822 protein-coding genes, 7 tRNA genes, 52 pseudogenes and 7 riboswitches (2 of these 888 cut by a window edge) are annotated in these 922,746 nt (G+C 67.0%); of the genes and pseudogenes, 375 read left to right on the top strand and 506 right to left on the bottom strand.

Translation table 11 applies throughout. The annotated features are described in order from the left end of the window. The 4 genes from hemQ to yczR all read right to left on the bottom strand — a co-directional run. Positions 1-82 carry the 5' end (the start) of a hydrogen peroxide-dependent heme synthase gene (hemQ, locus tag ACFQDH_RS14725; protein ID WP_382403134.1) on the bottom strand. Its footprint begins 701 nt before the window's first position, so only the first 82 of its 783 coding nucleotides appear in the window; it begins with the start codon at positions 80-82; its stop codon lies beyond the left edge, outside the window. Between the two features lie 22 nt (positions 83-104). Continuing rightward, a complete protein-coding gene (gene hemG / locus ACFQDH_RS14720; RefSeq protein ID WP_382403133.1) occupies positions 105-1,490 on the bottom strand; it encodes a protoporphyrinogen oxidase in 1,386 nt (461 codons plus the stop codon). A 64-nt stretch (positions 1,491-1,554) separates the two neighbouring features. After that, entirely contained in the window at positions 1,555-2,016 is a 462-nt protein-coding gene (locus ACFQDH_RS14715) for a VOC family protein (protein ID WP_382403132.1), read from the bottom strand. Positions 2,017-2,291: 275 nt separating this feature from the next. Then, entirely contained in the window at positions 2,292-3,722 is a 1,431-nt protein-coding gene (gene yczR / locus ACFQDH_RS14710; RefSeq protein ID WP_382403131.1) for a MocR-like transcription factor YczR, read from the bottom strand. A 124-nt stretch (positions 3,723-3,846) separates the two neighbouring features. Between yczR and yczE the strand changes: the two genes are divergently transcribed. Then, positions 3,847-4,569 carry a membrane protein YczE gene (yczE, locus tag ACFQDH_RS14705; protein WP_382403130.1) on the top strand — a complete coding sequence of 241 codons (723 nt, stop codon included), beginning with the start codon at positions 3,847-3,849 and terminating at the stop codon, positions 4,567-4,569. On the opposite strand, the pseudogene hemE reads toward yczE, so the two are convergent. Both hemE and ACFQDH_RS14695 read right to left on the bottom strand, forming a co-directional pair. Continuing rightward, positions 4,484-5,534 (bottom strand): annotated as a pseudogene (gene hemE / locus ACFQDH_RS14700) (uroporphyrinogen decarboxylase). The gene yczE and the pseudogene hemE overlap by 86 nt on opposite strands. 13 nt (positions 5,535-5,547) lie before the next feature. Further along, the gene (locus ACFQDH_RS14695; RefSeq protein ID WP_382403129.1) at positions 5,548-6,390 is read right to left on the bottom strand and encodes an EamA family transporter; all 843 of its coding nucleotides are present in this window, start codon (positions 6,388-6,390) and stop codon (positions 5,548-5,550) included. Positions 6,391-6,505: 115 nt separating this feature from the next. Here ACFQDH_RS14695 and ACFQDH_RS14690 point away from each other — a divergent pair, with 115 nt between their 5' ends. The 6 genes from ACFQDH_RS14690 to ACFQDH_RS14665 all read left to right on the top strand — a co-directional run bounded on the left by ACFQDH_RS14690 (position 6,506) and on the right by ACFQDH_RS14665 (position 14,546). Continuing rightward, positions 6,506-7,093, top strand: coding sequence for a DUF3000 domain-containing protein (locus ACFQDH_RS14690; RefSeq protein WP_382403128.1), 588 nt, complete (start codon positions 6,506-6,508; stop codon positions 7,091-7,093). After that, positions 7,090-8,376, top strand: coding sequence for an HRDC domain-containing protein (locus ACFQDH_RS14685; RefSeq protein WP_382403127.1), 1,287 nt, complete (start codon positions 7,090-7,092; stop codon positions 8,374-8,376). The genes ACFQDH_RS14690 and ACFQDH_RS14685 overlap by 4 nt, the downstream gene beginning before the upstream one ends. A gap of 51 nt (positions 8,377-8,427) precedes the next feature. Beyond that, the gene (locus ACFQDH_RS14680; protein ID WP_382403126.1) at positions 8,428-9,666 is read left to right on the top strand and encodes a thiolase family protein; all 1,239 of its coding nucleotides are present in this window, start codon (positions 8,428-8,430) and stop codon (positions 9,664-9,666) included. Further along, the gene (locus ACFQDH_RS14675; protein WP_382403125.1) at positions 9,666-11,777 is read left to right on the top strand and encodes a 3-hydroxyacyl-CoA dehydrogenase NAD-binding domain-containing protein; all 2,112 of its coding nucleotides are present in this window, start codon (positions 9,666-9,668) and stop codon (positions 11,775-11,777) included. The genes ACFQDH_RS14680 and ACFQDH_RS14675 overlap by 1 nt, the downstream gene beginning before the upstream one ends. 164 nt (positions 11,778-11,941) lie before the next feature. Continuing rightward, positions 11,942-13,474, top strand: a complete 1,533-nt coding sequence (locus ACFQDH_RS14670; RefSeq protein ID WP_382403124.1) for a helix-turn-helix domain-containing protein — start codon at positions 11,942-11,944, stop codon at positions 13,472-13,474. Between the two features lie 283 nt (positions 13,475-13,757). Next, positions 13,758-14,546, top strand: coding sequence for a glycerophosphodiester phosphodiesterase (locus ACFQDH_RS14665; protein WP_382403123.1), 789 nt, complete (start codon positions 13,758-13,760; stop codon positions 14,544-14,546). A 97-nt stretch (positions 14,547-14,643) separates the two neighbouring features. Here ACFQDH_RS14665 and ACFQDH_RS14660 read toward each other — a convergent pair whose 3' ends face one another. Then, positions 14,644-16,122, bottom strand: coding sequence for a DEAD/DEAH box helicase (locus tag ACFQDH_RS14660; protein WP_382403122.1), 1,479 nt, complete (start codon positions 16,120-16,122; stop codon positions 14,644-14,646). A 277-nt stretch (positions 16,123-16,399) separates the two neighbouring features. Between ACFQDH_RS14660 and ACFQDH_RS14655 the strand changes: the two genes are divergently transcribed. Continuing rightward, a complete protein-coding gene (locus tag ACFQDH_RS14655) occupies positions 16,400-17,668 on the top strand; it encodes an ROK family transcriptional regulator (RefSeq protein ID WP_382403121.1) in 1,269 nt (422 codons plus the stop codon). Between the two features lie 26 nt (positions 17,669-17,694). Continuing rightward, the gene (locus tag ACFQDH_RS14650) at positions 17,695-22,212 is read left to right on the top strand and encodes an endo-alpha-N-acetylgalactosaminidase family protein (protein WP_382403120.1); all 4,518 of its coding nucleotides are present in this window, start codon (positions 17,695-17,697) and stop codon (positions 22,210-22,212) included. A gap of 51 nt (positions 22,213-22,263) precedes the next feature. Here the strand turns inward: ACFQDH_RS14650 and ACFQDH_RS14645 are convergent, their stop codons facing one another. From ACFQDH_RS14645 to dxs, 3 genes are all read right to left on the bottom strand, one after another. Further along, on the bottom strand, positions 22,264-22,857 hold the full coding sequence (locus ACFQDH_RS14645; protein WP_382403119.1) for a hypothetical protein: 594 nt from the start codon (positions 22,855-22,857) through the stop codon (positions 22,264-22,266). 173 nt (positions 22,858-23,030) lie between these two features. Beyond that, positions 23,031-24,047 carry an aminoglycoside phosphotransferase family protein gene (locus ACFQDH_RS14640; RefSeq protein WP_382403118.1) on the bottom strand — a complete coding sequence of 339 codons (1,017 nt, stop codon included), beginning with the start codon at positions 24,045-24,047 and terminating at the stop codon, positions 23,031-23,033. Continuing rightward, entirely contained in the window at positions 24,044-25,918 is a 1,875-nt protein-coding gene (dxs, locus tag ACFQDH_RS14635; RefSeq protein ID WP_382404871.1) for a 1-deoxy-D-xylulose-5-phosphate synthase, read from the bottom strand. The genes ACFQDH_RS14640 and dxs overlap by 4 nt, the downstream gene beginning before the upstream one ends. A 130-nt stretch (positions 25,919-26,048) precedes the next feature. Then, a riboswitch (TPP riboswitch) is annotated at positions 26,049-26,152 on the top strand. Here dxs and ACFQDH_RS14630 point away from each other — a divergent pair. From ACFQDH_RS14630 to ACFQDH_RS14620, 3 genes are all read left to right on the top strand, one after another. Continuing rightward, the gene (locus ACFQDH_RS14630) at positions 26,143-26,772 is read left to right on the top strand and encodes an ECF transporter S component (RefSeq protein WP_382403117.1); all 630 of its coding nucleotides are present in this window, start codon (positions 26,143-26,145) and stop codon (positions 26,770-26,772) included. It overlaps the preceding riboswitch by 10 nt. Continuing rightward, on the top strand, positions 26,769-28,193 hold the full coding sequence (locus ACFQDH_RS14625; RefSeq protein ID WP_382403116.1) for an ABC transporter ATP-binding protein: 1,425 nt from the start codon (positions 26,769-26,771) through the stop codon (positions 28,191-28,193). Before ACFQDH_RS14630 ends, ACFQDH_RS14625 begins: the two co-directional genes overlap by 4 nt. Continuing rightward, complete coding sequence (locus ACFQDH_RS14620) at positions 28,190-28,888, top strand: energy-coupling factor transporter transmembrane component T family protein (protein ID WP_382403115.1); 699 nt, start codon at positions 28,190-28,192, stop codon at positions 28,886-28,888. Before ACFQDH_RS14625 ends, ACFQDH_RS14620 begins: the two co-directional genes overlap by 4 nt. 17 nt (positions 28,889-28,905) lie before the next feature. Here ACFQDH_RS14620 and ACFQDH_RS14615 read toward each other — a convergent pair whose 3' ends face one another. The 8 genes and pseudogenes from ACFQDH_RS14615 to ACFQDH_RS14580 all read right to left on the bottom strand — a co-directional run bounded on the left by ACFQDH_RS14615 (position 28,906) and on the right by ACFQDH_RS14580 (position 38,203). Next, positions 28,906-30,258, bottom strand: coding sequence for a peptidase C39 family protein (locus ACFQDH_RS14615; protein WP_382403114.1), 1,353 nt, complete (start codon positions 30,256-30,258; stop codon positions 28,906-28,908). 156 nt (positions 30,259-30,414) lie between these two features. Next, a pseudogene (locus tag ACFQDH_RS14610) lies at positions 30,415-30,990 on the bottom strand (TMEM175 family protein); the annotation flags it as partial. Between the two features lie 182 nt (positions 30,991-31,172). Then, on the bottom strand, positions 31,173-33,857 hold the full coding sequence (gene acnA / locus ACFQDH_RS14605; RefSeq protein WP_382403113.1) for an aconitate hydratase AcnA: 2,685 nt from the start codon (positions 33,855-33,857) through the stop codon (positions 31,173-31,175). A gap of 132 nt (positions 33,858-33,989) precedes the next feature. Further along, positions 33,990-34,802, bottom strand: a complete 813-nt coding sequence (locus ACFQDH_RS14600) for an LLM class flavin-dependent oxidoreductase (protein ID WP_382403112.1) — start codon at positions 34,800-34,802, stop codon at positions 33,990-33,992. 81 nt (positions 34,803-34,883) lie between these two features. After that, a complete protein-coding gene (locus ACFQDH_RS14595) occupies positions 34,884-35,111 on the bottom strand; it encodes a hypothetical protein (protein WP_382403111.1) in 228 nt (75 codons plus the stop codon). Between the two features lie 2 nt (positions 35,112-35,113). Beyond that, positions 35,114-36,019, bottom strand: coding sequence for a class I SAM-dependent RNA methyltransferase (locus ACFQDH_RS14590; RefSeq protein ID WP_382403110.1), 906 nt, complete (start codon positions 36,017-36,019; stop codon positions 35,114-35,116). Continuing rightward, the gene (locus ACFQDH_RS14585; RefSeq protein ID WP_382403109.1) at positions 36,016-36,180 is read right to left on the bottom strand and encodes a hypothetical protein; all 165 of its coding nucleotides are present in this window, start codon (positions 36,178-36,180) and stop codon (positions 36,016-36,018) included. Before ACFQDH_RS14585 ends, ACFQDH_RS14590 begins: the two co-directional genes overlap by 4 nt. A 19-nt stretch (positions 36,181-36,199) precedes the next feature. Further along, a complete protein-coding gene (locus ACFQDH_RS14580) occupies positions 36,200-38,203 on the bottom strand; it encodes an APC family permease (protein ID WP_382403108.1) in 2,004 nt (667 codons plus the stop codon). 134 nt (positions 38,204-38,337) lie between these two features. Here ACFQDH_RS14580 and ACFQDH_RS14575 point away from each other — a divergent pair, with 134 nt between their 5' ends. After that, positions 38,338-39,000: a potassium channel family protein gene (locus ACFQDH_RS14575; protein WP_382404869.1), complete on the top strand. Its 663-nt coding sequence runs from the start codon at positions 38,338-38,340 to the stop codon at positions 38,998-39,000. 37 nt (positions 39,001-39,037) lie between these two features. Then, positions 39,038-39,736 carry a potassium channel family protein gene (locus tag ACFQDH_RS14570; RefSeq protein ID WP_382403107.1) on the top strand — a complete coding sequence of 233 codons (699 nt, stop codon included), beginning with the start codon at positions 39,038-39,040 and terminating at the stop codon, positions 39,734-39,736. Positions 39,737-39,740: 4 nt separating this feature from the next. Here ACFQDH_RS14570 and ACFQDH_RS14565 read toward each other — a convergent pair whose 3' ends face one another. The 7 genes from ACFQDH_RS14565 to ACFQDH_RS14535 all read right to left on the bottom strand — a co-directional run bounded on the left by ACFQDH_RS14565 (position 39,741) and on the right by ACFQDH_RS14535 (position 44,064). After that, entirely contained in the window at positions 39,741-40,112 is a 372-nt protein-coding gene (locus ACFQDH_RS14565; RefSeq protein ID WP_382403106.1) for an OB-fold nucleic acid binding domain-containing protein, read from the bottom strand. Position 40,113: 1 nt separating this feature from the next. Continuing rightward, positions 40,114-41,019 carry a DUF3710 domain-containing protein gene (locus ACFQDH_RS14560; protein ID WP_382403105.1) on the bottom strand — a complete coding sequence of 302 codons (906 nt, stop codon included), beginning with the start codon at positions 41,017-41,019 and terminating at the stop codon, positions 40,114-40,116. Between the two features lie 56 nt (positions 41,020-41,075). Next, positions 41,076-41,528, bottom strand: coding sequence for a dUTP diphosphatase (gene dut, locus ACFQDH_RS14555; protein WP_382403104.1), 453 nt, complete (start codon positions 41,526-41,528; stop codon positions 41,076-41,078). 3 nt (positions 41,529-41,531) lie between these two features. Beyond that, a complete protein-coding gene (locus tag ACFQDH_RS14550) occupies positions 41,532-41,831 on the bottom strand; it encodes a DUF4193 domain-containing protein (RefSeq protein ID WP_382403103.1) in 300 nt (99 codons plus the stop codon). A gap of 174 nt (positions 41,832-42,005) precedes the next feature. Next, a complete protein-coding gene (locus ACFQDH_RS14545) occupies positions 42,006-42,842 on the bottom strand; it encodes an inositol monophosphatase family protein (protein WP_382403102.1) in 837 nt (278 codons plus the stop codon). Positions 42,843-42,847: 5 nt separating this feature from the next. Then, positions 42,848-43,873 (bottom strand): ferrochelatase, encoded by a 1,026-nt coding sequence (locus tag ACFQDH_RS14540; protein ID WP_382403101.1) that lies wholly within the window; start codon positions 43,871-43,873, stop codon positions 42,848-42,850. Continuing rightward, a complete protein-coding gene (locus ACFQDH_RS14535) occupies positions 43,852-44,064 on the bottom strand; it encodes a hypothetical protein (RefSeq protein ID WP_382403100.1) in 213 nt (70 codons plus the stop codon). The genes ACFQDH_RS14540 and ACFQDH_RS14535 overlap by 22 nt, the downstream gene beginning before the upstream one ends. Positions 44,065-44,277: 213 nt before the next feature. On the opposite strand from ACFQDH_RS14535, the gene sepH reads away from it, so the two are divergent. Next, complete coding sequence (gene sepH, locus ACFQDH_RS14530) at positions 44,278-45,645, top strand: septation protein SepH (RefSeq protein WP_382403099.1); 1,368 nt, start codon at positions 44,278-44,280, stop codon at positions 45,643-45,645. Between the two features lie 17 nt (positions 45,646-45,662). Here sepH and ACFQDH_RS14525 read toward each other — a convergent pair whose 3' ends face one another. The 7 genes from ACFQDH_RS14525 to ACFQDH_RS14495 form a co-directional block, all read right to left on the bottom strand. Then, complete coding sequence (locus tag ACFQDH_RS14525; RefSeq protein WP_382403098.1) at positions 45,663-47,519, bottom strand: MFS transporter; 1,857 nt, start codon at positions 47,517-47,519, stop codon at positions 45,663-45,665. Beyond that, positions 47,516-48,244 (bottom strand): thymidine kinase, encoded by a 729-nt coding sequence (locus ACFQDH_RS14520; protein ID WP_382403097.1) that lies wholly within the window; start codon positions 48,242-48,244, stop codon positions 47,516-47,518. Before ACFQDH_RS14520 ends, ACFQDH_RS14525 begins: the two co-directional genes overlap by 4 nt. Before the next feature lie 36 nt (positions 48,245-48,280). Further along, positions 48,281-49,432: an alkaline phosphatase family protein gene (locus ACFQDH_RS14515; protein ID WP_382403096.1), complete on the bottom strand. Its 1,152-nt coding sequence runs from the start codon at positions 49,430-49,432 to the stop codon at positions 48,281-48,283. Continuing rightward, entirely contained in the window at positions 49,429-50,037 is a 609-nt protein-coding gene (locus ACFQDH_RS14510; protein ID WP_382403095.1) for a DUF5998 family protein, read from the bottom strand. Before ACFQDH_RS14510 ends, ACFQDH_RS14515 begins: the two co-directional genes overlap by 4 nt. 80 nt (positions 50,038-50,117) lie before the next feature. Further along, positions 50,118-52,823, bottom strand: coding sequence for a bifunctional acetate--CoA ligase family protein/GNAT family N-acetyltransferase (locus ACFQDH_RS14505; protein ID WP_382403094.1), 2,706 nt, complete (start codon positions 52,821-52,823; stop codon positions 50,118-50,120). Positions 52,824-52,913: 90 nt separating this feature from the next. Beyond that, on the bottom strand, positions 52,914-54,374 hold the full coding sequence (locus ACFQDH_RS14500; RefSeq protein ID WP_382403093.1) for a WD40/YVTN/BNR-like repeat-containing protein: 1,461 nt from the start codon (positions 54,372-54,374) through the stop codon (positions 52,914-52,916). After that, positions 54,371-54,877: an RNA polymerase sigma factor gene (locus ACFQDH_RS14495; protein WP_382403092.1), complete on the bottom strand. Its 507-nt coding sequence runs from the start codon at positions 54,875-54,877 to the stop codon at positions 54,371-54,373. Before ACFQDH_RS14495 ends, ACFQDH_RS14500 begins: the two co-directional genes overlap by 4 nt. Positions 54,878-55,064: 187 nt before the next feature. Between ACFQDH_RS14495 and ACFQDH_RS14490 the strand changes: the two genes are divergently transcribed. Further along, positions 55,065-55,676, top strand: a complete 612-nt coding sequence (locus ACFQDH_RS14490; RefSeq protein WP_382403091.1) for a nitroreductase family protein — start codon at positions 55,065-55,067, stop codon at positions 55,674-55,676. A gap of 3 nt (positions 55,677-55,679) precedes the next feature. Here the strand turns inward: ACFQDH_RS14490 and ACFQDH_RS14485 are convergent. Continuing rightward, positions 55,680-56,770 (bottom strand): annotated as a pseudogene (locus ACFQDH_RS14485) (alpha-hydroxy acid oxidase). Between ACFQDH_RS14485 and ACFQDH_RS14480 the strand changes: the two are divergent. Continuing rightward, positions 56,769-57,575, top strand: a complete 807-nt coding sequence (locus ACFQDH_RS14480) for an LLM class F420-dependent oxidoreductase (RefSeq protein WP_382403090.1) — start codon at positions 56,769-56,771, stop codon at positions 57,573-57,575. The pseudogene ACFQDH_RS14485 and the gene ACFQDH_RS14480 overlap by 2 nt on opposite strands. Before the next feature lie 15 nt (positions 57,576-57,590). Here ACFQDH_RS14480 and ACFQDH_RS14475 read toward each other — a convergent pair whose 3' ends face one another. Beyond that, complete coding sequence (locus tag ACFQDH_RS14475) at positions 57,591-58,106, bottom strand: DUF1990 family protein (RefSeq protein WP_382403089.1); 516 nt, start codon at positions 58,104-58,106, stop codon at positions 57,591-57,593. A 102-nt stretch (positions 58,107-58,208) separates the two neighbouring features. Between ACFQDH_RS14475 and ACFQDH_RS14470 the strand changes: the two genes are divergently transcribed. Together ACFQDH_RS14470 and ACFQDH_RS14465 are read left to right on the top strand one after the other, a co-directional pair. Continuing rightward, positions 58,209-60,683, top strand: a complete 2,475-nt coding sequence (locus ACFQDH_RS14470) for a DNA gyrase/topoisomerase IV subunit A (protein ID WP_382403088.1) — start codon at positions 58,209-58,211, stop codon at positions 60,681-60,683. 155 nt (positions 60,684-60,838) lie between these two features. Further along, on the top strand, positions 60,839-61,789 hold the full coding sequence (locus ACFQDH_RS14465) for a sucrase ferredoxin (RefSeq protein WP_382403087.1): 951 nt from the start codon (positions 60,839-60,841) through the stop codon (positions 61,787-61,789). Here the strand turns inward: ACFQDH_RS14465 and ACFQDH_RS14460 are convergent, their stop codons facing one another. Next, a complete protein-coding gene (locus ACFQDH_RS14460) occupies positions 61,790-62,281 on the bottom strand; it encodes a GNAT family N-acetyltransferase (RefSeq protein ID WP_382403086.1) in 492 nt (163 codons plus the stop codon). It lies immediately after the preceding gene. Next, positions 62,278-62,841: a DinB family protein gene (locus ACFQDH_RS14455; protein WP_382403085.1), complete on the bottom strand. Its 564-nt coding sequence runs from the start codon at positions 62,839-62,841 to the stop codon at positions 62,278-62,280. The genes ACFQDH_RS14460 and ACFQDH_RS14455 overlap by 4 nt, the downstream gene beginning before the upstream one ends. 73 nt (positions 62,842-62,914) lie before the next feature. On the opposite strand from ACFQDH_RS14455, the gene ACFQDH_RS14450 reads away from it, so the two are divergent. Genes ACFQDH_RS14450 through ACFQDH_RS14435 form a run of 4 tightly spaced genes read left to right on the top strand, consistent with a single transcriptional unit; the run spans position 62,915 to position 64,768 of the window. Continuing rightward, the gene (locus ACFQDH_RS14450; protein ID WP_382403084.1) at positions 62,915-63,493 is read left to right on the top strand and encodes an HhH-GPD-type base excision DNA repair protein; all 579 of its coding nucleotides are present in this window, start codon (positions 62,915-62,917) and stop codon (positions 63,491-63,493) included. Next, complete coding sequence (locus ACFQDH_RS14445; RefSeq protein WP_382403083.1) at positions 63,490-64,101, top strand: DJ-1/PfpI family protein; 612 nt, start codon at positions 63,490-63,492, stop codon at positions 64,099-64,101. The genes ACFQDH_RS14450 and ACFQDH_RS14445 overlap by 4 nt, the downstream gene beginning before the upstream one ends. 51 nt (positions 64,102-64,152) lie before the next feature. Further along, positions 64,153-64,395, top strand: a complete 243-nt coding sequence (locus ACFQDH_RS14440) for a thiamine-binding protein (protein ID WP_382403082.1) — start codon at positions 64,153-64,155, stop codon at positions 64,393-64,395. After that, entirely contained in the window at positions 64,388-64,768 is a 381-nt protein-coding gene (locus ACFQDH_RS14435; RefSeq protein WP_382403081.1) for a helix-turn-helix domain-containing protein, read from the top strand. Before ACFQDH_RS14440 ends, ACFQDH_RS14435 begins: the two co-directional genes overlap by 8 nt. Before the next feature lie 336 nt (positions 64,769-65,104). On the opposite strand, the gene ACFQDH_RS14430 is transcribed toward ACFQDH_RS14435, so the two are convergent. Beyond that, positions 65,105-65,254, bottom strand: coding sequence for a hypothetical protein (locus ACFQDH_RS14430; protein WP_382403080.1), 150 nt, complete (start codon positions 65,252-65,254; stop codon positions 65,105-65,107). On the opposite strand from ACFQDH_RS14430, the gene uraD reads away from it, so the two are divergent. The 6 genes from uraD (at position 65,198) to ACFQDH_RS14400 (ending at position 74,656) form a co-directional block, all read left to right on the top strand. Further along, the gene (gene uraD / locus ACFQDH_RS14425) at positions 65,198-67,057 is read left to right on the top strand and encodes a 2-oxo-4-hydroxy-4-carboxy-5-ureidoimidazoline decarboxylase (RefSeq protein ID WP_382404867.1); all 1,860 of its coding nucleotides are present in this window, start codon (positions 65,198-65,200) and stop codon (positions 67,055-67,057) included. The genes ACFQDH_RS14430 and uraD overlap by 57 nt on opposite strands. Then, on the top strand, positions 67,054-68,418 hold the full coding sequence (locus ACFQDH_RS14420; RefSeq protein WP_382403079.1) for an 8-oxoguanine deaminase: 1,365 nt from the start codon (positions 67,054-67,056) through the stop codon (positions 68,416-68,418). The genes uraD and ACFQDH_RS14420 overlap by 4 nt, the downstream gene beginning before the upstream one ends. A 224-nt stretch (positions 68,419-68,642) precedes the next feature. After that, positions 68,643-70,100 (top strand): xanthine dehydrogenase small subunit, encoded by a 1,458-nt coding sequence (locus ACFQDH_RS14415; RefSeq protein ID WP_382403078.1) that lies wholly within the window; start codon positions 68,643-68,645, stop codon positions 70,098-70,100. Beyond that, a complete protein-coding gene (gene xdhB, locus ACFQDH_RS14410; protein ID WP_382403077.1) occupies positions 70,097-72,544 on the top strand; it encodes a xanthine dehydrogenase molybdopterin binding subunit in 2,448 nt (815 codons plus the stop codon). Before ACFQDH_RS14415 ends, xdhB begins: the two co-directional genes overlap by 4 nt. Before the next feature lies 1 nt (position 72,545). Next, positions 72,546-73,367, top strand: coding sequence for a xanthine dehydrogenase accessory protein XdhC (xdhC, locus tag ACFQDH_RS14405; RefSeq protein ID WP_382403076.1), 822 nt, complete (start codon positions 72,546-72,548; stop codon positions 73,365-73,367). Then, entirely contained in the window at positions 73,364-74,656 is a 1,293-nt protein-coding gene (locus tag ACFQDH_RS14400) for a guanine deaminase (RefSeq protein ID WP_382403075.1), read from the top strand. Before xdhC ends, ACFQDH_RS14400 begins: the two co-directional genes overlap by 4 nt. A gap of 2 nt (positions 74,657-74,658) precedes the next feature. On the opposite strand, the gene ACFQDH_RS14395 is transcribed toward ACFQDH_RS14400, so the two are convergent. The 3 genes from ACFQDH_RS14395 to ACFQDH_RS14385 are packed head-to-tail and all read right to left on the bottom strand — an operon-like array spanning position 74,659 to position 78,487. Beyond that, positions 74,659-75,057: an MmcQ/YjbR family DNA-binding protein gene (locus ACFQDH_RS14395; RefSeq protein ID WP_382403074.1), complete on the bottom strand. Its 399-nt coding sequence runs from the start codon at positions 75,055-75,057 to the stop codon at positions 74,659-74,661. A gap of 33 nt (positions 75,058-75,090) precedes the next feature. Then, positions 75,091-76,371, bottom strand: coding sequence for a hydroxyacid-oxoacid transhydrogenase (locus tag ACFQDH_RS14390; protein ID WP_382403073.1), 1,281 nt, complete (start codon positions 76,369-76,371; stop codon positions 75,091-75,093). Beyond that, the gene (locus ACFQDH_RS14385; RefSeq protein WP_382403072.1) at positions 76,364-78,487 is read right to left on the bottom strand and encodes a DNA gyrase/topoisomerase IV subunit B; all 2,124 of its coding nucleotides are present in this window, start codon (positions 78,485-78,487) and stop codon (positions 76,364-76,366) included. Before ACFQDH_RS14385 ends, ACFQDH_RS14390 begins: the two co-directional genes overlap by 8 nt. Positions 78,488-78,746: 259 nt before the next feature. Between ACFQDH_RS14385 and ACFQDH_RS14380 the strand changes: the two genes are divergently transcribed. The 3 genes from ACFQDH_RS14380 to ACFQDH_RS14370 all read left to right on the top strand — a co-directional run bounded on the left by ACFQDH_RS14380 (position 78,747) and on the right by ACFQDH_RS14370 (position 80,961). Then, the gene (locus ACFQDH_RS14380; protein ID WP_382403071.1) at positions 78,747-79,979 is read left to right on the top strand and encodes an MFS transporter; all 1,233 of its coding nucleotides are present in this window, start codon (positions 78,747-78,749) and stop codon (positions 79,977-79,979) included. 200 nt (positions 79,980-80,179) lie between these two features. Then, positions 80,180-80,404, top strand: coding sequence for a DUF7455 domain-containing protein (locus ACFQDH_RS14375; protein ID WP_382403070.1), 225 nt, complete (start codon positions 80,180-80,182; stop codon positions 80,402-80,404). Positions 80,405-80,481: 77 nt separating this feature from the next. After that, positions 80,482-80,961, top strand: a complete 480-nt coding sequence (locus ACFQDH_RS14370) for a DUF456 domain-containing protein (RefSeq protein WP_382403069.1) — start codon at positions 80,482-80,484, stop codon at positions 80,959-80,961. A 17-nt stretch (positions 80,962-80,978) separates the two neighbouring features. Here ACFQDH_RS14370 and ACFQDH_RS14365 read toward each other — a convergent pair whose 3' ends face one another. From ACFQDH_RS14365 to ACFQDH_RS14355, 3 genes are all read right to left on the bottom strand, one after another. Further along, positions 80,979-81,374 (bottom strand): DUF3040 domain-containing protein, encoded by a 396-nt coding sequence (locus tag ACFQDH_RS14365; RefSeq protein WP_382403068.1) that lies wholly within the window; start codon positions 81,372-81,374, stop codon positions 80,979-80,981. Between the two features lie 262 nt (positions 81,375-81,636). After that, positions 81,637-82,080, bottom strand: coding sequence for an SAV_6107 family HEPN domain-containing protein (locus tag ACFQDH_RS14360; protein ID WP_382403067.1), 444 nt, complete (start codon positions 82,078-82,080; stop codon positions 81,637-81,639). Positions 82,081-82,274: 194 nt separating this feature from the next. After that, entirely contained in the window at positions 82,275-83,180 is a 906-nt protein-coding gene (locus tag ACFQDH_RS14355; protein ID WP_382403066.1) for a methylenetetrahydrofolate reductase, read from the bottom strand. 67 nt (positions 83,181-83,247) lie between these two features. Here ACFQDH_RS14355 and ACFQDH_RS14350 point away from each other — a divergent pair, with 67 nt between their 5' ends. The 3 genes from ACFQDH_RS14350 to ACFQDH_RS14340 are packed head-to-tail and all read left to right on the top strand — an operon-like array spanning position 83,248 to position 86,703. After that, positions 83,248-84,327 carry a polyprenyl synthetase family protein gene (locus tag ACFQDH_RS14350; protein ID WP_382403065.1) on the top strand — a complete coding sequence of 360 codons (1,080 nt, stop codon included), beginning with the start codon at positions 83,248-83,250 and terminating at the stop codon, positions 84,325-84,327. After that, positions 84,324-85,814 carry a phytoene desaturase family protein gene (locus ACFQDH_RS14345; RefSeq protein ID WP_382403064.1) on the top strand — a complete coding sequence of 497 codons (1,491 nt, stop codon included), beginning with the start codon at positions 84,324-84,326 and terminating at the stop codon, positions 85,812-85,814. The genes ACFQDH_RS14350 and ACFQDH_RS14345 overlap by 4 nt, the downstream gene beginning before the upstream one ends. Next, positions 85,807-86,703 carry a phytoene/squalene synthase family protein gene (locus ACFQDH_RS14340; protein ID WP_382403063.1) on the top strand — a complete coding sequence of 299 codons (897 nt, stop codon included), beginning with the start codon at positions 85,807-85,809 and terminating at the stop codon, positions 86,701-86,703. The genes ACFQDH_RS14345 and ACFQDH_RS14340 overlap by 8 nt, the downstream gene beginning before the upstream one ends. On the opposite strand, the gene ACFQDH_RS14335 is transcribed toward ACFQDH_RS14340, so the two are convergent. Genes ACFQDH_RS14335 through ACFQDH_RS14325 form a run of 3 tightly spaced genes read right to left on the bottom strand, consistent with a single transcriptional unit; the run spans position 86,642 to position 87,675 of the window. Then, positions 86,642-86,983, bottom strand: a complete 342-nt coding sequence (locus ACFQDH_RS14335; RefSeq protein ID WP_382403062.1) for a lycopene cyclase domain-containing protein — start codon at positions 86,981-86,983, stop codon at positions 86,642-86,644. The genes ACFQDH_RS14340 and ACFQDH_RS14335 overlap by 62 nt on opposite strands. Continuing rightward, positions 86,980-87,300 (bottom strand): lycopene cyclase domain-containing protein, encoded by a 321-nt coding sequence (locus ACFQDH_RS14330; protein ID WP_382402414.1) that lies wholly within the window; start codon positions 87,298-87,300, stop codon positions 86,980-86,982. The genes ACFQDH_RS14335 and ACFQDH_RS14330 overlap by 4 nt, the downstream gene beginning before the upstream one ends. A gap of 3 nt (positions 87,301-87,303) precedes the next feature. Further along, the gene (locus tag ACFQDH_RS14325) at positions 87,304-87,675 is read right to left on the bottom strand and encodes an Rv2175c family DNA-binding protein (protein ID WP_382402412.1); all 372 of its coding nucleotides are present in this window, start codon (positions 87,673-87,675) and stop codon (positions 87,304-87,306) included. A gap of 209 nt (positions 87,676-87,884) precedes the next feature. Between ACFQDH_RS14325 and ACFQDH_RS14320 the strand changes: the two genes are divergently transcribed. From ACFQDH_RS14320 to ACFQDH_RS14305, 4 genes are all read left to right on the top strand, one after another. Beyond that, the gene (locus tag ACFQDH_RS14320) at positions 87,885-88,730 is read left to right on the top strand and encodes a lytic transglycosylase (protein WP_382402410.1); all 846 of its coding nucleotides are present in this window, start codon (positions 87,885-87,887) and stop codon (positions 88,728-88,730) included. Between the two features lie 161 nt (positions 88,731-88,891). After that, entirely contained in the window at positions 88,892-89,716 is an 825-nt protein-coding gene (locus ACFQDH_RS14315) for a protein kinase domain-containing protein (protein ID WP_382402408.1), read from the top strand. Beyond that, positions 89,695-90,756: a Stk1 family PASTA domain-containing Ser/Thr kinase gene (locus ACFQDH_RS14310; RefSeq protein ID WP_382402406.1), complete on the top strand. Its 1,062-nt coding sequence runs from the start codon at positions 89,695-89,697 to the stop codon at positions 90,754-90,756. The genes ACFQDH_RS14315 and ACFQDH_RS14310 overlap by 22 nt, the downstream gene beginning before the upstream one ends. Positions 90,757-90,864: 108 nt before the next feature. After that, positions 90,865-93,246: an FUSC family protein gene (locus ACFQDH_RS14305; RefSeq protein WP_382402404.1), complete on the top strand. Its 2,382-nt coding sequence runs from the start codon at positions 90,865-90,867 to the stop codon at positions 93,244-93,246. 15 nt (positions 93,247-93,261) lie between these two features. Here ACFQDH_RS14305 and ACFQDH_RS14300 read toward each other — a convergent pair whose 3' ends face one another. Together ACFQDH_RS14300 and ACFQDH_RS14295 are read right to left on the bottom strand one after the other, a co-directional pair. Further along, positions 93,262-94,596: a class II 3-deoxy-7-phosphoheptulonate synthase gene (locus tag ACFQDH_RS14300; RefSeq protein WP_382404865.1), complete on the bottom strand. Its 1,335-nt coding sequence runs from the start codon at positions 94,594-94,596 to the stop codon at positions 93,262-93,264. A gap of 86 nt (positions 94,597-94,682) precedes the next feature. Next, positions 94,683-95,555, bottom strand: a complete 873-nt coding sequence (locus ACFQDH_RS14295; protein ID WP_382402402.1) for a lysophospholipid acyltransferase family protein — start codon at positions 95,553-95,555, stop codon at positions 94,683-94,685. Between the two features lie 162 nt (positions 95,556-95,717). On the opposite strand from ACFQDH_RS14295, the gene ACFQDH_RS14290 reads away from it, so the two are divergent. From ACFQDH_RS14290 to ACFQDH_RS14280, 3 genes are read left to right on the top strand one after another with little or no spacing between them, the layout of a single operon-like run. Beyond that, positions 95,718-96,374 (top strand): alpha/beta hydrolase, encoded by a 657-nt coding sequence (locus ACFQDH_RS14290; RefSeq protein ID WP_382402400.1) that lies wholly within the window; start codon positions 95,718-95,720, stop codon positions 96,372-96,374. After that, a complete protein-coding gene (locus tag ACFQDH_RS14285; RefSeq protein ID WP_382402397.1) occupies positions 96,341-96,469 on the top strand; it encodes a hypothetical protein in 129 nt (42 codons plus the stop codon). The genes ACFQDH_RS14290 and ACFQDH_RS14285 overlap by 34 nt, the downstream gene beginning before the upstream one ends. Positions 96,470-96,479: 10 nt before the next feature. Continuing rightward, the gene (locus tag ACFQDH_RS14280; RefSeq protein ID WP_382402395.1) at positions 96,480-96,998 is read left to right on the top strand and encodes a hypothetical protein; all 519 of its coding nucleotides are present in this window, start codon (positions 96,480-96,482) and stop codon (positions 96,996-96,998) included. On the opposite strand, the gene ACFQDH_RS14275 is transcribed toward ACFQDH_RS14280, so the two are convergent. From ACFQDH_RS14275 to ACFQDH_RS14235, 9 genes are read right to left on the bottom strand one after another with little or no spacing between them, the layout of a single operon-like run. Then, positions 96,995-97,717, bottom strand: a complete 723-nt coding sequence (locus ACFQDH_RS14275) for an endonuclease/exonuclease/phosphatase family protein (RefSeq protein WP_382402393.1) — start codon at positions 97,715-97,717, stop codon at positions 96,995-96,997. The two genes, ACFQDH_RS14280 and ACFQDH_RS14275, sit on opposite strands and share 4 nt — an antisense overlap. Then, positions 97,714-98,724, bottom strand: a complete 1,011-nt coding sequence (locus ACFQDH_RS14270; protein WP_382402391.1) for an ROK family glucokinase — start codon at positions 98,722-98,724, stop codon at positions 97,714-97,716. Before ACFQDH_RS14270 ends, ACFQDH_RS14275 begins: the two co-directional genes overlap by 4 nt. A 33-nt stretch (positions 98,725-98,757) precedes the next feature. Beyond that, entirely contained in the window at positions 98,758-99,243 is a 486-nt protein-coding gene (locus ACFQDH_RS14265; RefSeq protein WP_382402389.1) for a hypothetical protein, read from the bottom strand. A 1-nt stretch (position 99,244) separates the two neighbouring features. Continuing rightward, the gene (locus ACFQDH_RS14260; protein WP_382402388.1) at positions 99,245-99,583 is read right to left on the bottom strand and encodes a hypothetical protein; all 339 of its coding nucleotides are present in this window, start codon (positions 99,581-99,583) and stop codon (positions 99,245-99,247) included. Next, positions 99,580-100,218: a hypothetical protein gene (locus ACFQDH_RS14255; RefSeq protein ID WP_382402387.1), complete on the bottom strand. Its 639-nt coding sequence runs from the start codon at positions 100,216-100,218 to the stop codon at positions 99,580-99,582. Before ACFQDH_RS14255 ends, ACFQDH_RS14260 begins: the two co-directional genes overlap by 4 nt. A 34-nt stretch (positions 100,219-100,252) precedes the next feature. Next, entirely contained in the window at positions 100,253-100,696 is a 444-nt protein-coding gene (locus ACFQDH_RS14250; protein WP_382402386.1) for an SRPBCC family protein, read from the bottom strand. A gap of 49 nt (positions 100,697-100,745) precedes the next feature. Further along, positions 100,746-101,576 (bottom strand): hypothetical protein, encoded by an 831-nt coding sequence (locus ACFQDH_RS14245; protein WP_382402384.1) that lies wholly within the window; start codon positions 101,574-101,576, stop codon positions 100,746-100,748. After that, positions 101,573-101,791, bottom strand: a complete 219-nt coding sequence (locus tag ACFQDH_RS14240) for a hypothetical protein (protein WP_382402382.1) — start codon at positions 101,789-101,791, stop codon at positions 101,573-101,575. The genes ACFQDH_RS14245 and ACFQDH_RS14240 overlap by 4 nt, the downstream gene beginning before the upstream one ends. A 30-nt stretch (positions 101,792-101,821) precedes the next feature. Then, entirely contained in the window at positions 101,822-102,721 is a 900-nt protein-coding gene (locus ACFQDH_RS14235) for a LysR family transcriptional regulator ArgP (RefSeq protein WP_382402380.1), read from the bottom strand. Between the two features lie 165 nt (positions 102,722-102,886). Here ACFQDH_RS14235 and ACFQDH_RS14230 point away from each other — a divergent pair, with 165 nt between their 5' ends. From ACFQDH_RS14230 to ACFQDH_RS14220, 3 genes are all read left to right on the top strand, one after another. Then, on the top strand, positions 102,887-103,483 hold the full coding sequence (locus ACFQDH_RS14230; protein ID WP_382402378.1) for a LysE/ArgO family amino acid transporter: 597 nt from the start codon (positions 102,887-102,889) through the stop codon (positions 103,481-103,483). Positions 103,484-103,564: 81 nt separating this feature from the next. Further along, positions 103,565-105,325, top strand: coding sequence for a DEDD exonuclease domain-containing protein (locus ACFQDH_RS14225; RefSeq protein WP_382402376.1), 1,761 nt, complete (start codon positions 103,565-103,567; stop codon positions 105,323-105,325). Between the two features lie 44 nt (positions 105,326-105,369). After that, the gene (locus ACFQDH_RS14220; RefSeq protein ID WP_382402374.1) at positions 105,370-105,651 is read left to right on the top strand and encodes an Lrp/AsnC family transcriptional regulator; all 282 of its coding nucleotides are present in this window, start codon (positions 105,370-105,372) and stop codon (positions 105,649-105,651) included. 12 nt (positions 105,652-105,663) lie between these two features. Here the strand turns inward: ACFQDH_RS14220 and trpD are convergent, their stop codons facing one another. Both trpD and ACFQDH_RS14210 read right to left on the bottom strand, forming a co-directional pair. Then, positions 105,664-106,731: an anthranilate phosphoribosyltransferase gene (trpD, locus tag ACFQDH_RS14215; protein WP_382402372.1), complete on the bottom strand. Its 1,068-nt coding sequence runs from the start codon at positions 106,729-106,731 to the stop codon at positions 105,664-105,666. Positions 106,732-106,745: 14 nt separating this feature from the next. Continuing rightward, complete coding sequence (locus ACFQDH_RS14210) at positions 106,746-107,186, bottom strand: response regulator transcription factor (RefSeq protein ID WP_382402370.1); 441 nt, start codon at positions 107,184-107,186, stop codon at positions 106,746-106,748. Between the two features lie 214 nt (positions 107,187-107,400). Between ACFQDH_RS14210 and ctaE the strand changes: the two genes are divergently transcribed. The 5 genes and pseudogenes from ctaE to ACFQDH_RS14185 all read left to right on the top strand — a co-directional run bounded on the left by ctaE (position 107,401) and on the right by ACFQDH_RS14185 (position 112,324). Beyond that, a complete protein-coding gene (ctaE, locus tag ACFQDH_RS14205; protein WP_382402368.1) occupies positions 107,401-108,063 on the top strand; it encodes an aa3-type cytochrome oxidase subunit III in 663 nt (220 codons plus the stop codon). Between the two features lie 55 nt (positions 108,064-108,118). Next, complete coding sequence (gene qcrC / locus ACFQDH_RS14200; RefSeq protein WP_382402366.1) at positions 108,119-108,898, top strand: cytochrome bc1 complex diheme cytochrome c subunit; 780 nt, start codon at positions 108,119-108,121, stop codon at positions 108,896-108,898. Continuing rightward, positions 108,898-110,040, top strand: coding sequence for a cytochrome bc1 complex Rieske iron-sulfur subunit (gene qcrA, locus ACFQDH_RS14195; protein ID WP_382402364.1), 1,143 nt, complete (start codon positions 108,898-108,900; stop codon positions 110,038-110,040). Before qcrC ends, qcrA begins: the two co-directional genes overlap by 1 nt. Beyond that, positions 110,040-111,829, top strand: a pseudogene (gene qcrB, locus ACFQDH_RS14190) (cytochrome bc1 complex cytochrome b subunit). Before qcrA ends, qcrB begins: the two are co-directional and overlap by 1 nt. A 135-nt stretch (positions 111,830-111,964) precedes the next feature. Beyond that, positions 111,965-112,324: a metallopeptidase family protein gene (locus ACFQDH_RS14185; protein ID WP_382402362.1), complete on the top strand. Its 360-nt coding sequence runs from the start codon at positions 111,965-111,967 to the stop codon at positions 112,322-112,324. A 149-nt stretch (positions 112,325-112,473) separates the two neighbouring features. Here the strand turns inward: ACFQDH_RS14185 and ACFQDH_RS14180 are convergent, their stop codons facing one another. The 5 genes from ACFQDH_RS14180 to ACFQDH_RS14160 form a co-directional block, all read right to left on the bottom strand. Beyond that, positions 112,474-112,875, bottom strand: a complete 402-nt coding sequence (locus ACFQDH_RS14180; protein ID WP_382402360.1) for a cytochrome c oxidase subunit 4 — start codon at positions 112,873-112,875, stop codon at positions 112,474-112,476. A gap of 8 nt (positions 112,876-112,883) precedes the next feature. Continuing rightward, the gene (gene ctaD, locus ACFQDH_RS14175) at positions 112,884-114,659 is read right to left on the bottom strand and encodes an aa3-type cytochrome oxidase subunit I (RefSeq protein WP_382402358.1); all 1,776 of its coding nucleotides are present in this window, start codon (positions 114,657-114,659) and stop codon (positions 112,884-112,886) included. Further along, complete coding sequence (gene ctaC, locus ACFQDH_RS14170; protein ID WP_382402356.1) at positions 114,659-115,612, bottom strand: aa3-type cytochrome oxidase subunit II; 954 nt, start codon at positions 115,610-115,612, stop codon at positions 114,659-114,661. Before ctaC ends, ctaD begins: the two co-directional genes overlap by 1 nt. A 174-nt stretch (positions 115,613-115,786) precedes the next feature. Further along, positions 115,787-116,485 (bottom strand): leucyl/phenylalanyl-tRNA--protein transferase, encoded by a 699-nt coding sequence (gene aat / locus ACFQDH_RS14165; RefSeq protein ID WP_382402354.1) that lies wholly within the window; start codon positions 116,483-116,485, stop codon positions 115,787-115,789. Positions 116,486-116,501: 16 nt separating this feature from the next. Then, positions 116,502-117,488, bottom strand: coding sequence for a carbohydrate kinase family protein (locus ACFQDH_RS14160; RefSeq protein ID WP_382402353.1), 987 nt, complete (start codon positions 117,486-117,488; stop codon positions 116,502-116,504). Between the two features lie 93 nt (positions 117,489-117,581). Here ACFQDH_RS14160 and ACFQDH_RS14155 point away from each other — a divergent pair, with 93 nt between their 5' ends. After that, on the top strand, positions 117,582-118,883 hold the full coding sequence (locus ACFQDH_RS14155; protein WP_382402351.1) for a M20/M25/M40 family metallo-hydrolase: 1,302 nt from the start codon (positions 117,582-117,584) through the stop codon (positions 118,881-118,883). 218 nt (positions 118,884-119,101) lie between these two features. Here the strand turns inward: ACFQDH_RS14155 and erpA are convergent. The 4 genes and pseudogenes from erpA to ACFQDH_RS14135 all read right to left on the bottom strand — a co-directional run bounded on the left by erpA (position 119,102) and on the right by ACFQDH_RS14135 (position 122,321). Continuing rightward, positions 119,102-119,463, bottom strand: a pseudogene (gene erpA, locus ACFQDH_RS14150) (iron-sulfur cluster insertion protein ErpA). Between the two features lie 98 nt (positions 119,464-119,561). Further along, positions 119,562-120,585: pseudogene (locus tag ACFQDH_RS14145) on the bottom strand (glycerate kinase). Between the two features lie 38 nt (positions 120,586-120,623). Next, positions 120,624-121,145: a M50 family metallopeptidase gene (locus tag ACFQDH_RS14140; RefSeq protein WP_382402349.1), complete on the bottom strand. Its 522-nt coding sequence runs from the start codon at positions 121,143-121,145 to the stop codon at positions 120,624-120,626. A 216-nt stretch (positions 121,146-121,361) separates the two neighbouring features. Further along, the gene (locus ACFQDH_RS14135) at positions 121,362-122,321 is read right to left on the bottom strand and encodes a nucleoside hydrolase (RefSeq protein WP_382402347.1); all 960 of its coding nucleotides are present in this window, start codon (positions 122,319-122,321) and stop codon (positions 121,362-121,364) included. Between the two features lie 106 nt (positions 122,322-122,427). Between ACFQDH_RS14135 and ACFQDH_RS14130 the strand changes: the two genes are divergently transcribed. Next, positions 122,428-123,501: a DUF2330 domain-containing protein gene (locus tag ACFQDH_RS14130; RefSeq protein WP_382402345.1), complete on the top strand. Its 1,074-nt coding sequence runs from the start codon at positions 122,428-122,430 to the stop codon at positions 123,499-123,501. Here the strand turns inward: ACFQDH_RS14130 and ACFQDH_RS14125 are convergent. From ACFQDH_RS14125 to ACFQDH_RS14110, 4 genes and pseudogenes are all read right to left on the bottom strand, one after another. After that, entirely contained in the window at positions 123,486-124,520 is a 1,035-nt protein-coding gene (locus tag ACFQDH_RS14125; RefSeq protein WP_382402343.1) for a glutathione S-transferase family protein, read from the bottom strand. The two genes, ACFQDH_RS14130 and ACFQDH_RS14125, sit on opposite strands and share 16 nt — an antisense overlap. 9 nt (positions 124,521-124,529) lie before the next feature. Continuing rightward, positions 124,530-125,000, bottom strand: a complete 471-nt coding sequence (locus tag ACFQDH_RS14120; RefSeq protein ID WP_382404945.1) for a hypothetical protein — start codon at positions 124,998-125,000, stop codon at positions 124,530-124,532. 185 nt (positions 125,001-125,185) lie between these two features. Then, positions 125,186-125,308, bottom strand: a pseudogene (locus ACFQDH_RS14115) (nucleotidyltransferase domain-containing protein); the annotation flags it as partial. 56 nt (positions 125,309-125,364) lie between these two features. Then, complete coding sequence (locus ACFQDH_RS14110; protein WP_382402341.1) at positions 125,365-126,726, bottom strand: dipeptidase; 1,362 nt, start codon at positions 126,724-126,726, stop codon at positions 125,365-125,367. A gap of 159 nt (positions 126,727-126,885) precedes the next feature. On the opposite strand from ACFQDH_RS14110, the gene ACFQDH_RS14105 reads away from it, so the two are divergent. After that, complete coding sequence (locus ACFQDH_RS14105) at positions 126,886-127,491, top strand: DUF3043 domain-containing protein (protein ID WP_382402339.1); 606 nt, start codon at positions 126,886-126,888, stop codon at positions 127,489-127,491. Between the two features lie 8 nt (positions 127,492-127,499). Here the strand turns inward: ACFQDH_RS14105 and ACFQDH_RS14100 are convergent, their stop codons facing one another. From ACFQDH_RS14100 to ACFQDH_RS14090, 3 genes are all read right to left on the bottom strand, one after another. After that, positions 127,500-127,715, bottom strand: coding sequence for a hypothetical protein (locus ACFQDH_RS14100; protein ID WP_382402337.1), 216 nt, complete (start codon positions 127,713-127,715; stop codon positions 127,500-127,502). Between the two features lie 116 nt (positions 127,716-127,831). After that, complete coding sequence (locus ACFQDH_RS14095) at positions 127,832-128,641, bottom strand: ABC-2 transporter permease (RefSeq protein ID WP_382402335.1); 810 nt, start codon at positions 128,639-128,641, stop codon at positions 127,832-127,834. Then, on the bottom strand, positions 128,638-129,537 hold the full coding sequence (locus ACFQDH_RS14090; RefSeq protein WP_382402333.1) for an ABC transporter ATP-binding protein: 900 nt from the start codon (positions 129,535-129,537) through the stop codon (positions 128,638-128,640). The genes ACFQDH_RS14095 and ACFQDH_RS14090 overlap by 4 nt, the downstream gene beginning before the upstream one ends. A gap of 133 nt (positions 129,538-129,670) precedes the next feature. Between ACFQDH_RS14090 and ACFQDH_RS14085 the strand changes: the two genes are divergently transcribed. Beyond that, positions 129,671-130,870 (top strand): sensor histidine kinase, encoded by a 1,200-nt coding sequence (locus tag ACFQDH_RS14085; RefSeq protein ID WP_382402331.1) that lies wholly within the window; start codon positions 129,671-129,673, stop codon positions 130,868-130,870. Further along, on the top strand, positions 130,857-131,528 hold the full coding sequence (locus tag ACFQDH_RS14080; protein ID WP_382402329.1) for a response regulator: 672 nt from the start codon (positions 130,857-130,859) through the stop codon (positions 131,526-131,528). The genes ACFQDH_RS14085 and ACFQDH_RS14080 overlap by 14 nt, the downstream gene beginning before the upstream one ends. A gap of 16 nt (positions 131,529-131,544) precedes the next feature. On the opposite strand, the gene gcvT is transcribed toward ACFQDH_RS14080, so the two are convergent. Further along, positions 131,545-132,648, bottom strand: a complete 1,104-nt coding sequence (gene gcvT / locus ACFQDH_RS14075; RefSeq protein ID WP_382402327.1) for a glycine cleavage system aminomethyltransferase GcvT — start codon at positions 132,646-132,648, stop codon at positions 131,545-131,547. A gap of 115 nt (positions 132,649-132,763) precedes the next feature. Here gcvT and ACFQDH_RS14070 point away from each other — a divergent pair, with 115 nt between their 5' ends. Next, the gene (locus ACFQDH_RS14070) at positions 132,764-134,266 is read left to right on the top strand and encodes a leucyl aminopeptidase (protein ID WP_382402325.1); all 1,503 of its coding nucleotides are present in this window, start codon (positions 132,764-132,766) and stop codon (positions 134,264-134,266) included. Between the two features lie 79 nt (positions 134,267-134,345). Here ACFQDH_RS14070 and ACFQDH_RS14065 read toward each other — a convergent pair whose 3' ends face one another. Beyond that, entirely contained in the window at positions 134,346-134,525 is a 180-nt protein-coding gene (locus tag ACFQDH_RS14065; protein ID WP_382402323.1) for a DUF5302 domain-containing protein, read from the bottom strand. A gap of 293 nt (positions 134,526-134,818) precedes the next feature. On the opposite strand from ACFQDH_RS14065, the gene lpdA reads away from it, so the two are divergent. The 3 genes from lpdA (at position 134,819) to ACFQDH_RS14050 (ending at position 138,759) form a co-directional block, all read left to right on the top strand. Further along, entirely contained in the window at positions 134,819-136,201 is a 1,383-nt protein-coding gene (gene lpdA / locus ACFQDH_RS14060; protein WP_382402321.1) for a dihydrolipoyl dehydrogenase, read from the top strand. Between the two features lie 135 nt (positions 136,202-136,336). Further along, a complete protein-coding gene (gene sucB, locus ACFQDH_RS14055; RefSeq protein ID WP_382402319.1) occupies positions 136,337-138,160 on the top strand; it encodes a 2-oxoglutarate dehydrogenase, E2 component, dihydrolipoamide succinyltransferase in 1,824 nt (607 codons plus the stop codon). A gap of 191 nt (positions 138,161-138,351) precedes the next feature. Then, positions 138,352-138,759 (top strand): VOC family protein, encoded by a 408-nt coding sequence (locus ACFQDH_RS14050; protein ID WP_382402317.1) that lies wholly within the window; start codon positions 138,352-138,354, stop codon positions 138,757-138,759. A 10-nt stretch (positions 138,760-138,769) separates the two neighbouring features. Here ACFQDH_RS14050 and ACFQDH_RS14045 read toward each other — a convergent pair whose 3' ends face one another. Beyond that, positions 138,770-139,471, bottom strand: coding sequence for a DUF6597 domain-containing transcriptional factor (locus tag ACFQDH_RS14045; RefSeq protein WP_382402315.1), 702 nt, complete (start codon positions 139,469-139,471; stop codon positions 138,770-138,772). A 69-nt stretch (positions 139,472-139,540) separates the two neighbouring features. Between ACFQDH_RS14045 and ACFQDH_RS14040 the strand changes: the two genes are divergently transcribed. Both ACFQDH_RS14040 and ACFQDH_RS14035 read left to right on the top strand, forming a co-directional pair. Beyond that, on the top strand, positions 139,541-140,485 hold the full coding sequence (locus ACFQDH_RS14040) for a TIGR01777 family oxidoreductase (protein ID WP_382402313.1): 945 nt from the start codon (positions 139,541-139,543) through the stop codon (positions 140,483-140,485). Between the two features lie 19 nt (positions 140,486-140,504). Beyond that, on the top strand, positions 140,505-140,939 hold the full coding sequence (locus tag ACFQDH_RS14035; RefSeq protein ID WP_382402311.1) for a VOC family protein: 435 nt from the start codon (positions 140,505-140,507) through the stop codon (positions 140,937-140,939). A gap of 14 nt (positions 140,940-140,953) precedes the next feature. Here ACFQDH_RS14035 and ACFQDH_RS14030 read toward each other — a convergent pair whose 3' ends face one another. Both ACFQDH_RS14030 and ACFQDH_RS14025 read right to left on the bottom strand, forming a co-directional pair. Further along, entirely contained in the window at positions 140,954-141,967 is a 1,014-nt protein-coding gene (locus tag ACFQDH_RS14030; protein WP_382402309.1) for an acetamidase/formamidase family protein, read from the bottom strand. 54 nt (positions 141,968-142,021) lie between these two features. Next, positions 142,022-143,521: a serine/threonine-protein kinase gene (locus tag ACFQDH_RS14025; RefSeq protein WP_382402307.1), complete on the bottom strand. Its 1,500-nt coding sequence runs from the start codon at positions 143,519-143,521 to the stop codon at positions 142,022-142,024. 149 nt (positions 143,522-143,670) lie between these two features. Between ACFQDH_RS14025 and ACFQDH_RS14020 the strand changes: the two genes are divergently transcribed. Together ACFQDH_RS14020 and ACFQDH_RS14015 are read left to right on the top strand one after the other, a co-directional pair. Beyond that, positions 143,671-144,585, top strand: coding sequence for an MBL fold metallo-hydrolase (locus ACFQDH_RS14020; RefSeq protein WP_382402305.1), 915 nt, complete (start codon positions 143,671-143,673; stop codon positions 144,583-144,585). A gap of 27 nt (positions 144,586-144,612) precedes the next feature. After that, a complete protein-coding gene (locus tag ACFQDH_RS14015; RefSeq protein ID WP_382402303.1) occupies positions 144,613-145,773 on the top strand; it encodes a citrate synthase in 1,161 nt (386 codons plus the stop codon). Here ACFQDH_RS14015 and ACFQDH_RS14010 read toward each other — a convergent pair. The 3 genes from ACFQDH_RS14010 to lipB form a co-directional block, all read right to left on the bottom strand. Further along, on the bottom strand, positions 145,731-146,894 hold the full coding sequence (locus ACFQDH_RS14010; RefSeq protein WP_382402301.1) for a citrate/2-methylcitrate synthase: 1,164 nt from the start codon (positions 146,892-146,894) through the stop codon (positions 145,731-145,733). The genes ACFQDH_RS14015 and ACFQDH_RS14010 overlap by 43 nt on opposite strands. A 292-nt stretch (positions 146,895-147,186) precedes the next feature. Then, on the bottom strand, positions 147,187-149,556 hold the full coding sequence (locus tag ACFQDH_RS14005) for a GNAT family N-acetyltransferase (RefSeq protein WP_382402299.1): 2,370 nt from the start codon (positions 149,554-149,556) through the stop codon (positions 147,187-147,189). Between the two features lie 88 nt (positions 149,557-149,644). Further along, positions 149,645-150,274 (bottom strand): lipoyl(octanoyl) transferase LipB, encoded by a 630-nt coding sequence (gene lipB / locus ACFQDH_RS14000; RefSeq protein ID WP_382402297.1) that lies wholly within the window; start codon positions 150,272-150,274, stop codon positions 149,645-149,647. Positions 150,275-150,348: 74 nt separating this feature from the next. Next, positions 150,349-150,420, top strand: a riboswitch (Fluoride riboswitch). A 49-nt stretch (positions 150,421-150,469) separates the two neighbouring features. On the opposite strand from lipB, the gene ACFQDH_RS13995 reads away from it, so the two are divergent. The 3 genes from ACFQDH_RS13995 to ACFQDH_RS13985 are packed head-to-tail and all read left to right on the top strand — an operon-like array spanning position 150,470 to position 151,820. Next, positions 150,470-151,009: a universal stress protein gene (locus tag ACFQDH_RS13995; RefSeq protein WP_382402295.1), complete on the top strand. Its 540-nt coding sequence runs from the start codon at positions 150,470-150,472 to the stop codon at positions 151,007-151,009. Then, complete coding sequence (locus ACFQDH_RS13990; protein WP_382402293.1) at positions 151,000-151,446, top strand: fluoride efflux transporter FluC; 447 nt, start codon at positions 151,000-151,002, stop codon at positions 151,444-151,446. The genes ACFQDH_RS13995 and ACFQDH_RS13990 overlap by 10 nt, the downstream gene beginning before the upstream one ends. After that, entirely contained in the window at positions 151,443-151,820 is a 378-nt protein-coding gene (locus ACFQDH_RS13985; RefSeq protein ID WP_382402291.1) for a fluoride efflux transporter FluC, read from the top strand. The genes ACFQDH_RS13990 and ACFQDH_RS13985 overlap by 4 nt, the downstream gene beginning before the upstream one ends. Before the next feature lie 164 nt (positions 151,821-151,984). Here ACFQDH_RS13985 and ACFQDH_RS13980 read toward each other — a convergent pair whose 3' ends face one another. Continuing rightward, positions 151,985-153,433 carry a gamma-aminobutyraldehyde dehydrogenase gene (locus ACFQDH_RS13980; protein ID WP_382402289.1) on the bottom strand — a complete coding sequence of 483 codons (1,449 nt, stop codon included), beginning with the start codon at positions 153,431-153,433 and terminating at the stop codon, positions 151,985-151,987. A gap of 177 nt (positions 153,434-153,610) precedes the next feature. Next, positions 153,611-154,983: pseudogene (locus ACFQDH_RS13975) on the bottom strand (L-serine ammonia-lyase). 88 nt (positions 154,984-155,071) lie between these two features. On the opposite strand from ACFQDH_RS13975, the gene ACFQDH_RS13970 reads away from it, so the two are divergent. The 5 genes from ACFQDH_RS13970 to ACFQDH_RS13950 are packed head-to-tail and all read left to right on the top strand — an operon-like array spanning position 155,072 to position 160,326. Further along, a complete protein-coding gene (locus ACFQDH_RS13970; RefSeq protein ID WP_382402287.1) occupies positions 155,072-155,548 on the top strand; it encodes an Lrp/AsnC family transcriptional regulator in 477 nt (158 codons plus the stop codon). Then, on the top strand, positions 155,545-156,969 hold the full coding sequence (locus ACFQDH_RS13965) for an aspartate aminotransferase family protein (RefSeq protein ID WP_382402285.1): 1,425 nt from the start codon (positions 155,545-155,547) through the stop codon (positions 156,967-156,969). Before ACFQDH_RS13970 ends, ACFQDH_RS13965 begins: the two co-directional genes overlap by 4 nt. 52 nt (positions 156,970-157,021) lie before the next feature. Next, the gene (locus tag ACFQDH_RS13960; RefSeq protein ID WP_382402283.1) at positions 157,022-157,921 is read left to right on the top strand and encodes a hypothetical protein; all 900 of its coding nucleotides are present in this window, start codon (positions 157,022-157,024) and stop codon (positions 157,919-157,921) included. Positions 157,922-157,952: 31 nt separating this feature from the next. Beyond that, positions 157,953-159,188: a saccharopine dehydrogenase family protein gene (locus ACFQDH_RS13955; protein ID WP_382402281.1), complete on the top strand. Its 1,236-nt coding sequence runs from the start codon at positions 157,953-157,955 to the stop codon at positions 159,186-159,188. A gap of 40 nt (positions 159,189-159,228) precedes the next feature. Continuing rightward, positions 159,229-160,326, top strand: a complete 1,098-nt coding sequence (locus ACFQDH_RS13950) for a winged helix DNA-binding domain-containing protein (protein WP_382402279.1) — start codon at positions 159,229-159,231, stop codon at positions 160,324-160,326. On the opposite strand, the gene ACFQDH_RS13945 is transcribed toward ACFQDH_RS13950, so the two are convergent. The 4 genes from ACFQDH_RS13945 to ACFQDH_RS13930 form a co-directional block, all read right to left on the bottom strand. Then, positions 160,308-161,042 carry an alpha/beta fold hydrolase gene (locus ACFQDH_RS13945; protein WP_382402277.1) on the bottom strand — a complete coding sequence of 245 codons (735 nt, stop codon included), beginning with the start codon at positions 161,040-161,042 and terminating at the stop codon, positions 160,308-160,310. The two genes, ACFQDH_RS13950 and ACFQDH_RS13945, sit on opposite strands and share 19 nt — an antisense overlap. Positions 161,043-161,061: 19 nt before the next feature. Then, the gene (locus tag ACFQDH_RS13940) at positions 161,062-161,694 is read right to left on the bottom strand and encodes an SIMPL domain-containing protein (RefSeq protein WP_382402275.1); all 633 of its coding nucleotides are present in this window, start codon (positions 161,692-161,694) and stop codon (positions 161,062-161,064) included. A gap of 28 nt (positions 161,695-161,722) precedes the next feature. Next, complete coding sequence (locus ACFQDH_RS13935) at positions 161,723-162,883, bottom strand: AAA family ATPase (protein ID WP_382402273.1); 1,161 nt, start codon at positions 162,881-162,883, stop codon at positions 161,723-161,725. 592 nt (positions 162,884-163,475) lie between these two features. After that, positions 163,476-163,922: a hypothetical protein gene (locus ACFQDH_RS13930; RefSeq protein ID WP_382402271.1), complete on the bottom strand. Its 447-nt coding sequence runs from the start codon at positions 163,920-163,922 to the stop codon at positions 163,476-163,478. Positions 163,923-164,090: 168 nt separating this feature from the next. On the opposite strand from ACFQDH_RS13930, the gene ACFQDH_RS13925 reads away from it, so the two are divergent. Together ACFQDH_RS13925 and ACFQDH_RS13920 are read left to right on the top strand one after the other, a co-directional pair. Next, a complete protein-coding gene (locus ACFQDH_RS13925) occupies positions 164,091-165,236 on the top strand; it encodes an LOG family protein (protein ID WP_382402269.1) in 1,146 nt (381 codons plus the stop codon). Next, a complete protein-coding gene (locus ACFQDH_RS13920) occupies positions 165,233-166,240 on the top strand; it encodes a LuxR C-terminal-related transcriptional regulator (RefSeq protein ID WP_382402267.1) in 1,008 nt (335 codons plus the stop codon). The genes ACFQDH_RS13925 and ACFQDH_RS13920 overlap by 4 nt, the downstream gene beginning before the upstream one ends. Here the strand turns inward: ACFQDH_RS13920 and ACFQDH_RS13915 are convergent. The 5 genes and pseudogenes from ACFQDH_RS13915 to pyrH all read right to left on the bottom strand — a co-directional run bounded on the left by ACFQDH_RS13915 (position 166,227) and on the right by pyrH (position 170,479). Further along, positions 166,227-167,060, bottom strand: a complete 834-nt coding sequence (locus ACFQDH_RS13915; protein WP_382402265.1) for a phosphatase PAP2 family protein — start codon at positions 167,058-167,060, stop codon at positions 166,227-166,229. The two genes, ACFQDH_RS13920 and ACFQDH_RS13915, sit on opposite strands and share 14 nt — an antisense overlap. Positions 167,061-167,078: 18 nt before the next feature. Continuing rightward, positions 167,079-168,241, bottom strand: a pseudogene (gene rlmN, locus ACFQDH_RS13910) (dual-specificity RNA methyltransferase RlmN). Between the two features lie 3 nt (positions 168,242-168,244). Further along, the gene (locus tag ACFQDH_RS13905) at positions 168,245-169,144 is read right to left on the bottom strand and encodes a phosphatidate cytidylyltransferase (RefSeq protein ID WP_382402263.1); all 900 of its coding nucleotides are present in this window, start codon (positions 169,142-169,144) and stop codon (positions 168,245-168,247) included. Positions 169,145-169,166: 22 nt separating this feature from the next. Further along, positions 169,167-169,733, bottom strand: coding sequence for a ribosome recycling factor (gene frr / locus ACFQDH_RS13900; RefSeq protein WP_382402261.1), 567 nt, complete (start codon positions 169,731-169,733; stop codon positions 169,167-169,169). Positions 169,734-169,789: 56 nt separating this feature from the next. Beyond that, complete coding sequence (gene pyrH, locus ACFQDH_RS13895; RefSeq protein WP_382402259.1) at positions 169,790-170,479, bottom strand: UMP kinase; 690 nt, start codon at positions 170,477-170,479, stop codon at positions 169,790-169,792. A 269-nt stretch (positions 170,480-170,748) separates the two neighbouring features. Here pyrH and ACFQDH_RS13890 point away from each other — a divergent pair. Beyond that, positions 170,749-173,759 (top strand): annotated as a pseudogene (locus ACFQDH_RS13890) (alpha-mannosidase). A gap of 143 nt (positions 173,760-173,902) precedes the next feature. Here ACFQDH_RS13890 and acs read toward each other — a convergent pair. The 7 genes and pseudogenes from acs to ACFQDH_RS13855 form a co-directional block, all read right to left on the bottom strand. After that, on the bottom strand, positions 173,903-175,882 hold the full coding sequence (gene acs / locus ACFQDH_RS13885; RefSeq protein WP_382402257.1) for an acetate--CoA ligase: 1,980 nt from the start codon (positions 175,880-175,882) through the stop codon (positions 173,903-173,905). Positions 175,883-176,015: 133 nt separating this feature from the next. Next, positions 176,016-176,618 (bottom strand): acetate uptake transporter, encoded by a 603-nt coding sequence (locus tag ACFQDH_RS13880; protein ID WP_382402255.1) that lies wholly within the window; start codon positions 176,616-176,618, stop codon positions 176,016-176,018. Positions 176,619-176,745: 127 nt separating this feature from the next. Beyond that, the gene (locus tag ACFQDH_RS13875) at positions 176,746-178,308 is read right to left on the bottom strand and encodes a sodium/solute symporter (RefSeq protein WP_382402253.1); all 1,563 of its coding nucleotides are present in this window, start codon (positions 178,306-178,308) and stop codon (positions 176,746-176,748) included. Then, positions 178,305-178,697, bottom strand: a complete 393-nt coding sequence (locus tag ACFQDH_RS13870) for a hypothetical protein (RefSeq protein ID WP_382402251.1) — start codon at positions 178,695-178,697, stop codon at positions 178,305-178,307. Before ACFQDH_RS13870 ends, ACFQDH_RS13875 begins: the two co-directional genes overlap by 4 nt. Then, entirely contained in the window at positions 178,694-178,990 is a 297-nt protein-coding gene (locus tag ACFQDH_RS13865) for a LytR/AlgR family response regulator transcription factor (protein WP_382402249.1), read from the bottom strand. The genes ACFQDH_RS13870 and ACFQDH_RS13865 overlap by 4 nt, the downstream gene beginning before the upstream one ends. A gap of 143 nt (positions 178,991-179,133) precedes the next feature. Further along, positions 179,134-179,358, bottom strand: a pseudogene (locus ACFQDH_RS13860) (LytR/AlgR family response regulator transcription factor); the annotation flags it as partial. A 66-nt stretch (positions 179,359-179,424) separates the two neighbouring features. Further along, the gene (locus ACFQDH_RS13855; RefSeq protein WP_382402247.1) at positions 179,425-180,621 is read right to left on the bottom strand and encodes a sensor histidine kinase; all 1,197 of its coding nucleotides are present in this window, start codon (positions 180,619-180,621) and stop codon (positions 179,425-179,427) included. A gap of 56 nt (positions 180,622-180,677) precedes the next feature. Here ACFQDH_RS13855 and ACFQDH_RS13850 point away from each other — a divergent pair, with 56 nt between their 5' ends. After that, positions 180,678-181,913, top strand: coding sequence for a glycoside hydrolase 5 family protein (locus ACFQDH_RS13850; protein ID WP_382402245.1), 1,236 nt, complete (start codon positions 180,678-180,680; stop codon positions 181,911-181,913). A 70-nt stretch (positions 181,914-181,983) separates the two neighbouring features. On the opposite strand, the gene tsf is transcribed toward ACFQDH_RS13850, so the two are convergent. Beyond that, positions 181,984-182,811 (bottom strand): translation elongation factor Ts, encoded by an 828-nt coding sequence (gene tsf / locus ACFQDH_RS13845; protein WP_382402243.1) that lies wholly within the window; start codon positions 182,809-182,811, stop codon positions 181,984-181,986. A 123-nt stretch (positions 182,812-182,934) separates the two neighbouring features. Then, positions 182,935-183,861, bottom strand: a complete 927-nt coding sequence (gene rpsB / locus ACFQDH_RS13840; RefSeq protein ID WP_382402241.1) for a 30S ribosomal protein S2 — start codon at positions 183,859-183,861, stop codon at positions 182,935-182,937. 278 nt (positions 183,862-184,139) lie between these two features. On the opposite strand from rpsB, the gene ACFQDH_RS13835 reads away from it, so the two are divergent. Then, positions 184,140-185,330, top strand: coding sequence for a pyridoxal phosphate-dependent aminotransferase (locus ACFQDH_RS13835; protein ID WP_382402239.1), 1,191 nt, complete (start codon positions 184,140-184,142; stop codon positions 185,328-185,330). 87 nt (positions 185,331-185,417) lie between these two features. Next, complete coding sequence (locus tag ACFQDH_RS13830) at positions 185,418-185,912, top strand: M23 family metallopeptidase (RefSeq protein WP_382402237.1); 495 nt, start codon at positions 185,418-185,420, stop codon at positions 185,910-185,912. Between the two features lie 33 nt (positions 185,913-185,945). On the opposite strand, the gene ACFQDH_RS13825 is transcribed toward ACFQDH_RS13830, so the two are convergent. The 5 genes and pseudogenes from ACFQDH_RS13825 to ACFQDH_RS13805 form a co-directional block, all read right to left on the bottom strand. Beyond that, positions 185,946-186,815 carry a DUF3152 domain-containing protein gene (locus ACFQDH_RS13825; RefSeq protein WP_382402235.1) on the bottom strand — a complete coding sequence of 290 codons (870 nt, stop codon included), beginning with the start codon at positions 186,813-186,815 and terminating at the stop codon, positions 185,946-185,948. A 115-nt stretch (positions 186,816-186,930) separates the two neighbouring features. Further along, positions 186,931-187,863 (bottom strand): tyrosine recombinase XerC, encoded by a 933-nt coding sequence (locus ACFQDH_RS13820; RefSeq protein ID WP_382402233.1) that lies wholly within the window; start codon positions 187,861-187,863, stop codon positions 186,931-186,933. 66 nt (positions 187,864-187,929) lie between these two features. Further along, the gene (dprA, locus tag ACFQDH_RS13815) at positions 187,930-189,102 is read right to left on the bottom strand and encodes a DNA-processing protein DprA (RefSeq protein WP_382402231.1); all 1,173 of its coding nucleotides are present in this window, start codon (positions 189,100-189,102) and stop codon (positions 187,930-187,932) included. Then, positions 189,099-190,630: pseudogene (locus ACFQDH_RS13810) on the bottom strand (YifB family Mg chelatase-like AAA ATPase). Before ACFQDH_RS13810 ends, dprA begins: the two are co-directional and overlap by 4 nt. Beyond that, positions 190,627-191,040, bottom strand: coding sequence for a YraN family protein (locus ACFQDH_RS13805; protein ID WP_382402229.1), 414 nt, complete (start codon positions 191,038-191,040; stop codon positions 190,627-190,629). Before ACFQDH_RS13805 ends, ACFQDH_RS13810 begins: the two are co-directional and overlap by 4 nt. Before the next feature lie 621 nt (positions 191,041-191,661). Here ACFQDH_RS13805 and ACFQDH_RS13800 point away from each other — a divergent pair. Beyond that, a pseudogene (locus tag ACFQDH_RS13800) lies at positions 191,662-192,854 on the top strand (IS4 family transposase); the annotation flags it as partial. A gap of 1,038 nt (positions 192,855-193,892) precedes the next feature. Here the strand turns inward: ACFQDH_RS13800 and ACFQDH_RS13795 are convergent. Beyond that, positions 193,893-194,345, bottom strand: coding sequence for a transposase (locus ACFQDH_RS13795; RefSeq protein WP_382402228.1), 453 nt, complete (start codon positions 194,343-194,345; stop codon positions 193,893-193,895). 256 nt (positions 194,346-194,601) lie between these two features. Between ACFQDH_RS13795 and ACFQDH_RS13790 the strand changes: the two genes are divergently transcribed. The 6 genes and pseudogenes from ACFQDH_RS13790 (at position 194,602) to ACFQDH_RS13770 (ending at position 201,878) form a co-directional block, all read left to right on the top strand. Next, positions 194,602-195,402 (top strand): hypothetical protein, encoded by an 801-nt coding sequence (locus ACFQDH_RS13790; RefSeq protein WP_382402226.1) that lies wholly within the window; start codon positions 194,602-194,604, stop codon positions 195,400-195,402. A gap of 940 nt (positions 195,403-196,342) precedes the next feature. After that, positions 196,343-197,827 (top strand): WD40 repeat domain-containing protein, encoded by a 1,485-nt coding sequence (locus tag ACFQDH_RS13785; protein ID WP_382402224.1) that lies wholly within the window; start codon positions 196,343-196,345, stop codon positions 197,825-197,827. Between the two features lie 26 nt (positions 197,828-197,853). Next, positions 197,854-197,970: pseudogene (locus tag ACFQDH_RS23935) on the top strand (hypothetical protein); the annotation flags it as partial. 1,029 nt (positions 197,971-198,999) lie between these two features. After that, complete coding sequence (locus tag ACFQDH_RS23930; RefSeq protein WP_465253895.1) at positions 199,000-199,989, top strand: outer membrane protein assembly factor BamB family protein; 990 nt, start codon at positions 199,000-199,002, stop codon at positions 199,987-199,989. Beyond that, on the top strand, positions 199,986-200,822 hold the full coding sequence (locus ACFQDH_RS13775) for a hypothetical protein (protein ID WP_382402220.1): 837 nt from the start codon (positions 199,986-199,988) through the stop codon (positions 200,820-200,822). The genes ACFQDH_RS23930 and ACFQDH_RS13775 overlap by 4 nt, the downstream gene beginning before the upstream one ends. 225 nt (positions 200,823-201,047) lie before the next feature. Then, positions 201,048-201,878, top strand: a complete 831-nt coding sequence (locus ACFQDH_RS13770; RefSeq protein WP_382402218.1) for a hypothetical protein — start codon at positions 201,048-201,050, stop codon at positions 201,876-201,878. Positions 201,879-201,953: 75 nt separating this feature from the next. On the opposite strand, the gene ACFQDH_RS13765 is transcribed toward ACFQDH_RS13770, so the two are convergent. The 13 genes from ACFQDH_RS13765 to ngcE form a co-directional block, all read right to left on the bottom strand. Then, positions 201,954-204,767 (bottom strand): NACHT domain-containing protein, encoded by a 2,814-nt coding sequence (locus ACFQDH_RS13765; RefSeq protein WP_382402216.1) that lies wholly within the window; start codon positions 204,765-204,767, stop codon positions 201,954-201,956. Positions 204,768-204,860: 93 nt separating this feature from the next. After that, positions 204,861-205,400: an ATP-binding protein gene (locus ACFQDH_RS13760; RefSeq protein WP_382402214.1), complete on the bottom strand. Its 540-nt coding sequence runs from the start codon at positions 205,398-205,400 to the stop codon at positions 204,861-204,863. 133 nt (positions 205,401-205,533) lie between these two features. Next, a complete protein-coding gene (locus ACFQDH_RS13755) occupies positions 205,534-205,839 on the bottom strand; it encodes a DUF2469 domain-containing protein (protein ID WP_188835547.1) in 306 nt (101 codons plus the stop codon). Then, the gene (locus ACFQDH_RS13750) at positions 205,829-206,602 is read right to left on the bottom strand and encodes a ribonuclease HII (RefSeq protein ID WP_382402211.1); all 774 of its coding nucleotides are present in this window, start codon (positions 206,600-206,602) and stop codon (positions 205,829-205,831) included. The genes ACFQDH_RS13755 and ACFQDH_RS13750 overlap by 11 nt, the downstream gene beginning before the upstream one ends. Beyond that, on the bottom strand, positions 206,599-207,426 hold the full coding sequence (lepB, locus tag ACFQDH_RS13745) for a signal peptidase I (protein ID WP_382402209.1): 828 nt from the start codon (positions 207,424-207,426) through the stop codon (positions 206,599-206,601). Before lepB (ACFQDH_RS13745) ends, ACFQDH_RS13750 begins: the two co-directional genes overlap by 4 nt. Further along, a complete protein-coding gene (gene lepB / locus ACFQDH_RS13740) occupies positions 207,423-208,076 on the bottom strand; it encodes a signal peptidase I (protein ID WP_382404864.1) in 654 nt (217 codons plus the stop codon). The genes lepB (ACFQDH_RS13745) and lepB (ACFQDH_RS13740) overlap by 4 nt, the downstream gene beginning before the upstream one ends. Further along, positions 208,067-208,348: a hypothetical protein gene (locus ACFQDH_RS13735; protein ID WP_382402208.1), complete on the bottom strand. Its 282-nt coding sequence runs from the start codon at positions 208,346-208,348 to the stop codon at positions 208,067-208,069. The genes lepB (ACFQDH_RS13740) and ACFQDH_RS13735 overlap by 10 nt, the downstream gene beginning before the upstream one ends. Next, entirely contained in the window at positions 208,345-208,923 is a 579-nt protein-coding gene (lepB, locus tag ACFQDH_RS13730; RefSeq protein WP_382402206.1) for a signal peptidase I, read from the bottom strand. Before lepB (ACFQDH_RS13730) ends, ACFQDH_RS13735 begins: the two co-directional genes overlap by 4 nt. A gap of 121 nt (positions 208,924-209,044) precedes the next feature. Then, complete coding sequence (gene rplS / locus ACFQDH_RS13725; protein WP_382402204.1) at positions 209,045-209,407, bottom strand: 50S ribosomal protein L19; 363 nt, start codon at positions 209,405-209,407, stop codon at positions 209,045-209,047. Between the two features lie 200 nt (positions 209,408-209,607). Beyond that, positions 209,608-210,468, bottom strand: a complete 861-nt coding sequence (locus tag ACFQDH_RS13720) for a carbohydrate ABC transporter permease (protein WP_382404863.1) — start codon at positions 210,466-210,468, stop codon at positions 209,608-209,610. A gap of 77 nt (positions 210,469-210,545) precedes the next feature. Further along, complete coding sequence (locus tag ACFQDH_RS13715) at positions 210,546-211,271, bottom strand: carbohydrate ABC transporter permease (protein WP_382402202.1); 726 nt, start codon at positions 211,269-211,271, stop codon at positions 210,546-210,548. A gap of 2 nt (positions 211,272-211,273) precedes the next feature. Next, positions 211,274-211,525, bottom strand: coding sequence for a hypothetical protein (locus tag ACFQDH_RS13710; RefSeq protein ID WP_382402200.1), 252 nt, complete (start codon positions 211,523-211,525; stop codon positions 211,274-211,276). Further along, positions 211,522-212,943, bottom strand: coding sequence for an N-acetylglucosamine/diacetylchitobiose ABC transporter substrate-binding protein (gene ngcE, locus ACFQDH_RS13705; RefSeq protein ID WP_382402198.1), 1,422 nt, complete (start codon positions 212,941-212,943; stop codon positions 211,522-211,524). Before ngcE ends, ACFQDH_RS13710 begins: the two co-directional genes overlap by 4 nt. A 209-nt stretch (positions 212,944-213,152) precedes the next feature. Here ngcE and ACFQDH_RS13700 point away from each other — a divergent pair, with 209 nt between their 5' ends. Further along, positions 213,153-215,069 carry a DUF5107 domain-containing protein gene (locus ACFQDH_RS13700; protein WP_382402196.1) on the top strand — a complete coding sequence of 639 codons (1,917 nt, stop codon included), beginning with the start codon at positions 213,153-213,155 and terminating at the stop codon, positions 215,067-215,069. Here the strand turns inward: ACFQDH_RS13700 and ACFQDH_RS13695 are convergent. The 5 genes and pseudogenes from ACFQDH_RS13695 to nagA form a co-directional block, all read right to left on the bottom strand. Then, entirely contained in the window at positions 215,035-215,328 is a 294-nt protein-coding gene (locus ACFQDH_RS13695; protein WP_382404862.1) for a GNAT family N-acetyltransferase, read from the bottom strand. The genes ACFQDH_RS13700 and ACFQDH_RS13695 overlap by 35 nt on opposite strands. A gap of 207 nt (positions 215,329-215,535) precedes the next feature. Beyond that, positions 215,536-216,221 (bottom strand): annotated as a pseudogene (gene trmD, locus ACFQDH_RS13690) (tRNA (guanosine(37)-N1)-methyltransferase TrmD); the annotation flags it as partial. Positions 216,222-216,223: 2 nt separating this feature from the next. Then, positions 216,224-216,514 carry a ribosome maturation factor RimM gene (gene rimM / locus ACFQDH_RS13685; protein ID WP_382402194.1) on the bottom strand — a complete coding sequence of 97 codons (291 nt, stop codon included), beginning with the start codon at positions 216,512-216,514 and terminating at the stop codon, positions 216,224-216,226. Next, positions 216,430-216,738, bottom strand: a complete 309-nt coding sequence (locus tag ACFQDH_RS13680) for a ribosome maturation factor RimM (protein ID WP_382402192.1) — start codon at positions 216,736-216,738, stop codon at positions 216,430-216,432. The genes rimM and ACFQDH_RS13680 overlap by 85 nt, the downstream gene beginning before the upstream one ends. Before the next feature lie 5 nt (positions 216,739-216,743). After that, on the bottom strand, positions 216,744-217,859 hold the full coding sequence (nagA, locus tag ACFQDH_RS13675; protein ID WP_382402190.1) for an N-acetylglucosamine-6-phosphate deacetylase: 1,116 nt from the start codon (positions 217,857-217,859) through the stop codon (positions 216,744-216,746). Positions 217,860-218,126: 267 nt separating this feature from the next. Between nagA and ACFQDH_RS13670 the strand changes: the two genes are divergently transcribed. From ACFQDH_RS13670 to ACFQDH_RS13655, 4 genes are read left to right on the top strand one after another with little or no spacing between them, the layout of a single operon-like run. Continuing rightward, positions 218,127-219,011: an SIS domain-containing protein gene (locus ACFQDH_RS13670; RefSeq protein WP_382402188.1), complete on the top strand. Its 885-nt coding sequence runs from the start codon at positions 218,127-218,129 to the stop codon at positions 219,009-219,011. Further along, complete coding sequence (locus ACFQDH_RS13665; RefSeq protein ID WP_382402186.1) at positions 219,008-219,931, top strand: ROK family protein; 924 nt, start codon at positions 219,008-219,010, stop codon at positions 219,929-219,931. The genes ACFQDH_RS13670 and ACFQDH_RS13665 overlap by 4 nt, the downstream gene beginning before the upstream one ends. Beyond that, the gene (locus ACFQDH_RS13660) at positions 219,928-220,857 is read left to right on the top strand and encodes a 1-phosphofructokinase family hexose kinase (RefSeq protein WP_382402184.1); all 930 of its coding nucleotides are present in this window, start codon (positions 219,928-219,930) and stop codon (positions 220,855-220,857) included. Before ACFQDH_RS13665 ends, ACFQDH_RS13660 begins: the two co-directional genes overlap by 4 nt. Then, positions 220,854-221,690, top strand: coding sequence for a class II fructose-bisphosphate aldolase (locus ACFQDH_RS13655; protein WP_382402182.1), 837 nt, complete (start codon positions 220,854-220,856; stop codon positions 221,688-221,690). Before ACFQDH_RS13660 ends, ACFQDH_RS13655 begins: the two co-directional genes overlap by 4 nt. A 5-nt stretch (positions 221,691-221,695) precedes the next feature. On the opposite strand, the gene ACFQDH_RS13650 is transcribed toward ACFQDH_RS13655, so the two are convergent. The 5 genes and pseudogenes from ACFQDH_RS13650 to rpsP form a co-directional block, all read right to left on the bottom strand. Then, positions 221,696-222,109 (bottom strand): DeoR/GlpR family DNA-binding transcription regulator, encoded by a 414-nt coding sequence (locus ACFQDH_RS13650; RefSeq protein ID WP_382402180.1) that lies wholly within the window; start codon positions 222,107-222,109, stop codon positions 221,696-221,698. After that, positions 222,106-222,486 carry a DeoR/GlpR family DNA-binding transcription regulator gene (locus ACFQDH_RS13645; protein WP_382402179.1) on the bottom strand — a complete coding sequence of 127 codons (381 nt, stop codon included), beginning with the start codon at positions 222,484-222,486 and terminating at the stop codon, positions 222,106-222,108. Before ACFQDH_RS13645 ends, ACFQDH_RS13650 begins: the two co-directional genes overlap by 4 nt. A 276-nt stretch (positions 222,487-222,762) precedes the next feature. Further along, complete coding sequence (locus tag ACFQDH_RS13640; protein ID WP_382402177.1) at positions 222,763-222,999, bottom strand: RNA-binding protein; 237 nt, start codon at positions 222,997-222,999, stop codon at positions 222,763-222,765. Positions 223,000-223,003: 4 nt separating this feature from the next. Next, positions 223,004-223,156 (bottom strand): sunset domain-containing protein, encoded by a 153-nt coding sequence (locus ACFQDH_RS23925; RefSeq protein ID WP_465253894.1) that lies wholly within the window; start codon positions 223,154-223,156, stop codon positions 223,004-223,006. Between the two features lie 84 nt (positions 223,157-223,240). Then, positions 223,241-223,717: pseudogene (rpsP, locus tag ACFQDH_RS13635) on the bottom strand (30S ribosomal protein S16); the annotation flags it as partial. 323 nt (positions 223,718-224,040) lie between these two features. On the opposite strand from rpsP, the gene ACFQDH_RS13630 reads away from it, so the two are divergent. Then, positions 224,041-225,117: a hypothetical protein gene (locus ACFQDH_RS13630; RefSeq protein WP_382402173.1), complete on the top strand. Its 1,077-nt coding sequence runs from the start codon at positions 224,041-224,043 to the stop codon at positions 225,115-225,117. A gap of 129 nt (positions 225,118-225,246) precedes the next feature. Here ACFQDH_RS13630 and ACFQDH_RS13625 read toward each other — a convergent pair whose 3' ends face one another. Then, a complete protein-coding gene (locus ACFQDH_RS13625; protein ID WP_382402171.1) occupies positions 225,247-226,422 on the bottom strand; it encodes a serpin family protein in 1,176 nt (391 codons plus the stop codon). Between the two features lie 367 nt (positions 226,423-226,789). On the opposite strand from ACFQDH_RS13625, the gene ACFQDH_RS13620 reads away from it, so the two are divergent. The 4 genes from ACFQDH_RS13620 (at position 226,790) to ACFQDH_RS13605 (ending at position 233,686) form a co-directional block, all read left to right on the top strand. Further along, complete coding sequence (locus tag ACFQDH_RS13620; RefSeq protein WP_382402169.1) at positions 226,790-228,058, top strand: quaternary amine ABC transporter ATP-binding protein; 1,269 nt, start codon at positions 226,790-226,792, stop codon at positions 228,056-228,058. A 79-nt stretch (positions 228,059-228,137) separates the two neighbouring features. Further along, positions 228,138-229,037, top strand: a complete 900-nt coding sequence (locus ACFQDH_RS13615; protein WP_382402167.1) for an ABC transporter permease — start codon at positions 228,138-228,140, stop codon at positions 229,035-229,037. A gap of 55 nt (positions 229,038-229,092) precedes the next feature. Next, positions 229,093-230,031, top strand: a complete 939-nt coding sequence (locus tag ACFQDH_RS13610; protein WP_382402165.1) for a glycine betaine ABC transporter substrate-binding protein — start codon at positions 229,093-229,095, stop codon at positions 230,029-230,031. A 133-nt stretch (positions 230,032-230,164) separates the two neighbouring features. Further along, the gene (locus ACFQDH_RS13605; RefSeq protein WP_382402163.1) at positions 230,165-233,686 is read left to right on the top strand and encodes an ATP-binding cassette domain-containing protein; all 3,522 of its coding nucleotides are present in this window, start codon (positions 230,165-230,167) and stop codon (positions 233,684-233,686) included. 79 nt (positions 233,687-233,765) lie between these two features. On the opposite strand, the pseudogene ACFQDH_RS13600 reads toward ACFQDH_RS13605, so the two are convergent. Continuing rightward, positions 233,766-235,336: pseudogene (locus tag ACFQDH_RS13600) on the bottom strand (helix-turn-helix domain-containing protein). Positions 235,337-235,457: 121 nt separating this feature from the next. Between ACFQDH_RS13600 and aceA the strand changes: the two are divergent. The 3 genes from aceA to ACFQDH_RS13585 all read left to right on the top strand — a co-directional run bounded on the left by aceA (position 235,458) and on the right by ACFQDH_RS13585 (position 239,870). Beyond that, entirely contained in the window at positions 235,458-236,753 is a 1,296-nt protein-coding gene (gene aceA, locus ACFQDH_RS13595; protein WP_382402161.1) for an isocitrate lyase, read from the top strand. Between the two features lie 161 nt (positions 236,754-236,914). Continuing rightward, complete coding sequence (gene aceB, locus ACFQDH_RS13590; protein ID WP_382402159.1) at positions 236,915-238,612, top strand: malate synthase A; 1,698 nt, start codon at positions 236,915-236,917, stop codon at positions 238,610-238,612. Between the two features lie 235 nt (positions 238,613-238,847). Continuing rightward, the gene (locus ACFQDH_RS13585; RefSeq protein ID WP_382402157.1) at positions 238,848-239,870 is read left to right on the top strand and encodes an agmatine deiminase family protein; all 1,023 of its coding nucleotides are present in this window, start codon (positions 238,848-238,850) and stop codon (positions 239,868-239,870) included. A 186-nt stretch (positions 239,871-240,056) separates the two neighbouring features. Here the strand turns inward: ACFQDH_RS13585 and ACFQDH_RS13580 are convergent, their stop codons facing one another. The 3 genes and pseudogenes from ACFQDH_RS13580 to ACFQDH_RS13570 form a co-directional block, all read right to left on the bottom strand. Then, entirely contained in the window at positions 240,057-241,178 is a 1,122-nt protein-coding gene (locus tag ACFQDH_RS13580) for a GNAT family N-acetyltransferase (RefSeq protein WP_382402155.1), read from the bottom strand. 56 nt (positions 241,179-241,234) lie between these two features. Beyond that, positions 241,235-242,325, bottom strand: a pseudogene (locus ACFQDH_RS13575) (metal-dependent hydrolase family protein). A gap of 56 nt (positions 242,326-242,381) precedes the next feature. Beyond that, positions 242,382-242,951, bottom strand: coding sequence for an NlpC/P60 family protein (locus tag ACFQDH_RS13570; RefSeq protein ID WP_382402153.1), 570 nt, complete (start codon positions 242,949-242,951; stop codon positions 242,382-242,384). 190 nt (positions 242,952-243,141) lie between these two features. Between ACFQDH_RS13570 and ACFQDH_RS13565 the strand changes: the two genes are divergently transcribed. The 4 genes from ACFQDH_RS13565 (at position 243,142) to ACFQDH_RS13550 (ending at position 248,336) form a co-directional block, all read left to right on the top strand. Continuing rightward, on the top strand, positions 243,142-243,342 hold the full coding sequence (locus tag ACFQDH_RS13565) for a hypothetical protein (RefSeq protein WP_382402151.1): 201 nt from the start codon (positions 243,142-243,144) through the stop codon (positions 243,340-243,342). Positions 243,343-243,795: 453 nt separating this feature from the next. Beyond that, a complete protein-coding gene (locus tag ACFQDH_RS13560; RefSeq protein ID WP_382402149.1) occupies positions 243,796-245,262 on the top strand; it encodes a hypothetical protein in 1,467 nt (488 codons plus the stop codon). A gap of 37 nt (positions 245,263-245,299) precedes the next feature. After that, a complete protein-coding gene (locus ACFQDH_RS13555; RefSeq protein WP_382402147.1) occupies positions 245,300-246,787 on the top strand; it encodes an RNA polymerase sigma factor in 1,488 nt (495 codons plus the stop codon). 61 nt (positions 246,788-246,848) lie between these two features. Beyond that, a complete protein-coding gene (locus tag ACFQDH_RS13550; protein WP_382402145.1) occupies positions 246,849-248,336 on the top strand; it encodes a sigma-70 RNA polymerase sigma factor region 4 domain-containing protein in 1,488 nt (495 codons plus the stop codon). 5 nt (positions 248,337-248,341) lie between these two features. Here the strand turns inward: ACFQDH_RS13550 and ffh are convergent, their stop codons facing one another. From ffh to ACFQDH_RS13530, 4 genes are all read right to left on the bottom strand, one after another. Beyond that, a complete protein-coding gene (ffh, locus tag ACFQDH_RS13545) occupies positions 248,342-249,943 on the bottom strand; it encodes a signal recognition particle protein (protein WP_382402144.1) in 1,602 nt (533 codons plus the stop codon). 10 nt (positions 249,944-249,953) lie between these two features. Beyond that, positions 249,954-252,269 (bottom strand): [protein-PII] uridylyltransferase, encoded by a 2,316-nt coding sequence (locus ACFQDH_RS13540; RefSeq protein ID WP_382402142.1) that lies wholly within the window; start codon positions 252,267-252,269, stop codon positions 249,954-249,956. A 144-nt stretch (positions 252,270-252,413) separates the two neighbouring features. Beyond that, on the bottom strand, positions 252,414-252,752 hold the full coding sequence (locus tag ACFQDH_RS13535; protein WP_382402140.1) for a P-II family nitrogen regulator: 339 nt from the start codon (positions 252,750-252,752) through the stop codon (positions 252,414-252,416). Next, positions 252,749-254,131, bottom strand: a complete 1,383-nt coding sequence (locus ACFQDH_RS13530; protein ID WP_382402138.1) for an ammonium transporter — start codon at positions 254,129-254,131, stop codon at positions 252,749-252,751. Before ACFQDH_RS13530 ends, ACFQDH_RS13535 begins: the two co-directional genes overlap by 4 nt. Positions 254,132-254,307: 176 nt before the next feature. Between ACFQDH_RS13530 and ACFQDH_RS13525 the strand changes: the two genes are divergently transcribed. Then, entirely contained in the window at positions 254,308-255,234 is a 927-nt protein-coding gene (locus ACFQDH_RS13525) for an oxygenase MpaB family protein (RefSeq protein WP_382402129.1), read from the top strand. A gap of 140 nt (positions 255,235-255,374) precedes the next feature. Here ACFQDH_RS13525 and ftsY read toward each other — a convergent pair whose 3' ends face one another. Next, positions 255,375-256,748, bottom strand: a complete 1,374-nt coding sequence (gene ftsY / locus ACFQDH_RS13520; protein ID WP_382402127.1) for a signal recognition particle-docking protein FtsY — start codon at positions 256,746-256,748, stop codon at positions 255,375-255,377. A gap of 90 nt (positions 256,749-256,838) precedes the next feature. Continuing rightward, positions 256,839-257,021, bottom strand: coding sequence for a hypothetical protein (locus ACFQDH_RS13515; protein WP_382402125.1), 183 nt, complete (start codon positions 257,019-257,021; stop codon positions 256,839-256,841). 234 nt (positions 257,022-257,255) lie between these two features. Here ACFQDH_RS13515 and ACFQDH_RS13510 point away from each other — a divergent pair, with 234 nt between their 5' ends. Then, positions 257,256-257,762 carry a DUF4190 domain-containing protein gene (locus tag ACFQDH_RS13510; RefSeq protein ID WP_382402123.1) on the top strand — a complete coding sequence of 169 codons (507 nt, stop codon included), beginning with the start codon at positions 257,256-257,258 and terminating at the stop codon, positions 257,760-257,762. Positions 257,763-257,819: 57 nt separating this feature from the next. Here ACFQDH_RS13510 and ACFQDH_RS13505 read toward each other — a convergent pair whose 3' ends face one another. From ACFQDH_RS13505 to ACFQDH_RS13475, 7 genes are all read right to left on the bottom strand, one after another. Next, a complete protein-coding gene (locus ACFQDH_RS13505; protein WP_382402121.1) occupies positions 257,820-258,266 on the bottom strand; it encodes a DUF2752 domain-containing protein in 447 nt (148 codons plus the stop codon). Positions 258,267-258,290: 24 nt separating this feature from the next. Beyond that, positions 258,291-258,950 (bottom strand): CE1759 family FMN reductase, encoded by a 660-nt coding sequence (locus ACFQDH_RS13500; RefSeq protein ID WP_382402119.1) that lies wholly within the window; start codon positions 258,948-258,950, stop codon positions 258,291-258,293. Next, positions 258,947-260,092 (bottom strand): LLM class flavin-dependent oxidoreductase, encoded by a 1,146-nt coding sequence (locus ACFQDH_RS13495; protein WP_382402117.1) that lies wholly within the window; start codon positions 260,090-260,092, stop codon positions 258,947-258,949. The genes ACFQDH_RS13500 and ACFQDH_RS13495 overlap by 4 nt, the downstream gene beginning before the upstream one ends. Before the next feature lie 559 nt (positions 260,093-260,651). Then, the gene (locus ACFQDH_RS13490) at positions 260,652-262,115 is read right to left on the bottom strand and encodes a GntT/GntP/DsdX family permease (protein ID WP_382402115.1); all 1,464 of its coding nucleotides are present in this window, start codon (positions 262,113-262,115) and stop codon (positions 260,652-260,654) included. A 30-nt stretch (positions 262,116-262,145) separates the two neighbouring features. Next, on the bottom strand, positions 262,146-262,787 hold the full coding sequence (locus ACFQDH_RS13485) for a bifunctional 4-hydroxy-2-oxoglutarate aldolase/2-dehydro-3-deoxy-phosphogluconate aldolase (RefSeq protein WP_382402113.1): 642 nt from the start codon (positions 262,785-262,787) through the stop codon (positions 262,146-262,148). A gap of 5 nt (positions 262,788-262,792) precedes the next feature. Then, entirely contained in the window at positions 262,793-264,376 is a 1,584-nt protein-coding gene (locus ACFQDH_RS13480) for an N-acyl-D-amino-acid deacylase family protein (protein ID WP_382402111.1), read from the bottom strand. A gap of 43 nt (positions 264,377-264,419) precedes the next feature. After that, positions 264,420-265,733, bottom strand: coding sequence for a type III PLP-dependent enzyme domain-containing protein (locus ACFQDH_RS13475; RefSeq protein ID WP_382402110.1), 1,314 nt, complete (start codon positions 265,731-265,733; stop codon positions 264,420-264,422). 111 nt (positions 265,734-265,844) lie between these two features. Here ACFQDH_RS13475 and ACFQDH_RS13470 point away from each other — a divergent pair, with 111 nt between their 5' ends. The 4 genes and pseudogenes from ACFQDH_RS13470 (at position 265,845) to ACFQDH_RS13450 (ending at position 269,309) form a co-directional block, all read left to right on the top strand. Beyond that, positions 265,845-266,873 (top strand): sugar kinase, encoded by a 1,029-nt coding sequence (locus ACFQDH_RS13470; protein WP_382402108.1) that lies wholly within the window; start codon positions 265,845-265,847, stop codon positions 266,871-266,873. Continuing rightward, positions 266,870-267,624: pseudogene (locus tag ACFQDH_RS23920) on the top strand (IclR family transcriptional regulator). Before ACFQDH_RS13470 ends, ACFQDH_RS23920 begins: the two are co-directional and overlap by 4 nt. Position 267,625: 1 nt before the next feature. Continuing rightward, a complete protein-coding gene (locus ACFQDH_RS13455) occupies positions 267,626-268,024 on the top strand; it encodes a RidA family protein (protein ID WP_382402101.1) in 399 nt (132 codons plus the stop codon). 241 nt (positions 268,025-268,265) lie between these two features. Next, a complete protein-coding gene (locus tag ACFQDH_RS13450) occupies positions 268,266-269,309 on the top strand; it encodes a hypothetical protein (RefSeq protein ID WP_382402099.1) in 1,044 nt (347 codons plus the stop codon). A 216-nt stretch (positions 269,310-269,525) separates the two neighbouring features. On the opposite strand, the gene smc is transcribed toward ACFQDH_RS13450, so the two are convergent. The 3 genes from smc to map all read right to left on the bottom strand — a co-directional run bounded on the left by smc (position 269,526) and on the right by map (position 274,523). After that, positions 269,526-273,173, bottom strand: coding sequence for a chromosome segregation protein SMC (gene smc / locus ACFQDH_RS13445; protein WP_382402097.1), 3,648 nt, complete (start codon positions 273,171-273,173; stop codon positions 269,526-269,528). A gap of 94 nt (positions 273,174-273,267) precedes the next feature. Next, positions 273,268-273,753 carry a GNAT family N-acetyltransferase gene (locus ACFQDH_RS13440; RefSeq protein ID WP_382402095.1) on the bottom strand — a complete coding sequence of 162 codons (486 nt, stop codon included), beginning with the start codon at positions 273,751-273,753 and terminating at the stop codon, positions 273,268-273,270. Beyond that, complete coding sequence (map, locus tag ACFQDH_RS13435) at positions 273,750-274,523, bottom strand: type I methionyl aminopeptidase (RefSeq protein ID WP_382402093.1); 774 nt, start codon at positions 274,521-274,523, stop codon at positions 273,750-273,752. Before map ends, ACFQDH_RS13440 begins: the two co-directional genes overlap by 4 nt. A gap of 11 nt (positions 274,524-274,534) precedes the next feature. Here map and ACFQDH_RS13430 point away from each other — a divergent pair, with 11 nt between their 5' ends. From ACFQDH_RS13430 to lipA, 4 genes are all read left to right on the top strand, one after another. Next, positions 274,535-275,164 carry an NfeD family protein gene (locus tag ACFQDH_RS13430; RefSeq protein ID WP_382402091.1) on the top strand — a complete coding sequence of 210 codons (630 nt, stop codon included), beginning with the start codon at positions 274,535-274,537 and terminating at the stop codon, positions 275,162-275,164. Continuing rightward, complete coding sequence (locus ACFQDH_RS13425) at positions 275,137-276,063, top strand: slipin family protein (protein ID WP_382402089.1); 927 nt, start codon at positions 275,137-275,139, stop codon at positions 276,061-276,063. The genes ACFQDH_RS13430 and ACFQDH_RS13425 overlap by 28 nt, the downstream gene beginning before the upstream one ends. Before the next feature lie 294 nt (positions 276,064-276,357). Beyond that, positions 276,358-276,960 carry a flavin reductase family protein gene (locus ACFQDH_RS13420; RefSeq protein ID WP_382402087.1) on the top strand — a complete coding sequence of 201 codons (603 nt, stop codon included), beginning with the start codon at positions 276,358-276,360 and terminating at the stop codon, positions 276,958-276,960. Between the two features lie 67 nt (positions 276,961-277,027). Further along, entirely contained in the window at positions 277,028-278,053 is a 1,026-nt protein-coding gene (gene lipA / locus ACFQDH_RS13415) for a lipoyl synthase (RefSeq protein ID WP_382402084.1), read from the top strand. 12 nt (positions 278,054-278,065) lie between these two features. Here the strand turns inward: lipA and ACFQDH_RS13410 are convergent, their stop codons facing one another. Genes ACFQDH_RS13410 through ACFQDH_RS13400 form a run of 3 tightly spaced genes read right to left on the bottom strand, consistent with a single transcriptional unit; the run spans position 278,066 to position 281,365 of the window. Continuing rightward, positions 278,066-278,692: a response regulator gene (locus tag ACFQDH_RS13410; RefSeq protein WP_382402082.1), complete on the bottom strand. Its 627-nt coding sequence runs from the start codon at positions 278,690-278,692 to the stop codon at positions 278,066-278,068. Next, positions 278,689-280,689 carry a sensor histidine kinase gene (locus ACFQDH_RS13405; RefSeq protein ID WP_382402080.1) on the bottom strand — a complete coding sequence of 667 codons (2,001 nt, stop codon included), beginning with the start codon at positions 280,687-280,689 and terminating at the stop codon, positions 278,689-278,691. The genes ACFQDH_RS13410 and ACFQDH_RS13405 overlap by 4 nt, the downstream gene beginning before the upstream one ends. Before the next feature lies 1 nt (position 280,690). After that, complete coding sequence (locus tag ACFQDH_RS13400; RefSeq protein WP_382402078.1) at positions 280,691-281,365, bottom strand: hypothetical protein; 675 nt, start codon at positions 281,363-281,365, stop codon at positions 280,691-280,693. Positions 281,366-281,538: 173 nt separating this feature from the next. Here ACFQDH_RS13400 and ACFQDH_RS13395 point away from each other — a divergent pair, with 173 nt between their 5' ends. After that, positions 281,539-282,300 carry a DUF4191 domain-containing protein gene (locus ACFQDH_RS13395; RefSeq protein WP_382402076.1) on the top strand — a complete coding sequence of 254 codons (762 nt, stop codon included), beginning with the start codon at positions 281,539-281,541 and terminating at the stop codon, positions 282,298-282,300. A 163-nt stretch (positions 282,301-282,463) separates the two neighbouring features. Here ACFQDH_RS13395 and ACFQDH_RS13390 read toward each other — a convergent pair whose 3' ends face one another. Continuing rightward, positions 282,464-282,898 carry an RDD family protein gene (locus tag ACFQDH_RS13390; protein WP_382402074.1) on the bottom strand — a complete coding sequence of 145 codons (435 nt, stop codon included), beginning with the start codon at positions 282,896-282,898 and terminating at the stop codon, positions 282,464-282,466. Positions 282,899-283,185: 287 nt separating this feature from the next. On the opposite strand from ACFQDH_RS13390, the pseudogene glnA reads away from it, so the two are divergent. Further along, positions 283,186-284,609 (top strand): annotated as a pseudogene (gene glnA / locus ACFQDH_RS13385) (type I glutamate--ammonia ligase). 170 nt (positions 284,610-284,779) lie between these two features. Here the strand turns inward: glnA and ACFQDH_RS13380 are convergent. Then, the gene (locus tag ACFQDH_RS13380; RefSeq protein WP_382402072.1) at positions 284,780-284,998 is read right to left on the bottom strand and encodes a hypothetical protein; all 219 of its coding nucleotides are present in this window, start codon (positions 284,996-284,998) and stop codon (positions 284,780-284,782) included. Between the two features lie 136 nt (positions 284,999-285,134). Here ACFQDH_RS13380 and ACFQDH_RS13375 point away from each other — a divergent pair, with 136 nt between their 5' ends. The 3 genes from ACFQDH_RS13375 (at position 285,135) to ACFQDH_RS13365 (ending at position 286,546) form a co-directional block, all read left to right on the top strand. After that, positions 285,135-285,899: an MBL fold metallo-hydrolase gene (locus ACFQDH_RS13375; protein WP_382402070.1), complete on the top strand. Its 765-nt coding sequence runs from the start codon at positions 285,135-285,137 to the stop codon at positions 285,897-285,899. A gap of 216 nt (positions 285,900-286,115) precedes the next feature. Beyond that, positions 286,116-286,238: a type II toxin-antitoxin system RelE/ParE family toxin gene (locus ACFQDH_RS13370; RefSeq protein WP_382402068.1), complete on the top strand. Its 123-nt coding sequence runs from the start codon at positions 286,116-286,118 to the stop codon at positions 286,236-286,238. An 11-nt stretch (positions 286,239-286,249) separates the two neighbouring features. After that, complete coding sequence (locus ACFQDH_RS13365; RefSeq protein WP_382402066.1) at positions 286,250-286,546, top strand: HigA family addiction module antitoxin; 297 nt, start codon at positions 286,250-286,252, stop codon at positions 286,544-286,546. A gap of 113 nt (positions 286,547-286,659) precedes the next feature. Here ACFQDH_RS13365 and ACFQDH_RS13360 read toward each other — a convergent pair whose 3' ends face one another. The 4 genes from ACFQDH_RS13360 to ACFQDH_RS13345 form a co-directional block, all read right to left on the bottom strand. After that, positions 286,660-287,370 (bottom strand): uracil-DNA glycosylase, encoded by a 711-nt coding sequence (locus tag ACFQDH_RS13360; RefSeq protein WP_382402064.1) that lies wholly within the window; start codon positions 287,368-287,370, stop codon positions 286,660-286,662. Further along, a complete protein-coding gene (locus ACFQDH_RS13355) occupies positions 287,363-287,995 on the bottom strand; it encodes a hypothetical protein (RefSeq protein WP_382402062.1) in 633 nt (210 codons plus the stop codon). The genes ACFQDH_RS13360 and ACFQDH_RS13355 overlap by 8 nt, the downstream gene beginning before the upstream one ends. Continuing rightward, the gene (locus ACFQDH_RS13350; protein ID WP_382402060.1) at positions 287,968-288,504 is read right to left on the bottom strand and encodes a hypothetical protein; all 537 of its coding nucleotides are present in this window, start codon (positions 288,502-288,504) and stop codon (positions 287,968-287,970) included. The genes ACFQDH_RS13355 and ACFQDH_RS13350 overlap by 28 nt, the downstream gene beginning before the upstream one ends. A 68-nt stretch (positions 288,505-288,572) precedes the next feature. Beyond that, positions 288,573-289,154: a TetR/AcrR family transcriptional regulator gene (locus tag ACFQDH_RS13345; protein WP_382402058.1), complete on the bottom strand. Its 582-nt coding sequence runs from the start codon at positions 289,152-289,154 to the stop codon at positions 288,573-288,575. Between the two features lie 54 nt (positions 289,155-289,208). On the opposite strand from ACFQDH_RS13345, the gene ACFQDH_RS13340 reads away from it, so the two are divergent. Further along, the gene (locus tag ACFQDH_RS13340; protein WP_382402056.1) at positions 289,209-289,634 is read left to right on the top strand and encodes a PaaI family thioesterase; all 426 of its coding nucleotides are present in this window, start codon (positions 289,209-289,211) and stop codon (positions 289,632-289,634) included. A gap of 13 nt (positions 289,635-289,647) precedes the next feature. Here ACFQDH_RS13340 and ACFQDH_RS13335 read toward each other — a convergent pair whose 3' ends face one another. From ACFQDH_RS13335 to ACFQDH_RS13315, 5 genes are all read right to left on the bottom strand, one after another. Further along, the gene (locus ACFQDH_RS13335; protein WP_382402054.1) at positions 289,648-290,871 is read right to left on the bottom strand and encodes a L,D-transpeptidase; all 1,224 of its coding nucleotides are present in this window, start codon (positions 290,869-290,871) and stop codon (positions 289,648-289,650) included. Between the two features lie 129 nt (positions 290,872-291,000). Continuing rightward, on the bottom strand, positions 291,001-291,360 hold the full coding sequence (locus tag ACFQDH_RS13330; protein ID WP_382402052.1) for a hypothetical protein: 360 nt from the start codon (positions 291,358-291,360) through the stop codon (positions 291,001-291,003). A 12-nt stretch (positions 291,361-291,372) separates the two neighbouring features. Next, positions 291,373-292,458 (bottom strand): fatty acid desaturase family protein, encoded by a 1,086-nt coding sequence (locus tag ACFQDH_RS13325; protein WP_382402050.1) that lies wholly within the window; start codon positions 292,456-292,458, stop codon positions 291,373-291,375. Continuing rightward, positions 292,451-292,915: a DUF5994 family protein gene (locus ACFQDH_RS13320; protein ID WP_382402048.1), complete on the bottom strand. Its 465-nt coding sequence runs from the start codon at positions 292,913-292,915 to the stop codon at positions 292,451-292,453. Before ACFQDH_RS13320 ends, ACFQDH_RS13325 begins: the two co-directional genes overlap by 8 nt. A 358-nt stretch (positions 292,916-293,273) precedes the next feature. Then, on the bottom strand, positions 293,274-293,972 hold the full coding sequence (locus tag ACFQDH_RS13315) for a dienelactone hydrolase family protein (protein WP_382402046.1): 699 nt from the start codon (positions 293,970-293,972) through the stop codon (positions 293,274-293,276). Positions 293,973-294,117: 145 nt separating this feature from the next. Here ACFQDH_RS13315 and ACFQDH_RS13310 point away from each other — a divergent pair, with 145 nt between their 5' ends. Both ACFQDH_RS13310 and ACFQDH_RS13305 read left to right on the top strand, forming a co-directional pair. Beyond that, positions 294,118-295,659 (top strand): HD domain-containing phosphohydrolase, encoded by a 1,542-nt coding sequence (locus tag ACFQDH_RS13310; protein ID WP_382402044.1) that lies wholly within the window; start codon positions 294,118-294,120, stop codon positions 295,657-295,659. A 71-nt stretch (positions 295,660-295,730) separates the two neighbouring features. Continuing rightward, positions 295,731-296,138, top strand: coding sequence for a hypothetical protein (locus ACFQDH_RS13305; protein ID WP_382402042.1), 408 nt, complete (start codon positions 295,731-295,733; stop codon positions 296,136-296,138). Between the two features lie 156 nt (positions 296,139-296,294). On the opposite strand, the gene ACFQDH_RS13300 is transcribed toward ACFQDH_RS13305, so the two are convergent. The 3 genes from ACFQDH_RS13300 to ACFQDH_RS13290 all read right to left on the bottom strand — a co-directional run bounded on the left by ACFQDH_RS13300 (position 296,295) and on the right by ACFQDH_RS13290 (position 300,324). Continuing rightward, a complete protein-coding gene (locus ACFQDH_RS13300) occupies positions 296,295-298,658 on the bottom strand; it encodes a xanthine dehydrogenase family protein molybdopterin-binding subunit (RefSeq protein WP_382402040.1) in 2,364 nt (787 codons plus the stop codon). Positions 298,659-298,832: 174 nt separating this feature from the next. Further along, the gene (locus ACFQDH_RS13295; RefSeq protein ID WP_382402038.1) at positions 298,833-299,132 is read right to left on the bottom strand and encodes a GIY-YIG nuclease family protein; all 300 of its coding nucleotides are present in this window, start codon (positions 299,130-299,132) and stop codon (positions 298,833-298,835) included. A gap of 376 nt (positions 299,133-299,508) precedes the next feature. After that, positions 299,509-300,324 (bottom strand): HNH endonuclease family protein, encoded by an 816-nt coding sequence (locus ACFQDH_RS13290; RefSeq protein ID WP_382402036.1) that lies wholly within the window; start codon positions 300,322-300,324, stop codon positions 299,509-299,511. A 93-nt stretch (positions 300,325-300,417) separates the two neighbouring features. On the opposite strand from ACFQDH_RS13290, the gene ACFQDH_RS13285 reads away from it, so the two are divergent. Beyond that, complete coding sequence (locus ACFQDH_RS13285) at positions 300,418-300,876, top strand: DUF6328 family protein (RefSeq protein WP_382402034.1); 459 nt, start codon at positions 300,418-300,420, stop codon at positions 300,874-300,876. A gap of 47 nt (positions 300,877-300,923) precedes the next feature. Here ACFQDH_RS13285 and ACFQDH_RS13280 read toward each other — a convergent pair whose 3' ends face one another. Then, a complete protein-coding gene (locus tag ACFQDH_RS13280) occupies positions 300,924-301,256 on the bottom strand; it encodes a cupin domain-containing protein (protein ID WP_382402032.1) in 333 nt (110 codons plus the stop codon). Positions 301,257-301,410: 154 nt separating this feature from the next. Here ACFQDH_RS13280 and ACFQDH_RS13275 point away from each other — a divergent pair, with 154 nt between their 5' ends. Beyond that, positions 301,411-302,103, top strand: coding sequence for an alpha/beta fold hydrolase (locus ACFQDH_RS13275; RefSeq protein ID WP_382402030.1), 693 nt, complete (start codon positions 301,411-301,413; stop codon positions 302,101-302,103). A gap of 144 nt (positions 302,104-302,247) precedes the next feature. Then, positions 302,248-302,439, top strand: coding sequence for a hypothetical protein (locus tag ACFQDH_RS13270; RefSeq protein ID WP_382402028.1), 192 nt, complete (start codon positions 302,248-302,250; stop codon positions 302,437-302,439). A gap of 61 nt (positions 302,440-302,500) precedes the next feature. On the opposite strand, the gene ACFQDH_RS13265 is transcribed toward ACFQDH_RS13270, so the two are convergent. After that, positions 302,501-302,977 (bottom strand): hypothetical protein, encoded by a 477-nt coding sequence (locus ACFQDH_RS13265; protein WP_382402026.1) that lies wholly within the window; start codon positions 302,975-302,977, stop codon positions 302,501-302,503. A 73-nt stretch (positions 302,978-303,050) separates the two neighbouring features. Next, on the bottom strand, positions 303,051-304,475 hold the full coding sequence (locus tag ACFQDH_RS13260; protein ID WP_382402024.1) for an amino acid permease: 1,425 nt from the start codon (positions 304,473-304,475) through the stop codon (positions 303,051-303,053). Positions 304,476-305,222: 747 nt separating this feature from the next. Here ACFQDH_RS13260 and ACFQDH_RS13255 point away from each other — a divergent pair. The 7 genes from ACFQDH_RS13255 (at position 305,223) to ACFQDH_RS13225 (ending at position 311,967) form a co-directional block, all read left to right on the top strand. Then, a complete protein-coding gene (locus ACFQDH_RS13255) occupies positions 305,223-305,780 on the top strand; it encodes a hypothetical protein (protein WP_382402022.1) in 558 nt (185 codons plus the stop codon). Then, complete coding sequence (locus ACFQDH_RS13250; RefSeq protein ID WP_382402020.1) at positions 305,777-306,037, top strand: hypothetical protein; 261 nt, start codon at positions 305,777-305,779, stop codon at positions 306,035-306,037. The genes ACFQDH_RS13255 and ACFQDH_RS13250 overlap by 4 nt, the downstream gene beginning before the upstream one ends. Positions 306,038-306,214: 177 nt before the next feature. Then, the gene (locus tag ACFQDH_RS13245) at positions 306,215-307,258 is read left to right on the top strand and encodes a cupredoxin domain-containing protein (protein ID WP_382402018.1); all 1,044 of its coding nucleotides are present in this window, start codon (positions 306,215-306,217) and stop codon (positions 307,256-307,258) included. Positions 307,259-307,327: 69 nt separating this feature from the next. Next, positions 307,328-308,866 carry a hypothetical protein gene (locus ACFQDH_RS13240; RefSeq protein WP_382402016.1) on the top strand — a complete coding sequence of 513 codons (1,539 nt, stop codon included), beginning with the start codon at positions 307,328-307,330 and terminating at the stop codon, positions 308,864-308,866. Continuing rightward, positions 308,755-309,360: a sensor histidine kinase gene (locus ACFQDH_RS13235; protein WP_382402014.1), complete on the top strand. Its 606-nt coding sequence runs from the start codon at positions 308,755-308,757 to the stop codon at positions 309,358-309,360. The genes ACFQDH_RS13240 and ACFQDH_RS13235 overlap by 112 nt, the downstream gene beginning before the upstream one ends. Beyond that, entirely contained in the window at positions 309,357-310,013 is a 657-nt protein-coding gene (locus ACFQDH_RS13230) for a response regulator (protein ID WP_382402012.1), read from the top strand. Before ACFQDH_RS13235 ends, ACFQDH_RS13230 begins: the two co-directional genes overlap by 4 nt. Before the next feature lie 433 nt (positions 310,014-310,446). Further along, a complete protein-coding gene (locus ACFQDH_RS13225; RefSeq protein ID WP_382402010.1) occupies positions 310,447-311,967 on the top strand; it encodes a carboxylesterase/lipase family protein in 1,521 nt (506 codons plus the stop codon). Positions 311,968-312,104: 137 nt separating this feature from the next. Here the strand turns inward: ACFQDH_RS13225 and ACFQDH_RS13220 are convergent, their stop codons facing one another. Next, positions 312,105-313,319 carry an alpha-hydroxy acid oxidase gene (locus ACFQDH_RS13220; protein ID WP_382402008.1) on the bottom strand — a complete coding sequence of 405 codons (1,215 nt, stop codon included), beginning with the start codon at positions 313,317-313,319 and terminating at the stop codon, positions 312,105-312,107. Between the two features lie 105 nt (positions 313,320-313,424). Next, on the bottom strand, positions 313,425-315,158 hold the full coding sequence (locus ACFQDH_RS13215) for an L-lactate permease (protein WP_382402006.1): 1,734 nt from the start codon (positions 315,156-315,158) through the stop codon (positions 313,425-313,427). 169 nt (positions 315,159-315,327) lie between these two features. Here ACFQDH_RS13215 and ACFQDH_RS13210 point away from each other — a divergent pair, with 169 nt between their 5' ends. The 4 genes from ACFQDH_RS13210 (at position 315,328) to ACFQDH_RS13195 (ending at position 324,042) form a co-directional block, all read left to right on the top strand. Next, a complete protein-coding gene (locus ACFQDH_RS13210; protein ID WP_382402004.1) occupies positions 315,328-316,068 on the top strand; it encodes a hypothetical protein in 741 nt (246 codons plus the stop codon). Between the two features lie 234 nt (positions 316,069-316,302). Next, positions 316,303-321,138, top strand: coding sequence for a DEAD/DEAH box helicase (locus ACFQDH_RS13205; RefSeq protein WP_382402002.1), 4,836 nt, complete (start codon positions 316,303-316,305; stop codon positions 321,136-321,138). After that, a complete protein-coding gene (locus ACFQDH_RS13200) occupies positions 321,135-323,195 on the top strand; it encodes a DUF262 domain-containing protein (protein ID WP_382402000.1) in 2,061 nt (686 codons plus the stop codon). Before ACFQDH_RS13205 ends, ACFQDH_RS13200 begins: the two co-directional genes overlap by 4 nt. A 184-nt stretch (positions 323,196-323,379) precedes the next feature. Further along, the gene (locus tag ACFQDH_RS13195) at positions 323,380-324,042 is read left to right on the top strand and encodes a nuclease-related domain-containing protein (RefSeq protein ID WP_382401998.1); all 663 of its coding nucleotides are present in this window, start codon (positions 323,380-323,382) and stop codon (positions 324,040-324,042) included. Positions 324,043-324,053: 11 nt separating this feature from the next. Here the strand turns inward: ACFQDH_RS13195 and ACFQDH_RS13190 are convergent, their stop codons facing one another. Both ACFQDH_RS13190 and ACFQDH_RS13185 read right to left on the bottom strand, forming a co-directional pair. Continuing rightward, entirely contained in the window at positions 324,054-324,701 is a 648-nt protein-coding gene (locus ACFQDH_RS13190) for a response regulator (RefSeq protein ID WP_382401997.1), read from the bottom strand. Then, entirely contained in the window at positions 324,698-325,150 is a 453-nt protein-coding gene (locus tag ACFQDH_RS13185; RefSeq protein ID WP_382401995.1) for a sensor histidine kinase, read from the bottom strand. The genes ACFQDH_RS13190 and ACFQDH_RS13185 overlap by 4 nt, the downstream gene beginning before the upstream one ends. A gap of 47 nt (positions 325,151-325,197) precedes the next feature. On the opposite strand from ACFQDH_RS13185, the gene ACFQDH_RS13180 reads away from it, so the two are divergent. From ACFQDH_RS13180 to ACFQDH_RS13160, 5 genes and pseudogenes are all read left to right on the top strand, one after another. Continuing rightward, entirely contained in the window at positions 325,198-325,488 is a 291-nt protein-coding gene (locus tag ACFQDH_RS13180) for a type II toxin-antitoxin system TacA family antitoxin (RefSeq protein ID WP_382401993.1), read from the top strand. Next, entirely contained in the window at positions 325,485-326,003 is a 519-nt protein-coding gene (locus ACFQDH_RS13175) for a GNAT family N-acetyltransferase (protein WP_382401990.1), read from the top strand. The genes ACFQDH_RS13180 and ACFQDH_RS13175 overlap by 4 nt, the downstream gene beginning before the upstream one ends. Positions 326,004-326,033: 30 nt before the next feature. Further along, positions 326,034-326,222, top strand: coding sequence for a hypothetical protein (locus ACFQDH_RS13170; RefSeq protein WP_382401988.1), 189 nt, complete (start codon positions 326,034-326,036; stop codon positions 326,220-326,222). 59 nt (positions 326,223-326,281) lie between these two features. After that, complete coding sequence (locus ACFQDH_RS13165; RefSeq protein ID WP_382401986.1) at positions 326,282-327,103, top strand: T3SS (YopN, CesT) and YbjN peptide-binding chaperone 1; 822 nt, start codon at positions 326,282-326,284, stop codon at positions 327,101-327,103. An 81-nt stretch (positions 327,104-327,184) separates the two neighbouring features. Next, a pseudogene (locus ACFQDH_RS13160) lies at positions 327,185-327,415 on the top strand (helix-turn-helix domain-containing protein); the annotation flags it as partial. Positions 327,416-327,451: 36 nt separating this feature from the next. Here the strand turns inward: ACFQDH_RS13160 and ACFQDH_RS13155 are convergent. After that, positions 327,452-327,778: a hypothetical protein gene (locus ACFQDH_RS13155; protein ID WP_382404944.1), complete on the bottom strand. Its 327-nt coding sequence runs from the start codon at positions 327,776-327,778 to the stop codon at positions 327,452-327,454. Positions 327,779-327,914: 136 nt separating this feature from the next. Here ACFQDH_RS13155 and ACFQDH_RS13150 point away from each other — a divergent pair, with 136 nt between their 5' ends. Beyond that, positions 327,915-328,316, top strand: a complete 402-nt coding sequence (locus tag ACFQDH_RS13150) for a PIN-like domain-containing protein (protein ID WP_382401984.1) — start codon at positions 327,915-327,917, stop codon at positions 328,314-328,316. A gap of 245 nt (positions 328,317-328,561) precedes the next feature. On the opposite strand, the gene ACFQDH_RS13145 is transcribed toward ACFQDH_RS13150, so the two are convergent. After that, positions 328,562-331,312 carry a WD40/YVTN/BNR-like repeat-containing protein gene (locus ACFQDH_RS13145; RefSeq protein WP_382401982.1) on the bottom strand — a complete coding sequence of 917 codons (2,751 nt, stop codon included), beginning with the start codon at positions 331,310-331,312 and terminating at the stop codon, positions 328,562-328,564. A 448-nt stretch (positions 331,313-331,760) separates the two neighbouring features. Between ACFQDH_RS13145 and ACFQDH_RS13140 the strand changes: the two genes are divergently transcribed. Next, entirely contained in the window at positions 331,761-333,131 is a 1,371-nt protein-coding gene (locus ACFQDH_RS13140) for a glutamate decarboxylase (RefSeq protein WP_382401980.1), read from the top strand. Here ACFQDH_RS13140 and ACFQDH_RS13135 read toward each other — a convergent pair. The 5 genes from ACFQDH_RS13135 to ACFQDH_RS13115 form a co-directional block, all read right to left on the bottom strand. Then, positions 333,105-333,401, bottom strand: a complete 297-nt coding sequence (locus ACFQDH_RS13135; RefSeq protein ID WP_382401978.1) for a hypothetical protein — start codon at positions 333,399-333,401, stop codon at positions 333,105-333,107. The genes ACFQDH_RS13140 and ACFQDH_RS13135 overlap by 27 nt on opposite strands. Before the next feature lie 239 nt (positions 333,402-333,640). Then, the gene (locus ACFQDH_RS13130) at positions 333,641-334,573 is read right to left on the bottom strand and encodes a glycine betaine ABC transporter substrate-binding protein (protein ID WP_382401976.1); all 933 of its coding nucleotides are present in this window, start codon (positions 334,571-334,573) and stop codon (positions 333,641-333,643) included. 83 nt (positions 334,574-334,656) lie between these two features. After that, positions 334,657-335,466: an ABC transporter permease gene (locus ACFQDH_RS13125; RefSeq protein ID WP_382401973.1), complete on the bottom strand. Its 810-nt coding sequence runs from the start codon at positions 335,464-335,466 to the stop codon at positions 334,657-334,659. After that, positions 335,463-336,725, bottom strand: coding sequence for an ATP-binding cassette domain-containing protein (locus ACFQDH_RS13120; RefSeq protein WP_382401971.1), 1,263 nt, complete (start codon positions 336,723-336,725; stop codon positions 335,463-335,465). Before ACFQDH_RS13120 ends, ACFQDH_RS13125 begins: the two co-directional genes overlap by 4 nt. Further along, positions 336,725-337,366, bottom strand: a complete 642-nt coding sequence (locus ACFQDH_RS13115) for an ABC transporter permease (RefSeq protein WP_382401969.1) — start codon at positions 337,364-337,366, stop codon at positions 336,725-336,727. Before ACFQDH_RS13115 ends, ACFQDH_RS13120 begins: the two co-directional genes overlap by 1 nt. Before the next feature lie 479 nt (positions 337,367-337,845). Here ACFQDH_RS13115 and ACFQDH_RS13110 point away from each other — a divergent pair, with 479 nt between their 5' ends. Continuing rightward, complete coding sequence (locus tag ACFQDH_RS13110) at positions 337,846-338,826, top strand: NYN domain-containing protein (RefSeq protein ID WP_382401966.1); 981 nt, start codon at positions 337,846-337,848, stop codon at positions 338,824-338,826. A gap of 143 nt (positions 338,827-338,969) precedes the next feature. On the opposite strand, the gene ACFQDH_RS13105 is transcribed toward ACFQDH_RS13110, so the two are convergent. After that, positions 338,970-342,743, bottom strand: coding sequence for a S8 family serine peptidase (locus tag ACFQDH_RS13105; protein WP_382401962.1), 3,774 nt, complete (start codon positions 342,741-342,743; stop codon positions 338,970-338,972). A gap of 217 nt (positions 342,744-342,960) precedes the next feature. On the opposite strand from ACFQDH_RS13105, the gene ACFQDH_RS13100 reads away from it, so the two are divergent. The 4 genes from ACFQDH_RS13100 to ACFQDH_RS13085 all read left to right on the top strand — a co-directional run bounded on the left by ACFQDH_RS13100 (position 342,961) and on the right by ACFQDH_RS13085 (position 347,100). Beyond that, complete coding sequence (locus ACFQDH_RS13100) at positions 342,961-343,992, top strand: helix-turn-helix transcriptional regulator (RefSeq protein ID WP_382401960.1); 1,032 nt, start codon at positions 342,961-342,963, stop codon at positions 343,990-343,992. A gap of 115 nt (positions 343,993-344,107) precedes the next feature. Beyond that, positions 344,108-344,815, top strand: a complete 708-nt coding sequence (locus ACFQDH_RS13095; RefSeq protein ID WP_382401958.1) for a helix-turn-helix domain-containing protein — start codon at positions 344,108-344,110, stop codon at positions 344,813-344,815. Then, positions 344,812-345,891, top strand: coding sequence for a hypothetical protein (locus ACFQDH_RS13090; RefSeq protein WP_382401956.1), 1,080 nt, complete (start codon positions 344,812-344,814; stop codon positions 345,889-345,891). The genes ACFQDH_RS13095 and ACFQDH_RS13090 overlap by 4 nt, the downstream gene beginning before the upstream one ends. Before the next feature lie 6 nt (positions 345,892-345,897). Next, positions 345,898-347,100 carry a DUF4236 domain-containing protein gene (locus tag ACFQDH_RS13085; RefSeq protein WP_382401954.1) on the top strand — a complete coding sequence of 401 codons (1,203 nt, stop codon included), beginning with the start codon at positions 345,898-345,900 and terminating at the stop codon, positions 347,098-347,100. Positions 347,101-347,155: 55 nt separating this feature from the next. Here ACFQDH_RS13085 and ppc read toward each other — a convergent pair whose 3' ends face one another. Then, a complete protein-coding gene (ppc, locus tag ACFQDH_RS13080) occupies positions 347,156-349,939 on the bottom strand; it encodes a phosphoenolpyruvate carboxylase (protein ID WP_382401952.1) in 2,784 nt (927 codons plus the stop codon). A 111-nt stretch (positions 349,940-350,050) separates the two neighbouring features. Here ppc and ACFQDH_RS13075 point away from each other — a divergent pair, with 111 nt between their 5' ends. The 6 genes from ACFQDH_RS13075 (at position 350,051) to ACFQDH_RS13050 (ending at position 352,983) form a co-directional block, all read left to right on the top strand. Continuing rightward, entirely contained in the window at positions 350,051-350,440 is a 390-nt protein-coding gene (locus ACFQDH_RS13075; protein ID WP_382401950.1) for a hypothetical protein, read from the top strand. Further along, positions 350,437-350,757 (top strand): hypothetical protein, encoded by a 321-nt coding sequence (locus tag ACFQDH_RS13070; protein ID WP_382401948.1) that lies wholly within the window; start codon positions 350,437-350,439, stop codon positions 350,755-350,757. The genes ACFQDH_RS13075 and ACFQDH_RS13070 overlap by 4 nt, the downstream gene beginning before the upstream one ends. After that, positions 350,754-351,026, top strand: coding sequence for a DUF4031 domain-containing protein (locus ACFQDH_RS13065; RefSeq protein ID WP_382401946.1), 273 nt, complete (start codon positions 350,754-350,756; stop codon positions 351,024-351,026). The genes ACFQDH_RS13070 and ACFQDH_RS13065 overlap by 4 nt, the downstream gene beginning before the upstream one ends. Before the next feature lie 48 nt (positions 351,027-351,074). After that, complete coding sequence (locus ACFQDH_RS13060) at positions 351,075-351,539, top strand: SRPBCC family protein (protein ID WP_382401944.1); 465 nt, start codon at positions 351,075-351,077, stop codon at positions 351,537-351,539. A gap of 17 nt (positions 351,540-351,556) precedes the next feature. After that, positions 351,557-351,970: an HIT family protein gene (locus ACFQDH_RS13055; RefSeq protein ID WP_382401942.1), complete on the top strand. Its 414-nt coding sequence runs from the start codon at positions 351,557-351,559 to the stop codon at positions 351,968-351,970. 152 nt (positions 351,971-352,122) lie between these two features. Continuing rightward, positions 352,123-352,983, top strand: a complete 861-nt coding sequence (locus ACFQDH_RS13050; RefSeq protein WP_382401940.1) for a universal stress protein — start codon at positions 352,123-352,125, stop codon at positions 352,981-352,983. Positions 352,984-353,105: 122 nt separating this feature from the next. Here ACFQDH_RS13050 and ACFQDH_RS13045 read toward each other — a convergent pair whose 3' ends face one another. The 12 genes and pseudogenes from ACFQDH_RS13045 to ftsZ all read right to left on the bottom strand — a co-directional run bounded on the left by ACFQDH_RS13045 (position 353,106) and on the right by ftsZ (position 367,642). After that, the gene (locus ACFQDH_RS13045; protein ID WP_382401938.1) at positions 353,106-355,244 is read right to left on the bottom strand and encodes a S9 family peptidase; all 2,139 of its coding nucleotides are present in this window, start codon (positions 355,242-355,244) and stop codon (positions 353,106-353,108) included. A gap of 178 nt (positions 355,245-355,422) precedes the next feature. Continuing rightward, positions 355,423-356,073, bottom strand: coding sequence for an alpha/beta hydrolase (locus ACFQDH_RS13040; RefSeq protein ID WP_382401936.1), 651 nt, complete (start codon positions 356,071-356,073; stop codon positions 355,423-355,425). Positions 356,074-356,086: 13 nt separating this feature from the next. After that, positions 356,087-359,653: a DNA polymerase III subunit alpha gene (gene dnaE / locus ACFQDH_RS13035; RefSeq protein ID WP_382401934.1), complete on the bottom strand. Its 3,567-nt coding sequence runs from the start codon at positions 359,651-359,653 to the stop codon at positions 356,087-356,089. A gap of 165 nt (positions 359,654-359,818) precedes the next feature. Continuing rightward, positions 359,819-360,750: pseudogene (locus ACFQDH_RS13030) on the bottom strand (RluA family pseudouridine synthase). After that, positions 360,747-361,367, bottom strand: a complete 621-nt coding sequence (gene lspA, locus ACFQDH_RS13025) for a signal peptidase II (protein ID WP_382401932.1) — start codon at positions 361,365-361,367, stop codon at positions 360,747-360,749. Before lspA ends, ACFQDH_RS13030 begins: the two are co-directional and overlap by 4 nt. Beyond that, on the bottom strand, positions 361,331-362,248 hold the full coding sequence (locus ACFQDH_RS13020) for a TraR/DksA family transcriptional regulator (protein WP_382401930.1): 918 nt from the start codon (positions 362,246-362,248) through the stop codon (positions 361,331-361,333). Before ACFQDH_RS13020 ends, lspA begins: the two co-directional genes overlap by 37 nt. 295 nt (positions 362,249-362,543) lie before the next feature. Beyond that, complete coding sequence (locus tag ACFQDH_RS13015; protein ID WP_382401926.1) at positions 362,544-363,713, bottom strand: DivIVA domain-containing protein; 1,170 nt, start codon at positions 363,711-363,713, stop codon at positions 362,544-362,546. 91 nt (positions 363,714-363,804) lie between these two features. Continuing rightward, a complete protein-coding gene (locus ACFQDH_RS13010) occupies positions 363,805-364,083 on the bottom strand; it encodes a YggT family protein (RefSeq protein WP_382401924.1) in 279 nt (92 codons plus the stop codon). Between the two features lie 71 nt (positions 364,084-364,154). Continuing rightward, entirely contained in the window at positions 364,155-364,658 is a 504-nt protein-coding gene (locus ACFQDH_RS13005; protein ID WP_382401922.1) for a cell division protein SepF, read from the bottom strand. Between the two features lie 65 nt (positions 364,659-364,723). Then, complete coding sequence (locus tag ACFQDH_RS13000; RefSeq protein ID WP_382401920.1) at positions 364,724-365,443, bottom strand: YggS family pyridoxal phosphate-dependent enzyme; 720 nt, start codon at positions 365,441-365,443, stop codon at positions 364,724-364,726. An 84-nt stretch (positions 365,444-365,527) separates the two neighbouring features. After that, positions 365,528-366,271 carry a peptidoglycan editing factor PgeF gene (pgeF, locus tag ACFQDH_RS12995; protein WP_382401918.1) on the bottom strand — a complete coding sequence of 248 codons (744 nt, stop codon included), beginning with the start codon at positions 366,269-366,271 and terminating at the stop codon, positions 365,528-365,530. A gap of 42 nt (positions 366,272-366,313) precedes the next feature. Beyond that, on the bottom strand, positions 366,314-367,642 hold the full coding sequence (gene ftsZ, locus ACFQDH_RS12990) for a cell division protein FtsZ (RefSeq protein WP_382401917.1): 1,329 nt from the start codon (positions 367,640-367,642) through the stop codon (positions 366,314-366,316). 329 nt (positions 367,643-367,971) lie between these two features. Here ftsZ and ACFQDH_RS12985 point away from each other — a divergent pair, with 329 nt between their 5' ends. Next, a complete protein-coding gene (locus tag ACFQDH_RS12985; RefSeq protein WP_382401916.1) occupies positions 367,972-368,325 on the top strand; it encodes a MauE/DoxX family redox-associated membrane protein in 354 nt (117 codons plus the stop codon). On the opposite strand, the gene murC is transcribed toward ACFQDH_RS12985, so the two are convergent. From murC to mraZ, 11 genes and pseudogenes are all read right to left on the bottom strand, one after another. Continuing rightward, positions 368,282-369,727, bottom strand: coding sequence for a UDP-N-acetylmuramate--L-alanine ligase (gene murC / locus ACFQDH_RS12980; RefSeq protein ID WP_382401915.1), 1,446 nt, complete (start codon positions 369,725-369,727; stop codon positions 368,282-368,284). The two genes, ACFQDH_RS12985 and murC, sit on opposite strands and share 44 nt — an antisense overlap. Positions 369,728-369,932: 205 nt before the next feature. Continuing rightward, positions 369,933-371,045, bottom strand: a complete 1,113-nt coding sequence (locus ACFQDH_RS12975; protein WP_382401914.1) for a UDP-N-acetylglucosamine--N-acetylmuramyl-(pentapeptide) pyrophosphoryl-undecaprenol N-acetylglucosamine transferase — start codon at positions 371,043-371,045, stop codon at positions 369,933-369,935. A gap of 22 nt (positions 371,046-371,067) precedes the next feature. After that, positions 371,068-372,309 carry a putative lipid II flippase FtsW gene (gene ftsW, locus ACFQDH_RS12970; RefSeq protein ID WP_382401912.1) on the bottom strand — a complete coding sequence of 414 codons (1,242 nt, stop codon included), beginning with the start codon at positions 372,307-372,309 and terminating at the stop codon, positions 371,068-371,070. Then, positions 372,306-373,700, bottom strand: a complete 1,395-nt coding sequence (murD, locus tag ACFQDH_RS12965) for a UDP-N-acetylmuramoyl-L-alanine--D-glutamate ligase (RefSeq protein WP_382401910.1) — start codon at positions 373,698-373,700, stop codon at positions 372,306-372,308. Before murD ends, ftsW begins: the two co-directional genes overlap by 4 nt. 151 nt (positions 373,701-373,851) lie before the next feature. Beyond that, on the bottom strand, positions 373,852-374,931 hold the full coding sequence (mraY, locus tag ACFQDH_RS12960; RefSeq protein ID WP_382401908.1) for a phospho-N-acetylmuramoyl-pentapeptide-transferase: 1,080 nt from the start codon (positions 374,929-374,931) through the stop codon (positions 373,852-373,854). 54 nt (positions 374,932-374,985) lie between these two features. Further along, positions 374,986-375,258, bottom strand: coding sequence for a glutamate ligase domain-containing protein (locus tag ACFQDH_RS12955; protein WP_382404861.1), 273 nt, complete (start codon positions 375,256-375,258; stop codon positions 374,986-374,988). Positions 375,259-375,335: 77 nt separating this feature from the next. Continuing rightward, a pseudogene (locus ACFQDH_RS12950) lies at positions 375,336-376,394 on the bottom strand (UDP-N-acetylmuramoyl-tripeptide--D-alanyl-D-alanine ligase); the annotation flags it as partial. 7 nt (positions 376,395-376,401) lie between these two features. Next, a complete protein-coding gene (locus ACFQDH_RS12945) occupies positions 376,402-378,432 on the bottom strand; it encodes a peptidoglycan D,D-transpeptidase FtsI family protein (RefSeq protein WP_382401906.1) in 2,031 nt (676 codons plus the stop codon). A gap of 21 nt (positions 378,433-378,453) precedes the next feature. Then, complete coding sequence (gene ftsL, locus ACFQDH_RS12940) at positions 378,454-379,140, bottom strand: cell division protein FtsL (protein ID WP_382401904.1); 687 nt, start codon at positions 379,138-379,140, stop codon at positions 378,454-378,456. Further along, positions 379,140-380,144, bottom strand: coding sequence for a 16S rRNA (cytosine(1402)-N(4))-methyltransferase RsmH (gene rsmH, locus ACFQDH_RS12935; protein WP_382404859.1), 1,005 nt, complete (start codon positions 380,142-380,144; stop codon positions 379,140-379,142). The genes ftsL and rsmH overlap by 1 nt, the downstream gene beginning before the upstream one ends. A 170-nt stretch (positions 380,145-380,314) precedes the next feature. Next, the gene (gene mraZ / locus ACFQDH_RS12930; protein ID WP_382401902.1) at positions 380,315-380,749 is read right to left on the bottom strand and encodes a division/cell wall cluster transcriptional repressor MraZ; all 435 of its coding nucleotides are present in this window, start codon (positions 380,747-380,749) and stop codon (positions 380,315-380,317) included. Between the two features lie 379 nt (positions 380,750-381,128). Between mraZ and ACFQDH_RS12925 the strand changes: the two genes are divergently transcribed. The 3 genes from ACFQDH_RS12925 (at position 381,129) to ACFQDH_RS12915 (ending at position 385,703) form a co-directional block, all read left to right on the top strand. Beyond that, positions 381,129-382,142, top strand: coding sequence for an AAA family ATPase (locus tag ACFQDH_RS12925; protein WP_382401900.1), 1,014 nt, complete (start codon positions 381,129-381,131; stop codon positions 382,140-382,142). Between the two features lie 61 nt (positions 382,143-382,203). Beyond that, positions 382,204-383,409, top strand: a complete 1,206-nt coding sequence (locus ACFQDH_RS12920; RefSeq protein WP_382401898.1) for a DUF58 domain-containing protein — start codon at positions 382,204-382,206, stop codon at positions 383,407-383,409. Continuing rightward, a complete protein-coding gene (locus ACFQDH_RS12915) occupies positions 383,406-385,703 on the top strand; it encodes a transglutaminase TgpA family protein (RefSeq protein WP_382401896.1) in 2,298 nt (765 codons plus the stop codon). Before ACFQDH_RS12920 ends, ACFQDH_RS12915 begins: the two co-directional genes overlap by 4 nt. Here ACFQDH_RS12915 and ACFQDH_RS12910 read toward each other — a convergent pair. The 7 genes and pseudogenes from ACFQDH_RS12910 to ACFQDH_RS12875 form a co-directional block, all read right to left on the bottom strand. Then, positions 385,643-386,395, bottom strand: coding sequence for a class I SAM-dependent methyltransferase (locus ACFQDH_RS12910; protein WP_382401894.1), 753 nt, complete (start codon positions 386,393-386,395; stop codon positions 385,643-385,645). The genes ACFQDH_RS12915 and ACFQDH_RS12910 overlap by 61 nt on opposite strands. A 354-nt stretch (positions 386,396-386,749) precedes the next feature. After that, positions 386,750-388,246 (bottom strand): RNA polymerase sigma factor, encoded by a 1,497-nt coding sequence (locus ACFQDH_RS12905; RefSeq protein WP_382401892.1) that lies wholly within the window; start codon positions 388,244-388,246, stop codon positions 386,750-386,752. Positions 388,247-388,535: 289 nt separating this feature from the next. Beyond that, positions 388,536-388,915, bottom strand: a pseudogene (locus ACFQDH_RS23905) (universal stress protein). A gap of 88 nt (positions 388,916-389,003) precedes the next feature. Continuing rightward, on the bottom strand, positions 389,004-390,170 hold the full coding sequence (gene metX, locus ACFQDH_RS12890) for a homoserine O-acetyltransferase MetX (protein ID WP_382401886.1): 1,167 nt from the start codon (positions 390,168-390,170) through the stop codon (positions 389,004-389,006). A gap of 35 nt (positions 390,171-390,205) precedes the next feature. Continuing rightward, positions 390,206-390,365: riboswitch (SAM riboswitch) on the bottom strand. An 83-nt stretch (positions 390,366-390,448) separates the two neighbouring features. Beyond that, entirely contained in the window at positions 390,449-391,495 is a 1,047-nt protein-coding gene (locus ACFQDH_RS12885) for a DUF4192 domain-containing protein (RefSeq protein WP_382401884.1), read from the bottom strand. 89 nt (positions 391,496-391,584) lie between these two features. Then, the gene (locus ACFQDH_RS12880) at positions 391,585-391,953 is read right to left on the bottom strand and encodes a YkvA family protein (protein WP_382401882.1); all 369 of its coding nucleotides are present in this window, start codon (positions 391,951-391,953) and stop codon (positions 391,585-391,587) included. A gap of 2 nt (positions 391,954-391,955) precedes the next feature. After that, the gene (locus tag ACFQDH_RS12875) at positions 391,956-392,651 is read right to left on the bottom strand and encodes an EcsC family protein (protein ID WP_382401880.1); all 696 of its coding nucleotides are present in this window, start codon (positions 392,649-392,651) and stop codon (positions 391,956-391,958) included. 74 nt (positions 392,652-392,725) lie between these two features. Between ACFQDH_RS12875 and ACFQDH_RS12870 the strand changes: the two genes are divergently transcribed. The 4 genes from ACFQDH_RS12870 (at position 392,726) to ACFQDH_RS12855 (ending at position 397,562) form a co-directional block, all read left to right on the top strand. Beyond that, positions 392,726-393,634, top strand: coding sequence for a sulfurtransferase (locus ACFQDH_RS12870; RefSeq protein WP_382401878.1), 909 nt, complete (start codon positions 392,726-392,728; stop codon positions 393,632-393,634). A gap of 50 nt (positions 393,635-393,684) precedes the next feature. Continuing rightward, positions 393,685-394,116 carry a SufE family protein gene (locus tag ACFQDH_RS12865; RefSeq protein WP_382401876.1) on the top strand — a complete coding sequence of 144 codons (432 nt, stop codon included), beginning with the start codon at positions 393,685-393,687 and terminating at the stop codon, positions 394,114-394,116. Between the two features lie 54 nt (positions 394,117-394,170). Beyond that, entirely contained in the window at positions 394,171-395,793 is a 1,623-nt protein-coding gene (locus ACFQDH_RS12860) for a hypothetical protein (RefSeq protein WP_382401874.1), read from the top strand. Between the two features lie 113 nt (positions 395,794-395,906). After that, complete coding sequence (locus ACFQDH_RS12855) at positions 395,907-397,562, top strand: DNA polymerase (protein ID WP_382401872.1); 1,656 nt, start codon at positions 395,907-395,909, stop codon at positions 397,560-397,562. A 147-nt stretch (positions 397,563-397,709) separates the two neighbouring features. On the opposite strand, the gene ACFQDH_RS12850 is transcribed toward ACFQDH_RS12855, so the two are convergent. After that, positions 397,710-398,651 carry a PAC2 family protein gene (locus ACFQDH_RS12850; protein ID WP_382401870.1) on the bottom strand — a complete coding sequence of 314 codons (942 nt, stop codon included), beginning with the start codon at positions 398,649-398,651 and terminating at the stop codon, positions 397,710-397,712. Between the two features lie 75 nt (positions 398,652-398,726). Further along, positions 398,727-402,469, bottom strand: a pseudogene (gene hrpA, locus ACFQDH_RS12845) (ATP-dependent RNA helicase HrpA). Here hrpA and ACFQDH_RS12840 point away from each other — a divergent pair. Beyond that, a complete protein-coding gene (locus ACFQDH_RS12840; RefSeq protein WP_382401868.1) occupies positions 402,401-402,688 on the top strand; it encodes a hypothetical protein in 288 nt (95 codons plus the stop codon). The pseudogene hrpA and the gene ACFQDH_RS12840 overlap by 69 nt on opposite strands. Positions 402,689-402,698: 10 nt before the next feature. Here the strand turns inward: ACFQDH_RS12840 and ACFQDH_RS12835 are convergent, their stop codons facing one another. Both ACFQDH_RS12835 and ACFQDH_RS12830 read right to left on the bottom strand, forming a co-directional pair. Beyond that, positions 402,699-403,556, bottom strand: a complete 858-nt coding sequence (locus tag ACFQDH_RS12835) for a serine protein kinase RIO (RefSeq protein ID WP_382401866.1) — start codon at positions 403,554-403,556, stop codon at positions 402,699-402,701. Between the two features lie 302 nt (positions 403,557-403,858). Further along, entirely contained in the window at positions 403,859-405,181 is a 1,323-nt protein-coding gene (locus tag ACFQDH_RS12830) for a bifunctional o-acetylhomoserine/o-acetylserine sulfhydrylase (RefSeq protein WP_382401864.1), read from the bottom strand. 70 nt (positions 405,182-405,251) lie between these two features. Beyond that, a riboswitch (SAM riboswitch) is annotated at positions 405,252-405,368 on the bottom strand. 63 nt (positions 405,369-405,431) lie between these two features. Between ACFQDH_RS12830 and ACFQDH_RS12825 the strand changes: the two genes are divergently transcribed. From ACFQDH_RS12825 to ACFQDH_RS12815, 3 genes are read left to right on the top strand one after another with little or no spacing between them, the layout of a single operon-like run. Further along, a complete protein-coding gene (locus tag ACFQDH_RS12825; RefSeq protein ID WP_382401862.1) occupies positions 405,432-405,833 on the top strand; it encodes a GNAT family N-acetyltransferase in 402 nt (133 codons plus the stop codon). 46 nt (positions 405,834-405,879) lie between these two features. Then, positions 405,880-406,044, top strand: a complete 165-nt coding sequence (locus ACFQDH_RS12820) for a ribbon-helix-helix domain-containing protein (protein WP_382401860.1) — start codon at positions 405,880-405,882, stop codon at positions 406,042-406,044. Beyond that, a complete protein-coding gene (locus tag ACFQDH_RS12815; protein ID WP_382401858.1) occupies positions 406,041-406,805 on the top strand; it encodes a hypothetical protein in 765 nt (254 codons plus the stop codon). Before ACFQDH_RS12820 ends, ACFQDH_RS12815 begins: the two co-directional genes overlap by 4 nt. Here the strand turns inward: ACFQDH_RS12815 and ACFQDH_RS12810 are convergent. After that, positions 406,756-407,343, bottom strand: a complete 588-nt coding sequence (locus ACFQDH_RS12810) for a GNAT family N-acetyltransferase (protein WP_382401856.1) — start codon at positions 407,341-407,343, stop codon at positions 406,756-406,758. The genes ACFQDH_RS12815 and ACFQDH_RS12810 overlap by 50 nt on opposite strands. A gap of 90 nt (positions 407,344-407,433) precedes the next feature. Here ACFQDH_RS12810 and ACFQDH_RS12805 point away from each other — a divergent pair, with 90 nt between their 5' ends. Then, positions 407,434-408,942, top strand: a complete 1,509-nt coding sequence (locus tag ACFQDH_RS12805) for an HNH endonuclease signature motif containing protein (RefSeq protein ID WP_382401854.1) — start codon at positions 407,434-407,436, stop codon at positions 408,940-408,942. Positions 408,943-409,018: 76 nt separating this feature from the next. Here the strand turns inward: ACFQDH_RS12805 and ACFQDH_RS12800 are convergent. The 5 genes and pseudogenes from ACFQDH_RS12800 to ACFQDH_RS12780 all read right to left on the bottom strand — a co-directional run bounded on the left by ACFQDH_RS12800 (position 409,019) and on the right by ACFQDH_RS12780 (position 416,046). Further along, a pseudogene (locus tag ACFQDH_RS12800) lies at positions 409,019-410,099 on the bottom strand (DUF445 domain-containing protein). A 164-nt stretch (positions 410,100-410,263) separates the two neighbouring features. Next, complete coding sequence (locus tag ACFQDH_RS12795) at positions 410,264-411,016, bottom strand: DUF4352 domain-containing protein (protein ID WP_382401852.1); 753 nt, start codon at positions 411,014-411,016, stop codon at positions 410,264-410,266. Positions 411,017-411,076: 60 nt separating this feature from the next. Continuing rightward, the gene (locus ACFQDH_RS12790) at positions 411,077-411,613 is read right to left on the bottom strand and encodes a hypothetical protein (RefSeq protein WP_382401850.1); all 537 of its coding nucleotides are present in this window, start codon (positions 411,611-411,613) and stop codon (positions 411,077-411,079) included. A gap of 129 nt (positions 411,614-411,742) precedes the next feature. Continuing rightward, a complete protein-coding gene (locus ACFQDH_RS12785) occupies positions 411,743-412,945 on the bottom strand; it encodes an McrC family protein (RefSeq protein WP_382401848.1) in 1,203 nt (400 codons plus the stop codon). After that, positions 412,942-416,046, bottom strand: a complete 3,105-nt coding sequence (locus ACFQDH_RS12780) for an McrB family protein (RefSeq protein WP_382401846.1) — start codon at positions 416,044-416,046, stop codon at positions 412,942-412,944. Before ACFQDH_RS12780 ends, ACFQDH_RS12785 begins: the two co-directional genes overlap by 4 nt. A gap of 136 nt (positions 416,047-416,182) precedes the next feature. Here ACFQDH_RS12780 and ACFQDH_RS12775 point away from each other — a divergent pair, with 136 nt between their 5' ends. From ACFQDH_RS12775 to ACFQDH_RS12765, 3 genes are read left to right on the top strand one after another with little or no spacing between them, the layout of a single operon-like run. Beyond that, positions 416,183-416,824 (top strand): DUF6891 domain-containing protein, encoded by a 642-nt coding sequence (locus ACFQDH_RS12775; RefSeq protein ID WP_382401844.1) that lies wholly within the window; start codon positions 416,183-416,185, stop codon positions 416,822-416,824. Positions 416,825-416,834: 10 nt separating this feature from the next. Next, entirely contained in the window at positions 416,835-417,533 is a 699-nt protein-coding gene (locus ACFQDH_RS12770; RefSeq protein WP_382401842.1) for an aminotransferase class I/II-fold pyridoxal phosphate-dependent enzyme, read from the top strand. Positions 417,534-417,538: 5 nt separating this feature from the next. Further along, positions 417,539-417,994 carry an aminotransferase class I/II-fold pyridoxal phosphate-dependent enzyme gene (locus ACFQDH_RS12765; RefSeq protein WP_382401840.1) on the top strand — a complete coding sequence of 152 codons (456 nt, stop codon included), beginning with the start codon at positions 417,539-417,541 and terminating at the stop codon, positions 417,992-417,994. 75 nt (positions 417,995-418,069) lie between these two features. Here ACFQDH_RS12765 and serA read toward each other — a convergent pair whose 3' ends face one another. The 5 genes from serA to ACFQDH_RS12740 all read right to left on the bottom strand — a co-directional run bounded on the left by serA (position 418,070) and on the right by ACFQDH_RS12740 (position 424,553). Beyond that, entirely contained in the window at positions 418,070-419,266 is a 1,197-nt protein-coding gene (gene serA, locus ACFQDH_RS12760) for a phosphoglycerate dehydrogenase (protein ID WP_382401838.1), read from the bottom strand. Between the two features lie 125 nt (positions 419,267-419,391). Continuing rightward, positions 419,392-420,354 carry a polysaccharide deacetylase family protein gene (locus ACFQDH_RS12755; protein WP_382401836.1) on the bottom strand — a complete coding sequence of 321 codons (963 nt, stop codon included), beginning with the start codon at positions 420,352-420,354 and terminating at the stop codon, positions 419,392-419,394. 57 nt (positions 420,355-420,411) lie between these two features. Next, positions 420,412-423,324, bottom strand: coding sequence for a vitamin B12-dependent ribonucleotide reductase (locus ACFQDH_RS12750; RefSeq protein ID WP_382401834.1), 2,913 nt, complete (start codon positions 423,322-423,324; stop codon positions 420,412-420,414). An 82-nt stretch (positions 423,325-423,406) separates the two neighbouring features. Next, positions 423,407-423,895 carry a transcriptional regulator NrdR gene (nrdR, locus tag ACFQDH_RS12745; protein WP_382401832.1) on the bottom strand — a complete coding sequence of 163 codons (489 nt, stop codon included), beginning with the start codon at positions 423,893-423,895 and terminating at the stop codon, positions 423,407-423,409. Between the two features lie 256 nt (positions 423,896-424,151). Continuing rightward, positions 424,152-424,553: a hypothetical protein gene (locus ACFQDH_RS12740; protein WP_382401830.1), complete on the bottom strand. Its 402-nt coding sequence runs from the start codon at positions 424,551-424,553 to the stop codon at positions 424,152-424,154. 283 nt (positions 424,554-424,836) lie between these two features. Between ACFQDH_RS12740 and lexA the strand changes: the two genes are divergently transcribed. After that, on the top strand, positions 424,837-425,553 hold the full coding sequence (lexA, locus tag ACFQDH_RS12735) for a transcriptional repressor LexA (RefSeq protein ID WP_382401828.1): 717 nt from the start codon (positions 424,837-424,839) through the stop codon (positions 425,551-425,553). A 15-nt stretch (positions 425,554-425,568) separates the two neighbouring features. Here lexA and ACFQDH_RS12730 read toward each other — a convergent pair whose 3' ends face one another. Next, complete coding sequence (locus tag ACFQDH_RS12730) at positions 425,569-426,414, bottom strand: NAD-dependent protein deacetylase (protein WP_382401826.1); 846 nt, start codon at positions 426,412-426,414, stop codon at positions 425,569-425,571. Between the two features lie 123 nt (positions 426,415-426,537). Here ACFQDH_RS12730 and ACFQDH_RS12725 point away from each other — a divergent pair, with 123 nt between their 5' ends. Continuing rightward, the gene (locus ACFQDH_RS12725; protein WP_382401824.1) at positions 426,538-427,458 is read left to right on the top strand and encodes a LysR family transcriptional regulator; all 921 of its coding nucleotides are present in this window, start codon (positions 426,538-426,540) and stop codon (positions 427,456-427,458) included. 23 nt (positions 427,459-427,481) lie between these two features. Here the strand turns inward: ACFQDH_RS12725 and ACFQDH_RS12720 are convergent, their stop codons facing one another. The 6 genes and pseudogenes from ACFQDH_RS12720 to holA form a co-directional block, all read right to left on the bottom strand. Then, entirely contained in the window at positions 427,482-429,935 is a 2,454-nt protein-coding gene (locus tag ACFQDH_RS12720) for a ComEC/Rec2 family competence protein (RefSeq protein ID WP_382401822.1), read from the bottom strand. A gap of 6 nt (positions 429,936-429,941) precedes the next feature. Continuing rightward, entirely contained in the window at positions 429,942-430,913 is a 972-nt protein-coding gene (locus tag ACFQDH_RS12715; protein ID WP_382401820.1) for a helix-hairpin-helix domain-containing protein, read from the bottom strand. 152 nt (positions 430,914-431,065) lie between these two features. Then, a complete protein-coding gene (locus tag ACFQDH_RS12710) occupies positions 431,066-431,962 on the bottom strand; it encodes a DegV family protein (RefSeq protein ID WP_382401818.1) in 897 nt (298 codons plus the stop codon). Positions 431,963-431,967: 5 nt separating this feature from the next. Next, positions 431,968-434,825, bottom strand: a pseudogene (gene leuS, locus ACFQDH_RS12705) (leucine--tRNA ligase). 233 nt (positions 434,826-435,058) lie between these two features. Continuing rightward, positions 435,059-435,325, bottom strand: a complete 267-nt coding sequence (gene rpsT / locus ACFQDH_RS12700) for a 30S ribosomal protein S20 (protein WP_382401816.1) — start codon at positions 435,323-435,325, stop codon at positions 435,059-435,061. A gap of 193 nt (positions 435,326-435,518) precedes the next feature. Next, on the bottom strand, positions 435,519-436,475 hold the full coding sequence (gene holA, locus ACFQDH_RS12695) for a DNA polymerase III subunit delta (RefSeq protein WP_382401814.1): 957 nt from the start codon (positions 436,473-436,475) through the stop codon (positions 435,519-435,521). Between the two features lie 68 nt (positions 436,476-436,543). On the opposite strand from holA, the pseudogene ACFQDH_RS12690 reads away from it, so the two are divergent. Then, positions 436,544-437,218: pseudogene (locus ACFQDH_RS12690) on the top strand (formyltetrahydrofolate deformylase); the annotation flags it as partial. 172 nt (positions 437,219-437,390) lie between these two features. Here the strand turns inward: ACFQDH_RS12690 and ACFQDH_RS12685 are convergent. From ACFQDH_RS12685 to ACFQDH_RS12675, 3 genes are read right to left on the bottom strand one after another with little or no spacing between them, the layout of a single operon-like run. Continuing rightward, on the bottom strand, positions 437,391-438,224 hold the full coding sequence (locus tag ACFQDH_RS12685; RefSeq protein ID WP_382401812.1) for an ABC transporter ATP-binding protein: 834 nt from the start codon (positions 438,222-438,224) through the stop codon (positions 437,391-437,393). After that, positions 438,221-439,300: a FecCD family ABC transporter permease gene (locus tag ACFQDH_RS12680; protein WP_382401810.1), complete on the bottom strand. Its 1,080-nt coding sequence runs from the start codon at positions 439,298-439,300 to the stop codon at positions 438,221-438,223. The genes ACFQDH_RS12685 and ACFQDH_RS12680 overlap by 4 nt, the downstream gene beginning before the upstream one ends. Beyond that, positions 439,297-440,352, bottom strand: a complete 1,056-nt coding sequence (locus tag ACFQDH_RS12675) for a FecCD family ABC transporter permease (RefSeq protein ID WP_382401808.1) — start codon at positions 440,350-440,352, stop codon at positions 439,297-439,299. The genes ACFQDH_RS12680 and ACFQDH_RS12675 overlap by 4 nt, the downstream gene beginning before the upstream one ends. A gap of 178 nt (positions 440,353-440,530) precedes the next feature. Between ACFQDH_RS12675 and ACFQDH_RS12670 the strand changes: the two genes are divergently transcribed. After that, positions 440,531-441,592, top strand: a complete 1,062-nt coding sequence (locus ACFQDH_RS12670) for an iron-siderophore ABC transporter substrate-binding protein (RefSeq protein WP_382401806.1) — start codon at positions 440,531-440,533, stop codon at positions 441,590-441,592. A 94-nt stretch (positions 441,593-441,686) separates the two neighbouring features. On the opposite strand, the pseudogene ACFQDH_RS12665 reads toward ACFQDH_RS12670, so the two are convergent. The 3 genes and pseudogenes from ACFQDH_RS12665 to hflX form a co-directional block, all read right to left on the bottom strand. Next, a pseudogene (locus ACFQDH_RS12665) lies at positions 441,687-443,908 on the bottom strand (ATP-dependent DNA helicase). 148 nt (positions 443,909-444,056) lie between these two features. Next, the gene (locus ACFQDH_RS12660; protein WP_382401804.1) at positions 444,057-446,720 is read right to left on the bottom strand and encodes an MGH1-like glycoside hydrolase domain-containing protein; all 2,664 of its coding nucleotides are present in this window, start codon (positions 446,718-446,720) and stop codon (positions 444,057-444,059) included. Between the two features lie 59 nt (positions 446,721-446,779). Further along, positions 446,780-448,249 (bottom strand): GTPase HflX, encoded by a 1,470-nt coding sequence (gene hflX, locus ACFQDH_RS12655; RefSeq protein WP_382401802.1) that lies wholly within the window; start codon positions 448,247-448,249, stop codon positions 446,780-446,782. 147 nt (positions 448,250-448,396) lie between these two features. On the opposite strand from hflX, the gene ACFQDH_RS12650 reads away from it, so the two are divergent. Continuing rightward, complete coding sequence (locus ACFQDH_RS12650) at positions 448,397-449,026, top strand: class I SAM-dependent methyltransferase (RefSeq protein ID WP_382401800.1); 630 nt, start codon at positions 448,397-448,399, stop codon at positions 449,024-449,026. Between the two features lie 13 nt (positions 449,027-449,039). Here ACFQDH_RS12650 and dapF read toward each other — a convergent pair whose 3' ends face one another. Continuing rightward, complete coding sequence (gene dapF, locus ACFQDH_RS12645; RefSeq protein WP_382401798.1) at positions 449,040-449,903, bottom strand: diaminopimelate epimerase; 864 nt, start codon at positions 449,901-449,903, stop codon at positions 449,040-449,042. Positions 449,904-449,946: 43 nt separating this feature from the next. Then, complete coding sequence (gene miaA / locus ACFQDH_RS12640) at positions 449,947-450,876, bottom strand: tRNA (adenosine(37)-N6)-dimethylallyltransferase MiaA (RefSeq protein WP_382401796.1); 930 nt, start codon at positions 450,874-450,876, stop codon at positions 449,947-449,949. 38 nt (positions 450,877-450,914) lie between these two features. Between miaA and ACFQDH_RS12635 the strand changes: the two genes are divergently transcribed. From ACFQDH_RS12635 to ACFQDH_RS12610, 6 genes are all read left to right on the top strand, one after another. After that, on the top strand, positions 450,915-451,859 hold the full coding sequence (locus tag ACFQDH_RS12635; RefSeq protein WP_382401794.1) for an acyltransferase domain-containing protein: 945 nt from the start codon (positions 450,915-450,917) through the stop codon (positions 451,857-451,859). A 39-nt stretch (positions 451,860-451,898) separates the two neighbouring features. After that, positions 451,899-452,027 carry a hypothetical protein gene (locus ACFQDH_RS12630; RefSeq protein WP_382401793.1) on the top strand — a complete coding sequence of 43 codons (129 nt, stop codon included), beginning with the start codon at positions 451,899-451,901 and terminating at the stop codon, positions 452,025-452,027. A 182-nt stretch (positions 452,028-452,209) separates the two neighbouring features. Continuing rightward, the gene (locus ACFQDH_RS12625) at positions 452,210-454,225 is read left to right on the top strand and encodes a S53 family peptidase (protein ID WP_382401791.1); all 2,016 of its coding nucleotides are present in this window, start codon (positions 452,210-452,212) and stop codon (positions 454,223-454,225) included. A 181-nt stretch (positions 454,226-454,406) separates the two neighbouring features. Then, on the top strand, positions 454,407-454,694 hold the full coding sequence (locus ACFQDH_RS12620; protein WP_382401789.1) for a hypothetical protein: 288 nt from the start codon (positions 454,407-454,409) through the stop codon (positions 454,692-454,694). Positions 454,695-454,746: 52 nt separating this feature from the next. Beyond that, positions 454,747-455,559: a class I SAM-dependent methyltransferase gene (locus ACFQDH_RS12615; RefSeq protein WP_382401787.1), complete on the top strand. Its 813-nt coding sequence runs from the start codon at positions 454,747-454,749 to the stop codon at positions 455,557-455,559. Positions 455,560-455,631: 72 nt separating this feature from the next. Beyond that, positions 455,632-456,801 carry an RtcB family protein gene (locus ACFQDH_RS12610; protein WP_382401785.1) on the top strand — a complete coding sequence of 390 codons (1,170 nt, stop codon included), beginning with the start codon at positions 455,632-455,634 and terminating at the stop codon, positions 456,799-456,801. Positions 456,802-456,878: 77 nt separating this feature from the next. Here ACFQDH_RS12610 and trpS read toward each other — a convergent pair whose 3' ends face one another. Both trpS and ACFQDH_RS12600 read right to left on the bottom strand, forming a co-directional pair. Continuing rightward, positions 456,879-457,976, bottom strand: a complete 1,098-nt coding sequence (trpS, locus tag ACFQDH_RS12605) for a tryptophan--tRNA ligase (protein WP_382401783.1) — start codon at positions 457,974-457,976, stop codon at positions 456,879-456,881. Positions 457,977-458,130: 154 nt separating this feature from the next. Continuing rightward, positions 458,131-459,351 (bottom strand): MFS transporter, encoded by a 1,221-nt coding sequence (locus ACFQDH_RS12600; protein ID WP_382401781.1) that lies wholly within the window; start codon positions 459,349-459,351, stop codon positions 458,131-458,133. An 83-nt stretch (positions 459,352-459,434) separates the two neighbouring features. Between ACFQDH_RS12600 and ACFQDH_RS12595 the strand changes: the two genes are divergently transcribed. Continuing rightward, positions 459,435-460,304, top strand: coding sequence for a LysR family transcriptional regulator (locus tag ACFQDH_RS12595; RefSeq protein ID WP_382401779.1), 870 nt, complete (start codon positions 459,435-459,437; stop codon positions 460,302-460,304). Positions 460,305-460,307: 3 nt separating this feature from the next. On the opposite strand, the pseudogene miaB reads toward ACFQDH_RS12595, so the two are convergent. From miaB to ACFQDH_RS12565, 6 genes and pseudogenes are all read right to left on the bottom strand, one after another. Beyond that, positions 460,308-461,835 (bottom strand): annotated as a pseudogene (gene miaB, locus ACFQDH_RS12590) (tRNA (N6-isopentenyl adenosine(37)-C2)-methylthiotransferase MiaB). Positions 461,836-461,892: 57 nt separating this feature from the next. Further along, positions 461,893-462,474: a hypothetical protein gene (locus tag ACFQDH_RS12585; protein WP_382401777.1), complete on the bottom strand. Its 582-nt coding sequence runs from the start codon at positions 462,472-462,474 to the stop codon at positions 461,893-461,895. Positions 462,475-462,549: 75 nt separating this feature from the next. After that, a pseudogene (locus tag ACFQDH_RS12580) lies at positions 462,550-463,205 on the bottom strand (FAD-binding oxidoreductase). Positions 463,206-463,288: 83 nt separating this feature from the next. Beyond that, positions 463,289-463,915: an FAD-binding oxidoreductase gene (locus ACFQDH_RS12575; RefSeq protein ID WP_382401775.1), complete on the bottom strand. Its 627-nt coding sequence runs from the start codon at positions 463,913-463,915 to the stop codon at positions 463,289-463,291. A gap of 34 nt (positions 463,916-463,949) precedes the next feature. Next, positions 463,950-464,555, bottom strand: coding sequence for a LysE family translocator (locus tag ACFQDH_RS12570; RefSeq protein ID WP_382401773.1), 606 nt, complete (start codon positions 464,553-464,555; stop codon positions 463,950-463,952). A 5-nt stretch (positions 464,556-464,560) separates the two neighbouring features. After that, a complete protein-coding gene (locus tag ACFQDH_RS12565) occupies positions 464,561-465,112 on the bottom strand; it encodes a helix-turn-helix domain-containing protein (RefSeq protein WP_382401771.1) in 552 nt (183 codons plus the stop codon). Between the two features lie 120 nt (positions 465,113-465,232). Between ACFQDH_RS12565 and ACFQDH_RS12560 the strand changes: the two genes are divergently transcribed. Beyond that, positions 465,233-466,783, top strand: a complete 1,551-nt coding sequence (locus ACFQDH_RS12560; protein ID WP_382401769.1) for an MFS transporter — start codon at positions 465,233-465,235, stop codon at positions 466,781-466,783. Further along, complete coding sequence (locus ACFQDH_RS12555; protein WP_382401767.1) at positions 466,780-467,772, top strand: sigma-70 family RNA polymerase sigma factor; 993 nt, start codon at positions 466,780-466,782, stop codon at positions 467,770-467,772. Before ACFQDH_RS12560 ends, ACFQDH_RS12555 begins: the two co-directional genes overlap by 4 nt. Positions 467,773-467,784: 12 nt before the next feature. Here ACFQDH_RS12555 and ACFQDH_RS12550 read toward each other — a convergent pair whose 3' ends face one another. The 6 genes from ACFQDH_RS12550 to ACFQDH_RS12525 all read right to left on the bottom strand — a co-directional run bounded on the left by ACFQDH_RS12550 (position 467,785) and on the right by ACFQDH_RS12525 (position 472,050). Next, a complete protein-coding gene (locus ACFQDH_RS12550; RefSeq protein WP_382401765.1) occupies positions 467,785-468,501 on the bottom strand; it encodes a regulatory protein RecX in 717 nt (238 codons plus the stop codon). Positions 468,502-468,609: 108 nt separating this feature from the next. After that, positions 468,610-469,692, bottom strand: coding sequence for a recombinase RecA (gene recA / locus ACFQDH_RS12545; RefSeq protein ID WP_382401763.1), 1,083 nt, complete (start codon positions 469,690-469,692; stop codon positions 468,610-468,612). Positions 469,693-469,954: 262 nt separating this feature from the next. After that, positions 469,955-470,410: a DUF2000 family protein gene (locus ACFQDH_RS12540; RefSeq protein ID WP_382401761.1), complete on the bottom strand. Its 456-nt coding sequence runs from the start codon at positions 470,408-470,410 to the stop codon at positions 469,955-469,957. Positions 470,411-470,562: 152 nt separating this feature from the next. Next, the gene (locus ACFQDH_RS12535) at positions 470,563-470,913 is read right to left on the bottom strand and encodes a hypothetical protein (protein ID WP_382401760.1); all 351 of its coding nucleotides are present in this window, start codon (positions 470,911-470,913) and stop codon (positions 470,563-470,565) included. A gap of 34 nt (positions 470,914-470,947) precedes the next feature. Continuing rightward, a complete protein-coding gene (locus ACFQDH_RS12530; RefSeq protein ID WP_382401758.1) occupies positions 470,948-471,757 on the bottom strand; it encodes an AraC family transcriptional regulator in 810 nt (269 codons plus the stop codon). A 59-nt stretch (positions 471,758-471,816) separates the two neighbouring features. After that, the gene (locus ACFQDH_RS12525; protein WP_382401756.1) at positions 471,817-472,050 is read right to left on the bottom strand and encodes a DUF3046 domain-containing protein; all 234 of its coding nucleotides are present in this window, start codon (positions 472,048-472,050) and stop codon (positions 471,817-471,819) included. Positions 472,051-472,182: 132 nt separating this feature from the next. Between ACFQDH_RS12525 and ACFQDH_RS12520 the strand changes: the two genes are divergently transcribed. From ACFQDH_RS12520 to ACFQDH_RS12510, 3 genes are all read left to right on the top strand, one after another. Continuing rightward, a complete protein-coding gene (locus tag ACFQDH_RS12520) occupies positions 472,183-473,046 on the top strand; it encodes an SDR family NAD(P)-dependent oxidoreductase (protein WP_382401754.1) in 864 nt (287 codons plus the stop codon). Next, positions 473,043-473,582: a carboxymuconolactone decarboxylase family protein gene (locus ACFQDH_RS12515; RefSeq protein ID WP_382401753.1), complete on the top strand. Its 540-nt coding sequence runs from the start codon at positions 473,043-473,045 to the stop codon at positions 473,580-473,582. The genes ACFQDH_RS12520 and ACFQDH_RS12515 overlap by 4 nt, the downstream gene beginning before the upstream one ends. Before the next feature lie 287 nt (positions 473,583-473,869). Continuing rightward, the gene (locus ACFQDH_RS12510) at positions 473,870-478,627 is read left to right on the top strand and encodes an ATP-dependent helicase (protein ID WP_382401751.1); all 4,758 of its coding nucleotides are present in this window, start codon (positions 473,870-473,872) and stop codon (positions 478,625-478,627) included. On the opposite strand, the gene ACFQDH_RS12505 is transcribed toward ACFQDH_RS12510, so the two are convergent. The 4 genes from ACFQDH_RS12505 to ACFQDH_RS12490 all read right to left on the bottom strand — a co-directional run bounded on the left by ACFQDH_RS12505 (position 478,628) and on the right by ACFQDH_RS12490 (position 482,352). Then, positions 478,628-479,380 (bottom strand): hypothetical protein, encoded by a 753-nt coding sequence (locus ACFQDH_RS12505; RefSeq protein ID WP_382401749.1) that lies wholly within the window; start codon positions 479,378-479,380, stop codon positions 478,628-478,630. Between the two features lie 106 nt (positions 479,381-479,486). Next, on the bottom strand, positions 479,487-480,425 hold the full coding sequence (locus ACFQDH_RS12500) for an ABC transporter ATP-binding protein (RefSeq protein WP_382401747.1): 939 nt from the start codon (positions 480,423-480,425) through the stop codon (positions 479,487-479,489). A 75-nt stretch (positions 480,426-480,500) separates the two neighbouring features. Continuing rightward, positions 480,501-481,217 carry a response regulator transcription factor gene (locus ACFQDH_RS12495; protein WP_382401745.1) on the bottom strand — a complete coding sequence of 239 codons (717 nt, stop codon included), beginning with the start codon at positions 481,215-481,217 and terminating at the stop codon, positions 480,501-480,503. 97 nt (positions 481,218-481,314) lie between these two features. Then, positions 481,315-482,352, bottom strand: coding sequence for a sensor histidine kinase (locus ACFQDH_RS12490; protein ID WP_382401743.1), 1,038 nt, complete (start codon positions 482,350-482,352; stop codon positions 481,315-481,317). Positions 482,353-482,428: 76 nt separating this feature from the next. On the opposite strand from ACFQDH_RS12490, the gene ACFQDH_RS12485 reads away from it, so the two are divergent. Then, complete coding sequence (locus ACFQDH_RS12485; RefSeq protein ID WP_382401741.1) at positions 482,429-483,202, top strand: Fpg/Nei family DNA glycosylase; 774 nt, start codon at positions 482,429-482,431, stop codon at positions 483,200-483,202. A gap of 1 nt (position 483,203) precedes the next feature. On the opposite strand, the gene ACFQDH_RS12480 is transcribed toward ACFQDH_RS12485, so the two are convergent. The 4 genes from ACFQDH_RS12480 to rimO all read right to left on the bottom strand — a co-directional run bounded on the left by ACFQDH_RS12480 (position 483,204) and on the right by rimO (position 486,339). After that, a complete protein-coding gene (locus tag ACFQDH_RS12480; RefSeq protein ID WP_382401740.1) occupies positions 483,204-483,503 on the bottom strand; it encodes a helix-turn-helix domain-containing protein in 300 nt (99 codons plus the stop codon). A gap of 120 nt (positions 483,504-483,623) precedes the next feature. Next, positions 483,624-484,115, bottom strand: a complete 492-nt coding sequence (locus ACFQDH_RS12475) for a CinA family protein (RefSeq protein WP_382401739.1) — start codon at positions 484,113-484,115, stop codon at positions 483,624-483,626. A gap of 5 nt (positions 484,116-484,120) precedes the next feature. Continuing rightward, entirely contained in the window at positions 484,121-484,894 is a 774-nt protein-coding gene (gene pgsA, locus ACFQDH_RS12470) for a CDP-diacylglycerol--glycerol-3-phosphate 3-phosphatidyltransferase (RefSeq protein ID WP_382401737.1), read from the bottom strand. Next, on the bottom strand, positions 484,891-486,339 hold the full coding sequence (gene rimO / locus ACFQDH_RS12465; RefSeq protein ID WP_382401735.1) for a 30S ribosomal protein S12 methylthiotransferase RimO: 1,449 nt from the start codon (positions 486,337-486,339) through the stop codon (positions 484,891-484,893). Before rimO ends, pgsA begins: the two co-directional genes overlap by 4 nt. 236 nt (positions 486,340-486,575) lie before the next feature. Here rimO and ACFQDH_RS12460 point away from each other — a divergent pair, with 236 nt between their 5' ends. Beyond that, positions 486,576-487,595 carry a dipeptidase gene (locus ACFQDH_RS12460; protein ID WP_382401733.1) on the top strand — a complete coding sequence of 340 codons (1,020 nt, stop codon included), beginning with the start codon at positions 486,576-486,578 and terminating at the stop codon, positions 487,593-487,595. A 76-nt stretch (positions 487,596-487,671) separates the two neighbouring features. Here ACFQDH_RS12460 and ACFQDH_RS12455 read toward each other — a convergent pair whose 3' ends face one another. Further along, positions 487,672-488,631, bottom strand: coding sequence for a hypothetical protein (locus ACFQDH_RS12455; protein ID WP_382401731.1), 960 nt, complete (start codon positions 488,629-488,631; stop codon positions 487,672-487,674). A gap of 203 nt (positions 488,632-488,834) precedes the next feature. On the opposite strand from ACFQDH_RS12455, the gene kdpF reads away from it, so the two are divergent. The 6 genes from kdpF to ACFQDH_RS12425 are packed head-to-tail and all read left to right on the top strand — an operon-like array spanning position 488,835 to position 496,450. Then, positions 488,835-488,921 (top strand): K(+)-transporting ATPase subunit F, encoded by an 87-nt coding sequence (gene kdpF, locus ACFQDH_RS12450; protein ID WP_382404858.1) that lies wholly within the window; start codon positions 488,835-488,837, stop codon positions 488,919-488,921. Continuing rightward, complete coding sequence (kdpA, locus tag ACFQDH_RS12445) at positions 488,921-490,567, top strand: potassium-transporting ATPase subunit KdpA (RefSeq protein ID WP_382401729.1); 1,647 nt, start codon at positions 488,921-488,923, stop codon at positions 490,565-490,567. Before kdpF ends, kdpA begins: the two co-directional genes overlap by 1 nt. Next, complete coding sequence (gene kdpB / locus ACFQDH_RS12440; protein ID WP_382401727.1) at positions 490,564-492,627, top strand: potassium-transporting ATPase subunit KdpB; 2,064 nt, start codon at positions 490,564-490,566, stop codon at positions 492,625-492,627. The genes kdpA and kdpB overlap by 4 nt, the downstream gene beginning before the upstream one ends. 5 nt (positions 492,628-492,632) lie before the next feature. After that, complete coding sequence (kdpC, locus tag ACFQDH_RS12435; protein WP_382401725.1) at positions 492,633-493,214, top strand: potassium-transporting ATPase subunit KdpC; 582 nt, start codon at positions 492,633-492,635, stop codon at positions 493,212-493,214. A gap of 54 nt (positions 493,215-493,268) precedes the next feature. Then, positions 493,269-495,776 carry an ATP-binding protein gene (locus ACFQDH_RS12430; protein WP_382401723.1) on the top strand — a complete coding sequence of 836 codons (2,508 nt, stop codon included), beginning with the start codon at positions 493,269-493,271 and terminating at the stop codon, positions 495,774-495,776. Next, positions 495,773-496,450 (top strand): response regulator transcription factor, encoded by a 678-nt coding sequence (locus ACFQDH_RS12425; RefSeq protein ID WP_382401721.1) that lies wholly within the window; start codon positions 495,773-495,775, stop codon positions 496,448-496,450. Before ACFQDH_RS12430 ends, ACFQDH_RS12425 begins: the two co-directional genes overlap by 4 nt. Here ACFQDH_RS12425 and ACFQDH_RS12420 read toward each other — a convergent pair. Both ACFQDH_RS12420 and ACFQDH_RS12415 read right to left on the bottom strand, forming a co-directional pair. Further along, a complete protein-coding gene (locus ACFQDH_RS12420) occupies positions 496,440-497,153 on the bottom strand; it encodes a hypothetical protein (RefSeq protein WP_382401719.1) in 714 nt (237 codons plus the stop codon). The two genes, ACFQDH_RS12425 and ACFQDH_RS12420, sit on opposite strands and share 11 nt — an antisense overlap. A 25-nt stretch (positions 497,154-497,178) precedes the next feature. Continuing rightward, positions 497,179-499,715, bottom strand: a pseudogene (locus ACFQDH_RS12415) (FtsK/SpoIIIE family DNA translocase). A 348-nt stretch (positions 499,716-500,063) separates the two neighbouring features. Continuing rightward, positions 500,064-500,176: riboswitch (SAM riboswitch) on the top strand. Between the two features lie 48 nt (positions 500,177-500,224). On the opposite strand from ACFQDH_RS12415, the gene ACFQDH_RS12410 reads away from it, so the two are divergent. Next, positions 500,225-501,613 carry an aminotransferase class V-fold PLP-dependent enzyme gene (locus ACFQDH_RS12410; protein WP_382401717.1) on the top strand — a complete coding sequence of 463 codons (1,389 nt, stop codon included), beginning with the start codon at positions 500,225-500,227 and terminating at the stop codon, positions 501,611-501,613. Here ACFQDH_RS12410 and ACFQDH_RS12405 read toward each other — a convergent pair. Further along, positions 501,591-502,592 carry an endonuclease/exonuclease/phosphatase family protein gene (locus ACFQDH_RS12405; RefSeq protein WP_382401715.1) on the bottom strand — a complete coding sequence of 334 codons (1,002 nt, stop codon included), beginning with the start codon at positions 502,590-502,592 and terminating at the stop codon, positions 501,591-501,593. The genes ACFQDH_RS12410 and ACFQDH_RS12405 overlap by 23 nt on opposite strands. A gap of 296 nt (positions 502,593-502,888) precedes the next feature. After that, positions 502,889-503,030, top strand: a riboswitch (cyclic di-AMP (ydaO/yuaA leader). A gap of 4 nt (positions 503,031-503,034) precedes the next feature. On the opposite strand from ACFQDH_RS12405, the gene ACFQDH_RS12400 reads away from it, so the two are divergent. Further along, positions 503,035-503,742 (top strand): transglycosylase family protein, encoded by a 708-nt coding sequence (locus ACFQDH_RS12400; protein WP_382401713.1) that lies wholly within the window; start codon positions 503,035-503,037, stop codon positions 503,740-503,742. 230 nt (positions 503,743-503,972) lie between these two features. Here ACFQDH_RS12400 and ACFQDH_RS12395 read toward each other — a convergent pair whose 3' ends face one another. Both ACFQDH_RS12395 and dapA read right to left on the bottom strand, forming a co-directional pair. Further along, on the bottom strand, positions 503,973-505,658 hold the full coding sequence (locus ACFQDH_RS12395) for a ribonuclease J (RefSeq protein WP_382401711.1): 1,686 nt from the start codon (positions 505,656-505,658) through the stop codon (positions 503,973-503,975). After that, positions 505,655-506,551 carry a 4-hydroxy-tetrahydrodipicolinate synthase gene (gene dapA, locus ACFQDH_RS12390; protein ID WP_382401709.1) on the bottom strand — a complete coding sequence of 299 codons (897 nt, stop codon included), beginning with the start codon at positions 506,549-506,551 and terminating at the stop codon, positions 505,655-505,657. The genes ACFQDH_RS12395 and dapA overlap by 4 nt, the downstream gene beginning before the upstream one ends. Before the next feature lie 312 nt (positions 506,552-506,863). Here dapA and ACFQDH_RS12385 point away from each other — a divergent pair, with 312 nt between their 5' ends. After that, positions 506,864-507,676, top strand: a complete 813-nt coding sequence (locus ACFQDH_RS12385; RefSeq protein ID WP_382401707.1) for a thymidylate synthase — start codon at positions 506,864-506,866, stop codon at positions 507,674-507,676. Continuing rightward, a complete protein-coding gene (locus ACFQDH_RS12380; protein WP_382401705.1) occupies positions 507,673-508,623 on the top strand; it encodes a dihydrofolate reductase in 951 nt (316 codons plus the stop codon). The genes ACFQDH_RS12385 and ACFQDH_RS12380 overlap by 4 nt, the downstream gene beginning before the upstream one ends. Before the next feature lie 90 nt (positions 508,624-508,713). Here ACFQDH_RS12380 and ACFQDH_RS12375 read toward each other — a convergent pair whose 3' ends face one another. Next, positions 508,714-509,511 (bottom strand): FAD-binding oxidoreductase, encoded by a 798-nt coding sequence (locus ACFQDH_RS12375; protein ID WP_382401703.1) that lies wholly within the window; start codon positions 509,509-509,511, stop codon positions 508,714-508,716. A gap of 96 nt (positions 509,512-509,607) precedes the next feature. Here ACFQDH_RS12375 and ACFQDH_RS12370 point away from each other — a divergent pair, with 96 nt between their 5' ends. The 4 genes from ACFQDH_RS12370 to ACFQDH_RS12355 are packed head-to-tail and all read left to right on the top strand — an operon-like array spanning position 509,608 to position 512,050. Next, positions 509,608-510,201: a GNAT family N-acetyltransferase gene (locus ACFQDH_RS12370; protein ID WP_382401701.1), complete on the top strand. Its 594-nt coding sequence runs from the start codon at positions 509,608-509,610 to the stop codon at positions 510,199-510,201. Next, the gene (locus ACFQDH_RS12365; RefSeq protein WP_382401699.1) at positions 510,198-510,929 is read left to right on the top strand and encodes an AzlC family ABC transporter permease; all 732 of its coding nucleotides are present in this window, start codon (positions 510,198-510,200) and stop codon (positions 510,927-510,929) included. The genes ACFQDH_RS12370 and ACFQDH_RS12365 overlap by 4 nt, the downstream gene beginning before the upstream one ends. Beyond that, positions 510,926-511,240: an AzlD domain-containing protein gene (locus ACFQDH_RS12360; protein ID WP_382401697.1), complete on the top strand. Its 315-nt coding sequence runs from the start codon at positions 510,926-510,928 to the stop codon at positions 511,238-511,240. Before ACFQDH_RS12365 ends, ACFQDH_RS12360 begins: the two co-directional genes overlap by 4 nt. A gap of 9 nt (positions 511,241-511,249) precedes the next feature. Then, complete coding sequence (locus tag ACFQDH_RS12355) at positions 511,250-512,050, top strand: tyrosine-protein phosphatase (protein ID WP_382401695.1); 801 nt, start codon at positions 511,250-511,252, stop codon at positions 512,048-512,050. 16 nt (positions 512,051-512,066) lie between these two features. Here the strand turns inward: ACFQDH_RS12355 and ACFQDH_RS12350 are convergent, their stop codons facing one another. Then, a complete protein-coding gene (locus ACFQDH_RS12350; protein ID WP_382401693.1) occupies positions 512,067-512,807 on the bottom strand; it encodes a type 1 glutamine amidotransferase in 741 nt (246 codons plus the stop codon). A 3-nt stretch (positions 512,808-512,810) separates the two neighbouring features. After that, positions 512,811-513,560 carry a 4-hydroxy-tetrahydrodipicolinate reductase gene (gene dapB, locus ACFQDH_RS12345; protein ID WP_382401691.1) on the bottom strand — a complete coding sequence of 250 codons (750 nt, stop codon included), beginning with the start codon at positions 513,558-513,560 and terminating at the stop codon, positions 512,811-512,813. A gap of 169 nt (positions 513,561-513,729) precedes the next feature. On the opposite strand from dapB, the gene ACFQDH_RS12340 reads away from it, so the two are divergent. The 3 genes from ACFQDH_RS12340 to ACFQDH_RS12330 are packed head-to-tail and all read left to right on the top strand — an operon-like array spanning position 513,730 to position 517,195. Continuing rightward, complete coding sequence (locus tag ACFQDH_RS12340) at positions 513,730-515,514, top strand: MFS transporter (RefSeq protein ID WP_382401689.1); 1,785 nt, start codon at positions 513,730-513,732, stop codon at positions 515,512-515,514. Positions 515,515-515,521: 7 nt separating this feature from the next. Continuing rightward, positions 515,522-516,526 carry a cytochrome c oxidase assembly protein gene (locus ACFQDH_RS12335; protein WP_382401687.1) on the top strand — a complete coding sequence of 335 codons (1,005 nt, stop codon included), beginning with the start codon at positions 515,522-515,524 and terminating at the stop codon, positions 516,524-516,526. Positions 516,527-516,529: 3 nt separating this feature from the next. After that, the gene (locus tag ACFQDH_RS12330; RefSeq protein WP_382401685.1) at positions 516,530-517,195 is read left to right on the top strand and encodes an HD domain-containing protein; all 666 of its coding nucleotides are present in this window, start codon (positions 516,530-516,532) and stop codon (positions 517,193-517,195) included. Here ACFQDH_RS12330 and ACFQDH_RS12325 read toward each other — a convergent pair. From ACFQDH_RS12325 to ACFQDH_RS12315, 3 genes are all read right to left on the bottom strand, one after another. Next, the gene (locus ACFQDH_RS12325; protein WP_382401683.1) at positions 517,178-518,215 is read right to left on the bottom strand and encodes a hypothetical protein; all 1,038 of its coding nucleotides are present in this window, start codon (positions 518,213-518,215) and stop codon (positions 517,178-517,180) included. The two genes, ACFQDH_RS12330 and ACFQDH_RS12325, sit on opposite strands and share 18 nt — an antisense overlap. A 181-nt stretch (positions 518,216-518,396) precedes the next feature. Next, positions 518,397-518,744 (bottom strand): hypothetical protein, encoded by a 348-nt coding sequence (locus tag ACFQDH_RS12320; protein WP_382401681.1) that lies wholly within the window; start codon positions 518,742-518,744, stop codon positions 518,397-518,399. 437 nt (positions 518,745-519,181) lie between these two features. Beyond that, positions 519,182-519,580 carry a hypothetical protein gene (locus tag ACFQDH_RS12315; protein WP_382401679.1) on the bottom strand — a complete coding sequence of 133 codons (399 nt, stop codon included), beginning with the start codon at positions 519,578-519,580 and terminating at the stop codon, positions 519,182-519,184. Positions 519,581-520,053: 473 nt separating this feature from the next. On the opposite strand from ACFQDH_RS12315, the gene ACFQDH_RS12310 reads away from it, so the two are divergent. Beyond that, complete coding sequence (locus ACFQDH_RS12310; protein ID WP_382401677.1) at positions 520,054-520,437, top strand: hypothetical protein; 384 nt, start codon at positions 520,054-520,056, stop codon at positions 520,435-520,437. Positions 520,438-520,561: 124 nt separating this feature from the next. Here ACFQDH_RS12310 and ACFQDH_RS12305 read toward each other — a convergent pair whose 3' ends face one another. The 5 genes from ACFQDH_RS12305 to ACFQDH_RS12285 all read right to left on the bottom strand — a co-directional run bounded on the left by ACFQDH_RS12305 (position 520,562) and on the right by ACFQDH_RS12285 (position 525,936). Beyond that, the gene (locus ACFQDH_RS12305) at positions 520,562-520,891 is read right to left on the bottom strand and encodes a hypothetical protein (protein ID WP_382401675.1); all 330 of its coding nucleotides are present in this window, start codon (positions 520,889-520,891) and stop codon (positions 520,562-520,564) included. A 143-nt stretch (positions 520,892-521,034) separates the two neighbouring features. Further along, the gene (locus ACFQDH_RS12300) at positions 521,035-521,586 is read right to left on the bottom strand and encodes a hypothetical protein (RefSeq protein WP_382401673.1); all 552 of its coding nucleotides are present in this window, start codon (positions 521,584-521,586) and stop codon (positions 521,035-521,037) included. A 122-nt stretch (positions 521,587-521,708) separates the two neighbouring features. Then, positions 521,709-523,085 (bottom strand): NAD(P)/FAD-dependent oxidoreductase, encoded by a 1,377-nt coding sequence (locus ACFQDH_RS12295; RefSeq protein WP_382401671.1) that lies wholly within the window; start codon positions 523,083-523,085, stop codon positions 521,709-521,711. Between the two features lie 3 nt (positions 523,086-523,088). Then, entirely contained in the window at positions 523,089-524,444 is a 1,356-nt protein-coding gene (locus ACFQDH_RS12290; protein WP_382401669.1) for an aspartate aminotransferase family protein, read from the bottom strand. A gap of 1 nt (position 524,445) precedes the next feature. After that, a complete protein-coding gene (locus ACFQDH_RS12285) occupies positions 524,446-525,936 on the bottom strand; it encodes a CoA-acylating methylmalonate-semialdehyde dehydrogenase (RefSeq protein ID WP_382401667.1) in 1,491 nt (496 codons plus the stop codon). Positions 525,937-526,271: 335 nt separating this feature from the next. Between ACFQDH_RS12285 and ACFQDH_RS12280 the strand changes: the two genes are divergently transcribed. Together ACFQDH_RS12280 and ACFQDH_RS12275 are read left to right on the top strand one after the other, a co-directional pair. Then, positions 526,272-527,336: an aminotransferase class I/II-fold pyridoxal phosphate-dependent enzyme gene (locus ACFQDH_RS12280; protein WP_382401665.1), complete on the top strand. Its 1,065-nt coding sequence runs from the start codon at positions 526,272-526,274 to the stop codon at positions 527,334-527,336. Between the two features lie 86 nt (positions 527,337-527,422). Next, positions 527,423-528,892 carry a gamma-aminobutyraldehyde dehydrogenase gene (locus ACFQDH_RS12275; RefSeq protein ID WP_382401663.1) on the top strand — a complete coding sequence of 490 codons (1,470 nt, stop codon included), beginning with the start codon at positions 527,423-527,425 and terminating at the stop codon, positions 528,890-528,892. 5 nt (positions 528,893-528,897) lie between these two features. Here ACFQDH_RS12275 and ACFQDH_RS12270 read toward each other — a convergent pair whose 3' ends face one another. The 3 genes from ACFQDH_RS12270 to gdhA form a co-directional block, all read right to left on the bottom strand. Next, the gene (locus ACFQDH_RS12270) at positions 528,898-529,755 is read right to left on the bottom strand and encodes an ABC transporter permease (protein WP_382401661.1); all 858 of its coding nucleotides are present in this window, start codon (positions 529,753-529,755) and stop codon (positions 528,898-528,900) included. After that, positions 529,752-530,549: an ATP-binding cassette domain-containing protein gene (locus ACFQDH_RS12265; protein WP_382404857.1), complete on the bottom strand. Its 798-nt coding sequence runs from the start codon at positions 530,547-530,549 to the stop codon at positions 529,752-529,754. Before ACFQDH_RS12265 ends, ACFQDH_RS12270 begins: the two co-directional genes overlap by 4 nt. 300 nt (positions 530,550-530,849) lie before the next feature. Beyond that, positions 530,850-532,169, bottom strand: a complete 1,320-nt coding sequence (gene gdhA / locus ACFQDH_RS12260) for an NADP-specific glutamate dehydrogenase (protein WP_382404856.1) — start codon at positions 532,167-532,169, stop codon at positions 530,850-530,852. A 135-nt stretch (positions 532,170-532,304) separates the two neighbouring features. Between gdhA and ACFQDH_RS12255 the strand changes: the two genes are divergently transcribed. The 3 genes from ACFQDH_RS12255 to ACFQDH_RS12245 are packed head-to-tail and all read left to right on the top strand — an operon-like array spanning position 532,305 to position 535,341. Beyond that, positions 532,305-533,498 (top strand): sensor histidine kinase, encoded by a 1,194-nt coding sequence (locus tag ACFQDH_RS12255; protein WP_382401659.1) that lies wholly within the window; start codon positions 532,305-532,307, stop codon positions 533,496-533,498. Next, on the top strand, positions 533,495-534,157 hold the full coding sequence (locus tag ACFQDH_RS12250; protein WP_382401657.1) for a response regulator: 663 nt from the start codon (positions 533,495-533,497) through the stop codon (positions 534,155-534,157). The genes ACFQDH_RS12255 and ACFQDH_RS12250 overlap by 4 nt, the downstream gene beginning before the upstream one ends. Beyond that, positions 534,154-535,341: a lanthionine synthetase LanC family protein gene (locus tag ACFQDH_RS12245; RefSeq protein ID WP_382401655.1), complete on the top strand. Its 1,188-nt coding sequence runs from the start codon at positions 534,154-534,156 to the stop codon at positions 535,339-535,341. The genes ACFQDH_RS12250 and ACFQDH_RS12245 overlap by 4 nt, the downstream gene beginning before the upstream one ends. Here the strand turns inward: ACFQDH_RS12245 and ACFQDH_RS12240 are convergent. The 5 genes from ACFQDH_RS12240 to rpsO form a co-directional block, all read right to left on the bottom strand. Further along, the gene (locus ACFQDH_RS12240; protein WP_382401653.1) at positions 535,320-536,102 is read right to left on the bottom strand and encodes a class I SAM-dependent methyltransferase; all 783 of its coding nucleotides are present in this window, start codon (positions 536,100-536,102) and stop codon (positions 535,320-535,322) included. The genes ACFQDH_RS12245 and ACFQDH_RS12240 overlap by 22 nt on opposite strands. A 156-nt stretch (positions 536,103-536,258) precedes the next feature. Further along, a complete protein-coding gene (locus ACFQDH_RS12235; protein WP_382401651.1) occupies positions 536,259-537,203 on the bottom strand; it encodes an aminoglycoside phosphotransferase family protein in 945 nt (314 codons plus the stop codon). Then, entirely contained in the window at positions 537,200-538,150 is a 951-nt protein-coding gene (locus ACFQDH_RS12230) for a TRM11 family SAM-dependent methyltransferase (RefSeq protein ID WP_382401649.1), read from the bottom strand. Before ACFQDH_RS12230 ends, ACFQDH_RS12235 begins: the two co-directional genes overlap by 4 nt. A 131-nt stretch (positions 538,151-538,281) precedes the next feature. Then, positions 538,282-540,732 (bottom strand): polyribonucleotide nucleotidyltransferase, encoded by a 2,451-nt coding sequence (locus ACFQDH_RS12225; protein WP_382401647.1) that lies wholly within the window; start codon positions 540,730-540,732, stop codon positions 538,282-538,284. Positions 540,733-540,907: 175 nt separating this feature from the next. Next, the gene (gene rpsO / locus ACFQDH_RS12220; RefSeq protein WP_382401645.1) at positions 540,908-541,177 is read right to left on the bottom strand and encodes a 30S ribosomal protein S15; all 270 of its coding nucleotides are present in this window, start codon (positions 541,175-541,177) and stop codon (positions 540,908-540,910) included. A gap of 190 nt (positions 541,178-541,367) precedes the next feature. Between rpsO and ACFQDH_RS12215 the strand changes: the two genes are divergently transcribed. Next, the gene (locus ACFQDH_RS12215; RefSeq protein ID WP_382401643.1) at positions 541,368-541,949 is read left to right on the top strand and encodes a MarR family winged helix-turn-helix transcriptional regulator; all 582 of its coding nucleotides are present in this window, start codon (positions 541,368-541,370) and stop codon (positions 541,947-541,949) included. 119 nt (positions 541,950-542,068) lie between these two features. Here ACFQDH_RS12215 and ACFQDH_RS12210 read toward each other — a convergent pair whose 3' ends face one another. From ACFQDH_RS12210 to ileS, 7 genes and pseudogenes are all read right to left on the bottom strand, one after another. Then, complete coding sequence (locus ACFQDH_RS12210; protein WP_382401641.1) at positions 542,069-543,337, bottom strand: prenyltransferase/squalene oxidase repeat-containing protein; 1,269 nt, start codon at positions 543,335-543,337, stop codon at positions 542,069-542,071. 72 nt (positions 543,338-543,409) lie between these two features. Continuing rightward, positions 543,410-543,541: riboswitch (cobalamin riboswitch) on the bottom strand. 43 nt (positions 543,542-543,584) lie between these two features. After that, positions 543,585-544,001 (bottom strand): nucleoside-diphosphate kinase, encoded by a 417-nt coding sequence (gene ndk / locus ACFQDH_RS12205; RefSeq protein ID WP_382401639.1) that lies wholly within the window; start codon positions 543,999-544,001, stop codon positions 543,585-543,587. 49 nt (positions 544,002-544,050) lie between these two features. Then, positions 544,051-544,890, bottom strand: coding sequence for an undecaprenyl-diphosphate phosphatase (locus ACFQDH_RS12200; RefSeq protein WP_382401637.1), 840 nt, complete (start codon positions 544,888-544,890; stop codon positions 544,051-544,053). Continuing rightward, on the bottom strand, positions 544,887-545,297 hold the full coding sequence (locus ACFQDH_RS12195) for a DUF4233 domain-containing protein (protein WP_382401635.1): 411 nt from the start codon (positions 545,295-545,297) through the stop codon (positions 544,887-544,889). Before ACFQDH_RS12195 ends, ACFQDH_RS12200 begins: the two co-directional genes overlap by 4 nt. Further along, positions 545,294-546,684: pseudogene (locus ACFQDH_RS12190) on the bottom strand (bifunctional folylpolyglutamate synthase/dihydrofolate synthase). The gene ACFQDH_RS12195 and the pseudogene ACFQDH_RS12190 overlap by 4 nt, the downstream one beginning before the upstream one ends. Further along, positions 546,677-547,210 (bottom strand): GNAT family N-acetyltransferase, encoded by a 534-nt coding sequence (locus tag ACFQDH_RS12185; RefSeq protein ID WP_382401633.1) that lies wholly within the window; start codon positions 547,208-547,210, stop codon positions 546,677-546,679. The pseudogene ACFQDH_RS12190 and the gene ACFQDH_RS12185 overlap by 8 nt, the downstream one beginning before the upstream one ends. A gap of 2 nt (positions 547,211-547,212) precedes the next feature. After that, positions 547,213-550,584 carry an isoleucine--tRNA ligase gene (gene ileS, locus ACFQDH_RS12180; protein ID WP_382401631.1) on the bottom strand — a complete coding sequence of 1,124 codons (3,372 nt, stop codon included), beginning with the start codon at positions 550,582-550,584 and terminating at the stop codon, positions 547,213-547,215. A 394-nt stretch (positions 550,585-550,978) separates the two neighbouring features. Between ileS and ACFQDH_RS12175 the strand changes: the two genes are divergently transcribed. Next, positions 550,979-551,821, top strand: coding sequence for a nitrilase-related carbon-nitrogen hydrolase (locus ACFQDH_RS12175; RefSeq protein ID WP_188835215.1), 843 nt, complete (start codon positions 550,979-550,981; stop codon positions 551,819-551,821). Between the two features lie 165 nt (positions 551,822-551,986). Here ACFQDH_RS12175 and ACFQDH_RS12170 read toward each other — a convergent pair whose 3' ends face one another. Beyond that, a complete protein-coding gene (locus ACFQDH_RS12170; RefSeq protein WP_382401628.1) occupies positions 551,987-553,561 on the bottom strand; it encodes a PucR family transcriptional regulator in 1,575 nt (524 codons plus the stop codon). Between the two features lie 219 nt (positions 553,562-553,780). Here ACFQDH_RS12170 and ACFQDH_RS12165 point away from each other — a divergent pair, with 219 nt between their 5' ends. The 4 genes and pseudogenes from ACFQDH_RS12165 to ACFQDH_RS12150 all read left to right on the top strand — a co-directional run bounded on the left by ACFQDH_RS12165 (position 553,781) and on the right by ACFQDH_RS12150 (position 557,798). Continuing rightward, a complete protein-coding gene (locus tag ACFQDH_RS12165) occupies positions 553,781-555,376 on the top strand; it encodes an NCS1 family nucleobase:cation symporter-1 (RefSeq protein ID WP_382401626.1) in 1,596 nt (531 codons plus the stop codon). Continuing rightward, positions 555,373-556,413, top strand: coding sequence for an amidohydrolase family protein (locus ACFQDH_RS12160; protein ID WP_382401624.1), 1,041 nt, complete (start codon positions 555,373-555,375; stop codon positions 556,411-556,413). Before ACFQDH_RS12165 ends, ACFQDH_RS12160 begins: the two co-directional genes overlap by 4 nt. After that, positions 556,295-556,771, top strand: a complete 477-nt coding sequence (locus ACFQDH_RS12155; protein WP_382404855.1) for an amidohydrolase family protein — start codon at positions 556,295-556,297, stop codon at positions 556,769-556,771. Before ACFQDH_RS12160 ends, ACFQDH_RS12155 begins: the two co-directional genes overlap by 119 nt. Then, a pseudogene (locus tag ACFQDH_RS12150) lies at positions 556,771-557,798 on the top strand (TIGR03842 family LLM class F420-dependent oxidoreductase). Before ACFQDH_RS12155 ends, ACFQDH_RS12150 begins: the two are co-directional and overlap by 1 nt. Here ACFQDH_RS12150 and ACFQDH_RS12145 read toward each other — a convergent pair. Together ACFQDH_RS12145 and ACFQDH_RS12140 are read right to left on the bottom strand one after the other, a co-directional pair. Continuing rightward, on the bottom strand, positions 557,799-557,936 hold the full coding sequence (locus ACFQDH_RS12145) for a hypothetical protein (RefSeq protein ID WP_382401622.1): 138 nt from the start codon (positions 557,934-557,936) through the stop codon (positions 557,799-557,801). It lies immediately after the preceding pseudogene. 2 nt (positions 557,937-557,938) lie between these two features. Then, positions 557,939-558,982, bottom strand: a complete 1,044-nt coding sequence (locus tag ACFQDH_RS12140; RefSeq protein ID WP_382401620.1) for a sigma-54-dependent transcriptional regulator family protein — start codon at positions 558,980-558,982, stop codon at positions 557,939-557,941. Positions 558,983-559,094: 112 nt separating this feature from the next. Here ACFQDH_RS12140 and ACFQDH_RS12135 point away from each other — a divergent pair, with 112 nt between their 5' ends. After that, a complete protein-coding gene (locus tag ACFQDH_RS12135; protein WP_382401618.1) occupies positions 559,095-560,942 on the top strand; it encodes an NAD(P)-binding domain-containing protein in 1,848 nt (615 codons plus the stop codon). A 129-nt stretch (positions 560,943-561,071) separates the two neighbouring features. Here the strand turns inward: ACFQDH_RS12135 and ACFQDH_RS12130 are convergent, their stop codons facing one another. After that, a complete protein-coding gene (locus tag ACFQDH_RS12130) occupies positions 561,072-561,659 on the bottom strand; it encodes a T6SS immunity protein Tdi1 domain-containing protein (RefSeq protein ID WP_382401616.1) in 588 nt (195 codons plus the stop codon). 417 nt (positions 561,660-562,076) lie between these two features. On the opposite strand from ACFQDH_RS12130, the gene ACFQDH_RS12125 reads away from it, so the two are divergent. The 11 genes from ACFQDH_RS12125 (at position 562,077) to ACFQDH_RS12075 (ending at position 575,083) form a co-directional block, all read left to right on the top strand. Then, positions 562,077-562,658, top strand: a complete 582-nt coding sequence (locus ACFQDH_RS12125; RefSeq protein ID WP_382401614.1) for a GNAT family N-acetyltransferase — start codon at positions 562,077-562,079, stop codon at positions 562,656-562,658. Between the two features lie 108 nt (positions 562,659-562,766). After that, positions 562,767-564,647 (top strand): lysophospholipid acyltransferase, encoded by a 1,881-nt coding sequence (locus tag ACFQDH_RS12120; protein WP_382401612.1) that lies wholly within the window; start codon positions 562,767-562,769, stop codon positions 564,645-564,647. Then, the gene (locus ACFQDH_RS12115; protein WP_382401610.1) at positions 564,644-566,140 is read left to right on the top strand and encodes an HAD-IB family hydrolase; all 1,497 of its coding nucleotides are present in this window, start codon (positions 564,644-564,646) and stop codon (positions 566,138-566,140) included. The genes ACFQDH_RS12120 and ACFQDH_RS12115 overlap by 4 nt, the downstream gene beginning before the upstream one ends. Then, positions 566,140-567,576 (top strand): wax ester/triacylglycerol synthase domain-containing protein, encoded by a 1,437-nt coding sequence (locus ACFQDH_RS12110; RefSeq protein ID WP_382401608.1) that lies wholly within the window; start codon positions 566,140-566,142, stop codon positions 567,574-567,576. The genes ACFQDH_RS12115 and ACFQDH_RS12110 overlap by 1 nt, the downstream gene beginning before the upstream one ends. A gap of 59 nt (positions 567,577-567,635) precedes the next feature. Then, positions 567,636-570,275, top strand: coding sequence for a valine--tRNA ligase (gene valS, locus ACFQDH_RS12105; protein ID WP_382401606.1), 2,640 nt, complete (start codon positions 567,636-567,638; stop codon positions 570,273-570,275). 116 nt (positions 570,276-570,391) lie between these two features. Continuing rightward, positions 570,392-571,069 carry a DUF4129 domain-containing protein gene (locus ACFQDH_RS12100; RefSeq protein ID WP_382404854.1) on the top strand — a complete coding sequence of 226 codons (678 nt, stop codon included), beginning with the start codon at positions 570,392-570,394 and terminating at the stop codon, positions 571,067-571,069. Beyond that, on the top strand, positions 571,066-571,608 hold the full coding sequence (locus ACFQDH_RS12095; protein ID WP_382401604.1) for a hypothetical protein: 543 nt from the start codon (positions 571,066-571,068) through the stop codon (positions 571,606-571,608). Before ACFQDH_RS12100 ends, ACFQDH_RS12095 begins: the two co-directional genes overlap by 4 nt. Beyond that, positions 571,605-572,585 (top strand): AAA family ATPase, encoded by a 981-nt coding sequence (locus tag ACFQDH_RS12090; RefSeq protein ID WP_382401602.1) that lies wholly within the window; start codon positions 571,605-571,607, stop codon positions 572,583-572,585. The genes ACFQDH_RS12095 and ACFQDH_RS12090 overlap by 4 nt, the downstream gene beginning before the upstream one ends. A 6-nt stretch (positions 572,586-572,591) precedes the next feature. Continuing rightward, the gene (locus tag ACFQDH_RS12085) at positions 572,592-573,902 is read left to right on the top strand and encodes a DUF58 domain-containing protein (protein WP_382401600.1); all 1,311 of its coding nucleotides are present in this window, start codon (positions 572,592-572,594) and stop codon (positions 573,900-573,902) included. Then, positions 573,899-574,456, top strand: coding sequence for a hypothetical protein (locus tag ACFQDH_RS12080; protein WP_382401598.1), 558 nt, complete (start codon positions 573,899-573,901; stop codon positions 574,454-574,456). The genes ACFQDH_RS12085 and ACFQDH_RS12080 overlap by 4 nt, the downstream gene beginning before the upstream one ends. Before the next feature lie 216 nt (positions 574,457-574,672). Next, positions 574,673-575,083: a ribonuclease FAU-1 family protein gene (locus tag ACFQDH_RS12075; RefSeq protein ID WP_382404853.1), complete on the top strand. Its 411-nt coding sequence runs from the start codon at positions 574,673-574,675 to the stop codon at positions 575,081-575,083. Between the two features lie 36 nt (positions 575,084-575,119). Here ACFQDH_RS12075 and clpX read toward each other — a convergent pair. From clpX to ACFQDH_RS12050, 5 genes and pseudogenes are all read right to left on the bottom strand, one after another. Then, positions 575,120-576,408, bottom strand: a pseudogene (gene clpX, locus ACFQDH_RS12070) (ATP-dependent Clp protease ATP-binding subunit ClpX). A 278-nt stretch (positions 576,409-576,686) separates the two neighbouring features. Beyond that, a complete protein-coding gene (locus tag ACFQDH_RS12065) occupies positions 576,687-577,355 on the bottom strand; it encodes an ATP-dependent Clp protease proteolytic subunit (RefSeq protein ID WP_382401596.1) in 669 nt (222 codons plus the stop codon). Next, complete coding sequence (locus ACFQDH_RS12060; protein ID WP_382404852.1) at positions 577,352-577,975, bottom strand: ATP-dependent Clp protease proteolytic subunit; 624 nt, start codon at positions 577,973-577,975, stop codon at positions 577,352-577,354. Before ACFQDH_RS12060 ends, ACFQDH_RS12065 begins: the two co-directional genes overlap by 4 nt. Positions 577,976-578,155: 180 nt before the next feature. Next, positions 578,156-579,523, bottom strand: a complete 1,368-nt coding sequence (gene tig, locus ACFQDH_RS12055; RefSeq protein WP_382401594.1) for a trigger factor — start codon at positions 579,521-579,523, stop codon at positions 578,156-578,158. Positions 579,524-579,617: 94 nt separating this feature from the next. Beyond that, a tRNA-Pro gene (locus tag ACFQDH_RS12050) sits at positions 579,618-579,691 on the bottom strand. A gap of 100 nt (positions 579,692-579,791) precedes the next feature. On the opposite strand from ACFQDH_RS12050, the gene ACFQDH_RS12045 reads away from it, so the two are divergent. Both ACFQDH_RS12045 and ACFQDH_RS12040 read left to right on the top strand, forming a co-directional pair. After that, positions 579,792-579,862, top strand: a tRNA-Gly gene (locus ACFQDH_RS12045). A 321-nt stretch (positions 579,863-580,183) separates the two neighbouring features. Next, a complete protein-coding gene (locus ACFQDH_RS12040) occupies positions 580,184-580,363 on the top strand; it encodes an antitoxin (RefSeq protein ID WP_382401591.1) in 180 nt (59 codons plus the stop codon). A gap of 87 nt (positions 580,364-580,450) precedes the next feature. Here the strand turns inward: ACFQDH_RS12040 and ACFQDH_RS12035 are convergent, their stop codons facing one another. The 3 genes from ACFQDH_RS12035 to ACFQDH_RS12025 all read right to left on the bottom strand — a co-directional run bounded on the left by ACFQDH_RS12035 (position 580,451) and on the right by ACFQDH_RS12025 (position 582,721). Then, positions 580,451-581,539: a PP2C family protein-serine/threonine phosphatase gene (locus ACFQDH_RS12035; protein WP_382401589.1), complete on the bottom strand. Its 1,089-nt coding sequence runs from the start codon at positions 581,537-581,539 to the stop codon at positions 580,451-580,453. A 92-nt stretch (positions 581,540-581,631) separates the two neighbouring features. Continuing rightward, positions 581,632-582,099, bottom strand: coding sequence for a ribose-5-phosphate isomerase (locus ACFQDH_RS12030; RefSeq protein ID WP_382401587.1), 468 nt, complete (start codon positions 582,097-582,099; stop codon positions 581,632-581,634). Positions 582,100-582,112: 13 nt separating this feature from the next. Beyond that, complete coding sequence (locus ACFQDH_RS12025; RefSeq protein ID WP_382404851.1) at positions 582,113-582,721, bottom strand: mycothiol-dependent nitroreductase Rv2466c family protein; 609 nt, start codon at positions 582,719-582,721, stop codon at positions 582,113-582,115. A gap of 115 nt (positions 582,722-582,836) precedes the next feature. On the opposite strand from ACFQDH_RS12025, the gene pepN reads away from it, so the two are divergent. Further along, positions 582,837-585,443, top strand: coding sequence for an aminopeptidase N (gene pepN, locus ACFQDH_RS12020; protein WP_382401585.1), 2,607 nt, complete (start codon positions 582,837-582,839; stop codon positions 585,441-585,443). 42 nt (positions 585,444-585,485) lie between these two features. Here pepN and ACFQDH_RS12015 read toward each other — a convergent pair whose 3' ends face one another. Together ACFQDH_RS12015 and malQ are read right to left on the bottom strand one after the other, a co-directional pair. Continuing rightward, entirely contained in the window at positions 585,486-585,716 is a 231-nt protein-coding gene (locus ACFQDH_RS12015; protein WP_382401583.1) for a hypothetical protein, read from the bottom strand. 106 nt (positions 585,717-585,822) lie between these two features. Continuing rightward, a complete protein-coding gene (gene malQ / locus ACFQDH_RS12010; protein WP_382401581.1) occupies positions 585,823-587,949 on the bottom strand; it encodes a 4-alpha-glucanotransferase in 2,127 nt (708 codons plus the stop codon). Between the two features lie 60 nt (positions 587,950-588,009). Between malQ and ACFQDH_RS12005 the strand changes: the two genes are divergently transcribed. The 5 genes and pseudogenes from ACFQDH_RS12005 to ACFQDH_RS11985 all read left to right on the top strand — a co-directional run bounded on the left by ACFQDH_RS12005 (position 588,010) and on the right by ACFQDH_RS11985 (position 592,684). Then, positions 588,010-588,930, top strand: a complete 921-nt coding sequence (locus tag ACFQDH_RS12005) for a mechanosensitive ion channel family protein (protein ID WP_382401579.1) — start codon at positions 588,010-588,012, stop codon at positions 588,928-588,930. Beyond that, positions 588,927-589,301, top strand: a complete 375-nt coding sequence (locus ACFQDH_RS12000) for a globin (protein ID WP_382401577.1) — start codon at positions 588,927-588,929, stop codon at positions 589,299-589,301. Before ACFQDH_RS12005 ends, ACFQDH_RS12000 begins: the two co-directional genes overlap by 4 nt. 49 nt (positions 589,302-589,350) lie before the next feature. Beyond that, positions 589,351-589,860, top strand: a complete 510-nt coding sequence (locus ACFQDH_RS11995) for a SigE family RNA polymerase sigma factor (RefSeq protein WP_382401575.1) — start codon at positions 589,351-589,353, stop codon at positions 589,858-589,860. After that, a complete protein-coding gene (locus tag ACFQDH_RS11990) occupies positions 589,857-590,924 on the top strand; it encodes a hypothetical protein (RefSeq protein WP_382401573.1) in 1,068 nt (355 codons plus the stop codon). Before ACFQDH_RS11995 ends, ACFQDH_RS11990 begins: the two co-directional genes overlap by 4 nt. A 60-nt stretch (positions 590,925-590,984) precedes the next feature. Further along, positions 590,985-592,684 (top strand): annotated as a pseudogene (locus tag ACFQDH_RS11985) (glycoside hydrolase family 13 protein). Here ACFQDH_RS11985 and ACFQDH_RS11980 read toward each other — a convergent pair. Together ACFQDH_RS11980 and ACFQDH_RS11975 are read right to left on the bottom strand one after the other, a co-directional pair. Further along, complete coding sequence (locus ACFQDH_RS11980; protein WP_382401571.1) at positions 592,681-593,313, bottom strand: DUF8185 domain-containing protein; 633 nt, start codon at positions 593,311-593,313, stop codon at positions 592,681-592,683. The pseudogene ACFQDH_RS11985 and the gene ACFQDH_RS11980 overlap by 4 nt on opposite strands. Then, on the bottom strand, positions 593,310-593,780 hold the full coding sequence (locus tag ACFQDH_RS11975; protein WP_382401569.1) for an acyl-CoA thioesterase: 471 nt from the start codon (positions 593,778-593,780) through the stop codon (positions 593,310-593,312). Before ACFQDH_RS11975 ends, ACFQDH_RS11980 begins: the two co-directional genes overlap by 4 nt. A 37-nt stretch (positions 593,781-593,817) precedes the next feature. Between ACFQDH_RS11975 and ACFQDH_RS11970 the strand changes: the two genes are divergently transcribed. From ACFQDH_RS11970 to ACFQDH_RS11960, 3 genes are read left to right on the top strand one after another with little or no spacing between them, the layout of a single operon-like run. Then, the gene (locus ACFQDH_RS11970; RefSeq protein ID WP_382401567.1) at positions 593,818-594,774 is read left to right on the top strand and encodes an acyl-CoA thioesterase; all 957 of its coding nucleotides are present in this window, start codon (positions 593,818-593,820) and stop codon (positions 594,772-594,774) included. A 4-nt stretch (positions 594,775-594,778) separates the two neighbouring features. Next, positions 594,779-595,318 carry a class I SAM-dependent methyltransferase gene (locus tag ACFQDH_RS11965; RefSeq protein ID WP_382401565.1) on the top strand — a complete coding sequence of 180 codons (540 nt, stop codon included), beginning with the start codon at positions 594,779-594,781 and terminating at the stop codon, positions 595,316-595,318. Beyond that, on the top strand, positions 595,267-595,560 hold the full coding sequence (locus tag ACFQDH_RS11960; RefSeq protein WP_382401563.1) for a hypothetical protein: 294 nt from the start codon (positions 595,267-595,269) through the stop codon (positions 595,558-595,560). Before ACFQDH_RS11965 ends, ACFQDH_RS11960 begins: the two co-directional genes overlap by 52 nt. Before the next feature lie 6 nt (positions 595,561-595,566). Here the strand turns inward: ACFQDH_RS11960 and ACFQDH_RS11955 are convergent, their stop codons facing one another. Beyond that, the gene (locus ACFQDH_RS11955; protein ID WP_382401561.1) at positions 595,567-596,496 is read right to left on the bottom strand and encodes an NADP-dependent oxidoreductase; all 930 of its coding nucleotides are present in this window, start codon (positions 596,494-596,496) and stop codon (positions 595,567-595,569) included. Between the two features lie 268 nt (positions 596,497-596,764). On the opposite strand from ACFQDH_RS11955, the gene ACFQDH_RS11950 reads away from it, so the two are divergent. The 3 genes from ACFQDH_RS11950 to ACFQDH_RS11940 all read left to right on the top strand — a co-directional run bounded on the left by ACFQDH_RS11950 (position 596,765) and on the right by ACFQDH_RS11940 (position 599,209). Then, positions 596,765-598,039, top strand: a complete 1,275-nt coding sequence (locus tag ACFQDH_RS11950; RefSeq protein WP_382401559.1) for a YncE family protein — start codon at positions 596,765-596,767, stop codon at positions 598,037-598,039. A gap of 26 nt (positions 598,040-598,065) precedes the next feature. Then, complete coding sequence (locus ACFQDH_RS11945; RefSeq protein ID WP_382401557.1) at positions 598,066-598,665, top strand: GNAT family N-acetyltransferase; 600 nt, start codon at positions 598,066-598,068, stop codon at positions 598,663-598,665. Positions 598,666-598,813: 148 nt separating this feature from the next. Then, positions 598,814-599,209 (top strand): VOC family protein, encoded by a 396-nt coding sequence (locus ACFQDH_RS11940; RefSeq protein WP_382401555.1) that lies wholly within the window; start codon positions 598,814-598,816, stop codon positions 599,207-599,209. Positions 599,210-599,329: 120 nt separating this feature from the next. Here ACFQDH_RS11940 and ACFQDH_RS11935 read toward each other — a convergent pair whose 3' ends face one another. The 6 genes from ACFQDH_RS11935 to ACFQDH_RS11910 all read right to left on the bottom strand — a co-directional run bounded on the left by ACFQDH_RS11935 (position 599,330) and on the right by ACFQDH_RS11910 (position 606,727). Then, positions 599,330-600,196 carry a hypothetical protein gene (locus ACFQDH_RS11935; protein WP_382401553.1) on the bottom strand — a complete coding sequence of 289 codons (867 nt, stop codon included), beginning with the start codon at positions 600,194-600,196 and terminating at the stop codon, positions 599,330-599,332. Between the two features lie 317 nt (positions 600,197-600,513). After that, positions 600,514-602,196 carry an energy-dependent translational throttle protein EttA gene (gene ettA, locus ACFQDH_RS11930; protein WP_382401551.1) on the bottom strand — a complete coding sequence of 561 codons (1,683 nt, stop codon included), beginning with the start codon at positions 602,194-602,196 and terminating at the stop codon, positions 600,514-600,516. A 57-nt stretch (positions 602,197-602,253) separates the two neighbouring features. Then, positions 602,254-602,811, bottom strand: coding sequence for a single-stranded DNA-binding protein (locus tag ACFQDH_RS11925; protein WP_382401549.1), 558 nt, complete (start codon positions 602,809-602,811; stop codon positions 602,254-602,256). A 148-nt stretch (positions 602,812-602,959) separates the two neighbouring features. Further along, positions 602,960-604,579, bottom strand: coding sequence for a YfjP family GTPase (locus tag ACFQDH_RS11920; protein ID WP_382401547.1), 1,620 nt, complete (start codon positions 604,577-604,579; stop codon positions 602,960-602,962). Then, positions 604,576-606,321, bottom strand: coding sequence for a GTPase family protein (locus tag ACFQDH_RS11915; protein ID WP_382401545.1), 1,746 nt, complete (start codon positions 606,319-606,321; stop codon positions 604,576-604,578). The genes ACFQDH_RS11920 and ACFQDH_RS11915 overlap by 4 nt, the downstream gene beginning before the upstream one ends. Positions 606,322-606,653: 332 nt before the next feature. Further along, positions 606,654-606,727: transfer RNA gene (locus tag ACFQDH_RS11910), tRNA-Arg, on the bottom strand. A gap of 69 nt (positions 606,728-606,796) precedes the next feature. On the opposite strand from ACFQDH_RS11910, the pseudogene ACFQDH_RS11905 reads away from it, so the two are divergent. Then, positions 606,797-607,159, top strand: a pseudogene (locus ACFQDH_RS11905) (group I intron-associated PD-(D/E)XK endonuclease); the annotation flags it as partial. Between the two features lie 143 nt (positions 607,160-607,302). On the opposite strand, the gene ACFQDH_RS11900 reads toward ACFQDH_RS11905, so the two are convergent. Beyond that, entirely contained in the window at positions 607,303-607,971 is a 669-nt protein-coding gene (locus ACFQDH_RS11900) for a phosphoribosyltransferase (protein ID WP_382401544.1), read from the bottom strand. Between the two features lie 23 nt (positions 607,972-607,994). After that, positions 607,995-609,149: a PrsW family intramembrane metalloprotease gene (locus ACFQDH_RS11895; RefSeq protein WP_382401542.1), complete on the bottom strand. Its 1,155-nt coding sequence runs from the start codon at positions 609,147-609,149 to the stop codon at positions 607,995-607,997. Between the two features lie 82 nt (positions 609,150-609,231). Between ACFQDH_RS11895 and orn the strand changes: the two genes are divergently transcribed. Next, positions 609,232-609,849 (top strand): oligoribonuclease, encoded by a 618-nt coding sequence (gene orn, locus ACFQDH_RS11890; protein ID WP_382401540.1) that lies wholly within the window; start codon positions 609,232-609,234, stop codon positions 609,847-609,849. A gap of 214 nt (positions 609,850-610,063) precedes the next feature. Continuing rightward, positions 610,064-610,139: transfer RNA gene (locus ACFQDH_RS11885), tRNA-His, on the top strand. Positions 610,140-610,179: 40 nt separating this feature from the next. Here the strand turns inward: ACFQDH_RS11885 and ACFQDH_RS11880 are convergent. From ACFQDH_RS11880 to ACFQDH_RS11865, 4 genes are all read right to left on the bottom strand, one after another. Continuing rightward, positions 610,180-611,076 (bottom strand): sucrase ferredoxin, encoded by an 897-nt coding sequence (locus ACFQDH_RS11880; RefSeq protein ID WP_382401538.1) that lies wholly within the window; start codon positions 611,074-611,076, stop codon positions 610,180-610,182. After that, positions 611,073-612,278 carry a cupin domain-containing protein gene (locus tag ACFQDH_RS11875; RefSeq protein ID WP_382401536.1) on the bottom strand — a complete coding sequence of 402 codons (1,206 nt, stop codon included), beginning with the start codon at positions 612,276-612,278 and terminating at the stop codon, positions 611,073-611,075. Before ACFQDH_RS11875 ends, ACFQDH_RS11880 begins: the two co-directional genes overlap by 4 nt. Next, complete coding sequence (locus ACFQDH_RS11870) at positions 612,275-612,616, bottom strand: hypothetical protein (protein ID WP_382401534.1); 342 nt, start codon at positions 612,614-612,616, stop codon at positions 612,275-612,277. Before ACFQDH_RS11870 ends, ACFQDH_RS11875 begins: the two co-directional genes overlap by 4 nt. Before the next feature lie 135 nt (positions 612,617-612,751). Next, complete coding sequence (locus ACFQDH_RS11865; RefSeq protein ID WP_382401532.1) at positions 612,752-614,464, bottom strand: YhjD/YihY/BrkB family envelope integrity protein; 1,713 nt, start codon at positions 614,462-614,464, stop codon at positions 612,752-612,754. Positions 614,465-614,581: 117 nt separating this feature from the next. Here ACFQDH_RS11865 and ACFQDH_RS11860 point away from each other — a divergent pair. The 3 genes and pseudogenes from ACFQDH_RS11860 to ACFQDH_RS11850 all read left to right on the top strand — a co-directional run bounded on the left by ACFQDH_RS11860 (position 614,582) and on the right by ACFQDH_RS11850 (position 616,997). Next, positions 614,582-614,657 (top strand) — tRNA-Lys (locus ACFQDH_RS11860). A gap of 94 nt (positions 614,658-614,751) precedes the next feature. After that, positions 614,752-615,787 (top strand): annotated as a pseudogene (gene tdh, locus ACFQDH_RS11855) (L-threonine 3-dehydrogenase). A gap of 7 nt (positions 615,788-615,794) precedes the next feature. Beyond that, complete coding sequence (locus ACFQDH_RS11850; protein ID WP_382401530.1) at positions 615,795-616,997, top strand: glycine C-acetyltransferase; 1,203 nt, start codon at positions 615,795-615,797, stop codon at positions 616,995-616,997. 42 nt (positions 616,998-617,039) lie between these two features. Here the strand turns inward: ACFQDH_RS11850 and ACFQDH_RS11845 are convergent, their stop codons facing one another. After that, positions 617,040-617,336 (bottom strand): GroES family chaperonin, encoded by a 297-nt coding sequence (locus ACFQDH_RS11845; protein WP_382404850.1) that lies wholly within the window; start codon positions 617,334-617,336, stop codon positions 617,040-617,042. 46 nt (positions 617,337-617,382) lie between these two features. After that, a complete protein-coding gene (locus ACFQDH_RS11840) occupies positions 617,383-617,667 on the bottom strand; it encodes a DUF3618 domain-containing protein (RefSeq protein WP_382401528.1) in 285 nt (94 codons plus the stop codon). A 155-nt stretch (positions 617,668-617,822) separates the two neighbouring features. Between ACFQDH_RS11840 and bcp the strand changes: the two genes are divergently transcribed. The 3 genes from bcp (at position 617,823) to ACFQDH_RS11825 (ending at position 619,023) form a co-directional block, all read left to right on the top strand. Next, positions 617,823-618,290 carry a thioredoxin-dependent thiol peroxidase gene (gene bcp, locus ACFQDH_RS11835; protein ID WP_382401526.1) on the top strand — a complete coding sequence of 156 codons (468 nt, stop codon included), beginning with the start codon at positions 617,823-617,825 and terminating at the stop codon, positions 618,288-618,290. 8 nt (positions 618,291-618,298) lie between these two features. Then, positions 618,299-618,907, top strand: a complete 609-nt coding sequence (locus ACFQDH_RS11830) for a class I SAM-dependent DNA methyltransferase (protein ID WP_382401524.1) — start codon at positions 618,299-618,301, stop codon at positions 618,905-618,907. A gap of 34 nt (positions 618,908-618,941) precedes the next feature. Next, positions 618,942-619,023, top strand: a tRNA-Leu gene (locus ACFQDH_RS11825). Between the two features lie 23 nt (positions 619,024-619,046). Here ACFQDH_RS11825 and ACFQDH_RS11820 read toward each other — a convergent pair. Continuing rightward, a complete protein-coding gene (locus tag ACFQDH_RS11820; RefSeq protein ID WP_382401522.1) occupies positions 619,047-619,916 on the bottom strand; it encodes an alpha/beta fold hydrolase in 870 nt (289 codons plus the stop codon). 63 nt (positions 619,917-619,979) lie between these two features. Between ACFQDH_RS11820 and ACFQDH_RS11815 the strand changes: the two genes are divergently transcribed. Continuing rightward, positions 619,980-620,312: an antibiotic biosynthesis monooxygenase family protein gene (locus ACFQDH_RS11815; protein ID WP_382401520.1), complete on the top strand. Its 333-nt coding sequence runs from the start codon at positions 619,980-619,982 to the stop codon at positions 620,310-620,312. Between the two features lie 138 nt (positions 620,313-620,450). Here ACFQDH_RS11815 and ACFQDH_RS11810 read toward each other — a convergent pair whose 3' ends face one another. Further along, a complete protein-coding gene (locus tag ACFQDH_RS11810; protein WP_382401518.1) occupies positions 620,451-620,753 on the bottom strand; it encodes a hypothetical protein in 303 nt (100 codons plus the stop codon). Positions 620,754-620,775: 22 nt separating this feature from the next. On the opposite strand from ACFQDH_RS11810, the gene ACFQDH_RS11805 reads away from it, so the two are divergent. Beyond that, entirely contained in the window at positions 620,776-621,258 is a 483-nt protein-coding gene (locus ACFQDH_RS11805; RefSeq protein WP_382401516.1) for a MarR family winged helix-turn-helix transcriptional regulator, read from the top strand. A gap of 90 nt (positions 621,259-621,348) precedes the next feature. On the opposite strand, the gene ACFQDH_RS11800 is transcribed toward ACFQDH_RS11805, so the two are convergent. The 6 genes and pseudogenes from ACFQDH_RS11800 to ACFQDH_RS11775 all read right to left on the bottom strand — a co-directional run bounded on the left by ACFQDH_RS11800 (position 621,349) and on the right by ACFQDH_RS11775 (position 625,887). After that, a complete protein-coding gene (locus ACFQDH_RS11800; RefSeq protein WP_382401514.1) occupies positions 621,349-621,741 on the bottom strand; it encodes a VOC family protein in 393 nt (130 codons plus the stop codon). 68 nt (positions 621,742-621,809) lie between these two features. Beyond that, positions 621,810-622,001 (bottom strand): annotated as a pseudogene (locus ACFQDH_RS11795) (VOC family protein); the annotation flags it as partial. Between the two features lie 137 nt (positions 622,002-622,138). Beyond that, entirely contained in the window at positions 622,139-623,713 is a 1,575-nt protein-coding gene (locus ACFQDH_RS11790; RefSeq protein ID WP_382401512.1) for a molybdopterin-dependent oxidoreductase, read from the bottom strand. A 32-nt stretch (positions 623,714-623,745) separates the two neighbouring features. Continuing rightward, positions 623,746-624,304: pseudogene (rdgB, locus tag ACFQDH_RS11785) on the bottom strand (RdgB/HAM1 family non-canonical purine NTP pyrophosphatase). A gap of 179 nt (positions 624,305-624,483) precedes the next feature. Next, entirely contained in the window at positions 624,484-625,242 is a 759-nt protein-coding gene (gene rph, locus ACFQDH_RS11780; RefSeq protein WP_382401510.1) for a ribonuclease PH, read from the bottom strand. Between the two features lie 135 nt (positions 625,243-625,377). Beyond that, entirely contained in the window at positions 625,378-625,887 is a 510-nt protein-coding gene (locus ACFQDH_RS11775) for a MarR family winged helix-turn-helix transcriptional regulator (RefSeq protein WP_382401508.1), read from the bottom strand. A gap of 69 nt (positions 625,888-625,956) precedes the next feature. On the opposite strand from ACFQDH_RS11775, the pseudogene ACFQDH_RS11770 reads away from it, so the two are divergent. The 4 genes and pseudogenes from ACFQDH_RS11770 (at position 625,957) to ACFQDH_RS11755 (ending at position 629,981) form a co-directional block, all read left to right on the top strand. After that, positions 625,957-627,230: pseudogene (locus ACFQDH_RS11770) on the top strand (MFS transporter). 9 nt (positions 627,231-627,239) lie between these two features. After that, positions 627,240-628,409, top strand: coding sequence for an SPFH domain-containing protein (locus ACFQDH_RS11765; RefSeq protein ID WP_382401506.1), 1,170 nt, complete (start codon positions 627,240-627,242; stop codon positions 628,407-628,409). A 4-nt stretch (positions 628,410-628,413) separates the two neighbouring features. Beyond that, a complete protein-coding gene (locus ACFQDH_RS11760; RefSeq protein WP_382401504.1) occupies positions 628,414-629,631 on the top strand; it encodes a hypothetical protein in 1,218 nt (405 codons plus the stop codon). Beyond that, on the top strand, positions 629,628-629,981 hold the full coding sequence (locus ACFQDH_RS11755) for a GatB/YqeY domain-containing protein (RefSeq protein WP_382401502.1): 354 nt from the start codon (positions 629,628-629,630) through the stop codon (positions 629,979-629,981). Before ACFQDH_RS11760 ends, ACFQDH_RS11755 begins: the two co-directional genes overlap by 4 nt. On the opposite strand, the gene ACFQDH_RS11750 is transcribed toward ACFQDH_RS11755, so the two are convergent. The 4 genes from ACFQDH_RS11750 to ACFQDH_RS11735 all read right to left on the bottom strand — a co-directional run bounded on the left by ACFQDH_RS11750 (position 629,967) and on the right by ACFQDH_RS11735 (position 633,525). Beyond that, entirely contained in the window at positions 629,967-630,749 is a 783-nt protein-coding gene (locus ACFQDH_RS11750; protein WP_382401500.1) for an MBL fold metallo-hydrolase, read from the bottom strand. The genes ACFQDH_RS11755 and ACFQDH_RS11750 overlap by 15 nt on opposite strands. Then, positions 630,746-631,582 (bottom strand): glutamate racemase, encoded by an 837-nt coding sequence (murI, locus tag ACFQDH_RS11745; RefSeq protein WP_382401498.1) that lies wholly within the window; start codon positions 631,580-631,582, stop codon positions 630,746-630,748. The genes ACFQDH_RS11750 and murI overlap by 4 nt, the downstream gene beginning before the upstream one ends. A 75-nt stretch (positions 631,583-631,657) precedes the next feature. Further along, a complete protein-coding gene (locus ACFQDH_RS11740) occupies positions 631,658-632,440 on the bottom strand; it encodes a fumarylacetoacetate hydrolase family protein (RefSeq protein WP_382401496.1) in 783 nt (260 codons plus the stop codon). A 203-nt stretch (positions 632,441-632,643) separates the two neighbouring features. Then, positions 632,644-633,525 carry an SGNH/GDSL hydrolase family protein gene (locus tag ACFQDH_RS11735; protein ID WP_382401494.1) on the bottom strand — a complete coding sequence of 294 codons (882 nt, stop codon included), beginning with the start codon at positions 633,523-633,525 and terminating at the stop codon, positions 632,644-632,646. 95 nt (positions 633,526-633,620) lie between these two features. On the opposite strand from ACFQDH_RS11735, the gene ACFQDH_RS11730 reads away from it, so the two are divergent. Next, entirely contained in the window at positions 633,621-634,481 is an 861-nt protein-coding gene (locus tag ACFQDH_RS11730) for a 3-methyladenine DNA glycosylase (protein ID WP_382401492.1), read from the top strand. A 96-nt stretch (positions 634,482-634,577) separates the two neighbouring features. Here ACFQDH_RS11730 and cimA read toward each other — a convergent pair whose 3' ends face one another. Beyond that, entirely contained in the window at positions 634,578-636,164 is a 1,587-nt protein-coding gene (gene cimA, locus ACFQDH_RS11725) for a citramalate synthase (protein ID WP_382401490.1), read from the bottom strand. A 294-nt stretch (positions 636,165-636,458) separates the two neighbouring features. On the opposite strand from cimA, the gene ACFQDH_RS11720 reads away from it, so the two are divergent. Both ACFQDH_RS11720 and ACFQDH_RS11715 read left to right on the top strand, forming a co-directional pair. After that, positions 636,459-636,665 (top strand): ribbon-helix-helix domain-containing protein, encoded by a 207-nt coding sequence (locus ACFQDH_RS11720; RefSeq protein ID WP_382401488.1) that lies wholly within the window; start codon positions 636,459-636,461, stop codon positions 636,663-636,665. Then, positions 636,665-637,027: a type II toxin-antitoxin system death-on-curing family toxin gene (locus tag ACFQDH_RS11715; RefSeq protein WP_382401486.1), complete on the top strand. Its 363-nt coding sequence runs from the start codon at positions 636,665-636,667 to the stop codon at positions 637,025-637,027. The genes ACFQDH_RS11720 and ACFQDH_RS11715 overlap by 1 nt, the downstream gene beginning before the upstream one ends. 19 nt (positions 637,028-637,046) lie before the next feature. On the opposite strand, the gene ACFQDH_RS11710 is transcribed toward ACFQDH_RS11715, so the two are convergent. Further along, entirely contained in the window at positions 637,047-638,450 is a 1,404-nt protein-coding gene (locus ACFQDH_RS11710; RefSeq protein ID WP_382401484.1) for an RNA polymerase sigma factor, read from the bottom strand. 182 nt (positions 638,451-638,632) lie between these two features. On the opposite strand from ACFQDH_RS11710, the gene ACFQDH_RS11705 reads away from it, so the two are divergent. Continuing rightward, the gene (locus ACFQDH_RS11705) at positions 638,633-638,893 is read left to right on the top strand and encodes a hypothetical protein (protein WP_382401482.1); all 261 of its coding nucleotides are present in this window, start codon (positions 638,633-638,635) and stop codon (positions 638,891-638,893) included. Between the two features lie 9 nt (positions 638,894-638,902). Here the strand turns inward: ACFQDH_RS11705 and ACFQDH_RS11700 are convergent, their stop codons facing one another. The 3 genes from ACFQDH_RS11700 to ACFQDH_RS11690 all read right to left on the bottom strand — a co-directional run bounded on the left by ACFQDH_RS11700 (position 638,903) and on the right by ACFQDH_RS11690 (position 641,988). Further along, a complete protein-coding gene (locus ACFQDH_RS11700) occupies positions 638,903-639,724 on the bottom strand; it encodes an HAD family hydrolase (RefSeq protein ID WP_382401480.1) in 822 nt (273 codons plus the stop codon). After that, entirely contained in the window at positions 639,717-640,817 is a 1,101-nt protein-coding gene (locus tag ACFQDH_RS11695; RefSeq protein ID WP_382401478.1) for a branched-chain amino acid aminotransferase, read from the bottom strand. Before ACFQDH_RS11695 ends, ACFQDH_RS11700 begins: the two co-directional genes overlap by 8 nt. A gap of 115 nt (positions 640,818-640,932) precedes the next feature. Beyond that, entirely contained in the window at positions 640,933-641,988 is a 1,056-nt protein-coding gene (locus ACFQDH_RS11690) for a 3-isopropylmalate dehydrogenase (protein ID WP_382401476.1), read from the bottom strand. A gap of 675 nt (positions 641,989-642,663) precedes the next feature. On the opposite strand from ACFQDH_RS11690, the gene ACFQDH_RS11685 reads away from it, so the two are divergent. After that, positions 642,664-645,834 carry a BTAD domain-containing putative transcriptional regulator gene (locus ACFQDH_RS11685; RefSeq protein ID WP_382401474.1) on the top strand — a complete coding sequence of 1,057 codons (3,171 nt, stop codon included), beginning with the start codon at positions 642,664-642,666 and terminating at the stop codon, positions 645,832-645,834. A gap of 90 nt (positions 645,835-645,924) precedes the next feature. On the opposite strand, the gene ACFQDH_RS11680 is transcribed toward ACFQDH_RS11685, so the two are convergent. The 11 genes from ACFQDH_RS11680 to ACFQDH_RS11630 all read right to left on the bottom strand — a co-directional run bounded on the left by ACFQDH_RS11680 (position 645,925) and on the right by ACFQDH_RS11630 (position 655,016). After that, complete coding sequence (locus ACFQDH_RS11680) at positions 645,925-646,512, bottom strand: ABC transporter permease (RefSeq protein ID WP_382401472.1); 588 nt, start codon at positions 646,510-646,512, stop codon at positions 645,925-645,927. After that, a complete protein-coding gene (locus ACFQDH_RS11675) occupies positions 646,506-646,742 on the bottom strand; it encodes a hypothetical protein (RefSeq protein ID WP_382401470.1) in 237 nt (78 codons plus the stop codon). Before ACFQDH_RS11675 ends, ACFQDH_RS11680 begins: the two co-directional genes overlap by 7 nt. Next, positions 646,739-647,635: an ATP-binding cassette domain-containing protein gene (locus tag ACFQDH_RS11670; RefSeq protein WP_382401468.1), complete on the bottom strand. Its 897-nt coding sequence runs from the start codon at positions 647,633-647,635 to the stop codon at positions 646,739-646,741. Before ACFQDH_RS11670 ends, ACFQDH_RS11675 begins: the two co-directional genes overlap by 4 nt. Further along, the gene (locus ACFQDH_RS11665) at positions 647,596-647,751 is read right to left on the bottom strand and encodes a hypothetical protein (protein ID WP_382401466.1); all 156 of its coding nucleotides are present in this window, start codon (positions 647,749-647,751) and stop codon (positions 647,596-647,598) included. Before ACFQDH_RS11665 ends, ACFQDH_RS11670 begins: the two co-directional genes overlap by 40 nt. A gap of 297 nt (positions 647,752-648,048) precedes the next feature. After that, entirely contained in the window at positions 648,049-649,083 is a 1,035-nt protein-coding gene (gene ilvC / locus ACFQDH_RS11660; RefSeq protein ID WP_382401464.1) for a ketol-acid reductoisomerase, read from the bottom strand. 59 nt (positions 649,084-649,142) lie between these two features. Next, on the bottom strand, positions 649,143-649,655 hold the full coding sequence (gene ilvN / locus ACFQDH_RS11655) for an acetolactate synthase small subunit (protein ID WP_382401462.1): 513 nt from the start codon (positions 649,653-649,655) through the stop codon (positions 649,143-649,145). Continuing rightward, positions 649,655-651,523: an acetolactate synthase large subunit gene (locus ACFQDH_RS11650; protein ID WP_382401460.1), complete on the bottom strand. Its 1,869-nt coding sequence runs from the start codon at positions 651,521-651,523 to the stop codon at positions 649,655-649,657. The genes ilvN and ACFQDH_RS11650 overlap by 1 nt, the downstream gene beginning before the upstream one ends. 295 nt (positions 651,524-651,818) lie before the next feature. Next, the gene (ehuA, locus tag ACFQDH_RS11645; RefSeq protein ID WP_382404849.1) at positions 651,819-652,619 is read right to left on the bottom strand and encodes an ectoine/hydroxyectoine ABC transporter ATP-binding protein EhuA; all 801 of its coding nucleotides are present in this window, start codon (positions 652,617-652,619) and stop codon (positions 651,819-651,821) included. Positions 652,620-652,647: 28 nt separating this feature from the next. Continuing rightward, the gene (locus tag ACFQDH_RS11640) at positions 652,648-653,346 is read right to left on the bottom strand and encodes an amino acid ABC transporter permease (RefSeq protein ID WP_382401458.1); all 699 of its coding nucleotides are present in this window, start codon (positions 653,344-653,346) and stop codon (positions 652,648-652,650) included. After that, positions 653,346-654,083 carry an amino acid ABC transporter permease gene (locus ACFQDH_RS11635; RefSeq protein ID WP_382401456.1) on the bottom strand — a complete coding sequence of 246 codons (738 nt, stop codon included), beginning with the start codon at positions 654,081-654,083 and terminating at the stop codon, positions 653,346-653,348. Before ACFQDH_RS11635 ends, ACFQDH_RS11640 begins: the two co-directional genes overlap by 1 nt. Before the next feature lie 27 nt (positions 654,084-654,110). Then, positions 654,111-655,016, bottom strand: coding sequence for a transporter substrate-binding domain-containing protein (locus tag ACFQDH_RS11630; protein WP_382401454.1), 906 nt, complete (start codon positions 655,014-655,016; stop codon positions 654,111-654,113). Positions 655,017-655,330: 314 nt separating this feature from the next. On the opposite strand from ACFQDH_RS11630, the gene ACFQDH_RS11625 reads away from it, so the two are divergent. From ACFQDH_RS11625 to ACFQDH_RS11615, 3 genes are read left to right on the top strand one after another with little or no spacing between them, the layout of a single operon-like run. Continuing rightward, a complete protein-coding gene (locus ACFQDH_RS11625; RefSeq protein ID WP_382401452.1) occupies positions 655,331-655,513 on the top strand; it encodes a hypothetical protein in 183 nt (60 codons plus the stop codon). Next, a complete protein-coding gene (locus ACFQDH_RS11620) occupies positions 655,510-655,791 on the top strand; it encodes a GNAT family N-acetyltransferase (RefSeq protein WP_382401450.1) in 282 nt (93 codons plus the stop codon). The genes ACFQDH_RS11625 and ACFQDH_RS11620 overlap by 4 nt, the downstream gene beginning before the upstream one ends. A gap of 45 nt (positions 655,792-655,836) precedes the next feature. Continuing rightward, complete coding sequence (locus ACFQDH_RS11615; RefSeq protein ID WP_382401448.1) at positions 655,837-656,610, top strand: SDR family NAD(P)-dependent oxidoreductase; 774 nt, start codon at positions 655,837-655,839, stop codon at positions 656,608-656,610. A gap of 18 nt (positions 656,611-656,628) precedes the next feature. Here ACFQDH_RS11615 and ilvD read toward each other — a convergent pair whose 3' ends face one another. The 7 genes and pseudogenes from ilvD to gatC form a co-directional block, all read right to left on the bottom strand. After that, positions 656,629-658,479 carry a dihydroxy-acid dehydratase gene (gene ilvD / locus ACFQDH_RS11610; RefSeq protein WP_382401446.1) on the bottom strand — a complete coding sequence of 617 codons (1,851 nt, stop codon included), beginning with the start codon at positions 658,477-658,479 and terminating at the stop codon, positions 656,629-656,631. Between the two features lie 46 nt (positions 658,480-658,525). Continuing rightward, on the bottom strand, positions 658,526-659,050 hold the full coding sequence (locus tag ACFQDH_RS11605) for a SixA phosphatase family protein (RefSeq protein WP_382401444.1): 525 nt from the start codon (positions 659,048-659,050) through the stop codon (positions 658,526-658,528). Between the two features lie 12 nt (positions 659,051-659,062). Continuing rightward, on the bottom strand, positions 659,063-659,992 hold the full coding sequence (locus ACFQDH_RS11600; protein ID WP_382401442.1) for a 2-hydroxyacid dehydrogenase: 930 nt from the start codon (positions 659,990-659,992) through the stop codon (positions 659,063-659,065). Between the two features lie 57 nt (positions 659,993-660,049). Then, positions 660,050-660,640: a GNAT family N-acetyltransferase gene (locus ACFQDH_RS11595; RefSeq protein WP_382401440.1), complete on the bottom strand. Its 591-nt coding sequence runs from the start codon at positions 660,638-660,640 to the stop codon at positions 660,050-660,052. 331 nt (positions 660,641-660,971) lie between these two features. Then, positions 660,972-662,493: pseudogene (gene gatB, locus ACFQDH_RS11590) on the bottom strand (Asp-tRNA(Asn)/Glu-tRNA(Gln) amidotransferase subunit GatB). Continuing rightward, positions 662,493-664,010 (bottom strand): Asp-tRNA(Asn)/Glu-tRNA(Gln) amidotransferase subunit GatA, encoded by a 1,518-nt coding sequence (gene gatA, locus ACFQDH_RS11585; protein ID WP_382401438.1) that lies wholly within the window; start codon positions 664,008-664,010, stop codon positions 662,493-662,495. The pseudogene gatB and the gene gatA overlap by 1 nt, the downstream one beginning before the upstream one ends. 11 nt (positions 664,011-664,021) lie before the next feature. After that, positions 664,022-664,318 (bottom strand): Asp-tRNA(Asn)/Glu-tRNA(Gln) amidotransferase subunit GatC, encoded by a 297-nt coding sequence (gatC, locus tag ACFQDH_RS11580; RefSeq protein ID WP_382401436.1) that lies wholly within the window; start codon positions 664,316-664,318, stop codon positions 664,022-664,024. A 148-nt stretch (positions 664,319-664,466) separates the two neighbouring features. Here gatC and ACFQDH_RS11575 point away from each other — a divergent pair. The 5 genes and pseudogenes from ACFQDH_RS11575 to ACFQDH_RS11560 all read left to right on the top strand — a co-directional run. Next, a pseudogene (locus ACFQDH_RS11575) lies at positions 664,467-664,868 on the top strand (cytidylate kinase family protein); the annotation flags it as partial. Then, the gene (locus ACFQDH_RS23915; RefSeq protein ID WP_465253893.1) at positions 664,760-665,137 is read left to right on the top strand and encodes a cytidylate kinase family protein; all 378 of its coding nucleotides are present in this window, start codon (positions 664,760-664,762) and stop codon (positions 665,135-665,137) included. The pseudogene ACFQDH_RS11575 and the gene ACFQDH_RS23915, both read left to right, overlap by 109 nt. A 4-nt stretch (positions 665,138-665,141) precedes the next feature. Beyond that, positions 665,142-665,912, top strand: a complete 771-nt coding sequence (locus ACFQDH_RS11570) for a class I SAM-dependent methyltransferase (protein WP_382401432.1) — start codon at positions 665,142-665,144, stop codon at positions 665,910-665,912. A gap of 277 nt (positions 665,913-666,189) precedes the next feature. Beyond that, positions 666,190-666,738: a YdeI/OmpD-associated family protein gene (locus ACFQDH_RS11565; protein ID WP_382401430.1), complete on the top strand. Its 549-nt coding sequence runs from the start codon at positions 666,190-666,192 to the stop codon at positions 666,736-666,738. A 37-nt stretch (positions 666,739-666,775) separates the two neighbouring features. After that, the gene (locus ACFQDH_RS11560; RefSeq protein ID WP_382401428.1) at positions 666,776-667,072 is read left to right on the top strand and encodes a hypothetical protein; all 297 of its coding nucleotides are present in this window, start codon (positions 666,776-666,778) and stop codon (positions 667,070-667,072) included. A gap of 49 nt (positions 667,073-667,121) precedes the next feature. Here ACFQDH_RS11560 and ACFQDH_RS11555 read toward each other — a convergent pair whose 3' ends face one another. The 5 genes from ACFQDH_RS11555 to ACFQDH_RS11535 form a co-directional block, all read right to left on the bottom strand. After that, positions 667,122-667,598: a hypothetical protein gene (locus ACFQDH_RS11555; RefSeq protein WP_382401426.1), complete on the bottom strand. Its 477-nt coding sequence runs from the start codon at positions 667,596-667,598 to the stop codon at positions 667,122-667,124. A 138-nt stretch (positions 667,599-667,736) separates the two neighbouring features. Beyond that, positions 667,737-668,207, bottom strand: a complete 471-nt coding sequence (locus ACFQDH_RS11550; protein ID WP_382401424.1) for a mycothiol transferase — start codon at positions 668,205-668,207, stop codon at positions 667,737-667,739. A gap of 425 nt (positions 668,208-668,632) precedes the next feature. Continuing rightward, entirely contained in the window at positions 668,633-670,735 is a 2,103-nt protein-coding gene (gene ligA / locus ACFQDH_RS11545; protein ID WP_382401422.1) for an NAD-dependent DNA ligase LigA, read from the bottom strand. 181 nt (positions 670,736-670,916) lie between these two features. Then, positions 670,917-671,903: a uroporphyrinogen decarboxylase/cobalamine-independent methonine synthase family protein gene (locus ACFQDH_RS11540; RefSeq protein WP_382401420.1), complete on the bottom strand. Its 987-nt coding sequence runs from the start codon at positions 671,901-671,903 to the stop codon at positions 670,917-670,919. Positions 671,904-671,914: 11 nt separating this feature from the next. Beyond that, positions 671,915-672,610 carry a septum formation family protein gene (locus ACFQDH_RS11535; protein ID WP_382401418.1) on the bottom strand — a complete coding sequence of 232 codons (696 nt, stop codon included), beginning with the start codon at positions 672,608-672,610 and terminating at the stop codon, positions 671,915-671,917. Between the two features lies 1 nt (position 672,611). On the opposite strand from ACFQDH_RS11535, the gene ACFQDH_RS11530 reads away from it, so the two are divergent. Continuing rightward, positions 672,612-672,770: a hypothetical protein gene (locus tag ACFQDH_RS11530; protein ID WP_382401416.1), complete on the top strand. Its 159-nt coding sequence runs from the start codon at positions 672,612-672,614 to the stop codon at positions 672,768-672,770. Positions 672,771-672,977: 207 nt separating this feature from the next. Here ACFQDH_RS11530 and mnmA read toward each other — a convergent pair whose 3' ends face one another. The 3 genes from mnmA to ACFQDH_RS11515 form a co-directional block, all read right to left on the bottom strand. Further along, positions 672,978-674,054, bottom strand: coding sequence for a tRNA 2-thiouridine(34) synthase MnmA (mnmA, locus tag ACFQDH_RS11525; protein WP_382401414.1), 1,077 nt, complete (start codon positions 674,052-674,054; stop codon positions 672,978-672,980). After that, positions 674,054-675,256, bottom strand: a complete 1,203-nt coding sequence (locus tag ACFQDH_RS11520) for a cysteine desulfurase family protein (RefSeq protein WP_382401412.1) — start codon at positions 675,254-675,256, stop codon at positions 674,054-674,056. The genes mnmA and ACFQDH_RS11520 overlap by 1 nt, the downstream gene beginning before the upstream one ends. A gap of 137 nt (positions 675,257-675,393) precedes the next feature. Then, the gene (locus ACFQDH_RS11515; protein WP_382401410.1) at positions 675,394-675,597 is read right to left on the bottom strand and encodes a hypothetical protein; all 204 of its coding nucleotides are present in this window, start codon (positions 675,595-675,597) and stop codon (positions 675,394-675,396) included. Between ACFQDH_RS11515 and ACFQDH_RS11510 the strand changes: the two genes are divergently transcribed. After that, complete coding sequence (locus ACFQDH_RS11510; RefSeq protein WP_382401408.1) at positions 675,584-676,450, top strand: hypothetical protein; 867 nt, start codon at positions 675,584-675,586, stop codon at positions 676,448-676,450. The genes ACFQDH_RS11515 and ACFQDH_RS11510 overlap by 14 nt on opposite strands. Before the next feature lie 142 nt (positions 676,451-676,592). On the opposite strand, the gene ACFQDH_RS11505 is transcribed toward ACFQDH_RS11510, so the two are convergent. From ACFQDH_RS11505 to ACFQDH_RS11490, 4 genes are all read right to left on the bottom strand, one after another. Beyond that, positions 676,593-677,549 carry an electron transfer flavoprotein subunit alpha/FixB family protein gene (locus ACFQDH_RS11505; protein WP_382401406.1) on the bottom strand — a complete coding sequence of 319 codons (957 nt, stop codon included), beginning with the start codon at positions 677,547-677,549 and terminating at the stop codon, positions 676,593-676,595. Positions 677,550-677,585: 36 nt separating this feature from the next. Further along, a complete protein-coding gene (locus ACFQDH_RS11500) occupies positions 677,586-678,371 on the bottom strand; it encodes an electron transfer flavoprotein subunit beta/FixA family protein (RefSeq protein WP_382401404.1) in 786 nt (261 codons plus the stop codon). Between the two features lie 187 nt (positions 678,372-678,558). Beyond that, positions 678,559-678,927: a hypothetical protein gene (locus tag ACFQDH_RS11495; RefSeq protein ID WP_382401402.1), complete on the bottom strand. Its 369-nt coding sequence runs from the start codon at positions 678,925-678,927 to the stop codon at positions 678,559-678,561. 87 nt (positions 678,928-679,014) lie between these two features. Then, positions 679,015-679,563, bottom strand: coding sequence for a hypothetical protein (locus ACFQDH_RS11490; protein ID WP_382401400.1), 549 nt, complete (start codon positions 679,561-679,563; stop codon positions 679,015-679,017). Between the two features lie 119 nt (positions 679,564-679,682). Between ACFQDH_RS11490 and glgX the strand changes: the two genes are divergently transcribed. Then, on the top strand, positions 679,683-681,824 hold the full coding sequence (glgX, locus tag ACFQDH_RS11485; RefSeq protein ID WP_382401398.1) for a glycogen debranching protein GlgX: 2,142 nt from the start codon (positions 679,683-679,685) through the stop codon (positions 681,822-681,824). 90 nt (positions 681,825-681,914) lie between these two features. Here the strand turns inward: glgX and ACFQDH_RS11480 are convergent, their stop codons facing one another. The 9 genes from ACFQDH_RS11480 to ACFQDH_RS11440 form a co-directional block, all read right to left on the bottom strand. After that, the gene (locus ACFQDH_RS11480) at positions 681,915-683,288 is read right to left on the bottom strand and encodes a GH1 family beta-glucosidase (protein ID WP_382401396.1); all 1,374 of its coding nucleotides are present in this window, start codon (positions 683,286-683,288) and stop codon (positions 681,915-681,917) included. Further along, positions 683,285-685,258 carry a glycoside hydrolase 5 family protein gene (locus ACFQDH_RS11475; RefSeq protein WP_382401394.1) on the bottom strand — a complete coding sequence of 658 codons (1,974 nt, stop codon included), beginning with the start codon at positions 685,256-685,258 and terminating at the stop codon, positions 683,285-683,287. The genes ACFQDH_RS11480 and ACFQDH_RS11475 overlap by 4 nt, the downstream gene beginning before the upstream one ends. Beyond that, positions 685,255-686,097 (bottom strand): carbohydrate ABC transporter permease, encoded by an 843-nt coding sequence (locus ACFQDH_RS11470; RefSeq protein ID WP_382401392.1) that lies wholly within the window; start codon positions 686,095-686,097, stop codon positions 685,255-685,257. The genes ACFQDH_RS11475 and ACFQDH_RS11470 overlap by 4 nt, the downstream gene beginning before the upstream one ends. Then, positions 686,090-687,079, bottom strand: coding sequence for a carbohydrate ABC transporter permease (locus ACFQDH_RS11465; RefSeq protein WP_382401390.1), 990 nt, complete (start codon positions 687,077-687,079; stop codon positions 686,090-686,092). Before ACFQDH_RS11465 ends, ACFQDH_RS11470 begins: the two co-directional genes overlap by 8 nt. Continuing rightward, entirely contained in the window at positions 687,079-688,401 is a 1,323-nt protein-coding gene (locus tag ACFQDH_RS11460) for an ABC transporter substrate-binding protein (protein ID WP_382401388.1), read from the bottom strand. The genes ACFQDH_RS11465 and ACFQDH_RS11460 overlap by 1 nt, the downstream gene beginning before the upstream one ends. Before the next feature lie 114 nt (positions 688,402-688,515). Next, complete coding sequence (locus ACFQDH_RS11455; RefSeq protein ID WP_382404848.1) at positions 688,516-689,112, bottom strand: LacI family DNA-binding transcriptional regulator; 597 nt, start codon at positions 689,110-689,112, stop codon at positions 688,516-688,518. Beyond that, positions 689,013-689,537 (bottom strand): LacI family DNA-binding transcriptional regulator, encoded by a 525-nt coding sequence (locus ACFQDH_RS11450; RefSeq protein WP_382401386.1) that lies wholly within the window; start codon positions 689,535-689,537, stop codon positions 689,013-689,015. Before ACFQDH_RS11450 ends, ACFQDH_RS11455 begins: the two co-directional genes overlap by 100 nt. 49 nt (positions 689,538-689,586) lie before the next feature. Further along, positions 689,587-690,042 (bottom strand): hypothetical protein, encoded by a 456-nt coding sequence (locus ACFQDH_RS11445; RefSeq protein WP_382401384.1) that lies wholly within the window; start codon positions 690,040-690,042, stop codon positions 689,587-689,589. Beyond that, positions 690,039-690,401, bottom strand: a complete 363-nt coding sequence (locus ACFQDH_RS11440) for a hypothetical protein (protein WP_382401382.1) — start codon at positions 690,399-690,401, stop codon at positions 690,039-690,041. Before ACFQDH_RS11440 ends, ACFQDH_RS11445 begins: the two co-directional genes overlap by 4 nt. A 105-nt stretch (positions 690,402-690,506) precedes the next feature. Here ACFQDH_RS11440 and ACFQDH_RS11435 point away from each other — a divergent pair, with 105 nt between their 5' ends. The 3 genes from ACFQDH_RS11435 to ACFQDH_RS11425 are packed head-to-tail and all read left to right on the top strand — an operon-like array spanning position 690,507 to position 693,777. Continuing rightward, positions 690,507-692,063 (top strand): FMN-binding glutamate synthase family protein, encoded by a 1,557-nt coding sequence (locus ACFQDH_RS11435; RefSeq protein ID WP_382401380.1) that lies wholly within the window; start codon positions 690,507-690,509, stop codon positions 692,061-692,063. Further along, positions 692,060-692,647 carry a thiamine pyrophosphate-binding protein gene (locus ACFQDH_RS11430; protein WP_382401378.1) on the top strand — a complete coding sequence of 196 codons (588 nt, stop codon included), beginning with the start codon at positions 692,060-692,062 and terminating at the stop codon, positions 692,645-692,647. Before ACFQDH_RS11435 ends, ACFQDH_RS11430 begins: the two co-directional genes overlap by 4 nt. Then, positions 692,530-693,777 carry a thiamine pyrophosphate-dependent enzyme gene (locus tag ACFQDH_RS11425; protein WP_382404847.1) on the top strand — a complete coding sequence of 416 codons (1,248 nt, stop codon included), beginning with the start codon at positions 692,530-692,532 and terminating at the stop codon, positions 693,775-693,777. The genes ACFQDH_RS11430 and ACFQDH_RS11425 overlap by 118 nt, the downstream gene beginning before the upstream one ends. A gap of 68 nt (positions 693,778-693,845) precedes the next feature. Here ACFQDH_RS11425 and ACFQDH_RS11420 read toward each other — a convergent pair whose 3' ends face one another. Both ACFQDH_RS11420 and glgP read right to left on the bottom strand, forming a co-directional pair. After that, entirely contained in the window at positions 693,846-694,076 is a 231-nt protein-coding gene (locus ACFQDH_RS11420) for a hypothetical protein (protein WP_382401376.1), read from the bottom strand. Positions 694,077-694,206: 130 nt separating this feature from the next. Continuing rightward, positions 694,207-696,801, bottom strand: a complete 2,595-nt coding sequence (gene glgP, locus ACFQDH_RS11415; protein ID WP_382401374.1) for an alpha-glucan family phosphorylase — start codon at positions 696,799-696,801, stop codon at positions 694,207-694,209. 122 nt (positions 696,802-696,923) lie between these two features. Here glgP and ACFQDH_RS11410 point away from each other — a divergent pair, with 122 nt between their 5' ends. From ACFQDH_RS11410 to glgB, 4 genes are read left to right on the top strand one after another with little or no spacing between them, the layout of a single operon-like run. Beyond that, entirely contained in the window at positions 696,924-698,975 is a 2,052-nt protein-coding gene (locus tag ACFQDH_RS11410; RefSeq protein ID WP_382401372.1) for an alpha-1,4-glucan--maltose-1-phosphate maltosyltransferase, read from the top strand. A gap of 6 nt (positions 698,976-698,981) precedes the next feature. Next, positions 698,982-700,703, top strand: coding sequence for a maltose alpha-D-glucosyltransferase (gene treS, locus ACFQDH_RS11405; protein WP_382401370.1), 1,722 nt, complete (start codon positions 698,982-698,984; stop codon positions 700,701-700,703). Between the two features lie 3 nt (positions 700,704-700,706). Then, entirely contained in the window at positions 700,707-701,060 is a 354-nt protein-coding gene (locus ACFQDH_RS11400) for a maltokinase N-terminal cap-like domain-containing protein (RefSeq protein WP_382401369.1), read from the top strand. Then, positions 700,976-704,386, top strand: a complete 3,411-nt coding sequence (gene glgB, locus ACFQDH_RS11395) for a 1,4-alpha-glucan branching protein GlgB (protein WP_382401367.1) — start codon at positions 700,976-700,978, stop codon at positions 704,384-704,386. Before ACFQDH_RS11400 ends, glgB begins: the two co-directional genes overlap by 85 nt. Before the next feature lie 255 nt (positions 704,387-704,641). Here glgB and ACFQDH_RS11390 read toward each other — a convergent pair whose 3' ends face one another. Beyond that, on the bottom strand, positions 704,642-706,573 hold the full coding sequence (locus ACFQDH_RS11390; protein WP_382401365.1) for a S53 family peptidase: 1,932 nt from the start codon (positions 706,571-706,573) through the stop codon (positions 704,642-704,644). Positions 706,574-706,724: 151 nt separating this feature from the next. Between ACFQDH_RS11390 and pgm the strand changes: the two genes are divergently transcribed. Then, entirely contained in the window at positions 706,725-708,365 is a 1,641-nt protein-coding gene (gene pgm / locus ACFQDH_RS11385) for a phosphoglucomutase (alpha-D-glucose-1,6-bisphosphate-dependent) (protein WP_382401363.1), read from the top strand. A gap of 40 nt (positions 708,366-708,405) precedes the next feature. Here pgm and ACFQDH_RS11380 read toward each other — a convergent pair whose 3' ends face one another. Both ACFQDH_RS11380 and ACFQDH_RS11375 read right to left on the bottom strand, forming a co-directional pair. After that, positions 708,406-708,798 carry a type II toxin-antitoxin system VapC family toxin gene (locus ACFQDH_RS11380; protein WP_382401361.1) on the bottom strand — a complete coding sequence of 131 codons (393 nt, stop codon included), beginning with the start codon at positions 708,796-708,798 and terminating at the stop codon, positions 708,406-708,408. Then, positions 708,795-709,049 carry a type II toxin-antitoxin system Phd/YefM family antitoxin gene (locus ACFQDH_RS11375; RefSeq protein WP_382401359.1) on the bottom strand — a complete coding sequence of 85 codons (255 nt, stop codon included), beginning with the start codon at positions 709,047-709,049 and terminating at the stop codon, positions 708,795-708,797. Before ACFQDH_RS11375 ends, ACFQDH_RS11380 begins: the two co-directional genes overlap by 4 nt. A gap of 86 nt (positions 709,050-709,135) precedes the next feature. Between ACFQDH_RS11375 and ACFQDH_RS11370 the strand changes: the two genes are divergently transcribed. Both ACFQDH_RS11370 and ACFQDH_RS11365 read left to right on the top strand, forming a co-directional pair. Continuing rightward, positions 709,136-709,732, top strand: a complete 597-nt coding sequence (locus ACFQDH_RS11370) for a nucleoside/nucleotide kinase family protein (protein WP_382401357.1) — start codon at positions 709,136-709,138, stop codon at positions 709,730-709,732. Continuing rightward, positions 709,729-710,337 carry a P-loop NTPase family protein gene (locus ACFQDH_RS11365; protein ID WP_382401355.1) on the top strand — a complete coding sequence of 203 codons (609 nt, stop codon included), beginning with the start codon at positions 709,729-709,731 and terminating at the stop codon, positions 710,335-710,337. Before ACFQDH_RS11370 ends, ACFQDH_RS11365 begins: the two co-directional genes overlap by 4 nt. Positions 710,338-710,340: 3 nt before the next feature. Here the strand turns inward: ACFQDH_RS11365 and ACFQDH_RS11360 are convergent, their stop codons facing one another. The 8 genes from ACFQDH_RS11360 to ACFQDH_RS11325 form a co-directional block, all read right to left on the bottom strand. Then, the gene (locus tag ACFQDH_RS11360; RefSeq protein WP_382401353.1) at positions 710,341-711,579 is read right to left on the bottom strand and encodes an ATP-grasp domain-containing protein; all 1,239 of its coding nucleotides are present in this window, start codon (positions 711,577-711,579) and stop codon (positions 710,341-710,343) included. A gap of 28 nt (positions 711,580-711,607) precedes the next feature. Beyond that, positions 711,608-712,351 (bottom strand): esterase family protein, encoded by a 744-nt coding sequence (locus tag ACFQDH_RS11355; protein ID WP_382401351.1) that lies wholly within the window; start codon positions 712,349-712,351, stop codon positions 711,608-711,610. A 75-nt stretch (positions 712,352-712,426) separates the two neighbouring features. Further along, entirely contained in the window at positions 712,427-712,633 is a 207-nt protein-coding gene (locus ACFQDH_RS11350; protein ID WP_382401349.1) for a ferredoxin, read from the bottom strand. Continuing rightward, entirely contained in the window at positions 712,623-713,345 is a 723-nt protein-coding gene (locus ACFQDH_RS11345) for an NADH-ubiquinone oxidoreductase-F iron-sulfur binding region domain-containing protein (protein WP_382401347.1), read from the bottom strand. Before ACFQDH_RS11345 ends, ACFQDH_RS11350 begins: the two co-directional genes overlap by 11 nt. Continuing rightward, on the bottom strand, positions 713,342-713,713 hold the full coding sequence (locus ACFQDH_RS11340; protein WP_382401345.1) for a hypothetical protein: 372 nt from the start codon (positions 713,711-713,713) through the stop codon (positions 713,342-713,344). The genes ACFQDH_RS11345 and ACFQDH_RS11340 overlap by 4 nt, the downstream gene beginning before the upstream one ends. Continuing rightward, positions 713,710-713,907 carry a hypothetical protein gene (locus ACFQDH_RS11335; protein ID WP_382401343.1) on the bottom strand — a complete coding sequence of 66 codons (198 nt, stop codon included), beginning with the start codon at positions 713,905-713,907 and terminating at the stop codon, positions 713,710-713,712. Before ACFQDH_RS11335 ends, ACFQDH_RS11340 begins: the two co-directional genes overlap by 4 nt. Positions 713,908-714,264: 357 nt before the next feature. Further along, positions 714,265-715,185, bottom strand: a complete 921-nt coding sequence (locus ACFQDH_RS11330) for an FAD:protein FMN transferase (RefSeq protein ID WP_382401341.1) — start codon at positions 715,183-715,185, stop codon at positions 714,265-714,267. A 1-nt stretch (position 715,186) separates the two neighbouring features. Further along, complete coding sequence (locus ACFQDH_RS11325) at positions 715,187-715,486, bottom strand: hypothetical protein (RefSeq protein WP_382401339.1); 300 nt, start codon at positions 715,484-715,486, stop codon at positions 715,187-715,189. A gap of 145 nt (positions 715,487-715,631) precedes the next feature. Here ACFQDH_RS11325 and ACFQDH_RS11320 point away from each other — a divergent pair, with 145 nt between their 5' ends. Continuing rightward, positions 715,632-716,576 (top strand): aldo/keto reductase, encoded by a 945-nt coding sequence (locus tag ACFQDH_RS11320; protein WP_382404846.1) that lies wholly within the window; start codon positions 715,632-715,634, stop codon positions 716,574-716,576. A 138-nt stretch (positions 716,577-716,714) separates the two neighbouring features. On the opposite strand, the gene ACFQDH_RS11315 is transcribed toward ACFQDH_RS11320, so the two are convergent. The 8 genes from ACFQDH_RS11315 to ACFQDH_RS11280 all read right to left on the bottom strand — a co-directional run bounded on the left by ACFQDH_RS11315 (position 716,715) and on the right by ACFQDH_RS11280 (position 724,923). Next, positions 716,715-717,656, bottom strand: a complete 942-nt coding sequence (locus ACFQDH_RS11315) for a co-chaperone YbbN (protein WP_382401337.1) — start codon at positions 717,654-717,656, stop codon at positions 716,715-716,717. Between the two features lie 65 nt (positions 717,657-717,721). Further along, a complete protein-coding gene (locus tag ACFQDH_RS11310) occupies positions 717,722-718,258 on the bottom strand; it encodes a GNAT family N-acetyltransferase (protein WP_382401335.1) in 537 nt (178 codons plus the stop codon). After that, a complete protein-coding gene (locus ACFQDH_RS11305) occupies positions 718,255-718,563 on the bottom strand; it encodes a thiamine-binding protein (RefSeq protein ID WP_382401333.1) in 309 nt (102 codons plus the stop codon). Before ACFQDH_RS11305 ends, ACFQDH_RS11310 begins: the two co-directional genes overlap by 4 nt. Before the next feature lie 47 nt (positions 718,564-718,610). After that, a complete protein-coding gene (locus ACFQDH_RS11300) occupies positions 718,611-719,759 on the bottom strand; it encodes a Fic family protein (protein ID WP_382401331.1) in 1,149 nt (382 codons plus the stop codon). 50 nt (positions 719,760-719,809) lie between these two features. After that, positions 719,810-721,498: an NAD(P)/FAD-dependent oxidoreductase gene (locus tag ACFQDH_RS11295; protein ID WP_382401329.1), complete on the bottom strand. Its 1,689-nt coding sequence runs from the start codon at positions 721,496-721,498 to the stop codon at positions 719,810-719,812. A gap of 163 nt (positions 721,499-721,661) precedes the next feature. Next, a complete protein-coding gene (locus ACFQDH_RS11290; RefSeq protein ID WP_382401327.1) occupies positions 721,662-722,891 on the bottom strand; it encodes an acetyl-CoA C-acetyltransferase in 1,230 nt (409 codons plus the stop codon). 45 nt (positions 722,892-722,936) lie between these two features. Next, positions 722,937-723,191, bottom strand: a complete 255-nt coding sequence (locus ACFQDH_RS11285) for a hypothetical protein (RefSeq protein ID WP_382401325.1) — start codon at positions 723,189-723,191, stop codon at positions 722,937-722,939. Between the two features lie 67 nt (positions 723,192-723,258). Beyond that, complete coding sequence (locus tag ACFQDH_RS11280; protein WP_382401323.1) at positions 723,259-724,923, bottom strand: 3-hydroxybutyryl-CoA dehydrogenase; 1,665 nt, start codon at positions 724,921-724,923, stop codon at positions 723,259-723,261. A gap of 91 nt (positions 724,924-725,014) precedes the next feature. Here ACFQDH_RS11280 and nucS point away from each other — a divergent pair, with 91 nt between their 5' ends. Beyond that, entirely contained in the window at positions 725,015-725,710 is a 696-nt protein-coding gene (nucS, locus tag ACFQDH_RS11275) for an endonuclease NucS (protein ID WP_382401321.1), read from the top strand. 13 nt (positions 725,711-725,723) lie between these two features. After that, positions 725,724-727,265, top strand: a complete 1,542-nt coding sequence (locus ACFQDH_RS11270) for a gamma-glutamyltransferase (protein WP_382401319.1) — start codon at positions 725,724-725,726, stop codon at positions 727,263-727,265. A gap of 3 nt (positions 727,266-727,268) precedes the next feature. Here ACFQDH_RS11270 and ACFQDH_RS11265 read toward each other — a convergent pair whose 3' ends face one another. Then, positions 727,269-727,625 carry an STAS domain-containing protein gene (locus tag ACFQDH_RS11265; RefSeq protein ID WP_382401317.1) on the bottom strand — a complete coding sequence of 119 codons (357 nt, stop codon included), beginning with the start codon at positions 727,623-727,625 and terminating at the stop codon, positions 727,269-727,271. A 204-nt stretch (positions 727,626-727,829) separates the two neighbouring features. On the opposite strand from ACFQDH_RS11265, the gene ACFQDH_RS11260 reads away from it, so the two are divergent. Both ACFQDH_RS11260 and ACFQDH_RS11255 read left to right on the top strand, forming a co-directional pair. Continuing rightward, complete coding sequence (locus ACFQDH_RS11260) at positions 727,830-728,471, top strand: cob(I)yrinic acid a,c-diamide adenosyltransferase (RefSeq protein ID WP_382401315.1); 642 nt, start codon at positions 727,830-727,832, stop codon at positions 728,469-728,471. Between the two features lie 108 nt (positions 728,472-728,579). After that, positions 728,580-729,542, top strand: a complete 963-nt coding sequence (locus ACFQDH_RS11255; protein ID WP_382401313.1) for a hypothetical protein — start codon at positions 728,580-728,582, stop codon at positions 729,540-729,542. Positions 729,543-729,607: 65 nt separating this feature from the next. Here ACFQDH_RS11255 and ACFQDH_RS11250 read toward each other — a convergent pair whose 3' ends face one another. The 4 genes from ACFQDH_RS11250 to poxB all read right to left on the bottom strand — a co-directional run bounded on the left by ACFQDH_RS11250 (position 729,608) and on the right by poxB (position 734,983). Next, positions 729,608-730,036, bottom strand: coding sequence for a DUF2550 family protein (locus ACFQDH_RS11250; protein WP_382401311.1), 429 nt, complete (start codon positions 730,034-730,036; stop codon positions 729,608-729,610). Positions 730,037-730,046: 10 nt separating this feature from the next. Then, positions 730,047-730,316 carry a F0F1 ATP synthase subunit epsilon gene (locus tag ACFQDH_RS11245; protein WP_382401309.1) on the bottom strand — a complete coding sequence of 90 codons (270 nt, stop codon included), beginning with the start codon at positions 730,314-730,316 and terminating at the stop codon, positions 730,047-730,049. Between the two features lie 142 nt (positions 730,317-730,458). After that, entirely contained in the window at positions 730,459-733,104 is a 2,646-nt protein-coding gene (gene asnB, locus ACFQDH_RS11240; RefSeq protein ID WP_382401307.1) for an asparagine synthase (glutamine-hydrolyzing), read from the bottom strand. Positions 733,105-733,258: 154 nt separating this feature from the next. After that, positions 733,259-734,983, bottom strand: coding sequence for a ubiquinone-dependent pyruvate dehydrogenase (gene poxB / locus ACFQDH_RS11235; protein WP_382401305.1), 1,725 nt, complete (start codon positions 734,981-734,983; stop codon positions 733,259-733,261). Positions 734,984-735,182: 199 nt separating this feature from the next. Between poxB and ACFQDH_RS11230 the strand changes: the two genes are divergently transcribed. After that, entirely contained in the window at positions 735,183-736,007 is an 825-nt protein-coding gene (locus tag ACFQDH_RS11230; protein WP_382401303.1) for a hypothetical protein, read from the top strand. Between the two features lie 31 nt (positions 736,008-736,038). Here ACFQDH_RS11230 and ACFQDH_RS11225 read toward each other — a convergent pair whose 3' ends face one another. The 15 genes and pseudogenes from ACFQDH_RS11225 to ACFQDH_RS11155 all read right to left on the bottom strand — a co-directional run bounded on the left by ACFQDH_RS11225 (position 736,039) and on the right by ACFQDH_RS11155 (position 749,850). Beyond that, entirely contained in the window at positions 736,039-736,710 is a 672-nt protein-coding gene (locus tag ACFQDH_RS11225; RefSeq protein ID WP_382401301.1) for a YdeI/OmpD-associated family protein, read from the bottom strand. 213 nt (positions 736,711-736,923) lie between these two features. After that, on the bottom strand, positions 736,924-738,405 hold the full coding sequence (gene atpD / locus ACFQDH_RS11220) for a F0F1 ATP synthase subunit beta (RefSeq protein WP_382401299.1): 1,482 nt from the start codon (positions 738,403-738,405) through the stop codon (positions 736,924-736,926). 26 nt (positions 738,406-738,431) lie between these two features. Beyond that, positions 738,432-739,345 (bottom strand): annotated as a pseudogene (locus ACFQDH_RS11215) (F0F1 ATP synthase subunit gamma). 43 nt (positions 739,346-739,388) lie between these two features. Further along, complete coding sequence (atpA, locus tag ACFQDH_RS11210) at positions 739,389-741,026, bottom strand: F0F1 ATP synthase subunit alpha (RefSeq protein WP_382401297.1); 1,638 nt, start codon at positions 741,024-741,026, stop codon at positions 739,389-739,391. A 176-nt stretch (positions 741,027-741,202) separates the two neighbouring features. Then, a complete protein-coding gene (locus ACFQDH_RS11205) occupies positions 741,203-742,015 on the bottom strand; it encodes a F0F1 ATP synthase subunit delta (protein WP_382401295.1) in 813 nt (270 codons plus the stop codon). Continuing rightward, positions 742,015-742,611 (bottom strand): F0F1 ATP synthase subunit B, encoded by a 597-nt coding sequence (locus ACFQDH_RS11200; protein WP_382401293.1) that lies wholly within the window; start codon positions 742,609-742,611, stop codon positions 742,015-742,017. Before ACFQDH_RS11200 ends, ACFQDH_RS11205 begins: the two co-directional genes overlap by 1 nt. A 48-nt stretch (positions 742,612-742,659) precedes the next feature. Then, complete coding sequence (gene atpE / locus ACFQDH_RS11195) at positions 742,660-742,869, bottom strand: ATP synthase F0 subunit C (protein ID WP_382401291.1); 210 nt, start codon at positions 742,867-742,869, stop codon at positions 742,660-742,662. Positions 742,870-742,985: 116 nt separating this feature from the next. After that, on the bottom strand, positions 742,986-743,780 hold the full coding sequence (gene atpB / locus ACFQDH_RS11190) for a F0F1 ATP synthase subunit A (RefSeq protein WP_382401289.1): 795 nt from the start codon (positions 743,778-743,780) through the stop codon (positions 742,986-742,988). Between the two features lie 113 nt (positions 743,781-743,893). Further along, positions 743,894-744,187: a hypothetical protein gene (locus ACFQDH_RS11185; RefSeq protein WP_382401287.1), complete on the bottom strand. Its 294-nt coding sequence runs from the start codon at positions 744,185-744,187 to the stop codon at positions 743,894-743,896. 11 nt (positions 744,188-744,198) lie between these two features. After that, complete coding sequence (locus ACFQDH_RS11180; RefSeq protein ID WP_382401285.1) at positions 744,199-744,666, bottom strand: hypothetical protein; 468 nt, start codon at positions 744,664-744,666, stop codon at positions 744,199-744,201. 220 nt (positions 744,667-744,886) lie between these two features. Then, positions 744,887-745,909, bottom strand: coding sequence for a glycosyltransferase family 4 protein (locus ACFQDH_RS11175; RefSeq protein WP_382401283.1), 1,023 nt, complete (start codon positions 745,907-745,909; stop codon positions 744,887-744,889). Positions 745,910-746,089: 180 nt separating this feature from the next. Continuing rightward, a complete protein-coding gene (locus ACFQDH_RS11170) occupies positions 746,090-747,364 on the bottom strand; it encodes a serine hydroxymethyltransferase (protein WP_382401281.1) in 1,275 nt (424 codons plus the stop codon). Between the two features lie 10 nt (positions 747,365-747,374). Continuing rightward, positions 747,375-748,322, bottom strand: coding sequence for an L-threonylcarbamoyladenylate synthase (locus ACFQDH_RS11165; RefSeq protein ID WP_382401279.1), 948 nt, complete (start codon positions 748,320-748,322; stop codon positions 747,375-747,377). A gap of 139 nt (positions 748,323-748,461) precedes the next feature. Then, the gene (locus tag ACFQDH_RS11160; RefSeq protein ID WP_382401277.1) at positions 748,462-748,824 is read right to left on the bottom strand and encodes a VOC family protein; all 363 of its coding nucleotides are present in this window, start codon (positions 748,822-748,824) and stop codon (positions 748,462-748,464) included. A gap of 9 nt (positions 748,825-748,833) precedes the next feature. Next, the gene (locus ACFQDH_RS11155) at positions 748,834-749,850 is read right to left on the bottom strand and encodes a GNAT family N-acetyltransferase (RefSeq protein ID WP_382401275.1); all 1,017 of its coding nucleotides are present in this window, start codon (positions 749,848-749,850) and stop codon (positions 748,834-748,836) included. A 194-nt stretch (positions 749,851-750,044) separates the two neighbouring features. Here ACFQDH_RS11155 and ACFQDH_RS11150 point away from each other — a divergent pair, with 194 nt between their 5' ends. Next, positions 750,045-750,611: a pentapeptide repeat-containing protein gene (locus ACFQDH_RS11150; RefSeq protein ID WP_382401273.1), complete on the top strand. Its 567-nt coding sequence runs from the start codon at positions 750,045-750,047 to the stop codon at positions 750,609-750,611. Positions 750,612-750,677: 66 nt separating this feature from the next. On the opposite strand, the gene prmC is transcribed toward ACFQDH_RS11150, so the two are convergent. The 3 genes and pseudogenes from prmC to rpmE all read right to left on the bottom strand — a co-directional run bounded on the left by prmC (position 750,678) and on the right by rpmE (position 752,951). After that, positions 750,678-751,550, bottom strand: coding sequence for a peptide chain release factor N(5)-glutamine methyltransferase (gene prmC / locus ACFQDH_RS11145; RefSeq protein WP_382401271.1), 873 nt, complete (start codon positions 751,548-751,550; stop codon positions 750,678-750,680). Beyond that, a pseudogene (gene prfA / locus ACFQDH_RS11140) lies at positions 751,547-752,643 on the bottom strand (peptide chain release factor 1). Before prfA ends, prmC begins: the two are co-directional and overlap by 4 nt. 89 nt (positions 752,644-752,732) lie before the next feature. Next, positions 752,733-752,951: a 50S ribosomal protein L31 gene (gene rpmE, locus ACFQDH_RS11135; RefSeq protein WP_382401269.1), complete on the bottom strand. Its 219-nt coding sequence runs from the start codon at positions 752,949-752,951 to the stop codon at positions 752,733-752,735. 256 nt (positions 752,952-753,207) lie between these two features. On the opposite strand from rpmE, the gene ACFQDH_RS11130 reads away from it, so the two are divergent. Next, positions 753,208-755,118 (top strand): N-acetylmuramoyl-L-alanine amidase, encoded by a 1,911-nt coding sequence (locus tag ACFQDH_RS11130; protein ID WP_382401267.1) that lies wholly within the window; start codon positions 753,208-753,210, stop codon positions 755,116-755,118. A gap of 110 nt (positions 755,119-755,228) precedes the next feature. Here ACFQDH_RS11130 and rho read toward each other — a convergent pair whose 3' ends face one another. The 5 genes and pseudogenes from rho to lysA all read right to left on the bottom strand — a co-directional run bounded on the left by rho (position 755,229) and on the right by lysA (position 762,283). After that, a complete protein-coding gene (gene rho, locus ACFQDH_RS11125) occupies positions 755,229-757,220 on the bottom strand; it encodes a transcription termination factor Rho (protein WP_417398436.1) in 1,992 nt (663 codons plus the stop codon). A gap of 365 nt (positions 757,221-757,585) precedes the next feature. Beyond that, positions 757,586-758,527 (bottom strand): homoserine kinase, encoded by a 942-nt coding sequence (thrB, locus tag ACFQDH_RS11120; protein ID WP_382401263.1) that lies wholly within the window; start codon positions 758,525-758,527, stop codon positions 757,586-757,588. 15 nt (positions 758,528-758,542) lie between these two features. Continuing rightward, positions 758,543-759,630 (bottom strand): annotated as a pseudogene (thrC, locus tag ACFQDH_RS11115) (threonine synthase). Next, positions 759,630-760,916 (bottom strand): annotated as a pseudogene (locus tag ACFQDH_RS11110) (homoserine dehydrogenase). The pseudogenes thrC and ACFQDH_RS11110 overlap by 1 nt, the downstream one beginning before the upstream one ends. An 8-nt stretch (positions 760,917-760,924) precedes the next feature. Continuing rightward, entirely contained in the window at positions 760,925-762,283 is a 1,359-nt protein-coding gene (gene lysA / locus ACFQDH_RS11105; RefSeq protein ID WP_382401261.1) for a diaminopimelate decarboxylase, read from the bottom strand. Between the two features lie 203 nt (positions 762,284-762,486). On the opposite strand from lysA, the gene ACFQDH_RS11100 reads away from it, so the two are divergent. After that, a tRNA-Arg gene (locus ACFQDH_RS11100) sits at positions 762,487-762,558 on the top strand. A 57-nt stretch (positions 762,559-762,615) separates the two neighbouring features. On the opposite strand, the gene ACFQDH_RS11095 is transcribed toward ACFQDH_RS11100, so the two are convergent. After that, the gene (locus ACFQDH_RS11095) at positions 762,616-763,830 is read right to left on the bottom strand and encodes an IS481 family transposase (protein WP_382401259.1); all 1,215 of its coding nucleotides are present in this window, start codon (positions 763,828-763,830) and stop codon (positions 762,616-762,618) included. Between the two features lie 507 nt (positions 763,831-764,337). Here ACFQDH_RS11095 and ACFQDH_RS11090 point away from each other — a divergent pair. The 25 genes from ACFQDH_RS11090 to ACFQDH_RS10970 all read left to right on the top strand — a co-directional run bounded on the left by ACFQDH_RS11090 (position 764,338) and on the right by ACFQDH_RS10970 (position 794,652). Then, positions 764,338-765,093 (top strand): AfsR/SARP family transcriptional regulator, encoded by a 756-nt coding sequence (locus tag ACFQDH_RS11090; RefSeq protein WP_382401257.1) that lies wholly within the window; start codon positions 764,338-764,340, stop codon positions 765,091-765,093. Positions 765,094-765,340: 247 nt separating this feature from the next. Further along, a complete protein-coding gene (locus tag ACFQDH_RS11085; RefSeq protein WP_382401255.1) occupies positions 765,341-765,943 on the top strand; it encodes a Pvc16 family protein in 603 nt (200 codons plus the stop codon). Between the two features lie 6 nt (positions 765,944-765,949). Beyond that, positions 765,950-766,693: a hypothetical protein gene (locus ACFQDH_RS11080; RefSeq protein WP_382401253.1), complete on the top strand. Its 744-nt coding sequence runs from the start codon at positions 765,950-765,952 to the stop codon at positions 766,691-766,693. After that, entirely contained in the window at positions 766,651-767,121 is a 471-nt protein-coding gene (locus ACFQDH_RS11075) for a hypothetical protein (protein WP_382401251.1), read from the top strand. The genes ACFQDH_RS11080 and ACFQDH_RS11075 overlap by 43 nt, the downstream gene beginning before the upstream one ends. Positions 767,122-767,155: 34 nt before the next feature. Then, on the top strand, positions 767,156-770,497 hold the full coding sequence (locus tag ACFQDH_RS11070; RefSeq protein WP_382401249.1) for a phage tail sheath C-terminal domain-containing protein: 3,342 nt from the start codon (positions 767,156-767,158) through the stop codon (positions 770,495-770,497). 11 nt (positions 770,498-770,508) lie between these two features. Then, positions 770,509-770,952, top strand: a complete 444-nt coding sequence (locus tag ACFQDH_RS11065; protein ID WP_382401247.1) for a phage tail protein — start codon at positions 770,509-770,511, stop codon at positions 770,950-770,952. A 2-nt stretch (positions 770,953-770,954) separates the two neighbouring features. Beyond that, a complete protein-coding gene (locus ACFQDH_RS11060) occupies positions 770,955-772,943 on the top strand; it encodes a phage tail sheath family protein (RefSeq protein WP_382401245.1) in 1,989 nt (662 codons plus the stop codon). Then, a complete protein-coding gene (locus ACFQDH_RS11055; RefSeq protein ID WP_382401243.1) occupies positions 772,940-773,281 on the top strand; it encodes a phage tail protein in 342 nt (113 codons plus the stop codon). Before ACFQDH_RS11060 ends, ACFQDH_RS11055 begins: the two co-directional genes overlap by 4 nt. Continuing rightward, the gene (locus ACFQDH_RS11050) at positions 773,221-773,496 is read left to right on the top strand and encodes a phage tail protein (RefSeq protein ID WP_382401241.1); all 276 of its coding nucleotides are present in this window, start codon (positions 773,221-773,223) and stop codon (positions 773,494-773,496) included. The genes ACFQDH_RS11055 and ACFQDH_RS11050 overlap by 61 nt, the downstream gene beginning before the upstream one ends. Beyond that, positions 773,496-773,699, top strand: a complete 204-nt coding sequence (locus tag ACFQDH_RS11045; protein WP_382401239.1) for a hypothetical protein — start codon at positions 773,496-773,498, stop codon at positions 773,697-773,699. The genes ACFQDH_RS11050 and ACFQDH_RS11045 overlap by 1 nt, the downstream gene beginning before the upstream one ends. A gap of 6 nt (positions 773,700-773,705) precedes the next feature. Next, entirely contained in the window at positions 773,706-774,410 is a 705-nt protein-coding gene (locus tag ACFQDH_RS11040; RefSeq protein WP_382401237.1) for a CIS tube protein, read from the top strand. Then, positions 774,410-775,651 (top strand): phage late control D family protein, encoded by a 1,242-nt coding sequence (locus ACFQDH_RS11035; RefSeq protein ID WP_382401235.1) that lies wholly within the window; start codon positions 774,410-774,412, stop codon positions 775,649-775,651. The genes ACFQDH_RS11040 and ACFQDH_RS11035 overlap by 1 nt, the downstream gene beginning before the upstream one ends. After that, the gene (locus ACFQDH_RS11030) at positions 775,648-776,451 is read left to right on the top strand and encodes a phage baseplate assembly protein V (RefSeq protein WP_382401233.1); all 804 of its coding nucleotides are present in this window, start codon (positions 775,648-775,650) and stop codon (positions 776,449-776,451) included. The genes ACFQDH_RS11035 and ACFQDH_RS11030 overlap by 4 nt, the downstream gene beginning before the upstream one ends. Next, entirely contained in the window at positions 776,448-777,215 is a 768-nt protein-coding gene (locus tag ACFQDH_RS11025; RefSeq protein ID WP_382401231.1) for a hypothetical protein, read from the top strand. The genes ACFQDH_RS11030 and ACFQDH_RS11025 overlap by 4 nt, the downstream gene beginning before the upstream one ends. 64 nt (positions 777,216-777,279) lie before the next feature. Further along, the gene (locus tag ACFQDH_RS11020; protein ID WP_382401229.1) at positions 777,280-777,687 is read left to right on the top strand and encodes a GPW/gp25 family protein; all 408 of its coding nucleotides are present in this window, start codon (positions 777,280-777,282) and stop codon (positions 777,685-777,687) included. Beyond that, complete coding sequence (locus ACFQDH_RS11015; protein ID WP_382401227.1) at positions 777,684-779,654, top strand: putative baseplate assembly protein; 1,971 nt, start codon at positions 777,684-777,686, stop codon at positions 779,652-779,654. Before ACFQDH_RS11020 ends, ACFQDH_RS11015 begins: the two co-directional genes overlap by 4 nt. Continuing rightward, positions 779,651-781,762, top strand: a complete 2,112-nt coding sequence (locus ACFQDH_RS11010; RefSeq protein WP_382401225.1) for a phage tail protein — start codon at positions 779,651-779,653, stop codon at positions 781,760-781,762. Before ACFQDH_RS11015 ends, ACFQDH_RS11010 begins: the two co-directional genes overlap by 4 nt. Positions 781,763-781,781: 19 nt before the next feature. Beyond that, on the top strand, positions 781,782-782,153 hold the full coding sequence (locus ACFQDH_RS11005) for a hypothetical protein (protein WP_382401223.1): 372 nt from the start codon (positions 781,782-781,784) through the stop codon (positions 782,151-782,153). Further along, entirely contained in the window at positions 782,069-784,294 is a 2,226-nt protein-coding gene (locus tag ACFQDH_RS11000) for a hypothetical protein (RefSeq protein WP_382401221.1), read from the top strand. The genes ACFQDH_RS11005 and ACFQDH_RS11000 overlap by 85 nt, the downstream gene beginning before the upstream one ends. A gap of 8 nt (positions 784,295-784,302) precedes the next feature. Further along, on the top strand, positions 784,303-786,132 hold the full coding sequence (locus tag ACFQDH_RS10995) for a hypothetical protein (RefSeq protein WP_382401219.1): 1,830 nt from the start codon (positions 784,303-784,305) through the stop codon (positions 786,130-786,132). Further along, the gene (locus ACFQDH_RS10990; protein WP_382401217.1) at positions 786,129-788,114 is read left to right on the top strand and encodes a hypothetical protein; all 1,986 of its coding nucleotides are present in this window, start codon (positions 786,129-786,131) and stop codon (positions 788,112-788,114) included. The genes ACFQDH_RS10995 and ACFQDH_RS10990 overlap by 4 nt, the downstream gene beginning before the upstream one ends. Then, positions 788,111-789,253 carry a hypothetical protein gene (locus ACFQDH_RS10985; RefSeq protein WP_382401216.1) on the top strand — a complete coding sequence of 381 codons (1,143 nt, stop codon included), beginning with the start codon at positions 788,111-788,113 and terminating at the stop codon, positions 789,251-789,253. Before ACFQDH_RS10990 ends, ACFQDH_RS10985 begins: the two co-directional genes overlap by 4 nt. Then, entirely contained in the window at positions 789,250-789,642 is a 393-nt protein-coding gene (locus ACFQDH_RS10980; RefSeq protein WP_382401214.1) for a hypothetical protein, read from the top strand. Before ACFQDH_RS10985 ends, ACFQDH_RS10980 begins: the two co-directional genes overlap by 4 nt. A 43-nt stretch (positions 789,643-789,685) precedes the next feature. Then, positions 789,686-791,605 (top strand): ATP-binding protein, encoded by a 1,920-nt coding sequence (locus ACFQDH_RS10975; RefSeq protein WP_382401212.1) that lies wholly within the window; start codon positions 789,686-789,688, stop codon positions 791,603-791,605. 5 nt (positions 791,606-791,610) lie between these two features. Beyond that, positions 791,611-794,652, top strand: a complete 3,042-nt coding sequence (locus ACFQDH_RS10970; protein ID WP_382401210.1) for a hypothetical protein — start codon at positions 791,611-791,613, stop codon at positions 794,650-794,652. Positions 794,653-794,655: 3 nt separating this feature from the next. On the opposite strand, the gene ACFQDH_RS10965 is transcribed toward ACFQDH_RS10970, so the two are convergent. Next, complete coding sequence (locus tag ACFQDH_RS10965; protein ID WP_382401208.1) at positions 794,656-795,255, bottom strand: helix-turn-helix domain-containing protein; 600 nt, start codon at positions 795,253-795,255, stop codon at positions 794,656-794,658. A gap of 67 nt (positions 795,256-795,322) precedes the next feature. Between ACFQDH_RS10965 and ACFQDH_RS10960 the strand changes: the two genes are divergently transcribed. Continuing rightward, entirely contained in the window at positions 795,323-796,288 is a 966-nt protein-coding gene (locus ACFQDH_RS10960; RefSeq protein WP_382401206.1) for an NAD(P)/FAD-dependent oxidoreductase, read from the top strand. A gap of 34 nt (positions 796,289-796,322) precedes the next feature. Further along, positions 796,323-797,126, top strand: coding sequence for a sugar phosphate isomerase/epimerase family protein (locus ACFQDH_RS10955; protein WP_382401204.1), 804 nt, complete (start codon positions 796,323-796,325; stop codon positions 797,124-797,126). Positions 797,127-797,167: 41 nt separating this feature from the next. Here ACFQDH_RS10955 and ACFQDH_RS10950 read toward each other — a convergent pair whose 3' ends face one another. The 5 genes from ACFQDH_RS10950 to ACFQDH_RS10930 all read right to left on the bottom strand — a co-directional run bounded on the left by ACFQDH_RS10950 (position 797,168) and on the right by ACFQDH_RS10930 (position 801,942). Continuing rightward, positions 797,168-797,341, bottom strand: a complete 174-nt coding sequence (locus ACFQDH_RS10950) for a VOC family protein (protein WP_382401202.1) — start codon at positions 797,339-797,341, stop codon at positions 797,168-797,170. 504 nt (positions 797,342-797,845) lie between these two features. Beyond that, the gene (locus ACFQDH_RS10945; protein ID WP_382404845.1) at positions 797,846-798,844 is read right to left on the bottom strand and encodes a hemolysin family protein; all 999 of its coding nucleotides are present in this window, start codon (positions 798,842-798,844) and stop codon (positions 797,846-797,848) included. After that, positions 798,735-800,180 (bottom strand): hemolysin family protein, encoded by a 1,446-nt coding sequence (locus tag ACFQDH_RS10940; RefSeq protein WP_382404844.1) that lies wholly within the window; start codon positions 800,178-800,180, stop codon positions 798,735-798,737. The genes ACFQDH_RS10945 and ACFQDH_RS10940 overlap by 110 nt, the downstream gene beginning before the upstream one ends. A 338-nt stretch (positions 800,181-800,518) precedes the next feature. Continuing rightward, positions 800,519-801,097: a PadR family transcriptional regulator gene (locus tag ACFQDH_RS10935; protein ID WP_382401200.1), complete on the bottom strand. Its 579-nt coding sequence runs from the start codon at positions 801,095-801,097 to the stop codon at positions 800,519-800,521. Next, on the bottom strand, positions 801,094-801,942 hold the full coding sequence (locus ACFQDH_RS10930; protein ID WP_382401198.1) for a DUF4097 family beta strand repeat-containing protein: 849 nt from the start codon (positions 801,940-801,942) through the stop codon (positions 801,094-801,096). Before ACFQDH_RS10930 ends, ACFQDH_RS10935 begins: the two co-directional genes overlap by 4 nt. Before the next feature lie 290 nt (positions 801,943-802,232). On the opposite strand from ACFQDH_RS10930, the pseudogene ACFQDH_RS10925 reads away from it, so the two are divergent. Together ACFQDH_RS10925 and ACFQDH_RS10920 are read left to right on the top strand one after the other, a co-directional pair. Then, positions 802,233-802,322: pseudogene (locus ACFQDH_RS10925) on the top strand (hypothetical protein); the annotation flags it as partial. Further along, a complete protein-coding gene (locus tag ACFQDH_RS10920) occupies positions 802,280-806,074 on the top strand; it encodes a multifunctional oxoglutarate decarboxylase/oxoglutarate dehydrogenase thiamine pyrophosphate-binding subunit/dihydrolipoyllysine-residue succinyltransferase subunit (RefSeq protein ID WP_382401196.1) in 3,795 nt (1,264 codons plus the stop codon). The pseudogene ACFQDH_RS10925 and the gene ACFQDH_RS10920, both read left to right, overlap by 43 nt. A gap of 164 nt (positions 806,075-806,238) precedes the next feature. Here ACFQDH_RS10920 and ACFQDH_RS10915 read toward each other — a convergent pair whose 3' ends face one another. From ACFQDH_RS10915 to ACFQDH_RS10880, 8 genes are all read right to left on the bottom strand, one after another. After that, positions 806,239-806,379, bottom strand: a complete 141-nt coding sequence (locus ACFQDH_RS10915; RefSeq protein WP_382401194.1) for a PIN domain-containing protein — start codon at positions 806,377-806,379, stop codon at positions 806,239-806,241. A 337-nt stretch (positions 806,380-806,716) separates the two neighbouring features. Next, complete coding sequence (locus ACFQDH_RS10910) at positions 806,717-807,529, bottom strand: ABC transporter permease (RefSeq protein ID WP_382401192.1); 813 nt, start codon at positions 807,527-807,529, stop codon at positions 806,717-806,719. Continuing rightward, positions 807,526-807,735 (bottom strand): hypothetical protein, encoded by a 210-nt coding sequence (locus ACFQDH_RS10905; protein ID WP_382401190.1) that lies wholly within the window; start codon positions 807,733-807,735, stop codon positions 807,526-807,528. Before ACFQDH_RS10905 ends, ACFQDH_RS10910 begins: the two co-directional genes overlap by 4 nt. Then, complete coding sequence (locus ACFQDH_RS10900) at positions 807,735-808,370, bottom strand: ABC transporter permease (protein WP_382401188.1); 636 nt, start codon at positions 808,368-808,370, stop codon at positions 807,735-807,737. Before ACFQDH_RS10900 ends, ACFQDH_RS10905 begins: the two co-directional genes overlap by 1 nt. Continuing rightward, positions 808,370-808,636 carry a TOBE domain-containing protein gene (locus ACFQDH_RS10895; protein WP_382401186.1) on the bottom strand — a complete coding sequence of 89 codons (267 nt, stop codon included), beginning with the start codon at positions 808,634-808,636 and terminating at the stop codon, positions 808,370-808,372. The genes ACFQDH_RS10900 and ACFQDH_RS10895 overlap by 1 nt, the downstream gene beginning before the upstream one ends. Next, entirely contained in the window at positions 808,630-809,502 is an 873-nt protein-coding gene (locus tag ACFQDH_RS10890) for an ABC transporter ATP-binding protein (protein ID WP_382401184.1), read from the bottom strand. The genes ACFQDH_RS10895 and ACFQDH_RS10890 overlap by 7 nt, the downstream gene beginning before the upstream one ends. Further along, the gene (locus ACFQDH_RS10885) at positions 809,483-810,670 is read right to left on the bottom strand and encodes an ABC transporter substrate-binding protein (RefSeq protein ID WP_382401182.1); all 1,188 of its coding nucleotides are present in this window, start codon (positions 810,668-810,670) and stop codon (positions 809,483-809,485) included. Before ACFQDH_RS10885 ends, ACFQDH_RS10890 begins: the two co-directional genes overlap by 20 nt. Before the next feature lie 464 nt (positions 810,671-811,134). Next, positions 811,135-812,490 (bottom strand): flavin monoamine oxidase family protein, encoded by a 1,356-nt coding sequence (locus tag ACFQDH_RS10880; RefSeq protein ID WP_382401180.1) that lies wholly within the window; start codon positions 812,488-812,490, stop codon positions 811,135-811,137. Positions 812,491-812,672: 182 nt separating this feature from the next. Between ACFQDH_RS10880 and ACFQDH_RS10875 the strand changes: the two genes are divergently transcribed. Continuing rightward, on the top strand, positions 812,673-812,849 hold the full coding sequence (locus ACFQDH_RS10875) for a DUF6104 family protein (RefSeq protein WP_382401178.1): 177 nt from the start codon (positions 812,673-812,675) through the stop codon (positions 812,847-812,849). A gap of 11 nt (positions 812,850-812,860) precedes the next feature. After that, the gene (locus ACFQDH_RS10870) at positions 812,861-813,517 is read left to right on the top strand and encodes a GDSL-type esterase/lipase family protein (protein ID WP_382401176.1); all 657 of its coding nucleotides are present in this window, start codon (positions 812,861-812,863) and stop codon (positions 813,515-813,517) included. 6 nt (positions 813,518-813,523) lie between these two features. Here ACFQDH_RS10870 and ACFQDH_RS10865 read toward each other — a convergent pair whose 3' ends face one another. Beyond that, complete coding sequence (locus tag ACFQDH_RS10865) at positions 813,524-814,429, bottom strand: hypothetical protein (protein WP_382401174.1); 906 nt, start codon at positions 814,427-814,429, stop codon at positions 813,524-813,526. Between the two features lie 220 nt (positions 814,430-814,649). On the opposite strand from ACFQDH_RS10865, the gene ACFQDH_RS10860 reads away from it, so the two are divergent. From ACFQDH_RS10860 to ACFQDH_RS10850, 3 genes are all read left to right on the top strand, one after another. Then, positions 814,650-816,101 carry a tyrosine-protein kinase domain-containing protein gene (locus ACFQDH_RS10860; protein ID WP_382401172.1) on the top strand — a complete coding sequence of 484 codons (1,452 nt, stop codon included), beginning with the start codon at positions 814,650-814,652 and terminating at the stop codon, positions 816,099-816,101. Then, positions 816,079-817,944, top strand: coding sequence for a polysaccharide biosynthesis protein (locus tag ACFQDH_RS10855; RefSeq protein ID WP_382401170.1), 1,866 nt, complete (start codon positions 816,079-816,081; stop codon positions 817,942-817,944). The genes ACFQDH_RS10860 and ACFQDH_RS10855 overlap by 23 nt, the downstream gene beginning before the upstream one ends. An 88-nt stretch (positions 817,945-818,032) precedes the next feature. After that, entirely contained in the window at positions 818,033-819,067 is a 1,035-nt protein-coding gene (locus ACFQDH_RS10850) for a polysaccharide biosynthesis protein (protein ID WP_382401168.1), read from the top strand. Positions 819,068-819,113: 46 nt separating this feature from the next. Here ACFQDH_RS10850 and ACFQDH_RS10845 read toward each other — a convergent pair whose 3' ends face one another. From ACFQDH_RS10845 to ACFQDH_RS10835, 3 genes are read right to left on the bottom strand one after another with little or no spacing between them, the layout of a single operon-like run. Next, positions 819,114-819,353: a sugar transferase gene (locus tag ACFQDH_RS10845; RefSeq protein WP_382401166.1), complete on the bottom strand. Its 240-nt coding sequence runs from the start codon at positions 819,351-819,353 to the stop codon at positions 819,114-819,116. Beyond that, positions 819,329-819,787 (bottom strand): sugar transferase, encoded by a 459-nt coding sequence (locus tag ACFQDH_RS10840; RefSeq protein WP_382401164.1) that lies wholly within the window; start codon positions 819,785-819,787, stop codon positions 819,329-819,331. Before ACFQDH_RS10840 ends, ACFQDH_RS10845 begins: the two co-directional genes overlap by 25 nt. Continuing rightward, complete coding sequence (locus ACFQDH_RS10835) at positions 819,703-820,860, bottom strand: DegT/DnrJ/EryC1/StrS family aminotransferase (RefSeq protein ID WP_382401162.1); 1,158 nt, start codon at positions 820,858-820,860, stop codon at positions 819,703-819,705. The genes ACFQDH_RS10840 and ACFQDH_RS10835 overlap by 85 nt, the downstream gene beginning before the upstream one ends. Before the next feature lie 100 nt (positions 820,861-820,960). Here ACFQDH_RS10835 and ACFQDH_RS10830 point away from each other — a divergent pair, with 100 nt between their 5' ends. From ACFQDH_RS10830 to ACFQDH_RS10805, 6 genes are all read left to right on the top strand, one after another. Next, positions 820,961-822,202, top strand: a complete 1,242-nt coding sequence (locus ACFQDH_RS10830) for a glycosyltransferase family 4 protein (protein WP_382401160.1) — start codon at positions 820,961-820,963, stop codon at positions 822,200-822,202. Then, positions 822,199-823,305, top strand: coding sequence for a polysaccharide biosynthesis C-terminal domain-containing protein (locus ACFQDH_RS10825; RefSeq protein WP_382401158.1), 1,107 nt, complete (start codon positions 822,199-822,201; stop codon positions 823,303-823,305). The genes ACFQDH_RS10830 and ACFQDH_RS10825 overlap by 4 nt, the downstream gene beginning before the upstream one ends. After that, entirely contained in the window at positions 823,302-823,919 is a 618-nt protein-coding gene (locus ACFQDH_RS10820; RefSeq protein ID WP_382401156.1) for a GNAT family N-acetyltransferase, read from the top strand. Before ACFQDH_RS10825 ends, ACFQDH_RS10820 begins: the two co-directional genes overlap by 4 nt. After that, the gene (wecB, locus tag ACFQDH_RS10815) at positions 823,913-825,043 is read left to right on the top strand and encodes a non-hydrolyzing UDP-N-acetylglucosamine 2-epimerase (protein WP_382401154.1); all 1,131 of its coding nucleotides are present in this window, start codon (positions 823,913-823,915) and stop codon (positions 825,041-825,043) included. Before ACFQDH_RS10820 ends, wecB begins: the two co-directional genes overlap by 7 nt. 107 nt (positions 825,044-825,150) lie before the next feature. Then, entirely contained in the window at positions 825,151-825,606 is a 456-nt protein-coding gene (locus tag ACFQDH_RS10810; RefSeq protein WP_382401152.1) for an acyltransferase, read from the top strand. Further along, a complete protein-coding gene (locus tag ACFQDH_RS10805; RefSeq protein WP_382401150.1) occupies positions 825,603-826,826 on the top strand; it encodes a glycosyltransferase in 1,224 nt (407 codons plus the stop codon). The genes ACFQDH_RS10810 and ACFQDH_RS10805 overlap by 4 nt, the downstream gene beginning before the upstream one ends. A gap of 20 nt (positions 826,827-826,846) precedes the next feature. Here the strand turns inward: ACFQDH_RS10805 and ACFQDH_RS10800 are convergent, their stop codons facing one another. Further along, positions 826,847-828,091, bottom strand: a complete 1,245-nt coding sequence (locus ACFQDH_RS10800; protein ID WP_382401149.1) for an O-antigen ligase family protein — start codon at positions 828,089-828,091, stop codon at positions 826,847-826,849. Between the two features lie 974 nt (positions 828,092-829,065). Between ACFQDH_RS10800 and ACFQDH_RS10795 the strand changes: the two genes are divergently transcribed. Then, the gene (locus tag ACFQDH_RS10795; RefSeq protein ID WP_382401147.1) at positions 829,066-829,230 is read left to right on the top strand and encodes a hypothetical protein; all 165 of its coding nucleotides are present in this window, start codon (positions 829,066-829,068) and stop codon (positions 829,228-829,230) included. Between the two features lie 493 nt (positions 829,231-829,723). Here ACFQDH_RS10795 and ACFQDH_RS10790 read toward each other — a convergent pair whose 3' ends face one another. The 9 genes and pseudogenes from ACFQDH_RS10790 to ACFQDH_RS10750 all read right to left on the bottom strand — a co-directional run bounded on the left by ACFQDH_RS10790 (position 829,724) and on the right by ACFQDH_RS10750 (position 837,981). Beyond that, positions 829,724-830,992, bottom strand: coding sequence for a lipopolysaccharide biosynthesis protein (locus tag ACFQDH_RS10790; protein ID WP_382401145.1), 1,269 nt, complete (start codon positions 830,990-830,992; stop codon positions 829,724-829,726). Positions 830,993-831,050: 58 nt separating this feature from the next. Then, a pseudogene (locus tag ACFQDH_RS10785) lies at positions 831,051-832,048 on the bottom strand (Gfo/Idh/MocA family protein). Positions 832,049-832,050: 2 nt separating this feature from the next. Next, entirely contained in the window at positions 832,051-833,139 is a 1,089-nt protein-coding gene (locus tag ACFQDH_RS10780; RefSeq protein WP_382401143.1) for a DegT/DnrJ/EryC1/StrS family aminotransferase, read from the bottom strand. Further along, on the bottom strand, positions 833,136-833,735 hold the full coding sequence (locus ACFQDH_RS10775; protein ID WP_382401141.1) for an acyltransferase: 600 nt from the start codon (positions 833,733-833,735) through the stop codon (positions 833,136-833,138). Before ACFQDH_RS10775 ends, ACFQDH_RS10780 begins: the two co-directional genes overlap by 4 nt. Continuing rightward, on the bottom strand, positions 833,732-835,042 hold the full coding sequence (locus tag ACFQDH_RS10770) for a nucleotide sugar dehydrogenase (protein ID WP_382401139.1): 1,311 nt from the start codon (positions 835,040-835,042) through the stop codon (positions 833,732-833,734). Before ACFQDH_RS10770 ends, ACFQDH_RS10775 begins: the two co-directional genes overlap by 4 nt. Positions 835,043-835,138: 96 nt before the next feature. Further along, a complete protein-coding gene (locus ACFQDH_RS10765) occupies positions 835,139-835,723 on the bottom strand; it encodes an arsenate reductase/protein-tyrosine-phosphatase family protein (protein ID WP_382401137.1) in 585 nt (194 codons plus the stop codon). Positions 835,724-835,827: 104 nt separating this feature from the next. Further along, a complete protein-coding gene (locus ACFQDH_RS10760) occupies positions 835,828-836,430 on the bottom strand; it encodes an arsenate reductase/protein-tyrosine-phosphatase family protein (protein ID WP_382401135.1) in 603 nt (200 codons plus the stop codon). 87 nt (positions 836,431-836,517) lie between these two features. Beyond that, the gene (locus ACFQDH_RS10755; protein ID WP_382401133.1) at positions 836,518-837,093 is read right to left on the bottom strand and encodes an arsenate reductase/protein-tyrosine-phosphatase family protein; all 576 of its coding nucleotides are present in this window, start codon (positions 837,091-837,093) and stop codon (positions 836,518-836,520) included. A gap of 300 nt (positions 837,094-837,393) precedes the next feature. After that, the gene (locus ACFQDH_RS10750; RefSeq protein WP_382401130.1) at positions 837,394-837,981 is read right to left on the bottom strand and encodes an arsenate reductase/protein-tyrosine-phosphatase family protein; all 588 of its coding nucleotides are present in this window, start codon (positions 837,979-837,981) and stop codon (positions 837,394-837,396) included. A gap of 172 nt (positions 837,982-838,153) precedes the next feature. Between ACFQDH_RS10750 and ACFQDH_RS10745 the strand changes: the two genes are divergently transcribed. Further along, positions 838,154-838,618: a holo-ACP synthase gene (locus ACFQDH_RS10745; protein WP_382401128.1), complete on the top strand. Its 465-nt coding sequence runs from the start codon at positions 838,154-838,156 to the stop codon at positions 838,616-838,618. Between the two features lie 18 nt (positions 838,619-838,636). Here the strand turns inward: ACFQDH_RS10745 and rfbD are convergent, their stop codons facing one another. The 4 genes from rfbD to ACFQDH_RS10725 all read right to left on the bottom strand — a co-directional run bounded on the left by rfbD (position 838,637) and on the right by ACFQDH_RS10725 (position 843,115). Beyond that, positions 838,637-839,467, bottom strand: coding sequence for a dTDP-4-dehydrorhamnose reductase (rfbD, locus tag ACFQDH_RS10740; protein ID WP_382401126.1), 831 nt, complete (start codon positions 839,465-839,467; stop codon positions 838,637-838,639). Beyond that, complete coding sequence (rfbB, locus tag ACFQDH_RS10735) at positions 839,467-840,468, bottom strand: dTDP-glucose 4,6-dehydratase (protein WP_382401124.1); 1,002 nt, start codon at positions 840,466-840,468, stop codon at positions 839,467-839,469. Before rfbB ends, rfbD begins: the two co-directional genes overlap by 1 nt. An 80-nt stretch (positions 840,469-840,548) precedes the next feature. Next, positions 840,549-842,096 (bottom strand): hypothetical protein, encoded by a 1,548-nt coding sequence (locus ACFQDH_RS10730; protein ID WP_382401122.1) that lies wholly within the window; start codon positions 842,094-842,096, stop codon positions 840,549-840,551. Next, entirely contained in the window at positions 842,093-843,115 is a 1,023-nt protein-coding gene (locus ACFQDH_RS10725) for an NAD-dependent epimerase/dehydratase family protein (RefSeq protein ID WP_382401120.1), read from the bottom strand. The genes ACFQDH_RS10730 and ACFQDH_RS10725 overlap by 4 nt, the downstream gene beginning before the upstream one ends. A 498-nt stretch (positions 843,116-843,613) precedes the next feature. On the opposite strand from ACFQDH_RS10725, the gene ACFQDH_RS10720 reads away from it, so the two are divergent. The 9 genes from ACFQDH_RS10720 to ACFQDH_RS10680 all read left to right on the top strand — a co-directional run bounded on the left by ACFQDH_RS10720 (position 843,614) and on the right by ACFQDH_RS10680 (position 854,245). Further along, positions 843,614-844,627: a nucleoside-diphosphate sugar epimerase/dehydratase gene (locus ACFQDH_RS10720; RefSeq protein ID WP_382401118.1), complete on the top strand. Its 1,014-nt coding sequence runs from the start codon at positions 843,614-843,616 to the stop codon at positions 844,625-844,627. Between the two features lie 88 nt (positions 844,628-844,715). Continuing rightward, complete coding sequence (locus tag ACFQDH_RS10715; protein WP_465253876.1) at positions 844,716-845,174, top strand: sugar transferase; 459 nt, start codon at positions 844,716-844,718, stop codon at positions 845,172-845,174. Further along, entirely contained in the window at positions 845,174-845,650 is a 477-nt protein-coding gene (locus tag ACFQDH_RS10710) for a holo-ACP synthase (RefSeq protein WP_382401114.1), read from the top strand. Before ACFQDH_RS10715 ends, ACFQDH_RS10710 begins: the two co-directional genes overlap by 1 nt. A gap of 137 nt (positions 845,651-845,787) precedes the next feature. Then, a complete protein-coding gene (locus ACFQDH_RS10705) occupies positions 845,788-848,244 on the top strand; it encodes a glycosyl hydrolase 2 galactose-binding domain-containing protein (RefSeq protein ID WP_382401112.1) in 2,457 nt (818 codons plus the stop codon). A 216-nt stretch (positions 848,245-848,460) separates the two neighbouring features. Beyond that, positions 848,461-850,044: an amino acid adenylation domain-containing protein gene (locus ACFQDH_RS10700; protein ID WP_382401110.1), complete on the top strand. Its 1,584-nt coding sequence runs from the start codon at positions 848,461-848,463 to the stop codon at positions 850,042-850,044. After that, positions 850,041-850,451, top strand: coding sequence for a homoserine O-acetyltransferase/O-succinyltransferase family protein (locus tag ACFQDH_RS10695; RefSeq protein ID WP_382401108.1), 411 nt, complete (start codon positions 850,041-850,043; stop codon positions 850,449-850,451). Before ACFQDH_RS10700 ends, ACFQDH_RS10695 begins: the two co-directional genes overlap by 4 nt. Next, positions 850,427-851,083: a homoserine O-acetyltransferase/O-succinyltransferase family protein gene (locus ACFQDH_RS10690; RefSeq protein ID WP_382401106.1), complete on the top strand. Its 657-nt coding sequence runs from the start codon at positions 850,427-850,429 to the stop codon at positions 851,081-851,083. The genes ACFQDH_RS10695 and ACFQDH_RS10690 overlap by 25 nt, the downstream gene beginning before the upstream one ends. After that, a complete protein-coding gene (locus ACFQDH_RS10685; RefSeq protein ID WP_382401104.1) occupies positions 851,073-852,374 on the top strand; it encodes an O-acetylhomoserine aminocarboxypropyltransferase/cysteine synthase family protein in 1,302 nt (433 codons plus the stop codon). The genes ACFQDH_RS10690 and ACFQDH_RS10685 overlap by 11 nt, the downstream gene beginning before the upstream one ends. A 41-nt stretch (positions 852,375-852,415) precedes the next feature. Then, positions 852,416-854,245, top strand: coding sequence for an FAD/NAD(P)-binding protein (locus tag ACFQDH_RS10680; protein ID WP_382401102.1), 1,830 nt, complete (start codon positions 852,416-852,418; stop codon positions 854,243-854,245). Between the two features lie 19 nt (positions 854,246-854,264). Here ACFQDH_RS10680 and ACFQDH_RS10675 read toward each other — a convergent pair whose 3' ends face one another. Both ACFQDH_RS10675 and ACFQDH_RS10670 read right to left on the bottom strand, forming a co-directional pair. Further along, positions 854,265-855,038 carry a GNAT family N-acetyltransferase gene (locus tag ACFQDH_RS10675; protein ID WP_382401100.1) on the bottom strand — a complete coding sequence of 258 codons (774 nt, stop codon included), beginning with the start codon at positions 855,036-855,038 and terminating at the stop codon, positions 854,265-854,267. A gap of 10 nt (positions 855,039-855,048) precedes the next feature. Continuing rightward, complete coding sequence (locus ACFQDH_RS10670) at positions 855,049-856,410, bottom strand: phenylacetate--CoA ligase family protein (RefSeq protein WP_382401098.1); 1,362 nt, start codon at positions 856,408-856,410, stop codon at positions 855,049-855,051. Positions 856,411-856,855: 445 nt separating this feature from the next. Here ACFQDH_RS10670 and ACFQDH_RS10665 point away from each other — a divergent pair, with 445 nt between their 5' ends. Both ACFQDH_RS10665 and ACFQDH_RS10660 read left to right on the top strand, forming a co-directional pair. Then, on the top strand, positions 856,856-857,107 hold the full coding sequence (locus tag ACFQDH_RS10665; protein WP_382401096.1) for an acyl carrier protein: 252 nt from the start codon (positions 856,856-856,858) through the stop codon (positions 857,105-857,107). 134 nt (positions 857,108-857,241) lie between these two features. After that, positions 857,242-858,999 (top strand): hypothetical protein, encoded by a 1,758-nt coding sequence (locus ACFQDH_RS10660; protein WP_382401094.1) that lies wholly within the window; start codon positions 857,242-857,244, stop codon positions 858,997-858,999. 165 nt (positions 859,000-859,164) lie between these two features. On the opposite strand, the gene ACFQDH_RS10655 is transcribed toward ACFQDH_RS10660, so the two are convergent. Genes ACFQDH_RS10655 through ACFQDH_RS10640 form a run of 4 tightly spaced genes read right to left on the bottom strand, consistent with a single transcriptional unit; the run spans position 859,165 to position 862,312 of the window. After that, positions 859,165-860,151, bottom strand: a complete 987-nt coding sequence (locus ACFQDH_RS10655) for a glycosyltransferase (RefSeq protein WP_382401092.1) — start codon at positions 860,149-860,151, stop codon at positions 859,165-859,167. Between the two features lie 37 nt (positions 860,152-860,188). Further along, the gene (locus ACFQDH_RS10650) at positions 860,189-861,217 is read right to left on the bottom strand and encodes an O-antigen ligase family protein (RefSeq protein ID WP_382401090.1); all 1,029 of its coding nucleotides are present in this window, start codon (positions 861,215-861,217) and stop codon (positions 860,189-860,191) included. Beyond that, positions 861,190-861,612, bottom strand: a complete 423-nt coding sequence (locus tag ACFQDH_RS10645; RefSeq protein ID WP_382401088.1) for a hypothetical protein — start codon at positions 861,610-861,612, stop codon at positions 861,190-861,192. Before ACFQDH_RS10645 ends, ACFQDH_RS10650 begins: the two co-directional genes overlap by 28 nt. Positions 861,613-861,640: 28 nt before the next feature. After that, complete coding sequence (locus ACFQDH_RS10640; protein ID WP_382401086.1) at positions 861,641-862,312, bottom strand: hypothetical protein; 672 nt, start codon at positions 862,310-862,312, stop codon at positions 861,641-861,643. Between the two features lie 423 nt (positions 862,313-862,735). On the opposite strand from ACFQDH_RS10640, the gene ACFQDH_RS10635 reads away from it, so the two are divergent. Both ACFQDH_RS10635 and ACFQDH_RS10630 read left to right on the top strand, forming a co-directional pair. Continuing rightward, the gene (locus ACFQDH_RS10635) at positions 862,736-863,143 is read left to right on the top strand and encodes a hypothetical protein (RefSeq protein WP_382401084.1); all 408 of its coding nucleotides are present in this window, start codon (positions 862,736-862,738) and stop codon (positions 863,141-863,143) included. An 87-nt stretch (positions 863,144-863,230) separates the two neighbouring features. Continuing rightward, positions 863,231-864,988: an asparagine synthetase B family protein gene (locus tag ACFQDH_RS10630; RefSeq protein WP_382401082.1), complete on the top strand. Its 1,758-nt coding sequence runs from the start codon at positions 863,231-863,233 to the stop codon at positions 864,986-864,988. A 6-nt stretch (positions 864,989-864,994) separates the two neighbouring features. Here the strand turns inward: ACFQDH_RS10630 and ACFQDH_RS10625 are convergent, their stop codons facing one another. The 4 genes from ACFQDH_RS10625 to ACFQDH_RS10610 form a co-directional block, all read right to left on the bottom strand. Continuing rightward, complete coding sequence (locus ACFQDH_RS10625; protein WP_382401080.1) at positions 864,995-866,509, bottom strand: oligosaccharide flippase family protein; 1,515 nt, start codon at positions 866,507-866,509, stop codon at positions 864,995-864,997. A 183-nt stretch (positions 866,510-866,692) separates the two neighbouring features. Next, positions 866,693-867,607 carry an FkbM family methyltransferase gene (locus ACFQDH_RS10620; RefSeq protein WP_382401078.1) on the bottom strand — a complete coding sequence of 305 codons (915 nt, stop codon included), beginning with the start codon at positions 867,605-867,607 and terminating at the stop codon, positions 866,693-866,695. 42 nt (positions 867,608-867,649) lie between these two features. After that, positions 867,650-868,588, bottom strand: a complete 939-nt coding sequence (locus ACFQDH_RS10615; protein WP_382401076.1) for a DUF6492 family protein — start codon at positions 868,586-868,588, stop codon at positions 867,650-867,652. Between the two features lie 306 nt (positions 868,589-868,894). Then, complete coding sequence (locus ACFQDH_RS10610) at positions 868,895-869,041, bottom strand: hypothetical protein (RefSeq protein ID WP_382401074.1); 147 nt, start codon at positions 869,039-869,041, stop codon at positions 868,895-868,897. Between the two features lie 24 nt (positions 869,042-869,065). Between ACFQDH_RS10610 and ACFQDH_RS10605 the strand changes: the two genes are divergently transcribed. Next, a complete protein-coding gene (locus ACFQDH_RS10605; protein WP_382401072.1) occupies positions 869,066-869,911 on the top strand; it encodes an endonuclease/exonuclease/phosphatase family protein in 846 nt (281 codons plus the stop codon). Here the strand turns inward: ACFQDH_RS10605 and ACFQDH_RS10600 are convergent. The 11 genes and pseudogenes from ACFQDH_RS10600 to ACFQDH_RS10550 form a co-directional block, all read right to left on the bottom strand. Further along, entirely contained in the window at positions 869,869-870,957 is a 1,089-nt protein-coding gene (locus ACFQDH_RS10600; RefSeq protein ID WP_382401070.1) for a hypothetical protein, read from the bottom strand. The genes ACFQDH_RS10605 and ACFQDH_RS10600 overlap by 43 nt on opposite strands. 321 nt (positions 870,958-871,278) lie before the next feature. After that, positions 871,279-871,971, bottom strand: coding sequence for a polysaccharide deacetylase family protein (locus ACFQDH_RS10595; protein ID WP_382404843.1), 693 nt, complete (start codon positions 871,969-871,971; stop codon positions 871,279-871,281). Next, the gene (locus tag ACFQDH_RS10590) at positions 871,968-872,810 is read right to left on the bottom strand and encodes a glycosyltransferase family 2 protein (protein WP_382404842.1); all 843 of its coding nucleotides are present in this window, start codon (positions 872,808-872,810) and stop codon (positions 871,968-871,970) included. Before ACFQDH_RS10590 ends, ACFQDH_RS10595 begins: the two co-directional genes overlap by 4 nt. 73 nt (positions 872,811-872,883) lie before the next feature. Further along, positions 872,884-873,966: pseudogene (locus ACFQDH_RS10585) on the bottom strand (glycosyltransferase family 4 protein); the annotation flags it as partial. Between the two features lie 47 nt (positions 873,967-874,013). Beyond that, positions 874,014-875,336 carry a nucleotide sugar dehydrogenase gene (locus tag ACFQDH_RS10580; RefSeq protein WP_382401068.1) on the bottom strand — a complete coding sequence of 441 codons (1,323 nt, stop codon included), beginning with the start codon at positions 875,334-875,336 and terminating at the stop codon, positions 874,014-874,016. Between the two features lie 187 nt (positions 875,337-875,523). After that, a complete protein-coding gene (locus tag ACFQDH_RS10575) occupies positions 875,524-876,363 on the bottom strand; it encodes a hypothetical protein (RefSeq protein WP_382401066.1) in 840 nt (279 codons plus the stop codon). Positions 876,364-876,398: 35 nt separating this feature from the next. Continuing rightward, entirely contained in the window at positions 876,399-877,217 is an 819-nt protein-coding gene (locus ACFQDH_RS10570; RefSeq protein WP_382401064.1) for a hypothetical protein, read from the bottom strand. 67 nt (positions 877,218-877,284) lie between these two features. Then, positions 877,285-877,551 carry an acyl carrier protein gene (locus tag ACFQDH_RS10565; RefSeq protein WP_382401062.1) on the bottom strand — a complete coding sequence of 89 codons (267 nt, stop codon included), beginning with the start codon at positions 877,549-877,551 and terminating at the stop codon, positions 877,285-877,287. Beyond that, positions 877,544-878,827, bottom strand: a complete 1,284-nt coding sequence (locus ACFQDH_RS10560) for a pyridoxal-dependent decarboxylase, exosortase A system-associated (protein WP_382401060.1) — start codon at positions 878,825-878,827, stop codon at positions 877,544-877,546. Before ACFQDH_RS10560 ends, ACFQDH_RS10565 begins: the two co-directional genes overlap by 8 nt. Then, on the bottom strand, positions 878,824-880,425 hold the full coding sequence (locus ACFQDH_RS10555; RefSeq protein ID WP_382401058.1) for an acyl-CoA ligase (AMP-forming), exosortase A system-associated: 1,602 nt from the start codon (positions 880,423-880,425) through the stop codon (positions 878,824-878,826). The genes ACFQDH_RS10560 and ACFQDH_RS10555 overlap by 4 nt, the downstream gene beginning before the upstream one ends. Further along, on the bottom strand, positions 880,410-881,255 hold the full coding sequence (locus tag ACFQDH_RS10550) for a hypothetical protein (RefSeq protein ID WP_382401056.1): 846 nt from the start codon (positions 881,253-881,255) through the stop codon (positions 880,410-880,412). The genes ACFQDH_RS10555 and ACFQDH_RS10550 overlap by 16 nt, the downstream gene beginning before the upstream one ends. Before the next feature lie 134 nt (positions 881,256-881,389). On the opposite strand from ACFQDH_RS10550, the gene rfbA reads away from it, so the two are divergent. The 3 genes from rfbA to ACFQDH_RS10535 are packed head-to-tail and all read left to right on the top strand — an operon-like array spanning position 881,390 to position 884,214. Continuing rightward, on the top strand, positions 881,390-882,262 hold the full coding sequence (gene rfbA / locus ACFQDH_RS10545) for a glucose-1-phosphate thymidylyltransferase RfbA (RefSeq protein ID WP_382401054.1): 873 nt from the start codon (positions 881,390-881,392) through the stop codon (positions 882,260-882,262). Continuing rightward, positions 882,262-882,864: a dTDP-4-dehydrorhamnose 3,5-epimerase family protein gene (locus ACFQDH_RS10540; RefSeq protein ID WP_382401052.1), complete on the top strand. Its 603-nt coding sequence runs from the start codon at positions 882,262-882,264 to the stop codon at positions 882,862-882,864. The genes rfbA and ACFQDH_RS10540 overlap by 1 nt, the downstream gene beginning before the upstream one ends. 30 nt (positions 882,865-882,894) lie before the next feature. Next, positions 882,895-884,214, top strand: a complete 1,320-nt coding sequence (locus ACFQDH_RS10535; protein WP_382404841.1) for an acyltransferase family protein — start codon at positions 882,895-882,897, stop codon at positions 884,212-884,214. A 121-nt stretch (positions 884,215-884,335) separates the two neighbouring features. On the opposite strand, the gene ACFQDH_RS10530 is transcribed toward ACFQDH_RS10535, so the two are convergent. Beyond that, positions 884,336-884,782 carry a MarR family winged helix-turn-helix transcriptional regulator gene (locus tag ACFQDH_RS10530; protein ID WP_382401050.1) on the bottom strand — a complete coding sequence of 149 codons (447 nt, stop codon included), beginning with the start codon at positions 884,780-884,782 and terminating at the stop codon, positions 884,336-884,338. Between the two features lie 216 nt (positions 884,783-884,998). Here ACFQDH_RS10530 and ACFQDH_RS10525 point away from each other — a divergent pair, with 216 nt between their 5' ends. From ACFQDH_RS10525 to sodN, 10 genes and pseudogenes are all read left to right on the top strand, one after another. Beyond that, positions 884,999-885,610, top strand: a complete 612-nt coding sequence (locus tag ACFQDH_RS10525; protein WP_382401048.1) for a hypothetical protein — start codon at positions 884,999-885,001, stop codon at positions 885,608-885,610. Positions 885,611-885,690: 80 nt separating this feature from the next. Further along, positions 885,691-887,136, top strand: coding sequence for a signal peptidase I (locus ACFQDH_RS10520; protein WP_382401046.1), 1,446 nt, complete (start codon positions 885,691-885,693; stop codon positions 887,134-887,136). A gap of 184 nt (positions 887,137-887,320) precedes the next feature. Next, positions 887,321-888,237 (top strand): annotated as a pseudogene (locus ACFQDH_RS10515) (ABC transporter ATP-binding protein). Continuing rightward, the gene (locus ACFQDH_RS10510) at positions 888,234-889,067 is read left to right on the top strand and encodes an ABC transporter permease (RefSeq protein ID WP_382401044.1); all 834 of its coding nucleotides are present in this window, start codon (positions 888,234-888,236) and stop codon (positions 889,065-889,067) included. Before ACFQDH_RS10515 ends, ACFQDH_RS10510 begins: the two are co-directional and overlap by 4 nt. A 332-nt stretch (positions 889,068-889,399) precedes the next feature. Next, a complete protein-coding gene (locus ACFQDH_RS10505) occupies positions 889,400-890,281 on the top strand; it encodes an ABC transporter substrate-binding protein (protein ID WP_382401042.1) in 882 nt (293 codons plus the stop codon). Next, positions 890,274-891,227, top strand: coding sequence for an amino acid ABC transporter permease (locus ACFQDH_RS10500; RefSeq protein WP_382401040.1), 954 nt, complete (start codon positions 890,274-890,276; stop codon positions 891,225-891,227). Before ACFQDH_RS10505 ends, ACFQDH_RS10500 begins: the two co-directional genes overlap by 8 nt. Further along, entirely contained in the window at positions 891,224-892,039 is an 816-nt protein-coding gene (locus ACFQDH_RS10495) for an amino acid ABC transporter ATP-binding protein (RefSeq protein WP_382401038.1), read from the top strand. Before ACFQDH_RS10500 ends, ACFQDH_RS10495 begins: the two co-directional genes overlap by 4 nt. Further along, the gene (locus tag ACFQDH_RS10490; RefSeq protein ID WP_382401036.1) at positions 892,036-892,344 is read left to right on the top strand and encodes a S24 family peptidase; all 309 of its coding nucleotides are present in this window, start codon (positions 892,036-892,038) and stop codon (positions 892,342-892,344) included. The genes ACFQDH_RS10495 and ACFQDH_RS10490 overlap by 4 nt, the downstream gene beginning before the upstream one ends. 73 nt (positions 892,345-892,417) lie before the next feature. Next, positions 892,418-892,846, top strand: coding sequence for a VOC family protein (locus ACFQDH_RS10485; protein ID WP_382401034.1), 429 nt, complete (start codon positions 892,418-892,420; stop codon positions 892,844-892,846). Between the two features lie 226 nt (positions 892,847-893,072). Beyond that, positions 893,073-893,477 (top strand): superoxide dismutase, Ni, encoded by a 405-nt coding sequence (gene sodN, locus ACFQDH_RS10480; RefSeq protein ID WP_382401032.1) that lies wholly within the window; start codon positions 893,073-893,075, stop codon positions 893,475-893,477. Between the two features lie 106 nt (positions 893,478-893,583). Here sodN and ACFQDH_RS10475 read toward each other — a convergent pair whose 3' ends face one another. From ACFQDH_RS10475 to ACFQDH_RS10450, 6 genes are all read right to left on the bottom strand, one after another. Next, positions 893,584-894,267, bottom strand: a complete 684-nt coding sequence (locus tag ACFQDH_RS10475; protein ID WP_382401030.1) for an anti-sigma factor family protein — start codon at positions 894,265-894,267, stop codon at positions 893,584-893,586. Continuing rightward, positions 894,264-894,773 (bottom strand): sigma-70 family RNA polymerase sigma factor, encoded by a 510-nt coding sequence (locus tag ACFQDH_RS10470; protein ID WP_382401028.1) that lies wholly within the window; start codon positions 894,771-894,773, stop codon positions 894,264-894,266. Before ACFQDH_RS10470 ends, ACFQDH_RS10475 begins: the two co-directional genes overlap by 4 nt. Before the next feature lie 405 nt (positions 894,774-895,178). Continuing rightward, entirely contained in the window at positions 895,179-898,013 is a 2,835-nt protein-coding gene (locus ACFQDH_RS10465; RefSeq protein WP_382401026.1) for an FAD-binding and (Fe-S)-binding domain-containing protein, read from the bottom strand. Positions 898,014-898,018: 5 nt separating this feature from the next. Beyond that, positions 898,019-899,602: a GMC family oxidoreductase gene (locus tag ACFQDH_RS10460; protein WP_382401024.1), complete on the bottom strand. Its 1,584-nt coding sequence runs from the start codon at positions 899,600-899,602 to the stop codon at positions 898,019-898,021. A gap of 3 nt (positions 899,603-899,605) precedes the next feature. Further along, a complete protein-coding gene (locus ACFQDH_RS10455; RefSeq protein ID WP_382401022.1) occupies positions 899,606-900,103 on the bottom strand; it encodes a hypothetical protein in 498 nt (165 codons plus the stop codon). Positions 900,104-900,280: 177 nt separating this feature from the next. Next, complete coding sequence (locus tag ACFQDH_RS10450; RefSeq protein ID WP_382401020.1) at positions 900,281-901,066, bottom strand: IclR family transcriptional regulator; 786 nt, start codon at positions 901,064-901,066, stop codon at positions 900,281-900,283. Between the two features lie 181 nt (positions 901,067-901,247). Here ACFQDH_RS10450 and ACFQDH_RS10445 point away from each other — a divergent pair, with 181 nt between their 5' ends. Continuing rightward, positions 901,248-901,565: a putative quinol monooxygenase gene (locus ACFQDH_RS10445; RefSeq protein ID WP_382401018.1), complete on the top strand. Its 318-nt coding sequence runs from the start codon at positions 901,248-901,250 to the stop codon at positions 901,563-901,565. Between the two features lie 91 nt (positions 901,566-901,656). On the opposite strand, the gene ACFQDH_RS10440 is transcribed toward ACFQDH_RS10445, so the two are convergent. Beyond that, on the bottom strand, positions 901,657-902,760 hold the full coding sequence (locus ACFQDH_RS10440) for an IS110 family RNA-guided transposase (RefSeq protein ID WP_382401014.1): 1,104 nt from the start codon (positions 902,758-902,760) through the stop codon (positions 901,657-901,659). Between the two features lie 320 nt (positions 902,761-903,080). On the opposite strand from ACFQDH_RS10440, the gene ACFQDH_RS10435 reads away from it, so the two are divergent. The 4 genes from ACFQDH_RS10435 to mctP all read left to right on the top strand — a co-directional run bounded on the left by ACFQDH_RS10435 (position 903,081) and on the right by mctP (position 906,991). Beyond that, on the top strand, positions 903,081-903,374 hold the full coding sequence (locus tag ACFQDH_RS10435; RefSeq protein ID WP_382401016.1) for a GIY-YIG nuclease family protein: 294 nt from the start codon (positions 903,081-903,083) through the stop codon (positions 903,372-903,374). Positions 903,375-903,673: 299 nt separating this feature from the next. Next, on the top strand, positions 903,674-904,777 hold the full coding sequence (locus ACFQDH_RS10430; RefSeq protein WP_382401014.1) for an IS110 family RNA-guided transposase: 1,104 nt from the start codon (positions 903,674-903,676) through the stop codon (positions 904,775-904,777). A 217-nt stretch (positions 904,778-904,994) separates the two neighbouring features. Beyond that, on the top strand, positions 904,995-905,282 hold the full coding sequence (locus ACFQDH_RS10425) for a DUF3311 domain-containing protein (RefSeq protein ID WP_382401012.1): 288 nt from the start codon (positions 904,995-904,997) through the stop codon (positions 905,280-905,282). Continuing rightward, positions 905,279-906,991, top strand: coding sequence for a monocarboxylate uptake permease MctP (gene mctP / locus ACFQDH_RS10420; protein ID WP_382401010.1), 1,713 nt, complete (start codon positions 905,279-905,281; stop codon positions 906,989-906,991). Before ACFQDH_RS10425 ends, mctP begins: the two co-directional genes overlap by 4 nt. 302 nt (positions 906,992-907,293) lie before the next feature. Here mctP and ACFQDH_RS10415 read toward each other — a convergent pair whose 3' ends face one another. The 3 genes from ACFQDH_RS10415 to ACFQDH_RS10405 all read right to left on the bottom strand — a co-directional run bounded on the left by ACFQDH_RS10415 (position 907,294) and on the right by ACFQDH_RS10405 (position 910,048). Continuing rightward, complete coding sequence (locus tag ACFQDH_RS10415; protein ID WP_382401008.1) at positions 907,294-907,422, bottom strand: hypothetical protein; 129 nt, start codon at positions 907,420-907,422, stop codon at positions 907,294-907,296. A gap of 74 nt (positions 907,423-907,496) precedes the next feature. Then, complete coding sequence (locus tag ACFQDH_RS10410) at positions 907,497-908,771, bottom strand: HD-GYP domain-containing protein (RefSeq protein WP_382401006.1); 1,275 nt, start codon at positions 908,769-908,771, stop codon at positions 907,497-907,499. A gap of 17 nt (positions 908,772-908,788) precedes the next feature. Next, positions 908,789-910,048, bottom strand: a complete 1,260-nt coding sequence (locus ACFQDH_RS10405; protein ID WP_382401004.1) for an HD-GYP domain-containing protein — start codon at positions 910,046-910,048, stop codon at positions 908,789-908,791. A gap of 494 nt (positions 910,049-910,542) precedes the next feature. Between ACFQDH_RS10405 and ACFQDH_RS10400 the strand changes: the two genes are divergently transcribed. After that, complete coding sequence (locus ACFQDH_RS10400) at positions 910,543-910,617, top strand: 50S ribosomal protein bL37 (protein WP_370670776.1); 75 nt, start codon at positions 910,543-910,545, stop codon at positions 910,615-910,617. A gap of 155 nt (positions 910,618-910,772) precedes the next feature. Here ACFQDH_RS10400 and rsrA read toward each other — a convergent pair whose 3' ends face one another. Both rsrA and ACFQDH_RS10390 read right to left on the bottom strand, forming a co-directional pair. Next, entirely contained in the window at positions 910,773-911,033 is a 261-nt protein-coding gene (rsrA, locus tag ACFQDH_RS10395) for a mycothiol system anti-sigma-R factor (protein WP_382401002.1), read from the bottom strand. Then, the gene (locus ACFQDH_RS10390) at positions 911,033-911,770 is read right to left on the bottom strand and encodes a sigma-70 family RNA polymerase sigma factor (protein WP_382404840.1); all 738 of its coding nucleotides are present in this window, start codon (positions 911,768-911,770) and stop codon (positions 911,033-911,035) included. The genes rsrA and ACFQDH_RS10390 overlap by 1 nt, the downstream gene beginning before the upstream one ends. 248 nt (positions 911,771-912,018) lie before the next feature. Between ACFQDH_RS10390 and ACFQDH_RS10385 the strand changes: the two genes are divergently transcribed. Then, positions 912,019-912,216 carry a hypothetical protein gene (locus tag ACFQDH_RS10385; RefSeq protein WP_382401000.1) on the top strand — a complete coding sequence of 66 codons (198 nt, stop codon included), beginning with the start codon at positions 912,019-912,021 and terminating at the stop codon, positions 912,214-912,216. Positions 912,217-912,237: 21 nt separating this feature from the next. Here ACFQDH_RS10385 and fgd read toward each other — a convergent pair whose 3' ends face one another. The 3 genes from fgd to ACFQDH_RS10370 all read right to left on the bottom strand — a co-directional run bounded on the left by fgd (position 912,238) and on the right by ACFQDH_RS10370 (position 915,195). Continuing rightward, positions 912,238-913,242: a glucose-6-phosphate dehydrogenase (coenzyme-F420) gene (fgd, locus tag ACFQDH_RS10380; RefSeq protein WP_382400998.1), complete on the bottom strand. Its 1,005-nt coding sequence runs from the start codon at positions 913,240-913,242 to the stop codon at positions 912,238-912,240. Positions 913,243-913,664: 422 nt separating this feature from the next. After that, positions 913,665-914,288, bottom strand: a complete 624-nt coding sequence (locus ACFQDH_RS10375) for an alpha/beta hydrolase family protein (protein WP_382400996.1) — start codon at positions 914,286-914,288, stop codon at positions 913,665-913,667. 76 nt (positions 914,289-914,364) lie between these two features. Continuing rightward, positions 914,365-915,195: an SOS response-associated peptidase gene (locus ACFQDH_RS10370; RefSeq protein ID WP_382400994.1), complete on the bottom strand. Its 831-nt coding sequence runs from the start codon at positions 915,193-915,195 to the stop codon at positions 914,365-914,367. Positions 915,196-915,427: 232 nt separating this feature from the next. Between ACFQDH_RS10370 and aroA the strand changes: the two genes are divergently transcribed. From aroA to gabT, 8 genes and pseudogenes are all read left to right on the top strand, one after another. Then, entirely contained in the window at positions 915,428-916,735 is a 1,308-nt protein-coding gene (gene aroA / locus ACFQDH_RS10365) for a 3-phosphoshikimate 1-carboxyvinyltransferase (protein WP_382400992.1), read from the top strand. A gap of 3 nt (positions 916,736-916,738) precedes the next feature. Continuing rightward, positions 916,739-917,795, top strand: a pseudogene (gene rsgA / locus ACFQDH_RS10360) (ribosome small subunit-dependent GTPase A). A 3-nt stretch (positions 917,796-917,798) separates the two neighbouring features. Continuing rightward, on the top strand, positions 917,799-919,538 hold the full coding sequence (locus ACFQDH_RS10355; RefSeq protein WP_382400990.1) for an FUSC family protein: 1,740 nt from the start codon (positions 917,799-917,801) through the stop codon (positions 919,536-919,538). Positions 919,539-919,604: 66 nt separating this feature from the next. Beyond that, the gene (locus ACFQDH_RS10350; RefSeq protein WP_382400988.1) at positions 919,605-920,831 is read left to right on the top strand and encodes an inorganic phosphate transporter; all 1,227 of its coding nucleotides are present in this window, start codon (positions 919,605-919,607) and stop codon (positions 920,829-920,831) included. 29 nt (positions 920,832-920,860) lie between these two features. After that, positions 920,861-921,142 carry a hypothetical protein gene (locus ACFQDH_RS10345; RefSeq protein ID WP_382400986.1) on the top strand — a complete coding sequence of 94 codons (282 nt, stop codon included), beginning with the start codon at positions 920,861-920,863 and terminating at the stop codon, positions 921,140-921,142. Then, positions 921,142-921,780, top strand: a complete 639-nt coding sequence (locus tag ACFQDH_RS10340) for a DUF3349 domain-containing protein (protein ID WP_382400984.1) — start codon at positions 921,142-921,144, stop codon at positions 921,778-921,780. Before ACFQDH_RS10345 ends, ACFQDH_RS10340 begins: the two co-directional genes overlap by 1 nt. 45 nt (positions 921,781-921,825) lie before the next feature. Continuing rightward, the gene (locus ACFQDH_RS10335; protein WP_382400982.1) at positions 921,826-922,623 is read left to right on the top strand and encodes an inositol monophosphatase family protein; all 798 of its coding nucleotides are present in this window, start codon (positions 921,826-921,828) and stop codon (positions 922,621-922,623) included. Between the two features lie 76 nt (positions 922,624-922,699). Further along, positions 922,700-922,746, top strand: partial view of a 4-aminobutyrate--2-oxoglutarate transaminase gene (gene gabT / locus ACFQDH_RS10330; RefSeq protein WP_382400980.1) — the beginning only. It continues 1,294 nt past the right edge of the window; the window shows 47 of its 1,341 coding nt (coding positions 1-47); the start codon lies at positions 922,700-922,702; its stop codon lies off the right edge, out of view.

The raw sequence follows: 922,746 nt of genomic DNA, 5'->3' as shown, positions 1-922,746 counted from the left end.
GTTCCCCACGAAGTTCTCCCCCGCTTCGCTCCTCCGATACTTCGCGGGGGCCCCGCCCGTCGTCCGTCTGTTCCTCGGTCATGGGGCCATTGTCTCGCGGGCACTCAGTGACCGGCGAGGTGGGTGAGCACCGCCCCGGCCGCCTTCCGGCCGGTTCCGATGCACGCCGGTATGCCGACTCCCTCGTATGCCGCGCCGGCCACTTCGAGACCCGGCAGAGCAGCCAGGTCAGCGCGCACACTCGCGATGCGGTCCAGGTGTCCGACGGCATACTGCGGAAGGGCTCCGCCCCAGCGCTGGACATGTGCGGCGACCGGACGGGGCAGGCCATCACCGAGAGCCGCGCGCAGGTCCGCCATACCGGCCGCCGCGAGCTCGGCGTCGCTCTTCTGCAGGTCGGCTTCCTCCCCGTGACGCCCGATCGATACCCGCGCGAACGTCACCTCCGGCGCCACTTCGGCCAACCATGGCCACTTACTGGAGCTGAAGGTGGATGCCTTGATTCGGCGACCGTCGACCGGAGGCACCAGAAACCCGGAACTGCCTGCAAACGCTGCAGATTCGGTGCTGCGGAACGCATACGTGACAATCGCCATCGACGCGTAGTCGATGTCGGCGAGCGCTGTCGCCGCGTCCGGCACAACTTCCGTGAGCAGACGCGCGGTCGCTCTCGCCGGTGTCGCGATGATGATTGCGTCGGCGTCAATGACCTCTGGTGAGCGAGTCTCCCCGAGTGTCACCCGCCAGCTCCGCCCGGCCCGCTCGATATCCCGCGCCGTCGCCCCGGTGCGTACCGTGACGCCGCGATCGAGCAGCACCCGGACCAGGAGTTTGGGCAGTGACCCGACACCACCCCGAACGCCGGCGAACACCGGCTGAGCTGCGCCGTCGACCGCCCCGGACTTGGCTGCCGCAGAACGCGCGGCATCAGTCAGCAGTCGCTGGTGCTGCGCCGCCGCGAGCAGCGCCGGCGCTGTTGCCGCAGCCGACAATTTGCGCGCGTGCCCGGCATACACGCCGCCCAGCAGTGGTTCGACGAGACGGTCGACGACGGCCGGCCCGAGCGCGGACTCGACCAGCTCGCCGATCGACAGGTCGCCCGACACGTCCACCAGTCGCTCGTCACGTGCCCGGTCGAGCTCGGCATGGGTCAGCAGCGATGCCATCGACGAGGCATCGGCAGGCACCCCGAGCAGAGTCCCCTTCGGCATCGGCCGCAGCGCATCCCGGGTCCAGATCGAAGCGGAGATCGACGCCGGGTGCACCGGGTCGACGTCCAGATCAGCTAGCAACTCGAGCGCCTCCGGCCGACGAGCCAGCATCGACTCGGCGCCGACATCGACCTGGTGGCCGGCGATCGTGGCGAGACGGAGCTTGCCACCGATCTGCGGAGATCCTTCGAGCAGGACGATCTCGTGCGGCGAAGCGGACGCTTCGAACGCCGCGGTCAGACCACTTATCCCTGCGCCGAGGATGACGATACGAGCCATGGCTCCACCTTCTCACCAGCGCGAGCCGGCGAACCACCAGCGTCCTGAAGGCGGTGGAAGCGCCTCAGTCCAAACAGAATTCGTTGCCCTCGGGGTCCGCCATGACGATGAAGCCGAGCGACATCGGTGGTGCGGGTTCGAAGCGCTGCACCCGCTGCGCACCCAGCGCCAGCAGCCGATCGCACTCGGCTTCCAGGGCAGCCATCCGCTCATCGCCCTCCAGCCCCGGCGCGGCCCGCACGTCCAGGTGCACCCGGTTCTTCGCGCTCTTGGCTTCGGGCACCCGCTGGAAGAAGATGCGAGGTCGCACCTCGTCGGGGTCGACGAGCGCCGACGCGGAGTTGCGCTGGTCCTCCGGCACGCCTGCCGTTTCGAGGAACTCGTCCCAGGCGGCCAGCGGGTCGGCGCCGTCAGCAAGGTCGACCCCGGGTGGCCCAGGATGGACATAGCCGAGCGCATCTCGCCAGAACGTCGACAAGGCGAGCGGGTCGAGTGCGTCGAACGTCACTTGGAAGTCACTGGTCATGGCCCCAACCTGCCACTTCCACCGGACACATGCTGTCCGCAAATCCATTTCGCCGAGAGGCTCACCAAAGCCTCGAGAGGCTCAGATAATCGGCCTTTTGAACCCTACGTTGCTGAGCCTTTCGAGGTGTTTCTGAGCCTGTCGGCGAGGAGGAGCTGGTGATCGATCACTTCGGCGGGATGAGTGACGCGAGCTGGTCGAAGGTCAGCCAATATTGAGAGTGCCCTCAGGCTGGCGGCACAATGCACCACGCGAACAGTGCTTTGGACAATTCTTTACGCCGAATTGGCTCGCGCGCTTCGAGTGGCCGGCGCCCCGACATCGCCCCACGCGGCCGCGATCGCGTCTGCGGCACGGTGCAAGGTCAGGTCGTCCAGTGCGTATGGCGTCCTGATCCACCGCTCCAAGCCACGACCGTCGACGGCGAAGAGCGACCCGGGCGCGAGCAGCACACCGCGCCGTTCGGCAGCAGTCACCAACGCGGTCGAGCTCTCGGTGGGCAGGTGCCACCACAGGCTCAGGCCGCCTGTCGGCACCTCGACCCGCCATCCCGGACACCGCTCGGCCAGCCCGAGCATCACCTGCCGCGATGCCTTGATGCGCTCCCGCGACTCGTCGCTGAGCGCGCCCTGACTCTGCAGGAGCTGCCCAACCACGAGTTGCTCCAGCACCGGCGCCCCGAGGTCCATCGTCAGGCGTGCTCTCGCGATCGCACCGACGAGCGCGTGCGGCGCACGGATCCAACCGATGCGCAGCCCGCCCCAGAAGGTCTTGGACGCGCTGCCCACCGTCACGCAACCAGGCGCGTGCGCCGCCATCGGCCGGGCATCGATCGGGTGGTCGAGCCAGGTGTCGGACATCGTCTCGTCGACCACCCCGGTGACCCCGGTCGACCGCCACTTCCGAGCGACGTGCGCACGCTCGTCGTCGGACCACACCTGCCCCGTCGGATTGTGAAAGTCGGGCATTGCCAACATCATTCGCGCATTCGACCGGCGTATGACGCCCGCGACGTCATCGACACTGTCGGAAACGAGCGGCGCACCGACGACACGGGCTCCGGCATGTTCGAGAGCACGCACGGAGTTGGGATAGCTCGGGCTTTCGACAACCACCGGGTCCGCGCGATTCAGACCGGCCCGGAAGACCGCGGCCAGTCCGGCGAGAGCACCGGTGGTCACGATGATCTGATCAGGGTCGGTCGCCACACCGCGATCAGTGAACCGCTGGGCGAGGGCCTCCCGCAGCTCCGGCACTCCGAGCGGGAAGTAACCCGCGGCGGCGATGAACGATGGCATCCGCTCCACCGCCGCCTCGTAGGCGCGGTTCAGCCCGGGAGTCGCCGCGGGCGCCGCGCAGGTCAGGTCGATCACATCGTCCCTGGTCGGTTGCAACGAGGAAAGCTCCAGCGGCTCGCCACCCCCGGCAACCGGGCCGCCCGGGACTTGCACGACGGTGCCAGATCCGCGCAGGGCCGACGCGTAGCCGCGGTCGCGCAGCACGCCATACGCGCGAGTGACGGTGGTGCGACTGACGCCCAGCTGGGTGAGCAGCTCGCGTTCGCTCGGCAACCGGGTCCCGTGCAACAGACGCCCGTCGGCGACCAGCTGGCGAATGCCGTCGGCCAGCCAGCCGTACGCCGGCACCCCGACCGAGCGAGGTCCGAGCAGCTCCGAGAGGCGACGGGCGGAGACGCGAGTTTCCATTTCCCAATCCTGGCGGTAGTGGCCTCTTCGGACAAGGCCAACTACCCAACCGAGGAGCCAAAACGCGCCACTCGTCCCGAAGTGGCTATTTTTCGAAAGGCCATCGGCGCGTCATGCTGGGCAGGTGAAGCCGACTCTCGCCTCCCTCACCCCTCGCGAGCAACTGCGTGCCGGGAAGCTGCCGACCAGACTGGTCCGCCTGTTCGTCGGCCTGAGCCTCTACGGGTTGGCGATGGCGCTCTTCGTGCGCGCAGGGCTCGGCCTCGACCCGTGGGACGTCTTCCACTACGGCGTCGCGAAACACCTCGGACTCGACCTCGGGACGACCGTCATCCTGGTCAGCATTCCGGTCCTGCTGTTGTGGATCCCGCTGCGTCAGTGGCCAGGTTTCGGCACGATCTCCAACGCCATCTGGATCGGGATCGCGACCAACATCGCACTCGCCGTCATACCCACCCCGCATTCACTGACGGTGCGCATCGTGATGTTGCCAACTGCGTTGGTGATTAACGCAATCGGCGGCGCGCTCTATATCGGCAGCCAGCTGGGTCCCGGTCCGCGGGACGGTTTGATGACCGGCCTGCACCTGCGCACCGGCCTCAGCCTCCGCCTCGTGCGGACGTCACTCGAGATCACTGTGCTCGCCGTCGGCTGGCTGCTCGGCGGAGTCGTCGGCATCGGCACCGTGCTCTACGCCGTGTCGATCGGCCCGCTGGTGCAGTTCTTCCTGCGCTTCCTGGTCGTCCCGCTGGACGAGCCGGTCAGGACGACGCCGAGTGAACCAGCTCCGCAACCCGAGTCAGCGCATCAGGATCCGTGTTCGGCAACACTCCGTGCCCGAGGTTGAAGATGTGTCCGCGGGCGGCCTTCCCGGCTGTCAGGATCTCCCGAACCTTGGCCTCCAGCGGTTCCCACGGCGCGAAGAGCAACGCCGGGTCGAGGTTGCCCTGCACGCTGTATGACGGGCCGAGCCGCCGCGCCGCTTCGTCCAGCGGCACCCGGTAGTCGACGCCGACGACATCCGCGCCCGCCTCGCCCATCGCGGCCAGCAGCTCACCGGTGCCGACGCCGAAATGGATACGCGGCACGTCGAGGTCGGCAACCGCGGCAAGCGCTGCAGTCGAGTGCGGCAACACCAACCGTCGATAGTCGGCGAGGGACAGCGCACCGACCCACGAGTCGAAGAGTTGTATGGCGCTCGCCCCCGCCTCCGCCTGCACCCGCAGGAACGTGCCGGAAATGCGAGCAAGCTTGGCGCACAAGGCATTCCACACGTCGGGAGCGCCATACATGAGCGCCTTGGTGTGCTCGTGGTTCTTGGACGGGCCACCCTCGACGAGGTAGCTGGCGAGCGTGAACGGTGCCCCCGCGAAACCGATCAGGGGTGCCGCCGAGCTCGGCGGTCAGCAGTCGCACCGACTGCGCGATGTCCTCGATCTGCGTGGCGTCCAACTCCGGCAGTGCGTCGACGTCCGCAGCGGTGCGCACCGGATGCGCGACGACCGGTCCGACACCGGGGTGTATGTCGACGTCGATGCCGGCGGCCGCGAGCGGCACCACGATGTCACTGAAGAAGATCGCCGCGTCGACACCGTGCCGGCGCACCGGCTGCATGGTGATCTCGCAGACCAGCTCGGGCGTGCGGCACGCCCGCAACATCGGCACGTCGGCACGCACCTGTTTGTATTCGGGCAGCGATCGGCCGGCCTGGCGCATGAACCACACCGGCGTGTGGCTCGTCGGCAGGCCGCGCGCGGCTCGCACCAGGGCGCTGTCACGGGGGTCGGAGGCTTGGCTGGTCACGCGACAGATCCTCGCACCCCGGCTAGCTGACGACGAGGACGACCCCGAGCAGCGCGACCAGAACACCGACGCCCTGGATCAACCGCATCCGCTCGTGCAGCACGAACCGTGCAAGCAGCAGAGTGGCGATCGGATACAACGAGGCGAGCACGCTGATCAGGCTGACTTCGCCACCACCCCTGGATGCGAGACCGAAGAGTGCGTTGGCGCTCAAGTCTCCGCAGCCGACGAGAAACAACAGAGGCAGATCCCGCCGGCGCGACTTCCCCACGGACGCCGCGCCCGGCCAGCAGCGCCAGACCAGCGCGAGCTCGACCACGCTGACAACCCGCATCACCCACAACGCCGGTATGACGCCGCCCTCCGACGCGGCGTGGACGAAGTAAAGAGAGGCGCCGAAACCCACGGCCGCACACACGGCGAGCAGCACCGGGAGCCTGGAGACGCCGCCGGTGAACTCGGGGCCGGCCGCGAGCACCGCACCGGCGGTCGCCAGAGCCAGACCGATGCCGACCACGAGGCCCAACGTGTCGCCGGTCAACAACCCGATGGTCACCGGCACGATCGCGCCCAGCGACGCGATCGGCGACACCACACCCATCGTCCCGGCGGACAGCCCGGCATACAGGCAGCACAGCGCGAGTGCATTGGCCGCACCGGCCGCAGCGCCTAAGAGCCAGACCGCCCCCGCCGGCCAACCGGAGACGGCGAGTTGCACCGCGAAAGCCACAGACATGACCACCAAAGCACCGAACTGGGAGATCGCGACGACCCGGATCGCGGCGATCCGCTTGCTGAAGATGCCTCCGCCGAAGTCGGCCGTCCCCCATACGACACTGGAGAGGATCGCGAGCAAGGCACTCATAGCGGCTTGCTCATGGACTTCATGGCCGCCCATTCTGCGCCGAAACCGGCGCCGGCGGCGACCCGCCGTCCCAACATCCAGCAATCGAAGGCTTGTACGACTTAGGCTCGCAGTTGTGGGAAACCAAGACTTCGGCGGCACAGCGGCACTGGACTTCCAGGCGGCGGTACGCGATCTGCAGAGTGTGCGGTTGCGACCGGAGATCAGCCTGACCGAAGTGCCTGCTCCGGGGCGCATCGCGCCCTACTCGCTGGCAATGACCGCCGACGTACGCAGCTCGGTCGACACCGACGACACGGAGCTGGCGACCGGTCGTCTCGTCGTGCTGCATGACCCGGATTTCCCTGAGCCCTGGGAAGGTTCGTGGCGCCTGGTCAGCTACGCCCGCGCCGAGTTGGAGGCCGAGACCGGCGCCGACCCGCTGCTGGGCCAAGTCGGCTGGAGCTGGCTGATGGACTCATTGCGCGACGCCGGCGCTGACTTCCGCGCCGAAGCCGGCACCGTCACCCGGGTCCTGTCCGAGGGCTTCGGCTCGCTCGCCGAGGACGGCGGCAACGTCGAGATCGAGATCCGGGCGTCCTGGACTCCCACCGGCGTCGACCTCGGCACCCACCTCGCAGCCTGGACCAACCTGTTGTCGACCGTCGCCGGCCTGCCACCGCTGCCCGAGGGCGTGGTCGCCCTGCCCGGTCAGCGGCGATGAGCGAGAACGAGAACACTTCCGACAGCACGGAGGAGCCACCGGCATACCCGGTGCTGGCGGCGCCGGCCGACGGCGTACCCGATGTCATCGTTGACGAGCGTGGTCTGCAACGTGCGGCGGACGCAATTGCTGCGGCCGATGGACCGGTCGCGCTCGACGCCGAGCGAGCCGCCGGTTTCCGCTACGGCAACCGTGCCTATCTCGTGCAGCTGCGGCGCGAGGGCGCCGGCACCTTCCTGATCGACCCGATCGCACTGCCTGACCTGACCCCGATCCAGGACGCGATCGGTGACGCCGAGTGGGTCCTGCACGCCGCAACCCAGGATCTGCCGTGCCTCGCCGAGGTCGGCATGCATCCGCATTTGCTGTTCGACACCGAGCTGGGCTCGCGCCTGGCCGGCCTGCCTCGGGTCGGCCTGGCTGCGGTCATCGAGCACTATCTCGGCATTTCACTCGCAAAGGAACACTCTGCGGCCGACTGGTCCACCCGACCGCTGCCGGATCCGTGGCTGACCTACGCGGCGCTCGATGTCGAGGTGCTGATTGAGGTCCGCAACCGCTTACGCGACGACCTGTCGAAACAGGACAAGCTTGACTGGGCGCAGCAGGACTTCGCGGCACTCACCTCTTTCACCGGGCCACCGCAGCGGACCGAACCATGGCGACGCACCTCCGGCATGCACCGGATCAAGGACAAGCGGGCCATCGCCCGAGTGCGCGAGTTGTGGCTGACCCGGGACGCGATCGCGCAGGAGCGCGACACTGCGCCCGGCCGGATCCTGCCCGACGCGATGATCGTCGAGCTGGCCAATGTCGGGCCACGCACGACCGAGGCGCTGCAACAAGCCGGGTCCGCCCTGCAGGGAACCTCGCGGAGCCGGGCCCGGCTCGCCGGCCGCGGCACCAGCCGGTATGCGAGCCGCTGGCTAGAAGCCATCGAGCGCGTAGCCGCCATGAAGGAAGCCGACCTGCCCCCGGCCACCGTGCGCAACGATGCCCCGCCGCCGCAGCGCACCTGGGCCGACCGCAACCCACAGGCCGCCATCCGGCTCTCGTTCGTCCGCGCGGCCCTCACCGAATTCGCCGAACGCCGCAACGTGCCGATCGAGAATCTCATCACCCCCGACACCTTGCGTCGCGTCCTGTGGACTCCCCCGAAACCGTATGACGACAACGCGATTCGCGAAAGGCTGGCCGAGCTCGGGGCACGTCCTTGGCAGATCGACCTCGTTGCGCCATACATCCTGGAAGCGCCGGACGAGCCCCCTGCTACTGACGAGTAACAACCGGGTTAGAGTCGACTTCGTCAACTCGTCCCACTCTCGGGAGGCATCGTGCCCCGCACGCTCTCTGAGGTTGTCTTCGTCGACGGCGTTCGCACGCCGTTCGGCAAGGCCGGGGAAAAGGGCATGTATGCCCAGACCCGCGCCGACGACCTGGTCATCAAATGCATTCGTGAACTTCTCCACCGCCAGCCCGACCTCGACCCGGCAAAGGTCGAAGAGGTCGCCCTCGCGGCAACCACCCAGATCGGCGACCAGGGGCTGACCCTGGGTCGGGTGGCCGGCCTGCTTGCCGGCCTGCCCAAGACCACCCCGGGCTACTCGATCGACCGTATGTGCGCGGGCGCCATGACGGCGGTGACCAATACTGCGTCGAGCATCGCCTTCGGTTCGTATGACATCGGCATCGCCGGTGGCGTCGAGCACATGGGTCGCCATCCCATGGGTGAAGGCGTCGACCCCAACCCGCGGATCATCTCCGAGAAGCTGGTCGATCCGTCCGCACTGGTCATGGGTGAGACCGCCGAGAACCTGCACGACCGTTTCCCGGAGATCACCAAGGAACGCTGCGACGCGTTCGCTGTGGGCAGCCAGAACAAGCTGGCCAAGGCGTATGCCGAGAACAAGATCCAGCCCGACCTGGTGCCCGTCGCGACCCGTCACGCCGAGAAGGGTTGGGGCCTCGCCACGGTCGACGAGCCGCCGCGCCCCGGCACCACCGTCGAGGACCTGGCGAAGCTGAAGACGCCGTTCCGCCCGCACGGCAACGTCACCGCTGGCAATGCCGCCGGTCTCAACGACGGCGCGACCGCGTGTCTGCTCGCCTCCGAGCGGGCGGCCACCGAGCTCGGTCTGCCGATCGGCATGCGGCTGGTCAACTACGCCTTCGTCGGCGTGGAGCCCGAGGTGATGGGCATCGGCCCGGTCCCCGCGACCGAGAAGGCACTGGACCACGCCGGCCTGGACATCAGCGACATCGGCCTCTTCGAGCTCAACGAGGCGTTCGCGGTGCAAGTGCTTTCTTTCCTGGATCACTTCGGCATCGCCGACGACGACGCGCGCGTCAACCTGTATGGCGGCGCGATCGCCACCGGTCATCCGCTGGCTTCGTCGGGCGTGCGCCTGATGACGCAGCTGTCCCGCCAGTTCGCCGAGCACCCGGAGGTCCGTTACGGCCTCACCGCGATGTGCATCGGCATCGGCATGGGCGGCGCGGTCATCTGGGAGAACCCGCACCACAAGGACTACGTCAGCAGCGTCGACAGGACCAACTCAGAAGGAGCCGCGTGATGACCGACGCACAGACATTGCCGCAGCGCGACGAGGTCGTGACCCACGCGCGTGTCCAGGACGTCGAACTTCCCGGTGGCGCAGGCACTTTCGCGCTCATCACCCTGGACAACGGCTTCGACCACACCAAGCCCAACTCGTTCGGACCGGCCGGCCTGACCGAGCTGAGCGACGTGCTCGACACGCTCGCCGAGCGTGCGACGAAGGGTGAGATCGTCGGCGCCGGCATCACCGGCAAGCCGTTCATCTTCGCCGTCGGCGCGGACATCACCGGCATCCCGTCGATCACCAATCGCGACCAGGCACTGCAGATCGCGCGCACCGGTCACGACGCCTTCAGCAAGATCACTGCACTGCCGGTGCCGACCTTCGCGTTCATCAACGGTGCGTCGATGGGTGGCGGCGTCGAGGTCGCCCTGTATGCCGACTACCGCACCATCTCCTCCGACGTGCCCGCCTATGCGACGCCGGAGTGCTTCCTCGGCCTCGTGCCGGGCTGGGGCGGCACCTACTTGGTGCCGCAGCTGATCGGCACCGAGAAGGCGGCGACGCTGATCATCAGCAACCCGCTGTCGCAGAACCGCATGATCAAGGGCAAGAACGCCTTTGAGCTCGGTCTGGCCGACCGCCTGCTGGAACCGGTCACCTTCCTGGAGGACTCGCTGGCCTTCGCCGCGCGGGTCATCAAGGGCGAGGAGAAGGTCGAACGCATCCCGGTCGACACCTCGGAAGAAGCCTGGAACGCCCCGCTCGACAAGGCGCGGGCCGAGGCCGACGCCAAGACCGGGAAGGCCGCCCCTGCGCCATACAGGGCGATCGAACTGATGCGTTCGGCACGCACGGCGACGCGTGAGGAGGCGTTCGAGGCCGAGAACCAGGCCCTGGCCGACCTGATCATGACCGACGAACTGCGCGCCGGGCTCTACGCGTTCAACCTGGTCCAGAATCGTGCCAAGCGTCCGGCGGGTGCGCCGGACAAGTCGCTGGCCCGCAAGGTCACCAAGGTCGGCATCGTCGGTGCCGGCCTGATGGCCAGCCAGATGGCGCTGCTGTTCGCCCGCAAGCTGAAGGTGCCGGTCCTGCTCACCGACCTCGATCAGGAGCGCGTCGACAAGGGTGTCGCCTACACCCACGCCGAGATCGACAAGCTGCTGGCGAAGGGACGGCTGAGTTCCGACGGCGCGAACCGGCTGAAGGCACTGGTCTCCGGGTCGACCAGCAAGGACGGCTTCGCCGACGCCGACTTCGTGATCGAGGCGGTCTTCGAGGAGATGTCGGTCAAGAAGAAGGTCTTCGCCGAGGTGGAGGCCGTGGTGACGCCGGAGTGTGTGCTGGCGACGAACACCTCGTCGTTGGACATCACCGACATGGCGTCCGAGCTGTCGCACCCGGAGCGGGTCGTCGGATTCCACTTCTTCAACCCGGTCGCCGTCATGCCGTTGCTGGAGATCATCCGCGGCGAAAAGACCGACGACGCGACGCTGGCGACGGCGTTCGCGACCTCGCGGGGGCTGGGCAAGAGCAGCATCCTGGTCAAGAACTCGCCGTCGTTCGTGGTCAACCGGCTGCTCGGCCGGTTCATGGGCGACGCGGGTCGGGTCGTCGACGAAGGCACTCCGATCGAGGTCGTTGAGCAGGCGTTTGCCGGACTGACCCCGATGCCGCCCTTCATGCTGATCAGCCTGGTCGGGCCGGCGATCGCGCTGCACAACAGCGAGACGCTGACGAAGGCATTCCCGGACCGGTTCTACGTCTCCCCCAACCTGGCCAAGATCGTCGAGGCGAAGATCCCGAGCTTCTACGGCAGCGACGGTGCCATCGATCCCAAGGTGCTCGAGCTCTTCGAGGCGCCCAGCTCCCCCGTGGAGCTGTCCGCCGCGCAGGTGCGTGAGCGCGCCCTGGAGTCGCTGGCCGACGAGGTCCGCCGGATGCTGGACGAGGGCGTCGTGCAGGCGCCCGAGGACATCGACCTGGCGATGATCACCGGCGCCGGCTTCCCGTTCTGGAACGGCGGCGTCACCCCGCTGCTGGACCGCACCGGGATCAGCGAGAAGGTCACCGGCAAGCGATTCCTCGCTCCGGGCGTCGCCTCGGTGGCAGCCCCAAGCTGATCGAGTAGCGACGAGGATCCGGGAGCTTGCGACCGGATCCTCGTCGCGTATCGAGATCCTCGACATACCATGGCGTAACAATTTTGGGACCGAAACGGGCCTTGTGACGCGGATCGCGTGTCGCAGGGCCCGTTTCCATCTCATATGTGAGCTACACTCGCCGCATGACCGATGACTACCTCTCCCGCGTCGGCACGCTCATCCGCGACGCGCGTCGGCACAAGAAGCTCACTCAGAACGAGCTGGCCGAGGCGCTGCAAACATCGCAGAGTGCGGTCGCCCGTATCGAGCAAGGCAAGCAGAACCTCAGTCTGGAAACGCTGGCCCGCATCAGCGAGGCCCTCGACACCGAGGTCGTGGCCGTTGCTTCCTCGACTCCCCTCAACCTGCGGATCAAGGGCGGTCGCAAACTGTCCGGTGAGATCGACGTCCGCACCTCCAAGAACGCCGCTGTCGCGTGCTTGTGCGCGACCCTGCTCAACAAGGGCAAGACCACCCTGCGCAACCTCGCCCGCATCGAGGAGGTCAACCGCATCACCGAGGTGCTGACTTCAATCGGTGTCAAGACCCGTTGGCTGCCCGACAGCAGCGACCTCGAGATCATTCCGCCCGCGCGGTTCGATCTCGGCGCGATGGACGAGACTGCGGCGCGCCGCACCCGGACCATCCTGATGTTCCTCGGCCCGCTGCTGCATCAGTTCGACGAGTTCCAGCTGCCCAACGCCGGCGGTTGCGACCTCGGCTCGCGCACTGTCGAGCCGCACCTCTACGCACTGCGGGCATTCGGCCTCGACGTCGTCGCCACGCACGGTTACTACCACGCGAAGGTCGACCCGTCGGTCCACCCGACCAAGCCGATCATCCTCACCGAGCGCGGCGACACCGTCACCGAAAACGCTTTGTTCGCAGCGGCTTTGCATGAGGGTGAGACCGTCATCCACAACGCCAGCCCCAACTACATGGTCCAGGACCTGTGCTTCATGCTGGAGAAGTTCGGCGTGCGGATCGAGGGTGTCGGCACCACCACGCTGCGGGTGCACGGCGTCAAGGAGATCAACCAGGACGTCGAGTACCACCCGTCGGAGGACCCGATCGAGGCAATGACCCTCGTCGCGGCCGCGGTCGTGACCGAGTCCGAGATCACCATCCGGCGCGTCCCGATCGAGTTCATGGAGATCGAGCTGACACTGCTCGAGGGCATGGGCATGAAGTACGAGATCGAGGGTGAGGAATACACCTCGGCCAACGGCAAGACCCGGCTGGTCGACATCACCACCAAGCCCGGTCCGCTGACGGCACCCAAGGACAAGATCCACCCGATGCCGTTCCCCGGGCTCAATATCGACAACCTGCCGTTCTTCGCGGTCATCGCTGCTTATGCGCAGGGCACCACGACCCTGCACGACTGGGTCTACGAGAACCGCGCGATCTACCTGACCGAGCTCAACTCGCTGGGCGCGAAGGTGCACCTGATGGACCCGCACCGGGTGATGATCGAGGGCAACACCAGGTGGCGTGCTGCCGAGGTCATGTCACCGCCGGCGCTGCGGCCAGCTGTCGTCATACTGCTGGCGATGCTTGCGGCTCCGGGCGTTTCGGTGCTGCGCAACATCTACGTGATCGACCGCGGTTACGAGGAGCTCGACACCCGGCTCAACAAGCTCGGTGCCGATATCCAAACGTTCCGCGACATCTGAGCCTGATCGCTCGCTTCCGCGCGTCGGGCCAGGCTTGCTGCGCTGCGCCTGCCCCGGCTGTCAGCTTCGCGCGCCTGATTGCTCGCTTCCGCGTGTCGGCTTCGCGCGCCTGATCGCTCGCTGCCGCGCGTCGGGCCAGGCTTGCTGCGCTGCGCCTGCCCCGGCTGCCAGCTTCGCGGATCGAGAGCTGCACAACGCACAGACGCGTTGGTATGACGGGCGAGTTGCCCGTCATACCAACGCGTCTCGCGTTTTCTGGATCCTGTCTGCCTAGACTCCAGGGGTGACGCGCACCGCATTCTTCGACCATCCCGGCGTCATCGCGATGGCGCACCGTGGTTTCACCGAAGGCAGCGGCTCCCCCGAGAACTCGCTGCCGGCGTTCGCTGCGGCGGTCAATCTCGGCTTCCGGTATGTCGAGACCGATGTGCATGCGACCTCCGACGGGACTCTTGTCGCCTTTCATGACCACCGGCTCGACCGGGTCACCGATGGTTCGGGTGTCGTCGCCGAGCTGCCGTGGAGCGCGGTGCGCGCGGCGAAGATCGCCGGAACGGCCGACATCCCGACACTGGACTCGGTGTTGGAATCGTGGCCGCAACTGCGCGTGAACATCGACTGCAAGGCGGCCGGTGCCGTGGAACCGCTGGTCGAGGTCATCGAGCGACACAGAGCCCATGACCGGGTGTGCGTGGCGTCGTTCTCGGATGCGCGACGGCGGGCAGTGCTCCAGCGCCTCTCACGACCGGTGGCGACCTCCGGTGGGAAATCGGTGATCAGTCGCTTCGTGGTAAGCGGCGCCATCCCAACCTGGGCACGGATTCCGTTGGGTCAGAACGCTCTTCGCGACGTCGACTGCCTGCAAGTGCCCCGGGCAGCGGGGCGCATCCGTGTTGTCACAGAGGCCTCGCTGCGCCGGGCACACGATGCAGACGTGCAGGTGCACGTGTGGACGATCGACGACTCAGCGCAGATGCATCAATTGCTGGATCTCGGCGTCGACGGCATCATGACCGACCGAGCCGACCTACTGCGCGATGTGCTGATCGCGCGCGGTCAGTGGGTCGGCTGACCCTTCCGAACGTGTCCAGCGACCGTCGCCGGTTAGTTACGCGCTCGGGTGGATTCCCCGTACACAGCCAGCGACCGTTGCCGGTTATGTACGCGCCTCAGCGGCGCCCGGTGCTGAACGACGCCGCGGAGTGACCGCCGCCATTGCTCGGACGGCCCGAGCCGCCACCGCTCGGCCCACGACGGCGGGACGAACCACCGTTGCCGCCACCGTTTGCCTTGCCGTTCGCCGAACCGCCTCCGCCGCCCTGGCGCCTGCCGTTAGCTGACCCGCCACCGTTGCCGTTGCGGGCGCCGCGGTTGCGACCACCCTGCTGGCCGCCGCGTTGTCCGTTGCGCGAAGAACTGCCGGGCTTCCCCTGCTGCTGAGCCGGAGCCGGCGCGGCAAGGTAGCCACCGTCGACGAGTACCCTCTCGCCGGGTGCGAGTTCGCGAAGCACCGGGTTGTCGATGCCGGCGACCCTGGTGGTCGTTGGCTTGATGCCGGCCGCCTTCGTCAGACTCCGGACGTCGTTGCGCTGGTCGTCGGTCATCAAGGTGATGACCGTGCCCTCGGCACCCGCACGTGCGGTGCGGCCGGAGCGGTGCAAGTAGGCCTTGTGCTCGGCCGGCGGGTCGGCGTGCACGACCAGGGCAACATCATCGACGTGTATGCCGCGCGCCGCGACGTCGGTGGCGACCAGAGTGTTCGCGGCTCCGGAGTGGAACGCGGCCAGGTTGCGGGTTCGGGCGTTCTGCCCAAGGTTCCCGTGCAGGTCGACAGCGGGCACGCCGCGCTTGTTGAGCTGGCGGGCGAGCGCCTTGGCGCCATACTTCGTGCGGGTGAAGACGACCGTCCGACCGGGCGCGGACGCGAGGTCGGCCAGCACCGGCACACGCAGCTCGCGGTCGGAGATGTGCAGCACGTGGTGGCTCATCTGCGAGACCGGCGACTGCGCCGAGTCCGCCTCGTGTGTCACCGGCTTGCGCAGGAACTCACGGACCAGGACGTCGATCGCCTTGTCGAGCGTGGCGGAGAAGAGCAGCCGCTGACCGGAGGTCGGGGTCTGCTTCAGCAGTCGGCGCACACCGGGCAGGAAGCCGAGGTCGGCCATGTGGTCGGCCTCGTCCAGCACGGTGATCTCAACGGCCGCGAGGGAGCAGTGGCCCTGGCTGATCAGGTCTTCGAGCCGGCCGGGGCAGGCAATGAGAATGTCTACGCCGGAACGCAATCCGCGCACCTGGGGGTTCTGGCCGACGCCACCGATCACGGTCAGCGTGTTGAGCTGCGCGGCGTCGGCAAGCGGCTTGATCGCTTCCTGGATCTGCGCTACCAGCTCCCGGGTGGGAGCAAGGATGAGCGCGCGGGGCCGGCCCGGAATGCGCTTGGCGTTGCTCTGCTGCAGTCGGGCAACAAGCGGCAATGCGAACGCATAGGTCTTGCCGCTGCCGGTGCGGCCACGGCCAAGGACGTCGCGTCCGGCCAGCGAGTCGGGCAAGGTTGCCGCTTGGATCGGGGTGGGTGTCGAAATGTCCTGTGCAGCAAGGATCTCGACGAGGCGTGCGGGCACGCCAAGGGCATCAAACGATGAAGTCACGAAAGCTACGTTCTCTTCGGGTGCCTCGCCTGACCAGCCGGTTCCTGATTTCAGGGGCTGCACATGGAGCGGTGCTCAACATGCGGATCAACTCGTGGCGAGAACTGTGACGAGCAGATGTTGCAAGCCTAACGGAGCACCCCCAAAGTTCCGAATCGACGGACTCTCACCAAGATCACATTAGTTCGGCTACTGTCCTTATTAATCTCATCGATCCAGCGTTGGAGTTCGGAACGTGTCAGCAGTCGGTCGCTCAACGACAGGCGTCTTCCAGCCCGTGGAACGGATCGATCACGGCTCGGTGCGCAGTAGCAATCTCGGCCTGATCCTGCGCCACCTGCGCATGCAAGGTGGGCGGTCCCGCGCCAGGATTGCCGGCGGCACCGGTTTGTCGAAGGCGACCGCCTCCACCCTCATTGCAGATCTGCTCGCGCGCGGCTTGGTCACGGAGGGTGAGCCGGCACGGGACGGCGCAGTCGGCAGGCCGGGCCTCACCGTCGCTCTGGACCGTGATCGGGTCCGCGGGGTCGGAATCGAGATCAACGCCGACTATCTCGCGCTCGTCGTCGTCGACCTGCTGGGCGACGTGGTCATGGAGACTACGCACGCCATCGACATACCCACCAGGAACGCTGACGAGGCATTGGACGAGGTCGCCGATCTGGTGCGGCCGACTCTTCGAGCAATCTCCGCGGAGGGCCGCAGTGTTGTTGGACTCTGTGTCGCGGCGCCGGGCACCATCGAGGCCGAGTCCGGACAAGTGCGTTTCGCCACCAACCTCGGCTGGCGGGACGTCGCCGTCCGAGCAGGTCTCTGCGACCGGCTCGACCTGCGACCCGAAATGATCGTCGTCGAGAACGACGCGAAACTGGGCTCGCTCGCCGCGTATGCCGAGATCGCGCGCGACGGCATACACGATCTGATCTATGTCACAGGGGACGTCGGAGTCGGGGCCGGCATCATCGCTGACGGCGTGCTCCTGCAGGGACACGACGGGTATGCCGGGGAGATCGGACACCTGCCGCTCGCGCCGGGGGAAGGTCAGTGCCCGTGCGGACGCACCGGATGCTGGGAGTTGTCTGTCGGCCTGCCGCCGTTCCTGCGGCGAGCCGCGGCGACGGATGACCCGGTACGTGACTCCAGTCGACCGCTCGAGGAGCGGCTCGGCGAACTTCGCGAACGCGCGCTGGCCGACGACCCACGCACGCTCGATGCGCTGGCCGTGACCGGCGCCGCGCTCGGGTACGGCTTGTCGCTCGTCGTCGACGTGGTGAATCCGCGAGCGCTGGTGCTCGGGGGCTACTTCCCGTGGTTCGAGGAGTGGTTCACCAGGAGCGTCGACGACGTCCTGCAAGCCCGCATGATCGGCCACACCGCCACACCGGTGCAGGTCAGTGTTTCCCGTCTCGGTCTGTCCGCCGCGGCACGCGGCGGCGCCCTTCTGGCGCTCGAGACGGTTTTCGAGGATCCGACGGCCGTCGGTCCCCTCGCTTCCCCGTCGACGTCGGTCATCGACGGCCCAGCCCCGCCGAGAGGAACACCGTGAACAGATCAACCCGTCGCACACTGGCCATGGCCACGTCTGTGGTCACCCTGACGTCGCTGTCGCTCACCGCGCTCACCGCGCCCCATGCCACGGCCACGCCGGACCCGTCAGGCGCGCCGATCACCCCGAGCCAGTACTCGGTCGTGAACTTCGACTCGCAGTCACCGGCCTATCCCGCTCCCCCGTCGCTGGACGGGACCGCTGCGGGAGCGATCGACGACGACTACGGCACCGAGTGGACGTCGGCGTTCTCGAACGGTCAGTCGGCACCCGGCTCGCACTGGATCACGCTGGACGTCGGCGGTTCGTTCACCCTGACCGGTCTGGACTATTCGGTCAAGAACCAGACCAACGGCCCGATCAAGGACTTCAAGGTCTTCGCCACTGACGATCCGTCGGTGGCGAGCGGACCGGCGAGCGGCTTCGGCAATCCGGTCGCAACCGGGACGTTCACCGAACCCACCAGCAACACGCAGGTTCAGACCGCTCTGTTCGACAGCCCGGTGAAGGCGCGCTACGTACGGCTCGAGTCCGAGTCCACCTACAACGCGGGCAACATCGTGGCCGCCTCGGAGATCCGGGTTCGCGCGACCGGCGACACGACACCTCAACCGCCACCGGGAGCAGCGCAGGCGACGCCGGTCGCGTTGACCAACGGCAAGGGCCTCACCGTGGAGGTGGGCAAGGAGTTCCCGCAGGTCATCTCCTACAGCCTCGATGGGAAGACGATGGCGGGGCAGTCCGACCTGCTCAGCGAGTTCTCCATCAACGGGAAAACGCACACGGCGACCACGACCATGACCGACACCGCGGACACGGCGACCTACGTGTCCACCTTCGCCGATCTGCCCGATCTGACCATCACCTCGACGCTGACAGTCACCGACAAGAACACCCTCAAGTTCGCCGTCACCAAGATCGACGGCTCGTATGCCGATAGCGTCGACATGCTCGCGATCCCCCATCAGTCGCTGGTCTCGGTGGCTTCGACCGACCCGCACGCGCAGCTCGCACGCACCAAGATCTCGACCGACTCGACAACCACGGCCGACCGGTTCGTGCCGATCACCGATACAACCGCCGCCGACTCCGGCCCGGTCGGTACGCCGTACGGCTTCGTGACCAACTCGCAGCTGAGTGCCGGGATCATCACCGACGCCACGGACGACTCGGCCCAGGACAACAACGACAACTGGAACACCCGGCTCCAAACGCAGATCGTCCCGGTCTCCGGTGGCCGGCGGGCGGAGCTGTCGGTGGGCAACTACACCTACGCGCCGAAGGGAGCAACCGCCGATGAGGTCAAGCACTACTCTCTGCCGTCCGCAACCGTCGTGCTCGCGGGCGACGTCAACGGCGACGGCGCAGTCAGCTGGGAGGACGGTGCAATCGCGTTCCGCGACAACATGACTCGGCCACTCGGCGCCGACCGGGTTGCGGAGCGCGTTGCGCAGCACATCCCGTTCAACTTCGCCAGCCAGGCGACGAACCCGTTCCTGAAGACGCTCGACAACGTCAAGCGCATCTCCATGAACACCGACGACTTGGGCCAGTGGGTGCTCGAGAAGGGTTATGCGAACGAGGGCCACGACTCCGGTCACCCCGACTACGGCGGCGACTACAACGCGCGCGCCGGCGGGCTCGCCGACCTCAACAAGCTGGCGTCCGGCGGGTCGAAGTACAACGCCGATCTGGCCGTCCACGTGAACGTCACGGAGGCCTACCCGCAGGCGAAGTCGTTCTCCGACGTGCTCGTGCAGGGTCAGGTCAATGGCTGGGACTGGCTCAACCAGAGCTATCACATCGACCAGCGTCACGACCTCGGCACTGCCGCGGTGCTGGACCGCTTCCGCGAGCTGCGACGTGAGGCACCCGGCATCAAAACCGTCTACATCGACGCTTATTACTCCAGCGGCTGGATCGCCGACGGGCTCGCCAAGGGCCTGCGCGCCATGGGCTTCGAGGTCGCGACCGAGTGGGCGTACAAGTTCGAGGGCAACTCCATCTGGTCCCACTGGGCCAACGACAAGGGGTATGGCGGGGCCACCAACAAGGGCATCAACTCGAACATCATCCGCTTCATCGCCAACACCGACCGCGATGTCTGGAATACCGACCCGCTGCTGGGCGGTGAACAACTTTCGGAGTTCGAGGGTTGGACCGGTCACGACGACTACAACGCGTTCCTGCAGAACATCTGGACCAACAACCTCCCCACCAAGTTCCTGCAGCACTTCCCGCTGCAGACCTGGGACCCGGGTAAGACGGCGACGTTCACCGGCGGTGTGCAGGCAGCGATGGTCGACGGGAAGCGTCAGGTCAGCATGGGCGGCGCCACCGTGCTCGACGGCACGAGCTACCTGCTCCCTTGGGGTGACGATAGTGACAACACCAAGACCAGTTCACCCGGTCATGCGTCGAAGATGTACTTCTACAGCGCGGCCGGAGGCACGTCGACCTGGACGCTCACGCATCAGTTCGCCGGTACGTCGTCGTTCACGCTCTACAAGCTGACCGACGCGGGCCGGGTCAAGGTCGCCGACGTGACACCAGCGAACGGCAAGGTCACGCTGACCGGTGACAAGGCCACGCCGTACGTCTTGGTTCCCGCCGGCGGTGCAGCGCCCACGCCCGGCCCGGCATACGGTGCCGGCGGACCGGTCAAGGACCCCGGCTTCAACGGTCCGATCGCGACCTGGTCGCCGACCGGTGGCGCCCACATCACCCGCAGCGCCAACGGTGACAACGTGCTGACGCTCGGCTCCGACAAGTCGGACGTCTCCCAGGGAGTCCAAGGACTGACACCGGGCAAGCGCTACGTGCTCAGCACCAATGTCGAGATCCAGGCGGGCCAGCGGCGCACCGTCAGCCTGCGGGTGAGCGGCAAGGGCGGCACCCTCGGGCTGAACAGCTTCGACATCACGCCGGCCCAGAACCGGGTGGCTGCCGACTCCAAGGGCGACACCTATTCCCAACGAGCGTCGGTGTCCTTCGTCGCACCGAGTAACGGCAACATCGCCTTCGCGTTGAGCGCGGTGGCGGGCGATGCCACGGTGACGATCGACGACGTGCGGATCCTCGCCGTCTCGGTCGCGACGCCGGTCACCGGTTCATCGGCCGTGCCGTCGGTGCCGACCGGGAAGCAATTGGTGAACGAGAACTTCGAGGGCAACCAACCCGGTTGGGGGCCGTTCGTCAAGGGCGACGCCGGTGGGACCACAGATCCGCGCACGAGCATCAGCGACCTGCACACGCCATACAGCCAGCAGGCGTGGAAGAACACCTACAGTCCCTACACCTCGGGGTCACTGGCCGGTAAGGCGGTCGATGACGTGATCGACGGCAACCACTCGCTGAAGTCACACGAGGAGAACACCGGCCTCGTCTACCGCACGGTGCCGGCTACGGCGAAGTTCGTGCCGGGACACTCCTACCGGGTCTCGTTCAAGTACCAGAGCAATTACGCTGCCGGCTGGCAATGGGCGACCGGCACCGACGTGGTCTCCGGCGACAAGGTCACCAGCCGCGACCTGAAGGACGAGACGCTACCCGTGGCCCTGGACACGACGGCCTACAACCGGACGTTCACGGCCGGGTGCGGCGACGACTGGGTCGGCCTGCGCCGGACCGGCGGCGGCGGCGCAACCGATTTCGTCATCGATGACTTCACGATCACCGACCTCGGGCAGGCGACCACCGGTGCCGCCTGCGCGTCGATCAGCACACCGTCGACGACCGACCTCAACCCGGGTGGTACGACGACCGTGGTCACCTCGTTCACCAACAACGAGGACACCGACGCGACCAATGTCGGTATGACGCTGGGCACCCTCCCGACCGGGTGGAACGCCCAGGTCACGACGAAGGACGGCAACCTGTTCACCGACGTGAAGCCCGGACAGACGGTTCAGACGAGCTGGCTGGTCACAGTTCCGAAGGATGCCGCGGGCACGAGCGCACCGATCACGCCATCCGCCACGTACTTCAACAACTGCGCCACGAAGACCGCCGACACCACCGCGACTCTCACGGTGGCGACGCAGTCGACCATCCCGACCTCCGCGATGACGGCCACTGCCGACTCGGAGAACCTCACCTCGGGCGCGGCGGAAGGTCCGGTCGGCAACGTGCTGGACGGCGACCCGAACACGATCTGGCACACGGAGTACGACCCCGACATCACGAGCTACCCGCACTGGGTGCAGCTCGCACTGGACAAGAGTTACACGGTGTCCGGCGTCGGCTACCAGGACCGGCAGTCCGGCGGCCCGAACGGACGTGTGAAGGATTACCAGATCTTCGTCTCGGACGACGGCGTTACGTGGACCAAGGTTGCGGGTGGGTCGTTCGTCGACCAACCGGCGATGCAGGCGGTGCCGTTCGCTCCGACGTCGGCGAAGTACGTCAAGTTCGAGTTCGACAATGCCCTGAACGCGCAGCCGTTCGCCGCGGCGGCCGAACTGCGCGTCTTCGGCGAGTCGTCGGCGGTGACCGGCTTCGACCCGGCGCCGCGTCCTGCCGACACGGGATGCAGCACGAAGTAGTCCGCTTGGTTGAACGACCGCTCGCGACCAGATCTCGTCGCGAGCGGTCGTTCAGCTCGAGAGCTTCTTCGCGAAGGCCCGCACCCGATCCACGACGTCCATGTGGACGTCGTTGCTCTCGCGCACTCCCCCACGATGCATTCCGTGGTCGGCGCCGTTGACATGCAGCACCTCGCCCGAGGGCTGTGGCGCGTCGGCCGGCCACAACGAGTCTGCCGATCCGCCGACGACCAGTTGTGGTGCCGGGTATGCCGAAAGCGCCTGCGCCACAGCCGTGTCCGACAGCACCGGCGTCAACCAGACAGCGGGCAAGCCGAGCTCGGCCGCTGCCGGTGCGGCAAGAGTGCCCAGTGATTTGGCCACGAACAAGGTCTGATCCGCGGCCGGGGCCTCACGCAAGGCCAGTTCGAACGCCCCGCGTACGAAACCGGCGTGCATCGGTGGGTCTTGCCATCGCACGGCTTGCACGAACCAGCCGTCCTCAACCAGGCTGAACCCCGTCCAGAAGAGAAGGGGCGCGTCGACCGGATAGCCACCGCCGGGCAGGACGATCACCCGCTTGGCAACATGGTCAGCGGGTTCCGTGCGTGGTGGCCAGGCTTCAGTCGCGAGATGGGGAGTCGATGATGCCTCAGTCGGAGTCATGCGTTCCTGGATACTGCCCGTTGCTTGACGACCGCAACCGAGATCAACGAATCGTCCGTGTGTGCACTGGCTCGAAATTTCCCCGTCATACGCCGAGTGACGCCCGAAACCGCGGTTGACGCCCCTGCTGCGCCGTCAGCCGCGGTCTCGAGGGTCAACGGCCGTTTGGGCCGTCAATCACCGTTTGGACCGTCAGCGGGCGCATCCGCGGCGGCGGGCAACTGCACGCCGGTCGCGGCGAGGACCTGCTCAACGGCCGGTTCGAGGATGAGCGGCATCCATTCCGCGCGTTCAGCGTCGGTCGCGTGAGTCAGTGCCCGCTCGTTCGCCCGGATACGCGCCAACTGCGCGATCAGCAGAGCGTCCGGGAGCAACTGCTTGAGTCGCGCACTCGGGACCAGGTCGGCCCAGGCCGAGACGTAGGAGCGGGTCAGGCGCGCGTCGCGCTCCGGGTCCACGGGCAGCCCGAAATGGTATGACGGACCGGCAAGCGCAATCATCAAGGAGCACAACGGGTTTCCGACGTAGGCATCTCCCCAGTCGAAGAACCGTGAGTCGTGTATGGCGGCGGCCGAGCCGTCTACGCAGAAGACGTTTCCGGCGTGCAGGTCGTTGTGCTGAACGGTGTCCGGCAGACCCGAATCGGCCAGGCGGCTAGCGGCCGCACGCAGCGGACGCTCCGTCTCCGGCGCCAAAGCGCCCCGACCGTCCAGCCAGAAAGTCACCAACTCCTGGGGCTCCCAGCGCGGCACCCCGGCCGCGACCAAGCCGTCCACGACTTCAAGGGAGGCCCGCTGCAGCCGCGCATACCGGCGCAGCACCCCGGACCACAGACCGACGATGCTGTCGGCGTCGGCGACCTCGCGCAGCTGCGGTCCCTGATCGGGCATCAGCAACCAGCCGCGTTCCTCGTCCGACGCCCACACCTCCGGTAGCCGATCGGGCGCGACCTTGGTGAGCAGGCGATAGATCGCCGGTTCGGGCGACGTGCTCGGCGAGCACGCCTTGAACCACGCTCGCCCGGCGGAGGTGTCGACAACAAGCTGTGTCGACCAGGCGCGGACCCGAGGCTGGCGTGGAGTCACCGGAACGCGTGTCAGTCCTCGGCGTTCGAGGGAGTCGTCGATCCAGCGCGTTGCCTCCTGACGCCATGAATCGGTCTGCCAGAGCTGGGAGGTGGCGGCGCTCACTCGTGCGAGGTCAGGCGCGCGATCAGCTGCGTGCCGATGACGTCGGGGGTCAGGCCGATCGCTTCGAGCACCTGCCCGCGAGAGGCGTGCTCGAGATACGCCTTCGGTATGCCGAAGGTGTGCACGCGGGACAGTACGTCCGCCGCGCTGAGCGCGTACGCCGTCGCGACACCGACGCCGGACGTCACGAGGTTGTCCTCGATGACCACGACGTGCTGCACCGAGCGCGCCATACGTATCACGTCGTCGGACACCGGGAGCACCCAACGCGGATCGACCACGAGAGCCGAATGCCCTTGGGCCTCAAGCTTTTCGGCGACCTGCAACGCGGTCGGACACATCGAGCCCACGCCGATGATCAGCACCTGCGGGTCATCGGCGTCGTGCAGCACGTCAACCGCGCCGTCGGAGCGCAGTGCCTCCAGCGGCTCAGCCACGTCACCCTTGGGGAAGCGGATCACCGTCGGTGCATCGTCGACCGAAACCGCCTCGCGCAGTTGGGCCTTGACCTGCTCGCCGTCGCGTGGTGCGGCGAGTCGCAGGCCCGGCACGATCGAGCAGATCGACATGTCCCACATGCCGTTGTGCGACGCACCGTCCGAACCTGTGACACCAGCTCGGTCGAGCACGAAAGTGACTCCGGCATGGTGCAATCCGGCGTCCATCAGCATCTGGTCGAACGCTCGGTTGAGGAACGTCGCGTAGACCGCAACAACGGGATGCATGCCGCCATACGCGAGGCCGGAGGCCATGGTGACCGCGTGCTGCTCGGCGATGCCGACGTCGATCACGCGCTGCGGGTAGACCTCGGCGAACTTGTCGAGACCGACCGGGATCATCATCGCCGCAGTGATCGCGACCAGGTCCGGCCGCTCCTCACCCAGCCGCACCATCTCGTCGCTGAACTCGTCGGTCCAGATCCGTCCGGCAACCTCGAACGGCAGCCCGGTCTCCGGGTTGATCTTGCCGATGCCGTGCATGTGATCGGCCTGGTCATCCAGGGCCGGCTGGTAACCGCGGCCCTTCTCGGTGATGACGTGCACGATGCACGGTGCGTCGAACGCGCGCGCTCGACGCAGCGCCTGCTCGACCGCGGCCTCGTCATGGCCGTCGACCGGCCCGACATACTTGATGCCGAGGTTCTCGAACATCCCCTGCTGCGGATAGACCATGTCCTTGATGCCGCGCTTGACGCCGTGCAGCGTCTCGTAGACCAGGTCGCCGACGACCGGCGTCCCTTTGAGGGTCGTCTTGCCCCAGTCGAGCATTCGCTCGTAATTGCGCGTGGTGCGCAGCGCGGCCAGGTGGTCCGCGAGCCCGCCGATCGTCGGCGCGTAGCTGCGCTCGTTGTCGTTGACGACGATGACCAGCGGCAGATCCCGCTCCACCGCGATGTTGTTGATGGCCTCCCATGCCATACCGCCGGTGAGCGCGCCATCACCGATGACCGCGACGGTATGGCGATGACGCTCACCGCTGAGCACGCGTGCCTTGGCGATGCCCTCTGCCCATGACAGCGACGATGACGCGTGCGAGCTCTCGACGATGTCGTGCTCGGACTCCGCTCGCGACGGGTAGCCGGACAACCCGCCCTGCTTCTTCAGCTTCGAGAAGTCGTGCCGACCGGTCAGCAGCTTGTGCACATACGACTGGTGCCCGGTGTCGAAAACGATGGAGTCCGAGGGCGACTCGAACACCCGATGTATGGCGATCGTCAGCTCGACTACACCGAGGTTGGGACCCAGATGCCCACCGGTGCGAGAGACCGAATCGACCAGGAACTCCCGGATCTCGGCGGCGAGATCGTCCAGGCGATCTGCGGGAAGCCGCCGCAGGTCCTCGGGTGAGGAGATCGTGTCGAGCAGTCCCACGTCTTTCATGCCTTTCGTCTTCCGGTCTTGCGTCGATCGAGTCTACGCGTCGGTAGACGCGCACCCTGTCAGGACGCTCCAAGCCACCCGTCGGTTGCAAGGCGCCGGCGCTGGTACCGTGGAATCACACATCCACCGACAGGGGAGCGCTTCGGCGCTGAGAGTGCGGCCAGCCCGCAGACCCTTGAACCTGCTCCGGTTAGCACCGGCGAAGGGAGTCACGCATGGCTACTGTCAGCGCGCCCAGTGAACGTCCGACGATCAGCGCCCTGCTTGCCTATCGCACCATCGACCTGGTCACCGTCGCCACGCTCGGCGTCGCCTGCGGCGTCGTGTTCTGGGCCTGGTCCCAGGCATGGAACGGCATCAGCACCCTTGCCCTGTTCACCGCGCCACCACTGCTCGGCCTGCTCGCCGGCCCCTGGCTGATCGCCGGAGTGCTCGGCGGCCTGGTCGTGCGCAGGCCCGGCGCGGCACTCGCTGCCGAACTCATCGGTGCTGCCGTCGAGATGCTGATCGGCAACCAGTGGGGCACCAGCACGCTGATGTCCGGACTGCTGCAGGGACTCGGTGTCGAGGTCGTCCTCGCCCTGGTGCTCTACAAGCGGTTCGGCGTCATCGTCGCGGCGCTCGGCGGTGCACTTGCTGGTGCGTTCGAGATCTTCTACGAGTGGCACGCCTACTACGCGGCCTGGACCTGGAACTACAAACTCCTGTACCTCGGCTGCACGATGCTCTCCGGTGCGATCCTCGCCGGCGTCGTCGGCTGGCTACTGGTCCGTGCACTGGCCGCCACCGGTGTGCTTGACGCGTTCGGTGCGGGCCGTGAGCATCACGCCCGCAACGCGGTGTGAGCGGGGCACACGCCTCTTTCCGCGGCTTCGGCTGGCGTCCGTTGGGACGTCGCGAAGAGGTCATCAGCGGGCTCGACCTGAGCTTCTCCCCCGGCGAGATCGTGCTGCTCGCCGGCGGCAGCGGGGCCGGTAAGTCGACGGTGCTGCGGGCACTGGCAGGGCTGCTCGGCGAAGCTGTCCCCGGCGACCAGACCGGCACTGTGGAGGTCAGCGCCGCGTGCGGGTTGCTGCTGCAGAACCCGGCGGACTCGCTGGTCGCCTCGACGATCGGGCGCGAGGTGGCCTTCGGCCCCGAAAACCTCGCACTCCCCCACGACGAGATCTGGCGCCGGGCGCACGAGTGCCTCGCCCAGGTGGGTCTGACGTATGACGTGAGGCGCTCCACCTCCGCACTGTCCGGCGGCGAACTGCAACGCCTTGCGTTGGCGGGCGTGCTCGCCATACGACCTGGGTTGCTGCTGTTGGACGAGCCGACCTCGATGCTCGACGACGACACTGCCGACCACGTGCGTCGGCGCGTGTTGGAGGCGGCGCGCGCAACCGGCGCGACAACCATCGTCGTGGAGCACCGCATCGGACCGTGGCTCCCATACTGCGATCGCGTCGTGGTGCTCGAGCGTGGGCAAGTTGTCGCCGACACCACTCCGTCCGCGTTCACCGCCGAGCACACGGCGCGCATGCTCGACGCCGGCGTCTGGATGCCGGGTGTGCCGGACCCGACTCCGGTCCACGTCGACGCCAGTTGGGTGACTCCGGACCGGCCCGGTCATGAACTGCAGGCCGAGGAACTTCAGGTCGATCTGACGGTGCGGTCCCTGCAGGGCAGGGTGACCCATCGTGCGTTGGACGGAGTGACGACCGTCCTGCACGCCGGTGAGTTGACCGCGCTGGTCGGTCCCTCGGGAGCCGGAAAGTCCACCCTGCTGGCCGCATTCGCCGGCATGCTGCGGCCGACCGCCGGCACCCTCGCCGGAGCCGAGCCACCCTTCGCCCGGCGCCGTTCCAAGGAGCTGGCGATGGCCGTCGGGTTCGTCCCGCAGAACCCGGAGCACGGCTTCCTGCGCACGACAGTGCGGGACGAAGTCGCTTGCACCGCAACACAACTCGGCCGCTCCGTCGACGTCGACAGCCTGCTCGCGCTGATGAGACTGGACCACCTGGCCGGCGCCAACCCGTTCCAGTTGTCCGGCGGCGAGCAACGCCGACTGGCCGTGCTGGCGGCCCTTGCGCATCGGCCCGCAGTGGTGCTGCTGGACGAGCCGACGGTCGGCCAGGACCGGCACACGTGGGCCGCGGTGGCCGGGTGGTCGCTCGCCGCGCGAGATGCCGGCGCAACGGTCGCCGTTGCGACCCATGATCACGCTCTGGTCGAGCTGTCGGACACCGTCATACAGCTCAAGAACGGGCAGGCCGTCGGATGAAACACGTGATGCCGCAAGCGAATCCGCTCGCCCTGTTGACCTTCGGCTTTACCGCTGTGCTTGGGTCGTTCCTGATCGACCGGCCGATCACCGCCCTGGTCGTCGTCGCCGTGTATGCCGTGCTGGCGCTGCTCTGTGTGCCGACCTGGCGGCCGCTAGGTTGGCGCCTGGTCGCGGTCGGCTTCGCCGCCGTGTCGCTCGGGTGGTCGTCGTGGCTCCTCGGCGGCCGCGACGTGTCGATCGCCACCACCGCAGCCGGCCGCATCCTGGTGCTCGCGCTGCCAGGCGTCATCGTCGCTGCGTTCATCGACCCGATGCGGTTCGGTGACGCATTGGCCCAAAACCTCCGTCTGCCAGCGCGTTTCGTCGGTGCTTTCACCGCATCGCTCACTCGCTTCGACCGTCTCGGCGAGACCTTCGACCAGTTGCAACGCACCCGCCGGATCCGCGGTTTCGGGCCGTCGCGCAACCCGCTCTCGCGGGTCGCTGTGACCGGACCGCTCACCTTCGGGCTGCTCGTCTCGGCGATGCGCGGCGCGACCCAGCTGTCGCTCGCCATGGACGCACGCGGCTTTGCGACAGCGCACCGACGCACCTTCGCCGAACCGTCTCCGTGGCAGCGGCGCGACACGGTGGTGGTGGTCATCGCGATGCTGGTGACGATCGCCCTGCCGGCCGCCATACGCCTGGCCTGATCATCGCGAGTGACGACTCACCAGTTGGCTTCGGTCGGCGCTTGCGGCAGACGCAGACCCGCCGGGTGATTGATGTAGACCGTGCCGCCGCTGTGCGGGACCCAGACGTTCTCGAACTGCTCGCGCTTGTAGGTGACGCGGACTTCCTTGTTGTCGGCGATCAGGTGCGAGGCGGGGTCGTTCATGACCGGGTCGCCATCCGCGGTGAAGCCGACCAGCACCATCAGGTGGCCGTTGGTGGAGTAGCCCGCGCCGTCCAGCTCAGAGCTCTTGAAGGAGACCGACGTGATCACCGGCATGCCGGCCGCGATGAACGGCTCGGCCTCGGCGAGACTGCGCAGCCGGGTCACGAAGCCCTCCAGCCCGCGGCTGCTGGTGTATGCCGTGTTGAACGGCCAGTTGCCGCAGCCCTCATAGACGTAGTCGTAGGTGTTGCGGGCGGCATAGTCGACCTGCGGGTCCTCGTATGACGGGTCGACCCACGACAGCTCGGCAGCGCTCGGCCCTCGCTTCCAGTAGGCCAGCACCATCGATGACGAGGTCGGCGAGCACCATGCCTCTCCCCCGTTGTCCCACTGCGGGTACTCGCCGGCGTGCTTCTCCTGGGAGAAGGTCGGCACGTCCAGGATGTGCTCGCGACCGAGCGTGAACGCACTCACCGGCACCGTCGGGTCGTCGGGGAGTGCGGACGAGACCGCGCCCAGGAAGCGCACCGTCGGTGTCAACGCCGTGCCGTGTGGACGCAGCAACTGCACTCGTAGCTGGATGTCGGACAGCGTGTGGGCGTCATACATATGCAGGGTGTCGGTCCACACGGTCGCGTAGTCCGTGCCCTGTCCATCCAGCGACTGCCGTTGTATGGCGCCACCCTGTGCGGGGTCGCTGCTGCACCAGCGGCCCATCACGAACCAGTCGGTGAGTGTGCCGTCCTCGGCATGGCCTCGAGCGTTGACCTCGATCCAGGTGCCGTTCGGAGTGTCGGCGTTCCAGGAGCTGATTAGCTCGGTCAGGCCGAAGCCGTTGGTCCGCCACGGGGACGTCCAGGTGCTGACGTCATACAGCTTCGTGGGAGCGTTTTCGACTGTGGGGTCAGCGAATTCACGAGTTCCGGACGGACGAGAGATCGTCAGGTTTTGCTGGTCGAAGTGCACGCCGGAGCCGGCGCCGTGCGCCCATGCCTGCGCCCCGGAGAAGCGGTGGTAGCGGATGTGCCGAACACCCGGCGCCGCGGCCGCGGTGTGCGTCGCAGCGGACGCGACCGGCGCACCGAAGAGCAACGCACCTCCGGCCGCCATACTGCCGAGCACCACCTGGCGGCGAGTCGCGGAGGGCAGGTGCACTGTGGGGAGCAGCACGGAACGATCGGACATGATCCAGACTCCTTGAGCCGTAACGGAGAGGGTGATCCGCCCAGTCTTGCGTAAAGGAAGCCCGCCAACGGCAGATCCGCGCAAATAGTTTCCGCATACCGTAGCTGCTATCCAGCGCCAGCCACGATGTCGCGGATGGCGCCGGAGAACGCGCTGCTAGTGCTCGGTATCGGCGTCCGGCGCTGCGACATCATGCGCGTCGTGACGACTCCACAGGGCAGCATCGGGTTGCAAGTGCAGGACGAGCGCGAGGCAGATGAAGCCGAACCCCGCCCAGGGTTCGAGGATGGCAAGGCCGACTCCGATGGCGAAGAGACCCAACGCGATTAGTGATCGCCGCCGCACCTTTCGGTATTCGTCCGGCGTGAATCGAGCCCAGGTCCGCAGGATCTCGCGCTCGAAGAGGTTGTAGACACCATCGGTGAGCACGAACAGGGCTGCGTAGACAATCACCGGAACCGACGCGAGCTCTGACTGCGCGATCCATGCCGTCGCAAAGGGCAGCAGGGAGACGAAGAACAGATGGCCGAAGTTCAGCCACACCAGGCGGAGAGTCGGCGTCTGCACGTAGCCCATCAGGTAGTGATGGTTGATCCAGATGATCGCAATGAACACGTAACTGACCAGGTACGTGACGATCGTCGGCCATAAATCCAGCAGGGCGGGGAAGGTCGGCGACTGCGGCGGGCGCAGCTCCAGGACCATGATCGTGATGATCACGGCGAACACTGCATCCGTGTAACCGGAAAAGCCTCGAGCCGGTGCTGGGCATCAATCTCGCCACCACGACCTCCCTTCCCGGACTCGTCCGAGCTCAGTTCTCGCTCGAACGCTCCGATGGCCAGATTATCGACAACGGCCCCGCACGCTCGATGAGCGTGCAGGGCCGTTCGGTTCCTTGGACGGGCGTCGAATCAGTCCACCAGGGACCGCAGGACGTACTGCAGGATGCCGCCGTTGCGGTAGTAGTCGGCCTCACCGGGTGTGTCGATGCGGACGACCGCATCGAACTCGGTCTTCGTGCCGTCTTCCTTCGTGGCGGTCACGTGAACCGTCGGCGGAATGTCCTTGCCCTCGTTGAGCGCAGTGACCCCGCTGATGTCGAAGGTTTCGGTGCCGGACAGACCGAGCGAATCGATGTTCTGACCCTCGGGGTACTGCAGCGGCAGGACGCCCATGCCGATCAGGTTCGAACGGTGGATCCGCTCGAACGACTCGGCGATCACGGCGCGCACACCGAGCAGCACGGTGCCCTTGGCCGCCCAGTCGCGCGAGCTGCCGGTGCCGTATTCCTTGCCGGCGAGGACGACCAGCGGGATGCCGGCCTTCTGGTAGTTCTCCGCGGCGTCGAAGATCGTGGCCTGCTCGCCACCGGCGGTGAAGTCGCGGGTGAAACCACCCTCGACGTCGTCCAGCAGCTGGTTGCGCAGCCGGATGTTGGCGAACGTGCCGCGCACCATGACCTCGTGGTTGCCGCGCCGCGAGCCGTATGAGTTGAAGTCCTTGCGCTCGATCCCGTGCTCGGTGAGGTACTTACCGGCCGGGCTGTCGCCCTTGATCGAACCCGCAGGGCTGATGTGGTCGGTGGTGACCGAGTCACCCAGCTTGGCGAGCACCCGGGCGCCCGCGATGTCCTGCACCGGCGACGGGTCCTTCGCCATACCTTCGAAGTACGGGGGCTTGCGAACGTATGTCGACTCGGCGTCCCACTCGAAGATGTCACCCTCGGGCGTCGGGAGCGACTGCCAGCGCTCGTCGCCGGCGAAGACGTCGGCATAGTCCTTGATGAACATGTCGCGGTCCATCGAGGCAGCGATCGTCGACTCGACGTCGGCCGGGTTCGGCCACAGGTCCTTCAGGAACACGTCGTTGCCCTGCTGGTCCTGGCCCAACGGGTCGGACTCGAAGTCGAAGTTCATCGTGCCCGCGAGCGCGTAGGCGATGACCAGCGGCGGCGAGGCCAGGTAGTTCATCTTCACGTCGGGGTTGATGCGGCCCTCGAAGTTGCGGTTGCCCGACAGCACGGACACGGCCGTGAGGTCGTTGTCCTGGATCGCCTGGCTGATCTCGTCGGCCAGGGGGCCGGAGTTGCCGATGCAGGTCGTGCAGCCGTAACCGACCAGGTAGAAGCCGAGCTTCTCCAGGTAGGGCCACATGCCGGCCTTGTCGTAGTAGCCGGTCACGACCTGCGAGCCCGGCGCCATCGACGTCTTGACCCACGGCGGGACGGTGAGGCCCTTCTCGACGGCGTTCTTGGCCAGCAGCGCGGCCGCCATCATCACCGACGGGTTCGAGGTGTTGGTGCAGCTGGTGATCGAGGCGATCACGACTGCGCCGTCCTTCAGGCCGTATGCCGCGCCTGCGGCGGGCTTGACCTCGACCTCGCGGTAGTCGCCCTCGACGCCGTAGTTCTTGATGTCCAGGTTGAACTGCTGCTTGGCGTCGGTGACCACGATGCGGTCCTGCGGACGCTTCGGGCCGGCGATCGACGGCACGACGGTGGACAGGTCCAGCTCGAGTCGCTCGGAGAAGCGCGGCTCGACGCTCGGGTCGTGCCAGAGGCCTTGCTCCTTGGCGTAGGCCTCGACGAGTGCGACCTGGTCATCCGGGCGGCCGGTGAGGCGCAGGTAGTCCAGCGTCACGTCGTCGATCGGGAAGATCGCACAGGTGGACCCGAACTCGGGGCTCATGTTGCCGATCGTGGCGCGGTTGGCAAGCGGCACCGAGGCCACGCCATCGCCATAGAACTCCACGAACTTGCCGACGACACCGTGCTCGCGCAGCTGCTGGGTGATGGTCAGCACGACGTCGGTTGCCGTTGCACCGGAAGGGATTTCGCCGGTCAGCTTGAAGCCGACGACACGCGGGATGAGCATCGACACCGGCTGGCCGAGCATCGCGGCCTCGGCCTCGATGCCGCCGACGCCCCAGCCGAGCACGCCCAGGCCGTTGACCATGGTGGTGTGGCTGTCGGTGCCGACGCAGCTGTCCGGGTAGGCCTGCAGAGCGCCGTCGGCGGACTCGCGCGTCATGATGCCGCGGGCCAGGTGCTCGATGTTGACCTGGTGCACGATGCCGGTGCCCGGGGGCACGACCTTGAAGTCGTCGAATGCGGTCTGGCCCCAGCGCAGGAACTGGTAGCGCTCCCGGTTGCGGCCGTATTCGATCTCGACGTTCTTCTGGAACGCGTCGCGCGTGCCGGCGACGTCGATGATGACGGAGTGGTCGATGACCATCTCGGCGGGCGCGAGCGGGTTGATCTTCTTGGCGTCGCCGCCGAGCTCCTTGACGGCCTCACGCATGGTGGCCAGGTCAACGACACACGGCACACCGGTGAAGTCCTGCATGATCACGCGGGCCGGCGTGAACTGGATCTCGGTGCTGGGGTTCGCGGTCTCGTCCCATTGGCCCACGGCATTGATGTGGTCCTTGGTGATGTTGGCGCCGTCCTCGGTGCGCAGCAGGCACTCGAGCAGGACCTTCAGGCTGAACGGCAGGTTCTTGCTGCCCTCGACCTTGTCCAAGCGGTAGATCTCATAGGACTTCTCGCCTACGGCGAGCGTGTCCTTCGCTGCGAAACTATTGGTGCTGGTGCTCACGCCGACTCCTTCGTCTCTGGCACTCGTGGACGACTTTATCTTGACGTCAAGATAAGTTAATCACAACGGTCGAGGCGCGATCAGCGAAGGTCTGCCTAAGTCCCGCCGGCCGTTGGCCACGCCCCGATCTTCTCACCGATCGAGGGACAGCACCTCGGCAAGTTCGTCGCCGATCTCCTCCGAAACCACGATGCGAGCGATGCCGAAGTCGGCGCGCCACGACGCGAGTGTGGTCGCGATGTCCTCGGTGCGCTCCGGCAACAGTGCGAAGGCCCCTGCCGTCCGCAGCTCGGCGACGGACGGACCGTTGTTGTGCAAGCCGACCAGGCGCTCACCGACACCGATCGGGTTGACGACGAAGGTGATCCGTCGATCGTGTTCCAGGGCAACGCTGTTCGCGGCCTGCACCAGATGAGTCACGTCATCCGTTGTCGCTGTCGGGCGTATGGCGAGCGCGACTTCGTCGGCCACCTCGGCAGCGACGGCCAACGACTTTGGCCCGCCTGCTGCGACCGTGATTGACACCGGGGCCGGCAGCTCCGTTGACCGGACCGCCTGCGCCGAAGCCGCAATCCAGCTGCGAGACGCTCGGCCGTCCATCGACGGGCGGCCGGCGCGCTGCGCGAACTCATGGATCATCGGCAGGCCGGTTCCGAGGCCGAGTCCGAACCGGCTCCCACTCAACGCGGCGAGCGACCTGGTCTGATCAGCGACCTCGGCGGGATCACGCAACGGAGCCGCGAGGACGTGCGTTCCCACGTGCAGCGAGGTGGTCACCGACGCAGCGATCGCCATGAGCTGGAAAGGGTCGGCCGACCAAGGGTTGTCCGGGCAGACCACACCGTGGAAACCGGCGGCCTCGAGTTCGCGCGGCAGGGTGCGCCACGCGTGCAGGTCGGGCTGCGGGTTGACGATGACGTCGATGTCGGGAAGTTGTTTCGTCATACAACCAGCTTCGGGCCGTATGACGAGCTGCGCATCAGCCCAGTGTTGAGATCGCCGTGGAGCTGCACAGAATTCGGAGCCTCAGTCCGTTGCGGGCTCCAGGATCGCCACGCACTCGATGTGGTGGGTCATCGGGAAGGCGTCGAACGCACGCACCGACACGACGCGGTAGCCCGACTCGGCGGCGTACGCCAGGTCACGGGCCAGCGCGGCCGGGTCACACGCGATGTATGCCGCCCGACGCGGCCCTCGCTCCAGGACGTCGCGGATCACGGCACGTCCGGCTCCGGACCGCGGCGGGTCCAGCACGACTATGTCAACCGATTCGAGCGCATCGTCGACGACTGCGTCCCACCCGTCACGACCGATGTCGGCACGCTGCAGCGACGCGTGGCCGAGGCCGGTGAGGTTCGGCCCGGCGTCGCGAACCGCACGGGAGTCACCTTCAAGACCCAGCACGCGCCCTCCCGGCCCGACCGCATCGGCCAGGAACGCCGTGAAGACTCCGACACCGGCATACAGGTCCAGCGCGCGCTCCCCGGCCGCGGCTGCAACCCGTCCAGTGCTGCCGCGACGAAGGTCGCCGCAGCCCCGGGGTGCACCTGCCAGAAACCGCGGGACGAGACCCGAAAGCCTCGTGCCGCAACACCGTTCGGTGCGACGCGCTCGACGACGTTGGGAACACCGGAGTCACGCACCGGCAGGTCGACGGCCACGACCTCGCGGTCCGCGGCCACGGCCACGTCGACTCCCGTCACGTCCGGTTCGACCGACTCCGCGAGCAATCCTGTGGCGGCCACTTCGGGCACCGCGATCAGGCAATCGTCGACCGGGACCACGTCATGCGAACGATGCTTGCGCAGCCCGAGCCGCCGGTCCGGCGACACCGAGAATTCGACACGGGTCCGCCAACGCAGGCCCTCGACGTCGCCGGGGACCTGCTCGACGACGCCGTCCCAGTCGATCCCGGCCAGTCGGCGCAGCTGCTCACGCACGACGCGGGTCTTCAGCTCCCGACCGAAGGCGGCCGACGTGTGCTGCCAGTCGCAACCGCCGCAACCGCCGGGACCGGCGAACGCACACGGAGCGTCGCGGCGCTCCGGCGACGCATCCAGGACCTGCACGGCGTCCGCGCGCAGGAACCGCGACGCCGTGCCACCGTCAGTGACTCGTGCGACGACGCGTTCGCCGGGCAGCGCATGCCGCAGAAAGATCACCCGACCGTCGTGGCGGGCGACGCAGTGTCCCCGTGCGCGACGTCGCCGACCTCGACCTCGACCTCGGTGCCGACGAGCGAGTCACCTTGCGGTGCAACGCGTTTGTTACCGCGCCGCTGGTTGCCACGTCCCTTGGACGCCGGCCGTTTGCGCTGGCTCATCGATTCATCCTCATCGTCGTCATCGTCCCCGGCGGACAGAGCCCGGACGTGGTCCGTCGTAGTCCTGCTCGTGACCCTGGCTGGAACGCAGCTGCCACGGCACGCTGGCAACCAGGACTCCCGGGGTGAAGAGCAGCCGCGACTTCAACCGCAGCGCAGACTGGTTGTGCAGCAGCTGTTCATACCAATGGCCGACCACATACTCCGGGATGTAGACCATCACGACATCACGCGGGCTGTCCCGGCGAATCGTCTTGACGTACTTGATGATCGGGCGAGTGATCTCCCGGTATGGCGAGGCGATGATCTTCAACGTCACCGGGATCTCACGGCGCTCCCACTCCTCCTGCAGCGCTTGAGTCTCTTCGGGCTCGACGTCGACGGTGACCGCCTCGAGCACCGAGGGCCGGGTCGCCCGGGCGTAGGCGAGGGCGCGCATCGCCGGCTTGTGCAACTTGGAAACCAGCACGATCGCGTGCACGCGGGACGGCAGCAGCTGGTCGTCGGCCGACTCGGCGAGCTGCAACTCCTCACTGACGCGGGTGTAGTGCCGCCGGATCTGGACCATCAACGCGAAGAGCACCACCATCGCGGCGACCGCGTAGCCCGCGCCGTGGGTGAACTTGGTCAGCAGCACGACTGCCAGCACCGTGCCGGACATCACTGCTCCGACGGCGTTGATGACGCGTGCACGCTTCATCCGGGCCGGTGAGATGGGCGGGTTCTCCGCGCGCAGGTTGCGATTCCAGTGCCGGATCATGCCGATCTGACTGGTGGTGAACGACACGAACACACCGACGATGTAGAGCTGGATCAGCCGAGTCGGTTCGGCGCCATACACGATCACCAGCAGCATCGCCATGCCGGCGAGGATCAGGATGCCGTTGGAGTAGGCGAGCCGGTCGCCGCGGGTGTGCAGCTGGCGCGGCAGCCACCCGTCGCGGGCGAGGATCGAGGCGAGCACCGGGAAGCCGTTGAAGGCCGTGTTCGCGGCCAGCACGAGGATGACACCGGTCACGATGGCGAGGAAGATGACGCCGGGCGGGAAGCCGTGGAACACCGCGTGCGACAGCTGCCCGAGCACCGTGTCCTCGTTGTAGTGCGCCACCGGCTTGCCGTTCAGGAGCAGGTTGCCCGGGTGGTCAGGGTCCTGGATGTGTATGCCGGTCCAGTTGGCCAGAGTCACGATCGACACCAACATCACGACCGAGAGAGAACCCATCAGCAGCAGCGTCGTGGCGGCGTTCTTGCTCTTCGGCTTCTTGAACGCGGGCACCCCGTTGGAGATCGCCTCAACACCCGTCAGGGCCGCACAACCGCTGGAGAACGCGCGTAGCAACAGGAAGACCAGCGCGACCTGGCCCAGTGTGTCCATGTGCGGCTGCGGCGCCAGCGTGAACTTCGCGCTCTCGGCGAGCGGCAGGTCGCCGGTGAGCTTGCGGATGGTGCCGACGATCGCCAGCGCGATCACCCCGAGCATGAACAAATACACGGGTATGGCGAAGAAGCTGCCCGACTCGCGCACCCCACGCAGGTTCATCGCGGTCAACCCGATGATCAGGAACACGGCGACGATCACCTCGTGGCCGTGGATCGCGGGCAGCGCCGACGCGGCGTTCTGCACACCCGATGAGATCGACACCGCAACGGTGAGGGTGTAATCGACCAGCAGTGCCGAGGCGACTGTCAGCCCGGCCTTCGGGCCGAGGTTGGTCGTGGCCACCTCGTAGTCACCGCCACCGGACGGGTAGGCGTGGACGTTCTGCCGGTATGACGCCACGACCACAGCCATCACGCAGACCACGCCGAGCGTGATCTGCCAGGAGTGGGTGAACGCGAACGACCCGCCGGCCAGGCCGAGGGTCAACAGGATCTCGTCCGGCGCATAGGCGACAGACGACAACGCGTCACTGGCGAAGATCGGCAACGCGAGCTTCTTCGGCAACAGAGTGTCGCCGAGTTTGTCGCTGCGCATCGCGCGACCCACGACGAGGCGCTTCAGCGCGCGACCGGTCCCAGACACAACGCGTGAGTGTAGGACTGTTCGCGGGTGAACCGGACATCCTCCACCTGCTGGGCATCGGCGAGATTGATCACAGCGGGCCGTCCCGGCCCGTGGTGACGGCGCTCCGCCGGCGCTCAGGTAGCGTTCACTTCGTGTACTTCGTGATCATGGGTTGTGGTCGTGTCGGCTCCATGCTGGCGCTCAGTTTGGAGAAGCACGGGCACGAGGTGGCAGTCATCGACCGCGACGAAGCGGCGTTCCGGCGGCTCGGCCCGAGCTTCGAGGGGCTGCGTGTCCCAGGCATTGGCTTCGACCGCGAGACCCTGCTGCGGTCCGGCATCAAGAACGCCGACGCGTTCGCCGCCGTCAGCAGCGGTGACAACTCCAACATCCTGGCAGCGCGGGTGGCCCGCGAGACCTTCGGCGTGCAGAACGTGGTTGCGCGCATCTACGACCCGGGTCGCGCGGAGGTCTACGAACGGCTCGGCATACCCACCGTCGCGACCGTGCGCTGGACGAGCGACCAGATCGTCCGCAAGATCCTGCCGTTGGGCGCCCTGCCGTTGCACACCGACGCCAGTGGCAAAGTGATGATCGCCGAGATCCCGCCGCACCCGTCGTGGGTCGGCACTCGGCTGCAGCAGATAGAGGAGGCGACCGGCGCCCGCGTCGCCTATCTGACCCGACTCGGCGACGGCATGGTGCCCGACACCGACTCGGTCTTCCAGGAGGGCGACCTGCTGAACCTCAGCCTCCCGAGCGGACGCGTCCAAGAGATCGAAGACCTGCTCAAATCCGTCAAGCCGGTCGACTGACCCACGAAACAGCTGCAATCCCAAGGAGATTCATCAGATGCGAGTTGTTGTCGTCGGAGCCGGAAGCGTGGGGCGGTCGATCGCCCGCGAGTTGATCCTGCGTCACCATCAAGTGCTGATCATCGACAAGTACGCCGATGACGACCGCTCCAGTGCGGTCCCCGAAGCTTCGTGGCTGCTCGCCGACGCCTGCGAGATCTCCACCCTGCGGGAGGCTAACCTCGAGTCCTGCGAGGTCGTCGTCTGCGCGACCGGTGACGACAAGGTCAACCTCGTTGTCTCGCTGCTGGCCAAGACGGAATTCGGCATCAACCGCACCGTGGCCCGGGTCAACAACCCGAAGAACGAGTGGATGTTCGACGAGGCCTGGGGTGTGGACGTCGCTGTGTCGACACCGCGTCTGATGACCGCACTGGTCGAGGAAGCCGTCAGCGTCGGCGACCTGGTCCGGCTGTTCCAGTTCCAGCAGGGCAAGGCCACGATGGTCGAGATCACCGTGCCCGCCGACAGTCCCAACATCGGAGTGGCGGTCGGTCAGCTGCAGCTACCACCGGACTGTGTCCTCGTCGGCATCATCCGCGACAACGTGCCGATGGCGCCCGACCAGTACGACGCGATCGAAGGACAGGACGAGTTGTTGCTGCTGGCGACGCCCGAGGCCAAGCAGTCGCTGGGCGCCGTGCTCACCGGCCGACCCGCGGACCAGATCCGCACGCACTCGCCTGCCGGAGACTGACTCCCTATCGAGACTTGATCTCGTAGGACGGGTTGAAGATCGTCGGGGTGCCCTTGATGTAGGCGACGCGTCCGGTCACCTTCAGGTAGGTGCCGGGCTCGATGCCGGCGATCTTGCGGCGGCCGAGCCACACGAGGTTCATGGTGCGGCTGCCGTCGTCCAGGTCGACGACCATCGCGGGCACCGCGTCGGCCCTCGGGCGCAGGCTCACGCTGCGCACGGTGCCGCAACAACACGCGATCGAGCGGTCCGCCGCGTCGCAGATCGGGGTCGCACCGAGTTTGCGGGTCGTGGCCTGCAGGTCGTCGCTCTCCAGCAGTTCGTCCGACTTGGTCAGCCGGTCGGTGACCTTGCCCAGGGAGGTTTTCCAACTCATCTCAACGAACCTCGGTGATCTCCGGACCGCGCTCGAACGGCTTGAAGTCGTCCGTCGTGTGCGACTTGTCGCCGGTCTGGTCCGGCTTGGCGTCCGGGTTCTGCTCCAAGGCAGCGGCCTCGGCGTCGGCCTGTGTCTGCACGTCCTCGGGGATCTGCATCGGCAGCATCTCGCGCGGCGCACGGGGTTCACCGCCACGAGTGACGACCGAGCGACGCAGGAAGTCGACCAGCTGATTTCCGGTGGCTTCGTCCAGCGCCGCGTTGCCGGACAGCACGGCGCGCAGGAACCATCGCGGCCCGTCGACACCGACGAATCGGGCCGGGGCGTATGTCGTGCGACCGTCCGGGCCTTGCGTGGGCATCCGGGTATGCAACTCGATGCCGAGCGGCCCGAGCTTCTCCTCGGCAGTGCCGCCACCGCCGAGCAGGTTGTCGGCGATCTCGTCGCGGATGTCGTCCCAGACGCCCTTGCTCTTGGGTGCCGCGAAGGCCTGCACCTGACATGCCGCCCCGTCGATGACGGCCGTGATGCCGGTGATCTCCTGCCCGGCGTCATCGACGTCCAGGCGCAACTCCATGCCGGGCTCGGGGACGATCGCGACCGCACCGAAGTCCAAGTGGCCGTCCAGGTCGTCGACCTCCGAGCGGTCGAACGGGCCGCTCGAACGGTCCAGCTCGTAAGGGCGAGGCAGACGCGCGCGCTCGGCATCATCCGAGTCGGAATCGCTGTCGGCTGCGTTGTCGTCCGACACGTCGGCCTCGTCGAGTTCTGCAGCGGTGCCGGTGTCCGAGGCGTCGGTGTCCGACTCCTCGACCTGCTCGACGTCGGTGTCCTGCTCGGCCTCGGTCGCGACGTCAACCGTCTCGCCCTCTGTGTCCTTGGCCTTGCGCCGGAAGATTGCCACTGCGCTCGTGCCCCTTAACTGGTTGTCGGGTGGTTCGGTCGTGAAATGCGGGGTGATCAGCGGCCGCCGAAGCCGCCACTGTCCCCATGTCCAGTGTCGCCCCTGGCGGACTGCGGAAGCGAATCGACCGCTGCCCACTGGACGGCGACAACTTCCTGGACGACGAGCTGTGCGATGCGATCTCCGCGGTGCACCGTGAACGGTTCCCGCGGGTCGTGATTGATCAGGTTGACCTTGATCTCGCCGCGATACCCGGCGTCGACCGTGCCGGGGCCGTTGAGGGTGGTGATGCCGTGCCGGGCGGCGAGGCCCGAGCGCGGGTGAACGAAGGCGGCATACCCCTCCGGCAGTGCGATCGCGACTCCCGTTGCGATCATTGCGTGTTCGCCGGGAGCGATGGTCACATCGTCCCGAGCATGCAGGTCCGCGCCCGCGTCACCCGGCCGGGCGTATGACGGCAACGGCAGCTCGGGGTCGAGCTGCCGCACCGCCACCTGCAGTTGCTGCATCCGTCAGGCCGCGCACTCGGTGCAGACCGGCAGCCCGCCGACTTCCTTGGCCAGCTGGCTGCGGTGATGCACCAAGAAGCACTTGGAGCAGGTGAACTCGTCGCTCTGACGAGGAATCACCTGAACCGAGAGTTCCTCGCCGGACAAGTCCGCGCCCGGCAGCTCGAAGCCTTCGGCCTGCTCGGTCTCGTCGACATCGACGTTGGAAGTGCTCTTGTCGTTGCGTCGTGCCTTCAACTCCTCGATCGAGTCATTCTCGAGGTCGTCGTCGTTCTTTCGTGGGGCGTCGTAATCTGTTGCCATCGCGTGCCTTTCCCGTCTCGTCATCGCCCTGTCTGCACGACGGGGCGGAAGTTTTTCATGGTCTTCGGCCGCAATAACGCTGGACGCTCGCGTTTTGTGCCCGGACCGCGGGGATTTTGCCCCATCGGCGCGCACGAACATCACGCGGGGTCCGATGTTTGCCCCGCGCGGACCTCAGCGGTCGACCAGCGGAGCCAGTTTCGCGACCTGCTCAGCGCTGCCGGCGACGACCAGATCGGTGGCCGGAGCACCGCCCGATCGACCCTGCACGAGGCCTCCCGCCTCGGTCACGATGAGCCAGCCGGCCGCCAGGTCCCACGGATGTAGTCCGGACTCGAAATAGCCGTCCAGCCGGCCCGCGGCGACCGAGCACAGGTCGAGGGCGGCGCTGCCCGCACGCCGGATGTCGCGAACCTGCGGAATCAGCTCGGCCGCGAGCGCCGCCTGCTGCTTGCGCTTGTCGACGTCGTAGCCGAAACCGGTCGCCACCAGGCTCATCGCCAGGTCACCCTGCACCGTCACCTGTATGGCGGACGAACGACCGGCGTAGTCCAGGAACGACCCAGTGCCGAGCCCGGCGTGGAAGAGCTCGTCGGTGATCGGGTTGAGTACAGCGCCGGCCACCGGGCGCCACGCACCCGGGGTGTTGACGTCGCCGACGCAGGCGGCGACGGACACGGCATACGCAGGGAGCTGATAGAGGTAGTTGACCGTGCCGTCGATGGGATCGACGACCCAGGTGATGCCGGTCTCCGAGCGCCGCGAGGCGCCCTCCTCCCCCAGCAGCCCGTCACCCGGACGGGCGGCTTCGAGACGAGTGCGCAGCAACTCCTCGCTGCGCCTGTCCATGATCGTGACCACGTCGGTCGCGGTGGTCTTGGTCGCGGCGACGCCGAGGTGTTCGGGCCGCTCGTCGACGATCAGGTCGCCGGCCTCCCGGGCGACGGTGCAGGCAATGGTCTCCAGATCGGCGATCTCGTCGGCCGACAGTTGGATGTCGTTGTGGGTCATGGTGATCAGTCCTGTCCGCAGGCCGCCGGTTTGGCAATTCGAAGATTTGGGCAGCATCCGGCCGCGCAGACCGACGGCATCGCCTCACCCGGCCAGGCGATGGCATCCACCCGCTCACCGCGTGCTTGGGCGGCACGCTCCTCGACCAGGTCGATCAAGCCCATCACGAACTCCGCATCGGTGCCGACGGTCGGCACTCGCGTCATACGCAGGCCGACCTCGGCCGCGGTCTCGGCGGCTTCGGTGTCGAGGTCGTGCACGACCTCCATGTGGTCGGACACGAACCCGATCGGCGCAACCACCACGTCGGTGACGCCGCTGCCGGCGAGCTGCCGCAGGTGGTCGTTGATGTCCGGCTCGAGCCACGGTTGCTCAGGTCGGCCGGATCGGGAGCAGAACACCAGCGCGCCGCTCAGGTCACGGTCGAGGGTGATTCCCGCCTCGTCGAGGATGACGTGCGCAATCTCGTCGTGCTGGTGCTCGTAGAGGTTGCCCTCGCCGTCGCCCGGACCGGAGGTGTCGTCCATCGCGGTCGGGATCGAGTGGGTGACGAAGACGACGCGCAGCTTGTCGTCGTCGTCCTGGCCGCTGGCGCGAACCGCGTCGGTGACCAGTCGCGCGTTCACCCGGGCGAAGCTGGGATGCGTGGCGTACTGCCGGATCTTGTCCACCTGCAGGCTGCGGCCCTCGTCGGCGAGTTGCTCGAGCGCCTCGGCGATGTCCTCGCGGTACTGCCGGCACGAGCTGTATGACGCATAGGCGCTCGTCGTGACCACGAGCAGCCGCTGGGCGCCGGAGTCCTGAGCGCCGCGCAACACGTCAGGCAGGAACGGCTCGCTGTTGCGATTGGCGATCAGCACCGGTGTGGAGAATCCGCGGCGACGCAACTCGGCACGGATCGCCTGCTGCAGGGCACGGGTCTGCCCGTTGATGGGACTGCGACCGCCACGGGCGTAGTAGTGCTCGGCGACCTCCGCCAGCCGCTCGTCGGGTATGCCGCGCCCACCGGTCACCCGGCGCAGGAACGGCATGACTTCGTCCTCCCCTCGGGGCCGCCGAAGGACAGGACGAGCACTGCGTCATACGGCTCGAGCGCGAGCGACTCCGCCGCCGGCTCCCCTGCAGGTTCGGGCGACCGTTCGGGGGCGGGCAACGGCGGGGCCGCCTGCTGTTCGATGGGTCGCGCGGTCGGATCTGGCGGCTCGGCGATCGGCGAGGACATGGGGTGGTCTCCTGGCGAGGGACGTGAGAGGCCGTCCTGGAGTGGTCGGCACGGCCAGCGTACGACTCTCGACAGGTCGCGTTTCGGCGCGCCCTGCGGGGTCCACACCGCGCGCCGTGGCATGGTTGGCTGCGGCTGATTGCAGCGGCGCTGCAGCAGCCGACGGATCCGAGCTGGACTCGGTGCACCACCGGCTACCTGGGAGAGACGCACATGCGGGAGTTGCGACTGATCGGTGTCCACGACGACGGCGAGCACCTGCTTCTTACCGAAGACGGAGACGACCGTTTCACGGTGCCGATCGATGACGCGCTGCGGTCGTCACTGCGACACGCCCGGCCGGTCCCGTCGGTCGATGTCGACTCGGTGCCGGTGCCCGAAGAGCTGCGACCCCGCGACGTCCAGGCGTTGCTGCGCGCCGGAGCGTCCGTGTCGGACGTCGCCGAGCGGGCCGGCTGGACTGTCGAGAAGGTTCGGCGTTACGAAGGCCCGATCCGCGCCGAGCGCGATCACGTCGCACGACTCGCCCGCGCGATCGTTGTCAGTGGCGGCGCCGCGGGCCAGGCCGACAGCACCTTCGGTGAGCGTGCCGAGCGGCGGCTGGACGGCCGTGGCGTCGACCCCGACGCGGTCATCTGGGACTCCTGGCGCGGGCGCGACGGCGACTGGACGGTCCTGTGCAGCTTCCCCGCCGGTGGCCGGCCGCGGCGCGCGACCTGGCACTTCGACGTGCGCAGCCGCACCCTCGAGCCGACCGACGACGAGGCGCGCTGGCTCGGCGAGGACGAGAGCACGCCCGGACCGCTGGCCTCCGCCCGGGAGACGTCGGTCTATGACGTCGAGGCCGAAGGCGGCCTGAACGCCGCCTACGCCCCTCAGGTGCGACGGGTGCGCGGTGGCCGGACCTCCGCGACAGCGGTGCCCCAGCAGCCCGCTCCGGCGGCCAAGAAGAAGACGGCTTCCAGCTCCGCCGACAAGGACAGGACCGAGGCCGGCGAGCGCCCCGTCGACCTCGTCGCCGCGATGCGCGAACGCTCCAAGAACCGCCGTCGCAAGGGTCGGGCAGCGGCGCACCAGGACTTTCCCGAAGATGCCGCTCCGCGCGAGCAGCTCGACACCACCGGAGACGGACCGCCGGTCGGGTCACACCCTCGCGAAGACGACCCCACCGACGCCGAAGACGTGACCGGCAAGTCGGGCGACAAGGACGCCGGCCAGTCGGGCGACAAGCCGTCCGTCGAGCAACTGGGTCACGACCCCGTGACCGGCACCGCGGATCTGTTCGCAGACCTGTCAGTCGACGAGACCACGGCGAAGGCCGCCGAGCAGGAGAGGGAACCTGCCGAGCCCGCTCCCGACGACGTTGACGAGTCCGCCGCCGACAACGTCGACGAGTCGGAGGAGCCGGCGGCGGAGACCGACGACAACGACGCGAAACAGCCGAAATCCGCACGGCCACAAGCGGTTCCGCGGGAAACCGGCACCGTTGTCCCCGACCGGCCGAGCTCGGCGCGCAAGGGTCGGCCGAGCGTTCCCAGCTGGGACGACATCATGTTCGGTCGGCGCCCCGGTCGCGACTGACCTCGACTGCGCGAGACCTACCGCCAGCCGCCGGGACGCTGCTGGCCGTCCCTGCCGGTTCCGTCCGGCCGATGCTTGGACACCTCACTGCGGCGAACACCGATCGTCTCGGCCTGGTCAGGCGGCCGCCGTTCAGCGGGCATTTGCTCGGCGTCAGGCTGCTGATCGCCATACGTCCCGGGGGTCTTGTAGGTCTCCGGCCCGGCGTTCTGCTGCGGTCGGCCGACCGGTCGACGACGAACCGGACGCGCTGCGGCCTCACGGACCCGCCCCGGGACGGGCAGCGAGCGCCCACTGTTCCAGATCAGCACGACGGTCGCCCACGCCACCAGGACCACCGCGGCGATGATCATGCCCAGCGTGGCGTTCGTCGGGATCGCGACGGCGACGATGCCGCCGATGACCCAGGCCAGCTGCAGCAACGTCTCGGAGCGCCCGAAGACGCTGGTGCGCATGTGCTCGGGGACGGTGTCCTGGATCTGGGAGTCCAGTGCCAGCTTGCCCAGCTGCTGACCGGTGCCGGCCACGAAGCCGACGGCTACCGCGGTCCAAATAGTGAAGTGCGCGGCGGCGATCACCACCATCAGTGCATCGGCGATGAGCGTCCCGAGCACGATCGTTTTGGGTGAGGCGATCTTCAGAGCCGCACCCGCGACCGTGCCGACCGCGTTGCCCGCACCGGCGGCGCCGAGCACGAGAGCGAGCAGCAGCGTCTCCTTGCCCTCCCAGCCCGGGAACGGGTGGCTGCGCACCAGGAACGCGAGAAAGATCGTCAGGAAGCCGGACAACCAGCGCAAGCCGGTGTTGGCGCGCAGCGCGGTGACGACGGCCGGACCGATGCCGTGGCTGGTCGCCTTGCCGGTCGTCAGCCCTGCAGGGGCGGGCTCCTCACCGACACTCGAGTCGACTCGAGGCGGCAACAGGATCGCCATCACGGTGCCGATCGCGAAGAGCAGCGCGCCGACCCGCAGCGACCACGCGGCGCCACCGAGTTTCGCGGCACCTCCGGCCAGAGCCCCGGCCACTCCGGCGCCGATCACACCGGCCAGCGACAACCGGCCGTTCGCCTTCACCTGGGTGAGTTGTCGTGGGAGCACCCGAGGAACCGCCGCCGAACGCGTGACGAGGTAGGCCCTGGACGCCACCAGTACGCACAACGCCACCGGGAAGAGCCAGACAGAATTGTCATCGATGGTCTCGGCGAGCACCCAGCACAGAAAGGCGCGGATGGCCAGGGTGAAGCCGATCGCCCAGCGGCGGCCGTGGCGGAAGCGATCCAGCAGCGGGCCGAGTAGAGGAGCCACGACGGCGAACGGCAGCATCGTCAGGAGTAGGAAGAGCAGCACCTGGCTCTTGGCCTGCGCCGACGAGACCGAGAAGAACACGGTGCCGGCCAGCCCGATCGTCACGGTCGCGTCGCCGGCCGAGTTGAAGGCGTGGACCTGGATCATCCGGGCGAGACCGCTCTCCCCCGCACCTTGTGCCTCGCTCGCCTTGCGGGCGGCATACACGGTCTTCTTGCTGGCGTTCGCGGTCAGGCGCGCCATCGCTCCGGCGCCGCGCACGACTCCCCGACCGGCTGCGCGCGCGGTGTCACGTCCGCCGTGCTGGGCATCGTCCGAAGGTCCCGCAGTCGGCTCGCGGTCCTCATTCGGGTATGTCGCATGTTCTTGCGTCCGGTCCGCTCGCGGCGCCGGCGCAGGCCGTCGCTGTCCCGGCTGTCGCCCGGCCCAGGGGTCGGTGGGCGACGTGCCCGGAGGCGTGCGGCGCGGCGGCATCGGCCGGGTACGCGGTGTTTGCTGCACGGGCTCGGTGAAGGCTCTGTCACGGTCGTCGCGCCGGCGTTGCCTGCCGGAACGCCCGTCACGTGTCATGTGCCCATCATGCCAAGAGGCCGATCAACACCAAAGGAAGCGCGGCGCGGCTGGGAGCCGGGCAGCGGGCACAGGTCGAGATCGAAGGGCAGCACTTGGGCCGATATGGACTGCGCCCGCGCGGCGTGTGACGTCATACGACGCATGTAGTGACGGCGGCAGAGGACTTCATACTCCACGACCGCCGACCTGCCGTGCGCGGTGTCGCCGACGACGACCTGCTCGCCTTCGACAACCATGTCGCCGTCGACGACGCGTGCGTTGTGCGTGGCCCGTTTGCCGCACCAGCACAGCGCTTCGACCTGCGGAACCTGGGTGCGATCGGCCAACTCGATCAGCCGGCGGGACCCGGGAAAGAGCTGGGCGCGGAAGTCGGCGGTGATGCCGAAGGTGAAGACGTCGATGTTCATCTCGTCGACGAGGCGGGCCAGTTGCTCCACCTGCGCGGGCGTGTAGAACTGCGCTTCGTCACAGATGAGGTAGTCGATGACCCGGCCACCCGTGGCCTGTTCGACGACGGCCTCCCAGAAGTCGAGGGAGTCCTCTACCTCGATCGCCTCGTGCGACAAGCCCAGCCGGGAGGACAGCACCGCGACACCGGCCCGGTCGAGCTTGGTGAACACCAGCCCGTGACGCCCGCGACTGCGGTGGTTGTGATCCATCTGCAGGGCCAGGGTGGACTTGCCGCAGTCCATGGTGCCGGAGAAGAAGACGAGTTCAGCCACGATCGAACAGCCTACGAGGCGGGCTCGGTTGAGCGCTCACCGTGCCGGGAGATGGATGAACGGAACCAGCTGTTCGGCGTCGGTCAGCGAGCCGTGCTGACCGATCAGGCTGACGATGCGCGCATTCATCACGCGTGTGTCGACGAAGCCGATCGGTGCCTGGACAGCGACGATCACATCACCGAACCGCGGCAACACGTCCGGTGACACCGGGCCGAAAAGCCCCGCTGCGATGGCCTCCTCGCGGGTCATCACCCAGCCGTCGTCGCCGACCCGAGCCGACCAGGTGGCAGCCACATCCGCGGCTGCCCCTTCTCGGCAGTAGAGCTGCACGCCACGGGGTTCGCCCCCCACCAACGCGACTCCGGCACGCAGTTCGCGGTCACGCGCGATGTCGGTCTTGGCGGAGTCCGGCACATCGACCATGCCGTGATCGGCGGTCACGGTGAGTGACGTGTCATCCGGCAGCAGGGTCCGCAACCGACGCAACTCACTGTCCAGCAGCTCCACGGCCTCACCCCATTGCCATGACTCGCAGCCGTGCTGGTGGCCGGTGCGGTCGACCTCACCCCAATAGAGGTAGACCAGGGCGCGCGGGGTCGCCCGAGCGGCACGAACCGCCGCGTCGACCGAGGACGGCAGGTCGCGCGTGCCCGCGAACCGGGCACCGCGCAATGCTGAGATCGTCAGACCCGACCCGTCGAACTTGGCCGGTCCGACCATGGTCACCGCGATGCCGGCCGCAGCGGTCTGCTCGAAAACCGTCGGGTGGGGTTGCCACTGCATCGGGTCAGGGCCGCCGATCCAGTCCAGTTCGTTGAAGAGCCGGTCGCTGCCGGGCACCCGCACCTGGTATCCCGCCAGGCCGTGTGTGCCCGGTGGCAGGCCGGTGCCGAAGGTGCCCATGCTGGTGGCCGTCGTCGATGGGAACCCCGCCGTCAGCACTCCGGGTATGGCGGCACCCTGACCGGCGGCCGAGACGCGCAGGAACGGCGCATGACCGGAGCGTCGGCGCAGCAGGTCGGCGCCCAGCCCGTCGGCAAGGACGACGACGGCACGTTTCGCGGTCGGAAGCCGGGCCGCGGTTGCGGCCGGGGACAGCAGCGGGCCGTCCAGCGAGGCCACCACGCGCGGCAGCACTCCGGCCAGTCCTCCCCCGTCGTATGACGGGGTCGCAGCCCAGGTCACCGGCCGATGGCGGCGGACAGCGCCGTCGAAAACACCTGAGCCTGCTGCAGATTGTCGTCGCCATCCGCGTCGGCGCTGACCCGGACCGTCACGTCGTCACCGGTGATGGTCCCCTCGTAGCCGTGGTCCGCGTCGCAGGTCGGATCGGCGCAGTTGGCCGGCAGCAGGTCGACGCGCGACACCGCGCCCCAGGAGATCGTCAGCGTCACCTCGCGGCCGAAGGAGCCCTCGACATACTTCTCCGGGTCGGGTACGACCCGCCCGAGCATGACACCGCGGACGCAGGACAACGGCACGGTCTCACTGGTGGCCGTCGCGACCATCCCGAGGTGCTGCACCGGCGAGTCCGGCGTGGGCGCATGGTCGTCGGCGTGAGCCAGGATCAACCGGCTGCCGGTCAGGACGAAGACCGTGACGTGGCGCCGGACCGTCTCGCTGTCGATCGTCGTCTCCGCGTGCACCAGATGCGAGGTGATGCTCTCGGTGCCGACCGCGGCGGCCACGACGTCGGCCACCAGCAGCGGGAAGTAGCCCGCTTGCTCAATGTCGGCGAGGAGCACGGCCGGCAACGCCGACGCGGTGATCTGCTTACTGGACGAAGACATGTCGGTCATTGTCGCAGGTTGGTGGTCCGGCCGAAGGACGGCTATGAACGCCAGCGATGACGGCCGGGTGAGGAACGAATCTAGGTGTCAGTTTTCGGAAGTGAGCGGCGTCCGGAGTCGGTGCGGAGCACCGGGGGCGCGACCATCACCGCGGCACCGAGGACTTCCAAACCACCCGCATGGGTGTTGACCGGGTTCAGCTCCAACGACGCGACGTCGGGCAGGTGCTCGGCCAGCACGGAGATCCGCGCCACGACATCCTCCAAGGCCGCCTGGTCGACGGCCAGCCCGCCACCGCGACCGTGCAGCAACGGTGCCGCACGCACCGAGTTGATCAGGTCACGCACGTCGACCTCGGTCAACGGCGGGATCCGGTAGGCGAGATCGCCCATCACCTCGGTCGGCGCACCGGCCAGGCTGAAACGCACCACCGGCCCGAAGAGCGGGTCCTCACCGGTCGCCACCACGCACGGGATGCCGGGGACCGCCATACGTTGCACGACAAGGCGATTGGCGTGCAACGGCGCCAAGCGTTCGTCGAGGGTGCGGTAGGCGTCGCGGACGGCGTCGGCGTTCGTCAGGTCCACCCGGACCGCCGTGACCGGCTGGGTGCGCACCAGTGGCGACACCGACTTCACGACGACCGGGTAGCCGAGTTGATCGGCGACCCGCACCGCTTCGTCGGCGGACCGCACGGGGGTGTAGGGCCACACCTCGATGCCGTATGCCGCAAGGAGGTCGCGTGTTTCCGGCGGCGTCAGCGGACGACCGTCGGGTGACGCCTCGAGCACCCGATCGACCAGTTGCTCGGCGGCGGCCTTGTCGATGCCCTCCGGCAGCACGGGAGCGCCCCGGTCGGTCGCGCGCCATTCGCCATAGCGGGTGGCAGCCGCAAGTGCTCGGACGCCGTCCTCGGGCACGGCATACGACGGCACGAATCGCTCGACCTGCGTCTGCGGATCGGGCGCCGCCAGCGCCTCGCTCACGCCGCTGATGCCGAGAAATGTTGTCAGAGACGGCTTTTCGTGGCGAGCCGAGACCTTCGCCAGCGTGGTCGCCAGACCGATGCCCTCGATGATGATGGGTTGCATCAGCGACGTGACGACACTGTCGACATCGGGGTCCGCGAAGGCGGCCTCGAGGGCGACCTCCAACTGCGCCGGGGTGCACTCGGCCGGCAGGTTGACCGGGCCGTGTGCGATCTGCAACCCCCAGCTGATCGCGTTATCGGCAGCGAGTGCCCCGAGCGCGTCGGAGTTGCCGACGATCGCGACCCGCGGGCCGCGCGGGATCGGCTGATTGACCACCAGCTGGGCCACGTCGAACATTTGGTGCAGGTTCTCCACGCGTATGACGCCCGCCTGCCGCAGCATCGATTTGAACGCATCCGGCGAGGTGTGCGTCGGACGCACCCGGTGGCCCGGTGGCACGCCATACGAGGAGACACCGGACTTGACCACGATGACCGGCTTCTGCAGCGACAACCGGCGCGCGATCCGCGAGAACTTGCGCGGGTTGCCCATCGACTCCAGGTAGAGGCCGACGGCCTCGGTGCTGGGGTCGTCCATCCACCCCTGCATGACGTCGTTGCCCGAGACGTCGGCGCGGTTGCCGGTCGACACGAAGTCGGTCAGGCCGAGCCCCCGGCGGTCGGCGAAATCGAGCACCGCGATGCCGAGCGCCCCGCTCTGCGCGAAGAGGCCGAAGCTGCCGTTGCCGGGCATCTCGGGGGCGAGTGTCGCGTTCATCCGCACGTCGTCGCGGGTGTTGATCAACCCGAACGAGTTGGGGCCGGCCACCCGCATGCCGTGACGTCGAGCGGTGCGCACCAGCTCGTCCTGCAGCTGCGCACCCTCCGGTCCGGCCTCGGCGAACCCGGCCGAGATCACCACAAGTGCCTTCACGTCGTGCTCCGCACAGTCGTGCACGACCTGCATGACTTCGGCCGCGGGCACCGCGATGACGACCAACTCGACAGGACCCGGCAGCTCCTTGACGCTGGGATGCACTGTCGCGTCACGGAGTTCGTGGTGGACGTTGCGGTTGACGGCATACAGGGCACCGGTGAATCCGCCGGCCTGCAGATGCTCGAAAACGCCGCGACCCACCCCGGTCGGCCTGGCGCCGACACCGACAACCGCGATCGATGACGGTGCCAGCAAGGAACGCATGCTGCGTGCCTCCGCCCGCTGCTCGCGGGCGGCACGGACAGCCTGTGACTGCTCGGTCGGCTCGATCCGGAAGGACAGCGCCATGACCCCGTCGTCGAACCGGCGCTGCACGGCGAAGCCGGCGTCGGTGAAGACCGACATCATCTTGTGGTTCTGCGGCAACACGTCGGCGACGAATTCCTCGACCCCTGCCTCAGCACCGATAGCGGCGAGGTGCTCCAGCAGCACCGAGCCGACCCCGCGGCCCTGGAAGTCGTCGGCGATGTTGAAGGCGACCTCGGCCCGCGGCCCATCCGGGCCGGCCAGTCGGTCGTAGCGGGCGACGCCGACCATCCGGCCGCCTGCCTCGACGATGAGGGCGACCCGCTCGACGTAGTCGACGTTGGCGAAGCGCGTCGCCTCACGGTCGGACAGGTGCTTCAGCGGCGCGAAGAAGCGCAGGTAGATCGACTCGTCCGATTGGCGCTCGTGGAACTCCTTCAACAGGTCCACGTCGTCGGGACGGATGGGGCGCACCTGAGCCACCGATCCGTCCCGCAGCACCACGTCGGCCTCCCAATCACGGGGATAACCCGGTGGCAGCTCGCCCGCGGACGTGTCGTCGGTCGGGCTCATTCGGGGCCCCCGCGAAGTATTCGGAGGAGCAGCGCGGGGGAGAAACTTCGTGGGGTGTTTCTCATGGCTTGAGCATGCCAGGTCCGGGCGTCAGTTCCCCTGGTGCCGCGGGTCGACAAGTGTCCAGGTCTTGCCGTAGTCGGTCGTTGTCCAGAATCCAGGTGTGGCTGTGGCTCGCGGCACGGCGTAGAAGATGCCGCCGCCGGCACTGGCGGTCCAGTCGAAGCCGGTGGCCGGTACCTTCGCGCCCTTGGGGGTGGTCGCCGGCCCGAAACCTTGACCGTTGGTCGAGAACATCAGGCTGCCGTCGCCGTTCGGCGCGGGAACGCCGGCGATCTCCCGCGGTCCACCGGCCGACGCGACCAGATGCTTGGCATCCGCGGCTGCGAGCCACACCTGACCGAGACGTGGCAGGGTCAGTGCGCCGGACGACACGCTCTTCCAGGATTTCCCGGCGTCGTCGCTGCTCACGATGGTGTACGACGTGTGGCTGGTGCCTGAATTGGTCGGCTTGCACAGGGCGAAGAGCTGCACCTGTGTGCTGTTGTTGGTGGCCGGGGTGACCGACTGCAGCGCGGTGCCGCCGCAGTCACTGGGGCCGGACATGGCGGTCAACTTCGAACCGTCCAACCGCAACGGCGCGACGGGCTTCGCTCCGTCCACCGCCGTCAGCTGCACGAAAGCCTGACCGTTCTGCACCACAACGTTGCCGGCTCGGATCGGGCTACTCGGTGTCATCTCGACTCCGGAGTCGGAGATGCTGCCCTTTGCCGGGTCGAACCGGGTGACGTGGATCGGACCATTGCACTCACCTTGCCCACAGTTGTCTGCGCTGAGCAGGACGGCCTGACCCTGGTTGATCTCGACATCCAGGACGGTGGTCCCGGGGTGGCTCATCTTGGTGAAGCTGGCGCCGCTGTCGCGTGTCACCCACAGGTCACCGCCGAAGACGTAGCCGGTGCTCGGGGTGGCAAAGCGCGTCTGGCTCAGCGCTCGCTGCGGCTGAATCTGTGGGACCGCGTTACCGGTCGCAGCAGACACGTCGGTACCGGTGAACTTGTGCACCGCCGCCCAGCTTCGGCCGTTGGTGCCCGACTTCAGCAGCACCGGGCAGGTGTCGCCACCGCAGGCCTGCGAGCCCAACGCGTAAAGGACGCTCTGGCCGGCATAGCTGACCGACCAGGTGCGGAAGCTGTCGGGCACGCTGGTGGGCTGCTGCTGAGGGGACACGGATGACGGACTGGACGTCGGCTCTCCGGACTGAGCCTTGTCGGTGGCGCCCACGATGGCTTCACCGCGCTGCACACCTCCGCCGATACCGTTCTGCTGCCACAGGAAGACCGCGAAGATCGCAATGATGGCAACGGCGGCGCTGGACAGCATGGCGAGACGGTTGCGTCGACGACTCGAGCGACGAGAACCGCTGAGGATGCGCTGCCAGTCCAGGTCGGTCGCACGCTCGTCGCGCACTTGCCCCCGGGCAGCGGCGAAGAACTCGGCGACCGCATCGTGCTCGGCCCCCGTCTCCGCATCGTGCCGCTCCTCGTTCATGCCGTCACCTCCAGACGTTGCGCCAACAGCTTCCGGGCGTCATGCAGATCACGCTTCACCGTGCCCTCGCTCTTGCCGGTCTGCAGGGCGACCTGCGCCACCGAGAGGTCGGCGAAATAGTGCAGCAGCACCACCAGCCGGAAGCGCTCGGGCAGCGACTCGACCGCATCGCGGACGGTGAGCCGGGTGGCGGCGTCGAGCCCGGGTGCGGCCACGTCGACGGCTCGCCCGCTGCCGCCCATGAACTTCTCGTATGCCGACGCCTCCCGGCCGCGCTTGCGCCAGTGATCGCGCACCTGGTTGGCGGCAGCCGTGTAGAGCCAGGCACGCGGGTCCTGCACCGAGTGCCAGTGCGTCATCAGCTTCACGAAGGCCTCCGTGGCCACGTCATGGGCCAGGTCTCGGTCGCCGATCAACTGCGTGGTCCAGCCGACGAGACGTCCGAAGTGTGCGTCGTACACCTCGCGGACGGCACTTTCGACGGCTGCTTCCCCCGAAGCCACCCATCGCCACCTTTCCCGTGGGACGCGGACAGCAGCGCGCTGGCCGGTGATCGTCGCCGTCATACCTGTGCAGACGCCGCAACGGCCCGCACGGTTGGTTGCCCGCCACATGTGCGTAGTTGTCCGGCCGGAATCAACGACCGGCCAGCCGAAATCGTAACCCGCCGCACTGCATAGGCTTCGAACCATGGAGTTGCGTGACGCTGTGCTGCAGCGGCGGATGGTGCGCCGGTTCGATCCCGAGCAGGATGTCCCTCCCGAGACCGTCCTGCGGCTGCTCGAACTGGCCGTGCGGGCGCCGAGCGCCGGATTCAGCCAGGGCTGGGACTTCGTCGTGCTGCGCGGCGACGAACGTGAGGCGTTCTGGGCGGCGACGACCGATGACGGCATACCCGACTCGTGGCTGCGCGGCGTCAGTGCCGCACCTGTGCTGATCGTGTGCTGCTCGGACAAGAACTCCTACCTGCGCCGTTATGCACGCGATGACAAGCCGTGGAAGGACGAGTCCGAGGAGCACTGGCCGGTGCCTTACTGGGACGTCGACACCGGTATGGCGGCGATGCTGATGCTGCTGGGCGCCGTTGACGAGGACCTGGGTGGGCTCTTCTTCGGCGTGCCGGTCGAGCGTCTCGATGCGGTGCGGGAAGCGTTCGACATACCGGCCGATCGCGGGATCGTCGGCGTGGTGGCGATCGGTCACCCCGCCGAGTCGAAGCCGTCCGGTAGCACCCGGGCAGTGCGCCGGCGCGACTTCGGCGAGGTCACGCACTACGGCCGGTTCGGAAGCGCCACGCACTGAGCGTCAGTGAGCGGTGACCATGGAGGGGTCGAGAGCCGCCAGGTTCGCCGCGCCGGCCAGACCCATTGCGTGACCGAATTCGGCGGTGAGCTCCGCCAACATGGCGGCCACAGCGTCTCTGCCGCCGGCGGCCAGCGCCCACATGACGGGGCGACCCAGCATCACCGCGCGTGCTCCGAGTGCGAGTGCCGTCAGTGCGTCGAAGCCGTCGCGCACTCCCCGTCGACGATGACCGGCACCGAATCACCAACTGCGGCAACGATTTCGGGCAACGCCGCCGCAGTCGGGACAACGCGATCCAGCTGTCGTCCCCCGTGATTGCTCACCCAAACGCCGGCTGCGCCGGCATCGACACACGCTGTGGCGTCGTCCGCGCGCAGGACACCCTTGACGATGACCGGCAGGTGCGAGGCCTCGGCCACCCATGTGATGTCAGCGAGCGCGAGATCGGCCCGCTGGTCGATCAGTTGCCAGATGTCTGCGACGTCGGCCGGCAGGTGGTCTCGCATGTTCGTCAGCGCCTGCTCGTCGGTCAGCGGCAGCGGGCGGCTCAGCGCCGCACTACGGGCCCGATGCCCGACGTATGGCGTGTCCACCGTCAGCACCATCGCCGTCGCACCGGCCGCCGAGGCGCGCTGGATCAACGCCTCGGTGATGGTGCGCTCGCGCATCAGATAGACCTGGAACCACCACGGCCCACCGACTGCTGCAGCGATGTCCTCGATGCGCCGCGTCGCCCGGCTGGACACGACCATGGGTCCACCGACCGCAGCAGCGGCGGCGGCGGTCGCCACCTCACCCTCGGGGTGTAACAGGGCGTGAAAAGCGGTGGGGGCAATACCGATCGGCGTCCTCCAGCTCCCGAAGAGGTCGAGTCCCGTGGACACCTCGGAGACGTCACGCAACACGCGCGGTCGCAGCCGGTAGCGGTCCCAGGCATCGTGAGCCTCATGAAGAGTGCGCTCGTCCCCGGAGCCGCGATTGAGATAGCTCCAGGTGTCCGCCGACACGGCCTGCTCGGCTCGGTCGCGTAGTTCTTCCAGCTGCTCGTGCACGCACTCGCCTTCCTGGTGCTCACCTACTGTTGCTGACATGACTTCTCGCCCGGTGCGTATCGCCGTCCAGATCCAGCCCCAGCATGCGTCATACGACCAGATCCGAGACGCCCTCCGCCGAGCCGAGGACCTCGGCGTGGACGTGGCGTTCAACTGGGACCATTTCTACCCCCTCAACGGTGACCCGGACGGCCAGCACTTCGAGTGCTGGACGATGCTCGCGGCCTGGGCGGAGCAGACCTCCCGGATCCAGCTCGGCGCGCTGGTGACCTGCAACAGCTACCGCAACCCTGACCTGCTCGCCGACATGGCGCGCACCGTCGACCACATCTCGAACGGCCGCCTCATCCTCGGCATCGGCTCCGGCTGGTTCGAAAGAGACTACGAACAATACGGATTCGACTTCAAGACTGCCGGTCGACGGCTCGATGACCTCGCGGCCGCGCTCCCGCGGATCGAGTCCCGGCTGGCCGCCCTGCATCCGACGCCGGTCGGCCCGATGCCGATGCTGATCGGTGGTGGTGGCGAGAAGAAGACCCTGCGCCTGGTCGCACAGCACGCGAACATCTGGCACACGTTCGCCGGCGCGGAGGTCCTCGCGCACAAGCTCGACGTGCTTCGCGGTCACTGCGACGCGATCGGCCGGTCGGTCGAGGAGATCGAGGTCTCGGTCGGCGTCGGTGGCCGCGGTCGGGACGGCGGTGTCCCCGGTGCGCCCGAGGTCGAGGGCGAGCCGTTGCTCAAGCTGGGAGCCAGGCTCTTCACCATCCCTACCGCAGGCCCGGAGTTCGACTTCGCGACCCTGCAGGACTGGGTCGTATGGCGGGACCGCATCAACGCCTGACGGCAGGCCCGGGCCTCATCCGGAAGCCGAGTCCCGGGCGTGCCGTTCAGCAGCCTGCAGGTATGCCGCGGTAGCGCGGCTCTGGGCCAATCTCGCGAGCGGCCCGGCGAGTTGCGTGAACCAGCGCGCCGGCCGTGACCAGTGCTCGATCTCCAGCTGCACAGTGCCGTCGGCCCGACGTTCGACCACGAAACGTTCTTCGCCTGCTTCGGGATGGCCCTGCAGGGTGCCGTAGGTGAAGCCGAACCGGTCGCCGTCCTCAAGGACTTCGACGACTCTGGCAGGTGCGTGGAGCCGAAATCGGCCGATGCCAGGCGCCATACGCACCTCGACACCGACCTGCGCGCTCGGACCGGACGACCACACGTCCCGCCATACCGCGCGCTGGAGGCCGAAAGTCATCACGAACTCAGCGAGTTCCGGGAACGAACCGGCGATGTCGCGTTCGACCTTGGCTTGTCGGTAGCCGTGCCCGGACGAGAGATCCGTGCGCCGGTAGTTTGGACGCATCGTGCCGACCTCGTCCGTCATACCGCCATCCAATCAGGGTGTCGCTCCGCGTTGCGGTCGCCGTGTGAGAGAAGATGATCGGCGCAGACCCCGCGAGAGCAGCAGGACACCTGAAGGGCAGTAATGGCGCGCAAGAAGACGAGTGACACCGAGTACATCGACGATGCGCAGCAGAACATCATCGACATCGATGTCGATGATGAGATGCAGTCGGCATACCTCGAATACGCCTACTCGGTCATCTACTCCCGCGCCATCCCGGACGCGCGCGACGGCCTGAAGCCGGTGCAACGCCGCATCCTCTACGCGATGGACGAGATGCGGCTCTACCCCGACCGCAACCACGTCAAGTCCTCGCGTGTCGTCGGTGAGGTCATGGGTAAATACCATCCGCACGGTGACACCGCGATCTACGACGCGATCGTCCGGCAGGCGCAGGACTTCACTATGCGGCTGCCGCTCGTCGACGGCCACGGCAACTTCGGCTCGCTCGACAACGGCCCGGCTGCGTCGCGTTACACCGAGGTCCGGCTCGCCGGCGCGGCACTGGAGCTGACCCGATCGCTGGGCGAGGCCACCGTCGACTTCGTTCCGAACTACGACGAGAGCGAGCAGCAGCCGGATGTTCTGCCGGCCGCTTTCCCGAACCTGCTCGTCAACGGCGCCAGCGGCATCGCGGTCGGTATGGCGACCAACATGGCGCCGCACAACCTGGGCGAGGTCGTTGCCGCCGCGCGCCACTTGATCACACATCCGGACTGCTCTCTGGACGACCTGATGAAGTTCGTGCCGGGCCCAGACCTGCCGTGCGGCGGGCGCATCGTGGGCCTCGAGGGCATTCGGGACGCCTACCTGACCGGTCGTGGTTCATTCCGGACGCGAGCCACCGCGACCATCGAAAACCTCACGCCACGAAGGAAATCCATCGTGGTCACCGAGCTTCCTTACATGGTCGGCGCGGAGAAGGTCATCGAGCGGATGAAGGATCTGGTCCAGGCCAAGAAGCTGCAGGGCATCTCCGACGTCAACGACCTGTCCGACATGAAGGGCATGCGGCTGGTCATCGACGTCAAGAACGGCTTCAACCCCGAGGCCGTGCTGGAGGCGCTCTACAAGCACACTCCGATGGAGGAGTCCTTCGGCATCAACAACGTCGCGCTCGTCGAAGGGCGGCCACGCACGCTCGGGCTCAAGGAACTGCTGACCGTCTACGTCGATTTCCGCATCGACGTCGTGCGGCGACGCACTGCGTTCCGACTGAAGAAGGCGACCGATCGGCTGCACCTGGTCGACGGACTGCTCATCGCGATCCTGGACATCGACGAGGTCATCCAGGTCATCCGTACATCGGACAACGCCGCCGAGGCGCGTGGGCGACTCATGCAGGTCTTCGATCTGTCCGAGCCGCAGGCGGAGTACATCCTGGAGTTGCAGCTGCGCCGGCTGACAAAGTTCAGCCGGATCGAGCTGGAGAAGGAACAGGCCGAGCTGCGCGATTTGATCACCTCGCTGCAGGCGATCCTGGATGACGAAAAGCTGTTGCACAAAACGGTTTCCGACGAACTCTCAGCCGTTGTGAAAGCACACGGGACGCCACGTCGCACTGTGTTGCTGGAGGGCAACGGCACGAAGGCAGCTGCGACCGCAGCTCCGCTCGAAGTCTCCGACGACCCGTGCTGGGTGCTGCTGTCCTCGAGCGGCCTCCTTGCGCGCACCACTGATGCCACGCCACTGTCCAGCGACGGATCGCGCCGCAAGCACGACGTCGTCACGTCACGAGTGCTGACGACCGCCCGTGGCGACTTCGGTGTGGTGACTTCGGACGGGCGGATGGTGCGCCTCAACGCGATCGATCTGCCGACGCTGCCCCCGACCAATGACGCCCCAGTGCTGGCCGGCGGAGCGCCTCTTGCGGCATACATCGACCTCGCCAAGGGTGAGCAGCCGCTCGCGCTGGTGTCGCTGTCGGCCGAGTCGAGGGGCCTGGCGATCGGGACCTCTCAGGGCGTCGTCAAGCGCGTCAACCCGGACTATCCGAGCAAGGACTCGTTCGAGGTGATCTCCCTGAAGGACGGCGACCAGGTCGTCGGCGCGGTCGAGGTCGTCACCGGCGAGGAAGACCTGGTCTTCATCACCTCCGATGCTCACCTGCTGCGCTACAGCGCGAATCTTGTTCGACCGCAGGGGCGTTCGGGCGGCGGTATGGCGGGCGTCAAACTCGGATCAGCAGCTCGCGCCCTCTGGTTCGGCATCGTCGACTCATCGGCACCGGCGGTGGTCGTGACCGGCGCAGGTGCGTCCGGCGCATTGCCGGGCACCGGACCCGAGTCGGTCAAGGTCAGCTCGTATGACGAGTTCCCGACCAAGGGTCGCGCCACCGGCGGCGTGCGCTGCCACCGCTTCCTGCGCGGCGAGGACGAGTTGGTCATCGCCTGGGCCGGCACCGCGCCTGCCCGGGCCGCAAGCCCGACCGGTGCCGCCGTCGAACTGCCCGCTGCGGACGGCAAGCGGGACGGCAGCGGCGTGCCGCCGGCCGGTCAGCTTGCGGTCATCGGCGGCTCGTTCTCGACCCCACTCGCAACCGACCGAGAGGAGTAGCGCGGCACCGAGAGGAGTACGGAATCAGACCGATTCCGCACTCCTCTCGGTCCATCGGTGCTCCTCTCGGTCATTGATCACCGCACGCGGACGGACGGCTCCGTAACCTTGCAACCAACAAGGCATCCCGAGAGCCAGACAGGAACTTCAGCACTATGACCACACACGCCGACCCGCAACCGCCGTCCGCCTGCTCGGTGCAATGGGATGACGCGGCAATGCCGGCGTGGGGCACGGCGTCATACGCGCGCTTCTGGGTTTGCCTGGAGCAGAACGGTCCGTGGGGACACAGCGCGATAACCCAGTCGCACCTCGATCCGGAGATCGGACGAGCCCTGGAGCGTGCCTGCGCGGACCACGGTGGCCGGATGCTGCTGATCCGCCGGCCGGGACCGCACGCGGACGAGCCGCACGAAGGAGCACACCGAGTGCTGATCGCGGGCTGCCTGGACCGCGACCCTTGGTTGTTGACGGGTGAGGTCGACGATCCGGCCCAATTGCTGGGGTTGCCATGGGAATTGCTACTCGAGGATGACCCCGACGCAGCCACCGAGCACTTGCCGGAGTTGGAGGAGACCCGCGATCCGGCGATGCTGATCTGCACCAACGGCAAGCGCGACGTGTGTTGCGCGGTTCGGGGACGGCCGATCGCCCTCGGCCTGGCCCAGACGCACCCCGGGCTCGTTTGGGAGTGCTCGCACACCGGCGGGCATCGCTTCTCCCCCACCGGCATCGCGCTTCCCTCCGGGCAGACCTATGCGCGGCTGACACCCGAGCTGGCCGAGGTCGCCCTGGCGGCCGAACGCCGGCACGAAGTGCCAACGGAGTTGGCAACTCCCGTCCACGATCGTGGCCGCAGTTGCTTCCGCGCCCCTCTGCAGGTCGCCGAATCCTTTGTGCGACAACAGATTTCGGAGTCGGTACTGACTGCACTGTCTGCGACAGGCGCAGCGGCGTCCGACGGTTCCTGGGAGTGCGACGTCACCCACACCGATGGCCGCACCTGGTCCGTGCGGGTCACCGGTGAGGAAGGCCGCGAGCTGAAGGCGTCGTGCGCCAAGACCGCGGTCCCGAGCAATGTATGGCGCGCACTGCTCGTGGATTAGCTACAGCCTGAGGTACATCACGTGCAACCCGACCAGACCGTCCCGCGGATGCCGGAAAGCCTCCGGCACAGTGCCGATCACGTTGAAGCCCAACGATTTCCATAACACGACAGCCGCTGCGTTGGTCTCCACCACAGCGTTGAACTGGATCGAGTGGTAGCCCTCGTCACGGTGCCACTGCACGACATACTCGCCGAGCAATCGGCCGACGCCACGGCCACGTGCTGCCGGCGCGACCATGAAGCTTGCCGTCCCGACGTGCGATCCCGGACCTGGCCGATTGGGTCCCATTTTCGCCGAGCCGAGCACCGCGCCACTCTCGTCGACGGCGACGACGACCTGGCCCGGCGGCGGCTCCATCCAGATTGAGCGGCCGTCGTCTTCGGGAAGGTCCGGCAACAGCGAATACGTCTCACCCGCCTCCGCGACCTCCTGCACGATCGGCCAGATCGCCGACCAGTCAGCATCAGTTGCCCTGCGAATGCTGATCATTCGCCTGACAACCCGTCGATCGACTGCCGGATCAGGTCGGCGTGCCCGTTGTGCCGGGCGTACTCCTCGATCATGTGAGTCATGATCCACCGCAGCGTGAACGGGTCCCCGCTGCGGCCGTCCGGCTTCACCGACAAGGTGTCGAAGCCGTCGGCCGCAAGCGCCCGTTCGATGCCGGCATCGGCGATGCGCACCGACTCCTCGTAGAGCGCCGCGATCTCCGAGGGCGTGTCCTGGTCGGCCGAGTGCCAGTCCCAGTCCGCGTCGTCATCCCAGTCGACCGACGCCCACGGCTCGGGCTCGTCTGCTCCGTGGAGCACCTGGTGGAACCACCACACCTCGACGAGCGCGAGGTGCTTGACCATCCCGCCCAGTGTCATGTCGGATGGCGGCAGCGTCGCGCCAAGCTGCTCGGTGGTCAGGCCACCGGTCTTCCACCGGAACGTGTCGCGGTGGTAACGCAGGAAGCCCAGCAAGGTGTCGGCCTCATTCGCGTGCGGTGGTGGATCCACGCGAGCTGCCGGATCTCGTTCGGGTGTGGTCGCGGCTTCGGAAGTCATGGACGCCACGCTAGGAGCAATGAGTGACACCGCGCCATCGAGTTCTTCCCCCGGATCGTTCTAGGCTGCTGTCATGGTGAGCATCCGGATTGCACAGGACGAAACGGCCGATCAGCTTCTCTCCACTGACCCCTTCGCCCTCCTGATCGGCATGTTGCTGGATCAGCAGTACGGCATGGAGCACGCCTTCCGCGGCCCCGCGAAGATCGTCGACAAGCTCGGCACGCTCGACCCCGGCACCATCACAGCGCAGGACCCGGAGAAGTTCGCCGACCTGTGCTCGACGCCACCCGCCATACACAGGTATGCACGCTCGATGGCCGGACGCGTCCAACAGTTGGCGCAGGTCGTGCTGGATGAGTATGACGGCGACGCGTCCCGCATCTGGACGACTGCCGACAGCAGCGCAGAGCTCCTCAAACGACTCAAGGCACTGCCCGGCTACGGCGACCAGAAGGCGCGCATCTTCGCGGCGCTGCTCGGCAAACAACTCGATGTCACGCCCGACGGCTGGCGTGAGGTGATCGGCCCGTATGCCGAGCCCGGCTCGTTCCGCTCGGTCGCTGACGTCGTCGACGACGTGTCGTTGCAGAAGGTCCGCGAATTCAAGAAGAGCGCGAAGGCCGCAGCGAAGGCTAAGGCGACGAAGTGACCGATCGCCACGTCGCCGTCATCCTGTTCGACGGATTCGAGCTTCTCGACGTCTTCGGACCAGTCGAATTGCTCTACGTGACACCGGGATTCACCATCGGCTACTACGGGCCGCAGCGTGGCCCGATCGCCAGCTCGCAAGGCGGCCAGGTCGTCGCCGAGCACTCGTATGACGAGCTGATGGACCCCGACATCATCCTGGTGCCCGGCGGCGTGGGCACGCGACGACTCGTCGAGGACGACGCGTTCCTGAAGCAACTGAAAGCGATCGGCACGTCCGCCGACCTCGTCACGTCGGTCTGCACCGGCTCGGCGTTGCTCGCGGCTGCCGGCCTGTTGGAGGGCTACCGGGCGACCAGCAACAAGCTGGCTTTCGGTTGGGCGTCGTCGTTCGGCACGACCGTGGAATGGGTGACCACAGCACGCTGGGTGCACGACCGCGACCGATGGACGTCGTCGGGCGTCGCTGCCGGGATGGACATGGCGGCAGCCCTCATCGCTGACTTGTGCGGCACCGAGGTTGCGCGAGATGCGACGGTCGTCACCGAGCTCGAGGTCCACACCGACAGCGCCTGGGATCCGTTCGCAGCGGTCCACGGCCTGGCGTGAGGCGCTTCGCGCATCATGACGTCGAGGGATCCGGTCGCTATCGTGGCCGACATGTTGGTGCGGGCAGAGGTGACGACTGAACCCTTCGAGGGCGAAGGCGAGCTACCCGGTCATGTCCGGGCAGCCGCGGACGCCATGGTGGCCAGCGGCCTCGAGCCCGATCTCGGTCCACTGGGCACCGCCGTCCACGGTGACGCCGAGGTCGTCACGGCCGCCATACGCGATGCCGCCCGCGCGGCCCTGAGCGCCGGCGCGACGCGAGTGAGCGTGCAGGTTGAGCGGATCGATGACTGACCAGGCCTCCCCGGCGGAGGAACTCACCGCCGCGCTCCGACCCCTGCTGCGCCGCGTCGGCGCAGTCGTCGTCGATGGCACTCCGCAGGCCGATGACGTACCAATAACGCTGCACGGCAACACAATTCACGTCCGCGTGCTCGATGAACGCGATCTGTCCGATGGCCTGGCACGGCTGATCCAGACGGTCGAGCACGAACTCGGCGGCAACCTGTCGGAGCTACCCCGCGCGAAGAAGCAGCATGCCGTCCGCCTGCTGGAGGAGCGCGGCGCGTTCGAGATGCGACATTCGGCGGAGACCGTCGCCGAAGCGATGGGCATGTCGCGCTTCACGATCTACAACTACCTCAACCGCGTCCGGGTCGGCGGCTGAAAGGAACAAGCCGCGCGAGGAGTGCGGCCAAGAAAACTTCAACAACTCGTTGACTTGGATGTGACCTACGGCATACGCTCATCCACGCGATTAAATTTCATATGTCGAAATTTGTATTCCGTATAAGCGAACCAACGATGCCAGCGGCGACTACTCGCCCCACGCATCGAGGCACCGGTCCTTGCTTGACACCGGGCGCCTCGCGTGACCAGCGGAAACTCTGTGGCCAGGCCCCGCACCGTGCGAAAGTGCCTCTGCCACAACATCATTGATGTCCACCTGACCTCCGGAAGGACCGCTCGCAATGTCTGCTGCCACTGCTGAAAAAGCGCGCCCTCAAGCAAAACACCCCGTCGACGAAGTGCTCCCCCACAGCAACTCGCCGTCTACGGGCTCCAGCACGTCCTGGCGTTCTACGCCGGCGCCGTCATCGTCCCGATCCTGCTCGCCGGCGCGATCGGCCTGACCCAAGATCAGCTGATCCACCTGATCAACGCCGACCTGTTCACCTGCGGCATCGCCTCGCTGCTGCAGACCATCGGCTTCTGGAAGGTCGGTGTCCGGCTGCCGCTGCTGCAGGGCGTGACCTTCACCGCGGTGTCGCCGATGATCATCATCGGCGTCAACGCCGGTGGCGGTGTCAACGGCCTGCTCACCATCTACGGCGCGGTGCTCGTCTCCGGTGTGGTGACGTTCCTGCTCGCGCCATACTTCGGCAAGATCGTGCGATTCTTCCCGCCGGTCGTCACCGGCACGGTCATCACCGTCATCGGCTTCTCGTTGCTGCCGGTCGCCGCCGGCGACGCGCTGCTGCGCTGGGACCCCAAGACGCACTCCTACAGCGCCTCTGTCCTGAGCACCGACGCCCACGGCAACTGGCACCTGGCTGCGGGCGGCTGGCGGACGCTTTGCCTCGCGCTGGGGACCATCCTCATCATCGTCATCATCCAGCGCCTGTTCCGTGGCTTCATCCAGACCATCGCTGTGCTGCTCGGCCTGGTCATCGGCACCCTCGTCGCGTGGATGATCGGCGACGCGCACTTCGACTCGGTCAGCAGCTCCGGCTGGGTCGGTGTCACGACACCCTTCCACTTCGGTATGCCGAAATTCGCTCTCGCAGCGATCATTTCGATGGTGTTGGTCATGCTCGTGACCATGGTCGAGACCTGCGGTGACGTCTTCGCAACCGGCGAGATCGTCGGCAAGCGGGTGGACGGCGAGGACGTCTCCCGGGCGCTGCGCGCCGACGGCCTGGCCACCTTCATCGGCGGCGTCTTCAACTCCTTCCCCTACACCTGTTTCGCCGAGAACGTGGGCTTGGTCCGGCTCACCAAGATCAAGAGCCGGTATGTCGTGGCCACCGCCGCGGTCTTCATGATCATCCTCGGCCTGTTGCCCAAGGCCGGCGCGCTCGTCGCCGGCATACCGTCCAGCGTGCTCGGTGGGGCCGGACTCGCAATGTTCTCAACGGTCGCCGTGGTCGGCATCCAGACCCTCGGAAAGGTCGACTTCAACGACCATCGCAACGGCATCATCGTAGCGACCTCTCTCGGGCTCGCGATGCTGGTGACCGCGGAGCCGGGCGTGGCGACCCTATTGCCGAAGGACTACCAGGTTTTCCTCGGCTCGGGCATCACCATCGGCTCGATCGCGGCCTTCGCGCTCTACATGGTCTTCTTCCACGTGGGCACCAGCCGGGGTGCCGGAGTCGCCACGACCTCGTCCGGCGCCGTGATCGGCCTGACACAGGTCAACGCGATGCCCAAGGACGACTTCGTGCGCACCTTCGGACCGCTCTTCCAGGGCAACTCGTGGATCATCGAGGACGCCTACGTACAGCGCCCGTTCAAGGACACACCCGACCTGCGAGCCTCCTTCCAAGAGGCGTTGTTCTCCGCATCGGACGAGAAACAGCGCTCGCTCATCGCCGGCTATCCCGACCTCGGCAGTGTCGAGGTCGCGGACGGCGAAATCGGCGAGGCCTCCACCCGGGACCGGGCCGCCATCATGCTCAGTCAACTGCGCGACGACGAGCGCGAAGAGCTGTCGACGCTAACCGCGGCATACCGTGAGAAGTTCGGTTTCCCTCTGGTGACCTGTGTCCGCGATACGAGTTCCGTCGAGCAACTGGTCGAGCAGGGCCGCATCCGGCTGAACAACTCCCGGCAACAGGAACTGGTGACCGCGCTGCTCGAGAGTGCCAAGATCGCCGGGCACCGCTTCGACGATCTGGTCGCGGACGCCGAGCCGCTCAACGACGCACGCAGCAGGGTGGGGACGACGTCGTGAGTGTCACCGTTCTTGACGGCTGCACCGTCGTCACGGTTGACGCCGAGCGGCACGAGTATGCCGTCGGCCACGTGGTGATCGACGGCACGCGGATCCGGTCGGTTGGCCCGGGACGCTTCGTGCCGACCGGCGAGGACGCCGACGTCATCGACGGCTCCGGTTGCGTGCTCACACCGGGCCTGGTCAACACCCACCACCACCTCTATCAGTGGGCGACCCGCGGGTATGCCGTGGACGCAACGCTTTTCGAGTGGCTGACGGCGCTCTACCCGGTATGGGGCAACATCAACGAGCAGGTCGTCGGCCAGGCATCGGCGGCAGGCATCGGACACCTCGCACTGTCGGGCTGCACCACTGTGATGGACCACCACTACGTCTTCCCGCGTGATGGTGGCGACGTTCTCGGTGCCGAGATCGCGGCTGCCGGTGACGTCGGCGTGCGGTTCTTCGCCACCCGCGGCTCGATGGATCTCGGACGCAGCGACGGCGGTCTACCGCCGGACCACGTGGTGGAGTCGATCGACGAGATCCTGCGTGCCACCTCCGCTGCGGTAGAGACGCACCACGATGCGTCCCCCGACGCCATGGTCCGGGTCGGCGTCGCGCCGTGCTCACCCTTCTCGGTGACGACCGACCTGCTGCGCGAGGCCGCAACGCTGGCGCGTGACCGCGGGGTTCGGCTGCACACGCACCTGGCCGAGACGCTCGACGAGGAGGACTTTTGTCGCGAGCGCTTCGGGCAGACCCCGATCGACTACATGGAGTCGCTCGGCTGGCTCGGTGGCGACGTGTGGTTCGCACACGGAATCCACTTCGACGACAAGGCGATTCAGACGCTTGCACGCACCGGCACCGGTGTCGCGCACTGCCCGTCGTCCAATGCACGTCTCGGCGCGGGTGTATGCCGCACCCGGGATCTGCTGGATGCCGGAGTGCCCGTCGGGCTCGGAGTGGACGGTGCCGCTTCCAACGAAGCGACCTCGCTGCTGGAGGAAGCCCGGCACGCGCTGCTCTTCGCCCGATCCCTCGGCGGTCCGACGGCACTCGGCGTCCGGCAGGCACTCGAGGCCGCCACGATGGGCGGCGCCCGATTGCTCGGCTGGGACGACCAGATCGGCTCGATCGAGCCGGGCAAGCAGGCCGACCTGTGCCTGTGGCGGATGGACACGCTGGCCCACGCCGGCATCGCCGACCCGGTCGCCGGACTCGTCCTCGGCACGCCGCCACCGCTCGACCTCGCGCTGATCGCAGGTCGGCCGGTCGTCCGCGACGGTCATCTCACCCGTGTCGACGAGGCCGAATTGGCGGCCGGCGCTGTCGCGGCGTCCGAGCAGGTTCGAGCACCGGTGTTGACCGGCTGAGCGATCCCTGGGTGCGGCCCAACGACAGGCCCGACACCCGCACCGAATCCACCCGAAATCCTTGTTCAACAAATTGTTGAGCCGTACAGTTGAAGTAGCCCAAGGGTCCGGTCGTTCTGCATGGATAACCGGTCGGACTCTCCGACCGTCGTGCGGCATACGCCACACGAACCATGCGACCACCTGACCGGGATCTTCCGCTCCCGGCTCGAAAGGAGTCGCTGATGACCGAAGCCGCCACAGCGCTGGACGTGACCGTCAACGGGCAAGCACGTGAGTTCACCGATGCCGCCCACACCAATCTGCTGGACTGGCTGCGCTCCGAGGGGCTGACCGGCGCCAAGGAAGGCTGCGCCGAGGGCGAGTGCGGCGCGTGTTCGGTGCTCGTCGCACGGCCCGACAGTGACGGGGACACCACTCGCTGGACCGCGCTCAACGCGTGTCTGGTGCCCGCCGCCGCTTTTGCCGGCCAGGAGATCATCACCGCGGAAGGCCTGGGCAGCCCCGAGGCGCTGCACCCGGTGCAGCAGGAGATGGCTGTCCGCGGCGGCTCCCAGTGCGGCTACTGCACACCAGGATTCGTCTGCAGTATGGCGGCCGAGTACTACCGGCCGGGGCGGACGGCGTGCGGTCCCGAGGCTGTCGATGAACCGGAGCATGGAGCCAACGGCTTCGACCTGCATTCGCTCTCAGGCAACCTGTGCCGGTGCACCGGATACCGCCCGATCCGCGATGCGGCATACGCCCTCGGTGACGTCCCCGACGACGACCCGCTCGGCGCCCGCTGCAACGGCCCGGCCCCGGCCGCGTCGCCCACGTCATACGAGGCGGACGGACGTCGCTTCGTGCGGCCGGCGACGCTGACCGAGGCGCTGACCGTGCTGCGCGACAACCCCGACGCCGTGCCCGTGGCCGGTTGCACCGACTGGGGCGTCGACGTCAACATCAAGTCGGCACGCGCGGACCTGGTCATCGGGCTCGATCGGCTGCCGGAGTTGCGCGGTATCGAGGAGACCGAGACGTATGTCGAGCTCGGCGCTGCGCTCACCCTCAGCGAGATCGAGCAACGGTTGGACGGTCGCATTCCGTTGCTGGACCAGCTCTTTCCGCAGTTCGCGTCCCGGTTGATCCGCAACGGCGCCACGATCGGCGGCAACCTCGGCACCGGCTCCCCCATCGGTGACACACCACCGGCGCTGCTCGCCCTCGACGCCGAGTTGGTGCTCGTCGGACTCGACGGCACGCGGGTCGTGCCGCTCGCCGACTACTTCACCGGCTACCGGCAGACCGTCCGTGCTCCGGGGGAGCTGATCCAGTCAGTGCGGATCCCGCTGCCGCTCGCCGGGATCACCGCGTTCCACAAGATCGCCAAACGGCGTTTCGACGACATCTCCAGCGTCGCGATCGGTTACGCGTTCGATGTCGCCGATGGTGTCGTCCGCAAGGCCCGCATCGGTCTCGGCGGCGTCGCGGCAACGCCATTGCGTGCCACCGCGGTCGAAGCCGCACTCGAGGGCAAACCGTGGACCGCTGACACCGTTCGCGCTGCCGCTGCGCTGCTGCAGGAAGAAGGCACCCCGATGGACGACCACCGTGCCAGTAGCAAATACCGCCGGGCGATGCTCGGCACCTCGCTGCGAAAGATCTACGCCGAGTCGACCGCGAAGGAAGGTGTCGCATGAGCTATTTGTCCGAACGCCCCACGAAACCCGTTGTCGGAGAGACGATTCCGCACGAGTCCTCCGCTCTGCACGTCACCGGCAAGGCGCTCTACACCGACGATCTGGTCGGCCGTACCAAGGACGTTCTGCATGCCTATCCCGTGCGCGTCGACCAGGCGCACGCGAAGGTCACCCGTCTCGACACATCCCAGGCTCTCACCGTGCCGGGGGTTGTTCGAGTCCTCACCGGCGACGACGTGCCGGGGGTCAACGACGCCGGTGTGCACCACGACGAGCCGCTCTTCCCGACCGAGGTCATGTACTTCGGTCACGCGGTTGCGTGGGTGCTCGGCGAGACCCTCGAAGCGGCCCGGCTCGGCTCGGCAGCCGTGAAGGTGGACTTCGAGCCACTCCCCTCGCTCGTGCGAGTCACCGAGGCCATCGAAGCCGGCAGCTATCAGGGCGCGCAACCGACCGTGGCCCGCGGCAACGTCGACGAGGGACTCGACCGGTCCGAGCACGTCTTCACCGGCACGTTCGAGTTCGCCGGTCAGGAGCACTTCTATCTGGAGACCCAGGCGGCACTCGCGCAGGTCGACGAGAACGGCCAGATCTTCATCCAGTCCAGCACCCAACACCCGACGGAGACCCAGGACATCGTCTCGCACGTGCTCGGTCTGCCGGCGCACTGCGTGACGGTGCAGTGCCTGCGGATGGGTGGCGGATTCGGCGGCAAGGAGATGCAACCGCACGGGTATGCCGCCATCGCGGCCCTCGGTGCCACGCTCACCGGGCGCCCGGTCCGGCTGCGCCTCAACCGCACCCAGGACCTCACGATGTGCGGCAAGCGACACGGCTTCCACGCGGAATGGCGGGTCGGCTTCTCCTCCGACGGCTACCTCGAGGCTCTCGACGCGACGCTGACCGCCGACGGCGGCTGGAGCATCGACCTGTCCGAGCCGGTCCTGGCGCGCGCGCTCTGTCACATCGACAACGCCTACTGGATCCCCGACGTCCGCGTGCACGGCCGCATCGCGAAGACCAACAAGACGTCGCAGACCGCGTTCCGCGGATTCGGCGGGCCGCAGGGCATGCTCGTGCTCGAAGACATCCTCGGCCGCTGTGCACCACTGCTCGGCATCGATCCGGCCGAGCTGCGCCGCCGCAACTTCTACACCGAAGGTCAGGAGACGCCATACGGCATGCCGGTGCGTCACCCGGACCGGCTGGAAACAGCCTGGTCCCAGGTACTTTCATCGGGCGACATCTCCCGGCGACAGGCTGACATCTCCGCTTTCAACGCTGCGCACGAGGACACCAAGCGTGCCATTGCGATCACGCCGGTGAAGTTCGGCATCTCCTTCAACCTGACCGCGTTCAACCAGGGCGGCGCGCTCGTGCTGGTCTACAAGGACGGTTCGGTGTTGATCAACCACGGCGGTACCGAGATGGGCCAGGGTCTACACACCAAGATGATGCAGGTCGCCGCGACCACGCTCGGGGTGCCGCTGTCGACCGTCCGTCTAGCGCCCACACGGACCGACAAAGTGCCCAATGCCTCTGCCACTGCTGCCAGTTCGGGCACCGACCTCAACGGCGGCGCCGTGAAGAACGCCTGCGACCAGATCCGTGAGCGACTGACCGTCGTCGCCGCCGGCCGACTCGGTGTGCCGGCACACGACGTGCGCTTCGAGCAGGGCAACGTCATCGGACTCGGCACCGACGAGCAGATGACGTGGGAAGAGCTCATCAACATCGCCTATTTCCAACGGATCCAGCTGTCCGCCTCCGGCTTCTACCGGACTGAGGGGCTGCACTGGGACGCCACCACGATGAAGGGCACGCCCTTCAAGTACTTCGCGTATGGCGTCGCGGCGACAGAGGTCGAAGTGGACGGCTTCACCGGTGCCTACCGGACCCGTCGCGTCGACATCGTCCACGACGTCGGCGACTCGCTGTCCCCACTGATCGACCTCGGACAGATCGAGGGCGGCTTCGTGCAGGGCGCCGGCTGGCTCACGTTGGAGGACCTGCGCTGGGACGACCGGGACGGCCCCACCCGCGGCCGGCTCTCGACGCAGGCAGCGAGCACCTACAAGCTGCCGAGCTTCTCCGAGATGCCCGAGGTCTTCAACGTCGAGCTGCTCGACAAGGCCCACGAGGAAGGTGCTGTCTACGGTTCCAAGGCGGTCGGCGAACCGCCGCTGATGCTGGCCTTCTCCGTGCGCGAAGCACTCCGCCAGGCAGCCGCTGCGTTCGGGCCGGAAGGGACCAGCATCGACCTGGCCTCACCTGCCACCCCGGAAGCGGTCTACTGGGCGATCGAGCAGGCGCGCGACGCCCGGGCCGACGGTCACCTGACACAGGGGTTCCCGGGCGAAGTGCCCGCACAGCCCGGACCCGACGCGCGGCCGATGCTGGCCAACGCGGAGCGCGGCCAGTACGGCGTGCCGTCAGGAGTATGACGTGAACTGGTATGACGCAATCGGTCTGCTCCGAACGCAACGACGAGCCGCCGTCCTGGTGACCCTCGTCGACGTGCGGGGGCATGCCCCGCGGGCGGCCGGCGCGAAGATGATCGTCACCGCTGACGAGGTCTTCGACACGATCGGCGGCGGCAACCTCGAGGAGACCGCCGTTTCGAAGGCCCGCGCACTGCTCGCGGCGGAGGACGACCGGGAGCCGCAGGAGATGACGGTCGCACTCAGCGACAAGGCGCCGGCGACGCACGGTGTGCAGTGCTGTGGCGGGGAGGTGCGGGTCCTGTTGGAACCATTGCCGATTCGACCGTCGATCGCGATCTTCGGGGTCGGCCATGTCGGCCTCGAGCTTGCTCGCATCCTCAGCCGCCATGAGGTCGAGCTGCACCTCGTCGACTCCCGTCCAGCGCACCTGTCCCCCGAGCGGCTCGCCGTGCTGAACGACGCGATCGCGTCCGTCATACCGCATCCCGCACCGGTGCCCGAGGTCGTTCTGGGTGAAGTGCCGGCCGGTAGCCACGTGCTGGTGATGACCCATGACCATGCCGAAGACATCGCGATCTGCGACTCCGCGCTCCGCTGCGGGCACCTGGCCAGCATCGGTCTGATCGGGTCGTCGGCGAAGTGGGCCCGCTTCCGTCGCCGGCTGCTCGAGGAGGGCCACGACGAAGCCGCGCTGGCGCGGATCACGACACCGATCGGCCTGCCGGATCTGCCGGGCAAGGCACCGGCGACCATCGCACTCAGTGTGGCTGCCGACCTGGTGCGTCGTTTCGCCGACCTGTCGACCCCGGCGGTGACCCGATGACCATCTATCGAGCCACCGTGCTGGACACCCCGCTCGATCCGTTCACCGGTGGTGTGTTGCGGGCCGAGTCCGATATCGCCCTGGCCGTGAGCGACGGCACGATCACGGCGCGCGGGCCATTCGCCACAGTGCGTGCGGAAGCGCCCGACGACGACGTGATCGACCTGCGCGACGGCATCCTGCTGCCCGGTTTCGTCGACACCCACGTGCACTACCCGCAGATTCGCGCGATCGGCGGACTGGGCAAGCCACTGCTCGACTGGCTGGAGCACTCCGCCCTTCCCGAGGAGGCCAAGCTGCACGACGAGACGTATGCCGCACAGGTCGCCGACGAGTTCGTGCACGGCATGACCCAGGCCGGCACGACCTCGGCGCTGGTCTTCGGATCACACTTCGCGACCGCGGTCGACGCGCTCTTCCGCAGCGCGGAGCGCAGCGGAATGCGGGTGACGTCCGGCCTCGTGGTGTCGGACCGACTGTTGCGGGCGGACCTGCTGACCACGCCGGAACGGGCGTATGACGAGTCGGTCTCTCTCGCCGCCCGCTGGCAGGGCCACGAGCGCCTTCGGTATGCCGTGACGCCACGCTTCTCCTACTCGTGCAGCGCTGACCTGCTCGAAGCGTGTGGCGCGGCATACAAGGACATCGACAACGCCTGGTGCACCTCGCACGTCAACGAGAATGTCACCGAAGTCGCAGAAGTGGCAAGGCTTTTCGACGGCTCGAGCTACGTCGGCACCTACCAGGACCACGGCCTGCTCGATGCGCACACAGTGCTCGCCCACAACGTGCACCCCACCGATGCCGAGCTGGACATACTGTCCGCCAGCCGCGCGGCGGTGGCGCACTGCCCCACCAGCAACGCCTCGCTCGGCAGCGGCATGTTCCCGCTCGCGGGGCATCTGAAGCACGGCGTGCGGGTCGCGATGGGCACTGATGTGGGTGGCGGCACCGGCTTCTCGTTGCTGAAGGAAGGCCTGCAGGCCTACTTCATCCAGAGCCTGCTCAGGGCGCAGGGAGTCTCGCTCACCCCGGCGCACCTGCTGCACCTGATCACCGCCGCCGGTGCCGACGCACTCGGGTTGCGGGACCAGGCCGGTGACCTCAGCGTCGGCAAGCAGTTCGACGCGGTCTTCGTTGCGCCCGAAAGGAATTCGCCGCTCGGCGTGGGCATCCGCCACGCTGCCGACCCAGAGGACGCACTGGCAAAGATCTTCGCCATGGGCACCCCGGCCGACCTCGCACGGGTCTGGATCAACGGCGACCTCGTCAAGCAGGACGTCGTCTGACGTCACCGCTCGATCGGGTGCTCCTCGAGGTATGCCGCGGCGAGCTTCTTGGGTGCCCGGTCCAGCCATGCCTCGGTGACGACTTCGGTCAGCTCGTCGACGTCGATCTCGTCCAGCCGCACGAGCACCGCGGGGTAGCCGTCGAAGTGCGGGATGGTGAAGTAGATGCTCGGATCGTCAGCAATGAAAGCCTGTTTCACGCCTTCGTCCGGCACGCGAACACCGAGGATCTCACCGTCCGGCGCGGCATCGCCGAGATCGGCACGGTCCTTCTTGCCCAGCGGTCGCTCCCAGACGAAGCCCTTGCCCTTGACCCGCCACATGAGGTGGCCCCACGACACCTTCGTGTCCACCTCGGGCAGGTCAGCCACGATCCGACGGACGTCGTCCCAGGTCGCCATACTCGACGACTTTACGCGTATACCGCGGTCACGTCACCAGTTCTGGATCGACCTGGTCAGGATGCCCGCGATGTCATCCTCGGTCGGGGTCTTCGGGCAGGTGCTGAGTAGGCGTTGTTGCTTCATCACACCCGGCACCAGGTCAGGCACGTCGGACTCCGAGAAGCCAACAGCACCAATGCCATTGGGTATGCCGATGTCGCGCATCAGGCCGGTCAGAACGGCGGGCAGTTGCTCACGCGGGTTCGACTGCTCCGGCACCTCCGGACCCAGCAACGAAGCCACCCGGAGGTGTCGCTCCGGCGCCGCGTCGAACGAGAACCGGAACGCCTCCGGCGCAGTGAGCGACACGGCCATGCCGTGCGGCACCATCGGCTCGTCACCGGGATATCCCTTCGGTCGAAACTCCTTGACCTGACCGGCGATCGGATAAGCGTTCGCGTGCGGGATGTGCACCCCGGCGTTGCCGAAGCCCATGCCGGCGAAGGTCGCCGCCTGCATCATGTCCACTCGCGCCTGCTGGTCCTCCGCACCGTGCGAAACCGCTCGCCGGAACGCTCCGGCGAGCAGGATCAGTGCCCGCTCACACCACAGATCGGACACCGGGTTGGACCCACAGTAAGTGACCCGCTCCTCCGGCTGCTTCCTGCTATATGACGAAAACGGTTTCGCCGTAAAGGATTCGGCCGCATGGCAGACGATGTCCATGCCCGCAGCGGCGGTCACCTCCGGTGGAAGGGACATGGTCAGCGCCGGATCGACCACTGCCATCGTAGGTCGCAGCCGCCAGTGGCTGATGCCGGTCTTCACCCGCATCGACAGCACGTCCAGCACGCACATGGCGGTGCTCTCCGAGCCTGTCCCCGCGGTGGTCGGCACCGCGATCAGCGGCTTCAACTCCCCCGGCGGCACCTGCGCTCGACCGATCGGCGCGTTGAGGTAGTCGGCGAGCTCACCCGGGAAGGTTGTCAGTAGGTTCACCGCCTTGGCGGTGTCGATCGATGAGCCTCCACCGACTGCGACGAAGCCGTCCCACGGGCCTTGCGCGGCGGCATACTCGATCGCCTTGTTCATCGAGTCGTCGGTCGGCTCGACGTGGACTCCATCGAACAACTCGGCGGTGATGTCGTAGCGGCGCAACGCGTCCACAATGCGGTGCGCGACACCGCTCGCGGCGACGCCGGGATCGGTGATCACCAGAACTCGCGAAACGCCGTATTGCTTGAGGTCGTACCCGATTTCGTCACTCGCGCCGATGCCGAACTTCAGCGGCGGCGCACCCCAGGTGAAGATGGTCTCCGGCGAGTTAGGCATCGATGCGCTCTCGATCGAGCTCACGTGCCGAGTCGACGATGAAGTCCTTGCGTGGTGCGACGTCGCTGCCCATCAGCAACTCGAAGACCCGCTCGGAGTTCTCGGCGTCCTTCAGGGTCACCCGCCGCAGCGTGCGATGGCGCGGGTCCATGGTCGTCTCGGCGAGCTGCGAGGCATCCATCTCACCCAGGCCCTTGTAGCGCTGCGGCTGCTTGACCGTGCGGCCCTTCTTCTGGAACTGGCCGATCACCTGGCGCATCTGCTGCTCGGAGTAGGTGTAGATGACCTCGCCCTTTGCCCGCCCGTGCGCAGCGGTCTCGATCCGGTGCAACGGCGGCACGGCAGCGAAGACCCGCCCGGCTTCGACCAGCGGTCGCATGTAGCGGAAGAAGAGCGTCAGCAGCAACGTCCGGATGTGCGCGCCGTCGACGTCGGCGTCCGTCATCAGGATGATCTTGCCGTAGCGCGCCATCTCCAGGTCGAAGGTGCGACCTGAGCCGGCGCCGACCACCTGGATGATGGCAGCGCACTCGGCGTTCTTGAGCATGTCGCCCACGGAGGCCTTCTGGACGTTGAGGATCTTGCCGCGGATGGGCAGCAGGGCTTGGAATTCGGAGTTCCGAGCCGCCATACCGGTGCCGAGCGCGCTATCACCCTCGACGATGAACAGCTCGCTGCGTTCGGTGTCGTTCGACCGGCAGTCCTTCAACTTTCCCGGCAAGGACGAGGACTCCAGTGCGCTCTTACGGCGCAGCGTCTCCTTCTGGACGCGCGCGTGGATGCGCGCCTTCATCTCCGAGACGATCTTCTCCTGCAGCAGGGTCGACTGCGTCTTCAGGTCACGCTTGCTCGCCGTCAGCAACGAGGTCAGCTCGCGCTCGACGATCTTGCTGACGATCTGGCGGACCGCCGAGGTCCCGAGAACCTCTTTGGTCTGCCCCTCGAACTGCGGCTCCGACAGCCGGACAGTGATCACGGCGGTCATCCCCGCCATGATGTCGTCCTTCTCGACCTTGTCGTTGCCGACCTTCAACCGCCGGGCGTTGGTCTCCAGCAGTTTGCGGAAGACCTTCAGCAGCGCCTGCTCGAAGCCGGAGACGTGCGTGCCGCCCTTGGGGGTGTCGATCACATTGACGAAGGACCTCATCCGCTGGTCGTAACCGGTGCCCCAGCGCAGCGCGATGTCGACGCCGCAGTTGCGCTCAACCTCGGTCGGCGCCATATGACCCTGCGCGTCGAGCACCGGCACGGTCTCGGTGAACGTCGACTCGCCCTGCAAACGCCAGATGTCCGTCACTGCGGGGTCGGGCGCGAGGAACTCGGTGAACTCCGCGATGCCGCCCTCATGCAGGAACTTCTCCTCGACGGGACCGTCCGCTCCGGGTGTGCCCTCGAGGCCACGCTCGTCGCGCACGACGATCTCCAGCCCCGGCACCAGGAACGATGTCTGGCGGGCTCGACCGATCAGCCGGTCGAAATCGAACGTCGCGTCTCGCAGGAAGATCTGTGGGTCGGCCCAGTAGCGGATGCGACTGCCGGTCACGCCTCGCTTGACCTTGCCGACGACGCGCAACTCACTGCCTGCGGTGAACGGCGAGAATGGCGAGTCAGGGCTCGGACCCGTCTTCGGGTCGTCGAAGATGCCGGGCTCGCCGCGCCGGAAGCTCATCGCGTAGGTCTTACCGTCGCGGTCGACCTCGACGTCGAGCCTGGCGGAGACCGCGTTGACCACGGATGCGCCGACACCGTGCAGGCCACCGGAAGCGGCATAGGAGCCGCCGCCGAATTTGCCGCCGGCGTGCAATTTGGTGAACACGACCTCGACGCCCGACAGTCCGGTGCGCGGCTCGATGTCGACCGGGATGCCCGCGCCACGGTCGGCGACGGAAACCGAGCCGTCGGCGTACAGCGTGACCAGCACGTGCTCGCCGCGATCGGACAGCGCCTCGTCGACCGCGTTGTCGATGATCTCCCAGACGCAGTGCATGAGGCCCCGGCCGTCCGTGGAGCCGATGTACATGCCGGGTCGCTTGCGGACGGCCTCCAGGCCCTCGAGCACCTGAAGATGCCGAGCGGTGTATTCGCTCTTGGACGTGGTGGACGGGCTTGCGGTCACGAGTAGCGCTCTCCTGGCTGGTCTGCCGCCCGATCTCCCGAACGGCCTTGCTCGCTCGCAGGTTAACGCCCGGCCCTGACGATGCCGCGCAGGCACACGGCAGTCGACGCAGATGCCGGCGCGACAGGGCTGCTCCTATTCAGTTGACAGCACCGCCGGCCATCGAGTTAGGTATCTTGATGTCAAGATAGTTTCAACCGGGGGCACAGTGCGCAAACTGCTCGATCGAGTCCTGTCCGATGACCCGCTCATCCGGGCCATGTCCTATCAATCGGTGCTGTCCGCCTTCGGCGAAGGCGCATTTCTGACCGGCTCGGCGGTCTTCTTCACCCAGATCGTCGGCCTCAGCGCCAGCCAGGTCGGGCTCGGACTCACCATCGCGGGCATCGCGACCTTCCTGGCCGCGGTGCCGCTGGGCAAGCTGGCCGACACGGTCGGCACCCGCCGCACCTGGATCCTGGGCGCACTGGCTCAGGCGCTGCTCTTCGCCGCTTGGCTGCTGATCGGCAACTTCGCCGGGTATGTCGCAGTGACCATCGTCCTGGAACTGGCCCAGGCGTGGATGCGGGCCGGCCGCAACGCCTACCGCTTCGACGTCTTCCCACGCGACGCGAGGGTCCGCTCGCTGGCCTATATGCGCGCCTCCCGCAATGTCGGCTACACGCTGGGTGCACTGGCCAGTGGCCTGGCACTGGCCGCCGACAACGACACGCTCGTGCGAGTGGTGCCGCTGCTGACCGCGGCCGTGCTGCTGGTCAACACGGTCCTGGTCACGCGGCTTCCACCGGTCACGCCGTCATCCGCTGCCCGCAGCGGCGCCGAGCCCGCCATCCAGGAGGTGGTGAAAGGACCCGGCAAGCGCAGTGCCCTGCACAATCGAGGCTTCCTGCTGGCGAGTGTCTTCGACGGCGTCCTCGGCACGCACGGCGTCCTGCTCAACACAGTGATCCCGCTGTGGCTCGTCGAACGCACCGACGCACCGCGGGTCCTGCTCGCCTGGTTGTTCGGCACCAACACGCTGATGGCGGTGTTCCTGCAGGTGTCTGCTGCGCGTGGGGTGGACGACACCACCAGCTCGCTGCGTGCGGAACGGCGCGGTGCCGCTTGCTTCGTGCTCTCCTGCATCGTCGTGGCCGTCACGCACGACACGGTCGGTTGGCTGACGATCGCGCTGGTCTGGCTGGGACACGTGACCGTCACCGGCACCGAGCTCTTCCAATCGGCCGGCCAATGGGGCCTGCAGGCGGAGCTGTCCGATCCGGCCCGTCGCGGCGAGTACCAAGGGGTGGCGCAACTCGGCTACACGCTCGGCACCGTGTGGGCACCGGCCGCCTACACCTTCTGGGCGATGAACTGGGGCCCGTGCGGCTGGCTGGTCATCGCCGTGATTGTGGTGGTGGCCGCGGTCGCCATACACCCGGCGGCGCGCAGTGCGGAGCGCTATCTGGCCGAGCACGTCGAAGGCGCCGAGCCCGCTCAGGCCCCGGCCTGAGGCATGAACGACAGCGCCGGCCCGGAACTCAGAACGCCCGCCGATCGTCGAAATGGTCAAGATCGCCCAAAGGTCACAAAAGTGTGAAGCACGACACACGCCGGGGATATGTTTCGACGGGAATCCCTTCGCGTGATTGACTGTTGACTACTTCGACGACGGAAACCCCCGGGCGACCGGGAGGAACCCGCAACGAGAGGATGATTACCGTGACTACAGCAGTTGCCCCCACCACCCTGACCGCATCCGATCGCTGCGACCGCTGCGGCGCCCAGGCCTTCATCCGGGCTCGCCTCAGCTCCGACCAGGATCTGCTCTTCTGCGCGCACCACGGCCGTGAGCACCTGGACAAGCTGCGCGAGATCGCTGACGAAGTGATTGACGAGACCGATCGCCTGCACAGCGAGTCCACGATCGAAGTGTGATCCCGACCTACTACCACCCGAAGACGGCGCACCGAATGGTGCGCCGTCTTCGTCTGCCCGGGCGCTAGGTTCATGTCGTGGACGCTGTGACCGTCGTGGCCGGGGCGATGATCACCCTCGGGATCCTGGGGCTGATCGTCCCCGTGCTGCCCGGACTTCTCTTGTGCCTCGCAGGCGTCCTGTTGTGGGCGTGGAACGTCAATACCGGCACGTCGTGGACGGTCTTCGGCTGCTGCGTCGTGGTCGCCGCGGTCGGCTGGGTGGTGCAGTTCCTGGTGCCGAACCGACGCCTCAAGGCGGCCGGAGTGCCCGGCTTCGCCAAGCTGGCGGGACTCATCGGCGCGGTCGTCGGTTTCTTCGTCATCCCGTATGTCGGGATGTTCATCGGGTTTCCGGTCGGCGTCTTCCTGGCCGAGGAAGTTCGCCTACGAGACTCTCAGCGCGCCTGGGCAGCCACCAAAGCCGCGGTCCGTGCGATCTTGACCAGCATCGGCATCGAACTCGCGGCCGCGGTACTGGTGTCGTGGATCTGGGTGGCCGGAGTCCTGCTCACCTGACCGATTCCGGTGCGGGCCTACCAGCCCTGGCCGCGCCGCCGGTCCCAGCGCTCTTCAAGACGCTGCATGAAGCTGCCATTGGTCCGGGTCTGCCGCCTGGGATGCGCGGCAGTGACCGATCCATCGTCCTGCACGGTTCCGAGCTCGCGCTGGTGACCCGGTTTGAAGGCGTAGGCGCCGGCCGCGACCATCACCGCGAATCCGACCACGCCGAGCCATATTTGGGCCATCGTCATACCGACGATGACCAGTGCAAGTCCCACCACGACGCCACAGACGCCGATCGCAATACGTCGCCGAAGGCGACTGCGGCCCGGATGGGCGACCATGTGAGACGCAAACTTGGGGTCCTCCACCTTGAGCGCCTGCTCCATTTGGTCAAGCAGGCGCTGCTCGTGCTCTGAAAGTGGCACGTTGACCTCCCAATGTCCTTCGGTCGTCACCACGCGACTACCGATACCGCCGGCTGATCCCCGACTGATCTCTCCTCCAGGATAGTTCGTCGCGCTACCTAGTGGTAGGTGCCTACCGTCCCAGTGACCGAAACCGGTCGATCGAAACGGTTGGCCCACGGCCCCGGACGGACAGATCAGCACTGCGGACCCGTTGTCTTCGCGCCAGCCTAAACAAGTCGGGCGCGCCACGGTGCGGGAGTTGCCAACTATTACCGGACCGTCACCCACCACCGGTCGGAGCGACGCACGCGGTGAACGAGTCACCCATCGGCAACCCGAGATGCACCAGCACCAACTCGAGGAAAGTCTCCACCTGGCGCACCAGGTCGTCAGCTTCACGCGTCGAGACCGCGACTGCGCCGCGGTCCAGCTGACTGCGCCGGCGCGCCGTGCCCTCGAAGAACTGCGCCCACTCGGCCAGCTCCGGTGCGACCGACGGCAGCACGGTCCAGACGTTCCGCGGGCCGGACCCCGGCGAACGGCGCGCATCCGCGGCCAACACGGCGGCCGCGGCGCGCAGTGCGGCCAGGTGTGCGAGCTGGTAGCGCTCATCCGCCGTCTCGGCGTGGCAGGCCTGCAGCAGGCCGATCCGGGTGCGGTCGACCAGGTCCAGCACAGTGCCGGCTACCGGGGTCGGGAACTTGGACTGAACTGGTGAGCGCATGCGGCCTCCTCGCGACGAAACATCGAACCTTTGTTCGATGTGAACGAGGTTAACCCCAGCCACCGACAATGAAGTTCTGGACAGGCACAGGAAGCTTGAGATGCGTTGGCGTTGCAGGGAGCTTGCGACTCGCAACGCCAACGCAGAACAAGCCTCAAGGCACCCGTTCGAGCGACGTCGGCCGGCAACTGGCCTCAGACGAGGCTGCTCTGCCGCAGGTTGGCGAAGACCTCCAGGGTCGCGGTCGACTTGTTCATCGTCATGAAGTGCAGCCCCGGAGCGCCTTCGCGGAGCAACCGCGCCGAGTGCTCGGTACAGATGGCGATGCCGGTCCGTCGGACGGCCTCAAGGTCGTCGCCGGCAGCCTCGATCCGGGAGACCACGTCGGTGGCGAGCGGCTGCCCGTTGAGCTCGGTCAAGCGCTGCAGTTGCCCGACCGCAGTCACCGGCAACAAGCCCGGGATGACCGGCATGACGCAGCCGCGCGCATCGACCAGGTCGCGCAGTCGCAAGTAGGCGTCGACGTCAGTGATCATCTGGGTGATCGCGAATGCCGCGCCCGCGTCAGCCTTGCGGGCCAGTGCGTCCGCTTCGTCGTCCAGGGACGCCGACTCCGGATGCTTGTCGGGAAACGCCGCGACGCCGACGGTGAAGTCTCCGAGCGAGCGGACGAGGGACACCAGCTTGTCGGCATGATCCAGCCCCTCCGGATGCGCGATCCAGGGGGCAGCAGGTCCTCCCGGAGGGTCACCACGCAGCGCGAGGATGTTGCCGATTCCGACGGAGGCGTACTCCCCCACCACGCGGCGCAACTCAGCGACCGACGACCCCACGCAGGTGAGGTGCGCCATCGTGCGCAGCGTCGTCTCCTGCTCGATCCGCCCGGTGATCCGCACGGTCCGGTCACGGGTGGAGCCGCCGGCGCCATACGTCACTGACACGAACGTCGGGTGCAGCTGTTCCAAGCGCCGCACGGAGTTCCAGAGCACCGCTTCGGCCCGCTCGCTGCGGGGCGGCATGAACTCGAAACTGAAGCTCGGGCCGTCCTCCGCCAGCAGCTCGGGAATCGGGCGCCCGGACTTGTCGGTCCGCATCGTCATGCCGCCCAGCCTACGGACCGACTCGGCGACTACGCTCAACTCGATCACCATTCGGAAGGACAGTCTCTTGCCCACCGCCGACCTCGACGACCTGCGAGCCCGCGTCCAGCACGCGCTCGATGAGGAGCGCCGGACCCAAGCAGGGATCCTGGCACCACTCGGGCCGGACATGGCCGACCTGCTGGACGCCGTCTTCGCGCTGCTGAGCGGCGGAAAGCGGCTGCGCGCGGGCTTCTTCTACTGGGGTTACCGGGCGGCCGGTGGCCCGGAAAGCGCCGCACTGGTGCGCGCAGCGATGTCCCTCGAGGTCTTTCAGGCCGCGGCATTACTGCACGACGACGTCATGGACGACTCCGACGTGCGGCGCGGTATGCCGTCGGCACACCGCCGCCTTGCCGACATACACAGCGAGCGCGGACTTGCCGGCGATCCAGGGCGCTTCGGCGAGGCCGGTGCGATCCTGGCCGGCGACCTGTGCCTCAACTGGACTGACGAGATCTACTCGACCAGTGGGCTACCCGCCGAGGGGTTGGCACGAGGGCGACGAGTCCTGAACACCATGCGCACGCAGCTGATGGGCGGGCAGTACCTCGACGTCATCGAGGCCGCACAGACCTGGGACAACGTGCCGACGGAGGAGCGAATCAGCCGGGCTCGCAAGGTGATTCGCTTCAAGAGTGCGAAATACACGATCGAGCACCCAGTGTTGATCGGAGCGACCTGCGCGGGGGCGGACGACGCCACGCTGTCCGCGTTGTCCGATTACGGTCTCGCGCTCGGGGAGGCGTTCCAGCTGCGCGACGACCTCCTGGGCGTCTTCGGCGATCCCGAGCAGACCGGCAAGCCGGCCGGTGACGACCTGCGCGAGGGCAAGCGGACAGTGCTCATCGCCTATGCGCTGCAGGGCATGAATCCGATGGATCTTGGGCGTTTCCGGGCTGTCTTCGGCGACCCGCAGATCGCCCCCGATGACGTGGTGTGGTTGCGCGAGAAGTGTGTGCGGACCGGAGCCGTCGACCAGACCGAGAAGCTCATCGCCGCCCAGGCAGATGCTGCCCGGACCGCCCTGGACACCGCCCAGCTGACTGACGAGGGCCGAGACGCGCTGCTCGACCTGATCGACATCTCCACGGCACGCTCCTCGTGATTCCGGGGCCCGGCGAACCGCGAACCGCGGTCGTGGTCGGCGCCGGTCTTGCCGGGCTCTCGACAGCGTTGCACCTGCGTGGCGCGGGGGTCGAGGTCACCGTCCTGGAGGCCGAATCAACTGCCGGCGGACGCTGCCCCGATGTGACGGTCGACGGCTACCGTCTCGACCTCGGGCCGACTGTCCTCACCGAAACCGACCAACTGGCAAGGGCATTCGCCGCCGTCGGTGAGACGCTCGAGGACCACCTGACGCTCGTCGACCTCGACCCGGCATACGTCGCACATTTTGCGGACGGCAGCAGCCTGTCGATGCACACCGATCCGCAGCGCATGCACGACGCCATACGGGAGCTGGCCGGCGAGCGGGACGCCGCGGGTTACGACAGGTTCGTCCGACACGTCCAGCGGTTGTATGACGTGGAGCTCCCTCATTTCATCGATCGCAACCTGGACGGTGTGCATTCGCTGATCCGCCCTGCCCTGCCGCGTCTCGCCGCGCTGCGAGGGTTCGGACGCATGGACCGGCTGATCGCCTCGTTCTTCCACGACGAGCGGCTCCGGCAGGCGTTCAGCTTCCAAGCGTTGTATGTCGGAGTGCCACCACACCGAGCTCGCGGCATGTTCGCCGTCGTCAGCGCGATGGACCTGGTGCACGGCGTCACCTATCCGGTCGGGGGCATGCATGCGATCGTCCGTGCGATGGTCGACGTCGCCCGAGCACACGATGTCGAGTTCCGGTTCGGCGAGCCGGTCGACGCCGTCCGGGCGGCCGGAGACGGTTATGAGATCCACACCGACCAGGCGGCGTATGACGCCGACGCAGTCGTGCTGACCTGCGAACCAGGCCGTGCCGCAACGCTGTTGGCCGACCCGGACGTCCTCCGCCCGGACACGACCCCCGCACCCAGCTGCGTGCTGCTCGCTGCAGGAGTGCCTGCCGGCCTGTCCGGCGCGGGGCACCATCATCTGCATTTTGGGACATCACTGCGCGGTGCGATGGACGACATCACCAGCGGCCGACCGATGCGCGACCCCAGCTTCCTGGTGTCAGTGCCGACCCGGACCGACCCGACGCTCGCCCCGGCCGGGTCCGACGTCCTCTACGCGCTCTTCCCCGCACCGGCGCGTCACGGCAGCGGCGCTGACGTGGACTGGCACGACCTGCGCGGCGCTTACCGGGCCCACATGCTGCGCTCCCTGACCGTGGCCGGCTACCCGGTCAACGACCTCGTCGGGGAACACCTGATCACGCCGCAGGACTGGGAGGATCGCGGAATGCCTTGGGGCACACCATTTTCCAGCGCGCATACCTTCCGGCAGAGCGGGCCGTTCCGCCAGCCCAACGTGATCGGTCCGCGGCTCGTGCTCGCCGGATCCGGCACGACGCCAGGTGTCGGCGTGCCGATGGTGCTGATCAGTGGTCGACTGGCCGCCGAGCGGGTGCTGGCCGGTCTTGGGCAGAGGCGCTTCACCAGGCATGGATGAGCTGAGCGCCGCCTATCGGACGTGCCGCGACATCAACGCTCTGCACGGCCGGTCGTTCTACCGCGCGACGAGCCTCCTGCCACCAGGTCGTCGCCCCCACGTCTGGGCCCTGTATGCCGTGGCCCGGCGCAGCGACGACCTGGTGGATGCTCCGGCGGTCGGCACTGATCCGTCAAATGCGTTGCGCGAGTGGGAATCCGAGGTGGCGACCGCCATATCTGGAGATTGCGAGTCGTCCGATCCCGTGCTGCGCGCGCTGCGCCATACAGTGCGGGAGTTCGCGATACCGGGCCGGCTCTTCGAGGAGTTCTTCGAGTCGATGCGCCGTGATCTGACGACGACCCGTTATGCCACCTGGGATGACCTGCGCAGTTACATGCGCGGCAGTGCCGCCGCGATCGGCGAGATGACCGCGCCGATCCTCGGCAGTGGTGCGGCCGGCCTGCCCTACGCTGCGGCTCTCGGCGAAGCATTCCAGCTGACCAACTTCATCCGCGATATTGCCGAGGACTGGCAACGCGGTCGGATCTACCTGCCGTTGCAGGACTTTCGCGCCGTCGGGTGCACCGAGGACGAGCTCGGCGCGTGCATCGCGACCGGCACGAGCAGCCCGGCACTGCGCCATTTGGTGCAGCTCGAGATCTCCCGCGCCCGCACCCTGTATGACGCCGCACAGCCCGGCCTCGCTGAGGTCGACCCGGTCGTCCGGCCTTGCCTACGAGCCGCTTTCGGCCTCTACAGCGAGATCCTGCGAGAGATCGAGCGACGCGACTTCGAGGTATGTCGAGGCCGCACGATCGTCCCAGCGGCACGGCGTGCCACCGTCCTCAGTCGTTCGCTGGCAGGTGGGCGCCCCTGGAGCTCCACCAGCGCCACGACACGATGGTGAGCAGCACCAGCGCGAACCCGAAGCCGATGTCTTCGATCGGCGCGTAGCAGATCCGCCAATCCCCCACGAAACGTTCGTGATTCGAGCCGAGGATGGCCGATCCGTCATACGTTACGATGCGCCGGCCGGTGAGCCAGCCGTTCACCGCCAGCTGCCCCACCAGCGTGATCGCGTAGGCGATCCACCACTGCAGTGTCAGCACGACGCGGGTGCGCACGACCAGCAGGTCGACGGCGAGCGCCACGGGCACCGCGATGAGTGCCAGCACGGTGTAGGTCATCGACCGCGCCGCCGTTGCAACAAGCTGCCGACGGCCTCATAACTCGCGATTCCGGCGAAGGGTATGACGACGAAGAACGCCCACTCCTCCAACGGCAACCCGAACAGCCGAACGCCCAGTACCTGCCCACCGTCGAAGTGCCATTGCCCGGCATGCGTGGCCCACAGGTCCCAGATCACGAATGGTGTTGCAGCGCAGGTGATCGTGGCGAACAGCACAGGCAACCGGCGCATCCGGGTCAGGCCGAACACAGGCACCAACGGCACCGTCGCCGCCAAGCAGACGACCAGCACCGCGGCATACGCCAGGTGCCGCATGGATCAGAACGCGAGTTCCGAGGCGCGCTTGCGCACCTCGGCCTTCCGGTGCGCCTGCAGCATCGTGATCGGCGAACCCTCGACCGGCAGGGTGGGGTCGACCGTGAACAACCACTCCAGGGCCTCGACCTGCGACAACCGAGCATCCAACAGCACGGTGATGGTGCCCTCGAGGGCAGTCAGCAGGTGGTCCTCCTCGACGAAGGCCGCCGGCACGCACAGCGCCTTGTTGGGGCCGACCCGGTGTGCGATGACAACCTTGTCGTCGACGAGCCGGCGCGCCTGGCGCTGGGTCAGGCCCAGCGCCTCGCCGAATTCGGGGATCGACAGCCAGTCTCCGACCAGTGTCTCCAGGTCGCTCGTCGCATCAGTCACGAGAGCAGAGTCTAGGCAACGCCCCAGCACGTATCGAAAGGGGCGCTTCGCACCCGGCGAACCGTAGTAACCACGGTCGGGAGTCTCGACACGCTTGCGGCGTGGGTCGGACATCTGACGTAGGTGAGCCGCTAGTTTGACAACGAGTCACATCTGTCCCAACTGCCACATCCGGACTGCCAGAACGTCCGCTCGGGCTAAGGAGACCCATGCCACCGCTCACCACCGGCGCACCCCCGGCTGCCGTACACGCCATCCACGCGAAGGCCGACACCCACGCCAAGAAGGCGTCCCAGCACGCGAAGCGGGCGAAGTCGAAATCACCGAAGCTGCATCCACGGCGTAGCACCGCCGTCGCCAAGAAGGCCACTCGGATCGCTTCGCCATACCGCGTGCAACGAGGCGACAACTTGACAAGGATCGCCGCACGCCACCATGTCTCCGTCGCGGCACTGATCAAGGCCAACGGCATCGGCGACCCGAACCGCATACTCAGCGGATCGGTGCTGCGCATCCCGCTATACGCGGTACCGCACAAGGCCGCGGCGCCGACGAAGGCCAACCCCAAGAGGACGGCGCACAAGACCGCGAAGAAGACTTCGAAAGCGACCCGTGGATCGGCCAGGGTCAGGGCGACCAGGGACGCTCTGGCAAAGCGCTCCGTGCCGAGCCGCACCCAGACCAAGTCGATGATCGAACACACCGCTCGCAGGTATGGCGTCAATCCCCGGCTCGCACTCGGCATCAGCTGGCAGGAGTCCGGCTGGAACCAGCGCGTGGTCTCACCGGTCAACGCGATCGGCACGATGCAGGTCCTGCCCCAGTCCGGTGAGTGGGCCTCGGGAATGGTCGGTCGCCACCTGGACCTGATTGACACACAGGACAACATCACTGCCGGAGTCGCGATCCTGCGCTACCTGACCAGCAACGCCGCGAACCTGGATCAGGCGATCGGTGGCTACTACCAGGGTCTCGCCGGTGTGAAGCAGCACGGGCCGTATGCCGACACCCGGCAGTACGTACGGAACGTCAAGGCCCTCATGGAGCGTCTCTGAGAGAGTCATCCCAGCGAAGCTTATTTTCATCAGGCACAGGAAGCTTGAGATGCGTTGGCGTTGCAGGGAGCTTGCGACTCGCAGCGCAAACGCAGAATAAGCCTCCAGGCGCGCCAGGTCACCTGACCGGCGCAGGAGCACGAGGTTCGTAGACTTTGAGTGTGTCAATTTCCGCACCATCGCTCGTCGGTCGCACGATCGACGAGCGATACGTCGTCCGCGAACACCTCGCCGACGGCGGAATGGGTTCGGTCTACGTCGCACTCGACGAGCGGCTTGACCGGGAGGTCGCGCTCAAGATCATGCGGCCCGATCTGGCCCGCGACGCCGACTTCGTGCAGCGCTTCCGCCGCGAGGCCCGCTCGGCAGCCCGGCTGACGCACCCCAATGTCGTCGCGGTGACCGACCAGGGCTCGGACCACGACTACGTCTTCCTGGCCATGGAGCTGGTCCGCGGGCAGACCCTGCGGCAGCTGATCCGGCGCGATGCACCGCTGCCGGTGCGGCAGGCGCTGGACTTCACCGAAGGCATCCTGCGTGCCCTCGACGCGGCACACCAGGCCGGGCTGGTCCACCGCGATGTCAAACCGGAGAACGTCCTGCTCGGCGCGCACGGCGTCAAGGTCGCCGACTTCGGGCTGGCCCGCGCGGTCACCACGGACACCCTCACAGGCGACAGCGACGTGCTGCTGGGCACCGCCGCCTATCTGTCGCCGGAGCAGGTCGAGAGCGGCCGGGCCGACGAGCGAAGCGACGTCTACGCCACCGGCCTGTTGCTCTTCGAGATGCTCACCGGTGAGAAGGCGTTCCCGGGCGACTCCCCCATCCACGTTGCCTACCAGCACGTCCACGGCACGATGCCGCTCCCGTCCGACGCGGTGCCGACGGTGCCTCGGGCGGTCGACGATCTCGTGATGCGAGCGACCGCGAAAACCCTGGCGACCGACCTGCCAACGCCGGCGCGATGCTGCACGAGTTGCACCTGACCCGCGACAGGCTCGGTTCGGCCGCACTCGACCAAGCTCCGCGCACCCAGCCGCTGGACCGTCCCGACGACCATGCGACCGGCCCGCTGGATGCCGACTCCACACAGCACATCGGTCGCGGCGGTCCGCCGCCGATCGGCCGCACCCGCCGTCGGCGCTGGCCCTGGGTCGCCGGGATCCTGCTCGTCGTTCTGCTGATCGCGGGCGGGCTCGGCGCGTGGGCCTTCACCGCCGGACCGTTGGGCACGGTCTCGGTCCCGACCGTCGCAGGCAAGAAGCAGGGGCGCGCCGTCGACGCCATACAACATGCGGGGCTGCACGTCCGCGTCACCCAGGTCTTCTCCGAGAAGGTCGCCCGCGGGGTGGTCGTCTCGGCGACCCCCGGTGCCGGCGACGACGCCCGGAAGAACTCCACGGTGACACTGACCGTCTCCAAGGGCGCCGAGCGCTACACCGTTCCGTCGGTGGTCGGGCAGACCGAAGCCGCCGCCCGCACCGCGATCACGAGCGCGCACTTGAAGGTCGGCAAGGTCACCCACGCATATGACGAGACGACCGCCAGCGGCAAGGTTGCTCAAGTCGCCCCGGATGGCGGCAGCACCCAGAAGCCCGGGACCAAGGTCGACCTGGTGATCAGCAAGGGCAAGCAGCCCATCGACATCGCCGATGTGACCGGTCGGCCCAAGGCGGACGCGGAGCAGACCCTCACCGACGCCGGCTTCACGGTGACGTTCGGTGCGGCGCAGCACAGCGACACCGTTGCCAGCGGCGACGTGATCAGCCAGAACCCGCCGAACGGCGTCGGCCACCGAGGCGACAAGATCCAGCTGGTCGTGTCCGAGGGGCCGGTCATGGTTAGCGTCCCCGAGGTTGTCGGCATGAGTGCCGGCGCCGCGAAGACCAAGCTCGAGGACCTCGGCTTCCAGGTCAAAACCAACTACCCACTGCTGGTGCCGGTCCTCTTCCAGGTGCAGGGACAGTCGGTCAAGGCCGACACCCAGGCACCGAAGGGCAGCACCATCACCATCGACGTCGTCTGATCGCTCCCTGTCCCCTGTCTGCGAGGTCACACGGAGCAGGTCCGGAAACGGAGGCCTCGTCCGATAGGATGCCTAAGTGATCACCCGGACTCTTTCCCTGCGCGCGGTATGACGGGAATCATCTCTCAGCCAGCCATCTCGGACGAGACACCCACGTCCGGCAACCCGAAGACTCCCACCCGACAGTTCGCGCCGCGCCGCACCCCGGCCGAATGGTTCGACCGGTTCCTCGCCGCCGACCCCGGACTCAACCGGCTGCGGATGGCAATGCAGGTGGTCGTCAGCATCGGGGCAGCGCTCTTGGCCGAGCGGATGTTCGTGAACGTCACCGGCGCCCTGCAACAACCGCTGACCGGATTGCCGACCGAGCTGGCCGCCAAGGCTGCGGCCGGCAATCACGCCATGCTGGTGATGAGCATGATGGTCGGCGCGATGATCTGCCTGATGGCGACCTTCTTCGGGCCGATGCTTCCGTCGGTCGGCCGCCTCTACCTCACCATCCTGCTGATGCCGATTCCGATGATCGCCGGCCTGGCCATCGGACTGGCGACCGGCAAGGACCGCCCGCTGGCGCTGACCCTGCTCGCGGTGATCCTCGCCGGCGGCGCCTACCTCCGACGTTTCGGTCCATGGGGTTTCCTCGTCGGCCAGTTGCTCTTCATGGGGCACTTCATGGGGTTCTTCCTGGGCGCCCAGGTGCCCTTCTCCAGTCTCGAGTGGCTCGCTCCGGAGGTCGGAATCGGCGCCCTCGTCGCGGCGGTTGCGCAACTGGTGTTGTTCCACCCCAGCCGGCGGCGAGCTTTGCGCCGGGTCCGGCGGACCTTCGCGAGTCGAGCACGGGCCCTCGTCGACAGCGCCCTGGAAGTCTTGGACGACCCCACCGACCGCCGGGCCGCGGCACGGCTGCGCCGGCGAACGGTCAACCTCAACGAGACCGCCCTGATGGTGGACGCAGCGCTGACCGCCCCCACCGCGCTCCCGGAGGGAACGTCGGCACGTCATCTTCACCAAGTCGTCTTCGACGCCGAGCAAGCGCTCAGCAACATGGCGAGGTTCGCCGCGACATTGGGGCAGTCCGGCATCAGCCGGGGCTACCGCGCGTCGGTCCGCACCTCCCTGATGGCGGTCGGGCATCACGACCCGGAGACGGCACGTCATACCGCCAGCAGGATGTTGGAGCAGCTGCGTGAGTATGCCGCTCGACCGCCCGCCGGCGACGAGGAGCGAAACCGGCGGGTGATCCTGCACCGATTCGCGACCAGCGTGCTCGACTGGGCCGACATCGCCGAGCGAACCTTCGACACGCAAGAAGTCGACGACCACACCGACTTCACGTCCTCCGTCCAACTGTTCGGCGGCTGGCTGCCAGGCTCGACGATGGTCAGTGCCGATGCGTCGACGGAGCGTGGGCCCCATGCGATCGACAGGGTCCGGTTGGCTTCTAATGTGCGAGTCGCCATACAGCTCGGGGTCGCGGTCACGGGTGCGATCCTGGTCGGCAGCGTCCTGTCCGACCGTCGTTTCTACTGGGCGGTCATCGCCGCGTTCGTGACGTTCATGGGTGCCAACAACGCCGGCGAACAGGTCCGGAAGGGTCTGCTGCGCGTCGTGGGCACCGTCGTCGGTGTCTTCGTGGGTTCACTGCTCGCCCATGCCATCGGTCACCACACCGATCTCGCTGTGCTCACGGTGCTCGTCGCCGTCGGCCTCGGCATCTATCTGATGCGGATCAGCTACGCCTTCATGGTCATCGGCATCACGGTGATGGTCTCGCAGCTCTATGTCCAACTCGGTGAATACTCCGATTCGCTCCTGCGACTGCGTCTGGAGGAGACGGCCATCGGAGCCGCGATCGCGATTCTCACGGTCATCCTCGTGCTGCCCATCCGGTCGTGGCAGGTTGTGCGCATCGCCGCCAGGGCGCACGTCCAAGCCGTTGCAGCCCTTGCGGACGGCGCGCTGCGGCGGGCGACCGGAGGATGCACCGACTCCGAGTTGCGTTCTGCTGCAAGAGATCTCGACGCGGCACATCAGACGCTGGTCGCCTCGCTGAAGCCCTTGCGCGGCGTGCCGGGGCCGAACAGCGACATACACCGCCGGTTGCGTTCGTCGGCCGATGCGTCCGTGCACCGCGCCCGGATGCTGTTGAAGGAAAGCGGCCGCCTGCATGCCGCGACGACCGAGTGGACGGGCACCGACCTGAGCGGCGACGTCGCGGCCCTCGACGACGCACGCAATCACTTCACCGCATCGATAGGGGCCATCGCCGAAGGTCTCACCGAGGATCGTCGTACGAGCGACTACGTCTACACCCGCTCGGCATCTCTCTTCGACACGATCGCGACACAACGCTCGGACGCCGACCTGATCACCCCCGCACAGCTGCTGCTACGCGACGCCCGCCTGCTGGACGAGTCGATGGCTGCCTTCGCCGCCGCCGCGGACCTGCAGGTCCGCGCCCTCGACACCGTCGCCCTCCATGCCGAATGACGGCTTGGCGGTGGATCAGCGGTGGGAGAGCATCTCTGCGACGAGGAATGCCAGCTCCAGGCTCTGCTGGTGGTTCAGGCGCGGGTCGCAGGCGGTTTCGTAACGCTTCTCGAGGTCGGCGTCCAGGATCTTCTCGCTGCCACCGAGGCACTCGGTCACGTCGTTGCCGGTGAGCTCCACGTGCAGCCCGCCAGGCACCGTGCCGAGGTCGCGGTGGACCTCGAAGAAGCCACGAACCTCGTCGATGATGTCGTCGAACTCGCGGGTCTTGTAGCCGGTGGACGACTCGAAGGTGTTGCCGTGCATCGGGTCGCAGATCCAGACGACCTTCGCACCTGTCTCGGTGACGCGGCGGACGATCGCCGGCAGCTTGTCGCGGACGTTGCCCGCGCCCATTCGGGTGATGAACGTCAACCGGCCGGGTTCGTGCTGCGGGTCCAGGTGCTCGATCAGCGACACGACCTCGTCCGGGTCGGCCGACGGGCCGAGCTTCACACCGATCGGGTTGTGGATGCGCGCCGCGAAATCGATGTGGGCGTTGTCCAGCTGACGAGTCCGCTCCCCGACCCACACGAAGTGTCCCGACACCGCGTATGGGTTGCCGGTGCGGGAGTCGATGCGCGTCAGCGGCTGCTCGTAGTCCAGCAGCAGCGCTTCGTGACTGGCGAAGAACTCCACGCCGGACAGCGGTGTCGACTCGAAGTCGACACCGCACGCGAGCATGAACTTCATCGCCTGGTCGATCTCACGGGCGATCGACTCGTACCGCGAGTAGGCCGTGTTGGCGATGAAGCCGCGGTTCCACTCGTGGACCTGCCGCAGGTCGGCGAAACCGCCTGTGGTGAAAGCGCGTACGAGGTTCAGCGTCGACGCCGCCGTGTGGTAGGCGCGCAGTAGCCGCTGCGGATCGGGCGTGCGTGACTCCGTGTTGAAGTCGAAGTCGTTGATGATGTCGCCGCGGAAGGCCGGCAGCGTCACGTCGCCGCGGGTCTCGGTGTCCTTGCTGCGCGGCTTGGCGTACTGACCGGCCAACCGGCCGATCTTGACGACGGGGGTGCTGGCGCCATACGTCAGCACGGCCGCCATCTGCAGGATCGTCTTGACGCGGTCCCGGATGTTGTCCGCGGTGGCCTCCGAGAAGCGCTCGGCGCAGTCGCCACCCTGCAGCACGAAGGCGTTGCCGAGCGCTGCAGCGGCAAGCCGCGAGCGCAACACGTCGCACTCACCGGCGAAGACGAGCGGCGGCGCGGCGGCGAGTTCGGCACGGACGCGATAGACCTCGGCAGAGTCCGGCCACTGCGGCTGCTGCAGTGCGGGCAGAGCCGGCCACTCGATCTGCTCGGTCAGCAGCCGGGGCGTGGAAAAGGCGTCTGGGGTCGTCGTGCTCACCGGTCAAGGGTACGGGCGCGATATGGGTATGCCGCGCCCGGTATTGCCTAGTGGTCCGAATCAGAAGTAGAGGTGGTGCGATTCTCGTCGCCGCCGTCCTCAGGCACGGCCTGCGCCTCGGTCTCGTCGGGCTCGTCGACCGGTGCGCCATCGGTGGTCTTCTCGTCCTTGTGATGCTGCAGTCGATCCTTGGCTTGAGTCGCGAGCGCGGCCGCGCCACCACCGATCTCTTTCGCCTTCTGCGTCAGGCCGCCCTTCTTCAGCGACGCGGCATAGACGTCGACATACTCCTGGCCGGTGAGCAGCATGATTTCGTACATCACCTCGTCGGTGATCGACCGGAGCACGAAACGGTCGTCCTCCATGCCCTCGTAACGGGAGAAATCGATCGGCTCACCGAAGCGGACGTGCGGTCGGACGATCCGACCGAAGAGCTTGCCCTGTGGTGCGATGACGTCGGTGCCGATGACACCGACCGGGATCACCGGTGCGCCGGACTCCAACGCTATCCGCGCAAGGCCGGTCTTGCCCTTGAAGAGCCGACCGTCAGGCGACCGGGTCCCTTCGGGGTAGATGCCGAAGATGTCGCCCTCACGCAGGATCCGCAGGCCGGTCTCGAGTGCGCCCGCGGCAGCCGTGCCGCTGCTCCGGTCGATCGGCACCTGGCCGGCTCCGGAGAAGAACGCCTTCTGCAGGCGACCCTTGATGCCCGGCGTGTTGAAGTACTCGGCTTTGGCCACGAAGGTCACGCGGCGCGGGATCACCAGCGGCATGAAGAGCCAGTCCGCGATCGAGAGGTGGTTGCTCGCCAGGATGACCGGTCCCCGCTCAGGGACGTGCTGGGCACCCTCGACCGTCGGGCGGAAGACGCCCTTGAGCAATGGGCCCAGCAGCACCCACTTCAGCAACCAATAGAACACTGCATCTCCTTCTCACCGGGGCTGGTTCCCATCGCTCGCACCTGCAACCGAATGGAGTCACCGGGTTCGCGTGCAGGATACGGCAGGCGTCACGCGCCACGACTGAGGTGAAAGGATGTTGCCGGACGATCACCTCGAAACGGACTCAGCAAAGGAATCACCATGGACCTCCTTCCTGGAGCCGAGCCCTTTGCTCACGACGGTTCGGACGTCGGTGTGCTGGTCTGCCACGGCTTCACCGGAACCCCGCAGAGCATGCTGCCGATCGCCCGCCGGTGCGCCGATGAGGGATACACCGTGCGCCTGCCCCGCCTGCCCGGTCACGGTACGACGTGGAAGGAGCTCAACACCAAGCGCTGGACCGACTGGTGGTCCGAGATCGATGCTGCGTATGACGAGTTGCGGCAGCGCTGCGATCGCATCGTCGCGGTCGGCCTCTCGATGGGCGGCACGCTCGCGACGCTCGCGGCGCAGAGCCACCCCCACGGCATACACGGCCTGGCGCTGATCAACCCGGCCTACACGATGCGCGACATCCGACTCAAGGCGCTGCCGGCGCTGCAGCACGTGGTGCCGTCGATCGCATCGATCGCCAACGACATCAAGAAGCCCGGAGCCCGAGAGGTCGCCTACGACCGCACCCCGCTGCGCGCATTGCAGTCGCAGCGCGAGATGTGGGCGCAGGTGACACGCGACCTGCCGCAGGTGACCCAGCCAGTCCTCCTGCTGCACTCCCCGACGATCACGTCGTGCCACCGGAGTGCTCGGCGCTGTTGCTGGCCCGAGTGTCCAGCACGGACAAGACCGAGATCCTGCTGACCGACAGCTATCACGTGGCCACCCTCGACAACGATGCCGCTCTGATCGAGGATGAAATCATGCAGTTCATCCAGCGGGTGACTTCGCGGCCATGATCGAGCCTGTATGAGCCTCGAGGGCCGCGAGGAGCCGGAGGAGCAGACCGACATCGATCGCCGGTTTGCCGAGATCGTCGCGCAATTGGAGCCCCAGGAGGCGGACTGGGACGAGGCCGTGACGCCCGCCCCTTCGACCGATACCGATACCGATACCGATGCCGGTGCCGATGAGGACGACGACGTCGAGAGCGCGACGCCGGAGCCCACGCCACTCGCGGGCCTACCCAGTCAATGGCGTATGCCGCCGAGTGGATCCGCGTCGATGCTGGACGATGACGAGGCTGACGTCTTCGTGCCGGCGCCGCCGCAACCCCTGCCGAGCGGTGACGACATGGGTTTCTGGGCGATGGTCGGCTGTTTGGTCGGCGGACCGGCCTGGCTGCTCTATCTTTTCTTCTTCGACCGCTACGCACCCTCGCTGTGGTGGGTACTGGCGTGCGCGCTGTTCGTCGCCGGAGTCGTCCAACTGTTCATGCGGTCACCGAAGAACCGAGACGACGATGACGACGACGGCGCAGTCCTCTAGTCCGACACCGCCAGAGCACTGACGTCGAGGTCGACGACCACCGGCAGGTGATCGGTCGCCGCGGCCAGCCGCGGCTCGGCCAGGCCCAACTCCGGTGTGCTGCCTGCTAATCCGGCCGATGCGAAGATGCCGTCGATGCGCTTGTGCGGCTGCTGCGCGGAGTAGGTCGGCCGGTCCGCGGACACTTCGCGCAGCTCGTGAGCCAGGTACCGCCACGCATCCCCGGATGGCTCCTCGTTGAGGTCGCCGCCGACCACGATCGGCGAATCCGCCACGCTCGCCGCGGCGAGCAAAGCCTTGGCCTCGGGCAATCGATCGGTACCTCGCAACGACAGGTGTGCGCTGGCAGCCACCAGCGGCCGATGCCCCGGCAACCGAAGCGTCGCCATACCGAAACCGCGCGGCTCGTCGAACCTGCGCACGGGCAACCGGCCGTGCCACGCATCGAGCACGTCCAGGCGCAGGCTCGTCATCAGCGTGGTGCTCATCCGAAAACGCTTCCCGCCGAACCATGTCAGCCCGACCTCGTCGGCGAACGTCGCGATGCGATGACCAGAGACCGGATGCCTCGGCGCCTCCTGCACCAGCAGCACGTCCGGTGCGATGGTGCGGATCACCTCAACCAGCGCCGCACGATCGTCCTTCAGCGCACGCACGTTGTATGACGCCACCCGGATCACGTGTGGATCGCGAGGCGCACCAGGGGCGACCTGGCTCATTCTGACTCCTCCTCGACCGTGCCGGCCCGTTCGGCGACGGCGGTGCGGGCCAGGTCCGCGGCTCCCACGAACCCCGACTCGTTGCCGAGCGCGGCCTGCACGATGCGTGCCTCCGGCCGATAACCGCGGCCGGCGAGATGCCGACGGAACGAGTCACGTGCCGGGTCCAGCAGCATGCTCCCGGCGGCACTCACGCCGCCGCCGATCACGAAGGCTCCGGGGTCGAACGCGTTGGCCAGGTTGGCGAGGCCCGTCCCCAGCCAGGTACCGATCTCGGCAAGCAACTCGGCGGCCGTCGGATCGCCCGCGCGTGCAGCCTCGGTCACCATCGGACCGGTCAGCTCACGCGGGTCACCACCGACGCTCGCCGCGAGGTCGTGCGCCAGTGGCGATCCGGCCATGACCAGCGAACGGGCCTCTCGCACCAACGCATTGCCGCTGGCGTACTGCTCCCAGCAGCCTCGGTTACCACACTCGCAGCGGTGCCCACCGGGCATGACCTGCATGTGACCGAACTCCCCGGCGATACCGAACCGGCCGCGCTGGATACGGCCGTTGACGACGATCGCGCCGCCGATGCCGGTGCCGAGGTTGACCATCACGACATGGGATTCACCCTGGACATTGCCGAAGCGGTATTCGGCCCAGCAGGCCGCGTTGGCATCGTTGTCCACGAAAACCGGCATATCGAGGCGTTGCAGCAGGGCATCGCGCAACGGCTCGTGGCGCCACGACAGGTGCGGTGCGAAGACGACCGTCGCGCGGTCAGCCGCCACGAACCCCGCGGCGCCAATGCCGACCGCGACCACGTCGCTCGCAGCGCGGGCCAGCAGGTCCTGCACGACCTCGACGATGAGATCCTCGACGACCTTCGGCTCGGTCGTGCGATGCGGAGTGTTCCGGCGGACCTGATCGAGCACGGCCCCCGAGGCGTCCACCAGGCCGCCGGCAACCTTGGTGCCGCCGATGTCGATGCCGATCGCGAGAGAGGTCTTGGGATCCGTCACCGCGCCAACTCCCTTGCTCGTTCCCGGCCCATCTCAGTCGTCGTCCCCACCGGTCACCGGGACGTCCATCCCGCGGTCCGGGTGTTGCCCCGACGAGCCGGGGTCGCCGGTTCCGGTGTCGGACGTACGACGCTGCTCCGCCGCGGAGTGCAGACCTCCGGCCACCAGGCCAAGGAGGTCGGCCACCCGGTCCAGTAGGTCCGGCTGGACGGCCTGCACCAGGCCCGCCATACGGCAGACAGGGCACATCCGACAGACGGCTTCCACCGCGGCACCGTGTGCGCAATCGCAGCTGGGGGCTGCGGTGCCGTCCCTCGGCGGCGCACTCGGCGCGTCCGCGGATTCCGTGCCACTGGTGGCTGCTTGGTCAGCCGGCGCGTCGTGCATCGCGACGTCGGCCGCAAGCTTGCCGTTCTGCGCCCAGACCGCGAACGCCTCGGCCAACCGCATCGCTTCGTCGGCGACGTTGGACGCACCGGACTGTTTGTCGTCAGGGTCGGAGGGCTCGTCGGGTGTCACGTCAGGCTCCTGCTCGGTTCGGGCGGAATGCAACGTCAAGCATGCCGTCTCGCAGCTGGGCACCCGACGGGTGGCATCGCTGCAATGCCGACGGCAGCTCCAGCAGTGACTGGTAGCCACATGCCGAAAGGGTGAGGCTGTGCCCGGACCAATGGAGCTTGAGATCCCGAAAATCATTGAGCGGCAACGGCATCCGCATGTGGTAGCCCTCCGTCGCATCGTCGGGCTGGATCCGCAACGGGAGTTCGGTGTCCCGCTGAAGTTCGGCGAGCAAGTCCTTCGGTGCAAGACGCGGCACACCGGGCAACAACTCGCTGAAGCGACCATCCAGGCCGGTCACACCACGCACCCGCACCCCGCTGAGCCCGACACCGACGCCGAGTCGCGCTGTCTTTCCTCCTCGCCGGCGACCAGCAACGCACCGCCGGACGCACCGCACAGTGCATTGCGTATGCCGCGCGCCCGCTGCGCGGCCGACTGCAGGTGCGCCAGCATCGCCGGCCCTGAGCGTCGGCCGCCGATCGCCGCGAGCAGCGGCCTGCTGGTGCGCAACCAGCCGGTGCCGAGACGCGACATCCGCAACAGGGTGCCGGGCAGTGTCCTGGCCAGTCGCGCCAGCTCCGGAGCGTTCGCACCAGAGTCGATGACAACCAGGTGATCGGCAGGCAGGTCGACCGGGATCGACCACAGGAGTTTCAGGGACGCAGCAGTCGTCGTATGCCGCAACGGTTCGAGCAATTCGGCGGAGCCGCCGAGCATTTCAAGCACGGGGTGGCCGCCATCACCGTCGGTGCCCTCTGGGGCCACCCGGAGCACAGACGCTTCACGACATCGCGTGCCGGCCCCGTCATACGGGTCGTCGTCCAGGACGGTGACCCCGCGGCCTGTCGCGGCAATCTGGTCGGCGACGTGCGCGGCCGCGGTCGACGCTCCCGCTCCACCGGGTCCCGCTACCAGCAGAACGTGTGGAGCCATCAGGCACGTTGTTCTTGTTCAGAAATAACTTCCATCAGCCCTCGACGCGCTTCTTCAAGCCCTTCAAGGCGGTTTCGATGATTGTCTTCTCCGCCTTGCGGCGGATCATGCCGATTACCGGGATGCTCAGGTCGACGGTGAGTTCATAGGTGACGTTTGTCGTTTCGCCGTCACTGGTCAGCCGATAGATGCCGTCGAGCGATTTCAGGATGCTGGATTTCACCAGCTCCCAGGACACGACTCCGGTGCCGTCCTCGGCGACGTCCCACGTGTAGGCCAGCACGTAGGTGTCTTTGATGACACCGGCATCCAACGTCAACTGGACCTGCAGCGGCCAGCCCTGCTCATCTTCGCTGAGCACCTCTGCGCTCTTGATCTGGCCGGTCCACTCCGGGTAACCATCGAAGTCTGCGATCACATCGAGCACTTCGGCAGGTGCGGCTTTGATCGAAACGGAGGACTTGGTGCTGTCGGCCATGCCGGGGAGCCTACCTGCAGGCGAAGAGCAAAGGTCGGCCCGTGACGATTCAGCCGCCGGTAGCGCTCGACGTGCTGTCGGCGGCGACCTGGGTCCGCAGGAATTGCTGGAACGGCGGGCGCAGCGACCTCATCGACGACCCGAACGCGGCCGCGAACTCAGCCAGCTGACCGGTGTGCACCGATCGCACGAAGCCGGTGAATCGGGTAGTCCCGAACCGGTCGACGAGGAACGCGCACCACGCGTAGGCCTCCTGGTATGCCGCCTGTGGGGCGGACCGGAACCGAGCGTCCGACGGCGGCCCGATCGGCACGTGTCCGGCACGTACCGCGGCGGCGAGTTGGGGTGCCAGCCGCGGTAGCGTGAGGCCGGTGGGCCGATAGGCGGTGAACTCGGCTGCGCCCTCGACCACCCACCGGGCGATGTCGGAGTCACCGGCTTGATGCAGCGCCACGTGCGTCAGCTCGTGGGTGAGCACGACCACCACGCCCTGGCCGGTGACCTGGCTGAACAGGGCCGGCGCCAGCACGACGCGGCCCGCCGCCGTCGTCGTCGCCGCGATCTGGGCGCCTGGTTCGGCCGAACCGCCCGCGGCTCGGAACCCGGCGTCGTCGGCCGGCACCTCGATGTGCACCGGCTCGGTCAGCACCGAACTCCCCCACAACTTCCGGACCCGGTCCACTGCGGTGCGAGCGTCGCGGACGACGGTTCGCAACCGCGCCTCGGGTGCGCTGCCGGTGACGACGAGCTGTCCGTCGCGCACGGTGTGCGATGCACCGGTGGCCGACGAGGAACAACCGGCAACGACCCCACCGACCAGCACCCAGCCGACGCAGCACGCCATACGACGCGTGATCGCCTGCCGGGTTGACGTCTTCACCCGGTCGACCGTAATGGCTTCCAGGGTTCGATCCGCGCGGTGGCCGACACCGCTTCCTGTGCCGAGATCAGCCCGGCCGACGCGAGAGTGTCGACCGCGCGTCGCTCGTCGCCGTCCAGGCGTTGCTCCAGCGGTGCGAGCTGCAGCAGCGCCGTCACCATGCAGTCGGCGCATTGCCGGTCGCGCACTGGGCAGGTGTCGCAATCGATCCGCATGTCATCACCTCTTCGTTCGTGGTCGATGGATCAACCTTCGACTCGAACGCTAGGGCGGACGTGTGACAAGGCTCTGCGCGATGCCTGGGCCACGGCATCGGACAGTCGCTGCAGGGATTCGGTCCGCAGCCGCCAGGCCTGCCAGTAGAGGGGCACGTCGGCGACGTGCTCCCGCACAACCCGCACGAGCTCTCCCTCGTCGATCCGGCGGCGCGCCTGCGCCACCGGCAGCATGCCCCATCCGAGCCCGGCGGCCACCGCGGCCGCGAACGACTCCGAGGAAGGAACCTCGTGCAGGGCGCCGGTCGCGTGCATGTCGCGCACACGCAACAGCTCGTCCTGCAAGTCGTCACGCTCGTTGAACCGCACCATCGGCATCGAGCCGAGATCGACCTTGCGACCACGGCGGTGCCGCTCACGCAGCTGCGGGGTGCACAGCGGCAGGTACCGCATCGTCCCCAGCTGTATGACGGAACACCCTTGCACCGCAACCGGATCGGAGGTGATCGCGGCGACCACCGACCCCGCACGGAGCAGGGAGCTGCTGTGGGCCTGGTCCTCGACGCGCAGACGCAGTGCGACGTCCTGCCACTCTGCCGCCACGCGCAGGACCTCCTCGAACCAGGTGGCCAGGGAATCGGCGTTGACGGCAATCGCGAGGTCGTCGACACCGCCCTCGCGCAGGCCGAGCTCCGCGAGCGCCTCGTCCTCCAGCGCCATCCGCTGCCTGCCGAGGCGGAGCAGGACTTGTCCCGCTTCGGTCGGCCGAACCGGCGAACTACGTTGCACGACAACGGCGCCCACTGAAATCTCCAGTGCGCGAATCCGCTGGCTGACCGCCGACGGGGTGATCATGAGCCGCCGCGCCGCAGCCTCGAAAGTGCCTTCGTCGGCGACCGCGACCAACGTGCGGAGCTGTTCGTCCTGCATGGAGGCTTATTCTGCGCTGGCGTTGCGAGTCGCGAGCTCCCTGCAACGCCAACGCATCTCAAGCTTCCTGTGCCTGTCCAGAATGAAATTCATGAAGCAATGCTAATGGTTCATCAGAAACATTCGCTGTTCTGAAGAGCGTTCCGGTCGTAGGTTTGGCCCGCCATGTTCAGCGCACTCCTCACCGGTCTCTTCACCGGTCTGTCCCTCATCGTCGCCATCGGTGCACAGAACGCCTTCGTGCTGCGCCAGGGCCTGTCCCGCGAGCACATCGGCACGGTGATCCTGATCTGCATCGCCGGCGACATCCTGTTGATCACGGCAGGGGTCGCCGGTGTGGGAGCGCTCGTCCAGAGCCATCCCACCGCGCTGACCGTGTGTCGCTGGCTCGGCGCGGCATACCTCGTGTGGTTCGGGATCCGGTCGCTGCTTGCGGCGCGGCACCCGTCCTCGCTCGGCGCCGGCGCCCCGACGGCACGCGGGTCGGTGGCGGCTGTGGCGCTCACCATCACGTTCCTCAACCCGCACGTCTACCTCGACACCGTGCTGATGCTCGGCAACATCGCCAACCAGCACGGCACGACTGGTCGGTGGTGGTTCGCCCTGGGCGCTTGCATCGGCAGCATCCTCTGGTTCACCGTCATCGGGTATGGCGCCCGCTACGCCGCACGCTGGATGAGTCGTCCCGGCACCTGGCGGGTGCTGGACGTCCTCGTCGGCCTCACCATGCTGACCGTGGCCGTTCTGCTCGTTGTGCACTGAGTCCGCGGCGAGCCGTAGCTCGCTTGTCACACCTGCCGCATACGTTCGTCGCATGGAAGTTCAGCCAGCAGCGGTCGGCTCATGACCGTTCCCGCCGCGATCCAGTCGACGTTCGACGACCTGGGCACACCGCTCGCCGATGTCACCTTCGTCGTGCTCGACCTGGAGACCACCGGCGGCAGCGCGACCGAGTGCCAGATCACCGAGGTCGGCGCCGTCAAGGTTCGCGGCGGCCAACAGCTCGGCGAGTTCCAGACGCTGGTCAATCCCGGTGAGCCGATCCCGGCATTCATCTCGGTGCTGACCGGCATCACCAACCCGATGGTCGCCACTGCTCCGCACATCGGCTCAGTAATGCCGGCGTTCCTCGAATTCATCGGCGACGCAGTGCTGGTCGCGCACAACGCCCGCTTCGACATCACCTTCCTGAAGGTCAATTGCGAGCGGCTGCAACTGCCCTGGCCGGGCAACGTCGTGCTCGACACCGTCCACCTCGCCCGGCAATTGGTGACCCGCGACGAGGCCCCCAACCACAAGCTCTCCTCGCTGGCTCGCGTCTTCAGCACCCGGGTGACGCCTGACCACCGGGCACTGCACGACGCACAGGCCACCGTCGATGTGCTGCACGGACTGATCGAGCGCGTCGGCAACCTCGGCGTGCACACGCTGGAGGAGCTGCGGTCCTACACCTCACGGATCACGCCCGACCAGCGGCGCAAGCGTTTCCTCGCCGATTCGTTGCCGTCGGCGCCGGGCGTCTACGTCTTCAAGGACGAGCACGGCGAGCCGCTCTACATCGGCACCTCCATCGACATCAAACGCCGAGTTCGCAACTACTTCACCGCCAGCGAGCAACGCACCCGGATGGCCGAGATGGTCCGGCTGGCCACGTCGGTCACCCCGATCGTGTGCCACACGACGCTGGAGGCCCAGGTCCGCGAGCTGCGACTGATCGCCGAGCACAAGCCGCGCTACAACCGCCGCTCGCGTCATCCCGAGCGGGCGATGTGGCTCAAGCTGACGGCCGAGGTGTTTCCCCGCCTGTCGATCGTGCGCACCGTGCGCGACGACGGCGCCACCTATGCCGGCCCCTTCACCTCCCGCTCGGTCGCCGAGCAGGCAGTTGCCGCGGTCCACGAGGTGGTGCCGCTGCGGCAGTGCACCGGCCGGCTGTCGAGCAAGGGCACCGGTTCCGCGTGCGTGCTCGCCGAGATGGGTCGCTGCGGTGCTCCGTGCGACGGGCGGCAGTCCCCCGACGACTACGCCGAGATCGCCCGCCGGGTCGCACGCGCACTGGACGGTGACGGCCACCAGGTGATCGACGCACTGGGCGACCGGCTGCGCGCCCTGGCAGCCGACCAGCGTTTCGAGGACGCGGCCGTGGTCCGCGACCGCATGCTCGCGCTGGTGCGAGCTGCCGCACGCGCACAACGTCTGACGCCACTGGCCACCAGCCCGGAGATCATCGCCGCAGCGCGCACACCTGCCGGGGGCTGGGAGTTCACCTGTGTCCGCTACGGCCGCTTCGCCGGTGCCACGGTGTGTCCACCACGATCCGACCCGCGGGGCTTCATCGCCGCGCTGCGCGAAAGCGCCGAACACGTCGAGCGCCCGGAGGCTCCCGTCCCTGCGGCCACCCACGAGGAGACCGAGAAGATCTTGCGCTGGATGGAGCAGCCCGGGGTCCGCATCGTCGACATCGACGGAGTGTGGGTCTGCCCGGTCGGCGGTGCCGCCGGAGCCCAGGAGTCACTCGACGACACGATGACCGACCGCGGCGACGCTGTCGACTTCGACGACTCGACAATCTCACGACGACGACCGGGCCTGCGGGCGATCTGATCTCGACCGATAGCCCGGCCGCCGGGTGGCACTACGATTGCGCCATGATTTCTGCGATCGTGATGATCAAGGCCGACGTACACCGCATTCCTGAGGTGGCACAGGAGATTTCCGAGATCGACGGCATCGCCGAGGTCTACAGCGTGACCGGCGACGTCGACCTGATCGCGGTCGCGAGGGTGTCCCAACACGAAGATTTCGCGGACGTCATCGCCGACCGTCTCAACAAGGTTGAGGGAGTGCGCGACTCGCAGACGCACATCGCGTTCCGCACCTACTCCAGCAAGGACCTGGGCGCGGCATTCGCGATCGGCCTGGACGACTAGCGTCCCCGACGACTAGCGACGCGCAGCTTCGGTCGCGGCGGCCCACCGGTCGACGACCGCCGTCGCGGCGCCGGAGTCGATCGCTTCTCGTGCTCGGGCGAGCCCGGCATCGAGGGCGGCGTCCAGATCGTCATACGCACCGAACCGACCGGAATCGTCGCCGCCGGCGACGACAGCCAGCGCGAGTCCGGCGTTGAGCAAGACCGCATCTCGTACCGCGCCGGGTGCCCCGGAGAACAACTGACGGGCAACCGCGGCATTGTGCTGAGCGTCGCCACCTCGCAGGGCTTCGATGCCGACGAGTTGTATGTCGTGGTCACGCGGGTCGAGTGTGTGCGTGCTGACCTCACCGTCGGCGACCCAGTGCACCGTCGACGTGGTGGTCACCGTGACCTCGTCCAGCCCGTCGTCACCACGCGAGACCGCGGCGTTGCGACCGCGCTCGGCGAATACACCGGCCATCAAGGGCAGGATCGACGCGTCCGCGACACCGATCGAGGCGAACTGCGGCGCCGCCGGGTTGGTCAATGGGCCCAGCACGTTGAACGCCGTGCGGATGCCGAGCTCACTGCGCGTGGGCGCGGTGAACCGGAACGACGGGTGGAAGGTCTGGGCGAAGCAGAACGTGATGCCGGCAGCCTCCGCAACCGATGCGACCTGGTCGGCGGTCAGGTCGAGGCGGATCCCGAGTGCCTCCAGCACGTCGGCCGCGCCGGACTTCGAGGACGCCGCCCGGTTGCCGTGCTTCACCAGGGTCACACCGGCCCCGGCACAGACGATCGCGGACATCGTGGAAATGTTGACCGTGTGCGCGCCGTCGCCGCCGGTGCCGACGATGTCCAGAATGGTGCCGGGGACTCGGATCGGCACCGCGTGCCGAATCATCTCGTCGGCCAGGCCGCGCAGTTCATCGACCGTCTCACCCTTGGCGCGCAAGGCGACGAGGAAGCCGGCGATCTGGGATCCGGTGGCTTCACCGGACATGATGCGGTCCATCGCCCACCCCGCCTCAGGTGCGCTCAGGTCGCCACCGTCGAGCAACGTGTTGAGCAGGACCGGCCAACTGGTCTCCGCTGCCATCTCGGTGCGATCGCTCAGGACGCGGCGCCGCGACGCACCAGGTCGGCGATCGCCGACCCGATAGTCAGCGGGTCGATCGGGTGCGGGACGGCAGCGTCGCACTGCGACCACACCGCGAGCCAGCCATCGGACGGGCGACCGGTGAGCACCAGGACCGGCGGGCAGTCGAAGACTTCGTTCTTCAGCTGCCGGCACAGGCCGAGTCCGCCGAGCTTCGCGGCCTCGCCGTCCAGGACGAGCAGGTCGTACTTCTCCTTCTCGACGGCCTCCACGACCGCCGCGGGCGTCGCGCACTCGCGCCAGCTGGCGATCTCGATGTCCTTCGCCGGGCGGCGACCCACGCCGAGACGCACGGCGTCGCGCGTCGCGATGTCGTCGCTGTAGAGCAGGACGTTCAACTGGTGCACGGCACCCGTGACGCCCTCTGCCGGGACCACTGCGGAAGGGGAGCTCATAACGCTGAATGCTACTGGTCACTCCGGGCACGATCGACAGCAGCCGGGCGTTCAAGAGCAAGGGACCGGTCGTATGGCGGCACCATTCTCGAGTCGCCCCGACCGTCATACCTGCGGTTTGAGCAGAACCACTGGCACGAAAAGGAACTCGTCCGGAAGTCCGTTCAGCATGCCTCGGGGGTCGCTCGTGCGGGCCTGCCCCAATGGGGCCATAATGGCGGACGTGGCGACCGCAACGACGGCTCATACGAGCGATTCCCGGATCCCGGCAGGGCATGGACCTGTCAGCCGACCCAACCTGACGGCAGTCGGCACCATGGTGTGGCTGGCCAGCGAGTTGATGTTCTTCGCGGGGCTTTTCGCGATGTACTTCACGATTCGCTCCGTCGCCGGTCCCTTGTGGACCGAGCGCACCAGTCACCTCGAGGTCGGTTTTGCCTTCGGCAACACCTTGATCCTGGTGATCTCCTCGATCTGGTGCCAGTTCGGTGTCTTCAAGGCCGAGGCCGGCAAGGCAGAGCGCGACGGCAAGCTGTGGCAGGTCAGCTCGTGGGGCATGCGCGAGTGGTATGTCCTCGCGTTCCTGTTCGGTGCAATCTTCGTCTCCGGCCAGGTCCTGGAGTACTCCAACATGTTCGGCGAGGGCATCTCCCTGAACTCCGATGCCTACGGCTCGATGTTCTACCTGACGACCGGATTCCACGCACTGCACGTCACCGGCGGACTGATGGCGTTCCTGATGATCATCGGACGCACCTTCACCGCGAAGAAGTTCACGCATCACCAGGTCACCGGCGCGATCGTCGTGTCCTACTACTGGCACTTCGTCGACGTCGTCTGGATCGCCCTGTTCACCACGATCTACCTGCTCCAGTGACCGTCGACGCCCCTTTCCGGCCCACCCATCCCTTCAACGACGACAGGACGACTTCGTGAGTTCACTCGTTGCCCGCCGCCGGCATCCGGCAGCGATAGCGATCGTGTTGCTTCTCGGCCTCATCATCACCGGTGGTCTCTACGCCGCGTTCGCGCCCAAGAATGCCGACGCCGCAAGCAGCAGCACCCAAGCCGCGGCGGCCGGCCACAAGCTCTTCTTGTCCAACTGCGCGACCTGCCACGGCCTGGCCGCCGCCGGCGGCGACGGTGGCCCGTCGCTGATCGGCGTGGGCGCCGCCGCCGTCGATTTCCAGGTCGGCACCGGACGTATGCCGCTGGCGAGCCCCGGCATCCAGGCCGAGCGCGGCACACCGCAGTTCGATAGCAAGGAAACCTCCCAGCTCGCGGCATACGTCGCCTCGCTCGGCGAAGGCCCCGCGATCCCCGCCTCGAGCCTGACCAGTGGTGGCGGCGACATTGCCAAGGGTGGCGAGCTGTTCCGCGTCAACTGCGCCATGTGTCACAACTTCGCCGGCTCCGGTGGTGCGTTGACCCGCGGCAAGTTCGCCCCGAACCTGATGGACGTGTCCGGCAGGCACATGTACGAAGCCATGGAGACCGGTCCGCAGTCGATGCCGGTCTTCAACAACTCCAACCTGACGCCGCAGGACAAGAAGGACATCATCTCCTTCCTGTCGAACGTCAAGGCCGAGGCCAGCCCGGGCGGTTGGAGCATGGGCAACCTCGGTCCGGTGCCGGAGGGTTTGTTCGCGTGGACCATCGGCATCGGCATGTTGATCCTGATCGCTGTCTGGCTCGGTAAGAAGGCCGCCTGATGACTGACGACAACGAAAATTCGCTCTCCCCGGAGACCGCGGTGAGCCGCGACGAGTCCGGCCACACGGTCGCGACCCGTGAGGACCACGCCCACCCGGCGGTGTTCGAGAACCCCGGACTACCGGCGCACGTACACCGCCAGGGCGACCACGACGAAGCTGCGGCACGCCGCAGCGAGCAACAGGTCGCCTCGTTGTTCGGCCTGTCGATGCTCGCGACGGTCCTGTTCGTGGTCGCATACGCCGTGATCGGCAAGGACGACAACGTCACCCTCCCGATCCTCGGCAAGGTGCACGCGCTGCACGTCGCCCTCGGCGTGACGCTCGCGGTGTCGCTGCTCGGGATCGGCCTCGGCGCGGTCCACTGGGCCAAGACGCTGATGTCCGACGAGGAGGTCGTCGAAGAGCGCCATACCCTGCGCTCGGACGACGAGTCGCGAGCCGGCTTCATCGAGGTCATGTCGGATGGTGCCGAGTCCTCGCAGATCAACCGCCGTCCACTGATCAAGTACAGCCTCGGTGGCGCTCTCGGCCTGTTCGCCATACCGCTCGGCCTGCAGCTGGTCGGTGGCCTCGGGCCTTTCAAGGGCGACGTCGAGGACCTGCGTACCACGCTGTGGGACACCCAGGTTCCGGTCGTAGGAGCCAACGGCAAGCCGGAGATGAAGAACGGCAAGCCCGTCACCCGTCCTCGCCGCTTGATGCGCGACCCCGACGGGACCGCGATCCGCTTGTCGGACGTCACGCTCGGCTCGGTCTTCCACGTTCTGCCCGAGGGCATCAATGACACGGAGAACCCGAGCAACGAGAAGGTCAAGGCAGCGGTCATCCTGATCTCGCTGCAGGAAGAGCTGATCAAGAGCACCCGCGAGAAGGACTGGGGCCAGGGCGGCGTCGTGGCGTTCTCCAAGATCTGCACGCACGTCGGCTGCTCGGTCGGCCTCTATGAGCAGACGACACACCATCTGCTGTGTCCCTGCCACCAGTCGACGTTCGATGTGACCGAGGACTGCAAGGTCATCTTCGGCCCGGCGAAACGTCCTTTGCCGCAGCTGAAGATCTCTGTCGACGACAACGGGTACCTCTATGCACCGCACGGCTTCGACGAGCCGGTCGGACCGAGCTTCTGGGAGCGTGGCTGATGAGCGCCGAGAACGTGACCGCCCGCAGCACCGCTGACGCGTTGCGCGCGGACGACAAGAAGGACGCCCCCGCCGGAGGCGGTGGCCCCGTTGGCGCCGTCGCCAATTGGATGGACGAGCGTACCGGCTCCGCCAAGGGCATCAGTTACCTGATGAAGAAGGTCTTCCCGGACCACTGGTCGTTCATGCTCGGTGAGATCGCGATGTACTCGCTGGTCATCCTGCTGATCAGCGGCACCTTCCTGACCTTCTGGTTCGTGCCCAGCATGGGCGAGACGACATACACCGGCTCTTATGTCCCCCTCAAGGGCGTGCAGATGAGCCAGGCGTTCGCGTCCACCGTGAACATCTCGATGGACGTCAAGGGTGGCCTGCTGATCCGGCAGATCCATCACTGGTCGGCGCTGATCTTCGTGGTGGCGATCGCGTTGCACATGTTCCGGGTGTTCTTCACCGGTGCCTTCCGCAAGCCGCGTGAGATCAACTGGATCATCGGTCTGCTGCTGGCGATGCTGGCCATGGTCGAGGGCTTCATCGGCTACTCGCTGCCGGACGACCTGTTGTCCGGCACCGGCATCCGCGCGATGCAGGGCTTCATCCTGTCGATACCGGTGGTCGGCACCTACATCAGCTACATCCTTTTCGGCGGCGGATTCCCGGGGAGGACATCATCCCTCGGTTCTTCACCATCCACGTGCTGCTGCTGCCGGCGATTCTGGTGGGCTTGTTCACCGCGCACATCATCCTGGTGATGGTGCACAAGCACACCCAGTACCCCGGCCCCGGTCGCACCAACAAGAACGTCGTCGGCTTCCCGATGATGCCGGTCTACGCGGCCAAGGCCGGTGGCTTCTTCTTCATCGTCTTCGGCGTCACCGCGCTGATCTCGGGTCTGGTCTCGATCAACCCGATCTGGATGTACGGCCCCTACGAACCCACGATGATCACCGCCGGCTCCCAGCCGGACTGGTACATGGGCTTCGCCGACGGCGCGCTACGACTGTTGCCCGGCTTCCTGGAGTTCAACCTCTTCGGAAAGACCTGGAGCTTCAACATCATGATCGGCGCGATCCTGATGATCCCGATCCTGTGGACCATCATGGGCCTCTACCCGTTCATCGAGAAGTGGGTCACCGGCGACAATGAGGAGCACCACCTCCTCGACCGGCCGCGCAACCGGCCGACGCGCACCGGTCTCGGTATGGCGGCAATCACCTTCTACGGCATCCTGTTCGCCGCTTGCGGCAATGACATCATCGCCATCAAGTTCCATCTGTCGATCGACGACATCACCCGAAGCTTCCAGATCGGGTTGATCATCATGCCGATCATCGTCTTCTGGGTGGTCAAGCGAATGTGTTTGTCGTTGCAGCGTTATGACCGTGACCTGGTGCTGCACGGCCGCGAGAGCGGCCGCCTGGTTCGGACCAACAAGGGTCGCTTCTTCGAGGCCCACGAGGATCTCAGCGATTACGAGCGTTGGCCCCTGGTCGCTTTCGAATCCCCCGCCCCGGTGGAGTTGACGTCGGAGACCGACAGCAACGGTGTGCACCGCAAGAGCGCCCGTAAGGACCGCATGCGGGCCCGCCTGTCGCACTACTACTTCAAGGACCGGGTCGAGCCCGTCACCCCGATGGAGTTGGCGTCGGCGCACCACGACGGCCAGGCCGGCGAAGAGATCGAGTCGCACCCCGATGAGGCCGAGTTCGGCCACATGCACGGTGGCGCCGAGGAGATCGGGGCGGCACACGCCTACGGTCACCCGTCACCGCACGACAAGCAGGACTGAGCAGGAGACACCTCCCCACCGGAGGCCGCACCTCAACCCTGAGAGGCCCACTCGCACACGTTGTGCGGGTGGGCCTCTCGGCATGCTCGAAGCACCGCTCTAAGCTGTTGCTCCACCACCGAACGGAGTCGCCAGATGCCCGTCGCCATGAGCCGCGAAGAGTTTGAGGACGCGGCCGCGGATGCCATGGACACCATTCCGCAGGACCTGCTTGACCGGCTGGACAACGTGGCCATCACCGTCGAGGACGAGCCGGAGCCGGGCAGCGTCCCGGGCCTACTCGGCTTGTACGTCGGAGTGCCCCTCACCGAACGTGATTCGGGCTACGGTCTCGGAAACCTTCCCGACCGGATCTACATCTACCGCGGGCCGCTCACCCGCTACTGTCACACCCGCGACCAGCTGCTGCAACAGATCCGGGTGACGGTTCTGCACGAGATCGGCCACCACTTCGGCATCAGCGACGAGCGTCTGCACGAGCTCGGCTGGGGCTGAAGCCGGGCTGGACACACGCGAAAGCGGCCCGCCATACATCAGGTGTATGGCGGGCCGCTTCTCGTGGATCGGAGAGCGTTTCTCAGGGAAGTCGGGGTCCCCGCGAAGTATTCGGAGGAGCGCAGCGGGGGAGAAACTTCGTGGGGTGACTAGATGGAGTGCTCTCCGTTGAAGTACTCGAAGACCCAGCCGATCGCGGCCAGTGCGACGAACGGCACCGCGAGCATCACCAGCCACCAGCCCACGGCCAGGCCCAGGGCAACGATCGCCAGTGAGGCGCCCAGGAAGAGCGGCCACCAGGAGTGCGGGCTGAAGAAGCCGTAGTCACCCTCGACGTCGGCCTGCTCACCCATCGGGTCGTCGTCCGGGCGCAGGTCGATCTTGCGGCCGGTCCACCACAGGAAGCCGGCGATGAGGGCACAGAGGGCACCCGTCAGGTAGAGCCCGACCGCACCGACCGGCTCATCCCAGTACGTGAAGATGCCATAGATCGTCCCCACGACCACGCTGAACACGAACAGGAGCCCGAAGAGCTTGAATTCGACCTTCATGGCAAGCCTCACTCGCCCTTTCCGGGCTTGTCACCCATGAACGACTGGTCGCCCCGGTCTGTCGGGCTGGTCAGTTGGGCCAGCGTGTCCTCAGACGCCTTCACGGTCCAGGAGGCGGCCTCCGGGTGGTGCAGGTCGAACGCTGGTCGCTCGGAGCGGATCCGCGGGATCGAGTCGAAGTTGTGTCGCGGCGGCGGACAGGACGTCGCCCACTCCAGCGAGGCACCGTAACCCCACGGGTCGTCGACCTCGACCATCGGCGCGGTGCGCCAGGTCTTCCACACGTTGTACATGAACGGCAGCATCGAGATGCCCAGGATCAGGGCACCGACCGAGGAAATGTCGTTCATCCACTGGAAGTCGTCGGCCGGCAGGTAGTCGGCATACCGGCGCGGCATACCCTTCACGCCGAGCCAGTGCTGAATCAAGAAGGTCGTGTGGAAGCCGATGAACAGCAGCCAGAAGTGGATCTTGCCCAGTCGCTCGTCGAGCATCCGGCCGGTGAGCTTGGGCCACCAGAAATACCAGCCCGCGAACATCGCGAACACGACGGTGCCGAACACCACGTAGTGGAAGTGCGCCACCACGAAGTAGGAGTCGGTGAGGTTGAAGTCCAGTGCCGGGCTGGCCAGGATGACGCCGGTCAGACCACCGAACAGGAAGGTCACCAGGAAGCCGATCGCCCAGAGCATGGGCGTCTCGAACGTCAGGGACCCGCCATACATCGTCCCGACCCAGTTGACGAACTTCACGCCGGTGGGCACCGCGATCAGCATCGTCATGATCGCGAAGAAGGGCAGCAGCACCTGGCCGGTGGCGTACATGTGGTGCGCCCACACGCTGACCGACAGGGCCGCGATCGAGATCGTTGCGAAAACCAGGGTCTTGTAGCCGAAGACCGGCTTGCGGGAGAACACCGGGATGACTTCGGAGATGATGCCGAAGAACGGCAACGCAATGATGTAGACCTCGGGGTGTCCGAAGAACCAGAACATGTGCTCCCAGAGCATCGCACCGGCGGTCTGCGGATCGAAGACGTGCGCGCCCATGATCCGGTCGGCGCCGAGCCCGAACAACGCGGCGGCGAGCACCGGGAAGACGACCAAGACCAGGATCGAGGTGATCAGGATGCCCCAGGTGAAGATCGGCATCCGGAACATCGTCATACCGGGTGCACGCATGCACACGATGGTCGTGACGAAGTTGACCGACCCGAGGATGGTGCCGAAACCGGCGAGCGCCAGACCGAAGACCCACAGGTTGCCGCCGACGCCGGGGCTGTAGGTGGCGTTGGACAGCGGCGCGTAGGCGAACCAACCGAACGCGGCCGCACCCTGCGGGGTGATGAAGCCGGCGCTGGCGATCAGGCCGCCGAAGAGGTAGAGCCAGTAAGCGAACATGTTCAGCCGCGGGAACGCCACATCGGGCGAGCCGATCTGCAACGGCATGATCGCGTTGGCGAAGCCGGCGAACAGCGGTGTCGCGAAAAGCAACAGCATGATCGTGCCGTGCATGGTGAACAGCTGGTTGAACTGCTCCGGGTTGTCGACGATCTGCAGGCCGGGTGAGACCAGCTCCGCGCGGATCATCAGCGCGAGCACGCCGCCAACCAGGAAGAACGCGAACGAGGTGATGAAGTAGAGGTTGCCGATGACCTTGTGGTCCGTCGCGGTGATCCACTTGACGAACGTGCGGCCGGGATGGCGGGTGCGGACCCGGACGGCCGAACGCGCGTCACCCGTGTCGCCCGAGTCCCCGACGCGTGGTGTGGCGATGCTGGCCATTACTTCGCTCCTTCGGTGACGATGTCAGAGCCCGTGATCCCCTTGGGGAGGTACTGCTGCATCTTCGTCTGGTCCTTGGCCTCGATCGTCGAAGTCTCACGATTGAGCGCGTTGGACAGGAAGCCGACGTTGCCCTCGTCGCGCAACTGCTGCATCTTCTTGTTGTAATCGGCCTGGCTGACGACCTTGACGTTGAAGAGCATCTGCGAGTGGTAGGCGCCGCAGAGCTCGGCGCACTTGCCCTGGTAGGTCCCGATCTGCGTCGGCGTGACGTCGAACTTGTTGACCTTGCCCGGGATCATGTCCATCTTCTGCAGGAACTGGATGACCCAGAACGAGTGGATGACGTCCCGCGAGGTGAGCACGAACTCGACCCTCTTGTCGACCGGGAGGTAGAGCGTCGGAATGGTGCTCTCGGGGTTCGGGGCAGTCATGTCGGCCTGGACGCCGGCGTCATAGACCTTGGCGTTGACGTAGTTGAAGTCCCACGACCACTGCTTGCCGACCACGTTGACCGTGACGTCCGGCGTCCCGCTCGTGTCGAGCATCTTGTTTTCCATCTGCACGGTCTTGCCGAAGAACACCGCGACCATGAAGAGCGGCACGACCGTGAAGAGGATCTCGATCGGCACGTTGTAGGCCAGCTGCGGCGGCAGACCGACATCGGTCTTCTTCCGCCGGTAGCGGATCATGCAGTAGATGATCATCGCCCAGACGATCACGCCCACGACGAGCGCCCAGACCCAGGCCGAGACCCAGAAGTCGGTGATCTCTTTACTGAGGCTGGTGACGCCCTTGGGTAGGTAACCGCGCTTTTCCACGGGGGTGCAGCCGGTCAGCAACATTGCGCTGACGGCAATCAGACCTCCGAAGGCGATCTTGCTACGCCGCCGCCGCCCAGGAGACTGGGAACGGCGCGCGGATTCCACGAGGGGTTTGTCAGATCCGGGCACAGGCAAACTCTATCCCAGCCGTATTCGAAGTCGACGTCAGGGCAGGCCTGTGGAAGCCATCAATTCGACTGTGCCAACGCCCAACTCGACAGATTCGTGCCCGAAGCGTCACCGCAGGTCGCCGGTGAGTGGTGCGGACTCCCCGACCCGGTCGAAGATCGGCCGGTCGGACCGTCAATGGATGTCCGCCGTGTCGTCCCAGCAGGGCGGCAACGGCGCCTGTGCGGCGAGCTGCACGCGGTGCAGATAGTCCCGCCGCGAGACCTCTCGGACCCCGAGCGTCGCCAAGTGCTCGGTCTGCCACTGCACGTCGATCAGTCGCCGGTCATCGCCATCACCGAAGACCAGCTCGGTCAGCCCCCAGACGGCGACCTTCCCGGCATCAGTCGCCCGGTGGAACATCGACTCCGCGGCGAAGACACCGCCGGTGCACACGCCATACAACCCACCGGCGAGCCGACCGTCAGCGTCCCAGGCCTCGACGGAGTGCGCCCAGCCGAGCCTGTGCAGCTGCTCGTATGCCGCCCGGATGTCCGGCGTGATCCAACGACCCGGCCTGGATCGGTCAGCGCACCCGTCGACCACGGCCTCGAAGGCTGTGTTGTACGTGACCTGGAAACGGTGTCTCGCCCGGCGCAGCGAACGCGACACGTGGAAATCGCCCGGCAGCAGCACTCCGCGGCGGACCGGCGACCACCAGCCGATCGGCCGCCGACCGTCGTCGCCGATCCCCATCGGGAACATGCCGGCACGGTATGCCGCCAGCAGGGTCCCCGGCTGCAGGTCGGCTCCGACCGCGATGAGGTCCTGTGTGACGTCGTCCTGCTGTTGCTCATCGAGGTTCCACCGACTCGGGGCGGGTTCGACGGGCACGGCGGGACTCAGTGACTCAGCCGCGCGGGCAGCTCAGCAGCGGTTGGACGGTGGCTGCGGCCTTCTCGCCATACGACTCGCCCAGGCGGGCGAGGAAGTCGTCCTTGCGCAGGATGTACTCCTGGGTTCCGACGGTCTCCAGGACATAAGTGGCCAGCATCGAGCCGACCTCGGCACAGGTGCGCAGGTCCAGCTCCCAGGTCAGCCCGGCCAGGAAGCCGGCGCGGAAGGCGTCGCCGACTCCGGTCGGGTCCAGGCGCCGCACTTCGCGGGCGACGGGGACCTCGATCGGCTCCTCCCCGCGCCGCAGAATGACCGCGCCGTCCTTGCCCTTGGTGATGACCCGAGTGCCGACCTGCTCCAGGACCTCGTCGGCCGACCAACCGGTCTTCTGCTCGGTCATGTGGGCTTCGTATTCGTTGGTGAACAGGTAGTCCGCACCGCTGATCAGGTCGCGGATGAACGGGCCGTCGGCGAAGGCGAGCTGCTGGCTCGGGTCGGCGATGAACGGTATGCCGCGCTGGCGGCACTCGTCGGTATGGCGACGCATGCCCTCGGGGTCGGACGGGCCCACCATCACCAGGTCCAGTCCGCCGACCCGGCGGGCGATCGGCTCGAGCTCGATCTCGCGGGCCTCGCTCATCGCGCCGGCGTAGAAGGTCGCGATCTGCGCCATGTCGTCGTCGGTGGTGCACACGAACCGCGCGGTGTGCTTGGTCTCGGAGACGTAGACCGACTTGCAGTCGACGCCGTGCCGCTCCAGCCAGGACCGGTAATCGGCGAAGTCCTCACCGACCGCGTCGGCCAGGATCGGGTGCAGGCCGAGGTTCGCCATACCGAAACAGATGTTGGCTGCCACTCCCCCGCGCCGGATCTGCAGATCGTCGGCGAGGAACGACACCGAGAGCTTGTCCAGCTGTTCGACGACGAGCGAGTCGGCGAAGCGACCCTTGAACGTCATCAGGTGATCGGTGGCGATGGATCCGGTCACGGCAATCTTCATGGGGAACAACCTATGACAGCGGTGATGGGCGTCGGTCACCCACCAACGGACGAGTCCCGCCGGTTGCCCGCCGAACTGCCTAGACTCCCGCCCATGATCGATGCAGTCGCGGCGTTGCAGGCCGCTGTCCGGCGCCGCACCGTTGCCGGGATGGCCAAGGACGACACTGAATTCGACGGGCTGCACGCGGACCTGCGAGCCCATTTCCCGCTGCTGTTCGCGACGTGTGAGCAGGTCGAGCTGCGCGATCATGCCTTACTGCTGCGGTGGAAGGGCGCCCAGGACGACCGCCCCGTCGTGCTGATGGCTCACCAGGACGTCGTGCCGGTCAATCCGCGTGATGACTGGACGCATCCGGCATACGACGCACAAGTCGTGGATGGCGTCATCTGGGGCCGCGGCACGCTCGACTGCAAGGGGTCGCTCGTCGCGATCTGCGCCGCTGTCGAGGAACTCCTGGCCGACGGCGTCGAGCCGGCCCAGGACGTGTGGTTGTCGTTCGGCGCGGACGAGGAGGTCCACGGCACAACCGCGGCCGCGGCCATCGCGGCACTGCAGGAACGTGCGGTGGAGCCGTGGCTGATCCTCGACGAAGGAGGTATGGCGGTCAGCGGCGCGTTCCCCGGCGTCTCGAAGCCGCTCGCGGTGATCGGCCTGACGGAGAAGGGCGTTGTCGAGCTGGAGCTCGTCGCGAGGGCCGAGGGCGGGCATGCCTCGATGCCGCCGAGGAACAGCGCGCCGGCGAAGCTCGCCCGGGCGATCCTGGCGCTGGACAAGCATCCGGCGCCCGCGCAACTGCCCGAGCCGACCCTGCAGATGTTGCAGCGGGTCGCCCCGCACGTCCGCGGTCCGCTCGGCAGCCTCATCGGCCGCGCCGACACGTTGCGCCGACCGCTGGCGAAGGTCTTCGCCCGCATGGGGCCGACGACCGCGGCGATGACCCGGACGACATACGCCATCACCGAGCTCAGCGGTGCGCCGGCCAACAACGTGCTCGCGACCACCGCGACGGCCGGCGTCAACATGCGGGTCGCGGTCACCGAGACCGCCGAGGACGCAGTGGAGCGGGTGCGCACCATGGTCGGCGACGACGTCGAGGTGGTCGTTCGGACGGCATACGACCCGAGTCCGGTCGCCGACCTCGGAGACGCCTTCGCGTTGCTCGAGAAGATCACGCGCGAGGTGATGCCGGACGTCGTTCCGGTCCCGTATGTCGTGATGGCCGCCACGGACGCCCGGCATTTCCAGCAGGTCTGGCACAACTGCTACCGCTTCAACCCGTTCCGGATGGACGAGGCGCAGCGGCAGAGCTTGCACAACGTCGACGAGCACCTCGGTGTGGACTCGTTCCTCGAGGGCATCCGCTGGTATCGCGCTCTGCTGCAAGGACTGTGACGGGGCCTGCGCCGAGTGACGCAATTGGTCGCGGTTGACGCAGTTGCAGTTGCGTCAACCACCACTAGTTGCGTCAGTCGGTGGCTGCAGCCCAAATCGAGGGCGACCGATCGACAAGCGGACGGCCGCGGAGACGACGACCAGCACAGGAAGAGGCCCCCAGCGAACTCGTTCGCTGGGGGCCTCTTCCTGTGCTGCGAGGAGTCGCAGCAAAAGGTTCAGCTGAAGCTGTCACCGCAGGCGCAGGAGCTGCCGGCGTTGGGGTTGTCGATGGTGAAGCCCTGCTTCTCGATGGTGTCCGCGAAGTCGATCGTGGCGCCATCCAGGTAGGGGCGCTCATGCGGTCGACGACGACCTCGACACCGTCGAAGTCGCGGACCAGGTCACCGTCGAGCGTGCGCTCGTCGAAGTAGAGCTGGTACTGGAGGCCGGAACAACCACCGGGCTGCACACCGACGCGCAATCGAAGATCGTCGCGCCCTTCTTGTTCGAGCAGGCTCTTCACCTTGGACGCGGCGACGTCTGTGACGGCGACGTTGTGGGTCTCGGTGGTCGAGGAAGCATTGGTGTCGACGCTCATTGCATCAAGTCCTTCTCGTTGCGGTCGAACGGGTGGCGATCAGCTGCTGCAACACAGTGCTGGCCGTTCTTGTTCCCCTCCAGGGTACGACGTCCCGGTCAGGTCGCTGACCAGGTGCCCGCCACTCGGCGTGCCAGCGCCTCGAGTGCCACGCACTTGTCGGGATCGATGCGGCGTCGCACGTTGTGCGGGTCGATCAATGGGTATGCCGCGGACGCGCCCAGCGACATCGTCTCGCGACGTCCGACATCGACCCGCTCGGCCAGCACGATCGAAGGCGTGGCGTTGGCGGCCGCGGCCCGCACGGAGGTCGCCACGACGTCGTAGTCGAGGCTGCGCCAGTCGAAGACCGGTGTCGCGGCGACAACGAGGTCGGCTCCGAGGATCTGTTGTCCCAAGCCGACCACCTCGGCGAAGAATTCGGCGCCGGGCAGCAGCCGGGCGCCGAGAGCCGCCAACGCGAAGCCGACCCCCACCCGCGCCACTTCCGGGGTCGCGTTCCAGCCGGTGCACCTTCCCGGTCAACAGGTCCTTGTGTGGAGGCAGTGCCCGGCGCACCTGGTCGGCGAATTCTCCGATCCGGCGCTCGTTGTCCTGTGCCTGTTTCTTGGTCCAGCCGAGAGTGTCGACCGCCGTCGCGGATGCGCCTTGCAGGCCGAGTAGCGCGATGTCCTCGCCGTATGCCGCCACGAGCTGCACAGACCGGGTCACATCGCGTGCTCGGGGCAGCGCGACAGCGAGGTCCTCACTCTGTCCGAGGGCTCGCAGCAAGCCCGCTCCGCCGTCGACTCCGGCGGCGTCGCCGACGCCGACGATGATCCGTTGCGCACCGTCGCCGATCGCCCCCGCAAGAGCTGAGCCGAGTGGTGCCGAGTCACCACCGCGGGTGAGTGTGGCCCCGTCCAGGTAGGCAGCGCCGTTGTGCCATAGCGACCAATCCGTCTGCGGTGACTGCGAATCCGCTTCAAGTGCGTGTGACAGTGCGTCCACGAAGCCCACACCGCCGGACGAGAACGGCACGGTGGTGAGGTCGGCCTGCGGTTGTCGCCCGCGCCAGCCCTGCGCGATGGCCGAGGTGATGGCTGAGGCGGGGACATCTCCCCAGTGGTCACTACAAATCACAACTCGCACGGCACCATTGTGACTGCGCCGCCACGCGCTCAACCAAGCAGTAGTCGCGCTCCCCCGGCGAGGCAACCGAGCGAGGCCAGGAACATCAACGCCCACCAGGCCGCGCCCGGCACTCGCGTCAGGCGCGCGAGCTGGTCGGGGTCGGAGTTGCGCGCAACACCGGCCCGCCGGCCGCGCTGCAGGTCGACCAATGACCACGGCCCGGCGAGCAGCAGGAACCAGCCGATCACCTGAGCCACTCCCGTCTGCACCACCGGGTCGAGCCACCCGGTGACTGCCACAAGCAGCACACCGCTGATCAGCACGACCCACAGGCCATAGAGATTGCGGATCTGCAGCAGGAGCATCACGAGTGCGATGAGCAGCAGCCACAGCGCCCCGATCGCGTGTCCGACGTGGACACCGAGGACCAGCAGCAGTCCGAGCACGGACGGTCCGACATACCCGGCGAGCAGGGTGAGGATCATTCCGACACCGGTCGGCCGACCACGGGAGACGGTGAGGCCCGAACTGTCCGAGTGCAGTCGTATGCCGGACAGGCGACGGCCCACCAGCAGCGCGGTGACCCCGTGCGCTCCCTCGTGGACGACGGTGACGAGGTGTCACCCGCCATACGGGAGCCCAGGCGATGCACGCCACGGCGACCACCGCCAGCAGCACCGTGACGCGTAGGTCCGGTGCGGGCGTGGTCGCAGTCGCGCGGTCCCACCAATCACCCACACCGGCCGCAACGCCCGGACGTTCTCATCCGTTCCGGTGTCCGGGTCTCAGGTGCGGCGGACCGTCTCCAACCAGAGGTCGGCGTAGCGACGTCCGTCGATCTCGAGCGCCACGTCGATGACGGCGTCCGCCCGGCCGTGCGGGTCATGAGCGAGGTCGCCGCTCCAGTCACGTACGTCGACGATCGTTCGTCCCCTGGACCAGGTGCCGGCGAGCTCGACACGGACCGGGAGTGCACTGGTCTGGATCCCGCCTGGGTCGATGACCGCGCAGACCGCTCCGGCATCGCCGATCGTCGCCTGCTCGGATCCGAAGCGTTCACACTGGAATTCGATGAGTTCACCGGCGAGCCGCGCCATGTCATCCGTCGAGGCCGCCAGCTGCTGAGCCTCGGCGCGAGTGACCGTCGGGTCGTAGAAGACGTCCAGGCCGTACATCGTCACGGGTATGCCGTGCTCGGCCGCCGCCTCGAGCACGATTGCCGTCGCCTCCGGGTCGTGGAAGACGTTGAACTCCGCCGACGCCGTCGCGTTGCCGCGCTGGGCCGCCCCACCCATGAAGACGATCCGACCCACCGATCGCAGTGCCTCCGGATAGGTGCGTGCCAACAACGCAAGGTTGGTCATGGGCGCGGTCGGCACCACAGTGATCGGCTCGGTTGCGTCGCCGAGAACGTCTCGTAGCAACTCGACTGCGTGCCGCGGGTCCGGCTCACGATCCGTGTGCACCCAGCCCAGGTCACCCATCCCGTCGTCACCGTGCACGTGCCGCGCGTGCACGGCCCGCTCGATGAGCGGACGCTCGGCACCTCGAGCGACCGGCACATCGTCTCGACCGGCGATCTCTAGCACTGCCAGCGTGTTTCGAGTCACTTGCGCGACGTCGGTGTTGCCACCGACGCAGGTGACAGCCCGCAAATCGACCGCGGGGTGAAGCGCTGCAAGGAGCAGGGCGCAGGCATCATCGACACCTGTGTCGACGTCCATGACCACCGGGATCCGTTGCATGACCTGACCGTATCGCCGTCACAATTCGGAAACGTCCACGATGCGCCGGAACCGAGGCCCGTCCGCCGGCATCGGAGCCGCGATGTCCCGAACGAGAGGAACGACGATGGTGACGGCTTGGTGGCTACGCCGTAGCGCGCAACTCCTGACTGCCGTCGTCATGGCGACGATCGGGCTGGTCGTGGTGACACCACCGGCGATGGCCTGCGCATGCGGTGGGATGGTCCAGCCTCCGGGCAACTCGACCACGGTCACCGGAGAGACAGCACTGGTCACTCAGGGCGCGGGACGCGAAACCATCGTGATGTCGTTGTCCGCAAAGTCCGACGCCGCACGCGCCGGACTGCTCGTGCCCACCCCGGCACCGGCCACCCCCGCCCTGGCAGATCGCGACATCTTCACCGACCTCGCCGACCAGACCGCCCCGCGGAGCAAGGAGCGTCACCACTTCTTCGGCCCACCACTGTTCTTCGGCGACCACGGATCGTCGGGCAGCGACAACGAAGCCAGATCCTCGCCAGCAGGTGTCCAGGTGCTCGGCGAAGTCGACCTCGGACCATTGAAGGCGGTCAGCATCAAAGCGAACAACGCCGCTGACCTGCACAGCTGGCTGGACAGCCGCGGTTTCGTCATGTCGCCGCAGTTCGAGGCACTCGTGACGCCGTACCTCGACAAGGGTTGGGCGTTCACCGCCATGACGCTCACCGCGGAGGGCAAGTCACTGACCGGCACGCTGCCGCCGGTCAGCCTCGAATTCGCCAGCGACACACTCGTCTATCCGATGCGAATGTCGAGCGGTGCCAAGGAAACTCAGCACGTCAGGACCTACGTGCTAGCCGACCATCGGGTCGAGCGCACCGATCCGACAGCGACCCAGGGACAGCTGCACACGGCGTATGCCGACCGCGTCCGGACCTCGCTGGTCACCTCACCGGACCTGAAACGACTCAGCGCAGGCAAGGCGTGGTTGACCGAGTTCACCCAGACCTTCGATCACCCGGGTGAACAGGTGCGCAGTGACTTCACGTTCGCACGCGCACCCCACGACACGCCGGTGGTCCACTACGCCTACCGCGACGAATACTTCATTCCCGTCGACGTCGCGGTGCTGTTGGTCGTGTCGGCCGCCGCGATCGCAGGCGCGATCGTGCTGATCCGCCGCCGTCAGCGCCGCAGCTGACCGTCGGGACCGAGCGCCGGATTGGCCGCTTCCGGTACCCGTTCGGCCGGTGCGATCTCACCCGGAGGCGTGCCCTCACCGAATGGGGAACCGCCGAGCGACTCGCGATCGTGCGGGTCCGACCAATTCGTCAGATCCGGTCCGAGCGGCACGATGCCGGTCGGGTTCACGTCGCGATGCACCTCGTAGTAGTGCTGCTTGATCTGCTCGAAGTCGACGGTGTCGCCGAAACCCGGTGTTTGGAACAGATCTCGGGCATACGCCCAGAGCACCGGGAACTCGTCCAGCTTCTGCCGGTTGCACTTGAAGTGGCCGTGGTAGACGGGATCGAACCGCACCAGTGTCGTGAAGAGTCGGACGTCGGCGCAGGTGAGGTGCTCCCCCATCAGGTAGCGCTGCCCCGCGAGTCGTTCCTCCAGCCAGTCGAGGGCGGTGAAGAGTCGGTCGTATGCCGCGTCATACGTCTCCTGAGTGCCGGCGAAGCCACACCGGTAGACGCCGTTGTTGACCTCGGTGTAGATGCGTTTCATCACCGGAGCCATCTCGTCACGCAGTGCGACCGGCCACAGGTCAGGCGCGCCCTCGCGCTGGAAGTCGGTCCACTCGGTCGCGAAATCCATTGTCATCTGGGCGAAGTCGTTGGTGACGACACCGCCGGTCGGCACGTCAACGATCGCCGGGACGGTAATCCCCCGCGGGTAACCGGGGAACCGTTTGTCGTAGGCGTCCTTCAGCCGCGGAATGCGCAGCACCGGGTCCAGGCCGCCGTCGTCGAGGTCGAAGGTCCAACTGTCCGAGTCGTGTGTCGGACCGCAGAGCCCGAGCGAGATCGCATCCTCCAGGCCAAGCAATCGGCGCACCATGATGGCCCGGCTCGCCCACGGGCACGCACGTGCCGCGACCAGCCGATAGCGGCCCGGCTCGACCGGCCACCCGTCCGCTCCATCCTGGGTGATGCGGTCGTTGATGTAGTTGGTGTCGCGCTCGAAGGTCGGTTCGACGTAGCTGCCCTGTGCCATGTCTCGACGCTACCGCCAGTCGAGACCGCGGGCTTCCCAGCGGGCCAGACCGGCTCGCACGGCCGCTTCGGGCCAGCTTCCTCCCGCCGACTCGAGCACCGCACGACCCTCGGTCCGAATCGCCTGCTGGAGTTGCCGCATCGCGTCGATCACCGACTCCTCGTCGGCCGCCGGCACCTGCAGTGATGCCAGTCGATCCTGTTGAGCTGCAGTCAGTTTCGCCGACCACTGCTTCACGCCCATCGGCGGCAACGGCGCATTCAACTCGACGTACAGCTGGTAGAGGAACCGGCGGTAGTTGTGCACGGCCTCCTGACCCAGCAGCCAGTCCTCTCGAGCCACCACCGCATCCGGGAAGATCGCCAGCTGGCGAGCGAATTCGAGCGCGATCGCCTCCATGCGCGCGGCATTTGGTCCGTCCGGTGCGTCGTCGGCGGCGGGCACCGCGACGCGGTCGCGACGCCGGTCGAAGACCGGCACCCGGTGCCGGTATGGCGTCTCGGCGATGTCGAAGTCGCCTCGAGGACGACGTCGACTCGCAGTCCGTCCGAGGTCGTCAACACGAAACTTCCTGGTAGTCCGGGCATTTCGTAGCTGATAACTGGCTCGAGAAACGCCCAGGTCGAGGCCGCGGCGCCGACGAGGGCATCCCTCGACTCGTCGGCAGCGGTGACGATCAGATCGAGATCGCTGCCCGCGTCAGCCACGCCGCGACCCAGCGATCCGCTGAGCCACAGTGCCTCGACCCGCAGGTCGGCGCCGAGTTCGTCGACGATGCGGTCAAGCACCTCGGCATACCCCGGTGGCAGTGGTGCGAGGCTGTCTCGATACGCCTCGCCATTCGTCACCGCGCGTCCGCGAGTCGTTGCAACAGAAGCGCTTCGGCCAGGCAGACCCGCTCGAACTCGCCCAGGTGCAGGCTCTCGTTCGCGCCGTGGGCGCGCGTGTCCGGGTCCTCCACACCGGTGACCAGGATCGCCGCGTCCGGGAACTTCTCGGCGAACGCCGCGACGAACGGGATCGACCCGCCGACACCGATGTCCACCGGTTCGGTGCCGTCCCAGGCGTCCCGGAACGACGCGCGCGCGGCGGTGTAGATCGGGCCGTCGGCATTCGCGTCGAAGCCGGCGCCCTCGTCGTCGAGAGTCACTTCGACCTGCGCACCCCAGGGCGCGTTGTCGGTCAGGTGCTTGCGCAACAGGTCGTATGCCGCCCGCGGGTCCTCCGACGGCGCGATACGCATCGACACCTTCGCGCGGGCGCTCGGCACGAGCGTGTTGGATGCGACATCCACCGCCGGTGCGTCGATGCCGATGGTGGTGATCGACGGCCGGGTCCACAGCTGGGACAGGAACGGGCCGGTGCCTATCACCTGCACGCCGTCCAGCAGGCCACTTTCCTCGCGCAGTCGGGTCTCGTCGAAGTCCAGGTCCGCAGCATCACCGCTCACCAGACCGGCAACCGCGACGTCGCCCTTCTCGTCGTGCAACGAAGCGAGCAGCCGGACCAGCGCGGTCAGCGCGTCCGGGACGGGTCCCCCATACATGCCGGAGTGCACGCTGTGATCGAGAGTGCGCACCGAGACGATCACCCGGATCATGCCGCGCAGCGAGGTGGTCAGCGCGGGGACCCCGATCTTCCAGTTGGAGGAGTCGGCCAGCACGATCGCGTCCGCTGCCAGCTTGTCGCCGTGGCGTTCCAAAATCGTTGCCAGTGAATCGGATCCGACTTCTTCCTCACCTTCGACGAACACGTTGACGCCACACGGCGGATGGCCATTGTGTGCGCGGAGCGCGGCGATGTGCGCCATGACCCCAGCTTTGTCATCCGCCGCACCGCGGCCGTAGAGCCGCCCGTCACGCTCGGTCGGCTCGAAAGGCGGGGTGTCCCAGTCCTTGTCCTCGCCGGGCGGTTGCACGTCGTGGTGGGCGTAGAGCGTGATCGTGGGCGCACCCTCGGGTGCGGCCAGCCGGGCGATCACCGCGGGGCGGCCACCCTCTCGCACGATCTCGACCTCGAGTCCTTCGTCACGCAGCAACTGCGCAACGGCATCCGCGCTGTGATCGACGTGCGACTGGTCGAAGGAATCGAGCGACACGCTGGGGATCCGCGTCAGTGCTTCGAGGTCGGCGCGTATGGCGGGCATCAGCCCCCGCACGGTCGCGGCGAGGTCGGGCTGGTTCGGCGAAGTGGAGTTCTCGGTCACGCCGTCACGCTAGCGAATGCGTGCGAGTTGCTTCACAGTCGCTCCGCGCCTGATCAGCAACCTTGCACACATTTGTATCTGCCCTATGTCTGATTGACCTGCGCTAGCGGCTCATGTGGTGGTCATCACGTCCGGCTTCGGGCACGTACACTTGTGCGTGTGTTCGGCCGCAACAAGACCCTGACAGAATCCGAAGCTTCCGCTGAGGCGTTGACCCCTGAGTCCGCCGCGGAGGTGTCGGCCACCGGGCTAACCCCGAAAAAGGGTCGGCCGACGCCCACCCGCAAAGAGCGCGAGGCCGCGCGGCGCAAGCCGCTGGTGCCGGTGGATCGCAAGGCCGCCAAGCGTGAGTCACGCGATGACGCTCGGAAGGCACGGGTCGAACAGCGCGAGGCCTTCGCACGCGGCGACGAGAAGGCACTGCCGGCGCGTGACAAGGGACCGGTCAAGGGCTTCATCCGCGACTATGTCGACTCGCGCCGCAACTTCGGCGAGATCCTGCTGCCGCTGATGCTGATCGTGCTGGTGCTGACGGTCCTGCCCAACCGCACACTGCAGATGTCGGCGTTCTTCCTGGTCTGGGTGGTTGTCGTTCTCGGCATCATCGATGCCACGCTCATGGTGCGCCGGGTCAAGGCCCAGATCCGCGAGCGCTTCCACACCGAGCCGCCGCGCGGCACTGCGTCATACGCGGTGATGCGCGCGTTCCAGCTGCGCGCCGGACGTCGTCCCGGGCCCCGGGTCAAGCGCGGCGACAAGATCTGATCGCTGCTTCAACTTCCGTCGGAGAGCATCATCGGGCCGTAGACGGCCCCATCGTCGTGATGCAAGGTCACAGCCGCAACGCCCGCTGTGAAGAGTGACCGCCACTGCTCACCGAGCCAGCTCTCGGCGTCGCTCTGCGTCGGGAAGCGGGTGGTCACCAACTGCACACCGCTCATCGCCGAACCGCGTGCGTCCTCATAGGTCCAGTGCCAGCCATCAGTCATGGCCGAAACCCTAGCCATCCGTGCGGACATCGTGTCGAGACAGGCAAAAGCCCGCTGAACTCCCCCGAGGTGTTCAGCGGGCTTCCCGCGGTGGCCCATCGACCACCTTGTGCGCGTCAGGCCGACTTGACCTCGCTGTGCGTCATCCGCCAGATACCGACGGCCATCGGCAGCGCCAGCCAGATCAGCAGCGACACGATCAGCTTCGGCCAGTCGTCGGCGTGCATCGAGCCGTCATACAGCGGGGAAAGCGTGCGGTTGGTGTCCGCCCACTTCGCCACGGACTCCGACCAGGAGAAGCTGCCCAGGATCGACCAGAGCGTCGGCAGGATCAGGAACGCGACGACCGCGCCCGGCGTGTTCTGGATCAGCATGCCGAAGGCGACCCCGATCGACATGTAGAGCAGTTGACCGACCACCACCCCGAGCACGACCTCCCAGCCGAGGCTCCATGACGGATCCCCTCCGCGCAGCGCGCCGGCCAACCCGGTGAAGGCGACGGCGCTGATCAGCGCGAGCACCACTCCCGCTACGCCCAGCACCAGCGCAGCTGTCCACTTGGCATAGGCGACGCGAGCACGTCGCGGCTCCAGGGTGAAGGTGACCAGGCCGGTTCGCTGGGACCACTCCGACGTCACGGCCAACACCCCGAGCAGCGGCAGAACCATCTGCAGCGGCAACGATGCGAGACCCAGGAAGTCGGTCAGGTTCTTGTCCTGGTCGGCCTTCCCGCTGAAGACTCCGATCAATCCGATCGCGATGACGAGAGCTGCGACCACGAGCACCAGCACGCGACCGGCGCGGGTATCGGTCAGCTTGCGCAACTCGAGCGAGATCAGTCGCGAGAATGGTATGCCGGACTCGGCACCGTCCAACCGGGACGGCATCGGCACTTTCTGCTCTTTCGTGGGCGTGGAGACGCTCATGCTGCAACTCCTTCGCGGGCGTCGTCGGCTGTGAGTTGCAGGAACATCTCCTCCAGCCCGGCCGAGCCGGCTTCGCGCAACTCGGTGAGGATGATCTGCTGTTGCAGCGCAAGCCGGCCGACCGCTCGCGGCTCGGCATCGGTGTGGATGCCGCCACCGTTCATCGGCGTCGCCTGGAAACCGCCGACCTCCAAGGCGGTTGCCAGGCGTGCGTCGTCGTCGCTGCGGACGGTGGTGCCTGCTGCGGACATCAGCTCCGCCTTCGATCCGTCGGCGACGATCTTGCCCCGGCCGATGACCACGAGGTGATCGGCGACGACCTCGATCTCGTGCAGCAGGTGCGACGAGAGCAGCACAGTGCCGCCCTCGTCGGCGAAGCCACGCAGCAGGCTGCGCATCCACCGGATACCCGCCGGGTCGAGTCCGTTCGCCGGCTCGTCCAGGATCAGCACGCGGGGATCGCCGAGCAGGGCATGCGCGATGCCCAGCCGCTGCCGCATCCCGAGCGAGTAGTTGCGCAACCGGCGTCGTGACTCCGCGGGGGTCAGGCCCACCAGCTCCAGCATCTCGTCGACGCGGCTGCGGTCCAGGCCCATCATGATCGCCCCGAGCGTCAAGATCTCGCGGCCGGTGCGGCCGTTGTGCTGTGCGGCTGCGTCGAGCAGGACGCCCACCTGCCGGCCCGGGTTGCCGAGTGCGGCATACGGCTTGCCGAGGACTGTGGCGACTCCACCGCTGGGTGGGGTGAGCCCGCAGATCATCCGCATGCAGGTCGACTTCCCGGCACCGTTGGGTCCAAGGAATCCGGTCACTGTCCCGGGTTCCACCCGGAACGACACGTCATCGACCGCGACATACGGTCCGTAGCGGCGAGTGAGGTTTTCGACTTCGATCATGGTGACAACGATGCCGCGACGCACGGTCGCCCCACATCGGTCGCAAGGCTGAACCTTCCTCCTACTTTGGTATGGCGTTCGAGAGACTCCTGGCCCTGCTGCGTGGGCGTACCTGCGTCTTACGCTGGCCGACGTGACCCTCGCCCTGCCCGGCATCAGCCGCCGTCGCCATCTGTGGGGTGAGGTATGGCGTGAGGTCGTCGCCGTCATACTCGGTGGCCTGCTGATGGCCGCCCAGATCGGTGGTGACGCCCGCGGGTATCGCGACCCGGGCACGTGGATCGTGTTCGATCTGGCGATCGGGGTCGCGGCCCTGGTGCTCTTGCATTGGCGGCGCCGTTGGCCGGTCGGGGTCTGCATCGTCCTGACCGCGTTGTCGGCGTTGTCGGTCGTCGCGTCCGCAGCTTCCTGCATTGCGCTGATCTCGCTGGCCACCCACCGACGCTGGCGACCGACACTCCTGTGTTGCGCCGAAGCGCTCGTCGCGGGTTACATCTTCCAACTGTTGTTCTTCACCGACGCGCACAACGGCTTCGGCGAATGGATCACCGACACGGTGATCGGGGTCCTCGCCGTCGCGCTGTGCGTGGCGATCGGTTGGGCCATCGGAGCACGCCGGCTCCTCGTCGCGAACCTGCGCACCCAACTCGCAGTCGCCGAGGATCGGCAACACCTGCGTGTGGAGCAGGCACGCGTCGCCGAACGAGCCCGCATCGCACGCGAGATGCACGACGTACTCGCCCACCGAATCTCAGTGATCGCAATGCATTCCGGCGCCCTTGCTTATCGCAAGGACCTGTCGCAGGACGAGTTGCACGAGTCGACGGCCATCATCCGGGACAACGCACACGCAGCTCTCACCGAATTGCGCGAGGTGCTCGGTGTCCTGCGCGACCCGACGGCAGCCGTCCTGCGTCCGGACGCGCCGCAACCCACTCTCGGCGATCTCCCCAACCTGGTCGCAACTCTCGAATCCACCGACGGCCCGGTCGACCTCACCATGCCCGACGACCTGAGCGGCCTGACCGAGCTGACCTCCCGCAACGCGTACCGCATCGTCCAGGAGGGCCTGACCAACCGTCGCAAGCACGCACCCGGGCAAGCCATGTCGATCGTTCTCTCCCACGACGACGACCTACGGCTCACCATGCGCAACGGCATGCCGGCGGTGACCGTGACGTCGGGGTCGAACGAACTACCCGACTCCGGACTCGGGCTCGTCGGGGCGACCGAGCGCGCCGAACTCGTCGGCGGCGAGCTCACGTCCGGCCGTGACAGGGCCGGCGACTTCGTGGTGCGTGCGCGACTACCGTGGCCCCGTGACGACTCCTGACGCACCGCCCATCCGCGTCCTGCTGGTCGATGACGACGCCCTCGTGCGCGCCGGATTGCGACTGATCCTGCGCGGTGCGCCCGACATCGACGTGTTGCCCGATGATCCGGCCGATGGCGCGGCGGGAGTGCAAGCTGCTCGCGCCCAGCGGCCTGACGTCATCCTGATGGACATCCGGATGCCCGGCACGGACGGCATTGAAGCCACCAAATCGATTGTCGCGCAGGGTGATTCACCGCACGTGATCGTGCTGACCACCTTCGACACCGATGATCTCATCGTGCAGGCGTTGCGTGCCGGAGCAAGCGGCTTCCTACTCAAGGACACGCCGCCGGAACGACTGGTGGACGCGGTGCGATCGGTCGCCGCAGGCGAACCCATCCTGTCGCCGAGCGTCACCCGTCAGCTGGTCGAAAAGATCACCGGAGCGCCGCCGAGCGGGTATGCCGCAGCGCGCGACCGACTGTCCGCACTGACCCAGCGTGAGCTCGAGGTCGCGCAGCTCGTCGGCGAAGGGCTGTCCAACGCCGACATCGCGGGTCAGCTCTACATGAGCGTGCCGACCGTGAAGGCGCACGTGTCACGGGTGCTGACCAAGCTGGACGCGGACAACAGGGTGCAGGTCGCGATCCTGGTGCACGACGCCCGCCAGGACTGAGGTTCTGCCTGGGGCGTCAGTCGACCTCGGTCTGCACGAACGGCGGCTTCACGACGACGGCAGGCAGCTCCCGCCCGCGGACATCGATGACGACCTCGTCGCCTTCCTGGGTGCCACGGTCCATCAGCGCGATCGCGATGCCGACCTTGAGCGTCGGCGACATGGTGCCCGAGGTGACCTCGCCGACGACGGTGCCGTCGGCGTTCTTGACCTCACAATGCGCACGCGGGATGCCTCGGCCGGTTGCCTTCAGACCCCAGGTGAGCCGGTAGCCGCCGGCCTCCTTCTGCGCGGCGAGCGCCTCCTTGCCCCAGAACGCGTCCTTGTTGCGGCCGACCGCCCAGCCCGCGCGGGCCATGTTCGGGGTGATCTTCATCGACAGCTCGTTGCCGTGCAGCGGGTAGCCCATCTCGGTGCGCAACGTGTCGCGTGCGCCGAGGCCGCACGGGAGTCCGTCATACGGCTTCATCGCCTCGACCAACGCGTCCCACAGTGCGGGTGTGTCGTCCCAGCGCGGGACCAGCTCGAAGCCCTTCTCACCGGTGTAACCCGACCGCAGCACGATGACTTCGCGGCCCTCCCATTGGGCGACGCCGAAGGACATGTAGTCCAGGTCGGTTGGCAGCCCGAGCGCCTCGACAACCTCCGGGGCCTTCGGGCCCTGTATGGCGATGATGCCGAATTCCGAGTGCTGGTCGGTGATCTCGAGACCTTCGGGGGCCTTCTCCTGCATCCGGCGGACGACCTCGGCGGTGTTCGCGGCGTTGGGCACGAGGAAGACCTCGTCATCCGACTTGAGGTACTGGATCAGGTCGTCGACCACGCCGGCGCTCGCGTCGTCGAGGCACATCGTGTACTGCGCCTTCGGCGGAGCAATCTTGCGCAGATCGTTGGTGAAGCAGCTGTTCACGAAGTCCGCAGCACCCTCGCCACGCACCAGCGCCTTGCCCAGGTGCGACACGTCGAAGATTCCGACCCGCTCACGGACCGCAGTGTGCTCACGCAGCACACCGCCGCCGGGGTACTCGATCGGCATCTGCCAACCACCGAAATCCGCCAGCTTCGCACCGAGTGCGACATGGCGTTCGTGCAAGGGGGACGTCTTCAACTCGTCGCTCATACGGGGCACCGTAGCGCCCCACGAAGGGCGTATCGTCGCCGGAGTCCAACCCTTGAGTAGCGCGGCACACCCACGCCGCGCCCCTGGGTCATCCGCACTAGGAGACGAAGTAGTTGTGCCGAGGTTGAACGTTGCCGACCAGTTGGTCGCCAAGAACAAGAGCGATGCACTGGTCGTGCTCGCGGTCCAGGACGGCGCGCAGGCTCAGGTCGCCGCGACACCTGCGCTGGAGTCGGAGGCGCGCGAGCACATCGATGCCAATCTGCTGGCGCTCTCGGCGACCGGCGCGGTCGATGAGATCATCCGGCTGGCCGGTGTCCCCGGTGTGCAGGGCACCGTCGTGGTGACCGGTTCCGGGCTGGCCGGTGCTCCGTCCGACGACGATACGGAGGCACTGCGTCGCGCCGCCGGCGCTGCAGTACGCGCCGTGTCCGGCAAAGCAGCCACCGTCACGATCGCGTTCCCCTCGTCCAGTGCCGTCCAGGTCGTCGCCACCGCCGAGGGCGCTCTCTTCGGGTCGTACAACTTCACGACATACAAGTCGAATGGCGGTGACACGAAACCGATTTCGAAGATCACCGTGCTGACGTCACTGGCCAAGGACAAGGACGTCAAGTCCGGCGTGCAGCAGGCGCAGGTCGTCGCCACACACCGGGCCTGGGCTCAGGACCTGGTCAACACTCCCCCGCTGGACCTCTACCCCGATTCGTTCGCGACGTCGGTCAAGGAGCACTTCGCGGGCAGCAAGGTGAAGGTCAAGGTGCTCGACGAGAAAGCCCTGGCCAAGGAGTCCTGCGGCGGCCTGATCGGTGTCGGCCGTGGCTCGGCCCGGCCACCCCGAATGGTCGTGCTCACCTACGAACCGACTCGCGCGAAGTCGCATCTCGCGTTCGTCGGCAAGGGCATCACGTTCGACTCCGGCGGCCTGTGCATCAAGCCCGCCGAAGGCATGGTGACGATGAAGTGCGACATGGCCGGCGCCGCCGCGGTCGCCGCCGCCACCGCCGCGATCGCCGAGCTCGGCCTGCCCGTCGCCGTCACGACCTATCTGTGCCTCGCTGAGAACCTCACCGGCTCCGACGCGCAGCGCCCCGGCGATGTCGTCACGATGCCGAACGGCCGAACTGTCGAGATCATCAACACCGACGCCGAGGGGCGGCTGGTGATGGCAGACGGTCTTGCGCTCGCCTCCCGCCAGGAACCGGACCTGCTCATCGACGTCGCGACGCTGACCGGTGCCGCCGTGTTGTCGCTCGGCACGCGCACCGCCGCCGTGCTCGGCAACAACGACGGCGTGCGCGACGAGGTTCTCGCAGCCGCCGGTGCGGCCGGTGAGGACCTATGGCCGATCCCGCTGCTGCAGCACCTGCGCTCAGGCATGAAATCGCTCGTCGCCGACACCAAGCACACCGGCGCCCGACAGGGCGGCATGATCGTGGCGTCGCTGTTCCTGCAGGACTTCGTCGGCGACGACGCGGACGGAGCGCAGCTGCCGTGGGCGCACCTGGACATCGCCGGCCCGGCATACTCCACCGACGACGCCTACGGGTATGTCGGCAAGGGCGCCTCCGGGTATGGCGTGCGCACCCTCGTGCAGCTCGCCCGCAGCCGCGGCTGAGGCTGACGCAACAGCTCACAACAAAGGGAATCCCACACCGTGACGGTGTGGGATTCCCTTTGTTGGTGCGTGGATTCGATCATCCGGACTTGCGGCGGAACATCTGCTGGGCGCCACTGGTCTCAGCATCGTGTGCGCCGTTGACCTTCGCGCGCCCCGATTTATCCGAGACATCGGTGCCGCCGTGTGCGTGCTTCTTGTCCAAGGCCTCGCGGAACTTGCGCTTGACCTCGTCACTGGGTCCAGGTTTATCGGTCATCGGTAGGGCCTCCAACACATCGGTGAATCCACACTCTCGCATGTGGGGGCGTGGTCGCCACCACATAACGGTCCTGTCGCCGCGCCGTCGTCATACCGCTGCCACGCGACGAGTCGGCAAGTGCCAAGATTGGCGATGGCACCTTCGCCTCCGCCAGGAAGTTTGTTCTGGACAGGCACTGGAAGCTTGGGGTGTGTTGGCGTTGCGGGAGCTTGCGACACGCAACGCCAACGCAGAACAAGCATCTGGGTGTCACCGACATTCATCGCGAGACGCAAGGGAGCGTTCCGAGTATGACGGCATCTGCCGACAACTTTGACCTGGTGATCCTCGGTGGCGGTAGCGGCGGATACGCCTGCGCCTTCCGTGCAGCCGAACTCGGTCTGCGGGTTGCCCTCGTCGAGAAGGACAAGGTCGGCGGCACCTGCCTGCACCGCGGCTGCATCCCGACCAAGGCATTGCTGCACGCCGCCGAGGTTGCCGACAGCGCACGCGAGGGTTCGAAGTTCGGGGTCAAGACGACCTTCGAGTCCGTCGACATGGCCGGCGTGCACTCCTACAAGGACGGCGTCATCGGTCGTCTCTACAAGGGCCTGCAGGGGCTGGTGAAGTCGCACGACATCACGTTCGTGGAGGGCACCGGCCGCCTCAGCTCACCGAGCACGGTCACTGTCGGTGACCGGGTGCTCACCGGCAAGAACGTCGTGCTCGCCACCGGCTCCTACGCCAAGACGCTGCCGAGCGTCGAGATCGGCGGTCACATCGTCACCAGTGACCAGGCGCTCAGCATCGACCACGTCCCGTCGCGCGTCATCGTTCTCGGTGGTGGCGTCATCGGGGTCGAATTCGCTTCTGTATTCTCGTCATTCGGCTCCGAAGTCACCATCGTGGAAGCACTACCACGACTGGTCGCGGCCGAGGACGAGGCGATCTCCAAGCAGCTCGAACGCGCCTTCAAGAAGCGCAAGATCAAGGCGCTGACAAACGCCAAGCTCGCGTCCGCGACCCAACAGGGTGACGAGGTGACGGTGACGCTGGAGTCCGGCGACACCATCACCGCCGACCTGTTGCTCGTGGCTGTCGGTCGTGGTCCAGTCACCGACGACCTCGGGTATGCCGAGGCCGGCGTCACCATCGACCGGGGTTTCGTCATCACCGACGAGCGCTGCCGGACCGGCGTGCCCGGCGTCTACGCCGTCGGCGACATCGTGCCCGGCCTGCAGCTCGCACACCGTGGCTTCGCGCAGGGCATCTTCGTGGCGGAGGACATCGCGGGCAAGGCGCCGACCCCGATCGACGAGTCCGGCATACCGCGCGTCACCTACTGCGATCCTGAGATCGCGTCGGTCGGCCTCACCGAGGCCGCTGCGCGTGAGAAGCACGGCGACTCCACGACCAGCTACGACTACAATCTCGGCGGCAACGGCAAGAGTCAGATCCTGCAGACCCAGGGTTTCGTGAAGGTCGTTCGCGCAGGCGACACCGGCGCGGTCGTCGGTGTGCACATGATCGGTGCCCGGATGGGTGAGCAGGTCGGCGAGGCTCAGCTCATCGTCGGCTGGGAGGCCCTGCCCGATGACGTCGCATCGCTCATCCACGCTCACCCGACCCAGAACGAAGCACTCGGCGAGGCTCATCTGGCCCTCGCCGGGAAACCTTTGCACGCTCATGCGTGAGATAACTGAAGTTAATTCTGAACAAGCACAGGAGACTTGGGATGCGTCGGCGTTGCAGGGAGCTTGCGACTCGCAACGCCAACGCAGAACAAGCCTCACTGAACGTCAGCCCCAAGATCTAGGAGACTTGAGTCCATGTCTGAACGCGTGACAATGCCCGCACTTGGCGAGTCGGTGACCGAGGGCACCGTGACTCGATGGCTCAAGCAGGTCGGCGAGGCGGTCGCAGTCGACGAACCGTTGCTCGAGGTCTCCACCGACAAGGTCGACACCGAGATCCCCTCCCCCGTCGCCGGCACGCTGCAAGAGGTGCTCGTCGAGGAGGACGAGACCGTCCCCGTCGGCGCGGACCTCGCAGTGATCGGTGACGGCGCTGCTGCTCCGGCGAGCGACTCCGGGTCTGGTGACCAGGCCGCTTCGGCACCGGCGCAGGAGTCCGCAGCTCCGGCGGAGGCGCCGGCTGCCGAGCCGGCGCCCGCCCCCGAACCGGCGCCCGCGCCCGAGGCACCCAAGGAAGCTCCTGCATCGTCCGGTGGCGAGGTCACCGGCGGCGAGAAGATCACCATGCCGGCGCTCGGCGAGTCCGTCACCGAGGGCACCATCACTCGCTGGCTGAAGGCCGAGGGCGACGACGTCGAGGTTGACGAGCCGCTGCTCGAGGTCTCCACCGACAAGGTCGACACCGAGGTACCGTCCCCCGTCGCCGGCAAGCTGAGCAAGATCCTGGTGCAGGAGGACGAGACCGTCCCGGTCGGCGCCGAGCTGGCAGTGATCGGTGGCGAAGCCTCCGGGGGCTCGGCACCCGCTGCGGAGAAGCCGGCCGAGAAGCCTGCGGAGCCGGCCAAGGAAGAGGCGCCGGCACAGCCTGAGCAGGCGAAGCAGGAGGCTCCCGCACCGGCGCCTGCTGCCGCCCCGGCTCCCGCTGCTGCTCCGGCCCCGGCTCAGCCCGCACAGCCGGCCGCACCCGCGCAGGCGCCTGCGCCGGCCACAGCACCTGCTGCACCGGCCGCGTCGAGTGGTTCCGGCGATCGCGAGCCGGCGTCATACGTCACGCCACTTGTGCGCAAGCTCGCCGCCGAGAACGGCGTCGACCTGTCCAACGTCACCGGCACCGGTGTCGGTGGCCGCATCCGCAAGCAGGACGTCCTCGAGGCCGCCAAGCCGGCCGAGCCGGAGCCCGCAGCGGCGCCGGAAGCAGCACCCGCACCGGCCGCTGGGTCGGCCAAACCGGCTTCGGTTCCAGAGGTTTCCGCCAAGCGCGGTACTACCGAGAAGATGACTCGCATGCGCAAGCTCATCGCGACGCGCATGGTCGAGTCGCTGCAGGTCTCGGCTCAGCTCACCACCGTCGTCGAGGTCGACGTCACCAAGGTTGCCCGGTTGCGGGCACGCAACAAGACGGGGTTCGAGCAGCGCGAGGGCGTCAAGCTCAGCTTCATGCCCTTCTTCGCGCTGGCCGCGGTGGAGGCGCTGAAGGCCTACCCGCAGGTGAATGCAAGTGTCGAGGGTGACTCGATCGTCTATCACCCGCAGGAGAACCTCGGCATCGCTGTTGACACCGACCGCGGTCTGATGGTGCCGGTCATTCGCGACGCCGGTGACCTCAACATCGCCGGGCTGTCCCGCAAGATCGCCGATCTCGCCGAGCGGACCCGCACCAACAAGGTCAAGCCGGACGAGCTGGGTGGCGGCACGTTCACGCTGACCAACACCGGCAGCCGCGGCGCGCTCTTCGACACCCCGATCATCAACCAGCCGCAGGTCGGCATCCTGGGCACCGGCACGGTCGTGAAGCGACCCGTTGTCGTCACCGACGCCGACGGCGGCGAGACGATCGCGATCCGCTCGATGGTCTACCTGGCGCTGTCCTACGACCACCGGATCGTCGACGGCGCAGACGCCGCTCGCTTCCTGGTGGCGATGAAGGAACGCCTTGAGGAAGGTGCCTTCGAGGTCTGACGAAGCGCACGCCGCGACGACGATCGCGGGACGGCCGGATCTGCTGCGAGCTTGCGAGCAGCGACCCGGCCGCTGTGCGTGAGGAGTGCGGCCAAAGACACAGCGAAATGGCCCCGGGAGTTGATCCCGGGGCCATTTCACATGTCCGAAATGTTCAAGACGCTTGCCATGTCCCGCCATACCTTGGTCGTATGACGAAGACACCCACCTTCACCGCAACTCTGGACATGGTCGGCATCGTGACCGCCGACCCCGGACGGTCTCTCGCGTTCTATCGTGCCCTCGGGCTGCCGATCCCCGAGGGCCTCGACGACGCACCCCACGTCGAAGTCACCTCGGGAGGCATGCGTCTCGCCTGGGACCCGGAGTCGACCGTGCGTTCGTTCCATCCCAGCTGGGAGCCGGTGCGCGGTGGCCGGATCGGGCTGGCGTTCCTGGTGGATTCGGCCGCCAGGGTCGACGAGCTGTATGCAGCCGTTGTCGCTGCCGGGTTCGACGGCGTGCTCGAACCGTTCGACGCTCCGTGGGGCCAGCGATACGCAACGCTGCACGACCCGGACGGAAATGGTGTGGACGTGTTCGCACCGTTGAGTGACTGAGCCAGGCCGCTCAGCGGGCGCGTTCGGCCAGCAAGGTGGACAGCGTGACACCGGCCAATATGCGCGCCTCCCGCGACAGATGTGCCTGATCTGAGAATCCTTGCGCTGCAGCTGTTTCCGCGGGTGTGCCGCCCGCGAGCAGCGCGCACCATGCCCGCTGGAATCGCGCGATCCGATGCAATCGTTTCGGGCCGTAGCCGAACGCCTGATGCGAGCGACGCTGGAACTGCCGAGGACTGAGATCGACCGAGCGCGCGAGGGCAGCCATCGGCGCGCCGGAAGCCGCCAACCGGGCAACCCGAAGGTGCAGCGGGTCGGGAGTCAACGGTCCCAACTCACGCATCAGCGCGCCCGCGACGGTCTCGTCGCTGGCAGGCGACTCGCCAAGCCGTGCCGCCGTGTCCTCGATCCGTTGCCGCCTGCCACGAGCCCAGACATCGGTCAACGGGACGAACCGGTCCGTGAGCTCGTCGGCCGGTGTTCCGAGCGCCGCCGGGCCGACTCCGCTGGCGAAGCGCAGCCCCACCCAACGAACCCCGGGTGGGGCCTGCGCCACCGTTGCGGTCGTGTCGGGTCCGGCGACGAGCAAGCGACCGCTGTGCCAGATCAGGTCCAGGCACCCGTCGGGCAACACTCGTTCAACGCTGCCGTCACTGGTGCTCGACCAGGCGGTCACGCCGGCGCACAGCCGCCACTCCCGATAGGTGCTCACCGGTTCATCCTGCCAGCCCCCCACCGACATACGTCGTTTTCGTGGCGGCATCGCCACCGGTGTAGTTGCATGGAGCAGGCAGCATTCCGCCCGACTGATCAGGAGATCACCATGCGCGTCGCAATCAGCGGCTCATCCGGGCTCATCGGCACCGCGCTCAGCCGCGCCCTGCTCGAACGCGGCGACGAGGTCGTGCGGCTGGTACGTCGTCCAGTGACAGCGCCGAACGAAATCAGCTGGGATCCGGCTCGTGGCGAACTGGATCACGCTGCCCTGCATGGTGTTTCGGCAGTCGTCAATCTCGCCGGAGCAGGTATCGGTGACAAACGGTGGACATCTGCATACAAACGACTGCTGGTCGACTCCCGGGTCCACAGCACCGCGACGATCGCCCGGGCGATCGAACACCTGGACGGCCCGATCCGGTTGGTGAACGGCTCGGCGATGGGCTATTACGGCGACCGTGGGGAGGAGATCGTCGACGAGGACTCGACGCCGGGCGAGGGATTCCTGGTCGACCTGGTGGTCGCGTGGGAGTCAGCGACGGCACCGGCAACCGCTGCCGGAGCTTCAGTGGCGATCGCGCGCACCGGTCTGATCGTCTCCCCGGCCGGTGGGCTGATGGCACGCGTTCTGCCGCTGGCCAGACTGGGACTCGCCGGGCCGCTCGGCAACGGCCGGCAGTGGTGGTCCTGGATCACGCTCACCGACGAGGTCCGCGCGTTGATGCACCTTATCGACCATCCGGAGATCACCGGCCCGGTGAACCTGTCGGTCGCCGCCGACGCCGCCGTCCGGCAGAAGGACGCCATGCACGCCCTCGGGGAGCAACTGCACCGGCCGTCGTTCCTCCCGGCGCCCGCACCAGCGCTGCGTGTGGTGCTCGGCGAAATGGCCGGTGACGCCCTCGCAAGCACCCGTATGGCGCCAAAGGTCTTGCAACACAGCGGTTTCGCGTGGACCCACACCGACATCAGCGCCGCGATGCGATATGCCGCACAGGGCAGCCATTGAGGCACGCTAGGTTGCCCAGATGACCGCATCCTCGCAGCTGCCACCTTTCCACCTCGCCCTCCCCGTCGCGGATATCGACGCCGCACGGCACTTCTACGGCGAGGTGCTCGGCTTCCCGCGCGGCCGGTCCGACGAGCGATGGACCGACTGGAACGTCGACGGACATCAGGTGGTCACCCATCAGGTGGACAACCACACCCGCGCGGTCGCCGGCACCAATTCCGTCGACGGCCATCAGGTCCCGGTGCCGCATTTCGGTCTGGTGCTGAGCGTCGAGCACTTCCAGCAACTGGCGAAGCGCCTCACCGATGCGAGCGTCGAGTTCGTGATCGAACCCTACGTGCGATTCGCGGGCGAGCCGGGTGAGCAGTGGACGATGTTCTTCCTGGATCCGTCGGGAAATGCATTGGAATTCAAGGCATTCCGCGATCCGTCACAGCTGTTTGCGGTCTGAATGGCCGAGAGCCGTCAACCGAGCCCGGCTGCCAGTGCACGTAACCGGGCATGCACTCCGCCATACGCGCTGAAGCCGGGCAGGTGCGACTTCGCGACCTTGCCGACGACCGTGTAGTTGGAGTCGCACACGTTTGCGACCGGGGTGAGCGCTGTCTGCGAGACCAGTTGATAAGCGTCCATCGACGACAGGTTCAGGCCGCCCGCGATCCAGTGCACCAGGTCGACGTGGCTGATCCGGAAGGCGTCCTCGAGCGGCCGCGTCGAGCCGGTCGACATGATGTGTATGTCGTCCTCGAGCCGCGGCCACGGGGTCGGGACGCCCTTGATCAGCTCGACCGCGAAGGTCGTGTCCATCGCCGTCTCGACGGCGACGCCGCACGTCTCGCCTTCCCCCTGCCGAGCGTGGCCATCACCAAGGCTGAGCAGGGCGCCCGGCACATTGACGCCGAGGTAACACGTTGTGCCAGCACGCATTTCGGGGGTGTCCATGTTGCCACCCCACGATCCGGGGGTGAGCGCCGAACGCACTTCACCCAACGGTGGCGCGACACCGACCGTGCCGTGCATCGGCTCCATCGGCAGGTCGATCGTGAGGTCGGAGTCCAGCGCGTGGTACCGCACCAGGCGTGCCGCGACGTCCAGGTCGTAGATCCACGTGCGCTCCGGCAGCGGCTCGTGGAGCAGCGCCGTGTAGGGCGTCGTGGTCAGTGCACCGAAGAGCGGGATCGTCGTAGAGACGCCGAAGTCCACGCTCGGCGTGATCGAGCAGAAGTGCACTGCGATCGTGTCGCCCGGCTCGGCGCCCTCGATGTGGAAGGGCCCGGTCTGCGGGTTGATGAACCTGGTGTCCATGACCTGCGACGCCATGTCGCTCTCGCGACGCACCCGACCGCCGTAGCAATCGGCAGTCCAGGTCGACACCACCGTTCCCGGCCGGATCGTGGCGACCGGCTCGGCACCACCGAACGTGTAAACGAGCCCCTCCGGGTCCGCGTCCTTGTCGACCTCGTGACGGACGACCTCCATGCGTGGCTCCTCAGCGTCTCAGCAGCGGTTGTCCTCGACTGTATGCCGGAATGGCTAACCGTTGGCTGCTTCCGCCCAATCCACCACTCGCCAACCGGATTTGGTCCATTGCACCGACAGATCCGTCTGTTGCCCGGCGGCCGCGGGCACGGTCCGGCGCCCGTTGGCGGTGACGACGTCATATGCCGAACGATCGATCATCGCGGTCACATGGACGACGTCACCGGCGCCCTGTTCGACCTGTGCCGAGCGAACGGTGAACTTCAATCCGGCGTAGCGCACCTTCCGGTCGGCTGCGATGCGCAGATCCTTGCTGTCCCGCTGGTATGCCGGGGAACCGGCCAGCTCGGCCGCGTCGAGCCGGTCCCGATCACCGTGGGTCCACGCTGCAGCACGCGCTGCAGCGAGCTGCTGGACGACGCGCTCCGGTTGGGAGCCCAGGGTCGCAGCTGATGTCTTCGGCGTTCCGGTTGCGTTCGACGGTGTTGCCTTCGCCGTCGTCGATTTCGCTGCCACTCTCTTCGTCGCCCGGGTGGTCTTGGACGCCGCCGTCGACGGGCCGCGCTCGGCGGCCCGGGCCGGGTCGGCTGACGGCCCGGAGCCGAACCCGGTCACACCGAGCGCAACGGCGCCTCCGACCACGGCTGCGCCGGCCAGCAGCCACCGGCCCTTCGTGGACACCCGCTTGCCACCGTCCGCCGGCTCCGCCGTCAGCTGCTTCGCGTCGGCCGCCGCCTGCGCGCGAATTCGCCGGGTGAGTGCGTCTGCTTCGTTGCTCGGTGGCGCGGCAACGGCCGCCCGACGGGCCGGCGAGCCCTGCACGGGCGCAGGCTCCGGAGTCGCACACTGCCACAGCGCGATCGCGAACTCACCTGGCAGGGGTCGCGCTGAATCCGTATGTGCGAGAGCGGCGTTGACCAGATCGCGCAACTCGTCCGACACTTCGGGTGCGAGCTCGGAGAGATCGGGCCGCAGGGCCGCCGGCTCCGGCGGTGCACCGGTCAGCGCCCGCCAGGCGATCGCGCCGAGTGAGTAGACGTCCGAAGCGGGAACAGGGCTGCCGCCGGCGAGTACCTCTGGGGCGGCCCACGACTCGGTCGCCCACACCTCCTCGCCCGCGTGTCCGGCGAGCCGCGACATACCCAGATCGCCGATCAACGGCTTCCCGTCCGCAGTCAGCAGCACGTTTCCCGGACTCAGGTCACCGTGCACGAGACCCAGGCCGTGCAGGTCGTGCAATGCCCGGGCCACCGGACACAGCACGGTCACCAACTCCCCCGGCGTCAGCACGCCCCGGCGGGCGAGGGTGTCGGCCAGCGAGCCACCCTCGGCGAGCTCCAGGATCAAAGCGGTGCCGACCGGGTCGGTCGACAGGTCGACCACGACATCCTGCAGACGCACCACATGGTCGTGCCGCAGTGCCTGGAGCACGCTCAGCTCATAGTCAAGTTGCTCCAGGTCAGCGTCGAAAACCTTTGCGGCCAGGCGGATCCCGTCGGGGTCGCGCACTGACCAGACCGCTCCGGTTGCACCGCGCCCGAGCAGGTCGAGCACGTCATACCCCGGCAGCTCGGGGCGCCTCGGGGGTCCTCCGGTCCTGTGTCCACGGACAGCACGGTGGCACGGTCGAGGACTTCCCCGCAGAAGTTGTCCACAGGCTCATTTCGGCAGCGCAGCCGAGCCACGTTTGCGACCATGGTTCCATGACCGTGTTGCCCGAGGGCGTACTTCGCGACGCTGAACCACTCGACGCACCGTGGGACTGCGTCGACAAGGACGCCAGCCAGCAGGTGAAGCTGCAGGTCCGCGCGATCGATGAGGCGATCTTCGCGCTGCGCCAGTCGTCCCGAGTGAGCCCGGAAGCGCCCATCGGCTACCTCCTCTGCGGCACCGAGCGCGCGCTCCTGCTGGACACCGGGGACGCGAAAGAGGCCGCGCAATGCCCGATCCGTGCCACCGTGGACGTGCTCCTTGACGAATGGTCCGAGTCGCACGGAGTCGCGCGCCTGCCGCTTGTCGTCGCACACACGCATGGTCACAACGACCACACCGAGGGTGACGCCCAGTTCGCCGGCCGGCCGGATACGACGATCGTGGCCAAGGATGTCGAGGCGGTGCACCGCTTCTTCGGATTGACCGAAACCGTCGGAACAACAACGACATTCGATCTCGGGGAGCGCACTCTGCTCATCGCTCCGACACCGGGTCACGATGCCCGTTCGATCACCACGATCGACCCGGCCGCCGGGTTGATGTTCAGCGGAGACACCGCCTATCCCGGTCGCCTGTATGTCGATGATCTGCCTGCGGCAAAGCTCTCGCTGGCCGCGATGGTCGACCTCGCGGAGACTCACGACATACACACGGTCCTCGGTGCTCACGTGGAGAACGACCGGCACGGTCGTGACTACCCGGTCCTGACCCGTTTCCACCGGGACGAGGCACCGTTCACCCTGACGACCGCGCAACTCCGCGCCCTGCGTGACGATGTGCAGCGTGCCGACGGCAACGGCGTGCACACCGGCGACCCGATGACGCTGTATGTCGGCAAGGCGTACTGGCCGATGCTCAAGCTGCTCGCGCGCGGCGTGGCGTGGCGCCTCACGGGGCGCGGCTGACGCGCTGCCGATCGCTACCGTGAGTCCATGGACCGCGAGCTGATCACCACGGCACAGGCGGCCGACCTGCTGGGTGTCCGAGTCGCCACGGTCTATTCCTACGTCAGCCGCGGCGTGCTCCAGCCCGCCGAGACACACCGCAGCCGGCACGCAGGATCGATGTTCCTGCGGCAGGACATCGTCGCCATGGCCGACTCCCGCCGCCGCGTCCGGCGTGGCCGCTTCGAACTCACCATTGACACCGCGGTCAGCAGTGTCGAGCCGTCCGGTGTCCTGCTCTATCGAGGACACGACGTCGCCGAACTCGCCACGCGTGAGTCGTTCGAGGCCGTCGCTGAGATCGTGTGGGATGGTCAGGCCGACGACCGCGAATGGGCCGGCTGCCCCTTGACGAACCCGGACCCACGACTGACCTCTCGGGACCTCGTGCTCTGGGCGATCAGCCAGGCAGCAATCTCCGACCCAGATCGAGAGTCCCTCTCCCCCAAGCATTTCCGATCCGCAGGTCGACGTTCGATCCTGGCTGCGGCAACCGCCGTTGGACTGTCACGTGGATCGTCGGCCCAAGGTCGCGTCGCCGACCGCGTACTGGCAGGCGTCGCCACCGGAAGTCCGCCGGACGACGCGGCAGATGCCATCGACGTCGCACTCGGCCTGTTGGCGGACCACGAACTCGCGACATCGACGCTCGCCGCGCGCGCCGCGGCAAGCACCGGCGCGGATCCGTACGCCGTCATGACCGCCGGCGTCGCGGCCCTTGGCGGCGTTCGGCACGGTGGCGCCTCGGGCGCGGCATACGACCTGCTCAGCGCCGCGGTGGAAGGAGGTCTCCCGACCGATGGTCCGATGCCAGGTTTCGGGCACACCGTCTACGCCGACACCGATCCGCGGGCCACGGTGCTGCTGGACCTGGTCACGGATCTTGATGACGAGATCGCAGCTGTCACAGAGGATCTCGTGCTCCACGAGCGGCGTCGGACTGGTCTCGCTCCGAACGTCGACCTGGGACTTGCGGCGCTCACCCTCGCATGCGGGCTGCCCCGGCATACCGGCGAGATTGTCTTCACCATCGCCCGACTCGCCGGCTTCGTCGCTCACGGGATCGAGGAGCAGGGACACCCACTCCGGTTCCGGCCGCGTGCGACCTACACGGGAGAGCCGCCGCGTTCGACCTCCGGCCCGGTGTAGTGCGACAAGGGCCGGATGATCTTGCGGTCCCGGCTCTGTTCCAGCACGTGAGCCGTCCATCCCACCACCCGGCTGCACGCGAACGTCGGTGTGAACATCTCGCGCGGTATGCCGCAGGCCTGCATGACCACGCCGGCGTAGTACTCGACGTTGGCGCGCAACACCCGATCCGGCTTGGCCTCGGCGAGGACACTGACCACCTCGGCCTCGACCTGCACTGCGAGATCCGCGGTGGCACCGCCGAGCTCGATCGCGCTCTCCTTCAACAGTTCTGAGCGCGGATCGAGCCCTCGATAGACGGCGTGGCCGAACCCCATCACCCGGTTGCCGGACGCCAACTGGTCGCGCGCCCACGGCCGTGCGCGGTCCGCCGTGCCAATCTCGTCGAGTGCGTCGAGCGCCCGGCTCGGCGCGCCTCCGTGCAAGGGACCGGATAGCGACCCGATGCCGGCGACCAGGCACGCGGTGAGATCAGCGCCGGTGGAAGCGACGGTCCGGGCAGTGAACGTCGAGTTGTTGAAACCGTGGTCGATCGTCAGGATCAGGTAGCGGGTCAGGGCAGCCACGTGGTCCGGTTCCGGATCGACGCCGGTGACCAGCCACAGGTAGTTGCCGACGTGCCCGAGCTCAGGGCGAGAGCGACGTGGCTGCTCGTCGTGGGCCAGAGAGTACGCAGCCGCCACCAGCCACGGCACCACGGCGGCTCCACGAATCGCGGCCACCGCTTTGGTGGGCTCATCACTGTCCCACAGCGGACGGTCTCCGACCAGTGAGCCGTATGCCGACAGAGCGGTCCGCAGGGTCACCAGTGGGTCCGTCCCAGCCGAAGCGCGCATCACCGAGATTAGTTGGGCGGCAAGGGCATCCGGGACCGTCGCTGCTTTCGACGTGCGCTCGGTCCAGGCAGTCAGTTGGCCTTGATCGGGTAGCGACCCGCACACCAACAGGTGCCAGACCTCTTCGAACGAACGGGTTCTGGCGAGTCGGGTCGCGTCGTACTGCCGATAGTGGAAGAACCCCTCATCGCCGCGCACATCGCCAATAGTCGTGTCGGCGACGATCACGCCGGCGAGTCCGGGCGGGGCGACGAAAGGTGTTGTCGTCGTTGTGTTCTCGCTCATGAGCACAGCGTGGGCTCGTGCCCTGATCGCGGTCAATGTTGATCGTGTCAACATTCGTCGTGCGCTCGGCGACCTGCAGATGGTGCGGAGAAATGAGCGCACCATGTGCGGGCCGACAGTGCTTGACATCGACCGATCAGGAATAGGACCAGCAGCACGTGCGGTATGGCGCACGTCTTGCCGGCCTTAAAGGCTGGGCGGCTCGCCGAGGGCGCGGTGCCCTGCAGATGGTGCGCCCGCCGGCGCGCACGATGTGCAGGCTCACGCCGAAGACCGCCCAAGCGCCGGCGATCTACCGAACGTCCTCGACGTTGAGGGTGACCGACTGACCCTTGTACGCCTTGCGGTGATGCAGCGCCGCCAGCTTGGCGTAGGCACGGTGCTTGGGGTTGCGCTCACCGGCATACTGCAGCGGGTCGGCGACCCGCCCGGCTGCCGCGACGGCTCGCACCCGCTGTGCCACCGACCCGCCGAGGGTCTGCTCGACGAACTTCACCGGAAGCGTGGTGTAGAGCAGCTCGCCGTCGAGATCCGCTGCAGTCACGGGCTTTTCGTCGATCAGGTCGGCGACCAGCTGCTCGGCGACATTCGCGCCGGATGCCGTCGCGTAGTAGCAGTTGCGGCCGTAGCGGGGGTTGATCTCGAAGAAGACGACCTTGCCGTCGCGCGGGTCGCGGATCGCGTCCAGGTTGGCGAATCCGTGGTAATCGGCTTCGACGAGGATCTTCGAGCCGAGCTCGATCGCGTCGTCCAGCGGAGCCACGACCTGCACGTCCGGGATGCCGAGGTATGCCGGGCGCGGATCCTGCATCAGCACCTCTGACGCGCGCGCCAGCGTGATGCGGCCGTCCTTCGCACGGTAGAGCGTGATCGACAAAAGATCGGTGCCCGGGATGAATTCCTGGGCGAGCAGCTGACCGTCATACCCGGCGGCCTGCAGCTGGTCGAGCAACTCGTCCAGCTGTTGTTGACCCGCCACCTGGTAGAGCTTCTTCTTGCCCGGCATACGGAGAGCGGCGAAGTGGCCGGAGTCGGCCGGCTTGACGATGAGCGGCCACGGTAGGTCGAGATCGCCAGTGGCCGGGCGACCGTCGGCGAAGTCGAGCACGGCGGTGCGCGGCGTCGGCACACCGGCTGCCGCGCACAACTCGTTGAAGTCCTGCTTGTTCGAGACCTTGCGCAGCATCTCCGGCGACTCGTGCGGCACGACGACGTTCTTGCCGAGTGTGGTCCGTTTTGCCGACAGCGCCTGCACCAAGCCGTCGTGGTTGGTGAGCGGAATGACTGTCAGCTCAGGGTTTTCGGTTGCCAGCTTGCGGATCTCACGCAGGATCAGGTCGTAGTTGTGCACGCCGTCCGGGCCGACCTCGCGCACCTCGGAGATGATCGAGGAGTCCGCGATCGCTCCGGTGGTGAAGGGCACGACGGCGACGCTGGTCAGGCCGTAGCGCTCGTGGAAGGCGCGCGCGAGCGCGTAGCCGGAGAGGGTGAAGTCGAGGATCACCGGCAGCACCTTCGGCGCCGCGGTCGGGGGCTTCGGTGCACGCGTGACCGCGCCGGCGAGCTTGCCGGCTGCAGTGTCGGCGAGGTTGACCGCGTCGGACTTCGACCGCGGCACTCCCCCGACGATGGTGCGCGCGGTCTGCTTGGCACGCCCGACACCGGCGATCGCCTTCCGCTGTGCGTGATAGGCGCGCAGCACGTTCGGGCGCAGCACGAGGTCCCACGGTCCGGGTGCGTCGATCATCCCCTTCTTGGCGAAGGCGAGCTTGAACTCGTTGAGCGTGTCCAGATATGGCGAGCGGTCCGAGCCGCAGCCCAGGAAGTCGAAGAACGTCGCGCCCTCGGCCTTGGTCGCGCGCATCGTCCCCCACGCCATCAGGTATGCCGCGAGCAACTTGCGGGCCTCGGAGGACGATGCCGCGAAGTAGTAGTCGACCTCACCGTCATACACGGTGACCAGTGCCCAGGAGACGACTGTGCCCTGGTGCCGCACCGTGTAGAGCCGGCATACCTCGGGGCCGAGCTGCCGCAGCATCTCGTAGTAGAACGCCGGCGGCCGCAGCACGAAATCGCCGCGTTTGCCGGTCTCCTCGAAGATCGGGTAGATGACGTCGGCGAACTCCTGCTCACTGATCGCGGTGTCATCGGTGAAGACGAGCTCGTCGTTCTTCATCGCCTTGCGGATGTTGCGCCGCCCGCTCTGCGACATCTCCGACAGCAGCTGGTCCTCGTCCTTGGTCAGGTCGAGCACGATGGTGCGGTCGTAGAAGATCGCGATCAGCGGGTCGGTCAGGTCCGCGCCGGGGTGCACGGTGTGCAGCCGAAGCACGGCGGCGTTCGGCCGCTCACCACGGATGTATGACGCCAGGGCGTCCCGTAACTCACGCTCGCGCGCGGCGCTGCGGTCGTCGTCCAACCAGATCGGCCCGTGCTTGGCCCACAGCTGCTCCAGGAATCGGCCCGCGAACGACGTCAGGCTGAGCGCCGCCATCGGGGTGTCACCGTCAGTGACGACCAGGTACCGCCAGTGCTCCCGCCCGGGCAGCACGGAGTCGTACTGCGCCCATTCGGGCGACTGCTCGACGGGGACCGTCTTGCCGGCCCGGTGGACCGTGTCGAGGAATTCGGTGGCGGTGCAAGCGCGAACGGACAGCGTCACAAATCTGGCTTTCGTGGGGCGGGCTTGGGCGCCCCACAGCATACGGGGCGGGCACCCGTGCCCCCGGGCGACGCGTCGACGTGTCGCACTACCCCAGAATGTCCGGCAGGCGCTTCTCGATGAAGGGAAGCACCTCTGCGATGGTCACGTCGCGACCGAGCTCTTGGGTGAGCGACGTGACCCCGGCGTCCGGGATGCCACACGGGACAATGTTGTTCGCCCACGACAGATCACAGTCACAGTTGAGTGCGAATCCGTGCATGGTCACGTCTCGGCTGACCCGGACGCCGATCGCACCGATCTTGCGTTCGAGCTCGCCGTCCTCGGCGGGCAGCCACACGCCGCTGCGTCCTTCGACCCGCATCGTTGTCACGCCGAGGTCCGCACACACGTCGATCATCAGTTGCTCCAGCCGGCGCACGTGACCGACGACATCGAGTGGGATCGGCAGGCGCACGATCGGATAGCCGGTGAGCTGGCCCGGCCCGTGCCAGGTGATCCGGCCACCACGGTCGACCTCGACCACGGGTGTCTTGTCGACCGGCCGGTCATACCAAGCGGTCCGCTTGCCGGCCGTGTAGACGGCCTGGTGCTCGAGCAGCAGGGTGGTGTTCTCCTGTTCGCCCGCGACGACGCGGGCGTGCACCTCGCGTTGCAGATCCCACGCGGCCTGGTAGTCGACGAAGTCCGGGTCGAACCCGACGTGTTCGATGCGCATGGCATCACGCTACGCCGCCGGTGCTCGTCGATTCCGGCGCAGGGGTCGCCACGGGGTGGCCGAGATCCCCTATCCTGAGCGCGGGCGATGGATCCCGCCCGGGCGTGCGCCCGAACCGCAACACTGCTGATGGTTCCTACCACGTCGAGGTCGACGGGTAGGTCACGCTGCCCGTCATCACCCGGAGGGCCGAAGATGACTGCCGCGCAGCCACCACAGCCGAGTCCAGATCGCTTGGTGGATTTTCACGCCCATCCGATCGTGGTCGGCGTCATACCCGGACAGCCACCGCTGGTCGCCCTCACCGCCGTGAACCTGGCGCGCGCCGTCGGTGCTCCGTCGGTGCACTTCGGTTTCGCGGACCGCTCGCGCTACGTGGTGCAAGAGCATGAGGACGGCAGCGTGCGGCATGCGCCGATCGATCCGGATGACGCCGACGAGCAGTGGCGGGCCACCGCCGAGGACATCACCGAAGAATTGCGCAGCGTGCTCGGCGAGGACGGAGTCCCCTGGCACTTCCACTATCTGGCGGGACGGCCCGACCGCGCGCTGACGCACCTCGCCCGCTCGGTGGACGCGGCTGGTTTCGTGGTCGGCACTCGGGTCGGCAAGCACCCGATGCGGGAGTTCCTCGGGGAGTCCGTTTCGGTGCGCCTCGCGCACCACCAGCACCGCCCGGTGATCGTGGTGCCGATCCAGGTCGTCGACTGGTCGGACGGTCTGCCGTGGCACTGACGTCCACACGCCGCCACACCACCACCCGCCACGCTCATCGCAACCCATTCCTCCTCGGCACTGTCTTCGTCGGCGGCGCCTGCGGGACCGCCATACGTTCGCTGCTGGAAGACGCGTTCTCCCGGCCGACGGGCTCCTGGCCATGGATCACGTTCGCCATCAACGTGATCGGGGCATTCGTGCTCGGCTTCCTACTGGAAGCACTGGTCCGGTCCGGAGAGGACAGCGGCGGCCGACGCCTCGCCCGGTTGGGTGTCGGCACCGGACTGCTCGGCGGGTTCACGACATACAGCACGTTCATGGTGGAGACGACGAAGCTGCCGTGGCCGGTCGCCGTCGGGTATGCCGTCACCTCCGTCGTCGTCGGTGCCCTCGCGGCCTGGGCGGGCATCCGCGCTGCGCGCTCCGTCACCCTGCGCGGCGGTGAAAACGCATGACAACGTTACTGATTGCGCTCTGCGGTGGTGCTGGCGCGGTCTCCCGATTCGCCCTCGATGCGGAGGTCCGGCATCGGGTCCGCGGGTCGTTCCCGGTCGGCACCTTCGTGATCAACGTGCTCGGTTCGTTCCTGCTCGGAGTCCTCACCGGTGCGGCGACACATCACGCAGGGTGGCTGTCACCGACGGCGAAGGCGGGTCTCGGCACCGGCTTCTGCGGCGGTTTCACCACCTTCAGCACCGCGTCCGTGGAGACGACCCGGCTGTGGCTGACGACCGGCAAGACCGAGGGCGGCCGGTATGCCGTTGCCACCGTGGCGATTTCGTTGCTGGCCGCGTTTCTCGGTCTCGCCCTCGGCACCGCTCTCTCCTGATTGACCGGCATACCGAACGATTGAGCGGCATACGGATTCGCGTCGAATCCGTACGCCGCTCAATGCGGGGGTATGCCGGTCAATCAGATCTCGATCCCTACGATCGAGCTTCCACGCGCCGCTCCGGTCCTCGCTCCTTCGTCGCTGCGGTCCTCACGCCGCTGTCAGATCTCGATGTTGGCCATCACGTGCTTCACGCGCGTGTAGTCCTCGAAACCGTAGAGCGACAGGTCCTTGCCGTAGCCGCTGTGCTTGAAACCGCCGTGCGGCATCTCGGCGACCAGCGGAATGTGCGTGTTGATCCAGACGCAGCCGAAGTCGAGCGCCTTGGAGACCCGCATCGCCCGGCCGAAGTCCTTGGTCCACACCGAGGACGCCAGGCCGAAGGGCACGTCGTTCGCCCAGGCGATCGCGGCCTGTTCGTCGGTGAAACGCTGCACGGTGATGACCGGGCCGAAGATCTCCTGCTGGATCGCCTCGTCCGTCTGTTGCAGCCCGGACACGACCGTCGGCTCGATGAAGAAGCCATCGCCGAAACCGCTCGCCCGATGACCGCCGGCAGCGACGTTGGCGTTGTCCGGCAACCGGTCCAGAAACCCGGTCACGTGCTTCAACTGGTTGGCATTGTTGACCGGTCCGAGCAGCGCGTCCTCGCTGTCCGGCATACCGAGTTTCGCGTCGTTCTTGGCGAATTCGGCCAGTGCCGCCACGAAATCGTCGTGTATGCCGGGGGCGGCGAGCACCCTGGTCGCGGCGGTGCAGTCCTGACCGGCGTTGAAGTATCCGGCCGTCCCGATGCCCTCGATCGCTGCCTCGATGTCGGCATCATCGAAGACGATGACCGGCGCCTTGCCGCCCAACTCGAGGTGAACCCGCTTGAGATCCTTGGCCGCCGAGTTCGCGACCTGGATGCCCGCACGGATGGATCCGGTGATCGCCACCAGCTGCGGGGTGGGGTGCTCCACGAGCATCCGACCGGTCTCGCGGTCGCCGGTGATGACGTTGAACGTGCCGGCCGGCAGGAACTCCGACGCCAGCTCCGCCATCAGCAAAGTGGTCTCCGGTGTCGTGTCGCTCGGCTTGAGCACCACGGCGTTGCCCGCGGCCAGGGCCGGGGCGATCTTCCACATCGCCATCATCATCGGGTAGTTCCACGGGGTCACCTGACCGACGACACCGATCGGCTCACGACGAATGAATGACGTGTGCCCGGCCATGTATTCGCCGGCCGCCTTGCCTTCGAGCATCCGTGCTGCACCGGCGAAGAAGCGCAGCTGGTCGACCATCACCGGCACTTCCTCGCTGGCGGTCAGCGCGTAGGGCTTACCGGTGTTCTCGGCCTCCAACTTCACGAAGTCATCCGCGCGGGCCTCGATCGCGTCGGCGAACTTCAGCAGCGCGTGCTGTCGCTCACCGGGCGTGACCTGGCCCCATTCAGCGAACCCCTTGGAGGCCGCGCTGTATGCCGCATCGACATCTGCCTGCGTCGAAACAGGTGACTTGGCAACAACTTTCGCGGTCGACGGGTTGACGATGTCAATCGTCTGATCGGTCTCGGCAGCGACATACTCACCGCCGACGAAGTTGCGCAGCTCGCGCGGGCTGTCAGTCATACGACACTCCTTTGTGTGTTTGTCAGCACTTGAATCCTGCCTTCGCCCTCGGGCCTCGATACGGGCTCGCCTAGCGGCTCGCCCTACTCGACCAGCTTGGTCCTGTCAGCACTCGATGTCTTCTGTCGTGCTTCCGCGGCGCGCTCCGGGCCTCGTTCCTCGATCCTCGCGCACCTGTCAGCACTCGATCACATTCACGGCCAGGCCGCCACGTGCAGTTTCCTTGTACTTGATCGACATGTCGCGTCCGGTGTCGCGCATGGTCTTGATCGCCTTGTCCAGGCTCACGGTGTGCACGCCGGTGCCGTGGACCGCGAGGCGCGCGGCGTTGATCGCCTTCACACTCGCGATCGCGTTGCGTTCGATGCACGGGATCTGCACCAGGCCGCCGACCGGGTCGCAAGTCAGCCCGAGGTTGTGTTCGATGCCGATCTCGGCGGCGTTCTCGACCCGGGTAGGGCTGCCGCCCATGACTTCGGCCAGGCCGCCGGCAGCCATCGCGCACGCGGACCCGACCTCCCCTGGCAGCCGACCTCGGCGCCCGAGATCGAGGCATTCTCCTTGAAGAGGATGCCAATTGCCGCTGCTGTCAACAGGAATCGGACGACGCCGTCGTCGTCGGCATCCGGCACGAAGTTGACGTAGTAGTGCAGGACAGCCGGGATGATGCCCGCCGCGCCGTTGGTCGGCGCAGTCACGATCCGGCCGCCGGAGGCGTTCTCCTCGTTGACAGCGAGTGCGTAGAGGTTGACCCAGTCCATGACGCGCAGCGGATCATCGCGCAGTGCACCCTTGGTGAGCTCGCGGTAGAGCTCCGGGGCTCGGCGCGGCACTCGCAACCCACCCGGCAGGATTCCTTCGTGGCCGATGCCGGCCTGCACGCAGTCACGCATGACGGACCACAGATGCAGCAGTCCGCTGCGGACCTCTTCGGCTGATCGCCAGGCGAGCTCGTTGCGCATCATCAGGTCCGCGATCGAGCAGCCCTCACGTTCGCAGATGGCCAGCATTTCGGCACCGGTGGTGAAGGGCAACTCGACCTTCGTGTCGTCCAGCACGACGCGGTCCGCTCCGGCGGCTTCCTCGTTGACCACGAAGCCGCCACCAACGGAGTAGTAGACGTGCGAGGAAACGACTTCGCCCTGTGCGTCATACGCATCGAACTGCATGCCGTTGGGGTGCGCCGGCAGGGACTTGCGCCGGTGCATGACCAGGTCGGCGTCCGGGTCCCAACCGATCGACCGAGTGCCGTTCAACTGCAAGGTATGGCGCGCGCGCGCCTCCTCGATGCGAGCTTCGGTGGTTGCCGTGTCGACGGTCTCGGGGGCCTCGCCCTGCAGGCCGAGTACGACCGCCTTGTCCGAGCCGTGGCCGTGCCCGGTCGCACCGAGCGAACCGAACAACTGCGACTTCACCCGGCATACCGAATCCAACTGGCCGGCGGCCACCAGGCCGTCGACGAACGTCTTCGCGGCACGCATCGGTCCGACCGTGTGAGACGAGGACGGGCCGATCCCCACGGAATACAGGTCAAATGCGCTCAACGCCATAGGTAAAGCATAGCCATGTCGCGCAACCCGCGACGGAATTCGTAGGAAAATACTTGAACTACTTCGAAAACCGTGCCAATATGCAGACATGTCCGAGACTAATCGCAGTGTGACGGGTGCCACGCTCGACGATGTCTCCAAGGCGATCATCGCCCGACTGCAGACCGACGGCCGGGTTGCCTACTCCGCGATCGCTCGCGAGATCGGCTTGTCCGAGGCCGCAGTGCGCCAGCGGGTGCAGCGACTGCTCGACTCCGATGTGCTGCAGATCGTCGCGGTGACCGATCCCGCTCAGGTCGGCTTCGACCGCCAGGCGATGATCGGCGTCACCGTCCGCGGCGACATGCAGCCGGTGCAGAAGGCGCTGAGCGAGCTGCCCGAAGTCGCGTATGTCGTCCTGACCGCCGGCAGATTCGACCTGCTCGTCGAGGTCGTCTGTGTGGACGACGCTCACCTGCTCGACCTGCTCACCGCGCAGATCCGCACCATCGACGGAGTCACCGAGACCGAAACGTTCGTCTACCTGAAACTCGCCAAACAACGATACGACTGGGGAACGAGATGACCACTCCCACAACACAATCCAACGACCTGACTCCTGCGGGCACGCCTCGCAGCGAGGCTGCCCGTGACCACCTGTGGGGTCACTTCACCCGGCAGTCGGACTACGAACCCACCGATCAGGGTGGGCGCGGGCTCGCCATACCGACCATCGTCAAGGGTGACGGCGCCTACATCTGGGACGACAAGGGCAAGAAGTACCTGGACGGGCTGTCCGGCCTGTTCACCGTGCAGGTCGGACATGGCCGCACCGAACTCGCCGAGGCCGCGGCGGCGCAGGCCAAGGAACTCGCGTTCTTCCCGATCTGGTCCTACGCCCACCGCCCCGCGATCGACCTGGCCGAGCGCCTTGCGTCATACGCACCGGGTGACCTCAACCGCGTCTTCTTCACCACCGGTGGTGGCGAAGCCGTCGAGTCCGCATGGAAGCTGGCCAAGCACTACTTCAAGCTGACCGGCAAGCCCGGCAAGCACAAGGTGATCAGCCGCGCCGTCGCCTACCACGGCACGCCGCAAGGTGCCCTGTCGATCACTGGCCTGCCGCCGCTGAAGGAGATGTTCGAGCCGCTGGTGCCGGGTGCGTTCAAGGTGCCCAACACCAACATCTACCGTGCGCAGCCGGAGCTGCGTGACGACCCGAAGGCCTTCGGCCGCTGGGCCGCCGACCGGATCGCCGAGGCCATCGAGTTCGAGGGCGCCGACACCGTCGCGGCCGTATTCCTCGAGCCGGTGCAGAACGCCGGCGGCTGCTTCCCGCCGCCGCCCGGATACTTCGAGCGGGTGCGCGAGATCTGCGACGAGTATGACGTGCTGCTGGTCTCGGATGAGACGATCTGCGCCTTCGGCCGGATCGGCGAGATGTTCGCGTGCAAGGACTACGGCTACACGCCGGACATCATCACCTGCGCGAAGGGTATGTCGTCGGGCTACTCCCCCATCGGCGCGATGATCGCCAGCGATCGTCTCTTCGAACCGTTCAAGCACGGCACGACCAGCTTCCCGCACGGTTACACCTTCGGTGGCCACCCGGTGTCGGCCGCGGTCGCGATGGCCAACCTCGACATCTTCGAGAAGGAGGGCCTGGTCCAGCATGTGCACGAGAACGCCCCGAAGTTCCGCAGCACGCTGGAAAAGCTGGGCGACCTGCCGATCGTCGGCGACGTGCGCGGTGACGGCTTCTTTTACGGCATCGAGCTGGTCAAGGACAAGGAGACCCGCGAGACGTTCAACGACGACGAGGCCGAGCGCATGCTGCGTGGCTTCCTGTCCAAGGCGCTCTACGACTCCGGCCTCTACTGCCGCGCCGACGACCGCGGCGACCCGGTCGTGCAGCTGGCTCCGCCGTTGATCATCGGGCAGACCGAGTTCGACGAGATCGAGCAGAAGCTGCGCGGTGTGCTCACCGAGGCGTGGTCCATGCTCTGATCGAGCGGCATACCGGCGCATTGAGCGGCATACGAAATCGGCATGATTTCGTATGCCGCTCAATGCTGTCGTATGCCGCTCGATACGGTTCAGCACCATGGAGCCGTTGCCGACATATTGGCGCAGAGCGCAGGAGGGGCTGATCTACGCCTGGGGTTGGTCGACACAGTCGGCCGACGATGCGTTGTCCGTGGCCAACGAGCGGCTCGCCAACAGCATCAAGGCGATTCGCTCCGGCCTCTCGCGTGATAGGCGAGGTTCCTACGGGTGGGCGCCACCACGCGAGGAGACCCTGCACGAGATCCTTGATGCCGAGGGCGTGCTGGCGGCCGTTGTGTCTCGCAATCGGTATGGCGCCGATGTGCTCGGCACGGACCGACTGTTGATTGCCGACGTGGACGTGGCGCAGGTTCGTCCCATGGCCCGGTCGCTGCGCAAGCTGTTCGGTGGCAGGAGGGGCGGCGGCAAGAAGAGCGACGGTCCCGACGACAGCCCCAAGGGGCAGGCGCTGCGCGTCATACAGGATTTCGCGACCGCGCATCCGACCCTCGGCGTCCGTGCCTACGAGACGTTCGGCGGGTTTCGCGTCATCGTGACCGGGGCTCGGCTCGAGCCGAAGTCACCGGAGGCAGTGGCCCTGCTCGAACAACTCGGCACCGATCAGATCTACGTCCACCTGTGCCGGAAGTACAACACCTGCCGTGCGCGGCTCACCCCGAAACCGTGGCGCTGCGGGCTGCGGGCGCCGAAGCACATCTGGCCGTCTGAAACTGCGGAAGACGCGGCGGGCGCAGCGCGCTGGCTCAGCGAATACCAAGCTGCGACAACGGGGTTCGCCACCTGTCGGCTTGCGGGTCGCTTCGGGCTCCCGCCGGACGCTCTCGAGGCGCAGCTGATCGAGCTGCACGACCGGGCCACCCGCATCACGCAGACTCAGCTGCCATTGGCCTGAAGCGGGACGGGCGGGCTCTAGAGTCGTACTCATGGGTAACCGCGACTACGACATCGTCCTCTTCGGCGCGACCGGTTTCGTCGGCAAGCTGACCGCCGAATACCTCGCTGGACACCTCCCTGACGGCGTGCGGCTGGCACTGGCCGGACGCAACCGGGCCAAGGTCGAGCAGATCCGGGACGCGTTGCCCGGCGGCACCGACTGGCCCGTCCTGGTGGCGGATTCGTCCGACGCCGGCAGCCTCAGGTCGCTCGCCGAGAGTGCACGGGTCGTGATCAGCACCGTCGGTCCCTACGCGAAATACGGTTTGCCGCTGGTTGAGGCATGCGCCACGGCTGGAACCGATTATGTCGACCTCACTGGCGAGGTGCTCTTCGTCCGTGAGTCGATCGACCGCTTCCAGGACCTGGCGAACAGCACCGGCGCTCGGATCGTTCACTCGTGCGGATTCGACTCCGTCCCATCGGATCTGGGCGCGTTCGTATTGTCCGAGAAGGTCCATGCGGACGGTGCCGGCGACCTCGGCGACACGACGCTCTACATGGCGATGAAGGGCGGATTCAGCGGCGGCACCATCGCGTCCGCAATGACCCAGCTCGACGAGATCCGCGCCGACAAGGACAAGCGACGGATCGCCACCGACAAGTTCGCGCTCAGCCCGGCCCGTGGCGACGAGCCGAGCGGCGAATGGCGCGACAGTGCGGCCGTGCGTTACGCCTCCGACATCGGTGCGTGGACCGGCCCCTTCGTGATGGCGACCTACAACACGAGGATCGTCCGGCGGAGCAACGCACTGCTGCAACACTCCTACGGCAGTTCGTTCCGCTATCGCGAGGTGCAGCGCACCGGTCGTGGCCTGCGTGGTCGAGCCGCGGCATACGCGATGGCCGGTGGACTCGGGCTGGGCTTCGGTGCCATGTCGGTGCCGCTGCTGCGTCCCGTGGTCGAGCGAGTGCTGCCGTCTCCAGGTGATGGCCCGAGCGAGAAGTCGCGGGACGCCGGTTTCTTCCGAGCAACATTGCGCACAACGACGAGCACCGGCGCGTCATACCAGAGTGTTGTTGCGGCACAAGGCGATCCGGGCTACAAGGCAACTGCAGTGATGCTCGGAGAGAGCGCACTGAGCCTGGCCGTGTCTCGCGAAGAGTGCCCGCTGCCCGATGGTCTGAACGGTGGAGTCCTGACACCCGCCACCGCGCTTGGCAACGTGCTCGTCGAGCGACTGCGCGCCCAGGACTTCACCATCGACGCGAAAGCGGTGCACTAAGCGGACGGTTTCGGTCCGCTGCCACTTCTAGGCTGTTGCGATGACCGAACCCACCGTCCTCCGGACTCCCCGAGCACGGCGGTATGTCGGCCGGCTGCGCCTCGTCGCGCAGCGCCTCGTCCCTGCGACAGCATCGAGCCCGGCGGAAGCCGTGCAGCACATGACCTGCCTGCAAGCGCAGGACTTTCGGTCCGGACGATCCGCGGTCGCGCTGCGGTCAGGATGTGCGGTCGGCGACGTCGATGCGGCGCTGAACGCCGGTGACATCGTTCGGTCCTGGCCGATGCGGGGCACATTGCACCTGGTCGCTGCGACGGACTTGCGCTGGATGCTGGCACTCAACGGGGAGTCGATCTTGCACTCCGCTCGGCGTCGGCACTCGGAACTCGGGATCACGGCGCAGGACATCGAGACGGCGCGAATGGCCGCGGAGGAACGACTCCGTGGCGGGCGCGGCGTCGACCGTCCCGGTCTCTTCGCGCACTGGGAGGCGCACGGCATCGCCACCGCCGGCCAGCGCGGTGCACATCTGCTGCAGGCACTTTGCCTGCGCGCACATCTGGTCCTCGGACCCATCGTCGGCAGGCAGCAGCAGTTTGTCCTCTTCGACGAATGGATCCGCACGTCCGAGCCGGTGGATCGTGCTGCAAACATTGCTGATTGGGCACGTCGCTACTTTCGCTCGCACGGTCCTGCCACGGTCGCTGACTTCCGGTGGTGGAGCGGCGTGCTGCAGCGCGACTTGGCGCCGGTGTGGGATGCGGTGCGTGCGGACCTGGTCGAGCTGGTGGTGGACGGCACGGCATACTTCGTCGCACCCGAGACGATCGCCGCCTGGGAAGAACACGATGCGGCGACGCTCCGACCGCAACTCACGCCCGCCTTCGACGAGATCCTGCTCGGGTATGCCGACCGCACCCCGACCCTGGACAAGCAGCACATGGAGCAGGTGGTTCCAGGCGGCAACGGCATGTTCAAAGCAGCCCTGCTGGACGGTGGTGCTGCTGTCGCCACTTGGCGTCGCAAACCGGTCAAAAGTATTGTTGCTGTTGATGTTTCATCCTTCGATGGCGCGCTGTCGAAGCGTGCCGAACGCGCGCTGCCCGGCCTGGCGCGGCGCTACCCCTTCGCGCCCTGAGCTGCCACGGCCCTGGTCAGCTCGGCGCAGGCGGCAGTCACGGTCGCGACCCACACCGGTGGATCGGTGCTCCAGAAGTTGTGCACCACCCCCGGCACTTCGCTGAAGCGCGCCGACGGCACCAACTCGGCGAGTTGCCGCAGCGGCCAACTCGGCCGGATGTCCTCGGCCGCGGCAACGAACCGCATCGGCACTGGTGAGTCCGCCAGCGCCCGAAAGAGTTCGGGCTCGTGGATCCACCCGCGGAACGAAGCCTTCAACGCCTCGTGCACCTCCGGCACGAAGTCGATATCGAAGACGTCCTCAGTGTGCTGCAGACGTTCGTATTCGGCGGACCAGAACCGGTCGTACTGCAAGCCGCGACCAGCAACGCCGACGACTCCGCTGACGCGATCAGGGTGGTCGAGGGCGTATCGGACCGCGAGATCGGAACCCCACGAGTGGCCGAGCACGAGCCACGTCTCAAGTCCGAGCTCCCGGCGGATATCTTCCACATCAGCTATGGCGGTCGCCAGGTCGTGACCACCGCCACCGGAACGTCCGACACCGCGAGGATCGGGAAACCAGGCCCGGAAACCACGCGGCGCAAGGCTTTCATCGGCCAGGTAATGCACGCACCCCGGGCCGCCGGAAAGCACGACGACATCGGGACCATCGACCGTCGCGGCGACCTGAAGCGACACGCCGTCGCGAGCAGCAATGAATCGATGATCCACGATCAGCGGTGACCGTGAATCATTTGAAACTCCAATGGATCTGGACGGATATGGTGGAGCTGTCCTCTCCTTGGGCCACGGGCATCGGCGCCGCTGCGGCCATCATCGCTCGACCCCGTGGCAGCGGCGGCCTGAGCACTCCGCCGAGCTCGACGACCGACTCCGCTCGGCCAAGGGCGCGGCCGGTCAGGCGCGCGTAGTCCGTGGCCTTGGCGTGCGCGTGCTCCACTGCCTCCTGGCGTGCTTCGGCAAGTGCGCTCTCGGTCGCCTCGCCCGAGAGCGAGACGTCGTCGATCTGCAGCGCGGCTCCACCCGCGTCGACCAACTCCCCCAGCAACCGGTCCAACAGCGACAGGTCGGTCACACGCACCCGGACGGTTTGCTGTGCGTCATACCCACGGATCTGTTCGGTCTCCTCGGACCAGACCTTGTGCGGCGACACGCTCACGGCTTCGGTGCGCACGTCGGCGTCCGGGATGCCGACGGCGCGCAACACCTCGAATGCCTTGGTCACGGCGGCACCCGCGTCGCGCAGTGCAGCACCGGGCTGTGGTTGTCTGCTCTCGATCCGCACGCGGACCGCAGCCTCGGTCGTCGGCACACGGACGGATCCGACTCCGGTCACCGTCACCCCGGCTTGCTCGTCAACCATGTTCTCAGTGTGCATCACCGAGCGACCTTCAGCGCGAACCCCACTCCCACGACGGCCGGGTCAGCAAACCCTGGCCCTGGACCACGGTCTCACCAAGATCCTTGGCGAGCACGACCTCACCGAGTAGGTCGTCGTCGGCGCGAAGCGCCTCGATCAGCACACGTGAATGAGACACGACCACTATTTGGGAGCGAAGCGCCGCCTGCCGGATCAGTCTGGCCAGCGGCAGGATCAGCGACGGATGCAACGAGGTCTCCGGCTCGTTGAGCACCATCATTGGCGGTGGCTCGACGGTGAGCAACGCAGTTGCCAGCAGCAGGTAGCGCAACGTGCCGTCAGACAGCTCCGCCGCCCGCAACGGACGCAGCATGCCAGGCTGCGCGATCGCGACGTCGAAGAGCCCGTCGGTGATCAGCACCTGCGGAGTGGCCCCGTCGAACGCATCGGCGATGGTGCGCTCGAGGTCGCCGAAACCGTTCTCCAGAATCGTCTGCACGGCGGCGGCGAGATCCGACCCGTCACCCGACAGGACCGGGGTACGGGTGCCCACCTGGGGGCGACGCGCGGGCGCGTCGGCGTCGACCCGGAAACCGTCGTAGAAGCGCCACGAACGGACCGCCGAGCGCACCGCGAACACCTCCGGCGCGACCTGCCGGTCGGCATACTCCCCCAGCACACTTCGGTATGGCGCCAACCCGTCGGTCACATCCGACCACGAACGTCCGTCGCGGACCTGCACCGAACCCCGCCTCCGACGCACCGACACCGTCGCCGGCCGCATGACCGGGCCGCTGAAGATCAGCTCACGCTTGACCTGTGGATCGCGCTGGAAGGCAGTGGGCAATCCGGTCGGCTGCGGAAGGCCGAGGTCGACCAGATAGCCGAAATCGTCACTGGCATAACCCATTCGGAGACTGATGGGTCCCTTGCGGACCGTGCCCTCGACCGGTGCACCCCGGCGGGCGCCGGATAGTGACTCCGGCCCTGCCCACAGCGCCGACTGCAACCCGCCCTCGCGTGCCAGGGTGCTGACGACGTGTCCCTCGCCGCACTGAGCCAGCAGCCGCAACGCCCGGTAGAGAGACGACTTCCCGCTGCCGTTGCCGCCGGTCACGGCGGTGAGCGGGCTCAGCGGCACCACGACGTCCCGCAGCGACCGGTAGCCGCTAACCGCGAGAGTGGTGATCACGCACCGAAGGTAGCTGCGCGCGGTGACAGCACCCTCCCGTGATTCGATCCGAGGTCACCTGGGTTCCGGGCCCGGGCCGTTGCGGGTCATTGCGGGTATGCCGATCGTGCGGGAGCGCCCGGCGCACTCTCTGCAGGACGCCCGTACCCGTCACGCCGCCGCGCCACCCCAGGTATGCAGAACGTGCGGCATACCGCCCCATGTGCTGGCCCGGAACACCGCCACTGTCAACGGAGTGTCTCCGGCCTGCACAGTGTGCGGTGGCAGGGCCGGACCTCGAGACGCTCCTTCGTCGCTCCTCGGCCACCTCGCTATGCCGTTCGGCCACCTCCGGGCGGGACCTCGAGACGCTCCTTCGTCGCTCCTCGGCCACCTCGCTATGCCGTTCGGCCACCTTCGGGCGGGACCTCGAGACGTCTCCTCCGCTTCGCTCCCCCGACTCCTCGGCCACCTCTGTGTGCCGACAGCCCACGACAAGGCGACTGAACGAAAAGCGGACGGCCGCGGAGACGACGACCAACACAGGAAGGGACCCCGGCGAACTCGTTCGCCGGGGTCCCTTCCTGTGTTGCGAGGAGTCGTAGCAGAGAACTCAGCAGGGGCCGTGCAGCCCGAGGGTGTCGCGGACGGTCTGCGGAGCGATTCCGCAGCCGATGCTCGCGGTGCCGAGGTCACGGACGGTCCACGTGCTGCCGGACTTCTGCAGCAGCACCTGCGCCGGGTCGGTCTGACCGTTCTTCGGTGTCGCGAGTGCCGAGGCCCACGCTTGATCGCCGGTGAACTTCACCTGGCTGACGGTAACGTTGCTCGGCTTGACGGCGCCGAGCAGGTTGCTGTGCCGGATCGCGGTGGCGACCAGCTGAGTATCCGTGGGAGTCGTCCGATGCGTGGTGGTCGAGCCTGCCTGGTGGACAGCCGGGATCTGCACGGACGGCGCGTGATGGCCGCGCTCGAGCGCCGACGCCTGAGTCGGCGCGACAACGGCCGCTCCGGCGACGAGAAGTGCTCCGATGGTGAAGGTGACCGTGGTGCGCTTCATGTGGCTTCCTACCTTTCCGCGACGAAAGTCGCGATCCCCGAGTGGTGTCCGACGCAACCGCGCCCGACTGTGTGGAAGACGCCTCATTGTCCCATCCGGTTGGCACGAGTCGAGGCCTGTGATCGGATCGTGACCTCTGCGGCCGAACCCATCAGGTTGAATCGTCAGGTGTCCACGACCGAGGTCGAATCCCTTGCGAAGCTGCGGCGTTTGCTCGCCGACGGTTCGTCCGTCTGTGACCTGCGGCTGCAGGACCTCGATCTGACCGAGGTCGAGACCGAACTTCTCGGGATCGACGACTTCACCGGTGTCGTCGTGCTCGGCGGTCGGATGAGCGACGATCTGCACCGTCACCTGCGGCTGCATGGCGCCCTGGTCTTCCCTGCCGACCCCGGCGTGCCGTTCGATGCCTGGCGGTCCCGCCTCTACCGCCCACGCGAGTTGTATGCCGGGCTGCACGAGCACGGGTATGACGCAACCCCTGACGCACGCGCCTACCACTGGTCACTCGAGCCGGACCAGGACGTCTACTCGTCGCTGTTGCGCGCCATACACGACGACAGCATCAGCGACGCGCTGGGTGAATTCGTCGATGGCAGAACGCTTGTCGGCGTGATGGGCGGGCACGCAGTTCAGCGCGGGTCGGCGGACTACACGGCGGCCGCGAATCTCGGGCACTCCCTCGCGTCGGCGGGCGCGGTCGTCGCCACGGGTGGTGGACCCGGTGCGATGGAGGCCGCGAATCTCGGTGCGCTGTGCACTGATCCTGCGCTGCTTGCCCCGGCCATCGAACAACTCGCGACAGTGCCGTCCTTCCGGCCGGACATCACCGCCTGGGCGCGCGTCGCGTTCGAGGTGCGCGACAACGTCACCGCGGACACCGGGGCGCCGCGTAGCCTCGGCATACCGACGTGGTTCTACGGCCACGAGCCGCCGAACGCGTTCGCGAACCGGATGGCGAAGTTCTTCTCCAACGCCTTGCGTGAAGACATCCTGCTGCGGGTCTGCAATGGCGGCATCATCGTGCTGCCCGGCGCTGCGGGAACCGTGCAGGAGATCTTCCAGGTCGCGACCGCGCTCTACTACGCCGACTCGGCACGGAACGTGCTGCCGCCCCTGGTGCTCGTCGGTGAGCAGTACTGGAGCACCCAGGTTCCCGTTTGGGACGTGTTGCAGGCACTGGCGGCGGACCGACCGATGGCGGGCGCCATACACCTGGTTGGCGACGTCGAGACAGCTTGCAGCACAATTGCAGACATAGCGTCCGCACAGGAATGCACCCACCGACCGACGGAAGGCGGCAAGGCACCGTGACCGATGCCCGCGCACACTCGGCCGAGAGCTTCTCGCCGTTCGCGGTCTCCGTGCTGCGCGCGGCGGACCGGCGGCTGCGCTTCTGCGATCGCGGAGACATGATCACGCGGTATGCCGCCTGTCGCGCGGCGATGTGCGCACTGACCCAGGTGGACACCTTCTACATCGGTCACTACATCGGTCCGACCACGCTGTCGATCCCGTATTGCGTTGACAACAAACAGTTCCTGAGCGCGGACGTGCAGCAGTTCGGCCCCAACGGCCTGTCGGAATACATCCGCTCGACCGGCCAGCAGTATCGCTACAAGCAGGACGACGGACGACGCGCCCGGATGGGCTGGAGTTCCGGGCGTCCGATTCTCGACGTCCTCGTGGTGCCCCTGAGGCACCCGGAGTCCGGCGAGATCCTCGGCATGATGTGTGTCGAGAACTCCACTGCGGACACCTTCGACGGCGAGACGGCCCGCGCGATGGAGTGGCTCGGTCGTGCGCTGGTGTGGGAGATGACGCAGGACCGCAGCTTCGCCGACGACTTGGGGCTCTACGAGCTCTACCCCGAGTTGGACAGCACCCAGCCTCGGGACGAAGCCGAGATGTTGCGCACCCTGACCGCCGAACTCGAACGAATGCGACTGGCGTTGCACGCGATCGAGCTACCGGACACGGCAGAGCTCGTCGAACAACGCAGTGCCCTGGACGAGGCCCGCGCCTCTGGCGAGCGGCTACACCTGCGGCTCGCCGACGCCATGCAGACGGTCCGCATCGAGCAGACGACACCGAAGGACATCACCGCCGGCCTGACCACCCGAGAGCTGGAGATCGCAATGCTCATCGCGGTCGACGGATTGTCCAACCGGCAGCTGGCGACCCGCTTGTTCATCTCGGAGAAGACCGTCAAGGTCCACGTCGGCAACGTGCTGCGCAAGCTGGGCATCTCCCAGCGCTCCGCGATTCCCTACATCATCGGGTCGATCCACCCGTCGGCGACGCTCAAGGAGCAGTAGCCGGCACCTTCGCGTCGGTGCCCACCGACGCCCCGTGTGGCGCCGGTGGCGTCATACGCCAGCGGTCGATCAGCGCGAGGACGCCACGGCGCAGCCACGCCGCGACGACCAGGATCGCGATCGCGACCACGCCGTCCAGCCACCAGTGGTTGGCTGTCGCAACGACCACGAACACGGTCACCACGAAGTGTGCCGGGCCGATCCACCGCCAGTGTGACGTGCTGACCCGCCAGGAATACCACCCGACCACGGCGGCGAAGAGCACGTGCACCGAGGGCATCGCACCGAAGTTGTCGACCGAGAAGCCGGCGTTGTAGACCGACTGCCCGTAGAGCTCCGCCGTGTCGACATACCCAGGCAGCAACCGGGGCGGAGCGACGGCCAGGAACTGCACGAAGAAGCACCCGAGAGTGCTGAGCGCGACCGTAGTGCGGACCGCGGGATAGCTGTCACGATGCCGAAAGTACAACCACACCAGGAAGATCCCCATGCCGGTGAAATGCATGCTGGCGTAGAAGAGGTTGGCCAACTTCACGATCGTGTCGTGGCCAAGGATGAGGTTCTGCACGCTGCGTTCGTTCGGAAAGAACATCGCCGACTGCACGCGCTCGATCCAGTGCGCACGCCCGACCGCGTCACCGCCGTCGTTCGAGGTGACCTGCTGCAGGATCTGCCAGAACGCGAAGAGGAACGCGATGATCGCGCCCTCCCGGCAGAAGGTCGCGATGCCCGGCCGGCGACGTCGCAGCACCGGCCAGAGGGCCGCGAGCACCAGCCCGACAGCGAGTGCCTGGCGCCAGTTCAGCATCAGATTCGGCATCGGACTCACGGACCTCGGTCAGGCGGTCGAGGCGGCGAGCTGGCCACACGCGCCGTCGATGTCCGACCCGCGGGTGTCCCGGACCGTGGTGGGTATGCCGTGGGCGCGCAGCCGCTCGACGAACTGCTGCTCGACGCCCTTTCGGGAAGCGGTCCACTTGGAGCCGGGCGTCGGGTTGAGCGGGATCGGGTTGACGTGGACCCAGCCCTTGCCGCGGGCGCGCAGCTTCTGGCCGAGGAGGTCGGCGCGCCACGCGTGGTCGTTCATGTCCTTGATCAGCGCGTATTCGATCGACACGCGCCGCCCCGTCTTCTCGTAGTAGCGGTATGCCGCGTCGAGCGCCTCGTCGACGGTCCAACGCGTATTGATCGGGACGAGTTCGTTGCGCAGCTCGTCGTCCGGCGCGTGCAGCGACAATGCCAACGTGACCGGAATTCCTTCTGCCGCAAGCTTGTCGATAGCCGGCACGAGTCCCACCGTCGACATCGTCACGTGCCGGGCCGACATACCGAGGCCCGCAGGTGCCGGGTCGACGAGCCGATGTATGGCGTTGATCGCCTGCCGGTAGTTGGCGAGGGCCTCACCCATGCCCATGAAGACGACGTTGGAGACGCGCAACGGCGTCTCGCGTGACTCGTCGTCGCCGCCGGCAACAGCACCCTCGCGCAGCATGCGGGCACCCGCCACGACCTGACCGACGATCTCGGCGGTCGTCAGGTTGCGGGTCAGGCCCTCCTGCCCGGTGGCACAGAACGGGCAGTTCATGCCGCAGCCGGCCTGGCTGGAGATGCACATCGTCACCCTGCCCGGGTAGCGCATCAGCACCGACTCCACCAGGGCACCGTCGAACAGGCGCCATACCTGCTTGACGGTGCGACCGTCGTCGGCGTTCAGCGTGCGCACCGAGGTCAGCAGCTTCGGCAGCATCGCGTCGACCAGCTCGGCTCGGCCCGCGGCCGGCAGGTCGGACATCTGCTCGGGGTCGTCGACGAAGTGCTCGAAGTAGTGAGTCGACAGCTGCTTCGCGCGAAAACCCTTGTGTCCCAGGGCTTCCACCGCAGCCTTGCGGCCGGCCTCGTCGAAGTCGGCCAGGTGCTGCGGCGGCTTCCGCGGCGCGGCGCAGCGAAGGTCAGCTGGCCGGGAACGGGCTTCTTGGTCGAAGGAGTGGGTAGATCAGTCATTCGTCATTTCACCGCCACCAATGGGGTCAGGATGGCCCATGCGACCGGGACGACGACCAGCAGGGAGTCCAGCCGGTCCATCAGCCCGCCGTGGCCGGGGATCAGGTTGCTCATGTCCTTGATGCCGAGATCGCGCTTGATCATCGACTCGCACAGGTCGCCGACGGTGGCCGCCACCACCGCGAGCGCCCCGAGGAGTGCGCCGACCCACCAGCGACCGTCGAGCAGCAGCACCACGCTGAGGCTGCCGCCGACGACGCATGCGGTCGCAGAGCCGGCGAAGCCCTCCCAGGACTTCTTCGGCGAGACGCTGGGGGCCATCGGGTGCTTGCCGGCGATAACCCCGACGATGTAGCCGCCGATGTCGCTGCAGATGGTCACCACGATGAAGACGACGATCCGCTGCGGGCCGTCGTCCGCCGCGAGCAGCAGCATCGCGAAGCCGACGAGCGCGGGCACATAGAGCGTCGTCAGCGCACCGCCGGCTATGTCCGCGGGCATCCCTTCGGCGTGGCCGAGCGAGCGCCATACGACGATCAGCAGGACGGCGAAGACGGCCGCGAAGGCCAGCGCGGTGGCGCCCCAGAGGTAGGCGACCAGCGGCAGTGCTGCCGCTGACGCGAGCGTTGGAATGGCCGGCGGGTGCAGGTCGCCGTGCGCCATCGCACGCAGCATCTCGACGCAGCCGATGACCGCCGCAGCCATCGCGACAGCGACGAAGAGTTCTTTCCGGACGAACAGGCTGAGCACCACGATGGCCCCGAGCAGCACACCGACCCCGATCGCGGCGTAGAGGTTACGGCCGGCGCGCGGGGTCGGGTTGTGGGCAGCAGGAGCGGCGGGGGCCGGTGTGGGCTCCGTGCGCGCTTTCCGGGCTGCCCGACGTGAATGGGGCTCAGACATCTGCGGTGGTTGCGAGCGGGCCTCAGACCTCGAGGAGCTCGGCCTCCTTGCCCTTGAGGAGTTCGTCGACGACATCCACGTGCTTCTTGGTGGTCGACTCCAGCTCCTTCTCGTGCCGGGAGCCTTCGTCCTCGCCGATGTCGCCGTCCTTGACCGCGCGGTCGATGTCTTCCTTGGCCTTGCGGCGGATGTTGCGGATCGACACCTTGGCGTCTTCACCCTTGGTCCGGGCGAGCTTGATGTAGTCACGACGACGCTCCTCGGTCAGCGCGGGCAGCACGACCCGGATGAGGTTGCCGTCGTTGCTGGGGTTGACGCCCAGGTCGCTCTCGCGCAGCGACTTCTCGATGCCCGCCATCGCGCCCTTGTCGAACGGCTGGATGAGGACGGTCCGCGCCTCGGGCGTCTGGAAGGAGGCCAGCTGCTGCAGCGGGGTCGGCGCGCCGTAGTAGTCGACCGTCAGCTTGTTGAACATCGCGGCGTTGGCGCGGCCGGTGCGGATGGCGGAGAAGTCCTCCTTGGCGACCTCGATCGCCTTCTCCATCTTCACCTCGGCCTCGAGCAGGGTGTCGTCGATGCTGCCGTCCATGGTTGCTGACCTTCTCTACGTTCTGCGGTGATTGGGTTATGCCGTGCCGAGTCTATTCAGGCACTTACGAGTGTGCCGATCTTCTCACCCTGCAGCGCGCGGGTGATGTTGCCCGGCCCCTGCATACCGAAGACGCGCATCGGCAGGTCGTTGTCCATGCAGAGGCTGAACGCGGCCGCGTCGACGATCCGCAGGTTCTTGGCCAGTGCGTCGGCGAAGGTGACGGCGTCGAGCTTGGTGGCCGTCGGGTCGACCTTCGGGTCGGCCGTGTAGACGCCGTCCACGCCGTTCTTGGCGATGAGCACGATGTCGCACCGGATCTCCAGGGCGCGCTGCGCGCTGACGGTGTCGGTGGAGAAGAACGGCATACCGGCGCCGGCGCCGAAGATGACGACTCGGCCCTTCTCGAGGTGCCGCATGGCGCGCCGCGGGATGTAGGGCTCGGCGACCTGACCCATCGTGATGGCGGTCTGGACGCGGGTGTCGATGTCTTCCTTCTCCAGGAAGTCCTGCAGCGCCAGGCAGTTCATGACCGTGCCGAGCATGCCCATGTAGTCGGCTCGGGTGCGGTCCATGCCGCGCTGCTGCAGCTCGGCGCCGCGGAAGAAGTTGCCACCGCCGACGACGATCGCGATCTGCACGCCATTGTTCGCAGCGGCAGCGATCTGCTCGGCGACACCGCGCACGACATCGGGGTCCAGCCCGATCTTGCCACCACCGAAGACTTCCCCGGAAAGCTTGAGCATGACCCGCTGGGGGCTTCGGAGTGGACGGACAGGTCGGTCATCGGCGCAGCCTCCGGTAGATGCTGGAATCAGTCTTCTTCGGGCGACACACGCAAATGCGCAGCGGGCGCAAGAACCCGGACGGGGCATTTGTAGCGGTCGGTAGATCCTGCCATACGCGGCGCCGTTCGCACGCACCCGCGGGTCGTCGGACGCACTCGGCCTGCGGACCGTCGGGGGTCAACTACGTTGGCAGGAACCATTGCCTCTGTCCCCAGGAGTTACGCAGCGTGCATGATCGACGACGGCTGATCGAGGACCGCGTCTCGCGTGTTCTGACCGAGCGGATCCGGCCGGCGGTGCACCGCCCGGTTGCGCCGCTGCAGGTAGAGGCCTGGCATGTCGGTGGCGGCCAGGGTGAGCCAGTCCCACCGGCCGAAGCAATCCGCGCGTCATACGAGCCGTTCACCGTCGGCGACCCATGGGGGCCAGCGTGGGGTACGTTCTGGTTCCACCTGACCGGCACCGTGCCACCGGCCGACGATGCGGGACCACACGAGGTGGTGGTCGACCTCGGCTGGTCGCCGCACTCCCCGGGTTCCAGGCCGAGGGCCTTGCCTACCGGCCGGACGGCAGTGTGGTGAAGGGCCTCAACCCGATGAACGGCTGGATCCCGGTGGCGCCAGGCGCAGAGGTCGACCTGTATGTCGAGGCAGCCGCCAATCCCCTGGTGCTGCAACCGCACCCGTTCCTGCCGACCGGCCTCGGCGAGAAGGCGACCGCAGGCGATCAGCCGCTCTATCGGCTCGCACGTGCCGAGACCTGCGTGCGTGACACCGCCGTCTGGGAGCTGGCCGCGGACTTCGACGTACTCGACGGCCTGATGCGCGAGCTACCGACCGACGACGGCTGGCGGGCCGAGTTGCTGCTTGGGCTGGAGCGAGGGCTGGACCGCCTCGACCTGGCCGATGTCTCCGGAACCGCGAGCGCCGCGCGAAAGCAGCTGGCGGCGTTGCTGGCGCGGCACGGGTCCGACACCGCGCACCGCATCAGTGCGATCGGGCACGCGCACATCGACTCGGCGTGGCTGTGGCCCGTCCGGGAGACCGTGCGCAAGGTGGCACGGACGGTCGCCAACGTGACGCAGTTGCTGGATGAGCACTCCGAGCTGATCTATGCGATGTCGAGCGCGCAGCAGTACGAATGGCTGGAGGAGCACCGGCCGGAGGTCTTCGAGCGGCTGGCGCAGCACGTTGCTGCCGGGCGTTTCGTGCCGACCGGCGGCATGTGGGTCGAGTCCGACACCAACATGGTCGGCGGCGAGGCGATGGCCCGACAGTTCCTGCTCGGCCAGCGATACTTCCGCGAGAAGTTCGGCATCACCTGTCGCGAGGTGTGGTTGCCGGACTCGTTCGGCTACTCCGCCGCGCTGCCGCAGATCGTCCGGCAGGCCGGGTGCACGCACTTCCTGACCCAGAAGATCAGCTGGAACCAGCAGAACGTCTTCCCGCACCACACGTTCCAATGGGAGGGCATCGACGGCACCCGGGTCTTCACCCACTTCCCGCCGGTCGACACCTACACCGCCGAGCTGACCGGACGCGAACTTGCCCACGCCGCAACGAATTTCCGCGACAAGGGTGCGACCAACCGCTCCCTCGTGCCGTTCGGGTATGGCGACGGCGGCGGCGGACCCACTCGCGAGATGTTGCAGCGTGCGGCACGGACCGCCGATCTGGCCGGCTCGCCACGCGTGGCCATCGAGACACCGTCGCAGTTCTTCGCCGCAGCAGAGGCGGACTATCCCGATGCACCGGTCTGGGTCGGTGAGCTCTATTTGGAAATGCACCGTGGCACCTACACCAGCCAGGCGCGCACCAAAGAGGGCAACCGGCGCTGCGAGCACCTGTTGCGCGAGGCGGAGTTGTGGGCCACGACGGCCGCGGTTCGCGGGCTTGCGGACTACCCGGCGGAACAACTGACCCGCCTGTGGAAAGTCGTTCTGCTGCAACAGTTCCACGACATCCTGCCGGGCAGCTCCATCGCATGGGTGCACCGCGAGGCTGCCGAGAACTACACGGCCGTGGAGGCCGAGCTCGAGGAGCTGATCACAGGCCGCCTCGCTCTGCTCGCAGGGTCGGGTGATGCCGAAATTGCAGTGAATGCAACACCTTTCGACGATCATGCAGCGCCGTCGTTGGGCGGCGGAGCGGTCGCTGCGGCGGGGCCGGCCGTCGTCGTTGAGCACATCGACGGTCAGGTGATCCTGACCAGCGAGGTGCTTCGGGTGACGCTCGATGTGCATGGGCACGTGAGCTCGCTGGTCGACCTGTCCAGCGGTCGAGACGTCATACCAGCCGGTGAGCGGGGCAACCTGCTGCAACTGCACCAGGACTTCCCGAACAAATGGGACGCCTGGGACCTGGATGAGTTCTACCGCAACACTGTTCGCGACCTCGACGCTGTGACGGACCTGCGGGTTGATGTCGGTGACGACGGTGCCGCGGTCGTCACGGTCAGGCGTGTCTTCGGCGGGTCCAGCGCCATACAAACGATGACGCTGCGACCCGGTGCGCGGCAGTTGGACTGCAGCGTCGACGTCGACTGGCACGAGCGGGAGACGGTGCTCAAGGTGGCGCTTCCGGTCGACGTGCACGCGACCGACGCGGCATACGAGACGCAATTCGGCCACCTCCGTCGGCCGACCCACACCAACACCAGCTGGGACGCCGCGCGCTTCGAGGTGTGCGCGCACCGGTTCGTGCACGTCGCCGAGCCGGGATTTGGTGTGGCGGTGGTGAATTCGGCGACCTACGGACACGAGGTGACCCGTCACGAGGCATCGCACGGCGGGACGTTCTCGACCATCCGGTTGTCGCTGTTGCGGGCACCGCGCTTCCCGGACCCGGAGACCGACCAGGGGCGACACCACCGCCGCTACGCACTGGTGGTGGCACCCGAGGTTATCGACGCGGTCGCAGCCGGCTACCGGATCAACCTGCCGGAGCGGCGGGTGACCGGATCATCGATCGAGCCGCTGCTGCGGGTGCACGATGGTCGCGCCGTTGTGGAAGCGGTCAAGCTCGCCGAGGACGGTTCTGGTGACGTGATCGTGCGTCTCTACGAACCCCGCGGTGCGCGGACCGTGGCGACCCTCGAGCCGAGCTTCGGCGTCCGCGAGGTGCGCCAGGTGGATCTGTTGGAGGACGCGATGGAGCCGGACGGGCTCGAGGTGAACGACGGCTCGATCGGCATACGGCTCAGGCCTTTTCAGTTGCTGACGGTGCGACTGCGCAGGTAGATCTCGATACGTGGCTCGTCCCCCTTCGAGACGCCCGTTCGTCCCTCACGGGCTCCTCAGGGCGCAGCTCGCCACACTCGATCCGCGAGGAACGGGTGGCCGGCGAAATCGCCGGCCACCCGCCTCGTCACCGGACTGTCGACTCAGCCTTCCTTGTCGGCGTCCTTCTCGGAGTCGGCGCGCTCCTTGATCTCGTTGACCACGGACGGGTCGGCCAACGTCGTGGTGTCGCCGAGCGCGCGGTTCTCAGCGACGTCCTTCAGCAGGCGGCGCATGATCTTGCCGGACCGCGTCATCGGCAACGAGTCCGCGAAGACGATGTTGGCGGGCTTGGCGATCGGACCGATCTCCTTGCCCACGTGGTCACGCAACTCGGTCAGCTTCTCGGGCGACCCCTCGGCGCCATCCTTCAGCGTCACGTAGGCGACGATCGCCTGACCGGTGGTCGCATCCGCACGGCTGACGACGGCCGCCTGGGCCACGTCGGGGTGGCTGACGAGCGCGGACTCGATCTCGATCGTGGACAACCGGTGACCGGAGACGTTCATGACGTCGTCGATGCGACCCATCAACCAGAAGTCGCCGTCGCCGTCCACGCGAGCGCCATCGCCCGCGAGATAGGCGTCGGGGAAGGTCGACCAGTAGGTCTCCCTGAAACGCTGGTCGTCGTTGAGCAGACCTCGGAACATCGCCGGCCACGGTTCCTTGACGACCATGTACCCCGCGCCGTCCCCGGGTGCGATCTCCTTGCCCGCCTCGTCATAGACCGCGGCCTTCACGCCGATGAAGGGGTGGGTTGCCGAACCCGGCTTCAGGGTCGTCAGGCCGGGCAGCGGCGTCACCAGGATCATGCCGTTCTCGGTCTGCCACCAGGTGTCGACCACCGGGCACTTGCCGCCGCCGACGTTGTCGCGGTACCAGATCCATGCCTCCGGGTTGATCGGCTCACCCACGGATCCCAGGATCTTCAGCGACGACAGGTCATGCTTCTGCAGCGCCTCGGTGCCCCACTTCATGTGGGTGCGGATCGTCGTGGGAGCGGTGTAGAGCACGTTGACCTTGTAGCGCTCGATGATCTCCCACCAGCGTGCCTTGTCAGGGAAGTCCGGAGTGCCTTCGTACATCACGCTGGTCGTGGCGTTGACCAGTGGGCCGAACACGATGTAGCTGTGTCCGGTGATCCAGCCGATGTCAGCGGCGCACCAGTAGACGGTCTCCGGCTTGATGTCGAACACGTAATGGTGCGTGGTGGACGTGCCGGCGAGGTATCCGGCGGTGGTGTGCAGGATGCCCTTGGGCTTGCCGGTCGTGCCGGAGGAGAACATCAGGAAGAACAAGTCCTCGGAGTCCATCGGCTCACACGGGCAGGACTTCGGGTCGTCGTCCTGTCCGTCGACGACGTCACTCCACCAGTGGTCGCGGCCGTCCAACATGTCGACCTCGGTGCCGGTGCGGTTGACCGTCACGCACGTCTTCACAGTCGGTGCCATGTCCATGGCCTCGTCGGCGGTCGGCTTCAACGGCCCTGGCTTACCCCTGCGGTTCGCAGCGTCCTGGGTGATGAGGTATTCGCACTCCATCTCCTGCATGCGGCTGCCCAGCGCGGTCGCGGAGAAACCACCGAAGACGAACGTGAACGGCGCGCCGAGTCGGGCGAGTGCCAGAAGCGTCACCGGTGCCTCGGGGATCATGCCGAGATAGACCGCGACCTTGGTGCCCTTGCCGATGCCGAGGCTCTTGAAACCGTTGGCAGCCTTCACCACTCGCGACTGCAGGTCGGCGTAGGTGATCGTCAGTCGGTCATCGACCGGCTCGCCTTCCCAGTAGTAGGCGACCTTGTCTCCCAGTCCGTTCTCCACGTGCCGATCGACGCAGTTGTAGCAGGCGTTCAGCTTGCCGCCGAGGTACCACTTGGCGTAGGGCCGATCCCATTGTTTGAGGGTGGTGAAGTCGGTGAACCAGCTGAGCCGCTCACGACCTTCTCGCTCCCAGAACTCGTCCGGGTCCTGGTCGTAGAAGCCCGGCTTGGCGTTCGCCTGCTCGGTGAAGGCAGGGTCCGGCGGGTAGGTACGGGACTCCGCCATGAGTGCGTCAATGTTCTGGCTCTGACCATCTTGCGCCATCGTTGTCTCCTTGTTTCTGTCGTCGTGTCGGTCGGCATGGAGTGCTGCGCGTCACGTCTACTCAATCACTCGCCGAAAGAGAATGCTGCCCGGGCGGCAGAATGCCGCCCGGGCAGCGTTCTTGCCGTCTTGCTCAGAGTGGGAAGGTCGGCAGCACCGCCCGCTTGAACGTGGAATTGGTGACCGTCGCGAACGAGGCGTACCAGGCTGCGATCGCTGTCAAAAGTCCGAGATAGCCACCGATCTTCGTCACGCCGTGTCCGGCAGCGTCGCTGCCGAATTCACCGAACGCGAGCAGGAAGTAGGTGATCGTCAGCAGCACGAACACGGCAAGCACGGCCCCGCTGACGCGCAGCGCGCCGATGGTCATGTAGAGCGTGAAGATGCCCCAGGCGAGCAGATAGACACCCAGACCCTTGTTGACGTCCGCGCCGGCCCCGGACAGGTCGGTGTGACCGGTCAGCCACCAGAAGGACAACCAGAACGCGCCATACGAACAGAACGCGGTGGCACCGAAGGTGTTGCCCTTGGCGAACTCCCAGAGGCCTGCGGCGAACTGGGCGATCCCGCCATACGCAAAGGCAAGGCCGAAGACGACCGGTTCGACTTTGCCTGGGATCATGCCGGCGTTGACGACGCTCAGCACGAATGTTGTGAGGGCGAACCCGCCGAGCCCGAGGGCAGCTGGGTCTGCAAAATGCGAGCCCGGCGCAGGGCGGGTTGTCGTCTCTGACATGAAAGACTCCTGACGTCGTGGGGTCAAAACGGCGTTCGCCGCCTGCACCAAGCTTGTTCGCCAGAGTTCCGGCGCGTACCTCATTCAGGATTCAATGATGTGAGCGGAGTCACACTGTCGCCGGGCGTCAGCGGTGGAAGCGACGAACGGTCGGTTCGACGGGCTGAGCGGTTCGGGCGTCGGAACGCTCCGGGTCGAACGTGCCACGGTCGACGTCCAGATGCTCAGGCGTGTGCAGGCGCACCATCGTGCGCATGACACCGGGCGGCCGGCGGGATGCGGTCGCCAGCGACACCACGATCATCACGACAAGGCTGAGTGGGATGGTCCAGGCGGCCGGCTGGGCCAGCAGCGGGCCGGCCACGCCGGGCGCCTCGTAACCGGCCAGCGCCGCAACGACCGCCGTTGTGCACGTGCCGCCACCGATCACCAGGCCGGCGATCGCACCCGGCGCGGTGAGCCCGCGCCACCAGATCCCGAGCAACAGCAACGGGCAGAACGTCGACGCCGCGACCGCGAACGCCAGCTCCACCGCGCGAGCCACCGGCACTCCGCTGGACACCACCAGCAGCACCAGCGTCAGCGAGACGACGAGCGCGGCCGCCAGTCGGAAACTACGCACGGAGTCCGACCGGCCACGCAGCATGTCCTGGCTGACGACGCCGGCAACCGAGACGGCCAGTCCGGAAGAGGTCGACAGGAACGCCGCGAAAGCGCCGGCGCCGAGCAGCCCGGTGAGCAGGTCGGCGCCAAAACCGTGCAGCACCTCGGTCGGCAGCTCCAGTACGACGGCATCCGTGCGACCGTCGGCGATCAGGTGAAAGCTGTAGATGCGGCCGAGCACGCCATACACGGTCGGGAGCAGGTAGAAGGCGCTGAGCAGCCCGAGCACACCGAGGGTGGTGCGTCGTGCGGCACGGCCGTCGATGTTGGTGTAGAACCGCGCGACCACGTGGGGCAGGCCCATCGTGCCCAGGAAGGTCGCGAGCATCAGCGAGTAGACCAGGTAGGTCGCGTACTTCCCCTGCATCGGCTCCACCCAGTCCGACACGTGCAACTCGTGCGGCGACGCGCCGCCCGACCGATGCCAGTGCGCCAGCAGGACCGCGGCAGGGACGATCAGCGCGGTGAGTTTGAGCCAGTACTGGAACGCCTGTGTCACCGTGATCGAGCGCATCCCGCCGGACAGCACGATGACCAGCACCACCGCGGCGACCAGCACGGAGCCGGTCCAGGTGGGCGCGCCGACCAGCGTGCGCAAGGTGATGCCGGCGCCCTGGAACTGCGGCAGCAGATAGAGCACCCCGATGAGTGCGACGACGACGCTGGACACCTTGCGCGCGGCCTGCGACTCCAGCCGCAACTCGGCGAAGTCGGACAGTGTGTAAGCACCGGAGCGGCGCAACGGCGCAGCGACGAGCACGAGCAGCACCAGGTAGCCGGCGGTCCATCCGACGGGGTACCACAGGGCGTCCGCGCCATGCACGAGGATGAGGCCTGCTGCGCCGAGAAACGATGCGGCAGAAAGGTATTCGCCGCCGATAGCGGAGGCGTTCACCACCGGGCCGACGCTTCGGGACGCGACGTAGAAGTCGCTCGTCGTACGCGACACCCGCACCCCGAAGACACCGATGCCGAGGGTGAGCAGCGAGACGGAGAGGACCGCGGTCAGTCCGACGGCCGGGATCATCGGTCGGCAATCGGAGGCTCGCTGTGATCGGCGCTGATGAGCCGGACGAACCCGGCTTCGTTGCGCTCGGCATACCGCACGTAGAACCAGCCGAGTCCGAGCAGCACGGGATAGACGAGCACGCCGAGCAGCAGCCACGGCAGGGGTATGCCGAGCACGTGCAACCGGCGGATGCCGGGCAGCAGGTCGAAGATCAGCGGCAGCGAGCCGAGGGTGACGGCGAGCAACACGAGCACGACGGCCGCCAGTCGCAACTGAGTGCGCATCAGCGATCGCAACAGCGCCTCGCCGAGCATCGACTGCGCATCGATCTCCTCGCTCATCGCAGCCACATCGGGTGCGGCGCTGCGGCGGCGTTGCACACGAACGCGTTCAGCCGGCTCCGTCATGACTGCTGCTCCGGTCCGCGCAACAAGACATCCTTGAGCTCACGGCTGCGCCGCCGGCTGACCTCCAGCTCGTGACCGTCGATGACGACAACGCTGCGCTGGTCGTGCTGTCGCAGCTCGGTGATGTGTTTCGTGGCCACCAGGTAACTGCGGTGGATACGCAGGAACCCCGCGTTCGCCCAGTCACGCTCGAGGGCGCCGAGCGACAGCCGCACAAGGTGCACGGCGTCGCCGGTGTGCAGGCGCACATAGTCACCATGGGCTTCGACGAAGTGCACGTCCGAGCGCCGCACGAACCGCGTGATGCCGCCGAGCTCGACCGGGATCGTGGGGTCCTCCCCTGCGGCACCACGGGCGCATCGTGTGCGAGCACGCGACGAATCGCCTCCTGAACGCGGGCGGGGCGCACGGGCTTGAGCAGGTAATCGACCGCATCCAGCTCGAACGCCTCCACCGCGTGCGCGTCATGCGCGGTCACGAAGACCACGGCCGGCGGACGCTCGAAGCGCGCCAGGACTCGCGCCAGGTCGAGACCGCTGAGGCCGGGCATGGCAATGTCGAGGAAGACCGCGTCGATCGGTGTGGACTCCAGGGCGCGCAACGCCTCGACACCGGAGCCGACGGCGAGGACCGAGGCGACCGGCTCGAGCTGCTCGATCATGTAGGCCAGCTCGCCGCGCGCCGGGGTTCGTCGTCGACGACGAGCACCCGCAGGTGGTCTGGCATGTCACCCACCATAGTGAGCGGTGTTGTCGTTCGGGTGCGCTCTGGGAGCAAATCGAGGCACCCGCATCACCACCTTGGTTCCGGCACCCGGCGCGGTCTCCACGACCAGGCCGTACTGGTCCCCGAAGGTGGCCCGAAGTCGCATGTCGACGTTGGACAGTCCGATGGACTCCGCTTGGGCAACGCCGTCCAGTGCCTCCTGGATGCGACGGGGGTCCTGGCCAACACCGTTGTCCTCCACCGTGATTCGCACATCGGCGCCGTCGGAGAGCGCTTCGATGATCACCTCGCCCGGCCCGGACTTGGGCTCGAGGCCGTGGCGGACGGCATTCTCGACCACCGGTTGCAAGGACAGGTAGGGCACCATCACGGTCAGGCAGTCCGGGGCAACCCGCAGGGTGACGCGGAGCCGGTCTCCGAAGCGCGCTCGCTCCAGGGTGAGGTACTGCTCGATGGATTGCAGTTCGTCGGCAAGTGCGGTGTATTCACCGCGACGACGGAACGAGTAGCGGGTGAAGTCGGCGAACTCCAGGAGTAACTCGCGCGCGCGGTCCGGGTCGGTGCGGACGAACGCTGCGATCGTGGTCAGCGCGTTGTAGATGAAGTGCGGCGAGATCTGCGCCCGCAGTGCACGCAGCTCGGCCTCGGCCAGTCCGGACCGGCGCCGGTCGACCTCGGCCAGCTCGAGCTGTCCGCTGACCCAGTCGGCCACTTCGTGGGTCGCCTTGATGACCGGTGCACCGGCGATCGTGACAACGGCGTGAAGTGTCCCGACCACCGAACCGTCGACGACCAGCGGGACGCTGATGACGTCGCGTAGCCGGCACGCCGGGTCCATACAGGTCATCCGGTCGACGCGGGCCCGCCCATCGTCGAGTGCTGCGGTGGCTGCGGTCAGCACATCCTCGCGGTGGCCCTCACCGGGCCCGTCCCAGCCGAGCACCCGGTGTCCATCGCTGAGTGCCACGGCCGGCGCGGTCAACAGCGGGCGCAACGACCGGACCGCCCGCTCCGCAGCGGACTCGGTGAGACCTTCCCGCAGCGGGCGGGCCGCGCGGTTGGCCTCGTGCAGGGTGCGCAATGTCGCCCGGTCCGCCTCGCTGCCCATCCCCCGGCGTGTGTGCGCCCACCACCACAACGCCGCGACCGGAAGCACCAGGATCACGGCGATCAGCACCACGACGACCAAGCTGCTCACCGGCGACACGGTAGAGCACGCAGCGCCCCGGTGCTCGGCATCTGTGGCATCCGTCGGTGACTAGTGTCGAGAGCGTGGAAGATCGGGTTGCTGCACCTCGCAAGCTGCGTTTCGGCGTCAACTACGTGCCGTCCGAGGGGTGGTTCCACAGTTGGCTCGATCTGGACCGGGACGCAGTCGCCCGGGACCTGGACGACATCGCCTCGCTCGGCATGGATCATGTGCGGATCTTCCCGATATGGCCGTGGATCCAGCCGAGTCGGTCCCATGTGCGGGCGCGGGCCGTGGCCGACGTTCGAACCGTCATACAACTGAGCGCGGAGCGTGGGCTGGACGTCTGCGTCGACCTGCTGCAAGGCCATCTGTCGAGCTTCGACTTCCTGCCGTCGTGGGTGCTGACCTGGCACCAGCGCAGCATCTTCACCGACGTTGATGCGCGCGACGGATTGCGTTCGTATGTCGAGGAATTGGCGGGCTCGCTGTCGCCCGAGCCGAACGTCTTCGCGTTCACCCTCGGCAATGAGGTGAACAACCTCTGGCCGGCCAATGCCACCACGCTGGATGCCTCGCGGGACTGGGCGCAGGAGCTGCTGGCCGCCATACGGGAGAATGCGCGTGGCGACCAACTGGTCGTGCATTCGCTCTTCGACGACGCGTTCTATGCGCCGGACCACCCCTTCTCGGCCGAGGACGTGACGACGCTCGGTGACGTGTCGTCGGTGCACTCGTGGGTGTTCAACGGGACGTCCCGCATCGACGGTCCACTCGGGCCGGCGACGACGTCCCACGCGGCATACCTCGCCCGACTGGCCGGAGCGTGCGGCGCGGCGGATCGCCCGGTCTGGTTGCAGGAGGTTGGCGCTCCGCTGCCGGACGTACCGATCGACGCGGCAACGGAATTCGTCCGCCGGACCGTCGAGACGGCGAGCGCAGTGTCGACCCTGACTGGGATCACCTGGTGGTGCTCGCACGACATCGACCGGCGGCTGGTGGACTTTCCGGAGCGGGAGTACGACCTCGGGTTGTTCACCGTCGAACACGTCGCGAAGCCGCTCGCGCACGCGTTGCGGGACGCGGTCGAATCAGCCCGTGCTCAGTCCAATCATGAAGAACCACAGTCGATCTCGCTGCCTGCGGACATCGTCGCCGACCCGTTGGCGCGCTCACTCGTCGCGCCCGGCAGCGACTTCCACCGGGCCTGGGTCCGGCTCGGCGAGCAACCCGACGACAGCTTCACTCCACCCCTGATCACGCCACCCGCACCCAGATTGAGCGGACCCGAAACGCATTGAGCGGACCCGGAATCCAACTGGATTCTGGGTCCGCTCAATGTTTATTGAGTCCGCTCGATCGCGGTCTGCTTTAAATGCCGACCTTGAAGCGGAGGAAGCCGCTGACCTCGACGCCGGCTTCTTCGGCGACCTTGGCCACGGTCTTCTTGCTGTCCTTGGCGAACGGCTGCTCGAGCAGGACGTTCTCCTTGAAGTAGCCGTTGACGCGGCCTTCGATGATCTTCGGCAGGGCAGCCTCGGGCTTGCCCTCCTCCTTGGCGGTCGCCTCGGCGACGCGACGCTCGTTCTCGACGGTCTCGGCGTCGATCTCGTCGCGCTGCAGGACCGTCGGGCTGAACGCCGCGATGTGCATCGCGATGTCACGAGCAACCGTGGCGTCGCCGCCCTCGCTCGCCACGAGCACGCCGATCTGCGCCGGCAGGTCGGGGCTGGTCTTGTGCAAGTAGGAGACGACGTTCTCGCCCTCGATGCGACCGACGCGGCGCACCTCGATCTTCTCGCCCATGGTCGCACCGGCCTGGTCGATCATGTCCTGCACAGTGCCACCGTCGGCGGCGGACGCCAGCAGCGCGGCGACGTCGGCGGACTGGGAGGCGACCGCCTGCGCGAGCACCTTGTCGGCGAGCTCGACGAACTTCTCGCCCTTGGCGACGAAGTCGGTCTCGCAGTTGATCTCCAGCAGCGTGCCGACGCCTGCGTCGACGTGCGCGGTGACCAGACCGTTGGCGGTCGTGCGACCCTCACGCTTGGTCACGCCCTTCAGGCCCTTGACCCGCAGGATCTCGGTCGCCTTGGCCTTGTCGCCGTCGGCCTCGTCGAGCGCCTTCTTGACGTCGAGCATGCCGGCACCGGTCTGCTCGCGCAGCGCCTTGATGTCAGCAGCGGTGTAGTTGGCCATGTGTCTGCTTCGCTCCTTCGCGAACTACGGAAAAGAAAGAAATGAGTGTGTATGGCGCAGCTCGCGCCATACACAGCCGTGCTCCGGCGGATCGCGATCACGACCCGCCGGAGCAGCAGCGGGTCAGGACTCGGTGGTCTCGGCGGCCGGAGCCTCAGTGGTCTCAGCAGCAGTCGGGGCCTCGGTCGTCTCGGCGGCCGGGGCCTCAGCGGGCTCGGCAACGGCCGGAGCCTCAGTGGTCTCAGCAGCAGCCGGCGCCTCAGTAGTCTCAGCCTTGGCGACCGCGTCCTCGGAACCGAGCAGCTCACGCTCCCACTCGGCCATCGGCTCGGATGCCTCGGTGGCGTCCGATCCGCCACCGGAGCGGGCGATGAGACCCTCGGCGACGCCGTCGGCGACCACGCGGGTCAGCAGCGTGACGGAGCGGATCGCGTCGTCGTTGCCCGGGATCTTGTAGTCGACCTCGTCGGGGTCGCAGTTGGTGTCCAGGATCGCGATGACCGGGATGTTCAGCTTGCGCGCCTCGGTGACGGCGAGGTGCTCCTTCTTGGTGTCGACGACCCACACGGCCGAGGGCACCTTGGCCATGTCGCGGATACCGCCGAGGCTGCGCTCCAGCTTGTCCTTCTCGCGCTTCATGACGAGAAGTTCCTTCTTGGTGCGGCCGGAGCCGGCGACGTCGTCGTAGTCGACTTCCTCGAGCTCCTTGAGGCGGGCCAGACGCTTGCTCACGGTGTTGAAGTTGGTGAGCATGCCACCGAGCCAACGGTGGTTGACGTAGGGCATGCCGACGCGGGTCGCCTGCTCCTGGATCGACTCCTGCGCCTGCTTCTTGGTGCCGACGAACAGGATCGTGCCGCCGTGGGCGACCGTCTGCTTGATGAACTCGAACGCGTCGTTGATGTAAGTCAGCGACTGCTGGAGGTCGATGATGTAGATGCCATTGCGCTCGGTGAGGATGAAGCGCTTCATCTTGGGGTTCCAACGACGGGTCTGGTGCCCGAAGTGGACGCCGCTCTCGAGGAGCTGGCGGGTAGTGACGACGGCCATGCCGAAGTCCTTTCTGCTTGAGTTTCCAGTTGTCTTCGCGCTGTCGTCGGTATGACGCAACGCAAACCTGGCGCCCCGATGGATCCGGACCGAGCGGTTCAATGGGTGAATCGATCGGACTGGCAGACCCATCCCGGCATACGAACTCCGGTATGAGACGCGCGAATTCGACCCGCGACCTGGCCCTTGCGGGACAACGCACACGAGTCGTCCCCACAGGATACGGGACAAGCGAGCCAGCCCGCGAATCGGCTACACCCGTCACTACCATCAAGGACATGACTACGCCGGACAGCGAACCCCTGATCGCCCGCATGCACGGCTTCGGCGCCACCATCTTCGGCGAGATGTCCGCGCTGGCCACGCGCACCGGCGCAGTCAACCTGGGCCAGGGCTTCCCGGACACCGACGGGCCAGCAGCGGTGCTCGCCGCCGCTCAGGACGCCATCGGAGCCGGCCACAATCAGTACCCACCCGCCCGCGGATTGCCGCAGTTGCGCGAAGCGATTGCCGCACACCAGGGACGCTTCTACGACCTCACGATCGACCCGCAGGAGCAGGTGCTGGTCACGGTCGGTGCGACCGAGGCAATCGCCTGCGCGGTGCTCGCACTGTGCGAGCCGGGCGACGAGGTCGTCACCTTCGAGCCCTATTACGACTCGTATGCCGCCACCATCGCGCTGGCCGGCGCCGTCCGCCGGACCAGCGTGCTGCGCTTCCCGGACTTCGCCATCGACGAGGAATCGTTGCGGGCGGCCTTCTCCGACAAGACCCGGCTGGTGCTGCTGAACACACCGCACAACCCCACTGGCAAGGTCTTCACGAGCGCCGAGCTGGAGCTGATCGCCGGCCTCGCCCGTGAGCACGACGCGATCGTGGTGACCGACGAGGTCTACGAGCACCTGACCTTCGACGGCACCCGCCACGTGCCGATGGCGACGCTGCCCGGAATGTTCGATCGGACGCTCACGATCAGCTCCGGTGGCAAGACGTTCGCGACGACCGGCTGGAAGGTCGGTTGGCTGACGGGGCCGGCTGATCTGGTGACGGCGTGCGCCACGGTGAAGCAGTTCGTCACGTATGCCGCCGGCGGTCCCTTCCAGGCGGGCATCGCGCACGGGCTGGGACTGCCCGACGACGTCTTCACCGGTCTGGCGGCCACGATGCAGCACGGACGCGACATCCTCACCGGTGGACTACGCGACGCCGGACTCTCGGTGACCAGTCCCCAGGGCACCTACTTCGCCATTGCCGACGTCGCCTCGCTCGGCGCAACCGATGCCGTCGAGTTCTGCTGGCAGCTGCCGGAGTTGTGCGGCGTCGTCGGTGTGCCGGTGTCGGTGTTCTGCGACGACAAGGACGCGGCGCGCACGCTGGTGCGTTTCGCGTTCTGCAAGAGGCCCGAGGTGCTGACCGAAGCCGCGACCCGGCTGGCTGCTCTCGGAGCCGGATGCCGCGCGACGACGTAGTCCACAACCCGCAGTGGGCCGGGTCATCCTCCACAGCCGTCACGCAGCGGCCTCGCCTCGTGCGTCCGCGCAGTCCAATGTGGTCGTATGACGACGGGATGGCAGGGCGTCGCAGCGCTCGTCAGCGCCGTGTTCGCAGCTCTCAGTGGATCCGGTAACCCGGCTCCGATCGACGATTACGGCTGGCCGCTGTATCCACAACCGGCGGTCGTGCATCCGTTCGAGGCGCCACCACAACCCTGGGCGGCAGGGCATCGCGGCGTGGACCTCAAAGGCGACGCGGGCCAGCCGGTGCTCGCCGCGGGCGCTGGGACCGTGTCGTTCTCCGGCGTCATCGCCGGACGCGGGGTGATCGCCATACAGCACCCCGACGGCCGGCGAACCACCTACGAGCCGGTGGACGACCGCGATCCGTTGGGCACCGTGGAGGTCCGCGGGGACCGGATCGGGTCGCTGGCCGCGGGCGGGCATTGTGGTTCGACGCCGTGCCTGCATTGGGGGCTGCTGGTCGGCAAGGACGCCTACCGGGATCCGTTGATGCTCGTGCAGGATCGGCGGGTGCGGCTGTTGCCGCTGGGTTGAGGATCCCGGGCGGCGGCTCAGCCTGCTGCGCTCTCAGGCCTTGCCGTGCGAGTCGGGTCGTTTGGGCCAGGGCCAGGCTTTGCACCCCTGCAGCCCGAGCGTCTGTTGCTGCATCACCGGCGCATAGGCACCGGGCTTGGAGCACAGGAGATGGCCGTGTCCGAGAGTGTGGCCGACCTCGTGATTGACCATGTACTCGCGGTAGGCCGCGAGCTGACCCTTGAAGTAGGAGACGCCGCGCATCCACAACTTGTAATTGAGAATGACGTGTTGTCCGGTCGCGCAGGACGTGCCGCCGTGGGTCGGCAACGGTGCGCACAGCTTGTCGACCTGGTGCGGGCTGGCGAGGCTGATCGTCAGCTGCGCCTTCGCACCCTTGGCCAGCTGGGTCGGGGAGACCTGCACGAATCTCACCTGGTCGACGCCTTGCCAGCCACGGCGGTCGAGCAACGCCGCGCCGAGCGTGCTTGCCACGGCCTTCGGGTCAGCGTGCATGCCGCCTTCGATGTTGAGCCGGTAGGTCACGATCCGGCCGGTCTTTGCGGTGGTCGTCTGCGGGACGAGGGCCGGACTGAAGTGGCCGTTGCCGTTGGCCGGCACGACGACCGGTTTGCTCGACGCGGACTGACGCGGGGTGCTCTTCGCAGTCGGCGACGCACTCCCCGACGGCTTCGTCGGAGTCGAAGCCGTCGGAGTCGCGGTCGTCGGAGTTGCGGACGCAGTTTCCTGGGTTCCGGGTGTCGGCGCTGCAGTGTCGGACGCACTGGCCGAGCTGGCGCCGGCGGACTGCCCGCGCCCATGCAGGAGGTAGCCGGACAAAGCACTGAGCATCGTCAGCAGCACTGCGGTAATGACGATCGTCCGAACCAGCCGGACGGTGCGCGGCGAATACGAGCCCTGCATACCCGAAGTAGACCGCATCGGGTGGCGAGGCCGGTGCTGAGGGTTGGATCGGTGTGTACCAGCACCGGCGCGAAGGTCCCGTCGGGTGCGATCGCGGGTGGCGGCCTCCCGCAGGTCAGGCACGAGGATGCGCCTGACTGAAGGAGCGGCGCAGCCGCTCCACGGAGACATGTGTGTAGACCTGGGTCGTCGCCAGGCTTGCATGCCCGAGCAACTCCTGCACCAGACGTATGTCGGCACCACCCTCCACCAGGTGCGTCGCCGCGCTGTGCCGCAGGCCGTGCGGACCGAGATCTGGAGCGCCCGGTGTCTCGCGTAGCAGCTGATGCACCACCTGTCGCACGATGCGTGGGTCGACCCGCAGGCCGCGAGCGCCGAGGAAGAGTGCGGGGCCAGAGCCGGACACGACCAACCGTGGCCGCCCGGACTGCAACCATGCCTCGAGGGCTCTGGCGGCGGGGCGACCGAACGGCACCGTGCGTTCCTTGTCGCCCTTACCGACAACACGCATCACCAGATCGCTCCGGTCGACGTCGTCGACGTCGAGTCCGACCAGCTCGGCAACGCGAACTCCACTGGCGTACAACAGTTCCAGCATCGCGCGGTTCCGCAGGTGCACCGGGTCCGCGTCGTCTGCCGCGACCGCGGCGAGATCGAGCAACGCCGCCGCCTGGTCCTGGCGTAAGACGTCCGGCAACGTCTTGGTCCGTTTGGGCGCCACCAGCCGTGACGCGGGGTTGCGCTGCACCGCCCCGGTCCGGAATGCCCAGCCGAAGAACCCACGCGCTGCAGCGGATCGGCGTGCAACAGTCGCCCGGCTGGCGCCGGCGGCGTCGAGTCCGGCCAGCCAGGACCGCAGGTCGGCCAGGGTCACGTCGTCCCACGAGGCGACGCCGACGCCGACCAGGTGGTCGGCCAGGTCGCGTAGGTCGGCGAGGTATCCGCGCACGGTGTGAGGGGACCGACCGCGCTCGGATCGCAGGTGTCGCTCATAACCGACCATGACCGGCCGATCAGTGAGCGTGCTCTCGTTGGTCACGACACTCATAGGTTATCGGCCGGTCCCGACCGGTCGGTGTCACCAACACGCCGAACGAGCGAGCATTCGCGCGGCTCAGGAAGACTGGTCCTGCGTGCGTCGCCAGCCGCTCTCGATCCGCTCCACCAGCCCGGCGGCGTGCAGAGCTGCCAGGCCACGGGTGACCTCACGGGGTGTGAGGCCGGCACTGACCGCGAGCCGCTCGACCGTGGTGCCACGCACGACCGGCATTGCATCCAGCAGTCGCCGGTCAGCGTCCTCCAAACGGTCGAAAACGGTCGGCTCCGCACGCTTGGGGTCGGCGAGATCTCCGCCGATCGCACCGAACAGCTCCGCGCAGTCGTCGACGTCAGTGACCAGTGTTGCTCCGCAGTCCCGGATGAGCTGGTGTGGCCCAGCACTGGCCGGACTGGTGACCGGGCCGGGCACCGCCGCCAGCAACCGGCCCAGCCGGGAGGCTGCCGTTGCGGTCGATCGTGACCCGCTGCGCAAACCGGCCTCGACCACCACGGTGCCGGGTGTCATCGCCGCGATCAGCCGGTTGCGCGACAGGAAGCGTTGCTTCTGCGGTGCGGACCCGGGCGGCAACTCGGTGACGATCAGCCCGGATTGCTCGATCTGTTGCAGTAGACCGGTGTTGGCCAACGGGTAAGCGATGTCGATCCCACAGGCCATCGCGGCCACGGTGCACCCGCCGGCCGCGAGCGCGCCCCGGTGGCTCGCCGTGTCGATGCCGTGCGCTGCCCCGGAAACGACGGTGAAGCCTCGCCCGGACAGCCCGTAGGCCAGCTCACTCGCGACCTGGGTGCCGTATGGCGTGGCCGCTCGTGCGCCCACCATCGAGACGCTGCGCTCGCAGGCCCGCGCCAGCGAACCCTTGCCGACCACCCACAAGCAGTATGGCGGGGACTCCAAATCGTCCACCCCACAAGGCCATTCGTCGTCCCCCGGTATGACGATGCGCGCGCCCAGCTCCTGCGTGCGTGCCACCACCGTCTCCAGCCGCAACGTCTTCACCCGCGCCGCCGCCCTGGTGAATTTCCCTCCGGCATCGGTGCGCACCATCTCCCATGCGGTGAAGGGGTCCAGCGCGCGCAGCCGGGGCGTCATGGTCTTGTCGGCCGGCTCAACGGTCGCGGCGAGCGCCAGGCGCACCGCTAGCCTGCCCTCCCTGCTGGTGCGAAGCTCCTCGTGCCTCAGATCGGTCATCGCGTCGACGCCCATCTCCGTCCCCTCCAGACCCCTCATGCCGCAGCCCTGCTCGATCGCAGCCCGCGGGCCTCCTCGACCTGCCGGAACTCCGGCCGCTGCGCGCCGTCCAGGTCTGCGATCGTCCAAGCGACCCGCAGGCAGCGGTCGTAACCTCGCAGGGTCAGCGCACCGCTCTCCATTGCCCGGTCCAGGCCGCGTGTCACCTCGGCCGGCAACCGCCACTTCCCCGATCGCAGGGTCGAGCCGGGCACCTCGCTGTTCCTGCTGAGGTCGATCTCCCGCCAGCGCTGCCGTTGGCGCTGTCGAGCGACCACCACACGCTCGGCGACCTGTGCGCTGGTCTCCCCACGGGGCCCCGCCAGCGCCGCCCGTGTCACGGGCAGCATCGTCAGATGGACGTCGACTCGGTCCAGCAATGGTCCCGACATCCGACCGAGGTAGTCGCGTCGCCGCTGCGGTGCGCAGGAGCACTTCGTGCCCTTCCCATAATTTTGACCGCACGGGCAGGGGTTGGCGGCCAGCACGAGCTGGAAGCTTGCCGGGAACGTCACCACCTGGTCCGCGCGAGCGACGTGCACGACACCGGACTCCAACGGCTGTCGCAGGGCATCGAGCACGTCGCGGCGGAACTCGGGGCACTCATCGAGGAACATCACCCCCGATGGGCGCGCGACACTGCGCCCGGCCGCACCCGCCCCGACCCACCACCGACCACCGCCGGCATCGATGCCCCGTGGTGCGGCGCGACGAACGGCGGCCGCTCGATCAGCACCTGATCGGGCAACGCACCGAGCACCGAATGTATGGCGGTCACCTCCAGCGCCTGCTCACGCGTCAACGGCGGCAACAACCCCGGCAAACGTTCGGCGATCATCGTCTTGCCTGCACCCGGCGGGCCGACCATGGCCAAGTGATGTCCACCGGCCGCCGCAACCTCCAGCCCATAACGCGCCTCCTCCTGCCCGACGATGTCGGCCAGATCCGGGACGACCACGGCGCTGGCCGGCCGTGCCGGAACCTGCGGCGGCTCGGGCAACGGCCGACGTCTGGCCAGGCACTTGTAGCGCCGGACCAGCGCCGCCAGGTTGTCGACAGGCACCACCTCCACCCCTGGAACCAGTGCAGCCTCAGCGGCATTCGCAACCGGCACCACGACCTGCGAGGCTCCGGCATGCACCGCGGCACGAACCGCCGGCAACACCCCGTGTATGGCGCGCACCGACCCGTCGAGCCCCAGCTCTCCCATATGCACCACGTCACGGACAAGTGCGGGCTTGATGGTCCCACCGGCGACCAGCACGGCGACCGCGATCGCCAGGTCGAAGCCGGAGCCGTGCTTGGGCAGCGATGCCGGCGAGAGGTTGACGATGATCCGCTGCCGGGGCAACTCCAACTCGCAGTTGCTCGCCGCAGCGCGGATCCGGTCGGGCGCCTGTCGACAGGACGCGTCCGGCATACCGCTGATCGCGAACCAGGGCAATCCCGACGACGTGTCGGCCTCGACATCGACGACCCGCCCGTGGATCCCAGTCACTGCCACGCTCCGGGTCCGTCCCAGGCTCATCCGTCAACACCTTGGATGTGCTCGATCTCCAGCAGCCCGCCAGGACGCCACAGCACTCCGATGACATCGATCCGCACATTCGGTGTGGCTATCGGATGGTCGGCGAGCCACCGGGCGGCGAGCACTCTCAGCCGTCGGGCCTTGACGGGCGTCACCGCTTCCACCGGCCGACCGAACCGCTCGGAAGTGCGCGTCTTGACCTCGACGACGACCAGGCAGTCGCCGGTGTCGTCGAGGGCGACGAGGTCGATCTCGCCCTCGCGACACCGCCAGTTGCGCTCGATGACGGTCAGCCCCTGCAACTGCAGGTAGCGCGCCGCCTCCTCCTCACCACGCCGGCCGAGCTCTCGCCGGTCGGGTCGTCTCTCGGGCACCGATCGTGGTCTGCCGGTCTCGTGCGTCGTTGCCATCGGGCATCACCTCCGACACCCAGCCTGCGACCAGCCACCCCACGCAGCCAGTCGAATGTGGCCGGCTGTGGACGGCCCAAGGGATGTGGACGAACTCGCGCCGCTTGCAGGGTGCATGCCCTCCTCGACCCCCTGAACCTGCCCTGCACGGCGCTGCGTTTGGCACCCGCCAGCAGCAGGAACCCCGCACGTCCAGGGCGTCGGCACCCTGGGCCACCAACGCCGTTGGGATGGTCACCATCGTGTCGACGTCCATGGCGGTCTACGCCGCTCCTCGATCGTGAACGTGACGTGTTGCCTGAGCGTTCAACCTCCGACCTTGCAGTACTGCTGTGCGGTGGATTCACCTTCGTTAGTTGTGGTACGCGCCGGACAATATGCCGACCAGCCCGAACATCTGAACTGGCCACGCTACGTCCAGGCGAGGAGTCCTATATGCCTGGCGCTAAACGGGTCGGCACGCCGATTCGACACGCGGTGGTGTTGGACGACTGCTGGCGTCTGTCTGCGCCCAGCGGCGGTTGGCCGCCGCCATCTGGGCGGCGATGGCCGAAATAGGCGAACTACCGACACTAGCCCCAATACCGTTCAATTAGAGTTACATCGTTGTAGTCTTGGCGGGTGCCTCGCTCTGGTTGGAAGAAGCCGCTGTCGGATCGTCGCTTGTCGGATTGTGTATCGGTGGGTGCGTTGACGCGGGTGTTCCCGCCGGGGGTGGTCGATGAGGTGATCGCGGGGTGTGGGCGCACGGAGCAGCGTCGGCGGTCGTTGCCCGCGCGGTCGGTGGCGTACTTCGCGATCGGTATGGCGATGCACTCCGACGGCTCGTACGAGGACGTGTTGGCGCTGATCAGTGACGGTTTGGCATGGGTGGACCGGGGGCGGCGCCGGTGCGGTTGGCGAACAAGGCGGCGATCTCGCATGCGCGCACGAGACTCGGGGCGGCGCCGTTGGAAGCTTTGTTCACGCGGGTGTGTCGGCCGCTGGCCGTGCCGGGTACGCCGGGGTGTTTCCTGGCGGGGCGGCGCCTGGTGGCGATCGACGGGACGTGTCTGGCTCTGGCCGACACGACCGCCAACGATGACCATTTCGGGCGGCCGGGCACGGCCAAGGGTGAGAGGTCCGCGTTCCCGCAGGCCAGGGTGGTGGCCCTGGCCGAGTGCGGCTCCCACACCATCGTCGACGCTGTCGTGGGACCGTACACCAGGAGTGAAAACGCCGCCGCCCGTGTGCTTTTGGGGCGCCTGGCCCCGGACATGCTGTGCCTGGCCGACCGCGGCTTCTACTCCTTCACCGCGTGGGCGGCTGCGGCCGGCACCGGCGCGGACTTGTGCTGGCGGGTGCGGGACAACCTGCGCTTGGACCCGGTCCAGTCCCTGCCGGACGGCTCATATCTGGCCGACGTGTTCGACTCGGTCACCGACCGAAAGCGGCGAAACCCGTTGCGGGTGCGGGTGATTGAGTACACGATCGAAGACGGCCGCGCCGAGACCGGGCCGTACCGGCTCCTGACCACGATCACCGACCCCGGGCAGGCGTCCGCGGTCGACCTGGCCGCCGCCTACGCCCAAAGGTGGGAGATCGAGTCCACGTTCGATGAACTGAAGACCCACCAGCGCGGACCGCGCACTGTGCTGCGCTCGGGCACCCCGGAACTGGTCACCCAGGAAATCTGGGGACACTTGTGCTGCCACTACGCCATTCGCGCCCTGATGTTCGACGCCGCCGCTGCGAAAGGTGTTGACCCAGACCGTGTCTCATTCGTGGCCGCACTACGGATCGCCCGCCGCTCCATCGCCCAGCAGGGCGCTTTCCCCCTCGCGCCCGTGACGTCTTCGGCCGCCTATGGCACCACGCCATCGACGAGTTACTCACCCGACTCCTCCCGCCGCGCCCGCTGCGAACCAACCCCCGAGTCGTCAAACGCAAGTACACAAAATGGCACGTCAAACGAGCCAGGCACCGCGCCTGGCCACAACCCACACACGCCGGACCCCAGACCATTCAAATCGTTGCTAACTAAACGGTATTGACACTAGCCCCGAGACTTCACGGACCGCGGCTGAGTCGATGCTCGGTGTGAACTGAAAGGCGCTCCTGACCTGGGAAGATAGCGATTGCGACGTCGTTATCGGGACCAGTTCGAGGAGCACCTTCCAGGCGAAGAAGACTACCGGGTTCTACCGCGCGTTCGCGTGGACTCTGCGCCGGTGTCGGCGGCTGGTTCCGCGGGTGGGGTGTTGTCGACCAGGACTGCCGGGGTGACCGGCCTGCACAGGGTTGGTCGAGGGCCTGCAGTCGTGGCGGAAGCCGACCGCGGTGCAACACCCAGGCAAAGTGCTCACTGATTTGGCGGTCACGCTCCCCCTGGGCGGGGACTGCTTGGCCGACGCGGCGGTGATCCGGTCCGAGCCGGACCTGTACGGCCGTGTTGGGTGCACATGCGGTGGAACCAGCCGATCACGAACGCCTCCGCCCGGCCAGCGTCCACCGACACCCCGCCCGGGCACGCACCACCGGGGCGCGTCCGGGTCCGGCACCGATACACCCGCCGCAGCCTGACGGGCCGTGCGCGTCATCTTCGTCACCCCGCACAAATTGCATCCCGGGCACCGCAACGGCCCAGATAGCAACGACACGCCGGGGCTCGCGGTCATCTGCCGCTGCTGCAACAGTTCCCGCACCTGCAACCACGTCGCCTCATCACACACCGGCTCCTGCGTCACCAACGGCACACCCTCCTCCGCCGCCGCCACGACGTAGGAGCCCAGTCCCCGAAACCCTGCGTCCCGTACGCCGGACGGTGATGCACCCGGTCCCCCACCATCCGCGGCGAACTCAGGAAGTACCCATTACTTAGTGACCTTCTCGGTCACCGCCAAAACCACCTCCCGGGACATCGCGTCGTGAACCTCTTCAAGACGCTGAACGATCCCACCCGTGGCCATCCCTGTGCCGTACAGCAAGATCACCGCGTCGTCGAACCCCGACGGTCGACGCCGGTTGTTTGGGGACGATCTGCGGGCCGCACGTATCGGCCCGATTCGCGGCACCTGCATGGTGAACTGGCCGAACTCGGTCGAGAGGGCCTTCGCAGTGGTCCATTTGCTGCTCTTGCCGCCGCTGCCACACTCGACAAGATCGTGCTTCTCATAGCCCAGATGATGAGCCATCTCTACCTTCAGCGTCGACTGCAACAACTGGGTCAGCGCGGTCAACAAGCCAGCCTCGCAGGTCAACGCGATCCGACTATCGGTGCCGGAGTCCACCAGATGACGAGCGAGCTCCGGAAGGTCTGGCCGCATCTCGACCACCCTGACGGCAAAACACGCTCCGCACCCGCCTCGTGCTCCGTAGACTCCAGGGCGTGACGCTCATTGCCGCCAGGACCAAAGCCATGGCCTCACACCGAGCCCGCTTACACAAACATTCCGATAGACCTCTGACGTCGGAGTTCCACACTGCGACTGAGTCCTCACGCGGCTCAAGACACCCGACCGGTCGCGAGCAGCGGGCGTCTCATCTCCGAACGCATTCGGCGAGCCAAGAAGGAGGGCGGCTATGACCAAGTCGTTGGGTGCTGATGAGCAGCCTACGAGGACCGCGACGTTGATCGCCATCTCCGATTTTGCATCGTCTGACTCTGTCACTGACAGCGTCGAGAGCGAATTTCCTTACGAGCGGTTGACGGCATTCATGCCTAATGTGAATCGACTATCCGTGGAACTCGAGGTTTTTGGCTATACCGTCGAACGCCCATCGACCGACGCGCTCCAAGCAAACATATTGGGAAACAGTTTGACCACCGCCATCGGAGGGTCATCATCGGAAATACGCATCGTACATATCCTTTCCCACGGCGAGCGATCTTCACCTAGCGGGCGCCTCCTAATCATCGGTTCGGACGGGAATCCATCGCCAACCTCGATAAATGACATCGTCAGCCAGGCCGCCGATAACGACGACGGTCCACTCGTCCTGTTTATTCTCGATTTATGCCATGCAGGCGTGGCGACGGAACTATTCTGGCAACTTCATGGGATTTCTGAATCCACCAAAGCCTGGGTTATTTCTGCCACTAGCGCCAGTGATAGTGCATTTGATGCACGTCTAACACGTGCGGTGAGCCTCACACTTAGTGCCGCAAGGGACGGGACGCTTGGACTCGATCCATCAGAGAGACACATTCCGTGGCTAATGTTCCGCAATCACATCATCACTAACGTTGAGGAAGGCGCATCTACCGGACTACCGCAGCGCGTCCGGTCTACCCCCTGGACAGGCCTGTCGACTTGCCGTTCTTCGAAAACCCGAGATATTCGCCCGACGCCGCGTCACGCCGCCAACTCCGAGCAAACCTGAATCTCGACTGCTCACTCGAAGAGCTGATTCCTCTCGTTGATGAATACCTGGATATCCACCACTTTACAAGCAAAGCCGCTGGGCACCGGCCGGGGCTGGCACTAGATCGGTCCCTATTCACGGGACGCGAACAAGAGCTCGAATGGCTCGTCGAATGGCTTTCCGATCCCGCCAGTCCACATAGTCTTCGAATTGTAACCGGAAGTCCCGGCTGCGGAAAATCTGCAATATTGGGAATAATTGTATGTGCCGCACATCCCAAGCTCCGAGTGCACACGCGAATGATCTGGAGTCGGGCAACCATCGATATTGGGGAAATCCCAGATCTCGCCGCCGTGCACGCTCGAGGCCGCGCAACATACGAGATCATCGGATCGTTGGGCCGACAGTTGAATCTTGCTTTAATTCGTTCCGCGCCCACAGCAACCGAGTTCATGGATGCGCTGATCTCGCGCAACAAGCCATGCGTCCTAGTCGTCGATGCCATAGATGAGGCGAACGACCCTTCGGATCTCGTTAGGTCATTCATCTTACCGCTGACTCAGTCTGCGAAACTCAAGGGGAGAGAAAATGTCGGATATTAATTGGATCTCGGACTGGGGCCGAATGGCCGACGTTGTCGACGATGCTCGAAGTGGCGTCTCCAGATGCAGTCCTTGATCTCGATAGTGTTGCCCCTGAGCGCTTACGACACGATCTCCAACACTACATATCAAACTGGCTCGCCGACGAGCAAGGATGGACCTCTTCTCGGACACGGTTCGCGCGTGCTGTCAGCCATATCTTGACCAGCGATTCAGATGGGGCGGTTGTTGATGGAGCGTACTTAGTAGCGAATGTCTACATGCGGTATGTTTCCACATGCGATGCACCAAGCTCAGCCCTAGGCGCCGACGAACTAGCGCTCCAGGCCCCGCGGTCATTGGCCGAGGTCTTGGAGATGGACCTCGGCGTTAGAGACACGGGAAGTAACCTTAATCGCCTGACACTTTCCGCGCTCTCATGGGTGAAAGGAGAAGGCGCTCCTCTGGATATTGTCGGCCGAATCGCAAGGTATCTAGCCCAAGTATACGAAAACGGCCCGGTTGAAGATCGCGATGTTCTGGACGCACTCGATAGAACAAGCTTCTACCAACGTCGGTCGATAGATGCCGACGGTGGAACACTTTATCGACTGTTCCATCAGGGACTTGCCGATTACCTGAAGCGCTATCCACTTGGGAGTGAGGACCCATTCCTCAAATCTGAAGCTGACGTCTCACTCGCAATACTCCGCACAACCCTGGGCGGTGAAATCATATGGCTCGGCTCTAGCCCTTATCTTCGCAGACACGCGTTGGAGCATGCTATCGAGGCAAAGTCAGCGCTCGAACTACTTGGAAATCCGGAGTTTCTGATTGCGGCTGATCTGAGATCAGCGGTTCCCGCACTGGATCGAGCGTCATCGAAAATCAGAACGTCCAACGGCGCCGAGTTGCTGGTCGCCGCATCAACACGACGTATACCAGAAGACCCGGGCCAGCGGTGCCTTTGGATGGCCGTTGCAGCGCGTCAGATGGGTTGTTCAATACTCGCCGATGAACTCGTCGCCCAATTGCCCAAGGGCGGATTCGTGCCGGTCTGGGCAAGTGGCCGACTGGTTCGTGGACCACGGCGAGTACTCCAGGGCCAAGGATCGCCTCTTCGAGCAATTTCCCATGCCCGCGTAGACACTACCCCTGTCGTGATCACCGCAGGTGATAATCAGCACGTTAACGTGTGGAGCCTCGACGATCGAAAGCGACCGTACACGCTGGCGTCATCACTTGGTATTTCATCAATTGCAAGCGCAGTTGTAAGCGGCGTATCGGTCGCCGTTGGAGTAGGCACGGACCGGCCGGGCATGGTTTGGGACCTGGCCACGGGTGCCGAACTACGAACGCTGCAAGGGGCCAGTGGACTCTCCAGGATCGCAACAAGTGTGGCGAATGGCGTTCCCGTCGCCGTTGGAGTAGGCACGGACTGGCCGGGCATGGTTTGGGACCTGGCCACGGGTGCCGAACTACGAACCTTGCAAGGGGGCAATGGACTCTCCAGGATCGCAACAAGTGTGGTGAATGGTGCCGCCGTAGCGGTTGGAGTTGGACCGAGCGGATCCGTCGAAGTGTGGGATCTACTCTCTGGTAAATCGCTGGGTTTACTGCAGCATCGCCAACCTGCAGTAACGGTCACCACCGGGATGTATGGGACAACCCCCGTCGCATTGGCCACTTACGCCGATGGCGGACTCATTGGTTGGAATCTTAAGCAAGCCAGCTACTGGATCGGTCTCGCAGGTGCAATTTCAGCCGCGGCTATTAGCGAAGTAGATGGCGAGACAGTAATTGTCATTGGTTCGCAGGACGGAACCGTTCGAATTTGGTTACCGTCGAGGGGAGAGCGGTAGGGGGCGCCCACAACACGGAGCCTCGCGTGTTCGATCCACTGCATCTCACGCTGACTGGCCATAGCGATTCAGTAACCGATATCGCCGTATCAGAGGATGATGGCACGCCGGTTGTCATTGCGACTAGTCTCGACGGGACAGGCATGGTGTGGGATATCGCCGGTTCCCCACGCGACGAAAGCTCATTCCCAGATGGGCTCAGAATCTTTACTGCGCCACAAAGCATTGCAGATCTTACCGTCGCAGAAATAGATGGGCGCGTGACTGCAATCGCTGCCCTTTATCAGGGCCCCGCAATTGCCTGGGATGTGGCGACCGGCGTTCGGATCACGTCGCCGCCCGAGCAGACCGGTGTCGTTCGCGTGAGAGCGATCTCGCGCCAGGAGGGGGCAGCCGTAATCACCGCCGGTCTCGACAGAACCCTGCAGATATGGAATGTGGCCTCTGGCGTTGCTCATCGATTCTCCACCGGACCAGTGGAGGCGATGACGTCCGCGACTATCAACGGTAAAACAGTCATCGCAACGACTCATATGCAAGGGGTTGCCGCCGTTTGGGATCCCAGTTCGGGGTCGTGTTGCCTAAGATTGCGCGGTCAAGGCGGTGCAACAACGATTGCTACATCTATCGTAGATGACAGGACCATTTTAATCACCGCTGGCCCCGAGACTCCTGTAACCCTCTGGGACGCAGAGACAGGAGAGGCGTGCCGTGTCCTCACAGTTCAACAGGGAATCAATTCAGTACTGACCATCAAGACGGACCGAGGGCCTTTAGCAATAACGTCAGGTCCTAATACGGGCGCGACGGTGTGGGATCTCACGAGCTGTCAACCCCTTTATGGTCTGGGCGGTCAGGATTGGATGCGAATTCTTGCAGTAGGTCACGCGGACGGAGTACCCATTGCAGTGTCCGGTAGCAACGGAGGCCCCACAGACGGAGGCCCCGTAATAGCTTGGGATCTGCAAACTGGCTGCCCAATGGACGTTCTCACGCCACAGGCAAACGTAAATACTGCAGCCATTCTCTCAAATTCCTCTGGGACTCACATTCTGACTGCGCACACCGGAGGACCTGTTTATTCTCAACGGCTTAGAGTCCGACCAAGTTGGTTAAGGGCAGGGGAGCAACCACGCTTCCCAATCAGGGGCCACAACGGAATAATTACTTCCATGGCTATCACCGAGGTGGCTGGGGAGCCGATTGCGATCACCGGCGGCACTGATTCGATGTTGTTCGTATGGGATTTGCGCACAGGCCTGCGCTGGTACTCATTGGCTGGACATAGCGCGATGGTCGCGGCCATCGTGACCGCGGACATCGACGGGACACCTATTGCTGTCACCGGCGGCGCAGATGGCGAATGCATGGTCTGGGACCTGCGGACCGGGCGCAGGAGGTGGACCCTGCCCACAGGACACGATGTCGCGGCCATCGTGACCGCGGACATCGACGGGACACCTATTGCTGTCACCGGCGGCGCAGATGGCGAATGCATGGTCTGGGACCTGCGGACCGGGCGCAGGAGGTGGACCCTGCCCACAGGACACGATGTCGCGGCCATCGTGACCGCGGACATCGACGGGACACCTATTGCTGTCACCGGCGGCGCAGATGGCGAATGCATGGTCTGGGACCTGCGGACCGGGCGCAGGAGGTGGACCCTGCCCACAGGACACGATGTCGCGGCCATCGTCACCGCGGACATCGACGGGACACCTATTGCTGTCACCGGCGGCGCAGATGGCGAATGCATGGTCTGGGACCTGCGGACCGGGCGCAGGAGGTGGACCCTGCCCACAGGACACGATGTCGCGGCCATCGTCACCGCGGACATCGACGGGACACCTATTGCTGTCACCGGCGGCGCAGATGGCGAATGCATGGTCTGGGACCTGCGGACCGGGCGCAGGAGGTGGACCCTGCCCACAGGACACGATGTCGCGGCCATCGTCACCGCGGACATCGACGGGACACCTATTGCTGTCACCGGCGGCGCAGATGGCGAATGCATGGTCTGGGACCTCCGGAGGCGGACGGTTCTAGCTAACCTCCCTGTCCTTGACCCTATTCAGCTGGTCAGAATAGGGTGCGAGTGTACCATTATTGTTGCTACAGGACCCGATATCATTGGTTATCGCCCCCTTGGAGGAAAACTATGAACTATACAATCGTGGGCGTCCACGGGGTTGGCAACTACAGCGACGCTAAAAACGATGCGGATCGGGCTCGCTCGTGGACTGCCCATTTGCTAAAAGCCTTCGAAGGTACGTTTCCATTCGACCTCGAACTGACAATTGCATACTACGCTCCGGCACTTCACTTGGCTGCGCGGCAGAGCCAATTGCGACTTGAGCAGATTCCTCCAAATGTCCAAGTGGATATTTGGTCATGGCTTCTCGCGTCAGGGATTCCTTCAAACAACGCCCAAGGGTATGCAACAAAACCGATAAGGCAGGGTCTGGAATGGCTGGCAAATCACTTCCACCTCGATCACAAGGCTTTGGAAGCGTTCGTAACGCAATTCTTTTCCGAGGTGCATGTGTACTTCTCTCCACGGCATTCCGAACGTCGAACAAGTGCATGTAGAATAGTTGCAGACGCCATAGAAGACAACAAACCGAACGCCATTATTGCCCATTCTCTCGGAAGCATCGTCGCCTACGAATCGTTATGGAACTACGCCTCTCATGAGGTTGATCTGTTTGTGACGCTGGGCTCACCACTGGCATTGCCCAACGTCGTGTACGACCGCCTGAAACTGCCACCGGTAACTGCGATTCATCGAAAACCGCCTCAGGTGAAGCATTGGGTAAACATTGCCGACCCTGGGGACGTTATATCTATTCTGCGACCGATCTCGAATTACTTCGAAGGAGTCGACGAAAACCTTGAGCCATCGATACATCCGCTCGACTTCCACCTCCTGAAGCACTACCTCGCGGTGCCGGAGTTAGCCACTGTTCTCACAGCGAGCTGGTCACCTGGTGGCTAGCCTTGACACTCTCGCTATGCACCTGTCGCGCAACCGTTCGCGTCCGATTAGTTCTTCTGGATGAGGTGACGCACGAAACCTCGGAGGTCCGGCTAGATTTGTCACTGTGATGCGTGTGGCACCGCCGTTGTGCGGGGCGCAGCACGGCCTGCCGCGGCAGGCGTGGAATCCTGGTCGTGTGTTGTGAGTGCGCCGCGCGAACGGCTCAGCCTGACCGCGAGACGAATGGCCGACGCGTATGCGGCGGTGTGCAACGACCGCCACTGGGATCCGACACCGACATCGCCCATCACGTTTGCGGTCGAGGCTGAGCACGATGATGTCCTGCGTGAGGCACGCCAAGAACTAGCCGCTCGCGCGGCGTTCAACTTCGGCGTCGCCATCGACAACCTCAAAGGGATGGCTGCCCTGCTTGGTGAGCCGGAAATCGTGTTCGCCGTCGCCGCCCAAGCCCGAGCTGCCATCGAGAACGCAGCACTGTGCTTCCACTTCGCCGAGCCGGGCATCTCGTCGCTGAAAGCACTGGCGCGGACGTGCAACGCCGACATGATCGGAATTCACCAACTCCGAATGGTCGGTGAGCGATTGCCGGAGCCACAACGCACCCAGCAACTTGCCGTGGTCGCCGCACGCCGCTACCAACTCATGCACCGCCTGAACGCCCACGGTCTGACCCTGACAAAGCCCACGCAGGATCGGACACAACCCACCGTCAGGGGCCACGTATCCCCCAGCATCAGCAGCCTCATCGCCGCGATCACCGAGCCCGACCGGCTCGGACGGAACGTGTACTCCTACCTGTCGGCAGTCGCCCACGGGTACATGCACGGACTGAGCGAGTACGTCGCGGTCACTGAGTGGGACGACGGGCCATTGGCCCGCGGAAACGTCACCGTCACACCACAACAGGAAGCAGTCCGCTACGGTTCGGTGCCGTTGATCATGCACCGTGCCGCCGACAGGTTGTTCCAACAGTTCGGTTGGCCACAGGACAGGGTCGCGCTACCGGCCAACAATGCGCTGGTGGTGTGGAAGCAGGTCGGTGGATGGCCGTAACCGCGCACTCGGACCATGCAACCGTCAAAACGGGGTCCGTTCACGGCGCTGCCGCTGGCGGCGCCAAAGACGGGCTCAGCGCGTGGCAGCGGAAGCGGACAAGGATTGCACGAGGTACGGATAGACGTCGGCGAGGTGGTCCAGGACGGGGTGCCGGGTGAGCTGCGGCCACAGAGCCCAGGCGACCTGGGACCTGACAGGCCAGTGAATTGCCGTGCCGGCGTCGATGAGCAGTTCGAGCGCGGCGCGAGCATCCATGTTGTCCAGCGCCGCCTGGACGGCTGGCCATTCGCGGTTGGGTGGTTTCGGAATCGCCGCCTTCGTCGTTGCCGGCACGGTCAACGCCTCGAGTTCGTCCAGTGCGGCTTCGACCAGCCACGCCGCGGTCGCGTCCAGGTCGTAGTCCGCCGGGGAGCCGACCGACCGCAAGAACTGGCCCATCGAGCCGGTGTTGGTCGGCTCCTCCTGCGGGTGTCGCTGATCCGCGGTCGCGATACCGGGGCGAGTTCGGCGCCATTCTGCGAACTTGTCATCCTGCTGCGCCAGTAGTTGGGCGATTGCAGTCCGCTCCGGCGGCCCGGCAAATGCTGCCTGGAATGTGGTCTTGACGCGTGCCTGCAACCGCCCCTGGACCGACAACAGGGCGGCGCTCAGGGACCCCAGGTCACGAGGGACGGGCCCCTCCAGTCCACGCAAAGCCAGCTCGACCAGTGGCTCCTGCCACCGTGGCTCGGAGGCCGAGAGGCCGTCATTGAGGAGATCCGCCGCCAACTCGGGGGCGATCGGGCACAGCCATCCCGGCCAGGACCCGGTGTCCCAGATGCGCATCGTGTTGGTCACCAAGTCCTTACGGTGATCGGTGCTCTCGGTGAACCACCGACCGACACAGAACGTGACCGTGTTACGCCAGTGCGGACTCGCGCTGAGTAACTGCAGCACCTCGATAGTCTGATCATCGCTACCAGCGGTCAGAGCACGAGCTGCCATCATCTCCTGCAGGCTCCGCACGTCGAACCCAACGGTCTCCGACTCGTCCGCACGCAGTAACACCAGGCGCTGGGTCGCGACCTGCTCAATCTGTTGCGCGACACGCTGCACCTCCCGCACATCGTCCACCCCAACCTCACGCAGCCGGTCCTGGGCGAGGTCAACCAACGCGGCCCTCGGCAGCAAGGCGCGGGACCCCTGGGTTGTCTCCGAACTTGCCTGCAACACCAGGCCAACCCGCTCGTGCAGGGTTGTGATCACGTCTCGCCGAGTTCGCAGCAGTGCACTCAGGTGCGTGCCCTTCGCGGACTCACGCTCGTACATCGATTCGTAGTAGCGCCAGAACAACTCGTACCGGTCCGTGGGCAGGGATCCACGTCGCTCCAGGATGAACGTCACCAGTAAAACCTGAAGGGGCGTGCGGATCAGCGCCGCGGTCGACTCCGCCTGCAAGGCCGTCCCGAAGCTCCGCAATAACCGGTCCCGCAAGTCTGGATCGTCTTGCAGGCGAAGCGATGTTGCATGATCGCCGTACTCGGCCGCCTGCTCTGGGCTCAACAACTCCAGATCGACCTGGGCGAACAGTTCATCGTCCAACCGTTCGGTGTACCCAGTAGGTCGGGTCGTGACCACCATCAGCAGATCGGCGTCATCGGCAGCCATCTCGTGGCCGAAAGTTTCGATCTCCTGGATCACCCGTGCGCGCACTTCGGGGGCAGTAACCTCATCCAACCCGTCAAGCAGTAAGAGGACAGGCCAGTGCGTGAACCACGACCGCAGCGCCCCCGGTTGAGCGTCCACGTCTGCTCGCTCGTTCATCTTGCTAGTGATGAACCGCAGGAACGACAAGTTGCCGGTGTGGCCGACCCGGTCAGCGTATTCGGGCAGGTCGACCCGGAAGGGCCAGCGAAATAATCTGATGTCGGCCAGGCCAAGTCGCTGCGATGCTTCGCGGGTCTTCGACGCCAATTCACTTGTTGGTTTGGTGTGACGCGACGGGCTCAGGTCGAGGAATCCAGCCCGGTACATCTGCCCCAAGAACCGGGTCAGAGTACTTTTCCCGCTGCCGGCCGCACCGGTCACAACGAGGTGAGGCGGCTGTCCATGGATCGAGGGCCGGCGAACAAGCTCTGCTGCGTCGACGATGAAGCCCAAGGCCATCGCCGATCCTGGTTCGGTGTGCAGCGGCAAGTCGATGATGAGATCTTCGACCGAAGCGCGGTTATTACCGCCGGACTCCGTGAAGTTGACCCACCGCTCGACCGGCAGTGTGGATCGCGCGTGCTCGGTGAGGACCTCGTGCGTCACGTCGGGGCTGGTCAGCCACGTCTGCGATTGAAGTCGGTGCAGCAGGTCGCCGACCGTCAGCAGTGGTGTAAACGCCTGCCGAATACCAGGATTCGCGTTGAGCTGACCGATGATTTGGTCGCGGTGCCAGACCTTCCACCCGCGAAGGCATGGCTTCCTCTGCTTCGCACGCCCGCTGTTGCGTTTGGCGATCAACTCTTCGATGCGATCGATCCCGCCGGTGCCGGCATTACCGGACAGCGTGACGTTCGTGTAGACGATCAAGTACTCCGGGTAGCGCGACTGGCTGCGGTCGTCATCCCACTTATCCAGCTCCTCGGAGATCCTCGATGCCAGCCACCTCATGTTGGACGCTGGTTCCGCGTTTCGCTCCCGGAACTTGGCCTGCACAACGACATAGCCATCCCACAATTGGCCGTCGAATCCTGCCGTATTTCCCCACTCGACCCGCCCGGTGAAGGTCGCCTCACGCCCACCATCCGGCCCCGCTCCGAACGCATTGACACCGTTGCCCAAGACCGAGATGCACTGCGCAACACACAGTTGCTCGAAAGTGCGAAACCCGAGCTCTTCGAGGGGATAGTCAGCAGGCACCCAGCCACTCTGGCACCTCGACATCCCGGCCGCAGCCAAGGCGCCAGCATCCAACCTAGAAAAGTCCGCGCGAGGGCCAGCCTTACGAACTGATCACGTTCCGAGCACCGACCGCGCGGCCGGATCCTCCATACCCAACCGGCACCGTATCGAGCGCGAACAACACCGCGACGCACAGTGTGGGACGGCAGCGCCGAACCACACGTCAACGACGAAGGTCACCCCTATGACCGCGTCATCGAGGAACATCACCCCACGATGAGCACGTGACACCGCGCCAGGCCTGATTCGCCCGGACCCGCCCCCGACAACCGCGGGCATCGAGGCGCCATGGTGCGGCGCGACGAACGGCGGTTGCTCGATCGGCACCTGATCGGGCAACGCACCGAGCACCGAATGTATGGCGGTCACCTCCAGCGCCTGCTCACGCGTCAACGGCGGCAACAACCCCGGCAAACGTTCGGCGATCATCGTCTTGCCTGCACCCGGCGGGCCGACCATGGCCAAGTGATGTCCACCGGCCGCGGCAACCTCCAGCCCATAACGCGCCTCCTCCTGCCCGACGATGTCGGCCAGATCCGGGACGACCACGGCGCTGGCCGGCCGTGCCGGAACCTGCGGCGGCTCGGGCAACGGCCGACGTCTGGCCAGGCACTTGTAGCGGCATCACCTCCGACACCCAGCCTGCGACCAGCCACCCCACGCAGCCAGTCGAATGTGGCCGGCTGTGGACGGCCCAAGGGATGTGGACGAACTCGCGCGGTGATTACTCCGGGAGTTCGATCTCCCGCGGAGGAAGTTCCTCGACGTTGACGTCCTTGAAGGTGATCACCCGGACGTTCTTGACGAAGCGCGCGGTGCGGTAGACGTCCCACACCCACGCGTCGTTCATCCGCAGGTCGAAGTAGACCCCGGCGCCCTCACCCCGCACCTGCAGGTCGACGTCGTTGCACAGGTAGAACCGGCGCTCGGTCTCCACGACATGGCTGAACAGCCCCACCACGTCACGGTATTCGCGATAAAGGGAGAGCTCCTGCTCGGTCTCGAACTTCTCCAGGTCCTCAGCGGACATTCACTTGCTCCTTCACTACCGCGTCATCGTCCACGCTACCTGCCGGCACGTCCCCCGACACCACGACCTCGCCGTTGCACCGGCGCCAGGACCGACGGTGCAACACGCACGGTCCGTGCGCCTCCAGCGCGGCCAGGTGATCGGGCGCGGAGTAGCCCTTGTTGCCCGCCCAGTTGTACTGCGGGAAGTCGTCGTGGAAGCCCACCAGCATCGCGTCGCGCTCGACCTTGGCGAGCACTGACGCGGCGGCAACCGACGAGCACTTCATGTCCGCTTTGATCAGCGTGGTGACCGGCGGGATGCGCGGCGAGTCGTCCAGCAGCGCAAGCAGCCCCTCCCGCTCGGGGTCGGTCAACCAGTCGTGATTGCCGTCCAGCACCACCAGATCGGGTATGACGCGAAGCGCCTCCAACGCACGGGTCCCCGCCCGCCGCAGCGCGACCATGATGCCCACGTCGTCGATCTCCTGCGCGGAGGCATGACCCACGGCGTAATCAGTGGCCCAGCGTCGTACAGCCGGCACCATCCGCTCACGCGCCATCGGCGACAGCAGCTTGGAGTCCTTGACTCCCTGCGGCACGGTGCGGGTGTGCTCGTCGATGACCACCACGCCGACGGACACCGGACCGGCGAGCGCGCCACGTCCGACCTCGTCCATCCCGGCGATGAGCCGGTAGCCCTCACGCTGCAGCGATCGCTCGACCCGCAGGCTGGGCTTGCTGCTGCGGGACGGTGCGGTCGGGCGTGAGGTACGGGAGGTCACGGCTTGGGGACCTTGGCGAACACGTTGCTGTAGTCCTTCATGGCGTGGATCCGGCTGATCGGCCAGGCGATCGCTACGACCTGTCCGGTGATGTCGGACATCGGCACGGAGCCGAGCTTGCCATGGCTGGTGCCGTCGTGGAAGCGCGAGTCGGCGGAGTCGTTGCGGTTGTCGCCCATCACCCAGACCTTGTCGGCCGGCACGGTGATGTTGAACGGGGTGGTGCTGGGGACGCTGCCCTTGTCGATGTAGGGCTCGGTGATCGGGACGCCGTTGACCGTCAACGGGCCGGCCTTCGTCGAACAGGCGAGCGAGCAAACAACGTGGTCACCCGGCATACCGATGATCCGCTTGACGACGTGGTCGCCACCGCCGGGCAGGATCCCGACGAAGACCAGGCTGTCGTTGACCACCCGCTTGAGCAACGAGCGGTGCTGCGGGACGGACCCCCACGTCTTGGGGTCCTCGAAGACGACGATGTCGCCGCGGTGCAGCGGCGAGTGCTGCGGGGTGAACTTGCTGACGATGATGCGGTCACCGATGTCCAGCGTGCTCTCCATCGACGCCGACGGGATGAAGAACGGCTGCGCGAGGAAGGTCTTGACCAGGAAGCTGAGCACCAGCGCGATCACGACGATCACGGTCAGCTCCCGCGCAAACGCCCACCGCGACTTGCTCCTGGGGGCGACCTCGTCCTCGGGTATGGCGCCTGGTGCCAGCGCGCCGTCGTCATCGGTCGGACCGCTGCTGGTCGCGGCACCGCCGCCCCGCTCAGGCTCGGCGGGTTGTGGACCGGCCGAAGCCTCGTCCCGATCTTGACTCATGGTTGGGGCACCTTGTCGAACGTCGAGGAGTAGTTGCTGAGCCAGCTCATCCGATCAACCGGCCAGACTGTCATGACTGCCCGGCCGATGATGTCGGACTCGGGCACCGAACCGGTGCGACCGCTGCCGTCGTCATGGAAGCGTGAGTCGGCGGAGTCACCTCTGTTGTCCCCCATGACCCACACTCGGCCGGACGGGACGGTCACCGAGAACTTCTTCTGGTCGGTGCCGCCGCCTGGGTAAATATAGGGCTCCGAGAGGCCTACACCGTTGACCATCAGTTGTCCCCGCGTGTTACAGCACTTCACGTGGTCGCCGGGCATCCCGATGACCCGCTTGATCAGGTCGTTGTCGCCCGATGGGTAGAGCCCCAGGAACTGCAGGCCGGACACCACCTTGCCGCTCACGCCCGAGCGCTTCGTGTGCGGTATGTCGAGCCAGTGGCCCGGGTCGTGGAACACGACGACGTCGCCGCGCTGCAGCGCTATCGGGCCAGGAGTCAGTTTGGAGACGACCACCCGATCACCGGGGACCAGGGTGTTCTCCATCGACCCCGACGGAATCCAGAACGACTGTGCGACAAAGGTTTTGATGCCCAGGGACAGCACCAGTGCGACCACGACGACGATCGCGAGCTCCCTCAGCAACACCAAGACGCGGGACCCACCGCGCTCGCGCTGTTGCTGTCGTCGCTCCGAACGTCCAGCGAAGCGCTCCCCGCGACATCCTGCCGACGGACGAGGATCGCGGTGTCGTCCGGAGTCGAGCGCGGCTGCATTCGCGGCAGTCGAATGGCGTCCGGGTGGGTCCCGTATGACGACGACCCATCGGCGGCACCGTCGGCCGCGTGGCGCCCGGCGTCGCCATCGGCCCGATTGCGCGTCTCGCCGGCGGTCGGGAGCCGAAATCGCTGATCGCTCACGTAGGGAGTCTCCCCCACGAACCTATCGGCCAGTAGCGCAGCATCACGTTCCCGACGATGTCGTTGACCGGCACCATGCCGCCGCCAGGGTCGCCCAAGTGCGATCGCGAGTCGTCCGAGGCGACCCGGTTGTCGCCCATGACGAAGACGTGTCCGGCCGGGACACGCACGACGAAGGGCACCGTGCTGGCCGTCATACCGCGTGGCAGGTAGGGCTCTTTGCGCACGGTGCCGTTGATGCGCAACTGGCCGTCGTGGCCGACCGAGACCGTGTCGCCGGGCACGCCGATGATCCGCTTCACGTAGAGCACTTCGCCCGGATGTATGCCGACGGCGTCTCCCACCGACCGTAGGAACCCGGCGAGGCCGGTGGGCGGCGCCTCACCCGGATTGGCGAAAACCTCGGTGCCGTCGAAGACGACGACCTCGCCACGGTGCACGTCGTGCGCGTGCAGCTTGCCGACCATGATCCGGTCGCCGTGCCACAGCGTCGGCTGCATCGACCCGGACGGGACGGTGAACGTCTCCACGAGCAGGCCATGGCCCAGGACGAGCACCGCGAGGACGGCGAGCACACCAACGAGGGTCCGCCGGCCGCGCGACCACCGGACCCGTTCAGCCGGCGCCGGGGACGCCGAAGGCGTGGAGTCCTCAGAGGACTCCACGCCTTCGGTCATTCGAGCGGGAAAGGGTGCGTCAGGCCTGCTTGGCAGGCGTGTCGCGCTTCTCCTTGATCTTCGCGGCCTTGCCGCGCAGGTCGCGCAGGTAGTAGAGCTTGGCGCGACGCACGTCACCGCGGGTCGCAACCTCGATCTTCTCGATGACCGGCGTGTGCACCGGGAAGGTGCGCTCGACACCGCAGCCGAAGCTGACCTTGCGCACGGTGAAGGTTTCGCCGATACCGCCACCGTGGCGACGGATGACGACGCCCTGGAAGACCTGGACACGCGAGCGCGTGCCCTCGACGACCTTGACGTGCACCTTCAGGGTGTCACCGGCGCGGAAGTCGGGGATGTCGCTGCGCAGCTGCGCAGCATCGAGCTCATCGAACTTTTGCATGACGTGCTTCTCTCCCGGGACGCCGCAGGTCGTCTCCGTGTGTTCACCATGATCGGGTGCGCTGCCGAATGTGTAGCCACATGCTCGGGTGGAGAACCACCGTCGTACTCCCCCTGCGGCGGGGGCCGGGTTCGGTCAGGCGCTCTCGTGATTCTGCCAGAGGTAGGGCCGCCGTAGGAAATCGGGCGACCCGGGCCCACCTACTTCGAGGTGCCTTGCGACAGCGAGCCCTGCAATTGCCGCTGGAAGATGATGTAGGCGATCAGGACCGGAACCACCGTGATGACGACACCGGCAAACATCGCACCGTAGTTGACTTCGTACCCGGCCGACGACACGAAGTTGTACATGCCCTGCGACAGCACGTAGTTCTTCTGGTTCGTGTTCAACGCCACCGGCAACAGGAACTGGTTCCAGAGGCCGAGGAAGTTGAAGATCGCCACGGCCGCGATGCCCGGCTTGGCCATCGGCAGCATCACCTGCAGGAACGTCCGCCAGTCGCCCGCACCGTCCAGCTGCGCTGCCTCGCCGATCTCCGCGGGCAGCGCCCGGAAGAACGGATAGAGGAAGAAAACCGTGAACGGGAAGGCGAAGGCGACATACGAAAGGATCAGCCCTGGGAGCGTGTTGAGCAGCCCGATGTTCTTCAGCACGAAGAACAGCGGCACGATCGCCAGGAAGATCGGGAACGTGTTGCCGGCCAGGATCAGGTAGTAGACGAACCGGCTGCCCCGGAACGGGAAACGCGCCAACGAGTACGCACACATCGAGCCCAGCGCCATGACCAGGACCAGCGCGATGGACACCACGATGACGGTGTTCAGTAGGTCACGGCCCAGTCCGGAGTCGCTCCACGCCGACGAGAAGTTGGCGCTGAGGTTGTGGAAGAAGTTGTGCGGCATCTCCCACGGACCGGCGAAGATCTCACTCGTCGAACGGGACGACGAGAAGAACGTCCAGGCCAGCGGCAGGATGACGATGATCGTCCAGAAGATCAGCACGATGTGCGAGCCGATCACGATCCCCCGCTCGCCGGGCTCGCGCTTGCGGTTCTTCGCCACCGCGGCACCCTTCGGCGGCGGAGCGTCGCCCGCGGAGGTCGGCGGCTCGGTCGGTTTGGTCAGGTCAAGATTCGAGGTCACTGCTCTCTCCGTGCGATCAGCCGGTTCACACCGAAGACGATGGCCGCGAAGATCAGTGTCAGGCCTGCCAGCACGACGCCCATGGCGCAGGCGCGGCCGAAGTGCCCTTCGGTGAACGCGGTCTTGTAGAGGTCCTGCGACATGGTCAGGGTCGTGTTGTTCGGGCCACCCGTCGGGTTCAGAGCGGCCATGTAGACGAAGGCATCCAGTGCGACCACGCCCAGATAGACGTATGCCGTCTGGACGGTCTCGCGCACCATCGGCAGGGTCACCGACCACATGGTCCGCATGCGTCCGGCCCCGTCGATGCGCGCCGCGTCATACAACTCGGCCGGGATGCCCTTGATGGCCGCCACGAACAACACCATGTAGAAGCCGACGAAGCCCCAGATGATGACGAACACCGAAGCGGGCATGGCCGACTTGACCTCACCCAGCCAAGCGAACGAGTTGAAGTGACCACCGATGCCGAACGGCAGGTGAGTGAGGAAGCCGTTGAGCATGCCCTTGGACGGGTCGTAGACCTGCGACCAGATCACGCCGATGACGATCGCCGGGATGGTGTAGGGGAAGAACGAGACGATCCGGTAGACGTTCGATCCCTTCAGCCCCCGGGCGACGCCGGTGCTGGAGCCGCCGACCGTGACCATGGTCGCCAGCAGGAAGCTGAGGATGACCGTCAGTAGCGGCACGACGATCGCCAGGATGATGTTGTTGCGCACCGCTAGGGGAAGATCCCGTCGGTGAAGATGTAGGAATAGTTGTCCAGCCCGATGAAGTTCATCGAGGCGGTGAAGCCACCCCAGTCGGTCAGCGAGTAGTAGATCGCCTGCAGGAACGGCCAGATGACCAGGGCCAGGTAGACGACCATCGGCAGGCCGATGGTGACCAGCAGGAAGCCGATGCGCGACGGGCTGCGCCTGCCACCACCCCGCTTGGGGGTGGTGGCAGGCGCAGCGACCGGGACTCCGGTCACTGGATCTTGACCTTCTTGACCGAGGAGTCGTTGCGAACCTTGTCGCTGATGCCCTGCAGCGCCTTGGTCAGGCCGGCAGCGTCCAGCTGGCCGGACAGGAAGCTGTTCCACGGAACCAGCTGGTCCTGCACGGTGCCGTAGAGGCTGACGAACCGCACGTTGAAGATGTGGCTGCCAGCGGCATCGAGCATCTTGATCTGCGACTGGAGCGCGGTCGACCCGAAGCCGCCGGCGGGCACGGTGCCCTTGACGATGGTCGGCGCCAGCTTCGTCTTGGCGAAGTTGGTCGCGGCCTCCTTGGAGAGCATCGCGCGCAGCAACTCCTTGCCTCCGGCCACGTTCTTCGCCTGACTCGGAACGACGAACTGCTCACCCGGTGCGGCGTTCAGCGCGGCGTACGGCATCTTGCTGGACGACGTCAGAATCGGCTCCGGAATCCCGGTCATCTTGAAGCCGGCCTTGGTCTGCGACTTCATTTCGTTTTCGATCCAAGAACCGGAGGCGTACATGATGCCCGACTGGTCCTTGCTCCACTGCGCCTGTGCCTGAGTGAACTGGGTGCCGGCGCCGCCGGGCTTGAAGTAGCCCTTCTTGACGATCTCCTCCAGCTTGGCCAACACCGCCTGGATGGTCGGGTTGGACCAGGCCTTCGGCTCGAGGTTCTCCAGCGCGAGGCGGACCTCGTCGCCACCCTCCTTGATCGCCGAGTCCATCAGCAGCTGCTGGTAGTAGCTGGCAGCCTCCTTACCCCAGACGAACAGGTACTTGCCCTTGGCCTTTGCCTTGGCACCCAGGGCGATCAGGTCGTCCCAGGTCTTCGGTGCCGTCCAGCCGTTGGCTGCAAAGAGACTCTCGGAGTACCAGAGGCCGTAGACGGTCATCACGTAGTTGAGAACGACCATCTTGTCGCCAACGAGACCGGCTTCCTTCACCCCGGGGTACAGGTTGTCGGAGATCTTGGTGCCCTCGTAGTTGTTGGCATCGAGCACCGAGGACAGATCCTCCAGCTTGCCAGCGATCGTGTTGACACCGATCGCGTTCGCTCCGGAGTCGTCGATCAGGTCCGGCGGGTTGCCGCTGACGAAGCGCGGCTGCAACTGCTGCGCGATCTGGGTCGACGGCGACACCTTGACGCTGCTGCCGGGCTGCTTCTTCTCGACGACCTTGCCGGCGAACGTCACGTAGTCCGTGCCGTAGCCACCGTTGAAGATGACGGCGTCGACCGTGCTCTTGGCCGCCATACCGAACGGGTTGTCGGCGGACGTCTTGCCGGTCGACGACGATTTGCTGCTGCTCGTGCCACTGCTGCCGCCACCGGCGCAGGACGCGAGTGCGCCTCCGACCGGCAGAGCGAGGCCGGCCGCCAGCGCAGTGCGCATGACTGTCCGGCGTTTGACCGTTGAGTCGATGTGAGTCATGGCCGCGTTACCTCCAGTTGAACTAGCCAAGGCACAGCCGGGGATGGGTCCGACTTCCGGGAAGCCGGTGACTGTACGCCCGCAAGAATATGATTAGTTTTGCCAGTATGTGCCGGTTTCGGCTCATAAACGATCACAGATCGGCAACGGCACCCCACCGGGCCGGACTGTTTTACCACCACTTCGTCACCGCGACCACGTGAGGTCTGATGCATTTCACCGACTCTGCCGCAACCACCCGAGTGCGGGCCACCAGGCTCGCCGTACCCGGCGCAACTTTGGGCCCGACCAGTCCCCTCCCGGCATACCGGCCGATCCGGGCGATGACGACCACGTCGCTCGCCGCCGATGCACCCGACGCGATGCGCGAGCGTGTCGCCCGCGGGCGGCTCCACACTCCCCTGCCGTATGGCGTGCAGAGTGACTACGACCGCGGCGACCAGCCACTGGGGCTGCCCGCCGTCACGCTCGACAACGGGATCCTGCGCGCGACGGTCCTGCCGACGCTCGGCGGCCGCGTGTGGTCCTTGCGCGACCTGCGCGCCGATCGCGAGTTGCTGCTGGTGCCCGAGCGCCTCCGGTTCGCCGGCTTCGCGCTGACCGACGCCTGGTTCGCCGGCGGCATCGAGTGGAATCTGGGCTCGACGGGCCACGCGACCACCACCTGCCGGCCGATGCACGCCGCGATCGTGGACTCGCCGACCGGTCAGGGGCTGCGGCTGTGGGAGTGGGAGCGCACCCGCGACCTGATCCTCAGCCTCGACCTGACGCTCGCGGGCGACCGGCTGCTGGTGTCGACCCGCGTCATCAACCCCGACGCGGAGGACAAACCCCTCTACTACTGGACCAACATCGCGGTCCCCGAGACCGACACGACGCGCGTGCTCACCCCGGCGACACACGCGTGGCGCACCAGCTACTCCGGCTCACTTGACCGGGTATCGGTTCCCCGACCGGAGGGAGCGACCGACATCAGCTACCCGGCCGCGTCCTCGGCGTCGGCCGACTACTTCTTCGACGTCGCGGGGCAGAGCGGACGGTCGATCACCTCCGTGGAGTCCGACGGCACCGGCTTCTGCCAGACCTCCACCGACGAACTGCACGGCCGCAAGCTCTTCCTCTGGGGCCACGCCGCAGGTGGGCGACGCTGGCAACATTGGCTGGTCGACGACCAGGCGTATGCCGAGATCCAGGCCGGGGTCTGCGCGACGCAGTTGGAGCACGACCTCATCGACGGATCGTCGCAGCGGTCGTGGACCGAGGCATTCGGCGCGGCATCGTTGGATCCGGCCGCGGTGTCCGGCGAGTTCGACGCCGCGGCACGGACAGCGGCCGATGCGGTGCAGTCCGTCGCGCCGATCGCCGACCTCGAGGAGTGGCACCGGAGCTGGCTCGCTGACTACGCAGTGCGGGCGCCGCAAGCGCCCCTGCACAGCGGATCCGGTTGGGGTCAGGTCGAATTGGCCTTGCGCGAGCAACCGGCTCCCGACGGTCTCACCTTCCCCGCGGTCGACGACGACAGTCGGCTCGCGGCCGCGCTGCTGGCCGGCGAGCCGGTCGACGAGCCACTGCTGCCGCTGATCTCGGCGCGCTGGCAACGGGTGATCGAGCGCTCGCCGCACGGGTGGTGGCGCTCCTATGCACTCGGCGTTCTCGACCACCTGGCCGGTGATGCTGCGACGGCCCGCGAGCACTACCGCGCCAGCCTCGACCAGCGCGAGACCGCGGTCGCACTGCGCGGGCTGGCCGTGCTGAGCACCAACGCGGACGACGCCGCCACGTTGTATGCGCAGGCGCGCCAACTGGATCCACACACTCGCGGCTTGCTGACCGAGCACGTGTCGCTGCTGTTGGACGCCGACCGCGCCCGCGACGCGCTGGATGTCATCGACGCAGCCACGGCTGCGCTACGCGATCACGGTCGGACCCGACTGCTCCGTGCGCAGGCCTTGCATCGTCTCGGCCGGGACACTGAGGCCGCCGAATTGCTGGCCGATCTGGAGGTGCCTGACCTCGCGGAGGGCGATCGTGCGATCGGTGATCTGTGGCGTCAGGTGTGCCCGGACCGTCCGGTGCCGGCTCAGCTCGACTTCAGCATGACGGGCGACGACGCTTCGCCAGCGTGACGGTGCCTTCCGGGTCGCCACGACCGACGATCCGGAAGCCCGCCTTGCGGTACATCCGCTGGTTGTCCTCACTGTTGACCCCGGTCATCAGGCTGTATGACGTGACCGACTCCGGTGCCGTGTGTTGGATGAAGTCCAGCAGCGCCCGGCCGAAGCCACGTCCGCGCAGGTCGGGTGCGACCATCAGCCGGCCGATGTCCCAGTCGGTGTCGGCACGGTCGGTCGAGGTGTCGACCCGGCCGCGGACCGAGCCGACCATCCGGCCGTCGACGCGTGCGACGTACGTGGTCCAGTCGCGCAGCGATTGGGTCAAGGACGCGAGCGTCTCGTGCTGCGCCGGGATGTTGAGCGACTGGTTGACGATCCCTTCCCGCAGCCAGCAGGCGTGCGTCAGCGTCAGCAACTCGCCGGCGTCCGCCGGAGTGGCAACGGTGATCTGCAGGTCAGCGGCGGTTGCGGCAGCGGCGGCTGGCAAGAGGTCCGGCCGGCGAGCAGCAGTGCGTTGCAGGCGCTGCTGGTGGCGCCAGGACGCGATCCGCCCGTGGTCACCCGAGAGCAACACGTCGGGCACCGAAAGCTCCTGCCAGTGCTCGGGTTTGGTGTAAACGGGGTACTCGAGCAGGCCGTCCTCGTGGGACTCCTCGACCAGCGACTGCGCATTGCCGATCACGCCAGGGATGAGGCGGGCGATCGCCTCGGTCATGGCCAGGGTCGCCACTTCGCCACCGTTGAGGACGTAGTCGCCGAGGGACAGGACCCGCACGTCGAAGTCGGCTGCGGCGCGCTCGTAGACACGCTCATCGATCCCCTCGTAGCGCCCACACGCGAAGACGAGGTGCTCCCGCTCGGCGAGGTCACGCGCTATCGACTGGTCGAAGCGCTCGCCGCCGGGGCCGGGGATGATCAGGATCGGCCGCGCCGCGGCTTCTTGCGCGACCTGGCTCAGTGCCTCCCCCAGGGCTCGGGCTTCATGACCATGCCGGCGCCACCGCCATACGGCGTGTCATCGACGGTGCGGTGCCGGTCGTGTGCGAAGTCACGCAGGTCGTGCACCCGAAGGTCGATCCGGCCGTCCCGGCGGGCTTTGCCGATCAGCGAAAGATCAAGTGGCGCAAGGTAATCGGGGAAGATCGTGACAACGTCGATCCGCATCCTCACGCCTCCGACAGGTCGAGCAGCCCGGGCGGGGCATCGACGACGATCCGCCCGGCATCGATGTCGACGTCGGGGACCAGCTGCTCGACGAACGGGACAAAGCCGGTCCGGCCACCCACGAGGCGCACCTCCAGCAGGTCCTGCACCGGCCGGTCGTGCAGCTCCACGACGGTGCCCAGCTCGGCGCCCTGCGGGTCCACAACCGTCAGCCCGATGAGGTCCTCGGCATACCAGGCGTCCTCGCCGGCATCGCCGTCCGGTGCGGCACCCAGCAGCTGGGTGCCGCGCAACCCTCGGCGGCCGTACGATCCGCGGCCTCATCGAAGGAGAGCAGGTGAATGCCGTTGTGAACACGATGCGTTCGCAATGTCAACGGGCCGTTCGCCGCAGGCTCGGTCTGGAACGTCGCCCCGACGGCGAAACGCTCGTCGGGTGCATCCGTGTGCAGCCGCACGGTGACTTCTCCCTTGAGTCCGTGGGGTTTACCGATCCGCGCGATCAGAACGTCATTCATGTCTGTCATTCTGCGGTGTCCGCCCACTCGCCCGCACGCATGATCCGTTGCACAGTGTCGTCGTCGGCCAGGACGAGGAGGTCGGCCCGCGCGCCGGGCGCGAGCCGCCCGCGGTCATCGACTCCGATCACGCGTGCCGGATTCGTCGAGGCGGCGGCCGACGCCTGTCGCACGTCGACCCCGTTGCGGACAGCGCGCGCGAAGGCACGGTCCATCGTCAGCGAACTGCCGGCGAGAGACCCGTTCGCCAGCCGCGCCGCGCCGTCACGCACCCAGACCTGCTGGCCGCCGAGGACGTATTCGCCGTCGCCGACGCCGGTGGCGTCGATCGCGTCGGTGATGAGCACGAGCCGGTCGCTGCCGCGCGCCAGCACCTCGCGCAACACCGCCGGGTGCAGGTGGATGCCGTCATTGATGGTTTCGCACGGCACCCCCGCGTCGAGACTCGCGAGCACCGGGCCGGGTTCACGGTGGTGAATGGGGCGCATGCCGTTGAAGAGGTGCGTCGCGAGGGTCGCCCCGTGCTCGAAGGCTGCGGTCGCCTGCTCGTATGACGCGTCGGTGTGACCGACGGCCGCGACGACCCCGGCGTCCACCGCGGCGTCGATCAGGTCGAGGGCTCCGGGCAGCTCCGGTGCGACGGTGATGACGCGCAGGTGACCCCGGGCGGCCTCGATCATGCGGGCGAACGCAGCCAGATCGGGCTCGAGCAGGTGGTCGGGGTTCTGCGCTCCGCACCGCACGTGCGAGAGGAACGGCCCCTCCAGGTGAGCGCCGGCGACCTCTCCGGCATCGGCCAGGTCGGCCGCCCAGCTCAGTTGCTCGCACAAAGCATCGATCGGCGCGGTCACCAACGACACCAGCGAAGTCGTCGTCCCGTGCCCGCGGTGGAACCGCACCGCACTGGCCATGTCGGCAGCGGAGGCGCTCATGTCGTGACCGCCGCCGCCGTGGACGTGTATGTCGACGAAGCCGGGAATCACCAGCGCACCGGCGAGCGACTCGCCGCCGGCAAGATCCGCTCCCACGGCGGCCACCCGGCCGTCCGAGATGCTGATCCCGCCGTCGATGATCCCGTCGGGCGTCAGCACCCGCGCGTCGGTCAGCACTATGTCGCTCATGCCGTCCATCGAACACCACGCGGGACAGTGGCATTCGGCCAGCGTGCCGGGTCGACCCAAGTTGCGCCAAGTGCGGCAAGCTGTGACCGAAGGTGCGTTAAACTTGCGGATATCGCGCACAAACCGTCATCCGTCGACACGATCGACGATCCAGCACCATGAGGTTTGATCTGCGTCGGCGTTGCGAGTCGCAAGCTCCCTGCAACGCCAACGCATCTCAAACTTCCTGTACCTGTCCAGAATAAACTTCCATGAAGGAGTTCGACCGTGTCGCACGTTGCCGCCGAGATCACCAGCCAGCCCGAGGTATGGCGCCGCGCCGCCGAGGTAGCGGCGACGCCCGAGTCCGCCGAGGCGATGCCCGTCGCGGGCGAGCGCGTTGCGATCGTCGGTTGTGGCACGTCGTGGTTCATGGCCCAATCCGCCGCGGTGTTGCGCGAGGAGACCGGGCAGGGTGAGACCGATGCCTTCGCCGCATCGCAGTTTCCGGTCGGCCGCAAGTACGACCGCGTCGTCGCCATTACCCGCTCCGGCACCACCAGCGAGGTGATCGACCTGCTGGAGAAGCTCGGGCCGGACCAGCGTTCGACCGTCGTCACCACCGAGGTCGGCCACCCGGTGGTGCCCCTCGCGACCCACCACGTGCTGCTGGGCTTCGCCGACGAGCAGTCGGTCGTGCAGACCCGGTTCGCCACGAGCGTGCTCGCCTGGTGGCGCGCAGCCCTCGGCGAGGACCTGACCGCGGCCATCAAGGACGCAGAGGCAGAGCTGGCCGCTCCCCTCGCCGACGAGTTGGTGCGTGCCACCCAGTTCAGCTTCCTCGGTGACGGCTGGACCGTCGGCCTGGCCAACGAGGCCGCGCTCAAACTGCGTGAGGCGTCGCAAACCTGGACCGAGTCCTACCCGGCGATGGAGTTCCGTCACGGGCCGATCAGCATCGTCGACGAGCGTTCTGTCGTATGGCTTTTCGGCGATGCCCCCGAGGGACTGGCCGAGCAGGTCGCTGCAACTGGAGCCCGCTTCGTGCAGACCGACACTGACGCGATGGCGGCCCTGACGACGGCGCAGCGCGTTGCCGTCGCACTGGCCGAGGCCTCCGGCAAGAACCCTGACGAGCCCCGTGCGCTGACCCGCTCCGTGGTGTTGTCTTGACCGATCGCGATCTGGTTCTCGCCGTCGATGTCGGCGGGACTTCGATCAAGGCTGCCGTGCTCGATGCGGCCGGCGGCGAGACCTTGCGGCGTGCCGTTCCGACTCCGTTCGACGATGGCCCGGATGCGGTCATCGCTGCGATCCGAGACCTCGTCTCGGATCGCAGCGATGCTGCGGCCTCCGCCGGTGCCCCGGTGCACGCCGTAGGCCTGGTGGTGCCGGGCGTCGTAGACACCGTGGCGGGCATCGCGCGTTATGCGAGCAACATCGGCTGGCACGACGCGCCGTTGCGCGACATCGTCGGCGGTGCGACCAACCTGCCGACCGCAGTCGGTCACGACGTGCAGGCGGCCGGCCTCGCCGAAGCGAGAGTCGGTGCGGCGCAGGGCGTTTCGGACGCCCTCATCGTGGTGCTGGGCACCGGCATCGCGGCCGTGGTGGTTTCCGGCGGCCAGGTCGTGCGAGGAGCCGCCGCCATACCCGGGGAGATCGGGCACATACCGGTAGGTGACCTCGAAACCCGCTGCCGTTGTGGCGCATTCGGCTGCCTGGAGATGTTTTCCTCGGCTCGCGGCGTCGCGCGCTTGTATGCCGAGCGCACCGGCCGCACCGTTGACGCGACCGAAGTCGTCGCCCACCTCGACGACGACTCTGACGCCGCCGCCGTCTGGCAGGTCGTGACCAAGACCCTGGCGCGGGGCCTGGTGGCCGGCGCGCTGATCACCGACCCGGCGCGCGTCGTACTCGCGGGTGGCCTCTCCCAGGCCGGTGACGCGCTCCTGGTTCCGACCCGTGCCGCATTCGAATCCGGTATGCCGTGGCGGCAGGCGCCAGAGCTGGTAGCTTCCCCGCTCGGCGGACGCGCCGGTTTGCTGGGCGCCGGCATCCTGGCCCGCGAGGCGGCTGGAGCAACGCCGTGATCGTGGCGACCTGCCTGAATCCCGCGCTCGACGTCACCTACTCCGTCGCCGCGCTGCAGCCCGGCACGTCGCACCGTGTCCGGACGGTTCGCCGTCGGCCGGGCGGCAAGGGCGTCAACGTCGCGTCGGTGCTGACCCAGCAAGCCGTCCCCGCTCTCGTCACCGGGACCGTCGGCGGACGCATCGGGGATGAGTTGATCGTCGGCCTCGACACCGCCGGGATCGCGCACCGGTTCTCGCCGATCGCAGGAACCACCCGGCAGACCGTGACCATCACGTCCGAGGACGAAGCGACCGTCCTCAATGAACCCGGACCGATCGTCACCGACTCCGAATGGGAAGCATTCACAGCAGTATTCGCTGGTCTCCTGGACGATGCTGAGATAGTCACGCTGTCCGGCAGCCTGCCCGGTGGCGTGCGCTCCAGTGCGTATGCCGAGCTGATCGGCATCGCTCATCAACACGATGCCGTCGTGATCCTCGACTGCGAAGGCGAGTCGTTGGTCGAGGCGCTGCATGCCGGACCCGACATCGTTAAGATCAACGAGCACGAGGCAGCTTCGTCGACAGGCATCGAAACCGACTCCACCAAGGGCGTTTTCGCAGCTGCGGAGGAGTTGCACGTGCTCGGCGCCGTCGAGGTCGTCATCACCCGAGGTGCCGCCGGCGTAGCCGCACGAACCCGCGACGGCCGATTCGTCGGCACAGCGGCGCGCACCGTCAACGGCAACCCGACCGGCGCCGGAGACGCGTTCACCGCTGGCCTCGCCGCTTCGACCGCCGAAGGCGCCGATTGGCCGACCCGGCTGCGTCGCGCGTCGGCGTGGGCTGCCGCAGCTGTCGCGATGCCGACAGCCGGCGAGCTCGACCTGCAGGTCGCCACCGACCACGAGAACCGAACCACGATCGAGGAGATCCCCAAGTGACAATATCCACCACCGCCGATCTCGTTGCCGCTGCACGGGATTCGCGATCGTGCGTTTTCGCCTTCAACGTGGTCACGCTCGAGCACGCCGAAGCCATCGCCGCTGGCGCGACCGACGCCGGACGTCCGTGCATCCTGCAGCTGAGCCACAATTCGATCAACTTCCACCAGGACCCGGCGCCGATCATGGCCGCGACGGTCGCTGTCGCTCGGGCTGCGGACGTGCCACTCGCCATACACCTGGACCACATCACGGACGCCGATCTCGCCCTGCGGGCGGCAGACCTCGGCGCGAGCTCGGTGATGTTCGACGCCGGCGCACTCCCCTACGCCGACAACGTCACCGCAACCGCGGACGTCACCCGCCGCGCTCACGAAGCCGGATTGTTCGTCGAGGCCGAACTCGGTTATGTCGGAGGCAAACCCGACGCTCCGGCGAGCGCGCATGCTGCTGGTGTTCGGACCGACCCCACCGAGGCAAAGGCGTATGTCGCCACCACCGGCGTTGACGCCCTCGCGGTGGCCGTGGGCAGCAGCCACGCGATGACCGACAAGTCGGCATCTCTCGACCACGAGCTGATCAGCGCATTGCGCGACGCGACCGGCACGCCGTTGGTGCTGCACGGCTCCTCGGGTGTCCCGGACGAGCAACTGCGGGCAGCAGTCGCGGCCGGAATGGTCAAGATCAACGTCGGCACCGCGCTCAACATCGCGTTCACCGCGGCGGTGCGAGAGACCCTGGTCGGGTCGGAAAAGGTGGACCCGCGGCCCTATCTGGGCGCCGGACGCGCTGCCATGGCGGCAGAGGTCGAGCGCCTCCTACGGTTGATCTGAGCGCTTCAGACCTGCACGACCTCGATACCGGCGGCTTCGAACTCCTGCACCACCGCGGGGTCAGCACCGTCGTCGGTCAGCAACATGTCGATCTGGCCGGGCGGGCAGATCGTGCAGAACGCACGCTTGCCCAGCTTGCTGCTGTCGGCCACGACCACCACCTGCTGCGAGCGGTTGGCCATCTCCTGGTTGATCTCGCCCTCGTCGTCGTGACGAGTCGCAGCGCCATACTGAGCAGACACCGCGTCGACACCGATGAAGAGCAGGTCGATGGTCATGGCTTCGATCACCGGTCGGGCGAAATGGCCTACCAGCTCAAAGGATTGCGGCCTGATGACCCCACCGATCACGACGACCTTCAGCTGCCGCCGGACCGCAAGATCGCTCGCGATGTTGAGGGCGTTGGTCACGACCGTCACCGAGTGCAGTGCACGCGTCTCCCCTCGGCGAGGTCCGCCCGTGACGACAGGCTGCGCGCCACCTCTGTCGTCGTGGTGCCCCCGTTGAAGCCGACCACCGACTGTGGCTCGATCAGGTTCGCCGCGTAGTCGGCGATCCGACGCTTCTGGTCCGACTGCCGAGCGTTCTTGTAGCGCAGCGGCAGGTCGTAACTCACCGAACCGGCCACCGCACCGCCACGGGTGCGGGATACCAGCTGCTGGTCGGCGAGGTCGTCCAGGTCCCGCCGCGCCGTCGCCGGAGACACACCGAAATCGGTGACCAACTGCTCCACGTCGATGGTGCCGTCCTCGGCAATGCGCTCCAAGATCGCGCTGAACCGCTCGTGCTTGCGCACTACTCACTCCTCGACGTTGACTCAGAACAAGCTATTTGACGATTATTGCTCTAGAAGTCGAAGTTTGCGTCAAAACTCTGCACTTGTCGAGTCAGCTGCGCGCATTCACCCAAGATGCTCCCAGGTATGCCGAAGGGGTATGCCGTGAGCACTGCTCACGACATACCCCTTCGAACGAGTGGTGCTTCTACCTATCGGTTCTGACTGACCGCTTCCTCGAACTCCGCTGCGACCGGCACTCGCTTCGCATCGTGCCAACCTGCGCTGCGTTCTTCGTCAGCGGTCGGTATCGACGATGTCCACTCGGATGTTCTTGCCACCGGAAAGCGCCTTGATGACCTCACGCAGGGCCGAGGCGGTGCGACCGGAACGGCCGATCACCCGACCCAGGTCGTCCGGGTGTACCCGGACTTCCAGGAGCTCGCCACGTCGACCGTTCGAGTGACGCACGGTGACGTCCTCGTCGTTGTCGACGATGGCCTTGACCAAGTGCTCGAGAGCTTCCTCCAGCACGGGCTCAGTCCTCGGACTTGGCACCCGGCGCGGCGAAGCCGGCAGCCTCAGCGGCCTCGGGAGTCTTGAACCACACCTCGGCGACGGTGGACTCGTACCACCGGGAGTCGGTGGTGTGGAACTTCATCGAGTCCTTGTTGCCCTTGACCGTGAACACCTTCGGGTCCGGCGAGGCGCCGTCTTCGAGCGGTGCTGCGGAGTCTGCGCCGTAACCGCCATCGGCGATCGCTGCCGGCGCGGTGGCCTCGTCAGCCTTGGGCTCTTCAGCCTTGACCTCTTCGACCTTGGCCGCTTCAGCCTTGGGCTCTTCGACCTTCGGCTCAGCCTTCTTGCGAGTGGTCGTCGCCGACCCCTTGCCACCCTCGTCGGAGGCGTTCTGCGCGGCAGCCAGGGCAGCCTCGTAGAGGTCCTTCTTGGGCGTCTTCGGCTCGGCGAACCGCTGGGTGCCTTCGGCGCCCGGCTCACCCTTGAACTTCTGCCAGTCTCCGGTCACCTTCAGGATCGCGGTGACCTGCTCGGTCGGCTGTGCGCCGACGCCGAGCCAGTACTGTGCACGCTCGGACTCCACCTTGATGAAGCTCGGCTCTTCCTTGGGGTGGTAGAGACCGATCTCCTCGATCGCCCGACCGTCGCGCTTGGTGCGCGAGTCCATGACGACGATGCGGTACTGAGCGTTGCGGATGGCGCCGAAGCGCTTCAAACGAATCTTGACGGCCACTGTTGTGGTCTCCTTCAACATGTCGAATGAGCAGCGGCGAGACCGGGGTGGGGACACACCGGGGAGCCGTTGCTCGGGGGTAGGCGTGCGACACCGAAGGTGAGAGGGCCGACGGGCGCACAAGTACGAGCGTCATTCTGCCAGAGCGCGGGCCTGGCGCCCAATTGGTGGCCGCCCCATCACCGAGAGGAGTACCTACTGACTGAGAGGAGTACGGAACCGAGCGGGTTCCGTACTCCTCTCGATCGTTCGGCACTCCTCTCGATCAGTGCCTGTGGACAACTTCTGCGAGCATCAACGCGATGGCGTCAGGCTGTCGTGGCATGAACGCGCTTCAACACCTGGCGCAGGGCGCCGAGCCGAATTTTGATCCCGATGAGCTGGCCTTCTACGTCAGACGACGGGCGGCGGAGGTACGACGACTTCGCGGACTCTTCGCGCCCACTTCCATCGAGAAGCTCGCACTGATCACAAATCTCGAGCCGTATGGCGACACTGCCCCCAACTCATGGACCCGGCTGCGGCAAGCAGCGTTCGTGGCAGGCGACCTGACCGGCCTTGACGAGCAGGAGCGCGTCATCCTGTTAGCCATCGCGATGCACCATGCGGCGGAGAAGCCGCCGATCTTCAGTCACGGCACCGCCAGGGCGGTCCTGGATCTGCCGTCCATCGGTCCGGTTCGGCAGCTCATCGAGTTTGCGAAACCGCCAGGCGGGTCTGGGAGGTCACCTCAGGCGCGCAGGCGACGGACGTCGATCGTGCCGACCTATCTGAAGGTGGACGAGTTACTGGTCACCACCATTGATCGCACGATCATCGACAGTGCTCGTGAACGGAGCCTCGAGTCGGCCGTGGCCACTGCCGACGCCGGGCTCCATCGGGAGCTTGCCGACGCCGGATCGCTTCTCGCGCAGGCTCGTGCACTGCCGAAGGGATCGCGAGGATGCAAGATGGCGGAGTTGGCGATGCGTCTTGCTGACGGTCGGTCCGAGTCACCGCTCGAATCGCTGAGCCGGACCCGCATGTTCCAGCTGGGACTGCCGATGCCGGAGTTGCAGGTCATCTTCGACGACGCAACCGGGTTCATAGGCAGAGTGGACTTCTTCTGGCCCCAACTCGGCATCGTCGGAGAAGCCGACGGCCGGGTGAAATTTCGGGTGGCCGACGGGCTCAGCGGTCGGGAAGCCGAAGAGGCCGTGTGGCGAGCCAAGCGCCGCGACGACCGGCTGCTCCGGCACCCCGACGTGCGGAAGGTCGGCCATTGGGACTGGGGCGAAGCGCTGAACTCGACGAAGTTCGCGCAGGTGTTGCGCGATCTCGGGGTGCACGCAGTGCGCGACGGCGGCTGGCCAGTGCCCAACGGCCCACTACCGCGAAAATCACGCGCGGTCTTCCTCTGACCTGCGCCCCCGCCCCCGGTGTTTTCCGGACCGAGAGGAGTAGTAAAGGACCGAGAGGAGTACGGAAATGACCGAAATCCGTGCTCCTCTCGGTCAATCGGTGCTCCTCTCGGTCAAGGAGGTGCCTGCTTAGGACGGGTCGGCGACCTGGCCGAGGAAGAGCGGTGCTCCGGTCTGGGTGTCGTGGATCGCGAAGAAGAAGGCTCGGTCGATCTCGAGCGTCTTCGGCAGCTGTGACGGCGCAGCGCCGGCCTCCATGCCGACGCCGGTTGCCGCTGCGGCCTCGGTCCCGTGCTGGTCGACCTTGACGATCGACTGATGGGTCACTGAGCTGACCCGGATGTCGCCCGGCCGGCCGGCGATGCCGGACAGGTCGGCGCGCACACCGAAGAGTTCGCGCACGCCGAGCGCCTCGAGCGCCTGGACCAGCTGGCTTCGCGTGTCGATCGAGAACGGCGGCATGGTCAGCGTGACCTTCCCATCGGCCTTGCCCTGCACCGCCTTCGCCAACACATCCGCCAGCGTCGTGCGTATGGCGCCGAACGCGCCCGCCGCCGGCAGCACCACCGTCATCGCCAGGCCTCCCCCGACATACGGGATCGTCACGCTCTGCCACTTGTCGCCGGCCGCGACCGGCATCCAGGCCTTTGCCGTCATGTAAGGCACCTTGACGGTGCTGCCGGACGCGGTGGTGAACGCACGCGGGCTGCTCGGATCGTCGAACTCGTCCTGCCAGGACGCCTTCAGGTAGAGGGCGTTGACCAGCTCCAACCGGCTGCGCGGGGTGACGTCCTTGGCGGACAACAGGTCCGGGATCAGTCCGTGGGTGCGACCACTGACCCAGCCGTTGATCTCCTTCAGTGCGCCAGCCGCGTCGTGCTGGTAGTCCACGACGTGCAGCTGCGCGCCATACCCGGTCGCCAGCTCCTGCAAGTAGTCCTTGCGCACCGCCAGCTCCTTGTCCGGCCACAGCGAGTTCGCGGCCTGCACGACCGCCGGGGAATCCTTGACCTTCCCGCTGTCTGTGACCGCCTTGGCCACCGCCGCGTCGATGGCGGTGATGTTGCCGGCCTGCCGCTGCTGGTTTCCACCGAGGACCGTGTCGAGTTGCTGCTGGCTGACGCCGCGGGCGCCGGCATCGGTCATGGCCAGTGCCGTGTAGATCGAGTACGGGCTGATCGAGCCGTTGTCAGTGGGCCCGATCTTGGCGGTCTTGAGCAGCAGCTGCACACCGAAACCGGTCAGGTCCGCGCCGGCCCGCGCGTGCGGACCGGGCGTCATACGGGCGGCACTGACGGCCAGCACGCCATTGCTCCCGGGCGTGACAGTGTCCGTCGAATCACCAGTGGTCACAGGCGATTTGCCGGATTGAGATGACGCGGCCCCTGAGCTCGATGAACATCCCGCGAGCGCCGTCCCGAGAGACACCAGAGCGAGTGATTGCAGAGCCTGCCGACGATTCATCAGTACCCCTAAGTAGTCGTGTGCGAGCCGTTCCCAAGTGAAGACGCACACAGGCGCCGGGAGGTTGCTTCGAGCCGATTCCCTTCGTAACTGCCCGGTAACAATCGTCTCCCGAATTTGGATATGTGTCCGATTTATGTTCCGGTGGGGTGACCGGTCGTGTTGTCCCCCGGCTGGATACCGCTGTCTCAGCAGGAGGAATATCGGCGTGTCGGTGCTTCAGGCGCAACACCTGTACAAAGTCTTCGGTCGACGACCGAGCGAGGTGGTGAAGCGACTCGAAGAAGGCGCTGATGCCACCGAGATTCGCGAGAAGTATGACGTGACACCTGCCGTCATCGACGCGTCGTTCGAGGTCGAGGAAGGCGAGATCTTCGTCGTGATGGGCCTGTCCGGATCGGGCAAGTCCACCCTGATCCGGATGCTCAACGGACTCCACCCGACAACCTCGGGCAAGGTCCTCATCCACGGCGAGGACATCAGCGCGATGAACGGTGCCCAGCTGCGCAAGACCCGCAGCGAACACATCAGCATGGTCTTCCAGCACTTCGCGCTCTTCCCGCATCGGACGGTGCTGCAGAACGCGGCATACGGCCTGAAGATCAAGGGCCTGAAGGAGAGCGAGCGCAACGAGAAGGCGCGCGAGGCGCTCGGCATGGTCGGCTTGGACGGCTGGGCCGATCACAAGCCGAGCGAGTTGTCCGGTGGGATGCAGCAGCGCGTCGGCCTGGCTCGCGCGCTGGCCGCCGAGACCGACATCATGCTGATGGACGAGGCGTTCAGCGCACTCGACCCGTTGATCCGCCGCGACATGCAGGACCAGCTGATCGAGCTGCAGCAGAAGCTCGGCAAGACCATCGTCTTCATCACGCACGACCTCAACGAGGCGATGCGCATCGGCGATCGCATCGCGATGATGCGCAACGGCCGGATCGTGCAGATCGGCACCGCCGAGCAGATCCTCACCGACCCGGCCAACGACTACGTCGCGCAGTTCATCGCCGACGTCGACCGCACCCGGGTGCTCACCGCCGGCTCGATCATGGAGCCGCCGGTCGCCACCCTGGGTCTCGGGAACGGCCCGAGGGCCGCGCACAAGCTGATGCGCGAGCACCAGCAGGCGGGTCTGTATGTCGTGGGACGCGACCGCACCCTGCAGGGCTATGTGATGGAGGAAACCGTTGCCGCACAACGGGATTTGCCGACCATCGAGTCCATCGTCGAGCCGATCGAGACGACCGTGTCCGTCGACGAGCAGGCCGCGCACCTCTTCACACCGGCCGCGAATGTGCGACTGCCGTTGCCGGTCGTTGACGCAGAGAACAAGCTGCGCGGCGTCATACCGCGCGTGACGCTGCTGGCTGCACTCGGTCAGGTGGATCGCCACGAAACCGGTGTCGTCGACACCGAAGACCCGCCACCGGATGACCGCACGCCCGACCTTTTGACCAAGACGACCGCGGGAGGTATTCAGTGATGAGCGAGCGCAGCGAGCGACCAAGGGCTCAGGCTCATAACGACACCCGAGGTACGAGGGGCTCGTTATGAGCACGGTTATGCCGCGGATTCACCTGGGCGACTGGGCCAACGACGTCGTCGACTGGCTCGGTAACCACTGGGGAGGCTTCTTCGACGGCTTCGCCAGCGTGCTGAACAGCCCGGTCAACTGGATCGCCGACGGTTTGTTGCACACGCCGATCGTCGGGCTGATCATCATCTTCGCCGCCATCGCCTGGCTGGCCCGAGGTTGGAAGCTGGCGGTGGCAACCGTCATCGGCTTCCTGCTGATCGACGGATTCGACCAGTTCGCACCGGCTTTGAACACCTTGTCGCAGATCCTGGTGGGCAGCATCATCGCCATCGCGATCTCGGTCCCGCTCGGCATCCTGAGTGCGCGCAACAAGCGGGTCTCGACCGCGATCCGGCCGGTGCTGGACTTCATGCAGACGCTGCCTGCCTACGTCTACATCCTGCCCGGGTTGTTCCTGATGGGCATCGGCGCCGCGACCGCGGTCATCGCCACCGTGATCTTCGCGATGCCGCCCGGAGTTCGGTTGACCGAACTCGGGATTCGGCAGGTCGACCAGGAGATGGTCGAGGCCGGCCAGGCGTTCGGTGCCACACCGCGGGAGGTCCTGCGCGGCATACAGCTGCCGTTGGCGCTGCCCAACATCATGGCCGGTATCAACCAGGTGATCATGCTGGCGCTGTCGATGGTCGTCATCGCCGGTGTCACCGGCGCGCCCGGCCTGGGCTCGAACGTCTTCGCCGCGCTGTCCCGCCTTGACGTCGGCATCGGCGCCGAAGCGGGTATCTCGGTGGTCATTCTGGCGATCTACCTGGACCGGGTGACCGACGGTCTCAGCAAGAGCGAGCTCGGCCTGGTCGCCGAGCTGAAGAAGCTCCGTGGTCGCGGCCGCGCGAAGGCCGCAGTGCCGACCGCATCAGTCGGCTGACTGACACACAGACCAAACCGAGTGGACTTGAACTAATAGAGGAGAGACGAAACTGATGGAAAGCACTCGACGAAATGTTCTCGGCGGCTTGGCCGCTCTGGGCGCCGGTGGCCTGCTCAGCGCCTGTGGCACCGCGGCCTCGTCCGGCGGCGGGGGTTCAACGGGCTCCAACGGCGGCTCCGGCGGCAGTGGCGTGGGTGACAAGGTCGGCCACAAGATCATCGGCATCGAACCCGGCGCCGGCTTGACCATGGCGACGCAGCGGATGCTGAAGGCCTACGGCCTGTCCGACTGGACGCTGCAGACCTCCACCACGACGACGATGCTGGCCGCATTGAAGAAAGCGGTCGATGACAAGAAGCCGATCATCGTCACTCTGTGGCGTCCGCACTGGGCCTACAGCGCGTTCCCGATCAAGGACCTCAAGGACCCCAAGGGCGCGATGGGCAAGCCGGACGGCATCTACGCGGTGGGCACCAAGAGTTTCGCGTCGGACTTCCCCGAGGTCGACGCGATGCTCAAGAACTTCCACATGACCGACGCCGACCTCGCGCCGCTGGAGGAGCAGGTCTTCCAAAAGCACAAGAGCAAGCCCGAGGCGGGAGTCGACGCCTGGATGAAGGACAACAAGGCCTTCGTCGACAAGCTGTCGCAGGGTGTCACCGCCAAGCCCGGCAAGAAGTCGATCAAGATCGGCTACATCAACTGGGACGAGGACGTCGCGACGACGCTCCTGTGGCAGAAGATCCTCGAGGCCAAGGGCTACTCCGTCAAGACCACCCAGATCTCCGACGCCGGCCCGGTCTACGTCGGCCTGGACAAGGGTGACATCGACCTCTACCTCGACGCCTGGCTGCCCGCGACCCACAAGACCTATTGGGACAAGTACGGCGACAACCTGACCAAGATCTCCAAGTGGTACGACAGCGCTCCGCTGACCATCGCGGTGCCGAAGTACATGAAGATCGATTCGCTGGCCGACCTGAAGGGCTGACCTGCTCGCCGACCCGACGAAGGGCACGAATTCGACTGTATGGCGGTCGGTTTCGTGCCCTTTGTCACACCCGCCCCGGCCAGGGAAAAATGCGAATGCGTTTGTCGGTGCGTCCGCGTAGCGTTGACCAACGATGACCACCACCACCGCTTCTCGTGCCGCCGACGGCACCGTCACCCAGCCGTCGGCCACTCCACCGCAGGATCACCGTCGACAGCTCGGCTGGCGGCGGCTCGCCGGCCTACCCACCACGTTCACCCTGGTGGTGCTCGCTGTGGGCACGATCTCGCAGACGATGGGCACAGTGGTCGCCGGTCGATTGGCCGCACACCCGACGAGCACGCTCGTGACGTGGCTGGCGGGCTGCGTTGTCGGCGGCGCGGTGCTCGACACCATCGGCCGCTTCTTCTGGGCCTCCATCATCGACCGCGCCGAAGGCGCGCTGCGTGGCGATCTGCTGGATGCCGCTCTGCACCAACCACTTTCAGCTCTGTCCGAGCAGGCGGTGGGCGAAGTGCTCGACCGGGTCGACGACGACACCCACGAGGTCGGCACACTGCTCCGCCAGCAGGTCTGGCGTCTGTTACAGACGCTCGTCGCGCTGGTGCCGATGTGGCTGATCGCCGGATTCACCTGGTGGCCGGCGTGGCTCCTCTTCCCCGCTATCGCCAGCGTGACCTTTCTGGTCATCAAGCCCAAGCTCGGTGAGCTGGCCCGGCGGAAGGTCGCGGAGGAGATCTCCTGGACCGACCACGCGGCCGCCCTTGAAGAAGGCATCGCCGGCGCCGACGACCTGCGCACCAGCCTCGGCCAGCCCTTCGCTGTTGCCCGGCTGGCCCGCCTGTCCGCCACGATCCACGAGCGTTTCAAGAGCGTGCTGGAGCTTGAGTGGCTCCTCACCCTGCGCGCGAGCGTGCTGCTGCACGGTCTGCTGGCAGCGGTCGGTCTCGTCGGCATCGCGCTCGTCTCCAGCGGCGGCATGTCGGTCGCCGCCGTCGTGACCCTCTTCCTCGTCACGACCACCTTCGTCGGTCAGATCGACATGACGGCCCGGCATCTGCCCGACCTGCAAACCGGCATCGGCGCGCTGATCCGACTGCGGCAGATGTTGTCCGTCGAGCCTGAGCCGACGGATGGCGCAGCACTGCCGGAGACGCCCCTCGACATACGGCTGGACGACCTCGAATTCAGTTATGACGAGGGCACTTTCGCGCTGCGCGAGCTGACGCTGCAGGTCCCCGCCGGCCACACGGTCGCGCTCGTGGGACGCACCGGATCGGGCAAGTCGACGCTGGCTTCCCTGTTGTCCCGTGCGGTCGAGCCGCCACCCGGCATGGTCTTCCTCGGCGGTGCCGACGTGACGACCCTCGACCTCGCAGAGCTGCGTTCCGCGGTCGGCGTCGTCACCCAGCGCACCGAGCTGCTGGTTGGCACACTTGCCGAGAACATCGCGCTCTTCGCGGACATCCCGCGCGCCACGATCGTCGACGCGGTCGACCGGCTGGGGCTGACCGACTGGGTCGACGGGTTGCCCGATGGCCTGGACACAGTGCTCGGCGCCAGCGGCACGTCGTTGTCCGCGGGTGAGGAGCAGTTGGTCGCCTTCGCTCGACTGCTCGTGCGCGACGTGCGCGTCGTCGTGCTCGACGAAGCGACGGCGCGGATGGACCCGCTGACCGAGCGTCGGGTCGTGTCCGCCGCCGAGCATCTGCTCGCGGGCCGGACCGGCGTGCTCGTCGCGCACCGCCTCAGCACGATCGCTCGCGCTGACCAGGTCGCCGTGCTCGACCGTGGCCGACTCGTGCAGAGCGGACCTCGGCAGAAGCTCGCGACCGTCGAAGGCCCGTTCCGCTCCTTGCTGGAGGCTTCTGCCGCGCACGAGATCGAGGAGCAGCAGGCCGAGCACGACGTCGTGCACCAGGTTGGCGGCCGTCGACGCACCGGTCCCCCGCCGGAGCTGGCCGACTCCGGCCACGGGCCGTCGTTGGCACGAGGCGTCGCGCACGCCCTGCGGATCACCCCGAAGTGGGGTGCCGTGGCGATCGGCCTGTTTTTCGGCTCGGCGCTGCTGGGCTCTCTCGGTGCGGTCACCGGCCTGGTCTGGGGCACTGCCGTCGAAGATCTCAAGGAAGGTCACACTCCGACCACCTTGGGAGTCGCGCTGGTCCTGTGCCTGCTCGCCGGTCCGCTGATGCTGTCCGAGGCCATCCGGCGCTACCCCCGCTGGTGGATCGAGGTGCTGCTACGCACCCGGATGGCGGTGCTGATCGGACAGACCCGCGGGCACCGGCTGGCCAAGACTCCGCCCGGCGAGGTCATGGGTCGTGCCCTGGACTCCGACCGGTTCGCGATGTATGCCGACCGCTGGGTCGACTTCATCAACGGCCTACTGATCGCGGTCGTCACGGCCTTCATCGGCGGCACCGTGCTGGCCGGGTTGGTCCTGTTCGGCGTGATGGTCGGCGCAGCCGTCGCGTCCGCGGGTGGACGACCGATCGCCGGACGTTCGGCCGCCAAGGCTTCCGCATCGCGGGCCAACTTCGGCCGCGCCCTCGTCTCCGCGTTGGAGTCGGCACGCACCGTCAAACTGGCGGCACGCACCCCGGAGGTGCACCGTCACCTGCAGCGGGTCGACGGTGGCCGGGTCGACGCCGCCATCTCCGAGCACCGCGTCCGCGCCGTGCTTGATGGAGTGCCGATCATCCTGGTGCAGGTCGGTGTGGTGGTCGCCTGGGCGGCATACCTCGAAAACGTCTGGGGCCTGGCCACCGCAATCCTGGTCGCCAACGCCGTCAGCGGCTTCGACTGGTTCGGCCGGGTGGCCGGCTCCGTCGTGACCGAGGCGCCGGGCGCGCGGGCCTGGCAGAAGGCCACCAGTCGCTTCGCGGGCGGTGTCGACCTGGTCGACCTCTCCCCGGACATCAACCTGCTGGCGGGCACTGCGCCCGCTCCCCCAAAAGTCGAGCGAAACCCGTTGCGAGAGTTGACGGTTCGCGACTTCTCCGCCATACACGACGACGGCACCATCGGCGTCAGCGGCGTGGACCTGACGGTCCGGCGCGGCGAGTTCGTCCTGCTCTTAGGTCAGATCGGCTCGGGCAAGTCCAGTCTGCTCGGCTCGCTGGCAGGCCTGCTGTCGCACAGCGGGTCCCTGCAGTGGAACCACGAAGAGGTCGCCGACGCGCAGGCGTTCCTGCGTCCCGCGCAGGTTGCCCACGTCGCCCAGGTGCCGCGCGTGCTGTCCGGCACCTTCGCCGACAACGTGCAGCTCGGACACGACCGGCCCTTCGACGAGCCGATTGCGACCGCCCGGCTGGCACCCGACGTAGAGGCCGCCGGTGGCGCCGACGCCGTGATCGGTCACCGTGGCGTGCGACTGTCCGGTGGACAGGTTCAGCGCTTGGCGCTGGCCCGCGCACTGGCGACGCAGAGTGAGCTACTGCTCGCCGACGACGTGTCCAGTGCCCTGGACGCCAGCACCGAGATCGAGTTGTGGGCGGCGTTGCGCGAGCGGCACACCACGGTGGTCGGTGCGACCTCCAAGCGGGCCGCGCTCGCCCAGGCCGACCGCGTCGTCGTGCTCGTGGACGGTGCGATCACCGATATCGGGCCGTGGACCGAGCTGCGAGGCCGCTGGGATCACCTCGCCGGCTGACCCGCGCCGACCCAGCGACCGTCGCCGGTTATGTACGAGATCCCGCCCGATTCCGGCCCTACCCAGCGACCGTCGCCGCTCAGGCACCGGTCGTGGCGTGCCGCTCCAGGAAGCGATAGACCTCGGTGTCGTCGACGCCGGGGAAGACACCGGGCGGCATCGCGGCCAGCAGGTGCGAATGCACCCGCGCCGACGGCCAGGCCTGCCCCGACCAACGCTCGGCCAGACCACTCGGTGGCTGGTTGCAGCAGCTCGGGTCCGGGCAGCGGGACACCGCGCGCTCGGTGGTCTCGCGTCCGCGCATCCATTTCACGTGGTGGTAGGGCACGCCGACGTTGACCGCGAAGAGTCCGTCCTTGGTGCGGTCGATCACGGCCGTGCACCAATACGTTCCGGATCTGGTGTCGGTGTAGGCCTGGTAGGCCTGCGAGAGGTCCGGCTGCTCGAAGACGCGGCGGGCGGTCCAGGAGCGGCATACCCGCTGGCCTTCGATCGCACCGGTCGGATCGGTCGGGAAGCGCACGCCGTCGTTCTCGTAGGCCTTGTAGACCACGCCGTCCTGGCTGATCCGCATGAAGTGCACCGGCAACCCCAGGTGCCGGGTCGCCAGGTTGGTGAAGCGGTGGGCCGCGGTCTCATAGGACACGGCGTAGGCGTCGCGCAGGTCCTCGATCGCGATGTCCTTCTCCGCCTTCGCGCGCCGCAGGAAGTCGACGGTCTCCCCTCCGGCATCAGCAGCGCGGCAGCGAAGTAGTTGATCTCGACCCGCTGCGACAGGAACTCCGCATAGTCGGCCGGCGGTTGGTGCCCGAGGATCAGGTGCCCGACAGCGTGCAACGCCAGTGACCGCGAATCATGTTGTCCTGCTTCGGGTTGCGGCAGATAGATACGCCGGTTGTGCAGGTCGGTGACGGTGCGCGTCGAGCCGGGCAGGTCGGAGGTGTGCACCAGCTTGTAACCCAGGTGCCCGGCGATGCGGTCGACCGCGGCGCGACTGATCGGGCCGCCCGGGTGGTGGATCGCCGTGAGCAGCTTGCCCGCCTCTTCCTCGATGTCACCGAAGTAGTTGTCGGCGGCGCGCATCCGCTCACGCAGCTGTGCGTTGGCCCGTCGCGCGTGCTCGGGAGTGGCGGCGCTGTCGGCTCGCGCGGAGGCCATCGCCTCGTGCATCCCGACCAGCGCCTCGAGCGCCTCGGTCGGCAAGCGGGGGCTGACCTTCACCCGCGGCAGGCCCAGCGACTCGTATGACGGCAGGCGTTGCGCACGCTCGAGGCGGATCTCCAGGGCGGCACGCCGGCTCGGCGGCGCGGTCGACAACAGCTCCGCCAACGGGGTGTCCAACTCCTGAGCCAGTGCCGACACCACTGACAGGCGCGGCTCGCGCTTGCCGTTCTCGATCAGCGACAGGGCCGATGTCGACATACCGATGGCCTCGGCAACATCGCCGAGCGTGCGGCCGGCTTCCTGCCGGACGTGTCGCACGCGGCGGCCGATCGTCAGGGCGTCGGGGGCGTTCGAGACCTCCTTCACGGTGGTCTTCGGATCGGGATTGGTCAGTCGCCCCGGATCGGATCGGGGTGTGGCCGGGGTCACAGAAGACGTGTTTTTGACACGCTTCCTATCGGTTGAGGTTGGTGAAACTCGCGCCATGTGCAGACAGTATCGCAAATTGTGCGTTTTTTTAATCGATACTTGCTGTCGTTCGGGTTGTAGTTACCCCAAAGTAGAACGCATCGAAGCACCGCACCATTGCGAAAGGACCGCAGGAGCTATGAGCACCGAGCAGCAGCAGCCGAGCACCACCGAGCAGGAGACCGCCCTGCAGAACGACTGGCACAGCAACCCCCGCTGGGCCGGCGTCAAGCGCGACTACACCGCCGGCGACGTCGTCAAGCTGCGCGGCTCGGTCCAGGAGGAGTTCACCCTCGCCAAGCGCGGCGCGGAGCAACTGTGGGACAAGCTGCACACCGAGGACTACGTCAACGCGCTGGGCGCGCTGACCGGCAACCAGGCCGTGCAGCAGGTCAAGGCAGGTCTCAAGGCCATCTACCTGTCCGGGTGGCAGGTCGCCGGTGACGCGAACCTCGCCGGCCAGACCTACCCCGACCAGTCGCTCTACCCGGCCAACTCGGTCCCGGCCGTCGTGCGCCGCATCAACAACGCGCTGATGCGCGCCGACCAGATCGAGTTCTCCGAGGGCATCAAGACCGTCGACGAGTGGGTCGTGCCGATCGTCGCGGACGCCGAGGCCGGCTTCGGCGGCCCGCTCAACGCCTTCGAGTTGATGAAGAACATGATCGCCTCCGGCGCCGCCGGTGTGCACTGGGAGGACCAACTGGCGTCGGAGAAGAAGTGCGGCCACCTCGGTGGCAAGGTGCTGATCCCGACCCAGCAGCACGTGCGCACCCTGAACGCCGCCCGCCTCGCCGCGGACGTCTCCGGCACCCCGTCGGTCGTCATCGCCCGCACCGACGCCGAGGCCGCAACCCTGCTGACCACCGACGTCGACGAGCGCGACCAGGAATTCCTGACCGGTGAGCGCACCGCGGAGGGCTTCTACAAGGTCCGCAACGGCATCGAGCCCTGCATCGCCCGTGCGAAGGCGTATGCCGAGTACGCCGACCTGATCTGGATGGAGACCGGCACGCCGGACCTCGAGCTGGCGAAGAAGTTCGCCGACGCGGTCCACCAGGACTTCCCGGACCAGATGCTGGCCTACAACTGCAGCCCGTCCTTCAACTGGAAGAAGCACCTGGACGACGACACCATCGCCAAGTTCCAGCGCGAGCTGGGCGCGATGGGATTCAAGTTCCAGTTCATCACGCTCGCCGGCTTCCACGCCCTGAACTACTCGATGTTCGACCTGGCACACGGCTACGCCCGCGAGCAGATGTCGGCCTACGTGAAGCTGCAGGAGCAGGAGTTCGCCAGCGAGGAGCGCGGCTACACCGCCACCAAGCACCAGCGCGAGGTCGGCACCGGCTACTTCGACCTGGTCTCCACCGCCCTGAACCCCGACAGCGCCACCACGGCGCTGAAGGGCTCGACCGAAGCAGCTCAGTTCTGATCGGCTGCTTCACCTGGTCAGCCTGACGGTCGACCACCCCTAACTACCCGAGGTTGCGTAGTCACCTGGCTCCGGCTGCGCAACCTCGGGTAAACCCAAATCTCACCCCACGAGCAACTAGTAACAACAAGGCAATTCGCAACCCGGAAAGGACACCTGTCATGTGTGACACGCACGGCACTCCAGTGGTGCACGGCACCAAGCACCCACGCTTCGACCAGATTGTGACCCCGGAAGCTCTTGCCTTCGTAGCCACACTCGACGGCGCATTCGCCGGCCGCCGCGCCGAGCTGCTCGCCGAGCGTCGCCGCCGGGCCAAGGACATCGACGCCGGCGCCGACCTGGACTTCCTGCCCGAGACGGGCGCGATCCGTGCCGACCCCACCTGGAAGGTGGCGGCGCCCGCACCCGGCCTGTCCGACCGTCGCTGCGAGCTCATCGCACCGGCGTCCCCCAGCACCGCGGCACACGCGATGAACTCCGGCGCCTCCACCTGGCTGGCCGACCTCGAGGACGGTGTCGCGCCGTCCTGGCAGAACATCATCGACGGCCAGATCACCCTGTATGACGCGATCCGCGGCGACCTGACCTATGAGTCATCCGACGGCGCGACGTTGACCACCGATGGCAACGGCCCGACGATCATCATGCGACCGCGTGGTTGGCACCTGTGCGAGAAGCACATCACCATCGACGGCCGCCCGATCTCGGCATCACTCTTCGACTTCGGTCTCTACTTCTTCCACAACGCGAAGCAACTGATCGAGAACGGCGCCGGGCCGTATTTCTACCTGCCGAAGATCGAGTCCCACCTCGAGGCCCGGCTGTGGAACGACGTCTTCGTGCTCGCTCAGCGCGAGCTCGGCATACCGCAAGGCACCATCCGGGCGACGGTGCTGATCGAGACGCTGCCGGCGGCATTCGAGATGGACGAGATCCTCTACGAATTGCGTTCGCACTGCAGCGGATTGAATGCCGGTCGCTGGGACTACATATTCAGCTACGTGCGCACCTTCGCGCACCGCGGCAACGAGTTCGTGCTGCCCGACCGCGACAAGATCACCATGACCACCCCGATCCTGCGGTCGCTGACCCAGCTGCTGGTCGCCACCTGCCACAAGCGGTGGGCCTACGCGATCGGCGGCCCGGCAGCGGTCAACCCGACCGGCCAGGACGAGGAGTCACGGCACCGTGCCCTGGCGCAGGTCACCGCTGAGAAGCAGCGGGAGGCGACCGAGGGCTTCGACGGCTCGTGGGTCGCTCATCCCGCGCTGGTGGAGACCTGCCTGGCGGCATACAAGAGCATCCTCGGCGACCGCACCGACCAGCGTTCGCTGCGCCGGGCGGCCGGGGTCACGGCACGCGACCTCACCTCGCTCGAGGGCGTGCAGCAGACGATCAGCCTGAACGGCGTCCGCACCAATGTGTCGGTGGCGTTGCGCTACCTGGCCGCGTGGGTCGACGGAAAGGGTGCGATCACCATCGACAACTTGATGGAAGACGCTGCAACCGTTGAGATCTCGCGCGCCCAGCTGTGGCAGTGGCTGCACCACGAGTCGCAGCTGGCCGAGGGCCCGCACGTGACTCGCGAGCTGTTGGACCGGGTGATCGATGAGGAGATGGCCAAGCTGACGCGCGGCCTCGACGCGGACGCGACTCGGCCTTATGAAGCGGCACGTGAGGTGCTGGAGGTGACCGCGCTGGGCGACTACCTGCCCGGCTTCTTCACCAACTACGCCTACGTGCGCTACCTGACCGAGCAGGCGCTGCGGATGAAGCAGCCCAACACCCGCGAGGACCTGCGCCAGTCCGAGCAGGTCGCACCGGCCGAGGGCGCTTCGGCCGAGCCCGCCGCCTAACCACACCCGACCCGACCCGACCCGAACGGACACGAACCAGCACACCCTCTCGCCGAGAGGACAGGCAAACACCGACAGGACAGTCGATTCGGGGCTCTGAGCAGCCGAATCGCCTGTCCTGTCGGTGCACGGGTGTCCTCTCGCTGAAGGGGTCGCGAGCGGGCGGGCACGGGCGGACCGGGCAGGGGTGTCGGTGAACGTGCGCCGGCATTCACCGATGTGGGACCGTTGGCGCATGACGCTGCGTATGCCGAGTGAGACCGCCCCGCAAGAGCGCATCTGGATGGCGTTCCCGTCCCAGGGCTACACGCTCGGGGACACCGAAGCGGAGGCCGACGAGGCACGCTCCACCTGGGCCTCGGTCGCCCATGCGGTGCTGGAGTTCGAGCCGGTCACGATGGTCGTCGACCCGGCCGACGCCGAGGTCGCCCGTCGCTACCTGTCGGCGGACGTCGAGATCGTGCACACCTCGCTCGATGACGCGTGGATGCGGGACATCGGCCCCACCTTCGTGTATGACGAGGGCGCTCTCGCCGGTGTCGACTGGACCTTCAACGGCTGGGGCGCGCAGGACTGGGCCACCTGGGACAACGACGCGAAGGTTGCGTCATACGTGCTGGAGCAGGTGGGCGTCGCGCGCATCGAGTCGTCAATTGTCAATGAGGGCGGCGGTTTTCACGTCGACGGCGAAGGCACTGTGCTCGTGACCGAGACGGTCCAGCTCGACCCGGGCCGCAACCCCGGAGCAACCAAGGCCGACATCGAGGCCGAGCTGGCGCGCACCATCGGCGCTACACACGCGGTGTGGTTGCCACGCGGTCTGACCCGCGACTCGCAACGCTTCGGCACCCGGGGTCACGTCGACATCGTCGCGGCGATCCCCTCCCCCGGCGTGCTGCTGCTGCACGACCAGCGCAACCCCGATCATCCGGATCACGTTGTGATGCAACAGATCGAGATCGCCCTGCGCGACACGACTGACGCCGCCGGACGCAGCTGGGACATCCGCAAGGTGCCGGCGCCGGCCGTGATCGAGGACGACGAGGGTCCGGTCGATTACAGCTACCTGAACCACCTGGTCGTCAACGGCGGGGTGATCGCCTGTTCGTTCGGTGATGCGAACGACGAGGAAGCGGCAGCGGCATTGGCCGACGCCTACCCCGGCCGTCGCGTCGTCACCGTGGATGCCCGGCCGCTCTTCGCGCGTGGTGGTGGCATCCACTGCATCACCCAGCAGCAGCCGGCTCCATCGGTTTGAGCGGCGGGACCTCGAGACGCTCGTCCCTCGCTCCTCGGCCACCTCTCGGCGGGACCTCGAGACGCTCGTCCCTCGCTCCTCGGCCTCCTCTCGGCGGGACCTCGAGACACCTGGTCTCGATACACCTCCCCCGCTTCACTCCTCCGGCACCCTTCGAGACGCACGACGCTCGACCCGCAGTAGGGGTTAGGTCGCGAAAGCTGCTCGAGCGGTCAATCCCGCGCGGGTAACAGTGCGCGCGTCGACCGGTCGCGACGTGTCCACGTCGATGCGGAGCCCGAAGCCGAAAGCACTGGCATTGCGCTCAATCCAGTCCCAGTCGAGGTCCTGCTGCACGCCGGTGCCAGCACCGTGCACCGGGTGTCTCTGCCCCGCGCGCACCCGATCGTCGTGTCGGCGGCGGGCTGTCGCCGTCGGCAGGTCGCACCACACGTGCGGCACGACGTTCGGGTCGAACCCGGCCCGGCGCAGACCGTCGGTCACCTGTTGGTGATCGTCGCGCCACCAGATGTTCTCCACCACACCGCCGACCGGCGACGCCGCCAGCAATTGCCACAGCAGCTCACCCGCCCCGGCTCCGAGGGGCGAGCCATGGCCGCCGGTCCCTTGCAGCGCACTTCGCACTTCAGGCGTGCTGTGCTCGAAGATCGTCTCTTTCACCATGTCTTTGGAGAACAGCGGAACGTTGAGCTCGGCCGCCAGGCGCGGAGCCAAAGTGGACTTACCGGAGCCAGGAATCCCGTTGACGAGCAACGCTATCCGCGGGACGCGGTGCGGGGCGTATGCCGACGCCGGCCACTCGTCCCGGGTCACGGCGTGCATCACGTGGTCGCGCCAGGCGGCACCGTCCGATCCCGGCAGCCACAACATGTCTCGAACGAGCCCCTCGCGCCGGAAGCCGAGTGACCGCAGCAGTCCTGCGGAGGTCGAGTTGCCCGGCCGGACATTCGCTTCGAGCCGGTGCAAGCCCATCCCCTGCGGGGCGGCGGTGAAGGCGACGTTGATGATCTGTCGGAGTCCGTCGGCGAAGAGCCCTCTGCCGACATACGGGTCGTAGGCGTCATACCCGAGGACCCCGCTCTGGAAGCGGCCGCGAACGACGTTGGTGACGTTGACTTTCCCGACGATGCCGTGGCTGCCTTCGGGGTCGGTCGCATGGATCAGGAAGGTGCGGTGCTCCTCGCTCTGCCGATCGAGGTGCCAGCTGATGTCATCGGGATTGACGGGGTTCCACACACCGATGCGCCTGGCCGACTGTTGCACCGCCGACCGATATGCCGTCACGTCCTCGCGGCGCACGGTGTGCACCCAGACTCGTCGTCCGGACGATCGCAACGGAGGAAGTCGCCAGCTCACGATGCTGCTCACACCTGCCGGCCGCGCAACACGACCTGCTGCGGATCGGACAACGTTCCGATGTCTTCTCGCGGGTCGGACTGGTAGACAACGAAATCGGCGCTCTCACCTTCGTCCAGGCCGGGGCGGCCGAGCCACTCCCTGGCACCCCACGTCGCGGCACTGATCGCTTCGAGGTTGCTCATGCCGGCGCGGGTCAGCTCGGCTATCTCGGCGGCGGCGAGGCCGTGCGGCAGCTGACCGCCGGCGTCCGTGCCGACCCAGATCGGCACACCCGCTTCATGCGCGGCTGCGATGGTGTCGAACCGCCTGGCATAGAGGTCGCGCATGTGTGCGCCGTATGACGGGAACTTCGCCTCCCCGGCTTCGGCGAACTTCGGGAAGTTCTCGATGTTGACCAGGGTCGGCACGATCGAAATCCCTTGCTGGGCAAACAGATCGATCGACTCCGGCAGCAGCCCGCTGGCGTGCTCGATGCAGTCGGTGCCGGCTGCTGCGAAGTCCAGCAGCGACTCCTCCCCGAAGCAGTGTGCCGTGACGCGCGCTCCTCGTCATGCGCAGCGTCGATGGCCGCCTTGAGCGCCTCACGTGGCCAGCACGGCGCGAGATCGCCGCGGTCACGATCGATCCAGTCGCCGACCAGCTTCACCCAGCCGTCGCCGCGCCGGGCCTCCTGGCGGACGTAGGCGACGAGGTCTTCGGGCTCGATCTCGTGTGCGAAGTTGCGGATGTAGCGCTTGGTCCGGGCGATGTGCCGTCCTGCTCGGATGATCCGCGGCAGGTCCTCGCGATCGTCGATCCAGTGCGTGTCGACGGGCGATCCGGCGTCACGCAGCAGCAGCGCACCTGCTTCGCGATTGCTCACCGCGTGCTGCTCAGTCGTCTCTTTGTCCACGCCTCCGTGCGCCTCGAGCCCGACGTGGCAGTGGGCGTCGACCAGGCCAGGGAGCACGAATCCCCGCACGGACTCGACGCTTTCGGTGGACTGCGGCGCGGACCAGCTGACCCTGCCGTCGATCACCCACATCTCGTCACGAACGTCCTCGGGCCCGACCAGAATACGGCCGGTAACGTGCAGCACCGGTGAATCACTCGCCATGGCTCGACCCTATCCGCAGACCCGCGCCATACGGGTGCACCCGTGGGGCGTGTGCGTCAACAGGTCGGGACGCCGGGGAATCGACTGCCGTTGGCGCTAGCACTGAGGTAGGTGGCGCTCACCCAGACGTTGCGGTCCCCTGAGCTGTCGTCCGTCTTGAGCCACCAGTTGCTGTGCTTCCCCCGGAACGAGTGCCCGACGCTCAACACCTGGCAGGAGAAGTGGCGCTTGCCCTTGTGCAGCACGCCGACCTCATGCCACGCGACCGGCACAAGGTAGGTGGGTGCGTCTGCCCGGACGTTCTGATACTTCGCGTCCGTCGCCTGCAGTGTCCGCTTCGGCTTCGGTGTCGCCGTCGGTTTGGCCGGCGCCTTGGGCTTCGACGGGTGGTCCGGTTGCGGCTTCGCGCCCCCGGCGTAGCGGAAGACACCCGTCACGGGCGACGGCTCGCTGTCCAGGCCAGCGAGGTTGAGACCCGCATCATGGTTCGCTGCCTGCACGACCAGTCCGGCACCGAGGTAGATCGCGGTGTGACCTGGGTAAATGACGATGTCTCCGGGCCGGTCGGCCCGGTGTCGCCGGTGCGAATGAAGCCGTGCGCGGTGAGCTCCGAGGGCATCGCCCACGTGGCGCCGGCGCCGAAATCCGTTCCGGTTGCTTGAAACCAGGCCCAACGCACAAGCCCCGAGCAATCGAGCCCGACGTTGTTCCGGTCGTCGAAGTGTGCGCGGCCTTGGTCCTGCACGGCGCCGGTCGACGGTCCCGGAGTCGCTTGATGTCCACCGCCCCAGGAGTAAGGAGTCCCCGCAAGCAGCGGTGATCGCCCGGTTTGCCGACGCACTCGTGGCGCCATACGCGTGGCAGTTGCTCATCGCGTGGGCCGGTGTCTGGCCCAGCGTCATACCTCCGACAATGACCGCCGTGCCGCACATGCCTGCAGCTGCGATGCCAACCAGCTTCTTCACGCGTTCCCTGAAATTCGTCTTCCGCAAGTGCGGCGCGTTCAAAGTTGCTTGACAGTCGCTTCGCGCCTGGCCAGCAACTTTGCCCACATCCGTACCTGCTCTATTTCTGACTCACGGCACTAGTTCGTTCGGTAGACGCACCGTCGCCAGTGGACGGTTCCACCGGCAATACGCGGGTGCCTGCGGCATACTGCGCCCGATCGATCCAATGACATCACCCAGCGCATCGGAGGCATATGGCTGTCCGGCAGCGGGGGCGTGAACGACAAAACGACGAGCTCAAGGCGTTCATCAGCGCCCGGAACGGCAGCGCCTCGACCTGTCTCGAGCCGGCGCCACGGCGCATCCAGACCCGGTCATTCCGGCGGGTCCGATGACAGTTGAGATCACTGTGTCGGGCGCCCGCGGACCATGGACGCTCCAGGTCGCGGCGGACACCTACCAGCTCGGCTTCGGTTGGACCGACTGACTCACGTGCGGCCCGGGCGGCGGCATAGCCTGGACTATGTGTGCGCGACGCAATGACGGCATTGAGGGGTTCATCGCCGCGCGCAACCAGGACCTGCACCACGACGCCTACCTGCTGACCGCATCGCAGCAACGCTCCGAGCAGCTCGTCGCAGTTGTGCTCGCCGAGCTGAGCCGCGGACGGGTCGACCTGGCCCAAGCCGCCTCCACCGCCCGACAACGTATGGCGCGAGCGGTCGCGCAGCTCGACGAGACCACTCCAAGCGACCTGAGCGACCTGCCCGCCCGTTTCCGGCCTGTCGCGGCGCTCACCACCCGCCAGCGCGCAATCCTGACCATGCGCCTGGTCGACCACCAAGACCAACGCTGCACCGCGCGATCACTGGACTTGTCGACCTCGGACATCAAGCAGTCGTATGCCGCCATACCCGCCGAACTCGTCGACCGAACCACACCGACCGACCTGCGGCAGCTCCTCGGAGATTTCGGCGATCTTGCTGAATTCCCAGACACCGCAACGACTCTCGCCGCCATGCGAGCGGTCCCACCACCGCCGCACCGCCCCTGGTGGACCTACGCTGCCGCCACGCTGGTCATTGCACTGGCCGTCACCTCCCTGTGGGCCAGCCAGGCCCGGCATACCGACCGGTTGCGGAACGCGGTCGTTCTCAACCAGATCCACGGGAGCCACTTCCCGGCATACACCCAGGGTTACCAGCTCATCGACATCCGTGAGGTGCAACCTGGTCACACTGCGACGATGAGTCTCGGTGCACAGGACGCCGTTGTGATCGAGTGCGCCACGGGCCAAGCCGATCAGACAGTCGTCGCTCGACTGTCCAGTCGGGCGACCGGTGAGTTCGACACCTCGTGCTCCACCGCTGGCAGTCAACAACACCTGGCCCCGGTTGACGGACAGACCCACCTGGCCATCGACGACTTCAGCCGAAAGGAATGGCCCGTCGCGATCTACCGACACCTCACCTGGGACGAATACCCGGTCGCACACATGGATTTCATCGTTCAGGACGACCGGACCCTGGCCAGCGCGCGGCCGGCGGACGCCACCGGCCATCCGATCCCGCCGGTGACCGCCGGAAAGGTGCTCACGTTGCGCGGCGCCGGTGGTCACGTTAACGGCAGCTTCACCGCGGCTCTGAGGAAGCCCGCTGGACGGGGAAACACCGTACCTGTTCTCTCGGCGTTGCTCTCACCGACGACGACCGGGCAGTTCAAGCTCCTCGTCGATCGCCGAGCACCTGAGGCGACGACCGCCTGTGGCACTCTCGACCCGCCCGTTTACGGACAGCAGCGCACCGGGATCTGCTCGATTGTCGATCGGCAGGTCCCACAGGTGGATTACCAGGACTGGGGCACCCTCAACAGCGATGCCCGGACGATGACGATCGAGTTCACGGTCACGCACGCACTCGGCCCGTGGACCCTGCAGCTGGTCTACGACACCTACCGGACCCACGCCTACGGCGCGGTAACGCCGGACTGACCCCCGGCCGCCTCGGGACCGGCATACGCTGAACGACATGCGTGGGCGAGACCACAAGGACGAGCAGCTCGAAGAGTTCATTGCGGCCCGCACCCAGGATCTGCACCACGACGCCTACCAATTCACGGCTGCTCAGCAGCCCGCCGAGGAGTTGGTGATCGCCGTTCTGGCCGCCATGCGACGCGAGCGCATCGACATGGCGCAGGCCGGCACCGAAGCCAGACTGCGGATGGCTCGGGCCAGCGCCCGGGACAACACCCCGACCCAGGACAGCGACGCATCCCAACTGGCGGCCCGATTTCAGCCGCTGGCGCGGCTCTCCCCTCGGGCGCGTGCGGCGCTCGTGCTGCAGGTGGTGGACGGCTACGACGACCGCGAGACCGCGCGCGCCCTGCAACTGACCTCCCGCACCACTACCGAAGCGCTCGAGTCCGTTCCGTATGACGAGCTGCCAGGCACAACCCCGCACTCCGGCGAATTGCGTTCTCTACTCGAAGATTTCGGCGACCTCGCCACCTCGCCCAGCGCAAGCACCACACTCGCTGACGTCCGCGCTGCGCCTCCCCCACCACGACGCCCGTGGTGGACGTATGTCGCCGCCCTCCTGGTCATCGCGCTGACGGTTGGGACCGTTGTCATCTCGCAGCGCACGCACGACGACTGGCTGCGGACGCCCGACGGCCTCAACCATGCGCACGGCACGCACTTCCCGGCATACACCCAGGGCTACAAGCTGGTCGCCATACGCGATCAGGCACCCGGGGCAGCCGAGGATTACGGCCTCGGCTCCCAGGACGCCGTGGTGATCGGCTGTGCCAAGAAGCAGTCCGACCAGACGTCCATCGGCCGGCTCTCGAGCGAGCTCATCGGCGATTTCGACGTCTCTTGCTCGGCACCCGACGGGCGACAGCATCTGACTCCGGTCATGGGTCAGACCGTGCTGGCCATCGATGATTTCAGCCGCAAGCAGTGGCCCGTCGCCGTCTACCAACATCGTTCATGGGACGAATACCCCGTCGCACGCAAGGATTTCACCGTCGAGCACGACAAGACTCTCACTGATCTCCGGCCGACGGACAACGGCGGCAATCAGGTCCGACCCGTTGTCCCCGGGGCAGTCCTCACCCTGCACGGCACCGCTGATCACCCGAATGGCACCTTCACCGGAAGTCTGAGCGTGCCGAGTGCCCGCGACCACACCACGCCGATGTTCACGGCACTGCTGTCCCCCACCACCACCGGACAGTTCCAGCTCCTGGCCGGGAGCCAATCACCCTTGACGAACTGCGGATCGCGGGACCAGGTCTTCTACTCCGGGCGGCAGGACTACAAGACCTGTTCGCTCGTCGACCGACAGGTGCCACAGGTGGACTACAGGGGCTGGGGCGACTGGGGCGGGTTCCCGGAGTCCGGCAAGACAATGACCGTCAGATTCACCGTCAAGCACGCACTCGGACCATGGACCCTGCGACTCGTCTACGACAGTTACCGGACCACGGAGAACGGTGAGTTTTTCACGCCTTGACCGGCTCAGTCCTGATCGACGGACTGACTGCGTCGGGGCACCCCGGCATACGCTGGACGACATGCGGGTGCGAGACCACCAGGACGGGCAGCTCGAAGAGTTCATTGCGGCGCGCACCCAGGACCTGCACCACGACGCCTACCAATTCACCGCCGCACAGCAGCCCGCCGAGGAGTTGGTGATCGCCGTTCTGGCCGCGATGCGACGCGAGCAGATCGACATGGCGCAGGCCGGCTCGACGGCGCGACTGCGGATGGCCAGGGCCAGCGTCCGGGACAACACCCCGACCCAGGACAGCGACCCATCCCAGCTGGCGGCCCGATTTCGGCCTCTGACACGGCTCTCCCCGCGACAGCGCGCCGTGCTCGCACTGCAGGTCGTCGACAACTACGACGAGCGCGAGACATCCCGCGTGCTCCGTATGACGACACGCGCCGTCACCGACACCATCCGTTCGATCCCGTATGACGAACTGCCCGGCGCCTCACCGCATTCCGGCGAATTACGTTCCCTACTCGAGGATTTCGGCGACCTCGCCACCGCGCCCAGCGCAAGCACCACACTCGCCGACGTCCGCGCCGCGCCTCCCCCACCACGACGCCCGTGGTGGACGTATGTCGCCGCCCTCCTGGTGATCGCGCTGACGGTTGGGACCCTTGTCATCAGCCAGAGTCGGTACGAGGAATGGGCGCACAGCCCTAAGGGCCTCAACCACATCCACGGAACGCACTTCCCGGCATACACCGAGGGCTACAAGCTGGTCGCGATACACGACGTGAAGCCGGGTCCACCAGCTGAGTTCTCGGTGGACGGCAGTGGCGCCGTGACGATGAACTGCGCCGATCTACGTCCGGGACTCGGCATATCGAGCTCCAGCGAGCTCAACAGCGGCACCTACTTCAACGCCGCCTGCAGCGCCAAAGCGCAGCAACCGCAACTCATTCCGGCCGGCGGTCAGACCTCGGTCTCGATCAATGACTCCAGCCGGCCCAGCTGGCCGGTCGCTGTCTACCGCAAAGTGTCTTGGGAGGACTATCCCGTCGCCACCGGGCACTTCGTGGTTGCGCGCGACAAGACGGTCGACGCTCTTCGTCGGCAGACGGGCAGGAACGGTCAGCGCATCACTCCCCTGGCAGCTGGCACGGTGCTCACGATGCGCGGACCCGCTGGGAGCCCGAACGGAACGTTCCGAGGACAACTCGAACTGCCCGCGAGCGCCGGGGCGACAGAGCTGGACATCACCGGCCTGCTCTCCCCGACCACGACAGGTCGCTTCCGCGTCCGGCTGAACGGTCAAGCGCCGTGGATGAACTGCGCCTCCAGCAACGTCACCAGGATGACGCTGCACCCCGACGATTGGTGCGGCCTCTACGACCGGCACATCCCGCAGGTCGATTTCAGCACCGTGGACGCGTCGTCGACCCTGCGCACCCGACGGATCACCGTGGAACTATCGGTCCAACACGCACGTGGTCCGTGGACGCTGCAGGTCGTCGCAGACCGGTACAAGACCGATGCAAGTGCAGTAGACGACGGCGCGAACGGCTGAGCAGGTCAGTCCTTGTCGGCACCCGGGCCGAGGAACTTTTCAAAACCCTTGGGAAGCTTGAGGTTCGAGAAGTCCTGCTCCTCCTCCTGCTGCCCGAACGCGTTGCCCATGGCCTTGTCGCGTGCATCGCTGGCCTTGCTGGCGGCCGCCTGCTCCTGCTGGGCGCGCTTGGCGGGGTTGCCGCTCTTACCCTTCTTCTTCGGCTGCTGCTTGGCGCGCTTGCCACCACCGCCGCCGGGCATTCCCGGCATACCGGGCATGCCACCGCCACGACGCATCTGCCGCATCATCTTCTGCGCCTGACCGAACCGCTCGAGCAGCTGATTGACCTCGGACACGGTCGTGCCGGCACCGCCGGCGATGCGTGCTCGGCGAGAGCCGTTGATCTGCTTCGGGTGCGTGCGCTCGAAGGGCGTCATCGAGCGGACCATCGCCTCGACGCGGTCGAACTCCTTCTCGTCGAGCGCGTTGAGCTGCTCCTTCATGCCCGCCATACCGGGCATCATGCCCATCAGCGCCTTGAGGTTGCCCATCTTCTTGATGGCCTGCATCTGCTGCAGGAAATCCTCGAAGGTGAAGTCCTCCTCGTCCATGAACTTGCGCGCCATCGCGGCGGCCTGGTCACGGTCGAAGGCCTTCTCGGCCTGCTCGATCAGCGTGAGGACGTCACCCATGTCCAGGATGCGCGACGCCATCCGGTCGGGGTGGAAGACCTCGATGTCCTTGGTCTGCTCACCGATCGAGGAATACATGATCGGGCGCCCGGTCACCGACGAGACCGACAGCGCCGCACCACCGCGTGCGTCACCGTCCAGCTTGGACAGCACGACACCGGTGAAGTCGACGCCCTTCTGGAACGCGAGCGCCGTCTCGATCGCGGCCTGGCCGATCATCGCGTCGATGACGAACAGGACCTCGTCGGGCTGGATCGCCGCGCGTATGTCGGCAGCCTGCTGCATGAGGTTCTCGTCGACCGCTAGCCGGCCGGCAGTGTCGACGATCACGACGTCGTACTGGCGCACCTTGGCCTGGCCGACGCCGGCCTGGGCGACCCACACCGGGTCGCCATACGACTGGGTGCCTTCGGTGCTCGCTGTGTCATGGCCGCCCTCGTTGCCCCGCTCGGGCGCGAAACACGGCACGCCGGCGCGCTCGGCGACGACCTCGAGCTGGGTGACGGCGTTGGGGCGCTGCAGGTCGGCGGCGACCAGGACCGGGAAGTGCCCTTTGTCGCGCAGGTGCCGCGCCAGCTTGCCGGCGAACGTGGTCTTACCCGAACCCTGCAGGCCGGCCAGCATGATGACCGTCGGCGGCCGCTTGGCCAGCTGCAGCTCACGCGTTTTGCCGCCGAGGACCTCGACGAGCTCCTCGTTGACGATCTTGACGACCTGCTGCCCGGGGTTGAGCGCAGCGCTGACCTCGGCGCCGAGCGCTCGCTCGCGGATGCGGCCGGTGAACTCGCGCACCACGGGTGTCGCGACGTCGGCGTCGATCAGAGCGAGCCGGATGTCGCGGATGGTGGCGTTGATATCGGACTCGGAGAGACGACCCTTGCCCCGGAGGTTCTTGAAGGTCGACGTCAGGCGGTCGGACAGGCTGTTGAACACGCCTGCAAGGTTAACTGACGTCACATGCGTCGATGAGCGCGCCGATGAGCCGTGCCACTTGCGGCGGAGCGACGCCGGTGCCGTCGGGTGTCGTCAGGTAGAACGTGTCGACCGCCTGGCCCGCGTAGGTCGCCACATGGGCCGATCGGATGGCGAGCCCCTGCGCCGCGAAGGCCTCCCCCAGGTCGCCCAACAGTCCGGCCCGGTCCAGTGCACGGACCTCGATGACCAGCGCATCATCGGACGCTCCGGACACGACCGTCGCACGGGACGGTGCGGCGCCGACCGCCGGAGCGGCCTGCCCGGTGCGCCCGCGCGGACGTCTGCCCTCCTGCAGGCCGCGGATCAGTTGATCCTCGTCGGGCAGATCGGCCAGCGGCACCTCAACCCGCCAGGTGTTGTGCGCGATCCCGTCTGTCGTGCGGACCCGGGCGGAGCGCACCGTCATACCGAACGACGCGAGGAGGTGCGCACACGCAGCGAAGAGTCCCGGCCGATCGCGGTCGGCGATCTCGATGGTCGCGCCGGACGGCGTCGGCGTGATGGCGATGTATGGCGCCCCGGCCGTGACCCGCGCACGGACGTCGCCGGCGAGTGGCTCGGTTGCTTCCGAAAGGCGCGGGGACCGGCCGTCGAGCGCGGCACGCGCGTGCCGGCCGAGCCGTTGCACCAGCTCGGCACGCCACGACGTCCAGGCCTTGGGACCGGCCGCCAGGGCGTCAGCTTCGGTGAGCGCCATCAGCAACTCAAGGATGTCGAGACGTTCCTCGACGGCGGCGACCAGCGCGGCGACGGTCCGCGGGTCGTCCGGGTCGCGGCGGGTGGCCAGCTCGACCACGGTGAGGTGCTCACGCACCAGCAACTCGATGATCTCGACGTCCTCGGTCGCGAATCCCATTCGGCGAGCGACGTTTCCGGCGACCGGCGCACCCTCGGTGGCATGGTCGTGGACGCCGGCGATCTTGCCGATGTCGTGCAGCAGCGCGGCGACCAGCAGCAGGTCGGGCCGTTGCACCCGATCGCGCAGCGCTCCAGCGCGCACGACGGTCTCGATCAGGTGCCGGTCGACGGTGTGCCGGTGGACCGGGCTGCGCTGCGGCCGGCTGCGCACCGGCGCCCACTCGGGCAGCCAGGCGCCCACGACGCCGGTGAGATCGAGGGTCTCCCACAGCTGCGTCAGGCCGGTCCCGGTCGCAAGGAGATCGATGAATGCGTCGCGCACCTCCTCCGGCCACGGCTCGGCGAGCAACGGCAGCGGCTGGGTGAGGTTGTTGACGGTGCTCGGACCCAGTGGCGTCTCCAGCCGGGCGGCCGCGGTCGCCGCGCGAAGGAGCATCAGCGGTCCACGACGGTCCATCTCCCGGGTGCCCAGCACGACCTCACCGTCGTGCCGGTAGAGCCCGTGACCGAGCGGATGCAGCACCGGGCGGCGGGGTCCGGTGCGCAGGGTGCGCGCCCGTTGCGACTGGCCGGCGCGCCGTGCCGTCCCGTCCAGCGCGTAGGAGATGGTGCGTCCGGCCTGCACCACCGAGGTGAGCAGCGCGTCCGCGTCGTGCTCGCCGAGCAGGGCGGCGACGGCATCCTGGTCCTGTCGGCTCAGCCGGTCGCGGCCCCGCCCGGTCACCAGGTGCAGCGCATCCCGAACGTCGAGCAGCCGGTCGTATGCCGCGTCGACGCCGCCGTGTGGCCGGTCCGCCAGCCAGCTGGATGCCAGCGCACGCAGCACCGTCATGTCCCGCAGTCCGCCCGCGGCCTCCTTCAGGTCCGGCTCCAGCTCGTGCGCCAGCTGCCCGTGCCGTTCGTGACGAGTGTCCAGCGACTCCAGCACCTCCGGCAGTCGCTTGCGCGCGTTGGCCCGCCAGTCGTGCGCAATGCTCTGGCGCACTTGAGCGACCAACAGCGGGTCGCCCGCGCCGAGTTCGATGTCGAGCAGACCGACCGCGGCCGTCAGGTCATCGGAGGCGACCGCGCGGCACTCCTTCGGCGTCCGCAGGCTGTGGTCCAGCCGAACACCCTTGTCCCACAACGGATACCAGATCCGATCGGCCAACTCGCTGATCGCAGACGTCGACATGCTGCGCCCGTCGTGCAGCAACACCAGGTCGAAGTCCGACAGCGGTCCGCTGTCGGATCGGGCGATCCCGCCGACGATCGCGAGCGCCACACCGTCGTCCGGCACCGGCGCCGCGCTCGTCGCCTCCTTCCACAGTTCCGCGAGCAACTGCCGGTTGTATGCCGCCAGCCGGGCGCGCCGCCGCGCGCCCTCGCCCGGGATCGCGAACTCGCGAGTCCCCGCGAGATCGAGACGCTCCTGGTCAACGGTCATGGTGTGGGCACCCTTCTGGCGAGTGGCGAGAGCGCGTTCCTGACGACAAGCGGACGCCGGCGAGACGACGACCAGATCGGAGCCGGCGCGCCGCGAGCTCGCGAGCGGGAGCCGGCTCCGATCTGCGAGGAGTCGAGCAAAGAGTTACAGCGCGCCGTCGCCGTGCTCGCCGGTGCGGACGCGGACGATGTCGTCGATCGGCATCACCCAGACCTTGCCGTCACCGATCCGACCGGTCTGCGCGGTTTTGACGATCACGTCCACGACACTGCCGGAGTCGAGGTCCTCGACCACGACCTCGAGCCGGATCTTCGGGACGAAGTCCACGGCATACTCGGCGCCGCGGTAGACCTCACTGTGCCCGCGCTGACGGCCGTAGCCGCTGACCTCGCTGACCGTCATACCCGTGATGCCGTAGGCCTCCAGCGCTTCCTTGACGTCGTCCAGCCGGAACGGCTTGATGATCGCGGTGATGAGTTTCATGCGTCCACCTCTTCCTTGTCTGCGCGGTGCGCGGCGCGCTCGGGACGGTGCCCGATGCGGCTACCGCTGAACAGGTTGCCGAAGTCGTATGCCGTCTCGGCGTGCTCGGTCTGGTCGACACCGAGTGCCTCTTCCTCCTCCGGGACCCGGAAGCCCATCAGCTTGTCGAGTACGAAACCGATGATGTAGGTGACGACGAACGAGAAGATCAGCACGAAGAATGCCGCACCGGCTTGCACACCGAGTTGCAGGAAGCCTCCGCCATACAAGAGGCCCTCCTGGGTGCCGGTGCCGTTCGGGCTGCCCTTGGTGGCCAGCAGGCCGATCAGCAGGGTGCCGGCGAGACCGCCGACCAGGTGGACGCCGACCACATCGAGGCTGTCGTCGAAGCCCAGCTTGAACTTCAATCCGACCGCGAGGGCGCACAGTCCACCGGCGACCACGCCGACGATCAGCGAGCCGATCGGCGAGACCGTCGCACAGGCCGGGGTGATGGCCACCAGGCCGGCGACCACGCCGGATGCGGCGCCGAGTGAGGTGAAGTGGCCGTCGCGCAGCCGTTCGACGGCGAGCCAGCCGAGCATGGCGGCTGCCGTCGCGCCGAGGGTGTTGACCCAGACTCCGGCGGCCAGCGAGCCGGCGGACAGTGCGGACCCGGCGTTGAAGCCGAACCAGCCGAACCACAGGATGCCTGCGCCGATCATGACCAGCGTGATGTTGTGCGGCCGCATCGCCTCGCGGCCGAAGCCGATCCGCTTGCCGAGCACCAGGGCGAGCGCCAGGCCCGCGGCACCCGCGTTGATGTGGATCGCGGTGCCACCGGCGAAGTCATAGGCTCCGTGGCCGTTCAGGAAGAAGCCGCCGTTGGCGATCCAGCCGCCGGTGTTCGCCGCGAACTTGTTGAACGCGAAGACCCAGTGGGCCGCGGGAAAATAGACCAGTGTCGCCCACACGACGGTGAAGACCGTCCAGGTCGCGAACTTCGCACGATCGGCGATCGCACCGCTCACCAGCGCAACCGCGATGATCGCGAAGACGACCTGGAAGGCGACGAACGCCGGTCCGGGGATCGTGCCGTATGTCGCCGTGAGCACTCCGTGCAGCCCGAAATGGTCGAACGGGTCACCGAGCCATCCGCCCGCGTTGTCGGCGCCGAACGCCTCGGAGTAGCCCCACAGCAGCCAGACGACCCCGATCGTGCCCATGCTGATGAAACTCATCATCATCATGTTGAGCACGCTCTTGGTGCGGACCATGCCGCCGTAGAACAGCGCAAGCCCAGGAGTCATGAAGAGCACGAGGGCGGCCGCTGCCAGTACCCACGCGGTGTCTCCCGAGTTGGGTGTCGCTGCCGCTGCAGCCAAAGATGTAACAGTCATGCGAAAGACCTTGTCAATGCAGGGTTTCAGCCAGGACCCCGTCCGTGTTACGGCTACGTTGCATCTCGCGCTGCGTGTTAACACCACGTTTCGCCCGCAACTACTGGTCGACTGACTCATGAAGCGGGTCGAGTAGCAGCGGAGGAGCGAATCGAGGCCCCGCGCATAATGGCCGTATGACGTCGCTCGCCCTTCCGGCACCGGTGCGCCGTGTGCACGACGCGGTGCGTCACAAGGCTGCCGTGCAACTGCGCGAGCGTGTCGCCGGCGAGGATGCGACCCGCCGCGCCGACGGCATCTGGGGCAAGACCGGCGATCGCTGGTTCACCCCCGACGATCCGATCTGGCGGGTGCACCTGGACGCGTCGATGTTCGTCGCCGGGATCCGGGCGCTGCTGCTGCAGTCGCTGCATCCGTTGGCAATGGCCGGTGTCGACGAGCATTCGAGCTACCGGGACGACCCCTGGGGCCGGTTGCAGCAGACCAGCAATTTCATCTCGACGACGACGTTCGGCACGATCCCGGACGCGCAGCGACTGCTGGCGCGGGTGCGCGGCATCCACCGCCGGGTGCACGGCAGCTTCGAGGGTGTGGAGTACCGCGCCGATGACCCGCGATTGTTGGCCTGGGTGCACGTGGCCGAGACGGACAGTTTCCTCACCTGCTACCGCGCGTTCGGCGGCGGAACCCTCACGGATTCCGAGGCCGACAGGTATGTCGCCCAGATCGGTTCGGTCTCAACCCAACTCGGTTTCGACGGCGCCCCGACGACGGTCGCGGGCCTGCGAGAGGTCCTTGCGTCATACCGGCCGGAGTTGCGGAGCACGCCCGCCGCCCGAGCGGCGCTGCACTTCATCCTCTGGGAGCCGCCGCTGACACCATCAGCCCGGCCGGGCTACCTGAGCCTTGTCGCGGGCGCGGTCGGGACGTTGCCGGCATACGCGCGACGCATGCTGGGCATTCGCACCCCACCCGGCAGTGCCGCGCTGCTGCGCGGCGCCGGCAACGTCGGAGCCGCGGGTGTGCGCTGGATGCTGTCGGACCCGCAGGTGCAAAAGGATCGCCGCGTCAATCAAGCCACCGACGCCTCTCGCCACAGGTGAGAAAGAGGCGACAGCGCTGATCCGGCGAGCGCTGAGCGAGCCGACGCGCCGACGCAACGACGACCGAAAAGGATCGGGGCGTACAACGAACTCGTTCGTGTACGCCCCGGTCCTTTTCGCGAGGAGTGAAGTCCGAGGACTCAGTCGAGTACGGCGTCGACGAATGCCTTGGGGTCGAACGGCGCCAGGTCATCGGCGCCTTCCCCGAGGCCGACCAGCTTGACCGGCACACCCAACTCACGCTGCACGAGCACGACGATGCCGCCCTTGGCGGTGCCGTCCAGCTTGGTGAGCACCACACCGGTGATCTCGGCGGCCTGCGCGAAGACCTCGGCCTGGCGCATGCCGTTCTGGCCGGTGGTGGCGTCCAGCACGAGCAGGCACTCGTCGATGGGGCTCTGCTTCTCGATGACGCGCTTGACCTTGGCCAGCTCGTCCATCAGGCCGACCTTGTTGTGCAAGCGGCCGGCGGTGTCGATCAGCACCACGTCGACCTCGTTGTCGCGACCGGCCTTCACGGCATCGAAGGCGACGGCAGCCGGGTCGGCGCCTTCCTTGGCCGAGCGCACGGTCGGCACACCGACACGGGCACCCCAGGTCTCGAGTTGGTCGGCCGCAGCGGCGCGGAACGTGTCCGCTGCCCCGAGCAGGATGTCCTTGTCCTCGGCGACCAGGACGCGGGCGAGCTTGCCGATGGTGGTGGTCTTGCCGGTGCCGTTGACGCCGACGACCATGATCACGGCCGGGCGGTCACCGACCCGGGTCCCTGCGATCCGGCGATCCATGTCGGGACCGACCTGCGCCAGCAGCTCCTCGTGCAGCCAGCTCTCCAACTTCTCGGTGGTGGGCGCACCCTCAACCTGCACTCGACGCTTCAACCCGTCGACAATCTCGGTGGTGGCGTCCACTCCGAGGTCGGCACCGAGCAGGGTGTCCTCGACTTCCTCCCAGACGCTGTCGTCCAGCGTGTCGCCGGAGAGCGCGGTGAGCAGGCCCTTGCCGAGAGCGTTGTTGGAGCTGGCCAGCCGCGAGCGCAGTCGCGTCATCCGCCCTCGCGCCGACTCGGGCCGCTCAACCTGAGGTTCAGCTTCAGCCGGAACCGACTCGACGACGTCCGTGGCGTCGGCCGACGTGTCGGCGGCGGGGGCCACCGGCTGCGCCTGCTGCGCTGTTGCCGACCCGGCGCCTTCGGTGGCCGGCTCCACGGTCGGCGTGCTCGCGGCGGACGCGGTGGCCGCACCGCCGGGCGAACCAGTCGCCGGCCCCGCGGTCGAGTCCTTCGGCGCGGGCTTGACCGGTGGTCTCGGCGACGCACCCTTACTGGTGTCGATCGTCGAGGTGCCGCCTGGCTTATAAGTATTGGCGGTGCGGGTCTTCGCCTCGCGCGCCGGCGGTGGCGGCGTTACCTCCGGAGCCGACTTCTTACCGCCACCTCGCAGGTAGCCGACGAGCAGCCCGAGACCGGCGAGAACGACGACCGTGATGATGACAAGGATTTCCCAGAGCGAGTCCACGTCGACATCATCCCAAATGGATCAGCGGACCGGGCGTGGTGCCACCCGGGAACCTGCACAACCGCGCTACGGGCGTCATCGCCCGGCGTGTCACTCCGAGTCGGACTCGGAGCTCACCTTGCGCCCACGTCGCTCAGTCACCGAGCTGACCATGCCCTCGGCGCGCTCCGTGAGCAGCTCACGGCCCTCCCGCCGAGCGGGCACCGCGACCAGACCAATGACCGTCCCTGCGAGCGCAACACCGATGACCAGCGCCAAGATCAACCACACCATGAGTTGATTGTCCAGCCTGAGTCTGTGATTACCAAGTCAAAACCCTTGGTATGACGGGGAAAGTTGCCCAATTCACGTCATCCGGAACGTGAACGCCCGTCAAACCCCGATTCGCGATGGAGCGACACGGCACCGGATTGCGTCATACCCTGCGTTCCGGTGGCTGACGTGGGATGCACGGCACCGGCGCCTTCGTTACCCTCATCCCGACGCACCCCGACAGAAGGATCAGCTGTGACCAACTATCCGAACGACCCCAACCAGCCGGGCGGCTACGGCGAACAGCCGAAGGACGGGTCCGGCGACGGCTCGGGCAACAACCCGCAGTACGGCTCACCCCAGTACGGCGCACCTCAGGGCGACCCGCAGTACGGTGCCCCTCAGTACGGCGCCCCGCAGTACGGCGAGCCCCAGCAGGGTGGCACTCCGCAGTATGGCGCGCAGCCCTACGGATCCCCACAGTACGGCGCTCCGCAGCAGGGTGGCAGCCCGTATGGCGCTCAGGCCCCGCAGGAATACTCCAAGGCCACGATGATTCTGGTCTTCGGCATCCTCGGCTTCTGCTGTTTCATCTTCGGCGTCGTTGCCATCGTCATGGGTCGCCAAGGCTTGCAGGAGATCGACCGGTCCAACGGCGTGCTGACTGGCCGGCAGAAGGTGAAGGTCGGTTACATCCTCGGCATCGTCTTCACGGTGCTGAACGTCATCGGCATCATCTACCAACTCACTGCGAAGAAGTAAAACTTGCGCGAAGAGGCCGGTCACCGCACTAGCGGTGACCGGCCTCTTCGCGCAGGGTCAGTCCTGGTAGAGCCAGTGCCCCCACGGGGTCCAGCGGTAGACGGTGAAGACCAGCATCGCCAGTGCAAACACCGTCGTGACAATTCGTGGCGTCGGCAACAAGATGGCGGCGGCGTCGCCACGCGCCCGACGCACGAACCACCGCACAATCAGGACAGCACCACCGCACAGGATGAACACCGCAGCGGCATTGCTCAGCAGCGCGTCCACGACGTGACCGCGGGTGAGATCGTTCATCGCGCGCAGGCCGCCGCACAGTGGGCACGGGTGGCCGGTCAGCGTCAGGAACGGGCAATACGCATAGGAGCCGGACCGGTGCGGGTCGTAGAAGTGCAGCATTGCCATCGCCGCAACGCCACCGACCGTCGTCAGCAGCGGCCCGCGGACACGCTGCGCGAGCGGCACGTCGGTGGTCTCGGCCGGGCCGAGCTCGGTGGTTGTCACTCCCCCAGATTAGGCCACTTGCCGTCAGCCCGAATGACCGCCGAGCAGCGTCATGAACGGCGTGACCTCCGCCGGCAGGTCGACGCCCGGGTCCCGACCCGCGCGGGACGGCGTGAAGCCCGCGACTGCGTCGCCGTCGGTGGAGACGACGTGTGCAGCCAACTCCGCCGCCGCACGCGCGACCCGATTGCCGAGCTCCCTGCCGTCCACGCCGCCACCGAAATCCTCGGTCGCAGCGAAGACACCGGTCGGCATCACGACCGCACGCAGGTGCGACAACAGCGGCCGCAGCGCGTGGTCGAGCACCAGCGAGTGCCGCGGAGTGCCCGCGGTCGCTGCGATGATCACCGGCATACCGTTCAGCGCGTCGGCGTCCAGGGCGTCGAAGAACATCTTGAAAACGCCGCTGTAGCTGGCAGCGAAGACGGGCGTCACGACGACGAGTCCGTCGGCCGCTGAGACGGCGCGCCGCAACTGGTCGAGACGCGCCGTCGGCATACCCGCTGTCGCCATCATGGTGGCGAGATCGACTGCGTATTCACGCAATTCATAGGTCTGTATGTCGATCGCCTCGCCTCGCGCGCTGACTTCAGCGTCGACCGCGCCGGCGATCTGGTCGGCCAGCAAGCGGGTGCTGCTGGGCTGGCTGAGGCCCGCGGTCAGGACCACGAGACGGTGCGTCATACCGCAGCCTCCTCTGCCTGCTCGAGACCGGCGGTCGCGCTGATCACCTTGCGGTGCGGCGAGTCCGGACCTTCGGCGACCAGGGACGCGTGGCTCGGCGGGTTGCTCGGCACGTGCGCCGGGCGACGCGCTTCGAACTCGCGACGCAGCACCGGCACGACCTCCTTGCCAAGGATCTCGATCTGCTCAAGCGCCGCCGCCAGCGGCAGGCCGGCGTGGTCGACCAGGAACAGCTGGCGCTGGTAGTCACCGACGTAGTCGGCGAATCCGAGCGTGCGCTCGATGACCTGCTGCGGTGTGCCGACGGTCAGCGGGGTGTCACGCGTGAAACTCTCCAGCGACGGGCCGTGACCGTAGACGGGTGCGTTGTCGAAGTACGGCCGGAAGGTGCGCTTGGCCTCGGCTTCGGTGTCGGCCATGAAGACCTGACCGCCGAGTCCGACGATCGCCTGGTCCGCGGCTCCGTGGCCGTAGTGCTCGAAGCGCTGCCGGTAGAGACGCACCATCGCCTGGGTGTGCTCCTTGTTCCAGAAGATGTGGTTGTGGAAGAAGCCGTCGCCGTAGAACGCGGCCTGCTCGGCGATCTCGGGGCTGCGGATCGAGCCGTGCCAGACGAACGGCGGCACGTCGTCCAGCGGCGCCGGCGCCAAGGTGTAGCCGTGCAGTGGCGTGCGGAACTCGCCCTCCCAGTCAATGGCCTTCTCGCGCCAGAGCCGACGCAGCAGGTGGTAGTTCTCCACGGCCAGCGGGATGCCCTTGCGGATGTCCTTGCCGAACCACGGGTAGACCGGACCGGTGTTGCCGCGGCCGAGCATCAGGTCGACGCGGCCGCCGGCGAGGTGCTGCAGGTAGGCGTAGTCCTCGGCAAGCCGCACCGGGTCGTTGGTGGTGATCAGTGTCGTTGCGGTGGACAACTGCAGGTTGGTCGTCTGGGCGGCGATGTTGGCCAGCAGGATCGGCGGGTTGGCCGGCGCGACGAACGGCGGGTTGTGGTGCTCCCCCGTCGCGAAGACGTCCAGGCCGACCTCCTCGGCCTTTTTGGCGATGGCGACCATCGACTGGACCCGCTCGGCTTCGGTCACCGTGTGACCGGTCGTCGGGTCCGTGGTGACGTCACCGATGGTGAAAACGCCGAACTGCATGCGACTCACTCCCTGATCTCGAAGTCTCTCAAATTTTAACTAACTGCCACCATAACGGACCCTCGCCTCGATCTATTCCAGCCGGCCGACCGGCCGATCTCACCCAGCCCAACCCCTATGCCGAAAGGACAAACCCCTTGGCCGAGAGGACACCCGTTCACCCAGAGGACATCCGATATGGGGCCTCGCGGGGCCCCGCAGTGCCACATCCGGTGTCCTCTCGACCGTCGCCTGTCCTCTCGGCAAGCCCCTTTACCGAGAGGACACCCGTTCACCCAGAGGACGCCCGATTCAGGCCTTCGCAGTGCCACATCCGGTGTCCTCTCGATCGTTGCCTGTCCTCTCGGCAAACCCCTTTACCGAGAGGACACCCGTTCACCCAGAGGACATCCGATATGGGGCCTCGCGGGGCCCCGCGGTGCCAAATCCGGTGTCCTCTCGACCGTCGCCTGTCCTCTCGGCATATGACGAGAGGCGCGTATGACGAGAGGCCGGTATGACGAGGCGCCGACCCCGTCATACGAGGTCGGCCCCGTCATACGACGGCATGATCAACCCGCTAAATGATCACCCAGAGCAGCGAGGTGAGGGCCAGGCCGACCACCGAGATGATCGTCTCCATCACCGACCACGTCTTGAGGGTCTGCACGATCGTCAGGCCGAAGTACTCCTTGACCAGCCAGAATCCCGCGTCGTTGACATGCGAGAAGAACAGCGACCCCGCGCCCACGGCGAGCACGACGAGCGACAGATGGGTCGAGGACAGGCCGACCGCCAGCGGCGCGACGATGCCGGACGCGGTCACCGTGGCGACGGTCGCCGACCCGGTGGCCACCCGAATCAACACGGCGATCATCCAACCGAGCAACAGCGCCGACAGGCTTGCTGCCACGGCGAACTTGCCGATCGCAATGCCGGTGCCACCGTCGAGCAGCACCTGCTTGAAGCCGCCACCGGCGCCGACGATGAAGGTCGCACTGACGATGGGCTTCAGGCTGTCGCTCAGCTTCTCGGTGATCGTGTCGAGCGAGAAGCCGACCGAGGTCCCGAAGGTCACCATCGCCATGAGCACTGCCAGGAGCAGGGCGACCACCGGCTCGCCGATGAACTGCAGGAAGGGGTAGATCCAGGCGCTCTCGCTCATCCAGACCTCGGCGGCCGCGCGGATCAGCATGAGCACCACCGGGAAGAGAATCGTTCCGATCGTCCAGCCGAACGTCGGGCGCCGGGTCACGGCGGCCGAGCCGTCGGCCGGAGCAGCCTCGACGCTGTCCTGGGCCTTGTCGACACCGCTGTCGGCCACCAGATTGCCGCCGGCACCGGCGGCACCGATCGGCACCATGCGGGCGGCGAGGGTCGCGAAGAGCGGGCCGGCGATGATCACGGTGGGGATCGCGATCAGCAGACCGATCGCGAGCGTGGTGCCGACATCAGCGTGCAGGTTGGCGATCGCCGCGAGCGGGCCGGGGTGCGGTGGGATGAAGCCGTGCAGCACCGACAGACCGGCCAGCGCGGGTATGGCGAGTGTCATCGCCGGCTTCTTGGACCGCTTGATCGCCAGCATCACCACGGGGATCAACAGCACCAGACCGATTTCGAAGAACATCGGGATCCCGATGATGAACGCGATGAGCGCCATCCGCCAGGGCAGGGCACCGTCGCCGCCGGTGAGGATCTTGTCGACGATCTCGTCGGCGCCTCCGGAGTCGGCGAGCAGTTTGCCGAGCATCGCACCCAGCACGATCAGCACGCCGACGTTGCCGAGCACCGCTCCCACGCCGGTCTCGAACGACAGGGCCACCTTTTCCAGGCTGATGCCGGAGCCGATGCCGACGAAGAGACAGCCGATCGTCAGGGCGAGGAAGCCGTGCATCTTCAGTTTGATGATGAGCGCCACGATGATCGCGATGCCGATCACGGTGACGACCAGGGCCTGTGTGTCGTGGCCGGCCCATGGCTCATGGATTTTCTTGATGGTGTCGTCGGCCGCGACCAAGGACACCGGATGGAGCAGTGTTGTCATGAATCTCTCCGTTTTTCAGGGGTTCTCGAGTCAGTGGAGTGCGGCGCAGAAGGCAGCGGCGTTGCGGGTGATTTCCGACCAGCGGGCGTTCTCGACGTCGGAAGGTGCCACCACCGACGTGCCGGCCGTCACGGCAAGGGCGCCTGCGGCAAGGAAGTCGGCCGCGTTGTCGGCGTTGACACCGCCGGAGGGCACGAGCGGGACGTTCGGGAAAGGACCATGCAGATCCGAGAGGTATGACGGGCCGACCGCGCGTGCGGGGAAGATCTTCACGACGTCGGCACCGAGTTCGACCGCGGTCATCACCTCGCTGGGTGTCAGCGCACCGAGCACGACCGCGGCCCCGGACCGGTGTGCAGCCTCGACGATCTCGTCGGCGTGCGGCCCGAGCCCGGGAGTGACGATGAACTGGGCACCCGCCGCGACGGCCGCCTGCGCCTGCTCGCCGGTGGTCACGGTGCCGGCGCCCACGAACGCGCCGGTCCGGGACGCCGCCTCGGCCGCGGTACGCAGCAGGTCGGTCAATCCTGGTGTGGTGAAAGTCAATTCGAGGACGCGTATGCCGCCGGCCGACAGCGCGTCGGTCAGCGCGACCACGTCGTCGATCCGGGGTGCCCGCACGATCGACAGGACTCGATCCTTCGCGAGGGCCTCCAGCACCTGCGTCGCCATTTCACTCACAGCGGTTTCGTCCCTTCATCGGTCCGGCGCAATGCGCGCCCTGGAAGTTGGTCGGTGCGTTGTCCGGTCTCGATCACGGCGCGGCCGTTGACGAAGACCCAGTCGATGCCGTCGGCCTGCTGCCGCGGCTGCTCGAAGGTCGCGGTGTCGTTCACCCGGTCGGGGTCGAAGAGGACGAGGTCCGCGGCATACCCCTCGCGCACCAGCCCGCGGCGGTCCAGCCGGAGCCGCGCGGCAGGCCGCCCGGTCAGATGGTGCACACAGTCGACCAGGTCGAGCACGCCCAGCTCGCGCACGTAGCGCGCGAGAAAACGCGGGAAGGTGCCCCAGGCACGAGGATGCGGGCGATCCCCGACGAGGATCGCGTCGGAGCCGCCGCAGTGGGTGCGATGCGCCATGATCGCCTGCACGTTCTCCTCGTGGCCGACGTGCTGCAGGATGGTGGTCGCGAGCTTGTCCCGGACCAGCAGGTCGAAGAACACGTCGGTGGCGAGTTCCCCTGAGGCTGCCGCGATTTCGGCGATCGTGCGGCCCACTCGGTCGGCGAGGTCCGGGTTGCCGACGCCGCTGATCTGGATGGTCCGCCAGTCGGTGACGCAGCCGTGGCAACCGTCGGTGCCGACGTGCTCGATCTCATGCCCGATGCGATCCCGCGCCGTCGGGTCCTGCAGTCGCCGCAACAACTCGTCCGGACCGCCGGTGGTCGCCCAACTCGGCAGGATCGCGCTCAATGTCGTCGAGCCCGGCAGGTAGGGATAGGTGTCCAGCGTGATGTCGGCCCCGTCGTCGAGCGCGTCGTCGATCAGTTGCAGCAACTCGCCCGCGCGGCCTTTGTTGGGCTCGAAATTCATCGTCGCGTGGGTCAGGTGCAGGGCGCAGCCCGCGGCGCGGCATACCTCGATCATTTCCTCGTATGCCGCGAGCGCCCCGGCGCCATACGAACGATGGTGTGGGCTGTAGTAGCCACCGCGCGCGGCCACCACCCGCAGCAGGGCGACGAGCTCGTCGTCATCGGCGAACATGCCTGGTGGGTATGTCAATCCGCTGCTCATGCCGACCGCGCCCTGGTCTAGCCCGACCGAGAGCAGCGTCTCCATCTGCTGCAGCTGATCGGGTGTGGCGCGCACGTCGTCGGACCCGACGACCATCAACCGCAGGGTGCCCTGTGGCACCAAATACGCTGCGTTGCAGGCGATTCCGTGATCCAGCCGGTTCAGGTACTCCCCCACGGTGTCCCAGTCGTATGCGAATCCGGCCGGGTCACCGTTCCAGCCGGCGATCTGCCGGCGCAACGTGTCTCGCGACGGGCCGTCGATGGGTGCGAACGACAGACCGTCCTGGCCGAGCACCTCCAGCGTGACGCCTTGGCTCACCTTGGCCGTGTGATCGGGTTGCGCCAAGATCTGGATGTCCGAGTGCGCGTGCATGTCGATGAATCCCGGTGACAACACTCGCCTTTCGGCATCGATGACCCGGTGAGCGACATACCCGCGCGCCGTGTCGCGGTGGATCCCGGTGATCACGCCGCCCTCGACGGTCACGTCGGCGTCGTATGCCGGGCCACCGGTGCCATCGATCACCAGCGCGTCCCGGATCAGCAGGTCAGCAGCGATGACGTCGCCCTCAGAACCAGGTCCGCACGAGGTCGATCACGACCGGGTCATCGGAGTCGGCGTCGTCCAGGACGGGCAACAAAACCCATTTGTCGAGCGCGGTGCACGGGTGAGACGGGCCGAGCCGCAGCTCGTCACCGATCCGGACAGGTGCGGGTGCGTCGACGTCCCACCTCAGGAAGCCGTGCTGGTCGTTGAGCGCGGTGACGGTGAGACCGTGCAGGTCCTGCACGTGCTCACCGACCGTGCGCGGCCGCAGGCGCTGCACCTCGGGAAGGCCTTCGTCGAAGGACAGGTCGCGCCGACCGGCGTCGAAGATCGCGAGACCCGGCTCGGGTTGCGACGACACCCGCACCCAGGCGTGCATCGCCGAGTGCAGCGTCGGCCCATCGGTGCGCGGGTGGTCGCCGAGTGGCGAAATGCGACGGTAGAAACCGTCGTCGTGAATGATGTAGGCGCCACTGCGCAGCACCACCCGAACACCGTCGTCGACCAGCGGCCGCAGCACCTCGTCGACGACGTCGAAGTAGGCGCTGCCGCCGGCGGAGACCACCGGCGTGACGCCGTCGGGATAGCGGCCGGCAGCGACGATCTCCTGGTGCACTTCGACCAGGTCGCGCAGGTATGACGCCACGACATCCCGCGCCTGCTGGTCTGCCGTGTGCGCCATCGCCCCCTCATAACCGGCGACACCGGCAAGCATGAGGTATGGCGAATCCGCCACGGCCGCAGCGATTTCCAAGGAGGTCGCGAGGTCGCGTGCACCCGTCCGGCCACCGGCTCCACCCTGCTCCACCAAGACGCGCAACTGAGGCCTGGCCCCCACCTCGGCGACATGCGCCGCGAGCGCTTCGTGCATGAGCTGCACAGTCCGCACGGCGTCCGCCCACACGTAGATCTCGTCATCCGGGTGCGCCGCCAGCTCGTCGACGATCCAGCGCAGCGACAGTGGGGAGATCACCGCATTGGCAACCATCACCCGCTCCACGCCGAATGCCCTCGCGACCGCGAGTTGCGGAAGGTTGGCGACGGTGATCGCCCACGAACCGGCATCGAGCTGCTCCGCCCAGAGCGACGGAGCCATCGTCGTCTTCCCATGCGGCGCGAGGTCGAATCCCCTTGCAGCGCACCAGGCTGAGAGTGCATCGACGTTGTGGTCGAGGGCCGGTCGCGACAGCGTGAGCAACGGCGTCGGCAGCTCGGACAGTCGAGGCCGTCGGGCTCGGATCTCCGCGACCGTCATACCCCACAACGCCGGCGGCATCCCTTTGTGTCGCCAGTCGACGCGCTCGTCGGACAGTGCCTCCAAAGCCGCGCGATTCATGCCTGCCTCTCACCGTTGCGTATTTTGCAACGTTCGTTGCATAATGTGGCCGGTCATGTGTAGCATCGCTGCCAACACATCGTCAAGGGTTCCACGGGAAGGTGCTTCACGGTGGCGACGAACGTCTCGGATCGCGTGCTGTGCCTGGGTGAAGCAATGGTCATGCTGCGCCCGCACGAGCGAGGCGGGCTCGCGCAGTCCGACCTGTTGCACCGTTCGGTGGGAGGCGCCGAGGCGAATGTCGCAGGCGCGTTGGTCGCCCTCGGCATACCGACCTGCTGGGTGTCCCGGCTCGGGCGCGACCCGTTCGGCGACTTCGTCGAACGTGACCTGGGGACGCGTGGAGTCACGGTCCTCGCCGAGCGGGACGACGAGCGGCCGACCGGCGTCTATCTCAAGGACTCCGGACCCGCCGGAAGCCGGATGTACTACTACCGCAACGGATCTGCGGCCGCGGCCATGGACGCTCGGCTGCTCGACGAGCCTTCGGTCGCAACCGCGCTGAGCGACTGCGACATCGTGCACACCTCAGGGATCACAGCGGGCATCCTGGCCTCGGACGGTGACCTGCTGGAGGGTCTGATCACCGCTCGGGGCAGCCACGGCTTCACGCTCAGCGTCGACCTCAACTGGCGCCCTGCACTCTGGCGCGGCCGGGAGCCGCACGGCCTGCTTGCGCTCCTGCACGCCGCCGACATCGTGCTGCTCGGCGCCGACGAAGCGGAGACGGCTCTCGGCGTGAGCTCCCCGAAGGCGCTGCGCGACCTCATCGGCCCGCGGGCTCGCATCGTCCTGAAGTCCGACGCGCACGTCGCCCGGGAGTTCGCTCCGGACGGCACCACGACGACGGTCCGTGCCCTACGGGTCGAAGTCGTCGAGCCGGTCGGCGCCGGCGACGGGTTCGCCGCCGGTTACCTCGCCGGCTTGCTGTCGGGGTATGACGCAGTGACGCGCCTCCGGCTCGGGCATCTCAGCGCCGCCTGTGTCCTCGCCGAGCCGGGCGACCACGCCCGACACCTGCCCGGTCCCACCGTCCGGCAAGCCCTGGTCACGGCCACCGACGCCGACTGGGAACATACGTCAGTGAGCAGCCGCGGCATCGATTCCCCTGTCCTGCAGGCAGTTCGGGGCACGCGATGAGCCAGAGCCTGGCACGCGCGTTACAACTTCTGGAGCGTCTGGCCGATGGCGGGCAGTCACTCGACGAGCTCGCGCAGTCCCTGGAGGTCCACAAGACGACCGTGCTGCGCCTCCTGCGAACTATGGAGGACGACCGGTTCGTCCGGCGCGACGACAACCACCGCTACTTCCTCGGCTCGCGGCTCTTCGAGCTCGGCACCACTGCGTTGGAACAACGTACGATTCGCGACATCGCGCTACCCCACCTGGAGAGCCTCGGACGACAGACAGGCGGGCAAGCTGTCCACCTCGCGGCATACGAGAGCGGGCGTGCGGTCTACATCGCGAAGGTCGAGAGCACCAGCTCGGTGCGGATGTATTCGCGGGTCGGTCTGGTCGCACCCTGCACGCGACAGCCGTCGGCAAGGTGCTGACCTGCGAGCTGCCGGAGCGACAACTGGCAACCGCCTTGACTGCCAACGACTTTCAGCCGTTCACCGAACGAACCATCACGACGCCGGATGCCTATCGCGCCGAGCTGGCGAAGGTGCGGGCCCAGGGTTGGTCGGAGGACTCGGCCGAGCACGAGGACTTCATCAACTGCGTCGCCGCACCCATCCGGGACAGCGCCGGCCGCATCATCGCCGCTGCATCCGTCTCGGTGCCGGATGTCATCCTGAGCCGGGACGAGGTGCACGACCTGCTTCCCGCGCTGCAACAAACCACGGCTGCCATCGCGGCCGACTGGGCCAGCACAACAGAAAGGACCTGACATGCCCGCACAGCAGATCAAGACCGACAAGGCGCCGATCCCGGCCGCGCCCTATTCGCAAGGTGTCGTCAAGAACGGCATCGTCCAGACCTCCGGCCAGACCGGCGTCGACCCGGCGACGGGTGCGCTTGCGGAGGGCCTCGCGGCTCAAACCGCTCAGACCTTCGCCAACCTCGAAGCCATCCTGAGCGCCGGCGGCGCGTCCTGGGACGACGTCATCTCGATGTGCGTCTACCTGACCGAGCCCGAGCACTTCGCCGAGATGAACGCCGCCTACGAGACATACCTACGTGACCGCCTTGGCGCGGACGCGGTGCTCCCCTGCCGGACGACGATCATGGTCACCCTCGCCAACCCGGACCTCCTCGTCGAGATCGACGCCATGGCCGTCTTGGGCTGACCTCCCGGCCCCGACACCCTTCTCGCCGAGAGGACACCCGATCACCGAGGGGACACCCAATTTCGGGCGAAATCGGCCGAATCGGCTGTCCTCTCGGTGCATCGCCTGTCCTGTCGGTATGGAAGGTCGGTATGACGGGGGCGCGCCGCCTGAGCCCGGCGCGTCAGACGCCGGCCGGGCGCGCGGAACCCCTGTGGATAACTTCTGCGAGCCAACGCCGGAAGTGCGACCCTCGGGCGTCATGAGCGTGGCACCGAGTGACCCAAACCTGACCGTCGCGGAGTTGGAGGCGCATCGCCGCGAACGAAGCGAGCACGTGATGCGGCTGCGAACCCTTGTGCGGTCCGTTTCCGCTGCTCGATTGGCCGCCTTCGAGCTATCCGTCGGCGATGGTCCCGGCCAACTGGTGAGATTGCGGCAAGCCGCCTATACGAGCGGGATCGGCGACCTCGGTCCGGAAGACGTGCTGATCGTGAAAGCGTGCATGGTGCAGCAGGCCGCTGCTCGACCTCTGGTGTTCTCACGCGGCACATCCGAAGCCGTCTGGGCCGCGCCGGCCATCGGAACCCGCACTGAACTCGTCGAATACGTCATGCCACCAGGGGCGCGGGGCCGGAGCGCCGATGTGCGTCGCCGACGGACCGGCTTGTTGCCCGAGTACGTGGAGATCGGTGGCTTGCTGGTGACGGCATACGAACGAATGGTCGTTGATCACACCCGCCAAGCCCGGCTGGCATCAGGAATATCAGTGTGCGACAACGCACTTCACCTCGGCCTGACCACTCGTGAAGCCCTGCTCGCCGAGCACGACAAGGTCCCCAAAGGTCGCCGAGGTCGGAGTATGGCGCAGCTCGCCATACATCTCGCCGACGCCCGGGCCGAGTCGCCGCTCGAGTCGTTGAGCCGGACGCGCATGTTTCAGGCCAGCCTGCCAATGCCGGATTTGCAAAAGAGGTTTTACGACAGAGACGAATTCATCGGACGCACCGACTTCTACTGGCCAACGCTCGGCCTCGTCGGAGAATGCGACGGCGATTTGAAATACGCTGTGTCACAAGAAGATTCGGGACAAATTGCAGTCGATGCACTGATGCAGGAGAAGAACCGAGAAGAGCGACTTCGACGCCACTCCGACGTCGATGACATCGCGCGGTGGAACTGGGCCGAAGCGCTGGCGCCCGGTCGCTTGCACGAGGTGCTCGGCGCGCATCACCTCCGATCGGTGCTGGTCGGTGGCTGGCCCGTCCCCGACGGCCCACTCCCGAAGCGCGCATTCGTCTGCTGACTCCAACCAGCTCCGCCTGGACCGTCGACGACATCCCCCACCAAACCGGCCGCCCTCCTTCCCCAAGCGCCCTCCTTTGCCGAGAGGACACCGAATTATCGAGAGGACAGGCGATATGGCCGATTTCGGCCTTGTTTCGGCCTGAATCGGGTGTCCTCTCGGCAATCGGGTGTCCTCTCGGTTAGAGGGGTGGTCGGATCCGCCGTGGGCGAAGGGTCAGCTCATCGAGGACAGCGCGGGTATGCCGGAGTCGGCCACCGTCTTGCCCTCGGTCACGCTGTGGGTGGTCTCCACCTGGACGCCGCCACCGGGCAGCACGTCCTTGATGCGCTGCGACACGACCGTGGTCACGCCGTCGCCGCGCATGCTGACGCCATACAGTGCATCGGCGACCTCCATGGTGCGCTTCTGGTGCGTGATGACGATCAGCTGGCTGGAGTCGCGCAGTTCCTCGAAGAGGGTGATCAGTCGGCCGAGGTTGGCGTCGTCGAGCGCCGCCTCGACCTCGTCCATGATGTAGAACGGGCTCGGGCGCGCCTTGAAGATCGCGACCAGCAACGCCACTGCGACCAAAGACCTTTCGCCACCGGACAGCAGCGACAGCCGCTTGATCTTCTTGCCGGGCGGCCGGGCCTCGACCTCGATGCCGGTCGTGAGCATGTTGCTCGGGTCGGTCAGCGTGATGCGCCCCTCCCCGCCGGGGAAGAGTCGGCTGAAGACTCCCTCGAACTCGCGAGCGGTGTCCTCGAACGCATCGCTGAACGCCTGCTCCACCCGCTTGTCGACCTCGGCGACGATGGACAGCAGGTCTTCCTTGGACTTCCGCAGGTCCTCCAGCTGCTCGGTCAGGAATTTGTGCCGCTCCTCCAGAGCCGCAAACTCTTCCAGCGCAAGGGGATTGACCCGACCGAGCTGGCTGAGCTTGCGCTCCGCGGAGCGCAGTCGCTTCTCCTGGACGTCGCGCACGAACGAGACCGGTTCAGGGAGGTTGTCCGGGTCGTCGTCAGGGCCGGGCACATGCGGGATGAGTTGGTGCGGACCGAACTCCTCTACCAGCACGTCGGGATCGATGCCGTGCTCTTCGACCGCCTTCGTCTGCAGGGTCTCGATCCGCAGCCGCTGTTGCGCACGGGCGATCTCGTCGCGGTGCACGCTGTCGGTCAGCTCGCGCAGCTCGTCGCCGACGGCGCTGACTCGAGTCCGCTCCTCCTTGAGTGCCGTGTCCAGCTCGCCCTTGATCCGGTCGGCTGCTGTACGGCGCTGGGCTGCGACCTCGAGCAACTGCGCCACGACACCGACGGCGTGTCCGGCACCGGTCTGCACCGCAGCAGCAACCCGTGCCTCAAGCACGCGACGCTCACGGCGAGCACGAGCCCGCTCGCGAGCTTCGATCTCCGAACGCGCAGCAGACTCAAGGGATTTCGCACGGTCGGCCAGCGACTTGGCCCGCTCCTCGCGGGTACGCAACGACAGGCGCTGCTCGGTCTCGGCGCTGCGAGCGGCTGCCGCATCCGCGGCCAGCCGGTCACGCTCGTCGGTGGTCGGCTCCTCCTCGGAGGGCTCTTCGAGCGCGGCCGCGAGTCGCTGCTCAAGGTCCGCCAACTCCTCGTGCCCAGCGGCCAACTGCTTCTCGGCTTCGGCGTGCTGGAGTTGGAGTCGCTCACGCTCGGCCCGGGCGCCACGCATGACCTGGCCGAGCTGGCTGAGCTGCTCGGCGACGGCCGACATACGCGCGTCGGACTCGTTGAGTCGCTCCAGCGCCGCATCGACGTCAGCACTGAGCTCGACGGCCTTGGCACGGGCGTCCTCGGCGGCGAACTGCGCCTTCTCCCGCCGGTGCGTGGCCTGCTCCACCCGCTCACGGGTCTCGTCGACCGCGGACTGGATCTCGAGCAGACTGGGTGCTCCCGCGGAACCACCCCGGACGTAGCCTGCGGCATACACGTCGCCGTCGGCTGTGACTGCTGTGACCCGATCACCAAGAGCAGCAACGGTTTTCGCAATGTCGACGGAGTCGACGAGTGCGACCCGGTCGAGCAGCGCCTCCACCGTCGGCTGTATGTCGGCCGGCGCACCGACCACCTCGCGAGCCCATCGGGCGCCGCTCGGCAACGTCGGCCACGAGTCGGTCGACTCCGGTGCCGCCCCGCGGAACAGCATGCCTGCACGGCCGGCATCGTCGGCCCGCAATGTGTCAACCGCCGAAGCGGCCTGGTCGAACGACTCGGCGACGACGGCATCGGCCGCCCAGCCGAGCGCGGCAGCGATCGCAGCTTCGTGACCGGCTTCGACCGAGACCAGCTCGGACACCGATCCGCGAAGTCCGCTGGCACCCTCGGCACCGAGCAGGTGCGCTGCGCCGTCCTTACGACGCAGGCCCAACTCGAGTGCTTCCAGGCGAGCCTGCTGGCCGGTGCGTTCGCGTTCGGCGGTGCGCTCGTCCTCGCGGGCAGCCTCGAAGGCCTCCTTGACCTTGTCGAGCTTCGCTTGCGCTTCTTCGTATGCCGTGTCGAGGTCTTCCTCGCCGGCTTCGTCCTGGGCGATGGTGGCCTCGAGAGCCGCGAATTCCCTTTCGGCGCGCGTGGATCGCTCGACGACCTCCGCCATACTCGCGGTGAGGCGGCCGAGCTCGGACTCGCGTGCCTCCGAGCGGCTACGGCGAGCGCCGACCTGCCCCTCGAGCTTCGCGAGGCCCTCGCGACGGTCCGCGGCAGCGCGGGCCAGCTTGGTCAGTCGCTGTTGCTCGGCCTGGTGCGCCTGCTCGAGGTCGGCCCGTCGCGACGTTGCCTGCTCCAGCGCGACCTGCGCCTGGGCGATCTGCTGCTGCAACTCGTCGTGCTCGTCGCGAACCTTCGCGGCTTGTTGCTGCAACTGCTCGGGGCTGCGACCGGATCGGGACTCCTCGTGTTCGTCGTCCTCGGACAGCAGCCGCACCCGCTCGGCGGCCAGCGTCGCGGTCGCCTCGATGCGCTCCTTGAGGGACGACAGCCCGAACCACTGTTCCTGCGTCTTGGTCAGCGCCGGCGAGATCTGCGCGGCCTCGTGCTCGAGCTGCTCGAGGCGCGATTTCGCTGCGGCCAAAGACTTTTCGACCGATTGCTGGCGCTCGAGCAGCGCAGTCTCGTCGGCAACCTCCTGCTCCAGGTTGCTGGTCAGCTGGGCCAGGTCGTCGGCGAGCAGTCGCAGTCGGGCGTCGCGCACGTCGGATTGGATGGTCGCAGCCTTGCGAGCGGTCTCGGCCTGGCGACCGAGCGGTCCGAGCTGGCGGCGGATCTCGGTGGTGAGGTCTGTGACGCGGGCGAGGTTGGTCTCCATCGCGTCGAGCTTGCGCAGCGCGCGCTCCTTGCGCTTGCGGTGCTTGAGCACGCCGGCGGCCTCTTCTATGAAACCGCGTCGCTCCTCAGGTGTCGCGCGCAGCACGGCATCCAGCTGCCCCTGCCCGACGATGACGTGCATCTCGCGGCCGATGCCGGAGTCGGACAGCAACTCCTGGATGTCGAGCAGTCGGCAGGAGGTGCCGTTGATGGCGTATTCGGAGCCGCCGCCCTTGAACATCGTGCGGCTGATCGTCACCTCGGTGTAGTCGATCGGCAGCGCACCGTCGGAGTTGTCGATCGTCAGCGTCACTTCGGCGCGGCCGAGCGGCGCACGCCCGGTCGTCCCGGCGAAGATGACGTCTTCCATCTTGCCGCCGCGCAGGCTCTTGGCGCCCTGCTCCCCCATCACCCACGCGAGTGCGTCGACGACGTTGGACTTACCGGAGCCGTTCGGCCCCACGATGCAGGTGATGCCCGGCTCGAGCTTCATCGAGGTCGCCGAGGCGAAGGACTTGAAGCCCTTCAGGGTCAGGCTCTTGACGTACACGAGCGGGCGAGCTCCTCTGCGGCGCTGGTATGGCGATCGCGGCCACTCTACTTGGCGCCGCACCTGGACCCGCGCAATGACGGGCCCTGGGACGTCAGGTCAGCGAGAGCTTCAGACCCGCGTGGCTGTGCACGAAACCCAGCGACTCATAAAAATGTATGGCGCCCTCCCGCTGCAGGTCGCTCGTGAGCTGCACCAGCACGGCACCCTCTCGCCGAGCCAGGTCGATCACGAACGTGAAGAACGCCCGGCCGACACCCTGGCCGCGCAGAGCTTCCGAGACCCGCACCGCCTCGATCTGCGCCCGCAGCGCACCGCCACGCGACAGGCTACGGACGAAGCCGAGTTGCAGTGTGCCGACGACGGCTTCCTGTTCGTCCAGGAGCACCAGCAGATGCTCGGTCGGGTCTGCGTCGAGCGCAGCGAACGCCTCGTCGTACACATCGGTCACGCCGGACTCGCGATCCCGACCGAGGATGTCGTTCGCGAGCAACGCCACGATCGCGGGTACTTGCTCCGTGGTGGCTTCCGCGACCCGGACACCCGGCACCCCGGGCAGCGGGCCGAGGTCCAGCGTCATACCGCCGCGCGATCGGTGAAGACGATCGGGTCGCCGTCGGTGATCGCGATCGTGTGCTCGGAGTGCGCACCGCGCGAGCCGTCGGCCGAGCGCAGCGTCCAGCCGTCGGGGTCGGTGTAGATCTCGTCGGTGTCGCGCATGAACCACGGCTCGATGGCGATGACCAGACCGGGCTGCAGCTTCATGCCGCGCCCACCGCGACCGTCGTTGGCGACGTGCGGGTCGCCGTGCATGGTCCGCCCGACGCCGTGTCCGCCGAACTGGGTGTTGACCGAGTAGCCCGCCGCATGCGCGACATCGCCGATCGTCGCGGAGATGTCGCCGAGTTTGTTGCCGGAGCGGGCAACCTCGATGGCGGCCGCGAGCGCCTCCTCGGTCGTCTTGATGATCCGCAGGTCCTCGGGGTCCTGCTGGCCGACGACGACCGACAGTGCGGAGTCCGAGACCCAGCCGTCGACACTTGCCGCGAAGTCGACCGAGAGCAGGTCACCGTCCCGCAGCTTGTAGTCGTGCGGCAGACCGTGCAGCACCGCGTCGTTGACGCTGGTGCACAGCACCTTGCCGAACGGCATAGCGCCGAAGCTGGGGTGATAATCGATGTAGCACGACTCGGCGCCCACGTCGCGAATCATCTTGTGCGCCAACGCATCCAGCTCCAGCAGGTTGACGCCGACGTCTGCGGCGTCACGCAAGGCAGTCAGCACGGACGCGACGAAACGCCCGGCAGGCCGCATGGCCTCGATCTCGGCGGGAGTCTTGAGTTCGATCACCAGGACACCGTATGCCGAGCAACGGCCGGGTGCTGCATCGAGACCGAGGGATACCCTGGAGTTGGGAACGGACGAGGCTGCCGAACCTGCTGGATCACCTGCTCCACGCGGCAACCTTCGGGCCGACCCGTGAGGTGATCGAGATGGTTCTGCTCGGCGTCCTACTTGTCCTGGTCGGCATTGCCGTTCTTGTCCTCGAGGCGCACCTCACCACTGCGGGCGTGCTGGGTGTCGCCGGGACGTTGTCCACGGCGACCGGCGTCGGGTTGATCCTCGCGTCCACCGGCGCACCACTGTGGGTGACCATCCCGATCGCGGCGCTCATGGCGATCGCCGGGATGGTGACCTTGATGGTGATCGCGCGCGAGGTGATCGTTGCGGGCAGCCAGGAGATCCAGACCGGCCCCGAGGCGCTGATCGGCCAGAAGGCCGTCGTCAGTTCGTGGTCCGGGCGCGAGGGTCACGTCACGGTTGCCGGCGTGCTGTGGCACGCGGAACCGGCATACGGCTGGGAGGACCCACTGCCCGCTCCCGGTGACACCGTTGTGGTGTCCGAACTCGACGGGTTGTCGGTGTCGGTGCGCCGGCCGCACGCATGGGAGGTGAAGCCGGTATGGAAGCCATCATCACTCTCGTTGTAATCCTCGGATTCATCCTGGTCGCGTTGCTCGGATCGTCGGTCCGGATCCTGCGCGAATACGAACGCGGGGTGATCTTCCGACTCGGCCGACTGGTGACGCTGAAGGAGCCGGGACTCGCCTTGCTGATCCCGGTCGTCGACCGCATGGTGCGGGTCGACCTGCGCATCGTGACCCTCAATGTGCCCGCGCAGGACATCATCACCCGCGACAACGTGCCGGTCCGTGTCACGGCCGTGGCCTACTTCCGGGTGATGGACGCCAACCATGCAATCGTCGAGGTCGAGAACTTCCTGGCGGCGACGACCCAGATCGCGCAGACGTCACTGCGCGCCGTGCTCGGCAAGGCCGAGCTGGACACCCTGCTGTCCGAGCGGGAGCGGCTGAACGAGGATCTGCAGAAGGTCATCGACCAGCAGACCGAGCCATGGGGTGTGAAGGTGTCGGTCGTCGAGATCAAGGACGTCGAGATCCCCGGGAGCATGCAACGCGCCATCGCCCGGCAGGCCGAGGCCGAACGCGAGCGCCGCGCGAAGGTCATCAACGCCGAGGGCGAGTTCCAGGCGTCGGCACAACTTGCGAACGCGGCGGACGTGATGAGCCGTAACCCGACCGCCCTCCAGTTGCGCTATCTGCAGACGCTGGTCGAGATCGGTGGCACCAGCAAGTCTTCGGTCGTCATACCGCTGCCGCTGGACGTGATGCAGCCGCTGTTGAACCAGCTCAACGGTCATGCTGCAGCCCAGCCCGGGAACCCCTCAGTCCACGAGGCGGATGAGGAACAAAACCGGCAGCACGATCAGGACTCCGAGCAGCGACCACCCGACGAAGACACCGCCGACCTTGCGGGCGTGGCGGATACCCAGCCACGAGACGGCGATGGAGGCGGCGATGAGCACTAGCACCGTCACGATCAGCACCGTCGCGTGTCCCGGGCGGCAGATCCACCGGTGACTGATAGGCCCTGTCGGTCCGACACAACTGGCATTCATGACAGAGCCGAACGCCGTGATCGGTCCGACCAAGATCCCGAAGAGGATCAGCAGCACGCCCACAACGCGGGCGACGAGTTCGTCCACCCACCGCAGGACGCGTTCCCCTGAGATCGACTCCCGCCCCACGACCATGCCCGAGTATGGCGCGAAAGCCCCTCACCCGCACGACCTTTCGACAGTCGCACGTAGTTGTATGGCGCCATGCACTTCTACCGCCCGGCCGAAGGTCACCGGCTCGCCCACGACCCGTTCAACTCGATCGTCGCGCCACGACCCATCGGCTGGATCGGGACGGTCGACCCGGAAGGCAGGCGCAACCTGGCGCCATACAGCTTCTTCAACGCACTGCACTACCGCCCGCCGCTGGTCGGCTTCTCCAGCAACGGCTGGAAGGGCAGCGTCGCAAACTGTGATGCCACAAGGGAATTCACCTGGAACCTGGTCACGCGCGAGCTCGCCGAGAAGATGAACGCCACCTCCACCACGCACGACGTGGACGAGTTCGAGGTGGCCGGTCTCGAGGCGGCGGCGTCCACCGAGATCAACGCCCCGCGGGTCGCAGCGTCGCCGGTCAACTTCGAGTGCCGGGTGACGCAGCTCGTGCCGCTGCAGTCGGCACAGGGCGCGGCCGTCGGGAGTTGGTTCGTGGTGGGCGAGGTGGTCGGCATACACATCGACGAGCGGCTCCTCGAGAGCGGCGTCTTCGACACGCTCGCCGCGGATCCGTTGCTGCGTGCAGGCGGCCCGACGACCTACTTCGGCATCACCGCCGACACACAGTTGGACCTGCGCCGCCCCGAGTGAACCCGGGTGACCTGCCAGTAACCGGCCCGGCGAGATGACGCGTCAACGGCGACGTAGCCTTGATCTCGTGACTGTCGCACCTGAAGGCCGCAAGATGCTGCGCGTCGAGGCGCGCAACGCCGAGACTCCTATCGAGCGCAAGCCGGCCTGGATCCGCACCACTGCCAAGATGGGCCCGGCATACACCGAGCTGCACCAGATGGTGAAGACCCAGGGCCTGCACACGGTGTGCCAGGAAGCCGGCTGTCCCAACATCTTCGAATGTTGGGAGGACCGCGAGGCGACGTTCCTCATCGGCGGCGACGTCTGCACCCGCCGCTGCGACTTCTGCGACATCGCTACCGGGCGCCCCACCGAGCTGGACCTGGACGAGCCGCGTCGCGTCGCGGAGTCCATCCGCGAGATGAACCTGCGCTACTGCACGGTGACCGGCGTCGCCCGCGACGACCAGCCCGACGGTGCTGCCGGGCTGTATGCCGAGACGATCCGGCAGATCCACGCCCTGAACCCCAACACCGGTGTGGAGATCCTGCCCCCGGACTTCGGCGCCAAGCCGGAGCTGGTCGGCCAGGTCTTCGACGCGCGGCCGGAGGTGTTCGCGCACAACCTGGAGACGGTGCCGCGCATCTTCAAGCGCATCCGGCCCGCGTTCACCTACGACAAGTCGTTGCGGGTGCTCACGATGGCCAAGGAGGCCGGGCTGATCACCAAGTCCAACCTGATCCTCGGCATGGGCGAGGAGGATCACGAGGTCGAAGAGGCGATCGGCGACCTGCACGACGCCGGCTGCGACATCCTCACGATCACGCAATACCTGCGCCCCTCCCCCAAGCACCACCCGATCGACCGCTGGGTGAAGCCGGAGGAGTTCGTGCACTGGTCCGACGTGGCGACCGACATGGGCTTCCTCGGCGTGATGGCCGGGCCGCTGGTGCGTTCGTCATACCGCGCCGGGAAGCTGTATGCCGGGGCGATGGCCAAGCTCGGTCGTGAGCTGCCGGAGCACCTGATCCACCTGGCGGCAGCTTCCTCGTCGCCTGCGCGCCAGGAGGCCGCCGCCCTCGTGGAGCGGGCCGCCGCTGCCACTGCCTGACCGAGTTCCTCGTCAGCCCGCCGGAGAGTCCGCGTCCCGGTCACGTACTCGAGCAACCGCCTCGGCTCGGCTGCTGACCCGCAGCTTGACGAGAATCGCCGACACGTTGTTGCGCACGGTTTTGACCGACAAGAACAGCCCGGCGGCGATCTGCTCGTTGCTGCGTCCGCGGCCGAGCAACTCGAGCACCTCGGCTTCGCGTCGAGTGAGCTCGGGAAAGGCGGACGACGGCGGCGCAAGCCCGGCACGAAGACCGCTCGCCACTTGCGCGGACACCACGACGTCACCGTGTGCCACGGCATCGATGGCCCTCGCGACCTCGGCGTGGCCGGCACCCTTCAGCAAGTAGCCACGGGCCCCGGCCCGCAGCGCCGCGACCAGGGTCGCGTCGTCAGCAACCATCGTGAGTACAAGTACGCCGAGCTGCGGGCGCGACCGGGTGATCGTCCGGGTTGCCTCGACTCCGGTCATCCCCGGCAAGTGCAGATCCATCACCACCAGGTCCGGCTGCTCGGTGTCGACCAGGGCCACCGCTTCCTCACCCGTCTCCGCCTCGATGACGTCGTGGGACAGCTCAGTCAGCAGCAGGCGCATCCCATCGCGCACCACCGGGTGATCGTCACAGAGCAGGATCTTCATGTCGCTGCCCCGTCGTGTCGCGGAATCTCAGCAACGATAGTGGTGCCCGACGGGCCCGATGTCACGTGCAACGTGCCGCCGAGTTCGGTGGCACGCTCGCGCATGCTGCCCATTCCGACGCCGGCAGTCGCGTCCGCAGCAATACCGCACCCGTCATCGGCGACCTCGAGTATGACGCGCTCCGCGACGACTCCGAGCCGGACGTCGACCCGGGTTGCGTCCGCGTGTCGCACTGCGTTGTTGAGGGCTTCGGTCGCGATCCGATAGACCGCGAGTTCGACTGCGGCCGAAAGGGATAGCGGACCGGCGGCGGTCACCCGGACATCGGCGCCGGATTGCAGAGCAAGATCGGCGCCGACCTCGGCGAGCGCGCCGTCGAGGCCGAGTTCGTCCAGTCCGACCGGCTGCAGGTCGTCAATGACCCGCCGCATTCCGGTTACCGCATCGACACTCAGTTGCTGGATGCGTTCCACCAGCGCGGGCACCGGCGCCGGGTCGCTGCCGGCGCGCAGGCCGACCACGTCGGCGTGCGTGGCGATCGCGGACAACAGCGGCCCGATGCCGTCATGGAGGTCACGACGCACCCGGCGGCGTTCCTCTTCCCGGGCGATGACCGCCGCTTCCCGGGACCGCTGCAGGTCGGCGACGTGCTGCCGCGCTGCGACGACGGCGGCCAATGGGCCGGCGAGATCCTGCACGAGCGAGCGGTCGCGCGCGGTGAGCAGGTCGCGGGGCCCACGCGCCGCGACGCGCAGTGAGCCGCAGTCGATCCCCAAGTGCACCAACGGAACCGCGGTGATGAGGTCGTCATCGAGCCATGGGGGCCGACCGCCGGCAACGGTCGGAGGCGTTGACGCTGTCCGCACCTCGACCCACCCCACCCGCAAGGCGACGCGCAGCCGCTCAATGCCGAGCCGGAGCGCTTCGTCGGGATCGGAGGACGCGCTGAGCACATGGCCCAGGTCGGCGATCGCCGGGCCAGGGGTGTCGCGTTCGCCATACACCCAGCGCCCGACGACTCGTTGCAAGCCGGCCCGCGCCGGTTGAAAAGCGAGCGCTACCAGACCAACTGCGATGATGGACTCGGGTAGTCGTGCCGTGCGGTCGAGCACGTTGGCGACCGCCTGCACGATCAGCACATAGCCGCCGAGAACGAACGCGGTGAGCCCGAGGAAGACCAGCGACCGCCGTACCACGAACTCGACGTTGTAGAGCCGGTGCCGCAGCAGGGCGACGGCGATCGACGCCGGGATCAGTGGCGTCACCACGAGCTGGATCACGTAACCCCACTGCTGGGCGAGTCCCGCGACGGCGAGCGCCGGAATCGTCATCCAGACCGCCACCACGACGGGCGCGAGTTGCCGACGGCGCTCCCCGGTCGACGCGAGTAGATTGCGCGTCAGCCCGGTGACGGCCACCAATCCACTGGTCACCACGACGAGGCCACCGCCCACGAACAACAGGTCGGACACCGGTGTGGCGAGCGGATTCGCCACGCTGGCAGTCGGATTCAGCTCGAGACGGGATGCGGTCGCCAGGCCGGCGGCCATGATCGCCATACCGACGACCCCGAGGCGTCCGGCCCAGACCCGCGACCCGGCCGGGCCGTCGGGGAACCAGGCCGGCAGCACCGTTATCGGGACGAATGTAGAGGCGACCCAGGCCCAACTCCCCACCCAGGCCGCAAAGGCGGACTCCGGCCGCCCCGGGTCGAGGGCTACCGCGCCCGCCGCAACGGCTGTCGCTGCGGCGACCGAGACAACGAGGAACGGGACGACGAACCGCCTCGAGGAGGCGTGGCGGGCGAGCAGAGCCCCGAGAGCGGCCCACACCGTGGCCGTGAAGGCGTCCTCAACGGCGTGCCCGGACAATGCGCCGGAGGAATCCTGGACCAGGGTCATCACCAACCCGGCGACGGCCAGCAGGCCGCTGACGCAGGCGACAGTGCCGGCCGCCGCAGGTGGCCGGAACCGTCGGTTCAGTGGCAACACGCTCATCTCAGGACAAGCGTGCTCCTGCCGGGACCGCGTCCGGGACGCTTTCGGGCAACTCGCTGCCCCAGACGATCAGGCCCAGGGCGACCAAGGCGACCGTGAACGGCGCCTGGGTGAGGGCGACGACATACCCACGACCGGCGAACGCACCGGCAAGGACCACCCCAGCGGCCAAGGTGATCGGCAACCAGGTCGGCACCCGGCCGGTGCGCCAGAGTCCGGCCGCGAGGAGCAGGCCACCGAGCGCGAAAGCGGGGATCGACCAGAAGCCGATCGGAATGCCGATCAGCCCCGCGCCGAGGTCCCCCACAATCCGGCGACCGGTCGCCGGGTCAGCGCCGGGTGCAGTCGCTCCCCAGCCGACGTAGCCCTCGACGGCCTGGCTGACCGCGTTGGAGAACGTCGCGACTCCGAACAAGGTCGTTGCCACGAGCACGAGACGCGCGCCTCGGTTCGAATCACGGAAGTGCAGCGCGATGCCTACTACGGCGGGCACCAGGAGAAAGGCGCCGGCGCTGGTGAGCAGTCTGGCCGCCATCAACCGATCCCGGTGCTCGACCATGCCGGCGAAAGCGGGGCCGAGTTCGTCGGGCAGCGACGGCAACAGCGCCTGGCCGGCGAGGAACAGGAGTGCTCCGGCGATGGTGGCGGCGGCGAGGTAGGCGGAGCGGATTGTCATGAGTGCCTCCAGGAGGTGTCGAACTGATCCACTCAGCCTTGGGCGCGCTCGTCCCGTGCGTCAGGGGCACGAGTCCCGGCTTTCCGGGAGCTTTCTCCTCGCCCGCCCGGGCGTCTTTCGCGAGTGGCTGCCGAACTCGTGGAGCACGGCGGCGCTGACATATCCTGATAGGTATGTCGACGCAGCCCGAGAAGAAGTCCCGTTTCTCCCGTAAGCCCAAGGACCCGGACAATCCCGGGCGGCTGTCGCAGTTCAAGACGCTCTATCAGGCGTCGGTCAAGCAGAACCCCAAGATCCCGCTGTGGATGGCGCTGACGTTCGTCGTCACGCTGCTGGTGTTCATGGTCCTGCTGCACTTCGTCTTCAGCAGCTGGATCTACACCGCGATCCTCGGTGCGATCTTCGGCCTGCTCGCCACGGTCATCGTGTTCGGCCGGCTGGCCGAACGTGCGGCATACGGCTCAATGGAGGGCAAGGCCGGCGGCACCGGCGCAGCGCTGCAGTCGCTGAAGCGTGGCTGGACCTACGACCAGGAGCCGGTCGCGGCTGAAGCCGGTCGGGCCCGCAAGATGTCCGAGCTTTCCAACGCTGCCATGGTCTTTCGCGCCATCGGTAAGCCGGGTGTAGTGCTCATCGGCGAAGGCCCGAGCGGGGCGTCGCGCAAGTTGCTGGAGTCCGAGCGCAAGCGGGTCAGCCGCGTCGCCGGCCCGGAAGTGCCCGTCCACGTGCTGCGCGTTGGCGCGGGCGAGGACACCGTCAAGCTCGCCGTTCTCGCCAAGACGATGAAGGGCCTCGACAAGAAGCTCACCGACGCCGAGGTCCAGGCCGTCACCAAGCGACTGCGTGCGCTCGGCGCGACGAAACCGCCGATCCCCAAGGGTGTCGACCCCCGCAACGCTCCGCGCATGGACCGCAAGGCGATGCGCGGGCGCTGAGCCCTTACCTCCAAGGCCGGTCACGCACTCGCGTGGCCGGCCTTCGTCGTCGTCTTGAGGAGTAGTCCACTCTCGACAGTGCACTCGCGGTCGTTCTGGATCGGTTGGAACGACCTTTATTGCACTCTCGGTGGAGCAGGACGGGCTCGGTCGGCGCGAGGAATCAGCGGGCGCGGCGGAGCACCGTGCCGGCGAACCGGTCGTGCATTCCGCGGCCGTCCTTGTCCCAGATCACAGCCGGCACGAAGACGCACAGCAGCACGCTGCGGATCAGCGCGGCCAGCGGTCCGGCCGGTGCACCCGAGACCTTGGCGACGTGCATGCCCATGATGCGGTGGCCGAGCGTCGAGCCGAGTGTGCCTACCAGCAGGACGTTTTCGACGAAGAAGACCGCGAGCGGCGTCCAGCTGTTCCCGCCTCCGCCGAAGTGGTAGCCGAAGAATCCGGCGGCGATCACCGAGCACACGAGCCAGTCGATGATGACGGCGATGACGCGCGGTCCGAGCCGGGCCATCGACCCGGGACCTTCGGCGGGCATCCCGAGGGCGGCGCCCGCGTGAGCCACGTCCGGTTCGGGCGAAGGCTGGTTACTCGTCACGACCGTCCAGCCTAGTGCGGCGCCCCTGCTGTCTCATCTGGCGTGCAGCCCGGTGTGGCGTGGGACACATCTTCCAGCAACCTGGTGAGCTCCCAGAAAACTTCCAGCTGGGCACCCGATCCCCCACGGCCGCAACGGTTTTCGGCACATGCGGGGCGGCGACATACTAATTTCTGCGTAACACGACGGAAACATCTGAGTCACCACCGAGAAACGACGACCCCGTAAGGTCATCCTCGGCGCACGGCGCTGGAGCCGTCGCGAGAGAACACATCGATGGAGGATCCATGTTCACCACGGCCGATGAGGTCTTGAAGTTCATCAAGGATGAAGACGTCGAGTTCGTCGACGTCCGCTTCTGTGACCTTCCCGGGGTGATGCAGCATTTCAACGTCCCCGCGGCCACCCTCGACGAGGATGCGCTGAAGGAGGGCGCGATGTTCGACGGCTCGTCGATCCGCGGCTTCCAGGCGATCCACGAGTCGGACATGAAGCTCATCGCGGACCCGACGAGCGCTTACCTCGACCCGTACCGCAAGCACAAGACGCTGATCATCAACTTCTCGATCGTCGACCCGTTCACCGGCGAGCCCTACTCCCGCGACCCGCGCAACATCGCGGCGAAGGCCGAGGCCTACCTGAAGTCGACCGGGATCGCCGACACCGCCTACTTCGGCGCCGAGGCGGAGTTCTACATCTTCGATGACGTCCGTTTCGAGACCAAGGCCAACGCCGGCTACTACTACATCGACTCCGTTGAAGGCGCCTGGAACACCGGCCGCGAAGAAGAGGGCGGCAACCTCGGCTACAAGCCGCGCTACAAGGGTGGCTACTTCCCCGTCGCCCCGGTCGACCACTTCTCGGACCTGCGCGACGACATCAGCGCCCAACTGAGCGAGGTCGGCCTCAACGTCGAGCGCGCCCACCACGAGGTCGGCACCGCCGGTCAGCAGGAGATCAACTACACGTTCGGCACCTTGCTGCAGTCCGGCGACGATGTCATGAAGTTCAAGTACGTCGTCAAGAACACCTGCTTCGCGGCCGGCAAGACGGCCACCTTCATGCCGAAGCCGATCTTCGGTGACAACGGTTCGGGCATGCACACCCACCAGTCGCTCTGGAAGGACGGCAAGCCGCTCTTCTACGACGAGAAGGGGTATGGCGGTCTGTCCGACCTGGCCCGCTGGTATGTCGGTGGGCTGCTCAAGCACGCTCCGTCGCTGCTGGCATTCACCAACCCGACGGTGAACTCCTACCACCGCCTGGTCCCGGGCTACGAGGCTCCGGTCAACCTGGTCTACTCGGCCCGCAACCGCTCGGCCTGCATCCGCATCCCGATCGCGGGCACCTCGCCGAAGGCCAAGCGCATCGAGTTCCGCATCCCGGACCCGTCGGCCAACCCCTACCTGTCCTTCGCGGCGCAGCTGATGGCCGGCCTGGACGGCATCAAAAACCGCATCGAGCCGCCGGAGCCGGTCGACAAGGACCTCTACGAGCTGCCCCCGAGGAGCACGCCAACATCGAGCAGGTCCCCGACTCGTTGCCGGCCGTCCTCGACGCGCTCGAGGCCGACCACGACTTCCTCACCGAAGGCGGCGTCTTCACCGAGGACCTCATCGAGACCTGGATCGAATACAAGCGCCTCAACGAGGTCGACCCGCTGCGTTTCCGCCCGCACCCGCACGAGTTCGAGCTGTACTACGACATCTGATCCCCAAGCTGGCCGAGTAGCAGCCGAGGTACGAGGCTGCGTATCGAGGTCGCGCTGTGCAAATGCCCCGGATCACAATGTGATCCGGGGCATTTCGTGCGCCTGCGCTTCCGGCGCTGGACCATGCCAGACGGGAGCTATACCTCCCGTTTGGCATGGTTGAAAATCAGTCAGAGCTTGGTCATCTTGCGGAACGGGCTGGGAACACGCACGGTCGTGGTGCCGAAATCGACCTTCACCGCTTCGGGCTCGCGGCCGATGACGTGCCCCATGCCGTAGGAGTCATGACAGACAGCGTCGCCGCATTCGAACTGCTCGATCTCCACCTCGGCGGCCGGTTGGAAGGGACTACTTGTCAGATGGCGCCGTCGTGCGGGGGAAGAGGTCATACCTAAGTATGCGCCCAAATCTGAGGGTGCCGATCGCCGCGAGCACTCGATCCCCCGCAAGTCGCCGATCTGGCCGGTCCGATATGTTGCGATTCCGCCGGACTAGACATCAGACACGCGCGAGACAATCACAGCCATGAAGTTGCGCCAGGTCACGACCGACGTCTTCCTCGTGGAGGGCACAGCCTCCAACTGGGTGCTGATCCGCGACGGCCAAGACCTCACACTCATCGACGCCGGCTACCCGAAGGACGTTGACGGTCTCGTCGCGTCGGTGCAGCAGCTCGGCCACCGGATCGAGGACATCCGTGGGGTGCTGATCACCCACGCACACATCGACCACGTCGGCGCCATACCCGCGTTGCTGCAGCGGCATCAGGTCCCGACCTACGCCGACGAACACGAGTTGCCGATGCTCCGCGGTGAGCGACACGAGCAGGCCAACACGTGGGACGTCGTGTCGCGGTGCTGGCGACCACGGGTCGCCAAGTGGGCGATCACGATCGCGCGCGCCGGAGCACGCACCGACATCCGCCTCCCGGAAACGCAATCCCTGCAGGCGAATTCGCCGTTGGATCTGCCGGGCGCACCGCGTGCCGTCCCGTGCCCTGGCCACACCTCGGGGCACACCGCGTACGTGCTCGCGGATGCCGGCATCGTCGTTACCGGCGATGCGCTCATCACCGCGCACCCCATCGTCGCGCGCTCCGGGCCGCAGCAACTGCCGGCGTTCTTCAGTCACGCCCCTGCGCAGACCGACGCCGGCCTCGACGCCCTGGCACGCTTGGACGTCGACACGGTCCTGCCCGGGCACGGTCCGGTATGGCGCGGGTCGATCAAGGCTGCAGTAGACAAAGCACACGACTCGGTGTCGACGGACTTCTCACAAGGCGCTCTCTAAACTGGTCCCTGCAATGATTACGTTTGTCAATACTATCGTTCCGCGATACCATTGCAGCGTGATCCGGTCCTTCAGAGACAGTGCCACTGAGAAGGTCTGGAAGCGAGAGCACGTCCCGGCGTTCGGACCAGAGTTGCAACGAGCCGCCCAAAAGAAGCTTCGCCTTCTGAACGCCGCCTCCGAATTGAACAGCCTCCGAGTGCCGCCGGTAACCGTTTGGAGAAACTGTCCGGCAATAGATCCGGCCAGCATTCGATCCGCATCAACGACCAATATCGGGTCTGCTTCGTTTGGTCTGAGAACGGCGCCGACGATGTCGAGATCACCGACTACCACTGAAAGGACCAACCATGAGCAAGGCACATGAGCCAATCACGCCCGGCGAGATTCTGCGCACCGAGTTCCTGGATCCCCTCGGCATCACCCAGTACCGCCTGGCACAGGCGACAGGTCTTCCGCAGACGCGGATCAGCGAGATCGTTCGGGGCCGACGTGCGATCACCACCGATACCGCGTTGCGCTTGGCGAAGGCCCTCGGTGTTGACGATCGCTTCTGGATCAACATCCAGACCGACTACGACCTTGAGATTGAGCGCGACCGACACGGCGCCGAGCTGGCTCAGGTGACGACGCTCGTCGCAAGCTGAACGAACGGCCGGTCGGGCCGGCGCACCAGCATCGCGGGGCCGCGGACTTTCCTGTTTCGCCAATGCCGAGCAGGAGCCATGCCTCCTCGTCGGCATCGGGCAAACCGTGTCACTCAGTGCGTGGCGGTCAGATCCCAGTTCACCGGCCCAGAGTCCTTGCCCCTCAAGAATTCGTTGGCGTCCGAGAACGGATGAGACTTCTTGAAGAGCGTCTCCTTCTTCGAAGTCCAAGCCGCAGGGTGTGCGGACTGAATCACTTTGTGGCGTTCGCCAATCTGAGCCTTCTTTACCTTGTCGATGGCGTCGGAGCCCCACAGGAGAAAGGCGACATGGTCGCATTCCTCGTTGACCACTTGGAGCACCCGGTCGGTGAAACGCTCCCAGTGTTTGCGATGGGCAGCCGAGCCGGCAGTTCCCTCTTCCACGGTGAGTGCGGTGTTGAGTAGCAGTACGCCCTGCTTCGCCCACGGGCTCAGATCTCCATCGGCGGGTCGACTGAAGTCGAGGTCGGGGTCAGCCTCAAGGTTCCGGTAGATCGCGCCGAGCGAGCGGGGAGGTTTGACTCGTGCAGGCACTGAGAACGCCAGCCCGTTGGCCTGGCCTACCTGCGGATACGGGTCTTGACCAAGAATCACAACCCGCACGCTCTCGAGCTTGGTCAGGTGGAACGCTCGAAACACTTGGTGCTGTGGCGGAAACACCCTCGGCGCGTCGGACTCGTAGATCTCTGAGACAAGCTGGTCGACGTCTCGATCGAAGCCATGCCGGACCAATGCGCCCGCCCAATCTTCCGGCAGCCTCGATGCGTCGCGCGGGTCACTCATCGACAGTCCTCTCCTTGGGGTCGACCCACGCCTGGAACAACGGGATCCGGTCCCAGGCTCCTCCGCGAGCAATGGCGATGACGGCGTGGGGCCGGTCAAACGTGAGGACCACCTCCCGGATCGTGCGAAACTCCGGTCTCGGCAAAGCGTTGCCGACGATGCCCAACGCGGTCACCGCGGCAGCGCTGAACCCCTCATCGTCGTACGTCGCGGAGACGTTCTGGCGGCAGCTGAGATCGGAGCGCTCCGGAAGGATCGCCTGGATTGGCTGCGCCACCAGGCCGACCCCCGGCGCCGCGTCGAGGTCATGTGTGTCGGAGACCGACCATTCGGGCAATCTGGCTTCCCATACGTGCGATCCTTCGGCGGGCACGTCTCCCCAGAACTCACGCATGGTCTCGTGAGAAGTCCACGCATGGCCGCGCTCGACCGCATCAGCAGGCAGTCGGTCCGGGAAGGAGTTGTTGCGCAGGCCCCCGTCGTCGAGAGTGGCAACAACTTCGTCAACAGCGAGCCACACGTCCGCAGGGGCAACGTCCGGAGCTGCGATAACACTAATGACATCCACTTCGTCGTCGGTGTCGGGTCGAGCGACCGCTACCAGCCCGACCGACGTGTCGACCACAGCCTGCAGCCCCCGGCGAGCACGAGCATGTCGTCGTCATCATCCCGGCTCACGCGCGCGCTCCACCGCGGCGTCAGCACCAACGCGGACGCGAGGATGAGCATCGTGTCCTGGTCGATGTCGAGAGGAAACGTCCGGACCACGCCTCTCGTCTCCCGCTGCGCCCACTCGTCAAGTGCTTCCTTCGTGGGGAGCTTCGTCACCACAACAGGGAGATCCCCGGAGAGGACGACATCCTGACGCAGCCACGCACCCAGCGCGGTCGCGACAGTCGGGTGCGGCTCGTCAAGCAGTTGTGTCGCAGCCGACTTCGCTTCCGAAGGAGTGAGCCCCAGAACGTTGCGAAACGCGGCACCGTCGGTGACCACCGGGGCGAGACTCGCCAGCAGGAGCCACAGCCCGGCATACGACACTGCGCTCGTCTCGTCGCCGTGCAGGCTCGTTCGCACGCTCGCGCCGTACTGTCGTATGGCGGCCGCGACATCCGCGTTGGGGAGGTTGGTGTTCATGGTGCCCCGACGGTAGCGAAGACGTAGGACAACATCGTCCGCAATGGCGTTTTCATGGAAGCGATCAGTCAGTCGCGCAGAAGTCTGGTCGCCAGCCGGCGTACGCGATCTGCTGCCCTGGCCGGCACCGGCTTGCCCTCGTTGAGATACGACCGGACAACAGCGATCGGTAGCTCGAACATCGCGAAGGCCACCTCATCGCCGGGCCGGCCGCTGCTCTTCGCGACGGTGCGCACCGCCGACTGGATCTGCTTGTCCCGCAACGCATCCGCGGCAGTGAGCAGCTCACGATCGGCGGGCGGCCAGGCGTCCGATCCGAAAGCCCGGTGGCCGGCTTGCAGAACGGCTGCCTGCGCCGGATTCGCGCGGCACCAGTCGACGCACCACACCGCGGCGTCGATCGCCGACTCGGTCGTCACCTTCTCGCCGAGGACCTCGAGAAAGCCGGCCTCGAAGTCGTGCGCCGTCCGCAACCACAATGCCGCGAGCAAGGACGCGCGGTCCGGGAAGCGGTGATAGATCGAACCGCTCGGCGCTCCGAGCTCACTCGCGACGGCGGTCATCGTGACGGCCCGAATCCCGTCACTGGCAAAGAGTTTCGCGGCCGCGACGAGCATCCCGTCAACACTGTATGTCGGTGAGCGCCCCATGTTCTGGAGAATATCCTCTAGCACTTATAGAGAGCAATCTCTAGAATCACGGGTATGCCGAACGACTCCCTCGCCTTCGCCCAACAGGTGCTCGACGCCCAGCCCTTCAATCAGCTTGTCGAGGCTCAGCTGACGGCGTTCGAGGACGGTCACGCCACGCTCGAGCTCACCGTCGAAGAACGTCACCGGCAGCAGTTCGGCCTGGTCCATGGCGGCGTGCTGTCCTACTTGGCGGACAACGTGCTCACCTTCGCCTGCGGCACCGTGCTCGGCCCGAGCGTCGTCACCGGTGGCTTCACGATCAGCTATTTGCAAGGTGCCCGCGAGGGCATCCTGCGCGCGAGCGCCACTGTGCAGCACCACAATTCGCGACTGGCAGCGGCGACTGCCGAGATCGTGTTACACGAACCGGACGGTTCGGAGCGGCTGTGCGCCATCGCCCAAGGCAGCGTCCTGTCCACCAGCAAAAATCCCGACTGATGGCGGATGCCCGTCAGCGCAGGGCCGACAGCGCCGTCCACTGCTTCCACGACAGCGCCCAGTCGTAGAGCTCGGTGCGCTCGTCGGCGAGCTTGACCTTCGTCCCGCGCACGTCGACCGGGTCACCGTAGATCGCGGTTTGGTAATAGGCCTTGCCATTTGCCGTCGACAGGTTGATGCAGCCGTGCGAGACGTTCGTCTTGCCTTGCTGCGCAACGGTATCCGGGTTGGCGTGGATGAACTGGCCGTTGTTGTTGAAGCGCACGGCCCAGTGCTCGATCTCGTCGTAGTGGAACAGCGTCGACTTCATCTCGACGGTCTGCTGCTTGTCCGTCACGATGTTGATACCGCTGCGGGTGTTGCGGATCGGGTCCGAATTCAGCCCGTATGACGCGGGGTACGTCGCCACCTTGGCGCCGTCGCGGTAGATCACGATGTTGTGCTTACGCGCGTCCGCGATGACGATTTGCGAGCGCCCGATCGTGAAGTGCCAATCCAGATCCTGCACTCCGGTGATGCCGCCACCCCAGTCGAGGTGGGCGAGCGGCAGGATGACGTGGACCTCGGTGTGCGCCGGCCAATACTGCTTGGTGCGGAAGTGGACCGTGGAGTTGGGCGCGTTGTCGGGCAGCCAGGCCCATGAACCGAGCGCCGGCTTCCAGGCACCGGTCGAGCCGACCGGGCGCATCAGGACTTGCAAGTTCTTCTCGACCGCGGCCTGGTCGGTCACCTTCGCGCTGAAGTTGACCACGATCGGCGCGGCGATGCCGACAGTCATGTCGACACCGATGTTCGCGGTTGCGCGCACGGTGCTGGTGGCGCTGGTTGAGGCAACGGTGCCGTGGCTGGACGCGCCGGCGGAGGTGATCGCCGTCCAGGACCAGGAAGCGCCCGGGCCGATCGGCCCGATGCTGGCCCAGGAGGTGCCGTCCTTCGCGAGCTGTCCGCTGACCAGCTGACCGTCGCTGTCCTGCACGGTCATTGACCGTAGCCGCGCGGACGCGGTCAATGCGAGCGGCGCACCGAACGGCACCGCTCCGCTCTCGAGGCCGGCAACGGTGACCGTCGCCGGTTTCGCCGGGGGCGTCGTCGTGGCCGATGGGGTGCTCTCGGCCGGCTTCGACGCGGCAGGCTGGCCCGCGCCCTTCTGGCCGTCGCCGCATGCCGCCGCACCGGCCAGCACCGCCGTGGCGAGCGCGCCACCCATCGCCACACGTCGCGTCAGTCCATCGGACACGTCATACCCCTCACGAGACCCCCTCACGAGCATTCGAGCAGCCATCAGGGTAGATCGCCGGCGGCAGACATCGACGAACCTGGCGCGCCACTCACAGGGAAACGAAACCGAATCGTCATACAGCGCGGGTCAGGCGCGCCGAGAGCCGATCTTCCACAGCAACGCCGCGACGGCTCCGCCACCGACGACCGTGACGACCAGCGGGACAACGGGCCCGCCCTCGCCTTGTGCGTATGACGCTCGGATCGAGCCGCCGGAGCGCCAGGACAGGAACGATCGATCCGACTGCGCCGACAGCACCGCAGTGTTGCTCTGGAAGGAGCCGGTCGAGAACATCGCCATCACGGAGCCAAACGATCCCAATGAGGCGAATGAACCGACCGAGCCGATCGAGAAGGCGGACCCGACTGACCCGATCGAGCAGACGGACTCCGCCGAGCCGATGCTCAGCACGGAGTTTCGGGACGCGAGAGACCAGCGGGACGTCATACCGCGATCGTTTCACGCAACTGTGCGGCCTGACTGGCGAACCTGCTCAGTCGCCGCCCGGGGCAGCCCCGCTCCGACGCGGTGCATGTGGGTGATCGCTGCCCTGTATGACGCAACGGCCGAGCACTCGAGGTAAGGGATCTGGTGGTCCGCGCAGAACTCGCGCACGATCGGCTGCGCGTGCCGCAGGTTCGCACGCGGCATGCTCGGGAACAGGTGGTGCTCGATCTGGTAGTTGAGCCCGCCGAGAATGGCGTCGGTCACCGGTCCGCCGCGCACGTTGCGTGAGGTGAGCACCTGCCGCAGCAGCGGATCTCGTGCTTCGTCCCCTTCCAGAATCGGCATTCCCTTGTGGTTCGGCGCGAAGGAACAACCGAGGTAGAGACCTTGAATTCCCTTGTGAATGATGACGAACAGCAACGCTTGCGGCCACGTCATGGTGAGCGCGAGGAGCAGAACGTAGGCGATGACATGAGTCGCGAGCAGGACTGTCTCCACGGGCCTCAGGCGTAGTCCCGGCGCAAACAGCGCACGGACGCTGGCGATGTGCAAATTCAGGGCCTCGAACACCAGCAAGGGAAAGAAGAACAGCGCTTGCTGACGCGTCCACCAGGCGGCTGCTCCGCGACGCGACGTGCCCTGGGTGATGTCCCAGATCAGGACGCCGCCCCGCACGTCCGGATCGGTCTCCAGATCATTGGGGTGCGCGTGGTGCGCATTGTGCTTGTGGACCCACCAGCCGTAGCTCAGACCGCTGAACAGATTCGCGGTCACCAGGCCGAGGACTCTACTGCGGCCGGCATTCCGCGTGACCTGCAAATGACCGACATCGTGGCCGATGAAGCCGATCTGGGTCGAGATCACTGCCAGGACCGGCGCCAGCGCAAGGAGCCACCACGAGTCGCGATGGGTGGCCATCACTGCGACGGCCGATCCCAGGATCAGCAGGCAGATTGCCCCGTAGCCGGCGTAGGTCCACGGTCGCGGACGCAACAACCCTTCGGCGCGGATCTGGCGCGCCAGGGCGCCATACCCACCCGTGCGGGCGATTGTCGGCGGCGGCCGTGGCGATTGTCGGGTCGATGTCAGATCAGTCATTTTGTTGCCCTCCAGGCGCGCTGGCCGCAGGTATGACGGGCGCAGGCTCGGCGCCGTAGTCACCGAGCACGATGGCTGCAAATTTGGCGTCGGTGCCGGAGGGTATGACGGTGAGCACCAAGTTGGTGAAGCCGGTCAGCGACAGATCGATGTTCTCCGGGTACCGGGCGTTGTTGAACCAGCCGATCTTGGTGATTCCGAGCGGCGTGTGGATCTTGCGCGGCCCCGCTTTCCACATGTCCTTTGCGTAGGTGGCGTGCGCGATACGTTCGTGGAGAACGGCATTCAGTGCGACGTCGAGGTCGGCCAGCTCGGTCGCCAGGTTCGTGCTCTGCGGCCACCAGGCCCCATCAGATGGCCCGGTCCCCCTGTTGGCGGACAAGGTCCACCGGGTGGGCACCCTGGTCGGTGCCTTGTCGGCGGTTGGTGTGGTGGTCGTGGTGACGGTGTCAAGCATGACTGCCCCCTTCGGGAGCGAGAACAACTCCGAAATCGAGTTGCGGTGATCGGGCGGCCGGGAGGTCCCTGGTCGCCATTCGTAGGAAATTTGCAGGCCCCGCGGTTGCGGGATCGACACGGACCGCGCTGTATGCCGGGCCGGTTGGACGTGCGCGAGTCGTGGCGCTACGGATACATGGTGAGGGGTTGGCGCATCTCGGCCACATCCCATCTGCGGCCCGAACGTGCAAGCCAGCCTCAACATCGCAGGGCAGGCGGAACACCTTCACATCGGCTCCGCGCGAAACGGTCCCTACGCCTTCAACAGTACGCGTTGTAACGCGTTGTGGGCGAGACCGTCCATTGCCGCAGGGTGCCTATCGGGTCGCTGGGAACTCTGTGGCGAGGAAGTCGACGGTGTTGCGCCAGGCGGCGGCGGACGCTTCGGCGTGGTGGAACGTCGGGTCCGGGTTGTCGAACGCGTGGCCGGCGCCGTCATACGTCTCGAACCGCACTCCCTCGCGATCGACCGCGGCGTGGATCCGCTCGACGACATCGACGGGGATGAAGTCGTCGGCCAGCCCGAAGTGGTGCAGGCTCGGTGCCGTGACGTCGCCTGCGAAATCGAGCAGTCCGGGGATCGCCGAGCCGTAGTAGCTGACCAACACGTCCACGGCGGTCGACGCCGCGACGTTGAATGCCAGGCCACCGCCGAAGCAGAAACCGAGAACGCCCAGACCCCCGCGGATGTGCTCGTCGTTGCGCGCAGCAACAACGGTGGCAACTCCGTCACCGACCGTGGTCGGCCAGTCGAGCTGCTGCATGAGACCCATCGCCTGCTGCATGGCGTCGTCGCGGCTGTAGTCGATCTCGGAATCGTCCAGGCGCCAATAGATTTCGGGTGCGATGACGACGTAGCCGAGCGCTGCAAGATCGGCCGCACGCGCCTGGATGTAGTCGGTGAGTCCGAAGATCTCCTGGAAGAGCACGATGCCCGGCCCGGTGCCCGACTCGGGCAGGAATCGCAGCGCAGGCATCGCGCCGTCAGCAGTGGGTATGTCGATCCGGTCACTCATCACTGCAGTCTGCCCCATCCAAGCTGGTCGAGTAGCGGATGGAGCGAAGCGGGGGAATCCGCGTATCGAGACAGAAGACCTCGAGACACCCCCACCGCTGTGCTCCCCGGCACTCGACCAGCAAAGTCGGCGTACGCTCCCGGAAATGAAGCATGAGCCGGTCCGGCTCGCGGAGATACTGGCGTCGATGTCGCTGGCGACGGACCTCGGTATGGGCCTGCCGGAGGAGCACGTGCTGCGGCAGACGGTGATCGCGGCGCGGCTGGCAAAACTGGCCGGATTCGACGACGACGTCCGGGCCGACACGTTCTACGTCTCGCTGCTCGCCTGGGTCGGATGTCTCGCCGACTCCCATGAGTTGGCAACGTGGTTCGGCGACGACCGGCAGATACGTGCCGACAGTTATGGCGTCGATCGACGGCCGCTGACGATGATGCCCTTCATGCTGTCGCACGTCGGCTCAGGACTCCCACCCGCACAACGTATGGCGATGCTCGGCCGCTTCATGATCGGCGGTATCCGCGACGCGATGGGCACCTTCACCACGCACTGCCAGACGACCGGCGACATCGCCGATCGCTTCGGGATGCACGAAGCGGTGCGCCGGTCGCTGGCACAGGCATTCGAGCGGTGGGACGGCAAAGGGATCCCGGGCGTAGTTGCCGCCGATCGCCTCGAGCCCGCCATCCGGGTGGTCCAGATCGCTGACGACACAGAGGTTTTCGTTCGCTCCGGTGGTGTCGAGGCCGCTGTGTCGGCGCTGCGGTCCGGAAGCGGCCGTGAATTCGATCCGGCGCTGGTCGACCTGGCCGTGCAGCACGCCGGCGAGCTCTTTGCCGGGCTCGAGGACATCGATACGTGGTCCGTCGTCATTGCCGGTTGCGCTCCCCTGGACCGCCCGCTGACCGACCCCGAGCTGACGTCCGCGCTGGAGACCTTGGCGGACTACGCCGACCTGAAATCGCCCTGGTACCTGGGACATTCGCGTGCCGTGGGCGCTCTTGCCCATCGCGCCGCAGCGGCGAGTGGGGCAGTCGACGCCGACCTCGTGAAGCAGGCAGGTCTGGTGCACCGGCTCGGCGCCATTGGCGTGTCGTCGTCGGTGTGGAACAAGGTGTCGCCCTGGTCGGCGAGCGAGCGGGAGCGGGTCCGCACGGTGCCCTACCTGACCGAGCGAGTCCTGTCGCGTCAGCCGACGCTGGCGAAGATCGGACGATTGGCGTCGATGACCCATGAGCGGTTGGACGGCAGCGGTTACCCTCGCGGGCTCTCCGCGACGTCACTCGACGGTCCGGCACGGTTGCTCGCCGCCGCCGACTGCTATCAGGAGTTGGCCGAGGAGCGGCCAGGGCGGGCCGCCCTGCTGCCGGTGGATCGCGCGGCAGCTCTGCAGGCCGAGGTCCGCGCGGGTCGACTCGATGCCGCCGCCGTGGAGGCCGTGCTGCAAGCGGCCGGCCACCGAGTCCCGCGACGCGTCCCGCAGGTCGCTGCGCTCACGACACGAGAGGTCGAGGTGCTCGCCCTGCTGGTCCGCGGTCTCAGCACGAAGGACATCGCCCGCCGACTGACGATCAGCCCGCGAACGGTCACCGCCCACTTGGAGCACATTTACGCCAAGACCGGCACGTCCTCGCGTGGTGCCGCATCGATGTTCGCGTTGCGGCACGGTCTGGTCAGCGCCGAATAGTGCTGTCAGCGCACGAAGATCGGTAGTTCTTCCGATGTGGCGAGGTGCCGGTGCGCCATACAACTGAAGGCATGGATACCAACACGATCACCGAGACCACCACCACGCGGCCGCCGATCACCGGCGAGCTGGTCCACGCGGTCAGCTGCCGCGACTTCCGGGCGTTCGAGCAATGCCTGGCTGACGACGTACACCTGCGCGCGCTCCTGCCGATGGGGCTCCTCGAGCTTGACGGTGCTGCCACCATTGCCGCGAAGTTCGAGACCTGGTTCGGCGGAACCGACAACTTCGCCCTGCTCGAGGCGTCCGCCGGATCGGTCGGCGCGAAGCGCTACCTGCGCTGGCGAATCCGGCTCAACCCGCCCGGCTCACCGAAGCGTGGCCGGGTCGCCGAGCAGCACCTCTTCACCACCGGACACGACAAGATCGAGACGATCGACCTGCTCTGCAGCGGCTTCCAAACCAAGCCGGCCGAGTAGCCACCCAAGCTGGTCGAGTAGGGCGAGGAACGAGCCCGTATCGAGACCGCACACCAAGCTGGTCGAGTAGCGGATGGAGGAGCGAAGCGGGGGAATCCGCGTATCGAGACCCGAGACCTCTCCCCGCTCCTCCGCCTCCTCGGCCACCAAACTCGCTCAAATGCCGGCGGCGTTGTCGACGCCACCACGGACCGGTAGGTCGTCGAAGACCGCGGGCGGCTCGCGCCATACATCCGGCAGCGTGCCGCCTTGAGCGTCCTGCACGGCGCGCCATACGCGTTGCGGGGTGCACGGCAGGTCGATGTGCCGCACCCCGAGGTGGCTGACGGCGTCGACGACGGCGTTCTGCACGGCGGGTGTCGACCCGATCGTGGCGGACTCGCCAATCCCCTTCGCACCCAACGCATTCAGCGGTGTCGGCGTCATCGTTGACGCGGTTTCGAAGTCGACCAGATCGGCGGAGCTCGGCATCGCGTAGTCGGCAAGGGTGCTCGTCAGCGGTTGCCCGTCGGCGTCGAAGACCACCTCTTCGTAGAGCGCCTGAGCGATGCCCTGCGCGAGCCCGCCGTGCTGCTGACCCTCGACCAGCAGCGGGTTGAGCACCCGACCGCAGTCATCGACGGCGACGTGCCGCAGCGGCCGGACGTGCCCGGTCTCGGTGTCGACCTCGACGACGGACACGTGCGCGCCGAAGGGGAAGGTCGAGCCCTCCTGGTTGACGTCGACCCCGGCGGCGAGTTCCTCGCCCGCTTCGCGTGCGGCGCCGGCGACCTCGGTCCAGGTCACGGTGGCTCCGCCAGGCACGCCGGCAACGCCGAAGGTGCCTTCCTCGGTGAGCACGATGTCGTCGACGGCCGCTTCCAGCCGTGCGGCGGCGTGCCGACGCGCCTGGTCGAGCACAGTGGTCGCGGCGGACTGCACGGCGCTGCCGCCCAGCTGCAGCGATCGCGAGCCGCCGGTGCCGCCGCCGCGCGGCACGACGGCGGTGTCGGACTGCACGTAGCTGATCTTGTCCATCGGGATGCCGAGAGCGTCGGACACCAGCATCGAGAATGCCGTCGCGTGGCCCTGACCGTGCGCGGAGGTGCCGGACGACACGGTCGCTGTCCCGTCGTCGTGCACCGTCACCGAGCCGTATTCGGAGCCGCCGCCGGGTGCCGTCACTTCGACATAGACGCTGACCCCGATGCCCAACTGCACCGGGTCGCCGGTCTCGCGACGGCTGGCCTGCTCCTCGCGCAGCTTGTCGTAGTCGGCGAGCCGCAACGCTTCCCGCAGCGGCAGGTCGTAGTCACCCGAGTCGTATGTCGCCCCCATCGGCGTCGTCACCGGAAAACTGTTGGGGTCCAATAGGTTTCGCCTGCGCAACTCGACCGGGTCGATGCCCAACTGGTCGGCGGCGATGTCCATCATCCGCTCTATGTGCGCGGCCGCCTCCGGTCGTCCGGCACCGCGGAACGCCCCCATCGGAGCAGTGTTGGTGACCGCGGACGCGGAGTCATACGCGACGACGGGAACGTCATACACACCGGGCACCATGAGCGCGGTCATGTGGATCGGTAGTGCGCCGCCGAACCCCGCCCACGCGCCAGCGTCGCCGATCACGCGCGCCCGCAGGCCGACGATCTTGCCGGCCTTGGTGAGGCCGAGTTCGTAGTAGCCGACCTGGCCGCGGCCGTGCATGCCCTGCAGGTTCTCCGAGCGTGTTTCGACCCAGGCGACCGGCCGGCCGAGGGTGCGCGCCGCGCCGATCACGGCGGTGTGCTCGGCGATCATGCCGGCCTTGCCGCCGAAGCCGCCGCCGACGTGCGGGGAGATGACGCGCACGGTGTCTTTCGGCAGGTCGAACTCCGCGGCGACCATCGCCTGGAAGCCGTGCGGCATCTGCGTCGACACGTGTATGACGAGATCGTGCTCGTCGTCCCCGGCTGGTTCGACGGCGATCGCGTTGCCTTCCATCGGCATCACCGCGACCCGCTGGTTGACCATCCGAGCACGCACGACGACGTCGGCGCCGTCCAGCGGATCCTCTTGCACCGCAGTGCGATAGCCGATCACCAGGTTGGTGCCCAGCTCGGGGAACTGCAACTCTGCATCCGGGGCGAGCGCGTCCTCGGGATCCACCACTGCCGGGATCGGGTCGTAGTCGACGTCGACCAGCTCGACGGCGTCGGCTGCCGCCGCGCGCGACTCGGCGACGACCAGCGCGACCGGCTCACCGACGAACCGCACTCGGTCTGTCGCCAATGGTGGTCGAGGAACTTTCGGGTTCACCACCATCAATCCGTGGTGCGGTTTGAGCGACAGCTCCGCTGCCGTGTAGACCGCGACGACACCGGGTGAGGCGGCCGCTTCGGTGGTGTCGATGTTGCGAATGTGCCCGTGGGCCAACGGTGATCGCACGAAGGCCGCATGCAGCAGCCCGTCGAGCTGAAGATTGCCGACGAAGGTCGATGCGCCGGTCACCAGGTCGGCGTCTTCGACCCGGCGGACCCTGGTCCCGAGAATTGAACCTGCCATGGACCCGACGCTACGCCCGTCCGAGCCCTTTGCGGGTCGAGTAGCGGCGAGGAACGAGCCGCGTCGCGAGTGGCCACCCAAGCCGGTCGAGTAACGAGACCCCACCAAGCTGGTCGAGTAGCGAGTGGAGGAGCGAAGCGGGGGAACTCGCGTATCGAGACCCTCCCACCCCTTTCAGTCAGAATGACCGCGGCTCCAGTTGCGCTTCTTCGACAACGCCGACAGTCGGTCGAACTCCCCGGCGATCAGCGCCTCACGCTTAGCGCGTCCCCACCCTTGGACCTTTTTCTCGAAGGCATACGCATCGTCGATGTCCGTCCATTCGTGGGCCCAGACGAGCGTCACGGGCATACGCCTTCGCGTGTATGCCGAGCCGAGCCCGGCGTAGTGCTGTGTCATACGTAGATCGAGATCGCGCGTGCTGCCGACGTAATAGGAACCGTCGCCGCACTCAAGAATGTATGTCCATGCCATCCCCACAGCGTGTCGACCGATCCCGCGGAAAACACCGCAGGGACGGTCGGCTGTGGAGAACAATGACGTCTGGCGAGGGATGGGGACGAGATCTCGATACACCTCCTCCGCTGCGCTCCCCGGCACTCGATCACCTTGGCACGCAAGCTGGTCGAGTAGCGGCGAGGAACGAGCGTCGAGACCCACCAACCGACGCCAGATCTCGATACACCTCCCCCGCTGCGCTCCCCCGGCACTCGATCACCCTGGCGGTGCGACCGACACTGGATCACCTTGGCACGCAAGCTGGTTGAGCGGTTCTCTGAGGAGGCCATGAGGACGGGGGTGCACCAGTGAGCGCGCGCCTCGACGGGCAGGCGATGGTACGAGAGCGTGTTCAGCCACACTTCCCCAAAACCCTTGTGATGGCTTCCTTTTCGGACTTGGTCACCCACAGGTGATAGGCGGACTTGACCGCGACCTGCTTGGCGACATACGTGCACCGATAGCTCTTGTTCTTCGGCAGCCAGGTCGCGGCGTCGCCGTCCCGCTTCTGGTCGTTCGCGCGCCCGCTGACTGCGAGCAGGTTGCGCGGGTCGTTCGCGAAGTCCTGTCGTTGCTCGGGACTCAGCTGCTGCGCGCCCTTCTGCCAGGCATCGGAGAGCGCGACGACGTGGTCGATCTGGATGGCGTTGCTGGTCCCCACACCGCGGTGGAAGCTGATCCGCGTGCCCGTGTAGGGATCGACGAGCACGCCGGTCAGCACAATGCACCCGTGGGCGATCGGCTTGAGGGTGATGTCGGACAGGTCGCGGCGCAGGATGTCGTTGCGGGTGTCGCAGCCGTTGTGTCCGAGTGACACGTCGACGTCGTCGCTCCACCGCACCCCGAACTGCTTGCGGTCGTAGCCGGTCTTCGGCGCGCGTCCCTTCACCGGCAGCTTCGCCAGCAGTGCGAGTGTGCGGGCGGTCGTCGGATCGGTCGGACGCGACGTCGGACTGCTCGGAGGAGCACTCGGTGGGACGCTGAAGGTCCATGCCACCGAACCCGACGAGCTGCCTTGCGGGGTTGGTGGCGTGGTGGTCGCGAAGGATGATTTCGTCGACGCGAGCGACGCACTCGGTGAGGCGACGCCGGGCGACCCCGTACATCCGCCGAGCGCGATGGAAGCCAGCGCAAGCGCGCCGACTCCCATCGTGATCCTGGTCCCCACCGGACAGTCCTATCCCAGGACTCGAGTGGCTCCGCGCGCGGGTCGCCGTGGGATCGCGACCTCCTGGGACGATCACTTGTCGTATGGTGCCGCATGGACAACGCTGACCGCGACGAGACTCCGGCCGAACGCGCCGACCGCAACTGGACCGATCTGCTGCAGGAGCTACGAGTCACTCAGACCGGCGTCCAAGTGCTGGCCGGCTTTTTGCTGACCTTGCCTTTCCAGCAACGCTTTTCACAGCTCACTCGCTGGCAGGCAGGGCAGTACCTCGCTGCCGTGTCGTGCGCCGTGATGTCGGTGATTCTGCTCATTGCGCCGGTCAGCGCGCATCGCTGGCTGTTCGGTCACCACGAGAAGACCGTCGTCGTCGTATTCGGTGACCGGATGGCCAAGGTCGGCCTGGCGATGCTCGCGGTGACCATCGCGCTCACGGTCTTCTTCGTCTTCGGAGTCGTCGCCGGCCAGCTTGCCGGGACGGTGGCCGTAACAGTGGTGGCGGTCGCCTTCCTGGCTCTCTGGGTGGTGCTGCCCAGGCGACGGCTTCAGTAGCGGCCGCAGAATCTCCGGCAAAGCGACGTCCGCCAGCACCGAGTAGGTCAGCCGAGCTTGGCCACGGTGAGCAGGATCGCCGAGTCCTCCAACGCCAGGACACTGTGCCGCGCATCCGGCACCTTCAGCAGGTCACCGGAGCGACCGTCCCAGTGCTCGCCGTCGCCGGCAAACATGCGCACCCGACCTCGCAACACGAGCACGGTCGCCTCGCCGGGATTTTCGTGTTCGGACAGTTCCGCGCCCTTGGTCAGGCCGATCACCGTCTGGCGCAGCACTCGTTCGTGCCCACCCACGACTGTGTCCGCGGCGTGGCCGCTGTGCGTGGCGGCGAGCTCGATCTGCTGCCGCGCGAGTGCATCCAAAGAGATCCGTTGCATGCCAGACAGTCTGCGCGCTCACGCACCTCGCTCGCATGCAACGGCGCGAACAAGATGTGCAATCCATGGGCCGCCACGCCTTCACCTCCTGCCGGCTGGTTGTCGTCGGTATGACGCACGCGCCCGCAGCGGCCGCACTGGGTACGGTGAAGTGATGGAGTGCCGGATCGACGATGTCGTGATCCAATACGCCGAGTACGGCGAGGGCGTGCCGCTGGTCGCGCTGCACGGCGTAGGGGTCGATCACCGCGAGCTCGAGGCGGCGTTGGAGCCGATGCTCGCTGACAGTGGCTGCCGGCAGATCTACCCGGACTTGCCGGCGATGGGTGAGTCCACGGCAGATGGCTTGGCGAGCAACAACGATGTGGTCGCGGTGCTGGCGAAGTTCCTTGAGAGCGTTGCTGACAAACCCGTTCTCCTGCTTGGTCATTCGTATGGCGCCTACCTCGCGCGCGGCATCGCCGCACTGCGCCCGGAGCTCGTCGCCGGCCTGGCGTTGGTCTGTCCGTTGTCCGAAAGCGTCGGGCAGCTGCCACCCCGGAGGTGGTCGTCCAGGACGACGCGGCATACGACGAGCTGGGGCCTGAGCAGCAGGCGAGCTTCGACGAATACTTCGTCGTGCGCACTCCGGAGATGGCGCGCCGCTTCCGTGACTATGTCGCACCCGGGATGGCGCTCCTCGACGAGCGCGCACTCACCGACATCTTCACCGAGTGGCCGATCGACATGGGGCGCCATACCTTCTCCCGACCGACCCTGGTCGCAGCCGGATTACACGACACGACAGTCGGATTCGACGATGCCGTGCGATTGCTCGAGGTCTACCCCCGCGCGACGCTGGCGGTGATCGACGGCGCCGGGCACGCGCTGCTGCACGAGCGGCCGCGCGCAGTCGCCGGTCTCCTCGACGACTGGATCGAACGAGCACGCCCAGCTGTCGAGTGACGACAGCGTGATTGCGCGGATACCCGCGCGTCAGCACACTTGAGGCATGAGCCCGATCATCGCGAGCGGCGCCGGACCCCGGCGCTCGAGGCGCACTGCCAACGCTTGGCGCGCAGCCGATCGCGTCGGCGCGCTATTGGAGAAGGCACGTCGTGAGCCATTGGCACCGCCGACGATCGATGCGGAGCGTGCGCAAGAACTGGTCGCGTCGGTGCAGCGCGGTCGCGACGCACGCTGAGCGACTCGTGGCGTCACGCGCTGCGGTGTCGAGCGGGCGAGTCAGTTGACCGCGTGCCGCGTCAGTGCGCTCCCCAGCCTTGCAGGATCGTGACGACGTCCTGGGTAGTGCGGTAGTTCGATCCGGCCCAGGACCCCGTCGAGCGCCACCGCGCCAGCTTGTTGGTGCTCGGCTCGATCACGACCTCGCCCAGTTGTGGTGCCTCAGCATGGAAATCGGTCGACAGACCGGATGGCCGCTGCACCCGCATCTGGTTCGCGGGAATCGACCAGGCCGGGCCCTTGGCGCCGTCCGGGGTGAAGGAGACCTGCCCGCCATACACCTGCAGTTGGCCCCAGCCGTCGGCCATATTGCGCGGGGTCGCCAGGTGGAAGCCGGGCGCGCGCACCTGCGCGAACCAGACGCCCGAGCCGGTCCCGACGTCATACCCGGCGCTGCCCCGGGCCGGGGAGTTGCGGTTGTTGCGCAGCACGTAACAGATGAGCGCGACGACCATCAGCACTGGCAGCACCATGAGGATCCAGGACACGACGCGCATGCGCCCAGGGTGACACAGTCGGACTTCCGTCAGGGCGCGACGACGCCGTGCCCGCGACGGGAGCCGCCCTCCGTCATTCGCTGACCAGCACCTCCTCCTGCTGGGTGTCCGCCGCCCGCATCCGCTGCAGCTTGCGCCGCACGAGCGGCCAGAAGAGCACCAGGACGCCGGTGGCGACCAGGCTCGTCCAGACCTGGGTGCGGCCGGTGTCGGTGGTCAGCATGATCACCACGACGACCAGCACGCCGGCGATCAGGAAGATGTTCAGCCAGGGGAAGAAGCGCACCTTGACGCCCAGGCCGGCGACCTCGTCCGGGGTCATCTTCTGCCGCAACCGCATCTGGGTGAGTGCGATGAAGACATAGACGAAGAGGGCGACCAGGCCGGCCGAGTTCATGATGAAGTCGAAGATGCCGGAGTTGGGCGCCACGAAGTTGGCGATCGCGGCGATGACGCCACCGATGGTGGAGGCGAAGACCGCGACGACAGGCACGCCGTTGCGCGCCCGGTAGCTGACCGTCTTGGGCGCCAGCCCCTTGTCGGCGAGCGCGGCGAACATCCGCGACGCGGAGTAGAGGCCGGAGTTGAGCACCGACAGCACGGCCGAGAAGATCACCAACTCCATGATGTTGGAAGCCGCCGGGATGTTGAACTTCTCGAAGAGCACGGTGAAGGGCGCGTCCGAGACACCGGTCGCGACGGGCAGCTGGTCCCACGGGATGGCGATGGTGATGATCAGGATCGACCCGACGAAGAAGAGCAGCACTCGCCAGATGACGGTGACGGTCGCCAGCTTGACGCCCTTGGCCGGGTCCTCGGACTCCGCCGACGCCATGACGGCGATCTCGGTGCCGAAGTAGGAGAAGATCACCAGCGCAACCCCGGTGAGTATGGCGCCAATCCCCTTCGGCGCGAATCCGCCGTGTTGCCAAAGGTTTTGCACCGCGAAGTTGCCGTCCGGCCAGAGGCCCAGCACGAAGAGGGTGCCGACGACGAGGAAGACGACGATGGCGATGACCTTGATGCTGGCCAGCCAGAACTCCGCCTCGCCGAAGGATCGCACCGAGATCAGGTTGCTCACCACGAAGACGGCGAGCAGCAGCAGGGACCAGGCCCAGGACGGCAACCAGTCGAGCCAGCCGTTGAGCGTGTGGCCGCCGATGACCGCCTCGTAGGCGAGCACACCGACCCAGAAATACCAATAGAGCCAGCCGACGAGGTATGCCGCCCAGTCCCCCATGCCGACGCGTGCGTACTCCATGAACGACCCGATCTCGGGCCGGGCCGCGGCCATCTCGCCGAGCATCAGCATGGCGAGATAGACCAGCAGTCCGCCGGCCAGATAGGACACCACCGCCGCCGGACCGACCGAGTTAACAATGCTGGACGAGCCGACGAACAGGCTCGACCCGATGATCCCGCCGAGCGTGATCATCGTGATGTGCCGCGGCCGCAGCTTCTTGGGGCTGTGTTCGGTTGTCGTATTCGCTTCACTCACAACGGTTTCCGGCTCCTTCTTCAAGCTGATCGAGTAGCGACCGAGGGACGAGGGAGCGTATCGAGGTCCGAGCGTCTCCAGGTCCCACGGCCACCACTTCTGAGGTGGCCGTGGAGTTCGTGAGGAACGAGCGAACGTCTCGAGGTCCCGCGGCCACCACTTCTGAGGTGGCCGAGGAGTTCGTGAGGAACGAGCGAACGTCTCGAGGTCCCGCGCGGCCGCCAAATTGTCGACAACCGAATGTCGCATAGCCGAAGTACCCTCCGTGGCGAACGTGAGCACCCATCTCACAACCCAAGCGGGTCGAGTAGGGCGAGGAACGAGCCGTTCCCTCGGTGGCCGAGGAGCGAGGAACGAGCGTCTTGAGGTCCCGAGCTCCCCCAAGCTGGTCGAGTAGGGCGAGGAACGAGCCCGTATCGAGACTTCGCAAACCGCAGACTTTCCGAACCTCTTTAATTCAGATCCATACAGTCGTACAACTTTGACTCATCACATAGAAGAACGCTTCAACTGTCGATCATCAACGACCCGGACGTCACAGCCGAACTCCGGTGTGCCACAGCCTGTTTGACCGGCCAAGGCACGCCCGCGGCCAGCCCACGGGCTGGGGTTTTCGACAAACCTCAATAACCACATACCGGCACTATGGGAGCAATCCGAGAATTCCCGTCATACTCACTGCACGGCAGGTGTATACCGGATCGGTCGGCCACAAATCCCCGGCCGACCTGAGAAAGGAAACCACCCATGAAAACTAACAAGCGGCTCGGGAGCCTGATGACCCTGGCCGCCGCGGGGGCACTGATGTTCCCCGCCGGTATGGCCTCCGCCGCCCCGCACGGGTCCACGGCCCTTACCTGCACCGGAGGCGACATCGCTTCCGGCACTTACTCCTCCATCACCGTGGCCGGCGCCTGCGCGGTGCCGGCCGGCGCAACCGTCATGGTCACCGGCAACCTCAACGTGCTCAGCGGCGCGATGCTCGACGCCGACAGCGCACCATCCACCATCACGGTCGGCCACAATGTGGTCGGCTACCCCGGCTCTTCGATCGGCCTCGGCTGCACCGCCGCGCACGGCGGCTGCACATCGGGCGGCCCGGACGGCAACGGCCCGTATGCCGGTCAGCAGTCCAGCATCACCATCATGGGCAACGCATCCTTCGATCACGTCTTCAACGCAGCCCTCGACGGCATCACCGTCAACGGCAACGTCAGCTCGGTCGGCGGCGGCGCAGGCGTGGACTTCCTGGATTCATTCCGTTCTCGGTCAAGGACGACACCATCCACGGCAACCTCACCGTGAGTGGGCTGTCCACCACCTGGTTCGGTGTCATCCGCAGCACCATCGACGGCAACGTCGCCCTGTCGGACATCAACCTCGGTGACCCGGACGGCAACGAGATCGTCCACGACACGATCGGGAAGAACCTGATCTGCACCAACATGTTCCCGGCGCCGCAGATCGGCGACGCGGACGACGGCATACCCGACCCGAGCTATCCCTTCAGCACGGTCGGTCGCAACGTCATCGGCCAGTGCGGCTTCGTCCTCGCACCCTGACCGACCTCACCAGGTCACTCCTCTCGGCCCTGGTCGCGCACAGCCGCGACCAGGGCCTCACCTTTCACCGATCCCGGGACAACAATCCCGGCCGGACGGGACACCAGGGCGATGCGCCCGGGACGCGTCGCCCGCGACGCTCAACTGGTCACATTTCCGTCCGAAGGGGAGACCCAGATGAACACCACACAGCGCACCCGATCCGTCGCCGTCGTCGCGGCGGGCGCGGCCGCCATACTCTGCATGCCGCCTGCCGGCGCGGACGCTGCCACGTCGGCACCGATCCGCAACAGCGTCGCCATCACGACAACCGGCATGAATTACCACGTCCACGGTGGTCTCCACCCGGGCATCGCGTCGATCTCCTGGACCAACCAGGACGACGAGATACACATGATGGAGATGGCGCTGCTCAAACCTGGGGTGACGCAAACCCAGCTCGCGACAGCCGCCACGAAGGGCGACAAGGCACTCGACCAGCTCGTGGCCGAGCAGCCCGGCCCTGGCTGGGGAACACCGAACCTGCTCTCCCCCGGCGAAACCGAGACCGTCACGACCCACCTCAGGGCGGGAACGTACGGGCTGCTCTGTTTCGTGATGGGCAAGGACCACATGCCGCACGCGGCGATGGGCATGGTCGCGACGCTCAAGGTCTCCGGACCGGCGCAGTCGGTCGCACCCGCCGCCGCTGGCACGATCTCCATCGACGACAACGGGATTCACTGGCCGAGCGGCTTCACCGGCAAGGGCACGTATGCCGTGCGCGACACCGGCAGGAAGGACCATGCCTTGTCGATCGCCCGACTCGACAAGAGCGTGTCACTGCTGCAGTTCATGGGCAGCGTGAACAACACGATGCAGACCGGCAGTGCGGCCCATGGGGGCTCACTGGTCGGTGGGGTCGATGCCTTGGCAGCGGGCAGAACGGCATGGGTCACTCTCGACCTGTCGGCTGGCCGATACGGCTACCTGTCACCCAGCGACATCACCGGACCGCAACTTCCCAAACAGTCCGGCGAATTCACGCTCGGCGCATCCCCGACCGCCTCGCCGAGTGTGTCGTCGAGCAGTTCGGCACACACCGGCCCAGTGGTGGTCACCGACGGGCCGGCCACCACCGGCAAGTCGGCGAACTGGTTGCTGCTCGCCGGGATCGGCGCGGCTGCGGCTGCCGTGATCGGCGGCGGCACCAGCGTGGGTCGTCGACTGCGGCGACGGTGACCGACCGCGCGGGAGGACGACCTCGGGAAATGCTCGCGCGCGGGCAACGCTCAGCGGGAGGATGAGGACGTGGACGAGAGGCTGGTTCATGCGAAGTCGATCCGACACGTCCTCATCAGTTGCTGGCTGGGGTCGGTGGTGCTGCTCGGAGTGCTGCACTGGGCCAACCGTGAGATCCCGGTCGACACGTGGGCGCCGGGCAACCTGAGTCTCGGGTTCGCCCTCGGCCTGGTCGGCGTGCTCGTCACCGGGCGACTGCCAGCAAACCTGCTCGGCTGGATCTTCCTCATCGGCGGGACGGCGCAGGCAGCGTCCGGAATGCTGCGCGAGGTGGTCGTGCGGGGTGCCTGGCCGCACGGTTCGCCCGTGCTGTTGTGGGAGTGGATCGCCTGGGTCTCGCAGGTCATCCAGCCGGTCACCCTGATGACACTCCCCCTCGTGTTGCTGCACTTCCCGGACGGCCAATTGCCCAGTGAACGCTGGCGATTCGTCCGCAAGGGCATCTTCATCGCCGGCGGCGGGATGGTGCTGCTGAGTGCCGTCGCCCCCGGCGCGTTCACCGAGGATTTGAGGGCGATCCGCAACCCGATCGGCCTGCCCTGGCCGCAGGTGCAGGCGGCCTTCCCCGTCATCATCGCGATGATCGCGGTGCTCATCATCGCCAGCCTGGTCAGCCTCATCGTCCGCTGGCGACACTCGGATCGGGACACTCGTCGTCGGTTGTCACTGGTCGTCATCACGGGCGGAGTCCTGGCGGCAGAGGTCATCGGCGAGATCACCGGATACCTCAGTGGTGTCCTTGCGCCGATCGTCATCCTGTTGTTCATCAGCAGCATCGGGTTCGCCGTGCTGCGCCACCACCTGTGGGACCTCGACGTCGTCATCAGCGTGTCCCTGGTCTACGGCCTACTGACGGCGCTGGCGGCAGGACTCTTCGTTGCCGCCGTGGCCATCACCGGGTTCTTCGTCGACGGGCGACCGGTCCTGTGGCCGACGATCGTCGCTCTCGGTGCTGTGCTGGTCACGGTCGTCCCGCTGCGGCACGCCGTCCAGTCCGTGGTGGACCGCTTGTTATACGGCCGTCGTCGCGACCACCGGCGGATGTTGTCCAGCGTCGGTCGACGTGCCGCGATGGACCAACGAGCCGACCTGGTGCTGCAGGACATCGTGGAGGAGATCGCCGCCACCTACTTGCGGTTGGATCACGTCGCTGTGCGCACCGACGTCGGCACCGCCTCCACCGGCCTACGTCGCTCGGAGCCGACCAGCATCCCGATCCGCTTCCAGGGCGAGCAGATCGGGACCCTCGAGGTTTCCCCGCGGCAGGGGTCTTCCTCGCCGGCCCGACCCTCGCATCGCTGCACGAGGCGGCCGACCAGATCGCCTCCGTCGTGCGCAGTCTCAGCGTCGCCGAGGCGTTGCGCGGGCTTCGCGAGGAGGTCGCGGCCGCTCGGGAGGAGGAGCGCCGGCGGCTGCGACGCGACATCCACGACGGCGTGGGTCCGGCCCTGGCCGCGGTCGCCCTGCAGGTCGAGGGCGCCGCAGCCATGGTGGACAACCAACCGGACCTCGCCAAGGACGTCCTGCAGCGACTCGGCCACGAGGTGACCGGGGTGCTCGATGACGTACGCCGGATCGTGCACGACCTCGTGCCCCCGGTGCTCGACGCACTCGGCCTGGAGGGTGCCTTGCGTCAGCAAGCCGCCGCCTTCTCCTCTGCCGCGTCCGACGGCAGCACGGGCCTGGAGGTCACCGTGTTGACCCGGGAGCCGCTCGGCGAGCTGCCCGCAGGCGTCGAGCTCACGGCATACCGCATCGGGTGCGAGGCGCTCACCAACGTCACCAAGCACGCCGACGCCCGCCGGTGCACGATCTCCCTCGCGCTTCGGGGCGAGCGGCTCCTGCTCACCGTCGACGACGACGGCGTCGGCCTGCACGCCGGGACGTATGGCGTCGGCACGCTGTCGATGATCGAGCGTGCCACCGCCATCGGAGGCACCTGCCGGCTGGAGACCTCACCGTGGGGAGGCGTCCGCGTTGCGGCCGGCCTGCCCGTGGCGCCGTCGGCGACACCGGCGAGTCGACAGGAAGTGGCGCGATGAGCACTGCCCCGATCCAACTGATCATCGTGGACGACCATCCGATGTTTCGCGAGGGCGTGCGCTTCGCACTGTCCGCCTTCCATGACATCGAAGTGATCGCCGAGGCCGAGAACGGCACGCAGGCAGTCGAATTGGCGGCCGAGCTGCAACCGGACGTCGTCGTCATGGACCTGCACCTGCCCGGCCTGCTCGGGGTCGATGCGACCCGTCAGATCACCGCGCAGAGCCCGCACATCGCGGTCCTCGCGCTGACGATGTTCGAGGATGACGCGAGCGTGGCGGCGACCATGCGGGCTGGCGCCCGCGGCTATTTGGTCAAGGGCGCGGACGGCGCGGCCATCGCTCGCGCGGTGCGTGCGGTGGCCGAGGGCGACATAATCCTCGGGCCGCGCGTGGCCAAGCACGTCCAGGAACTGCTGGCGACCACCCCGGCCGCCACCTTCACCGAGCTGAGCCCCCGGGAACGCGAAGTCCTCGCCCTGCTGGCCGACGGTCGCAACAACACCGACATCGCGCACTCTCTCGACATCTCCGAGAAGACCGTCCGCAACCACGTCTCCAACGTCTTCGCCAAGTTGCGGGTGGCCGACCGCGCCGCCGCCATCATCCGCGCCCGCGAAGCCGGGCTCGGTGAGCGGCACGATCGGGGTTGATCGATCCTGCCGAGGTCCCGATGCGGGTGAGAGCTGCTTGAGGGCTGCCGCTCACCGACGCGCACCTACCGCTCACCGACAAGTCGGGCTCCGAAGACTCCTACCCCGCAGTAGCCACTCGTGTAGGTGTTCTATGAACGAACCCCCTGGAGCCGACGACCTCTCCAAACCGACCGCCGACTCACGTTCACAACTATGCGCGGGTCAGCGGTAGGACGCCGAACTTCCCTCTGCCGCAACGCCATCTGCGATCGGTGTTCGATCGATCGCGCCTCACCGCGGACCCATGCGGAATGAGAGTTTCGATGCACTCTGGATCGCGTTTCACGTCCCCTGTCACCGCTTCGGTCGCCGCCGGCAGCCTGGCCGTGGCACTCACCATCGCCGGCAGCGCATATGCCGCAACGTCGCACGACGCCGCCGCGCCGCCCGCGTGCTCCCCCGGCACCACGGTCACCACCCAGAAGGGCAAGGTCTGCGGCCTCACCGAGAACGACGTGACGACATACGGCAGCATCCCGTATGCCGCTCCCCGGTCGGCACGCTGCGCTGGAAATCACCACAACCCGCGAAGGCCTGGACGGGCACCAAGCAGGCGACCACCGAGCCGGTGGAGTGCAGCAACGTCTTCACCGACCAGAACACCAGCGAGGACTGCCTCAACGTCAAGGTGCAGGTGCCGGCCGATGCGAAACCCGGTGAGAAGCTGCCGGTGATGTTCGAGTTCCACGGCGGCGGGTTCCTCGGCGAGGCGCGCACGGACGATGGTTCCAACCTGGTGCGCACCGGCCGGGTCGTCTACGTCTATGTGAACTACCGACTTGGCATCCTCGGCTTTCTTGCCGACAAGTCGCTGGGCGCGCACTCCGGCGACTACGGGCTGCAGGACCAGCAGGCGGGGCTGCGGTGGGTGAAGAAGAACATCTCGCAGTTCGGCGGAAACCCCAACAACGTCACCGTTTTCGGCGAGTCCGCCGGTGGTGCCAGCACCTGTGCGCAGGTGGCATCGCCGACCGCGAAGGGCCTCTTCCAGCACGCGATCAGCGTCAGCGGTTTCTACAACTATCAGAACAACATCGTGTGGTCGAACGCCGACTGCAAGTCGACCTACTTCACCGAGAAGCAGGCGCAGCAGAGCGGAGCGAAGTATGCCGAGAAGGTCGGCTGCGGTGACGCGAAGGATGTCGCGGCCTGCCTGCGGAAGATCCCACCGGCGACACTCATCAAAGAGGGCGGCCAGGTCGGTGACGCCACCGGCGGCGGCACCATCGGCCCGATCGTCAACGGCACCACCCTGACGATGTCGCCGGTGCAGGCGCTCACCACCGGGAAGTCCAACAAGGTCGACCTGATCACGGATGTCGGCCGCGACGAGTTCAACGGCGGGGTCTACAACAACAACTTCACCAAGGACGTCGTGGTTGCCGAGACGCCTGCGCGGTACCGGATGCTGGTCAAGGAACAGTTCGGGAAACTGGCGCCGACAGTCGAAAAGCTTTACCCGCTGGCCCGATTCGCGTCGCCATACACCGCGTACCGGACGATCATGGCCGACTCGGGCTCGGTCTGCCCGATGCTGCAGCTGGACAAGAAGGCGTCGAAATACATGCCCGTGTATGCCGATCTCAATGCCGATGCGGACAACCCGGCCGGCGAGAACACGACCGACGTGCTCGGCGCACAGCACAGCGGATCCAACACGCTGCAGCACTTCGACACCAGCAAGTTGGACGCCAACCAGGCGGCGCTGCAGAAGCAGATCCTGCTGTCGTGGACCCACCTGGCGCGCGCAGGGAGCCCGATGGCTCCGCACACCCCGGCCTGGCAGCGCTACAGCGCAGCCCAGCACCCGGTGATGTCCCTGCAGCCCGGTGACACCAGCATGACCTCAGCGAGCAATGTCGTTGCAACACAACACAATTGCACGTTCTGGACCAAGGTCACGAACTACTGACTCCATGCCGATCGAGTAGCGACCGAGGAACGCTTGATGCTGATCGAGTAACGACCGAGGAACGAGGGAGCGTATCGAGATCGACGCGCACCACCCGACCAGCGGAGTGCGGACACCGCCCGCTGGTCGGGGGTTCGTCAGCTCAGCGGGATGACGTGATCCGGGGTGAGCTCGTCGAGGGAAGCGACTCCGAGGAGCTTCATCGTGCGGACGATCTGCTCCGCCAGGATCTCGATCGCCCGGTCGACACCCTCTCGGCCGCCGGCCATCAGCCCATAGAGGTAGGCACGGCCTACGAGCGTGAAGTTCGCACCAAGCGCGATGGCCGCGACGATGTCCGCGCCCGAAGAGATGCCCGTGTCGACGACGATCTCGGTGTCGGCGCCCACCTCGCGGACCACCTCCGGCAGCAGCCGGAATGGCACCGGCGCGCGATCGAGCTGGCGCCCCCCGTGATTGGAGAGCACGAGGCCGTCGACACCGAGATCGACCAGGGTCTTCGCATCGGAGAGCGTCTGCACTCCTTTGACCACGAGCTTGCCCGGGAACATCTCACGCACGACCTTGAGATCCTCGAAGCTGATCGTCGGATCCATGGCAGCGTCGAGCAGCTCACCGACCGTGCCACCGGTTGACTTGAGCGACCCGAATTCCAACGGCGGTGTGGTCAGGAAGTCCCACCACCACCATGGCCGTGGGATCGCGTTCAAGACCGTCCTGGCACTGATCTGCGGTGGGATCGAGAACCCGTTCCGCTTGTCTCGCAACCGCGCACCGGCGACCGGAGCGTCCACGGTGAAGAGCAGGGTGTCGAAGCCGGCGGCAGCCGCACGCCGGGTCAGGTCGTAGGAGATCTCTCGGTCACGCATGACATACAGCTGGAACCAGTGACGACCAGTCGGGCCGGCCAGCTGCACGTCCTCGATGGAGGTCGTGCCCAAGGTGGAAAGGGAGAACGGGATCCCGGCGGCGGCCGCCGCCGCTGCACCGGCGACCTCGCCCTCGGTCTGCATCAGGCGGGTGAAGCCGGTCGGTGCGATGCCGAACGGCAGCGCCGACGGCCCGCCGAAGATCTGGCAGGACGTGTCGACCTGATCCGTGCCCCGCAGGATGCCGGGACGGAACTCGATGTCTTCAAAGGCCTGCCGCGCCCGATGCATTGACACCTCGGCCTCTGCAGCGCCATCGGTGTAGTCGAATGCCGCTTTCGGCGTGCGCCGCTTGGCGATGCGGCGCAGGTCCTCGATGGTCTGCGCGTCCTGCAGTCGCCGACGCTTCCGGTGCACCGTGGGTTGCTTGAATTTCAGCAGCTCGAAGATCTCGGAACTCTTCGGCACCTGTCGTTGCACCATGTGACCATCCTCGCGAGCCGGTCCGGTGACAGATTCACCGGCGCAGCGGCCACGTTAGTGGCTAGGCACGAGCGTGCACGGACGGCGCCCTCGATGCGAAACGGATCACGCCCCCGAGCCGGTCAGCATCCAGGACAACACCGGTGTGGTCTGCAGGTAGACCAGGACACACATGAAGACGAGGAAGACCACGCTCCACTTGAAGACCTTCCGGAAGACTTCGCCTTCCTGGCCCGACATACCGACTGCCGCTGCCGCGATGGCGAGATTCTGCGGCGAGATCATCTTGCCGAGCACCCCGCCGGACGAGTTGGCCGCGGCCATCACCGCGGGGTTGAGCCCGGTCTGGTGGGCGGCCTGCACCTGCAGCGCGCCGAACAGGGAGTTGGATGAGGTGTCGGATCCGGTGACGGCGACGCCGAGCCAGCCCAGGATCGGCGACAGGACCGCGAACGCCGCGCCAGCGCCGGCCACCCATTCGCCGAGAGTCGCGGTCTCGCCGGAGGCATTCATCACGTAGGCCAGTCCGAGGACCGCCATCACCGTGACGATGGCACCGAAGAGTTGCTTGTAGGTGTCGACATACGCCTTCAGCGCCTTTTTCACCGAGATGCCGAGGATCGGGATCGAGATCAGTCCGGAAATCACCATCAGGGTGCCTGCCGCGCCGAGCCAGTTGACCTTGAATTTCGGGATGGAGGAAGGGTCGCCGCCCGCGGTCTGCAGGTGCAGGCCGGGCCACTTGAAGGAGAACGTCGGCGCGTCGAAGAGATCCTTGACGCCCGGCAGCTGGGTGATGACGAAGACCGCGATGATGACGAGGTATGGCGCGTAGGCCCTGGCAACATCCGCCGGTGTGTCGTTGGCTGCTGCGTCCCGCGCAGCAATGTCGTCGACGCTCATGCCCTCTGGGACCTTGTGGCCGTCCGAGCCGCCGGCAGCGGCCAGTCCGGCCTGACTCTGTGCACCGACGCCCGCCAGGACCTTGCTGTCCTGGGCGTCCTCGGAGGTGTCCACGAAGGGCGTGGCCGGGGACCAGACCCGCAGGAGTAGGACGACACACCCCGCGCTGAAGAGCGACGCGACGACGTCCGAGAGCTGCACCGACAGGTAGTTGGAGGTGACGAACTGCGCGATCCCGAAGGAGACTCCACAGACGATCGTGGCCGGCAAGGTCTCACGGACCCCTTTGCCCTTGTCGATGATGAAGACGAGTGCCATCGGCACGAACAACGCGAGCACCGGGGTCTGACGTCCGACGATGGCGCCGAGCGTGTCCTGCGGGACCCCGCTCACCGAGGACAACGTGGTGATCGGCACGGCCAGGGCGCCGAACGCGACCGGCGCGGTGTTGGCCACCAGCGCGATGACGGCAGCCTTGAGCGGACGGAAGCCGAGCGCGATGAGCATGACGCTGGTGATCGCGACAGGCGTGCCGAAGCCGGCAAGCGCCTCGAGAAGTGCGCCGAAGCAGAACGCCACGATGACGGCCTGGATCCGCTGGTCGTCACTGACCTTGGCGAATGACCTTCGCAGCACATCGAAGTGGCCAGTCACCACGGTCATGTTGTAGACCCAGATCGCGTTGATCACGATCCACAGAATCGGGAAGAACCCGAAGACGGCGCCCTCTGCCCCGGACAGGACTGCCTGTCCGGTCGGCATGGAATAGGCCAGGATCGCCACCAGGATTGAGACGACCAGCGAGATGATGGACGCCTTCCACGCGGTGACTCGGAAGACGCCCAGCAGGACGAACAGCGTCAGCAAGGGAAGCATCGCAACCAGGGCGGTCAGCAGGAGCGAGCCGCCCACGGCATCGAGAACCGGACGGTACATCGGTCACCTCTTCGATAGTCCGTTCATGACATGTGCTGCATCTGCGTGGACTACGGCATCGACCACGTCAGCGGTGCGCGCCAAGGCCGTGTGGCACCCTGCCGTTGGAGCGATGAGACTGCCGTGCATCAGGTTTCGGGGTTGGTGGTCTCAGCAGTGTGGCACGGGCGTGTCGGGCGTTGGTGGTCTTGCGTCGCCCGAATTCACGGGCCGGCCGGGGTCGCACCGAGCTGCGGCCGCCGCGTGGCTGACCGACCTCTCGTGCCCGTCCCCATGGTCGCCGTCTCGACCATGCGCCGCCAATCTGATCACCGACGTCGCGCGCGATGAATTCAACAGTGGTGTCGACGCCAACAACTTCACCAAGGACATCGTGGTTGCCGAGACGCCTGCGCGGTACCGGATGCTGGTCAAGGAACAGTTCGGGAAGTTGGCACCGACAGTCGAAAAGCTTTACCCGCTGGCCCGATTCGCGTCGCCATACACCGCGTACCGGACGATCATGGCCGACTCAGGATCGGTCTGCCCGATGCTGCAGCTGGACAAGAAGACGTCGAAATACATGCCCGTGTATGCCGATCTCAATGCCGATGCGGACAACCCGGCCGGCGAGAACACGACCGACGTGCTCGGTGCACAACACAGCGGCTCCAACACGCTGCAGCACTTCGACACCAGCAAGTTGGACGCCAACCAGGCGGCCCTGCAGCAGCAGATCCTGCTGTCGAGGACCCACCTGGCGCGCGCAGGGAGCCCGATGGCTCCGCACACCCCTGCCTGGCAGCGCTACAGCGCAGCCCAGCACCCGGTGATGTCCCTGCAGCCCGGTGACACCAGCATGACCTCACCGACGAGTGTCGCTGCCACACAACACAATTGCTCGTTCTGGAACAACGTCACGAAATACTGAGGTACTGGCGGGTCGAGTAGGGCGAGGAACGAGCCCATATCGAGACGGGACGCCTTCTCAGATGTATGCCGCGGAAGGCGCCCTTCGCGAGCGCCCGAGTGGATGCCCGGTGTCCGATACCGCACGTAACGACCCGCCTGATCGCGATGACAAATCAGTCGGCGACAGGGGACGATTCGAAATCGTGACCGGACCGCCTGAGAGCCACCGCGTACATAAGGCAAGATCGGCCGCGTGACGACAACGGTGTACGAAGTCCTGGACGAGCTGCGGAAACAATCGACCTCGGAGGCTGACAAGGGCAGCAAGCTCGAGCGCCTGATGGAGCAGTTCCTGCGTACGGACCCGATGTATGCCGACCAGTTCAGCCACGTCTACCTGTGGAACGACTGGCCAGGCCGCGACGGCAAGCACGACACCGGCATCGACCTGGTCGCAGTCGACCGCACAACCGGCGCGAACGTCGCGATCCAGTGCAAGTTCTACGCACCCGACTCGACCATCGGCAAGCAGGACATCGACTCGTTCCTGTCCGCCTCCGGCAAGGAGGGCTTCGGCGAGCGGATCATCGTCTCCACCACCGACAAGTGGAACAGCCACGCCGAGGACGCGATCCAGGGCCAGCAGATTCCGGTCCGCCGCATCGGCATGGCCCAGCTGGAAGCCTCCCCAATCGACTGGGACGAGTTCGACTGGTCCGCGCCCCAGCACCTGCCCGTCAGCGATAAGAAGAAGCTGCGCCCGCACCAGGTCGAAGCGGTCACCGCAGCCGTCGACGGGCTGGCCACGCAGGACCGCGGCAAGCTGATCATGGCGTGCGGCACCGGCAAAACCTTCACCTCACTGCGACTCGCCGAACGTATGGCGGGCGCGGGCAACTCGGTACTCTTCCTGGTCCCCTCGATCAGCCTGCTGTCACAGACCCTGCGCGAGTGGGCCACCGAGGCGGAGGTGCCGCTGGCGCCGTTGGCGGTGTGCTCGGACAAGAAGGCGACCGCCCGGTCCAAGGCCACGGATGAAGACATCTCCGCGGTCGACCTCGCACTGCCGTCGACCACGAACGTCGCTGTGTTGCAGGCCCGGCTCGCGCAGGCGGCGGCCGAGCAAGACGCCATGACCGTCGTGTTCTCCACGTACCAGTCGATCGACGTCGTCGCCCAAGCCCAGAAAAGCGGCAACCTGTCACCGTTCGACCTGATCATCTGCGACGAAGCGCACCGCACCACCGGCGTCACCCTCGGCGACGCCAACGAGTCGCACTTCATGCGCGTGCACAACAACGACTACCTCGCAGGCACCAAACGGATCTACATGACCGCCACCCCGCGCATCTACGACGACACCTCCAAGGCCAAGGCCGGCGACACCAACGCGGTGCTCGCATCAATGGACGACGAGACCAAGTTTGGTCCCGAGCTCTACCGGCTCGGATTCGGCGAGGCCGTCGAACGCGACCTACTCACCGACTACAAAGTCCTCGTCCTCGCCGTCGACGAAACCAGCGTGTCCCGCACCTTCCAGCTACAGCTGGCCGACGAAGGCAACGAACTGCGCCTGGACGACGCCGCAAAAATCGTCGGCTGCTGGAACGGCCTGGCCAAACGCGGCGACGCCGAGCACTCGTTCGGATCCGACCCCTCACCCATGCGCCGCGCCGTCGCATTCGCCGGCACCATCAAGGACTCCAAGCAGATCGAATCCCTCTTCGGGGAAACGGTCCGGCAGTATGCCGCCGCCCACGAGCTCGACGACGCCGATGGCGACCCGGTGCTGTCCTGCGAGATCCAGCACGTCGACGGCACCTACAACGCGCTCGAGCGCAACACCCGCCTCGACTGGCTACGCGCACCGGTCCCGGATGGCACCTGCCGGATCCTGACCAACGCACGCTGCCTGTCCGAAGGCGTCGACGTGCCCGCATTGGACGCGGTGATGTTCCTGTCGCCGCGCAAGTCCGTGGTCGACATCGTGCAGTCCGTCGGACGGGTGATGCGCAAAGCACCGGGCAAGGAGTACGGCTACATCATCCTGCCGATCGGCATCCCGGCCGGCATGACACCCGAACAAGCGCTGCGCGACAACAAGCGGTATGCCGCCGTCTGGGAAGTCCTGCAGGCACTGCGCGCGCACGACGAGCGCTTCAACGCGATGGTCAACCGCATCGAGCTGGTCAAGGCCCGCGACGAAAAGATCAACGTCATCGGCGTCCCCGGCCCCGACAGCCGCGGGGACCAGGACGGTCCTGGCGACGGCCAAGGAACGCAGGGCGCGCTCGGGCTCACTTGGTTGGATGAATGGCGGGAAGCGATCTACGCCAAGGTCGTCGCGAAGGTCGGCTCGCGCACCTACTGGGAGGACTGGGCCAAAGACATCGCCGACATCGCCGGGCGGCACATCACCCGCATCACCTCGTTGCTCGATGGCGGAAACCCAGTCGTAACAGCGGAGTTCGACCGCTTCCTCGACGGGCTACGTGGCAACCTCAACGAGCGCATTACCCGCGCGGACGCGATCGACATGCTCGCCCAGCACCTGATCACCCGGCCCGTCTTCGAAGCGCTCTTCGGTGGCTACGACTTCACCAAACACAACCCCGTCGCACAGACGATGGAGCGGATGCTCGACGCCCTCGACGAGCACCGGCTGGACGACGAGAACCAGTCGCTTCAGAAGTTCTACGACTCGGTGCGGATGCGGGTGCACGGCGTCGACACCGCCGACGGTCGGCAGCAGTTGATCGTGCAGCTCTACGACACGTTCTTCGCGACCGCGTTCAAGAAAACCGTCGACAAGCTCGGCATCGTCTACACCCCGGTCGAGATCGTCGACTTCATCCTCCGCTCCGCCGACCACGTGCTGCGTGAACACTTCGGCCACGGCATCACCGACGAAGGCGTGCACGTCCTCGACGGGTTCGTCGGCACAGGCACCTTCATCGTCCGACTCCTCCAACTCGGGCTGATCGAGCCACACGACCTGGCCCGCAAATACGCCCACGAACTACACGCCAACGAGATGCTGCTGCTCGCCTACTACATCGCAGCCGTCAACATCGAGACGACCTACCAGGACGTCATCCGTGGATCGATCGATCCGGACGCACCGTATGAACCGTTCCCCGGCCTGATCCTCACCGACACGTTCCAGTCCTGGGAGAACGACGACCGTTTGGACACAAGCGTTTTCGTGCAGAACAACGCCCGCCTCGAAGAACTCAAGAAGCTCGACATCCAAGTCATTGTCGGCAACCCGCCCTACTCTTCCGGGCAGGACAGCGCGAACGACAACAACGCCAACGAGAAGTACCCCGACCTGGATACCGCGATCCGCGACACCTACGCCGCCCGGTCGACCGCGACCAACAAGAACAGCCTCTACGACTCCTACATCCGCGCCATCAAATGGGCCACCCTGCGGATCAAGGACCGCGGAGTCATCGCCTATGTCACCAACGGTGGCTGGCTCGACTCCAACACCGCCGACGGCATGCGCCTCACCCTCGCCGACGAATTCAGCGACATCTACATCTACAACCTCCGCGGCAACCAACGCACCGCCGGCGAGCAGTCACGCAAGGAAGGCGGGAAAGTCTTCGGCGGCGGCTCACGCGCAACCGTCGCCATCACCCTCCTGGTCCGCGACCCGGCGCACGCCGGACCAGCCCAAATCCACTACACCGATATCGGCGACTACCTCACTCGTGAACAGAAACTCGCGAAGGTCCACGAGTCGTCCAGTGTGACGGGACTCGAACCCGTCACTCACATCCAACCGAACGCGCACGGCGACTGGCTCAACCAGCGCCGCGACGACTTCGACAAATTTCTTCCGATCGGCGAAAAGCGATCTGCCGCAACAGTATTCAGTCTATTCTCCTACGGGCTGAACACTGCTAGATCCGCCTGGGCTTACGCGTCATGCCGAGCATCTTTACGCGACTCGATCACCACGACGCTTGATACCTACAACGCTGACCGTGCTCAGACCAAGGTTCCTGTTCTGACTCTGGACGCCACTCGCATCAAGTGGAGCAGGACTCTCGAAAACGCGGTAAAGCGAAACATCGAACTCGCGTGGGAGGACAGTGCGGTGCGTCGAGCGACCTTCCGTCCATTTCAAGCGCAGTGGACCTACTTCGATCCACACCTCAACGATCAGCAGTACTCACTGAACCGTCTGTACCCGGTGCCCGACGCCGCAAACTTCGGCATGTACCTGGTAAATCCTGGCTCGGATAAGCCGTGGTCGAGCCTGATGTGCGGACCTCTGCCGGATCTGTCCGTCTATGGCTCTGGTTCGGGCCAGTTCTTCGCTCGCTGGCGCTACGAGAGGATCGATGCCGGCGACGGTATGCTCGCGCTCGACACGTCCACGGGCGACACAGTGGTGGACGGTTACCGTCGAATCGACAACATCACGGACGAAGCACTGGCGAATTTCGTTGCGGCATACGGGGATTCGATCGCCAAGGATGACATCTTCTTCTACGCCTACGGACTGCTGCACTCCCCCGACTACCGTGAGATCTACGCGGCGGACCTCAGGAAGATGCTGCCGCGCATCCCGCTGGTGGTCGATCCGTGGCCGTTCGTCGACGCCGGCCGCAGGCTGTCCGAACTGCACGTGGGATACGAGACTGTCACGCCATACCCGCTCGACGGACTCGACGCCCAGCCACTGGTCGGGCGCAACGCGTACGACTTCTTCGCGGTCGGCGACAAGAAGATGCGGTTCGGCAAGCCGACCGCTGAGCAGAAGGCCGCCGGCGAGAAGGCGGACCGCAGCACGATCGTCTACAACAGCAACATCACGTTGCGGGGGATCCCGGACGAGGCGTACCGCTACATGCTCGGCTCGCGGTCGGCCATTGAGTGGGTCATCGACCGCTACTACATCAAGACCGACAAGGCATCCGGGATCGTCAACAACCCGAACGACTGGTCCCGCGAGGTCGGCGACCTGCGCTACATCCTCGACCTGCTCGCGCGCATCGTCACCGTCAGTTTGGAGACGATGAAGATCGTCGATGCCCTCCCGTCTTTGCAGATTCGAGCCGAGGATGACAAATGAAGGCCGTTGACGCAAACCTGCTCAATCTCCTCAAAAAGAGCACGCAGTTCGTGGTGCCCATCTACCAGCGCGTGTACTCCTGGCAGTCAGAGGAATGCGATCGGCTCTGGTCAGATGTCCTGCATGCTGGCGGTCACGACGGACTAGGTGCGCACTTCACCGGATCCATTGTGTACGTCGCGCGCGGCGAAGGCACCCGCACATCGACCGAACCCGACCTCATCATCGACGGCCAGCAGCGCGTCACCACAGTCATGCTTCTGCTTGCTGCCTTGGCTGCCAGGCTTGACGAGCTCCCCGAAGGCGACCAAGAGCCAGTCGAGGGGTTCTCTCCTCGAAAGATCCGCGGCCTATACCTCACCAACGAATATGAAGAGGGCGACCGCTTCTTCAAGCTGATCCTGTCGAAATCAGACAAGGAGGCCCTGAAATCCATCGTCAGCGGTGCGCCGTTGCCAACCACGGAACGATCGCGTGTGGTCGCCAACTACGAGCGGTTGCTGACCAGCCTGCAGGATCCTGGCGTCGATTTGGTGCAGGTCTGCCTTGGCTTGAAGAAGCTCATTGTCGTCGATGTGTCGCTGACCCGGGGCTTCGACGACCCCCAACTCGTCTTCGAGACCATGAACTCCACCGGAAAGAGGCTTTCTCAGGCGGATCTGATCCGCAACTTTGTCCTCATGGACCTGCCTCCCACGCAGCAGACCCGCCTCTACGAGGATTATTGGTTCCCGATGGAGCAGCGCTTCGCGACGAACGAGGCACTCTTCGACGAGTTCGTGCGCCACTATCTGACGCTGAAGACCGGCGCTATCCCGCGACTGGACGACATTTATGATGCCTTCAAGGATTACGCCGGCAGGGAGGCTCGCATCGGGACGCCGCGTGACGACGTCGTCAAGGATCTGGCAAAGTACGCGACCTGGTTTGCCGCGATGGCGCTGGGGCAAGAGGACGATCCCGTTCTGCACGGCAAGTTCAACGAGCTGGAGCAACTTCGTGCATCAGTCGTGTACCCGTTCATGCTGCGCGTCTACTCCGACTACGTAAAGAACCTCATCGGTCGGGAGGAGGTGTCGTCGCTCGCGTCCATTGTGACGTCCTACATCGTTCGGCGCGCCGTGTGCCAGATCCCCACCAACAGCCACAACAAGACCTTCGCCGGCCTCGCGGCCAGCATCGACAGCACGAACTACGTGAACAGCATCATCGCGCGGTTTCTCCTGATGCCCACGTACACACGGTTTCCCACCGACACCGAATTCCTTGAGTCGCTCACCGAAGTCGACATCTACCGGTTCGCCCGCGCGTCCTATCTATTCCGAAAACTCGAGAACGACGGCCGCAAAGAGCCCGTTTCGACAGCCGAGTACACGATTGAACACATCATGCCGCAGAACCCAAACCTATCCGAGGCATGGCAGAAAGACCTTGGCATCAACTGGAAGGAGGTCCAGGAGATCCACCTTCACCGGCTCGGAAACCTCACGCTGACCGGGTACAACCCTGAGTACTCAGACCGACCGTTCGCTGAGAAGCGTGACATGACCGGCGGCTTCCGAGACAGCCCCCTTCGGCTGAACGAGGGACTCGCTCGACTACATGCATGGAGCGAGGACGAGATCCGCGCACGCGGAGAGAGACTCGCAGCGAAGGCAGCGAGCATTTGGAAACGGCCGGAGCTGCAAGCCGAGGTTCTTGATTGCTATCGAGAGAGATTCGCGGAGCGCTCCGGGTTCAACTGGAGTCAACTGCACGAGATTCTCTCCAGGACGTCCGCCGGGACATGGACGAGCTACTTTCACATGGCCGAGGCCATTGGCACCTCGCCCCAGGCCGTCGCCAATCACGTCGCGCGTTGCACGCGGTGCACCAATGCATATCGAGTGATGACGTGGGACGGGCGCATCGCGAGCGGATTCGCATGGACTGATCCATCGGACACGCGCGATCCGCACGACGTACTCGCTGCTGAAGGCCTCACCTTCACCGACGGAATCGCAGATCCTGAGCAGAAGCTAGACACCGAGGATCTCATCGCCCTCGGGGAGGAGTAGGACCAGCGCCGAACGCGACAGTAGTGTCGTGGCCACCGTGATCGACTGGAGGACTTATAGGAAACGAGCAGCAACTCGAAACCGCCACTCCGCGGGCTCCATCTGGGTCGACCGAACTCGGCCCGGAAGGACCGATTTGTAGGAACACTGCACTGGGAGGAGCCGGAGGCACTAGCGTCCGCTCATGCAGCGTCGGGACCCATCGGACAACGTCGAAGCGGACGTTGCTGGGCAGTCCGCGCGACGAGAGTTCGAGCGACGACGGAAACTGCGGCGCGAGCGTGTTGCGTCTCGTGGCAGGGTCGCCCGGGTTGCGGCTGCGCTGACCGCTGAGCCGCAGAGCACGCGAGCGTGGGATCAGGGCGCAAAGGGCGAGGAACTGGTCGGCGCCCGGCTCGACCGGCTTCGCGAGTGCGGGGTCGGCATACTGCACGATCGCAAGATCGCAGGGCGCGGCAACATCGATCACCTGGCCGTGACCACCGGCGGGGTGTGGGTCATCGACACGAAGCGCTACTCGGGACGCCCGGCGCTGAAGATCGAAGGTGGCTTGTTTCGGCCACAGACCGGACACCTGACCGTCGGCGGGCGAGACCGAGACAATCTTGTCCTTGGTGTCCAGCACCAGGTGGATCACGTGCGGCGGGCGCTCGGCCATGTTCCCGTGACGGGCGCACTCTGCTTCGTGACTGCCGACTGGCCACTCATCGGCGGGTCATTCGCCACTCGCGGCATACAGGTGCTCCCGCCACGGCAGCTGATCAAGACGATCACGCGGTCCCCAGCTGGACCCGTCGATGTGGCGGCGACCATGCATCTGCTCGACCGCCACTTCAGGCCTGCCTGACCCAGGTCCCATCAGCCGGGACGCAGGAGCCCGCACTCATACGCCAGGACGACGGCCTGCACCCGATCTCGTAGGTCGAGTTTGGACAGCACCCGCGTCACGTGGGTCTTTACGGTCGTCGGCGAGACGAAGAGCGTGCTCGCGATCTCGGCATTCGACAATCCCTTGCCGATCAGCTCGAGGACTTCGAGCTCACGGGCGGACAGCACGCCGAGTCGCTCGTCGGCGCGGCCCGGCGCCGGCCGCGCACAGAACTCTTCGACCAACCGGCGCGTGATCGCCGGCGCGAGCATGGTCTCCCCGGCCGCGACCGCGCGGACGGCATGGGCGAGATCATCGGGCCGCACATCCTTGAGCAGGAACCCGCTGGCACCAGCGCGGATCGCGTCATACACGTAGGCGTCGAGGTCGAAGGTGGTGAGCATGAGCACCCGCGCGCTCGATGACCGGACGATCGCGGCCGTCGCGTCGATGCCGTTCATCTCCGGCATGCGCACGTCCATCAGCACGACATCAGGGTCGACGGCGCGGCATCGCTCGACCGCTTCGTGCCCGTTGCCCGCCTCGCCGACGACCTCGAGGTCCGGCTCCTGATCGAGGATCATCGCGAACCCGCGGCGCACCAGCGCCTGATCGTCGACCACCAGCAGCCTGATCACGCGGCCACCGCCAGCGGAAGGGTGGCCGCGACTCGGAAGCCGGCCCCGAGCGGTCCGGCGTCGAGTCGGCCGCCGCACGCGGCGACGCGCTCCGTCATACCGGCCAGTCCGTGTCCGGGAGGTTCCGTGCCCGGTCTGGGCGGGCCGAGGTCGGTGATCTCGACGCGCAAGGAGTCGCCGAGTCTGCGGACGTCGTGTCGCGCGTCCCCCGACTGCGAATGGCGCAGCACGTTGGTCAGCGCCTCCTGCGCCACCCGGTATGCCGTGAGCTCGACACTGCCGGGCAGTCGGCCGGTGACCGTCGATGTGCAGGCGACGCAGAGCCCGGCGGATCGGTAGGAGGCTGCGAGTGCGGGAAGGTCGGGCAACCCCGGTTGCGGGGAGGTCGCGGCGCTGCCGCCCTCCGGTCGCAGCACACTGCGGCGGGGAGTGCCGCCGCTTGGCGCCATACAGAGGCCATGTACGGACACCGTCCGGACGGGATAGAATCGCTGTCATGAGTAGCCGAGCGGTTCCGCCTCTGAAGCGCCATCGCCTAGAGGTGCGCGTGACCCCCGAGCAGGATGCCCTCATCCGCGAGGCCGCAGACCTGGAGCACGCCACGGTGACGTCATTCGTGCTCGACACAGTGACCGCGCGGGCGGCGACGGTGATAGAGCAGCACCGCGACCTGACCCTGTCGAACGAGGCGTTCGACCGCTTCATGGCTGAGCTGGACAAGCCGGCCACACCAGTCGAACAGCTGAGTGATCTCTTCCAGCGACACCCGAAGCTGCCCGAGGCGTGACCGATCGACGACTGGAGCGCCTCCGCGAGGAACACAACGTCGCCACGTTCCGGTCCGGTCAGGGCGCGCTCGACAACTGGCTGCACAACCACGCCCAGGCTGCACAGCAGATTGACTCGGCGCGAACCTTCGTCCTGATCCAGGGTGAAGACGTAGTGGGCTACTTCAGCCTCACCATGGGGTCGGTGCTCCGGGCAGACGCGCCGCGACGACTCGCCAGAGGACTCCCTGCCTATCCCGTTGGAGTGGTGCTGCTCGCCCGGCTCGCGGTCGAAAGCGACCATCAGGGCGAGGGACTCGGTGGCTTGCTGCTTGCCGAGTCTCTACGCAAGGCCGTGGCTGCAGGCGATGCCGCAGCGGCTCGTCTGGTGGTGGTGGACGCCATCGATGAAGCGGCCGCGCACTTCTACACCCACTACGGCTTCCTGTCGGTGCCCGAGCACCCGATGCGCCTCTACCGGCGGACCAAGGACATCCGGGCAAGCCTCCGCCCGGACGCAAACTTCCCGCAGTAGCCACGCACGCAATCAGCGGGTGATGAGACGGTGTTCCTGCACTGCGTCCATTCGCAGCGCCCGACGCCGTCCGTCGCGCTGCTGCACGCAGCGAAGTATGGCGGGCTGTCTGCCCAGGATTCCGCCGCCGCCATACGAACGGCGTTGGGGGTCAACGAGATCGGCGGTCTGCTGTGGACGGCCGCGCTGGATGAGGCACGTATGGCGAACGCCGGGTGAACGACGACTGCGATGTCAGTGGTCGCTGCCAGACTGAGGACACAAGGAAGGGGTGCCAGATGAGAAAACAGGTGAAGGAGAGCGCGACCACGGGGTCGTCGATGGGTCCCTGGGAGTTGTTCGAGCGACGGATGGCGGCATACGTGTCCACCATGCTCGACCCGTGGAACAAGCTGCAGATCTACGTGCCAATGGCAGGCGACACGGAGCCGTGGGTGATCGACATCGCGCCGGTCCGTGGCGTGATCCAGATCGACTACCACTGGGACGAGGTCTACACCACCGCGGACGATCCGGCCGACGCTGTGCACCAGCTGCGGACCGTTCTGGAGGGTGGACGCTTCAGGACACCCCACCCGCAACTGCTGACCGTCGCTGCCATCGGCACTGCGGCGGCCGGCGTCGGCATCCTCGGTCTCGGGGTTCGTGGCAGCGCTCCGGACGTCGACGGATCTGCCGTCCCGGCTCTGTTCACCAGCACCAAGGAGCAGGTGCTCGGCGCGCTCCTCGCCCACGTCCGCAGTGAGTATGACGAGGAGGCCGAGCTCGACGAGGACGACGACCTTCCGCTGATGGTCAACGGAGTTCGGTTGTGGGTCGGCGTCACGGAGGCAAAGCCGGCCATCACGTTCTTCACGCGCGTGGTGGACGACGTGCGCTCGCGCCGGCAGGCTGGGGTCGACGTGAATGGGCTCAACCGCAGTAATCTCTGGTCGCGTTGGGTGGTCCGGGATCACTCGGTGTGGCAGCACCTGACCATCCCGTCGCTGATCTTCCAGCCGGAACTGTTCGACGAGATGCTCGCGCTCTTCGTGGCCGACTACCGCGCCAACCACCTCGACCTGGCCGACCGGCTTGGCGGGCAGCCGGCGACGGGGTGAGCGCGAGCCACTGCGTGGTGCCACTGTCGGAGTCGTAGACCATGATTGAGTGAGAAGCACGCCGTCGAGAGGAGGCCTGTCATGACTGCCCTGCACACCGAATCGACCGCTGTCGACAAGTTCGCCGCTCCGCTCTATACCCAGGCAGAGGCTGCTCGATTCCTTGACCTCTCCACCTCGACATTCCGCAACTGGGCACGCGGACGCAACGGCGCGGGCAGCGACCGAGGATCTGGTTCGCCGGTTCTGACGACGGTCGACAGGACCACTCCACACGGTCCGAACATTCCGTTTGTCGGCCTCGCAGAGGGATATGCATTGTCGGCGATTCGTCGCACTGGCGTGCCATTACAGCGCATCCGGCCAGCACTCGAGCGTCTCGGCGAGGAGATGGGCATCCGGCACGCTCTCGCTTCCAAACAGCTTTTCACCGATGGTGCCGAAGTCCTTTTCGATCGTGCAAAGCACGCGGACCAGGATGAGGCCGATGCGGTCCGTGAGCTCGTCGTTGTTCGCGACGGTCAACGGGTCTTCACCGAAGTCGTCCACGACTACCTCACACAGATCGTCTTTGGTCACGATGGATTCGCCACCGCCATCCCACTCCTTGGGTTTCGGAAAGCCGAGCTGGTTGCCGACGTCAAACGCTCCTTTGGCCAGCCGATCTTCAGACATGGCGGGGTGAGGCTCGAAGATGCGATCTCCCTCTTCAAGGCAGAGCGAGACATCGACGTCGTGTCCGAGGAGTACGGCATCCCGCGGGCCGAACTCGAGGACGTCCTCGCGGTCCTGGTGAACTGACGGACCGACGATGCCCGGGCTGCGCTTCTTTGTCGATCGCAGCCTGGGACGCCGCCAGGTGCCGGATGCGCTCCGCGCCGACGGTTGGGACCTGGTGACCCTGTCCGAGCACTACGGCATACCAACCGACGAAACGGTCGACGATGTCGAGTGGCTCGAATTGGCAGGACGACAACACTGGCCAGTGTTGATGAAAGACGAAAAGATCCGCTACCGACCCGCCGAACGTGCCGCAGTCATCGAGCATGGAGTCAGCGCCTTCTACCTCACGTCCGGCAACCTCTCCGGTGCGCAGATGAGCGAGCTCTACATCTCGCACCGAGATGCGATCTGGCGGCTCGCGGTAGCGCCCGGGCCGTCTCTCTTTGCTGTCTCCCGCACCGGCGTTCGCGCGATCAACCTGGGAGCCTGATGTCGTTGCCCGACGGAGCAGTCAAGGTCGGTGGTGCTCCGCGGCGGGTAGTACCGGGCATCGGGATCTCGATACGCTCCTCCGCTTCGCTCCCCCGCTACTCGATCACCTTGGTCGCTCCTCGGCCAGCTCAAGTGTGGGATCTCGATATGCCCTCCGCTTCGCTCCTCCGCTACTCGATCACCTTGGGGTGACGAAGGTGCGGGCGACCTTGGCAGGTCGCCCGCACCTCGTGTGAATCTCGTTCAGTTAATGCGGTTTTCGTAGACTCCTCGGCCGTGGGTTGCGGCATACAGGCGCTTGCCGGAGTCGTCGAGGGTCAGGCCGTAGACCGCTACCTGCGGCATGCCGGAGGTTGCGGCCCAGCTGGTGCCACCGGGCGCCAGGGCGAGCACGCCGAAGTCGGTGCCGACGTAGATCGCGCCGGTCCGCCAGTCGCGCTGCACCGCCAGGATCGGCTGGTCGCCGAGGTCACCGGAGATGTCCTTGGCGGTGATCTTCTTGGTGCTCGGGTTGTAGGTCACGTCGTAGACGTGACCGCCTGCGGCATACGCGCTGTAGCCGCTGTAGGACACGATCGCGTGGTAGGGGTTCGCCGGATCCAGCGAGATCCCGGAGATGAATCTCGTCGGCAGCTTGTCACCACCCGCGGTCTGGTCGAGCCGGGTGAACTGCACCGAGCTCGCGACCTTGGCGTTGGCATTCGTGGAGATGAAGAGCCGACCACGTCGGGTCGCCGCCCACAAGATGTTCGTCTTGCGCTGCGCGTGCGCCACCGACACCACGTAGTTGCCGGCGCCGGCGTTGTCGCTGCCGTAGACCGTGCCCGACAAGTCGCCATTTGCACCACCCAGTGCGGTGAAGTCGCCGCAGGTCGTGCTGAAGTCGCCGGTCAACTCGTTGCAATGCTGATCCAGCGACCCCTGGGCACCACCGTTGTCGGTCGTGCGCCAAATGTGTTGCAGGCCAACGTAAACCGTGCCCGGCGCGGTTTTGTCCGACTCGACAGGCATGTAGAACGACGACGCCTCGCCGCTGGCCAGCAGCGGGTCGGAGATCCAGTCCCAACCGGTCGCAGACGATCCGTGGAAGTTCACGTCCATCTGCGGGTTGTAGTAGGTGTGGAAGCGGATGTTGCTGTTGGACGGGTTGATGGCCGAGTTGCCGCCGTCACCGCCGACCGTCTCCGCCCAACCGCCCGGGTAGTCCGACTCCCAGGTGCCGTTGTCCTGCGTGCCGCCCTGGACGATGCCGTTCTGCAGCGAAACCGACTGGAACTGCAGGGTTTGCAGCCCGCCGTTGACCTCCTTGTTGGAGGTCGGGATCGCCGACAACCACCGCTTGCAGTTGGCCAAGTCGGTGGCGTTCAGGCCACGGGTGTTGCAGTCCGCCGACTTGTCGACGAACGGCCCGCTCTCGACCGTCACGCCGCCGTCGTCGGTCGCGACCCACTTGTTCGGGTCGTTCGGGAAGAAGGCGAAGCCGTGCTGGTCCGGGTGCAACCCATTGTTTGCAACGTCATTCGTCATGTCGGTGAACGACGCGCCCGAGTTCGTGGACCGGATGATCGCCCGGCCGTTGCTCGGCTGGTGCGCGTTGAACAACTCGTCGTAGTTCATCGAGCCGGACAGCACGACCGTGTTCGGTTGGCCCTTGGGCGTGCTCACCGCCATGTCGTAGTAGCACTGGCCCTGACAGAAGTTGTAACTGTCATAACCGGGCGACGACTTGCTGGAGCTGCTCAGGTCGGTCCAGGACACCGTCGACGCCTGTGCGTCGTCGGTGCGCAACAGCCCGGCCGTCCCGTTGAACCGAGTCGAGTCACCCAGGTAGATGCGAGTCTTCCCGCCCAACGAGGTCGCGTCGAACTCGACCCGGTTCGCCGACGAATTCTGAACAGCGCCAGGGTTGTTCACCGAATAGACCCGTGTGTATGACGACTCACCGGCTGCCCTCCGGTAGAGGCCGTAGTCGCTGACGGACGCGTACGTCACCTTCGGGTCGTTCGGATCGAACTCGACCTTCGTCACGCCACCGCGGAAGAAGTCGTTGCCGTTCGCGGATGATCCGTCGACGGCATCCTGCGGCTCGTTGATGACCTGCTTCCAGCTCGCGCCCCCGTCAGTGGATTCATAGAGGCCCATCGGTGCGACACCGGGTGGCGTCATACGGCCGCCGATGACCGACGACGATCCGTGCCGACCGACCATCGTGCCCACCAGGAGGTGGTTGGCGTCGGTGGGATCGACGGCGATCGAGCCGATGCTGCGTCCGACGGAGTCGGCGTGGAAGCCGGTCACCTCTGACCAGGACCCGCCGCCGTCGGTGCTCTTGAACAGCCCCATGCCGGCCTCGTTGTCGGACGAGCCATTGGCCTCACCGGTGCCGGCATACAGCACGCCGTTGGCCAGGGTGAGCGAGCCAATTGCCTGTGACGGCAACGAATCCGACACTGAGCGCCAAGACGGAGTGGTCGCGGTGATGTCGTCGGTCTTCCACACACCGCCGCCGGCCGAGCCGATGTAGGCAGTCTTGCCGTTGGGGTCGATCACGACCGCCGTCGCACGACCGGACACCTGGCTCGCGTTGCCGGTGTAGGTCACCGGAGCCGGCACCGTGCCGGTCAGGTTGCCCTGCAACGTCCACTGGCCGAGCCCGGGAGGCCCGCCCTTGCCGTTCTTCGTGGTGGCGATGAAGGCCGAGCGGTTCTGTGCGACCTGCGCGGGCGCAACCGCTGTTCGCGGGAAGGCTTGGTCGCCATACAGCTCCTGGTTGGGACCGCCAATCGCCTCACCGCCGTTGTCGAGCTTCTCCATGATCACCGACAGGGCTTGCGAGTGCTTGTTCAGATGCTGGTGCTCGTGGGCGAACTCGTGCAGGCTCTCGTGCGCTTCCTGCTTGCCGGTCACCTTCTCCCATGCCTTCTCGGGGCCGCCGGCGGCGGTCACGACGCCGCCCGCACCAACGACGAGGGCGACGGCTGCACCGCCGGCCAAGAGGGCTCGATGGTGTCGGCGTGGAGGGCGTGGTTGCACCGGTTGTGACGTGTCTTCAGGGGTGGACCCAGACATGGTTTCTCTTTTCGACGGGCGTCCCGATTGGGACGGTGTTCAGCAAATTCCCCGAAACCATTCAGACTCGCCTTCCGGTGAGTCCGAACACTCGATCCTATTGCGGCGCAAGGGCTCCCGGTGATTTGCGGAGTGGCGCATGAGCGACTGCTGCCATGAGTCGGGACCTCGAGACGCGGCTCGTACCTCACCGCTCCTCGGCTACCTTGATGCGGGACCTCGAGACGCGGCTCGTACCTCACCGCTCCCCTTCGTGACGCCCCGCTCGTTCCTCACGGGCCCCTCAGGGCGACGCTCGGCCACCTTGATGCGGGGCCTCGAGACGACGCCCGGCCACCTTGATGTTTCAGCGATCCACGCAATAGTGAGCGTTATGACCGCAGACAGCGAAGCGAACCTCGATCAACTGCGCGACGACTTGGTGATGGGCGGCTGGGACGTGCTGCCCCGCGAGAAGCTCGGCGAGCATCCGCTGCCTGCCGGCGCGGCATACGAAGCGATCCGCGCCGACCTGGAGCTCGACGGCAGCGCGCGGCTGAACCTGGCGACGTTCGTCACCACCAGCATGGAGCCGCAGGCGAAAGCCCTGATGGCGCAATGCATGGACAAGAACATGGTCGACAAGGACGAATACCCGCAGACCGCCGACATCGAGCAGCGCTGTGTGAAGATCCTCGCCGACCTCTGGCACGCCGAAGACCCGACCGACCCCACCGGCTGCTCCACCATCGGGTCCAGCGAGGCGTGCATGCTCGGTGGCCTCGCGCTGAAGCACCGCTGGCGTGCCAAGGTCGGCGACGACCTCACCCGCCGGCCCAACCTCGTGCTCGGCGCCAACGCGCAGATCTGTTGGGACAAGTTCTGCCGCTACTTCGAGGTCGAGCCGCGCCTGGTGCCGCTGCAAGGAGATCGGCTGCACCTCGATGCCGAGAGCGCCCTGCAGTATGTCGACGAGAACACCATCGGCGTCGTGGCCATTCTGGGATCCACGATGGACGGCAGCTACGAGCCGGTCGCCGAAATCGCTTCTGCCCTGGACAAACTCGCGGCAGGCGGCGGCCCCGATGTGCCGATCCACGTGGACGCGGCCTCCGGCGGTTTCATCGCGCCGTTCCTCGACCCCGACCTGCAATGGGACTTCCGCCTCCCCCGCGTCGCCTCGATCAACGCGTCCGGGCACAAGTACGGACTGGTCTATCCCGGTGTGGGCTGGGCGATCTGGCGGGACCGTGACGCGCTGCCCGAGGAACTCGTCTTCCACGTCAACTACCTGGGTGGCGACATGCCGACCTTCGCGCTCAACTTCTCCCGGCCGGGCATGGAGGTCGTCGGGCAATACTTCATGTTCACCAGGCTCGGCTTCGAGGGCTACCGCACCGTGCAGCAGGCGACCCGTGACGTCGCCGGCCGGCTCGCGGAGCAGATCGGCGCGCTGCCGCAGTTCCGAATGCTCAGTCGTGGCAACGAATTACCGGTCGTCACCTTCACCACGTCCGACGACGTGCAGGGCTGGGACGTCTTCGCCGTCTCCCGCGGTCTGCGCGAACGAGGTTGGCAGGTCCCGGCATACACGATGCCCAAGGACCGGGAGGACTTGGCGGTTCTGCGGATCGTATGCCGCAACGGCCTCACCACCGACCTGGCCGACTGGTTGGTCCGCGACCTGACGAACACCGTCAACACGCTGGCGAAGGACGCGCATCCGGACCATCAGATCTCAGGGCCGGAGGGCTTCCACCACTAGTGCCACCCTCGCAGCTTCGTTCAGCGCGAGGTCAGCGCGGCAGGCCGCCATTTCCCGGCGTGAGTCTCGGGCCGGGTGCACGATCAAATTGCCGTCAGCGTCCGCCTCGGAATACTCCTGCCCCACCGCACTGAACTCACTTTCGTAGTTGAGTCCCTCGCGCAGCGCGGTGATCCGCTCCGCCCAGGTGCCTCGCACGGCCGCTTGTTCGCGCTCACCCAACAGGTCGTAGACGTCGGGCGGAAGTGCATTCGGTGGCGTAGCACGCATGCTGTCAATGTAGCGCCGTGCTAAACGTTTTCATCTTCGTGTAAGACGACTTCTCCCGGTCATGTCGTCGGCGGTCGCTTCGCTCCCCCGACCTACTCGACCCGCCAGGCTCGCTACTGGACCCGCATGGTGCGGGACCTCGAGACGCCTCCTCCGCTTCGCTCCCCCAGCTCCTCGGCCACCTCAGGTGCGGACCTCAAGACGCTCGTGCCTCGCGGCTACTCGACCAGCTTGGGCCACTACTTGATGAAGTGTTCTTTCTTGAGCCAGTCGTAGGCGACGTCGGCGGGCTCCTTGCCGTCGACGTCGACCTTTGCGTTGAGCTGCAGGAGCACGTCGTTGGTGAGCTTCTTGCTCACTGGCGCAAAGAGTTTCGCGATCTGCGGGTTCGCCTTGAGCATCTTGTCCCGGACCACGAACGACACGTTGTACTTCGGGAAGAAGGACCGGTCGTCCTGCAGCACTTTGAGGTGCAATGCGACGATGCGGCCGTCGGTGGTGAAGACCTCACCGAAGTTGCACTTGCCGTGTGCGGTCGCGTCGTAGATCGCGCCCGTCTGGTAGGTCCGCAGGTTGCTGCGCGGGACGCCGCTGCCGAGGGGCACGTCATACTTCTTCAACATGCCCTTCAACCCGTCCGGGCGGTTGATCAGCTCGGACTCGACGCAGAAGGTCCGCTCCGCCTTCGGCACCTTGGCCAGCTGCGACAACTTGGTGATGTGGAACTTCTCCTGCACCTTCTTGGTGACCGCGAAACTGTAGGTGTTGTTCATCGGTGCCGGCGGCAGCCAGTCGAGGTTGTTCTTCTTCTTGTCCTCGTCGCGCACCGCGACATACTGCTTGCGCTCGCTGGGGATCGGGTTCTCGTGGCCGAGGTAGGTGATCCAGCCGGTGCCGGTGTATTCCCACATCGCGTCGATCTGCCCGTCCAGCATCGCCTGCCTCGCGGATGCCGACCCGGGGATGTTGGTCAGGTCGGTGACCGTCGCGCCGGACGACTTCAGCAGGATGATCGCCATCTTGCCGAGCAGGATGTTCTCGGTGAAGTTCTTGGAGCCGATCGAGATCGAGGTGCCGCTCAACGGCTTGGTCTGTGCCAGCACGCCGGCCAGCTTGGCCGAGGGCACGTAACCGCCCGCGGTCCCCAGCCCGAGGCACCCAGACGTGGTCATCGCGACCGCCGCAGCGCCCGCTACGACCGCGAGCGCGCGACGGGGTCGTCCCCGAGATGTTGTATGGCGCAAGGTGATTCGCATCAGATCCCCTTTGGACGGACCAATAGCTCGAGCACCCGGCCGAACCACTCCACGAGCAGCGCGAGCAACGCGATCAGCACTGCGCCGGCAACCATCACCGGGTAGCGGTAGAGCGTGATGCCTGCGGTGATGACACCGCCGAGGCCACCGGCGTTGACGAACGTCGCGAGCGCCGCAGTGCCGACCACCAGCACCAGCGCGGTGCGGACTCCGGCCATGATCACCGGCAGCGCAAGCGGCAACTCGACCCGAAAGAGCACCGCAAGGCCCGAAAGCCCAACGCCACGACCGGCTTCCACCAGGGTCGGGTCAACGCCCTGCAGTCCGGTGATGGTGTTTCGGAGGACCGGCAGCACGCCATACAGGGTGAGCGCAGTGATCGCGACCCAGAAGCCCGACCAGCTGGACAGCCACATGAACAGCAGCACGATCAGGCCGATCGACGGCGCAGCCTGGCCGGCGTTGGCGACACCGACCACGATCGGCGCGAGGAATTTCAGGCCCGGCCGGGTGAGCAAGGTGCCCAACGGGACGGCGATCGCCACGACGATCAGGGAGGCGACGATGGTGAGCTTGATGTGCTGCCAGATCTGCAGCCGCACGTCCGGCCAGGCCAGCGAGCTGGTCTCGATCGAGTCCAGCGTCGCGGTCTGCCGCCACCACACGTAGAGCAGGAAGCCGACGATCACCAGCACGGGTATGCCGAAGATCTCGATCGCGGCGCTGCGACTCATCCGACCCCGTTTGCGGCCGTCGTCCGCTTCGACTCCGGGTGTGTCGATGTCCGGCGTCCTGGTGTCGACAGTCACGGCGCGTTCCCGCTTTCGAGCTCCTCGTCGGTCGGCGCGATCGAGATGCGTTCTGAGGGGTGCTCGCCGTTCAAAGACGTTGCCGTGCCGTTGGTTTCGGCCTCTGCCTCACGCTGCATCTCCTCGATGAAGTCCGTCACCGTCTTGAAGGTGATGATGCCGAGGTAGGAGTCGCGGTCGCCGGTGACGACCGCGCCCCCGTGACCACTGACCAGCATGGTGTCGAGCGCGTCGTTGAGGGTGGCCCGCGAGTCAAGGTTGACCAGGTCCTCGTCGGGCTCGACGATCGTGGCGCCCTTGAGTTGGCGCACCCACGGCCAGCCGAGCGGTCGGTTGCGACGGTCGAGCACGATCACCGAGCGGTCGCCGTTCGCCTGCGCCCGCTGCTGCACCTCGGCGGCGTTCTCGCCGACCGTCGCTGTGGTCGGTTGCCGCAGGTCCAGCTCCGAAACCCGCGCCAGGCTAAGGCGTTTCAGCGACGAGCCGGCGCCGACGAAGTCCTGCGCGAACTCGTTCGCCGGGCTGCTCAGCACCACCTCGGGGGTGTCATATTGCGCGATGTGCGCGCCCTCCTGCAGGATCAGCACCCGGTCGCCCATTTTGATCGCCTCGTCGATGTCGTGGGTGACACAGACGATCGTCTTGCGCAGCTCGCGCTGGATCGAGAGCAGCTCGTCCTGCAGGCGCTGCCGGGTGATCGGGTCGACCGCGCCGAAGGGCTCGTCCATCAGGATCACCGGTGGGTCGGCCGCCAGGCCGCGTGCCACCCCGATGCGCTGCTGCTGACCGCCGGACAGCTCACGCGGGTAGCGGCCGCGATACTTCGACGGATCCAACCCGACCAGGTCGAGCAGCTCGTCGACGCGCGCCTTGATGCGGTCGGAGTTCCAGCCGAGCAGTTTCGGCACGATGGCGATGTTCTTCGCGACCGACATGTGCGGGAAGAGACTGCCGCCCTGTATGACGTAGCCGATCGTGCGCCGCAGCTCGTCGACCTTCTTGGCGCGGATGTCCTCGCCGCCGATGCTGATCGTCCCCGACGTCGGCTCGATCAGCCGGTTGATCATCTTCAGCGTCGTCGTCTTACCGCAGCCGGAAGGCCCTACGAACATTGCGATTTCGCCCGCCGGGATGGTCAGGCTGATGTTGTCGACAGCCGGCGTCTTCTGCCCGCGGTAGGTCTTGGTGACGCCGTCGAGACGGATCTCCGCGCCGCTGACTGCCGCGCGAGCTTCGGTGGTGGACTCCACAGCGGTCATCAGACCCGCACTCCCTTTGAGGTGGTGAGCCGCCCGAGGATGAGCAGCAGAAAATCGAGAATGAGCGCCAGCACCACGATCCCGATCGTCGCGGTGAGCGCATAGTTGAGGGCGTTCTTGCCACCGACCTGCGCCAGCCCCTGGAAGATCCAGCCCCCGAGACCGGGCCCGAGGACGTATGCCGCGATCGCGGCGATGCCCATGCACATCTGCAACGAGACTCGGATGCCGCTGAGGATCACCGGCCAGGCCAGCGGTAATCGGATCCGCAGCAGCGTCATCGGCTCGCTCATGCCCATGCCGCGCGCCGACTCGATCAGCGTCGGGTCAACACCTTGCAGGCCGACCACAGCGTTGCGCAGGATCGGCATCACGGCATAGAAGGTGACCGCGACCAGAGCAGTCGTGGCGCCCAGTTTCGTCAGGGGCATCAACAGGCCGATGAGCGCAAGCGACGGGATGGTCAGCCCGATGGCGCTCACCGCGTTGGCCACCGGCTCCAGCTTCGGCATACGCGTCACCAGCACAGCGAGCGCCACCGCGATGACCGTTGCGAAGAGCACCGCCAGGATCACCAGATAGGCGTGGTTCCACGCACCAATGAGGAATTGCGCGCGGCGATCGGAGAGAAAATCCCACACTGGCTGCCTCCCGAGACAGAGCATTGACGAGGCGTGCTGCGGTATGCGGATCGGGCAGCGACGACGTCGTGAGATGGTCGAAGCCGCTCGGGCCTCTTTCACTCAAGCACACAGTCGGGCAGACGCCAAGGACCAAACCTGTTCCCTGTGAAGTCTTTTCGACTGCTTGAACGTTGGCGGTGCCATCACCTATCACATATCCATCACGAAAATGGCTGTCCGCCAATGTATTTCGAGAGTTGCATTTCGAAATCGTCTGGCGCAGAGGGATTCTCGGTGCATCGTGCGGGCAAAGCGCGGTCGAGATGTCTTTCGCCCGGTTTCGATACGCACTCCTCCGCTGCGCTCCCCCGTGCTACTCGACCCGCATAAGTCCGCTACTCGACCCGCATGGCTGCCGGGCGCGGCATACGGGCTGAGCTCCGGCGCGGTTGATAGCGTTCGGGAATTCACCCGTGGCGAGACCTTTGGGGGTCGCAATGAGTCAGTCGTATTGCGCTTTGTATGTCGACGCGGGCTACCTGCTGGCGGCCGCGGCGACGCGCATCACCGGCACGTCACTGCGCGCCGGCATCGAGGTCGCGCACGCCGAGCTGATCGAGGGACTGGTGCGGCAGGTCTGCGAGGACAGTGGCATGCCGCTGCTGCGCACTCAGTGGTATGACGCCGCGCGCTTCAACTCGATGACCGAGCAACAGAAGCACATCAGCGCCCTGCCCCGGGTCAAGCTCCGCCTCGGCCGGATGGCGCAAGATGGCACTCAGAAGGGCGTCGACCTGCGCCTCGGGCTCGACATCGTCAACCACGCCCGGCACGGTCGGGTGGATCGGCTCTACCTGGTCACCGGTGACGACGATCTGACCGAGGCCGTCGACGAGGCGCAGAATCTCGGAGCCCAGGTCATCGTGCTGGCCGTCCCCAACGCGGACGGGAAGCCACACGGTGTGTCGACCCACCTGCGACAGGTCGCCGACGACGTGCTGCTCGTCGACGAAGCGGGACTCGACAGCGCCATACATCGTCGTGAGCGGAAGGCGACCCCGCCGGCAGCCGTGGCCGCACCGGTCAGCGAGTCCTCCCCCGCCGCAGTCGCCGCGCGCGTTGCCGCCGCCTCCACACCGGACCTGTCCAAGCCCTACCGGACGCCGCACGAGTTGATCTACTCGACCACCACCGGCCAGCCGCCGATCGTCTCAGTCCGACTGCACGACCAGCCCGACCCCGAGGTGATCGCGGAGGGCATCGACATCGTATGTCGCAAGGTCATCGACTCCTGGAAGCGAACCGCGACGACCGAGGACATCGCGCGGATGCAGGCGGCCAAGCCGTCCGTGCCCAGCGACCTGGACCGTGCGTTGCTGCTGGACCTGTCGGCGCGACTCGACAACTTCTATCTGGACGACACCACGCGCTACAAGCTGCGGTCGCGGTTCTGGGAGATCCTCGACGAGGTGTCGTGAGCGGGTCCGCGGGTCTCGATACACCTCCCCCGCTGCGCTCCTCCGGCACTCGACCAGCTTGCGGGGGCAGGCGACCCTCCGGCACTCGACCAGCTTGAAGGGGCAGACGACCGGTTGGTCGCCTGCCCCTTGCCGGTTTCGGATCAGCGCACGTCGTACGCGCGGGTGATCGTCTGCGAGACCTTGGCTCCGTGGGCGTCGGTGAGCTCGACCTTCAAGCTCACCTGCTTGCCGGAGTCGGCGGAGTTGTCCACTGTGAGATCGGCGCCGGTCGCGGTGACCTTGGCGGAGCCGGCGACCCAGGTCGCGCCGCCGTCGGTGGATGTCCAGACGCTGGCCGCGGTGATCGCGCCCGAGTCGTAGCCCGGGTTGGCGTCGATCCGCGCCGGGATGTTCGTCTGGCCGGCGGCGACCGTCTTCAGGCCGTCGGTCGGCAGGTCGAGCCGCGGGAAGAGCAGCGGCAACGCCTGGCTGTAGACGGCCGGGTCCTCGTGTGACCGGAAGGTCCACGTGGTGGCGGCCGCGGTCGACCGCTGCCACATCTTCGCCGGCTGGCCGACCTTCTGCGTGTTCAACGTGAGCGCGTAGGTCGCATCGTCGGACGGGACGGTGAAGACGCCGAACGGGTCATAGCTGGACCCGACCGCCACTCCGTTGCGACTCAACTGCAGGTTGCCCAGGTCACCGAAGCTGCCCTGGTCAGCCCAGTGCCCAGCACTGTCCGCCCACATCGTCGGGGCGACGCCGAGCAGGTTGCCCTGGCGCTCGGCGACCCGCTGCGGTGTGCCGTCGGTGCCCTTGCGGACCCCGGGGGTCACCGCTCCGCCATACCAACTGTCCGAGACCGTTTCGCCGGGCGTGAAGGTGCGGAAGTGATCGTTCATCACCTCGCCGAACGGGAAGCTGGACAGGATCGCCTTGGACCACTGGGTCCCGTCGGCCGTCAGGTATTCGGTGCGCTTGCCCGGTGTCGGGAGCGGGTCGATGCCGCTGATCGCGAACCCGACGCCGTCCGGGCGCTGTGCGCTGGTCAGGTCACCGAAGTTGGTGGCCACACCCATGCTGTTGTATGTCGCCTCGATGCTGCCCAGTGAGGAGTCGGAGACCTCGTGCTTCTGGGCCGTGACCAGCTGCTTGTCGTCGAAGAAGCCCAGCGTGTAGGCGTATGGCGCATTCGCCGTCGCGGACCACTTCAGCATGACCTGCCCGCCAGCGAGTTCCGCACCGAGCGATACGCCCTCGGCCTGCGGGAGTGCGTAGACCGGCAGTGGAGCAGGTCCCGAACCGACCACCGGCAGCCAGGCTCCGGGCGCGTCCCGGTAGAGCAGCAGAGCCTTCGCGCCCGCCTTGGCCGCGAGCGTCTGGACGCTGTAGTCGCTGCCCGTGGCCGGCAGCTCGGCCACGACGACCTTGCCCTTCACATCGGCCGCAGCGAAGTCGGCCGCGGTGCCGGCGCCGACCGAGACCACGTCGGCCGAGCCGACACCGTCCAGGTTGGCGATGCCGCCCGCCGGGGACAGCGGGTGCAGCGCCAGCGCACCGGACGTCGTCATCGATGACACGATCGGAGTGGTGCGCCGCGTCCAGTGACCGAACTCGAACGACCCGTCACCCTTGGCGACGGTGCCACTGACCTCGGCATACACCTTCGGCGTCGCGGGTCCGGCCGTCATCGAACCGGAATGCACCCAGTCCGTCGGCCACTGCCGGTCGAAAGTCAGTGTCGTGGAACGCAATTCGCTCGGTTTCTGCGTCGACACGGTGAGCGGGTTGGCCTGCCGCGCGTCGAGCACGATCGTGGTGTCCTTGGTGATCGTCAGCTCAGGGCGTGCGAGGTAGGACAGTGAGTCAGGAGCCGCCGAGGCCGGCGCCCCGACCGTCGGTGTCATCACGTATGACGTGAGGAAGAAGTGCCCGGGACGAACCGTGAAGGATTGGTCCTTGCCACCTACGTAGGCACGACCGCCGGACGATGTGTCGGTGTTGACCAGGTCGACCGACGAGGCGCCGTTGGCGGGGTCGCCGTTGCGGTCGATCACCTTCACGGTCACCGTGACGGCGGGAGCGGCGGCGTAGAGGTTGAACGCCGTCGACACGTGCTGGCCACCGCTCGTCCCGATGATCCGGGCGGTGATGTCGCCCAGCGCGCTCGCCGGGATCTTGGCACCCAGCTGCACCGTCACCGGCACGTCGACCGTGCCGTGCGCCGGAACCGTCACGTGCTGCGGGACCTTCAGCAGCGGGGTGTTGATCGCGCTGCCGTCGTTGCCGGAGACCTTCGCGACGGCAAGCCGCAGGTCGACCGCGCTGTCGCCACGGTTGGTGTAGGTGACTGTCTTCGCGTTGTACGCATGCGTCTGGGGGTAGTCGAACTGCCCGCCATACACAGTGGATTGGGCGGTGACGGTCTCCTTGAGCATTTGCGGGATGTCGACGCGTCCGGCGCCGACCTCCTGCGCGTCGCCGGGCACGTCGGAGTCCGCCGAGGAGGTGATCAGCTGCTTCAGCTGCGCACCGCTGAACCCTGGGTTGGCCTCCTTGGCGATCGCGACCGCACCCGCGACGTGCGGCGTGGCCATCGAGGTGCCCGACATCGTCTGGTAGGCGTAGATCCCGCGGCCACCGGCGTTCGCGGCGAGGATGTTGACGCCGGGAGCCGCAATCTCGGGCTTGAGGACATGAGTGCCACCCACCGGGCCACGACTGGAGAAGTAGGCAGTCTTGTCCTGGGAGTCGACCGCGCCGACGGTCAGCGCGTCGGCCGCGCAGCCGGGGCTGGAGACCGTGTTGAAGCCCGAGCCGAGGTTGCCGGCCGCGATCACGAAGAGGCTCTTGCTGCTGTGCGACAGCTGCTCGACGGACTGAGCGATCGGGTCGTCACACGTGGTGGTCGGCAGCTGGCTGCCCAGGCTCATCGAGATCACGTCCGCGTTCTGCGACACCGCCCACTGCATGCCGGCGATGATGTCCGAGTCCATGCCGTAGCCGGAGTCGTCCAGGACCTTGCCGATCACCAGGCTGGCGCCGGGCGCGACGCCGCGCTCCTTTCCGCCGCTGGCGGCTCCGGTGCCGGCGACGGTCGAGGCGACGTGCGTGCCGTGACCGACCAAATCGTCTGTGCCATGGGCAGATCCGGTGAAGTCCTTGCTCACCGCGATGCGGCCTGCAAGGTCGGGGTGGCCGGCGTCGACGCCGGTGTCGAGCACCGCGACCTTGCTGCCCTTGCCGTCCAGCCCGGCCTTCCAGGCGGTGGGCGCGCCGATCTGCGCGGTCGAGTCGGCCAGCGTCATCTTGACCGGCCGGTCCAGCCACAGCTTGCCCAGGCCTTCGCCCGTGGTCGAGGTGGACTTGACCAGTTCGTCCCAGGCGGCCTTGGCGTCGGACTTCGGCACGGCATACGCCATGGCGTTGACCGAGGCCAGTGGCTTGCTGTCGGTCGCATCCGTCGGGGTCGGTGTGGTGTCGCGGACGGTCCGCGTGCTCTTGTCGTACTGCGCGATGAGGTGGATCGACTTCGTGTGCGCGTCGTCAAGCTTGTTGGCGACCTGGCCGGTGACGTTGAACAGTTCGCGGTCGATCCGGCCACTGGCCAATGCCTTGGCGACGGTCACCGGATAGACGTAGAGGTTGTCGCCGTCGCGTTGGGTTTCGAAGTCGGCGACGGTGCCGTCCGCGGACGGCAAGATCTGCGCGACCGGCTGACCATCGGCGGTGTGCGAGACCCGGACACGATCGCCGGAGATGAGGGTGACAGTCGCTGCTTGCTGGGCCTGGGTGCTGGCCGCGGAGCCGACGATGGGTCCGTGGTCACCGGTCGACGTGCCGGTGGAGGCCAGGGCGGGCGATGAGATCGCCGTCGCTGCGAGCGCGAGCACGCCGACGGACGTGAGGGTATGGCGGCGCCAACTTGGACGCATAGAACCTCCGTGTGCTTACGGACCGGGGTGGATCCGAGGGTGGAGCGACGCGGCCGGGAAGTCCGTGTCGCGTGTCCGTGACAGCCGGACCTGGTCATCGTGCACGCCGCGCGACCGGGCGTGGAACGCTTGAGCCGGGCGAAGAATCGTCATGGCAGGTTTTCGACAGAGCAGACGTATGGCGCGCGGAGATGCCGCGGGCGCGAAGGACACGAGCATGGAAGCAATCCCCGGCGCAGGTGACCGGGTCCGGACCATCGATCTCAGTGCGGTCGGGCTCACCTCCGAGCACGAGGCCGACTATCGATCGCTGATCGAGCAGGGTGGCGGCACCGCAGGAGTACTGGCCGTGCGCTGGCACCGCACGGTGCCCGACGTCGAGGCAAGACTGGCCGCACTGCACGAGCTCGGTCTGGTCGAAGCCGTGCAGGTCGCCGCACGGACCGTCCGCTGGTTTCCGGCATCACCCGACGTCGGCCTGCGAGCGCTACTCAACTCACGACAACACGCTCTGGCCCGGGCGGAGACGTCGGTCGCCGCGCTCGCGGAACTCTTCCGGCGCGACCTCAACCACGCCGAGGTCGGTGACCTGGTCGAGGTCGTGCTGGGCGCCGACGCCGTGGGTGCGCAGTTCCTGCAACTACAGCGCAGCGCCCGCACGGAGGTGTGCGCCTTCGTCGACGCCCGGCCGGTCGCCGTCGAGTCGGGGAACAACGCGGCGGAGGCAGAAGCGCTCGACCGGGGCGTCGCCTTCCGCGTCGTCCTGGAGCGGGCCGCACTCGAGGACGACGCCACCGCCAACGAGTCGCGGGAGTCGCTCGGCGCTCACGTGCAACTGCGCACCGTCGAAAAGGTGCCGACCAAGCTGCTGATCGCCGACCGGGGCGTCGCGATGGTGCCGCTGGCCGTGCGCAGCCACGACGCAGCGGCCGTCCTGATCAAGGCGCCGAGCCTGGTCCAGGCGCTGGTGACCCTCTTCGACTCGGTCTGGTCCGGCGGCATCCCGATCGTGCTGGACCCGCAGCACGGACCGATCGAGGGGCCGGGAGCGGGTCCGGACAGTGTCGACCTGGCGCTGGTGTCTCTCATGCTCGCCGGCTTGACCGACGACGCCGTCGGCAAGCGGCTGGGCATCAGCGGCCGCACCGTTCAGCGGCGGCTGAAGCTGCTGATGCAGCTCACCGGATCGACCTCCCGGATGCAGCTGGGCTGGGAGGCCGCCCAACGCGGCTGGGTGACGCGTCGCTGATTTGAGGTGGCTCGGGCATCATGCAGCACCAGTCTTCCGGCGTTTGGCCGGTATTTCGTGTGAGTGCAAAATTGCTGCATGCCACATCTATGGCGTTGGCGCTATAGTTGTGTACATGGATCTGACCACCGCCGAAGCCGCACAGCGGCTGAACGTGAATCAGTCCCGAGTTCGGGCATTGATCGCTGCCGGCGGTCTCGAAGCACGACGCTTCGGCACCCAGTGGTTGGTTAACTCTGACAGCGTCGAGCATCAGGCCGCGCTCACCACCGCGAACGCAACAGGTCGGACCATGTCCCAGCGGATCGCCTGGGCCGCCGCTGACCTGGCCGATGGCGGGGATGCCGAATGGTTGACCGCGTCCGAGCGGTCGAGGCTGCGCCGCCGCCTGCGCGGCGTGACTCGTGTGGAGACAGTTCAGCGATGGCTTGCCTCTCGGTCCAATCACGTTGCGAGGTACCAGATCGGCGACGTCGACATCGAGGATCTACTGCATCACGACGATGTGGTCAGCACGGGTGTCAGCTCCGTGACGTCATACAACCTTGGGTTGGGCACCGGTGGCACCGCCGACGCGTATGTGAGCCGAGGGGTGGCCGCGTCTTTGATCAGCGATCTCTTCCTGATCGAGAGCCGCACCGGAAACCTCACTCTTCGTATCGTCGACAACGACCTGCACCGACGAACATCACGGCATCTTCGGGGACGAGTGGTCACTCCTCGACTCATCACAGGGGTTGACCTCGCCGATTCGCGCGACACGCGCACCAAGGCGACCGGAAACGCACTCTTGACCGCCGTCCTGGGCGAGCTGGCCGAATGACTGACGTGCCTTCCTCTCGGCTTCGGAGCCAGGATCAGATTCTCGGAGCGATCGGAGCGATCAGCGGACAGTTGCCGACCGACCTCAGCGCGGCGTTCGGCGCGGACCAGCGCCGCACGACAGACCCGCAGCCCGCTGATCTTGGCGACGTGAAGGCTCTGATCGGGCGCATCAAGACGCGCCTCGGCCTCGCCCCGGCTGTCGACAGGCAGCGTGCGATCGAACTCAGTGGTCTCCTTGATGCACTGGCCAACAACGAGAGTCTTTCCTTCACTCGTGGAGAGCTGGCTGCGCTGGATGGTCTACTTCATCGGGCGGCGGACGAGGTGCCAACTCTTGACCGCGAGCCGGTTGCTCTGCCGCCGCTGCCCGATCATCAGATCGCTATGTGGCGGACCCTCCTCGCTTTCGAAAAGCTTGATCGCCCCTGGGTTCTCGTTGGTGGGCAGATGACGATGCTGCACTGCCTCGAGAACAACCATCGCGTCACGCGTGCCACCGACGACGGCGACGTGATCGTGGGTGTCTGGACGCGACGGGACTCGTTGCGGGCGGCGAGCAGATTGCTGCGTGACAGCGGCTTCGTGGAGGCGAAAACCAGTGATGGCTATGGCTATCGGTTCGCACGGCACAGTCCACACGCGACAGTCATCGACCTCCTACTGCCAGAAGGCCTGGAACGACAGCGCCAACAGCCGACCACTTCACTAGGTCGGCGCGGCCTGTCCGTCGAGGGCGGCAACCAAGCGCTTGCACGCGCGCAGCGGGTGCCAGTCATGGTCGGGAGCCTGTCCGGTTACGTCCGAAGGCCGAGTCTCCTGGGCGCCCTCGTCGCGAAGGCACATGCCTACGTCAGCGATAGCCGCGACGTGGATCGTCATGCGGAAGACATCGTCACCCTCGCTGACATCGCGCTACGCAGCCCTCGAGCGACACTGCAGGAGGCTCGGTCCGAAGACCGCAAGCCCATACGTCGCTTCCTGCGGAACAAGACTGCAGAACACCGATTCTTTTCTGACACAAGCGATCCCGACGCGGTCTTCGCCTTCTTGACTCGACTTGCTGAGCCAATTTGATGCCCGGTGGCGAATGACGTTGCCGGGGCCAATCTGGTGATTGCACCGGTCACCGTCGTTGTGTGGGGCTACGGTCCGGAAATGGGCTTCTATTTCCGCGTCGCTCCGGGTGTGAAGATCCGGGCCACCAAACGAGGCCTGCGCACCTCCGTCGGTCCGCGGGCTGCACGAGTGCACTTCGGCGCAGGTGGGACCGGAATCTCAACCGGCGCAGGGCCTTTCACCTATTACGCGCCGGTGCACGGCTCGAAGTCACGACCGTCGACTTCGCGATCGACGCGTGCTCTCACTTCCGCCCAGCGGTCCCCTGGCGCGACCCCGGCCCAGCAACAGAAGGCGGCACGGGCCAAGGCCATCGCCGACGCGATCAGCGCGATCCTCGACCTGCACCGAGCGACCTTCCCCAACGCGACGGCACCAGTCGCGTCGCCGCCGCAGACCCCGACCTACCAGCAGGTTCTCGCCCGCAACACCGAGGCTGCGACCGCAGGGGTCGGATGGTTCCACCGCCACGAACGTGCCGAAGCCATCACGCGCGCCACGGCTGCAGCGCAGGCCGAGTTCGCCGGCATCCAGGCCGACGCGAAACGGCGGCAGGACGACGAGCAGCGACGACTGGACGAGTGGTGGAAACAGTTGCTGGCCAACGAACCACACCACGTCATGTGGGCGATCCAGCACGCGTTCGAGGACAACGAAGCGGCTGCCGCGCCGACCGGGGTCCAGGGTTCGACGGCGTCGCTCGTGGTCCACGTCCCCGGCACCGAAGTGTTGCCCGAGCGGATGCCCGGGACCACTGCGGCCGGCAATCTTTCGCTGCGGCAGATGACCAAGAGACAGCGCTCGGACCTCTACAAGCTGATGGTCTGCGGCTACGCATTGGTCACCGTCAAGGAGGCCTTCGCCGTGGCGCCGGGCATCACGGAGGTCGCGATCATCGCGGTACGCCGCGGGCCGGTCAACGCGTATGGCGTGCGCCATCCCGAGGTCATGGCTGCGTTGCGGTTCGAGCGACAGGCGCTCCTCGGCATACAGTGGCAGACCGCTGATGCGGTACAGATCGTGAATGACGCCGCCAAGGAGCGAATCCTCGAACAACGAGGCGCCGCAGGCGAACTCGTGCCTCTCGACCTTGACACGCACCCGGACCTCAAGCCAGTGCTCGGTGCGATCGACCTGGACGAGGAGTCAGAGCAAGTGGGGTCGTGAGGGCTGCAGGGACGCGGGACCTCGAGACGCTCGTACCTCGCTCCTCGGCCACCGCTTAACCGGAGTTGCGCAGCGCTGTCGCCAGGCCGTTCATGGTGAGCAGGATGCCGCGCTGGACCTGCGGGTCGTCGTCGCCGCTGCGGTAGCGCCGCAGCAACTCGACCTGCAGGTGGTTGAGCGGCTCCAGGTAGGGAAAACGGTTGAAAACAGAGCGTTTCAGGGCCGCGTTGTCCCACAGCAGGTCCTCGTGGCCGGTGACCCGGGCAAACATCTGCAAGGTCCGCTGGTGCTCGTCGACGATCTTGGAGAAGACCCGCTCACGCAGCGCTTCGTCCGCCACAAGCCGCGAATACCGCTCTGCGATACCGAGATCCGACTTCGCCATCACCTGAGCCAGGTTCGACATGACCGTCTGGAAGAACGGCCACCGCTCGTAGTAGCCACGCAGTGCCTTCAGCCGCGACTCGTCGTCGCCGACCCACTTCTCCAGCGCGCTGCCGGTGCCGTACCAACCCGGCAACATCACCCGCGACAGCGACCACGACATCACCCAGGGAATGGCGCGCAGGTCACTGATCTCCTTGGTCTGCTTGCGCGACGAAGGGCGTGAGCCGATGTTCATCGCACCGATCTCCGCAACCGGCGTCGAGGTCGTGAAGTACTCGACGAAGCCGTCGGTCCGGTGCACCAGGTCGGCATACGATTCCCTTGCCAGTGCTGCGATTTCGTCCATCGCGGTGTAGGCATCCGCGGTGTCGTCGCCCAGCCCTTCAACGTCCAGCAGCGACGCCTCCAAGGTCGCCGCCAGCAGTGTCTCCAGGTTGCGGGTCGCCAGCGGCGGCTCGGCATACTTCGCGGCGATGATCTCGCCCTGCTCGGTCAGCCGCAACGAGCCGCGCACCGCGCCGGGCGGCTGGGCGAGGATCGCCTCGTAGCTGGGACCGCCACCGCGACCGACGGTGCCGCCGCGACCATGGAAGAGCCGCAGCCGGATGCCGGTCTCCTGCGCCACCTCCACCAGGTCGAGCTCGGCCCGGTAGAGGGCCCAGTTGGCCGCCATGTAGCCGCCGTCCTTGTTGGAGTCGCTGTAACCGAGCATCACCTCCTGCAGCCCGTCCTTGCTGTCCACCAACTGTCGGTAGATCGGCACCGCGAGGACTGCGCGCATCGTGGTTGCCGAAACCTGAAGATCCTCAATGGTTTCGAAGAGCGGCACGACATTCACCGAGCAGGTCGCACCCTCACCGCCGACACCCGGGTCCAGCAACCCGGCTTCCTTCAGCAGCACTGCCGTCTCTAGCATGTCCGACACCGAGGTGCACATGCTGATCACGTAATTCGGCACCGCCTCGGGCCCGAACGTGCGGACCGCGTGTGCCGCCGCGGCGGTGATCGCGAGCTCCTTGGTCGTCTGCTCCGAGAACTGCGCCCCGGCTCCGATCAGCGGGCGCCGGTTCGCCAGCTCTGCGGTCAGCAGCCCGACGCGCACGTCCTCCTCCAACGACAGGTAGTCGTGGTGCACGCCCGCCCAGGCGAAGAGCTCGGCGATCGTCTGCTCGTGCACGTCGGAGTTCTGGCGCAGGTCCAGCCCGTAGAGGTGAAAGCCGAACGTCCGCACTGCTTCACGCAATTGGAGCAGCTTGTCATCGGCGATCAAGCCGCCCGATCCCTCTCGCAGCGCAGCGTCGACGATGTCGAGATCCGCGGACAGCTCATCATCACTCTTGTATGGCGCAGCTCCCGCCACCTGCACCGCCGACTCGAACCAGTCGCCGAAGAACTCCGTGTGTGTCGCCGACAGCCGGCCACGGATCCAGGCGATAACCTGGCGGAAGGGTTCGTCGGCGCGGTCATCCGTCGTGTTGAGCGCGGCCAGCTCGAGCAGCTCGCGCGAGGTCGGCGTCATACGGATGGAGAAGGAGAGCTCGTCCTCCAGGACCGCCAGCTCGCGCAGATAGTGCTGGATCGCGGTCTGCGCGGCACGGCCGCTGGCGGTCGACACGACGTCTGCAGTGACGTTCGGGTTGCCGTCCCTGTCGCCGCCGATCCACGAACCGGCCCGAAGCACAGGCTCTTTCGCGACATCCGCCGTCGGGTATCGAGCCGCTAGCTCGTCGCGGACGCGCGCGTTGAGCTGCGGCATGACCTCGAAGAGCGACTCTCCGAACCACCGCAGCCCGACCTCGATCTCGTCGGTGATCGCCACCCGCTGCAACCGGACCAGCGCGGTCTGCCACAGCGTCAGGATCTGCCGCCGGATGACCCGCTCCCCCGCCGCCAGCTCGGCGGGCGTCAGGTTGCCGTGCTCACGCTGTCGCATGACCTCCTTGATGCGCGACTGGGTCTGGAAGACCGTGCGCCGACGTGTCTCCGTCGGATGCGCGGTGATCACCGGCACGACAGTCGCACCGCCGAGGGCGTCGCGGACGGTGGCGTCGTCCAATGCCGCGTCGTCCAGCTTGCGGAACGTCGCCGCCAGCGAGCCGTCCTGCGGCGGCTCCCCCGCGTTGACGTGCATCGCCCGGCGTCGCTCGCGATGCAGGTCCTCGGCCAGGTTGGCCAGCAGCGCGAAGAGGCTGAACGCCCGCACGACCTTCATCGCCTGCTTGGTCGGCAGCTCGTCGAAGATCGCCGCGAACTGGTCGCGATGCTCTTCGCGACGTCGCACCGCGAACGCTCGCGTGCGCGCCTCCTCCACCAACTCCAGGATGTCAGCGCCCTCTTGGTCGCGGATCACCTCCCCGAGGATCCCGCCGAGCAGGCGGATGTCCTCACGCAATGGTTCCGAGGCAGCGCGCCCTTGCTCGGTGACGTCGAAGGCCAGCATGTGATCGAACATGGCCACCAGCATGCTGCTTCGCCGCCCATCAGGTGGGCGTTCGTCTCGGCACGTGAGCAATCTCGCATCCGGCGCTACCGTCGACCTGGACCAAGACGAAGGGACAGTGCCATGGACGATTTCGAACCACAGACCGCGGCCGGCAAAGTGCTCTGGCACTTCTGTATGTCGCTCGACGGCTTCGTCGCCGGTCCGCGGCACGACATGGGTTGGATGACCGGCTTCTCGATGCGCCCCGGGCTCGTGGACGAATACGTGACGACCACGGGCGCCGTCCTTGCCGGGCGCGACGGTTTCGACAGCGTCATCGGCGATCTTCGTCCGTATGGCGGGCAGTGGCGCGGGCCGATCCTGCTCGGTGACGGCATCCGCCTCTTCGACAACCCCGGCGGCGCTCCGATCCGGCTGGCCCTGACCGGAGAGGATCCGAGTGCAGCCGTCAATCTTCGCTATCGGACCCACCCCGACGACCGGCCGGCCGGGCTAACCTCGACCCAATGACTTCCACGGACGCCGCCATCACTGTGACCGTCTTCCCGCATTGGCTGAACGGCCTGTTGCTGCGTCCTGCCGCCCGGCCGGTCGTGCAGATCGACGGCGCCGACCACGTGACTCGGTGGGGCGGCGCCGTCACCGTTGCGGTGCCCGCCGGCCCGCATCGCATCCGGGCGTTCGTCCGCTATCGCGGCACCCATTCCGACCTCGGTGCGACCCAACGGGAGGTCGACGTCGCTGCCGGGGACGCGTGGCGGTTCGTCGCCAAACACGGACTGACCAACGGCTCGGGGCTCAGCTTCACCCAGGTCGACCGCGCGTGAGCGTGCTCATCGACCCACCCATGTGGCCGGCGCACGGGCACCTCTGGTCGCACGTGGTGAGCGACACGTCGTATGACGAACTGCACGCATTTGCAAGCACTCTCGGCATCCCCCGGCGGCTCTTCGATCACGACCACTACGACCTGCCCGAGGAGCGGTACGCCGACGCCGTCGACGCCGGCGCGGCCGAAGTCAGCGGGTCCACGCTCATCCGCCGGCTGATCGCCAGCGGCCTGCGAGTCCCCGAGCGCGACCGACGTGGCGTTTGACCTGGTTGGTAGGTTCGTTGAAACCCCCTCGCAGCAGTAAGGATTCGCATGTCAGCCAACCTTGAGGTCTTCATCGAGATCAATGCCAGTCCGATGCAGGTGTGGGATGTCGTCTCCGACCTGAAACGTATGCCGCAGTGGAGCCCGCAGGCCAAGAAGGTGATCGTGCGAGGCGGACCGCTGAAGCTGGGCAGCGCGATGATCAACTTCAACCGCCGCGACGTGCGGTTCTGGGCAACACGCAGCCGGATCGTCGCGTTCGACCCGGGCAAGCGAATCGCCTGGGAGATGAAGGAGAACCACGCGACCTGGAGTTTCGACCTGGTGTCGCTGGACGACAACACGCGGACCCGGTTGGTGGAGCGTCGTGACGTCTCCGCAGGAGTCAGCAAGGCGTCGAGACTGCTGATCGACAAGTTCCTCGGTGGCGAGGAGAGCTTCGACAAGGAGCTGACTACCGGGATGCGACAGACGCTGCAGGGCATCCGAACTTCTGTCGAATCCGGTTCGTAGCGGGCGGAATTCACGATATGACTGCGTGTGTCTTCTGCGCGATCGCGACGGGTGACTCGGCCGCGCACGAAGTCGCGCGCACCGACCACACGGTTGCATTCCTCGACAACCGGCCGGTCTTCAAGGGGCACGTCCTCGTCATACCCACCGAGCACGTGGTCACCCTCCCCGACCTGCCCGACACGATGCTCGCGCCATACTTCAGCGAGGTGCGCCGCATCGCGGGCGTCATACCGAAGGCGCTGGGTGCACAGGGCACCTTCGTCGCGATGAACAACAAGGTGTCCCAGAGCGTTGCGCACCTGCACTGCCACGTCGTCCCGCGCACCAAGGGTGACGGGCTGCGCGGCTTCTTCTGGCCGCGCGTTCGGTATGCCGAGGGCGAGCAGGCCGACTACGCCGAGCGCCTGCGCACCGCCCTGGCGGACTGAAGCGGGGCATACCCGGGCATTATCGGGGCGCCGATCAGATCGTTACCAGCCTTTGCACAGCGTTGGTGCTTAACTTGGAAGAGGCGGGGCGCGCCCCGCGACGACGGCCGCCACCACGGCAACCGCCGCCAAGGTCGACTCGGAGGTCAACCATGGAAGGCTCAGTGCAACCCGGAAGTGTCGTCGTCGGGATCGACACCTCGACGTCCTCACTCGCCGCTCTCGACTGGGCGGCCGACTACGCCAAGTCGACGCACGCGCCCGTTCACCTCGTCCACGGATTCAGCCACGACCGGCCCGATCTCGTCTTCAACATGGGTGCCGAACCCGCCCAGTTGTATGCCGCCGGCGAGCGGGTTCTCACTCGCGGCCGCAACCGAGTCCTGTTGAAGGACATGCGAATTGACGTGACAACCTCCCACCCGGACGGCTACCCCGCCGCCGCGCTGGTGCGTGCCAGCGTGCACGCACAACTGGTGGTCCTCGGCTCGCACGGCGACAGCATGCTGCACATCTCCTCGCTGGGTGAGACCGCACATCAGGTGGCCTCACACGCGAAGTGCCCGGTCGCCGTGATCCGCAAGGAGTCCGACACGGCATACGGGCGCATCACCGCGGGCGTGGACCGGTCCGCCCTCAGTCGCAAGGCGTTGGGCTGGGCGTTCGCAGAGGCGGAGCGAACCGGTGCAGACCTGCAGGTGGTCCACGTCTGGCAGCCGGACGACGCGAAGGACCCCGGACTCGGCAGCGCCGACTGGAAGTCCTACATGGCCACGGCCCGCTCGCAGATCGAGGCGTCGGTCGCCGGCCACCAGGAGCAACACCCGTCGGTGAAGGTGCTGACCGAACTCTTCGACGGCAACCCGACCCGGGAGTTGGTCAACAAGTCACACGAGAGCGACCTCGTCGTCGTCGGCGCACGTGGAATCGGTGGTTTCGAGGGGCTGAACCTCGGTCGCGTCGCCGTCGACCTCTTGTCGCACGCCTCGTCGCCCGTCCTCGTCATGCACTGACCTCTTCAGCTGGCCGAGGAGCGACGCAGGAGCGTCTCGAGGTCCGCTCAAACAGGGCCCGGCGCGGTCTCGATACACCTCCTCCGCTGCGCTCCCCCGGCACTCGACCCGCTTGAGGTTTGCTACTCGACCCGCATGAGTTCGGTCGCGCCAAGCTGGTCGAGCAGGAACGCGAATCCGAAAGCGATCTGCGCCCAGCCGTCGTAGCGACCACTGCGGCCGCCGTGCCCGGCTGCGATCTCGGTCTTGAGCAGGATCGGGCGCTCCGGGTCGGCGTCGACCGTCTCGCGCAGTTGCTGCACCCATTTGGCCGGCTCGACGTAGAAGACCCGTGTGTCGTGCAGACTGGTCGTGGCCAGGATCGCCGGATAGCGTCCAGCCCGGATGTTCTCGTAGGGCGTGTAGGACTTCATGTAGGCGTAGACCTCCGGGTCCTCGATCGGGTTGCCCCACTCCTCCCACTCACCGGCGGTCAACGGCAGCGACGGGTCGAGGATCGTGGTGAGCGCGTCGACGAACGGCACGTCGGCGTGCACCGCGGCATACAGCTCGGGAGCGAGGTTGGTGATCGCCCCCATCAGCAGCCCGCCGGCCGAAGCGCCTTCTGCGACAAGGCGATCCGGGTGCACCCAGCCGAGCTCGGACAGTGCGCGCGACACCGCGACGAAGTCGGTGAACGTGTTGCGCTTGGCGAGCAACTTGCCGTCGTCATACCACTTGCGGCCGAGTTCGCCGCCGCCGCGCACATGCGCCACGACGTAGACGACTCCGCGGTCCAGCAGCGACAGACGGGCCACGGAGAAGTACGGGTCGAAAGACATCTCGTAGGAGCCGTAGCCGTAGATGTAGCCCGGGTTGCTGCCGTCGGCCTCGACCTCGCGGCGCCGCACCACCGACGCCGGCACCCGCGCGCCGTCCTCGGCCTTGACCCAGACACGCTCCTCGACATACAGCTCCGGCTGGAAGCCAGGCACCTCGCGCGCCTTGAGCAACGCCAGCTCGCCGGTCCTGGGCGCGTAGTCGAGGACGCTGCTCGGCGTCAACCAGGACGTGAGCACCAATTGCACTGTGGCAGTGTCGTATTCGGGGTTGTTGCCCAGCCCGAGGGTGTGCAACTCCGGCTCCACGGGTATGGCGCGAGGCTCCCCCAGCGTGCCGTCCTCTCCTTTGGGCAACAGGCGCAGCGTGCGCAGCCCTTCGTGCCGCATCGACACCACCACGAAGCCGGCGAACGCGTCGACGCCGAGGATGCGGTCGCCCTCGCCACCGGTCATCACCGGCTGCCAGTGCTCACGGCCGGGCGTGGCCAGCGGCGCCTGTGCAAGGTCGAAGTCGACCCGAGAAGTGTTGTGCACCACCAGGATTCGGTCACCGTCGACTTCGATGTCGTAGTCCAGTCCGGTGACGCGGGGCTGCACCACGCGCAGCTCGCCGGTCGGCTCGGCCAGGTCCAGCAGATGCGCTTCGGTAGTCGTGCTCGAGCCAATGGTCACGATCAGCCACCGCTCGTCGCGGGACTCCCCGATCATCAGTGAGAACTGCTCGTCGTCCTCACGCACGACCAACTGGTCCCGTTCGACAGGCGTGCCGAGCTCGTGGCGCCATACCTCGTTGGCACGCCAGGCGTCGTCCCGGCGGGTGTAGAAAAGGTGGCGACCATCCCTGGACCAGACCACCCCATTGCCGATCTGGTGGACCGCATCGTCGAGCACCGCACCGGTCGCGGCGTCCCGCACCGACAGGTCGTAGATCTCGCCACCGGTCACGTCCAGGCCGATCGCGACACGAGTTCCGTCCTGACTCACGGCCAGGTCGGACAGCTCGAAGAAGTCGTGCCCGGTCGCCTCGGCGTTGCCGTCCAGCAGCACCTGCTCACCGTTGAGCGACTCACCCGGCTGCGGGTCGGGCCGGTCGGCGCCGGCGACATACGGCACCCGCACGTGCACGGCATACTGCTCGCCCTCGATGGTGCGGGAGAAGTACCACCACTCGCCCATCCGCACCGGCACCGAGAGATCAGTCTCCTGAGTGTGCGCCTTGATCTCGCCAAAGATGTTGTCCGCCAACGGTTTCAGGCGATCGGTGACCGCAGCGGTGTAGGCGTTCTCGGCCTCGAGGTGCGCAATTACCTCGGGCGACTCCTTGTCGCGCAACCATTCGTAGTTGTCGGTGACGACGTCATCGTGGAAGGTTCGCGTGGTGGGCTTGCGTCGGGCGCGCGGCGGCTGCGGGTGCGTCTGGGACGGCTGCGGAGAAGTCACCGGATCAGCCTACGAGGTACCCCCGCCGACCCCTTCGCCGAGAGGCTCACATAAGCGCCGAGAGGCTCACGACGGACGCCTGTGCGCGGCCGATTATCTGAGCCTGTCGAGGTGTTCCTGAGCCTCTCGGCGAACGGTGGTGCCGAGAGAGGGGGCCAACAACTCCAGAGTCGCCGGCTCAACTTCCGAACGCCCAAGCCACCATGAGGGGAAATTCCTCGGCCCAGAAGGGACCGCCGTGAGTGCCGACCCGCTGGTGCATCACGACGTCCGCGCCCGCATCGCGCAAGGCGTCCGCCCAACGGCTCGCGTTCTCCAGGAAGAAGGGTTCCAGAGTGCCGGCGACGAGATAGGTTCGCGGCAACGCGCTCGGCGTGACGGCCGGCGGCTGGTAGCCGGCACCCGGCGATGCGGAGAAGACGACCCCGTAGGCCTCCGGATGCCGAAGGCCCAGAGCGAGCGCGAGCTCCCCACTCGCCGACACACCGCACACCGCAGTGCGCTCGGCCGGCAGCGTGACGCGAAAGCGCGACCGCACCCACTGGCGGACGTCGTCCACGAAGAACCTCTCGTGAGCGATGAACCGTTGCTCGTCGAACGACGGCGAGTATTCACGGATACGCGCCATCTCATCCGCGTCAGCTGTCCGGTGAGCACCCACGATCATCGTCGACGGCAGATCGGCCGCCTCAAGCCGGCCGCCCCATTGCGCGATGAGCTGACCATCGCCGGCGAACACGATGGCCTCGGGCGGATCCGGTGGCACATAGACGGTTACGGGCCGCCCATCGTCGTAGTCGAAGACCTCGGTCACGAGTTCGCCCGCCATGACCTGCGAGCGCCTATCCCACCAGGCAGGCCGGGCCGAGCAGCGCCTTCAGGTCGCCGAACAACGCCGGCGACGCGGTGACCCGCAGACCGTCCTCGAGCCGAACGGTCACGGACCGCCCCGGCTGGGTCAGCTTCAGGTGCACTTCGGTCGCGCCGGGGTGCTCGCCGAGCACACCCTTGAGCCGGTGCGCCAAACCGTTGTTGGCCCGCACCAGCGGCAAGGTGAGGACCACCGGCCCGCGGATGTCGCCCTTGATCTCAGGGATCGTGAACTCCTGAGCAGACAGCGAGATCGTGTCGTCGCGCTCCATCACCCGGCCCTTGATGACGCACACCGTGTCGGGGCTGAGCATGGTGGAGACGGTCATGTAGGTCTTGGCGAAGAAGAGCACCTCAACACTGCCCTCGAGGTCCTCGACGGTCGCGATCGCCCAGAGCTCGCCGCGCTTGTTGCGCTTGAGCTGCAACCCGGTGATCAGGCCGGCGATGGTGATCATCGAGCCTTCCTTCGGCGCGTCATCACCGTGCAGCCTGGCGATCGACACGTCCGCGTGCTGCGCGAGCACGTGCTCGATGCCGAAGAGCGGGTGGTCGGAGACATACAGCCCGAGCATGTCGCGCTCGAACGCCAGCTTGGTCTGCTTGTCCCACTCCATGTCGGGGATCGGGGGCAACGCCGCCAGGCTCACGCCGTCGTCGTCACCGAACCCGGCGAAGAGGCTCTCCTGACCCTGCTCGCTCTTCTTGGCTTCGTCGGCGAGCGAGTCGACATAGGTCTCGTGTATGGCGACAAGGCCCTGCCGGGTGTGCCCGAGATCGTCGAAAGCACCTGCCTTGACAAGGGATTCGACGGTGCGCTTGTTGCAGACAGCGGTGCCGCCCTTGCGCAGGAAGTCGTCGAACGAGGAGAACTTGCCCTTGGAGTCGCGGGCGCGGACCGTCGCCTCGACGACGTTGGCGCCGACGTTGCGGACCGCACCCAGACCGAAGCGGATGTCTTCACCGACGGCGGTGAAGTCGTGCGACGACTCGTTGACCGACGGCGGCAGCACCTGGATGCCCAGCTTGCGCGTGTCGGCCAGGTAGATCGCCATCTTCGTCTTGTCGTCACCGACCGAGGTCAGCAGCGCGGCGGCGTATTCGGCCGGGTAGTTGGCCTTCAGGAACGCGGTCCACACCGACACCAGGCCGTAACCGGCGGTGTGCGACTTGTTGAACGCATACCCGGAGAACGGCAGCATGACGTCCCACAGCGCCTGGGTGGCCTCGGGTGAGAAGCCGTTTTCCGTCATACCCGAGGAGAAGTGGTCCCACTCCTTGGCCAGGATCTCCGGCTTCTTCTTACCCATGGCGCGACGCAGCAGGTCGGCGCCGCCCATGGTGTAGCCCGCGAGCTCGCGGGCGATCGCCATGATCTGCTCCTGGTAGACCAGCAGGTGGTAGGTGGTGCCGAGGATCGGCTCCAGCGCCTCCTCCAGCTCCGGATGGATCGGCGTGATCGGCTGCCGGCCGTTCTTGCGCTCGGCGTAGTTGATGTGCGCGTTGGCAGCCATCGGACCGGGCCGGTAGAGCGCGAGCACCGCCGCGATGTCCTCGAACCGGGTCGGCACCATCAGCCGCAGCAGGCTGCGCATCGCGCCACCGTCGAGCTGGAACACACCGAGCGTGTCACCGCTGGCCAGCAGCTTGTAGGTCTTCTCGTCGTCCAGCGGGATGGTCTCGGTGGTGATCGTCTCGCCGCGGTTGGCCTTGATATTGGCCAGCGCCTGATCGATGATGCCGAGGTTGCGCAACCCCAGGAAGTCCATCTTGACCAGGCCCATGTCCTCGCACTGAGGGTAGGAGAACCCGGTGATGATGGTGCCGTCCTTGTCCCGCCGGTGCATCGGGACCAGGTCAAGCAGCGGCGCCGACGACAGGATGACCGCCGCCGCGTGCACGCCGGTGCCGCGGATCTTGCCCTCCAGCCCGCGGGCGGTGTCGAAGACCTTCTTGACCTCGGGCTGCGCCTGGATCATCGCGCGGAAGTCGACGCCCTCGGTGTAGCGCGGGTGCTTCTCGTCATACGTCGCGGACAGTGGCACGCCCTTGCCCTGGACGTCCGGCGGCATCGCCTTGGAGATCTGGTCGCCGAGGCTGAACGGGAAGCCGAGGATGCGGTTGGCGTCCTTGATCGCGGCCTTCGCCTTGATGGTGGAGAAGGTGTTGACCTGTGCGGTGTAGTCGGCGCCGTACTTGCTGGTGACGTATTGCACCATCTTGTCGCGCTGGCGGTCGTCGAAGTCGAGGTCGACGTCCGGCGGGTTGATGCGCTCGGGGTTGAGGAACCGCTCGAAGAGCAGCTGGTGCTCCAACGGGTCGAGCTCGGTGATGCGGGTCAGGTAGGCGACCATCGAGCCGGTCGCCGAACCACGGCCCGGGCCGACCGGCACGCCGTTGTCGCGGGCGTATTTACAGATGTCGGCGACGACGAGGAAGTATGACGAGAAGCCCATCGGCTCGATGACCTTCATCTCGGTCTCGATCCGGTCCAGCACCTCCTGGCTCGGGTTGCCGTCGTAGCGCTCCTGCAGGCCGACCTGGATCTGCTCGCGCAGGAACGACGCTTGCGTCTGGCCCTCCGGGACGTCCGGGAACTGCGGCATCCGGTCGACATACGTGAAGACCTCGCTGTAGTCGCCGATCATCTCGGCGACCCGCAGGGTGTTGTCGCAGGCCTCCGGCAGCTCGCGGAACAGCTCGCGCATCTCGTCGGCGGACTTCAGGTAGTAGCCGCTGCCGTTGAACTTGAACCGGCCCGGGTCGTCCTTGTTCTTGCCGACGCCGATGCAGAGCAGGTCGTCGTGGCTGTCGGCCTCGCCCTCGGTGACGTAGTGGCTGTCGTTGGTCGCCAGCAGCGGTATGTCGAGCCGCTTGGCGATGTCCAAAAGGCCGGATCGCACCGATCGCTCGATGTCGAGCCCGTGGTCCATCAGCTCCAGGAAGTAGTTCTCCTTGCCGAAGATGTCCTGGTATGCCGCCGCCGCGGCGACCGCCTCGTCGAACTGGCCGAGGCGCAGCCGGGTCTGCACCTCGCCGGACGGGCAGCCGGTGGTCGCGATGATGCCCTTGCCGTGCTCGGCCAGCAGCTCGCGGTCCATGCGGGGCTTCATGTAGTAGCCCTCGAAGCTGGCCAGCGAGCTGAGCTTGAAGAGATTGCGCAGGCCCTGGGCGTCCTTGGCCCACATCGTCATGTGGGTGTAGCGGCCGCCACCGGAGACGTCCTTGCCGCCCTCGCCGTCGACGTTTGCGTCGCGCTTGCCGCCCGGCGCCCAGAACTCCTGCTGGCGCGAATGACGCGTGCTCGGCGCGACATAGGCCTCGATGCCGATGATCGGCTTGACCGGCGAATCCTTTGCGGCACCGAAGAATTCGTAGGCACCGAACATGTTGCCGTGATCGCTCATCGCGATCGCGGGCATGCCGAGTCGCTCCACCTCCTCGAACATTCGCCCGACGTTTGCGGCGCCGTCGAGCATGGAGTATTCGGTGTGCACATGCAGGTGCACGAAGTCTGCGGAAGCGGCGGGATCGGACATCGCGATGAGTCTAGATCGGGGTCCCGACAGCGACACCAGGACTCGCGCACGTGTGACGAATGTGGCTGGTGGTATGGCGGGTTGTTGCGTCATACCAGCACGCGCGCGCAACCGGCGACCGTCGCCGGTTATGTACGCATTTCGAACCCGACCGACCGCATCACGTCACGCGTCGCGGGCGATCTCCAGCGCGCGCTCGAGGTCGGCGGGGTACGGGCTCTGGAAGATGACCCACTCCCCGACCCGGGGTGGGTGAAGCCGAGCTCGGTGGCGTGCAGCCACTGCCGCGACAGACCGAGCCGCTTGGCGACGGTCGGGTCGGAGCCGTAGAGCGGGTCGCCGACGAGCGGGCGATGCAGCGCGGAAAGATGCACGCGGATTTGGTGGGTGCGGCCGGTCTCCAGATGGATCGTCAGCAGGCTCATCGACCGGAACGCCTCGAGCAGCTCGTAGTGCGTGACGCTGGCCCGGCCGGACTGCATGACGGCGAACTTGTAATCGTGGCCCGGGTGCCGACCGATCGGCGCCTCGATGGTGCCGACGACCGGATCGGGCAGACCCTGCACCAGTGCGTGGTAGGTCTTGTCGACCGTGCGGTCACGGAACGCCTGCTTCAGCACGGTATATGCGCGCTCGCTCTTGGCCACGACCATCAGCCCGCTGGTGCCGACGTCCAGCCGTTGCACGATCCCCTGGCGCTCGGCCGCGCCGGAGGTGGAGATGCGGTAGCCGGCCGCTGCCAGCCCGCTGACGACGTCCGGACCGTCCCATCCGACGCTGGGATGCGCGGCGACTCCGGCAGGCTTGTCGATCACCACGATCTCGGTGTCGTCGTGCACGATTCGCAGGCCCTCGACATGTTGCGGCTTGACCTCGGCGACCCGGGGGCCGACGCGCTCCGGCATACGGACCTCAAGCCACTGGCCGGCGCTGACGCGGTCGGACTTGCCGACGACCTTGCCGTCGAGCGTCACCTCGCCGTCGGCCGCCAGCTGGGCCGCCTGGGTGCGCGAGAAGCCGAGCACTCGGGCGATCGCGGTGTCCACCCGCTCGCCCTCGAGCCCGTCGGGTATGCCGAGAGCCTTGACGTCGCTCATACGTCGGCATCCTTCGTGGACTCGGGTGAGTCCGTCTTGTCGTCGCCGGCCCGGCGGCCGTCGATGCCGATGCCGAGGAAGGCCAGCAACGCGATGAGGCACGCGGCGGTGACCACACAGCAGTCGGCGACGTTGAAGATCGGCCAGTGCGGCAGCTCCAGGAAGTCGACCACGTGGCCCTTGCCACCACCGGGGGCCCGCACGAAACGATCGGTGAGGTTGCCCAACGCGCCGCCGATGAGCAGCCCCAGCGCACAGGCCCACGGCTTGCTGCGCAACCGGCGCGCGAAGAAGATCGTCGCCACGATCACCGCAGCGGCCACGATGGTCAAAACCCAGGTGGCGTTCGTGGCGATCGAGAAGGCCGCGCCGGGATTGTGGGTCAGGCGCAACTGCAGCAGGCTGCCGACGAGTTGCTTCGGCCGTGCCGGGTCCAGGGAATTCGACGCCCAGGCCTTGGTGGCCTGGTCGAGCCCGTAGCCGACGACAGCAACGCCGACCAGCAATGCGATCAGCTGGGCGGAAGGGCGCTTCTGCTTCGTCGGTGCAGTGTGCTGCTCGTCAGCGGACTCCTCGGAGGTCAGCGCCGCTCCTGCTTCGCCTTGCAGGTCAGGCACAGCGTCGCCCGCGGGAATGCCTGCAGCCGAAGCTTGCCGATCGCGTTGCCACAATTTTCACAAACTCCGTAGGTGCCGTCGTCGATGCGCTCGAGCGCATGCACCGATTGTTCCAGCAGGTCCCGGGAGTTCTGCGCGAGGGAGTACTCGTGCTCGCGTTCGAAGGTCTTCGCGCCTGCGTCGGCCTGGTCGTCACCGGCACCGTCGCCGCTGTCCTTGATCAGCCCTGCGATGTCGCTCTCGAAGCCATTGAGCTCGGTGGTCAGTCGCTCGACGTCGTGCTCGAGCTCCGCACGGACAGCGGCGAGTTCCTTTGACGTCCAAGGGGATTCATCGTCGCGAACCTTCAGCTTGCCAGAGGTCGCGGTCTTCTTGGCGGTGGTGGTTTTCGTGGCGGCCTTCTTCATCGGTGCCGCCTTGGTGGCGGCTGCGGTCGTCTTCTGGGTCTTGCTCGGAGTCGCCGTCGTCTTCTTGGCAACTACGGACTTGGGGGCGGCGGCCCGCTTGGCGGGCGGCGCGGCCTTCTTCGTGGTGGTGCTCTTCGTGGCGACAGTCTTCTTCACCGGCGCCTTCTTGGCGACCGACTTCTTTGTCGGTGCTGCCTTGGCGGTCGTGGCCTTCTTCACAGGCGCCTTCTTCGCAGGCGCCTTCTTCGCGGCGGCCTTCTTGGCAACCGCCGTCGGCGCCGCCTTCTTGGCCACGGCCTTCTTGGCCGCCTTGGACGCAGGCCTTTTCGCGGCGGAGCCCGATGGATCGTCGCCACGGCCGGCTGCCTTGGCGACGACGCCCGTGGCCTTGCGCAGGGCCGCGGTCACCCTTGACCGGCTCTTCGTGGCGGACGCAGAACTGGACGAGCCAGAGGCCGTCTTCTTGGCTGGCATCGCATACCTTCCTGTCGCAGCAGACCGGTTCACCCGATGGATGTGCCGGGCTCCTGCCCCCGATGTGACTGCGGGCAGGATAAGCGACACACAGCCGACATACAACGAAATTGGCGCTTGACGTCGCAATCACCGGCGAAATAGTGCAGGTGGAACGCCCAGCTCCTTGCTCGTGCGTGCCCGACCACCGAACGAAGGCAGGTGTCCGACGACCAAGTCGCCGGACACGAGTGCCTCACCCTAACGGATCGGCGCTCGTCTCCAGCGACTCGTGGTCTGGCGTGTCAGGCTGGTATCAGTTGTTGGACTTCGGCTTGTCGTCGACGGCCGTGTGGTCCAGCTGCGTGAGGTGGTCCTCGATGTAGCCGCGCAGCTTGTTGCGGTAGTCACCCTCGAAGGACCGCAGCTGGTCGATGTTGCCGCTGACCTTCTCCCGCTCGCTGTTGAGCTCGCCCAGGATTCGGTTCTTGCGGTCTTCGGCCTCGCGCACCATCTTCTCCGACTTCTCGGTGCCGGTGCGGACCAGCTCGTCGTGCTTGCTCTGGCCGGTCGACAGCAACTCGTCATGACGACTCTGCGCGGCGCTGATCAGCTCGTCGTGCTTGATGTGCGCGGAGCCGACCAGCTCGTCGCGCTTGGCGTTGGCCTCGCTGATGACCTTGTCGTGGTGCGCCTGCGCCTCGGTGACCAACCGGTCACGCTGGGCGTTGGCCTCGCCGACGACCTTGTCGTGGTGCGCCTGCGCATCGCCGATCAGGCGGTCACGCTTGGTCTCGCCCTCGTGCACGTGCTCGTCGTGCAGGCGCTGAGCCAACGCGATGACGCCGGCGGCGCCCTCGGTGGAAGCGATCGCCGCGACGTCGGCGTTGTTGACCCTGCCGTCGGTCGGCTTCAACTCGCCCGGCTTGGTCTGGGTCGGCTGGCTGGCGGCCTTCGCGGCAGCGGCCTGCTGCTCGTTGAGCCTGGCCTGGTGCTGCTCCTGCAGCTGCGCCTGCTCCTTCTTGGCCGCAGCCAGTGCGCTCTGCGCCTGGTCGAGCTCGGCCTTGGTGCGGGTCAGCTCGTCCTTGGCGGACTTGAGGTTGGCCTGCGTCGTCTTCAGCTCGCCCTGGGTCTTGTCCAGCTCGACCCGGGCAGCCTTGGCGGCCTCCGCGTCCTTGGCACTGGGCACAACCTGGGTCTTGTCCGCGTCGTCGTTGCGCCGGTTGACCGGCGTAAGGGCCGGCACTGCGGCGGCCGGGGACGAGCCCTGACCGGAATCGGCTTCGCTGCGACCGGGAACGCCCTTGGAACGACGGCAGTCCTCGAGCTTGCCGGTGACGTCCTCGTTCTCAGCGTTCAGCCGACGCAGCTCGACCACGATCTCGTCGAGGAAGTCGTCCACCTGGATCTCGTCGTAACCGCTACGACCGAAGCCCTTGGGCTTGGTGAACTCCTTCTTGACCACGTCTTCTGGCGTCAACGCCATGTGTGCACCTCAGTTAGTACTTCAGGGCGGAGAGCATGCGTGTCCAGGCGGACACGCGGCGCTCGCCGCAACAATCGGATAAATATCGTGCTCACTTTATGATACTGAGCAGCAAAGAGACAGCCAGGATCAGAATGAGGAACGCCAGGTCCAGGCGAACCTGACCGAGGCGCAGTGGCGGAACGACCCTGCGCAACGCCTTCAGCGGCGGATCCGTTGTGCTGTAAATGGTTTCGGCAACGACGAGCACAGGGCCGCGCGGCCGCCAACTACGGGCGAAGACCTGCACCCAGTCCAACACCAGCCGACCCAGCAGCAGGATGAAGAAGACATAGAGCAGCAGCGAGACCACGGTGAGGACGGCTGACATAACTCAATTGTGCGGTATGGATGGACTGCGATCGACCATCAACCCGGGACCGGACGCCGTCGGAGCGCCGATCAGCTCTGGTTGAACAGGCCTCGGCCGGTGGGACGCGCTGCCTCGGCACCGGTGGTGGAGACCTCGATGCCGTGCGGGGACAGCAGGAAGACCTTGCTGGTGACGCGCTCGATGGTGCCGTGCAGACCGAAAACCAGACCCGCGGCGAAGTCGACCAGTCGCTTGGCGTCGGTGTCGTCCATGTCGGAGAGGTTCATGATGACCGGGACGCCGCTGCGAAAGCTCTCGCCGATCTCCTTCGCCTCGTTGTAGGTGCGCGGGTGGATCGTGTTGATGCGACTCATGTCGCCGGCCTCCTGCCGATGCGGTGCCGGGGCAGCCGGCGAGGTGTGCAACTGGGTGACCGGCGCCGGCTCGCGGTGGGTCTCCTCAACGGGGTAACCGCTGTCCTGCGCCTCGTCATATTCCTCGGACCACTCACCGTTGTAATCATCGTCACGGTAATGTGGGTCGGCCTCGGCCAAGCCGAGATATTCCATCGTCGCGCGCAGCTTCCCAGCCATGGATTTGCACTCCTTCTCACCGCGAGGGGCCAGCCTCTGAGGCGTTTCGTCGGTCGCGGATGACGCTACCGGGGAGTTGGCCGAGAACCGAGGATTGCGCTGCCGACACGCAGGTGTGTCGCGCCCGCGGCCACCGCGTGTTCCAGGTCGCCGCTCATGCCTGCGGACAACCAGGTCGCGTCCGGATGATCGCCTCGTATGACGTCCGCCACAGCTGCCAACCGACCGAACGCCTCGGCCGGATCCGCGCCGAGCGGTGCCACGGCCATCACGCCGCGCAGCCGGAGCGCCGGACACCCCGCGACGTCGTCGGCGAGCGTGCGCGCGTCGTCCGGGGCGACGCCGCCGCGACCGGGAGCATCGGAAAGGTCGACCTGGACGAGCACGTCGAGCGTGCGTTCCTGGGCGAGGGCGGCCTTGTCGAGGGCGCGGGCGATCTTGGCGCGGTCGACGGACTGCACGACGTCTGCGTAACGCACGACGTGGGCGGCTTTGTTGGACTGCAGTTGCCCGATGAAGTGCACCGTGAGGTCGCGGCGGACATCGCTGGCTAGCTCCTCGAACTTCGCGCCGGCTTCCTGGTCGCGGTTCTCCCCCACGTCGGTCACGCCGAGCGCGGCGAGATGCTCCACGTCGGATGCCGGGAAAAACTTGGTGACCGCGATCAGCGTGACGTCCTCACGGTTGCGGCCGGCGGCAGTGCAGGCGCGGTCGATGCGGGCGTGCACCTCGGCGAGACTTGCGGCGAGTTCGTCGCGACGGCTTGCGTCATATGCGGGGCTCAAGGATCCACTGTTCTGGTCACGCGGGGTCCCCGCGAAGTATCGGAGGAAGCGAAGCGGGGGAGAACTTCGCGGGGTGCGTTTACGTCATACATGGGGGCTCGTGCGCTGGACGATGACTCCGGCGAACCTGCCGGAGCGGTGGTCACGCCGGTAGGAGAAGAGCCGGTCGGACTCTCGAGTGCAGCCGGGCACCCAGGTCGTGTCCACGCCGCGTGCGTGCAGTTGTGCAACGACACCGCTCGCCACGTCGATCGCGGGAGTGCCGGTCCAGCTGACGGCGCGGCTCTCCGGGGTGACCCCGGCTGCCTCCTCACGCATCTCGAGCGGGACTTCGTAGCAGCGGCCGCACACCGAAGGTCCAATGATTGCAACGGGATTGGTCGCTCCCTGCTCGCTCATCCGGTCAAGCGCGCGGTCGACGATGCGGGCCATCATGCCGGGGCGTCCGGCGTGAACGGCGCCAATGACACCCGCGGCGGGGTCGGTGAGCAGGACCGGCGTGCAGTCGGCCACGAGCACGGCGAGCGCGACGCCGGACGATGCCGTGACGATGCCGTCGCCGTCGAGATCGCGGTTGCCGTCCTCGAGTGAGAGGACCCGGTCGCTGTGCGTCTGGTGCATGAAAACCAGATCGTCGGGCGCCACGTCAACGGCGGCTGCGACCGCTGCGCGGTTGCGCGCGACGTTCGACGGGTCGTCGCCCACTTTGCCGCCAAGATTCAGCGAGGCGATCGGACCGACGGCGCTCACGCCACCATCAGTGTCGGTGAAACCCACGTCGATGGTCCGGCCGCCTGGACCGGTCAGCTGGTCACGCCACCACCACATCGGCGCCGCCCGTCTACGAGTGCTCGAACCGGCGAGTGAAACTCACTTCAGGAAGTCGGGGACGTCGAGGTCGTCCTGGCCGTCATCGAAGCTGACCTCGCGGGGCGGACGGTTGCTCGGGGTCTGCTTCACGGTGCCCGGGTTGGCCGGCGGCTGCGCCTGCTCACCCTCGCCCTGCTGGCCACCTTGCTGCGGCGGACTCGTCTGCTGACCACCCTGCTGGGGCTGACTCGCCTGCTGTCCACCCTGGGGTGCGCCCTGGTGGCCGCCCTGCTGCTGACCGGCGTTCTGCTGCTGGCCACCGGCTTGCTGGCCGCCCTGCTGCTGCGCGGCCGGAGCCTGCTGCTGCGGCTGCTCGCGGCGCGCGGGCACCGGAGCACCCTGGATCTGGCCAAGCGCACGATCGTCGGTGCGCTTGTTCGGGGTGCCGCCTTCGAAACCGGCGGCGATGACGGTGACGCGCACCTCGTCGCCGAGTGCGTCGTCGATGACCGCGCCGAAGATGATGTTGGCTTCGGGGTGCGCGGCCTCCTGCACCAGGCGGGCCGCTTCGTTGATCTCGAAGAGGCCGAGGTCACTGCCACCCTGGACCGACAACAGCACGCCTTGCGCACCGTCGATGCTGGCCTCGAGCAGCGGCGAGGAGATCGCGAACTCGGCGGCCTGCACCGCACGGTCCTCGCCCCGGGCCGAACCGATGCCCATGAGTGCAGAGCCCGCGCCCTGCATGACCGACTTGACGTCGGCGAAGTCGAGGTTGATCAGACCCGGGGTCGTGATCAGGTCGGTGATGCCCTGGACACCGGACAGCAAAACCTGGTCAGCGCTGTGGAAGGCGTCGAGCATCGAGACGTTGCGGTCGCTTATCGACAGCAGGCGGTCGTTGGGAATCACGATGAGGGTGTCGACCTCTTCGCGCAGCGCGTTGATGCCCAGGTCTGCCTGGTTGGCGCGGCGGCGACCCTCGAAGGTGAACGGACGGGTGACCACACCGATGGTCAGCGCGCCGAGGCTCTTGGCGATCTTGGCCACGACCGGTGCACCACCGGTGCCCGTGCCGCCGCCCTCGCCGGCGGTGACGAAGACCATGTCGGCGCCCTTGAGCACTTCTTCGATGTCCTCGGCATGATCCTCGGCGGCCTTCGCCCCGACCCCCGGGTCGGCGCCGGCGCCGAGACCGCGAGTCAGCTCGCGGCCGACCTCAAGCTTGACGTCAGCGTCACACATCAGGAGGGCCTGCGCGTCGGTGTTTATGGCGATGAACTCCACGCCCTTCAGACCGACCTCGATCATCCGATTGATTGCGTTGACGCCACCGCCGCCGATGCCGACGACCTTGATGACGGCCAAGTAGTTCTGCGGAGTTGCCACGAGGAACGGCCTTTCCAGCGTTAGACGATGTAAGCAAGCAAGTATGCCGACTGCGAACTCCACGCCGGAACGCGGCTGCCACACAGTCACCATGATGATGACGTTGATGGCGGCGCTGCCCTAATCGACACACCGTGCAGAGTCGACCGGCGTCTCACGCAAGCAGCATCTGCGGAATGGTACGCGTCATCCTGCACGAGCGGCGAGTATCGACCTGTACTTGACGGTGAGGCGCACCCATGGTCGCGCCAGCCCTCTCCTCCGGCGTCCGCGGCGAATTCGCGCTCGCTCATAAGGATTCGACGCGTGAACACACTGGGGAGCGGACGATGATCGACTGGATCGGCGCAGTACTCACCTGGCTCGCGGGGGCTGTGCTCGTCACGAGTGGAGTGCTGAAGTTCGGGACCGCGAAATCGTTCCAGGTGACGTTCTCACAATTCGGATTGCCCAACTGGACTTCGCAGGACCAGCGTTTCGCCCGCGCCTTTCCCTGGATCGAGTTGCTGCTGGGCCTGGGCGCCCTCCTCCCGCCGAGTCCGTGGCAGTTGATCCCCAGCGTCGGGATCCTGGCGCTCTTCGTCGGTTTCCTCGGCGTGGTCACCCGTCGTCCTGGTCAGCCGTCGACAGACTCAGGCGTCAGTCTGGCAGGGCGGCCAGGAGTCGCGGGCCGAGCGTGGTGACGTCGCCGGCGCCGGCCGTGATGACCAGGTCGCCCGGCCGGACCCGGTCGAGCACGGCCTGCAGAGCTTCGTCGAGCGACGGTGCGTAGACGACCTCTGCACCGGTGATCTCGTCGGCGACCAGAGCACCGGTCACACCCGGCACCGGCGCCTCCCGGGCCGGGTAGACGTCCAGCACCACGGCGACGTCGGCCATTGATAGCGCAGCCGCGAGACCGGCCGCGGCGTGCTGGGTACGCGAGTAGAGGTGCGGCTGGAAGGCCACGATCAGCCGGCCGCCGTCCCGCAGCCCGAGGCCGGCGCGGACGGCCGCGTCGAGCTTGTCGGGGTTGTGCGCGTAGTCGTCGATGACCCGCACTCCCCCGGCTGCACCGCGTGGCTCGAGACGGCGAGCCGAACCGGTGAACTGATCTAGTCCCGCGACCGCCTGCTCCAGTGGTATGCCGAACCCCTCGCTCATCGCGAGCGCAACGCCCGCCGCGTTCTGCAGGTTGTGCGCGCCCGGCACCTTCAGGCGCAGCGGCAGGCTCCCACCCGATGCCGGGAGAAGCGTTGCGCTCCAGTCGAATCCGGTCCCGGACTCGTCGACCAACCGCAGGTCGGCGTCGGCGGTCCGGCCGTAGGTGAGGACGCGTCGGCCCAGCTCCCGGTGCCGTGCGGCCAGGGCGGCTGCACCCGGATCGTCGGCGCAGGCAACGAGCAGTCCGCCGTCGCGGATGGTGTCGGCGAAGTCGGCATACGCCTGCTGGAGACGTTCGGACGTGCCGTAGAAGTCCAGGTGGTCGTCGCGCACGCTGGTCACGATGGCGACCTGTGGGTGGTAGACGACGAATGATCCGTCGCTTTCGTCGGCTTCGACGACGAACGAATCCCCTTGTCCGACACCGGAGTTGGCACCGATGCCGGCGATCGGAGCGCCCATCGCGAAGGACGGGTCGGCGCCCACATGTCGCAGCGCGACGACAGCCATGGCGCTGGTCGTCGTCTTGCCGTTGGCTCCGGCGACCGCGAGGGCCGCCCGACCGGCCATCAGCACGCCGAGTGCCTGCGCGCGGTGCAGCACCCGCAAGCCGCGCGCGCGAACCGCTGCCAGCTCCGGGTTGTCCACCGCGATGGCCGACGACACGACGACGATGGCGTCATCCGGGACCAGTGCACCACCTTCGGCGGTCTGGCCGACGCGCACGTCAGCACCCGCTGCACGCAACTCGTCCAGCACTGGACTGTCGTTGCGGTCAGAGCCGGACACCTGCACGCCGGCTGCCAGGAAGAGGCGCGCCACGCCCGACATACCCGACCCGCCTATTGCGAGCAGGTGCGCCGATCGTATGTCGGCGAGCGCCGGGAGCGGTGCCGAGAAGTCGAAACGGTGGTTCGTTCCGTCGGGTTCGTTCTCCGTCATCGTGAGGCTTCCTCATGTCGAATCTTGTTGGTGGGTGCGGGGTTTCGATACGGGCTCGTACATTTCGATACGCCGCTCGTCCCTCACGGCTACTCAATGCACCGCCTCGCCCTACTCAACCACCTTGGTTGACGCTCGAAACGGCCATTGACGCCTCAGCTGCACCGTCAATCGCTGTTTCGGCCGTCAATGGCGGGAAACACCGTCATCCGGCATCGCGGGCGGCTTGCTCGATCATGTCGACCAGTTTCTCGTCGGCGTCGCCGTGGCCCTGGGCGCGGGCGGCAGCGGACATCTGGGCCAGCCGCTCAGTGTCCTGGACCAGCGGAATCACCTGTCGCTGCAGGTAATCGACGGTGAAGTCGTCGTTGTCGACCAGCAGCGCGCCGCCCGCGGCGACCACGTCGGCGGCGTTGAGTCGCTGCTCGCCGTTGCCGACCGGGAGCGGCACGAACACCGCCGGCAGACCGATCGTCGAGGTCTCGCACACCATGTTGCCGCCGGACCGGGTCACGACCAGGTCGGCGGCGGCATAGGCAAGGTCCATCCGGTCGGCATACGGGAGCACGACGTATGGCGGATCGTTCGGGCCGGCAGCAGGCACGCGGACCTCTTTGCCCTTGCCGGTGACGTGCAGCACCTGCACTCCGGCCTCCCGGAACGCGGCAGCCGCAGCGGCGACCGGCTCGTTGACACGCACTGCACCGCTGGAGCCGCCGGTGACCAGCAATGTCGGCCGGTCGCCGCGCAGGCCGAAGGTGTCCAGTGCCTTCGGGCGAAGCGAGTGGCGGTCCAAGGTGGTGATCTCGCGGCGCAGCGGCATCCCGATCACCTGGGCGCCCGGCAGCTTGGTGACCGAGAACGCCGTCGCGACATGCGTGCTGAAGCGCGAGCCGAGCTTGGTCGCCAGGCCGGCGAGGGCGTTGCCGTCGTGCACCACGATCGGCAGGCCAAGCTTGCGAGCGGCCAGGAACGCCGGCGGGCTGACGTAGCCGCCGAACCCGACGACGACCTCGGCACCCACCTCATCGGCGATGTCGGCGGCGGCCTTGCGCGCGCCCAGGAACTTCATCGGGAAGCGCGCTGCGTCGGCATTGGGCCGCCGGGGGAAGGCTGCCTTGTCGATCAGGTGCAGCTCGTAGCCACGCTCGGGGACCAGCGTCTCTTCCAGTCCGCCATACGAACCGAGGACCGTGATGAGCACGTCCGGGTAGCGACGACGCAACGCGTCCGCGGTCGCCAGCAGTGGCGAGACGTGGCCGGCGGTGCCACCACCGGCCAGCAGGACAGACGTCAGCGGAGGTGCGGATGCGGTCATGGACGTATTGTGCCCGGCGCGACTAGCGACGGCCCAGCGGCAGCACTGCCAGCGTGCGCTTGACGGCGTTGGGCCGGGCCGCGAGAGCCGACTTGCAGGTCGGCTCGTTGCGAGCGAACGAGATCAAGATGCCGAGCGCGAGAAGCGTTGTCACCAGCGCCGATCCACCGGAAGACACCAACGGCAGCGGCACGCCGATGATCGGCAGAAGGCCGGTCACCGAGCCGATGTTGATCATCGCCTGGACGAGGATCCAGGCCATGACGCCCGCGGTTGCCAGCCGGACGAAGAAGTCCTTGCTGGTCACGATCAACCGGTAGCAGGCGTAACCGAGTGCGACATACAGGGCGACGACCGCGAGGGTGCCCGGCAGGCCGAGCTCCTCACCGATGATCGCGAAGATGAAGTCGTTGTGCGCCTCGGGCAGCCAGGACCACTTCTCCCGGCTCGCGCCGAGGCCGACGCCCCACCAGCCGCCGTCGGCCATCGCGTAGAGGCCGTGGACCTTCTGGTAGCAGCCCTGGGTGCTGGCGTTGATGCAGGTGCCGAGCCACGCGTCCAGCCGGCCGGTGCGGTTGCTGTTGGTCGCCACGAACGCGCCGACGACCGCCGCGACGAACGCACCGATGAAGACGAAGAGTCGCAACCGGACACCGGCGACGAAGAGCACCGCGCCGACGATCGACGCGAGCACCATGGTGGTGCCGAGGTCGTGACCGAGCAGCACCAACCCGAGCAACAACGCCGCCATCGGGAAGAGTGGGATGACCACATGCCGCCACTCGGCGAGGACCTTGCGCTTGCGGGTCAGGACCATCGCCGCCACCAGGATGATCGCGATCTTGCCGGCCTCGGACGGCTGCACGCTGAACCCGCCGACGCCGATCCAGTTGCGGTTGCCCTGCACGGTGCGGCCGATCGGCGAGAAGACCGCCATCTGCAGCAGGACGGCACCGAAGAACGCCGGCAGTGCCAGCCACTTCCAGACCCGCACCGGCACCCGGCTGGCGATCACCGCGACGACGACACCGATGGCGGCAAACATCGCTTGGTTCTTGAAGACGGTGTATGACGAACCACTCGCCGCGTATGACGTGACGCTCGACGCCGACAGGACCATCACCAGGCCGAAGAGCAGCAACATGCCGGTGGAGCCGAGCAGCAGGTAATAAGGGGCGACCGGCGACTCGAGTCGCTTCATCAGCGCCTTGGGCTGGAAGCGGGAGAGGTCGAACGGGGAATCGGTCGAGCTGGTCGAACTCATTGCAGACCCTGCACCGCCGCGGCGAAGGCATCGCCACGGGCGCCGTAGTTGTCGAACATGTCCATCGAAGCGGCAGCGGGCGCCAGCAGCACCACGTCACCGGGGCGGGCGTGCGACTGCGCAGCGCGGACTACCGTGGCCATGGCCCCAGTCTCGGTGCTGGCGATGTCGACGACCGGGACATCCGGCGCGTGTCGTCGCAACGCCTGCGCGAGCTGCTCCCGGTCGCGACCCAGCAGCACCGCTGCCCGCAGCCGTGGCGCGGCCGCCCGCACCAACTCGTCGACGTCGGCGCCCTTGAGCAGGCCGCCGGCGATCCACACGATGTGTTCGTATGCCGTGACCGAGGCCATCGCGGCATCGGTGTTGGTGGCCTTGGAGTCGTCGATGTAGACGACGTCGCCGACCCGGCCGACGCTCTGCACGCGGTGCGGCTGCGGGCGGTAGGCGCGCAACCCGGCCTGCACTCCGGCCGGTGGGACGCCGTAGGCACGCGCCAGTGCGGCCGCCGCCAGCGCGTCAGCGAGGTAGTGCGGCGCCGGCGGGACACCGTCGATGGTCAGGTCGTCGATGGTGGCGAGCTCGGCGGCGCTGCTGCGTCGGTCGTCGACGAACGCCCGGTCGGCAAGCACGTCGTCGACGACTCCGACCATCGAGATCGCCGGGGTGCCGGTGGTGAATCCGATGGCGCGACAACCCTCCACGACGTCGGCGTCCATCAGCAGTTGCTCGGTGGTCGGGTCCTGCACGTTGTAGACCGCGGCCACCTGGGTCTGCTCGAAGATCCGGCCCTTGGTGCGGCGGTATTCGTCATACGAACCGTGCCAGTCGAGGTGGTCGGGTGCGACATTCAGCAAGCACGAGGCGTATGGCGAGAGGCTTCTCGACCAATGGAGCTGGAAGCTGGACAGCTCGACCGCGAGCACCTCGAACGGCTCCGGGTGCAGCACCGCCTCCAGGATCGGGGTGCCGACATTGCCCGCAGCAACGGCGCGGATCCCGGCTGCCTGCAGGATCGACTCCAGCATGGTCACCGCGGTGGTCTTGCCGTTGGTGCCGGTGATCGTCAGCCACGGCGCAGCTCCGTCGGCGGGACGCATCCGCCAGGCCAGCTCGACCTCACCCCAGACCGGGATCCCGGCGGCGTCGGCGGCGACAAGGAACGCGTTGTGCGGTGGCACCCCCGGCGAGGTCACGACCAGCTGGGTGTCCTCCGGTGGAGCTGCCGGCACTTCGTCGCCGAAAAGCACTGTCACACCGAGCACTTCGAGGATCTGCGCCCGCTTGTCGATCGTCTCGCTACGGTCCCGGCTGACCACGGTGACGACGGCATCGCGTTGCATGAGCGCGTCCGCCGCGGCGAAGCCGGACAGCCCGAGACCGACCACCACGACCCGCAGGCCGGCCCAGTCGGCATCCCGATGGGTCAGCCCGCGCCGCCCCCCAGGTTCATAGGAAGAGGCGCCGAGCCCATGCGCGCCCCTTTCCTCGGCTCCGGTCCTCGCTCGTTCCTCGCTGCGATCCTCGCCTCGGTCGGCGCTGCTAGACACCGCCGACGACCCACTCGGCATAGAACAGACCGAGGCCACCGGCGACGCACAGCCCACAGATGATCCAGAAGCGGATGGTCACGGTGACTTCGTTCCAGCCGAGCATCTCGAAGTGGTGATGGACCGGCGCGATCCGGAAGATCCGCTTGTGCCGCAACTTGAACGACCCGACCTGCAGGATGACCGAGAGGGTCTCGATGACGAAGAGCCCACCGATGATGACGACCAGCAACTCGGTGCGGGTGGTGATCGCCAGGCCGGCGAGCGCGCCGCCGAGGGCGAGTGAGCCGGTGTCGCCCATGAAGATCTTTGCCGGCGAGGCGTTCCACCACAGGAACCCGAAGCAGGCGCCCATGACACAGGCGGCGACGACGGCGAGGTCGAGCGGGTCGCGCACGTTGTAGCACTTGGAGGAGGTGACGAACTGGCAGTTCTGGTTGAACTGCCAGACGCTGATCAGGGTGTAGGCGCCGAACACCATCACGCAGGCGCCGGTGGCCAGTCCGTCGAGGCCATCGGTGAGGTTCACGCCGTTGCTGGTGCCGGCGATCATCACGTTGGCCCAGATCACGAAGAGGATGACGCCAATGACTGAGCCGCCGGCGGCGAGGTTGAACCACGTGTCGCGCACGAACGAGATGTGGTAGCTCGCCGGGGTGATGCCGCCACGGGAGAATTTGGTGGCCAGCACGGCGAAGAGCACGGCGACCAGGGTCTGACCGATCAGCTTCTCCGCCGACCGAAGCCCGAGCGAGCGCTGCCGGGAGATCTTGATCCAGTCGTCGAGGAAACCGACCAGACCGAGGCCGACCATCAGGAAGACGACGAGCAGACCGGACGCGGTCGGGGCGTCCCAGGTGATCAGGTGCGCCAGGCCGTAACCCAGGACCGTGCCCGCGATGATCACGGCACCGCCCATCGTCGGGGTGCCGCGCTTGGTGTGGTGACTGGTCGGGCCGTCGTCGCGGACGAACTGGCCGTAACCCTTGCGGATCACGAAGTCGATGAAGGCGCGGGTCCCGACCAGACCGACGATGAGCGCCACGAGCGCTCCGATGAGGACGAGTTTCACGCGCGAGGCCCCCGACGTATGGCGGGGATCGTCGTCTTCGACGCCGCTGCTGGCCTACGCATGCGTCGATCCATCCTCAGACAAAGACCCACCTTGTTCGACAGTGATCCGATCTCCGAGGTAACGGAGCCCGGAATCCCGACTGGACTTGAAAAGTATGACGTCTCCCGGAGCCAGGAGTTGCAGCACCATCCGGTGTGCCTCCTCCACATCGGTGGCCCGCTGGACGTGGGCGCCGGCCGCCTGTGCAGCGGCCGCGATCGGCTCCGCGCCGGCACCGACGGCGACGACGACCCCGATGTCGAGCTTCGCGGCGGTCGCACCCACGTCGCGGTGCGCCTGGGCGCTGAGCTCCCCAGCTCGCGCATCTCCCCCAACACCGCGATCGTGCGGCGCCCCTGACCCATCCGCTGCAGCGCCGCCAAGGCGGCATACATCGAATCGGGGTTGGCGTTGTAGGCGTCGTTGACCAGGGTCACGCCCCGGTCCAGCTGGTGCACTTCCATCCGCCACCGGCTGACCGGCCGTGCGCCTGCGAGACCGGCGGCGATCTGCTCGGGCGGGACGCCGAGCTCCCGGGCCGCGACGGCGACCGCCAGGGCGTTGCCGATCTGGTGCTCACCGTGCAGCCCGAGTTGTACGGGCAGGAAGTCGACGCCGTCGAGCCCGGTGATGGTGAAGGAAGGGCGGTCTTGGTCGTCCACGACGACGTCGACCGCGCGGACCTGCGCGTCGTCGCCGCGGCCGACGGTGACCACCCGGGCGACACTGCGACCGGTCATCGCAGCGACACGCGGATCGTCTGCGTTGAGCACGGCCAGCCCGGAGGTCGGCAGCGCCTCGACGAGCTCGCCCTTGGTCTGCGCGATCGCCTCGACCGAGCCGAACTCACCGACGTGGGCGGTGCCGACGTTGAGCACGATGCCGATCGAGGGTGGCGCGATCCGGGTCAGGTAGGTGATGTTGCCGATGTTCGTGGCGCCCAGCTCGGCGACCAGGAATCGCGTCTCGGCGGTCACCCGACAGACCGTCAGCGGCACGCCCACCTCGGAGTTGTAGGAGCCGACCGGTGCGACGGTCTCCCCCACCGGCGCGAGCACCTGAGCCAGCAGGTCCTTGGTGGACGTCTTGCCGGAGCTGCCCGTGATGCCGACGATCCGCAGTCGTGGCGCCTTGTCGACCACGGCGCGAGCCAGGTCGGCAAATGCCTGCTGCACGTCGGCCACGACAACCGTGGAAATGCCTGGCAGTGCTCGGGATCCGAGGACTCCCACTGCGCCGGCCGCAACCGCCGACGGAGCGAAATCGTGACCGTCGGCCTGCTCCCCGACGCGGGCGACATACAGGCTGCCGGGTGCGGCCTCCCGTGAGTCGGTGACGACAGGTCCGTCGACCAGCCGGTCGTCACCGTGCAGCGTGCCCCCGGTGACTGTGGCGATGTTTTCGAGTGTGAACGCGATCATGGTCGTCTCAGGGCTTGCGACTGCTCGCGGTGTCGGTGAAGGTGAGCGGGTATGGCGCGGCCTGCTTGCCGGTCGGCGGAACGCCACCGTGCTGCAGTGCGTAACCCATCACTTTGGAGAAGACCGGCCCGGCGACGTCGCCACCGAACAGGCTGCCCCTGGTCGGGTGCTGCAGTGTCACGGCGACGATGTAACGGGGATTGTTCGCCGGCGCGAAACCGATGAACGATGCCGTCACGCCGTTGTAACGGCCCAGCTTGGGGTCGTAGCGGTCCGCGGTGCCGGTCTTGCCGGCGATGGAGTAACCGTTGACCCCGGCCGCCTTCGCGGTGCCGGTCGTGGAGATCACGCCCTCCATCATCTTGGTCAACGTGGTCGCCACCGAGGTCGGGATGACTCGCGTCGCCTTGCGGGTGTCATCGGGGGCGGTGTAATCGGTGCCGCTGCCGATGCCCTTGATCAGCTTGACCGGCTCCTTGACGCCGCCGTTGGCGACCGTCGCGAACACCGACGCCTCCTGGATCGCGGTGCTCGCCAGCCCCTGGCCGAACATCACCGTGAAGCGCTGGGTCGCGCTCCAGTCCTTGTATGGCGCCAGCACGCCCGAGGACTCGCCGGGGTAGCCGACGCCGGAGGTCTGGCCGAGGCCGAACGCGCGCATGTAGTCGTAGAGCGTGCCCTTGGGCAGCTTGCTGCCGGCGAGCATCGTGCCGATGTTGGAGGACTGCGACAGCACACCGGACAACGTGAGCTGCTCGGTGCCGTGCTTCTCCGCGTCATGGAACGTCGTGCCGGCGCGAGTCAGGGTCGGCGGCACGACCACATGCGTGGTCGGTGTCGCCTTGTGCTGGTCCAGCAGCGCCGCCATGGTGATCACCTTGCTGGTCGAACCCGGCTCGTAGGCCTGGTTGAACGGCGCGGACTGCAGCTCGCTGGACGTCGCGGAACCGACGTTGTTGTTGTCGAAGCTCGGATAGCTCGCGACGGCCTTGAGGTTCTGCTGGGTATCCATGATGACGACCTCGCCGGACAGCGAACCGGACGACTTGACGGCCTCGGCAATGGCGTTCTGGGAGTACCACTGCAAGTCGTTGTCGATGGTCAGCTTGACGTTCTGGCCGTTCTGCGCCGGAGTGTCCTGGTTGTCGCCGGTCGCGATGACGACGCCGTTGGGCGACTGCTCATAGACGTGCTGACCGGGAGTGCCGTTGAGCACCTTCTGCTTCATCTGCTCGACGCCACCGCCACCCTGACCGCTGCCGTCGACCCAACCGATCAGTGGCGCGACCGAGGTGCCCTGCGGGTAGTCACGCTGGGTGCTGGTCTCGCTGGATACGCCGGGTATGCCGAGATCGGCGATCCGGGTCCACTGGCGCGGCGTGACGTTCTTGGAGAGGTAGGTGAACTGCGACTTCTTCTTCAGCGCGGCCTGCATCGCGTCCAGGATCGGCTTGGGCTCCACGCCGATGGCGTCGGCGATGTCGATGGCAGCACCGGCCAGGCCGACCGTGACCACCTGCCCGCCGACGACCTTGCGGTAGGTCACCGTCGCCGTCGCGTCATCGACGACGTTGTAGCGGTCGACGCTCGAGGCGAGCACGACGCCATTGGAGTCGACGATCGAGCCGCGCAGCGCGGGCAGCACGGTGCGGTGCAGTCGTGAGTCGAGCGCCTGCGCGGAGACACTCTTCGCGTCCAGACCCTGGATGCGCAGCAGTTGTGCCGTGAAGAGGCTGAAGACGATCAGCGTCGCGACCAGCAGGAAGCGAGCCCGCCGCCGCGGGTGACCGACGCCGAGTGCGACCGGACGGCGGGGCGCGGCCGGCGGCGTCCCTGCTGCCCGATGGACACGCGGCGACTCGTGGCGGCTGTGCGGACTGTGTTGCTCGGCACGAGCACGGGTCGTGCGGCCCGCTGCCGCGCGTTTCTTCGGGGTGCTCCCCTTGCCGGGGGCTGCACCGGAAGCCTTGGCGCCGGATGCCCGAGCCGAGCCGCTGGAGCGCACGGAACGCGCTCCGGGGCGTCGGGACGTGGTCACTGTCTACCTCGCGATGATCGGCTACTTGGGCTTTGCTGCGGTTTTGGTCTTACCCGTCTTGGTGGTCTTGCCCGACCTGTCGGGGTTCTTCTTGGCGGAGTTGGACGTGGCGGGCTTCTTCGCGTTTTTGGCGGGCGGTGTGGATTTGGTGGCCGTTTCTGGCTTCGCCTTCTCCACCTTCAAGGTCTGGGGCTTGGTCACCAGCAGGCCCGAAGAGGCCGCGCTGACTGCCGCGCCCGCAGCCCGCGAAGCGGGTGTCGATGGCAGCGTGCCCACCGTAATCGCGGAGTCCTTACCGGACCGTTTCGCCACGCCGAGTACGGTGCCATCTGCCTTGCGTACGTAGCGGACCGTGCTCGCCGGCTCCAGCCCCATCTTCTGCGCCCGCAGCGCCAGTTGCTGCGGCGCGGACTGCGCATCGATGTCGCTGGCGAGCTGTTGCTGCTCGTCGGTGAGGGTCGCCGACTTCGCCTGGAGCTTCTCGATCGCGAAGGACGACTGAGCCCGATTGGTGTTGAGCAGCAGCAGCGAGATGAGGCCGCCGACCAGCAGGAGCACGCACAGGACGACGAACCCGACGCCAGTGTGCTCGGCGGCATCCTGGGTCTCGACGACCCGAAGTCGCGGCGTGCTCGGCGTTGTACGGCGGGCAGGCTGTGCCGTTCGGGTGGCCCTTGCGGCGGGCCGTGGGAGCGTCAGCTGGCTCATCAACGGAGTCCCTTCGTCCTTGATCGGACCCCACGGTTTGTGGGGAGAATACGTTCGGCGGCGCGCAACCGTGCGGACGCCGCGCGCGGGTTGTCAGCTATTTCCTCGGCACTGGGCTGCTCCCCGCCTCGGGTGAGCAGCTTCAGGTATGGCGCGTGCTCCGGCAGCTCGACCGGCAGGTCCGGTGGCGCTGTGCTCGTGGCACCGGCCGTCAGCGCGCGCTTGGTGATCCGGTCCTCCAGCGAGTGGTACGACAAAACGGCGATCCGACCACCCACCGCGAGTGCGTCGACCGCGGCCGGCAACGCCGCCTCCCAGGAGGCGAGTTCGGCGTTGACCTCGATGCGCAGCGCTTGGAAGGTGCGCTTGCCCGGGTGGCCGCTGGTTCGCTGGGACGCTGCCGGGATGACCCGGCGCAGCAACTCCACGAGCCGCGCGGAGTCGGTGAAGGGTTCCTTGTCCCGCTCACGCACGATCGCCCCGGCGATCTTGCGGGCGAAACGCTCTTCGCCATACACCCGCAGGATGCGTTCGAGGTCGGCCGCGGGGTAACTGTTGAGGACGTCGGCGGCGGTCTGGCCGGTGGTCTGGTCCATCCGCATGTCCAGCGGCGCGTCGACGCTGTAGGCGAAGCCGCGGTCGGTCTCGTCCAGCTGCAGGGAGGAGACGCCCAGGTCGAAGAGTGCACCGTCAATCGCCGTCACGCCGAGTTCGGCGAGCGCGTCGACGGCCTCGTCATACACCGAATGCACCGGCCGGAAGCGGTCGCCGTATGACGCTAGACGCTCCCCCGCCATATGCAGTGCATCGGTGTCGCGGTCGACCCCGTAGACCGTTGTCTGCGGGCACGCGGTCAGGATCGCCTCGGTGTGACCGCCCATGCCGAGCGTGCCGTCGAGGAAGACGGCGCCGGGGTGATCCAGGGCCGGCGCGAGCAGATCGGTGATCCGGGCGGCGAGCACCGGCGTATGCCGGTCGGCTGCGCCTCGTGCGGTCACACCCATCTCCCTCTGCGCGATCGTCATCGTGTGTGCGGTGATCCTGTGTTGTCGGTGATCCCTGTCGGTCGTTTCTGAGCCTTGGTCCCCAGCCGCTCGAACGTTCGGTCGGTGAGTCCGGCACCGGGGAAGGTGCGCCGGAATCAGTCGCCCGAGAAGCGGATGGAGGCCGAGAATCAGAACAGCCCGCCAGGGATCACCTCCTCGCCCTGATCGGCGAAGTCGTCCTCGGTTGCCGCGAGGAAGTCGTTCCAGGCCGCGGTGTCCCACACCTCGACCCGGTTGCCGGTGCCGATGACCGTGCACTCCTTGGCGAGTCCGGCGTAGTCGCGCAGCACCGCGGGAATCGTCACGCGCCCCTGCTTGTCGGGAATCTCGTCCGAAGCCGCGGACAGCAGCACGCGCTGGAAGTTGCGGACCGCCCGGTTGGTCACCGGGGTGTTGCTCATCTGCTCGGTCAACTTCTCGAAGTCGGCCATGGCGAACACGTAGAGGCAATGCTCCTGGCCACGGGTGATGACCAGGCCGCCGGCGAGCTTCTCGCGGAATTTGGCGGGCAGCGCAAGACGCCCCTTCTCGTCCAGGCGAGGAGTGTGCGTGCCGAGAAACATCGACCGCACCTCCTCCCATTTGCCGCCCGCTCACCAACGTGCCCCACTCTAACCCACTTCCCCCACCTGTCGCCCCTCTGCAGGCCTGTCGCCGCTCGAAATCGAGCATCTGCGCAGGTCAGAGGCAGTGGGGCACGGTGGGGAAAAATCGCCCGCTGGGTACCGAGCCGCGTCGGCCGACTCAGCGGTTGGCGTGGGACCCGCGTCATTGCGGCGAATCGGCCGACCGCGGGGTGGCATTGACGCCCTGCTCCCGGCGCCGTGGGGAAGAGTGGGGCTGCCGCAAATTGCCCTCTCTCCGGCCACGTCGATCACGATTTGGGCCTTGTCGTTGACCGAATGAGGTGACCGCTGGCCGCCCATCAGGCAGGATCGAGACATGCCCGCCACAGCCCACACGGACTCCGTCACCCCGGAGGCCGCAGCCACCCCCAGCCCGCCCGCCACGATCGACGACGTCCAGCAGGTGGCGAGCGCCATACACCGGGCTGTGTCCTCGGTGATCGAGGGCAAGTCCGAAGTCATCGAGACGGCCGTGGTGGTGCTGCTCGCCGGCGGTCACCTGCTGCTGGAGGACGTGCCCGGCACCGGCAAGACGATGCTGGCCAAGGCACTCGCCCGGTCGATCGACTCGCCGATGCGCCGCATCCAATTCACCCCCGACCTACTGCCCAGCGACGTGACCGGGGTCAGCGTCTTCAACCAGGACAGCCGCACCTTCGAATTCCGGCGCGGCGCGATCTTCGCCAACATCGTGGTCGGCGACGAGATCAACCGCGCGTCGCCCAAGACGCAGTCGGCACTGCTGGAGTGCATGGAAGAAGGCCAGGTCACCGTCGACGGCGACACCTACCGGCTGCGTGAGCCTTTCATGGTGATGGCCACCCAGAACCCCATCGAGATGGAAGGCACCTACCCGCTGCCCGAAGCGCAGCGCGACCGCTTCATGGCGCGCATCTCGATGGGCTACCCGACCGCCGCCGCGGAGCTGGAGATGCTCAACGTGCACGGCGGCCTGCCGCCGCTGGACCGGCTGACTCCGGTCACCGACGGCGCCACCGTCCAGCGGATGGCGCGGCGCGTCACCGAGGTCCACGCCAGCCCGGCGCTGCGTCAATACATCGTCGACATCGCCGGCGCGACCCGCGACAGCAGTGCGCTGCGGCTGGGCGCGTCGCCGCGTGCATCGCTGCAACTGTTGCGCGCCGCCCGTGCCGTCGCGGCTCTGTCCGGCCGCGACCACGTCATCCCCGAGGACGTGCAGCGGCTCGTCGGGCCGGTGCTCGCACACCGCGTGATCCTGACCAGCGACAACCAGCACCTGCATCGCGGTGTCGGCGGTGTGCTGACCGAGATCGTGCGACGCGTGGCGGTCCCAACCGGCCCCCGCTGATGGCCGGACCGCGGCGTCATACCTTCACCGGCCTCGGCCGGGGTTCCTCACCGCCGGCATCGTGCTCGGCGCCGCCGGACTCGTCCTCGGCTTCGAGGACATCGTGCGGGTCGGCGTGCTGCTGATCGTGTTGGCGTTGCTCGCGCTCGTCTTCGCCCGGCGGCCCGCGCCACGCATCGAGGTGCACCGCACGGTGACGCCACCGACCGCCATACCCGATGAACGCGCCGAGGTGCAGGTGACGTTCACCAACATCGATCACCGCTCCAGCCGGCTCTACCTGGCCGAAGAACGTATCGACTACGTCCTCGGCGACCGGCCGCGTTTCGTGGTCGCCAGGCTCGAACCGGGCGCGACGCGCGAGGTCACATATGTCGTGCGCAGTCACCTGCGTGGCCGCTACACGCTCGGCCCGGTCGCGCTGACGCAGCGCGACCCCTTCGGCCTGACGTTCGTGACGCGCTCACTGGAGCGCACCGATGAACTGCTCGTTCTGCCCCGAGTCGTCCCACTGGGCGCGGCGCACCCGCCCGGCTCCGGCGTCGGCAACGACGGCGAGACCCCGCAGATGGTGGCGTTGCACGGTGAGGAGGACGTCAGCATCCGCACCTATCACGACGGCGACGACCTGCGGAGGGTCCACTGGCCGGCGACCGCGCACCGCGGCGAACTGATGGTGCGTCAGGAGGACCGGCCGGCCCGCCGGTCGGCGCTGGTGCTGCTCGACTCACGCGAGTCGGCGCATGGTGGCACCGGTGCGGCGAGCTCCTTCGAGTGGGCCGTCAGCGCCGTCGCCTCGGTGCTGGTGCGGCTGGACGAATTGGGCTACCGCACCCAGCTGGTGACGCGAGAAGCGTTGCACGCCACCAACATTGACCTGATCGAGCGATCGACGACGGAGATGATCGAGGACCTCGCATCGGCCACGCTGGGCACGGACCAGGACTTCACCCGGATGCTGTCGGCGGGTCAGGACCGGGCCACCGCCGGCCGGCTCGTCGCCGCAGTCGTGGCCGCCGGCGAGGACGACGCCGGCACCGAGCTGGCCGGTTTGCGCCAGCCGGGCGCGGCCGCGTTGGGCTTCGTGCTGGACAGTGCGGCGTTCGAGAACAGCCATGCCGACGGGCCGAGTGAGGCCGCCGTGCGCGTGCGCGACCAGCTGGCCGCCGCTGGCTGGCGCGTAGTGATCGTCGACCCGAAACTGTCGATCCTGCAGGCCTGGACGACGGTCACCAACAAGGCACTGGTGCAGGTGGGTTCGCTGTGATCGCACGGGCACGACTTAGTGAGACGGCACTGGCATTCGTCGGGACCGTCGTCGCGATCTGGCCGTTGACGACCTTGCTGCAGGGCGGCTCGTGGCTGTGGGCGCTGATCCTGCTCTCCGCCTTCATCGGGCTGGTCGGCGCCGCGATGCGCACGACCCGGGCGTCTGCGGCCGTCATCCTGCTCGTGCAGGTGGTGGTGCTGCTCGTGGTGGTGGCGCTGTTGAACGTCCACGATCACCTGGACTCGACGCTCGTCTCCGCCATACACGATCTCGTGCAGGAGGCCAATGACACGGTCCGGCAATCGTCGGTGCCGGCCCCGGTCACGCCGGGGCTGTTGATGATGCTGGAGCTGATCGTTCCCGGGCTCGCCATCGGCATCGACTTCCTCGCGGTGACCAGCCGTCAGCCGGCCCTGGCCGGTGTGCCGATGATGGTCATCTACATGCTGTCGACGTCCAACACCGGCTCGGCGCTCAACCCGATCTTCTTCATCATGCTGGCCGCCGCGTGGCTGACGATGCTCGCGCACGGCAGCGGGGTTCTGGTCCGTGGCTGGTCGTCGGTGCGCGCTCGCGCCCTCACCCCGACCCTGCACGAGGACCAACTCGGGCTGGCCGGTCTGGCGTCCGTGGCCAGGGCCCTCGGCATCGTGACGATCCTGTTGGCGTTGATCGTGCCGGTGCTGTTGCCGAGCTCCGGACCGCACTATTTCGCCAAGGGCTTGGGCCGGGGTGGGCACGGCGGCGGCGAGGGCGTCGTCGCCTTCAGCACGACCGTCAACCTGGCCAAGGATCTGCGCAAGACCAACGGCACACCGGTGCTCACCTTCAAGACGACCGACGTGTCTCCCCCGCCGCTGCGGGTGACCGCCGGCGGCACCTACGCCAACGGCGAGTGGCGTGACTTCCCCAAGGCGACCGGCCTGGTCATCAGCCCCAACGGCCAGCCATTGCCACCGCCGGACGGATCGGTCACGACAAAGGACGCGTATGTCGAGCACATGCAGGTCAGCGACAACACGATGGCGGCACCGAACGTGCCGGCGCCATTCCCGATCGAGGCCGGAGACTTCGGGCAGTCGCAGTGGGGCTACTCGCCCACCACGCAACAGCCGTACGTCACCAAGGCGGCGAAGTCCTACGCGCTGGACTATCGGATCCCGCAGCGTGACGCCTACCAGCCCGGCAAGGCGGACCCGCAGAAGTTCAGCGAGACGCTGCGGCTCGACCCGAAGTCGGCATCGCGGGTGCGTGCCCTGGCCGGGAGTCTCGGCGGCAAGAACTCCTTCGACCAGGCCGTGCGCATTCAGGACTACCTGCGCTCCAGCTCGTTCACCTACTCGCTGACGCTCGCGGCGACCCAGACCGCGAACGGCAAGAAGCTGGACCCGTTGTCCAACTTCCTGGTCACCAAGAAGGGTTACTGCACGCAGTTCGCCACGGCGATGATCATGCTCGCCCGCGCCGACGGCATCCCGGCCCGGATGGCGTTGGGTTTCCTGCCGGGCACACCGGCGGCCAACGACACCTACACCGTCGTGCAGTCCAACGCACACGCCTGGCCGGAGCTCTTCCTGCGCGGTCTGGGCTGGACCCGTTTCGAGCCGACACCCGGCAGCCACACGGGCGCCGCTCCGACATACACGACCCAGACCAGCAGCGGTGGCGCCGTGGGACACGCTCCGTCGGCACAGTCGACCGCGCCGAAGTCTTCGGCGGCAGCACCCTCCGCCACACCGTCGAAGACCGCTTCGACGACACCGAAGTCGTCCTCCGGCGGGCGTCACATCGACTGGGCCGGGAACCTCCTGGTGATCCTGCTGGTGCTGGTCGTCGGTCTGCTCGGCGCGCTCGTGCTGCCGCTGCTGGCTCGCCGGCACCGTGAGTCGATCAGCGCCCGGCTGCGCGAGCACCGGCCGGTCGAAGCACAGTGGCAGGTGCTGCAGACCCGGCTCGGCGACCTCGGCATACCGCCCCCGGACGCCGAGTCGTCGCCACGCGCGACCGAGCGATACTACCGGTCGCGTGCCGCACTGCCCCCTGCCGGCCTGGATGCGCTGCACAGTGCGGTGCAGACCCTCGAACAGGAGAGGTATGCCGCTCCCGGCACGGCTGCGACCTCGATCGACCCGCAAGCGCGCGAGGTCCTCGACGGCGTACGGCGCCAGCAGTCCTGGCCGCAGCGGATCGGCTCGGCGATCCTGCCCGCGTCCGGTCGCGCGGTCTTCGCTCAAGGCGTCGGGCGGGTCGTCGAGTGGCCGGCGCGGCTGCTCGGCATACGACGTCGCTGAAGTCGCCCGTTCCCACCGGCCGGGAGGCGCGCTGCGAGCGGTTGACGCAGATCGCCGATCGGTTCACTCGAGGCGACTTGCACTCGGGCGTGCGAACTCCCCACCCACCGGTCACCGCCACGCATCGGGATCCGGCGCAGGCGGGTGAGCCGGACACCATCGACGGCGACTCGGCCCACTTCCTGCTCCGTAAGCAGCCACGGCGGGCCGGGCGGATCAACTTCACTTGGGCACCGGGCTATCACCAGCACTTCGCCATCCAGTGCACACAAGGAGGCGACGCTCGTGGCGGCTGCCTCGTGAAGCTCCGGCGGCAAGCTCTGCAAAGTCGTGCACTCGATCACCAGGTCAAACGCACCGAGCCACTCCGACGGCAGATCCACCACGTCGGCGTGCCGATAGTCGACCGCCGACCCCGGGTTGCGCGTGAGCGCGATCTCGACAGCCGTCACCGAGACGTCGAACGCCGTCACGTCGAAGCCGTATGACGCCACCGGTTCCGCGTCGTCGCCATACGCACAGCCGATGACAACCGCACGACCACGACGACCACCAGCAGCGAATCGTTCCCCCAGCCAGTCGAGGAGGTATGGCGTCGGTTCGCCGTGATCCCACATCACCTTCGAGGATCCGGCGCGTGCGTCGGCATACAACTGCGCATACCATTCCGGGGACCCTCGGTTCACGGCCATTGCGCCATCATCTACTGCGAGCGCGGCTCGAGCATGACGATGGCGCACCTCCTGCAGGTCGAACCCGCTTCCGCGCCGCCGCCCACGTCAAGGCCCGGCAAGACGTGCGCCCGAGCGCACCAGCTGCTGGGCCAAGCGCCGCGATCCATCGGCACACTGGCACGGCCCCGCAGGACGTGCGCGGCAAGGCCGGCACCATCCGCGGAAAAGGCGACCAGCACCCGCGACAGCCCAGATCACGCAAGCGAACGTCAAGTCGACGGCGAGCGGAGACGACGACCGGCATACAGGAAGCCCCCGACGAACTTGTTCGTCGGGGCTTCCTGTATGCCGCGAGATGTCGCAGCAGAAGGATCAGTCGAGGTAGTCGCGCAGAACCTGCGAGCGCGACGGGTGACGCAGCTTGCTCATGGTCTTGGACTCGATCTGGCGGATCCGCTCGCGGGTGACGCCATAGACCTTGCCGATCTCGTCGAGCGTCTTCGGCTGGCCGTCGGTCAGGCCGAAGCGCATCGAGACGACGCCGGCCTCGCGCTCGGACAGCGTGTCGAGGACCGAGTGCAACTGCTCCTGCAGCAGCGTGAAGCTGACGGCGTCGGCGGGCACGACGGCTTCGGAGTCTTCGATGAGGTCACCGAACTCGCTGTCGCCGTCCTCGCCGAGCGGGGTGTGCAGGGAGATCGGCTCGCGGCCGTACTTCTGGACCTCGACGACCTTCTCCGGGGTCATGTCGAGCTCCTTGGCGAGCTCTTCCGGAGTGGGCTCGCGGCCCAGGTCCTGCAGCATCTGACGCTGCACGCGGGCCAGCTTGTTGATGACCTCGACCATGTGCACCGGAATACGGATCGTGCGAGCCTGGTCGGCCATGGCACGGGTGATCGCCTGACGGATCCACCAGGTGGCGTAGGTCGAGAACTTGTAACCCTTGGTGTAGTCGAACTTCTCGACCGCACGGATCAGACCGAGGTTGCCCTCCTGGATCAGGTCGAGGAAGAGCATGCCGCGGCCGGTGTAGCGCTTGGCCAGGGACACAACCAGACGAAGGTTGGCCTCCAGCAGGTGGTTCTTGGCCTTCTTGCCGTCCTGGGCGATCCACCACAGCTCACGCTTGAGCTTCATCTCGATCTTGCCGCCGGAGTTCAGCTGCTCCTCGGCGAACAGGCCGGCCTCGATGCGCTTGGCGAGCTCGACCTCCTGCTCAGCGTTCAGCAGGGCGACCTTGCCGATCTGCTTCAGGTAGTCCTTGACTGGGTCGGCCGTCGCACCGGCGGTGACGACCTGCTGCGCGGGTGCGTCGTCCTCGTCGTCCTGTCGGATGACGAATGCACCGGACGCGCTGGTCTTCTCTTCCTTCTTGGGCTCTTCCTCGTCCTTCGCGTCCTCCGCGGTCGGCTCGAGGATGACCTCGCCGGTCTTGCGGCGGCCGGCCGTCTTCTTGGCGGCCGTCTTCTTCGCAGCAGCCTTCTTGACCGGCATCTCGTCCTCGGCGCTGTTCTCGTCGGCAGCAACCTTCTTGGCGGTGGTCTTCTTCGCGGCAGCCTTCTTGACCGGCTTAGCCTCGTCGTCAGCGCCGCTGTCGTCGGCCTTCTTGGCCGTGGTCTTCTTCGCGGCAGACTTCTGGCTGGTCCCGCGTCGGGTCGTGGTCGTCGCGACAGCGCGGGCCGCGTGCTCGGAGTCGAGCGTCACGGCGATGCCGTGCTCGTCAAGGGCGCGCAACACGGTCTTCATCCGGTTGGGCGCGATCTCACTGGCTTCCAGAGCATCCTTGAGCTGCGAGCTGTCGATCGAGCCGCTCGTTTGGCCGGCTGCGATCAACTGCTGCAGAGCCGGATGCGCGAACTCCGCCGGCAATGCCGGCGCTCCGGGGTCTTTGACACGGGGTCCACTAACTACCTTCCGAAACTGTCGGCCCGTGGTGCACGGACACCACTATGTTGCCGTCCGGGGATGACGGCTGACCGAGGTTGGGGGTTTCGAAGCGACCGTTTCCCGGGCTGGTCCGGCTCGGTTTCGTGCGCTTCCACACCATTATAAAACGATTCGGGGCGCAGAACATTCCATCGGCCCCTGATCGGCAGGTCTACGACGCGTCTCCTGACGACGAAAACCGTTGGTGCAAAACAGATCCGACCCGAATGGGTCACTCCGCAGGTTTGACCGCGAGCACCGGACAAGCGGCGTCGAGCAGGATCCGCTGGGCATTCGCACCCAGGATCAGCTTGCCCACGGGTGACCGCCGGCGCAACCCGATCACCAACAGGTCCGCCGACTCCTCGTCGGCGATGCGCAGCAGCTCGTCGGTGGCGTCCTCGGTCGGCCTCAGAGTGCGTACTTCGTAGCTGACGTCCTGGTCGGCCAACTCTTCCAGCTGGGCGCGAGCATCGGGGTCTGGTCCTGCCCGTCGCTGTGCGCGGAGTCCAGCACGATCAGCGGAGTCTGCCGGACGGCGGCTTCGGCGGCTGCCCGACGCAACGCGGCAGCGCCTTCCTTGGTCGGCACGTATCCCACCACGACAGCCACTGCGCGCTCACCTCTTCCATCGGATGTACCGCCGACGCTACCGGACCACGGCCGTGGGCGGGTCGTCGGCGACGTGACCCGAGTCACCTCAACCCGCGACCGGCACCGCCAGGCGGTGCCGACGCGCGTCGGCAACCGTCTCGGACACGATGGCGGCGATCTGATCAGTCTCGATGAGGAAACCGTCGTGGCCGTGCCGCGAGCGCATCAACCGCAGCCGGCCGTGGCCGTGCGCCGCGACGATCTGCTCGGACAGCGCCACCGGGAAGAGCCGATCGGAGTCGACCGCGGCCACCCGCAACAGGCCCGGGTAGCTACCGAGCACCTCGGTCAGGCTGCCTCGCCCACGTGTCACGTCGTGGCTGGCCATCGCAGCGGTGAGGTGGACGTACGACCCGGCGTCGAACCGCGCGACGAGCTTGCCTGCCTGATGATCCAGGTAGCTCTCGACCGCGAATCGGCCGTCACCGAGCGGGTTCTCGTCGGTTTGCGGACGGATGCCGAACCGGGTGTTGAACTCGTCGGCGCTGCGGTAGGTCGCGTGAGCGATGCGTCGGGCGATGCCCAGCCCGTCACTGGGTATGACGCCCGTACCGTAGTAATCGCCCCCGGCATACCCGGGGTCGGAGGTGATGGCGAGGGTCTGCGCCTGGCCCCAGGCGATCTGGTCGCCCGTAGCCTGCGCGGCGCTGGCGATGACCAATGCGGCGTGGGTGCGCTCCGGGAAACCGGTGACCCACTCGATGGCCCGCATGCCGCCCATCGATCCACCGAGCACCAGGAACCACGCGTCGATGCCGAGTGCGTCGGCGACCGCCGCCTCGACGGCGACCTGGTCACGGATGGTCGTGCGCGGGAAGCGGGAGCCCCACGGCGAGCCGTCCGGGGCGAGCGAGCCGGGTCCGGTCGTGCCGCGGCAGCCGCCCAGCACGTTGATCGCGACGACATACAGGTCGTCGGTGTCCAGCGGGCAGCCCGGGCCGATCAGATCGGGCCACCAGCCGGCGGTGGGCTGACCCGGACCCGGCTCTCCGTCGACGTGTGAGTCGCCGGTGAGGGCATGCTCGACGAGGACGGCATTGTCGGCGTTCGGCGACAGCCGGCCCCAGGTCTGGAAGGTGACGACGACCTCCGGCAGGTGTTCGCCGTTCTCGAGTCGCACGTCGGTCAGCCGGATGGCGCGCGCGTCCGGGTTGCTGTCCTGCGGCGGCGCGCACCACTGCGTCGCAGGTGTCACAGTGCGTATGGCGGTCATCCGGCCCACTCCTTGGGTGCCCCTGGGGCTCGCCGGCCCCGCGCTTGCCGACCGGCGTGCGCGGTCGACCTTGTCCTCACCCGGGGCACCCCACCGCGGTGGAGGGTTGCCGCCCAGCCAGCCGGGGCTGTGTTCGCCTAAGGAGTTGGCCACCCGTCGGGCGGTCACTTCCAGCGAACGCTGGGACTCATGACAGGTATGACGGTAGCAAAAATCGGGCGTCGGCAAAAAGTCGTTGTCCACTCTGCGGAGCAGCGATCAGGGCCGTCCTGCTCCGCTCAGGCGGAACGCTGCTCGCCGCTGTGCGGACGCAAACCACCTCGCAGCGCGGCTGCGAACAGCTGCGCCAGCCGACAGTCCGGGTCGACGGCGAGCGCACGCTCGACCGCGAGCATGGCCAGCACACCACTGCCGGTCGTCCATTGAACGCCCGCGATCAGCATCAGCACCGGCACACTGTGCTCACGCGGGATGCAGGCGACCCACTCCCCGAGGCGTCCGGCCACGTCCGAGACCGGATCGTCGAAGGTGGCTTCGTCGCGGGCATGCAGCGGCGCCGGACCCAAGTCGTAGTGCTCGTCGAGCTCGTCGGGCAGGACCTGCTCCGGCGACAGGAAATCGGGCATCAGCCAGGCCAGCACGTAGTCGCGCACCGTGATTCGCGCGACGGCCGCGGTCGCGGCGGCCAGCACCTCGACGGGCAGGCAGTGCACGTCCTTCTCCGCCCTGCACAAGATGCGTTGCAGCGCATCGGCCCCCTCAGTGTCGGGCTCGTCGGCGGCCGCGCAGCGCTGGCTCCGGCCGGACAGAGCTCTCCCCACCGCTTGAGCCACCAGCGGATGTCGTATGTCGAACCGACGGCCAAGCTCGTCACGACTGGACGCCGGCACCACGCCGCGCAACACGTGCTCGGCGACCGGCGCCACACGGGCCGCCTCCGGGACCTCGACCAGCTCATGCGGGCAGCAACCACAGGCGCACTGCTCCGCCCGCCACTGCACGCCGTGAACGCTGGCGACGTGGGAGACATCGACACCGAGATCGTCCAGCTCCCAGCGCAGCACGTCGACGAAGTCGCGGTCCCCCTGCATGAATCCGCCGTAACACAGGACGATCAACTCGTCCGGGCGAGAGCGCGCGACGCCGGCCGCCATCTGGCGGGCCGCGTCGACCACGTCGAGCTGAGCCGGGCGGTTCAGCCGGGCGGTGATCGCCAGGCGTCCCTCATGGATGCCGACCAGCGCCAGCGAGTCGGCGGGCAGGAAGCCGAGCTCGTAGGGCAGGAGGGCGATGATCTCGCCGATGCCGCTCACAGTGGATGTCATGCACCGCAGCGTGCGGTGGGTGACCGGTGTCGGCATACCCCCTCAAGTGCCGGGTGTGGAGGACCGCCCACGGCAAGAAGGGATGTGGATCAGGACAGGCGCTCGCCCTTGATCGTGGCGCCGCGGCGCTTCTCCCACTCGAGGAACTGATCCGTGTCATGGGCCAGTGTCTTGGCCAACCAGGCCAGCACGACCGCGTCGTCGGCGAGCCCGATGACGCCGAGGAGAGCTTCCGGCAGCAGGTCGACCGGCGAGACGACATACGCAGCGGCTGCGGCGAGCAGGCCAAGATGTCCGGCGCTCACTCCGCCGTATTCGCCGCGGGCGACGGCCTTGGTCATCCGCGGCAGGCACGCGACGCGCACCGCGATGGCCGGGCCGCCGGGCTCGCTGACGTCCTGCAGCGCCTGCGAGACGCGGCGCATCGCCGACCAACGCACGTTGGGCAGGCGGGGCATGGTCAGCGTTGCCCGGAGCGCAGGGCACGACCCGTGGCCGGGAATTCGCGCTTGGCACCCTTGGCGATGCGGCCGAGCAGGAACGCGTCGAGGCCGGCGCCGATCACCCCGCCGGCGACCGGGATGCCCTTGCCGAGCTTGGTGAGCAGCTTGTCGCCGAGGTGGCTGACCAGCCGGAAGCCGACCGCCTTGTTGACGACCATGACGGCCGGCGGCGGCAGCTGGTTCGCGGCCAGATTGGCCAGCCGTCCGGTGCTGACGACACCGGCCTTCTTGAGCAGATCGTCGGCGTCACCACCCACCAGCGTCAGGAGTATGGCGGTGCGCGTGCCCTGGTCGGTCAGGTCGTAACCACGCAGGTGGGCGATGGCCGCGACCATGCGCGTGTTGAGCAGGTAGAACCCCACCAGGTTGACCGGCAGTGCGACCGCCATCGTGACGAATCCGCCCAGGCTGGTGACGAATCCGGCGCTGGCGGCGAGCCTGCGGTGCTGGCTGATGACCTGGTCGATCGCGCGTTCCGGGTCCGACGGATAGTCGTGCAGCGCTGCCTGTGCGACGTCGCGGGCACTGTCGAAGCCGGCCTTGCCGTCGATGCCGACCGTCATGAGCCGCTGCGAGAGGCTCAGCGCGGTGCTGCCGAGGGGGCCTTTGTCGAGCGGGACGGGCTTCGCGCTCTTCTTCTTCCTGTCGAACATGCGCCCATCCTGCCAGTCGCCCACACGCCATACGCACTGTCGGCGCGCCATACCCGACCGCGTAACGTGGCGTTATGGCGTTCCCCACTGACAACAGCCCCGAATTCGCCGACTATGCGCACCCCGAGCGCCTCGTCACGACCGGATGGCTGGCCGACCAGCTCGCCGGCGACCACCCCGATCTGGTGGTGCTGGAGTCCGACGAGGACGTGCTGCTCTACGACACCGGCCACATCCCGGGCAGCTTCAAACTCGACTGGCACACCGATCTCAACGACCCGGTGACCCGTGACTTCGTCGACGGCACCGGCTTCGCGAAGGTCATGTCGGAGCGCGGCATCGGCCGCGACACCACCGTGGTGATCTACGGCGACAAGTCCAACTGGTGGGCGGCATACGCACTCTGGGTGATGACGCTCTTCGGCCACGAGGACGTTCGGCTGCTCGACGGCGGTCGCGCCGCGTGGATTGCCGAGGACCGCCCGCTGACCCGCGAGGTGCCGACCGCGCAGCCGGCCGACTACCCGGTCGTCGAGCGCAACGACGCACCCGTCCGCGCCTACCAGAGCGACGTGCTGGAGCACTTGGGCAAGCCGATGGTCGACGTGCGCTCCCCCGGCGAGTTCAGCGGCGAGCTGCTGCACATGCCCGACTACCCGCAGGAGGGTGCGATGCGCGGTGGGCACATTCCCGGCGCACGCTCGGTGCCCTGGGGGAAGGCGGCGCAGGAGGACGGCCGGTTCAAGAACCGCAAGGACCTCGAGGACCTCTACCTCACCGAGCAGAAGCTCGACGCGGGCGAAGACGTCGTCGTCTACTGCCGGATCGGCGAGCGGTCGTCACACACGTGGTTCGTGCTGACCCACCTGCTGGGCTTCGGCAACGTCCGCAACTACGACGGTTCGTGGACCGAGTGGGGCAACTCTGTGCGGGTTCCGGTTGAGCAGGGAGCTCCGACCGAGCAGAGGACACGAACGAAGTGAGGCCCGGAGACGAGGGAAGAGGAGCGACAGAGAGTGGGTGCACCGAAGGCATGAGCGAGTTGCCCGCGCCGCTAGCCGAGCTGATCGAGGAATTCGAGGCCGTCGGCCCCAAGGATCGACTGCAGTTGTTGCTCGAATTGAGCGAGGACCTGCCCGAGCTTCCTGCCCGGTATGCCGATCAGCCCGACAAGTTGGAGCAGGTCCACGAGTGCCAGTCGCCGCTGTTCCTGGCGGTGGAGTTGACCGACGGCGACATACATCTCTTCTTCGACGCACCGCGTGAATCGCCCACCACACGGGGTTTCGCGGGGATCCTGCACACCGGTCTGGACGGCCAGCCCGCGCAGGCCGTGCTCGACGTTCCGGATGACGTTCCGTTCAAATTCGGACTCGCCGAGGCGGTGTCCCCGTTGCGAATGCGCGGAATGGTCGCAATGCTCTCTAGGATCAAACGGCAGACTCGGGCGCTGCTGTCGGACTGATTCGTCGGCGCGCGCGCTCAGGATATGAAATCGACATGCGTTAGGTTGCGCCATATGAATTCCCTGGGGAACAAGAAGCTCTTGGCGGTGCCCGCGATCGTCGCGGTCATCGGCCTCGTACTCCTGATCATCGGGCTGCTGAGCGGCTCGACCGTCAAGCTCACGCAATTCAGCAGCGGCAGCAGCCTGTCGATGAGCGGCGGCTTCTCGGTCTACAGCCCGACCGCCGCCGATCGCACGGCTGCGATCTGCAACCTTGACGGTAAGACCCTGCCGCGACCGACGAAGGATTTCTCGGTCAGCGCCTCCGGCACGAAGTACTACGAGATCGCACGCAGCTCGCAGGACAAGGGCACGGTCACCTGCTCCAACAACGCCGGCAAGCTGTATGCCGGTGATCGTGCCGACAAGATCGGCGGTGGCTTCCACACTCTCGGCATCGTCCTCGGCGGCATCCTGCTGGTGCTCGGCCTCATCGGTGTGATCGCGCTCTTCCTGCTCGGCAAGAAGAAGGGTGGCTCGTCCGCGACCCCGGATCAGGGACCGCAGGGCGGTTACGGCCAGCCGTATGGCCAGCCGGGCTACGGCCAGCAGGGTCAGCAGGGCGGCTACCAGGGGTACGGCCAGCAGGCGCAGGGTCAGCCGGGACAGCAGCAGGGTGTTTACGGCCAGCCGCAGGGCCAGGCCGGTCACCCGAGCACCCCGTCCCACGGCCAGCCGGCAACGCCGCAGCAGGGTTACCAGCAGCAGAGCTACCAGCAGCAGCAGGGACAGTCGCCCTACGGTCAGCAGGGCCAGGCTCAGGGTCAGTCGCCCTACGGTCAGCAGGGCCAGCAGGGCCAGTACCCCTACGGCCAGCCACAGGGTCAGTCGCCCTATGGTCAGCAGGGACAGCCGCAGGCGTCGCCTTATGGTCAGCAGCCGCAACAGGGCCAACAGCCCTCGCCATACGGTGAACAGGGTTACGGCCAGCAGGGTTACGGTCAGCAGCCGACCGGCCAACAGGGTCAGTCCCCTTACGGTCAGCAGCCACAGCAGGGTCAGCAGGTTGCTTACGGCCAGGGCGGACAGCCGCAGGGTCGGCACTCCTCGCCATACGGTGAGCAGCAGGGCCAGCAGGACTTCAACAACGCTCCCACGCAACCGGTTTCGTCCGACGAGGTCAACCAGGGCAGCGGCACCGAGCAGCAGGGCGCGTCGCAACTGCCGGGCTCGCCGCAGGCTCAGCCGCCGCAGCCGGAGCCGTCGTATGGCGCCGGCCAGGACCGCTCCGAGGCCGCGACCGAGACCGTGTCGAGCGACGAAGTCAACCGCCTGTCCTACGGGCAGTCCTCGACGCCGGCCTATGAGCAGCCCGGCTACCAGAGCACCCCGCAGGGCGGGCAGTCGCCGCAGGGCGTGCAGCCGAGCTACGGCACCGGTGACCGTTCCGACGAGCCGACACAGGCGATCTCGGGACTGCCGCTGTCCACCGGTGGCCAGCCGTACGGCGGCACCGAGGGTGGCGACATCCACGACCAGGCGACCACCGCGGTGCCCGCGGTCAGTCCCGACCAGCAGGCCGACCAGCAGCAGGGCGAGCGCAACCCCTGGGTGCTGCAGCGACCGGACGCTGAACAGGGCACTGAAAAGGACGCCGGCGACGGCTCCGACGGCCAGAACGGCGAGCAGCACTAGCCACTCGGACCCGCTCCCACAAGACCCCGCACCGACCTTCGGTGCGGGGTTTCGTATGTCGTCGGTCGCTAACACACCGCGGCCGCCGCGAACTGATACGGCACAATGAGCCGGTGCGGGGTTCGCTGTATGCCGTGGCGGTGCAAGGTGATCGGGCGGTGTGCGTCACCTCCGACGCCGTGCACGTCGACGGCACGGTGGCTGACCTCGTCCGGTTCGCCGGCGAACATGAGGCGGCAAGAGCTGCCGACGCACCGCGGTGGGTCTGGTGGTCGGCTGCGGAGGCCGCCACTCCCCTGGTCCGAGCCGGGGTGGTGCTGCGCCGCTGCTGGGACCTGGCCGAGGCACACCGACTTCTGGTGGGCGGATTCGAGACGAACGCCGAGGAGATCTGGGCGGTCGCTGCCGGTCTTGACCCGGCCGGGCGCCCGGCTCCGGTGATGGGCGACCTCTTCGACGTCGTGGGTGACGATGATGCCGCGGTGCGACCCGACGGCTATCTCAATCCGTCGTATTCACAGACGGATTGGCGCACCGAGCATCTCGTTGAGCTCGCGCGGCTGGCGCTGACGGTCACCGGTCGGCAGCAGTCCTTGCTCGCCCAGCGGTCGCACGCAGTCAGCACCGCGGCGAGCGAGTCCGGCGCCGCGCTGCTGTGTGTCGAGCTGGGCGAGCAAGGGCTTCCGGTCGACCGAGTAGTGCTCGAGCAGCTGATCGAGGCGACCGCCGGCCCGCGGCCACGTGACGAGGCGCACGCGGCACAGATTCGGGCGGCCCGCGACGAGCTGGTGCTGCGGCATGTGCCCGGTCGCGACACAACCGATCTGCGGAACCCGCTCCATGTGCGAGAGCTGTTGCAATCACTGGGTGTTCGCGTCGATGACACGCGGGCATGGCACCTGGAGCCCTACCGGGAAGTGCACCCGGTCGTCGACGCCTTGCTCGACTGGCGCAAGGCCGAACGCATCGCCACGACCTATGGGTGGACGTGGCTGGACCGTTTCGTCGGCATCGACGACAGGTTGCGCGGCACCTGGACGGCCTGCGATGGCGGCGCAGGGCGTATGACGGCGGGCGCCGGGCTGCACAGCCTGCCCACGCCCCTGCGCCCCGGCATCGCCGCAGCGCCCGACCACGTGCTTGTCCGTGCCGACCTCGGTCAGGTCGAACCCCGTGTGCTGGCAGTGGTTTCCGAAGATCCCGACTTCGCGGCAGCGACCGCGCAGGACGACCTCTACGCGACGGTCGCGGCGCAGCTGCACCTCGACCGACCGGCGGCCAAGATCGCGGTGCTCGCAGCGATGTACGGCCAGACCTCCGGTCCGGCCGCCGACGCGTTGCGCCGGATGGAGCGCACCTATCCGCGCGCTCTGGAGTACCTGCGGGAGGCGGCGGATCGCGGCGAGCTCGGGGACCCGGTGGTGACCTATGGCGGCCGCTTCGTGCGGGGCCGGGAGGCCGGTGAACAGGCCGGGCGCCGGGCGGTCGGCCGGTTCACCCGCAACGCGGTCGTGCAGGGTGCGGCAGCGGAGTTCTTCAAGGCGTGGGCGCTGACGGTGCGTGACGCGCTGCGGCCGCTGGGTGGGCGGATCGTCTTGTGCCTGCACGACGAGTTGCTGGTGCACACGCCGAGCATCCACGCACAGGAGACGGCTCAGGCCGTCGACGACTCGTTGCAGGCGGCAGCGCGGCGCTGGTCGGGCGGTGCACCGGTGCGGTTCGTCGCCGACACCCGCGTCATACACCGCTGGTCCGAAGCGAAGGACTAACGTCACCCCACGAAGTTTCTCCCCGCTCCGGCACCCCACGAAGTTCCTCCCCCACTGCGTTCCTCCGGATACTTCGCAGGGACCCCGCCCGCTCCTCCGAATACTTCGCGGGGACCCCGACTTCGTTTTACGGTGTGTCGTCGGACCCTAACGGAGGAAGTCGGGGCCGTCGCTGTCCTCGTCGGCCGGCTCCTCCTCGCGCAGGAACTTCTCCAGCTCGGCACCGATCTCGTCGGCACTGGGCAGCTCGGCCATCTCGGTGGCCAAGAGGTTCTGGCGCTTCAGGCCCTCGGTGAAGGCGTCGTACTGCTCCTCCAGCCCGTGCACGACCTCGCCGACCTCTTCGTTCTCGTCGACCTGCCTGCCGATCTCCGCCCGGTGCAGCCCGGCCAGTGCGGATAACTCGTGCACCGGGATGTCCAGGCCGGTCAGCCCGGTGATCGCGTTGAGCGCCTCGACCGCGGCGTCGCCGAAGTCCATCTGCGCCAGGTAGTGCGGCACGTGTATGGCGAAACCGACTGTGTCGACACCGGATTCGCCGAGGCGCAGGTGCAACAGGCTATCCAGCGAACCGGGCACCTGGACGGAGCCGAAGAGTGCTTCGTTCTCCGGGATGAGCGAGGGCTTGCTCGCGAAGCGCGTCATACCGACCGGGCGGGTGTGCGGCACGCCCATCGGGATGCCCTGCGCGCTGACCACGAGCTGCACGCCCAGGCGGCGGATGAGTTGCCGGATCGCCTCGATCATCCGCTCCCACTGGTAGTCCGGCTCGGGACCGGCCAGCAGGTAGAACGGCGTGCCCTCGGCGTCGATCATCCGGTAGAGCAGCAGCGACGGGTCGGCATATTCGGTGAACCGGTCGCGGTCGAAGGTCATCACCGGGCGACGGCCGCGATAGTCGAGCAGCTGGTCGACGTCGAAGGAGGCGACCACGGTGTGCTCGAGCGTGCCGAGCATGTGGGCGGTCAGCAGCTGCTGGGTGTTGCCGGCGTCGATCAGACCGCCGAGCGACACCACCATGGTGTGCGCACCCAACGAACTGGCGTGGGTGTCGGTCTCGAGCTGGTAGAGCTCACGCGGGTCTTGCACGACATACTCCTGGAGTTGATGGCTTCACAAGGGGGAACGCCACGGGGTGCGCGAGGATTCCCCGCCCCGCGTAGGTCATCTCCCGCCGGCGTCCTCGACGGCGTCCATCGCCTGGTAGATCCGCTTGGGTGACACCGATCGCGGTGTGCCCAGCCGTTGCGCGAAGAGGCTGACACGCAGCTCTTCGAGCTGCCAGCGCAGGTCAACGACGTCGGCGTCGGTATGCCGGGCTCGGGGCAGCGTTGCCAGCAGCTTCTGGCGTTCTGCTTCGACCACCGCGACGTCCTCGGCCCGCTGTCGGTCGCGGGTGAGGTCGGACGGTGCCTTGGCGATGCGTTCGAGCATGCCACGCAGGTAACGGTCGAGGTCACGCAGCCGAGCCGCGCCGGTCTCGGCCACGAATCCGGGGTGGACCAGCTCAGCCAGCTGCTGCTCCAGCTCGGAGCGCAGCTGCGCGACCGACGGCTGGGTCATCGCATCCAGCGCGAGACGCACCTCACGGGCGTGGTCGAGAGCGGGCGCGAGCGCCTCGACGACGGAGACGACGCGGGGCGCGAGCTGCTGGCGTACGACGCGCAGCGCCTCGTCGAACTGTTCCTTGTCGCGGACGGTGCCGGCGGGCAGATCGCGGGCGACGATGTCGTCCACCGCAGCCGCCAGCACATCGTCCATCAGCGCGCGCGTGCTGCCGTGCGGGTTGTTGCCGAGCGCCAACCGCTGGCGCATCGTGAAAAGACTCTCGATGCGCTTCCACGGCACGTCCACGCTGAGCAGGACCAGCCGCCGGATGCCTGCTCTTGTCGCGTGGACCTGCTCGGACGCGCTGGGCAGCACCTCGAGCGCGACCGTGTCGCCGTGATCGACCAGCGACGGGAAGCCTTGAATGGTGCGCTTGCCCGTCCGCTGCTCGTAGGTTGCCGGAAGCTCGCCGAGGTCCCACGTGGTCAGGCCGGTTCGCTCGATGTCCGCGGCTGCCTTCGAGACCGCGCCGCGCACCTTGCCGGCCAGCTTCTCCTGCAACACGGCAAGGTCCTTGCCCTCGTCGAGCCGCCGGCCGCGGGAGTCCTCGACCCGGAAGGTGATCCGCAGGTGGTCCGGCACACGGGACCAGTCCCAGTCCTGCGGCGGTATGGCGATACCGGTCTGCGCACGCAGGGCGGCGCCGAGCTCGTCCGTAATCGGTCCGGAGTCCGGGTCCAGCACCGGAAGGACCCTGCGGGCGTGATCGGGCGCGGGCACGAAGTTTCGGCGAATCGCCTTGGGCAGCGCGCGAATCAACGCGGTCACCAGCTCCTCGCGCACGCCGGGCACCAGCCAGTCGAAGCCGTCGTCGACGACCTGGTTGAGCTGCTCCAGGGGCAGGTGCACGGTCACGCCGTCGGCATCGGAGCCGGGCTCGAACTGGTAGGTCAGCCGCAGCTTCAGGTCACCCTGGCGCCAGGTCTTCGGGTAGTCGGTCGCGTCGACCGCATCTGCGTCGTCGCGCAGCAGGATGTCCTCGGTGAGCGTCAGCAGCTTCGGGTTCGTGCGGTGCTCGGTCTTCCACCAGGTGTCGAAATGCGTTGCCGACACGACGTTTTCGGGGATACGCGCGTCGTAGAAGTCGAAGAGCTCCTCATCGCCCACCAGCAGGTCTCGCCGCCGGGCGCGTGCTTCCAGGTCGGCGATGCGGGCGACCAGCGCACGGTTGTCCCGGAAGAACTGGTGGCGGGTCTCCCAGTCGCCCTCCACGAGCGCATTGCGGATGAACAGCTCGCGGCACAGCTCCGGGTCGACGGTTGCGTAGGAGACCTGCCGGCCGGCTACGAGGGTGACGCCATACAGGGTGACGCGCTCGGCGGCCATCACACTGCCGCGCTTGCGCGACCAATGTGGTTCTGCGTATTGCCGTTTCACCAGATGTATGGCGAGCCGCTCGGCCCACGCCGGGTCGATGCGTGCGTTGGTGCGCGCCCACAACCGGGTGGTCTCGACGAGTTCGGCGGACATGACGTAGTCGGGCTGCCGCCGGAAGAGTGTCGAACCCGGCTGGATCGAGAAGCGCGCACCGCGCGACCCCTGGTAGTCGCGCTTGTCCGGGTCGCGAAGGCCGATCTGCGACAGCAAACCCGCCAGCAACGCCTGATGTACGGCGTCCTCCCCCGCGGGGTTGTCACTAGCCGTCAGGTCCTGCTGCTTCGCGATCCGCTTGAGCTGTGAGTGCAGGTCCTGCCACTCCCGGATGCGCAGGTAGTGCAGGTATTCGCGCTTGCACATGCGACGGAAAGCGCTGCTGGACAACGTGTTCCGTTGTTCCTTCAGGTAGCGCCACAGATTGAGCAGGCTGAGGAAGTCGCTGGTCTCATGCTTGAAGCGAGCGTGCGACTGGTCGGCCTGTGCCTGTGCGTCGGCGGGGCGTTCGCGCGGGTCCTGGATCGACAGGGCGGCGACGATGACCAGCACCTCCCGCAGCGAGCCGTTCTCGGCGGCGGCGACCAGCATGCGCGCGAGCCGCGGGTCGATAGGCAGTGCCGCGATCGTTCGCCCGTATGGCGTCAGGCTGCGACGCCGGTCAGTGCCCCGTTCCTCTATCGCGCCGAGTTCTTGCAGCAGCCGCACTCCGTCGGTGATCTGCCGGGAGTCGGGCGGCTCGAGGAACGGGAAGCGCGCGACGTCACCCAGGCCCAGCGAGGTCATCTGCAGGATGACCGAAGCCAGGTTGGTGCGCAGGATCTCCGGCTCGGTGAAGTCGGGTCGCGCGTCGAAATCGTCCTCGGCATACAGCCGGATGCAGACACCGTCGGCGACGCGCCCGCAGCGACCGGACCGCTGCCGCGCCGAGGCCTTCGAGATCGGCTCGATCGGCAGCCGCTGCACCTTGGTCCGCTGGCTGTAGCGGGAGATGCGGGCCGTGCCGGTGTCGACGACATATCGAATGCCCGGGACGGTCAGCGAGGTCTCGGCGACGTTGGTGGCCAAGATGATTCGCCGTTTGCCGGATCGCTTGAAGACGCGGTGTTGCTCTGCCGTCGACAGCCGCGCAAAGAGGGTAACACCTCGGTGCTCGGCAGGTCCAGGGCGGTCAGCGCGTCGGCCGCGTCGCGGATCTCTCGCTCGCCCGAGCAGAAGACCAGCACATCCTGCGGCCCGCCGTCCGAGCGCGCTTCGGTCCACAACTCGGTGACGGCGTCGGTGATGCCGGTCACTTGGTCGACATCCACCTCCTGCTCACCCTCGAGGCGGACCAGCGGTCGGTAGCGCATCTCCACCGGGAAGGTGCGGCCGGACACCTCGATGACCGGCACCGGTGGGTTTCCGTCGATGGTGAAGTGGTCGGCGAACCGCTGCGGGTCGATGGTGGCCGAGGTGATGATCACCTTCAGGTCCGGTCGCCGCGGCAGCAGCTGGCGCAGGTAGCCGAGGATGAAGTCGATGTTCAGCGACCGCTCGTGCGCCTCGTCGATGATCAGCGTGTCATAACGGCGCAGGTCGCGGTCGCGCTGCAGCTCCGACAGCAGCACGCCGTCGGTCATCACCTTGATCAGCGAGTCCTTGCTGGTGTGATCGGCGAATCTCATTTGATAGCCGACGGTTTCGCCGAGTGTGACGTCCAGCTCTTCGGCGACCCGCTCGGCCACCGAGCGTGCTGCGATGCGTCGCGGCTGGGTGTGCCCGATCAGCCCGTCGAGGCCGCGGCCCAGCTCCAGGCAGATCTTCGGCAGCTGGGTGGTCTTGCCCGACCCGGTCTCGCCGGCGATGACGACCACCTGGTGATCGCGTATGGCGGCCGCGATCTCGTCCTTGGCGGCGCTGACCGGCAGCTGCTGCGGGTAGGTGATAGCCGGGACGAGCGTGCGCCGGTGCTCGCGGCGTGCTTCGAGCTGCTCCGGTGTCTCGCGCGGCGTTCGACGGCCACGCCCCCGTTGGAGCCGCCACCGCGCCCGGCACGGCCACGGGACCGGCGGTTGGTGGGCGCGGAGGAGTCAGGTGTGGTCATGGTGATCTCGCCCATTGTCGCAAACGCCTGCGGCATACGTCGCACGCATTTCACCGGCTAACACGCCTGACCTACACGGCGCGCGCCACGACCTCCCCGAAGAGCTCCTCGCCGTCGACCTCCAGGCCACGCGCGCGAAACCACGTCGCAACGTTGGTGCAGTCGCGCTGCAGCATCTCCATGCCGTGCGGGTTGGCGAAGAGATCGACGGTCTGCGGCAGGTCGATCATCACCAGCCGCTCCCCCGAGACCAGCAGGTTGTATGCCGACAGGTCCCCGTGGACGCAGCCGAGCGAGGCCAGTCCACCGATGGCATCGGACAGCTGGGACCACAATGATTCCAACAGCTTTCGGTCCGGCCGGGTGCCTGCCAGTCGCGGTGCAGGCGAGCCGTCGCTGCCCAGGACCAGCTCCATCAGGATCTCCGTCCCGTCGATCTGCACGGGATAGGGCACCGGCAGTCCGGCCTGGTGGAATCGCACCAGCGACTCCCATTCGGCCCAGGCCCACATGCCGGCCGCAACGGACTTGCCGAAGGTGGTGCTCTTGGCCATCGCGCGGGCTTCCCGGCCGCCCTTCTTGGGCAGCTTGCGACCGTCGGTGTAGTCGGTGTTGCGGTGGAAGGTCCGGTGCGCCGAGTCACGGTAGCGCTTGGCCGCGAGCACAACCGCGCGATCGTCCAATGGTGCGGAGCGTTCGAGCAGGAAGACGTCGGCTTCCTTGCCCGTCTTGAGTATGCCGAGCTCGGTGTCGACCGCGGCGTCGTCGGTGATGATCCAGTCCGGCCAGGGCTGCGGCCCGCGGCTCAGGGGCTGGCAACTCCCCCAGGTCGACCAGCGCTGGTCGTCGTCCAGCTCGCCGACCTGCTGGTAGCCGAAGGTGAAACGGTCATCAAGTGCGGAGGAGGCTGTCTCCGGGTGTTGCGTCATACGTGAAACTCCGATCGAGGAAGAGCCTGAAAGCGGGCAGCGTGCCCTGTCCTTCTGCCATCACTGACTCCTCTCCTCGGTGCGGACGAGCACCCCACGAAGTTTCTCCTCCGCTGCGCTCCTCCGAATACTTCGCGGGGACCCCGCGTAAGTCTGTGCCGCCGGTGCGTGTGCGACAACCCTCATGGTCAGCGCGGGATCCCGTCAACCGATTTTCTGATTGACCGGACCCGTAATGCATTGAGCGGACCCGCAATCGCGTTGGATTGCGGGTCCGCTCAATGCGGTGTGGGTCCTCTCGCTCAGCCCTTTGCTGCGGTGAGGCCCTGCTCGAGGTCGGCGAGGATGTCGTCAATGTGCTCGATGCCGACCGAGAGGCGAACCAGCCCTGGGGTCACGCCGGCCGCGAGACGGTCCTCGTCGGGACCCTGCGAGTGCGTGGTCGACGCCGGGTGGATCGCGAGCGACCGCACGTCGCCGATGTTGGCTACGTGCGAGTGCAGAGTGAGTGCCTCGACGAACTTCTTGCCCGCCTCGACACCACCGGCGATCTCGAAGGCCAGCACGGCTCCGGCGCCGAGCGGTGTGTATTTCTGGGCAAGTTCGTAGTATTCGTTGCCCGGCAGCGATGCCCAGCGCACCGACTCGACCTGGTCCTGGTCCTGCAGCCACTCGGCGACCTTGCGGGCGTTCTCGACGTGCCGCTCGACGCGCAGGCTGAGCGTCTCGATGCCCTGCTCGATGAGGAACGCGTTGAATGGCGACACGGCCGCGCCGAGGTCGCGCAGCAACTGCACGCGCGCCTTGAGGATGAACGCCAGGTTGGCCCCCAGCGCACTGCCGACGCCGAGGTCCCGTGCGTAGACCAGGCCGTGGTAGGACTCGTCCGGAGTGTTGAAGGAGGGGAACTTCTCCGGGTCCTTGGCGAAGTCGAAATTGCCGCTGTCGACGATCACCCCGGCGATCGAGTTTCCATGTCCGCCAAGGTATTTGGTCGCCGAGTGGATGACGATGTCCGCGCCGTGCTCGATCGGGCGCAGCAGGAAGGGCGTCGCGATCGTGTTGTCCACGACGAGCGGCACACCGTGGTCGTGCGCGACCTTGGCCACCAGCTCGATGTCGAGCACTTCGGACTTCGGGTTGGAGATCGTCTCGGCGAAGACCAGCTTGGTGTTCGGCCGGATCGCCGCCTCCCAGCTCGCCGCCTCGCCACGGTTCTCCACGAAAGTGGTTTCGATGCCGAGCTTGGAAAGCGTGTGCTTGAGGAGGTTGAACGTGCCGCCATACAGACTCGGGCTGGCAACGATGTGGTCACCGGCCTGGACGATGTTGAGGAACGTCAGCGTCTCGGCGGCCTGCCCGGAGGAGACGAGGAGTGCGCCGACGCCGCCCTCGAGGTCGGCGATGCGCTTCTCGGCGACGTCGGTCGTCGGGTTCATCAGTCGGGTGTAGATGTTCCCGAATTCCTTGAGCCCGAAGAGGTTTGCGGCGTGCTCAGTGTCGTTGAACGCGAAGGAAGTGGTCTGGTAGATCGGCAGCGCCAGCGACCCGGTGGTCGGGTCGGCGGTCTGACCGGCGTGGATCTGCCGCGTCTCGAAGGACCAGTTGGGGGTGACGTCGCTCATGATGACCTTCCGTGCTCGATCGCCGAACACGACGCGCGCGCCATGATCGGCGGCGGACCCACACTCGTGATGCCCGCGCTTGCCACCCGGCGATCTGCACCGGTGGCCTGGTCCTCACCCGGGGCACCCCACCGCGGTGGAGGGTTGCCGGTCAGCGAGCCGGGGCTTGACGCTGACACTCATGACCTGGTCGCGATACTAACGCGGCCCACTCGTTGATACATAACCGTCTCTATCCGTGGACGCCTCAATGCGTTATGTACGGCGAGCACTCGCCGCCGGACCGGCGGACGCCTGCGTCCTGGCCGCCCGCGCCGAGATGCCTGGCCGCACACGCCTGGTCGGGTTCGGCTACTGGCGCCGGTATTCTCGATCAACCCTGCGACCGCAGGCGGACCTCGAACGCTTACCAATGGCAACCGAATTCAGCGGCCACGGCATCGGTCGAGCGCTGGTCCGGGAGTTGATCCGCACCGCCCGCGATGCGGGGTGCGAACAGCTCACGATCGACTTTCGCGGCGACAACCACGGCGTCGAACGGCTCTACCTGTCCGAGGGATTCACCGAATACGGCCGGCTGCGCGACTTCGTGGCGCCTGCGGCACGCCGCTTCGACAAGGTCTTCCAGGTCCTCGACCTGCGTCGGCCATGACTCCGACGCCCTTGACGACCGTTAGATCGTATTCTAGATTGCTAGCATGCCAGCAAGCGATAAGACACAGTTCAACGTGTATCTGCCTCCCGACCTGATCCGCGCCGTCAAGCACCGCGCGATCGACGACAACCTGAGCCTCTCGGCGCTGGTCGAGCGGGCGCTACGTGACTACCTCGACCACAACCTCGACCAAGGAGCGACCCGATGAGCCTGACCGTGCAACCGATCCGCTTCACCGACAACCTCGACGAGATGACCCGTCTGCTGGTCGCTCTCGGGTTGTCGGTCAGCATCACCAGCGATCAGGGCGGGTGGGTCGTGCTCGCCGGCCGCACTGGCACTGTCGGACTGCACAGCGCCGCGCAGTCCGCCTCCGGCGCGAAGCAGGGCCAGAGCAGCCTGTCGTTCGAGACGGACGCACTCGAGGAACTCGCCCGACAGTTGACCGCAACAGGCTTCGGTAACGCCGATCACCCCGACGAATCCATGGTGTATGACGAGGCCTACGGCCGCGCGATCACCATCACCGTGGGCGACGACGAGCTGACCATCAACGGCCGGTCCGACGATCTCTACGGCTACTCGAGCACGGGAGTCCAGCCGGGCGTCGGTGACCTGCGAGTCACGCCGATCCGGTTCGTCGACGACCAGACCGCCGACCGGCGCCTGCTGGAGTCACTCGGCTTCTCGGTCGTCGGCGAAGCTGACCCGGCCTTCACCCAGCTGACACTCCCCGATCCGGGCGGCGTCGTCGGGCTGCACCACATCTACACCGACGAACTCCCAGTTGTGCCAGGCCCTTTCGCCATACAGCTCACGTTTGAGACCTCCGCTCCGTTGCCGGATATCGTGCAGCGCGCGCGGGCGGCCGGTGCCGCGGCGAAGCTGAACGAGTCCGAGTTCGGCGACTTCGTGACGATCACGGACGCCGATGGCCAGGAGATCCAGGTACACGCGACGTCGGCGTGACGGCTTCCGCTGGAGCGCCCTTGTCGTGGTTGCGATCGCCGGTCGACCGATCCGGGTCATCGGGATCCGCCCGGTCACGAAGGTCGGCAACACCGCTACTGAGCGTGACGTCCTCGCACTGGTAACCGAGAGCGCCATACAGGCTCAGTGCAGCGGTGTTGGCGGCGCCGGTCGAGAGCCGGATCCGCCGAAGCCCTCGCGCCGAAGCCCATAGCTCTGCCGCTCGCACGAGTTGCCTTCCTACGCCTTGCCTTTCGAGGTCGGGACGAATCACGAGCTCGCCGATGTAGGCGTCTCGCTCCCCGGTCCAGTGAGTGTCTTCAGTGACCGCGACGAAGCCGACGACATCCGCGCCCTCAGCCGCGACGTAGATCATCAGCTCCTCGCCGACCTTGTCGATGTCGCCGGAGACCCACGAACGCACGGCTCGCAGCACCAGCTCCGGCGCGCGCCACGAAGCAACGCCGACAGTCAGCCGATCGGCGAGCTCGAGGACCGCACCACGATCTCGCGCCTGCATGGGGCGTATGTCGATCACCCATCGAGCCTGCCAGATCGGCGCCCTTTGATAGATGGCCGATTTCCGCGGCGGAAAGGCGTTGTCGGTGCTCGATGATTGACTGTACGCATGATCGAAGAATGCGAGACGACCACCTCAGCGGCTGCCGGCGGCAGCGGCTGGGAGACGTCGGCGTCCGATCTGGCAATGTCCGCAGCGCACGACGAATTGGCTGCGATCAGCGCTCAGCTCAACGACGGTCACGCTCAGCTCGTGGCGCTGATGCGTCGGGTGCTTGCCGAGGAGTTGTGGTGCGGGGTGGGCTTCAAGTCTCCGGAGCACTGGCTGACGGCATACGCCGGGCTGACCTGGTCATCTGCACACGACATCGTGTGCATCGCCCAGCGCTCGGCCGACCTGCCGACCATGCAGGCACTCCTCGACGACGGCAGGCTCACGCTCGGCCAGGCCGCAGTCGTCGCCAAATACACGCCGGCGGCGTATGACGAAGAGGTGGCGGAGTTCGCGTCATACACGACCGTGACACAACTGCGAAGAGCGTTGTGCCGCTACAACTTTCACGGCGACGACGCAGACGCAGACAGCTCAGACGCGGATAACTCGACCACGGAGAGCGCCGCCGAGGCGGATGCCGAGAGCGTCGTCCTGCCCGACGACGAAGCTGACGACGAGGAGCTGGTGGACGCCGCGTCGGATGCCGCCCAAGCCCGCGCTCCGGGCGAATTCGACCCGGCGACGGCCCCTCCCACCCTCGAAATGCGTTACGTCGACGGCCGATTCAGGCTGCTGTATGACGCCCCGGCTGACATCGGAGCGCTGGTCGAGCAGGCACTCTTGGAGGCCAAGGACACCCTCTTCCGCCTCCACACACGGACGATGAGCAACCCTCGCCCCGCCGGGTCACGCCCCGGCGCCGGGGCATGCGGCGACAACCCCGCCGACGCAACCAGATCCCACAAGGGCGCCAGCTTCGGCGAAGCGCTCAGCCTGATGGCGCAGCGTTCACTCGACGACGGCGCACCGCTCGGTCACTCGCGTGCCAGCCGCTACCGCGTCTACCTGCATCTCGACACGATGGGCAGCGGCTGGCTCAACAAGAGCTCCGCCCTCCCGCCGGCTCTGCGCGAACGCGTCCTCTGCGACGGCGTCATTCAGCCGATCTGGGAGACGGAAGGCAAACCCGTCAACGTCGGCCGCGCGCAACGCATCGTCCCCGCCCGCACCCGGCGGTTGCTTGAGGATCGAGATCGCGGATGTCGCTTCCCCGGCTGCCTGGCGATGCATCATCTGGAGTGCCATCACCTCGACCACTGGATCGACGGCGGCCGCACCGATGCCGACCGGCTGATCATGCTCTGCCCGTTCCATCACGACGAGCATCACCGAGGTGTGTTCGTCATGGTCGGCGACCCGAGCAGACCCGACGGCGTCGTCTTCACGGCACGCGACGGGACGCGGCTGAGACCAGAGTTCCTCCCCTACCAGCCGACCGTCGCCGACTGCGCCCCGGCGCCTGGCCGGCCGCCATACGCCGGCCCGACCAACGAGACGCTGCACCTCGCGCTCGTGCAGTTCGACGGGCGACGACGATCCGAGCCGGAGAGTCCCGACGACTGACGGGATCGCCAAGAGATTCGACGCCACCACCGACTTCCGCGGAGCACGACACCGATCGGTGGGTTACACAGACCGTCTACAGCAGTTGCGCGAGCGAATAGATGAGCAGGCCGACGAGTCCACCGACCACCGTGCCGTTGATCCGGATGAACTGCAGGTCCCGACCGACGTGCAGCTCGATCCGCTTCGACGCCTCGTCGCCGTCCCACCTTTCGATGGTCTGCGAGATGACCGTCGAGATCTCGTGCCCGTATGTCGTCACGATGTGCCCGGAGACTTCGCCGAGGCGCCGGTCGAGGAGGCACGCAGGTTGTCGTCGGTGACGATCCGCCCGCCCAGATCGGTGAGGGCGCGCACGAGTCGCTCGCGCAGGTCGCTCTCCGGGTCCTCCAACGACTCGACGATCACCCGTTTGACCGACTGCCACATGCCGACGAGCGACTCGCCGACCGACGGATGGGACAGCACGCGCACCTTGAGTTGCTCGGCGCGCTCCATCGTGGCGGGGTCGTTCTGCAGGTTGTCGGCCAGCTTGGCCAGTAGGTCGTCAACCGCGACACGCACCTGATGATCGGGGGTGTCCCGTATGTCGGCCAGCCACCGGACCAGCTCGACGTGCAGGCGCGCGCCCACCGTGTCGTCGAGCCAACGCGGCGACCACCAGGGCGCCCGGCTACCGATGAGCGCGACCACCGTCGTCTCGTTGTCGCGCACCCAGTCGTGCAGTTCGCGGACCACCAGGTCGACGACCTGACGGTGCGAGTCGTCTCGGACGATGCCCTCGAGCAGGCTCCCGAGCAGGGTGAGACCTGCTCCCGGGCGAGTCGGGGCAACAACACGCGACCGAGGAAGTCGCCCACCTCGGCGTCACTGATCGAGCCGATGCCCTTCGCGAGCGCGGGCGCCGACTCGGTCACGACCCGGCGGGCATTCGCCGGTTCGGCGAGCCAGCGGCCGACTCTCATCGGCACTTGTGCGGTCGCCAGTCGTTGCTGGACGTTCTCGGCGGTGAGGAAGTTGTCGGTGACGAAGTCCTCGAGGCTGCGCCCGATGCTGTCCTTGCGTTCGGGAATGATCGCCGTGTGCGGCACCTTCAGCCCGAGCGGATGCCGGAAGAGCGCGGTGACCGCGAACCAGTCCGCGACGGCACCGACCATCGCCGCTTCGGATGCGGCGTTCACGTAGCCCCACACACCGTGGTGCCCATGAGTCACGACGAAGATGATCGCCGCGATGACGAGCAACGACGACGCGACCAGCCGCATCTTGCGCAGCCGGCGGCCGCGTTCGAGGTCGGCCGGGCTGAGCTCGGGAGAAGTCGTCAGTTGGTCCACGCGACCGGCGCGTCCGTGGTCTTGTTGTCGAACGTGCCGGGACGGTAGAGCAGCGTGTACTTCTTGTAGTCCTGGCCCGCGGGCACTTCGTAGATGAGCGTCCCGCTGTAGGTGGTGGTCGTCTTGTTGACGTCGCCGTCGTCAAACTGTTCCTGCTTCGGGACGGCCTGGCTCAGGGAGGCGTAGTTGCAGAGGTTCTTCTGGGTGTCACGCAGGGCGAAGTAGATGCCTGCGATGCTGCTCTGGTCACCGGACTTGTACTTAACGGTCACCTTGATCAGCAGGCTGACTTGACCCTTCGGCGGCCCGAAGATGTCGTTCTCACCCGATGGTTTCTTCACCTTCGGAAGCTCCGGGGTGATCGTCACGGTGCCGCCATACTTCTGGGTCAGCTCGAGCGGCTTGCCCCACGTGGCCTTCTTGGTGCTCGGTGCAAGGACGCCCGGCGTCAGGAAGGTGTTGGTTTCGTTGCAGACCTTGGCAGGGTCGCCGGTGGCGCCCGACGACGACGGTGCCGCAGACACCGTCGGCACTCCGGTGTCGGTGGGCACCGGCTGGTCGGTGCTCTGGTCGGTCGCCGGTGCGGTCGGCACGCCCGAGTCGGTCGCTGCGGCATTGTTCGCCGACGTCGGCGGCGCCTGCACTGTCGGTGCGCTGTCATTGCAGGCTGCCAGCGCGCCGGCCATCAACATGGCCGGCACCGCTCCGAACGCAACCTTGCGGAATGCGGTGGTCGTCATAGTCCCCTTGAACCTCTCTGAGTGATGCTCCCTGCCCCGCGCCGACACGCAGGGGTGGAGTCAGGCTACGCGAACGGTCCAGACCTCCGGTTTTCCGGATCCGCCTTCGTCCTTGACGAATTCCCGGTTGCCTTCGCCGACCGGGATCCCTTGATGAGTCGCTGCCTGGGTGATCGCTGTCGCGATGCGATCCCACACGGCGGCGCCCTGCGGGAAGCCCATCTCCCAGGTCATCGCCTCGATCCCGATGACGGTGCGGTCCGGCATCAGTTGCGCTCGAGCTCGCGGATAGGACCCGTCGATCTGTATGACGATCGCGCCCGCCTCGGAATGCACGTCGGTCACCCGGTCGTCGGACGACGCGACATGGGCGATGAGTTCACCTGCGCGGGTGGGATCGGCGCCGAGGGTCAGCGTGCGGCCCATCATCGACAAGTGCTTGGTCGCCGGGCCGGCGGCGAGCGCCCGGCCGAAATTTCCCTCGATCGCGCGATCACGCACTTGTTGATGGGTGTTCGACACCTTGCCCTTGACGAAGTACCAGATGAAGGAACCGATGATGATGACCAGCACCACCAGGAAGAGTTTGGCGATCACGGCCCCCAGTATGCCCGTGGGCCGCACGGAGCGGGCGCGCAGAGCGGGCGCGCAGAGCGGGCACCCAGAGCGGGCGCTCGGAACGGGCACCCAGAGCGGGCGCTCGGAACGGGCACCCAGAGCGGGCGCTCAGCGAGCGAAGGCCGCCTGTCGCGGATAGGACACCACGCGAACCAGTTCCGCGAGCGTGTCCAGTGAGCCGGCCAACCGGGCAGCGGGCACGTTGAGTCGCAACGGCACGCACAACAGGCGAGTACCGATGCTGCGCACCACGACCTCAGGGGCCGGCGCCTGGTCGGCGTGGGCGTAGATCAACAGGCCCGCCTCGAGGCCGAGCGCGGAGGAGTAGGCCAGCAGCGGATAGAAGTCCGAGCCGTCGCGGCGGTCGGCGGCCAAGTGGTAGGCGACGTTGCCGACGAGCACCGGTCGCTGGTCACGCCGCAGCAGCAGGTCCGGGGTGAAGTGCCACTGCTCCTGGACGTCGAGTGCGTACTGCGGACGTTCCTCCACCGAGATGTCCGGCCAGAGTCGATTGCTCAGCTCGACGGTGATCCAGCGGCGGAAGAGATCATCCATGTCGACCATGAACGCGTGCGCCGTCTGCGAACCCTCCAGGTGGCGGATCGTGATGCCGTCCAACGCTTTTCGCGCCAGATCGAGCGCAGGCGCGTAGTGCTCGTTCAGCCGGGTGATCGGCACCTCACCGTGGTGCTGGTCGGGAGTGGTCACCTCCACGCCCTCGAAACGCTGGATCAGTCGCAGCCCGTCGCGGCGTACCAGCGGCGGCAGGTCGGGCCAGGTCAACACCTGGCGCACGGCACACAGCAGCAGGCGGTTCTCGGCGATGTCCGGGGTGAATTCGTCATACCGGCATGGCGGTGCCGCAGCTGCCCACGGCCGGGTCGCGAGCTGGTCGACGAGCAGCCGACCGCGGATCGTGCTGGTGTCCTCCTCGAGGGTGACGTAACCGTGCAGGAGGCCGCGGCGAGTCGCGGTGTCGATCGCGCGCAGCAAGAACGCCGCCACTCCGTCGACGAGCTCGCTGTCGGCGGCCCAGCCGACCGCGTCGCTCCCCCACGCGTCCGAGGGCAACCCTGCGGAGAACATCGTGAAGAGGTTCTCCATCGGCGCGCGAGGTTGGACGCGAATGGTGCAGCCGGGGACCGCGAGCGCGCCGACCCAGGAGCCGGTGCGCAGGATCACCCGCTCCGGGTCGGCCGTCGCAACGACGGTGATCTTGTCGCTGGCGGCCTCCAGCAACGCCGTGCGAGCGGCCGCCGCGAGTCGCATCGGCGCACTCTCGCCGTGCTCGCGGAGTATGACGTCGTTCATGCGGATGGGGCGTTCGTCGCGGCGGGCGGCGGCTCCTCACCAGCAGCGGCACGCGCTCCGGGGCCGTGACGCTCCACCACGCTCTGCCAGGTGAAGGTCTTCAGCACGTCCTCGCGCCCGTAGAACTGGTCCTCGATGAACGGATAGATGCTGTAGGTCCAAATCCGTTGCAGCGCAGCGTCACTCAGCCCTTCGGCCATGAAGTGGCTGTGTCCGATCTGCAGGTGCGGCCCGCGCAGCGCACGCCGCAGCTCGTCGTTGACGCGGTCGACGATCCCCGCCACCCACACCGGGCCGTTGTGCGCCTGCAGCCAGCGCCGCAGCAAGCCCTCCATCGGACCCTCGTGCGGCATGAACGGCACGAAGTGGAAGCGCCGCCGCAGTGCTGCGTCGACCAGGGCGATCGACCGGTCGGCGGTGTTCATCGTGCCGATGAAGTAGAGGTTGGGTGGCAGCTCGAAGCCCTCGTCCGGCCGGTATGACGTCATGACCGACTGCGAGCGGTATTCCAGCAGATAGAGCAGCTCGCCGAAGACCCGTGGCAGGTTGGCGCGGTTGATCTCGTCGATGAGCATGATGTGCGGCGTGGTCGGGTCGGCCTCGGCGGCCTCGGCGAGCATCGCCAGCGGTCCCCTGCGCAGCTCGTAGACCATCTGACCGTCGGCGTCCAGGCGCGGGCGGAAGCCCTCGAAGAAGTCCTCGTATGACGTCGACGGGTGGAACTGCACGACCTGTCGCTTGGTCGAGTCCGGCTGCAGTGCGGCAGCCAGTCGCTGTGCGAGGTAGGTCTTGCCGGTGCCGGGCGGTCCGTAGAAGATCAGCTGCTTCTTGTCCTCAAGCAGCCCGTGGATCTCGCGCAGGAAATCCTCGTCGACCAGCAGCTCGGCTGCGGCCTCGGCGATCAGGTCGCGTTCGGGGTCGGCAACCGACTCGCTCTTGTGCAGCATCCAGAGCGCGAATTGCACCTGGCCCCAAGGGTCCCCGGGCAACAACGGCTCGAGCCGGGCGCGCAACCGGTCGTTGATGACGACATGCAGTCGGGCACGGTTCGGGGAGTCGATCTTCGGCAACTGAACGCCGACGGCGCGCGCGACGGCGATCTTGCCGTCCGCCCCGCCGAGCGAGTGGATCGGCAGATAGCGGCCGGGATGGGCGACCGCCATCAGCTTCATCACCACTGCTTCACCGAGGCCCGGGGCCGGCATACCGTCGCCGAGGATGTGCTCTATGCGGGCGACGTCGTCGCCGTCGCCCCAGAGCAATTCCTTCAGCGCTCGGGCGAACGCGTCCAAACCGGCGGCGTCCATCGTGGACAGGCTCGCCTGCAGCACCGAGTGCGTGCCCGGGTGACCGTAGGCGCGACCGCTGAGCAACCGGCGGAACGCCGCCATGTCGAAGGCGTCCAGGCCGGTCGGCTCCAGCGCCTGCGCGAGGGCGCGGCGCTGCTCCTGGTGCCAATTGTCGCGATCGCCGGGGTAGGGACGCTCGGCGATGAATCGCTCCAGCTGAGCGAGCAGGTCCAGGTCGACCGGCCCGGTCGGCGTCGGCTCCTTGCCGGACATGACTTCCACCAGCGGGGCCAGCCGTCGGACGGTGTCGACGATCTCGTCGGCGAAGTCGGCGCGGCCCAGCGACTCCGGGTGCGGCCACCAGCGGCCGACATACACCTCACCGCCGGGGTATTCGCGTTCCACCGGCTCCACCCGGTCGGGGCTGCTGGTGGTGCGCAGGTGGAAGAAGCGCATCCCTTCCGGCAGGTGCTCCTGGACGACGCCGCCGATCTCCTCGTGGCGCGCGCCCGATCCCGGGCCGTCCCAGCCGGAGTGCAGGCCGACCGCCACACCGGACCGGGTGAGCCACAGGCGGAAGCCCGGCGCACCGGTGCCGCCGGGCAGTGCCCAGGTCGCGTGGGCGTCGACCCGGTATGGCGCGTCCTTGGACTGGCCGGTCCGTGTCTGCAGGTTGGTCTCCTGCAGACGCAGGCCGGTGGCCTGCCGCAGCGGATTGTGCAACGACCGCACGGTGAGCGTGGCGACGCCCCGCAACTGCAGCGCGAGCCCGGCGGCGCGAGCATCCGCGTCGGCGGACGCGTAGCCGAGACCCGGCTTGTAACCCGCGATCAGGTCGGCGGCCTCCTCGCAGATGTCCGGCAGGGAGCTGCCCAGGCCGAAGAAGGTCTGCTTGCTGCCGAGGTAGCCGACCAGTCGCTCGGCCAGGCCCGGATTGTCGGGCTCGAAATTGCGGCAGAGGTCGGCGAAGGCCAGGTAGCGCTCTGAGTGACTCAGGTGCCGACCCATCCAGCCCAGCGTCTGGAACGGCTCGGAGCCACCCGGCCACAGCGTCGGCCAGTCGGTGCTCGCATCGGTCGACCAGAAGATCGACAGCACGGTCGGCACGCGCGAGGCGTCCAGCTTGTTCTCGGTGTATTCCTCCAGTGCCCGGATGCGCGTCGCCGCTTCCTCGTCGTCGCGGGGTGTCTGGGTCGTCTCGACCAGCAGGTCGGCCAGGTCGCGCTCGTAACCGCCTGCGGTGCCACGCAACTGACCGAGCCAGGTGGGCAGGCTCGAGGCGTGCTGTGCGAACGGGCCGGGACGACGGGACCAGACGGCGAAGCCTTCGACGAACGCATGCAAGTCGCGCCCGACGGCCAGCGTCCGGATCAGCTCGCGCGCCTCCGCGACGCGCTCCTCGCGCAGCGAATCCACCTGGTGCCACAGGATTTGCGCCGCCGGGTCGTTGTTGGCGGCCACCTTGATCAGCTCGTAGGTCACCTTCCAGCGCCGCAGGTCGCGCTGCCTGCCTGGGCTAAGGGAGACCGAGCGCTGCGCGCGCTTGACCTCGAAGCCAAGACCGGCCAGGTGGGTGCTGACTTCGTCGGCATCCGGCAAGGACACAGGCGTCAACGGCCCGAAATCCGCACGCGCGAACCCGTGCGCCGCGGCTGCGACGGCGGGTGCGTCATACACGATGCCGTCGAAGTGCATGACGTGCTCGATATCGGGTTCGAACCCGTATGCCGAGAGAAAGGACTCGCGTCCTTGGGACTGCCATTCCTGGAGTGCTGCGAGCACATCTTCACGGGTGATGTCGGCGAGGGCCACTGTGGTTGAAGCTCCGAAATCGTGGAAGGTGGGGAGAAAGGGGACCGAGCGTCCAGATTACGGGATGGCCGGTCTCGGACGGCGGGCAATGCTGAACCGGCCCGGAGAACCCTCCGAGTTTGGCACCATGGGGGCCGTGTCCTCCCAGCCACTCCCCTCCGACGTCAACTTCACCGGCGCCTTCACCCCCGATCCCGACACGGCGATCGGGCGACTCGTGCTCCGCATCTGCATCGGAACGGACAGTCGCGAGGAGCTGGAGGACCGGCTGCGCTGGGAGATGATCGGTGACGGACCACTGCGCGATGCCGACATCACCCAGGAGTCGGTCCCTGAGCTCGTCGACTGGCTCATCCAGGATCACAACACTCAGGTGCCCTTTCCCAGCCAGACGGCGCTCGGACTGATCACGGCGCTGGAGGAGCTCACCGCCGACGGCATCGTCTTCGGCTTCGGCGAGGGCAGTGATGTCATGCAGTCGCTCTCCGCGGTCTCGAATGCCGCGAACGCCCTTGCCCAAGAAGGACTCTCAATCGACGGCTACTGCTTCAGCACCAGCGCGGACGTCGAGCGGATGATCTTCGAGCAGCAGCTCTTCGTCGCATTCGGGGTCTTCCACGAGTCCGGCGAAGGCGCAGTCCGGATCGGCGAGCGGATCGCCGAGGCATTCACTCGCCATGACCTCGACGTGGACTGGAACGGCACCGAGGAGCAGCGCATCCAGGTCATCGGCAGCTATGCCGTGCCCTACATCGATCTGCCTGACGAGGACGCCTAGTCTCGGTCGTATGGACGTTGAACCGATCAACATCGAACGAGCCATGGCGCAGGTCGACCTCGAGCAGCTTCGCTCCCGCGGATCGGTCAAGTGGTCGGCCACGAATGACTCCCAGCTGGGCGCGTTCATCGCCGAGTCGGACCTGCCGCTCGCGCCGAGCATCCAACAAGCCCTCGCCGACGCCATCGGGCGAGGCCTGACCGGTTACCTGCCCACACCCGTCGCACGGGACACAGCTGCCGCATGTGCCACGTTCCAGCGGCGGCGGTTCGGCTGGACGCTCGACCCGGCATACATCGAGCTGCTGCCGGATGTGCTCGGCGCTTTCGCATTCACGCTCGGCCAGCTGGTCGCGCCGGGGACCCCGGTGGTGTTGCCGACGCCGGCATACATGCCGTTCCTGGAGTTGCCCGGAGCCGTCGGCCACGAGCTGCGCACTCTGCCGATGGACCTGGTCGACGGCCGGTTCGTGATCGACCCGCAGCGACTGGCCGCAGCGCTGGATGGCGGTGGGTTGCTGGTGCTGATCAACCCGCACAACCCAACCGGTCAGGTCGCGACGCGCGAGGAGCTCCTTGCGATCGCCGATGTAGTCGAACGCACCGGGTCGACGGTCTTCGCGGACGAAATCCACTCTCCCTGGTCTATTCGGGCGGCCAGCATGTCCCCTACGCGTCGCTGGACGAACGCACCGCCGCGCACACCGTGACCGCGGTGTCGGCGTCCAAGGGCTGGAACCTGCCCGGACTGGCGTGCGCGCAGCTGATCATGACCTCAGCCGAGCACCGGCGTCGCTGGTCGGCGTCGCCCTTCGTCGTCCGGCACGGCACCTCACCGCTGGGTGCGGTGGCCGCAACGGCGGCATACGGCATGGACGGCGTGGCGCACCTGGACGCACTCGTCGACTATCAGCAACGTGGGCGTGACCTGTTCGCGGCGCGTATGGCGGGGGCCCCCGCGATCGGCTACGCGGCGCCCGCTGCGACATACATTCACTGGCTGGACCTGCGGGACACCCGCGTCGATCCCGGGCAGGTCGCGGAGCGGACCGGGGTGATCGGGACCAACGGATCGGCTTGCGGCACAGCGGGATTCCTGCGCCTGACGCTGGCGACGTCGCACGCGGTGATAGGCGACGTCGCCGATCGCTTAGTGGATCTCGTTGACTGACTCGGACGGAGGGAGTCGGGGTCCCCGCGAAGTATTCGGAGGAGCGAAGCGGGGGAGAAACTTCGTGGGGTGACGTTAGCCGCCGATCACACGTAGCTGGATCGTCTCGGGCATTTCCTGCAAATCGGTGATCGCCGCGTCCGGCAACTGTGCGACGTCGGTGACGACGTAGCCGTTCTCGCCGCGGGTGTTGAGCAGCTGGCCCTCGATGTTGACGCCGTGGTCGGCCAGGATGCTGTTGACCTTGGCCAGCACGCCGGGGGTGTTGCGGTGCAGGTGGGTGATGCGCCGGCCGCCCGGACGCTCCTCCATCGTCAGCGACGGCAGGTTGACGCTCAGCGTCGTGGTGCCCCGGTCGATGTAGTCGCGCAACTTGCTCGCGACGAAACGGCCGATGTCCTCCTGCGCCTCCTCGGTCGAGCCACCGACGTGGGGCGTGAGGATGACGTTCGGGATGCCCTGCAGCGGCGAGCTGAATGCCTCGCCACGCTTCTTCGGCTCGGTCGGGAAGACATCGACGGCGGCGCCGGCGATGTGACCGGACACGAGGTTCTCGCGCAGTGCGTCGTAGTCGACGACGAACCCCCGGGAGAGGTTGAGGAAGAGCGAACGCTCGCGCATCCTGGCGAACTGCTCGGCGCCGAAGAATCCGGCGTTCCCGGAGCGACCGTCAACGTGCAGGGTGATGACCTCGGCGGTGTCGAGCAACTCATCCAACGTGTCGCACCGGTGCGCGTTGCCCATCGCCAGCTTGTCGTCGGTGTCGTAGAAGAAGACCTGGAGACCGAGCATCTCGGCGACGACCGACAACTGGGAGCCGATGTTGCCGTAGCCGACGATGCCGAGCTTGCGGCCGCGGATCTCGTGCGACCCCTTCGAGTTCTTGTCCCAGACGCCATCGTGCAGCGAGCTGTTCTTCTCGGTGAGTCGGCGGGCCATTGCGATGATCTCGGCGATCGCCAACTCCACCACGCTGCGCGTGTTGGAGAACGGCGCGTTGAACGTCGCGATGCCGCGTGCGGCCGCGTCGTCCAGCGCAATCTGATTGGTGCCGATGCAGAACGCCCCGATCGCGGTCAGCCCGGACGACTTCTCGAGCACGGCCGGCGTGATCTCGGTCTTGGACCGGATCCCGACCAGGTCGACGCCCTGCAGGGCCTCGATCAGCTCGGGCTCGTCGAGGGCCCCGGTCCGGGTCTCGACCTCGAATCCTGCTTCGCGCAGGATCGACTCGGCAAACGGGTGGATGCTTTCCAGGAGCAGCGCCTTCACAGGGCGCAGTCTCCCATCGTGGCCCCACCGACCTCACGGCACGTCCGGCATTCGGGCGCCGCATTCGTATGGCGGACGGCTTGGCACCGCTGCCGACCGGATGCCGGAGCAGTTCCAGTGCCGTCTCAGCAGCCCGGAATCCCTTGCAGCACAAAGCCTGCGGCCCGCAACTTCGGCAAGGCGTCCCGCAGGGTCGCGACCGTCTCGGATCGGTCTCCCCCACCGGTGTGCATCAAGACGGTGGAACCGGCGCGGGCGGTGAGTAACTCGTGCTCGATCGCGGCGACACCGGGGCGTGCCCAGTCGCGGGTGTCGACGTTCCACAGCTCGACTCGCTGTCCCCGAGCCCGGATGAGTGCGTCGACCCGGTGGGTCGTGGCGCCATACGGCGGACGGACGCAGCGCGCTCTGCCCTGCACCCGATCCGTGCGGTCCAGCTGGCTGGTGATGGCGGCGTCGGTCAGGGCGGGCAGCGACGGGTGGGCCCAGGTGTGGTTGCCGACCTGCGAGCCCTGCGAGCGGATCCGGCTGACCAGGCCAGTGCGTCCGACGACGTTCTCACCGATGTCGAAGAAGGTCGCTGTCGCATCGTTGTCGGTCAGCACCCGCAGGATCTGCGGGGTCCAGACCGGATCGGGACCGTCGTCGAAGGTCAGGAAGATCACCTTCGAGCCGGGCGCTGGACTCGGTGCGGGAGGGGCGACGGGCTGCGGCGCGGGCACGGGTCCCGTCGTCAGTGCCGACGGCGAGGTGGCGGCGCTGTGCGCTGATCGAGCCGGCGAAGGGGTGCGTCGGATCGACACCTTCGTGGCCGCCGACTTCGCGGGCAACACCTGCGCTGCAGGCCGCACGGTGGGACTGCCGTGCAACGTCGTGGTCGCGACCGCCGCCGCGATGATGGTGGCTGCGGCCGCGAAGCCGGTGAACACCGTGCGCATGATGAGACTCCCCGAGTACGTCTGTCCGCGCCGCAGTTGCGGCATGGATGTGCCCGGGAGGACGCCGGCGAGGGCCTGCTGGTTGGTGCCGTGACCGAACTGTTGTAAAACCACGAAAACGCTTGGCCCGGTGGCGAGTTCAGTCACCATCGGGCCAAGCGTGTTTCGGGCAGGCTCGTTGCTTACGCGGTTTGGGTGCAGGTGCGTTCAGCTGCAGCCGCTGGTCGAGCCGCAACCCTCGCAGACGTAGCAGGAGCCGGCCGGGCGCATCTTCGTCCCGCAGGTCATGCACATCGGTGCGTCGGCGGCCTTGCCCTGGAATCGCTCCATCAGCTCGGCCGACGAGTGGATCTCACCGGACACCGCTCGTGTGTCGGCAGCTCCCGAACCGGACCGCACGTCCGGCTCCACCGCAGCACTGGATACCGCTGCATCCGACTCGGCGGGGGCATCCTCCTCGCGTCGGGTCGTGGCACCGACCGATTGTGAGTAGGACTCCAACTCGTCGGCGACGTCATCGTCCGCAGTCTCGGCCGGCGTGTAGGAACCGGTCTCCAACTGACGAGCGCGCTCCTCAGCGGTGTGGATGCCCATGAAGGACCGGGTCTCGAAGTCGAGGTGATCCAGTGCCAGCCGACGGAAGACGTAGTCCATGATCGACTGCGCCATCCGGACGTCCGGGTCGTCGGTCATGCCGGCCGGGTCGAACCGCAGGTTGGTGAACTTCTCGACATACGTCTCGAGCGGCACGCCGTACTGCAGGCCGACCGAGATGGCGATCGAGAAGGCGTCCATCATGCCGGCGAGCGTGGAGCCCTGCTTGCCCAGCTTGAGGAAGAGCTCGCCCAGCTTGCCGTCCTCGTAGGTGCCCGCGGTCAGGTAACCCTCTGCGCCGGCGACAGCGAACGAGGTGGTCTCGCTCTTGCGACGCTTGGGCAGCCGGCGACGGATCGGGCGGTACTCGATGACCTTTTCAGGCTCGACCTTTTCGGACTTCGCGGACTTCCGGCCGTCGGAGAGCGGCTGACCGACCTTGCAGTTGTCGCGGTAGACGGCCAGTGCCTTCAGGCCGAGCTTCCAGCCCTCGAGGTGCACCTCCGCGATCTCCTCGATGGTGGCGTCCTCGGGCAGGTTGACCGTCTTGGAGATCGCACCGGACAGGAACGGCTGCGTCGCAGCCATCATCCGGACGTGGCCCATCGGCGCGATCGCGCGCTCGCCCATCGCGCAGTCGAAGACGTCGTAGTGCTCCGGCTTCAGACCCGGTGCGTCGATCACGTGACCGTGCTCGGCGATGTGCTCGACGATCGCTTCGATCTGCTCGTCCTGGTAGCCGAGCTTCTTCAGCGCCCGCGGGATCGTCTGGTTGACGATCTGCATCGAGCCGCCACCCACCAGCTTCTTGAACTTGACCAGCGAGAAGTCCGGCTCGATGCCGGTGGTGTCGCAGTCCATCATGAAGCCGATCGTGCCGGTCGGCGCCAGCACCGAGGCCTGCGCGTTGCGGTAGCCGTTCTCGGCACCGACCTCGACGACGTCGGCCCAGGCCTTTGTCGCGTAACGGTGCACCTCGGAGTCCATCGCATCCAGCGTCCGGACCGCGTCGTTGGCGGCCTGGTGCTTGCGCATGACGCGCTGGTGCGCCTCGGCGTTGCGGGCGTAGCCCTTGTATGGGCCGACGATGCCGGCCAGCTCCGCGGACCGCTTGTAGGAGGCGCCGGTGAGCAGCGAGGTGATCGCCGCGGCCAGTGCACGCCCGCCCTCGGAGTCGTAGCCGTGGCCGGTCGCCATCAGCAGCGCTCCGAGGTTGGCGTAACCGATGCCCAGCTGCCGGTAGTCGCGCGTCGTCTGTCCGATCGCTTCGGTCGGGAAGTCCGCGAAGCAGATCGAGATGTCCATCGCGGTGATGACCAGCTCAGCCACCTTCTGGAAGGTGGCGGCGTCGAACGTGTCGTCCTCGCGCAGGAACTTCAGCAGATTGAGGCTGGCCAGGTTGCAGGAGCTGTTGTCCAGCGACATGTACTCCGAGCACGGGTTGGACGCGGTGATCCGGCCGCTCTCGGGGTTCGTGTGCCAGGCGTTGATCGTGTCGTCGTACTGCAGGCCCGGATCGGCGCACTCCCAGGCAGCCTGGTTGATCTTGTCGAACAGCGTGCGGGCGTCGATCTCCTCGATGACTTCACCGGAGTGGCGTGCGCGCAGGCCGAACGAGCTGCCGTCCTCGACGGCCCGCATGAACTCGTCGGTGACTCGCACCGAGTTGTTGGCGTTCTGATATTGGACGGACGTGATGTCCTTGCCGCCCAGGTCCATGTCGAAGCCGGCGTCGCGCAATGCGCGGATCTTGTTCTCTTCCTTCGCCTTGGTCTCGACGAACTCCACGATGTCCGGGTGGTCGACGTCGAGCACGACCATCTTGGCTGCGCGGCGGGTCGCTCCACCGGACTTGATGGTGCCGGCCGATGCGTCGGCGCCGCGCATGAACGACACCGGGCCCGAGGCCGTGCCGCCGGACGACAGGAGCTCCTTGGACGAGCGGATCCGGGAGAGGTTCAGGCCGGCGCCGGAGCCGCCCTTGAAGATGAAGCCCTCTTCTTTGTACCAGTTGAGGATCGAGTCCATCGAGTCGTCGACCGACAGGATGAAGCAGGCCGAAACCTGTTGCGGCGACTTGGTGCCCACGTTGAACCACACCGGCGAGTTGAAGCTGAACACCTGGTGCAGCAGCGACCAGGTCAGCTCGTGCTCGAAGATCTCGGCGTCCTGATCAGCGGCGAAGTAGCCGTGCTCCTTGCCAGCACGCACGTAGGTGAGGACGACCCGGTCGATGAGCTGTTTGAGGCTGTTCTCACGCTCAGGGGTATCGACGGCTCCACGGAAGTATTTGGTGGTGACGATCGTGGAGGCGTTCAGCGACCAGCTGTCGGGGAACTCCACCCCGCGCTGCTCGAAGATCGTCTCGCCCGTCTTCCAGTTCTGCTGGACGACGTCGCGACGCTCCCAAGTGACCTCGTCATAGGGGTGCACGCCGGGAGTGGTGAAAATTCGCTCGACGGTCAACCCCTTGCCTGCGCGGTTACCGCGCTTTGCCTTGGGGCCGGCGTCTGCTGTGTCGGTCATGTCCAACTTCCTTTCCACCTCAGGTGGTCAACTGTGCTGCGAGATGTGTTCTGTGACGGTGTACGAAATGCGGTGGGACTACTCAGTCGTCGGCGGGTTGACGGTCCGGCTCGACGCCGGTCGCCGGCCGCTCGGCACGCAGCAGGGCGATGGCCGACTCGAAGTCCTCGAGATCGTCGAAGGCCTGGTAGACGGACGCGAAGCGGAGGTAGGCAACTTCGTCGAGGCTGCGCAGCGGCCCCAGGATCGCCAGGCCCACGTCGTGCGCATCGATCTCCGCCGCGCCCTGGGCCCGGATCGACTCCTCGACCTCTTGGGCGAGCAGCGCCAAGTGATCCTCACTGACCGGCCGGCCCTGGCAAGCCTTGCGCACTCCGAGCAGCACCTTCTGCCGGCTGAACGGCTCGCTGGCGCCGGATCGTTTGACGACCGTGAGGCTCGCGGTCTCCATGGTTGAGAACCGCTTGCCGCAGTTGGGGCACTGCCTGCGTCGCTTGATGCAGGTGCCGTCTTCACTCGTGCGGCTGTCGACAACGCGACTGTCGTCGTGACGGCAGAACGGGCAATGCATCAGACGACTCCTCTCCGCTGGACCCGGCACCCGCCCCGTCACCAGAACGACGCCGACTGTGGACGAAGTTGTGGGTAAGTGGTGGACGACCTGGGGATGACTGGGCTCTGCTTGTGGACTAGATGTGGATAAATCTCATCCGTGTAACTACTAGATATAGGGATGTTAGGCCGATCCCACCACAATCGCAAGAGCCGTCGACGTCACCTGGAAAACCGCTGGTCAGCCGCCCGTAACACCGCGTGTCGAGGTCCCGTCAGGGCAGTTTGAGCTGCTGTCCCGCGACCACCTGCAGGCCGTTGAGGTCGTTTGCCAGCGCCACCTTCGTGACAGCGTCCGAGACCGACATGGACGGGTAGGCGCGGTGCGCCACACCGGACAACGTCTCACCATCGTGCACCGTCACGGAGTGCCCGACCGACGGCGGCGTCGATGCCCAGGCATGCGCCGCTGCACCCCCACCGATCAACAACGCGACCGCGACGACTATGCCCAGCAACCGGCGTCCGCGTGCGGTCAGCCGCAGGCCGCGGGCCTCGACTCGAACACCCACTTGGGCGCCGCCACCACGTGCCGACGGACCGGTCGGAACCGCCCGCAAGTGCCGACGACCCTGACGTAGGTCGACCGGCGCGTCCCACTGCGCAACTGCACTCATCTCTTCCTCCTGAAACTTCGGTGCGAACTGGTGCACACCGCTCGGACAACGAACTCCATCCGAACACGCGTACGATCGTACACCTGTCGGACGGATAGCACGAGCGTTCGACGCCATCGAGACACGCGTCGTACAGATGTTTGGAAACTGTGTCCGAAACCCATACGCTGTTTTCACGAAGCCAAGGCAAGCACCGACCACCGACAACCGTTCGGATCCGGTCCGCACAGATCGCTCGCCAGCCGCTTTGAGCGAAGTGTTCGCCGAGGAGGAGATGACAGCGATGGCACAGGTGCACGAACTTCCCGACCGCGCCGGAGAAAGCCTGACCACAAGGCAGCGCAAGGTGCTGCAGGTGATCCGCAATTCCGTTGACCGGCGCGGATATCCGCCGAGCCTGCGTGAGATCGGCGATGCCGTCGGACTGACCAGTCCGAGCTCCGTCGCGCACCAGCTGACGATGCTCGAGCGCAAGGGCTACCTGCGCCGTGACCCCAACCGGCCACGTGCCATGGAGGTCATCGATCCGGACGCGACCGACACCCGCGGTTACCGCGGCGGCTCGAGTGTGCGGAGCGCGCAGGAGTCGAGCCTCGACGAGACCGGCCTGGGTGACGAGCGGCCCGAGGCGTCATACATTCCCGTTGTCGGGCGCATCGCCGCCGGCGGCCCGATTCTGGCCGAGCAGGTCGTCGAGGACGTCTTCCCGCTGCCCAAGCAGATCGTCGGCGAAGGCGACCTTTTCCTGCTCAAGGTGGTCGGTGACTCGATGATCGACGCCGCGATCTGCGACGGCGACTGGGTTGTCGTGCGCCAGCAGCCAACTGCGACCAACGGCGACATCGTCGCGGCCATGCTCGACAACGAGGCGACCGTCAAGACGTTCAAGCGTGCGCGCGGCAAGGTCTGGCTGCTCCCGCACAACGACGCCTACGACCCGATCGACGGCGACGACGCGACCATCCTCGGCAAGGTCACGGCAGTTCTACGTCGGATCTGACCCAACTCTGCGCGATCAGGACGCGCGGCGCCCGGCGAGGGTCTCCGCCAACGAAAGCAGCGTCGACCCGAGCGGGGCGTCGATGCGGATCGACACCTCCTCGTCGGTCGCCCGGGTCCAGCCGTGGGTCACGACAGCGACCGGGATCCCATCCCGCACCGCGCGGCGGATGAAGCGATAGCCGGACATCACCGCGAGCGATGAACCGAGGACCAGGATCGCGCGAGCGGCTTGCACCCGCGCGAAACACTGCTCGACCAGGTCCTTGGGCACCGACTCCCCGAACATCACCACATCCGGCTTCAGCAGGTCCGAGCCGCAGATGACGCAATGCACCAGCCGGAAGTCGCCGATCAGCGACTCGGCGATCGCGACATCGCCATCCGGCCGTAGCGGGCCGGTGGCGGATCGGTCGAAGTCAGGGTTGGCGAGTTGCAGCCAGTCGTCGACCATCGTGCGTTCGTAACGCTCGCCACAGTGCATACAGACCACATGCGTGAGGCTGCCGTGCAACTCCGCGACATCGTCAGCGCCGGCCGCCTGGTGCAGGCCGTCGACGTTCTGAGTGATGATCGGCCCGATCAGACCGGCCTGCTGCAACGCCGCGACTGCGAGATGACCCGGGTTCGGCTCAGCAGCCGCGAAGCGCGGCCAGCCGACATACGAGCGAGCCCAATACCGTTGCCGCGCAGTGGGATCGGCAAGGAGCTCCTGAGCGGTCATCGGCTGGAACCGCCGTTGACCGTCGGCGCCTCGATAGTCGGGAATCCCGGATTCTGTCGACAGGCCGGCACCGGTGAGGGCGAGGACTCCCCCACGACTCACCAGCTCGGTCAGCGCCGCCGGATCCGTAGTCACCACCCTGTCAAGGTCTCATACTCGCGCGACCTCGGGCGTCAGCGCGGTCAGTTGGACCCGCCGGCATATTGATTAGCGATCTTGGAGAATTGGCCAGAACAAATAACTAAATGTTATTCTTGGGCCATGATCGACGCAGCTGGACTCAGGGTCATCAAGGCGATCAGCGATCACGGCAGCTTCACTGCTGCGGCCACGTCGCTGGGCTACTCGCAGCCGGCCATCTCCCAGATGGTTCGGCGCCTGGAGGACCGCACCGGAACCGTTCTGGTGGAACGTCTCGGCCGCACCGTCCGCCTCACCGAGGCCGGTCAGGTCCTCGCCCGCCACGCCAATCCGGTGCTTGCTGCGCTCGAGGCCGCGGAGTCCGAAGTGGCCGCCATCGCAGGCCTGCGGGCCGGGCGAGTTCGCCTGATGGCTTTCCCCTCCTCCTCCTCGACGCTGGTGCCGCGTGCGCTGGCGCTGGTCAAGAAGCGCTTTCCTGACGTGCAGGTGAGCTTCACCGAGGCCGAGCCGCCCGAGTCGCTGGCCGCCCTGCGCTCGGGTGAGTGTGACGTCGCCGTCGCGTTCGCCTACGAAGGCACCGACCTGGCTCGCGGCGAGGAGGACATCGAGTCGTTCGTGACCCGCAAATTGCTGGACGACGAGGTGCGACTGGCGCTTCCGCTGAATCACCCGAAGGCAAAGTCCAAGAAGGTCAAGCTCGCCGATCTGGCGAGTGAGCCGTGGATCGCCGGGTGCCCGCGCTGCCGCGGCCACCTGCTGTCCCTCGCGGAGCGCGCCGGTTTCAATCCCGATGTCGCGTTCGAGACCGAGGATTACGTCGCGGTCCTTGGCCTGGTGTCCGAGGGCCTGGGCGTCGCGTTGATCCCCGACCTGATTCGCCGTTCGGCCGGTAACCCTGGCGTCGTCACGGTGCCGATGGATCCCGCCTCCCGGCGCTCGGTGTATGCCGTCACCACCCCGGACCTGCAACGGGTGCCGGCCGTGTCGGCGACCCTCGACGCGCTGTGTGAAGCCGCGCGCGCCAAGAACGTCTGTTCCTGAGTCGAACCTGGCGCCATACCTGCTCAGGGCCTGGCGACCAGGGGTGCACCGTCCTTCGCGATGATCGCGATGTCCCCACCCCGATCCGTGCGCAACACGGTGGAATCGCTCTGGGCGAGCAGATCGAGAGTCCGCGGTGCCGGGTGTCCGTAGTCGTTGTGCGCGCCGACGCTGATGACCGCGATGGCTGCCCGCAGTGTGTGCTCCAGTCCAGGGTCCTGGTTCGCCGAGCCGTGATGCGGCACCTTCAGCACGTCGACCGGTCGCGCATCCGGCAGCTTCCGCAACTGAGCCAATACCAGTGCGGCGGCTTCCTTTTCGATGTCACCGGTCATCAGCAGCCGCAGGCCGTGCGAGCGCACGTCCAGCACGATGCTGGCGTTGTTCTGGACCGACCCCGCCCTGATGAGTCGGGTCGGACCAACCACCAGCGCGTGCACCGCACCGATGTCCAGCACGTCACCCGTCGCGAGCGTCTGCATTGCCAGGTTGTGCTGCGCAGCCAGCGACTGAACCAGTGGCTCTTCGCTGGGTTCGTCGCCGGCGCCGGAAGCGCCGGTCGATTCGACCGGCGTGACGTAGAGGGCACGCACCTGCCGCCCGTCGAACACCGCCGCGAGGCCACCCACGTGATCCGCGTGAAAGTGGGTCAGCACAACAGCGTCGACCACGCGGATCTGCAGCCGGTCGAGGCAACCGTCCATGGCACCGGGCTCGGGACCGGTGTCCACGACCAGTGCATGCCCCGGAGCGGTCTGGAGCACTCCGCCATCTCCTTGTCCGACGTCACACGCGACGTAGACCCAACCGGGCGGCGGCCACCCACTGATCGGGGTCGGCGCCCAGGCGGCGGCAGCGAGGACTGCGCCTGCGCCGGCCAGGTATGGCCGCACCCAGAGGGTGCGCAGCAGCCACACGCCCGCGAACAACAACAGCACGGTCAGTGCGGCGAGCAGCATCGCACCGGTTGCGCCGTCCGGCCACGGGAGAGTGCCGAGCGGCACCCGCGCACACGTATGTGCGATCCACGCGATGCCCTGGGTCGGTAGTGCGGCCAGCCAGGCCGGCAGCCGCGCGAGACCCACGCTCACCGGCGCGACCAGCACGGTGATGACGCCGCACATCGTCGCCGGCGCCACCAGCGGTGCAGCCAGCACGTTGGCCGGTATGCCGATGAGACTGACCGAGCCCTGCAGCAGCACGATGACCGGAGCACACATCGCCTGCGCCGCCATGGGTATGGCGACCGCCTCCGCCACCGGAGCCAGTCGCCTCGGCAGGAAGCGAGCGATCCGGTCCGCCCACGGGCGTGCGAAGAAGAGCAGCCCGGCGGTCGCCAGGGTCGACAACGCGAATCCGTAGGACGCCGCCAGCCAGGGATCAATCACGAGCAGCAACAGCACAGCCGCGGCCAGCACCGGAGGCCCGGAGGCCCGTCTCGACACAGACATGCCGACGAGTCCCACGACGCCCATCACCGCGGCCCGGATCACCGATGGCTCCGGGCGACAGAGCAGCACGAACAACCCGAGCGCAAGAGCGGCCACCACCAGTCGCCACCTTCCCCGGACACGGAGCCACCCGGCAACCCACATCGTGGCGAGCAGCACCATCGTGACGTTGGAACCGGACACGGCGTTGAGATGCGTCATACCGGTGGCGCGCATGTCGTCGTTGAGTTGCGCCGGCAGGCGCGAGGTGTCTCCCATCACCAGCGCCGGCACCAGCCCGCGTGGGTCGGTGGGCAGGCCTTCGGTGGCTACCCGAGTATCGCGGCGCACCACCTCGACAGCGTCGAAGAGCGGTCCTGCTCCCCCGATGACCCGCGGCGGGCCGCGTGCGGTCAGCACGGCTTCCACATCATCGCCGGGCTCGGCAGCCTGCAGCCGCCCGTCGACCGCAACGCGTTCATGCCAGTGGACCGCCAGCCATCGTTCGTCACCGAGCACCAGCACGGGCGTGTTGGGGGTGCTGCGCATGCCGCGACCGACGATCTGCCGAACCGAGAGCTTGACGATCACCAGGCTCTGGTGACCACCCAGACCGGCACCCACGGGCCGCGGGTCGGAGGACACCACCGCTTCGACGCGGACGATCGCCCGCTTCGCAGCCAGTTGGTCGACCGTGCCCGCCTGTCGTGTCATGAGATGTCCCGCCGTGGCCGCGCACACCAGCGCTACTGCCGCGCCGGCGAGTGCCACCGTCTCGAGAACCCTGCGACGGCGGCCGGGCACCTCCGGAACTCCGGGCCGAACCACGATGGCGACCGCGAGAAACGCGTTGAGCGCTGCCAGGCACACGCTGACGCTCACCGGCAGCCGCAGCACGACGAGCGTGACCGGCCAGGCGACGGCCGCAGCAGTGAACAATCGCAGATCGAGCGAGCGTGGCTTTCCGGTGACGTGTTCCGGCATCCGGCGGATCCGCTCGACGACAGGCTGTATGACGGCCGCGCCGACGGCCTGAGCGAGGTGCACCACTCCTCAACCGACGGTCACCAGCGGAAGCAGCTGCGCCAGCGTCTTGTCACCGATGCCGCTGACCTCGCCGAGCTCGTCGACGGTGCTGAACCGGCCGTTGTCCGCACGCCACTGCAGGATGCGCTGAGCCATCACAGGCCCGACCCCCGGCAGTCCCTCGAGGGTCGTCTCGTCAGCGGTATTGAGGTTGACCGTGCTCGCCGGGCTGCCACCGCCCGCGCCGCCGGCAGCCGACGATCCGCCTGCAGCGCCGCCCGCCGCCGGCGGTGTGGGGTGTTCACCCGGCTTGGGGACCTGGATCTGCTCGCCGTCGGCGACGACCCGTGCCAGGTTGATCGCCGACAGGTCGGCGCCGGGCAGTGCACCTCCCGCTGCGGAGACGGCGTCCTGGACCCGCGAGCCGCTCTTGACGTGCACCACGCCGGGTTTGCGGACCTGCCCCACGACTTGCACGACCAGGGTGGTCGGCGCAGCGCTCGACGACGCAGCCGTGGACCCGAATCCCTGTCGTGTCGCCGAACTGCTCGGCGCCGAGGCTGACGCGGAACTCGTCGAGGTGGCTGCGCCGGCCGAGGCAACGGGGTGCGGCTCGGCGGCCGCGCGCGCCCACAGCACACGCCCGCCGAAGACCAAGGCCGCAACCGACACCAGGATCAAAGCGCCGATGACGGCGAGCCTGCTCGGCGCAACCTGAGCGCCGATGAGCGGCTCGGGTGGACGCAACAGCGGCTCTCGTGGACGCAACTCGTCGTTGCCACCGCCAGCTGAATGACGTCCACGACGCGTCTGGTCGGAGTGCTCCGCACGTCGGGTCGCTGCTACCCGGCGCGGCAGATCAGCGACTCTCGAGCGCGGCTCGTCGACGACGGAGTCCTCGGTCGGCACCCAGCCGGGCGCCCGACGGACCGCCTCCAGCTCCTCGAGCACCGCCGCCAACCGATCGGGTGTGCCTTCCTCCGCGCGTCCGCGTCCCATCACGCGTACTCCGCGTCTCGCGCTTGCTGAGGATGAACTTCCATGCCTGGAACACTAGGCAAGACAACGAAGTTCGCGCTTCGACGGACACGCAGTCCTGTGGACAACCCGCCATAGGACGCGGGGCTGTGGACAACCGCCCGGGCAGTCGGTCAGTCCGAGGAGCCCACGATGCGGGTCCGGCCGGACAGCCGCGGAGTCACCACGACCGCCAGCGTGCCGGGTCCGACGTGCGCACCCACTGCTGCGCCGAGCTCGACGAGTAGCAGCCGCCGCGCCCTCGGCAGCTCGCCGGCGAGCTGCTCGATCAGGGTCTCGGCACGTGGCCGTGAATCCAGGTGGTGCACGGCGACGTCGATCCCGTCGACGTCGTCGCGCTCCTCCAACTTCTCGACCGCGTCGACCGCATGCTTCACGAGCCGGGCAAGTGCCTTGCTGGTTGTGCGCACTCGCTCCAACGGCTCGATGTGCCCGTCGCGCACGGTCAGCAGCGGTTTGATGGCGAGGGCGGAGCCCATCAGCGCAGAGGCGCGCCCAATACGTCCCCCTCGGCGCAGATGCTCAAGGGTGTCGACGTAGAAGACGGTCGTGGACGATCCGGTATGACGGCGCGCCGCATCCGCGACCGCCGCGGCGTCCGCACCCGATGCGGCTGCCTCCGCAGCGGCGATCACCCCGAAACCCATTGCCATACCGATGGTTTCGCTATCGATGACGGTCACGGGAATCGTCGCGTCGCGCGCCGCCAATTGTGCCGAGGAGAGCGTTGCCGACATCTGCGAGGACACGTGCACCGAAACGATTGCCTCATGTCCGGCGTCGGCCAGCGCGGCATACAACTGGGTGAAGACTGCGGGCGACGGCCGGGAGGTCGACACCGGGACGAAGTCGCGCAACGCCTGCGCCACCTCCTCGGCCGTGACGCCACGCCCCTCGTCATACGAGATGCCGCCGATGGCCAGGCGCATCGGCACGACCGAGATGCCGTGAGCAGCGGCCACCCCCGGCGGCAGGTATGCCGTCGAGTCGGTCACCACCGCCACCGTCATAGAGCTCAACCAACCACTAGGTTGACGAGCTTCGGGGCGCGCACGATCACCTTGCGAATCTGCTTGTCCCCCACCGCTGCTCGGATCTTGTCGCTCTGCCGGGCGAGGGCCTCCAGGTCAGCATCAGCGATGTCGATCGGGACTTCCAGTCGATCGCGAACCTTGCCCTGCACCTGCACGACACAGGTGACGGTCTCGTCGACCAGTAGTGACTCGTCGGCGACCGGGAACGTCTCGTGCGACAGCGACGACTCGTGCCCCAGCCGGGACCACAGCTCTTCGGCGATGTGCGGTGCGACCGGCGCGGTCATCAGCACCAGTGCCTCGACGACCGGCCTGGGCGACCCGCCTTCGGAGGACGCCTTGGTCAGTGCGTTGTTCAGCTCGATCAACTTCGCGATCGCGGTGTTGAACTGCAGCGCCTCGTAGTCCTTGCTGACACCGTCGATCGTCTTGGCCATCACTCGCTTCAAGTCGGCCGACGCTTCGGTATCGCGCACCCGCAGCTCACCGGAATCTTCATCGATCACGTTGCGCCACAGGCGTTGCAGGAAGCGCTGCGCACCGACGACGGCACGGGTTTCCCAGACACGGGACTGGTCCAGCGGACCCATCGACATTTCGTAGACGCGGAAGGTGTCCGCACCGAACGTCGCGCACATCTCGTCCGGCGTCACGACGTTCTTCAGTGACTTGCCCATCTTGCCGAACTCGCGAGAGACCGGCTGCCCCTGCCAGGTGAACGTCGTTGTGTCGCCGTCCACGTGCTCCTCGACCTCGGCGGCGGGCACCGGCTGGCCACGGTGGTCGCGGTAGGCGAACGCCTGCACGTAGCCCTGGTTGAACAGCCGACGGAACGGCTCCTCGGAGCTGACGTAGCCGAGGTCGAAGAGCACCTTGTGCCAGAAGCGCGAGTAGAGCAGGTGCAGCACGGCATGCTCGACACCGCCGACGTAGAGATCAACACCACCGGTGTCGCCGGGCTTGTCGTTCGGCCCCATCCAGTAGCGTTCGCAGTCGGCATCGACGAAGCGCTCTTGGTTCGACGGGTCGGTGTAGCGGATCTCGTACCAGCACGATCCGGCCCAGTTCGGCATGGTGTTGGTTTCGCGGCGGTACTTCTTCGGCCCGTCGCCCAGGTCCAGCTCAGTCTCGACCCATTCGGTCGCACGCGACAGGGGTGACTCTGGCATCGAATCCGCGTCGTCCGGCGCGTAGGTCTTCGGTGAGTAGTCGGCGACCTCCGGCAACTCGACCGGCAGCATCGACTCAGGCAGTGCGTGCGCGACGCCGTCCTCGTCGTAGACGATCGGGAACGGCTCACCCCAATAACGCTGGCGGCTGAACAGCCAGTCACGCAGCTTGTAGGTGATGGTGCCGCGTCCGGCATCTTGATGCTCCAGGAAGTCGATGATGGTCTGCTTCGCCTCGTCGATCGCCTTGCCGTTCAACGAGACTCGCTCGTTGGACGAGTTGATCATCGCGCCGGAACCGGTGTATGCCTTGTCTTCGTCATGGCCCTCCGTGGGCTGCACGGTGCGCACGTAAGGCAGGTTGTACTTCTTCGCAAAGTCCCAGTCACGGGGGTCCTCAGCGGGCACAGCCATGACGGCACCGGTGCCGTAGCCCATCAGCACATAATCCGCAATGAAGACCGGAATACGTTCTCCCGACACGGGATTGGTCGCAAACGCACCGGTGAAGACACCAGTTTTGGCCTTGGCATCTTCAGCCTGTCGCTCCAGCTCCGACTTGCGGGACGCCGCGCGCCGATATGCCGAAACTGCCTTCGCGGGGGTCGCCTCGCCCCCGTCCAGGCGGCCTGGGTGCCGTCCGGCCAGGCGTCAGTGGCCAGGCGATCGACCATCGGGTGCTCCGGTGCCAAGACCATGAACGTGGTGCCGAAGATCGTGTCGGGCCGAGTCGTGAACACCTCGATACGTTCCTCGACGCCATCGACCTCGAACTCGACTGCGGCGCCTTGGGACCGGCCGATCCAGTTGCGCTGCATCGCCTTGACCGACTCGGGCCACTCCAGGCGGTCCAGGTCGTCGATCAGCCGGTCGGAGTAGGCGGTGATGCGCATCATCCACTGCGGCAGGTTGCGCTGGAAGACCGGCATGTCACCACGCTCGGTCAGGCCCTCGTTGGTGACCTCTTCGTTGGCCACCACGGTGCCCAGTCCCGGCGCCCAGTTGACTGGCACTTCCTTCTTGTAGGCCAGCCGTCGGTTATCGATCTCGTCGCGGCGTTCGGCCGCTGTCAGCTCCGACCACGCGCGGCCGTCCGACGTCGGTACCTGACCGGCCTCGAAGGCGGTCACCAACTCGGTGATGGGGCGTGCCTTGGCGACGCGCTCGTCATACCACGCGTTGTAGATCTGCAGGAAGATCCATTGGGTCCACTTGTAGAAGTCCGGGTCGATCGTCGCGAACGCCCGACGCTTGTCGTGGGACAGCCCAAGCTGGCGCAGCTGCCGGGTATACGTCGTGATGTTGTCCTCAGTGGTTTTGCGCGGGTGCTGGCCCGTCTGCACGGCATACTGCTCGGCCGGCAGCCCGAAGGCATCGAAGCCCATCGTGTAGAGGACGTTGCGTCCAGTCATCCGCTGGTAGCGCGCGAAGACGTCGGTAGCGATGAAGCCCAGCGGGTGTCCGACGTGCAACCCTGCGCCGCTCGGGTACGGAAACATGTCCTGCAGGAAGTACTTCGGCCGCCCGCCGATAGCTGCCTCGTCCGCCCATGGGCCTGCGGGATTGGGAGCATGGAAGACGCCCTGCTCTTCCCATCGGTCCTGCCAAGTGCGCTCGATGTCGTTGGCCAGCGCGGCTGAGTAACGGTGTGCGGGCTGCTCGTCAGTCATGGGTCCGTCCTTCACAATCAAAGCTGTAGTGCGCGTCGGACTCGCCACATGAAAAGACCCCTCACGCGTGGAGGGGTCAGCCGCGTCGTAGTCCGCCTAGCGTCGACGCGGCCGGCTAAGAAGAAGCAACTGCCGCACGAACCACAGATTACCGCACGAGGTACCGACAACGACAAAGGTCCGGCGCCGCCCTTCCGCAGGAGCAGCGCCGGACCTCGCGTCAGTCGAGCCGATCAGGCGTCGAGGCCGTTGACGGCCTTCGCCAGCGCCGACTTCTTGTTGGCGGCCTGGTTCTTGTGGATGACACCCTTGCTCACGGCCTTGTCCAGCTTCTTGGACGCGGTCGCCAGCATCTCGGTGGCCTTGGCCTTGTCGCCGGCCTCGACAGCCGAACGGGTGTGCCGGATCCAGGTACGGAGTTCCGACTTGTAGGCCCGGTTGCGCTCAGTGCGGATCGCGTTGGTCTTGATCCGCTTCATCTGCGACTTGATGTTTGCCACGTGTAGTACTTCCTTGGTCGATCGAAAAATCCAGAATGTCAATGAGGGTTGACAGACGCGCCGACGGATGGGGCGTGGGGACACCCGGGCGATGTCGTCGCGTCGTTACTGCTCGCATACGCGCACGACCAGAACGCGCACGCAAGGCACAAAGTTACCAGCGCCGCGCCATTCCGCCCAAATCGAGGGATGGTCAGCCGTTGCGGGCCGTCGCGATGGTCATGATCGCGCGCTCCAGGGCATACACCGGATCTCGCCCGCCACCTTTGACATCGAAGTCCGCGGCCGCAACGGCTTGTATGGCGCTCCCCAGCCTGGTCCCGTCCCAGCCCTTCGCATCACGGCGGGCGCGATCGACCTGCCAGGGCGCCATACCCAATTCCTTCGCGAGCGCACCGGACGAGCCACGCCCGGCGGTCGCAACCCGCGCGATCTGCCGCAACTGACTGGCCAGCACCGCGACGATCGGCACCGGATCGAGACCCGATGCGAGCGCATGGCGCGCGAGTCGCAGCGCCTCGGGCAGGTTGCCGCCGATCGCGGCGTCGGCGACGCGGAAGCCGGTGGCCTCGACCTTGCCGCCGTAGTAGCGCTGCACGACATCGGCGGTGACCAAGCCCTCGGTGTCGTCGGCCAACTGCTTGCAGGCCGAGGCCAGCTCTCGCAAGTCCTTGCCGACGGCTTCGAGCAACGCACGCACTGCGTCCGGCGCCACCTTGCGACCGGCCGAGCGGAACTCGTTCGTGACGAACGCAGACTTGTCGCGGTCGCTCTTGATCGCGGGTGCGTCGATGATCCGGGCGCCGTTCTTCTTCAACGCATCCAGCGCCTTCTTGCCGCGCACGCCGCCCTTGTGCGCGACGATCAGCGTCGCGTCCGGCGCGCCGGCAGTGACCACGTCGACCAGATCGGCGATCAGCTCTTCGCGGCCCTCGTCGAGGTCACGCACCAGCACGATCTTGCTGTCCCCGAACAGACTCGGGCTGGTGTGCAGTTGCAGGTCGCCACGCTCGTAACTGGCGGCTTCGATCCGCACCAACTCGGCCTGCGGGTCACTTTCGCGCACCAGCGCGATGGTGCTGGTGGCAGCTCGCTCGGCCAGGATCTGCTCAGGCCCGGTGATCAGCACCAGCGGCGGGACGTCCGTCATACGAGCAACTCTGCCACTCGCAGCGGACACCCACGCGGGCGCAGCCTTCGCGGCTCTAAAGTTCGCGAATGAGCCAGAGCCAGTCCTACGTCTTCACCGCCTCGTGTTCCGACCGCCCCGGCATCATCGCGGCCATCAGCACTGCACTGGTGCGGCACGAAGCCAACATCGACGAGTGCCAGCAGTTCGGTGATCCGCTGACCGGGCAGTTCTTCATCCGCGCGCGGGTGCACGGGCCGGTCGAGGAGGACACGCTGCGTGCGTCCCTCGAGCCGGTCGCCGACCGGTTCGGTATGACGTGGGGCCTCTTCCCGGCACAGCAGCCGACCAAGGCGCTGGTGCTGGTCTCCAAACTCGGTCACTGTCTCAACGACCTGCTCTACCGCCAGCAGGTGGGGGCACTTCCGGTGGAGATCGCCGCGGTCGCCTCCAACCACCGGACCTTCCAGAAACTGGTGTCGTCCCACGACATACCGTTCCACCACATCCCGATCTCGAACGACACCAAGGAGATCGGAGAGGCACGGCTGCTCGATCTCATCGAGCAGACCGGCGCCGACCTGGTGATCCTGGCCCGCTACATGCAGGTGCTCTCACCCCAGCTGTGCCAGCGGCTGGCCGGCCGGGCGATCAACATCCACCACTCGTTCCTGCCCAGCTTCCGTGGCGCGCGGCCCTACCACCAGGCCCACGAGCGCGGTGTGAAGTTGATCGGCGCTACGGCGCACTACGTGACGGCCGACCTCGACGAAGGTCCGATCATCGAGCAGGACGTCGCACGCGTCGGCCACAGCTACTCCCCGCCGACATGGTCGTCGCCGGCCGCGACGTCGAGGCGCAGGTCCTCGCGCGCGCCGTCACCTGGCACGCCGAGCACCGGGTCTTTCCCAACGGCGCCAGCACCGTGGTCCTTCGTTAATCCTTCTGGCCCCTCGGGACGACCATCGGGATGCCGGTGCGGGGGTCGGCGACCAGGTCGGCCTCCAGGCCGTACACCTCGTGGAGCAGGTCCGCATCCATCACTTGCACCGGATCGCCTTGTGCCACAACACGACCCCGGCGCATGACGACGAGATGGTCGCTGAACCGCACGGCCAGATTGAGGTCGTGCAGCACCATCGCGACGGTCGCACCGCGCTCCCGGTTGAGCCGGCATACGAGGTCGAGAACGTCGACCTGGTGCGCGAGGTCCAGGTATGTCGTGGGTTCGTCGAGCAGCACGAGATCGGTGTGCTGGGCGAGGGTCATCGCGATCCACACTCGCTGCCGCTGACCGCCGGACAGCGCATCGACCGGCCGGTCGGCGAGGTCGAGTATGCCGGTCCAGCGCATCGCGTCGGTGACGATGTCCTCGTCGCCGTGTGACCACTGCTGGAACCACCGCTGGTGCGGGTGCCGCCCGCGGCCGACCAGGTCACGCACCAGCAACCCTTCGGGGGCGAGCGGGCTCTGCGGCAGCAGCGCCAGGGTGCACGCGAGCTGCTTGGCCGAGCGCGAGCCGATGGGGTCTCCGTCGAGGGTCACCTGTCCGGAGCTTGGGGACAGCAAACGCGAAAGCGTCCGCAGCAGAGTCGATTTGCCGCAGCCGTTGGGGCCGATGATCGTGGTCACCTTGCCGTCCGGGATCTGCAACGAGACGTCGTGGACGACGGGTTCGTCGCCATACCCGACCGTGATGCCGTGGGCGATCAGTCGCGCGTCGGGCGCCTCGGCTGAGTGCTGGAGGACGGCCGTCGATGTCTGAGTCATACGAGGTCCCTTTGCTTGCGGATCAACAGGTAGATGAAATAGGGCGCGCCGACCAGTGAGGTCACCACGCCGACAGCCAGGCCGGTCAGCCACAGCCGGGTGATCACGTCGGCTCCTTGGACGAGCACGGCGCCGGCGAGCGCCGAGGTGAGCAGCGGCGGCCGGGAGGTGCCCGCCAGTCTGCGCGCGATCTGCGGACAGACGAACGCGACGAAGCCGATCGGACCGACCGCCGACACCGCGACAGCCGCCAGCAACACCGCGCACAGCAGCGCGACGGCCTGCGCGCGCGAGGTCCGTATGCCGAGAGCGCGTGCCGTGTCGTCACCGAGTTCGACGATGTTGAGCGTGCTGCCCAGCCACAGCGCGACGGGAGCCACCAGCACGATCACGACGAGCAACCAGGTGACGTTGCTGCCGGTGACCCCGGCCAGCGAACCGGAGAGCCACACCTGCGCCGACGCGGCCGTCTGCAAGCGCGCCGAGACCAACAACCACGACGTGCACGCGGTCAGCGCGGCGGCGATGCCGATGCCGACCAGCACCAGCCGACGGCCGTCGAGCCCGTGCCGCCAGCCGGCGGCATACAGCAACGCGGCCGCGAGGAGGGCGCCGCAGAACGCGGCAATCGGCAGGCCAAGGTCAGCCGAAACTCCAGCAGGGACACCGGAATCCGCGGCGGCGAAAAGCACGATGTAGCCCACCGCGCCGGCTGCCGCGCCAGCGTTGACGCCGATGACGTCGGGGCTGGCCAGTGGGTTGCGCGCGATGGTCTGGATCAAGGCGCCCGACAGCCCGAGCGCGAGACCGGCGAGCAGCGCGACGGCAGCTTCCGGCAGGCGGACATCGCGCACGATGAAGGAGTTGACGCCGGACGAGTCACCCAGCAGGGCGCGGATGACGTCGACGAACGGGATCTTCAGCTCGCCATACGACAGGTTGACGACGAGCAGCACGAGCACGGCGACGCCGGCGACGGTCGCGCAGACGGTTGCCCGCGGGTGCACTCGCCACGACGTCGGCCCGAGGCGTATGGCGGGCCGCGCTGCCTTCGCCTGCGTCGCGAGGGCACTCACAGTTGCACCAGTCGGGCGCGGCGTACCAGGAGCACGAAGGCGGGGCCACCGACCAGGGCCATCACGATGCCGACCTGCACCTCGGCGCCGCCGGCGATGACGCGCCCGAGGATGTCGGCGAGCGTGAGCACGATTGCGCCGATGAGACCGGAGTAGGGCACCACCCAGCGGTAGTCGGGACCACAGCAGAAGCGCGCGATGTGCGGCGCGACCAGGCCGAGGAAGCCGATCGGGCCGCATGCGGCGACGGCACCGCCGGTGAGCAACATGACAGCGCAGATGCCGAGGAACTTGTGCAGGCCCGGTCGCACGCCGAGGGCGCGGGCGGCATCATCGCCGAGCTGAAGCAGGTTGATGGCGGGCGTGCAGATCACCGTCAGCACCAGTCCGAGCGCGATGAACGGAACGACCTGCCAGAAGACGTCCAGGCCACGTCCGCTGGCCGAACCCACCACCCAGAAGCGGTATTGATCAAGGGTCGAGACGTTCGACGTGATGATCGAGGTGATGATCGCCGAGGCGAGCGCACTGACCGCGGCGCCGGCGAGGACGAGGGTGAGTGGGGACGGCCCGCCGCGCACGGCGCTGATCGCGAACACCAGCCAGGCGGTGACCCCGGCACCCAGCAGGGCGAACCATGCGTATGCCGCCGGCGACCCGATGTGCAGCCAGAAGATCGCGAGCACGACGGCGAGGGATGCGCCCTCGGAGACGCCGAGCAGGCCGGGATCGGCGAGCGGGTTGCGTGACTGACCCTGCATGAGCGCGCCGGACACGCCTAGTGCCAGCCCGACGACCAGCAACAACAGAGTCCTGGGCAGTCGCAGGTTGTGGATGATGGCGGACGCCTGGGAGTTGTCCGGGCCGAAGAGCACCCGCAGGGTGCGCGCAGGGCTGATGCCGACGTTGCCGATCATCAGGCTGAGCACCCCGCAGACCAGAACGGCCGCTACCAGCGCACCGACAACCAGCCACGAGCCGGTGCGCACTTTCGTCGAATTACCCTGTGCCGCAGGCGTATTCGCCGTGGTGCTGTTCTCCAGGGTCGTCACGAATGCTCCGTCGGCGGCGGTCCGCGACCCGTCCGGCCGCAGCTGTCTCTGCAGGAAGGTTAGCCTTACCAAAGATGCCTGGCGAACTCGGACCCCCTCGAATGGAATCGAATCACCCGTTCATGTTTAGGTAGGTAAGCCTAACCAACCTTCCCATCACATCATCGCCAGGAGAACCATGCAACCGTCTCGTCGTCTTGTCCTCGCCAGCAGCGGTGCCCTGACACTTTCCGGACTGCTCGCAGCATGCGGCAGCAGCTCCGGCGGATCCGGGTCGGACGCCGCCGCATCGGATGGCGCGAGCAAGACGGGTTTCCCCGTCACGGTCGAGCACAAGTACGGGTCGACCACGATCCCGTCGGCACCGAAACGTGTCGTGTGCGTCGGGCTGCTCGAGCAGGACTCGGTGCTCGCGCTCGGCGTCGTGCCGGTCGGTGTCACCTCGTGGTTGGGCGCCGCCAAGGGCGAGATCTACCCATGGGCCAAGGACAAGCTGGGCAACTCCCCACTGCCGAAGGTCCTGGACAGCAAGAGCATCAACATCGAAGAGATCGCCACCCTCCGGCCCGACCTGATCCTGGCCATCTACTCCGATCTCAAGCAGTCCGACTACGACAAGCTGTCCAAACTGGCTCCCACGATCGCCGCGCCCAAGGGGTATGTCGACTGGGGCACTCCGTGGGACAAGACGGCGCAGCTGATCGCGGACGCGCTCGGCAAGCACGACGAGGGCGTGTCATTGGTCAACAGCGTCAAGAGCGACCTTGCGGCCGCCAAGAAGTCGCATCCGCAGTTCATCGGCAAGACCGCCATCGTCGCCACGCCATACGAGGGCGCCTACATCTACGGGCCGTCCGATATCCGCTCGCAGATCCAGCACGCCCTCGGCTTCACCTTCCCGGCGAGGTTCAAGGACATCGGCGGCAAGACCTTCGGTGGCTCGATCAGCGCCGAGCGCACCAAGGAGATCGACTTCGACGTCGTGGTGTGGCTGGACAGCCCGGCGGATGTGAAGTCGAAGCTCGGCGGCCTCTACGAGCAGACGAAGGCCTACAAGGAGGGGCGCACCATCTACGTCCCGAGCTCGATCGGTGACGGCAAGAAGGTCAGCACCTACTCCTCGGCATTCAGCATGGTGACGCCGCTGTCGATCCCGTGGGTGCTGAAGCGTTACGTGCCCCAGCTCGCTGCCGCAGTCGATGGAAAGACGTCGACGAAGGTGCGCATCATCAACGAGTGAAGTTTATTCTGAACAAGCACAGGAAGCTTGAGATGCGTTGGCGTTGCAGGGAGCTTGCGACGCGCAACGCCAACGCAGAATAAGCCTCACTGAGTCAGCCGATCTTCAACTGCACCAATCGGTTTCGCACGTCCTCCAGTGACCGGTCGAGGTGCTCGGCAAGCTCCTCCGGCTCGAGTCCGAGGTCGATGCCGTCGCGGAGTTCTTCGTCATCGTCGGCGCCCCAGCCATCCGCCGGCGGCGCCTCGTCGGTGACCGTTTCGGTCTCGATGTCGGGGTGCGGAGCGAGCTCGGTCGGCACGTCGTGGGAGGCATCGACAGCCGTCTCCTCCGCCTCGACCGCAGCGCGCTCGACGTCGTCGGCATGGATCGCGGTGGGTTCGTCGGCGGCTATCTCGTCGAGCCTCTTGAGCGCCTTCAGCACGAGGGCACGATCGGTGGTCGGCCAGAACGGCGGCAGCGACTTCTGCAGGAAACCGGCGTAGCGCGCGGTGATCATCCGGGTGTCCAGGAACGCCACGACTCCGCGGTCGTCGTGATTGCGGACCAATCGGCCGGCGCCCTGTGCCAACCGCAGCGCGGCGTGGGTGGCCGACACCGACATGAAGCCGTTGCCGCCGCGTCGTGCTATCTCCTGCGAGCGCGCGGACGCCAGCGGGTCGTCGGGGCGCGGGAACGGAATGCGATCGATGATCACCAGTTGACACGACGGGCCCGGCACGTCCACGCCCTGCCACAGCGTCATGGTGCCGAAGAGGCAAGTGCGCGCATCGGCGGCGAATTGCCCTACCAGGGTGCGAATCTGGTCGTCGCCCTGGCACAGCACGGGTATGTCGTCACCCAACCGGGTGCGCATCTCCTCCGCAGCTGCGCGCGCTGCACGGGTGGAAGAGAAGAGCCCGAGTGTGCGGCCGCCCGCCGCACGCACCAGCGTCTCGATCTCGTCCATCGCGGCCGTCGACATGCCGTCGCGGCCGGGGGTGGGAGTTGCGAGGCGACATACGCGATGGCCTGCCGGGGGTAGTCGAAGGGCGAACCGACGTCGAGGCCGGTCCACTTGGGGCCGCCGTCCCCACGCAGCCCGAGCGTGCCGGCGACCGAGTCGAAGGAGCCGCCGAGCTCGAGCGTCGCCGACGTCATGATGACGGTGCGATCGCCGAAGACCTTGTCCCGCAACAGCATTGCGACGCTCATCGGTGCGACGCGCAGGATCGCGCCACGTCGCTGGTCCTGGGACACCCAGACCACGTCGAGCTCGCGACCCTCCAGGATCCGGTCACAGTTGTCGAAGATCTCGTCGATCGCGGCACGCGCGACCTGCCGGGACGCGTCGTTGTCCGCCGGTGACGCGGGCTTCAACTCGCTCTGCACCGAGCGTGCGGCATCGCGCACGCGGCTCAGCGCGAGCCCGAGATTGTCGGGTATGCCGACCAGGCGGCCCTCCTGAACGCCGTTCAGCAGCTCCTGCAGCAGCTCTCCCGCTTCGCGCATGGTCGACGCGTCCGCCATACGACCACAGCGGCGTGCCGCCGTCGCGATCATGCCGCCGGTGATCTCGTCGGTGATGGTGGAGGTGACGCGGTCGACGAGTTCGTGCGCCTCGTCGACAACGAGCAACTCGTGCTCGGGCAGCATCTGGCGCCCCTCGAAGGAGTCGATCGCCATGAAGCTGTGGTTCGTGACGACGACGTCGACTTCTTTCGCGGCGGCACGCGACCGCTCGACGAAACACTGCTGCACCATCGGGCACTTCGAGCCCAGGCACTCCTCGGCCGAGACCGACACCTGTCGCCAGGCTCGCTCACTGACGCCGGGGACCAGCTCGTCGCGCTCACCGGAGTCGGTCTCCTGCGCCCACTCCCGCAAACGCACGACCTCCTCGCCGATCCGGCCGGCGGCCCGATCAACTTCCCCGATGTCGAGCAGCGAGTCCTCGTCGTCCGGGTAGCCACCCTCGATCTTGTGCAGACACAGGTAGTTTCGGCGGCCCTTGACCAGGCCGTAGGTCGGCCGACGGCCGAGGATCGGGGCCAATGCGTCGGCGATCCGGGGCAGGTCACGGTCGACGATCTGGGCCTGCAGCGCCAGCGTCGCGGTGGCCACGATGGCCGGCTGTTTGGTCTCCACCGCGTGCCGGATGGCCGGCACCAGGTAGGCCAGCGACTTACCGGTGCCGGTGCCGGCCTGGACGAGCAGGTGCGACCCGTCGCGCGCGGCCTGGTCGACCGCCCTGGCCATCTGCTGTTGCCCCGGCCGGTCGCTGCCACCGACTCCTCCGACGGCAGCGTGCATCAGGGCATCGAGATCGGCAGGCATTCCCACAGGGTATGCGGTCCCCGGCTGCCGGGTGCATCGTCCACAGGTCCGTCGTTCCCTGTTGACCGAGAGGAGTACCGAACGACCGAGGGGAGTACGGATTCGGGCCGAATCCGTACTCCCCTCGGTCAGGTGGTGCTCCTCTTGATCACGTGAGGTCGTCGGTGCCGCGGCAGATCAGATAGGCGACCAGGGCGGTCCAGCCGGTCTGATGGGTCGCCCCCAGGCCGGAGCCGTCGTCACCGTTGAAATATTCGCTGAAGGTCGGGTGCGCGTCCCAGAGCGGACCGCTGGGGTACCACTTCGGAGTGCCGGGGCGCCGCCCGTCCGAACCCGGGCAGAACAGCGTCACCAAGCGGTCCATCAGGTCGGCAGTGATCTCGCCGAGACTGCTCTGCTGCCCGGAGCCGGTCGGGTGCTCCACGCGCAGGTCGGGATACGCCTCGGCATACGTCGCCAGGGCGTCGACCAGCAGGAAATTGATCGGGAACCACACGGGTCCACGCCAGTTGGAGTTGCCGCCGAAGAGTGCGCTGTCGGACTCGGCCGGCGTGTAGCCGACCGTGAAGTCGGCACCGTCGACGTCAACCGTCAACGGCGTCCGGTATGCCGCGGAGAGCGACCGTATGCCGTGCGGTGACAGGAACTCGTCCTCGGAGAGCAGCCGCGCGAGCAACTGCTCGCGGCGCTCCGCCGGCACCAGCGACATGGTGATACGGGTGTCGTCGTGGTGCTCGTGGTGTGCCAGCACGTCGGCCAGCCCGGTGTCCCGGCGTTCCAGCCAGTGCACCTCGCTGAGCAGGTCGGGCAGCTGCCGGGCGACCACCGGGTGGACGGATTCGACTGCAACCAAAGGCAACAGCCCCACGAGTGAGCGCACCGGGAGCCGCTCGGCGGTGCCGTCGGAACGGACCAGGGCGTCGTAGTAGAAGCCGTCCTGTTCGTCCCACAGGGAGATGCCGGTGCTGCCGAAATCGTCCATCGCGCGCGCCAGCCGTAGGAAGTACTCGAAGAAGGTGCGGACCGAGGCGCTCCAGCTGCGATCGTGCCGGGCCAGCTCGACGCCGATACGCAGCATCGACAGCGAGTAGAACGCCATCCAGCTGGTGGCGTCGGACTGCTCCAGGCGCATGCCGTCCGGCAACGGCTTGGACCGATCGAACGGACCGATGTTGTCCATGCCGAGGAAGCCGCCCTCGAAAAGGTAGGAATCGTCAGCGTCCTTGCGGTTGACCCACCAGGAGAAATTCATCAGCAGCTTACTGTAGACCCGGGCGAGAAACTCCCGATCCTCATCTCCTGCAAGGGAATACACCTGCCAGGCCGCCCACGCGTGCACCGGTGGATTGACGTCGTCGAAGTTCCACTCGTAGGCCGGCAGTTGGCCGTTCGGGTGCTGCGCCCACTCGCGAACCATCAGGTCGACCTGGTCCTTGGCGAACGCCGGATCGATCAGCGCGAGCGGGACGGTGTGGAAGGCCAGGTCCCAGGAGGCGAACCACGGGTACTCCCACTCGTCGGGCATCGAGATCACGTCGGCGAGGTCGAGGTGGGACCACCCAACGTTGCGCGCGCCGGCTGCCCGGCGCTGGGGCGGAGGCGTCGGGCCGGCCGGGTCGCCCTGGAGCCATTCGCCGATCGCGTAGCGGTAGAGCTGCTTGCCCCAGAGCAGGCCGGCGAACGCACGCCGCGCGATCAGGGTCTCCTCCGCACCGGCGGTCTCCGGTATGACGCCTCGGTAGAACTCATCTGCTTCGGCCGCCCGGGCCTGTTGGATCTTCGCGAAGTCGGCGAAGCCGCCGGCCGAGGTGGTGTCGACGGGTGCTGACGCGCCGTCGGTGCCGGCCGCGACCGCTCGCAGGCGCAGCCGCACAGTGCGGGTCTCCCCTGGCGCCATACCGCTCAATTGCCACCAGAAACCGACCTTGGTGCCGTGGTCCTTGCGCACCGCGGCTTCGTCGCCATGCACGATCGCCCGGTCCAGGCCGTTCTTCGGACAGTCCGTCCGTGGCTCTGCTCCCCAGAGGCCCGCGTCGTCGGTCTCGTTGTCACAGAAGAGAATTCGCGGGTCACCCTCGGCTTCGAGCTCGTAGCTGCCGAGCCAGGCATGCTGCAGGTGGACCGTGCCGTCGGTCAGTGTCATCGACGGCGTGCGGTCGTCGCGGCCGTAGGCCCAGGTGTTGCGGAACCACGCCTGCGGAATCAGCTGCAGGTCGCTCGTCTCGGGGCCGTGGTTGGTGACGTCGACCTGCATCAGCAGGTCGGTCGGGCTGGCCTTGGCATAGGTGACCGCAACGTCGAAGAACCGGTCGTCCGCCAGCACGCCGGTGTCGGTCAGCTCGAACTCCGGGTCGTTGCGGGTGCGCGCGGCGTTGGCCGCGACCAGCTCGTCATACGGGAAGGCGGCCTGGGGGTAGCGGTAGAGCCAGGAAGCGTAGGAGTGCGTGGGCGTGGCATCGGTCGGCCACCAGACCTCCTTGACGTCCTCGCCATGGTTGCCCTGCGCGTTGGTGAGGCCGAAGAAGCGTTCCTTGAGGCGGTCGTCCTTGCCGTTCCACAGTGCGATGCCGAGGTTGAGGAAGCCGAAGCGGTCGCAGACCGCCGCCATACCGTCCTCGCCCCAGCGGTACGCGCGACGGTGCGCCTGGTCGAAAGGCAAGTAGTCCCAGGCGTTTCCGTCCGCGGAGTAGTCCTCACGCACCGTGCCCCACTGGCGTGCGGAGACATAGGGTCCCCACAACCGCCAGGGGTCATCCGCACCGGGTGAAGCTGCGATGCGGTCGTGTTCAGGGTCGGCTGCTGGTGACGTCACCCGACCGATGGTGCCAGGTCACCACTGAGTCAACTACGTCAACGAGGGAGCGGGGTCGTCTAGACCGCGAAATCGGCGAGATCGGCCTGCAGGGTCGGAGTCACCTTGGCGTGCACGTGCGTGCCCTCGCCGGTGTGCTCGCTGGACAACACCTCGCCGTCTTCGTGGATCCGGGACAGCAGGTCGCCGCGGTTGTAGGGGAGCAGCAACTCCATCCGGATCTCCGGGCGCGGCAGCTCCCGTGCGACCAGCGCAGCGAGCTCGTCGAATCCGGCACCGGTACGAGCGCTCACTGCGAACGCGTGCTTCTCGGCCCGCAGGATCCGGTCGACGACCTCGGGGTCGGCGATGTCCGCCTTGTTGACGACGACGACTTCCTTGACGTCGTGCGCGCCCACGTCGGCGAGCACCGATCGCACCGCGGTGATCTGCGACTCCGGGTCGGGGTGTGAACCGTCGACAATGTGCAGGACCAGGTCGGCGTCGGCCACCTCTTCCAGTGTCGAGCGGAAGGCTTCGACCAGCTGGTGCGGCAACTCGCGCACGAAACCAACGGTGTCGACCAGCGTGTAGGTGCGGCCGTCCTCCGTCTCGGCCCGGCGGACCGTCGGATCCAGGGTCGCGAAGAGTTGGTTCTGGACCAGCACACCGGCACCGGTGAGCCGGTTGAGGATCGAGGACTTGCCGGCGTTGGTGTAGCCGGCAATCGCGACCGACGGGACGTGACCCGCGCGGCGGGAGTGCCGCTTGGTGTCGCGCATGGTCTTCATGCCCTTGAGCTCACCACGCAGCTTGGCGATGCGCGTATTGATGCGACGACGGTCCAGCTCGATCTTGGTCTCACCAGGACCGCGCGAGCCCATACCCTGGCCGCCGGCGGCCTGGCCACCGGCCTGGCGGGACATCGACTCACCCCAACCACGAAGTCGCGGCAGGAGGTACTGCAGCTGGGCCAACTCGACCTGTGCCTTGCCCTCCTTGGACTTGGCGTGCTGGGCGAAGATGTCCAGGATCAGCGCGGTCCGGTCGATCACCTTGACCTTGACGACGTCCTCGAGTCCACGACGCTGGCTGGGCGTCAGCTCGGTGTCGGCGATGACGGTGTCGGCGCCCTCCTCGATGACGATGTCGCGCAGCTGCGCAGCCTTGCCCGAGCCCATCCAGGTGCCCGGGTCCGGCTTCATCCGCCGCTGCAGCACACCCGCGAGGACGGTCGATCCGGCCGTCTCGGCGAGCGCCGACAGCTCCTGCATGGAGTGCTCGGCGTCCTGTGCAGTGCCCTCACCCCAGACACCGGCCAACACGACACGCTCCAGGCGCAGCTGGCGGTATTCGACCTCGGTGACGTCCTCGAGTTCGGTAGACAGACCCGCAACACGGCGCAGCGCGGCGCGGTCTTCCCGCTCGAACTGATCTCCGTCGTAAGACTCCTCGATCAGGAACCCGTCAGCGTCATACCTCGGGTCGTGATCGGTCTCCTCAGCCAGCGCTTCGGCGCGACCATCGAGCACATGTGAGCGAGCAGTCATCGCGCCTCCATCGGTGTTGCGTTCGGTCATGTTCCCCCTGTTCGGGCTTTCACGGTCGCAAATGTCAACGCCATACGCGAATGGTTTATTGCCCCGTGTGCGGTGTGACCACTGAGTATGGCGCCTCCGGCGACTACTGTCTGGGCGGTGAGCGACACATCTGGACACGACGCCGCTGCGCACGACCACTACTTCACCGCGAGTCCGGCCAGCGCCGACGAGCGGCGGACCATCAACGTGCCACTCGCGGGGCGCACGCGCGCCGTGCAGGTCGCTCCCGGCGTCTTCTCGGCGGAGCGGATCGACCAGGGCACCTCGGTCCTGCTGCAACACGCCCCGGAACCGCCCGCGTCGGGCACCTTTCTGGATCTCGGCTGCGGATGGGGGCCGATCGCCCTCACCCTCGGCCTGCGCTCCCCCGGCGCGCAGGTGTGGGGCGTCGACGTCAACGAACGTGCCCTGGACCTCGCCCGCGACAACGCGGCCTCGCTCGGCCTGTCGAACGTTCGGGCCGAGACCGCTGGCGCCATACCCGGCGAGTTGCGCTTCGACCTGATCTGGTCGAATCCCCCGATCCGGGTGGGCAAATCGGTCCTGCACGACCTGCTGCTGACCTGGCTCCCCCGGTTGACTCCCAACGGGGTCGCGTACCTCGTCGTGCAGCGCAACCTGGGCTCGGACTCGCTGCAGCGCTGGCTGATCGAGCAGGGCTTCGCGACCGAGCGCTTCACCAGTGTCAGGGGTTACCGGATCCTGCGGGTCCGGCAGCGGGCCTGACCGGCGAGCCGCCTCAGACGGGGAGCTCGACCGTTCCGGTGGCGACGATCTCGGCAGGCCCGGACAACAGGACGCGCTCGCCCTCGATGCGTATGCCGAGCCGGCCGCCCGGGACGTCGACGCGCCAATCGAGCTGGTCGGCCGGCTGCCCCGCCCACCACCAAGTGGCGATCGCAGCTGCAGCGGCACCGGTGCCGCAGCTCTGCGTCTCACCGACGCCGCGCTCGTGCACCCGCATCGCGATATGCCCCGGACCGATGGCCCGGACGAATTCGACGTTGGTGCCGCTCTCGGGAGCCGGATCAACGCGCGGCTGATGCGCGAGATCCAGTGTGCTCAGGTCGAATTCGGGCGGAAGAGCCACGACCGTGTGTGGGTTGCCCAGGTCAATGCTCAACGCGGGCAGCGGGTCGGCCGCACCGACCGCCTGCACCACGCTGTCCGAGCCGCGCTCGGCCGCTTCGGGTTCGCGCGCGAGGCGCCATACGCCCAGGTCGACCTCGAATCCACCGTCGACGACCGTCATTCGCTTGACGCCGGCACGAGTCGCAATGTCGAAGTCCCGCCCGCTCTCGAGGTGGTTGTCGAGCAGGTATTTCGCGAAGACCCGGGTGCCGTTGCCGCACATCTCGCCGACGGAGCCGTCCTGGTTGCGGTAGTCCATGAACCAGCGCGCCTCACCGGCGATCGCGCGCACGTCGGCCGGCGCGTGCTCAACGGGCACGACACGGATGACGCCGTCGCCGCCGACTCCGCCGCGCCGGTCCGCCAGGAACGCCGTCTCCTCAGCAGTGAGCTCGGGCGTCCCGTCCAGCGCGGGCACGAGCACGAAGTCGTTCTTCGTGCCGTGGCCCTTGACGAAACTGATGGTCCTCATACCGCCATTCAAGGTCATTGGACACCCACTCGTCACGCCGGTGTCACGGCCTGGACCCGTCACGGGCGTCACGGAGCGTCTGCTGAGCGCGGGCGAGCAGGTCTGGTGCGTCATACGGCTGCCAATGGATGCGTGGTTCCGGACCGAACCACGAGTGTTGCCTGCGCGCGAATTTCCTTGTCAGTCCTGCTGTTTCGTTCTTCGCCTGCTCCTCGCTGAGTATGCCGTCCAGCTGCTGCAGGGCTTGGGCGTAGCCGATCGCGCGGCTCGCGGTGCGACCCTCGCGCAATCCGATGCGATCCAGCGCACGCACCTCGTCCAGCAGGCCGTTCTGCCACATGCCTTCGACGCGGCCGGCGATGCGGGCGTAGAGCTCGCTGCGGTCGATCTGCAGGCCAAGCATCACTGCTGGCGCGATGAACTCGCGCTTGGGCATGGTTGCGCTGAAGGGCTCTCCCGTCAGCTCCATCACCTCGAGCGCGCGCACGATCCGTCGGCCGTTGCTGGGGTGGATCTGCTCGGCCGCGGGAGGGTCGGATGCAGCCAGTTCCGCATGCAGTGCGGGCGCTCCCTCCTGCTCCAGCCGCGCTTCCCAGCCGGCGCGTACGGCTGGGTCCGTGGGCGGGATCCGCAGGTCATCCAGAACCGCCCGCACGTACAGGCCGCTGCCGCCGACCAGGATCGGGACCCGCCCGCGCTCTCGAATGCCATCGATCGCCGCCCGCGCATCCCGTTGGTATGACGCAACACTCGCTTCGTCCCGCACCTCCAGCACGTCGAGCATGTGGTGCGGCACGCCCTCCCGTTCGGCCGGTGTCAGCTTCGCCGTGCCGATGTCCATCCCGCGGTAGAGCTGCGACGCGTCCGCATTGACGATCTCCCCGTCAATGGCATGCGCGAGCGCGATGCCGAGGTCGGACTTGCCGGTCGCGGTCGGTCCGACGACGGCGACGATCGGGTGCGGGGTCGTCATACAGGTCAGTGTGGCAAACGGGAACCTACGATGGCCCCGTGACATCCCTGCCGACCGCCGACCAGCTGCGATCGCGCATCTCCGGCGCCGCGCTGGAGCGGGCATTCGACTATTTCGCGGTGCAGCAGCCGGACCGGGCCGACTTCGAGACTGCCGCGGGGCGGATCCGCACCGACGCGGCCAGGCTCGCCCGGGTCGCCGAGGTCGTTGCCCAGTTGCGCGACGCGATGGGCCGGATGCTGCCGTGGGGGCAGCCGCCGCTACCCGCGAACTTCGACCCGCAGGACCCGGACGAGCCGGTCGAGGCGCGCTTCTTCTACCCGGTCGCGTTCGCGGCTACCCTGCCGGACACGTTGGCATACCACAGAACTCGCGCCATTCCGGATACCGCGTCGCGAGCGATCTTCGGCGATCTCGGGCGACACCTGCGGGTCTTCGAGCGCACCTTCGGGCACACCGGCCTGCACGTGCAGGACTGGTTCAGCCTGCACTTGCGCGGCGTGATTTACGATTTCGGCCGGCTGCAGGCCAACCTCGAGACACTGACCGTGCCGGCTGCCGAGTTGCGCGCCGCCCAGGTGCCGGCAGTCGCCGGGTCGGTGGTTGTCGGCATACACATCCCCGACAGTGGTCCGCTGCGACCGGCCGACGTTGATGCGTCCCTGGCCCGGGTGCGGCCGTTCCTGGCGCGTCACTTCCCCGAGCTACCACCCGTCTCGGTCGCGCGATGCACCAGTTGGTTGCTCGACGAGCAACTGCTCGACCTGGTCCCGGACAGCAACATCGCTCGCTTCTGTGCCCGCTGGCACCCGATCGGCGCACCGACGGACGGCGACGAGTCGGTGCGCAACTTCGTCTTCCGGCGGCCGTATGCCGAGCCGGCCGATCTCGTCGCCTCGACTCGGCTCGAGCGGGCGATGCTGGACCACTGGCGGTCCGGGGGCCACCTGCACCAGCGATCCGGCTGGCTGAAACTGCCCTGACGGTTCCCTCCTGAGCCCGAGTGCGGGAAGGTGGACGGTATGAGCACCGATCACGGCAACGAGGCGTACGAGCGCGAGGAAGAAGAGACGGCCACCGAAGAGGGGATGGCGCTGCTCCCCGGCCGCGACGACGCCAACGAGCCCTACGACGAAGAGTCCGAGGACTGACCCGATGCGTCATAGCACGACCTCACCGTCCGGTGGGGTAATCGCCACTGGGAACTCCACGCCAGTTCCCTGCTGGTTCGGTGTGAATACTCACTGATGGCAACGTTTTCCGGTGCTTCGGCATCTAGGTTCGCTCCGGCGTCTCATCCGACGTCACCCTGAGTACTCGGAGGAGCATCCACATGCCCAGATCCCGTTCTTCTGCACGCACCGCGACCACGGTCGCCAGCGTCGGCGTGCTCGCACTCGCCTTCGCGGCGAGTCTCGGCACGGGCGCGGCGCACGCGACCGCGAGCAATGACACCAAGGTGCCCGTCGCTGCCGGCACGAACGTCACCGCCATCCCCGGTGCGAAGGCGTTCGGCGACACCGACCCGAGCACTCCGGAGCAGGTGTCGTTCGTGCTGAAGGAACGGTCGAAGGGCGCCCTCGAGGCGCAGGTCGAGCACGGGGTCCGCCACCAGTTGAGCGTGTCGCAGTTCGCCTCGAAGTACGGTCAGAGCGAGCGGACGATCCACGAACTCACCAGCTATCTGGCGTCTTTCGGCATCACGACCACCGTGTATGCCGACCACGTCGACATAACTGCGTCGGGTACGGCCAGCCAGTTCGACAAGGCGCTGGCGGTGCAGCAGAAGAACTACAAGGTGCCCGCGCAACGCGGCAGCAACGGCCTCGGCCGGATCCCCGCGCAGACCGTCCACGGCACGGCCCAGCAGCCGACGCTGCCGCGCCACGTGGCAGACAGCGTCCTCGCGGTGCTCGGCCTGTCGAACTACGGCCCGTTCTCCTCGAACGCCAAGCACATCAACTCCGGCGTCCACGCCAAGTCTGCGGGCACGAGCGGCGTCGACTGCACCGCGCTCACCGGGCTGCCGGGTGCCTGCAACACTCCGACCGACTACGTGCAGCGCTACGGCCTGTCCAAGACCGAGCAGGCCGGCAACACCGGCGCCGGACGCACCATCGGCATCGTGACGCTCGCCGCACTCGACCAGGGCGCGCCCGAGTACTACTGGTCCAACGTGATGCACCTGCCGTCAACCGGCCGGGCCGTCACGGTCCAGAACATCGACGGTGGGCCGGGTGCGCCCAGTGACCAAGCGGGCACCGGTGAGACCGACTTGGATGTGGAGCAGTCCGGGGGTGTCGCGCCCGGCGCGAACGTCACGGTCTACCAGGCGCCGAACACTGACAACGGTTTTGCCGATGCGTTCTTCACCGCAGCCACCCAGAACACTGCCGACTCCGTGTCGGCCAGCTGGGGCGAGTCGGAGACGATCATCCAGGCATCCGTTGCCTCCGGAGTCGAAACCCCGCAGTACCAGGCGGCTTTCGACGAGGCGTTCCTCGAGATGGCGGTCCAGGGGCAGTCCGTCTTCGCCTCCGCCGGCGATCAGGGCGCGTATGACGCGAGCAACGACCTCGGCACGACGAACCTGTCCGTGGACGCACCCGCGGACAGCCCGTTCATCACCTCCGCGGGCGGGACGACATTGCCGTGGTCCGCAACGCTGACCAGCAGCAGCACCGGTAACTCTGCCGCTGTGTCGGTCACCGATGAGCGCGCCTGGGGCTGGGACTATCTCTGGGCCCCATTGGCCAAGCTGCATAACACGACCGAGGCGGCCATCGCGGTCCAGGACATCGGCGGTGGCGGTGGCGGCTACAGCGAGCTCGAGCCCGCGCCGTCATACCAGCGCGGTCTGGTCCGCGACTACTCCGCTGTCCAGTACTTGACGCCCACCAACATTCAGAAGGTCGACGGCATCAACGAGCCGACGACCTGGAGCTTCGCCGCGAATCCCGCGGTGACCACGGGCAGCAGCTCGGGTCGCGCCGAGCCCGACGTGTCGGCCGACGCCGACCCCTACACCGGCTACCTGCTCTACGAGCCGAGCGCGGGTGCCGGTAACGAGATGCAGGGCGGTTGGGGTGGAACGAGTTTCGTCGCTCCGCAGCTCAACGGCAGCGCCGCGGTGATGGATCAGGCCCTCGGTCATCGGGTCGGCTTCGTGAACCCGGTGATGTACCGGCTCGCTGCTGGCCACCACTCGCCGCTGAACCCGTTGAACACGAGCGGCACCAGCAACGACAACCTCTTCTACACCGGCACTGCCGGAACGCGGTACAACCCGGCGACGGGGCTCGGCACGCCTGACTTCGGTGCGCTGATCTCGCAGCTGCAGAACCGGTAGCCAAAGGTGGTTGAGTAGCTCGCGAGGAACGAGCGAGCGTATCGAAACCCATTCCGTAACAGCCGAATCCGCCGAGCAGCCAGTTGGGCCGCTCGGCGGATTCGTGTCTTGACCTTCAACCAGGTCGAAGGCCCAGGATCAGTCGTATGACGAAACGTGTGTCTCTCGGACAGGCCGTCGCATGAGCGTCCTGGTCCATCTGTGCCAGTCGTGCGGGCACCAACAGAGCTGGCACTCAGCAGGCAACGGCGGCTACACCTCGTGCCGTTGCTGCCGCGCTGACCAGTGTGACCCCGCACCGGAACCTGTTCTCCTGCAGACGTTCTCGTTCCCCGGCTGGCAGATCGAGCCGCCGCTCCCTCCCGGCACCGTCCGCAATTCCGGGTCGATGCACGCCACGACGTCCTGTGCGTGCGACGCGTGTCTGGCGGCATACCAACGGCTGGCGGGGATCGCCCGGCCCGCTTGAGGGCTGCGCGAATTCGGTTGCCTGCCGCGTCGTTCTCCCGCACTCTTGGAGCGTGACCGATTACCTCGCGCTCAATCGCGCCAACTGGGACGACCGGGCCGCAGCACACGCTGCGAGCCCGGACTACGGCGTGCCCGAACTCGTCGACGGCACAAAGCAATTGAGCGGTGTCGTGTCCTTCGATCAGGAGCGCCTGGGCGACATCACGGGCCTTGACGCGGTGCACCTGCAGTGCCACATCGGCACCGACACCTTGTCGCTGCACCGTCTCGGGGCGCGGGTGACCGGGCTCGACTTCTCCCCCGCGTCCCTGGCACAGGCACGAGAGATCGCGGCCCGCGCAGGGGCATCGATCGACTACGTCGAGTCGGATGTCTACTCCGCCCCAGAAGCTCTGGGCGGCCGCACCTTCGATCTGGTCTACACGGGCATCGGCGCGTTGTGCTGGTTGCCATCGGCCGACCGGTGGGCGCAGGTCGTCGCGTCACTGCTGCGTCCCGGTGGCCGCCTCTTCATCCGGGAAGGTCACCCGATGCTGTGGACCTTCGAGGAGGACGGCCTGGAGCCCAAGTACTCGTATTTCGAGCAACCCGAGGGCAATACGTGGACCGACGGCGGCACATATGTCGCCACCGACCACGTGTTCACCGCGAACACCGGGGTCGACTGGAATCACGGGCTCGGCGAGATCGTCACCGCGCTGCTGCGCCACGGGCTGCAGCTGACCGGGCTCGTCGAGCACGACAGCGTGCCGTGGTGCGCGTTGCCCGGCCTGATGTCGGTCGACGAGCACGGTGAATGGCGCCTCACCGAGCGACCCGAGCGCCTCGCCGCCAGCTACACCCTGCAGGCGACCAAGACCTGACCGACACCGTTTTGCATACGGCGTCGGTCCTTGGCCGACGCCGTATTTGTATGTCTTACAAAGGATTTCATCATGCAGAAGATCAACGACCGGCTCTTCAACTGGGCTTCACTGCTCGAGGACAACACTCGGGAGCAGGCGGAGCTCGCCGCAACGATGCCGTTCATCCACCCGCACCTTGCGCTGATGCCGGACGCCCACCTCGGGCTCGGTGCCACCGTCGGATCGGTCATTCCGACCCTGCGGGCCATCATCCCGGCCGCGGTCGGGGTCGACATCGGCTGCGGCATGATCGCCGTCCGGACCCAGTTCGCCGTCGGCGACCTGCCGGAGGACCGGTCCGTCATACGGCACAGCATTGAGCGGTCCATCCCGCTGTCCGCCGGCGGCTACAACCACCGGATCACGCGGGAGCACACGCAGATTCGGCTCGACGAGCTGTCTGCGATGGCGCACGATGCGGGGTTCGACCCGGCGTCATACGCCAAGAAGTGGGACGTGCAGCTGGGCTCGCTCGGCTCCGGCAACCACTTCATCGAGGTGAGCCTGGACGAGCAGGACCGGGTCTGGCTGTTCCTGCACTCCGGGTCGCGGGGTGTCGGCAACCGGATCGCGCAGCGGCACATCAAGGTCGCGCGGGACCTGTGTGAGAAGTGGTGGATTCCGCTGCCGCACAAGGACCTTGCCTATCTGGTCGAGGGCACGCCGGAGTTCGACACCTACCTGGCCGAGCTGCGGTGGGCGCAGCACTTCGCGCTACTCAATCGGGAGGAGATGATGGACCGCGTCGTGCACGACGTGTCGCACTGGGTCGGTGAGCCGGTGGTGGAGCAGGAGCGGATCAACTGCCACCACAACTACACCGAGCGGGAGCGGCACTTCGGCAAGGACGTCTGGCTGTCCCGGAAGGGCGCGATCAACGCCGAGGCGGGTCGGCCGGGCCTGATCCCGGGGTCGATGGGCACTGCGTCATACGTCGTGGTGGGCAAGGGCAACCCGCTGGCGCTGAACTCGTCCCCGCACGGCGCGGGGCGGGCCTACTCACGGTCGGCCGCGCGGAAGGCGTTCACCGTGGAGCAGCTGCGGGCTGCGATGGACGGCATCGAGTACCGGGACACCTCGGCGTTCCTGGACGAGATTCCGCAGGCCTACAAGGACATTGACGTGGTCATGCAGGATGCTGCCGACCTCGTCGAGGTCCGGCACACCCTGCGGCAGATCGTCAACGTCAAGGGCGACTGATGCCGGTGCCGTTGAGAGTGCAGTTGTGGTCGTTCCGAGTGATCGGAGGCGACCACAACTGCACTCTCGGCGCGGCATCAGTAGCGCAGGCCGAGCCGACGTTGGACATCGTCCAGCGTCTGTGTCGCGACTTCGCGTGCTCGCGTATTGCCTTCTCGCAGAACACTTTCCAGGTATGCCGGGTCGGCCGCGAACGCCGCCCGGCGCTCCCGATGCCGGGCCAGACCATCGTTGACGACGGTGGTGAGCCCTGCCTTCAACGCGGCCGCTCCCCCGTCGCCGATGCGGTCGGCCACTTGCTCCGGTGCCTCTCCGGTGAAGAGGCCGACGATCCGCAACATGCTGGCGACCTCGGGTCGGCGCTCGGGGTCGAAGGTGATCCGGCGCTCGGAATCGGTGCGGGCCTTGCGGATTCGCGCAGCGGTCTCGTCTGCCGTCATACAGAGGGAGATGCCGTTGCCGCGGCTGGTCGACATCTTCCGACCGTCCAGTCCGGGCACGACGGGCATCTCGGTCAGCAGGGCGTCCGGGGCGCGGAAGTAGTCCTCGCCGTCGGCATACCGGGTGTTGAAGCGGCGCGCGATCGCCCGTGTCTGCTCGACGTGCGGCAGTTGGTCACGACCGACCGGCACGACGGTGCCATGGACTCCGAGGATGTCCGCGGCCTGATGCACCGGGTAGGTCAGCAACAGCCCGGACAACGGCCGTCCGTCGGTGGCGGCGAGCTCGTCCTTGACGGTGGGATTGCGCCGCAGCTCAGCGTCGGTCACCAGGGACAGGAAGGACAGCATCAGCTGGCCGATCTCGGGGACCGCGGAGTGCGCGAAGATCGTCGAGCGCGCGGGGTCGATGCCGGCCGCGAGATAGTCCGCGAGCTGCCCGAAGGTCGCCGCACGCACGTCTCCGACACTGTCCCGGTCGGTGATGACCTGGTAGTCGGCGACCAGGATGAATGTGTCAACACCCTTGTCCTGTATGGCGACTCGGGACCGGAGCGTCGCGAAGAGGTGTCCGATGTGCAGCGGCCCGGTCGGCCGGTCACCGGTGAGCACGCGCAGGTTCTGGCGCTCGCGCGCCTGCGGGTCGTCGATGAGCTCGTGGATGATGTCACTACGAGCCCGGCTGGCGGCGTATGACGCGTCGCTGTGCAGTTCGGTGTCGTCCAGAGTGGTCATGGTGTGGGTGCTCCTTGTGGGTCGATGCCCGGTCGGGGAGCGCCATACACAACAAGCCGCCCGATCGGGCGGCTTGGAAAGAAAACGGGTTTCGTCAGCGGGCCGCCTGAGTAGGCGACCACCACGCATTGCTGACGATGTGCATGGCAGAAGCCTAGCGTGCTGTTCGACGGGCGAGCCGTGCGACCACTGCTGCGACCCAGAGCGCGACGGCGAGGAAGACCCCTACGTAGCCGACCATCGTGGTCCAGCCGCCGGCGCTGAAGGCGATCCCCGCGCACGCTCCGATGACCGAGCTGCCGACGTAATAGGCGAAGAGGTAGAGCGAGCTGGCCTCCGCGCGATGCTCCCGTGCAAGCAGGCCGACCCACCCACTGGCGATTGCGTGCGCGGCGAAGAACCCTGCGGTGAAGAGCAGGACACCGATCAGAACCACAGGCAACGAGGTGGGCAGGGTCAGCACTAGGCCAAGGGCCATCACCAACTCAGCCGTCATGAGCGCCCGCGCCCGACCGAACCGGTCGGCAAGACGCCCCGCGATCGCCGAGGAGACGGTGCCTGACAAATACATCAGGAAGATCGAGCCGACTACTGCATCGGAGAGGTTGAATGGCGCTGCGGACAAACGGAATCCGAGCATGTTGTAGAGCGACACAAAGCCGCCCATCAACAACAGTGCCGTCGCGAAGAGCCCCAGCAACGCAGGGCTGCGCAGGTGCTCGGCAAGTGCCTGGGAGGTCGTCCGCAGACCCACGGGCTGCGGGCTGAAATGGCGCGACGCGGGCGCGAGGCGGACGAAGACGACGGTGAAGGCGAGGGCGACGAGCGCTGCCACTTCGAGCGCCCAGCGCCAGGTGCTGAGATCAAGCGTGAATGACGCGACGAGCCGTCCAGCCAGCCCACCGATCGTGGTGCCGGCGATGTAGCGGCCCATCGCAGCACCGAGGTGCCGGCGATCGACCTCCTCGGCGAGGTAGGCCATCGCAGTCGCGGGGACACCCGCGAGCGCGATGCCCTGCAGAGCTCGCAGCACGATCAGCACGCCCATCGACGGCGACCACGGCAGCACCAGGCCGATGATCGCGGAGGCGAGCGCCGACCAGATCATCACCCGGGTGCGACCGAACCGCTCGGACAGCGCGCTGGCCGGGATGATCGCGAGCGCGAGCAGACCGGTCGTGGCGGAGACGCTGAGCGCGGAGACCGCCGGCGACACGGAGAAATCGGTGGCCAGTGACGGCAGCACGGCCTGTGCGCAGTACATCGCGACGAAGGTCGTCATCCCTGCGGCGAAGAGCGCCGCCGTGATCCGGCGGTATCCGGAGTCACCACGTCGATAGCCGACGGGCGCGGACTGCGCGGTGGACGTGGTCACCGGGACATCGTCACGCACGCGCCGTTAATGCGGAAATGAGTCTTTGCAGCTCTCTTTATGCTCAATTTGAATAAACTGACCAGATGCGTGATGCCGTCTGGTGGTTCGTCGTCCTCGCCGACGAGGAGAACGTCACCGCTGCCGCTGCCCGCCTGCACATCCCGCAGCCGACACTCTCCCGGCGGCTCGGCCGACTCGAACGTCAGCTCGGCAGCACGCTTTTCGACCGGCACGGCAAGCGACTGCACCTCAACGCCGCCGGCCGGTTGTATGCCGAGCACCTGCGCCGCGCGCACAACGAGCTGGCCGCGGGCGAGCAGGCGGTGCGTGAGCTACAGGTCCACGGCCCACGCGTAGTGCACCTGGGATTTCTGCATTCTTTCGGCACCTGGCTGGTCCCGGAGCTGATCCAACGGACGCGTGAGGCAGACCCGGCGTTGCGCTTCGAGTTGGTACAGGACGCCGCGGATGTCATCACGGCCAAGGTTGTCTCGGGCGATGTCGATCTCGGGATCGTGTCGCCGCGTCCCTTGGATGCACCGGTCAGCTGGCGTCGGCTGCTGCGGCAGCGGGTGCAACTGGCAGTCCCGGCCGGCGACCCGCTCGCCCGGCGTCAGACGGCGGCTTTCAGTGATCTCAAGGATCGCGAGTTCGTCGCCATGGCAAGGGGATTCGGGATGCGTCAGCTGCTCGACGAGGCGTGCACCGCGGCAGGATTCGAGCCGCACATCACCGTGGAATGCCAGGAACTGGACACCGTCGCAGGCCTGGTCGGCGCGGGGATCGGCATCGCGCTGTTGCCGGACTCGCCGGACCGAAGGTTGCCCGCAGGCGCCGCACTCGTGCAGGTCACCGGCATCGACGCCGCTCGCGAGGTCGGGCTGATCTGGGCCCGTGGCGCAGCCTTGTCGGAGCCGGCCCGTCAGGTGCGAGGGATCGCGACCAGCAGGTAATCCTCAGTTGCAGCCGCAGCCGTCGGCTGCGGGCGCGGAGATCGGCTTGCCGAGGCTGGGCATACCGAGTGCGACTGCCGGCTTGCGGGTGCCGCCATTGGTCGCCTGGTCCTGCAGGGCCTCCCAGGCGTCGCCACCACGGGTACGACGAACTTCCCAGGTGCCGCCCTCGGCGCCCGAGTCGGCAACCAGGTGGTGGGGCGCGCCATACGTGACGCCGACGGTGACCAGGTCTCCCGGGCGCGGCCGGTCGACGCCGTCCGGGACGGCGAAGTGCACCAGCCGGTTGTCGCGGGCGCGGCCCGACATGCGATGCGTCTCGGCGTCCTTGCGGCCCTCGCCCGGCGACACCAACACCTCGACCGTCGTGCCCTCGAGTTCTTTGTTGCCCGCCCAGGAGACCTCCTCCTGCAGCTCGATGAGTCGCTCAAAGCGCTCTTGCACAACGGCTTTCGGGAGCTGGTCGGGCAGGTCGGCGGCCGGTGTGCCGGGGCGGATGGAGTACTGGAAGGTGAACGCCGACGAGAAGCGCGCCTCGCGCGTTACGCGCAGCGTCTCGGCGAAGTCCTCCTCTGTCTCACCCGGGAACCCCACGATGATGTCCGTCGTGATGGCGGCGTCCGGCATCTTCTCGCGCACCCGGTCCAGGATGCCGAGGAACTTGGTCGAGCGGTAGGACCGGCGCATGGCCTTCAGCACCCGGTCCGAGCCGGACTGCAGCGGCATGTGCAGCGACGGCATCACGTTGTGCGTCTCAGCCATCGCGTCGATCACGTCGTCGGTGAACGCCGCGGGGTGGGGCGAGGTGAAGCGCACCCGCTCCAGCCCGTCGATCTCGCCGCAGGCGCGCAGCAACTTGCCGAACGCGAGCCGGTCGCCGAATTCGACGCCGTAGGTGTTGACGTTCTGGCCGAGCAGCGTCACCTCGACGACGCCCTGCTCGACGAGCGCACGGATCTCGGCCAGCACGTCGCCCGGACGGCGGTCCTTCTCCTTGCCGCGCAGCGACGGCACGATGCAGAAGGTGCAGGTGTTGTTGCAGCCGACCGAGATCGACACCCAGCCGCTGAACGCCGAGTCGCGGCGCGTCGGCAGGGTCGAGGAAGGTCTCCAGCGACTCGAGGATCTCGACCTGCGCCTCCGCGTTGTGCCGGGCACGCTCGAGCAGCACCGGCAACGACCCGACGTTGTGAGTGCCGAAGACCACGTCGACCCAGGGCGCACGCTTGACGATGTCGCCCTGGTCCTTCTGGGCGAGACAGCCGCCGACGGCGATCTGCATCTCGGGGTGCGCGTCCTTGGCCGGGCGCAGCTGGCCGAGCTGGCCGTAGAGCTTGCCGGCGGCGTTCTCACGCACGGCGCAGGTGTTGAAGACCACCACGTCGGGCTGCTCCGGCCGGTCCCCGAACGCCATGCCGGCGCGGTCGACATACCCCGCCGTTTCCAGCAATCCGGCGATCCGCTCGGAATCGTGGACGTTCATCTGGCACCCGTGGGTGCGCACTTCGTAGGTCTTCAGATCACCAGTCATGACCTGCCAAGGGTACGGCGTGCGCCCGACACGCCTCGAATCGCCGCCGGTGCGCGTTCAGCGCAGGTATGGCGAACCGCCCGTGTATGGCGCAGGATGTGGCGGCATGACCCCGGCCTGCTTCTTAGGGCTTTGCGGCGTGGTCAACGCCATCCAGGAGGCAAGCACGCTGACGATGACTGTGACGATGAGAGCGAGCAGGACGAGATCGCTCCATGACGCGGCACTGTCCAGGAGCTCCCCGAGCGCGATCAGCCCGCCCAGGCCGACGACCGGGACCGCTCCCAGCAACATCGCCGGGCCGGATTGGTACTTCCCCAATGTCAGCCCCAACCCGAGGAACGCATAGACGACCCCAAGAGCAACGACCGCGGCCAACCCGAGCACGACGAACTGCAACAAGATCATTCCGTCGGGGTCTGCGTGGCGATGCGCTTCGTAGTAGGCGTGGGTGTTCACCCGAGCGATCCAATGGATGCACGCCCCGACACCTGCAGCGAACACGAACGCGTCCAACACGTGGCACACCGCGGTGGCGATCCACCACAGCTTGCCCGGCGGCTTTGGCTGTTGCGGCTGCTGCAGCCACGACTGCGGTGACATGCTCGGTGGATTCGTCCCCTGTGACGGTTCGTTCATGTGCGAGACGCTAACCGAGTTCGGAGCCGAAAAGTCTTTGTCCACAGGTGAACTCCGGCCTCGCCAACTCCCGGCTCAGAAGACCTTGCCAGGGTTGAAGATGCCCTGCGGGTCCAGCGCGGCCCTGACCGCGCGCTGCATGGCGATGACGTGCGGGCCGAGTTCACGTGCGACGCCCGGCATCTTGAGCAGGCCGACTCCATGCTCCCCGGTGACCGTGCCGCCGAGCTTCAGGCACTCGTCGATGATCCGGTCGAAGGCCGCCTGCGCACGCTCGCGCTCTTCTTCGTCGTCGTGCCCGGCCACCATCAGCGGGTGCAGGTTGCCGTCGCCGGCATGCGCGACGCTGGCGATGGTGATCCCGACCTCCGCCGAGATCTGCTCGATCCGGCGCAGCATCTCCGGCACGTGCTCTTTGGCCACCACGATGTCCTCGGTGAGCAGCGGACCCTTGCGTTCCATCGCCGGGTACGCCAGCCGCCGAGCGGCCATCATCGCGTCGGCCTCTTCGGCATCCGCCGTCTCGGCGACGAAGGTCGCTCCCCCGTCTCGAAGGCGGCGACCATCTCCCGCGCCGCTGCCACTCCCGCTTCGCCCGGTTCGTCGACCTTGCCGATCAGCACGACGTTCGCCTCGGACGCCAGGCCCATGCCGGTCATCTCGTCGACGGCCTCCAGGCAGATCCGGTCGACGATCTCCAATGCCGACGGCGTCAGCCCGCGCGCCGCCACGTCCCGCACCGCGACGCCGGCATCGACGATGCTGTCGAAGTAGCCGAGCACGGTTCGCCCCGGGTCGGGCAACGGCCGCAGCTTCACGGTGATCTCGGTGACGATGCCGAGCGTTCCTCGGACCCGACGAACAGGCCGGCCAGATCGAGTCCTGCCACGCCTTTCGCCGTACGGCGTCCGAGCCGCACCACCTCACCCGTGCCGGTCACCACCTCGAGACCGATCACGTAGTCGCGCGTCACGCCATACTTGACGCAACACACGCCGCCGGCGTTGGTCGCGACGTTGCCGCCGATCGTCGACCAGGGCGAGCTGGCCGGATCCGGCGGATACCAAAGTCCTTGCTCGGCAACGGTTTTGCGCAGATCGTCATTGACGACGCCGGGTTGCACGACCGCGATCCGCTCGAGCGGATTGACCTCGAGCACCGCGTCCATCTTCTCCAGGCAGACGACGACGCAGCCCGCGATGGAGTTCGCGCCACCGGACAGTCCGGTGCCCGCCCCTCGCGGCACCAGCGGCACGTTGTGCTCCAGCGCCCAGCGCACCGTCCGCTGCACGTCGTTGGTGCTCGTCGCCCGCACGACCGCGAGCGGTGCGCTGTATGGCGCCCACTCCGCCTCGTCGTGCACATAGGACCCGACCACGTCGGGGTCGGTCAGGACTCGGGCGCGATCCAGGCGGTCGATCAGGTCGTCGATTACGGACATGCGCCTCACGCTAGCCCGCCGGGTCGTGACCCGATCAGCGTGGGACGAGGGTGATGCCGATCGCGGTGAAGAGGCCGCCGGCGACGCGGTCGATGGTCCGCTGCAGTCGCCGGTATGCCGCAACGACCGGCTGCGCGCCGGCGCACCAGCTGACGACGGCGAACCACACGACGGCCATCGCGAGCATCACGGCCAACACACCGATCCGGACCGCAACTCCTTCGTGCCGTGGCATCAACGTGGCGAAGAGCGCACCGAAGAAGACGAGCGCCTTCGGGTTCGCGAGATTGGTGAAAACGCCCAGTCGCCAATACTTTCCGGCGCCCGGACCCTGCTCCTGTATGACGTCATGACCGGCCTTGCGTGATGACCACAGGATGTGGACGCCATACCCGATCAGCAACACCGCACCGACGCTGCGCACCACCAGGTAGAGGTGCTCGTAGCGCGCCAGCAATGCACTGAGCCCGCACATCGCGAGCGTCGCCCAACAGGCGATGCCGCAGACGACGCCGAAGCCGACTCGCAGCCCGGCCGAGCGCCCATGGGAGGCCGAGGTGCGAAGCACCGCAAGGAAATCCGGCCCCGGGCTGATCACGGCCACCAGCCAGGCAAGAAGCAGCGGAAGAACAATGAGCACCTGAATCACCCGATCATCGGAGAGGTCATGACGACGGTGGCGTCGGCCGGCTCGGAGCTCGTCCGGTAGGAGTGGGCCACATCGCCGGGGAATGCGAGCAGGTCCCCCGTGCCGAGGTCGACGAGGTCGTCGCTCGGCCCCGCGGACAGCTTGCCCGAGGCGACCATGAGGTGTTCGAGCGTGCCGGTCGCGTGCGGCACCCCGTCATACGTTGTGTGCGCGGGTAGCCGCAGCCGCCAGATCTCGACCTGGTGACCGCCGCTGACTCGGCGCAGCATCTCCTGCTGCGACTCGTCGGATGCGGCCGTCGCCCGCACCACCACCGGCTCAGTCGGAGCCGTCGGAACCAGCAGGTCGGTGAGCGGTATGCCGAGCGCGACCGCCACGGCGTCGAGGGTGTCGATCGTCGGATTCGATCGACCGGACTCCATCCCGGACAGCGTCGCCTTCGACAGACCCGCTCGTCGAGCGAGCTCCGACGCGGACATCCCGCGCTGCTCCCGGCGCAGCCGGAGCTGCGCGCCGACGGATGTCGCGATACTGGAGGATGTCGCCATGCGTTCACTATATCGAACGCATTGATCTTTATAAAGTGGTTTGATCTCGGGTCGAGCCGGTCACATCTTCGACGCCCGCTTCGTCGTCACCGCAGAGCCCCTCCATCCGAAGGAACTGCCATGACCGCACTCGACGCGCCGCCGCGCAAAGACCACCCGCCGACCACGACCCGGCCCCGGCTGAACCTGACGGTGATGTGCCTGGCCGGCTTCATGATCCAGGTCGACGTAACCATCGTGAATGTCGCGCTGCCCCGTATTCAGGCCGGGCTCCAACTGAACGGCGGCGGGCTGCTGTGGGTCGTGACGGCATACGCCTTGAGCCTGGCAGCCTGCATCCCCGTCGCCGCTGCGCTCGGCGATCGGTTCGGCCACCGCCCGGTGTTCCTCACCGGAGTCGCCGTATTCACTGTCGCGTCGGTCGGTTGCGCTCTGGCCGGAACTGGTCTCGCGCTGGTCATCGCCCGAGCTGCTCAGGGAGCCGGCGGGGCGGCGATGCTGGCCCTCACTCTGTCGATCATCACCGAGTCCTACACCGGTGACGGACGTGCAGGGGCCATCGGCACCTGGGCCGCCGTCGGTGGCACCGGGTTCGGGGTCGGTCCGGTGGTTGGTGGACTGCTTCTGTCGGTGACCGGTTGGTCGTCGGTGTTCTGGGTCAATGTGCCGGTCGGGATCTTCGCCTTCGTCGGCGCTCTCGTCGCCGTCCCGAGATCACACCCCAGCGAGCACCGCCTCGATGTTCTCGGCGCGACTCTGTGCGCCGGCGGTCTGGTGGCGTTGAGCTTCGGACTCACCCGGTCGAGCGCACACCCATGGTCATCGTTGCTTGTGGCCGGTCCGGTGCTGTCCGGCGTGGCCCTGCTTCTCGCCTTCAGCGGGTGGCAGCGTCGGGCGGCATACCCGATGGCGCCCCCTGCCCTCCTTCGGATCCGCGGCTTCGCACCGGCCGTCGTCGTGTATCTCGCGGCGTATGCCGCCTTCGGCGGAATCCTCTTCTTCTGCACGCTTCTCTACCAGGACGTCGCAGGCTGGTCGGTGCTGCGCACCGGGCTGTCGTGGCTCTTCATGAACGTGCCGTTCCTCGTCGTGGCCCAGTGCAGTGCCGCCCTACAGCGTCGGCTGAGCGCCCGGACGCAGGTCACCGCAGGCTGCCTGGGGGCGGCTGCCGGTGCGGCGACTCTCACCGTGGTGACCGTCACCACGCCGTTCGCGGTGACGGCCGTTGCCTTCGTCCTGGCCGGTGCCGGGTTCGGTGCGTTGGTCCCGGTGCTGACCCACGTCGCCATGGCGGAGGTACCGTCACGACTGTCCGGCATCGCCTCCGGGTTGCTGAACTCCGCCCGCCAGGTCGGGACCTCGATCGGGCTGGCCGTGCTGGGGTATGTCGCCGCCGCTCGGACGCTCTCCGCGTGGCATCGGCTGCCGGGACATCTCGCGCGCGCAGCGGAGGCGGACGTGGTCTCCGGCCGCGTCTCCTCTGTCGGTCATGCGCTCGGTTCGGCCTACCGTCAGCCGGCCGTGACATCGTTCGAGCAGGGTTACCACTGGGCAGTCGGCGTCGGCGCCGTGCTGCTGGCACTGGGCGCCGCGGTCGCCTGGTGTGCGTTCCCGACCCGCGCCGAGCCTGTCGAGAGCACTCGTGCTCCCAGCGAAGGAGGTCTCGCATGAGCAACGACCAGGAGTGGCTTGCCGAGCGGTTCGAGCAGAACCGGGCATACCTGCGGGAAGTCGGCTACCGGCTGCTCGGGTCGCGGGTCGATGCCGAGGACGCAGTGCAAGAGACGTGGCTGCGATTGAGCCGCTCCGACGCCGCGGCGATCCGCAACCTGACCGCATGGTTGACCACGGTGGTCAGCCGCGTCTGCCTCGACCGACTCCGTGACCGCGCCGCTCACCCGGAACAACCGCTCAGCGTGGAGGTCCCGGCGCTCACGCTCGCCGCAGACCTCGAGGATGCCGGAGCAGCCGCTCTCTCCCGCAGAGTGACCGAGCCTCCGGCGACGCGGACAGCGGACCCCGCGGAGCGCGCGGTGCTGGCGGACTCGGTCGGCATCGCCCTCGTCGTCGTCCTCGACACGTTGTCCCCGGACGAGCGCGTCGCCCTCGTTCTGCACGACACGTTCGGTCTGCCCTTCGACCAGATCGCTCAGCTGCTGGACATCAGCCCCGTCACCGCCCGGCAACTGGCCAGCCGGGGCCGCCGGCGCGTCCGAGCGGTCGAGCCGAGCCGGTCGACGCCGGCACCACGCGCGCAGCGCGCCGTCGTCGACGCGTTCTTCGCCGCCGCGCACGATGGAGACTTCGAGGCTCTCGTGGAACTGCTCCACCCCCACGCCGTCCTGCGTGCCGACGGCGGCGGCCAACGGGCCGAGGTCTCGGCGATCATCCACGGCCGCGACGCCATCGCCCGGCGGGCGGCGATGTTCGACCGGCCCGGTGCGATGCTGCTCCCGGTGCTCGCCAACGGGCTGCCGGCCGTGGTGGTGCTGGAGCGCGCGGCCTCGGTGTCCGTCATGGCCTTCACGGTCGCCCTCAGCACCGCGATGGACGCCCGCATTCGCCGGGTCGACATCCTGCTCGACCCGGAACGACTCGCCCGGCTCGACCCGGGCCTGTTGTCCGTTGCCGGGACCGGGATCCCCGCGGTGACCCTCTGATCCGGCGGGTGGTCAGTCGGGCTGGTGCTCCGGAGCGTCGGCGATCGCCTCGCGAATGACCGACCAGGCGATGGATGACGAATAACCTTTGCGCGCAAGCATTCCCGCGAGCCGCCGCGTCTGAACTGTTGCGTCAAGACCGTGCATGGCGCGCAGCTTCTTGTCTGCCAGCGCGCGAGCCCGATCACGCTCGTCCTCGTCGTCGATCGTCTCGAGCTGCTCGTCGATGACCTCGGAGGCAATCCCCTTGCGGCGCAGCTCCTGAGCGATCGCCCGACGGCCGAGTCCGCGACTCGCCTGCTGGGAACGAAGAGTGCTGGCGGCATACGCCTCGTCATCGATCAGGCCGACTTCTTCCAAGCGGTCAAGCACCGCGCTCGCAACGTCGTTGTCGCATTCGCGTTCTCGTAGCTTGTCGGCAAGCTGCTTGCGGCTGCGCGGCGCGGCGGCCAGCTGACGCAGCACGATCTTGCGGGCCACTTCGTATGGATCCGCGTCCGTGCCCTGCTTGTCCGGTGGTGGCTCACGATCATTGCGGGCCTGCCGCGCCGTACGCCGTTCTCCACTTTTCGACGCGCCGCCCGAGCCGCGCCGACGCGGCTGTGCAACACCCGTGGCGTCCTCGTCGCGTGGCGGCTGAGCGGCCGAGCCGGCCCACGGGCCGACGATGACCTCCGCCGGATCGACGAAGTCCGGTGGTGAATCAGGTGCACTGTCAAAGGGATTCATCGTCTTCAGAGCACCTCACTTCGGAGCCAGGTTTCCGTCATACGGGAGGAACATCTTGGCCGTCGGTCGGCTCGTGGTCCCCGAGTCGATCGACGGCCGAGATGAGGATCAGAAGTCGACCGCTGCAGCCACCGGGGCAATTGCCGGTGCATCCGCTTCTTCGGCCGGCACATCGACCCGCGGACCGACACCCAGCTTTTCCTTGATCTTCTTCTCCAGTTCGTCGGCGAGATCGGGGTTGTCCCGCAGGAAACCGCGGGCGTTCTCCTTGCCCTGGCCGAGCTGATCGCCCTCGTAGGTGTACCAAGCGCCGGCCTTGCGGACGAAGCCCTGCTCGACGCCCATGTCGATCAGGCCGCCCTCGCGCGAGATGCCCTGGCCGTAGAGGATGTCGAACTCCGCCTGCTTGAACGGCGGAGCCACCTTGTTCTTGACCACCTTGACGCGGGTCCGGTTGCCGACCGCGTCGGTGCCGTCCTTCAGCGTCTCGATGCGGCGCACGTCCAGGCGAACCGAGGCGTAGAACTTCAGCGCCTTGCCCCCGGTCGTCGTCTCGGGCGAGCCGAACATGACGCCGATCTTCTCGCGCAACTGGTTGATGAAGATCGCAGTGGTGCCGGTGTTGTTGAGCGCACCGGTGATCTTGCGCAGCGCCTGCGACATCAGCCGTGCCTGCAGGCCGACGTGGCTGTCGCCCATCTCGCCCTCGATCTCGGCGCGCGGAACGAGTGCGGCCACGGAGTCGATGACGATGACGTCGAGGGAACCGGACCGGATCAGCATGTCGGCAATCTCGAGTGCCTGCTCACCGGTGTCGGGCTGGCTGACCAGGAGCGCATCGGTGTCGACACCGAGCTTCTGGGCGTATTCGGGGTTGAGCGCATGCTCGGCGTCGATGAAGGCCGCAATGCCGCCGTTGCGCTGCGCGCTGGCGACGGCGTGCAGGGCGACCGTGGTCTTACCGGAGGACTCCGGTCCGTAGATCTCCACCACGCGGCCACGCGGCAGCCCACCGATGCCGAGCGCGACATCGAGCGCGATGGCGCCGGTGGGAATCACGTCGATCGGCGCCCGGACTTCATCGCCCAGGCGCATGACCGCGCCCTTGCCGTGAGCCTTCTCGATCTGCGACAGGACGGTGTCCAGCGTCTTGAGTTTGTTGTCTGCGGCGTTCGCCGTTTTTGCTGCCATCTTCGGCACTCCTTCAAGAGAGTTCGTGGGTGGGTCGCGTCCACCGGCGACCGTCCGCGGCCCGCCAGTGCAGGTCGAGCCTTGGAACGTGTCAGACGCTAGATCCCCGCACCGACAACCCGATATGCATCGTCCGTGCACTTGTGGACAACGGGTCGTCGTTCGAGGACTTGTGGATGAGCCTAGCCCAGTTACCCGAACATCCGTACGAAGGTTTGCGGCGTGGCGTGTCGCCCTTCCAGGCCCGGGGCCACCGCCCTTCTCAAGGGTGCAGGTGCGCACCCTTGAGGATCTTGTCGATGCCGTTCTTGGGGCCGTGCACCGCGACGCCGACGAGGTTCAGCTCCTCAGCCGGCACCTCCGCGGTGGTCGCACGGTTGGCGGCGTCATACCCGGTCTTGAACATCTCCTCCGTGTAGATCGCCGGCCGCAGGCCGCGCGAGACCGCGCGACTTCGAGCATTCGACAGGTCGCGCGCGCCGCCCTCGAAGACGAGCACCGGCATACCGAGCAACGGCAGGTAGGTGCCGCCGTCACCATCGCGGTACGGCTCCCCCACCAGGTCAGGATTCGCGGCCGCGATCCCGGCGGCCAGGAAGGCCGTGACGTTCATGCGCTGCCAGGCAGCGAGGTCGTCGCGCAGCAGGATCGCGATCTTCGTCGCGAACGGCGGTGTCAGCAGGTCGGTGGTGGTCTCGTGGTCGATGACGTCATGCATGCCGCCATCGTCCGCGCGGTCATGGCGCCCGGTCTTGTACAAAAATGATCCCGAGCCGACCGCAGCGCCGAGGTGTACGACGGCCGGTCCGGGCACCCGCCCACGGGGGTGCCTCGGATGATCTCCCACCATCGTGCGTGGGCACTGGTGGATCAGGAGTATTCGTCCTCGTGCCGCAGCTGATGAGTCGTCGCCCAGCGGGTTGCCTGGTCCCGCGTCGGCGACGCCGGCGAGTCCAGCAGGCAGACTCCGCAACGCGCATACCAAGAGTCATCCACCTGCCAGGCGTGAATCTCGCCCGCCTTCACCCATTTGGGATCCCAGTCCACTTCGAAGGCGTACAGGATCTCGGCTGAGATCCCCTGAACGAGGTTCATGCGCAGGTCGTCCGGAAGATCGCGCCCTGCCATCCCCAACTGCACGTCGATCTCGGTGCGGATGTTGTGTTCGAGAAGCTCTACGACCCGTTGTGCGCGCAACGACTCCTGTGGGTCACGTGTCATGGCCTCCATCATGTCCGGTCTCCGTCGACCGGGCTCATGACATCGAGGCGCGAAAACTGCCGGGCGACGTGCGCAACAGTCTGCGGAAGTGCCGGTGGAAGTGCGCCTGGTCGTAAAACCCGGTGGCGACCGCCACCGCCGCGGCAGGCTCCCCGTCGAGCAATCTGCGACGCGCCAGATCGAGCCGACGTCCGGTGACATACCGGTGCGGGGGTATGGCGAATTCCCTTGTGAAGCAACGGATCAGGTATGCCGGGCTGACACCCAGCAGCGTCGCCAGCTCCTCAACCGACGGCGCGCCGACCGGGTCGGCGTCGAGCACGTCGCGGGCCTGCCGGGCGATCCATGCGCGACGGGTCGCACATGTCCGAGCCGCCTCGGGCCGACCGGCGAGGTGCCATCGCAACGCTTCCGCGACAAGCGCCAGATGGGACTCGGCCGCTGACCGATCGGCTGCCGAGAGCGCATCGTCCAAGGCCGAAACCGACTGTCGCAGTGATGAATCCAGCACCAGCGGTGAATCGACGCACGGGCCGATGAGTCGCTCCGGCAGGACCGATTCCTCGAGGTAGACGACCCGCTTGCGGAAGCCGTTCGACGTCAACGGATGACCATCGTGAGTCACGTGCGGCGGCAGCAGTGTCACGCCCACACCCGCGTCCGCTCGGTCGCGGTGTCGGTCAACGTCATACCCGATGAAGCCGTCGTCGACGATCAGCAGCGTCCAGGCGTCGTGCGTGTGCGCGGGATAGCTGTGGTCCGCCCAGGATGCGTGCAGCACCTCGCGGATTCCGGCGACGCCGGGGTCCCAGGCGCGCACCCGATCCTGCGGAGCTTGCGGCATACGTCTGAATCTACCGGCCCAGCGATCTGCCGAATCACAGCTTCTCGGGCGTGGGTTGGTCAGCTGTTGCGGCGCTCCCGGATGGGTAGGTCGCGGCCCAGCCGGCGTTCCTCGGGGATCTGCAGGTCGTCGCATACGGCCAACCAGATCTCCCGGAATTTGATGCCATCGACGATCGCCTCGTCCGGGGTGCGGTTACCCAGGACCTGCAGGACGTGGCTGTTGCCGAGAACTCCGGCGTATGCCGAGCCGAACTCGTCGGCCATCAGCCGCCTGTACTCCGAATGCTTCACTCCACCAGGGTAGGTGCCGCGCGGCGTGCCGTGTGCCACGCCAACGCTGGCGCATCCTTGGTGACCGCGGCCCTCAGTTGCTCGCGCCGGACCGTGGCCGCGGAAGGCTACCGGCACGTAAGTTGGTCGATCATGGCTATCGATCGACTGCAGAACAAGCGAGTCCTCATCACCGGCGGTGCCCGCGGCATCGGTGCCGCGCTGGCCGGACGGCTGGCCGAACGCGGCGCCCGAGTCGCGTTGGCCGGACTGGAGCCGGACCTCCTCGAAGGCGTCGCTCACGAGGTCGGCGGGCCGTGGCGCGAGCTGGACGTCGCCGACCGCGAGCAGGTCGACACGGTCGTCGGTGAGCTGGTCGACGAGCTGGGCGGCCTGGACATCGTCATCGCGAATGCCGGTATCGCCAAACAGCTTCCGCTCGTCGGTGGTGATCCGGAGGTGATGGAGCGCACGCTCGCGGTCAACACGCTCGGCACCTATTACACGCTGCGCGCCGCTGCCCCGCACATCGCCCATGAAGGCGGCTACGCGCTTGCGACATCGTCACTCGCGGCGGCCGTGCACGCGCCCCTGATGGGTGCCTACTCCGCATCGAAGGCTGCTGTCGAGGCGATCGGCAACACGTTGCGCTGGGAGCTGCACGGCACCGGCGCCCGCGTCGGTGTCGCCTACTACGCCGAACTGGACACCGACATGACCAGCCGCGGCTTCAGCACCCGGGCCGGCTCGACGCTGCTGGGCGGCCGTAAGTCGGCCACCGTGATCACCCCGCTGTCGGCGGCGATCAACGCACTGGAGCGTGGGATCAGCCGGAGGTCGCGCTTTATCTGGGCGCCATGGTGGATCGCGCCGCTGCTGCCTGGCCGGATGATCGCGCAACGCGTTGCGGAGCTGAAGCCGATGCCGGACCTGAAGCGTGCACTGCAACTGGCGCGCGAGGAGCAGACGGATTTCACCACCGCACAACCGAATTCGCGGATCGAGGGCAAGGTATGACGGAACGTGTCCGCCCCGGGACGTGGCGGACGAACGGGCCACTCGCGGCAGGGTTCGCCCAGCTCGCCGGTCGCGTTACCCGCACTGCGCCGCCGGCAATCTTCACCGTGCTGGGTCGCGGTCGGCGGACGTTCTGGGGCTGGCTGGCTTTCGCCGGGACCCTGATGCCCTTCGGATCACTGCCCCGCAGCGACAGCGAGCTGGTCATCCTGCGGGTCGCGCACCTGCGCGGCAGTGACTATGAAGCCGCGCACCATCGGTCGATCGCGCGTCGTGCGGGACTGACCGGGGACCAGATCGAACAGCTGCTGAGCGCCGGGCCCGAGGCGTCATACTTCACCGACCGGCAGCAGACCCTTATCGCCGCCACCGACGAACTCATCGCCGACGACGACCTCTCCGACCCGACCTGGGAACGCCTCCACGATCACTTGGACGACCGCGGCTGCGTCGAATTCCTTTTGCTCGCAGGCCATTACCGCATGCTCGCCACCGCCCTGCACACCATGCGAATAGAGCCCGACCAACCAAGGTGACTAACAAGGCACGGCAATCGGCCACCAGACGAGGCGACCCGAACGGGGAGCCGACTGCGTCGTCGGCCCGGGCCTATGGAGGAGCGGAGCGCTAGCGGAGCGACGGAGTGAAACCGGGACGGCGGCGTAGCCGGCGACCATCAAGGCGACCATACGCACCCTGGCGACGCGGCCGGCACCGCCCAGGTGACCGAACGACGACCCGGCCACGGTCTCGATACGCGGCTCGTTCCTCGCCGCTACTCGACCCGCAGAGTGTCGGAGGGTGATGGGAAGCTAGGCGTGCGATGACTGACGACGTCCTGGAGCGCTTCTCCCCTGCCACGCGTGCGTGGTTCGAGGGGTCGTTCAGCGCGCCCACGCCGGCGCAGGTCGGAGCATGGGACGCGATCAGCAAGGGCAACCACACGCTGGTCGTGGCGCCGACCGGGTCGGGCAAGACACTGTCGGCATTCCTGTGGGCGATCGATCGTATGGCGGCAACACCGGCGCCCGACCAAGTCCTCAGACGCTGCCGGGTGCTCTACGTGTCACCGATGAAGGCGCTCGCCGTCGACGTGGAGCGCAACCTACGGTCGCCACTGGTCGGCATCCAGCACGCGGCCGACCGGCTCGGGGTGCCGAAGCCGGACGTCACGGTGTCGGTCCGGTCCGGCGACACGCCTGCGAATGAACGGCGCGCGTTCGCCCGGCGCCCGACCGACATTCTGATCACCACGCCCGAGTCGCTGTTCCTGCTGCTGACGTCCGCGGCTCGCGAAGCCCTCGCCGGTGTCGAGACGGTGATCATCGACGAGGTGCACGCGGTCGCCGGCACCAAGCGCGGAGCGCATCTGGCGCTCTCGCTGGAGCGGCTTGACGCCATACTCCCGAAACCGGCGCAGCGCATCGGGCTGTCCGCGACGGTGCGCCCGGTGGAAGAGGTGGGGCGATACCTGGCCGGTGGACGCCCGGTGACCACGGTGCAGCCGCCGGCCGAGAAGTCCTGGGACCTCGAGGTCGTCGTGCCGGTGGCGGACCTGACCGAGCTCGGCCGGGTGACCGACAATGTCACTGGACCTTCCGCGGATCCGGTTGAGCGAGCGTCGATCTGGCCGCACGTCGAGGAGCGCATCGTCGACCTCATCGCGCAACACCGATCCACGATCGTCTTCGCCAACTCGCGCCGACTGGCCGAGCGGTTGACCGCCCGGTTGAACGAGATCTGGGCCGAGCGGAACGAAGCGCCCGATGACCCGCCGGAAGGGTCGGAGGACGGTGCGGGGTCCCCGCGAAGTATCGGAGCGAGGGACGAGCGGAGAACTTCGTGGGGTGCAGGGGCACCGGCCCAAGTGATGGCGCAGGCAGGCCAATCCACCGGCGCACCAGGGGTTTTGGCGCGCGCACACCACGGGTCGGTCAGCAAGGAGCAACGCGGCGAGATCGAGGACGCACTGAAGTCCGGTCGGCTGCCGGCGGTCGTCGCGACGAGTTCGCTCGAACTCGGCATCGACATGGGGCTGGTCGATCTCGTGATACAGGTCGAGTCGCCGCCGAGCGTTGCGAGCGGCCTGCAGCGGGTCGGCCGCGCCGGACACCAGGTGGGCGCGGTAAGTCGCGGGGTACTTTTCCCGAAGTTCCGCGGCGACCTGGTGCAGACCTGCGTCGTGGTCGACCGGATGAAGGCCGGGATGATCGAATCCCTTGCGGTTCCTAACAATCCGGTCGATGTGCTGGCCCAGCAGATCGTCGCGATGTGCGCGTTGGACGACTGGTCGGTTGACGACCTCGAGCAGCTCACACAGCGGGCCGCGTCGTTCGCCAGCCTGCCGCGCAGCATCCTGGAGTCGGTGCTCGACATGCTTGCCGGCCGCTACCCGTCCGACGACTTCGCCGAGTTGCGACCCCGCATCGTGTGGGACCGCATCACCGGCACGCTCAGCGGTCGCCGCGGCGCACAGCGTCTCGCCGTCACCAGCGGCGGCACCATCCCCGATCGTGGCCTGTATGGCGTCTTCCTCGCCGCCGGCGAGGGGCCTGGCCGCCGGGTCGGTGAGCTCGACGAGGAGATGGTCTACGAGTCTCGTGTCGGAGACATCTTCACCCTCGGCACCACCAGTTGGCGGATCGAGGACATCACGCACGACCAGGTTCGGGTGACTCCGGCACCCGGCCAGCCGGGCAAGCTCCCGTTCTGGAAGGGAGACTCCCAAGGCCGTCCACTCGAACTCGGTGCAGCCGTAGGGCAATTCATCCGTGAGCTGATCGCGCTGCCGGACGAGGAAGCGCGGGCGCGAGTCCACGACACCGGCCTCGACCAGTGGGCCGCGGACAACCTCTTCGCCTACCTGCGCGAGCAGCAGGAGTCGACCGGACAGGTGCCGCACGACAAGGCGATCGTCATCGAGCGATTCCGCGACGAGCTCGGCGACTGGCGGGTCGTCGTCCATTCCCCGTATGGCGCACCGGTCCACGCACCGTGGGCGCTTGCCATCGCGGCCCGGATGCGCGAGCGCTTCGGGGTCGAGGTGCAGGCGATGCACGGCGACGACGGGATCGTGCTGCGGCTGCCCGACTCCGACCCGGAGACCGATGCCACCGCGGCAGCGCAGCTGGTTGAGTTGATCGTGCAGGACCCGGACGAGGTCGCGGAGATCGTGACGTCGGAGATCGGCGGATCTGCTTTGTTCGCAGCGAGATTCCGTGAGTGCGCGGCTCGCGCCCTGCTGCTGCCGCGGCGCAACCCGGGCCGACGACAGGCGCTGTGGCAGCAACGGCAACGCTCGGCACAACTGCTGGAAGTCGCGTCTCGCTTTCCGTCATTCCCGATCGTGCTGGAGGCCGTGCGCGAGTGCGTCCAGGACGTCTTCGACGTGCCGGGCCTGGTGCAGCTGATGCGGGACATCACCGCTCGCCGGATCAGGATCGTCCAGGTCGACACCACCAGCCCGTCGCCGTTCGCCACCAGCCTGCTCTTCGGCTACGTCGCCCAGTTCCTCTACGAAGGCGACTCGCCGCTGGCCGAACGACGTGCCGCTGCTCTCGCACTCGACCCGTCGCTGTTGGCCGATCTGCTCGGCACCGGCGAAGGTGCATCGCTGCGCGATCTGCTTGATTCCCAGGTGGTTTCGGAGGTTGAGCAGCAACTGCAACGACTGGTGCCCGAGCGGCACTCCCGCGACGCGGAGGACGTCGCCGATCTGGTGCGAGTCCTCGGCGTGCTCACCCAGGAGCAGATCGAGCAACGTACCCGCGAGGAGTCGCGCGCGGAGGTTGCCGGCTGGCTGCACGACCTGGTCGCCGCACGCCGGCTGATCGAAGTCCGCTGGTCCGACACCATCGGCTACGCCGCGATCGAGGACGCCGCCCGGCTGCGAGACGCACTCGGGCTGGCACTTCCGGCCGGCATACCGGCGGTTTTCCTGGAGCCCACCGAGGACCCGTTGGGCGAGCTGGTGGCGCGTTACGCGCGAACACATGCCCCGTTCCCGGAGACCGAGGTCGCCGCCGCGCTGGGGATCGGCCGCGCCGTCGCGCACGACACCTTGCGCCGTCTGGTGTCCAGCGGCCGATTGGTCGAGGGTGAGCTGCGCCCGACCGAGCTCGGCGGCGGCGTGCACGGTGTCGACTTCGCCGATCCGGAAGTTCTGCGCACCATCAAGCGGCGCTCGCTGGCGTCGCTGCGGGCCGAGGTCGAGCCGGTCCCTGCCGGGGACCTGGCGTCGTTCCTACCGGCTTGGCAGAACGTCGGCGGTGGCCTGCGCGGCACCGACGGACTGCTGCGAGCGATCGAGCAACTGTGCGGGGCCAGGGTGCCCGCAAGTGCTCTGGAGACGCTGATCCTGCCGGAGCGCGTTGCGTCATACCACCCGGGGATGCTGGACGAGCTGATGGCGGGCGGCGAGGTCGTCTGGCAAGGACACGCGGCGCTGCCCGGCGACGACGGTTGGGTGTCGCTGCACCTGACCGACACCGCACCACTGACGCTGGCCGCGCCGGACGACACTGTGGACCTCACGCCGGTGCACCAGGAGATGCTCACTGCCCTCGACAGCGGTGGCTCCTTCTTCTTCCGCGCCCTCGCCGACATGGTCAACACGACAGACGCCCGTAGCTCCGACGCCGAACTGCAGTCGCAGCTCTGGGACCTGATCTGGTCCGGGCGGGTCAGCGGTGACACGTTCGCGCCGCTTCGCGCGCTGTTGGCCGGTGGCCGAACGGCCCACAAGGCCCGCGCCCAAGGTCCACGACAGAGCCGGCACGGACGCATCGGTGCCGGGTTGCGCGGATCCCGCAGCGGCCTGGCACGCCCGACCTCGGCACAACGCTCCGCGCCACCGTCAGTATCCGGGCGATGGTCGCGACTGCCCTCGCTCGAAACAGACCAGACAGCAAGGGCTTTCGCACTCGCCGAGGTGCTGCTCGATCGCCACGGCATCGTCACTCGGGGAGCCGTGCAAGCGGAGTCGGTCACGGGTGGCTTTGCCACCGTCTACCGCGTGCTGGCCGCCGCCGAGGAGACCGGCCGAGTTCGCCGCGGCTATTTCATCGAGGGTCTGGGCGCCGCGCAGTTCGGCAGTGCCGGTGCCGTCGACCGCCTGCGCGCGGCCGGCAGGTCTGCGGCCACGCCACCACGTAACCCGTGGGACATCGCGCCCACCCAGCCCGACACTGCAACAGTGCTGGCCGCGGCCGACCCGGCGAACCCGTTCGGTGCAGCACTCCCCTGGCCGGACCGCGAGGGAGACGGCCCGGACCACCGGCCGAGTCGTCGGGCGGGTGCCATGGTCGTACTCGTGGAGGGCGAGCTGAGCCTCTTCGTGGAGCGCGGCGGTCGCAAGGTCCTGACGTTCACCGATGACTCCGGCCGACTGGCCGCAGCCGCCGCCGCTCTGGCACGAACCGTCGTGCTGCCGCCCGACAGCCGCGGCACGCCACGACTGCGCGGGCTCACCGTCGAGAGCATCGACGGCAAGCCCGCGCTGGGGTCGGACCATTTGTTGGCAGTTTCGTTGACCGACAACGGTTTTCACGTGACGCCCAAGGGGCTGCGCATCCGCCGTTAGCTAGTTCGACACGTCCCGGCGACGGAGGATGAAGCCGACCAGCGCCACACCGACCACGGCATACAGCACCAGGCGCAACGCCAACGAGACGCCCGTGACCGTCGCGGTCTCGGGGGCGATGACATACCGGAGCAGCAGCCCCGGGAACCAGTGCGAGCCGAACGACAGGTTGTCGCCGAGGACGTTCTCGATCGGTCCGGCCCACAGGATGCCCACGCCGAGACCGACAGCCACCGACCGGGTGAGGATGCCGATCAACGTGCCGAGCAATCCCCACCCGATCACGAAGACCATCACGCCGAGGTAGTCGTCGCCGGCCATCCGCAGCGAGGTGCCATTCAGCCAGGAGCCGGTGTCGATGCCCTGGCCGGGCGCCATGATGTATGCCGTCACCAGCCCGGCCACGAACAGCACCGCGACGATGACCGCGCTGATCGCGATCCGAGCACCGAAGGTGCCGGCCGCGAGGGTCAGGCGACGCGGCTGTTGCAACAGCGAAGCCCGCCAGGTGCCGCGTGCGAAGGATCCGGCACTCATGCCGACGAACACCGCGAGGATGAGCACCGAGGTGAACGCGGCGGCCGTCCGAACCGCCAGCGTGCCGCCGCCGGACTCGCCGAGCGCCTGGATGCTGATGCCAGCGGGCGCCCGCTGGGGGCGGTGTTGATCATGACGACCGTCAGCACGGCCGAATAGACAACGGTGGCCGACAACGCGATGAGCCAGATTCGCTTGCTGGACAACCGAATCCATTCCGCCACGAACGCGCGTGCTAGTGCCGGCGCGTTGGCCTTACGAGTCGAGGGGCTCAGCGACTCCACTTCAGTGCGGGCGGTCGTGCGTGTGCTCGTGTGCGTGCTCATGACCTGGTTCCTGTTCCGACCAGGTCGAGAACCCGGTCTTCAAGTGATTGCTTCTGGTGGTGCAGCTCGACGAGGTGGATCCCGCTCTCCGCCGCGTTGCGATTGATCCGGCCGGCCAGCAGGGCCGGGTCGACGTTTCCGACGTCGACGGCGAACCCATCCGTTCGGCGTTCGACGGTCAACCCCTGCGTGCTCAACATCCGGTGCAGTTCGTCGTCCTCCGCCGGACCGCCGCTGCGCAGCAGAATCACTTCGGGACGAGACGTCGGCAGCTCCGTCAGCGGCCCGGAGTAGCGCAAGCCGCCCTGGTCCAGCACGATCACCCGATCGCAGATGTGCTCCAGCTCGGCCAGCAGGTGCGAGGAGATCAGCACCGTTCGGCCGTCGGCCGCGATGCGCCGGACCATTGCCCGGATGTCGCGCATGCCAGCCGGGTCGACTCCGTTGGTCGGCTCGTCGAGGATCACCAGCTGGGGATCGCTCAGCAACGCGGCGCCGATGCCGAGCCGCTGCTTCATGCCGAGTGAGTATGACGAGAACGAATCCCCTTCTCGTCCTTGCAGACCCACCAACTCGAGCACATCCGGTATGCCGGACAGGTCGTGCCCTCCGAGCCGTGCGAAGTACTCCAGGTTGCCCTGCCCGGACAGGTTGCCGAAGAAGGCCGGGCCTTCGATCAGCGCACCAACCTGTGGCAGGTAGTCAGCCGGCCGGGACAGGTCGTGACCGAGGACTGTTCCGCGGCCAGCGCTCGGACGGACGAGGCCGAGCAGCATCGACATGATGGTGGTCTTGCCGGCACCGTTCGGGCCGATCAGCCCGGTGATCGAGCCGGCGGTGAGGTGCAGGTCGACATTGTCGACGACTGTGCGGCGGCCGTAGTTCTTGGTGAGGCCCTCCACCGCGACGACTTCGAATCCCGTGTGTGTGTTCATGACTCACACACTCCCGTGTCGCGGCCTCGCGCACATCGCGCCAGCGTGGAGATCGCCGTACGTCAGATGTTGAGGTCAGTCGGCGTCCAGGGTAGGTGGCTCGGCCAGGCCGTGCTGGTAAGCGATGACGACGAGCTGAGCGCGGTCCCGCGCGTGCACCTTCGTCATCGCGCGACTGACGTGGGTGCGCACCGTCGCCTGGCTGACGAACCACTGCCCGGCGATCTCGTCATTGGACAAGCCCTGCCCGACCAGCCCAACGACCTCGCGTTCACGTTCGGTGAGCAGGTCGGCAAGCGGCGACGTCGGCTGCTCACTTCGTCCGAGGCCGAGGCCGAGTCCGAGGCCGGTGTCGGCGCCGGGGTCCGAGGTCGCGAAGCGGGCGATCAGCCGGCGGGTGACGGTCGGCGACAACAGCGCATCTCCATCGGCCACCACCCGCACCGCACGAATCAACTCGTCCGGCTCGGTGTGCTTGACGAGGAACCCGCTGGCGCCGAATCGCAATGCCTGGAACACGTATTCGTCGAGATCGAAGGTCGTCAGCATCACCACGTGTACGGCGCTCAGGGCGGGGTCGTCGGTGATCTGCCGGGTCGCCTCCAGGCCGTCCATGTCCGGCATCCGGATGTCCATCAGCAGCACGTCCGGCAGCAGCTCGCGGGCGGCCGCGACCGCCTCACGTCCGGTGGTCACTTCGGCAACCACGTCAATGTCGTCTTCCAGGCCGATCAGCGTGGCGAAGCCACGGCGGACCAACGCCTGATCGTCGGCCACAACCACGCGTATCACGCTGTCTCCCAACGTGCTTCGACGAAGAAGCCACCGGACGGAAGAGGCCCATGTCGCAGCACGCCGTCGGTGGCGCGCACGCGCTCCGCCATACCGATCAGTCCGTGGCCGCCGCCCGGGGCTGCACCGTGCCGCCCGGCTCAGGCCCATCGTCGGCCAGTGCCACTCGAAATCCGTCCGGCTCTCTGCGCATCGACAGCTGCACGTGTGCCCCTGGTGCGTAGCGGACCGCGTTGGTGAGGCCCTCCTGCACCACCCGGTATGCCGCGCCTTGGACCGGCTCGGAAAGGTCGTTCAAGGGTTCCCGGTCGGCGTCGATGTGCAGCCCGGCCTCCCGCGCCCGCGAGACGAGTGCGTCGATCTCGTCCATCCCGGGCTGCGGTCGGGTCGGTGCGGACCCTGGCTCACGCAACGAACCGACGATCGAATTCAGGTCCGCGAGCGCATCGCGGCTGGCGATCCGTGCCGCCCGCGCGGCCTCCGCTGCCTCCTCGGGGCGGTCCTTCGCCAGCCGTTCAGCGAGTGCGGTCTGCACGGTGATCGCGGTCAGCGCGTGCGCGACACTGTCGTGCAGGTCCCGCGCCAGCTCCAGCTGTTGCTCGACGGCTGCTCGCTTCTGCTGTTGCTGCAACGCTTTCCGTCGCTCGAGCGTCCGGTCGGCTCTGGTCCGCAACCATTCGGCGAGGACCACCGCGGCGAAGCCCCAGCTCAGCACGATCGTCATCCGCACGACGGTGTCCTGCCCACCACCGAGGTACGCGCAGACGCAGACGACGACGATCGCCGTCGGTCCAAGCCATCGAGCGATCCGGCGCGGACCTTCGAAGCCGAAACAGAAGACACCGAGCGGCAGCAGGAAATAGGTCGGACCGTTGGGATACTGCAGCAGCAGATATCCGCCGATCGCCGCACACGGCACCAGCAGACTGACCAACGGCGACACTCGACGCGCGACCACCGCCGCGAGACCGACAAGACCGAGAGTGATCGCGAGGGCGTCGATGCCACGCTCAGTGCCGTGCTTGTCCAAGTGGCTCGCGGAGCCGACAACGGCCAGCGCGCCGATCGCCGCGAGCACATCGAGCAGGTGCCGCTGCCGCCACGGCGCGGCAACGGGTGCGGTGGTCTCGGTCATGCAGGTCAGCGTACGGAGCGGAGACGGCGCGCTCGTCATACCAGTGTTGAGATGATGCGAGACATGAGGAGGCGCCATGCCCGAAGGTGATGCGGTCCGCCGAGCGGCGACTCGGCTGGACCAAGCGTTGCGCGGCGAGCCGCTGGTCGGTTGTGAGTTGCGCTGGCCGAGCCTGGCCGACCGGTCACTGCACGGTATGACGACCGTCGAAATCGTCAGTCGCGGCAAGCACCTGTTGCACCGCCTCGATTCCGGTATGACGCTGCACAGCCACCTACGGATGGACGGCAGCTGGCGGGTGCGACCGACCCGGCAGATGACACCGAACGCGGTGCGCAGCAACAGTATTCGGGTGCTGCTCGCAACGACGGAGTGGACCGCGATCGGCTACCAACTGGGCATGCTCGACCTGCTGGACAGCCGCGACGAGCACCGCGTCGTCGGTCACCTCGGTCCCGACCTGCTCGGTGACGACTGGGATCCTGAGGTCGCTGCCGCAAGGCTGCGTCGGGACCCACATCGGCCGATCGGCGCCGCGTTGCTCGACCAACGCAATCTCGCCGGACTGGGCACGATCTGGACTACCGAGACGCTCTTCCACGAGCGGGTGAACCCATGGGCGGCGGTGGCGGACCTGCCGGACGCGACCCTCGATGCGTTGGTGGCCACGGCCCACCGGTTGCTGACGGCCGCGGCCGTGCGGGACCCGTTGACGACACGACATGCGGCATACGGGCGGGCGGGCGAACCGTGCCCCCGCTGTGGGCGGTTGCTGCGTGCCGGACCGATCGGCGAACCGCCGGTGCAGCGCACGCTGGGTTTTTGCGCCGGTTGTCAGGCCGGCCGGTAGATCACGCGGCGGAGGAAACGACCGCAGCAGGGTCGGGCACCGGCAGCGGCACCGGAGCCGCAAGGCCTTCGGCTGCGGCAAGTCGCTGCGAGACACTCAACAGTGCCTCCGACATCGGCACGCCAAGAGCGTCGCACACCGCGGCGAGCAGCTCCGAAGAAGCTTCCTTCTCACCGCGCTCGATCTCGGAGAGATAGCCGAGCGACAGCTGAGCGTCCCGCGCGACCTCGCGCAGGGTCCTGCCCTGCTCGCGACGGACACCGCGCAGCACGTCACCGAGCTCGCGACGGAGCAGAATCATGACGCCTCCCAGTGACCTCGACGGTTGCTCTGACAAATCAAGCTTAACGCCCTGCACCGACGGTTGCCCGGTGCGGAGTCGTCGAACCAACTCCACCCGACACAACGACCCCAGGGACTCCTACCATTCCTGGCCGCCCGAAACACACGTCGCCAATAGCTCCAGCACCGCCGTCACCGTCTGCTCACGGATGGCAGCCCGGTCCCCTGTCAGGTCGAGCATCCGCACTTCGTCCAGCGGGACACCGGGCGCGTCGTCCCAGGCCACGGCGATGAAGACCCGCCCCACGGGCACGTCGTCCTGCGGGTCCGGTCCCGCCACGCCGGTGGTCGCGATGCCGTGGGTGGCGCCCAGCAGCCGTCGGACGCCGTGCGCCATCTGCCGCGCGACCTCCGCCTGCACGGCGCCGCCGGACCGCAACAGGTGCGCGTCCACTCCGAGGACGCTCGCCTTCACGTCCGTCGCGTATGACGTGACGGACCCGCGAACCACCGCGCTTGCGCCGGGCACCGCGGTCAGCGCAGCACACACGAGTCCGCCGGTGAGCGACTCGGCCACCGCGATGGTGTCGCCATGACGGGAAAGCTCCGCGATCAGCTTTTCGTCCCTCACGAGTCTCAGGCCTTGCCGCCGCGGGCGGCGCGCCTGGCACGGCGGGCCTGGGAGCGTTCGCTGTTACGCCGCAACGTCGCAGCACGGAAGATGTAGTCGATGCCGGTCGCGACGGTGACCGCCAGCGCGGCCAGCATCACCACCCAGGCGACGATGTCGAACCAGCCGTTGATCGGGAGCAGGAAGAGCCCGATCGCGATGGCCTGCAGGAAGGTCTTCAGCTTGCCGCCACGGCTGGCGGGCAGCACGCCGTGCCGGATCACCAGCAGCCGCAGCACCGTGATGCCGACCTCGCGGATCAGGATGACCGCTGTCACCCACCACGGCAGGCGGCCGATGATCGACAGGCCGACGAGCGCCATACCCATGAGCGCCTTGTCGGCGATCGGGTCCATCATCTTGCCGAAGTCGGTCACCAGATTGCGGGAACGCGCCAAGTCGCCATCGATGCGGTCGGTGATCGAGGCGAGCACGAAGACGATGAACGCGCCGGTGCGGTAACCGGTTTCGTCACCGCCGTGCATCAACAGCAACCAGCCGAACACCGGGACCAGCGCGATGCGGAACATCGTCAATGCGTTGGCGATGTTCCAGTTGCTCACGCCGCTGCTCGGCGCGGACGCGGGATCCGGGAGCGGTGGCGCGATGAGTGGCTCACCGGCCGCCCGACGCCGCTCGAATTCGGCACGGCGGCGCTCGATCTCCTCGCGGGTCTGGACCCGGCGACGCTCGACGCCCTCACGTGCGGTCGGTCGCCCCTCTCGGCGCTCAGAACTCATGCAGGACTTGCTATCAGGTCGATGCCGAGGGTGCCGGTGACGGTCGCGGTCACGATGTCGCCGATCGCGACAGTGCCGGGAGCGACCGCGAGGATGGTCTCGCCGTCGACGTCGGGGCCTTGCTCGCCGGCGCGACCGCGGACCTCTCCGTCGTCGCCGTCGGCGAGACCGTCGGACTCGACGAGCACCTCGACGGTCTGCCCGATCCGGTCGGCGGCGCGTTGTTCGTTCAGTTGCTCGGCCAAAGTCTGGAAGTGCGCGAGCCGCTCGGCGACCTCACGGTCGGGCAGCTTCGCGTCATACGTCTCGGCCTCGGTGCCGTCCTCGTCGGAGTAGCCGAAGACGCCGACGACGTCGAGCTGCGCCTCGGTCAGGAAGCTCTCCAACTCCTCGAGGTCATGGTCGGTCTCGCCGGGGAATCCGACAATGACGTTGCTGCGGATCCCCGCGTATGGCGCCCGGCGCCGCACCTCCTGCAGCAACTGCAGGAACGACTCACGGTCGCCGAAGCGGCGCATCCGGCGCAGCAACGGGCCGCTGGCGTGCTGGAAGGAGATGTCGAAGTAGGGCACCACGCCCGGCGTCGACGTCATCACGTCGAGCAGGTCGGGGCGGATCTCGGCGGGCTGCAGATAGGACACACGAACCCGCGAAATCCCTTCTACCGCAGTGAGTTCCGGCAGCATCGTGTCGAGCAGCCGCAGGTCGCCGAGGTCCTTGCCGTATGACGTGGAGTTCTCCGAGACCAGGAACAACTCGCGCACGTCGTGCTGCCCGAGCCAGCGCGCTTCGGCCAGCACGTCGGACGGACGACGTGACACGAACGCACCACGGAAGGACGGGATGGCGCAGAACGCGCAGCGCCGGTCGCAACCGGACGCGATCTTCAGCGGCGCCCAGGGTCGGCCGTCGAGTCGGGCGCGGATCACCCGCGGCGACGAAGCCGGCGAGACGATCTCGACATCCTCGGGGCGCTGCACGTCGCCGTGACCGGGGGTGGCGACGTCATTCCCCTGCCGGTCGATCGGGCTGATCGGCAACAACTTTCGGCGGTCGGACGGCGTGTGCGAAGCAGGCGCGTGACCATCGAGCACCGCGCGCAGGTGGCTGGACATGTCGACATACGAATCGAATCCGAGCACTGCGTCGGCCTCGGGCAACTGCTCGGCGAGCTGTGCGCCATACCGCTCGGCGAGGCAGCCGACGGCGACGACGGCCTGGGTGCGGCCGTGCTCCTTCAGGTCGTTCGCCTCGAGCAGCGCGTCGATGGAGTCCTTCTTGGCCTGCTCGACGAACCCGCAGGTGTTGATGACCGCGACGTCGGCGTCCGCGGCGTCGTCGACGAGCGTCCAGCCCTCGCCGGCGAGGCGACCCGCCAGCTCCTCGGAGTCGACTTCGTTCCTGGCGCAGCCCAAAGTGACCAGAGCGACGCTGCGGGATTCCATGGGACCAACTGTATGGGACGGAGCACGCGACCCGAGACACCGTGATGTGATGGCGAGTATGGCGAACACCGACACCTCCACTTCTCTTGACCACGTGCGTGACCTCTTGGCGAAGCACCCGTTGATCGACGGGCACAACGACCTGCCGTGGGCGGCCCGTGATCTGGTGCGCTACGACTTCGACAAGCTCGACCTGGAGGCCGGGACCGCCGACCGCACACACCGACATCAAGCGGTTGCGGGAGGGATGTCTCGGCGGGCAGTTCTGGTCGGTCTACGTGCCGTCCAACCAACCGGGCAGCGAGGCGGTCACCCAGACGCTGGAGCAGATCGACGCCGTACACCAGCTGATCGGCCGGTGGCCCGAGACGTTCGGTCTGGCGCGGACCGCCGACGAGGTCGAGTCGGTCTTCGCGTCCGGCCGCATCGCGTCCCTGCTCGGCGCCGAGGGCGGGCAATCGATCGACAGTTCCCTCGCGACGCTGCGAATGCTCTACGTCCTGGGCGTGCGCTACATGACGCTCACTCACAACGACAACAACCCGTGGGCCGACTCGGCAACGGACGAGCCGGTGCATGACGGTCTCTCGCGGTTCGGTGTCGAGGTGGTGCGCGAGATGAACCGGATCGGCATGCTGGTCGACCTGTCGCACGTCAGCGCCGACACCATGCGGGCGGCGCTGGCAGCGTCTGAGTCGCCGGTCATCTTCAGCCACTCCTCGGCACGTGCGGTGTGCGACTCCCCGCGCAACGCCCCCGACGACGTCCTGGAGACGCTGCGCGACAAGAACGGCGTCATCATGTCGACCTTCGTGCCCGGCTTCGTGTCGCCGGCCTGTGCGGAGTGGCGCAAGAACGCCCAGGAGGCGGCACGCGATGCGGGCGTGGTGCCGACCGACGTCGCCAGCTTCCAGAAATTCGCCGAGCAGTGGGCCAAGCGGCACCCCGAGCCGGTCGCGACCCTGGATGACGTCGTCGCGCACTTCGTGCACATCCGCGACGTCGCGGGCATCGACCACCTCGGGGTCGGTGGCGACTACGACGGCGTCACGGTGCTCCCGGAAGGTATGGGCGACGTGTCGTCATACCCGAAGGTCTTCGCGGCGCTCGCCGACCTCGGCTGGTCCGACGACGACCTCGCCAAGGTCGCCGGCGGCAACGTGTTGCGGGTGCTGCGTGACGCCGAGGCGGTCGCGCGCGACCTGCAGACCACCCGTGGCCCCAGCGTCGCCACCATCGACGAGCTCGACAGCTGACGACCTGACGGCAGCTTCCTCCCCGTTATGCCAGGAGTGCGCCTGACCGCACTCCTGGCATAACGGGAGCTTGCGTTCAGCAGCGGCACAGCCGGTCGTACGCTCGTCGAACCTGTCGCATGAACGCCGTCGGCTTCAGCCGGAGGCCGAGTACCGGAATGCGTATGACGTTCTCCCCAGCGACGACTCGATCGTTCTGGCGTAGGGCATCGTCGACCGGATTCAATGCCAGCGCGTGGTGCCCGCCGTCGATCTCCACCACGAGACCCACGTCATCCCACGCGACATCGAGGTATACCCGCCCGTTGGGCCCCTGCCGGACCGCCTGACGAGTGGGCTCCGGTAGGCCGGCCCGGCGCGCCATACGAGCGAAGTCCAGCTCGCCGAGCGAATGGGCGCCGTTCGTGACGTCGCCGATGACAGCCGACAGAAAGGTATGCCGAGTCGATCGCTCCACGCCCCGCCATACCAGCTCGACGCGGGTCGGAGTCGTCAGCCGCTGCTGGAGCGGCAGACAGATCAGTAAGGTCGCCTGCCGATGGCTCGCCGCCCATTGAGCGGCGTGGATCGTGGCCACCTCAACGGCGACTCGGGGTATGCCCGAGGTCGCGACCGGTGCCGGTGCCCTGGGCAGATGCAACCGGACACCTTCCACCCGATGGTGCCGATTTCGCGCCGGCAACGATACGTCGATCACCGGCGATGTGAAGCCGGTCATTCCACCTGCCAGCAGTGCGCTCACTCCGTCCAGGCGAGATCCTGACCCGCTCTCCCACACCGCACGCCATCGCAAAGCGATCGGACTCAGCTCCGGCGAGCCGACCGCGACTGTATGTCGGCCGACCTTGAACCACCGTCCCGCGGCGACCTCGTTCCGCACTCCGAACCTGTCGATCCCGTGCCGGGCGAGCGTCAACCGGTGCACGACACCACCGCAGTCGGCGGCCAGATAGACCGCAATCGCCCGCCGGTCTGCTCCAGACGTCAGTGGCCGCCCCTCGACGACATAGCGGCTCATCTCGGCATCCGCGCTCATCGGGAGATCCTTGCGAATCCCGGTACGACACGTGTGCGGCCTGTGGATAACTCGTTGTCAGCGGCTCCAGCTATGCCAGGAGTGCGCCCCACCGCACTCTTGGCATACCCGCGACCGCACACCGCGTTAAGAACGCGTCAAGAAGCGCAAAAGCCTCGTCAACACGGCGGATTCGACCTCCTCGGCGGCGAACGCTGAGAGCCATGACCGAATATCTCGTCGCGGGTGTCATCGCATTCGCGCTCCTGGCCTACCTCGTGTACGCCCTCATCCGCCCGGACAAGTTCTGATGAGCGACGCAGCCGGCGGAGTGCTGACGATCGCGGTCCTGGTGGCCGCGCTCGCGGTGGTGCACGTGCCGCTGGGCGATTACATGGCGCGCGTTTTCACCAGCGACAAGGACCTGGCAGTCGAGCGAATCTTCTATCGCCTCAGCGGCATCGAGCCACGTTCGCAGCAACGCTGGACGCGGTATGCCGTGTCGGTGCTCGCGTTCTCGGCCGTCAGCGTCGTGATGCTGTGGGCCCTGTGCACCTGGCAGGGGCGACTGCCGCTCGACCGCGGCGCAACGATGGACTGGCACACGGCGATCAACACCGCGATCTCCTTCACCACCAACACCAACTGGCAGAGCTACGCCGGTGAGTCGGGCGCGAGCGCGCTCGTCCAGACCCTCGGCCTGGCCGTGCAGAACTTCGTTTCCGCGGCCGTCGGACTCGCCGTCGCGATCGCGCTGGTCCGCGGACTCGTCGCGCACCGGACCGGAGTGCTCGGCAACTTCTGGGTCGACCTCACCCGTGCCACGATTCGCATCCTGTTGCCGCTCGCGTTCATCGGCGCGCTCGTCCTGCTGGCGTCCGGCGTCATACAGGACCTGTCCGCGCCACAGGTCATCGACACGATCACCGGTGGCCACCAGACCATCGAGAGCGGTCTGGTCGCGAGCCAGGAGGCGATCAAGGAACTCGGCACGAACGGCGGCGGCTACTTCAACGCCAACTCCGCACACCCCTTCGAGAACCCCAACGGATTCAGCAATCTCTTCGAGATCTTCCTCATCCTGGTCATCCCGTTCTCATTGCCGCGCACCTACGGCCGGCTGGTCGGCGACAAGCGCCAGGGGTATGCCGTGCTCGGCTTCATGGCGTTCCTGTGGACCGCCATGCTCACGGTCATCACCTGGGCCGAAGTGGCGGCAGCTTCTTCGCCGACCGGTGCCATGGAAGGCAAGGAGGTCCGATTCGGCGTCTGGTCGTCCGCTTTGTTCGCCAACTCCACCACGGCCACCTCGACGGGTGCGGTCAACTCCTGGCACGAGTCGTTCAGCCCGATCGGCGGCGGCGGCGCACTGACCAACATGTTGCTCGGCGAGATCACCCCTGGCGGCGTCGGCTCCGGTTTGTATGGCGCCCTGGTCGTGGCCATCCTCGCGGTCTTCATCGCCGGTCTGATGGTCGGCCGAACCCCGGAGATCCTCGGAAAACAGGTGGGGCGCAAGGAAATAACGTATGCCGCGCTCTACTCGGTCACCACTCCGGCGCTCGTCCTACTGGGCACCGGTGCAGCGTTGCTGGTGTCGAGTGCCAAGGGCGCCATACTCGCGACCGGACCGCACGGGCTGACCGAGATCCTCTACGCCTACGCGTCGGCGTCGAACAACAACGGCTCAGCGTTCGGTGGCCTCAGCGCCGACCAGCCCTACCTCAACCTGACGCTCGCGGCGTGCATGCTGTTCGGCCGGTTCCTGCCGATCATCGCCATCCTGGCGCTGGCCGGTTCGTTCGCGACGCAACATCGGCGGCCCGCAACGGACGGCACCATGCCGACGCACACACCGCTCTTCGCCGGACTGATGGTCGGTGTCGCGTTGCTCGTCACCGGGCTCACTTTCCTACCTGTCCTCGCTCTCGGACCTCTCGCGGAGGCACTGTCATGACCGCCGGAATCGCTTCCAGCACAACCAGATCCAACAAACCAAGCAACAACGCCCCCACCATCTGGACCCAGGCTCTCGATGCCCTGCCCGGCGCCGCCGCAAAGATCGACCCCCGGCACCTGTGGCACCAGCCGGTCCTCTTCGTCGTCTGGGTCAGCGCTGCCCTCACCACGGTGCTCGCCTGCGTGCACCCGTCGTGGTTCTCCTGGCTCGTGGCGATCTGGTTGTGGGCGACGATCCTGTTCGCCAACCTCGCCGAGTCGGTCGCCGAGGGCCGCGGCAAGGCACAGGCCGACAGCCTCCGCCGGACGCGTGCCACCGCCACCGCCCGACGACTCACCGAAACCGGCGAGGAGGAGGTCCCGGCGGCCCTGTTACGACTCACCGACCGGGTCGTCGTGGAGGCCGGCCAGGTGATCCCCGGCGACGGAGATGTCGTGGAAGGTATTGCCACTGTTGATGAATCGGCCATCACCGGCGAATCCGCCCCGGTGATCCGAGAGGCGGGCGGCGACCGGTGTGCCGTCACCGGAGGAACGACGGTGCTGTCGGACCGGATCGTCATACAGATCACGGCGAAGCCGGGCGAGACCTTCATCGACCGGATGATCGCGCTTGTCGAGGGCGCCGAGCGCCAGAAGACGCCGAACGAGATCGCTCTCGGCATCCTGCTCACCGTGCTGACGATCATCTTCCTGCTCGCGGTCAGCACCATCCCGCCGTTCGCGGGTTGGGCGGGTCACCGGCCGAGTGTGCTGGTCCTAGTCGCGCTTCTGGTGTGCCTCATCCCGACGACGATCGGGGCGCTGCTCTCCGCGATCGGGATCGCAGGCATGGACCGGCTGGTGCAGCGCAACGTCCTCGCGATGTCCGGCCGCGCGGTCGAAGCCGCAGGCGATGTCTCCACCCTGCTGCTGGACAAGACCGGAACCATCACCCTCGGCAACCGGCAGGCCTCCGACATCGTCGCCATCGGCGGCAAGGACCTGACCGAAGTGAACCACTTCGCGCACCTGTCGTCGTTGGCCGACGAGACCCCAGAGGGCCGGTCGATCGTCACCTGGACCGCGGAACGCCTTGGTATGACGCTGGATTCGCCGACCGATGCCGTCGTCGTCCCTTTCACCGCGCAGACCCGGATGAGCGGTCTCGACCTGGCCGACGGCACGCAGTTGCGCAAGGGCGCTGCAGGATCGGTGTGTCGCCTGGTTCGCGAGTCCGGCGGCACCGGCGCCGACGAGGCCTCGACCGCGGCCGACCGCATCTCCGCCGCAGGTGGCACTCCCCTGGTCGTGGCCGTGGGGCGAACGGACGCGCCGATGGACGCGGTGGGCGTCATACACCTGAAGGACGTCATCAAGCCCGGTATGGCGGAACGGTTCGCGCAGCTGCGTCGGATGGGCATCCGCACGGTGATGATCACCGGCGACAATCCGTTGACAGCCAAGGCGATCGCCGACGAGGCGGGCGTCGACGACTTCCTGGCCGAGGCCACGCCCGAGGACAAGATGCGCCTGATCAAGAGCGAGCAGGAGGGTGGCCGACTCGTCGCGATGACCGGCGACGGCACCAACGACGCCCCGGCACTGGCCCAAGCGGACGTCGGCGTTGCGATGAACACCGGCACGTCGGCCGCCAAGGAGGCCGGCAACATGGTCGATCTCGACTCGGACCCGACCAAACTCATCGACATCGTGGCGATCGGCAAGCAACTGCTGATCACCCGCGGGGCCCTCACGACGTTCTCGATCGCCAACGACCTGGCGAAGTACTTCGCGATCATCCCGGCGATGTTCGTCGCGAGCTACCCCGGATTGTCCGATCTGAACATCATGCGATTGCACTCGTCGAACTCGGCAATCCTATCGGCGGTCATCTTCAACGCGCTCATCATCATCGCGCTGATCCCGTTGTCGCTGAAGGGTGTTCGCTATCGACCGTTACGAGCGGATCAGCTCCTTGCACGCAACATCTTGATCTACGGGCTCGGCGGCGTCATCGCCCCGTTCATCGGGATCAAGCTCATCGACCTCCTCATTCAGTTCCTCCCCGGGATGTGATCCAGATGGCTACCTCCTCCCTCACCATCGGCCGTCAGACGCTGGCCGCGCTGCGCCTCTTCCTCGTCCTGACCGTCCTGCTCGGCGTGCTCTACCCGGCAGCGGTCTGGGGCGTCGGACGAGTCGCGTTCCATGACCAGGCGACCGGATCGCGGATCCACTCCGGCGGCAAGGTCGTCGGATCGTCGCTGATCGGCCAGCAGTTCTCCGGCCCCACCTGGTTCCACGGACGGCCATCGGCCACCGACTACGCGGGCAACTCGAGCGCGGGTTCCAACCTCCCCGCGACGGACCACCGCCAGCAGGCAGCCGTTGCAGCACGCGAGAAAGCGCTGGCGAGCCTGCCTGGCACGGTCCCGCCCGACGCGCTCACCATGAGCGCGAGCGGCCTCGACCCGGACATCTCGCCGGCCTACGCGAAGTTGCAGGCACCCGGCGTGGCCACGGCTCGCGGCATCACCCTCGCCCGGGTCGACGCGCTGATCCACGCCGCGACCACCGGACGCGACGCCGGCTTCCTGGGCGAGCCGAAGGTCAACGTGCTGCAGCTGAATCTCTCGCTGCTGCAAGCTGCCGGAGGTCGGTGAGCCCCGATGACCCGCAGTGGCGACACACCGGGCCGGCCACGAGACAATCGGCGTATGACGCGCGGTCGGCTTCGCATCTACCTCGGTGCTGCCCCCGGCGTGGGCAAGACGGTCAAGATGCTGCAGGAAGGCCGCAGAAGGCAGCACCGTGGCACCGATGTCGTCGTCGGCATCGTCGAGACCCACGACCGGGCTTACACCGCCGAACAGCTCGAAGGCCTGGAAGTCGTTCCGCTGCAAGAGATTCAGCACGGCGGCACAACCATCCACGAGCTCGACGTGGACGCAGTTCTGCGGCGGCGCCCCGACGTCGTGCTCGTCGACGAGCTGGCACACCGCAAGATCGGCGGGCCGCGCGAACGACGCTGGCAGGACATCGATCGGTTGCTCGAGGCCGGCATCGACGTCCTGTCCACGGTCAACGTCCAGCATCTGGAGTCGTTGAACGACGCGGTCTTTCAGATCACCGGCGTCCGCCAACAAGAGACCGTGCCGGACGCGGTGGTCCGCGCCGCCGACCAGATCGAGCTCGTCGACATGACCCCGGAGGCCCTTCGCCGGCGTCTGGCACACGGTCACGTCTACCCGGCCGAGCGTGTCGACGCCGCCTTGGCCAACTACTTCCGCGGCGGCAACCTGTCGGCGCTGCGCGAGCTCGCGCTGCTCTGGACGGCCGACCGGGTGGACGAGGCGCTGGCCCGCTACCGCGACGATCACGACATCGAGTCGATCTGGCCGGTCCGTGAGCGTGTGGTCGTCGCCCTGACCGGCGGCCCCGAGCAGGAGACACTCCTACGTCGCGGAGCGCGCCTCGCCGGACGCGGCGCCGGTGGTGAGCTGTATGCCGTGCAGGTCCTGGCCGACTCGGGGCTGCGCGACGTCCGGCCCGAATCAGCTGCAATGACAAGGCAATTGGTGACCGAACTCGGCGGCACGATGCACATCGTCACCGGTTCCGACGTCGGTGAGGCGATCCTGGAGTTCGCCCGCGGGGTCAACGCCTCGCAGATCATCGTCGGTGCGTCCCGTCGAACCAGCCTGCAACGCATCTTCGGCCGGGGCGTGGGAGACACCGTGGTCGACGGGTCCGGCGACATCGACGTACTCATGGTGACTCACGAGCTGGCGCACGGCGGCCGACGTCCGGCGATCACCTGGGGAGGAGTCGGTCGCCCACGCGAGATCGGCGGCTGGCTGCTCGCCACCGTGGGTCTGGCGCTGCTGACAGCGTTGCTGGACGCCACGGACCCATGGCACGCACTGCCCCTCGAAGTGTTGATCTACCTCGCGTTCACTGTCCTCACCGCGATCGTCGGCGGCATCCGGCCCGGCGTCGCGACAGCAGTGTTGGCGAGCCTGGCGCTCAACTGGTTCTTCGCTCCCCCGACCGGAGCGTTCACGATCAATCAGCCGCAGAACGTGGCCGCGTTGATCGTCTTCCTCGTCGTCGCGGCATCCGTGGCCGCGGTGGTGCACCTCGCTGTCCGCCGGACCGCGCAATCGGTTGCTGCTGAATACGATTCACGGGTGCTCGCCGAGCTGACCCACTCGCTGCTGGCGGTGAAGGACCCGCTACCGGAGCTGCTGGAGCAGGCTCGGGACATCTTCTCCACAGGCGGTGCGGCCATCGTTCGGACGACTCGCACCGGCGTGCCCGGACAGCCGGTCATGGTCAGCGGCTCGGTCCCACTGGCCGACCTGGACGCACCGCTGAGTCGGGTGTCGATCGACGACGAGCACCAACTGGTGCTCGACGGCGATGTCGTCGATGCGAGCCAGCAGCGGCTGATGGAGGCCTATGCGAGCGTGGCGGCCGCCATACTCCACCGCAACGAGTTGGCGCGACAGGCGGCCGCGGCGGCAGGGCTGGCGAAGGACAACCGATCACGTGCTGCCTTGCTCGCGGCCGTGTCCCACGACCTGCGCACTCCGTTGTCGGCGATCAAGGCGGGGGTGTCCAGCCTGCGCAGCACCGACATACAGCTGTCCGCCGCCGATCAACGAGAGTTGCTGGAAACCATTGAGGGAGCTACCGATCGGCTCGACGGCCTGATCGAGAACCTGCTCGACATGTCACGCATCCAGTCGGGCAGCATCACGGCCCGCACCGATGACGTGCTGGTCGCCGATCTCCTCGCGATCACCCTGCGTTCGCTGAGCGCACCCGAACGCGTGCACGTCTGGCTCCCTGACCCCGAGATCAGCTGCGTTGCCGACACCGGCCTCGCCGAGCGGGTGCTGGCGAACCTGCTGGAGAACTCGCTGCGCTATTCCCCGGGTCGGCAGGAGGTCGTGCTGACCGGTGAGCGCCTCGGCAAGTGGGTCGAGATCCGGGTGATCGACCGCGGCCCGGGCGTGCCGGAGTCCCAGCGCACCGGCATCTTCGCGCCCTTCCAGCGGTATGGCGACAGTCCTCGCGGCGACGGGGTCGGCCTCGGACTCGCCGTTTCCAAGGGACTGACCGAGGCGATGGACGGCACACTGGAGGCCGAGGACACCCCTGGCGGCGGCCTCACCATGTGCGTGCGATTGCCGGTGACCGACCAAGGAGCGACCGGATGACGAAGGTTCTGGTGGTCGACGACGAGCCGGCCCTGGTGCGGACGCTCAGCATCAACCTGCGAGCCCGCGACTACGAGGTCACGCATGCCTTCGACGGTCGCACCGCACTGCAATGCATCGCCGAAGACGCTCCGGACGTGGTGGTGCTCGACCTCGGCCTGCCGGACATCGACGGCGTGGATGTCATCCGGCGGATTCGGCGCACCAGTGAGCTGCCGATCATCGTGCTGTCGGCCCGGCACGACTCCGACGACAAGGTCGAAGCACTCGACGAGGGCGCCGACGACTACGTCACCAAACCGTTCGGCATGGACGAGTTGCTCGCCCGGGTCCGTGCGGCGGTCCGCCGCCGGACCGTCAGCACCCCGCACGCGGATCCCGTCCGCACCGCGCACTTCGCACTCGACTTCCCCGAGCGAATCGCGCTGCGCGACGGGGCGCCGATGAGGCTGACGCCCACCGAGTGGCATTTGTTGGAAACATTGGCGATTCAGCCCGGACGTCTCGTGAGTCAGGCCGAGCTGCTGCGGGAGGTGTGGGGTCCGGGCTACGAGAAGGACACCCACTACCTGCGGGTGTATGTCGCAGGCCTACGGCGCAAGCTGGAGCCGGACCCCGCGGTGCCGCGCTATTTGCTCACGGACCCCGGCCAGGGTTACCGCTTCAACGTGTGACGGGCTTACGTCTCAGGGCATGCACGATGACCAGCACCAATGCCGCGACCCAGCCGAACATCACACCCCAGAGCACGCCGGTGTTGAGATCGCTCTGCCAGGCGGCGTTCTGTGACGAGCCGTGCCGCGCGATCACGCCGGCGACCGGACGGGCAACCCCTCCCGCGATGACCGACGCCATCCACGCTGCGAGGAAGAGCGCGAAACCTCCTGTGCCGGCGCGGGTCGACATCGCGGCGGCCATCATCAGCAGCACACTGATCACGAGGACGATCAGCACGCCGACGACGAACGCGGTCGTCAGGTCGCTGCCGCCGCCGGACGGCCACGGCAGCATGTTCAGGTGGTAGGTGATGAAACCGAGCGGCTTCGTCGGGTCGATGCTCGAGTGGTTCTTGAGGATCTGGTAGCCCGCGTATGACGAGGCAGCGGCGACGATCGTGGCGACGACCGCACCGATGATGGCTGCCGGGAAGCCGCCCGAGCCGCGGTCGGTCGGGAGCATCGGCGCAGCGTACGGCTGGGCCTGACCCGTCGGCCGGTAACCGCCGCCGGCCGGCGGATAGGCGCCACCACCCTGCTGCGGCTGCTGCTGCTGCTGGGGTCGATACGCGGATGGCGGCGTCGAATCACCTTGACCGGCAGGCCGATAGCGATCCCCGTCGCGATGGATCTCCCGGGTGCGATCGTCGTCGTCGGTCATTGTTCGCCCTTCACACGAGCGAGTGTCAGTCGCCGCGGTTGGTGAGTTGCCACGCGTCCTCGCTGCCGTCCGAATCGCCATCCGCCGCAGCGTCATACGGCTGCTCGGCGGCTGGCGGGTCCTCGCCCCGCAGCAACGCCAGCGTCGTCGGCAGGTCGTCCGGTCGGATCAGCACGTCACGCGCCTTCGAACCCTCCGACGGCCCCACGATGCCGCGGCTCTCCATCAGGTCCATCAGCCGGCCCGCCTTGGCGAAGCCGACCCGCAGCTTGCGCTGCAACATCGATGTCGAACCGAACTGGCTGTTGACGACGAGCTCGGCCGCCTGCAACAGCAGGTCGATGTCATCGCCGATGTCCTCGTCGATCTCCTTCTTCGGAGCCGTCACCGCCACGTCGTCGCGGTAGGTCGGCTTCAGTTGCTCCCGGACGTGCGCAACGACTTCCTGGACCTCGGTCTCGGTGACCCAGGCGCCCTGCACTCGCATCGGCTTCGAGGTGCCCATCGGCAAGAAGAGCGCGTCACCCTGACCGATCAGCTTCTCCGCACCGGGCTGGTCCAGGACGACGCGGGAGTCGGCCAGCGACGATGTCGCGAACGCCATACGGCTGGGGACGTTGGCCTTGATCAAACCGGTGACGACGTCGACCGACGGCCGCTGCGTCGCCAGCACCAGGTGGATGCCGGCCGCGCGCGCCAGCTGGGTGATCCGGACGATCGATTCCTCGACGTCGCGCGGCGCCACCATCATCAGGTCGGCGAGCTCGTCGACGATCACCAGCAGGTAGGGATAGGGCTGCATGACCCGCTGGGACCCCGGAGGTGGCGTCACCTTGCCGGCGCGCACCGCCTTGTTGAAGTCGTCGAGGTGCTTGAAGCCGAACGCCGCGAGGTCGTCATACCGGGTGTCCATCTCGCGGACGACCCACTGCAACGCCTCCGCGGCCTTCTTCGGGTTGGTGATGATCGGTGTGATCAGGTGCGGAATGCCCTCGTATGCCGTGAGTTCGACGCGCTTGGGGTCGACCAGCACCATCCGGACCTCGTCCGGGGTCGAACGCATCATGATCGAGGTGATCATGGAGTTGACGAACGAAGACTTACCGGCGCCGGTCGCACCGGCGACCAACAGGTGGGGCATCTTCGCGAGGTTCGCGATGACGTAGCCGCCCTCGACGTCCTTGCCGACGCCCATCACCATCGGGTGCTCGTTGCCCCGTGCCGCGCCGCTGCGCAGGACGTCGCCGAGGCTGACCTTCTCGCGGTCGGTGTTGGGGATCTCGATACCGATCGCGGACTTGCCGGGGATCGGCGACAGGATGCGCACGTCGGCCGACGCCACGGCATACGCGATGTTCTTCGACAGCGCCGTGACGCGCTCGACCTTGGTGCCCTGGCCGAGCTCGACCTCGTAGCGCGTGACCGTCGGGCCACGGCTGAACCCGGTGACCTGCGCATCGACGCCGAAGGAATTCATCGTGTCGGTGAGCGCCTCGACGACCCGGTCGTTCGCAGCCGACCGCGACTTCGGGGGCTGCCGGGCTTCAACAGGTCGTTGCCCGGCAGCGTGTAGGTCACGTCGCCAGCCAGCATGAGCTGCTCGACGCGTTGCGGCAGGGGCGTGGTCGGAGGAGCCTGCAGGGGCGCCACGCTGATCGACTCGGGCGGAGTCCCGGTCGTGCCGGGCAGCGGCATCGCCTGGGTCCCGTCGGCGGGCGCGGCCTTCTTCTCGTCCTTCGGCGCGTGCTCGGCGCCGTCGACGTTGTAGACCTCGCTCGTGCCCGGATCCTTCTCCCCCGGACGCAGGACACGTCCGCTCTTCGTCCGCCGCGGCACCACCGTGGCGGCCTGCTCGAACGGCTCGTCGCCATCGAGGCTCGGGTCGAGCTCGTCGTTCTTGGCCTTGCGACGACGCTTGCGCTTGCCGCCATCGATCTGGTCGCCGTGCAGATCCTGCGCCACCGCGTCGACTGCCTCATCGTCCTCGGCATACGGGCCGCCGTGCTCGAAGAGCCGGGCACGCAGCTGCGCGAGGCGCTCAGGGATCATCGTCACCGGCGTCGCGGTCATGACCAGCACGCTGAAGATGCCCAGGATGAGCAGCAACGCCATCGCACCGGCTGTGTGCACCGCTGCCACGAGCGGACTGCTGGCCAAGAATCCGATGATGCCGCCGGCGCCGCGCAACGCGTCGGTCTCGCTCGGCTGCGGGATGTCCTTGGCGATGCTCGTGACACCGCAGACCGCGATCGCGAACAGCGCAAGCCCGACCATCACCCGGTTGGTGGCTTGGTCCCCGCGCGGCGAGCGCATCAGGTGGACACCGATCAGGACGAGGACCAGGGGCAGCACGAGCGCGCCGAGACCGAAGGTCCCCGCGACGATGGCGTGTATGACGTCACCCGCCGCACCGGTCAGCCCCCACCATTCGCGGGCAGCGATGACGATGGCCGCGGCGATCAGCGCGAAGCCGAGGCCGTCACGCCGCAGCTCCGGCTCGAGATCGCGGGCCGAGTGACCGACTCGGCGCGCTGCACCGCCGGCGACGTGTGCGACACCCATCCAGGTGCCGCGGGCCGCGCGAAGCGGGAACGGCAGTCCACCACCGGCCGGCTTGCCGCCGGCCCGGGCCTTCGCGCCGGTCGCCTTCTTGGCGGGCGGGCGCGTCGAAGTGCGCCCCGACGCGGGTCGGGAGCGCGAACCGGCTCCGCTCGACCCGGATTTGCTTCGGGTCGCGCGCGCGGTCGTTGTCGACGAGGACGGACGGGTAGCCACGAAAACACCGTACGCGACAACCCCATCCGCCCCATGGGAAACACGCCGCAAGCGCCGACAGCAGCACGACACGCCTTCCCACTCCGCGGGACAGGTTTGACGACGTCGCGGGGGCTGCGGCTACATTTGTTCCCAGGTCATGAGTCTCAGCGTCAAGCCCCGGCTAGCTGAGCGGCAACCCTCCACCGCGGTGGGGTGCTCCGGGTGACGACCGGGCGGACGTGACAACACGTCGGCAAGCGCGGATCGGCCCTGCACGTGCCCTCGTCGATCCCTGATCGGCCAAGGAGCAGCCGTTGAGCATCATCAGCATCGACCCTGAGCAGGACGCCACAGAACAGCACGAGACCGCCCGGCAACTGGGCGTGCCCGCCGCCGGGACCCACCGCAAGCGGAAGGCCGCCGACGGCCTGCCGAGGACGGTGTCCGCCGATCTCGGCGTGCCGACCGTGCACCACACCGTCACCGACTACGCCAACTTCGATCACGGCGCCACCACGCCGGCGCTGGTCGCTGTCGCAGAGGCCGCGGAGCAGGTGCAACGCCGCTACGGGTCCGTGCACCGCGGCGCCGGCTACGCCAGCCAGGTCACCACCGGCTGGTTCGAGGCCGCTCGTGCGCAGGTCGCGGACTTCGTGGGAGCCCGCAGCGGCGACGAGGTCGTCTTCACCCGCAACACCACCGACGCGCTGCGACTGCTCGCCCACTGCCTGCCGCGGGACACCCAGGTCTTCGCCTGGGAGTCGGCGCATCACGCAGCGCTCCTGCCGTGGGCGCAGGACCGCACCACCCGACTGCCTGTGCCGACGAGCGAGCAGCACGCCATACAGCTGCTGCGCGAAGCGCTCGAGAGATCGCCCGAAGGCGAGCGCCTCGTCGTGATCACCGGCGCCTGCAACGTCACCGGCGAGATCTGGCCAGTGACCGAACTCGTAGCTGTTGCAAGGGAGTTCGGGGCAAGAACTGTCCTGGACGCCGCGCAGTACGCACCGCATGTCGAGATCGACCTCGACGTGCTCGGCGTCGACTGGGTCGCCTTCTCCGGCCACAAGCTCTATGCCCCGTATGGCGCGGGCGTGCTCGCCGGACGCAGCGACTGGCTGGACGCCGCGGAGCCCTACCTGCCGGCCGGTGGCGCCACGTCCCGGGTGCACCACGACCACACGCAGTGGCAGTTGGGCCCGGCCCGCCACGAGGGCGGCACCCCGAACGCCGTTGGTGCCATTACGATCGCGGCGGCCTGCGCGACCTTGCAGACGCACCGCGCGACCATCGGGGCGCACGAGGCGCAGCTGCACGGCCGACTCCGTGCCGGACTGGCCGCCATCGATCGGGTCAGCATCGTCGAGGTGCTCGGCGACCGGCCCAACGTCGGCGTCGTCACCTTCACGGTCGAGGGTTATGACCCGTCGCTGGTCTCGCAGGTGCTGGCCGACGAGGACGCCATCGCGGTTCGTGACGGCAGGTTCTGCGCGCATCTGTTGTGCGACGCCGTCGTCGGCGACGGGGCGTGCGCCATACGCGCGAGCCTCGGTCTGGCCACCAACGGTGAGCACGTCGACCGGCTGGTGGCGGCGGTCCGGCGACTGGTCGAGCACGGCCCGGCGTTGTCCTACGTGCACACCGACGAGGGCTGGTCGGCTCCGGCCGACCCACGCGACCTCAGCGAGCCGCTGCCCTGGTGACCGGCTCGAAGCGCAACCTGGCCCAGTAGCCGCGGTGGTCGGTGCCGCTCACGTCGATGGTGCCGTCGGCCACGACACCGAAGCCGCGGGTCAGCACGTGATCCAGCTGGATGAACGGCGGAAGCCACGCGCCGCGGGGCCAGGTCCGCGTCCAGCCCGAGCCGGTCGCGCGACTGCTGTCGGTCAGCCCGTCGGCGAGTTCGCGGAAACCCGGCATCGCCGAGGACGCGTTGAAATCGCCGGCCATCACCAGCGGTTGCTTCGCGGGCAGCTCCGCACGCCATCGGGTGAGTGACCGCAGCGCGGACCGCCAGTCCGGCACGATGTCCGGCAGCGGTGCCGGCGTGTGCACCGCCCGCAACCGGTAGGCGCCTTGCGGCGTCTGCACCAGCACGTCAGGAATGCTGGGGAAACGGCCCGCCGGGTGCGCTGCGATGAGTGTCACCGGATGGTTGCTGCGCACCACGGTGCCCCTGATCCCGGGCTCGGCGCTGCCGGCCTGGTGCGGCAGCACGCCGTCCAGTCCGTGCCGACGCAGCGCAGTCAACTCCTCGGGCGTGCACTCCTCGAGCACGAGCGTGTCCACCCGGCGCTCGCGTGCTGCCGCAACGACCTCGGCCGCGTTCGCGTGGCCGTACTGCAGGTTGAGGGTCAGCACGACCTCGTCATGCGGCCCGGCCGCCACCGTGTCGCTGCGCACCGACGCCATACCCAATGCGAGAGGGGGTATGGCGACCACCAACGCACATAACGCCAGCCAGCGGTAGCGCATCGCCGCCACCGCCACGAGCAGGACGAGCGCCGACACGCCGAAGACCGGAAAGAAGGCTTGCACTATCGGCACCAGCCAGGTCGCGTCCAGCCACCGAGCCAGCACACCGAGCGCCACGAGGACCAGCAACACCGCGAGCACCCACCAGGGCACCGTCCTCGCCTCGGGACGCCACCAGTTGCGAGGTTGGGGGCGAGATTCGGGCACGTCGGCATTCTCGCTCACCGGCGCCCGGCGCGTGGGTGGGATCAAGGTGACTGGTGTGACGCAAGCAACAGGTTGAGGTGTGACTCTCGCGACACTTCCAAGAAAAGTCACGAAATGGTCACGTTCGACTTGGAAATCGGGCGCGGACCACGTAGCTTCGACGCTCGGTGGTTCAAAACTTCGCCCCCTGGCCGAAGATCCGATCCATCAGAGAGACCGCGCAACCCAGCACGTTCTCAGTACTTGCCTGTGGCCCGCCGCGCACAACCTCGTTGGGCGGCCACCAAGATCCGGGATGGTCTCGGAGGCACAACGAGGGTGGGGAACCCATTTCGGTCGCGACAGCGGCCTTGGGGTGAGAGCAGGCCGGAAACGGCTTGCCGGGCACCTGACAGCCCGACCCGACAGCTAACCCCGTATGCGCACGTCAGGAGAGGAATCAATGAACCTCAGCAAGAAGACTCAGACCACGACCCGCGCCGTCGGCATCGGGGTTGCCGCCGCTGCGGCCCTCGCCGCTGCAGGCGTCGCCACTGCTGGCAACGCCCACGCCGCCTCGGTTTCGACCTGGGACCGCGTCGCTGCCTGCGAGAGCGGTGGCAACTGGGCCATCAGCACCGGCAACGGCTTCTACGGTGGCCTGCAGTTCACCCACTCGACCTGGATCGGTTACGGCGGTGGCGCGTACGCGTCGAACGCCAACCTGGCCAGCAAGTCGGCTCAGATCTCCATCGCCGAGAAGGTCCTCGCTTCGCAGGGTCCCGGCGCCTGGCCGGTCTGCTCGGTGCGTGCGGGCCTGACCCGTGGTGGCGGCTCGCCGGTCGTCGCTCCGGCGCCGGCCCCCAAGGCGGCTCCGACCTACACCGCGCCGAAGAAGTCCTACACCGCGCCGAAGAAGGTCTACTCCGCGCCGAAGACGTCGCGCTCGAGCGTGCGTCCGACCTACACCGCGCCCAAGAAGGTCTACACCGCGCCGAAGGTCGCCCTCTCGGGCAAGACCTTCACGGTGAAGCCGGGCGACACCCTGAGCAAGCTCGCTCAGACCTACCACATCAAGGGTGGTTGGCAGACCCTGTTCGGTGCCAACAAGAGCACCGTCAACAACCCCAACCTGATCTTCGTCGGCCAGCACCTGAACCTGCCGGCCTGATCTGATCGTCCGTCATTGCCCTCGCGGCAGTGACAACTGAAAGCCCCGTCCCACCACCTGGTGGGGCGGGGCTTTCGCCGTTCGTGGTGTGCTGGGCGTATGACGAACCCGGCCTCCCCGACGGCACATCTGCGCCGTGAGACACCGAGAGGTCAACGGATGTCGTGAGATTCGCGTCTCACAACATCCGTTGACCTCTCGGCCCCTACGCGGCTACCGCCGCCACGTCCTTACGCGTCAATGACGATGGGGATGATCATCGGACGGCGACGCAGCTTGCCACCGACAAAGCCACCGACGGCACGACGGATGACCTGCTGCAGTTGGTAGGTGTCGCTGATGCCCTTCTCGCGAGCCTGTTCGAGCGCCTCCTCCAGCTTCGGACGCACCTTGTCGAAGACCTCGTCGTCCTCGGCGAAGCCGCGGGTCTGGATCTCCGGGCCGGAGACGATCTTGCCGGTGTCGGCGTCGCGCACCACGATGATCGTCACGAAGCCCTCGTCCCGCAGGATGCGGCGGTCCTTGAGCATCGTCTCGTCGGTCGTGCCGACGAGAGAGCCGTCGACATACACGTAGCCGCAGGGCACGGCCCCGACGATCCGCGCTCGTCCGTCGACCAGGTCGACGACGACGCCGTCCTCGGCCAAGATCACTCGCTCGGCCGGCACACCCGTCGCGACCGCGAGGTCACCGTTGGCGACCAGGTGGCGCCATTCGCCGTGGATCGGCATGACGTTGCGCGGCTTGACGATGTTGTAGCAGTAGAGCAGCTCGCCGGCACTGGCGTGCCCGGAAACGTGCACCAGCGCGTTCCCCTTGTGTATGACGCTCGCGCCGCGTCGCATCAGACCGTTGATGACCCGATAGACGGCGTTCTCGTTGCCCGGGATGAGGGACGACGCCATCAGCACCGTGTCGCCCGGACCGATCTCGATGGTGTTGTGGTCGCCGGCCGCCATACGGGACAGCGCCGCCATCGGCTCACCCTGCGAACCGGTCGACACCAGCACGATCTGGTTGTCGGCGAACCGGTCGATCTTCTTCAGGTCGACCAGCACCCGGTCAGGCACGTGCAGGTAGCCCAACTCTGCGGCGATGCCCATGTTGCGCAGCATCGACCGACCGACGAACGCGACCTTGCGGCCATGCTTGGCGGCGGCATCGAGCACCTGCTGCACGCGGTGCACGTGCGAGGAGAAGCAAGCGACGATGATCCGCCGCTCGGCCTGCTGGAAGACGCGCTCGATGGCGGGCGCGATGTTGCGCTCCGGAGTGGTGAAGCCGGGGACCTCGGCGTTGGTCGAGTCGGTCAGGAAGAGATCGACGCCCTCCTCCCCCGCCTTGGCGAACGCCCGCAGGTCGGTGATTCGGCCGTCCAGCGGCAGCTGGTCCATCTTGAAGTCGCCGGTGATCAGCAGATTGCCGCCGCCGGTCTTGACGAAGACTGCGAGCGCGTCCGGGATCGAGTGGTTGACCGCGATGAAGTCACAGTCGAAGACCCCGAGCTTCTCGTTGCCGCCCTCCTTCACCGCGAGGGTGTAGGGCTTGATCCGGTGTTCCTTGAGCTTGGCCTCAATCAGCGCAAGCGTCAGGGTCGAGCCGATCAGTGGGATGTCCGGCTTGAGGCGCAGCAGATAGGGCACGGCACCGATGTGGTCCTCGTGACCGTGCGTCAACACGATCGCCTCGATGTCGTCGAGGCGGTCGGCGATGTAGTCGAAGTCGGGCAGGATCAGGTCGACGCCCGGGTGGTCCTCGGGGAAGAGCACGCCGCAGTCGACGACGAGAAGCCTCCCGTCATACTCCACGACCGTCATGTTGCGGCCGACCTCGCCGAGCCCGCCCAGCGGGACTACCCGCACACCGCCCTTGGGCAGTGCCGGCGGCTCTTCGAGTTCGGGATGGGGATGGCTCACATCAGTCCTTGCGTAGTCAGTGCATCGCGCAGGATCGCGCGGTGTTCTTCGGGTGCCGGCACCAATGGGAGCCGGCAGAAGTCGGAGTTGATCACGCCCATGAGGCGCAGTGCGGCCTTGGCCTGGATGGTGCCCTGGGTGACGTTCATGACGGCCCTGATCACTGGTCCGAGCTGGTGGTTGATCGCGCGTGCGGCGGGCAGGTCGCCGGCCACGACGGCGCGCAGCAACGAGACCAGGGTGGCACTTGCGACGTTACCAACCGTGCTCACCATGCCGGTCGCGCCCAGCGCCAGCCAGGGCAGGTTGAGCGCGTCGTCGCCGGAGTACCAGAGCAGTCCGGTCTCGACCATCAGCGGCGCGCTCATCGCCAGGTCGCCCTTGGCATCCTTGAGCGCCTTGATGTTGGGCACCTCGGCCAAGGCTCGGATGGTGTCGGGCGCCAATGCGGTGCCAGTACGTCCGGGTATGTCGTAGGCCATCGCCGGGAGGTCGGTCGCCGCGGCCACGGTGCGGTAGTGCTCGAGCAGCCCGGCCTGCGGCGGTTTGTTGTAGTAGGGCGTGACGATGAGGGCGGCACGCGCGCCAGCGTCGGCTAGGCTGCGAGCGGCGGCCACGGAGTGGGCGGTGTCGTTGGTGCCCACGCCGGCCATCACGATCGCGCGATCGCCGACCGCTTCGGCGACGACTCGGACGACATCGATGTTCTCCTGGTCCGTGGTGGTCGCGGACTCGCCGGTTGTGCCGTTGACCAGGATGCCGTCGTTCCCCTCGTCGACGAGGTGTGTCGCGAGCTTCTGCGCACCGTCCAGGTCGAGTGAGCCGTCGTCGCGCATGGGCGTGACCATTGCGGTGATCATGGTGCCGAAGGGGTTGGCGGAAGGCTGCGTCATAAGGCTCAGGCTAGCGGCGATGGCGGGTCGAGCGCGGAGCCCTTCCGCGTGCCGAGCAGTGTCGGCACGGCCGGGAAATGATTAATCGCGTCGTCACCCGCTCGGGGGTCCGGGTGACGACGCGATCAACGGTTACATCGGGCGTCAGTTGAAAGCGTTACAACTTCCGAATGTGATCTGGGTCACATTCGGTAACGACCGTCCACGTTGTATGTCGGAGGCCCGTCCGGCACCCGTTCGACGGTTCGTCGTCGGCTCGTCGCCGGTGCTCGGACGGCTCGTCGTCGGTGCGCGCTGATAGCGTCTGGAGCCGTGAAGCAGTATCTCGACCTCCTCGATCGGGTCATCGCCGAAGGCACTCGCAAGGACGACCGCACGGGCACCGGCACGCTGTCGGTCTTCGGGCATCAGATGCGCTTCGACCTGACCGCCGGCTTCCCCGCGCTGACCACCAAGAAGCTGCACCTGCGCTCGATCATCGGTGAGCTGCTGTGGTTCCTGCGCGGCGACACCAACGTGCAGTGGCTCCACGACCGCAAGATCTCCATTTGGGACGAGTGGGCCGACGCCAACGGCGACCTCGGGCCGGTCTACGGCCACCAGTGGCGCTCCTGGCCGACGCCGGACGGCGGCTCGATCGACCAGATCACCCGGCTGATCGACGGACTGCGCACCAACCCCGACTCGCGGCGACACATCGTCTCCGCCTGGAACGTCGCCGACGTCGACGACATGGCGCTGCCGCCGTGCCACACGATGTTCCAGTTCTACGTCGGCGCCGAGACGGCCGACGGCCGGCGCTCGCTGTCCTGCCAGCTCTACCAGCGCTCGGCCGACATCTTCCTGGGCGTGCCGTTCAACATTGCGTCATACGCGCTGCTGACCGCGATGGTCGCGCAGGTGACCGACCTGGTGCCCGGTGAGTTCGTGCACACCATCGGCGACGCGCACCTCTACCTCAACCACCTCGACCAGGCCCGGCTGCAGCTGACCCGTGAGCCGGGACCGCTGCCGACGCTGCGCCTCAACCCGCAGATCCGCGAGCTCGACGCTTTCGACCTGCCGGACATCGCGCTCGAGGACTACGTCGCCGCACCCACCATCAAAGCCTCGATCGCGGTATGACGATTTCCTTCATCGCCGCCGTCGCGCGCAACGGCGTCGTCGGCCGTGACGGAAAAATGCCGTGGCGGGTGCCCGGCGAGCAGCAGGGTTTCAAGGCCGCGACCATGGGCCATCCGATGGTGATGGGACGGCGCACCTTCGAGTCGCACGGTCTGTTGCCCGGGCGGCGGCACATCGTGCTCACCCGTGACCCCGACTGGTCGGCGGACGGCGTCGAGGTCGCGCACTCCGTCGATGAGGCGCTGTTCCTGGTCGGGGACGAAGACTTCTTCGTGACGGGCGGCGGCCAGGTGTGGGAGCTCTTCGCGCCATACGCCGACCGGATGGTGTTGTCCGAGATCCCGTTGGACCCCGAGGGTGACACGTTTTTCCCCGGTTGGCCTCTGACCGATTCCCCCGTATGGCGGGAGGCCTCCCGCGAGCCGCACGACGGTTGGACGGTGCTGACCTACGAGCGCCGCAAACCGCGCGCGCAGGTCGACGTCGGCCCGCGCATCGCGGCGTCGGCCGAGGCCGGAGCCACCGAGATCAAGGCCGGTGCCAGCTGTGCCATCGGCGACGGTGACCGGTTGCTGCTCACCCGGCGCGAGGACAACGGCCTGTGGTGTCTGCCCGGCGGCGGCGCAGAGGTCGGCGAGAGCTGGTCCGAGGCGGCGGTCCGCGAGGCCAGCGAGGAGACGGGATTGCAGGTGGCCGTCGACTCGGTGCTGTCGGCATACAGCAACCCGGACATCGTCATCGTCTATCCGGACGGTCGTCGGCGGGCGATCTTCGGGGTGTGCTTCCGCGCGCACGTCATTGCGGGAACGGCCGGCACCTCGAATGAAGTGACCGAGTCGGCGTGGTTCACCCGGGAGGAAGCTGCCCGCCTGCCGATCATTCCTGCCCACCGGCCGCTCGTGCGTGCCTTCTTCGAAACCGACTCGGCCACAACACTTTTCGACTGAACGCTCCCACCTTGCCGACTGACGCATTCCACGCCGAGTGACGCAGTTGCAACTGCGTCACTGGGCGCCACGTGCGTCAGTCGGTGGACATCACGTCTGGAAGAACTCCTCGTGGTGCACGGTGTCCGGGTCTGCGCCGTCGCCCACCACCGCGGCTCGCACGTCGTCCACCAGGCCGGTCGGCCCGCACAGGAACCACTCGTCGACCTCGGAGACCGCCACCCCGGATCGACGCAGGATCTGGCGCACCTTCGCGCCGTCGATCCTGCCGGCCAGGAGCGGGTCCCTCGACGTCGACGTGTCACGGGAGAACACCTCGATGAGGTCGAACCGCGCAGAGTAGTTGTCCGCGAGCGACTCCAACTCCTCCCGGAACATCGTGCTCTTCGGTGTCCGATTGCCGAAGATCAGCGTGACGACCGAGCCCGGCTCGTCCTCAAGCATCGTGCGGACCAGCGAGATGACCGGTGTGATGCCGGAGCCCGCCGCGACCGCGACGATTTCTCGCTCGGTGTCGACGGTCGGGCAGACGAAATCACCCAGCGGTGCCAGCACCGCGATCCGGTCCCCCACCTCGACGACGCGGTTGAGCCACACCGACATCGCGCCACCGTCCACCTCGTTCGAAGCGATCCGCAGCTGGCCGCTCGCGGCAGCCTGCGCACGCGACATACAGATCGAGTAGGAGCGGCGCACGTCGGCGCCGTTGATCTCGGCGCGCAGCGTCAGGTGCTGGCCCGGCTGGAAGCGGAAGGTGTCACGCAGGTCCTCCGGTATGTCGAAGGTGATCGCGACGGCACGCTCGGTGAGCCGCTGGATGCCGGCGACGGTCAGCGGGTGGAACTGCGGGCGGCGATGCCGCACTCCGGAGGACTTCAACAGACTCACAACGAGGGAAGCCTCTCAGATCGAGCGGGTATGCCGGTCAGGCACCCACCGTAGGGCCGCCGCGGCCCGGTCCGGCGAGGATGAAAAGCTGACCGGATGAACTCCCCCACCAGCGATGCCGGGGTGCGCACTGCCCGCCCGAACGATGTTCCCGCAGTAGCCCACGTGCAGGCCGCTGTATGGCGCGACGCCTACGGCCCACTGGTGGACGCCGAGGTCCGGGATGCGTTCACCCCGGCGGCCTTCGAACCCGCGTGGCGCCAGTCGCTGCGCAATCCGCCCACGCCGCTGCATCGCTTATTGGTGGCAACTGAGGGAGCCACCGTCGTCGGCTTCGCCGCGATAGGGCCGGCCGCCATACCCGAGACAGTCGAGCTCACCGACGCCGACGTGCCGACCCAGCACACCGGGGAGATCTTCACCTTCGGAGTCAGTCCCGAGCGCCGTGGCACCGGCAACGGCTCGCGGCTGCTGAACGCCGCCGTCGACACACTCCGCGCCGGAGACTTCCAGGACGTGACGATGTGGGTGCTCGCGAACGCAGACCAGACTCGCGCGTTCGTGTCGGCCGCGGGTCTGAAGCCGGATGGCGCGTGGCGTGATCGGGTCATCGCCGCCGACGGTCGCACGGTTCGCGAGGTGCGCCTGACCGCGTCGTTGTCCGACTCGGACGATCCAGCCGGCCCATGAGCGACACCTCCGCGGGCGCGACGGGTGACGCCGCGCCGCCTGCGGACGACGTGTCGAAAGCCGTTGCCCGCAAAGGCATTTGGGTCGGCGTTGCCACCGGTGCCTACGGCATCAGTTATGGCGCTCTGGCTGTCGCGGCCGGGCTCAGCTTCTGGCAGGCGGTCGCGTTGTCGCTGTTGCTCTTCAGCGGCGGCTCCCAATTCGCACTCGTCGGCGTGATCGGTGCCGGCGGGTCCGGCGCGAGCGCAATCGGCACCTCCAGTCTGCTGGGGCTGCGTAACGGCTTCTACGGCCTGCAGGTGAGCAAGCTCATCCAGGTCGCCGGCTGGCGACGAGCAGCGGCAGCACACCTGACGATCGACGAGTCCACGGCCGTGACGATCACCCAGCCGAACCGCGCGCTGTCGCGGGTCGGTTTCTGGTGGACCGGCCTCTCAGTCTTCGTGTTGTGGGGATTGATGTCGGCGGTCGGTGCCGCGCTCGGCAATGCCATGGGCGACCCGGCACGCTACGGCCTGGACGCTGCTGCACCTGCGGCATTCTGCGCGCTCGTCTGGTCGCGGTTGCAAACTCGCCGTGCGCAGGTCGTCGCGGTGGTAGCCGGCCTGATCGCGCTTGCCGTTGCGCCATACACGGCGTCCGGCATACCCGTGCTGATCGCCGCGCTCGCGGCGGTTGTCGCCGGCTTCCTGCCGGACCGCTCGGTGACCACCGCGGAGGAAATATGAACCTCTGGACCACTGTGCTGCTGGCGAGCGTGATCTCCTTCGCCACCAAGTTCGCCGGGTATGTCGTCCCGCAATCGGTGCTCGACCACCCACTCACTGACCGGGTCATGCACTATCTGCCGGTCGCGCTGTTGGCCGCGCTCATCGCCGTCCAGACCTTCACCTCGGGCAGCGGATCGATCACCCTGGACGCACGAGCCGCCGGACTCGCCGTCGCGATCGTCTGCCTCACGCTGCGAGCGCCGTTCCTCGTGGTGGTCGTCGCGGCCGCGGCGACGGCCGCACTGCTGCGCGCGGCGGGCATCGGCTGACGTCGTACTGTGGGAAAGGTGACGAGCCAGTCTTCTACGGAGCCCCGGTGGATCGATCTCGAGGGTGTCGCCAATATGCGCGACGTGGGCGGCCTACCCGCCGCCGACGGCCACACGGTGCAACCCGGTCGGTTGCTCCGCTCGGACAACCTGCAGGACCTCACTCCCGAAGACATCAGGCTGCTGATCGAGCGGCACGGCCTGACCGACGTGGTCGACCTGCGCAGCGACGTCGAGTTGCGGATCACCGGGCCCGGCCCGCTGCGTGACTTCGACACCGTCGTCCATCACCACCACTCGCTCTTCCCGGACGACAAAGAAATAGACACCCGCGACGTCCTGGTGCTGCCGTGGCACGACACCGACGAGCCCAAGCTGCACGACAACGCCCGGGCCAGCCATTACCTGAGTTACCTCGCCCGGCGCCCCGACTCGGTCGCCGCCGCGCTCGAGGTCATCGCCACCAGCAGCGGTGCCACCGTCGTGCACTGCGCGGCCGGCAAGGACCGGACCGGCACCGTCGTCGCGATGGCCCTGTCCGTAGCCGGTGTCCCCCGCGAGGAGATCGTCGCGGATTACGTTGCCAGCACTGAGCGCACGGAGCGGATCGTGCACCGGCTGGAGCGGCTGCCCGGCTACTCCGACAATCTGCGGGATGTCCCGATGACCGCGCACCACTCCCGGCCCGAGACGATCACCCGGGTCCTCGAGGCGATCGACGCCGACTACGGATCGGTGGCCGGCTGGCTACGAAGCGTCGGCTGGTCCGAGGATCAAATCGCTGCGCTGCGAGACAAACTCGTCGCCTGACCTGGCCCGGCGACCGTCAAGAAACGCGGGCGTGCGCGGACTCCCTGACCACGGCCAGGAACCGCTCGAAGAACGCACGCCACGTCGTCTCAAGCTGCTCGTCGTGCTCCTGCGCGACGCGCTTCACGTCCGCGGGGGTGAAGCCGAGTTCGCGCAACGTGTCGTCGCTCCATTGCGCGACCCGAGCAGCACTGGACTCGGGGTGCCACTGCGTGGCCCACGCGGCGTCGCCCAGCCGGAACGCCTGGTTGCGGCATCGCTCGCTCGACATGAGCAGGTGCGCACCGTCCGGTAGCTGCGTGATCTGGTCGCGGTGACTCTCGATCCCGAAGGTCGGCGCTGAAAACTCTTGGAAGAGAGCGTCATCCGCGGCGGCCGCCTGGGGCGTCAGCTCGGTGACGCCCTTCTCCGGCATACCGAAGTCGCCTTCGACGCGACCGCCACCCACGTGGGCGAGTAGTTGCGCGCCGAGGCAGATGCCGAGCACCGGCACGCCCTGGTCGAGACAGTCGCGGGTCAGCGCTCGCTCTGCGGGCAACCACGGCTTGCGGGCATCGACGTCCGGCAGGAAACCACCGCCGAGCATGACGACGGCAGCCAACCCCGTTGCGGCTGATGGGATTTCATCGCCTTCGTCGGCTTTCACGAGATCGACGGCAACTCCGGCGGCCTCACTCCAGTCGAGGATCCGGCCAGGTCCGCTGTCCGGATCGTTGCGTATGACGGTCAGGGTGATCGTTTCGGTGGAAGTGGTCATCGGTCAGTCCAGGCCGAGGAAGTGCTCGAGGCCGACCGTCAGACCGGGGTGGTTGGGAACAGCACGCACACCGGCCAGCACACCGGGCATGAAACTCACCCGGTCGAAGGAGTCGTGTCGCAGGGTGAGTGCCTCACCGTCGCCGCCGAACGACACCTCCTGATGCGCAACGCGGCCGGGCAGCCGCTGCGCGTGCACCCGGATGCCACTGACGTCCGCGCCGCGAGCGCCGTCCGGGTCGCTCTTGGTCGCATCCGGGACCGGTCCGAGGCCGGCCTCAGCTCGGGCCGCGGCAATGAGTTCGGCGGTGCGCGCCGCAGTGCCGGACGGCGCATCCACCTTGCCGGGGTGATGGGTCTCCACGATCTCGACCGATTCGTAGAAGCGCGCCGCCTGCTGTGCGAACCGCATCATCAGCAGGGCACCGATCGCGAAGTTGGGTGCGATCAGCACGCCGACCGAATCATGCTCTGCCAATGTCGCTTTCAGCGCATCAAGTCGATCCGTGGTCCACCCGGTCGTGCCGACCACGGCGTGCACGCCGTGCTCCACGCAGTACTTGACGTTGGCCGGGGACGAGTCGGGAACCGTGAAGTCGACCGCCACCTGGGCACCACCCAGGTCGCCGAGGTCGTCCCCTGCGTCATACCGGCCGACGAGGGTGAGATCAGCTGCGTCCTCGATCGCGGTGCAGGTGGTGGCACCCATTCGTCCGGCGGCTCCGATGACAGCGACAGCAAGCGATGTGGTCACCCGGCCAGGGTAGACGCCCGCCGCAGCCAGGCCCGGGAGCCGTCCAGGCAGCGATCACCCTTGGGGACCTTCTTCCATACCGCTACTATGTTGTTAGTTACCTCGGCTAACGATTTCAACGCTGGCCGACCAACCCGACACGACTCACACCGGAAAGCCCGCATCTCCCGTGACCGAAGCACCCACCCCCGCCCAGGGTTCGCAACGCACCCGCGGTCCGCGCCGCCGCTTCGAAGCCGACCACCCCCGCTACAAGTGGGTGGCACTGTCGAACACAACGCTCGGCGTGCTGATGGCGACCATCAACTCCTCGATCGTGATCATCTCGCTGCCGGCGATCTTCCGCGGGATACACCTCGACCCGCTCGGCGCCGGCAACATCGGCTACCTGCTCTGGACGCTGATGGGCTACCTCGTGGTGTCCGCGGTGCTCGTCGTCGCGCTCGGCCGGCTGGGCGACATGTTCGGCCGAGTCAAGTTGTACAACCTCGGCTTCGTGGTGTTCACCATCGCCTCGGTGCTGTTGTCCCTCGACCCGGTCGGCGGCGGCACCGGCGCGATGTGGATCATCGTCGGCCGCATCCTGCAGGGCGTCGGCGGCGCCATGCTGATGGCCAACTCCACGGCGATCCTCACCGATGCCTTCCCGTCCACCGAACGCGGTATGGCGCTCGGGATCAACCAGGTCTCGGCGATCGCCGGATCGTTCCTGGGCCTGATCATCGGCGGCGTGCTGTCCGAGTGGCACTGGCGGGCGATCTTCTGGGTGAGTGTGCCGATCGGCGTGTTCGGCACGGTGTGGGCGTACAAGTCGCTGCACGAGCTGGGCACCAAGCGCCGGGGCCGGCTCGACATACCGGGCAACATCACCTTCGCGGTCGGCGTCACCGCGATCCTGGTCGCGATCACCTACGGCATTCAGCCGTATGGCGGCCACACCATGGGCTGGACCAGCCCGTGGGTGCTGGCCGGGCTGATCGGCGGCACGGTCGTGCTGGTGGCGTTCTGCATCATCGAGACCAAGGTCGCCGACCCGATGTTCTCGATGAGCCTGTTCAAGATCAAGGCGTTCAGCGCCGGCAACTTCGCCGGCCTGCTGGCGTCCATCGGGCGCGGCGGCATGCAGTTCATGCTGATCATCTGGTTGCAGGGCATCTGGCTGCCGTTGCACGGTTATCGCTATGAGTCGACGCCACTGTGGGCGGGCATCTTCCTGCTCCCGCTGACGATCGGCTTCCTGATCGCCGGTCCGGTCTGTGGTTTCCTCTCCGACCGCTTCGGCGCCCGCGCCTTCGCCAGCGGCGGGCTGTTGATCACTGGCGCCACATTCGTCGGGTTCCTGTTGATACCAGTCGATTTCAACTACTGGATCTTCGCGGCACTGCTCTTCGTCAACGGCGTCGGCTCAGGCATGTTCTCCGCACCGAACACCACCGCGATCATGAATTCGGTCCCCGCGCACCAGCGCGGCGCCGCGTCCGGGATGCGCGCGACGTTCTTCAACTCCGGCACATCCCTGTCGATCGGCATCTTCTTCTCGCTGATGATCGCCGGCCTGGCCCAGAACCTCCCTCAGGCCATGCGGTCGGGTCTGCTCGCCCAGCACGTTCCCGCCGGTGTCGCCGATCAGGTCGCCGGGTTGCCGCCCGTCGGTTCGATGTTCGCGGCGTTCCTCGGTTACAACCCGATCGAGAGCCTGCTGGGACCGACCGGGACCTTGGACAAGATCCCGGCGTCGAACGCCGCCACGCTCACCGGCAAGGAGTTCTTCCCGCATCTGCTGTCCGGTCCCTTCCACGACGGCCTGATCGTGGTCTTCACCGCCGCCGCGGCCATGATGGTCATCGCCGCGATCGCCAGCCTGCTGCGTGGCAGCAAGTACGTGCACGACGATCTGGCCGAGCAGCAGGATGAGTCGGAGTCTTCAGCTGACGTTGCGGTTGGTCAGCGATAATTCCCAGGTGAACGGTCTGGCTCCTGAACCCTTCGACGTGTCGAGCTGGCTGACCGCCTGGCGGTTCGACATCGTCGGCGTGGTGCTGTCGCTCCTCCTGCTCGGCGCTTATGCGTGGTTGCTGGTGGCCGCACGGCGACGTGGCGTCCACTGGCCGTGGTGGCGGGTTGCGGCATACCTCGTCATCGGTGTCGGCATGCTGTTCTACGTCACCTGCGGCCCTGTCGGTGTCTACCGGCAGACGTTCTTGTGGATGTTCGCCGCGCAGGTCGCGGTGATCGGCACGGTCGTTCCGATGGGTCTCGCGCTGGGCGACCCCTTGCGGTTGCTGAGCGCCGCCCTCGGCCCAGATGACACCAGGGTCGAGCGGGCGGTGCGGTCACGAGTCGTCCGCGCGCTGACCTTCCCGCTGGTCAGCTTCCTGCTGGACATCGCGGGGATCATGGCGATCTTCTTCACGCCGTATGGCGAACACGCGGTCCGCTCCGAGCTGGTCGGCACGGTGCTGATCCTCCAACTGCTGATCGTCGGGCTCCTCTTCGTGCTGCCGACCCTTGCCGACGACCTGCTGCCCGAGTGGGCCACGCCCCCGGTCCGTACCTTTCTGGCGTTCCTGGACGGGGTGGCCGACGCTTTCCCCGGCATCCTGGTCATGACCGCGAATTCGATGCTGCTGCCGCACTTTCCGGGCTTCTCGCCCGCCGCCGACGCGCTGCGTGGCGGGCTCAGTCACACGATGGACCAGAAGTACGCCGGGGGCGCCCTTCTGGCGGTGGCCGAGAGCATCGGGGTGCCGATGTTGGCAGCGGTCTTCATCGAATGGATCCGCAGTGACGCCGCCGAAGCGCGGGCGACCGACGCCGAGTTGGACCGGGCCGAGCAGCACCGGGCCGAGTCGGCGCACCGCACGGCCGCGCCCGAGGCCGGCCCAGCGAACGACGACAAGGCCGAGCAACCCTGGTGGCTCTCCGATCCCCGGCTGGCGGACCGGTTCGGCAACCGCGACGATTGAGGCATGCCCGACACGGAGTTCCTGGACGGTTGGATCGCCGACATCGCTGGGCTCGCGCCCGCAGCGGATCGGGAAGCCGCTCGCCGGGTGGGCACCGGGCTGCTGGCCCGCTGGAGCGAACCGCACCGCAGCTATCACACCGACCAGCACCTGGCCGAGATGCTCTCCGCCATCGACGACCTGGCGCGGGCGAGCGGGCTCGCCGAGCGCGAGACACAGCTCGCGCGCGTAGCCGCCTGGCTGCACGATGCGGTGTATGACGTGCGAGCGACCGCCGGGCACAGTGAACGCGAGAGCGCTCGATTGGCGCGAGACCTGTTGGCGTCATTGCACTTCGACGCGTCCGACCTACAGACCGTCGAGGATCTGATCCTGCTCACGATCGACCACGGAACCCAGGTGCCCGGCGCACTCGCGGACGTCTTCACCGACGCCGACCTGGCGATCCTGGCGGCGACTCCGGCGCGGTTCGGCGAGTACTGCAGGCAGATCCGGGTCGAGTACGAGCACGTGCCGGCCGCGGCATACGCCACCGGTCGCAGCGAGATCCTCGCCGCGCTCGTCGACCGCCCGGAGGTCTACCGGACGCAGTTCGCGCGAGCGACGTGGACCGCCCACGCACGAGACAACGTCGCGCGCGAGGTGGCTCGGCTAAGCCTTGGCGAGTAGCCCGTCGGACGAACCAACGACGGTCGGCTTCCCGTGATCGTCGATGCTGACCAGCATGGTCTGGTAGGTCCGCCGATGCGCCATCGCCGTCGGCTTGCTGTCTCCGCCCTCGACCGCCGCATGGTCTCGGTCGAGTTTGATGGTCGCTGTTCCGTCGGTTGTTTCGTAGGTGACGATGTTCTCGAACGACACCAGCCCCAATGTTGCCGAGCCGACGCGCATGAGGCGCGCCGCAGGCGTGCCCACGACAATGGCAGTCGCCGTGCTCGTCCCCACCGGACTCCCCCATGGCCGCGGTTCGACCGTCATCTCGGTGTCAGGCAATCCCTTGTGCAGGGCCGTACGGTATTCCGTGATGGCCGAGCCTTTACCGATCTCGTCCACCGAACCGGTGGCGACGGCGCGGCCGAGCAGCGCAATGCTGTTCGCAGCGGCCTGACGCTGCGAAGTTGTCAGCGTCTGCACTCTCCGTGGCGGAGTGGGCAGCGATCTCAGGTCGCCACCCAGACTTGCCCACATGCGCCACCCCGCGGGCTCCTTGACGAGGACGCAGGCGAAGTCGTACGGCATGCCGCTGTTGCCGACTGCGGGCACGATCCCGGTGACCAGCAACCACGGTGGCCGCCCATCCGAACTTCGCGTCGTGCTGCCGTATGCGTGCATCACGGTGTGGGTGAAGGGTTTTGAGGTGGACTTGTCCCGTTGCTGTTCGGCGAGCCGCGTGCTGAACACGTCACTTGCCAAGACGGGCCCTGCGTCGACGGAACCCCACGGCTTTTCGTCATACGTGGGGCTGTGCGACGCCTTGATGGCTGCATTGTTGGCCGTGTCGTAGGACTGCATGATTGCTTGCGCTTCGGGCACGGTGACTGCGGGACCGGTGTCGTGAGTCACGGAAGACGACAACGACGTCGAGCGGCCCGAGCTCTGCGCGGTGTCGCCACTGCTGGGTGAGCAACTTGAGAGCGCGAGCATCGCACCGAGTGCGACGGCGGCGACGGCGTGTGTGCGGGCGAACATCGTGACTCCCTATGGATCGGCGAACGAGGTCCAGGGAGTCAAGCACCGCAGCTTGTTTCACCGCAGAAGTTGTCCACAGGCTCGGTCAGGAGTCGAAAATCGAGCCCGATCCGGTCAGGCCGGTTTGCCGACCGTCCCTCCGGGCGATCGCCAGCGACCTATACGGGTCGGGTGATCGCTCTCATCGTCGTGGTTCGTCCGTCGTCACAGCGAGCACCCCACCACCCGCGTCAAGCAGGCACAATCCGAAGACGCGTCCAGCGGTCACGTTCGCCAACTTCACAGCTTTGTGCTGATACAGCTCTGCGATCCACTCCGCGAGCCCAAGCGTGAACGGCCCGTTCCCGGAGCGGGCCAGCGCAAGTCGAACCTCGTACACCGGCGTGAGCGTTCTTGACTCCACCTCGTTGACCGGAACCAACTGTGTCGATGCCTCCGCGGACAGCGCGGCGAGGAGCCGTAACGATGCCGCGTCGGCCCTGCCATTCAGCCGGCAGACAAGCTCGCTGCGCTCGATGTGGCCGATCATGGTTGCCACACTTCCGCACCGCTGACCGGTCCTCGGGCGAGGATCTCGTCTTCGTAGCTCTGATCCGGTGACCACTCGAGCTTGTACGGCCCGCTTGGTATCCGCAGGATCAGGCCGTCGCCGCCGGCGTACCTTCGTGCCGTGCCTGAGTTGCGGGTCCAGGACGTAATTGGGTTATCGGTCGTGTTGCCAAGGTTGTGGTCTTTAGGTGTTGCGCTGCCGTTCAAGTCACGCATAGTCGCAAGCCCCTGCACGCTTCGTCGTAGCCTGGTCTTCGCGGCCAACCCCGCGGTATGCGGAGAGTTGATCGCCTTCTCCGCTTTCTGTGGCAGTGTCGTGCTGGGTGCAGTAGGTGACCGTTCGACCAGACATGCTCGACGTCGACCAGGTCCCGGAGCGTCTTGCCTGGGCAACTCGTAACGACGTCAGTTGACGGATCACTTGGCGGGAACAATGCCAGCCCTCTTCTGTGCATCACGCAGGCTTGACACCACCGCATCTGGTGGCGGCGTAGCCGAGTTGCGGACCAGCACGCTCGGCCCAGAAAAGAAGTTCTGGTCAAACGGTCTCAGCCCGAGTGCTGCGGCGTAATCGGCCAACATCGTTGCGCTCAACCTGTCAGCGATCCTACGCCGCTTGTAGGCCTCGATATCCTCGAAATCTTGGACCGTACCGTTGACATCAAAACGCCATCGGCTTCCGTCTCGTACGACGGAGACGGTTCGGACATAGTTCAGGAAATTTGTGGGGATCGGCGCGAACATCTCGAACTGACGCGCTCCGTAGCGTGGGGGTTGGCCGGCTTTGCCAGGCACGTCAGGAATCGCAACGACCACAACTCCCTGAACCTTGAGCGTCCGAGCGAGATACGCCACCGTTGTACTCGGATCACCCCCTTGGATCCCGCAATCAAAGATCGCGACCCAGTCTGGGTTGCGGGTGGCAACAACCAGTTCCCGGGGGCGAACCCCGCCAGTCAAGGGCTCCAGCGCCGGAATGTTGGCGATGAGGCCCCCTCAAGGATCTCAAGATGTGCCGAGCCGTGGATCTTTCGACGCCACATAGCCAACCCATCGGCAACAACCTCCAGTGGCGCGCGAAGGAAACCCAGCGCCGAGGTAACTGGCGCGTACATGTCAACTCCGACAGTCATTTGACCCTCGATCATGGCACCGTGAAGAGGTTGACGACGCCGCCTGGGTCATTCGACAGGATCCGAGACTCATGCATAGGTCCTCGCGTTGACGACGGAATATCGAACTCTTCATAGTAACGCTGCCCATTCAAGGTGTACTGCAAGTCGGGCCGATTGACCCCTACCGCAACCGGCAAGGCGATCTGGTCCACCGGGACCGGCCACGCTTTGCTGGGCTCGGGCCACACACTGACGTCCGGAGACCGGCTGATCAGCAAGATCGAGTCCTGGGACTCGACCAAGACCGTGACAATGCAAACCAACGGCGACCTGGCCTACCGACTAAATGGGGTCCTCAAATGGCACAGCCGGACCTACGTCGCCGGCTCCCACGCCCGAATCACAACGCGCGGGCAACTGCAGGTCGTCGCACCCAGCGGGCGGATCCGGTGGAGTACCAGCCACACCGGCCAAGGCGGATGGTTCGATGTGGACTCCGGAATGCTCTTCAACGGCTACACCGGTGCCGTGCTCTGGCAGATGCCCGGATTCCTCTGACGTTACCGGTGTCGGCGGTTTGGAATGCTGAGATCGAAACTGCATGAATGCCAAAGAGACACGGGGAATAAGCCCCGTGTCGATGTATTCAGGCGTTCACACTGGCATCAACACTACTCTTCGTCTAGCCAAGCATTTCGTCAATGGTCACGATTGCATCCAGCCGCCACGTCATTGATACGGCCTCTAATCCTGCACGCAACTCCCTGACGTTGGTGACTGTTCCGAACACTGGGTGCGGTGGATATGGGCGGTCGGTGCCGTATGCCGCTATATCGACTGCACTTCGAGCGTCCTCCAAGAATCGCTCCTCTTCCTTATCGACAATCCGCTGGATCCGCGCCCGTTTTAGAAGGCCAGAATTGCGAATGAAGTCGACCATCGACGCGCCAATGAGAAGCGCGGGGTCAGGCAGCGAAGCCGTATGGAAAACACCTTCCGAGTCAACCCACATCGAATATCCTCATCGCATCCGCACTGCGCGTCACCAGTAGTAATGTCGAGTATGAAATAGTCGGCCCTGCCTATCGTATTTATCGACGTGCACATCGTCACCGGCACCGCAACCTCTCCGCGGGGCCGGCCGGCTCGATCGCCTCAGGTCAAGCCCGCTTCTGCTGCGCTTGCTCGCCAGGCGTCACCCGCGCGGCTGTCGTCCCCATAGAAGCCAAATCCCTCCGAGATCGGATTGTCCTGGAGCGCTGTGACCCACGACAGGTCTCCGTTTGCCGTTGCACGAACCGCGTTGACGAGGTCGGCAAAGAATTCGGCGTGTGAGGTGAACCAGGCGAGTTCTTCGTACTCGATCGTCACGCGGGCGTCATTGGGAGCGTCGCCGACAGCGCGCGCGAACTCGCCATACAGCTCGTTTTGCTCGGGCAACTGTTCGGCGATCAGCGCACCGAACCTGGCCATTGGCGCACGAGCCTCACCCACTGTCAGCACAATTGCGGTCAGACCCACTGGTGGGTCCTCCTCCGTCTCCGCACTCTCCCACGCAGGTCGACTGCGCTCGAGGACTTCCGGTGTCAAGAGCGAGCGCCAGTAGAGCGCTTCGGAATTGTTCGTCTCCAGCTCAAGACCAGCCGAACTGATGAGATAGGACCTATTCCCCATGGTGCTTCCTCGATAAATTCGCGCCGTAGCCATCCGACGCACGGTGATGGTCGCCCGGCATGTGCTCGAGAGCCGTGACGAATTCCTGGTGACCAGCTGCGGCAACCACCGCATTGCGCTGGCGCGATGCCATTCAACCAGGAATCTATGACTCGTTACGAGTCAAAGCCGAGCCCCACTCGATCAAGCCCACGCAGCCACAAGTTGCGGTGTCCCTCGTGCTCGTCGGCGTGCGCCAGCGACCGACGGGTCGCCTCAATCCCGATGAACGCCAACGGTTCCGGCGGAAAAGGCAGCGGCTTGGTGCGCACCAGCGGAGTGCGAGTGCGCTCTGTGTCCACACCGTCCAACAGGTCGAGCATCACCTGCGCGCCGAACCTAGTGGCCCCCAGACCGAGGCCGGTGTAACCGAGCGCGTAAGCAACCCGATGGTCGTATGCCGCCCCGAAGAACGCACAGAAACGGGTGCACGTGTCGATCGCGCCGCCCCAACGATGGCTGAAGCCGATGCCGGCCAGCTGCGGGAAGGTCGTGTCGAAGTGCTCGGCAAGCGTCCGGAAGGTCTCGGGGCGGTCGTCATACTCCGCCTTGAGCTTTCTGCCGAAGTGGTAGACCGCGTCATAGCCACCCCAGAGGATGCGGTTGTGCGCGGTCAGCCGGTAGTAGTGGAACTGGTTGCCGCTGTCGCCGAAGCCCTGTCGGTGCTGCCAGCCGATCGCGGCGAGCTGTTCCTCGGTGAGCGGCTCCGTCATCAACACGTGGTCATAGACGGGAACGCAATAGAGCCGAAGCCGGCGCAGCAATGGCGGAAAGATGTTGGTGGCCAACGCAACTCGCTGGGCATGCACCGACCCTCGGTCGGCCACCAACTCGATGTGCGTTGCGTGCTTGCGCAGTTCACGCACTGGTGACTGCTCGACGATGCGGACTCCGAGACGCTCGGCGACCTCCGCCAGCCCCCAGGCGAGTTTCGCAGGGTCGAGCATCGCCACACCGCGCTTGTCCCACACGCCGCCGAGGAAGGTCGGCGAATTCAGTTCAGCACGAACGGAATCCTTGTCCAAGTGGACGCAGCCTGGCCCGACGTCCGGACCGGACAGCTGATAGGGCTCGGTCGCAACGTCGACCTCACCAGTGCGTTCGAAGTCGCAGTCGATGCCGTAACGCGCCACGGTCGCCTCGATCTGGTCGAGGTTCGCCATACCGAGTCGATCGAGCTCGACCTGTGCTGCCTCGCCGAACCGGCTGACGCCGTTGTCGTAGCCGTGGGTCAGGCTCGCTGCGCAGAAACCACCGTTGCGACCCGACGCGGCCCACGCCAACCGGCCGCCCTCCAGCAGCAGGACGTCACGGTCGGGGTTGGCTTCTTTGGCGAGCACCGCAGTCCACAGACCGCTGAATCCGCCTCCGACTACTGCGAGTTCGCAGGTCGTGTCCGCGTCGAGCGAGGTTCGGGCAGCAGGCCGGTCAGGAGTGTCCAGCCAGAACGGCGTCCTGCGTGCTGCCGCGATCCGCGCATCGATCGTGGCCACCGGTCATCCCCCGGCGTGTTCGTCGGCGACGTCGAGAGCCGCGTCGATGATGTCCAGGCCGGTGCGCAGCTCGTCCTCACTGATGTTGCATGGGGGCACGACGTGAGTGCGGTTCATGTGGATGAAGGGCCACAGACCCTCCTTCTTGCACGCGGCGGCGAAAGCGCCCATCGGCGCAGCCGCGTCTCCGGCGGCGTTGAACGGCACGAGCGGCTCGCGGGTGTCCTTGTCCTTGACCAGCTCGATCGCCCAGAACATCCCGAGCCCGCGCACGTCACCGACGCTCGCGTGCTTGGCCTTGAACTCCTGCAGACGCGGCTCGACCACAGTCTCGCCGAGCTTGCGGGCGTTCTCCAGGATGCCTTCGTCCTCGAACGCCTTGATCGACGCGACGGCGGCCGCACATCCGAGCGGATGCCCGGAGTAGGTGAGACCGCCCGGGTAGGGCTGGTCGGCGAAGCGCTGGTAGGTCTTCGGGCCGAGGATCACCCCGCCGAGCGGGACGTAACCGGAGTTGACGCCCTTCGCGAAGGTGATCAGGTCGGGCACGACGTCCCAGTGCTGGATCGCGAACCACTCGCCGCAGCGCCCGAATCCGGCCATCACCTCGTCGGCGATCAGCAGAATGCCGTATTCGTCGCACAGCTCGCGCACGCCGGCCAGGTAGCCCGGCGGCGGCACGAGGATGCCGTTGGTGCCGACCACGGACTCCTGGATGATCGCGGCGATCGTGCTCGGACCCTGCAGCTGCACGACGTCGCGCAGGTGCTGCAGCGCGCGCTGCGACTCCTGCTCCTCGGAGTCGCTATGGAAAGCGGACCGGTAGGCGTAGGGACCGAAGAAGTGCGCCACCGACTGCCCGGTGGGTGTGTTCGCCCACCGGCGCGGGTCGCCGGTCAGCGCGATCGCGCCGCCCGTCGCACCGTGATAGCTGCGGTATGCCGACAGGATCGTCGGCCGGCCGGTCTGCAGCCGCGCCATCCGGATGGCGTGCTCGTTGGCATCGGCTCCGCCGTTGGTGAAGAACACCCGGTCCAGGTCCCCGGGGGCGCGCTCGGCGATCAGCCGCGCAGCTTCGCCGCGCACGTCGCTGCCCAACGCGGGAGCGATCGTCGCCAGCTTGGCTGCTTGATCCTGGATGGCCTGCACGACCTTCGGGTGGCCGTGCCCGATGTTCAGGTTGACCAGTTGGGAGGAGAAGTCGAGATAGCGCTTTCCCTCGTAATCCCAGAAGTACGAACCGGATCCGCCCGCGATCGGGATGGCGTCGACATGGGCCTGCGCGCTCCAGGAGTGGAAGACGTGAGCGCGATCGTCCGCGCGGACCTGTTGCGCGGCCGCGGCATCGACGTCATTCATCTCAGTGGTCTCCGTTGGTCGGGAAGCCGAGGTCGATCTTCGAGCTACCCGGGTCGGGCCACCTGCTGGTGACCACCTTGCGCCGGGTGTAGAAGTTGACGCCCTCGGGTCCGTAGATGTGCGTGTCGCCGAAGAGGGACGACTTCCAGCCGCCGAACGAGTAGTAGCCGACCGGCACCGGGATCGGCACATTGACGCCGACCATGCCGACCTGCACGTCGAACTGGAAGCGGCGAGCGGCTCCACCGTCGCGGGTGAAGATCGCTGTTCCGTTGGCGAACGGGTGGGCGTTGATCAGTGACAGCGCCTCGTCGTATGTGTCCACGCGGACCACGGACAGCACCGGGCCGAAGATCTCGTCGGTGTAGGCGACGTTGTCCGGGCGGACATCGTCCAGCAGGGTGCAACCGAGGAAATAGCCACTGTCACTGGTGTTTTCGCGTCCGTCGACGACAACCTTCGCGCCCTCCTGCTCGCCGCGGTTGATGTAGTCGACGACCTTCTCGCGATGCTGCGCGGTGATCAGCGGGCCCATGTCCGTGCCGTCCTGGTCACCGGGGCCGACGAGCAACGACGGGATCCGCGACTTGATCGCGTCGAGCAGCGGGTCGGCGATCGCGCCGACCGCGACGACGACCGAGATCGCCATACAGCGCTCACCCGCAGCCCCGTATGCCGCCGAAATCGCTGCATCCGCAGCGACATCCAGATCCGCGTCGGGCAGGACCATCATGTGGTTCTTCGCGCCACCGAGCGCCTGCACCCGCTTGCCGGCCTTGGTGCCGGTCTCGTAGATGTGCTTCGCGATCGGTGTCGAGCCGACGAAGCTGATCGCATCGACATCGGGGTGCTGCAGCAATCCGTCGACGGCGACCTTGTCGCCCTGCAGCACGCTGAAGACACCGTCGGGCAGGCCCGCGTCCTTCCAGAGCTGCGCGAGGAGCAGCGACGCCGACGGGTCCTTCTCGCTCGGCTTGAGGATGAACGCGTTGCCGCACGCGATCGCGCTGGCGCACATCCAGAGCGGGACCATGAGCGGGAAGTTGAACGGCGTGATGCCGGCGACGACACCGACCGGCTGCCGGATCGAGTAGACGTCGACGCCTGTCGAGGCCTGCTCGGTGAAGTCGCCCTTGAGCAGATCGGGTACGCCACAGGCATATTCGACACTCTCCAGGCCGCGCACCACCTCGCCGGCGGCATCGGAAAGCACCTTGCCGTGCTCGGACGTGATGATGGCCGAGAACTCATCGGAGTGCGCGGCGAGCAGTTGCCGGAAGGCGAAAAGCACCTTGGTGCGAGCGGCCAGCGAGGTGCTGCGCCACGCCGTCGCAGCCTTTCGCGCAGACGCCACGACGGTGTCCACATCGGCGCTCGAGGCGAGCGCGAGCTCCGCGGTCTGCTCGCCCGTGGCGGGATTGTGAATGGGCGCCGTCGCGGTCGGCGCGCCTGCGGTGAGTTGCCCGTTTATCCAGTGCTGCACATGTTCCATGCCCTGCACATTACGTGCCAGCCTTTGCCGACACAATACATTCTCTGTAGTGTCACATAAGTGATCGATGTTCTGAGGACTCACCTGTCCGACCCGACGGCACGGGGCCTGGCCGACGCCGTCGCACGGGCCGTGGCGGCAGGGTCCCTGGAGCCCGGCGTGCGGCTACCTCCGATCCGGTCGGTCGCGGAGTCGTTGCAGTTGTCGCCGACAACCGTCAGCTCCGCCTGGGCAACGCTGCGCCGAGCAGGACGATCCGCACCGACGGACGCCACGGTTCGTTCATCGCCGAACCGCGCGGCGGGCTCGTGGGAAACAGCCGCTACCGCCGTGCCGTGGGTAGCCCGGTCCGATTCGGCCTCGACCTGTCGACCGGTGTTCCGGACCCGGCACTGTTACCGGCCGTCGGTCCGGCGCTGGACGCGCTGGGCGATGCGCCCGCAACGCACCATTACCTAGACGACCCGGTGCTCCCGGAGCTCGCCGAGCAGATCGTGCGTACCTGGCCGTTCAGGCCCGAGCGGCTGACGATCGCCGACGGCGCGACCGACGCCATGGACTCCGTGCTGCGGCAGTTCGGCGGCTACGGCACCCGCGTCGCCATCGAAAACCCAGCGTTCCCACCGTTTCTCGACCTTTTGGACGCTGCCGGACTGCAGCCGATCCCGGTCGAGTTGGACGAGGAGGGGCCACGTCCCGATGCCCTCGCCGAGACTCTCGCGCAGGGCGCCGCGCTCTTCGTGATGCAGCCGCGCGGGCAGAACCCCACGGGCGTGACGATGACCGCGAAGCGTTCGGCTGCACTCGCAGCTGTCCTGGCTCCGTCGGACACGGTGATCGTCGAGGACGACTCGCTCGACGGCATCGCAACCACCGAGCTGGTCAGCATCGGCACGCATCTGCCCGATCGTGTCCTGCACATTCGCAGCTTCTCCAAGGCCTACGGGCCGGATCTACGACTCGCGGCCATCGGTGGCGCCGCCCGACTCATCGAGCCGATCGAACGCCGTCGTCAGCTCGGTCAAGGATGGAGCAGCCGCCTGCTGCAACGGCTGCTGCTGGAATTCCTCACCAGCGCCCGCAGCCAGGGCCAGGTGGCCGATGCACGACGCGAGTACGAGCGTCGACGGCAGGGACTGATCGAGGCTCTCGCCCGAGGCGGCCTGCGGGTCCCGGGCGACGACGGCATCAACATCTGGGTGCCGGTCCTCGACGAGGTCGCGGCGCTGCAGAGCCTCGCCGCCGGGGGCATCGGGGCCGCTCCCGGATCCCCCTTCCGGATCGGGACGGGTCATCCACCGCGTATTCGGGTCACCGTCGGATTGCTTGCGGATGACGAGCAGGATGTGGCGGCAGCATTGCTGGCTGCCGCCGACGCAGGAGGACTGATAAGCCGCTGACGCTGCGTCTGCAGCGACCGGTTTCAACAGCGCGAGCTCTCCCAGTCCCCCAATGCGGCGGGACTCCAACAGATTTCGAGGTTCACATGTATCAGTTCATCAACGGTAAGCGTGTCACCGGCACCGCGGGCACCATGCCGCTCATCGACCCCTCCACCGAGGAAACCATCGACGAGATCGACCTCGCCGGCCCGGCAGAGGTCGATGCCGCCGTCGACGCGGCCGCCAACGCGTTCCAGGAGTGGTCGCGCGCGACACCGGCCGAGCGGTCCGATGCGATGACCGCCTGGGCGGCGCTGCTGCGCGACCGCGCCGAGGAGCTTGCGCTCGACGAGACCCGACAGGCCGGCAAGCCGATCCGGCTGTCCCGCGAGTTCGACGTCCCGGGCAGCATCGACAATGTCGCCTTCTTCGCCGGTGCCGCCCGCCAACTGACCGGACTCGCCACCGGCGAATACTCCCCCGACCACACCAGCAGCATCCGACGCGAAGCGATCGGTGTCGTCGGGTCCATCGCGCCGTGGAACTACCCGTTGCAGATGGCCGCGTGGAAGATCCTGCCGGCAATCGCGGCGGGCAACACCATCGTGCTCAAGCCTTCCGAACTCACTCCGCTGACCAGCCTGCTCTTCGCCGAAACCGCAACAGCCGCAGGCATACCGGACGGGGTCATCAACATCCTGACCGGCACGGGGCTGGAGGCCGGCACACCGCTGATCTCGCATCCGTCGGTGTCGATGGTCTCCTTCACCGGCTCCACCGCGGTCGGCACCCAGATCGCGTCGCTCGCCGCCGGTATGGCGAAACGCACCCACCTGGAGCTCGGCGGCAAGGCTCCCTTCGTGGTCTTCGACGACGCAGACCTGGAGGCCGCCATACACGGTGCTGTTGCTGCGTCCCTGATCAACACCGGACAGGACTGCACCGCCGCAACCCGTGCCTACATCCAGCGACCGCTCTTCGACCGGTTCGTCTCCGGTGTCGCCGAGCTGATGCGGCAGGTGCGGCTCGGGCCGACCTCGGACCCGGCCACCGACCAGGGTCCGCTGGTCAGCGCTCGGCAACGCGATCACGTGGCGGGAATGGTGGATCGGGCGGTCGCGTCGGGCGCCACGGCGCAATGCGGTGGACGGCTGGTGGACGGCCCCGGTTTCTACTACGAGCCGACCTTGATCACCGGGGCGCCCCAGGACTCCGAGATCGTGCAACGAGAGGTCTTCGGCCCGGTGCTGGCCGCGCTGCCCTTCGACAGCGACAACGAGGGGATCACCCTGGCCAACGACACGCCCTACGGCCTGGCCGCGTCCGCGTGGACACGGGACGTCTATCGCGCCGGTCGGGCCACCCGCGACATCCGGGCCGGGGCGGTGTGGGTCAACGACCACATCCCGATCCTCAGCGAGATGCCGCACGGCGGCTACAAGCATTCCGGTTACGGCAAGGACATGAGTCACTACTCGTTCGAGGAATACACCATCGTCAAGCACGTCATGCACGACATCACCGCCGTGGCGCAAAAGCCTTGGCACCGATCGGTTTTCACGCTCGCGGACTAGCTCGTTCAGCCGCGGATGCGGTCCCTGCTGCGATCCCGGCGCCAGCCGAGGGCGGCGACGACTGATGCCGCCATGGCCCAGGCCAGGACGACGCCGATGTCGAGCAACGGCCGGCCCGGGGTCCGGACACCGAAGTCGGCGGCCTGCCCTGGCGTCGCGATCGCGCCCCAGGCGAGATTGCCCCAGTGCGAAGTCGGCAGGTATGCCGAGAGCGCCGCGATCGGGCCGGGCAGTGCATCCACCGGCGTCATGAACCCGGACGTGTAGGACAACGGCAGGAAGATGAGGTTGCCGATCACGCCGGCTGCGCCCGGCCGGACCCAGTAGGCGAGTGCGAAGCCGAACGGCGCGAGGCACACCGTGCCGAAGAGGATGACGACCCACAGGCGCAGTAGGTGCGTGAACGGCACGCCGGCTCCGACGAATCCTGCAATGGCGGCGTTGCCAGCCAAAACCGCTGTCGCAGCGGCAAGCCCGAGCATCACCTTCCCAGCGAAGAAGGACCACAGTGGCATCGCGGAGGCGCGGAGCCGGCGGATCCAGCCCATCCCCCGCTGCTCGGCGGCGGCGACCCCGACCGCGAAGATCGACAGATTCACGACACCGAAACAGGTGAACGACGCCATCAGCATCGCAGCGACGGCGAGGCCGCCGTCGAGGTCACCGTGCAGTGTCGTGCCGAAGAGCACGAAGAGCAGCATCGGCATGGTCACCAGCGCGATGAACCAGCCGCTCCGCCAGCCACCGCGCCACTCGGCCCGGAAGATCGCGAAGGCGGCGGAGCAACCGAGCGGCATACGAGGTTCGTTAAAGCCGTCCGAGGAACGAGGACGTGTCGAGGTCTCGCTTGTCGGGGTGCTCATGCTGCGTCCTCCTGGGTGAGGGTGAGGAATGCGGACTCCAGGTCGGCATCGGTCACGGTGAGGTCCCGAACCTGATGCCCGGCGGCGAAGAGAGCACCGAGCAGCCCTTCGGGGTCAGCGCTCAATAGCTCGATCCGCCTGTCCCGCAACACCGAAACTTCTGTGACGCCAGGGAAATTCGCGATCCATACGACCGAGGCGTCTGTGGTCAAGTGCACCTTGCTGACGCCTACTCGGCGCACGATCTCCTGCGTCGACGCATCGGCGATCTTGCGCCCGTGATGCAACACCACGACGCGGTCGGCCACCTCCTGCGCCTCGCGCAGGTCATGGGTGGCCAGCACGATCGAGCGGTCCTGCACCGCCAATTCGCGGATCGCCTGCAGCAGCCGGCGGCGACCCGCCACGTCCAGAGCTGCGGTGGGTTCGTCGAGCACGAGCAACTCGGGGGCGCCGGCCAGCGCGAGGGCGAGCGAAAGTCGTTGCCGCTCACCGCCGGACAGCTCTCCGACCCGGCGGTCCGCCTTCTCGGTCAGCTCGACCAGCGCCAGCAGTTCGCCGATCGGGGTCGTGCGGGGGTAGAGATGCTGGGTCAGCCGCACGGTCTCGGCGACGGTGAGCCCCGGCGGGCCGGTGGTCTCCTGCAGCATGGCGCCCATCCGGGCGCGAGCGCGGCGAGCGGTCGGCGGCATACCGAACGCTCGGACCGTGCCTGAGCTGGGATCGCGCAGGCCGAGCAGCATGTCCAGCAGCGTCGACTTCCCGGCACCGTTCGGGCCGAGGAGGGCGACGATCTCCCCGGATACAAAGTCAGGTCAACGGAATCCACGGCGATCGTCCCGCGGAAGGAACGCGTGACGTCGGTGAATCGGGCGATTTCTTCCATGCCACCGACAGTGCCGCAGCCCGGATGCCGCCAGCAGTGTCAGGCGGCATGACCGTGACCCATGACCTTCGGCACCCCATACCCCCGCACCACCCCCATACCGAGAGGACACGCGATGACCGAGAGGACACGCGATTTGGGCCGAATTCGGCCCAAATCGCCTGTCCTCTCGGCAAACGGGTGTCCTCTCGGCACAGAGGGGTGCCGATCAGATGACGCCTTGGGCGACCATCGCATCGGCCACCTTGATGTATGCCGCGAGGTTGGCGCCGATCACGTAGTCGCCCGGGTGACCGACCGCCTCAGCTTGCGTGACACAGGTGTCGTGGATGTCGCGCATGATCTCGTGCAGCCGTTCCTCGGTTCGCGCGAAGCTCCAGGAGTCGCGGCTGGCGTTCTGCTGCATCTCCAGCGCGCTGGTCGCAACGCCGCCTGCGTTGGCGGCCTTGCCCGGCGCGAAGAGCACTCCCGCATCACGCAAGATGGCTGCGGCAGCAGGAGTCGTCGGCATGTTCGCGCCTTCGGCGACCAAGCGAACCCCGTTTGCCACCAACGTCTTCGCGTCAGTCTCGTCGAGTTCGTTCTGGGTCGCGCACGGCAGCGCGACCTGGCACGGAACCTCCCAGATCGATCCGTCAGAAACGAACCGCGCCCGGTCGCCGACCTGGTCGACATACTCCGAGACCCGGCCACGACGCACTTCCTTGATCTCCTGCAGCACCTCGAGGTCGACGCCCTGTTCGTCGACGACATACCCGCTGGAGTCGGAGACGGCGATGACCTTGCCGCCCAGTTGGTGCACCTTCTCGACGGCATAGAGGGCGACGTTGCCGGTGCCGGAGACGACGACCGACATACCGTCCAGCGAGGTCCCCTTGGCGGCTAGCATCTCCTGCGCGAAGAACACCGTGCCGTAGCCGGTGGCCTCAGTGCGTACCTGCGAACCGCCCCAGGACAAACCCTTACCGGTCAGCACGCCGGACTCGTAGCGGTTGGTGATCCGCTTGTACTGCCCGAACAGGTAGCCGATCTCGCGGCCTCCGACACCGATGTCGCCGGCCGGCACATCGGTGTATTCGCCGATGTGGCGGTAGAGCTCGGTCATGAAGGACTGGCAGAAGCGCATGACCTCGGCGTCGCTGCGGCCCTTGGGGTCGAAGTCGGAGCCGCCTTTGCCACCACCGATCGGCATACCGGTGAGGGCGTTCTTGAAGACCTGCTCGAAGCCAAGGAACTTCACGATCGACAGGTTGACGCTCGGGTGGAATCGCAGCCCGCCCTTGTAGGGGCCGAGCGCGGAGTTGAACTCGACGCGGAAGCCCCGGTTGACGCGCACCTCCCCACTGTCGTCGACCCACGGCACGCGGAAGATGACCTGGCGCTCCGGCTCGCAGATTCGCTGCAGGATCGACCACTGGGTGTAGCCGGAGTGGTTGTCCGCGAGCGGCGTGAGGCTCTCCATCACCTCGTGCACGGCTTGCTGGAACTCGGCCTCGCCCGGGTTCCGGGCGAGCACGTCGTCGAACATCGGTCGGAAAGTGGGGTGCAGGGTACTCACGGGCGGCACCCTAGGGACTTTCAACTTCGCGTGTTATCGGTGTCCACCTATTGTCCATGACCTTCGGCAGGTCTCGGGCCGGCCGGCGCGCTCTATCGTCGAGGTGTGCGACCGATCGAACGCCTGCAATTCGTCAATGGCTTCATCGCCATTGCGATCTTCACGGCGGCGCCGCTCTTCCTGGGTGGCCTGCCGGACCTGCCGACGCCGTTCCGGATCGTCTACTGGGCATGTGTCGCGCTGATCGCCGGGATCTTCATCCTGATCGCCGGCACGCCCATCAGATTCCCCCGCAATCCCAGGACCTACCTGATCGTCGGGATGTTCGTCGTCGTGTCCTATCTGGGTGCTGCGCTCGGCTCGACCTACGGCTTCAGCCTCATGTTGCTCGCCGTGACGACGGCCGTCTGGGCAAACTTCGTGCCGCTTCGCGTGTCCGTGGCGACCACCCTGGTGCTGCTGCCGGCGAGCACTGTGCTGATGGCGCTGGTCAACGGTCAGGCGTCTGTACTGGCGTGCACCTGGTATGCCGTGCTGACCCTCGTCGTCGAGGCGTTCGTGCTCGTCGGCGTCGAGCAGACGTTGGTCATCCAGCGGGAGCGCGACAAGTCCGAGCGCGCCCGTGACGAGGCCGAGCAGGCCAATCAGGCTCTCAGAGAGGCACAAGCAAAGCTTCGCGAGCACAGCGCCACCGAGGAGCGGCTGCGGATCGCGCGCGAGTTGCACGACGTCGTCGGCCATCAGCTGACCGGCCTCACCCTGACCCTCGAAGCCGCTCGCCACCTGCCACCCGCAGAGGCCCAGCACTACTTGGACAGCGCACACCGCACCGGCAAGGAGCTGTTGGAGCAGGTCCGCAGCGTGGTCAGTGAGCTGCGGGATGGCGCCCCGGCAGAGGCCACCTCACTCCGCGCACTGGCCGACGGTTGGCCGGGCATGCAGGTCGAGCTGACCGACGACGCCGTGCTTGAGCGGGCGCCAACGGCCCTTCGACATGCAAGTGTGCGGCTCGTCCAGGAATCGCTGACCAACGCGGCCCGCCACGGCTGCGCCAGTCAGGCATGGGTCGCGTTGGAGGCCGCGGACGGCACCCTGTCGGTGGTGGTGCGCGACAATGGCCGCGGCGCCGCCGCTGCCGTGGAGGGCAACGGATTGCGTGGCATGCGAGAGCGTTTCGCCGCTCTGGGCGGTTCGGTTGTATGGCGCGGCTCCGCCAACGGAGGCTTCGTCGTCCAGGCGTCGGCGCCACTGTGTGTCGAGAACCCGGTCGACGACACAACGGTCAAGGAGCAGGTATGACGGCAGCAGACCCGATCCGGGTGCTGGTCGTGGACGACCAGACGATCGTGCGCGACGGCATTGTCGGGCTGCTGCGACTGAGTGGTCGCGTCGACGTCATCGGCGCCGCGTCCGACGGGCGGAAAGCCTTGGAAGCCCTGGAGATCGAGCGACCTGACGTCATACTTCTGGACCTGCGGATGCCCGTGCTCGACGGCATCGCGGTGCTGCACGAGCTGGCACAACGCACCGATCCCCCGCCGTGCCTGGTGCTGACGACCTTCCAGGACGACGAGCAGGTGCTGCAGGCGCTGCGCGCCGGCGCGCGCGGTTACCTGCTCAAGGACGTCTCGCTGGACGATCTGATCGTTGCGGTCGAGACCGTCGCGTCCGGCGGCTCCATGGTCGCGTCCTCAGTGACCCAGCGGCTACTGGATCGGCTCGGCACGCCCGGTCCCGTCGCTGCCCCAGCCGACCTGCCGGTCCACATCGAGCTCACGACCCGGGAGCGTGAGGTGCTGCGCATGCTGGTCGGTGGATTCTCCAACAAGGAGATCGCGTCCGCGATGCATCTGGCTCCCGGCACCGTCAAGAACCACGTGTCGACCGTGCTGGCCAAGCTCGGCGTTCGTGACCGCACCCGCGCTGTCCTGCGCGCACTCGAGCTGGACCTGGTGTGAACACTGACGACGTCGAGGCCGTCGCCAGGTCGGCGGCCGACTGGTTGCTCGATGAGAGCAACTGGGATGCCGCGGATCCCTCGCTCTACCACGGACTTTCGGGCATCGTGCTCGGGCTGCACGAGGCCCACGCCCACTTCGGTGATGATCGGTATGGCGCAGCGATCGACCGTGGACTCGACATCCTGTCGGCGCAGGTCGACCACGTCGACGACGCGTCGCTCTACTTCGGCCTGGCCGGTATGGCGTTCTGCCTGCACCAACTGGGCCGCCACGGAGCAGCGGATCAGGCGCTCCGCCGCGTCCGGGACAAGTTCGACGGCGTGCGCTGGAACACCATGTTCGAGCTGCTCATGGGCAACGCCGGCATCGGCCTCGGAGCGCTGCACGCTGGAGACGTCGATCTCGCCATACAAGCTGTGCTCCCGTATGTCGAGAAGGCCGACCGCACTCCGCACGGCGTCAACTGGGCTGTGCGGCCGACTCAGCCGCGGTCGCACCACATGGCGCACGGCACGCTCGGCATCGCCTTCGCGCTGGCGACCGTCGGAAGCGCGTCTGGTCGCTCCGACCTGATGGACCTGGCTGTGCTGGGCGCCGATGACGTGGTCTCGCGCAACACGGCCAGCGCGGCGGATTTCCTTGTGCCGCACTCTGATCCGCCGCATCGCCCGGACATCATCGAGCGCTACAGCTACGGCTGGTGCAACGGACCGGCCGGCGATGCGCAGCTCTTCCGGCTGCTGTCACAGGTCACCGGGGACGAGCGCTGGGGCGCCCTGCAGGACCGCTGTTGGACGACCGTTGTCGGCTCGGGCCTGCCGTCGCGGCTGCAACCGGGCTTCTGGGACAACAACGGACATTGCTGTGGGACGGCGGGAGTGCTCGCGACCGCATGTGATCGCATCGTCGAACGCGGTGACGACTTCGCCTTCGCCGACCTGCTCGTGGCTGATCTGCTCACGCGAGCGACCGTCGACGACGCCGGCGCGCGTTGGTCCAACTACGAGCAACGCGCTGACCCTCCGGAGCTGGCACCACTGCCGGGTTGGGCGATGGGCAACGCCGGCATATTGCGCGAGCTGCTGCGCTACGTGCGGCTCCGACGTGGCGACCGTCCCGGTTACGCCATCGAGTGGCCGGATCAGAAAGCCGTTGCTGGTCAAGCATTTTCGACGGACTGAGACCGGACCGAACCCCAGACGAGGCGGGCTGTCACGTCGAGCGTCAGCATGCCGTCGGAGTCAGTGATCGGACGCAGGGTCTCCAGCACGGCCGCGTCAAAAGCTGCGTTCTCCTCCGGTGTCATCAACGCACGCGCCAGGCTGGAAGTGGAGTGCAGCGACTCCAAGTACGCCTGCGAGCTCTGCCGGACCAGCGTCACCGTCGGCACCACTTCGCCCACCCGCACCCACAGGCCGCGATCCGTCAGGTCGTCGGCCACGTCGTATGTCGGGTCGTAGTCGATGGCTCGGGAGAAACGTTTGATGACCTCGACGACTTCGGGCATCCGAGCGTGGCGTACCGACCGATCCACCAGCGCCAGTGGTCGGCCCTCGCGCAGCACGTCGTGGAGTCGGATCATGACTGCGGGGAGATCGAACCAGTGCATCGCCTCGCCCACCACCGCAAGGTCGAAAGGTCCTGGCGCAGTGAAGGTTTCAGCCGCCTCGCAGTGCCAGGTGACATCCGTGCCACCAGGCAGCGCGCGGCCGACCTCGATCATCGGAGCCGACCGCTCAACCGCCACGACCGAGGAGACCCGACCGACAAGCCGACGCGCGATCGACCCTTCGCCGGCGCCGAGATCCAGCACCCGCCCGCCGCCCGCGAGGTCGATGAGCCGGTCGATCACTTCCGGCGGGTATGGCGGCCGGGCGCGATACGCCTCGGCCACTCCTGGAAGCAGGAACGTGTCGGCCCGGTGTGCGGACGGTTGCGGCATACGACCTCCTCGATCGACTGCCGACTCAACGAACAGCGCCGCACTTGAGTTCGTCGGAGACCCACACGCCCATGACCGAGAGGAGTATCAACCGATCGAGAGGAGTACAGATTAAGGCGAAATCCGCACTCCTCGGTCAGTCCGTACTCCTCTCGGTCAGAGGGCCAGCTCCAGCTCCAGCTCCAGACGGAGGTTCTCGGCCCAGCGCGCTCGCGTCGCCGGGATCGTGGGCAGACCGGGTGGTGGATCGTCCATCGATCGTGCTGCAAAGGTCATCGCAGCTGCCGCCATCAACGACGTCAGATCGGATGGGTCCCGCTCGGCCAGTGCAGGCTCCTGCGCGAAGAAGGTCGCGGCTGACAGCTCGCTGCCGCTCATCGCGCAGTCCATCGCGAGCATCGCGTGGTCCATCCACGGCGCCCCGCGTCGCACCTGCCCCCAGTCGATGACGACGTCCCGGTCGGTGCCGAAGATCAGGTTGTCCGCCCGAACGTCCCAGTGCAGCAACGCTTTTCCGTCGATCAGAGTGGCGGCCCGCTCGGCATACCCGGCCAGCTGGTCATGGTGCTTGGCCCACCAGGGATCGACCTGATCAAGTCGATCAGCAAGCAGCTTCCAACCGTCGGTCAAGATCGGTGCGCTCTCGGTCGCTAACGGCACCCACTCCGATGCGACCTCGTCGAGCACCGGACGCACTGCCGACAGCACGCCGCTCGCACGTCGAAGGTTGTCGGCCGACCACGGCACGTCGGGCACGGCACCAGGCAGGTCCTCGATGAGCAGCGCGACCCATTCCCCGTCGTCATACACATCCAGCAGCCTGGGCAGGCTCGGGTGGCCCGGCAGCGCCGCGAGGATCCGTGCCTCGTCGCGGAGCAGTTCCGGCGTGATCGGGTTGAGCTCGGGACCGCACGCCTTGACGAAAGCCGTTGCACCCGAGGCGGATCGAATGCGCGCGGCAGGCCCGGGCGACATACCTCCGACGCAGTCGATCACCGAGACAATCTCGCCGCCGATCTGCTGTCCGGCCCACGCGCGGACGCGATCCGGTGCCTCGGCGAAACCCAGCCGGACGCCGCGCGCGTGCTGGTGCCGGCTCATGACCGCTTCCTCTTCGGCCGCCGGCTCCGCCGCACAATGTATGCCGTGGGCGTCACGCCGTTGTAGCGAACGACCCGCTCCCCTGAGACCTTCAAACCCCTTGCGTGCGCGACGGATTCGGCGAACACGCGCTTGTCGTCGGACAACAACACGCAACGCCCATCCGCGGTCAGCACGCGCTCGATCTCGCGCAGGATCGCCGGGTAGAGCGTCTTGTTGAGCTCATTGCTGCCGATGCGCTTGCCGAACGGTAGATCGCTGACAACGCGATCCATGCTGCCATCGTCGAAGGGTAGGTCGGTCGCGTCAGCCTCGAGCACTGAAACCGACTGCTGCACCGAGAGATTCGCGGCATTCTGCGCGGCGAGCCTGGTGGCTTCCGGGTCCCGCTCGATGCTGTATGCCGGTCCCCCACGCAGCAGCGCGTCGACGATCGGCACCGTGCCGACACCTGCGCAGGGGTCGAGCAGCCGGTCACCGTCGCGCAGTTTCGCCATACGCAGCAGTCCTGCTGCAACCGGGCCAGGAGTCGTCGCCGGGAGTCTGCGCAACTGTCCGATCCGCCGCGACCAGTGCCACGGCCCCAGGTCGATCGCGCCGGCATCGACGTCGATGTTGAGCGCCCAGTCAGCGGGATCGTTGACCCAGCCGCGTGATTCGACCCGAGCGATCCAGTCGGCCCGGGTCAGCGCATCCTGAGCCTGCACTCGAAAGGCCGGACGCGTGACACCGATCAACTCGGCGGCCCGCGATATCGATTCGTCGCCGTCGAGCGGCACTTGCACGCGCTCCACCATCGGTCCGACGAGATCGACTGACAGAGGGTCATCCACTGTGATCTGGCCGGCACCGGTAAGTTGCGACACCACACCGTGCTGGTCACGCAGGTCACCCCGGACGAGGTCCTCCAGCCCCACCGGACAGATCAGCAGCAGCGGGGTCGTCATACCGATGCAGCGTAGGCGGTCACCTGCGGTACCGCCGTCGTGCCCCCGGCCATGCCAAACGCGCGCAACGCCAGAACGGCCCGGCCACACCGAAGTGTGACCGGGCCGTTGTTATGGCTTAACCCAGTGGATCAGTCCTGCGCGACCGGCTCAGCGTCAGCCGAACCTTCGCCCGCTTCGGAGCTGTCCTTGCCGCGACCGCGACCGCCACGACGGCGGTTGCGCTTGCGCGGCTCACGGTCCGAGTCGTCGTCGGACGACGAGTCGGCAGCCGGTGCGTCAGCGGTAGGTGCGTCCGCAGGCGGTGCGTCGTCGACGACCGGGGCGTCCGCCACCGGAGCAACGTCCGCCGGAGCGTCCACAGTGTCGTCCGAAGCGTCGGCGTCGTTGGTGTTGTTCTCAACGACGGCCAACGACAGCTTGCCGCGCGGGTCGATCTCCTTGAGCTCGACCTGCACCTTCTGACCGATCTTCAGCACGTCCTCGACGGCGTCGATCCGCTTGCCACCGACCAGCTTTCGCACCTCGGAGATGTGCAGCAGGCCGTCCTTGCCGGGCAGCAGCGACACGAACGCACCGAAGGTCGTCGTCTTCACGACGGTCCCCAGGAAGCGCTCGCCGATCTCGGGCATCTGCGGGTTGGCGATCGCGTTGACCGCGGCGCGCGCAGCCTCGGCGGAGGGACCATCGGTCGCACCGATGTAGACGGTGCCGTCGTCCTCGATGGACAGGTCGGCGCCGGTGTCCTCCTGGATCTGGTTGATCATCTTGCCCTTCGGGCCGATGACCTCACCGATCTTGTCGACCGGGATCTTCACCGCGATGACGCGCGGGGCGAAGGGCGACATCTCGTCAGGAGCGTCGATCGCCTCGTGCATCACGTCCAGGATGTGCAGGCGCGCGTCGCGAGCCTGGGTCAGCGCACCGGCCAGCACGTCGGCGGGGATGCCGGCGAGCTTGGTGTCCAGCTGGATGGCAGTGACGAACTCACGCGTGCCGGCGACCTTGAAGTCCATGTCGCCGAAGGCGTCCTCGGCTCCCAGGATGTCGGTCATTGCGGCGAACTCGGTCTTGCCGTCGACCTCGGCCGACACCAGACCCATCGCGATGCCGGCGACCGGAGCGCGCAGCGGCACACCGGCGTTCAGCAGCGCCAGGGTCGACGCGCAGACCGAGCCCATCGACGTGGAACCGTTGGAGCTCAACGCTTCCGAGACCTGACGGATCGCGTAGGGGAACTCCTCACGCGTCGGCAAGACCGGCATCAGCGCACGCTCGGCGAGCGCTCCGTGGCCGATCTCGCGGCGCTTCGGCGAACCGACGCGGCCGGTCTCGCCGGTGGAGTAGGGCGGGAAGTTGTAGTTGTGCATGTAGCGCTTGCGCGACACCGGCGACAACGTGTCCAGCTGCTGCTCCATACGCAGCATGTTCAGCGTGGTGACGCCCATGATCTGGGTCTCGCCGCGCTCGAACAGCGCCGAACCGTGCACCCGCGGGAGCACCTCGACCTCGGCCGACAGCGCGCGGATGTCCGCGAGCCCACGACCGTCGATGCGCACCTTCTCGCGCAGAATGCGCTCGCGCACGAGCTTCTTCTGGACGGCGCGGTATGCCGCGGAGATTTCCTTCTCGCGGCCCTCGAACGGCTTGCCCTCGCCTGCGAGCTCAGACTTGAGCTCCTCCTTGTAGGCGTCCAGCTGCGACTCACGGTCCTGCTTGTCCGCGATGGACAGCAGGCCGCGCAGCTTCTCGGTCGAAGCCGACTCGACGGCGCCGTAGCTGTCGTCCTCGTAGTCGAGGAAGAGCGGGAACTCCTGCACCGGCTTGGCGGCCTTCTCGGCAACCTTGTTCTGTGCCTCGCACAGGACGCGGATGAAGGACTTGGCGGCCTCCAGGCCCTGAGCGACGATCTCCTCGGTCGGAGCCTGCTTGCCCTGGTTCTTGACCAGGTCCCAGGTGGCTTCGTTGGACTCAGCCTCGACCATCATGATCGCAACGTCATCTCCGGCGACACGGCCGGCAACGACCATGTCGAAGACGGAGTTGGCCTGGTCGGAGTATGTCGGGAACGCGACCCACTGGCCGTCGATCAGCGACACACGAGTGGCACCGATCGGACCGGAGAACGGCAGACCCGAGATCTGCGTCGACGCCGAAGCGGCGTTGATCGCCAGCACGTCGTACTGGTGGTCGGGGTTCTGCGCGAGGACGGTGATGACGACCTGGACCTCGTTGCGCAGGCCCTTGACGAAGGCAGGACGCAGCGGGCGGTCGATCAGCCGGCAGGTGAGGATCGCGTCGGTCGACGGGCGACCTTCGCGACGGAAGAAGCTGCCCGGGATCTTGCCCGCGGCATACATCCGCTCCTCGACGTCCACTGTGAGCGGGAAGAAGTCGAAATGGTCTTTGGGCTGCTTGCCCGCGGCCGTGGTGGACAGCAGTGTCGTCTCGTCGTCCAGGTAGGCGACGACCGCACCGGCTGCCTGCTTGGCCAGCCGCCCGGTTTCGAATCGAACCGTGCGGGTGCCGAACTTGCCGTTGTCGATAACGGCTTCGGCGAAAGTGATCTCTGGACCCTCCATTGGGCCCTCCTGTTCTTTTACGGACCACGCATCGTCGTTGTGCGTGGTGCTCTTCTTCATTACGGGGTGTATGCCGCGGGTCGGCCGCATCCTTGTCGGGCCGGCGGGCAGCACCCGCCTACGCCAACAAGGCGGCTACCGGTGGTAGCCGCCTTGCGGTCGTAAGTGTGATTGGTCAGCGACGCAGACCCAGTCGCTTGATCAGTGCGCGGTAGCGCTCGATGTCAACGTCCTCGAGGTAACGCAGCATGCGCTTGCGCTTACCGACCAGGAGCAGCAGGCCGCGCCGGCTGTGGTGGTCGTGCGGGTGCTGACGGGCGTGCTCGGTGAGGTCGGTGATGCGCTGCGTCAGCATCGCGATCTGCACCTCGGGCGAACCGGTGTCGCCCTCTTTGGTCGCGTAGTCGGTCATGATCTGCGCCTTGGTGGCGGTGTCCAGCGGCATGAGTGGGCGATCTCCGTTCGTCTCTTGATTGCGCGGTGCTCCTGGGCATGTCCACCAGGGGCGCTCTTTGTCCGCGGCCGGTTTCACGGCGCTGCAAGGTTATCAGGATCTGAGCGTGCGCCCCTAATCGAAGAGTGCCGGCCGCAAGCCGTGCGGAGTGCGCCACCGTCATACGTTCTAATTGATCATCATGAGCGAGCGCAGCGAGCGACCGAAAGCTTCAGCTGAAGGGCCGGGCCCGACGAAGGAGGGCCGTGCCCAGAATCAGCCCGGGAAGACCGAGCGAAGCCGCTACGAGGCCGAGGTCGCAGCGTATGTCGAAGCCGGTGGGAACGAGCAGGTGCAGCGTGTCGTGACCGCGGTGCACGGCCTGCACCGCCGCCTGTCGCAGTGGTACACCCAGAACCTGTCGGACCTCGATCTGTCCCCCGGCGAGTGGGCCGTCATCCGGCACCTCGCGGCCGAGGCCGAGGACCACATCTCGACGCCGTCGCAGCTGGCCGACACGGCCGCGGTTGCCCCGTCGTCGATGACCCACCGGTTGGATCGGATGGCCGAACGCGGACTCATCGAGCGCGAGCCCGATCCCGACAACCGCACCCGGATCCTCGTGCACCTCACCCGCGACGGTTGGGAGATGTTCCGCCAGGTGATCCGGGAGTCCGACATGGTGGAGTCCGACGTGTTGTCGCATGTGCCCGTCGGCCAGCGCGACAAGCTCGCCCAACTTCTCGAGCTGGCGATCGCCGGCCTCGACGACGACCTCGACTGACGCGACCCATTTCGCCGAGAGGACAGGCGATGCATCGAGGGGACAGGCAATTCCGGGCGAATTCGCCCGAATTGCCTGTCCCCTCGGCATTCGGCTGTCCTCTCGGTGAGGTTGTTGTGTCAGTCGCGCGAACGCAACCGGCGACGGAGGCCGGTGCCGGCCAGTGCGGCGCCACCCAGGACGGCAGCGCCCGCGAAGAGCACGCCCGCGTTGCCGCCACCTGTCTGCGAGCCGTCGGTGATGATCGGTGGGCCGGTCGTCGTCGACGTGGCGCTGACCGACGTTGAGCTCGCGGTGCTGGTTGCCGACGTGGTCGGGCTGGACGTCGCGCACGACAGCGCCGGCGCCGTCGCCGAACCACCGGCGCTGATCTTCAGGTACGGCTGCTGGACCAGCGCGAGGACCGCCTGCGTCGTCGCGCGATGTTCCTTGTCGCTGACCGTCGCCTTGCTGCCCTTGGCCCGCAGCGCGTCGAACGACTTCTGGTCGAAGGCGAATCCGCCGCGCAACGCAGCCGGGGAAGTGCAACCGAACTGCAGGCCGGCGACGAAGGCCTTCGCCTTGGCTGCCTCTGCGGTCTTGCCCGTCAGGGCGAAGGCGACCGCGGCCAGCCCGGTGCTGTTGGTGTTCGGTGCGGCCTGCGCGGCCGGCTCCACCACACCACCGTTCGACTGCTGCTCGCCGGCGATGAAATTGACGGCCTTGGTGACCGCGGCGTCGTGACCGCCCGCGGCGCTCAGCGCCTGCACGGCCAACGAGGTCGCGTCGGTGTCGCCGGCGGTGGTGGTGCACTGCGTGTCGGCGAACGTCATCCGGAATCCGCCGTCGTTGCACTGCTGCTTGAGCAGGAAGTCAACTGCCTTGGCATCGGACTGTCCGGCGCGCGCCAGACCGACGATCGCCAGCGACTGGCCGATGGTGTTGGAGTAGTCGCCATACGCCGACTTGTCCTTGAACTGCCCGGTCGTCTGCTCCAGCGACTTCAGCTGGCTGAGGTAGCCACCGGTCGGCAGGCCCTGCGCCTGAGCGAAGACCAGCAACTTGGCAGTCGCACCGGCATACACGTCCTGGCCGTAGGTGTTGTATGCCGCGGCGTTCTTGGTGATGTATGACGCCGCGCGCTGCGCTTCGGCCTGACCGGTCTGTGCCGCGTCGAGACCGAGGATGCCGTCGATCGTCAGGCCGTAGTCGGCGTAGTTGGTGCCGCCGGAGCTGACCGAGAAGTGGTCGCCGCCAGCCGCCAGCTCGGACGCCAGGAAGTGCGCGCCAGTGGACGCATCGGGTGTGGCGGCGCTTGCCGGAGCGGCCACTGCGATGCCGGTCAGACCGGCGCAGGCCAGGGCGAAGATGCCCGTGAGACCCGCACGGGCGCGAAGAGTTGTGGTCATGAAGTGTTGCCTTCCGCGAGATGTCGCGACCCGCAGAAGTATCAGCCGGAACCGATCTCGCGGGGCCGCGACGAGATCGCCGGTGGACGCGCAGGTGCTCCGGCTCGCTTCCCGGGTATGGCGCCCGGTCGGCACACGGTTGCGGGTCAGCGCCGGATTCGCACCGGCTTCCCCTGCAGTAAATCGCGTCCGGTGCGGAGCTTACCGTCAGCCTGCTGCCCGTCCGAAGGACGGCCCGAACAAGCAATCAGGCTTGGGGGAACCAGATGCCGATCTCGCGCTCGGCGGACTCGGGCGAGTCCGAGCCGTGCACGATGTTCTGCTGCACGGCCAGGCCCCAGTCGCGCCCGAGATCGCCGCGGATGCTGCCCGGCGCTGCGGCCGACGGGTCGGTCGCTCCGGCGATCGCACGGAAACCTTCGATGACCCGCTGCCCGGTCACGATCGCGAAGGTCGCCGGGCCACTGGCCATGAAGTCGACGAGCGGCTGGTAGAAGGGCTTGCCCTCGTGCTCGGCGTAGTGCCGTGCCAGCCGATCCCGATCGGGAGTCATGATCTGCAACGTGTCGAGGACGTAGCCCTTCGCCTCGATCCGGCGCAGGACCTCGCCGGTGAGGCCACGGGCGAATCCATCGGGCTTGACGATGACGAGGGTGCGTTCCATGACTCACATTCAATCGGACGGGTCGTATGGCGAAACCCCTGGGGTTTCCTTAGGCAGCAACCTTGCCGAGCACGAGCAGCCCGAAGACGAAGACGGCCAGCGCGATCCTGTAGTAGACGAACGGCCGGAAGTTGTGGTGGGAGATATAGCGCATGAACCACGCGACCACGGCATACCCGACGACGAACGCGAGCACCGTCGCGACGATGATCTGACCCCACCCGTCACCGCCGCTGCCGTGCAGGTCCTTCAGCTCGAACAACCCGGACACGAGCACCGCAGGTATGGCGAGCAAGAACGAGTATCGCGCCGCAGCACTGCGCGTGTAGCCCATGAAGAGACCACCGGAAATCGTTCCGCCGGAACGCGATACGCCGGGTATCAGCGCGAGCGCCTGCCAGAGTCCGAACCGGATGCCGTCCTTGACGCTGAGGTCTTCCAGAGTCTTGCGGTTCTCGGCGTCGGGGTCGTGGTCGACCGTCGCATCAGCCACGGCGATGACGATGGCGAAGATCAGCAGCATGCTCGCGGTCACCCACAGGTTGCGCAGCGGTCCCTCGATGAAACCCTTGAACACCAGGCCGAGGATGCCGATCGGGATCGTGCCGACGATGACCAGCCAGCCCATTCGGGCGTCGGGCTCGGACTTCGGCACCTTGCCGGCGACCGACAACCCCCACTGCTTGAGAATGCGGACGATGTCCCGCCAGAAGTAGACGATCACCGCTGTCTCGGTGCCCAGCTGGTTGACTGCGGTGAACGCCGATCCGCCGCCGTCGTTGTCCCAGAAGAGCCGGCCGACGATGAGTTGGTGCGCGGAGGACGAGATCGGCAGGAACTCGGTGAGTCCCTGCACGATCCCCAGGACAATCGCTTCGATCCAGGTCATTGCTCGGGGATTCCTTCGTGGCGAGCGGTCAAGGCGTCCATTTTGCGGCCCTGGACGAGGGCAGTGACCCACAGGGCCAGAAACATCAGACCAACAACGAACATCATCGGTAGGACGACACCGGCCACGACGGTCGCGAACTGCACCGCCCAGCCGAGGGTCACACCCCAGGGACGACGCAGTGTGCCGGCGGCGACGACACACAAGACTGCCAGCACCAACCCGACAACGAGGTATGACGTGTGGGCCGTGTCGTGCTGCGATTTGGCGATCGCCCAGGCGACGAGCGCGCCGAGGAAGACCACCAGGGTCTGCGACCCGACCACCATGCCGGCGAACCGGCGCGTCATACGCTCACCGACGCCGTGGACGAGGACGTTCCCGATCACGGTGTTGCTGTTGCTCATGTGTCGGTGACGCCGAGCAGGGCTCGGACGTCCGCGGCGGTCGTGATCGAGCCGGTGGCGATCACTCCCCCGGAGACACCACCCTCGTCCGCGAGCTCCGCGGCACGGTCGATCGCATCGGCCATGCCGGGCACGATGTCGACCCGGTCCTCACCGAAGATGTCGATCGCGACCTGGCCCAGCACTTCGGCACGCATGCTGCGGTGTGACGAATTCCGGGTGATGACAACGTGATCCAGCACCTGCTCGAGAGTCGAGAGCATGTCCTCGGCATCTTTGTCGGCGAAGATCGCGATCACACCCACGAGCTTGGCGAAGGTGAACGAGTCATTGATCGCGTCACGCAGGGCACGCACGCCGGAAGCGTTGTGCGCAGCGTCGACCAGCACCGTCGGCGAGCGCCGGACGATCTCCAGCCGACCGGGAGAGTCCAGGTCGGCGAGCGCGGCACGCAGCACATCGATGTCCAGGTCACGCTCCCCTCCCCGAGGAACGCCTCGGCTGCAGCAATCGCCGTCACCACGTTGTGTGCCTGGTGTTCGCCGTAGAGCGGCAGGTAGAGGTCGGGGTAAACGGCTGACAGCCCCTGAACCGTCAACTGCTGGCCGCCGACGGCCTGGTCACGCTCGAGGACCTCGAAGTCGACGGTCTCGCGTTTCGCGGAGCCACCCACTTCAGCCACGCGCTCGGCGATCAGCTCGTCGACGGCGGGGTCCTGGACGCCGACCACGGTGATCGAACCGGGCTTGATGATGCCGCGCTTCTCCAGCGTGATCTCCTCGACGGTCGAGCCGAGCAGCCGGGTGTGGTCCAGCGAGACCGGAGTGATCACCGCGACCTGGCCGTCCGCGACGTTGGTCGCGTCCCACTCGCCGCCGAGCCCGACCTCGACGATCGCCACGTCGACCGGTGCGTCGGCGAAAGCCGCGTAGGCCATCACAACGAGGATCTCGAAGTAGGTAGTCGTCGGCTCGTCCGCCGCACGTGCTTCGTTGTCGATCAACTCGACGTAGGGCAGCACGTCGTCGTATGTCGCAATGAATCGCTCGGGGTCGATCGGCTTGCCGTTCAAGGCGATTCGCTCGCGGACGTTGTGCAGGTGCGGCGAGGTGAAGCGCCCGGTGGCGAGGCCGGTCTCACGCAGGATCCGCTCGATCGCGCGCGTGGTGGTCGTCTTGCCGTTGGTGCCGGTCAGGTGCACCACGGGGAAGGACCGCTGCGGGTCGCCGAGCAGCTCCATGATGCGGCGCACGCGCTCCAGGGACGGCTCCGGACTGGACTCGGGTGTCCGCGCCAGAATCGCCTCCTCGACCTCCCTCAAACGCTTGCGGATCGCCAGGTTGCGCTCGGCTTCGCGCTGCGCTGCATCGGGTCGACCACTAGGCATGCTGACCATCCAACACTGTCTCGCCCGGGTGGTTGCTGAGTGGCAGGTGGATCCACACCGAGTCGGGCACTCCGCCGCCGGTGCTCTCGCGTCCGGTCTCGGTGAAGCCGTAGTGCTCGTAGAAGCCGCGCGCGTTGTCGTTGCCGTCCAGGTAGGACAGCACCATCTCGTCATACCCGTCGGCCTTGGCCTTGGCGATGGAAGCGCGCATCAGCATGCCGCCGATGCCGGCGCTGTGGAACTCCGGGAGCACGTAGAGCTTCCAGAGCGCGAGCTTGCCGTCGAGCGGACCGACCGACGTCATACCGACGATCTCGCCGTCATACTCGGCGACCGTCACCCGCCCGGCCCGTATGGCGGGGATCGTCGCGTCGGCGGTCCACCACTTGGCCAGGCCCATCGCGACGTAGTCCTTGCCCGCGATCGGGCCGTAGGTGGCCGGCCAGGTCTGCTGACCGACCTCGATCACGCCCTGCAGGTCGTCACCGGTCGCTGCGCGCAGCAGCACACCGCTTGCCACCTTCATCGTTACTTCCCCTCTGTCGCCGACTCGACACGCTTGACCGAGATCGACACATGCTTGCCACCGCCCAGATCGGCGTCGGTGGCGTCCGGCAATGCGTGGCCCGCGCCCGCGGAGCCGAATTGCACAGCCAGCGTCTCACGCATGATGAGCTGTTGGTGGGTAACCGTGGCCTGCCAGGCGTCGTCGTCGCCGGTCACACCCAGGCTGATCCGGTCGCTGACGTCGAGGCCCGCGTCCCGCCGGGCCTGCTGGACGGCCCGGATGATGTCGCGTGCCAGCCCTTCGATGCGCAGCTCGTCGGTGACGTCGGCGTCGAGCACGACGAAACCGCCACCCGGCAACATTGCCGGGACCTGTCCTGCGTCCGCCTGGTCGTTGACAACGGACTCGAGCGTGAATTCGCCTTCCTGCAAAAGCAATCCACCACTGGTGACGGTGCCGTCCTCGGCCACCGACCAGTCGCCGGACTTGCTGCCCTTGATCGCGCGCTGCACATCCTTTCCGAGTCGCGGACCGGCTGCGCGGGCATTGACGGTCAGCTTCTGCTCGATGCCGAAATCGGATTCACTGGCCTCGGCCAGGTCGACCAGACGCACGTCACGGACGTTGACCTCGTCGGCGATGAGCCCGGCGAAGTCGGCCAGTGCCGCCGCGTCCTTGACCACCACTGTCAACGTCGCGAGCGGCAGTCGCACGCGCAACTGCTGGGCCTTGCGGACCGAGAGCGTCGTGGAGCAGACCGCGCGGGCGCGGTCCATCGCCGTGACAAGTCGCTCGTCGGCGGGCAGGTCGGTGGAGTCCGGCCAGTCGGTCAGGTGGACCGAGCGACCACCGGTCAGGCCGCGCCATACCTGCTCGGCGACGAACGGCAGCAGCGGAGCCGCGACCCGGCATACCGTCTCGAGCACGGTGTAGAGGGTGTCGAACGCGGCCTGACTGTCGGCCTCCACTCCGCCCGTCGACCAGAAGCGTTCGCGGGAGCGGCGGATGTACCAGTTCGTCAGGACATCGAGGAAGCTCTGCACCGCGTCGCAGGCGCCTGCGACGTTGAACTCGTCAAGGTCCATGCGGACGGTCTCGACCAACTCGCGGGTCTTGGCCAGCACGTAACGGTCCATGACATTCGTCGAGTCGGTGCGCCAATGCCCTTCAACGCCAGCGGCATTCGCGTAGAGACTGAAGAAGTACCAGCTGCTCCACAACGGCAGCAGCACCTGTCGCACGCCGTCGCGGATCCCCTGCTCGGTGACGATGAGGTTGCCGCCGCGCAGGATCGGGCTGCTCATCAGGAACCACCGCATGGCGTCCGCGCCGTCGCGATCGAAGACCTCGGAGACGTCCGGGTAGTTGGAGAGGGACTTGGACATCTTCTGCCCGTCACTGCCGAGCACGATGCCGTGGCAGATGACGTTCTTGAAGGCCGGCTTGTCGAAGAGCGCGGTCGACAGGATGTGCAGCATGTAGAACCAGCCGCGGGTCTGGCCGATGTATTCGACGATGAAGTCGGCCGGGAAGTGGTGCTCGAACCAGTCGGCGTTCTCGAAGGGGTAGTGCACCTGGCCGTAGGGCATCGACCCGGAGTCGAACCACACGTCGAGCACGTCCTCAACGCGGCGCATCGTCGAATTCCCGCTCGGATCATCGGGATTCGGGCGGGTCAGCTGATCGATGCCAGGACGGTGCAGGTCGTCGACCTTGACACCGAAGTCGCCCTCGAGCTCCTCGAACGAGCCGTAGACGTCGACCCGCGGGTATTCGGGGTTGTCGGACTTCCACACCGGCACCGGGCTGCCCCAGAAACGGTTGCGAGTGATCGACCAGTCGCGGGCGTTGGCCAGCCAGGTGCCGAACTGCCCGTCCTTGACGTTGCCGGGCACCCAGTTGATCTCCTGGTTGTGCGCCATCATCCGGTCCTTGAACGACGTGACGCTGACGAACCAGGAGCTGACTGCCTTGTAGATCAACGGGTTTCGGCACCGCCAGCAGTGCGGGTAGGAGTGCTCGTAGGTCTCCCGCCGCAACAGCACGGTCCCAGGAGTCACCTCACCCCACGAAGTTTCTCCCCCGCTTCGCTCCTCCGAATACTTCGCGGGGGCCCCGAGTCCTTCGATACGGCCGTCCCGCAAGGCATTCGTCGCCGCTTTGAGGTCGTCGATGATGTGCGGGTTGGCGTCGAAGACGAGCATGCCTTCGTATTCGGAGACCGGGAAGGTGAAGCGGCCGTCCGGGCCGACCGGCATGACCGGCACGATGCCCTCGCGGTCGGTGACGACCATGTCGTCCTCACCGAAAGCACCTGCGGTGTGTACCAATCCGGTGCCGTCCGTGGTCGTGACGAAGTCGGCCGGGACGACGCGAAAGGCCTTCTCGTGGCCGGCGTAGTAGCTGAACGGCGGGTCATAGACCGACTCGAGCAGGTCATTGCCGGAGAGGCGCGCGACGACATACGGCTCCGGGTCGGCCTTGGCGTCACCGAAGAGTTCCTTGGCGTATGCCGCCAGCCGCGAGTGCGCGAGCACGTAACGCTGGGTGGTGCCGGTCGGCACGTCCGTCTCGACGACCACGTAGTCGATGTCGGGACCGACCATCACCGCGAGGTTCGCCGGCAGGGTCCACGGCGTGGTGGTCCACACCAGGAAAAGCGCATCCTTCAGAACATCCAATGTGCTGCTAGTGCAACGGAATCCGACGGTCACCGCCGGGTCCTGCCGCATCTGATAGACGTCGTCGTCCATCCGCAGCTCGTGGTTGGACAGCGGCGTCTCGTCGTTCCAGCAGTAGGGCAACACGCGGAAGCCCTCGTAGATCAGCCCCTTGTCGAACAGCTGCTTGAAGGCCCAGATGACCGACTCCATGAAGTCGGGGTTCAGCGTCTTGTAGTCGTTGTCGAAGTCGACCCAGCGACCCATCCGCTCGACATACTCACGCCACTCGCCGGTGTAGCGCAGCACCGAGGCCCGTGCGGCGTCGTTGAACTTGTCGACCCCCATCTCGAGGATCTCGTCCTTGGTCTTCAGCCCGAGCTGCTTCATCGCCTCCAACTCGGCGGGCAACCCGTGGGTGTCCCAGCCGAAGCGTCGCTCGACGCGCTTGCCGCGCATCGTCTGGTAGCGCGGGATGAGGTCCTTGACGTAGCCGGTCAGCAGGTGGCCGTAGTGCGGGAGACCGTTGGCGAAGGGCGGGCCGTCGTAGAAAACGAACTCGTTGGCGCCGTCCTTGCCCGCATCGCGCTGCTCGACGGACGCACGGAAGGTGTCATCGGCGTCCCAGTACTTGCGTACGGCCTGCTCGATCGCCGGGAAGTCCGCGGAGGATGCGACGGCATTGACGTCGCCGGTCTGCGATGCGGTCAGGTCGACCTTCGGATAGGTCATGCGGTGCGTCTCTCTCACGGTCGTCTCGTCCTGCTCGAGGACGACGCTGCCCGCTTCTGCCGGGCCGCTCCGCGGTACCACCTCGCTTGTCGTATGGCGAAGGGGTTCGTCATACGACCGCTCTTGCATGAGCTGTGACGGGCTCGTCCCGTCCGGTTCTACTGGGCGCGTGACCGCGCTGTTCTTCCGGAAGCTCGCCGCTGATGACGGCTCGAACGCTGCTGCGCACAGTCTATTCGCCCGGCCCGCGGGTCTCCAACTCGATTCGGAAGGGGCCGTCTCGTCACGGTGTAACACCGGCGCGGATTCTCGTGACAACGCGACGGGTCCCCGTGCGCGCGGGGCGGATTAGCGTCACTCCCATCACCATTCCAGCGACCGTGGGAGGCAACCCATGACCACCGTCAAAGCCGCTCTGTTCCAGACCCACTGGCGCGGGGACAAGGACAAGATGCTCGACGCCCACGAGGAGATCGCGCACGAGGCGGCCCGGCAGGGCAGCGAGGTGCTGTGTTTCCAGGAGCTGTTCATGGGACCGTTCTTCGCGCAGGTCCAGGACAAGGCCTGGTACGAGTATGCCGAGGCGATCCCGGACGGCCCGATCGTGCAGCGCTTCAGCTCGATCGCCAAAGAGACCGGCCAGGTGATGATCCTGCCGATCTACGAGGAAGTGCAGCCCGGCGTGCTCTTCAATGCCGCCGCCGTCATCGATGCCGACGGCACCTACCTCGGCAAGTACCGCAAGACGCACATCCCGCAGCTGCACGGGTTCTGGGAGAAGTTCTACTTCCGCCCGGGCGCGAATGACGGCTGGCCGATCTTCGAGACGGCGATCGGCAAAGTCGGTGTTTACATCTGCTACGACCGGCACTTCCCCGAGGGCTGGCGCGGGCTCGGCCTGGCCGGCGCCGAGATCGTCTTCAACCCCTCGGCCACTTCTCGTGGGTTGTCCAATCACCTGTGGAAGCTGGAGCAGACGGCTGCTGCTGCGGCGAACATGTACTACGTCGGCGCGCTCAACCGGGTCGGCATCGAGCCGCTGGGCGACGACGACTTCTACGGCACGTCATACTTCGCCGACCCGCGCGGCGCGTTCGTCGGGGACGTCGCCTCCGACCAGGTCGAGGAGCTCGTCGTGCGCGACCTGGACTTCGACGCGATCCGCGAGCAGCGCGCCACCTGGGCGTTCTACCGCGACCGTCGCCCCGACACCTACACCTCGATCACCGAGCGTTAGGGCGTATGGCGGGGCGGGGCCTCGAGACGCTCCTCCGTCGCTCCTCGGCCACCTCGAACGAAGGTCCTTGAGGAGGTCGTGAGGTACGAGCGACCGTCTCGAAAGGCCGAACGGGACCTCGATGCGCGACTCGTTCCTCGCCGCTTACTCGGCCACCTTGGGGAGTCAGCGGTCGCGGGCACGTAACGCCAGCAGCGCCACGTGCAGGCCGGCGACCGCACGCACGTCGTCCAGGTCGACGCCGAGGCGCTCGGTGATCTGCTCCAACCTGCGATAGACCGCCGGGCGCGACAGGTGGTGCGCCTGCGCGGTCGAGGATTTGTTCAACCCGTTGGCGATGAAGGTCTCCAGCAGGTCGATCAGTTCCGGGCAGTCCAGCAGCGGCCCCAGCTCGCGGTCGACGAAGTCCTGCACATCGTGGTTGGTGGCCAGCACCTCGACCAGCCCGGGCAGCCGCAGGTCGGCCAACCGGACGACGACCGTGTCGGAGCGGCCGAGCCGGACTGCTGCGTCGAGTGTCTGCCGGGCCTGCGCGAAGGAGTGGACCAGACCGCGCAGTTCCTCCACCGGTGGGCCAGCCGCAGCCAGCGTGACGCGCCCCTCGGATTCCGTCACGAGATGCTGCGCGAACTCGTCGACCTTCCGGATCGGATCGTCCGCCTGCCTGCTCGACACCAGCATGCGCACGGTGTTTCGTTCGACCGGGCCGAGCACTGCGGCGACCCCGGAACGGCTGGCGACCGAGCGCGACTGCTCGAGCAGCATCGAGCACTCCCGCTCCGCTCTGCCGAGCCGCACGACCAATGGGGTCAGCCGACAGTGCCGGATCGGGAAGCCCGACGCGCGAGCGCGGACCTCCAACAGGTCGACGCCACCGTGGCCGCCGAGCAGATCCGCGAGCAGCACTTCCTGCGCCTCGCGTTGCCAGTCCCGGCCGTTGCGGGAAACCAGCTTGTGCAGGTTCAGCGCCTCCACCCCGCGCCGGGCCACCACCTCGGTCCGCTCGTTCGGCTCGCCGTGTGCGAAGAGGATCAGCGAACCCCAAGGGCGGCCCCCTTCATTGAGCGGCGCGACGACGATCCCGTCGGCGGTCGTGTGCACGTCTCCCTCACCGTCACCGACAGATCGCGACACGTATTGCGACAGCCGCGTCCAGTCACGCAGCACCTCCCGCAGCCCCGCCTCCCCAGCGGCCAGCTGCACCTGGCGTGCAGTGTTCTCCACCACCACAGGGCAGTCGGCGAGGCTGGCCAGTTCATCGACCATCGCCTGCATCGGCGCTTGCTGAATCGTCAGGCGGTGCAACGTGTCCCGCACGGTCTCCGACACCGTCGACCGGCTGGTGCTGTGCGCCAGGATCGTGGTCTGCACCTGCTCGGTGATCGTCACGAACGCGACCGGCCGCCACATGACGACGAGCGGCAGATCCGCCGATCGGCACGCGCGAAGCATCGCCTGCGGGACGTCGTCGAACGCCCGGCCGATGCCGAGGAACACTGCAGTTGCGCCGGCTTCGGCGATCTTCTCGACATACTCGATCTGATCGGCTTCGGCTCCGAGCATCACGCCGGTGGTGAGCACGACCTCGCCGCCGGTCAACATCGTCCCGATGTCGGGCACCTCCCCGACATGGCACCAGCGCACCGGATCCGACAGGTGGTCGTGGCCGTGCATCACCTCCGGCTGACCCTCCCGGCTCGCGGTCAGCTCGATCACCTCGGCGAGTGTCATCGCGTGCATCGGGCCGCCTTTCGCTGGGGACTGGTCACCGCGCGGTGCGTTCCACAACACCGCTACCTCACACTCTCGCCGATCCGCGAGCCGTCGGCGTGCGAATCGGCACCGATACAGGACGCAACGCCGGAACCGTGATCCGTGACACCGTGAACGAGTTCGAGCGCTTCAGGCGCCGCTACTGTGACCGGCATTCTCCCGTTTCATTCTGCCGAGGGGCTGCGCATGACATCCGATTCCCCATCCGCTGTCCGAGACGGTCAGGTCGAGTATGCCGATGGGCGGGTCGAGCTGGAGAACACTGCTGTTCTGGCCGACACCGCGCTCGCCAACGACGACCTTGCACCGGTGCCAGTCTCCGGGCGCACCTGGAACACCTACAACTACGCGGCCCTGTGGGTCGGGATGAGCCACAACATCCCGTCCTGGCTGCTGGCCTCGGGCCTGGTGGCAGCCGGGATGTCCTGGCAGCAGGCGGTTTTCATCATTCTGCTAGCGAACCTGATCGTGCTCGTCCCGATCCTGCTGAACGGTCACGGCGGCACGAAGTACGGCATACCCTTCCCGGTGCTCGCCCGCTCGTCGTTCGGAGTCTTCGGTGCCAACCTGCCGGCGATGATCCGTGCGCTCGCCGCCACCTGCTGGTTCGGCGTCCAGACCTGGATCGGCGGCGAAGGCATCTTCCTACTCGCCGGCAAGATGTTCGGGAGCGGTTGGGCGAATGCCGGTCACATCGGCGACTTCGCCTGGACCCAGTGGCTGAGCTTCTTCATCTTCTGGCTGATCGAGATCGCGATCATCGTCCGCGGTATCGACACCCTGAAGAACTTCGAGAACTGGGCCGCACCAGTCGTGCTCGTCGCCGCCGTGGCGCTGCTGGTCTACATGTGGATCAAGGCGGGCGGTGTCGGTGACGTGCTCTCCCAGCCCGGCACGCTGCACGGGCACGCGTTCTGGAAAGTGTTCGGGCCGTCGCTGATGGGGATGATCGCCTTCTGGGCGACGCTGTCGCTCAACATCTCCGACTTCACCCGCTTCGGCGGCTCGCAGAAGAAGCAGATGCTCGGCCAGACCTACGGGTTGCCGACCACCATGACGTTCTTCGCGCTGCTGTCGGTGTTCGTCACCTCTGCGTCGGAGAAGGTCTACGGCGAGGTCATCTGGGACCCGATTCAGCTGGCCGCGCGCATCAACAACTGGGTCGGCACGCTCCTGGCGCTGGCCACGGTGATGGTCGCGACGCTCGCTGTGAACATCGCCGCCAACCTGGTGAGTCCGTCATACGACTTCGCGAATGCCGCACCCAAACACGTCAACTTCCGCACCGGCGCACTCATCACCTGTGTCCTGTCCGTGCTGATCATGCCGTGGAAGCTGGTCTCCGACCCCAGCATCTACATCTTCACCTGGCTGGGCTTCGTCGGCGCGATCCTCGGGCCGGTGGCGGGCATTCTGCTCGCCGACTACTGGTTCGTACGGCGCACGAAGTTGGTCGTCCGTGACCTCTACACCCGCGGCCGCGGGCTCTACTGGTACCGCAGCGGCTGGAACTGGATCGCAGTCGCGTCTTTCCTGATCGCCGCGATCCTGGCCGCCGGCGGGTCCTACTCGACGCTCGACGCCAAGGGCCACAAGGCCGGACCGTTCCCCGTTGACGGCATTATCCCCTTCTTGAAGCCACTGGCGGACTACGGTTGGATCATCGGTCTCGTCGCCGCTGCCGTCATACACACCGTCCTGATGAAACTATTGAAAGCACCTGTCTCGTATGACGATTCGGCCACTAACCCGGCCGAGGAGGACGAAGGAGTCACCGTATGACGACAACACTCATCGCAGGCGGTCGGGTCGTCTCACCGCAGGGTGCCGCGAGCGCGGACGTGCTGATCGACGGCGAAGCGGTCTCGGCCGTGCTGGCGCCCGGCGCGGCGGCCATTCTCGGCATCACGGCGGACCGCACCATCGATGCCTCCGGCAAATACGTGCTGCCGGGCGGGATCGACGTGCACACCCATATGGACATGCCGTTCGGCGGCACGTTCAGCGTCGATGACTTCGAGACCGGGACACGCGCGGCTGCCTGGGGCGGCACGACCACGATCGTCGACTTCCCGGTGCAGAAGAAGGGCGGCTCACTGCAGGAGGCCGTGGACACCTGGCACGCGAAGGCCGAGGGCAGCGCCTGCATCGACTACGGCTTCCACGCGATCCTTGCCGACGTCAACGAGACGTCGCTGAAGGAGATGGACGGTCTGGTCGACCAGGGCGTCACGAGCTTCAAGCTCTTCATGGCCTACCCCGGAGTCTTCCTGTCGACCGACGACCAGATCATCCAGGCGATGTACCGCGCGAGTGACAACGGCGCGACGATCATGATGCACGCCGAGAACGGCACCGCGATCGACCAGATCGTCACCCGGGCGATCGCCGCCGGGCACACCGAGCCGAAGTACCACGGCCTGACCAGGCCGATCGCCCTGGAAGCAGAAGCAGTCAACCGGGCCACCCAGATGGCGGATGTCACCGGCGCTCCTCTACTTCGTGCACCTGTCGAGCGGCGCAGCCGTCGACGTGGTGACCGAGGCACGCGATGCGGGACGCAACGTCTTCGGAGAGACCTGCCCGCAGTACCTCTTCCTCGACGAATCCGATTTGGCACGACCGGATTTCGAGGGTGCCAAGTATGTCTGCACCCCCGCCCTGCGGCCGCAGGAGGAGCAGGCGAAACTCTGGCGCGGCCTGCGCACGAACGACCTGTCGGTGGTCGCCACCGATCACTGTCCGTTCTGTTTCGTCCCCGACAAGCAGCTCGGGAAGGACGACTTCCGCGCCATACCCAATGGGCTGCCGGGTGTTGAGCACCGGATGGACCTGCTGCACATGGGCGTGACCAAGGGCGAGATCAGTCTGGCCCGCTGGGTGGAGATCTCGGCGGCGACTCCGGCGCGGATGTTCGGGATGTATCCCAAGAAGGGCGTCATCGCGCCCGGGTCCGACGCGGACATCGTGATCTATGACCCGGAGGCAACCCAGATCGTGTCGGCGCAGACCCACCACATGAACGTCGACTACTCGGTCTACGAAGGCTGGGAGTTCACCGGCAAGGTCGAGACAGTTCTGTCCCGGGGCGAAATCGTCCTGACCGCAGGCGAATTCACCGGCAAGCCCGGTCGCGGCCAGTTCATCAAGCGCTCCCTGTCGCAGTACCTCATCTGATGGACTTCGGCGTCGTTCTGCAGACCACTCCCCGTCGGCACGGGTGGTCGATCTCGCCGTGCAAGCCGACCGGTGCGGCTTCGACTACGTCTGGACGTTCGACAGCCACATCCTGTGGCAGGACCCCTACCCGATCTACGGCCAGATCCTGGACCGCACGCGTCGCGTCGTCGTCGGGCCGATGGTCACCAACCCCACGACCCGTGACTGGACCGTCACCGCATCGCTCTTCGCGACGCTCAACGAGATGTACGGCAACCGCACGGTTTGCGGCATCGGACGTGGTGACTCGGCCGTGCGTGTCGAGGGCGGCCGACCGAGCACGCTTGCCGCGCTGCGCGACGCGGTCGGTGTCATCCGCGGTATGGCGTCCGGTGAGGCGGTTTCGTATGGCGACTCGACGCTCCGCCTGCCGTGGGCGAGCGCATCCCGCCTCGAAGTCTGGATGGCGGCATACGGGCCGAAGGCACTGAAGCTGACCGGCGAGGTGGCCGACGGTTACATCCTGCAGCTGGCCGACCCGCAGATCACCGCCTGGATGGTCGACGCGGTGCGAGCTGCCGCGACTGCCGCCGGACGCGATCCGGACAGCATCACGATCTGCGTGGCGGCGCCGGCATACGTCACCGACGGCAGCGCCGAGGCGGCCGCTCATGCCCGCGACCAGTGCCGCTGGTTCGGTGGCATGGTGGGCAATCACGTGGCCGATATTGTCAGTCGGTATGGCGAATCCTCAGGCGTGCCAGCGGCATTGACTGATTACATCGCCGGCCGACAGGGCTACGACTACAACCAGCACGGCAAAGCGGGCAACACGCACACCGCGTTCGTGCCGGACGAAATCGTCGACCGTTTCTGCATCATCGGACCGCCCGAGGAACACATCAAGCGCATCGAGGAACTGCGTGAGCTCGGCGTGGATCAGTTCGCCGTCTATCTGCAGCACGACGACAAGGAGCACACCCTGGCGTCATACGCCGATCAGGTGATGCCGGCGGTCAATGTGGCCGGTGACGCACGCTCCTGACTATTCGGCGACCGTGAGCTGCACGCCCTCGGCGATCCGGTAGGGACTTCCGTCCACGATCGCGCCGAGTGTGCGCCGCAGCCGCGACACCTCCGCACGTGCGGCGACCGTGTGATCGCCGTCGCCGAACAACGCCACGCTCAGGTCGTATGGCGTGAGCCCTCGCGGCCCGCGCCCGCCAGTTGCTGCAGGATCTGCGCATGCCGCTGGGACAGCGCCGTGCGCCAGGGCTGCGCATCGGCGTGGATCTCGATGACCGGCTTCCGACCGAGTTGCAGGTGTGCAGTGATCCTCCGGTCGGTCGCGGCCGGCCGCACCAACCAGCCGAGGTCGAGGCGTTCCGGCATACACAGTCCGAGACCGGGGACGGCGATCGGCCGGTCGAGCTCGGGCACCGCGATGCGGTCGCGGACCGCGACGCCGGCGCTGTGCGCGACCCAGCCGGCGTCGTCGACGACCAGCGCGGGACTTCCGGCCGCTGACACGATCGGCTCGGCGACGAGGCGCAGCCGCTCAAGGGCCGCCTCATGGTGACGGCGGAGCAGGGACTCGGCGAGCAGCACAGCCGTCTCGACCAGCGCGCTGACCGCGGGGTGCAAGGTGAGTGCCGGCCCGCTGATGTCCACGATGCCGAGCAGCTCGCCGGATCTGGGGTCATGGATCGGGAAAGCTGTGCAATACCAAGGGTGTTGGGCCTGCTCGAAGTGCTCGCCGGCGAAAAGCTGCACCGGGCTTGCCTCCTGCAGTGCGGTGCCGATCGCGTTGGTGCCGACCTCGTCCTCGGTCCAGTGGGCGCCCTCGCTGAAGCCAAGCCGGTCCGCCGTGCGGCGCACCTTGGCGTCGCCCCGCCGCCACAGGATGATGCCGTCACCGTCGGTGACCACCATCAGGAAGTGCGACGCGTCGGCGACGCTGGAGATGACCCGGGCCAGGTCTTCGATGACCAGCCGCAGCGGGGATGCCCGACGCAGCTGCTCGAGCTGCTCGGGAGACAACGGGTCACGTGCACCGGGCCGGTCAGGCACGAGACCGAATCCGAGCACTCGCTGCCAGGACCGCGACACGACCGGTCGAGGCTGGAGGGCGGCCCGGCCGCCGCCGATCACGGTGTCGTGCATGCGCATCAGCTCGCGGGCATAGCGTGCCAGGTCTGTTCCAGGCGCGATCGCGTTGTAGTCGGCCACCAGAGCAGCTCCTTCGGCGACGTCGCTGACGGCGTTGCAACGTGATGCAACGCTTCCGCTCAGCGTAGTCGCGGACTGTGCTGTAGGTCACAGCCGATTGAAAGGACCCGCGATGACCGACACGTTGGACCCACAGACGATGCCCGCGGACACCGCCGCGACATCCACCCCTCGACAGCGGGCCGAAGCCTGGCTGGCCGACTTCGACGCAGCCCTCCGAGCCCGGGACGTTGAGGCTGCGGCCGGGCTCTTCGCCACGCAGAGTTTCTGGCGGGACCTGGTGTCGTTCACCTGGAACCTCCGGACCGTGGAGGGGCCGGCCGGCATACGCGACCTACTGCAGCACACCCTCGACGCGACGGATGCCACTGACTGGGCGCTCAGCGAGGAGCCGGCCGAGGCCGGTGGTGTCATCGAGTGCTGGCTCACCTTCGAGACCGCGACCGGACGAGCCAAGGGCCACCTGCGGCTGAAGGAGGAGGACGGCGAGACCCGTGGCTGGACGCTGCTGACCAGCCTGCGGGAACTGAAGGGTCACGAGGAGGACCAGGGCGACCGCCGCCCGAAGGGAGTCGAGCACGAGCTGGCCCGTGGCCGGAAGTCGTGGCTGGAGAAGAAGCAGGACGAGGAGTCCTCGCTCGGCCGCACCGCGCAGCCGTATGTCGTCGTCATCGGCGGTGGACAGGGCGGCATCGCCCTCGGAGCTCGCCTGCGACAGCTGAAAGTCCCCCACGTGGTGCTCGACAAGCACGACAGGCCCGGCGACCAGTGGCGCGGCCGCTACAAGAGCCTGTGTCTGCACGACCCGGTCTGGTACGACCACCTGCCATATCTCCAATTCCCTTCGAATTGGCCGGTTTTCGCGCCGAAAGACAAGATCGGCGACTGGCTGGAGATGTATACGCGGGTCATGGACGTGCCCTATTGGTCGCGCTCGTCGGTCACGTCGGCGACATACGACGAGGACAGCAAGACCTGGCGCGTGGTGGTAGACAGGGACGGCGAACAGATCGTCCTGGAGCCGAAGCAATTGGTCTTCGCCACAGGTATGTCTGGCAAGCCCAACCTGCCGCACTTTCCCGGCATGGACGTCTTCGCGGGCGAGCAGCAGCACTCCAGCCAGCACCCCGGACCGGAGGCCTACACCGGCAAGAAGGTCGTCGTCATCGGCTCCAACAACTCAGCGCACGATATCTGCGGGGCACTGTGGGAGCACGACGCTGACGTCACGATGGTGCAGCGGTCGTCGACACACATCGTCAAGTCCGCGTCGCTGATGGACATCGGCCTCGGCGACCTCTACTCGGAGCGCGCGGTGGCGTCGGGCGTGACCACCGACAAGGCGGACATGATCTTCGCCTCGCTCCCCTACCGGATCATGCACGAATTCCAGATACCGCTCTACGAGCAGATGGCCGAGCGTGACAAGGACTTCTACGACCGGCTGGAAAAGGTTGGCTTCCAACATGATTGGGGTGATGACGGGTCGGGCCTGTTCATGAAATATCTGCGCCGCGGCTCCGGCTATTACATCGACGTGGGCGCGGCCGAGCTGGTCTGCGACGGCAAGGTGAAGCTGGCGCACGGCAACGTCGACCACCTCACCAAGAACTCGGTCGTGCTCGACGATGGCACCGAGCTGCGGGCCGACCTGGTCGTCTACGCCACTGGCTATGGCTCGATGAATGGCTGGGTCGCCGACATCATCGACCAGGAAACCGCCGACAAGGTCGGCAAGGTCTGGGGCCTCGGCTCCGACACCACCAAGGACCCCGGCCCGTGGGAGGGCGAGCAGCGCAACATGTGGAAGCCCACCCAGCAGGAGGCGCTGTGGTTCCACGGCGGCAACCTGCACCAGTCACGCCACTACTCGCTCTACCTCGCGCTCCAGCTCAAGGCGCGCTACGAGGACATCCCGACGCCGGTCTACGGATTGCAGGAGGTCCACCACACGAGCTGATCGCTCCGAGCCCACTTCGCCGAGAGGCTCAGAAACATCTTGAGAGGCTCAGAAATTAGGGCGTGAAACCTCGGGTTTGCTGAGCCGCTCGATGCGCTTGTGAGCCTCTCGGCGAGAGGGGACATCGAGCTATGAGTACTGGCGCGCCGCGATCTGCCGATGTATGTCGGCGACGTGCTCGGGGCCGTTGCCCTTCTGCAGGTTGTCCAGGTTGACCTGGCCGCCGAGCGCGAGGATCGGCTCGAAGTAGTAGACCTCGTCCATGGCGAGCTCGCCCTGTGCATCGCGGGCCGCCTTGTGCAGCTCGCGCAGGTCGGCCAGGTGCGAGGTCGAGCCGGTCAGGTGCTCGGCGAAGAAGGCTGTGCCGTCCTCGGAGACGATCGCGTTGTGCTGGAAGTGCGGGTCGAGGCACTGGATGCGGTCCGCACCGTTGACGCGGTCGTAGTGGTAGATGTGCCCGAAGCTGGTGACGGCGAACGGCACGCTGGTCACGCCGGACCCGAACCACGTCTGCAGCACCGGCATCCAGGTGCCCGGGTCGACCAGCGCGACACGCCCCCCGCCATACCAACCGAGACCGTGGGAGTGCCACAACTCGATCAGCGCCGGTGGAAGCTGGCCCTCGCCATACGTGATGAAGTCCGCGTCCGGGACGCGTGTGCCGGCGTCCGGCGGGAACGTGTCGATGAACGGCTGCACCGCAATGGTGTCGGGCATAACTCACTCCCCAGGGATCCGGTGATCGTCATTCTCACCCTGACGGTATCGCCCGGCGCCGCGAACACGCGGTATTGCCTCGACGTGCCGTCGCTCACGCACCGAAGGTCGACGCGCGATCATTCATCAAATTGAGGCAAGCCAAGAGAGCGCGCTCGACGGCGACGGCCTGGTTCGGAGGGATCGTTTGCATTCGTGTGGAGATGACGACTGCGTCGACAAGCGTTGCTTTTGTACTTCCCGGTCACCCACTCGGCGTCAGCGGTGAAGCCGTCCAACAGCGCTTGGACGTCCCGGCCGTTGAAGGCCGCAACGTGTGTCTCGAGAACGGCCATCGCGTCGTCAGTTGCCACCTCCGCACTGTATGGCGGGCGATATCCGCTGCGGAGGCACGCCGAGTCGTCATACGTTCGATGCATGACCGCGACGCCGAACGACCTGCAGTGGCCGACGCATGCCCCTGTGTATGGCGCCATCCGGCTGCGGCAGTTCGAGGACGGCGACATCCCGATGATCGAGGAGCTGGCGACCGATCCGTACGTCCCGACTATCGGCAGCTTGCCTGCCAACGCCACCACGGCCGAAGCGCAGTCCTACATCGACCGGCAGCGCTGCCGGCTCGCCGAAGGTGCCGGTTTCGCGTTCTGCGTCGCCGATCGACAGACCGACGTTGCGCTCGGCAACGCGGGGCTGTGGGTGCGCGAGCTGCCGCACGGGCGGGCCGGCGTCGGCTATTCGGTCGCACCGAGTGCCCGGGGTCGCGGTGTCGCGGCCGACGCGCTGCGCGCTCTCGCCGGATTCGCGTGGACGATCGACGGGCTGCACCGCCTGGAGGCTCGGATCGAGCCCTGGAACACCGCGTCCGTCCGTACTGCCGAGACCGCCGGGTTCGAACGCGAAGGGCTCTTGCGAGCGCATGAGGAGATCGGCGGCCGGCGCGTCGACCTGCTCATGTACTCCCTGCTCCGCCCGGACAACCGCAGCGTGACGGACAACTGACCCATCCGGGTGTACTTCTCGGTAATGTCTCGCAAGTGGCGCTGCCACGTGGTCGCACGCGTGGCAGCGTGCGAAGTTTCGGTCGACCCACAAAGGAGGCAACCCTCGATGAGTCTCGGTTGGCGTGCGCGCGACCTTCTCGGCCGCGCGCTGCCCATGCCCGCGCCGCCTCAGGAGGCGGACGAGCTGATGCACGACCAGTGGTTCGCCGATCGGCTCAGCCACGCCGCCGCGCAAGAGGGACGACCGGTGGAGGAGGTCCGCGCGGAGGCGGCCGACTACCTACGGGAGATGGCCGCAAGCCACGGAGCGTTCACGACGAAGAACTGGAGCCGCGCAGGCGACTGGTTCCTGCGTGCGTATGACGTGTTGGTCGACGAGGATCAGATGGCGAAGCTGAAGAAGCTGGACCGCACCAACAGTCTGGCGCTCGCCTTCAGCCACCGTTCCTATCTCGACGGTGTGGCCGTGCCCAATGTGCTGCGTGCCCGGCGATTCAGCCCCACCTTCACCTTCGGTGGCGCGAACCTCGACCTTCCGGTCCTGGGTCAGATCGTCGCCCGCAGCGGCCTGGTCTTCATCCGCCGGTCCACCGGGGACCTCCCGATCTACCGACTGACGCTGAAGTCCTACGTTCGCCAGCTGGTCAAGAACCACCGCAACCTGGCGTGGTCCATCGAAGGCGGCCGCACCCGCACCGGCAAGCTGCGTCCACCGGTGCACGGCATCCTGAAATACATCGTCAACGCGGTCGAGGGGGCCGACCAGATCGATGCGCAGGTCGTGCCGGTGTCGATCGTCTACGACCAGTTGCACGAGGTGGCCGGTATGACGGCCGAGGCGACCGGTGGTCGCAAGAAGCCCGAAAGCCTCGGCTTCGTGGTGCGGTTCGCCGCGCTGCAACGTGCCCGGATGGGCCGGGCCTACCTGACGATCGGTGAGCCGTTCCCCTTGCGTGAACGTCTCGAAGCGCTGCACGCGGACGGCCTGACCACCGACCAGGCGATCGAGCGGATCGCCCTCGACATCAGTCACCGGCTCAACCGGGCCACACCGGTCACCGTCACCGCGATCGTGTGCCTCGCTCTGCTCGGGGAGGACCGCGCGCTCAACCTCGACGAAGTGCTGGAGACGGTGCAACCGCTCGCGTCATACATCGAGGCACGGCGCTGGCCGGTGGCCGGTGCGGCGAACCTGCAGGATCGTTCGACGGTGTGGCGCACGTTGCAAGACCTCGCGATGGGCGGGGTGCTCACCGCCTATGACCGGGGCACCGAGCCGGTATGGCGGATCAGCCCCGACCAGCACCTGGTCGCCGCGTTCTATCGCAACACCGCCATCCACATCCTGGTCGACCGGGCCATTCTGGAGCTGGCGATGCTCACCATCTCCGAACTCGATCCGGACACCGAGCTTCCCGAGGGCGGTCAGTTGCGGGTCGGCTGGGAAGAAGCCAAGCGGCTGCGCGACCTGCTCAAGTTCGAGTTCTTCTTCCCCGGCCGAGACCAGTTCGAGCAGGACCTGCGAGCGGAGTTGCAGATCACGGCCGGCGGAGAGATCGACAAGATCGACCCGGATGCGACCGCACGCATGCTGACTTCGGCCAAACCACATGTCGCGCACCTGGTGTTGCGGCCATTCCTCGACGCCTACCTGGTGCTCGCCGACCGACTCGCCGAGCAAGGTGACGCGACCGTCGACGAGGACGACCTGCTTGCCGAGACGCTGGCGGTCGGCAAGCAGTGGGCGTTGCAGCGACGGATCGCCTCGGCGGAGTCGGTGTCGCTCGAGCTCTACAAGACCGCGCTGGCGCTCGCGCGTCACCGCCAACTGCTGGAAGCCGCCGCCGACGTGGCTGCCCGACGCGAGGCGTTCGCCGCCGAGATCGCCGACTCCGTACGCCGGGTCGCGTTGATCGGCGAGCTGGCCAAGCAGCGCGCCGCCGTCGATCTGCCCACGCACATCGAGCCGAGCGAGTTGCGACCATGAGCGGCCTGTCCCAGCCGGTTCGGAACGCGATCGAGCGGATCGAGGCCGGTCCGCGCGGCCCACAGGTCGGAGCATTCTTCGACCTGGACGGCACCCTGGTCGCCGGCTACACGGGCACCACGTTCTTCGGCGACCAGTTGCGCAAGCGCGAGCTCACCCCGATCGACCTGCTGCGCAGCATCGTCGACGTCGTCGACGGTGAAGTGCTCGGTGGGGACCCGACGAAGATTTCGCAGCGGTTCTTCGCGTCGTTGCGCGGCCAGTCGGAAGAGGCCTACATCGCGGCCGGAGAACGCCTGTTCCTGAGCAAGATCGCCGGCACGATCCGCGCTGAGTCGCGCGCTCTCGTGCAGGCACACTTGGCCATGGGCCACACGGTGGCGGTCGCCTCAGCTGCTACGCCATACCAAATCGCCCCGATTGCAAGGGAACTCGGCATCGAGAACCTCGTCTGCACACGGCTGGTCGTCGAGGACGGTGTGTTCACCGGGGACACCGAGGGACCGATGCTGTGGGGCCGTCACAAGGCCGCAGCGGTGCGCGCCTTCGCCAAGCAGCACGGGCTCGGGCTGCCGGAGTCCTACGCCTACGGCAACGGATACGAGGACGTCGCGTTCCTGTCGTCGGTCGGTTCGCCGGTCGCGCTCAACCCGCACCGCGGGCTGCGGGCGGCCGCGGAGCGCCTGGGCTGGCCGATCCTGAACCTGCGCGACCCCGCCAAGGGTTCACTGACCTCAGTCGTCCGGACGGCTGCCGCGCTCGGCGGGCTCAACGCCGCCGCGTCCGCGGGTATGACGATCGGCCTGCTCAGCGGAGACCGCCAGCGCGGGCTGAACGCCGCGACCGGGCTGACCACCGGCCTACCGCTGGCCCTGGCCGGTGTGTCGCTGGACGTGCTCGGCGAGGAGCGGCTGTGGTCTCACCGCCCGGCGGTCTTCGTTGCCAACCATCAGAGCTCGCTCGACCCGGTCGTCGTGGGTGCGTTGCTCAAACGGGACTTCACCGTCGTCGCCAAGAAGGAAGCCCGGTTCGACCCGCGGGCGCTTGTCGGCGGCCTGCTGCTCGACCCCGTCTACATCGATCGGGCCAACTCGACGGAGGCGCGCGCGGCGCTGGACCCGGTCGTCGAGCGGATCCGCGCCGGAACCTCGCTGATGATCTTCCCGGAGGGAACCCGCTCCGCGACGGGCGCGCTCGGCCGCTTCAAGAAGGGCGCCTTCCACCTGGCGATCCAGGCGGGCGTGCCCATCGTGCCCATCGTGCTTCGCAACACCGGTGAACTACTCGGCAAGCATTCCTTCGTGCTCAAATCGGGACGCGTCGACGTCGCTGTGCTGCCACCGGAGACCGACTGGACGGTGAAGACGATGGACAGGCGAATCACCAAGCTGCACAAGACATTCGAGCAGACCCTTGCCAATTGGCCGGGTCTCGATACGCCCTCCGCTAGCGCTCCGGGCTACTCGACCAGCAAGAGCGGGCAGGAGGACTGATGGCGAGAAGCCACCCGGACGACCTCACGGACCGCGAGCGCTGGGCTGCGGCGGCCGCCTGGTCACATCGCCCGACGTTGGATCCGGTGGAGACCATGCTGTGGCGATCCGAGCGGCACCCGGCCTTGTCGGCGACCAACTGTGTGGTGATCCTGCTCGACGAGGAGCCGGACTGGGAACGTTTCCACGCCGCTTACGAATGGGGCACGGCGCTGGTGCGCCGGTTGCGCCAACGGGTGATGGAACCGGCGGTGCCGACGACCCGCCCGGTCTGGGTCGATGACGACGACTTCGACATCGACCGTCACGTGCATCGCCGCGATCTCGGCGGCGAGGGTCGGGCCGAGGACGTCATACAGGCGGCCGAGGGGATCGCGCTGGCGCCGCTCGACCGCCACCGACCGCTGTGGGACGCCACCTTGTTCACCGGGCTGGCCGACGGAAGCGCGGCGTGCGTGCTGCGGATCCATCACACGTTCGCCGACACGCCTGGCACCGTGCAGTTGATGTCGATGCTGCTGTCTCGCACCCGGGAGCACACCCCGGACAAACCGACCGCGCCGACCGATCGGCCGCGACCGGCACCGAGCGACCCGATCCGCCTGAGCGCAACCGGCGGCATCGGCAGCCTGGTCGGTGCGCCGCGCCACGCGCTGTCTGCCGCGGGCCGCGGGCTGGCCGCCATACGTGATCCGCTGGGCGCCGTGTCGGAGGGCATGCGGTATGCCGCCTCGGTCCGTCGCCTCACTGCCGCAGCTCCGGCGCCGCCTTCGCCGCTGCTCGTCGACCGAGAGGGCAGGGACTGGCAATTCCTCACGCTGACAACGCCGCTCGCGGGCCTGACCACCGTGGCGCACACCGCCGGTGGGTCGCTGCAGGACGTGTTCATCGCAGCAGTTCTGGCCGGGCTGCGGCGCTATCACCAGAAGCACGGCGTCGAACTCGAGGACCTGTCGATGAGCATCCGGGTCTCGCTCAGTCGCGCAGAGGATCCGAGCAGCGGCAATCGCTTCGCCGGCGCAATGATCGCGGCGCCGATCGGCATCGCCGACGCCGCCGACCGGGTCGCCGCCGTGCGTGGTGAGGTGTTGTCCTTGCACACCGAGGAGGCGTTGGACGCGTTGCGCGCCGCCGCGCCGGTGACCGGCGTCCTGCCGTCACAGGTCCTCGTCGCGCTGCAGCGGTCGGGGGCAGTGGCCGACGCATCGGTAGCGGTCAATTCCGGGCCGACCCGGACGTCATACATGGCAGGTGCGCAGGTGACCGGCATCTTCGCGTTCGGCCCCCTGCCCGGAGTGGCGATCGCGGCGTCCCTGCTCAGCTACGTCGACACTGCGTGCATCGCGGTCAACGTCGACGGGCGAGCGGTGAAGGACCTGCCGCTGCTGCGCCGTTGCCTGCAGGAGGGTTTGGACGAGACGCTCGTGCCGGCCTGACCGAGCCGAAGCCGAAACCGATTCGTCACCGCGCGCGGGCGGATGGGATCATGTGCGGCATGACTGAAGCCGCCAACAGCAGCGCACCCCAGATCCCCGACAAGCCGACAGTGGACGGCTTGGAGGACAAGTGGGCTGCTGTATGGCGCGAGCAGGACACCTACAAGTTCGACCGCGAGCGCGCACTGTCGCTCCCCCGCGACCAGGTTTTCTCGATCGACACGCCGCCGCCGACGGCGAGCGGCAGCCTGCACGTGGGCCACGTCTTCGGTTACACCCACACCGATGTGGTGGCGCGCTACCAGCGGATGCAGGGCAAGGAAGTGTTCTACCCGCTGGGTTGGGACGACAACGGCCTGCCGACCGAGCGCCGGGTGCAGAACTACTACGGCGTGCGCGGCGACCACTCCGCGGCATACGACCCCGACTTCACGCCGCTGCGCGGCGCCGAGGGCAAGTCGGTCAAAGCCGCCGACCAGGTGCCGATCAGCCGCGTGAACTTCATCCCGTTGTGTGACGAGCTGACGACCGAGGACGAGGTGGCCTTCGAGTCGCTCTTCCGCCGCCTCGGTGTGTCGGTCGACTGGGGGCAGACCTACCGCACGATCGACGATCGGTCGCGCGCCGTGGCGCAGGAAGCGTTCCTGCACAACTTGGAGCGTGGCCAGGCCTACCAGGCCGAGGCGCCTGGCCTGTGGGACGTGACGTTCCAGTCCGCCGTCGCGCAGGCCGAGCTCGAAGCGCGCGACTACCCCGGCGCGTTCCACCGGGTGGCGTTCCACCACGGCGACGAGAAGATCTACATCGAGACGACCCGCCCGGAGTTGATCCCTGCCTGCGTCGCCCTGATCGCCCACCCGGACGACGAGCGCTACCAGTCACTCTTCGGATCCACTGTGACCTCACCGCTTTTCGGCGTCGAGATCCCCGTGGTCGCCCATCACCTCGCCGAGCCCGACAAGGGCGCCGGCATTGCGATGTGCTGCACGTTCGGTGACCTCACCGACGTGATCTGGTGGCGCGAGTTGCAGCTGCCGATGCGCTCGATCATCACCCGCAACGGCCGCCTGCAGGGCGAGACGCCGGCCTGGATCGCGGGCGGCCCCGGCGAGCAGTTGTATGCCGAGAGCATGGCCACCAAGACCGTCCACTCGGCCCGGGTCGCGATCGTCGACGCGCTGCGCGAGTCCGGCGACCTGGACGGCGAGCCGAAACCGACCCAGCGCAAGGCGAACTTCTTCGAAAAGGGCGACAAGCCGCTGGAGATCGTGACCAGCCGCCAGTGGTACCTCACCAATGGCGGCCACGACGCCGACCTGCGCAAGGCCCTGGTGGCCCGCGGCGAGCAGATCGACTTCCACCCGGCCTTCATGCGCAGCCGCTACACCAACTGGGTCGACGGCCTCAACGGTGACTGGCTGATCAGTCGGCAGCGCTTCTTCGGTGTGCCGTTCCCGATCTGGTACCCCCTGGACGCCGATGGCCAGCCCGACCACGAGCACCCCATCCCCGCCGCGGCGGACACGCTGCCGATGGACCCGGCGACCGATGTGCCGCCGGGTTATACGGCTGAACAGCGAGGAGTCCCAGGCGGATTCGTCGGCGACCCGGACATCATGGACACTTGGGCGACGTCGTCGCTGTCGCCGCAGATCGCCTCCGGATGGCCGGTGACCGGCAATGCCGGTGGCCGCAACGACGCGGAGCTTTTCGCCAAGATCTTCCCGATGGACATGCGCCCGCAGGGCCACGACATCATCCGCACCTGGCTCTTCGCGACCGTGGTCCGCAGTCACTTCGAGCACGACACCGTCCCGTGGACTGATGCGGCGATCAACGGCTGGATCCTCGACCCGGACCGCAAGAAGATGTCCAAATCGAAGGGCAATGCGGTGACGCCCGAGGACGTGCTGACCCAGCACAGTGCCGACGCGGTGCGTTACTGGGCCGCGTCGGGGCGCCTCGGCATGGACGCGGCATACGACGAGAGCCAGATGAAGGTCGGCCGTCGCCTCGCGATGAAACTGCTCAACGCCAGCAAGTTCGCACTCGGCATGGGTGAAGTGGACGGTGACCTCGCGGCAGCGGTGACCGAGCCGCTCGACCTGGCGTTGCTCGCCGGGCTGCACACCCTGGTGGAGCAGGCGACCAAGCACTTCGAGTCGTGGGACTACACGCGCAGCCTGGAGCTGACCGAAGCGTTCTTCTGGACCTTCTGCGACGACTACATCGAGCTGATCAAGGACCGTGCGTATGGCGGGCAGGACGACGCCGCAGCCGCGAGCGCCCGCGCCACGTTGCGGATCGCGCTGGATGTCCAATTGCGTTTGTTCGCACCGTTCCTGCCCTACTCGACCGAGGAGGTCTGGTCGTGGTGGCACCAGGACTCGGTGCACCACGCGCCGTGGCCGGTGACGGATGAGTGCGGGCCGGCGACCGGTGACGCGACGGCACTGCAGGTGGTCGGCGAGGCGTTGGCCGGCATACGTAAGGCGAAGTCCGACGCCAAGCTCGGTATGCGCGCCGAGGTGACGGCACTGACGCTGGCGGCTCCGGCCGATGCACAGGCGCTGGTACGCGCATCCGAGGGAGACCTGCGCGCAGCAGGCAAGGTGACGGGGTCGCTGGACTACAGCGACGCCGATTCCCTGGAGATCCGAGATGCACAGCTCGTCCCGCCGCCGCCTCGGAAGAAGTAGCCGCCCGTAACGAAAGGGTTGCGTTCCTGCGTGCGCTTGATGGCAACGCCGTAAGTTGGAACGGTGGATTCTGGGGAGGGCAAGCCGCCACGGGGGCGGATCGCCGGTTGCTGCTCGTGGGAGCGGGGACGGCACTTGCCCTCATGGTGCTGATCGTCGTCACCACTGCTTCGCGAACCCCGATCCTGCAGCGCCCGGACCGGGATCCGAACATCAACATCCGGCACGCGACCTTCAAGGACCCCACGCCCTCAGGGGCCACCGCTTGGCGGTCGCCCAACCCGGCGGCTCAGCACGGCGCGCACACGCTCGGTGTGGCCATACTCGACATCCTCTTCGGCCTCGTGCTGCTGGGGTTGCTCTGGCTGCTCGTCGCCGTCGCGCTCTCGGTTATCCGCAGGTGGCAGCACCGGTCTCGCACCACGCAACAAGGCGCGCTGGCCGAGGTCGACGACGCGGTGCTCGATGCAGTCACCGAAGCCGCCGGACGTCAGCAGCAGCGCATCCTCGAGGGTGCCCCGTCCAACGCCGTCGTCGCCTGCTGGGTCGATCTGGAGCAGGCGGTCGCGCAGGTCGGGGTCGAGCGCCGGCCAAGCGAGACGTCTGCCGAACTCACCATCCGGGTGCTGGACGCGCTCGACGTGGACCGGCGCGCACTGCGCACTCTCGGTGCGCTCTACCGGGAGGCCCGCTACTCCGCGCACCCGCTCACCGAGCAGGATCGCGCGTCCGCCCAGCGGGCGCTCACGACGCTGCACCGATCGCTGTTGGCAACTACCAGGGACCGCGTATGACGTCCCCTTCGCCCACCGTCGATGCCGACCGCCCGCAAAACTGGGTGCGCCGGATCAGCGCCCTGGTGATTTGCTGGCTGATCGCCTGGGTGTTCACCGCGTGGCTGCACATGCACCCGCAACCCGTCGGACTCCTGGCGGCGCTCGGCACTGTCTTCGCGCTCTGCTGGTGGGCCGGCGACAGGCGCAATGACTGGGACCCCACGAACTGGACCGGCGATCCGATCGGCCGACGACTGCGAACCGGCGCGGACTCCCGGATCAGCTACCTGCGGCGGCTGATCGATGACGCCGCGGTCCACAAGGGCGACGGCGACTCGAACGCCAGCGCCGCCAGTGTGCAGGGCATCCTGCGCGACATCGCGGTCGAGCGGCTCAAACTGCGCGCTGCCGAGAGCGGCGCTGCGCAGCTGCCCGACGACGACACCCTGATCACTCGCTCGGACCCGCGGCTGGCTGACTACCTCCTGGCCGACCCCGCGCCGCCGACTGCCCACCAGACCCTGACCGACATCATCAACCGCATCGAGGCACTGTGAGCCAGCAACCGCCCGTCATCCCGTCCATCACCGAGACCACCGAGCGTGCCGCGCAGATCCTCGATCGTGTCGGCACAGCGGTCGTCGGGAAGCGCGGCGCACTCGAGCTCGTCCTCGCCACCGTTCTCGCCGGCGGCCATGTACTGCTCGAGGACAACCCGGGGCTCGGCAAGACGCTCGCCGCCCGATCGCTCGCTCAGACCCTCGGACTGGATTTCGCACGGGCCCAGTTCACGCCGGACCTGCTGCCTGCCGACCTGACCGGATCGTTCATCTTCGACCAGCGGACTGCCACCTTCGATTTCCGGCAGGGGCCGATCTTCACCGGTCTGCTGCTCGCCGACGAGATCAACCGCACGCCACCCAAAACCCAAGCCGCCTTGTTGGAAGCAATGCAGGAGCGCCAGGTCACGGTCGAGGGCGAGACCTTCCGGCTGCCGCATCCCTTCCACGTCATCGCAACTGCGAATCCCGTGGAGTACGAAGGCACTTACCCACTTCCCGAGGCGCAACTGGACCGGTTCCTGAGCCGGGTCAGCTTTGGCTACCCGACAGCGGAGGAGGAGACCGACGTGCTGCTGCGCCGGATGAGTCGCCACCAGGAGGACATCGCTCTCGAGCCGGTGACCGACTCCGCAGGCGTGCTCGGGATGCAAGCCGCCATCGAGCAGCTCGTCGTCGACGATTCCGTCGTCGACTACTGCGTGCGGCTCGCCGCCGCGACCCGCGAGCACGCGCAGGTGCTGATCGGCGCATCCCCGCGCGGCTCGTTGGCACTGCTGCTCGTCGGCAGGGCGTTCGCGGTCGTCCGCGGCCGGGATTACGTGACCCCGGAGGACGTCAAGACGGTGGCGCTCTCCGTGCTGACCCACCGCGTCACCATCAAGCCGGAGCTATGGATGAGCGGCGTGACGGCCTCCACCGTGGTGCGCGGGCTGCTCAACAACGTGCCGGCACCGGCGACGGCGAAGGCCTGACCGGCCGTGGTGAGCCGCACCACGCGGGTCTCGCACGACAGCACCCGATGGCGCATCACCCCGGCATTCCTACGGGCTGCACTGCTGGCCGTCGTGTTGGTCGGCGCGGCCGTCGGTTTCGGACGGGCGGACCTGCTGGTGCTCGGCACGCCATTGCTGATCGTGACGGTGTGGACGCTCGCCACGCGCCCTCGCGCCATACCCGACATCAGCGGGACAGTGTCGACCACTTCACCGATCGAGGGCAGCACGCAGGCATGGACTGTCCGCATCGACGGCGGCGACTCCGCCGAACAATTCGCGTTGTTCGTCGGTGACCGGCGGATGCTCACAACGACGCCCGATTCGGGTGCGGTGGCCGGCGCCCTCGGTGACGGACGCACCGTGAGCACCCTGCGCTGGCGACCGGAGCGATGGGGCACCCGATACATCCTCGGCACGCGGGTCGCGATCTACGGCCCGTGGGGCGGATATCGCTATGGCACGGCGCGTCTTCCCGGCATCACCATGACGACGCTTCCGGACACTGCTGCGTTCGACAGCAAGCGGGCGCTCCCCCATCCGCAGGGACTCATCGGCGTCAACCGCAGTAATACTCGGGCCGAGGGCACCGAGTTCGCCGACATCCGACTATTCCAGGCCGGCGACCGCCTACGGCGCATCCACTGGCCGGTCTCGGCCCGCACCGGCACGCTGCACGTGCGTACCTCCTTCGCGGAGCAGGACACCGAAGTACTCCTCATCCTCGACGCATCCACCGATTACGCCAGCGTCGACCCGGACGACGACGCGGCCAGCTCGCTCGACCTCGGGGTGCGCGCGTCGGCGGGCCTGGCCACCCACTTCCTCGGCCGTGGCGACCGGGTCGGTCTCGAGGTCGTCGGCGGCATGCACCACGTGCGAGTGCCGGTCGGCATGGGAGTGCTGCATACCCGTCGGGTCCTCGACTGCCTCGGCAGGACCGAGCGTGGGATCGGCACCGGATTTCGGACGGCGGCGGTCCGCACCCGCCTGCGTCCCGGCGGTGTGCTGCTGCTCGTCAGCCCATTGCTCAGCCCGATGCCCCTGGCGCTGGCCGCCAGACTCGCGCAACGCGGCGTGACCGTGCTCGTCATCGATTGCTTCCCGGGTGACCTGCCGGTCGATGACCCGGTGATGTCGCTCGCCGTACGACTTCGGCTGCTGGAGCGCGAGCGCGAGATCCGTGCGATCGAACGCCTCGGAGTGCCAGTCACCAAGTGGCGCGGGGCGGGCAGCCTCGACCCAGCCTTGGCGCGGCTGTCGGCGCGCCCGCAACCACGGATGGTGCGTCGATGAGTCTCTTCCCCAGAATGGACCGCATCGTTCAGTTGCATCGCGACCGAATGCTCGCCCTGGCGGTCGCGCTCACAGCTGCGGTGCTCCTTCTTGTCATGACCGATCTCGTGGGCAGCATGTCGTGGTACGGGTTAGTTGCCACATTGGCCGCCGGCTCGGTCGTGCTCGGCAACAGCGACAGCTTCGCCGGCTTGATCCTGCTGTGCGCGATGGTCCTGCAGTGGATCACCACTGGCGTGGACGCCGGGTCGTGGTGGGTGCTGCCCGCGGCTTGGCTGCTGCTCGTCGCGCACGTAGCCGTGGCCCTGACAGCCAGCGGCCCGGACCAGGCGCCCATCCCCCGCGCCATACTCGCCCTCTGGGTGCCACGCACCATCCTGGTCGGTCTGGCGACGACTGCTGTCGCCGCGCTCGCTCTGCTGATCGAGCCGACAAATCACCAGCTCATCCCGTATGGCGTCGCGGCCGTCCTCATCGCACTCGTCGTCGCGGTCGTGGTGATGATCCGCCTCACCGACGACCCGGACACAGAAACGCCCGGCTCCGGTCAGTGACCGGGTCTCCACCATGCCGAAAGGTCACCGGATGCGATGAGATTGACATTTCACGACATCGGTTGACCTCTCGATGGGGCCGCCGATGAGGCAAGGGCCAACCTCGAGAGGAGTTGAAACGAATGGGCACTCCGCTCGCGCCCGGCACCGTCGTCACCCGTCGCGAGGTGCTACACGGTGAGGTGTGGCTCGAACACCCCGTTACCGTCGTTGCGGATGACGGTGAGACCCTCGCCGTCCGACTTGACCCCGGCTCATGCTTCGAGTTCCCGACCCACCCGTTTGGCCCGCACCTATGGTCGGGCTCACTCCGCGTGGGGCGAAACCGTCGTGCTGCAACTGAACCGCCCAGACCTGATGTACGGCGTCTGGAAGATCTTCGAAGCAGACGGGCGATTCCGTCACTGGTACATCAACTTCGAACATCCCCAGATGCGGCGACGCCTCGCGATCGAGACCGAGGACTACGGGCTCGACCTCATCGTGCATCCCGACGACCTAACGATGGCGCGTCGAAAGGTCAATGAATGCAGTGAGATCGGCGTGTCACGACATCGGTCGACCTCTCACCGGAGCCCTTCCCTCACGGACGACCCGGACACAAAAACGCCCGGCTCCGGTCAGTGACCGGGGCCGGGCGTCGGATGCGAGTTGCGGTGAGCGTCAGGCGGATTCCTTGCGCTGCGTGCGCTTTCGAGCCGGAGGAGCTTCGCGGCGCACGATCGTCGGGTTGACGTTGTCGAGCACGACTTCCCTGGTGATCACCACGCGGGCGATGTCATCGTCGCTGGGGACGTCGAACATCACCGGCAGCAGCACCTCTTCGAGGATTGCGCGCAGCCCGCGAGCGCCGGTGCCGCGCAGCATCGCCTGCTCGGCGACCGCGTCGACGGCATCCTTGGTGAACTCCAGCTCGACGTTGTCGATGTCGAACATTTTCTCGTACTGCTTGACCAGGGCGTTGCGCGGCTCGGTCAGGATCGAGACCAGGCCCTCGCGGTCCAGCGGCTCCACGGAGGTGATGACCGGCAGGCGGCCGATGAACTCCGGGATCAGCCCGAATTTCATCAGGTCCTCCGGCAACACGTCGGAGAAGCCGGTCATCGGGTCCTTGGCGGTCTTCAGGTCAGAGCCGAAGCCCAACCCCTGACGGCCGGTGCGACCCTCGATGATCTTCTCCAGGCCGGCGAACGCGCCACCCACGATGAAGAGCACGTTGGTCGTGTCGATCTGGATGAACTCCTGGTGCGGGTGCTTGCGCCCACCCTGCGGCGGCACGCTCGCGGTCGTGCCTTCGAGGATCTTCAGCAGCGCCTGCTGCACTCCTCACCCGAGACGTCACGCGTGATCGACGGGTTCTCGCTCTTACGGGCCACCTTGTCGATCTCGTCGATGTAGATGATGCCGGTCTCGGCCTTCTTGACGTCGAAGTCGGCCGCCTGAATCAGCTTCAGCAGGATGTTCTCGACATCCTCGCCGACATACCCGGCCTCGGTGAGCGCGGTGGCGTCGGCGATCGCGAACGGCACGTTGAGCATCCGGGCCAACGTCTGCGCCAAGTAGGTCTTGCCACAACCGGTCGGGCCGATCAGCAGGATGTTGGACTTGGAGATCTCGACCGACGGACCGTCCTTCTTGGTCGCCGCGGGCTGATCGGCGGCCTGGATCCGCTTGTAGTGGTTGTAGACGGCCACCGACAGCGCACGCTTCGCGTCGTTCTGGCCGATGACGTACTGCTCGAGGAAATCGAAGATCTCGCGCGGCTTGGGCAACTGCTCCAGGCCGAGCTCGGAGGTCTCGGCGAGCTCCTCCTCGATGATCTCGTTGCACAGGTCGATGCACTCGTCGCAGATGTAGACACCCGGGCCGGCAATGAGCTTCTTGACCTGCTTCTGGCTCTTGCCGCAGAAAGAGCACTTCAGCAGGTCGCCGCCTTCTCCGATGCGTGCCACGTGCCCTCCAGTCGTATGCCGTGCCGGGTAACCCGCGGTGCGGGGTATCGATCAGTTCGTCGGGCCGACGCTACCTTGCGCCGACCGTCGCAGGTTCCATTGAAACCCGGTGTTGCGCAACAAGTCACGCCTGTCCGCTGACAGCGGAATGCGTGATTGCGGTCGCGCGCCGCCATCCCAAATGCCGAGTGACGGCACCCTCGCCGAGCGACAGTCGAATCCGACCGTCAGTCGCCGAAGAAGCCGTCACTCGGCATGGGTTCGTGCGGATGCCGTGATTACTGGGCGGAGGCCTTGCGGCTGCTCAGCACCTGGTCGATGAGGCCGTAGTCCTTGGCCTCTGCGGCGGTGAGGATCTTGTCGCGCTCGATGTCCTGCTTGACCTGCTCCGGCGTGCGGCCGGTGTGCTTGGCCCAGGTCGCCTCCAGCCACTCGCGCATCCGGAAGACCTCGTTGGCGGTGATCTCCAGGTCGGAGGCCGTGCCGCCGGCGCCCTCCATCGACGGCTGGTGGATCAGGATCCGCGCGTTGGGCAGTGCGAACCGCTTGCCCGGCGAGCCGGCACCCAGCAACACTGCGGCGGCGGAGGCCGCCTGACCGATGACGAAGGTCTGCACGTCCGGCTGGATGTACTGCATGGTGTCGTAGATCGCGGTCAGCGCGGTGAACGAACCACCCGGGGAGTTGATGTACATCAGGATGTCCCGGTCGGGATCCTGGCTCTCCAACACGATCAGCTGGGCGATGATGTCATCGGCTGACGCGTCGTCGACCTGCACGCCGAGGAAGATGATGCGGTCCTCGAAGAGCTTGTTGTAGGGGTCCGAGCGCTTCATGCCGTAGGAGGTGCGCTCCTCGAACTGCGGCAGGATGTAACGGCTGCTCGGCTGCGGGGGGTTCACCCCGGCATACGGCGAATTCATCTGTGCTCCAAAGCTGTTGATCATGAGTTGCTCCGGCCCGGTGCGTCGGTCGACCGCTCGAAGACGTGGTCGACGAAGCCGTATTCGAGGGCTTCCTCCGCCGAGAACCAACGGTCGCGGTCGGAGTCCTTCTCGATCTGCTCCACCGTCTGGCCGGTGTGTTCGGCGATCAGCTCCGCCATCTGCTTCTTGATGAAGACCAACTGCTCGGCCTGGATCTTGATGTCCGAGGCGGTGCCGCCGATGCCGCCGGACGGCTGGTGCATCATGACCCGCGCGTGCGGCGTCGCGTAACGCTTGCCCTGCGTGCCGGCCGAAAGCAGGAACTGGCCCATGCTGGCGGCCATACCCATGGCGACTGTGGCGACGTCGTTGGGGATCCAGTTCATGGTGTCGAAGATCGCCATACCCGCGGAGATCGAACCGCCGGGGCTGTTGATGTAGAGCCAGACGTCCTTCTCCGGATCCTCGGCCGCGAGGAGCAACAGCTGCGCGCAGATCGCGTTGGCGTTGTCGTCGCGGACGTCGGAGCCGAGGAAGATGATTCGTTCCTTGAGCAGCCGGTTGTAGATCTGATCGTCCAGGCCCATCTGTCCTTCGGTGGCCATAGACACCTCCTGTGCGTTGCTCACCCGCGTCTCCATCGTTCGTTGGTGATGTGTCATCTCACTGGACCCTAACGTCCCCACCCCTGAACTAAGTCCCCGGTTCGGGCGATGTTCGCCCACGGCGGAATTGTGCTGTGCCCACACGTGCGAAACCCCTCCCACACCTGCAGTGCGGAAGGGGTTTCGTCATACCCATGAGGTATGGCGGAAGGCTGCTCAGACGGTGGCGTCGTCCTTCGAGTCCTCGGAGTCCTTCGACTCATCGGTCGTCTCGTCGTCGGTCGACTCGTCGATCTCGTCGCCCTCGAGCTCTTCGTCCTCGTCGTCGAGCTCGCTCAGGTCGACCTCGTTACCGTCGGTGTCCACGACCTTGATCTCGTCGAGCACCGAGGCCAGCGCCTTGCGGCGGGCGACCTCACCCATGATCGCCGGAACCTGACCCTGCTGGTCGAGCATCTGCGCGAACTGGTTGGGGTCCATGCCGTACTGCTGCGACGACATGACGATGTACTCGATGAGCTCTTCCTGCGACACCTGCACGTCGTCGCGCTCGACGAGCTTGTCCAGGATCAGCTGGGTCTTGATCGACTTGCGGGTCGACTCGTCCACCTCAGCGCGGTGCTCGTCGTCCTCGAGGCGGTCTTCGTTCTCCAGGTGCTGGTGCACCTCGTCCTCGATGACCTTCTCCGGCAGCGGCAGGTCGATGGTCTCCAGCAGGTGGTCCAGGGCCTTGTCGCGCGCCTGCACACCCTGCTCGAAACGCTTGCCCTTCTCGACCTGCTCAGCGACGTCGGCCCGCATCTCCTCGAGCGTGTCGTGCTCGGACGCCATCTGGGCGAAGTCGTCGTCCAGTTCGGGCAGCTGACGCTCCTTGACGGACTGCACCGTCACCGTGACGTCGGCATCCTCGCCCTCGCGGTCGCCGCCCGCGAGCGGGGCGGTGAAGCTCTTGGTGTCGCCGGCCGACAGCCCGGTCAGGGCGTCGTCCAGGCCCTCGAGCATGTTGCCCGAGCCGATCAGGTAGTTGATGCCGGAGACATCGTCGATCTCCTCGTCGCCGATCGTCGCCTTCAGGTCGATGGTGACCGAGTCGCCGTCGGCAGCCGCGCGCTCGACGCCGGCCAGCGTGCCGAAACGCTCACGCAGTGCGTCGAACTCCTTGTCGACGTCCTCGTCGGAGACCTTCAACGGGTCGACCTCGACGGTGATCTGCGAGAAGTCGGGCAGGTCGAACTCCGGCGCGGTGTCCAGCTCGGCGTCGAACTTCAACGGCTGCTCGTCGTCGACGGGCACCTCGGTGACCTCGACCTCCGGCTGACCCATCGGGCGCAACTCGTTCTCGGCCAACGCCTGACTGTAGAAGTTGGGCAGCGCCTCGTTGATCGCCTCCTGCAGCACCGCCGGACGGCCGATGCGCTGATCGATGATCCGAGCCGGCACCTTGCCCTTGCGGAAGCCCGGCACCTGAATCTGGGAGCCGATGGCCTTGTACGCCTCGTCGACGCTCGGCTTCAGCTCCTCGTAAGGAACCTCCACGGAAAGCTTGACGCGGGTCGGACCCAACTTCTCGACGGCACTCTTCACTGCACGGACTCCAAAATGGTGGTGGTCGGCTCCGGCACACGGAGCCAGCTTCGATCGCGGCGCAAGGCACCGCACTAACAGGTAATGCTAGCTGTCGGGGTAGCCGGATTCGAACCGGCGGCCTTCCGCTCCCAAAGCGGACGCGCTACCAAGCTGCGCCATACCCCGTGCTTGCCCGCCGGACACACCGGTTTTGGTGCGCATGCGGGCGGGCAGTAGGCTAACGCCTCGGTTACCGCGACCGCACATCGGCAGTCGTTCCAACCACGCGGGCGTAGCTCAATGGTAGAGCCTCAGTCTTCCAAACTGATTACGCGAGTTCGATTCTCGTCGCCCGCTCGACACGAGAGGGCCGGCGCTTCGCGCCGGCCCTCTCGTGTCGAGCTCCTTACTCTTTTGGGCTGCGCTCCTCCTCCGGCAGAGCTCGCTCGCGCTCGCCCTGCCGGCATCGTCGCTTCGCCGTTGTCCTTCGCTATCGGTTTTGTGGCTCGCTGGCGCTCGCTCTGCTGGCATCGTCGCTTCGCCGGTGTTCTCCGGTTCCTTACTTACTCGTTGGTAGAAATTGGTGGCGCCGATATCGACCCTGCCGCGTCAAGTGTGCGAAGGTGCAAGGACAAGCTGCCGACGTGGGGTCAGCGGCTAACCGAAGGAGATATCCCAATGGGTCTGTTCGACAGCGCCAAGGACAAGATTTCCGATCTGGCCGGGGACAACCAGGACAAGATCGCTGACGGCGTCGACCAGGCGGGCGACGCCGTCGACGACAAGACTGGTGGCAAGTTCTCCGACCAGGTCGACACCGGTCAGGATGCCGCCAAGGACAAGCTCGGCGACCTCTGATCTGCCGCACGCAACATTGAAGGGCCCGGGTGAGAACCCGGGCCCTTTGCTGTGCTCGATTCACTGCGCCCTGACCGGACGCGGAGCTCACTCGCGCCAGATCACCACGACCGCGCGGTCGTCGGCGAGTCCCCCGCTGCCCATGGTGCAGATCCGGGTGGCGGCACCGCGCGCACCGACCGACAGCGCGCGATCGGCATGGCCGAGCATTCGGTCGACGCCCTGCATCAGGTCCATGCCGGGCTGCTCGATGACTCCGTCGGTGAAGAACAACAACGCGTCGCCGCGCTCGAGTCGCCCGCTCACCCGGGTGAAGTCGTCGGCGGACTGCCGGTCGAGTATGCCGAGTGCGATCCCGGAGGCTCCGTCGATCCGCGCGAACCGGCCGGATCCGGCCCGGAAGTGCATGGCCGGTGGATGTCCCGCCGAGCCGATGCTGTAGGCCCCCGTGGCGAGATCGACCGAAGCATGCACGGCCGTCGCGAAGCCCTCGGACCAGCCCTGTCGCATCAGGTAGTCGTTCGCCGCAGGGAGGAACCTGTCCGGCTCCATCGCGCCGAGCAATCCCGCAAACGCCCCGCCCAGCAGCAGCGAACGGGTCCCGGCCGTGCAGCCCTTGCCCGAGACGTCGACCAGCGCCAGATCGAAGCGGTCACGCGTCGGGCAGTTGCCGACCACGAAGTCGCCGGAGAAGGAGTCGCCGTATGCCGGCTGCACGCTCGACTCGACGTTCCAGCCCGCGGGCAGGATCGGCAGCTGGCCCTGGACCCGCAGCCGCTCGCGCAGGTCCATCAGCATCGAGCCGCCGACGGCTGTGGTCACGCCCGCGCGAGTATGACGGCGGTCCACCACCGAGACGACGACCATCGTCGAGGCGAGCACCAGCCCGAGGGCGAACGCCTCCGAGCCGCCGCTGTCCAGTGCGCTCATCAGGTAGACGACGCCGATAGCAGCGAAAACCAGCACTGTGCGCCGGGTGGACAGAACCATGCGCGCCGCGACTGCAAGTGGAATGAACAACGCGAAGGTGACGTCCCGCGGCCACGCGACGGTCGCCAGCCCCAGGACCAGCACCAAGCAGATGAGCGCACCCGTGGCACCACCGGATCCGGGTCGAACAGTCGCCGCCGACGGGCGGGTCAGCCGCCGTGGAGCAAGCGAGAGATCGATGGCCATGTCGGAATCCTGACCCGCCATAGGTGCCAGATCGACAGAATTTACCGACTTCTTACCCATCCCATGCCAAATCTATGGGATAGGGTGCCCCCTCACTCCTGGGGAGGCAGCTGGCCGCTCTTCTCGTAGTCGCTGACCATGTCGATCCGCCGCTGGTGACGCTCGACACCGGAGAACGGCGTCTCCAGGAAGACCTTGACCATTTCCTTGGCTTCTTCGACGGTGTTGAACCGGCCACCGATGGAAATGATCTGCGCATTGTTGTGCTGTCGGGCCAGCTGGGCCAGCTCGGTGTTGTAACACAGGGCCGCCCGCACGCCCTTCACCTTGTTGGCCGCCATCTGCTCGCCGTTGCCCGAGCCGCCCAGCACGATTCCCAGCGAATCGGGCTCAGCGGCAACACCCTCAGCGGCTCGCAGCACGAACACCGGGTAGTCGTCGAGCTCGTCATACGACGCGGCGCCGTGGTCGACCACGTCGTGGCCCTGCTCGCCGAGCCAGGTCACCAGCGCCCGCTGCAGCTCGTATGCCGCGTGATCGCCACCGATGTGCACTCGCATGGTCTGTGTCTCCTCAGCTGAAGTCGGGACCCTTGGTGCGGGTCCTCTTGATCTCGTAGAAACCCGGGGTGCCGGCGACGAGCAAGCAGCCGTCCCACAGCTTGCCGGCCGCCTCGCCCTTGGGTGCCGGGGTCACGACCGGGCCGAAGAACGCCACGTCGCCGATCGACACGACCGGGGTGCCGACGTCCTCCCCAACCAGGCCGATGCCCCGCTCGTGCGAGGTCCGCAGCAACTTGTCGATCTCGTCACCCGGAACGTTGTCGTAGTAGTCGATCAGCTCGGCCGGCAGACCGACCTCTGCGAGAGACTCGACGACAGCCTTGCGCTGACCCTCGTCGGTGCCGCCCATCTCGCCCAGGTGCAGGCGGGTGCCGATGGCGTCATACAACTTCTTGTTGTATGCCGAGCCGTGATCGCGCTCGGCCGCGATGACCACCCGCACCGGACCCCAGCCGCGGTCGAGCAGCTCCCGGTAACTCTCCGGCAGGCCGTCCCGACCCTCGTTGAGCACCGACAGGCTCATCACGCTCCAAGTGATGTCGATCGGGCGGACCTTCTCGACCTCCATCAGCCATCGGGAGGTCATCCATGCCCAGGGGCACAGCGGATCGAAGAACATTTCTGCGGACTGGCGGTCTTCGCCCTTGTCTGTTGTCACGGCGTCAATCGTGCCACTGCGCAGCGTGCGAGGATGACGCACATCCAATCCAAGACTTCGTGATGGAGCTTTCGTAGTGCCCAACACCAACCTCACCCGTGAGGAAGCGCAGCGTCGCGCCGCCTCACTCAGCGTCGAGTCGTATGACGTGGCCCTGGACCTCACCACGGGCCCAGAGACCTTCCGCACCACATCCCGTGTGCGGTTCACGGCGACCGACACCGAGAAGACGTTCATCGACTTCCTCGGGCCGTCAGTCGAGTCGATCACCTTGAATGGCGAATCCCTTGACCCGGCAACGTCTTTCGACGGCGCCCGGATCACTCTCCCGGCGCTTGCCGAGTCCAACGACCTGACGGTCGTCGCGACCGGCGCCTACATGAACACCGGCGAGGGCCTGCACCGCTTCGTGGACCCGACCGACAACGAGGTCTACCTCTACACCCAGTTCGAAGTGGCCGACAGCCGCCGCGTCTTCGCCGTTTTCGAGCAGCCCGACCTCAAGGCGACCTTCGCCTTCACGGTCACCGCACCCGCCCGCTGGGAGCTGATCTCCAACCAGCCCACGCCGAAGCCGGAGGCGGCCGAGCAGACCTACACCGGGCCGACCGGCACCGCCGAGCCTGCTGCGACCTGGCACTTCGAGCCGACGCCGCGCCTTGCGTCATACGTCACGGCGCTGGTGGCCGGCCCGTATGACGTGGTGCGTGACGAGGTGCAGGCGACCGGCCGCACCGTGCCGCTGGCCGTCTACTGCCGCAAGTCGTTGCGCGAATACCTTGACGCCGACAACCTTTTCGCGGTCACCAAGAAGGGCTTCGCATTCTTCGAGGAGCAGTTCGGCGAGCCCTACCCGTTCGCGAAGTACGACCAGATCTTCACGCCGGAGTACAACGCCGGCGCGATGGAGAACGCCGGTTGCGTCACCATCACCGAGACCTACATCTTCCGCACCCAGGTGTCCGAAGCCCTGATCGAGCGGCGCGCGCTGACCGTGCTGCACGAGCTGGCACACATGTGGTTCGGCGACCTCGTCACCATGCGGTGGTGGGACGACCTGTGGCTCAACGAGTCCTTCGCCGAGTGGGCGTCCACCTGGTGCCAGGCCGAGGTCACCGAATGGGACACCGCGTGGACCACCTTCTCCAGCTCGGAGAAGACCTGGGCCTACCGGCAGGACCAGCTGTCCTCCACGCACCCGGTCTACGCCAACATGCGTCACCTCGAGGACGTCGAGGCCAACTTCGACGGCATCACCTACGCCAAGGGCGCCTCGGTGCTGAAGCAGCTCGTGGCGTATGTCGGCATCGAGCCCTTCGTGGCCGGATTGCGTTCGTATTTTGCGAAATTCAAGTGGGGCAACACCACGTTCGACGACCTGCTCGGTGAGCTGGAAGCGACCTCGGGCCGCGACCTGTCCAACTGGCGCGAGCTGTGGCTGAAGACCTCCGGCGCGAACATCCTGCGCCCGGTTGTCGAGGTCGACGACGCAGGTGTCATCACCAAGCTGCAGATCGAGCAGACCGCTCCGGCCGGCTACCCGACGCTGCGCCCGCACCGGCTGGCGATCGGCAGCTACCGCCTGGCCGGCGGCACGCTGACCGCGCAGGAGTCGATCGAGGTCGACGTGGACGGAGAGCTGACCGACGTCCCGAAGCTGGTCGGCAAACAGCTGCCGGACCTGTTGCTGGTCAACGACCAGGACCTCACGTACGCCAAGGTCCGCCTCGACCCGCAGTCGCTGGAGACCGTGCTCGCGAACCCTGCCGGCATCGCCGACTCCCTCACTCGGGCAGTCGTTTTCGGCGCTCTGTGGGACATGACGCGGGACGGCGAGCTCGACCCGCGCACGTACATCCGTTACGCCCTGGACGCGCTTCCGGCCGAGACCGACTCCAACCTCCGCCAGGGGCTGGTGTCGCAGGTGACCGGGGCGACCACGGCATTCCTGACCTCGGGCGCCGTCGGCAACACCACGTCGTTCCTGCGTCCGGAGCACCGCGCTGAAATCGCCGACGAGGTGACGAAGGCGTTCCGCGCGCTGATGACTGGTGCAGAGCCGGGCAGCGACGCCCAGCTGCAGTTCACCCAGGCCTTCGCACGGTTCGCGCACCACGCGGACGACGTGTCTTACCTGCGCGGATTGCTCAGTGGCGCAACCGTTCTCGCAGGTCTGCCGCTCGACACCGACATGCGCTGGACCCTGTTGACCGCACTGGCCGCCGCCGGCGCGGCCACGGACGCAGAGATCGACGAGCAGCTCGCCGCGGACAACACAGCTACCGGCATCGCACGTGCCGCCGGTGCGCGGGCGACCTACCCGACCGCTGAGGCGAAGGCCAAGGCCTGGAGCGACCTGGTCGACTCCGACACGCTGCCGAACGAAACGGGTCGCGCGGTCGCACTGGGCTTCGGTCGGGTGCACGACACCGCTCTGCTCGAGCCGTATGTCGAGCGCTATCACGCAGCGTTGCGCGAGGTGTGGGACTCGCGCACCTACGCGATGGCCGCGGGCATCGTGAAGTTGCTCTACCCGATCGCGCTGGCCAGCCAGGAGCTGATCGACGCGACCGAGGCGTGGCTGGCGGCCAACCAGGACGCACCCGCCGGCCTGGTCCGTCTGGTCGCCGAGAACCGCGACATCGTGCGCGTCTCACTGACCGCGCAGGCTCACAACGCCTGAGCTTTTGCTCTCCGCTCCTCGCACGTCGGGTGACGGTACGGCTCACAAGTTCGCTTGTGCCGTCACCCGACGTGGTCGTCGCGGCGCGGGCGTCAGCTTGTCGTCATCTTCAGTTGATCTCGCCTGCCCCCCGCGTTGACGAGCATCTGCCGACTCGCCGAGATCGACTCGCACCACCAGCAATTCGCTGCCCAGCACCTGCACCTGTATGGCGTTGAACGCGCGCAACGGGTGCCATGCCGTCAGCCGACGCTGCACCGCGACCGGGTCCAAGTGGGCTGACGTTCGACGCGGTCACCCGTGGAGAGCAACCCGACGCAAGCGGTTGGCCAGTCTGTTGGACGCCTACGTGCACCGGGCACTGGGCGAATAGCCCAGGTCAGCGGTCGCCGCGGCGAGTTACCGCACGGATCAACCGTTTTGCACGCCGGGAGACCATCAGGTCGTCCAGGGTGGTCGGCCTCCGGTCGGGTCCACTCATCGGCAGTCGCCAGTTGGGATACTCCTCGTCGGTGCCCGGCTGGTTGATGGTGCGGACGTCACCGGCGAGGTCGTTGACCGAGACGCCGAGCAGCTTGCTCGGCGACCAGGTGAGGAACTTGTGTAAGGCGTCGACTTGATCATCGACCGACGTTCCCGGACGCAACAGACCCCGTGAGCGCAACTCGTCGAGCACCGCTTCGCGCTGCTCGCGGTCGATCTTCAGCTCCTCCTCCAGCGGACGGGTCAACAAGCCCAGCTCGTGCCGCACGTTGATGTGCTCGCCCTGCAAGTAGCCGGCAGTCGGCGGCAGGTCGTGGGTGGTGACGCTGGCCAGCGCCAGGCTGCGGTAGGTCTCCGGCGGCTTTGGCCCGCCGTCTTCGGTCCGCTCGAACCAGAGGATGGACGTGCCGAGCACCCCACGGTCGGAGAGGTAGTCACGCACCCAATCCTCAGTGGTGCCAAGGTCTTCGCCGATCACGACGGCTCCGGCGCGGTGCGCCTCGAGCGCCAGGATGCCGACCATCGCCTCGTGGTCGTAGCGCACGTAGGTGCCCTCGAGCGGCTTCTTGCCCTCCGGCACCCACCACAACCGGAATAGACCCAGGATGTGATCGACCCGAAGCCCGCCGGCCATCCGCAGGCTGGTGCGCAGCAGATCGCGGTATGCCGCGTAGCCGGTCTCAGCAAGGCGGTCCGGGCGCCACGGCGGCTGGCTCCAGCTCTGCCCGAGCTGGTTGTAGTCGTCCGGTGGCGCGCCGACCGACATACCCTTCGCGAGCACATCGGCGAGTGCCCACGAGTCGGCTCCCCTCGGGTGCACACCGACGGCGAGATCGTGTATGACGCCGAGCGACATTCCGGCGGCACGCAATTCGCGCTGGGCGTCGAGGAACTGCGACTGCACGACCCACTGCATCCAGCAGTAGAAATCGACGTCCTCGGACAGCCGCTCCCGCTCCTTCGCCACGGCGTCGCTGCTCGGGTCATGTAGCTCGGCCGGCCAGCTGGGCCACTCGGTCCCGCGGTCAGCAGCGATCGCGCACCAGGTGGCGAAGTCGATCAGCGGCTGGCCCTCCCGCTCACAGAAGCTCTCCAGGTCACGGCGCCGTCGGTGGGTGCTCTCGGTGCGGAAGATCATCCGCAGCGCCGCCTGCTTGGACTGCCAGCTGCCGTCGCGATCCAGGTGGTCCAGCTTGTTCAGTCGGCGCGCATCGTCGCTGTGCCACTCGACGAGCTGATGCTGCGCGGCCGACAGGTAGCCGAGCTCGGCTACCTCCTCGACCCGGATGTAGAGCGGGTTGACGAAGCGTCGGGTCGTCGGCAGGTATGGCGAGGGCTCCATCGGCGGGACCGGCTCGGCGGCGTGGATCGGGTTGACCAGCACGAAGTCGGCGCCCTGCCGTGCCGCCCAGGTCCCCAGCTCGGCCAGGTCCGCGACATCACCCAGACCCCACGAACGCTCGGAGCGGACCGAATAGAGCTGTGCGGTCAGCCCCCAGGCACGGTCGTGCGCCAGCGCGGCCGGCAACTCGAGCCGCTCCGGTGTGACGATGATCGTGGCCGCGGCGTCGCGCCCGGCGTCATACGTCACCTGCAACTGGTGGTAGCCGAGCGGCAGGTCTCCGGGCAGCTCGACGGTGACCTCGCTGGTCGGCAGCCCATCGATATCCCGGATCTCAGCTGGCCGGTCCATCGGTCGCAGGTCGCGAATCGTGCCATCTTCCAGCGTGATTCGTGCCTCAACGGAGTCGCCCTCGGGAACGTGAACGGGCACCCAGGGCGTCCAGTTCTCCCGCATGACGATCACCGGCGGCAGGACTCGGCGCCAGGCCTCGAGGTCCTTGTCAGCGAGCGCCTGCTCGGTCGTGGCGTCGTCGGCAGCGTCGACGTCGATCGCCGCCAGCACCTCGCGGATGGTGTCGGTGCCAACGGTGACGTGGTTGCCACGCCAGTCCCAGTATTCGGTCGCGACGCCGTGAGCGCGGGCGAGACGAGCGAGTGCATCGGAGGGGGCTTCGGGCATGGGAGCAGTGTGTCAGAGGCGGTTTGCCAGACCGTGGCGGCAGGCCGTAATGATGGGCACATGCCACTGCGATTTGCTGCCATCGACAAACAGTCGACCCTTGACTGGGCGGTTGGCGCACCACTGATGATCGTCTGCATCATCGTCGGCGCCATCGTGCTGCGCTGGATCGTCGTCCGAGCGATCGATCGAGCAGTTCACGCGATGGAGAACCGAGAGACGCCCGAACGCTCGACTCGAGCCGGACGGGCACTCCGGCGGGCCACGGGACTCGACTCACAGCGGCGCAAGCAACGGGCCGCGACGATGGGGTCGATCCTGCGATCGGTCGCCACGATCCTGATCTTCGGCATCACGGCACTGACCGTCATGGCCCGACTCGGTGTGCCATTGGCGCCACTCCTCGCCTCGGCCGGAGTCGGCGGTGTCGCGCTCGGTTTCGGTGCACAGAGCCTGGTCAAGGACTTCCTGTCCGGCATCTTCATGATCATGGAGGACCAGTACGGCGTGGGTGACGTCATCGACACCGGGGAGGCCATCGGCACGGTCGAGGAGGTGACCCTGCGCGTCACACGGTTGCGCGACGCACAGGGAGTCGTCTGGTACGTCCGCAACGGCGAGATCCTGCGCATCGGCAACAAGTCGCAGGGATATGCGACGACCTTCGTGGACATCCCGATCGGCATCGACCAGTCCACTGAGAAGGCGCTGCGGGTGCTGCGCCGGGTTGCCGCTGAGGTCGACGACGAATCTCCCTGGAAGGAAAGGCTGTTGGAAGAGCCGGTGGTCGCCGGCGTGGAGTCGATGGCCAATGGTGCGGTGACGCTGCGGATCATCGCGACGTGCGTGCCGAACGAGCAGTACGGCGTGGCGAGGAGATCCGCGAGCGCGCCAAGATGGCTCTGGACGAGGCCGGCGTGCGTGGGCCACAGCTGCCGCCATACGGCCCGACGATCGGCACCTGAGAGGATCTGGAAGTGAGTTTCTACGACGAGGTCGGCGGGCACGAGACCTTCCGGAAGTTGGTGCACGAGTTCTACCTCGGAGTCGCCAAGGACGAGCCGCTCAAGGCGATGTACCCCGAAGAGGACCTCGGCCCGGCCGAGGACCGGCTGCGGATGTTCCTCGAGCAGTACTGGGGCGGTCCGACGACCTACAGCGAGCAGCGCGGCCACCCGCGGCTGCGGATGCGGCACGTCCCGTATGTCGTCACCCCTGCCCAGCGCGACCGCTGGCTGCTGCACATGCTGAACGCAGTGGACACCCTCAATCTCGACGAGTCACACGACGCGATGCTGCGGGACTACCTGACCCGCGCGGCCTATTCGATGGTGAACAGCTGGGACGAGTGATTCGGAGTCGGTGACAACCGATGCACCCGACCAGGTGCTCGAATAGGGCATGACCAGGGGAACTCGTCGCGAGCCACCGGGCTTCAGCGATTTCGTCGCAGCTCGGGGCACGTCGCTCGTGCGGACCGCGACGTTGCTGACACACGACCATGCCGCCGCCGAAGATCTCGTCCAGACCGCGCTGGCCAAGGCGTGGCCGAAGTGGGAGCGCACTGAGCAGCACGAGGCCTACGTGCGCAAGATCATCGTCCACGAATTCGCTCGTGGCTGGCGTCGCAAGTGGCGCGGTGAGATCGCGACCGAGGAGTTGCCCGAGCGGGCACACGCTGACGGCTCGGAAGCCGTCGCCGTGCGCGAGGACATCCTGCGTGCTCTCGCGATGCTGCCGCCCAAACAACGCGCGGTGATCGTGCTGCGCTATTTCCACGACTACACCGAGGCCGACATCGCGTCGGTGCTGGGCATCAGCGCCGGCACGGTCAAGTCACATGCGTCGCGCGGCCTGGCCGCGCTGCGGATCAGCAGCGACATCTCGGATCACGCCGGGAGGCAGTCATGAGCATCTCGACCAATGACCTGCGGGAGGCATTGCAGGCGTATGCCGATGACGTCCCGCTCCCCGAACCTGCATCGCTCATCGCGGGTGCCGAGCGCAAGCGGAACCACGCACGGAAGGTCCGTGCCGCAGTCATTGCCGGCGGCGCAGCTGTGCTGATGGCGGTCGTGACCGTGATCGGCTTACAAGGCATCGGGCATGAAAAAGCCCTGACGCCAGCGCAATTGAACAAGAAGTTCCACACGCACTATGCGGAGTACACGCGCGGGCTGAAGCTCACGAGCATCGTTGAGGTGCCGGTGCAGCACGCGGACGACCCAAACAATGCAAGCCCGGCGGCGAAAACCGTCCGCGTCCAGCTACCCAAGGTCGGATCGACGGTCTACGTGGCGTGCGACACGAAGGGGATCAAGGGGAAGAGCGCGCCGGGCAGTGACGGCTACCAGACCACCCAAGTGCGCGGTAGTCGCAACCTCTTCGCCCCCTGCACAGCAGGCCCCAAACCGATGCTCTTCGGCGACAAGCCTGGCGAGCATGACAACGTGTGGATCGTCACCGACACGACCCCGGCCGTCTCGAAGGCACCGGTCGCTATCTACACCCAGGTCTCCTGGGATGACTACCCGATGAAGGCGCGGACGCTCGACCCGAAGCCGCAGTCGTTGATCCCGACCCAGGATGGGGAGCACGACGTGCACTTCTCAGGGACCGGTGACACGCCCACCAGCAAGACCGTCCAGGTGCCGGCATCGATGGGGCGTGGCGCGAGCTTCATGGTCGCGCCGAGCAGCACCGGCCGATTCCAGGTTCTGGTCGACGGAAAGGTCCAACGGCTCGACTACACAGGACTCCCAGCCAGCATGGGCGGGGCGTACGGATGGGTGCCCCCGGGCCGGGAGCCCGAGGTCCGTGGCACCTGGCTCGACTACTGGCCGGACAGCGGAAGTGTCGCGTCTGGCGACGCAACCTTCGCCGGCCCGGAGCCGGGCAGCTCGGCGACGATCACGATCCGCGCCGTTGGCGCGACCGGTCCATGGAAGGCAATGCTCGGCTGGAACAAGAAATAGCCGTCGGGTACCGCCGCGCAGGATGTGCATTCGCCATACGTAGTCGGCACACTGGACCGGGTGACGACCAGCTCTCTCGTGCACCCCGCCCACCCCGACGGCGAGTGGTGGCGCAGTGCCGTGATCTACCAGATCTATCCGCGATCCTGGGCGGATGCCGACGGCAACGGCGTCGGCGATCTGCCGGGCATCACCGCCCGGCTGCCCTACCTGCGGGCGCTCGGAGTCGATGCGGTCTGGCTGTCGCCCTTCTACACCTCGCCGCAGGCGGATGCCGGGTATGACGTCGCCGACTACCGCGACGTCGACCCGCTCTTCGGCACCCTGCCGGACGCGGACGAGCTGATCCGTGTCGCCCACGACAACGAGCTGCGGGTCATCGTCGACCTGGTGCCGAACCACACGTCGGACGAGCATGCGTGGTTCCGGGCCGCACTCGCCGCTGCACCGGGCTCCCCCGAACGCGAGCGCTACATCTTCCGGGACGGGAAAGGCTCGGACGGTGAGTTGCCACCGAACGACTGGCAGAGCGTTTTCGGTGGTGCCGCCTGGACCCGCATCACCGACGCTGACGGCACTCCCGGCCAGTGGTACCTGCATCTCTTCGATCGCAAGCAGCCCGACCTCAACTGGGAAAACCCTGTCGTACGAAGCGAATTCGAGGATGTGCTGCGCTTCTGGCTGGACCGGGGCGTGGATGGCTTCCGGGTGGACGTCGCGCACGGGCTGGTCAAGGCCGCCGGACTGCCGGACTGGAGCGGCGCGATGAACATGCTCGACATGACCGAGGACCAGACCCCACCTCCGATGTGGGACCAGGACGGCGTGCACGAGATCTACCGCGACTGGCGCAAGATCCTCGATGGGTATGACGGTGACCGCGCGATGTGTGCCGAGGCCTGGGTCGAACCGCTCGAGCGCGCCGCACGCTACGTGCGCAACGACGAGTTCCAGCAGGCGTTCAACTTCGACTTCCTCGTCACGCCGTGGCGAGCAGCCGACCTGACCGACGCGATCGCGCGGTCCTACGCCGCGAACGACGAGGTCGGCGCCCCAACCACCTGGGTGCTGTCCAACCACGACGTCGTGCGGCACGCGACCCGACTCGCACTACCGATCGGAAAGCCGCGTCCCAACGGCATATTCGCGACCGACCCGCAGCCGGACGCAACACTCGGCCTACGCCGGGCACGCGCCGCGACCACCCTGATGATGGCGCTGCCGGGGGCGCCTACGTCTACTACGGCGAGGAGCTCGGGCTGCCGGAGCACACGACTCTGCCGAACGACGTCCGCCAGGACCCGACCTACCAGCGCACCGGGCACAAGGAAGCCGGCCGTGATGGCTGCCGCATCCCGATGCCGTGGGAAAAGGACTCGCCCTCTTACGGATTCGGCCCCGGCGGCAATTCGTGGCTACCGCAGCCGGAGTCGTATGGCGCCCTCGCTGTCGACCAGCAGGACGGTGTCGACGGATCGACCCTCGAGCTCTACCGCACCCTCCTGAGGACCCGGCGGGAGCTGCGGCTCGGTGAGGGGTCAGCGACTCGGCTCGACCTGGGCGCCGACGTCGTCGCCTATGACGTTGCCAACGGCGACGCGACCGTCCGAGTGATCCTCAACCTCGGGAGTAATCCGGTCGAACTGCCTTCCGGCAGTGAGGTTCTCGTCACCAGCGCTCCTGCATTTAGGTCACGACGGGAAGCGAGGGACGGGCGTCTCGAGGTTCCGGCCGACACTGCGGTGTGGCTGCGCGCCTAGCGCACCAGGACGTGCCCCACAGGCGTCGTGAGCCGGTGCCAACGGCCGGCGGCATACACCTGCGCGGTCTCGCCGACCAGGAAACCCAAGGTGTATGACGCAAAAGCGACCGCTGCGGGAAGCCCGTCAATGCCACCGGTCGTGGCGATCGATCGGCTCCACACCCGTCGACGCAGCGCGTCGACCGCGTGTGCGCCGGAGCCTTCCGGGGCGCCGGCCGTGATCTCGGCAATCCCTTCTGCCGCAGCGTCTTTCAAGGTTTGAGCGGGCACTTCACCGACTGGGGTCCAGCCACCCTGCGGGGGCGAGACCGATGCCCACCCGGCCCGCACCTCGGTGGGTGGGACCGGCAGCTCCGTGTCGTTGCCGGCGCGCGCGAACCGATCCGAGAGTCCGGCCAACGGCACCACCACGTCCAGCTGTGCCGGCTGTGCGAGCGGCAGGGCGCGCAACCCGAGGGTGGTGCCTTCCCCCGTCAGACCATGACCGCTCAGGACACCGATCCAGACCGCGAGCACGCTGCCCACCGCCTGCAGTCGGACCGCGCCGTCGGAGTCCAACTGGCGCGCGCGACCGACATACGTCTCCAGATCGGCTCGCGTATCGGCGTCGGCCAGCTGCAAGATCACGCGTGCCCCTTGGGACGGCGCTTCATCCGCACGGGCTCGCCGGAGTGCGCCTCGAGGAGTGGGCGGTGCTCGGCAGCGATCCGCACCGGGCGCTGCGTCTCCAGGTCGAAGACGACCTGCGTGGTCTCCCCCACGGCGTAGATCTCGGCGTCCGGCTCCCGGGACGAGCGCACCTCGTAGCTGGTGTCGAACGACGCGCCCGCGAGGTGCGACACCCAAATGGCCACGACGATCGGCTCCTTGCGCCAGTGCAACTGCCGCAGGTAGTCGACCTCGGCACGAGCAATCAGCAACGGGGGTCGACCATCGGGACCGGTCTCGACCGAAGCGAACCACTGCGAAAACGCGATGACGCGCGCTTCCTCCAGCAGCCGGAGGAACTGCACGTTGTTGACGTGGCCGAGCGCGTCCATGTCGGACCAGCGCAATGGGACATCGACGTAATAGGGGCGAGGACGGGCAGCCATGCGGACATCGTCGCAGGTGGATCGATACGCTCCCCCGGTGACCTCCGACGACACCACGACCCCTCAGCTAGCGCCCGTCGAGGACCTGCTCGACGCCCTCGACCTGCGGTCGGTGGGCGAAGCGCAGTCCAACTCGGTCATCACAGCGCCGGACGGTGCGCCCGAGATGGACCTGAGCGAGCGCTCGTTGCAACTCTTCTCCGGACGCAGCCAGGTGACGCCGCACGGGCGCGCCTTCGGCGGCCAGGTGCTGGCGCAGAGCGTCATCGCGGCCGGCCGAACCGTGGCCGATGCAGGGTTCACCACCCGGCCCATCCACTCGCTACACGCCTACTTCATCCGGCCCGGCGACTCGACACATCCGATCGAGTTCGGTGTGGAGAACCTGCGCGACGGCAATTCCTTCTCGGTCCGACGCGTCTACGCGATGCAGTACGGCAAGACGCTGCTGTCGGCGACGCTCTCCTTCCAGGAGCCGGCCGAAGGGCTGCACCACCAGGCAGCGATGCCCTCGGTGCCGGATCCGGACCGGGTGCGCACGACCGCCGAGGAGCTCGAGGGCATCGACCACCCGGCGGTCGAGCACTGGAAGCGACGCGCGCTCGACGTGCGCACGGTCGAGGGCGCCATCTACCTGGTGCCCGGACGCCAGCACGCCGCGCATCAGAACGTCTGGATGAAGGCCGTCGACTCGTTGCCGGACGACCCGTTGCTGCACGCGGCGGTGCTGGCCTATGCCTCCGACTACTCGTTGCTGGAGTCGGTGCTGCGTCGTCACGGCCTGGTCTGGGCCGATCCTCGGCTTCGCCCGGCCAGCCTCGACCACGCCATGTGGTTCCACCGCCCGGGCCGGATCGACGAGTGGGTGCTCTACGAGCAGGAGTCACCATCGGCCTCCGGCGGGCGCGGCTTGGGCCTCGGCAAGATCTTCTCGCTGGACGGCAAGCTGATCTGCTCGGTGGCGCAGGAGGGCATGGTCCGGGTCAAGGAGTGAGCGCATGGTGAGCAGCGACGTCGCACTGCTGGCGGCCTGGGCCGCCGAGGAGCGGGCCCAGCCCGAGGGCTGGGACTTCAGCTCGCTCGACGGTCGGATGTCGGAGAGCTCCGAGCCCTGGGACCTCGCTGCCGTATGGCGCACCGCGCTCACCTCCGGCACGCGGGTGCTCGACATGGGTACCGGTGGTGGCGAGTTCCTGGCCCGCTTCGCCGACGCGTTGCCCGAGCACACCGTCGCGACGGAGGGCTGGCTGCCCAATCTGGGTGTCGCGCGGAGCGGGCTGGCGCCATACGACGTTGGTGTGGTGGGGGCCGACCCTGACGAGCCCGGCGGCCACCTGCCATTCGCCGACGGCAGCTTCGATCTGGTGCTCAACCGGCACGAGTCGTACGACCCGGCAGAGGTATGGCGCACCCTCTCCCCGGCGGCCGCTTCGTCACCCAGCAGGTCGGAGGAGACGAATTCGGTGAAGTACGAGATGCATTCGGTATGTCGCCTAACGCGCCGCACGTCACCTACCCACTCTTTCGGGCCGGCCTGACCGATGCCGGTTTCGAAGTCATCGACGGCGCCGAGTCGCTGGGGCACTACCTCTTCAACGACATCGCGGCGCTCATCGCCTACGTCCAACTGGTGCCGTGGGACGTCCCGGACGACTTCACCGTCGAGCGGTATGCCGACGAGTTGCTGGGGCTCCACGAGCGCGGTCCTGCGTCCGGTGAACCCTTCCGCGCGACGCGAAAACGCTTCTGGCTCAAGGCGATCAAGCCGACTTTGGGGTGACCGAGCTCAGGGCACGATGACGACTTTGCCGCGTGTGTGTCCTTCGCGGCTGAGGTCGAACGCCGCACCGACGCCGTCCAGCCCGAAGGTCTGCGCAACCTCGACGGTCAGCTTGCCCGCATCGGCGAGCTCGGCGAGGGTGACCAGACCGTCGTGGTTCGGTCGGACCCAGAGGTAGTCGCCGCCGTTGGCCGTGACCGACGCGTCCGCGATCGACGCGTGCCGGCCATCCTGCGCCAGCACCGCGACGGTGACATCTTCGACGTCGCCCACGAAATCGACGGAGGCGTCGACGCCGTCCGGTGCGAGTTGCCGCACCCGTTCGGCGAGCCCGTCGCCATACGTCACGGGTTCGGCGCCCAGCGATCGCAGGTAGTCGTGGTTGCGCGCGGATGCCGTGCCGATGACCCGGGCACCGGCAGCGGCGGCGATCTGCACAGCCGCACTGCCGACTCCACCCGACGCCCCGTGGATGAGCACCGACTTGCCGGCGCCGTCCGGGAAGATGCCAGTGACGCCCAACGCGCGCAGCGCGGTCAGTCCCACCAGCGGCAACCCGCCGGCCTGCTCGAAGGTGAGCGAGGCTGGCTTCTGCGCAACGGCCACGGCAGGCACCGCGACCAGCTCGGCGAAGGTCCCGGCATGCACGGACTCCTTGCGCGCGTAGGCGTAGACCTCGTCACCGGCTGCGAATTCGGGAGTGTCCGGTCCGACCGCCCGCACGACCCCGGCGACGTCCCAGCCGGGGATCACCGGGAAGACCGCGTCCATCAGGCCGTCCAGGTAGCCGGCCATGACCTTCCAGTCGACGGGGTTCACCCCTGCCGCCTTGACCTCGATGAGCACTGCACCCGGAGCGACCTTCGGGTCTGGTAGCTCGCCTACTGTGAGTGTCGAATTGTCCTGCGAATAGGACGAATAGCTTGCCGCGCGCATCGCTGACTCTCGGGTCGGGAACGGCTCACGTCGAGCCGATCCCAGTGTAGGAGTCGTCGGACAGCCGTATGGCGACACGGTCCGGGTCTGCGCGAAAATGCGCCCGTTCCGCCACTTCGCGCCATACCCTCTTTTTCTATGGGGTTGGTTGAGGATGGGCGCAGGAGGCTCGCAATGTGCTGGTGTTGCAGGGAGCTTGCGACTCGCAACGCGAGCACAGGGTAAGCATCATGGGGAGAGAACCCGCTGGCGCCAGGAACGCATCTACGTGCGCCGCAGGCGCATCGCATTCATGGTCGCCGCGGTGCTCGTTGTGGCGCTCGCAACCTCGGTGATCGCGCTGTGGCAGGCCTTCAGGCCAGGTCCGGCGGCAGCCGTTGGCACGACCCAGGCTGCGTCCGCGGGCGCACGAGGCGCTGCCGCCTCCGGGACCTCAACGCCGAAGGCGACGCAGGACGGTCCGTCGGCCGCGACCAGCTTGCGGCAGATCGATCGTTTCACCGGCGGCATCACCCCGAAGTCGGTCGATGCGAGCGGGCACGGCCTGGTGCTGGCCAACAACATGATCTACAGCCACTCGATCACGGTCTACGACAGCACGACCCACCAGCTCGTAAACCGACTCTCTGACTCGATCGACCTGTCCAAGTTCGGTTTCCCGGGCCATCAGGGCATCGCCAAGGGTGGCCCGGTGGAGGCTGCTTGGACCAAGGACGCGAAATACGCGTATGTCTCCAATTACGTGATGTCCGGCCCCGGTTTCAAGGGTTTCGCAAAGGACGAATGCTCGCCGAAGAGCGGCTTCGACAAGGGCTTCGTCTACCGCTACAGCGTCGCGAAGAAGACCTGGGACCAGGCGATCGAAGTCGGCGCGGTGCCGAAGTTCGTCGCCATCACACCCGACCAGAAGAAGGTCGTGATCAGCAACTGGTGCGACTTCACCATCAGCATCATCGACCGGGCGACGGCCAAGCAGACCAAGGTGATCAAGCTTGCCGCCCAGCCTCGCGGCATCGTGATCATGCCGGACAACAAGACGGCATACGTCGCGGCGATGTACGGCAACAAAGTCTTCCGGGTCAATATGGAGACCGGCGAGCACCATGTGATCCTCGCTGTCAACCGTCCGCGGCACCTGGTGCTGTCGCCGGACAGCAAGCTCCTCTACCTCGCCGCCAGTGGCACCGACCGCGTCTACAAGATCGACACGGCCACGGACAAGGTTGTCTCCCAAGTGATTTCGGGCCGTGAGCCACGCAGTATGACGATCTCGCAGGACGGAACGGCCCTGTATGTCGTCAACTATTTCGGTAAGTCGGCGAGCAAGATCCGCACCGCCGACATGAAGGTCGTGCAGACGGTCCCGACCGATCCCTCCCCGATCGGCATCACCTACGACGACGCCACGCATCAGGTCTGGGTCGCCTGCTACGGCGGCAGCATGATCGTCTTCGACGACACCAAGCGCGCGAGTGGATCAACTCCGACCGCTAGTGGCTACTCGCCATCGTCCGATCCGACAGCCACCGCCACCGCGGAGTGAGACAAGGCGTGTGCTGAGATCGACGTATGACGATCCCGCTCCCCCTCACGCCGATCACCCTCACCGGACGACTCGTCCGGCTCGAGCCGTTGAGCCACGATCAGCACGACGGTCTGGTCGAGGCCGCCTCGGACGGTGCGATGTGGGACCGCTGGTACACCTCCGTCCCTGAGCCCGCCGGCATGAGCGCCGAGATAGACCGACGCCTGGCATTGCAGGAACAGGGCACGATGCAGCCGTTCACGGCGATCCGCACGTCCGACAATGCCGTGATCGGCATGACGACCTTCATGGACATCGTGCCGTCGGTTCCCCGCCTGGAGATCGGCTCGACCTGGAACCGCGAGTCCGTCCACGGCACCGGCACCAACGCCGAGAGCAAGCTGCTGCTGATGACCTATGCGTTCGAGACGCTGCAAGTGGAGACGGTGCGCTTTCGGACGCACAAGATGAACCTCCAATCACGCGCCGCCATCGAGCGGCTCGGTGCCGAACTCGAGGGCATCCTGCGTGCCGACTCGATGGATGCATATGGCGTCGTGCGCGACACCGCGCAGTACAGCATCGTCGCGCGCACCTGGCCGATGGTGAAGGCGAACCTCCAGCACCGGCTGCGGAACCGCTGAGTCCACGGAGAACCTTGCACTGAGAGGTCGACGGATGTCGTGAGACTCGGCTCTCGCTACATCCGCTGACCTCTGACGAGTCCGAGAGCCCCGGGAGCTGGTCAAACTCGGTTGCCCGGTGTCCATGGGCACGGTCACGATGGGACTCATGACTTCACGCGCTGCCAATTTCTGTATCGATGCCGCCGACCCCTTCGCCCAAACCATGTGGTGGAGCCAGGTGCTGGGCGACTACCAACTCGAGACTGACGATCCGCCGAAGCAGGGTGACGAGGAGGCTGGTCTCGTCGGCCCCAACAACACTTTTCTGCTCTTCCTGAAGGTCCCCGAGCCGAAGACGGTGAAGAACCGCATGCACTTCTGCCTGCGGTCCACTGATCTGACCCGAGATGAGGAAGTCGACCGGATCCTCGGCCTTGGCGCGACCATGGTCAACGACCTACGCAAGCCCGACCGGGGGTGGGCGGTGCTGGCCGACCCCGAGGGCAACGAGTTCTGCGTGCTGATGTCGGACGCCGAGCTCGCCGCCCGGGAGGACGGCTGAATCAGTCAGCCGTGCCGGCGGGGTCGCACCGCCGGTCCTTCGCGCCGAGAGGCCAACGGATGCTTTGAAACGTGCGGCTGACGACATCTGTTGACCTCTCGACGAGTTCTGCGCACGTTTTCAGTGACCCAGAGCGCGACCTATCGTGCGCATCGCCGGAGTGGGGTCGTGATTGTCGGTGCCGTTGATCTCGATGACGTTCCAGTCGGCGTCCCGCATGGCGCGTCGGCGGGCTTGGTCCAGGCGACGTTGCTCCACGGTGAAGTGGTAATCACCGTCATACTCGACCACGACGCGCTGGTCGCGCCATACGAAGTCAGCCATGCCCAACCAACGCTCATTGCGGTCACGCACATCTTCGTTCAGCTTCGGCTCCGTGAACCCGGCGGCGCGAAAACGTAGGCGCCACAACGTTTCCTGCGGGGACCGCACACCAGGCCTGATGAGTTCGACCGCCTCCCGGGCTCGCCGGATCCCCCGCGCGCCAGGGTTGTCCACGACCATCGATCGCAGCAATACCCCATGCTCGGGACAGCTGTGCATGATCGCGTCACCCAGGATGATGAGCTCCTCCAGCGACAGGCTTGCGGCCAGGTCCATCCAGGTCTGGGCCGGCGACGTCGTGGGTATGTCGTCGACATACCCCACCTCACGACGTTGCATGCCGCGGTGCTCGACCACGCCCTGGCGGCGCATCCGCATGCCGTCCGGCACGGTCACATGTAGGCGGTCGTCATCCGGCACAGGAAGTCCGAGCAGCGCAGCCGCTGTGTGGTGGGAGAACGCCGAGCCGGGTGGCAGCAATTGGGCGATCGCGGCGGCTCGGGCTCTCACGTCAACCTCGCCCTCGGCAACGCGAACCCCGGGCGTCGGCGTGGTCAGCGAACGGTGCCGCAACCGGCCCGACGTGACGCCAAGCGCGATCGCTTCGCGGTAGGTGAAAACCGGCCCGAGTGGCTCGGGCAGCGGCGCAGGTGGGCGGTGCATGACCGGCAGCTTGCCCGCATTCCGGGTGCCCCCGCAGACCGCCTGTGGATAACGCGCACCAACTGCCTTTCTCACCGCTTCGGCATGTCGAAAGGTCAACTGATGTCGTGAGAGTCGAATCTCACATCATCCGTTGACCTTTCGGCGCCGGTGCGCCGGGACATGCAAGCGCGACCTAGCGGACCGCGAGAGCACGAGCACCGCCGCTTCGCTCCGCCGGCACTCGACCCGCGAGACGACCACGACACGGGGCCGGGTCCCCCGAGCTTGCTCGGTGGACCCGGCCCCGTGTCGTGCGAGGAGTCGAAGCAGAAGACTCAGTCGCGGGTGAGGCGGCGGTGGGTGACGCGATGCGGACGAGCCGCATCGGCGCCGAGCCGCTCGACCTTGTTCTCCTCGTAGGAGTCGTAGTTGCCCTCGAACCAGTACCAATTCGCGGGGTTCTCGTCGGTGCCCTCATAGGCCAGGATGTGGGTCGCGACCCGGTCCAGGAACCACCGGTCGTGGCTGATGACCACGGCGCAACCGGGGAAGTCGAGCAGGGCGTTCTCCAGCGAACCGAGTGTCTCGACGTCGAGGTCGTTGGTCGGCTCGTCGAGCAGCAACAGGTTGCCGCCCTGCTTGAGGGTCAGCGCCAGGTTGAGGCGGTTGCGCTCTCCACCGGAGAGCACACCGGCCTTCTTCTGCTGGTCCGGGCCCTTGAAGCCGAACTGCGAAACGTAGGCGCGCGAAGGGATTTCGACGTGGCCGACCTGGATGTAATCGAGGCCGTCAGACACGACCTCCCACACGTTCTTCTCCGAGTCGATGCCGCCGCGGCCCTGGTCGACATACGAGATGTCGACGGTCTCGCCGACCTTGACCGCACCGTCGTCCGGCTCCTCGAAACCGACGATGGTCTTGAAGAGCGTGGTCTTGCCGACGCCGTTCGGGCCGATGACGCCCACGATGCCGTTGCGGGGCAACGTGAACGAAAGCCCGTCGATGAGCACCCGATCGCCGAAGCCCTTCTTGAGGTCCTTGACCTCGATGACCTGAGCGCCCAACCGCGGGCCCGGCGGGATCTGGATCTCCTCGAAGTCCAGCTTGCGGGTCCGGTCGGCCTCGGCCGCCATCTCCTCGTAGCGCGCCAGACGGGACTTGCTCTTGGTCTGCCGCGCCTTGGCGTTGGACCGCACCCACTCCAACTCGGACCGCAGCCGCTTGGCGAGCTTCGCGTCCTTCTTGCCCTGGACCTGCAGGCGCTCCTGCTTCTTCTCCAGGTAGGTCGAGTAGTTGCCTTCGTAGGGGTAGAGACGACCGCGGTCGACCTCACAGATCCAGCCGGCAACGTGGTCGAGGAAGTAGCGATCGTGCGTCACGGCGAGTACGGCGCCGGCGTATGCCGCCAGGTGCTGCTCCAGCCAGTTGACCGACTCGGCGTCGAGGTGGTTCGTCGGCTCATCGAGTAGCAGCAGGTCCGGCTTGGACAGCAGCAGCTTGCACAGCGCCACGCGGCGGCGCTCACCACCGGACAGCACGGTGACGTCGGCGTCTCCGGGCGGGCACTGCAGGGCGTCCATCGCCTGTTCCAGCTGGGAGTCGAGGTCCCACGCGTCTGCGGCGTCGATCTTCTCCTGCAGCTTGCCCATCTCTTCGCCGAGTTTGTCGTAATCGGCATCGGGCTCAGCCATCTCAAGGCCGATCGCGTTGTAGCGGTCGAGGTCGGCCTTGATCTGCCCGAGGCCCTCCTCGACGTTGCCGCGCACGTCCTTCTCTTCGTTCAGCGGCGGCTCCTGCAGCAGGATGCCGACGCTGAAGCCGGGCGACAGCCGGGCCTCACCGTTGGACGGTTGATCGAGGCCGGCCATGATCTTCAAGATCGTGGACTTACCGGCACCGTTGGGTCCCACGACGCCGATCTTCGCGCCTGGGTAGAAGGACATGCTGACGTCATCGAGGATCAGTTTGTCCCCGACAGCCTTGCGCGCCTTGGTCATGGTGTAGATGAACTCGGGCATGCGGCTCAGGCTATCGGGGCAAGGGCGTGCCGCCGAAATCGTGGCCCGTGACAGCCCTCAGCTCGCCTGCTGCTCAACGAGGGGACCTGCGGACGATGCCACCTCCTGATCGGTCGAATCAGCGAAAGCCGGCGCCGGCGAGTCGGCATCAGACTCGCTCCCCCACGAGTCGGCGGCTGGCGCTGCACCCTCTGCGCGCCAGCTGGGTCGCTCGCCGCCGGAGGCTGCACCGAAGCCGGCTCCACGCTGACTCTGGCCCGGCACCTTCTGGTAGGTGGCGATGCCGAACCGCAGGTCGGGGCCGACGTTGAGCGCCTCGATCTCGGGCGCCGACCTGTTCTCGCCGGCCGAGGTCTGCCACTGGCTCATCCGCAGGATGCCGTGGATCAGCACCGGCATGCCCTTCTTGAGGGACTGCTGGACGTTGGACCCCACAGCTCGGAACGCCACGACCTTGTAGAAGGAGCTGCGCCCGTCGACATACCCACCGCCCACCTGATCGCGGTAGAACTCGTTGACAGCGACGCGGAACGTCGTGAAGTCGCCCTTGGCGCTGGCGATGCGGTCCGGGTCGGCAACGACGTTGCCGCGGATGGTCACTTGTGTCTCGTTCATGTCGAACCCCTTGCCTGGTCTGTTCGACCCACGCCCTCCGCGTGCGTCGAAGTGGACCTTCAGGCTGGAGCCCCGACCGGCCGGCCGCGAGTGCCTTGCGGCGTTGCTGTGGACAAGACCGTGATCGGCACCGGGATGTGGACGATCCTCAGCGAGAGGCCGCGGCTAGGGACTCCCGGGTGCTCCGATGCGCCTGCAGCACTCGAGCCACCGGATTGACGATCTGCTCGATGCCGACGGCGGCGATGGCCTTGCGCAACCGGCCGTGCACCTGCTCGGCGCGGCGCCGGGCGCCACGCCCCGCAACCCACCGCGAGATCAGGGCGAGCAGCACACCGGCGAGAAGCCCGAAAACCAGCATCAGCAACGGAATCGGCAGTCCGATCCACTTCGGCGAGGACGCATCGACGTGCGTCATACCGAGCACGACCAGCAAGCCCAGCCACACCAGACCCACCAGGGCGACCGCTGCGAACACCCATTGGAGCGCCGAGGCGACCGACCACCACGCCGGGCGCTTGTCGTGCAGGTCCGTGCCGATGACCGCCTGGTCGAGGTTGTCGTGCAGGTGCTCGTCGCCCGGTGTCGCGGCGTTCTGCGCGGCGTCCGCCCACGCGGCCGGCAGTCCCTGCGCCGCGTGTCGACCGAGCTTGTGGGTGGCGACATCAACCGCCGCCCGGGCGGCCGGCCCCGCAGGGGGCAGCGACGAGCGCCCCAGCGCCAGCTTCGCGCCCGAACGGTTCATCGTGTGGGCCTCGTCCAGCCGCAGCCGCCGCAACGGCTCCGGCCGCAAGCGGTGCACCCACCGGGTGAACGGCCACCCGGTGTGGTGCTCGGCCTGGCGCCGGTAGTCACGGCGGGCGGCGTCGACGACTGCCGGAACACCGGCTGCCCGGCAGAGGGCGTCAGTGAGCTCCGAGTCGTCCTGTGCGGCCAGATCGACCTCGGACGATGCGACGCCGGCGCTGAGGGTCCGGGCTGCGCCCCGCACGTCGGCCAGCAGTCGTTGCTCGGCGGCGTTGCGCTCCTTCACGACCGTGCCGATCGTGCCGGCGAGGTCGTCGACACCGAACCCGCGCACCGCAGACGTCGGCAGGATCGGCACATCGGCCAAGCCATCGGCCGCGAGCAACCGGTGCAGATCGTCGGCGCACTCGGAGATCTGCGCGCGATCGAGTCGGTCGATCTGGTTCAGCACGACCAGCGAGACCGCGTCGTGGCCGGCCAGCCGCTTCACGTAGTCGTCGTGCAGCACGGCGTCGGCATACTTCTGGGGGTCGGTGACCCAGATGAAGACGTCCGCCAACTCGATCACCCGGTCGGCCTCCGCGCGGTGTTGCGCGACCCTGGAGTCGAAGTCGGGCAGATCCAGCAACACGAGACCGTCGAGCGTGTCCGCGCGACGGCCGCTGAGCGGCACTTGGTGCCGGGTGCCGACCCCGAGCCAGTCGAGCAGGTCGCCGCTGGGCTCATCGCCCCAGATGGCGGCGGTCGGCACAGACGTTGTCGGACGACGTGCGCCGATCCGTGAAACCGGCTCTGCGACAAGGGCATTGAAGAGACTCGACTTACCGCTGCCGGTCGCGCCAGCGAGCACGACGACGGTGCGTCCGCCGACCATTCCCTGTCGGGCAGGAACCTTGCGCAGGATCTGTTGCGCGTGTGCGACACCTTCTGCAGGCAAGTACTCCCCGCCAACGCGCAGCGCGTCGCCGAGGGCGTCGGCCTGCGCAGTGACGTCCGTCCAGCTGACCTTCTGCTCGGTCATCGCGCCGACCTGCGCTGGGTCGTGCGGCCCTGAGCCGACCAGACCTCGTCGATCGCTGCCCGGAGTTGGTCGGCAGATGACCCACTGCCGGTCGACTCGGTCAGCACGTCGTCGAAGCGAGTGCGTTGTGCGTCATACAGCTCCTCGGTGCGGGTCAACAGGCGAGTGCGGGCCTTGCTCGCCAGGGTTCGTACGGCCTGGTCGCCGAAGACGGCCTCGAGCAGCCGCTGCGCCAGGATCGCGGATCCGCCGGCGATGCCGACTTCGGCACCGGTGAGCCCCGCGGTCGCGGAGAAGACCACCAGCATCAGCAACACCGAGATGCCGTTGACTCCGAACGCGAGGAAACGCGCCGTGGTGCGTTTGCCGCCGGCCTCGTCGCGCACCATGGCGAGCACGTCGTCCTGCCAGGCACGGACCAGCTTCTCGGTGTCGGCAGCGAAATCGGCTGAAACAGAAGAGAGTTCGGGGTGCGCAGCGGCCAACTCCGCTCCCCCAGGTGTATGGCGCCACTGGCGCGCCACCGAGATCGTGGCGGTTTCGCCGTGTGCCTGCAGCAGGGCGGCGACACCCGTCTGCAGCGCGGCCCCGAGGTCGTCTGCGGGCTGGCGAGTGCGGGCACGCAGCGCAGAACTGATCCGATCACGCAACCTGCTCACGCCGGCCTCGAGCTGTCGGAAGACCTCGCCGGTGCCGACGAATTCCTGCCATCGGGCCAGCACCTCGCCACGCAGCAGTGTGCCGTCCTGCATCCCGTCGGCCACGCCCGCGAGAGCGGCGACATACCCGTCCGTGGCGACCTTGCGCAGCTCGTCGCGAGCCGAATCCTGCTGCCGCAGAGCGGTTTCCAGCTCTGAGGCGCGACCGTCGAGCGAGTCCAGTGCACCCTGCAGAGTGCGCCGGATGACGATGCTCCGCGCGTGCTGGTCGGCTGCGAGCGACGCCAGCCAGCCGTTGATGCGAGCGACCTCGACGCCGGGCAGCAACCCGTCGGGGCCAAGCTCGGACTCGGCGATCGCGAAAACCGGTGACTGCCCGAGCCCTTGCTCCATCAGCATCGTCGCGAAGTCGGCCCGCACTTCCTCCATGGCATCCAACGGCACCCGGTCGAGCACCACGGCCACGGAAGTCCCGCGTTCGATCGCCTGCTGCAGGAGCTTCCAGGGCACCGCGTCGGCATACCGCATGGCGGTGGTGACGAAGATCCACAGGTCCGCGGCCGAGAGCAACTGCCGCGCGAGATCACGGTTGGCCGAAACCACCGAGTCGATGTCGGGTGCGTCGAGCAGCGCCAGCCCCTGCGGCACATCGCCGGCGACCAGCCGCAGCGTGCCCGGGTCGCCGCCCTCGGGCTCGGCGCCGGTGAGTCGAGCGAGACCTGGCAGCACCCGGGTGCCGGTGAACCACTTGGCATCGACCGGGTTGTGGATCAGCGTCGAAGCGCGCGTCGTCGGCCGCAGCACACCGCTCTTGGTGATCGCCTGACCGACCAATGAATTGACCAGGGTCGACTTGCCAGCGCCGGTGGATCCGCCGACGACGGCGAGCAACGGCGCGTCCAGCGCCGACGCGCGCGGCAGGATGTAGTCGTCCAGTTGGGCGAGCAGCTCGCCGCGCTCGCGTCGGGCGTGGTCCGCGTCGGTCAGCTGCAGTGGGTATGCCGTCGCGTCGACACCGCGGCGCAGTGATTGCAACGCGGCCAGCAATCGCGCACCTTCGACGTCGTCCGACACGTGGCACATCCTTTCGTGGCGAGGGCCGCGACTCAACTTGGCCCGCCGCGCACACACTGACGAATGACGGCTTCTTCGTCGAGTGACTGTCCGAACCCGTCGCTCGGTGAGAGAGCCGTCACTCGGCAAGTTTGTCGACCCCTGAAGCCAGCAGCGAGCTGCGGGACTTCTTTTGCACCCCCGCCGGCGCCTCCCTAACGGGGTCCCCGCGAAGTATCGGAGCGAGGGACGAGCGGAGAACTTCGTGGGGTGTTCATTCGACCTCGTACCTCGGTCGTCCGATCCGCCTGTTACTTCTGTCGGGGGTACAAAAAAGCCGCAGCAAGCTGCGGCAATTTTTGCACCCCCGACAGGACTCGAACCTGCGACCTAGACATTAGAAGTGACTTGCTCTATCCAACTGAGCTACGGGGGCAAGGACTGGCAGATTACCGGACGTACTTCCGGGTGGCCGACTGTCAGTGGCCGCAACTACCGTCTCGATATGGCATCCCATCACACCAAGGACAAGGGTGACCTGGGCACTGCAAAAGCCCACGCCGATCTCGTCGCGTCCGGCTTCACTGTTCTCTTCCCGGCGACTGAGCACGCGCCGTTCGACCTTGTTGCCTATCGAGCCGGTGAGTTCCACCGGGTCCAGGTGAAGTACCGGTCGTCACGTTCCGGAGCGATCTCAGTCAACTTCCGCTCAGTCTGGGCAGATCGAAACGGCACTCACACGAAACGAATCGATAAATCAGAGATCGACTTCGTCTGCATCTACTGCCCTGAAACCGACCAGTGCTACTACGTCCGCCCCGTCGATCACCGGCAGTCGGTGACCTTACGAGTGCGTCCGAGCCGGAACGCACAACGGAAGGGGTACTGGACGCGACTCGCTTCCGCCATGTCCCGACCTCCAACCTGTCCGCTTGCAAAACGACAGCCGCCTCGCCGCTTTCCCCAACTGGAATCGACAGCACGCCCCAAGCCGACTGAGTTAGTCCCACCTCATCTCGCGTGGGCGCTCAGTAACCGACGCACCTCGTCGTTCGAGGTCTGGCCGAACACTTGGTACGCCGCGCCGACTGCCGTGAAGTCCCGGGGCTGCCACGGGCAGACCAACTCGTCGACCTCGCCCGCGAGCGCCGCGCACACGTCCGGCGGGCCGACCGGCGCAACGACCACGAGGCGGGCCGGCTGCTGCCGTCGTATGACATGCACGGCCACCCGCATGGTCGCGCCGGTGGCAAGTCCGTCGTCCACGACCAGGACAGCACGCCCTTGCAACGGCAGGGCCGACCGGATGCCGCGGTAGAGATCCGACCGACGATGCAACTCGGCCACCTCGGTCGCCAGGACCCGGTCGAACTCGTCGTCGGTCACCTGCGCCCGCTGGAGTACCTCTGGATTGCGCACGACCTCAACGCTTCCCGCGGCATCCCCGACGGCACCCATCGCCACTTCGGGGTGTCGCGGCAGGCCGAGCTTGCGAACCACCAGCACGTCGAGCGGCACATCCAGCCAGTCCGCAACCGCCGCGGCGACGGGCACGCCGCCACGTGGCAGGCCGAGCACGACAACGTCGGGTCGGCCGGCATACGCACGCAATCCGGCAGCGAGCGCTGCACCGGCCGCAGCGCGATCGGCATACAGCTGACGCCTTTTCCAGCCGGCCACGACCACTTCCTCAGACAGTCTCGCTACCGGGCGGTCATCCCCCGGTCGTCGTAATAACGGTAGAGCGCAGAGTCGAGGAAACGCACCCGTAGCACGGAGACGATCTGCAGCAGGTGTTCCTCGGACTCGATCACCGGGGCGCTGCGATCGCCTCGGTCGATCCGGGCCCGCACCATCGCCAATTCGCTTGCCGCGTCTTGCATTTCGCGCATCTCGTCCTGCGCCTCCACACCTCCGTGCTGCCCCGCCCACGCCATTGCGTAGCGCCGCTCCTTGATCGAGGACAGCATCACGACCTCGGCCGCCGAAAGCTGTCCGGCATCGACATACTCGCCGAGCTCCCGGGAGATCAGCGTCGCCTCGTGCTTGCGGGCGAGCACGATCAGCGTCACGAACGCTACGAAGAGCGGCAGCTGCAACAGGAGGTAGAAGACGAGCCAGCCGTGCTGGGGCAGCAGCGCGCCGAGGTTCCAGATCCCATGCAGGGTGACGGCGCAACACCAGCCCGCGAAGGGCGCCAGGAACCGCAGTCGGCGGTGCTGTGTGGTGGCCGCAATGCCGATGCCGATGCCGGTGCAGACCGTGAACATCGGATGCGCGAAGGGTGACATCACCACCCGCACGAGGAAGGTGCTGAGCAGACCGTGCTCTCCGGAGTGCGCATAACCGGACGCGAGATAGACCACGTCCTCGACGGCCGCGAAACCGGCCGCACTGAGCCCGGCATACACCATGCCGTCGAGCACGCCATCGACCTCACGGCGGCGAAAGAACAACAACAGCAACGGGCCAAGGCCCTTCATGGACTCCTCAACCACGGGCGCAACCCACGTCGCGGCAGACGGATGCGTCGCCAGCATCGGGTCGATGAGCACCGAGCCGAGGTTGTTGAGGGCCGCCGCACCGAGGGTGGCGATGCACGCTCCCCACAGCAGCGCGAAGACCAGCATCCCGGTCGGCTCCCGCTCGAAACGGTCCAACCAGAGGAAGACCGGCACGACCACGCCGAGCACGACCAACGAGAGCACCAGCCCGATCGCGGTGGCGACCATGCCCGACTGATCGTCGATCAGCACCAGCATGCCGAGCCCGCCCAGCGCGAACAGGATCGCGACCAGCGCGACCGTCAACCACCGGCGCAGCGTGGGACGCCGATCTGGGCGCGGGGGCGGCAGCATCCGCGCACTGTATGACGTGTGTCCGGCCCGCCGAGCACGGGCGTGTCCACCGGGCGTCGGCGGGGGTCCCTAGAGTGATCCGGTGAGCGAAGACAAGGCACGCACCGACCGGATCGTCTGGATCGACTGCGAGATGACCGGATTGAGCCTGACCGACGACGCCCTGATCGAAGTGGCAGCGCTGGTCACCGATTTCGAGCTGAATCAGCTCGGCGACGGAGTGGACGTCCTCATCAAGCCGCCGCAGGCGGCGATCGACCAGATGAACCATTTCGTCCGCACCATGCACACCAAGAGCGGCCTGCTCGAGGAGCTGGCCGCCGGCGTCACGATGGAAGAGGCGCAGCAGCAGGTGCTGGCCTACGTTCGCGAATTCGCGCCTGAGGAAGGCAAGTGGCCGCTCGGTGGCAACACCGTCAGCACCGACCGTGGTTTCCTGGCACGCGACATGCCGCAGCTGGAGTCCCACCTGCACTACCGGATCATCGACGTGTCGTCGATCAAGGAACTGTCGCGCCGCTGGTACCCGCGGGCCTACTTCAGCGCGCCGGCCAAGAACGGCGGGCACCGCGCGCTCGCCGACATACGGGACTCGATCGACGAACTGCGCTACTACCGGGAGGCCGTTTTCGTGCCGGAGCCCGGTCCGGACAGCAACACCGCCAAGCAGATAGCGGCGAAGTTCAGCACCGGGAGCTGACCTCACGAGGGGTTGTGACGAGCGAGCGCAGCGAGCGACCAAGAGCTCAGCGTCGTGACAACAACCGAGGGACGAGGGGGTTGTCACGAGCGAGCGCAGCGAGCGACCAAGAGCTCAGCGTCGTGACAACAACCGAGGGACGAGGGGGTTGTCACGACCACCCCTTCGCAGCAGGTACGATGGTCCGCGCTGCTTCCATTCGGGAGCGGTCATGGTGGGTGTAGCTCAGCTGGTAGAGCGTCGCGTTGTGGTCGCGAATGTCGCGGGTTCAAGTCCCGTCACTCACCCCAGGAAGATGAACCCCGGTCTCAGTCGAGGCCGGGGTTCTTCTCATCGAACGCTGACGGCGACCGTCTCGTAGGCGATCGCGCGAGTCGGCGCAGGCGCCAGGCAGGTCAGCCGAGCAGCAGGTTCTGCGTAGAACCGCAGCACGACCTCCAGCCGGCTCGGCAGCGGTGCAGCGCACTCGAGCAGCACGGTCCACCGGTCGCCGTTTCGCGTCGCGGACGTCACCTGTATGGCGTGCCGACCCGCCGGACCGAAGCGACGCAGCACCTCGGCGACGGCATACTGCGCCGGCGCAGCGAGATCGGTGTAACCGCGCAGATGATCGGCCGCCACGAGACCGCCACGCAGCAACGCCACCGCCTCGATCGCCTCGTCGGGTGCGACCTCCCCGAAATAGATGCCGTCCGGAGCCACCAGCACATTGGCCGCGTAGCGGTCGCCACCCACGTGGCTGCATTCCCAGGTGTCGTTCGGCCATTTCTCGCTCAACGCCCGGGCGACGGGCCTGCCACGGATCGCGCAGCACGCGTCATGCACGCCGTGCGTGCAGACCAGAAGGACCGGCGGCAGACCGGTACTTCCAGGCCTTTCGATGGCCGCCGCGATCTGGGGGAGGTCGGACTCGTCGGACCAGGTGCCCCACTCCTGGCGGTGGTCGCCCTTTGCGTCATACCGCAGCACACCCCAGACCCCTTCGCGATCGGCGATCTGGCGACCATGCCTGCGGATCAACAGGATCCGCATACCGGCGGCTTGCGCCGCGTGCCGCACGACGTGCTTCACCTCGGCGGACAGGTCGAGTTCGGCGAACCCACCGAACGGCCACGGTCCGGGGTGCTCGATGACGACCCAGCCGTGCGCACGCGCCGCAGTGCCGGCCTGGCGATCTCCTCGGGCAACGGCCTCGGCTGCGCAGCGGAACGAAGCCGGCCGGGTCACGACGTGGCGGGCACCACGACGCCCGCGCGCAGTAACCGCGCGGCCAGTGCGAGCCCGAGCTCACCGGCGGGATGCTGATTCCCGTCGAGCAGCCGTTGTATGGCGGGCAGCTCGTCGGCCTCGAAGTCGAGCCAACCGACCCGGGTGTGCAGTCGGGGCGCATCCAGGCGGGGCGCCAGGCTTTCACGCAGCTGCACCATCGTTCTCTCGTCCAACGCATCGGCTGCGGCCTGCTGCGCGAGCGGGCCGAGCGGACCTGGCCTGCTCTGGCTGTTGCGGGCGCGATGGAACGCCGGCGCCGGATCGGCTTCGTCGAGGACCGCCAGCAGTTGTTTCCGAACGTGCTCAACGACGTCGTCCGGGTCGTGCACCCCGATCGGCAGGGATTGCCGGGCCTCGGGGTCTTCCCGCAGCCTGGCCAGCGCATCCTGCACGAGCTGCTCGGCGACGGCGAAGCGGGTCCAGGCATGCACGCCGAGGGTTAGGTGGATCGACACTTCGTCCTGCGCCTGCGCGGCGTGTAGCCAGCCGCGCGGCAGATACAGGCAATCGCCCGGCTGTAGCACCGTGTCGATCACCGGGTCGCGCCGCGCGGCTTCGGCAACGGCAGACCGGCGGTCGGTCCACGGCTGGTCCCGCAGCGGGTCCTGGTGGACCGGCTCGTGGATGACCCAGCGCTTGCTGCCTTCGATCTGCAGCACGAAGACGTCGTGCACGTCGTAGTGGTCGTCGAATCCGCGGTTCTGGCGCGGGGTGATGTAGGCGTTGGCCTGCACGGGATGACCGAGCTCGGTCGCCAGTTGCGACGTGAATTCTCCGACAGGGCTCCAAGTACGCTGCAACGCCTGCAGCACGATCGTCGCTCCGTCGGCGAACTGCCGCCAGATCGCGGTGTCGTCGAGCTGATCCGCGATCGTTGCACCGACTCCGGCCGGTGCAGTGAAGCTGCGCTCGGCCAGCGTCGCGCCGTCCTTCGCCATACGCAGGAAGGGCGTGCGCAACCCGCGCCGGGAGAGCAACTCGTCAACGGCAGCAGCGGAGAAGAGATCCGTGAAGTCCCCGACCCCGCGGCTCAGCAATGCCTTACGGGCCCAATAGTTTTCGGCAAATTCTTCGGGCGAAACTTCAAGCAGCCGCGTCTGAGCGACCCCGGCACCGAAGCCGGTGTCGGGGTCGTCAGATTCAGCGTGCGGTGCGCTCAACTGTTGGAGCCTGCGCCGCCGTCGGCACCGCCGTCCTGCACACCCGACGAACCGGAGGCGCCACCGTCAGCGGGGCCTTCCTGGCCGGCGCCACCATCAGCGCCACCGTCCTGCTCACCCGACGAACCGGAGGCACCGCCGTCAGCGGGGCCTTCCTGGCCGGCGCCACCATCAGCGCCGCCGTCCTGCTCACCCGACGAACCGGAGGCGCCACCGTCGGCGGGGCCTTCCTGGCCGGCACCACCATCGGCGCCGCTGTCCTGCACACCGGGCGCGCCCGCGGCACCACCGTCAGCGGGGCCTTCCTGGCCATTCGGATCCTGCGTGGAATCAGTCATGCGTCCTCCTGCGAATCTCGTGGCCCGTGTCGGGCCGTGTGCTTGCGAACACTCTCGCTGCAACACCCTGCGGTGTCGCTACCTCCTTGTTTACCCCACCGGGGTCGGGGCTCAAAGGGGTAACCGTGAGCAATATCAGCGCGCGGAACGCTTCGGGTGTCCGGCGAACCATTCCTCGCGGCGCGCCAGCTGCTCCTGCTCGATCTCGGTGCGGAGCGCGGCCGGAGGCTGCGGCCGCTTCGACTCGTGGCGCTTCGGCTTCTCCTCCGGCTCCGACGGACGTTGTGCGGCCTTGGCCTGCTTCTCTGCCTGCTCCACGTCGTATGACGCCCGACGCTCCCGCCGCTGCGCGCGAACCTGCTCGCGTTCGGTCGTGTCAGCCGGCTCGAACTTGGCGCGAACCTTCGCGACGGAGTCCCAGCGATCCTGCCGAGTGACGTGCGACTCGGCGATCTTGACCTCTCTGGCAGCCTCGGCCTGCCGCTGCTTCTCCTTCTTCTCCTGCTTGGCGCGCTGCCGATCGAGCCGGTCACGCACGAGTCGCGCCTTCTGCGCCTTCAGCAGCCACGAGTCACGCCGCTGCAATCGCGACTCCTCGATCACAGCCTTTTCCTCTGCACCCACGGCAATCGCACCTATCTCTGTGTTGGTGTCCACTGCGGCCCGCGGCGCCGTTGCGTCACGTGGTCCCACCAGACCAGTCTTACCCGATCGGGCCGACGTACTGGCATCGCCGGCGACTTGAGCGGCGCGTCCGGCGGCGAGCCGAGCACGCCCGTAGACATTCGGGTCGTCTGCGGCCTCGCGCATCGCACTCAGCCGTAGTTCGTGGGCCGTGTCGTATTCCTTGGCCGCCTTGAGGTCCTGCTTCTCCCAGGTCGCATCGTCCTTCGGCGGCAGCAGGATCAGCTCCTCGGCCGGCAGCCCGGACTTCAGCTGGCGCGTCCGCAACAACTCGGCATCCACCTCGGCGCCGAAGAGCACCGCAAGGTTGGTGATCCACAACCAGAGCAGAAAGATGATCGCGTTGGCGAAGATGCCGTACGTCTTCTGGTAGCTCGCACCGTGGCTCAGGGTGATGTAAACGGCCAGTGCTGCGGATGCCAGCAGCCAGACGACCAGACCGATCAACGCGCCCCAGGTGAAGACGTCCTTCTTCGTCTTCTGCACGTTGGGAGCCGCCCAATAGAGCAAGCCGATGATCAGCACCACGATGAAGACGACAAATGGCCACTTCGCCCAGTCCCAGACCGTGACCGCTGTCTGCCCGAGGCCGATCGAGTCGCCCAACTGTTTGGCAACCGATCCGGTGGTGACGATCGCGAAGATCACCACGAGGATGAGTACGACCTCAACGGCCGTCACCACGATGAGCGAGAGCTTCAGCGAGATCGTCGAACGACCCTCGCGTATGCCGTACATCTGGTTGGTCGCCTTGCTGAACGCGGCGACGTACCCGGATGCGGAGTTGAGCGCCAGCAGGATGCCGACGACGAACGCGATCCCGCCGCCACCCTGGGTCGTGATGTGCTCGACGAAACTCTTGATCGTGCTCAGCGACGAGTCATTAGGGTCTTTGCCGACGACCTGCGCCAGCTTGTTGATGACGTCGTCAGCGGTCTTCTTGCCGTTACCGAAGATATTGAGCAGCGACAGCACCGCGATGATGCCTGGGAAGAGCGATTGCATCGACCGGTATGTCAGCGCGGCCGCGAGATCGGTGCACCCGTCGGAGCCGAACTTGCCGGCCGCCCGCTTGAGCGCGACCTTCCAGTCGTTCTTCGCGTAGGTATCCGGGGTATCCCTGGGGCGGTCTACGTCTTCGTCATCCAACAGCAGCATCGACATCGGAGGGGTTCCTTCGATCGGGGTCAACGACGGGCTCGACTCTGAAACCTAGCGGTTACCACCCCTCGATTTCATTTCTGCGGGTCGGTCCTGCTATCTTTCTCAGGCGTTGAACGAGCGCCATTAGCTCAATTGGCAGAGCAGCTGACTCTTAATCAGCGGGTTCGGGGTTCGAGTCCCTGATGGCGCACCACGGAACTCCGGATCGCACTGCGGTCCGGAGTTTTTCGTTGTCCGGTGTGACCCCGCTCATACCCTGGACAACGTCACGTAGCAGACTGTCCGCCGTGCGTGCACTGGCGAAGACAGGTGCCCAGCGGGGCTTGGAGCTGATCGATGCTCCGGAGCCCACCGCAGGGCCGGGCGAGGTCAAGATCAAGGTATGGCGGGCGGGCCTGTGCGGCACCGACCTGCACCTGGAGGGTGGGACGACTGGGCTGCGGCCACCGTCAAGCCGCCGCTGATCATTGGCCACGAATTCTTCGGTGAGGTCGTCGACATCGGCCCGGGCGTCACCAGCGTCCAGGTCGGTCAGCGTGTCTCCGGAGAGGGCCACGTGGTGTGCGGCGAGTGCCGCAACTGCCGCGCCGGACGGCGGCATTTGTGCATCCGCACCAGCTCCGTGGGCGTCAACCGCAACGGTGCGTTCGCGGACTTCGTCGTCATACCTGCCGGCAACGTGTGGGTGCAGCCGGACGACCTTGATCCGGACGTCGGCGCGGTCTTCGACCCGTTCGGCAACGCCACCCACACCGCGCTGTCCTTCCCCATCGCCGGGGAGGACGTGCTCGTCACCGGCGCCGGCCCGATCGGTGTCATGGGCGCAGCCATCGCCAAGCACGTCGGTGCTCGGTATGTCGTGGTGACCGACGTCAGCGACTACCGCCTGCAGCTGGCGAAGGAGGCCGGCGCCGATCGCGTGGTCAACGTCAGCAGGGAGCGCATCGCCGACGCGCAGGCCGACCTGGGCATGCGTGAAGGTTTCGACATCGCGCTGGAGATGTCCGGAAACCCTTCTGCCGTCAGCGAACTCATCGAAAACATGAACCACGGTGGCCGGATCGCGATGCTCGGCCTGCCGGGGACCCCTTCGCGATCGACTGGGGCCGGGTCATCACGCACATGTTGACGATCAAGGGCATCTACGGGCGCGAGATGTACGACACCTGGTACGCCATGAGCGCGATGCTGCAGTCGTCGCCCGCGCTGTCGAACGCCGTTCGCTCGGTCATCACCCACCGCTTCCCGGCCGAGCAGTGGCAGGACGCATTCAACGCCGCCCGCTCCGGCGAGTGCGGCAAAGTCGTCATGGATTGGAGCTGACAAGGTCATGTACACCAACAAGGAAACGCTGGTCGCGACTCTGCAGGAGATCGACGACGCCGGCCTGACCAAGCACGAGCGCGAGTTGTCCGGCCCCCAGTCGGCGAAGGTGCAGACCGGCGGCTCGGAGGCGCTCAACTTCTGCGCCAACAACTACCTCGGCCTGGCCGACCACCCGGAGGTCGTCGCAGCAGCACGGGATGCGTTGGACCAGTGGGGATTCGGTATGGCGAGCGTGCGCTTCATCTGCGGCACGCAGACCCAGCACCGGGACCTCGAGCGTCAGATTGCCCAGTTCGTCGGCAGTGACGACGCGATCCTCTATTCCTCTTGCTTCGACGCCAACGGCGGCATCTTCGAGGTGCTCTTCGGCGCGGAGGACGCGATCATCTCCGATGCGCTGAACCACGCATCGCTGATCGACGGCATACGCCTGTCGAAGGCGAAGCGCTTCCGCTACCAGAACGCCGACATGAACGATCTGCGCGGCCAACTGGAGGCCGCCAAAGCCGCAGGCGCCCGCCATACAGTGGTGGTTACCGACGGCGTCTTCTCGATGGACGGCTACTACGCACCGTTGGCCGAGATCTGTGACCTGGCAGAGGAATTCGGCGCTTTGGTGATGGTCGACGACTCGCACGCCATCGGCTTCGTCGGCGAAGGCGGGCGTGGCACACCCGAATACACCGGCACGATGGATCGAGTCGACATCGTCACCGGCACACTCGGCAAGGCGCTCGGTGGAGCATCAGGTGGGTATGTCGCCGCACATCAGGAGATCGTCGACCTGCTCCGCCAGCGGTCGCGGCCCTACCTCTTCTCGAACGCTGTCGCGCCCTCAGTCGTCGCCGGTTCGATGAAAGCCCTTGAGATCGCAGGGAATTCACGCGAGCAACGGGAGAAGCTGGTCGCCAACACCGTGCTCTTCCGGACGATGATGACCGAGGCAGGATTCGAGGTGCTGCCCGGCAGCCACCCGATCAGCCCGGTCATGTTCGAGGGTGAGGACGGCGCACGTCAAGCTGCTCAAGTGGCCGACGCGATGCTTCGTCGCGGCGTCTACGTGATCGCCTTCTCCTACCCGGTGGTGCCGCAGGGCAAGGCACGCATCCGCGTGCAACTGTCGGCCGCGCACAGCGAGGACGACGTCCGTGCGTGCGTGAAGGCGTTCGAGGAAGCCCGCGCCGAGGTGGCCAAGCTGGTCGAGTAGGGCGAGCCGCTAGGCGAGCCCGTATCGAGACCCGCGCAGCGCTCAGAGGTAGAGACCGGTGTTACCGGTCTCCACCCGCTCCGCGGCGACGGCGTGCAGGTCACGCTCGCGCAGCAACAGGTAGGTGCGGCTCTGCAACTCGACCTCGGCGCGCTCCTCGGGGTCGAAGAGCACCCGGTCGCCGATCTTCACCTGACGCACGTGCTGACCGACCGCGACGACCTGTGCCCAGGCGAGACGCTTGCCGACCGAGGCGGTGGCGGGGATGACGATGCCGCCACCGGACTTGCGCTCGCCGCCGTCGCTGTCGGCGGACACGAGCACCCGGTCGTGCAGCATCTTGATGGGCAGGTTGCCCGGGACGGGCTGCCTGCCCGAAGTGGATTCAGCCACGTGCGCGACGCAGCAGTCCCAGCGTCAGCAGCACGACGGCAACGCCACCCAGCCCGATGGCCAGCTTCTGGGTGTTGAGCTCGCCGTCCGGTGTGTGGGTGATGCCACCCACCTTCAGCTTGACGTCCTCGACCTGGCGCTTGGCGAGCTCTTTGGGCTGCGCACGGAACGCCAGCTCATCGATGGTGCCGGCCAGACGCTCGCGCGTCGCCGCAAGATCCGCCTCGATGTCCTTGGCGGAACGGGTGGCAGGTTTCGCGGGGGCCTTGTCAGCCATGGTGTCTCCTCGACTCGAAGTTCATCAACACGGTCGCACCGCGCATGTCGGACTCGCCTGAGACGATAACGCAGTGGGCGCCAAGAGTTCCGTCCCGCTCCCCGAATAAACTTCTGATTCGCACTAGCAACACGCACCTTTCAAGGAGGATCACGATGGCTCGGCTCGAGATCGGCGACAAGGCACCGGCGTTCACCCTCACCTCGGACAGCGGGAAGCAGGTCTCGCTCAGCGATTTCGCCGGCAAGCGCCTGGTGATCTTCTTCTACCCGGCCGCGATGACGCCGGGCTGCACCAAGGAGGCGTGCGACTTCCGTGACTCTCTCGCGACGCTGCAGGACGCCGGTTACGAGGTCATCGGCATCTCCCCCGACAAGCCCGAGAAGCTGGCCAAGTTCGTGGCGAAGGAGTCGCTGACCTATCCGCTGCTCGCCGACACCGACAAGGAAGTACTCGAGGCCTACGGCGCGTATGGCGAGAAGAAGCTCTACGGCAAGACGGTCGTCGGTGTGATCCGCTCGACCATCGTCATCGATCCCGACGGCAAGGTCGAGCTGGCCCGCTACAACGTCAAGGCCACCGGTCACGTCGCATCCCTGTCGAAGGCCCTGAAACTCGTATGAGCGTGCCCATGAGCAACCTGTCTCGCTGGGAGCAGGGCCACCACGGCTACGGCGCCCGTTTCGCGCAACTGCTCAAGGACGGCGTCGACATCACCGGCGAAGCGCGCCTGGCGGACACCCTGTTGCCCCGGGCCGGCAAGGTGCTGGACGCCGGGTGCGGCATGGGCCGCATCGCCGCCGCGCTCGAGGCCGCCGGCCATGACGCGTATGGCGTGGACCTCGACGCCGAGCTCCTCGAGCAGGCCGGCAAGACCTATCCGGCGCTGCCGGTGGCGCAGGTCAGGTTGGAGGACGTGAGCCCGGATTCCCTTGCCGCGCAGGAGTTTCCCACGTCATACGACCTCATCGTGTGCGTCGGCAACGTCATGACCTTCCTCGCCGAGAACTCCGAGCGCCCCGTCCTCGCAGCGCTGCGCACCGTGGTGACGGCGGAAGGTCGACTGCTCGTCGGCTTCCACCAGGACGGCGGCTCCGGACGACGCCGCTACCCGGCCGACGAGTTCATCGCCGATGCCGAGGCAAGCGGATGGCGGCTCGAGTCGCGCTTTGCGACATACGACCTGCGACCCGAGCAGGGCGACGACGCGTTCTTCGTGGGGATCCTCGCCGCTGTGTGATGCCGTTGGTGCACGCCGTTAGACTCATCGACGCGCGCGAGTGGCGGAATTGGCAGACGCGCCAGGTTTAGGTCCTGGTGCCTTCGGGTGTGCGGGTTCGAGTCCCGCCTCGCGCACTTCTCCTAAATATGTCGAGTCTTCAGTACGTCGAGCGAAGTTCATCCAGCATGGTGGGCATCGCGCCGACGCCGACCGACAGGTGACCTTCACCCTCCAGCAGGTGCGCGGTCGCCCCGGGCACGTTCGCGGCGAGCCACTGACCGTGCGCGAACGGCACCATCAGGTCGGCGCTGCCCTGCCAGACGAACGTCGGGACGCGCATCGCGGCAAGATCGAAACCCCACGGCAGGGTGAATGCGAGATCGTCGTCCGCCCAGCCGTCGACACCGTTCTTCAACGCCTCGCGGAAGTTCGCGGCCATCTCCTCGCCTGCTTCGTCGGTGATCTGCTCGCGGTCGACATCGGGTAGCAGGGTGTCCAGTTCGGCGAGGATCGCCTCTGGTGTGGCGTTCTTGAGCTCCTGACGCATGCCGTCGAGCAGCGGTCGCAGCTCGCCCTCGCCTTTCAGCGCTGCGCCGAACTCCTCGATGTTGCCCTCACCCATGCCGCCGAGGAAGTCCAGCCCCTCCGCGTCGTATGGCGCCACCCCCGCGATGCTGAGCACACCGGTGATGCGGTCGGGCAGCAATGCTCCAGTGGCCAGCGCGTGCGGACCACCGCCGGACCACCCCGCCGTCATCGCCTTCTCGACACCGAGATGGTCCAGGATCGCGGTCACGTCAGCCGCGATGTCGGCAACCTTGCGTCCTTCTTGGCGATCCGAATCGCCATACCCCGCACGGGAATACGTGACCAGGCGGATGCCGCGCTCGACGGCTTGGTCCACCATCATTCGCCGGGGCAACACCGAGCCTGGCGTGCCGTGGTGGAAGACGAGCACCGGACCGCCCTCCGGGCCGTTGATGCGAAGGTCGAGAGCCCGTCCGTCGGGCAGCGAGATCGAAGTCATGCCGTCAGCCTGCCACGCGAGACGCAGGCCCGTGACCTGCCTTCGTCAAGTACGTTCGGCGGCATGAACCCGCAGACCGCCGCCGACCACAGTGCTATGCCGATCCTCGAGTCGGTGGCGCTGCCCGTGCGATCCGGTCAGGAGACTGAGTTCGAGAAAGCCTTCGCCGACGCTGTCCCGATCATCAGCCGGCAGAAGGGTTTTCGCGACCTACGACTCACGCGCTGCGTCGAGCGACCGAACGAATACCTGCTCCAGGTGCAGTGGGAGCAGCTCACCGACCACACCGTCGGGTTCCGCGAGTCGGACGACTATCAGCTGTGGCGCACGGCGCTGCACCACTTCTACGACCCGGTGCCGACTGTCGACCACTTCACCGAGGTTCTTCGCGGCTGACCTCGCCCCGTCATTCCGCCGTGCCGAAGCCTCCCCAGTGTCGAGAACCGTACGGCCTGGCGGCCGCAACTCAGGCGACCCAGGCCGGGACACCGGCCGACTCCCCGCTGTCGCGGGTGACCTGACCGTCCCGAACTGTCACGATCCCGCTGAATCCTGTTGCGCCTGCAGTGAACTGGCGCATCTCACCCCGGGGAGAATGACGGTGTCACCGACCTCGAGTGGATGGTCGACCTCACCGACGCGGACACTCGCCGACCCGGCGGTGATCGACCAGATGATCTCCCCCGCGAACGAATGCTCGGGGCCCTGTATGCCGGCCGGCATCTCGACCAGCCAGAGACTGGAGTCCGCGCCGCCGAGCGTCGGCGACGCGAGGGTGGTCATCGTGGCATTCGGGGTGGTGGTCGTTCGCCGGTCCGCGGCTCGCACTATCTGCATGACATCTCCTAAGGTAGACAACATGGTTGACGATATCGACAACCCGGTTGACGATCAAGTCCCCGGTTGGCATCTCGCGTTGCTACTGCTCGCCGGCTTCCGCGATCTCGTCGACGAAACGCACCAACGGCTCGCGGACGAGGGCCACGCCGGCGCGCGGCCGGCGCACGGATTCGCGCTGCAGGCGATCGGGCCTGGTGCCACGAACGCCGATCTCGCGACGCGTCTCGGCGTCACGAAGCAGGCCGCCGCAAAGACGATCGCGTCACTGGAGCGCGAAGGCTATGTCGAACGCGCAGGAGACACCGCGGACGGCCGCCGCGTCATCGTCCGCCCGACAACGCGAGGCATCGAATTCCTGGCGCTGTCGGCATCAGCGTTCGAGCACGCAGTCACCGTATGGCGGGACCGAGTCGGAACCGAGGCCATCGATCGCCTCGGCAGCACCCTTCATCAGCTCGATCTGCCCGTGGGTCGGTTCGATCTCGCTGCGTGGTCGGGATAGCCGGACCACGAACCCCTCTCACCGCACCCCGAGAGGTCAACGGATGCCGCGAGAGGGCCATCTCACGACATCCGTTGACCTCTCGGGGTCTCAGGACCGTCGGACCGAGAACTCGTGCCCGTCCGGATCCGCGAGTTCGATCTCGTCCTCTGTCTCGCTGAGGACAGCGGCGCCGAGCGCGGCCAGCCGCGCCGCCTCGACCGACGGATCGGCAGCGGACAGCACGAAGCGCTGACGGCTGCGCCCGGTCTTCGGCTCGATCGGTGGCCCGCCCCAGGAGAGCTTCGTGCCGCCTTGCGGCGCCTGGACGGCGGTCTCCCCGTCCTCGTCCCACACCAACTCCCAGTGAAGGGCGTCCCGCCAGAAGACTCCGACCTCACGGCTGCCGTCGCAGCTGACCTCACCGAGGAAGCCACAACCGGCGAGGAAGTTGTTGCCAGGAGGAATGACGCAGAACGCGCGGCCCTCAGGGTCAGCCAGCACGACGTGGTCTTCCCCGGGAGCTGTCCGACGTTGACGCGTTCGCCGCCGAGCTCCAGGGCCCGCCGGACGACTTCGCCCTGGCTCCCGGCGCTATCACTGGTCAGGTGCAGGTGCAGGTAGTCCTGCCCCGGTTCGCCGGTTGCGAGCGGACCGAACCGCAGCCCCACCTGTGTCTCGTCACCAGGCAACAACACGGCTCCCCGGTCCGGCACCGGTGTACGACCGAGCAGGTTGCCCCAGTAGGTCGCAGCTGCCTGCATATTGCTCACGTCGAACGTCACCGCGGTGAATTCCACTGCCATCCACAGCACGCTAGCTGTCGGACGAGGGGCATCTCCAACGCATTTTCGGCATCAAGCGCGTCACCGTCGGCGGGCTCCGGCCCTGTTGTGCCGCCTCAGTGCACCGTCACCGAGATCGAGTGATATCCGGTCGAGCCGTTCGGTGCGGGTGGCGCGGACGCAGCGATCTGAACGTCGCCGTTCTTGTCGACCGCGCGCACCGTGAGCGTGTGGTGACCGGACTTCGCGTCCCACTCGAAGACCCACTGACGCCATACATCGGCGTTGGCACCGGCGCCGAGTTGCGCGTCCTGCCAGCCACCGTTGTCGACCCGCACCTGCACCTTGGAGATCCCGACGTGCTGGCGCCAGGCGACACCGGCGACCGCGACCATGCCGGCATTGACCTTCGCGCCGCTGTGCGGCACGTCGATCCGGGAGGACGTCTTGACGGGGCCCATCGGGGACCAACCACGCGGAGTCCAGTAGCCGGCGTCTTTCTCGTATGTCGTCAGCTTCAGCTCGGACAACCACTTCGTCGCCGAGACGTAACCGTAGAGACCGGGCACCACCAGCCGCACCGGGAACCCGTGCTCGGCCGGCAACGCCTCGCCATTCATCGCCACTGCGATGAGCGCATTTCGGTCGTCGGTCATCGCGCTGAGCGGTGTCCCGGCGGTGAACCCGTCGACGCTGCGCGACAGCACCATGTCAGCACCTGACTGGACGCCCGCCTGCTTCAACAGCTCACGCACCGGCCAGCCCGTCCAGATCGCGTTCCCGTTGAGGTGTCCGCCGACCTCGTTCGAGACGCACATCAGGGTGACCATCGCGTCCTGCATAGGCTTGGAAAGCAGGGTTTCCCAGTTGATTTCGATCTCGTGATCGACCATCCCCGTAACGCGCAAGCTCCAGGTCACCGGATCGACCTGCGGCACCACGAGCGCGGTGTCGATCCGATAGAAGTCACCGTTCGACGAGATGTATGGCGTCACGCCCGGCACACCCACCGATGCACTTTCGGGCACCGCAACCTGCTTGGCAACGCGCGGCACGACGAATGCGCTGCGGGCCGCTTGCACCGCACGCGCGCTGTCACTCCAAGTCCGGCCCAGGACACCGAGGAGCGCTGCACCGAGTGCGACTCCCCCGCCGATGAGGACGGACCGGCGGGTGGCGGCAGAACCCCGGGGGTCGGCCGCCTCTGTCAGAACGTTGTCGCGCCACAGGTGAAGAGTTACCAACCCGGCAACTGCCCCGGCCAACAGCGGCACCAGATCCATCGCACTTGCGTGTGGGCGAGAGGTGACGGCTGCGGCCGCGACGGCGATGAGCACTACGAAGAGCGCCAGCGCCGCCGTGAAATACCGTCGGACCAGCCAGCCGATGAGCAGGCTGAGCAGGACCAGGACGACTGCGATGCCCCCTAGCAGCACCTTCTTGTCGTTCGTGCCGAAGTTGTCGACTGCGAACGTTTTCAGCCAGGGCGGTGTTCGGTCGATGAACGCGCCGCCGACCGCGAGCACCGGCGATGGTGTGCCATCGCTCCAGGCTTCCCGCAGAAAAACGCCGGCCAGGAACTCCGCGCAGCCGACCGTGATGATGCCCGCGACGAGGCCGCCAACAGCCCCCAGCCACCCGGGTGGTTCCGCTTGTGATGCTTGCGCCGCGTCGACGTGATCCTTGAGCACACCTTCATCGTCGCACCGGCAGCTGGGCGGACCTATCGACCTAACAACTCCGTAATGTCTTGCCGCAGCGCGCGCAGGGCGTTGCCGCGGTGCGAGATCGAGTTCTTCTCCTCCGCGCCGAGCTCGGCGAGCGACCGGCCGTCCGGCAGCTCGAAGATCGGGTCGTAGCCGAACCCGTTGTCGCCGCGCTGGTTCCGGCTGATCACGCCGTGCAGCTGACCAACCCGCGAGCGCTGCGTGCCGTCCGGGAGCGCCAGCACCACGCAGCACACGAAGTGCGCGGTGAGTCGCTCGGCCGGCACGTCCGCGGTCTGGGCGAGCAGCAGGTCGATGTTTGCTTGGTCCGCGCCATGTGTGCCGGACCAGCGCGCCGAGAACCCCCGGACTGCCGCCCAGGACATCGACCGCGAGTCCTGAATCATCAGCGATAGCAGGCAAACCCGTTGCCTTTGCGACTTCATGCGCCTTCAGGGAGGAGTTCTCCAGGAAGGTCACGCCGGTCTCCACGACGTCCTCGAGGTCGGGGAACGAGCCGACGGAGACCACCTCGACGTCCGCGAGCTCCGGCACCTCGGCGACCAATTGCCGCATCTCGCGCAACTTCCCCTCGTTGCGCGTGGCGAGGACGAGCCTGCGGTGTCCGGACGCTGATCTCGATACACCCTCCTCCGCTCCGGCACCCCACGAAGTTTCTCCCCCACTTCGCTCCTCCGAATACTTCGCGGGGACCCCGCCGCTCCCCCGGGCACTCGATCCGCTTGCGCCACCCATCACCGCGAGCGCTCGCGTGCGGGGGCTTCGAGAGCGGCCTCCTGCATGGCTGTCAGGTCACCGATGCCCTTCTCGGCGAGTGCGAGCAACGCATCCAGCTCGCTGCGGTCGAACGGCTTGCCCTCGGCGGTGCCCTGGATCTCGACGAACCCGCCGGCGCCGGTCATCACGACGTTCATGTCGGTCTCCGCGGTGGAGTCCTCGGGGTAGTCCAGGTCGAGCACCGGAGTGCCCTTGACGATGCCGACGCTGATCGCGGCGATCGAGCCGGTCAGCGGCTGCGCCTTCGCGGCGATGAGGCCGCGGGCGCGCGCGTCGGCGATCGCGTCGACGAGGGCGACATACGCGCCGGTGATCGATGCGGTGCGGGTGCCGCCGTCGGCCTGCAGCACATCGCAGTCCAGGACGATGGTGTTCTCGCCGAGCGCCTTGGTGTCGATGATCGCGCGCAGCGAACGCCCGATCAGTCGGGAGATCTCGTGGGTGCGCCCGCCGACCTTGCCCTTGCGGGACTCACGGCTCGAGCGCGTGTTGGTCGAGCGCGGCAACATTTCGTATTCGGCGGTCACCCAACCGGTGCCCTGCCCGGCCAGCCAGCGCGGCACGCCCGGGGTGAACGACGCGGCGACCAGCACCCTGGTCTTGCCGAACTCCACCAGCACGCTGCCCTCGGCGTGGTCGAGCCAATTGCGGGTGATGCGCACCTCGCGCAATTGGTCAGTGGCACGGCCGTCATGTCGGGTCACGTCATCAGTCATGCAAGCCAGCGTAAGAGAGCGCTCCTCACTTCTGATTGACCGGCATAGCGGATGATCGAGCGGCGTACGGAATCGGCCGGAATCCGTATGCCGCTCAGTCAGTGGGTATGCCGCTCGATCAGGGGCTGCCCCGCATCACTCCAGGCCGCGAACTGCCTTACGTAGCAAGGTGTTGAGTTGCACCAGCTCCTTGCCGGTCAGCGCACCGAGCACTTCCTGCTCGCGCCGCATGCCCGCGTGGACGTATTTGTCCCAGGCGTCTCGACCGGCTTGATTCGGCCGCACGAGCACCCGCCGCCGGTTCGAGCTGTCCGTCTCACGAGTGATCAACCCGGCACGTTCCAGACGGTCCAGTCGGCCGGTCATCGACGCCTTGGTCACCCCGACCGCCTCGGCGAGTTGGGTGGGCGTCGCCTCGGTCGGATGGGGTTGCACCATCAGGGCGTGCAGCGTGCTGTAGTCCTCCCGGGTGAAGTCCTCCTCACCGAGGAAGGCCGCCGCTTCCCGGCGGTTCCGAACCCGCAGGATGAACTGCATGCGGGTCATCGCGCCTTCCACCTCGGCGTCGAAGGCCGGGTTGCCCTCCCACAGTGCAGCCCACCGTGCGACGTGCAGGTCGACCGAGTCCTGCGATCTCTCCACCATCCCAACAGGTTAATACGTTGATGAATTATTTGTTGACGAACAGTTTGTCGCCGAACTATTCTTGTATCCGTGAAGCTTCGCTCGCGGCCCTCGGCCGATCCGCTCCCGTCCGGCTTCCGGCTGATAGCCGCGGGTCAGGGCTTGTCGTGGTTCGGCAACGCGTTTCAGCCGATCGCACTCTCCGTCGGCATCCTGTTGCACGGCGGATCGGTGGGCGAACTCGGCTCTCTCATGGCCGTGCTCATGGTCAGCCGCACCGTGTTCACGCTGGCCGGCGGCGTGTGGAGCGACCGGCTCTCGCCGCGCACGGTGATGATCTGGTCGGACTTGGTGCGAGCAGTCATCGCCGCTCTCACCGGACTCGTCTTCGCGAGCGGGCACGCGTCGTTCGTGATGCTCGCGCCGCTGACGGTCGTCGCCGGAGCGGCAGGGGCGTTCTTCCAGCCCGCGATGCAGTCCCTCAAACCCACCCTGGTGCGCGTCGACCAGCGCCAGCGGGGAACGCCGTCTTGAGCGTTCTCCAGGGTGTCAGCCTGATCGTCGGTCCGGCGCTCGCCGGCGTCATCGTCGGATTCGCAGGCGCACCAACGGGTTTCTACATCAACGCCGCGACCTACCTCGCCTCGTGCGCGACGGTATGGCGAGTGCGCGCGACCGTCATACGCGGTGACAGTCGGGAGAGTTTCGTCGCCGACCTGCGCGCCGGCTGGCGGGCGATGCGCGAACGCGACTGGTTGTTCGTCGGGGTCGTCGCAGCCGGGGTCTATCACGTCGCGAACGGTGTCCTGCTCGTACTCGTTCAAGTCATCGCGCTGCGCGACCTCGGCGGCCCGCACGCGTTCGGCTTCATCGCGGCCGCGGAAGGCGCCGGCGGATTGATCGGCAGCGCCATCGCCTTCCGGGCACACCCGCGGTATCCGTTGCGCATCGGCTGGCTCTGCTGTGCGCTCATGCCGCTCTGGGCAGCCGGCTACGTCTGGCCGGGCAGGCTGGACACCGTCATCGTCACCGGCCTCATCGGGTATGCCGGGCTGATGTTCTTCAGCGTGATGTGGGAGACCGCGATCCAGGACGGTGTGCCGCATCACCTGCTCGCTCGGGTCAGTTCGTGGGACTCATTGGTGTCCTTCGTCGGTATGCCGCTCGGCAGCGCCCTGGCCGGGCCTCTTGCAAGCCACTTCGGGATCAAGCCGGTACTGCTCGGCTGCGCGGTGGTCCTCGCGTGCTGCGCGCTCGCACCACTTGCCTGGCGAAGCAGCCGCGACCTGCAACGTGCCGATCCGGAGCCGGCGACTGGAACGGATCGCGGCGTCGTCGCTGCGGAGGGTGCGCGCCATACCTAAGCTGTCCGTATGGGACTCATGGACAAGCTCAGGGGCGAACTCGTCGACATCATCGAGTGGATCGACGACTCGCACTCGGCACTGGCGTGGCGCTTCCCGCGCTACAACAACGAGATCAAGAACGGCGCCAAACTGATCGTTCGTGAGGGGCAGGAGGCTGTGTTCGTCCACACCGGCAAGCTCGCCGACCGCTTCGGCCCCGGCATGTACGAGCTGACTACCGAGAACCTGCCGATCACGGCGACGCTGCAAGGCTGGCAGCACGGTTTCAACAGCCCGTTCCGCAGCGAGGTCTACTTCATCAATACCCGTCCGGTGACCGACTTCCGTTGGGGCACAGCCAATCCCGTGACAGTGCGCGACCCCGACTTCAAGATGGTGCAGTTGCGCGCCAACGGCTTGTGCGTCGTGCGGGTCGTCGACCCGGCGATCTTCCTGCGACAGGTCATCGGCACCGACAGCCGCGTCAACATCGAGGAGATCGGGGAGCTGCTGCGCCGAGTCATCACCCTCGCGTTCTCCGACATGATCATGGAGACCAAGCTCGGCGTGATCGACTTGCAGGGCAAGCAGGTCGAGTTGTCCGACAAGCTGCGGAAATTCGTCGCCGAGCGGGTCGATGACGAATACGGCCTCGGCATCGACTCGATCACGATGAACATCTCGCTGCCCGACGAGATCACCTCGGCCATGACTCGCGGCGTCGCCAAGGGCGTCGAGGCGTCCGGCTGGGCCGGCAACGTCGGCGACATGCAGCGCTACCAGCAGGCGATGGCCGCCGAGGCGATGGTGACCGCCGCGGGCAACCCCGGCGGCGGCGCAATGGGCCAGATGATGGCCGCCGGCATGGGGGCGGCCATGGGTGCGCAGATGGCCGGTCAGGCCGCGGGCTCGCTCGGCGGCCAGCCGGCGGGCAGTCCCCCACCGCTGCCCGGCGGAAAGACCTTCTACACCGCCGTGAACGGCCAGCAGCAGGGACCGTTCACGCTCGACCAACTGCGGGCGTCCGGGCAGCTGACACCTGAGTCGCTGGTCTGGGCAGCCGGTATGCCGGCTTGGGCCGCCGCGGGCAAGTTGCCCGAACTCGCGCCACTGTTCGCCACGACTCCCCCGCCACTGCCCCCGACGGCACCGCCGGCAACGCCTCCTGCGACACCGCCCGCACCGCCGGCCGAATGACGCGATGACCGACGAACAGCTGCCGCCGCCGCTGCCACAACCTGTCAACCTGCCGCAGCCGCCTCCTCTCCCGCAACCGGCGCGGCTGCCCGACCCCGGTGCCCTGCAGGACCCGGCGCAGTTCCAGGTGTCGGAGGAAACCCGGACCTACCCGTGCCCGCAGTGCGGCGCCAACCTTTTCTACGACCCCGGGCACAACCAGCTGTTGTGCCGAGCGTGCGGGCATGGCGAACCGCTGACGGCACCCCACGGCGCTGTCGGCAAGCGCGACCTGCAGCAGGCAATGCACCAACTCGCGCAGCGCATCGCCGCGAACGAGCACGGCGGGTTGAAGTCGCTGTCACGCGAGGTCGTCTGCCAGAACTGTGGTGGCACAACGTCATTCGAGGGGACGCTGACCGCGACGAAGTGCCCCTACTGCGCGACACCGATCCAACGCAACGACCTGCAGCAAGCACCCGAGCGGCTCCCGATCGACGGTGTGCTGCCCTTCCAGCTCGACCAGGACGCCGCACACGCCAAGATCGTCGAGTGGATCAACAGCCGCTGGTTCGCGCCACGGGAGTTCAAGACCTACCGCGAGTTCGGGTCGTTCACCAGCATCTACCTGAGCTACTTCACGTATGACGCACAGACCGTCACCGACTACGCCGGCCAGCGCGGCGAGCATTACACGGTTGTGGTCGGCGACGGCGACAACCGCCATACCGAGACCCGCACGCGATGGTGGCCCACCTCCGGACGGGTCAACAACACCTTCCATGACGTGATCGAACCGGCAAACACCGGCTTGGACCACAAGAAGGTCGTCGAGCTCGAGCCCTGGCCGATCCAGGCGGCACAGCCCTACTCGCCGCAGTACGTCGCGGGCCACCTGAGCCGCACGTATGACGAAGACGCGCAGCAGCGCTTCGAGCGCGGCGCCCGAGGACAGATGGACGAGCAGATCCGCACCACGATCCGGCGCGACATCGGCGGCGACGAGCAGCAGATCCACCAGGTGCGCACCTCGTTCAATGCACTGACCTTCGCCCAGCTCCTGCTGCCGGTGTGGCTGATGACGGTGACCTTCGAGGGCCGCCCCTTCCAGGTCTTCATCAACGGCGTCACGGGTGAGGTCCAAGGCCGGCGGCCGTGGAGCAAGGTCAAGATCGCGGCCGCCGTCATCGCCGCGATAATCATTGTCGCGATCGTGCTGCTGGTCGTTAGGTTGACCAGGTGAACGCCACCGAGCTGCGAGACGTCCTACGGGCCGACCTGAAAACCGCTCTGCGCGCACGTGATCGGACCTCGATGTCCGCACTGCGCTCGGCCCTGTCCGCGATCGACAACGCCGAGTCCGTGCCGACGGACGCACGGGCCGGCGCTATCGAAGACGCCTCGGTCGGCGTCGGAACAACAGAGGCCACGCGGCGTGAGCTGAGCGCGGCCGACCTGCGCGGCATACTGCAGCAGGAGGTCGACGAGCGCGAAACAGCTGCCACCGAGTGCGACCGGCAGGCACCGGAGCGGGCCGAGCAGTTGCGCGCGGAGGCCGCAGTCGTTGCGGCATACGCCTCAAATGTCGTATGACGCGAACGGCTCGGCGAGCTCCACTTCTCCGGTCCACACCGCGGCGGCCTGCTTGCGGCACACCTCGGGTTCGTTCCACGCGGGGATGTGGGTGAGCATCAGCCGCTGCACTCCACCGGCGGCGACCGCGGCGTCGGCCGCGCGCCGGCCGGACAGGTGGATGCCCTCGGCGTCGTCCCGTTCGTCACAGAATGCCGAGTCCATCAGGGCCAGGTCGGCTCCGGTGAGCAGCGGGCTGAGCGCGGGCGTGCTGTCGGTGTCACCGGTGTAGGCGAGCACCTTGCCGTCGGCTTCGACCCGCAGGCCGAACGCCTCGACCGGGTGGTTGACGCGGTATGCCGTCACCGTGAACGGGCCGACGGTGAACGACGCCCGGTCGGCGAGTTCGCGGAAGGAGAACTCCGGCTCCAACTGCGATGGGTCGTTCGCCTCGGCGTCGGTGACCCCGGCTGCTCGGGCGATTCGCAGTCCGGTGCCGACAGGTCCCCACACCGGCACGGTCACGGACTGCGGGCTCACCGGGTGGTAGCGCAGCACGACGTGCAGGCCGGACAGGTCGGCGCAGTGGTCCGGGTGCAGGTGGGACAGCACGACAGCGTCGATGGCGAGGGGATCGATGAACTGCTGCAGGCTGCCGAGCGCACCGTTACCCAGGTCGAGCACCAGGTTCCAGGTGCGACCTTCGTATTCCGCCTGGACAAGGTATGACGAGGCAGGCGACTCGGGACCGGCGAACGAGCCGGAGCAGCCCACGATTGTCAGCTTCACGAAACCTCCCTCTCGCTCACGCCGTGCCGGAAGTTGCCGGTGAAGACGTGATCGAATTCTGGACCCAGACCCAGGAATCTCTTTGCCAGCCTTCGGAATTCGTCCGGGTCACCTGTCGTGGTGAACGAATGACCCGGCGTCCCGGACGTGTCCGCACGCAACAGATCGTCGTCGGCCAGCACCCGGTAGACGTCCTTGGCGGTCTCCTCCGCGGACGACACCAGCGTGACGCCGTCGCCCATCACATAGGAGATGACGCCGGTCAGCAACGGGTAGTGCGTGCAGCCCAGCACGAGCGTGTCGACGTCGTCCTGCTTCAGCGGCTCGAGGTAGGACCGTGCGCACTCCAACAGCTCCGGGCCACTGGTCACTCCGGCCTCGACGAACTCCACGAAACGTGGGCAGGGGACGCTGGCGACGTGCAGGTCCGGCGCGGCCGCGAAGGCGTCCGGGTAGGCACGGGACTGGTAGGTCCCGCGGGTCGAAATCACACCGACCCGACCGTTGTTGGTGGCACGCACCGCACGTCGGACGGCCGGGCGGATCACCTCGACGAGGGGGACGTCATACCGCTCACGCGCATCGTGCAGCACGGCTGCCGAGGCGGTGTTGCACGCGATCACGAGGGCCTTGACGCCGTGGTCGACGAGCCGGTCGAGGCACTCCAGCGCGAGTGCGCGCACCTCGCCGATCGGCCGTGGCCCGTATGGCGCACGCGCGGTGTCGCCGAGATAGACGATCGACTCGTGGGGCAACTGGTCGAGCACCGCGCGCGCGACGGTCAGACCGCCATACCCGCTGTCGAAGATCCCGATCGGTGCGTTGTTGGCCACGATTTCCAGCCTAAGGCGTTGACAGGGGCGTACCCACCGGTTCGAGCGTCGAACTCGTCACACCCACTTGGGTGTTCAGTCCTCGGCGGTATGCCGGACGAACGGGTTCTCCAGGATGCCGATGTCGCCGATCTCGACCGACACTCGCTGGCCGGGCTGCACCGGGCCGACGCCCTCGGGTGTGCCCGTCAGGATGACGTCGCCGGGCAGCAGGGTGAACGCCTTGGACGCGTAAGAGACCAGCGTTGCGACGTCGAAGATCATGTCCGCCGAGGTGCCGTCCTGGACGGTCTCATCGTCGAGCCGGGTGACGACGTGCTGCTGGGTCGGATCGAGGTCGGTCTCGATCCAGGGGCCGAGCGGGCAGAAGGTGTCGAAGCCCTTGGCGCGGGCCCACTGCTTGTCGGTCTGCTGCAGATCGCGCGCGGTGACGTCGTTGGCGCAGGTGTAACCGAAGATCACCGATCTCGCCTCGTCCGGCTCGATGTCCTTGCAGACGCGGCCGATGATCACCGCGAGCTCGCCCTCGTAGTCGACGCGCTCCGACTGGGGCGGCATGACGACAGGGTCGCCGGGACCGACGACCGCGGTGTTGGGGATCAGGAACATCAGCGGCTGCTCGGGCAGGTCGTTGCCCATCTCCGCAGCATGCTTGGCGTAGTTGCGGCCGATGCCGATCACCTTCGAGCGCGGAATCACCGGCGCGAGCAGACGGACCTCGTCCACAGTCGTCGTGACGCCGGTCAGCTGGATCTTGGTGTAGAGCGGGTCACCGGAGATCTCGGCGATCTTCTCGCCGGCTCCGTCGACCAGCCCGAACGTGGGGTCCTCACCAGTGGTGTATCTCGCGATGCGCACTGGGTCACCCTATAGTCACGCCACGAAGTTTCTCCTCCGCTTCGTCACCCCACGAAGTTCTCCTCCGCTTCGCTCCCCCGATACTTCGCGGGGCCCCGACCCGCTCCCCCGATACTTCGCGGCGGCCCCGACCCGCTCCCCCGAATACTTCGTGGGGACCCCGACTCCGACCGCACAGTCGATCGTGTCGTTCGGGTCTCCGCTCAGGACTTCAGGTATGGCGCCAGGGTCCACCACATCAGCGTGTAGCCGGCGTCGGTGGGGTGGATGTTCTGCTTGGTGCACATCCAGGTCCAGGTGCAGATGCGGGCGACGTTGGTGGGCAGCTTCCCGAACGAGGTGCTGACCATCGGGGTGTCGGCATTGGAGAGGAACGCCTTGGCGATGTCGGCGACCGGAGCATTGATCGTTGCGGCCGCCGACGCGATCGACCCGTTGAACAGCGTGGCCAGCAGCTCGGACTGCTTGGCTGTCTGCTGTCCCTGGGTGCCTGTCAGGTAGACCGCGAGGAACGGGTTGTAGTAGTTGAGCACCACGATCTTGGCGTTGGGCGCGGCGGCGTGCAGCTTCTGCAGGATGGTCGGCAGATTTTTCGCGACGTCGCCCAGGCCGCTCTGCAGGCACTTCATGTCGATGGCTCCGCCCGCTACGCAGCCGTCGATGTCGTTGGCACCCAAGTCGAAGGTCACGACGCCTTTGGTCTTGGCGTGTGCCTTGAGGAAGGTGACCGCCCGAGTCAGCTGGCTCTTGGCCGGGTCGCCGCCGTCGCACTTCGTCCCGTTCGTGAAGGTCTTGGTGTCCTCGCCCGAGCAGCCGAGATTGGTCGCCGTGATGTTCGGGTTCTGCAGCTTCAGCATCTGCAGCGCGCCCCCGACATACCCGCCCGTCGGGTTGTCGCCCTTGCCCGGCTGATAGCCCGCGGCGAGCGAGTCGCCGAGTGCGAGGTACCACTGCGGCACTGTGGTGGCGGCAGCCTGCACCGCGGTCGCCGGGTGCGTGGGCGCAGCATCGGCGACGGTCATCGGGAGCGACACCGTCGCGGCGGCGATCGCGACGGCTGCGACAACGGAGAGCTGACGGCGCATGAGTGCGCTCCTTCATACGGAATGAGCTGAGCAGAGCCACTCTAACGACGGAAGTGATGCGGGCCACACGACTTGGCGAAAGTAGACTCGCGCAGATGTCCACCAGCCTGTCGTATGCCGCCTGGGCGCCGCTCGCCGCAGCGCACGAGCGCCGGGTCGAGCAGCTGACCGCAGCTCATCGGCAGCGCAGCCAGGGCGGCAAGGCGCATCCGGTGGAGGACTTCCTCTTCACCTACTACTCCTACCGGCCGCGCCTGCTCCGGCGCTGGCACCCCGGCATCGGGGTCGGCCTCGAGGACGCCGAGGAGCGGGCCGACTGGCCGCTCTATCGGCTGGCGGACGGTGTCACCGAGGTCGACCTGCCGTTGTTCCTCGAAAAGCGTGGATCGACAGTGCGATTCATCCGGTCATTGCTCACCGCGACCGCCGACCGTCCGGCGATGCTCGGCTGCTTCGGCCTGCACGAGTGGGCGATGGTCTATCGCTCCGGAGACGTCCGGCACGAGGACTGGCCGTTGCGGCTGGGCAGCGCCGGCACCGACGAGGTGGTGGAGCGCCATACAGTGCGGTGCTCGCACTACGACGCGTTCCGCTTCTTCACCGACGAGGCCCGCCCGCGCAACACCTTGCAGCCGACTCGCGAGCAGCAGGTCGCGTTGGAGCAGCCCGGCTGCCTGCACGCGGGGATGGACCTCTACAAGTGGGCGTACAAGTTGTCGCCCGCGGTGCCGAGCGCGCTCGTGCTCGACTGCTTCGAGTTGGCCCGTGACGTCCGGGTGCTCGACATGGCCGCTTCGCCATACGACCTGAGCGAGCTGGGTTATGAGCCGGTCCGTATCGAAACGCCGGATGGCAAAGCCGAATACGTGCGCCGGCAAAAGGAATTCGCTGTTCGGGGGCAGGAACTGCGCACGCGACTGATCGACTCCTGCGACGAAATCCTCTCGCACCCCTAACCGAGAGGACAGGCGATGCACTGAGAGGACAGGCGATTTGGCCGATTTCGGGCCGAATCGGCTGTCCTCTCGATCATTGGGTGTCCTGTCGGCATGTCAGGTCCGGGGTTCGACGCCCCGCTTGAGCAGCCCGTAGGTGAACGAGTCGACGAGGGCGAGCCAACTGGCGTGGACGATGTTCGGGGCGACGCCGATGGTCTGCCAGCTGCCGTTCTCGTCGCTGGTCTCGATGAGCACGCGCGTGGTGGCGTCCGTGCCGCGCGCGGCGTCCAGGATGCGCACCCGGAAGTCGATCAGCTCGAACGCCGCAAGCTCCGGGTAGGCGCCTGCGAGCGCTTCACGCAGTGCGTGGTCGAGGGCGTTGACCGGCCCGTTCCCCTCGCCGGTCGCGACGACCCGCCGACCGGCCGCGGACAGCTTGACCGTCGCCTCCGACAGTGCCGGGCCCTTGTCCGAAGCGGAGTCCATGATGACTCGCCAGGTCTCGGTGTCGAAGTACTCCAACGACTCCCCGGTGACCTCCTCACGCAGCAACAGCTCGAAGGTTGCGTCGGCCGCGTCGAAGGTCCAGCCCTGCTGCTCCAGGTCCTTGACCCGCTTGACCGTGCGGGCGGCCAGGTCCGGGTCGTGGGTCAGGTCGTAGCCGAGTTCCTTGGCCTTCAGCTCGATGCTCGCGCGCCCGGCCATGTCGGACACGAGGGTGCGCATCGAGTTGCCGACCAGGGCCGGGTCCGTGTGCTGGTAGAGGTCCGGGTCGACCTTGAGCGCGGACGCATGCAGGCCGGCCTTGTGCGCGAAGGCACTCGCCCCGACATACGGCTGACGACCGTAGGGAACGATGTTGGTGACCTCGCTGATCGCGTGGCTGAGGTGCAGTGCCCGGTTCAAGCGCTCCGGCGCCACCACCTGCTGGCCGAGCTTGAGCTGCAGGTTGCTCACCACCGTCACCAGGTCGGCGTTGCCGGTCCGTTCGCCATACCCGTTGATGGTGCCCTGCACGTGGCTGGCGCCGGCCCTGATCGCGGCCAGCGAGTTCGCGACCGCGCACCCGGTGTCGTTGTGGCAATGGATACCGAGTCGTGCCTGCGTGCCGTCGAGCACCGCACCGACCACGTCGGTGACCTGCGGTGGCAGCATGCCGCCGTTGGTGTCGCACAGCGCGATCACCTCGGCCCCGGCCGCTGCTGCCGTGTGCACGACCTCCATTGCGTATGCCGGATCGGTGCGATAGCCGTCGAAGAAGTGCTCGGCGTCCAGGAAGACCGAACGCCCTTCGCGGACAAGGAAACTCACCGTGTCCTCGATCATCGCGAGGTTCTCCTCCGGCGTGGTGCGCAGCGCCTGGGTGACGTGCCGTGAGTGCGACTTGGCGACCAGCGTCACCACGTCGGTCTGTGCGTCGAGCAGTGCGCGGACCTGCGGGTCGTCGGCCGCAACGGCATTCGCGCGGCGAGTGGAACCGAACGCGGCCAGCGTCGCGTTCTGCAGCTGCAACTCGGTGCGAGCGCGCTCGAAGAACTCGGTGTCCTTCGGGTTGGCACCCGGCCAGCCACCCTCGATGAAGCCCACGCCGAGCTCGTCCAGGTAGGCCGCGATCGCGAGCTTGTCGGCCACGGACAGATTGAGACCCTCCTGCTGCGCGCCATCGCGCAGGGTGGTGTCGTAGACGTGGAGCTCGCTCATGATGTGTGCGCCTTTCGAGGCGGAGCTGGTCGGTGCGCTTTTGGGTGGCCACGACGGGCCGGTCCTTCGCTCGCGCCGGGTGTGGGTGGCCCGGACACGAAAAAACCTCCCGGGGTAACGGGAGGTTGCGCGTCGGACCGGGTCCGACGCGCTAGCTGATAATGACCGATGCGGCGGTAACCGCGGCCACTGAAAGTGCCACGTGCGCAGTTTGCCACCACTGGTCCGAGGCATGACACCAGCATCTCGCCATACGAGATGCGATTGCCGGTATCACTGCGATACCATCACCGTATGTCGTTCACTCTACGCACCGATGACGAACTCGACGAGGCACTGCGCCAACTCAGCGAGCGCGAAGGCGTGTCACGGCAGGAAGTCGTTCGGCGGGCGATCCTCGAGCGGCAGCGGACAACCGAACACACCGCCGCCATCGATGACGTCCTCGACCGGATGATGACCGAGTGGGGCGATGTCCTGGAACGTCTCAAGCACACCTGATGGCGACCCGCTTCCTCACCCTCGAAGACGTCCTCAGGATCGTGCGCGCACTGGGTGCGGGGCCGGTGCGTGACCTCGGCCTGATCGAATCTGCGGTCGCTCGCCCGCAATCCACGATCTTCGGAGCGGACGCCTACCCGACGACACCGTTGAAGGCAGCCGCGTTACTCCATTCGCTGGTCCGCAATCACGCTCTCGTCGATGGCAACAAGCGCACCGGCTGGCTGTCGTTCACCGTGTTCCTTGCGCTGAACGGCGTCGCGTTCACCATGGATCATGATGCGGCGTATGACCTGGTCCTCGACGTCGCACAGGACAAGCTGAGCCTCGAGGAGATAGTGGCTGCCTGTCACCTCGGCTGATTGCGCGAGACTGCAGGGATCAATCCCCGGGCCAACAGATCAACCACCAGCAGGCCGGTGGTGGCGTCGTCGGAGTCGACGTCGGTGTTGGTTTCGGTTTCGGCTTCCTCGTCCGGGTCGAGGTCGGCTTCCCGGGCGGTGACGAGGTGTGCGTCACCGGGGGCGTGGAAGTCGGGGTGACCGTCGAGGTCTGCGTCACCGGCGGCGTCGAAGTCCCGGGGACGGTCGAGGACGGAACCTGGCTGTGCGAGCTCGTCGTGACGGACTGGCTCGACGACGTCGTGGTCGTGACCGAGGACGCGGTGGATGAAGTGGCCTGCGCAGACGAACTGCTCGCCACCACTGCCGTGGCGGACTTCTTGCTCGTACTTGAGGAAGCGCGGCTGCTCTGGGTGCTCGAAGGGACCTGGTCCGAACTCCCCTGTCCTGAGCCGGACCCGACAGCGGGCACGTTCTGCGAAGCCGCGGTCGTGAGCGCCTGATGTGGTGCCGTGGACCCTGAACTCGTCAACGCAAATGCTGCACAGGTCCCGGCAACCAGCACCCCTGCTGCCGTGCCGGCGATCGTCAGTGTGCGGGTCCGGTCAGGCCCGTGCCACCATCTGAGCCAGAGCGCGCCTCCGACTGCATGTGTCGCGTGTGCACCTGTCACCCAGGCGATGGTCGGCCCGAGAGTCAACAGCGCCGGCAGCAGGGCGCCCCCGAGATCGGCGTCGACGATCCGCAGGTCAGCCAACCGTCGCGCGCACCTCGGGCAGTCGGCCACGTGCTCGCGGACCTCCGCAGTGGCAACGGTGTCCGCCTCCGGCAGCAACTCCACCAGTCGCGAGGCGTATGGCGCGCACTCGGCGGCGACGCCGTGGGTGGACTCGTGCGCCCGAAGATAGGCGAGGCGGAAGCCCTGACGGGCCCGTTTTGCCAGGGCTGCGACGGCGTTCGGCGACCTGCCCAGATCGGCGGCGATGACTGTGTTCTTCTCGTGGTCGACCGCGGTGCGCCAGAGCACCATCTGCCAGCGAGGCGGCAACGTGGCGAATGCCTGGCGCACCAGCCCGAGCTCGGCGTGATGTGCGACCGGGTCGTGGCCGGCGCGGTCGGGGTCCTCGAAATCGGTCAGCTCGTCGGTGAGGACGTCATTCGCCGAAGCCCGGCGGGCGCGGTTCGCGGCCTGATTCCGGACCGCCGTCAGCAAGTACCCACGCACCGAGACCGACGGGCCGCCGTCGTTGCTGATCGCGTAGAGCATTCCGGAGAACGCGTCGGACGCGAACTCCTCGGCGTCCTGCGGCTGTCGGCTGATCCGACGCGCGGCGGTCAGCGTCGCCGGGTAGTGCCGCGACCAGAGTTCGGCCATGGCGTCGGTGTGGCCGTCACGAACCAGCAGCAGTAGGTCGGTGTCGTCGGCTTCGGCCCAAGGGGTCATTGACGTCTCTTCTTCCAGGAAGCGCCGCGGATCATTGGGGACTCGCCGCACAAGTCGACAGCGCGCCAGATTCTCGCACAACCGATGCGAGAGTTGTGGTGTCGCAAACGGCTCGCGTCACGTTTCGGCGACTGAAGAGTCTTCTTCTGACGACGGGTACACCGCGTAGAAGGAGAACGCTCATGGACCAGCACAGCTCGGACAAGATCGCAGCACGCCTTCCCGCCCAACTGCAGCGAGAGCTCAGTCGCGCCCTCCTCTCGACGCCGGGCCGCCCGGATGACCTCGACCGCTACATCGGCTGGCTGCAGAACGCGATCAGTCGTCTCAACTCCAGCGGCGGGGCGGCAGACCAGGCCCAGGTCTTGTATGACGAGTGGGTGGCGACGCGGCCGCGTTGCGCCCGTCGCGCGATGAAGTCAACCTCGCCCATTCATGTCTGAGTGACCGGACTAGAGCGCTTCCAGCACGCGGGCGACGCCGTCGTCGGCGTTGCTGCGGCAGGTCAGGTCGGCGGTGGCGATCACGTCGGGGTGGGCGTTCGCCATCGCGTATGACGTGCCGGCCCAGCGCAGCATCGGCAGGTCATTCGGCATGTCACCGAAAGCCCACACATCGACGGCGTCGACCCCGAGTTCGTCGCACCAGTGCTGTAGCCCGCTGGCCTTGGTGACCCCGGGAGCGGAGATCTCGGCCGGGCCGCCGTGGTGGGACTGCGCGACCACGGCGCGGTCCCCCAACGTCTCGGCAACCGCCTGCACGAACCGGTCGTCGTCCGTCGTCTCGCGGCGGGCGAGCAGCTTGCCGACAACAGCCTCGGAAGCAAGTTCCTCGATCGGCGCACGGACGGCGCCGTCCGGGATCCACTCATTGGCGTCGCCGGGCAGCCACTCGCCGTCGAGGCCCGGATAGTCCGGCTCCACGTGCACGCCGGTCGCCAGCTCTGCCATGAAGCCGATGCCGGGAAAGCGCTCTCGCAGGACCACCACGATCTCCTGCACGCGATCGTGACTTATCGGATGCGCCTGGCGAACGGTCTTGCGTCGGACGTCATACACGAACGCGCCGTTGGCGCAGATCGCGACGCCGTGGTCGCCGACGACGGCCTCGAGTGCGTGCAGCCAGCGTGGTGGTCGCGCAGTGACCACGACAGACTGGATACCGAGGAGCGAGAGCCGATTCCAGGCTGTCGCGGTGCGCGGCGAGACCGTCGCGTCCGGGCGTAGCAGGGTGCCGTCAAGGTCGCTCGCGACGAGCCGCGGCCTTCTATGCAAGTTGAGTGAGCCAGCCGTGGGTGTCCTCGACCCGGCCGTACTGGATGTCCAGCAGCGTGGAGCGGATCTTCAGCGCGACCTCGTCGACGTGACCGTCGCGGCGGTGGTCGCAGGACCCGCCGTCCCAGCGCAGTTCGCCGACCGGAGTGATCACCGCTGCCGTGCCGCACGCGAAGACCTCGGCGAGCTCACCGCTGTCCGCGGCGTCCTTCCACTCCTGGATCGGGATCCGGCGCTCCTCGGGCGACAGCCCGAGCTCCTTGGCGAGCTCCAGGATCGAGCTACGGGTGACACCCTCCAGGATCGATCCGGTCAGCTCGGGGGTGACGATCCGCCCGTCCTTGTAGACCAGGAAGAGGTTCATCCCGCCGAGTTCCTCGATGTAGGTGTGCGTCGAGGAGTCCAGGAAGACCGCCTGATCGCAGCCGGCCGCTATGCCTTCCAGCTGACCGGCGAGCGAGGACGCGTAGTTGCCGCCGCACTTGGCTCCGCCGGTCCCGCCGTCGCCGGCGCGCGCGTAGTCGGTGGAGATCCACAGGTTGATCGGCTGCACTCCGCCGCCACCGAAGTAGGCACCGGCAGGGGAGGCGATCACCGAGTAGGTGACCTTCTTCGCCGGGCGAACCCCGAGGAACGCCTCGGACGCGAACATGAACGGACGCAGGTAGAGCGAGGACTCGCCGCCCTCCTCGGGCTCGGGAACCCAGGTCCGGTCGATCGCGACGATCTCCCTCAGCGACTGCACGAAGTCTTCCTCCGGAAGCGTCGGCAGCGCCAAACGCGTTGCGCTGCGCGCGAATCGGGCGGCATTCGCCTCCGGGCGGAACGTCCAGACCGAGCCGTCGGCATGGTGGTAGGCCTTCATGCCCTCGAAGATCTCTTGCGCGTAGTGCAGGACGGCCGCCGCCGGGTCGAGCTGGAACGGGCCGTATGCCGCGACGCTCGCGTCGTGCCAGCCGGCCTCGGAGTCCCACTCGATGCGGACCATGTGGTCGGTGAAGTAGTTGCCGAAGCCGGGGTCCGCCAGGACCTTCGCACGGTCGGCTTCGCTCATGCGGTCGGTCCGCTCGGTGACCGTGAACTCCAGGGCCATGACTTCCTCCGGGGGGGTATTTCTCTACTTTGTTGGACTTCCAACCAACAGCGTAGGCCTACCGCGCCGACTGCTTTTCGGCGGTGGGTGACGCGCACCACACTCGTTGCGGGGCCTAACTCAGTCGTTGTGCGATCGCATCGCCGACGGCGGTGGTGGAGCGCTGGGTGGTGCCGCGTTCTGCGAGATCGGCTGCCACCGCCTCCTGGACCCGCGTCGCTTCGGCGTCGCACCCGAGGTGCGCGAGCAGCAGCCCGACCGACAGGATCGCGGCCGTGGGGTCGGCGATCCCCTTGCCGGCGATGTCGGGCGCGGAGCCGTGCACCGGCTCAAACATGCTCGGAGCCGTGCGGTCCGGGTTGATGTTGGCCGATGCCGCCAGGCCGATTCCTCCGGTCACCGCGGCCGCCAGGTCGGTGATGATGTCGCCGAAGAGGTTGTCCGTGACGATGACGTCGAAGCGTCCCGGATCGGTCGCCAGGTAGATGGTGGCGGCGTCCACGTGCGCGTAATCGGTCTGTACGTCGGGGAATTCGACACCGACCTCTTCGACGGTGCGCCGCCACAGGTGTCCGGCGTGGGTGAGCACGTTGTGCTTGTGCACCAGCGTGAGCTTCTTGCGGTCACGTGCCTGGGCGCGGGCAAAGGCGTCACGCACGGCGCGCTCGGCGCCGAACCGGGTGTTGACGCTCACCTCGGTCGCCAGCTCCAGCGGCGTGCCGACGCGCAGCGCGCCGCCGTTGCCGGTGTAGGGACCTTCGGTGCCTTCCCGCACGACGACGAAGTCGATGCCGTCCGGCGCGACCCGGTGCACATCCAGCGGGGACGAGGTGCCCGGGTAGAGCTTCGACGGACGCAGGTTGATGTAGTGGTCCAGCTCGAACCGCAGGCGCAGCAACAGGTTTCGCTCCAGCACACCGCTGGGCACCGACGGGTCGCCGATGGCGCCCAACAGGATCGCGTCATGGCCGCGCAACTCTTCGAGCACACCGTCCGGGAGGGTTTCGCCGGTCGCGTGCCAGCGCTTGGCACCCAAGTCGTACTCGGTGCGCTCGACCTTCACCGCGGACACCGCGTCCAGCACCTTGAGCCCTTCGGCGACGACCTCCGGCCCGATGCCGTCGCCACCGATCACGGCGAGATTGATGTTCTGCGTGGGAGCTGTCGTCATACGTTCAGGGTAGGGCGACGTCTCGTCATTCGATATTCCAATCTTGTATGTCGGACAGCTCGCACATCGGAATCCGCCACCGCAAAAACCAGGACCCCGGCTGCGTTCACAGCTGGGGCCCTGGCGGGAGAATGCACCGAGCGCTGAACACGATGCGGTGCGCGGGGCTCGTTGCCAGGCAACGGATCCCGCGGTCCAAGTCCGTTCTCGCAACGGGCGCGATCACGGCGACGAACGACGAGGGGACGCCCGCGAAACGACAACCACGGCGAGTGGGCGTTCTGCGGGCCTGCGAGCACTTACGCCCACTCGGCGTGCGAGGAGTTGAAGCAGACGACTAGTCGCGCAGGTCCATGGACTCCTGCAGAGCGCGACGAGCGTCCAGCTGTTCTTCGGTCATGATGCGGTCCTTCACATGAAGCGCGCGGCCACGGTGCTCCCCCGTGTGGAACCAGGCCAGGCGGTATTTCGAAAGATTGGCGAGTTGTCAGCGCAGCGCAGGATCTCCGCGGCGAGGAGCTGACTCAGAACTCGCCGCGGCAGCCAATGAGGATGAGACTCCGCGTCATGTCGCCAAAGGTACGCCGCGGTGTCCGCTTCTCGATACCCGAATCTCATGATGCGGACGTTTCGGGTAGGGCCCACCCGCTGGCCATCGCGCACTAGGCTCACGGGGTGAGTGTCCGGTTGATCGTGCTGCCCGAGATCTCGCTCGACGGCAAGGCGGTCACCAGCACTGCGATCGGTCGACTGGTGCTCTCGTTGGCCGCCGACCTGCGCGCCGGTGTCAGCGCGACCCGGCTGATCGACGAGTTGTGGCCGAGACAGCGACCTGAGCACCCGAGCAAAGCGCTGCAGGTCCTGGTCTCGCGGGCCCGCTCGGCGCTTGGTCACGACCTCATCGCCAGCACGCCGGTCGGCTACCGGCTGACGCTCGATGAGGAAGAAGTGGATGCCACGGCCGTCCGGTTGCGCACCGTCGCCGCCCAGCGCGCCGCGCGCGAAGGTGATCCGGAGGGCGCGCTGCGCCACTCGGAGGCCGGACTCGCCCTGTGGCCGGCCGCGGCGAGCGATCCGGACCCGGACGACCCCGTGCAGCAGTTGCGGCTGGACACTCTGTCGATGCTGACCGTCCTACGCCGCGAACGCGGACTCGCCCTTGGCGCCCTCGGCCGTCATACCGAGGCAAAGGACGTGCTCGCTGCCTGCGCCGAAGGCGCAACGGACGACGAGACGGTGCTGGCCGCGCTCCTTCGGGCGGAGGCGGCCACCGGTTCGCGGTCCGCAGCACTGGATCGCTATGAACGGCACCGGCGTTCGCTGCGCGACCATCTCGGCACCGACCCCGGTCCCGCGCTTCAAGCGGTCCATCGCGAGCTACTGGACAGCGACCGTCCGCAGGTTCGGACCGGAGTCGAGCACGACCCGAATCCCCTGCTCGGCAGGGACCACGACGTCGAAGCCGTCAGTGCGCTGACCGCCTCCTCCCGGGTGACGTCGATCGTCGGACCCGGTGGTTTGGGCAAGACCCGGCTGGCGCACGCCGTGAGCCGCCGGTCGTTGCAGCGGTCGGTGCAGTTCGTCGGCCTGGCCGGGGTCACCGACTCAGCTGACGTGGTCAGCGAGGTCGCTTCGGCCCTCGGGGTCACCGGGGTGAGCACCCGCGCCGGTCGCACCATCGAAGCGCCGACGGACCTGACCACCGGGATAGGGCGCAGCTTGTCGGGCGGGTCCGCTCTGTTGGTGCTGGACAACTGCGAGCACGTCCTGGACGGTGCGGTCACCCTCGTGCGTTCCCTCGTCGCACTGCTGCCCGACCTGCGGATCCTCACCACAACCCGTGCTCCCCTCGGGTTGTCCTCGGAAACCACCTACCCGCTGGCCGAGCTGGAACCCGACACCGCGGTGGAGCTCTTCACCCAGCGCGCCCGCGCGGTGCGACCGGACATCGAGCTGCCCGACGACGTCGTACGCCGCCTGTGCGCTCGCCTCGACGGACTGCCACTCGCTCTCGAACTCGCAGCCGCCCGCACGAACGTCCTGTCGGTGCGCCAGATCGAGCAGCGCCTGAGTGACCGCTTCGCACTGCTCAACCGTGGCGCCAGCGACGCACCGGATCGGCATCGCACCCTGCAGGCGGTCATCGACTGGAGCTGGCAACTGTTGGGCGCCCCGGAGCAGGAGGCGCTCGCCATACTCTCCGTCCTCGCCGACGGTTTCGACCTGGACACGGCCGGCCAAGTCCTCGCGGCCTCCGGAGCGACCGGCGCGGTCGACCCGGTCGACATCGTGGAGCATCTGGTCGACCAATCATTACTGCGCCGAGCGGACCGCGACGGGCGGCCACGTTTCCGGATGTTGGAGACAGTGCGGGAGTTCGGTGCCGAGCAGCTGAAGCGCGCCGGAAACACCGATGTTGCGGTCCGCGCCATGACGAAGTGGGCCGCTGACGCTGCCCGCGAGCACGGACCCGCGCTCTTCGGGACGGAGCCCGACGACGCACTGCATTTCCTGCTCGCGGAGGAGGACAACCTCACCGCAGCCTTGCGTGCCGCGGTCGACAGTGAGGACCCGGTGGGCACGGCCACTGTCTTCGGCGCACTCGGCGCGTTGTGGTCGGTCCAGTCGCGCCACGAGCAGGTCTTCGGCCCGGCCGCTGATGCCATCCGGGTGATCAGCCATTATCGGCCCGACCCGGACGACCTGGAGATCACCCGCCAGGCGCTCGTCCTCGGCGCGGTTAACCTCAACATCGTCGGCAACCCGACCGGGCTACGCGCACTCGTGCTGCTGCAGCGTCTCCCCGACGCGAGCGACGCCGGCATCGTCGAGGCACTCGGACGCCTCATCACGGACAACGACGGCCGGCTCCCCCGCGGCAGCCAGATCCTCGACGCCGAACGCACGCTCGAGCTGGCCGAGTCCGCCGACCCGATGTTGCGGCTGACCGCCATGCTGCTGGCGTCGCACGTGCTGGAGAACGACGGTCGTGTCGGGGAGGCACTGCAGATCGCTCGCCGGGCGGTGCAGCAATCGGCGATGGCTTCGAGTGTCTGGGGATCTCTCGTCAATCAGTCGCGAGTCGCCGAACTCTCTTCATCCGTAGGCGAATACGCGGAAGCTGAGGCAACGGCCGAACGCATCCTGCCGTTGCTGGAGCGCTTCGGCGCCCGGGGCGACATCACCTCGATGCGGTGGATGCTGGCCACGTTGCGCCTGCACCGCGGAGACCTGTCCGGAGCCGCCGAGCAACTGCAGGCCGCAGGTTTCGAAGCTGCTGACGACAACTTCGGTGAAGGCACCACCGGCCTGACCATCCGTGCCGAATTGGAGCTGGCGAGTGGCCACGTCGACGCCGGGCTACGCCGCTACCGCGCCGCGGTGGAACACGCCGAGACCCGATCTCACCTCGCACCGTTCCTCGGCGAGGAGACCACCACGCCGTGGGTGACGATCGCGCGAGCCGGCAGCCTCACCGCGCACGCGGCCCATGGCCGACTCGACGACGTCCCCGGCCTCCCGGCTCTATTGGTTGCCTCCTTGCGCGACGTTGCCATGGACCTCGGCAGCCCCACCACACTGGTGATCCGAGTGGACCTACCGGTCTGCGGCGGCGCGGTGCTCGGGCTGAGTCATGCACTCGCCGCATCCGCCACCACCGACGCCGAAGGTGCCCACGCCGCACGGGGAGTCGCCCTCTCCAATGCGCTCGGCGTGTCACGCACTCCCCGGCCTTATCGCTGCACCGGGCCGAGGAACTCGCCATACAGACCGATGCGCCGGCATACGCCTCCGGTCAGGAGCTGTATGCCGGCGCCAAACGCGACGAGCTGCTCAAGCACCTGAGCAGCTGGCTCGACGGCCTGCCTCAACGCTGGCGGAGCCTGCGCCAATGACGATCAACGAGGACGCGAGGACGAGGAACGAGTCGTCGCGTCAGAGTTGGCGGCGGTAGCCGCGGACCGCGAGCGGGACGAAGATCGCGACGACCGCGCCGCAAGCGAGCAACGCCCAGCCGACCTCGCCGTCGACCGTGCCGTCGTTCGCGAGCGAGCGCAGCGCGGACACGACGTGCGAGACCGGGTTGATCTTGACGAACGTTTGCAGCCAGTCCGGCATGGTCGAGGTGGGCACGTAGGCGTTGGAAAGGAACGTCAGTGGGAAGAGCACCATCATCGAAATGCCCTGCAGGCCCTGGGCCGATTTCATGATCGTGCCGAGGAAGGTGAAGACCCACGACAACGACCAGGCCGCGAAGATCACCAACAGGCCGGCACCGAGGACCCCGATGACCCCGCCACCGGGGCGGTAGCCCATCGCGATGCCGACCCCGAAGGTCAGCGTCGTCGCGATCGTGTAGCGGATCGTGTCGGCCACCGCCGGACCGGCGAGCGGTGCGACGCGAGACATCGGCAGCGACTTGAAGCGGTCGAACACGCCCTTCTCCATGTCCTCCCGCAACGTCACACCGGTCGCCATACAGGTCGTCAGCGCTGTCTGCACGAGGATCCCGGGTATCAGCATCGGCAGGTATTTCGACACTCCCCGGCGACGGCACCGCCGAAGATGTAGCCGAACATCGGTGTGAACAAAAGGGGTTGGAGTGTCACGTCGAAGAATTGCTCAGGGTTGCGCCGCATCTTCTGCAGGGCGCGTCCGGCCATCAGCAGGATCTGCCGCAAGGTCTCCTGCGGGCTGACCCGAGCGTGCAGCTCGGGCAACGCCACATCTCGGGTGGGTGTGAGTGTTGTCATCGGCTGACCTCCAGCTGCTCGATCCGCTCGCTCGTCTTGGCCGGTGCGTCCGGATCGGTTGTCGCCGGTGCCCCAGTCAGGGCCAGGAAGACCTCGTCAAGGGTGGGCTCCTCGACCTTGACCTCCTGAACGCTGATCCCGCCGTGACGCAAGGCGATCAGCGCCTCGGCCGCGTCATCGGCACGCTCCATCGGCACCGTCAGGCGAGCTGCCTCCGGTGTCCGGCTCGCCGGGCGGCCCAGGACCTTGGCCACGGCTCGCGCCGCGGCGTCCATGTCGTCCGGGTCCGCCAGCCGAACCGCCAGTGACGACTGCCCGACCGACGCCCTGAGCTCCCCCGAGGTGCCCTCAGCGACCTTGCGGCCCTTGTCGATCACGGCGATCCGGTCGGCGAGCTGATCGGCCTCGTCCAGGTACTGCGTCGTCAGCAGGATCGTCGAACCCTGCCGAATGAGGTCACGGATCGTGTCCCACATCTGACCGCGCGTGCGCGGATCGAGGCCGGTGGTCGGTTCATCGAGGAAGATCAGCGGCGGGGACGAGATCAGGCTGGCGGCAAGGTCGAGCCGGCGTCGCATACCGCCGGAGAACTTCTCCAGCGTCCGATCGGCGGCGTCGGTGAGCCCGAAGCGGTCGAGCAGGTCACCGGCGGTCTGCCGGGCGCGCTCGCGTGGCTGGCCGTGGATCCTGGCGAAGAGCACGAGATTCTCTCGCGCAGTGAGCTTTTCGTCGACCGACGCGTATTGGCCGGTCAGGCCGATCAGTTGCCGCACCTTGTGCGGTTCCTCGTGGACGTCAACGCCGAAGATCCGTGCCGAGCCGGCGTCGATCCGCAACAGGGTCGCCAGCATGCTCAGCATCGTTGTCTTGCCGGCGCCGTTGGGGCCGAGCACGCCGAAAACTTCCCCGGATGGACCCGCAGGTCGATCCCGTCGACCGCCCGGACATTGCCGAACGTCTTCACGAGGCCGGTCGCCTCGACTGCGAGTTCGTTCTTGGTGGTTGTCATGGGAACACCGTCGCGGGTGCCGGATTCGACCTGGTTTCAGCGCGGTTTCACGCCCGAAACCCAATGCCTGACGGTCTGATTCACCGCTGACGGTCGAATTCGGCCGTCACCGGTGCAATGCGGCCGTCAGACTTCGCGAAACGGCGGGAGGGTTCACCGAAGATGTTCGGTGAACCCTCCCGCCGTGATGAAGAGTCGCTAATGTCCTCGCGCCGCCGTCAGCGGGCAGCCCGATCGCCCGCTTCCGCGCGGCGCTGCGGGCCTCACTCGTCCCTCGCTCGTGTCCTCGCGCCGCTGTCAGCGGGCAGCCGATCCCTCGACGTAGTCCGTGTCGGTGTCGCTGTCCTTCAGCCAGCTCATCAGACCGCGCAGCTTCTTGCCGGTCGCCTCGATCGGGTGCTGGGCACCCTTCTCGCGGAACGCCTTGAACTCCGGTGCGCCGGCGTCCTGGTCGTCGATGAAGCGCTTGGCGAAGGAACCGTCCTGTATGTCGGCCAGCACCGCCTTCATGTTCTCCTTCACGTGCGGGTCGATGACGCGCGGTCCGGAGACGTAGTCGCCGAACTCCGCGGTGTCGGAGATCGACCAGCGCTGCTTGGCGATGCCGCCCTCGATCATCAGGTCGACGATGAGCTTCAGCTCGTGCAGGCACTCGAAGTAGGCGACCTCCGGCTGGTAGCCGGCCTCGGTCAGCACCTCGAAGCCGTATTGCACAAGCTGCGACGCGCCACCACACAGCACGCTCTGCTCACCGAAGAGGTCAGTCTCGGTCTCTTCGGTGAACGTCGTCTTGATGCCGCCGGCGCGCAAGCCGCCGATGCCCTTGGCATAGGACTTGGCCAGATCCCAGGTCGTGCCCGACGCGTCCTGCTCGACGGCGAGCACGACCGGCACGCCGCGTCCGTCGACATACTCGCGGCGCACGATGTGGCCGGGGCCCTTGGGCGCGACCATCAGTACGTCGGCGTCGGCCTTGGGCTTGATGTAGTCGTAGCGGATGTTGAAGCCGTGTCCGAAGACGAGCGCGGCGCCGGGGTTGAGGTTGGGCTCGATCTCCTCGGCATACACGGTGCGCTGCACCTGGTCGGGGGCAAGGATGACGACGACGTCGGCTTCCTTGACCGCGTCGGCGACGGGCAGCACCCGCAGCCCTTCGTTCTCGGCCTTCTCCTTCGACTTCGAGCCGTCACGCAGGCCGATCCGGACATCGGCACCGGAGTCGCGCAGGTTGAGTGCGTGCGCGTGGCCCTGGCTGCCGTAGCCGATGACGGCGACCTTGCGGCCCTGGATCACCGACAGGTCGGCATCGTCGTCATAGAACATTTCGGCCACTGGAGTCTCCTTGGTTGGTATGTGAATTTGGTTGGTACGTAGGTGAATTGGTGCGAGCGCTACGCGCTGCGGCGGCCCCGGTCGGTGATCGACTTGCCACCCCGACCGACTCCGACGAGACCGGATTGCACGATCTCCCGGACGCCATAGGGATCGAGCACGTCGAGCAAAGCGCCCAGCTTGCCGGGCGTCCCGGTCGCCTCGATGACCAGCGCATCCAGGCCGACATCGACCACGTTGCACCGGAACATCTGGGTGATCTGGACGATCTCGGCGCGCGTCGTGGCGTCGCACCGGACCTTGATGAGGACGAGTTCGCGCTGAACAGAGGCAGATTCGTCGAGTTCGACGACCTTGAGCACCTCGATGAGCTTGTTGAGCTGCTTGGTGACCTGCTCCAGCGCGGTCTCGTCGACGTCGACGACGATCGTCATCCGGGAGACCTCGTCGTTCTCGGTCGGTCCCACCGCGAGTGAATCGATGTTGAAGCCACGTCGGGAGATCAACCCCGAGATGCGCGCGAGCACACCGGGTTTGTCCTCCACCAGCACCGACAAAGTATGACGTGCCATCAGCGTGTCCCCTCTGCATCGTCGTCGCGGTCCCACACGGGCGTCATCGCCCGTGCCGTGGTGACCAGGTCATTGCTCACGCCGGCCGGCACCATCGGCCAGACCATCGCGTCGCGTTCCACGACGAAGTCGATGACCACCGGAACGTCGTTGATCTCCAACGCTTTTGCGATCGTCGCGTCGACATCCTCGGTCTTCTCGCAGCGCAGGCCGACGCAACCATAAGCCTCGGCGAGCTTGACGAAGTCAGGGATGCGCGACCCGGCGGCAGAGGTGTGCAGGTCGGTGTTGGAGTAGCGCTCGTTGTAGAAGAGCGTCTGCCACTGACGCACCATGCCGAGGCTGGAGTTGTTGATGATCGCGACCTTGATCGGGATCTTGTTGATCATGCAGGTGGCCAGTTCCTGATTGGTCATCTGGAAGCAGCCGTCCCCGTCGATCGCCCAGACGACCCGGTCGGGTTCGCCGACCTTCGCGCCCATCGCGGCCGGCACCGAGTAACCCATGGTGCCGAGGCCGCCGGAGTTCAGCCAGGAGTTGGGGCGCTCGTAGTGCACGAACTGCGCCGCCCACATCTGGTGCTGGCCGACGCCCGCGGCATACACCGCTTCGGGTCCGGTGAGCGCGCCGATCCGCTCGATGACGTACTGCGGCGGGATCGCCGTCGCATCTTCGGCAGGGCTGTAGCCCAAGGGGTAGGTGTCCGCCCAGCCGCGGGTGCGCTGTTGCCAGGCGGTGAAGTCCGGAGCGTGCCCGGCGTCGCGGTCGGCCCGCAGGGCTGCGGTCAGATCCGTGATGACGGCCTTGGCATCACCGACGATCGGGACGTCCGCGACGCGGTTCTTGGAGATCTCGGCCGGGTCGATGTCGGCGTGAATCACCTTGGCACCGGGCGCGAACGACGGGAGGTGGCCGGTGACGCGGTCGTCGAAACGGGTGCCGATCGCGATCAACAGGTCGGCCTTCTGCAGCACGGTGACGGCGGCGACGGATCCGTGCATGCCGGGCATGCCCAGGTGCAGCGGGTGACTGTCGGGCACGACGCCGCGCGCCATCAACGTGGTGACCAACGGGATCCCGGCCAGGTCGATGAGCTCGCGCAGCTCCTGTGAGGCCCCCGCACGAACGATGCCGCCGCCCAGGTAGAAGACCGGGCGCTTGCTCTCCCGGATCAACTTCGCCGCGGCGCGGATCTGCTTGTGGTGCGGTTGGGTCACGGGCCGGTAGCCGGGCAGCCCGACGTCGGCGGGCCACTCGAAGGTGGTCTTTGCGACCAGCGCGTCCTTGCTGATATCGACCAGCACCGGGCCTGGACGACCGGTCGATGCGATGTGGAACGCCTCCTTGACCGCGGACGCGATGTCAGCGGGGTCGGTGACCAGGTAGCTGTGCTTGGTGATCGGCATCGTGATGCCGCGGATGTCGGCTTCCTGGAAGGCGTCCGTACCAATGGTCTTGGAGCTGACCTGGCCGGTGATCGCGACCATCGGGACCGAGTCCATGTAGGCGTCGGCGATGGCCGTGACCAGGTTGGTCGCGCCGGGGCCGCTCGTCGCCATACAGACACCGACGCGGCCGGTCGCCGACGCGTAACCCTCGGCCGCGTGCCCGGCGCCCTGCTCGTGGCGGACCAGGATGTGACGCAGCTTGGTCGAGTCCAGCAGCGGGTCGTAGACCGGCAGGACCGCGCCGCCCGGCAGGCCGAAGACGACCTCTACGCCAGCAGCTTCGAGCGAGAGCACCAGGCTCTGCGCACCTGTCACGTCTTGTGCCGCCGGCTGCTTCTTGGCAGCCGGCACCACCTCTGCCGGAGTCGGGATCTGACCAGTCACCTTGCTGTCCTTACGTTTCGGAGCACGCTCGCGCATAAAAAAACCCTCATCCCGGAGATCGGGCAGTGAGGGTCAGCGCGCGAGCCGAACGAATCAGCTTGCGCGCCTTGGAAGTACGAGAATTCGTGCCACCGCTCCAGTGTCGTGCGACCCCGGACGACCGTCAACATTCTGAGATAGCGATCTCAGCATACGGACGTGACCTGAACCACCACCGCCCCGAGGAAACAACCTCGGGGCGCCTGGGACGGGTGTCGCGATCGCGGGTATGACGATGCTGAGCAGGTGAGCCTGCGAACCTGCTCAGCATCGAGGAGTGCCCGCAAAAGGATTACAGGATCGCTTGGAGGAATTTCTTGGTGCGTTCGTGCTGCGGGTCGGAGAACATCGCATCGGGCTCGGCCTCTTCGATGATGTGACCCGCGTCGAACATCATCACGCGGTGCGAGACGTCCCGGGCGAACTGCATCTCGTGGGTCACCAGCAGCATGGTGATGTCGGTGGTGTCCGCGATGTCACGCAGCACGCCGAGCACGTCTCCGACGAGCTCGGGGTCGAGCGCAGAGGTGACCTCGTCGAGGAGCAGGATCTCTGGCTCCATGGCCAGCGCACGGGCGATCGCCACCCGCTGCTGCTGACCACCGGACAACCGCGTCGGGTGCTCCTCGGCCTTGTCGCCCAGCCCGACCTGGTCGAGCAGCCGGTTGGCCTTCTCCCGTGCCTCGTCCTTGGACTGGCCGAGGACATGGATCGGCGCCTCGGTGACATTCTCGATCACCGACATGTTCGGGAAGAGGTTGAACTGCTGGAAGACCATGCCGATCCGCTTGCGGATGGCGGAGACTTCCTTGGTCTTCATGGCGACCCGCTTGCCGGTGTCGTTCTTCTTGTGGGTCAGCGGGTCGCCGTCGACGTAGATGTATCCGCCGGACAGTTCCTCCAGCGTCATCAGCAGCCGCAGGATGGTGGTCTTGCCCGAGCCACTTGGCCCGATCAGCGTGACCCGCTCGCCCTTGGCGACGTTGAAGTTGAGTTCGTTCAGGACGATGTTCTTCCCGAACTGCTTCGAGACGTCCTCGAAGACGATGCGCGGCGTGCCGGCACCATTCTGGACAGCAGCCCGCTTTGCCAGGTCGGGCGCACCCGAACTGGTCGTCTTGTCAGTAGGCAAGCTTCTTCTCCAATCGGCGCATGAGGATGGCGGTCGGGTAACTCGCCACCAGGAAGATCAGGCCGGCGATGGTGAAGGCCTCGGTGTAGCTGAAGTTCTCGCCACCGATGCGTCGGGCCTCGGACACCATCTCGGCAAGGCTGATCGCGAGCAGGTAGGGCGTGTCCTTGAACATCGCGATCGCCCAGTTGCCCAGTGACGGCAGCGTGGCGCGCAGTGCTTGCGGCACGATCACCGCCCGCCAGGTCCGCTTCGTCGGCAGCGACAACGCGGTCGCCGCCTCCCATTGCCCCTTCGGCAACGACTCGATGCCCGCACGGTAGGACTCGGCCATGTAGGTCGAGTAGTGCACCGCGAAGACCACGATGCCGACGATCATCAACCGATGCCGCAACTGGTCCGGACCGTTGAGATGCGCCAGCCAGCCCCGAGGGGTGACGATTCCGTAGGTCACGATCAGCAGTTGCAGCGGCAGGGGCGTCATACGTATGACGCCCAGCAGCCACCCGAGCAGTCTGCTGAGCACGACGGGTAGTTCACGCAGCGCGATCGCCCAGACCAGCCCGAGGATCGCCGACAGGATCGAGGCAGCCACGGTGACGACGAGCGTCACCTGCAGGAAGGCCTTGAGCAGATCGGGGAACGCCTGGTGGGCGATGCTCCAGTCCCAGGTCACTGACGCGTGCATCACGCCACCGCCTCTGCCGTCGCGCGAGTGGTTCTGGACTTGGACGGTCGGATGCCCAGCCGCCGCTGTGCGCGCACTTCGAGCCGGCGCAACACGGCCGAGAAAGCGAGCGCCGCGAAGTAATAGATGACGAACGCGATCCCATAGACGGTCCACATGTCGGCACCGCCCTTGCGCAGCTCATCACTGACATAGGTCAGGTCATACAGGCCGATGAAGTAGGCGATCGCGGTCCCCTTGACCAGCATGACCATCAGGTTGTTGAGGCCGGGCAGCATGAGAGCCCAGGCCTGTGGCCAGATGATTCGACGGATCTTGGTGATCCACGGCATGGAGAGCGCAGTCGTGGTCTCCCACTGTCCGGGCGGCACGGCATTCAGTGAACCGCGGACAACCTCGGAGCCGTAGGCGCCGTAATTGAGACCGAGCGCGACGATGCCGAAGAGCAACAGGTGCGATCCCCAGCCGAACGCCACCGGCGTCACATAGGCGAGGAAGAACAGCTGCACCACCAGGGAGGTCCCGCGGAAGAACTCCACAATGACCCGCGAGATGCCGCGCAGCACAGCGAACCGGGAGATCGAGGCCAGCCCGAGCAGCACGGCGACGACGAAGGCGAGCGCGCCACCGAACACCGAGAGCTCGAGGGTGACGCGCAGACCGTCCAACAGGTTGTGCCAGTTGTCCTGCAGGGTGCTGACGACGCCGGACGGAGCAATGGATGACAGATCAGGCACGGTCAGCGCCCTTCGATCGTCCGATCACTACTTCGCGTCCGGCAGCTTGCCGGAGCACAAGTAGGCGGTGTCGGTGGTCTTGCCCTGGGGACGCTCGGCCTCGGTGAAGCCGTACTTACCGACCACAGCGTTGAACTGCTTCGGGTCGTCGATGATCTTCTTGAGTTCCTTGTTGTATGCCGCAAGCAAGGACTTGTCGCTCTTGCGGAAGACCGCGGCGCCGGCACCGATTTGCAGCTTGCCGCCGACCGAAGCGGTGAAGGCCTTGGTGACCTCGACCTTGCCTTCGGCCTTCTGCGTCTTGACCAGAGTGCGTAGCGAGATCGCGGTCAGCGCAAACACATCGGCCTGGCCGTTCTCGACCGCCTGCAGGCCCTCCTCCGGGGAGCCGACGGTCTGGGTCTGGATGCCCATCGTCTTGGCGTAGCCCTGCTCGATGGCGCCGTTCTCGGTGACCAGGTTGACCTTCTTGGTCTTCAGGTCCTGCATCGTGTGCAGATTCTTCGGGTTGCCCTTGGGCACCAGGAGCGCTGTCTCGTAAGTGATCTCGGGGTAGCTGAAGGCTGCCTTCTTGCAGCGGTCCGGCAGGATCGACATACCGGCGCTGACCTCGTCGTACTGTCCGGAGTTGAGGCCGGGGATCAGTGCGTCCCACTCGACCTTCTTGGCCTCGACCGTGTTGATGCCCAGCTTCTTGTACACCGCTTTGTCCAGCGCGATCGTCGCGCCATCCGGCTTCCCGTCCTTGCCGATGAAGCTGTAGGGGTTCTCCCCGTTGATGCCGACGACGACCTTGCCGGCCTTCTTCAGTGAGGACACCGTGGTGCCGCTGCCACCGGAGCCGCCGCTGGAACCACCGCAGCCGGAAAGGGCGAGCGCGCCCGCTGTCAGCACAGCAGCAGCGGCGGTTGCACGTCGTGTACGCAGTCTCATGTTTCTGGGGCCTTTCGACACACGGGGAGCCACGCCGAACGCACCTCCGGAGAATCGGACCTCTGGAGGCTATGTCGCCGTTCGGCACATCTCAATCACAGGTTTTGGGGGCGGTCATGGTCAGTCAAGGACGGTCAAACTCCTCTCAAAGCACCGCTGACCAGCGACGACGACAGATTGTCGACATGTCGACGATACTCGCACTGCCCGGGTTTGCACTGGAAGTCTTCGTTATCACTTTGAGACATTCGGGGCCGGTATTGCCCAGATTTGTGTCATTCGTCACAGCAGCCACACCCGTTAAGGTGCCGAGCATGCGCGTACGACCGATCACCGATGACGAACTGCCGGGCTACATCGAGACGTCCATGCGGGCGTACGCCGAGGACAAGCACACGAACGGCGGAGTCCCGCTCGACGAGGCCTTCCGACAGGCCGAGCAGGAGACTGCACAGCTCTTTCCCCGTGGCCGGCTCTCCCCGGCCACGAGGTGTTGATCGCCATCGACGATGCCGGCAGCAGCGTGGGTCGCTTGTGGATGGCGCCGCGTGCCGACAGCAAGGACGTCGCGTTCATCTGGGCAATCGACGTGGAGCCGAGCGAGCGCGGCAAGGGCTACGGTCGTGCGCTCATGCAGGAAGCCGCGAAATGGTCCCGTGACAACGGTTTTCGCGCTCTTGCGCTGCACGTCTTCGGCGGCAACGACGTCGCGATCAACCTCTATGAGTCGCTCGGCTTCGTCACCACCGACCGGATGATGAAGCTCGAACTCTGACCCGAAAGCCGACCCACCGTCGCACCCTCGTCATACCGTCTAGCCATGGTTGACCGAACTCGTCGAGCGCTGATCACCGCGAGCACCTCCGGCATCGGGTATGCCGTGGCCCAGGACCTGCTGCACCGCGGGATGACCGTCACCGTGCACGGGCGCACTCGCGAATCCGCAGCAGCTGCAGCGGAATCACTCGATGGCGACGTCGAGACGCTGCACGGTGATGTCTCGCGGCCCGATGAGGTCCGGGCCTTGGCGACCCAGGTCGGCACCGGTGACTTCGACATTCTGGTCCACTGCGCCGGCCCGTACGCCGAGCACACGTATGACACTGCAACGCCTGCAGATTGGGAGTCGGCCTACCAGACCAATGTCGTGTCGGCGATCCAATTCGCGACCGCGGCGTTGGCCCCGATGCGTGAGCGCGGCTTCGGTCGGGTGGTCTTCATCGGCACGCGGGCGACCCGGACGCCGATCCCTACGATGATCGAATACTCCGCCGCAAAGGCCGCGCTCGCCAACGCGACGATCAGCCTCGCTCGCACCGCCGTCGCCCCGGGAGTGACCGTCAACATGGTCAGCCCGGGCGTCATACTCACACCGGCGATGCGGCAACTGTTCATGAGCCGACCGGACGCCGCTGGTCGCAGCTGGGAGGAGATCGAGGCAGCGCTCGTGGCGGATTACGCGCCGAACCCGCAAGGCCGACTCGGCCGCGCCCAAGAGATCGCGGCACTCACCGGATTCTTGGTCAGCGACGAGGCCGGGTACATCAACGGCGCTGATATTCCTGTCGACGGGGGCATCACCGGCACCCACTGAGAAGCCGCGCAGCGACGGTCAGCTACCCGGCAGCTCGCGCACGGCGCCACGATCGGCCGAGGTCGCCATGGCGGCATACGCCCACAGCGCCTTGCTGACGACCCGCTCACGACTCTTGGGCTGCCACGGCTGGTCGGCGGCCTGCATCTCCTCGCGACGACGCTGCAACTCCGCGTCGTCGACCTGCAGAGACAGGATCCGCTTGGGAACGTCGATCAGGATCATGTCACCGTCGCGCGCCAAGCCGATCGCGCCACCGGCCGCGGCCTCCGGTGAGACGTGCCCGATGCACAACCCACTGGATCCGCCCGAGAAGCGACCATCGGTGACCAGGGCGCACTTCTTGCCCATGCCGGTCCCCTTCATGAACGCGGTCGGGTGCAGCATCTCCTGCATGCCGGGGCCGCCGGCCGGGCCTTCGTAGCGCACCACGAGGACCTCACCAGGCTGGATGATCTTGTTGAGGATGACGTTGACCGCGTCCTCCTGCGACTCGACGACTCGCGCGGGACCCTGGAAGTGCCAGAGGTCCTCATCGACGCCCGCCGTCTTGATGACGGCGCCGTCGACCGCGAGATTGCCGCGCAGGATGGCCAGGCCACCTTCGGTCGTGTAGGCGTGCTCCTTGTCGTGGATGCAGCCGTTCTCGGCGTCGGTGTCCAGCTCGGACCAGACGTTCTCGGTCGAGAAGGGTTCGACGGTGCGCACGCCGCCGGGCGCCGCGTGGAAGAGCTCCAGTGCCTCGTCGGTGGCCTTACCGGAGCGGATGTCCCAGTCGTCCAGCCACTGTTCGAACGACGGCGAATGCACTGTGCTGACGTCGGTTTCGAGCAGGCCCGCACGACGCAATTCACCGAGGATGGCCGGTATGCCGCCCGCGCGGTGGACGTCCTCCATGTGGAAGAACGAGTTCGGCGCGACCTTGGCCAGGCAGGGCACCCGACGACTGATCTCGTCGATCATGGCCAGGTCGAAGTCCTTGACCTCACCTTCCTGAGCCGCGGCGAGGATGTGCAGCACGGTGTTGGTGGACCCGCCCATCGCGACATCCAGTGCCATCGCGTTGCGGAAAGCCGCCGACGTCGCGATGTTGCGCGGCAACACCGAGTGGTCGTCGTCGTGGTAGTAGCGCTTGGCCAGGTCGACCACGACCGAGCCGGCGCGCTCGAACAGGCTGCGCCGGAACGCATGCGTCGCCAGCGTCGAGCCGTTGCCCGGCAACGCGAGGCCGAGTGCCTCGGTCAGGCAGTTCATCGAGTTGGCGGTGAACATCCCCGAGCAACTGCCGCAGGTGGGGCAGGCGGAGTTCTCGATCGCGGCCAGCGCGTCCTCATCGACATTTTCATCGGCCGAAGCGGAGATCGAGGTGATCAGGTCCGACGACGGGTGGACCACACCGTTGACCGAGACCGTCTTGCCGGCCTCCATCGGGCCACCGGACACGAACACGGTCGGGATGTTGAGTCGCATCGCGGCGTTCAGCATGCCCGGCGTGATCTTGTCGCAGTTGGAGATGCACACCAGCGCGTCGGCGGTATGTGCGTTGACCATGTATTCGACCGAGTCCGCGATGATCTCGCGGCTGGGCAGCGAGTAGAGCATGCCGCCGTGGCCCATCGCGATGCCGTCGTCGACCGCGATGGTGTGGAATTCACGCGCCACCCCGCCGGCCGCACGCACTCCCTCGGCGACGATCTCGCCCATGTTCTTCAGGTGCACGTGACCGGGCACGAACTGGGTGTATGAATTCGCAATCGCGACGATCGGCTTGCCGAAATCGCTGTCGGTCATGCCGGTTGCACGCCAGAGCGAGCGAGCGCCCGATGCTGCACGACCGACCGTGGTTGTCCGAGACCTCAGTTCTGGCATGGCCCCAGACTACGACTCCTGTCCACGGATTGGGACAGGAGTCCCATTACTCGGACGCGCGTGCTGTGTGCACCGAAACCAGCCGCCCCGTGCCCGGCCCGAGCTTCTTCCAGGGGACGCTGATCTCCAGGACCGCCGCCGTGCAGGTCGGCCAGTCGTCTTCGAACGACGGCCCCTCCGGGTCGGCCTCGACACCCTCCGTCAACGTGGCCGCAAGACCGGGTATGCCGGGGGCGTGCCCCACGAGCGCGATCGAGTGCGACGGGGGACCTTCGTCCTCGATGACTCCGAGAAGTCGCTCGACGGAGGCGTTGTAGATGCGCTGGTCGTTCGCGACGAGCGCCCCGAGGCCGCTGCTCGCGACGATGTCCGCCCACGTCTCGCGGGTGCGAACGGCCGTCGAACACAAGACGAGGTCGGGGCGCAGCCGCTGCTCCTTGAACCATTCGCCGAGCACCTTCGCATCGGCATGTCCACGGTCCGTGAGCGGCCGGTCATGGTCGGTCCCGGTGCCGGGATCGGCCGCCTTGGCGTGCCGGACGAGAATCAGCTGACGGATGGCTGAGGTCATGCCCCAAGCATTTCATCTCGACCCGGTGGCGACGACGTTCCGCAACGGCGCGCCCGCGGCGAACTGTGCGAGCTCCTCGCGCAGCAGCCGCAGCGCCCTCGGCTCGAACGCAGTTGACGCCCCTCCGACGTGCGGCGTGATGAGCACGCCGTCGGTGTGCCACAAGGGATGCGCGGGTGGCAACGGTTCGGGATCGGTCACGTCCAGGGCAGCTCGCACCTGTCCCGCAGCGCATGCCTCGACGAGGGCATCGGTGTCGACGATGCCGCCACGAGCGACATTGACCAGCAGCGAGTTTCGCGGCATACGGGCCAGGAAATCCGCATCGACCAAGTGATGAGTGGCTTCAGTAAGCGGGAGGATGAGGAAGACGACATCGTGCTCCGGCAACAGCGCGGGCAACTCGTTGATGCCGTGGACCTGCTCGACCAGGTCGTCCCCCGCGCGTGCCTTGGACGCCACGGCCGTGACCGAAACCTCCATCGCCAGCAGGCGTTTCGCGATCGCGACACCGATCGAGCCATACCCGATGATCAGCGCGTGCCGGTCGGCGAGCGACGGCATACCGGCCAGCCGCAACCACTCGCCATCGCCTTGTGCACGCACCGCCTGCGGTATGCCGCGCTGCGCGGCGATCGCCAGCCCCACCGCGAGCTCCGCGGTCGACGTGTCGTGAATGCCCCGCCCGTTGGCGAGTTCGACGCCGGCCGGCAGGTAGGGCACCGCGTGCTCGAATCCGGCCGTCACCAGCTGCACCGCACGCAACTGCGGCAGCTCCGCCAGCCGAGCCAGCCGCTTCGGATTGCTCATGTATGGCGGCACGACCACCGCGATGTCGCCACGCGGCGGAGCATCCGTCATGTCCCACAGCACCGGCTCGAGGCCCTCGACATCCGCGAGCGCAGCAACCCAGTTTTCCTCCGGCAGCGACACGATCACCATGTGCTGAACCTAATCGGGGCCCGGCGATCGCAGCGACGGCGGGTCAGCCGACCGGCCTCATGCAGGGTCGACGGTCTTCACCATGACGCAGTTCTTCAGCCCTTTGGGTCGGTCGTAGGTGAAGCCGAGCCGCTCGTAGAGACCGCGGGTGCCGTTGTAGAGGAACGACGAGGACATCTTCTTGGTCTGGCCGGTCAGGTCGTGCGGATAGCTCTCCACCCGCCCGCCGCCGGCCTGCGCGATGAGGTCGAGTGCACCGGTGATCGCCAGCTCCGTCATGCCCTGCCGCCGGTGGCGCTTGTCGACGAAGACGCAGGTGATCCGGTAGTCGGGGTCGGCAGTCTTGGTGGCGTCATACTGCTTGCGGTGGTGCAGGGTGGGCAGCTCGCCGGGGGTGCCGTACTCAGCCCACGCGATCGCCTCGTCGCCGTCCATCACCAGCGCTGCATGCGCCTCGCCCCGCTCGACATACGCCTTCTTCAGCGCCCGGTTGGCCTCTGCGCCTTGACCCCTCTCGGGCCCGTCCGGGTGGAACCAGATGCACCAGCAGCCCCCGAAGATGCCGTTGTGTCGCTGCACCATCGCATCGAACGCAGGCCAGGTCTCCGGGCTGAGCGGCGCGATCGTGTATGACGACTCGATAGCCATGCCAAATCACGCTACGCCGATAACGCCGCCCTCGTGCCGAGACGAAGGTGACCTCCGAGCCCAACTCGTCCGAACACTGACGACCACGGGACCAGTCACCAAGGCGACGCACGAGGGCGTCGGCTGCGTCGTCGGCCCTGGCCTATGCAGCGAAGTGGAGCGCTAGCGGAACGAAGCGGAGTGAGTCAGGGACGGCGGCGTAGCCGGCGCCATACCAAGGTGACCAGGGCACTCGAAAGTTCAACAGTGCCAAGGGGTTTCGATACGGCCTCCGCTAGCGCTCCGGCCTACTCAACCACCTTAGACGGCCTCCGCTAGCGCTCCGGCCTACTCAACCACCTTGGTTGGTCAGCTTGGCGAGGATCAGCTCGCGGGCCTTGGCTGCGTCGGCCTGGCCCTTGAGCTCCTTCATCACCTGACCGATGAGCGCGCCGGCGGCATTGAGTTTGCCCTCGCGAACCTTGGCGGCGATCGGCTCGTTGGCGGCGATGACCTTGTCGACCGCGGCTTCGAGAGCACCGTCGTCCTGGACCAGCTCCAGCCCGCGGGCGTCCGCGACCGCGGTGGGCGAACCCTCACCGTCGATGACGCCTTCGAGGACCTGGCGGGCCATCGAGTCGTTCAGGCGGCCGCTCTTGACCAGGCCGTCGAGCTCGGCGACATACGCGGGGGTGACGTTGAACTCGTCGACCGACTTCTCCTCGGCGTTGGCGCGTCGGGCGAGCTCACCGGTCCACCACTTGCGGGCGCCGGGAGCGGTCGCGCCGGCCGCGACGCTGGCTTCGATCAGGTCGAGCGCACCGGCGTTGATGACGTCGCGCATCTCCAGATCGCTGTAACCCCAGTCGGATTGCAGCCTGTTGCGGCGCTGCACGGGGGTTCGGGGAGTGTGCCCCGCAACTCCTCGACCAACTCAGCTGCCGGAGCCACCGGCACCAGGTCGGGCTCCGGGAAGTAGCGGTAGTCGTCGGCGTCCGACTTCGGGCGGCCCGCGGTGGTGACGCCGGTGTCCTCGTGCCAGTGCCGGGTCTCCTGGGTGATCGACCCGCCATCGTTCAGGATCGCGGCCTGTCGGCTGATCTCATAACGGACGGCCCGCTCGATGGAGCGCAGCGAGTTGACGTTCTTGGTCTCGGTGCGGGTGCCGAGCTTTTCGGTGCCGATCGGGCGTAGCGACAGGTTGGCGTCGCAGCGGACCGAGCCCTGCTCCATCTTCACGTCGCTGATGCCGAGCGCCTTGACGAGGTCGCGCAGCGTGGCGACATACGCCTTGGCGATCTCCGGCGCGCGCTCCCCGCGCCCTCGATCGGCTTGGTGACGATCTCGATGAGGGGTATGCCGGCCCGGTTGAAGTCGACGAGGGAGTATTCGGCACCCTGGATGCGTCCGGTCGCGCCGCCGACGTGCAGCGACTTTCCGGTGTCCTCCTCCATGTGGGCGCGCTCGATCTCCACACGGAACGTCTCGGTGCCCTTGCCGGAAGCGGCCGGGATCTCGACGTCGAGGTAACCCTCGAAACAGATCGGCTCGTCATACTGGCTGGTCTGGAAGTTCTTCGGCATGTCCGGATAGAAGTAGTTCTTCCGGGCGAACCGGCACCAGGACGCGATGCTGCAATTGAGTGCCAGGCCGAGGCGGACCGCGGACTCGACGGCTTTGCCGTTGACGACCGGCAGGGCACCCGGCAGACCGAGGCAGACCGGGCAGACCTGGGAGTTCGGCTCGGCGCCGAATCCGGTGGCGCACCCGCAGAACATCTTGGTCGCGGTGTTGAGCTCGACGTGCACCTCGAAACCCATCACCGGGTCGTATGTCGCGAGTGCCTCGTCGTAGTCGACGACTGCGTCAGTCATCAGTTGCCCGCCTTTGCTGTCAGTGCCGGGGCTTGAGCCAGGATCGGGGCGCCCCACTTCTCGTGCAGCGCCGCCTCGAGGGCCGCGGCCACGCGATAGAGCCGGTCGTCCTTGGTGGCCGGCGCGAGGATCTGGAAACCGCTGGGCAGTCCGTCCTCGGCCGCGAGACCGTTGGGGATCGAAATGCCAGGAACGCCAGCGAGGTTCGCCGGGATGGTGGCGACGTCATTGAGATACATGGCCATCGGGTCGTCGAGCTTCTCGCCGAGTTTGAACGCCGTGGTCGGCGCGGTTGGCGTCACCAGCACGTCGACCTTCTCGTATGCCGCTGCGAAGTCGCGGGCGATCAGGGTGCGAACCTTCTGCGCCGTGCCGTAATAGGCGTCGTAATAACCGGACGACAGTGCGTAGGTGCCCAGGATGACGCGACGCTTGACCTCGTCACCGAAACCGGCCTCTCGCGTGGCGGCCATGACCTGCTCGGCACTCGGGCTGTCGACGCCCTCGGGGCCGACCCGCAGGCCGTAACGCATCGCGTCGAAGCGCGCCAGGTTGGAGCTGGCCTCGCTCGGCATGATCAGGTAGTAGGCAGCCAGGCCTTTCTCGAAACTGGGGCACTCCACCTCCACGACCTCGGCGCCGCGATCGACGAGCAGCTGCACCGACTCCTCGAAGAGCTGCTTGACGCCCGGTTGGAAACCTTCGCCCGAAATGCCTTTGATGACACCGATTTTCATGCCCGACACGTCAGCCTGACGCGCGGCTTCGACCACCGGCGGCACCGGCGCGTCGATGGATGTGGAGTCCATGACGTCGTGTCCGCCGATGACCTCGTGCAGCAACGCGGCGTCGAGCACCGAGCGGGTGCACGGTCCGGCCTGGTCCAGGGAGCTGGCCAGCGCGATGAGGCCGTAGCGGGACACCCCGCCATACGTCGGCTTGGTGCCGACCGTGCCGGTGACCGACGCGGGCTGGCGGATGGAACCGCCGGTGTCGGTGCCGATCGCCAGCGGCGCTTCGAAGGCGGCGACGGCCGCCGACGAGCCACCGCCGGACCCGCCCGGCGTGCGGTCGAGATCCCACGGGTTGTGCGTCGGGCCGTATGCCGAGTGCTCGGTCGAGCTGCCCATGGCGAACTCGTCCATGTTGGTCTTGCCGAGGATCGGCATACCGGCCTCGCGCAACTTGGTGACGATGGTGGCGTCATACGGGGGAATCCAGCCCTGCAGCATCTTGCTGCCGGCCGTGGTCTCCAGACCCTTGGTGGCCACGATGTCCTTGACCGCGATCGGCACGCCGGCGAGCGGGCCGAGCTTCTCCCCGGCGGCGCGTGCCTCGTCGACGGCCTTCGCCGTCGCGAGCGCTCCCTCGGCGTCGACCTGCAGGAAGGCGTGAATGTCGCCGTCGACCGCGGCGATGCGGTCGAGGTGCGCCTGGGTGACCTCCACCGATGTGGTGGCACCGCTGGCGAGCGCGTCGGCGATTTCGGCAGCCGTGAGCCGGGTGTAGTCAGTCATCGTCTCGACTCTCAGTCCTCGTCCAGGATGCGCGGCACGGCGAATCGCTCGGCCTGCGCGTGCGGTGCAGCGGCGAGCGCCTGCTCGGGTGTCAGGCTCGGCCGGACCTCGTCCGCCCGCGTGACGTTCTCCAACGGCAGCGGGTGCGACATCGGCGGGATGTCATCGGTGGCGATCTCGCCGACAGTGGCCACGAACCCGACGATCTGGTCCAACTGGCCAGCAAGCCGATCGAGCTCGGCATCGGTGAGTTGTATGCGGGCGAGCATGGCGACGTGGGCTACCTCGTCGCGGGACAGGTCAGACATGGCAATCAGTCTATTTCGCGCCACTCGGCACATTTCCTCCGGCTTGCCTTCGATGCCGGATACGTTCAGGCACCACACTGGAGACACGCAGTGATACAACTTGATAGCAGAACGAAGTATCCGTGAAGTCGACGCCGAGGAGGCGCTCATGCCAGGCATCACCATTTCGTCCGCTTACGGCGCGGGAGGTGGAGTCGTCGCTCCCCGCGTCGCCGAGCGACTCGGCTTCGCGATGCTGGATCGGGCGATCAGCGCTCGGGTCGCCGGGGAGCTGCAGATCTCACTCGAGGAAGCGCAGGAGGGCGAGCGGAAGCTCAGCTTCGCCGACCGCTTCTTCCGCAACCTGGCCCCGCTGGCCGACACGATCAGTGGGGGCGCTGCCATCGCGGCCGCCGATGGTGCGGCGGCTGAGGAATTCCGGACCGAAGCGAACAAGATCATGTGCGAGTCGCTGACCGACGGCGCCGTCATCCTCGGCCGCGGCGGGGCCGCGGCACTGCAGGACCGCACCGACGTGCTGCGGATCCGGCTCTACGGGAGTCCCGAGGAGCGGGTCAAGGCGGCGGTGAGGTTCGGCGTGGCGGGGGCGCGGATGCGGCGGAGGAGGATCTGCCGAATGTCGACGCGGCCCGCGCGAAGTACGTGCAGCACCTCTATGGCCGGGACATCGACGACCCGACGCTCTATCACCTGCAACTCAACACGCCGCTGCTCGAACTCGACCAGTGCGTCACCATGATCGTCGACGTCTACCGGGCGTTCGCTGCCGACGGAAGCAGTTCGGCCGACGCACCGACCTACGCCCCAGACGCGGACTGAGCGGGTGGCGACGGACGAGCAGCTTCACCTCAATCGGTCCCGTGCAGAGTCATTCGGGGCGGTTGCAGCGGAGTATGACGAACACCGTCCGACATACCCCGATGCTCTGATCCGGCAGGTGCTGGACGCACCGACTACTGGGAGGCAGCCCGCCGAAGTGCTCGACGTGGGTGCCGGCTCCGGCATCGCGGCTCGACAGTTGCGTGATGGCGGTGCGAAAGTGCTTGCCGTCGAACCGGATTCGGACATGGCGTCAGTCGCGGCCGCGAGCGATTTGTCGGTCGAGGTGGCGAACTTCGAGGAGTGGGATCCGACCGGGCGGCACTTCGACCTGGTGACCTTCGCGCAATCGTTCCACTGGGTCGACCCCGAGACCGCGGCGCGCAAGGCCTGGGACGTGCTTCGTCCCGGTGGCGCACTGGCGCTCTACTGGAATCGCTTCACCGAGCTCGACCCGCCGCGTGACCGCGTCACTGAGGTCGACGAGCGGCACCTCGCCGCAGTGCCCAGTGCCCGGCCGTCCGAGCATCGCGAGGGTTCGGTTGACGGTCTCCTGCAGGGGATCGGATTCACCGTCGAGAGTCGTACCTTTCCCGAGGAACGACGCATGACCAGCGACGCGTGGCTCGACCTGATCTTCACGTACTCGAGGTATCTGGTGCTAGACGAGACCACTCGTGCTGAGGTTCGCGCCGAACTTGCTGCGCTGGTCGGCCCGGACGGTGTCCGCATCGAGAACGACGCGCTCCTGGTGCTGGCCCGCAAGCCTGCCTGAGCCGACGGCTTCCCGGCCTGCAGATGGTGCGGGCGGCACCGCGCACGATCTGCCGGACGGGCGTGGTGTCGGTCGGGTTGCGGATCCCCGGTCCTGCGGATGGTGCGGTATGGCGCACGTCCTGCTGGTCGCAACGGAGTTTCGTGCCGTCTCGTGATTCCGGGCCTGCAGAGAGTGCGGGCGGCCTCGCGCACGATCTGCCGGCCGGAATGGATCCCGCTGCCGGTCGAACGGATCCCGCAGGCGGTCCCTGGCCTCCCGCACTAGCCTTGCCCGCATGGCGACCAAGGCTGAACCCACGACCGTCGAATGCACCGCGCACACCGAACTCATCGCCGATCGGATGATCGTCCGACTCCCCGATGACGCGAGTGCGGCGCTCCCCTCGCGTGGTCAGATCGCGGCGACGGTGACTGTGGATGGCGCGCCATACCCGACGGTGATCGAGCCCGACGGTCGGCGCGGGCACTGGATCCCGATCGACGACGGCTTGCGTAGCGAGCTCGACCTCGCAGGCGGCGCCACCGTGGAGCTGGAGATCGAGCCGACCAAGGAGTGGCCGGAACCCGATGTCCCGGAAGACTTTTCGGCTGCGCTCGCCGACGCGAGCGATCTGACCGAGACGTGGCAGGACATCACGCCGATGGCGCGCTGGGAATGGGTCCGTTGGATCAACGCAACGAAGAATCCGGTGACCCGCGACCGCCGCGTCGAGGTCGGCGTGTCCAAGCTGCGATCCGGCAAGCGCCGCCCGTGTTGCTTCGACCTGTCGTCATGCACCGACCCGGAGGTGGCCAAGAGCGGCAAGCTCGTCGAACCCGAGTAGGCCGCGGGTCCGACACGAAGCAGCGCACAATGGAGCCATGAGCGCGGACCCCATCTCCAGCGACGACACCACCCGCTGCTGGTGTTGCGGCAACACCGTCGATCCCGACCGAATGGTCAGACTCGGCCGGCACCCTGAAGCGCGACTATGCCTGCAGTGCGCGCACTTCGCACACCAGCAGGCGTTGCGGATCGAAGACCGAGAAAAGCGCGGGCCGACCGTGTTTGCCCGCGACACGCTCCGCAACTTGCGCGGCGAGGTAATGCGTCGGGGACTTCACCAGAACAAGTTCATCGGCGGCTGGCTGCGCAGGCTCGGCAAGCATCTTCCGTAGCCATGAGGATCAACGTCTCCCGAAGGGCTGACTGTATGGCGAACGCGGCTCAGTGCGACACGGCTTGCAGCACGATGCCCGTCGGCATACTGACCAACAGGATGACCACGACGACCCGCATGGCCCACAGCAACCAGTTCGACGGAGCGTGCGCCAGCGCCCGCAGGACCAGCATCAGTGTTGCGATCAGCGGCAGACAACCCAGGTAGAGCACGATCGGGACGTCCAGCAGCGTCCCCGCGACCACCAGTGCATTGCCGGCGTTCCAGCAGCACAGCTCCGCCAGCCGGACCTTCGCCGATGTCGCGCCTTCGGTCAGCACGGCCTGGCCAAGGCCGATAAACCCCTGAGCCACCCCGGCAACGAGGACGACGTAGGCGACGGCCCAACTGCTGTGATAGCTCGCCGTCGGTGCGGCCGCCGCGGAGACGAAGCCACCGACGATAACCAGCCCGAGACCGATGACGACGAAGGGCGCAGCGGCCCTTCCGGTCGACGAAACAGGCCAAATCCCAGGCGTACTCACATCATTGAACCTAAGACACGGACCTGATGCGTCCGCCTCGGGTCGGGTTCGAAATGAGATTGGCGTGTGTGGCATGCGTCATCCACCGAAGGTCAGCGGGTGTCGTGAGAGAGCACCGTCAGGACATCCGTTGACCTCTCATGAGGCGGCACGCACGAAGTCCGCCGTGATGTCGAGGTGACCGCGGTGTTGGGCGAGCTCTTCGTAGACGTGCATCAGCACACCGCCTTGAGTGCGCACCTCGTCGGGATCCATGCTCCGCTCGCTCATCCTCCCGCGCGGGGCTGCGTCGCCGTCGAATCCCTGTATGTCGGAACGGAATGCCGCTCGCTGCTGCTCCACGAGCGCCACCAGCTCGTCGACCGTTCCGGAGGACGTGAACTCCGCGAGACGATCACGCGTGATCGGCCGGTCTGCCAGCACCTGACCGCCCCAGAACTCCAGGACACCGCAGCAGTGCCGCACGATCTGGTATGCCGTGTTGCCGCCCGGCAGACCTGTCTCCGTGTTCGTCAAGTCGTCGCCCAGCTCGCGGAGGGTTGCCGTCATACCGTTCAGCGCGCGGTCGACGTGGATCAGCACGACGTCCAGCGGGACTGCTTCGCTCATCTGAAACTCCTTGTGCTCGTTCGTAATTCGTGGAGCCGACCTCGAGACGGTCGCTCGTCCCTCACGACCTCCTCGGCCACCTCGGCAGATCAACTCGACCACAGATCGCTCCAGCCAACCACCGATGAGGGCGAGTCACCCGGGTGCCGAGGTGGTTGTCCGGCCGAACCTGTGGAACGAAACGGAGCGTTAGCGGAGTGAAGTGGAGGGCGTTCGGCCGGGCAGCCGCCTCGACACCCAACCAGGGTGACAACACGAGGCAGCGTGTCCTCGAGACGTCGGTCTCGATACACCTCCCCCGCTTCGCTCCTCCGGCACTCGACCAACTTGAGGTGACAACACGAGGCAGCGTGACCTCAAGACGTCGGTCTCGATACACCTCCCCCGCTTCGCTCCTCCGGCACTCGACCAGCTTGAGGTGCTACTCAACCCGCAGCATTCGGTGGGCCGGTTTCGAGGAGCTCCTCGAAGCCCTCCTCGTCGAGCGTCGGCACGCCGAGCTGCTCGGCCTTTTCGGCTTTGGTGCCGGCGTTGGCGCCGAGGACGACATACGAGGTCTTCTTCGACACCGAGCCGGCCGCCTTGCCGCCGCGCGCGATAATCGCTTCCTTGGCCGAGTCGCGACTGAACCGCTCGAGCGAGCCGGTCACGACGATCGTCAGTCCAGTCAGCGTCTGCACTACCGACTCGTCGCGCTCGTCGGCCATCCGCACACCGTCCTGCGCCCAGCGTTCCACGATCTGCCGGTGCCAGTCGACCTCGAACCAGTCGATGACGGCCTGCGCGATGACTCCGCCGACGCCGTCGGACGCAGCCAACTCCTCGACGCTCGCCGCCCGGATCGCCTCGATCGACCCGAATTCGGTCGCGAGGGCTCGCGCCGCGGTCGGTCCGACGTGCCGGATCGAGAGGCCGACGATGACCCGCCAGAGCGGCTGCTCCTTGGCTGCCGAGAGGTTGTCGAGCAGCCGAACACCGTTGGCGGACAACACCTTCCCGTCGACGATGTCGTCCTCGGAATCGGTCTTCTTCGCCGCACGCGTGTAGAGCGGCACTCGCACCAGCTGCTCGCGGGTCAGCCGGAAGAGCGTCGACTCGTCCGTGATCACGTCGGACTCGAGCAACGCGACCGCGCCCTCCCAGCCGAGCGCCTCGATGTCGAAAGCGCCCCGCCCGGCGAGGCTGAAGAGCCGCTCGCGCAACTGCGATGGACAGGTGCGGGAGTTGGGACACCGGATGTCCTTGTCGCCGTCCTTCTCGTAGGCGAGTTCCGTGCCGCACGACGGACAGTGCGTCGGCATCTCGAACTCCCGCTCGCTGCCGTCGCGCAGGTCGGCGACCGGCCCCAGGATCTCGGGTATGACGTCACCGGCCTTGCGCAGCACCACGGTGTCGCCGATCAACACGCCCTTGCGCTTGACCTCGAAAGCGTTGTGCAGCGTGGCATTTGCGACCGTGGAGCCCGCCACGACCACCGGCTCCATCACCGCGAACGGCGTGACCCGACCGGTGCGCCCGACGTTGACCTCGATGTCCAGCAGCTTGGTGTTGACCTCCTCGGGCGGGTACTTGTAGGCGATCGCCCAGCGCGGCGCACGCGACGTCGAGCCGAGCGCGCGCTGCACCGGCACCTCGTCGACCTTGACCACGACGCCGTCCAACTCGTGCTCGACGGAATGCCGGTTGGCGCCGGCCCACTCGACATACTTCTGCACCTTGGCGGCGGAGTCGACGACCTTGTAGTGGGTCGAGACCGGCAGGCCCCACTCCCGCAGCAGGTCATAAGCCTGCGACTGGCGCTGTATGTCGAAGCCCCGGCGAGCGCCGATGCCGTGCACCAGCATCCGCAGCGCGCGACTCGCGGTGACCCGTGGGTTCTTCTGCCGCAACGACCCGGCGGCGGTGTTGCGCGGGTTGGCGAACGGCGGCTTCCCCGACTCGACGAGCGCGGCGTTGAGCTGCTCGAAGTCGGCCATACCCATGAAGATCTCGCCGCGAACCTCGACCAGCTCCGGGACGTTGTCGCCCGACAACCGGTGCGGAATCCCTTGCACCGTGCGGACATTGGAGGTGACGTCCTCACCGGTCGTGCCGTCGCCGCGGGTCACACCACGCACCAGCCGGCCATTCTCATAGGTGAGGTTGATCGCCAGGCCGTCGATCTTCAGCTCGCACAAGAAATGCAGCGGTTGGTCGCCGACCTCCCGCTCCACCCGCGCGATCCAAGTGGCCAGCTCGTCGGCACTGAAGACGTTGTCCAGACTCAGCATTCGCTCGGCGTGCTTGACCGCGGTGAAGTCGGTGTTGAAGATCGCTCCGCCGACCTGTTGGGTCGGGCTGTCCGGACTGCGCAACGCCGGGAACTCGTCCTCGATCGCGTTGAGCCGCTTCATCAGCGCGTCATACTGACCGTCGCTGATCGTCGGCGCGTCGCGGACGTGGTAGGCGAACTGGTGACCGCGGGCCTCCTCAGCTAGGTCGGTCCACTCGTGCCGCGCTTCTGCCGGTATGCCGTCGGTCTCGCTCACCCGCCCAATCCTGCCGTATGTCACCGACAACCCGCCGACCAGCGCGCGACACAGCCGCCCTCATCGTCGAGAGGCTCACATACGCTTCGAGAGGCTCAGATAATCAAGCCGCGTAGGGCAAAGTTTCTGAGCCTCTCGATACTCTTCTGAGCCTCTCGGCGAGGGGGAGTAAGCGGGTCGCCTACTGTTCCACCACGTCGCGTATGGCGTGCGCAGCGTCGACCGTGAGACGGCCGATTCGCGAGGCGTCAGCCGGCGAGAGTCCGGCCAGTCCGCATGCGGGCGTGACGACGACCTGCTCCAGGAGGGCCGGCTCCAGGCCCACCCGGTGCCACTGCTCCACGAAGGGATCGACGTGGTCGCGCGGGTGCCGCGCCGTCGATCCGGTCGGCACGAGGCCGGCCCACAACCGCCGCCCGGACTCAACCAGCTCGGCGATGCCGTCCCACTGCGCGGTCCGCACCAGAGAGGTGTCGAGCGCGAGCTCGAGACCGTCCACCTGACGCACCAGCGGCACTGGCACGTCAGCGGCGCAGCAGTGCATCACCTGCGAATCTGCCTGACCAGCAACGGTTTCCGTCACGCGAGTCAGTCCATCACGCGCGAAGTTGCCATCGACAGCCCGCAGGCTGCCGAAGCCGGAGACCGTGGGCAGGCGGCCGGCCAGCACGGCCGGCAGCCCCGGCTCGTCCCACTGCACGGTCACCCGCGCGCCCGGCACCAGCCGCCGCACTTGGGCCACGTGCTCCGCAACGGTGTCGGCGAGCGACTGGATGACGTCACGCACCGCTCCCGGGTCGCTGACCACGCGCTCGCCACGCGGCAACGCCAGCGTCGCCACAAGCGTCCACGGACCGCATGACTGGACCTTCAGCGAGCCGGCGTAGCCGTCATACACCTCGGCGAGCACGTCGAGGTCCTCGCGCAGGAAGGCCCGTGCCCGCGACGCGTCCCGTCCTGAGCCGTCTGTCAGCCGCCAGCCGGCGGGCTGCAGGTCGACCGCGAGTCCGGTCAGTTGTGCCGCGGTGCGACCGATGAGGTCGGCGCCCGGCCCGCGTGCGGGCAACTCCACCAGGTAGGGCACGCCGCCATCGCCATACAACTCCCGGACGGCACGGGCCGCCCCCTGGACGTCGGTGCCCGGCAACGATCCGACCCCGCTGGCCACGGCGACAACGCTCACTTGTACGCAGACAGCGGCTTGTTCTTGATGCCCTTCAGCGGCTTGGTGAACGTGCCGGACGTCGCCTCCACGAAGCAGGCGGTCATCGTCGTGCCTTGCTTCCAGCCCTGCGCCCCGGTGCTGTTCGCCGCGGCGATGACATCGTTGCGACCGGCGCCGATGTACTTCTTGGCCAGCGGGACGCACTTCTGCAGGGCGCGCTGGTCGACCGTCTTGCTGCCGGGATATTTGCCGTCTGCCGTGCCGATCACGTAGCCGCCGATGGTCTCGGCCTTGTGAGGGTCGGTGCAGGGCACGATGCTCGGTGAGTCCGTCTTGCTCGGTCGCTCCTTGGTGCAGATCCGGTAGTCGACGTAGCCCTTGTCCTTGATGCGATTCTTCAAGGCGTAGCTGATCTCCTGGTACCCGGAGTCGTCCGGCTTCGCTACCGCAGCCGCGCAGACGATCTGATGGGCGGCATCGGAATCCACCACCGTCGGCACCGGCTGGTCGAGGATCCGTGAGAACGCTGCGCTGGGTTCACCGACATACTTCGCCAGCTCGTTGTTGCAGGTCCAGGTGCGCAGCACACCGCGCTTGATGATGTCGTTGGCGTCCTTGGACGTCTTGACGATCGACATGACCTCCAGCTTGTGCTGCTGGTCGCACGGCGTGACCTGCCAGTTCTGGGTGTCATTGAGACACTGGCCCACCTTGAACGCCGCGGGCGCTCCGGCGGTGCTGGTGCTCGACGTGGGTCCCGAGGACGGACTCGTGGACGACGAACTGGTCTCGGAGGTTGGCGCGGCCGATGACGTCGTCGTCTGTGGCGGCGGCGTGACCGCCGGCGAACTGCTTCCCCGCACGCGGTGAGGCCCAAGCACAAGGTGCCGATGGTGGCGACAGCCAACAGTGGTCGAGTCGTACGGTGGTCGGTCATAGCCATGCGAGATCCCTCGTTGTTCCCTGTGATCGGCGGTAACGATAGCCGGTGGCACCTCCGGCTTCCTACACCTGACGATTCCGGGCGCGGATCGGTTGCATCGGGACCCAGCGCAGGAGTGGGCTCGGTAGCGAAGCTCAGGCGCGGGCTGTGGCGGTGATCGTCGCGGATCCGACGACCCTGGTGCCGTCATACAGAACGACCGACTGGCCGGGTGCGACGCCGCGTGCCCGCCGGTCCAGCCGCACAGTCACCTGGTCACCGTCAGCAACCGCCCGCCCGGCGAATTCCTCACCGTGCGCACGCAATTGGGCTCCAACCGCGAGCTCACCCGTCGGCGCATCCCCGCACCAGCGGGCGTGCTCACCCACCACCACGTCGATGCCCAGCAGGTCCTCGGTGCCGACCACCACAGTGTTGGAACGCGGCTGCACGTCCACCACATAGCGCTTCGCGCCATCGTCGCGCGGCACCTTCAGGCCGAGGCCGCGGCGCTGGCCGACCGTGTAGGCGAACGCCCCCTGGTGCTGCCCGACGACGTCGCCGTCGGTGTCGACGATGTCACCGGGCTGCTCCCCCAGGCGCCGTGTCAGCCAGCCCTTGGTGTCGCCGTCGGCGATGAAACAGATGTCGTGGCTGTCCGGCTTCTTGGCGACCGAGAACCCGCGCGCGGCGGCTTCCTCACGGATCTGCGGCTTCGTCGTGTCACCCAGCGGGAAGAACGAACGAGCCAGCTGATCGGCGTCCAGCACGCCCAGCACGTAGGACTGGTCCTTGGCCATGTCGACCGCTCGGTGCAACTCCCGGCCGTGCGCGCCCTCGACGATCTGGGCGTAGTGACCGGTCGCGACCGCGTCGAAACCGAGTGCGAGCGCCTTGTCCAGCAACGCCGCGAACTTGATCCGCTCGTTGCAGCGCAGGCACGGGTTGGGTGTGCGACCGGCCGTGTATTCGGCGACGAAGTCCTCGACCACGTCCTCCTTGAACCGCTGCGCCATGTCCCAGACGTAGAACGGTATGCCGACCCGGTCGGCCACCCGGCGGGCGTCTCCCGCGTCCTCGATGGTGCAGCAGCCGCGCGCGGATTCCCGCAGGGTTGCTGCGGATTGGGACAGGGCGAGGTGCACGCCGACGACCTCGTGACCGGCGTCGACCATCCGGGCGGCCGCAACCGCCGAGTCGACACCACCGCTCATGGCTGCGACGACCCGCATCAGCGACCGCTCCTGCTCGCCGAACGTGCCCGGCGGGCGCGGTCGACCGCGGCCGGCAGCGCGTCCAGGAAGGCGGCGACGTCAGCATCGGTGGAGGTGTGGCCGAGGGTGAGGCGCAACGCGCCACGCGCGTCGTCCTCGGTGATGCCCATGGCCAGCAGGACGTGACTGGGTTGTGGCACACCCGCCTGGCAGGCCGAACCGGTCGAGCACTCGATGCCGGCAGCATCGAGCAGGTAGAGCAACGAGTCACCGTCGCATCCGGGAATGCGCAGGTGTGCGTTGCCCGCGAGCCGCGCGGTGACGTCGCCGACCTCGTGTGAGCCGGTCACCTCGATGTCCAGGCCGAGGTCCAGCGCACCGCCAATCAGCTTGTCGCGCAACGCAGCCAGCTTCTCCTGCTCTTGTGGAAGCTCCTGGGTCGCAAGGGTGGCCGCCACCGCCATACCTCTGATGCCTGGGGTGTTGAGCGTGCCGCTGCGCAGCTGGCGTTCCTGGCCACCGCCGTGTGTGAGAGGCATCAGCCTGGCGTCGCGGCGCGCGATCAGCACGCCGACTCCCTGTGGCCCGCCGAACTTGTGGGCGCTCGCCGTCAGCAGGTCGGCACCGGAGGCGGTGAAGTCGACGGGCACCTGGCCGACCGCCTGGACGGCGTCGGTGTGCATGGGTATGCCGTGCTGGTGTGCCACGGCTGCCACCTCGGCCACCGGTTGAACCGTGCCGACCTCGTTGTTGGCCCACATCAGCGAGACCAGCGCGACCGACTCCGGATCACGCTCGATCAACTCACGCACCTGTGCCGGGTTGCTGCGTCCTGCCGCGTCGACCTCGATCCAGTCGACGACAGCACCCTCGTGATCCACCAGATACTCGACCGCGTCCAGCACGGCGTGGTGCTCGGTCGCACCGATCAGCAGCCGGTTGCGCCGCGGGTCGTCCGCACGACGCTGCCACCAGGTGCCCTTGATCGCCAGGTTGTCGGACTCGGTGCCGCCGGAGGTGAAGACGACCTCCGACGGGCCGCAGCCGAGCGCCTTCGCCAGGGCCTCACGGGACTCCTCGACGACCTTGCGGGCTGCCCTGCCTGCAGTGTGCAACGACGACGCGTTGCCGCCGGTGGCGAGTTGTTCGGCAATCGCTGTCACGACCTCCGGCCGGGTCGGAGTCGTTGCTGCGTGGTCGAGATATGCCGTGAACTTCACCCGTCAAGGGTACGCGCGGTAATGGGTGCGTCCGTTCGGCCGTGGGTGCAGCCGGCTCCAGCGGGCCGGAGGAGCACTCAGGGGCGCCAGCGTCCCGCGGTGTCACGCGGATTTGCGACACTGTGCCGTGTGTCCGCTCACACTCGTAGCTCTCGGTCCCGACCGCGCGCCCTCCTGGCCATCGCGGCGTGCGCGGCCGCCGTCACACTGACCGGCTGCAACTCGTCCGGCAGCGGCGGAGTTGCGGCCCCGGGTTCAACGGCGCCCACGTCGGCGTCCCCGACGGTCTGCTCGACGACCTCCGCCCAGCGCCTTTCAGGGGTGACCGTGCCCTTCGGCACCGCGTTCCCGACCGGATCGTCCTCCGCACTGCAAGTGAGCGCCGGTGCGCCGGAGATCAGCTCCGTCCCCTCCGGGCGGCCGGGTTTCCGCCTGGTCCAGGTGCCGATCAAGGCGAGTGTCCGCACCAACGGCACGTTCGCGGTCGACCACTCCCAATTCATCCTCGTCGACCGCGCGGGCCGGAATTGCGAACAGCCCTCGATCAATCCGCTCAGCAACGGCTTCGTGGCGCTGACCGTCGACGAGTCGCGCACCGGTGCCGGCTCGGTGGCATTCCTGGTGCCTTCCGCGACGGTGTTGGCGCAGTTGAGCGTCCGCTACCTGCCTGCGGTCGACGCCACGTCGGCCACGCTGTCCTGGCGGGACGGCGCCGCAGCTCCCTCGCCGACGAAGCCCCCGAACGGCTGTGACGGCGCGAAGGCGAAAATCTCAGGCTCCGGCAGCCTGGCCTCGTTCGGATCGTCCCTCAAGCACGGCAACGGTGTCGCCTCGACGTCGGTCCAGGCGGGCACGCCGAAGCGCCGGGCGTTCAAGCCGGGACCGACCCAGCCCAACGACGTGGATGCCATCGACGTTCGGCTGAAGGTGTCCGCCGAAGGCGCCGACGCGTTCGTCGACCGCCGATCGTTCGCGCTGGTCGACGGTTCCGGTCGGCTGTGCCGCAGCTCCGAGCTGGGCAGCCAGGGCGAGACCCTCACCAGCGCACTGGTGAAGAAGGGGCATTCCAAGGACTACACGGTGGTCTTCTGGGCACCGAAGGGGGCGCCATACACGGCCTGCGGCTGGTGGAGCTCACGACGCCAGGTGGCACCAAGGCGCAGTCGACCTGGTCGGACGCAAAGCTCACCCTGAAGCCGCTCAAGCCCTGACCTACCGGTTCCGATTGACCGGCATACGAACAGATTGAGCGGCATAGGAATCCGGTCGGATTCCTATGCCGCTCAATGAGTTGGTGCGCCGGTCAATCAGGAACCTGCACCCGAGGGGATCACCGTCAGGACTTGGCGGCCTTCACAGCGTCGGTGGCCTGCGGCAGGACGGTGAACAGGTCACCGACCACACCGAAGTCGACCAGCTCGAAGATGGGTGCTTCTTCGTCCTTGTTGATCGCCACGATCGTCTTGGACGTCTGCATCCCGGCCCGGTGCTGGATCGCACCGGAGATGCCGCAGGCGACATACAGCTGCGGACTGACCTGCTTGCCGGTCTGACCGACCTGGTTCGAGTGCGGGTACCAGCCCGCATCGACCGCCGCACGCGAGGCACCGACCGCGGCGCCCAGGGTGTCGGCGAACGCCTCCACCGGTGAGAAGTCACCGGAGGTGCCACGGCCACCGGAGACCACGATCTGCGCCTCGGTCAGCTCGGGACGACCCGACTTCGCCTTCGGCTCGCTTCCGGTGATCTTCGCGGCCTTGGCCACCTCCGACACCGTCACCTGCACCGGGACCACGGTCGCACCGGCCTGCGCAGCCGCCGGGGCGGTCGCGTTGGCCTTGACCGTCACGATCGCCGGGGACTTGGTCACCACCGCCTGGACCGTGTAGTTGGACGCGAACGCCGACTGCGTGGTCGCCACACCGCCGTCGCCCGCGGTCACGTTCGTCGCGTCGGTGATCAGGCCACCGCCGGTCTTGACCGCCAGCCGGGCAGCAGCCTCCTTGGCAACGGCACCGGTCGGCAACAGGATCGCCGCCGGCGACGCCTGCTCCGCCACCGCGGCCAACGCCTCGGCCAACGGCGCCGCCACCGCACCAGTCACCTCGGGATTGTCCACCACGTACACCTTGGCAGCACCGAACTGCGCAAGGCGCGGACGCGCAGCCGCCACGGCGCCACCGACGAAGACCGCCGACGGCTCACCCAGCCCGCGCGCGAGCGTCAACAGCTCGGCAGTGTTCTTCTTGACCTGTCCGTCGGTGTGATCGACCAGAACGAGGACTTCAGCCATGATGAATCTCCTTGCAAATCAATGTCATTGGTCGGATCAAAGCAACTTGGACTTAGCCAGGAACTCGGCCAGCTTCGTGCCGCCATCGCCCTCGTCGGTCACGATCTGCCCCTGCGCACGCGGCGGGCGAGCGGTGAACGACGTCACCTTCGTCGCGGCGCCCGCCAAACCCACCAGGCCGGCATCAACGCCGAGGTCGGCCAGCGACCACGTCTGCACCGGCTTCTTCTTGGCCGCCATGATCCCCTTGAACGAGGGATAACGCGGCTCGTTGATCTGGTCGGTCACCGACACCACCGCCGGCAGCGGCGCCTCGAACGAGTCCGACGCAGTGTCGCTGTCGCGGCGACCCCTGACCACACCATCGGCGATCTCCAGGGTCGACAACTGGGTCACCTGCGGCAGACCCAAACGCTCGGCCAGCATCGCCGGCACCACACTCATCGTGCCGTCCGTCGATGCCAAACCCATCAACACCAACTCAGGGTTGCCGTCAGCGGCCTTCTTGACCGCCTCGGCCAGCACCAGCGAGGTCGCCGGCGCGTCCGAGCCGTGGATCGCGTCGTCCAGCACGTGCACACCCTTGTGCGCACCCATCTGCAACGCCTTCTTGATCGCGTCGGCAGCGCCCTCCGGGCCGACGGTCAGGACCGTCACCTCACCATCGCCGGCTTCCACCAGCTTCAGAGCCGCTTCAACCGCGTATTCGTCAAGCTCCGACAACAAACCATCCACATTCGAACGATCCGTCGTGTTGTCCTCATTGAACGTGCGGTCAGCTTGCGCATCCGGCACGTACTTGACACAGACCACGATGTTCATGCGTCTATCGTCCTCTTCCATCAGGGTGCGAGTGTCTGACCTCAGTCAGCGTTCACGGGCGGGACGCGGGCAGCGCCCAAACCTGCGGCGATCGTATGCCGAGGCCGTTGTGCCCGATTACCCGCAGCATGCTACCCGCGAGTAACAACGGGATGCCAGGGACCCTGCAGGAAGTTGATTGCCAGGCTCAGTGGTGCCGGACCCAGATCACGATCATGCCGACGGCGGTGAGCGCGACGATGATCCATGGCGCGAGCTTGTTGAGCACGAACCGAATGGTCGTCAGCCGCTCGCCCGGTGCCACGGCATACACATCGGACCGCGAGCCGGCCGCCAGGTCGAAGACTGCGGCACCGACGGTGATCACCGCTCCGATGACGAAGACCAGCCAGGGCGGCGCGCCGACCGCGCTGTCGGCGCTCTTGGCCATGCCGGTCCAGCCCAGCAACGCGATGAACATCCCGACCAGACCGACGACGGCGACAGTGATCGCCACCAGCCGACTGCGTTCGGCCGCTTCGCTGCCCGGCGCCACCGGGACCTGATCGGTTGTCATCCTGCTCCGTCCTCAAACCACCGGGGCCGGTGGTGACGCCGAGACTAGCGTCACCACCGGCCCCGGCGGGTGTAAGTCGTTCTACTTCTACTGCTGCTGCTGCTCGTTGGCGTCGGACTGCATGGCGTTGGCCATCACCTGGGCGACGGCCGGCGGCTCGTCGGAGTTGGCGGCGTGCGGACCATCGCTGGTGACCGCCTGGTGCCACAACTGCACAGCGGTGAGCACCATCTGCGTGGTCGACTGCACGAGTGTCTTGACGTCGTCGGCCGGCGAGACCAGGTGCTCGCCGGTGACGATGAGGTTGCCGTTGGCCAGGCCGGTCTTGACGATGTTCAGGCTCAGCGAGACATCGTTGGCAGCAAGGAGCTGCTTGGTGATGTCCTGCGGGAGGTCATCGGTGATCTGCCACTGGCCGAAAATGCGCATCATCGCAGGCTCGCCGTCGACGCAGCGCACGAAGAGCTGCTGGCCCTCGACCTTGTAGCTGACGTCGCCGTCGGCGTCGAGCTCGGGGCGGAAGCCCTCCTCCTGCAGGGCGTCCATCACGCGCTTCTGCAGCTGGCCGTCGCCGGCCGGGGCGGATGGCGCCGAGGCGGGCGGGGCGAAGTTGGGCAAAGAAGTCGGATCTGTCATGTGACCCACGCTACTTCACGCGCTCGGCACAGAAAACTTCATGGGGTGAGGGTCGGGTACCAGCGAAGTTCGAAGCGAGGAACAAGCCGAGAACTTCGTGTGGTGGCTACGCTCCCGGGGTGTCTGAATCACTGATTGCCACTGCACGCACCTCTCCCGACGCACCGCCACCGCTCGGCGCGACGGCCGATGACGAGGGCGTCGAATTCAGTGTGTATGCCGGAGGAGCGACCGCTGTCGAGGTGTGTCTCTTCGACGACGCCGGCGCCGAGCAGCGGGTGCCGCTGGCCGAGCACGCGCACGGCATGTGGGCCGGACACGTGCCGGGCATTGGTGTCGGGCAGCTCTATGGTTACCGGGCGCATGGCAGCTGGGATCCGACGCACGGTCACCGCTACAACGCCGCGAAACTCCTGCTCGATCCCTACGCGCGGGGCGTCGTGGGTGAAATCGACTGGCGCCCAGAGGTTTTCGGGCACGGAGTCAACGCAGAGCTCTCCGGTGACGAGAGCGTACGAGACGACCGCGACAGCGCGCCATACGTTCCACGCAGTGTTGTCGTCGGCAACGGATTCGATTGGGGCGCCGACAAGCCACCGCACACCCCCTGGGACCGCACCGTCCTCTACGAGGCGCATGTGCGCGGCCTCACCGAGCAGCTCGCGGACGTGCCGGAGCATCTGCGCGGCACCTACGCCGGGGTCGCGCATCCGGTGACGATCGCCCACCTGAAGGCCCTCGGCGTCACCACGGTCGAGCTGCTGCCGGTGCACGCCTTCACCTCGGAGCCCCAGCTGGTGCAGCGGGATCTGACGAATTATTGGGGTTACAACACGCTCGGCTTCTTCGCACCGCACTCGGCATACGCGTCGGCGACCTCCCCTCAGGAGGTGATCCACGAGTTCAAGGGCATGGTGAAGCTGCTGCACGAGGCCGGCCTCGAGGTGGTCCTCGACGTCGTCTACAACCACACCTGTGAGCAGGGCAGTAGGACCGGCGCGACGCTCTCGTGGCGCGGGTTGTCGTCAGCGACCTATTACCGCCTGGACGAGCGCGGTGACGACGTCGACGTGACCGGTTGCGGCAACACTCTCGACATGCGGCACCCGGAAACCGTTCGTATGGTGTTGGATTCGCTGCGTTACTGGGCGACCGAGATGCGGGTGGACGGGTTCCGCTTCGACCTGGCTCCCGCGCTCGCCCGGGGACTGGACGACGCGTTCCACCCGGACCACCCCTTCCTGATGGCACTGCGCACCGACCCGGTGCTGTCACGTGTCAAGCTCATCGCCGAGCCGTGGGATCTGGGATCACACGGATGGCGCACCGGGCAGTTCCCCGCTCCGTTCGCGGACTGGAACGACCGTTTCCGCGACACCGTCCGCAGCTTCTGGCTGACCGATCTGGCCGCGGACCAAGCAGGTCGGGCCGGACACGGCGTGAGTGACCTCGGCACCCGAATCGCCGGCTCGAAGGACCTCTTCGCCTCCCGGTCCCCGCTCGCCTCGATCAACATCGTCAGCACACACGACGGTTTCACGATCGCTGACCTCACGGCGTATGACGACAAGCACAACCAGGCCAACGGCGAGGACAACCGGGACGGCAGCGCCGACAACCACTCGTGGAACTTCGGCGTCGAGGGTCATGACTCGGCGGGTGATGACGTCGAGGCAACTCGTCGTCGGGCCATCCGCAACCTGCTGGCCACGGCCTTCGTCTCGGCCGGTGTGCCGATGCTGCTCGGCGGTGACGAGCTCGGTCGCACGCAGCAGGGCAACAACAACGCCTACTGCCAGGACAACGAAATCAGTTGGTACGACTGGAAGCTCGCGCAATGGCAGCGGGACCTGACCGACACGACGACGTTTCTTGCTGAGTTCCGAGCGGCCCATCCGGTGCTGCGTCAGCGCACGTTCTTCCCCGGCGACCCGATCGATGGCGACGCGTTCGCGGCCTTGCACTGGCACGGCGGCGACGGCTCCATCATGACAGCGGACCAATGGAACGACGGCAGTACGCGCATCCTGCAGGTGGTCTTCGACGGCGCCGACATCGGCGATGACCGGATCCTGTTGGTGCTCAACGGTCGCGCGCACGACACCGCGGTCCGCTTGCCCGAACAAACCGGCGTCAGCACCTGGGAGCTGGCCTGGGACAGCCGCTACGAGCGCCCCGAGGAGTTACCCAGCACGTCGGTCCGTGTCGGCGACGAACTCCCGGTCAGCGCAGGGTCTTTCGCCATACTCATCGGCGCCTGAACGTCGATCGAGAGGACCCCTTCAGCATCGAGAGGACCCCGAAATCAGCTGGATTTCGGGGTCCTCTCGGTCGGTTTGGGGTCCTCTCGATCAGGAGACTTCGTGGGTGGCGATCACGTTGCGGAACCAGTCGAAGCTGGCCTTCGGGGTGCGCTTCAGCGTGTCGTAGTCGACGTGCACGACTCCGAAGCGCGGCTGGTAGCCCCTGGCCCACTCGAAGTTGTCCATGAGCGACCAGACGAAGTAGCCACGCACGTCGACGCCCTTGTCCATCGCGGCACTGACGGCCGTGAGGTGGTCACCGACGTAGCGAATCCGGTCCTGGTCATCGACCCGGCCGTCGTCACCGACCACGTCCGGGCACGCTATGCCGTTCTCGGTGATGTAGATCGGCGGCAACGCGTCGCCATACGTGTCGCGCAGCCAGATGAGCAGGTCGGTGAACGCACTCGCGTCGACCGGCCAGCCCATCTCGGTGAGGTATTCGCCGTCGTGGATGAGCGACTCGAAGCCCAGGTCGGACGCCACGCGCTTGCCCGAGTCGGGCTCGTTGTGCGCGACGGCCTTCGGGCGGCTCGGGAAGTAGTAGTTGACGCCGAGGAAGTCGAGCGGCTGGGCGATTGTCGCGAGGTCGGTGTCGCCGATCCACGAGAAGTCCGTGATCGGTGCCCACACCTCCTTGCCCAGCTCAGGGTACTTCCCGGCCAGCACCGGGTCGGTGAAGATCAGGTTGCCGATCAGCAAGCTGCGATGCGCGGCCTCGACGTCGGCCGGTTCGTCCGAAACCTGTTGCACGGACGCGAGATTGAGAGTGATGCCGACCTGCGCGTCGGGCACGGCGGACCGGATCCGCTGCGCGGCGAGACCATGACCGAGCAGCAGGTGATGCGCGGCCTTGAGCGCGCCCTCACCTTCCTGTGCGCCCGGTGCGTGCACGCCGTCGGCATACCCGAGGATCGAGGAGCAGAACGGCTCGTTGAGCGTGATCCACCTCTTGACCCGGTCACCGAGGTGCTGAGCCGCCACCGCGGCGTATTCCGCGAAACGCTCGGCGGTGTCCCGCTCGCGCCAGCCGCCCTTGTCCTCCAGCGCCTGCGGCAGGTCCCAGTGATAGAGCGTGACGGCCGGGTCGATGCCCGCCGCCAGCAATTCGTCGACCAGCTTGTCGTAGAACGCCAGGCCCGCGGCGTTGACCGGGCCATCGTCGGGCTTGATCCGTGGCCAGGCGAGCGAGAAGCGGTAGCTGTCCAGCCCCAACTGCTTCATCAGTGCGATGTCCTCGCCGTACCGGTGATAGTGGTCGCAGGCGACATCGCCGGTCTGTCCCCGGAAGACCTTCCCGGGCGTGTGACTGAAGGTGTCCCAGATGGACGGGGTCCGGCCGTCCTCGGCTGCCGCTCCCTCTACCTGGTAGGACGCAGTCGCTGCGCCGAAGATGAAATCGGCAGGAAACTGGGCAATCACAGTGTTTCTCCTTTGGGCGTCATGCGATGGGTTTGAAGGTGGTCTGCAGCGCTCGCTTCGCCCGGGGCCACGAGCCCGCCCGGCAACTGGACGACGGCGACCTCGTATGGCGACAACCGGTTCACGCCATACGCCTCGAGATCAATCACTTCGTCGGATGCGTTGATCAGCCAAGCGAATTCGCGGCCGTCGCGATGACTCAGACCGTCGACCAGAACCCGCGGGTCGTTCACCCGCGCCGGGCGCTCTACGCCCGCTTCGTCGGCCAGTGCGTCATACAACCGCCAGGTGTCCTCAGGGTTCACCCGAGGCGTGCGCGCAGCGAAATACTCCAGCGGCAGCGTGCACAGGACCGCTTGTCCACCACCGTGGCGCCGGCGGGTGAGCACTGGTCTGTCGTGCTGGTCGAACGCGATGATCTCGGCGTCGATCGCCTCGACGGGGAGGATGCTCCGACCTCCCGGCGAGCCGACCGCCGTGAAACGCAACGTGTTACCGGCCGAGATCCCGCCGAAGTCGACGCGGAAGCGGACCTCGACAACATCGTCCAGCACCGGCTCGACCATGCCGTAGCGCAACGTATGGCGCACCCCGAAGATCGATTCCAGGTCGGTCCACCACGGCCCTCGTTGGACCGGTGAGTCACCCAATCCGTAGGAAACATAGACGGTTTGGCCGTCGGTGGCTCGCTGCGCCAGGTGGTGCCAGGTTGGCACGGTCAGCGCCTTGACCGACGGCACGATGACCAGACGCGCGTCGGCGGGCACCTGCTCCGGCTCCCGCACGAAGGCGGGGCCGAGACCTGCTTCGCGACAGGCGACATAAGCCTGCTCGAGAGCCTTCGTGATGTCGGTGCGTTCGCGTTCCTCGAACGTCCAGTGCTCGGGGCCGTCGAGGTAGGCCGGGACGATCAACGCGACCTGCGTCGGCCAGCGCTTGCACTGCGGCAGGTCCAATCGGTCCACTAGCTGCCGGAAGGCGGCGATCTCATACAGCTGCGGCTTCGGCGAGCCATCGGCCCGCGTCAGCCCGAAATGCAACTCGAACGGATGGTGGCGGTAGGGATCCTGCTCGGGCAGGTTGTCGAAATCCGTGTTGTTCCAGGCCAACCAGCCGGTCGCGCCAGCGAGCAGCGTGGTGTGCAGCACCTGCCTGTAGTACTGGGCAGCGTGGTCGTCGGACGCGAAGTCGGAGCTGACGCCGAACTCCTCCAGCACCACCGGCAGCTGCGCCACAGCAGCCAGTTCACACACGAACGCCGCACGCAGGTGCTGGCGGACGATGTCGTCCCCCATTGGATAAACGTGCGGACCGACGAACTGCGTCATAGCCGCGAGGTCCCGCACGCTGAAACCGTTGTCCTCGCCGGTGACTTCCTGCCCCCACGCCCCGTCGCCGATCGAGACCGGCTTGTCCTGGTCACCAGCACGGATCGCCGTGACCATCAACTGTGCCCACGCCGTGACATCCGCCCGCGCTGTGGGACCGCCGTAGATCGGCATCTCGTTGGAGACCAGCCAGCCGACGATCGCCGGGTGCGACCCGAAGCGTGCGGCCACCTGCGAAAGGTAACTCGATTGCTGCGCGACCATCCACGTGTCGGTGTAGAGGTCACGATCCCCGCGCCAGGACGGATCCCAGTTCTCCCCGGACATGTGGCCGACGAGAAACGTTGGGATGGTGAGCATTCCGAGCTCTGTGTGCAGATCGAGAAACTCTTCGAAACGGTCCATCACTGCCTGGTCGAGACACCCTGGTTCCGGCATCGCGTGCGGCCAGAAGAGGAATGACCTCGTGACGTCAAGGCCCGCCTCGCGCATCGTGAGCAGCTCTGCGCGCACGACCTCCTCGTCATACGACCGCCACATGAACGGCCCACCCGCACGAGACCAGAAGTTGCACCCGAACCACACGTGCTCCGTGCTCCCGGTCCGCACGAATCGCAGTGGTCGCTCGATGCCCCCGCTCACTTGACCGCACCCGCCGTCAGGCCCGCCACCAGATAGCGCTGCAGCAGCAGGAAGGCGATGACGACCGGCACGCTGACCACGAGCGACGCGGCCATGACCTGGTTCCAGTAGACGTTGATCTGGGTTGAGTAGCTCTGCAGGCCGATCGACAGTGTCTGGGTCTGCGGGTTGGTCATCTGCGAGGCGAACAGCACCTCACCCCACGAGGTCATGAAGGAGTAAACCGCGACCGCGATCACACCCGGTCGTGCGGCAGGCAGCACCACCCGGAGCAAGGTGCCGAGGGTGGACGCACCATCGACCCGTGCCGCTTCGTCCAATTCCCTTGGTATGCCGTCGAAGTAGCCGGCAAGCATCCAGATCGCGAACGGCAACGAGAACGTCAGGTAGGTGATGATCAGACCCACGCGCGTCTGGTAGAGGAGGGTGAAACCCAGGACCTTGTCGATGTTGACGAAGATCAGGAAGAGCGGGAGCAGGAACAGGATTCCGGGGAACATCTGCGTGGACAGGATGGTCGTGGTGAAGACATTGCGACCCCGGAAGGTCCACCGCGACACCGCGTAGCCCGCGAAGATCGCCACGACGACGCTGAGCACCATCGAGATCGAGCAGACGATGAGGCTGTTCGCGAAGTACCGGCCGAGCGGCACCGTGCTCCAGATGTCCTTGAACGGCTGGAAGGTCACGTGGCTCGGCCACCACTCGAACTTCCCCTGCACGTCGCCGAGCGGCTTGACCGAACTGGTGAACAGCACCCACATCGGCACCAACACGAAGACGCTCAGCACAGCCAGGACGACGACGCGAAACACCTTGAACGACAATGGCTCACGCACGACGCGACCTCCGGTTGAAGACGAGCAGGTAGAGCCCGGTGACCACGAGCAGGAAGAGGAGCAGCAGCACGGACATCGCCGAGCCGAAGCCGAAGTCCCAGTTGACGAAGGACGCTCCATAGATGTGGATCGAGATGATGTCGGCCGACGTGGGCGGCTGTGCGCCGAACAGCACGAACGGTGTGTTGAAGTCGTTGAACGTCCAGAGGAAGAGCATCAACACCATCACCAGGTTGACCGGTCGCAGCGCCGGGAGGGTGATGTAGCGGATCTGCTTCCAGATGCCGGCACCGTCGACGGACGCCGCGTCATACACGTCGTCCGGGATGTTCTGCAGGCCGGCGAGGAGCATCAGGAACGCGAAGGGCCACGAGCGCCATACGGCCACGACCACCATCGACCAGAAGGCGTTGCTGCCGATCAGCCAGAAGCTCTCGCCATTGGAGAGGCCCAGCGACTTCAGCACGTGGTTCACCAGGCCGTTGTCCCGCTGAAGCATGAAGCTCCAGGTCATGATCCCGGCATAGATCGGCATTGCGTAGGGCACCAGGAACAGGGTGCGGAAGAAGCCGCGGCCGCGGAAGTTGCGATGCAGCACGAGTGCCGCGGACATCCCGAAGGACCACGAGATACCCACGACCAGAACGGTGTAGAGACAAGTGACTTCGAAGGAGTGCAGGAAGCTGTTGCCGATCGGCGAGGAGAAGTCCAGCGCGAGCTTGTATGACGACAGACCCTTCCACGGCGCGGTCGACCAGTTCGCGATGTAGGACTGGGTCAGCCCGACGAAGGACATCCACACCCCGACGACCATCGGGATGATGTGGATCAGTAGTTCCAGGACGATCGCCGGAGCGATCAGGAAGTAGGGAGTGAGCCGGCGGGCACTGCGGCCCCCGCCGGCTCGCTTCGCGGTGGGAGGAGCGGGCCGACCGGGAGCATCCTCCTTGTCGGCCCGCTTCACCGTCGAGTTCGACGTCATCAGCCGGCGGATGCCATCTTGTCCTGCGCCTGCTGCAGCGCAGCCTTGATGTCACTGTCGGAGGGCGCCTTGCCGGTCGCTGCCTGGGCGATCAGCTGGTTGACGGCATTGCCGACGTTCGTCTCGAACTGCGACTCGTTCGCGACCAACGGAAGCGGAACGGCCTTGGTGGCCAGAATCTCCTGGAAGGTCTTGGCCTCTGCCGCGTTCTTGGTGAAGTTCGGTGTCGCACCGGCATTGACCGGCAGCGCCGCGAACGGCACGTCGAGGATCTTCTGCTCGGCCGGGCTGGTCATGAACTTCACGAACTTCAGCGCAGCGTCCTTGTGCTTGGTGTTCTTGAAGATCGACATGTTGATGCCGGCGACGAAGCTGGCGGTGTTCTTCTTACCGGTGGGAGCCGGGATGGCAACGACGCCGTACTCACTGGTTTTCATGCCATCCGCGACCAGGGTGTTGTCGGCGTTGTTCTGGCTCATCAGCATCGCGGCCTTGCCCTTGGCGAAGTCACCGGGAGCCTCGGGGCCGTTCTTGTACTGCACGCTGCTGGGGTTGACGACCTTGTTGCTCATCAGGTCGACGTACTGCTTCACCCCGGCGACCATGCCCGGTGAGGTGAAGTTCGCCTTGCCGCTGGAGTCGAACGGGTCGGCGCCCTGCTGCTGGCCGAAGATGAACGCGAAGTGGACGCTCTCGGTGTAGCTGCCGCCCTCCATCGCCATGCCGTAAGTGCCCTTATTGGCATTCGTGAGTTTCTTCGCGTCGGTCTGCAGCTCCTCCCATGTGGTCGGCGGCTTCAGCCCGGCAGCCGCGAACAGCTTCTTGTTGTAGTAGAGGCCGTAGACCAACGAGTAGAGCGGCACCGAGGTCGGATCCTTGCCCTTGACACCACCCGTCGCAAAGGACGCCGGCACGAACTTCGACTTGCCGCCGATGGCCGTGAGAGCGCTGGAATCGAACGGCATGAACGCGCCGGTGGCTTGCAACGACGGCGCCCAGGTGTTGCCGATGTTGAGCACATCAGGGCCCTTGCCGCTCGAGGTCGCCGCGAGGATCTTGTTGAGCAGGTCCGGCCAGCCGATGACCTGCAGATTGACCTTGATGCCGGTCTGCTGCTGGAACTTCTTCAGCTCCGGACCCAGCACCTTCTTGTCCATGTCGATCGACGAGGCCTGATTGCTCGCCCAGTAGTTCAGCGTGGTGCCGGACCCGGAGCCACCACCGCTGCCGCCGGCGGAACCCGAGCCCGAACTGCTGCTGCATGCGGCCGTGCCAGCAACCATCGCCGCGATCGTCAGCGCTGGAATGAGACGTCTCTTCACGATTGAACCCTCCGGGCCACCCATGCGCGACACCCTGTCGCGCCGTCACATCACACCACTTACTCGCGTAAGTAGATAGAGTGCGTTATCGAATCGTTACCGTTGATGGATGGTTCAGCGCCCAGGGGCGGGGCCGGAGCTGGGCCGCGGACGCAACTGCGATCGGGCGACCTGAACACGCCCTCCGCGTTGCCCGGCCACGAGATCGAGCAGCATGTCAGCAGCTTGCCCGCCATAGGCCTGGTTGTCCCGGTAGAGCGCGGTGAGCTCGGGGTCCACCGCGTGCGTGAGCGGCGAGTCATCCCAACTGACAACGGAAAACTCGCGGGGTACCGCCCTGCCGAGCTCTCGCAGTTGCTTCAGCCCGGCCACCGACATGTGATCGTTGCCGAATATGAGTCCGGTCGGTGGCTCCGGATCCTCCAGCAGCCGACGGACCGCTGCACGGGCATCCGCGGGCGCGTAGGTGCCCTCGATCGTCGTGACGGAGAGACCCTGGCGCGCGGCCGCGGTCCGCACGCCGCGCTGCCGGGCACGCTCGTGAACGAACTCCCGTGGTCCGCTCACGTGGGCGATGTGCCGGTGCCCGAGTGCGGCAAGGTGCTCGACGATCAGCGCCGCGTCTCCGGCCTGATCGGTCCATATGCACGGGAACGAGAGGCCCTTGCGCGGTCCACCGCACAACACGGCAGGCAGCCCGATCTCTTCGATCGCCGCGATGCGCTCATCCCGATGACGTTCGTCGACGAGGATGACGCCGTCAATGCGCCCCTCCCCCACCACCGTCGATAGGTCTCCACCTCGACGGCCGGGACATCACCGATCACCCGCAGCAGGAGGCTCCAACCCCGTTGAACCAGAACGCTTTCCACACCTGCCATGAACTCGAGGAAGAAGGAGTCGACGGCGAATGCGTCGGTCGCACGAGACAGCGCGAGGCCGATGACCTTGATGTCCGATCCGGTCAGCGCACGGGCACTCGCGCTCGGGTGCCAGCCCAGGTCGACCGCGAGTTTGAGCACTCGTTCGCGGGTGTCCGCTGCCACGCCCGGCTGACCGTTGAGCGCATAAGAGACCGCTGCCCGGGAGATGCCCAACTGCTTGGCGATGTCGGCCATCGTGGCCTTGGCGACCATGGGTTTCCTCCGTTGCCTCGCCGAATGCGAGGGATTCTACTTACCCGAGTCAGTTCGCGTCGGCAGGCCGGGCGCGCCGCGCGTGGCGCAACCACCAGAGACCGAGGACCGGCAGGACGAGGGGCACGTAGCCGTAGCCCTGTCCGAATTTGGACCAGACCGTCGTGTCCCCGGCGCTGCCCTGGGCCAGGAAGGCCACCTTGTCGGCATACGACCAGATGCCCACGGCGATCACTCCGAGCAGCTCGAAACTGATGGTTCCCAGGGCAATCCGTGCACTCGCACGGTCGCCGCGGGCGAGCGCGACCGTTGCGACGAGGTAGACGACCGCTGCCACCGCCGACAGCCAGTAGGGCATGTGCTGGTCCGGCCAGGTCTGCGCGATCTGCAGGATCGAGCGACCGGTCGCCGCCAGCCCGAGCAGGCCGTAGACCGCGACCAGCATGCGACCCGGTCCGCGGTTGATGGCAGTCTTCGAGCCGGACGATTTCGGAGTGTTTGTCACTGGCCGTTCCAGAGTTGTAGAAGGCGGGCGACCATGACCAGTAGGCCGAGGGTCGCCACGAGGAGAACGCCGGTCCCCCAACGAGATTCGCGCTCGGCGATCCCCCAGAAACCTGCCACTGGTAGGACACATACGAGCCCTGCCAGGTAGGCCACGAACAGCCCCTTGGACATGTGCGCGTCGGCGTCCCCGATGCGGGCGATCCCGACCACGAGCTGCGCGATGACCGCGAGCTCCGCGGCGCAGGCGAGGAAGAACATCGGGTTGTCGACCGGCTTGCCGCGCGCGGTCAGATAAGCCGCATCAATGGCCAAGACCGCAAGCAATGCGATAAGCACGATGGTGAGGGGCAACAACACCTGCACATCGTACGGACCCGGCATGCTCAGCAAGTACGCAGCCGCGGCCCGCACGATGGCCGGGCCGACAGCCCTCAGGTGTCGACCGAGACAAGGAGCAGACGAATGGTGCGATGGCAGCAAGCAACGGCCCTGGCTACGGCGGGGTCACTCGCCGGCCTGGCGGTGCGAGATCTGGTGCAGCGCAAGCACTCAGTGCTTCGCAACTATCCGGTGGTCGGGCACCTGCGCTATCTGCTGGAGGACATTCGACCGGAGCTCCAGCAGTACTTCATCGAACGCAACTGGGACGGTCGGCCATACGACCGTGACACCAGGTCGATCATCTACGAACGCGCCAAGGGGACCATGGCCGAACAGCCGTTCGGCACCGAACGGGACGTCGGTCGCGCCGGCTACGAGTCGCTGGTGCACTCGACGGCGCCACTGGAGAAGCCCGATGAGCCACCCCGGGTCCGCGTCGGTGGCCCGGACTGCAGCAAGCCGTACGACATGTCGCTGCTGAACGTCTCGGCCATGAGCTTCGGCGCCTTGTCCGCCAACGCTATCCGTGCGCTCAACAAGGGCGCACAGCTGGGCGGGTTCGCGCACGACACCGGGGAGGGTGGCCTCACGCCGTACCACCTGGAGAACGGTGGTGACTTGGTGTGGGAGGTCGGGTCCGGCTACTTCGGCACCCGGACCAAGGACGGTAACTTCGACCCGGATATCTTTCGCGACAAGTCCGGCGACGACCGCGTCAAGTGCGTGTCGCTCAAGCTGAGCCAGGGCGCAAAGCCTGGGATCGGTGGCGTCCTGCCCGCCGCCAAGGTGACCGCAGAGATCGCGCAGTTCCGAGGCGTTCCCGAGGGTGAGAAGTGCGTCAGCCCGGCGCGGCACAAGGTCTTCTCGACCCCGGTCGAGCTGATCGAGTTCATCGCGAAGATGCGCGACCTCAGCGGCGGAAAGCCGGCCGGCTTCAAGCTCTGTGTCGGGTCCCGGATGGACATCCTGGCGATCTGCAAGGCGATCCGCGAAGTAGGCACGGCGCCGGACTTCATCATCGTCGACGGGTCCGAGGGCGGCACCGGAGCAGCACCGCTGGAGTACGAGGACCACGTCGGTATGCCGCTGACCCACGGCCTGATGGTCGTGCACAACGCGCTCGTCGGCACGGGGCTGCGAGACAACATCAAGCTCGGCGCGAGCGGCAAGATCGCCGGCGGTGCCGACATCGTCAAACGGCTCATCCAAGGTGCCGATTACACGAACGCCGCGCGCGCGATGATGATGGCTGTCGGCTGCATCCAGGCGCAGGAGTGCCACACCGGCAAGTGCCCGGTCGGAGTCGCCACCCAGAACCCGCGGCGCGCACGGGCGCTCGACGTGCCGGACAAGAGCGAGCGCGTGCACCGCTATCACCAGGCGACCGTCGAGCAGGCCGCCCAGATCATGGCGACCCTGGGTGCCCGCGAACCGCACGAACTCAGCCCGCACATGCTCCGGCACAACATCTCACCGAACGAGAGCCGTAGCTATGCCGAGTTGTTCACCTGGCTGCAGCCCGGTGAACTGCTCGAGGCGGCGCCGGAGGAATGGGCGAAGGACTGGCAGGCCGCCAGCGCCGATGCCTTCACTCCGCAGATCTCGACCTACCGTGCCGGGGAACGGAAAAAAGCATGAGCGACATCGCCGAACTGATCGTTGCAGCACTGGCCGACCACGGGGTGACCCAGGTCTGGGGCGTCGTTGGTGACGCACTCAACCCGATCACCGATGCGATCCGCCGCCATGACGGCATCGAGTGGATCGGGGTCCGCCACGAGGAGGCTGCCGCCTTCGCTGCCGGCGCCCAGGCCCAGATGACCGGGCGCATCGGGGTCTGCATGGGCACCGTCGGCCCCGGCTCGATCCACCTGCTCAACGGCTTGTATGACGCCAAGAAGTCGCACGCTCCGGTGCTGGCAATCTGTGGGCAGGTTCCTACGCCGGACATCGGCAGCGACTTCTTCCAGGAGGTCAACAACGACGTCCTGTTCGCCGACGTGGCCGATTTCGCGCAGACCATCACCAGTCCCGGCCAACTGCCACAGCTGCTGGAGCAGGCGGTCAACATCGCGTATGCCGAGCAGGAGTCGCGGTGCTCACGTTGCCCGGAGACGTCGGCTCGCTCGAGGTCGAGGACAACCGGCCGCCGAAGTTCGCCCCGCAATCCGCCGAGGTGGCGGCACCGGCCGATCAGGTCGCGGCCGCCGCAGATGTGTTGAATGCCGCCGACAAGGTGACGCTGCTGGTCGGGTGCGGAGCTGCGCAGGACCGCGCCGAGGTGTTGTCACTGGCCGAGCGGTTGAAGGCTCCAATGGTGTTGACCCTCAAGGCAAAAGCCGGGTTGGACGCGGACAACCCCTACCAGATCGGCCAGTCCGGCCTGATCGGCAACCCGTCGACCAGGAAGGCGTTCGACGACTGCGACGTGCTCTTTCTGATCGGCACCGACTTCCCCTACCGGGACTGGTATCCGCAGGGCAAAACGGTGATCGCACTCAACTCCCGAGCCGGACACATCGGCCGTCGTACACCCGTCGATCACGCTCTCGTCGGACATGCCGGACCAACGTTGCGTGCCCTGAACGAGTTGGTGTCGACCAAGAAGAGCGACAAGCACCTTCGGGCCGCGACCGACGCCTACGCGAAGTGGCTCGAGGATCAGGCCAGGCTGACCGATCCCGGCCACGACCGGAAATGGTTGGGCAAGAGGCGCAGCAAGGCCGACAACCCGGACGAACGCATCCGCCCGGAGGTCGTCGCGGACGCCCTGAACAGGCACGCGTCCGACGACGCCGTCTTCACCAGCGACACCGGTATGTCGACGGTCTGGCTCAGCCGCTTCGTGCAGATGCGCGGCGACCGCAAGCTGGTCGGGTCCTACAACCTCGGCTCGATGGCCAACGCGATGCCGCAGGCACTCGGCATACAGGCGCTCGATCGAAAGCGCCAGGTGATCGCTAACTGCGGCGACGGCGGCCTGATGATGCTGCTCGGGGACTTGCGGACCGCGGTGACCTACCGGCTGCCGGTCACGTTCGTGGTCTACGACAACGGACGTCTCGGGATGGTCAAGCTCGAGCAGGAGCAGGGCGGTCTGCCGGAGTTCGGGACCGAGCTGGACAACCCGGACATCGCCGAAGTCGCAGCGGCTCTCGGCCTTCGCGCGCTCCAGGTCTCGCGAGCGGAGGACGTCGACTCCGCCATACAGGAGGCACTCGCGCACGACGGGCCGTTCCTGCTGGACTTCCTCACCAACCCCGACGAGATCGCGCTACCGCCGAAGGCAACGCCCTCCCAGGCGTGGGGCTTCGCGATCGCCAAGTCCAAGGAGTTCCTGGAGAGCCGGTAGCGCCCGCCCCAGTTGCACACATCGCACGGTCTACCGCGCGATGTGTGCAACCGGAGCGGAGAGTCGGATCAGCTGAGTGGGAAGGACGTGTTCAGCGCGGCCCGCTTGGCAGGACCGGCCCACGAGATCGACGTAGAGGGAACGCTCATCCAACCGGCGCGCTGTCGCACGACGATCTGGCCCGCGCCAGCCAGTTGGACGCGTTCCAACGCGCCCACATCGGGAATGACCACTTCCGGCATCGGCACGACGAGTTGATGCACCGGTGCGGTAACTGCTGTTGCGGTTGCGTGACTCATGGGGCCCTCCCGAGATCTCTCTTCGAGACTAGCCCTGTCCGGGGCGTGCAGGTAGTGCGCTGGAGCGCACCATCTGCAGGCGTGGTCTCGAAACACCTCCTCCGCTGCGCTCCCCTGGCACTCGACCCGCTTATGCGTTGACGACCAGCCCGAGCTCGGCGACGTTGGCCAGGCCGGGATGCCGCGGCAGCACGCGCACGCTGTAACCGAACGCTCCGGTGCGGTCCAGAGTGACAGTGCCCTCGAAACGCGCACGTCCGTCGCCAAGATCTTCGGCGGCGTGGATCTCGGTCAGCTCGACGTCCTGCAGGTCGTCGGTGTCCGTCGCCCGGCCGTGCACCACCTGCACCGAGACCTCGTCCGGCCGCAGGCCGCCGAGGGCGACATACGCACGCACGGTGAGGCGTTCGCCGAGCGCCGGGATGTCGGTGACGCCGTCTGCCTCGACGTGCTCGATTCGTATGTGTGGGAACGCATCCCGCGCCCGCACACTGTATGACGCAAGGTCCTTCGCAAGACCGAAATCGTGGTCGGCGGCGGCGCGACCGGCGATCGCAGCCGGGGTGTAGAGCTTGGTCGTGTAGTCACGGACCATCCGGGTGGCGAGCACCTTCGGACCGAGCACGGCCAAGGTGTGCTCGACCATCTCCAGCCAACGCTGCGGCACACCGTCGGCATCGCGGTCGTAGAAGCGTGCAGCGACCTGGCTCTCGATGAGGTCGTAAAGCGCCGCGGCCTCCAGGTCGTCACGCCGCTCCGGGTCCATGGTGGAGTTTGCGGTGTCGTGCGACGGGTCGGCCGATGGGATCGCCCAGCCGTTGCTGCCGTCGAACCACTCGTCCCACCAGCCGTCCAGGATCGACAGGTTCAGGCCACCGTTGAGAGCGGCCTTCATGCCGGACGTCCCGGACGCCTCGTAGGGGCGCAGCGGGTTGTTCAGCCACACGTCGACGCCCGGCATCAGCGACTGTGCCATCTGCATGTCGTAATTGGGCAGGAAAACGATCCGGTGCCGCAGCTTGGGGTCGTCGGTGAACTGCACCATCTCCTGGATGAGCCGCTTCCCCGTCTCGTCGGCCGGGTGCGACTTGCCGGCGATGACCAACTGCACCGGACGATCCGGGTCGGTCAACAGGCCCGCGAGGCGCTCCGGGTCACGCAGCATCAGCGTCAACCGCTTGTAGGTGGGCACCCGCCGCGCGAAGCCGATCGTCAGCACGTCGGGGTCCAGCAGGTTCTCCACCCAGCCGAGCTCGGCGTCGCTGGCACCGCGGAACTGGGCCGACTCCCGCACCCGCTCACGCACGTCCAGCACCAGCTGCCGGCGCAAGTCGTGCTTGACCTCCCAAAGCTCACCGCGCGGCAGCTGACCGACACGGTCCCAGCCGATGGCGGCGCGTATGTCACCCTCCCCGAGGTGCTTACGACCGAAGTCGATGACTCGGGGGTCCATCCAGGTCGGGGCGTGAACACCGTTGGTGATGCTGGTGATCGGGACCTCGTCGTCATCGAAGCCGGGCCACAGCTGATCGAACATCGACCGACTGACCGCGCCGTGCAGCTGCGACACACCGTTGGCGCGCTGCGCCATACGCAGGCCCATCACGGCCATGTTGAAGATGCCGTCCTGGCCACCCTCGTAGTCCTCGGCGCCCAGGGGCAGGATCTGCTCGGTCGACACTCCGGGCAGCTGTGCGGACCCGCTGAAGTGGGCGCGCACCAGCTCGGCATCGAAGCGGTCGATGCCGGCCGGCACCGGGGTGTGCGTGGTGAAGACGTTGCTCGCCCGCACGGCGCGGCGTGCCTGCTCGAAGTCGAGTCCGTGGCCGGTGACCAGCTCGCTGATCCGCTCCACGGACAGGAAGCCGGCGTGGCCCTCGTTGCAGTGGTAGACCTCCGGGGCCGGCGCCTGCGTCAGGCGGCTCCACGTGCGGAGCGCGCGCACTCCGCCGATACCGAGCAGCATCTCCTGCTGGAGGCGCTGGTCGCCGCCTCCGCCATACAGCCGGGCGGTGAGCTCGCGGGCGGAGGGGTCGTTGGCCTCGACGTCGGAGTCGAGCAGCAGCAACGGAACCCGGCCGACCTGTGCGCGCCATACGCGGGCGTGCAGGGTGCGCCCCTCGGGCAGCGCGAGGGTGATGTCGACGGGTGTCCCGTCGACCTCGCGCAGCAGGGTCAGCGGCAGTCCGTCGGGGTCGAGCAGCGGGTAGCTCTCCAACTGCCAGCCGTCGGCGGACAACTGCTGTTTGAAGTAGCCCTCCTTGTAGAACAGGCCGATGCCCACGATCGGCACCCCGAGGTCGCTGGCGGACTTCAGGTGGTCGCCCGCCAGGATGCCGAGACCGCCGGAGTACTGCGGCAGTACGTGCGTGATCCCGAACTCCGCGCTGAAGTAGGCGATCGACGCCGCCGCCGCGTCCGTCTGGCTGAACTCGTCGTACCAGACGGGGGCGGTCAGGTATGTCGACAGGCCGTCTGCCGTCGCGTGCACCCGGCCAACGAATCCGGGGTCCGCCGCGAGCTCGTCCAGGCGCTGCGGCGACAAGCCGGCCAGCAGAGCCACCGGGTCGCCATGGACGCGATCCCACACGGCGGGGTCCATGTCCCGGAACAGGTCACGAGTACGGCGGTGCCACGACCAGCGCAGGTTGGTCGCGAGGTCCGACAACGGGGCCAACTGCTCGGGCAGCGCGGTGCGGACATTGAAACGACGAATGGCTCTCACCGCACCGATGGTAGGGGCGCCCGAGCTCCAGGTGAATTCGAACACCGCCGACTTTCAAGACACGGCGGTGTCCCGGCCCGACAGGTGTCCGCGACAGCCCTCGATCTTGTAGCGTCGCTCAGGTGACTGATCAGCAGCCGACTGCGCCGGTGCGGCAGACCCCCGGCCACGGCACGACCCCGCCGGTTGCCCCGCTCCGTTCCATCGGCCGAATCCCCGTCGTCGACGTTCGTCCCGCCGTCGGCGACGGTGCATTTCCCACCAAATCCGTTGTCGGAGAGGTGTTTCCGATCACTGCGACAGTCTTCCGGGAGGGCCATGACGCCGTCAACGCGACCGCGGCACTCACCGACCCGGACGGCGTGACCCACTACGTCCCGATGTCCTGCACCAATGCGGGGCTGGACACCTGGCGCTGCGAGATCAGCGCCGACCGTCCCGGAGTGTGGTCCTACTGTGTCGAGGGTTGGTCCGATCCGTACGCCACTTGGGTCCACGATGCCGTGATCAAAATCGCAGCCGAGGTGGACGCCGAGGTGATGCTGGAGGAGGGCGCGCGACTGTTGGAGCGTGCCACCCGTGAGGTACAACACAACGCTGCCGGGCGCAAGGTCCTCGCCGCGGCCGTGCGCGGATTGCGCGACACCGAGCAGCCCCCGGGTGCCCGCATCTCGGCCGGCACCACCACGGAGATCCAGCGGCTGATGACCGCGAAACCACTGCGAGACTGGGTCAGCCCCGGCACGTCATACAGCTGGTGGGTGGAGCGGGACCGGGCGCTGACCGGCGCCTGGTACGAGATCTTCCCGCGCAGCGAGGGCGCGAGCTTCGACGAGAAGTCCGGGAAGTGGACCACCGGGACGCTGCGGACCGCGGCGAAGCGCTTGCCCGCCATCGCCGGTATGGGGTTCGACGTGGTCTACCTGACGCCCGTGCATCCGATCGGCACGACGAACCGCAAAGGCCCCAACAACACGCTGACCGCAGGTCCGGACGACCCCGGCTCGCCATACGCGATCGGGAGCGCGGACGGCGGCCACGACGCCATCCATCCGGACCTCGGGACGTTCAAGGACTTCGACGCCTTCGTCTCGGCTGCTCGCAAGCAGAACCTGGAGGTCGCGCTCGATCTGGCGCTGCAGTGCTCCCCGGATCACCCGTGGGTCGCGGCTCACCCGGAGTGGTTCACCACCCGCGCCGACGGCACCATCGCGTATGCCGAGAACCCGCCGAAGAAATACCAGGACATCTACCCGGTCAACTTCGACAACGATCCGGCAGGCATCTACGCCGAGGTGCGCCGCGTCGTGCAGGTCTGGATCGACCACGGCGTCACGATCTTCCGGGTGGACAACCCGCACACGAAGCCGGTGGAGTTCTGGCAGTGGCTGATCGCCGATGTCGCGCGTGACCACCCCGACATCGTCTGGCTGGCAGAGGCGTTCACCCGGCCGGCGATGATGGCCACACTTGCCAAGGTCGGCTTCCAGCAGAGCTACACCTATTACGCCTGGCGCAACGACGCCGCCGAACTGCGTGAGTATGTCGAAGAACTCGCGCGCGACTCGGCGCCATACATGCGACCGAGCTTCTGGCCGACGACGCACGACATCCTCACGCCATACATGCAGTATGGCGGGCCGACCGCCTGGAAGCTGCGCGCTGCGCTGGCGGCGACGTTGTCGCCCACCTACGGCATCTACGCCGGCTACGAGCTGATCGAGCACGTCGCGCGGCCGGGCGCCGAGGAGCAACTCGACAACGAGAAGTACCAGTACAAGGACCGGGAGTGGTCCCGCTATGAGCCCGGCGGTGACCGCGAGGGGCAGTCGCTGGCGCCGTTCCTGAGCCGTATCAACGAGATTCGTCGCCAGCACCCCGCGCTGCACTGGCTGCGCAACATCACCTTCCACCACGTGGACGACCAGCAGATGCTGGCCTTCTCCAAGAAGCACGGCGACGATGTCGTCATCGTGGTGGCAAACACCGATCCGCACGCCACCCGCCAATCGACGCTCCGGCTCGACATGGGTGCGCTCGGGTTGTCGCCCGGCGACCGTTTCGTCGCGCACGACCTGCTCACCGACGCCAGCTGGGAGTGGGGTTCGGACAACTACGTCCGGCTCGGACCCGACACCGAGCCACTGCACATCGTTCACCTCAGGAGGTTCTGAAACAGAATGGCAGCAACAGGATTCAACCTCCCGCAGCCCGGTCTGCGTCACGATCCGCAGTGGTTCCGCAAGGCGGTCTTCTACGAGGTGCTGGTGCGCGCCTTCGGCGACTCGACCGGCAATGGATCCGGTGACTTCACCGGCGTGATCAACCGGCTCGACTACCTGCAGTGGCTCGGCATCGACTGCCTGTGGATCCCACCGTTCTACGCGTCACCGTTGCGCGACGGCGGCTACGACATCGCCGACTACAAGGCGGTCCTGCCGGAGTTCGGGACGCTGCCGGAATTCACCGAGCTGGTCTCCCAGGCACACGCCCGCGGCATACGCATTGTGACCGATCTGGTCATCAACCACACCAGCGACCAGCACCCGTGGTTCCAGGCGTCGCGCTCGGAGCCGGACGGCCCCTACGGCGACTACTACATGTGGTCCGACACCGACGAGAAATACTCCGACGCACGGATCATCTTCGTGGACACCGAGGTGTCCAACTGGACCTTCGACCCGGTGCGCCGGGAGTTCTTCTGGCACCGCTTCTTCTCCCACCAGCCCGATCTCAACTTCGAGACCGAGGCTGTGCACGACGAGATCTTCGACATCGTGCGTTTCTGGATGGACCTGGGCATCGACGGCTTCCGCCTGGACGCGATCCCCTACCTCTATATCGAGGAGGGTCACAACGGCGAAAACCACCCGAGGACACACGAATTCATCGCCAAACTGCGCGCGATGGTCGACGAGGAGTACCCCGGGCGGATGCTGCTGGCCGAGGCCAACCAGATGCCCGACGAGGTCGTCGATTACTTCGGCACCGAGGACGACCCCGAGTGCCACATGTGCTTCCACTTCCCGATCATGCCGCGGCTCTACTACGCGCTGCGCGACGAGAAGGCGACCCGCATCAACGAAGTGATGGCCGAGACCCCGACCATCCCCCGAGGTGCCCAGTGGGGCACGTTCCTGCGCAACCACGACGAGCTGACCCTCGAGATGGTCACCCCGGACGAGCGCGCCGCGATGTACGGCTGGTACTCCCCCGACCCGCGGATGCGTGCCAACGTCGGCATCCGACGCCGGTTGGCCACCCTGCTGGACAACTCGCGCGCGGAGACGGAACTCATCCACGCGCTGCTGCTGTCGATGCCCGGGTCCCCGTGTCTCTACTACGGCGACGAGATCGGCATGGGCGACAACATCTGGCTGCCCGACCGCGATGCCGTGCGCACCCCCATGCAGTGGAGCCCGGACAGGAACGCCGGCTTCTCGACCGCCGATCCCGGCAAGCTCTACCTGCCGATCATCTCCAGCCTCGTCTACCACTACAACAATGTGAACGTCGAAGCTCAGCTGGAGTCCACCTCTTCGCTGCTGCACTGGGTGCGCGAAATGCTCGCGATCCGAAAGCAATTCCCGGTTTTCGGGCTCGGCGATTACGTGACCGTCGAGTCGGACAACGACGCGATCCTGTCCTTCACCCGGACCGTCCACGAGGAGGACGACCCCGACGACGAGATCGAGACCCGCTCGGTGCTGTGCGTCAACAACCTGTCGAGTCGACCGCAGTCGGTCACGATCTCGCTGCCGGACCAATTCGCCGGCGCCCGACTGCGGGACCTGTTCGGTGGCGCCCACTTCACCGCAATCTCCGACGACGGCACTGTCACACTGACTCTCGGCTCACGTGACTTCTTCTGGCTGGCACTGCAACTCCCGACGGGAAACTGACATATGGCGATCATCCACCACGCGACCCTGCAGCCGAGCAAGGAGGAGCTGCTGTCGGGGTGGATCGGCACGCAACGCTGGTATGCCGGCAAGGGTGGAACACCGAAGCTGACCCGCCTCGGCAGTTATCGCTTCGACGACCCAGCCGGCCAGGTCGGGGTGGAGATCAACATCGTCGCTGACTCATCCACCGGTGAGTCCGTCGTCTACCAGATCCCGATGACCTACCGGGGCGCTCCGCTGGAAGGCGCCGATCACGCGCTCATCGGGGGATGGAGCACTCGGCGCTCGGGCACCGCTGGGTCTACGACGGCTGCCATGACCCGGTCTTCGTGGCGACCTTGTTGCGCACCATGATCACCGGCGGCAGGCAAGCAGTGCTCGAGAGGTATGACGAGTCGGGCGCTCACGTCGGCACGATGGAGCCGCCGATCACTGTGCGCGGCAGCGGTTTTCGTCATGCCGCGGTGCCGCGGATCCGCACCGCCCGAGTGTTGTCCGGTGAGCAGTCCAACACGTCGATCATCGTCGATTCGGACGATGAGGAGCCGTTGATCATCAAGGTCTTCCGGGTGATCCACGCCGGCGACAACCCCGACGTCACACTGCAGGCGGCGCTCAGCGACGTGGGCAGCGAAAGGGTTCCGCAGATGGTCGCGTCCTTGCGAGGCGACTGGCCGACCCCGGACGGCACCGGACGCGCGCAGGGCGATCTCGCCTTCGCGCAGGAGTTCTTCCCCGGCGTCCAGGATGCCTGGCGGGTGGCGTTGGAGGCTGCGTCAGAAGACCGGTCGTTCGCCGCTTCCGCGTATGCGCTGGGTGCTGCTACGGCCGAGGTCCACCACCAGCTGGCGGAGGCGATGCCGGTCGGGCCGAGCACTCCCGAGTCGGTCTCCCGGCAGCTCGACGCGATCCGGCGGCGGTTCGCCGTCGCAGCCGAGGCCGTGCCCGAGCTGCGTGACCGCCAGGGCGAGTTCGACTCCCTCGTCGAAAGCGCCGCCGGAGCGGATTGGCCTGCGCTGCAACGCATTCACGGTGATTTCCACCTCGGTCAGGCCTTGGACGTGCCGGAACGCGGCTGGGTGCTGCTGGACTTCGAGGGCGAGCCGCTGCGGACGCTGGACGAACGCAACGAGGCCGACGTGCCGTTGCGCGACATCGCCGGCATGCTGCGGTCGTTCGACTACGCCGCCGGCTCCATCGAGCAGCGGGACGACACCGCTGACCGACGCGACTGGGCGGCCGAGGCGCGCGCGGCATTCCTGGACGGGTATGCCGCGCAGAGTGGTGTCGACCTTGCGTCATACCGGCGACTTATCGAGCTGTTCGAAGTCGACAAGGCGAGCTACGAGGTCGTCTACGAGGTCCGCAACCGGCCCGAGTGGTTGGACATCCCACGCAGCGCGATCCTGCGATTACTGCCCACGAGGAGAAGTAACAGCATGAGCGACAACCACGGCACGAGCGAACACCAGACTGCCCTTCGGACCGAGGTCGCCCATGAGCTACTCGTCGGACGATATGGCGATCCGCACCGCCTGCTGGGTCCGCACGTCGGCGAATCCGGCGCGCTGGTAAGGGTTTTCCGCCCCATGGCGAGCACCGTCCAGGTCCAACTGCCGGACGGCACGCGAGCCGACCTGCAGCACGACTACGAGGGGTTGTGGAGCGGCCCGCTGCCGACCGCTGAGGTTCCCGATTACCGGGTAGTGACCACGTATGACGACGGGGTCGAGCACGTCACCGACGACCCTTACCGCTTCCTGCCCACCCTCGGCGAGATCGACCTGCACCTCATCGCGGAGGGCCGCCACGAGCAGTTGTGGACCGTGCTCGGCGCGCACCTGCACCGCTACGACAGCCCGCAGGGTGCGGTCGACGGCACGTCCTTCGCCGTCTGGGCGCCGAACGCACGCGGTGTGCGCCTGGTCGGTGACTTCAACACCTGGGGTGGGCAGGGTCACCCGATGCGCCGGCTCAGCGGCGGTGTCTGGGAGCTCTTCGTGCCCGGCGTCGGTGTCGGAAACCGTTACAAATTCGACATTCTCGGCCCGGACGGGACCTGGCGTGAGAAGGCCGACCCGCTGGCTCGGCTCGCCGAGACCGCGCCCGCGACAGCCTCCGTCGTCACCGCCTCCACCTACGAGTGGGGCGACGGAGCCTGGCTCGAGCAGCGTGCGGCCACCGCGGCGCACGAGCGCCCGATGAGCGTCTACGAAGTGCACCCGATGTCGTGGCGGCAGGGTAAGTCATGGCGCGAGCTGGCCGACGAACTTGTCTCGTACGTCAGCGAACTCGGCTTCACTCACGTGGAGTTCATGCCGGTGATGGAGCACCCCTACCCGCCGTCCTGGGGTTACCACGTCACCGGTTACTACGCACCGAATTCGCGGCTCGGCGACCCGGACGACTTCCGCCTCCTGGTCGACAAGCTGCACCAAGCGGGAGTCGGCGTCATCCTGGACTGGGTGCCCGGCCACTTCGCCACCGATGAGTGGGCGTTGGCGCGCTTCGACGGCACACCGCTCTACGAGCACGCTGACCCACGGCGTGGTTGGCACCCCGAATGGGGTTCGTACATCTTCGATTTCGGTCGCCCCCAGGTGCGCAACTTCCTCGTCGCGAACGCCGTCTACTGGCTGCAGGAATTCCACGCCGATGGGCTGCGTGTCGATGGTGTGGCATCGATGCTCTATCTCGACTACTCCCGCAACGAGGGCGAGTGGCTCCCGAACAAGCACGGTGGCCGCGAGAACCTCGAGGCGATGCAACTGCTGCAGGAGACCAACGCGACGGCATACCGCCGGCTGCCCGGCACGGTGATGATCGCCGAGGAGTCCACCTCCTGGCCCGGAGTCACCAAGCCGACCAACCAGGACGGCCTCGGGTTCGGCTTCAAGTGGAACATGGGCTGGATGCACGACACGCTGGATTACGTTGCGCAGCAACCGATCTACCGCAAATACCACCACAACAAGATGACGTTCTCGCTCGTCTACGCGTGGGACGAGCAGTTCGTGCTGCCGATCAGCCATGACGAGGTCGTGCACGGCAAGGGTTCGTTGTTGCGCAAGATGCCAGGCGACCGGTGGGAGCAGCTGGCCGGTGTCCGGACTCTCCTCACCGACATGTGGAGCCACCCCGGAAAGCAGCTGCTCTTCATGGGCTGCGAGTTCGGGCAGGAGTCCGAGTGGGCGGACGGCCGCAGTCTGGACTGGTGGCTGCTCGACCAGCCGGCGCACCTCGGCGTCGCGCACCTCGTGTCGGACCTCAACCGGCTGTATGCCGAACACCCCGCCCTGTGGAAGCTGGACCACGACCCGCACGGCTTCCGGTGGATCGATGCGAACGCCGCCGACGCAAACCTGTTCTCCTACTTGCGATTCGACACTCCGGAACAGAATGGCGACGTCGTCGCGGCGGTGCTCAACTACAGCGGCGCCGAGGCGCGCGACATACGCATCGGGCTGCCCCGAGCCGGTCGCTGGCTGGAGCTGCTCAACACCGACGCGGAGCGGTATGGCGGCTCCAACCGCGGCAACCTCGGCGGTGTCGACGCCACGGACACGCCATACAACGACCAGCCGTACTCCGCCGTTGTCACGATCCCGCCGCTGTCCGCGATCTGGTTCACTCCGGATGGAACTGCCCCCACCGCAGCCACCGATGCAGAGGACAAGTAGCGCCGTACCGCACGATCTGCATGCCGCAAACGCCTTCCAACCAGCGACAGACGTTTCGGCCCTGCACAGAGTGCGCCGGACCGCACCTTCTGCCGGACGCAGGCAACGAGACCTCGAGACGCTCGTCCCTCGCTCCCCTTCGAGACGCCGGCTCGTCCCTCACCGGCTCCTTAGGGCGACGCTCGGCCACCTCAATGCAAGAGGCGCCTCCCGGGAACCCGGGAGGCGCCTCAATTCACTTGCTGCTGAACGGAATCACTTCAGCGCGTTGACGAACGCGCTTGTCGAGCTCGGCACACCGAAGCCGGTCAGGCTGTCGTAGCCCTTGTCGGAGACCAGGGTCTGGTCCTGCACCTGCTGTGAGTTGATGCCGACCGTGGCGAGGGTGCCCGAGGTCTTGTACTCGAAGCCGTGGTTCAGGACGTTGCCCTTGACGTCGGTCAGACCCGCGTGGCCCTTCGCATAGATCGCCGGGTTCAGGAACCCGACGCGCTTGCCGACGAGCGCCAGGGTGCCTGCAGTCCACGGCGAGGACCAGCTCGTGCCGCCGATCTTCTCCAGCGCGAAGTTGTTGCCGGCAGCGCCGTCGTGGTAGCCGATCAAGTAGCCCGTGTAGGGGTCACCTGCGCCGGCCAGGTCCGGGTAGGCGCGGTGCGGGTCGACACCGGTGAATCGCGTTGGCACGACACCTTTCTGGTAATAGGGCTCCGCGTGATATTGACTCACGCCACCGCCGCCGCCGTAGCGGTACTGCCAACCGCTCCACGCGTCGTTCTGCTGCAGGTTGCGTGACGTGTTCCAGGCCTGCTCGAACGTGACCTTGGAGCCCTTGGCGTTTCCAGTCGCCAGCGAGGTGCCACCGACGGCGGTCACCCAGGGGTTGGCCGCCGGATAATCCGGAGACGGTGCGGTCGTCTGCTGGTCACCATTGGTGTTGTCGCCGTAGTCGCCGGAGGAGAACAGCACCGAGATCCCTTGCGCCGCGGCCTGCATGAAGACGGCGGAGTAGGCATCGTTCGTAGTCGGGTCATTCGTCTCACCGCCACCCCACGAGTTGGAGAAGGAGTCGACGGAGTTGTTGTCGATCAGCTTGTGCATCGAGGTGATCAGCGCGTCGTCGAACGGCGCCGCGGCCGCGGAGTAGATGATCTTCGCGTCCGGTGCAGCACCATGGATCGACTGGGCATCCAGGGCCTGCTCTGCGTTGACGCCGCCGGAGCCTTGATCATCACAGTAGAGTCGGTTGAAGCCTCCGTCCGGCTCGACGACCGTCAGCTGGTTCTTCTTCAGCGGCTGGAAACCGACGCTCTTGGCCCACGTGTTGGTGTCGGCCTCGATGCGAGGATCGTTGCACCACAACGTGATTCCGACCGTCATACCCTTGCCGGTGTTCTTGGCCGTCATGCCGCGCGCCGCCCGCAGCTGCTGCGGCGTGTAGCCGCACAGGCTGCCGGGCTGGATGCCCTTGAGCGGCTGGGCCGCCTTCGGCGCGTAGGGCAGGTGGTACTGCCCGTAGTACGACGAGCAGGCATCGCTGGCGCCGGAAGAGGCGTTCGGCTTGGCACCGAGCGCTGAGAGCGTGCGCGCCGACTTTTGTTGCGCAGCTGCCTCATTCGTGCGGATGTTGGTCGTGTGCAGGATCCGGGAGTGGTCCAGGCCGACTACACCGCCGACGACTCCGGCGACACTGCTGGGCATGGTCACTGCCTTCGCCGGTGCGGAGAAGGTCCGGCCGCTCTTGGAGTACTTGTGCATCTGGGTGCCGAATGCCTTGTTGACCGCGGCCGTCGAGCCGGACACCTGCACGTAGCTGCGCGTCGGTGAAACGGCACCGGTCTGCAGGCCCTGGCTGTGCAACCACGCGACGGCCTGGTCGACATCCGACTTCGATGCGGCGAAGCGCTTGGTGAATTGCGCCGGGCTGAGGAACTTCCCGTGCTGTGGACTTGCCGGGTCCGAAACGGTCTTCACGAAAGATTCCGCGCCGACCTGGTCACGCAGCTTGAACGTGACGATGAAGTGCTCGGTGGTCGTGGGTGACGCGGCACCGAGGGATCGCCCCGGTGACTGGACTTGGTGCGCCACTACCTTGCGCTGGTTGTTGGTGTTGCCGGCCGCGAATGCGGGGCCGCCGATTGCTCCGGCTGCGAGGGTGACGGCGCCGAGCAAGGCGATCTGTGAGCGCATATAGCTTCCCTTCCTAAAGGTGAGTGGTTTCGAAGTTACTGAGTCGAAGGTGTACGTGGGGCGATTACGGTCGACCGGTTCGCTGAGAACTACGCGCTCGATCGCTTCAGTCGCCTGTCGTGAGCCAGCCGGTCGTGGCAGGCTGATCGACATGAGCGTGAGTCGAGCCGGACAACCTGCTGCTGCGAGCGACCTTGTCGATGTCCCGCACCTGGTCACGAGCTATTACGAGGTCCAGCCGGATCCCGAAAACATCGATCAGCAGGTGGTTTTCGGCACGTCGGGTCATCGAGGTTCATCGCTGAAGGCCGCGTTCAACCAGGCACACATCCTGGCCACGACCCAGGCGATCGTCGACTACCGGCGGTCACAGGGGTATGACGGGCCGCTCTTCATCGGCCGGGACACCCACGCCTTGTCCGAGCCCGCCTGGGCCTCGGCGCTCGAGGTGCTTGCGGCGAACGACGTGCAGGTGCTGGTCGACCACGCCGACGGTTACACCCCCACACCTGCGGTGTCGCACGCGATCCTGCGGGCGAACAGTGGGCGGACGACAGGCCCCGGCCTGGCCGACGGCATCGTCGTGACGCCGTCGCACAACCCGCCGGCCGACGGCGGATTCAAGTACAACCCGCCGCACGGTGGACCCGCGGACAGCGACGCCACCAAGGTCATCGCGGCAGCCGCCAACGATTACCTGCGCGCCGGGCTCGACGGCGTGCGACGGGAGCCGTTCAGCAAGGCACGCGCTGCCGCCGGTTCCTACGACTTCATGACGACCTACGTCGATGACCTGGCAAACCTGGTCGACTTGGACGCGATCAAGTCTGCCGGCATACGCATCGGCGCGGACCCACTCGGAGGTGCGTCGGTCGCCTACTGGGGTGCCATCGCCGATCGTTTCGGGCTCGACCTGACCGTGGTCAATCCGCTGGTGGATCCCACCTGGCGTTTCATGACCCTGGACTGGGACGAGAAGATCCGGATGGACTGCTCGTCGCCATACGCGATGGCATCGCTGATCGGCAAGCGCGCCGACTTCGACATCGCAACCGGCAACGACGCCGACTCCGACCGGCACGGCATCGTCACTCCGGATGGCGGTCTGATGAACCCCAATCACTATCTCTCCGTAGCGATTCAGTATCTGTATGGCGGCGCGCGACCCGGCTGGTCGTCCGATCGAGTCGGCAAGACCTTGGTGTCGTCGTCGATGATCGACCGCGTGGTGGCCGGGCTCGGTGCGCAGCTGTGGGAGGTGCCTGTCGGGTTCAAGTGGTTCGTGCCCGGATTGCTGGACGGCAGTGTGGGTTTCGGGGGCGAGGAGTCGGCCGGCGCATCGTTCCTGCGCAAGGACGGCACGGCATGGACCACCGACAAGGACGGCATCGCGCTTGCCCTACTCGCGTCGGAGATCCTGGCGAAGACCGGAGCATCGCCGAGCCAGCACTACGCCGAACTCGTTGCCACTCACGGCGATCCGGCATACGCGCGGATCGATGCACCGGCCAACCGGGAGCAGAAGGCGAAGCTCGCGGCGCTCTCCCCCGACGACGTGGCGTCCACGTCACTGGCCGGCCAACCGATCACCGCGAAGCTGACTCGCGCGCCCGGCAACGACGCACCGGTCGGCGGCCTGAAGGTCACCACCGAGGATGCCTGGTTCGCCGCTCGCCCGTCCGGCACGGAAGACGTCTACAAGATCTACGCCGAGTCGTTCCAAGGCGCCGAGCACCTCGCGCAGGTGCAGGCCGAGGCGAAGGAGATCGTGTCGGCCGCTCTGGGCGGCTGAGTGTGTCGACGCCGCCTGCGTAAAGCATGCTGGTCGCTGCTCATTTCCACGGCGCTGTCCGCACACCGCGGTGGGAGCGAATGGCAGTGTCCTTGGTGATCAGGGTGAGTCCATCAAGCTGCGCCTGCGCGACGAGCATCCTGTCGAATGGATCTCGGTGCTCCCACGCCAATGCACCGGCACGGATCATCTGGGCGACCGAGAGGCTCAACTCAACGAGTTGCAATTCATCCAGCAGCCGGGGCCAGGCGGCGAGCACGGCTTCGCCGGATGCGAGCTTGCCCCGACGAGCCTTGAACGCAATCTCGTAGCCACTTGCAGCTGAAATGAACCGCCGATCGGCCTTCTCGAGCTGACGCTTGACGCCGGCGGGCAACAGCTCGGGCGAAGCCGCCGCCCACAGTAGGACGTGGGTGTCCAGCAGAAGACTCATGCCGACAGCGGGTCTTCGGGCCCGCCGTCCTCCCACCGTGATTGCTCCTCCTTGTCCAACGGCTCGAGGAAGCCGGAGCCGATGTCACCCAGATGGCTGAGGGTCCCGAATCGAAGTGCCGGCTTGGCAATAGGGCGCAACTCTGCGATCGGCTTCCCGGATCGCGCGATGACGACGTTCTCACCTCGTTCGACTCGGCTGAGCAACTCGGACAGATGCGTCTTGGCTTCCTGCACGTTCACGGTCGGCATGACTTGATCATACGCTTGGTCTGGTCATGTTGACCAGACCAGATAGCCCGCTCCCGCAGGCAGGACATTCGTCGTACAGTCGGCGGATGCCTTCGACGACACCCGCCCGCATCTTCGTGATCTCCGGGGCGCAAGGCGCCGGCAAGTCGACCGTCGGGCAGGCGTTGGCCGAGAGTCTCCCGCGCGCCGTCTTTGTCGACGGGGACGCGATCGACGACTTCGTTCTGTCCGGCCGAGAGCCGATGACGGAGCCGCCGTCCACGGCAGCCGTTGAGCAACTCTTCCTGCGGTATGCCGGTGCACTCACCGTCGCCGACGTCTATCGATCGGCGGGGTTCGACGCGGTCATCGCCGACAACATCTTCGGGACGTTCCTCGATGACTATCTGGTGATCGCCGCGCCCGAGCCGATCCACTTCGTGATGCTGACTCCGACGGCCGACGCCATACGTGCGCGGGAGCACGGCCGCGGCAAGAATGCCTACCGCGATGGATTCACCGTCGAGGCTCTCGTGGAGTCGGTCGAGCACGACTCTCGGCGCGTCGGACTGTGGATCGACAACACGAATCTATCGGTCGCGCAGACGGTTTCGCAGATCCTGGCGCACGCCGGCGAAGCCTTGGTGGACACCCGCGAGTTCGACGACAGTGACGACGGCGACGCGTCGCCGGCTGCGCGATGAGCGGCCACGTCGGGTCGCCCAGCACGACACTCGTCGTGCTGCGCGGCAACTCCCGCGCCGGGAAATCCAGCCTCGCGGAGGCGCTGCGGCAGCGCCCTATGTCGGTCGTCGGCCAGGACCACATCCGTCGGATCATCCTCAAGGACCGGGACAAGCTCGAACTCACCGCGGCCGTCGAGCTGATCGACCTCAACGTCCGCTTCTGCCTGGACCATGGCAAAGACGTTGTCCTGGAAGGGATCCTGTGGTCGCAGAAGTATGGCGCGATGATCCGGCAGCTGCTGGCAGATCACCGCGGCCGCAACCACGTCTATTACCTGCAGGTCGACTTCGACGAGACAGCCGCCCGCCATACAGCCAGTGCCGACGCCGCCGAGTGGACCACCAATGACATGCGGTCGTGGTGGAACGACGGTGACCGGCTCGGCATACCCGAGGAGATCGTGCTGGACGCGAGTCTTCCCCAATCTCAACTGCTTTCGCGAATTCAGCGAGACCTCGATACGCTCCCCCGCTCCGTCACCCCACGAAGTTCTCCCCCGCTTCGCTCCTCCGACACTTCGCGGGGACCCCGACACGCTCCTCCGCTACTCGGCCACCCTTGACCCTCAGCCGAGGATCTTCTCCTCGTCCTTTGCCCAGAGGCCGGTGAGTCCGCGGAAGTGCGCGAGGAAGCGCTCGTGCTCCTGCTGCGGGTAGGTGGACTTCACGGTCTCGACGAGCAAGCGGTCGAAGTCGTCGGACAGCACCCAGTCGAGGACCATCTCGTCGAGGTCGGCCAAGGCTGAGTCGACGAACTCGCGGTAGCGCTCGGTCTCGAAGTATTTGTCCGAAAGCCGTTGATATGCACCAAGTTTGGCCTGGTAGTCATCATCGCGATCGGCGATCTCGAACCACGGGTCAGTGTCCACCTGGGTGTGCCCCTTGCGGCCCGTGACGACGCAGAAGATCGACCACTTCAGCAACGACTTGATCGCCCACGGGAAGTAGTAGTGCAGCGAGGTGATCGCCACGTCGGGGCAGGCGTTGGCGTAGTCGATCGGGTAGACGACGCCGTCCTTGACCAACATCTCGCAACTGTTGAACTCCCACCGGAAGAACGCGTTGACGGTCTGGGCGATCGCATGAGTCTCGGCGCCGATCTGGGGCGTGAGGAAGTCGTAGGCGACCTCGTAGCGGTCGTGCATCGGCTGGTCCGGCCGGAACTTCATCACCATCGTCTCGGGACCGATGGTCAGCGCCCGGGCGAACACCTCGAAGCCGTCGACCGCCCGCTGCAGGTGCATCAGCATCTCGCCGGACTCGTCGTAACTGCGGCGCAACTCGGTCTCGTCACTGATCTTCGAAACGCCGCGCCAGGCGCCGCCATCGAAGGGCTTCATGTACATCGGATAGCCGAGCTCGGCGGCCACCGCGTCCAGGTCGAACGACCGGTTGTACTTCTCGGACGTGTAGGCCCACCGCACGTTGTCGATCGGGTTCTTGTAGGGCACCAGCACCGTCTCGGGGACGTTCATGCCCAGCCGCATCAACGCGCAGTATGCCGAGTGCTTCTCCATCGACTGGAACGTGAACGGCGAGTTGAGCAGATAGACATCGTCCATCAGCGCGGCCTTCTTGAGCCATTCGCGCGGGTGGTAATACCAGTGCGCGAGCCGGTCGATGACCAGGTCGGTGCGTGGCTTGTCACGCAGGTTGAAGGGCTCGATCGTCATACGTTCGGTGCGTATGTCGTGGCGCGAACCATCCGGTGCCGTCACCGGGCCGACCCTGCGCATCAACTCCTCGAAGGCGCGTGGCCAGTCCTCCTCGGCGCCCAGCAACAGGCCGATCAGGTGTTCGCTCATCGTGCGCTCCCTTCCACTCGCTGATCCATCAGCAGAACCGCGGCAGATGATGTGCAAGTTGCTTCTGCCACCACGGCCAGTCATGAGCGCTGTCGTGCCCCCACACGTCCAGCTGATGCGGAATGCCCTTCTCGGACAACAGTTTTGCGAAGGCGATTGTTGACGGGAGCGCTTGCGTGGGCGACACCTCGAAGGGTCCCTCCCCCACGACGAGCAACACGCTGGCGGTGCGGCGAATCCAGTCCAGATGCTCGCCGTGCATACCGGCGACATACGACATCGGGTTGGCCAGGTAGGTGGCCTCGCCCTGCTCGCCGTGCCCGTGCCAGGACGTGACGTCGTAGCTCCCCGACAGACCGATCGAGAGCGGCGCGAGATGCGCGTGGGTCAGTGCGAAATGCACCGCGTGGTAGGCGCCCATCGAGACACCCAGGGTGATCACCGGTTGATCCCCGCCGACCTGATCGGCGATCCAGGGCAGCGCGGCACCCTCCAGCCAGCGCGTGTAGGCGCGGTGTCTGGTCGCGCGCTCCTCGGTGGTCGCCGCGTTGTCGGACCAGGTCCACCGGTCCGCCGCGTCGACGCAGAAGTACGACACCCGGCCGGCGTCCACCAGGTCCTGGGTCGCCGCGACCATGCCGTTGTCCGCGAAGTCCTCGGCCCGCCCGGCCTCGCTCGGGAACACCAGCACCGGGCGACCCCAGTGGCCATGGCGGATGACACCCAGTGACAGGTCCATCCCGGGTACCGGCAACTCGACGCGTTCACCCACCCGCTCATCCTGACGCACCTTGCGCGTTACGCAAGAGGTTTCGACAGATCGGTTTCGCGGATCGGGCGCACCACATTAGGTCGTATGGCGCAATGCCGCAGCCGGGCACAGTCGGACGAGCGTTTCGGCGATGTTCGGGTCCGCAATGATCTCGGACGGAATCGGGTAGCCCCACTCATCGAGCGGGATCTGCTCCGGCTCAAGCGCATGACAGACGCCGTGCCCACTACAGGCGATCCGATCGACCCGGATGATTGTCGGTCGTACGTTGTCAGCTCGCATTCGCGGTCCGCCAATCGTGATCGGCCACGCAGCGTCCGGCAAGGTGCGCGTCGAGGTCGTCTCCGAAGACCCGCAACGCTCCCGCGATGTGCTGCGCCACTCCGTCCGGGAAGTGACATGCACCGCGACCGGACAGGACACCGAGCCGCTGGCGCAGTGCGGGCACCCGGCCGGCATCGCCGGCCACCACTGCCGCGAAGTCGGAGGCCACGGCAGGAACACCGAACATGCACGGCCCGCACTGGCCGGCGGTTTCGCCGGCTGCGATCTCGAGGGTGTGAGCGACATACTCAACCGGGCACTCAGCTGCCCCGATCACACGCAACACACCGCTGCCGATCGTGCACCCGTGACTCATCAACACCGTTGATTCCCAACGCAATTGCTCAGCTTCTGGGCCGCTGAGGAAACCACTGCTCAATCCGCCCACACTCACTGCCTGGTATGGCGCCGCGCTTGCCTGCCGCAGGAGTTTCGCGATGGGCGTGCCGGCGGCCGACTCGATGACCCCGGGATGTTCGACGGCGCCAGCGATTGTGACGAGTCGCGGGCCTGGCTCGGTCGGCGTGCCGAACGACCGGAACCACCGGGGTCCGTTGCGGGCGATTTGACTGACACGCCATACGGTTTCGGCGTTCAGCACCAGGGTCGGGCGCAGCCGCCGGCCTTCCGCATACTTGCCGCCGAAGACCAGCGGTCGACTTCTGCTCACCGGTCGCGCCATCCCGCCGTGCGCAGCCGACACGAGCGCCGACTCCTCGGAGGAGACGTATCGGTCCGGCACCTCGAGCACCGGAAGCCCCGCTGCGCGAAGCAGATTCGAGGTCGAACTCCCCGACGTGTCGCATAGCGCACGTCGGACACGATCAGGTGAGCTCCGTGGACCAATTCGTCGAGGTGCTGCGACACGACGAACCAGTCCTTGGCGGCATCCAGTTCACCGTCGCACGCGTTGACGATCAGCGATGCGCCACGGTCCTGAGCGGCGGAGACCTTCTGCGCGGTCGAGAATCCGGCGCCACCGCGTCCGGTCAGGCCTGCCTCTGCAAGCAGGTCCGCAAGCTCCTTTGTGGGTGTCATGTCCACTCCTGCAGTCGAGAAATGCGGCGCTGCTCGACGTCGGGATGCGTTGCGAACATTCGCCATCCGACCCCGACGACGCCGATGACGGCGCAAACCACGGTGATACCGCGCAGGATCGGCTCGTTCGAAGTCCCGAGTGCGTAGCTGTGCACGATTGCCAGCGGCCACGACAGGTAAGCGATCAGATGCACTCCTCCACAGCCGACGGCTGATCCTGTTGCGCAGCAACGAAGTTGCGACAATTGCGATCAGAACGTCCACCGACAGGGTGCCGAGTGTCATCCAGGTTTCTTGGTACCCGGAGGTGAACGGCACGACGCTCGCCAGCCAACCGATGGGCACGTAGGAGTCGAACACCGCACTGAAGATGTGCACCACGAGGAAGACGACCGAACCGAGCGTGAGGCTTCGGTGCACGCCCATCGCGACGGCCTGGCCACCCGGGCGCAGTTTCCGCTGCCCCGACAGGAGCATCCCGAGCACCAGCACCGCGGTGAAGATCACGAGGGTCGCGACACCTGTCGCTCGCGAGAGGTACCAGAGGAACATCACGCAACCCCCGCTTCGGGCCAGCCCGGTGTATGCCGCCGTGCTCCACCCGGGCCGATCAGCAGTGCGGGAAGTCCGCGCTCGGCCAACCAGCCGGCGGCGTCGGCTCCCAGCACGATCGCGGCCGTGGATGCCGAATTCGCCTCCAGCGCAGTGCTTCCGGCGACCGTCACCTGTTCCCAAACGGCATCGGCCGGCGCACCAGTCCGTGGATCGACGATGTGGTGGCGCCGTACGCCGCCGCTGGTCCAGGTGCGCAGCGCGGTTGAGGACGTCGCGAAGGCCTGACCTCCACCGATCACGGTCTGCAGGACATCACCCGAACCACCTTCCACTCCGATCCGCCAGCCGGGCGACGGCACCGCGCCGGCGGTCGCAATGTCGCCCCCGAGGTCCACCAGCACTCCGCTGCCGGTCTCCCGGGTGATCCGCGCCGCGATGCGATCGGCGAGGAACGCCTTGGCCGATGCGCCGAAGTCGAGGACGCAGCCCACGGGCACGGCGATGAGTCGAAGCGCCGCGTCATACCTGATCGAGCGCCAGGTCGTCGGTGCCGGTGACGTGCCCACCGGGCGGTCGCCGCGCGCCCGGACTTCGTCGAGGTCCGCGTCATACCCGAGGGCCGCCAACGTCGCGCCGACGGTCGGATCGACCAGCCCTTCGCTGAGTGCCGCCGTCCGCAACGCTGCTTCCGTAACGTCACCGAGGAGCGGTGAAACCCGGTGTGGCAGATCGTTGTTCGGCAGTCTGCACAACTCTGAATCCGCCCGGAAACGGGAGGCGGCGAGGTCGAGGGCTGCAACGTCGTGCATCGCGATCTCTGCTGCCCGCAGGGAGGCGAAGCGGTCGGTCACCAGCACCCGGCAGCTTGTGCCGATCGCGGTGAACTGTGCCGCGAGCACGGCTTGCTGTCTGCCCATCTCATGATCCCCGGGTATTGCTGTCAGGGCCGCCGGTGCCGCCGGCATTCACCGACGGGACCGAGCTGTACGAGCCGCTTGAGCTGGAGGACGAGCCGGAGGAGCCGGACGAACTGTCCGCGGAGGAGCTGGCCGTCGGCGACGAGCTACCCGTGCTCGCCTGCTGGCTCGGCGTGACCTTCGCGGCTGCCGACTTGTCCTGGTGTGTGGCCAGCTGTCCGACGAGTCCCGCCGTCACGAGAGTGCCGGCCGCCATACCGGCGACGGTGAAACGTCGAGTTTTACGCAGAATCGGGATCATCGGGGTGCACTTTCTGGGAGGTAACACATCCGAGAATGACCGGCCGAGTTCTGGAGGCCTTGTGCGCCGGCTGTGGGATTGTTGAAGGTTGTACGACTCCCCGGGTCTGTCGGCGTGCAGTCGTCGTATCGTCGGGTCCGTGGATATGACCTACCGCCCGCTGGGCGACTCCGGACTCATGGTCAGCGCAGTCGGCATCGGCTGCAACGCATTCGGTCGACGGGTGGACGCCGCCGGTGTGCGCGACATACTCGACGGCGCGCAGGACGTCGGGGTCACGTTGCTCGACACGGCCGATACGTATGGCGGCAACGGCGCCAGCGAGGAGTTGCTGGGCGCCGCGCTCCGAGGGCGTCGCGAAAACTTCGTCGTGGCAACGAAATTCGGCATGGACACCGGCGGACTCAACGGTGATGACCATGGCGTCCGGGGCTCGCGCCGCTACGTGCGCCGAGCGGTCGAAGGCTCGCTGCGGCGGCTGCAGATCGACCACATCGACCTCTACCAACTGCACACTCCCGACCCGGTCACGCCGATCGAGGAGACGCTGTCGGTGCTGACCGACCTGGTGAGCGAGGGCAAGATCGGCTACCTCGGCTGTTCCAATTTCGCCGGTTGGCGGATCGCCGACGCGGACTGGACCGCGCGCAGCGCCGGCTTGGAGCGCTTCGTCTCGGTGCAGAATCGCTACTCGCTGCTGGACCGCACCGTCGAGGCCGAGGTGGTGCCGGCAGCCGAGACGTTCGGCCTGGGCGTGCTGCCCTTCTTCCCGCTCGAGTACGGCCTGCTCACCGGAAAGTACCGCCGCGGCAGCGAGCCACCCGCCGGATCACGCGCGGCGTCCGCCCCGGCGCCCTGGCTGGGCACCGCCGACTGGGACCGGATCGAGGCACTCGAGGCGTATGCCGCCGAGCGTGACCTCACCGTCCTCGACGTCGCGATCGCGGGACTCGCGGCTCAGCCGGCGGTTGCGTCGGTCATCTCCGGCGCCACTTCCGGCGACCAGGTACGCACGAACGCCGCCGCGCTGCGCTGGGAGCCTACTGCGGAGGATCTCGTCATACTCGACGAGATCACCGATGCTGAGTGACGGCTCAGCGAGCTGGGACGATGCTGCGAGGAGCCGCGCGAAAGGGCGGCCGCGTGGCGACGACCATGATCGGCGATGGCGCGAGCGAGCATGCGAGCCGTGCCATCGCCGATCATGCGAGGAGCCGCGCGAAAAAACTCAGTACAGAGCTGACATCAGGGCGGTGCGGGCCTTCTTGACCCGGTCGTCGGTCGGGCCGACGACGTCGAAGAGCTTGACCAGGTGCTCGCGGGCGGCATTGCGCTCGTCGCCGCTGGTCGCCTTGACCAGGTCGATCAGCCGGGCGAACGCGTCCTCGATGTGCCCGCCGAGCACGTCGAGGTCGGCGACCAGAGTCTGCTTCTCGACGTCGGTCGGCGCGTCCGCCGCAGCGGCACGCGCCGCATTGAGGTCAGCACCGGAGGTCCGCTCCAGCAGGCCCACCTGACCGAGGCCGAGGCGAGCCTCGTCATCGGCGGGGTTGTCGGCGAGCGCCTGCTCGTATGCCGCGGTCGCTGCCGCGTAGTCACCCTGCTCGATGGCGTCGAACGCCCGTTGGTGCGTCTCGGGTAGCTCCGGCTCGGCGGGCAGCTCGGCGTCGTCACCGGCATCATCGGCGGTCACGTCCAGGCGACCGGTCACGTCGTTGGCGGCGGCTGCTTCAAGCACCTTGTCGAGGACATCCCGGATAGCGTCGGTCGGCTGGTCGCCGACATACAAAGGCACCGGCTGGCCGGCGAGTATGGCGAGCACCATCGGCACCTGTTGCACCTGCAGCGCCTGACGGATCTGCAGGGAGGTGTCGATGTCGACGGTGGCCAACTGCATGCGTCCGGCGAACGAGCGGACTTCCTGCGCCAGCACGTCGATGTGCTTCTTGCTGTCCGGGCGAGCACCCGACCACAGCGCGACAATGACCGGCACACGGGCCGAGGTCTGCATCGCATCGCCGAAGCTGGCGTCGTCGACTGCGATCACCAGGTTGTCGTTCGCGCCGGCGGACGCGGCACTGGGTGTGGCCGCGGTCGCAGCCGGCCGAGCGAGAGCGGACAGGTCGACGGCACCGCGCAACGACGCCGGAGTGATGGGCTGATCGGTCATCCGTCCATTGTGGCGTCTCGCGGCGCGGAGGATTCGGTCACCCTCTCGTTCCTCTGCCGCCGAGGTCAGCCAGCGGGACGAACCATGCGGATCTCGTCACACTCGAGGTCCTCGTCACGCTTGGTGCCACCGTCGGGCGCGAAGCCGATCTTGCGATAGAAAGCCTGCGCGCGGAGGTTCTCCCTCACCACCCACAGGTATGCCGGGAGGTTGCCGAGTGTCGCGTCGACCAAGAGGTGGGCGACGCCGCTGCCGTGGAAGTCACGCAGCACGTTGAGCGCGCCCAACTCCTGCGGCACCGGTGCCTCGTCGTCGCGGGGACCGCCCACCATGCAGAACCCGGCGATCCGACCGGTCGACAGGTGCCGCGCCAATCTGGAACGGTGTCGGATGTCATCTATCGCGTCCGCCGCGCCGTGCTCGCGTGCATTCGTGACGCCAATGCGCTTGCGCCAGTGGGCAACTCGCGGCTCGAGCTGCATGCCGTCCAGGTAGTCCTGGGACAGCATTCCGGCATACGTCTCGCGCCATACCTGCATGTGCATGGCAGCGAGCTCACGCGCGTCGGCGTCGGTGAGCGGCTCGATGTGGAAGTCGGTCATTCCTCGGACTTCAGGCGTGCCTCGACGCGGTCGACCTTCTCGGTGAGCTGCCCGGTGAAGCCGGCGCGCATGTCGGCCTTCAGCACCAGGCTCACCCGCGGGCTCTGTGCAGCGACCGCCTCGCAGGCGGCCTTGACGACGGCCATGCACTCGTCCCACTCACCCTCGATCGTGGTGAACATCGAGGTCGTTTCGTTCGGCAGTCCGGAGGCACGCACGACGCGCACGGCCTCGGCGACCGCCTCGCTGACCGAGCCGTCGGGATCGTCGGTGGTGCCGGGTGCAATGGAGAAGGCGAAGAGCATGTGGCCAGGCTATTCCACCGCAGCGAGAGAGATCCGCCAGGTCGGCGTCAGTCGAATTCGAGGATGTCCAGGACCGCGTCTGCCTGGAACAGGTTGGCCCGCTTGAGTTTTCCGCCCGCGGGCCGCACGATCTGCGCGTCGATGAGGTTCTTGAGGCACGTGTTCGCCGTCATCTTGGTGACCTGCAACTCGTCCTGCAGATAGGCAGCCGTGACGACCGGCTGCTGGATCAGAACGTCGATCGCCCGATGAACGGACGAGTCCCTGCGGTAGGTCGACAGCGCTTCGCTCCACCGCTCCCACACGGCATCGACCCGACGGCTGAAATCGCCGGCCAGGTCGACGGCGCCATTGACGAAGTCCAGCATGGTGTTCACGTAGGAGGACGTCGCGGTGCTTCTTTCGTCGTCGTCATGGCGGTATGCCGTGAGCGCCTTGACGTAGGTGTCTTTGTCGTCCTTCAGCGCCAACGAGAGCGGCAACACACCACCGGTGACCACGCCGGCGCGGTGCAGCAATCCGTGGAACAAGGCCCTGCCAACGCGGCCGTTCCCATCCGGAAACGGGTGCACGGTCTCAAACTGGGCGTGCGCCAACAGCGCAGCGATCAACGGACTGTCACCGCCGGTGTTGACATAGGCCAGCAGGTCGTCCATATAGGCCTGCACCTCTTCATGAGGTGGCGGAACGAACCGCGCCGTGAGTGGTGAATTGCCACCGATGAAGACCGGCTGATCCCGGTATCCGGTGCTGCGCAACTCGGGCAGCAACGTGTGATGAACCCGCTGGATGTCTTGATGCGTCCATACCGCGCCAAGTCGCTCGATAGCTGTCCGCATTGCATCGATGTTGCGCGCAACTCGCACACCGGCCGAACTGGCTCGCTCATGGTCGATCCGGGCGAGCATGATGTTTCGCGGAGTCTCACGCTCCCCTTCGACCCACGACGAGGCGATGCTCTCGGATCTGATGAGGGTCGCGTACAGCAATGGCAACGGCCTTGCGCGCAACCTCTCGCCCAGCACAGCGACTCGACCGGCCGTGTCGTAGGCATATTCCGTGACCGCACGATCGAGCACCTCGAGGCCGCGAGTCATCAGGTCCGGATGGTAGCGGCGGTAGAACCCGCCCCGGCGTTCTCGGCTGGTGACACCATTGAAATCTGGCTCGGCGTGCACTTCTTCCCAGCGCGCCATCGTTGACTCCTCGACGCCGAAAGTAAAGGATATCCGGATATCCTATACCCTCAGGCGTCAAGCGACGGAGCGAGCGACGCCAGGTACGAGTGCACAGAGGGTATGGCGGCCGCGCCCTCACCGCTCGCGGATGCGACACGTTTCATCGATCCCGACCGGATGTCGCCCGCCGCGAAGATGCCTGGGACCGTCGTGCCGAGCGGTTCCGGTGGGCAGTCGTCGACCCAGCTCTCCCGCGGTACGTCGCGTCCGGTGAGCACGAATCCCTTTGAGTCCTGGGCGATTTCGGGCGGAAGCCAGTCGCAGCAGGGGTCGGCGCCGAGCAACAGGAACAGCCCGCCGCACGGCTTCTGCAGCTCGGCCCCGGTGCGGTTGTCCCGCAGCGTGACCCACTCCAGCCGGGTGGCTCCCCCGGCATCGACCACTTCGCAGCAGGGCTTCACGCCGATCCTCGGATTGATCTCGATCTCCCGGATCAGATAGTCCGACATCGTCTCGGACAGGTCCGGCCGACGGATCAGGATCTTCACCGATCGCGCGAACCGCGACAGGTGCACCGCCGCCTGACCTGCGGAATTGCCGCCACCGACGACCACAACATCCTTGCCGACGCACTCGCGCGCCGAGCTCGTTGCGGCGCCATAGTGCACGCCGAGACCCACGAACTTCTCGATCTGCTCCACCCCGATCCGGCGGTAGGCGACCCCGGCGGCAACGATCAGTGACCGCGCGTGCACCACCCGATCCTCCAGCCGCAGCTCATGGGTGGCGCCGGGTTCGTGCGCGAGCTCCATGCCCACCACCGGCCGGGCCGAGTAGAGCTTCGCGCCGAACCGCGCCGCCTGAGCGCGGGCCCGTTGGGCCAGCCGCATGCCGGAGATGCCGCGGGGGAAACCGAGATAGTTGCGGATCATCGAGCTGGTGCCCGCCTGACCGCCGATCGCATCGGAGTCGAAGACGACCGTCGAGAGGCCTTCGGAGGCGCCATACACCGCGGCGGCGAGGCCGGCCGGGCCGGCACCGATCACCGCGAGGTCGAAGACGTCGTCCTCCTCGAAATCCTCGAATGCATAGAAGCGGCGCCCGATGTCGGCGATCGTCGGCTGCACGACCGTCTCGGTCAGCGGTGAGGAAAGGACCGGGTAGACCGGGTGACCGTCCGGCCAGTCGATGTCCGCGAGCAGCTCCTGAGCGACCTGCGACTCGGGCGGGTAATTGCGGGTGGGTATGCCGAGCCGATCCAGGAAGTCACGCAACCGGCCGGCGTCGGCGTTACCAGGCGGCGAGATCAGCTGCACCGCCTCGAAGACGGGCTTGCTCGCGCTCCACCCCCAGTCCGACAACAACTCGGTGACCGCGGTGTGGAACTCCTCGTCCCGCTCACCACGAGGTATGCCGAGCCCGGCCTCGATGCGGCCGTCGACCTGCGCCTCGCGCAGCGTCTCGCGGTTGACTCGAAACTCCTCGCCGGCATAGACCAGCGCCCGTTTGGTGACCGCGCTGACCGCGTGCAGGCAGTCGACCGTGACCAACCCGGGTGCGTCCGGCTGGGTGAATTCGACTACGAACAAAGCGATTTCGACGTGCTGGGCGATCAGTGACTGGACCAGCGACATGGCTGGTCCGAGGCCGCGCGCGAACTCCACGCGGTAGTCGGTGGCGTAGCGCTGGAACTCGTGCTGCAACTGCTCGGCGTGTGCGTCACCGACCAGGACGATGGCAGGCTGGAGTGGTTTCACCCGATGAGTGTATGCCGGGGTCCGGACTCGCCGAGAGGCTCAGTAAAGCGCCGAAAGGCTCACATCGACGGCGGTTTCGACCGCGTGGATGTGAGCCTCTCGACGACTTTGTGAGCCTCTCGGCGAATGGGGTGCGTGTGGCCCGGCGGGGTAGGTTCCGGCGTCAGCTGCGCGCTTGCGAGTCCAGCTCGACCCGCTGCGGGACGCGCACGATGAGCGCGTCGCCCTGACCGCCGCCACCGCACAGGCTCGCAGCGCCCACGCCGCCACCGCGACGCTTCAGCTCGAGGGCCAGGTGCAGCACGAGGCGCGCTCCCGACATACCGATCGGATGACCCATGGCGATCGCGCCACCGTTGACGTTGACGATCTCGGGGTCGATGCCCAGCTCACGCGTCGACACGATGCCGACGGCGGCGAACGCCTCGTTGATCTCGACCAGGTTGAGGTCGGTCGCCTTGATGCCTTCCTTCGCGCACGCCGCGTTGATGGCATTGGCCGGCTGCGACTGCAGCGAGGAGTCCGGGCCGGCGACGACGCCGTGCGCGCCGATCTCGGCCAGCCACTCCAGGCCGAGCTCTTCCGCCATGGCCTTGCTCATCACGACGACAGCGCACGCGCCATCCGAGATCGGCGAGCTCGAACCGGCAGTAATGGTGCCGTCCTTGGCGAAGGCCGGGCGAAGACCGGACAGGCTCTCGGTAGTGGTCTCCGGGCGGATGCCCTCGTCATTGCGGAACTCGAGCGGGTCACCCTTGCGCTGCGGGATCTGCACGCTGACGACCTCGTCGTCGAAGATGCCGTCCTTCCAGGCGCGAGCCGCCAGCTGGTGGCTGCGAGCGCCGAAGGCGTCCTGCTCCTCGCGGGTGACGGCCTTGTCGCCGGTGTTCTGCTGCTCGGTCAGCAGCCCCATGGCCTGGTCGGTGAACGCGTCCCATAGCCCGTCAAGGGCCATGTGGTCCTTCATCGTCACGTCGCCGTACTTGAAGCCGCCCCTGCTGCCGGGCAGCAGATGTGGCGCCTGGCTCATCGACTCCTGGCCACCAGCGACGACGATGTCGAACTCGCCGGCCCGGATCAGCTGGCCGGCGAGCGCGATCGCGTCCAGGCCGGACAAGCACACCTTGTTGATGGTCAGCGAGGGGACGGTCATCGGGATGCCGCCCTTGGCGGCCGCCTGGCGGGCGGGCATCTGACCGGCCCCGGCAGTGAGCACCTGGCCCATGATCACGTAGTCGACCTGGTCACCGGCGACGCCGGCCTTGTCCAGGGCACCCTTGATGGCGAAACCGCCCAGGTCAGCGCCGGAGAGCCCGGCGAGCGAGCCTTGCAGCTTGCCCATCGGGGTGCGTGCGCCGGCAACGATGACGGCAGTGTTTGCAGACGAAGTCATGGCTCCCACTATAATAGCGGTGCCTGCGTGCTCGACCGCGGCCGGTCAGTGCCAGGAACCGCGCGGCGGCCGCCGATCCCGCGCCGCCCAGCACGCCGTGTGCCAGTGCCGCCGGTCGGACACATCGCCCAAACCGTCGTCGGGCCAGACCACGACGTGCTCCAGCGATGACGCGAGCGCCTGCTGGCAGCCAGGACAGACGTAACTGCGCCCGGCCGTGTTGCCGCGCACCGGCCGGACGACGTAGGACCTGCCGTCATACAGCTCACGGCGTATGCCGGTCTCGAGCAACCGCGACACGTCCGGCCGTCGATCGGGCGAACCCGATCGGCGACTTTGGCGACGGTTGCGGCGTGGCACCGTCCAGTCAGTCCAGGAAGGGCAGGTCGCGCACTGCGTGCTCGACGAGCAGCGGGTTCGGAACGACGGTCGGGTCCACCGAACCCTGCTCGAGCAGGCCGTCCGCGACGACGTCCGCACCAAGGTCGTCGAGTATGGCGAACAACCCACGGGGGTAACCACATCCGGCCGTCATGGCGGTGTCGACGTCCTGCGGGGTGGCGTAGCCGGCGTCGACCATCGCCACGGCATCGCCGACGTGCTGGAAGAGCAGTGAGTCGACGACCAGACCCGGCCGAGCCGGGCCGGCCACCGGCACGAACCCGGCGGCGGTCAGGGTCGCGCGGACCATCGCAGCCTGCTCGTCGGTCGTACCGAGTGAGACGCCGAACTCTGCGACCTGGCCGTGCTTGGTCTCCTGGTGCACGCGCAACGGCAGCAAGGCGACGTCGTCGTCGAGCACTCCGGCCACTGCGAACTCACTCGCCTCATCGGCGGCCAGCACCACGGTGCGGGCGTCCAGGACCTCGGCGACGTCGGAGAACCAGTTGCCGGGGGCAGCCCCGCTACAGCACGCGGAGTCGGCGTCCTTTCCCTCGACGTCGCACTCTCCGGAATCGCAGTTGGCACACTCGGCCTCGGCCCCACCGACGAGGACGACCAGCGGCGAGCCAGCCAGGTCCGCGACGTCGGTCTCAGGGTCGTCGATCGCGGTGACCGTGACGCCCGCCTTCGCGAAGGCACCGGCCAATTGCGTTGCCAGCTCACCCTTTCCGACGATGGCCGCGGACGCGGTCATCGCATCCGTGCCGGCATCCTCCTCGGCACCGGCGTCGGCCGAGTAGTCGTAGAAGCCCTGCCCGGTCTTGCGACCGAGCCGCTTGGCCAGCACCAGCTGGCGCAGCAACGACGGCGACGCGTCGGAGGCGCGCTTCGTGGCGGCATACATGACCTCGCACACCTCATGTACGACGTCGAGGCCGACCAGGTCGGAGAGTGTCAGCGGACCCATCGGCAGGCCGATGCCCACCTTGCAGGCGTTGTCCAGGTCGACTCGACTGACCTTGCCGGTCTGGTAGAGCGCGATCGCGCGAGCCAGGTAGGGAATGAGCAGCGCGTTAGCGACGAACCCGGCCCGGTCGCCGACGACCACGGGCTTTTTACCAAGTTTCAGCGCAAGGTCGCGGATGGCATCGGCGACGTCGTCGGCGAGCAGGACCGTGGTGATCACCTCGACCAGCTGCAGCACCGGCGCCGGGTTGAAGAAGTGCATGCCGACCACCCGCTCCGGGTGACGAGTGCCCGCGGCGACCTCGGTGAGGGACAGGCTGGAAGTGTTGGAGGCGAGGATCGCGTCCGGGCGCACGATGTCGTCGAGCGCCGTGAAGATCGAGTGCTTGATCTCCATCCGCTCGGGCACGGCCTCGATGACCAGGTCGGCGTCGGCGAGGTCGGACAGTTCCGCGGTGAAGGTGATGCGCTCCAGCGTCGCGTCACGGTCGGCTTCGGACAGCTTGCCCTTGCTCACCGCTCGCTCGAGCGACTTGGTGACGAATCCGCGCCCGCGCTCGGCGAGTTCGGTGCTGCCGTCAACGGCGTAGACCGGGAAGTCCGCCTTGGCGAAGACCTCCACGATGCCGGCACCCATCGTGCCCAGACCGATGACAGCAACCTTTGAGAAGACAGGAACCATGCGCTCAGTGTCTCAGCCGGGCGCCTTCCGCCAGCACCGGTCCCCGCGGGCTGAGACGCAGCCGCGCGGGGTATGACTACGCTGGGTCGCCGTGCGTGTTGTGATTGCCCGGTGCAGTGTCGACTATGTCGGCCGACTCACCGCCCACCTGCCCTTGGCCACCCGATTGCTGATGGTCAAAGCCGACGGCTCGGTCCTCATCCACAGTGACGGCGGCTCCTACAAGCCGCTGAACTGGATGTCGCCGCCGTGCTCGATGGCGCAGATCGAGCCAACACCCGATGAGTCCGACGAGGGCGTAGTCGCCGTCTGGTCCGTGCAGCACGCGAAGTCCGAGGACCGGTTGCACGTGCGCATCCACGAGTTGCTGCACGACTCCAGCCACGACCTCGGCGTCGACCCCGGACTGATCAAGGACGGCGTCGAGGCGCAACTACAGGCCCTGCTGGCCAAGAACATCACCACCCTCGGCGGCGGCTACACGCTGATCCGTCGCGAATACATGACGGCGATCGGCCCGGTCGACATCATCTGCCGCGACGCGAACGGCGCCACGGTTGCCGTCGAGCTCAAGCGGCGCGGTGATATCGACGGCGTCGAGCAGCTCACCCGCTATCTCGAGTTGCTCAACCGCGACCCGCACCTCGCCCCGGTGAGCGGCGTCTTCGCCGCGCAGCAGATCAAGCCGCAGGCTCGGGTGCTCGCCGAGGATCGCGGAATCCGTTGTGTCACCTTGGATTACGAAGCCCTCAAGGGCATGGACGACGCCGACTCCCGACTCTTCTAAGCAGGTAGCGGTCATGACTGGTTCCCCCACACCGTCGGGTATGGCGCGCGCGGCCATCGCCGCACCGAACGCGCTGGCCGCGCAGGCCGGGATTGATGTCGTCGCACTCGGCGGCACAGCGGTCGACGCAGCGATTGCGGCACTCGCGGTGACGTATGTGACCGAGCCGGGGATCGTCAGCGCCCTGGGTGGTGCCTTCGTCAACGTCTGGCCGGCCGGCGGGGAGCCGCAGGTCATCGACGGCAACTGCGAGATGCCGGGCCGGTCCGCCGGACCGGAGCGTTTCGGTTCGGGGCTGCGCGCCATACATCTGGATTATGGGGGTGGCATCACCATCAACGCTGGGGCTGGATCTGCAGCGACACCAGGGTCTTTCGCGGCATACGAACTGGCACACGAGATGTTCGGACGCGCGAGCTGGAGCGACATCCTGGCCCCGGCGATCTCCGCCGCGCGCGAGGGGTTCGTGCTCGGCCCCGCGGCCGGGCACTACCTGCAGCTGACCGGCCGACAGCTGTGGTCCTTCGACGAGGAGACCAAGGCGCAGCACTTTGACGGTGACGAACCCGCCGGCCCCGGCACCCGGATGGTCAACCCGGACCTGGCTAACACCTTCGAAACTGTTGCACAACAAGGAGTTTCGGAGCTCTACACCGGGTCGCTCGGTGTCGCGATCGCCGACCATGTGACCCGGGAGGGCGGCCTGCTGGGCAGGGAGGACCTTGCGGCATACCGGGCCGTATGCCGTCCGGCGTCCCGCGCGATCGTCGGTGACTGGGACGTCGCGCTCAATCCGCCGCCCTCGATCGGCGGCCCGGTACTCACCGCTATGTTGCGACTGGTCGCCGGGCGCGGCATGGACCCGGCGACCCTGATCGAGATCCAGTCGATGGTGCTCGGCTACCGCGCCGAGCACCTCGACCTGGCGACAGACCTGCGCGCGGCTGGTGCCGAACTGCTTTTCGCGCTGGAGACGACCGGCCTCGAGTCGCTACCCACCAGCAAGGACACCGCGCACGTCTCGGCCGTGGACAGCGACGGAAACGCCTGTGCCATCACGACATCTGCCGGTTACTCGTCGGGTGTGACCGTGCCCGGCACGGGGCTGGTGCTCAACAACTGTCTCGGCGAGCCGGAGCTCAATCGCCTCGGGCTGCATGCGCTCCCGCCCGGCACCCGCCTCGCGTCCAACATGTCGCCAGTGACCGCGCACAGCTCGAGCGGCGTGACGCTGGCCATCGGCACTCCCGGCGCTGACCGGATCACTACCGCGCTTGCCCAGGTCATCGGTCGCCATGGGCTGCGTGGCGAAGACCTGCAGGCAGCGATCGATGCGCCTCGGCTGCACGTCGAGCTGAGTGCGAACGGCCGGCGGGTGCATTACGAGCCGGAGGACGGGACGGCAGCTGCCATCGCGGCGACCGGAGGCACGGCGGTCCCACATGAGGCGCAGGACATGTATTTCGGTGGCGTGGGTGCGGCATACGGCACGGACGCGGGTGAGCTGGGCGCTGCCGGCGATCCTCGGCGGGCCGCGGCGACCGCGGTGAGCTGACCGTCAGGCAGGCAGAATGGCCGGCTGCGGCAACCGCTGCACCGACAACGGGATCACCCGATGGAGCCCGGTCGCCCGCATCAGCCGCTCGAGGCGCATCGAGGCGTCGGCCAGCACCAGCCGGCGGCCGGCACGTTGTGCGCGATGGTGGGCGCCCACAATGACCCCCAGGCCGGTGGCGTCACCGATCTCCGCATCACCGAGATGCACGACCAGATCGCCGATGCCACTGTCGATTGCCTGAGCGAGCGCAACGCGCACGTCGGCCACAGTGTGCACATTGAGCTCGCCGGTCACCGACAGCTCGGCCCCGAAGCGCAGCACCTCGATCATCGACTCGTGATTTGCCAACCGCGTCATCGTTCCGCCACCTTCCCCGTCAGGGTGTCTGAACGTCCTCGCGAGCAGCACGCAGTTTGCTGCTCACGCAAGTATTGACGCACGAGAACGCGAATTCGTTGCCGAGGCTGAGGTCACGTTTTAGTAAAAGGGGTAAAGAATGCGCCAACTGGGGCGATGGCCCCGGCGGCTTGCCGACAGGCTTGTCAGCGCAAAATAGGGCTCATGGTCATCCTTAGCCGCATCTATACCCGCACCGGCGACGCCGGCACCACTGCCCTCGGCGACTTCAGCCGAACCACCAAGAACGACCCGCGGCTGGCGGCGTATGCCGAGACCGACGAGACGAACAGCGTGATCGGCCTGGCCGTGGCGGCCGGCGAGTTGCGCCCGGATCTGGTCACCATGCTGCACCGCGTGCAGAACGAGCTTTTCGACGTCGGCGCCGACCTGTGCACGCCACTGGTCGCCGACCCGGAATACCCGCCGCTGCGGGTCAAGCAGCCATGGATCGACGATCTGGAGGCCGACTGCGACCGGCTCGGCGACGAGGTGGAGACGCTGCGGTCGTTCATCCTGCCGGGCGGCAGCGTGGGTGCGGCGCACCTGCACGTCGCACGCACCGTCGCCCGCCGCGCCGAGCGCGCTGCCTGGCTGGCCGTGGAGACGTATGGCGATGCCGAAGCACCCGCCGGCAGCGAGAAGGGCACCGGCGGTGTCAATCCGCTCACCGCGCAATATCTCAACCGGCTCTCCGACCTGCTCTTCCAGGCGGCGCGGGTCGCGAACCTGCCCGGCGGCGACGTGTTGTGGCAGCCCGGCGGTGGCCGCGAAGGGCAGTCCGGTAGCGCCGAGTCGCTCACCTAACACCCAGTCGCACAGTTGCTGCTGTGCGACTGGGCGTTTCGTGTGCGGCTCGATCCGGGACCCTGTGGACAACCACCGCGAGAGTCGCCCACAGGTCACGATCAACCCATGCACGACGAAGTTGAGCAGGTGCGACCGCACGAGATCCTGAGTGCCGCGGAGCTGGCGAGGCGTGGAGTCTGCCCGTGGGAGGAGACGCGCCGAGCCGAGTCGCGGCTCGCACGCGTGCGTCGCGGAGGTTATGTCGCAGCCGACCGATGGTCCGAACTCGACGACGACAACCGCTACCGCGCACTCGTCCTCAGCACCTTCGACTCGATGCTGACCGAACCACCTCCTATCGCGTACCGCCACTCCGCAGCAGCGCTCCACGAGTTGCCGGTGCTCGGCCGGTGGCCGAAATGGGTCGACGTCCTGGTGGCCTCCACGAGCGGGCACAGTGGACTGATCCGGCGACACCAGACCGCTGACCTGCCGACGCCGGTGCTTTGCGACGGCATCCCGGTCACACCAGTGCCACGCACCGTGGTGGACCTCGCGCGGATCGGAACTCTCGCGGACGGGCTGGTCGTCGCCGACGCCGCGCTGCACAACGGCAGGTGCTCGCTGGCAGAGCTGGACGACCAGGTCGCACGTCTTCCGTCGGGCGCTCGCGGCCGTCGACGTGCCGGGCTCGCCATACGACTGGCGGACGGGCGCTCCGAGTCGCCCGGGGAGTCGCTCAGCCGTGCCCGCATCTACGAACTCCGCCTGCCGCAACCCGACTTGCAGGTCCCGCTCGAGGACTCGGACGGACGTTTCGGGTGGGCCGACTTCGGCTGGCCTGGTCTGATCGGCGAGTTCGACGGCGAGTTGAAGTATGGCTCACACCAATCGCTCTGGGACGAGAAGCGCCGGGAGGATCGGGCCCGCCGCACCAGCACCGGCGTCACGCGCTGGGTATGGCGAGAGGCGCTGCGTGGCGAGCCCCTCCGCCGCATCCTGTATGGCGCCGGACTACGACCGACCGATGATGACTGGGACCGGTGGGACCCGACTCGGCAGCCACGACGCCCGTCGCACTTCGACTGACGCAACAAACCCCGACTGACGCATTTGCAAATGCGTCAATCGGGGCGAAATGCGTCAGTCGGCGTCTACGCGACGTTGGCGTTGAGGCCTGGCGGCGCGGACTCCGACCACGAGCGCAGCGCGGTGTAGTCGCCCGGGGCGATCGCGATCAGGAATCTCTCCCCGCCGACGGCGCACTCGACCTGCACCGGGTCGATGATCGCGATCGGCTTGTTGCGTTTGAGCGGCGTGGGAGCGCCGAGGTCGAGATCACCACGGGGCCAAACCGACCTTGGGCGAACGCCGACACCGATCACGGCATACAGCTGCACGCTGTCGGTGCTGAAACGGGTCATCGAGAGCTTCCAGCCCTCGCCGCGCTGCACCGCCACCATCGCGAGCGGCTCACCCCGTGCGATCAGCCGACGGCGCACCACCAGGGACGCCAGCCCGAGCACGACCAAGAGGAGAAGACACGCGAGACCGACTGCCGCCCAGTCGATCGTCGCGATCATTCGTCGTCCTTCAGGCCCCGAGGCCAACTGCGTCGACGCGCTCGGCGACCAGCGTCACCTTGTCGTTGTCGACCGACATGAAGCCGCCGTCGATGGTCACGGTCTCGCGCTGTCCGTCGACGGGGTCGACCAGGACGTCACCGTTGCCCAGCACCGCAAGCATCGGCTCGTGACCGGGCAGGATGCCGATCTCGCCCTCGACGGTGCGGGCGGACAGCTGGCGCGCGTCGCCCGACCACACAATGCGATCCGGGGCGACGATTTCTACCTGCAGGCTCACGGGGAGTCAGCTCCTTGAGATGTACGGCGAAAAATCCACCGGACGGGACGGGGTGGGTCTTGGTCCGAAGTCTACCGGGCGCCGAGCCGTGCTCGGTGCACGATCCCGGAGAACGCAGACCGGGCAGGGAACGCGATCGGGCTCAGCGCTCGACGACGATCGCCATCGGTGTCTGCTCGCCACCCTGACCGAGCGGGTTGTCAGCGAACATCTCCTCGAAGCGCGTCCAGTCACCCGGGACGTCGCTGCCGAGCACGTTGCGACCGATGTCGTTGGCGTCCATCACGATGGTGCCCCCGAAGGTGTCCTTGTATGCCGCCGGCACACGCTCCCGGATCGCGGCGGTGAGCCGGGCGGCAACCTGGTCGGGGTCCTTGGGCGCGAGCTTCGCCGAGACGTTCGAGGGGTATGCCGAGTACTCGGTCGGACCGTCGATCGCCCGGATGTCGCCGCCGACCAGGTCGTAGAACATCCCGCGCTTGCCGAGCAGCTTGCCGGCCGCTCCCCCGGCGCTTGCGTAGAGGACGCGCGGCAGCCCGGCTTCCTGGATCGCCAGCTGCATGGTGAACGGCGAACCCAGTCCGATGCCGGCCGGCGTGCGCGTGACGTACTTGGACAACACACGTGCCGGACGACCGACGTTGATGTCCCAGATGAAGTAGGACCGACCCTGGGTGATCGCGACGATCTTCTCGGAAATGAAGTAGTACCAACGCTTTCCGGCCAGCTGCGCGGCGTGCTCGGAGTCGGCGTCAAGCGTCTCGAAGAACCGGTCGATCTGGGCCATCACCCGGCTGTCGAGGTCGTCGTCCTTGCTGAACAGCTCGGTACGCAACGGGTAACGACGCACCGTCTCGCCGGACGCGGTGACCAGATCGAGCTGCTTGCCCTCGTTGGCCTCCAGGTCGGTCTTGATGCGGGCCGGCTGGTCGTCCTCGGGCTGCTTCTCGTCGAAGAACTCCTGCAACCACATCTCGACGTTGAGCATCCGCCAGAAGACCATCGAATCGACGTCGTTGGTGCCCTTGATCCAGCCCTCGAAGGCGTGCAGCACTTCGGCCTGGTCGAAGTAGGGCCGGTTCGCGAACGACTCGGAGAGGAAGATGTTGTAGAAGTGGTTCTTCAGCCGCATGAACCACTCACCCTGCGGGGTGGTGAAGCCGATCTTGTTGCGTCGCCGGTTGATCATGTCCGGCAGCAGCCCGCGGGTGGCGTCGCGCAGGACGCGCTTGTTCCAGCCGCCCTTGATGATCGCCTCGTCGGACAGGCTGAAGATGAACTTCACGACCTCCTTGTCGAGGAACGGCACGCGCCCCTCGAGGGAGAACCGCATGGTGTTCTTGTCCTCGTAGCGCAGCAGTGACGGCAGCGAACCGACGAAAAGGTCCTCGATGAGCCGCTTCTTGAGGTTGCTACCCTCGACCGAGTAGCGCTCGCCGCTGTGCGCCGACACGAAGTCGTCGGCGAGCAGTTGGGTCATCGGAATACCCTTGCGGCCCTTGAGCTTTGCCTGCAGCTTGAACCGGCCGAGTCGATAGATGACGTCGAGGCTCTTGCTCAGCTCGGCCGCCGCCAGCTTCGCACCCTGCGCCTTCAGTTGGCGCAGGTAGACGAAGTAGTAGGGGATGTAACCGGCCATCATCTCGTCGGCGCCCTGACCGTCGAGCAGCACCGTGACGTGCTGGGTCGCCTCGCGCATCACCTGGTACTGGGCGTAAGGACCCGATGAGATCAGCGGCTCCTCCTGCGTCCGGATGAAGTCGCGCATGTCGACCTTGAATTCGTCGGCCGTCGGCTTGATCTTGTGCGCGTCGACGTGGCCGCGGCAGATGTCGAGCACCGCGTCGACATACTTCTCCTCGTCGTTCAGCGAGCCCGGGAAGACCGCGGAGAAGGTGTTCTGCTGAGTGCCGACCGACTCGGTCGTCGTCTCGTCGCCGTTGTTGAGCAGCTGGTTGATGATGACGGCGACCGCGCTGGAGTCCAGGCCACCGGACAGCGACGTGCCGACCGGGACCTCGGACTGCAGCCGCAGCCGGATCGCCTCGATCAGGCGCGCCTTGTAGTCGGCGGCAGCCGCCTCGTCATACGGGCGCTGCTCCTTGGCCAGCTCGGCGAGCTCCTCGCGCAGTCGGGTGTATGGCGCACGCGTGGTCCCGCTCGCGTCGATCGTCATGGCCTCGCCGGGCTCCAGCCGCTCAATGCCGTCGAAGAAGGTCTCGCGACCGTCTTCGTGGATGCGGAAACGCAAGTAGCGGAACAGGGTTCGGTCGTTTACCTTCCGCTCGTAGAGGTCGGACGCCAGGATCGACTTGATCTCCGAGGAGAACAGCAGCGTGTCGCCGACCTGCGCCAGATAGACCGGCTTGATGCCGAAGTGATCGCGGCTGAGGGTGAGGCGTTGCTCCTGTGCGTCCCAGATCGCCAGCCCCCACATGCCGTTGAACCGGTCGAACGCCTCGGTGCCCCACTGCGCGAAAGCGGCGAGCACGACCTCCGTGTCGGAGTCGGTGCTGAACTCGTGACCGAGGCCCTTGAGCTCCTCACGCAACGGCAGGTAGTTGTAGACCTCGCCGTTGTAGACGATCGTGTAGCGGCCGTCCGCGGTGGTCATCGGCTGCTGGCCGTGCGCCACGTCGATGATCGACAAGCGACGGTGGCCGAGGCCGGCCGGCCCGTCGCTGAACGTGCCCTCGCCGTCGGGTCCCCGGTGCGCCTGGCAGTCGTTCATCCGTTGCAGCAGGGCCGCGTTGCCACCTGGGCCGAAGTACCCGACGATTCCACACATGCGGGCCAGCTTATTTGTCCCGACCGGTGTCGGCCTAAACGGACCCGCTCAACCCTGATCGAGAGGAGTAGAGAACGACCGACAGGAGTACGAAAAGCAGGCGAATTCGTACTCCTCTCGGTCAGTAGGTACTCCTCTCGGTCAAATGGGGCGGCTACAGCTGCTGCAGGTTGGTGCGCGCCAGCTCGACGATCTCGCTGCCTCGGCCGGACAGCACCGTGCGGGTGGCGTAGAGCGTGAAGCCCTTGACCTGCGCCAGGGTGATCTTCGGCGGCAACGACAGCTCCTGCCGGGCCACGCGCAGGTCAACCAGCGCCGCCCCGTCATACGCGAGCGCCTCACCGACCGCGTCCTCGACGTCCGAGGTGCGTTCGGCCCGCAGCCCACGGATGCCCATCGCGTCAGCGATGCCCGCGAAGTCGGGGTTGTCCAGCCCGGTGCCGAAGTTGATCAGCCCGGCTTGCTTCATCTCCAGCTCGACGAAACTGAGCGCACTGTTGTTGTAGACCATCACCTTCACCGGCAGCTTCAGCTGGCGCAGCGTGATCAAGTCGCCCAGCAGCATGGCCAGCCCGCCGTCGCCGGCGAGCGCGATCACCTGCCGCTTCGGGTATGTCGCCGAAGCGCCGATCGCCTGAGCGAGCGCGTTGGCCATCGAGCCGTGGTTGAACGAGCCGAGCAGCCGCCGCTTGCCGTTCATCCGCAGGTAGCGCGCCGCCCACACCGTCGGCGTGCCGACGTCGCAGGTGAAGACGGCGTCGTCGGTGGCCAGCTTGTCGATCGTCGCGGTCACGAACTGAGGGTGCAGCGGCGTTTCGTTCGGCTTGCCGGGTTGGGCCAGCTCATCCAGCCGCGCGCGGCGCTTCGTGTGGTGCTTCACGATGGTGTCGGCGAAACTGCCGTCACTGGCTGACTTGATGCGAGATTGCAACAACGGCAACGTATCTCGGACGGTGCCGACCAACGGGTGCGACACCTGCACGCGTCGACCGATGCGCTCGCCGCGCACGTCGAGCTGCACGACCGGCACATCGGTCGGCAGGAACGGCCGGTAGGGGAAATCGGTGCCGGCCATGATCAGCACGTCGCAGTGCTCCATTGCGCGATAGCCCGAGTCGTAGCCGATCAGCCCGGTCAGACCGACGTTGAGCGGGTTGTCCCACTCCAGCCACTCCTTGCCGCGCAGCGAATGCACCACCGGCGCCTTGATCGCCTGCGCGAAGGCCACTAGCTCGTCATGCGCTCCCGCACACCCGGCGCCGGCGAGTATGGCGGGGCGCTTGGCGTTGCCGATGACCTCTGCCGCGGCAGCAAGGTCCTTCTCCGCGGGCACCACCACCGACGGCCTGGTGTGCACGGGTAGCACGTCCTTGCCCGACCACTCCTCCATGAAGATTTCGCCCGGAACGACGATGACGGCCACCCCGCGGCGGGTGATCGCGGCCTGGAGGGCCTGCTGGAACACCACCGGGAACTGCTCCCCGGACGAGACCAGCTCGCAGTAGACGCTGCACTCGTTGAAGATCTGCGTCGGGTGCGTCTCCTGGAAATAGCCGCTGCCGATCTCCTCGCGCGGGATCTGGGCTGCGATCGCCAGCACCGGGGCGTGGCTGCGCCCTGCGTCATACAAGCCATTGATGAGGTGGACGTTGCCCGGTCCGCAGCTGCCGACGCAGACCGCGAGCTCCCCGGTCAGCTGCGCCTCGGCGCCGGCCGCAAACGCGCCGACCTCTTCGTTGCGCACGTGCGCCCACTGCAGGTCGCCGTCGCGCCGCAGCGCCTCGGTCAGTCCGTTGAGGGAGTCGCCGGGCACGCCATACAGTCGGCGGACGCCGCTGGCTTTGAGCGTCCGGATGATCGAGTCCGCGATTGTCGCCATACGCCCCATTGTGTCGGTTCGTCGGGCTTCATCGGCAGGCTGGTCGACACGCAATCCACCGGCGGGCCAGTTGGCCTTTCACCCCATGGTGGTTGCCAGTCACGCCGGGGCCACCTGCGCATCAGGTACAAGCTGCCGCTCGACTTCGAGGCGTTGTGATCTGACCTGAGGGCGCAGGCCGTCGTGACACCATCAGGGCATGCTGGCGTTGGTAGGAGCGGTCCTCGCGGCCATCGCGTATGGCGCGGCGACAGTCCTGCAGGCGATCGGTGTGCGCCGACTGCGCGAAGCACCAACGGGGTCAAGTCTGCTCGCACGCTGCCGGGCCGGTTGGTTGTATGCCGCCGGTCTCGCACTCGACGCTGTCGGGTTCGTGCTCAGCTTCGCAGCGTTGCGCTCGCTGCCGCTCTTCCTCGTCGAGTCGATGCTCGCGTCTTCGGTCGGAGTGACCGCTGTGCTCGCAGTCATATGGCTCGGCGTGCGGTTGTCCCGCCTGGAGGTCGGCGCGTTGGCCGTCACCGGAATAGGACTGGTGTTGTTGGCAATCAGTGCGCAGGAGGGTGCCGCCAGGACCCTCGACAGTCGTGGCGGCTGGCTACTGCTCGGTGGCGGAGTCGCCATCGCTGTGGTCTTCGGCCTCGGTATGGCGGACCGGAATCGAGCCCGCTCCTCGATCACCCTCGCGGTCGCCTCCGGGCTCGGCTTCGGCCTGTCCGGGATTGTTGCCCGCGTCCTCAACACATCGAATCCGTTGTGGCACACCGTGTTTCAAGCACAGCTCTGGGCTCTGATCCTCGCCGGCGCGGTCGCGTTGGTCGCTTATGGCTTCGCACTGGACCGCGGTCGGACCACCAGCGTCGCCGCGATCACCTTCGCGGTCGAGACGATCGTGCCGGCAGCGATCGGCCTGGCGTTCCTGGGCGACGAGATCCGGCGCGGTCTCGTCGTGGTGGCCGTGCTCGGGTTCGTGATCACCCTGGGTGGCTGCCTCGCCCTGGCCGGGCATGCGGAGATCGAGGCGTAACCGACTCCGCGTCCAAGTGCGGTGGGCAGCCCTACGCGCCGGCTGCGGCCGCGGCGGCCGCAGCACGCTGGACCCACTTCGGCAGGTCGCCATAGCGCTGGAACGGCACCACTTCCCCGGCGGCACTGCACTCGACCAGTTGCACCATCCGTCGATCGCGGGTCACTTCCTGCTTGGCGGTGACCACCCAGTTGATGCACTGACGCCGATAGGTCGCGGTTGCCGCCTCCAGGAACGCAGTTGCCGCCGGTGAGTTCGCGAGCAGCTCGGCATACGCCGGTGGCAACTCGATCGGACCCTCCCGTTCGTGGCTGTATGGCGCTGCCTCCCGGCGCCGCGCCTCCCAGATCGCCAGACCGGCCGGCTGCATCCGACCCGCGGCTCGCAACTGCTCGACCAGCTCGAGATTGACCTTGCTCCAGTGGCTGGTGCGCTTGCGAGGCGTCCATCGCTGCCGCAGGAAGTCGTCGTCGATGCGTTGCGACACCGAGTCGATCCAGCCCCAGCACAGGGCTTCGGGCACCGCCTGCGCCCAGGTGAGGCCACGATCGGGCACGTGCTTCTTGGCCAAGCCCATCCACAGCTCGGTCTCGGTGTCGTGATGCGCCGCGAGCCAGGCGCCGAACTCGGCAGCGTCGGCGAAGAAGCGCGCCGGCCGCTCCGGGGTGCCGCCCATCCGGCCGGGCGTGATGTCCTTCGCCATACAACGCAGCCTGCCATGGGGTGGTGACACCGTCGCACCCCAGACCCGTGCCGTTCCCTCCCCTGGGGAGACTCAGGCACGCCCCAGACGCCAAAGCCCGTTCATACCTCGACACTGGGGAGACCTGTGCACGCGCGCGGACGTGCACACGCGAAAACCCCGGATCACAGTGTGATCCGGGGTTTTGCCGTGCTGTATGGCGGGAGGAGCTGGTCAGTCCTGCTTGGCCAACTCGGCAGCCTTCTTCTCGACGTCGTCGAGCCCACCGCACATGAAGAATGCCTGCTCGGGCGTCTGGTCGTAGTCACCGTCGGCGATCTTGTTGAACGCCTCGATCGTGTCGGCGAGCGGCACGGTCGAGCCCTCGAGGCCGGTGAACTGCTTGGCCACGTAGGTGTTCTGGGACAGGAAACGCTCGATGCGACGGGCGCGGTTGACGAGGATCTTGTCCTCTTCGGAGAGCTCGTCGATACCGAGGATCGCGATGATGTCCTGCAGCTCCTTGTTGCGCTGCAGGATCTGCTTCACGCGGACCGCGGTGTCGTAGTGCTCCTGCGTGACGTAGCGCGGGTCCAGGATGCGGGAGGTCGAGCTCAACGGGTCCACCGCGGGGTAAATACCCTTCGAGGCGATGTCACGCGAAAGCTCGGTCGTGGCGTCCAGGTGCGCGAACGTCGTGGCCGGAGCGGGGTCGGTGTAGTCGTCCGCCGGCACGTAGATCGCCTGCATCGAGGTGATCGAGTGACCACGCGTCGAGGTGATCCGCTCCTGCAGCTCGCCCATCTCGTCGGCCAGCGTCGGCTGGTAACCCACCGCGCTCGGCATACGACCGAGCAGCGTGGAGACCTCGGAACCGGCCTGGGTGAACCGGAAGATGTTGTCGATGAAGAGCAACACGTCCTGGTTCGCCACGTCGCGGAAGTACTCCGCCATAGTGAGAGCAGACAGCGCCACCCTGAGCCGCGTGCCCGGCGGCTCGTCCATCTGGCCGAAGACGAGGGCGGTCTGTCCGAGGACGCCGGCCTCTTCCATCTCGACCATCAGGTCGTTGCCCTCACGGGTGCGCTCACCGACACCGGCGAACACCGACACACCACCGTGGTCACGCGCCACCCGGGCGATCATTTCCTGGATGAGGACGGTCTTGCCGACACCGGCACCACCGAACAGGCCGATCTTGCCGCCCTGAACGTATGGCGTCAGCAGGTCGATGACCTTGATGCCTGTCTCGAACATCTGGGTCTTGGACTCCAGCTGGTCGAAGGCCGGCGGACGGCGGTGGATGCCCCAGCGCTCGTTGACCTCGAGCTTCTCGCCCTCTTCGAGGTTCAGGCACTCACCGGTCGCGTTGAAGACCTTGCCGAGGGTGGCCTCGCCGACCGGCACCGTGATCGGGCCGCCGGTGTCCTGCACCGCCTGGCCGCGAACGACACCGTCGGTGGGCTGCAGCGAGATCGCACGGACCATGTTGTCGCCGATGTGCTGCTCGACTTCGAGCTTGACCTGCTTCTTGCCTGCGTTCTCACCACCCTCGCTGGAGAGGTCGACCTCGAGGGTCAGCAGGTTGAACATCTCGGGCATGCCGTCGGCGGGGAACTCGACGTCGATGACCGGACCGATGACTCGTGCCACACGCCCAACGGCGCCCGGCGCGGTCTCCTCCGCCTTCGTGTCGAGAACGTTGGTCTCACTCATTGGCTATCTCTTTCTCGTCAGACGTCTCAGGAGGCATCCGCCAGAGCGCTGGCGCCGCCAACGATCTCGCTGATTTCTTGGGTGATCTCGGCCTGCCGCGCCTGGTTGGCGAGGCGGGTGTAGGTCTTGATGAGTTCCTCGGCATTGTCCGTCGCGGACTTCATCGCACGCTGGCGTGCAGCAAGCTCGGACGACGCCGACTGCAGCAACGCGTTGTAGATCCGGGCGTTGACGTACTTCGGCAGCAAGGCGTCGAGCACGTCATCCGCGCTCGGCTCGAACTCGTACAGCGGCAGCGGGCCGTGGTCCGGCTCGCCGTCACCGTCGGTGTCGACCTCGCCCTCAACGACCTCGAGCGGCAGCAGCCGCACGACCTGCGGCTCCTGATTCACCATGTTGACGAAGCGGGTGTAGACGATGTGAACCTCGTCCACGCCCCCTCGGCGCTGCCGTCGACGAACTGCTCGGTGAGGACGTCACCGATCTCCTTGGCGACCTCGAACTCGGGACCGTCGGTGAACCCGGTCCACTCCTGCTCGAACTCGCGACGGCGGAACTTGTAGTAACTGACCGCCTTGCGCCCGACCAGGTAGGGAACGACTTCCTTGCCCTCGCCACGCAGCCGCTCAACGAGCTCGGCCGACTTCTTGATGGCGTTGACGGAGTAGGCGCCGGCCAGTCCGCGGTCGCTGGTGCAGATCAGCACCGCGGCGCGCTTGGGCTCGTCCCGCTCGGTCGTCAGGGCGTGGTCGGTGTTGCTGTGCGTCGCCACGGCGGAGCACGCACGGGTCAGCGCAATCGCGTATGGCGTCGACTGCTCGACCCGCCGGCGCGCCTTGACCACCCGCGAAGCTGCGATGAGCTCCATCGCGCGCGTGATCTTCTTGGTGGCCTGGACAGACCGGATGCGCTGGCGGTAGATCCGCATCTGCGCGCCCATGTTGTCCCCTTCCTGCTCGAAAGTTGTCGGTCAGCGACCGGAGTCAGCTCTGCTTGTTCTTGACGATCTTGGCCTGGTCGATCTGGTCCTGCGCGATCTCGTCGTGGGACTCGGCGCCTTCGCCACCGTGGTCCGGACCGCCCTGGAACTGCGACTTCAGCTTCTTCATCGCCTCTGCGAAGACCTGCTTGCCGTCGTCGTCGAGCTTGGTGGTCTCGTCGATCGCGTCGAGGGTGCCCTTGTGCTCGCGGCGCAGCAGGTCGAGGAACTCGGCCTCGAAACGGCCGACGTCGGAGGTCGCCACGTCGTCCAGCTGGCCGGTCGTGCCGGCCCACAACGACGCGACCTGCGACGACAGCGAGAACGGGCTGTTCTGCGGCTGCTTGAACAGCGCCATCAACCGGTCACCACGCGCCAGCTGCTGGCGGGAGGCTGCGTCCAGGTCGGAGGCGAACATCGCAAACGCCTGCATCTCGCGGTACTGGGCCAGGTCGACCTTGATCGAGCCGGTGACGCCCTTGAGCGCCTTCGTCATGGCGGCACCACCGACACGCGACACCGACACACCGACGTCGACCGCCGGGCGCTGGTTGGCGTTGAACAGGTCGGCCTGCAGGTAGATCTGACCGTCGGTGATCGAGATGACGTTGGTCGGGATGTATGCCGAGACGTCGCCGGCCTTGGTCTCGATGATCGGCAGGCCGGTCATCGAGCCACCACCGAGCTCGTCGGACAGCTTCGCGCAACGCTCGAGCAACCGACTGTGCAGGTAGAACACGTCACCCGGGTAGGCCTCGCGGCCCGGCGGGCGGCGCAGCAGCAGCGACATGGCGCGGTAGGCCTCGGCCTGCTTGGTCAGGTCGTCGAAAATGATCAGGACATGCTTGCCGTCATACATCCAGTGCTGGCCGATGGCCGAGCCGGTGAACGGCGCGAGGTACTTGAAGCCGGCAGCCTCGCCTGCGGACGCGTTGACGATGGTGGTGTATTCCATCGCGCCGGCGGCCTCGAGGGTGCCGCGGACCTCGGCAACCGTGGAGTTCTTCTGGCCGACCGCGACGTAGATGCAGCGCACCTGCTTGTTCGGGTCGCCGGACTCCCAGTTGGCCTTCTGGTTGATGATCGTGTCGGTCGCGATCGTCGTCTTACCGGTCTTGCGGTCGCCAATGATCAGCTGACGCTGGCCACGGCCGATCGGCGTCATAGCGTCGATCGCCTTGATACCGGTGGCCATCGGCTCGAAGACCGACTTACGGGAGACGACGTTGGGCGCCTGCAGCTCCAGCTCACGGCGGGTGTCGGACTTGATGTCGCCGAGTCCGTCGACCGGGTGACCCAGCGGGTCCACCACACGACCGAGGAAGGCGTCGCCGACCGGCACCGAGAGCACTTCGCCGGTGCGCTTGACCTGCTGGCCTTCTTCGATGCCACCGAACTCACCCAGGACGACGACACCGATGTCGTGCACGTCGAGGTTCAGCGCGATGCCGAGAGTGCCGTCCTCGAACTCCAGGAGCTCGTTGGTCATCGCCGAGGGCAGGCCCTCGACGTGGGCGATCCCATCGCCGGCGTCTGCGACGGTGCCGACTTCCTCACGGCTGGCCGCACCCGGCTCGTAGGACCGGACATAGCCGTCCAGTGCTTCCCGGATCTCGTCCGGACGGATCGAAAGCTCCGTCATTTCGTTTCTCCTCTTGTGGCGGACCGCCCGCGGCCCGTTAGGTCTTGCTCCAGCGTCGGTATGCCGGAAGGTCTGTCGATGAAGTTAGTCAGCACAGGCACCGTCTGCTTTGGGATCCGTTGGGCGTTGCAGGGAGCCTGCGACCGTAACGTCCATGGAGATCAAGTCCCAACGGGTCAGCCCGCCATGGTGCGGCGGGCCTCCTCCAGTCGGGTTGCGATGGTGCCGTCGATGACTTCGTCGCCGACCTGCACTCGCAGGCCTCCAACGATGTGCGGGTCGACGATGACGTTGAGCTGAACGGGACGGCTGTAGACACGAGCCAGCGCCTGCCCCAGGCGGGACCGGTCGGCCTCGCTGAGCTCGACGGCGGAGGTCACAGTCGCGGCGAGCCGGTCGCGCAGTTGCGCGGCGACTGCGACATACGACTCGAGCACGCGCTCGACCCGACGTCCACCCGGGTTGGCGGCTGCCTGGCGAGCCAGGCGGGCCGTCTCCGGTGCCGCCTTGTCGTCCAGCAGTTTGCCGACCAGGTCGGCCTTGTCCTTGCCGGAGCGCCGGCGGTCGCCGAGCGCATCGCGCAGCTCGGCGTCACCGGTGACCGTCCGCTCGAAGCGGAACAGCTCGTCCTCGACGTTGTCGAGACGACCGGAACGCTCTGCCGAGGTCAACGTGGCTTCCACACCGAGTTGCTCGAGTGCGTCGCCGAGGTCCCGCTCGTCGGCCCAGCGCTGGCCGACGGCGTTGCGCAGCACCTGCTGCACCCCGTCGCTGACCTTGCCGCCGAAGAGTTGATCGGCGAGCGACGCCTTCGCCGCAGCCTGTGTGGTCGGGTCGGTCAGCGCGCGCCGAAGCGAGGCGCTGGACCCGAGCACGCCGGAGACCGCGAACAACTCATCACCCAGAGACGTCGCGTCCGTGCCGGAGCCGAGCAGGGTGTTGAGTTCCTGTCGGACGGTCAGCAGCGAACCACGCGAAGCGCCCTGCATCAGGCACCCTCACTCGGCGTCGTGCCGACCTTCTCCGGCTTGACGTCTCCGGACTCGAGGTCTGCCAGGAAGCGCTCGACGATGCCACGCTGACGCGTCTCGTCCTCGAGCGACTCACCGACGATCTTGCCGGCCAGGTCGGTCGACAGGCGACCGACGTGGCTGCGCAGCTCGACCTGGGCCTGCTGACGCTCGGCTTCGGTCTGCTTGTGTGCGCTCTCGATGATGCGCTCGGACTCGGCGTTCGCCTGTCCACGCATCTCGGCAATGATCTGGGCGCCCTGCGAGCGGGCGTCCTCACGGATGCTGGCAGCCTCGGCGCGAGCCTCGGCGAGCTGAGCTTCGTACTGAGACTTGGCTTCCTCCGCCTGCTTCTGGACTTCGGCAGCCTGCTCCATGCCGCCCTCGATGGCAGCAGTCCGCTCCTGGTAGGCCTTCTCCAGGTTGGGGACGACCTTCTTCCAGACGACGAACAGGATCGCCGCGAAGATGATGATCCCGAAGATCAGCTCCGACAGCTGCGGGAGGATCGGGTACCTCTCGGCGACCTTGGAGTCGCTGGAAGCAGCGAGCCCTGCTAGGGCGACACTGTGCATGACTTTCTCCTACGAGACGGTGCTGGTGGCGATCGGTGTGGGTCGCGCTTACGACTTGAAGACGAACGCGAGGACCAGACCGAAGATGGCCAGCGCCTCTGCGAGCGCGAAGCCGAGGATGGCGATCGACTGCAGCATGCCGCGGGCCTCGGGCTGGCGAGCAACGCCGTTGATGTAAGCGGCGAAGATCAAGCCAATGCCGATACCGGGGCCGATGGCGGAGAGGCCGTAGCCCAGGATCGCGATGTTGCCTTTCACGATGGTCCCTCTTTCTGAGTTTGTCTTTCATTGATCCGGTCGGCGGAACCGGCCGGAAGTTCTGTGAGTGTTGCGTATTCGGTTGTAAGTCTGTGGGGCACCCGCGACGGTCGCGCTCAGTGCTCCGTGGCGATCGAGTCGGAGATGTAGGTCGCCGCGAGCAGGGTGAAGATGTAGGCCTGCAGGAACTCGATCAGGATCTCGAAGATGGTCATCACGGCCGCGAGCACGAAGGAGCCGGCGCCGAAGATCTTGTACTGGAATCCGCTCTGGTGCACGATCATGAACTCGCCGCCGGTGACAAAGAGCAGCAGGAGCATGTGGCCGGCGAACATGTTGCCGAAGAGTCGCAGTGCCAACGTGACCGGGCGGGTGACGAAGTAGGTGATGATCTCCAGCACCAGGATCATCGGGCGGATCCAGGCGGGCAGCCCCGGGGGCACGAGACCCTTCAGGTAGCCGATGACACCCTTCCGCTTGAACGCGATCACCTGGTAGGTGACGTAGACGAACAACGTCAGGGCGATCGGGAAGCCGACGCGACCGGTGGGCGGGAACTGGAAGAACGGAATGACGCTCATCAGGTTGCTGAGCAGCAGCGTGCAGAAGAGCGCGAAGAGCAGCGGCACGTACTTGAGGAATTCTTTGGTGCCGATGATGTCCTGCGCGATGCCGTTGCGGATCGGCGCGTAGATCTGCTCGGTGATCCACTGGCCCTTGCTCGGGACGATCGCGGCCTTGCGGGTCGTCATCACGAGGTAGACACAGACGACGATGCCGACGACCAGGAAGAGGGCCATCGGTCGGGTGAACGACCAGTCGCCGTGGCCGAAGAACCGCTGGTAGAACTCCTGCGGGTTCGGCGGCTCGAACGTATCCGTCTTCACCGCAGCAAGTGGGCTGAAGCTCACAGGCGCTCCTCAGTCTTCTTTCAGGTTGGTCAGGGATTCTGGTCTGCTGCTGGGTTCGCTGGGCGACGTATGTCGCTCAGCGCTGGTGCGCAGCGGCAGCTGACAAGTTGCTGTCATTCCGCACCGTACCGAAACCAGATCAGGTAGATCGACAGGGCCATCCCCGCGAGGAGGCCGGCCGGGACCAGGAAGCCGGTGTGCAGCAGGCGGTCCAATCCGTAGCCGATCAAGGCGAATACTACCGGTCCGCTCAGCAGGTAGCTCAGGGCACTCACCCCGACGGACTCGGTCATGCCGGGACGCTCGGTTTTCCAGTCGGAAGAGCTGTCCAGGAAGCCACCGAGGAAACCATCGGACTTGGGGTACTTGCTCGGCCGCGGGTCATCGGCGTCGGGCTGTTGCGCCATACGGACTCCACTCACCGGGTGCCTCCCTCTTCGGCCACATCGTTCTCGGAAAGCTCCGAGTAGACCGCCTTGGGTGCACGTACAAAGCCGGTCACCTGCGCGACCTGCCAGGCGAGCGCCGTCACGAGGACGGACAACCCGAACGCCCAACCATCGATCCAGTCTCGCTCGGAGAGAGCCAGGATGATGATGCCGAGGAAGATGACCTGTCCAAGGTAGACCGTGAACGCGGCCGCAAGCAGCAAAAGTGCGTTGTCGCCCGACACGCGCTGCAGGACACCGAGGCCGCCGGCGAAGAAGACCAGCGCGACGAGCACCCCGATGGCAGCACTGCCGCCGCCCTTCGGGCCGTTGGTGATCCAGAAGATGATGGCCAGCACGGGCAGGCAGACTGCGTTGACGATGATGCCTATTCGCAGCATCGTCGCGAACGGAACGGCCGGGGGTTCCGGGGCCACTTCCGGTCGGGAGTCCGTCATGGGGCTCACTGCCAATCTGCCTGATTCGTGGGCGTCGTTCGGGCGTCTCACTGTAGGCATTCGAGGTGCTGGATCACCTCGTCTTCCTGCTTGTGAAAGTTATCACAAGCTCCGTCGGCGAGGGAAATCCGGGCAGGACCTCGGAAGTCCGGAACGGCTCAGCGGCGCGTCAGCCGGGGCAGTCCCACGGTCAGCGCGAGACAGAGGGCGATGAGTCCGATCAGCACGGACGCGGCGAGCGGCGTCGACATGAAGTTGAAGAGCAGGACTCCCCGGCGACCGATGCTGACCACAGGTAGAGCAGCAGCACCGCCTGCCGGTGCGGGTGGCCCATCCGCATCAGGCGGTGATGCAGGTGCTTCTTGTCGGGGTGCCAGAACCTCCCGCCGCGGCGCACGAACGCCAGCAGGACATCAAGCACCGGTAGGGCCAGGACCAGCACGGGCAACGCGATCGGCAGGAGTATGGCGACCGTCGAGGTCTGGGCCTGATCGCTGGTGGGGTCGAAGTTTCCGGTGAAGGAGATGAGCGCCGCCGACAACAACAGGCCGAGCAGCAACGACCCGGCGTCGCCCATGAAGAGTTTGGCCGGGTGGAAGTTGTGCGGCAGGAACCCGAGACAACAGCCCACCACGGCGGCCGAGATGAAGGTTGCCAGGGTGAAGACGTCGTTGTCGTAGTTCTGCCGGGTCGCGTAGCTCCAGATGAAGAACGTCGCGGCCGCGATGGCCGTCGTGCCGGCCGCCAGGCCGTCGAGTCCGTCAGCGAAGTTGACCGCCTGGGTGGTCGCGATGACGACCAGCACAGTCAGCCCGAAGAGCACGGACTGAGGGAAGTAGGTCTGAGTGCCGAGAATCGGCAGGAAGAGCAGGTGCACTCCCCCGAACACGGACATCACCAGAGCCGCGACGATCGTGCCCGCGACCTTCGTCAACGGGTCCAGCTCCCGCAGGTCGTCGATCGCACCGAGCAAGGTCACGATCGCGGCCGCAGCGAGCACCCAGAGCACGGACGAGTAGTCGATCTTGCTGCCCAGATACGGCAAGTGCTTGGCGACCAAGATCGCCGCCGCGAAGCCCATCAGGAGGGCGACACCGCCCAGCCGCGGGATCGGGATCGTGTGCACGTCACGCCCGCGCACCGGCGTGACGGCATTCCAGCGCACGGCGGCCCAGCGAATGCCCGGAGTCGTGATGAAGGTGATCGCCGCCGCAACGATCGCGATGAGCAGATATTCACGCACGGAGGCTCATGCTCCTTTGCCTGTGCTGAACGAACTTCACAGCGGAGCGAGATCCTTCGGGTTCGTGGACTTTGCGGGTCGAGTAGGGCGAGCCGCTGGGCGAGCCGTGTCGAGCGGCGTCCTGAGTAGCCCGGAGCCTGCGGAGGGCGTATCGAAGGGACCGCTCCTGCGGAAGCTGACTCAGCGAGCGTACGCCGGGAAGCGCTCGACCAAGTCCGAAACCTGAGCACGCACAGACTTCGCGGCGGCATGCTCCGGGTCGCCGTCGCCCTCGGTGATCGCGGTGTGGATCAGGTCCGCAATCTGCTTCATCTCCTCGCTGCCCATGCCCTGCGTGGTGACGCACGGGGAACCGACGCGGATGCCGGAGGCGATGTTGGGCTTGGCCGGGTCGAAGGGAATGGCGTTCTTGTTCAACACGATACCGGCTGCGTCGGCGCGCTTCTCGGCGTCGGCGCCGGTGACGCCGATCCCCTGCAGGTCATGCAGCGACAAGTGGGTGTCGGTGCCGCCGGTCGTCGGGCGGATGCCGTGCTCCCCCAGCGAGGTCGCCAACTGCTGCGCGTTGGCGATGACCTGCTTGGCGTAGGCGGCATACTCCGGCGTCGCGCACTCCTTGAAGTTGACCGCCTTGGCCGCAATGGAGTGCATCTGCGGGCCGCCCTGCATCATCGGGAAGACCGCTTTGTCGATGGCCTTGGCGTGCTCCTCCTTGCATACGATGGCGCCGGCGCGCGGGCCGCGCAGCACCTTGTGCGTGGTGAAGGAGACGACATCGGCATACGGGACGGGGCTGGGGATCGCCTTGCCGGCGACCAGGCCGATGAAGTGTGCGGCGTCGACCCAGAAGATCGCGCCGACCTCGTCGGCCAGCTTGCGGAAGAACTCGAAGTCGATCAGCCGCGGGATCGCGGAGCCACCGGCCAGGATGATCTTCGGCTTGTGCTCCTTGGCGAGGCGCTCGACCTCGGCGTAGTCGATGTCCTCGGTCTCCTTGTCGACGCCGTAGTGGACGGCGTTGAACCACTTGCCGGAGAAGCTGACCTTGGCGCCGTGCGTCAGGTGTCCGCCCATCGGCAGCGCCATCGCCAGCACGGTGTCGCCGGGCTGGGTGAAGGCGCCATACACAGCCTGGTTGGCGCTGGCGCCGGAGTGCGGCTGGACGTTGGCGTGATCGGCGTCGAAGAGCGCCTTGCACCGATCGATCGCGAGAGTCTCGGCCTTGTCGACCTCGGAGCACCCGCCGTAGTAGCGACGCCCCGGATAGCCCTCGGCGTATTTGTTGGTGAGCGTCGAGCCGAGCGCGGTGATGACCGCGGGGCTGGACATGTTCTCGCTGGCGATCAGCTGCAGCCCGCCGCGAATGCGGTCGAGTTCGGAGAGGAGGACGCCGGCGATGTCCGGGTCGAACTGCTGGAGCGCGTCGAAATCAGAACCGTAAAAGGGCGTGGTCATGTCGGACACCTTATTCGTCGTCACTGGTTGTCGTCGGGGAAGTCTCGTGCCACTGCTCACCCAACGTCGGTGGGGCGTCAGGAACGTCGGCAGAGGAATGAATCTCGTTGTCATCCGCGGGATTCGGAGATATCGCATCGTCGGGACCGTCGGCCAGCTCGTCGAGATCGGCCGACTCGTCGCCGACCTCGTCGAGGTCGGTGGAATCGTCGCTGCCCTTGACGAGGTCGACCGGTCCGTTGGCGGGTTCGTCGACCGGCTCGGCCAGCGGCTCGTCCACCGGCTCGTCGACCGGGGAGTTGATCGCCCGACCGGTGATCAACTCGACGTCGCCGAGGACCTTCTGCAACTCCTCGTTGCCGACGGCACCCTCGCGCAGGACGATGGGGTCGGCCTTGGTGCAGTCCAGGATCGTGGAGGACGTATCAGAGCCGCGGGTCCCGCCGTCGAGGTAGATGTCGACGAAGTGCCCGAGCATGAATCCCGCCTCGGTGACCGTCGTCGCGGACGGCTTGCCGGTGCGGTTGGCGGAGCTCACCGCGAGCGGGCCGGTGCTCTCCAGCAGCGCGAGCGCGATCTCGTCGTCCGGCATACGCAGGCCAACGGTCCCGTTGGTGTCGCCGAGGTCCCAGGCGAGCGACTGCTGCGCGCGAAAGACCAGGGTGAGCCCGCCGGGCCAGAAGGCGTCCATCAGGCGCCCGGCGTATGACGGCACGGACATCGCCAGGCCGTCGACGGTCTGGCGGGACGGGATCAGCACCGGTGGCGGCATGTCGCGCCCGCGACCCTTTGCCTCGAGAAGTTGCGCGACCGCGGTCGGGTTGAAGGCGTCCGCGGCGACGCCGTAGACGGTGTCAGTCGGCAGGACCACACACTCGCCACGGAAGATCGCCTCGGCCGCAGTGCTGATGCCTTCGCCGCGGGACTCCGGGACGGTGCAATCGAAGACTGGGCTCACTCGCACAAGTCTGTCAGACGCAGCACTCGCGGGTTGAGCGCCGTCCTGAGTAACCGGTGAGGCACGAGCCGGTGTATCGAAGGGTAGGCCGGAGGAGCGCAGCGGAGGAGGCCGTATCGAAACCCCGCGCGGACGAGGCTTAGCAGTTGCAGAGACAGAACGGGTGTCCGGCCGGATCGAGGAAGACGCGGAACGACGTGCCCGGCTGCTCGTCGCATTTGGTGGCGCCCAGCTCGATGGTCGGGCCTTCGGCCGCGTCGAGGTCGTCGACCACGACGTCGAGGTGCATCTGCTGCGGATGCTGCTGACCGGGCCACTGGGGCGGCCTGTAGTCGGCGACCCGCTGGAAGTCGATCGGCGGCCAGCTCTCGGTATAGATCTTCGCCCAACTGTTGTCGTCGTCGATATTCACCTCGAAACCGAGCAACTTGCCGTAGAACGTCGCCAACTGCCCGGGGTCGGGGCAGTCGATCACCAGAGTGGGAGTGCGTGCGATAGCCATGGTCAAAAGCTAGCCAAGCCCACCGACATGACCCTCGAGTTCGTGGAGCACATCGACACGACGAAAGCCGAAAGCCTCGTTGGTGTGCTGCATGGCGGTGTTGTGCTGCTCGGTGTAGGTCTGCACCCGGCTCCATCTACCGCCGGTGCGCTCGGCCAGATCGGCGAGGTTGCGCAGGTTGGCGAGCTTCAGGCGTGCTCCGAGGCGATGCCCGCGGTGTGCGCGGTCGACGAACGTGTCGTCCTGTATCACGAACTCCGCGTCATACCGCGACACGAACATCTCGGTGTATCCCGCCCCGAGCCCGTCCGGGGTGAGCGCGAGCGAGCGCAACCGAGTCCAGCCCTGCTCGGCGAAGGTTCGCTCCGCCTCGCGGATGCGGTCGACGTTGATCGGCTGCGGTGTGTGAGTCAGCTCCCCCATCGGCACGTCCTCGTTCATGTGCGTCACCATCCGCGCCCACTCGGCGACGTATTCGTCCGGCACCCGATCGACGAAGGAGTGCAGCTCGTAGCCGTCGCCGCCCGCGCGTAGGTCGGCGACCCGCGCCTCGTCCAGCGGCAGATCGAGCAGGAACCGGTCCTCGGTGCTCACCGAGCTCATACCGCGGGACAGCGCGAAGCGCCCACCCACGGTGTCCTCCAGCTCCTGACCTGCCGGGATGTGCAACTCGGTCTGCAGAATCGACCGATCTCGTTGCGTCGCAACAGCTTTGACGCGTTCCAGCAGCTCGGCGCCAACTCCCCGACCGCGAAGGTCGGGCACCACTCCCAACTCAACGGAGAGGGTCTCGGTGTCGTATCTCAGCGGCAACGTGATCTCTGCTCCGCCTACGCAGCGGCCGCCGTCGAACGCGGCCACAGCCCGGCGATCGTTGTGGACCGAAGCGCGCCCGAGGTAGACCTGCAGAGACTCCAGCGACTCCCACCAGGACGACTCCCGTCCGGCGAGGTGCGCGTCCCGGATACTCCTTCGCCACGCACCCAGCTCGGGGTCGTCGGCCGCGAGCTGCCTGATCTGCACCATGCCCGCCATCCAACGGACTCGCTTCGCTCACCGCAAATCGTTTACCCCTTCGCCGAGAGGACACTCTTTCGTCGACGGGACAGGCGATTTGTGACGGATGTGGCTGGTGAGGCGGGTATTGCCTGTCCTCTCGATCATCGCGTGTCCTCTCGGCGGAGGGGTCGGCGTCGGCTGGTGCTGTCAGACTCCCCGCCATGGAGCTGATCGACGAGACGTATGCCGACAAGGAGCTGCCGGTATTGCTGGCGACCGCCACGGACGCAGTGTCGTTGCTGCGGTGCGACCTGCGCGGATCCGACCTGCGGGACGTCGATCTGACCGAAGTGACCTTCACCGATTGCTTGCTGGACGAGGTCCGGCTGGATGGCGCTTCGCTGGGCGGAGCGACCTTCGACGGCTGCCGACTGATGGGGGCTGCGCTGCCGCACACCCGCGGTCTCGGATTCACGATGCGACGCTCGAATCTCTTTGCTGCCAACCTGATCGGTGCGGTGATCTCGCACACGGACCTGACCGGATGCCGTTTCACCGAGGCTGTGTTGCGCGGCGCCGATCTGCGTTCGTCGGTGCTCGACGGCTGCGACCTCACGCATGCCGATCTGTATGACGCCAAGCTCGACGGCGCCGATCTGCGTGGCGCGGCGCTCGGCCCGTGCGACCTGGACCGACTGCGCGCCATGAAGGGCGCGATCATCACCGGCGAGCAGGCCAAGGAGATCGTTGTCGAGCTGGCCGGCGTGTCTATCGTCGACAACAGTTGAGAGGTCTCGATACGGGCTCGCCTATCGGCTCGCCCTACTCGACCAGCTTGGGTGGGTGCTCCTCCGCTACTCAATCAGCTTGGTAGCGGTCACTGCGCGTGGGCGGCCGGCGAGATCCTGGTGGTCGGCGACGTCACTCCAGCCCGCACGGGTCAAAGCGTTCGGCAGCGAATCCCCTTGGCTGTCAGCGTGTTCCATCACCAGCAGACCACCCGGTCGCAACAGGTCATGTGCCCGACGCGCGACAGCGAGCGGGATCCGCAGGCCGTCGTCGCTGCCGCCATACAGTGCCACTTCGGGGTCGTGGTCACGGACCTCCGGGTCGATCGGCACCATCCCGACCGGGATGTATGGCGGGTTGCTCACCACGACGTCCAGCCTTCCTTCCCGCCCGGGCAACGCCGACTCCGCGGGTCCTTGCAGGATCTCAACGTCGAGGCCGAGCAGTTGCGCGTTGCGGGCTGCCCACGCGTGTGCCAGCGGGTCCAGCTCAACCGCGGTGACCGACAGCGACGGCGACTCGTGTTTGAGCGCGAGCGCGATCGCTCCGGAACCGGTGCACAGGTCGACAACCTGCGCACCAGGGCGGCCCCCGAGCTCGGCGAGCACCAGGTCGACCAGCAGCTCGGTCTCCGGGCGGGGAATGAAAACCCCTGGCCCGACATGCAATTCGATCCCGCGAAACGGCGCGGAGCCGATGAGATGCTGCAGTGGCACTCGCGTCATACGTTCATCGACCAGGTCGGTGAAGCGCCCTTCAACTTCTGCGGACGGCGCTTCGCCGAGCAGTTGCCTTCGCTGCAACTCACCGACCGACACTCCCCACGCATGGGCCAGCAGCAGCTGCGCGTCTGTGCCGGCGCTGGGCACGCCGGCTGTGGCAAGCCGCTCGGTGGCCGACGCCAGCAAGGCGCGGACGCCGGCCGCGGGGACGCTCACGATGCAGTCGAACCTTCTGCAACCGCAACCATTCTCGCGGCCTCGTCGGTGTCGATCGCCGACTGGATGAGGGCGCCGAGGTCACCGTTGAGTACGGCGTCGAGGTTGTAGGCCTTGTAACCCGTGCGGTGGTCGGCGATGCGGTTTTCCGGGAAGTTGTACGTGCGGATCCGCTCGCTACGGTCGACAGTCCTCACCTGCGAGCGTCGGGCCGCCGAAGCCTCGGCCTCCCGTGCCTCCTGAGCCTGCTGGCGCAGCCTGGCCTTGAGCACCCGCATCGCGGCTTCCTTGTTCTGCAGCTGGGACTTCTCGTTCTGGCACGAGACAACCAGCCCGGTCGGCAGGTGGGTGATGCGGACGGCGGAGTCGGTGGTGTTGACCGATTGCCCCCCGGCCCGGACGACCGGTAGACATCGATCTTCAGGTCGTTGGGCCCGAACACGATCTCGTCGTCGTCCCCGTCGTCGAGGTCCGGCATCACCATCACCCCGGCGGCCGAGGTGTGGATGCGGCCCTGGCTCTCGGTCACCGGAACCCGCTGCACGCGGTGCACTCCACCCTCGTACTTCAGCTTCGCCCAGGGCGCCTGGCCCGGCTCCGGCTGACCCTTCGCCCGGATCGTCAGCCGCACGTCGGTGTAGCCGCCCAGGTCGGACTCGGTGCCGTCGGTGATCTCGGCGCGCCAGCCGGCGTGCTCGGCATACCGGAGGTACATGCGCACCAGATCCGCTGCGAACAAAGCGGATTCGGCGCCGCCCGCACCCGCCTTCACCTCGAGTATGACGTCGCGGTCGTCGTCCTCGTCGCGCGGCAGCAGCAGTTTGCGCAGCTTGCCCTCAGCCGCCGTGACGGTCTCCTCCAGTGCAGGAATCTCCTCCGCAAAGGACTCGTCCTCGTCCACGAGCTCGCGTGCCGCGGTCAGGTCCTCACGTGCTGCGATCCAGGCGCGGTATGCCGCGACGGTGGGCGCGAGTGCGGCATACCTCTTGTTGAGCCGGCGCAGCGCTTTCGGATCTGCATGCACCGCCGGGTCGGCCAATTGCCGCTCCAGGTCCGCGTATTCGTCGGCGACGGCGGCTGCTGACTCGATCATGGGTGCCTCCCGGAGGCTTCGTGCAGTGAATGGTGCGACAACGCAAACGCCGGCCCTGACCCCAAGGGTCAGGACCGGCGTCAGAGAAGCTACTTGGCTGCGGTCTTCTTGCCGTAACGCTCCTGGAATCGGGCGACCCGGCCACCGGTGTCCAGAATCTTCTGCTTACCGGTGTAGAAGGGGTGGCACTGCGAGCACACGTCAGAGCTGATCGCGCCGGACGGGGCAGTGCTGCGGGTGGTGAAGGTGGCGCCACAGGTGCAGGTGACCACGGTCTCACCGTAGGACGGGTGAATGTCCTTCTTCATGGAATCTCCTCGGGATGTCATGCCCACCGGGTCGCTGTCGCGGATGCGGAGCGTGAACCGGGGAGCCAACCGATGATTCTGCCAGTTGGCAGACCATCCGTCCAAACGAGAACCGTTCCCGACTTATTCCGCGCGCATCCGTCACGAGCGAGGAATTTGTCGGTCTCCGGAAAACATTTACGCACGGCACCGTGCCAAAGTGAAAGAGTCAGCTCTCCCTTGGGCCGACAGTCCCCCTGATGATCATGGAGAAGCGATGACTCATCCACTTTCCCGACGTAATTTCCTGGTCGCGGCTCTGGCAGTGCCGGTGGCGGCAGCAGCAACCGCCGCCCCTGCTCTCGCCGTCGACCAGCACGACCAATTCACTGCAGCATCAACCAAGTACGGCGTTCCCGCGTCCGTGCTCGCTGCCATCTCCTACGGGCAGACCCGCTGGGAGGACCATGCCGGTGTGCCGAGCACCAGCCTCGGTTACGGACCCATGCACCTCGTCGACGGTGCTGCCGCGCAGGCGCAGCGGGACGCGGCGGCCGGTAAGCACGCCGCAGGTGTCATCGACACCCTGGGGCAGGCCGCCACGCTGACCGGGCTCTCCAAGGACGAGCTGCGCACCGACACCGCTGCCAACATCATGGGCGCCGCGGCCGTGGTCGCCGCAGCCCAGCGGGAGGCGGGCCACGCCGTCGGAGCACACACCGACCCGGCCACTTGGTATGTCGCGATCGCATCGGCCAGCGGCTTCTCCGCCGCCGCCAGCCAGCGTGGTTTCGCCGACGACGTGATCAGCGACCTGCGGGCCGGCGCCAGCAAGACGACGTCCGGTGTGCAGCTCAAGCTGCAGGCGACCAAGGTCGGCAGCGTGACCTCACAGCGTGCGGTCCTCACCAAGCGGATGGACACCGCCGCGAAGCAGGCCGCGCCGACCGACCCCATCGACGCCCCCAAGGGCCTGCCTGTCGAGTGGGTGCCTGCGCCATACGAGCAGCTGAGCTCCGACCCGGGCAACTACGGCAACCACGACCTCGGGAACCGCCCGGTCGCCCCGGCGCTGAACACGATCGTCATACACGACACCGAGTGCTCGTATGACGAAGCGCTCAAGCTGGTGCAGATGCCGACCTACCTGGCGTGGAACTACACAGTGCGCTCCAGCGACGGCACGATCGCGCAGCACCTGGAGGCCAAGGACGTCGGCTGGCACGCCGGCAACTGGTACGTCAACGCGCACTCGATCGGCGTCGAGCACGAGGGTTACGCCACCGCGGGTCCGACCTGGTTCACCGAGGCGATGTACCGCAAGTCCGCTCGACTGATCTCCTACCTGTGCAAGAAGTACGACATCCCGGTCGACCGGGCGCACATCATCGGTCACGACCAGGTGCCGGCGACCACGACGGGCGGCATCAAGTCGATGCACTGGGACCCGGGCCCGTTCTGGGACTGGGAGCACTACTTCGAGCTGCTCGGCGCCCCCTTGGTGCGAGGCACCCGCGGCATCAGCCGGTTCTCGGCGGGCGACATGATCCGGATCCTGCCCGGCTTCGAGGGCAACGAGCAGATCGTGACCGGGTGCGACGACAACAACCCGCCGATCTGTGTGGTCGACGGCCCGCAGCCGGCGGCCAACTTCGTGGCGCTGCACCAGCAGCCGGACGACAGCTCACCGCTGGTCGCGGACATCGGCCTGCACCCGAGTGGGGCGCCGTCCGGCACCGGCCCGTCCGACGTCGGAGCACGCGCGGCGGCCGGTGAGGACTACGTGGTCGCGGACGTCGACGGCGACTGGACCGCGATCTGGTATCTCGGCCAGAAGTCGTGGTTCCACAACCCGGCAAAGTCTCCTACCGCACGCCTGTTGAAGAAGGGCATGAAGGCCACCGCCAAGACCGACGTGGTCGTCTACGGGCGCGCTTACCCGGAGTCGTCGGCATACCCCGATCCCTCGTGGGATCAAGGGGTTTCGGCGTTCAGCTACACCTGGGGCGCGGGTCAGGAGTATGTCGTCGCCGACACCAATGTGCCGACCGACTACTACAAGGCCTGGTATTACGACATCAACACCCCGAACGACCACATCGACATCGTCGGCAAGACGAAGTACTACCTGGTCTACTTCGGGCACCGGGTCATGTACGTCCAGGCGGACGACGTCACCCTGACCTGAGGTCGTCGCGCTCGGTGACGATCACCGAGTGACGCAGCAAACGGCGAGTGACGCAATTGCAATTGCGTCACTCGCCGTTTCGTGCGTCAGTCGCCGTATGGCGAACCGATTCAGTCCTCGTCGTCGAGCTTGATGGAGCTGGTCTGCTGCACCTGCATCAGGAACTCGGTGTTGGACGGAGTCTTCTTCAACCGGTCGAGCAGCAACTCGATGCCCTGCTGCGGGTCGAGGGCGGCAACGACCCGACGTAGCTTCCACATGATCTTCAGCTCGTCGCTGCCGAGCAGGATCTCCTCGCGGCGGGTACTGGAGTTGTTGAGGTCCACCGCCGGGAAGATCCGACGATTTGCAAGCTGACGGTCAAGCTTCAGCTCCATGTTGCCGGTGCCCTTGAACTCCTCGAAGATGACCTCGTCCATCCGCGAACCGGTCTCGATCAGGGCGGTCGCGAGAATAGTCAACGAGCCGCCGTGCTCGATGTTGCGAGCGGCACCGAAGAACTTCTTCGGCGGATAGAGCGCCGCCGAGTCGACGCCACCGGACATGATGCGGCCACTGGCCGGCGCGGCCAGGTTGTAAGCCCGTCCGAGTTTGGTGATCGAGTCGAGGAGGACCACCACGTCCTTGCCCATCTCCACCAGACGCTTGGCGCGCTCGATGGCGAGCTCGGCGATCACGGTGTGGTCGACAGCCGGCCGGTCGAAGGTCGAGGAGATGACCTCGCCCTTGACCGCTCGCTGGAAGTCGGTCACCTCTTCCGGACGCTCGTCCACGAGGACGACCATCAGGTGGCACTCGGGGTTGTTTGCAGTGATCGCGTTGGCAATCGACTGCATGACCATGGTCTTGCCGGCCTTGGCCGGCGAGACGATCAGGCCACGCTGGCCCTTACCGATCGGTGCGACCAGGTCGATGATGCGGTTGGTCAGGTGCTTCGGGTCGTCCTCGAGACGCAACCGCTCCTGCGGGTAGAGCGGCGTCAGCTTGCCGAATTCGACACGCTCCTTGGCCTGCTCGGGCGTCATACCGTTGATGGAGTCCAGGCGAACCAGCGCGTTGAACTTCTGCCGGGTCGGCAGCTGCTCACCGTCGCGTAGCGCACGGATCGCGCCGGTGACCGCGTCACCCTTGCGCATGCCGTTCTTCTTGACCAGACCCATCGGCACGTAGACGTCGTTCGGGCCCGGCAGGTAGCCGCTGGTCCGCACGAACGCGTAGTTGTCCATGACGTCGACGATGCCGGCGACGGGCACCAGGACGTCGTCCTCGCGCACCTGGGTGTCGACGTCACCGAAGTCGTCGGCGCGGCCACGGCCACGCTTACGGTCCCGGCCACGCTGACGCCGGCGGCCACGGCCATTGCCGTCGTCGTCGTTCCAGCGGTCGTTGTTCCGGTCGTTGTTCCGATCGTTGTTGGCGCCCTGACGGTTGCCACCCTGACGGTTGTTGCCGCCCTGGCGGTTGCCGTCCTGACGATTGCCGTCCTGACGGTTGCCGTCGTTGTTGCGGTTGCCACGGTCGCCGTCGTTGCGGTCACCGCTGCGGTCGTTGTTGCGGTTGCCGCCGTCGTTGCCCTGGCGGTTGTTGCCACCCTGGCGGTCACCGTCGTTGCGGTTGCCGCGGTCACCGTCGTTGCGGTTGCGGTTGCCACGGTCGTTGCCCGACGGACGGTCGTCGCGGTCGTTGCCGCCCTGAGGCTGCGCCTTGTCGCCGTCACGATCGTTGCCGGCGTCGGCACGGTCGCCGAGGTCGACGGACTTGTGGTTGTTCTGGTCAGCCCTGGCCTCAGCAGGCCTGTCGGCCTTGGCCTCAGCAGGCTGCGCACCGGTGGTGTTGTCGCCGGTGTTCTTGTCACCGCCGTTGTCGGTCTTGGCAGCGGCCGGAGCCGTCGCGGTGCGCTCGCCCTCGACGGGCGTGGCGGGAGCGGAGGTCGCCCGGCGCGAACGGCGGGGAGCGCTCTTGGCACTCTGCGCACCGTCGGCAGCGGACTTGCTCTCGCCGCCGCGCTCACGGATCGCCGTGAGGATGTCGCTCTTGCGCATCTTGGAGGTGCCGCTGATGCCCATGGTCACCGCGAGCTGCTTGAGCTCGTCCAGCTTCATTGTGCTCAGGCTTCCCCGAGTGCTAGAAGCGGTCGCCGATGGCGGCGCGGAGAGTTCGGTGGTTTCGGTCACGAAGGTTCCTTCCCCTCGTTCGTCCGGCGCTCAGGCCGGTGTGGGGTGTGCCAAAAATCGTTGCTTCTGACTGGATGCTCATTCTGCGTTGGCGTTGCGATTCGCAAGCTCCCTGCAACCCCAAACGCATCCCGAGCTTCCTGTGTCTTTTCTGAATCAACTTCAGTGAAGTAACACTCATCACCGGCGTGCGCACTGGCCGAAAAGATCGGTGAGAAACGTCGCGGTGAGACATCGACATCCGGGACAGAACTGTCACGCGGACGGCTTGGGCCGTCGATGTATGGCCAAACTTACACCGTCGAGGGGGCGTAATGCGAAACGACTCGCACACCGGACGCGGCAATGCCCGGCCGCAGCACCTGCCAGCCGGTCGGGAGGGTGTCCGCGTCCACCTCGAATTCGCCGGCACCGAGGACCAACACGGCCGGGCCGGCACCGGAGATCGTCGCCGCGAGGCCGCGTGCCCGGAGCAGGTCGATGACCTCCATGCTCTGCTCGTATGACGCCCTGCGGGGCTCCTGGTGCAACCAGTCCCGGGTGGCCGGTAACAGCAGCTCCGGCTCCTCGGTCAGCGCGTGCACCAGCAGGGCAGCTCGTCCGACGGTGGAAGCCGCGGCCGACATCGACACCGTGTCGCCGAGCACGGCCCGGGCTGAATCGGTGGACAGGGTCGCTTCCGGCAGCAGCAGTGCAACCGTGACGTCGGGGTGCAGCCGGGGGCGCACCGTGCGCCACCCGGCTCCTTCGTCGTTGGCCCAGGAGACGGTCAAGCCGCCATACACACTGGCCGACGCGTTGTCGGGATGACCTTCGAGGTCGCCGGCCAGGTCACTCAGCATCGCCAGCGCCACGGGTCCGTCGATGCGATCGCGGACCAGGGCGAGCGCGGTCGCCATACCAGCCACGATCGCCGCAGCCGACGACCCGAGACCGCGCGAGTGCGGAATTCCGTTGCGGCAGTGCAGGATCAGGCCGGGCGGCGGCTCCACTCCGAGCTGTTGCCACATCGTCAACGCGGACCGCCAGACCAAGTGCGTCTCGTCGGTCGGCACCGCTTCGGCACCTTGACCCTCGACCGAGATCCGCACGCCGTCTCCACACACCGTCGCCTGCACGGTGTCGGTGATCCCCAGCGCGAGACCTATCGAGTCGAAGCCCGGGCCGAGGTTGGCACTGCTTGCCGGCACCTCGACGGTGACGGACGTGCCGAGCGAAAACTGTTCAGAATCCATCGAATCGGGCCCCGGTCAGCCTTCCAGGCCGAGCGCGCGCGCAGCGGTCACCGCGTCCACTGGCACCTTGGTCGGCTGCACTTGCTGCCCGTCGGCGTCCTGCAACGCCCACTGTGGGTCTTTCAGACCGTGCCCGGTGACGGTGCAGACGATCGTCGCACCGGCGGGGATCTCGCCACGCTCGTGCATCATCAGCAGGCCGGCGATGCTGGCCGCCGAACCCGGCTCGACGAAGATGCCTTCCTTGCTCGAGATGAGGTGATGGGCGCGCAGGATCTGCTCGTCGGTCACTGCGTCGATCAGCCCACCGGACTCGTCGCGCGCCGCGATCGCCTGCTGCCAGGACGCCGGGTTGCCGATCCGGATCGCCGTCGCGATCGTGTCCGGTTCGTCGACCGGGTGACCCTTGACGATCGGCGCCGCGCCGGCGGCCTGGAAACCCCACATCCTGGGAGACTTGGTCGTCGCACCATCGGATCCGACTGGCAATGCAGCGGATTCGCGATAGCCCTTCCAGTAGGCGGTGATGTTGCCGGCGTTCCCGACCGGCAGGCAGTGGATGTCCGGAGCGTCGCCGAGCACGTCGATCACCTCGAACGCCGCGGTCTTCTGACCTTCGATGCGCGCCGGGTTGACCGAGTTGACCAGCTCCACCGGGTAGGACTCGGCCAGCTTGCGCGCGAGGGTCAGGCAGTCGTCGAAGTTGCCGTCCACCTGCAGCAGCTGCGCCCGTGCGCGATCGCCTGGGCGAGCTTGCCCATGGCGATCTTGCCCTCGGGAACGAGCACGCCGCACGTCATACCGGCCTTGGTCGCGTATGCCGCGGCAGATGCCGACGTGTTGCCGGTGGAGGCGCAAATCACTGCCTTGGCACCGGCTTTCGCGGCTGCGGAGATCGCTGCCGTCATCCCGCGGTCCTTGAACGAACCCGTCGGGTTGAGGCCCTCGAACTTCACGTGCACGTCGGCGCCGACCTGCGCACTGAGCCACCCGGCGTGGATCAGCGGCGTACCGCCCTCCCCCAACGTGATGACCGGCGCACCTGCCAATGAAGGCAGCCTGTCGGCATATTCACGAATAACGCCTCGCCATTGCTTGGCCATCACAGTCCTTCCACACGCAGCACGGAGCTGACCGCGTGCACATCATCGAGCTTGCGGAGTTCATCGACGGTCGCGACCAGCGACGCGTCGGTCGCTTGGTTCGTGACCAGCTGCAGGATCGCCAGGCCTTCTTCCGACCGGCGCACCCCTGGCGCATACTCTCGATCGAAACATCGTGTGCGCCAAAGACATTCGCGACCCGTGCGAGCACTCCGGGCCGGTCGAGCACGTCCAGCCGGATGAAGTAGCTCGTCTCGGTCTGCGCGATCGGCAACACCGGTAGCTCGGCGTATGCCGACTCCCGCGGTCCGTGACCACCCACCACCCGGTGGCGGCCGGCCTGGACCAGGTCGCCGAGGACGGCCGATGCGGTCGGCGCGGCGCCGGCACCCTTGCCGTAGAACATCAGCTCGCCGGCAAGCGCGGTCTCCAGGAAGACGGCGTTGAACGCGTCGTGCACCGACGCGAGGGTGCGAGCGCGGCACCAGCGTCGGATGGACACGCGCGCTGACACCGTCCGGAGTCCTCTCGCAGATCGCGAGAAGCTTTACGACACAACCGATCTTGCGCGCATCGCGGATGTCGGCGTCGGTGATGCCCATGATGCCTTCACAGTGCACGTCGTCGCTCGACACACGCGTGTGGAAGGCGAGCGAGGCGAGGATCGCGGCCTTGGCCTGCGCGTCGTGTCCCTCGACGTCGGCGGCAGGGTCGGCTTCGGCATACCCGAGTTCCTGGGCCTCGGCCAGCACGTCCGCCAGCGCGGCGCCGGTGCGGTCCATCTTGTCGAGGATGTAGTTGGTGGTGCCGTTGACGATGCCCATGACCCGATGCACATCGTCACCGGCGAGCGACTCGCGCAACGGACGCAGCAGCGGTATGGCGCCTGCCACCGACGCCTCGAAGGAGAAGTCGACGTTGCGCGCATCGGCTGCGGCATACAAGCGCGGGCCGTCGGCACCGAGCAGCGCCTTGTTGGCCGTGATGACCGCCGCGCCGTGCTCGATGGCCCGCAGCAACAGCGAGCGGGCCGGCTCCAGGCCACCCATCAGCTCGACCACCAGGTCGGCGTCGGCCACCAGCGACTCGGCGTCGGTGGTGAAAAGCTCTGGGGGAACACCTGATTCGGGCCGCGGCTTGTTGACGTCGCGGACGGCGACACCGATCAGCTCGAGCGGCGCGCCGACGCGCGCGGCGAGATCGGCGGCGTCATCGGTCAGCTGCCGGGCGACGGCGGTACCGACCACCCCGCAGCCGAGCAGCGCAACCCTCAATGGCTTCTCCATACGGATCTCTACTCCCCTTCGAGGGCCAACAGGTCGTCAATGGTCTCGCGGCGCAGCCAGGTGCGCACGCCATCGGCCGTGACGGCGAGGACCGGCGGTCGCGTGATGTGGTTGTACTGGCTGGACAAGGCCCGACAGTAGGCGCCGGTCGCGGCAACCGCGAGCAGATCGCCCGGACGTATGTCGCCCGGCAACTGCTGGTTTCGCACGACAATGTCGCCCGACTCGCAGTGCTTGCCCACGACCCGTGCCTGCGTGGTCGGCTCGTCACTGTGCCGATTGGCAAGCGTTGCAGTGTAATCGGCTTCGTAGAGCGCCGGGCGCGGGTTGTCACTCATGCCGCCGTCGACCGAGATATAGGTGCGCGTGAGGTCATCGGTTGCCTGAACCGGCTTCACCGTGCCGACCTCGTAGAGGGTGATGCCGGCCGGCCCGATGATCGCGCGGCCCGGCTCGATCGACACCCGCGGCACCGGCGTCTGCGCGGTCTCGCAGGCAGCCTGCACGATCGCGGCGAGCTGGGCCGCCATCTCCCGCGGGGACAGGGGCTCGTCCTCGGGCACATACGCGATGCCGAAGCCGCCGCCCAGGTCGAGCTCCGGCAACAGCACTCCGTGATCCTGGGCAACCTGCAGCTGCATGGCGATCAGGCGCTCGGCCGCTGCGCGGAAGCCGTCGGAGTCGAAGATCTGCGAGCCGATGTGTGAGTGGAAGCCGAGCAGCTGCAGCTCGTCGGGGTGCCGCAGCACCTCGGCAGCCGCCTCTGTTGCCTGGCCACCGGACAGCGAGAAGCCGAACTTCTGGTCCTCATGTGCCGTCGCGATGAATTCGTGCGTGTGCGCCTCGACCCCGGTCTTGACGCGCAGCATGACGCCGACACGCACGTTCTTGCGACGGGCAGCCGCGACGACGCGCTCGATCTCCTCGAGCGAATCGACGATGAGCCGGCCGACGCCGTAGTCGAGTGCGGCGTCGATCTCGGCGACGGACTTGTTGTTGCCGTGCATGCCGGTGCGTGCCCCGGGGAAGCCGGCCTTGGCCGCCACCGCCAACTCGCCGCTGGTGCACACGTCGAGGTTGAGATCCTCGGCATCGAGCAGCCGGACGAGCGCCGAGCACAGGAAGGCCTTGCCGGCATAGAAGACGTCGCACGTCGTGCCGATCGCCTCGAATGCGGTCCGGAACTCATCCCGGAAATCGCGTGCGCGCGCGAGGAGATCGGGCACGTCGACGAGGTATGCCGGCGTGCCGTACGTCCTCGCCAGATCGATCAGCGCATGCCCGTGCAGCGCGAGCCCGCCGTCCGCGGTCTCGGTGAGACCGGACGGCCAGATGTGGTCGGCCAGGCGGACCGGAGTGGAAGTCACGGGCGACACGATACGGCGGAGGCCGGTGCGGCATACCGCCTCGTCCGTCGGCTGAACATCGAGCTCACCTGCCACCATGTCGAGAGCACCCCTCGGTGACTGATAATCTTGCGACGTGCCGGCCGCAGGACGGGCCATTGGCACAGGCGACTGACGCGATGATGAGGAACGAATCATCGCCTTCGGCGCGCGGTTCGCCGCACGCCCCCGTAGCTCAGGGGATAGAGCACCGCCCTCCGGAGGCGGGAGCGCAGGTTCGAATCCTGCCGGGGGCACAAATGTGATGTCTCAGGACATCGGAATGGCCCGGACCTGCATTGTGCAGGTTCGGGCTATTTGTTTTTGGGTGTGGGTCCGGGTGGTCGGCCGGTGGGTTGGTAGTTGCGGGTCGGGTCGATGGTCAGGTCTCGCAGGACTTCGCCGGTGGCGGCGTGGATGATGGTGACGTGCAGGTCCTGGACGAGCAGGGTGACGTCGGTTCGGGCGTAGGTTCGTCCGATGCCGATGTGGCGGAGTCGGCCGGCGACGCGCAGGGTGACGCTGCCGGCTTTGTCGATCTTGTCGTGGCGGACGCGGTTGTGGGTGTCGGTGCTGCGGTCGGTGGGCGGGACGGCTTTGGGCAGCGTGGTGTAGATCGTTGCGGGGGTCGCGCGGTGCGGCAGGGAGCGGTGCGGCCGCTGGTGGTTGTAGATGGTGATGAAGCTGTCCACGAGTGCTTGTAGCTCGGCGAGGGTCTGTGGCTGGTCTGGTTGGGCGCGTAGCCACTTCTTCAAGGTCTGTTGGAAGCGTTCGACCTTGCCTTGGGTTTGTGGGTGGTTGGGCTGACCGTTCTTCTGGGTGACGTTGAGCTTCCGCAGCTCGTGTTCGAGGTGGTTGCGGCCACCTTTCCCGCCGGAGAACCGGGTGGTGAACACCATCCCGTTGTCGGTCAACGTCGAGGCCGGAACGCCATAGCTGCCAACGGCTTTGCGGAACTCGGCGAGCACGATCGGGCCGGTGATGCGGTGGTGTGCGGTGACTGACAGGGCGTAGCGGGAGCAGTCGTCCAGCCAGGTCAGGATCTCAGCGTCTGCGCTGGTGGTGCCATCGGGGTGGGTGAGCCGGTAGTGGGTGAAGTCGGCTTGCCAGCACTGGTTGGGTTGGGCGGCTTCGAACCGGATGTAGGAGGACTTCGGCTTCTTCTTCGGTTCGGGGGTCACCGTGCCGGCACGGACCAGGATCCGGTGGATCGTTGCCCGCGACACGGTCGTGTCGTGGCGGTGGGTCAGGTGCCAGCCGATGGTGTCCGCGCCGGCATCCAGGCCGGCGTCGGCCAGTTGCTTGCGTAACCGCAACACCAGCTCGACCGTCGCCGGTGGCGTCGCGCCGGGGCTGGTCTTCGGGGCACGCGAGCGCGGCTGGTAGGCGGCCTCGCCGTCGTCACGGTAGCGGGCCATCAGCCGGCTGATCCACCCCTGAGACACCCCGTAGGTGCGGGCAACCTGGGACTGGGACTGACCGGCCAGCACAGCAGTGATCACCAGACGACGCTTCGCAGAGTTCGACATGATCGACCCTGCCGCCGACCCGCCATTCCGATCACCTGCGACACGCTATGCCGATGACGTGAGACACCCCATTCCGATGTCCTGAACCAACACACTGCCGGGGGCACAAAGAAATGGTCCGCAGCTTGCTGCGGACCATTTCTTTGTGCGCCCGGTAGAAGTAACAGGCGCATCGGACGACCGAGAAACGAGGTCGGATGAACACGCCACGAAGTTCTCCGCTCGTCCCTCGCTCCGATACTTCGCGGGGACCCCGTTAGGGAGGCGCCGACGGGGGCACCCCGCAGCTTGCTGCGGACCATTTCGTTGTGCCCGCAGCAGAAGTAACAGGGGCCGTTTGAGCTGTCTCGAACACGCGCAACCACGATATAGTGGCAACTCGTCTGGTCCGCACTTCTGGCGGAGCAGGCGCACATCGTCTTTGCCGCCCGGTATCAAAGGCCCAGTCCTCGCCTCCTGATGCCATCAGCATCTTTCGGTGAGGGCCTGTGAAGGCAGGTGGTGGCATTGACCGCACAGATCCGCCGAGTCCGGACGCCGAACCAGGATCGGGTCGAGGAACAGGTCGAGTCGTTCGACCTGCGGCTGCTCGGCGCCTTCGACCTGCGCATCAGTGGCCAGTTGGTGCCCCTACCACTCAACGCCCGCCGCGTGCTCGCCCTGCTCGCGGTGCGCGGACGGCCGCAGGTCCGCACCAACGTGGCCTACACCCTCTGGATCGACACCACGCAGTCGCGGGCGATGGCCAACCTGCGCAGCACGCTGTGGAAGATCGGACCCCAACGCGACCGGTTGCTGACCGTCTGCGACGAGTTGCTCTGGCTGGCCCCCGAAGTACACGTCGACCTGATCCGGGTGGTCGGCAATGCCAAGCGCCTGATCGCCCGGGCACCGGATGCCGAGGTCGAGTGCGCCGACGTCGACGAGTTGGCCGCCGACCTGTTGCCCGACTGGGACGACGAGTGGTTGCAGGACGAGCGCGAGCGGCTCCGGCAGTTGCGGGTCCACGCGTTGGAGGCGCTGTGCACCCGGCTCGGCAGCGGTGGACGCGGCGCCGAGGCGGTGTGCGCCGGCCAGGCGGCAGTGGCCGCGGAGCCGCTGCGCGAGAGCGCCCAGCAGCTGCTGATCACGGCACATCTCGCCGAGGGAAACGTCTACGAGGCGCGCCGCCAGTATGAGATCTTCCGCCGGCTGCTGTGGGAAAACCTGCAGCTGAGTCCGTCCCCGCAACTCTCCGAACTGGTGTCGGCCACCCGCGGCTGAGCCCTCTTCTCCTTCGCATCGGTGACGCGCGCCTGACGCTTGGGTGACGCCCCGACCACGCCCGAACGACGCAGCGACACACGCGGGTGCGGACTCGCGCGAGACGACAGTGACCCGGCGCGGCGTACCCACCGACGCATCTGCGCCACACTTCGCACCGACGCGGGTGCGGACATCACGCTGACGGCCCGGCGACGCCCACCGGAGAACAGTTCTCGCAGAGACGCACGAGGGAGACGAGAACCCGGTGATTACCTCGATCCGCGCGACCAGCCGATCGCTGGCCGACTACCTGCAGTCGCAGTTCGAGCTGGACCCCGACCTGGCGACGCAGTTCCACGCGCCCGGGACGATGCATGTCTACCTGAACTCACCGGCCGAGATGAGCGGGGCGCGCACGGGGCTGTCGGTGTGGCTGTATCGCGTGGTGCGCGACGACCTCACCCTCAACCGGCCACCACGACGCATCACCACCGAGCTGATCCAGCCGCCGCCGCTCCCCTTGCGGCTGCACTACCTGCTGTCCCCGATCGCGGGCACCGGACAGGACGACTCTCCCGAGACCGAGCAGGTGATCCTCGGCAAGGCGCTGCAGGTGTTCAACGACCATCCCACCCTCGCCGGCGCGGATCTCACCGACGATTTCGCCGGCACCGACACCACCGTCACGACGCGATTCGAACCGCTGACCATCGATGAACTGGCCCGTGTCTGGGACGCGCTGGACACGTCATACCGCACCTCGGTCTCGGTCGAGGTCACCGTCGTCGAACTCTCGGTGGACGTCACTCTCGTGTCCGGCCCGCCGGTCCGCGTCCCGGTGCTCAACTCCGGTGTTGAGGTCGGGTGAGCGGACATGACGACGAGCGCCGGACTGACCACGATCCTCGACGGTTCGCGGGTGCACCACGTCGACCTGCTCGGCCCACGGCCGGCCGGACAGGTGTGGCAGGCGGTGGTGCTGCTGCAGGCGTTCGACGAACTCACCGGCCGCACGGTGCAAGGCCGGCTTGCGATCACCACGCGGACCGCCGGCCTGACTGGGGGCACGAGCGAGAACGGGGTCGGCGGGCTGGTTGGCGTGCCGGTGCGCGCCTTTCCCGACCTTGCCGGCACCGCCCGCTCTGCGGAGCTGCGCGTCGAGACGCCCGGCTACTTGCCGTGGACCGGCACCGTCACCGTGCCTGCCCAACCGGGGTTCCCGGCCACCTTCGACGGCGTCCGACTCGGCCGGATCGACCTGCGCCGGGCGCCGATCCGCGTCGAGGTGCACACCTTCAAGCTCACGGCGCAGGGCAGCACCGTGGCTGTCGGCGGTGCGGACGTGCGAGTCACCGGCGTATGGCGCACGTTCGCCGCGCTCACCCAACCGGCGACGCCGCCCGGTCTGCTCGCGGTTCCGCTCGGTGCGTCGCAGCCGTGGCCGGTGGGCACCGGCATCGACAGCGTCAGCCTGGTCCCGGTCGCCGAGCCGACGCGGGTGCTCGCGGAGCCCGCGGCACCGGGTGACCGCACCGTGTCGGTGAGCCGCGCCGGGGCCCTGGCTCCGGGGACCTCGTGGGCATCGACCTGGCCGACCCCGACCGTCGCGGATACCTGACGGTGCAGTCGCTGTCGGCCGCGGGCGACCAGGACTCACCGGTGAACCTGACGCTCAGCGGGCCGGTGCGCGTCGCGCACGCCGCCGGGGTCGGCGTCCGTCGGGTCACCGCCCCGGCACCGTCACCCGCGGACACCACCACGACGGATCCGGTGGCGATCGGCGACCCGACCGTGTTCGTCGGCACCACCGTCCCGTTCGCCAGTGTCGAGCTGGTCCGCGCCGCCGGCGCCGGCATCGCGGACGAATACCTGGACAGTCACCTTTACCGGTCGACCTCCGCCGTGGACGGGACCGCCCGGTTGCCACCGATCAGCCGGGTGGCCGCTCTGGAGATCACCGCCGTCAATGGCGGATTGACCGCAACCGTCCGGGTGACCCCGGACTACCTGACCCCGGTCAACACCGTGGGACTCACGCTGCGCTGACGCCCGCTCCACTCCAGCAACGACGGAGGATCCGATGCCCGAATATCTCGCCCCCGGGGTGTATGTCGAGGAGATCGACACCGGCTCGAAGCCCATCGAGGGCGTCAGCACCAGCACGTGCGGCGTGGTCGGCGTCGCCGAACGCGGCCCGACCGACGTGCCGATCCTGATCACGAGTGTGGGGGACTTCACCCGGACGTTCGGTGGCCTGCTGCGCGCCGACGACTACGGCGAGCATCGCTTCCTGCCGCACGCCATCGAGGGGTTCTTCACCAACGGCGGCAAACGCGTGTATGCCGTCCGGGTGGTCGACGCGGCGGCGTCGCGGGCGGCCACCTCGCTGTTCTACCCGGGCACGGCGGCACCGGTGCCGTCGGTGCTGGTGCGCCCGGCCGGCGAGGGGACGGGCACCGCCGCCAACCTGCCGGAGTTGCTCGCGCTGCCCGGCTCCGGTCTCGCGCCCGGAGACTGGGTGCGAGTGGGCGACGGCAGCGGCGCCGAGTACCGGCAGGTGGCGGCCGCACCGACTGCGAACACCACGATGGTCCCGCTGGCGCTGCCGCTGGCCCGGTCGCATCCTGCCGGTGAGCCGGTGGAGGAATACGTCCGTGCGGTGACCCTCGGTTTCACCCTGCCCGCGGATGTCGCTGCCGGTGCGGAGCTGATCACCGTCCAGGGGGCACACGCCGATGTCGCGGCGCTGTCGGCCGGCGACTGCCTCGAGTTCGGCGCGGCGCCCACGGCCGAATACCGGACGGTGCGCGAGACGACCGCGACCACCGTGGTCAGTCCTGCCGACTCGACCACCCAAGTCCGGATCGACTCCGGCGTCGTGCTGTCACACCCCGGCTCCGACGCGGTGTCCCGCGTCGACCTCAGCGCCGGCGCGGTGACCACCGCCGCGGTCGGGCTGGCCACCGGCGGAAGCGCGACAGTGTTCGTCGACGACACGCAGGGCGCGTTCACCGATCGCACCCACCTGGTGCGCGTCGGGACGCCCGCGACCGCCGAGGTGGGCCGTATCGGCGAGCTCGACAAGTTCGAGGTGGCGCCCGCCACCGGCGGGTACGACGCGGGAACGCTGGTCCAAGCCGTGCAACCGGCAGCCGACCGGACCCTGACCGCCAATGTCGCGATCGGCGACACCACTCTCACGCTGCAGGCCGGCGAGACCGCCGGGCTCGTGACCGGCCAGCGCGTGGTGCTGGACCCCGCCGGCTCCCCCGAAACGCTCACGATCACCTCCATCGACGCCGGCGCCGACACACTGACTCTCACGCCGGCTGCCGCCGCCGCGCACACCGCACCGGCTGCCGTGGTGCCCCGGGACTCGCTGACCACCGCTGTCACCACCGCCGGCGGCGCGGTCGCGGCCCTGGACGACCGGATCGGGATCGGCGAAGACTCCGTCCTGCGCATCGGTGCCGGCACCGGCGCGCAGATCGTGACCGTAGTGTCGCTGCCCGCGCTGAGCGGAGTCGCGCCCGACCCCGGCACCGTGGTCGTCAGTCCATCGCTCACCCAGGGCCGGCCGGCCGGCGCGGCCGTCACCCGGCTCGGTGCCGTCACCGCGGTCGCCGGGCGCCAGGCGTGTGTCCTGGCGTTGCCCGCACCGGCCGGCGACGGCAGCCTGCTGCTCAGCGACGGCGACGGCTTCGCCGCGGGCGACCTGCTGCGCCTCACCACCGCGGCGGAGGTGTCCTATGTCGCCGTCACCGCGGCCCCGGCCGCCCCGGCCGCGCCGGTACAGGTGCCGCTGCAGACCGCACTCGCCCGCGCGCACCCTGCCGGCTCGATGCTGGTCGAACGCACCCCGCTGATCGACATACAGGCCCTCGACGCCGGCAGCTGGGGCAACCGGCTGCGGATCAGCGTGCAGGACGAGACGCCGGGGCTGGTGACCAGCACCCTCGCGACGATGGTGAATGCGACGACCATCCGGCTGGCGTCCGCCTCCGGGGTCGAGGCGGGCACGGTGCTGGAGCTCACCGACCCGGCCACCGGCACGGTGCTCGGGGACCCGGTGAAGGTCAGCAGCATCAACCGGTCCGCGCAGAACGCCATCACCCTCGCCGGCAGCGGGCTGAGCGCGGCCCAGCAGGTGATCGGCGCCGGCGTGCGCTCGCGCGAGTTCGGCATCACCGTCCGGCTGTTGCGCCAGCCCGACCCGAACGTGCCGTCCCGGGACAGCCAGGTCATCGACCTGGAGGCCTACCGCAACGTGTCGCTGGACCCGCGGCACAGCAACTACGTCGAGAAGGCGATCGGGTCGATCACCGGGCCGCTGCGCAAGTCCGACCACCGGCCCGAGGGCACCTCGCTCTACCTGCGGGTGGCCGATGTCGCCACCACCGATGCGGTGCGCCAGTCGGTGCGGCTGGGTCCGGAGACCCTGGTGGACGTGTTGCCGGACGGCCGCGTCCAACCGGCGCTGCTGCGGCTGGAGACGACGCCCGGCGACGACTCGATCGGCACCATCAGCGACGACACCTACATCGGCGCCGACAACGCCGACCCGGAGCAGCGCACCGGTCTGCAGAGTCTGCGCAACGTCGACGAGATCAGCCTGGTCGCCATACCGGGCCGTGTCAGCGCCCGGCTGCAGCAAGCGGTCATCGACCACTGCGAGCTGTTGCGATACCGATTCGCGGTGCTGGACACCACGCCCGAACCGGACGACACGATCAGCGACGCGCAGAGCCAGCGGGCTCAGTTCGACACCGAGTACGCGGCGCTGTACTACCCGTGGCTGTCGATCCCCGACCCGTTCCCGACGAACCTGGCCGACATCCACGACTACGCGATCCCGCCGGCCGGGCACGTGCTCGGCGTCTACGCCCGCACCGACATCGACCGTGGCGTCCACAAGGCGCCGGCCAACGAGGTGGTCGGCGGCATCACCGGGCTGCGACGCAGCCTCAACAAGGCCGAACAGGACATCCTCAACCCGTATCCGGTGAACGTGAACGTCATCCGCGACTTCCGCGACAACAACCGCGGGATCCGGGTGTATGGCGCCCGGGTGATCACCTCCGACCCGGACTGGAAGTACGTCAACGTCCGGCGGCTACTGATCTTCATCGAGGCGTCGCTGGACCGCGGCCTGCAGTGGGTGGTCTTCGAACCCAACGCCGACCCGCTCTGGGCGCGGGTCCGCCGGGTGATCGCCAACTTCCTGACGACGGTATGGCGCAGCGGTGCCCTCGAGGGCACCAAGGTCGAGGAGGCGTTCTTCGTCAAGTGCGACCGCACCACGATGACCCAGACCGACATCGACAACGGCCGGCTGATCGTTGTCATCGGCGTCGCACCCGTCAAACCCGCCGAATTCGTGATCGTGCGCATCGGCCTGTGGACCGCGCACGCGGACAACTGAGGAGAATCGTCATGAGTGTCCAACCGCGGATCGACCCGTTCCGGAACTTCAACTTCCGCCTGGAGATCGACAACCTGACGGTCGCCGCATTCAGCGAGGTCGGCGGCCTGACCAGCGACGGTGACACCGTCGACTACCGCACCGGGGTCGACATACCGCTCACCGCCCGCAAGTTGCCCGGTCTGCGCCGGAACGGGCCGGTGACACTCAAGCGCGGGGTGATCAAGGACAGCTCTCTGTGGGACTGGTACCGCAACATCGCCACCGGCTCAGCCGACCGCCGCAACGGCAGCGTCATCCTGATGGACGAGGCCCGCAACGACGTGCTGCGGTGGAACTTCGAGAACGCCTGGCCGAACAAGATCGAGGGACCCGCGCTCAAGGCGATGGGCAACGAGGTCGCGGTCGAGAGCGTCGAGCTGATCGTCGAGGACATCACCCTCGAGGTGGCCTGACCGTGCCCACCGCCATGCACACCGGCAGCACACCCGGCGTCTACTACCAGGCCATCGACGCCGGTGGTCCCGCCGTGACCCCGCTGCGGACCGACATCGCCGGTTTCGCGGGCATCGCGGAGCGGGGGCCGGTCGACCTGCCGGTGCCGGTGACGTCGTGGCGCCAGTTCGTGTCGTGGTTCGGTGACGTCATACCGGCGGCGTTCCTGGCGTATGCCGTGCGCGGCTTCTTCGAGAACGGCGGCGTGCGTGCCTGGGTGGTGCGGGTGGCGTCGAACGACCCGGTGGCTGGCGCCGCCGCTGCGTCCGCCGACTTCGGCGGCGCCGCCGGGCCGGTCTGGCGGCTGGCGGCGTCGACGGCAGGCGCCTGGGGCAACCGGCTGACGGTGAACCTGCGCGAGCTCAACCGGATCCAGCTGACCACCACCGGCACCGACCCCGACGGCCGGTGGAGCCGGCTGCCCGGCCTCAGCGGGCTAGCCGTCAACGACGAGGTGCGGCTGACCCAACCCGGCCGGCCGCCGGTGTGGCGGGTGGTGGCCGCCGTCGATCCCATGACGTCACAAGCCTGGTGGGTCCCGCCGGAGGGGCCCCGGCGTGGCTACCACCTGCCGGTCACCGGCCTCGACCACACCGCGCCGATGACCGTGGAGAGCGTCGAATATCGCGTCCTGGTCAGTGCGTCCGGCGTCCTCGTCGGCCTCTACGACCGGCTCTCCCTGGTGCCGGAGAACATCGGTTACGGACCGCTGGTGCTGGCCGGGGTGCGGCCCCCGGTCGACCCGGTCACCGGAACGGCCGTCTGGGCGCCGCCCGCGCCGATCCTGATCGAGGAGCTGCGGGCCGACACCGCCGACCTGCGCGGGCTGGACCTCGACCCGGCGACCGAAACGGCGCTGGCCGGCGGCCGCTCCGGCCTCTCCTGGTTGTCGGTGGACGACTTCGTCGGGCAACCGGTCGCACCGGACGACGGTCCGGTCGCGGCCGCGCTGAAACGACGTGGCCTGCGCGCGCTGGAGGACGTCGCCGAGGTCGCCCTGCTGGCCGCCCCGGACGCGCTGGTGCGCCCGGAACCACCGCGACCGGCGCCCCCGCCTCCCTGCGTGCCGGACCCGTGCCTGGACCTGGCGGCCGCGGTCATCACCTATCCGGCACCGGACGTCGATGCGCCACCGCTGTTCACCGACCAGCAGGTGTATGCCGTGCAGGCGGCGCTGGTGGAGCAGTGCGAGCGGCTGCGGTATCGCTTCGCGTTGCTCGACCCGCCATACGCCGCGGCGACCGACCCGGCCGCCGGTCTGCGCGGGGTGCTGGACTGGCGGGCCCGGTTCGACACCCGGTTCGCGGCGCTCAACCACCCGTGGCTGCGAGTGCTGGACCCGCTCGACCCCACCGGCGCGAGCATCCGGCTGGTGCCGCCGAGCGGCCACCTCGCCGGGGGCTACGCCGCCGGGGACCTGCAGACCGGCGTGCACCGGGCACCGGCCAACCGGCCGGTGCAGTGGGCGCTGGCAGCCAGCGTCGCGATCGACGAAACCGGCCACGGCGTCCTCAACGACGCGGGGGTGAACGCGATCCGGACGATCGGCAACCGCGGCCTGCGGGCGATGGGCGCGCGCACCGTCAGCAGCGACCCGGACTGGCGGTTCGTGAACGTCCGTCGGTTGATGTCGATGGTGGAGAAGGCGCTCGACATCGCGTTGCAGTGGGTGGTCTTCGAACCGAACGACGTGTTCACCCGGGCCCGGGTGACCTTGTCGGTCACGAATTTCCTGCTGGGGCTGCACGAGCAAGGCATGTTCGCCGGGTCGACACCGGCGGAGTCGTTCTACGTCACCTGCAACGAGACCAACAACCCCGAGCGCGAGATCGACCTCGGCCGGCTGCTCGTCGAGGTGGGCATCGCCCCGGCGGTGCCGTTCGAGTTCGTGGTGGTCCGCGTCGGGCGGGTCCGGGACTCGCTGCAGGTGAAGGAGGCGAGCGCCACATGAGCCTGCTTGATCCCCTCGCGTCCGCCACCGGCATCCGGCTGGACCCGCCGCTGAACCACAATTTCGTCGTGACGATGGCGGAGACGACCAGCGTCGGTTCGTTCCTGAAGTCGGCGGCTCTCAGCGCGCTGGGCGACGTGCTGTTCGGCGGGTTCAGCGAGTGCACCGGACTGGACATCACCCAGGTGGACGAGAAACGCCACGAGGGCGGACGCAACGGGACCGAGCTGCGCTTCCCCACCCGGATCACCTGGACCAACATCACCCTCACCCGGGGGTGTCGCGGATCAGTCAGAGCGGCTGGGACTGGCTGTCCGGCTTCGGCGACGGCACGGTGAAGCGGATGGACGGGCTGGTCATGCTGCTGGACTCCCATCACCTCCCGCACAACGTGTGGGCGTTCAAGCGGGCCTTTCCGGTGAAGTTCGTCGGCCCGACGATGAACGCGCTCGGCAAGGAGGTCGCCGTCGAAAAGCTCGAGCTGGCGCACGAGGGACTCTGGCAGCTGTCGATCCTCAAGCAGGGTGCGCGCGCGCTGGGGGTGAGCCTGTGATGCCGGGCGAGATTCACATCGACGAACTGCACACCACGCACGACTCAGTGTCGGCACAGGCGCTGCTGACCCCCGAGCTGCTGGCCCGGATCGTCGCCGCCGTCCGCGACTGCGAACGCGTCGAGCGGCAGCGCCGGCAGGACCGGGAGGCCGACCTGGACACGCGCTCGGTCGTCGACCAGCAACGCGCCGGGCGGCGGTGATCCGCCGTGGCCAACCTGCTGAAGGCGAAGTTCACGGTGGAGAAGAAGGGCGGTCAGACCGAGTCGATCGACGTGGCGTACAACCCGGAAACCCTGACCTTCGAGAAGTCACCGAAGTTCGCCGACATACCCATCCCGGGCCTGGATGCGCCGCTGCGGCAGTTCGTGCGCGGTCAGAGCGAGTCCCTGGCCGTCGAGCTGTTCTTCGACACCACCGACACCGGCACCGGCGCGAACGCCACCAGCGTCACCACCCTGACCGACAAGTTCTACGGCCTGGTGAAGATCGACCCGCAGACCCACGCGCCGCCGGTCTGCACGTTCCAATGGGGCAAGAAGTTCCCCGGCGACAGTCTGCCGGAGATGTACCACAACCAGCGCCGCACCGACTTTCGCGGCCTGGTCACCAAGGTCAAGCAGGACTTCTCGCTGTTCAGTCCCGAGGGCACCCCGTTGCGCGCGGTGCTGACGTTGTCCATGGAGGAATACCGCCCGCTGGACGAACAGCTCAAGCGTCTGGACCTGCTGTCGGCCGACCACACCCGCAGCCACGTGGTCGCCGCCGGCGACACGGTGGCGTCGATCGCCTGGCAGTACTTCGACGCGCCGACCCGGTGGCGCACCGTCGCCGACGCCAACGCCCTGGACGACCCGCGCCGGATCGGGGTCGGCACCGCACTAGTGCTGCCGCCGCTGGAGGGGAGCAGCTGATGTGCCCACCGACGACGCTGACCACGCTCGGTGCCGAGTCACGCACCCAGGGCGCGTTCTACGTGCCGCGTTTCGAGGTGAAGATCGACGGCGCGAACCTGCCCCGCAACGTGCTGCGCGACGTGCGTTCGCTGACCTACCAGGACAGCGTGGACTCGATCGACTCCTTCCAGCTGGAGGTGAACAACTGGGACGAGGTGGACCGCTCATTCCGCTACATCGGCTCGGAGACCGCCGCCGAGCTGACGCCGGGCAACGCGGCATACACCCGGCGCACGCTGTTCGAGCCGTGCGGCAAGGAGGTCGAGCTGCGGATGGGCTACGGCGAGAGCACGCAGCTGGTGCCCATGCTCAAGGGGCATTTCACCACGATGAAACCGGCCTTCACCGACGGGGGCGCCATCCTCACCGTCACCGGGCTGAACGTCCTGCATCAGCTGCGCCGCAAGCAATACACCACCACCTGGACGGACAAGAGGGACAGCGAGATCGCCCGGGACCTGGCCCAGCGCACCGATGCCGGCACGAAGCGCTTCCCACTGCCGATCGTCATCGACCAGAACGCGATGGGCGACGAGAAGCCGGTGCCGCTGGTCACCCAGCGCAACCAGTACGACATCGACTTCCTCTTCCAGCGGGCCCGCGTGCGCGGCTACGTCGTGTTCATCCAGGAAGCGGACACCTCCACCGGCCGGCCGCGGCAGCTGTACTTCGGCCCGTCGCAGCCGGGCATGATCCCGGGCCTGCGCCAGGTGGAGTTCCGGCTGACCTGGGGCCGGTCACTGATCGAGTTCCAGCCCAAGCTGACCACCGCCAATCAGGTGCGCCAGGTGACCGTGCGCGGCTGGCACCGCACCCGCAAGCAGCTGATCACCCGCACCGTCACCCTCGACGACCCGCGGATCCGGATCAACACCGACCTCTACCGGGTGCTCAACGCGTGCGACCCGCACGAGGAGATCGTGGTCGACGAACCGGTGTTCACCAACTGCCAGGCGCGCGAGCGGGCGATCGCGATCCTGCGCGACCAGACCAAGCAGATCGTCACCGCGACCGGGGTCAAGGTCGTCGGGCTGCCCGACCTGCGCTCCGGGCAGGTCGTCACCATCGACGGCGTCGGTGCCCGGCTGTCCGGGGAGTATTTCGTCACCAAGACCACCCACACGATCGACGACAACGGCTACCTGACCACCTTCGACTGCCGACGCGAGCAGTACGCCCATCATGGAGGTGGCCGATGACGGACACCCTCACCGGCGTCGTGATCGGGCTGATCACCGACGTCGACGACCCGCTCGGGCAGGGCCGGGTGCAGATCAAACTGCCCTGGCTGTCGGACGACCCGCACGGCTGGGCACCGGTCGCCTCCCCGATGGCGGGCGAGAAGCGCGGCTACTGGTTCCGGCCCGAGGTCGGCGACGAGGCACTGGTGACCTTCCTGCAGGGCGACGGCGATCACCCCTTCGTCATCGGCTTCCTGCACAACGGCGTCGACGTGCCCCCGTCGGACGGCATCGACCAGCACGTCCGCCGGGTGCGGTCGGTAGCCGGGCACGTCGTCGACCTGGACGACCGCTCGGGGCAGGAGAAGGTGCGCGTGCGCACCAACGGCGGCCATGTGCTGGAGCTGCGGGACTCGGACGCGACCATCGCGCTCACCACGAGCGGCGGTCAGCAGGTCACCCTGCAGGACACGCCCGCGCAAATCGAGTTGACGACGGACACCGGCACGAAGGTGATCCTGACGGACGCGCCCAGCGAGGTGCGGGTCAGCACGGTCGGCGGAGTGTCCCTCGCCATCTCCGACACCGGGGTGACACTCACGGCCGCGACCGCGCCGGTCACGGTGACCGCGCCGTCGGCCACGCTCACCACCACCGGGGCGCTGTCGTGCAACGCGACGGCCATCTCGCTGACCGGTGCCGCGGTGTCGGTGAATTCTGCGGTCACGACGTTCTCCGGCGTGGTCGCGTGCCAGTCGCTGATCGCCTCCGCGGTGGTCAGTTCGTCATACACGCCGGGTGTGGGGAACCTGCTGTGAACACGCCCGTCCTCACCGTCCCCGCCCCGGCGCTGAAGTTCGACGACGCCGGCGGCGGTGCCGCCGTTCTGGAGAAGCCGGTGACGGTGCTGCTCGGTCCGGTGACCGCCGCCGGTGACCCGGTGGCGCCGTCGGCACTCACCGGATTCGGGTTCGCCGTGGTACGACGCCGCACGGCGGGTGCAGCCACGGAGGTCTGGGACGACCAGGGCAAGCACTGGCTGCCCGACACACCGGCGTCGGCCGCCACGCCCATCGCACTCGCCTACCGCGTCGGCGACCCGGCACCGTGGCAGGGAATGCTCGTCGCCGGCGGCGCCACGGATTCGGCCGGTGCACCGGCGTTCGCGAAGGCGGCCGGTGGCTACCCGCAGTACACCGTCCGCGGCGCGTTCACCGCGACCGGCGGCAGCCCTGTCGCGGGGCCGTCCAGCACGCCGTTCACCCTGGTCGGAGCCGCGGACAAGAACCTCATCGTGGTCGGTGCCGGCCCTGACGAATCCCCCACGGACGCAACGCAAATCAGAGTGTTGCTGAAGAACACCGCACTGCAGGAGATCGGTGGCCTGGTCATCGACCGCGACTCCCCCGGGGCCGCCGTGACGATCCGCAACGCGGCCGGTGCAAGCGTGCTGCTGCGCGCCGACGGGGGCGTCGAGGTGCACCCAGCTCCCGGGCGCGGGGTGCTGATCGCCGGCGACCTGGAGGCGGAGCGCGTCACCTACCGGCCGGCCGGCGGCGGTCCGAAGCGGGTGCTGTCATGAGCGAGCGAAGCGGGCGATCAAGAACATCGGGGACTGACGAGCCCCGAGGGACGAGGGGGTCGCGATGACGGCGGTGGGCGGCCGGGGCTTCCTCGGCATCGGCTGGCGGTTCCCGCTCCAGGTGTCCCCCGCCGGCGCCATCGCCACCTCCGCCCTGGAGCAGAAGATCGAGGAGTCGCTCTACCTCATCCTCAGCACCGCCAAGGGCGAACGACCGATGCTGCCGAACTTCGGCTGCGGCATACACGACCTGGTGTTCGCACCCGGCGACGCGGGCACGGTGGCCCAGGTGGTCTCCTCCGTGCGCGATGCGCTGTCGACCTACGAGCCGCGGATCGACGTGCTCACCGTTGACGCCGCCCCCGCACCGGGCGAGCCGAACGTGCTGCTGATCCGCGTCGACTACCGCATCCGGTCCAACAACGCACGGGCCAACCTGGTCTATCCCTTCTTCATCACCGAGGGGATGTGACGACCGTGCCGCTGGACGACGACATTCCCGTGCTGGACGACCACACCTACGACTCGATCATCGCCGAGATGACCTCCCGGATCGGCCGCTACACCCCCGAGTGGAAGCCGGTGTGGACCGACTACAACGACAGCGATCCGGGCATCACGATGCTGCAGGTGTTCGCCTGGCTCGGCGAGATGCTCGCCTACCGGATGAACCAGGTCCCCGACCTGCTCTACCTGAAGTTCCTGCAACTGCTCGGCGTCGAACTGCGGCCCGCCGAGCCTGCCCAGGTGCAGATCACCTTCCCGCTGCTCGCGTCCGCCGGCACCCTGGCCACGGTCCCGCAGGGCACCCAGGTGATCGCGGAGGCCGCCAGCGGCGGACCGCCGCTGGTGTTCGAGGCCGACCACGCGCTGGTGTGCCTGAAGGCGGCGCCCCGGGCGGTGCTGGCGTATGACGGGCACTCCTACGCCGACGTCACCGCCGCCGACGCGGCAGCCCTCCCCTACCGGCCGTTCGGTCCGACGGCCACGACGGGCGCGGCGCTGCTGATCGGCTTCGACGCCACCGACCCCTTCCCCGGGACGGAAATCACCTTCTACGCCTGGACGGCCGCCGCGTCCGCGAGCGGCTCACCGGTCAGTTGCGGGCTGGCTCCGACCGCCACGTTCGCGCCGGCCACCGTGCGCTGGCAGTACTGGGACGGCTACGACTGGTCGCCGGCCACCCTGCTGAAGGACGACACGCTCGCGTTCACCCGCAGCGGGGAGATCATCGTCAAGACACCGGACAACGCGCTGGTGGCGACATCGATCGCCCCGGTGCCCGGGTCGTTCTACTGGCTGCGAGCGCTGGTCGACACCAGCGCCTACCAGCAGCCGCCGGCGCTGCTGGCGATCCGGCCCAACACGATGACGCTCACCCAGATGGAGACGGTGTATGCCGAGGTCCTCGGCGGCAGCACCGGCCGGCGCGACCAGGCCTTCACCCTGACGCAGACCCCGGTGCTGGCCGGCAGCCTGACGCTCACCGTCGACCAAGGCGAAGGCGAGCAGGGGTGGACCGAGGTGGACGACTTCTACTCCTCCGGGCCGGACAGCCTGCACTACGTCCTGAACCGCACCACCGGTGAGGTGCGCTTCGGTGACGGCATACACGGCGCGATCCCGGTGGCCAACGCGAGCAACCCGAGCGCCAACGTCGTGGCCACGCACTACCGGTATGGCGGCGGCACGTCGGGCAACGTACCGGCCGGCGCGCTGCACGCACTGCGCAGTGCGGTGCCGGGCATCGACGACGCACGGGTGCTCAACGTCCAGCCCAGCTACGGCGGCCAGGACGAGGAGACGCTGGACTCGGCCAAGCAACGCGCGCCCGCTTCGATCCGGTCGCGGTGCCGCGCGGTGACGACCGACGACTTCGAACTGTTCGCGACCGAGGCGGCCGACATCGCGCGGGCCAAGGCGATGCCGCTCACCCACCCCGACTTCCCGGGCGCGCAGATCCCCGGCGTGGTGACCGTCGTCGTGGTCCCGCGCTCGGACAGCCGCAAGCCGGTGCCCGGCCAGGCGACCCTGCGGACCGTGTGCGCCTTCCTCAACGAGCGCCGGCTGCTGACCGCGGAGGTGTATGTCGCACCCCCGACCTATCAGCAGGTGAGCATCACCGTGTCGGTCGTCGCCGACGACACCGCGGACCTGGCGCAGGTGCAGCGCGACGTCGACGCCGGCCTGCTGACCTACTTCGACCCGCAGACCGGTGGCGAGGCCGGCACCGGCTGGCCGTTCGGCGGCACGATCGCGTTCTCCCGGGTGTTCCACCGGGTGTTGTCGGTGGCCGGCGTCTCGGCCGTGGAGCAGCTGACGATCACCGTGGACGGCGTCGATGCCCCGCCGTGCCGGGACGTGCCGCTGACCGCGGGCGCGCTGGCGTACTCGACCCGGCATCAGGTGTCGGTCGCCTACGAGGTGACGTCGTCATGAGCGAGTCGACCATTCCCACGCTGCCACCCGTGCGGCGCCCGCCGCACGACCCCACCTCCGTCCTGCTGGACGGCCGGTCGGGCTGGCAGGTCGCCGACGCGGCCTGGGTCGCCGACGCGCACGGTGTGCTGCGGCTGGCACGTGACCCGGCGAGCGTGCGGCGGCTGACCGAGACCGGCGGCAGCTTCGGCGGGTTGCGGCTGCCGGCCGGTATGGCGTGCGGCGGCGGCACGATCTGGGCGGTCGACCGGGACCGGCGGCGGCTGCTGCGCTTCGACCCGTGCCGGTGCGGGTTCGTGCCGGTGCGGGTGCTCGGGTATGCCGGTGCCCTCGCGGCCTGTGGCGGCCACCTGTTCGCCACCGACCCGGCCGGCTGGCTGCACGTGCTCGCGCTGCCCAGCACGGTGACCAGCGGCCGGTGGCGGCCCCCGGTGCCGTGGTCCCCGATCGCGGTGGTCGTGGACGGACATCACCAGGTGCGTGTGCTCGACTCGGTCGGCCGGGTGCACGCGTTCACCTGGTCGGGGCGCTACCTCGGCTACCTCAGCGGGCTCGGCGGCACCTGCTACCTCGGGGTCGATACGACCGGAATCGTTTACGCCGCAGGCGATTCCGGCGCCGGGCCGGCAACCGCCTACCGCGTCGACGATGACACTCTCACCCCGGTCGCCGACGACGCGGCGGACCTGCCGGTGCCCTGGCCGTCGGTGCCTCCGGTGGGCCGCGACGGCGTGGTGGACCTCGGCGGGTGCTGCGTGCCGCCGGGGTCGGCATACGTCGACGGGGACGGCCGGCCCGTCGACCCACCGGCGAACGCACCCGCCGTCCCGGCCTGGCTGACGAGCGGCACGGTGGTGATCGGCCCGCTGGACAGCCTGATCGACGGCTGCACCTGGCACCGGGTGCTGCTGCGCGCGACGCTGCCGGAGCACACCGGAGTGCAGGTGTGGACCCACACCGCCGGCACCGTGCTGCCGACTGTCCAGCTCACCGCACTGCCCGAGTCGGCCTGGTCCGGCGGTGCGATCGCCCGCGAGTGCGGCCCGCAGGGGTGGGACACCCTGGTCGACGACGCTCCCGGTCGCTACCTGTGGCTGCGGGTGCGTCTGTCCGGCACCGGCGCGGTGACTCCGCTACTCACCCGGATCGAGGTCGAGTTCCCGCGGATCAGCCTGCGGCGCTACCTGCCGTCGGTGTATGGCGCCGTGCCGCGCAGCGCCTCCTTCACCGACCGGTTCCTGGCGCTGTTCGACCGGCAGCTGCGCGATGTCGAGGCCCGGGTGGATGCGCTGCCGGGGCTCCTCACCCCCGGCGCGACACCAGCACTGGCCTGGCTGTCCGACTGGGTCGGGCTGGCCCTCGATCCACGCCTGCCCGAACGCACGCAGCGCCGGCTGCTGGCCGCCTCACCCCGGCTCTACGACCTGCGCGGCACCTACACCGGGCTGCACGAGCTGCTGTCGATCGCCCTCGGCATGGACGATCGTCCTCCCGCCCCGCAGCGTCCCCGCGAGCCGGGCCGGTGCCGGTGCGCCCGGCCGACCTGTCCGCCAACCCCGCCGGCGCCGTCCCAGTGGGCTCCGCCCCGGCTGGTCCTCGAGCACTTCCGGTTGCGCCGCTGGCTGCGGGTCGACTCCGGACGGGTCGGCAGTGCAGCGCAACTGTGGGGGCAGAGCATCGTCAACCGCAGCCAGCTGGGCAACGCCGCGCAGGTGGGCGTCACCCAGCTGAAGACCAGCCAGGACCCGCTGCGCGACCCGTTCCACGTCTACGCACACCGTTACACGGTGTTCGTGCCTGCGTCCGCCGGTGCCACCCCGACGGCACGCAGAGTCATCCAGCGGCTGGTGGACTTCGGCACCCCGGCGCACGCCGCCGGCACGGTGCGGTTCGTGGAGCCCCGGATGCGGCTGGGCGTGCAGTCCTGCCTCGGGCTGGACAGTGTCGTCGCGCGGGTGCCGTCGGGGTTCGTGCTCGGTGGCGACGCCGACACCGCCGACAACGTCGGCGACGACCACGGCCGGCTCGGCGCCGCAACGGTGCTCACCGGCGAACCCGGGGCACAGCCCGTCCCGCCGGGACTCGGCACGACCACGGTCCTGAGCTGACCGACCAGAGAGGGATCCGATGTCCACTTTCACGCACGTGACCCACGCCGGTTCGGCCGGCGGGGCAGGCAAGGCCGCCACCGGTTCCCCCGGCCACGACTGCTGCGGCGGCGGCTGCGAGCTGCCGCCGTTCACCCGCAATGCCTACTGGTACGGCAAGCTGCTGGTGCCCCAGGACTTCATCGACGAGCAGTCCTACGTCCGGGAGAAGATCCGCCATCACAACCAGCGGCTGCACGGCACGGGGTGGTGTGCGGGCTGCAGGTGCACCAGGACGATGCCGCCGCGTGCCGCGACCGGTTCGTCGTGGTCGAGCCGGGCAGCGCGATCGACTGCTGCGGCAACGAGATCCTGGTCACCGAACGGACCAGGGTCGAGCTGGCCGAGCTGATCACCATCCCGGCCGGTGACGATGCGCCGCACGAGGTGCGGCTGTGCCTGTGCTACCGCGAGTGTCCGACTGAGCCGGTGCCGGTTCTGTATGACGAGTGCGGCTGCGACGACGACCGGTGCCTACCCAACCGGATCCTGGAGTCGTTCGACGTCTGCGCGACGCTGGACCCGCCCGCCGCCGACACCACCTGGACCGGCCCCGCGCTGGTCCGCGGCACCGACCTCGCGATCGCCGACCCGACGCGGGTGCGCGTCGGTGCCGGGGCGGTGCTGGTGGCGGCGGGCAGCAGCGTCTACCGGGTCGACGCGGCGAGCGCCGCCACCACCGGGTCGCACGACCTCGGCGGCCCGGTGCACGCACTGGAGCTGTCCGGTGACGCCATGCACGTGTACGTCGTGCACGACGACGCGTCGGCGGTGCTGACCCTGACGGTGCTGGCAACCGCCGACCTGTCAGTGACCTCCGCGACGGCGGTGCCCGGCGGTGTCACGGCACCGGTCAGCACGGCGGTCGGGTCGGACGGACGGCTGTGCGTGCTCAGCCCGGCACCCGGGACGCTGCTGCGCTACGAACCGGACCTGGCCGGCAGCACGCCGACCGCGCCGTCGACCGTCGCGGTGCCCGCCGGGCGCGCGCTGCTGGCGATCACCCCCGACGCCGCGACGGCCTACCTCGCCGCAGCCGCGGGTTCGGCCGCCCCTGACCCGACCCGTATCGACGCGGTGGACCTCGCCACCGGCACCGTGGGCACCGCGATCGACGTGCTTCCGGCCGGGGCCGCACCGACCCTGTTGGATGCGGCCGAGGCCGGGCAGCTGATCGTCGCGGCGTCCGACGGTGCCTGCCACGCGATCGACGTGCCGGCCGGCACGCTGGCCGGATCCGTGCCGCTGCCCGGTCCGGTGATCGCGGCGGCCGGCTCTCCGTGGGCCTACCCGATCAGCACCGACGGCACCGCCTCGCAGGTCCGTGCCCTCCGACTGGCGGGGGTCGGCAGCGGCAGCTCCGCCGCCGTCGGGCCCGCCACGGCGTGGGAGGGCACCGCGCGCGACGTCGCGGGCGGCACCGGCCGGCTGTATGTCGCCTACGGTGGCGATCCCGGCGGTGTGGCCGTCTTCGACGTGATCGGCACCGGCAGCTGCCGGGACCTCTGGGATGCCCCGCCGGCGTGTCCGTCCTGCGAGGGGCACGAGTGCGTGCCGCTGGCCACCGTCCACGGCTACCGGTCCGGGTTCACCGTGCTGGACCCGGCGGACCCGCCCAGTGATCCGGCGACCGACCTGGACCAGGGCATCGCCCGGATCGACGACACCGACGGGCGGTCGGTGCTGCGCAGCACCGCGCTGCTCAGCGAGACGGTCGCGTGCCTGCTGGACTGCTGCGAGCAGACCCACGGCGGCGGCGGTGGGCAGGGGCCGGCCGGCCCGCAGGGCCCACCCGGTCCCGCCGGGCCCGCGGGCCCGGCCGGGGACCCGGGCCCGCAGGGTGAGCCCGGCACACCCGGGACGGACGGCACACCCGGCACGGACGGCGCACCCGGTCCCGCTGGTCCAACCGGACCCGGGCTGGAGCCCAAGCTGACGCGGATCACGGCCCTGAGCTGGAAGCACGCCGAACCCATGCGGATCGACGACTTGCGGACGGTGGTCCTGGACCCCGGCACGCCGAACGAGCAGGAAGTCTTCGGCATCACCATCGCCTTCACCGACGAGGTCGACGTCCGGCCGATCGACGCCGTACACGTTTTCACCGTTGACGCCCCCAATCCGGCGCTGCCTGCGGCGCTGAAGCTCGGCTACGCGTGCCGCTGCCCGATCTCCGGCACGGTCGTCGCGGTCGACGCCACCATCGACGCGACCGGCCTGATCGTGAAGGCCGTCCAGACGGGCGCGGCGACCTCGAGGGCGATCTCGTTCGTGTTCGACCCGCAGTTCGTCGACGCGGTCCTGCGGGAGCGCGAACTCGCCGACCTGTTCGTGCACCTGCGCGGCGAGTTCGTCGTCGACCTGCAGGGCCGTGCGGTGGACGCCGAGTTCACCCGTGCCCAGCTGCCCACCGGTGACCGGCCTGCGGGCAGCGACTTCGGCATACAGGGCGGCATGTTCGACAGCTGGTTCCAACCCGTCCGAGACAACTGAGCGAGGCGATGACGGTGCCCTTGACCACCTACACCCAGCCGGCGACATCCTCGACAGCATCGTCGCCGCCCACCAGCGGCTGCGGCTGCGGCGGCTGCCCGACCTGCCACAGCCTGCAGTGCCTGTGCCGACCTCGGTTCTTCGCCGGCCAGCTCGTCACGGACGCCGACTTCCGCCGGCTCGACGAGTACCTGGTCGGCAAGACCCGGCTGCACAATCGTTACCTGCACGGCACCGGCGTCGTCTGCGGCCTGGAGGTCGTGTGCAACCCGTGCGACGACACCGTGACGGTGCGCCCCGGCTACGCCCTCGGACCGTGCGGCGAGGACATCGTCGTCTGCGCGGACACCCGGGTCCCGGTCGCGGACCTGATCCGGGCGCTGCGCCAGCAGCGCAGCCGGGACTGTGCTCCGTTCCGGGACCAGCCCGCCGACTGCGAGGCCACCACCCAGCGCTGGATCCTGAACATCTGTTACGACGAGCAGCCCGCACGCCCTGTCACCACCCTCACGCCGCGCACCGGCGCGTGTTCGGGCGGGAGCTCAGGAGGATGCTCGGGCGGGTGCGGCTGCTCGGGCTCGACCGGCGGCAGCAGCGGATGCGGGTGCGGGTCCGCCACACCGTCCGCTCCCGGCTGCGGCTGCGGTTCGGCGCCAGGCGGCAACCGCTCGTGCGGCTGCAACTCCGCCTCGTCGGCGACGTCCGCGCGCACCCCGGTCGGCTGCGAGCCGACGGTGATCTGCGAAGGGTTTAGGTTCACGCTCACCAAGGAGCCGGCGCCGACGCCCGGCACCCGCGGCGACACGACCGTCACCGGTCCGCTGGCCACCCGGGTCAAGGCCTGCCTCGCCGCGCTGACCGACGCCATCTCCCAGGTGCCGCAGAATCCGACGCCGGCGGACCTCGTGCAGTACTGCTGCCGGCTCAAGGCGGACCTGCGCGCGAGCATCGAAACGGCGAACGTGCATGACTGCACCCTCGGCCGGCGGCTGGCCGACATCAGCTGCCCGGATCCGGTTGATCAGCAGGCGGCGCCGAAGGCCGCCGCGGCGATCACCGAGTTGCTGCGGATCGCGATCGACCTCTACCGCGAGTGCGTCTGCTCGGCGCTGCTGCCGCCGTGCCCGGACGACTGCTGCGACGCGTGTGTGCCGCTGGCGATGCTGACCGTCCGCAGCGCCGACCTGCAGGTTCTCGACGTCTGCAACTGGACCTCGCGCAAGTTCGCGGTCACTCTGCCGATGCTGGGCTACTGGCTGGGCTGGCTGCCGTTCAACGCAACGATCCGGCAGGCGGTCAGCAAGCTGTGCTGCCCGCCCGCGACCGACGCATCGTTCCGGATGACGGAGCGACTGACGGTGTCCACGATGCAGGAGTCGACGGCCGCCCAACAGACCGCGGCGAAGAAGGCGGCCGGCACCGAAAGAGCGGGCGCGACGACGGGCCCGGCCGAGGAGCGCGGTCCGGACGCCGATCCCGCCGCCTGGCAGGTTGCCGCCCAATACCTGTCCGGGACGAACCCGCTGTCCGGTCTGCAGGCCACGGTGCTGGCGAGCCTGGGTGCGACCGGCCCGAACGGCGCCGTGCTGGCGAGCCCGGCCGAGCTCACCGACCCCTTCGCGGCGCTGGCGCTGGCCCGGGTGACCGCGCCGGCGGCCGAGGCGCTGGCCGGCCCGCTGCAACGACCGGCGACCGACATCCTCGACCGGGTCGTGGCCCGGGCCACCCCGGACGACGGTCGCCTCGAGGCACTGGAGCAAGCCGTGGCCGCCTTGCAGAAGAAGGTGACGTCACAGGCCCGGACGATCAGCACCCTGCGACGGGGGCAGCAGAAATGACCGAGCCGGCGGCCCGGCCGCAGTTCTACGAGGGTCAGTACCTGTCGGCGGACGACCTCACCGCGGCGGTGGACTACGGACGCACGCAGCTGGCCCGCGCCCTGCTGGCCACCCACCGCTGGGGTATCGCGCTCGGGCTGGACCTCACCGAGACCTCCGGTCCGAACAACACCACCGGTGTGTCGCTCGAACCCGGTTACGCCGTCGACGGGTTCGGTCGCACCCTGCTGGTGAGCGCGCCCGTGCAGCTCACCGGCTCGATGTTCGGCGCGTTCGATGCCGGCTTCGTCAGCGGCGACCCAGCACCGCCACCGATCGTCGTCGACGTCTGGCTGGCGTATGACGAGACGCCCGCCGACCCGCCGCAGCCCGGCTTCCAGACGTGTGACACGTCCGGGTCGTTCGGGCGGGTTCAGGAGTCCTACCGCATCGAGGTGGGTCCGCGCGCGACGCTCGCGACGCAGCGCGACCAGGTCGAGATCGCGGGCGTCAGCGTCGACGCAGCCCAGGCGCTGACCGCGTTCGACCCGGCCGCACCGCAGGTGGTCGATGCCGACGTGCCGCAGCAGACCCTGCCGGTCGCCCCGACGGCACGCTGGCTGGTGCCGCTGGGAGTGGTGAGCTGGCAGCCGGGCGCGCCGGGGTCGTTCGCACAACGCGACGCGACGGCACTCACCCGCCACGCCCGGTCCCGCACGTATGTCGGGGCCGTTGCCCGCAGCATTGAGGCCGAGGCCGGCCACGTGACCGTGCACGACCGCAGCGCGCCATACTCCACCGACCTGTCCGGCGAACTGCTGTGGGTCGAGGGGCAACTGCGCACCGACGACGACGTCCACGTCTACCACGGCAGCGTCGGGCTGATCGCCGACCACGGCGAGGACCCGGTGCTGCCCATCGAGCTGGCCCGCACCGACGATCCGGGCACCGGGCGGACCGACCTCAACCTTGTCATCGGTGACCGGTCCGCCGGCGCGAACCGGCTGGTCGTCGGCCCGCGGACCGCCCCGAAGACCTACACCGAGAATCTCGTCGTCACCGACGACGGCAAGGTCGGCGTGGACGTGGCCGACCCGAAGGCGCCGCTGCACGTGACTGCCGACGGCATACAGCTGGGCGACAGTGCCACCCCGACCGACAACTTCTACCTGCAGTCCAACACCGACGGCGGCCGGGGGCTGCGCATCTACAACAAGGACCTCGGCGCCGGAGCGCACGTCGCGACCTTCACCCCGGACGGTCAGGTCGGCATCGGCACCACTGCGCCGGCCGCCCCGCTGCACGTCGAGCCGGTGCTCGGCATCCGGCAGGGCAGCCTCTTCCTGTCCGGCAACAAGGACTGGAGCAGCCTCACCTTCAATGCCCACCACGACGCGGCCAACGGCACCTGGGTGTTCCCGGACACCGCGACCCCCGCGGTGACCGCCGAGGTGGACGCCGCGGACGGCGGCCATCCGCGGTTCGAGGTGTTCGCCACCACGGCCGGCAACAACAGCAGCTGGGTCTCGCGGCTGAAGGTGGCCGGACACAGCGGCGACGTGCTGCTGGGGCTGGCCGGCGGCAACCTGGGCGTCGGCACCGCGACTCCGACCGCCCGGGTCGACGTGGCCGGCGACGTCGCGGTCAGCGGCAACGTCACCCTCGGCACGCTGCTCGCGACCGGCGCCGAGCAGGCGGTTCGGGTGCTGTGGGGTGTGGTCGACTCCGGCGGCGGCATCCGGGCCGGCACCGGGTTCACGGTGACCCGGGTGGACACCGGGCGCTACCGGATCGCCTACACCGCAGCGTTCAACGGCGTGCCGATGCTGCTGGCCAGCCGGGTGTTCGGCGACCCCTCGGTGGATGCCGGGGCAGCCGTCAACGCCGCGCAGACCGCGGTGGTGGACCAGACGACCGCCGGTCAGGGCATCGTCGCGACCGCGGACGAGACCGGTCTGCTGACCGACGGCGGATTCACCTTCGTGGCGATCGGGCTGCGATGACGCTGCTGCACGTGCGCACCCACCACCTGCACCGGCGCTCCATCGGTGGGGACTCCGGAGGCTCGGGCAGTGCGGACCTCGAGCTGGCCGCGGCGCTGGCCCGCGCCGACCTGCCCGAACCGAACGGGGTGTGGTTCATCGACCGGATCGACGTGCGGTCCTGCGGGCGGGCGGACCTCGGCGCTCGGTCGACCGCCGACCTGATCGCCCGGCAGATCGCGCGACAGGTGCGCGCCGTGCTCGACGACGCTCCCGGGCAGGACGGCGTGCGCTGGTTCCCGGACCGGGCCGCCTACCTGGCGCAGTGGCTGGTCGACCTCAGCACCGGGCACGCCGCCGACCGCTGGGAGTATGCGCAGTTCGGCACCGCCGGCGTCTCGGCCGCGCTGCGCGAGCGGGCGGATGCCGAGCCGGCGACCGTGCTCGCCGCGCTGCACAGCCTGCCGGCGGCCGAACTCGACCGGATGATCGGGCTGCTCACACCGGCCGACGCGAGCGCGATCGTGCACGCGGTGGCCACCGGCACCGGCTCCGCGGATCGCGCGGCACTGGCACGCGCCGTCGCGCTCCTTGGGCGCGCCGGCCGGTTGCCCCGGGACACGCAACGGGCAACCGCGGTCGTCCTGTTGCATCCGGACACCGGCGGTGACCATCCCGGGCCCGTCGACGCGGCCGCGGCCCGCGGCCTGGTGCTGCTGTATGCCGCGCTCCGCGACGGCGATCCGGCCCGGCGCGACGCGCTGGTGTCCGCGACGCGCACCGCCGACGCCCGCACTCTGGCGGCGCTCGGGCACGCCGAACTCGCCGCCGCGTTGGCTTCCTGGTCGCGCGGGGACCGCGCAGCGGCGGTGCGGGCGCTCACGCCCGACCGCGCCGCCGACGCCGCACCGGGACCGGACCGGACACTGCTGGGCGGAATGTTCCTGCTGCTGCCACTGCTCCAGGAGCTTCCTGGGCCGACGCCACCGCCGGCTGGCCCGACCCGCCGGGCGCCGACGCGGCGTCGTTGGCCGGCGCTCTCGCCGGCGGCGCGACGCTCGGCGTCGGAACGGACGTGCTCGCCGACCCCTGGGTGCGGCTCGCACTCGGTCTGCCGCCCGATACCGGGGACCGGGTCGTCCACTGGAGCCGGCGGGTGAGCACCGCCGACGCCGAGCGGTTCAGCCGACGGTTCGCCGCGCTGGTCGAGCACCGCGAGCTTAGCGTCAGCGGCGACCTGACCGAGCCGTCCCTGCTGCTCGACCCGCCGCTCGCATCCCCCACGGCAGGTGCGCTGCGGGTGGCGGCCGCCGTGCTGCTGCGGGAGCTGTCGCACCGGTTGCCCGGTCAGGCGCACGCAGGCGTGGGGCATCTGCGCCGCAACGTCCTGGCGTCCGGTGCCACCGTGCGGGCCGCCCCGGAAGCGGTCGTCGTCGAGCTCGACCCGCCGCCGCTCGGGGTGTTGCTGTCGCTGGCCGGCCTGAGCCGCCGACGCTTCACCCTGCCCGCCACCGGGGAGCGACCGTGGGTGCTGACGCAGCGCCGGTGATTGGTGACGCCTCCGACATACAGTCCACGGCCTGGACCGGCCCGTGGCGAGACTGGCTGGACGCCGCCCTGCACCGCGAGTGCCTGCGGCTGCGTGCCTGGTGTGGTCTCGAGCCGGGTGGGCGAATGGCACCGTATGCCGGCGACGCGCAGGTGGACGCGCTGCTCACCGGGCAGGTCCCGGCCCCTGCTCCCCGCCACCGCCCGTCGCGACGGGCAGCCTGGCCGCGGTCCGCGCCGAGTTCGCGCTCGACGGACCCCAGACGATCGCGCTCGCGGTCGCGCTGGCTCCCGAACTCGACACCGGCTACCGGTCGGTGTTCGCCCACCTCAACGACGACGCGAACCGGCCGCTGCCCAGCCTCGAGCTGTGCGCGCGGCTCGCGGGTGACGCGGGGCTGCTCGGCGCCGACGCGCCGCTGCTCGCCGACGGTCTGGTGCAGGTGGTGCCGGCGGGCGGCGCCACGCACTGGAGCGCTGCCGGGCTGCTGGTCGCCGCACCGGCACGGGACTTCCTGCTCGGTCTGTCCGGACCGCCGGTGCCGCCGCCCGGCTCGGCATACGATCCCGCCGAACACGGCGAGCTGGTCCGGGCGGCCCGCACCGGGCACCTGCACGTGATCGCCGTCGAGGCCCCAGTTCGCGCCGACGCCGTGGACGCCGCCCGCGGGCTGGCCGCGGCGCTCGGGCGTCCGCTGGTCGAGGCCGGCGCCGGACCGGCCGGCCTCACCCCGGAGGAGACCCTTCGTGCGGCGCTGGTGCGCGCCCGGCTGCACCGGGCGCTGCTGCTCCTCCCCGACCCGAAGCCGGCAGCGCTGGAAATGCTGTCGACGGCACCCGTGCTCACCGTGGTCGTCGTAGACCCGGGCCGGCCGTGGCGGCGCGCACTCGAGGGCGTGGACCATGCCGTGCTCACCCTCACAGCACCCGACGCGGCTCGCCGGGCGCGCCTGTGGCGCACCCACCTGCGCGCCTACCAGGCCGACCGCGATGCCCGCGAAATCGCTTCTGTCGCAGACCTGTTCGCACTCTGCCCGACGCAGATCGCGCACGCCGCCGCGGCGGCCGGGCGCGACGGCGTGCGCCCGTTGGCCGCGCACGCACGCGACCAGTCGCAGGCTCTGCTCCCGACGCTGGTCCAGTCGCTCGACCCCGGGTACGAGTGGGGTGACCTGGTGCTGCCCGAGCCCACGCTGCGCCGGCTGCGGGAGCTGGCGTCGGCGATCCGGCACCGGCACCAGGTCTTCGACGAGTGGGGTTTTCGCCGGACGTCCGGCGGGGTGGCGTCCATCCGTGCTCTGTTCCGCGGAGCGTCCGGCACCGGCAAGACCATGTCCGCCGCCGTGGTCGCCGCCGACCTCGGGCTGCCGTTGTGCAGGGTCGACCTGTCCGCCGTGGTCAGCAAGTACATCGGCGAGACCGAGAAGAACCTCGAGGAGGTGTTCCGGGCCGCCGAGGCGTCCAGTGCGCTGCTGCTGTTCGACGAGGCGGACGCGCTATTCGGCAAGCGGTCGGCCGTCACCGACGCCCGGGACCGCTATGCCAACATCGAGGTCGCCTACCTGTTGCAGCGCCTCGAGACGTATGACGGCGCGCTGATCCTGGCGACCAACCTGGCGGCGAACCTGGACGAGGCGTTCGCTCGCCGGCTGCAGGTGGTCATCGAGTTCCCGCTGCCGGACGTGGCCGCCCGCGAACGACTCTGGCGGCACGCGCTGCCGGCAGCGGCACCCGTGGGCGAGCGCATCGACGTCGCTCAGCTGGCGCGGATGTTCCCCCTGTCCGGCGGTGAGATCGGCAACGTCGCGCTGACAGCTGCCTTTCTCGCCTCCTACGCACACACCGCGATCGGCATGGAACACGTCATCCGGGCGATTGCCCGGCACCGGCTGCGGCAGGGCAAGCTGCCCGGCACCGCCGAGTTCGGGCCGTTCCTGCACCTGGCCCGTGCCGAAGGGACGTGACGTCCATGACCGAGCCGGTCCGTCGCCGGACGCCGGCACCGCAGACGACCGCCGCGCCCGCCATACCCGCCCCGGCGCCGCAGCCGGTGCGGCCGGTCCGCGGCGGACCCGTGCGCCGGTTCGCGACCGACGCCGGCCCGACGGATGCAGGTGTCGGCCCCACGGATGCGGGTGTCGGCCCGACGGACGCGGGCGCCGGGCCGGCTGCGATACCCGACACGGCGGGCGGCGTCGCCGACCGGCCCGACCTGTCCCCGCCCGGCGCCGCGAGCGGACCGCCCGCTGCGGTGGCCGTCGACGGTGTGCAGCTGCCGGAGGACGACGCCGGCCTGCTCGCCCTTGTCGACGGCCTGGTGCAGGGCCAGGGCCTCGGCGCCGTCTACCGCTACACCGAGTTGCTGCAGTCCCAGCTCGCCGCGATCGACGAGGAGATCACCGGCGCGCACCGGTTCGCCGATGCCGTGGCGAACGGTTACCACCAGGCTGCCGGGGTGCCGTGGAGCGAGCAGATGTTCGTCGACCGCGGCGCCGACCGCGCGCACCTGGCTCACGTCGCCGACGCGCTCGAGCGGCAGCTGCAGGTGGTGCTCGGTCGCTACCAGGCGTTCCAGCAACTCGTCCTCCAGTCCGGGCTGCTGCGGCTCGACGGCAACCGGTCCGCGCTCGCGCAGTGGAAGGACTACCTGCACACCGAGCTGACCCCCGGCCAGCTCCAACGGCAGGTCCAGACCGAGCAGCAGCGTTCGACCATCGCGACGGCGACGGCCGGGCCGATGCCCAGCATGGCGCTGGAGGCGCTGGAGCGGCAGTCGACGATGACGAGCGCCCGGCAGCGCGGGGTCGAGGACCGGGTGGCCCGCGGCCTGATCCACGGCGGCTGCGAGTACTGCCACGAGATGCAGCATGCGATCAACACCGACTACGCGCACCCCGACCTGGCCGACGGGTCGACCAGCCCGGCGCAGTTGTTCCGGCAGTACGCAAGCGCCGAGGGCGGCAACCCGACGCCGCTGCCAGGCTTCCTGACCGCGACGCCGCAGACCGGCATCGACCCGTATGCCGTGGCGCCCTACCCGCGGGTGGCGTCCGAGCTGCAGGCCATCGAGCGCGTCCGGCCGATCCTGCGCCAGCTCGGGCCGGACGGTTTCAAGGTCATCGACATCGACACCGGATACGCCGGGCTGGACTACACCCAGCTGCTCACCACCCTGGACAGCGCGATCGAGACGCGCCGGACCAATTTCGCCTTGCTGCAGAACGAGATTCGCACGGGGCACGTCGATTTCCTGGTCCTGCGTCCGGTGCTGCGCGAGCTGTTGCCACTGGCCGACCCGACGGTCCATGCCCTCATCGAGCAGCGCATCGCCCAGGAGGCGAGCGACAGTGCGGTGGAGTCGATCATCATCGGTGTCGCGACGGTTGCGGCCCTGTTGCTGACGATCTTCCCGCCCACCGCACCGCTGGGACTGGCCCTGGACGTCGCACTCGGCACGTACGGGATCGTCTCCGGCATCGAGCAGTACCAGCAGGGTGAGCTGCTCTCGCTCGGTGTCGGATCGAGCGTGCTCGACGCCGAGCAACAGGAGGCGGCGCACGCACTGATGACGATGGGTGCGCTCAACATCGTGCTCAGCGCGGTCGGCATCGGCATGGCCGGGCTGGGCGCGGTGCGGATGATTCGCAGCGGCACCGGCGCGACCGCGGTGCTGGAGGGCGCGCAGGCGCAGGCCGGCGGCACCCGGATCACGATCAGCGAGCTCAACTCGAGCAACCCGCGGGCCCTCGTCGTCGCGGAGGACGGCACCGTCATCGCCGACCAGTCGCTCACCGAGCTGAGCCTGCTGGAAGGTCCTGCGACGCCCGGTGCCGGGCGGTCCGGGCAGAACGTGCTGGTGGTCGGGGCCGAGACCGAGGGCGAGTTCGCGTATGCCGAGCAGGTGGCCGGCGCCGGCCAGCCGGTCACGGTGGTGAATCCGACGAGGACACCGCAGTCCGAGGCGTTCGCGGCTCGTGGTGGCAACTTCGTCGAGGCACCGATCGAGAGCCTGCCCGCTGAGCCGGCCTACACGATGATCCGCGAGGACTTCCCGTTTCCGCTCGGGCGGGTGCTGGCACCCACCGAACAGTTCGCCGCAGCCCGCTTGGCGCGTCTCACACCGGGCGGCCGGTGGGTGGTGATCACCGAATCCTCGGAATTCGCAACCACTTTGGAGGCAGCAGCCAGCAGGCAGGGTGCACGGGTCACCGTCCGGGAGGTGCCCGCGGCGCACGAGGGTGCGCCGGCGTCCGGGTGGCCGCGCGATCCCCAGCGGTTCGTGCTGATCATCGAGAACGGTCCGACGACATACACCCCGGGCGTTCCGCCGGCGACGAGCAGCCCGGCACTGCTGTCGGGCGAGGTGCTGGCGCCGGGCGGCGTCCTTCGTCCACCGGCCGACGTGCTCGACGCGGCGATCGACGCGCTGGACGCCGAGAACCCGTTCTCGCTGGGGATCGGGCAGCGGCGGGCGGCGCAGATCGAGTCCGGTGCGCGCGACTTCGCCCTGGACCGGCCGGTGGGTTTCGACATCGACGAACCGCTACCGGTCGGCGGCGATGCCTCGCCGGCGCGCGCCGTGCAACGCGCGATGGACCCGCACAACCGGCAGCTGCTCGACCCCGCCACCAACCAGCTCACCAAGTACCTCGGGGTCAGCCCCGAGACGGTGCTGCGCTCGCGGATGTCTCTGGCGCCGGTGTCGGTTGTCGACAACCCGAACGTGCTGTTCACCCGGCGATTCGACGAGATCACCGAGATGGCCGAGATCTTCGACGAGGCCACTCGCCGGGTGCAGAACATCCGGTCGCTGGCGCCGGGTGCGATCAAGACGCGGATCAACGCGAACATCCGGCAGATCATCGGCGAGGGCCTCACGCCGGCGGGTGCTCGGGTGCGCGATGCATTGCGCACACTCGGCTACGAATACGTGCCGGGCCGCGGGATCGTCGCCGTCCGCGGCCTGACGCCGTTCGTCCCCATGACCCCGCTGCCGCCGGCTGTGCCCTGACGATCAGTCGGACCGTGCCGACCGCGGCTGCGCGCGCACGTGCGCCTTCTGCCCCTGGGTGCCGAAAAGACTCAGGCACTCGACCGGCTCCTCCCCGGCGGCGCCGAACCAGTGCGGCGTGCGGGTGTCGAACTCGGCGACCTCGCCGGGCTGCAACACCAGGTCGTGCTCGCCGAGCACGAGCCGGAGCTTGCCGCTGAGCACGTAGAGCCAGTCGTAGCCCTCGTGCGTCTTGAGGTCCGGCTCGACATGCCGACCCCGCCTGCGCGGCACGATGATCTTGTAAGCCTGGATGCCGCCGGGCCGCTGGCTGAGCGGCAGCATCGTCATACCGTGAACCTTGATCGCTCGCAGGTTGACTCGCGGGTCGCCCGTCGGTGGCGCGTCGACCAACTCGTCGAGGGTCACCTGATAGGTCTTCGCCAGCGGCAGCAGCAGTTCAAGCGTCGGGCGTCGCCCGCCGGACTCGAGACGCGACAGCGTGCTCACCGCGACCCCGGTCGACAGTCCGACGTCGGTCAGGGTCAGCCCGCGCTGCTCGCGTAGTTGTCGCAGCCGCGGGCCGACGGCGATCAGTGCAGCTTCGAGATCCGTTGTCGCCATACAAGACAGTTTGCCATAACAGCAATACAATTTGCTAGTAGCGCGTCGGTCGCCGCACCCTGTCCGTATGACGAAAACAGACGAACTCAGCACTGACTACGACGCGGTGGTCATCGGTGGTGGCGCGGCCGGACTGAGCGGAGCACTGATACTCGGCCGCTCCAGACGATCGGTGGCCGTGATCGACGCCGGCGCTCCACGCAACGCGCCGGCAGACGGAATCCACGGCCTGCTCGGGTATGACGGAATGCCGCCCATCGAATACCTGCGCCGCGGCACCGCGGACGTGCTCCGTTACGGCGGCACCGTGACATCCGGTGAGGTAGCCGAAATCACCCGCAACGACACAGGATTCGCGATCACGCTCGCCGACGGCCGCGTGACTCGTGCCCGCCGGATCCTGCTGGCCACCGGCCTGGTCGACGAACTCCCCGATGTCGAAGGGCTGGCCGAGCGCTGGGGTCGAGACTTGGTCCACTGCCCTTACTGCCACGGTTGGGAGGCCCGCGACCAGGCAATCGCGGTCCTCGCGACCGGGCCCATGGCGTTCCACACGACGCTCCTGTGGCGGCAACTGTCCGACCGAGTCGTGTTGCTGCGCAACGGAATCGACTTCCCGGCAGAGCAACTCGCGCAGCTCGCCGCGCGCGGTGTGCGGATCACCGAGGGCAGGCCGCAGTCAGTCGCCATCACGGACGATGCAGTCACCGGAGTGGCGATGGCGGACGGTCGCGTCGTGCCGTGCGAGGTGATCGCGGTCGGCACTCACATGGTCGCTCGTGGCGGAGAGATCTTCTCCTCGCTCGGCCTCACGCTCACCGAACACCCTTCCGGCATGGGCGTTTACCTCGCCACCGATCCGGCCGGACGCACCGACGCGCCTGGCGTCTGGGCGGCCGGGAACATCACCGATCTGTCGGCTCAGGTCGGTGCTGCGGCCGCGGCGGGTGCGATGGCCGGCGCGCAGATCAATGCCGACCTGGCGATGGAGGAAGCCGCCGAAGCCGTTGGCACGCAGGCGAAAGCCGGCTGACCCCACGCGAGCGCGCTCGGCCTAGCCTTGGACCATGCCAGACACGTCCGCGTCCGAGGACTGGATCGAGCACTCCGGCATCTGCTCGGTGACGTTCCGCCAACTGCCGCCCGCCGACCTCGTCGCGGTCACGGCCGCGGCGGGACTCCACCGCATCGAGTGGGGTTCGGACGTGCACGCACCAGCCGGCGACCCGAGTGCCCTCGACGAAGTCCGCGCGCGCACCGTCAACGCCGGACTCACCGTCAGCTCCTATGGCAGCTACTGGCGCGCAGGCGAACGCGGATCGTTTCCATCGATCGAGGAATTGGCCTCAGCCGCAACGAGGCTCGGCGCACTGCGGATCCGGGTGTGGGCCGGTTCGGTCGGGTCCGCAGAATGCCCCGCGCCGCAACGCCGCCGAGTCATCGAGGATCTGCGGCACGCTGCGGAGGTGGGCGCCGCCAGCGGCATACAGATCGGGCTCGAGTTTCACCGACTCACGCTGACCGACACGGTCGAGTCGACATTGCGCCTGCTGGACGAGGTCGGGCATGACAACCTGGCGACCTACTGGCAGCCACGGGTCGACGAGCCGGCCGCCGAAGCGATCGACGGACTGCGTCGGCTGGTCGATCGAGTGTGCGCGGTGCACGTCTTCTCGTGGTGGCCGTTCGCGGATCGACTGCCACTCGCCGAACGGGCGGACCTCTGGCAGGGCGTGATCGCGCTGCTCCGTGAGCGGGTGCCGCCACTGGATCTGCTGCTGGAGTTCGTGCCCGACGATGACCCGTCCGTATTGCGCTCAGAGGCGGCGACGCTGCAGGCGTGGCTCACCGGAAGCAATGGGTTGCCTTGAGCCACAGTCGGATCGGGCGACTCTGATTATGGCGCGCCTGGTCACTGCACCAACAGGCAGAAGGGATGCCCGGCCGGATCGGCCAGCACGTAGAGCGGCTCACCGTCATCGCCCGAGCGGTCATGGAGGACGCGGGCACCCAACTCCAGGGCTCGCTCGCGATGGCGCTCAAGCTCCGCGACGGTGGGCACCTTGAAGTCCATGTGCAGCTGCATCGGCACGTCCTCGGCCTGCCAGGTCGGCGGCGTGGTGTCCTCTTCTCCTGGATGGTCAGCACGCGCTCCCCCGCGCTATCGAGCAGCACGAGCCAGTCGGCGTCATCAGCGACGCCAGCCGGCGGTGGCTCCTCACCGTCGCGGTAGCGCAGCCCGAGCAGCTGTCGGTAGAACTCGGCGAGCGCCCGGCAGTTGCGCGCATCGATGACGGTGTGCAGCAGCACGGGGTATGCCGGCATGGCTTCTCCTCCATCGGGATTCATCGCCACGCTAGCGCGGTGCGCCCGGACACCGTTGCGCTGACTTCTCGCGAATGACGGCTTCTTCGCCGAGTGACGGCCGGATCTAGCCCTCACTCGGCATGGGGGTGCGAAGGCCCGGAGTCTCGATACACCCTCCTCCGCTTCGCTCCCCCGGGCACTCGACCAGCTTGGGAAGGCACTCGACCAGCTTGGGAAGGGCACTCGACCAGCTTGGGAAGGGCACTCGACCAGCTTGTGGGGGCTAGCGCTGGGTGGCGTCGTCGACCTCACCGACGAGCTCTTCGAGCACGTCCTCGAGGAAGACCACTCCGAGCACCTCGGCGGCTGCGCTGTCCACGACTCGTGCGAGGTGCGCGCCGCTGCGCTGCATCGTCACGAGCATGTCGTCGACCTCGTCCGTCGGAGCGACCGTCGCGAGCGGCCGGATGCGACGGGGCGGCACCGGCTCGGCATACGCCTCCTCGGTTGCATAGAGCACGTCCTTGAGGTGGACATACCCGGCGATGACACCGCGGCGGTCGAGCACGGGATATCGCGAGAAGCCGTGCTTGGCGACGAGCCGCTCGATGTCCTCCGGTGTCGCACCGACCGACACAGTGATCAGCTCGTCGACCGGCACCGCGACATCGGCAGCCACTCGGTCGGTGAACTCCAGCGCACCCTGCACCCGCGCGGACTGCTCGTGCGGGAGCAAGCCCTCGCGCTGCGACTCGGCGACGATCAGCTCGACCTCTTCGGCCGAAAACGCCGATGTGGCTTCGTCTTTCGGCTCCACGCCGAGTCGGCGCACCGCCCACTTCGCGATCGCTTCCAACGCGCGAATGATCGGCCCCAGCACTCGCGTCACCCACAACAGAGCGGGCGCGAGCACCAGCGCGGCACGGTCGGGGCCGGCGATCGCGAGGTTCTTCGGCACCATCTCGCCGAGCACGACGTGCAGGTACGCGACGATCAGCAGCGCCAGCAGCAAAGCCACGACTGTCGCCAGACCGTCCGGCGCCCCAATGCTGGTGAAGAGCGGCTCGATCAGATGGTGCAGCGCGCCCTCGGCGACCGCACCCAGCAGCACCGAGCACACCGTGATGCCCAACTGCGCGCAGGCCAGCAACGACGAAACGTTCTCCAGCGCCTCAAGACTCAGCTTCGCGCGCCTCGAACCGGACGCCGCGAGCGGCTCCAGTTGCGAGCGCCGCGCGGCCATGACCGAGAACTCGGCGCCGACGAAGAACGCATTGCCCAACAGGAAGACGAGCGACAGGATGAGGCTCATTCGGAATCCCCTGTATGACGGGGGCTATTCGCACCCGATCAACCCGCCGGCCATCCATGACGACCACCCGCAGCGACCACCCGTCGAGCATGACTTCATCCCCGACCTGGGGCACGCGCCCGACGGTCGCCATCACGAAGCCACCGACGGTCTCGTAGTAGGCGCCTTCGGGGATCGTCGCGCCGATCCGGTCGTGTACCTCGTCCGGCCGCCAGAGGCCTGGGACCGTCCAAGACCCATCGGGCAGAAGGCGACTCACGTCCACCCGCGGGTCGTGTTCGTCGCTGACCTCGCCGACGATCTCCTCGATGACGTCCTCGAGCGTGACGACGCCGGAGGTGCCGCCATACTCATCGACCACGATCGCCAACTGGAAACCACCGGCGCGCAACAGGAGCAGCAGCGGGTCGAGCAGCATCGTCTCCGGCACCAGTACGGGCCGGATCATCAGTGCCGTCACGGGCACGTCGTCGCGGCGGTCCTGCGGCACCGCGATGGCCTTCTTGACGTGGACCACGCCGACGACGTCGTCCCAGTCGTTGCCGATCACCGGGAAGCGCGAATGTCCAGTGTTACGAGCCAGATCCACCACATCGGTGGCGGTGGCGTCGCGTTCGACATACGCACAACGCACGCGAGGGCTCATGACGTCGGAAGCGGTCCGCTCACCGAAGTTGAGCGACCGGGTGAGAAGTCGCGCGGTGCCCTCCTCCAGCGTCCCGGCCTCTGCCGAACGACGCACCATCGAAGACAACTCCTGCGGCGTGCGTGCCGCGCTCAACTCCTCCTGCGGCTCGATGCCGAAGCGACGCAGCACGGCGTTCGCCGACCCGTTGAGTATGACGATCAACGGCTTCGTCACGGTGGCGAAGGCTCGCACGGGTCCGGCGACGACCTTCGCGACCTGTAGCGGCGCGGAGATGCCGAGGAACTGCGGGATCAATTCACCGAAGATCATCGAGAAGAGCGACGCGATGACCAGCGCCACGACGGTGGCGACCGCTGCGGAGGCGGCCCCGGAGACACCGATCGATTCCAGCGGGCCTTCCAGCAGGGCGCCGAGCGACGGCTCGACCAGATAGCCGAGCACCAGCGTGGTGATCGTGATGCCGACCTGGGCGGCAGAGAGTTGTGTCGAGAGCCGACGCAGCGCGGCAAGCACGGCTCCGGCGCGGACGTCACCATCGTCGATGGCACGCTGCACTGTCGGGCGGTCGAGGGCGACCAGACTGAACTCCGCGGCAACGAAAAGAGCGGTGCCGATGGTCAGCACGACCCCGGCGAGGATGAGGAGCCATTGCAGCAACATGTCGCGCACATAGTTTCATGCCGCCAAGGTGGTCGAGCGCCGCCCTGAGTAGCCGCGAGGTACGAGCGGCGTATCGAAGGGTAGGGCGAGCCCCAAGGCAAGCCCGTATCGAGGCTCCCAGCCGATCTCGATACACCCCCGGCTCGGCCACCTTGGGGGTCGGGACCTCGAGACGCTCGCTCGTTCCTCACGAGCTCCTCGGCCACCTTGGGGGTCGCTCGTTCCTCACGAGCTCCTCGGCCACCTTGGGGGTCGCTCGTTCCTCACGAGCTCCTCGGCCACCTTGGGGGTCGCTCGTTCCTCACGAGCTCCTCGGCCACCTCTGCAAGTGGGAGCTACTTCAGGCGGTCGATCTGGCGCTGGGCTTCGTGCACGATCCGGAGTGCCTCGGAGCGCACCGTTTCACTCGTATGGCGCGAGCGCATCACCTTGCGGGCGCTCTGCCGCAACTCGTTGATGGCGAGCTCGAACTCGCCGCCGGCGCGTCCGCTCATCGATGAGCCGCCGGTCGCGGGCCTGGCGACTCGACGCGCTTCCTGCGCGGCAGCTTTGAGCTCGGCTCGCAGGTCGGCCGCATCGCCCTTGACCCGCGAACGCACAGCGTCGGCGAGCTGGCTCACCGACCGGTCGAGATCGTCCTGCAGGTCGCCCAGGTCGGACTCTCGCGCGGTGACCTCGGCCCGGCCCGCATCGGTGATCGTGTAGGTCACCTTGCGGCCGTCGTCGCCGCGGCTGACCAGGCCTTCTTCCTCGAGTTTGGCCAGGCGCGGGTAGACCGTGCCGGCGCTCGGCGTGTAGAGACCGTTGAAGCGCTGCTCGAGATCGCGCATGATCTCGTAGCCGTGCCGCGGCCCTTCGTTGAGCAACGACAAGAGGTAGAGCCGCAGCTGCCCATGAGCGAATACCGGACTCATTGCGGATCCTTCGTGAGCGACGGCCCGCCCGCGACCGGCTCGGCACGCAGCACCACCACGTCGCCGGACACCGACGATGCCTCCAGGCGCAGCGACTCGTCCCCGTCCCGCGCCTCGCCGCCCCGGTGCCACTTGCCGCCGAGCTTCACGCCGTCGACGATCGCGGCGCCGCTCATCGTGGACACCTTGACGCGATAGCCACCGCCTGCAGGAACCCGGACAGTCACGTCACCGGAGACCGTGTTGGACTCGACCCGCGTGCTGTTGTTGGTCAGGTCGAGGGTGATGTCGCCGGACACACCGTTGAGTTCGACCGGGTCGAGGACGCTGTCCTGCACGGTGATACTGCCCGAGACAGTGTTGGCCTCGAGCCGTCCAGACAGCTTGCGGCCCTCGAAAGTGCCTGACACGCCATTGATCTCCATGCGACCGTCGATGTCGTCCGCGGTCACATCACCGCTGACCGTGTTGAGCGAAGTCCGAGCATGTATGCCGCTCACCACCGTTCCGGCACTCACGGTGTTGATGTCCGTCCGGGCGTCGCGCGGGATGGCGACCGAGACCACTGCCTTGATCTGCATCGACCCGCCGCCGAAGTTCTTGAGCGTCTCCCACAGGTTGCCGCCGTCATGTTTGACGTGGCTGATCTCCAGCTTGTGACCGTTCCAGGTCACCTTGAGTGGCGGTCCGACGACTTCCTGCACCTCGACCTGCGCGGTCGGTGCATCATGCGTCACGACATCGACGTGCCCGCCGACCAACGCCACGGTCAGCCGGTCGACGCGCTCGCCCTCGCCGCCGACGTCGAGCACCTTCGGCCCGTCGAGCTCCCACTGCTGCGCCATGTCGTTTCTCCTCGTTCGTCGGTCACGACATATCGCGTCAATCGTAAACGCGATATGTCGCAACTTACAACACCGTCGGCGACCCGGCCGGCTATCCGACGCGCCACCACCCGACACGCCCCGGATGTCGGGAAATCTCGCCATAGCACACGCCGCAGACCTGCTGTGGTTTCAGACTTGGTGAGCGTTAGGCTGGGCCCGTATGGCGATCCCCGTCGCCATACACCCGAAACCGCACAGCCGACACCTCAGCACGGCCGTGCCGACCTTGATGAAAGAGGCGCATTCGCGTGTCACCCCAGTCGCCTGACCCGCTCGCGACATTCGGACCCAATGAATGGCTCGTCGACGAACTCTACGAGCAGTACAAGCAGGACAAGAACTCCGTCGACAAAGCGTGGTGGAGCTTCTTCGCGGACTACCAGCCGAGCACGCCGAACGCACCGGAGTCGGGCAACGGCCAGCAGACAGCCACTGCGTCGTCGGGGACGACCGCAGCGGCACCTGCCGAGACCAAGAGCCCAGAGACCAAGAGCTCAATCACCACGAGCCCGGCCGCCAAGAGCAACCCCGCAACGACCGAGCCGCCCAAGGGCGCAGCACGGCATGCCCCGAAGGACGCGCCGCGGCCCAACCCCGGGACTGGGAGTTGAAGGAAGCCAAGGTCATCGCGCGCGACGCAGCCACCCCCAGGGTCCCGGAGGTCGACCCGGCCGAGGACCAGAGCGTCCCGCTGAAGGGCGTCGCCGCCCGCATCGTCTCCAACATGGAGGCCAGCCTCGAGGTCCCGACCGCGACCAGCGTGCGCGCGGTCCCGGCGAAGCTGCTGATCGACAACCGGATCGTCGTCAACAACCACCTGTCGCGCAGCCGCGGCGGCAAGGTCAGTTTCACCCACCTGATCGGCTACGCGATCATCCGCGCGCTGAAGCTGATCCCGGAGATGAACTACGCCCTGGGCGAGGACGAGAAGGGCAAGCCGACCCTGGTCAAGCCCGGTCACGTCGGCTTCGGCCTGGCCATCGACCTGGCGAAGCCGGACGGCTCGCGCACCCTTGTCGTGCCGAGCGTCAAGGGCGCCGAGGAGATGGACTTCGCGCAGTTCTGGGCGGCATACGAGGAAATGGTCCGCAAGGCGCGCGGCAACAAGCTGACGCTCGAGGACTACGCCGGCACGACGATCAGCCTGACCAACCCGGGCGGCATCGGCACGGTCCACTCGATCCCCCGCCTGATGAAGGGCGCGGGCGCGATCATCGGTGTCGGCGCGCTGGAATACCCCGCGGAGTGGCAGGGCGCCAGCTCCGACACGCTCAACAACAACGCGGTCAGCAAGATCATCACGCTTACCTCCACCTACGACCACCGCGTCATCCAGGGCGCGGTCTCCGGTGAGTTCCTGCGCGTGGTGCACCAGTTGCTGCTCGGTGGCGACGGCTTCTACGACGACATCTTCCAGTCGCTGAAGATCCCCTACGAGCCGATCCGCTGGGTCCAGGACATCGACGCCGGGCACGACGACGACATCAACAAGGTCGCCCGGGTGCAGGAGCTGATCCACTCCTATCGCGTGCGCGGCCACCTGATGGCCGACACCGACCCGCTGGAATACAAGCAGCGCCGGCACACCGACCTCGACGTCACCACGCACGGCCTGACCCTGTGGGACCTGGACCGCACGTTCCCCACCGGCGGGTTCGGTGGCAAGCCGTTCCTGAAGCTGCGCGAGATCCTCGGCATCCTGCGGGACGCCTACTGCCGCTCGATCGGCATCGAATACATGCACATCCAGGACCCCAAGCAGCGCGCCTGGGTGCAGAGCAAGGTCGAGAAGGGCTACGAGAAGCAGTCCAGCGCCGAGCAACTTCGCATCGTGCGCCGGCTCAACGCCGCGGAGGCCTTCGAGACCTTCCTGCAGACGAAATTCGTTGGCCAGAAACGCTTTTCGCTCGAGGGCGGCGAGTCGGCCATCGCGGTGCTCGACCGGATCATCTCCGAGGCCGCCGACGACAAGATGGACGAGGTCTGCATCGGTATGCCGCACCGCGGCCGCCTCAACGTGCTGGCCAACATCGCCGGCAAGTCCTACGGACAGATCTTCCGCGAGTTCGAGGACCAGCAGTCGCCCAAGTCGGTGCAGGGTTCCGGTGACGTGAAATACCACCTCGGCACCGAGGGCACCTTCACCTCCGACGCCGGCAACAGCGTCAGCGTCTACCTCGCGGCCAACCCCTCCCACCTGGAGGCGGTCAACCCGGTGCTCGAGGGCATCGCACGCGCCAAGCAGGACCGCATCAACCTGGCCGGCGCCGACTTCACGGTGCTGCCGATCCTGATGCACGGCGACGCAGCGTTCGCCGGTCAGGGCATCGTCGCCGAGACCCTCAACCTGTCGCAGCTGCGCGGTTACCGCACCGGCGGCACGATCCACATCGTGGTCAACAACCAGGTCGGCTTCACCACCGCACCGTCGCAGAGCCGCAGTTCGACATACAGCACGGACGTCGCCCGGATGATCCAGGCGCCGATCTTCCACGTCAACGGTGACGACCCGGAGGCGTGTGTCGGGGTGGCCGAGCTGGCCTACGAATACCGGCAGAAGTTCAACCGTGACGTCGTCATCGACATGGTCTGCTACCGCCGCCGTGGTCACAACGAGGGCGACGACCCGTCGATGACCCAGCCGATGATGTACAAGCTCATCGAGGCCAAGCGCAGTGTCCGCAAGCTCTACACCGAGGCACTGATCGGTCGCGGTGACATCACGCCCGACGAGGCCGAAGCAGCGCTGAAGGATTACCAGAAGCAGCTGGAGCGCGTCTTCACCGAGACCAAGGCCGCCGAGCAGGAGCTGTCCGCGCCCGCCGCCGACAGCTCGGTCGGCACCGACGCCGAGGGCCACGGCGGCCTGGAGCGGCCGTCCGCGCAGGAGGCCGACGACAACCGCGCCGACGGCAGTGTCTTCGACACCGCGATCAGCAGCGACGAGTTGCTGACCATCGGCAAGACCTGGTCCAACCCGCCGGAGGGCTTCACCGTCCACCCGAAGCTCGCCAAGCTGATGCAGCGTCGTGCGGACATGACGACCAGCGGCGGCGTCGACTGGGCGATGGGTGAGCTGCTCGCGTTCGGTTCGCTGCTGATGGAGGGCACCCCGGTGCGGCTGGCCGGTCAGGACAGCCGCCGCGGCACGTTCGTGCAGCGGCACTCGGTGCTGATCGACCACACCAACGGCAACGAGTGGACCCCGCTGCGTTACCTGTCCAGTGACCAGGCGTGGTTCTGGGTCTACGACTCGTTGCTGAGTGAATATGCCGCGCTCGGCTTCGAATACGGCTACTCCGTCGAACGTCCGGACGCGCTCGTGCTGTGGGAGGCGCAGTTCGGCGACTTCGTCGACGGCGCGCAGACCATCATCGACGAGTTCATCAGTTCCGGTGAGCAGAAGTGGACTCAGCGTTCGTCGGTCGTGCTGCTGCTGCCCCACGGTTTCGAGGGCCAGGGCGCCGACCACTCCTCGGCACGCATCGAGCGCTTCCTGCAGCTGTATGCCGAGGACAACATGACGATCGCCTACCCGTCGACGCCGGCGTCATACTTCCACCTGCTGCGTCGCCAGGCGGCGGCTCGCCCGCGCAAGCCGCTGATCGTCTTCACACCGAAGCAGTTGCTGCGTCTGAAGGCCGCGACCTCCAACACCGAGGACTTCACGCAGGGTCGTTTCCGTCCGGTGATGTCCGACCACGAGTCGCCGAAGCCGGAGGACGTGACCCGGGTTCTGCTCGCTTCGTCGCGGGTGGTCTATGACCTGGAGGCCGAGCGCGCCAACCGTGGCGACGCCCAGACCGCGATCGTGCGCGTCGAGCAGCTTGCGCCCATCCCGGCGCAGGAGATCGCCGACGAGCTGGCCAAGTACCCGCACGCTGAGATCGTCTGGGTGCAGGACGAGCCGAAGAACCAGGGCGCCTGGCCGTTCATGGCACTCAACCTGCCGGAGTTGCTCGCTCCGCTCGGCGAGACCCGCCCGATGCGGCTGGTCTCCCGTGCGGCCGCGGCGGCTCCGGCCACCGGCTCGCACAAGCGTCACGACGAGCAGCGCGAGCAGCTGATGAAGCAGGCCTTCGACCGCTAAAGCTGGTCGAGCGTCGCCCTGAGGAGCCCGTGAGGAACGAGCGGGCGTCTCGATGGGTAGGGCGAGCCGCTAGGCGAGGCCGTATCGAGACCGCGAACCAGCAACGAATCGGGCCGCACACGGATTTCCGTGTGCGGCCCGATTCGTATGCTGCTCAACAGCTGTCAGCCCTCGACCGGGTCGAACACCTCGAACCCCAGTTCCTGGGCGACATGCGACATGTTCCTGCCGTGACTGACGATGACGAGATCTTCCAGTCCGGACTGCAGCGCCGACGCCAGATGTATGGCGTCCACGGTCTTCACGTGCGGCACGATTGCTGGTTCGCGCTCTGTCCCCGAACCGGCGACCGTCGCCGCTTATGTACGCAGCCGCCCCCGAAACGCGTACTAACCGGCGACCGTCGCCGCTTGTGTACGTCACGCAGCAGGCGGCCACGGTTGACGGTCGAAACGGTCATTGACTGCGCAGCTGCGGAGTCAATGGCTGTCTCGACCGTCAGCCGCGGTTTCGAGCGTCAATGGCGACGCTCGACCCGCAGGGTGGGTCTCGATGCGGGCTCGACCCTGGTCTCGATACACCTCCCCCGCTGCGCTCCTCCGGCACTCGACCACCTTGGGTGCGCTCGACCCGCATGGGTGGTCAGGCTTTGGCGCGCTTGGACCGCCTGCTGAAGACGTCACCCATCAGCACCAGGACCACGGCGAGCATGAACATGATCGTGCCGATCACGTTGACCTGCATGGGAACGCCGCGCTGCGCAGAGCCCCACACGAACATCGGGAACGTCGTGGTCTGGCCGGCATTCAGGTTGGTGATGATGAAGTCGTCGAACGACAACGAGAAGCTCAACAGTGATGCCGCGAGTATGCCGGGCAGGACCAGCGGGAAGGTGACCTTCCAAAAGGCCTGGCGTTCATTGGCATACAGGTCCATCGCCGCACTCTCGAGGTCTTCGTTCATGCCACCGAGCCGCGCCTTGACGGTCACGATCACGAACGACAGACAGAACATCACATGCGCGATCAGGATGGTGATGCCGCCGAGGTGAGCGCTCTGGTGCAGCGACACGAAGAGCGCCAGCAGCGACGAACCCATCACGATCTCCGGCGAGGCCATCGGCAGGAAGATCACGATGTTGGCCAGCGACCGCCCGGCGAACTTGTGCCGCACCAAAGCGAACGCCGCCATCGTGCCGATCGCGACGGAGATCGCGGTCGCGACGACGCCGATCCACAGGCTCGTCTTCAGCGACGAGCACATGCCCTGCGGACCGCAGATGTTGGTCCAGTTGTTCGTCGTAAAGCGTTGGAACGAATACAGATTGCGGTTCTTGCTGCTGTCGTTGAAGCTCATCAGCACGACGACTGCGATCGGCAGCAGCATGTAGGCGAGCACCAGCAGCCCAATAACCAGGGCGAACCTGTCGGCGATGAAACGGCGCAGAGTTTTCATACCAGTTCCTCCGTCCCGCTCTTACGGATCCAGATCATCACCATCACCAGAATGATCACCATCAGCACAACGGACAGCGCGCCCGCAGCGGCATAGTCGTTGCTCGTGGTGAACAGGTCTTGTATGACGTTGCCGACCATCCGCTGGTTCGGGCTGCCGAGCAGTTGCGCGTTGATGTAGTCACCGGTTGCGGGGATGAAAGTCATCAGTGTCCCGGACACGACGCCGGGCAGCGAGAGCGGGAAGGTGACCCCCAAAACGCTTTGACCGGAGTGGAATACAGGTCGGAGGCGGCTTCGATCAGCCGTGGGTCCATCTTCTCCAGGCTGGCGTAGAGCGGCAGCACCATGAACGGCAGGAAGTTGTAGGTCAGTCCGGCGATGACCGCGACGGGCGTTGCCAGCAGGTGCCCGTTGTGCCCGAGGACGTGCACCGTCTTCAGCGAGTTCACGATGACCGAGTCGTCGCCGAGGATCAGCTTCCAGGAAAGCGTCCGCACCAGGAAGCTGGTGAAGAACGGCGCCGCGACCAGCACGAGCATCAGGTTGCGCCACCGACCGGCCTTGAAGGCGATCGCGTAGGCGAGGACGTAGCCCATCAGCAGGCACAGCAGGGTGGCGATGACGCCATACACGAGGGAGCGCAGGACGAACGGCCAGTACTTGTCGATCGCGGCCGGGAAGTTCTGGAAGTGCCACGTCATGTGGTAGCCGGTGTTGATCGAGCCCTTGGGGTTGAAGAGGCTCGCGGACACCAGCGAATAGAACGGTATGACGAAGAAGAACCCCAGCCAGATGGCTGCCGGCGTGAGCAGCAGGTAGCCGGTGTATTTGCGTTTCACTAGTCGTCCTCGATGCCGGCATTGACGTCCTGGCTGGCGTCCAGCAGGAACGCGTACTCCGGCCGCCAGGACACCGAGACCTTCGTGCCCGGGGCGAGCAGGCCCCGAGCGCCGGTGTTCTGCTCGAACGCCATCAGCTCTTTGCCCCACGGCATACGCACTTGGTACTGGGTGCTCACACCGATGAAGCTCACGTCGGTGATCACGCCACCGTTGAGCGTGTTGCCGGGTGCGTCGATGGCCTCACCCTCGGGAGCGATCAGCACCTTCTCCGGGCGTATGCCGAGCCAGCCCTCCCCGAGTCACTGTGTGCACGGTCGGCCCGCACCGACACCTTGGTGCCGTGCATGTCGCCGACAACGAAGTCACCCTCGTGTCCGTGGATGGTGGTGGCGATCAGGTTGGACTGGCCGAGGAAGTTGGCCACGAAGGTGGTCTTCGGGTTCTCGTAGAGCTCGTTGGGCGCACCCATCTGCTCGATGACTCCGCCATTCATCACCGCGATGGTGTCGGCCATCGTCATGGCCTCCTCCTGGTCGTGGGTGACGTGGACGAAGGTGAGGCCGACCTCGGTCTGAATCCGCTTGAGTTCCAACTGCATTGCGCGTCGCAGCTTGAGGTCGAGCGCGCCGAGCGGCTCGTCGAGCAGGAGCACCTCGGGTCGGTTGATCAGCGCACGCGCGAGCGCCACCCGCTGCTGCTGGCCACCGGAGAGCTGGGCCGGCTTCTTCTTCGCCTGCGCCTGAAGCTCGACCAGCTCGAGCATCTGGTCGACGGCCGGCTTCACTTCCTTCTTGCCGCGGCGCCGCAGCCCGAAGGCGACGTTGTCGGCGATCGTGAGGTGCGGGAAGAGCGCGTAACTCTGGAAGACGGTGTTGACCGGGCGCCGGTAGGGCTTCTCGTAGGTGATGTCGAAATCGCCGAGGTGGATGCTGCCCGACGTCGGTCGCTCGAGGCCGGCGACCATCCGCAGCGTCGTGGTCTTGCCGCAGCCGGACGGGCCGAGCAGCGCGAAGAAGGAACCCTGTGGGACGACCAGGTCGAGCTCCTTCACGGCGGTGAAAGTGGCGAATTCCTTTGTCAGCTGCGAGATTCGCAGGTCTCTGCCACCCTCATCCGCCTTGGACGTCATTGAAGTCTCCCTTGTAATTGCGCTCTTTGTATTCGGGCAGGGTCATGAAGGAGTGCGTCTGCTTCAGCGTCTTCTCGGACGGGAAGATCAGCTGGTTGTTGACCAGGGACTTGTCGACCTTGGCCATCGCCTCCTGGCCACCCTTCACCGGGCAGATGTAGTTGTTGTATGCCGCGAGCCGCGCGGCCACTTCGGGCTGGTAGTAGTAATTGATCCACTCCTCGGCGTTCAGCTCGTGCTGCGCCATGTTGGGGACCAGCATGTTGTCCGACCAGATCATGGCGCCCTCCTCGGGCGTCACGAACACCAGGTTCTTGTCACCCGAAGCGGCGATGTCACCGGACCAGGCGATGGACGCCTTGAGGTTGCCGGCGGACAGGTCGTTGATGTATTCGTTGCCGGTGAAGGCGCGAATCTGCCCGCTCTGACGGGACTTTCGCAGTTTCTCGATCGCCTGCTGCCACTGGGCGTCGGTGAAATTCGACGGGTCGGAGCCGTCGGACAGCAGCACCAGGCCCATCGTGTCGGGCATCTCGATCAGCACCGAGATGCGGCCGTTGAGGTCGCGCCGGGTGAGCAGGTCGGTGACGTTGTGCACGCCTCCCGGCAGCACCTTCTTGTTGTAGGCGATGCCGGCCAGCCCGCCCTGCCACGGCGCGGAGTATTTGCGGGTCGGGTCGAAGTCGACGTGGCGGTATTGGTCGAGCAGGTTCTCGTGCAGGTTGGGCACCTTGGACGCGTCCAGCGGCTGGATCCAGCCGAGGTTGATCATCCGGGCCGCCATCCAGCCGGTCAGGACCATCAGGTCGCGCCCGGTGCTCTGGCAGCCGCCGAGCTGGTTCTTGACCTTGGCGAAGAACTCGTCGTTGTCGTTGATGTCCTCGGTGTAGGTGACCTTGATGCCGGTCTGCGCCTCGAAGTCCTGCATCGTGGTCTTGGTCTTCGAGCCCTTCTCGGGCTGGTCGATGTAGAGCGGCCAGTTGGACACGTTCAGCCGCTTGTCCGAGGACTGGTCGCGTGCCCGGCACGACGCCGGGCTCTGCTTGAGGCTGGGCGTGCCGAAGGCCGGCAGCACGGCGACGCTGCCGACGCCGAAGGCACCGGCAGCGCCCCATTTGAGGACGGAGCGACGGTCGAGCGAGCGCGACGCACCGGAGGATCTGGTCAAGGGGAACCCTTCCGCGGAGGATTGGAGAATCCTGGCACGTCTGCCATCCCGCGACAACGAAACGCGGATTTCGTTGCGCCGAGTACCAAGGCATGGACAAAGGGCGGAATGACGCCACTTTCAGGGGTACGGAATCCGCACCCCAAGGTGGCCGAGGCGCCGCGCACCCCAAGCGGGTTGAGTAGGTGGAGGAGCGGAGCAGGGGAACCGTATCGAAACCGCGACCGTCTCGAGGCCCCACACCCAAGCCGGCCGAGGAGCCGCGCACCCCAAGCGGGTTGAGTAGGTGGAGGAGCGGAGCGGGGGAACCGTATCGAAACCGCGACCGTCTCGAGGTCCCACACCCCCAAGGTGGCCGAGGAGGCCGTGAGGAACGAGCGGCCGTCTCGAGGCCCCACACCCCAAGCCGGCCGAGGAGGTCGCGAGGCACGAGCGGCCGTCTCGAGGTCCCGCAGCCCAACCGCCTACCGGCGAAGCTGCGTCGCCACCTCACCCGCTGCCCGTATGGCGGCATCGAGCGCACCCTCCATGTAGCCACTCCAACGCGTGGCCGTCTCCGTCGACGCCCAGTGGATCGGCCCGACCGGCGGCGTGAGCGCACGCCCGAAGTTCGTCCAAACCCCCGGCCCCATGTTCGCGTTGTAGCACCCTCGCGTCCACGGGCGATCGGACCACTCTCCGTCGACATAGTGCGTCGGCGAAGCCGCCCGCGGACCGAAGTGCCGCACCGCTTCGGCGATGAGCGCCTCGCGCCGCTCGGCCTCCGGCCAGCGTCCGAAGGTGCGCGCCTGCTCGCCTTCGAGGAACATCAGCACCTGCCCGTATGACGCATCGGCCGGGCTGGTGTCGTTCGACATACGCGACGGTCCGATGTCCGAAATGAGTTGTCCGCTCAGGCCGTCGGCGCGCCAGAAGGGTTCGTCATACGTCAGGAACGCCTTCATCGCGGAGGCTTGCGGCATCCGCTGGGTGAGCTGGTCACGGACGCCGGGCAGCGGCGGGTCGTACATGATGCGCGAGGCGAGCGTGGGCGAGAGCGCGACGATCACGTGTTGTCCTCGGGCGACCAGTCCCCCACGACAGTGCACGGTCACGGACGTTTCGTCGCGCTCGATCAGCATCACCGGTTGCCCGAGAAGCACTCTGTCACCTAGTGATTCGGCGAGCGCCTGCGGGATGCGGCTGGTCCCACCATCGAAGCGGGTCGTCTGCGCACCGCCCTCGGACTCGGCGAAGAGCTGCGCGCCGACACCACATGTCTGCAGGTTGTAGAGCATGTCGAGCAGCGACACCTCGGCCATCGGCACGGCGAGGATGCCGACCGTGCAGATCTCGAGCAACCGCTCGGCAACAGGCGGAAGTTGTTGACTGTCAAGCCAACGCGCCGCGGTGACGGCGTCCCACTCGGCCGCGCGCTCGGCGTCCCACGGCGCCTCCAGCGGCACCTGTCCGGACAGCTCGTCCAACCGCTCCAGCGCCTGATCGAGCGCGGCCAGCTCGTGCCGGTGCGCGGCGTGGAACTCGTTCTCGCGCAACACCGGCGAGCCGAGCAGCTCGTATGTCGCCTCGCCCTCCTCGAACTGCGCGAAGGTCCCGATGCCGAGTTCCGCGGCAAGTGCGCGCATCCGGTGGTGCGTGTCGCCGATCCACTGCGCACCGATCTCGACGTCGATGCCCGGCGCGACCTGCTGGGTCAGGATCCGCCCGCCGACCCGGTCGTCCGCCTCCAGCACCAACGGCTCAAGCCCGGCCCGGAGCACCTCCCTTGCGGCATACAGCCCGGAGAGGCCGGCCCCGACCACAATGACATCCGCTGACATCCGCACTCCTTGCTCAAGCAGGTCGAGCAGCGCCACCCAAGCTGGTCGAGTAGCTGCTGAGGAACGACGCAGCGTATCCAGACCCCCCAAGCGGGTCGAGTAGCGACGAAGGAGCGTATCGAGACCGCGACCGCTTCGAGGTCCCGCCACGCATCACTCCCCTCCCCGCCACAATAAGGGCCATGTACTTCACGGACCGAGGCATCGAAGAGCTCGCCACCCGTCGCGGTGACGAGGACGTCACGCTGGGCTGGCTGGCCGATCAACTCCGAACCTTCGTCGATCTCAACCCGGACTTCGAGACTCCCGTCGAGCGACTCGCGACCTGGCTTGCCCGACTCGACGACGAGGATGAGTGAGAATGGCCCACGTGACAAACCACCACGACGGCGATCCGGAGTTCAGCCCGACCACGCGCTTTCACGTGTCCGAGGGCGACCGTCGGGTCGGCCTCTGCTTCGTCGGCGACTCTTTCGTCGCGGGCCTGGGCGACCCGAAGGCCCTCGGCTGGGTCTCGCGAGTGGTCGCCCGCACACCGCATTCGGGCATCGATCTGGCCAGCTACAACCTCGGCATCCGTGGCCAGAGCTCGACCGACGTGCTGGCCCGGTGGCAGGAGGAGTGCGAGCCGCGCTGGGCGAAGGCCAACGAACGCCGCCTGGTGGTCAGCGTCGGCCTCAACGACATCGCGCAGGGCCTGACGACCGCGCGCTCGCGGCTCAACCTCGCCAACATCCTGGACGACGCGTCGTCCTCGGCCATTTCCTCGTATGTCGTAGGGCCTGCCCCGACGATCGACGCCGAGACCAACGACCGGCTGCAGATCCTCGTCGACGCACAGTCCGACGTCTGCTCACGCCGTGGCGTCACCTATGTCGACTGCTTCCGCCCGCTGCTCGGCCACGACCAGTGGCATGCAGACCTCGCGTCCGGTGACGGTATGCACCCCGGTCAGGCCGGCTACGGCCTCATCGCCTGGCTGGTGCTGCACGCCGGCTGGCAGAGCTGGCTGCAGCTGGACAGCTGACGTCGATCAGCTCTTCGACCAGTCGCCGGACGTGCCGCCCGTCCAGGTGTTGTGCGCGGCGACCAGCCAGCCGTGGTTGCCGGCGAAGGTCAGATCCACGGCTTTGCTCGCGCCCTGCACGCAGGTGATCTTCTTCGCGGAGCCACCGGACACCGTGGCGAGTTCGACGCCGTCGCAACCCTCTTCGGTCTGCGCAACGACCAGTGAGTTGTCCTTCGTGGTGCCGATGCTGAGGGCATCGGCGGACTGGTAGATCGTCTTCGCTGCGCCGCCCGCCGGCACCGCACGCACCGCGCCGGTGGAGCACAGCACGTCGGCGGTGTCGCCGGCGACGGCGAGGTCGATCACCGAGCCCGCGTCGCACGCCTTCGCCCGATGCCCGTTGTGTATGACGTCAGGGCTCTGTGCGCCCGCGGGCGCCCACGACGCCGGGCTCGTCGACGCGGACCAGGCGCCGGTATCCAGGGTCCACACGTTGTGTGTGCATCCGTTCGCCGCCTGGCCGCTCAGCTGGAGGTGACCGTTGCCGTCGATGCCGATGCCGTCCGCCGTCCCTGCGGGTGACGCCGCCAGAGTCGTCCAGGTGACGCCGCCGTCCTTGGTCGCCTGCACCTGCACCGACCCGGCACACCCGCCCGAGTTCGCAGCGCGCCATGCGCGGGTCGCGTTCACTGCGGTCACGACGACGCTCGGCGCCCCGAGGTGCGCAACAACCGGCGGAGTGGTGGACTTCGCGGGCACGTTTGCCGACGGAGACGACGCACCCACGTCAGCCGCGGCAGGTTGGGCACTGGACGGGCCGGCAGCCACCTGGCCGGTCGCCACCTGAAAATGCTGCTCGACCGCGACGAAGGCCGCCGCGTTGACCACGACGAGCACACCGACGACCCCACCAGCAAGCGACAGCTTCATCCGCAACTTCCTACCTGTTCTTCACCGAACCCGTAAGCCCCCGGCACACTACCGAATGGCACCTGCGGCTCTAAGTAACGTTCGCGTAGCTATGTTCAACTGCGGTAACCCTGTACCATCCTTTTCGGCCACCTGTGAAAAATGACACCTCGTGTTGCAGAATGTATTGGTTTTGCCGCCCCGGAAGGATCTCATGGACCTGCGTAGTTATCTTCGGATCTTGCGGAAGCGTTGGAAAACCGTCGTCGTGACCACGTTGGTCGTCCTGCTCCTGGCACAGGCCTACAGCTTGCTGACGCCGAAGCAGTATTCGTCGAGCCTGCAATTCTTCGTCTCGACGTCCGATTCCAGCAACGCGGCACAGCTGGCATCGGGCAGCACCTTCAGCCAGGCCCGGGTGACGTCCTATACCCAGCTGGTCAACGCGCCAGTGGTTCTCAATCCGGTGATGAAGCAGTTGCACATCGCCGGCACGGCGAGTGACCTTGCCGGCAAGGTCACTGCGACCGTTCCGCCGAACACCGTCCTCATTGACGTCACCGTCACGGACCGGAGCCCGCACCAGGCTCAGCAGATCGCGGCGGCTATCGGCGAGCAGTTCCCCAAGACCGCCCAGAATCTCGAGCGCGTGTCCGCGGACAAGGCCAGCCCGGTCAAGGTGACGGTCACCAAGAATGCCGTGATCAACCGCTCCCCCGTCAGCCCCAAGCCGACCCGCAACCTCGCGCTCGGCCTCATCCTCGGCCTGCTGCTCGGTTTCGGCCTGGCCGTGCTGCGACACACGCTCGACAGCAAGGTCCGCACCAAGGAGGACATCGAGGAGCTCTCCGAGGACCTCACCATGATCGGCGCGATCCCGTTTGACGGCGACGCACCGAAGCACCCGCTGCTCGTGCAGACCGACCCACACTCCTCGCGCGCCGAGGCATTCAGGTCCCTGCGCACCAACCTGCGCTTCGTGGATGCGGCCAATCACCCCCGCACCATCGTCATGACGTCGTCGCTGGCGGGTGAGGGCAAGACGACGACCACGGCAAACCTCGCCCTGGTCATGGCCGACACGGGCGCCAGCGTCTGCCTCATCGAGGGTGACCTGCGCCGTCCTCGTCTGCTCGAATACCTCGGCATGGAGGGCGGCGTCGGCCTCACCGACGTGCTCATCGACCAGGCGGAGCTCGCGGACGTGCTGCAGCCCTTCGGCAAGCGCAAGCTCGCCGTGCTCGGCGCCGGCGCGCTCCCGCCGAACCCCAGCGAGCTGGTCAGCTCCAGTGCGATGCGCGCGACGCTGGACAAGCTGCGCGACAGCTTCGACTACGTGCTCATCGACGCGCCGCCGCTGCTGCCGGTGACGGATGCGGCACTGCTGAGCACCATCGCGGACGGCGCTGTCCTGGTGGTGGGCAGCGGTCTGGTGACTCGCGACCAGGTGACCACTGCGCTGGAGTCGCTGGAAGCCGTGGACGCGCAACTGCTCGGTGTGACACTCAACCGGGTGCCGCGCGGCAACCGGGTTGCCGGCTATTACGACTATTCCTACGGATATTCGACCCGCACCGACGTGCCGACGCGCACCGTGCCCGCCAACCCCGGGCTCGCCGAGTCCGAGCAGGCCGCGCCCGCCGAGGTCGCTGTTGGAGAAAGGGGCCGGCATGCCCGACTCCGCACCCGCTGACCACGCCGTTCGGGCTCCGTCCGCGCTCCTCGGCAGCTCGGCGCGCGAGCGCACGGTGCAAACCGCGTGGGCCGGTGCCGACGCCATGCTTGTCGTCGTCGCCACTTTCTGGGCGGCCTGGCTGCGCTATGACTTCGATGTTGCAGACTCCGCGAACACCGCCGTCGTGAAGTTCGCCATCGTCGCCGCGGCGGCCTACCTGATCGCCGGCATCCTTGTCGGCCCCTATCGGATCGACCATGTGCGTGGCTCCTTCGAGGAGACTGTGGCGATCGGCTACGCCATCGTCCTCACGGCGACAGTGCTCATCCTGCTCGCCCTGTTGTCTCCGTGGTTTCCGGCGGTCCCGCGCAGTCTCGCGGTGATGGTGCCCGCGCTGGCCCTGATCGGCATGTTCACACTCCGGTTCGTGATCCGCTCCTACCGCTGGGGCCGCACCGCCACCGCGGACGGCGTCGAGAGGGTCATCATCTTCGGCGCCGGTGACGGCGGCCGCCGCCTGGTGCGCGCGATGCAGCGCGACAACGACTCGCACTACGCCCCGATCGCCATCCTCGACGACGACCCGCGTAAGCGCCGGCTGAAGATCGACGGCGTGTCTGTCAAGGGTGGCCGCAACGACCTCATGACCGTCGCGTCGATCAGTGGCGCGACCTCTTTGGTGATCGCCTCACCGTCCGCTGACGCCGATCTGGTCCGGGCACTGCGCGAGGATGCTCAGCGCGCCGGCCTGGGTGTGCTCATCCTCCCGACTGTCAACGAGCTTCTCGGCCACCGGCCACAGCATCAGGATCTGCGCCGGCTCAACCTGGAGGACCTGCTGGGCCGACGACCGGTCAGCCTCGACGAGACCGCCATCGCCGCGTCCATCTCGGGCAGGACCGTCCTGGTGACCGGTGCCGGCGGCTCGATCGGCTCCGAACTGGCCCGTCAGATCGCCCGCTTCGGCCCCGAGCGGCTGATCCTGCTGGACCGCGACGAGTCGGCGCTCCATGCGGTGCAAATGAGTCTGACCGGCCGCGCTCTGCTGGACGACGGCACGCTGGCCCTGGCCGACATCCGTGACCTCGACGCGCTGCGCAGAGTCTTCACCCGCGAGCAGCCCGACATGGTCTTCCATGCTGCCGCCCTGAAGCATTTGACCCTGCTGGAGCAGTTCCCGCTCGAAGCATGGAAGACCAACGTCCTCGGCACGCTCAACGTGCTCCAGGCGGCGCAGGAGGCCGGCGTGGAGACGCTCGTCAACGTCTCCACCGACAAGGCCGCCAACCCCTCCTGCGTGCTCGGCTACAGCAAGCGGCTGGCCGAGCGGCTCACGGCCAGTTTTGCCCACCAGGTCGACGGCACCTGGGTGAGTGTCCGCTTTGGCAACGTGCTCGGCTCGCGCGGCTCGGTGATCAGCGCGTTCACCGCGCAGATCGAGCGTGGTGGCCCCATCACGGTGACCCACCCAGATGTCGAGCGCTACTTCATGCTCATCCCCGAGGCCAGCCAACTGGTGCTGCAGGCCGCCGCGATCGGCAGCGATGGTCAGGTCATGGTGCTGGAGATGGGGAGCCCGGTGAAGATTGTCGACGTGGCTCGCACGCTCATCGACCTGTCCGGCAAGAAGGACGTCGACATCGTCTACACCGGCCTACGGCCCGGCGAGAAGCTCTCCGAAGAGCTTTTCACCCCGGGCGAAGACATTCAGAAGTCCAGCCATCCCCTGATCGACTACGTCAGCGTTCCCTCCCTCAGCCCGTCGACGGTGCTGACAGCTGACCCGGTCGACGGGGTCACCGCACTGTCCCGGATGAGACATGAAGCGGCAACCGCGACTCACGTCAGGGAGCAAGCGTGACCCGGACCCGCAATTGCGGTTGCGCTCGATCCGGTTCCAAGAAAGTAGTTGCCCGCTTGGGAGTTCCAAGCACGACCTCGGAGGCGTCATGAGTCAGGTGTCCGGACTTGCCGGCGCAACGGTTGCCATCACCGGCGGCACCGGATCGTTCGGTTCGACGATGGTCCGCCACCTACTCAAGGAGGACGTCGCAGCCGTCCATGTCGTCAGCCGCGACGAGGCGAAGCAGGACGACCTGCGCAAGTCGGTCGCAGATTCCCGGCTACGGCTGTTCCTCGGCGACATCCGCGACTACGACTCGGTCGCCGAATCCTTCTTGGGTGCAGATTTCGTGTTTCATGCCGCCGCGCTCAAGCAGGTTCCCTCCTGCGAGTTCTTTCCCGAGCAAGCCGTCAAGACGAATGTGGAAGGCAGCCGCAACGTCATCCGCGCAGCGCACGAAGCCGGCGTTCGGTCCCTGGTCTGTCTGAGCACCGACAAGGCGGTTTACCCGGTCAACGCCATGGGCATGACAAAGGCGCTGATGGAGAAGACTGCGCAAGCATGGTCCCGCAATCACCCCGAGAGCCGCACAGTGGTGTCGACTACGCGATATGGCAACGTGATGTACTCACGCGGGTCGGTGATCCCGCTCTTTGTGTCACAACTCGCCGATGGCCGCCCGCTGACCCTGACAGAAGGGTCGATGACTCGCTTTCTGATGTCGCTCGACGAATCGGTGGACCTCGTGCTGCACGCGTTCTTCAACGCGCAGCCGGGCGATCTCTTCGTGCGCAAGGCGCCGGCCTGCACGGTCGAAGTGCTGGCGCTGGCAGTCGCCAAGGTGCTCGGCTACGACAAGCCCGACATCAGAGTCATTGGCACCAGACACGGTGAGAAGCAGCACGAGACGCTTCTCAGCCAAGAGGAGAGGGCCAAGTCGATCGACCAGGGAGATTACTTTCGTGTGCCCTTGGATGCCAGGTCGCTCGAGTACGAACTGTACGTGGAAGAGGGTGACCGCGACGCCGCTTCGGTCAGCGACTACACCTCGTCCAACACGACGCAACTCGACCTAGACGCAGCGTGTGACCTGGTGCGGCGGTTGCCGCAGGTCCAAGCTCTGGTCGCCGGATCCGTGTGATCCTGAACCACCCGGCAGAGAGTTGATTCATCACCATGCCCGTCGGTCACGACCGGACGATCGCTCGCAGGGTCGACACGATCAGCTTCATATCTCCGCGCAACGAACGCTGGTTCACGTAATCGGCGTACATCTGGGCTTTTTGCGGCAGAAGCTCGGCGACGTAGAAGCGTTCAGGATCCGGCTGCTCCGCCAGTAGCTCCTGCTCATTGCGCAGGAGGATCGTGGCCGGATCCGTGATGCCCGGTCGCACGGAAAGAATCACCGGGCGCAGGGCGGGGGCCATTGATCGACATACTCACGCACTTCGGGTCGTGGCCCGACGATGCTCATGCTGCCTAGGAGCACATCCCAGAGCTGCGGCAGCTCGTCGACCTTCGTCCGGCGCAATATTGCCCCAGTGCTGGTAATGCGCGGGTCTCGACCCTCAGTGATCATCGGCCCAGGCGACCCGACGCGCATGGTCCGAAACTTGTGCACCTTGATCTCTCGACCGTCGAGGCCGATGCGAGTCTGCACGAACAGCGCGGGTCCGGGAGACGACATCCGGGTAGCGATTCCGGCAACAACGGAGACCGGGGCAGTGATCAGCAACCCGATAGACGCCGCTGCGATGTCAAAGCATCGCTTGCTGGTCAGCGGAGGCACTTCTGCACCGCGGAGATCACCCGATCTATCTGCTCTGTCGTCATGCTGGAGAAAGCGGGCAAACTCACGCATCGCTCGAACTCGCTTGAAGCCACAGGGAACTCGTTGTCCAGCAAGTGGTAGCGGTCGCGCCAGTACGGTTGCCGGTGCAACGGAATGAAGTGCACGCTGCAGCCTACGCCGAGCTCAGCCATCCGTTGGATGAATTCGTTGCGCGACAGCCCCGCATCGTCCTGCAGCCGCAATACGTAGAGGTGCCATCCATGGGTGTCTCCTGGCAGCGGTCCGACCGGCAGGTCGACCGGCAGGTCGGAGAACGCGTCTGAATACGACGCCGCTATGTGCTGTCGCCTATCACGCATCTGGTCGGCTCGGGCCAACTGGACTCGCCCCATCGCCGCCGCGGTGTCCGTGAGGTTGTACTTGAACCCTGGCGCGATCACTTCGTACTCCCACGACGGCTTCGTGCTTCGATATCGGTCGAAGACGTCCCTGCTGATGCCGTGCAGCCGCATCGCGCGGATCCGGCGTGCTCGATCCGGATCAGCAATCGCGATCATGCCGCCTTCGCCGGTCGTGATTGTCTTGGTCGCGTAGAAACTGAAGACAACGGCGTCGCTGTCACCCGAGCCAACCATTCTTCCTTGCGAGCGCACTGGAAAGGCGTGTGCTGCGTCCTCGATCACTGCGAGGTCATGGGCCTTCGCGAACGCTGCAAGCTGCCCTCGATCCACGGCTCGCCCAGCGAAGTGGACGGGCATGATCGCCCGGGTTCTGGGGGTCACCCGAGCCGAGGCGTGCCGTAGATCGATATTGAGACTGTCCTTATCGACGTCCACGAACACCGGATCCGCGCCTACGTAGCGCACGACCTCTGCAGTTGAGGTGAACGTCCAGGTGGGCACCAGGACCTCGTCACCTGGCCCGATGCCGATCGCGTCCAATGCCAGGTGCAAGCCGGCGGTAGCGGAGTTCACCGCGATGCAGTGCGTCCCCTCGCCGATCACCCGGGCGAACTCCGCCTCGAAGGCGGCGGCGTTCGGGCCGGTCGTGAGCCAGCCGGAGCGCATTGCCTCGACAACCGCCCCGATCTCGGCCTCTCCGATATCAGGAACGGCGAATGGGAGGAACTCGGTAGAAGTCACGGACCAACCCTCTGGCGATGTGTTGAGTGGAGACAGCCTTAGACTACGAGTCGTTATGCTGCGCCGATCGAGCGCGGTGGGGAATCCGCGAAGGTGGCACATGAAGATCGGGTTGATCACGCAGTGGTACGACCCCGAACCCGGTCCTGCAGCGTTGCCCGGAGCGCTTGCCCGTGGCCTCCTCGCTCGCGGTCATGAGGTCCAGGTTCTGACCGCGTTTCCGAACTACCCGAGTGGCGTGATCTCTCCCGAATACGCGGGCCGACTGGTGATGAACGAGGTCTTGGACGGAGTGCACGTGCGGCGCACCGCCGTATACCCGGACCACAGTGCATCCTCGGTTCGACGGCTGCAGAGTTATACCTCGTTCGGCGCAAGCGCGAGCCTGTTAGGCACGGACGCACTGCGCGGCTGCGACGCCTTGTGGGTCAACTACTCCCCCATTACCGTTGCATGGCCCATGTGGCTTGCTCGCTTCGGCCTGCGTATACCAGCCGTACTCCATGTGCTCGATCTGTGGCCGGACACCCTGGTGCACAGTGGCTTCGCCGAGCGGGGGCGCCTCGGCGAAGCCGTTCGGGTGGCATGTGACGTGTGGTGCCGTGCCATGTATCGGTCAGCGCACTCAGTCGCCTACATCGCGCCGACTGTCGGCCGGGTACTCGAAGGCCGCGGAGTGGACCCGGCGAAACTCTCCTACGTGCCCATGTGGGCGGACGAAGCGGTCTTCCGTCCGTCGGGCGATGGATACCGCTCGGAACTCGGACTCTCCTCCGAGGACATTGTGGTGGTCTACGCGGGGGCGATGGGAGAGGCGCAGGACGTTGGGAGCCTGATCGATGCGGCCGTATCGATCGACGATCCCCGCCTGAAGGTGGTGCTCGCCGGGTCTGGCGCCGAGGAACGGGTGCTGCGATCCAAGGCTGACGCAGCGCCGCGCGGGAACGTCCGATTCTTGGGTCGCATACCGCAAGCGCAGATGACTGCCCTGCTCGGCGCGGCCGACGTCAGTTATGTGAGTCTTCGACGGCACCCCTTGTCCGCCATCACGATGCCGAGCAAGACCCAGGCCGGACTCGCCGCGGCCAAACCCCTGCTCGTTGCCGCAGACGGAGACGCGCGAGCCGTTGTGACAGCGCAGAACGTCGGTTTCGGCGCCTCACCTGAGGTGGAGTCGATCGCAAACGCTCTCCGGGCGATAGTGTCCACCGGGCGGGGAGGTCTCGCGGCAATGGGTTCACGCGCCCGGCGGCTCTACGAAGACGAGTTCTCGGTGAGCGCCGGCGTCACACGGATAGAAGCGTTGCTCGCAGCAGCGGCAACAGGAGGAGCGAGACAATGAAGGTGGTCGTAACAGGCGCAGCCGGGTTTCTCGGCTGGCATACGATGGCACGCCTGCACACGCTGACCGATCACCAGGTCGTCGCAGTCACCCGGGACAACTGGCACAGTCTGGTGGGGGAGGTTTCCCAGGCAGACGCGGTGATCCACGTCGCAGGGGTCAACCGCGCCACGACGGACGCCGAAGTCATGGACGGCAACGAACAGCTGGCCACGGACGTCGCCGCTGCTGTGCGCTCCTCCGCACACCCTGTTCGCATCGTCTATGCGTCCTCCACTCAGGTCGGCAATGGCACGCCGTATGCGGTGGGCAAGCAACGCGCCGGCGAGATCCTCGCCTCGGCCGCGAAAGAGTCCGATGCGGCCTACGTCGACGTTCGACTGCCAGGCGTGTTCGGCGAGCACGCTCGACCGCGCTACAACACGTTTGTGGCGACCTTCATCGATGCTCTGTTGCACGGTGAGGAACCGTCTGTCAACGACAACCCTGTCGAGCTGCTTCATGCCCAGGACGCTTCGGCTGCGCTGATCGACGGACTCACCGGCCAGGACGCACTGAAACGCCCACACGGCCACGAAACCAGCGTGCCTGAAGTGCTGTCGACGCTACGGAGCTTCCACGACGTCTACAGCCGAGGCGAAATCCCCGAGCTGCCAACGAAGTTCCATATCGACCTGTTCAACACCTACCGGGCTGCGACGTTTCCGGACAAGTATCCCTTCTCCCTGATGGTCAACGCCGATCAACGCGGTGAGCTGATCGAGACTGTCCGGGCGCACGGGAGCGGTGGTCAGTCCTTTGTTTCCTACACCAAACCTGGAATGACCCGTGGCGAGCATTTCCATCTGAGCAAGATCGAGCGATTCGTGGTGATCAAGGGCAATGCGCGGATATCGCTGCGCAAGGTCCTGACGGATCAGGTCATCGACTTCGACGTCGATGGCAGCAAGCCCGCCGTCATCGACATGCCAACTCTGTGGGTGCACAACATCACCAACACCGGAACCGAGGATCTCATCACCATGTTCTGGGCGGACCAACTTTTCAACCCCGCCGCCCCGGACACCTATTGGGAGCCTGTGCGATCCGTGGTGAGCGCGTGAGAGTCGAGATCGGACCATTGCAAACGACCGATGTCGAGGCTGCGGCGCGACTCCACGAACTGGCGTTTCCGACCTTCTTTCTCAGCTCATTGGGTCAGCCCTTCCTGCGCCAGTTCTACCGGGGCTTTCTCGCCGACCCGACCGCGGTGGCAGTGGTTGCGCGGGACGGCTCCGGCATGATCCTGGGCACCGTCGTGGGGACCACCGAGCCCGATGGCTACTTCTCCCGGCTGCTGCGCCGACAGGTCGTCGGCTTTGTGAACGCCAGTGTGCGGGCGAGTCTTCGGTCGCCGCGTGCCGTCCCCCGGCTTCTGCGTGCGGCGCGTTACCGGGGCTCTGCAGACGAAGGTGTTGACGGAGCGTTGCTCAGCTCTATCTGCGTCTCCCCCGACGCGCAGGGGGCCGGCGTCGGACGTCGCCTTGTCGCCGCCTGGGAACAGCGAGCAGCGGGGTTGGGCGCGCGGGCGGCATACCTGAGCACTGATGCCGTGGATAATGAGCCGGTGAACGCCTTCTACCAGCGGTGCGGGTGGCGCATGGGTGCGCCATACACCACCGCAGAGGGCCGCACGATGAACCTCTATACGAAGGAACTGGACCCCTCTTCATGCTGAAGGTGATGACCGTCGTCGGCACCCGGCCCGAGTTGATCCGGCTCTCCCGGGTCATCGCCCGCCTCGACGCGACCGTTGACCACGTGCTCGTGCATACGGGTCAGAACTACGACTACACGCTCAACGAGGTGTTCTTCTCCGACCTCGGCATCCGCAAGCCCGACCATTACCTCGGTGTGGACACCTCCAGTCTCGGAGCTGTGCTGGGCGGTGTGCTGGTGGAAACCGAGAAGGTCATCGAGGCCGAGCGCCCGGATGCCCTGCTCGTGCTCGGCGACACCAACAGCTGTATAGCGGCGGTCATCGGCAAACGGATGCGCGTGCCGGTCTATCACATGGAGGCAGGCAATCGCTGCTTCGACGAGAACGTGCCGGAGGAGACCAACCGGCGCCTGGTCGACCACGTCGCGGACTTCAACCTCTGCTACACCGAGCACGCCCGCCGGAACCTGCTGGGCGAGGGATTGCACCCGCGGCGGATTCTGGTGACCGGTTCGCCGATGCGCGAGGTGCTCGAGGCTTACCGTGCCCAGATCGACGCGTCGGACGTGCTGGAGCGGCTCGGCCTGCAGCCTCGGGACTACTTCCTGGTGAGCGCCCACCGCGAAGAGAACGTGGACTCACCGGAGCGGCTCACCGCGCTGCTGGAGTGCCTCGACGCAGCCCGTAAAAGGTTTGGCAAGACGATCTTCGTGTCGACGCATCCACGCACCCGAAAGCGGCTGGAGCTACTGCCCGGCTGGACAGCGCCCGAGGGGATCGTTTTCCACGACCCCCTCGGATTCCATGACTACAACAAGCTGCAACTCGAAGCGGCGTGCGTTCTCTCCGACTCGGGGACGATCGCCGAGGAATCCACCCTCCTCGGATTTCCGGCCGTGACGCTCCGTGACTCGATCGAGCGGCCGGAAGCGCTGGACACCGGCGGCATCATGATGTCTGGCCTCGATGCGGAGGACATAGTCAGCGCAGTGGACGTAGTCACCGCGGAAGAGGAGCGGCGAGGTGGGCTCAGTGACCGTGTGCCTGACGACTACCGCATCGCGAACACCTCCGAGCGTGCGGTGCGATTCATCTTGTCGACAGCCCGTCGGCACCACCAGTGGTCAGGTATTCGGAGGTAATTTCAGTGGCGTTCTCGAAACTCTCCCGACAAGGGCGGCTCTATCGGTCCCTTCGCAGGGTCCGTTCCGCGACCGTGCGTGTGCGGAAGGGACTGCATGGCGTCGACGTGACAGCCTCTATCCACCCCAGCGCGAACGTCCCCCGCGACCTGAGCGCTGGTCGATACGCGTTTGTCGGCACTGAGTGCTGGATCGCGCCGCGTACTGTCATCGGCGACTACGTGATGCTCGCCCCGCGCGTCGCGATCGTGGGCGACGACCACCAGTGGGATGTCCCTGGCACCCCGGTGCAGTTCACGGAGCGACCAGAGCAGCACGTTACCCACATCGATCGGGACGCTTGGCTCGGCTACGGCGCCATCGTGATGCGTGGCGTGCACGTCGGCGAAGGTGCGGTCGTGGCCGCTGGGTCAGTGGTGACCCACGACGTGCCGCCCTACGAGATCTGGGCTGGTGTCCCTGCCAAGAAGCTGCGAGACCGGTTCACCACGGAGGACCAAACCGAACACATGCGCCAGCTAGACAGCGCACCCGCGACTCCGACTTTCGCTGGACCGCAGTGAGTCTCACGAACGCGGCCCGTAGGCTGCCCAAGGTACTCATCGTCGCTGGGTACTTCGACTGGTTCAGCGGCTATCAGGAAACAGCGCTGGCCCGCGCAATGGCGTCGCTCGCGGATACCTACGTCCTTGCAGGCGACCGCGTCAGTCCAATCTTCAGCGACGAGCAGCTGGAGCGGATCGGTCAGCAACGCCGCTACCCCGCGAATACGCGCGTCGAGCACGGGGTTACGGTGACCAGGCTCGCCACACGCGAGTTGCGCTCCATGGTCTGGGCACCAAGTGTTCCCCGAACGATCGCAGACGGCAACTTCGACGTCATCGTCCAGGTCATGCCTGGGCAGCTGTTCCCGGCGCTGGCGTCGCTCGCACGTAATGTGCGGCGGGTTGTCCTCTATGGCGATAACAAGGCGATGTATGCGGGTCTCCCACCGGCCGTTGCCGCTGCCAAGTTTGCTGTCTTCTGCGCCACTAAGGGCGCGCTGTACACGGCGGTTAACCTGCGCGCCGATCACGTTTACGGCTATACAAAGGACACCATCCGCAGACTACGAGCATTCCATCCCGGCACCACAATGACATTGTTTCCGCTCACCTACGACGAGAACAAGTTTTTCTACTCCCCGGAACTGCGCGAGTCGCGGCGTCACCAACTGGGTTTTCGCGAGGACGACGTCGTGATCCTCGGGGCCGGCAAGGTAAACGCGCAGAAGCGGCTCGACTTACTGGTTGACGCGTTCCACCAGGCTCGCGATGGCCTGCCGCAGCTTCGCTTGGTGCTCGCCGGCTTCGATGACGGGCCAGTGGCCCAATCTCTTCGCGACGATGTCGTACGGCGAGGAGTCGCCAACTTTGTCACGATCCTTCCATTCGTGGATTCGGACGAACTCAACGCGCTGTTCAACGCGTCGGACCTAGGCGTCTGGCCACGTATGCCAGCGGTTACAATTCAGCAAGCATTAGGCACCGGCCTTGATGTCCTCATCCCGAACAACGACTTCACAGATCACCTATTTTACAGCGACTTGCGGTCTCACGAGGTTCGTAATACAAGATCCGGGGAGCGCGACTCCGCACCACTCGCATCGTCCTTCAGCATGCTTGCCTCCGACCTGCCTCGCTCTGACACGGACCGTCAGACTGCCGCATATCTTGCTAAGTGCACAATATCGGCGCGAAGTTTGTGCCAGGCATTGCTCGAGAACGTGGTGGAACGGTCTTGAACGACGACCGCGTTGTGAAATTAGCCCAATTCGGTCATCTTCGATCTTTGGATTCTTGCCCCTGACTTCCCCTTTTTCTTTGTCGTCCTTACTATCGGTGGCAAAGCGAGACCAGCGCCGAGCATCAACCAGACGAGCCGGTTGCCGATTAGGTCACCTGATGTGAGGGCCGAACCAAATGCGAATATCCAGAGACCAAGCATTGCTTGGCCAACAAGGTCGTTGGCATGCGCTCTCAAACGTCGCCAGGATGTAATTAGCATGAGCAGCAGTCCTGCGAACGCAAGAATGCCTCCTTCTGCCGCCGTCTCCAGCAGGATGTCATGCGGGTACTGCACGACACCTTGAATCGGCGAGATGGAGTTCGGCGACAGATAATTGATAAGTTCCCCGTATCCCACGCCCAACGGGTGGGCGAACGCGAGGTTGAATGTATCCCTAGCGATCGCGAGCCGATAGATGTCCGACGCGCCGCCTCCGGCAGCGGTAAGTCGCTCGAGCGACGAACTGGGGGCAAACTGTAGGACGGCGACTACGCCAGCCACCCCAAGGACAATGAGCGTCAAAAAATTTGCAAAACGGCTCTTGGATGTGGTGGTCAGGAGCGAGACAAGCGCAATAGCGACTACAGCCGCCGCAAGAGGCCCTCGGCTCCCGGTCGAAACACTCGCCACGGCGCATATCAGTGCGCCACTCAGCGACACAAAGAGGCGCCATCCGCGCGTCCGGAACACGGCCAGAGCCAGCACGACGACGCCAATACATGCCACACGACCCATCGCGATCGGATTCGCGTCGTCAATCTGGAAACGCCCGCTCGTCGAAACGTCGGGCTTCCCTCCGACGAGGAGCCAGATAGAAACGCTGAGGGCGAGAAACACTGAAGCCCCAATAAAGGAGCGGCGCCGGCCACGTGTCTCCAACAGAACCATTGCCGCGATGATGACCAGCAGACAGATTGTGAAAAGTGCCTTAGTCTTGCTTACTGAATATGAATTATCTCGGGCGGTAACGAACAATGCTGGCACGAATAGGATGAAACCGGTAAAGCAGACTGTCCAGTTCCGTTGAAGACGGCACTTCCGACCAATGAACGCGCCGAGGGTCAAAATGAGACACACCACGAGACTCGCAAGCGTGAGGTCGACCGGCGACAAATTCTGAAGGGTCGTTACCTTCCAAAGGTTGATCGTCCCGAGAACCAACACGGCCGCGCCGATGAACATATCGGCTCCCGTCACCGGACGAGCCGTCTGACGCTCCATATCAGGAATCTCCCTCAGCTACTACGCGCGTCCGGTGCCCGAACTGTCGAGGTGGTGCGATCGATCCCACATGGTCGGGAATCCTCGCAATTGAAGCACGCATCGGTTTAGCGACCTCCCGACAGACTCGAGTAGAACGTCTTCACAAGACCATAGTTCTGGGGATCCCCATCGAGCGCTGACGGCCGCGTGGCGAGCAGGTTGAGGCGGTAGGCAACAACACCATCCACCGCCTTGCTGCCGACGAGGGCCTTTAGTTGCGGCAGTAGAGCACGCACGTAGTTGGCGTCGGCAGCTCCCGAGGCTCCTGCTTCCCGACTGAAGCGGGCACAGTAGAACATGACGGTCATCGAGAGCCTCGGTACGCGGCTGAAGGTCCCACTGCCCGTGGAAGAAAGGGTCCAAGTCGCCGAGGGGCCGACCATCAGGTCGCCCCCGCTCCGGATGCACTCACCACCCGGATTGAGTTGACAACGACGTCCACCGCACGCGTCGTTGCCGGTCGACTCACACGAACGGACACATCATGGACTCCGGCTCGCGTATGGTCGGGGATCGACGCATCCACGCGCGTGCCTGCAGCGGTCACCTCGTGACGTGCAGGCAGGACAGCGCCATCGAGTGTGACATTCAGCCCGTACGTCTCGGAGTCTCCGGGTGCCCGGTCGTCGGCATACGAGATCTCAAGCGTCCGTGCGCCACGTGGGAGCATCACCTGAGACTGGGCACTGACCGTGTCGTTCTGTGCCGGGTGCACTGCCGGCTCGAAAAGGGCTTGGAAGCAACTAGGCTCGCCCTCGCAGTCCGTCAGTTGGTGCACACGTTCTGCGGTTGACTGCAGCCCCCTGGCATCGGTTGAGTTCTGTGGCTGATGGCTTAGCTGTCCCGGTCCCGCAAAGGCGTAGATCACGCCGTCAACAACGGATCTGAGGTACGGAAGAGTGTGAGTCGGTCCGAATAGGTCCTGTCCATACATGAGCGCCAACATCGACATCCACGGGGCCTTGGCACGCGCATTGGCACGCATCGTCGCCAACGTCGAGTGCGTAAACAAGGGGCGGGACGACGCGGTGGTGAATCCTGGGCGCGAGAGATTGGCTGATAGGTCGTCGATCGCGATCGCTCGAATGTTCGGGTGAGTCGCGGCCACCTCCCCGATCGCGCTGAACCACGCCGGGTAGTTCCATCCGAACGGCTTGTAGAAGTTTTTGACTGATTCGGTCGGAGGGACCAAGTAGACAACGACATTCACTCCGCGCTTGGCGGCCGCATCCGCGAATGCTGGAAGCTGTTTCCACAACTCTGCACTAAGAGTCGCAGACGGCTGGGGAGGCACCTCGCTGACTCGTGGAAGCCTGTCCCAGATGAGGTAGTAGTAGGTGTTCGCGTGTGCCTCTACAACACGGTCGAGAGTTTGAGCGACATCGAGTCTGCCGGAGTTGTCGAAGATCGCACCCGAGTACAGCGCGCGCTCGAAACTCGGGGTCGCAGTCGGCGCGGAGGTCGAACTCGGAGAGCTCGTCGGCGTGCTGGTCGATTGCCATGGCCTGAGGAGGACGAGGACCAACGCGATCGCTGCCAGTACGGCTGCCCCTACGAGCCAGGTGGACCTCGGTGTACCAAAGACACGCTTCATCTATGAACTCTCTTCGATACGGGGTGTGAGCCACCAGCCAGGTGGTGGCCGGATGTGTTATGTCCAACGGCGTGCCAGGACATCAGCCACAAACAGGCGTAGCACATCGCCATTGCAGCACCGAGCAGCCACATCGTGACGGTTGCCGTGAAGCCGAGTCGATATCCGAGATACACCGCGCCACAGCTCGCAGCGAGACGGCCTATGTCCCAGACGAGTTGCTGCAGGTTCTTTCCCATGACAATGAGTGTCTGCGACAAAGGTGACGCCACCATCTGCACGACCAGTCCTACGGCCAGTGCTTGGGCGTACATCCCGCTGGTCTCCCACCGGTGGCCCAGCACCACTGAGAACGCAAGGGGCCCGAAAAGCATGACGACGACCGCAATGATGACACCGACCACAGCAAGGCGTTTCGAGGTGCGCACGAACAACGTCGAGAGCTGATTGCTGGACGTCCGTTTCGCTTCGCCGAATTCACCGAGGTAAACTTGTGCGAGGGTGGTTCCGACGAGAGCAATCGGCAGCGCCAGTATCCGCTGGGTCATACCAAGCCAACCGGACACCTCGACGCCGAAAAGCGCAGAGGCCAACAGAACCGGCGCCTGCAAGCCGAGCGAATTGAGCAGGCCGGCGGGTGCGAGCAATAACGGGAAGGTTCGGAACCGCTGCAGGATCTGCTGTCCGGAGGCGTAGACGGTGGACTTGCCCTTGCGCTTGGTGCGGACGCTGACGGCCAGAGTCACGACTCCGACGCCCTGACCGACAGCGAGGCCGAGCGCGAGCCCCTGAGCGCCGAGCCCGCCGATCCCGGCAGCAATCTGGGCCGCCACGGTCGCCGCCGCCTGTAGCAGGCTGCGGCGCGCTATCGCGCCATACTCTTTCTGTCGGATCGCAAGCTGGTTCAGCACCGCGAAAGCCCCGACTTCCGCCGCGACCACCGGTACCCATGGGACCAGGGACGCAACGGTGGTGCCCTGCCCGAGCGCGGAAGCGATCGCATCACGGGCGTACCACGTGATGACCAGTCCGGCAACCCCGAAGATCGCGCAGATCCGCAGTGCGAGCCGAGCGACGTCGCGAGCCATTCCCTCCCTCAAGGGCAACGGAATGGCGAGTTCGAGCCGCAGACCCGCAACCGTGCCGAGCGGCATGATGGCCGCGTTGATGACCGCGAAGGGGCCGTACTGAGCCGGGGGAAACAGCCGACCCAGGATCGGAGAAGCCAGCAGGGCGACCAATTGACCACCGGCGACGCCGCTCATCAGGGCAAGCAAACCCCGTCGCGCCGGCGACCAGTGGGCGATGCGATCCAGCACAGGTTTAACTGACGCTCTCCAGAGACATCGTCAGTCCCCGACGCGCAGATTCGATGCACGCGAAAGCCGTGCGCACCGTGGACAGACCCTGCGCGAGTGTGACGATGTCGGCGGGCTTGCCGAGGACCGCATCCCGGAAATTCTCGTGCTCGACCCGCAGCGGCTCCGGCTTCGCGATCGCGTAGCGCACGATGTCGCCCTCGGACACACCGCGGAAGCGGCTGATGTCGTCCCAGGTCGTCTCGACCTGGCCGTTGGCGTAGTAGGTGAGGTCGGCGGTCAGCGTGTCTGCGACGAAGGTGCCCTTCTCCCCCGTGATGACCGTCGTCCGCTCCTTCAGCGGCGACAGCCAGTTCACCAGGTGGTTGGTGACGGTTCCCTCGGACAGCTGTCCGACGACGGCGACCAGATCCTCGTGCTCGCGGCCCGACTTGTGCGCCGTGCGCGCCGAGACCGACACGTAGTCCTGCTGGGTCACCCAGGCAGTGAGATCAATGTCGTGCGTGCCAAGGTCCATCACGACACCGACATCCGCGATGCGCCCCGGGAACGGGCCCTGACGACGGGTCACTACCTGGTAGACGTCGCCGAGCTCACCGGCCTCGATGCGGGCCCGCGCGGCTTGGAGTGCCGGGTTGTAGCGCTCGATGTGCCCCACCCCGCCGATGAGGCCCTTGCAGCTGAAGGCCTTCGCCAGTCGCTCGGCCGACTCGACGCTCTCGGCCAGCGGCTTCTCGATGATTGCGTGCACGCCGGCCTCGGCGAGGGCCAAACCCACTGGCTCGTGGAAGGCGGTCGGCACCGCGACCATGCAGTAGTCGAGGCCCTTGGCGATCAGTTCGTCCACGGTCCCGAGGACTTCGCGCCCGCCTGCCGCACCGAACTTGTCGCCGCCGGGATCGGCAACCGCGACAAGGTCGACCCCTCGAGACTGCTGAGCACGCGGGCGTGGTGGCGGCCCATCATGCCGAGACCGATCAAACCCGCTCGCAGATTCGCCATCGTCACGCACCAGCTTTCGCGAGCGAGTTGACCGCGCTGACAATGCGATCCAGGTCCGCCTCGGACAACGATGGGTGGACCGGCAGCGACAGGCACTCGGCCGCGGCCTTGGCCGTCTCCGGCAGGTCGACGTCGACCTGGAAGGGCTTCAGCTGGTGGTTGGGCACCGGGTAGAACATGCCCGATCCGATGTTGTGCTCCTCGCGCAGTGCCTTTGCGAAGCCGTCTCGGTCGTGCGGGACGCGAATCGTGTATTGGTGGTAGACGTGCACCGCACCGTTCGCGACCGGTGGCGGTGTCACGCCCTCCAGGCGAGTTGACAGATGTGCCGCGTTCTCCTGGCGCTGCTTGGTCCAGCCGTCGACCTTGGTCAGCTGCACCCGGCCGATCGCCGCGTGGATGTCGGTCATCCGGTTGTTCAGGCCCACGACCTCATTGTGGTACTGCTGCTGCATGCCCTGGTTGCGGTAGAGGCGCAGCAACCGCTCGGTCTCCGGGTCGGCCGCACTCACCATGCCGCCCTCACCGGAGGTCATGTTCTTTGTCGGGTAGAGCGAGAACATCGCGAACTGCCCGAAGGCTCCGACCGGTGTGCCATTGAGTGACGCTCCGTGCGCCTGCGCTGCATCCTCGAAGACCTTCAGGTCATGTTTGCGCGCAACCTGGAGCAGCTCCTCCATCTTGGCAGGATGCCCGTAGAGGTGGACCGGCATGATCGCCACCGTCTTGTCGGTGATCGCAGCCTCCACCGCCCCTGGGTCGAGGCAGAAGTCGTCCGCGCTGATGTCGGCGAAGACCGGCGTCGCACCGGTGAGTGCCACCGAGTTGGCGGTGGCGGCAAAGGTGAAGGACGGGACGATCACCTCATCGCCGGGCTTCACCCCCGCGGCGAGCAGCCCGAGGTGCAATCCGGAAGTGCCGGAATTGACTGCGACACAGGCGCGCCCGAGCCCGAAGTGCTCGGCGAACTCTTCCTCGAACGCCTTGACCTCCGGTCCCTGCGCAAGCATGCCGCTGCGCATGACGCGGTCGACCGCCGCGCGCTCCTCGTCGCCGATGATCGGCTTTGCGGGTGGGATGAAGTCGTTCATGATGCTGGTGTCTCCGTCAGAGTCTCGTTGTGTTCGATGTAGGTTTCGCCGGTGCGCGGGCAGCGCCAGCTGTGCTCATCCACTCGCTCCAGTGGCTCCCCCGCTCGGCCCACCCAGCGGATGCGGCGTGCGGGCACGCCTGCTACCAGTGCGAAGTCGGGCACGTCCGAGATGACGACGGCGCCGGCGGCGACCATCGCCCATCGGCCGATCGTCACGGGTGCGACGCACACGGCGCGCGCCCCGATCGATGCACCGGTGCGGCAGGTCACTCCCACAGCCTCCCAGTCGTCACCGCGCTTGAGCGGGCCGTCGGGGCTGATCGAGCGAGGGTAGTGGTCATTGGTGAAAACCGCTGCTGGGCCGACGAATACGCCGTCTTCCAGCACCGCCGGCTCGTAGACGAGGGCGTAGTTCTGCAGCTTGCAGGAGTCACCCATACGCACGCCGGTGCCGACGTACGCTCCACGGCCGACGATGCAGTCCCTACCCAGCACGGCATCCTCGCGCACCTGCGCAAGATGCCAGATGGACGAACCGTCCCCGATCTGCGCACTGGGCGCGACGTCGGCCGAATCGACGATCCGCGCTGTCACGCCTGCGCCTGCTCGGGCGCCTTGCCGACGACAAGAAATGCCGTGTCCGGGAAACTCGCGCGGTCCAGGATCTTGCGGCCGTCCACGACCACCGTCGCACCGGGCACGTCGTCGGCACTCAGTCCGGCATACGCCGCATGGTCCGCCTGCACGATCACGACGTCCGTCGGCGAGCCCAATTCATAAGCGTCCCAACCGAACCCGGCGAGTTCGTCGTCCGAATACATCGGATCGTGCACCTTCACCACGGCGCCCGCCTGGCGGAGCGCATCGACGGTGCCGAAGATCCCGGAGAAGGCCGTCTCCTTCACACCGCCTCGGTACGAAGCACCGAGCACCGCGACGGTCTTTCCCGTGAGGCTGCCGCCCGCGGCACCCGCCGCGAGCCCGACGGTGTAGGCCGGCATCGCAGCATTCGCCTCGCGCGCGGCGCGGACCACAGTCGCGTCGGGGTCGTTCCACAGGTAGAGCCGCGGGTAGACCGGGATGCAGTGACCGCCGACGGCGATGCCCGGGCGATGGATGTGGCTGTAGGGCTGGGAGTTGCTGGCTTCGATGACCTGATAGACGTCGATGCCGTTCTTGGCGGCGAACCTGCCGAACTGGTTGGCGAGGCCGATGTTCACGTCGCGGTAGGTGGTCTCAGCCAGCTTCGCCATCTCGGCCGCTTCGGCGGACCCGAGGTCCCACACGCCGTTGCCACGCTCGAGGTCGGGTCGTTCGTCGAATTGCAGCACCTGCTCGTAGAACGCGGTGGCCGCCTTCCCGCCGTCGTCGCTGAGACCGCCGACGAGCTTCGGGTATTTGCGCAGGTCGGCGAAGACCCGGCCGGTGAGCACCCGCTCCGGCGAGAAGACCAGGTGGAAGTCGGTGCCTTCGGTGAGTCCGGAGCCCTGCTCCAGTTTCGGCTTCCAGCGCGTGCGCGTCGTCCCGACCGGCAGCGTCGTCTCGTAGATCACGAGCGTGCCCGTCGTCAGACCGCGCGCGATGTCATCGGTTGCACTGTCCATCCAGCCGAAGTCGGGGCGCGCCCCGTCGTCGACGAACAGGGGCACCACGACCACGACGGCGTCGCTATTGGAGACTGCTGTGGTGGTGTCCGTGGTGGCGGTCAGCTGCCCTGCCGACACGACCTCTGCGAGGTACTCCTGCAGGTGCTCCTCGCCGGGAAATGGTTCATTCCCGTCGTTCACTTGGTCCACCACTCGCTGGCTGACGTCTGCGCCGAACACTTGGTGACCGGATCGCGCGAATTGGACAGCGAGAGGTAAACCGATTTTACCCAGCCCGACAACCGTGATTTTCACTCAGATGGCTCCATATCTCATACTCCCGCGGACACATTAGCTGGTGCCGCTCGTATTCCCGCACTCAGTCTTCGATAGTGGCCGAGCGGCCGGCCATCAGCGACTGACGGCGACCTCGTGTGCGGAGCGCACGATGCGCGGAAGGACCTCGCCCACCTGCGCTGCCATGGACGCAAAGACACTGTCGTCCTGACGGAACGGGTCGACGATGCCGGAGTCCTCGGCGACGCGTGCGCCGACCTCGCCGCGCGCGGACTGGGCGCGGGCGGCCAGCTTGACGACCAGCGGCGCTCCGGACGACTCGAGGAAGGATGCGTGCCGCAGGTCCGCCGCCGCGACCAGATCACTGAAGTCGTCGACAGCGTGCGTGTAGCGCAACGCCTTCGGCTCGAGCTGGACCACCTCGCGCCGGTGCTCGCGCGTCGCGGTCAGCACCAGATCGGCTTCGGCCAGCATGACGGGAGTCAGCTGCCGCGAGACGAAGTCGTCGGTGCCGATGCCGGCGTCCTTCAGCAGGCGTGCCGACCCCGGGTCCATGGGCTTACTGACCAGCGCACGGGTGCCTGCGCTGGACACCTCGACGTCGAGGCCGCGCATCCCGACCGTGAGCAACCGCTCGATGTAGGGCGACCGGCATACATTGCCGGTGCACACCACCAAGATCCGTCCACCTGCGCTCACCGGCTCAATGTAACCGAGGCCAGTTGAGGCCGCGGTCTCGATACACCTCCCCCGCTTCGCTCCTCCGGCACTCGACCACCTTGGTTTCGCTCACCGGGGCATCGTCACGAAGCCCTGGTGTGCGCCCGACCCGAATAGAGGTGTGTCACCGCAGTGACCACCGGCGGCAGGGCATCGTCGATCTGCTGCTGCATCTGTTTGAAGGCGCGGTTGCCCTGACCGAACGGATCCACGATGTCCGCCTTGTCCGCCGACCGCGGGGTGATGCGCCCGAGGTGCCGCGCTGCGCCGCTGACCAGCAACCCCAGGGGTGACAGGTCCGGCGGATCCATGAACGACGGCTGCAATTGCGCGAAGTCCAACTGCGCGACGATGTCGCTGAAGTCGATCAACGCGAAGGTCTTGCGCAGCCCACTCGTCTCCATGCGCACGACCTGGGTGCGCTGACTGCGGGTCGCCGTCAGGATCAACGTGGACTCCCGCACCAGATCGGCGGTCACCTGCCGAGCCGCGAAACCGTCGGCGTCGATGCCGCCGGCTGCGAGCAACTCGTCAGCGCCGGGATCGACCGGCTCCCCGACCAGCGCCTCGGTGCCTGCGCTGCCGATCCGCACCCAATCGGCGAGCGCGTCTCGCAGCGTGAATTCGACGTACGGAGAACGACATACATTCCCGGTGCACACGACGAGGATGAGATCAGGCAACATGACTCCAGCTTGGCACCGCCGCCTGCAACGCTCCTGAGAAATTGCTCTCAGTGGCTGTGCTCAGTGGGCGCTGATCGGCTCAGTCGGTCACCAGTGCGCGTAGAGGTCCGCGGCCGAGATGACGTCGTGCGCGGCACCCACGAGGCGCGGCAGGACCGCTCCGACCTGCTGTGCCATCGCGGCATACTCACGGCCACGCTTCTGGTACGGGTCCACGATCGCGGCGTCAACCGCACGACGCGCTGTGACTTCGCCGCGGCCGGTGATGGCGCGCGCTGCCAATTTGCCAACCCGGGTTGCGTTCGCGGCTTCCGTGATCGTCGGGTTGCCCAGGTCGGCGCCGGCGACCAGGTCACCGAAATCGATGAGGGCGTGGGTGTAGCGCAGCGCCTTTGGCTCCAATCGCACGACTTCGCGACGGATCTCGCGCGTCGCAGTCAGCACCAGATCGGCATCCCACAACATCTCGGCCGTGAGTTGCCGTGCGACGAAATCGCCGGGCTCGATGCCTGCTTTCCTCAGCAGCCGCGCTGAGTCATCCTGCATGCCCTGACCGGCCAGCGCGGCGGTGCCTGCGCTGGACACGTCGACGTCCAAGTCGCGCAAGCGGGCCGCGAGCAACCGCTCGATGTATGGCGATTGGCAGACATTCCCCCTACACACCACCAAAATCCGCCCAGCGTCCTTCAATGTCCCCACCCTTCCCAGTGAATCGCTCTATGAACTCTCACGGGGGGCCGTCACCAAACCTCGACCAAGCCCTTCCGCAGACGCGCAGAAGGGCACGAAAAAGCAGCAGGAGGAAGAGGCAGAGACCGAAGAGCTGAAACTAGGCCCAATGGTAATGCTTCGGCAAAGATCAAGTAAAGCCGTCGACGCCAACCTCGGGAGAACTCGCGGACTTTCTTCACCGCTGCAAGATCGTGCCGGTAGTGGCGACCACCGTGCCCGGACGAACGCGGCTCAGCAGCTGACGGCAACCTCGTGGGCGGCACGGACAATCCGCGGGAGCACTTCGCCGACCTGTTGTGCCATCAACATGAAGACACTGTCCGGTTGCCGGAACGGGTCCACGATCCCGGAGTCCTCCGCCACGCGGGCGGCGACCTCGCCGCGCGCGGACTGGGCGCGCGAAGCCAGCTTGGCGATCATCGGTGCGCCCTGCGACTCGAGGAAGGATGCGTTCCGCAGGTCCGCCGCCGCGACCAGATCACTGAAGTCGTCGACAGCGTGCGTGTAGCGCAACGCCTTCGGCTCGAGCTGGACCACCTCGCGCCGGTGCTCGCGCGTCGCAGTCAGCACCAGATCGGCCTCGGCCAGCATCGCGGGAGTCAGCTGCCGCGCGACGAAGTCGTCGGTGCCGATGCCGGCGTCCTTCAGCAGGCGTGCCGATCCCTGGTCCATGGGCTTACCGGCCAGCGCACGGGTGCCTGCGCTGGACACCCCGACGTCGAGGCCGCGCATCCCGACCGTGAGCAACCGCTCGATGTAGGGCGACCGGCATACATTGCCGGTGCACACGATCAGGATCCTGCCCTGCTCGTTGGTCACGTCATCTCCTTCACGGCTGCGCCGGGCCTGGTGAACACCGCCGGTTTTTTGTGAACTTGATCGGTCGCAGCATTTTGCCTAGCCGCGCCAATCATGCGAACCTTACCCTTTCTTTACCCACCGTCGGAGCCGGTCGGGTACCACGCACGGAAACCCACTGGGAGAGGGCTTGATGACTGACACGGACCCGCGGTCCCCGTCCGATGCGCGGCACTCACGTGCGCTCCCTTTCAATGTCCGCGTCGGCACCGAAACGCGAGATGTCAGCTCAGTTGAGGCATCCATCCGAAGGCACGGCCGCACATTTCTCGACCGCACCTTTACGGCACAGGAGATTCACACGTGCGGCGGTTACGACACAGAGCCACATCTGCTCGCAGCCAGGCTCGCCGGACGCTTCTGTGCGAAGGAAGCCGCTCTGAAGATGTTGCGTCCGACGGCGATCATGCCCGAGTGGCTCGACATGGAGGTCGTCGGTGTGCCCGGTGGATGGCTCAGGCTGAACCTGACCGGAATCGCACTGCAAATCGCTGAGGAGCGTGGGATCGGCGACGTGCAAGTGTCGATCTCACAGGACGGAAGCGTCGCGGTCGCGACGGTCATCGGCGTCGAGCGCTCGCTGGACGAAGCTGGTTGACCAGCGGCGGTCGCTCGCTCAGTGGTCGCAGGCCACCAGATACTCCGCGAGAGCCGCGTCCCAACGCCGAACTGCCGGGCCGGCGTCGTGTCGCAGCACGCTCAACGCCGGGCGGGGTGCCGGCCGCGGGAAATCCGCTGTCGTGCAGGGCTTCACGCGCTCCGGGTCCCACCCGGACAACCGGAAGATCTCCCGGGTGAAGCCGCACCATGTCGTCGTCCCGTCCGACGTGCCGTGGTAGTAGCCGCCGGGCTTCCCCGAGGTGACGAGCTCGACGACATACGCCGCCAGATCCTTGGTCCAGGTGGGCTGACCGATCTGGTCATCGACCACGTTCAGGGTGTCGTGCTGACCGGCCAGGCGTTGCATCGTCTTGACGAAGTTGGGGCCGTGCTCGCCATACAGCCAGGCAGTGCGCACGATCAGCGCGTCCGGGTTCGTGGTCCGGATGGCCCACTCCCCCGCCGCCTTGGTGCGCCCGTAGGCCGACCGCGGCGCCTGCGGGTGATCCGGCGCGTAGGGCTCAGTGGCGGTGCCGTCGAAGACGTAGTCGGTGGAGATGTGCACCATCCGGGCGCCGGTCTCCGCTGCGACGAGTGCGACGTTGCGAGCGCCGGTCGCGTTGATGGCGAAGGCTTCCGGCTCATGGGATTCCGCGTCATCGACCGCAGTCCACGCCGCCGCGTTGACCACGACATCGAAGTCCCGCATCGTGTCGCGCACCGCATCAAGAGACCGGATGTCGCACTCGGCCGAGCCGACTGCGACGACGTCTTCGCCGCGTTCCTGCAACAGCAAAACCAGGTCGGTGCCGAACATGCCGCGGCCACCGGTCACCAACCAGCGCATCAGCTGATCACCGATTGGCCGGTGTATTTCGCTTCCGCTGCGGCCTTCTGCGGGCGCCACCAGGCTTCGTTGGCGCGATACCAGTCGATGGTCGCGGCCAGGCCGGCGTCGAAGTCGGCGAACTCCGGTGCCCAGCCAAGCTTTTCGCGCAACATGGTCGAGTCGATCGCGTAGCGCCGATCGTGTCCCGCCCGATCGGTGACGTGGTCGTAGTCGTGAGCGTCCTTGCCCATGCCGGTCAGGATCTGCTCGATGACCTCTTTGTTGTTCTTCTCACCGTTGGCTCCGATGAGATAGGTCTGCCCGATCTCGCCGCGCTCCAGGATCGTCCAGACCGCGCGATTGTGGTCATCGACATGGATCCAGTCACGCACGTTGAGCCCATCGCCATACAGCTTGGGGCGGACGCCGTCGATGATGTTGGTGATCTGCCGCGGGATGAACTTCTCGACGTGCTGGCGCGGGCCGTAGTTGTTGGAGCAGTTGCTGATCGTCGCGCGCACCCCGAAGGAGCGCACCCAGGCGCGGACCATCAGGTCGCTGCCGGCCTTGGTCGAGGAGTAGGGACTACTCGGGTTGTATGGCGTGGCCTCGGTGAAACGCCCCGGATCGTCGAGCTCGAGATCGCCATACACCTCGTCGGTCGAGATGTGGTGGTAGCGCACTTCGTGCTTACGGACCGCTTCCAGCAGGGTGAACGTGCCGATCAGGTTGGTGCGCACGAACGGCGACGGGTCGGCGAGCGAATTGTCGTTGTGCGACTCGGCGGCGAAGTGCACGACCGCATCGGCGTCGGCCACCAGCCGGTCCACCACCTCAGCGTCCGCGACGTCGCCCTCGACGATCTCGATTCTGTCCTCGAGACCGGCCAGCGACGCACGGTCTCCGGCATACGTGAACGCATCCAGCACCGTCTGCTGCACGTCGGGCCGCGTCGCCGCGGTCAGGTGCACGAAGTTGCTGCCGATGAAGCCGGCTCCGCCGGTGACCAGGATGCGCATGTTCGGAATGCTAACCGGGCGTGCGACCGGCCGGCCGGGTGTGACCCCGACCGGCCGGCGCGTGTCGACCAAGTGCCCGATTAACCTGCCAGGGAAAGGCAATCGCTCGGCACACCGGTCGGCACGTCATAGACAGCCGCCCCCGCCTGCTGCCACCAGATCGCGTTGCGCTGCACCTGGTCACCGGCCAGTTGTGGACTGGTAGCGAAAAGCGCCAGATCTGGATGATTGCTCATGCCGGCGGCGTAGACGACCGTCGACGCAAGCGTGGGGTCCGCCGCCAGGCCGGCGAGATCTACATGATCGGGGACGCCACCGATGCGCGCGAGCGCGACCAACATGTCGCCCCGCGAATCAGGAACCGTCTCGAGCAGATCGACCAGTTGGTCCCGTTGCCCGGGGACCGCCAGATAACCCAGCGCATGTCCGGCGGCCTCCGCCGCATAAGGACCTGACGGCGTCCGTACCTGCTCCAGCGCGACCTTGACGATGATCCCGCGGTAAGGACTGACACCGAGCAGCGTGGACGAGTGGTGCCTGCGCTCGAGGAAGTCCGGCGACAGCGCCTCCCGGAGCAGCCGGTCGAGCATCGGGTCGTCCAGACCCGACTCCTGCAACGCGGCGGACCGGTAGGTGCTCAGGGCGGTCGGGCTCTGCACCCGGGCCCCGGCGGCCGTTGGTGCCGGGTAGTACCCGAGCCGCGTAACTACCCGCTGTGTCAGATCGGCCGAAATACGTTGTGCCACATGGAATGCAGGCTCACCACGCTCCGGCCCGTCTGTTGCCGCGTCCAGCACTACTCTCACGATCGCCGGCATGAAGGCCGCAGGCATCCGGCCGTTGCAGATCTGGGCGAGCATCGCGTACGCCGCACCCCACAGCTGCTCACCCTCGGAGTGCGCGAAGTGCTCGACCACCCAGTGCAGCAGCTCCGGATCTCGACTGTTACCCAAGACCGGGATCACCTTGGACACCGACTGCGCGCCGGGCTCCGCGATCGCCCTTGCCACGACATCCAGCACGACACGGCCCGTTGCCCGGTCGGTCAGCAGCAGGTCGAGGGCGTAGGACCGCGTGGTGTACGCATGACGCACCGCACGCATCGTTTCTGAGACCAGTTGCTCCACCCAGCAGTGCAACATCGACGGTGGCACCAGTGGACCGTCCGGCCGGGTCAGGGCGTCCGCGAGATGGATCCAATCCGTGCCGGCCATTGAACCCGCAGCCATCGACTCCTCCCACTCGCCCAGCGCATCACTCAACGCTGTCCGGGACACGTTCTGCGGCCCTTCCGGGGCGAGCGCCGGACCGAATGCCCGATCGATGCCTAGGCACACCCCGAGCAGGCTCCCCGCTGGCAGGTCGAGGGTCTTCTCGTAGGCCAGCACGACTGCCGTGGGAACAGGCTCCACACCGGTCTCGTAACGGCACAGTGTGCTCGGCCCGAGCGCACACCCCTGTGCACGCAACATCTCGACGAAACGGCCCGCCGGGCCGGGCACGGCGGCCAGCCGGCTCAGCCGCAGCAGCCAGGCGATGCGCCCCCGCGCATCGACTTTCACACCGCGCAGTGGCGTAGTGTCCTCGGGGATCACGACCGGGCGTCCGCGGCCGGGCACCCAGGTCATCGCCGTGCTCCACTCGCGAAGACGCGCCCGTCGCGCGCGCTGAAGCCGCCGACAGGAGCGCCGTTGATCCGATCTCGAACCCGCGGCGCAGTCTCGCGAGATGGATGATCGCGTAGCACCGCTTCCAGGAGCTCGGGAGCCAGCGAGCTGTGCGGACCGAACCCGGCGCGCACATCGAGCACGAGGGGCTCGCCGCCCTCTCTGCTACGCAACGACACCTCGGCCGGCCCGGTCAAGCCGAGTGCCCGCACCGCGGCTTGGGCGACGCGTTCGACCTCCGGCATTGTGTGCTGGGCGATGGTGTACTTTGCGCCGATCTCGCCGCCGTCGAGAATCGCTTCCTCGAGCACGATCGTCAGCCGGCCCTTGCCGTCCAGCGGTCGATAGACGACGGCCTTGTATGTCGTGCCAGGCACGAACTCCTGCACCAGCAGATCGTCACCGACCGAAGCCCAGTCGACCTCGGAGGGGTGGTCCACCAGCACGGTTGGCTGGTCGCCGTCGACCCAGCGGGAACGCAACATCAGCGCACCGCTCACGATCGACTCAGACTTCGTGGGGTGGGCGAAGTCACTCGGGACTCCGAAGTCCGGCACCCCGATGCCGTGTGACCAGAGGGCCCAGGCGGTCATCAGCCGGTCCTGCGCGGTGGCCGTCGGTCCCGGCCCCGCCACCACAACGTCGACGCGATTGCCGAACGCCATGCGGCCGGATGAGATCGCCGACAGGTCAACGGAATTGGCCGGTATGACGAGGTCGATGTGCTCGGTGCGGATCAACCGGGCAAGCGCGGGCATCAAGCCCGGCATACCGTCCGCCACATGACACGTAGCCGACGGAATGTCCATCGGGCGGGTGTCGAAGCAATGCACTTGAAACCCACGCGCAATCAGCTGCTGCGCTAATGACTTGCCGGCTACGCCCGCAGCCCCCGTGACAAGGACGGAGCGACGCACCCTCGCGCCCTGCGCCTTGTCGAGCTCCGCGAACGACCGACTCTGCTGAACTATGGATGACATCTACTACCCCTGGCGGCTGTGCTGACGAAACGAGTAACGCCGCAGGCCCAAAGCGGAGGGGGCGGACAAGCAAACTGCGACGCGCTACAACCTGGGGTGCGTCGCGGTCATCTACGGGTCGGAGCGCTGCCCGACCTGACATCTGGACTTCTACAGGTAACGTTTACGCAACGTACTCGTTTAAGGTTTCTAGAACAAGCCTTTACGCAAAATTTACTATTTTTGTGGTTTGCTTCGCCTTTACAGAACTCATGTTCCCGCTGATTGCAACGCCTGTCGCCTTCTTGCGATGCTCCGCAGCCGACGCAAGACGCCGGCGACGGACGGCCGCGCGGCACGCGACGAGCGTCCCAGCCTCCACTCGACCCGTCGTCTCTACGACTTTTTGCAGTGCCCTCAGCTGTTGCGCAATACGTCGGCGCAATCTCCACCCCGTCCCTAATGTCCGAAGTCGTGCGCCACGCCTCCAGTGGCGGCGCCGTGGGGAAGGAGCGAGGGGTGTCGTCAAGAGCGGAGTTCACGGTCGCCCACGAGCCGCTGGGACGTATACAGCTGCACGGTGTCGATCTCACGAGCATCGGGCCGGTGGGTACCGCGCCGCAGGTCGCTGGCGAGGCAGCGTCGGTTGCCGTTCCGGTCGCGATGGGCGAGCAATTCACAGCCACCGGCTCGCCCGGCTGGGCAATCGCATACCGGAAGCGAGCCGTGTTGACCGACGCGCTCACCGCCTTGTGCGTCGCCATCGTCGCGACGAGGATCGCCGGAATCACACCAGAGTGGAACCGGCCGGTGGCTCTCTTTTACCTCGGGACCACGATCACCGCCCCGCTCCTGTGGCCCGTGATGATCGCCCTGGGGCGCGGCTACGATCGCAAGCATCTCGCAACCGGCACCGGGGAGTTCCGCGCCATCGTCTCAGCTGCGGTCCGCTTGCTCGCCATCACTGGACTGTTGTCCTATGCGACATACAGCGGACGTCCGTTGTTGTCCCGGTATGCCGTGCTTTTCTTCTTCACTGTGCTACCGACGGTCTCGTTGCTGCTGCGGCACGAGCAACGACGGCGCATCTACCGGCGGAGAGCCGACGGCCATGCAAGCAGCCGGACCCTGGTTGTCGGACATGACGACGCCGTCAACCATCTCCTCGCCGAGTTGGAGCGTGACCCGGGACATGGCCTCGCTGCCTCGGCGTCCTGCAGGCTTCCGCGCCACCTACTGTCCGACCCGGTTGAGCACGTCATGGAGCAGATCACGCTGACTCGTCCTGACGTTGTCATCCTGACCTCACCTTCGGGCCTTGCACCGAGCGCAGTTCGACGGTTGTCCTGGCTCCTCGAGGACGAAGACGTCGACCTCATGGTGTCCCCGGGCCTGCTTGACGTCGTCGGCCCGAGGCTGTCGATCCGTCCGGCGGCCGGCCTCCCCTGCTCCAAATGGAAAGACCCGGAATCCACGGCCTTCGCGCGAAGTACAAGTCGGTCTTCGACCGGATCGGGGCCACGCTTCTCCTGATTGTTGCTCTGCCCATCATGCTGGTGATCGCGGCGCTGGTCCGTCTTGACTCCCCGGCAAGGTGCTGTTTCGACAGCAGCGGATCGGCGTGCGAGGCGAGCCATTCGAGATGCTGAAGTTCCGCTCGATGGTCCCCCACGCGGAGAGCCTGCTCGACAGCGTGCGGGCCACGCAGGACGACGGCAACGGTCGGCTCTTCAAGAGCCACCTGGACCCCAGGATCACCCGGGTCGGCCGAGTCCTTCGCAGGTTCTCGCTGGACGAATTGCCACAACTGGTCAATGTCGTCCGCGGCGAGATGTCGCTGGTTGGCCCTCGTCCGCCGCTGCAGAGCGAGGTCGATGGATACGAGACCGACGTGATCCGTCGCCTGCATGTCAAGCCCGGGCTGACCGGCCTGTGGCAGGTGAGCGGTCGCAGTGACCTGTCCTGGGAGGACTCGGTCCGGTTGGACCTCAGCTACGTCGACAACTGGTCGATTCTGCTGGATCTGCAGATCTTGTGGCGGACCGTACGCGCGGTGACCAAGCCGGAAGGCGCCTACTGATGACCAAGACTGCCGACATCTTCCCGACGCCCAGTCGCCACAACCTGTCGCTCGCGGACAGTCCGTTCGTGCTTCGGGTCGGCATCGACGTGCAGACCGTGTCGGCCGTCGCCGACTCCATCCAGCGCCACGGACGACGCTATCTCGATCGGGTGTTCAGCCCACAGGAGGTCGAGACGTGTGGCGGGTATGACGCCGAGCCGCATGAGCTCGCTCCGGGCCTGACGGCACGGTTCTGCGCGAAGGAGGCTGTGCTGAAAGCACTACGCCCCCTCAACATCATCCCGGAGTGGCGCGACATCGAGCTGGTCCGGATGCCCGGCGGCTGGGTTGGTGTGAACCTCGTTCGTGGCGCCAAGACGCTCGCGGAGGAGAACCACCTGCTCAACTTCGAGATCTCCATGTCGCACGACAACGACATCGCCATGGCAACTGCAGTTGCCATCGGCTTTCGACAGCCGGAGGACGAGTCATGACTCTGGGGAGGACACAGCAATGGAAGCGCGCATCAAGTCTGTCCTGACGGCTTACGGCACGGCGCCGCCGTTCCGGTGGTCATGACGCTGCTCGCCGAAATGGCCGATAGGCCCTTCACTGCCGCATTGGTCGGGTCGTGAACGCGGGGACCGATCTGCTCACCGGCGCCTGTTGGGAGTGCGCCCCTGCGGATGTGGGGTCGGCCGCCGCCCCGGAGACGGGATGGATTCCCGCGCCGGTGCCCGGAACCGCCGTGCAGGCACTGCAGCTTGCCGGGGACCCTGGGGCCCTGATGCGCAACTACGACGGCGAAGACTGGTGGTGGCGTTGTGAATTCAAGGTGCAGAAGGCAGGGCGGCACACCCTGACGTCCGGTGGAGTGGCGACCTACGCAGAGCTGCTGGTGGACGAAGAGGCGGTCATCGACACCTGCAACATGTTCGTCGGTCACCGGATCGTGTTGAACCTCGGCAAGGGTCCGCACACGCTGCTGGTGCACTGCCGCTCGCTGCAACCCATCCTTGACCGGCGTCATCCGCGGCCGCGCTGGGAGAGCCCCGACCTGGAGCACCAGAACCTGCGCTGGATCCGCACCTCACTGCTCGGCCGGCAGGTGGGTGGGGTGCCGACTCCCGCTCCCGTCGGGCCGTGGCGGCCGCTGACCCTTCGCCGCTCCGACGCCGTGGACGTCCGGACGACTCGGCTGCGCGCCGACTGCGCGGTGGACGGGTCGGGAACGGTCGAGGTGACCGCCGAACTCACCGGCTTCTCACACGCCGTCCCCATCGAGATCCGGGTCGGCGACATCACCGCGCCGTGTCAAGTCACCAGACAGCGGGGCGTTGTCACCTTGCGCGCACGGGTTCACCTCCCGCGGGTCGAACGCTGGTGGCCGCACACCCACGGTCGGCAGCCGCTGTACGACGTCACCGTCGAGGCCGGGGACCTGCAACTGACAGTGGCCCGGGTGGGGTTCCGCACCATCTCCGTCGATCGCACCGACGGCGCATTCACCTTGCTGGTCAACGACATTCCGATCTTCGCGCGCGGCGTGTGCTGGTCGCCCACAGACCCGATATCGCTCCAGGACGGGCCGCTGCGTCAGCACCTGGAGACCCTGCGCGACGGCGCACACAACATCGTCCGGATCCGTGGCACCGGGGTCTATCCGAGCGATGACTTCCTCGACCTGTGCGACGAACTCGGCCTGTTGATTTGGCAGGACTGCATGCTCGCGTTCTTCGATGCACCCGACGACGCGGAATTCAGCACCGAACTGCGCACTGAAGTGGAGCAAGTGCTGCGGGCCTTCGAGGGGCGACCCAGCCTGGCCGTCGTGTGCGGAAGCAGCAACGCCGAGGAACGGGCCGCCTACCTGGGTCTGCCACCGGACAAATGGGTCGCCGCAGTCGCCGCCGAGCTCATCCCACACCTGGTCGACGAGTTCGCGCCGGGTACGCCATACGTGCGCAGTTCGCCGAGCGAGAGCCCCCTGCCGAGCATGGTCAGCTCGGGCCCGTCCCACTACTACGGCGTCGGCGCCTACCTGCGACCGACGACGGATGCGCGGCGCGCCGGCGTACGCTTCGCGTCCGAATGCCTGTGTATGGCGTGCCCGGCCGAGGTCGAGGACAGCATCGACGGGGTCGTGGCGCAGCATCGCATCGGGCACCACCGTGCGTGGAAAGCGTTGATCCACAGGGGTGCCCAGTCGTCATGGGACATGGAGGACATCCGCGCGTGGTACACCCGGCACCTCTTCGGACTGGACCCGATCGAGATCCGACGGACCGACGGCGAGCGGGCAGCAGCGATCGGGCGGGCGACGGTCGCGACCGTCTTCGACGACGTGCTATCCGAATGGCGCCGTCCCGGCTCACCCTGCGCCGGCGCGATCGTCTTCGAGGGACACGACGTCGGCTTCGGTGGTGGCATCGGCATCGTCGACGGGCACGGACGACCGAAGGCGCCGTGGTACGTCATGCGACGACTGATGCAACCGGTCGCGGTGATGATCACCGACGAAGGCGTCAACGGCCTCGGCATACACGTGGCGAACGACGGACCGCAGCCGTGGGACGGACAGTTGCGCATCGACCTGGTGCGCGAGAGCGAGCAGATCACCGACTCGGTGACGGTGCCGGTGCACGCACCCGCGCCCGGGACGACCGTGGATCTGGCGACCACACTGGGCAGCTTCCGGGACATCAGCTACGTGCACCGCTTCGGCCCGCCGTCATACGACGTCGTCGCCGTGACGCTCGTCGCGCCGGACGGCTCGGAGGTGTCGCAGGCGAGTTTCCTTGCCGGTGAACGCCTTCGGCCGATCGACGCTTACCTGGGGCTGGAGGCGACCGCGCGTCAGGGAGCCCCCGAAGAATGGGTCCTGGACGTTTCGACCGCACGCTTCGCGCAGTGGGTGCAGGTGTGTGTCGACGGCTGGCAGCCGGAGGACAGCTGGTTCCATCTGCTGCCCGGCGTCGTCCGCTCGGTGGCACTGCGCCGGCGTCCGGACGCGCTGCCCGGGCCGCCCCGCGGAGACGTCACCGCACTGAACGCCGCGCACGCGGCCCGGATCGCGGTGGCGATGTGATCGACACATCCACCTGGTTCGGACCGGCAGACCGAGCGCTGTTCGGATGGTTGTGCACGAGACGATCCGTCGGACGGCGGCTAATTGCACTCACCATCGCGCGGGTCAATAATCCGGGCCACCTGCTGACTCGAACCCTAATCTCCCTTCTACCTTGAGTGGGCAGATCGCCGCCGAGGTGCACGTGCGATGCGGTCAGCTTGGAGGCGGGGACTGATGGACACCAGTTGGGGTGACGGTGCGCCACGCAACGAGGCCGGCGACGGCGTTGAGGACGTGCTTTCTCGTGTGTTGCGACATGCGTGGCAACGCCCTGAGGCACCGGCAGTCTCGGACGGTCGTCGTCGGCTCACCTTCGGCGAACTCGCTGATGAGACAGCGCGTTTGGCAGCCGGCCTGTCCAGTCGCGAGGTGGGCGCCGGCGATCGAGTGGTGCTCGTCCTCGCGAACTCGGTGGATTTTGTTGTCGGGGCGCTGGCCTGCATGTGGCTGGGCGCCACGTGGGTCCCAGTGGACATTGACGACCCGCCCGAGCGCCGGCTGTCCATCCTCGCCGACTGCGAACCGCGCCTCGTGCTCACGGCATCGCAGGATCAACCAGAGGCACTCCCAGGTCACGTGACGCTGGTGGATGCGATGGGTGGTTCCACGAGCCGGGCACCGGATCCACTGACGGATGCGTCGCTGAGCGCCTACGCCATCTACACCTCCGGCACCACTGGAGCCCCGAAAGGTGTGATGATCCCTCGTTCTGCCTTCGCCCACGGGGTCGCTTCTGCGGTCGAGGCGCTCGGGCTGGATGCCACCAGCCGTGGCATGTGCGTTTCGGCATTCCACTTCGATGGGTCGTACGGCGGGTTGTTTCCCCCGCTGTATGCAGGTGGGTCCGTGGTGATCCCACTTCGGGACTCACTGCTGTTCCCTCGTGTGTTCGTCCGCACTGTCGAGCGCGAGGGCGTGACATCGAGCACCTTCTCCCCAAGCTATCTTCGGCTGCTGCTGGGCAGTTCCGATCTCGATCGGCTCGCCACCACGACACTGCGGGTGATCTCTCTCGGAGGTGAGGCGTGCTCGGCCAGCGACGTCCGCGAGCTGCTCGCGGCGGTCCCGCAGTTGCGCGTCTTCAATCAGTACGGCCCGACCGAGACGACGATCGCGGTTACCCATTTCGAAATCGCCCAGAACTCGCTGCAGTCCGGAGAGTTCGTGCCGATCGGCGTCCCCCACCGCGGGGTCCGGTTCTACCTCCTTGACGAGCACGGCGATGTCGTCGAGGAGTCCGGCCGGCCGGGCCGGCTGTGCATAGGCGGGTCTCAGCTGATGTCGGGGTATTGGCATGCGCCGGGCCTCACTGCGGAGGTGTTACGTGACGACGTCGTTCCTGGCGACCGAGTCTTCCTGACGGACGACCTTGCCGTGCGGGACGACGCGGGCTGTTACCGGTTCATCGCCCGAATGGGTGGCTACGTCAAGCGCAATTCTGTGCGCATCTCGCTCGTCGAGCTGGCCGAGACGCTCAGAGGGCTCGATGACGTGTCAGACGCCGTTTGCGCGGCATACCAGGGAGAGGGGGCCACGACGTGCATCGCTGCCTTCGTCGTCACCGATCCCGCGACCACCATCGCGAACGTGCGAAACCGCGCCTGCGATCGCATCCCGCAGTCGATGGTCCCGGACGTCTTCCACGGCGCCAGCCGATTACCGTTGAAGCCTTCCGGGAAGATCGATGTCGATGTGCTCCTCACGTCGATCGGCCTGACCGGGATCCACCCGCAAGACGTGAGCCAGGTCGGCGCATGACGACGCTGACGGCACTCGCGCCGACTTCTGAGCGCCGGGTCCCGTCGTCCCACGAAGACGCGTCGTTCCACCAGGACCCTTCGTCGCCGGCTCCCCCTGCTACGCGACCGCTCCAGGTCGCCTTCGTCAACAACATGCCGGACGCAGCGTTCTGCACAACAGAACGACAGTTCTGCAGACTGCTGCAGTGCACCGGGACCGACATTCTGATGCGGCCCTACGTCCTCCCTAGCATTCCTCGCAAGCCTGTGCTCAGCAACTACATCCAGGAGCACTACAGCAATCTGGACGAGCTGTGGGACAGCGCGCCGGACGCACTCATCGTCACTGGCGCGAACCCGCACACGAGCATGCTCTCGGAGGAGCGCTACTGGCGTGATCTGTGCGGAGTCCTTTCCTGGGGGTGACCCACACTTCCTCGCTGATGCTCTCCTGCTTGGCCACGCACGCAGCGTTGCTGCACTTCGCCGGCGTGAGCCGCACGCCGAGCGAGCGCAAGCTGAGCGGCGTCTTCCAACAGAATGTCGTGCAGGGTAGCCCGCTCACGATGGGCCTGCCCGCTTCAGTGCGGGTGCCGCATTCGAGGAAGAACGGTGTTGCGCGGGAGGTTCTCGAGGCGGTCGGGTACGACGTCCTCATCGGCGCCGGACAGGACGTCTGGACGGTCGCTACCAGGCAGATGTCCGGGTGCCTGATCGTTGCCCTGCAAGGACATCCTGAGTATGACGCCCCGACTCTCCTTCTTGAGTACCGCCGCGATGTGCAGCAGTTCCAGTTGGGACGGCGGGAAGACCATCCCGACATTCCGGTCGACTATCTGGACCTCGCATCAGTGGACCTGCTGGCCCGATATCGCGAGCGGTGCGTCGCAGCGCGCCGTGCGGGCAAACCTACTGCGGCCTTCCCTTATGACGACGTGATGTGGCGCGTGACGTCGCCGTGGAAGTCCACGGCGAGCGTGCTGTACGGGAACTGGGTCAACGAAGTATGTCGGCGGTCCGAGTTGCCGCCAAGGAGGAGGGGTAACCGTGCACGATGAAACTGCGGTGCTGCACTTTGGGTTTCCGTCCGGGCAGGAGTCAACCAGAGCAACGTCGGTGCCGATCTACCAGACGGTGGCGCACGACTTCGAGAGTGCAGCGCACGCCGGAGCGATCTTCGACATGGAGATACCCGGGTTCCATTACAACCGGCTCAACAATCCCACCAACAGCGTCCTCGAAGACCGCATGGCCGAGTTGGAGCGCGGCACCAGCGCCCTGACTGTGGCTTCGGGGACAGCGGCGATGAGTTACGCGGTGTTGAACGTTGCATCGGCCGGATGCAACATCGTGAGTACTCCTCATTTGTACGGGGGGACCTACACGTACTTCGCGCATGTCCTGCCAACCTTCGGCGTCGACGTGCGGCTCGGCGAAAACGCCAGTCCCGAGGCCATCGCGAAACACGTCGATGCAAACACACGGGCGATCTTCTGCGAATCGATCGGCAACCCGGCCGGAGATGTGACCGACCTGGACGGTTTGGCGCAGGTCGCGCGAGAGCACGGTGTCCCCCTGATCGTCGACAACACGGTGCCTACGCCGTTCATGCTCAAGCCGATCCTGCACGGGGCGGACGTCGTCATCCACTCGCTGACCAAGTTCATCGGCGGGCATGGCACGACGCTGGGAGGTTGCATCATCGACGGTGGTTCGTTCGACTGGATGGCGCACGGCGGCCGATTCCCGATGTTCTCCGAGCCCGACGATGCCTTCCATGGCGTGACATTCGGCGAGGCGTACCCACGCGACGCGTTCGTGGTGCGCGCACGCAGCGTTTGTCTGCGCAACACAGGCGCGACGTTGGCTCCTTTCAACGCCTTCCTCATTCTGCAGGGTCTCGAGACCTTGCCCGTGCGTTTGGAACGCCATGAGAAGAACGCCCGTCGTCTCGCCGAGTACCTGGCGCAGGATGACCGTGTCGAGTGGGTGAGCTTCGCCGGCCTGCCCGATGACCTGAACCGGCCGATGGCGCGCCGGTACCTAGGCGATCACGTCCCGTCGATCATCACCTTCGGACCTCGGGGCGGGTATGACGCAGCCATCGCGTTCCATGACTCGGTCCAGCTGTTCAAGCGCCTGGTCAACCTCGGCGACGCGCGGTCGCTGGTCAGCCACTCGGCATCGACGACACACAGGCAGCTCTCGCCGAGTGAACTGCGTGACGTCGGTATCCGGCCGGAGACAATCCGGCTGTCGGTGGGACTGGAGCACATCGAGGACCTGCTTGAGGACGTGGATCAGGCGTTGACCCTCTCCCAGGCGGTCGTGAGCGTTGCCGGGCAGTAACGAATCCGCGTGCCGAGTCTCGATTTCGAAAGGATCACACGATGAGGGGTGACAGGGTAGTTGAGTTGGCGGTCATCGGACTGGGTGCGTGGGGCCTGTGCGTTGTGGAGCGCGCAGTGAGCGTCGCGAGATCATCCGGTACGCACGTCGTCCTTCACGTCATCGAGCCGAATGAGATCGGCGGGGTGCCATATGGGAAGGACCAGCTCGACTATCTCGTCCTGAACAACGCCTGTGGGCAACTCTCGCTGTTCGCGTCCTCTGACGTGGCGTATCGGCCGTCATACGCACTAGGTCTATGGGAGTGGGCTGTCGAGATCGGCTACCGCTGGATCGACGGCCGGTGCGTCGTCGGCAAGGGTGGCGCACCGATCGTGCCGACGGATTACCTCCCGCGGCGCCTCATGGGCGAGTACCTCGCCTGGTGTTATCAACGCGTGTCGGCGGACGCGCCCCCGAACGTAACAGTGCGGCTCCACCGGTCGGCGGCCGTCGATGTCCAAGCCTGCTCCGATGGCCGCGAACGGGTGGTCCTCGACGACGGCGACACGCTGGTGGTGCAGCACGTCACCATCACGTCCGGGCACACTGCTAACCGAACGGACACCTCGGGACCCCTCTCCGGTCGATACATGGACGCCTATCCGGTGTCCGCACTGAACGAACGGGTCACACCGCACGATCCGGTGGCGGTCGCGGGTATGGGTCTGGTCGCATACGACATCGTCGCTGCGCTGACCGAGGGACGTGGTGGTCGGTTCGTTGAGACCGGCCGGCGCATGACCTATCGGGCGAGCGGCCAGGAGCCGAGCATTGTGCTGTACTCGCGCAGTGGGGTCCCATTCTGCGCCAAGGCTGCGAACGGGATCGACTCCACGGGCCTCTATCAGCCGGTGATCTGCACGCCAGAGCTATTCGCCGGTCTGCGCGCGCCGTCCGAGTCCTCGGTGAAACGAGAGGTCGACTTCCGCGCCGAGGTCCTGCCGCTGGTCTTCCTGGAAATGCAGGCGAGGTTCCAGATCCAGTCAGCCGTGCTACGCGATGGGGCCGCTGCCGGAGAAGCTGTCAGCAGTGAACTCCGGCGCGCATGGCGAGAGGGCTCAGCTCTGGACGTCTTTGATCGTCTGAGCCGGATATATGGTCAGTTCGACCCGGCCGACCAGCTGTTCTCCGATCTCGGCGCCGACTTCGACTCGGCCGAGGACTACCAGCGTCATGTCTACGATTTCGTCGAAGCCGATCTGGCCGAAGCGCTCGTCCTGGACGGGAGCCCGGTCAAGGCGGCGCAAGAGGTGATCCGGGTTCTGCGCGATGACCTGAGATCGGTCATCGACTTCGGCGGGCTGTCGCTCACGTCGTACCTCGACTTCAAACACCACGTCAAAGGCAGAATCAACCGCATCGAGGCAGGACCGCCTCCGATGCGGTCCAAGCAGTTGCTCGCACTGATGGATGCCGGGGTTGTTCGCGCCGACCTCGGGCCGTCCCCGGACTTGGACGTTGACGGGTCCTGCGGAGTAACGCTCAGATCGACACGTCTTGCCCACGGCCACCACGTCGGCACCACGCGTCTGGTCAGGGGCCACCTGTCGATGCCCTCACTGGAGCACACGGCATCACCGCTGTTGTCCGCACTGCACGACCGTGGCCGACTCACCCCAATGCGCTACGGAGACGTGGGCGTGGGAAGCGTGGCGCTCACGCCCGACAACCACCCTGTCGACCGCACGGGGAAGTCGCAGGAAAACATCTCGCTCTTCGGTGTTCTCACTGAGGGGACGCGCTATTTCACCCACTACCTGCCCTCGCCGCGCAGCAGGATCAGAGCGGTGCTGGACGCACAGGCGTGCATGGAGGCTGCGCTTCTGTGACGCTCCGGAGAGAATGCGGTCAGTCCGCGGCCAATGCCCAGCGCGGGTTCGACCAATAACTCAGCTGATCCAGTGTCCGGAAGCCCAGCGCACGGTAGAAGGGCCCGGCCATGGGCGAGGAATTGAGCACTGCCAGGGTGCATCCGTTGGCTCGGGCGTGGGTCAGCGCGGCCCGGATCAAGGTGGTCGCCTGCCCCTGCCGACGTGCGCTCGGATCGGTCGCCACGGACCAGAGCGTCACGTACTCGTCATCGATCACGCTCACGCCGCACGCTTGTATCTCCCCGGTGCTGAGGACGCCCCACACGTGGCGCTCGACACCAGATGAGTCTGGTCGCAGCGCAATGGCTGCAACGTCGGGAGCGAGGTCGAACGCGCGAGCCATCAAGTCGCGAGCAAGGGGAAGCTGCCGAGGCGTCAGCTCGCTCGTCACGAACGGCGGTGTCACGTCGGGTGGACGGGCGACGATGTCAGTGAGCCGCGCGGCCATCAAGGGCCCTGCTTCGACCAGCTTCCACCCACGCTCACGGACTGCGTGCGGCACCCCGAGGTTGCTAGTGGTCACCAGCAAGCCGGGACGCCGATGAGCGATGAGCCTGTCGAGGTAGTGATCGATCATCTGCTCGCCATGCCCGGCGCTGCAGTACGCGAGGTTGAAGTCGGGTTGCGTCGCTCCGGTCAACGCGATCCAGTGGCCGTGGCCGATGTCCAACTCGCCTGGCCGCGCCCAGGACGCAGCTCCACGCCCGAGTCGAGTGATCAGATCCGCCAACGGCGGGAACATCGAACTCATCTACTCCGGCTCACTGCGCGAATTGCTTCACTTTGCCCGACCATAGCCGCTCCGGTGCCTCAACTAGTCGGACATGCACGACAGGCGATGCGAGGCCGTGGTCCGCGAGCAAGTTCACCAGCGATCGAGCCAACTCGTCTGTGTTGCAGGCGCCGTCAGTCGCAACGGCCACGTCCACGCCACGCCCGCTCGGTGTGACGAGGAAGTCGGCGACCCCCGGAAAGGCGAGCAGCAATGTCTCGAATCTGCGGCGCTCGACCCGAACACCGTCGGGCAACTCCACCACTCCGTCCATACGCGCACTGACGTCGAGGATGCGTCGATGCGCACATCCGCACGGACATGGCTCATCGGTAATAATCATCGCGTCGGCGATGTCGTATCGGATCAACGGTTGGTCCAGGTTGTACAGGTTCGTCAGTAGTACCCGATCAGCCGGCTGACCGTACGGCACGGGATTGCCGCTCGCGTCCACCGTTTCCAAAATCACCAGGTCGTCGGCGATGTGCATGCCTTCGCCGACGCCGCACGGGAAGGCATAGGTTCCTTCGCAACACCCCCAGAACTCGGACAATTCGAGGCCCCACGCTGCGTGTACGGCGTCACGCACCAACGGGCTACACACCTCGCCGGCAACACTGACCCAGGCGGGCACGTGCTTGAGCCGTCCAGCCAATGCCTCGTGCGCAAGTAGCCGGATGACGCTCGGCCACCCTTGCAATGCCTCAACCGGCGGCTCGGCCGCGTTGAGTTGCGCGACGAGGTCGGGCACGGACGTCCCGCCGTCGAAGCAGTGAGAGGGCGGTCCGCCGCTCGTGAAGGTGCTGAAGGCATGAAAAATGCCGGACTCGTGCTGCGGACTGCACGAGAAGATCTGCGCCAAGACTGCATCAGGCGACTCTCCGCGGCGACCGGTCCATCTCGAACCCTGCATCACGAATGTTACGAACGCGTCCGCGCCGTAGAGGTGGTATGCCTCGCTACCCGTCGCCCCGGAGGTTCGGATCGCCCGAAACCGACCATCGAGGAGTTGGTCGCCGCTGTCTACTTGCTTGACGTGCTCCATCACCCGGGTCAGCGTCAAACCGGGCACAGTGATGAGGCGATCGAACTCGCCCATCATCTCGTCTCGGCGCAGGATGGGAAGCGAAGGCAGGTCGGCTTCGGTGAAGGTGGCTGGATCGATGCCTGCCAGGCGTGCGCGCCAGAAGGGCGAGTGCTCCGCGGACCAGGCGATGAGCTCACGCAGACGTCGCTGACGCTCACTCGCGAGTCGCTCGGCATCCCAACGAAGTCGGCGTGAACCACGCAAGTATTCGCTCTGCAGCTCCAGCTGCTGCTGTCGGACGAGGTCCTCATGAGTGGCTGCCACGGCGTGACGGTATCGCAGGTGAGTGGCAGTGCCGACTTATTTGCGGCATCGCGTCCGGCCCAGTGAAATTGGGCATACGAAACGTCGAAACCCGTTGCCGCGCCTATGTCTTGCGGACGTCTGCTGCAGATGAATCGCCAGGTCTACGGACGCACCTCGAGTTCCCGGTGCCACATCCATGCCAGGTCCAGATCAGTCGCGTGCGGCCGCCGCACCGGCGATTTGTTGCGCGCCATCAGCGGCGCTGCAATTCGTCGGCGTCGGCTCATCCGCGTCCCTACCCTCCGACTTATGGGTGTCGCGATTATCCGGCAGGGCCCGGTGGGGGAAGGAGCGACAGTGATACCGAACTCAGAGGTCATGCTCGACGCTGTCCGGTGGTCGAACCGAGGAGAGCATGCCAACCAAATGACGCCCGAGTCGTTGACGAGATAAGGACAAGGAAATGGAAGAGCAGATCAGAGCTGTCCTGGAGGCATACGGCCGACTGCCGAAACCGGTGGGCACGATCACTCGCGAGGACGACCTCTACCGGGCCGGCCTCACCTCGCATGCAAGCGTCAACGTCATGCTCGGCTTGGAAGACGCATTCGATATCGAATTTCCAGATTCGATGCTGCGGAAAAGCACCTTCGTCTCCATCATCTCGATCGAATCGGCGCTGTGCGAGCTCGCAGAGCACTCGCCCTCCAGGTGAGCGAGGCTGTGGCCAATGAACTCGTGGGCGGAGTCCGGGACATCAGCTGCGTGCCCTGATGCACTTCCGGGCCGACCACCCGGTGACGTCACCGCACTCGACCCAGCCCACCCCATCCGGATCGAGGTGGCGATGTGATCGACACACCCACGTGGTTCGGACCGGCCGACCGCGCGTTGTTCGGCTGGTTCTGCACGCCGGACTCCGGGTGTTCCGACTACGGTGTGCTGCTGTGCCCACCGCTCGGTGAAGAGGAACACAACGCGCACGAGACCATCCGCCAGACGGCCTGGCGCCTCGCCGGACAAGGTGTGGCCTCACTCCGCTTCGATTATCACGGCACCGGCGACTCGATGGGCAAGTGGTCCGACGCGGACCGTGTCGATGCATGGCTGACCAGCGTCGAGGACGCGTACGACGCTCTCCTGGCCACCGGCGTCCCGCGCATCGGCGGACTCGGAATGCGAGTCGGCGCACCGCTTCTCGCGAGCGCGGCGACCGGTGGCACTGTCGACCTGGACATCCTCATCCTGTGGGATCCATGCAGCGGCAAGAGCATGCTGCGCGAGGGTCTGGCTCGCAGTCCGAGCACTACGGAACGCCACGACGGGTCGGTCGAGACACCCGGCTACCTCTACCCGGCGCCGACCGTGGCGGACCTGCAGTCTCTCGACCCTGCCACGCTGGAAGGTGACCTCGGTGCCGGCACGGTCCTCGTCCTCGTTCGCGATGACCGGCCACCTCCGCGCGGCCTCCGCCGGCGTCTTCCGCCGACTGGCAGGGTGCAGTGGCAGACCTGCACCGGAATGTCGGAGATGCTCGACGTGCCGATGGACAAGAACACCGTGCCGGACGCCGCCATCGAGCAGGTTGTCGAGTGGGTCGAGCAGCACATCGACCGGCAGGATCCTGCCGCTCTCAAGGTGCCGTCCGACAGAGTCGACCTGCCGCAACCCGGAGGGCAGGTCGTCATCGAATCCGCTGTCCGCCTTGGCCAAGTCGGCTTGCTCGGTATCTGCACCGAACCCGCGGAGCGCACCCGCCGAGCAACAGTCGTTTTCGTCAACGTCGCCAACGACAGGCAGACGGGTCCCGGCCGCCGCTGGGTGGACATGGCACGCGAGTTGGCCGCGGACGGCTTCCGGTGTCTCCGGCTGAGCCAGTCCGGCACCGGCGACAGTCCGACGCTGCCGGGCCAGACCTTCGGTGACCTCTACTGCCCGCAATGGCTCACCGAACTGCCCGACGCACTGTCCGACCCGCTCATCTCCGAACCCACGTTCGCAGACGAGCGAGTCGCGCTCGTTTCATTGTGTTCCGGCGCCTACAGCGCACTGGAAGCGGCGATGCGCGTTCCTGTCGCCGTGGTCTACCCGATCAACGTCATCCTCACCATCTACGACATCAGCCGTGGCCAGCGGCTCCACAGCGAGGATCGACAGGTGGCCCGCCCGGTCGGACGAGCATTCCTGCCGCGCTCAATGCCGATTTCGATGTCCTCGGCGCGCAGGAGCCTGATCGCGTGGCGGCTCTACCGGCAGTTCGCCGTCTGGCACGCACCCCTGTCCGCCATACACGAAGTGATACGCCGTGGCACGGCAGTCGTGCTCCTCATGAGCCCGGAGGACGGCCGACACTTCTGGGAGTCGGCTTTCTGGTCCGGGCTGTTCTCCTGGCGATGGCGGCGAGCCGGCATGTTCCGGCTGCGAATCGATGGGCGGATCGACCACCCGCTCATGACACAAGACGGGCAGCAGACCGTGGTCGCCCTCATCCACCGAGACCTTTGCGACCGCTTTCCGGGGCGCGCAGCAGTTCCCGCGACCACGGAGCACACCTTGAGCGGTCGGCCGACCCGGCCGCCGCCGTCAGCACCGGCGAGCGCGTCGTGATCCACCAGGTTGACGACTGGTCCCTGGTCGCCCACGACGTCACCACCCCGGCGGTGCGCGCCGAAGTCACTACGCACGGCTTCGGGTCCACGGTCCTGGTCGACCAGTACGGTCAGCCCATCGAAGAGCCGGAGGGCCGCCCAGCCGGCTGCGTCTTCTACGTGGTCACCCGGCTGCAGTATTGCCCGACGCTGACAGCACCGCGTATGGCGCAGGCGCCGACGGGGTCGCCGCGCCCACCTCGATCTGCGAGCCCGGGCGATACCGATGGATCACCTGACCGGGCGTCGCATTGGTGATCACCGCCCACAACGCAGCCCGGGAACGCGGCCGCCACAACCGCAGGAGGTTCTCGAGCACGAACTGGGTCCTCCGCAGCGAACCACCTCCGGAGTGGTCCTCCCGCCGAATGCGATTGATCTGCGAGAGCGCGTGCCGCCAGGGCGCGTTCGCGTCGCTGAACACCGCACGAGTGACCACTGCGTCAGGGACGTACCAGACGCGCAGCCCCGCCTGCGCCACGCGCTCACAGAAGTCGACCTCCTCCTCGTACATGAAGTACTCCTCGTTCCAGAGCCCGACGCGTGTCAGGCACTCCTCCGAGATGGCGAGCAGACCGCCGCACGCCCAGCCCACCGCGTGCGCCCGCTCGTAGGCGGATGTGTCACGCACGACCTCCACCGGCAACCCGAGCACGGCCGTCCCGCGTCCGCCGAGAACCGCACCCACCAGCCCGGTCCAGACGTTCGGCAGGCGGTTGAGCGAGTCGTCGCGAACTCCGTATTGGTCCATGATCATCGGACAACTGACCCCAACGTCCTCGAGAGCCAGGGCGTCGACCAGCAGCGCAACGTTGCCGGGCCCGAGCAGAACATCCGGGTTGGCCACTACGAATGCGCCGGCTCCCCCGGTCCCTCGGACATGGTCGATTCCTACGTTGATCCCCGCCGCGTATCCGTAGTTGCCCGCCATCACACAGACGTCGACGACCGCTGAAACCGCGCGAGCCGCCTCTGGGGTGCCGTCCGTCGACGCGCTGTCCACAACCACGATCCGCTGTGAGCCCCCCGCGCAGTCGTCCAAGGCGGCACGGAGAAAGTCGGCGATCAACTCAATGCTGTTGTGGGTCACGCAGATGATCGCGACGTCCACGGAGGGACGGCGGCCAGATCGTGATCCTGGTGGAGCGTCAACCGACATGATCGTCCTTCTCGCGTGAACCGCGTGGGGCCGGGGCAGGAGCAGCCGGCTCACCCGACAGTGCCACCGGTTGTGCCGGGGAAACCGCGTTGATACGGGCCAGCGCGCCGAGCAGACCGACGACGAGGAAGAGCAGACACGGCACCATCGGGAATCCCAAGGCGTCGAAGGTCGCGAAACTCGCGAACGCCGAGATCACCGCCGCGACCAAAGCCCGAGCCAGTGAGTCCGACCAGGTGCCCCGATCCGAGGACCGGAAAACGCGCACACCGGTGACGATCGCCCCGCGGGCGAACCATGCGGTGAACAGCAACCCAACGACACCGCCACCAATGAGAACGCCGAGAATCATGTCGTCGAGAATTCGGTACTCCGGCAGGAACGTTCCATAGCCGCGTCCGAAGATCGGCCATCGGCCGATGAACTCGAACGCATACGCAAAGCTGTTCGTCCGTGATTGGGCGCTGCCGTCGGTGCTGATGCCGGTGAACATGCCGGCCAATGTCCCCAACATCCCGGGCACCAGCTCGTAGAAGACAACGAGGACGCCCAGCGTCACGACATACATCACGCGCCTTTTGCTGCGCGGCCATGCCGCGACGACGATGGGCAACGACAGCACGAGGCACACCACCGTGGTGCGCGAGATGCTCACTGGGCAGGCCATCGCAAGCGCCGCCACCGGCCACCATCGGCGCAGCACCGAACGCCCCTCCCGTCCGTGCATGGCGTCATGAAGCGCGATCGGGAGGCACATCGCGATGATGACGCCGAACTCGATCGGGTGAGTTGCAGTCCCGGCCGGACGGTGGAAGCCGCTCCGGCTCACGGCTTCGAGGTCGGAGTTGAAGCCCAGCCCCGGGATCTGGATCAGGTCGACCCACTGCCGTTTGGTGATGAACTGAATCAGGCCGAGCGCAGCGACGGCGCCACCAGAAACGGCGATGCGGTGCACGAGCAGTGCCAGACGCTCGCGGGTGGCGATGCCGTCTATAGCGAGCAGCAGCACCCGCTCCACGCGGTCAAACTGATCAGCGACCGATCGGAGCCGTTGATCTCCAAGGGTGCGATCGGTCGCGTCGCGGAAGCCACGTAACTGAGTGCCATTCCCAAGGCGAACAGAGTGAGACCGAACCTGATGGTCGTTCCTTGGAGATGTCCTCGGTCTCCACGCCGAAGCCGCTCAGCGGCCCACCACAGGAAAAGGAGTATCCCCAGCATTTGTGCCGGTGTTCCCGCGGCGCCCATCGGCGCGAACACGAGAACGGAAGGGATGAATGCGAATACCCACACGTAGAGCGAGAGCGCCGCCGACGCGTCGAAGCGCCAGATCCGCCAGTCCACCGGACCGTCGTCCCAAGGCTCCGCCGCAGCGTCCTGGCCGGTCTCCCGGTCGATCTGCAGATCCGTCATGACCACGCCTCTGGGCTATCCGCCAGGGTCACGAGCGGCCGCTGAGGTGCGGCGCACCCAGGCCGCTGAGCGCCGACTCACCGGCGGGGATTTCGTCGGTGTCACTCTGCACTGCCGCTGCCCTGGTGACGCGTTGACGACTCGGGCGGACGGCTCGGCGCCGGCGACGCCGGCCTGCGTAACCGTCGACGAATGCTGCACCCAGCACCGACAGCGCGATGCCCGCCGCCGCCGCGAGCAGCCCTGCCCGCAGCTGGCTCTTGTGGCTCGCCACCGGTTTGAGGTCCTGGGCAACGAGGTCAGTGGAGATGTGCCCGGCCGGTGGGGTGTTCGCCGCCGACTGCAGTTCGTTGAGCTGCTGGGGTGCCATCTTCGCCAGCAGCTGCATTACCTTCGCTGCCCCCGCGGAGGTCTTGTCCTTCACGTCGATGATCAGGACAGCACCGCTCGTTGCCGGGTCGGGCGTGACGGTGTAGCTCGCCGTCGGGCTGACGTCCCGTACCTGATGGGCGGTCTGCTGACTCAGCATCGAATCGGACAGGACACCCACTACCGGCTGCATGCTGCCCAGATTGAGATAGGGATTCCCCGCTTTGGGGACGCTCGCACCCGGCGGCAACAGCACCAACATCGCCTTGGCCTCGTATTTCACTCCCGCGACCTGCAGGGCGCCGAAGCACAGCACTGGCGTGAGCAGCAAACCGAGAAGGACGACATACCATCGCCGACCTAGCGCTCCTGAGAGATCTACCTTCAACGGGATCCCCCTCCGTTCACAATTCGACGAAATTATTACCGGTTCACCCTCGACCCGCTGTTACTTTATGGACCACATCGGCGGAAGGCAGGTTTTCTCCATGACACCGCCCCAGCAAAAAGAACCCCTCAACAACCGGGTGAGGTTGCTACGCACCCGTGCCCTGTTGCTCATCGTGCTCGTCGGTCTGGCAGCCGGCTGGATGTGGGCTTACCGCATCCACGGTTCCTACCAGGGCACGGTCCAGGTGACGTTCGCTTCACCCAACCCCCGGATGCCCGGGACCCCTTCACGAAGGCGATCAATCCGCTCACCTCCGAGTCCCGTCAGAGTCTCATCGACCTCGCCGGCCTGACGGTGCGTGCGGTGACCGGACTGCACACCCCACCACAGGCCGTGTCCGGAGATGTCACCCTGCTGGACAGCGGCGTGTATGACGGCTCCTCTGTGACACAGCCCAACGTCGGCGGTCAGTGGTCGTACTCCTTCAGTGAAGCCGGCATGCAGGTCCAGGCGACGGGTCCGACCGCTGAGTCGGTCACCGCAAAGATCGATGACCTGGTGGCCCGGATCCGTGCGAGTGTCAGTGCCAGAGAGAACGCCAAGCACGTCGCTCCCAGCCAACGGGTGCGGATCCTCGTCAGCTCCGGTCCGCCACCTGTCTACTTCGTCTCCGGCAGCCATACTCGTGCGCTCGCCGGTATGGGGCTCGTCTCCGCCCTCAGCATTGCCGCCATGGCGCAGTTCCTCCGGGGACGTGAAGGCTGGCTCTGAGCCCATCCCGGACCGTTGAACTTTCCGCACTTCGCGATCCGATGCACAATCACCGCACGTGCGTGGCACCGGCGCCATACTCACCGCATGATCGACGTCGACCGCTACGCTGGCGGCATTCTGGCCGTGTCCTACGACGATGAGCGTCGGCACGACCGAGATCCCGCGGCTGCACTGAGTAGCGCGGGCATTGCGGCCCCGACCCTCATCCGGCGTCGCAACGTCACCGTCGCGGTCTGGGGACAACTCGCCGCCGAGCAGGCGAATGGGATGCCGCTCGTGATCAGCGGGCTGGCGCGCGGGCCACGTGCCAATGTTCCTATCGGGCAGCTCAATCTCACGAACGGGATGGCCGGCTCCCACTCGATCGCCGAACTCATGCCTCCGTTCGGTGCTGTGCAGGTCGAGGAGGACACGGTGCGTGCCGTAACCGATGCACTCGGCTATCGGCACATCTATCACCGCACGGGCGAGGGCTGGAGTGCGGTCTCGACCTCGAGCCTGGCCCTTGCCCACCTCGCGGAGACCCGGATGGATCGCAACGGCATCGCCGTGCAGGCGATGCTGGGCTGGCAAGTGGGCAGCCGGACTCTCTTCGAGCACGTCACGAAGTTGCGCCAGCGCGAACGCATCACCCTCGCCGAGGGCAGGTCGGTGACCGACCACTACACACCCGACGCACCCCGGGCCCGGGTCAGGGCGGATCGGGCGGTCGCTGAGGCGTCGGCCATGCTGCGCGACTACCTGGTCGACTACCTCGACGACCATCCGGACGCCATACTCCAGCTGACCGGTGGACTGGACTCGCGCATCCTGCTGGCCGCGATTCCACCGGACCGGCGGCGCGGGATCCGTGTCCTGACCCTGGAGAGCGGCCCGGAGTCGGACGACGTGCGCATCGCCGCCCAACTCGCCGAGCGCTACGGGATGCGGCACCTCGTGCAGGGCCTCTCGCGGCTGGACGACCTGCACCACGCCGCGGCGCACGAACTGGTCATGACTGCCGCCCACGACCTGAACGGTATGGCGGACCCCGTCGCCCACGCCGCACTGCTCGCCGTGGAATCGACATTCCCCCAGGGCGACCGGATCTCCGGCCTCGGCGGCGAGGTGGCCCGAGGCTTCTACTACGTCGGGCCGGCCGTCGCCTATCCGGTGTCGCGGCCACTGACTCGAGCCCTCACCAGCTGGCGGATGTTCGCCAACGATTCGGTGGCGACGACGGCGTTGAACCGCGAATTCGCCCTCTGGGCGCGGCAGTTCGCCACCGAAGAGATCCACCGTGTTCTCTCTGACTCCGGTATGTCGTGGCCGGACGCGACCGATCAGCTCTATCTCTACGAGCGGATGCAACGCTGGGCAGGTGTCACCGACAGCGCGGTCTGCCTGGGGCGCGCGACGGTCAATCCGATGCTCGACCCACGGTTCATCGCCATCGCGGACTCGCTCGCTCCCGCGGACAAGGCGCACGCCCGCTTCCTCGCGCAGCTCGTGTGCCGGCTCGATCCGGAGCTAGCCGACATACCGCTGGACGGACGGCTTGCACCGTCGGCCTACGCGGCGCCGGGCCCACGTCAACGGCTGGCCAACGGCATTCCCATGGCGCAGAAGGCGCGGCGCAAGATCGTCCAACGGCTGCACAACGACCGGCGTCCACCGGCCGGCGGCGACACGCTCACCGCTCTGGTGACCGAGCACTGGCGGCAAAATCCAACGCTGCTGGACCCCGTCCGTGCGGCGTGCGTCTTCGACGACCAGTGGCTGGACGCGATGGTGGCCGGCGGCGGGGCCGACCCGTCGACCACAGCGCTGCTCGCGACCATGGTGGCGCTCGCGCCGGCCTGATCCGGATCAGTCGCGAACCGGGGCCGCCGCCGGCCGCCGCAGGTGGTCGTAGAGGGGGTAGCGCGCCCAGTCCGCCAACCGCACTCGTCCCAGCAGCCGCATCACTCTGCCGGGAAGGTAGCGCCCCATCAGCGGCAGGCCGAAGCCCAGATAGACGACTCCACCGACGATGAGCCCGATGACGAGCCGCAGCACCGTCACGTCGGACGCCTGCTTGGCCGCCCACGCCGCCGATGCGCTGACGATGGTCAGGCCGAGAGCCGGCATGGTGGCCGCGACCAGGATCCGGGCCAAGTTGCCGACGAACCGGCGCGCCAGGATGAAGTATGCCGGCAGGACGATCAGCACGATGACGGCGACGTGGGCGAACGCAGCGCCCCTCATCCCGTCGAGTTCGACGCCGAGGAACATCGCCGGCACGAGCACCACGAGCCAGATGATCTGCACGAGGAGATTGCGGCTCGGGAGCCCCACACCGACCAGCAGATTGCTGAGCAACAGGGAACACACGAAAAGGCTTCCGTAGACACCGAGTACGACGATCACCGGCGCGGCATCGATCCACCGATGGCCGTAGAGGGTGTCCACGATCTCGCTCGAGAGCACCAGCGTGAAACCGGAGATCGGGAACGCCACCAGGCAGATGAGGCTGAGCGAGCTGCGCAGTGCCCGGCCGAGGCGCTCCGGGTCGCTCTTGGCGTGACTGAACATCGGCATGGCGACGTTCATCACCATCGAGCTGAGGGTCGCCGTTGCCCACGAACTCACGTTGAACGCGAGCGTGTAGATGCCCAGCCGGACCGGTCCCAGGAGCTTGCTCACGAAGAGGAAGTCCGCATTGAGCAGCAGGAAGCCGACGAGGTTCGCCGCCGCAATGGGCGCCCCGAAGCGCAGCACCCGTCGTGCCTGCTTCGGGTCGAAACGGGGGCGGTAGAACTTCCTGACGAACCAGAGGAGCACACAACCGGTCACCAACTGCCCGAGCACCCGTGACCACGCGAAGGCGATGTCTCCCGGGCCGTTCAGCGCGAGCAGCAGCATGAGCACACTGCTGGGCACGTAGGCTGCGGCCACTCCGAAGAACATCGCATCCTGGCGGAACTCCCGGGCGAGCAGACCGCACGGGATGGTGAACAGGCCGACCATCGCGATGCAGAGTGCCAGGATGCGCAGCGCATTCACGCTGTCGGGTGCGCCGAGCAGCACTGCGAGCTGGGGGGCCAGCAGCAACATCACCACCGCCAGACCGACGCCGATGACGATCGAGAGGAAGGACACCGTCGAGCCGATCTCGGCTGGGTCGATGTCGGCTCGCGCCATACAGGCACTGAGACCGAGCTCCGAGAACGAGCTGACGACGGTGAAGACTGCCAGGGCCACCGCGTAGTTGCCGAACTCCCCCGGTGTGACGATTCGCAGCATCACCATGGTGATCACGACCCCGGAGAGCCGCATCGCAATCGTGTTGACGCCGCTCCACAGCGCGGCGCGTGTCACCCGTCCGGAGAGCGAATCGCTCACGTCGCCTCCCGCGCAGCCATTGATGCGAATCCTCCGAAACCATCGAAAGAGAACCGGAAAGACGTTGGGTTGGTCTACCCCGTCCCAGCGCTACGCACTGTAGGCGGACCATGAGCGTGGCGTCGGTTATTTTCACGGACCGCCAGCAGGAGAACTTTCGGCCGGATCCTCCGTCCGGATCGATCAGTGCGCTGACTCCGGCACCCCGTAGGCCCAATCGTCCGGGCCAACGGGCACATGTCGCCAGGCCTCGGGCAACACAACGTCCTTGCTGTTCGGGTCGTTAGTAACGTCCAGAGGATGCGGGAACTGCTGCGCGAACGATGTCGGCTGCGCGCGGTCCGCCCGGAGGAAGGTCATCTCCAGCACCCGTGGCACGACCAATCCTGACCTGCTCACCACTCCGCCATAGTTGTTCGGGTGGTTGTGCACGACGTAGAAATCGCTCATCAAACGACGCAGCACGCCGCTTATGATGCCGAATGCGTGCCGATCGAAGATTCGCTCAAGGTCATGCAGCTCCACCACGATGATGCGGAAGCGGCGCAACAGTGCATCAGAGGCGTTGAGAAGCACCGCCCACTCCGCACCCTCGATATCCATCTGCAGCACAAGATCCTGGACACCGGGCGCATATTCCGACACCCAATCGTCCAAACGCACCGTGCTCTCGTCATTCACTAAACCGACATACTTCTTGATGAATACGCCGCCGGCGATAGGCGACTGGCACACCGACGCGTCCGCCATGAAGCAAGGAATCCCTCGGGCGATCAACGCCTCCTCGAAAGGTGCCCACACGCTCACGCCCGGCGAGAAACATGCTGCGACCCCGTCCAAATCGTCCGGCAGGAGATATCCTCCGTCGCCGTCAGCACCCACACGGATCAACGGCAGCCTGGTTTGAACAGGGTGCAGCTGGCCAATCAGACTCTTGACTGTCGCGACGTCGGTCAGCTTACTCACGCCCACACCCGCATTCAATGCCGCACTCACCATCCGATGCTTCAATGCCATAACCACTCCCGCAGGATTGTTGTCACTGTCGATTTTCTGCGTGTGCGTGCCGGGCCAACCGTTTCGCAGGGTCAGCGACAATTCTCACTCGTGTCCCGCCGCTCGTCGGCGCCGGCGCAAAGGTCACGAACCTGGTACACCATGGTGTGCGTCCCGGCCGCTACGGATAAGCTCCCGCACCTGCTTCCGCACCTCCATTGACGTGCCCGACTTGGCCGAAATCATGACCGCGACGTCGTCGGCACCGAGTCCTGCCGTAAAGCCAGGCACTGCTTGCGGCGTCAGCGGCGTTGTGCCCCACCATTCGAGGCAAAGGGGTGACGAGCGGTGGAGCTGTTGGGAATTTCTTCGACCGAGCACCTCGTCGACGAATACACCATAGAGGGTCCACTCCGAGAAGTGGACCTCCCCGCTAATCACATCTTGCCATGGTCGGTGGTGGAGATCCTCGATATGTGTCAGCATCGAGCGGACCACGCCCGTGTCCCACGCCATGAAGGAACTGATGTAATCGTGATAAGGAGGTGCACCGACCGGGAGGCCGAGCACCCGGCGCGCCGTTTGGTGCCACAAAACGTGGTGCGGAAGTTCGCTGGTCACGGCGTCGACCTTGCGGTAGAGCACTACGTCGGCTCCATCCCGAAACGTGTCCGCAGTGATCGGCCTTACCAATTCGACGTCGGAGTCGATCACGACCACGATGTCAGAAGTGGACTCGGCCACCGCGGCGAGTTTGAGGATCTGCTGCAGAATCCATCCGCGAATCGGTGGCACGGGTCGGTGCCTGTTGATCGCGACGATTCGTGGAATGGGTGAGAAGGCTGACATGCGGCGAGTCAATGCCGAAATTCGAGGGACAATCGTGAACCAAGGCGGGAGTGCCGCGCACTCTGGCCGCACCTGACCGGCCCCCAATTGCTCAAACTTCCCAACATCCTCCACCGGAACGATCAGTTCGGCATTCGTTCCCTCCGGCAGAAAGCGTTGCAATGAGTCCGCCAGCTCCATGCACAGCGTGAGGTCCGGCGCATACACAAGTGTCAGCACGGACAGCTCAGCCATCTTTCCTCCAGTCAGGCATGACGCCTCCTGCGCAGCGTTGGATAGGAATGCTCCGATGAGGCCGGAGAGGGCGGTATGACCACTGTCCGTCATCCTCGTCCCAGCGCTAGGAACTATAGAGCGCACCCCAACGTGCAACAGCGGTTATTTCACGGAGCGCTGAGTCGAGCAATTCCGCCCCCAGTTGGTGTCCGTCGCGGCTCTTCGACCCAGGCGGAACCAAAGTCTCGGCACAGTTGCGGAAGCCGACGAAACTATGCGGCGTTGCCGCAGGAACTCGTCCATCATGGGGGGCATGCAACTCGGTCACAGCAGCACTCGCGCGCCCGCGTGGTGGGCGCGGGCGAGCTTGTGGTTGCTGTCCATCGGCTGCCTCCTGCTGGCCGCCGTGCTGACGCCGACGCACTGGCTGGACGTGTCTCGGCCGCGGCTGGTCGAACTGGCCGCGTTCACCCCCTGGGCACCCCGTTCGCACTGGTGGCGCTCGTCGTCGGTCTGCTGCTCCTCGTCGCGGACCGGAGCCGGCTACGGCACGCCGGCGCGCTCGCCGCGGCGAGCGGCATCCTGCTCGCGGTGCACCTGTGGTGGCTCGCGCCCCTGTATGTCGGATCCCGGCCGGCGACCACCGGCCCGGCGCTGGTGGTCCTCAGCCAGAACTTCGAGTACGGCGACCCGGCCCGGCTGGCGCAACTGGTCCATGACGATAAAGTCGACGTCCTCGTGCTCACCGATGTCGACAGCGATCGAGTGCGTCAGGTGATGGCCACCGACATACCGCGGCTCTTGCCGAATTCCATTGGCGCAAAACCGGATCAGACGATCTCATCGGTCATCTTCAGCCGTTTTCCGATCGAGTCGATCCACAGCGGCCCGCACTCGTCACACGCGGACCTGGTGCGCCTGCACACGCCGATGCTCGGGGATGTCGACCTGGTCGCCGTCCACCCACAGCCGCCCTACACCACTCGCTGGCGCCCCGATTACCGCGCGCTGACGTCATACCTGCGCAGTGCAGTGCCCCAGCCGGCACCGCGGCCGACGATCGTCGCCGGCGACTTCAATGCAACGACCGACAACGTGCCGTTCCGCACGGTGCTCGATCTGGGCTACGCGGATGCAGTCACCCAGCGACGTGGCGGGTTCCAGCCGACCTGGCCGGACTCCTCGACCAAGCGCTATTTCGGTGTGCCGGTTCCACGGCTGGTGACCATAGATCACGTCCTCATGTCCGACACGGTGGCGGCATCGAGTGCGACCACCGTGCACGTTGCCGGGGCGGATCACCGCGGTGTCCTGGCGCGGATCGCTCGTCGCGGTGGTTGAGGACTGTGTCGGCGACGTCGGAAGGCCCGATCGACCCCTCGCGCTGCGGTCCTGGACGTGACCGTGACGACCGCTTCGAGCGGGCCCTTCCAGCGCAGCGTCGCGAACACGATGCCGACGACGACGACCACGGACACCTCCGGCACCAGCCGGCGCGGCCCGTAGTCGGGCCAGGTCTGCGGCAGCACCATGATCAGATGGAGGCTGTAGAGACTGAGCGTCATCGTCCCGGCGCCGAAAACCACCTGCCACCAACGGGTTGCGACGCGAGTCGCGAGCAGCGCGAGCCCTATGACCGCGAGCGCGATGCCCGCGGTGAACGCCAGATCCGCCACCGACCCGGAGTGCGGTGCACTCACCGCCAGCCACCACCAGCTGTGGATCGGGGTGACTCCCTGTAGGCCCACCTGCAAGTGCAGTTGCAGTGCGGCCCAGGAGGACACCGGGGGCCCGGTCCAGGTATGGACGAGACGGTCGTGCACGCCAGGCAGCGACGTGACCACGTGCGACAGCAAACTCGCTCCCGCCGCGAGTAGCGCGCCCGCGCACAGCAACCCGACGGCCGTGTTCCTGCGGCGGAGGTCCAGTCGTCCGACAGCGAGCCCGAAGCAGAGGTAACTCACCCACGTGAACGCGGGGTACTCGCCGGTGACCAGTAGCCGCAACAGGATTGCGCCGACGCCCAGTCCGCCGAAGCCGCCCGCGACGGACTGGGGGTCGAGGAGCCGAAACGCCTGGGAGACAATGGGCGCCGCACACATCCAGACCCCGCCGACCAGGAACAGCCGCGACGGTCGGAGCCAGAGGAACGGCAGCCCGATGACGAACAGCACCCCGTAATAGGGCAGGATCACCGCGATACCCGCGGGGTGCAGATGCTCCAGCAGCACACCGATCACGACGATCAGACCGGCTCGTATGACGATCGCCGTCGAGTCGACAATGTGGCGACGCCGACCGGTGTGCGGTGTCGATCCGCCGGTCACCAGAGCGAGCGAGACGCCCGCGAGCACGGCGAACAGTGCCGCCGCGTTGCCGGTAGTCACTCGCTGTGCCAGGAGCACCCGGCCCCCACGGTCTTGGGGAGGATGTGCGCCACCATCATGCCGAGCAGCGCGAGACAGCGAGCGACATCGATTCCGACGAACCGCGCGCGGTCGCCAGCGGTCCACCGGAGGCGATCCTCCCGTCCGAGCGGTAGGGTGTCAGCGTCCTGGATGCTGGATTCCATTATTTGTCAAGCCAATTCGCGACGCCGGGCCGTGACTCCGCGGGACAGATCTCTCGCGCAGGTGGGGCCCGGCAGGCACGCGCTCTTGTTCCACCGTGGCGGTATCGGTGGCTGCTCTGGGCGCGTGCGCATCCGTTCAGCTCCAGCTCTTGCGGAGCGTGTTCATCGCTGAACCGACCCGGCGAGGCAGGCGGTTCGCGTCGCGGACTATGCGGGAGAGGGACTCCGGCGTGACGCCGCTGTGCACGCTGAAGCGGGCTTGCAGCCAGGAGTCGGCCGAAGCTGATTGCCGGTCGCTGGTGAAGAGCGTCGCGTAGCCCGCACTGCGCGCGGCTCGCAGCACCGCACGGTTGTACTGTCCGCGCGGTAGCGCGGCGGTCCGGACGGCTTCGCCGGTGAGCACGCTGAGAGCCGCGCGCGCCTCCAGGACCTCACGTTCGAGCTCCTCGTCGTCGAAGCTGGTCCACGGCTCGTGGGTCCAGCCATGGTTGCCCAGCGTCATGCCCGATGCCACCAGCTGCCGGACATCCGTCCTGGTGAGGCTTCCGGGCCGCCCGAGCCGGTCGACGACGACGAAGAACGTGGCCCGCATGCCTCTGTCCAGCAGCGCCGGAAGCACGATCTCGACGTCCGACACGTTGCCGTCGTCGACGCTGAGCGAGACACCGTTCGTGTCTTCGGCCAATTCGTCCAGCAGGCGCAGGAAATCGTCCTCGCTCACCCAGTAGCGGCTCTCGCCCGGTTCGAGATCACGGCGCGGTCGCCCGACTCCGTGGAAGCAGACGTTGACCCTGCGCCGGGGGGATGTCCCGTTCGTGATGATGCTCATGGCTCGATCACTCCTCCATTTCGCTCGGATTCCCAGTGGCCTCTGCCCCAACGAGCCCTGGCCTCCGCGACTACGGTCACCGCGACGTACACCGCCGTGGCGAGTGCGAGGGCCGGGTCGGCGCGCACCGCGGCAGTGAGCCAGCGCACCCCGACCGCTTGCCGTACCACGCCCGCGGAGTCCGCTGCTCGTAGCTGTGCATTGCCCCGCCTGACCCGTGCCAGCCGGCGCACCAGCGAGCGTGTCGAACGCACCGCGACCACCACACTGACCACGTCGTCGAGGTGCCTGGCTTCCGTCTCGTCGAAGAGCGAATCCAGGAAGAGATCGTCCGCGATCACCTCGGGGAACTCGGCGAACCGGGCCCGGCCGGCTTCGGAGACGGCGACCGCCCCACGGCCGAAAAGCCCTGTGGCGTATGACGGGTGGAGTGCGTGGACGCGGTAGTACATCCGCACCCAGCGCGAACTCGCCGAGACGTCGACGGTACGTGCGGGCACGGCGACCAGCGGCCGTCCGCTGTCCCCGGGCGCCGGGCGGAGCGACTCGGACAGCCGCTCGATCGCCGCTTTGTCCAACTGGATGTCCGCATCCAGATAGACCCGCGGATATCCGGTGGCGCGCCGTTCCGCCGCGTTCAAGGCAGCTGCCTTGCCAGCGGCTGCAACCTCGACGACCTCCACCGACCGGCGTCTCGCAACAGTCACGGTGCCGTCGGTGCAACCGTTCGCGGCGACGATGACCTCGAGGGACTCGGCGGAGCCGCCGGTGAGCAGCCCGTCGAGTGTGCCGCCGATCACCGCTTCTTCGTTGTGTGCGGCGATCAGCACGGTCGTCATCGCCTGCCCCCGAGCAGGTCAACTCGTCAAAGACGGCGACGTAGGCGTCCCGTTGATAGGTCCAGGCGAGCTCGTCCTCGACCCGGCGACGGCCGCAGGTGCCCATGATCGACCGCGTCTCCGGGTCGTCGAGCAGCGCGACGATCTCCTTGGCGTAGCGGTCGACATCGTCTGCGCACACATACCGTGCCGCTGCACCCGCCGAGACGCGGGTCTCGCGCAGGTCGAATGCGAGAACGGGCACGCCGAACGCCATGTATTCCATCGTCTTGTTCATCGTGGATACGTCGTTGAGCAGGTTTTTCGGATCGGGTGACAGGCCGAGATCAGCAGTCGACAGCACCTCGATGACCTCCTCGTCCGGCACCCGACCGGGCATCTCGACGAAGTCCTGCAGCCCCAACCGATCGCGTTCGGCGACGAGGTCCGCCCAGCAGTCGCCGCCGCCGATCAGCGTGAAAGAGACATCGGTCCGTCCCATCTCGTGTACGACGAGCTCGGCCGCCTGTAGCGCCAGGTCGACGCCGTCCTGCGGTCCCATCACCCCCAGATAGGCGACGAGGAAAGGACGCCCGCGTCGCCTGGCCGGATTCGGTGCGCCGCTTTTCAAGCGGTTCAGATCCGGGCCGGTGCGCACGACGGTGACGTCGCCGGCACTCTTCCCGCCTCGCTCCCGCGCGACGGCGGCGTACGACTCGTTGGTCGACGTCACCTTGTCCGCGGCGGCGAACGTCGCGCGCTCGAGTGCGAGTAGGCCCCGCAGCGCCGACCCGCTGCCTCCGGGGAATCTCGACCGGTACAGCTCCGGCGACAGGTCGTGGTGGTCGAAGACGAAGAAGGTGCCGTCGATGCGGCGCAGCAATCGTGCCAGCGGCCAGAAGATCTCGGGTGGGTTGCAGGCCTGCAGGACGTCGAAGCGTCCGCCCCGGCGGGCGCGGGCCACGTGATACGTCGTCGCGAGGAAGGAGTAGGCGTACTCGGCGACATAGCTCAGCGAGCTGCCACCCGGTGCGTATGGCGAGTAGGCACGGACGCTGATCCCGTCGATGACCTGGTGGGCGGCTGTCCCCCGCCCCTTCGGGCAAACCACGGTGACGTCGTAACCGGAGTCGCGCAACGCCAGGCTCTCCAGCCAGACCCGCCGGTCGAACGGCACCGGCAGGTTCTGGACGATGATGAGCACTCGTGGTTTGCCGTGTCTGCTCACCAGCCGACCCCTTCGTACCCGACGACCCGCTCGACCTCGCGACCGAGGCGACCGATCAGATCGATGAGCAACGGCGGGTTCGCGTCGCACAGTGCGTCGACGATGGCTGTCGCGGAGGATGTCACCAGGGCGACGTCCGCGCCCGCGAGCGCCTCCTGCGGCGAGGCGGTGAGCAGCCGGTCCAGGTGCGGAAGCCGCGCCATCACGTTCTCGCGGTTCGCTCCGATCAACTTGCTGGTGTTGAGGATCGGGTCGTAGACCCGCAGCTCGAATCCCTTGCCGAGCAGCCGCTCGGCCAACTCGACATTCGGGCTTTCCCGCAGGTCGTCGGTGTCGGACTTGAAGCTCAGCCCGAGGAGAGCGACCTTGCGGCCACCGGCGGCAAGGACCCGGTCCACGACTTCCCGCACCGAGACCTCGTTGCTCGTCGTGGTGCCCAGTAGTTGCGGGGCGTCGATGCCGTTGACCCTCGCCATGTGCTGCAACGAACGCAGGTCCTTGGGCAGGCAGGATCCGCCGAAGGCGAACCCGGGCCGCAGGTAGGTGGGCGAGATGTTGAGCTTGGCGTCCTCACAGAACAGGCTCATCACCTCGCGGGAGTCGACCCCGTACGGCCGGAAGACCCGCCCGATCTCGTTGGCGAAGATGACCTTCGTCGCGTGGAAGGCGTTGCAGGCGTACTTCAGCGCTTCGGCCGTCTCCACACTCACCCGGTGGATCGACAGCTCCAGGAAATCGAACACCTCTGCCATCGCTTGCTGCGTCCGGTCGTCCGTCGAACCGACCACGACGAACGGCGGGTCGAAGAAGTCGGCGACTCCCGCACCTTCGCGCAGGAACTCCGGGCACATGGCGGTCCCGACCCGCCAGCCGGTGGGCAACTCCTCGGCGAAGACGGGAGCGACCACCGTCCGGCCCGTTCCCGGCGGCACGGTGCTGCGGACGACCACGCTGTGGTGGCCGGATGCCGGCGGTGCGACCTGGTCGATGGCGTCCCGAATGTCCTGCACGGCACGACTGATGTAGGTGAGGTCGGTAGCGCCGTGCGAGGTGGACGGAGTGCCCACACACAGCAGGGAGACGTCCGCCTGGTCGAGCGCGACGCGAGGGTCAGTCGTTGCGCTGAGCTTTCCGGAGGCCCATCCCTCACGCATCAGCTCGTCGATGCCCGGCTCCACCACCGGACTCCTGCCGCAGCCGATCAGCTCGACCTTGTAGGGGTCGACATCAACACCCACCACGTCGTGCCCTCGTGCGGCGAGGCCGGCGGCGGTGACGGCTCCGACATATCCGAGTCCGAAAACGGCGATCTTCATCATGCCCCCAGCAGTGCTGCGACGGACGCGCGCCCACAGCCACGGAGTGACGGCTGCTTGGCTGTCGCGAATTTAGGCGGAAATTATCAAGATTCGCGATCGCGACCTGGAGTTATTGCTCCCGCCGGCCAGGTTCGCAGGAAAGCCGCCCGGCGGGCACGAACCTCACCGCCCGGGGCCCTGGACCGGCTCACGGCGAGGCCGTGACCTCCGAGTAGAGGTAGTCGATGTCGTCCGGCGTCAGCGTTGCGCTCTTGAACATCTTGTGCGCGGGCTTCGACCGGGACCACGCGAAGCGGACGGGACCGCCCGAAACGCGCTCCTCGACAACGGTGAACAGCATCCGATGGCGCAGCAGCAGGTGGCGTGACACATCACGGAAGCCGGTCCTGAACAGTTCCGGATCACTGACGTACTGCACTTCCGCGAGGCGATTTTGCCCCTTGATGCAGGCCGTGCGCCACTGGACGTAGCACGCCCGGTCTCCGTCGAGCAGCACGATGTGCCGGGCCCACCGGCTGCTGGCGTGGTCGCGGTAGACCTGCAGAGCGTCGCCGGTGAGTGAGCGGTCGACGACCTCGGGATCCGAACTGACGCGCGTGCCCCTGCGTCCGGGCCATGGCAGGTTCACCGCGAGTTGGGAGCGGGTCTCAAGGAAGACGAACCCCATCCGAAGGTTCAGCCTCTGGACGATGCCGGACGGGTTCAGGTCCGTGAAGTGATATCCGGGTTGAGACAACAGTGCACGAATCAAACGCCAACTGCTGGAACGGTATTCGCCCTGAACGCACCACGCTGCCAGGTTGCAGAACCGCTCCTGGCGGCCCGCGATCGTCCGGATGGAGTAGATGGCGGCATACTCACCGACGATCTGATCGCCCGACAGCAACAGCATGCCGTGGTTCGGTGCGTCCGATCCCGGAAGATTGTTCGCTGCCAGCCATGAGGCGGCCCACTCGTCAACAGGTGTGGCGGATGGCATGTTCGCGGCCAGGAACCGCGCCACCGCCGGAAGGTCCTCGGTCGACATGGGCCTGACCGTCACTGGCCCCGATCTGGCGGTCATCACGGTGCGGCGGTGATCTCGGAGTAGAGGTAGTCGATGTCGCCCGGTCCCAGCGTTGCGCTCTTGAACATCCGGCGCGGTGGACCGACGAGCGAAGCCGACGGGCTGAAGCTGCCGCCGACGACGTGCTGATCGACCAGCGTGAACAGCGCCTTGTGCCGGAACGCCAGATGCCGGGAGAGGCTGAGCAGTCCGGCCCGGAACAAATGTGGCTCACTCACGTACTGGATGGCCGCGACCCACCGCAGGTTCCTCCGCCGCTCGAATCGCCACTGCACGTAGCAGGATGCGGTGTCGGCGATGATCACGGCATGTCGCGCCCAACGGCAACGCAGATGGTCCTGGTAGTAGCGCAGCGGCTCGCCGGTCAGCACCCGGGCGATCTCGTCCGGGTCGGAGCTGACTCGTGTCCGCCGTGGCAGCGTCGGCCACGGGAGGTTGAGCGTGAGCTGACTGCTCGGATCCAAGTAGCGGAATCCGAGCCGGAGGTTGAGCCGCTGCACCTCGGGCGTGGGAGACAGGTCGGTGAAGTGGTAGCCGTCCTGTGCCAGCAGCGCGTTGAGCATCCGGATGCTCCCGGAGCGATAGCCGGGCGAAACGCACCAGACGGCAAGGTTGCAGAAGCGTTCGCTCCGGCCGTCGATGACCCGCGTCGAGTAGATCGCCAGATATGCGCCGACGACGTCCTGCCGCGACCACAGCGCCATACCGTGGTTCGGCGCCTGCGTGCCGGGCCGGCCGTTGATGTCTGCCCAGGCTTTGACCCAGTCCTCCACTGGGCTCTTGGGTGGGAAGTTCTCAGCCAGGAAACGGCCCACCAGGGGAGTTCTTCGGTCTCGATCGGGCGAACGGTGACGGACTGTTTGCTCGATGACATGGCTGCCCTCAGGCGTCCGGGTGTGCGCGTGCGGACTCCACGAAGTCGGCGAGCGTGCCCAGGGTGCCGAACACCTCTCCGCTCACCGCGCTGTCGTCGATGCGGATGTCGAAGTGGTTCTCCAAGCGCACCAGCAGATCGACCACCGCCATCGAATCCAGCTCGGGCATGCTGTCCAACAGCTGTGTGTCAGCGGTCAGTGCCGTCGAACGACTTTGAATGCCAAGGGTTTCGACCACAACATCCTTCACCTGCTCAAAGGTTGTCTCAGCCATGATTCTGCACCTTTCGTTGGTCGGGTCCGACGAGGACCTCGAACGCTGCTGGATGTCCGAGAAAGTCTGCGGGGCTCGCGGTCTTTCCGTAGGCCCCTGCCTGGAAGATCACGACGAGATCGCCGATGTCCGTCGACGCCGGGACCTCGACGTTGTCGCCCAGCACATCGATCGGGGTGCACAGGCAGCCGACCACACTGGCGGTCATCCTGTCGGTGTCGTCGCCGCTCATCCGGTTGCCGATGACGAGCGGATAGTTGCGCCGGATGGCAGCGCCGAGGTTGCCGGTGGCGGCGAGTTGATGGTGCAAGCCGCCGTCGACCACGAGGTAGGTCCGGCCGCGCGAGACTTTGCGGTCGATGATCTCGGTCACGTAGACGCCGGCTTCACCGACGAGGAAGCGTCCGAGCTCCAGGCAGAGCGCGGCCTCGGGCAGTGCTGGCGCCAGCCGTTCCTGGGCGAGGTTTCGCAGGTGCTCGCAGACCGCCTCGACATCGAGTGGTTCGTCCCGGTCGTGGTAAGGGATCCCGAAGCCACCGCCCAGGTTGACCTGACGGAGGGGGCCCGGCGCGGCATCCGCGAGGCGCAGCACGAGATCGACGGTGCGGTCCTGAGCCTCGGCGAGGATTCCGGAGTGCAGGTTCTGGGAGCCGGAGAAGACGTGGAGGCCGACGAACTCGATGTCGTATGCCGCCAAGTCGCTGAGGAAGGCCGGCACTATTTCGGCGTCCATGCCGAACTGCTGTGGCCCACCGCCCATTCGCATGCCGGACCCCCGCACTGCGAAGTCGGGGTTGACCCGCACCGCCACCCGGGGCCGGATCCCCAGCTCGGCGCCGATCGCGACGAGCCGCTCGGCTTCGAGCGACGACTCGACCTCCACGGTGATCCCGGCCGCGACCGCACTTCGCAATTCGGCCGATTTCTTCCCCGGGCCGGCGAAACTCACTCGGGTTGCTGGCATTCCGGCATCGAGGGCGACCTTGAGCTCACCTGAGGATGCGACATCGAGATGTTCGACCCGGCCCGCGACATACTGCACGACGGCCGGCATGGGGTTGGCTTTGATCGCGTACGACAGTCCTATCAAGGGACCGAGCAGCCCGTGCAACAGATCGATCCGCTCGGTGATCGCCGCGCGTTCGTAGGCGAAGAAGGGTGTCGATCCCACCTGCGCCGCGAGACGGACGAGCTCGACCCCGCCCACGACGAGTTGCCCGTTCGCACTCCTGAACCGGGCGATCGTGCTGTGCACCGGCGCACCTGTGGCAGTCACACCGTCACCAGCGCCCGAAGAGCTGTGCGGTCGAACTTGCCGTTCGGTGACCGCGGCAGATCGTCCTGCAGGACGACGCGTCGCGGCACCATGAACAGCGGCAGCCGGGCGCGCAGTGCGCCGACCACTTCCTCCGGGTCACAGTCGGGGCGCACCGCTGCGGCGACCAACACGATCTGCTGCCCCAGAACCTCGTCGTCGACCCCGAACACGACGGCGTCCCGCACCAGGCCGGTGTCGTAGGCGGCCTCTTCAACCTCGCTCGGACTGACGCGGTAACCGGAGGTCTTGATCATCTCGTCACGCCGGCCGACGAAATACAGGAAGCCGTCCTCGTCACGCATGACGGTGTCACCCGACCAGACGGCGAGCTCGTCCGGGACGACTCCGGCCCGCTCCGACGGCAACGCACGGAAGCGCTCCGCGGTGCGCACTGGGTCGTTCCAGTACCCCTGAGCGACCAGCGGTCCTCGGTGCACGAGTTCTCCGGGTTCGCCCGGCTCACAACGGGATCCGTCGGGACGGACGACCAGCACCTCGGCGTTCGGGATGGCCCTGCCGATCGAGTCGGGGCGCTGGTCGACCTCGTCCGGGTCGAGGTAGGTGGACCGGAACGCCTCGGTGAGGCCGTACATCAGGAAGGGACGGGCCGCCGGGAACAGGGTCCGCAGGCGGGCCAGCGTGGACTTCGGCATACGGCCGCCGGTGTTGGCGAAATAGCGCAACGTCCGCGTCGCCTCCGGCGGCCACGTCGCGGCGCCGAGCTGGATCCACAGTGGCGGCACGCAGGTGAGTCCGGTGACGCCGTGCTGTGCGCAGAGCCGCACGATGTCACCGGCGAGCAGGTAGTTGACCAGGACCACGTGCGCGCCGACGTGCAGCGCGGTGGTGACCTGGCTCAGGCCCGCGTCGAAACTCAGCGGAAGTGCCGCGAGAATGACGTCCTGGGCCGTGTTGGCGAGGTATTCGCTGACACTCTCGGCCCCGACCACGAGGTTGCGGTGACTGAGCACCACGCCCTTGGGCAGTCCGGTGCTGCCCGAGGTGTAGAGGATGGCGGCGAGGTCACTGTCAACCGGCCGGTACGACGGTTCGGACGCGTCCGCGGACAGCAATTCGCTCCATCGCGCGACGACGGTGCCGACCGACACCTCACCGGCGACCGGCCCGTCATCGACCAGCACCACGATGTCGGGTCCGGCACCTGCTTCGGACGCCAGCAGTGCTGACAGCCGCTCCGACGTCGTCACCAGGCATCGCGCGGAGCAGTTGGTCAGGATGTGATCGACCTGCTGCGGCTTCAGGACCGGATTGACCGGCACGAAGACCGCGCCGACGGCGGAGGCGGCCAGCATAGCGATGACGTTCTCGGTGCGCTTGTCGAGGAACACCGCGACGCGGTCTCCACGGTCGAGGCCGTACGACGAGAGGCCGCCCGCGGCCCGCAGGATCGCATCCCAGAGCTCGGCGTAAGTGGTGGTGCCGGACCGGTCGGTGACGGCGGCCGCTGACGGCCCCCGCTCGGCCGCTGTTCGCACCATCTCGTGCAGTGCCCTCGCCATACGCCCCAGCCCCATCTTCATTACCACGCGACACATGTGAGTTCGCTGTACAGATTGTCAATGTCCGCGGGTCCGATCGCCGCACTCTTGAACATTTTTGGCCGGCCTGCAAGATGTCGCGCAATAAACAGGCGGCCGACGATTCGCTCCTCCAGCAGCAGCGCGACGCCCTGCCGACGGCGCAGTACATGGCTGCCGAATGCGTTGAGGCTCAGGCGAAATCGCTGCGGATCGCTGACGTACAACACCGACACGAACGCCGGTATGTTGCGTCGCCGATCCTGGCGGTATACGACGTAGCAGTTGTGGCCCTCCCGGCGAAGGACCACGTGGTGAGCGGCCGCGGCTCCCCGGTGGTCCCGGTAGATGCGCAGTTGCTCGGTGTCGAGAAGTCCTTCGATGCTCTCGCTGTCGTCGACTACCGTCGTGCGACCGGTGGGCAGCGGCAGGCACGGGACGAGTTGCACGGACGTGTCGAGGCGCGTGAACCCGAGCCGCTCGTCGAGTGGCACCACGGCACCGCTCGGCGACAAATCGGTGAACGTGTATCCGGGCTGCGCCAGAGCAGCGCGCAGCATCCGGAAGCTGTGTGCCCGATGCTCGGGCAAGACGCACCACGCGCCGAGATTGCAGATCCGCTCGACCCGGCCGCGGATGACCCGCTCGGAGTAGAACGCCAGCAGGACGCCGCCGAGGGTCGAGTCCTCGAGCCGCAACTGGAAGCCGAAGTTCGGCCGGTCGGCCTCCCACGGCACGTCGACAGCACGTATCCAGTCCGCTGCAGACACCCGACGGTTCAGGTGAACGTGGAGGAACGCGCCGACGTCTGCGAGATCACCGATCGTTATCGGTGCAATGTCCACCATCACGCCTCACCCCTTGTCGCCAGGAGGCTAGCGGCCCGCACCGTCGGGACGGTCAATATTGCGACGGCCTCCGGCGGCGGTGGAACAAGGCATCGAGCGGCACAACGCGCGCACGTCATATTAGAGTCAGCCCGGTGAAGGGGATCATTCTGGCCGGCGGGTCGGGCACGCGGCTGCATCCGATCACTCGCGGCATCAGCAAGCAGCTCATGCCGGTCTACGACAAGCCGATGGTCTACTACCCGCTGTCGACCCTGCTGATGTCGGGCATCCGCGAGATCCTGGTGATCACGACACCACACGACATGGAGCAGTTCGTGCGACTGCTGGGTGACGGGAGCCAGTGGGGCATCGACATCAGCTACGCCGTGCAGCCATCGCCGGACGGACTTGCGCAGGCCTTCATCATCGGAGCCGACTTCATCGGCGACGACTCGGTAGCGCTGGTGCTCGGCGACAACATCTTCTACGGGTCCGGCCTCGGCACCGCGCTTCGCCGGTCCACCGACGGCCTCACCGGCGGGCACATCTTCGCCCACCACGTGACCAACCCCTCGGCATACGGCGTAGTCGAATTCGACAGCGATGGCACGGTGTTGTCCATTGAGGAGAAGCCGGACAAGCCCAAATCCCGGTATGCCGTGCCCGGCCTCTACTTCTACGACAATGACGTCATCGAGATCGCCCGCAAGCTCGAGCCCAGCGCTCGCGGCGAGCTGGAGATCACCGGCATCAACGACGCCTACCTGCGACGCGACGAGCTGACCGTGACCGTCCTGCCGCGCGGCACCGCGTGGTTCGACACCGGCACCTTCGAGGGGCTGATGGACGCGGCCCAGTTCGTGCAAGTGATCGAGGATCGGCAGGACCAGAAGATCGGCTGCGTCGAGGAGATCGCCTGGCGAGCCGGTTGGCTCGACGACGCCGGACTGGCACAACACGCCGAGGAACTCGCCAAGAGTGGCTACGGCACCTACCTGCACCGACTTCTGGAGGACGCCCGCTGATGGACATCGAACCGTTGGAAATCTCCGGCGCCTTCGCCGTGACACCACGCCAATTCCCTGACGACCGTGGGGTTTTCATGGAGGGCTTCCGCGGCGACAAGCTAGCCGAGCACATCGGGCACCGCCTCGACGTCATACAGACCAACATCTCCGTGTCGTGCAAGGGCGCCGTGCGCGGCATCCACTACGCCGACGTGCCGCCCAGCCAGGCGAAGTACGTCACCGCGGTCAGCGGCTCCTTCGTCGACTACGTCGTCGACCTCCGCGTCGGGTCACCGACCTTCGGCCAGTGGTGCAGCGTCGACCTCGACACCGAAACCCGCTGTGCGGTCTACCTTTCCGAGGGCCTCGGGCACTGCCTGCTCTCGCGTGAAGACGACTCGACAGCCGTCTACCTGTGCTCCTCCGCCTACAACCCCGAGCGCGAGCACGGCATCAACCCGCTCGACAAGGACCTCGCGCTCGCCTTCCCGGACGACATCGAGCCGGTCCTCTCCCCCAAGGACACCGCCGCGCCGTCGCTTGCCGAGGCGCGTGAGCAGGGTCTGCTCCCGCTCTATGACGACTGCGTAGGCTTCGTGGCCGAATTGCGTTCGTCGTAGGGCTCGGGTTGTTGTAGTCGCTGCGACTCGCTGCAAAATCCCCGCGATCGGGAACCGGTCGTCGTCGCACGCCCCTACCGTTGGCACGCACTGCATCGGTGCGGTCTGCAGGGAGGGTGCAATGGCGACAACGAACGCAACTTTCGCTTCGGCCGGGACAGCTCATGGGGGCCATCCATCGGACAAGGACTGTCCGACTCCAACAACGCGCTCAACTTCATTCGGCTCGCACTCGCGAGCGCGGTGATCGTGGCGCACACCTGGCCGGTCGGCGGCTTCGGCACAGCTCCGCGGTTCGCCGGGATGGACAGCGGCGAGTGGGCCGTTGCGGGATTCTTCAGCCTGAGCGGCTTCCTGATCGCCGGGTCTCGGCTGCGACTCCCTTTCGGCGGCTTCCTGCTACGCCGTGCACTGCGTATCTTTCCCGGGTTCTGGGCCTGCCTGGTCGTCGTTGCTTTCGGTTTCGCGCCGCTCTCGGTAGCAGTCGGCGTTCCGGGGTCATGGAGCGTGGGTGACGGGCTTCGCCACGTCGCAGTCAATCTCGCGTTGCAGGTGCGCGAGTTCAACGTCGGTTCGACCATCCGGAACAACCCGCTCGCGCTCGCGTGGGACGGCAGCCTGTGGACGCTCTTCTTCGAGTTCGGGTCCTACTTGGTCGTCGGCGCGCTGCTCGGGATAGCACTGTTCAGACGACGGACTGCGACCTGCTTCGCCGCGGTCATTGTGCTCACTACCGTTGCCTACTACGTCGCGATGAGTGAGCACATCACCTCCTTCTACTTAGTCAACGGCCTCAACCTCGCCACTTCGTTCGTCGCGGGGGTCCTGCTCTTCGCCGTCAAGGATCGGCTTCCGATCTCGCGCGCACTCTTCGCTCTGTCGGTGGTGGCGCTGGCCGTCATCGGCTTCTGCGGACTGCCCAGGCTGCTTGTCGCCATACCCTTCGCATATGGCCTTCTCTATCTCGGCGCGACCCTGCCGACCCGGATCGGCACCAAGAACGACGTGAGCTACGGCGTCTACGTCTATGCATTCCCGGTGCAACAGTTCCTGGCCGCGCGGCACCTCCAGCACGACGGCAAGCTCGTCTTCATGGTCGTGGCGTTCATCCTCACCCTGCCGCTTGCCTGGTTGTCGTGGCTGCTCATCGAGCGCCCGGGAATGAACCTCCGCAGGAAGTTGGGCAGGAGAGACTCCCGGTCACCCTCCGCCATGGCCGCACCAGTCATTCCTGACGAAGCAGCGGACCACACCCAGCTGCCCGATGCGGCTCCGCAACAAACGTCGGCCCACACCGTCTTGCGAGGCGGCCCCGAGCCGGGTTTCAGTCCCCCTCAGCCACCTTTCTGATACGGCGGGACTGTGCGCGTCGAATGGCACGGTGTTGCCGCCCATCACTCGATATGGCGAACGCACGGCCTCACCACACCTCATTGAGCCGCGCCGCGCGCCACGCGAAAACTAGGTAGCCTCAACCGTTTTCGGCCTCCTCACGGACCAGTGCGCTCTGTTTCTTGAGCGCGCTCGCGAGTGAACTCAACACCTCGTTGGTCGCGTCGGGCCGGCAATCCATGTGCTCCAGCACATCGTTCAACCAGTGTTCCGAACGATCCAGCGTCGCGACCCCATCCTCGGTCAAGCAGACGACGATCTGTCGCCGGTCCGTGGGGTGCCTGATCCGCTGGGCCAGTCCGGCACGCTCCAGTCGGCCGAGTACGGCTGTCACGGCCGAGGGCGTCAGCCCCAGCCGAGTTGCCAACTCACGAGCGTTCATCTCCCCCGCAGCACGCAGCTGACTCATGGCTGTGGCGTCCGTCGGGCCTAGGCCCAGCGCCGTCGCCACGGCCTGCCGGTAGTAATCGGCCGCCAGCACGAGGGTGCGTAGAGCCTTCGCGTCCTCTCCGCTCCGGTTACTCATGGCCGTACCTCCTGCATGTCGGTGAAAATTTTACAGTACAAACATCGAACTGTTTGACAAGTGTCGTATTTACCAATACTTTACCTTCATCGCTTCGTAAAGACTTCGTCAAGTCGCGCGGGGCGGGGGTCGGGCCCCGTAGGGGAGTCGGTCCGCTCGGTGCCGTGCCCGCCATAGGTCACGGCGAACATTCTCTTGCTCGAAAGGCGATCACCCATGTCTTCTTCCAGCCGTACCCGCCGCCGTAACGCGCGACTCCTCACCGTCGGCGCCGTTGTCGCGGGCCTTGCCGCCTCAGGCGCCCTGGTCTGGCACGCGTCATACTCCGCGTTCGCCGCAACCACGTCGAACCCGACCAGCAACTGGAGCGCCGGCACCGTGGCGCTCTCGAACGACGCCCCCAGCAACACCGCGATGTTCGCCGCGACCAACCTCAAGCCGGGATCGACGGGCACCAAGTGCATCGCCGTCACGTCCGCCGGCTCGCTGCCGTCGGCCGTGAAGCTCTACGGCACCAACCCGGCCACCACCAACTCCCTGTCCAGCTCGATCAACCTGAGCATCACCCAGGGAACCGGCGGCGGCTTCGGCTCGTGCACCGGGTTCACCGCCCTGCAGACCGGTTCCTGGGTCTACTCCGGCACGCTGGCCGCGTTCGGCACCTCGGCCACCAACTACGCCACCGGCGTGGGCAGCTGGACGCCGACCGGCAGCGGCTCCGAGACCCGCGTCTACCAGATCACCTACACCCTCGACCCCGCGACGCCGAACACCGCGCAGGGCGGGACCGCGTCGATCGGCCTGACCTGGGAGGCCCAGAACTCCTGACCGGGCAGCCGTGGGCCGGCCGCACACCTTGCGGCCGCCCATCAGCCGAAGTCATCGCCGCAAACCACCGCGAGGGGAACATGGCCACACCGATCACGCACCGGCAGCAGTGGCGCACCGGTCGGTTCGCCCTGCTGATCGCGGTGAGCTGCCGGGGACTGCTGGCGATGCTGGTCAGCCTGCTGGTGTGGTCGGTGCTACCGGTGGCGCTCGGCTGGCACGTCACCGTGGTGATGAGCGGTTCGATGGAGCCTGCACTGCGGCCCGGAGACGTCGTCGCATCACGCCCGGTATCGGTGCAACAGGTACGGCCGGGGCAGGTGCTGCTGGTCGATGACCCCGACCACGCCGGCCGGCTGCGGCTGCACCGGCTGGTGAGGATCAACCCCGACGGAACGCTGACCCTGCGCGGTGATGCCAACCCCGCCGCCGACTCGACGCCGGTGCGGCGCAGCGCCGTCCGCGGTGTCGGGTCGCTGCGGGTGCCGCTGGTCGGGTCCCCGGCATACTGGGCGCAGACACACCGATCGGGTCAGCTCGTGGAAGGTGCTGCCGCGCTGGTGCTGCTTCTCGCCGGGGCGTGCGCCTGGCGCGACGAGGAAGACGACTCGGACGGCGACTCTCGCGACGACACCGGCGACGGCTCGGGCATCGAGGCGCACCCGGATGCTCCAACTGCGGGGAATGCGCCCCCGGCTGAGGTCCCGGAGGACGAATCCAGCATCCGCCGGGCCGCCTTCGCTGGTCGCGGCGCCCGGCTCGCGGGGATCGGCGTGCTGACGTTCGGGCTGATCGGTGCCGGCATCGCGACCGGCCCCGCTGCGCTGGCCGCGCCGTTGACGGCGAACACCTCGAGCTCCAGCACCTGGGCGGCCGCTACCAGCTTCGCCGGCTGCAGCCCCGCGGTGATGACGGACAAGCCCTACGCCTACTACCGCCTCGCCGAGACATCGGGCACCACTGCCGCCGACGCGTCCGGCAACGGTCGCAACGGCACCTACAGCAGCGGCGTGACCCACAACGCCGGCGGGCCATGCTCCGACGCATCCGCGGCGGCGACATTCACCGGCTCCGAGATGGTCTCGACGACGCAGCAGATCGCTCTCGGTTCAACCTTCACCGAGGAGATCTGGTTCAACACCACCGCCCCCAAGGGCGGCTCACTGATCGGCTTCGCCAACACCCCGACCGGATCGGCGTCCGACCCTCAGCTGTCCGTGAACAGCGCCTCCCGACTTGTCTTCGCGGTCCCGACGAGCAGCGGGTCCGTCACGGTCACCAGCCCCGGCCCAAAGAAGTACAACGACGGGGCATGGCACCTTGTCGTAGCGACGCTCTCCAGCGCCGGTATGCAGCTGTATGTCGACGGCGTCTCGGTGGCGTCCAACAGTTCGACCACCACGATGACCAGCACGACCGGTTACCTGCAGATGGGCAACGGTTTCCCGGGTTCGCTGAGCGGCGCGGCCTTCTACAACACCGCGCTGTCGGCCGCCCAGATCACTGCCCACTACAACGCGACCTGAGTTTTTACCGCAACCGGGTGGATTCCCTGGTGACCGTCGCGCGCGACGGACCTGCCCCGACGTGTCCCGCGGCCCCCACAGGTCTGCCTCAGCGAGCTCTCAGCGCACACGGTTAACGTCCGGGTCAAGGCCGAACGGCTTTGTCCCAGTTGCCCATCGTGGCACGTCTCCCGAAGGCCACCAGATGATCAACGCAACCAACCTGACGAAGACGTATGGCGATCGCACCGCCGTCGACGGGCTCACCTTCACCGTGCGGCCCGGGGTCGTCACCGGCTTCCTCGGCCCGAACGGTGCCGGCAAGTCGACGACCATGCGCATGCTGCTCGGTCTGGACAAACCGACCTCCGGCGCCGCGACCATCAACGGCACACCGTATGTCGACCACCGGGCACCGCTCTGCGAGGTCGGCGCACTCCTCGAGGCCCGCGCGGTGCACACCGGCCGCTCCGCCCGCAACCACCTGCTCGCGCTCGCCGCCACCAACGGCATTCCGACGCGCCGCGTGGACGAGGTGCTCGAGATCGTTGGACTGACCTCGGTCGCGCGCCGCCGGGCCGGTGGCTTCTCCTCGGCATGGGGCAACGGCTCGGCATCGCATCCGCACTGCTCGGCGACCCCGAGACGCTGATCCTCGACGAGCCGGTCAACGGGCTCGACCCGGAGGGCATCCGCTGGATCCGCAACCTGCTCAAATCCCTTGCCGCAGAAGGCCGCACGGTCTTCGTCTCCTCCCACCTGATGAGCGAGATGGCGCTCATGGCCAGCCATCTCATCGTCATCGGCCAGGGGCGGCTCATCGCCGACACCACTGTCGACGAGCTCACCAGCGGGGGCTCCGGAGGCAGTGTCCTGGTGCGCGCGGAGCGGCTGGAGGAGTTGCGCGACCACCTCGCCGGCCCCGACATACAAGTGACGGATTCGGGCCCGGATTCCCTTGTGGTGCAGGGACTCTCGAGCGATGTCATCGGACGCATCGCCGCCGACCGCGGCATCGCCCTCAGTGAATTGACCCCCCGACAGGCCACTCTCGAAGACGTGTTCATGCAACTCACCCAGGACTCGGTCGAATACGGCCACCACGAGGAAGCAACACGATGAGCGCGCTGACCACCCCCGAAACTTCCACACACGTCAGCGCGTACGCGAAGGCCGGGGTCAGTCTCCCGCGCGCCATCCGCGGCGAGTGGGTGAAGTTCAAGTCGCTGCGCTCGTCATGGTTCTCCATGGCCGCCGCCCTGATCATCGCCATCGGTCTCGGTGCGCTCTTCAGCTACCTGCGCGCAACCCATGTCGACGGCGGCCCGCACGGTCCCATCGGCATCGACGACCCGATCCGGGTCAGCCTGCGTGGCCTGATGCTCGCCCAATTGCCGATCGGCGTGCTCGGAGTCCTCTTCGTCACCGGTGAATACGCGACCGGGATGATCCGCTCCTCGTTGGCCGCCGTCCCGCGCCGCTGGCCGGTGCTGCTCGCCAAGTGCGTCGTCGTCGGCGTCACGTGCCTGGTGCTGTGCACGATCGGCTGCTTCTTCGCCTTCCTCGTCGGGCAGGCCGGCCTGAACTCGCACGGGTATGGCGTCGGACTCGGCGCGACCGGTGCGCTCGAAGCGATCATCGGCGGCGGTATCTATCTGACTCTGGTGGCACTGCTGGGCATCGGTTGCGGCTTCGCCATACGCAGCACGGGCGGAGCGATCGCCACGCTCTTCGGCCTGCTGCTGGTGCTACCCCTGCTCGGTGAGGCGCTGCCGACGAGCTGGGCGGACCACGTCAACCAGTACCTCCCGATGAATGCCGGCACGCAGATCCTCGGCACACACCACGACCCGCACACTTTGTCGTCCTGGACCGGCCTCGGTGTCTTCGCGCTCTGGATGCTCGCGGCAGTCGTCACCGGGTTGTTGGTGCTGCGCAAGCGCGACGCGTAGAGCGGACGCACGGCCCGGCCACGGTTGACGGTCGAAACGGTCATTGACTGCGCAACTGCGGGGTCAACGGCTGTCTCGGGCGTCAACCGCCGTTTCGACCGTCAACGGCGCCGCGGCCGGCGCAGGGGCGTCTCGCATGCGAGACATCTTTCGACCCGAGGTGACTTACGACACCTCGGGCGGCGCTGCAAAGATGAACCCCTCGTAGGGTGCTTGAGCACTCGCGACCCCACGAAAGGACTCCCATGTCGGCATGGTCACGCGGCGGTCCGAGGGCGATTTCGATACGCGCTCGCCCCTCGCGCTACTCAATCCGCCAGCGCGGCGGACCGATGGTGCTCGCCGGCGGCCTGGTCGCGTCACTCCTCGCGGGGTGCGGCGCGACATCGCTCGGGCTTGGCTCGAGCGCGCAACAGACCGCCACCACCGGATGTTCCTCCGGTGGCCTGAAGAGCGCACTCCCGCCGGACGTGAAGGCGGGCAGCACGCTCACGGTGGCGTCGGATGCGTCATACGAGCCGAATGAATTCCTGGCTCCCGACGGGCAGACCATCATCGGTATGGACGTCGAGTTGCTGCGTGGCGCACTGCAGTGCCTGGGTCTGAAGACGAAATTCCAGAACGCGAAGTTCGACAACATCCTGCCCGGCGTGGCCGGCGGCAAGTACGACATCGCGACCTCGTCGTTCACCATCACCGCGGCCCGGCTCAAGCAGGTGACGATGGTCAGCTACTTCTCGGCGGGCACGCAGTGGATCGTCCAGAAGGGCAACCCGCGACACGTGAATCCGACCAATCCGTGCGGACTTTCGGTCGGTGTGCAGACCGGCACCACTCAGGCCGACGAGCTCACAGCCATCAACAAGGGCATCTGCAAGAGCAAGCCCGTCAAGGCCGTCGTCGAGGACCTGCAGTCCAAAGTCACCACGGATCTGCTTGCCGGGAAGGTCGACGCGATGGCCGCCGACTCCCCCGTCGCGCTGTATGCCGTCAAGAAGACCGGCACCAAGCTGCAGGCCGCGGGGAAGATCACCGGTTCTGCGCCATACGGAATCGTCCTGCCGAAGGGCAAGGACAAGCTGGGCGCCGCGCTCGCGCAGGCGTTCGCGCAGATGGCGACCAACGGCAGCTACCAGAAGATTCTGGCCAAGTGGGGCCAGCAGAGCGGAGCGGTGGAGATGTTCGCGGCGAACCCGGCGGTGCCCAATGGCTGACGTGACTGCTCCCGAGAAGCCCGCCGCCACCGAGCGGCCCGGCAAGGTCGAGGCCCGGCCGGTCCCCCACCCGTGGCAGTGGGTTGGCGTCGTCATCATCGCGATCCTCGCGGCGATGATGATCAACTCGTTCGTGACCAACTCCAAGTGGGATTGGCACTTCGTATGGCGGGTCATGGAATACCGCCCGGTGCTGGAGGGCCTGGTCAAGGGCACCATCATCTGCACCATCGGCGCGATGATCCTGGGCATCGTGCTCGGTGTCACGCTCGCGGTGATGCGGCTGTCGACCAACCCGGTGCTGCGCCTCGTGGCCTTCGTCTTCACCTGGTTCTTCCGGGCGGTGCCGCGCTACGTGCTGCTGGTCGTGCTCGGAGTCGGCGTGCTCTACCTCTACCCGAAGCTGGACATCGGGCTGCCGTTCCTGGATGTGCACTTCTACACGCTGGATGTGAAGTCGGTCAGCAGCGGCATCCTCGTCGGCATCATCGGCCTGGGGTTGTCCGAGGCGGCGTACATGGCCGAGATCGCGCGCGCCGGGCTGCTGTCGGTCGACACCGGTCAGGAGGAAGCCGCGTGCGCGATCGGCATGAGCCGCGGGAAGGCGATGCGGCGGATCATCCTGCCGCAGGCAATGCGGGTGATCGTGCCGCCGACCGGCAACGAGACCATCGCGATGGTCAAGGACACCTCGCTGCTGTCGGCCGTGCCGGTGACCACCGAGTTGTTCTTCCAGGCGAATGCCGTTGCGAACTCTACGTATCTGGTGATGCCCGCGCTCGTCGCGGCAGTCATCTGGTATCTCATCGTCTGCTCGATCCTGATGGTCGGCCAGACCATGCTCGAGCGCTACTTCGGGCGTGGCTTCGGCGGGCAGACCGGTGGCAACAAACAGAGTCTGCGCGGGCGAATGCTCGCACTGCGCGGCGGCGGAGGTGGAATGTGAACGCGCTCGTTGAGGCAGTCAATCTGCACAAGCACTTCCACGGCGTCGACGTGCTCAAGGGCATCGACATGACGGTGGCCGAGGGCGAGGTCGTGTGCCTGCTCGGGCCGTCCGGCTCCGGCAAGACGACCTTCCTGCGGTGCATCAACCAGCTGGAGATCTTCGACGGCGGCCGGCTGTATGTCGACGGCGAGCTCCTCGGACTGCGTGAGTCGGGCACCGCATTGCACCGGTTGCCGGACAAGCAGATCGCCCGGCAGCGGCGGCAGATCGGCATGGTCTTCCAGCGCTTCAACCTCTTCCCGCACAAGACGGCGTTGCAGAACGTCATCGAGGGGCCTGTCCAGGTCGGCGGCGTCTCGAAGAAGCAGGCGGTCTCCGAGGCTCGCGAGTTGCTGGAGCGCGTCGGGCTCAGCGAACGCGCCGACCACTACCCGGCGCAGCTGTCCGGCGGTCAGCAGCAGCGAGTTGCCATCGCGCGGGCACTGGCGATGAAGCCCAAGCTGATGCTCTTCGACGAGCCGACGTCCGCGCTCGACCCGGAGCTGGTCGGCGAGGTGCTCGCGGTCATGCGTGAGCTGGCTGCCGACGGTATGACGATGGTCGTGGTCACCCACGAGATCGCGTTCGCCCGGGACGTCGCCGACCGCGTCGTCTTCATGGACGGCGGCGTGGTGGTCGAGTCAGGTCCGCCGGCCGAGGTGATCCGCAACCCGCAGCACGAGCGCACGAAGACCTTCCTCAGCCGGATCATCGCCGAGCAGGAGCAGCACGCCGCTGCGGCGGCGGATCTCGCGAAACCAGTGGAGTGAGAGTCGGGTTCGCCGTCGTGCGAGGGCGGTCGATGGAGCCGACATACGTCGATGGCGACCGGCTCCTCGTCCTGTATGGCGTGCGCCCGCGCGTTGGCCGTGCGCACGTCATACGGCTGCCCGATGGACCGGACGGCCCGCGTCCGGTGGCGGTGAAGCGGATCACCCGGGCCGTCGGCGACGGCTGGTGGGTGGAGCGCGACAACCCGAGCGAAGGCGTCGACTCGTGGCTGGTCGGTGAGATCCCGACCGCTGACGTGCTCGGCGTGGTGCTGTGCCGCCCAAGGTGGCCGAGCGGCGTCTGAGGTGGCCGAGGAGCGACGAAGGAGCGTCTCGAGGTCCCGCTCACGCGTCGGTGGTCGCTGCTTGACTGGTTTCATGGACGCCAGGGTCAGTTTCATCACGCTCGCCGTTGCCGATCTCGCGCGCACCCGCGCCTTCTATGTCGACGGGCTCGGCTGGCAGCCGGTCTTCGAGGACAGCGACGAGGTCATCATGATCCAGGTCGCGGAGCATCTAATCCTGTCGCTGTGGCAGGTCGATGCGTTCGCGGCCGAGATCGGTGGGCGGCCGTCGACCGGCATACCTCCCCTGACGTTTGCGCACAACACCGTCGACCGGGCGACCGTCGACGCTGTGCTGGCCGACGCGGCAGCCGCGGGCGCGCCGGTCAATGCCGCACAGGATCGGGTCTGGGGCGGCTACTCCGGCTACTTCGCCGACCCGGACGATTTCCGGTGGGAGATCTGCTGGAACCCCGGCGAGATCGGCAAGGTCGTGGTGCCGGACGTCTCCGAGGCCGGCTGAGCGGGACACTCGACGGCAGCCGTCTGCGCTGTCGGAGCGGCCAACGCGCCGATCTGCGACGGTCTCGCATTTTGATAGGTGGGTTCGATCCCCCCAGCCCACCCGAGTAGGTTCGTAGTGAGGAGTGGAAGTCACGCCATGCGGCGGATCTTCCGTTGACTTCAAGTCCGCTTGAAGTGACAGGCTCCCGCCATACGTCCGATGCACCCGACGGAAGGACAACCACATGCTTCGCCGAATCTTTGCCCGCACGATCGAGGTCAGCGCTCACTGCGATCTGCCGTGTGGCGTCTATGACCCCGCTCAGGCGCGGATCGAGGCCGAGTCGGTCAAGGCCATCATCGAGAAGACCGCTGAGCACGCCGACGACATCGACTTCAAGATCCGTGCGGCGATCATCAAGGAGCAGCGCTCCGAGCTGGTCAAGCACCACCTGTGGGTGCTGTGGACCGACTACTTCAAGCCGCCGCACTTCGAGAAGTACCCGCAGCTGCACACGCTGGTCAACGAGGCGACCAAGCTCGCCGGCGCCGGCGGCACCAAGGCCTCGTGGGACGTCAAGACCGCGGACGACCTGCTCGCCAAGATCGACGAGATCGCCAAGATCTTCTGGGAGACCAAGAAGGCCTGACGCCTCACGTCATACAGCTGAAGGCGCCGGATCCCGCCAAAGGTCCGGCGCCTTTCGCGCATGCTGGTCGAGTAGCGGCGAGGCGCGTATCGAGACCGCGGGCCTATCAATCCGGGTTGGCTGACAGCAGGACAGACCCGTCAGCGTTGCGGATCTGCACGTGTGCGATCTTCGCCCGCGGCACAGCGGTGGCCGCTGTCAGCTTCGCCGTCGTCCCGGGCTCGGCCGACCAGGTCGAGATGGAACTCGCGTGCCCGGCGTCGTCGACGACATACAGGGAGTAGACGGCCTCGCCGCCGCCCCACTGCGCCGACTCGGCATACGTGCACTTCATGCTCACCTCGGTCCCCCACGCCTTGTCATGCAGCTGAAGGGTCGCGCTCAGCGGGTTGGTGTGCACCTGTTGCATCGCGACCGTGACGCCCGGCGGCGTGCTGTCGCGCTGCTGGACCACGACCGCCCCGCCGATGACGAGGACCGCCGAAGCTGCCACCGCCGCAAGAGAAACCGTCCATCGGCGCCGACGGCGGATGCTGGTCACTTCGCCTTGTGCCATGGAACGAGTGCGCGCCAGCAGGTCGGCCGGGGGCGGCTCGGACACATCGCCGGGAACTTCGTCGGCCGGCACCTTCCCCAACAGCCCTGGTATGACGGCCAATCCACGCACCGCAGCCGAGCACTCCGGGCACTCGGCGAGGTGCTGCTCGTATGCCGCGCGTTCACCGGGCGACAGTGCGCCGAGCACGTATGCCGCGTCCCACTCGGCGAATTCGTCATGTCTGTCGGTCATCTCGTCACCCCTCTCTCCTGCAGTGCCAGTCGCAATGCGCGCATTCCATAGTGCATGCGTGACTTGACGGTGCCCGGTGGCACGCCGATGTCGTCGGCGATCTCGGCCACCGTCGCTCGACCGTAATAGGCACGCACGACCACCTCTCGATGCTGCACGCTGAGGGCGGCGAGCGCGTCCACAATCATCGCGGTGTCGAAGACCGCGTCGACCTGATCGCCCGCGCGTTCTTCGGGCAGCACCTCGGTGGCGACTTCCCGGCGGTGCCTGGCCGATCGGGACTCGTCGATCACCAGCCGCCGAGCGACGGTGAAGAGCCACGCTCTTGCCGAGGTAGCGCTCGTCTCGGTCTCGTCGGTGATGCCCTCGCGCCAGGCGCGGAGCATGGTCTCCTGCACGACGTCCTGGGCGAACGCCCGGTCGCCGGTCAGCCGAACGGCATACGCCCACAGCGCATTCGCGTGATCACGATGCAACTGATCGAGCACATCCGGGTCCGTGACCATCACCACCTCCGCCCGTGACACGAGACCGGGCCGCAAAAGGTTCAATCGAACCCACGCGCCCGCTCCTGTGTCACCAACATGCACACCGCCGATGAGATCAACGGCCTGCCCGCACACCCGCTGCTCATGCACACCGTCGTCGTTCTGTTGCCGCTTGCTGCTCTCTGCACCATCCTGCTCGCTCTGTGGCCTGCTGCGCGAGGCCTCCCGCCATGCCAAGCGCGTGCCGGGCCGGCGGCGCGCCATACAACGCGGTTGGCATGGCCAGGAGGTCGGGCCAGGATTGCGCCATGCCAAGCGCGCGGCATACAACGCGGTTGGCATGGCCGGAAAATCGTGGCCCGGCCGTGCCATGCCAAGCGCGTCCCGACGTGTCACAACGCGATCGACATGGCCGCGGCGGCGTCAGATGTGCTCGGCGAGGACTTCGAGGATGTGCCGGTAGGGCTGACCGGTGGCACGCGCCATACCTAGCTCGCAGGTGCGGTTGGCCGAAACATACTCAGTACCAGCGACATCCGGGAGGTCGGCAACCTGCGCGGCTTCCGGGGCGGTGGCGGAGGCGGTGAGCTCGGGGTGCAGCAGGCCGCGGTCGCCCGCGAATGCGCAACAACCCCAGTCGGTCGGGACCACGACCTCGTCGGCGACCGCTTCGGCCAGCCGCATCAGCGCTGGCGTCGAGCCAAGCACAGTCGTCGCACACGTCGGGTGCACGACGACGCGTGGGACTCGGGTCCGCACTGTCAGTTTGGGCAGCACCGTCGAGGCGACGAAGTCGAGTGCGTCGAGGACGGTGAACTCGGTTGCCAGCGGTCTCGATACGGGCTGGCCCTTGGGGGCTCGCCCTACTCGACCCACACCAAGCAGCTTGATCAGGCCCTCCGCGCAGGAACTCGCGTCCACCACAACCGGCAATCGGCCGCCGTCCGTGGCATCGGCCAACGCAATCAGCACCCGCTCCCGCATCTCCTCATGACCGCTCCGATAGCCCTCGGACGACCACGGAGTGCCGCAACAGAGTCCGTCGATGCTCGCCGGCGTCCGCACCGAAACGCCTGCTGCGCCGCACAATTCGACCAGCGCCGCCGATGCACCGTCACCGGACGCCGCTCCGAACATCGCTCCGATGCACGCCGGGAAGAGCACGGCCACGGGCGCGTCGGCTGACACCTTGGGACGGCTGCGTCCACCCGCCGGTAGGTCACCGCTGTAGAGCGGCACCCGATCGTCACCTGCGACCGCACGCGCCCAACGCGTCACTGTCCCAGGCAAACGCGCGGGTATGGCGTGAGCGGTGCTCAACGCCGCGGATCCCGCACGGGTCGTAGCCGACCAATGCTTCGCCGCGGCCGCCCATGCGCGGCCTTCCACCCGCGAGGCGTCCTCCGCCCGCAGCCGGCGCACCAGGTCACCGGTGTCTATGTGCACCGGGCAGACCGTGCCGCACATGCCGTCGGCAGCGCAGGTCTGCACGCCGTCATACTCGTAGTCGGCCGAGAGTGCCTGCACGAGTTCGTCGTCCCCCGCCAGCCGGGCCTGCTCCAGCTCGCGTCGCAACACGATCCGCTGCCTCGGTGTGAGGGTGATCGACCGTGACGGGCAGACGGGTTCGCAATAGCCGCACTCGACACAGCGGTCGACCTCCTCCTCGACGGGCGGCGACGTCTTCAGGTCCTTCAGATGCGCCTGCGGGTCGTCGGTCAACAACGCACCGGGGTTGAGCACCATGTGTGGATCGGCGAGACGCTTCACCTCGCGCATTACCTCGTAAAGCTCTGTGCCGTATTGCCTTTCGACGAACGGTGCCATGATCCGGCCGGTTCCGTGCTCCGCCTTCAGAGTGCCGCCGAGGCCGAGGACCACGTCGACCAGATCGGTGGTGAAACGGTCGTACCGGTCCAGCTTCGCCGCGTTGCCGAACTCCTCGACGAGCAGAAAATGCAGGTTGCCGTCGCGTGCGTGACCGAAGACAACGGAGTCGTCATACGAGTGCTTGACGAAGAGCTCGGTCAGTTGCGTGCACAACTCGCCGAGTCGCGGCACGGGCACGGCGACGTCCTCGAGCAATGCGTTGGTGCCGGATGGTCGTGCACCGGCGACCGCGCTGAAGAGTCCCTTGCGCGTGGTCCACAGGGCGGCGCGGGCGGCGCTGTCGGTCGTCATACGCAGTGGCGTCTGCAGGGGTAACTTGTCGAGGGCCGGCTCGGATCGTGCTCGTAATGCTGCCAATTCGTCGTCATCGCCGGCCTGCAGCTCTATGAGGACGGCTGCCTGCTCCCGCAGCTCCAGCCCGGCGATCTCGGGCGGACACTTCGGGTCGGCCTGCGCGACACGTAGCGACTGCACGTCGAGCAGTTCCCCCGTCACGACGCCCGCCGTCACAATTTCATCGACGCTCGCCGATGCGGTCACCAGATCGTTGAAGACCAGCAACCCGGTCGCGGCCTTGGGCAGCACCGGCAGTGTTCGGAACACCACGGACGCAACGAAACCGAGCGTCCCCTCGCTGCCGATCAGCAGGTGGCTGAGGATCTCGACCGGATCGTCGTGATCGAGGAAGGCGTTGACGGCATACCCCATGGTGTTCTTGATGGCGAAGAGCCGCTCGATGGTGGCCACCGACTCCGGGCTCGCGCGTACCCGGTCTCGCAACGTCGAAAGTCCCTGGTGGATAACGGGTTCACGCTCACGCAGCAGTTGGTCGGCGTCGGCACGAGCGGTGTCCACGACTGTCCCGGACGGCAACACGAAAACCATCGACTCGATCGTGCGATAGGAGTTGAACTCCGTGCCGCACTGCATGCCCGAGGAGTTGTCCGCGACAACGCCACCGATGGTGCAGGCGACCTCGCTCGCGGGGTCCGGGCCGAGGCGGCGTCCATGATGCGCCAGTCGTGCGTTCACGGCCCGTACGGTGACGCCCGGTTGCACGCGCACCCGCGCGCCGTTGTCGAGCACCTCGACACCGGTGAATCCCGCACGCGTGTCGACCAGGATCTGATCGGTCACCGCCTGCCCGGACAGCGAGGTGCCACCGCTGCGGAACGTCATCGGTATGCCGAGCCGGGTGCACGCGCGCATCACCTCGGCGACTTGGGCGGTGTTGCGCGGCACCGCAACTGCCGATGGGATCAACAGGTAGTGCGACGCGTCGTGTGCGCGGGCTCGAAGGTCGAGGGCGCGGTCGAGCACCTCGACGCCGGAGAGCGCGCTCCGGAGGCGGGTCGATGTGTCCGTCATACGGCTTAGAGTGCACCCTTCGCGAGTTCGTCGGCGATGAACTCCGCCTGCCGGATCGCCAGAGCGACGATGGTCAGGGTCGGGTTGGCGGCGGCGCCACTGGTCATCTGGGATCCGTCCGAGACGAACAGCCCTGGCACGTCGTGTGCTTGACCGTGCGAATCGACCACGCCGTCCTCCGGCCGGGCACTCATCCGACACGTCCCCAAGTTGTGGGTCGAGGGGTATGGCGGAGTGTGGTGCGTGCTCTGCGCGCCGACGGCCTCGTAGACGAGATCCGCTCTGGAATATGCATGTTCGCGCATCGCGACGTCGTTCGGGTGGTCGTCGAAGTGCACGTTCGGCACCGGCAAGCCCCACTGGTCCTGCTCGGCGGTGTTGAGCGTGACGCGGTTCGTCTCCTGCGGCAGGTCCTCACCGACGACCCAGAGCCCGGCCGTGTTGACGTAGTCGTCCATCAGTGCGGCGAAGTCGGCGCCCCACCCGCCCGGCTCGACGAAGGCACCCATGAATGCCGGTCCCAGCGAGAGCGTTTCGAGGTAGTAGCCACCGGCGAAGCCACGCGAGGTGTCCAGCCGTGCCTCGTCGGCGATGATGCCGGCCATCGTCTCGCCGCGGTACATCCGCACGGGTTTGTCGAACTTCGCGTAGACCGATGCGGTGGTGTGTCGTAGGTAGTTGCGGCCCACCTGACCGGAGGAGTTCGCCAGGCCGTTGGGGTGCAATGACGACGCGCTCATCAACAGCAATCGGGGTGACTCGATCGAATTACCTGCTACACAAACAACTTTCGCACTCTGTCGGTGCAGGTTGCCGTTCTTGTCCAGATAGAGCACGCCGTCGACGTGGCCCTTCGCGTCGTGCGTGATCTGCACGGCGTGGCTCTCGGTCCGCAGGTCGAGCTTGCCGGTTGCCAGCGCACGAGGGATCTCGCGCACGGCCGTCGACCACTTCGAGGAGTTCTTGTCGCCCTGGAAGTTGAAGCCGTCCTGGATCGAGGCAGGCCGGCCGTCATACGGCTCGGCGTTGGTGGCGTATGGCCCCGTCGCGTAGAACTTGTAGCCCACTGCCTCGGCGCCGTTGGCGAACACCTTGTAGTTGTTGTTCGCGGGCAGCGGTGGCCGGCCGTGCCGGTGGGTCGACCCCACCGCCTTCTCGGCGGCGTCGTAGTAGGGCTCGAGCTCGGCGAGCGTGATCGGCCAGTCCAGCAGGTTCGCGCCCCGCACCCCGCCGTAGTAGCTCTTGGTCTTGAATTCGTACTCCTTGAAGCGCGGGGTCGCTCCCGACCAGTGCGTCGTCGAGCCCCCGACCGCCTTGACGATCCACGTCGGCAGGTTCGGGAAGTCCGTTGCCACGCGCCAAGATCCGGAGGTCGTGCGCTTGTCGAGCCAGGCCATATGGTTGAACGCGGCCCACTCGTCGTTCTCGTAGTCGTCGGGCTTCAGGTAGGGCCCGGCCTCCAGCACGACGCACGGTATGCCGCGAGCGGTCAGCTCGTAGGCCAGTGTGCCACCACCAGCGCCGGAGCCGACGATGACAATTGCGCTCCCGTCGTCGTGCGCGACCTGAAATCCGCTGTCATTGCTCATAGCTCACGCCTCCTTCAGCTGGTCTTGGTCTGCCACTTCAACGAATGCACTGGGTGCGTCATACTCCTCGATGCGTGGGTCCGGCAGCCAGTCGAGATCGTCGAAGCCACGGTTCAGGTAGCCGCCCTGGGAGAAGGACTCACCCTCGTAGCCGAGCGCTTTCCAGACTTCGTGGTCGTCATACAGGATCGGCACGGCGACACCGCGGATGAAGCGGAAGAACTCCGCGTCGGCGATCTTCGTGAGGACACCGGCTGCCGCTGTGTCGTCCAGGTCGCGGAACGGGCCGCCTGCCGCACTGTCCAGGGAGCGCAGCCCGCTGCTCAACACCGTGCAATGCCAAACGGATTCGTGCACTTGCTCGAGAATCTTGTCGGCAGTTCGCTCATAGGGGCCATCGGGGAACTGCGCGTGCGGGTATGCCGTGCGCAGCAGCTTGACCAGGTTCGCGCGGTCGTCCGCGCCGAGCGCGCTCTCATCGATGTTCGGCTGCGTTGCCATCGGTACCTCCAGGGGATGTGATGGCGATCACAGTAGATAGCCGGAGCCGACTCCCCCAAGGGTCGTTCTCGCAAAGCGATAACCCGCCAAGCGGGTTGAGTAGCGGAGGAGCGCAACGGGGGTGCGTATCGAAACCAGCTTTTGCTGATCGAGTAGCGACGAAGGAGCGTATCGAGATCAGCCCGTATGGCCTGACCGGTAGTAGCGACTGACCGCGGACGCCGTACACCGCAGCTCGTGCTCGACCTCGTCACGCCGCAGAGCGATGCGCTCCATCGGACCCGACACCGCCACCGACCCGACGACGCGGCCGGACCCGGTACGGACAGCGGCCGCGCAGCACATCGCGCCAGCCTGGAATTCCTCTATTTCCCAGGCGATTCCGCGGTCTGCGACCTCGGCGAGTTGTGCCGTCAGCTCCAGGCGCGTCGTCAACGTCCCCGGGCCGAAGCGTGGCATCGGCTCCGGGTCGAGGTGACGCTCGCGCTGCTCGTCGTCCATGTCGGCGAGCAAGATCTTGCCGAGCGCGGTGGCATGCGCGGCCTCGTGGAAGCCGAAGCCGATCGGCTTCAGGCGCGGCGCGCTCGGCGAGTCCACCGTGTGCACGACGACGATCTGCGAGCCGCGGTGGATCGCGAAGTATGCCGCCAGGCCCATCCGCTGATGCAGGGCCGCGATCTCTTTGCCGACAGCGCGCGGTACGCCGATCTGCTGGTGCAGGCTGAGGGCCAACTCGTGCAGTTTGTAGCCGAGCTCGAAGCGTTTCTCGGTGCGGATGTGGATGAGGTACTCAGAGTCCAGCAACTCGCGCAGCAGCCGGTAGACGGTCGGCAGTGGCAGCTCGGTCGCGTCGGCGATCTCCTTGGCGCTGGCGCCACCTCGTGCGGCGACAAGCTCCAGGATCTGCAGCGTCCGCCGGACCGAACCACCGCGGGTCGAGACGCCCTCGTCCACCACGCTCATCCTTCGACTGTACGTCGCCGGACGGCGCCCGCGCCGGGTGATCGGGATCGTTCACCGGGCGGGTTGTCACGCTGTGAGAACTGCCCTCCCGATTCCGCACACCGGCATGCCAGAGTGAGCCACCTGCGACGCCGCGCGCGGAGCAGTGCGCCATACAACCCGAGCCTGCGAGGAGACCGAGATGATCTTCATCTGCGTGAAGTGGAAGGTGAAGCCCGAGTTCGCCGAGGGGTGGATCGAGCTGTCCAAGACGTTCACCGACGCCACCCGGGCCGAGCCCGGCAACCTCTTCTTCGACTGGTCCCGCAACGTCGAGGACCCGAACGAATATGTGTTGATCGAGGCGTTCAAGGACGACGCCGCCGAGGCGCACGTGACGTCCGAGCACTTCAAGACCGCTCAGCGCGAACTGCCGCAGTATGTCCAGGAGACCCCGCGCGTCCGCAACGTGCAGATGGACGGCGATCACTGGGACGAGCTCGGAGAGTTCAAGATCTGAGCCAAAGGTGGCCGAGGAGCGACGAAGCGGTGCCTTGAGGAGCTCGTGAGGAACGAGCGAGCGTCACGAAAGGGAGATGCTCCTATATCTGTCAAGCAGCGTTTTGGGCTGCTTGTTCGGGGATGGTTGGCAGGGTGATGGACTCGGTCAGGGCTTGCGTGATCAGGCGCTGAACGTCGCGGGCGACGTAGCGTTTGAGGCACCGGATGACGTCGCGTTTCTTGAGGCCGTTGGCGGTCCGGCGAGCGATGTAGTCGCGTGTTGGTTGATGGTGGGCTATCCGGTTGATGACGATTTGGTGCAGCGCGTGGTTGCCCTGTCGGTCGCCGCCGCGGTTGAGCCGGTGCCGGTCGGTTCTGCCCGAGGATGCCGGGATCGGTGAGGCCCCGCACAGTGCAGCGAACGATGCGTCGGTGCGGATCCGGTCGGGGTTGCCGCCGGCGGTGACGAGAAGCTGGGCTGCGGTTTGGATACCGATGCCGGACTGCTTTAGCAGTTTCGGGCAGGCGCGGGCGACCAGCGGGGCCAGGTCGGCGTCGATGTCAGCGATCTCTTCATTCAGGGCTTGGTAGCGGCGCGCGAGTCGACGCAGGGTGGCTTTGACTGCCTGAGCTGGGTCGTGGATGCGGGCATGGTCGGGGCGTAGCCGCGCGCAGGTGGCGATCAGCTGCGTTATCGGTAGGTCGTCCAGGTGGGCGCGTAGGTCTGCCGGTGCGGTGATCATGTGCGCGCGTAGCGAATTGATAGCAGCGGTACGGGATTTGATCGCGCTACGTCTACCCGAACGCAGCACCGCGATGGCCTCGATGACACCGGTGGTGTCCTTCGGTGCGGTGGCCGCGGTCCCGGCCAACACGCCACGGGCGGCCATCAACGCATCGATCGGAGCGGACTTACCCACGCGCCGTCGGGTGCCACGGTCGGGTCGGTTGACCTCGATCACGCGTCCCCCAGCGCTTAGCAGGTGGCGGGTCAGTGCGGCACCGTAGGAACTGGTGCCCTCGACACCGACCGCTACGACGTGCCCGAGCGCGGTCAACCATGCCCATAGCTGGGCGTACCCCTGCGCAGTCGTGGGGAACGTCGCGTGACCCAGTTCTTGGCCTCGTTCGTCAATGGCGGCCACGGTGTGGGTGTCGCGGTGGGTATCCACGCCGCCGATGATTCGGGGGTGATCTTCTACCATGGTGAGCATCCGTTCTCTTTACGGGTGGGCGGATGCGCACCGGCCGGTGTGGGTAGACAGCACATAGACGAGGCCCGGTATGGCCACGCTCCTATCAAGTCATATCCGCCCGGTCGGCACGCGCACGCCGGGCAAGGGGACCGATCTCGTGAAAGACAGTCCTGACTAGAGGACGTCGGCGTCTCGAGGAGTCACCCTTGCCCAGCACACGCACCATCATCTATGCGTCTCGAGGTCCCGCGCGTCCACATCCACTGCAAACGCGAAACTCGTCCACAATCCACCCGGTTTAGGGCGACTTCCGTCTCGAGCCTGCTCAAAATCGGCACATGGCTTGGACCTACATCCTGCGCTGCGGCGACGGAAGCTACTACGTCGGCAGCACCCGCGACCTTGATCGTCGTATGACGGAGCACTACGCCGGGATGGGCTCGGCATACACCAGCGATCGTATGCCGGTCGAACTCGTCTGGTTCATGGAGACATCGCACATTGGCGAGGCATATGCGTTGGAGCGCAAGCTGCACGGCTGGAGCCGCCCGAAGCGTGAGGCGTTGATCGCCGGGCGGTTCGACCTGTTGCCAGGGTTGGCAAAGCGGCGCACGAGCAGTAGCGACGATTGACGGTCGAGGTGCGCGGGACCTCGAGACGCAGCTTCCCCCGCTTCGCTCCTCCTCGGCCACCTCGCGATCGGGACCTCGAGACGCATAGATGATGGTGCGTGTGCTGGGCAAGGGTGACTCCTCGAGACGCCGACGTCCTCTAGTCAGGACTGTCTTTCACGAGATCGGTCCCCTTGCCCGGCGTGCGCGTGCCGACCGGGCGGATATGACTTGATAGGAGCGTGGCCATACCGGGCCTCGTCTATGTGCTGTCTACCCACACCGGCCGGTGCGCATCCGCCCACCCGTAAAGAGAACGGATGCTCACCATGGTAGAAGATCACCCCCGAATCATCGGCGGCGTGGATACCCACCGCGACACCCACACCGTGGCCGCCATTGACGAACGAGGCCAAGAACTGGGTCACGCGACGTTCCCCACGACTGCGCAGGGGTACGCCCAGCTATGGGCATGGTTGACCGCGCTCGGGCACGTCGTAGCGGTCGGTGTCGAGGGCACCAGTTCCTACGGTGCCGCACTGACCCGCCACCTGCTAAGCGCTGGGGGACGCGTGATCGAGGTCAACCGACCCGACCGTGGCACCCGACGGCGCGTGGGTAAGTCCGCTCCGATCGATGCGTTGATGGCCGCCCGTGGCGTGTTGGCCGGGACCGCGGCCACCGCACCGAAGGACACCACCGGTGTCATCGAGGCCATCGCGGTGCTGCGTTCGGGTAGACGTAGCGCGATCAAATCCCGTACCGCTGCTATCAATTCGCTACGCGCGCACATGATCACCGCACCGGCAGACCTACGCGCCCACCTGGACGACCTACCGATAACGCAGCTGATCGCCACCTGCGCGCGGCTACGCCCCGACCATGCCCGCATCCACGACCCAGCTCAGGCAGTCAAAGCCACCCTGCGTCGACTCGCGCGCCGCTACCAAGCCCTGAATGAAGAGATCGCTGACATCGACGCCGACCTGGCCCCGCTGGTCGCCCGCGCCTGCCCGAAACTGCTAAAGCAGTCCGGCATCGGTATCCAAACCGCAGCCCAGCTTCTCGTCACCGCCGGCGGCAACCCCGACCGGATCCGCACCGACGCATCGTTCGCTGCACTGTGCGGGGCCTCACCGATCCCGGCATCCTCGGGCAGAACCGACCGGCACCGGCTCAACCGCGGCGGCGACCGACAGGGCAACCACGCGCTGCACCAAATCGTCATCAACCGGATAGCCCACCATCAACCAACACGCGACTACATCGCTCGCCGGACCGCCAACGGCCTCAAGAAACGCGACGTCATCCGGTGCCTCAAACGCTACGTCGCCCGCGACGTTCAGCGCCTGATCACGCAAGCCCTGACCGAGTCCATCACCCTGCCAACCATCCCCGAACAAGCAGCCCAAAACGCTGCTTGACAGATATAGGAGCATCTCCTTCGTCGCTCCTCGGCCACCTTAGGTTCGGGACCTCGAGACGCCCGCTCGGTCCTCACGAGCTCCTCGGCCACCTCAGGGTTCTCGGCCAGCCTCGGCCACCTCAAACTATGGATCGCGTAAATCTCACCCGTACCAGGCGTCACGGCGGTAGCTTTTTCCGGTTAGCACCGTCACTACGACCCCGAGGTTGTACCGGATGAATCAACACAAATACCCAGACAAGGCCCCACCGGCCGACCGCCGTCTACAAGTCCTCGCGGGCCTCGTGCTCCTACTGCCGATGATCGCGCTCGTGCCCGTCGGCTGGTACGCCCGGACCACACCGAAGCTGGGCGCCTTTCCCTTCTTCATCTGGTATCAGATGGCGCTGGTCGTCTTCTGCGTCATCTGCACGTCGATCGCCTACGTGTTGGTCACCAAAGCTCGTCCTCCCGTGCCGTTCCAAGCGGCCGACGCATCGACCATCCAGGACGGTGAGGTATGACGAACTTCCTTCACACTGCAGCGAATCCGTCGCATCCGGGCGGCGGCCTCAACGTCTCGGCAACGATCGTCCTGGTCCTGCTCTTCCTGCTGGTCACCGTCATGGGCTTCATGGCGTCCCGGTGGCGTCGTGGAAGCAATCTGGACTCGCTGGACGAGTGGGGCCTCGGCGGCCGCAGCTTCGGCACCTGGATCACCTGGTTCCTGCTGGGCGGTGACCTCTACACGGCATACACGTTCGTGGCCGTTCCGGCGGCGATGTTCAGCGCCGGCGCGGTCAGCGGCTTCTTCGCGGTGCCCTACACGATCGTGCTCTACCCGATCATCTTCTTCTTCATGTCGCGCCTGTGGTCGGTCAGTCACCGGCACGGCTATGTCACCGCCGGCGACTTCGTCCGCGGCCGCTACGGCTCACGCGAGTTGTCCCTGGCGATCTCGATCACCGGTTTCGTCGCGACGCTGCCCTACATTGCGTTGCAGTTGGTGGGTATTCAGGCTGTCCTCGAAGTCGCCGGTATCGGCGGCAAGGGCAACTGGTTCGCGAACGACGCACCGCTCTTCGTCGCGTTCATCATTCTCGCGGCCTACACCTACACCAGCGGTCTGCGGGCGCCGGCGATCATCGCCTTCGTCAAGGACATCCTGATCTACCTGGTGATCATCGTCGCGGTGATCTATCTGCCCAGCAAGATCGGTGGCTGGAACCACATCTTCGACGCCGTGCACGCCAAGTCGGAGTCACCCGCCGGCAAGGCTGCCAAATTCACCGACACGGTCGGCCCGAAGGCTCAATGGGCTTACGTGACACTGGCATTCGGCTCCGCAATGGCGCTCTTCATGTATCCGCACTCGATCACTGCGGTGTTGTCGTCCAAGAGTCGCAACACGATCCGCAAGAACGCGTCGATCCTGCCGGCATACTCCTTCGTGCTCGGGTTGCTAGCGCTGCTCGGCTGGGTGGCCATCGCCGCCGGGACCAAGCCGATCGGACTCAACGGCAAGCCCAACGCGCAGCTGGTCGTGCCGCAGCTCTTCGAGGATCAGTTCCCGAGCTGGTTCGCGGGAATTGCGTTCGCAGCCATCGCAATCGGCGCACTGGTGCCCGCCGCGATCATGTCGATCGCCGCGTCCAACACCTTCACGCGCAACATCTACAAGGAATGGATCCGGCCGAACGCGACGCCCACGGAGGAGGCCAAGATCTCCAAGCTGACGTCGCTCGTGGTCAAGGTCTTTGCGCTCATCTTCGTGCTCGCGATGGACAAGCAGAACGCCATCAACCTGCAGTTGCTGGGTGGCATCTGGATCCTGCAGACCTTCCCGGCGATCGTGATCGGGCTCTACACCCGATGGATGCACCGGTATGCGTTGCTCGCCGGTTGGGCAGTCGCGATGGTCTACGGCACGTGGCGCGCCTATGACGTCGCCAGCCCCGCCACCAAGCACTTCGGTGGGTCACTGTCGAACATCCCGGTCATCGGTCAGCTCGGCTACATCGCGTTCACCGCGGTCATCATCAACGTGGTGATCGCCGTGGTGCTCACGCTCATCTTCAACGCGTTGAAGGTGCCGGCCGGAGTCGACGAGACCGTGGTCGCCGACTACTTCGTGGAATCCGACGACCCGCGGGTCGATCACAACTACGACCCGACGGACCTCGGCACCGGCGAGCCCTCCGGCCCGTCATTGACAAAGCCCGACCCGGCCTGACTCGAGGACCATCCCGCATGACGGCTTCTTCGGCGAGTGACGGTTTTCGGCCGTCACTCGGCGAGGGAGCCGTCATTCGCGCTACGAGCGACACGACCCTGCGCAGCCACACCGAATACGACCGTTGCAGGAAGCCCTACATCACCACTTGCCCCGTCTAGGCACCGACCACCGTCGACGCTGGAAGCACCGCCGCGGACAGGACGATCGCCACAACACCGCGGCTGCGCTCGGTATGTCGCGCGCCACGATCTACCGCAAGATCAAAGGATTCGGCATCCGCGTGGAGGTGTCATCGTGAGTCAACGACTGCCGAACACCCTCGAACCGGTGAGGACGAGGGCCATGTCGTATGCCGCAGCTGCGGCCGAACCGCCGACATCGACGACGTGACGGCCGATGCAGTTTGCCGGGACGTCGCCGACAACCACGGGTTCGTCATGATCGAGACCGAGGTCCTCTGCCGGGGAAGGTGCCCCAGCTGCTCGTCGTAATCCGGACGGGTTCAGCGGGCGCGGTCGTCGTGTCCCGCCGTGACTTTGATCAGCAGGTCCAACACGGTCGGGTCGTATTCATAGCCGATGCCGAGCGTCAACCGCTCGATCGCCGCGTCCCGCAGCGCGTCGTCTCCTCGGGTCAGGTCCTCGAATGCGTTGCAAACCTTGACGATTCGTGCACTCATCGGGACCGACTCGCCATACTCCTGCACCTCACGGAACTGCACCACCTGCGCCTCGATGATGTCGGCGACCCGGTCGAGCACCTCTGTACGGCGCACGATGCGAGCGCCCTCGTCGGCGATGCCACGCTGGTCCGACGGTGCCACGTCGATGGTGGCGCCACCAGGGATCGGCACGGCAAGCGAAACCTGGCCGATGTCGTGCAGGCGCGCTGCGTCCTCCAGCTCGTCGAGCTCCCTGTCGTTCAAGTGCAACTCGGCACCGATTCGGCGGGACAGCGCCGCTACCCGGGCCGAGTGGCCGATCGGGGTGTAGCCGGCAATGTCGGTCAGCTGCGCCAGCGCGGCGATCGTCTGCCGCCGCGTGTCGATCACCGACGCCTGCTGTTGCAGCGCAAAACGCAACAACACCAACGGTGCCGACATCAGAGGTATGGCAAGGACGCCCAACGCCGACATCCCCAGCGCGATCGCGATCGACGTCGAGACGACCGCTGCGTTGAGGGCGGTCTGGATCCGGGCAACCTCGTTGAATTCCGTCCGGAAGGACCGACCACTGCGGTGCAGGAAGACCGACGCGATGAGCATCACCGCACCGGCGACAGCGCCCACAACAGCCATCGCGACGGCCGAACGCCAGCGGTGCGAGCCCCACGCGCCATACATGTCGATGGCGGAGACGCCGTTGAAGAACGGGACGTCGCGGTAGAGCACCGCCGCGATCGCTACCGCGAGCAGCGGGCCGAGCCGCGCCATCGGCGCCGGCCGAATGCCGAGGAAACGCCAGCTCAGCAGCCCGCCCAGCATCCGACCGACAACCACGGTCGCGATCACCTGCCAGGTCGCGTCCGGCACACGACCAGCGAAGCTGAACGGTTGTGGACCCGCGAACGCCACGCTGAGCGCGACCGCAGTCGCGACCGGTGTGCTCGCCCTCCCGCCGAAGAGCGACAGGTGCAGCAAGGATGCACAAGCGATCGCCAACGTGAAGCAACCGAGCACGAGAGGACCCGACGCTGTGGTCAGGTGCTCCTGCAGCACGGCCGCACAGAGACAAGCGACCACCAACACGGCGGACCAGAGGGCTATCGGGGTCCGCACCCCGGCGACGGTGCGTCTCACCGCTGCGCCCGATCGCTCGCGAGCATGTCGGACACCGTCGGCAGATCATGATCGAGCCACTGGCTCTCTTCGGCCGTCGTCTCCGGGCCGGCTTCGTCGCCCGCCGTGGCGGTGGCGAACCCGCGAGCCGTGTCGGCGACGCCGACCAGCGCCGTGACGCAGTCCGGGTCGAACTGTCGGCCAACTCGCCCGCGAAGCACCTGGATCGTCGCGTCCACTCCCACCCTTGGCACGAGCGCGCAGAAGGTGTCCGCAACCGCCAGGATGCGAGCGAGCTGTGGGATATCTTCCCCGGCCAGTCCGTCGGGATAGCCGCGACCGTCCCATCGCTCGTGGTGATGCCGGATGGCAGTGATCGAGTCCCCGAGGAACTCGATCGACCGCAACATCTCGACACCGCGCGCCGGATGGCGACGGATGCGATCGAGGTCTCTCTGCCGGCCCTCGTCGTCAGTGTGCCGACCTTCTACCGGCGCGACCATGCCGACGTCGTGCAGTAGTGCGGCGAAGTGCAGCGCATCGGACTGGCTCGGCGAGAGCCGCAGCTCATTGCCCAACAGCTCACAGACCTGGGCGACCCGTTGGTTACGGCCGCGCATGATCGGATCACGGGCCTCACTCGCGGCGACCAAGCCGGAAACCGTGCGCTCGTGCGCCACCGACTCGGCGTGCTGCTGGAAATAGGACCATTGCGCCAGGACGAGCGGCGCCATCATCACCAGCACCGTCGCCGGGCCGAGACCGACCTGATCCCAGAGCACCGCGAAGAGGAAGCCGACCACACCGTAGCCGAGGTAGGTCCGACCCACCTGTCGCACGAGACGACGTACGGAGATCGGAAGGGGCGGCCCACCACTCACCCGGATCATCAGACCGACGCACAACGCGTTGACCAGCAGCATGATCACGGTCGCAGCCGCGAGAGGTAGTAATTGCCGACCAACGATCGCCAACGGATCCAGCGCCCGGGTCGGGTGAACTATGCCGCCAAAGCCTAGGTAGACGAGGCCACCGAGAGCGCCGACCAGTCCGGTCATCGACACGTTGAACGCGCGCACAACCGGCGGACGCCTGGTCGCCGGGTCTATGGCGGACACCATCCCAACGATGGCTGCACCGATGGGGCCGGCCAGCGGGATGGCCGCCCCTAACAAGATCGATGTCAGTGAGACGCTGGCGTTACCTGCTGCAAGTCGCGTCGACTGCGCCGCCGAGGCGAGCAACGCCAGCAACGAGAGTATGACGACCGCAGACACCAAAGGTCCCGCGTCGACGAAGTCGACGCGGAACCGAGGCAAGTCAACGCGAGAGCAACGGAGATCCCCAGGATCACCAGCCATGCACGCTTCATATTTCAGCAGTCAACTGCCTCCGCCGACCACCACAGCGCCAACGCCGCTCAGTGCGGCCAGCAACGTCAGTTGTCCGGATCCCACTTAATCGTCATGGCCGACATCGAGTTTCCGCCGCCGGACAACGCTGTGAGCATCGCCAAAAGTGTTGCTTGATCCATGTCCAGATCCTTTCCGCACTGCCCCGCAACGGGACAAGATGCAGATCTCAGTACGGCCCCCAGGGTTGGGACCATAGGTTAATCCTCTTGATCCTCTCACGATGTGACCCCGATCTCGCAAGCTGGACAGGTGCGAAGTCCGTTTCTTGACCGAATCTTTAACCTTGGCGCATGTGAGATGATGCTTCGGCCGCTCTCGCGGCTACCATCAGCTTCCGCTCGATCCGAGGAGTCACCATGAGCAAGCGCGCCCGCAAGCGTCGCAGCCGTAAGGGCAAGGCCGCCAACCACGGCAAGAAGCCGAACGCCTGAGTTGAGGACTCGTACCTCGTCCTCACCTCAGCGTTCCCGATCACCGTCGTCGGCCTCCGGCCGAACCCTTGAGGCCACGGCTTATGAAACGGCCCGGCAGCACGCGAAACGCGTGCCGCCGGGCCGTTCGTCATACAGGAGCGGGAGGGTGAGCCTCAGCCTTCCTGGATGTGCACCTGAGTCACCCGCACCGTCGTGATGCGCTGCAGGATCTGCAGGCGGAGCGTGTCGGGCGCGTGCTCGCAGGCGCACGAACGCTGGACCAGGGTCTTGAGGATCCGGTCAAGCTCGTATTCGTCCAGGCACGGAGGGCACTCGTCGAGGTGCGCCTGCAGCTTGGCGCGACCGGTGTCGTCCAACTCGCCGTCGAGCAGTTCATAGATCCGCGACACGTAGTCGCCACATTCGGCGCCCATCAGGAAGACGCACCTTCCTTGATGAAGCCACGCTCGACGGCGTAGTCGGTCAACAACTCACGAAGCTGCCGCCGACCGCGATGCAGCCGCGACATCACCGTCCCGATCGGGGTGTCCATGATCTCGGCGATCTCCTTGTAGGAGAAGCCCTCGACATCCGCCAAGTAGACGGCCATCCGGAAGTCCTCCGGGACCTCCTGCAGGGCGCGCTTCACGTCGCTGTCCGGGAGGTGGTCCATGGCTTCGGTCTCGGCGGATCGCAATCCGCGCGACGTGTGCGCCTCGGCGCGCGCGAGCTGGTAATCCTCGATCTCGGCGGCGTCGGACTGCAGCGGCTGGCGCTGCTTCTTTCGATAGGTGTTGATGTAGCTGTTGGTCAGGATCCGGTAGAGCCAGGCCTTCAGGTTGGTGCCCGGCTTGTACTGATGGAAGGCCGAGAACGCCTTCGCGAACGTCTCCTGCACCAGGTCCTCGGCGTCCGCCGGGTTACGGGTGGTGCGCAACGCAGCGCTGTAGAGCTGGTCGAGGTAAGGCATGGCGTCACGCTCGAACCGCGCCACGCGGTCGACTTCGGACTCGCTCGCGACATCGAGGTTGGGATCTTCAGCAGACTTCGGCTGCAAATCACTGCCTTCTTGTGTGGTCATCGACATCGAGCCTAGACCTCCGGTGGATTTTGGGCTGGCGTCGACGAGGGTCGAGCCACCTGCGGAGCCGCCCGGCTCCGTCAGCGTCAAGGGCGCGTGCAACAAGCTGCACTCCTCACTACGAGACGATCCTGAACTTGTCCCCTTCAACGGCGGCGCCGAGCGAAGCATTCCCGGACGTCGTTGCGCCCTCGGCCGTCTCATCCGGACAGCAGCTCGGATAACGCCATGCCTGGTAAAGCACGGGTAAAAGACAGCAAAAGTGGCGGTATAGCAACGATCTCACAGAAAGCCACTCCAACACGGCTCACGATGGGTCAGATCCCTGTGTGGCGGCAATGGCAGTCTTCATCGCGACCTCGGCGCTGATCTATGCAGCCTCGTTGTGCTTTGTCATCGCTCTTTTCGCGCGCACCCTGCTGCTGGAGCGACGCATCTCGGTCGACACGGCTGGGACCGTCCGCGAACTGGCGTCGGCCCAGGCCATCGACATGTCGTCACCCGCCGAATCGCACGCCGCGGCCAAGACCGCCTGACGTACTACAGCGCGGCCGGCGTCAGAAGCGTTCGCGCAGCGCGGGAAGCACGTCTGCACTGAACTGCGCCAGGAAGCGACGCTGGTCATTCCCGGGCGCATGCACGACAAAGTGGGAGAAGCCCAGATCGACATACGGGCGTACACCCTCGATCACCGTCTCGACATCGGACGCCACGATCCACCGTGAGGCGATCTGCTCGATCGGCAGCGCGTCGGCCGCCCGCTCCATCTCGATCGGGTCGTCGATGCTGTGCTTCTGCTCCGGTGTGAGCGCGAGCGGCGCCCAGAAACGGGTGTTCTCCAGCGCCTTCTCCGGGTCACGGTCGTAGGAGATCTTCACCTCGAGCAACTGCTCGACCGCGCCGGGTTCGCGTTTGCCGAGCGCCTCGCCCTCCTGCATCGCAGGCACGAGCTTGTCGGCATACAGCTCCATGCCCTTGCCGGAGGTGACGATCATGCCGTCGCCCATCCGGCCGGCATACTTCGCGACCGTCGGGCCGCCGGCCGCGACGTAGACCGGGATCGGCTGCTTCGGGCGGTCGTAGATCGTGGCATCGACGGTGCGGTAGTAGTCTCCGTCGAAGCTAACCCGCTCCTTGGTCCACAACTGCCGCATCAGCCGCACCGACTCGCGCAGCCGGGCGAACCGCTCCTTGAAGTCCGGCCAACCCTCCTGGCCGACGGCGATCTCGTTGAGCGCCTCGCCCGAGCCGACACCGAGGATCACGCGGTTCGGGTAGAGGCAGCCGAGCGTTGCGAACGTCTGCGCGAGCACGGCCGGGTTGTAGCGGAATGTCGGCGTCAGCACCGAGGTGCCCAGCACGATGCGTTCGGTGCGAGCGCCGGCCGCCGCGAGCCAGGTCAGCGCATGCGGTGCGTGCCCGCCGTCGTGCCGCCACGGCTGGAAGTGGTCGGACGCGAAAACGCTGTCCATCCCGGCGCGCTCGGCCTCGACCGCCAGATCGACCAGCTCACGGGGCGCGAATTGCTCTGCGGATGCTTTGTATCCGATGGTCAGGGTCATGGGGCCACGCTACGCCGCGCCTGCCGGAAGGATCGGGACGGCCGCAAGATCTCATCACCGGCAGGACAGGAAACTGTCGAGCGACATCCCCAGGGTTCAAGTGCCAAGCAACAGTCGAAGTGTGTGGAGTGGTTCCCCCGGCGGGTCCGGGCGCTGGTCTGACGGGTCGCAGACGCACCTTTCGCCGGTCCTCAGTCCGCGGCACTGCGCTTCGCGATCAAGGACCAGCAGGAGGTGCGCTCCACCGCACCTCCTGCTGGCCCCAAAATCGCTGCGGCCAATTCACCGGCGTGGGGACTGCAGATGGTGCGGACCACGTTCGCGCACCCTCTGCAGGACACATCGCGCGTGCCTGGCGCCGCCATCGAGAGGTCATTCGATGACGGTGAAGGCATGACTCATCGGGCGAATTTCTAGTCCTGTCAGTGCTGTTCATGCACTCTCGGCGGAGCGAGCGTGGCGAGCCAGGCTCGGGCCGCTGCCAGCACCTGGTCGCGGCCGCGGGCAAGGCTGTGATCGCCCGGGACCCCGGTTATGGACGGCTGCGGCCCGAGGGCCTCCCGCACGTCGGCCGGACCGCCGAACGGATCTCGCTCCCCCTGTATGACGGCAAGCGGCAACCCGGCGTCCAGCACCAGCTGCGCCTCGAAGGCTCTGGAGCGGTCCGGGTTGTTCGGTGGGTGCAGCGGGAAGGACAGCGCCAGCACTGCATCGGCACCGACCCCCGTGGCGGTCCGGCAGGCGACGCGCGCGCCGGCCGAACGACCTCCGACGACCAGCGGCCTCGGCAACGCCCAGCGACCGGTCATCAGGTTTGCGAGAATCGGAATCCATGCGGCATCAAGCGTTTTCGGCGGGGTGGCGATCTTCTTGCCGGCCACTCGCCAGGGCTGCTCGACACGCACGTAGGTCCAGCCGTCGTCGACCAGTTTGCGCAGGGCGACCAGATCAGCCGCGTCGATGCCGCCGCCGGCCCCGTGGCTGAGGACGACACTGCCGCGGGACGTCGATCTCGATACACCTCCCCCGCTTCGCTCCCCCGGCACTCGATCAGCATGCGGGGGCGTTCGACGTGGACACGCGCCGGACCAGGCGGGGTGTCAATCAGCCTCGTGCGCATCGTCATTCGAGTACTTCGCCGGTCATCGGGTCGACGACACCTTCGAGGTCGGCGCGTGGCGCAGGTTCGAGCAGCGCCGGGCCGTTGTTGCGGCTCGACCCGACCGCCTTGCCGACCGGCCAGGCCTCGAACCGGCCCATAGCTCGCGGCGCCAGCAGGGCGCGGACATCGTCCGGCTCAGTCAGCGTCGGGTCGAGCCAACTGGCCCACTGGTCGCGGTCGAGCACAACCGGCTGTCGGTCGTGGATCCGGTCCATGCCGGGCTCGGCTGCCGTCGTGACGATCGTGTAGCTGACCACCCAGGCATTCGGGTCGTCCTCCGCCGCGGACTTGTCCCGCCAGAACTCGTAAACCCCTGCGAACGCGATGGATTCGCCGTCGCCGCGATGGATGAAGAACGGCTGCTTGCGCGGCTTCCCCTTGCGGTCCACTGCGGTGGGGCTGGCCTGCCATTCGTACCAACCGTCCGCCGGCACGAGGCAGCGTCGGGATATCGCCGCGCTGCGATAGGCGCCCTTGTCCAGCAAGGTTTCCGAGCGGGCGTTGATCATCCGCAGGCCGATCTTGGCGTCCTTGGCCCAACTCGGGACCAGACCCCAGGACAGCATCCGCAGCTGGCGCAAGGCCGTGGCGCCGGGCTCGTCACGCGGTGCCCGGGTCAGCACCACCGGCGCCTGCTTGGAGGGCGCGACGTTCCAGTCAGGAACACCGACGGGCGGGTCCTGCGGGTTGACGAGCAGCGACCGGCTGCGTTCGTCGGAGCGGTCCTGCTCGATGTCGAAGTCCTGCAGCAAATCATCGGGGGCGAAGCTCGCGGCATACCGGCCACACATGGGGCCAGCGTATGACGATCCGACCGCGCCCGGGTCCCGCCATGCCAAGCGCGTGCCCCGGCATACCTCGCGATCGGCATGGCGGGGGCGCCACGGGAAATCTGCGCAAGGCCAAACGCGCGTCATACAACGCGATCGGCATGGCGCGGCCTGGGAGTGCCGGGACCTCGATACGCTCCTCCGCTTCGCTCCCCCGCTACTCGGCCACCTTGAGATGGGTAATCTTGGCGCGATGAGCGCAGAACCTCCGCATCCGACTTCCACCGCCACCATTGCAGCGGGCGATTGGGCTGCCCCGACGGCCGACCGGGCGGTGGACGCGATCGTGCCCGTGCCCGGCAGCAAGTCGCTGACCAACCGCTTCCTCGTGCTGGCCGCACTCGCACAGGACACCTCGCGGTTGTCCCGGCCGTTGCGCTCCCGCGACAGCACGCTGATGTGCGAAGCCTTGCAGAGCCTCGGCACCCGCATCGAGAGCCGCAGCGACGACACCGAGTGGCTCATCGAGCCCGCAACAGTGCGCGGCTCGGCCGACATCGATTGCGGCCTCGCCGGCACCGTCATGCGCTTCCTGCCGCCGGTCGCTGCGCTCGCCGAGGGCACGGTCAACTTCGACGGCGACGACGCCGCCCGGGTGCGTCCGCTGGGCCCGGTGCTGGAAGCGCTGCGCTCACTCGGGGTCACCGTCGACGGTGACGGCCTGCCGTTCGCGCTGACCGGTGAAGGCCGGGTCGCCGGTGGCACCGTCCACATCGATGCCTCCGGCTCATCGCAATTCGTCAGCGGACTACTGCTGGCCGGTGCACGGTATGACGACGGCATCACCGTCATCCACGAGGGCAAACAGGTCCCGTCACTGCCGCACATCGCGATGACCGTCGAGGTGCTGCGCGACGCCGGGGTGCTGGTCGACGACAGCGAAGCCAATCGCTGGCGGGTCGAGCCGTCCCAGATCCACGCACTGGACGTCGAGGTCGAGCCCGACCTGTCCAACGCCTTCCCTTTTCTGGCCGCAGCGCTGCTCACCGATGGCCAGGTCACGGTGCCGGACTGGCCCGTGGTCACCACCCAGGCCGGCGACCACGCGCGCGACATACTCCAGCAGTTCGGCGCCGACGTGCGGCTGAGCCGTGAGGGCCTCACCGTGCGCGGCACCGGCCGGATCGAGGCGGTCGACCTCGACCTGCACGACGCCAGCGAGCTGTCGCCGGTCGTTGCCGCCATCGCGGCCTTCGCCGACGGACCCAGCTACCTACGCGGCATCGGCCACATCCGCTTCCACGAGACCGACCGGCTCGCCGCGCTCGCCACCGAGCTGGGTCGTCTCGGCGCGGACGTCGAGGAGACGGAGGACGGGCTCGTCATACGCCCTAAGCTCATGCGTGGCAACACTTTTCACACGTATGGCGATCACCGCATGGTGATGGCGGCCGCCGTCCTGGGCCTGCGCGTTCCAGGCCTGATCGTGCAGGACGCCGGCACGGTGGCCAAGACGATGCCGGACTTCACCGCTCGCTGGACCCGCATGATCGGGGACTGAGCGGTGTCTCCGCGCGGGCGCATCTACGACGAGTCGGACGTGCGCGTGCGCCCCGGCAAGCGCGGCAGCCGGCCGCGGACCAAGGAGCGTCCCAAGCACGAGGACGCCGTGATCGGCCAAGTGACCACCGTCGACCGCGGCCGCTGGACCTGCCTGGTCGACGGGCGCGCGGTGCTTGCGATGCGGGCCCGCGAGCTGGGTCGCACCAGCACCGTCGTCGGCGACCGGGTCGCGCTGGTCGGTGACACCTCTGGCGAACCCGGCACCCTCGCCCGCATCGTCCGGGTCGAGCCGCGCACCAGCGTGCTGCGCCGCACCGCCGACGACACCGACCCCTACGAACGGGTCATCGTCGCCAACGCCGACCAGCTCGCGATCGTCACCGCGCTCGCCGACCCCGAACCTCGCCCGCGGATGGTCGACCGGTGCCTCGTCGCGGCATACGACGCCGGTATGACGCCGTTGCTCGTCCTCACCAAGGCCGACCTGGCCGACCCGGCGCCGTTTCTCGAGGGCTACGCGGGCCTGGACGTCGCACACGTCGTGACACGAACCACGGCTTACGGCATCGAAGGCCTGGACCAGGTGCGCGAGGCGCTACAGGGCCGAATGACCGTCCTCGTCGGTCACTCGGGTGTCGGCAAGTCCACTCTGGTCAACGACCTCGTCCCCGGCGTCGGCCGCGCCATCGGGCACGTCAATGCGGTGACCGGCCGCGGGCGCCATACGTCGACTTCCGCGATCGCGCTGCCCCTGCCGGGTGACGACGGCTGGGTCATCGACACCCCGGGGTGCGGTCCTTCGGGCTCGCCCACATCGAGCCCGACCGCATCATCAACGCGTTCCCCGACCTCGCCGGTGGCACCGCCAACTGCCCCCGCGGCTGCACGCACGACGAACCGGAATGCGCCCTGGACGCCTGGGTCGCCGAGGGCCACGCCGGCACCAGCGGCGCCACCCGGCTTGCTTCCTCCGCCGCCTCCTGCGCACCCGCGCCGGCGACGAGCACGACACGCACGAGCACGACGCACACGAGACCGACGCGCACGAGCCGGGCTGACCGATGCAGCTCGGCCCCGAGGCGATCAACCGCCAGCTACTGACCTTCGCGGAGATCAAGCCCGCGCCCGGGAGGTGGAAGTTCGCGCTGCACGTGCTGACGATCGTGGTCGTCGCGGTGACCCTGATCAGCGTGCTGCTCGGCCCGAGCATGGGGCTGGTCGGCATCACCGGAGCGTTCCTCGGATTCATCGCACAGTCGCGCCCGGTCCGCTCCCGCCTGGTGATCCTGGCCGGCCTGAACGTCACCTACATCGCGTGCGTCACCGTCGGCGCCCTGGTCGGCAGGGACCCGGTGCTGCTGACGCTGGTGCTGACCCTGATCGCGTTGCTGACCGTGATCGGCTACAACTCCCTGGTGGCCGAGCCGCCCGGCGCGATGTTCCTGATCATGGGGCCGGCGATCGCGTCATACCTGCCGACTGTGGGAATTCCGGTCGGCAAGGTGATCCTGGTGTGTGCGATCGGCTGCGTGAGTGCCTCCGCGACGTCACTACTGCTGCAGCTGGTCACCCAACGGCGGCACGCGGAGCAGGACGCGCTGGACACCGCCCAGGAGGCCGTGGCGGCATACCTGGATGCCGACCGGGCGACGACGCCCCGCCACCAGCTCGCCCGACTGCGCGACCAGGCCTTCGTGTCGGTGTTCGGTGCTTCGATGATCCTGGAGGACGCGGTCGGTCGCGAGCCCCGGATGCGTCAGTGGCGCCGGATGAACGCCACGTTGCGCCGGCTGCACCTGTCGATCATCCAGCAGGTCGTGCGCGTGCACCTGCCCGGTCGCACGGTGTCGGTCAGCGGTGTCGAGCAGCGGCGCTATCTGGGGCGCCCGGACTCGTCATACCTGCTGCGCTGGGGGCTGTCGCGCTCCTCCCTGCCCTGGCTCGCAGCCCGGCGGATGGCGGCAGCGGTGCTGCTGACCTGTGCGATCTCCTACGGCAGCCACATCGGCCACCCCTACTGGGCGGTCATGACCACGGCCCTGGTCATGTCGGTGACCGCCGACCGGCTGGCACTGACCCACCGCGCGCTGCATCGCGTCACCGGCACGGTGATCGGCATCGGCCTCTTCTTCGCCATCCACGCGACCCACCCGAGCGGTCTCACGTTGCTGGTGACCGCCCTCGTGCTGGTCTTCTGCATCCAGATGCTGGCCGTGCGCAACTACGCGCTGGCGGTGATCTTCGCAACGGCAATGGCCTTGCTCATCAGCACTGCGGGCAGCCCCTACCGGCCGGTCGGCTCGATCGCCGGCGAGCGGGTGCTCGAGACCCTGATCGGCGCAGCGACGTCGGTCGCGGTGATCTGGGTGGCCGGCCGACGAGCGCCAATTGCGCTGGTACGTCGACAGTTCCGCCGGTCGCTGCGCTCGCTCGAGCGGTTGCTGCTACTCATCGCCGACGGCGAGCAGAGCACCGATCGCGGGTATGCCGCACGGCGTGACCTGTCCTTCGAGCAGTTGCAATGCGGGCGGATCCTGCAACTCGCACAGACCGATCTCCCGGCCGATCTGGCCGAGTGGAATCTGCTGGAGACGTCGCTCAACGAGGCGTCATACGTCGTGCTGGCGGCGTGCTGGACGACCGACCCGCCGCGCGCGATCGACGCAGAGAAAATGGCCGGCGTGCTGGCCCGGATGATCGCCGCACTTCCCCCGGTGGACACCACGATGGTCGATGCGCGCGTCATCGCCGGCGGGTTGCAACGGATGCTCGAGGTCGGGAAACATTTGAACGCTCCGTGAAGAAATTGGCCACCTCCCGGTCCCGACTTGCGCGCGACCGGGCTAGCAGCGTCATACTCGTGACCTGTGAGTGCCGAACTCTTCATTCTGATCCTGCTGGTGATCACCGCCGTGGGATTCGATTTCACCAACGGCTTCCACGACACCGGCAACGCGATGGCCACGTCCATCGCCACCGGAGCGTTGAAGCCCAAGACCGCCGTTGCGCTCTCGGCGGTCCTCAACCTGGTCGGCGGCTTCCTGTCCGTCGAGGTCGCGGTCACCGTCACCACCTCCGTGCTGAAGATCCAGGAGAAATCCGGTGGTCTGATTGCCGGGATCGATGCGCAGAAGGCGATGTTCATCATCTTCGCCGGGCTCATCGGCGGCATCCTGTGGAACCTGTTGACCTGGCTGCTCGGCCTGCCCAGCAGCTCCTCGCACGCCCTCTTCGGCGGACTGATCGGCGCCGGCCTCGCCGCGATCGGCACCGGTGGCATCAACTGGGACGGCCTGGTCGTCAAGGTGATCATCCCCGCGCTGCTGTCGCCGCTCATCGCGGGCGCAGTCGCGGCGATCGGCACTCTGGGGATCTACACCCTCAGCCGCAAGGTGAGCGCGGAGAAGCAGAACAAGGGCTTCCGATGGGGGCAGGTCGCGACCGCGTCGCTGGTCTCGCTCGCACACGGCACCGGTGACGCCCAGAAGACGATGGGCGTCATCGCGCTCGCGCTCATCGCGCACGGCAGCCTCAGCGACGCGCAGATCGAGGCGCACGGCCTGCCGGTCTGGATCATCGTCCTGTGCGCGGGTGCGATCGCGCTGGGCACCTACATCGGCGGCTGGCGGATCATCCGGACGCTCGGCAAGGGCCTGGTCGAGATCGATGCGCCACAGGGTATGGCGGCACAGGCATCCGCCGCCGCGATCATCCTGACCTCCAGCAACCTCGGTATGGCGCTGTCCACCACCCACGTCGCCACCGGTTCGATCATCGGCACCGGCGTCGGCAAGCCCGGCTCGACGGTCCGCTGGTCGGTCGCCGGGCGAATGGCCGCCGGATGGCTGATCACCCTGCCGTGTGCGGCCGCCGGCGGTGCGGTCAGTTACTACCTCGGCCACCTCATCGGCGGCGTCGCCGGTGCGATCGTCATCTTCCTGGTGCTGGTCGCTCTTGCGTCATACATCTACTACCGGGCGCAGCAGCAGAAGGTCGGCGCCGACAACGTCAACGCCGACTGGGACGAGAACTCCAAGGGCAGTGGATCCGAGAGCACCGCATCCGGCAAGAAGTCGAAGGTGCCGACCGCCTGAACGGCGGTCAGGGACAAGGGGATCAAGTTATGAACATCGACTGGACAAGCATCGTGGACGGCACTGCGAAGGTGCTGGTCGCCGGCCTCATCTTCGGCGCCGGCCTACCGCTGTTGTTCACCTGGGGGCTGCGTCTCTGGGAAGCGGGCGACGAGCACGAGCAGGACGACGGCACCGTCGTCGCCGGCAACGTGGCGGCACGCCTTGCGGCATACGTAGTCTTCGCGGTGGTCGTGGCCGCAATCGTCGTCGGCGTCCTCTACATCACCCAGAAGAGCATCGACCACTACCTCGGGATCGGGTTGTTCTGATGACCATGGCTACCAACCTGCTGACCTCCGTTGTGGACTGGTTGCGCAAGGGATACCCGGACGGCATACCGCCCAAGGACTTCCCGCCGCTGCTGGCCCTGCTGCAACGCACGCTGAAGGCGGACGACGTCCAGGCGATCTGCGCGCAGTTGATCGCCGACAACCCCGATGGCGACATCTCGGCGCAGACCGTCGCCGATGCCGTCGAGCAGATCAAGTCGGCGCCGCCCAGCGAGGACGAGGTCCAGGAAGTCGCGACCCGGCTGGCCGCCGTCGGCTGGCCCGCCTCGATGCCGGACGACACCTCGGATGACGACGAAGAGGACGAGAGCCCCGAGCGCGTCAACTTCTTCCAGCGCATCCTGGACTGGCTGCGCGAGGGCTACCCCGACGGCGTGCCTCCGAGCGATCTACCTCCGCTTTTCGCGCTGCTGCAGCGCCGGCTGACCAAGAAGGAGATCAAGCAGGTCGCCAAGGAGCTCATCGCCTCCAACAAGGTGCCCGGCGAACCCAAGACGCCGATCTCCGAGGACGAGGCGCAGGAGTTGATGCAGCAGGTGGCCGGCGTCGTGCCGATCGAGGCGGACCTGGACCGGGTGCGCAAGCGGCTGGCGAAAAAGGGCTGGCCGCTGGTCTGAGCGTCGGGCCGTTGTAGCGGGCGTTCGGCCGATAGGTTCGAGGGCATGCCGACGTATGACGACGACCTGCGCCTCGCCCACGTGCTTGCGGACGCGGTCGAGCCGACAAGCACCTCACGCTTTCGCGCGGAAGACCTGCACGTCTCGGCCAAGCCCGATCTGACTCCAGTGACCGACGCGGACATCGCGGTCGAGGAGATCCTCCGTGCCCAGCTCAAGCGGGCCCGGCCGCGCGACGCCGTGCAGGGCGAGGAGCAGGGGTTGCAGGGCAAAGGCCCGCGACGCTGGATCGTCGACCCCATCGACGGGACCAAGAATTTCGTGCGTGGTGTGCCGGTGTGGGCGACGCTGATCGCGCTGGTCGACGACGGGGTCCCCGTCGTGGGGATGGTCGCCGCGCCGGCGCTCGGGCGGCGTTGGTGGGCCGGGCTCGGCACCGGCGCCTGGACCGGACGATCCCTGTCGGGCGCGAAACGCATTGGTGTATCAGGGGTTTCGAAGCTTTCCGACGCCTCGACCTCTGTCGCGGGCTGGCGCACCTGGGCCGACCTCGACCGCCGTGACGCGCTCGTCGACCTGATGGACGAGGTATGGCGCGTGCGCAGCTACGGCGATTTCTGGGCGCACATGCTGGTGGCCGAGGGAGCCATCGATTTCGCACCCGAGCCCGAGCTGGCCGCTCATGACATGGCGGCGCTGGTGCCGATCGTCACCGAGGCCGGCGGCCGGTTCACCGGCCTCGACGGAAAGGACGGCCCGTGGAGCGGAAACGCCCTGTCCAGCAACGGGATTCTGCACGACGAGGTGCTGCGCCGTCTCGGTGACAAGGCCTCCGCCGACTGACGCCGGACTCCTCTTTCGATTTCGAAGTCATCGCGTGCCACACTGAGGAAGAATGCCGCACGCAGAGGAGCCCTCCATGACCATCACAGCACCCTCCATCGCCCAGCGCCGCGAGCTGAGGAC

This window comes from Flexivirga alba (assembly GCF_042661025.1).
In the GTDB taxonomy this organism is placed as follows: Bacteria; Actinomycetota; Actinomycetes; order Actinomycetales; family Dermatophilaceae; genus Flexivirga; species Flexivirga alba.
The sequence above is the reverse complement of the archived record's forward strand: the minus strand, read 5'-3'. Positions and strand labels throughout refer to the sequence as shown.

Coding starts and splice junctions, on each gene's coding strand:
- hemG (WP_382403133.1), bottom strand. CDS start 1,490: ATGGCTCGTATCGTCATCCTCGGCGCAGGGATAAGTGGTCTGACCGCG.
- ACFQDH_RS14715 (WP_382403132.1), bottom strand. CDS start 2,016: ATGACCAGTGACTTCCAAGTGACGTTCGACGCACTCGACCCGCTCGCC.
- yczR (WP_382403131.1), bottom strand. CDS start 3,722: ATGGAAACTCGCGTCTCCGCCCGTCGCCTCTCGGAGCTGCTCGGACCT.
- ACFQDH_RS14695 (WP_382403129.1), bottom strand. CDS start 6,390: ATGAGTGCCTTGCTCGCGATCCTCTCCAGTGTCGTATGGGGGACGGCC.
- ACFQDH_RS14685 (WP_382403127.1), top strand. CDS start 7,090: ATGAGCGAGAACGAGAACACTTCCGACAGCACGGAGGAGCCACCGGCA.
- ACFQDH_RS14675 (WP_382403125.1), top strand. CDS start 9,666: ATGACCGACGCACAGACATTGCCGCAGCGCGACGAGGTCGTGACCCAC.
- ACFQDH_RS14670 (WP_382403124.1), top strand. CDS start 11,942: ATGACCGATGACTACCTCTCCCGCGTCGGCACGCTCATCCGCGACGCG.
- ACFQDH_RS14650 (WP_382403120.1), top strand. CDS start 17,695: ATGGCCACGTCTGTGGTCACCCTGACGTCGCTGTCGCTCACCGCGCTC.
- ACFQDH_RS14645 (WP_382403119.1), bottom strand. CDS start 22,857: ATGACTCCGACTGAGGCATCATCGACTCCCCATCTCGCGACTGAAGCC.
- ACFQDH_RS14630 (WP_382403117.1), top strand. CDS start 26,143: ATGGCTACTGTCAGCGCGCCCAGTGAACGTCCGACGATCAGCGCCCTG.
- ACFQDH_RS14620 (WP_382403115.1), top strand. CDS start 28,190: ATGAAACACGTGATGCCGCAAGCGAATCCGCTCGCCCTGTTGACCTTC.
- ACFQDH_RS14615 (WP_382403114.1), bottom strand. CDS start 30,258: ATGTCCGATCGTTCCGTGCTGCTCCCCACAGTGCACCTGCCCTCCGCG.
- ACFQDH_RS14600 (WP_382403112.1), bottom strand. CDS start 34,802: ATGACGAAACAACTTCCCGACATCGACGTCATCGTCAACCCGCAGCCC.
- ACFQDH_RS14585 (WP_382403109.1), bottom strand. CDS start 36,180: ATGAGCCAGCGCAAACGGCCGGCGTCCAAGGGACGTGGCAACCAGCGG.
- ACFQDH_RS14570 (WP_382403107.1), top strand. CDS start 39,038: ATGCGAGTTGTTGTCGTCGGAGCCGGAAGCGTGGGGCGGTCGATCGCC.
- ACFQDH_RS14565 (WP_382403106.1), bottom strand. CDS start 40,112: ATGAGTTGGAAAACCTCCCTGGGCAAGGTCACCGACCGGCTGACCAAG.
- dut (WP_382403104.1), bottom strand. CDS start 41,528: ATGCAGCAACTGCAGGTGGCGGTGCGGCAGCTCGACCCCGAGCTGCCG.
- ACFQDH_RS14550 (WP_382403103.1), bottom strand. CDS start 41,831: ATGGCAACAGATTACGACGCCCCACGAAAGAACGACGACGACCTCGAG.
- ACFQDH_RS14545 (WP_382403102.1), bottom strand. CDS start 42,842: ATGACCCACAACGACATCCAACTGTCGGCCGACGAGATCGCCGATCTG.
- ACFQDH_RS14540 (WP_382403101.1), bottom strand. CDS start 43,873: ATGCCGTTCCTGCGCCGGGTGACCGGTGGGCGCGGCATACCCGACGAG.
- ACFQDH_RS14535 (WP_382403100.1), bottom strand. CDS start 44,064: ATGTCCTCGCCGATCGCCGAGCCGCCAGATCCGACCGCGCGACCCATC.
- sepH (WP_382403099.1), top strand. CDS start 44,278: ATGCGGGAGTTGCGACTGATCGGTGTCCACGACGACGGCGAGCACCTG.
- ACFQDH_RS14525 (WP_382403098.1), bottom strand. CDS start 47,519: ATGACACGTGACGGGCGTTCCGGCAGGCAACGCCGGCGCGACGACCGT.
- ACFQDH_RS14510 (WP_382403095.1), bottom strand. CDS start 50,037: ATGTCTTCGTCCAGTAAGCAGATCACCGCGTCGGCGTTGCCGGCCGTG.
- ACFQDH_RS14505 (WP_382403094.1), bottom strand. CDS start 52,823: ATGAGCCCGACCGACGACACGTCCGCGGGCGAGCTGCCACCGGGTTAT.
- ACFQDH_RS14500 (WP_382403093.1), bottom strand. CDS start 54,374: ATGAACGAGGAGCGGCACGATGCGGAGACGGGGGCCGAGCACGATGCG.
- ACFQDH_RS14490 (WP_382403091.1), top strand. CDS start 55,065: ATGGAGTTGCGTGACGCTGTGCTGCAGCGGCGGATGGTGCGCCGGTTC.
- ACFQDH_RS14480 (WP_382403090.1), top strand. CDS start 56,769: ATGACTTCTCGCCCGGTGCGTATCGCCGTCCAGATCCAGCCCCAGCAT.
- ACFQDH_RS14475 (WP_382403089.1), bottom strand. CDS start 58,106: ATGACGGACGAGGTCGGCACGATGCGTCCAAACTACCGGCGCACGGAT.
- ACFQDH_RS14470 (WP_382403088.1), top strand. CDS start 58,209: ATGGCGCGCAAGAAGACGAGTGACACCGAGTACATCGACGATGCGCAG.
- ACFQDH_RS14465 (WP_382403087.1), top strand. CDS start 60,839: ATGACCACACACGCCGACCCGCAACCGCCGTCCGCCTGCTCGGTGCAA.
- ACFQDH_RS14460 (WP_382403086.1), bottom strand. CDS start 62,281: ATGATCAGCATTCGCAGGGCAACTGATGCTGACTGGTCGGCGATCTGG.
- ACFQDH_RS14455 (WP_382403085.1), bottom strand. CDS start 62,841: ATGACTTCCGAAGCCGCGACCACACCCGAACGAGATCCGGCAGCTCGC.
- ACFQDH_RS14450 (WP_382403084.1), top strand. CDS start 62,915: ATGGTGAGCATCCGGATTGCACAGGACGAAACGGCCGATCAGCTTCTC.
- ACFQDH_RS14440 (WP_382403082.1), top strand. CDS start 64,153: ATGTTGGTGCGGGCAGAGGTGACGACTGAACCCTTCGAGGGCGAAGGC.
- ACFQDH_RS14435 (WP_382403081.1), top strand. CDS start 64,388: ATGACTGACCAGGCCTCCCCGGCGGAGGAACTCACCGCCGCGCTCCGA.
- ACFQDH_RS14415 (WP_382403078.1), top strand. CDS start 68,643: ATGACCGAAGCCGCCACAGCGCTGGACGTGACCGTCAACGGGCAAGCA.
- xdhB (WP_382403077.1), top strand. CDS start 70,097: ATGAGCTATTTGTCCGAACGCCCCACGAAACCCGTTGTCGGAGAGACG.
- ACFQDH_RS14400 (WP_382403075.1), top strand. CDS start 73,364: ATGACCATCTATCGAGCCACCGTGCTGGACACCCCGCTCGATCCGTTC.
- ACFQDH_RS14395 (WP_382403074.1), bottom strand. CDS start 75,057: ATGGCGACCTGGGACGACGTCCGTCGGATCGTGGCTGACCTGCCCGAG.
- ACFQDH_RS14390 (WP_382403073.1), bottom strand. CDS start 76,371: ATGCCTAACTCGCCGGAGACCATCTTCACCTGGGGTGCGCCGCCGCTG.
- ACFQDH_RS14380 (WP_382403071.1), top strand. CDS start 78,747: ATGTCCTATCAATCGGTGCTGTCCGCCTTCGGCGAAGGCGCATTTCTG.
- ACFQDH_RS14375 (WP_382403070.1), top strand. CDS start 80,180: ATGATTACCGTGACTACAGCAGTTGCCCCCACCACCCTGACCGCATCC.
- ACFQDH_RS14360 (WP_382403067.1), bottom strand. CDS start 82,080: ATGCGCTCACCAGTTCAGTCCAAGTTCCCGACCCCGGTAGCCGGCACT.
- ACFQDH_RS14355 (WP_382403066.1), bottom strand. CDS start 83,180: ATGACGATGCGGACCGACAAGTCCGGGCGCCCGATTCCCGAGCTGCTG.
- ACFQDH_RS14340 (WP_382403063.1), top strand. CDS start 85,807: ATGGATGAGCTGAGCGCCGCCTATCGGACGTGCCGCGACATCAACGCT.
- ACFQDH_RS14335 (WP_382403062.1), bottom strand. CDS start 86,983: ATGACCTACACCGTGCTGGCACTCATCGCGGTGCCCGTGGCGCTCGCC.
- ACFQDH_RS14330 (WP_382402414.1), bottom strand. CDS start 87,300: ATGCGGCACCTGGCGTATGCCGCGGTGCTGGTCGTCTGCTTGGCGGCG.
- ACFQDH_RS14320 (WP_382402410.1), top strand. CDS start 87,885: ATGCCACCGCTCACCACCGGCGCACCCCCGGCTGCCGTACACGCCATC.
- ACFQDH_RS14310 (WP_382402406.1), top strand. CDS start 89,695: ATGCTGCACGAGTTGCACCTGACCCGCGACAGGCTCGGTTCGGCCGCA.
- ACFQDH_RS14305 (WP_382402404.1), top strand. CDS start 90,865: ATGACGGGAATCATCTCTCAGCCAGCCATCTCGGACGAGACACCCACG.
- ACFQDH_RS14290 (WP_382402400.1), top strand. CDS start 95,718: ATGGACCTCCTTCCTGGAGCCGAGCCCTTTGCTCACGACGGTTCGGAC.
- ACFQDH_RS14280 (WP_382402395.1), top strand. CDS start 96,480: ATGAGCCTCGAGGGCCGCGAGGAGCCGGAGGAGCAGACCGACATCGAT.
- ACFQDH_RS14275 (WP_382402393.1), bottom strand. CDS start 97,717: ATGAGCCAGGTCGCCCCTGGTGCGCCTCGCGATCCACACGTGATCCGG.
- ACFQDH_RS14255 (WP_382402387.1), bottom strand. CDS start 100,218: ATGGCTCCACACGTTCTGCTGGTAGCGGGACCCGGTGGAGCGGGAGCG.
- ACFQDH_RS14250 (WP_382402386.1), bottom strand. CDS start 100,696: ATGGCCGACAGCACCAAGTCCTCCGTTTCGATCAAAGCCGCACCTGCC.
- ACFQDH_RS14240 (WP_382402382.1), bottom strand. CDS start 101,791: ATGCGGATCGATTGCGACACCTGCCCAGTGCGCGACCGGCAATGCGCC.
- ACFQDH_RS14235 (WP_382402380.1), bottom strand. CDS start 102,721: ATGCAGGACGAACAGCTCCGCACGTTGGTCGCGGTCGCCGACGAAGGC.
- ACFQDH_RS14230 (WP_382402378.1), top strand. CDS start 102,887: ATGTTCAGCGCACTCCTCACCGGTCTCTTCACCGGTCTGTCCCTCATC.
- ACFQDH_RS14225 (WP_382402376.1), top strand. CDS start 103,565: ATGACCGTTCCCGCCGCGATCCAGTCGACGTTCGACGACCTGGGCACA.
- ACFQDH_RS14220 (WP_382402374.1), top strand. CDS start 105,370: ATGATTTCTGCGATCGTGATGATCAAGGCCGACGTACACCGCATTCCT.
- trpD (WP_382402372.1), bottom strand. CDS start 106,731: ATGGCAGCGGAGACCAGTTGGCCGGTCCTGCTCAACACGTTGCTCGAC.
- ACFQDH_RS14210 (WP_382402370.1), bottom strand. CDS start 107,186: ATGAGCTCCCCTTCCGCAGTGGTCCCGGCAGAGGGCGTCACGGGTGCC.
- ctaE (WP_382402368.1), top strand. CDS start 107,401: ATGGCGGACGTGGCGACCGCAACGACGGCTCATACGAGCGATTCCCGG.
- qcrA (WP_382402364.1), top strand. CDS start 108,898: ATGACTGACGACAACGAAAATTCGCTCTCCCCGGAGACCGCGGTGAGC.
- ACFQDH_RS14185 (WP_382402362.1), top strand. CDS start 111,965: ATGCCCGTCGCCATGAGCCGCGAAGAGTTTGAGGACGCGGCCGCGGAT.
- ACFQDH_RS14180 (WP_382402360.1), bottom strand. CDS start 112,875: ATGAAGGTCGAATTCAAGCTCTTCGGGCTCCTGTTCGTGTTCAGCGTG.
- ctaD (WP_382402358.1), bottom strand. CDS start 114,659: ATGGCCAGCATCGCCACACCACGCGTCGGGGACTCGGGCGACACGGGT.
- ACFQDH_RS14160 (WP_382402353.1), bottom strand. CDS start 117,488: ATGAAGATTGCCGTGACCGGATCCATCGCCACCGATCACCTGATGACG.
- ACFQDH_RS14155 (WP_382402351.1), top strand. CDS start 117,582: ATGATCGATGCAGTCGCGGCGTTGCAGGCCGCTGTCCGGCGCCGCACC.
- ACFQDH_RS14135 (WP_382402347.1), bottom strand. CDS start 122,321: ATGCAACGGATCCCGGTGGTCATGGACGTCGACACAGGTGTCGATGAT.
- ACFQDH_RS14130 (WP_382402345.1), top strand. CDS start 122,428: ATGGTGACGGCTTGGTGGCTACGCCGTAGCGCGCAACTCCTGACTGCC.
- ACFQDH_RS14125 (WP_382402343.1), bottom strand. CDS start 124,520: ATGGCACAGGGCAGCTACGTCGAACCGACCTTCGAGCGCGACACCAAC.
- ACFQDH_RS14100 (WP_382402337.1), bottom strand. CDS start 127,715: ATGACTGATGGCTGGCACTGGACCTATGAGGACGCACGCGGTTCGGCG.
- ACFQDH_RS14095 (WP_382402335.1), bottom strand. CDS start 128,641: ATGAGCGTCTCCACGCCCACGAAAGAGCAGAAAGTGCCGATGCCGTCC.
- ACFQDH_RS14090 (WP_382402333.1), bottom strand. CDS start 129,537: ATGATCGAAGTCGAAAACCTCACTCGCCGCTACGGACCGTATGTCGCG.
- gcvT (WP_382402327.1), bottom strand. CDS start 132,648: ATGAGCGACGAGTTGAAGACGTCCCCCTTGCACGAACGCCATGTCGCA.
- ACFQDH_RS14065 (WP_382402323.1), bottom strand. CDS start 134,525: ATGACCGATAAACCTGGACCCAGTGACGAGGTCAAGCGCAAGTTCCGC.
- lpdA (WP_382402321.1), top strand. CDS start 134,819: ATGACGGCATCTGCCGACAACTTTGACCTGGTGATCCTCGGTGGCGGT.
- sucB (WP_382402319.1), top strand. CDS start 136,337: ATGTCTGAACGCGTGACAATGCCCGCACTTGGCGAGTCGGTGACCGAG.
- ACFQDH_RS14050 (WP_382402317.1), top strand. CDS start 138,352: ATGACGAAGACACCCACCTTCACCGCAACTCTGGACATGGTCGGCATC.
- ACFQDH_RS14040 (WP_382402313.1), top strand. CDS start 139,541: ATGGAGCAGGCAGCATTCCGCCCGACTGATCAGGAGATCACCATGCGC.
- ACFQDH_RS14035 (WP_382402311.1), top strand. CDS start 140,505: ATGACCGCATCCTCGCAGCTGCCACCTTTCCACCTCGCCCTCCCCGTC.
- ACFQDH_RS14030 (WP_382402309.1), bottom strand. CDS start 141,967: ATGGAGGTCGTCCGTCACGAGGTCGACAAGGACGCGGACCCGGAGGGG.
- ACFQDH_RS14020 (WP_382402305.1), top strand. CDS start 143,671: ATGACCGTGTTGCCCGAGGGCGTACTTCGCGACGCTGAACCACTCGAC.
- ACFQDH_RS14015 (WP_382402303.1), top strand. CDS start 144,613: ATGGACCGCGAGCTGATCACCACGGCACAGGCGGCCGACCTGCTGGGT.
- ACFQDH_RS14010 (WP_382402301.1), bottom strand. CDS start 146,894: ATGAGCGAGAACACAACGACGACAACACCTTTCGTCGCCCCGCCCGGA.
- lipB (WP_382402297.1), bottom strand. CDS start 150,274: ATGCGCATCGAACACGTCGGGTTCGACCCGGACTTCGTCGACTACCAG.
- ACFQDH_RS13995 (WP_382402295.1), top strand. CDS start 150,470: ATGACTGCCGCGCAGCCACCACAGCCGAGTCCAGATCGCTTGGTGGAT.
- ACFQDH_RS13985 (WP_382402291.1), top strand. CDS start 151,443: ATGACAACGTTACTGATTGCGCTCTGCGGTGGTGCTGGCGCGGTCTCC.
- ACFQDH_RS13980 (WP_382402289.1), bottom strand. CDS start 153,433: ATGACTGACAGCCCGCGCGAGCTGCGCAACTTCGTCGGCGGTGAGTAT.
- ACFQDH_RS13970 (WP_382402287.1), top strand. CDS start 155,072: ATGTCCGAGACTAATCGCAGTGTGACGGGTGCCACGCTCGACGATGTC.
- ACFQDH_RS13965 (WP_382402285.1), top strand. CDS start 155,545: ATGACCACTCCCACAACACAATCCAACGACCTGACTCCTGCGGGCACG.
- ACFQDH_RS13960 (WP_382402283.1), top strand. CDS start 157,022: ATGCCGCTCAATGCTGTCGTATGCCGCTCGATACGGTTCAGCACCATG.
- ACFQDH_RS13955 (WP_382402281.1), top strand. CDS start 157,953: ATGGGTAACCGCGACTACGACATCGTCCTCTTCGGCGCGACCGGTTTC.
- ACFQDH_RS13950 (WP_382402279.1), top strand. CDS start 159,229: ATGACCGAACCCACCGTCCTCCGGACTCCCCGAGCACGGCGGTATGTC.
- ACFQDH_RS13940 (WP_382402275.1), bottom strand. CDS start 161,694: ATGGTTGACGAGCAAGCCGGGGTGACGGTGACCGGAGTCGGATCCGTC.
- ACFQDH_RS13930 (WP_382402271.1), bottom strand. CDS start 163,922: ATGAAGCGCACCACGGTCACCTTCACCATCGGAGCACTTCTCGTCGCC.
- ACFQDH_RS13915 (WP_382402265.1), bottom strand. CDS start 167,060: ATGCCGAATCTGATGCTGAACTGGCGCCAGGCACTCGCTGTCGGGCTG.
- ACFQDH_RS13905 (WP_382402263.1), bottom strand. CDS start 169,144: ATGTCTGAGCCCCATTCACGTCGGGCAGCCCGGAAAGCGCGCACGGAG.
- frr (WP_382402261.1), bottom strand. CDS start 169,733: ATGGACGGCAGCATCGACGACACCCTGCTCGAGGCCGAGGTGAAGATG.
- pyrH (WP_382402259.1), bottom strand. CDS start 170,479: ATGCTCAAGCTTTCCGGGGAAGTCTTCGGTGGTGGCAAGATCGGGCTG.
- acs (WP_382402257.1), bottom strand. CDS start 175,882: ATGGCGCAAGATGGTCAGAGCCAGAACATTGACGCACTCATGGCGGAG.
- ACFQDH_RS13880 (WP_382402255.1), bottom strand. CDS start 176,618: ATGTCAGAGACGACAACCCGCCCTGCGCCGGGCTCGCATTTTGCAGAC.
- ACFQDH_RS13875 (WP_382402253.1), bottom strand. CDS start 178,308: ATGATCCCGGCCGTCGGACTGACCGCGGTCCTCTCCGTCTCGCTGCTC.
- ACFQDH_RS13870 (WP_382402251.1), bottom strand. CDS start 178,697: ATGACGGAGCCGGCTGAACGCGTTCGTGTGCAACGCCGCCGCAGCGCC.
- tsf (WP_382402243.1), bottom strand. CDS start 182,811: ATGGCCAACTACACCGCTGCTGACATCAAGGCGCTGCGCGAGCAGACC.
- rpsB (WP_382402241.1), bottom strand. CDS start 183,861: ATGGCCGTCGTCACTACCCGCCAGCTCCTCGAGAGCGGCGTCCACTTC.
- ACFQDH_RS13835 (WP_382402239.1), top strand. CDS start 184,140: ATGACTACGCCGGACAGCGAACCCCTGATCGCCCGCATGCACGGCTTC.
- ACFQDH_RS13830 (WP_382402237.1), top strand. CDS start 185,418: ATGACGACGGGATGGCAGGGCGTCGCAGCGCTCGTCAGCGCCGTGTTC.
- ACFQDH_RS13825 (WP_382402235.1), bottom strand. CDS start 186,815: ATGCAGGGCTCGTATTCGCCGCGCACCGTCCGGCTGGTTCGGACGATC.
- ACFQDH_RS13820 (WP_382402233.1), bottom strand. CDS start 187,863: ATGAGTGTCGTGACCAACGAGAGCACGCTCACTGATCGGCCGGTCATG.
- dprA (WP_382402231.1), bottom strand. CDS start 189,102: ATGAGGGGTCTGGAGGGGACGGAGATGGGCGTCGACGCGATGACCGAT.
- ACFQDH_RS13805 (WP_382402229.1), bottom strand. CDS start 191,040: ATGGCAACGACGCACGAGACCGGCAGACCACGATCGGTGCCCGAGAGA.
- ACFQDH_RS13795 (WP_382402228.1), bottom strand. CDS start 194,345: ATGCGGCCAGACCTTCCGGAGCTCGCTCGTCATCTGGTGGACTCCGGC.
- ACFQDH_RS13790 (WP_382402226.1), top strand. CDS start 194,602: ATGACCAAGTCGTTGGGTGCTGATGAGCAGCCTACGAGGACCGCGACG.
- ACFQDH_RS13785 (WP_382402224.1), top strand. CDS start 196,343: ATGGACCTCGGCGTTAGAGACACGGGAAGTAACCTTAATCGCCTGACA.
- ACFQDH_RS23930 (WP_465253895.1), top strand. CDS start 199,000: ATGGCTATCACCGAGGTGGCTGGGGAGCCGATTGCGATCACCGGCGGC.
- ACFQDH_RS13775 (WP_382402220.1), top strand. CDS start 199,986: ATGAACTATACAATCGTGGGCGTCCACGGGGTTGGCAACTACAGCGAC.
- ACFQDH_RS13770 (WP_382402218.1), top strand. CDS start 201,048: ATGGCCGACGCGTATGCGGCGGTGTGCAACGACCGCCACTGGGATCCG.
- ACFQDH_RS13755 (WP_188835547.1), bottom strand. CDS start 205,839: ATGTCCGCTGAGGACCTGGAGAAGTTCGAGACCGAGCAGGAGCTCTCC.
- lepB (WP_382402209.1), bottom strand. CDS start 207,426: ATGAGTCAAGATCGGGACGAGGCTTCGGCCGGTCCACAACCCGCCGAG.
- rplS (WP_382402204.1), bottom strand. CDS start 209,407: ATGCAAAAGTTCGATGAGCTCGATGCTGCGCAGCTGCGCAGCGACATC.
- ngcE (WP_382402198.1), bottom strand. CDS start 212,943: ATGACTCACATCGACTCAACGGTCAAACGCCGGACAGTCATGCGCACT.
- ACFQDH_RS13700 (WP_382402196.1), top strand. CDS start 213,153: ATGCATTTCACCGACTCTGCCGCAACCACCCGAGTGCGGGCCACCAGG.
- ACFQDH_RS13695 (WP_382404862.1), bottom strand. CDS start 215,328: ATGGTCGGCTCGGTCCGCGGCCGGGTCGACACCTCGACCGACCGTGCC.
- ACFQDH_RS13680 (WP_382402192.1), bottom strand. CDS start 216,738: ATGAATGACGTTCTGATCGCGCGGATCGGTAAACCCCACGGACTCAAG.
- nagA (WP_382402190.1), bottom strand. CDS start 217,859: ATGAGCGACATAGTGCTGACCGACGCGCGGGTGCTGACGCCCGACGGG.
- ACFQDH_RS13630 (WP_382402173.1), top strand. CDS start 224,041: ATGAACGCGCTTCAACACCTGGCGCAGGGCGCCGAGCCGAATTTTGAT.
- ACFQDH_RS13615 (WP_382402167.1), top strand. CDS start 228,138: ATGCCGCGGATTCACCTGGGCGACTGGGCCAACGACGTCGTCGACTGG.
- ACFQDH_RS13610 (WP_382402165.1), top strand. CDS start 229,093: ATGGAAAGCACTCGACGAAATGTTCTCGGCGGCTTGGCCGCTCTGGGC.
- ACFQDH_RS13605 (WP_382402163.1), top strand. CDS start 230,165: ATGACCACCACCACCGCTTCTCGTGCCGCCGACGGCACCGTCACCCAG.
- aceA (WP_382402161.1), top strand. CDS start 235,458: ATGAGCACCGAGCAGCAGCAGCCGAGCACCACCGAGCAGGAGACCGCC.
- aceB (WP_382402159.1), top strand. CDS start 236,915: ATGTGTGACACGCACGGCACTCCAGTGGTGCACGGCACCAAGCACCCA.
- ACFQDH_RS13585 (WP_382402157.1), top strand. CDS start 238,848: ATGACGCTGCGTATGCCGAGTGAGACCGCCCCGCAAGAGCGCATCTGG.
- ACFQDH_RS13560 (WP_382402149.1), top strand. CDS start 243,796: ATGTGTGCGCGACGCAATGACGGCATTGAGGGGTTCATCGCCGCGCGC.
- ACFQDH_RS13555 (WP_382402147.1), top strand. CDS start 245,300: ATGCGTGGGCGAGACCACAAGGACGAGCAGCTCGAAGAGTTCATTGCG.
- ACFQDH_RS13550 (WP_382402145.1), top strand. CDS start 246,849: ATGCGGGTGCGAGACCACCAGGACGGGCAGCTCGAAGAGTTCATTGCG.
- ACFQDH_RS13540 (WP_382402142.1), bottom strand. CDS start 252,269: ATGACCGTTGACCAGGAGCGTCTCGATCTCGCGGGGACTCGCGAGTTC.
- ACFQDH_RS13535 (WP_382402140.1), bottom strand. CDS start 252,752: ATGAAACTCATCACCGCGATCATCAAGCCGTTCCGGCTGGACGACGTC.
- ACFQDH_RS13530 (WP_382402138.1), bottom strand. CDS start 254,131: ATGACTGTTACATCTTTGGCTGCAGCGGCAGCGACACCCAACTCGGGA.
- ACFQDH_RS13525 (WP_382402129.1), top strand. CDS start 254,308: ATGACGTCGCTCGCCCTTCCGGCACCGGTGCGCCGTGTGCACGACGCG.
- ACFQDH_RS13515 (WP_382402125.1), bottom strand. CDS start 257,021: ATGGTGTGGTTGATCTTGGCGCTGGTCATCGGTGTTGCGCTCGCAGGG.
- ACFQDH_RS13500 (WP_382402119.1), bottom strand. CDS start 258,950: ATGACGCACCGTCTCGTGGTCCTGACCGCGGGCCTCAGCCAGCCCAGC.
- ACFQDH_RS13495 (WP_382402117.1), bottom strand. CDS start 260,092: ATGCAGTTCGGCGTTTTCACCATCGGTGACGTCACCACGGACCCGACG.
- ACFQDH_RS13490 (WP_382402115.1), bottom strand. CDS start 262,115: ATGACAACACTGCTCCATCCGGTGTCCTTGGTCGCGGCCGACGACACC.
- ACFQDH_RS13485 (WP_382402113.1), bottom strand. CDS start 262,787: ATGGCGACGCAGGTGCTGGAGGCCCTCGCGAAGGATCGAGTCCTGTCG.
- ACFQDH_RS13475 (WP_382402110.1), bottom strand. CDS start 265,733: ATGAATCGCGCGGCTTTGGAGGCACTGTCCGACGAGCGCGTCGACTGG.
- ACFQDH_RS13455 (WP_382402101.1), top strand. CDS start 267,626: ATGCCCGCACAGCAGATCAAGACCGACAAGGCGCCGATCCCGGCCGCG.
- ACFQDH_RS13450 (WP_382402099.1), top strand. CDS start 268,266: ATGAGCGTGGCACCGAGTGACCCAAACCTGACCGTCGCGGAGTTGGAG.
- ACFQDH_RS13440 (WP_382402095.1), bottom strand. CDS start 273,753: ATGACGCTGGACCTCGGCCCGCTGCCCGGGGTGCCGGGTGTCCGGGTC.
- ACFQDH_RS13430 (WP_382402091.1), top strand. CDS start 274,535: ATGCCGAGCAACGGCCGGGTGCTGCATCGAGACCGAGGGATACCCTGG.
- ACFQDH_RS13425 (WP_382402089.1), top strand. CDS start 275,137: ATGGAAGCCATCATCACTCTCGTTGTAATCCTCGGATTCATCCTGGTC.
- ACFQDH_RS13420 (WP_382402087.1), top strand. CDS start 276,358: ATGCACTTCTACCGCCCGGCCGAAGGTCACCGGCTCGCCCACGACCCG.
- ACFQDH_RS13410 (WP_382402082.1), bottom strand. CDS start 278,692: ATGAAGATCCTGCTCTGTGACGATCACCCGGTGGTGCGCGATGGGATG.
- ACFQDH_RS13405 (WP_382402080.1), bottom strand. CDS start 280,689: ATGAGCGTGTTGCCACTGAACCGACGGTTCCGGCCACCTGCGGCGGCC.
- ACFQDH_RS13400 (WP_382402078.1), bottom strand. CDS start 281,365: ATGACAATCCGCTCCGCCTACCTCGCCGCCGCCACCATCGCCGGAGCA.
- ACFQDH_RS13395 (WP_382402076.1), top strand. CDS start 281,539: ATGTCGACGCAGCCCGAGAAGAAGTCCCGTTTCTCCCGTAAGCCCAAG.
- ACFQDH_RS13380 (WP_382402072.1), bottom strand. CDS start 284,998: ATGACCTCTTCCCCCGCACGACGGCGCCATCTGACAAGTAGTCCCTTC.
- ACFQDH_RS13375 (WP_382402070.1), top strand. CDS start 285,135: ATGAAGTTGCGCCAGGTCACGACCGACGTCTTCCTCGTGGAGGGCACA.
- ACFQDH_RS13365 (WP_382402066.1), top strand. CDS start 286,250: ATGAGCAAGGCACATGAGCCAATCACGCCCGGCGAGATTCTGCGCACC.
- ACFQDH_RS13360 (WP_382402064.1), bottom strand. CDS start 287,370: ATGAGTGACCCGCGCGACGCATCGAGGCTGCCGGAAGATTGGGCGGGC.
- ACFQDH_RS13350 (WP_382402060.1), bottom strand. CDS start 288,504: ATGAACACCAACCTCCCCAACGCGGATGTCGCGGCCGCCATACGACAG.
- ACFQDH_RS13345 (WP_382402058.1), bottom strand. CDS start 289,154: ATGGGGCGCTCACCGACATACAGTGTTGACGGGATGCTCGTCGCGGCC.
- ACFQDH_RS13340 (WP_382402056.1), top strand. CDS start 289,209: ATGCCGAACGACTCCCTCGCCTTCGCCCAACAGGTGCTCGACGCCCAG.
- ACFQDH_RS13330 (WP_382402052.1), bottom strand. CDS start 291,360: ATGACGTCCCGCTGGTCTCTCGCGTCCCGAAACTCCGTGCTGAGCATC.
- ACFQDH_RS13325 (WP_382402050.1), bottom strand. CDS start 292,458: ATGACTGATCTGACATCGACCCGACAATCGCCACGGCCGCCGCCGACA.
- ACFQDH_RS13320 (WP_382402048.1), bottom strand. CDS start 292,915: ATGCTTGACACCGTCACCACGACCACCACACCAACCGCCGACAAGGCA.
- ACFQDH_RS13315 (WP_382402046.1), bottom strand. CDS start 293,972: ATGAGTGACCGGATCGACATACCCACTGCTGACGGCGCGATGCCTGCG.
- ACFQDH_RS13310 (WP_382402044.1), top strand. CDS start 294,118: ATGAAGCATGAGCCGGTCCGGCTCGCGGAGATACTGGCGTCGATGTCG.
- ACFQDH_RS13305 (WP_382402042.1), top strand. CDS start 295,731: ATGGATACCAACACGATCACCGAGACCACCACCACGCGGCCGCCGATC.
- ACFQDH_RS13300 (WP_382402040.1), bottom strand. CDS start 298,658: ATGGCAGGTTCAATTCTCGGGACCAGGGTCCGCCGGGTCGAAGACGCC.
- ACFQDH_RS13295 (WP_382402038.1), bottom strand. CDS start 299,132: ATGGCATGGACATACATTCTTGAGTGCGGCGACGGTTCCTATTACGTC.
- ACFQDH_RS13285 (WP_382402034.1), top strand. CDS start 300,418: ATGGACAACGCTGACCGCGACGAGACTCCGGCCGAACGCGCCGACCGC.
- ACFQDH_RS13280 (WP_382402032.1), bottom strand. CDS start 301,256: ATGCAACGGATCTCTTTGGATGCACTCGCGCGGCAGCAGATCGAGCTC.
- ACFQDH_RS13275 (WP_382402030.1), top strand. CDS start 301,411: ATGGAGTGCCGGATCGACGATGTCGTGATCCAATACGCCGAGTACGGC.
- ACFQDH_RS13270 (WP_382402028.1), top strand. CDS start 302,248: ATGAGCCCGATCATCGCGAGCGGCGCCGGACCCCGGCGCTCGAGGCGC.
- ACFQDH_RS13265 (WP_382402026.1), bottom strand. CDS start 302,977: ATGCGCGTCGTGTCCTGGATCCTCATGGTGCTGCCAGTGCTGATGGTC.
- ACFQDH_RS13255 (WP_382402022.1), top strand. CDS start 305,223: ATGAAAACTAACAAGCGGCTCGGGAGCCTGATGACCCTGGCCGCCGCG.
- ACFQDH_RS13245 (WP_382402018.1), top strand. CDS start 306,215: ATGAACACCACACAGCGCACCCGATCCGTCGCCGTCGTCGCGGCGGGC.
- ACFQDH_RS13230 (WP_382402012.1), top strand. CDS start 309,357: ATGAGCACTGCCCCGATCCAACTGATCATCGTGGACGACCATCCGATG.
- ACFQDH_RS13220 (WP_382402008.1), bottom strand. CDS start 313,319: ATGGTGCAACGACAGGTGCCGAAGAGTTCCGAGATCTTCGAGCTGCTG.
- ACFQDH_RS13215 (WP_382402006.1), bottom strand. CDS start 315,158: ATGTACCGTCCGGTTCTCGATGCCGTGGGCGGCTCGCTCCTGCTGACC.
- ACFQDH_RS13200 (WP_382402000.1), top strand. CDS start 321,135: ATGAAGGCCGTTGACGCAAACCTGCTCAATCTCCTCAAAAAGAGCACG.
- ACFQDH_RS13195 (WP_382401998.1), top strand. CDS start 323,380: ATGCAGCGTCGGGACCCATCGGACAACGTCGAAGCGGACGTTGCTGGG.
- ACFQDH_RS13185 (WP_382401995.1), bottom strand. CDS start 325,150: ATGGCGCCAAGCGGCGGCACTCCCCGCCGCAGTGTGCTGCGACCGGAG.
- ACFQDH_RS13180 (WP_382401993.1), top strand. CDS start 325,198: ATGAGTAGCCGAGCGGTTCCGCCTCTGAAGCGCCATCGCCTAGAGGTG.
- ACFQDH_RS13165 (WP_382401986.1), top strand. CDS start 326,282: ATGAGAAAACAGGTGAAGGAGAGCGCGACCACGGGGTCGTCGATGGGT.
- ACFQDH_RS13155 (WP_382404944.1), bottom strand. CDS start 327,778: ATGTCTGAAGATCGGCTGGCCAAAGGAGCGTTTGACGTCGGCAACCAG.
- ACFQDH_RS13150 (WP_382401984.1), top strand. CDS start 327,915: ATGCCCGGGCTGCGCTTCTTTGTCGATCGCAGCCTGGGACGCCGCCAG.
- ACFQDH_RS13140 (WP_382401980.1), top strand. CDS start 331,761: ATGACCGCAGACAGCGAAGCGAACCTCGATCAACTGCGCGACGACTTG.
- ACFQDH_RS13135 (WP_382401978.1), bottom strand. CDS start 333,401: ATGCGTGCTACGCCACCGAATGCACTTCCGCCCGACGTCTACGACCTG.
- ACFQDH_RS13130 (WP_382401976.1), bottom strand. CDS start 334,573: ATGACCACGTCTGGGTGCCTCGGGCTGGGGACCGCGGGCGGTTACGTG.
- ACFQDH_RS13120 (WP_382401971.1), bottom strand. CDS start 336,725: ATGACCGCTGTGGAGTCCACCACCGAAGCTCGCGCGGCAGTCAGCGGC.
- ACFQDH_RS13110 (WP_382401966.1), top strand. CDS start 337,846: ATGAGTCAGTCGTATTGCGCTTTGTATGTCGACGCGGGCTACCTGCTG.
- ACFQDH_RS13105 (WP_382401962.1), bottom strand. CDS start 342,743: ATGCGTCCAAGTTGGCGCCGCCATACCCTCACGTCCGTCGGCGTGCTC.
- ACFQDH_RS13100 (WP_382401960.1), top strand. CDS start 342,961: ATGGAAGCAATCCCCGGCGCAGGTGACCGGGTCCGGACCATCGATCTC.
- ACFQDH_RS13095 (WP_382401958.1), top strand. CDS start 344,108: ATGGATCTGACCACCGCCGAAGCCGCACAGCGGCTGAACGTGAATCAG.
- ACFQDH_RS13090 (WP_382401956.1), top strand. CDS start 344,812: ATGACTGACGTGCCTTCCTCTCGGCTTCGGAGCCAGGATCAGATTCTC.
- ppc (WP_382401952.1), bottom strand. CDS start 349,939: ATGTTCGATCACATGCTGGCCTTCGACGTCACCGAGCAAGGGCGCGCT.
- ACFQDH_RS13075 (WP_382401950.1), top strand. CDS start 350,051: ATGGACGATTTCGAACCACAGACCGCGGCCGGCAAAGTGCTCTGGCAC.
- ACFQDH_RS13070 (WP_382401948.1), top strand. CDS start 350,437: ATGACTTCCACGGACGCCGCCATCACTGTGACCGTCTTCCCGCATTGG.
- ACFQDH_RS13060 (WP_382401944.1), top strand. CDS start 351,075: ATGTCAGCCAACCTTGAGGTCTTCATCGAGATCAATGCCAGTCCGATG.
- ACFQDH_RS13055 (WP_382401942.1), top strand. CDS start 351,557: ATGACTGCGTGTGTCTTCTGCGCGATCGCGACGGGTGACTCGGCCGCG.
- ACFQDH_RS13050 (WP_382401940.1), top strand. CDS start 352,123: ATGGAAGGCTCAGTGCAACCCGGAAGTGTCGTCGTCGGGATCGACACC.
- ACFQDH_RS13040 (WP_382401936.1), bottom strand. CDS start 356,073: ATGGCGGGCGAACTCGTGACCGAGGTCTTCGACTACGACGATGGGCGG.
- dnaE (WP_382401934.1), bottom strand. CDS start 359,653: ATGTCCGATCCCGCCGCTTCCGCAGACTTCGTGCACCTGCATGTGCAC.
- ACFQDH_RS13020 (WP_382401930.1), bottom strand. CDS start 362,248: ATGCCAGCCAAGAAGACGGCCTCTGGCTCGTCCAGTTCTGCGTCCGCC.
- ACFQDH_RS13015 (WP_382401926.1), bottom strand. CDS start 363,713: ATGGCGTTGACGCCAGAAGACGTGGTCAAGAAGGAGTTCACCAAGCCC.
- ACFQDH_RS13010 (WP_382401924.1), bottom strand. CDS start 364,083: ATGTCAGCCGTCCTCACCGTGGTCTCGCTGCTGCTCTATGTCTTCTTC.
- ACFQDH_RS13005 (WP_382401922.1), bottom strand. CDS start 364,658: ATGGCTGGGAAGCTGCGCGCGACGATGGAATATCTCGGCTTGGCCGAG.
- pgeF (WP_382401918.1), bottom strand. CDS start 366,271: ATGTGGTGGTGGCGTGACCAGCTGACCGGTCCAGGCGGCCGGACCATC.
- ACFQDH_RS12985 (WP_382401916.1), top strand. CDS start 367,972: ATGATCGACTGGATCGGCGCAGTACTCACCTGGCTCGCGGGGGCTGTG.
- murC (WP_382401915.1), bottom strand. CDS start 369,727: ATGACGGAGAACGAACCCGACGGAACGAACCACCGTTTCGACTTCTCG.
- ACFQDH_RS12975 (WP_382401914.1), bottom strand. CDS start 371,045: ATGACCGCATCCGCACCTCCGCTGACGTCTGTCCTGCTGGCCGGTGGT.
- ftsW (WP_382401912.1), bottom strand. CDS start 372,309: ATGAGTTCGACCAGCTCGACCGATTCCCCGTTCGACCTCTCCCGCTTC.
- ftsL (WP_382401904.1), bottom strand. CDS start 379,140: ATGAGCCAGCTGACGCTCCCACGGCCCGCCGCAAGGGCCACCCGAACG.
- rsmH (WP_382404859.1), bottom strand. CDS start 380,144: ATGGGTGTGACCGCACGAGGCGCAGCCGACCGGCATACGCCGGTGCTC.
- mraZ (WP_382401902.1), bottom strand. CDS start 380,749: ATGTTTCTCGGCACGCACACTCCTCGCCTGGACGAGAAGGGGCGTCTT.
- ACFQDH_RS12925 (WP_382401900.1), top strand. CDS start 381,129: ATGCCCGCCACAGCCCACACGGACTCCGTCACCCCGGAGGCCGCAGCC.
- ACFQDH_RS12910 (WP_382401894.1), bottom strand. CDS start 386,395: ATGGCCGTGAACCGAGGGTCCCCGGAATGGTATGCGCAGTTGTATGCC.
- metX (WP_382401886.1), bottom strand. CDS start 390,170: ATGACCGCCATACGCACTGTGACACCTGCGACGCAGTGGTGCGCGCCG.
- ACFQDH_RS12885 (WP_382401884.1), bottom strand. CDS start 391,495: ATGACATCCACTGTGAGCGGCATCGGCGAGATCATCGCCCTCCTGCCC.
- ACFQDH_RS12880 (WP_382401882.1), bottom strand. CDS start 391,953: ATGCCCCGCCTGCCCAACGTGCGTTGGTCGGCGATGCGCCGCGTCTCG.
- ACFQDH_RS12875 (WP_382401880.1), bottom strand. CDS start 392,651: ATGTTCGACAGGAAGAAGAAGAGCGCGAAGCCCGTCCCGCTCGACAAA.
- ACFQDH_RS12870 (WP_382401878.1), top strand. CDS start 392,726: ATGGCGTTCCCCACTGACAACAGCCCCGAATTCGCCGACTATGCGCAC.
- ACFQDH_RS12865 (WP_382401876.1), top strand. CDS start 393,685: ATGAGCGAGTTGCCCGCGCCGCTAGCCGAGCTGATCGAGGAATTCGAG.
- ACFQDH_RS12860 (WP_382401874.1), top strand. CDS start 394,171: ATGAATTCCCTGGGGAACAAGAAGCTCTTGGCGGTGCCCGCGATCGTC.
- ACFQDH_RS12835 (WP_382401866.1), bottom strand. CDS start 403,556: ATGACGCAACACCCGGAGACAGCCTCCTCCGCACTTGATGACCGTTTC.
- ACFQDH_RS12830 (WP_382401864.1), bottom strand. CDS start 405,181: ATGAGCGACGTCACCCCCAACTGGTCCTTCGAGACGCGGCAGATCCAC.
- ACFQDH_RS12825 (WP_382401862.1), top strand. CDS start 405,432: ATGCGTTATGTACGGCGAGCACTCGCCGCCGGACCGGCGGACGCCTGC.
- ACFQDH_RS12820 (WP_382401860.1), top strand. CDS start 405,880: ATGCCAGCAAGCGATAAGACACAGTTCAACGTGTATCTGCCTCCCGAC.
- ACFQDH_RS12815 (WP_382401858.1), top strand. CDS start 406,041: ATGAGCCTGACCGTGCAACCGATCCGCTTCACCGACAACCTCGACGAG.
- ACFQDH_RS12805 (WP_382401854.1), top strand. CDS start 407,434: ATGATCGAAGAATGCGAGACGACCACCTCAGCGGCTGCCGGCGGCAGC.
- ACFQDH_RS12795 (WP_382401852.1), bottom strand. CDS start 411,016: ATGACGACCACCGCATTCCGCAAGGTTGCGTTCGGAGCGGTGCCGGCC.
- ACFQDH_RS12785 (WP_382401848.1), bottom strand. CDS start 412,945: ATGAACGACGTCATACTCCGCGAGCACGGCGAGAGTGCGCCGATGCGA.
- ACFQDH_RS12770 (WP_382401842.1), top strand. CDS start 416,835: ATGGACGTTGAACCGATCAACATCGAACGAGCCATGGCGCAGGTCGAC.
- ACFQDH_RS12755 (WP_382401836.1), bottom strand. CDS start 420,354: ATGGTGACTGAACTCGCCACCGGGCCAAGCGTTTTCGTGGTTTTACAA.
- ACFQDH_RS12750 (WP_382401834.1), bottom strand. CDS start 423,324: ATGACCGACACAGCAGACGCCGGCCCCAAGGCAAAGCGCGGTAACCGC.
- nrdR (WP_382401832.1), bottom strand. CDS start 423,895: ATGCATTGCCCGTTCTGCCGTCACGACGACAGTCGCGTTGTCGACAGC.
- ACFQDH_RS12740 (WP_382401830.1), bottom strand. CDS start 424,553: ATGAGTGCAGTTGCGCAGTGGGACGCGCCGGTCGACCTACGTCAGGGT.
- lexA (WP_382401828.1), top strand. CDS start 424,837: ATGGCACAGGTGCACGAACTTCCCGACCGCGCCGGAGAAAGCCTGACC.
- ACFQDH_RS12725 (WP_382401824.1), top strand. CDS start 426,538: ATGATCGACGCAGCTGGACTCAGGGTCATCAAGGCGATCAGCGATCAC.
- ACFQDH_RS12715 (WP_382401820.1), bottom strand. CDS start 430,913: ATGGGACGCGGACGCGCGGAGGAAGGCACACCCGATCGGTTGGCGGCG.
- ACFQDH_RS12710 (WP_382401818.1), bottom strand. CDS start 431,962: ATGACGGTGGCGGTGGTGACCGACTCGACGGCATACCTGCCGCCGGGG.
- holA (WP_382401814.1), bottom strand. CDS start 436,475: ATGACGGACGTCCCGCCGCTGGTGCTGATCACCGGGCCTGAGCAGATC.
- ACFQDH_RS12685 (WP_382401812.1), bottom strand. CDS start 438,224: ATGACTCAGACATCGACGGCCGTCCTCCAGCACTCAGCCGAGGCGCCC.
- ACFQDH_RS12670 (WP_382401806.1), top strand. CDS start 440,531: ATGCAACCGTCTCGTCGTCTTGTCCTCGCCAGCAGCGGTGCCCTGACA.
- hflX (WP_382401802.1), bottom strand. CDS start 448,249: ATGACTGCTCGCTCACATGTGCTCGATGGTCGCGCCGAAGCGCTGGCT.
- dapF (WP_382401798.1), bottom strand. CDS start 449,903: ATGAGGACCATCAGTTTCGTCAAGGGCCACGGCACGAAGAACGACTTC.
- miaA (WP_382401796.1), bottom strand. CDS start 450,876: ATGACGACCCCGCACCCGATCGTCGCCGTCGTCGGACCGACCGCGACC.
- ACFQDH_RS12630 (WP_382401793.1), top strand. CDS start 451,899: ATGAGCACCGATCACGGCAACGAGGCGTACGAGCGCGAGGAAGAAGAG.
- ACFQDH_RS12625 (WP_382401791.1), top strand. CDS start 452,210: ATGCCCAGATCCCGTTCTTCTGCACGCACCGCGACCACGGTCGCCAGC.
- ACFQDH_RS12620 (WP_382401789.1), top strand. CDS start 454,407: ATGAGCGTCCTGGTCCATCTGTGCCAGTCGTGCGGGCACCAACAGAGC.
- ACFQDH_RS12610 (WP_382401785.1), top strand. CDS start 455,632: ATGCAGAAGATCAACGACCGGCTCTTCAACTGGGCTTCACTGCTCGAG.
- trpS (WP_382401783.1), bottom strand. CDS start 457,976: ATGACCACTCTGGACGACACCGAACTGCACAGCGACGCGTCATACGCC.
- ACFQDH_RS12595 (WP_382401779.1), top strand. CDS start 459,435: ATGCGTGATGCCGTCTGGTGGTTCGTCGTCCTCGCCGACGAGGAGAAC.
- ACFQDH_RS12585 (WP_382401777.1), bottom strand. CDS start 462,474: ATGAACGAACCGTCACAGGGGACGAATCCACCGAGCATGTCACCGCAG.
- ACFQDH_RS12575 (WP_382401775.1), bottom strand. CDS start 463,915: ATGTCCGTAATCGACGACCTGATCGACCGCCTGGATCGCGCCCGAGTC.
- ACFQDH_RS12565 (WP_382401771.1), bottom strand. CDS start 465,112: ATGGCGACATCCTCCAGTATCGCGACATCCGTCGGCGCGCAGCTCCGG.
- ACFQDH_RS12560 (WP_382401769.1), top strand. CDS start 465,233: ATGACCGCACTCGACGCGCCGCCGCGCAAAGACCACCCGCCGACCACG.
- ACFQDH_RS12555 (WP_382401767.1), top strand. CDS start 466,780: ATGAGCAACGACCAGGAGTGGCTTGCCGAGCGGTTCGAGCAGAACCGG.
- ACFQDH_RS12550 (WP_382401765.1), bottom strand. CDS start 468,501: ATGAATCCCTTTGACAGTGCACCTGATTCACCACCGGACTTCGTCGAT.
- recA (WP_382401763.1), bottom strand. CDS start 469,692: ATGGCAGCAAAAACGGCGAACGCCGCAGACAACAAACTCAAGACGCTG.
- ACFQDH_RS12540 (WP_382401761.1), bottom strand. CDS start 470,410: ATGCATGACGTCATCGACCACGAGACCACCACCGACCTGCTGACACCG.
- ACFQDH_RS12535 (WP_382401760.1), bottom strand. CDS start 470,913: ATGACACGTGACCCACAGGAGTCGTTGCGCGCACAACGGGTCGTAGAG.
- ACFQDH_RS12530 (WP_382401758.1), bottom strand. CDS start 471,757: ATGCCGCAAGCTCCGCAGGATCGGGTGCGCGCCTGGGACCCCGGCGTC.
- ACFQDH_RS12520 (WP_382401754.1), top strand. CDS start 472,183: ATGGCTATCGATCGACTGCAGAACAAGCGAGTCCTCATCACCGGCGGT.
- ACFQDH_RS12515 (WP_382401753.1), top strand. CDS start 473,043: ATGACGGAACGTGTCCGCCCCGGGACGTGGCGGACGAACGGGCCACTC.
- ACFQDH_RS12510 (WP_382401751.1), top strand. CDS start 473,870: ATGACTGACGACGTCCTGGAGCGCTTCTCCCCTGCCACGCGTGCGTGG.
- ACFQDH_RS12505 (WP_382401749.1), bottom strand. CDS start 479,380: ATGGATTCGGTTGTCCAGCAAGCGAATCTGGCTCATCGCGTTGTCGGC.
- ACFQDH_RS12500 (WP_382401747.1), bottom strand. CDS start 480,425: ATGAACACACACACGGGATTCGAAGTCGTCGCGGTGGAGGGCCTCACC.
- ACFQDH_RS12490 (WP_382401743.1), bottom strand. CDS start 482,352: ATGACCGAGACCACCGCACCCGTTGCCGCGCCGTGGCGGCAGCGGCAC.
- ACFQDH_RS12485 (WP_382401741.1), top strand. CDS start 482,429: ATGCCCGAAGGTGATGCGGTCCGCCGAGCGGCGACTCGGCTGGACCAA.
- ACFQDH_RS12480 (WP_382401740.1), bottom strand. CDS start 483,503: ATGATTCTGCTCCGTCGCGAGCTCGGTGACGTGCTGCGCGGTGTCCGT.
- pgsA (WP_382401737.1), bottom strand. CDS start 484,894: ATGAGTTCTGAGCGCCGAGAGGGGCGACCGACCGCACGTGAGGGCGTC.
- rimO (WP_382401735.1), bottom strand. CDS start 486,339: ATGGAATCCCGCAGCGTCGCTCTGGTCACTTTGGGCTGCGCCAGGAAC.
- ACFQDH_RS12455 (WP_382401731.1), bottom strand. CDS start 488,631: ATGAGCGCGGATGCCGAGATGAGCCGCTATGTCGTCGAGGGGCGGCCA.
- kdpF (WP_382404858.1), top strand. CDS start 488,835: ATGACCGAATATCTCGTCGCGGGTGTCATCGCATTCGCGCTCCTGGCC.
- kdpA (WP_382401729.1), top strand. CDS start 488,921: ATGAGCGACGCAGCCGGCGGAGTGCTGACGATCGCGGTCCTGGTGGCC.
- kdpB (WP_382401727.1), top strand. CDS start 490,564: ATGACCGCCGGAATCGCTTCCAGCACAACCAGATCCAACAAACCAAGC.
- kdpC (WP_382401725.1), top strand. CDS start 492,633: ATGGCTACCTCCTCCCTCACCATCGGCCGTCAGACGCTGGCCGCGCTG.
- ACFQDH_RS12430 (WP_382401723.1), top strand. CDS start 493,269: ATGACGCGCGGTCGGCTTCGCATCTACCTCGGTGCTGCCCCCGGCGTG.
- ACFQDH_RS12425 (WP_382401721.1), top strand. CDS start 495,773: ATGACGAAGGTTCTGGTGGTCGACGACGAGCCGGCCCTGGTGCGGACG.
- ACFQDH_RS12420 (WP_382401719.1), bottom strand. CDS start 497,153: ATGACCGACGACGACGATCGCACCCGGGAGATCCATCGCGACGGGGAT.
- ACFQDH_RS12400 (WP_382401713.1), top strand. CDS start 503,035: ATGAACCTCAGCAAGAAGACTCAGACCACGACCCGCGCCGTCGGCATC.
- dapA (WP_382401709.1), bottom strand. CDS start 506,551: ATGACGCAGCCTTCCGCCAACCCCTTCGGCACCATGATCACCGCAATG.
- ACFQDH_RS12380 (WP_382401705.1), top strand. CDS start 507,673: ATGACGATTTCCTTCATCGCCGCCGTCGCGCGCAACGGCGTCGTCGGC.
- ACFQDH_RS12370 (WP_382401701.1), top strand. CDS start 509,608: ATGAACTCCCCCACCAGCGATGCCGGGGTGCGCACTGCCCGCCCGAAC.
- ACFQDH_RS12365 (WP_382401699.1), top strand. CDS start 510,198: ATGAGCGACACCTCCGCGGGCGCGACGGGTGACGCCGCGCCGCCTGCG.
- ACFQDH_RS12360 (WP_382401697.1), top strand. CDS start 510,926: ATGAACCTCTGGACCACTGTGCTGCTGGCGAGCGTGATCTCCTTCGCC.
- ACFQDH_RS12350 (WP_382401693.1), bottom strand. CDS start 512,807: ATGACCACTTCCACCGAAACGATCACCCTGACCGTCATACGCAACGAT.
- ACFQDH_RS12330 (WP_382401685.1), top strand. CDS start 516,530: ATGCCCGACACGGAGTTCCTGGACGGTTGGATCGCCGACATCGCTGGG.
- ACFQDH_RS12325 (WP_382401683.1), bottom strand. CDS start 518,215: ATGTTCGCCCGCACACACGCCGTCGCCGCCGTCGCACTCGGTGCGATG.
- ACFQDH_RS12320 (WP_382401681.1), bottom strand. CDS start 518,744: ATGATCGGCCACATCGAGCGCAGCGAGCTTGTCTGCCGGCTGAATGGC.
- ACFQDH_RS12305 (WP_382401675.1), bottom strand. CDS start 520,891: ATGTGGGTTGACTCGGAAGGTGTTTTCCATACGGCTTCGCTGCCTGAC.
- ACFQDH_RS12300 (WP_382401673.1), bottom strand. CDS start 521,586: ATGGCTACGGCGCGAATTTATCGAGGAAGCACCATGGGGAATAGGTCC.
- ACFQDH_RS12290 (WP_382401669.1), bottom strand. CDS start 524,444: ATGAATGACGTCGATGCCGCGGCCGCGCAACAGGTCCGCGCGGACGAT.
- ACFQDH_RS12285 (WP_382401667.1), bottom strand. CDS start 525,936: ATGGAACATGTGCAGCACTGGATAAACGGGCAACTCACCGCAGGCGCG.
- ACFQDH_RS12275 (WP_382401663.1), top strand. CDS start 527,423: ATGTATCAGTTCATCAACGGTAAGCGTGTCACCGGCACCGCGGGCACC.
- ACFQDH_RS12270 (WP_382401661.1), bottom strand. CDS start 529,755: ATGAGCACCCCGACAAGCGAGACCTCGACACGTCCTCGTTCCTCGGAC.
- gdhA (WP_382404856.1), bottom strand. CDS start 532,169: ATGTTCGACGACGTGCTCGCCCGGAACCCGGGCGAGGCCGAGTTCCAG.
- ACFQDH_RS12250 (WP_382401657.1), top strand. CDS start 533,495: ATGACGGCAGCAGACCCGATCCGGGTGCTGGTCGTGGACGACCAGACG.
- ACFQDH_RS12240 (WP_382401653.1), bottom strand. CDS start 536,102: ATGCCGCAACCGTCCGCACACCGGGCCGACACGTTCCTGCTTCCAGGA.
- ACFQDH_RS12235 (WP_382401651.1), bottom strand. CDS start 537,203: ATGAGCCGGCACCAGCACGCGCGCGGCGTCCGGCTGGGTTTCGCCGAG.
- ACFQDH_RS12230 (WP_382401649.1), bottom strand. CDS start 538,150: ATGACGACCCCGCTGCTGCTGATCTGTCCGGTGGGGCTGGAGGACCTC.
- ACFQDH_RS12225 (WP_382401647.1), bottom strand. CDS start 540,732: ATGGAGGGTCCAGAGATCACTTTCGCCGAAGCCGTTATCGACAACGGC.
- rpsO (WP_382401645.1), bottom strand. CDS start 541,177: ATGCCGCTGGACACCGCCACCAAGGCGCAGATCATGACCGACTACGCG.
- ACFQDH_RS12215 (WP_382401643.1), top strand. CDS start 541,368: ATGAGCGAGCGCAGCGAGCGACCGAAAGCTTCAGCTGAAGGGCCGGGC.
- ACFQDH_RS12210 (WP_382401641.1), bottom strand. CDS start 543,337: ATGACCACAACTCTTCGCGCCCGTGCGGGTCTCACGGGCATCTTCGCC.
- ndk (WP_382401639.1), bottom strand. CDS start 544,001: ATGGAACGCACCCTCGTCATCGTCAAGCCCGATGGATTCGCCCGTGGC.
- ACFQDH_RS12200 (WP_382401637.1), bottom strand. CDS start 544,890: ATGACCTGGATCGAAGCGATTGTCCTGGGGATCGTGCAGGGACTCACC.
- ACFQDH_RS12195 (WP_382401635.1), bottom strand. CDS start 545,297: ATGAGCAACAGCAACACCGTGATCGGGAACGTCCTCGTCCACGGCGTC.
- ACFQDH_RS12185 (WP_382401633.1), bottom strand. CDS start 547,210: ATGAAGGTGGCAAGCGGTGTGCTGCTGCGCGCAGCGACCGGTGACGAC.
- ileS (WP_382401631.1), bottom strand. CDS start 550,584: ATGACCTATCCGAAGGTCGACCTGACCGCATCGCAGACCGGCGACGTC.
- ACFQDH_RS12175 (WP_188835215.1), top strand. CDS start 550,979: ATGACCACCGTCAAAGCCGCTCTGTTCCAGACCCACTGGCGCGGGGAC.
- ACFQDH_RS12170 (WP_382401628.1), bottom strand. CDS start 553,561: ATGCACGCGATGACACTCGCCGAGGTGATCGAGCTGACCGCGAGCCGG.
- ACFQDH_RS12165 (WP_382401626.1), top strand. CDS start 553,781: ATGACATCCGATTCCCCATCCGCTGTCCGAGACGGTCAGGTCGAGTAT.
- ACFQDH_RS12160 (WP_382401624.1), top strand. CDS start 555,373: ATGACGACAACACTCATCGCAGGCGGTCGGGTCGTCTCACCGCAGGGT.
- ACFQDH_RS12135 (WP_382401618.1), top strand. CDS start 559,095: ATGACCGACACGTTGGACCCACAGACGATGCCCGCGGACACCGCCGCG.
- ACFQDH_RS12130 (WP_382401616.1), bottom strand. CDS start 561,659: ATGCCCGACACCATTGCGGTGCAGCCGTTCATCGACACGTTCCCGCCG.
- ACFQDH_RS12125 (WP_382401614.1), top strand. CDS start 562,077: ATGACCGCGACGCCGAACGACCTGCAGTGGCCGACGCATGCCCCTGTG.
- ACFQDH_RS12120 (WP_382401612.1), top strand. CDS start 562,767: ATGAGTCTCGGTTGGCGTGCGCGCGACCTTCTCGGCCGCGCGCTGCCC.
- ACFQDH_RS12115 (WP_382401610.1), top strand. CDS start 564,644: ATGAGCGGCCTGTCCCAGCCGGTTCGGAACGCGATCGAGCGGATCGAG.
- ACFQDH_RS12110 (WP_382401608.1), top strand. CDS start 566,140: ATGGCGAGAAGCCACCCGGACGACCTCACGGACCGCGAGCGCTGGGCT.
- valS (WP_382401606.1), top strand. CDS start 567,636: ATGACTGAAGCCGCCAACAGCAGCGCACCCCAGATCCCCGACAAGCCG.
- ACFQDH_RS12095 (WP_382401604.1), top strand. CDS start 571,066: ATGACGTCCCCTTCGCCCACCGTCGATGCCGACCGCCCGCAAAACTGG.
- ACFQDH_RS12080 (WP_382401598.1), top strand. CDS start 573,899: ATGAGTCTCTTCCCCAGAATGGACCGCATCGTTCAGTTGCATCGCGAC.
- ACFQDH_RS12075 (WP_382404853.1), top strand. CDS start 574,673: ATGACGGTGAGACCCTCGCCGTCCGACTTGACCCCGGCTCATGCTTCG.
- ACFQDH_RS12065 (WP_382401596.1), bottom strand. CDS start 577,355: ATGATCAACAGCTTTGGAGCACAGATGAATTCGCCGTATGCCGGGGTG.
- ACFQDH_RS12060 (WP_382404852.1), bottom strand. CDS start 577,975: ATGGAGACGCGGGTGAGCAACGCACAGGAGGTGTCTATGGCCACCGAA.
- ACFQDH_RS12040 (WP_382401591.1), top strand. CDS start 580,184: ATGGGTCTGTTCGACAGCGCCAAGGACAAGATTTCCGATCTGGCCGGG.
- ACFQDH_RS12035 (WP_382401589.1), bottom strand. CDS start 581,539: ATGGCCATCGATCTCTCGCTTGCTCCACGGCGGCTGACCCGCCCGTCG.
- ACFQDH_RS12030 (WP_382401587.1), bottom strand. CDS start 582,099: ATGCGAGTGCACATCGGTGGCGATCACGCGGCATACGAGCTGCAGCGG.
- ACFQDH_RS12025 (WP_382404851.1), bottom strand. CDS start 582,721: ATGTTCTTCGATCCGCTGTGCCCCTGGGCATGGATGACCTCCCGATGG.
- malQ (WP_382401581.1), bottom strand. CDS start 587,949: ATGCCCGAAGCCCCCTCCGATGCACTCGCTCGTCTCGCCCGCGCTCAC.
- ACFQDH_RS12005 (WP_382401579.1), top strand. CDS start 588,010: ATGCCACTGCGATTTGCTGCCATCGACAAACAGTCGACCCTTGACTGG.
- ACFQDH_RS11995 (WP_382401575.1), top strand. CDS start 589,351: ATGACCAGGGGAACTCGTCGCGAGCCACCGGGCTTCAGCGATTTCGTC.
- ACFQDH_RS11990 (WP_382401573.1), top strand. CDS start 589,857: ATGAGCATCTCGACCAATGACCTGCGGGAGGCATTGCAGGCGTATGCC.
- ACFQDH_RS11975 (WP_382401569.1), bottom strand. CDS start 593,780: ATGGCTGCCCGTCCTCGCCCCTATTACGTCGATGTCCCATTGCGCTGG.
- ACFQDH_RS11965 (WP_382401565.1), top strand. CDS start 594,779: ATGGTGAGCAGCGACGTCGCACTGCTGGCGGCCTGGGCCGCCGAGGAG.
- ACFQDH_RS11960 (WP_382401563.1), top strand. CDS start 595,267: ATGTCGCCTAACGCGCCGCACGTCACCTACCCACTCTTTCGGGCCGGC.
- ACFQDH_RS11955 (WP_382401561.1), bottom strand. CDS start 596,496: ATGCGCGCGGCAAGCTATTCGTCCTATTCGCAGGACAATTCGACACTC.
- ACFQDH_RS11945 (WP_382401557.1), top strand. CDS start 598,066: ATGACGATCCCGCTCCCCCTCACGCCGATCACCCTCACCGGACGACTC.
- ACFQDH_RS11940 (WP_382401555.1), top strand. CDS start 598,814: ATGACTTCACGCGCTGCCAATTTCTGTATCGATGCCGCCGACCCCTTC.
- ACFQDH_RS11935 (WP_382401553.1), bottom strand. CDS start 600,196: ATGCACCGCCCACCTGCGCCGCTGCCCGAGCCACTCGGGCCGGTTTTC.
- ettA (WP_382401551.1), bottom strand. CDS start 602,196: ATGCCCGAGTTCATCTACACCATGACCAAGGCGCGCAAGGCTGTCGGG.
- ACFQDH_RS11925 (WP_382401549.1), bottom strand. CDS start 602,811: ATGAACGAGACACAAGTGACCATCCGCGGCAACGTCGTTGCCGACCCG.
- ACFQDH_RS11920 (WP_382401547.1), bottom strand. CDS start 604,579: ATGACCGAGCAGAAGGTCAGCTGGACGGACGTCACTGCGCAGGCCGAC.
- ACFQDH_RS11915 (WP_382401545.1), bottom strand. CDS start 606,321: ATGTGCCACGTGTCGGACGACGTCGAAGGTGCGCGATTGCTGGCCGCG.
- ACFQDH_RS11895 (WP_382401542.1), bottom strand. CDS start 609,149: ATGCTGCCGCCCCCGCGCCCAGATCGGCGTCCCACGCTGCGCCGGTGG.
- ACFQDH_RS11870 (WP_382401534.1), bottom strand. CDS start 612,616: ATGACTGATTCCACGCAGGATCCGAATGGCCAGGAAGGCCCCGCTGAC.
- ACFQDH_RS11865 (WP_382401532.1), bottom strand. CDS start 614,464: ATGTCGATGCTGCTGTTGGATGACGAAGACGTAGACCGCCCCAGGGAT.
- ACFQDH_RS11850 (WP_382401530.1), top strand. CDS start 615,795: ATGTACACCAACAAGGAAACGCTGGTCGCGACTCTGCAGGAGATCGAC.
- ACFQDH_RS11845 (WP_382404850.1), bottom strand. CDS start 617,336: ATGCTGCACGACCGGGTGCTCGTGTCCGCCGACAGCGACGGCGGCGAG.
- ACFQDH_RS11840 (WP_382401528.1), bottom strand. CDS start 617,667: ATGGCTGACAAGGCCCCCGCGAAACCTGCCACCCGTTCCGCCAAGGAC.
- bcp (WP_382401526.1), top strand. CDS start 617,823: ATGGCTCGGCTCGAGATCGGCGACAAGGCACCGGCGTTCACCCTCACC.
- ACFQDH_RS11830 (WP_382401524.1), top strand. CDS start 618,299: ATGAGCAACCTGTCTCGCTGGGAGCAGGGCCACCACGGCTACGGCGCC.
- ACFQDH_RS11820 (WP_382401522.1), bottom strand. CDS start 619,916: ATGACTTCGATCTCGCTGCCCGACGGACGGGCTCTCGACCTTCGCATC.
- ACFQDH_RS11815 (WP_382401520.1), top strand. CDS start 619,980: ATGAACCCGCAGACCGCCGCCGACCACAGTGCTATGCCGATCCTCGAG.
- ACFQDH_RS11810 (WP_382401518.1), bottom strand. CDS start 620,753: ATGCAGATAGTGCGAGCCGCGGACCGGCGAACGACCACCACCCCGAAT.
- ACFQDH_RS11805 (WP_382401516.1), top strand. CDS start 620,776: ATGGTTGACGATATCGACAACCCGGTTGACGATCAAGTCCCCGGTTGG.
- rph (WP_382401510.1), bottom strand. CDS start 625,242: ATGACTGATGACGTGACCCGACATGACGGCCGTGCCACTGACCAATTG.
- ACFQDH_RS11775 (WP_382401508.1), bottom strand. CDS start 625,887: ATGGTGGAGAGATCGCAGGACTCGGTCGACCTGCACGTCGCACGGTGG.
- ACFQDH_RS11765 (WP_382401506.1), top strand. CDS start 627,240: ATGGGACTCATGGACAAGCTCAGGGGCGAACTCGTCGACATCATCGAG.
- ACFQDH_RS11760 (WP_382401504.1), top strand. CDS start 628,414: ATGACCGACGAACAGCTGCCGCCGCCGCTGCCACAACCTGTCAACCTG.
- ACFQDH_RS11735 (WP_382401494.1), bottom strand. CDS start 633,525: ATGCGCCGTCAGCTCTCCGTTGTCGCAGCCGTCGCGATCGCCGCCGCG.
- ACFQDH_RS11730 (WP_382401492.1), top strand. CDS start 633,621: ATGTCCACCAGCCTGTCGTATGCCGCCTGGGCGCCGCTCGCCGCAGCG.
- cimA (WP_382401490.1), bottom strand. CDS start 636,164: ATGAGCGAGCTCCACGTCTACGACACCACCCTGCGCGATGGCGCGCAG.
- ACFQDH_RS11720 (WP_382401488.1), top strand. CDS start 636,459: ATGTCGTTCACTCTACGCACCGATGACGAACTCGACGAGGCACTGCGC.
- ACFQDH_RS11715 (WP_382401486.1), top strand. CDS start 636,665: ATGGCGACCCGCTTCCTCACCCTCGAAGACGTCCTCAGGATCGTGCGC.
- ACFQDH_RS11710 (WP_382401484.1), bottom strand. CDS start 638,450: ATGACCCCTTGGGCCGAAGCCGACGACACCGACCTACTGCTGCTGGTT.
- ACFQDH_RS11705 (WP_382401482.1), top strand. CDS start 638,633: ATGGACCAGCACAGCTCGGACAAGATCGCAGCACGCCTTCCCGCCCAA.
- ACFQDH_RS11695 (WP_382401478.1), bottom strand. CDS start 640,817: ATGGCCCTGGAGTTCACGGTCACCGAGCGGACCGACCGCATGAGCGAA.
- ACFQDH_RS11690 (WP_382401476.1), bottom strand. CDS start 641,988: ATGACGACAGCTCCCACGCAGAACATCAATCTCGCCGTGATCGGTGGC.
- ACFQDH_RS11680 (WP_382401472.1), bottom strand. CDS start 646,512: ATGCTGATACCCGGGATCCTCGTGCAGACAGCGCTGACGACCTGTATG.
- ACFQDH_RS11675 (WP_382401470.1), bottom strand. CDS start 646,742: ATGACAACACTCACACCCACCCGAGATGTGGCGTTGCCCGAGCTGCAC.
- ACFQDH_RS11665 (WP_382401466.1), bottom strand. CDS start 647,751: ATGACAACCACCAAGAACGAACTCGCAGTCGAGGCGACCGGCCTCGTG.
- ilvN (WP_382401462.1), bottom strand. CDS start 649,655: ATGGCACGTCATACTTTGTCGGTGCTGGTGGAGGACAAACCCGGTGTG.
- ACFQDH_RS11650 (WP_382401460.1), bottom strand. CDS start 651,523: ATGCGCGAGCGTGCTCCGAAACGTAAGGACAGCAAGGTGACTGGTCAG.
- ACFQDH_RS11640 (WP_382401458.1), bottom strand. CDS start 653,346: ATGCACGCGTCAGTGACCTGGGACTGGAGCATCGCCCACCAGGCGTTC.
- ACFQDH_RS11630 (WP_382401454.1), bottom strand. CDS start 655,016: ATGAGACTGCGTACACGACGTGCAACCGCCGCTGCTGCTGTGCTGACA.
- ACFQDH_RS11625 (WP_382401452.1), top strand. CDS start 655,331: ATGCGCGTACGACCGATCACCGATGACGAACTGCCGGGCTACATCGAG.
- ACFQDH_RS11615 (WP_382401448.1), top strand. CDS start 655,837: ATGGTTGACCGAACTCGTCGAGCGCTGATCACCGCGAGCACCTCCGGC.
- ilvD (WP_382401446.1), bottom strand. CDS start 658,479: ATGCCAGAACTGAGGTCTCGGACAACCACGGTCGGTCGTGCAGCATCG.
- ACFQDH_RS11605 (WP_382401444.1), bottom strand. CDS start 659,050: ATGACCTCAGCCATCCGTCAGCTGATTCTCGTCCGGCACGCCAAGGCG.
- ACFQDH_RS11600 (WP_382401442.1), bottom strand. CDS start 659,992: ATGGTGATCGTGTCGCTGCCGGAGGAAAACTGGGTTGCTGCGCTCGCG.
- ACFQDH_RS11595 (WP_382401440.1), bottom strand. CDS start 660,640: ATGGCTATCGAGTCGTCATACACGATCGCGCCGCTCAGCCCGGAGACC.
- gatA (WP_382401438.1), bottom strand. CDS start 664,010: ATGACTGACTACACCCGGCTCACGGCTGCCGAAATCGCCGACGCGCTC.
- gatC (WP_382401436.1), bottom strand. CDS start 664,318: ATGTCTGACCTGTCCCGCGACGAGGTAGCCCACGTCGCCATGCTCGCC.
- ACFQDH_RS11565 (WP_382401430.1), top strand. CDS start 666,190: ATGGCGACCAAGGCTGAACCCACGACCGTCGAATGCACCGCGCACACC.
- ACFQDH_RS11560 (WP_382401428.1), top strand. CDS start 666,776: ATGAGCGCGGACCCCATCTCCAGCGACGACACCACCCGCTGCTGGTGT.
- ACFQDH_RS11550 (WP_382401424.1), bottom strand. CDS start 668,207: ATGAGCGAAGCAGTCCCGCTGGACGTCGTGCTGATCCACGTCGACCGC.
- mnmA (WP_382401414.1), bottom strand. CDS start 674,054: ATGCGGGTCGTCGCAGCCATGAGCGGTGGTGTCGACTCGGCGGTTGCG.
- ACFQDH_RS11505 (WP_382401406.1), bottom strand. CDS start 677,549: ATGGCTGAAGTCCTCGTTCTGGTCGATCACACCGACGGACAGGTCAAG.
- ACFQDH_RS11500 (WP_382401404.1), bottom strand. CDS start 678,371: ATGAACATCGTGGTCTGTGTCAAGTACGTGCCGGATGCGCAAGCTGAC.
- ACFQDH_RS11495 (WP_382401402.1), bottom strand. CDS start 678,927: ATGACAACCGATCAGGTCCCGGTGGCGCCGGGCAGCGAAGCGGCCGAA.
- ACFQDH_RS11490 (WP_382401400.1), bottom strand. CDS start 679,563: ATGACAGATCCGACTTCTTTGCCCAACTTCGCCCCGCCCGCCTCGGCG.
- ACFQDH_RS11465 (WP_382401390.1), bottom strand. CDS start 687,079: ATGACGTCGAACTCGACGGTGAAGCGGGCCGACAAGGAGGATGCTCCC.
- ACFQDH_RS11450 (WP_382401386.1), bottom strand. CDS start 689,537: ATGGTCGCCAAGGCCACGATGGCCGACATCGCCAAGCAGTTGGGCATC.
- ACFQDH_RS11435 (WP_382401380.1), top strand. CDS start 690,507: ATGGTGCGATGGCAGCAAGCAACGGCCCTGGCTACGGCGGGGTCACTC.
- ACFQDH_RS11430 (WP_382401378.1), top strand. CDS start 692,060: ATGAGCGACATCGCCGAACTGATCGTTGCAGCACTGGCCGACCACGGG.
- ACFQDH_RS11420 (WP_382401376.1), bottom strand. CDS start 694,076: ATGAGTCACGCAACCGCAACAGCAGTTACCGCACCGGTGCATCAACTC.
- treS (WP_382401370.1), top strand. CDS start 698,982: ATGGCAGCAACAGGATTCAACCTCCCGCAGCCCGGTCTGCGTCACGAT.
- ACFQDH_RS11400 (WP_382401369.1), top strand. CDS start 700,707: ATGGCGATCATCCACCACGCGACCCTGCAGCCGAGCAAGGAGGAGCTG.
- glgB (WP_382401367.1), top strand. CDS start 700,976: ATGGAGCACTCGGCGCTCGGGCACCGCTGGGTCTACGACGGCTGCCAT.
- ACFQDH_RS11390 (WP_382401365.1), bottom strand. CDS start 706,573: ATGCGCTCACAGATCGCCTTGCTCGGCGCCGTCACCCTCGCAGCCGGA.
- pgm (WP_382401363.1), top strand. CDS start 706,725: ATGAGCGTGAGTCGAGCCGGACAACCTGCTGCTGCGAGCGACCTTGTC.
- ACFQDH_RS11380 (WP_382401361.1), bottom strand. CDS start 708,798: ATGAGTCTTCTGCTGGACACCCACGTCCTACTGTGGGCGGCGGCTTCG.
- ACFQDH_RS11375 (WP_382401359.1), bottom strand. CDS start 709,049: ATGCCGACCGTGAACGTGCAGGAAGCCAAGACGCATCTGTCCGAGTTG.
- ACFQDH_RS11370 (WP_382401357.1), top strand. CDS start 709,136: ATGCCTTCGACGACACCCGCCCGCATCTTCGTGATCTCCGGGGCGCAA.
- ACFQDH_RS11365 (WP_382401355.1), top strand. CDS start 709,729: ATGAGCGGCCACGTCGGGTCGCCCAGCACGACACTCGTCGTGCTGCGC.
- ACFQDH_RS11360 (WP_382401353.1), bottom strand. CDS start 711,579: ATGAGCGAACACCTGATCGGCCTGTTGCTGGGCGCCGAGGAGGACTGG.
- ACFQDH_RS11350 (WP_382401349.1), bottom strand. CDS start 712,633: ATGCGAGCTGACAACGTACGACCGACAATCATCCGGGTCGATCGGATC.
- ACFQDH_RS11340 (WP_382401345.1), bottom strand. CDS start 713,713: ATGACACCCACAAAGGAGCTTGCGGACCTGCTTGCAGAGGCAGGCCTG.
- ACFQDH_RS11330 (WP_382401341.1), bottom strand. CDS start 715,185: ATGGGCAGACAGCAAGCCGTGCTCGCGGCACAGTTCACCGCGATCGGC.
- ACFQDH_RS11325 (WP_382401339.1), bottom strand. CDS start 715,486: ATGATCCCGATTCTGCGTAAAACTCGACGTTTCACCGTCGCCGGTATG.
- ACFQDH_RS11320 (WP_382404846.1), top strand. CDS start 715,632: ATGACCTACCGCCCGCTGGGCGACTCCGGACTCATGGTCAGCGCAGTC.
- ACFQDH_RS11315 (WP_382401337.1), bottom strand. CDS start 717,656: ATGACCGATCAGCCCATCACTCCGGCGTCGTTGCGCGGTGCCGTCGAC.
- ACFQDH_RS11310 (WP_382401335.1), bottom strand. CDS start 718,258: ATGACCGACTTCCACATCGAGCCGCTCACCGACGCCGACGCGCGTGAG.
- ACFQDH_RS11305 (WP_382401333.1), bottom strand. CDS start 718,563: ATGCTCTTCGCCTTCTCCATTGCACCCGGCACCACCGACGATCCCGAC.
- ACFQDH_RS11300 (WP_382401331.1), bottom strand. CDS start 719,759: ATGGCGCGCTGGGAAGAAGTGCACGCCGAGCCAGATTTCAATGGTGTC.
- ACFQDH_RS11290 (WP_382401327.1), bottom strand. CDS start 722,891: ATGACTTCGTCTGCAAACACTGCCGTCATCGTTGCCGGCGCACGCACC.
- ACFQDH_RS11280 (WP_382401323.1), bottom strand. CDS start 724,923: ATGGTTCCTGTCTTCTCAAAGGTTGCTGTCATCGGTCTGGGCACGATG.
- ACFQDH_RS11270 (WP_382401319.1), top strand. CDS start 725,724: ATGACTGGTTCCCCCACACCGTCGGGTATGGCGCGCGCGGCCATCGCC.
- ACFQDH_RS11265 (WP_382401317.1), bottom strand. CDS start 727,625: ATGACGCGGTTGGCAAATCACGAGTCGATGATCGAGGTGCTGCGCTTC.
- ACFQDH_RS11260 (WP_382401315.1), top strand. CDS start 727,830: ATGGTCATCCTTAGCCGCATCTATACCCGCACCGGCGACGCCGGCACC.
- ACFQDH_RS11255 (WP_382401313.1), top strand. CDS start 728,580: ATGCACGACGAAGTTGAGCAGGTGCGACCGCACGAGATCCTGAGTGCC.
- ACFQDH_RS11250 (WP_382401311.1), bottom strand. CDS start 730,036: ATGATCGCGACGATCGACTGGGCGGCAGTCGGTCTCGCGTGTCTTCTC.
- asnB (WP_382401307.1), bottom strand. CDS start 733,104: ATGTGTGGAATCGTCGGGTACTTCGGCCCAGGTGGCAACGCGGCCCTG.
- poxB (WP_382401305.1), bottom strand. CDS start 734,983: ATGGCGACAATCGCGGACTCGATCATCCGGACGCTCAAAGCCAGCGGC.
- ACFQDH_RS11230 (WP_382401303.1), top strand. CDS start 735,183: ATGCTGGCGTTGGTAGGAGCGGTCCTCGCGGCCATCGCGTATGGCGCG.
- ACFQDH_RS11225 (WP_382401301.1), bottom strand. CDS start 736,710: ATGGCGAAGGACATCACGCCCGGCCGGATGGGCGGCACCCCGGAGCGG.
- atpD (WP_382401299.1), bottom strand. CDS start 738,405: ATGAGTGAGACCAACGTTCTCGACACGAAGGCGGAGGAGACCGCGCCG.
- atpA (WP_382401297.1), bottom strand. CDS start 741,026: ATGACGGAGCTTTCGATCCGTCCGGACGAGATCCGGGAAGCACTGGAC.
- ACFQDH_RS11205 (WP_382401295.1), bottom strand. CDS start 742,015: ATGCAGGGCGCTTCGCGTGGTTCGCTGCTGACCGTCCGACAGGAACTC.
- ACFQDH_RS11200 (WP_382401293.1), bottom strand. CDS start 742,611: ATGCACAGTGTCGCCCTAGCAGGGCTCGCTGCTTCCAGCGACTCCAAG.
- ACFQDH_RS11185 (WP_382401287.1), bottom strand. CDS start 744,187: ATGGCGCAACAGCCCGACGCCGATGACCCGCGGCCGAGCAAGTACCCC.
- ACFQDH_RS11180 (WP_382401285.1), bottom strand. CDS start 744,666: ATGACGGACTCCCGACCGGAAGTGGCCCCGGAACCCCCGGCCGTTCCG.
- ACFQDH_RS11170 (WP_382401281.1), bottom strand. CDS start 747,364: ATGACCACGCCCTTTTACGGTTCTGATTTCGACGCGCTCCAGCAGTTC.
- ACFQDH_RS11160 (WP_382401277.1), bottom strand. CDS start 748,824: ATGGCTATCGCACGCACTCCCACTCTGGTGATCGACTGCCCCGACCCC.
- ACFQDH_RS11155 (WP_382401275.1), bottom strand. CDS start 749,850: ATGGTGCAGATCAGGCAGCTCGCGGCCGACGACCCCGAGCTGGGTGCG.
- ACFQDH_RS11150 (WP_382401273.1), top strand. CDS start 750,045: ATGGAGCTGATCGACGAGACGTATGCCGACAAGGAGCTGCCGGTATTG.
- rpmE (WP_382401269.1), bottom strand. CDS start 752,951: ATGAAGAAGGACATTCACCCGTCCTACGGTGAGACCGTGGTCACCTGC.
- ACFQDH_RS11130 (WP_382401267.1), top strand. CDS start 753,208: ATGACTCATCCACTTTCCCGACGTAATTTCCTGGTCGCGGCTCTGGCA.
- rho (WP_417398436.1), bottom strand. CDS start 757,220: ATGAAGCTGGACGAGCTCAAGCAGCTCGCGGTGACCATGGGCATCAGC.
- thrB (WP_382401263.1), bottom strand. CDS start 758,527: ATGGATTCTGAACAGTTTTCGCTCGGCACGTCCGTCACCGTCGAGGTG.
- ACFQDH_RS11095 (WP_382401259.1), bottom strand. CDS start 763,830: ATGTCGAACTCTGCGAAGCGTCGTCTGGTGATCACTGCTGTGCTGGCC.
- ACFQDH_RS11080 (WP_382401253.1), top strand. CDS start 765,950: ATGACGACGAGCGCCGGACTGACCACGATCCTCGACGGTTCGCGGGTG.
- ACFQDH_RS11070 (WP_382401249.1), top strand. CDS start 767,156: ATGCCCGAATATCTCGCCCCCGGGGTGTATGTCGAGGAGATCGACACC.
- ACFQDH_RS11065 (WP_382401247.1), top strand. CDS start 770,509: ATGAGTGTCCAACCGCGGATCGACCCGTTCCGGAACTTCAACTTCCGC.
- ACFQDH_RS11055 (WP_382401243.1), top strand. CDS start 772,940: ATGAGCCTGCTTGATCCCCTCGCGTCCGCCACCGGCATCCGGCTGGAC.
- ACFQDH_RS11045 (WP_382401239.1), top strand. CDS start 773,496: ATGCCGGGCGAGATTCACATCGACGAACTGCACACCACGCACGACTCA.
- ACFQDH_RS11035 (WP_382401235.1), top strand. CDS start 774,410: ATGTGCCCACCGACGACGCTGACCACGCTCGGTGCCGAGTCACGCACC.
- ACFQDH_RS11030 (WP_382401233.1), top strand. CDS start 775,648: ATGACGGACACCCTCACCGGCGTCGTGATCGGGCTGATCACCGACGTC.
- ACFQDH_RS11020 (WP_382401229.1), top strand. CDS start 777,280: ATGACGGCGGTGGGCGGCCGGGGCTTCCTCGGCATCGGCTGGCGGTTC.
- ACFQDH_RS11010 (WP_382401225.1), top strand. CDS start 779,651: ATGAGCGAGTCGACCATTCCCACGCTGCCACCCGTGCGGCGCCCGCCG.
- ACFQDH_RS11005 (WP_382401223.1), top strand. CDS start 781,782: ATGTCCACTTTCACGCACGTGACCCACGCCGGTTCGGCCGGCGGGGCA.
- ACFQDH_RS10995 (WP_382401219.1), top strand. CDS start 784,303: ATGACGGTGCCCTTGACCACCTACACCCAGCCGGCGACATCCTCGACA.
- ACFQDH_RS10990 (WP_382401217.1), top strand. CDS start 786,129: ATGACCGAGCCGGCGGCCCGGCCGCAGTTCTACGAGGGTCAGTACCTG.
- ACFQDH_RS10985 (WP_382401216.1), top strand. CDS start 788,111: ATGACGCTGCTGCACGTGCGCACCCACCACCTGCACCGGCGCTCCATC.
- ACFQDH_RS10970 (WP_382401210.1), top strand. CDS start 791,611: ATGACCGAGCCGGTCCGTCGCCGGACGCCGGCACCGCAGACGACCGCC.
- ACFQDH_RS10965 (WP_382401208.1), bottom strand. CDS start 795,255: ATGGCGACAACGGATCTCGAAGCTGCACTGATCGCCGTCGGCCCGCGG.
- ACFQDH_RS10960 (WP_382401206.1), top strand. CDS start 795,323: ATGACGAAAACAGACGAACTCAGCACTGACTACGACGCGGTGGTCATC.
- ACFQDH_RS10955 (WP_382401204.1), top strand. CDS start 796,323: ATGCCAGACACGTCCGCGTCCGAGGACTGGATCGAGCACTCCGGCATC.
- ACFQDH_RS10950 (WP_382401202.1), bottom strand. CDS start 797,341: ATGCAGCTGCACATGGACTTCAAGGTGCCCACCGTCGCGGAGCTTGAG.
- ACFQDH_RS10935 (WP_382401200.1), bottom strand. CDS start 801,097: ATGAGTCCGGTATTCGCTCATGGGCAGCTGCGGCTCTACCTCTTGTCG.
- ACFQDH_RS10930 (WP_382401198.1), bottom strand. CDS start 801,942: ATGGCGCAGCAGTGGGAGCTCGACGGGCCGAAGGTGCTCGACGTCGGC.
- ACFQDH_RS10920 (WP_382401196.1), top strand. CDS start 802,280: ATGGCTCGTCGACGAACTCTACGAGCAGTACAAGCAGGACAAGAACTC.
- ACFQDH_RS10910 (WP_382401192.1), bottom strand. CDS start 807,529: ATGAAAACTCTGCGCCGTTTCATCGCCGACAGGTTCGCCCTGGTTATT.
- ACFQDH_RS10905 (WP_382401190.1), bottom strand. CDS start 807,735: ATGACTTTCATCCCCGCAACCGGTGACTACATCAACGCGCAACTGCTC.
- ACFQDH_RS10890 (WP_382401184.1), bottom strand. CDS start 809,502: ATGACGTCCAAGGCGGATGAGGGTGGCAGAGACCTGCGAATCTCGCAG.
- ACFQDH_RS10880 (WP_382401180.1), bottom strand. CDS start 812,490: ATGTCAGCGGATGTCATTGTGGTCGGGGCCGGCCTCTCCGGGCTGTAT.
- ACFQDH_RS10875 (WP_382401178.1), top strand. CDS start 812,673: ATGTACTTCACGGACCGAGGCATCGAAGAGCTCGCCACCCGTCGCGGT.
- ACFQDH_RS10865 (WP_382401174.1), bottom strand. CDS start 814,429: ATGAAGCTGTCGCTTGCTGGTGGGGTCGTCGGTGTGCTCGTCGTGGTC.
- ACFQDH_RS10855 (WP_382401170.1), top strand. CDS start 816,079: ATGCCCGACTCCGCACCCGCTGACCACGCCGTTCGGGCTCCGTCCGCG.
- ACFQDH_RS10850 (WP_382401168.1), top strand. CDS start 818,033: ATGAGTCAGGTGTCCGGACTTGCCGGCGCAACGGTTGCCATCACCGGC.
- ACFQDH_RS10845 (WP_382401166.1), bottom strand. CDS start 819,353: ATGGCCCCCGCCCTGCGCCCGGTGATTCTTTCCGTGCGACCGGGCATC.
- ACFQDH_RS10840 (WP_382401164.1), bottom strand. CDS start 819,787: ATGCGTGAGTTTGCCCGCTTTCTCCAGCATGACGACAGAGCAGATAGA.
- ACFQDH_RS10830 (WP_382401160.1), top strand. CDS start 820,961: ATGAAGATCGGGTTGATCACGCAGTGGTACGACCCCGAACCCGGTCCT.
- ACFQDH_RS10825 (WP_382401158.1), top strand. CDS start 822,199: ATGAAGGTGGTCGTAACAGGCGCAGCCGGGTTTCTCGGCTGGCATACG.
- wecB (WP_382401154.1), top strand. CDS start 823,913: ATGCTGAAGGTGATGACCGTCGTCGGCACCCGGCCCGAGTTGATCCGG.
- ACFQDH_RS10800 (WP_382401149.1), bottom strand. CDS start 828,091: ATGGAGCGTCAGACGGCTCGTCCGGTGACGGGAGCCGATATGTTCATC.
- ACFQDH_RS10795 (WP_382401147.1), top strand. CDS start 829,066: ATGAGCGCCAACATCGACATCCACGGGGCCTTGGCACGCGCATTGGCA.
- ACFQDH_RS10790 (WP_382401145.1), bottom strand. CDS start 830,992: ATGAGCGGCGTCGCCGGTGGTCAATTGGTCGCCCTGCTGGCTTCTCCG.
- ACFQDH_RS10780 (WP_382401143.1), bottom strand. CDS start 833,139: ATGAACGACTTCATCCCACCCGCAAAGCCGATCATCGGCGACGAGGAG.
- ACFQDH_RS10760 (WP_382401135.1), bottom strand. CDS start 836,430: ATGTTGCCTGATCTCATCCTCGTCGTGTGCACCGGGAATGTATGTCGT.
- ACFQDH_RS10745 (WP_382401128.1), top strand. CDS start 838,154: ATGACTGACACGGACCCGCGGTCCCCGTCCGATGCGCGGCACTCACGT.
- rfbD (WP_382401126.1), bottom strand. CDS start 839,467: ATGCGCTGGTTGGTGACCGGTGGCCGCGGCATGTTCGGCACCGACCTG.
- rfbB (WP_382401124.1), bottom strand. CDS start 840,468: ATGCGCATCCTGGTCACCGGCGGAGCCGGCTTCATCGGCAGCAACTTC.
- ACFQDH_RS10730 (WP_382401122.1), bottom strand. CDS start 842,096: ATGACCTGGGTGCCCGGCCGCGGACGCCCGGTCGTGATCCCCGAGGAC.
- ACFQDH_RS10725 (WP_382401120.1), bottom strand. CDS start 843,115: ATGTCATCCATAGTTCAGCAGAGTCGGTCGTTCGCGGAGCTCGACAAG.
- ACFQDH_RS10710 (WP_382401114.1), top strand. CDS start 845,174: ATGACCAAGACTGCCGACATCTTCCCGACGCCCAGTCGCCACAACCTG.
- ACFQDH_RS10700 (WP_382401110.1), top strand. CDS start 848,461: ATGGACACCAGTTGGGGTGACGGTGCGCCACGCAACGAGGCCGGCGAC.
- ACFQDH_RS10695 (WP_382401108.1), top strand. CDS start 850,041: ATGACGACGCTGACGGCACTCGCGCCGACTTCTGAGCGCCGGGTCCCG.
- ACFQDH_RS10680 (WP_382401102.1), top strand. CDS start 852,416: ATGAGGGGTGACAGGGTAGTTGAGTTGGCGGTCATCGGACTGGGTGCG.
- ACFQDH_RS10675 (WP_382401100.1), bottom strand. CDS start 855,038: ATGAGTTCGATGTTCCCGCCGTTGGCGGATCTGATCACTCGACTCGGG.
- ACFQDH_RS10665 (WP_382401096.1), top strand. CDS start 856,856: ATGGAAGAGCAGATCAGAGCTGTCCTGGAGGCATACGGCCGACTGCCG.
- ACFQDH_RS10645 (WP_382401088.1), bottom strand. CDS start 861,612: ATGACGGATCTGCAGATCGACCGGGAGACCGGCCAGGACGCTGCGGCG.
- ACFQDH_RS10630 (WP_382401082.1), top strand. CDS start 863,231: ATGATCGACGTCGACCGCTACGCTGGCGGCATTCTGGCCGTGTCCTAC.
- ACFQDH_RS10615 (WP_382401076.1), bottom strand. CDS start 868,588: ATGGCTGAGCTGTCCGTGCTGACACTTGTGTATGCGCCGGACCTCACG.
- ACFQDH_RS10595 (WP_382404843.1), bottom strand. CDS start 871,971: ATGAGCATCATCACGAACGGGACATCCCCCCGGCGCAGGGTCAACGTC.
- ACFQDH_RS10590 (WP_382404842.1), bottom strand. CDS start 872,810: ATGACGACCGTGCTGATCGCCGCACACAACGAAGAAGCGGTGATCGGC.
- ACFQDH_RS10580 (WP_382401068.1), bottom strand. CDS start 875,336: ATGATGAAGATCGCCGTTTTCGGACTCGGATATGTCGGAGCCGTCACC.
- ACFQDH_RS10575 (WP_382401066.1), bottom strand. CDS start 876,363: ATGTCGACCGAGGACCTTCCGGCGGTGGCGCGGTTCCTGGCCGCGAAC.
- ACFQDH_RS10565 (WP_382401062.1), bottom strand. CDS start 877,551: ATGGCTGAGACAACCTTTGAGCAGGTGAAGGATGTTGTGGTCGAAACC.
- ACFQDH_RS10555 (WP_382401058.1), bottom strand. CDS start 880,425: ATGTGTCGCGTGGTAATGAAGATGGGGCTGGGGCGTATGGCGAGGGCA.
- ACFQDH_RS10550 (WP_382401056.1), bottom strand. CDS start 881,255: ATGGTGGACATTGCACCGATAACGATCGGTGATCTCGCAGACGTCGGC.
- ACFQDH_RS10540 (WP_382401052.1), top strand. CDS start 882,262: ATGGACATCGAACCGTTGGAAATCTCCGGCGCCTTCGCCGTGACACCA.
- ACFQDH_RS10530 (WP_382401050.1), bottom strand. CDS start 884,782: ATGAGTAACCGGAGCGGAGAGGACGCGAAGGCTCTACGCACCCTCGTG.
- ACFQDH_RS10525 (WP_382401048.1), top strand. CDS start 884,999: ATGTCTTCTTCCAGCCGTACCCGCCGCCGTAACGCGCGACTCCTCACC.
- ACFQDH_RS10520 (WP_382401046.1), top strand. CDS start 885,691: ATGGCCACACCGATCACGCACCGGCAGCAGTGGCGCACCGGTCGGTTC.
- ACFQDH_RS10510 (WP_382401044.1), top strand. CDS start 888,234: ATGAGCGCGCTGACCACCCCCGAAACTTCCACACACGTCAGCGCGTAC.
- ACFQDH_RS10505 (WP_382401042.1), top strand. CDS start 889,400: ATGGTGCTCGCCGGCGGCCTGGTCGCGTCACTCCTCGCGGGGTGCGGC.
- ACFQDH_RS10500 (WP_382401040.1), top strand. CDS start 890,274: ATGGCTGACGTGACTGCTCCCGAGAAGCCCGCCGCCACCGAGCGGCCC.
- ACFQDH_RS10485 (WP_382401034.1), top strand. CDS start 892,418: ATGGACGCCAGGGTCAGTTTCATCACGCTCGCCGTTGCCGATCTCGCG.
- sodN (WP_382401032.1), top strand. CDS start 893,073: ATGCTTCGCCGAATCTTTGCCCGCACGATCGAGGTCAGCGCTCACTGC.
- ACFQDH_RS10475 (WP_382401030.1), bottom strand. CDS start 894,267: ATGACCGACAGACATGACGAATTCGCCGAGTGGGACGCGGCATACGTG.
- ACFQDH_RS10470 (WP_382401028.1), bottom strand. CDS start 894,773: ATGGTCACGGACCCGGATGTGCTCGATCAGTTGCATCGTGATCACGCG.
- ACFQDH_RS10465 (WP_382401026.1), bottom strand. CDS start 898,013: ATGACGGACACATCGACCCGCCTCCGGAGCGCGCTCTCCGGCGTCGAG.
- ACFQDH_RS10460 (WP_382401024.1), bottom strand. CDS start 899,602: ATGAGCAATGACAGCGGATTTCAGGTCGCGCACGACGACGGGAGCGCA.
- ACFQDH_RS10455 (WP_382401022.1), bottom strand. CDS start 900,103: ATGGCAACGCAGCCGAACATCGATGAGAGCGCGCTCGGCGCGGACGAC.
- ACFQDH_RS10450 (WP_382401020.1), bottom strand. CDS start 901,066: ATGAGCGTGGTGGACGAGGGCGTCTCGACCCGCGGTGGTTCGGTCCGG.
- ACFQDH_RS10445 (WP_382401018.1), top strand. CDS start 901,248: ATGATCTTCATCTGCGTGAAGTGGAAGGTGAAGCCCGAGTTCGCCGAG.
- ACFQDH_RS10440 (WP_382401014.1), bottom strand. CDS start 902,760: ATGCTCACCATGGTAGAAGATCACCCCCGAATCATCGGCGGCGTGGAT.
- ACFQDH_RS10435 (WP_382401016.1), top strand. CDS start 903,081: ATGGCTTGGACCTACATCCTGCGCTGCGGCGACGGAAGCTACTACGTC.
- ACFQDH_RS10430 (WP_382401014.1), top strand. CDS start 903,674: ATGCTCACCATGGTAGAAGATCACCCCCGAATCATCGGCGGCGTGGAT.
- ACFQDH_RS10425 (WP_382401012.1), top strand. CDS start 904,995: ATGAATCAACACAAATACCCAGACAAGGCCCCACCGGCCGACCGCCGT.
- mctP (WP_382401010.1), top strand. CDS start 905,279: ATGACGAACTTCCTTCACACTGCAGCGAATCCGTCGCATCCGGGCGGC.
- rsrA (WP_382401002.1), bottom strand. CDS start 911,033: ATGGGCGCCGAATGTGGCGACTACGTGTCGCGGATCTATGAACTGCTC.
- ACFQDH_RS10385 (WP_382401000.1), top strand. CDS start 912,019: ATGGCAGTCTTCATCGCGACCTCGGCGCTGATCTATGCAGCCTCGTTG.
- fgd (WP_382400998.1), bottom strand. CDS start 913,242: ATGACCCTGACCATCGGATACAAAGCATCCGCAGAGCAATTCGCGCCC.
- ACFQDH_RS10370 (WP_382400994.1), bottom strand. CDS start 915,195: ATGTGTGGCCGGTATGCCGCGAGCTTCGCCCCCGATGATTTGCTGCAG.
- aroA (WP_382400992.1), top strand. CDS start 915,428: ATGAGCGCAGAACCTCCGCATCCGACTTCCACCGCCACCATTGCAGCG.
- ACFQDH_RS10355 (WP_382400990.1), top strand. CDS start 917,799: ATGCAGCTCGGCCCCGAGGCGATCAACCGCCAGCTACTGACCTTCGCG.
- ACFQDH_RS10345 (WP_382400986.1), top strand. CDS start 920,861: ATGAACATCGACTGGACAAGCATCGTGGACGGCACTGCGAAGGTGCTG.
- ACFQDH_RS10340 (WP_382400984.1), top strand. CDS start 921,142: ATGACCATGGCTACCAACCTGCTGACCTCCGTTGTGGACTGGTTGCGC.
- ACFQDH_RS10335 (WP_382400982.1), top strand. CDS start 921,826: ATGCCGACGTATGACGACGACCTGCGCCTCGCCCACGTGCTTGCGGAC.